Origin of the sequence: Klebsiella pneumoniae, assembly GCF_000742135.1 — a bacterium.
In the GTDB taxonomy this organism is placed as follows: Bacteria; Pseudomonadota; Gammaproteobacteria; order Enterobacterales; family Enterobacteriaceae; genus Klebsiella; species Klebsiella pneumoniae.
Window position 1 is genome coordinate 1,174,008 of record NZ_KN046818.1, and the last position, 854,492, is coordinate 2,028,499.

Genomic DNA, 854,492 nt, shown 5'->3' on the forward strand with positions numbered 1-854,492 from the left:
GGCCCAGGAGCTGCGGCTGCGCGGCGCCGCGGTGGAACTGAAGAGCCTGCCGCCGGAAGAGGGTGAGAACCTTGGCCACCTCGATCTGCTGGTGCACATGGGCGACGAGCAGAACTTTATCTACAAGATCTGGCCGCAGCAGTACTCGGTGCCGGGCTTTACCTATCGGGCGCGCAGCGGGAAATCCACCTATTACCGGCTGGAGACCTTCCTGCTGGAGGGCAGTCAGGGTAACGACCTGATGGACTACAGCAAAGAGCAGGTGATCACCGATATTCTCGACCAGTACGAGCGGCACCTGAACTTTATCCATCTGCATCGGGAAGCGCCGGGGAACAGCGTGATGTTCCCGGATGGCTAATCAGGGAAGCCCCCGTCGGGGAAAGGCTGACGGGGGCGATGGTCGTTACTGGTAGTTAAAGGCGTCCGGATGGTTGTCGAGGCTGCCGCTGAGGGCGGCAAACAGCACGGTTTTGCCATCGATGGACAGGGCATCGCTGACGTTAAGCCAGGTCAGCTTCTCCTGGTCGGTTTTTTCATCGACCACCGAGTAAACGCCGGACATCTGTTTGCTTTTTTCCGACCAGATCACCGCGATACGTTCATGGCCGCAGTCGTGGGGTTTGCAGGCGCTTAACACCTGCCAGGATTCGCTACCCAGTTTCACCGTCTGCGCGGGCGAACCGGTGCCGCCGGTGGTCACCCAGGCGGGCAGCTGATGGCCTTTGACCATCTGGTTAAACGACGCCCGGGTGGTGGCATCGTGAGCCAGACTGTTCAGCGTGACATCGCTTTGCGCCATAACGCTGGCGGAGGCGGCTAAGGCGACGATAGCGGTAAGAGCTTTAAACATGTTTCCTCCTGGACTTATTCCGTCCTCATAACAAGCCTCTTTATAGTGAGCGTAGAGAATGATTAATGCAAACTCTGACATATTTTCTGTGAATGATTAGAGGCGGTGCGCGCATGGACGTTACGCTAAGCGATATGCCATGATGCGGATTGATTTATTTTCCAAATATATGCCCTTGGGATAAAGCAGTTAGCGAAGTGGCATAGTTATTCAGGCGATAAAGCATGGCGTATGTGAATCATCTACTGACGTTTATTGAGAGTAATCCGGCGCTGGCGGTGGGGTTTAATCTTATTCTGCTGCTGCTCTCCGGCATATTTGCCCATCTTTTATGCAAGTTCTTGCTGATTAAAGTGGTGCGTAAGGTCTTCTTTAGTAGCCACAAACAGGATGTGCCGCTGGAGAAGGATCGACGCATCGCCGAAAAGCTGTCCAATTTCATTCCGGTTATTATCGTCTATTACGTTCTGCAGTTTATGCCGGCGATGCCGGCATCGCTGGTGACGGCGATTAATACTATCTGCGGGATCTTGTTTTTTATTTTTATGTCGGTGTTTTTCAACGAGATGCTGGATATTGTCAACAGCTCCTATCTGCGAAAGACCAAACGTAAAAATCATTCCATTAAGGGCTATATCCAGATAGGCAAAATCTTAGTCCACATCCTGGCGGCGATCATGATCCTAGCCGTGATGTCGAACAAATCGCCGATCATTATCATCTCCAGTCTGGGGGCCGTGGCGGCGGTACTGATGATCGTGTTCCAGCATACTCTGCTGTCGCTGGTGGCGAACGTTCAGCTGTCGTCCAACGACGTGCTCCAGCTGGGGGACTGGATTGAAATGCCTGACAAGAACCTCAGCGGTGAGGTGACGGATATCGCGCTGCACACCATTACCATCCGCAACTGGGACAATACCATCTCCCGTATCCCGACCAAGAATTTCCTCACCGAGACCTATACCAACTGGCAGGCGATGTTCTCCTCCGGGGCGCGGCGGATCATGCGCAGTATCGCCATCGATCAGCACTCGGTGCGTTTTCTCGACCAGGAGATGCTCTCCTCGATGCTGACCATCCGCGGGGTGAGTGAGCCTCTGGCGACGCTGCTTGACGGCCGGGATCCCGGCGGCGTGGCCGACCGCTGGTTTGTCGATAACGGGCTAACCAACCTGACCCTGTTTCGCCACTATCTGATGCACTATCTCGCCGAGCGGCCGGATATTATTAAGGAGATGTACATTGTGGCGAGAACGCTGAAACCGTCGCCCTCGGGCATCCCGCTGGAGATTTACTGCTTCACCACCTCAACGCTGTGGAAAGACTACGAAAATACCCAGTCGGCGATATTTGAGTACATTACCGCGGTGGCCGGACAGTTTTCCCTGCGCCTCTATCAGTATCCCGCCGGGCACGATTTTTGGCGTCTCTCCCAGGAGCACGCCGCCCGGACGGGCCTGCCGCCGTCGGCCGAAGGCTAAGCGCTGATCTGCTGGCGCCAGAGGGCGATCTCCTCCTCCAGCCAGGTGATGAACCGGGCGACTTCCGGCCGGTTCTCCGCCTGCGGGGAGACGGTTAGCCAGTAGTGCCAGGGGTAGGGGACGGTGACGGCGGTGAGCTGCACCAGCTCGCCGCGGGCTATCGCCCCCGCCACCAGGGAGCGCCGCTCCAGCGCCACGCCGGCCCCCAGACGAACCGCCTCCAGCACCAGATTGGAGTCGTTCAGGCGCAGGCCTGAGGGGACGATCGGCTTTTCCAGCCCCGCCTGGCTGCACCAGGCGTTCCAGGACTCCATGGAAAAAATAATATCGCTGGCGGCGATCGCCTGCGGGGTGGTCGGCAGGTTACCGCCGCGATAGCCGGGGGCGGCGACCACCAGCTGTTCATCGGCAAACAGATGCCGGCTTTCCATCCCCTCCCAGTCGCCTTGCCCCATGCGTATGGCCAGATCGATACCCTCCTGTTGCAGGTTAACCACCGCCAGGCTGGTCAGCAGGCGCACCGCGATCTGCGGATGCCGCGCCTGAAAGCGCGCCAGCCGCGGCAGCAGCCAGTGGCAGCCAAAGGAGGGGAGCGTCGCCAGGGTCACTTCCAGGGTGCGGGGTTTGATCTGCACCATGCGCGTGGCGTCGGCGATGTGCTGTAACGCCTCGCGGATTTGCAGGGCATAGAGCCGTCCTTCTTCCGTGATGCGCACTCCGCGGCCGTGGCGGATAAAGAGCGTGACGCCGACCAGGGCTTCCAGCTGTTTGATGTGCTGGCTGACCGCCGAATGGGTCACGCTCATCTCGTGGGCGGCCTGCGTTACGCTGCCGAGGCGCGCCACCGCCTCAAAGCTGCGCAGGCTGGCGACAGGGGGAAAATCTGCCATGGTGATCTCTCAGTCAGTGAGTCGATACGTTAACGTTACTACCGGGTTAGCGGGTTTTATAGCCGCCGCGAACAGGCTGAAAAAGGGGCTAAATGCCGCCTCAGTCGGTATAGCACAAGGGGGACTGGAGGGCTACAGCGAGTCGCCAATCTGTTAGTTTTACTAACCGTTGCGGTAAGTATCTGGTGATATTCGCGGCATCGGTTTTCCAGTAAGGTAAAGCCGCAACCTCTTTATCGCAGGCAGGAGTGACGATGAAACTCATTGGTATGATGGATTCACCTTATGTAAGACGCGTGGCGGTTTCTCTGGCGCTCTATGGCGTGGAATTCGAGAGCCTGCCGCTATCGGTCTTTAGCGGCTTTGACGAATTTTCCCGCATTAATCCGGTGGTCAAGGCGCCGACGGTGGTGCTCGATAGCGGGACGCAGCTGATGGACTCCACGCTGATCCTCCACTATTTCGAAACGACCAATCCGGCCGGGCGCCGGCAGCTTCCCGCGCATCCCGAGGCGCTGGCCCGCGATCTGCACCTGCTGGGGGTGATCCTCGCCGCCTGTGAAAAAGCGGTCCAGCATGTTTATGAGTACCGTCTGCGGCCGGAAGAGAAGCAGCATCAGCCGTGGGTAGCCCGGGTGACCGGCCAGCTGCTGGCCGCCTGTCGGGAGTGGGACGCCCGGCTGGCAGACCGCGCCGCCGCCGCGCAGCCGGATCAGGTGCTGGTCACCAGCACGGTGGTCTGGTCCTTTATCCAGTTGATGATCCCGGCGGTGGTGTCGGCCGCGGCGTTTCCGCATATTCGCGCGCTGGCGGAGAAGGGAGAGGCGCTGCCGGCGTTTCAACAGTATCCGCTGGGTTAACGGCAGGGGTGGAGAGGGGCGCCGCAGCGTGGCGCCCTGAAGCAGGAGAGGATCACCAGCAGACAAACCCGCCGTCGACCACCAGGTCTACGCCGGTGCAGAACGAGGCGGCGTCGCTGGCGAGGAACAGCGCCGGGCCGGCTATCTCTTCCACCTTCGCCATTCGCTGCATCGGCGTCTGGCTTTCAAACTCGCGGGTCTGGTGCACCATCTCCGGACGGGTATTCATCGGCGTGGCGGTATATCCCGGGCTAATGGAATTGACGCGGATCCCTTTGCCCACCCACTCCATCGCCAGGCTTTTCGACAGATGGATCACGCCGGCTTTGGAGCAGTTGTAATGCGCCTGGTCGAGGCCGCGGTTAACAATAATCCCCGACATCGAGGCGATATTGATAATCGACCCGCCGCCGGACTCCAGCATCAGTTCCGCTTCCGCTTTGCAGGAGTTCCATATGCCGGTGAGATTGATGTCGATAACCCGTTGCCACTGCTCGCTCTCCATCTCCAGGGCCGGATTGGCGTTGGCGATCCCGGCGGCGTTAACGGCGATATCGAGGCGGCCATAGCGGCTTTTGGCCAGCGCAACGGCGGCGCGCAGGTCGGCAATCTGGCGGACATCGCCGGTAAAAGAACAAGCCTGACCGCCGATGGATTCAATATGGCTGACCGTTTCCGCCAGCCCGCCGTCGTCGCGAAGATCAAAACAGACTACCCGTGCACCCGCGCTGGCGAGGCTGCAGGCGATGGTCTGGCCGATGCCGCTGCCGGCGCCGGTGACGAAAGCGACGCGATCCCGCAGGTTAAACAGCTGCTGTGCAAAGTCTTTACCGATCATAATGTTTACTCTCTTCAATATAGTGTCGAACGTCGGGAGCCCTGTTTCCCGAATGGCGGCGCGCCGCGCCTTATCCGGGCAACCTTTCGGCGGTGTTACGTAGCCCCGGTAAGCGAAGCGCCACCGGGGGGACGTCCCGGCGTGGTGGCGCCAATGCGGGACGCCTTATTCGGGCTATGGGGCCCGCTAACCCGCGGGGATTACGACATAATCAAACCGCCATCGATATTGATGGTCTGCCCGGTGAGATAGCGCGCGTCGTCGGAGGCGAGGAAGGCCACCAGCCCGGCCACGTCTTCCGGCTTACCGGCGCGTTTCATTGGGATCCCTTCGACCCATTCCGCCATCAGTTCGCCCTTGCCGTAGCGCTTCTGCTCGGTGCTGAGAATTTCGCCCCACACGCGGTCGTTGTAATCCCACATCTCGCTTTCAATAATGCCGGGGCAGAAGGCGTTGACGGTGATGTTCCACGGCGCCAGCTCGTGCGCCAGGCTTTGGGTAATGCCGATCACGCCCATTTTGCTGGCGGCGTAGTGCGGCGTGTAGATAAAACCCTGTCGCCCCTGGCCGGAAGAGGTGTTGATCAGGCTGCCGTGATTCTGTTTCACCATATATTTGGCCGCCTCGCGGCAGCACAGCCACACGCCGGTGGTGTTGACCGCCAGCACTTTTTCGAAATCGGCTTTTGGCATCCGGTCGTAGTAATCGATGGTGATCACCCCGGCGTTCTGAATGGAGACGTCGATGGTGCCGAAGCGGGCGGCGGCCTGCTCATACAGCGACTGCACCTGCGCTTCGTCGGTCACATCGACCTGCAGCGATAAAATATCCGCCTGATAGCGCTGACGCAGGGTTTCGGCGGTCTCGTGAACGCGCTCGGCGTTGGAGACCATCACCAGGTTTGCGCCGTCGCGGGCAAAGCGCTCGGCAATGCCTGCGCCGATGCCGCGGCAGGCGCCGGTGATCACCACCGTTTTGTTCTGGAAATCTCGTTGCATATTTTTTCCCTTTCGCTGAGCCGGGCACCAGGCCCGGCGGAAGATGTGAATCGTTGCCGGTTAGCTGGAGGTGGCGCCGTTGGGGGGGATGGCGTCCAGTTTTTCCTCGTGGCGGCGCATCAGGATGACCTTGCTCTGCAGCTTCTGCTGGAACTGGTCGACGACCACAGCGGTGACAATCACCACGCCTTTAATCACCATCTGCCAGAAGTCGCTGACGCCCATCATCACCATGCCGTCGGCAAGGAAGACGATGACGAAGGCGCCGATAATTGACCCGGTCACCCGGCCGCGGCCGCCGGCCAGCGCGGTACCGCCGAGCACGGTGGCGCCGATGGCGTCCATCTCAAACATGTTGCCGGTCATCGGGTGCGCGGTTTGCAGCTGTGATGCGACGATCAGGCCGACAAACGCCGCGCACAGGCCGGAGAAGGCATAGACGAATATTTTCGCTTTCACGATCGGCACGCCGGCGAGGCGGGCGGCAGACTCATTGCCGCCGATGGCGTAGATGTAGCGGCCAAGCGGCGTTTTAGTGGTCAGCCAGTAGCCCAGCACGAGGAAGCCGATCATCAGCCAGATCGGCAGATAGACGCCGAGCAGGGTGCCGGAGCCGAGGGTGGCGAAACCGGTGTTGCCCAGCGCTTCCATGCCGTTGAGATTCGGGTAGGTGCTCCCGTCGTTAAACAGCAGCGCGGAGCCGCGGGCGACGTACATCATGCCTAAGGTGCAGATAAACGGCGCCACGCCGAAGCGGGTGATCACCGCGCCGTTGACCAGACCGACCAGCACACCGAAGATCGCCACGCAGAGGATCACCTCCGGGACATTAAAGAAGAGGATATCGCCGTTCCACAGCGGCAGGCCGTTGGTCAGCAGCGCACCCGCCACCATGCCGCAGATCCCCGCTACCGCGCCGACGGACAAATCAATGCCGCCGGTGAGAATGACCAGCGTCATGCCGATGGCCAGCAGGCCAGTGATCGCCACGTGCTGGGTCATGATCAGCAGGTTAGAGGCGGTCAGGAAGTTGGGTACCATCACGCTGAAGAACGCGATCACCAGCAGGAGGGCGATAAAGGTGCGGGCCTTCAGCAGGTACATATAAATCATATATTTCTGGTTCATGATGGATTCCAGCCTGATTAATCTTGAGGTGTTGAAGCCGCGATTAACTGTTCGCGGGTCACCGCATGGCGCGGTAAATCGGCGGTAATGCGGCCATCGGCCATCACCAGGATGCGGTCGGCCAGGGCCATCACCTCATCCAGTTCCGAAGATGAGAACATCACCGCCAGCCCCTGCTGAGCCATTTTGCCGATCAGGTGATAGACGTCGGTTTTCGCGCCGACGTCGATGCCGCGCGTCGGTTCGTCGAGGAACACCACCTGCGGCTGGGTCATCAGCGCTTTACCCAGCACCACTTTTTGTTGATTGCCGCCGCTCAGCGAGGTGATGGGCAATGTGGCGTCGCTGACCTTGATCGCCAGCTGCTGGATCATCTCTTTCACGCAGGTCTCTTCTTTTTGCGGGTTCAACCAGCGCCAGGCGCGGCGGAACCCCTGCAGGCTGAAATCAGAGAGCGTCATGTTGGCCTGAATCGACATCATCTGCACCACGCCTTCGCCCTGACGGTCCTCCGGCACCAGCGCCAGCCCCTTTTTCAGGCGCTGTTGAAAGCGAGATTTGCCGATGCTTTCGCCGTTAAGATGCACCTCGCCGCGCTGGCAGGGCATCAAGCCGACCAGGCCTTTAAACAGCTCGGTGCGCCCGGCGCCCAGCAGGCCGTAAATACCGATCACTTCGCCTTTGCTGAGGGTGAAGGTGACGTCATTGAGCTTGTAACCGCCGCTGGGATGCAGCGCGGTCAGCCCTTTGACGTCAAGCACTGCGTCGCCTTTTGGCGCCGGTTGATAATCAAAGTGTTTTTTCTTATCACCGACCATCTGCTCGATGATCCACGGTACGCTGGCGTCGCTGACGTGACGCTCGCTGATAAAGCGACCGTCGCGGAAAATGGTGATGTTGTCGCCAATCTCCATCAGCTCTTCGAGGCGATGCGAGATATAGATGATGGTCACGCCGCGCCGCTTAAGCTGCGCGATCACCTTGAACAGCACTTTGACCTCAGACTGGCTCAGCGCCGAGGTGGGCTCGTCCATGATCAGCACGCGGGTGTCTTTCGACAGGGCGCGGGCAATCTCGACTAACTGCTGGTGGCCGATACCGAGTTCACCCAGCGGAGCGTAAGGATCGACATCCAGCTCCAGCCGTTCCAGCAGCGATTTGGCCAGCGCGTACTGGTATTTTTCGTTAATGCGTCCTTTCTGAAAGAATTCATTCGCCATGAAGATGTTGTCCATCACATTCATATTGGGAAATAAATTCAGTTCCTGAAAAATAATACTGATGCCCAGTTTTTCTGCCTGATGCGTCGACTGTAATGAAACTGCTTCACCATCGAGGATAATTTGCCCGGAGGAGGGCGTTTCCACACCGGCAAGCATTTTCATCATGGTGGATTTACCCGCACCATTTTCTCCGATCAGCACGTTGACCTTATTTCGATAGACCCGGTAATTGACATTATCCAGGGCGGTTACGCCGGGATAGACGCGCGACAGGCCGCGGGTTTCGATAATCACTTCGGACTCAACGGGCTGGGGAGCGACGAGATCGTGCGGCGCCATATTATTGTCCCCCTGCATGAATGATTTTCGCCGGGGTAATTTCCGGGAGAGTTTGCGGAATATCCCAGGCCGAGAAGACGCCGTACACCTCCACGCTGTCGCCGGTTTTGACGTTGGCTGTCTGAATCATTTTGACCGCCTGACTGTTGATATTCTTGCTGTACTCGCCGAACAGCACCTGGTCATTAAAGTCCTGATAGCTGGCGCCGCTGTAGCCGTCGCGCAGCTGGGTGCCGCGCAGGGTAGGGCCAATCTGCACCGTCACCTTCCCGACGCTGGCGTCGGTCAAGGTCATTTTGCCGCTGCGCGAGGCGGTATCGAGTTTGCTGACGGTACCTGAAACCTTGACGTAGAAGATGCAGGGGTTTTCATCCTGCGCACGGTAGCCGAGGGTTTTACAGGCGCTATCAATGTCTTTTGCCGCCTTGAGCGCGCTCATCAGTTCCGCCGCCGGACGCGCTTTCGTCACCACCTGCGGTACGATGCTCTGCTGCCAGGTTTTATCCATATTCGCCATATGCGGGTTGGGCGGGGATTTCAGGTCTGCCAGCTCCTGCTGCGAGACGATGCGACAGCCCCCTAGCGCCAGTACGGCCAGCGTCAGACAGGTTTTCTTAAACATAATGCTCTCCTCTGCGCCCCCGCAGGGGCGCAACCACCCGAACTCAGGACTTAATGTTGAAATCCTGGACTTTATCGGCGTTATCCTGGGTAATCAGAATGCCGCGGAACATCACGCGCTGCTTCGCCGGCTTCTCGCCTTTTTGCAGGTAGTTATCCAGATCGGTGACGCCCTGAGCGGCGATGGCCTGCGCCTGCAGCATTACGGTTGCCTGCAGGGTGCCGGCTTTCACGGCGTCGCGCTCATCGTTGCTGCCGTCGATGCCGACGACAATCACATCGCTACGGTTGGCCGCTTTCAGCGCCGCAATCGCGCCAAGGGCTACCGGCCCGTTGCCACAGATGACGCCTTTCACGTCGGGGTGCGCCTGCAGGATGCTGTCCATGATGCGTTTGCCGTCGAGCAGGGTGCCTTTGGCATCCTGTTTCGCCACGCTGACCATATCCGGATACTGGTCAATGACCTGATGGAAAGATTTAGAACGGGTGACGCAGTTATTATCGGCGAGGTTGCAGGTCAGCTCGGCGTATTTGCCTTTCTCCGCCATTTTCTCGACGAAGACGTTGGCGACCTCAGAGCCGGCCTGGAAGTTATTGTGGGTAATTTGTTCCAGTGCCACATCATCAACCGGAATTTCGCGGTTAATTAAGACCACCGGAATGCCCGCTTTTTTGGCTTTTTCAACGGCGGCGACGCTGGCGGTGGAGTCAGCGTTATCGAGAATAATGCCCTGCACTTTTTTACCAATCGCGGTGTCGATAAGCTCATTCTGCTTTTTGACATCTTCGCCATGGGACAGCACGGTGGTTTTGTAGCCGAGAGCTTGCGCTTTTTCGCTGGCGCCTTTGGCTTCCGAGGCGTAATACGGGTTATCCAGCGAGTTGACCATGATCATAATGGTGCCTTTCTCCGCGGCGTGCGCGGCAAAGGAGAAGGCGGTCAGGGTCGCAGCGGTTAAAAGGGTTATACGTAATTTCATGACTCTGTTCCTGTATTTTTATATTCGAACAAATGAGCCCCTGAGCGGGCAGGCTTTTACGGTCTGAAATTTCCCCTAATGTATTCGGGGATAGCGATATCGTTATGGGCCGGGTTTCTCCTGTGATAAGTGAATGCGTGTCGTCGCGCAGTCTGGCGGTCAGGCTGGCGAGTCCGGTTTCCATAATGTTCGGTCGACCGCATGGCGCCACTCCTGCCAGCGCGTTTGTAAGCGCTGGTGGCGGGCCATGTCGGGCTGAAAGGTGCTATGTTCGGTTAAGAAGGCCTGCAGATCGGCGGTCGATCCCGGATGGAGCGCTTTGCGTGCCAGCAACGCCGCGCCGATGGCGGACAGCTCCGGCACGTCGCTGCGCATCACCGGGCAGCCGAGCAGATCGGCCTGGTATTGCATCAGCCAGTCATTGTTGGTCGGCCCGCCGTCCACCATCAACGCCGTCAGGGTGAACTCCTCATGCTGACGCATCGCCACCACCACGTCGGCTATCTGATAGGTGATGGACTCCAGCGCCGCACGGATCAGATGCGCGCGTTTCACCCCGCGACTCAGGCCGCAAATCACGCCGCGGGCGCTGTCATCCCACCAGGGCGCGCCAAGACCGGTCAGCGCCGGCACGAAGTAGACCCCGAGGGTTGAGTCGACGGAGGCGGGGAGGGTATTCAGCTCATGGGCCAGCTCGGCGGCAGAGAGTTCGCTCAGTCCGGTGCTGTCCGCCATCCAGGCGACAGCATCGCCGGTGTGGGGAATATTCCCTTCCAGGCCCCACACCAGCTGGTCGCCATCGTGCCAGGCGACGGTGGTCGCCAGCGCGTCGATATCGCACTGCGCCGATTTGACCGGGGCCATGACCGAAGAGCCGGTGCCGTAGGTGGCTTTGACGCAGCCTGCCTCGCCGAGCGCGTGGCCGAACAGCGCGGCGTGGGAGTCGCCGATCATCGACATGATCGGAATACCGTCCGGAATGGCGGCCAGTCCTTTGGTATGGCCGAAGAGGCCGCTCGACGGTTTAATTTCCGGCAACGCCGCGCGCGGAATGCCGAACAGCGCCAGCATCTCGTCGTCCCACTCGCCGCGGTGCAGGTTCAGCAGCTGGGTGCGGGAGGCATTGGAGTAGTCGCAGCAGAAGGCTTCTCCAGCAGTCAGATTCCACAGCAGCCAGCTGTCGATGGTGCCGAGGCAAATCTCACCGCGTTCGGCGCGCAGGTGGCCATCGACAGTCGCATCCAGCAGCCAGCGCATTTTGGAGGCCGAGAACAGCGGGGCGATTGGCAGGCCGGTGGCACGCTTAATGTGCTGTTCCTGACGATCGTGACGCAGCGTGTCGCAGAACGCGGCGCTGCGGGTGCATTGCCAGGTAATGGCCGCGTTAATCGGTTCGCCGCTGTCGCGATACCAGCCAATGGCGGTTTCCCGCTGGTTGCTGATAGCCAGCGCGGCGACGTTTTCCGCGCCAACGTGGGCCACCGCGCTGGCGATCACCGTCAGTGAGGCGGTAACCAGCGCTTCGCCCGATTGCTCCACCCAGCCGTCGCGCGGCGTTTGGATCGCCAGCGGCTGCGAGAATTTGACGATAACTTTGCCCCGGCTATCCAGCACCACCGCTTTGGCGTTGGTGGTGCCTTCATCCAGGGCAATGATGAACTCTTTTGCTGTCGCCTGCATCGTGCTCTCCTCGGTCACTCGGTGTCCTGGAACCGCGAAGACGAGGAATATCTCCCACCGTCTCCTGCGTCTGTGCAGGCCATGTTGTGACATTTCATTATCATCTTTTTAATCACTGAATATATATTCGATAGTGATTATTTATTTGATACCTTAAGCCACAAACCCGGTGACGGGCTACCGGAAAAATCATCAATTGTGCTGGCAATCACATTTCGCCGATCGGCGAAAGCGGCGATAGGCGGCTGGAGTGGTTGATTAACTGATTGAATTTAAATGTATTAACAGAGCCAGCCCTGAAGCTAAAAAAGCACGTCAGGGCGGCAGAGAGGAAAAGCAGCGCGGCAGGTTAGTCGCTAACCAGCATGCGAGCGGTAGGGTAATCGGTGATTAAAACATCAATGTAGCCGCCGGTGAGGGCGCCTTTGATGGCCGCGACTTTGTCGGTACCGCCGGCCAGCGCGACCACGTTCGGGCATTTTTTGACCTTCTCCAGCGCCATACCGATCACCGGATCTTCATCATCGCGTAACACCGGATGGCCGTTTTTGTCGTAGTAGTGCAGGCAGATATCACCCACCGCGCCGCGCGCCGCCAGCACCTGCAGCATATCTTCGTGATAGTAGTTACCGGAGGTTTTCAGCAGTTGAGAGGGTTCGAGAATGCCGATGCCGACGATGGCGATATCCACTTCATCAAAGCGCGACACCACGTCAGCGACGTCTTTGCTGGCCAGCAGCCGGTTGCGCTCCTCCATGGATCCTTCGATGCTCTGTGACGGCAGCAGCCAGGCGTCGCAATTCAGGCGCTGGGCGAGGGTCTGGGTAAGAATCGTCGCCTGCACGTTACCGTTTGGCCCGACGCCGCCGAGCAGTTGGATCACGCCGCTGGCTTTCAGGTTTTGCGCATGAACTTCATCGACCATCGCGCGAATGGTTGAGCTCCACGAGGAGACGCCAATCAGATCTTTTGGCCGCAGCCGGGTTTCCAGATAGTGGGCGGCGGCGGAGCCAATCGCCCGCTTGATGGTATGATCGCTGGCCTCTTCCTCGGTATCCACCACCACCGCCTGCTTAAGGCCGTAGCGATCCTCAAGCCCTTTTTCGAGCTTCAGAAAGATGTTGGACGGCTGAACGACGCTGATCTTGACGACGCCTTCTTTCTGGCAGCGGGTAATGGCGCGGGAGACAAATGACTGAGACAGCGAGAGAAGTTGGGCGATATCAGACTGCTTTCGTCCTTCCAGATAGTAAAGCGTGGCAATCTTAACCAATAGCCGTTGTTCATCCTGCTTAGCCATATTAATCCTCGAAAATCATTTATCGCCTTTCTTCAGGCGGTTAGCTGCAGCCATTATCGTAGTGACTTTTATCATACGCGAAAAAAAATCAGACTTAAGTGTGACAGGCGTCTAACTTTTGCCAATCCTCAAAATCGACTATGGACAAAAACAAAACAGCCAGGCCATAATCGAATAAAGAATCATTATTGAATATATATTCAAGGCGATTTCGAGTCAATGTGTTTATCCGGGCTTCGCCTGGAGCGGGAGGCAGAATGTTCCTGAGTAGGGCGCTGTGGCAGAAGGCTTACCACCCGGCATAGGGATATCTGGTTTTTTTAGTCCTTGCTGGAATAAATATTCCATGCTGAAAATAAATTCAGAGGTGTGAAATGAATCCCTACAGATATGATATTCAGACGCTGGAGCGTAAAGCCCGCGCGGTGCGGCGCCATATTGTGCGCTTAAACGCCAATAGTCCGGCCGGCGGCCACACCGGGGCTGGCCTTTCGCAGGTCGAACTGTTAACCGCGCTCTATTTCCGCGTCCTTAACGTCGCGCCGGACCGGCTCGACGACCCGCAGCGCGATATCTACATCCAGTCGAAAGGCCACGCCGTGGGCTGCTACTACTGCGTCCTGGCGGAAGCCGGCTTCTTCCCGGTCGAGTGGCTGGAGACCTACCAGCATGCCAATTCCCATCTCCCCGGCCACCCGGTGCGGCAAAAAACGCCGGGCATCGAGCTCAACACCGGCGCGCTGGGCCACGGTTTGCCTGTTGCGGTGGGGCTGGCGCTGGCCGCGAAGAAAAGCAACAGCACCCGCCGCATTTTTTTGATCACCGGCGACGGCGAACTGGCGGAAGGCAGTAACTGGGAAGCCGCCCTGGCGGCTGCACATTACGGCCTGGATAATCTGGTCATTATTAATGATAAGAACAACCTCCAGCTGGCCGGGCCGACGCGCGAAATCATGAATACCGATCCGCTGGCCGATAAATGGCGCGCCTTCGGTATGGAAGTCAGCGAATGCCAGGGTAACGACATGGCCTCGGTGGTCTCGGTCATCGAGGGGTTGAAGCAGGAAGGTAAACCCAACGTTATTATTGCCAACACCACGAAAGGTGCCGGTATTTCCTTTATCCAGGGGCGCCCGGAGTGGCACCACCGGGTGCCGAAAGGCGAAGAAATTGCACTGGCACTGGAGGAACTGAAAGATGAGTAATGCAGAACACCTGGCTAACGTCATGGTCGAAGCCTTTATCGCCGCCGTGGAGCGCGGCGTCGATCTGGTGCCGGTGGTAGCCGACTCCACGTCAACGGCCAAAATCGCGCCGTTTATTAAACAGTTCCCCGGCCGGCTGGTGAACGTCGGCATCGCCGAGCAGAGCATGGTCGGCACCGCCGCCGGTCTGGCGCTGGGCGGAAAAGTGGCTGTGACCTGTAACGCCGCGCCGTTTCTTATCTCGCGGGCCAATGAGCAAATCAAAGTGGATGTCTGTTACAACAACACCAACGTCAAGCTGTTTGGCCTTAACGCCGGAGCCAGCTACGGCCCGCTGGCCAGCACCCACCATGCCATTGACGATCTGGCGGTGATGCGCGGCTTCGGCAATATCCAGATTTTCGCCCCGTCCTCGCCGCGCGAATGTCGGCAGATTATTGATTACGCCATCGGTTATCAGGGGCCGGTCTATATTCGCCTCGATGGCAAGGCGCTGCCGGAACTGCACGATGAAAGCTATCGCTTTGTACCGGGCGCGATCGTCACGCTGAGGGAAGGCGATGATATCGCGCTGGTGGCCACCGGCTCGACGGTGCATGAGATCGTCGATGCGGCGCAGATGCTGGCCGACGCGGGGATTCAGGCCAAAGTGGTGAGCGTGCCATCTCTTCGCCCCTGCGATACCGCCGCGCTGCTGGCGGCGCTGAAGCCGTGCAAAGCGGTGATTACGGTGGAGGAGCATAACGTCAACGGCGGGGTGGGAAGCCTGGTGGCGGAAGTATTAGCTGAGGCTGGGGTGGGTATCCCGCTCAAACGTCTGGGGATCCCGGATGGTGAGTATGCGGCGGCGGCAGATCGCGGCTGGCTGCGTAAACACCACGGTTTCGATGCCGCTTCCGTCGCGGAGCTGGCGCAGAAAATGCGCTGATTTTTCGCCGTCTAAAACCGATAACCCGTGCGGAATGCCGCGCGGGTTTTTTTACGGCGCGCAGAGCGTGATGATGTATTCCCCTGCCTGAATCCATTGCAGCCGATACTCCACGGTAGAGAGCCGAAGACGCAGATTTCCTTCCTTTATTGCAGCCAGCGTAAAATCGTTAAAACCGACGCCCGCCTGTACGTCGGGATGGCAGGCCTTAAACCCACTCTCTTTTGCCGAAAACGCCAGCGTCAGCGCCAGCGGGTAGGGCAGGCCGCTGCGCAGCAGCGCCGTTTTTTCCGCCGGGCTGATAATGCTGCTCTCCAGCTCCGCGGCCAGCTGTGGGGTAAACCGGCGCTCGATATCGACGCCCACCGGCCGATCGGCGATCACCGCCAGCGCGCGCTGGCCGCAATGACTTATGCTGCCGAACCAGGGCGTGGGCCACAGCGGCTGGCGCCGATCGCCGATGGCGGGAAGCCGTTTCTCCCCCACCTCGCGCAGGGCGTATGCCGCGGCGATGCGTCCGGCCAGGTGCTCCGCCTGCCGCTTGCGGCCCCACCCGGTCAGGCTGGCGTGATAGGGCAGCCAGAACAGATCTTCAGGCTGGAAAGTCGCCGGGTCGAAGTCGATCTGCTGGATGGTATAGCCGGCCAGAGGCAAAGCGGTGCGATGGTGGCGCATAGGGTAAGGTTACCGCGGTTGCCCCCGCCCTTTGTCCAGCAAGGGCGGGGGAGGGAGAACCCGCTATCAGAAGTGGGTGTTGACGCTCAGGTACCAGGTGCGGCCCGATTCATTGTAGGTCTCGGCGCCGGCGCCGTACATCGTGCCGGTGGCGCCCCCGGTGGTCTGGGCGTTGCCCGCGCGCCAGTGGCGCTTATCGAAGACGTTATCCACGCCGCCGGTCAGACTGACGTATTTGGTGACGTCCCAGGTCGCGCTCAGGCCGAGGATGCTGTAGGGGCTAACCTCGTTCTTCTCGCTGCCGGTGACCGGTTGACCCTTGTAGTTGTACTTCTTCGGCTCCTGCTTGCCGTACCAGGTGAAGGTCGACTGCAGCGAAACGTCATCGCGAACCTGCCAGCTCAGGGTGGAGTTCAGCGTGTATTCCGGGATAATCGACAGACGATCGCCGGTCTTTTTGTTCTTACTCTGCAGCATATAGGTGATGTTGTTGGTCCAGTTGACGGTCTCGCTCACCGGAACGTTCAACGTCCCCTCCAGACCTTCCACCACCGCTTTCGGCACGTTTTCCCACTGGTAGAGATCGGTACCTTTATTGTTTTGATAGACTGGGGCATAGCCCGCTTCAATCTTGTTGCGGTAGTCGTTGCGGAACCAGGTGACGCCCGCCAGCCAGCCGTCGCGTTTAAACTCGAGGCCAATCTCTTTGTTGATACTGGTCTCGGCTTTTAAGTCGTCATTACCCTGCAGATAGCAGCCGTCTTTACTGGCGTAGCAGCCCTGGCCTTTACTGTAGAGAATGTAGTTCGGGTTGGTCTGATACAGGCTCGGCGCTTTATAGGCGCGGGCGATGCCCATCTTCAGCGTGAAGTCATCCCACAGGCCCTGCGACAGGTTGAGGGACGGGCTCCAGTTATTGCCGACAATGCTGTGATGATCGAAACGCAGCGCCGGAGTCAGCATGGTGGTGTCGGTCAGCTCCATGTTGTTCTCGGCGAACAGCGAGAAGATTTCCGCCTGCGAGTACGGGCTGCGGCCGGTGCTGTCGTAGCCCGGAATTTCGCCTCCCGACAGCGCCTGGGTGTTGGACGCGTTATCCTTCATCCGCTGTTGATTCCACTCGCTGCCCAGCGTCAGGTTCTGATTAACCAGATAGTCGAAGGGAATGCTGACTTCGCTGTGCAGCATCACATCCGCCAGATCGATATCCGTGAACTGGTTGCTGTTAAAGATCCCCTCGGTGCCGCCGGCTAGGCCTTCGCCTTTGCGCGAGTTGCGGGTGCGCTCGTACTGCGCCCAGTTGCTGGTGGTCACCCCGTTGTCCCAGGCGCCGTTCCAGGTAACCGAGTAGGTGTTGCGATACAGACGGTTGGTCTCTTTGCCGTAGTTCTCTTTTACCAGGTCGTTGGAGTTGGTGTTCTGGGTATCGCCGGCGTAGAGGTTGCCCTGGCGGCTGTAGCCGGCCTCAAACTCCAGCGACTGCATCGGAGCGAATTCCCAGCGCACCAGACCATCGATGTTTTTGTTTTTCACCCCTTCGCGCCCGGCCGGCAGAATATCGGCATAGATCCCGGTACGCTCGGACTGATGGCCCTGGTTGATATCCCAGGCGTCGGCCTTCGTTTTGTCGAGGTTACCGAACAGGCGGAAGCTAAAATCGCCGCCCAGCGGGCCGCTGAGGCTGAAGTTAGTGCGTTTGGTGGAGCCTTCATCCTTGTGCTCCGGGGCGTTCATATAGGTGTTCCATGAGCCGTGCCACTCATCGCCGGTTTTTTTGGTGATGATATTCACCACGCCGCCGGCGGCGCCGTTGCCGTAGCGGGCGGCGGCCGGGCCGCGAATCACTTCGATACGTTCGATTATCTCCGGCGGCACCCAGCTGGTATCGCCGCGGGTGTCGCGCTCGCCGCGCCAGCCAAGGCGCACGGAGTTGCGGCTGGTGACCGGCTTGCCGTCGATCAGGATCAGGGTATTTTCCGGGCCCATGCCGCGGATATCAATCTGGCGGTTGTTGCCGCGCTGGCCGCTGGTGGAGTTGCCGGTCAGGTTGACTCCCGGCATGGTGCGAATGATCTCCGAGACGTCGCGCGCCGGGGGGCGTTTGCGGATCTCATCGGCGGTGATGGTGGAGACGCCCGGCGCCTGCAGGTTCTGCTCGGCGGCGGTGACCACCATGGTCTCTTCAGCGGCGCTGTTTTTATCGTCGGTGGCGGTTTCCGCTGCGCTTAACGGAAAAGCAACCCCGTAAATTCCCAGATTGACCAGCAAGGCCAGGGATTTGATCCTGTTATTCATTGTTATTCCTGCTTTTTGTCGCCACGTTCCCCAAACGCCCCTTCCCACCGGGAGGGGAGGCGGCATAAATGTTGCCAAAAGCGGGCAAAGGCACTCCGTCGCTGGCTGAATAAGCCCGATTTGACATGTTCTGATGAAAGACGCGCTTCCCACGGCGCGCTAATACGCTATTGCAAATGCAAATAGTTATCAATAATATTATCAATAAATAATGACAATTAATTAAAAAAGTCACGCTATACATAGGGTTAATGACAGAATGTTAAGGACAGGAAGCGAGGAGTGGTGGCAAACCCTGCGGGGGCCGCAGTGCCGCGCAGTGGATGACGCCATCGAGGTAACGTTCTGGTGGCGGGACCCGGCGGGGGATGAAACCCGCTCTCCCCATCGTCGGGTATGGCTCTATATCACCGGCGTGACCGACCACCATCAGAATGCGCGTCCGCAATCGCTGCAACGTCTCCCCGGGACCGACGCCTGGTTCTGGCGCACTACGCTGTCGCCGACCTGGCGCGGCAGCTACTGTTTTATTCCCTCCGACCGTGACGATGATTTTTCCCCTGAGGTGTTCAGCGCTGATGCGCCCGACCGCGCGCTGCTACGCGAAGGCTGGCGCAAACTGCTGCCGCGGGCGATAGCCGATCCGCTGAACCCGCACAGCTGGCGGGGCGGACGCGGCCATGGCGTGTCCGCCCTGGAGATGCCGCAGGCCCCCGCGCAGCCTGGCTGGGACCCGCTTAATGAGGCACATCCTGCCGCCCGTTGCCTTGAGTGGCGCAGCGCGCGTCTGGGCAACCATCGCCGGGTCTGGATCTACACCACCGGCGAGGCTGTCGACCCGCAAACGCGGCCGCTGGCGATCCTGCTCGACGGCCAGTTCTGGGCCGAGAGCATGCCGGTGTGGTCGCCGCTGGCCGCCCTGACCCGCGAGGGGAGACTGCCGCCGGCGGTCTACCTGCTGATCGACGCGATCGACAACCAGCGCCGCGGGGTTGAGCTGCCCTGTCACCGCGATTTCTGGCTGGCGGTGCAGGAGGAGCTCCTGCCGCTGGTCCACGGCTATGCCCCGTTCAGCGACCGCCCGGATCGGACGGTGGTGGCCGGGCAAAGCTTCGGCGGTCTGGCGGCGATGTTCGCCGCTCTCAACTGGCCGCAGCGCTTTGGCTGCGTGCTCAGCCAGTCAGGCTCCTACTGGTGGCCGCACCGTGATGGCCGCGGGACGGGCTTTATCGGCGAACAGCTTCGCCAGGGTGAGGTGTCCGCGGCCGGGCTGCGCGTCTGGCTGGAAGCGGGCCAACGCGAACCGATCATTTTTCGCGCGAACCAGGCGCTACTGGCGCAACTCACCACAACACAGCAGACGATTTTCTGGCGTCAGGTTGACGGCGGGCATGATGCGCTTTGCTGGCGCGGCGGGCTGACGGCAGGGCTTATCCAGCTCTGGCAGCCTCTGCTGTCGCACCCTTAGCATCGCGTTTTACGACAGGAGTTTGATATGCAATTCAGTAACCCCTTCGACAATCCGCAAGGGCAGTTTTACATTCTGCGCAATGATCAACAGCAGTACAGCCTGTGGCCGGCGCACTGCGACCTGCCTGCCGGCTGGACGGTGGTGTGCCCCCCGCAGTCGGCCGAGGCCTGCAACGCCTGGCTGGCGGCCAACTGGTCAACCCTGACCCCCGCCCATCATGCGTCATAAGGAGCTGACAATGACCACTCGTTTACCGCTGGTTGCCGCGCAGCCGGGGATCTGGATGGCCGAGCGCCTCTCCACTCTGCCAGGCGCCTGGAGCGTGGCCCACTATGTTGAACTGCGCGGCGCACTCGACCCGACGCTGCTGGGAAAAGCGATTGTCGCTGGTCTGCAGCAGGCGGACACCCTCAGCCTGCGCTTTGAGGAAGAGGAGGGGGAAGTCTGGCAGTGGCTGGCGGCCGACCGCACCTTTGCCGAACCGTCGATCATTGACCTGCGTACGGCGCCGGATCCGCATCGCGCCGCCACGGAGCGGATGCAGGCGGACCTGGCGCAGGATCTGCGCGTCGACGGCGGCAACCCGCTGGTGTGCCATCAGCTGCTGTGCGTCGGCGACGACCGCTGGTACTGGTATCAGCGATATCACCACTTGCTGGTGGATGGCTTCAGCTTCCCGGCGATAACCCGGCAGATCGCCGCCATTTACCGCGCCTGGCAGCGTGGGGAAGCCACTCCTGAGTCGCCTTTCACCCCCTTCGCCGAGGTGGTGGACGAGTACCAGCGCTACGCCGGCAGCGAGGCCTGGCAGCGGGATAAAGCCTTCTGGCAGGCCCAGCGCCAGGCGTTACCGGCGCCAGCCTCACTCTCTGCCGCGCCACTGGGCGGGCGCGCCGCCGGGAGCGATATCTGGCGGATGAAGCTGGAGATGAACGCCGACGCCTTCCGCCGTCTGGCCAGCCATGCGCCGCAGTGTCAGCCCGCTGACCTGGCGCTGGCGCTCACCACGCTGTGGCTGGGCCGCCTGTGCAACCGGATGGACTACGCGGCGGGCTTTATCTTTATGCGCCGGATGGGTTCAGCCGCGCTGACCTCGACGGGGCCGGTGCTCAATGTCCTGCCTCTGGCGGTGCATATTGACGCCCAGGAGACGCTGGCGGACCTGGCGATGCGCCTCGCCGGTCAGTTGAAAAAGATGCGCCGCCATCAGCGCTATGACGCCGAACAGATCGTCCGCGACAGCGGCAAAGCGGCAGGGGACGAACCGCTGTTCGGCCCGGTGCTGAACGTCAAAGTCTTTGATTACCAGCTGGATATCGATGGTGTGCTGGCAGTGACCCACACCCTCGCCACCGGCCCGGTCAACGATCTCGAGCTGGCGCTGTTCCCGGATGAGACCGTCGGGCTGTCGCTGGAGATCCTCGCCAACAAGGCCCGGTACGACGAAGCCGAGCTCCGTCGCCACATGGCGCGACTGACCGCGCTGCTGGCGCAGTTCGCCGCCGATCCGGCGCTGCGCTGCGGCGAAGCAGAGATGCTCTCCGCCGACGAGCTGGCCCGGCTGGCGGCGGTCAACGATACCGCTGTGCCGCTGCCTGCCACCACCCTCAGCGCGCTGGTGGCCGACCAGGCGCGGAAGACCCCGGATGCGCCGGCGCTGGCGGACGCCCGCTGGCAGTTCAGCTATCGCGAGATGCGTCAGCAGGTGGTGGCGCTCGCGCAGCTGCTGCGTCAGCGCGGCGTGAAGCCGGGCGACAGCGTGGCGGTGGCCCTGCCGCGCTCGGTGTTCCTGACCCTGGCGCTGCACGGCATTGTCGAAGCGGGGGCCGCCTGGCTGCCGCTGGACACCGGCTACCCGGACGACCGCCTGCGGATGATGCTGGAAGACGCCCGGCCGTCGCTGCTGATCGCCACGGAGGACCAGCTGGCCCGCTTCAGCGATATTCCGGGGCTGGAAAGCCTCTGCTACCAGCAGCCGCTGGCCGCCGGGGATGACGCGCCGCTGGCGGTGTCAAAACCAGACCATACCGCCTACATCATCTTTACCTCCGGCTCCACCGGGCGGCCGAAAGGGGTGATGGTCGGCCAGACCGCCATCGTCAACCGCCTGCTGTGGATGCAGGATCGCTATCCGTTATCTGCCGACGACGTGGTGGCGCAGAAAACGCCGTGCAGTTTCGACGTGTCGGTGTGGGAATTCTGGTGGCCGTTTATCGCCGGCGCGCAGCTGGTGATGGCCGAGCCGGAGGCGCACCGCGACCCGCAGGCGATGCAGCAGTTCTTCGCCCGCTACGGCGTGACCACCACCCACTTTGTGCCGTCGATGCTGGCGGCGTTTGTCGCCTCGCTGGATGCCGACAGCGTCGCTGCCTGCCGCACGCTGCGGCGGGTATTCTGCAGCGGCGAAGCGCTGCCGACGGAATTGTGCCGCGAGTGGGAGCGCTTAACCGGCGCGCCGCTGCATAACCTGTACGGCCCGACGGAGGCGGCGGTGGACGTCAGCTGGTACCCGGCCTGCGGATCTGAGCTGGCGGCGGTGACCGGCAGCAGCGTGCCGATTGGCTGGCCGGTGTGGAACACCGGGCTGCGCATTCTCGATGCCGCGATGCGCTCGGTGCCGCCGGGGGTGGCGGGGGATCTTTATCTCACCGGCATCCAGCTGGCGCAGGGCTATCTGGGGCGCCCGGATCTCACCGCCAGCCGCTTTATCGCCGACCCGTTTGCCCCCGGCGAGCGGATGTATCGCACCGGCGACGTGGCGCGCTGGCTGACGAACGGCGCGGTGGAGTACCTTGGCCGCAGCGACGATCAGCTGAAGATCCGCGGGCAGCGCATCGAGCTTGGCGAGATTGATCGGGTGATGTTGGCCCTGCCGGACGTGGGGCAGGCGGTGAGTCACGCCTGCGTCTTCAACCAGGCGGCGGCGACCGGCGGTGATGCCCGACAGCTGGTGGGCTATCTGGTCTCTGACTCCGGCCTGCCGCTGGATACCGCGGCGCTGAAAGCGCGGCTGGCGGAACAGCTGCCGCCGCATATGGTGCCGGTGGTGCTGATGCAGCTCGCTGAGCTGCCGCTGAGCGCCAACGGCAAACTGGACCGCAAAGCGCTGCCGCTGCCGACCCTCGGCGGCGAGCGCAGCGGCCGGCCGCCGGAGCCCGGCATGGAAACTCTTGTCGCCGCCGCCTTCAGCCAGCTGCTGGGCTGCGAGGTGAACGATATCGACGCCGATTTCTTCGCCCTTGGCGGCCATTCGCTGCTGGCGATGCGCCTGGCGGCACAGCTCAGCCGCCAGCTGGCGCGGCAGGTGACCCCGGGGCAGGTGATGGTGGCCTCGACGGTGGGCAAACTGAGCGCGCTGCTGGCCGCCGATCTCAGCGATGAGCAGGCTCAGCGCCTGGGGTTGGATACGCTTCTGCCGCTGCGCGAGAGCGACGGTCCGACGCTGTTCTGCTTCCATCCGGCCTCCGGCTTCGCCTGGCAGTTCAGCGTGCTGGCGCGCTATCTCAGCCCGCGCTGGTCAATTACCGGTATTCAGTCGCCGCGCCCGCAGGGGCCGATGGCCAGCGCCGCCAGCCTCGACGAGGTCTGCGAGCATCATCTGCAAACGCTGTTGGCGCAGCAGCCGCACGGCCCTTATTACCTGTTCGGGTATTCGTTGGGCGGCACCTTAGCCCAGGGGATTGCCGCCCGCTTGCGCCAGCGCGGCGAAGCGGTGGCCTTCCTCGGCCTGCTGGATACCTGGCCGCCGGAGACGCAAAACTGGGCGGAGAAAGAGGCCAACGGGCTGGATCCCGAGGTACTGGCGGAGATCGACCGCGAGCGCGAAGCGTTCCTCGCCGCCCAGCAGGGGCAAGCCTCCGGCGAGCTGTTCAGCGCCATCGAAGGCAACTATGCCGATGCGGTGCGGCTGTTAACTACTGCCCACAGCGCGAAGTTTGACGGCAAGGCGACGCTGTTCGTGGCGGAGAAGACGCGGCAGGAGGGGATGGATCCGCAGGTCGTATGGGGCCCGTGGGTGGGGGAACTGGAGGTGTTCAGCCAGAACTGCGCCCACGTCGATATCATCTCCCCGCAGGCCTTTGAGGCCATCGGTCCGGTGGTCAGGGAGATTCTGGGGTAACGGTTGAGTTCGGGCTACAGCAGGTAGCCCGGCTCAGCGTAGCGCAAGCCGGGGAAAGAGGAGATTACCGGCGGCCCAGCGGGACCACCAGCGGCGTATGCGCCACCGGATCTTCAATGATCGTGCAGCGCAGACCGTAAATCCGTTCAATCAGATCGGCGGTGACGATCTCCTTCGGCGCCCCCTCGGCGACGATCCTGCCGTCGCGCAGGGCGATCAGGTGGGTGGCGTAGCGGCAGGCCTGGTTAAGATCGTGCAGCACCGCCGCCAGGGTATAGCCCTTCTCGCGATTCAGCTCACTCAACAGTTCCAGCAGGTCGATCTGATGGCTGATGTCCAGCCAGGTGGTCGGCTCATCCAGCAGCATAATCGCCGTTTCCTGGGCCAGCACCATCGCAATCCACGCCCGCTGCCGCTGGCCGCCGGAAAGCGTGTCGACGCTCTGCAGCGCCAGATCGCTGATCCCGGTCGCCCGCATCGCCTTGTTCACCGCCTCTTCATCTTCTTTGCGCCAGCGGGTAAACAGCGGCTGGTGCGGATAGCGCCCGCGGGCCACCAGCTCCTGCACCGTGATATCGCCAGGGGTGGTGGCATTCTGCGCCAGCAGCCCGATGCGGCGGGCAACCTCTTTACTGGCGTACTGCTGGATCTGCGCGCCGTCGAGCCAGACGTGGCCGCTGGCCGGCGTCATCAGGCGACTGAGGGTGCGCAATAGCGTCGACTTGCCGCAGCCGTTGGGGCCGATAATGGCGGTGAAGTGACCGTCAGGGATGGTCACGTTCAGCGACTCGGCGATGGTCTTGTTCCCGTAGGCCAGGGTTAACTGCTCGCCGCGCAAACGGGAGGGGACAGCACTCATTTTTTGCGGGACTCCTGAATCAACAATGCAATAAGGTAAATACCGCCGAGGCTGACGGTTAACACGCCAACCGGCAGCTGCCACGGCATAAACAGCCGTTGGGCGCCGTAATCGGCCAGCGCCAGCAGCAGCGCGCCGCACAGGGCCGACTGGGTCAGTCCCCAGCGGGCCGTGCCGCTCAGGCGGCGGGCGATATGCGGCGCCACCAGCGCGATAAATGAGATCGGCCCGGCCAGCGCCGTCGAGGCGGCGGTGAGCACCACCGCCACCAGCATCAGCAGCAGGCGCGAACGCTCGACCTGCACCCCCAGCGCGCAGGCGGTATCGTCGCCCATCTCCAGCAGCCGCATCCGGCGAACCAGCAGGGCGCTGCCCACCAGCATCAACAGGATCAGCGGCGCCGACGGCCAGGTTTTACCCCACGTCAGGCCATTAAGCGATCCGGCGTTCCACAGGCCCGCAGAAAGGGCGGTCTCCAGCGAGGCGCGCAGCAGCAGCCAGGTGTTGAATGCCACCAGCATGGCGCGCACGCCGATGCCGATAATGATCAGGCGGAAGGTCTCGATCCCGTTGCGCCAGGCCAGCAGCCAGACCACCAGCGAGGTCAGCACCCCGCCGGCCATCGCCGCCAGGGCGATCGCCGTCAGGTTCTGGCCGAAGAGGACCATCGCCACCAGCACGCCGCTCCAGGCGCCGGTGTTAAAGCCCATCACGTCCGGGCTGCCGAGCGGGTTACGGGTCAGCGACTGGAAAATGGCGCCGCTGACGCCGAGCGCGGCGCCAATGAGCAGCGCCATTAACACCCGCGGCAGCCGCCATTCGTTCACCACCATCGCGACGTTGCGCGGCGCATCGCCGAACAGCGCCGAGAACACCTGGTCAATCGTCAGGGGCACCGGGCCTTGCGCCAGCCCGAGCAGGGAAATCAGCAGGCTGGCGGCCATTAGCAGCAGACAGCTGGCTATCAGGCGGCGGGACGGGGCAATCACAGGCCACCTCCCCGCGGCTGGCGGCGCACCAGCCAGATCAGCACCGGCGCGCCGAGAAAGGCGCTCACCACCGATACCCGCAGTTCGCCGGGCACCAGCAGGCGGCCAATCACGTCGGCAAACAGCAGCAGGGCCGGGGTGGCGAGCAGGGTGACCGGCAGCGACCAGCGATGATCGGCCCCCACCAGCCAGCGCGCCATATGCGGCATCATCAGGCCGATAAAGGCGATGGGGCCGACGACGGCGGTGGCGCTGCCGCACAGGACGGTGATGACGATCAGGCCGATCAGCTGGGTGCGGGCGACGCGGCTGCCGAGGGCGGTGGCGGTATCGTTGCCCAGGCTCAGGCTGTTCAGCGCCCGGCTCAGCAGCAGAGCGGCGATCCCCGCCACGACTACCGGCAGCAGGACAATTTTCAGCGTTTGCAGGGTGCGGATATCCAGCGAACCGGCCTGCCAGAAGCGTAGCTGATCGTAGACGTCCGGGTTGAGCAGGGCGATGCCGTTGGACAGCCCCTCGAGTACCGCCGCAAGGGCGACCCCGGCGAGAGTGAGGCGCACCGGGCTCAGCTGACCGCCGCCCTGGCTGCCGGTAAAGGCTACCAGCAGCGAGGCGCAGAGCGCGCCGCAGAACGCCAGCAGCAGCTGCTCCTGCGGGGAAGTGATCCCGAACAGCGCCGCGCCGAGGACGATGGCGAAGCTGGCGCCGGAGTTGACCCCCAGCAGGCCGGGGTCGGCCAACGGGTTGCGGGTGAGCGTTTGCATCAGCGCGCCGGCGAGGCCGAGGGCGACGCCGGCCAGCAGACCGGCCAGAGTGCGCGGCAGGCGCGCGTCCAGCACAATAGTGCAATCAGCGCTTTGACAGGTTCCGCTGAAGGCGGTGAATACCGTGCCGATCGGCAACGATTTGGCGCCGATGGTCAGGCTAAGCGCGGCGGCTAAGGCGAGTAATAGCAACAATCCGGGCACGGCGACAGAGCGTACCGCGGTCGTAGAAAACGACATAACTGACATCCCTGATATGATAATGATAGTAATTATCGTTATCGATTTTATTCAGCTATGGTAGCATGACCCACAGTAAAAAGGGTATTAAAAATAACGACAAGGCGCTGTAATGAACCGACAATCCTGGCTGCTCAATCTCAGCCTGCTGAAAACTCACCCGGCGTTTCGCGCCGTTTTTATCGCTCGCTTTATCTCTATTCTGTCGCTTGGCCTGCTGGGCGTGGCCATCCCGGTGCAGATCCAGATGATGACCCATTCGACCTGGCAGGTCGGGCTGTCGGTGACGCTGACCGGGGCGTCGATGTTTGTTGGTCTGATGGTGGGGGGCGTGCTGGCTGACCGCTATGAACGTAAACGCCTGATCCTGCTGGCGCGCGGCACCTGCGGCGTGGGTTTTGTCGGCCTGTGTCTGAACGCCCTGCTGCCGGAGCCGTCGCTGGCGGCGATTTATCTGCTGGGGATCTGGGATGGGTTCTTCGCCTCGCTGGGGGTGACCGCGCTGCTGGCGGCGACCCCGGCGCTGGTGGGGCGGGAAAACCTGATGCAGGCCGGGGCCATCACCATGTTGACGGTGCGCCTTGGCTCGGTGATTTCGCCGATGATCGGCGGCCTGCTGCTGGCCACCGGCGGCGTGGCGTGGAACTTCGGCCTGGCGGCGGCGGGGACCTTTATCACCACCTTAACCCTGCTGCGTCTGCCGCAGCTGCCGCCGCCTCCGCAGCCGCGCGAGCATCCGCTGCGCTCCCTGCTGGCGGGGCTGACCTTCCTCTGCCGGAGCCCGCTTATCGGCGGGATTGCGCTGCTTGGCGGTCTGCTGACCATGGCCAGCGCGGTGCGGGTGCTCTATCCGGCGCTGGCCGGTAGCTGGCAGATGTCGGCCGGACAGATTGGCCTGTTGTACGCCGCTATTCCGCTCGGTGCGGCGCTGGGGGCGTTGACCAGCGGCCAGCTGGCCCAGACGGTGCGGCCGGGCGCGCTGATGCTGGCGACCACGGTGGGATCGTTTGTCGCCATTGCGCTGTTCAGCCTGATGCCGCACTGGGCGTTGGGCGCGCTGTGCCTGGCGCTGTTTGGCTGGCTGAGCGCTATTAGCTCGCTGCTGCAGTACACCCTGATCCAGACCCAGACGCCGGAACATATGCTCGGGCGGATTAACGGTCTGTGGACCGCGCAAAACGTCACCGGCGACGCCATCGGCGCGGCGCTGCTCGGCGGCTTAGGGGCGGTGATGACGCCGGCGGCATCCGCCAGCGCCAGCGGCTGGGCGCTGGCGCTTGTCGGTGTGCTGCTGGTTGGGCTGCTACGCGAGCTGCGCCGTTTCCAGCGCCCGGAAATTGTCAACGAAAGTTAAGTAGGGTGCGCTTGCCCGGTGGCGGCTGCGCCTTACCGGGCCTGGGGTACGGCAGGCCGGTGCAAGCTCAGTAGGCCGGGCAAGCGGAGCGCCGCCCGACAAAGAGTTCAGGCCGCGTACCCGGCCTGATGCCCGGTGGCGGCTACGCCTTACCGGGCCTACGGTACTGGGGGACGCTGGCATTGTAGGCCGGGCAAGCGCCGCGCCGCCCGGCAAAGAGTTCAGGTTGCGTGCCCGGCCTGATGCCCGGTGGCGGCTGCGCCTTACCGGGCCTACGGTCTGGACTGGGGGACGCTGGCATTGTAGGCCGGGCAAGCGCAGCGCCGCCCGGCAAGGTGTGCAGGCCGAGTGCCCGTCCTGATGGCGCAGCCCGCGTTAGCCGAACAGGCTGGAGAGACGCTGGAGCACCAGAAGAGCGCTGTAGTAGTCAAGGCGGAAGGTCTCGGTGCCCAGCGGGTAGACGCGTTTGCCTGCGACCGCCGGGAGATGCGCCAGCAGCGGGTTGGCGTAGATGGCATCCGCATCTTTCTGATCGCCGGCGAACAGGAACAGGCTCTGGCCGTTCAGACCGGCCGCGAGGTTCTCCCCGCCCAGCTGCACGATATCGTGGCGTTTACCCTGGCTATGGCTGGCGGGCAGGCCGCCCGGCAGCGTCGCCAGGCTAAAGCCCAGCTGTTCGAGCATCTGCCCCTGAGCCGATTCCGGCGTCCAGATATTGGCGCTGTGCGCGGCGGCGGTATAGACCAGGGCGGTCACCGGCTGCGGCGGCAGTTTCATTTTTTCTTTTAACGAAACGAGCTGTTTATTGAAGTCGGCAATGCGCGCGCTGGCCTGTTGTTCATGACCGGTGATCTGCCCCAGCTGGGTGAGCAGGGTTTGCCAGCTTTTATCGTCATAGTTGATGACCAGCGTCGGGGCGATGGTTTTAAGCTGATCGTACAGCGGCAGGGCGGAGTCGCCGCCGGTCGCGCTCACCAGGATCAGATCCGGCATCTGGGCGGCCACCGCTTCGGCGCTTGGTTCGCCGATGTACAGCCGCGCCAGCTTGCGGGCTTTGGCAACCTCGCTCCACTGGCGCAGAAAGCCCTGGCTATCGGCGACGCGGTTGTTCGGCGTGGTCGCGCCGCTGGCGACCACCGGAGCGTCAATCGCCAGCAGCGAACCGGTAAGCGTCACGCTGGTGGAGACAATGCGCAGCGGCTGACTCGGCAGGGTATGCGTCCCGTAGCTGTCGGTGACCTGGCGCGGCCAGTCCGCCGCCTGGGCTGAGGTAATTCCTAAAAGCAACAGCATGCCGGTCAGCGCACCGCGGCGGCAGAAAGAAAAGAAGTTCACGTCATCGCATCCTGATTTGAAAGGTGATAAATGCGTCTCATTTTCAACTTTGTGTCAGCAGGATGCAAGCCAAAGTGGCGGCGCCATGACGTAACGCGGTTGACATGGCGGGCAATACCTTTTAGGTTAGCCAACCAAAATATAAATGATAATTATTCTTAATATCTTTATCGTTTTTGGAGGATGATATGGAAACGTCACTGGCTGAGGATGTAAAGAAACCGACCCGGACCCTGTCGCCGGACAGCTTCTTCTTTATGTCGCCGTACCGCAGTTTTACCACTTCAGGCTGCTTCCGTCGCTTCTCACAGCCCGCCGTTGGCGGCGATGCGCTGAACGGCGAGTTCCAGCAGCAGATGGCGGCCGCCTTTGCCGAGGCCCGGGCGGCGGGGATCCGCAAGCCGGTGATGGTCGGGGCTATCCCGTTCGACACCTGTCAGCCTTCCGAGCTCTATATCCCCGAGCGCTGGGAAGCGTTCTCTCGCCCGGAAAAGCAGCGTTCCGCCCGCTATGCCGCGCCGCTGGAGGCGATGGAGGTGGTGGAGCGTCGGGAGATCCCGGAGCAGGACGCGTTTTTAGCCATGGTGGAACGCGCCGCCGCGCTGACCGCCACCCCGGAAGTCGACAAAGTGGTGCTATCAAGGCTTATCGATATTACCACCCGCCACCGCGTCGACAGCGGCGCGCTGATGGAGCGACTGATCGCCCAGAACCCCGCCAGCTTTAACTTCCACGTGCCGCTCTCCGACGGCGGCGTGCTGCTGGGCGCCAGCCCGGAGCTGCTGCTGCGTAAAGAAGGACAGCACTTCAGCTCTCTGCCGCTGGCCGGCTCCGCCCGTCGCCAGCCGGACGATGTGCTGGACCGGGAAGCAGGCAACAGGCTGTTGGCCTCCGGCAAAGATCGCCACGAGCACGAGCTGGTGACCCAGGCGATGAAGAGCGTGCTGGGCCCGCGCAGCAGTCAGCTGTCGCTACCGGAGTCGCCGCAGCTGATTACCACCCCGACGCTCTGGCATCTGGCGACGCCGATCGCAGGCACCGCGCTGGCGGAAGAAAACGCCATGTCGCTGGCCTGTCTGCTGCACCCGACGCCGGCGCTGAGCGGTTTCCCGCATCAGGCGGCGAAGCGCCTGATTGCTGAACTGGAACCCTTCGATCGCCAGCTGTTCGGCGGCATCGTCGGCTGGTGCGATGACGAAGGCAACGGCGAGTGGGTGGTGACTATCCGCTGCGCGCGTCTGCAGCAGCGTACGCTGCGCCTGTTTGCCGGCGCGGGCATTGTTCCGGCCTCCTCGCCGCTGGGCGAATGGCGCGAAACCGGCGTCAAACTGACCACCATGCTTAACGTATTTGGCTTGAACTAAGAGGCAAGGATGATTGCATTTACCCGTTGGCCGGAAGAGTTTGCGGCCCGCTATCGTCAAAAAGGCTACTGGCAGGATCTGCCGTTAACCAATCTGATCACCCGTCACGCGGAAAACGACGCCGTGGCGATTATCGATGGCGAGCGGCAGATTAGCTACCGCCAGTTTAACCAGCTGGTGGACAACCTCGCCTGCTCGCTGCAGCGCCAGGGACTGAAGCGCGGGGAGACCGCGCTGGTGCAGTTGGGCAATGTCGCCGAGTTTTACATGACCTTCTTTGCGCTGCTGCGCATCGGCGTCGCGCCAGTGAACGCTTTGTTCAGCCACCAGCGCAGCGAACTTAATGCCTACGCCGCGCAGATTAAACCGGCGCTGCTGATTGCCGATCGCGAGCACGCGCTGTTTGCTGACGATAGCTTTCTCCACGCGTTTATCGCGGAACATCCTTCCCTGCGCGTCGCACTGTTGCGTAACGACGGCGGCGAGCGCGATCTGGCGACGGAGATTAACCGCCCGGCGGATAACTTTATCGCCAATCCAACCCCTGCCGACGAAGTGGCCTTTTTCCAGCTCTCCGGCGGCAGCACCGGGACGCCGAAGCTTATCCCACGCACCCATAACGATTACGACTACAGTATCCGCCGCAGCAACGAGATCTGTGGGATTAACGCTGAAACGCGCTACCTCAACGCGCTGCCGGCGGCGCATAACTATGCGATGAGTTCCCCGGGTTCGCTCGGCGTCTTCCTCGCCGGCGGGCGGGTGATCCTCGCCGCCGACCCGAGCGCCACGCTCTGTTTCCCGCTGATTGAACAACATCAGATCAACGTTGCCTCGCTGGTGCCGCCGGCGGTCAGCCTGTGGCTGCAGGCGATTCACGAATGGGGCAGCAACGCCCAGTTGCAATCGCTGCAGCTGTTGCAGGTCGGCGGCGCGCGCCTGTCAGCGACCCTCGCCGCGCGCATTCCGGCGGAAATCGGCTGCCAGCTGCAGCAGGTGTTCGGCATGGCGGAGGGGCTGGTGAATTACACCCGCCTTAACGATAGCCCGGAGCGGATCATCAATACCCAGGGCTGTCCGATGTGCCCGGACGATGAAGTGTGGGTAGCGGATGCCGACGGCAACCCGCTGCCGCGCGGCGAAGTGGGCCGCCTGATGACCCGCGGGCCGTACACTTTCCGCGGCTACTACAACAGCCCGCAGCATAACGCGGAAGCCTTTGACGCCGAGGGGTTTTATTGCTCCGGCGATCTGATTTCGATCGACGAAGATGGGTATATCACCGTCCAGGGCCGGGAAAAAGATCAGATCAACCGCGGCGGCGAGAAGATCGCCGCTGAAGAGATCGAAAACCTGCTGCTGCGCCATGAGGCGGTGATCCACGCCGCGCTGGTCAGCATCGAAGACAATCTGCTGGGCGAGAAAAGCTGCGCTTATCTGGTGGTGACCTCGCCGCTGCGCGCCGTCGCCGTGCGCCGCTTCCTGCGCGAGCAGGGGGTGGCGGAATTTAAACTGCCGGACCGCGTGGAGTGCGTTGCCGCGCTGCCGCTGACGCCGGTGGGCAAAGTCGATAAAAAACAATTACGTCAGTGGCTAGCCGAAGGCAAGCTGGGCTGAAGGAGAACAGAGAATGGCAATCCCTAAATTACAGGCATATGCGCTGCCGGAAGCCAGCGATATCCCGGCGAACAAGGTCAACTGGGCCTTTGAGCCGTCGCGCGCCGCGCTGCTGATCCACGATATGCAGGAGTATTTCCTCAACTTCTGGGGCGAAAACAGCGCGATGATGGAGAAAGTGGTGGCTAATATCGCCGCCCTGCGCGACTTCTGCAAACAGAACGGCATTCCGGTGTACTACACCGCCCAGCCGAAAGAGCAGAGCGATGAAGACCGCGCCCTGCTGAATGATATGTGGGGGCCGGGTCTGACCCGCTCGCCGGAGCAGCAGCAGGTGATTGCCGCGCTGGCGCCGGATGAAGACGATACCGTGCTGGTGAAATGGCGCTACAGCGCGTTTCATCGCTCGCCGCTGGAGGAGATGCTGAAAGAGACCGGCCGCGATCAGCTGATCATCACCGGCGTTTACGCCCATATCGGCTGCATGACCACCGCCACCGATGCTTTTATGCGCGATATCAAACCGTTCTTTGTCGCCGACGCGCTGGCAGATTTCAGCCGTGAAGAGCACCTGATGGCGCTGAAATATGTCGCCGGCCGCTCCGGACGGGTGGTGATGACCGAAGAGCTGCTGCCGCTCCCAGCCTCCAAAGCGGCGCTGCGCGCGCTGATCCTGCCGTTGCTCGACGAATCCGACGAACCGCTGGATGATGAAAACCTGATCGACTACGGTCTGGATTCGGTGCGGATGATGGCCCTGGCCGCCCGCTGGCGCAAAGTGCACGGTGATATCGACTTCGTGATGCTGGCGAAAAACCCGACCATCGACGCCTGGTGGGCGCTGCTCTCCCGCGAGGTGCACTAATGGCGGCGCTGGATTTTCGCGGTCAGACCGTGTGGGTGACCGGCGCAGGTAAAGGGATTGGCTATGCCACCGCGCTGGCTTTCGTCGAGGCCGGGGCTAACGTCACCGGGTTCGACCTCGCCTTTGACGGCGAAAGCTACCCGTTTGCCACCGAAACGCTGGACGTCGCCGATGCCGACCAGGTACGCGACCTGTGCGCGCGGCTGCTCAACAACATCGAACGACTGGACGTGCTGGTGAACGCCGCCGGGATCCTGCGCATGGGCGCTACCGACCAGCTGAGCGCGGAAGACTGGCAGCAGACCTTCGCGGTCAACGTCGGCGGGGCGTTCAACCTGTTTCAGCAGACGATGGCCCAGTTCCGTCGCCAGCGGGGCGGGGCGATCGTCACCGTCGCTTCCGATGCTGCGCACACGCCGCGCATCGGCATGAGCGCCTATGGCGCCTCGAAGGCGGCGCTGAAAAGCCTGGCGCTGACCGTAGGCCTTGAGCTGGCGGGCAGCGGGGTGCGCTGTAATCTGGTGTCGCCGGGCTCCACCGATACCGATATGCAGCGCACCCTGTGGGTCAGCGACGATGCAGAGCAGCAGCGGATCCGCGGCTTCGGCGAGCAGTTTAAGCTCGGCATCCCGCTGGGTAAAATCGCCCGCCCGCAGGAGATCGCCAATACCATTCTGTTCCTCGCCTCTTCTCACGCCAGCCATATCACCCTGCAGGATATCGTGGTTGATGGCGGCTCGACGCTGGGGGCGTAAATGGCCTGGAAGCGAGAGCTTACGCTGGCGGCGCTGAACGCCAGCAGCGAAAATACCATGGTGGCGCATCTTGGCATCATCTACACCCGACTGGAAGAGGGGCTGCTGGTGGCGGAGATGCCGGTGGATGCGCGCACGCATCAGCCGTTTGGCCTGCTGCACGGCGGCGCTTCCGCGGCGCTGGCGGAGACGCTGGGCTCGATGGCCGGTTGGCTGATGACCGAAGAAGGGCAGTGCGTCGTCGGGACTGAGCTTAACGCCAGCCATCACCGGGCCGTCTCCAGCGGGAAAGTGCGCGGCGAGTGCCGTCCGCTGCATCTTGGTCGCCAGAGCCAGAGCTGGGAGATTGTGGTGTATGACGAGAAGGGGCGGCGCTGTTGCACCTGTCGTCTGGGCACCGCGGTGCTGGGCTAAGAAGCCGCTGTTTCCCCGGCTTGCGCTGCGCTAAGCCGGGCTACCAAATCGCAAAGCGCTGTAGCCCCGGTAAGCGGCAGCGCCACCGGGGATTTTGAAATCTCCAACACCGACAGTTTCAGCCAGCATGGTGAATAAATTAAAGGCAGGCCGCACGGACCGTAGGTCGGGTAAGGCGTTAGCCGCCACCCGACAAAAAAAACGGCACCGTTCACGGTAACCCTTTCATTCATTTTTCTGCCTTAAGTGATCTCGCTAGCAATGTGAGACAAATCTCTGTGGGTGTACGGCATCTGCGATGTTTCGGTGTTGTTAAATTCTGCGTTGTGATCTAGAAACAAAATGTAACATCCTGATTACCCTACCGGTGGACCACAACAATGAATAATTCAGGGAAATACCTTATCTGGGCGCTGCTCTCCGTCATCGGAGCCTTCGCCCTAGGCTATATCGCTTTAAACCGGGGTGAGCAGATAAACGCGCTGTGGATTGTCGTCGCCGCGGTCTGCGTTTATTTGATCGCGTATCGTTTCTACGGCCTGTATATCGCTAAAACCGTGCTCGGCGTTGACCCGACGCGGATGACGCCCGCGGTGCGGCATAACGATGGCCTCGACTACGTTCCAACCGACAAAAAAGTGCTGTTCGGTCACCATTTTGCCGCCATTGCCGGCGCGGGGCCGCTGGTGGGCCCGGTGCTCGCCGCGCAGATGGGCTACCTGCCGGGGATGATCTGGATCCTCGCCGGCGTGGTGCTGGCTGGGGCGGTACAGGACTTTATGGTGCTGTTTGTTTCGACCCGCCGCGATGGCCGTTCGCTTGGCGAACTGGTTAAAGAGGAGATGGGACCGACCGCTGGCGTCCTGGCGCTGGTGGCCTGCTTTATGATCATGGTGATCATCCTCGCGGTCCTGGCGATGATTGTGGTGAAAGCGCTGACCCACAGTCCGTGGGGGACATACACCGTCGCCTTTACCATTCCGCTGGCGATCTTTATGGGCATCTACATCCGCTATCTGCGTCCGGGACGCATCGGCGAGGTGTCGGTGATAGGCCTAGTGATGCTGGTGTTCGCCATCATCTCCGGCGGCTGGGTGGCGGAAAGCCCGACCTGGGCGCCGTGGTTTGATTACACCGGCGTACAGCTGACCTGGATCCTGGTGGGCTACGGATTTGTGGCTGCGGTACTGCCGGTCTGGCTGCTGCTGGCCCCGCGCGATTATCTCTCCACCTTCCTGAAAATCGGCACCATCGTGGGGCTGGCGATTGGCATCCTGATTATGCGCCCGACCCTGACGATGCCGGCGCTGACCAAGTTTGTCGATGGTACCGGCCCGGTATGGACCGGCAACCTGTTCCCGTTCCTGTTTATCACCATCGCCTGCGGCGCGGTCTCCGGCTTCCACGCGCTGATCTCCTCCGGCACCACGCCGAAAATGTTGGCCAACGAAGGGCAGGCCTGCTTTATCGGCTACGGCGGCATGTTGATGGAATCCTTCGTCGCTATTATGGCGCTGGTGGCGGCCTGTATTATCGATCCGGGCGTCTACTTCGCGATGAACAGCCCGATGGCGGTGCTGGCGCCGGCGGGTACCACCGATGTGGTCGCCTCGGCAGCGCAGGTGGTGAGCGGCTGGGGCTTTAGCATTACGCCTGATACGCTGCATCAAATCGCCAGCGAGGTCGGCGAACAGTCGATTATCTCCCGCGCCGGCGGCGCGCCAACGCTGGCGGTGGGGATGGCCTACATCCTGCACGGCTCGCTGGGCGGGCTGATGGATGTCTCGTTCTGGTACCACTTCGCCATTCTGTTTGAGGCGCTGTTTATCCTGACGGCGGTTGACGCCGGCACCCGCGCGGCGCGCTTTATGCTGCAGGATCTGCTGGGCGTGATTAGCCCGGGGCTGAAAAAAACCAGCTCGCTACCGGCCAACCTGCTGGCGACCGCGCTGTGCGTCCTGGCTTGGGGCTACTTCCTGCATCAGGGGGTGGTCGATCCGCTGGGCGGGATTAACACCCTATGGCCGCTGTTCGGTATTGCCAACCAGATGCTGGCGGGGATGGCGCTGATGCTCTGCGCGGTGGTCCTGTTCAAGATGAAACGCCAGCGCTACGCGTGGGTGGCGCTGCTGCCGACCAGCTGGCTGCTGATCTGTACGTTGACCGCCGGCTGGCAGAAGTCGTTTAGCCCGGACACCAAAGTCGGTTTCCTGGCGATCGCCAATAAATTCCAGGCGATGATCGACAGCGGCAACATTCCGCCGCAATATACCGAATCACAGCTGGCGCAGCTGGTGTTTAACAACCGTCTCGATGCCGGGCTGACCATCTTCTTTATGATCGTGGTGGTGGTGCTGGCGCTGTTCTCGATTAAAACCGCGCTGGCGGCGCTGAAAGAGGATAAACCGACGGCGAAAGAGACGCCGTATGAGCCAATGCCTGAAAACCTGGACGCGATTGAGACCCAGGCGAAAGGGGCGCATTAACCGGTGTGCCGGGTGGCGGCTTCGCCTTACCCGGCCTACATTTCCGATCCTCCCTCTCCCTTTGGGAGAGGCTCGGGGTGAGGGATACAAAAGAGAAATGACTTATGTTTGACACCCTCTCCAAAGCAGGAAAATATTTAGGCCAGGCCGCCAAAATGATGATCGGCGTGCCGGATTACGATAACTACGTCGAGCACATGCGAATAACCCACCCGGATCAGACGCCGATGACTTATGAAGAGTTCTTTCGCGAACGCCAGGACGCGCGCTACGGCGGCAAGGGCGGGGCGAAGTGCTGTTAACCCTCTTTCGGCAGATAGAGGCTGATCTGCTCCTGAGTACAGCCGTAAATCGCCGCCAGCTTCTCGCGGGTGCGCTTTTGCGGACGGGAGTCCAGCGCTTCCAGCTGTGACACCGCGGACTGGCTGATGCCAAGCTTTTCGGCTACCTCCTGCTGGGACATCCCGCGCAGGATGCGCCACGCGGCCTGCAGGCTGACGTTTTCTTTATGCATCACGTCGCATACTTCGCCCGGCAGCATGACGTCATCATAGATATCTGATTCATAAGGAATATCTTCCCAGTCGCTTTCATCCTCTTCGTCGTACTCCAGCAGAGCCAGGCGCATACGAAAGTAATCGCTGTAAGGAATGACGACATACTGGTCTTTTCCTTCTTCATCCTTGATGTACTGAATAGTCATATTCGGTATGTTCCTCATGAAGGTAGGTGGTGGTGGTTCGGCGTTTAACCGCCACGACGTAGCAGGTATCGCCCGGCGGATCCCCAAAGGTGTAGATGACTCTGTAATCACCTAATCGCAGCCGGTAGTGGTTTTCGGGAGAGGACAATTTTTTGATATCCGAGATAGGTGAAGCTTTATCATCCATCTTCTCCAGCCTGGATTTAATGCGGCTCTTATACCGAGTATCGATTTTAGAAAATTGCTTATCTGCCGTTTTTGACCAGACAATTTTCATCCGTCCCTCCACTGTACGCCCACACAAAATATAAGGAAATAATAAGACTATTAGATAAATTCCGAATTCCTTATGGGGTACTGTAGAGCGGAGAAAAACGCAGGTAAGAGGCAAAACGCAACCCGTCGAGGCGGCGCGGAAAGGCCTCTGCCGGGCGACAGAGGCTTGCAGAAAATGTGCGATCAGGCGTTCAATCCGCCATCCACGTCCAGCCCCGTACCGGAGATCTGCCCGGCGGCCGGGCTGGCGAGGAAGGTGACCGCCGAGGCGATGTCTTCCGGCTGGCCGTAGTGGCCGACCGCAATCATCTGGCGCTGGGCTTCCGCCTGTTCTCCGTCTTCCGGGTTCATATCGCTGTTGGTCGGCCCTGGATGGACAAGGTTAACGGTGATCCCGCGAGGGCCTAAATCACGCGCCAGGCCACGGGTCAGGGCGTTGAGGGCGGACTTGGTCATGGCGTAAACCGCGATGCCCGGCATGGCCACGCGGTTAGCCAGACAGCTGCCGATGTTGATGATACGTCCGCCATCGGCCATATGCACCAGCGCTTCCTGGGTGGCGATGACCACCCCACGGATATTGACGTTGATAAGCGCGTCAATGTCCGCCAGCGTCATGGATTCCAGTGGACCGCCGCGGGCTATTCCGGCGTTGTTGACCAGAATGTCCAGCCCGCCGAGGGACCGGGCCGCATGGGTGACGGCATCCTGAATCGCCTGCGCGCTGGCGCTGTCGGCCTGTACCGCTTCGCCGTACCGACCCAGGGCCTTTATTTCATCGGCGACCGCCTGGGCTTTATCGACCGATTTTTCATACGTAATAACCACATCGGCGCCGGCGCGCGCCAGCGACAGCGCGATGGCGCGACCCAACCCACGGCTGGCGCCGGTAACCAGCGCCTTCTTACCTGTTAAATCGATCTGCATGATGACCTCGTTGCGAGAGTGGTGAGCATCATCATTAGGTATAGACGGTCGGGGTGATTAACGGCTGAAGTATTCCACCTTCTCAAACGCCGCGCGCAGAACCTCAGGGGTTAACGTCACCGGTAAATAGTGAATCGACTCGCCCGGGCGCAGGGTATGGGCAATGACCCGGTCCAGCTCTGCGCGGTTATTGATATCGACTTCCAGCGCCGCCAGGGTGGTCGGCAGGTTAAAGCACTGATACGCCTGCACTAACTGCGCCAGCACATCGTCCTGACCAAGCAGGGCGCTCTGTACCAGAATGCCGTAGGCCACTTTGGTACCGTGGAGAAATTTATCCGTCTGCGGCAGCACCGTCAGTCCGTTGTGCACCGCATGGGCGGCGGCGACCCGGGTGTAACGTTCCCCCAGCCCGCCAACCATCCCGCCACCGGCGATAATCGCCTCCACCACATCGCGAAACGCCTGGGTCAGATCGCCGCGGCGCTGGTCCGCCAGCGCCGTTTCGCTGCTGGCCAGCAGCACGTCGCGGATCGCCAGCGCGCCGTTAATCCCCAGCCGCACGGTGAGCGGCAGCGCCTCCGGCTGCGGCGCCAGCACCACGGCCTCATACCATTTGGCTAAGGTGTCGCCAATGCCCGCCAGCAGGTACTCCGCCGGGGCATTGAGAATGATGCGCGGCTCGACCAGCACCAGGAAGTTGGCGTCATCGAAGAGCTCAAAATTCAGGGCCTGTCCGGCGTCGCTGTACCACACCGACAGCGGCGTCCACGCTGCGCAGGTGGCGGCGATAGTCGGGATGGCCACCAGCGGTACCCCCAGGCGGCGGGCGAGCACTTTCGCGCTGTCGAGCAGCGCGCCCCCGCCGACGCCAATCACTACCGCCCGATCGTCACCTGAGGCCTGCACCAGCCCCGCCACGTCGCGTTCGCTGCAGTGGCCGGTAAAGCGGATCTTTTTCGCCTCCGGCAGGTGGAAGGCCGCCGGCAGAAAAGGTTCGGCGCCGGCCAGAGCGCGCTCGCCATAGACCCACACCGCTCGCGAGAGCTGGTCGGCGTTAAAAAAATCGCTCAGCCGCTCAAGGCTGCCAGGATGGGAGAAATAGTTGGCCGGGCCGGGCACGACGCGGATATCGCTGTTGCTCATGGAAGCTGTCCTTATGGGTGTTGGGCTAACCTGATGTTATGTCTGGACATCCAGATGGCTAATATTATTTCGTTGTATCTTATGCTTTTTACGCAGTTGTCAGCCAGCGGCGGCTATGAAAAATTCGTTAAATCAGAAGATTAATTGCCGCACGGGAGCAGTGATGAGCGCGAATCGCCTTGAGATGCATAACATTAGCCTGGCCTTCTCCGGCTTTCAGGCGCTGAACAAGGTGGACTTTACCCTCCATGGCGGGTCGGTGCATGCCCTGACCGGGGCCAACGGCGCGGGTAAGTCGACGCTGATGGCCGTGCTGTGCGGCACCCACGCCCACTATGAGGGCGAAGTGACGATCAACAACCTGCCGGTCACCATTCGTTCGCCGCGGGATGCTAAACAGCTGGGGATCCACCTGGTGCAGCAGGAGGTGGACGTGGCGCTGGTGCCGGGCCTGAGCATTGCCGAAAACATTATGCTGGACAGGCTGGCGGAGCCGGGCATGACCTTCCGCTGGTCGCGGGTTCGGCAGCTGGCGCACGAGGCGCTGGCGCAGCTGGATGTGGCGCTGGACGTCCGGCGCTCCATTGACAGCTGCACGCTCGCCGAAAAACAGCAAATCCTGTTGGCCCGCGCCCTGTCGCACCATTGCCGCTTTTTGATCCTCGATGAACCCACTGCGCCGTTGGATCAGCATGAAAGTGAGCGTCTGTTTGCGGTAGTACGCCGTCTGCAGCATCAGGGGATCGGGGTGGTGTTTATTTCGCATCGTATCCATGAGCTGAAGGCGATCTGCGACACCCTGACGGTGCTGCGCGACGGGCGGCTGATTGAGAGCGGCCCGATGGGGCCGCTGAGCGGCGAACAGATCGTCGAAAAGATGCTGGGCCACGAGCTGAGCGATGTCTTCCCGCCGCCGCGCCCGCCGCACGGCGAAGAGGTGCTGCTGCAGGTTGACGGTCTGCATGATGAGGCGCTGCTGCAGGATATTTCGCTGCGCCTGCGGAAGGGGGAAATTCTTGGTATCGCCGGGCTGGCCGGCGCGGGCAAAACCGAACTGTGCAAAGCGCTGTTCGGCGCCAGCAAAAGCCGGGTGCAGCGTGGCGAGCTGAACGGCCAGCCGTGGCGACCGCGCGATCCAGCCGACTCGGTGGGGCGCGGCCTGGCGCTGGTCCCGGAGGAGCGACGCAAAGAGGGCATTTTCATTGAAGAGCCGATCGCGATGAACCTGGCGGTCAGCGCCGATAACAGCTTTTCGCGCTGGAGCCTGTTTGGCCATCGGCAGGCCTGGCGCTGGGCGGAGGAGGTGATTGCCCGCCTCGGCGTGCGCGCTACCGGTCCCGGTCAGACGCTGCGCCGTCTTTCTGGCGGCAACCAGCAGAAGGTGGCCATTGGCAAATGGCTGCGCGGTGATGCCAACGTTTTGATTTTTGACGAACCGACCAAAGGGGTCGATGTGAAAGCGAAAACCGATCTGTTCATGCTGATCGATGGTCTGGCACGGGAAGGCAAAGGGGTGATTTATGCCTCGGGTGAATTCGCCGAGCTGGTCGGTTTATGCGACCGCATCTGCGTACTGTGGGACGGACGGATCGTAGCGGAGATCCCCGGCGCGGAAGCCCGGGAAGAGACACTGCTTTATTATTCAACCGGAGGAGCGGCAGCGTGAGCAAGGCCCTGGCAGTAAACGCGACGGTATCGGGCCGTCAGCGATTTTTTGATTTTCTCTATAAGTGGGGCATGTTGCTGACCGTGGTGCTGCTGGTGGCGGTCTTTGGCCTCGCCTCGGACAACTTCCTTGACCCGTTCAACATCATCAACATTCTGCGCTCGATCGCGATTGTCACGGTGATTGCCATCGGGGTGTCGATTTCCCTCACCATCGGCGGCTTCGATCTGTCCGTCGGATCGACGGCATCGCTGGCTAACGCGCTGGTGATTTCCCTGTTTGTCTGGCATGGCCTGGGGACCACCGAAGCGATTCTGATAACCCTCGCGCTCTGCACCCTGGTGGGGCTGTTTAACGCCTTTCTGATCGTGGTGCTGCGCATTCCTGACATGCTCGCCACCCTGGCCAGCCTGTTTGTGATTCAGGGCGTGGCAATGACCTACAGCTACGGTGGGTCGATTACCGAAAACATGGTTCTGCCGAGCGGCGAGATGGCGGAGGGGACTATCCCGGCGGCCTTTGGCGCGCTGGGGCAGGTGCCGACCATCGTCATTATCATGCTGGTGGTGACGCTGATCGCCCAGCTGGCGCTGTCGTTCACTACCCACGGACGGCGGATGTACGCCATCGGCGGCAACCCGGAGGCGGCGCGGCTCTCCGGCCTGCGGATCACGCGTTACAAAGTCGCAGCATACGTGATTGCCTCGCTGCTGGCCGGGCTGGGCGGCATTCTGCTGGCCTCGCGCATCGGCTCTTCGCAGGTCAACGCCGGCGGCGGCTATCTGATGGACGCGGTGGCGGCGGCCTGGATCGGCTTTTCGCTGGCGGGCTCCGGTAAACCGAACGCCCTGGGGACGCTGGTGGGGGCGGTGATCCTCGGCGTGCTCTCCAACGGGCTGGTGATGCTCTCGGTGCCGTATTACGCGATGGACATTATTAAAGGGTTGGTGCTGGCTGGCGCGCTGGCACTGACCTATTTTCAGCGCCGTACTTAACATTTTACAGGGTAAACCGCATGAAAAAGATCGCACTCTCTCTGATGACGCTGGGTCTGCTGCAGTCGACGGCGGCGCTGGCCACCGCCCCGACGCCGGTGCCGGCGGCGATTGCCGAACACAACGGCCCGATCCGCATTGCCGTGATCCGCAACCTCGGGTCTGACGATAACACCACCCAGTTTGTCGCCGGGGCGCTGCAGGAAGGCAAAAAGCTCGGTTTCAAAATCAGCACCTTCCTGAGCAACGGCGATGACGCCAAATTCCAGGACTTCGTCAACCAGGCCATCAGCCAGAAATACGATGGCATTATTCTCTCTCAGGGGCGTGACCCGTATTCCACCGCCCTGGTGAAGAAGGCGGTGGACGCCGGGATCAAAGTGGCGGTGTTCGATACCGCGGTAAGCGGTGAGATCCCCGGGGTGACGGTCAGCCAGCAGGATGACGCCTCACTGACCGAGCTCTCTTTTGGCCAGCTGGTGAAAGATTTCAACGGCAAGGCCAACATCGTCAAGCTGTGGGTGGCGGGCTTCCCGCCGATGGAGCGCCGTCAGGCGGCTTACCAGACGCTGCTGAAGCAAAATCCGGGGATTAAAGAGCTGGAGTCGATCGGCGCCGTGTCATCCGATGTGCAGGGCGACACTGCCAACAAGGTGGGGGCGATCCTCGCCAAGTATCCGAAAGGGAAAATTGACGCGATCTGGGGCACCTGGGATGCCTTTAGCCAGGGAGCCTATAAAGCGCTGAAAGAGAACGGCCGCGCCGAGATCAAACTCTACAGCATTGATATTTCCAACCAGGATTTGCAGCTGATGCGCGAAGCCGGCAGCCCGTGGAAGGTGAGCGTGGCGGTGGATCCGAAGCTTATCGGCGCGACCAACGTGCGGCTGATCGCCAACAAGATCGCCGGCGAGCCGACGCCAGCCACCTACGACTTCAAGGCGGCAGCGATTCCCCAGGCGCTGCTGGCGGCCCAGCCGGGAGCGGTAAACGTGGCGTCGCTGGGGAAAATTATCCCTGGCTGGGGCCAGACCGAAGACTTTATCGCGCCGTGGTTCGCGACGCTGGAAGCGAAGAACAAATAAAATCAAGCCGGGTGGCGATGGGCGGCGGCCTGGTGCCCTCGCCCCGGCCCTCTCCGTAGGGAGAGGGGGAAAACCATGCCACCGGGCGAAAGGGATCCCCTATGTCAGCATTACCTTCCCCCGAATACAGCCGCAATATGCGGCTGATTGGCCATAGCGATCAGGGCGGTCGTCCGGACGGCGTGCAGCTGATGGTGCACCGCGGATTCGCCTATATCGGCCATATGGTGTCGCAGGGCTTTTCCGTGGTCGATGTTCGCGATCCGACCCGGCCCACCACCGTCAACTATATTGCCGCGCCGCCGGGCACCTGGAACGTGCATCTGCAGGCGCATGACGATCTGCTGCTGGTGATCAACGCCCGGGATCTGTTTGCCGACGCCCGTTTTGCTGATGAGAAGGTCTACTACACCCGCTCGGTGGGCGACACGGTCAGCGATGTGCAGGACAAGGGCTGGAGCGCCGGGCTGCGCATATTTGATATTTCCACTCCCGCGCAGCCGCGGGAAATCAGTTTCCTGTCGCTTAACGGCATCGGTATTCACCGCATCTGGTACGTCGGCGGGCGCTGGGCGTATGTGTCCGCGCTGATCGACGGTTTTACCGACTACATCTTCCTGACCATTGATCTGGCCGATCCGCGTAAGCCCGAAGTAGCCGGGCGCTGGTGGCTGCCGGGGATGCACCAGGCGGGCGGTGAAACACCGGACTGGCCGCAGGGCAAACGCTATGCGCTGCATCACGCCATTATTGCCGGGGATACCGCCTACGGCAGCTGGCGCGACGGCGGCCTGACGCTGCTGGATGTCAAAGACCGTACCCAGCCGAGGCTGATTAGCCATCGCAACTGGAGCCCGCCGTTCGGCGGCGGAACGCATACCGCGCTGCCGCTGCCGGATCGCGATCTGCTGGTGGTGCTGGATGAAGCGGTGCTCGATAACCAGGAGGACGGCGAGAAGCTGATCTGGCTGTTTGATATCCGCGAGCCAACCAACCCGGTGAGCATCGCCACCTTCCCGCCGCCGGACGAAGCGGATTACGTGGCGAAAGGGGCGCATTTCGGCCCGCACAACCTGCATGAGAACCGGCCGGGGAGCTTTGTCAGCTCAACGCTGATTTTTGCCACGTATCAGAATGCCGGCGTGCGGGCTTACGATATCTCCAACCCGTATCGTCCGCTGGAGACCGGGGCGCTGGTCCCGGCTGCGCCTGAGAGAATGATGGATACCCGTCCCGGCCGCCCGCGGGTGATCCAGTCCTGTGACGTGTTTGTCGATGCGCAAGGCATTATCTACAGCACCGATTACAACGGCGGGCTATCGGTGATTGAGTATCTGGGGTGAGGGTAAGGTAAACGCAAAATTGTACTCGCATGTCTGCCGGGTGGCGGCTTTCGCCTTACCCGGCCTACGAAAGAGTGCAAGATCAAACCGTTATGCGGCTATTTGTAGGCCCGCGCAAGCGCAACGCCGCCGGGCAATCCCAGAAAATGGCACTTTGTTAGGGGGTGCTCCCTCTCCCTGTGGGAGAGGGTTGGGGTGAGGGAAACAGGCGCACTCAGCTGTACTGGCGTACCCGCGCCAGCAGCTCGTCGACGCTGTCGATACGCTCGGCCAGCACGATCAGCGCTCTGCCCAGGGTAATGGCGTGGCGCAGGCACTCATGACGCATGGCGTCGTCCTGGATAGTGTCGATATCCGCGACGTGCGACAGTCCGACGCTGCGGCGGATCAGTTCGCTGCCGCAGAAGCCGACCGCGTCGGCCCACACCTTTTTCAGAAAGGCGGAGGCGTAGCCGGGGTAAGCCAGCGCCGCGTCGCGGGTTTTCTCCGCCGCCAGCGCCTGGAAGCGCTCGGCAAAGGTGGTCCACAGCTGGTGGATGTCGTTCAGCCTCTGCTCGCGCGCGGCGGCGGCATCGCGAATGCCGAGCTGGCCCGGCAGGCCGCAGTAGTTAAGCAGCAGGTTGCCGATGGCGGTGCCGATATCGAAGCCGATGGGGCCGAAGTAGCCGAACTCGGCGTCGATGGCCTTCAGGCTACCTTCGGCAACGAAGATCGACCCGCTGTGGATATCGCCGTGCAGCAGCGCTTCCGCATGGGCAAAGAAACGGTGCTTCAGCGCCGCCACCGCCAGCTTAAGCTGGGCGTCGTCGCGCAGGGCGGCGACATCGGCCTCCAGCTCCGCCGGGTAGTTATTGCGCTCGTGGATCTGATACGGGTCGTTAAAGAACAGATCCTCGGTGATCTCGCACATCGCCGGGTTAATAAACTGCGCCACCTGCGCCTTTTTCTCGTGGGGATGGAGGTAGAAATCGCTGGTGTGGAACAACACCTGCGCCAGATAGTCGCCAAGCTGGCGGGCCGCCTGGGGATAGTAGACGTTAGCGATAAGCTCTCCGCGCCAGATGCGGTGGTCGGAAAGATCTTCCATCACCATCACCGCCAGCTCGGGATCAAAGTGATGGATTTTTACCGTGTGCTGTGGGCTGTGCTGATAGTGGGCGACCAGGGTCTGCGCTTCGAGACGGGCGCGGTCGAGGGTCAGCGGCCAGGATTCGCCGACGCAGCGCACGTAGGGCAGGGCCTGTTTGACGATCGCCCGGCTGACGCCCTGACGATCGAACACTTTAAACACCAGATTGAGGTTGCCATCGCCCACTTCCTGCGCGCTGACCAGCTCAGATGGGTTGTCGATGCCGGCGAACTGTTGCGCGTAAGCCACGGCATCGTGGGCGGTGAAGGTATGGTATTGCGACATTGCCTCGATCCTCGAATTCTGATTAAGCCGTTCAGACGTCTATACTTCTGGATTCCATCCTGACACAATGTGATACAACAACGCAACAGGGATTTAACGACATGCAGACATTACAGACCACCAGCCTGCGGGTGAGTGAAAATCAGCTTTTTATTCTCGACCAGCAGGCCTTGCCGCAGGAAAAACGCTGGCTGGCGGCGGATAACGTTGCGCTGCTGGTGGACCATATTCATACCCTGCGGGTGCGCGGCGCGCCGCTGATTGGCCTGTCCGCCAGCCTGCTGCTGGCCCTGCTGGCCCAGCGCGGCCTGAACCGGGATGCACTCCAGCAGGCGCTGGAGACGCTGCGCGCGGCGCGGCCGACGGCGGTCAACCTGATGAATAATCTGGATCGCATGAAGCAGGCGCTGGCCCTGGAGGATTACCCGCAGGCGCTGGAAGCGGAAGCCTTGCGTCTGGTCGAAGAAGATAAACAGCTGTGCGACCGCATCGCTGAGGCGGGCAGTGCGCTGGTGAAGCCCGGCAGTCGACTGCTGACCCACTGCAACACCGGTGGCCTGGCGACCGCCGGGGTAGGGACCGCCCTGGGCGTTATCGCGCTGGCGCACCGGCAGGGAAAAGTGACCAACGTATGGGTCGATGAAACCCGGCCGCTGCTGCAGGGCGGTCGTTTAACCGCCTGGGAGCTGGGCGAGCTGGGCGTGCCCTATCAGCTGATCGCCGATTCAATGGCCGCCAGCCTGATGGCGCAGGGGCAGGTGGATGCGGTGTGGGTCGGCGCCGACCGTATCGCCGCCAACGGCGACGTGGCGAATAAAATCGGCACCTATTCTCTGGCGGTTTTGGCCCATTATCACCAGATCCCGTTTTACGTCGCTGCCCCGCAGACCACCCTCGACCGCCATTGCCCGAACGGGGCGGCGATCCCCATTGAGCAGCGCGCGGCGGCGGAAGTGACCGGAGTGGCGGGCAGCTTCGGCGCGGTACAGTGGGCGCCGACGGGGGCCGCCGTTTACAATCCGGCGTTCGACGTCACGCCTGCTGGGCTGATAAGCGGCTGGGTGCTGGACAGCGGGGTGGTCACCCCGGCGCAGGTCGCCGCCGGGGCGTTTGCGCCGGACAACGGATAACGGACGTCGTGCCGGGCCTGGAAAAAAGGTTTTCCCGGGCCCGGACAAACACCGCGCCGCTACGGCAGGACCATGGCTACCGCCGGGGCGGATGACCGGTCGATACGCTGACCCAGCGCGGTGATGGCCGCCTGGAAGGGACACAGCGTACCAACGTCGGTCTGACGGCAGCCCGGCTGACGCCACTCCTGACGCAGCATCGGGTGCTGCGCGTCCGGCGTCTGCAGACGACGCAGGTCGTCGAGGCCTTGCGCCTGGAAATAGACCCGCAGATAGCGTTCTCCGCTCTTCGCGTTGCGCCAGCGCTCCAGCACCAGACTGCTGCCCGGCGGGATATTTCCCCGGCTGTAGCCCGGCAGCTGCCAGCTAAAGTTCATCAGCGTGCGTACCATGGCGATGTTGGTGTCATGGGCCACCAGCAGCAGCCAGCGTACGTTCGGATTCGCCTCCGGTTTGACGCCATCGAGCATAGCGTTGAGCAGCACCGACCCGCGTTTTTGCGCGGTATACAACACATCGTTACTCAGATCGTAGTTTTCCGTTAACAGCGGCAGCAGGGCGGTGATCTGCCTGGCCTGGGTGATCTTGCCCCACGCCAGCTGGCTGAGAGGCAGGTTTTCACTCCAGCCGAGACGCAGCGTCTCCACCATATTGGCCATCACGCTCAGTCCGCTAATGGTGGTCTTCCCACTTTTGCTCTGCTCGACCTGCCACGGGGTATCGAAGATCGGGCAGGGCTTATCGGCCTGACAAACCGCCTGTTTCAATAGCTGGATGGTCGGCGCCAGCGCCTGCCGACGCTGCGCCAGATCCCCGGCCTTCTCTTTCACCGCCGCCAGCTGGCGGGCGGGGTCGGTTTGCGTGGCGGCGAACTTGTCGGTCTGAAACAGGGGATCGGCATCCCCGCTGACATAATGGATAGCGACGCCGCAGCCGGGGAAGGCGCCATCCACCAGCGCCTGGGCGGTCGCTCGCGTCCGCTGCAGCGGGCTGGCGCGCACGTATATCGACTCCGCCGTCGGGCATCCGGCCTGCAGCAGGCCGAGCTGGCGGTAATGCTGGCCTTCCGCACGCCCTTTGTTGACCACGGCGGCATAGCCATGGCCGGTGAGCTCCCCGTCATGGGTGGTCCACTCGGTCCACGGTCGGCCGGTGGCGGCCTCGATGGCTTCCCGGTTGCCGGCCGTCGGCGGACGAATACCGTGGCGGCTGAGCTCGACCACTTTCTCCAGCTGCCAGTCCGCGGCGGCGGCAGATTGCAGCGCCAGCAGCGGCAGCGCGCAGGCGATAAACAGGCGTAACAGCCCCTGATGTCTTGCAGGCATCATATCTTCTTCCTTATTCGTTAATCGGTTATGAGGAGAACGAGGTCTGCCGTTCGACGGCATGGCGCCGGGCGACGATGGCGGCAGTGGTAAAACAGAGTAGCGCGGAACCCAGACCGGTACCCACCCAGAACAGCGCCAACGTGCTGAAATCATACAGCGTTTTGCCGTTTTCAAGGATAGCCGTTTTATCAATAATGATCCCGGTGAGAAACTCGCCCAGGCCGGCGCCGGCGTAGCTGGCGATGCCGATGGTGCCAAGCGCGGCCCCCGCCGCTTTGCGTGAGGAGATATCGACGGCGATCAACCCGCCAAGGAAGCAGGTCAGAGCGCCAATAGTGGCCCCGAAGATAATCATCGCCAGAATATCAGTGTAGTAATTGTGCGGCGACCAGAGCATCAGGGCGAAGCCGGCGGTGTTCAGCAGGCTGATGAATCCGGCCATCACGCTGCGGTTGCGCGGGAAAAAGCGGTCGGAGAGCATGCCGGCGATGATGGTCCCGGCGATGCCGGCGATAGCGTTGACGCCGATAATCCCGGACGCCTCCAGGGTGGAATAAGCTTTATCCTGCTCGAGAAAGAAGATCCCCCAGGAGTTGACGGCGTAGCGGTCGATGTACATAAAGGCGGAGGCGAGGGCGAGGGTCCACAGCGCCGGGTTGCGCAGCGCCAGCAGCTGGTTTTTAAACACCGAGCCGCGGGCTTCGACCTCCTCCTGCGGTTCATCGCGGATGACGTTGATGGACGGGAAGCCGCTGCTCTGCGGCGAATCGTGCATGAACAGCACCAGCAGCACCACGCCGGCGGCGCCGAGCGCGGCGGTGGACAGGTAGCCCATCTGCCAGCCAAACCCGGCGATCACCGCGGCGATCACCATATAGGTCACCGCCTCGCCGATATTATGCGCCGTCGACCAGATGCCATAGAAGGTGCCGCGCTCCTTAACGCCGTACCAGCGCGCCAGCGAGACCGCGCAGGGGCCGACGCCCATCGACTGCGCCCAGCCGTTGATCCCCCAGAAGATGGCCAGCAGCAGGGCGTTGGTGGTCATCCCCATCATCAGGTTCATCCCGGCGCTGAGCAATAAACCGAGGCTCATATAGCGCACCACGTTGGCGTGATCGGCGATAAAACCATTGACCAGTTTGCCGATGGCGTAGCTGAAGAACAGGGTAGAGCCGATCATGCCGAGCTCCGTCGGGGTGATCCCCAGCTCCACCAGCGCGCTTTTGGCGACGGTGAAGGATAACCGGCAGACGTAAAAGGTGACGTAGGCCAGGGTCATGGCGATAAAGGTTTGCCAGCGCACCCGGCGAAAACGGTGTTCATCAAACGCGGCGCCCGCTTTCGGCGGCGACGCCCGGAAAAAAGCGATAATTCCAGACATAGGTGGTTCTCCGCAGGTCGGAGGCCTGACTGATTGATGTGGTTCGTCCGTGAATGAAGTTATCGTTACTGTGTAGAGTACATAATCAGAGATAGCCTGACCCGTAAGGGTTAATGTAATGGTTGTGGGATCATCTTTTTCAGCTGCGGGTAGAGCGTCTGGCTGGCCAGCAGCAGCGGATTGCCGCGCTGGATCCCCTCCTGCGCCAGAAAATCGTTGCTGACGCCGCCCGCTTCGCGCATCAACACCAGCCCCGGCAGGGCGTCCCACGGGTTCATGTGCGGCTCGTAGTAGCCAATCAACCGGCCCGCCGCCGCCCAGGCGCTCATCAACGCCCCGGAGCCGTTGCGGATAAACATGCCGCCGTCGCTGAGCAGCGCCTGCAGAAACGGCAGAAAGTCCGCCGGGGTGACGCGATGCGAGGTGCCGACGCCCATCACGCCCTCTTTGACCGTCGTCGCGGGGTGCGGACGGATCGGAGCGTCGTTGAGCCAGGCGCCATGGCTCCGCAGGGCGTGAAACAGCTCGCGATGGTTGGGGTCGTAGACCACGCCGATGACCGGTTCGCCGTCGGCGACGATCGCCAGCGACAGGCACCAGGTGTGCAGGCCGTTGAGGAAACAGCTGGTGCCATCGATGGGGTCGACCACCCACAGCACTCGCGCGTCGGGCAGGCGGGCGCCGCTCTCTTCGCCGAGAAAACCATCCTCCGGAAACGCGCTCTGAATGCGCTGTTTGACAAAGGCCTCCACCCGCTTATCGGCCACGCTGACCACATCCTGCAGGTCGTCGCCCTTATGGTCGACGGTCAACGCCTCGCGCTGTTGATAGTATTCAAACGCCAGCTCAGCCCCCGCTTTCGCCAGCTCGCAGGCCAGACGGTAGCGGGCCTGTAGCGCTTCTGATTCCTGAGATTGCATAGTGACTCCCTATTTTGCACACGTGTGCATTTTGCCTGAAAAAAACAGCCCCGAAGGGCCGAATGAGTGTGGCCGGGTTTCGCAGAAGATTCTGTGATCGCTCCAGCATAAAATGGTTTTTTCATTTCGCACTATGACGAATAATTAGTTTCACCGGCACTTCGCGATGGCGCGAGGGCAGGCTGAAGCGGGCGATCCGCGTCATTAACAAATCCACCGCGTGGTGGGCCAGCAGGGCGGTATTCTGCTGAACGGTGGTGAGCTGATAGGGCTGCCAGTCCGCCTGCGGGATATCGTCAAAGCCGACGATGGCCGGCAGCGGGGCGGCGGCGTCCCGCAGGCCGTCCTGGGCGCCCAGCGCCAGCATATCGGTGGCGCAAAACAGCGCCTGCATCCCGGGGTTTTCAGCAACCAATTCTCTGGCAGCCTGGTAGCCGGCCTGATAGCCGCCGCCGTCGCAGAAGCGGCTGCTCACCGCCATATCCGACGTCCGGGCGATAAAAGCCTCATAGCGCTGGCGGGTGCTGAAGTTCTCGCGATTTTCGCCAATAAAGCCAACCTGCCGCCAGCCTCGGCGACTGAACAGATTCGCCACCAGCTTCGCTCCCTGGGCGTTATCGCTGCACACCCGGTCGCAGCCGGCGAGGTCCGCATGGCGGTTGATCAGGGTGACGGGGATCTTGCGCGCCAGATACTCCTCCGCCAGCGACAGCGGCGGCGCGCCGGAGGTGATGATCACCCCGGCGACGTGATAGCTCAGCAGTTGTTTAAGCGAGGGGGCGAGCTGCTGCGGATCGTCAGCGTTCATCAGCAGCGGCATAAAGCCATTGAGCGCCAGCTGATGGACCAGCGGCGCCAGCAGTTTGCTGCGAAACGGGTTGTCGAAACCGGCGGTGACGATGCCGATAAAATTACTGCTGCCGGTGATCATCGTCCGGGCGATGATATTCACCTGATAGCCCAGGGCTTCCGCGGCACTCAGCACCTTCTGCCGGGTCTTCTCCGACACCGAGGCGCCGGGGGTGAAGGTGCGGGAGACCGCCGAGCGCGAGACGCCGGCCAGTCTGGCCACGTCCTCGGCCTTAATCCATTTTTTATCGCTCATCGTCGTTTCGCGCCGTCTGTTTTCCAGGAGGCCGACGCCCGGGCGGGCGTCGGTCACGCACACTGCCTGAAAAGGTATCACAGAAAGGCGTCGTCGCGCAGCGCCTTGCGCCCTATACCGGGTAGCGGATGTGCTCCACCTCACGCTGCAAAATCACCCTGCCGTGGCGAATGGAGGTCAGCACCCGTGCCTGACGACGGACGGCCTCGTAGTCGTTTTCCGCATCGAGGATCAGCAGGTTCGCCGGGCGGCCTTCGGCGAGGCCGTAGTTATCGCCCAGACAGAGCGCCCGGGCGCTGTTGTCGGTGACAAAGTCGAGACAGCGCTGCAGATCGTCATAGCCGAGCATATGGCAGATGTGCAGTCCGGCATCCAGAATGCGCAGGATATTGCCGTTTCCCAACGGATACCACGGATCCTGAATCGAGTCCTGAGCAAAGCAGACGTTGATGCCGGCGCGATCCAGCTCCGCCACCCGGGTGACGCCGCGCCGTTTCGGCCAGCTGTCAAACCGGCCCTGCAGATGAATGCTTTCGGTCGGGCAGGAGATGAAGTTGATGCCCGAGGCTTTCAGCAGGCGAAACAGCTTCGAGCAGTAGGCGTTATCGTAAGAGCCCATCGCGCAGGTGTGGCTGGCGGTGACCTGCGCCCCCATGCCGCGCACCCGCGCCTCTTCCGCCAGCACTTCGAGGAAACGCGACTGCGGATCGTCGATTTCATCGCAGTGGACATCCACCAGGCGGCCGTAGCGCTGGGCGAGGTCCACCAAAAACATCACCGAGCTGACCCCTTTGTCGCGGGTGTTCTCATAGTGCGGAATGCCGCCCACCACGTCGGCGCCCATCTCGATGGCGCGCGTCATCAGCTCCCGGCCGTTGGGATACGATTCGATTCCCTCCTGCGGAAAGGCGACAATCTGCAGATCGATGAGATCGGCGGCCTCTTGTTTCACCGCCAGCAGCGCCTGCAGGGCCGCCAGCGACGGGTCGGTGACATCCACATGGGTACGGACGTGCTGGACGCCGAAATCGCGCAGCATGCCGATGGTTTTCAGCGCTCGCTGACGGGTGTCCTCCGGGGTAATACTCGCTTTGCGCTGGCTCCAGCGGGTGATGCCTTCAAACAGGGTGCCGCTGCGGTTCCACTCCGGCTCGCCCGCGGTGAGGGTGGCGTCAAGATGGATATGCGGCTCGACGAAGGGCGGGATCGCCAGCCGGCCCTGGGCGTCGATATCCCCGGCGTCGGCAGTCTGCATCGCGGCCTGGGCGGTGATGCGGTGAATCATCCCGTCCTGCAGGTCAAGAGTAAACAGCGCCTCCTGGCGGCGCAGGCGAGCGTTAATAATTTTCATGGTGGGTCCTGTAAATGGTTTTGCGATAAACGCCAGATCACCAGCGCGACCGAGGCGTTGAGATGAAACTGAGGGTGGCTGACCGGGTAGCCGGTCAGTTTTTCAATGCGCTGGATGCGCTGATGCAACGTGTTGCGGTGGAGACCCAGCCGGTCGGCGGCCCGCACCACGTTGCCGTTCTCCTGCAGCAGCGTCTCGAGGGTCTCCAGCAGCAGCCATGGCGCTTTACGGCCCGGCTCGATCAGGCAGCCAAGGGTGTCGTGCATAAAATCGTTGAGCAGCGCCGGGTCGCTGACCGCGGACAGCAGTTTGATAAACCCCAGCTGCTGATAGTCGCTGATGCGCTGGGTTGGCCGCAGGGTATCGCACAGATCCAGCGCCTGGCGCGCCTGCGACAGCGCCCGCGGGTAACCCTGCAGCTGCCTGACCGGCGCGGAGAGGCCGCAGAGCAGCGACAAACTCTCCTCTCCGTCCGCCAGCGCCTGCAGCCACTGCTGTAGCCATTTTTTCTGCTGAAAGCCTTCCCCCTCCTCATCCGGCAGCAGGAAAAGGAACATGTTGCTGCGCTCCAGCAGCGGAAAGGAATTGCCCTGCTGGTTGAGCTGCTGCTGCAGCTGCTGACGCACGCTGCGGTGGGCCTGCAGCAGCCAGGCTTCGGCCTGCTCGGGCGGGAACTGGCGAAACAGGCGGGACAACCCCTCCAGACGCAGCGCCGCCAGCCGCAGCGGACGGGTAAAATCGAGCTGCTGGTGCAGGGCGCGCTGATGGAGCATCTGCAGGTCCGGATAGTCGCCGGTGACCAGCTGCATCAGAATGTCGCGCTGCGACTGCAGGACGTTTTCGCTGCGGACCAGCGCGGTGCCGATGCGCTCGGTGACAATCACCATCTTCAGCAGGTAGGGCTGCTCGATCAGCGGCATGCCCAGCTCGTCGGCAAGGGCGATCAGCGTGGCGGGAATGGCGTGGATATAGGCCTCGCCGGTGAGGATCACCATCCCGGCGATGCCGCGCTGTTTGCCCTCCATCAGCAACTGGATCAGGTTGGCTTCATCCCGGGGATGGTTGATGCCGGTGATAAACACCAGCTCGCCGCCCATGATCCACTCGGCGATATGTTCATTTTCCGCCACGTAGTACCAGCGTACGGCCCGCTGCAGCCCTTGCTTTCCCGCCCGCAGACGCAGGGCGGAGAGTCCCTCAAGGGCCAGCAGTTCGCTGACCGTCAGGCTCATGGCTCCTGCTCCGCGACGGCGGCAGGCTGGCGTTTGCTTAGCAGAGTCAGGGCGATATAGACCAGCGCGGAAACGGAGATCCCCACCAGCGGCGCGATCCACGGCGAAAGATAGGCCACCACCGCGCCGGCGGCGTAGGCGCCGAGTCCCAGCCAGTTAAAACGCGGCAGGCGGGCGTTCTGCAGCAGGGGATAGCGCCCGCCGCGGGCGAACCAGTAGTCGGCGAGGATCACCCCGCCGATGGGCGGAATAATACTGCCCAGCAGCACGAGGAAGGGGATCAGCATTTCGTACATCCCGCCAATGGCCAGCACAATGCCCACCCCGGCGGCGGCGAGGGTCAGCGTCCGGCGACGTTCGCTGCGCAGCAGATGGCAGGCGGCGGCGGAGACGTTATAGATGGTGGGGCCCTGGATGGTCAGCAGGTTGAGACAGAGCATGATCACCGCGGCCACCGATAGCCCCTGCAGGATCAGCACTTCAACGATATCGGCCTGTTGATAGACGATAGCGCACCAGGCGCCGGCGACGATCATCAGCCCGTTGCCGATGAGGAAGCTGCCCATGCTGGCGAGAATGGCGGTCCGGCTGGAGTTGGCCAGCCGGGTCCAGTTTGTCGCCTGGGTGGCGCCGCTGGCGAAAGTGCCGAAGACCATGGTGATGGCCGCCGACCAGGTCATGGTGTCGCTCGGCGCAATACGGGTCATCGCCTGCCAGCCGCCGGCGTGGTGCAGCGCCAGATACATGGAGACCATCAGCAGCACAAACATCAATGGCACCGACAGGCGCGACAGCGCGTCCAGCCCCTTGTAGCCCACCAGCGCGGTGACGCAGAACAGAATACCAAACAGCACCATCAACGGCTGGGTCAGCGCCTCGGGCAGAGCGAGGATCTTCACCAACGAGATAGCGACCGTGGCGGTGCCCCAGGCGTACCAGCCCAGCTCGGCAAAGCCAAGAATAAAATCGGCCAGCTTGCTGCCAATCTCCCCGAAGCAGAACCGGCCCATCAGCACCGTATTCAGGCCGCTGCGCGCGGCGATCCAGCCCAGCGACGCGGCATAGAGGGCCAGCAAGGCGTTGCCGATGACGGCTATCCACAGCAGATTGACGATGGAAAAGGAGACGCCGAGTTTACCGCCGGCGAACATCGTGCCGGTGAAAAAGGTAAAGCTGAACAACACCATGGCGATGGAAAATACGCCTTTGCGTCCGGCGGCGGGCGCTTCGACGAGGGGAAAATCATTGCTGTTTGACATCCTGGAACCTCTGGCTGGTAGATGGGCGGTGATTGCCGGAAGTAGCAAGAGATGTGCCAGGAAAAACCGGGCACGGGGAATAGCGCGCGGTGTGCAACATGCACATTTATTGAAGGATCCCGGACGGGTAATGCCATTCTACTGTGCATCCTGCCAGGTTTTGCACCAGTCCAGGGCAGAGGAGGGCGGTGAGCGCATCCCTGGCGCCGGAGGAGAATTTTAGCCAGGACGATCCGCCTGTTTTTGGCCAGAGAGTAGTGGAGAATAGTGGTGTACTTAAAACGGTTGGTTAAATCACTGTGAATAAAGGTTATTTAATATGCTTTTATGATATAACCATTTGTCTTGTGTGTGTTTCCTGAAATATTGTCCCCTCCGGTTAGCGGTGTTAGTATCGGATAAATAGCCATTTAGACGGCTAAATAAATCATCGCTAACCTAAGGAACTGCTATGTGGCAAGAAAGACTCGCGCAACTGGTCACCACCTGTCATTGGATCGGCGCGAAAGGCTGGGCGCCGGCGACCGGCGGCAATATGTCGGTGCGTCAGGATGATACCTGGTGCTGGCTAAGCGAGTCGGGCCGCGACAAAGGCAGCCTGACAACCGAGGATTTTCTGCAGGTTGAGATCGCCACCAACCAGGCGCCTTCCGGACGGAAGCCGTCGGCCGAGACCGGTCTGCACACCCTGGTGTATCGCCTGTTCCCGGAAGCCAACGTGGTGCTGCATGTGCATACCGTCAACGCCACCGTGCTGTCGCGCATCGAAAAAAGCGACACGCTGGCGCTGCAGGGGTATGAAATGCAGAAAACCCTTAGCGGGCAGCATAGCCATCTCGATACCGTTCCGATCGCCATCTTCGATAATGACCAGGATATTGACGCCCTGGCGGCGCGGATTGCCGATTATGCGCAAACCCGCCCGCTGCGCTACGGCTTTCTGCTGCGCGGCCACGGCCTGACCTGCTGGGGGAAAGATATTCAGGAGGCCCGCCGTCAACTGGAGGGGCTGGAGTTCCTGTTCGAGTGCGAGCTGATGCGCCGCCGCTACGAGCCCTGAGCCGGAGCAGGTATGGATTTTTATCTTGGTATCGATATTGGCACCTCGCGGGTGAAAGCGGTGCTGTTTGATCAGCATTTCACCGCCTGCGCCAGCGCCGCGGAAAATACCTCACCCCGCCTGTCGGCCAATGGCTACGCGGAACAGGATATGACCCAGCTGTGGCATTCGGTGCTGGCTATTCTGCGCCAGATTGCCCGCCATCCGGCGCTACAGGCGGGGCGGCTGCGGGCTATCGGCCTCGCCGGGCAAGGGGAGGGGGTCTGGCTCAGCGATGAGCAGGGCGAACCGGTGGGCCCGGGGATCCTGTGGAGCGATACCCGCAGCCACGAGCTAATGAGCGACCTGCTGCGCCGACCCGGCTTCGACCGCCGCTATTTCGCCGATACCGGCACCCACCTGCAGCCCTGCAATACCAGCCTGCAGCTGTACTGGCTGAAACAGTATCAGCCGGCGCGGCTGGCGGCCGCGCGCTATCTATTTTTCGCCAAGGACTGGATCCGCTTTCGCCTGACCGGCGTGGCGGCGCTGGAGCTGACGGACGCCAGCAGCTCGTTACTCAATCAGCAGACCGGCAGCTGGTCCTCGGTGGTGATGAACGAGATGGGGCTGAACGAACTGCTGCCGCTGTTTCCCCCGCTGCTGGCCCCGGATGCCCCGGCCGGCACGCTGAGCGACGCGGTGGCGGCGCTGACCGGGCTGCCCGCCGCGACGCCGGTGGCCGCCGGGGCGCTGGATGTCTGTAGCGCCGCGCTGGGCTGCGGCGCGGTCAACGAAGGGGATATCTACACGATCCTCGGCACCACCTGCTGCACCGGGATCGTCTGCCGCGGCCCGCAGACGGTGAACGAGGCGACGCGCTTTGTCACCCATACCGAAGCCGGACAGGTGATCTCCCTGTTTCCGATGCAGGCCGGTACGCCAAACATTGACTGGCTGCAGCAGCATATTTCGCTGGACGCCGATCTGGGGCGCCTGGAGCAGGCGATCGCGGCGGTGGAGCCAGGCAGCGGCGGCGTCTTCTGGCAGCCGTACCTCAATGGCGAACGTGCGCCGTTTTACAGCCCGGACGCGCGGGCCGGCTTTTTCGGCATTAGCCCGCACACCACCCGCGCCGAACTGCAGCGCGCGGTGTTTGAAGGACTGGCCTTCGCCATTGTCGATGCGCTGCAGGGTTATCCGCAGGGCGGCGAGCTGTATCTGACCGGCGGCGGCGCAGCCTCGGCGACCTGGCTGCAGATTATCGCCGACTGTACCGGACGCACGGTGGTCTCCAGCGCCTTTAACGAACTGAGCGCGCGCGGCGCGGCGATCCTGGCGGCCCGTAGCGTCGCGGCGCTGGCCGAGACGCCTCCGCTGGCGCAGACCCGCTATCAGCCGCGCCCTCAGGCGCATGCCCGCTACGCGGCGCTGTATCCCGTTTACCGCCTGCTGCGCGAGCAGATGCTGCCGGTATGGCAGGCCAGACAGGCCGCCCTTCAACCTCTTTCTCAGGACCTACAACCATGAAAATCGTTTTTACCGCCGAGCATGCTGGCGACCTTAGCGCCTTCCACCAGCTGGGCGAGCTGCTGGTGGAGGGGTGGGCGCTGGGCAAACCGAAACTCAGCGCCGGTCAGCTGATTGAGCTGGCCCACGACGCCGAGGTGCTGGTGACCAGCTATGATGAGGTGACGGACGCGGTGATGGCCGCCTGTCCGCGCCTGCAGGTGATCGCCTGCACCCGCGCGAATCCGGTGAATATTGATACCCAGGCCGCCCAGGCGCGCGGCATCCGGGTGCTCTACACCCCGGGGCGCAATGCCGATGCCGCCGCGGAGCTGACGCTTGGCCTGATGCTCAGCCTGGCGCGCCATATTCCGCAATCCCATGCGGCGCTGAAGCGGGGGGAATTCACGCAGGCTGACAATGCCGCCGCCGCCACCCAGCAGGGTCTGCGGCGGGATGTGGTCTGGGACGTGAGCCCGGAAAGTCCCTATGAAGTGTTTAAAGGCACTGAACTGCGCAATAAAACGCTGGGGCTGGTGGGGTATGGCAACATTGGCCGCCGGGTGGCGCGTATCGCCCGGGCGTTCGGCATGGCGGTGTTGGTGGTGGATCCGTTCGTCGCCGCAGAGGATATCAATGAGCCAGGGCTACAGAAAACGACCCTGGAGGCGCTGTTCCGCGAGGCGGATATCGTCAGCCTGCACCTGAGCAGCGGGCCGCACAGCGACGGGCTGGTGAATGCCGCGCTGTTAAACAGCATGAAGCCCGGCGCGCTGCTGATCAATACCTCTCGCGCGGCGGTGGTCGACGAGGCAGCGCTGATTGATGCCCTGCGCCAAGGCCCGCTGGGCGGCGCGGCGCTGGATGTCTATCACCGCGAACCGCTGTGGCGCGATCATCCTTTTGTCATCGAGTTCGATAACGTGATTATCACGCCGCATATCGCCGGAGCCACCCGGGAGAGTATCGCCAAACACACGGCGATGATTGCCGCCGATCTTCAGCGCTATGTCGCCGGGGAGCCGCTGCTGTACCAGTGGCGTTAAGCCGCTTGCGCCGCCGCGTTCTGCAGCGGCGCGGGCCCATCGTCAGGGGCGATGGGCCGCCATAAAAGCCTGGGTCTGTTCCCAGTCCACTACCCCGGCATCCGATCCCATCCCGGTCGCCACCAGCGCGGCCACCGCCGAGGCGACGTCACACGCTGCTTTCACGCTGAGTCCGCGCGCCAGTGCGGCAATAAACCCGCCGCAGTAGCTGTCGCCGCAGCCGGTGGTATCCACCGCCTCGACCGGCCACGGCGCAATATGCTGCGGCCCGCCATCGCGGCCGATAAGCCAGGAGCCGTTCTCGCCGTCTTTCAGAATGCAGGTGCCCACGCCGAGCGCCAGGAAGAAGCGGCCGATGGCCTCCGGCTGCGTCTCTCCGGAGAGAAAGGCGGCTTCCTCCAGCGAAGGCATGAAATAATCCACCGACGGCAACAGGGGCCGCAGTAGTTCGAGGGTCTCTTCATTCGGGGCGATAAGGTCAAAGCTGGTGGTGACTCCGCGCGCTTTGGCCGCCTGCAACAGCCGCGCGCTCTGTCCCTGGTCCATTGCCGCCAGCAGCCCGGTCCCGCCGTGATGCAGGAAACGACAGTCAAGGACGGCGTCAAATTCCGCTTCACTGACAAACAGGGCGTCAGACGCGCCCCGGCAGTGCAGGGCCGGACGTTCGCCGTTGGGGCGAATCGGCAGGATCGTCGCCGAGGTCTCCTTCAGCGCGGTGCGCTGGATAAGCGAGCAGTCGATGCCCAGCCGGGCATAGCTGGCGAGGATAAAGTCGGCCTTTTCATCTTCGCCCAGGCAGGCCACCGCTGCGGTGCGGATCCCGAGCTTCGCGGCGTTGATATTAGCCCCGGCGGCGGTGCCGGCGGGGTTGAGACGAATTTGCTCAATAAAGGCGACGCCGCCGCGCGGCGGGATCGCCACCACCGGGCGCCCGGCGATATCCAGAATCGTCAGGCCGACAAATACGGCGTCAAAGGTTGCCATCGTTCTCCCGTTTAGCGATGCGTTTGGCGCAGGCGCGCCTGCCAGAAGGATAGGGCGAGGGCCACCACCAGAATCACGCCGACCAGCGCGTCCTTCACCAGATAATTGAGCCCCATCAGGTTCAGACCGTTATCAATAATGGCAAGGAACAGCACGCCGCCGAGGGTGCCGAGGATGCTGACCCGGCCCAGACGGGTAAAGGCAGTGCCGATAAATACTGCCGCAATGGCGTCCATCAGGTAAGACTGCCCGGCCAGCGGGGTAAACTGCCGCAGGTTGGCGGAGAGGATCACCCCGCCGACGGCGCAGAGCGCCGAGGCGGTCACCAGCACGCCGAGCATGGTCAGGCGATCGCGGATCCCGGCGATACGCGCCGCTTCGCTGTTCTGGCCGATGGCGCGGACATATTTGCCCCACAGGGTGCGCTCGGTAACCAGCCAGGCCGCCAGCCACAGCGCCAGCACGATCGCTACCGGCGTGGGGATCCCGCCAAGGTTGCCCACCGCCAGGTCGTGATACTCCGGGGCCATCCGCCGATAGGCTATCGCGCCGCCGCCGTCGGTATAGATGCGCTCGGCGCTGCTGGCGATAAACCAGGTGCCGAGCGTGGCGAGGAAGGGACGGATCCGGCAGATGAGGATCAGAAAGGCATTGAGCAGGCCAATCAGCACGCCGCCAAGCAGGGCGCAGCCCACCGCAGCCTGCCACGGCAGATGCCAGGTTTTCAGGGCGACGAGGGCGAAGGCGGCGCCGAAATCGAGCGCGACGCCCACCGACAGATCAATCGCCCCGGCGCTGACGATCAGGGTCATCGCCATCGCCACAATCAGCAGGATCGCGCTGCCCTGCAGCAGGTTGGCCCAGTTATCCACGGTTAAAAATACCGGATTCGCCCAGCCAAACAGGGCGATGGCCAGCAGGGTGATGACGCCAAATCCGGCCCGCGACAGCCAGGCCAGCGGGCTGCTGGCCGTCTGTTCCGCCGACGCAGAGGTTTTCAGGGTGATTTGACTCATGCCTCGCCTCCTTTGTGTCTGACCGCCGAGGCCGCCAGCACCACCAGGATCAGGCCGCCTTTAATGGCGCCCATCCAGAAGATATTGACCCCCAGCAGGCCGAGCCCGTTAGAGAGGGCGTTGACCAGGATTGCCCCCAGCAGCGCCCCCCAGATGGTGACCACCCGACGGCGCGAGAAGGCGGCGCCGATAAAGGTCGCCAGCACGGTCTCCAGCAGCAGCGGCGTGGCCGTCCCGCTGGAGCTGCCGGAGCCCTGGCTGAGCAGCGGCAGAATAGCCAGCCCGGCGGCAATGCCCGCTAACAGCCAGACCAGCAGGGTCAAGCGGCGCACGTTCAGGCCGCTCATCTGCGCCATATCGCGGTTGCCGCCCACCGCCTGCACATGCTGGCCGAAGCGGGAGTGGTGGAGCAGGAACTGGAACAGGATAAACACCCCCAGCAGGTAGACCAGCGGCCAGGGCAGGCCCAGCACGCTGTTGTCGCGAAAGGCGACCATCAGCGGATCGCTGACCGCGATGCGCCGCTGGCCGGTCAACAGATCTGTCAGGCCGGTAAACGCCACCGAGGTCGAGAGGGTGGCCAGCAGCGGCGGCAGGCCGGCCGCTAGCACCAGCAAGCCGTTGATCGCCCCGCACAGCAGGCAAACCGCCGCCAGCAGCGCCAGCAGCAGGAGATATGGCGTGTGCCATTCGGCCAGCCCGAGGCTGAGCAGCGCGACGCCGAGCACCGCCGTCGCCGGCAGGGAGAGGTCGATGCCGCCGGAGACCACGTCATCCCCGCCCACGGCGATAACGCAGACCAGGCCGAAACAAAGTATTGCCAGCGGAACGCTCTGGACCAGCATCAGGCTGATATTTTGCCAGCTGAGAAAGTAGGGCGACTGTACGCTCAGCCATACCAGCAGCGCCAGAAACAGGATCAGGGGAAATTTTTCAATCAGCGTCGCCAGGCCCGGACGGCCGCGACGCTGGATAGCAGTACTCATGGTGAAGGCTCCTGTCCGCCGTTGATCGCCACCAGCAGGGCGTCCAGCGTTAGCCCGCGGGTGGGCAGATTGGCCGCCAGCGCGCCGCGCCAGAGGACCAGGATCCGGTCGCATAGTCCGAGCAGTTCGGGGGCGTCGCTGGAGGAGACCAGCACCGCCCGTCCTTTATCGGCCAGCTGGCGCGTCCGTTGATAAATATCGCGACGGGCGCCGATATCGACCCCCAGGGTGGGTTCATCGAGAATAAACAGCCGGGCATCGGTCCCCAGCCAGCGGGCGAGGATCGCTTTTTGCTGGTTGCCGCCGCTCATGTAGCGTACCGGCAGCCCCGGGCGTCCCGGGCGGATCGCCAGCTGTTCTATCCAGTCGCGCGCTTTCTGCTCGGCGATACCCCGCCGCTCCCAGCCAAAGGTGGCGGTCTCCGGCAGTGAGGCGAGATTAATATTGTCGGCGGTGGTGAAGGGCAGGATCAGCCCCTGATGGCGGCGGTCGCGTGGCACCAGCGCCATGCCGGCGCGGATCGCCTGCTTCGGCGTACGAATGCGCCGCGGCCGGCCCTCGAGGTGGATGGTGCCGTGTTCCGCCGGGCGTAAGCCGTAGAGTAAGTCGACCAGCACATCGCGTCCGGCGCCCAGCAGGCCGGCGACGCCGACGATTTCGCCCGGCTGAATATCAAAAGAAAGCTCCTGCAGCTGCCGCCCGTCGCTCAGCTGGCGCACCGAGAGCAGCGGGGTCGCCCCATTGTCTGCCGCCGGGCGCTGGCGCGGAGTATACAGCTGGTCGATTTCCCGGCCGACCATCATGGCGATCAGCGCTTCGGTATTCTGCAGCAGGTCGCGGTCCGGGTAGCCGACCACTTCCCCGTTGCGCAGCACGGTGCCGCGGTCGCAGAGGGTGGCTATCTCATTGAGGTAGTGGGAAATATACAGAATGGCAATGCCCTGGTCGCGCAGGCGCAGGATGGCGGAGGAGACCAGACTGGCCTCCTGCGCCTCCAGGGGGGCGGTGGGTTCGTCGAACACCACCAGCCGCGCTGCGCCGTCGATCAGCGCGCGGGCAATTTGTACCAGCTTGCGCTCGGCCAGGCTCAGGTCGCGCACCAGCCGTTCGGGGTCGATCGCCAGCTGCCAGTTTTGCTGGAAAAATTGCGCCGTGGCGGCCTTCATCCGTCGGCGATCCAGCGCCCCCCAGCGGGTGCGATACTCCTGGCCCAGAAACACCGATTCCGCGACGGTAAAGTGCGGGATCAGGTTCAGCTCCTGGTGGATAATGCGGATGCCGGCGGCTTCGATGGCTGCCGGATTGCCGAGGGGCAGCGGGTGACCGTCGAGGGTGGCGCTGCCGCTGTCGGCCTGATAGACACCGGCGAGGATCTTGATCAGCGTCGATTTACCGGCGCCGTTCTCGCCAATCAGGCCATGAATCTCCCCCGGATTGAGGCGCAGGGTAACCGCATTAAGCGCGGTGACGCTGGCAAAACGTTTACCGATCTGCTCCATGACCAGACCAGCGGCGGGGCGTTCCCCGCCTGGATGTTGATTAATCACTGCAGCTCGCCGTATCCCAACTGTTTATACACCGCTTTCGCTTCCTGCGGACCTTTCACCGGAACCACCGGAATAAAGGTTTGCACCGGTAGTTTCTGGCCGGCAAAGTAGCGGGCCACGTTGTCAGCCGAGGTCTGGCCGATCAGATGCGGCTGCTGCGCGACGTTAGCCACGAACGGGCTGCCGGGCTCCGCCATGATCTCCAGGGTCTCCGGACCGGCGTCGATGGCCGTCACTTTCACGTCTTTATCGCGACCGGTCTCTTCCAGCGCCTGGACGATGCCGATGGCCGGTTGATCCCAGCAGGCGACATGGATGGCGTCCAGTTTGCCTTTCGGATACTGGCTGAGTAATTCGAGGGTTTTCTTGCGCGCGTCTTCCGGCGAGTTGGCGAACTGTTCCGCGAGCTCGGGCTGGATAATATGAATATCCGGATAATCCTTAAGGACATATTTCCACTGATCGTAGCGAATTCCGCAAATACGCAGCGCGCTGGAGAAGGCGTTAAATACGGCGACGTTGCCTTTGCCGCCTAATTCATCCGCCATGTAGCGGCCGATGGTTGAGCCTAAGGTGTAGTTATCGGAAGTAGTATTGTTGACCGAATATTGAGAAACATGATCTACGGTAAATACCGGGATACCGGCATCACGCAATGCTTTAAATTTTGGTTCGACGGCGCTATCGCCGAGAATACTAATTACCGCGTCCACCTTGCGTGACAGTAAAATATCGTGGTTATTGGCATGCACCTGATTATCGCGGCCGCCATCGACGCCAATGACTTTGCCCCCCAGCTTCTCCACCTCCTCTGTCGCGCCTTTAAAGGCCTCGCGATCCCAGAAATGCTGAGTGCCGACCACGGCAACGCCAATGGTTTTTCCCTGTAAGGAGAGGGCGTCTGCGGCAGCGACGCTCAGCGAGGCAAGGGAAAGCAGTCCCAGCGCGGCAGGCAATAATTTTCTTTTCTGCGACATTGTTATTATGATCCTGTGATGAAGGTGGTTGCGGACCGGTAGCATGACAAGAAGCACCTCGCCACCTCAAATACAAAATAAGTCTAAGTTATGCCAGGAATGTTATATCGCAGAAACGTCAGAGAAAAAGTTTATTTTGTCATGAGGAACCTGAAAATATTTCATGATGGTGGATAGACCTTTTTATTTTGTGGTTTTATTTTTGACTTATTCCGTGTTTATTTAGCGGATAAAGACAATTTTCTTAATATTGTGAGTGCATGGGAAATACGGCGTCTACAGAGAAAAAAAGAAGATTGCGCGGGCTAAAGCTTTTTTTAGCAGAGCAATGTCTGGCCGGGTAAGGATTATTACCCTATTTCCCCGCTTTATTGTAATGAACCTTAAGCTGAGAAGAACGCGGGCGCTATGAAGAAACAGCATAATTATACGGTGATGCACTGGGGAACCTGGCAGGTGGAGAGCCGTGAGGGCGAGATCGTGGCGGTTAAGCCGGTGCCCTGGGATAAAAATCCCTCACGCATCGGCCAGTCGCTCCCCGACGCGGTGACCAGCCAAACGCGCATTCGCCGTCCGGCGGTGCGCGCCGGCTATCTCCAGCACGGGCCGGCGTCACGAGAAGGGCGAGGTAAAGAGCCCTTTGTCGAAGTCAGCTGGGAGGTGGCCCTGGACCTGCTGGCGCGCGAGCTGCGCTCGGTCAAGGCGCGCTGCGGCAATGAGGCGATCTTCGGCGGCTCCTACGGCTGGGCCAGCGCTGGACGCTTTCACCATGCGCAGAGCCAGCTGCACCGGTTTCTCAAGGGCTTTGGCGGGTACACCGCCAGCACCAATACCTATAGCAGCGCCGCGGGCGAGCGTATTCTGCCGCATATTCTCGGGCCGCTGAGCCCGCTGCACCGGCAGCATACCCATTTTTCCGAGCTGGCCCGGGAGTGTCAGCTGTTTGTCGCCATCGGCGGACTGCCGCTGCGCAATGCCCAGGTCAACGGCGGCGGCGCCAATGACCATATGCTCCAGTACTGGCTGGATAAGATGCAGGCCAACGGCACCCGGTTTATCAATATCAGTCCGGTGCGCAATGACCTCAGCGCGGTGCCCGAAGCCGAGTGGCTGGCCATTCGGCCGGGCACCGATACCGCACTGCTGCTGGCCCTGAGCTATGTGCTGATCGCTGAGTCTCTCTACGACCAGGCGTTTGTTGCCAGCCATACCGTCGGGTTTGCCCCTTACTGCGCTTATCTGTTGGGCGAGCACGATGGCGTGGCGAAAACCCCGGCGTGGGCGGCGGCGATTACCGGCCTGGACGCCCAGCGCATCGCCGACCTGGCGCGGGAGATGGCCCGCCACCGGACGATGGTGAATATCTCATGGTCGATCCAGCGCGCCCGTCAAGGGGAGCAGGCCTACTGGGCGACGGTGGCCCTGACTGCGCTGCTGGGACAGATCGGCACGCCGGGCGGCGGCCTCGGGTTTGGCTACGCCTGCACTAACCTGGCGGGCGCGGTACGAAAAGCGTTTTCCGGCCCGCGCTTACCCGCCGGGGAGAATGCGGTGGACAGCGTTATCCCGGTGGCGCGGCTGTCCGATATGCTGCTGCACCCGGGAGAAACCTATGAGTTCGACGGTCAGCAGCGGCGCTATCCCGATATCCGTTTAGTCTACTGGGCGGGAGGCAATGCGTTTCATCATCATCAGGATCTCAACCGACTGTGCGAGGCCTGGCGCCGCCCGGAGACGGTGGTGGTGCATGAGCAGTACTGGACCGCGCAGGCCAAATTCTCCGATATCGTTCTGCCGGCCACCACCTCGCTGGAGCGAGAGGATATCGGCAGCGGCGGTCACGACGGGTTTATGATCGCCATGAGCGCGCAGATCCCGCCGGTGGGCGAAGCGCGTGACGATTACGCCATTTTCTGCGATCTGGCCGGGCGGCTGGGCTTCGGGGAAGCGTTCAGCGAAGGGCGTGACGCCGGGCAGTGGCTACGTCATCTCTATGAGGAGTCAAGACCGCGGGCGCAGGAGGAAGGTATTGCGCTGCCCTCGTTCGATGACTTCTGGCAGCAAGGGGTGCTGGAATACAGCGCGCCGGAGCGGCCGCAAATTTTTCTCGCCGATTTTCGCGCCGATCCGCAGCGCTATCCGCTTTCCACGCCCTCCGGCAAAATTGAACTCTTTTCCGCCACCGTCGCCGGGTTTGGCTATCGCGAATGTCCTGGCCATCCGTGGTGGGATGAACAGGAGGCCGCCCGCCAGCGGCAGGAGGCGGCGCGTTGGCCGCTTCATCTGCTCTCCAGCCAGCCGCGCGCCCGCCTGCACAGTCAGTACGACCACGGCAGCGTCAGCCGGGCGACGAAAATTCAGGGACGCGAGCCGCTGTGGATGCATCCGAGCGATGCGCAGGCAAGGGATATCCGCGAAGGCAGCGTGGTGAAAGTCTATAACGACCGTGGGGCGATTCTGGCGGGGGTGCACCTGAGCGAGCAGATTTTGCCCGGCGTGGTACAGATGTCCACCGGCGCCTGGTATGACCCGCTGGATCCGAAGGAAGAACGGTCGCTCGATAAGCACGGTAATCCCAACGTATTAACCGAGGATCGCGGCAGTTCGCGCCTGGGGCAGGGCTGTAGCGCCCAGAGTTGTTGGGTGGAGATCGCCCCGTGGCGTGAGGAACTGCCGCCGATCACTGCCTTTGATCCGCCGAAGTTTATTGAAGTTTAGGCGTTGGCGCTCGCCGGCGGCGGGGCGGGTAGCCCGGAGAAGGCGCGGTATGCGCCGCCTCCGGCAAAGCCCGCGCCTGGCGGTTTAAGACTGACGATAGTTTGACGTTACGCCAGCCGCGGGTAGGCGCTGGCGATATCGTCGCCGGTAAACTGAGCGATCCAGCCTTCCGGGTTATCAAAAATGCGAATGGCGGTGAAGTTCGGTTCTGAACCCATATCAAACCAGTGCGGGGTGTGGGCGGGAACCGAAATCAGATCGTTCTTTTCGCACAGCACCTGGAACACCTCGTCGCCAATGTGCAGGCAAAACAGGCCAGCGCCCTCGACAAAAAACCGGACCTCGTCTTCGCCATGGGTGTGCTCGTTCAGGAACTTTTCCCGCAGCGCCTCTTTTTGCGGATTATCGGCGCGCAGGCTGATGACGTCCCAGCTCTGGTAGCCCTTTTCGGCGACCAGTTTATCAATCGCATGCTGATAGGCGGCAATCACCGTTTCCGGGCTGGGATTTGCCCCGAGGTCGCGGTCGGCCTGCCAGCGCTCGAAACGGACGCCTTTGGCGTTAAGTTGATCCTGAATCGCTTTGGCGTCGGTGCTGTGCCAGACCGGCGTTTGCGGATCGGTCACGGAAAAAAGAGTTAATGCGCTCATGCTGGGATCTGCTCCGGATGAATGTCGTCAAAACGCTGAACCTGAGGATGGTGGCTCGCCGGGTCGCGGTCGCCGCGAACCAGCTGCACAGTGCGCAAACCCGCGGCCTCGGCGGCATCAAGTTCCTGATGGATATCCGACAGGAACAGGATGGTGCCAGGGGCATGGCCCAGGTGTTCAGCAATGTTACGGTAGGACTGCACCTCACGTTTGGCGCCTACCAGGGTATCGAAATAGCCCGTGAACAGATGAGTAATATCACCTTCATCGCTGTAGCCAAATAACAATTTCTGCGCAGCCACCGAGCCTGAGGAATATACATACAGATCAATACCCTGCGCTTTCCATTGCTCCAGCGCCGGCAGTACGTCCGGGTAGAGATGGCCGGTAAAGTCGCCGTTGAGATAGCCGTCGCGCCAGATGATCCCCTGCAGCGCCTTCAGCGCCGTGGATTTACGGTCTTCATCCATAAAGGTGAAGAGGGTAGTGATAAGGTCGGCGGTGCTGGCGGCGGGGGCGTCTGTTTCGCGGCGCAGGTTGTCGAGAATGGTTTTGACCGGTTCAGCGTGCTGCTGAGCGGTCACAAAGCCGGCCAGTCGTTCGCGGGCGTAGGGGAACAGCACGTTATGCACGAAGCGGATATCGCTGGTGGTGCCTTCTATGTCGGTCACGATGGCGCGGATCATGGTTTCTCCAGAGTGGGCGTAGCGTGGAATAACATTAGCATTTAGACGTCTAAGCGTCTTGATTGCCAAATATTAACATCGTGTTATAGTGGCTTCAACAACAGCATTACAATCGGTATAAAAAGAATGAACAATAACCCCTTGATTCCAGAGAGTAAACTTCCTGCGCTCGGCACCACGATTTTTACCCAGATGAGCGCCCTGGCCCAGCAGCATCAGGCCATAAACCTGTCCCAAGGCTTTCCCGATTTTGACGGCCCGCGCTATCTGCAGGAGCGTCTGGCGTACCACGTGGCGCAGGGGGCGAATCAGTACGCCCCGATGACCGGCGTGCCGGCGCTGCGCGAGGCGATCGCCGGGAAGACGGCGGAGCTGTATGGTTACCAGCCCGACGTTAACAGCGAGATCACGGTCACCGCCGGCGCGACGGAGGCCCTGTATGCGGCGATCACCGCCCTGGTGCGCCGCGGCGACGAGGTGATCTGTTTCGATCCCAGCTATGACAGCTACGCCCCCGCGGTGGCGCTGGCCGGCGGCGAGTTACGTCGTATTGCGCTGCAGCCGCCGCATTTTCGCGTCGACTGGCGGCAATTTGCCGCCGCCCTGAGCGAGAAAACCCGGCTGGTGATCCTCAACACCCCGCACAACCCTTCGGCCACCGTCTGGCAGCGCGAGGATTTTGCCGCCCTGTGGCAGGCGATCGCCGAACGCGAGATCTATGTCCTGAGCGATGAAGTCTATGAGCATATCTGCTTTGCTGAGGGCGGCCACGCCAGCGTGCTGGCGCATCCCCAGCTGCGCGAGCGGGCGGTGACGGTCTCCTCGTTTGGCAAAACGTTTCATATGACCGGCTGGAAGGTCGGCTACTGCGTGGCCCCGGCGGCCATCAGCGCCGAACTGCGCAAGGTGCACCAGTATCTGACCTTCTCGGTGAATACCCCGGCGCAGCTGGCGATCGCCGACATGCTGCGCGAAGCGCCGGAGCATTATCGTGAGCTGCCGGCGTTTTATCGGGAACGTCGCGATCTGTTTATTGAAGCGCTGCGTCCCAGCCGGCTGGAAATCCTGCCCTGTGAAGGGACCTATTTCCTGCTGGCGGACTACAGCGCCATCTCCGATCTTGACGATGTCAGCTTCTGCCGCTGGTTGACCACTGAGATCGGCGTGGCGGCGATCCCGCTCTCCGTCTTCTGCGCCGATCCGTTCCCGCACAAGCTGATCCGCTTGTGCTTCGCCAAACAGCCGGCGACTCTGCTGGCTGCGGCGGCGCGTTTGTGCCAGCTGTAGTTACTTAATCGTCCACGCCTGGGAGAACTGGCGGCCGGCGAACATCTCTGTCAGGCCGCTAATTTGCTTCAGACGCAGCACTTCATCGGCATCCATCCCCAGCTCTTTGCCGATTTTCTGCGGCGTCCAGCCGAGCCGGGTCAGCTCGCGGACGATCTCTGACATGGCGTGGATTTGGTGGCGACCGCGCGCCCGGTTATGGCGTATGGTCGCTGCCATCAGCCCGTCACGCGAGGCAGCATCACTCGTCAGGCAGGTCACCGGCAAATAGCCTTTTAGCGTTTTTTTCAGCACGGCTTTGCTGCAGGCCAGCTCATGGCGGTGAAAACCATCGACAATCGTATACGCCTGTGGGCCTTGCTGGATGACGACGACCGGCTGGGTAAAGCCGTCGGCCTCCAGCGACGTTTGCAGCAGACGCTTCTCCGGCGGCGCCACGTTATTCGGGTTGTAGTCGTTGGGGGCGATCAGCTCCTGTTTGACCCACAGCACGCAGTCGACGGGCTGCGAGCGGAAGGGGCTGTAGTGGTGGAGCACCTGGCGAAACGCGTTGATAGCCTCAATGCGCGCCTCGTCATCCAGCTTTTGCAGGTAAGCTTCCAGCGCCTGCGTCAGTTGTTGTTGCATAAAATCCCCCATTGTTGGCGATGTTTTTCCATGCGTTTACGGTAGCGCTGATAGTGGCTGCTTTTGGTTGGGCTAAACGAAAGCTGACGGCACCAGTAATCGTTATTGAGCAGTACTTTACAGACTCGCCGCCAGGATGGGATATCTTTGGTGCCAATGTCCGCAGGTTGGGTATCCGGAATATCCTCCATACCTTTTTTCTGGTACCAGCGCAGGTAGACGGCGATTTTATTGCGGTAGTGCTCGGCGGTAGTTTCCGGCATGCTGTCGAGCAGGAACAGGGCGTAGCTTTTCCACGTCAGGTGGTCGGGCTTGTCGATTTTCCGATGACCGTAGAACTGATTATCATGCCCGGCATAGACCCCGCCGCTGTGCGCGCCGCTCACTCGCTGGCACATCGCGGCCCAGCGCTCAGGTTCCAGCACGTGATACAGCCACAGCCCCTGGCGCTGCTCGGGACCAAACGGTTCGCAAATGCGCATATAGCGCAGCGGCACCCCGGCCTGATACATCAGATCGTACAACGGGTTATAGGGCTCGCCGCTTTTGGCAAACCAGGTCCAGATATCGGCGGTTTTCCAGTCATAGAGCGGGTAGATGTACCAGGCATGGCCGCCCGGCGCTGAAGTGGTCCATGGTTTATCGTCGGCGAAGCGCTGTTTACGCTGTGAAGAAATCGTCATAAAGCGATTTAGCGATTCGTCGGCGCGAATGCCCACCAGCACGGCGGCGGGACGACGCTGCGAAAACCACTCGGCGAAGTGGCTGACGAAGGCTTCAAAGCTCATTCCGGGTTGATAAAATGAAAAATAGCCCGGGTGGGTAATGGCCCAGGGCGGCGGCTGGCGTACCCACTCGGTTCCGGGCTCCCAGCATTGCCATTGCGGCTTATACTGCGTCAGGGCATTTTGGGTGGCGAGCGGCAGGGCGACCCAGTAAAAGGTTTCGATGACATCCGCATACAGCGCACGCAGTTTTTCACAGTGGGCGATGGTGCAGGAGAACTGCGCTTCCCAGTCAATAAACAACACGCAGATTTTTTTCCCCTGTAACCGCGCCGCCTGGGCGGTTAAATGCAGCATAACGGTGGAGTCTTTTCCCCCGGAAAAAGAGACACAGATGCGCGAAAAATTATCCATGACCCACTGGATCCGCTGCTCAGTTGCTTGCAGCACCGATTCCGGTAAGGGATATTTAATAAACGACATGACCATTAATCCTTTAATAGTAGAAAATTCCCGTTAGCTCAGTATAAACGATGAGGGGTAGGAAATTAATGGTCGATTATTGTTTCTGGCAGCGGGGGAACAGAAGGGCGTTATTCGCTGTGATTAAATTGGGGCTGTGATGCCTCTCGATCATTCATTAATATGGTGATTAATTCAGTTAAAAAATGATTTTGCGAAGATGCATGGTGGTAATTAATGTAGATCGTGATATCCGGAAAAAGATTATCTATGTTGATGGCGTGAAGTTGCATAGTGGGTGAGATAAAGTCATATAAATAGGAAGGCAAAAAGCCAATTAAGTCGGTTTTATTAATCATGTTAAGAATGGTCATAAAAGAGTCGCTGCGAAAGGCAATATTGCGCGGATTCAGCCAGGCGATGCTGCTTTGCTGCACGCGCTGAATAACGGGATCGTTGGTAATATAGTGAGTGAAAAACTCCTGTGCCAGTGACTCTACCGAGGTAAGCGTTTCGCGTCGCGGATGGCCCGCCCGGCAAACCGCCAGCGTCTGCACCGTCTGATAGGGCTGACAGATCGTGGCGCGGTTGGTAATGGGCATGCGGGTGAACACCAGGTCCGCCTGGCGATACGCCAGCAGCTCCTCAGCCGATTCGGTGGTGGTCAGGTTATGGTGCTCAATTTGCAAGTTCGCCTGATGACAGAGCTGGTTAATCATAACGTGGCTATTGACTGAACAGAACAGCGGGGGGCCATATATCACAATACGTTTACGCAGTTCTGAGCGATTATTAAGATTGATGGTTTTTTCCAGCTGCTCCAGATTTTGCTGTAGATGATAATGAAGATTGACGCAGGCGGTGGTGGGCGTCATTCCTTTGCCAACACGAACAAATAGCGGATCGTTTAACTGCTGGCGCAGACGCTGCAACGACTGACTCACCGCTGAGGGGGTGATAAATAACATCGCCGCCGCTTTGCTGATGCTCAAATGTTGATAGATACATTCGAAAATAACCAATAAATTCAAATCGAACTTTTTCAGATCGTAAAGATTTGCCATTAATGCAGTCCTGTTTATTACCGGTGCGGATTATAATATTCCTAATGATAATGTTTTGTGGCTTAATATTTGCGGTGTGAATTTAATTATTGGCAAATACAGTTAAGTTCTGCTTAATATATCTTATCGTCGACGGTGGCGCCAGCGGTCGCTTCCGCCAGGCGCCATTGCGGGATGGAATTACTCTTTTTCACCCATCATAATATGCAGTTTCTCTTTATCCGGTAGGCCGACCACCTGCTGCAGCATATTATCTTTATTCATATAATAAATCGCCGGCGTCACGTTGGCTCCCAGATCGTCCATCAGCTGCTGGTTGACGTTGAGCATTTTCATTTTCTCCGGCGGAATTGCTTTCGGGATCGTCAGAGCCATTTTCCCATTCGATTGCTCGTAATCATGCCAGGTTTTCGCCGGATCGCTGCTGGCGAGAATCGCCGCGGCGGTGGCCGGGCTCTCCGGCTTAATCACCCCCACCAGCAGAGTGCGGATCTGCACTTTACCGGCCTCTACCCAGGGGCGGGATTGCTGCCAGAACTGCTTGCAGTAGGGACAGAAGGGATCGGCAAAGATATACAGCACGATAGGGGCGTCCTTGCGACCATCCTGCAGCCAGTGGGCGCTGGCCATCTTCTTCCACATCTCTTGTCCCGCCGGGGTATAGAGTTCTTTCTGAAACAGCTGCTCGCTGAGGTTGCTGCCGTTCTCATCATACATATAGCCGGAGATCGCGTGTTTACCATCCGGCGTTAGGTAGATGGCGACCCCCATGTCCTGGTATTTGCCCAGCCAGCCTTTCATTCCCCCCGGCGCCTCAAAGGGTTTTATAATGGTAATGCCCTGTTTTTCAATCGCTTTTACCGGAGCGGGGAGTTCCTCCGCATGGCTGCATAACGGCAAAAGGCTGAGTAACAGAAGACGCTTTAACATAAGTATTCCTTGTAAAATCAGCAGGAAAGGGCAAAACGATTGTCGAACCTATCACAGTCATAGGCAAGATCAGCAGAATGACGGATTGCCCTTTGCTGGCGTGGGTGATGTAATCTTGGATGCTGTTACATTAAGGTAATGTAGAGCGCAACACATAGCCAGTCTGACTGGCGCTGAACCTACCCTCGGGTATTTCAGGTAACGGGGCCGCCTGAAAGGTGGCCTTTTTACTTTTGTCGCGGCAAATGATGCGAAAAACAGCGATTAGCGCTGAACGCGTCGACAGGTTCACAGAGTTGTCTTGTTCCGGTTGTTAGATAACGCTTATCGATTCGATAATGTAAACGCATTGGTCGGGTCAGGAAAAATTCGTTAACTTAGACCTCAACGAAAACACGGAGGAAGTATAGATGTCCTTAATTAACACCAAAATCAAACCGTTCAAAAACCAGGCATTCAAAAATGGTGAATTCATCGAAGTCACCGAGAAAGACACCGAAGGCCGCTGGAGCGTCTTCTTCTTCTATCCGGCTGACTTCACCTTCGTCTGCCCGACCGAACTGGGCGACGTGGCTGACCATTACGAAGAACTGCAGAAGCTGGGCGTAGACGTTTACTCTGTGTCTACCGATACCCACTTCACCCACAAAGCGTGGCACAGCAGCTCTGAAACCATCGCCAAAATCAAATATGCGATGATCGGCGACCCGACTGGCGCCCTGACCCGTAACTTCGACAACATGCGTGAAGATGAAGGTCTGGCTGACCGCGCTACCTTCGTCGTTGACCCGCAGGGTATCATCCAGGCGATCGAAGTTACCGCTGAAGGTATCGGCCGTGATGCGTCTGACCTGCTGCGCAAAATCAAAGCGGCGCAGTACGTTGCTTCTCACCCAGGCGAAGTCTGCCCGGCGAAATGGAAAGAAGGCGAAGCGACGCTGGCTCCTTCTTTAGATCTGGTTGGTAAGATCTAAGTCTGTTTGTGCCCGGCGGCGCTACGCTTGCACGGGCCTACAAGATCGTAGGCCGGGTAAACGGCGTGCCACCCGGCAATCAATGGGCGCTTTCGCGCCCATTTTATTCCAACACCATGATGCAAGCGCATTCAGGCAGCCTGACGAGGCCGCTTGCATGATGATGTTTTAAGCCCAGGAGATAACAATGCTCGACACCAACATGAAAACCCAGCTCAAGGCCTACCTTGAGAAGCTGACCAAGCCTGTTGAGCTGATTGCCACGCTGGATGACAGCGCTAAATCGGCAGAAATCAAGGAACTGTTGGCTGAAATCGCTGAACTGTCAGACAAAGTCACCTTTAAAGAAGACAACACGCTCGCGGTACGTAAGCCCTCGTTCCTGATTACTAACCCAGGTTCCGACCAGGGCCCGCGTTTTGCAGGCTCCCCGCTGGGCCACGAGTTTACCTCGCTGGTGCTGGCGCTGCTGTGGACCGGCGGTCATCCGTCGAAAGAGGCCCAGTCGCTGCTGGAGCAGATCCGCGATATTGATGGCGATTTCGAATTCGAAACCTACTATTCGCTCTCCTGTCATAACTGCCCGGACGTGGTCCAGGCCCTGAACCTGATGGCGGTGCTCAACCCGCGCATCAAACACACGGCGATTGACGGCGGGACCTTCCAGAATGAGATCACCGAGCGTAACGTCATGGGCGTGCCAGCGGTGTTCATGAACGGTCAGGAGTTTGGTCAGGGACGGATGACGCTGACTGAAATCGTCGCCAAAGTGGATACTGGTGCGGAAAAACGCGCAGCGGAAGAGCTGAATCAGCGTGACGCTTACGATGTACTGATCGTTGGCTCCGGCCCGTCCGGCGCGGCGGCGGCGGTCTACTCTGCACGTAAAGGGATTCGTACCGGCCTGATGGGCGAACGCTTCGGCGGTCAGGTGCTGGATACCGTGGATATCGAAAACTATATTTCGGTGCCGAAAACTGAAGGCCAGAAGCTGGCAGGCGCGCTGAAAGCGCACGTCAATGACTATAACGTCGACGTGATCGACTCCCAGAGTGCGACCAAACTGACGCCGGCGGCGACAGAGGGCGGCCTGCATCAGATCGAAACCGCCTCCGGCGCGGTGCTCAAGGCGCGTAGCGTCATCATCGCCACCGGGGCGAAATGGCGCAATATGAACGTGCCGGGCGAAGAACAGTATCGCACCAAGGGCGTGACCTACTGCCCTCACTGCGATGGTCCGCTGTTTAAGGGCAAACGCGTAGCGGTAATCGGCGGCGGGAACTCCGGCGTGGAAGCCGCCATTGACCTGGCGGGCGTCGTAGAGCATGTGACCCTGCTGGAGTTTGCCCCAGAGATGAAAGCCGACCAGGTGTTGCAGGATAAAGTCCGCAGCCTGAAGAATGTCGACATCATTCTTAATGCGCAGACCACGGAAGTGAAAGGCGATGGCAGCAAAGTCACCGGTCTGCAGTATCGTGACCGGGTGAGCGGCGATGAGCATCATGTCGCGCTGGCGGGGATCTTCGTCCAGATTGGCCTGCTGCCTAACACCACCTGGCTGGAAGGCGCCGTTGAGCGCAACCGCATGGGCGAGATCATCATCGATGCGAAGTGCGAAACCAACGTCAAAGGCGTGTTCGCCGCGGGCGATTGCACCACCGTGCCGTACAAACAGATTATTATCGCGGCAGGGGAAGGGGCAAAAGCATCGCTGAGCGCTTTCGACTACCTGATCCGCACGAAAACCGCATAACAAGTCAGACAATAGACCTGCATAACAAAGAGGCTACCCAGGGGTAGCCTCTTTTTTTATACTCTTTTCGTCATTCTTACCTGACGACCATTACCGGGATATGGGCATGGCGGATCACGCTTGAGGCATTGGAGCCGAGCAGGTGGGTACTGATGGAGGGATTGCGTGAGCCAATAACTACCACGTCGGCGTTAATTTCGCTGGCCAGTTCGTTGACCATATCGCGCACGCTGCCAAAACGGACATGTAGCTTGATACGAGACGGGTCAATGCTGAAGTGGCTGACCATCGTCTGCAGGCGAGTCTCCGCCTCATGCTGCAGATGTTCCTCAAACCGCCGCAGGTCGGCGGTAAAACGGCTCATGGTAAAGCTCGCGGAACCCGGTAAGACGTGGAGCAGATGGATCACCCCGTCCTGCTGGGCCAGAAACTCCGCGTGCCGGACGGCTTTATCGCTCAGCGCCATCTCAAAGACATCAACCGGCATAATGATAGTCTTATACATATGCAATCCTCCTTGTTCGTTTGCGTCTATATCAACATATTATATGCGGATATTGTGTCATTCAGGTCGCAAAACTGTCAGCCAGACAGGCGCAAAGCGTAAAAAAGGGTAAGCGGCGGGAAAACAGCAGAAAGAGGATGTGCGGACATCCTCTGAATAAAGCGCGAAACGCCTCAGGCAGCGGGATTAGCGGTGGAATTCGCCAGCGGCTTCCGGCTGGTACAATAGCTCCAGCACTTCCAGGTGCGTCGATGCGCCGCCCGGCAGCTCCCAGTGAATGGTGCTGCCGACTTTCAGGCCCAGCAGCGCGGCGCCCACCGGCGCGAGGACGGAGAGCTGGCTGGCGCTGTCGGTCACCTGTGACGGAAACACCAGCGTCCGCACGCGCTCTTCGCCGCTGGTTAAATCGCGGAATTTTACCCTGCTATTCATGGTGACGACATCATGCGGCATCGCTTCCGGGGCCAGCATTTGCGCGCGGTCGAGTTCCTCATTCAGGGCATCGGCAACCGGTGAGTTGGCGAAAGCCGGCTGCTCCAGCAGCCTGTCGATACGTTCGGCATCCAGTTCATTAATGATGATTGCGGGTCTGGTCATTGCATACTCCATGTTATCCAGGAACCTGTCCGTAAAAGAAAACCCTCGCCGAAAGGGGCAAGGGTTAAGGTCCTACCATCATACTGAGAGTTGCCGGCAGTTTGAAGTGATGAAACGCACATTCAGCGTGCAACACCATCCGGCGGACGGTGTTTTCCAATCAGCATCCCGCTTTACGCTAGTGGCCAACCTTATCGAGGATAAACTGTGCGCCGCAGTTACCCGGGTGAGGCTGGGGCAGAAAAGCGGAAGTGGCCAGCGGGGCGTTGATGGTCGCGGCGTTGAGCGAGATTTGCATCTCCGTCAGATAGGCCGGATTACCGTTGCAGGTTAGCTTAAACGCCTTCACGCTCTGCGGACCCCAGGCGCGGGCCACGGCGGCGTCGAAGTCGGCGCGGCTGACCGTTTGGCCATAGTGCTTCGCGAGAAAATCCCCCACCGGGCTGCGCTTAATTTCACCGTTTAGTCGCACCATGGCGCCAAAGTAGCTGTCGGGATCGAAGCCGAAGCAGACGCCATGTTTGGCATATTCGTAGCGTTCCAGGCAGGAGGTGCCGCCCGATCCCGGCATCACATTATTAAGTTTATTGGCCATCTCCAGCGACAGTCCGGTCTCCGCCGCCTGGCATTTGCGGTTCGCTTTTACCTCCGGCATGTTGGGCACCGGACGCGTGGCGCAGCCGTAGCGCATCCAGCGACGTTCATCCACTCCGCGCGCGGCAATGGACTTTGGCAGCCCGGGCCACAGGCCATGCACGGTCAGAAAGTCGGCTTTATTCGCGGTGTCCTGCTGCAGGCGACACTCTTCCGGTTCGTTGCGATTGCGGTCATACATGCTCTGACAGAATCCGGTTTGCCAGGAGAGGGCAAGGACGTAGCGGTCAAAATCAGCGTATCGCGTCGCGGTGAGCGGTTCAGCACCGGCCTGAGTGGCGGTAAGCACAAGGGCAATCGCGGCGAAATCCTTCCTGAACATTTTTATTCCTGATTATGGATGGCAAAAGATAACGGGGAGTTATTAAAGCATAAAAAAGGCGCCCGCTGGCGCCTTTTCGCGTGGTTAGACCATTAGTGGAGCGCGCTGCCGGGCACCAGGATTTCAGTAGCAACGATCACCACCAGCAGGCCAACGAGCACCGGCACTGAGGTGCGCTTGACCACTTCGAATGGGGAAATCTTCGCCATCCCGGCAACGGCGACCACCACCCCGGAGACGGGCGATATCGTGCGGCCGAGGTTAGAAGCCTGCAGCATCGGAATCGACAGGTAGGCCGGATTGATGCCGGAGGAGTGCGCCAGCTTGGGGATCATCTCAACGAAGGCGTAGAACGGGGCATTACCGGAACCGGTGGTCATTGCCGCCAGCATGGTCAGGATCACCAGCACCAGCATCAGAATAATGCTGGCCGAGCCGAAGGAGGTGGCGATTGAGATCAGACCGTTGATAAAGCCGATAGTGCTTAACCCCTGGGCAAAGACGCCGGCGGCAACCAACAGCATCACTACGCCGGCGAAGGCGTCGGCCATTCCACGGTAGGCGACTTCCAGCCCGCTAAAGACGTTTTTGGTGTTGAAACCGCGCAGGAACTCGAGGATCGCCGCCAGCAGCATGCAGCCAACGAGGATGGTGATAATGTGCAGCTCCGGCCCCCATTTACCGTCAAAGATCAGCACGCCGATGATCGGGGTAAACGGCAGAATGGCATACAGCGCCGGGGCGGTGGTGGTGATGTCGTTGACATCGAGCATCTCGTGAGAAATGTGCTCTTTTTTATCCAGATAGCGCTGCCAGAAAAAGTGGGCGATCGCCATGCAGATAATGGCCGCGATGGAGATCGGCAGCGTGGTTTTAAAAGCAAAGTCGATCAGCGGCATTTCAGCGGCTTTGGCCGCCAGGACGACGTCACCCGAGGTTGGCGAGAGGATAATCGCCGCCGGTGAGGCGCAGATGGCGGCGGCGGCCCCGCGGCTGATACCGACATTCACCATTACCGGGAACAGCGTCGCCATCAGCAGTACGCCAAGGCCGGTCGCGGAGGAGACGGCCAGCGACATCAGGCAGGCGACAAAATAGGCGGCAATCATCAGCAGATAGGGCGAATTAATATAGCGCAACGGCTTCGACGCTAATTTGACCACCATATCATTGGCGCCAATATGGGTCATATAGGTGGCGAAGCCGCACAGCATCATGATCATCATGCCCAGATCGCCGCCGCGGCTCATGAGTAGAATCTTAATGTATTCAATAATATCGGTAGCGGAATAGCCGGTGCTCGCGGTATTACCCGGTAACACTTTATGTCCCAGCAGGGCGCTGACGATCAGTAAGATTAAGCCTCCGACGAACAGCACCCCGGTGGCCGAGAAGCCTTTAATGATATAGCGGGCTACGCCCACAATGACCACAATCCCTATCAGGATCTCAATAAACGTCAGCATTTATTACCCCTAAACCCAAAGAATATGTAGATAAAAAGCACCACACCAAATTTTAATGTGCGAATGTGCCGAAAAAACGGACAAAACTCGCTGATGCAAATCAATAAAGCGATAAGAACTACACGTCCCCCATCACGCCTGGATATAATCACCAGATGGATAGTTAAGCCGTTCTGATGGACAGCGGGCGAAAATCAGGAGTTTGCCTTATTTCGTTCAACCTGCATTGAGATTATCTTTGCTATTTTAGGTGGTTTTTAAATCAAAGTGGTAATAGAAAAGTGTTGATGTTACGTCGTTTTTCATTGTTTTCTCTTGGTTTTTTAGGATGGTTATTGGTGTCCGGAAACGCCAGCGCGTCGTTTTCATCGACCCTTAGCGAAGGTTACCATACCTTAAGTAATAACGTAGCGCAGACCTGGAATGAGCCGGAGCACTATGATTTGTACGTTCCAGCCATCACCTGGCATGCGCGCTTTGCCTATGACAAGGAAAAAACCGATAAGTATAACGAACGTCCGTGGGGGGCAGGTTTCGGCGTCTCGCGCTGGGATGAGAAAGGGAACTGGCATGGCCTGTACCTGATGGCGTTTAAAGACTCTTTTAATAAGTGGGAGCCCATCGGCGGCTACGGCTGGGAGAAAACCTGGCGCCCGCTGACGGACCAGAATTTCCACCTCGGCCTTGGCTATACCCTCGGCGTCACGGCGCGCGATAACTGGAACTACATCCCGATCCCGGTGATCTTGCCATTGGCGTCAATAGGTTACGGTCCGGCAACTTTCCAGATGACCTATATTCCCGGCACCTACAATAACGGTAACGTTTACTTCGCCTGGGCGCGCTTCCAGTTTTAATTCGCTAAGTCTTAGCAATAAATGAGATAAGCGGAAGGTCTTGTGCAAAAACAAGGACTAAAGCGTTACCCACTAAAAAAGATAGCGACTTTTATCACTTTTTAGCAAAGTTGCACTGGACAAAAGGTACCACAATTGGTGTACTGATACCCGACACAGCATTAGTGTCGATTTTTCATATAAAGGTAATTTTGATGTCTAAGATTAAAGGTAACGTTAAGTGGTTTAATGAGTCCAAAGGATTCGGTTTCATTACTCCGGAAGATGGCAGCAAAGATGTATTCGTACACTTCTCTGCAATCCAGTCCAACGGTTTCAAAACTCTGGCTGAAGGTCAGCGCGTAGAGTTCGAAATCACTAACGGTGCCAAAGGCCCTTCTGCTGCAAACGTCATCGCTCTGTAAGCAACGCGTCAGTAGAATATAAAAACCCGCTAATAAGCGGGTTTTTTTTTGCCTGTCTCCTTCGCTTTTAGCGGCTGGCCGCCTGCGAGAAAAGCCAGAAGGCGAGCGCCGTCATCGCAAACGAACCCAGCAAATTCACCGCGACGTTGAGCAGCGCCCAGCTTACCCGGCCCTGCTGCAGGAGAAACACCACTTCCGCAGAAAAGGTGGAGAACGTGGTCAGGCCGCCGCAGAAACCGGTGGTAATCAGCAGTTTCCACATCGGGTCAATACCGGTCAGACGATTAAACCACGCCAGCCCGGCGCCAATCACAAAGGCGCCTAACAGGTTGGCCGTTAGAGTCCCAATCGGGATAGCATGGTGCACAGGATTGAGCTTCATGCCGAGCCACCAGCGCAATACGCTGCCGGTGCCGCCGCCAATAAAAACGGCGCAAAGAAGTTGAAACACGGTCGTTTCCTGCTATTTGATGTAAGAGAGTGTCAAGTGTAGCGCGCATCGGGCGCGATTGGCTATCCATAACCTGACGGGAGAAGAACATGCGGGTAGCGGCAGGACAATTTGCCGTCACGCCAGTATGGCGGACGAATGCGCAAACCTGTGTGGCGATGATGCAGCAGGCGGAGCAAGAAGGGGCGGCGCTGCTGGTGCTGCCGGAGGCGTTGCTGGCGCGGGATGACAACGACCCGGATCTGTCAGTTAAATCGGCCCAGCCGCTGGATGGCGCATTTTTGCAGCCGCTGTTGGCCGAGAGCAGGCGTAACAGCCTGACCACGGTCCTGACGCTCCATGTGCCGTCAGGGGAGGGGAGAGCGACCAACACGTTGGTGGTATTGCGGGAAGGCGCAGTGATTGCCCATTATCATAAACTTCATCTATATGACGCCTTCGCGATGCAGGAGTCCCGGCGGGTGGATCCCGGTCAGCAGATCCCGCCGGTGATTGAGGTGGCGGGATTACGCGTTGGCCTGATGACCTGCTACGATCTTCGCTTTCCGGAACTGGCGCTTTCGTTGGCCCTGAATGGGGCACAGCTGCTGGTGCTGCCCGCTGCATGGGTGAAAGGGCCGCAGAAAGAGCATCACTGGGCGACGCTGCTGGCGGCACGCGCTCTCGATACTACCTGCTATATCGTGGCGGCAGGCGAATGCGGAACGCGCAATATCGGGCTGAGCCGCATCGTCGATCCGCTGGGGACCACTCTGGCGGGGGCCGGGAGCGAGCCGCAGCTGATCTTTGCCGATCTCTTAGCGGATGACCTTGCGCGCGTTCGCGAGCGTTTGCCAGTGCTGCGGAACCGACGATTTGCGCCACCGCAATTATTATGACGTTTTTTTAAACAAGGCTTGATTCACCTTGTTACAGATTGCTATTGTGTCCGCGCGTCAAATACCCGTATTGTTTATCCCAATAATTCGCTGTGCACGTCAGGATGGACATCTCAGCGCTCACTCCCGGAGGGGAGGCTATGGGCCGAAACACGCAGCCCACGCACAGGTGGATTACAATAGGACGGATAAATGCGTGTATGATGGCGTATTCGCAGCTTGTATAGAGAAGAAGGTTAGCTATGGGTGAGATTAGTATTACCAAACTGCTGGTAGTCGCAGCACTGATTATCTTAGTGTTTGGTACCAAGAAATTACGTACGCTGGGCGGCGACCTGGGGTCGGCTATCAAGGGCTTTAAAAAAGCCATGAACGAAGATGACGATAGCGCGAAGAAAACCACCGCAGAAGAAGAAGCGCCGGCGCAGAAGCTCTCTCATAAAGAGTAATTCTCCGGCTGCGTCCCCTGACGGGATGCTGGCGGTACGGCGAAGAGGCCGCGACGTTTATCGTTGCGGCCTTTGTCGTTTTTGTCGACGCCGCGGAGAAAAGATGCAACTAACTGTTACGGACAGGCGAAACGGATGAAGCGGAGAGAGCCGCTGCGCCGAACAGGCGCGCAGCGGCGGAAGCGGTGGGTTATTTAACTTCCATCCCTTTAGCCTGCAGGTCGGCATGATAGGAAGAGCGGACGAAGGGACCGCAGGCGGCGTGGGTGAAGCCCATCGCCATCGCTTCCGCTTTCATCTCTTCAAACTCTTCCGGGCTGACGTAGCGCTGCACCGGCAGGTGGTGACGGCTCGGCTGCAGATACTGGCCTAACGTCAGCATGGTGACGCCATGGCGACGCAGGTCGCGCATCACTTCGATGATCTCGTCGTTGGTTTCGCCCAGACCTACCATCAGGCCGGATTTCGTCGGGATCTCCGGGTGCGCTTCTTTAAAACGCTCCAGCAGCTTCAGCGACCAGTTGTAATCCGCGCCCGGACGTACCTGACGATAAAGACGGGGCACGTTTTCGAGGTTATGGTTGAAGACATCCGGCGGGGTCACCGTCAGAATATCAAGTGCGCGATCCATGCGGCCGCGGAAATCCGGAACCAGCGTTTCGATCTTAATCGACGGGTTTTTCTCGCGAATGGCGCTGATGCAGTCGGCAAAATGCTGTGCGCCGCCATCACGCAGGTCGTCACGGTCTACCGAGGTGACTACGACATAGCGCAGACCCATATCGGCGATAGTTTGCGCCAGCTTTTGTGGCTCGTTTGCATCTGGCGCGACCGGGCGTCCATGCGCGACGTCGCAGAACGGGCAACGGCGGGTACAGATCGCGCCGAGGATCATAAAGGTCGCGGTACCGTGGTTGAAGCATTCTGCAAGGTTCGGGCAGGAGGCCTCTTCGCACACAGAGTGCAGGCCGTTCTTACGCATCGCTGCTTTGATTCCCTGGATACGGGACGAGTCTGCCGGAAGTTTGATTTTCATCCATTCCGGTTTTCTGAGCAGAGCTTCACGCTCAGTTGCCACGTTTTTCACCGGGATAAGGGCCATTTTATCGGCGTCGCGGTACTTAACACCGCGTTCCATCACAATGGGTTTACTCATAGCGTGCGTGTTCCAGTTGCGAGTCACGAAGGAAAGCGAATTAATTCAATGAAATGTTGCAATTATCAACTATTTTTGAATCAAGAGCAGGCAGTATACCATTGAAAAGGGGCAGAAAGCAGCCTGCCTGCCCGGCAAATTGTAAAATAGTTGTTGTTTTATCCTTTTCCCTTCCGTGCGCTACGCCTTAAACGAGCGGATCACCGTCTCGATGATCTCTTTCAGCAATGGCTCTTTCCCGCTCAGCTTATTAAAGTGCAGCGCAACGTCAATCTGCTCTTCACCGAGGGAAGGGAAATCCAGGGTCTGCAGCGGCCAGAGACGGGACACCATGGCGAACAGGCGTTCGGTGGTCAGACCCAGCATATCGCTCCCGGCGATCATCGCCGCCTGGGTCATCAGGTTAAAGGTGCTAAAGCCGCAGCGGCGCTCGCCCATCTCTTCCTGTAGTCGGCGATGGAGGGTGGGGTAGCGCTGGCCTTCCGGCAGCAGCAGCGCAAATTCGTACTCCGCGAGGGTCGTTTCATCCTGCGGACCGTCCAGCGCGGGATGTCCTGCGCGGCAGTACATCTGTACCCGATCCTGAAACAGCACATGATGGCTTATCGCCTGGCCGCTGTGCAGGTGGGTATCAATGAGCAGATCCACCTGGCGCTGGTCAAGCTGCCTCGCGGCGTCGACGATGGCGATATTGTGCAACAGGATCTGCGGAAAGGTCGGCTTCAGCGCGCTGGCCAGGCCAGGCATCAGCAGCGCTCCCATCGCTGGCGTAGTGGCGATAGTGATCACCCGCTGCTGGTGCGGGCTACCGGTGATATCCAGCGCGCTGAGGAAAGCTTCCATGCCGCGGCTGATGTATTGATGAAGATGGGTGGCATAGGCGGTGGGGGTGACGCCCTGTCCTTTGCGGATAAATAGCGGATCGGGGAACAGCGCCCGCAGTTTGTTAATTGACTGGCTAATCGCCGAGGGTGTGATATTGAGTATCTTCGCGGCGTTGACGATACCTTTATGTACGTATACCGCTTCAAAGATCGTCAACAGATTGAGGTCAATATTACGCAGGATGCGAAACATTTGACGATCGTAACGTTCATCCTGTCTGTCAGGAGATTCTGACGGAGGCGTATTCTCTGGCACGCGATGAGTCCGGTTGGGAATGATAGGCCAAGTATAGCGGCCCACCGCGTTGCCGTGCGTGACAATTGATTGCAAAAATAACGTGTTACTCGTTTAGCGCCCCGCTGACAGCGGGACGTTGGCCTGCCGCTTAATCCCGGGGAAGATATTCGTGCGGTGGATGATTTAGCAGCGCCAGCAGATTGGCGACCAGCCGCGGAGCGACCGTCTCCGGGGAGGCTGCCGGCTGCCACTGGCGCATTTGCGTCATCTCCATACCGGCATAGCCGCAGGGGTTGATACGCAGAAACGGTGTGAGATCCATGGCGATATTAAGCGCCAGACCGTGGAAAGAACAACCTTTACGGATCCGCAATCCCAGAGAGCAGATTTTGCGTTCGCCGACATAGACGCCAGGGGCGTCGGCGCGGGGGTGCGACTCGATACTATATTCAGCCAGGGTATTGACGACCGTTTGCTCCAGTAGCGTCACCAGCTCCCGCACGCCCAGCTTACGGCGCTTGAGGTCCAACAGGACGTACATCACCTGCTGTCCCGGACCGTGATAGGTGACCTGGCCGCCGCGATCGCTCTGGATCACCGGAATATCGCCGGGCACCAGCACGTGTTCCGCTTTGCCGGCCTGACCCTGGGTGAATACGGGGTGATGTTCCACCAGCCAGATCTCGTCGAGGGTATCTTCATCACGGGCGTCGGTAAATTCATGCATCGCCTGCGAGACGGGTTCGTAAGGTTGCAGGCCAAGCTGCCGGATAAGAATTTTATTGTGCTGCAAAACAACATCTCCGCCGGGAAGAGAGAATTCAGGTTGGGGAGTATATCACAGCCGTGCAGAAGGGAATGAGAAGACCCGGCACGGCGGCCGGGTCAGGGAAAAGGTTACAGCACCATCCGAACGATATCGATATTGCCTAACTCTTCGTACAGCGTTTCCACTTGTTCAATGTGGGTGGCGTTGATGGTGATGGAGACCGAGTGGTAGTTACCTTTGCTGCTCGGTTTTACTGACGGCGAGTAATCACCAGGCGCATGGCGCTGTACCACTTCCACCACCTGATCAACCAGCTCCGGCAACGCCTGCCCCATTACTTTGTAAGTAAATGGCGTAGGGAATTCAAGCAGTTCGTTAAGTTTGGTTTTCATGTCAGCTCCGGTGTTACGACAAAATAATAACTCCCACCAAGGGCGGGAGTTATCAGGTTACTTGGATGAATAGTATATGGGGATGGAAATCACACTTTCAAGTGTTCGATTTTTAACCAAACCAGTGGTGGAACATTAATTTAATGTAATCAATAATTTTGCCGAAGAAATTACCTTCCGGAATTTCCTGCAGGACCACCAGCGGACGCTGGTCGATGGTTTTACCATCCAACTGGAAGTTAATGGTGCCGACAACCTGGTTTTTCTGCAGCGGGGCGTGCAGCTCAGTGTTATTCAGCACGTAGCTGGCTTTCAGATCTTTCATTCGGCCGCGCGGAATGGTCAGGTAGACGTCTTTATCCACCCCCAGCGAAGCGCGATCGCTGTCGCCGAACCAGGCCGGTTCGGAGGCAAACTCTTTGCCAGCTTTAATCGGGTTGACGGTTTCGAAGAAGCGGAAGCCCCAGGTAAGCAGTTTTTTGCTTTCCGACTCACGGCCTTTGAACGTCCGGCCACCCATTACCGCGGAGATCAGGCGCATCTGGCCTTCGGTGGCGGAGGCGACGAGGTTGTAACCCGCTTTGTCGGTATGGCCGGTTTTGATGCCGTCGACGTTCAGGCTGTTATCCCACAGCAGGCCGTTACGGTTCAGCTGGCGGATGCCGTTGAAAGTGAACTCTTTCTCACGATAGATGGAGTACTCGTTCGGTACGTCGCGGATCAGCGCCTGGCCAATCAGCGCCATGTCGCGCGCGGAGCTGTACTGTCCGTCAGCATCAAGACCGTGAACGGTCTGGAAATGGGTGTTTTTCAGGCCCAGAGCATTGACGTAGTTGTTCATCAGGCTGACGAAGGCGTCCTGGCTGCCGGCGACGTAGTCGGCCATCGCCACGCAGGCATCGTTACCGGACTGCAGGTTAATACCACGGATCAGCTGAGAAACCGGCACCTGCATGCCCGGCTTGAGGAACATCAGAGAAGAGCCTTTGAAAACCGGGTTGCCGGTGGCCCAGGCATCGTTGCCGACGGTGACCAGATCGGACTCTTTGAATTTGCCCGCTTTCATCGCCTGACCGATAACATAGCTGGTCATCATTTTGGTCAGACTGGCCGGGTCGCGGCGGGAGTCGGCATTGTTTTCAGCCAGTACCTTGCCAGAGTTGTAATCGATAAGGATCCAGGATTCGGCGTCAATCTGCGGGGCGCCTGGGATCATCGTTTTGATATTCAGGTCATCGGCGCGGGCAGCGGAGGAGAGCGCTGCAACGGAGAGCGCCGTAATGAGTAAACGAGCTGTGAAAGAGGTCTTCATGGTCAGAACAACGGCATCCGTGATGGAGTTAAAAAAGTGCCTTACTATAGCAAATGCTCTGCGGGCCAGCATCCGACATTGCGCATGAGTTTGTTAATGACTTTTACATGCGCGAGGTGAACGGGCGGCCCGCGGCGTTTAGTTGGCGCGAGTAATAAAGGACTGCAGCTGCGCTTCGCTTTGCAGGCGCTGCTGCACGGCGCTGGCCTGTGCTTTATCAGCAAAGGGACCCAGCTGAATACGCCAGACCGCGCCGTTTTGCATGACCCGGCCTGGCACAGAAAACTGCTGGCTCAGGCGCTGCTGATACTGCTGCGCCCGCGTCTGGTCGCTTACTGCGCCCACCTGGACAACAAAATTACCGCTGGCGCTGGAGGTCGCCGAGGACGAGGCCGCCACGGCGCCAGCGGCTGCGGCGGTGGCCGCAGCGGGCGCCACATTACCCTGAATGGAGCCAGGCGCGGTCACTGGCGCTGTTGGCGTGGCGCCGGCGGCAGGAGCCGTCGCGGCGGCTGCCGCTGGTTCGCTACTCTCCAGCACGCCGTTGTTCAGGGGCGTCGGCGCGCCGAGGAAACCGCCGCTGTTCACCGGCGCGCCCACGCTGTCTGCCGGCGTCAGCGTGCTGTTGCTGATCGGGCGAACGTCAGTGGGCGCGGGCTGGCTCATGCCAGCGGCGTCCCCTCCGTCCAGATTCGGACGGGCGGGCAGGGCGTAAGTTTGTTTGGCGACGGTGGTACAGGCCATCCCCGGGCCGGAAAGCGAACCGTCAGGCGCGACGATGATGGGGTCGATGCGCACTTTGGTGTTGTTGGAGGTGTTCAGGCGGTCAGCGGATGCGCGGGAAAGCGAGATGACCCGATCGTTGCCATAGGGACCGCGATCGTTAATCCGCACGACGATCATCCGTCCGTTGGCAAGGTTAGTGATCCGCGCGTAGCTCGGGATCGGCAGCGTCGGGTGCGCTGCGGTCAGCTGAGTCGGATCGAAGGCTTCGCCGCTGGCGGTCAGGTTGCTGTTGGGTTCCGCGTCATAGATCGCCGCGAAACCGGCCTGAGTAAAGTTGGCCGGATCCTGAACGATTTTGTAGCTTTTACCGTCGCGCTCATAATCCTGATTCGCCGTGGCGTTCGGCGTTTCATACTGCGGATCGGCGCCGCTGATCTCAACCGTCGGGCCATTACAGACGGCCGGCTGTGGAGTACTGACCGTTTTTTGTTGCACGTCATCACTCGAACATGCCGCCAGCAGCCCCGCTGCTATGCAGATCCCCAGCCATTGCTTACGCATTGCTAACCCCTTTAAACGCTTTTCGACAACATTTTTCTGTGGGTATGGATCGACATTACGATACCAAACCCGGCCATCAGTACGATCAGGGCGGAGCCCCCGTAGCTCACCAGCGGCAACGGTACGCCCACCACCGGTAAAATACCACTCACCATACCAATATTTACGAAGACATAAACGAATAAAATCAACATTAAACCACCGGCCATGACCCGGCCAAAGGTGGTTTGCGCCTGGGCGGCGATCCACAGTCCGCGCATAATCAGCAGAATATAAAGCGCTAGCAGGATCAGTACGCCAATCAGGCCCAGCTCTTCGGCGAGGACGGCGAAGATAAAGTCGGTGTGGCGTTCCGGCAGAAACTCCAGCTGCGACTGGGTGCCGTGCAGCCAGCCTTTGCCGCGCAGACCGCCGGAGCCAATGGCAATTTTAGACTGAATAATGTGATAGCCGGCGCCCAGCGGGTCGGTTTCCGGATCGAGGAGCATCATCACGCGCTGACGCTGATAGTCGTGCATCAGGAAGAACCACAGGATCGGAATAAAGGCGGCGACCAGCACCACGGCGATACCAATCAGGCGCCAGCTGAGGCCGGAGAGGAACAGCACAAACAGCCCGGATAGGGCGATCAGGATCGAGGTCCCGAGGTCAGGCTGCGCCGCCACCAGCAGCGTTGGCAGGAAGATTAGCACCAGGGCAATGCCGGTGTTCTTCAGCGACGGTGGACAGACATCGCGGTTAATAAACCGCGCCACCATCAGCGGCACGGCTATTTTGGCGATCTCCGACGGCTGAAAGCGCACAATACCGAGATCCAGCCAGCGCTGCGCCCCTTTGGAGATGGCGCCGAAGGCGTCAACGGCTACCAGCAGGATGATACAGAAAATATAGAGGTAGGGCGCCCAGCCTTCATAGACCCGCGGCGGGATCTGCGCCATGACGATCATGATCACCACGCCCATGGCGATCTGGCCGATTTTACGCTCCATCATGCCGACGTCCTGACCGCTGGCGCTCCAGATAACCAGCGCGCTGTAGGTCAGCAGCGCCAGCAGGATAAGCAGCATGGTGGGGTCAAGATGGATTTTATCCCATAGCGATTTTTTGTTCGGATTATCCGTCATTATTGATCCTCCCCTGCGGTTACCGCCGGGTTTTCGCTTGGCAGCGTAGTGTTGTTATCGCCCAGCATGATGTGATCGAGGATCTGGCGCATAATGGTACCGACCGCCGGGCCGGCGCCGCCGTTTTCCAGAATCATCGCCACGGCAACCTGCGGGTTGTTATAAGGCGCAAACGCCGTCATCAGTTTATGGTCGCGCAAGCGCTCGGAGATCCGGTGCGCGTTATAGGTTTCGTTGGCCTTCAGGCCGAACACCTGAGCGGTACCTGACTTGGCCGCGATTTTATACGGCGCGCTGGCGAAGTATTTGTGCGCGGTGCCGTTGCCGCGGTTGGCCACGCCGTACATGCCGTCTTTGGCGATTTCCCAATAGCCGGAATGGATATCGCCTACCGGCGGCTCATGGGGCTGGACCCAGGGTACGGGCTTGCCGTCTTCCACGGTGCTCTGCAGCAGATGAGGCACCTTCACCACGCCGTCGTTAATCAGGATCATCAGCGCTTTGTTCATCTGGATCGGCGTGGCGGTCCAGTAACCCTGGCCGATGCCCACCGGAATGGTGTCCCCCTGGTACCAGGGTTTCTTAAAGCGCTTGAGCTTCCATTCGCGGGTCGGCATGTTGCCAGAGCGCTCCTCGGAGAGGTCGATACCGGTGTAGTGGCCGTAGCCAAACTTGCTCATCCACTCTGAGAGACGGTCGATGCCCATGTCATAGGCGACCTGGTAGAAATAGGTATCTGCAGACTCCTCGAGCGCTTTGGTGACGTTCAGATGGCCGTGGCCCCACTTTTTCCAGTCACGATAGCGTTTCTCTGAGCCGGGCAACTGCCACCAGCCGGGGTCGAAGAGGCTGGTGTTGCGAGTGATCACCCCGGCGCTCAGCGCCGAGACGGCGACGTACGGTTTGACCGTCGACGCCGGCGGATAGACCCCCTGCGTCGCTCGGTTGACCAGCGGTGTGTTCGGGTCGTTGAGCAGCGCGGAGTAATCTTTGCTGGAGATGCCGTCGACGAACAGGTTCGGGTCATAGCTCGGGGTTGAAACCAGCGCCAGAATAGCGCCGGTACGCGGGTCGGTCACCACCACGGCGGCGCGGCTGCCGGCCAGCAGCGTTTCAATATACTGCTGCAGCTTGAGGTCGAGGGTGAGGTAGATGTCGCGTCCGGCCTGCGGAGGCACCTCTTTCAGCTGACGAATGACGCGGCCGCGGTTGTTCACTTCAACCTCTTCGTAGCCGGTCTGACCGTGCAGAACGTCCTCGTAATAACGCTCTATACCCAGCTTCCCAATGTCGTGCGTCGAGGCGTAGTTGGCCAGCTTGCCCTCTTTATCCAGGCGGTCGACGTCTTTATCGTTAATTTTTGAGACATAGCCAATGACGTGAGTCAGCGCCGAATTATAGGGGTAATAACGACGCTTGTAGCCTTTGACTTCCACGCCGGGAAAGCGGTACTGGTTGACGGCAAAGCGGGCCACCTGCACTTCGCTGAGGTTGACCTTTACCGGAATCGAGGTAAAACGATGGGAGCGGGCGCGCTCCTTTTTGAAACCGGCGATGTCATCGTCGGTTAAATCGACGACGTCGCGTAGCGCATCCAGCGTCTGCTGTACGTTATCGACTTTCTCCGGCATCATCTCCAGCTGGTAAATGGTGCGGTTAAGCGCCAGCGGGGTGCCGTTGCGATCGTAAATAATGCCGCGGCTCGGCGGGATCGGCACCAGCTTGATGCGGTTTTCGTTCGAGCGCGTCTGATAGTCGTCGAAGCGAACGATTTGCACATTGTACAGGTTGGCGATCAGAACGCCGGTAAGCAGCAAAATCCCCAAAAAAGCGACCAGCGCCCGGCGCACGAACAGCGAGGATTCAGCCGTATAGTCGCGGAAAGAATTCTGTAATTTCATTCGCTGCTTAGTCTACCCTGATCATCATTACTCACGGTGGTACGGGTGGTTGGTGGTGATGCTCCACGCCCGGTACAGACTCTCGGCCACCAGTACGCGCACCAGCGGGTGAGGTAAGGTGAGGGTGGAGAGCGACCAACTCTGTTCCGCCGCTGCTTTACAGGCGGGAGAGAGACCTTCCGGGCCGCCTACCAGTAAACTGACGTCGCGCCCGTCCTGTTTCCAGCGTTCCAGTTCGCGCGCCAGCTGCGATGTATCCCATGGTTTACCCGGAATATCCAGGGTCACGATGCGGTTCTTACCGGCAGCGGCTAACATCATCTCGCCCTCTTTTTCGAGGATGCGTTTGATATCAGCGTTCTTACCGCGCTTACCGGCAGGGATCTCCACCAGCTCGAACGGTATATCTTTGGGAAAACGGCGCAGATACTCGCTAAAGCCGGTCTGTACCCAGTCCGGCATTTTGGTGCCAACGGCCACCAGCTGCAACTTCACGCATTAACTCCAGAGTTTTTCCAGCTCGTACAGACGACGGCTCTCTTCCTGCATGACGTGGACCATCACGTCGCCGAGGTCGACGACGATCCAGTCGGCGGCGGCTTCCCCTTCAACGCCCAGCGGCAGCATGCCGGCGGCGCGGGACTCCTGAACCACGTGGTCGGCGATAGACATCACATGACGCGTGGAGGTGCCGGTGCAGATAATCATGCAATCGGTGATGCTGGATTTGCCATGTACATCAATGGCAACGATGTCCTGACCTTTCAGGTCATCAATTTTGTCGATAACAAAATCCTGGAGTGCTTTACCCTGCAAGTGTTCCCCCTGGGTGCATGAAGATTGATAATCATAAAGAGCCTGACAGTATACCTGAACTGATGAAAAAGTCGGGTGAAATGTCTGTCGGCAGGCGTTCGTGGCGGGCTATCATCCCATCCCTCGCCGCGGATTGCATCGCCATTTTTGTAAAACAATTTCTGCAAACCGGCTTTGGCGGATGCTGCCTGGCAGCGGAGAATAACAGCCTGCTCTGGCCTGTCAATGGTCTGGCGGGAATTCTTCTTGCGGCTGCCAGACGGCCTGGCTATTTAATACCCGCAGGGTGGTGAAATCGTCGCGGATTTCGAGGAGGCTCCAGGCGCCATGGGCAATGGGAAAGTGCCACATCGCCGCCGCAGGCATCTGCAGCAGCAGGGCGGTCAGCAGGCTCAGGACGCCCTGATGGCCGACGATCAGCAGGTGGTCAAGATGGCGGCAGTCGGTCAGCGTTGGGATAAACTCGCTGACGCGGTGGGCAAAATTCTGAAAGCTTTCGCCGTTGGTGGGGGCCGCATGCTGCCAGTCGGCACACCAGGCGGCATAGTTTTCCGCATCTTCTCGCTGGAGGTCGCGATGATGACGCATCTCCCAGTCGCCGAAAAACATCTCATTGAGCGCGGGATGGCGCTTACGCGGAATAGCGCGGTCGCCAAGCAGCAGATCGGCCGTTGTCCCGGTCCGCGCCAGCTCGCTACAGAATACTTTATCGAAAGGCGCCAGGCGCAGCCGTTCGCCGAGCGCGCGCGCCTGAGCGACGCCGCGCGGCGTCAGGGGCGTTGGGGCATGGCCGCTGTATAACCCGGCAACGTTGGCTTCGGTTTCGCCATGGCGAACTAACCACAATTTCATGAACAGGCTCTGACAGGCGATGAAGAGATGGCGTTACGATAGCGCTTTTTTCGCGCCAGGCCCAGCCTGGGGTCAGCAATAGAGTCCCTGCTCGCGGATGTAATCCAGCACGGCGGCAGGCAGCATCTCGGCGCAGGACTCGCCGCGCTCAAGGCGCTGGCGGATGATCGTCGCGGAAATATCGAACCACGGCGTCTCAGCCAGGTAGATCACGCCGGAAGGGCGGTTATGCAGAGACTCCACGTCGTGGGTTAAATGGCGATCCAGCCAGCGCTGATCCGCTTCCTGCGCCATGGTCAGCGGGTAACCCGGGCGGCGGCAAACAATCAGGTGGACATTGTCGAGAATGGTTTCATAGTTGTGCCAGGTGGGAAAGGTCAGTAGCGAATCCTGGCCAATGATAAACGCCAGCGGTTTGCGCGGCCCCTGCTCCTGGCGCCACTCCTGCAGCGTTTGCGCCGTCCAGGAGGGGGTATCGCGCCGCAGTTCGCGTTCATCGAGCGTGAACAGCGGTTTATCGGCAATCGCCAGCTTCAGCATGTGCACGCGCTGGGCGCTGGTGGCTTCCGGCTGCGGCCGGTGCGGCGGGACGTTGTTAGGCATGATGATGACCTTGCTCAGGCCAATCTGATTCGCCAGGATCTCAACCGGCTTGAGGTGACCGTAATGCACCGGATCGAAGGTGCCGCCATAGATTGCCTGTAACTGAGTCATATCAACCATCAATAAAAACGTCCGCCAGGGCTTTGTGGCAGAGCAACAACGAAAGACTTTCCAGTTCGGGCCAGACGTCGTGCCCGTAATCCTGTTTAAAGGTGAGCTCCGCGCGGGTCAGAAGGGTCACCGCCTGGCGCAGCTGTTCCCCGCTCAGGCGCGTGAGGGCGTCGCTGAGCAGCTGACGGCGGTTTTGCCAGACCCGATGTTTATCAAACAGCGAGCGCAGCGGCGTGTGCGTCGCCTGGCGCTTGAGGGTAACCAGCAGCAGCAGCTCCCGCTGCAGAGTACGCAGCAGGATCGCCGGCTCGCAGCCTTCAAGGCGTAACTGCTGCAGGACGTGCAGCACGCGCTTACTTTTGCCTGCCAGTAGGGCATCGACCCAATGGTAAGGCGTAAAGTGCGCGGCATCGTTTACCGCTTGCTCAACGCGGGGCAGGGTTAGCTTACCGTCCGGCCAGAGCAGCGCCAGACGCTCCAGCGCCTGCGCCAGCGCCAGCAGATTGCCTTCGTAACAGTAGCACAGCAGCTGACTGGCCGCGTCGTCGAGCTGCAGCTGATGCTGTTTGGCACGGGCGGCCAGCCAGCGCGGCAGCTGCGCGTATTCCGGCGTCTGGCAACTGACCTGGACTGCGCGCTGAGCCAGGGCGGTGAGCCATGCGGCATTCTCCTGGGCTTTGGTCAGCTTATTTCCGCGAACTATCAGCAGCAGGTCGTCGTGCAGCAGGCCAACCAGCGTGGCGAGCTGTTCATTGATCGCCGCGTTGGGGCCGTTTTCCGGTAGGATCAACAGCAGGGTTTGCCGGCTGGCAAACAGGCTCATCGCCTGGCTTAAGGCGAAAATCGCCTGCCAGTCGGTGCTGTTGTCGATTGAAAAAGTATGGTGCTCGGTAAAGCCCTGCGCGGCAGCAGCTTCGCGAATGGCGTCCTGGCTTTCCTGCAACAGCAGGGGATCGTTGCCAAGCAGCAGATAGGCCGCGCGCAGCCCTTCAGTGAGCTGCGCGCGGAGCTGTTCCGGGTACAACCGAATCATCATTGACCCAGCGTGGTGGAGACGCGGTTACCCGAGGAAGCCGGCGCCGCGCTGCTGGCGACCGGTTTCTCTTCCTGCTGGGTTGCTTCAACATCCGCTACCTGAACGCTTGGCAGCTTACGAATCAGCTGTTCCGCCGCTTTGTCGTACATTTCCTGGATAATCATATCCTGCTCGGCGTCTTTCGCTAATGCCGCCTGCGGGTTATCAAAGAACGACCGATAGACCTTGGTGGTAATCGGATAGATATCGTGACCCGGGATCAGGACGCTGGCATGAACGGTCATGACCATCTGATACTCCGCCGTACGACCATCCTGGAACACCGATGCGGTATCTTTCTGAATCGACGAGCCATCGAGGCGCAGAGAAGGGACATCTTTACGCAGCGTGCTGGCGTCGATCAGTTCCACGCCGTTAAGACGCAGCTGATTACGTACCGCGCGGCTTAACGGGCCGTTCGGATCGCTCGACTGGAAAATCATGGTTTTCATGGTGGCGGGCACCTTGGTAGTGCTACGCAAATGCCAGCCACAGCCGGCGGTGACGAGCACCGCCAGAGATAACAACATTGTTACCAGATATCGCACGCTTCCTCCCGCGCTTAGCCAACGACCAGATTGAGCAGTTTACCCGGAACGTAAATCACTTTACGCACGGTTTTACCGTCGAGATATTTCGCCACCAGATGTTCCTGGCCGGCGCGCTCGCGAACCTGCTCTTCAGTTGCATCTACCGCAACGGTAATTTTACCACGAACTTTGCCATTGACCTGGACGACGACGAGGGTGCTGTCTTCCACCATCGCGCTCTCATCCGCTACCGGCCACGGCGCGTTGTCGATATCGCCTTCGCCGTTCAGCTCACGCCACAGGGTGAAGCTGGCGTGCGGAGTGAACGGGTTGAGCATACGCACCACCGCCAGCAGAGCTTCCTGCATCAGCGCACGATCCTGCTCATCTTCCTGCGGCGCTTTCGCCAGCTTGTTCATCAGCTCCATGATTGCCGCGATGGCGGTGTTGAAGGTCTGACGACGGCCGATGTCATCGGTCACTTTGGCGATGGTTTTGTGGATATCGCGACGCAGCGCTTTCTGATCTTCGCTCAGAGCCGCCACGTTCAGTGCCGCAACCTCTCCTTTAGTGGTGTGCTCGTAGACCAGTTTCCAGACGCGTTTCAGGAAGCGGTTCGCCCCTTCAACGCCAGATTCCTGCCACTCGAGGGTCATATCCGCCGGGGACGCAAACATCATGAACAGACGCACGGTATCCGCGCCGTAGCGCTCAACCATCACCTGCGGGTCGATGCCGTTGTTTTTCGACTTGGACATCTTACTCATGCCGGTGTACACCAGCTCGTGGCCCGCCGCGTCTTTGGCCTTCACGATGCGGCCTTTTTCGTCGCGCTCAACGATGGCGTCAACCGGGGAAACCCAGTTACGTTCGCCGTTTTCGCCCACATAGTAGAACGCGTCAGCCAGCACCATGCCCTGGCACAGCAGCTGTTTCGCCGGCTCATCGGAGTTCACCATGCCCGCGTCGCGCATCAGCTTATGGAAGAAGCGGAAGTAGAGCAGGTGCATGATGGCGTGTTCGATACCGCCGATGTAGATATCTACCGGCAGCCAGTAGTTGGCCGCTTTCGAATCCAGCATTCCTTCCTGATACTGCGGGCAGGTGTAGCGCGCATAGTACCAGGAGGATTCCATAAAGGTATCAAAGGTGTCGGTTTCGCGCAGCGCCGGCTGGCCGTTGACGGTGGTCTTGGCCCATTCAGGATCGGCTTTGATCGGGCTGGTGATGCCGTCCATGACCACGTCTTCCGGCAGGATCACCGGCAGCTGATCTTCCGGGGTCGGCAGCACGGTGCCATCTTCCAGGGTCACCATCGGGATCGGCGCGCCCCAGTAGCGCTGACGGGATACGCCCCAGTCGCGCAGACGGTAGTTAACTTTACGCTCGCCCACGCCCATGGCAGCCAGTTTGTCGGCAATGGCGTTGAAGCCCGCTTCATAATCAAGACCGCTGAACTCGCCGGAGTTAAACAGGACGCCTTTCTCGGTCAGCGCCTGCTCGGAGAGATCCGGCTCGGAGCCGTCGGCAGCGAGGATAACCGGCTTAATGTTCAGACCGTACTTGCTGGCGAACTCGTAGTCGCGCTGGTCGTGACCCGGAACGGCCATTACCGCGCCGGTGCCGTATTCCATCAGCACAAAGTTTGCCGCCCAGACCGGAATTTCTTCACCGGTCAGCGGATGAATGGCTTTAAAGCCGGTATCGACGCCTTTTTTCTCCATCGTCGCCATGTCGGCTTCGGCCACTTTGGTATTGCGGCACTCGTCGATAAAGGTGGCCAGCGCCGGATTGTTCGCCGCAGCCTGCTGCGCCAGCGGGTGACCCGCCGCGACGGCCAGGTAGGTACAACCCATAAAGGTGTCCGGACGGGTGGTGTAGACAGTCAGTTTGTCAGCGTAGTCGTTGACGTCAAAGGAGATTTCTACCCCTTCCGAACGGCCGATCCAGTTGCGCTGCATGGTCTTCACGGTGTCCGGCCAGTGGTCCAGCTTATCCAGATCGTTCAGCAGTTCATCGGCGTAGGCGGTGATTTTAATAAACCACTGCGGGATCTCTTTACGCTCGACCTTGGTATCGCAGCGCCAGCAGCAGCCGTCGATAACCTGTTCGTTGGCCAGCACGGTCTGGTCATTCGGGCACCAGTTCACTGCGGAGGTTTTTTTGTACACCAGGCCTTTTTTGTACAGCTCGGTGAAGAACTTCTGCTCCCAGCGGTAGTATTCCGGGGTGCAGGTCGCCAGCTCGCGGCTCCAGTCATAGCCGAAGCCCAGCATTTTTAGCTGGTTTTTCATGTAGGCGATGTTGTCGTAGGTCCACGGCGCTGGCGCGGTGTTGTTTTTCACCGCCGCCCCTTCTGCCGGCAGACCGAACGCATCCCAGCCGATCGGCTGCAGGACGTTTTTGCCCAGCATGCGCTGGTAGCGGGCAATCACGTCGCCGATGGTGTAGTTACGCACGTGACCCATGTGTAGTCGACCAGAAGGATAAGGAAGCATCGACAGGCAGTAATACTTCTCTTTGCTCTCGTCTTCAGTTACTTCAAATGTACGATTTTCGTCCCAGTGAAGCTGGACTTTCGATTCTATCTCTTCCGGGCGGTATTGCTCTTGCATGGCAGCCAGTGGTCCTGTTTTCAATACAGCTACAAAGTGTAGCCAATGGATGTGTTATTTCAGATCGGCATAGCATAGCCCAAACGCCCACGTCAAAACAGCTTTTCGCACATCAACATCGGCAAAAGCTGCGCAGATTATTTCGCGACTCTGTGGCTTGTCAGACACAGCGGGAGAGGAATAAGGTCTATTATCAGAAGACGTTAACCCCACCGGAGGCGAAATGATGAACAAGGTTGCTCAATATTACCGTGAACTGGTCTCCTCGCTCAGCGAACGGCTCCGCCATGGAGAGCGCGATATCGACGCGCTGGTGACGCAGGCGCGGGAAAAAATCGTCCGCGCCGGCGATCTGACGCAGAGCGAGATCGAGTCGGTGATTGCGGCGGTCAAGCGCGACCTAGAGGAGTTTGCCCGCAGCTACGAAGAGAGTCACGAAGACGAGAGCGACAGCGTGTTTATGCGGGTGATCAAAGAGAGCCTGTGGCAGGAGCTGGCTGATATCACCGACAAAACCCAGCTCGAGTGGCGGAAAGTCTTTCAGGATCTGAATCACCACGGCGTGTACCACAGCGGCGAAGTGGTCGGTCTGGGCAACCTGGTCTGCGAGAAGTGCCACTATCACCTGGCGGTATACACCCCGGACGTGCTGCCGCGCTGTCCAAAATGTGGCCACGATCAGTTCCAGCGTCGGCCCTTCGAGCCCTAAGCGTGCGAAAAACGATGCGCGAGGCTTCGCGCATCGTGGTTTGTCTTATTTCACCGTGTTGACTTCGGTGCTCTTGAAATACTGTTTTCCACCCATGTCGCTAACATATTTCTGCGATGAGTTCAGTACCAGCTTGTCAGCAGTTAACGTCCCGACTCCGCATTTCGCCAGGCCCAGTATGCCGCAACTTTTACCACCATTGACCACTTTGGTGGCGGTTAACGTCATGTTGCCGCCCGCGCTGAGGGTTGAATAATTGTAGATCGCGCCTTTATTTTTGGTATTTAAGATCAGGTCGCCGGTGCTGCTGATCTGCCCTTCGTTGGTGATATCTGAGTAGGTCGTGATTGAAATATTTTTGGCAGTAATATTGCCATAATTATTCACTACGCCGTGATCGGTGGTGATATCGGCGGCATTCATATAACCATTTTGGTTCAGCCAGTAGCTGTGGGCGGTAATGGCATTGGTTGCCTCAATACGACCACTGCTGCTTTGCGCCAGCGTGCCATTGGTCTGCAGATTGATATTTTCGCCGGTGATATTGCCGAGGTTATAGATCTCGCCCGTATTGGCGCTGCCGTCCTGTGTAAGCGACTGAATGGTGGTTTGGCCAGTAGAGTTAATATTGCCGGTGTTTTTAAAGCTGTCGCCGACAAACGTCAGGCTGGTGTGTTTGGCGCTGATTTTGCCTTCATTGAGGAAATCACCGATTGCCGTGGCGGCAATCTGGTTATTTGACAGCAGGGAGGCTTTTTCTTCGTTGCGGATTTTCCCGCCGCTGGTCAGGCTTAATCCACTGGTGCCGGTCATCGTGCCTGAGTCGCCGTTGGTGATGTTGCCGTTAGCGGTGGCAATCAGCTGGCCGCCGGAGAGAGAACCGATGTTAACGATATAATCGCCACTGGAGAGCATTAAATAATAGGCGCCGGCGATGCTACCGTCATTGGTGATGCCCGTGACGGTGGAAACCTGGCTCAGCAAACCTTTGCCCGTTATTGACCCTTTGTTCAGCAAATTACCGTTGCTGGTGAGCATCAGCGTGCCGTTGGAGATAATAGAACCCTTATTACGTACGCCAAAGCCGATATTATTGCCAACCATGCTGATGCTGTTGGCCTCAATGCCGCCAAGGCTGCTGACGTCGATGCTGTACTGCGGGTTAACCGTCATCTGGATCAGGGTGGCCTTTTTACCGGCGGAGGTCACCGAGCCAGAGCTGTTATCCATGGTGAAGTTGCCCGCGCTGACCAGGGCGTTGTTGGCCTGCACTTTACCGTTAATCTTAATCGCGTCGGCGAGCAGAACCGCGTAGCCGTTGGCGGCGTTCATGCCATTTTCGCCGATGGTGAGGGTGCCTCCCGTTACGGTATAGCTGCCGATGGCGCCATCGTCGGTCATATTAACCTTGCCGGTGGTCAGGATAGCCTTGTTGGTATTAACAAAGCTACAGCCGGAACAGGTGATGCCGTTCGGGTTGGCGATTACCACATCCGCTTTCTGACCGTTGACTTCGATAAAGCCCTTCAGGCTACTGGCGTTTTTGGAGGTCACCTCGTTCAAAATCACCGAAGCGCTGCCGGCGGTCAGATTATTGTTGCGGGCGATATTGCCAAATGTGCTGTGGCTGACATCATCGCCGCTGTTATTAAGGATGGTGCCATTGGTGCCGACGTTGAAGTCGCGGTACAGGTTATGGGAGACACCGGCGGCGTTCGGCTTTTCAATATCGATAACCGTGGCGCCGGAAGAGTGCGTATAGCTTGTGGGGTCGGCATAAACTACCGACGAGGTTAATACTGCCGCCAGTGCGACATAAGAAGCCTTAAACTTAAACATTTTCTTTATTCCTTTAAATAATGATTAATAAATAATGTAAATATGACGAGTCAATAATGTGCGAATTAATACCTCCACTGTAATGAAAAGCCCATATTCAGGGCGTCGCTATGAAACTTATCCGGTTTACTCAGCGGGGTACTAATAAACAGATCGTACTGCGTTGACCATAGCTGACCGCGCAGCCCGCTGACGGCGCCGGAGAGCACTTTGCCTTTTTGATATAGATCGGCGCCGATAAGACGGCCTATATCCGCGCCCAAATAGAATTGCCGCTCGTGGGTGGCCAGATCCCAGATAAAATCGTTGCGCCAGTACCATCCCTGATTGCCGGACAGGCTGTTTTCACCGTCAAAACCGCGCACGCTCCAGCGGCTGCCAATATTGAATTTATTATCGGAAGCGAGTTTGTCCGGGCTGAACTGGGCGCTGAGGCGGGGAGCCCAGGTAAATTTGTCGCCGGTGGCGTCAAATTTCATCATTGCCTGCAGATTACCATGCACAATCCGCGACAGCGGGCTATACAGCCCGGCCTGCTCTTCCGGCGTTGCTGTCGAGCTGAGCCACGGCAGGCTGCGCTGGATGCCGATGCTGGCATCAACAATCTTTTTGTTAAAGTAGTGCTGGTGGTTGAGGGTGAATTCCCATGAGGGGTTCTGCTTGCGCATCACCAGTAGCTCACTGCCGCCGAAGTAATAATGCGAGGTGCTCTTGGCGATCCGCAGGTCAGCGGTGGTTTTTTGCTGCCGGGTGTGGGAGAGCAGACGACTCAGCGTGGCGCTGTAGTAGCGATTTTTACTCTTATAATCCATCGTCGACCAGTTGCCGTTAAACTGCTGACGATACTGGCTGTATGCCCCGTAGGCGCTTAGTGTCCAGTAGCCAAAGGGAATGGAGTAATACAGGCTGCCGTTGTGGTTGCCGTCGTTATGCTGATTGAATTCAATATCGCCCCCGCCGGAAAGGTACAGGATATCGTTGAGGGTGGTCAGGTCATAGAGATAGAGGGCCCCCCCGGCCTGGTAGCGTCCGCTGGCTTTGCTGCCGGCGTCGTCAAGCCAGGCGCCAAGCTGCCATTTTTTCGCCAGGCTGCGGGCGATCTGGATATCGCTTTCTCCCTCGTGTTGGCCCGGCAGCAGTTTCATGTGCGCGGTGGCGCCGGGCAGACGCTGCAGGTTGGCCATCCCTTGCTCAAGGTCGCTTAAGCGCAGGATAGTACCGGAAGAGGTGGGTAGGGAATTCCACAGGCGGGTGGTGTCCGAGCCGTCGGCATAGTCGATAGCGCCCACTTTGCCATAGTGCAGCGTGAACCTGAGTATGCCGTGCTCCAGCGACTGGGAGGGCACATCAATCAGCGAGGTGATGTAGCCTTGCGCGATCAGCTCATTTTGCAAGGTATAGGCCAGCAGGCGAATGCCTTCGCTACCCAGACAGCGTCCCTGCGCCTGCCGTGCGGTTTTCGCCAGTAATTTCCGGGTGAGCGCCTGGTTATCGGAGTCGATATCGACCCGGTTGATCAATTTGCAATGCGTCTCCTCAGGAAAAGGGATTCCCTGCGGCGTCACGCGCTGTTGTGAAGACTGAAAATCCTGTTGCTGCGGCGCCAGCGCCTCCTGGCGGGCTTTATCCTGCTCCGTCTGGTGAGTAGAAGAGGCCAATGGCGCGGCCCCGGCGGCTGAGGTGCCCGCCAGCGTGATAAACAGCAGCCCGGTGAGCGTGCGAGATCGAATTAACATGAAGCAATATCCATTTGTTTCATTGGTTTGGTGGCGCATCCATTATTCTGCGAGCGGCAGAGAATATTGATGGCCTTTATTTCGGCGCAGGCGAGGTCAGGCAAGAATATTACATTCAATTAATAAAATAATCGTGCGACGAACCTGTTACGAGGCGTTATATGCTAGCGGCGGTGGCAAGGCCGGTCCACGAATTCATTATTGAATTCTTTATGAATTGATCGATTTAATAAATAAGTTCAGCTTTTATCGCCCAGGTTTATTGGGTACGTAAATGATAGTAGCGATAATCCGCCGCATAAATAACATTGGCGAATAATATGGCGGAAAAGATTAACTGCGCATACCGGGCGGTATGCGCAGAGAAAAACCATTAATGGAGTATTTTGGCGAGGAAATCTTTGGCACGCTCGGATTGCGGATTGGCAAAGAAGGCCTCTTTATCGGCATCCTCGACAATCTTCCCTTCATCCATAAAGATCACCCGGTTCGCCACCTTGCGGGCAAAGCCCATCTCATGGGTCACGACCATCATGGTCATCCCCTCGTTGGCCAGTTCGACCATAACGTCCAGCACCTCGTTAATCATCTCCGGGTCAAGCGCTGAGGTGGGCTCATCAAACAGCATGGCGATCGGGTCCATACACAGGGCTCGGGCAATGGCCACGCGCTGCTGCTGGCCGCCGGAGAGTTGCGCCGGGTATTTTTCCGCATGCGCCGCCAGGCCAACGCGCTCCAGCAACTTGAGGCCTTTCTTGCGCGCTGAGGCTTTATCGCGGTTAAGCACTTTGACCTGCGCCAGCGTCAGGTTGTCGATAATCGACAGATGCGGGAACAGTTCAAAATGCTGAAACACCATGCCGACGTGCGAGCGCAGTTTAGCCAGGTTGGTCTTTTTATCGTTAACCACGGTGCCATCGACAATAATCTGCCCCTGCTGTACCGGCTCAAGGCCGTTCACAGTCTTAATCAGCGTGGATTTACCGGAGCCTGACGGCCCGCAGACCACCACGACTTCGCCTTTTTTCACTTCCGTGGAGCAATCGGTCAGCACCTGAAAGTGACCATACCATTTTGAAACGTTTTTCAGGGTAATCATTACACAGTCCTTTTCTTCAACCAGCTGACCAACAGCGAGGCGCTGAGGCTAATCACAAAATAGACGCCGCCCGCGAACAGGATCATTTCGACCTGGGTTCCGTCACGCTCGCCAATGGTGGAGGCGGTACGGAAGAAGTCGGCGAGACTCAATACATACACCAGCGAGGTATCCTGGAACAGGACGATCCCCTGGGTTAGCAGCAGCGGCACCATGGCGCGGAAGGCCTGCGGCAGGATCACCAGCCGCATTGACTGCCAGTGGGTCATCCCCAACGCCAGCGCGGCGCTGGACTGGCCGCGGGAGATGCTCTGAATGCCGGCGCGGATAATCTCTGAATAGTAGGCGGCTTCGAACATCGAAAACGCCACCATCGCCGAGATCAGGCGAATATCCGTTTTCGGCGACAGTCCCAGCACGTTCTGCAGGAAGCCCGGGACAATCAGGTAGAACCACAGCAGGACCATCACCAGTGGGATTGAGCGGAATACGTTGACGTAGGATTTAGCAAACCAGGCCAGCGGCAGAAAGCTGGACAGGCGCATAACCGCCAGCAGGGTGCCCCAGACGATGCCGACCACGATGGCGATCACCGTAATCTTAAGGGTGATCACCAGCCCTGCCAGCAGATAGGGCATGGAGGGAACGATCGAACTCCAGTCAAAATCGTACATTATTTGCCTCCCATATTGCCAGGCAGGCGAACCTTACGCTCGACCACATACATAATCAGCATAATCACCGCGTTGATGAAAACATAGGCCAGGGTGATGGCGGTAAAAGACTCCCAGGCATGAGCGGAGTAGTCCAGCAGTTTGCCCGCCTGCGCGGCCATATCGGCCAGACCGATGGTGGAGGCGATGGCCGAGTTTTTCACCAGGTTCATCATCTCCGAGGTCATCGGCGGCACGATAACGCGGTAGGCGTTCGGCAGCAGCACGTAGCGGTAGGTTTGCGGCAGGGTCAGGCCCATCGCCAGGCCGGCGTTCTTCTGCCCGCGCGGCAGCGACTGGATGGCGGCGCGTACCTGCTCGCAGACGCGAGCGGCGGTAAACAGCCCCAGGCACAGCATGGAGGAGACAAAGAATTGAATGTTTGGGTCCAGCTCCGATTTAAACCACATGCCGATATTTTCCGGCAGGAACTCCGGCACCACCAGGTACCAGGTAAAGAACTGCACGATCAGCGGCACGTTGCGAAACAGTTCGACATAGCAGGTGCCAATGCCCGAGAGGAAGCGATTGGGTACCGTGCGTAAAATGCCGAACAGTGAGCCGACGAGAAAAGCGATGATCCAGGCCGAGATGGAGAGGGCGACGGTGATTTGAAAACCGCTCCACAGCCAGCCCAGGTAGGTAGTGTTGCCGAAGGGGGCCTGTTGCAGGAATATCCCCCAGTTCCAGTCTATTGACATACATGACTCCTGGAAAAAAAAGGGTAGCCATTGCTACCCTCGAAGACGGTTGTCCAGCTTGTTTCGGTATTCGCGGCGGCTGGGGAACGACCAGCCGCCGTATAGTCTGTCCGTGCTGTGACAATCATCGGGAGGGCAGGATATCCCGCCCCTGGTTGTTATAATTAGTTCAGTGCTTTGTCGTTAGGTGATTTGAACAGCGCTTTCATGTCGTCCGACAGCTCGAAGTTGAGGTTAAGATTTTTTGGCGGAATCGGGTTTTTGAACCATTTGTCAAACCACTTCTCCGCTTCGCCAGAGGTCTGAGCCTGGGCGACGGTTTCATCAACCAGCGCCTTGAACGTCGGATCGTCCTTCCGCAGCATGCAGCCATAGGCTTCCTTCGACTGCGGGGTGCCGACGATTTCCCAGTTATCCGGTTTCTTCGCCTTGGCGCGTTCGCCAGCCAGCAGGGCATCATCCATCATAAAGGCCACGGCGCGTCCGCTCTCCAGGGTGCGGAAAGAGTCGCCATGATCTTTGGCGCTGATAATGCGCATATTCATTTTTTTCTCATCGTTCAGCTTATGCAGCAGGATCTCTGAGGTGGTTCCGGAGGTGACGACGACCGCTTTATCCTTCAGGTCCGGAAAATCTTTGATCGGACCGCCTTTCTTCACCAGCAGACGGGTACCGACCACGAAGATGGTATCGGAGAAGGCCGCCTGTTTCTGGCGCTCAAGGTTGTTGGTGGTTGAGCCGCACTCGAAATCAAAGGTGCCATTCTGCAGCAACGGGATACGGTTCTGCGAGGTGACCGGGATCAGTTTGACCTGCAGATCGGGTTTGTTCAGTTTTTTCTTGATGGCATCGACGATGGCGTTGGAATAATCCTGAGAGTAGCCCACAACCTTCTGCTGGTTATCGTAGTAAGAGAACGGGACCGAAGATTCACGATGGCCGACAACGATAACCCCGTTTTTGGCGATCTTATCCAGGGTGTTCTGGCCAGCCGCCGGGGCAGCATCTTCCGCCTGCGCCAGACCAGCGGTCATTCCCATTACCAGCATTGCCGTGGCCAGTTTACGTAATTGCATATCCAACTCCTTATCCGCAGCGTCAGCGACGCTATTGATACCCATTGTGATTGTGTGTGTTGTTATTGGGGGCACGCGTCCACGTGCCGCATTTGTATGTGTTTGTTAGCATTTAGTTTGGCTTAATGTAAAGATTTTGCTGCTTTATTGTTTATTTTTGCGAAGCGCTCCGCACCAATCGGAGGCAAATATCTTCCATTGCACCAAAATAGCGCGACCACCGAACGTTTCTGGTGCAACCTGGTTGCACTGGGTCGGACGATGCCGCTACCAGGTTAAATAAAGCAATGACTGTGCCAGAGTGGCAGATGATGGGAAGAAAAAGCCGGCGACGGGCGTCGCCGGCGGAGAAACTTATCGGCGACGCTGGCGCAGGCTCATCAGCAGCGCGGCGAAACCAAACAGCGCCGTCAGCGCCCATAGCGGCCAGTTGCCGGTGCGGGCGTAAGGGGTTAAGCCGCTGGTGGGGGTCACGGTGGTGGTCAACACCTCGCGGGTAAACTGCGGGATCATCTTCTGGATCTCGCCGCGCGGGCCGATCACCGCAGTAATGCCGTTGTTGGTGCTGCGCAGCAGCGGGCGGGCCAGCTCCAGGGCGCGCATTCGCGCCATCTGGAAGTGTTGCCACGGGCCGATGGACTTGCCGAACCAGGCGTCGTTGGAGATGGTCAGCAGGAAGTCGGTGTCCGGCCGGAAGTTATCCCGCACCTGTTCCCCGAGGATTATCTCGTAGCAGATGGCCGCGGTCAGCTTCAGGTTATGCGCCATCAGCTGCGGCTGCACGTAGGGGCCGCGGCTGAAGGAGGACATCGGCAGGTCAAAGAACGGCGCCAGCGGACGCAGAATCGACTCCAGCGGTACAAACTCGCCGAACGGCACCAGATGGTTCTTGTTGTAGCGGTTGGTCGAGTCGTAGCGGTACGGGTTATCTTTGCCGAGAGTAATGATGGTGTTGTAGGTATCGTAACGGTTCTGCTTGTTGAGACGCGCATCGACAATGCCGGTGATCAGCGAGCTGTCTTTTGCGCGCAGCAGATCGTCCATCATGCTGAGGAACTGCTGCTGGTTGATCTCCAGATCCGGGATCGCCGATTCAGGCCAGATAATCAGCTGCGAGTGGCCGATATGCGGCTGGGTCAGCGCCAGGTAGGTTTTCAGGGTATTGACCAGCTGCTTTTCGTCCCATTTCATGGCCTGTGGGATATCGCCTTGCACCAGCGAGACCTGGGTCGCGCGCGCCGGCAGCAGCTGATACCACTGGATATAGCGCAGCGGGAAGGGCAGGGCGAACAGCAGCGCGGCAATCGCCAGCGGCTTCCAGTTGCGCTGGACGAGGGCCAGGGCCAGCAGGCCGCTGACTACCATCAGCAGGAAGTTAATCGCCTCGACGCCCATCACCGGCGCGAGACCTTTCAGCGGGCCGTCAATCTGGCTGTAGCCGAACTGTAGCCACGGAAAGCCGGTCAGCACCCAGCCGCGCAGGAACTCGGTGATTTGCCAGACGACAGGGGCAGCGATAGCCATCCGTATCCAGTTAGTTTTAGGCCACAGACGGGCGAGCAGGCCGGCAAACAGGCCGGTGTAGAGCGAGAGATAGGCCGCCAGCAGAACGACGAGGAAGACGTTAACCGGGCCGGGCATTCCGCCAAACTGCGCGATGCTGACATAGACCCAGTTGATACCCGTGCCGAACAGCCCGAGTCCCCAGAAATAGCCGATCCCGGCGCTTTGCAGCGGGCGTCGGTTGAGGGTTAACGCCTGCAGACCGATCAGCGAAACGATAGCCGCTGGCCAGAAGTCATAAGGTGAAAAAGCCAGCGTTCCGCTGGCTCCAAACAACAGCGCCAGCAACAGACGTATGCGCTGGCGTTCAAGAAGAGAGGCAAATACCATTTAGGTTAATCGTCCCGTTAATTAACGCCTGCTGCTACAGGCTATTCTTTTTGCCAGCCGGACGCGGGGCACCTACAACCGTGTATGACTCGCGGTCTCCCGGCTGGCCATTTCAGCGCTACCGCTTACTCTTCCAGCTTCGGCTGGGGAGCGTCATCGGGCAGCTTTACATGCACCTGAATGATACGACGACTATCTGCCATTGCTACCTTGAATTGGTAACCATCAATGTCGATAGATTCGCCGCGGGCCGGCAGATGGCCGAAGGCCTGCATCACCAGCCCGCCAATGGTATCCACTTCTTCATCGCTAAAGTGCGTGTCGAAGGCCTCGTTGAAGTCTTCGATGGAGGCCAGGGCGCGCACCGTCCAGGTGTGGCGACTCAGCTGGCGGAAATCGATATCTTCTTCTTCGTCGTACTCGTCTTCAATTTCCCCGACGATGAGCTCAAGGATATCCTCGATGGTCACCAGGCCAGAGACGCCGCCGAATTCGTCAATAACGATCGCCATATGATAGCGCTGTGAGCGAAACTCTTTCAGCATGCGGTCGACCCGCTTGCTTTCCGGGACGACAACCGCCGGCCGTAACACTTTTTCCATGCTGAAGGCTTCGGCGTCGCTGCGCATAAACGGCAGCAGATCCTTGGCCATCAGAATCCCTTCGATGTGATCTTTATCTTCACTGATGACCGGGAAACGCGAGTGGGCGGATTCGATGATGACATCCAGGCACTCGTCCAGCGTCTGGTTGCGTTTCAGGGTTATCATTTGTGAACGGGGGATCATAATGTCGCGGACCCGCTGGTCGGCGATATCCATTACCCCTTCGAGCATGTCACGCGTATCTTCATCGATAAGGTCGTTTTGCCCGGAATCACGGATCAGCGCCAGCAGTTCATCGCGGTTTTTCGGTTCCCCGTGAAAAAGCTGGCTGAGTAACAGGGAGAAAAATCCCTTTTTGCTGTTTACTGTGTCACTACTGTGTGAATTGTCGTCGCTCATGGCGTCGTTTGGGTTCTCATGTTGATTTAACTGTCGCTCGTCGCGCGTAAACTCAGCGCCGGACGGCATGGGTTGCCTGACTTTCTGGCAGGTAAAACGCAGAAACAGCGGCCGGATGAGGCGCAAGCACCGCCATCCGGCTGGGCGCTATTCCGCAATCTTCTCGGAAATGTACGGGTCCTCATAGCCCAGAGCAAGCATTATCTCTGTTTCAAGGCCTTCCATCTCTTCCGCTTCGTCGTCTTCGATATGATCGTAGCCCAGCAGATGCAGGCTACCGTGCACCACCATATGCGCCCAGTGCGCCTCCAGCGGCTTACCTTGCTCGCTGGCTTCTTGTTCTACCACCTGACGGCAGATGATCAGATCGCCGAGCAGCGGCATTTCAATTCCCGGCGGCGCTTCAAACGGGAAGGAGAGGACGTTGGTCGGCTTATCCTTGCCGCGATAGGTCAGGTTCAGCTCATGGCTTTCTGCAACGTCGACCAGACGAATCGTTAACTCTGACTCCTCCTGAAACGGCGGAATGACGGCGTCGACCCAGCGTTGGAAAAGGGCTTCGTCCGGCAGGCCGCTGGTCTCTTCGCAGGCCAGCTGTAAATCGAGGATCACCTGACTCATTTTTGCACCTGTTCCTGGGCTTCGCGTTTGCGCTCGGCGGCCAGCTCTGCTTTACGTTTCTGATCTGCGGCTTCCCATGCCTCATAGGCGTTCACGATGCGGGCGACCACCGGATGGCGCACCACGTCTTCGCTATGGAAGAAGTTAAAGCTGATCTCATCGACTTCCGCCAGCACTTCGATGGCATGGCGCAGACCGGATTTGGTGCTGCGTGGCAGGTCAATCTGCGTGATGTCGCCGGTGATCACCGCCTTGGAGTTAAAGCCGATGCGGGTCAGGAACATCTTCATCTGTTCGATGGTGGTGTTCTGGCTTTCATCAAGAATGATAAAGGCGTCATTCAGCGTCCGTCCGCGCATATAGGCCAGCGGGGCCACTTCGATGACGTTACGCTCAATCAGCTTCTCCACTTTCTCAAAGCCGAGCATCTCAAACAGCGCGTCATACAGCGGGCGCAGATACGGGTCGACCTTCTGGCTCAGATCGCCGGGCAGGAAGCCGAGCTTTTCGCCTGCCTCGACGGCCGGACGGGTCAGCAGAATACGGCGGATCTCCTGGCGCTCCAGCGCATCGACCGCCGCCGCCACCGCCAGATAGGTTTTACCCGTACCCGCCGGACCCACGCCGAAAGTGATGTCGTGATCGAGGATATTGGCGATGTACTGCGCCTGGTTCGGCGTACGCGGTTTGATTACCCCGCGCTTGGTCTTGATATTGACGGCTTTACCGTACTCAGGCACGCTTTCGGCGCTCTGCTCCAGTACGCGCGCTTCCTTGATCGCCAGGTGGATCTGCTCTGGTTCAATATCCTGAATCTGACCGCGCATTGGCGCTGTGTCGACATACAGGCTGCGCAGAATATCGGCGGCAGCGTGCACGCACAGGGCGCGACCGGTCAGCTTAAAGTGATTGTCACGGCGGTTGATCTCAATGCCTAACCGACGCTCCAGCTGTTTAATGTTGTCGTCAAACGGGCCGCACAGGGCTAACAGGCGTGCGTTATCCGCTGGCTCCAGGGTAATCTCACGAGTGTCTATGTTCAAACTATTCCTCTTTACGCAGGTGGCCGGACGCGGCGCGTGGCCGGCTAATCAGGAAATTATTTACGTCACAGGAAAATGGCGCAAGCATTGCTGTAGATATAGGGACGGAGAGAGGAATTACAAGGCCTGCCGGAACCGACAGGCCTGAAGGGATCATGGCTGGTAAATTCCCACGCCAAGATCGTTCTCTTTACGGGTGCGGGCAATCACTGATTCGGGTGATTCAGCGATACGCAGACCCATCTCCGCTTCGGTGCGCACGATTTTACCGCGCAGCGAGTTGGTATATACATCGACGATTTCGACATCGACAAACTTACCGACGAGGTCCGGGGTACCTTCGAAGTTGACCACCCGGTTATTCTCCGTACGTCCGGAAAGCTCCATGATGTTCTTACGCGAGGTGCCTTCCACCAGGATGCGCTGTACCGTGCCGAGCATGCGACGGCTCCAGGCCATCGCCTGCTGGTTAATGCGTTCCTGCAGGATATACAGACGCTGTTTTTTGTCCGCCTCCGGCACGTCGTCGACCATATCGGCCGCCGGGGTGCCCGGGCGAGCGGAGAAGATAAAGCTGTAGCTCATATCGAAATTGACGTCGGCGATGAGCTTCATGGTCTTTTCGAAATCTTCCGTGGTTTCGCCGGGGAAGCCGACGATAAAGTCGGAGCTTATCTGAATATCCGGGCGCGCTTCACGCAGCTTGCGAATAATCGCTTTATACTCCAGCGCGGTATGGGTGCGTCCCATCAGGTTCAGCACACGGTCGGAGCCACTCTGCACCGGCAGGTGCAGGAAGCTCACCAGCTCCGGCGTATCGCGATAAACGTCGATGATATCGTCGGTAAATTCGATCGGGTGGCTGGTGGTGAAGCGAATGCGGTCGATGCCGTCGATGGCGGCGACCAGGCGCAGCAGGTCGGCAAAGCTGCCGGTGGTGCCGTCGTAATTCTCACCGCGCCAGGCGTTAACGTTCTGCCCCAGCAGATTGACCTCACGCACGCCCTGCGCCGCCAGCTGGGCGATTTCAAACAGGATATCGTCGCACGGACGGCTAACTTCTTCTCCGCGGGTATACGGCACGACGCAGTAGGTGCAGTATTTATTGCAACCTTCCATAATCGAGACAAAGGCGGTCGGCCCTTCGGCGCGCGGCTCTGGCAGGCGATCGAATTTTTCAATTTCCGGGAAGCTGATATCAACTACCGGACTGCGGTTGCCGCGCACGGAGTTAATCATCTCCGGCAGGCGGTGCAGGGTTTGCGGCCCGAAAATAATATCGACATAGTGCGCGCGCTGGCGAATATGGTCGCCTTCCTGGGAAGCCACGCAGCCGCCGACGCCAATAATCAGGTCCGGGTTCTTCTCTTTCAGCAGCTTCCAGCGGCCAAGCTGATGGAAAACTTTTTCCTGGGCCTTCTCACGAATTGAGCAGGTATTGAGCAACAGCACATCTGCTTCTTCCGCCACTTCGGTCAGTTGATACCCATGTGTCGCATCCAGCAGATCGGCCATCTTTGATGAATCATACTCGTTCATCTGACAGCCCCAGGTTTTAATATGGAGTTTTTTTGTCATTGACTTGCTCATGCTCAGTAATAGATATCCAAAACGCGGGGATATATACAGGGTGAATTTCGCATTCCAGGGCGCGTATTGTAATGCTTTGGTCGCCCCCTGACCAGTGCGAGCGTTATCGCCGCAAGAGGGCGAAAAATCCGGTAAACTTAACGGATTCTGCTTTAAGGATAATAGCCATGACAATTCACGTAACAGATGTCGCCATCGTGGGCGGCGGCATGGTCGGCGGCGCCCTGGCGTTAGGGCTGGCGCAACAGGGATTTACCGTGACGGTGCTTGAGAAAGCGGCGCCACCGGCGTTCGATCCGGCATCCGCCCCGGATGTGCGGATCTCGGCGATCAGCGCGGCTTCGGTCGGCCTGCTGAAGAGTCTCGGCGTCTGGGATGCCATACGGGCGATGCGCGTCCACGCTTATCGCCGTCTGGAGACCTGGGAGTGGGAGAGCGCGCACGTCGCCTTCGACGCCGCGGAGCTCAAGCTGCCGGAGCTGGGCTATATGGTCGAGAACAAGGTTCTGCAATGGGGCCTGTGGCAAGCGCTGGCGGCGCATGAGGCGGTTACCCTGCGCGTCGGTAGCGAACTGAAAACGATGCAGCGCGGCGAGACGCAGACGGCGTTGCATTTGCGCGAGGGGGAGACGATCCACGCCCGGCTGGTTATCGGCGCCGACGGCGCTAACTCCCAGGTGCGGGAGATGGCCGGCATCGGCGTGCACGCCTGGCAATATCAGCAGTCCTGTATGCTGATCAGCGTCGAATGCGCCGACGATCCCGGCGACAGCACCTGGCAGCAGTTTACTCCCAGCGGCCCACGCGCCTTCCTGCCGCTGTTCGACCACTGGGCCTCGCTGGTCTGGTACGACGCCCCGGCGCGGATCCGTCAGCTGCAGAGCATGACCATGGCGCAGCTCCAGCAGGAGATCGCCAGTCACTTTCCGGCGCGGCTGGGACGGGTGACGCCGCAGGCGGCCGGCGCCTTCCCGCTCACCCGGCGTCATGCGCTGCAGTATGTTCAGCCCGGCCTGGCGCTGGTGGGCGATGCGGCGCACACCATTCATCCACTGGCGGGGCAGGGGGTTAACCTTGGCTATCGTGATGTCGATGCCCTGCTGGAGATCCTGGCGGAAGCGCGCGGCCGCGGCGAAGACTGGGCCAGCCTGCCGGTGCTGAAGCGCTACCAGGCGCGGCGGCGAGCGGATAATTTTATCATGCAGTCGGGGATGGATCTGTTTTATGCCGGTTTCAGCAATGACCTGGCGCCGGTGCGGATGCTGCGTAATATTGGCCTGATGGCGGCTGAACGCGCCGGGGGGCTGAAGCGTCAGGCGCTGAAGTATGCCTTAGGCTTGTAAAACCGGCTTCCCGGGCAGAGGCGTAGCGGAGAGCGCCTGCCCGGCAGTCAGTACGGAGTAAGCATGTCAGGACGCCAATAGCAAAAAAGCCCACCGAAGTGAGCTTTTTTGCATTGAAATGGCTGGGGTACGAGGATTCGAACCTCGGAATGCCGGAATCAGAATCCGGTGCCTTACCGCTTGGCGATACCCCAATTGTCTGTTGCGCTTGACCGTAACTACGCCGGTTGAGGGCAACAGTGCGTTCACTGCTGAACGATTTTTAAATTTGGCTGGGGTACGAGGATTCGAACCTCGGAATGCCGGAATCAGAATCCGGTGCCTTACCGCTTGGCGATACCCCAACAAATTGTTTGCGGATTTATCGATGCGTATCGATACGTCCAGAATTTGGTGGCTACGACGGGATTCGAACCTGTGACCCCATCATTATGAGTGATGTGCTCTAACCAGCTGAGCTACGTAGCCTAATTGTCTTACTGCTTCTTCGATGGCTGGGGTACCTGGATTCGAACCAGGGAATGCCGGTATCAAAAACCGGTGCCTTACCGCTTGGCGATACCCCAATACCGTCGCGGTGAACCGCAAATATCGAAGAAATATGGCTGGGGTACCTGGATTCGAACCAGGGAATGCCGGTATCAAAAACCGGTGCCTTACCGCTTGGCGATACCCCATCCGTACAACGCTAACTGGTGAATGGTGCGGGAGGCGAGACTTGAACTCGCACACCTTGCGGCGCCAGAACCTAAATCTGGTGCGTCTACCAATTTCGCCACTCCCGCAAAAAAGATGGTGGCTACGACGGGATTCGAACCTGTGACCCCATCATTATGAGTGATGTGCTCTAACCAGCTGAGCTACGTAGCCATCTTTTTTTCGCGTAACCTTATCGGCGTTGCGGGGCGCATTATGCGTATTGGGCCTGCGAGCGTCAACCTCTTTTTCAAGGAAAATCGTTGTAATGTGACTGTTTGGTTAGGTTGCGAACAGCTCGCTGGAATATTCGGCAATTATTGGTTATTTATCGTTTTTCAGCGGTATAAATCCGGCAAAAAGAAAACGGACCCCGGAGGGTCCGTTTTGCGTTTCACCGCCCGTCTGGGCTTATTTGTAGGCCGACTGGTGGACACCGACCGCGCGGCCTGATGGATCGTTCATGGTTTTGAACGCTTCATCCCACTCAATGGCTTTCGCTGAAGAGCAGGCCACCGACGGACCGCCAGGGACGCACTCCGCCGCGCTCGGCAGCGGGAACAGCTCTTCGAAGATCTCGCGGTACAGATAGCCTTCTTTGGAGGTCGGCGTGTTGTACGGGAAGCGGAAGCTTGCGGTTTCCAGTTGCTGGTCGCTGATCTGTTTGGCGGCCACTTCTTTCAGGGTATCGATCCAGCTGTAGCCGACGCCGTCAGAGAACTGCTCCTTCTGGCGCCAGGCGACGCTGGCCGGCAGGTAGGATTCAAAGCATTCGCGCAGAATGTGTTTTTCCATTTTGCCGTTGCCGCACATCTTATCCTGCGGGTTAATGCGCATCGCGACGTCGAGGAACTTCTTGTCGAGGAACGGCACGCGGGCCTCCACGCCCCAGGCGGACATCGCTTTGTTGGCGCGGGCGCAGTCAAACATATGCAGCGCCTGCAGCTTACGCACCGTCTCTTCGTGCAGTTCTTTGGCGTTCGGCGCCTTATGGAAGTAGAGGTAGCCGCCGAACACTTCGTCCGAACCTTCGCCGGAAAGCACCATTTTGATGCCCATGGCTTTAATTTTCCGCGACATCAGGTACATCGGCGTCGAGGCGCGAATAGTGGTCACATCGTAGGTTTCGATGTGATAGATAACGTCGCGGATGGCATCCAGCCCTTCCTGGACGGTAAAGTGAATTTCGTGGTGCACGGTGCCGAGGTGGTTGGCCACCTCCTGCGCCGCTTTCAGGTCAGGAGAGCCTTCCAGACCGACCGCGAAAGAGTGCAGCTGCGGCCACCAGGCTTCGCTACGCTCCTGATCTTCGACGCGACGGGCGGCGAATTTCTTGGTGATAGCCGAGATGACCGATGAATCAAGACCGCCGGAGAGCAGCACGCCGTAAGGCACGTCGGACATCAGGTGGCTTTTCACCGACTCTTCCAGCGCCTGGCGCAGCTCGTTCTTATCAGTAACATTGTCTTTCACCGCGTCGTAATCAAACCAGTCGCGCTGATAGTACTGGCGAATTTCGCCGTCTTTGCTCCACAGGTAGCTGCCCGCCGGGAACTCTTTAATGGTGCGGCATACCGGCACCAGCGCTTTCATTTCGGAGGCGACATAGAAGTTGCCGTGTTCGTCATGGCCCATATACAGCGGGATAATGCCGATATGGTCGCGGCCAATTAAGTACGCGTCTTTTTCGCTGTCATACAGGGCGAAGGCGAACATTCCCTGCAGATCGTCGAGGAACTCCGGGCCTTTTTCCTGATACAGCGCGAGGATCACTTCGCAGTCGGAACCGGTCTGGAACTGGTAGCGATCGCCATACTCCGCGCGCAGCGCCTGGTGGTTGTAGATCTCGCCGTTAACGGCCAGCGCATGGGTTTTTTCGGCGTTGTACAGCGGCTGGGCCCCGGCGTTGACGTCGACAATCGACAGGCGCTCGTGCGCCAGAATCGCTTTGTCGCTGGCATATACGCCAGACCAGTCCGGACCGCGGTGGCGCATCAGGCGGGAAAGCTCCAGCGCCTTTTTACGCAGCTCGCCTGCGTCAGTTTTAATATCCAGTACGCCAAAAATAGAACACATAGCCTTCTCCATTACCCTGTCGTGTTTGATGTTGTGCTGGCTTCGTCTCGTGGCGAAGCCTGAGTGCGTGCTTAAGAAAATGCCGTAAAGGGGGAGCAGGCGCAAGGGGTTTGCGGCCGGAAAAAGAAAAAACGTAACCGTGATTGTTGAACAGTGAAAAAAGCGTATCTTTTGAACGGCTTTATTGAGGAATTCGTATTTATAGGTTGTTTTTATTAGATGGAGTAATTCTGATGGGCGCTAGAAATGAAAAACCACGTCCTGCGACGTGGTTGGCATCAGAAAATATCGATTTCCGCGACGGAAGGGTAAATCCACGACGGGCGGAACGGCATGCTGTCGATATCGTCGAGGGTGGAGACGCCGGAGAGCACCAGAATAGTCTCCAGCCCTGCCTGGAAACCGGCCAGTATATCGGTGCGCAGGTTATCGCCGACAATCACCGTCTGCTCGGAGTGAGCCTGCATTTTATTCAGTGCTGAACGGATGATCCACGGGCTGGGTTTGCCGACGTAAAACGGCTTACGGCCGGAGATCTTCTCGATCCCGGCGCAAAGCGCGCCGCAGGCAGGGTAGAAGCCGCGACCGTGCGTATCCGGGTTAGTGGCAATGAAGCGGGCGCCGTTGGCGACGAAGAAGGCGGCCTTATGCATCATTTCCCAGTTAAAGGAACGAGTTTCCCCGACGATGACAAAATCCGGGTTCACATCGGTAATGGTAAAGCCGGCTTTGTACAGCTCGTGGATCAGCGCCCCTTCTCCCACCACGTAGGCTTTTTTGCCTTCCTGGCGACGCAGAAAATCGGCGGTGGCCATCGCTGAGGTGTAAAAGGCGCTATCCGGAACATCAATTCCAGCGGTGGCGAAACGGTTCGCCAGATCCTGGCCGGTTTGCGACGGGTAGTTGGTCAGCATTACCAGCGGCATGCCTTTATCGAGGATGCGCTTGATAAACTCGGCTGCGCCGGGAACGGCGACGTTATCGTGCATCAGTACGCCGTCAATATCACAAATTATGTTTTGAATGGTCATGGTGGGTCCAGAATCATTAACAAAGACGAAACTATACGCGTCATCGATGAGGTTTCACACCTCTGACGGGCGAGGCCCGTCCGTATCAAGGTGACGCGCTATCAGAAAAGGGGCGATTAGCTCTCAAGCAAACGCTGCAGCAGCGTGCCATTAAGCATGGCGCGTTTGACCAGCGCGAAGGCGCCGATTGCAGAGCGGTGATCGAGGGTGGAGCGCACCACCGGCAGGTTCTTACGAAACGCCTTAAGTGCCTGGGCGTTAATGCAGCCTTCGATGGCCGGAAGAAGGACCTTTTCAGCTTCCACTATTTCGCCGGCGACGACGATTTTTTGTGGGTTGAACAGGTTAATGGCGATGGCGATCGTTTTCCCGAGGTGGCGCCCCACGTACTCAATCACCTCGCAGGCCAGGGCATCGCCCTTGTTGGCCGCTTTGCAGATAGTTTTGATCGTGCAGTCATCCGGCGTCAGACGGCTCTGGTAGCCCTGCTCCAGCAGGTGGCGAACCCGCTGTTCAATGGCGGCATTGGCCGCGACGGTCTCCAGACAGCCGAAGTTGCCGCAGTGGCAGCGTTCGCCCAGCGGGTCGACCTGAATATGGCCAATTTCGCCGACGTTGCCGTTGCGGCCGATAAAAATGCGCCCGTTGGAGATAATCCCCGCCCCGGTACCGCGGTGCACGCGCACCAGAATGGAGTCTTCGCAATCCTGGCTTGCGCCAAAATAGTGCTCGGCCAGCGCCAGGCTGCGGATATCGTGGCCAACAAAGCAGGTAACATTGAAGCGTTTCTCCAGCGCCCCGACCAGGCCCCAGTTTTCCACCGCAATGTGCGGCATATAGCGGATCACGCCGCTTTCCGGGTCGACGAGGCCCGGCAGGATCACTGAGATAGCGATCAGCTCGCGAATTTTGCGCTGACAGTTTTCGATAAAGGTGGCGATGATATTCAGCAGGGCGTGTTCCAGCGTTTCCTGGGTGCGCTCGGGCAGCGGGAAGTGCTCCTCTTCCAGGGGCTTGCTGCTTAAATCATACAGGGTCAGAGTGGCGTCATAGCGGCCAAGCCGCACGCCGATGGCGTTGAAGCTGCGGGTTTCTGCGATGATAGAGATAGCGCGGCGGCCACCGGTGGAGGCCTGCTGATCGACTTCTTTGATCAGGCCGCGCTCAATAAGCTGACGCGTGATTTTGGTCACGCTGGCAGGGGCAAGCTGGCTTTGTTCGGCTATCTGAATACGCGAGATGGGCCCATGCTGGTCAATCAGGCGGTACACGGCCGCGCTGTTCAGTTGTTTTACGAGGTCAACGTTACCAATTTGAGCTTGTCCGCCTGCTGTCATACTTTTACTTACTCAGTGACGACCTCGTTACCATTAACGATGGTCTTGGTGATTATATAATCGCGTGTAAAGGCGGTCAGGTTAGCGACCATGCCCGGCGCAATGCTGCCGAGCTGCTTGTCCACGCCGATAGCGCGCGCAGGATAGAGCGTCGCCATGCGCAATACTTCGTCCAGTGCCACGCCGCAATGCTCAACCAGATTACGCACCCCTTCAATCATGGTCAGGGAAGATCCGCTGAGGGTGCCGTTTTCATCTACGCACAGCCCATTGCGGTAGTATATTGTTTTCCCGGCAAAAATGAACTGGTCAATATTCGCCCCCGCCGGCGCGGTGGCGTCGGTGACCAGGCACAGCTTGTCGCCTTTCAGGCGCTTGGCGTTGCGCACGTTGGCGTAATCGACGTGCATCCCGTCGACGATGATACCGCAGTAGACATCCGGCTCGTCAAAAATCGCCCCGGCAAGACCCGGTTCGCGGCCGGTAATGTACGGCATCGCATTATACAGGTGGGTGGCAAAGGTAATGCCCGCGCGGAAGCCGACTTTCGCCTCTTTCAGCGTAGCGTTGGAGTGGCCCGCGGAGACAACGATCCCGGCGGCGACCAGTTTGCGGATCACTTCTGGCTCAACGCGCTCAGGGGCGAGGGTCACTTTGGTGATCACATCGGCGTTGTCGCACAGGAAATCGACCAGCGCCGCGTCCGGTTTACGCACGTAGTCCGGATTGTGGGTGCCTTTCTTAACGATATTCAGCCACGGCCCTTCGAGATGCAGGCCCAGCGCCTGGTTCGGATGTTTTTGCAGATATTCGCGCATCACGCGCACGCCTTGCTTCATCAGATCGTCGCTGGAGGTAATCAGCGTCGGCAGGAAGCTGGTGCAGCCTGAGCGTTCGTTGGCCTTCTGCATGATCTCCAGCGTTTCGACAGTGACCGCCTCTGGGCTGTCGTTAAACTGCACGCCGCCGCAGCCGTTGAGCTGGACGTCGATAAAACCGGGGGCGATTATTGCGCCGTTGACTGAGCGCTGCTCGATGTCAGACGGCAAATCTGCCAGCGGACAAAGACGTTCGATAAAGCCATTAGCGATAACAACCGCATGGTCATCGAGAATTTCATGACCGGTATAAACCCGGCCCTGGGTTAATGCATACATTACGACCCCCGGTATATACGCCTCATCAGGTCAGCGTTCGTTCGTTTGCCGCCGGCATGATGGTGCGTACAAAGAAAAAGATGATCCCGCGCCAGGGCGCGGGAAGGACTACATTACAGACCTTTAATATTTTCAGCTTCTAATTCGTTGAAATATTTCAGCGTCTTCACTTTCAGCTCCATGGTGGACGGTTCGTCGCAGACGATCACCGCCTTCGGATGCAGCTGCAGACAGGTAATAGTCCACATGTGGTTGACGTTACCTTCTACCGCCGCCTGCAGCGCCAGCGCTTTCTGATGACCCAGCACCAGAATCATCACTTCTTCTGCGTCCAGCAGGGTGCCCACGCCGACGGTCAGCGCATATTTCGGTACCAGATCCACATCGCCGTCGAAGAAGCGGGAGTTCGCTACGCGGGTTTCATGGGTCAGGGTCTTAATACGGGTGCGGGACGCCAGAGAAGAGGCCGGTTCGTTAAACGCGATATGACCATCGTTGCCCACGCCGCCCATGAACAGGTGGATTTTACCGTAGGAACGAATTTTTTCTTCATAGCGACGGCATTCCGCATCGATGTCCGGCGCGTTACCATTCAGCAGGTTGATATTTTCTGCCGGAATATCAACGTGGTCAAAGAAATTACGGTGCATAAAGCTATGATAGCTTTCCGGATGCTCTTTCGGCAGGCCAACGTATTCATCCATGTTAAAGGTGACGACGTGTTTGAAGCTAACCTGGCCTGCTTTATGCATTTCAACCAGCGCCTTGTAGGCGGTCAGCGGGGTACCACCGGTTGGCAGACCCAGGACGAACGGACGGTCCGCGGTTGGTTTAAATGCATTAATGCGGTTAACGATATGGCGGGCAGCCCATTTACCGACCTGCTCAGCGGTTACCAGGGGAATCAGTCTCATTCTTCACCTCTATAGTCAAAGTAGATTCTGGCGGATTGGCGCCAGCACTCTAAGGAGAGTATTGCAGCAACTGCGCCGACCGGGGTCAATCCGTGTTGATTTTTTGAATGATAAAATAAGTTTTCGTTGTTAGCCAGTGCAAGGGAGGAGGGAATACGATATTTGGTGATAATTATCACAAAAAATACCCGTTTAATTTGCGATACGAATTAATTTTTCACACACTTTGCCGGTAAGTGATAAAACCGACCTTGTTACACAATAAAAAAGTGGCTTTGAAATGAGCCTCATCGGGGTCTCATAGGGGGAATAAGATGAATATTTTAGGTTTCTTTCAGCGACTGGGTAGGGCGTTGCAGCTCCCTATCGCAGTGCTGCCGGTCGCGGCATTGCTGCTGCGTTTCGGGCAACCAGACCTGTTGAATGTACCCTTCATCGCGCAAGCGGGTGGGGCGATCTTCGATAATCTGGCGCTGATCTTCGCAATTGGTGTGGCATCAAGCTGGTCTAAGGATAACGCCGGTTCTGCGGCGCTGGCCGGTGCGGTAGGGTATTTCGTGATGACCAAAGCGATGGTCACCATCAACCCGGAAATCAATATGGGCGTGCTGGCCGGTATCATTACCGGTCTGGTGGCAGGGGCGGTATACAACCGCTGGGCCGGCATCAAGCTGCCGGACTTCCTGAGCTTCTTCGGCGGCAAACGCTTCGTGCCGATCGCCACCGGCTTCTTCTGTCTGATCCTCGCGGCGATCTTCGGCTACGTCTGGCCGCCGGTGCAGCACGCTATCCACTCTGGCGGCGAATGGATCGTCTCCGCAGGGGCGCTGGGTTCCGGTATCTTTGGTTTCATCAACCGTCTGCTGATCCCAACCGGTCTGCATCAGGTGCTGAACACCATCGCCTGGTTCCAGATTGGTGAGTTCACTAACGCCGCTGGCGCTGTGTTCCACGGCGACATCAACCGCTTCTACGCCGGCGACGGCACCGCGGGGATGTTCATGTCCGGCTTCTTCCCAATCATGATGTTTGGTCTGCCGGGTGCGGCGCTGGCGATGTATCTGGCGGCGCCGAAAGCGCGTCGTCCGATGGTAGGCGGTATGCTGCTGTCCGTGGCCATCACCGCGTTCCTGACCGGGGTAACCGAGCCGCTGGAATTCCTGTTCATGTTCCTGGCTCCGCTGCTGTACCTCCTGCATGCGGTGCTGACCGGTATCAGCCTGTTCATCGCAACGGCGCTCGGGATCCATGCGGGCTTCTCCTTCTCCGCAGGTGCAATTGACTACGTGCTGATGTACAGCCTGCCGGCCGCCAGCAAAAACGTCTGGATGCTGCTGGTGATGGGCGTGGTGTTCTTCTTCGTCTACTTCCTGCTGTTCAGCGCGGTGATCCGCATGTTCAACCTGAAAACGCCGGGTCGTGAAGACAAAGCCGCTGACGTGGTAACGGAAGAAGCCAACAGCAACACTGAAGAGGGGCTGACCCAGCTGGCGACCAGCTATATCGCCGCGGTGGGCGGAACGGACAACCTGAAAGCCATTGACGCCTGTATCACCCGTCTGCGTCTGACCGTGGGCGATTCGGCGAAGGTGAACGACGCCGCCTGTAAACGTCTCGGCGCGTCCGGGGTGGTGAAACTGAATAAGCAAACCATCCAGGTTATCGTCGGTGCGAAAGCAGAGTCTATCGGCGATGAGATGAAAAAAGTGGTTACCCGCGGCCCGGTAGCGGCAGCGGCAGCCGCACCGGCTGGCAACGTCGCCACCGCAGCGCCCGCGGCTAAACCGCAGGCGGTAGCGAACGCGAAGACCGTTGAGTCGCTGGTTTCGCCGATTACCGGTGACGTGGTGGCCCTCGAGCAGGTGCCGGACGAAGCCTTCGCCAGCAAAGCCGTCGGCGACGGGATCGCGGTGAAACCGACCAGCAACATCGTGGTGGCCCCGGCCGCCGGTACCGTGGTGAAAATTTTCAACACTAACCACGCGTTCTGCCTCGAAACCAACAACGGTGCGGAAATCGTCGTTCACATGGGTATCGACACCGTGGCGCTGGAAGGCAAGGGCTTCAAACGTCTGGTTGAAGAGGGCACGGACGTGAAGGCGGGTGAGCCGATTCTGGAAATGGATCTGGACTTCCTCAACGCCAACGCGCGCTCAATGATCAGTCCGGTCGTCTGCAGCAACAGCGATGACTACAGCGCGCTGGTGATACTGGCGAGCGGTAAGGTCGTTGCTGGCCAGACGCCGCTGTATGAGATTAAAGGCAAGTAAGGCTCCTGAGTCGAGTTTTTGCCTCAGCGGCGAAGGGAAACCTTCGCCGCTTTTTTTTCCAGCAATCGGCCCCATAATCCTCTTCTGATACCTATTTTACGTAACTAATAGTTGTCACTACGCCCTGCTTGTAAGATCATGTGCCGTTATACGTTGTTTACGCTTTGAGGAACCCGTGATGAGTGAGGCAGAAGCCCGCCCGACTAACTTTATCCGTCAGATTATTGATGAAGATCTGGCTACCGGTAAACATACCACCGTTCACACTCGCTTCCCGCCGGAGCCGAACGGTTATCTGCACATTGGCCATGCAAAATCCATCTGCCTGAACTTCGGCATCGCCCAGGATTATCAGGGCCAATGCAACCTGCGTTTCGATGACACCAACCCGGTGAAAGAAGATATCGAATACGTTGAGTCGATTAAAAACGACGTGCAGTGGTTAGGTTTCCACTGGTCCGGGGACGTATGCTACTCGTCTGATTATTTCGATCAGCTGCATCAGTATGCGGTTGAGCTGATCAACAAAGGTCTGGCCTATGTTGATGAACTCTCTCCTGATGAAATTCGCGAATACCGCGGCACCCTGAAAGCGCCGGGTAAAAACAGCCCGTATCGCGACCGCAGCGTGGAAGAGAACCTGGCGCTGTTTGAAAAAATGCGCAGCGGCGGCTTCGAAGAAGGCAAAGCCTGCCTGCGCGCGAAGATCGATATGGCGTCGCCGTTTATCGTGATGCGCGATCCGGTGCTGTACCGCATTAAGTTCGCTGAGCATCATCAGACTGGCAACAAGTGGTGCATCTACCCGATGTACGACTTCACCCACTGCATCAGCGATGCGCTGGAAGGCATTACCCACTCGCTGTGTACCCTGGAGTTCCAGGACAACCGCCGCCTGTACGATTGGGTGCTGGACAACATCAGCATCCCGGTGCATCCGCGTCAGTACGAATTCTCGCGCCTGAATCTCGAATACACCGTGATGTCCAAGCGTAAGCTGAACCAGCTGGTGACTGAGAAGCACGTGGAAGGCTGGGACGACCCGCGTATGCCGACCATCTCCGGTCTGCGTCGTCGCGGCTACACCGCCGAATCCATCCGTGAGTTCTGCAAGCGCATCGGCGTGACCAAGCAGGACAATACCATCGAGATGGCGTCGCTGGAGTCCTGCATTCGTGAAGATCTGAACGAAAACGCCCCGCGCGCGATGGCGGTGATCGATCCGGTGAAACTGGTTATCGAGAACTATCCGCAGGGCGAAAGCGAAATGGTGGTGATGCCAAACCATCCGAACAAGCCGGAAATGGGCAGTCGTGAAGTGCCGTTCAGCGCCGAAATCTGGATCGATCGCGCGGACTTCCGCGAAGAAGCCAACAAACAGTACAAGCGTCTGGTGCTGGGTAAAGAAGTGCGTCTGCGCAACGCCTACGTCATCAAAGCGGAACGCGTGGAGAAAGATGCCGAAGGCAATATTACCACCATCTTCTGCACCTACGATGCCGACACCCTGAGCAAAGACCCGGCCGACGGCCGCAAGGTCAAAGGCGTGATCCATTGGGTAAGCGCGGCGCATGCGCTGCCGGTAGAGATCCGTCTCTACGATCGTCTGTTCAGCGTGCCAAACCCGGGCGCGGCGGACGATTTCCTCGCGGTAATCAACCCGGAATCGCTGGTGATCAAACAGGGGTACGCGGAGCCGAGCCTGGCGCAGGCCGAAGCCGGTAAAGCTTACCAGTTTGAGCGTGAAGGCTATTTCTGCCTCGACAGCCGCTATGCAACCGCAACCAATCTGGTGTTCAACCGCACCGTCGGGCTGCGTGATACCTGGGCGAAAGCGGGCGAATAACATTTCTTTTCTGTCAAAGCGTCGCTCCCAGCGGCGCTTTTTTTGTTTCAGAATCAGCTAATTAAACTTTTCATTTTCGCGATGCGAATTAATTCTGTTTCTGCGCGGTAATAAATAGCGCTTCTGATGTTTCCTGTCACATACAAAAAACCAATGTAATCGCTTTCAATGATTGCGTTTTTCCCTGATTTTGCAATGACTTCCATAACAAAATCATCAGAGATAAGACTGTAACAAAACGACATAAAATATGTGCGCTTTGTCATAATCTTAAGCTTTGCCTCACGAAAAACATTGATAATTCGCGTCACGAAAAATAGTCTATCTATAGTGGTTTCGCGGTCTTTTTTACCGCCCCACATTTTGCAGTTTTATTTATTTTTTAGCGATTGACCGCTGGTCTTCGCCTTTTAAAACGTCAAAGAGGATATGCACATGCGTACGTTTAGTGGCAAACGTAGTACGCTGGCGCTGGCTATTGCCGCCGTCACCGCGATGTCGGGCTGGGTTGTGGCTCCACAGGCCAGCGCAGCAGGCTTTATCGATGATTCAACCTTAACCGGCGGTATCTATTACTGGCAGCGTGAGCGTGACCGTAAAGATGTGACCGACGGCGACAAATACAAAACCAACCTTTCCCACTCCACCTGGAACGCCAACCTGGACTTCCAGTCCGGCTATGCCGCCGATATGTTTGGCCTTGATATTGCCGCGTTTACCGCGATTGAAATGGCGGAGAACGGCGATAGCGGTCACCCGAACGAAATTGCTTTCTCGTCACGTAACAAAGCCTATGACGAAGACTATTCCGGCGATAAGAGCGGCATCAGCCTGTATAAAGCCGCAGCGAAATTCAAATATGGTCCGGCGTGGGCACGTGCGGGCTATATCCAGCCAACCGGCCAGACTCTGCTGGCCCCGCACTGGAGTTTTATGCCAGGTACCTATCAGGGGGCGGAGGCCGGGGCTAACTTCGACTATGGCACGGCGGGCGCGTTAAGTTTCTCCTATATGTGGACGAACGAGTATAAAGCGCCATGGCATATCGAGATGGACGATTTCTATCAGAACGATAAGAAGACCAAAGTCGATTATCTCCACTCCGTCGGCGCTAAATATGATTTCAAAAATGACCTGGTGCTGGAGGCGGCATTTGGTCAGGCTCAGGGCTATATCGATCAGTACTTTGCTAAAGCCTGCTACAAGTTTGATGTCGCCGGCGCGCCGCTGAGCACCAGCTACCAGTTCTACGGCACCCGCGATAAGGTCAGCAACGGCGGGGTCAACGACATCTATGATGGCACCGCATGGCTGCAGGCGTTAACCTTTGGTTATAAGGTGGCGGATGTCCTGGATCTGCGTCTCGAGGGAACCTGGGTGAAGGCTGATGGCCAGCAGGGCTACTTCCTGCAGCGTATGACCCCGACCTACGCCTCTTCCAATGGTCGTCTCGATATCTGGTGGGATAACCGCTCCGACTTTAACGCCAACGGCGAAAAAGCGGTCTTCTTTGGCGCGATGTATGACATGAAAAACTGGGATATGCCGGGCTGGGCGTTCGGCGCGTCTTATGTCTACGCCTGGGATGCGAAGCCGGGCCGAATGTCCTCTCCGGATGCGTACTATGACCCTGACTATCGCCTGAAAGAGTCGGCCTATAGCCTGGATGCAATGTATACCGTACAGGAAGGGCGGGCGAAGGGCACCCTGTTCAAACTGCACTTTACCCAATACGACAACCATTCCGATATTCCGAGCTGGAGCGGCGGCTACGGCAACATCTTCCAGGATGAGCGCGACGTGAAGTTCATGGTTATCGCCCCGTTCACTATTTTCTGATGCCTGCGCGGCGGGCGTGAGCCTGCCGCACCTCTGGGAGAACGACAATGAAAAAAATGCTGCTTATTGCCATGATGGCAGCGGGCCTGGTGGCCTGCACCACGTCGCCGGCGCCGAAAGAAGACACCAAACTGAAAGATGCCTATAGCGCCTGTATTAATACGGCGGAAGGGAATCCGGACAAGATTGAAGCCTGCCAGAGCGTACTGAATGTGCTGAAAAAGGATAAACAGCACCAGCAGTTCGCCAACCAGGAGAGCGTTCGCGTCCTGGATTACCAACAGTGTATTCAGGCCACCCGCACCGGCAACGATCAGGCGGTGAAAGCGCGCTGCGATCAGATCTGGAAGGAGATCCGCAGCAATAATACGACCCATTAAATCAGACGACAGCGGCAAACGGGCGGGGCATATCTCCGCCCGTTTGTTTTTTTTGCGCTGACTCTCCGCCGGCTGATAGCCGCGGCTCAGCCGCACGAACAGTAGCGCGGTGGCAATGAATCCGCACAGCGCGGCGCACATTAGCCACCAGCCCGGCGGGCTTTTATCGCCGGTGAGCTCGACCAGTGCGGTGGAAATAGCTGGCGTCAGGTCGCCGAAAATGGCAGTAGCGAGACTAAAGGCCAGCGAAAAGCCCACGGTGCGGACGTGTACCAGCATCACTTCGGTAAGCGCCGCGACCATCGCGCCGTTATACATGCCAAAGAAGAACGAGAACCATAGCAGGACCAGCGTCATACGGGTGAAATCGGGCGCGACGGTGAGCCAGTGCATCACCGGCCAGGTGGTGAGCAGGGCCAGCACGGTAATGCCCATCAGCACCGGACGACGACCGATCCGATCAGAGATCGCCCCGCTGGCGAAGTTCCATATCAACTCTCCGGACAAAGCGGGGATGAGGAAAGTCACCCCAGGGGCGTGTGCGGGAAGGGTGCCAGAGGCGCCCATAAAAAAGCCAACCGGCAGGTTGGCTTTTCAGTCTCAGCGAAACGGGGAATTATTTTTCCACCGCGTCGTGGGCGTGTTCGTCCTCGCGGCAATCCCCTTCCGCACAGTGACCGTACAGATATAAACTGTGGTTGGTCAGGCGGATGCCGTGGCGGGAGGCAATTTCACGCTGGCGTAATTCGATCGAGTCGTCGCTGAATTCGATCACTTTGCCGCAGTCGAGGCAGATCAGGTGATCGTGGTGATGCTGCTGGGTCAGTTCGAAAACGGATTTTCCGCCTTCGAAATTATGACGAGTCACGATGCCGGCGTCATCAAACTGGTTGAGGACGCGGTAAACGGTCGCCAGACCGATCTCTTCGCCCATGTCGATCAGGCGTTTATATAAGTCTTCCGCACTGACATGATGGTTATCCGGTTCCTGCAGCACTTCAAGGATTTTTAGTCGAGGAAGTGTGACTTTCAGGCCAGCCTTCTTTAATGCGGTATTGTTGTCAGTCATGCGGAATCTGTCCTGTTGCTAAACGATCTACTTCCTTCAACGGAAGTCATACAGAAATTAACCCGACGTAATGCGTCTCATTATAGAACTGCCACTGGTAAATGAAAACTGCAAGCATCAGGCCTGGTTTGCTGTCAAAAACGAGGCACCAGCTACAAACTGCGTCACGTGCCTCGTAGAATCAGAGGACATTGTACAGATATGTGATTAAAAGTTAAAAACTTGTAGCTATTAGTTTGATTGCTTTTGTCTATTAATGCGGCGCAACTCAATGATTGCGCCGCTTAATCATCAGGCGTTTTTGATTTCTTCGAGGTGCAGCTCTTCGGCAACCTGCTTCACCCATTTCTCAACGCGCTCGTTGGTCAGCTCCGGCTGGCGGTCTTCATCGATGGCGAGGCCGACGAAGTGGTCGTCATCCGCCAGGCCTTTGGAAGCCTCAAAATGATACCCCGCCGTTGGCCAGTGACCGACGATGGTCGCGCCGCGCGGCTCAATGATGTCGCGGATGGTGCCCAGCGCGTCGCAGAAGTATTCTGCGTAATCTTCCTGGTCGCCGCAGCCGAACAGCGCCACCAGTTTGCCATTGAAGTCGATCTCTTCCAGCGTCGGGAAGAAGTCATCCCAGTCACACTGCGCTTCACCGTAGTACCAGGTCGGGATACCGAGCAGCAGGATGTCGTGGGCTTCCAGGTCTTCTTTGCTGCTTTTGGCAATGTCGTGAACATCAGCAACATCTTTACCAAGCTGCTTTTGAATCATTTTTGCAATATTTTCGGTGTTGCCGGTGTCGCTGCCAAAAAAGATGCCGATGATTGCCATGAGTAAAATAACCTCTTGAAACTTAAATGATGTGGTAGGGACGCAATGCCCATAGATAACGGCAATCATAGCAGAACAGGCAAGGGCGCGGAAACAGCAATCACGCCCGACTGCACACTCTGCTACATGAATGCGGGTTTTTCGCGGAAAGTTAGACTTTTCCCTGGCTGCGCAGGGCGGTTAACTGGGTCATCAGCATCTCTTCAATGAGATCGCTGCGGCTCATATTACGCGCTTCCGCCAGCTCGTTGAGCGCATCGACCGCATCGGCGTTGAGTTTTAACTCCACGCGCTTCAGCCCGCGAACCTTATCGCGTTTCAGCTGGTTACGTTTGTTGATGCGCAGTTGTTCATCGCGCGACAGCGGATTGGTTTTCGGTCTTCCCGGGCGACGCTCGTTTGCGAACAAATCTAATGTCGTACGGTCCGTTTGTTCTTTTGCCATGATTCTGAGTGACTTCGGGGAAACAAGCTGCCGGGCTCTAGCCGGCGCAGATAGCGCGCCATCATACATCAGGCGAACGGCTGCGCCAACGACCGTGGGCATTCTGCGGCGCGGTCGGGCATATTTTAGCCAATCAGGCGGCGATGCTCGTCAGATAGCGGCGGATGGCGCGTAACACCGCATCGGGTTTCTCAGCATGGACCCAGTGTCCGGCGCCGGCGATGACGTGGGCCCGGGCCTGCGGGAACTGGGCCAGCAGCGCGTCGCGGTAGGCGTCGGTCACATAGGGCGAGTTGCCGCCGGGAATAAACTGCGTCGGGTGCGGCCAGGCCGGGATGGTTTCCCAGCCGACGATATGCGGATACTGGTCCCACAGCACCGGCACGTTGAAGCGCCAGTCGCCGTCGACGAATGATTTCAGCAGGAACTGAATCACGCCTTCTTCCTGCAGGTGCTCGCGCATCACCTGCGCCGCCTGCTGGCGGGTGCTGGCGGCGGATTCGCTGACGGCGCGGATAGCGGCGAAGATCTCATCATGGCGGCGAACGTGATAATCCACCGGCGCGATATCGATCGCCACCAGACCGCTGATGCGTTCAGGCGCCAGGGCGGTAAGCGCCATTACCGCTTTCCCGCCCATCGAATGGCCGATAAAGGTGGCGCGCTCGATCTGGTGCGCGTCGAGCGTATCAAGCAGATCCTGCGCCATGGCGGGGTAGGTCATCTCTGGCGACCGCGGCGACAAACCGTGGTTGCGCATATCGACCTGCACAATATCATGGTCGGCGATCAGGTCGCGGGCGAGGATGCCCAGGTTGTCCAGGCTGCCAAACAGACCGTGGACCAGCACGATCGGGGAGTGGTTGTGCGGATTCTGTGCAGATTGCGCTCGGCTATTTAATTTCATGGCAAAGTTCTTTTTTTCGCTCCGTCGGGTTAGGGTATTATGTTGGACATTCTGCCATCCGGCTGCAAGACCCAGAAGTTTTCTGAGTTTTACCGCCATCCTGGTTTGACGCTATCCGCGGTTGGGATTTGTACTTATAATCCCAACGATTTGTATTCAGAAAAGATATCGCACTGGATTAAGATGAAAACAATTGAAGTTGATGATGAACTCTATCGCTATATTGCCAGCCACACTCTGCATATCGGCGAGAGCGCATCCGACATTTTACGGCGTATGCTAAAATTTTCCGCCGTTTCCCAACCGGCTACACCGGTCAGCAAAGCCGCGCCGACGCTGGCGCCAGCGCCTGTCGCTGAGGTGAAACCCGCTAACCCGGTGAAAGATAAAGTCCGCGCCATGCGCGAGATGCTGTTATCTGATGAATACGCCGAGCAGAAGCGCGCGGTGAACCGTTTTATGCTGGTGTTGACGACCCTCTACTCCCTGGACAGTAAAGCATTTGCCGAGGCCACCGAGTCTCTGCACGGCCGCACGCGCGTTTACTTCGCGGAAGATGCGCGTACGCTGCTGAAAAGCGGTAATCAGACCAAACCGAAACAGGTTCCTGGTACACCGTGGTGGGTGATCACCAATACCAATACCGGCCGTAAATGCAGCATGATTGAGCACATCATGCAGTCGATGCAGTTCCCTGCGGAGCTGATTGAAAAGGTTTGCGGCACGATCTAGCTTTTTAACATTTGCACCAGAAGGATCAGGCAATGGCAATCGATAAACGTGCGGGGCAGCCTGCGCAACAGAGTGATTTGATTAACGTCGCCCAACTGACTGCTCAGTACTACGTGCTGAAGCCTGAAGTCGGTAATGCGGAGCATGCGGTAAAATTCGGCACCTCTGGCCATCGCGGCAGCGCGGCGCGCCACAACTTCAACGAACCGCATATTCTGGCCATCGCCTAGGCCATTGCGGAAGATCGTGCGAAAAACGGGATCACCGGTCCGTGCTATGTCGGCAAAGATACCCACGCCCTCTCCGAGCCGGCGTTTATTTCGGTGCTGGAAGTGTTAACCGCCAACGGCATCGACGTGATCGTGCAGGAAAACAACGGCTTCACCCCGACGCCGGCGGTCTCCAACGCGATTCTGGTGCATAACAAAAAAGGCGGTCCGCTGGCGGACGGCATTGTGATCACCCCGTCACACAACCCGCCGGAAGATGGTGGTATCAAGTACAATCCGCCAAACGGCGGCCCGGCTGATACCAACGTCACCAAAGTGGTGGAAAACCGCGCCAACGAACTGCTGGCCGCGGGCCTGCAGGGCGTGAAACGCATTTCTCTGGACGCGGCGCTGGCTTCTGGCCACGTTAAAGAACAGGATCTGGTGCAGCCGTTCATCGAAGGGCTGGCGGATATCGTCGATATGGCCGCAATCCAGAAAGCCGGCCTGACGCTGGGCGTCGATCCGCTGGGCGGGTCCGGTATCGAATACTGGAAACGCATTGGCGAGCACTACAAGCTCAATCTGACCATTGTTAACGATCAGGTGGATCAGACCTTCCGCTTTATGCACCTCGATAAAGACGGCGCCATCCGCATGGATTGCTCCTCAGAGTGTGCGATGGCCGGCCTGCTGGCGCTGCGCGATAAGTTCGATCTGGCGTTTGCTAACGACCCGGATTACGACCGCCACGGGATTGTGACCCCGGCGGGGTTGATGAACCCGAACCACTACCTGGCGGTAGCGATCAACTACCTGTTCCAGCATCGTCCGCAGTGGGGCAAAGAGGTGGCGGTGGGTAAAACGCTGGTCTCCTCCGCGATGATTGACCGCGTGGTGAACGATCTGGGCCGCAAGCTGGTGGAAGTGCCGGTGGGCTTTAAGTGGTTTGTCGACGGCCTGTTCGATGGCAGCTTCGGCTTCGGCGGCGAAGAGAGCGCCGGGGCCTCCTTCCTGCGCTTCGACGGCACGCCGTGGTCCACCGATAAAGACGGCATCATCATGTGCCTGCTGGCGGCGGAAATCACCGCGGTGACCGGGAAAAACCCGCAGGAGCATTACAACGAACTGGCGGAACGCTTCGGTGCGCCGAGCTACAACCGTCTGCAGGCTTCCGCGACCTCCGCGCAGAAAGCGGCGCTGTCCAAGCTCTCTCCGGAAATGGTCAGCGCTGACACCCTGGCGGGGGATCCGATCACTGCCCGTCTGACCGCGGCGCCGGGCAACGGGGCGGCGATTGGCGGCCTCAAGGTGATGACCGACAACGGCTGGTTCGCGGCGCGTCCGTCAGGCACCGAAGACGCCTACAAGATCTACTGCGAAAGCTTCCTCGGCGAAGAGCATCGCAAGCTGATTGAAAAAGAAGCGGTAGAGATTGTCAGCGAAGTGCTGAAGAACGCTTAACAACGCACTACCATCAGGCCCCTTGCGGGCCTGATTTTTTTCGCAAGGATAGCGATGAAAATACAACGGAAGTCCCTGTTTTTGTTCTGGGCGTGGATGGATCTCTTTTTCGTCCTGCAATTCTTATGGTGGAATATTGCCCACCGCCGCCTCCCTTTTTACGACGATCTGCTGGCTTATCTCCAGCTGCTGCACACCTGGGGCTCCGCGGCGGTCTGGCTGTACCCGCTGAATGTTCTGCTGATTATCAGCATCCCGCTATCGATGATCTTTTTTTTCCGCCAGAGCCGCTATGCGCTGTGGCTGGCCTGGGGGCAGGCGCCGCTCAGGCTGCTGTTTATGCAGCCTTCGCTATCGCTGGGCCTGTGGCTGATTCAGGCTGCCGGCATCAGGCATGTAGCGATCCTGGCAGGCTTTCTGCTGCTCTCTGAAGGGCTGAAAATCGCCAGCCTCTGGTACTGCAGAGGCGGGATTCAGGGCATAAAGCGATAGCCAATCCCGGTTTCGGTCAGCAAATGCTGCGGCCGTGCCGGATCGGCCTCCAGCTTTTGTCGCAGATGACCCATATAGATCCGCAGATAGTGGCTGTGCTCCACGGCGTTAGGCCCCCACACCTGATTCAGCAGCTGACGCTGGGTAAGCACTTTGCCGGGATTATTCAACAGCGCCGCCAGCAGGCGAAACTCGATAGGCGTCAGGTGGATCTCTTCGCTGCCGCGCAGGATGCGGCGGGCGGGGATATTAACCTCCAGGTCAGCGAAGCGCACCACCGGCTCATCGGCCTGCGCCGCGCCATGGCGACGCAGCGCGACGCGCAGGCGGGCCTGCAGCTCGCCGATGCCAAAGGGTTTACTTAAGTAGTCATCGGCGCCGGCATCCAGGGCGGCAATTTTGTCATGCTCTTCGCTACGCGCTGACAGGACGATAATCGGCATCTGGCTCCACTGACGCAGGTCGCGAATAAAATCAATGCCGTCACCATCCGGCAGGCCGAGATCGAGGATCGCGAGGTCGGGCTTACGGGTGGCGGCTTCAATCAGCCCACGCTGCAGGGTTTCCGCTTCAAATACGCGCATGCCCTCGGCTTCCAGCGCGGTGCGCAGAAAGCGTCGGATAGCGTGTTCGTCTTCGATAATCAGAACGTTAATCACAATTCCTCAGGTAGCTCTTCCAGTTCAGGGGGCGTTTCTCCAGGCAGTGTAACACGGAATGAGGCGCCGCCCTCGGGCCGGTTGCTGGCGGAGATGGTCCCGCCGTGGACGTCGACGATGGCCTGACAGATGGCAAGGCCCAGCCCGACGCCAGGGATCGCCGACTCTTTGTTGCCGCGGGCGAATTTATCAAAGATAGTCTGTTCCTGGCCTGCCGGGATCCCTGGACCGTTATCCCATACCTCCAGCGACAGCTGCCGGGCGTCCGCCTCGGCGCGAATGCCGATGCTCGCCCGGGCGCCGGCATACTTATGGGCATTTTCCAGCAGGTTGATCAGCACCCGCTCGAACAGCGGCCCGTCGACATGCACCAGCTGGAGGGGATCGGGTAAATCCAGCTGAATATGCTGGCCGCCGAGGCTTGGCTCGAGCATGCGCAGCGCGCTGCCGACCACTTCCTCCAGCGTCAGCCACTCCTTATGCAGATTGAAGCCGCCGGACTGGATCCGCGCCATATCCAGCAGGTTGTTCACCAGCCGGGTGGTGTTGAGCACATGCTGGCGGATTTCGTTGGCCTGCGGGGCATGTTTTGAACCTTCGCTGGCCAGATCGAGGGTCAGAATTTCCGCCTGGCCAAACAGAACGGTCAGCGGAGTACGCAGATCGTGCGACAGGGCGGCGAGCAGCGAGTTACGCAGGCTTTCCCGCTCGCTGGTCAGACGGGCCTGCTCTTCGCTGGCGGTCAGGGTGAGGCGCTCCAGAGCGCTGGCCACCAGCAAGGTAAAGGTCTCCAGCAGCCGCTGCTGCTCCGGGATCATCAATTGGCGCAGATTCTCCGGTTCCACCACCAGTAGTCCCCAGGTGCGGGCGGCGCTCTTCAGGGGCAAGATCTGATACGGCACGCCGGGCAGGGTATCGGTGCCGGCGCCGGCAGGTTGGCCCTTATCAAAGCTCCAGCGGGCGATGGCATCATCCCACGGGGTCAGCCCTGGCTGGTGGGTTAAGGGCAGCAGTTTTCCCTGGGCGTCCGGGAGCAGCAGCTGGCTGCGGGCCTGAAAGGTGGAGGCGATAAATCGCTCGCTGGTGGTGGCGATATCCTGCTGGCTGCGACCCACCGCCAGCGCTTTAGACATCTCATACAGATGGCGGGTACGGCGTTCACGGTAGCGCGCCACCCGCGCCTGGTAGCGCACGCCGGCGGTGAGGTTGCCGATAAGCAGGCCCACGGTGAGCATCACGCCGAAGGTGAGCAGATACTGGACATCCGACACCGCCAGCGTCCCGCGCGGGGCGACAAAAAAGAGATCGAAGCTGATGACGTTGATCACCGTCGCCAGCACCGACGGCCAGCGGCCATAGACCAGGGCGATGAGCACCACCCCCAGCAGATAGAGCATCACCAGGTTGGCGGCTTCGAAGGCCATCAACCACTGCATGGCCACCAGGGTAATGATGGCGCATAGCGCCACCGCCACCGCGCAGCCCTGCAGCTGCAGGCGCCATTTCTCCAGCGCCGTACGGCTGTCGTTGCCCCGCGCAGGGAGAGGGGACGGTTTTTCATCGAGGGCGATCACCACCAGATCGAGGTCCGGCGCATGGCGAGCCAGACGATCGGCGAAGCCGCTGCGATCCCACCCGCGGCGCTTGCTTTGCCGGCCAATGACGATTTTGCCGAGGTTATGTTCGCGGGCGTAATGGAGGACCGCTTTCTCTTCCGACGGGTCGGAGAGGGTGGCGGTTTCGGCCCCCAGCTCCTGGGCCAGACGCAGCGCGGCGAGAATAGCCCGCCGCCGGGCTTCCGGCAGCCGGTGCAGGGAAGGGGTCTCGACATACACCGCATGCCAGACGCTGCCCAGGCGGGCGGCGAGCCGGGCGGCGGCGCGCACCAGCTTTTCGCTGCCGGTGTTGTGCCCGATACAGAGCAGGATCGCATCGCGGGTGTGCCAGACTTTCTCCTGGCCCTGGCGGTCGCGCCAGGCGCGCATCTGCTCATCGACGCGGTCGGCGGTGCGGCGCAGGGCCAGCTCGCGCAGCGCAATCAGATTGCCCTTGCGGAAAAAGTTTTCGATAGCGCGCTCGGCCTGGCCGCCGATGTAGACTTTGCCCTCATTGAGCCGCTGGCGCAGATCGTCAGGGGGGAGGTCCACCAGCACCACGTCGTCCGCGGCGTCAAAGAAGGGATCGGGAACCGTCTCCCGCACCTGCACGCCGGTGATCCCGCTGACGACGTCATTCAGGCTTTCCAGATGCTGGACGTTAACGGTAGTGAAAACATCTATCCCGGCCTCCAGCAGTTCATCCACATCCTGCCAGCGCTTTGGATGGCGGGAGCCTGGCGCATTGCTGTGCGCCAGCTCATCCACCAGAATCAGCGCCGGACGGCGGGCGAGGGCGGCGTCGAGATCGAACTCATAGACGTACCGCCCACGATGGGCAAGCCGCCGCGGCGGCAGGGTACTCAGGCCCTGCAGCATCGCGGCGGTCTCTTTACGGCCGTGGGTCTCCGCCACGCCAATCAGAATATCCAGCCCTTGGGCGCGCAGCCGCTGCGCTTCCGCCAGCATCGCCCAGGTTTTCCCCACCCCGGCGCAGGCGCCAAAGAACACTTTCAGTTTGCCGCGATGCGGGGCGGCGGTGTGCTGCAGCAGGCGGTCAGGGTCCGGGCGCAGCGGCTCGTCACTCATTTACTTATCCTTCAGGGCATCCAGCGCCATATTGAGTTGCAGTATATTGACCACCGGCTGGCCAAGGAAGCTCAGCAGCGGGGTTTGTGTGGCCTGATTCACCAACTGGGTTACCTGCTCAACGCTCAGCTGGCGCGCTTGAGCCACCCGGGGCACCTGCCACAGCGCGGCGGCCGGAGTCAGGTTGTTATCGAGACCGCTCGCCGAGGTGGTGACCAGTTCGACCGGCACCCGCGGGTCGGCGTCCGGGTTGGCAGCGCGCAGGGCCTGCACGCGCTCGCTCACCGCTTTATCCAGCGCCGGGTTGCTGGCGGCGAGGTTGCTGCCGCCAGAGGCCATGGGATTATCCGTCGTCTCCGCGGTGGCCGACGGGCGGCCCTGGAAATAGCCTGCGGCGGTGAAGTTCTGGCCAATCAGCGCCGAGCCGCGCACTTCACCGTTCAGGCGGATCAGCGAGCCGTTGGCCTGTGAGTTAAACCACCATTGTCCCAGGCTGGTGGTTAGCAGAGGATAGACGCCGCCGGTGAGCAGCGTTAACAGAATAAATAGCACAAGTGCCGGACGAATCAATGACATAGTTTGTTCCTCACACCAGACCGCTCAGGGTCAGCAGCAGGTCGATGGCTTTAATACCGATAAAGGGCACCAGCAGACCGCCGAGGCCGTAGATCCACAGGTTGCGGCGCAGCATCGCCGAGGCGGAGAGCGGGCGATAGCTGACGCCTTTCAGGGCCAGCGGGATCAGAAAGACGATGATCAGCGCGTTGAAGATAACGGCGCTGAGGATCGCCGATGAGGGCGAATGCAGGCCCATCACGTTCAGCATGGCCAGCTGAGGATAGACCGCGGCAAACGCCGCCGGAATAATGGCGAAATATTTCGCCACGTCGTTGGCAATACTGAAGGTGGTCAGCGAGCCGCGCGTCATTAACATCTGTTTGCCGATATGGACCACCTCAATCAGCTTGGTGGGGTTGGAATCCAGGTCGACCATGTTGCCCGCTTCCTTCGCCGCCTGGGTGCCGGAGTTCATGGCCACCGCCACGTCGGCCTGAGCCAGCGCGGGCGCGTCGTTGGTGCCGTCGCCGGTCATCGCCACCAGCCGACCTTCCGATTGATACTGGCGGATCAGCGCCAGCTTGGCTTCCGGCGTCGCTTCGGCGAGGAAATCATCGACGCCGGCCTCGGCGGCGATCGCCGCGGCGGTCAGGCGGTTATCGCCGGTGATCATCACCGTTTTAATGCCCATTTTGCGCAGCTGGGCGAAACGTTCTTTGATGCCGCCTTTGACGATATCTTTGAGCGCAATAATCCCCAGCACCTTTTCCCCTTCGGCGACCACCAGCGGCGTGGCCCCCTGGCGGGCGACCTCTTCCACCTGTTTATCGACATCGGCAGGGAAGTGGCCGCCGTTGGCCTCCACGTGGCGGCGAATGGCGTCCACCGACCCTTTGCGGATCATGCGCTGATCGATATTGATGCCGCTCATCCGCGTTTGCGCGGTAAAGGGGACAAAGGTGGCGTGCAGCGACTGCAGATCGCGTTCGCGCAGGTTAAAGCGCTGTTTCGCCAGCACCACGATGCTGCGCCCCTCAGGGGTTTCATCCGCCAGCGAGGAGAGCTGGGCGGCGTCGGCGAGGGTTCGCTCTTCCACGCCGCGCGCCGGCAGGAAGGCTGAGGCCTGGCGGTTGCCGAGAGTAATGGTCCCGGTTTTATCCAGCAGCAGAACATCGACGTCGCCAGCGGCTTCCACCGCACGGCCGCTGGTGGCGATCACGTTGGCGCCGAGCATACGGCTCATCCCGGCGACGCCGATGGCCGACAGCAGCCCGCCGATGGTGGTCGGGATCAGGCACACCAGCAGGGCGACCAGTACGGTAACGCTGACCGCATTGCCGCTCCACGCCGAGAAGGGCCAGATGGTGGCGGTGGCCAGCAGGAACACCAGCGTCAGGGCGATCAGCAGGATCGTCAGGGCGATCTCGTTCGGCGTTTTACGGCGCTGGGCGCCTTCCACCATGGCGATCATCCGGTCGAGGAAGGTTTCTCCCGGGTTCACGCTGCAGCGGATCACCAGCCAGTCGGAGAGAATGCGTGTCCCGCCGGTCACCGAGGCAAAATCGCCACCGGATTCACGGATCACCGGGGCAGACTCGCCGGTAATGGCGCTTTCGTCCACCGAGGCGCCGCCTTCGATGACTTCGCCATCGCAGGGGATAATATCCCCGGCTTCCACCAGCACCACGTCGCCTTTGCGCAGGTCTTCCGCCGGCACGTGGTCGACCGGTGCGTCATGCTGCGGGGCGCGCAGTTTGCGGGCGAAGGCCGTTTTTTTCACCCCTTTCAGGCTGTTGGCCTGGGCTTTGCTGCGGCCTTCCGCCATCGCTTCGGCAAAGTTGGCGAACAGCACGGTAAACCACAGCCAGATACTGACGGCGGCGGTAAAGGTGGCGCTACCGGTCAGGGCGCCGCCAGCCATGGCGATCGCCAGCAGGGTAGTTAACAGACTGCCCACCCAGACGATAAACATCACCGGATTGCGCCATTGCACCATCGGGCTGAGTTTTTTCACGGCATCCAGCAGCGCCTGGCGCACCAGCGTCGGCTCCAGCAGGGCTAATTGTTTGCGACTCATAACAGGGTGCTCCGCATCGCTCAAAGTAAGGAAAAGTGTTCAGCCAGCGGGCCAAGCGCCAGCGCAGGAATAAAGGTCAGGGCGCCCACCAGCAGCACGGTGCCGATCAGTAAACCGATAAACAGGGCGTCGTGAGTGGCCAGGGTGCCGGGGCTGGCCGGTTGAATTTTCTTCGCCACCAGCGAGCCGGCGATGGCCATCACCGGAATGATGACGGCGAAGCGGCCGACCAGCATGCAGAACGCCAGCAGCAGGTTCCAGAACGGCGTCGCCGCGCCCAGGCCAGCGAAGGCGCTGCCGTTGTTATTGGCCGCCGAGGTGACGGCGTACAGCACTTCGCTAAAGCCGTGCGGTCCAGGGTTGAACATCCCGGCGCGGCCGGCGTCGGTCATCATCGCCAGCGCCGTGCCGAGCAACACCAGCGTCGGGGTGACCAGAATGGCGAGGGCGATCATTTTCATTTCCCGGACATCGATTTTCTTCCCGAGGTACTCCGGGGTGCGGCCGACCATCAGCCCGGCGATAAATACCGCCAGCATAACGAACAGCAGCATGCCGTACAGGCCCGAGCCGACGCCGCCGAATACCACTTCGCCAATCTGCATCAGCCACATCGGCACCATGCCGCCCAGCGCGGTGAAGGAGTCATGCATGGCATTGACCGCGCCGCAGGAGGCGGCGGTGGTGATCACCGCGAACAGACTGCTGGCGAGAATACCGAAGCGACTCTCTTTACCTTCCATATTCAGGCTGCTGTCGGCGCCCAGCGTCAGCAGGTGGGGGTTGCCGCGGGTCTCCGCCCACATCACCACGGCGACGCAGAGGATAAAGATCAGCGTCATTGCCCACAGGATGGCGCGTCCCTGACGCCGATCGCTTACCACCTCGCCGAAGGTGAAGCACAGCGCCGTCGGGATCAGGAAGATCGCCAGCATCTGCACGAGATTGGTCAGCGCGGTCGGGTTTTCAAACGGATGGGCGGAGTTGGCATTGAAGAAACCGCCGCCGTTAGTGCCCAGCAGCTTAATCGCTTCCTGTGAGGCGACAGGCCCCATCGGCAGCAGCTGGTGCACCCCTTCGAGGGTGGTAAAGGGCTGGTAGGCCTGCAGATTCTGCGGCACGCCCTGCTGAATAAAGAACAGGGCCACCAGCAGAGAGAGCGGCAGCAGCAGCCACAGGGTAATGCGCGTCAGGTCGACCCAGGCATTGCCGAGGGTGGACATTTTCTGCCGGGCGAAGGCGCGGGTCAGGGCGAAGACCACGGCGATGCCGGTGGCGGCGGAGAGGAAATTCTGCACCGTCAGGCCGACCATCTGGCTGAGATAACTCATGGTGCTTTCGCCGGCGTAAGCCTGCCAGTTGGTATTACTGACAAAGCTGATCGCGGTATTGAGCGCCAGATCCCATGACAGCCCCGGCAGGTGCTGCGGGTTAAACGGCAGCACGCCCTGGAGCATCAGCAGGGCAAACAGCGCCAGGCCGCCGAGGGCGTTAAACAGCAGGAGCGCCAGCAAATACTGCAGCCAGCCCATCTCTTCGGCGCGGATCCCGGCCACGCGCCACAGGACGCGCTCGACCCCGGCCAGGCCGGGAAGCGGGATGTCATTCACCATTCTTGCCAGACACATCCCCAGCGGGCGCGCCAGCACCAGCAATACCAGCAGATAGCTGGCTAATAATAAAAATCCCTGGGCAGCCATCAGAATGCCTCCGCATGTATCAAGGCATAAACCAGATAAGCCAGTAACAGGAACACCAGCCCAACGCCAGTGAGTACGCCTGCAGTCACAATCCACCTCCGGGTGTGTTTTCGATTTACCTGGAGGATAGAAATTACGGCGCAAAGATTTCGCAAAAATCCGCGGGTGCGGTGTAAAAAAAGTATAAAAATGACAAAGGCACAAATTAACTGATGGTTAGTATTAATTTAACTTTTTCGTAACTAATTTACGTGGCGAATGTAAATTAAGTATAAATACGTGCTTTTTAGTGGTCGGATGAGTAGTAAAATTACAAGCAGAGCGGTATTATTTTGCTCAGACAAACATGATTAATTTTACCGGCGCTGCTTGCCGGCCTGACAAAGGGGAGAGAAATGATGGCGTTGTACAAAGCTTATCCTGCTCATATTATTTTGCTGCGTCGTGCTTTCGCCGTCGTGGCTGGCGTCGCGGCGCTGCCGGTGATGCTGTTCTGGAAAGATCGCGCCCGCTATTACAGCTGGCTGCACCGAGTGTGGTCGAAAACCAGCGAGCAGCCGGTGTGGATGGCGCAGGCGGAGAAAGCCGCTCACGATTTCTATTAATCCTCCTGCAGCGAAGAAAATAACAAGACCGCCGGGTTGCCCCGGCGGTTTTTTTTCGCCGCTTGTCTACACTCGTTTTTATGCGCCGCCTTGGAATTGGCAGGTGCGTATTTTGCCGGAGCGCGCTATTTTTGCCGGCTTAGATCATAAGATGAGTATTGCTGACGGATAATAAGGAGTGATATGGCCACCCATCTGGTCTGGTTACGCACGGATTTACGCATTCACGATAACCTGGCGCTGGCTGCCGCCTGCCGCGATCCGCAGGCGCAGGTGCTGGCGCTGTATATCGCCACCCCGGGGCAGTGGCGTGAACATCACCTGGCGCCACGGCAGGCCGCTTTTATCGCCAGCCATTTACAGAGTCTGCATGCCGCGCTGGCGGAACGGGGTATACCGCTGTGGGTAGAAGAGGCGGACGATTTTACCGCCAGCGTCGAACGGCTGGCCGATTTTTGCCAGCAGCATCAGGTCAGTCACCTGTTCTACAACTATCAGTACGAATTCAATGAACGCCAGCGCGATGCCGCCGTTGAGAACACCTTGCGCGACGTGATTTGCCAGGGCTTTGACGACAGCGTCCTGTTGCCGCCCGGCAGCGTACTGACCGGTGGCGGCGAAATGTATAAAGTCTTCACCCCGTTTAAAAATGCGTTTATTCGCCGTCTGCGGGACGGACTGCCGGCGTGCGTGGCGGCCCCGAAGCCGCGCCAGGCGCCTGCCTGCCAGGCGCCGCCGCTGCCTGAGCTTAACTACCCGCAAACGCCGTTCGACGGGCTGCTGTTTGCCGCGGATGAAAAAACGGCGCTGGCGCGTCTGCGCGCGTTTTGTCAGCAAGCGGCGGCGGATTACGAGGGGCAGCGCGACTTCCCGGCCGTGGAAGGGACCAGTCGCCTGTCGCCCTGCCTGGCCATCGGCGTGCTGTCCCCCCGCCAGTGCCTGCATCGTCTGCTGACGGAACATCCCGCCGCGCTGGACGGCGGAGCCGGCGCCACCTGGCTTAACGAGCTGATCTGGCGCGAGTTTTACCGCCATCTGATGGTCTACTATCCGAAGCTCTGTAAAGGGCGGCCATTTACTGCCTGGACAGATAAGGTCGCCTGGCGCGCAGAGGAGGCCGCCCTGCAGGCCTGGCAGCGCGGGGAGACCGGTTTTCCGATAGTCGATGCCGCCATGCGCCAGCTTAACGCCACCGGCTGGATGCATAACCGGTTGCGCATGATTGTCGCCAGCTTCCTGACCAAAGATTTGCGCCTCGACTGGCGGGCGGGCGAGCGCTATTTCATGAGCCAGCTGATTGATGGCGACCTGGCGGCGAATAACGGCGGCTGGCAGTGGGCGGCTTCAACGGGCACCGACGCCGCGCCCTATTTCCGCATATTTAACCCCACCACCCAGGGCGAAAAGTTTGATAAACAGGGGGTGTTTATACGTCGCTGGCTGCCGGAGCTGGCAAAGGTGCCGGAGAAGGCCCTGCATCAGCCGTGGGCGTGGGCGGATAAACAAGGGATCACGCTGGACTATTCGCGCCCGATAGTTGATCACAAGCAGGCGCGGCAGGAGACGCTGGCGGCCTGGGAGGCCGCCAGAAAAGGAATTACTCCACCGCCAGACGGCGGGTCCTGACTTTCAGCGAATGATACAGCCAGATGACCAGCACCACGCCGACGCAGGCCAGCGCGCCCCAGGTGATCTGGCTGAAGACGGTAATGTAGGCGTCAATGGAGTAGTTCACCGCTCCGGCGGCGTCGAATGACGCCTGCGAGGTCTGGTCGGCGATAACGCCGGCCAGATAGTTGGCGATGGCCCCTGAGAGCAGCATATAGATACCGGTCAGCACCCCAGTGACACCCGGGATCTCAATGCGGGTGATCTGCGACATCGCGACCGGGTCGATAAACAGTTCGGCAAAGCCCATCACCGCCAGACCCAGCACCATCAGCGGCATGGACGACTGACCATAGGCCGCCGACCAGCGGGCGCTGAGGGTCAAAATGCAGAACCCGGCGCTCATCAGGCCCAGACCGAGGGCAAATTTCCCCCAGATGCGCACGGTGCGATTGCCGTTCACGCTCTCTTTCACCAGCCACGCCAGCACCATCCCGCAGAGCATCACCGCGAAGGTGTTGATTGACTGGAACATAGCGGTAGGGACTTCGTAGCTCATGATATGGCGGTTAACGAAGCGGTCAATATACAGGCTGATGGAGCTCCCGCCCTGTTGGGCGAAGGCCCAGAACAGCAGGCTGAAGGCGGTCAGGACGACGATCAGGCGCAGATCCTTGCGCTGTTTATCGGTTTCGGCGCGCAGGTAGATCCGCGCCAGTACCGCGAGGCCAATGGCCGTGGCCACCATCAGGGCATACACCGACCACTCCTGCCAGAACAGTACCGCAATCAGCAGCGGGGCGTTAACCAGCAATACCAGCAGCCAGCCCCAGTTCGGCCACAGGAAGCGGCGCGCGCACAGCGCCTGGCGGTTGACGCCGGCGGTATGCTGGAAATGACGGTTGCCGCAGAGGAAAATCACCAGCCCCGCGACCATGCCGATGGCCGCCAGGGCAAAGCCCATCGCCCAGCTATACTCCTCCTGTACGTAGCCGCAGGCGATCGGCGCGATAATCGAGCCGATATTGCCGGCGGCATACATCAGCGAAAAGCCGCCATCGCGACGCGGATCGGCGGGTTCGTACAGCTCGCCCAGCAGACAGCTGACGTTGGATTTAAACAACCCGTAGCCGCAGACGATGATCGCCAGCGACAGGTACAGGAAAAGCGGAGCGGTTTCGCTGGCCCCGAGCACCAGATGGCCAATGGCCATCAGCAGCGCGCCGAGCATGACCGCCATCCGGTTGCCTAACAGCTTATCGGCCAGATAGCCGCCGAGGATCGGCGTCACATAGACCAGCGAACAGTAGGCGCTGAACAGGGCGTAGGCATGGTTATCGTCATATTTGAGCTGATTGGTGAGATAGAGGATCAGCAGGGCGCGCATGCCGTAAAAGCTAAAATACTCCCAGATTTGCAGCGCCACGACGTAGTAGATCGCCCGCGGTTGCGATGATGTTGTCTGCATATGAAGTGTGTTTCCTGGCGTAAAGCGAAAGTCGATCGTTCTGCATGAATAGCGATTTATCAGTCATATTCATGGCTTGAGGGGCTTTCTGATTATTTAATATGCTTTATTAGTGCATAAATATACACTAATGCGCGGCGGGATGAATAGACAAATTGCGGGATTCGTTAAAAAGTCATGGTCAGTGACGGTAGCGGACTATCGACGACCCGAATGGATATGGTTATGTTATGCCTTTGTATAACCTGATTATCTGCTGGAGTGGCGATGAAAAATAGCGAACTGGAACAACTGATTAACGACAAGCTCAATAGTGCGGCCATCAGTGACTTCGCCCCTAACGGTCTGCAGGTGGAAGGACGCGAAACGGTGCACAAGATCGTCACCGGAGTGACGGCCTGCCAGGCGCTGCTGGATGAGGCCGTCCGTCTGCAGGCGGATGCGGTGATTGTTCATCACGGCTATTTCTGGAAAAACGAATCGCCAGTGATCCGCGGCATGAAGCGCCGTCGCCTGAAAACCCTGCTGGCCAACGATATCAATCTCTACGGTTGGCACCTGCCGCTGGATGCCCATCCGGAGCTGGGCAATAACGCGCAGCTGGCGCATCTGCTGGGGATTAACGTGCTCGGCGAAATCGAACCGCTGGTGCCGTGGGGCGAGCTGTCGATGCCGGTTTCCGGCCTCGAACTGGCCTCGTGGATCGAAGCGCGACTGGGGCGCAAGCCGCTGTGGTGCGGCGATACCGGGCCGGACACCGTCAGCCGCGTCGCCTGGTGTACCGGCGGCGGCCAGAGCTTTATCGACGCCGCGGCGCGCTTTGGCGTGGACGCCTTTATCACCGGCGAAGTGTCGGAACAAACTATTCACTCTGCCCGCGAGCAGGGCCTGCATTTTTATGCCGCCGGCCACCACGCCACCGAGCGGGGCGGCATTCGCGCCCTCAGCGAATGGCTGACGGAAACGACCGATCTGGATGTTACCTTTATTGATATTCCTAACCCTGCCTGACGGGAGAGAAGAAAGTGCAGCGAGCGCGTTGTTATCTGTTAGGTGAAACGGCGGTGGTCCTGGAGCTTGAGCCTCCGGTGACCCTGGAGAGCCAAAAACGTATCTGGGGCCTGACGCAGCGGTTGACCGATCGCGAAGAGGTGGTTGAAGTGATCCCGGGGATGAACAACATCACCGTTGTGCTGCGTCGTCCGCAGGAGATGGCGTGGGAGGCGATTGACAAGCTGCAGCGCTGGTGGGAAGAGAGCGATGCGCTGGAGCCGGAATCCCGTGAGATAAGTATCCCGGTTATCTACGGCGGCGAGGCGGGACCAGATCTTGGCGACGTCGCGCGCCATAGCGGGTTGAGCGAAAAGCAGGTGGTCGAACTGCACTCTTCGGTGGAGTATATGGTGTGGTTTCTGGGTTTCCAGCCGGGGTTTCCGTATTTTGGCGGCCTGCCGGAGCAGCTGGCGATGCCGCGTCGCGCCGAGCCGCGCGTACTGGTACCGGCGGGATCCGTCGGTATCGGCGGATCGCAAACCGGTATTTATCCGCTGGCGACGCCGGGCGGCTGGCAGCTGCTGGGGCGCACGCCGCTGGCATTATTCGATCCAAAACGTGAAGAGCCGGTGCTGCTGCGTTCCGGCGATCGCGTGCGCTTTGTGCCGCAGAAGGAGGGGGTATGTTGAAATTTATCCGCGCCGGCATGTATACCTCGGTACAGGATGGCGGCCGGGAAGGCCAGCGCCAGTGGGGGATTAGCCGCTGCGGCGCGCTGGATAAACCGGCGATGACCATTGCCAATCTGCTGGTGGGCAATGCGCCGGAGGCGGCGGCGCTGGAAATTACGCTGGGTCAGATCGATGTGCAGTTTACCCGCCACTGCTGGTTCGCGTTGACCGGCGCCGCCTGTGAAGCGACGCTCGACGGCGCGCCGGTCTGGTTGGGCTGGCGAATGGAGGCGAAGGCCGGGCAGCGGCTGGTGCTGAAAAATCCTCAGCATGGGATCCGCAGCTATCTGGCGGTCGCGGGCGGTATTGATGTCCCTGAAGTTTTAGGTTCCCGCTCTACCGATCTGAAAGTCGGTATCGGCGGAATCGAAGGGCGCCGGTTGCAGGATGGCGATCAAGTGAAGATTGGGAAATCGTCCCGCCGCTTTAGCGCCTCGCGCGGCGTTAAACAGCTGCCGATAGGCAATATTATTCGCGCGCTGCCGGGGCCGGAGTATCACGAATTCGACAGCGTGTCGCAGGAGTCTTTCTGGCGCTCGCCGTGGAAGCTGAGTCCGCAAAGCAACCGTATGGGCTACCGCCTGCAGGGGCAGCCGCTCAGGCGCACAACCGACCGGGAAATGCTCTCTCATGGCCTGCTGCCCGGCGTGGTACAGGTACCGCATAACGGCCAGCCGATTGTGTTGATGAACGATGCGCAAACCACCGGCGGCTATCCGCGTATAGCCTGCATTATTGAAGCCGATATGTACCAACTGGCGCAAATTCCGCTAGGTCAGCCGATCCATTTCGTCCCCTGTTCGCTGGAGGAAGCGCTAAAAGCGCGCGCCGACCAGCAGCGCTACCTTGAACAACTGGCCTGGAGATTAAGCGATGAAAATTGATTTAAATGCCGACCTCGGCGAAGGCTGCGCCAGCGATAGCGCGCTGCTGCAGCTGGTCTCTTCCGCCAATATCGCCTGCGGCTTTCACGCCGGCGATGCGGTTCTCATGCAGCAATGCGTGCGCGAGGCGCTGAAAAACGGCGTCGCTATTGGCGCACACCCGAGCTTCCCGGACCGGGAAAATTTCGGTCGAACCGCGATGCAGTTACCGCCAGAGACGGTCTACGCCCAGGTGCTGTACCAAATTGGCGCGCTGGCGGCAATCGTACACGCCCAGGGGGGCGAGCTGCGGCACGTCAAACCGCATGGCATGTTGTACAACCAGGCGGCGAAAGAGCCGCCTTTGGCCGACGCTATCGCCCGTGCGGTGCGCGATGCCGACGCCGACCTGGTGCTGGTTGGGCTGGCGGGCAGCGAGCTTATCCGCGCCGGACAGCATTATCAGTTGACGACGCGCCAGGAAGTCTTCGCCGATCGCGGCTATCAGGCCGACGGCAGCCTGGTGCCGCGCAGCCAACCGGGCGCGCTGATTGAGAGCGAAGAGCAGGCGCTGGCGCAAACGCTGGAAATGGTGCAGCACAATCGGGTGCGCAGCCTGAGCGGCGAATGGGCGCATGTTAAGGCGGAAACGGTCTGCCTGCATGGCGATGGCGCTCACGCGCTCGATTTCGCCCGGCGCTTGCGCGCCGCGTTTGCCGGGCGGAATATCGACGTCAGCGCGGACCTCGAGTAATAGTCCGCCTAAGTTATTAATAATAATTAAATCAAATAATTAACAACACTCACAATACTCACAACTGAACAGGACGTTATTATGCAAGAGGCGATATCCCTCTGGCCGCTAATCGGCATTGCCGTGATTGTGGTCGGTTTTGTATTACGCTTTAACCCGGTGCTGGTGGTGATTATCTCCGGGATCGTCACCGGCGTGGCGGCGCATATGCCAATAGCCACTATTCTGGAGAAACTGGGCGAGGGCTTCCTGAATACCCGTAATCTGCCGTTTATTCTGCTGCTGCCGCTGGCGGTGATCGGGCTGCTGGAGCGCCATGGTCTGAAAGAGCGGGCGCAGGCGTGGATCGCGAAGATCCATAGCGCGACCGCCGGACGTCTGCTGATCGTCTATCTGTTTGTGCGCGAAGCCACCGCCGCTCTGGGGTTGACCAGCCTCGGCGGACATCCGCAAATGGTGGGCCCGCTGCTGGCGCCGATGGCGGAGGGGGCGGCGGAAAAGCGCTTTGGCCCGCTGCCGGGCAATGTACGCTACCGCCTGCGCGCGATGTCGGCGGCGACCGATAACGTCGGGCTGTTCTTCGGCGAAGATATTTTTGTCGCCTTCGGCGCGATCATCTTCATGCACAACTTTATGCTGGAGTCGGGTGGGATCCAGACAGAACCGTTGCATATTGCCCTGTGGGGGATCCCGACGGCGATCTGCGCCTTTCTGATCCACGCCGCGCGCCTGTGGCGACTCGATCGCCATCTCCAGCGCGAGCTGGACCGGATAAACGCCGGACAGGCGAAAGGCGGTGCGGCATGAATTTCCAACAAACCTATTTATACTGGCTGGCCGGCGCGGTACTGCTGGTCGTGGCTATCATGTCCTGGCGCGACAAAAGCAATCCGCGGCGTCTGACAACCGGTCTGTTCTGGGGCCTGTACGGGCTGGTGTTCTTGCTCGGCGACTGGACATATCAGCTGGTGGGCGATAAGCGTACGGTGAATATCGCTGTCGGCGGGGTGGTGGTCATCCTGGCGCTGATCGCCGGTTTTGGCGGCGTGCGCCTCGGCAGCTACCATCAGCGTACCCAGGAAGAGAAAACCGCCAGCGCGAAACGCCTCGGCAACAAACTTTTCTTTCCGGCGCTGGCGATTCCGGTCGTCACCGTCATTGGCGTACTGCTGTTTAACAATCTGCCCTCATGGCAGGTGGCGCTCTTCGGGCCGGGCAACCACGCGACGCTGATTACTCTGTTCTCGATGACTGTCGGTACGCTGATTGGCCTGGCGATGGCGATTCGTATGACGCATGAAACGGTGGCGCAGCCAATGCAGGAAGCGCGCCGTTTGCTTGATTCCGTCGGCTGGGCCTTTATCCTGCCGCAAATCCTCGCGGTGCTGGGGCTGCTGTTTACCGCAGCGGGCGTCGGAACCAGCATTTCATGGCTGACCGAGCACTATCTGGCGGTCGATAACCGCTTTATCGCCGTGGCTGTGTATGCCATCGGCATGGCGGTGCTGACAATGGTGATGGGCAACGCCTTTGCCGCTTTCCCGATTGTGACCGCCGGAGTTGGCATTCCGATTTTAGTCCTGCAGCACGGCGGCAATCCGGCGGTAATGGCGGCGATTGGTATGTTTTCCGGCTACTGCGGCACGCTGATGACGCCGATGGCGGCGAACTTCAATATTGTGCCGGCGGCGCTGCTGGAACTGCCGGATAAAAACGCGGTGATTAAAGCTCAGATACCGACCGGTATCCTGCTGCTTATCGTCAATGTATTCTTACTCTATTTCCTGATGTTCCTGTAAGGAGGGATGATGGCTGGCGTATTGATTACCGGTTTTGAGCCGTTCGGCGGCGAAACGGTTAATCCTTCATGGGAAGTGGTTAAGCAGCTGGATGGCATGATTATTCGCGGACAGCAGGTGGTGGCTAAACAGTTACCCTGCGTATTCGGCGAAGCGCTGACGGTGCTGAAGGCGGCGCTGGAAACCTATCAACCGCGGCTGACGATTGCCGTCGGACAGGCCGGCGGCCGTGTCGATATTACCGTCGAACGTGTAGCGATCAATGTCGATGATGCGCGGATCCCCGACAATAAAGGCCAGCAACCGATCGATGAGCCGATCGTCGCTAATGGCCCTGCGGCCTGCTTCAGTACGCTGCCGATCAAAGCGATCGTTAGCGCGTTGCGCCAGCAGGGGATCCCGGCCTCGGTGTCGCAAACCGCGGGCACCTTCGTCTGCAATCACGTGATGTATGGTTTGCTGCATCAGCTGCAGGGAAAAAGCGGGCAGAAGGGCGGTTTTATCCATATTCCTTATCTGCCTGAACAGGCGGCGGCCCACCCGGGGCAGGCGAGTATGTCGGTCGCGACGGTACGCGCGGCGCTGGAAACGGCGATTGCCGTCGCTCTTGAACAGGATGACGATGTCAAAATTGGCGGCGGCGCCACCCATTAACAGAAGGATGACAGTATGCCGGAAGGTCCGGAGATCCGCCGTGCGGCGGATAAACTGGAGGCGGCAATCAAAGGCGAACCCTTAACCAACGTCTGGTTCGCCTTTCCTCAGTTGCAACCCTATCACACTCAGCTAACTGGTCAGCGGGTGACCCATATCGCCACCCGCGGCAAGGCCCTGTTAACCCACTTCTCCGGCGGATTGACCCTGTATAGCCATAACCAGCTGTACGGCGTCTGGCGTGTGGTGGATGCCGGCGTTGAGCCGCAATCGAACCGCGTACTGCGCGTCAGGCTGCAGACCGCCAGCAAGGCGATTTTGCTCTACAGCGCGTCGGACATTGATATCCTCACGGCGGAGCAGGTTGCCAACCATCCGTTCTTGCTGCGCGTCGGACCGGACGTGCTGGACATGACGTTAACCGCGGAGCAGGTGAAAGCGCGGCTGCTGTCGGCCAAATTCCGCAATCGTCAGTTTTCCGGCCTGCTGCTGGATCAGGCTTTTCTTGCCGGGCTCGGAAACTATCTGCGGGTGGAAATTCTCTGGCAGGTGGGATTAAGCGGTAAGCGTAAAGCCGCTGAACTGAGCGACAGTCAGCTGGATGCGCTGGCGCACGCGCTGCTCGATATCCCGCGGCTGTCCTATCGTACTCGCGGTCTGGTGGATGACAACAAGCATCATGGCGCGCTGTTTCGCTTTAAGGTCTTCCATCGCGATGGGGAAAGGTGCGAACGCTGTGGGGGAATCATTGAGAAGACGACGCTCTCCTCGCGGCCATTTTACTGGTGTCCAGGATGCCAGCATTAAGCCGGCTGGCGGGCGATTTCAGCATGAAGCGCGTTATCAGGCATAAAAAAACGCGCCAGCAGGCGCGTTTTTATGATCCGGACAGTGAGATTAACGCTTAATGTCGGACTGGAAATCGCGTTTGGCGTAGCCGGTATACAGCTGACGCGGACGGGCGATCTTCATACCATCGCTGTGCATTTCGTTCCAGTGCGCAATCCAGCCCACGGTACGCGCCATGGCGAAGATAACGGTAAACATGGAGGACGGAATACCCATCGCTTTCAGGATAATACCGGAGTAGAAGTCGACGTTCGGATACAGTTTCTTCTCGATGAAGTACGGGTCGTTCAGCGCGATATGCTCCAGCTCCATGGCCACCTGCAGCAGGTCGTCTTTGGTGCCCAGCTCTTTCAGCACTTCATGGCAGGTTTCACGCATCACGGTGGCGCGCGGATCGTAGTTTTTGTAAACACGATGGCCGAAGCCCATCAGGCGGAAAGAGTCATTCTTGTCTTTCGCACGACGAACAAATTCCGGAATGTGCTCAACGGAGCTGATCTCTTCCAGCATTTTCAGCGCCGCTTCGTTGGCGCCACCGTGTGCCGGTCCCCACAGGGAGGCGATGCCCGCAGCGATACAGGCGAACGGGTTAGCGCCGGAGGAGCCTGCGGTACGTACCGTGGAGGTCGACGCGTTCTGCTCGTGATCGGCGTGCAGGATCAGAATACGATCCATCGCGCGCTCCAGCACCGGATTGACTTCATACTCTTCGCACGGTGTCGCAAACATCATGCGCAGGAAGTTGCCGGCGTAGGAGAGGTCGTTGCGCGGATAAACAAACGGCTGGCCGATAGAATACTTGTAACACATGGCTGCCATGGTTGGCATTTTGGACAGCAGACGGTAGGCGGCAATCTCGCGGTGACGCGGGTTATTCACGTCGAGGGAATCATGATAGAACGCCGCCAGCGCGCCAGTGATCCCGCACATCACCGCCATCGGGTGGGAATCGCGACGGAACGCGTGGAACAGACGGGTGATCTGCTCATGAATCATGGTGTGGCGGGTGACGGTAGTTTTGAATTCGTCATATTCGGCCTGGGTCGGCTTTTCGCCGTACAGCAGGATATAACAGACTTCAAGATAATTAGATTCGGTCGCTAACTGGTCGATCGGGAAGCCGCGGTGCAGCAGGATCCCCTCGTCACCATCGATAAACGTAATTTTAGATTCACAAGAAGCCGTTGATGTGAAACCTGGGTCAAAGGTAAATACGCCTTTTGAACCAAGACTACGAATATCAATAACATCCTGACCGAGCGTGCCTTTTAGCACATCCAGTTCAATAGCAGTGTCACCACCCAGGGTGATTTTTGCTTTAGCATCAGACATTTATGGTCTCCTTAGCGCCTTTATTGCTTAAGACTGCCGGGTGGTGGATTTGCTTTCGGCCCGCGCCTGCATACGTGACCAGTTTGTTATGTTGCACACAGCTCTGCGTCAGCGAAAAGGGCAGGGTACAGAGCAACGGCGCTTGATGGCACGTCCTTCAGGGCTGCGGTGAAACAACAGCAAATCAGCGTTTTAGCAGTCCGAATATTAAAACCTATATACCACTAATAACTGTCCTGATTACATCGGTCAATACTGACACACTGTTACATAACTTATTCTCAGGTGAAAGAGTGACCCCATAACTTTTGAGCATTATTGCATTTAACTGGTAATGGTTGTAACAAGAATGTTTAATATTTGTCAAATCATGTGATTAAAAATTAAAAAAATGTTGGTATCGTGACCTTGATCACTGTTCCGGAGAAAACCCAACAAACTATATGTAGGTTAATTGTAATGATTTTGTGAACGGCCTATACTGCGGCCAGGTCTCCGGAACACCCTGCAATCCCGAGCCACCCAGCGTTGTTTAGTGATGTTTTTATGCCTGAAAAGACGTTTTAACATGACTTCTGGTTATAGAAAGGACGCTGTCTGACCCGCAAGCAGACCGGAGGAAGGAAACAATAAGAACAGCATGTGGGCGTTATTCATGGTAAGAAATGTGAAAAAACAAAGACCTGTCAATCTGGATCTACAAACGATACGGTTCCCAATCACGGCGATAGCGTCCATTCTCCATCGCGTTTCCGGTGTCATCACCTTCGTGGCGGTCGGAATTCTGCTTTGGCTGCTGGGCACCAGCCTTTCCTCCCCAGAAGGTTTTCTGACGGCGGCCTCCATCATGGATAGCTTCTTTGTGAAGTTCATCATGTGGGGCATTCTCACCGCGCTGGCCTATCACGTCGTTGTCGGTATTCGCCATCTGATGATGGACTTTGGCTACCTGGACGAAACCCTCGAAGCAGGGAAACGTTCCGCCAAAATTTCTTTTGTTATTACTGTCGTGCTTTCACTTCTCGCAGGAGTCCTCGTATGGTAAGCAACGCCTCAGCACTGGGACGCAACGGCGTACATGACTTTATCCTGGTCCGTGCTACCGCCATCGTTCTGACCCTCTACATCATCTACATGGTTGGCTTCTTCGCCACCACCGGTGAAATCTCATGGGAAGTGTGGACCGGATTCTTTGCCTCCGGCTTCACTAAAGTCTTCACTCTGCTGGCTCTCGTTTCCATTCTCATCCATGCCTGGATCGGGATGTGGCAGGTGTTAACGGACTACGTTAAACCACTGGCTCTGCGCCTGGTTCTGCAACTGGCTATCGTTGTGGCGCTGGTGGCTTACGTTCTTTATGGATTTGTTGTGGTGTGGGGTGTGTAATGAAATTGCCAGTCAGAGAGTTTGATGCTGTTGTCATCGGTGCCGGCGGCGCAGGTATGCGCGCGGCGCTGCAAATTTCCCAGAGCGGACAGACCTGTGCACTGCTCTCCAAAGTGTTCCCTACCCGTTCCCATACCGTATCCGCGCAGGGTGGCATCACCGTCGCGCTCGGTAACTCCCATGAAGATAACTGGGAATGGCATATGTACGACACCGTAAAAGGGTCGGACTATATCGGCGACCAGGACGCCATCGAATACATGTGTAAGACCGGCCCGGAAGCGATTCTTGAGCTGGAGCACATGGGACTGCCGTTCTCTCGTCTTGACGATGGCCGTATTTATCAGCGCCCGTTTGGCGGCCAGTCGAAGAACTTCGGCGGCGAACAGGCGGCGCGTACCGCGGCGGCGGCTGACCGTACCGGTCACGCCCTGCTGCACACTCTGTATCAGCAGAACCTGAAAAACCACACCACTATCTTCTCCGAATGGTACGCCCTCGATCTGGTGAAAAACCAGGACGGCGCGGTAGTCGGTTGTACCGCCCTGTGCATCGAGACCGGCGAAGTGGTCTACTTTAAAGCCCGCGCCACCGTGCTGGCGACCGGCGGCGCAGGCCGTATCTATCAGTCCACCACCAACGCCCACATCAATACGGGTGACGGCGTCGGGATGGCCATCCGCGCCGGCGTGCCGGTGCAGGATATGGAAATGTGGCAGTTCCACCCGACCGGTATCGCCGGGGCTGGGGTTCTGGTTACCGAAGGTTGCCGCGGCGAAGGCGGTTACCTGCTGAACAAACACGGCGAACGCTTTATGGAGCGTTATGCCCCGAACGCTAAAGACCTTGCGGGCCGTGACGTGGTGGCGCGTTCCATCATGATCGAAATCCGCGAAGGCCGCGGCTGCGACGGTCCGTGGGGCCCGCACGCGAAACTGAAACTGGATCACCTCGGTAAAGAGGTTCTGGAATCTCGTCTGCCGGGTATCCTTGAACTTTCCCGTACCTTTGCCCACGTCGATCCGGTGAAAGAGCCGATCCCGGTTATCCCAACCTGTCACTACATGATGGGCGGTATCCCGACCAAAGTCACCGGTCAGGCGTTGACCGTGAATGAGAAGGGCGAAGACGTGGTGATCCCGGGCCTGTTCGCGGTAGGCGAAATCGCCTGCGTATCGGTCCACGGCGCCAACCGTCTGGGCGGCAACTCGTTGCTCGACCTGGTGGTCTTCGGCCGCGCGGCGGGCCTGCATCTGCAGGAATCCATTGCCGAGCAGGGCACGCTGCGCGACGCCAGCGAATCCGATATCGAAGGCTCGCTGGATCGCCTCAACCGCTGGAACAACACCCGCTCTGGTGAAGATCCGGTGGCGATTCGTAAAGCGCTGCAGGAATGTATGCAGCATAACTTCTCGGTGTTCCGCGAAGGCGATGCGATGCACAAAGGTCTGGAGCAACTGAAAGTGATCCGCGAGCGCCTGAAAAACGCCCGTCTCGACGATACCTCCAGCGAGTTCAACACCCAGCGCGTTGAGTGCCTGGAGCTGGATAACCTGATGGAAACCGCCTACGCGACCGCCGTATCCGCTAACTTCCGTACCGAGAGCCGTGGCGCCCACAGCCGCTTCGACTTCCCGGATCGTGATGATGAAAACTGGCTGTGCCATTCCCTGTACCTGCCAGAGTCGGAATCCATGACGCGTCGTAGCGTCAATATGGAACCGAAACTGCGTCCGGCATTCCCGCCGAAGATTCGTACTTACTAATGCGGAGACAGGAAAATGAAACTCGAGTTTTCAATTTATCGCTATAACCCGGATGTTGACGACGCTCCGCACATGCAGGATTACACCCTTGAAGCGGAAGAAGGTCGCGACATGATGCTGCTGGATGCGCTGATCCAGCTGAAAGAAAAAGATCCGTCGCTGTCGTTCCGCCGCTCCTGCCGTGAAGGGGTCTGCGGGTCCGATGGTCTAAACATGAACGGGAAAAACGGTTTGGCGTGCATCACGCCAATCTCCGCGCTGAATCAGCCGGGCAAGAAGATTGTTATCCGTCCGCTGCCAGGATTACCGGTTATCCGTGATTTGGTGGTGGACATGGGGCAATTCTATGCACAATATGAGAAGATTAAGCCTTACTTGTTGAATAATGGGCAAAATCCTCCGGCTCGCGAGCATCTGCAGATGCCTGAGCAGCGTGAGAAACTCGACGGGCTGTACGAGTGTATTCTGTGCGCCTGCTGTTCGACCTCGTGCCCGTCGTTCTGGTGGAACCCGGACAAGTTCATCGGCCCGGCTGGCCTGCTGGCCGCGTATCGCTTCCTGATCGACAGTCGCGATACCGAAACCAGCGAGCGCCTGGACGGCCTGAGCGATGCTTTCAGCGTATTCCGCTGTCACAGCATTATGAACTGCGTCAGTGTGTGTCCGAAGGGGCTGAACCCGACGCGCGCCATCGGCCATATTAAGTCGATGCTGCTACAGCGCAGCGCGTAAGCAACACGGTCTGTCCCGGATGGCGCTAGCGCTTATCCGGGCTACCAAAGCAGTAGCCCCGGCAAGCGTTAGCGCCGCCGGGGGATATAGCAGGAAATCTTTAAAAACCGCCACAAGATGTACCAGTAATCGAGGCGTTCAGTGCGAGGTAAGGCGGCAACTGAGCGCATCCCCGGGAGCATAGTGAACTATGTGACCGGGGTAAGCGAAGGCAGCCAACGCAACCGCAGCCTGAACGCTGAAGATTAATGGCAGTTTTTAAAGGTTCCTTAGCGGATAGAAACCACAACTCGTCCGCAACAAGTGAACCCCGGCACGTGCACTCGGTGTGCGTGGTAGTTTCTACGGCGAAATAAGCATATGAATGCTTAAGGGATCACGATGCAGAACGGCGCAATGAAAGCCTGGCTGGACTCTTCTTACCTCTCTGGTTCGAACCAGAGCTGGATAGAACAGCTCTATGAAGACTTCTTAACCGATCCTGACTCTGTTGACGCCAACTGGCGTTCAATGTTCCAGCAGTTACCTGGCACCGGAGTTAAACCGGATCAATTTCATTCCAAAACGCGTGATTATTTCCGTCGACTGGCGAAGGATGCCTCACGTTACACTTCTTCGATTTCCGACCCAGACACCAATGTGAAGCAGGTTAAAGTCCTGCAGCTCATCAACGCATACCGTTTCCGTGGCCACCAGCATGCGAATCTCGATCCGCTGGGGCTGTGGAAGCAAGAGAGAGTGGCGGATCTCGATCCGGCCTACCACGATCTGACCGAGGCCGATTTCCAGGAAAGCTATAACGTAGGTTCATTTGCCATCGGTAAAGACACGATGAAGCTGGGCGAGCTGATTGCCGCCCTCAAGCAAACCTACTGCGGCTCCATCGGCGCGGAATACATGCATATCACCTCTACCGAAGAAAAACGCTGGATCCAGCAGCGCATTGAATCGGTAGCTGGCAAAGCGAGCTTTACCGCGGAAGAGAAAAAACGCTTCCTCAGCGAACTGACCGCCGCGGAAGGTCTGGAGCGCTACCTCGGCGCCAAATTCCCGGGGGCGAAGCGCTTCTCGCTGGAGGGTGGCGACGCCCTGATCCCGATGCTCAAAGAGATGATCCGCCATGCAGGCAAAAGCGGCACCCGCGAAGTGGTGCTGGGCATGGCGCACCGCGGCCGTCTGAACGTGCTGGTCAACGTGCTGGGTAAAAAACCGCAGGACCTGTTCGACGAGTTCGCGGGCAAACATAAAGAACACCTCGGCACCGGCGACGTGAAGTACCACATGGGCTTCTCTTCCGATATGGAAACCGAAGGCGGTCTGGTGCACCTGGCGCTGGCGTTTAACCCGTCGCACCTCGAGATCGTCAGCCCGGTGGTTATCGGTTCCGTACGCGCCCGTCTGGATCGTCTGGACGAGCCAAGCAGCAACAAAGTTCTGCCTATTACCATCCACGGCGACGCCGCCGTCACCGGCCAGGGCGTGGTTCAGGAAACTCTGAACATGTCCAAAGCCCGCGGTTACGAAGTGGGCGGTACCGTGCGCATCGTTATCAACAACCAGGTGGGCTTCACGACCTCTAACCCGCTGGATGCGCGCTCAACGCCGTACTGCACCGACATCGGTAAAATGGTGCAGGCGCCGATTTTCCACGTCAATGCGGACGATCCGGAAGCGGTCGCCTTCGTCACCCGTCTGGCGCTTGATTTCCGCAATACCTTTAAACGCGATGTCTTCATTGACCTGGTGTGCTACCGCCGTCACGGCCACAACGAAGCCGATGAGCCGAGCGCAACCCAGCCGCTGATGTATCAGAAGATCAAAAAGCATCCGACTCCGCGCAAAATCTATGCTGACAAGCTGGAGCAGGAGAAGGTGGCGACTCTGGAAGATGCGACCGAGCAGGTTAACCTCTACCGCGATGCGCTGGATGCCGGCGAATGCGTGGTGCAGGAATGGCGTCCGATGAATATGCATTCCTTTACCTGGTCGCCGTACCTCAACCACGAGTGGGACGAGAGCTATCCGGATAAAGTTGAGCCGAAACGTCTGCAGGAGTTGGCCAAACGCATCAGCACGGTACCGGAAGGTATCGAAATGCAGTCCCGCGTGGCGAAAATTTACGCCGACCGCCAGGCGATGGCGGCAGGCGAGAAGCTGTTTGACTGGGGCGGCGCTGAAAATCTGGCCTACGCCACGCTGGTTGACGAAGGTATTCCGGTTCGTCTGTCCGGCGAAGACTCCGGCCGCGGCACCTTCTTCCACCGTCATGCGGTGATCCATAACCAGACCAATGGTTCAACCTACACGCCGCTGCAGCATGTCCATAACGGCCAGGGCCAGTTCCGCGTTTGGGACTCGGTACTGTCTGAAGAAGCGGTGCTGGCGTTCGAATATGGTTACGCCACCGCCGAGCCGCGCACTCTGACTATCTGGGAAGCGCAGTTTGGCGACTTCGCCAACGGTGCGCAGGTGGTGATCGACCAGTTCATCTCCTCCGGTGAGCAGAAGTGGGGAAGGATGTGCGGCCTGGTGATGCTCCTGCCGCACGGTTACGAAGGCCAGGGCCCGGAGCACTCCTCCGCGCGTCTGGAGCGTTATCTGCAGCTGTGCGCTGAACAAAACATGCAGGTCTGCGTGCCGTCCACGCCGGCACAGGTTTATCACATGCTGCGTCGCCAGGCGCTGCGCGGTATGCGTCGTCCGCTGGTGGTGATGTCGCCGAAGTCGCTGCTGCGTCATCCGCTGGCGGTTTCCAGCATGGATGAGCTGGCGAACGGCACTTTCCTGCCGGCTATTGGTGAAATCGATCAACTTGATCCGCAGGCTGTGAAGCGCGTTGTGCTGTGCTCTGGTAAGGTTTACTACGACCTGCTGGAACAGCGCCGCAAAAACGAGCAAAAAGATGTCGCTATCGTTCGTATCGAGCAGCTCTATCCGTTCCCGCATCAGGCGGTGCAGGAAGCGCTGAAAGCGTATGCGCACGTGCATGATTTTGTCTGGTGCCAGGAAGAGCCGCTCAACCAGGGCGCATGGTACTGCAGCCAGCATCACTTCCGTGAAGTGATTCCGTTTGGGGCCTCTCTGCGTTATGCAGGCCGCCCGGCCTCCGCCTCTCCGGCGGTAGGGTATATGTCCGTTCACCAGAAACAGCAACAAGATCTGGTCAATGACGCGCTGAACGTCGATTAATTAAAGGATACACAATGAGTAGCGTAGATATTCTGGTTCCCGACCTGCCTGAGTCCGTAGCTGACGCAACCGTCGCCACCTGGCACAAAAAACCGGGCGACGCGGTCGTCCGTGACGAAGTTCTGGTCGAAATCGAAACTGACAAAGTGGTACTGGAAGTACCGGCATCAGCGGACGGCATTCTGGATGCAGTGCTGGAAGACGAGGGCGCCACCGTCCTGTCTCGCCAGATCCTTGGCCGCCTGCGCGAAGGCAACAGCGCAGGTAAAGAAAGCAGCGAGAAAGCCGATGCGAAAGCGTCCACTCCGGCGCAGCGTCAGCAGGCCTCTCTGGAAGAGCAGAACAACGACGCGCTGAGCCCGGCGATCCGTCGTCTGCTGGCTGAACACAACCTTGACCCAGCGGCCATCAAAGGCACTGGCGTCGGCGGCCGTCTGACCCGCGAAGACGTTGAGAAACATCTGGCGAAAGCCCCGGCGCCGGCAGAAGCCAAAGCGCCAGCCGCCGCCCCGGCAGCCGCGCCGGCGCCGCAGCTGGGCCACCGTTCGGAAAAACGCGTCCCGATGACCCGTCTGCGTAAACGCGTAGCCGAACGTCTGCTGGAAGCGAAAAACTCTACCGCCATGCTGACGACCTTTAACGAAGTCAACATGAAGCCCATCATGGATCTGCGTAAGCAGTACGGTGAGGCGTTCGAAAAACGTCATGGCATCCGCCTGGGCTTTATGTCCTTCTACGTGAAAGCGGTAGTGGAAGCGCTGAAACGCTATCCGGAAGTGAACGCTTCCATCGATGGCGACGACGTGGTGTACCACAACTACTTCGACGTCAGCATGGCCGTATCCACTCCGCGCGGTCTGGTCACCCCGGTTCTGCGTGACGTCGACCTGCTGGGCATGGCGGATATCGAAAAGAATATCAAAGAGCTGGCAGTGAAAGGCCGCGACGGCAAGCTGACCGTAGACGACCTGACCGGCGGTAACTTCACTATTACCAACGGCGGCGTCTTCGGCTCCCTGATGTCCACGCCGATCATCAACCCACCGCAGAGCGCTATTCTGGGTATGCATGCCATTAAAGACCGTCCGATGGCGGTCAATGGCAAGGTAGAGATCCTGCCGATGATGTACCTGGCGCTCTCCTATGACCACCGTCTGATCGACGGACGTGAATCGGTAGGCTTCCTGGTGGCGATTAAAGAGCTGCTGGAAGATCCGACCCGTCTGCTGCTGGACGTGTAGTCAGCAAGCGTATTACCTACCGTAGGCCGGATAACACGCGTTAGCGCCGTTATCAGGCCTACAGGTTTAAAGATAATTACACCCTGAAGGATGGACTGAACACATGAACTTACATGAATATCAGGCAAAACAACTTTTTGCCCGCTATGGCTTACCGGCGCCGGTGGGTTATGCCTGTACTACTCCGCGTGAAGCAGAAGAAGCCGCTTCAAAAATCGGCGCGGGTCCGTGGGTAGTGAAATGTCAGGTTCACGCTGGTGGCCGCGGCAAAGCGGGCGGTGTGAAAGTAGTTAAGAGCAAAGAAGAGATCCGCGCATTTGCCGAGCACTGGCTGGGCAAACGTCTGGTGACCTATCAAACAGATGCGAACGGCCAGCCGGTTAACCAGATCCTGGTTGAAGCGGCGACCGATATTGACAAAGAGCTGTACCTGGGCGCGGTTGTTGACCGTAGCTCCCGTCGCGTGGTGTTCATGGCGTCTACCGAAGGCGGCGTGGAAATCGAGAAAGTGGCGGAAGAGACCCCGCACCTGATCCACAAGATCGCCATCGATCCGCTGGCGGGCCCGATGCCTTACCAGGGTCGTGAACTGGCGTTCAAACTGGGTCTGGAAGGTAAACAAGTTCAGCAGTTCACCAAGATTTTCATGGGTCTGGCGACCATTTTCCTTGAGCGCGACCTGGCGCTGATCGAGATCAACCCGCTGGTGATCACCAAGCAGGGCGACCTGATCTGCCTCGACGGCAAACTGGGCGCTGACGGCAACGCGCTGTTCCGCCAGCCGGATCTGCGCGAAATGCGCGATCAGTCTCAGGAAGACCCACGTGAAGCGCAGGCGGCGCAGTGGGAACTGAACTACGTCGCGCTGGACGGCAACATCGGCTGCATGGTTAACGGCGCAGGCCTGGCGATGGGTACCATGGACATCGTTAAGCTGCACGGCGGCGAACCGGCTAACTTCCTCGACGTAGGCGGCGGCGCGACCAAAGAGCGCGTGACCGAAGCGTTCAAAATCATCCTCTCTGACGACAACGTTAAAGCGGTGCTGGTTAACATCTTCGGCGGCATCGTGCGTTGCGACCTGATCGCTGACGGCATCATCGGCGCGGTAGCGGAAGTAGGGGTTAACGTTCCGGTTGTTGTACGTCTGGAAGGTAACAACGCCGAACTGGGCGCGAAAAAACTGGCTGACAGCGGCCTGAATATTATTGCAGCGAAAAGTCTGACGGACGCAGCACAGCAGGTTGTTGCCGCAGTGGAGGGGAAATAATGTCAGTTTTAATCAATAAAGATACCAAGGTTATCTGCCAGGGCTTCACCGGTAGCCAGGGGACCTTCCACTCTGAACAAGCGATCGCTTACGGTACGCAAATGGTTGGTGGCGTGACGCCAGGCAAAGGCGGCACCACTCACCTGGGCCTGCCGGTGTTCAACACCGTGCGCGAAGCCGTTGAAGCGACCGGCGCGACCGCGACCGTGATCTACGTTCCGGCGCCGTTCTGCAAAGATTCCATCCTGGAAGCGATCGACGCGGGCATTAAGCTTATCATCACCATCACCGAAGGTATCCCAACGCTGGATATGCTGACCGTGAAGGTGAAGCTGGACGAAGCGGGCGTGCGTATGATCGGCCCGAACTGCCCGGGCGTTATCACTCCGGGCGAGTGCAAAATCGGCATCATGCCAGGTCACATTCACAAGCCGGGTAAAGTGGGCATCGTTTCCCGTTCCGGCACCCTGACCTATGAAGCGGTTAAGCAGACCACCGACTACGGCTTCGGCCAGTCTACCTGCGTCGGTATCGGCGGCGACCCGATCCCGGGCTCCAACTTCATCGATATCCTGAAGATGTTCGAGGAAGATCCGCAGACCGAAGCGATCGTCATGATCGGTGAGATCGGCGGCAGCGCGGAAGAAGAAGCGGCTGCTTATATTAAAGATCATGTCACTAAGCCGGTTGTCGGCTACATCGCGGGCGTTACCGCGCCGAAAGGCAAGCGTATGGGCCACGCGGGCGCTATCATCGCCGGCGGTAAAGGTACAGCGGATGAGAAATTCGCAGCGCTGGAAGCGGCGGGTGTGAAAACTGTTCGCAGCCTGGCCGACATCGGCGAAGCGCTGAAAGCTATTATCAAGTAAACCCTCTCTGCTTGTCCGCAAGCAGAAATCTGTCCGATTTCGACATGGTTGGCCACCGTCAGGTGGCCTTTTTTGTGACCGTTATCCCGTCTCGTCAGAACCGCAGCGCCAACAACGAATTGATTTTCTGCGAAAAGCCCTATCTATCATATTGATTTAATTTATTATTTAATAAGTATTTTCGATGCGCTGTACTGGCTAAAAAATATATCCCGGCTGTACCGTAGGGAAACAAAAGCGGCAGCGAAAAAGCGTGGGGCAGGGGATAAGGAAGAAGATAAAATACTGTGAGCGGTCTAACATTATTCGGATCGGTTCCTTTTTTTTGTTTTTTTTCCACGACGTTAAATAATATTACCTATGATTCTCATATCTCTCTTTTTAGTAACTGGAAAAGCCATAGTTTAAACACTTAATTAACATTAAGTTCACCAATATTCTTTATTGGGCTACATAATTAACACATAGAGTAAAAATTGATTTATATCAATACTTAATCCTTGGAAAAATCCCTCAAAAAACGTTAAATTGTCTCAAGTCAAATTGGCTGAATTCAGCCATCTTCACTATATATTGATCACCGTCGAAAAATGTAAAACTGGAACAATAAAAACATATTTATTGTAAGGTTATTGCGGCGTAATATATTGGGGAATCAATTGGGTTTTTCGTTAACGTATTTGTAACCTTACCCTGGCATGGTTTTACCTTCGATTGAAACCTGCTGTGGACGGGCGACAAATAAATTTGTATTGGGGCATGCGTATGAGCCAGAGCTTCTCGGTTCATTTTCGGAGTCTTCATGCGATGAGCAAGGAGTCATGATGTTAGATATAGTCGAACTGTCGCGCTTACAGTTTGCCTTGACCGCGATGTACCACTTCCTGTTTGTGCCGCTAACGCTCGGTATGGCGTTCCTGCTGGCCATCATGGAAACGGTCTACGTCCTTTCCGGCAAACAGATTTATAAAGATATGACCAAATTCTGGGGCAAGTTGTTTGGTATCAACTTCGCGCTGGGTGTGGCGACCGGTCTGACCATGGAGTTCCAGTTCGGGACTAACTGGTCGTATTACTCACACTACGTGGGCGATATCTTTGGTGCGCCGCTGGCCATTGAAGGTCTGATGGCCTTCTTCCTCGAATCCACCTTTGTAGGTCTGTTCTTCTTCGGTTGGGATCGTCTGGGCAAAGTTCAGCACATGGCCGTCACCTGGCTGGTTGCGCTGGGTTCCAACCTCTCCGCGCTGTGGATCCTTGTCGCCAACGGCTGGATGCAGAACCCTATCGCATCGGACTTCAACTTCGAAACCATGCGTATGGAGATGGTCAGCTTCTCTGAACTGGTGCTCAACCCGGTCGCCCAGGTGAAATTCGTTCACACTGTGGCGTCGGGCTATGTCACCGGCGCGATGTTCATCCTGGCGATTAGCTCCTGGTACATGCTGAAAGGTCGCGACTTCGCCTTTGCCAAGCGCTCCTTTGCCATCGCAGCCAGCTTCGGTATGGCGGCGATCCTCTCCGTTATTGTGCTGGGTGACGAATCCGGTTACGAAATGGGTGACGTGCAGAAAACCAAACTGGCGGCTATCGAAGCAGAGTGGGAAACCCAGCCTGCGCCGGCGGCCTTCACCCTGTTTGGTATTCCCGATCAGAATGCGCAGACCAACCACTTTGCGATCCAGATCCCCTACGCGCTGGGCATCATTGCTACCCGCTCGGTGGATAAACCGGTTATCGGCCTCAAGGATCTGATGGTTCAGCACGAAGAGCGTATCCGTAACGGCATGAAAGCCTACGCGCTGCTGGAACAGCTGCGCGCCGGTTCAACCGATCAGGCCGTGCGTGACCAGTTCAATAACGTGAAGAAGGACCTCGGTTATGGCCTGCTGTTGAAGCGCTATACCCCGAACGTCGCTGACGCCACGGAAGAGCAGATCGCCAAAGCGACCAAAGACTCCATTCCAAGCGTCGCACCGCTGTACTTCGCCTTCCGTATCATGGTGGCGTGCGGCATCCTGATGCTGCTGATTATAGGCGCCTCCTTCTGGAGCGTGATCCGTAACCGCATCGGCGAGAAAAAATGGCTGCTGCGCGCCGCATTCTACGGCCTGCCGCTGCCGTGGATTGCCGTGGAGTCGGGCTGGTTTGTTGCCGAATACGGCCGTCAGCCGTGGGCGATTGGTGAGGTCCTGCCGACGGCGGTGGCTAACTCATCATTAACCGCGGGCGATCTGATCTTCTCAATGTTGCTGATCTGCGGTCTGTACACGCTGTTCCTGGTGGCTGAACTGTTCCTGATGTTCAAGTTTGCCCGCAAAGGACCTAGCAGCCTGAAAACCGGCCGCTATCACTTTGAACAGTCCTCTGCGGCTATTCAGTCGGCACGCTAAGACAGGAGTCGTCAAATGATCGATTATGAAGTATTGCGTTTTATCTGGTGGCTGCTGATTGGCATTCTGCTGATTGGTTTTGCCGTCGCCGACGGGTTCGACATGGGGGTGGGCATGCTCACCCGCTTCCTCGGCCGCAACGACACCGAGCGTCGGATTATGATCAACGCCATCGCCCCGCACTGGGACGGTAACCAGGTGTGGCTGATCACCGCCGGCGGCGCGCTGTTCGCTGCCTGGCCGATGGTTTACGCCGCGGCGTTCTCTGGCTTCTATGTGGCGATGATTCTGGTGCTGGCCTCGCTGTTCTTCCGTCCGGTCGGTTTTGACTACCGTTCCAAGATCGAGGACACCCGCTGGCGCAACATGTGGGACTGGGGCATCTTCATCGGTAGCTTCGTGCCGCCGCTGGTGATTGGCGTGGCCTTTGGCAACCTGCTGCAGGGCGTGCCGTTCCACGTCGATGAATACCTGCGTCTGTTCTATACCGGTAACTTCTTCCAGTTGCTGAACCCGTTTGGTCTGCTGGCCGGTATCGTCAGCGTGGCGATGATCCTGACTCAGGGCGCCACCTACCTGCAGATGCGTACCGTAGGCGAACTGCACCTGCGTACTCGCACCGTTTCCATGGTGGCGGCGCTGGTGACGCTGGTCTGCTTCGCGCTGGCGGGCGTGTGGGTCTACTACGGCATCGACGGCTATGTGGTGAAATCGGTGATTGACCATACCGGCCCGTCTAACCCGCTGACCAAGGAAGTGGTACGTGAAGCTGGCGCGTGGATGGTGAACTTTAACAATATGCCAGCGCTGTGGGCGGTGCCTGCCCTGGGCGTGGTGTTGCCGCTGCTGACCGTCGTTTCGACTAAAGCGGATAAAGGTGCCTGGGCATTCCTGTTCTCCTCGCTGACCCTGGCCTGCATCATTCTTACTGCCGGTATCGCGATGTTCCCGTTCATCATGCCGTCCAGCACCATGCTGAACGCCAGCCTGACAATGTGGGACGCGACCTCCAGTCAGCGGACGCTGAACCTGATGACCTACGTGGCGATTGTTTTCGTGCCGATCATTCTGGCCTACACCAGCTGGTGTTACTGGAAGATGTTTGGCCGCATCACGCGCGAAGACATCGAAAAGAATACCCACTCGCTGTACTAAGGTAAGGAGCTATATATGTGGTACTTCGCATGGATTTTGGGAACGCTTCTTGCCTGTGCTTTTGGGGTCATTACCGCGCTGGCGCTTGAGCACGTGGAAGCCACCAAAGCCGGGAAGAAAGAAGAAATCTGATGAAATTTATCGCTACTCTGTACGCGATAATGGACAAGCGCCCGCTCCGGGCGCTTTCCTTATTGATGGCGCTGCTGCTGGCTGGCTGCATTTTCTGGGATCCGTCGCGCTTTGCGGCGAAGACCAGCGAGCTGGAAATCTGGCATGGTTTCTTGCTGATGTGGGCGGTTTGCAGCGGCGTTATTCACGGCGTGGGCTTTCGCCCGCGTGCCGTTCACTGGCAGGGGATTTTTTGTCCGCTTATCGCTGATATCGTGCTCGCTTTAGGTCTCTTCTTTTTCTTCTTTTGAATAAGAGATCTCTGTTAATGCTATGGGCTTGCATAAGCCCATAAAAATTTACGCCCCGTTTACTTTCCCCCATTCCAAACCACCTTTCCCGCGCGTATAGTAGCGAAGTTTGAAAGCTCTAACCTTTTTTTGCATTACCGGGATGTAAAGTGAATACAACGCTGTTTCGATGGCCGGTTCGGGTCTACTACGAAGATACCGATGCCGGTGGTGTGGTTTACCACGCCAGTTACGTCGCTTTTTATGAAAGAGCACGCACAGAGATGCTGCGCCACCATCACTTTAGTCAACAGGTGCTGTTGGCTGAACGCGTTGCCTTCGTGGTTCGCAAAATGACGCTGGAGTATTTTGCCCCCGCCAGACTCGACGACATGCTCGAAGTCCAGACGGAAATTACCTCGATGCGCGGCACCTCTTTGGTTTTCACGCAGCGAATCGTCAACGCCGAGAATACAGTGTTAAACGAAGCTGAGGTTCTCATTGTGTGCGTTGATCCACTCTTAATGAAGCCACGTGCGCTTCCCAAGTCTATTGTCGCGGAGTTTAAGCAGTGACTGACATGAATATCCTTGATTTGTTCCTGAAGGCGAGCCTTCTGGTAAAACTTATCATGTTGATTTTGATTGGTTTTTCTATCGCTTCCTGGGCTATCATTATTCAGAGAACGCGTATCCTTAACTCGGCCGCGCGTGAAGCTGAAGCGTTCGAGGACAAATTCTGGTCCGGGATCGAGCTCTCTCGTCTGTACCAGGAGAGCCAGGGGCGTCGCGATAACCTGACCGGTTCGGAACAAATCTTCTACAGCGGTTTCAAAGAGTTTGCACGCCTGCATCGGGCTAACAGCCATGCGCCGGAAGCGATTGTCGAAGGGGCATCGCGCGCGATGCGTATTTCGATGAACCGCGAACTGGAAACGCTGGAAACCCATATTCCGTTCCTCGGCACCGTAGGCTCGATCAGCCCGTATATCGGTCTGTTCGGTACCGTCTGGGGGATTATGCACGCCTTTATCGCCCTTGGCGCGGTGAAGCAGGCCACCCTGCAGATGGTGGCGCCAGGTATCGCCGAAGCGCTGATCGCCACCGCGATTGGTCTGTTCGCCGCGATCCCGGCGGTCATGGCGTATAACCGCCTGAACCAGCGCGTGAACAAGCTTGAACTGAATTACGACAACTTTATGGAAGAGTTCACCGCTATTCTGCACCGTCAGGCCTTTACCACCAGCGAAAGCAATAAGGGGTAAGCCATGGCCAGAGCACGTGGACGCGGACGTCGCGAACTGAAGTCCGAGATCAACATCGTTCCGCTGCTGGATGTCCTGCTGGTGCTGCTGCTGATCTTTATGGCAACGGCGCCGATCATTACGCAGAGCGTGGAAGTCGATCTGCCGGACGCCACGGAATCGCAAGCGGTGAAAAGCAATGACGATCCGCCGGTGATTGTGGAAGTCTCCGGGGTAGGGCAGTACAGCGTGAAGGTGGGGCAGGAGACGCTATCCCAGCTGCCGCCGGAGCAGGTAATTGCCGAAGCGAAGCGTCGTCTTGAAGCCAATGAAAAAACGGTATTCCTGATCGGCGGTGCGAAAGACGTCCCTTACGATGAAATTATTAAAGCGCTGAACCTGTTGCATAGTGCAGGGGTTAAATCGGTCGGCTTGATGACCAAACCTATTTAATCGCTTCAGGTAGGTGCGTCCGCGCGGCGTCCGGTGGCGGGTATCGCTCGCCGTCGGTGCGCATCGCGGATACAGGCGAACAGTTTTTGGGAACCGATAGTGTCAAAGGCAACCGAACAAAACGACAAGCTTAAACGAGCGATCATCATTTCAGTCGCGCTGCACATCATTCTGATCGCGCTGCTGATCTGGAGTTCGTTTGACGAGCATCTGGATGCCTCTGCCGGCGGCGGCGGCGGATCGTCGATTGATGCCGTCATGGTCGATCCGGGGGCGGTGGTAAATAACTATAACCGTCAGCAACAGCAGCAGGCCAGCGCACGTCGCGCCGCTGAACAGCGTGAAAAACAGGCGCAGCAGCAGGCGGAAGAGTTACGTGAGAAACAGGCGGCGGAACAGGAACGGCTGAAACAGCTCGAACAGGAGCGGCTGCAGGCGCAGGAAGCGGCGAAAGAAGCGAAGGAGCAGCAGAAGCAGGCTGAAGAAGCGGCTGCCAAGGCCGCCGCGGCGGCAAAAGCCAAAGCGGACGCACAGGCAAAAGCCAAAGCGGACGCACAGGCAAAAGAAGCGCAGGAAGCCGCTGCCAAAGCGGCCGCCGAGGCGAAAGCGAAGGCGGATGCCCAGGCGAAAGCGGCAGAACAGGCGGCGGCCAAGGCGGCTGCTGACGCGAAGAAGCAGGCCGAAGCCGCTGCAGCGAAAGCCGCTGCCGAGGCGAAGAAACAGGCGGAAGCTGAAGCGGCGAAAGCTGCGGCCGAGGCGCAGAAGAAAGCGGAAGCGGCGGCTGCGAAGAAAGCGCAACAGGAAGCGGAGAAAAAAGCCCAGCAGGAAGCGGCTAAGCAGGCGGCAGCTGAAAAAGCGGCTGCTGAGAAAGCTGCCGCGCAAAAAGCGGCCGCCGAGAAAGCCGCAGCCGCTGAAAAAGCGGCGGCAGCGAAAGCGGCTGCAGCAGAGAAGGCTGCAGCTGATAAAGCGGCCAAGGCGGCAGCAGCAAAAGCCGCGGCGGCGAAGAAAGCGGCGGCTGCGAAAGAAGCGGACGGCGTAGACAACCTGCTCGGCGATCTGAGTTCTGGTAAGAATGCGCCTAAAACAGGCGGTGGGGCCAAAGGAAACAATGCCTCCGCTGCCGGGAGTGGTAATACTAAAAACAGTGCCTCAGGGGCTGATATCAACAACTATGCCGGACAGATAAAATCGGCGATTGAAAGTAAGTTTTATGACGCATCGTCCTATGCGGGCAAAACATGTACCTTGCGTATCAAACTTGCTCCTGACGGCCTGTTGTTAAATATACAGTCCGAAGGTGGTGATCCTGCTCTGTGCCAGGCCGCTCTTGCCGCAGCCCGACAGGCTAAGTTTCCGAAACCACCTAGCCAGGCAGTATATGAAGTCTTCAAAAATGCGCCACTGGACTTCAAACCTCAGTGACATTTTTCCCCGTGCAAACGGGGAAAAACAATCTATGGTAGTCACAGGGTTTTGGTAGTTTTGTATATTTGAGTTTGTTAACATTCTGCTAAATTATCGTGGGCTTTCCGCCCGGATAAGGGAGATATGATGAAGCAGGCATTACGAGTAGCATTTGGTTTTTTAATGCTGTGGGCGGCGGTGCTGCACGCAGAAGTACGTATCGAGATCACCCAGGGGGTGGACTCGGCGCGCCCTATCGGCGTGGTACCGTTCCAGTGGGCCGGCCAGGGCGCTGCGCCGGAAGATGTCGGTGGTATCGTGGCAGCTGACCTGCGCAACAGCGGTAAATTCAATCCGCTGGATCGCTCTCGTCTGCCGCAGCAGCCGACCAGTGCCCAGGAAGTGCAGCCTGCTGCCTGGTCTGCGCTGGGTATTGACGCCGTAGTCGTCGGCCAGGTCACGCAAAATCCGGATGGTTCTTATCAGGTTGCGTATCAACTGGTGGACACCGGCGGAGCGCCGGGCACAACGCTGGCGCAAGGTTCTTTTAAAGTCACTAAGCAGTACCTGCGCTATGCGGCGCACGCGGCCAGCGACGCGGTATTTGAGAAGCTGACCGGCATCAAGGGCGCCTTCCGTACCCGTATCGCCTACGTGGTGCAGAAAAACGGCGGCCAGTACCCTTACGAACTGCGCGTGTCCGACTACGATGGTTACAACCAGTTCCTGGTTCACCGTTCCTCCCAGCCGCTGATGTCCCCGGCCTGGTCTCCGGACGGTTCTAAACTGGCCTACGTTACCTTTGAAAGCGGTCGTTCTGCGCTGGTGGTTCAGACCCTGGCGAACGCCTCTGTGCGTCAGATCGCCTCCTTCCCGCAGCACAACGGCGCCCCGGCGTTCTCACCGGATGGTTCTAAACTGGCGTTCGCGCTGTCGAAAACCGGTAGCCTGAACCTGTACGTAATGGATCTGGGATCCGGTCAGATTCGTCAGGTGACCAACGGTCGCAGCAACAACACCGAACCAAGCTGGTTCCCGGACAGCCAGAATCTGGCCTTCACCTCTGACCAGGCAGGTCGTCCGCAGGTATATAAAGTCAACATTAATGGCGGCACGCCGCAGCGTATCACCTGGGAAGGTTCTCAGAACCAGGACGCCGACGTGAGCGCGGATGGTAAAACCATGGTAATGGTCAGCTCGGCCGGCGGTCAGCAGCACATTGCCAAACAAGATCTGGAAACGGGTGGTGTACAGGTTCTGTCATCAACGTTTTTAGACGAAACGCCAAGTCTGGCACCTAACGGCACTATGGTAATCTACAGCTCTTCTCAGGGGATGGGATCCGTGCTGAATCTGGTTTCTACAGATGGGCGTTTCAAAGCGCGTCTTCCGGCAACTGATGGACAGGTAAAATCGCCTGCCTGGTCGCCGTATCTGTGATAATAAATAATTGATTATTAAAGGAATCAAAGAAATGCAACTGAACAAAGTGCTGAAAGGGCTGATGATCGCTCTGCCGGTTATGGCAATCGCGGCATGTTCTTCTAACAAGAACGCCAGCAACGACCAGAGCGGTGAAGGCATGCTGGGTGCCGGCACTGGTATGGACGCTAACGGTAACGGCGGCAACATGTCTTCTGAAGAGCAAGCTCGTCTGCAGATGCAGCAGCTGCAGCAGAACAACATCGTTTACTTCGATCTCGACAAGTACGATATCCGTTCTGACTTCGCTGCTATGCTGGACGCGCACGCTAACTTCCTGCGCAGCAACCCGTCCTACAAAGTGACTGTAGAAGGTCACGCGGATGAGCGCGGTACGCCGGAATACAACATCGCTCTGGGTGAGCGTCGTGCTAACGCCGTTAAGATGTATCTGCAGGGCAAAGGTGTTTCTGCCGATCAGATCTCCATCGTTTCTTACGGTAAAGAAAAACCAGCAGTACTGGGTCATGACGAAGCGGCATATGCCAAAAACCGTCGCGCCGTACTGGTTTACTAAGAGAATTGCATGAGCAGTAACTTCAGACATCATTTATTGAGTCTGTCGTTACTGGTTGGCATAGCGGCCCCCTGGGCCGCTTTTGCTCAGGCGCCAATCAGTAGTGTCGGCTCAGGCTCGGTCGAAGACCGCGTCACTCAACTCGAGCGTATTTCCAATGCTCACAGCCAGCTTTTAACCCAACTCCAGCAACAACTCTCTGATAACCAGACTGACATTGATTCTCTCCGCGGGCAGATCCAGGAGAACCAATACCAGCTGAATCAGATCGTTGAGCGCCAGAAACAGATTCTGCTGCAGATAGATAGTTTGAGCAGCGGTGGCGGCGCAGCATCAGGTGCGCAGGCTCCGTCGTCTTCTGGCGATCAGAGCGCGGCTGCCACCAGCGCAGCGCCAGCGGCCACCTCAGGCGCCCCGGCGATGACCGGCGATGCGAACACCGATTATAATGCCGCTATTGCCCTGGTGAAGGATGCCTCACGCCAGGATGACGCGATGGTGGCGTTTCAAAACTTCGTCAAAAAGTACCCGGATTCAACCTACCAGCCAAACGCTAACTACTGGCTCGGGCAGTTGAACTACAATAAGGGGAGAAAAGACGACGCGGCGTTTTACTTCGCTTCGGTGGTGAAGAACTACCCGAAATCGCCAAAAGCGCCTGACGCGATGTTTAAAGTCGGCGTGATCATGCAGGACAAAGGTGATACCGCGAAAGCGAAAGCGGTTTACCAGCAGGTGATCAATAAATTCCCCGGCACCGACGGTGCGAAACAAGCGCAAAAACGACTTAATGCTCTTGGTTGATTACGGCATGACCAGAAATCGCGTTATTTCTGGTCTTGTCGCCTGAATCGCCAGCAGTTAAGTGATCTTTATCGAAATTTTAGTTGCGCTGAATTCTGAAATCAGTAATATATGCCGCCGTTGCCAAGGGATATCAAACAAGCCCAAAGCAATGCCAGAGTGGGTCGTTAGCTCAGTTGGTAGAGCAGTTGACTTTTAATCAATTGGTCGCAGGTTCGAATCCTGCACGACCCACCAATCGTTCTGGTGGAACGCGATAGTAAAACGTGAAGGATAACGTTGCGTCAGCAACGGCCCGTAGGGCGAGGCGAAGCCGAGTCATCCTGCACGACCCACCGCTTAGTAGTATCCAGCGTAGTATCGGGTGATTAGCTCAGCTGGGAGAGCACCTCCCTTACAAGGAGGGGGTCGGCGGTTCGATCCCGTCATCACCCACCACCGGGTCGTTAGCTCAGTTGGTAGAGCAGTTGACTTTTAATCAATTGGTCGCAGGTTCGAATCCTGCACGACCCACCATCTTTAACATCGAACGTCGGTGTTAAACGTGAAGGATAACGTTGCTTCAGCTACGGCCCGGAGGGCGAGCGAAGCGAGTCATCCTGCACTCCAATCATTTTTATGATGGGGTAGGTGGACGCAGTATCGGTAGTATCCAGCGCAGTTTCGGGTGATTAGCTCAGCTGGGAGAGCACCTCCCTTACAAGGAGGGGGTCGGCGGTTCGATCCCGTCATCACCCACCACTCGGGTCGTTAGCTCAGTTGGTAGAGCAGTTGACTTTTAATCAATTGGTCGCAGGTTCGAATCCTGCACGACCCACCAATTTCAGCATTTAACTCAGATGCTGAACGTGAAGGATAACGTTGCGTCAGCAACGGCCCGAAGGGCGAGGCAAAGCCGAGTCATCCTGCACGACCTACCAATTTCTGAATTGGTGTCGAGTGAAATTATTCAGGTAGTACCAGAGCGGGTCGTTAGCTCAGTTGGTAGAGCAGTTGACTTTTAATCAATTGGTCGCAGGTTCGAATCCTGCACGACCCACCAATTTCAGCATTTAACTCAGATGCTGAACGTGAAGGATAACGTTGCGACAGCAACGGCCCGAAGGGCGAGGCGAAGTCGAGTCATCCTGCACGACCCACCATCCTGAATGATGGCAGCAGTAAAATCCCGCAAGGGGTCGTTAGCTCAGTTGGTAGAGCAGTTGACTTTTAATCAATTGGTCGCAGGTTCGAATCCTGCACGACCCACCAATGTAAAAAGGCGCCCTAAAGGCGCCTTTTTGCTATCTGCATTTTCCCTGCCACTCATCAATGTTAATAATTTCTTAATTCATCATTTTCCCACGGTCACGCTGCGCTTACCGTGCCTGCACAGGATACGAACCGGTCGTTCGGGCAGATGCGCAGCACCGTCCCCGGGAAAAGGGTCTGATGTACAAAATTCATCACGACTTTTAGCTCGTAATCGGCTATCTTGTTTAGCATATAAAACACCATGACCGTGTTAAGCCGCCGAAAGGCCATACAGACGGTTGTAGAGTTAAGCCAGTAAAACGAGATTGCATGATGAGCGTAATGTTTGATCCTGAAACGGCGATTTATCCTTTCCCTGCTAAACCGCAGCCGCTGACCGTCGACGAAAAGCAGTTTTACCGCGAAAAAATCAAGCGCCTGCTGAGCGAGCGCGATGCCGTGATGGTGGCGCATTACTACACCGATCCTGAAATTCAACAGCTGGCGGAAGAGACCGGCGGCTGTATCGCCGACTCGCTGGAGATGGCGCGCTTTGGCGCCCGCCATTCGGCCTCCACGCTGCTGGTCGCCGGGGTGCGTTTTATGGGGGAAACCGCCAAAATTCTCAGCCCGGAAAAGACCATTTTGATGCCGACCCTGAACGCCGAGTGTTCATTGGATCTGGGCTGTCCGATTGAGGAATTCAACGCCTTTTGCGACGCCCATCCTGACCGCACCGTCGTGGTCTATGCCAATACGTCCGCCGCGGTGAAGGCCCGCGCCGACTGGGTGGTGACCTCCAGCATCGCCGTGGAACTCATTGACCATCTGGATAGTCTTGGTCAAAAGATCCTCTGGGCGCCGGACCGCCACCTTGGGCGTTACGTTCAGCGTCAGACCGGCGCAGACGTGCTGTGCTGGCAGGGGGCGTGCATCGTGCACGACGAGTTTAAAACCCAGGCGTTGATGCGGATGAAGGCTCTGCATCCCGAAGCCGCCGTGCTGGTCCATCCCGAGTCGCCGCAGGCGATCGTTGAGATGGCCGATGCCGTAGGCTCCACCAGCCAGCTGATTGCGGCGGCGAAAAGCCTGCCCCAGCGCCAGCTGATCGTGGCCACCGATCGCGGTATTTTCTATAAAATGCAGCAGGCGGTGCCGGAGAAAACGCTGCTGGAAGCGCCCACAGCCGGCGAAGGGGCGACCTGCCGCAGCTGCGCGCATTGTCCGTGGATGGCGATGAATTGCCTGAAAGCCATTGCCGAGGGTCTCGAGCAGGGCGGCGCTGAACATGAAATCCATGTCGACGAAGCGCTGCGAACCGGCGCATTAATTCCCCTTAACCGGATGCTGGATTTTGCGGCTACACTACGGGGATAACCTATTGTCGCGTCGCCAGACGCTGAGGGGAGGAAATGGATTTTTTTAGCACGCAGAATATTTTAGTACATATACCCATCGGCGCTGGGGGGTACGATCTCTCCTGGATAGAGGCCGTGGGGACGATTGCCGGGCTGTTGTGTATCTGGCTGGCGAGCCTGGAGAAGATCAGTAACTATGCTTTCGGGCTGGTCAACGTCACGCTGTTCGCCATCATCTTCTTTCAGATCCAGCTGTACGCCAGCCTGCTGCTGCAGCTGTTCTTTTTTGCCGCTAACGTTTACGGCTGGTATGCATGGTCGCGACAAAGCAGCAACCATGAGGCTGAGCTGCAGATCCGCTGGCTGCCGCGCAGCAAAGCGCTGGGCTGGCTGGCGGCCTGCGTGGTAGCGATCGGCTTGCTGACCCTGTTTATCAACCCGTTCTTTGCTTTCCTGACGCGGATCGCGGTCAGCCTGATGCAAGCGCTCGGTTTGCAGGTCACTATGCCGGAACTGCAGCCGGATGCTTTCCCGTTCTGGGACTCCTGTATGACGGTGCTGTCGGTGGTGGCGATGATCTTAATGACCCGCAAGTATGTTGAAAACTGGCTGCTGTGGGTGATCGTCAACGTGATAAGCGTGGTGATTTTTGCCCGTCAGGGCGTCTATGCCATGTCGCTGGAATACCTCTTGCTGACGTTCATTGCGTTGAACGGCAGCCGGATGTGGATAAACAGCGCGCGTGAGCGAGGTTCTCACGCGTTTTCTGGCTAATGGTGGTGGTGATGATCGTGCCCGGCGTGCATCGTGTTGAGATGGCACTCCGGGCCGCTGCAGGGCTGGTACTCCATCTGCACCGTGGCATGCGCAATTTCATATTTATGTTCCAGGAAATGCAGGATGCGGTTGAGTAACGCGTCATGATCGTGCGGTGGAACGACCTGTACATGGAGCGTCATCACCGGTTTTTCCCCCACCAGCCAGACGTGGACGTGGTGAACATCGCGTACCTCCGGGATAGAGCGACGGATATCCCGCTGCAGGGCCGCCACATCCAGCGAACGCGGCGCGCCTTCCAGCAATTCATTCAGACTCTCTTTCAGTAATCGCCAGGCACTACGTAATACCAGGCAGGAAACCAGCACGGAAAGAATCGGGTCGACAGGCGTCCAGCCGGTGGTGAGGATCACCACGGCCGCCACGATCGCGCCGACCGAGCCCAGCAGGTCGCCAAGCACGTGTAGCGCTGCGGCGCGTACGTTAAGATTCCGCTCCTCGCTACCCCGATGTAGGATCCAAAACGCCAGCACGTTGGCCAGCAGACCGGCGACTGCAATGACCATCATCGTCACGCCGGCTACCGGCTGCGGATGCTGGAAGCGCTGAATCGCCTCCCAGACAATCAGCATGGTGATCACCACCAGAGCAATAGCATTGAGAAACGCCGCCAGGGTGGTTAAACGCAACCAGCCAAAGGTATGGCGGGCATTTGGTGGGCGGCTGGCGAAGCGAACCGCCAGCAGCGCAAACAGCAGAGCGGCGGAGTCGGTGAGCATATGGCCGGCATCCGCCAGCAGGGCCAGCGAGCCGGAGATCGCGCCGCCGACGGCTTCAATCAGCATAAAGCCGGCGGTGACGATAAACGCCCATAGCAGCCGGCGGGCGTTGCTGTTATCCGGAGCCTGGACAGAGGAGTGCGAATGCGAGTGCGCCATAGTGTCGTCCCTTAATAGTTATCATTATTACGCTATGACATCATAAACAGAGAGCGATAAAAAACGAAGAAAAGGCGAGACCGGCTCGCCTTTTCTTCGATCTGCCCACCTCATATGTTACTGGGTGGTGCCATCGGTTTTGCTGTTGTCTTGGGTCGTATTGCCGCCGTTGTCCAGTTTTTTACCGGTGTCCGGACAGCGGCCGTCTTTACACATCGAGTTTTTATGTACCTCATCGCTCGACATATTATCCTGGGTCATCGTCGAGCCCGTGCTGCCCCCAGAGCCAGAGTTGATCTGACTATTGTCCACGTTGTTCGGCGCCACGTTCTCACGGGCATCCGGCGCCACCTGACCGGCATCCGCGGAAGAGTTGGCCTGGCCATTATTGGACTGGGCGCCGGTGTCTGCCGCCAGGGCCGCGCCGCTGGCAAGACCTAAGGTGGCGGTGAGCAAAAGGGTCGTCAGTTTTTTCATATTCATCGGATACTCCTGTTAAGCCGGGAAGGGGAAATGCGCTTCCCGCGGTGAGTGTGCCAGGGATCTGACTCGCTATGGTTTAAGACTCCGCAGACGATCGCAGTGTCACTATATAATCCTGAAACGTAAGACTTAATTAGCTTTAACAGTTAAATATTGTAGTTCATGAGCCTGGCTTCGCTACTTTATGGCGTATTTTTGCCTATTTCCAGGATTATTCCATCACTACTGTAAAATCACGTTTACACTATTTCAGCGAAGAGATAGATTGGAGGGATTGCATTTCATTGAATAAGTATGGCAACGCTGGAAAGAAGATGAATTATCAGAACGACGATTTACGCATTAAAGAGATCAACGAATTATTACCTCCCGTTGCGCTCCTGGAAAAATTCCCTGCTACCGAAAATGCTGCAAACACCGTTGCACATGCTCGCAAAGCGATCCATCAGATCCTCAAAGGCGACGATGACCGTCTGCTGGTGGTGATTGGGCCTTGTTCTATTCACGATCCGGCAGCGGCGAAAGAGTATGCCGCCCGCCTGCTGACCCTGCGCGAGGCGCTGAAGGGCGAGCTCGAGATCGTCATGCGGGTCTATTTTGAAAAACCGCGCACCACCGTCGGCTGGAAAGGGCTCATCAACGATCCCCATATGGATAACAGCTTCCGCATCAACGACGGGTTGCGCATCGCGCGCAAACTGCTGCTGGACATTAACGACAGCGGCCTGCCGGCGGCGGGGGAATTCCTCGATATGATCACCCCGCAGTATGTCGCCGATCTGATGAGCTGGGGCGCCATTGGCGCGCGAACCACCGAATCCCAGGTGCACCGTGAGCTCGCCTCCGGACTCTCCTGCCCGGTGGGCTTTAAAAACGGTACCGATGGCACCATCAAGGTGGCTATCGATGCGATTAACGCCGCCGGCGCGCCGCACTGTTTCCTGTCGGTCACCAAGTGGGGCCACTCCGCCATCGTGAATACCAGCGGTAACGGCGACTGCCATATTATTTTGCGCGGCGGCAAAGAGCCTAACTACAGCGCGAAGCACGTGGCGGAGGTGAAAATCGGTCTGGCGAAAGCGGGTCTTCCGGCCCAGGTGATGATCGACTTCAGCCATGCCAACTCCAGCAAGCAGTTCAAGAAGCAGATGGAAGTGGGCGCCGACGTATGCCAGCAGATCGCCGGCGGCGAGCGCGCCATTATGGGCGTGATGATTGAAAGCCATCTGGTGGAAGGCAACCAGAGCCTCGAGAGCGGTGAACCGCTGACCTACGGCAAGAGCGTCACCGACGCCTGCATCGGCTGGGAGGATACCGAAACGATCCTGCGTCAGCTGGCGGAAGCGGTGAAAACCCGCCGCGGCTAAGCTACTCCGCGCTAGCGCAGGTCATAAAAAAAGCGTGGAGATTTCCACGCTTTTTTGTTCTCACCAGGAGAAATTACTTCGCTTTACCCTGGTTGGCGACGGCAGCAGCTTTCGCCGCGATCTCTTCCGCATTGCCCAGATAGTAATGTTTGATCGGCTTGAAGTTTTCATCGAACTCATATACCAGCGGTACGCCGGTCGGGATGTTCAGTTCGAGGATCTCGTCTTCGCCCATGTTGTCGAGGTATTTCACCAGCGCGCGCAGGGAGTTACCGTGAGCGGCGATGATCACGCGCTCACCGCTTTTCAGGCGCGGCAGAATGGTTTCGTTCCAGTAAGGCACGACGCGGTCGATAGTCAGCGCCAGGCTTTCAGTGGTCGGCAGTTCGGCGTCGGTCAGTTTTGCATAGCGCGGATCGTGGCCCGGGTAGCGCTCGTCGTCTTTGGTCAGCTCCGGCGGAGTGACAGCGAAGCCGCGACGCCACTGTTTAACCTGCTCGTCACCATATTTCTCAGCGGTTTCCGCTTTGTTCAGGCCCTGCAGCGCGCCGTAATGACGCTCGTTCAGCTTCCAGGATTTCTCAACCGGCAGCCAGGCCTGATCCAGTTCGTCCAGCACGTTCCACAGGGTGTGGATGGCACGTTTCAGCACGGAGGTATAAGCAAAATCAAAGCTGAAGCCTTCAGCCTTCAGCAGTTTACCCGCTGCTTTCGCTTCGCTAACGCCTTTCTCGGACAGATCCACGTCGTACCAACCGGTGAAGCGGTTTTCGTTGTTCCACTGGCTTTCGCCATGACGAACCAGTACCAGCTTAGTTACAGCCATTCTCTCACTCCTCTCTACACGCCATCCCTCGCGCCGCGAACGGTGCGCTGAATGTGATGGTGTATGTGTTATTGATTGATAACTATTCTCATTATATTGCCGTGATTTGGCGCACGGCAATGCTTATCCCTAACCATAGCGAAAATAGTGGCGCAGTGTAAGGTGCTTGTAATACACAGGTTATTTTTTTGTCCTTTGGTGACGGAAAATAGAGCAGGTTGCTGAAAAAAGAGGCGGCAGAGAGGAGGGCGGGGACGAAAAGCAGCGCCCCCTGATGGAGGGCGCTGGCGATTATCGGGCGATAAACTGATATTCCGTCAGGCTGACATACTCCTGGCCCGGACGTAATACACAGTCCGGCTGCGGCCATTGCGGATGGTTCGGCGAATCCGGCAGGAATTCGCTCTCCAGCGCCAGTCCCTGCCAGTCGGCGTAGGGCTCCGTCGTCTGCGACGGGGTGCCGCCGAGATAGTTGCCGGAGTAAAACTGCAGCGCCGGAGCGGAGGTATAGACCGTCATCTGCAGCTTGCCATCCTGCGACCAGACCTGTGCCGCAGGCTGGCTGGCGTCGCCTTTGGCATCCAGCAGGAAGGCATGATCGTATCCCTTCACCTTTTGCTGATCGGCATCCGCGAGGAAGTCGGCGGCGATGGTTTTCGGCTGGCGGAAATCAAAGCTGGTGTTAGCAACATCTTTCAGTTCGCCATCCGGGATACCGTCGCTTTCCACCGGCAGATACCTCTGGGCGAGGATCTGGAGCTGATGCTGGCGCACATCGCTCTGCTCACCGTCGAGGTTGAAATAGACGTGATTGGTCATATTCACCGGGCAGGGTTGGTCCACGGTGGCGCGATAGGTAATCGCGATGCGGTTATCGTCGGTCAGACGATAGTGCGCGGTGGCCTGCAGGGTGCCCGGAAAGCCTTGATCGCCATCGGGCGAGGTCAGGGCGAACAGCACTTCCTGCTCGTCGGCGCGGACAATGCGCCAGCGGCGCTTATCAAATCCTTCCGGGCCGCCGTGGAGCTGGTGGCCCGCGTCGTTTGACGGCGTGACGTTGACGACCTGGCCGTCAAGCGGGAAGCGGCTGTGGCCGATACGGTTGGCGTAGCGGCCTACCGAGGCGCCAAGAAATGCGGCCTGGCGAGCATAGTCTTCCAGCTTTGCGCAGCCCAGCAGCGGTCGGCGCAGGCTGCCATCGGCCAACGGCACCTCGGCGCTGAGCAGCGTCGCGCCCCAGTCCGCCACGGTGACGGTCATCCCCGACTTATTGCGCAGGGTCACCTGCTGCCATGGCTGACCGTCCGGGGCCAGCGCGGTGGTTTGCGTTAGCATTGCCCGGCCCCCTGTGACGGTTTGCAGACATAGAATGTCTCTTTAATACCGGTTTTCGCTTCATACTCGTTGGCAACGGCCTGCTGAACGGTATCGACCAGATCTTCCGGGATTAACGCTACCACGCAGCCGCCAAAGCCGCCGCCGGTCATGCGCACGCCGCCCTTATCGCCGATCGCGGCCTTAACGATCTCCACCAGGGTGTCGATCTGCGGGACGGTGATCTCGAAATCATCACGCATCGAGGCGTGGGACTCTGCCATCAGCTCACCCATCCGCTTCAGGTCGCCTTTTTCGAGGGCGCTGGCGGCTTCCACAGTGCGGGCATTCTCCGTCAGCACGTGGCGTACGCGCTTCGCGACGACCGGATCCAGCTCATGGGCGACGGCGTTAAATTGCTCAAGGGTGACATCGCGCAGGGCGGGCTGCTGGAAGAAGCGCGCGCCGGTTTCGCACTGTTCACGACGGGTGTTGTACTCGCTGCCGACGAGGGTACGCTTAAAGTTGCTGTTGATGATCACCACCGCCACGCCTTTCGGCATCGAGACGGCTTTGGTGCCCAGCGAACGGCAGTCGATCAGCAGCGCGTGGTCTTTTTTGCCCAGCGCTGAAATCAGCTGATCCATGATGCCGCAGTTGCAGCCGACGAACTGGTTTTCCGCCTCCTGGCCGTTGAGGGCGATTTGCGCGCCATCCAGCGGCAGATGATACAGCTGTTGGAACACGGTGCCGACGGCGACTTCCAGCGAGGCTGAGGAGCTTAACCCCGCACCCTGCGGTACATTGCCGCTGATCACCAGATCCGCGCCGCCAAAGTGGCTGTTCCGCTGCTGCAGATGCTTTACCACGCCGCGGACATAGTTCGACCACTGCTGGGTGTCGTGGCTGATAATCGGCGCGTCGAGAGAGAACTCATCGGTCTGATTGTCGTAATCGGCGGCAATCACCCGCACGGTACGATCGTCGCGCGGCGCACAGCTGATCACCGTCTGGTAGTCGATAGCGCAGGGCAGCACAAAACCGTCGTTGTAATCGGTATGCTCGCCGATCAGGTTGACGCGGCCTGGCGCTTGAATGACATTGCTGGCCGGGTAGCCGAAGGCGTCAGCGAACAGGGTTTGGGTTTTCTCTTTCAGACTCATCATTACACTCCGGATTCACGAAAATGGACGTCGCTGACGGCGCGCAGTCGTTCGGCAGCTTGCTCGGCGGTCAGATCGCGCTGAGTTTCGGCCAGCATCTCATAACCAACCATAAACTTGCGGACCGTCGCGGAGCGCAGCAGCGGCGGATAAAAGTGGGCATGAAGCTGCCAGTGGTTATGGTCTTCGTCGTTAAACGGCGCGCCGTGCCAGCCCATGGAGTAGGGGAATGAGCACTGGAACAGGTTGTCGTAACGGCTGGTCAGCTTTTTCAACGCCAGTGCCAGATCGCTGCGCTGGGCGTCGGTGAGATCGGTAATGCGCTGCACGTGCGCTTTCGGCAACAGCAGCGTTTCGAACGGCCAGGCGGCCCAGTAGGGCACCACCGCCAGCCAGTGCTCGGTGTCCACCACCGTGCGGCTGCCGTCGGCCAGTTCGCGCTGCACATAGTCCAGCAGCATCGGCTGGCCCTGTGCGGCGTAATACTCTTTCTGCAGACGGTCTTCCCGTTCCGCTTCATTGGGCAGGAAACTGTTGGCCCACACCTGACCATGCGGGTGAGGGTTGGAGCAGCCCATCGCTGCCCCTTTGTTTTCAAAAACCTGCACCCACGGGTAGCTTTTCCCGAGGTCCGCGGTCTGTTCCTGCCACGTTTTAACCACGTCTTCCAGCGCTTCAAGGCTCAGTTCCGGCAGCGTTTTGCTGTGGTCTGGCGAGAAGCAGATCACCCGACTGGTGCCGCGGGCGCTCTGGCAGCGCATCAGCGGATCGTCACTCTCCGGTGCGTCCGGGGTGTCGGTCATCAGGGCCGCAAAGTCGTTGGTAAATACGTAGGTACCGGTGTAATTCGGGTTGGTGTCGCCGGTCACCCGGGTGTTGCCCGGGCACAGGAAACAGTCCGGATCGTGGGCCGGCAAGGTCTGTTTTGCCGGCGTTTCCTGCGCCCCCTGCCAGGGGCGCTTGGCGCGATGCGGAGAAACCAGAATCCACTGTCCGGTTAACGGGTTATAACGACGATGTGGATGGTCAACGGGGTTAAATACGCTCATGAAGGTTCCTTAGTCTGGATAACCCTGCGGATGACGGGACTGCCAGTGCCAGGTGTCCTGCGCCATTTCGTCCAGGTTGCGCGTTACGCGCCAGTTCAGCTCGCGGTCGGCCTTGGCAGCATCCGCCCAGTAGGCCGGGAGGTCGCCATCGCGGCGCGGCGCGAAATGGTAGTTAATGGGTTTGCCGCAGGCCTTGCTGAAAGCATTGACTACGTCGAGCACGCTGCTGCCGACGCCGGCGCCAAGGTTGTAGATATGCACCCCGGCTTTGTCAGCCAGTTTTTCCATGGCCGCGACGTGGCCATCGGCGAGGTCCATCACATGGATGTAATCGCGCACGCCGGTACCATCTTCGGTCGGATAGTCGTTACCAAAAATGGCCAGCGATTCGCGACGGCCAACGGCGACCTGGGCGATGTAGGGCATCAGGTTGTTCGGGATCCCCTGCGGGTCTTCCCCCATGTCGCCCGACGGGTGGGCGCCGACCGGGTTGAAGTAGCGCAGCAGGGCAATGCTCCACTCCGGCTGGGCTTTCTGCAGGTCGGTCAGGATCTGCTCTACCATCAGCTTGCTTTTGCCGTAAGGGCTTTGCGGGGTGCCGGTCGGGAAGCTTTCGACATACGGGATTTTCGGCTGATCGCCGTAGACGGTAGCGGAGGAGCTAAAGATAAAGTTCTTCACGCCAGCGGCGCGCATGGCAGAGACTAATTTCAGTGTGCCGGTGACGTTATTGTCGTAATATTCCAGCGGCTTGGCGACGGACTCCCCGACGGCTTTCAGCCCGGCGAAGTGGATCACTGCCTCAATGGCGTGATCGTGGAGGATCTCCGTCATCAGCGCTTCGTTACGAATATCGCCTTCAATAAAGGTGGCTTCTTTGCCGCCGAGACGTTCAATCACCGGCAGTACGCTGCGCTTGCTGTTGCAGAGATTGTCGAGGATCACCACCTCGTGTCCCTGCTGCAGCAGTTGAACGCAGGTATGACTTCCAATGTAACCGCTACCACCTGTAACCAGAACTTTCATGATTCGCTCCATTCGGCTTATCGTTTGTGAGGAAGATAGCATATCAAAGAAGTGAAAAGTGTGACATAGGGCAAGTTAGTGGAATCGTTTACACTTGGGGTGTAAATAACGTAAATTTTATATTTTTAATTTTAATTCAATGTATTAGGTTTGTTTGGCGCTATTTTTCTGAAAAATACCAGGGATCTTTCGATCCCCGGCAGGGGGCGTCAGGCCACAGGGCCGAGCTGATAAGTGTAACCGTCTCCACTGGGAACGAACGCCAGGCGATGGGTAATACAGTCCGGGGCATCTTCTGCATGGTGCGAGACAAACAGCAGCTGTGTGGCCCCTTCGCCAATCAACACGTCGACAAAGCGGCGCACCAGCTGGCGGTTGAGGGGGTCCAGCCCCTGCAGCGGTTCATCGAGGATCAGCAGGGTTGGATGCTTCACCAGCGCGCGGACGATAAGCGCCAGCCGCTGCTGGCCCCACGACAGACTGTGAAACGGCGCGTCGGCGGTGCGCTTATCGATGCCGAGAATATCCAGCCATTGCTGCACCAGCTTATGCTGCTTGTCGGAGACCGCCTGATAAATGCCGATCGAGTCAAAATAGCCCGACAGGATGACGTTGCGGACGTTGGTGCTGACCCGGTAGTCCAGATGCAGGCTGCTGCTGACGTAGCCGATATGCTTTTTAATATCCTAGATGGTCTCACCGCTGCCGCGCCGGCGGCCAAAGAGCGTGAGATCGTTGCTGTAGCCCTGCGGATGATCCCCGGTGACCAGGCTCAGCAGCGTAGATTTACCGGCGCCGTTGGGACCGACGATCTGCCAGTGTTCGCCTGGATTCACGGTCCATGAGAGGTGATTGATGACCGGGCGATCGTTATAGGAGACCACGCCGTCGTTGAGCACGATACGCGGCGCCGAGTCTGCCAGCGCATGACGGGCCGGTGGGACATCCGGCTCCGGCAGGGTGATGCCGTCCAGTTTTTCACTGTGCGCCAGCTGGGCGACCAGCGCCTGCTGCAGCAGGGAAGACTTCTCGCCGGTCTCGCTGAGGGTGCAGTCAGCCAGCACGCCGGCGAATTGCACAAACTCCGGGATCTCATCGAAACGGTTGAGCACCAGCACCAGGGTGATGCCGGCGCTGTGCAGGTCGGCCAGCAGGGCAGCAAGCTGCTGGCGGGAGTTGACGTCGAGACCGTCGAAAGGTTCATCGAGGATCAGCAGTTGCGGATCGGTCATCAGGGCCTGACACAGCAGGGTCTTACGCGTTTCCCCGGTCGACAGGTATTTAAACCGGCGGTCCAGCAGGGCGCTGATGCCAAACTGTTCGGCCAGGCGCGCGCAGCGGGCAGGATCTTTCACCTCATCCTGGATAATCTCCGCGGTGGTGCGGCCGGTGTCTTCTTCGCCTGGGCTGAGCAGGTCGGTGTTATTGCGCTGCCACTCGTTGCTGACCAGCTTCTGCAACTGTTCGAAGGAGAGGCGGGTCACGCGGGAGAAGTGGCTTTCGCGCTGGCCGCTGAGCAGGGTCAGGTCGCCTGCCAGGGCCCGCGCGAGGGCGGATTTGCCGCTGCCGTTGCTGCCGACGAACGCCCAGCTTTCACCCGCCGCCACGCTCAGGTGGTCTATTTTTAAGGTCTTTGTATCGCTCAGGCGAAACGTGCCTTGCGAAATTTGCAATGATGACATGATGTATCCCATTTTTTGCAGCGATGTGCATCAGGGATACGACTTCAGGCGCGTAATGTCAATGGGGTCAGCATAACGTCGCGAGAATGATGCGATCGGCATTGAAGTAAGCGATCGCCTCCGTTCCTTCCGCCAGGCCAGCGGCCTGCGCCTGTGGCAGGGTGGCGCACAGGGTTTGACCGTCCGCCAGGGTCATCAGTACTTCGCACTGTCCGGACCCGCATTCGATATGACTGATACGTCCCGACAGCTGGTTATCGGCCTGGCGGGCTGCTGCGGGATCGAGGGTGATGCCGACCCATGGCGCTTTGAGCAGGACCAGCACCTCCTGGCCCTCATCGAGTCCCAGCTTCTCAGCGCTTTGCGCGGTGATGGCGACGTTCAGGCGGGTTTTTCCGTCAGCCAACAGTACTTCCACGTGCTGCTGCACCTGCTGGCGATCGCGGCCGGTAATGGTGCCGAACCACTGGTTGCGGGCGCTGGTCTGCAGGGAAAAGCGCGAGATGGCCGCCAGCAGGCTATCCAGCGGCAGGGCATCGTCATCGCTGAGTACATCAAACGCTTTCTGCTGGATCTGCGCCAGCAGATCGTACAGCTGGATCAGACGCTGCCCGTAGCGGGTCAGCACCGCGCCGCCGCCGCCCTTTCCGCCGGTGGCGCGATCCACCAGCGGTTGTTCGCTGAGCTGGTTCATCTCATTGATGGCATCCCAAGCGCTCTTATAGCTGATACCCGCATGCTTCGCCCCCTGGCTTATCGAACCGGTCTGGTCAATCTGTTTGAGCAGGGCGATCCGCCGCGGATCGGCAAACAGGCGCTGCTGTAGCTTAAGGGTGAGAAGAATTTCGGCCTGCATAATCGTTTCCTGACAAAAAAGGGTATTGTGACCGATAGTCGCCCACTTGCAAAACCTCTCTGCGCGGTTGGTCATTACCCACCGCACAAATGGGACGTGTTTTTTCGGCTGAAATCGTTACAATCAGGAAATCATACTATCTGGAGTGAACCATGTTAGAGCTTTTGAAAAGTCTGGTTTTTGCGGTCATCATGGTACCGGTGGTGATGGCGGTCATCCTGGGACTGATTTACGGTCTTGGCGAAGTGTTCAACCTCTTCTCCGGCGTAGGCCACAAAGATCGCAGCCAGCAAAATCACTGATTTCCCGGCGCCCGGTTTAACCGGGCGCTGTGCTATTTCCCTCCTGTATCATTTCCCTTCGTTTTATTGTCCTGTATCACTATAAAAACGCTTCGCATATCGTTATATTATCGACTACATAACGCATTGACAGGAGAGTAAGATGGCAGGTTCTTGGTTACGCGGGGTTGTCGGGGTATCACTCACGCTGTGCGTCGCGGGTCAGGCGCTGGCGGCAGAGGGTAAAGTGACCGTTTTCGCCGCCGCATCGTTAACCAACGCGATGCAGGATATTGCCCAGGCGTACAAGAAAGAAAAAAACGTCGAGGTCGTGTCGTCGTTTGCCTCGTCTTCAACGCTGGCGCGGCAGATAGAAGCGGGTGCGCCAGCGGACCTGTTTATCTCCGCCGATCAGAAATGGATGGATTACGCGGCAGATAAAAAGGCCATCGATCCGGCAACCCGCGCCACTCTGCTTGGCAACAGCCTGGTGGTGGTCGCGCCGAAAGCCAGTGCGCAGGGGGCGATAACCATTGATGAGAAAACCGACTGGACCAGCCTGCTGAAAGGAGGCCGTCTGGCGGTGGGCGATCCACAGCATGTCCCGGCCGGTATCTATGCCAAAGAGGCACTGCAGAAACTCGGTGCCTGGGAGACGTTGTCGCCGAAGCTCGCCCCGGCTGAAGACGTGCGCGGTGCGCTGGCGCTGGTGGAGCGCAACGAAGCGCCGCTGGGGATTGTCTATGGCTCCGATGCCGTGGCCAGCAAGGGGGTGAAAGTGGTCGGCACCTTCCCGGAAGCCTCGCATCAGAAAGTCGAGTACCCGCTGGCGATTGTCGATGGGCACCGCAATGCGGCTGTGAGCGCCTTCTATGACTACCTGAAAGGGCCGGAAGCGTCCGCTATCTTTAAACGTTACGGATTTACCACCCGCTGATGTTTCTGAGCGAACCCGAATGGCAGGCGGTGCTGCTGAGCCTGAAAGTCTCCTCCCTGGCGGTGGCCTTGAGCCTGCCCTTTGGCATCTTTTTTTCCTGGCTGCTGGTCCGGCGCACCTTTCCCGGCAAGGCACTGCTCGACAGTATTCTCCATCTGCCGCTGGTGCTGCCTCCGGTGGTGGTGGGGTATCTGCTGCTGGTGGCCATGGGGCGGCGCGGGTTTATTGGCAGCTGGCTGTATGACTGGTTCGGCATCAGCTTTGCTTTTAGCTGGCGCGGGGCGGTGCTGGCGGCGGCGGTGATGTCTTTCCCGCTGATGGTGCGCGCCATTCGCCTGGCGCTGGAAGGGGTGGACGTCAAACTGGAGCAAGCGGCGAGAACCCTCGGGGCCAGCCGCTGGCGGGTATTTTTGACCATTACGTTGCCGTTGACTCTGCCGGGGATTATTGTCGGCACGGTGCTGGCCTTCGCCCGCTCGTTAGGGGAGTTTGGCGCGACCATCACGTTCGTTTCCAATATTCCCGGTGAAACGCGCACCCTCCCTTCGGCGATGTACACCTTGATTCAAACCCCGGGCGGGGAGGGGGCGGCGGCCCGCCTCTGCCTCATCGCCATCGGTCTGGCGCTGGTTTCGCTGCTGATCTCGGAATGGCTGGCCCGCGTGAGCCGCCAGCGCATGGGAGGATAATGATGCTGGAGCTGGACTTTACCCAGACCCTCGGTAGCCACTGCCTGCAGATCCGTGAAACTCTGCCCGCCAGCGGGATCACCGCCGTCTTTGGCGTCTCCGGCGCGGGCAAAACCTCGTTGATTAACGCCATCAGCGGCCTGACCCGACCCCAGGCGGGGCGGATCGTGCTCAATGGCCGGGTGCTGAACGACACCGCGCAGCGTATCTGCCTGGCGCCGGAGCAGCGCCGTATCGGCTATGTCTTTCAGGATGCGCGCCTGTTTCCCCATTATAAAGTGCGCGGCAATCTGCAGTATGGGATGGCGAAATCCATGGTCAGCCAGTTCGATAAGCTGGTGGATCTGCTGGGGATTGCGCCCTTGCTGGATCGTCTGCCGGGCCGGTTATCCGGCGGCGAAAAGCAGCGAGTGGCCATCGGCCGCGCCCTGCTGACCGCGCCGGAGCTATTGCTGCTGGATGAGCCGCTGGCCTCGCTGGACATTCCGCGCAAACGCGAACTGTTGCCCTACCTGCAGCGGCTGGCGCAGGAGATCCATATTCCGATGCTCTACGTCAGCCACTCGCTGGATGAGATCCAGCATCTGGCCGATCGCGTGCTGGTGCTGGAGGCCGGTAAGGTGAAAGCTTTCGGTCCGCTGGAGGAGGTCTGGAGCAGCAGCGTGATGCACCCCTGGCTGCCCGCGGAACAGCAGAGTACGATCCTCAGCGCCACCGTCGCCGCGCAGCATCCGCAGTATGCGATGACGGCCCTGGCGCTGGGGGACCAGTTGCTGTGGGTCAACCGGCTCGAACGTCCCGCAGGCGACACCGCACGGATCCGCATTCAGGCGTCGGACGTTTCGCTGACACTGGCCCAGCCGTCCGGGACCAGCATCCGCAATATCTTGCGCGCCGAGGTGGCTCAGTGTCTGGAGGTCAACGGACAGATTGAAGTGCAGCTCAGAGTGAGTGACCGTCTGCTATGGGCCAGGATTAGCCCATGGGCGCGGGACGACCTGGCGATAGCGCCAGGTCAGCAGGTGTTTGCCCAGATCAAAAGCGTGTCGATCGCCGCCTGATTACAGCAGTTGGCGGTAGATAAACTCGGCGATGCTCGTGGACTCATTGTCGCCGATGACTATGTTGGCGCGGGCTTTCACCTCGTCCACCGCGTTGCCCATCGCCACCCCGGTGCCCGCCGCTTCCAGCATGCTAAGATCGTTGTAGTTATCGCCGAAGGCCACCACATCCTGCATCGACAGCCCCTGGTCGGCCACCCATTGCGCCAGGCGTTTGCCTTTGCTGTTGCCGGCGCGCGCGATATCCACCTGATCGTGCCACGACCATTCGCACTCGAGGCCCAGCGTCTCGCCAACCTGCTGCGCAAACCGCTGCAGGCGGGGAATGTCGTCATCGGTGAGAGCGAATTTCCATACCGCGTTAACTTCGCGAACCGCCTGCGCCAGCGAATCGACCTGAGCGAAAACCGGACGCTGATCTTCCGGTAACGCCTGCGCCCAGTTGCGGGTGCGGATCACATGCCCGGTGGGGTGTTCATAAAGCATCGCGTCGTCCACATATGCCAGGCCGTGGATCTGCTGTTTGGCGAGCATGGCAGTGAGGCTTACCGCTTGCTCTACCGGCATAGGATCGGCGGCCAAAACCTTTTTTGCGTGATAATCATACAAATAGGTGCCATTACAACAAATTGCAGGTGTATCGAGAGCCAGTGCCTGATAAAAAGGATGGATAGCGACGTGATGACGTCCGGTGACGACGATGACCTGATAGCCTGCCTCTCTGGCGCGGGCCAGTGCCTCCAGCGAAGCGGGCAGAATGGTTTTTTTGCTGGTAAGCAGGGTGCCGTCTAAATCCAGGGCAATCACGCGTGTTGTCATGTGTTATTTCCGGTTGATGTTGAAAAGTGACCTGGCCATGATGGTACACCGCCGTGGCGTCAGGACCAATTTTTCCACATCTGCCGTGAATGTCTGTATGCCCTTTGTGCCGCCGTCCGGCGGAAATTCGGCGGACGATGCGAGTATCATGGGCGGATGTCTTATAATTTTCAGGGTGCTGTTATCCTGAAAATGAAAATTCCACGTGCAGTGAGGGAAGGAGTAGTCATGAAACAAACCGTTTATACCGCCAGCCCGGAAAGCCAACAAATCCATGTCTGGAGTCTTGAAGCGGACGGCAAACTGACGCTGGTGCAGGTGGTTGATGCCCCAGGGCAGGTCCAGCCGATGGTGGTCAGCCCCAACAAGGAATTTCTGTACGTTGGCGTTCGTCCGGAGTTTCGCGTGCTGGCCTATCGCATCACGCCGGATAACGGGGCGTTAACCTTTGCGGGCGAAGCTGCGCTGCCGGGCAGCCCGACCCATATCTCTACCGATCGTCATGGCCGCTTTGTCTTCAGCGCCTCCTACAATCAGGGCTGTGTCAGCGTGACCCCGCTGCACGACGGCCTGCCGGGCGAAACCATCACCGTGGTGGAAGGGCTGGAAGGCTGCCACTCGGCCAATATCTCCCCGGATAATCGCACCCTGTGGGTGCCGGCGCTGAAGCAGGATCGCATTTGCCTGTTTACCCTCAGCGACGATGGTTTCCTCTCGGCACAGGAGCCCGCGGAAGTGACGACCGTCGAGGGCGCCGGTCCGCGTCACATGGTATTCCATCCCAACCAGCAGTATGGTTACTGCGTCAATGAGCTAAACAGCTCGATTGACGTCTGGGAGCTGAAAGATCCTAAGGGCAACATCGAATGTGTACAGACCCTGGATATGATGCCGCCTGATTTTAGCGGCGTGCGCTGGGCGGCGGATATTCATATCACCCCGGATGGCCGTCATCTTTACGCCTGCGATCGTACCGCCAGCATCATCACGGTGTTCAGCGTTTCGGAAGATGGTAGCGTGCTGGCGGTAGAAGGCTATCAGCCTACCGAGACCCAGCCGCGCGGCTTTAACCTCGATCACAGCGGTAAATATCTCATTGCCGCCGGGCAGAAGTCGCACCATATCGCGGTGTACGACATCGTCGGTGAGCAGGGACTGCTGCAGGAGAAAGGCCGCTATGCGGTTGGGCAGGGGCCGATGTGGGTGGTGGTCAACGCCCACTGAACCGCCATCAGGTAAAAGAAAAAACCTCGCCTTAGCGAGGTTTTTTTTGCTCAGAGCGGACAGGCTCTGCGGAGAAGGCGTTGTCCTGGCGGGCCAGAAGCGTGGCGACGTTAGATATCGTCCATGGTGTAGCCAACGACAATCTCCAGTGTTTTTCGGATCACGTCCGCGGTCACCACGTCATCGGTGGTTTCCAGCGCCTGAATCAGCCATAAAATAATGGCCTTATTGTTCAGGTGACCCTCGGACTGGAGAATACTGTTGATGGCGAGCGACATGACGGCGGACTCATCAACCAGTTTATCACCGGCGTTACGGAAATAGTCGGAGAGCGCGGTGTCCTGCAGTCTTGCGTAAATATCTGGTTGCTGATGCATAGTCTGTCTCATCACATTCTCACTCTGTTTAATTCACCATGGTTGGGATAATCAGTGGATCTTTTTAGCTTCCGACGGCATGCTGTCTGGCGCCAGCGAACCTCTGGTTTCCCAACGGCCATTGATTTTCTTTACCTGTAAAGGCGCGTACTTCCGCTGACGGATAAGCTTCGCGCAAATTTCTTCGATCACGGCAGCGATGATCTTTCTACGCTGGCGATCTGGTTCTGTCGCCTGCATTAACCGAAGTCGAACCAGCAGGGTCGGGGTGGTAATCGGGCGATTCGTTTTCAGAAGCGCTAGAACCGCCTCGCCGATGATTTCATCGGTTATTTCCTCAGTTTCACTGTTATTCATAACCGTCTCTATGCATGCCACCCTTTTCCTGAATAGGCGAACGGGCATTCAGGTCAGCAGCAGGTTTGTGGAAGCGATCGCCCCTCATCTGCTACTGCGGCGCTGCAACAGGCGACGATCGATGACGTTATTCCTGGCCAGCAAACAGCAGACCAATTAAGGTCTGATAGTGGCTCTCTTCCTCCGGCGCGCGAGCGCGGTCCAGGCGGCTCAACAGTTTGGTGCATAGCGCTTTGCGGTTGAGATGACGCCCTTCGTTAAGAATATCCATCACGATCTGACCCAGGGTTTCCTGCTGGGAAGGCAAAGATGCTTTGTTGAAATACTGGGCAATTGCGTTCGCTGTATCTGGAATGTAACCATTCTGCTGCATATGTGCTCCTTTCATTTCATTCATCTGTTAACTGCCATTAAACTTATACAATAATTATTAACCTGTACACACAAAGTTGCACAATAATGATTCATGTTAGTTTAACTATATGATTTTTAATTGTTTAATTTTTTTTGCCTGGCGCGGTTCTGGCTTGTAAAGGTGGGGTTTAGCGTTGCATGTTGTACAAGGAAAGAAAAAAAGGGAAAACCTTGCACAAAAAAGGGATTTTTAGTGTATCTTTTTTGTTAAGACAAAACGTAGTTTTACGAGACCCTTAGCCTGATAACTGCTACTGTGAATGCTTATCCCTCCCATCTGGAATCACTATGCTAACCACCATCATTTATCGCAGCCATATCTGCGACAATGTCTCATTCAAATCGATCGAGGCCATGGTCGCCAGGGCAAACGAAAGAAATGGGCAGGCGGACGTCACCGGTATTTTACTTTTTAACGGGACGCATTTTTTTCAACTCATTGAGGGGCCTGAAGAAAAGGTTCAGGATATTTATCAGCATATCTGCCGGGATCCTCGCCACTATAATCTGGTGGAGTTGCTTTGCGATTATGCGCCGTCCCGTCGTTTTGGTAAGGTCGGGATGGAACTGTTTGATTTACGCGAACACGATCGCGAGGAAGTTCTGCAGGCGGTGATGGACCGGGGGACGTCAAAATATCAGCTCACCTATGATGACCGGGCGCTGCAATTTTTCCGTACTTTTGTCGAAGCCACAGAAAAAGCGAACTATTTTGAGATTCCTTCCGCAGATAGTTGGGTTTTTATTCCTGATAAGGAGACGTTCTATCCTGATACCCCGATTATCGATAATACGGAAGGTTGTTCCTTTGCCTTCCAGCCGATTGTCGACCCTTTCGCCTGCGAAATTATTTCGTGGGAAGCGCTGTTGCGTACACCGGACGGGCAATCCCCCGGCGCCTATTTTGCCGGGCTGACCGGGGACGATATTTATCTCGCCGACCTGCACAGTAAACGGGTGGCGTTGTCGCTGGCGGGAAAATTAGGTTTACGTAATAAGGCGTTAAGCATTAATTTACTGCCGATGACCATGGTCAAAGCGCCGAATGCGGTGGCTTTCCTGCTCGACGAAATTAGTCGCAATGACCTTATTCCGGAGCAGATTATTGTCGAGTTCACTGAGCGGGAAGTGATTTCGCGGATGGACGATTTTACCGATGCGGTGCGCAAACTGAAGGGCGCGGGAATTAATCTTGCCATCGATCACTTCGGCGCCGGGTTTGCCGGGCTATCGCTGCTGGCGCAATACCAACCCGACAGAATTAAAATCGACCATGAGCTGATCCGCAATATCCACCAGGACGGACCGCGCCAGTCGATTGTACAGGCGATTATCAAATGCTGTACTTCTCTGGAGATTGCGGTCTCAGCCGTCGGCGTTGAGCGTGCTGAAGAGTGGATGTGGCTGGAATCAGCCGGTATTTCACAGTTTCAGGGCAATTTGTTCGCCAGCGCGCGCCTGGGGGGCCTACCCGCCGTCGCATGGCCGGAGAAAAAATGAACCACCGCGAAATCAGCTAAACATTTTTTCATCTTTTTTCCCGGGCGCTGTGAGCCGCAACCTGATATCTTTATCTGTACAAGAAAATAGAGTTGTACAGGATGCCTGAATTCGTTAGTTTAGGTATTAAGGTATCAGGTTGATGTGAGGCTGCTATGGCGTTTTACAGTATCGGTGAAGTCGCCGAACGTTGCGGAATCAATCCGGTCACACTGCGCGCCTGGCAGCGTCGTTACGGTCTACTGAAACCGCAGCGTAGCGAAGGCGGGCATCGACAATTTGATGAAGAAGATATCCTGCGTATCGAAGAGATCAAGCGCTGGATAGAGCGCGGTGTATCAGTAGGGAAAGTCAAAGCGCTGCTGGAGGATAACCTGCCGGCGGCGCGCGATGAATCCGCGCATCTTCAGGAAGAGATGATGTCCATTCTGCGTTATATGCAGCCCGCCAGAATCCGCGCCAAATTAATGGCGCTCAGTCATCAACACCCCGTTGATACCCTCATCGATAGCCTGTTAGTGCCGGTACGACAGCGTCTCAAGCTGGATCAGAATACCTCGCTGGTGATTAGCAGCATGCTGGACGGCCTGTTAATTGACTGCGTAGCGTTGTTTCTCGCCGAAGCGCGTAAAAAAAATGGCAAAGAGACGCTGCTGGTGGGCTGGAGCAATGAGGACAGGACGCGTCTGTGGCTGGAGGCATGGCGTCTTTCCCAACGCGGCTGGCATGTCAACGTTCTCGCCGAACCGCTGGAGTCGCCGCGGCCTGAGCTATTTCCCGGGCAGCATATTTTCGTCTGGACCGGACGTGCCGCCACGCCTCTGCAGGAGGAGCTGCTCAGCCACTGGCAGGAGCAGGGCTTCAGCATCCATTTTCACGGCCAAAATTAAGCGCCCCGATCCGTGGTGCGGATCAGGGCTTGAGTGCTGGGTTACAGGTGAATCTGGCTCCAGGATTTGAACGTTTCGCTGCGGCTGATATTAAAAAAATCGGTTCTACCGCTGCAGCCGAGCTTTTTAATCAGATTCAGCCGGATCTGATAAATGGTTTTTATATGCAGGTTTAGCGACCGGCCAATGCTGGCGACCGCTTCGCCATTGCTGATAAGTTGAATAACTTTCTTTTCCCGCTCGGTAAACTGCACCGAGGCGCCTGGCGCCGGATGGGTTTTGTAATAGCGGGTGGGTTGATGCAGAAATATCTTTAACTCTTCCGGCGTCGAGTTGGCCGGTAAGCGCAGCATAGGCAGTTCACTAAGAAAATTAAGATCGTTGCCTTCGGTTAACAGAATAAATAATGTATCCCGCCGATTATAGTTGTGCTGCAGTACCGCGAAATAATTGTCGCTGGTGAAGAAAACATGTTTTTTGCGGAAGTAAGATGCCGGCAGGCTATTCAGGATCAGCGACATCCCATAGAGAAGAAAACCATTATCAAACCACAGATCGTAATGCTCAGAACGATAGCAAGTATTATGGTGTGACATTTTTTTGCCTCAGTTAGCCGATAGAGACCCAGGCGCGCCGGTACAGCAGGTCGAAGCCTGCTGCCAGCACAGTGGGTTTATTTAATGATGAGGTTTGCTGTACAGCATATCCAGCGCCTGCAGATAGAGATCGGAAAGTATTTCGTTACTTTCCGTTTGCAGACGATGCTGGATTTCCGTAATCATCCGCTCATTATTTACCGTTCTGTGCTGCTTAATGAGCGTATTCTCAATATTCTTCATCAGGGCCGAATTGAAGACAAACTCTGCTGGAATGGTATTTTTAATATGCATAGCTCGAACTCTCCCACGTATAAAGCAAACAGACAATAAAAGTCGCAGCGTACCGTTGGTACGCGCCAAGTCACGAACAGGAAATGTATAACCAGGAACCACCGTCCGACTCGCTGCGCAATCGTCAAGCTTCCCCGCTTTGTTGCGCAACAAGCAGTTAACACTCCAAAACTATAGACGCTGATTTCACTATGTACAACTTTTTTCATTACTATATGTACAACGTAACGGCTTATTTTTTGTGTGTGTTTTAATTTGTTGATTTATAACAATTTTATTAAGTGATAACTTGTACAGAAAAGTCGGGTTGTGCAGGATTTAGCTGTAAAACCAGCGGGAAGAAGCTGATGATGGTAGAAGAAAGCCAATTGTGAAAATTCTGTCATGGCTGGCGAAATGCATGAAATTGCGCCGACGCGCGAAGGGGTAAACAGCAACGCTGTCGTCGACAGGTGGCTTTCTTCCGCGTCGGACTCTGAGCATAGCGGAAAATATGATGAGGCTTTGTCTGCTTTTTGCACAGTAAGGTAAAGGGGTAACGTCTGCCATGTCGTAAACGGCCCATTCGATTTGTTGGCGAATAAGGGCTGTGCTACGCTTTTTGGTAACGACGCGGCGGTTTGGCATCGTTATTTTTCCCCCATTTCCCTGTCGAGTCTTATACTCCTGTCACGACCGGTAAATACGGCAAAAGCTTTCTGTCCCTGGACAGGCCTTGAGGACTGAGGAGGGAAAATGCGCGGCAAAAGCGTGATGCTCCTGGCCGGGTTAGCCTCTCTCGCGCAGGCGAACGAACTTAACCTCTATTCTGTGAATACCGGTTCCTATGTTTACCATCTGACCAATAATCACGGACAATATACAGAGAATTTCGAAAATCATTTTTTCTCAGTGGAGCGGAAATTCTCTGCAGACTCCAAATACAGCCTTCTGCTTGGCACTATGAATAACAGCTTCAACGATCGCTGCCTGGCGCTGGGGGTGAGAAGAGACTGGTACCACAGCGGCAGCGGGTGGACCTTCAAAGGCGTTTACGGCTATACCGGCGAATTCTTCTTCGACGCCTTCGAGCATTGCGGCGATCATGGCTCCTATAAAGACTTTAAGGACGCCACGGGGATCGGCTTTTCACCCTATATCTACCACGCTATCCAGTATAACTTCACCGATTATTTCGCCGTTGAAAGCGGCATTATTATTCCCAGCGTGTTTGTGATTAGTATCCAGTGGAGCTTCCGCTAAATCGTCCCGTTGTCGGTTACAAGGTAATCACCTTCCTGAGCAGCGTACTGGAGAGCGCGGCAAGGGAAATGAGCACCGACAGGACAAAGGTCAGCGCTATTACCCCCAACTTGGTGGCTAGCGAATGCACAGGGATGAGCATCACTAGCAGGTGAAACACGGAATAGTGGAGGATATAAACTCCGGTCATCGCTTTACTGACCGTCGCCAGCACGGCCTCTTTCCACTCGCGGTTCTTTTTAAACTGCACGGCGTTAGCGGCGATCACCAGCAGGACGATCAGGATATAAATTTGCGATCCCGTGAGAATGAACGCATTACGATCTGCTTTAAACAGGGCGAAGAAGAAATGGCGTTCATAAAACCAGGTAAATAAATAGACAAAGGGCAGGGCGATAATCGACCCTTTAATCACCTGTGGGTTGCGTATCCACTCCGCGACCTTTGGATCGTTAAACAACTGCCCGGTTAAATAAAACAGTAGCCATGTCCACAGGCGATACTGCGGCGGCAAACTGAAAAGATGTCTGTCCGGGTAGATCACCGAGAGCAGGTCGTAACCGTAGGAGCAGCACAGCAGCGTCAGGAGCACGGCGAAAAAGAGCCCGCGCCGCTGGCTGAGCCAGGCGATCAAAGGATGAAAGGTATAGATGACAATCAGGGCGAAAATAAACCAGGGCTGGATCAGGTAGCCGCGCTGGTAAGGCTCCCAGACATAATAGACCGTCACCCAAAACAGAAAGACGATGACCACGCTTTTAATTTTACCAATTTGCCAGTTGGCATCGTGGCGCGTCTGCGCATCAAGATAGCCGGCCACGACAAAAAACAGCGGCGTCGCGATGGTCGAGATAAAGGTCAGCAGCCCGAGGATCCAGTGATAGTCATAATCAAAGCGATCCCAGGTGTTATAGATGGTGAAAAAGGTCACCGCTGTCATACAGCCTAATGTCTTGATAATGCTCAGACCGGTACTGTTCATCGTTGAGGCGTCATATCCTTATGGTGAAAGCAGGCGTAAATCACCGGCAGAACCAGCAGCGTCAGCACGGTGGCAAAGGCGAGGCCGAACATGATCACCACCGCCATACTCTGGAAAAAGACATCGCGCAGCAGCGGGGCCAGGCCAAGTACGGTGGTGAAGGCGGTCAGCAGGATCGGCCGCAGACGAGAGGTTGCCGCATCAATAATAGCTTGTCGTTGATCTTTCTCCTGTTTTTGTTGCTCTATCTCTTCTACCAGCACAATGCCGTTACGGATCAGCATACCGCTCAGGCTGAGCAAGCCGATTAAGGCCATAAAGCCGAAGGGGATGCCGGTAAGCAGAAAGCCGGGTGTGACCCCGATCAGCGCCAGCGGAACGGTCAGCCAGATGGCGACGGCGTTTTTCAGCGAACTGAACATCAGCACCGTTATGATAAACATCACCAGATAGCCAAGCGGCAGGGTTGTAAACAGTCCCTGCTGCGCCTCACTGGAGTTCTCGGCATCGCCGCCCCATTCGATACGGTAGCCGTGGGGCAGCGGCAGTGCGTCAATGCGCGGTTTCACCCGCGCGAGAATATCACCCGAGGTTTGGCCGCTTAGCGGGCTGGGGTCGGTCTGGACCGTCAGCACCCGGGTACGATCCCGGCGGAGGATCAACGGATCTTCCCACTCCAGGGCGAAACCATTGATGACGTTACTCAGCGGGATATATTGCTGGCGACTCTGGCTCCAGACCAGCACATTATTCAGATGGTTGGCATCCTGACGTTCTGCTTCCGGCGGCCGGACGATCACTGGCAGCAGATCGGCCCCTTCACGATATAACCCGGCGCGACTCCCGGAGAAATTCATCTCCAGCGCGTTATCAATATCCTGTTTATCCACCCCCAGCTCGCGTCCCAGCGCCGGGGAATACTGCGGGCGGATCACTTTGCTGCGGTTCTGCCAGTCATTACGCACGCTGTCGGTCGCCGGGTCCGCGGCGAGGATATCGCCTATCTGACTCGCCAGCGCGCGCAGCGTATCCGGGTCTGGGCCCTTAATGCGCACCTCAATCGCGCTATCCCCGGAGGGCCCGAACATAATGCGTTTGGTGCTGGCGTTAACCTGCGGGTAGTTTCTGGCAATCCAGTCCTCCACGTGGCGGGTGACAGGGGCGATGCCGCGTTGATCATCCATCCGCACCATAATCTGCGCGTAGTTGCTGTACTGGCGCTGCCCGCTGTAGGTGAGAATGAAACGCATACTGCCCTGGCCGATGGTGGAGACGGTGGTGACCACCCCCGGCTGACCGGCTATCGACCGCTCGATATCCCGGGTCATCTTCTCCGTGGCGTTTATATCGGTACCGTAGGGTAGCCACAGGTCGACAAAGAATATAGGCGTATTCGATGACGGAAAAAAATTCTGCCGAACAAAGGTAAAGCCCCAGATCGCTCCGGCTAACAGCGCGCCCATCAGCACCAGGGTCAGGGTCTTTTGCTGCAGCAGTATTCGCAGCGTCTGCTGATAGCCACGGTAAAAGCTGCCGCGGTAAGGATCGGCCTTTTCCTCCGCGGCGGCGGCCGACGGGGCGTTTTTAAACAACCACCACTTAATAAGCACCGGGGTGATGGTCAGAGCGGAAAACCAGCTCAGCATCAGGGAGATCAGCAGCACCTGGAACAGCGATTTGCAATACTCCCCGGTAGAGTCCTGGGAAAGGCCAATCGGCGCGAAGGCGAGGATGGCGATGATCGTCGCGCCAAGCAGCGGCAGGGCAGAGCGACGGATCACATAGTTAATCGCGCCCAGCAGCGGAGAGCCTTGCTGACGGGCGATGAGCACCCCTTCGACAATCACAATGGCATTGTCCACCAACATACTCAGGGCGATGATAAGCGCTCCGAGGGAGATCCGTTGTAGTTCGATCCCCCAGATATACATGATAAGCAGGGTGCCGAGAACGTTGAGCGCCAGCGACAGAGCAATAATAATCCCGCTGCGCACCCCCATAAATACCAGCAGCACGCCGACGACAATCGCCAGGGCCATCAGAAAATTGGTAATAAAGCCATTGACCGAGTGGGCGACCTCAGCTGCCTGATCGTAAAAAATATCGATGTCGATGCCCGCCGGTTTGTCGGCGGCCATCTGCTGGAGGCGGGCCTCGAGAGCGTGGCCGACGTCAATAACGTTGACGCCAGGGATAAAAGAAACTCCCATGGTCACCGCCTGGCGCCCGTTGGCATGATAGATACTGGCCGGCGAGTCGGTTAGCCCGCGCGACAGCGTAGCAATATCCCGCAGTCGGGTGGTGGCGCTGGCGCCGTGAGGGCTGACCAGCAGATCTCCCAGCTCATCGATGCTCTGAAACTCACCGGTGGGGTGGAGGCGGATCGATTCGCTGCCAACGCGGATCTCCCCGGCGCTGGACACCACGTTGAGTCGGGCCAGGATTGCGGCGAGCTGGTTGAGGGTGATCCCGCGCGCCGCCATCTTCGCCAGCGAGATATCCACATTGATCTGCTGCGGAATGACGCCGCCGATAGCGACTTTACCGACCCCCGGCACCAGCACCAGCTCCCGGCGCAACTGTTCGGCATAGCGCACCAGCTCCGGGTTGGTAAAACTGTCGCCCGAGATAGCGAAGAAAAAGCCAAACACATCGCCAAAGTCATCGTTGACGAAAGGGGGGACTACGCCAGGGGGGAAAAGGCGGCTGGCGTCACCGACCCGGCGACGTAGCTCATCCCAAATTTGCGGCAGCTCGCTGGAATGGTACTGCGAAGCAATATTCACCGTAATTTGCGATAAGCCATTCGAGGAGATGGAGCTGACGTTATCCAGCGAGGGAAGCTGCTGAATCGCGTTTTCAAGCGGCAGGGTAACCTCCTCTTCCACCTGCTGAGCGGACGCGCCAGGGTAGTGGGTGACGATCACCGCCGTTTTGATGGTGAAGGCGGGATCTTCCAGGCGGCCGATATTGAGCAGGGCGAACAGGCCACCCACCCCTAACAGCAAAATGGCTAACCAGACGCGGGTCGGGTTGTTAATAAACTGACGGGAAATATCCATTTATAATCCTCGTTCACGCGTCCAGACCCGCACCGGCTGCCCGGCATGCAGCTCGCTCACGCCCGCCGCAACCACCTGTTCACCCGCGCGGAGACCGTCGGTGATCGCCACTCCCTGCGAAGTCACCTCGCCGACGGTGACCTTACGCTCCTCAAGATATCGATGCGCGTTATCGCCTTTCACCACCCAGACTACCGGCTCGTTCTTTGGCCGGTTATCGGGGTTAAACACCGCCTCCGCTGGCACAATGAGGGTTTCCCGCCCGGCGCTGGCCGGTAAATTACCGAGATTGACCGTCACGGTGCCGCTGACCCCGCCGACGGCGGGAAAATCATCTGGCCGCGGCATGGTTAACACGATCTGCCAGGTGAGGGTGCTATTGTCGCTGCTGCCGGTATGCTCTTTGTATTCCGCGGTAAACTCGCGGCCCGGCAGGGTATTGATCCTGACGACGGGACGGTAGGCGGTATTGCGGATATCCAGGGAGGTGAACAGATTTTCGGGAATGCTGAAGACCACATCCAGCAGGTCGGTCCGCGTCAGGGTGATCACCGGTTGGCCGGCGGCGACCACCTGATGGTTGCGGATATGCACGCCGGCGGCAATCCCGCTAAAGGGCGCGATGAGGCTCATTTGCGCCAGCTCTTCGCGAGCGATTTTTAAGGCCGCATTGGCGGCATCGCGATTGGCGCGCTGCACGTCCATCTCCGCCTGGGAAATCGCCTGGCGCCCGGCCAGAGTCTGGAAGCGGTCGAACTGACGCTGGGCGAGAGTGGCCGCCGTTTGCCGCTCATTGACCCGTTGCTGGGCCTCGCGGGCATTCAGGCGCGCCAGCGTTTGCCCCTGGGCGACGCTTGCCCCCTGACGAATATCTAGCGACTCCACCTGGCCACCCCGCTTAAACGACAGTTCGGTGGAATCGCCAGACTCAATGCGTGCCGGAAACGTTCGCTGCTGGGTATTGCCCACGGCGGTCACCTGCGCCACTTTAACCATGCGCGGGGCGGACTCGACGGTGGGGGCTTTCTGATCGCAAGCGGTTGTAAATATAATAACAACCGGGATGAGAGAAAAATAACGGTTCACAATATTCCCCTCAGATTCAGGATTTATTTTACATTTTTATTACATGGCGCCTGCTTATTCTGCGAGAGCGGCTACGACCAGATAAGTGAAGAGCCCCACCGCTGTGCAGGCGACAATGGCCAGCGCGACAAACAAACCCAGGCGTAACAGGCTATAACCCAACATAATTTCCTCCCTTTACTCCCACCCGAACCGTGAATGTCATTTAATTCGGCCCCCACTGTGACCACCGGACATTCGGAGCGGCATGCCTGCTTGTAATCAGCATAGTCGGAGAAAATATGAAGTGTTAAAAAAGAGAATGCCGCGAGCGTTGGCGGCATTGAGGGGAAAGCGCAGGAGATCCGCAGGGAATATGCGGTTTTTATAATATTTTTCAGTCTATTAATCCGCCATTTTCTAATGTTAATTTTCCTGTGCTACGTTTAATAACATCTATTCCGCTCGCCGCTTCTGTTGTTGAGATTTCGTTCCTCCCCAAGTAAGGGGCTATTCATCACTACGCATTGTATTGGTAATAAAAGGATTATCTCATGTATAAAAATATCGTTGTTCCCGTTGACGTGTTTGATGCGGGCCTGGCCGACAAAGCGCTCTCTCATGCGAAATTCCTCGCCCAACATTCTGCCGGGCAAATTCATCTTATCCATGTTATTCCGGCCTTTTCTCCTGTATTAACCCGCGGATTTATCTCTGATGCCCGAAAGATGGAAGACCATTTGCTTAATACCGCTAAGGAAAAGCTGAGCGAGCTGGTGAAGAAAAATGGGCTTGCGGAAGACGCCAGCCATCTTTATGTGCGCAGTGGCAATGTTCGCGATCAAGTGATTGCCCTGGCCGATGAGCTGAAAGCGGATGTGGTGATTGTCGGTTCGCGCAATCCGGGTATCCAGACTCATCTGCTGGGCTCGGAAGCGGCCAATATCGTGCGCTATGCCCATGTACCAGTGTTCGTTGTGCGCTGATGATGGCGGGATGTCGCCCTGACTTCCGCTTCAGAAATCGAGGGAAAGAGTATGAATACAGATAAACCGGGGGCGCCCTATTATCAGCGCTCCGTCGAGGAGACTCTCGCCAGCGTGCAGAGTTCGCCGGAAGGGATTAGCGGAACAGAGGCGGCTACGCGCCTGCAGCAGTATGGCGAAAACGCCCTGCCGCAGAAGCCGGGTAAACCCGCCTGGCTGCGTTTTATTGCGCATTTTAACGATGTGCTGATCTACGTCCTGCTGGCGGCAGCGCTGCTCAAGGCGGTGATGGGCCATTGGATCGACATGGCGGTGATCCTCGCCGTGGCGGTGGTCAATGCGCTGATTGGCTTCATTCAGGAGAGTAATGCGGAAAAATCGCTGCAGAGTATCCGCAATATGCTGTCCAGCGAGGCGGTGGCGATCCGTCAGGGCAACCATGAAACCATCCCCACCACCTCGCTGGTACCTGGCGATATCGTGGTGATCCGCGCCGGCGACCGTATTCCCGCCGATCTACGGGTGATTGAGGCGCACAACCTGCGGGTGGAAGAGGCGATCCTCACCGGCGAGTCGACGGTGGTGGAAAAAACCACCGAGCCGCTAAGCGGCGATTTACCGCTCGGCGATCGCAGCAACCTGTTGTTTTCCGGGACCACCGTTAGCTCAGGGGCGGGAAAAGGGATCGTGGTGGCCACCGGCGGCGATACCGAGCTGGGCCATATCAACCAAATGATGGCGGGCATTGAGAAACACCGCACGCCGCTGCTGGTGCAAATGGACAAGCTAGGCAAAGCCATCTTTATCCTTATTCTGGTGATGATGGCGGCGCTGTTCGTCTTTAGCCTGCTGTTCCGCGATATGCCGGTCTCCGAACTGATGCTGTCGTTGATTAGCCTCGCGGTGGCATCGGTCCCGGAAGGGTTGCCGGCGATTATCTCGATTATTCTGTCGCTCGGCGTACAGGCGATGGCCCGTCAGAAAGCGATTATCCGCAAGCTGCCGACGGTGGAAACCCTCGGCGCGATGACGGTTATCTGCTCGGATAAAACCGGGACCCTGACCATGAACGAAATGACGGTGAAGGCGGTGATCACTGCCGACAGCGTCTATCGGGTGGAAGGGGATAGCTATGAGCCGGTCGGTAAGATCCACGCCATTGACGATCCGACGCCGGTCACGATCGCGCCCGGCTCGCTGTTCGAGCGCTATCTGCGCACCATCGATCTGTGTAACGACAGCCAGCTTATCAAAGAGGAGAGCGGGCTGTGGAAAATCACCGGCGGCCCGACCGAGGGGGCGCTGAAGGTGCTGGCGGCGAAGGTCACTCTGCCGCCGCTGACCAGCGAACTGCGCAGTAAAATTCCTTTTGATTCGCAATATAAATACATGTCGACCCTCTACCGGCTGGGTGAAGAGGAGGTAGTGCTGGTCACTGGCGCGCCGGATGTCCTGTTCCGCCTGTGCCAGTATCAGCAGAGCGACCGCGGATTGCAGCCGCTGGATCTCCCGTACTGGGAAGGCAAAATTGAAGAGTACGCCCGGGAAGGGCTACGGATGGTGGCCGCAGCCTGGAAGCCGGCTGCCGCAGGCCAGACCGAACTGACCCATCAGGATCTGCAGCAAGGGGTGATTTTGCTAGGGGTCGCCGGGATGATGGATCCGCCGCGTCCGGAGGCCATCACGGCGATTGCCGACTGCCTGCACGCCGGGATCCGCGTGAAGATGATCACCGGCGACCACCCGCAAACGGCGATGAGCATCGGCAAGATGCTGGGGATTGGCAATGCGGGAAATGCCATTACCGGACGCGAGCTGGAGGTGATGGACGACGCGCAGCTGAGCGTAGCCGCGCAGCAGTTTGATATCTTCGCCCGCACCAGCCCGGAAGATAAGTTCCGCCTGGTGCAGGCTCTGCAGAGTAAGAAAGAAATTGTCGGAATGACCGGCGATGGGGTGAACGATGCCCCGGCGTTGAAGCAGGCTGACGTCGGCGTGGCGATGGGGATCAAGGGGACCGAGGTGACCAAGGAGGCCGCCGATATGGTGCTGACCGATGATAACTTCGCCACCATCGCCAGCGCAGTCCGCGAGGGGCGCCGGGTGTATGACAACCTGAAGAAAACCATTCTCTTCGTCATGCCGACCAACCTTGCCCAGGGGTTACTGATCGTGATCGCGCTGCTGGCGGGCAACGTACTGCCGCTCACGCCGGTGTTGATCCTGTGGATGAACATGGCCACCTCCGCCACGCTGTCGTTTGGCCTGGCGTTTGAAGCCGGTGAGAAAAATATTATGCGGCGGCCGCCGCGCGATCCGAAAATTCACGTGATGGACGGCTTTGCCATCTGGCGCGTAGCGTTTGTGGGGTCAATGATTGCGGTCAGCGCCTTTATTCTCGAAGCCTGGCTGCAGCCGCGCGGCTATTCGCCGGAGTTTATTCGTACCGTGCTGTTGCAGACTCTGGTCACCGCCCAGTGGTTCTATATGCTGAACTGCCGCGTATCGGATGGATTCTCGTTAACCAAAGGTCTGCTGGCCAACAAAGGGATCTGGATCGTCAGCGGCGTACTGCTGCTGCTGCAGCTGCTGATTATCTACGCGCCTTTTATGCAGATGCTGTTCGGCACCACCGGGCTGCCGTTCCGCTACTGGGTGATCACCTTTATCATCGGCTTCGCCATGTTCCTGATCGTGGAACTGGAAAAACCGCTGACCCGCAAATGGCGTTCCGCCTGACGGCGTGAAGCGCTGAACGAAAAAGAAAAGAGGGGGCATGCCCCCTCTCTGGCTGACGACCAACCTGTTTCGTCATTGTGCTCGCATTTCTGCCGGGTGGCGGCTTTCGCCTTACCCGGCCTACGAAAGACTTCAATATCAAACCGTTATGCAGTTATCTGTAGGCCCGCGCAAGCGCAGCGCCGCCGGGCAATTCCTGAAGATTGCACGTTGTCAGCAGTTTGAGAGAGGGCATCGCCCTCTCTTTTATTATGGTTCACGCTTGTTGCGCTTTACTGTTTCGGCTCGGCGACCACGGTGCTTCCCACGCCGCGGTTATTGTACTCCCACATGCGGTTGAAGCCGTTGTCGTTGAGGTTGCGCTGCAGATTGCCTTTGTCATCGGCGCTGCCGGTGTTGCCGCTGAACGGGCGGCCGGAGCCTACCGCCGCCGCCCACGGCTGGGCAATATTAAAGCCTTCATTGATAGCGCTGTCGCGGATCACCACCTGGCCGTTGCTGTTGCCATCGACGTCCAGCGCGCGGCCGAGCTGCGCGACGTTATCCCCGGAGGCGGTGAAGCGGCTGTTGGTCGCCAGGAAGCCGTAGGTCACGCTCTTCAGAGTAGCCGGCGCGAAGACGTAGGCCTCTTTCTGGGTACGGGAATTCACCACGCGGAAATCGGTGTTATCAAACACCACCGCGCCGCGGCCGGAAACGATATCCACATCGCCTTCAATGTAGCTGTTGGTCACCAGGGTGCGGGTCTGACGGTTGTCCTGCAGACGGTTTTGCACGCCGCTGTTGGTCACGAAGAAGGTGTTCTGACGGCCAAGAATATTGACATTATTGATCTGCACCTGGTCGCCATCGCTGCGCAATGCCACCGCCTGGTGGGTACCGGCGTCAACGCTGTCGCCGAGGTTGTTGGCGATGGTCAGGTTCTGCAGCTGCAGACCATTATTCTGTGACCAGAAGACTGCGGAACACATTACGCCGACGGTCGCCGCGGATTTGCTTTGGCAACTGTCGAACATATACCACGCCGGTTTACCCGGCATATATTTACCGCCTGGATTGACCAGACGACGCCAGGTGTTGCGATCCATCTCGGAATCAATGGCTTCGCTGATTTTCACGTCGATTGGCTTATCGCCAGTACCATACAGGGTCAGGGCGCCCGGCGCCGCCGGAACGTAGACGGTTCCCGGGTACTCGCCCGGCATAATCGCGATATACAGACGACGGTTAGAGTGACGGGCAATTGCCGCATCCACCGCCGCCTGAATGGTGGTATGGGTTACGCCCTGGGTTCCCGCAGGGCCGACGATAAAGTCAGGCTGCGCCGGCAGGCTGATAGCAGACGGCGTCCAGGCGGCGGCGTTGGGAGCCAGCGACTGGAAATAGGCCGCCGGCGTGAAGTTTTTCGCTTCTTCGGCGTTGAGTATGGGACGCGCGGTAGTGCCCGGTGCAGTCTGCGTTGAGGGCTGTTGATCGGCAGGCGTCGAGCTACAGGCGGACAGCGTCACGCCGAAGGCCAGCGCCAGCGCCAGACGGGAAACGGAATATGTGTTCATGTTGCTCCGGGCAAAATTAAGCGTAGTGAAATACCCCGGCTGAGACGCCAGGGTATAAGTCCTTTAAAACCTGCTGTTTTATACTAACTTGAACGAAACGGGAAGACGTGGACGGAAAAACTTACCGTCTTTACGCAACGCGCAGCCCCGCCGGATGGTCTTTAGTCACAAAAAAATAACATTTCCCTGCGCTATTGTTGACTTTACCGGCGTTATGAAAATAAATGTCTATACAACCCATGACAAGTTAAGCGCTATGACTGAAGCCACTTCCGAACTCGTTATCTGGCGAAACGGGCGTCTCGCCACCCTGAACCCCGATCACGCTCAACCTTACGGCCTGCTGGAGCGCCATGCGCTGCTGGTGCGCGACGGCCGCATCGCGGCGATTGTCGCCGAAGATGACGTCCCCAGCGGGCGCAGTATCGATCTTGAAGGCCGGTTGGTAACGCCGGGATTAATCGACTGCCACACCCATCTCGTCTTCGGCGGCAGCCGGGCCCAGGAGTGGGAGCAGCGGCTGAACGGCGTGTCGTATCAAACCATCAGCGCCAGCGGCGGCGGCATTAACTCCACCGTGCGAGCCACGCGCGACAGCAGCGAAGCTGAACTACTGGCGCTGGCCCAGCCGCGTCTGGAACGCCTGCTGCGTGAAGGGGTGACCACCCTGGAGATCAAATCCGGCTACGGCCTCGACCTGCCAAACGAACGCAAAATGCTGCGGGTCGCCCGACAACTGGCCGATCATAATGGCGTGGAACTGTCGGCGACGCTGCTCTCCGCCCACGCCACGCCGCCGGAATATCAAGGCGATGCTGACGGCTATATTACGCTGGTCTGCGAGACCATTTTGCCGACGCTGTGGCAGGAGGGACTGTTTGAAAGCGTTGACGTCTTCTGCGAAAACGTCGGCTTCAGCCCGCAGCAAACTGAGCGCGTCTTTCAGGCGGCGCAGGCGCTGGGCATTCCGGTAAAAGGCCACGTTGAGCAGCTCTCGTCGCTGGGCGGCGCGCAGCTGGTGAGCCGCTATCATGGGCTTTCCGCCGACCATATCGAGTATCTGACGGAAGAGGGCGTGGCGGCGATGCGCGAAAGCGGCACCGTGGCAGCCCTGCTCCCCGGCGCGTTCTACTTCCTTAATGAAACCCGTAAACCGCCGGTCGAGCTGCTGCGCAAGTACCAGGTGCCGATGGCGGTGGCGACCGATTTCAACCCCGGCACCAGCCCCTTCGCCAGCCTGCATCTGGCGATGAACATGGCCTGCGTCAAGTTTGGCCTGACGCCGGAGGAGGCGTGGGCCGGGGTGACGCGCCATGCCGCGCGGGCGCTGGGGCGCCAGGCCAGCCACGGCCAGCTGGCGCCGGGCTTTGTCGCTAACTTCGCCATCTGGGATGCTGAGCATCCCGTCGAGATGGTGTATGAGCCGGGGCGCAGTCCGCTCTGGCATCGCGTTGTTCAAGGAGAATTGCAATGATGCTGTGGCAAGCTACGCCAGCCAGTCTCTGGCAGGGACGCGACGACAGCGCGGAAGCGCCCAATGCGCTGCGCCTGTTCCAGACCATCGCCCGCGCGGAACGCTTCGCGCCGCAGGAGATGCCCGGCGATATCGCGCTGCTCGGCTTCGCCTGTGACGAAGGGGTCCGGCGTAACAAGGGGCGTACCGGGGCAGCGGACGGCCCGGCGACCCTGCGCCGGGCGTTGGCCAATATGGCCAGCCATCAGGGTCATGACCGCTGCGTGGATATGGGCACCATCAGCGTCGACGGCGAGCAGTTAGAAGCCGCGCATCAGGCGCTGCGCGAGGCGGTGGCCGACTGTCAGCGGGCGGGTAAACGCACGCTGGTCCTGGGCGGCGGCCACGAGACGGCCTTCGGCCACGGCGCTGGGGTACTGGATGCCTTCCCAGGCGAAAAAGTGGGCATTATTAATCTCGATGCGCATCTGGATCTGCGCTTTGCCGACTGCGCCAGCTCCGGGACGCCGTTCCGCCAGTTGGCGCTGGAGTGTGACGCGCAGCAGCGCGGTTTTCACTATACCTGCATCGGGGTTAGCCGGGCGGCGAACACCCAGGCGCTATGGGATGAAGCGGCGCGCCGCCAGGTGGCTATCGTTGAAGATCTGGAGGTGCTGACAGCCTTCGAAACTCGCGTGTTGCCGGAGCTTGAGCGCAATATCGCGCAATTCGACCGCCTGTATCTGACTATCGATCTCGACGTGCTGCCGGCGCGAGAAATGCCGGCGGTGTCGGCCCCGGCGGCGCTGGGCGTGCCGCTGGGCACGCTGCTGCGCATCGTTGAGCCGCTGTGCCGCAGCGGTAAGCTGCAGGCGGTGGATCTGGTGGAGTTTAACCCGCTGTTTGACATTGACGGTCAGGGCGCTCGCGCGGCGGCCCGTGTGGCATGGCAAATCGCCCATTGGTGGCGCTAGCGATCCGCGCTATTATTTTCGTTTCGCCGCTCCGCTTATTACGCATAAGGAAAGCCAGGCCATGTTTGCACAACAACCTCGTTCCGCGCCCGCGCCTTTCTATGAAAAGGTGAAGCAGGCGATCAGCGAAAAGATCCACAGCGGCGTCTGGCGACCGCATGACCGTATCCCGTCGGAAGCTGAGCTGGTGGCCCAGTTCGGCTTCAGCCGGATGACCATCAATCGCGCGCTGCGCGAGCTGACGGACGAAGGCCTGCTGGTCAGGTTGCAAGGGGTGGGAACCTTTGTCGCCGAGCCGAAAGGGCAGTCGGCGCTGTTCGAGGTGCGCAGTATTGCCGCAGAAATTGTCGCCCGTCACCATCAGCACCGCTGTGAGGTACTCCTGCTTGAGGAGACCCGGGCGGATCATATTCAGGCGACGGCGCTCAGCGTCCCGGAAGGCACCCGCATCTTTCACTCGCTGATGGTGCATTACGAAAACGAGGTGCCGGTGCAAATCGAAGATCGCTGCGTCAATGCCGCAGTGGTACCGGACTATCTGCATCAGGACTACACCGCCACCACGCCCCATGATTACCTGTCGCTGATCGCACCGTTAACCGAAGGTGAACATATTGTTGAAGCGGTGCAGGCCACGGCGGAAGAGTGCGCGCTGCTGCATATTCACGCCCACGATCCGTGCCTGCTGATCCGTCGTCGCACCTGGTCGACAACCCACATCGTCTCCCACGCGCGCCTGCTGTTCCCCGGTAGCCGATATCGTCTGCAGGGGCGCTTTGGCTCCTGATCCACGCTGGCGTCAGCAAAACGTGATTGCTGACGCAATATAACAAAATTGTATCATTTCTGTTAAATCCTGGCTTGCGCATGCTTGTATAGACAAGTATATGTATCTACGTAAACAACGTTCATTGTCAGGAGAAACCCCGATGTCGCAAAGCAAATATCGCCAGCTGGACGTCCGTGCGCCAAGAGGCACGACGCTGACCGCGAAGAGCTGGCTGACCGAAGCCCCGCTGCGTATGTTAATGAATAATCTTGATCCCGATGTCGCCGAAAACCCGCACGAGCTGGTGGTCTATGGCGGTATTGGTCGCGCAGCGCGCAACTGGGAATGCTATGACGCTATCGTGAAGGCGCTGAAGAACCTGGAGAGCGATGAAACCCTGCTGGTGCAGTCCGGGAAGCCGGTGGGCGTATTCAAAACCCATGAAAACTCACCGCGCGTGCTGATCGCCAACTCCAACCTGGTCCCGCATTGGGCCACCTGGGAACACTTTAACGAGCTGGATGCCAAAGGGCTGGCGATGTACGGCCAGATGACCGCCGGCAGCTGGATCTACATCGGCAGCCAGGGCATCGTGCAGGGTACCTACGAAACCTTCGTCGAAGCCGGTCGCCAGCACTACCAGGGCAGCCTGAAAGGCCGCTGGGTATTAACCGCCGGTCTGGGCGGCATGGGCGGCGCGCAGCCGCTGGCCGCGACGCTGGCCGGCGCCTGCTCGCTGAACATCGAATGTCAGCAGAGCCGCATCGATTTCCGTCTGCGTACCCGCTACGTGGATGAGCAAGCGACCTCGCTGGATGACGCCCTGGCGCGCATCAAAAAATACACCGCCGAAGGGCGGGCCATCTCTATCGCGCTGTGCGGCAACGCCGCGGAGATCGTACCGGAGCTGGTGAAGCGCGGCGTGCGCCCGGATATGGTCACCGACCAGACCAGCGCCCACGACCCGCTGCATGGCTATCTGCCGAAAGGCTGGAGCTGGGAAGAGTATCAGCAGAAAGCCGAATCCGACCCGCAGGGCACTATTCTGGCGGCGAAACGCTCGATGGCCGATCACGTGCAGGCGATGCTGGCCTTCCATGAGATGGGGGTCCCAACCTTCGACTACGGCAACAACATCCGCCAGATGGCGCAGGAAGTGGGCGTCAGCAACGCCTTCGATTTCCCGGGCTTCGTGCCGGCCTATATCCGCCCGCTGTTCTGCCGCGGTATCGGCCCGTTCCGCTGGGTAGCGCTGTCCGGCGATCCGCAGGATATCTACAAAACCGACGCGAAAGTGAAAGAGATCATCAAAGATGATCAGCATCTGCACCACTGGCTGGATATGGCGCGCGAGCGCATCAGCTTCCAGGGACTGCCGGCGCGTATCTGCTGGGTCGGTCTGGAGTGGCGGCAAAAGCTCGGTCTGGCGTTTAACGAAATGGTGCGCAGCGGCGAAGTCTCCGCGCCGATCGTCATTGGCCGGGATCACCTTGACTCCGGCTCCGTCGCCAGCCCGAACCGCGAAACCGAAGCGATGCGCGATGGTTCTGATGCGGTCTCCGACTGGCCGCTGCTCAACGCCCTGCTCAATACCGCCAGCGGCGCGACCTGGGTGTCGCTGCACCACGGCGGCGGGGTAGGCATGGGCTTCTCGCAACACTCCGGGATGGTTATCGTCTGCGATGGTACCGATGAAGCGGCGGCGCGTATCGCCCGCGTCCTGCACAACGACCCGGCCACCGGCGTGATGCGTCATGCCGACGCGGGGTATGAGATTGCCATTGAATGCGCGGCGGAACAGGGTCTGAATCTTCCGATGGTGGCGGCAACGCAGGGGAACGCTAAATGAAATCTTTAACTTTGATCCCGGGTCAACTCAGCCTGTCGCAGCTCCGCGACGTTTACAGCCACCCGGTAAATATTACCCTCGACAGCGGCGCGTTTGCCGCCATTGACGAGAGCGTGGCCTGCGTCAACGCCATCCTTGCCGAAGGGCGTACCGCCTACGGCATCAACACCGGTTTTGGCCTGCTGGCGCAAACCCGTATCTCGACGGAAGATCTGGAGAACCTGCAGCGTTCGCTGGTGCTATCCCACGCGGCGGGCGTTGGCGAGCCGCTGGACGATGATCTGGCGCGGCTGATTATGGTGCTGAAGATTAACAGCCTGTCCCGCGGTTTCTCCGGGATCCGCCTGAGCGTGATCCAGGCGCTGATTGGCCTGGTGAATGCCGGCGTGACGCCGTGGATCCCGGCCAAAGGCTCCGTCGGCGCTTCCGGCGACCTAGCGCCACTGGCGCATATGTCGCTGACCCTGCTCGGAGAAGGTAAAGCGCGGGTACGCGGCGGCGAATGGCTGCCGGCCACCGAAGCGCTGCGTCAGGTGGGGCTGGAGCCGATTACCCTGGCGGCGAAAGAGGGGCTGGCGCTACTCAACGGCACCCAGGCCTCGACCGCTTTTGCCCTGCGCGGTCTGTTCGAAGCCGAGGATCTGTTCGCCTCCGCGGTCGTCTGCGGGGCGTTAACCACCGAAGCGGCGCTGGGCTCACGTCGTCCGTTTGATGCGCGCATCCATGAAGTGCGCGGCCAGCGCGGGCAGATTGATGCGGCGGCGCTGTATCGCCACCTGCTGACCGAAGATAGCGCGATCTCGCAGTCGCACCATAACTGCAGCAAGGTGCAGGACCCGTACTCCCTGCGCTGCCAGCCGCAGGTGATGGGCGCCTGCCTGACGCAGATCCGCCAGGCGGCTGAGGTGCTGCTGGCTGAAGCCAACGCGGTCTCCGATAACCCGCTGGTCTTTGCCGCCGAAAATGACGTCATCTCCGGCGGTAACTTCCATGCCGAACCGGTGGCGATGGCCGCGGATAATATCGCGCTGGCGATCGCCGAAATCGGCTCGCTCTCCGAGCGCCGCATCGCGCTGATGATGGACAGCCATATGTCGCAGCTGCCGCCGTTCCTCGTCAAAAATGGCGGCGTCAACTCCGGGTTTATGATTGCCCAGGTCACGGCGGCGGCCTTAGCCAGTGAAAACAAAGCGCTGTCGCACCCGCATAGCGTTGACAGCCTGCCCACCTCCGCGAACCAGGAAGACCATGTTTCCATGGCGCCGGCTGCCGGTCGCCGCCTGTGGGCGATGGCCGAGAACACCCGCGGGGTGCTGGCCGTTGAGTGGCTGGCGGCGGCGCAGGGGCTGGATATGCGCGAAGGACTGACCACCAGTCCGCTGCTGGAAGAGGCGCGTCACTTGCTGCGCGAACGCGTGCCGCACTATACGCAGGATCGCTACTTCGCCCCGGATATCGATAACGCCATTGCGCTTCTGGCGGCCCGTCACCTGACGCGTCTGCTGCCTGCCGTACTGCATTAATCACCGTTGTTCTCTGTACCCGCGTCGGGGGAAGTCATTCCCCCGACCGCCCTACACCGCATATTTGTCGTCATATAAAAAAATCAGGACACCTGTATATGCAACAACAACACAAGCCACATCTGCTGCGCGGGCTCAATGCCCGACACATTCGGTTTATTGCGCTCGGCTCCGCTATCGGCACCGGGCTGTTCTATGGCTCGGCCTCAGCCATCAAAGCGGCGGGCCCGGCGGTGCTGCTGGCCTATCTGATTGGCGGCGCGGCGGTGTTTATCGTCATGCGCGCGCTGGGCGAGATGGCGGTGCGCAACCCGGTTTCCGGCTCCTTCGGCAGCTATGCCCGCCAGTATCTCGGGCCGCTGGCCGGGTTTATTACCGGCTGGACCTACACCTTTGAAATGGTGATCGTCGCCCTGGCCGACGTCACCGCATTCGGTATCTATATGGGGTTGTGGTACCCCGATGTGCCGCGCTGGATCTGGATCCTCAGCATCATCTTCTTTATCGGCGCGATGAACCTATGCAACGTGCGGGTATTTGGCGAGATGGAGTTCTGGCTGTCTCTGGTGAAGGTGGTGGCGATTATCGCCATGATGCTGGCGGGGGCGGGGATCATCTTCTTTGGCTTTGGCCACAGCTTCCCGGCCACCGGGCTGGAAAACCTCTGGAGCCACGGCGGCTTTGCCCCTAACGGCTGGCAGGGCGTTATCGCCTCGCTTGGCATCGTGATGTTCGCCTTCGGCGGGGTGGAGATTATCGGCGTCACCGCCGCGGAAGCGAAGGATCCTAAGAAGGTGATCCCGCAGGCCATCAATACCATTCCGCTGCGCATTATCCTGTTCTACGTCTGCACCCTGGCGGTACTGATGGCGATCTTCCCGTGGAACAGCTTTGGCGAACAGGGGAGTCCGTTTGTGCTTATTTTCGACGGTCTGGGGATCCCGGCGGCGGCGACCATCCTTAACATCATCGTGATCAGCGCCAGCATCTCGGCGATTAACAGCGATATTTTTGGCGCCGGACGCATGATGTACGGCATGTCGAAAGAGGGGCTGGCGCCGAAAAGCTTCCAGCGCATCGCCAGCAACGGTGTGCCCTGGATGACGGTGGTGGTCATGGGCGGCGCGCTGCTGGCGGCGGTGGTATTGAACTATCTGATCCCCGAGCAGGTATTTGTGCTAATTGCTTCGCTGGCGGCATTCGCCACGGTATGGGTGTGGCTGATGATTCTGCTATCCCATTTTGCCATGCGCCGCGGTTTGTCTGCCGAAGAGCGCAGCCAGATCGCCTTTCCCATTCCGTTCTGGCCGGTTGCGCCGCTGTTGACGCTACTGTTTATGGGGCTGGTCATCGCCGTACTAGGGATGTTTGCCGAAACGCGGATGGCGCTGATCGCCGGCCTGGTCTGGCTCGGGCTGCTGACGGTGGTGTGGTATGCGCGGGTGCGTAAAACGGCGCTGCAGGTAGCCACTGAACAGTAAGGCCAATTTCCCCGGTGGCGCTGCGCTTACCGGGGCTACAAATGGCACGGACCGTAGGCCGGGCAAGGCGTCAGCCGCCGCCCGGCATAAAAGCGGCTCCGTGCCCGCGGCAATCGCCCGGCGGCGCTGCGCTTGCGCGGGCCTGGGGGTATTGTAGATACTGCTATCGGCTTGTAACGGTTTTAATCCGGTAAAAACAGTTGTTTTGTATTAATTCCGAGCACATTGCGCTCCCGAAATGTCTTCTACGTTATGTTACTCATGGCGCAGGGAGCGCACAGGGGGCGGCCAGTCGCCGCCGCCCCCTGTACCCCCGGGCTTCGGCCAGCAACATCGCCACTGCGTGGTGCCTTCGACTTATCCCTGCAGGCTTCGGGTCGGGCCGAGGCAGCGTCCTTGCAAAACACGGCCCTCAGCCCGCATCCATGCAGGCTGCCCCGGCCTTCCGGGAACGTCTCAGCGATGTTGAGGCCGCCAGCCCCGGCAGTTTCAGCAGGACTGGTGGGTAACTTCACGGCAGGTCGCACGCACCGTAGGCCGGGCAAGGCGTTAGCCGCCGCCCGGCATAAAAGCGGCTCCGTGCCCGCGGCAATCGCCCGACGGCGCTGCGCTTGCGCGGGCCTGGGGGTAGTGTAGGTCGGGTAAGCGCAGCGCCACCCGAAAAACAAATGGCGCCGCGGGTACCCCGGATAAGGCGTAAGCCGCTATCCGGGGGGATAATTAACTGAACAGGGCGGTGATGGAAGCGCTGGCGAGCGAATGGAAATGGACGTTAAAGCCGACCATCGCGCCGCTGGCCTCAGCATCCACCTCAATTTTCTCGACGTCCAGGGCGTGGACGGTGAAGATATAGCGGTGGGTTTCGCCCTTCGGCGGCGCCGCGCCGCCGTAGCCTGCCTTACCAAAATCGGTGCGGGTCTGAACGGCCTCTTCCGGCAGCTCCGCCTGACCGGAACCGGCCCCTTGCGGCAGGACGCGGGTATCGGCCGGCAGGTTTGCGACCACCCAGTGCCACCAGCCGGAGCCGGTCGGCGCATCCGGATCGTAGCAGGTCACCACAAAGCTTTTGGTTCCCGCGGGCACATCATCCCACATCAGATGCGGCGAAATATTGTCGCCATCGTAGCCCATGCCGTTGAAGACGTGACGATTAGGCAGCTTACCGCCGTCCTGGAGATCGTGACTGATCAGTTTCATGCTTCATCCTCATTGATAATGCGCTGATTAACAAAGAAGTGTAGCCTTCCCGACGACGCAATTCCGCTATTTATTCGCTAAAAAATGTTTCTTCCTGCACTGCCTGGTTGACCGCACGGGTCAGGCGGGTCAGCTGCTCGGGCGTGATGATGTACGGCGGCATCAGATAAATCAGCCGGCCAAACGGACGGATCCAGACTCCCTGCTCGACGAAAAAGCGCTGCAGGGTGGCCATGTTGACCGGGCGACGGGTTTCAACCACGCCAATAGCGCCCAGCACGCGGACGTCCGCGACCAGCGCAGATCCCCGCGCCGGGGCCAGCTCGGCCTGCAGCTGGGCTTCAATCGCCGCCACCTGCGGCTGCCATTCGCCGCTCTCCAGCAGGCGCAGGCTTTCGCTGGCCACCGCGCAGGCCAGCGGATTGCCCATAAAGGTGGGGCCGTGCATAAAGCAACCGGCTTCGCCATTGCTAATGGTTTCAGCAACCGTTCGGGTAGTGATGGCGGCGGAAAGGGTCATGGTGCCGCCGGTCAGCGCTTTGCCCAGACACAGAATGTCGGCGGTAATCCCGGCGTGTTCACAAGCGAACAGCTTGCCGGTGCGGCCAAAGCCGGTGGCAATCTCATCGGCGATCAGCAGTATCCCTTCCCGGTCGCACATTTTACGCACCCGCTTCAGCCACTCCGGATGGTACATCCGCATGCCGCCCGCCCCCTGGACGATAGGTTCGAGGATCACTGCGGCGATTTCGTGACGATGCGCGGCCATCAGGCGGGCAAACGGTACCATATCCATCTCGTCCCACTCGCCGTCAAAGCGGCTTTGCGGCGCGGGGGCGAACAGGTTATCCGGCAGGTAGCCCTGCCACAGGCTGTGCATCGAGTTCTGCGGATCGCAGACCGACATCGCTCCGAAGGTATCCCCGTGATAGCCGTTGCGGAAGGTCAGAAAACGACGACGTGGTTCGCCTTTAGCCTGCCAGTACTGCAGCGCCATTTTCATCGCCACCTCTACCGCCACTGAACCGGAGTCGGCGAGGAAAACGCACTCCAGCGAGGCCGGGGTCATCGCCACCAGCTGACGGCATAGCGCAACTGCCGGCGGATGGGTGATCCCGCCGAACATCACGTGCGACATTTGGTCAATTTGTCCCTTCAGCGCCGCATTGAGGCGTGGGTGATTGTAGCCGTGGATCGCCGCCCACCAGGAAGACATACCGTCAACCAACTGTTCGCCGCCGGCGAGGGACAGCTCGCAACCGTGGGCGGACACCACCGGGTAGACCGGCAGGGGGGAAGTCATAGAGGTGTAGGGGTGCCAGATGTGGCGCCGATCGAAAGCGAGATCGTCCAGTGTCATAAGCGACTTGTAAACCATTTTGAAAACATTTAGGTTTACAAGTCTACACTGAACTTACTTACAATGAAACGTACACAAAATATTTCGCGCAGCATCGAGGCGGCAAGCGAGAACATCCCCAGGAGCATAGTTCACTATGTAACTGGGAGGCGCGAGTGCCGCCAACAAAGAGGCTGTGTGAAATAGGAAGTGTACGACCTTTTGGAGAGGAAAATGGCTCACCAACCTCGCTGGACAATGTCGCAAGTAACGGAATTATTTAATAAACCGCTGATCGATCTGCTATTCGAAGCACAGCAAATCCATCGTCAACACTTTGATCCGCGCCAGGTGCAGGTCAGCACCCTGCTGTCGATCAAAACCGGCGCCTGCCCGGAAGATTGTAAATATTGCCCTCAGAGCGCACGCTACAAAACCGGCCTCGAAGCCGAGCGCCTGATGGAGGTTGAGCAGGTGCTGGAATCAGCGCGCCAGGCGAAAAACGCCGGCTCCACCCGCTTCTGCATGGGCGCGGCGTGGAAAAACCCCAATGACCGCGATATGCCTTACCTGGAGCAGATGGTGAAAGGGGTGAAGGCGCTGGGGCTGGAGTCCTGTATGACGCTCGGCACCCTGACCGACAGTCAGGCACAGCGCCTGGCCGAAGCGGGCCTCGATTACTACAACCACAACCTTGATACCTCGCCGGAATTTTACGGCAACATCATCACCACCCGCACCTACCAGGAGCGCCTGGATACGCTGGACAAAGTGCGTGATGCTGGGATCAAAGTCTGCTCCGGCGGTATCGTCGGGCTGGGAGAGAGCGTAAAAGATCGCGCCGGACTGCTGCTGCAACTGGCTAATCTGCCGACGCCGCCGGAGAGCGTACCGATCAACATGTTGGTGAAGGTCAAGGGCACGCCGCTGGCGGATAACGACGACGTCGACGCTTTCGATTTCATCCGCACTATCGCCATCGCGCGCATCATGATGCCCACCTCCTACGTGCGTCTCTCCGCCGGCCGCGAGCAGATGAACGAGCAGACCCAGGCGATGTGCTTTATGGCCGGGGCGAACTCGATTTTCTACGGCTGCAAGCTGCTGACCACGCCGAACCCGGAAGAGGACAAAGACCTGCAGCTGTTCCGCAAGCTGGGGATCAACCCGCAGCAGACGGCGGTGCTGGAAGGCGACAATGAGCAGCAGCAACGTCTGGAGCAGGCCTTACTCACCCCGGACACTGAGGAATATTACAACGCGGCGGCGCTATGAGCTGGCAGCAGCGAATCGATCGGGCGCTGGACGAGCGGCGGGCGGCGGAAGCTTTTCGCCGCCGCCTGCCGGTGACGCACGGCGCCGGGCGCTGGCTGGAGCGGGAAGGGGAGCGCTGGCTTAACTTCTCCAGCAATGACTATCTGGGCCTGAGTCAGCATCCGGCGATTATCGCCGCCTGGCAACAGGGGGCCACGCGCTATGGCGTCGGCGCCGGCGGCTCGGGCCACGTGAGCGGCTATAGCGAAGCCCACCGCGCGCTGGAAGAGGCGCTCGCCGACTGGCTGGGCTATCCGCGCGCATTGCTGTTTATCTCCGGCTTTGCCGCGAATCAGGCGCTGATCGCCGCCCTGGTGGAGAAAGACGATCGGATTGTCGCCGACCGTCTGAGCCACGCCTCTCTGCTGGAGGCCGCGAGCCTCAGCCCGGCGCAGCTGCGGCGCTTTACCCACAACGATCCGCAGCAGCTCGCGCAACTGCTGGCTAAGCCGCTGGCGGGCGAACAGTTGGCGGTCACTGAAGGCATTTTCAGCATGGACGGCGACAGTGCGCCGCTGGCGGCCATTCACGCCGCGACGCAGGCCGCAGGGGCAGTGTTGCTGGTGGATGACGCCCACGGTGTTGGCGTGGTCGGCGACGAAGGACGCGGGAGCTGCGCCGCGCAGGCGGTGCGCCCTGAGCTGCTGGTGGTTACCTTCGGCAAGGCCTTCGGCGTCAGCGGCGCGGCGGTGCTGTGCGACGAAGCAATGGCCGATTATCTGCTGCAGTTTGCCCGTCATCTGATCTACAGCACCGCGATGCCGCCCGCCCAGGCGGTGGCGCTGAGGGCTGCCCTGGGGATCATTCGCAGCGATGAAGGGCAGCAGCGTCGCGACATTCTGGCCGCCCGCATCCGTCAGTTCCGTGAGGGGATGGGCGAGGTGTCGCTGGGGTTGACCGACTCCGTCAGCGCGATCCAGCCGCTGATCGTCGGCGACAACGCCCGGGCGCTGAACCTGGCCTGCCGTCTACGCGACGCGGGCTGCTGGGCAACGGCGATCCGTCCGCCGACGGTGCCGGTCGGCAGCGCGCGTTTGCGCCTGACCCTGACAGCCGCCCATCATGCTGAAGACATTAACCGTTTACTGGAGGTGCTGCATGGCCACAGTGAATAAGCAGGCGGTGGCCGCGGCGTTTGGCCGGGCGGCCAGCGGCTATACGCAACATGATGAACTGCAGCGGCGCTGCGCCGATCTACTGCTGCGCCAGCTGGCGCGCCGCGATTTTGCGCAGGTGCTGGATGCCGGCTGCGGCCCCGGCAGTATGAGTCGCTATTGGCGTGAGGCGGGCAGCGTGGTGACCGCGCTGGATCTCTCCGCCGGGATGCTCGCCCAGGCGCAGCGTAACGACGCCGCGCAGCATTATCTGTTGGGGGATATTGAGGCGCTGCCGCTGCCGGACGCCTGCGTCGATCTGGCGTGGAGCAATCTGGCGGTGCAGTGGTGCGACGATCTACGGGCGGCAATTGGCGAGCTGTACCGGGTGGCGCGTCCCGGCGGCAGAGTGGCGTTTAGCACGCTGCTCGCCGACTCGCTGCCGGAGCTCAATCAGGCGTGGCAGGCCATCGACGACCGGCCGCATGCCAACCGTTTCCTTAGCGAAGCGGCGGTGCGCGCGGCGCTTAGCGGCCTGCGCGCGACCGGCGAGGTTCATCAGATTAGCCTGCCGTTCGCCGATGCGCTGAGCGCTATGCGCTCGCTGAAGGGCATCGGCGCCACCCATTTGCACCAGGGGCGGACCGCCGCCCCGCTTGGCCGCGGGAAACTGCGCGAGCTGCAGCTGGCCTGGCCGCAGCGGCAGGGCATCTGCCCGCTGACGTATTCTCTTTTTACAGGAGTCATTGAGCGTGACTAAACGTTTTTTTGTCACCGGGACCGATACTGAAGTCGGTAAAACCATCGCCAGCAGCGCCCTGCTGCAGGCGGCGAATCTGCTGGGTTTTCACACTGCCGGCTATAAGCCGGTGGCCTCCGGTAGCGAGCTTACCGGCGATGGGCTGCGTAATGAAGATGCGCTGGCGCTGCAGCGTCATAGTCGGGTCGCATTGCGTTACGACCAGGTGAACCCCTATACCTTCGCCGAGCCGACCTCCCCGCACATCATCAGCGCCGACGAAGGGCGGCCGATCGCCGCGGCCAGGCTCTCCAGCGGGCTGCGTGAGCTGGAAGGTCTCGCCGACTGGGTGTTGGTGGAAGGCGCCGGCGGCTGGTTTACGCCGCTCTCGGATTCCCTGACCTTCGCCGACTGGGCGCAGGCGGAACAGCTGCCGGTCATTCTGGTGGTGGGCGTTAAGCTCGGCTGTATCAACCACGCAATGCTTACCGCTCAGGCGGTACGCCAGGCGGGACTACCGCTGGCGGGGTGGATCGCCAATGACGTACAGCCGCCGGGCAAGCGCCACGCCGAATATCTGGCGACGCTGAAAAACCGACTGGCCGCGCCGTTCCTCGGCGAAATACCGTGGCTTGCCGACATCGCGCAGCGCGACGATCTCGGCCAGTATCTGGACCTCAGGGCGCTGGATCCGGCGTTATCCACTGCGCCAGCAGCGGCTCATCCAGCGCCATAATATCGCCTTCGGCGACGTTACGGCCCCGGTGCAAGACACAGAAGCGATCCGCCACCCGGCGGATAAAGGGCAGGTGCTGCTCGGCGAGCAGCACCGTCAGGCCGATATCGCGATTTAACCGCAACAGCAGATCCGCCAGCTTTTGCAGGCAGCGCGGCCCTCTGCCGCGCGAGGGTTCATCAAGGATCAGTAGCCGCGGCTGGACGATCAGCGCTCTGGCCAGCGCCAGCTGGTACTGATCGTCGTCGCTCAGCGAGGCGCCTTTGCGCTGCCGTAGGGCATAGAGCTCGGGAAAATGCTCATAAATCTCGCCGCCGCTGGCGTTAGCCCCGGGTTTCCCGGCCGCCAGGGCGATGTGCAGGTTCTCTTCCACGCTGAGTTGGGAAAAAATGCGTTTATCTTGTGGCACGTAGCCGATACCAATGGCGCTGCGCGATTGAGCGGACAGAGGGGTGAGATCCTGCGGCGGGGCGCCAATGTCATGCCAGGTCATCCGGCCGCTAGCCACCGGCAGATGGCCAGCAATGCAGTTAACCAGGGTGGTTTTTCCCATGCCCTCGCGTCCCAGTACGCCAATGCACTCTCCCGGGCGTAGTACAAGATCGACATTCCACAGCGAATGCTGGTTGCCGTAAAAGTGATTTACTGCCTGTAAATTCAACATGGACGTTTTCTCCTTATCCTGGCGTCAGGGCGACAGAAAGATGCTGCAAAACTCTTGCCAGGAAAAAGAACGCTCGGAAAAAAGCGCTAAACGCCGATACCATCGGGCCTCGTCAGCGCCGGGGCTGCACTTTTCCGGTGCCCGACGCTAAAGGGTGGTGCAAAAAGCAGCAAAAATCGAGCGGCTTTAAGCGGATAGTTATCAAAAATAGTTCGATAAAAATTTTTCGCCACGCGGTTGACCGCAAAAGGCGACAGGCGCCGGGCGGCGGTGGTCTTGGGCTGCGGACAGTTATCCACTATTCCTGTGGATAACCTTGTGTATTAGAGTTAGAAAACCTGCGGTAAGCTAGAGCGTACGCGGCTTGCGGCTGAATTGGCGCGAAAGGCGTCTTTTCTTTAAAGATCTTAAATATCAGCTTGTTAGATAAAATCAATGGGTGTAAGAAAAGCGTCATCTGCTGCCATAAAAGTTTCACCCGTCCGCTTGACAAATGTTAAAAGGTAAAATTTTCTGGGGATAACCCTGGCGGCCGGAGGATTATTCCGTCTGACGCGCGTTTTGCACCCAGCTTGCTAGCCAATAAGACCCTTTTGCGGCGTTATCATAAGTACGTACTGTTTAAATATCCAGTATAATTTATTGGCAAAAAACGGCCCGGGGGGTAGAATTAAACACCGGCCGCTAATTCTTTTTTCAGGTTCTGATTGATGAGTAAATCGTTTGTACTGCATTCCGCCTTTCGCCCCTCCGGAGACCAACCGGAAGCCATCCGCCGCCTGGAAGAGGGGCTGGAGGATGGGCTTGCGCATCAGACGCTACTGGGGGTTACCGGCTCCGGTAAAACCTTTACCATCGCCAACGTGATTGCCGACCTGCAGCGGCCGACGATGGTGCTGGCGCCAAACAAAACCCTGGCGGCTCAGCTCTACGGCGAGATGAAAGAGTTTTTCCCGGAGAATGCCGTCGAGTATTTCGTCTCCTACTACGATTACTATCAGCCGGAAGCCTACGTTCCCAGCTCAGATACCTTCATTGAGAAGGACGCCTCGGTTAACGAACATATTGAGCAGATGCGTCTGTCGGCCACCAAAGCGCTGCTCGAGCGGCGCGACGTAGTGGTGGTGGCGTCAGTCTCGGCGATCTACGGCCTCGGCGACCCGGACCTGTATCTGAAAATGATGTTGCATCTGACGGTCGGTATGCTGATTGACCAGCGAGCGATCCTGCGTCGTCTGGCCGAACTGCAGTATACCCGCAACGATCAGGCCTTCCAGCGCGGCACTTTTCGCGTGCGCGGCGAGGTGATCGACGTCTTCCCGGCGGAATCCGACGATATCGCTCTGCGCATTGAGCTGTTTGACGAAGAGGTCGAGCGTCTGTCGCTGTTCGACCCGCTCACCGGCCACGTCGAAGGGACGGTGCCGCGCTATACCATTTATCCCAAGACCCACTACGTGACGCCGCGGGAGCGCATCGTCCAGGCGATGGAAGAGATCAAGCTGGAGCTGGCGGAGCGGCGCAAGGTGCTGCTGGCCAACAACAAGCTGCTGGAAGAGCAGCGCTTAACCCAGCGTACCCAGTTTGACCTCGAAATGATGAACGAGCTGGGTTACTGCTCGGGCATTGAAAACTACTCGCGCTTTCTCTCCGGGCGCGGGCCCGGCGAGCCGCCGCCGACCCTGTTCGATTATCTGCCGGCGGATGGCCTGCTGGTGATTGACGAATCCCACGTCACGGTGCCGCAGATCGGCGGTATGTACCGGGGCGACCGGGCGCGCAAAGAGACGCTGGTGGAATACGGTTTCCGCCTGCCGTCGGCGCTGGATAACCGGCCGATGAAGTTTGAAGAATTCGAAGCGCTGGCGCCGCAAACCATCTATGTGTCGGCGACCCCGGGCGCCTATGAGCTGGATAAATCCGGCGGCGAGGTTGTGGATCAGGTGGTGCGGCCGACCGGTCTGCTTGACCCAATCATCGAAGTGCGCCCGGTGGCGACTCAGGTCGACGATCTGCTGTCAGAGATCCGCCTGCGCACGGCCATCAACGAGCGCGTGCTGGTCACCACTCTCACCAAGCGGATGGCGGAGGACTTAACCGAGTACCTTGAGGAGCACGGCGAGCGCGTGCGCTATCTGCACTCGGATATCGACACCGTCGAGCGCATGGAAATCATCCGCGACCTGCGTCTTGGCGAGTTTGACGTGCTGGTGGGGATCAACCTGCTGCGTGAGGGGCTGGATATGCCTGAGGTGTCGTTGGTGGCGATCCTGGATGCGGATAAAGAGGGCTTCCTGCGTTCTGAACGCTCGCTGATCCAGACCATCGGCCGCGCGGCGCGCAACGTCAACGGCAAGGCCATCCTCTACGGCGATAAGATCACCCCCTCCATGGCCAAAGCCATTGGCGAGACCGAGCGTCGACGGGAGAAACAGCAGCGCTACAACGAAGAGCACGGCATCGTGCCGCAGGGGCTCAATAAGAAAGTGGTGGATATCCTGCAGCTGGGCCAGGGCCTGGCGAAAACCAAAGCCAAAGGGCGCGGTAAAGCGAAGGTCGTTGAGCCTGCCGGGCTTAGCGCTGTGGATATGACGCCAAAAGCGCTGCAGCAGAAAATCCACGAGCTGGAAGGGCAGATGATGCAGCACGCGCAGAACCTCGAGTTTGAGGAGGCGGCGCAAATACGCGACCAGCTGCATCAGCTGCGCGAGCTGTTTATCGCCGCCTCCTGATTCTGGGCGCAGACTGGCGGAGTGGAGGTGCGGGGTATAGTGAAGGCGCGCTTCTCTTATCGTCCTGCTTGCCAGATAACAAACATTTGAGAAGAAAAAAGGCCGCGTTGCGGCCTTCTTAATGTTTGCTTAATCTCGCCAGGCGACACTATCTTCAACCTGATGAGGATAGCGCCCATGCAAAAAATTAACTTCCGTGAATATCTGGCGGTCGCCACCGCCCTGGTCATTATTGTTGCCTTCTTCCATCAATGGGTGCTGACGTTCTGACCCCCGCGCTGCGGGAATAGCACCCACGCGCGGACCCCTGGCCCTGGCTGTCGGTTATGCAAAAAAAACTGGGCGTCATGCAGCTGAGCGATGCGCGTGACGATGCTCAGTCCGAGGCCAATGCCGCCGTAGCGACTGTCCATGCGCACGAAGGCTTTACTGAGTTCGCCGCTTTTCGCCTCATCGATCCCCGGCCCTTCATCTTCCACCGCCATCACCGGCATCAGGCCTGCTTTCACCGACACGCGGATCGTCGACCCTTCAGGGCTGTAGCGGTGAGCATTCTCCACCAGATTGCGCAGGATTACGCGGATTAACGTCGCATCGCCAGAGACGACGGCCTCGTTTTCGATATCCGTCAGCAGCAGCCGCTGCTGACGCTGCGCCAGCATAGCCTCCAGTTCGTCCTGCAGGGGTTTTACCACGTCATCCAGCAACAGCACCTGCTGGTAGCTGCCGGCGGAGAAGGACTGGCCGACGCGCGCCAGCTGCAGCAGCTGGGAAATGCTGGTGGTCATCTGATCGAGACGCTGGATCAGCGGGTCGACGCCCATGCCATGCACTTTCGCCAGCAGCTCAAGGTGCAGCCGCAGCCCGGCCAGCGGGGTGCGTAGCTCATGCGCCACGTCGGCGGTAAACAGCCGCTCGCGGTCGAGGGTCAGATTGAGGCGGGAAACCAACTGATTCAGGGCGGTGGTCACCGCCGTGACTTCGGGCACCGATTCGCTGAGTACGATAGGAGTGAGGTTGTCCGGCGTGCGGTTCTCCAGTTCGCTTTGCAGTCGTGAAAGCGGGCGGGTGATCTTGCGCACCGCCAGCATGCTGATATACAGCGCCAGGCCAACGATCAGCAGGCTCGGCACCAGCAGGCTGGCAACCGCTTCCCGTACCTCATGCTCCACATGTTTCTGGTTGTTGTGCCCTTCGATAGCGCTGGCCACCAGCAGCTGGATCTGCTCTTTGCTCTCATGCCATAGCCAGAAGACGCTTATCAGCTGGCAGACCACCAGGATGGCGCCGATGGTCAGCAGCAGCCGGTGGCGCATGGTCCAGGTTTCAGTTGCAAACAGAGCCATGGTCTATTCCGTGTCGATGTTGTTAGCCAGCATATAGCCAAAGCCCCGGACGGTGCGGATCCGCGATTTGCCAATCTTTTCGCGTAGGTTGTGAATATGCACTTCCAGGGTATTGGTCGCCGGCTCGTTGTCCCAGCTGTAAATGTCGTTGTAGAGGATCTCGCGATGCACCGGGCTACCGGCTTTCATCATCAGCCGCGACAGCAGGGCATACTCTTTCGGCGTAAGATCCAGCGCCGTTTCACCCAGCCACACCAGGCGGCGAGTGACGTTAAGGCGCAGATTGCCGACGCTGATTTCATTATCGCCCTGGTTGTTATGCCGGCGGAGCAGGGCGCGAATGCGCGCATTGAGTTCCTCCAGGGCAAAGGGTTTTACCAGGTAGTCATCCGCCCCGGTATCGAGACCGCTAATGCGATCCTCAAGCGTATCGCGGGCGGTGAGGATCAGCACCGGCTGGGTCATTTTCTCCCGCCGCATGCGGGAGAGAAAATGCAGCCCGTCTTCATCCGGCAGGCCGAGATCCAGCACGATCAGGCTGTAATGATTGCTGGCCAGCGATAGCGCGGCTTCGTGCGCGGTGGAGACGCCGTCGCACACGTATCCTTCACTTTGCATCGCCAGAATTAACCCCTGCAACAGCAGCGCATCGTCTTCAATGACTAAGATTTTCATCAACCAGCCTCTCTACATGGCGTTAAGATATCATCTGCCGCCTGGTACTCGCGGGTGCTGACGCCGAGCAGGCCGAGCAGGGTGGAGAACAGATTATCCTGCGAGTAATTCTCTTTTTGCGCCCGCTGCTGCAGACAGTGCGCGGAAATACCGTAGCGCTGCTGGTAGTCGGCGGAGAGCCACAGCGCCATCGGCACATGTTTCTGCGTATCCGGCGCGATGGAATACGGCAGACCATGCAAATAGACGCCATCTTCTCCCAGCGATTCGCCGTGGTCGGACAAATAAACCAGGCTAGTGGTAAATTTATCCTGTTTAGATTGCAGTAGTTTTATCGCTTTATCAACGACATAGTCGACATAAAGGATGGTGTTGTCATAGGTATTGGTCAACTGCTCCCGGGTACAGCCCTGGATCTCATTGGTGTCGCAGGTCGGCGTGAATTTGCGAAACGCCGCTGGATAGCGATTGTAGTACGTCGGACCGTGGCTGCCGATGGTATGCAGCACAATAATGCCATCCTGTTGCAGGTTATCGATATAGCTGTCGAGATTATGGAACAGGACGTCATCGTAGCACTCGCCATCGATGCACTGCCCGGTGAGCTTCAGGTCGGTGACGTTCTGGTGTGGTACCCGGTCGCAGGCGCCTTTGCAGCCGCCGTCGTTATCGTTCCACAGTACCTGGATCCCTGCGCGCTGTAGAATATCCAGGACGCCTTCCTGATGGTGCGCCAGCTCTTCGTCATAATGCGCGCGCGGCATATTGGAGAACATGCACGGCACGGAAACTGCGGTTGCCGTGCCGCAGGAAGTGGTATGCGGAAAATAGATCACGCCGTCCTGCCGCATCAGCGGGTTGGTGTCGCGCGAATAGCCGCCCAGTGAGAAGTTATCCGCTCGCGAAGTCTCGCCGAGCACGACGATCGTCAGGTTCTTACGGGGAGCGTTATGCATCACCGCTTTCTGCGTGGCATCTTCGCCAATCTTCACCAGCGGCAGGTTGTCCATCCGATGATGAGCATACCAGGAGTTCACGGCCACAATGCTGTTGGAAGGGCTCAGGGATTTCACCAGCTCTTTGTTGTTACGGAACACCGAGGCGTAATCTTTGTAGAACAGCGCGGCCACCAGAATAATCAGCAGCGCCGAAACGGCGATATTGAGCAGGCGCATCGCCGCGCCGCGCCACCGCGTGGCGGGCTTACGGATTTTCACCCACCAGGCGACGAATACCGCCAAAACCCCGGAAAGGCCGAGGACGGCAATCATTTCGCCGGAGAGTAGAGCAAAGCTTTCCGCCGGAGTGGTGTCGAGGATATTGGTGATCATGCTGCGGTCGATCACCACGCCAAAGTTCCAGATGAAGTATTGCGCCGAGGCGCTGAGCAGAATGAACAGGCTAATCACCAGCCGGTCCAGCTTCAGGAACGAGGCGAGAGTGGTGAGGATATTCATCACGCTAATGGCCACGATCGGCATACTGAGAAATACCAGCCAGTTATGCAGGCTATTTACCGGCAGTAACGGGAAAACCTGGCGATAAAAAGCCAGGTTGAGAAAGATACCGATATAGCAAGCAAAGAGAATCAGATAAGTCGTGCGGCTGACCACCGGCCGACGCAGAGGCAATAACGACATAATGCACACCCACAGAAAAAGATGAGGGTATAGTGCCAGCCCTATTTTAAGACAACCTTAAGATTTTAAGGTGCGCCGAAGTGGGCCGCTTCCGGCGCGCAGGATCAGCCCGGCAGCTGGATCGCTTTCTCCAGCGCCCCGCGGAGCAGCGCCCGGTCATGACGATAGGGAACGTCGCTGGCCTCCAGCGGCGTCTGGATCACCAACCGGTCGTCGATGCCGCTGATATCGGCTTTTGGACCGGCGATCACCGCATCCACCACCCGCTTGCCTACATAGCGCTCCATAATCGCGATGCGCTCCGCCAGCGACAGCCTCGCGGCCGGGCTATGCTCTTTGCCGAGGTTATCGATAAAAACCATCGGCGCCGGGGTGCGGCGCAACGCCTGGGCCATCTCGTCGAGCAACAGGATCGGCAGCAGGCTGGTGTAAAAACTGCCCGGCCCAATGAGGATCAAATCGGCTTCGGCGATAGCCTCCACCGCCTCGCGGGTGGCCGGTACCGGCGGGGTGAGCATCAGCTCCTGCGGCACATTATCAAGCTGATCAATATTCACTTCGCCATAAACTTCATGGCCTTCATGATCGAGCGCCATCAAATCCACCGGTTGTTCTGACATCGGGATCAGGAAAGCGTCCACTTTCAGCAGGTTTCTGATCAAATTGATCGCCTCTAACGGCCGCACGCTCAGGTGATCCAGCGCCTTTAACATCAAATTTCCGAGGTTATGTCCGGAAAGCTCGCCGTTACCGCCAAAACGATACTCAAACATCGCCGACGCTACGCTCGGCTCGGCAATTAACTGGTTGATGCAATTGCGCATATCGCCCCAGGCAATGCCACCTTCCGAACGACGGATCCGCCCGGTGGAACCCCCGTTATCGGTGGTGGTGACAATGCCGGTCAGCCGTGAACCGAGCGAGGAGAGGGAGGACATCACCCGGCCCAAACCATGCCCGCCGCCGAGCGCTACCACCCGATCGAGGTCAGCGAATGTACGATTGCGCATAGAAATTCCTTATTTCACATAAACGGCCACACACTACCCGATCTACCCCTAAAAGACGATGGGAGGAGCCCGACAAACTGACCGACATCAAGGCAAAAAAATGATTTATGGCTATTCTGTAGCGAAAATGCACGAAGATAGCGATATGTATAAAATTATATAGCGAAATCGCCAATGGCGAAACTGCCTGTAACGCGCTACTATCGACATAACCTGTTAACACTCTAGCCTCTTCGCCTGTGTCAAAAGATATGGCGATTTGGCCGCGACGCCGCCGGTTGTCGCCAGGGCGTGGAAAGAAATGACCGCGTCTCCCGTATTTGGAAAGGTGTATATGGCCTCACAGCTTACCGATGCATTCGCGCGTAAGTTTTATTACCTGCGTCTGTCGATTACCGATGTGTGCAACTTCCGTTGCACCTACTGCCTGCCGAACGGTTACAAACCCGGCGCCGTCAATAACAATGGCTTTCTCAGCGTAGACGAAGTACGCCGGGTTACGCGCGCTTTCTCCGCGCTGGGCACCGAAAAAGTTCGCCTCACCGGTGGGGAACCCTCCCTGCGCCGCGACTTCACCGAGATTATTGCCGCCGTGCGTGAAAACCCGGCGATCCGTCAGATTGCGGTCACTACCAACGGTTACCGCCTGGCGCGCGATGTCGAACGCTGGCGCGATGCCGGCCTGACGGCGATTAACGTCAGCGTTGATAGCCTCGACGCCCGCCAGTTCCATGCCATCACCGGCCAGGATAAGTTCCACCAGGTGATGGACGGCATTGACGCCGCCTTCGCCGCCGGCTTTGACAAGGTAAAGGTGAATACCGTGCTGATGCGTGATGTTAACCATCACCAGCTCGATACCTTCCTCGCGTGGATCCAACCCCGCCGTATCCAGCTGCGCTTTATTGAGCTGATGGAAACCGGTGAAGGCAGCGACCTGTTCCGCCGTCACCATCTCTCCGGCATGGTGCTGCGCGATGAACTGCTGCGCCGCGGCTGGATCCATCAGATCCGCCAGCGCAGCGATGGCCCGGCGCAGGTCTTTTGTCACCCGGACTACGCCGGCGAGATCGGCCTCATCATGCCGTATGAAAAAGACTTCTGCGCCACCTGCAATCGGCTGCGCGTCTCGTCCGTTGGCAAACTGCACCTGTGCCTGTTTGGCGAAGGCGGCGTCGACCTGCGCGACCTGATGGCCGAAGACCAGCAGCAGGCTGCGCTGGAGGCGCGGATCGCCGAAGCCTTAACCCATAAAAAGCAGACCCATTTCCTGCATCAGGGCAACACCGGTATTACGCAGAACCTGTCCTATATTGGCGGTTAATCTTTTTCGAAAGGAGCATTCAGATGAGCCAGGCTAGCGCTGAGTTTATCCCGACCCGTATTGCTATTCTTACCGTTTCCAGCCGTCGCGGCGAAGAGGACGACACTTCCGGTCACTGGCTGCGCGAGGCGGCGCAGGAGGCGGGGCACCAAGTCGTCGAGAAGGCGATCGTCAAAGAGAATCGCTACGCCATCCGCGCTCAGGTATCGGCGTGGATAGCCAGCGATAACGTGCAGGTGGTGCTGATCACCGGCGGCACCGGTTTTACCGACGGCGATCAGGCGCCGGAAGCGCTGCTGCCGCTGTTTGATCGTGAGGTCGAAGGCTTTGGCGAAGTGTTCCGCATGCTGTCGTTCGAAGAGATCGGCACCTCGACGCTGCAGTCCCGGGCCGTGGCCGGCGTCGCCAACCGCACGCTGATTTTTGCCATGCCGGGCTCGACCAAAGCCTGCCGCACGGCGTGGGACAACATCATTGCCCCGCAGCTTGATGCCCGCACCCGTCCCTGTAACTTCATTCCTCACCTGAAGAAATAATCTATGTCACAACTGACCCATATTAACGCCGCGGGCGAAGCCCATATGGTCGATGTCTCCGGCAAAGCGGAAACGGTGCGCGAAGCGCGCGCCGAGGCTTATGTCGAAATGCAGGCGACGACCCTGGCGATGATTATCGACGGCAGCCACCATAAAGGCGACGTGTTTGCCACCGCGCGTATCGCCGGGATCCAGGCGGCCAAACGCACCTGGGAGCTGATCCCGCTGTGTCATCCGCTGATGCTCAGCAAAGTGGAAGTCAATCTGCAGGCGCAGCCGGAACATAACCGGGTGCGCATTGAATCGCTCTGCCGACTCACCGGTAAAACCGGCGTTGAGATGGAAGCATTGACCGCCGCCTCGGTTGCCGCGCTGACCATTTACGATATGTGCAAAGCGGTGCAGAAGGATATGGTGATTGGCCCAGTGCGCCTGCTGGCGAAAAGCGGCGGCAAGTCCGGCGATTTTAAGGTGGGTGAATGCCATGATTAAGGTTCTGTTTTTTGCCCAGGTGCGCGAGCTGGTCGGTACCGATTCGCTGACCCTTGATACCAGCGAACTGGCGACTGTCGAAGCGGTTCGTCAGCAGCTTGCCGCCCGCGGCGATCGCTGGGCGCTGGCCCTGGAGGAGGGCAAGCTGCTGGCGGCGGTTAACCAGACGCTAACCTCTTTCGAACATCCAGTGGCCAGCGGCGACGAAGTGGCCTTCTTCCCACCGGTAACGGGGGGCTGACATGACGCAAACCCGTATCGTGGTCAGCCCGGCGCGCTTTAGCGTCAGTGAGGAATATCCCTGGCTGGCGGAACGCGATGAAGACGGCGCGGTGGTCACCTTCACCGGTAAAGTGCGTAACCACAACCTCGGCGACAGCGTGAAGGCGCTGACCCTCGAGCACTATCCGGGGATGACTGAAAAATCGCTGGCGGAAATTGTCGAGCTGGCGCGCGAGCGCTGGCCGCTGGGCCGGGTGACGGTTATCCATCGCATCGGCGAAATGTGGCCGGGGGAAGAGATTGTGTTTGTCGGCGTCACCAGCGCTCACCGCGGCAGCGCCTTCGCCGCCGGCGAGTTTATTATGGATTACCTGAAAACCCGCGCGCCGTTCTGGAAGCGTGAAGCGACGCCGGATGGCGAACGCTGGGTTGACGCCCGCGACAGCGATCGCCAGGCGGCAGAGCGCTGGTAGTGTGATACGCTTACAGGGTGAAACTTTGTTTATCAGGAGAGAGTCATGGACAGATATCCGCGTTCCGATTCAATAGTGCAGGGCCGTACCGGCCTGCAGACTTACATGGCGCAGGTGTACGGCTGGATGACGGTCGGCCTGCTGCTGACGGCGTTTATCGCGTGGTTTGCAGCGAATACTCCGGCGGTGATGATGTTCGTCTTTTCGAGCAAAATCACTTTCTTCGGGCTGATTATTGCCCAGCTGGCGCTGGTGTTTGTGCTGTCGGGAATGGTGCAACGGCTGAGCGCCGGGATGGCCACCACGCTGTTTATGCTCTATTCGGCGCTGACCGGACTGACGCTATCGAGCATTTTTATCGCCTATACCTATTCATCGATCGCCAGCACCTTTGTGGTCACCGGCGGGATGTTTGGGGCGATGAGCCTGTATGGTTACACCACGAAGCGCGATCTGAGCGGCTTCGGCAGCATGCTGTTTATGGGGCTGATTGGCATCTTGCTGGCGTCGCTGGTCAACCTGTGGCTGAAGAGCGAGGCGCTGATGTGGGCCGTGACCTATATTGGGGTGGTGCTGTTTGTCGGTCTGACGGCGTATGACACCCAGAAGCTGAAAAACATCGGCGAGCAGATTGATACCCGCGACAGCGCCACGCTGCGTAAATACTCGATCCTCGGCGCCTTAACGCTGTATCTGGACTTCATCAACCTGTTCCTGATGCTGCTGCGTATTATGGGCAACCGCCGCTAACCTCTTTATATCACGGGGTTGCATCTCCGAACGCCCGGCAAGCGCAGCGCCGCCGGGCGAGATATCAGGCACGATACCCGTGATGTTGCCGGGTGGCGGCTGCGCCTTACCCGGCCTACAGGATCCTCTCACAGGCTCACACTCCGTAGGCCCGCGCAAGCGTAGCGCCGCCGGGCGATGGCATCAGGCACGGTACCCGTGGTGCTGCCGGGTGGCGGCTGCGCCTTACCCGGCCTACAGGCTCCTCTCACAGGCTCACACTCCGTAGGCCCGCGCAAGCGTAGCGCCGCCGGGCGAGATATCAGGCACGGTACCCGTGGTATTGCCGGGTGGCGGCTGCGCCTTACCCGGCCTACAGGATCCTCTCACAGACTCACACTCCGTAGGCCCGCGCAAGCGCAGCGCCGCCGGGCGAGATATCAGGCACGGTACCCTTGATTTTGCCGGGTGGCGGCTGCGCCTTACCCGGCCTACAGGATCCTCTCACAGGCTTACACTCCGTAGGCCCGTGCAAGCGCAGCGCGGCCTGGCCGTTTCATTCGCGGGCCAGCTTGCGCTGGTTCTTTTGCCGTAGCTTTTTCGCCCGGCTCTCCAGCAGCAGATAGGCCACCGTCGCCAGCAGCAATGGCAGGAAATAATAGAGCGCGCGCCAGGCGAGCAGGGCGGCAATGATCGCGCCCTTCGAAATATCTTCCCCGGAGAGCATGGCGATAAACACCGCCTCCAGCACGCCGATCCCAGCCGGAATATGGATAATCACCCCGGCGATACTGCTCACCAGCAGCACCCCTAATACCAGAAAATAGTTAATCTCGCTGCCCAACAGCAGCCAGATTATCGCCCCCATCGCCATCCAGTTCGCCGCCGAGAGCCCCATCTGCAGCAGCGCGAAGCGCCAGGAGGGCAGCACCAGCCGCTGGCCTTTAATCGTCAGGTGACGGCGTTTGGCGAACGCGCAGCCGAACAGATAGCAAAGCGTAAGGATCAGCATCACCCCGCCGATAATACGCAGAGTGGTCTGGCTGATGTACCAGTGCGGCGGCAGCTTCACCAGATCTGCCGTGAATATCACCCCGCCCAGCAGAATATAGCCCAACCAGTTGGTGGTAATGCTTAAGGAAAAAATACGGGTGATGGTGCTGCCGTTCAGCCCCAGCCGCGAGTACAGCCGGTAGCGCATACCAATCCCGCCGACCCAGGTGCTGAGTGTCAGGTTGAAGGCGTAGCAGATAAACGACACCAGCATGACCTGGCGTTTCGCCAGCTTGTGCCCGCAATAGGCCCGACCGAGCAGATCGTAGCAGCCGTAAATGAGGTAGCTGACGATAACCAGCGCAATGGCGCTAAACAAGGCCAGCCGATCGTAGCCGCGGATCACCTTCCACACGTCCTGCCAGTCGACTTTTTGCGCGTAGATCACCAACAGGACGATGACGGCGATAAAAAAGAGCACGGTCAGCACTCTTTTCGCCATCCGCCAGCGGGGATGTGATTTGCTCATAGTGGATTATCCCTGGCTGGAGACTCGACGCGGTCCTGAGTTTCAATTTCCGGCTGGACCGGCGGGCTGACTCTGGCCAGCCGCGGGGTATGAGCCGGTAACCAGCCGACCCATGCCGGGAAGTGGCGCAGAAAGTGGAAAGCCATCACGCTGACGCCCAGCCGCCACCAGTTGCGTTTCGGCAGCATCGTTTTATCGATCCGCTGGCAATCCCGGGCGATAAGCCCGTTGAGATTATCGCGCAGCGTCTGGTTAAACACCCGATCGTGGATGATCAGATTGGCTTCCAGATTCAGCGACAGGCTGAGCGGATCCAGGTTGCTTGACCCAACGGTGGCCCAGTGGTCGTCTGCCAGAGCGACCTTGCCATGCAGCGGGCGACGGCGATATTCGTAAATCTGCACCCCGCCCTTAACGAGATAGTGATAGAGCAGGTGGGCGCCAAACTTCACAATGGGAATATCCGGTTCGCCCTGCACGATCAGCTTAACCCGTACTCCGCGCCGCGCGGCATTGCGCATCGCATGCAGCAGGCGGTAGCCGGGGAAAAAATAGGCGTTAGCGATAATCACTTCCCGGCGGGCGCTGGTCAGCATCTTCAGATAGTGGCGTTCAATATCGTCGCGGTGATCCTGGTTGTCGCGCCAGACGAACAGCGCCTGCGCTTCGCCGGGGGTCTGGTTAATCTCCGGCTGGTGGCGACGACGTCGCCACCAGCGGCGGGCGGTTTCGCTGTTGGGCAGGTTTTCCAGCTCGAACTGCAGGATGTCGAGCACCACCGGCCCTTCGACCTGCACCGCATAATCCTGCTTCGCCTCCGGACCGTAGTCGCTCATATGTTCGGCGGAGTAGTTAATACCGCCGACAAAGGCGGTGGTGTCGTCGATTACCACGATTTTACGGTGCATGCGACGGAACAGATTGGTGCGCATCCCCATCAGCTTAGGACGCGGATCGTAGTAGCGGAAAATCACGCCAGCGGCGGTGAGCTCGCCGACAAATTCATCGCTGAGATCCGGGGAACCATAGCCGTCGAGGAGCACCTCCACCTGGATGCCGCGGCGGGCAGCCTCGAGCAGGACCGCGTGCAGCCGCCGGCCTACCTCATCTTCAAACCAGATAAAGGATTCGAGGATCACCCGCCGGCTGGCGCGACCGATGGCCGCAAACAGCGCCGGATAGTACTGGTCGCCATTCTCCAGTAGCGTAATGCGGTTGCCTTCCTGCCAACGACATTTCACAAATGTATCTCCACGCTAAGGGGTGCATGATCGGACAGATGCCGCCATTGTTTAAGGGCCAGCGCCTTCGGGCGACTGGCGTGGGCGTTCTTGACGTAAATGCGGTCGAGGCGCAGCAGCGGAAAACTGACCGGAAAGGTGCGCGCCGGCCGTCCGCGGGCGCGGGTAAAGATCTCTTCCAGACCGGCCTGGGCTTTTAACGGCTGGTTAGCCTGCTGACGCCAGTCGTTAAAATCGCCAGCCACCACCACCGGCTCGCCCGCGGGCAGGGTATTGACCCACTCCGCCAGCATGGTCAACTGCGCCTGCCGTTGGTCGGCGCGTAGACCGAGATGGACGCAAATCACGTGAATAGTTATCCCGCTCCGCGGCGGCACGATGCGGCAGTACAGCAGGCCGCGCTTCTCCCCGTTGCCGACCGAGATATCGCGATTTTCGTAGTATTCAATGGGAAAGCGCGACAGCACGGCGTTGCCGTGGTGGCCTTCCGGATAAACCGCATTGCGCCCGTAGGCGTAGTCGCTCCACATGGTGTCGGCGAGAAATTCATAATGGGTCGTATCCGGCCAGTTTTCGATGTGCAGCGGATGTACCTCATGAGCGCCCATCACCTCCTGCAGGCAAACAATATCCGCGCTAACGCTGCGCACGGCGTCGCGCAGTTCGGGCAAAATAAAACGCCGATTAAACGCCGTAAAGCCTTTATGGGTGTTAATTGTCAGCACGTTCAACGAAAATCCCGCCGTTGGCTCAGCCATAATTCTCCAGTAAATGTCACTTTCCTGAATAAAATAGTGTAGTAGACGTCACAAAAAGATGCGGTGTTACGGAATTTTCCGTAAAGTGCGGTACTCTGAGTAGCAGAGAAAAATCCTTCAGGAGAGAAGCCATGAAGTGGCAACAACGTGTACGCGTCGCAACGGGTCTTAGTTGCTGGCAGATTATGTTGCATCTACTGGTCGTGGCAGTACTGGTGATGGGTTGGATGAGCGGCGCGCTGGTGCGCGTCGGATTGGGACTGTGCGTCCTCTACAGCGTCACGCTGCTGGCGATGCTGTTTTTACAGCGTCACCATGAGGCGCGCTGGCGCGATGTGGGAGACTTCCTTGAGGAGCTCACCACGACCTGGTACTTCGGCGCGGCCATGATAGCGCTGTGGCTGCTGTCGCGCGTGCTGCACAACAACCTGCTGCTGGCCCTCGCCGGGCTGGTGATACTGGCAGGCCCGGCGGTGGTCTCGCTGCTGGCGAAAGATAAGAGCCGTTACCCTAAAGCGTTCGGGCTACAACAAGGCGGCAACGCAGCGAATCCCCAGAAGCATAGATAACTATGCGACTGGGGTGAGTAAGGAAAGCCAACGCCGTTGTAGTTTGAACGATGACGGGTATTACGCAATCTTCCTTCGGAACATCGCATACGCCGCTGAGCCGGTGGTGGCCGCTATGACCAGTAGCGGCCACAAACTTCCCCACACAATCTCCAGACTCGCATCCTTCAGATAAATTTGCTTGGTGATATCGGTAAAGTGGCGGATGGGATTTATCCAGGTCAGATCCTGCAGCCACTGCGGCATGTTTTCCACTGGTGAGACGTACCCCGACAGGAGAATAGCCGGCATCATAAAGACGAACACGCCGATAAACGCCTGCTGCTGGGTGGCGCACAGCGACGAAATCAATAAGCCAAAGCCCACCAGCGATAGACCGTAAATCACCATGGTGAAATAGAACAGCAGCAGCGAGCCGGCAAACGGGATCTGATAGGCCCAGATACCAATCGCCAGCACGATAGTTGCCTGCAGGGTGGCGACGATCAGCGCCGGCACCGCCTTGCCGACGAAAATTTGCCAGGTGGCGAGGGGGGAGACCAGCAGCTGGTCAAGGGTGCCCTGCTCGCGCTCGCGAGCCACCGACAGCGAGGTGACGATCATCACCCCGATGGTAGTGATCATGGCGATAAGCGACGGCACCACGAACCATTTATAGTCGAGATTCGGGTTGTACCAGTTGCGCACCACCAGCTCGCTGTTGTTCGGCTTCGCTTTACCCTCCAGCAGCTCCTGCTGATAGTTTTTCACAATCTGTTGCAGATAGTTGGCGGCGATTTGCGCGCTGTTGGAGTTGCGTCCGTCGAGCAGAAGCTGCAGCGGGGCGGTTTGATAGTTATCCAGATTGCGCGAGAAATCGGCCGGGAAGCGCACCACCAGCAGAGCTTTTTGTTCATCGATGGTCGGCTGGATCGCCTGCGGGCTTTGCAGCAGCAGGACGTGGGTAAAGGCTTTGGCGCGGGCAAAGCGCTGAGTGAGTTCCACCGCGTGGCGACCGCTGTCCTCGTTGTAGATAGCGATGGTGGCGTTGGTCACCTCCAGCGTCGCGGCAAAGGGAAAAAGCAGCACCTGAATCAGCACCGGCATGATTAAAATCGCCCGCGTCTGCGGCTCGCGCAGCAGCGACTGCAGCTCTTTGCGGATTAATGTCCATAAACGGTGAAACATAATAGCTCCTTTGGCCCATTCAACCACGCCGGGCGGCACTGCGTTTGCCCGGCCTACGGGATCGGCGAACCGTATAATCGATGTTGGTTAAACCGTAGGCCCGGTCGGCGCAGCGCCACCGGACAAAACCTAATCCAGACGCCGTTTGGTTTTCAGCCACGTCAGACCGATAAACATCACCGCCGACGCAATCAAAAACAGCACGTTGACCAGCAGCACCACCGGAATATTGCCCGCCAGAAACAGGCTTTGCAGAGTACTAACGAAATAGCGCGCCGGGATCACATAGGTCACCGCGCGGATCACCGCCGGCATACTGTCTATCTGGAAAATAAACCCGGACAGCATAATCGACGGTAAAAAGGCGGCGTTCAGCGCCACCTGCGCGGCGTTAAACTGGTTGCGGGTAATGGTTGAGATCAGCAGCCCCATCCCCAGGGTGCTGAGCAAAAACAGACTGGTAATGACAAACAGGATCGGCAGCGAGCCGCGATAGGGCACGCCGAGAATAAATACCGACACCAGCATACACAACAGCATCGCCAGCATGCCGAGGAAATAGTAGGGAATGAGCTTGCACAGCAGCAGTTCGGCGCGGGTGATCTCCGTCGACAGCAGCGCCTCCATGGTGCCGCGCTCCCATTCGCGGGCCACCACCAGCGAGGTCAGTATGGCGCCGACCACGGTCATGATGATGGTGATCGCCCCGGGGATAATAAAGTGCTGGCTAATAGCCGCCGGGTTAAACCAGTAGCGCATCTGCACGTCGATCAGCGGTTCAAAGGTTTCGCCGCGGTCTTCCGCCCGCTGCTGCTGCCAGATTTGCCAAATACCTTCCACATAGCCCTGAGCGAAGTTGGCGGTATTGGGCTCGCTGCCGTCGGTGATGAGCTGCAGCGGTGCGTCGGCGCCGGGGCGGGCCATCTGGCGGTCGAAATCCACCGGAATGACCACCATGGCGCGGATGCGCCCGGCCTGCATCATCTCAATCAGCTGCCTGCGGCTGTCGCTGACGGTGGCGTCGATATAGGGCGAGCCGGTCATGGTATGGACGAAATCCAGCGCCTCTTCGCTCTGCTGCTCAAGCAATACCCCGACCCGCAGCCTGCTGGAGTCGAGGTTAATGCCGTAGCCGAAGATAAACAGCAGCAGCAGGGGGATCACCACCGCGATCAGCCAACTGCTGGGATCGCGCACAATCTGCCGGGTCTCTTTGACGCACAGGGCGCGGACCCGCCGCCAGGAGAGAATGCTATTGCCCATGGCTATTCTCCTTGTCCCAGCGGTTAATCAGGGTAATAAACGCCTGCTCCATGGTTGGGTCCGTCTGGCTGTCGTCCGCCGCCTGGGCCTTCAGCGCGTCCGGGGTCCCGCTGGCGATAAGTTTGCCGTGATAGACCAGCCCGATGCGGTCGCAGTATTCCGCCTCATCCATGAAGTGGGTGGTGACCATTACCGTCACGCCTTTATCAACCATGCTATTAATATGTAGCCAGAACTCGCGGCGGGTAAGGGGATCGACGCCGGAGGTGGGTTCATCGAGAAACAGAATATCGGGTTCATGCATCAGGGAGCAGGCCAGCGCCAGCCGCTGCTTGTAGCCGAGCGGCAGCTCGTCGGCGGCGTGGCGGGCGATACTTTTCAGGCCAAAGGCATCGCTCATCCGGGCGATTTTTTCATTTTGCGCCCGGCCGCGCAGGCCATAGACGCCGGAGAAAAAGCGCAGGTTTTGCTCGACGCTGAGGTTGCCGTACAGCGAAAATTTTTGCGCCATATAGCCCAGATGCTGGCGCGCCTTGCCAGAGCTGACCTTGAGATCCATTCCCAGCACCAGCGCTTTGCCGGAGGTGGGCACCAGCAGGCCGCACATCATTTTGAAGGTGGTGGATTTCCCGGCGCCGTTGGGGCCGAGCAGGCCGAAAATTTCACCGCGCTTAACCTGGAAATCGACATGGTCGGTAGCGGCGAAATCACCAAACTTTTTCGTTAACGACTGGGCTTCAATGACCGTTTCCTCTTTGCTGCCGTCAACGCGATGGATAATCGCCCCCAACGGCGATTCAGCGGTCCCGGCGCCGCCGAGCAGGTCGATAAACGCATCTTCAAAGCGCGGTGCGGTGTCGGCCACCTGCAGCGGCGGCATGTCGCCATGCTGCTGGACTTCCTCAATGCGCGCGTCCTTTTTCAGGATCAGACGCACCGATTTGCCCTGGATCACCCCGTCGCTAACCTGCGGCAGCTTCAGCGCCCGCTGCAGCAGGCGGCGGTTGTTTTCCTGCGGGCTGGAAACCAGAAAGCTGCGCCCGGCCATGGTTTGCGTCAGCGCCGTCGGCTCGCCCTGGTAGAGCAGTTTGCCTTCGTTCATCAGCAGCACATCGCGACACTGCTCGGCTTCATCGAGATAGGAGGTGCTCCACAGGATCAGCATGCCGTCGCCGGCCAGCTCGTGCACCATCTGCCATAGCTCGCGGCGCGAGATAGGGTCGACGCCGACGCCGGGCTCATCGAGCAGCAGTACTTTCGGATCGCCCACCAGGGTACAGGCGAGGCCCAGCTTTTGCTTCATCCCGCCGGAAAGCTTGCCTGCCAGCCGTTCGGTGAATGGACCAAGGGAGGTGAACTCCAGCAGGCGGTCGAAAATTTTCTTCCGCGCCTCGCCGGTGACGCTGCGCAGGTCGGCGTACAGGGTCAGGTTTTCTATCACCGTCAGATCTTCATACAGGCCGAACTTCTGTGGCATATAGCCGAGCACCGCGTGCAGGGCGCTGTCGTCTTTTAGCGGGTCGAAGCCTATCACGCTGGCGCGACCCTCATCAGGCTTGAGCAATCCGGCGAGCATTCGCATCAGGGTGGTTTTCCCCGCGCCGTCGGGCCCCACCAGCCCGGTGACGTAGCCGGCGCGGATCGTACAGGTGAGCGGCGCTACCGCTGGCCTGTCCATACCGGGAAAACGGCGGCTCAGGCCGTTTAAGGCGATGATGGTCTCACTCATGTCCGTTCCCGTGGCTAAAGGAGATGGTCACCGGCATTCCCTGGCGCAGCGCGCCGTCGGCATCAGTCACCACAATGCGCAGACGGTAGACCAGATCGGTGCGCAGATCCGGGGTCTCGACGGTCTTCGGCGTGAATTCAGCGCTCGGCGAGACAAAACCGATTTTGCCGTGATAGGGCTTATCCGGCCGGCTGTCGGTATAGAGCAGCACTTCTTGTCCCGGCTGCGCCTGGCCGAGGTTTTTCTCGTCAACATAGGCGCAGACCCACACCGGATGCGTTAACGACAGGGTCAGTACGGTACCGCCGGCGTTGAGCATAGTGCCGGGCTCGACGGCGCGGGTCATCAGCGTACCGTCAGAAGGGGCGGTGAGCACGGTATCGTGCAGGTCCAGTTTGGCCTGGGCCAGCGCCGCCTGCGCCTGTTCCAGACTGGCTTTGGCCTGGGCAATCTCCTGCGGGCGGTTACCGGCGCGATACTGACGCAGCTTATCCTGCGCCGATTTGAGCGTTGCCTGCGCCTGATCGCGCGAGGAGCGGGCATTCTCCAGATCGTTGGCGGAAATGGCGCTGCTGGCGCGCAGCCCGAGCTGGCGCTGATAAAAGTTTTGCGCATAGTCGTAAGCGGCCTGCGCCTGTTTCACCGCCGCCGCGGCCTGGGCAATCTCTTCCGCGCGGTAGCCGGCCATCATCAGGTCATACTGCGCCTGGGCGGTGGAGACATTGGCCTGGGCCTGCAGCAGGGCATTTTCATACGGCGCGCGGTCAAGCTCGCCGAGAGTTTGCCCGGCGCGGATGCTGTCGCCTTCGTCGACGGTCAGCGAGGCCAGCCTACCGCCAACGCGGAAGCTCATGTTGACGGTGCGGATATCGACATTGCCATACAGGGTCAGCGGCTGCTGCCGGCTGCTCTGGTACCACCACCAGCCGCCGCCCAGCGCGGCGAGAAGAATTACGATCAGCAGAATGACGACGACGGGTTTTTTCATCAGCCCAAACTCCTTTGCGATAACCCATGCAGGATGAAATCGATATGACAGGTAATGACTTCGAAAATCTGTTCCGTTTTTTGCGCGTCAAACTGCGTCCAGCCGGTGCGCAGCAGGATAGTTTCACGCCCGAGACGGAAAGCGAGCACCTCGCCCAGCAGGGCGTGGGTATGGAGGATCATTTGCGTATCACTGGCTTCGCAGCCGGTCCAGGCGGCAATCAGCCGGGTGAGATAATGGTGCAGGGGGGCAATCACCTGCTGGTGGATCAGATGGTAGGCGGCGGTCGGCGCCAGCTGCTCACGGGAAATGAATTTGCTTAGGTTAACCGTATCGTCCTGGGTGAGCAGCAGGATCATGTTGTGGCAGGCGCTAAGGATGAGGTCGCGGATCGCCTGGCGATCCGGCGCTTCCCCGGCAAGCAGGTGCTCCGCCGCTTCGGCCTGCGGGCGAAAATTGTCGCCGATAAAATCGGCGATCCACTGGGCGCAGGCAAGATACAGATCGTCTTTCGAGCCAAAATAATAGGTGATAGCGGCGATATTCTGCCCGGCCTGGGCGGCGATATCGCGGGTGGTGGCGTGCTGGCCGTACTCGCCAAACTGGGCGATAGCGGCCGCGATAAGCTGATTTTTTGCCTGTTCGCCTTTACTGGTCATCGCGCTCGGTAAAAATTAATCAATCGATTGATTAACTTTAGGCGCCGACTGGCGGTTTGTCCACCAGCCGGGATCAAATATGGAACCCTTCCTCTTTCAGCTCTCCGGCGACCCAGGCGAAGAAGCGCTGGACCTTCTCCTTCTGTTCATTAGCGTGGGGGAGGACGAAGTGGTGCGCGCCGACCGGCATGCTCCGCTCGTCGGCAAATACCGGCGTCAGCTGTCCCTGGCGCACGTGTCCGCCGGCCAGCAGATTGCTCTCGAGGATCACGCCCATCCCCATTCTGGCCGCCTCGATGCTCATATATGACCGGTCGAAATTAAAAATGAAGTTTTTATGCCAGCCGCGGACCTTGTGCCACGACAGCCAGTTGCTCCAGTTAATCAAGGTGCTGTCGGAGTGGATCAGATCGCAGGCCAGCAGATCTTCCACAGCCTGCACAGGATGGCAGGCTAAATAAGACGCTGCGCTGTAGGGCAGGACGCGCTCATTTTTAATGGTTCTGACCAGCAGCGTCGGCCACTGTGACAGCCCGTGACGAATATCGATATCAATATTATCCCGGGAGAACTGGATGCTTTCGTATGAACAGGTCAGGCTGATTTTTAACGCCGGCCACGCCTGGCGGAATTTATCCAGACGGGGCATCAGCCATAGCAGGCCGAAGCTCGGCGCCGAATGAATGCGTAAATAATCCTGATGGATATCGTTGATCACCTGGCTGGTGGCCTGGCCAATCATATTCAGCGCCCCGGAGACCTCTTTGAGATATTTTTCTCCCACCGCCGTTAACGTGACGCCTTTGCTGCTGCGGGAGAACAGTTTTTTCCCCAGAAAGTGCTCCAGGCTGGCTATCTGATGGCTGACCGCCGAGGCGGTAATATTGAGATTCTCTGCGGCCAGATTAAGGCTGCCGGTAGCGGCGACTTCAATAAAAGCCTGGATATTGCGTAAAGAGGGCATCGGCAGATTTTTATTGGGTAGCGGTTGGCTCATGGCGGCATCCTGCGCGGGGCGCGAATAAAAGAAAATAGCGAACAGCGTGGCGCAGCCGGGATGTACAGCATAGGGAAAAGCGAAAAAACAACGTTAATTTGTGATGGGCTTAACAATTTATCTTGTTAAAAGCGCGCAGGTCAGAAAACGCTAAAAATTTGCGGGAAGTCACTAACTCAATTTTTCTCAATCATAATTGAGGTTTTTTGAATACCGTTTCATTTTGGGGTTGTTATATTCCTCTCACAGGCCTGATAACAAACTGCGATGTGCTTGCATCGCAATTATAAAACACCTAACCACCTGTTTCGCTGGCGAAAAGCATTTATCTCTTGCTCCTGTATGGATAGTAAAACGCGGTGATCCGAAGCGGCAGCTTACAGCGAAGTGGATGAGGTATAAAACGAGGAAATCCTATGTCACGTATAGATACGCTGGTCTGTACTGACGCCAGGAAAACGAAATATCGTTTCGTGGTTTTGACGATGATTTTTCTGGTGTATGCCATCAATTACGCCGACCGAACGAATATTGGCGCGGTACTGCCTTTCATCATTGATGAGTTTCATATCAATAATTTTGAAGCCGGGGCCATCGCCAGTATGTTTTTCCTCGGCTATGCGGTAAGCCAGATCCCGGCCGGCTTTTTCATCGCCAAACGCGGTACCCGGGGGCTGGTATCGCTCTCCATTTTCGGCTTCTCCGCCTTTACCTGGCTGATGGGCACGGTGAGCTCCGTGTTTGGCCTGAAGCTGGTGCGGCTGGGACTGGGGCTGAGCGAAGGGCCTTGCCCGGTGGGGCTGGCTTCCACCATAAATAACTGGTTTCCACCAAAAGAGAAAGCCACGGCAACCGGCGTTTACATCGCGGCGACCATGTTTGCGCCGATTATTGTGCCGCCGCTGGCGGTGTGGATTGCGGTGACCTGGGGGTGGCGGTGGGTCTTTTTCTCTTTTGCTATACCCGGAATTGTGGCGGCCATCGCGTGGTATCTGCTGGTCAAATCCAAGCCTGCTGAGAGCGGATTTGTTTCCCAAAGCGAACTGGCAGAGATTAATGCCGGGCGTGAAAGTCATAATAATAGCGTACGCGAAAATATCTTAATTGCCGAAAGATTCACCTGGCTGGATAAAATCATTCGGGTAAAGAAAATGGCGCCAATTGATACGGCGAAAGGCTTATTCACCTCAAAAAATATTCTCGGTGACTGCCTGGCGTATTTTATGATGGTTAGCGTGCTGTACGGATTATTAACCTGGATCCCCCTGTATTTAGTCAAAGAGCGCGGTTTCGATGTAATGAGTATGGGCTTCGTGGCCAGTATGCCGTGCATCGGCGGCTTTATTGGCGCGATCGGCGGCGGATGGGTTTCGGATAAGCTATTAGGCCGCCGGCGTAAACCCACCATGATGTTCACTGCGGTGTCAACGGTGGTCATGATGCTAATTATGCTGAATATCCCGGCCAGCACCCTGGCAGTTTGTATTGGATTATTCTTTGTCGGCTTTTGTTTAAATATCGGCTGGCCAGCCTTTACCGCGTACGGTATGGCCGTTTCGGATAGCAAAACCTATCCAATCGCCTCTTCCATAATTAATAGCGGCGGCAACCTCGGTGGATTTGTCGCGCCGATGGCGGCTGGTTTCTTGCTTGATAAAACCGGGAGTTTTAATTCTGTATTTACCTATTTTGGTATCTGCGCCGCCATTGGTTTGGTGGTGATTCTTTTCCTCGATGAACCACAATAACGGAAATATATCCTGTTAATTAATATGACGTAATGTCATGGAGTGAAACTATGTTATTAAAAGATAAAGTCGCCATTATTACTGGCGCGGCCTCCGCACGCGGTTTGGGCTTCGCGACTGCGAAATTATTCGCCGAAAACGGCGCGAAAGTGGTCATTATCGACCTCAATGGCGAAGCCAGTAAAACCGCCGCGGCGGCATTAGGCGAAGGCCATCTCGGCCTGGCGGCCAACGTCGCTGATGAAGTGCAGGTGCAGGCGGCCATCGAACAAATTCTGGCGAAATACGGTCGGGTTGATGTACTGGTCAATAACGCCGGGATTACCCAGCCGCTGAAGCTGATGGATATCAAGCGCGCCAACTATGACGCGGTGCTTGATGTTAGCCTGCGCGGCACGCTGCTGATGTCGCAGGCGGTTATCCCCACCATGCGGGCGCAAAAATCCGGCAGCATCGTCTGCATCTCGTCCGTCTCCGCCCAGCGCGGCGGCGGTATTTTCGGCGGACCGCACTACAGCGCGGCAAAAGCCGGGGTGCTGGGTCTGGCGCGGGCGATGGCGCGCGAGCTTGGCCCGGATAACGTCCGCGTTAACTGCATCACCCCGGGGCTGATTCAGACCGATATTACCGCCGGCAAGCTGACTGATGACATGACGGCCAACATTCTTGCCGGCATTCCGATGAACCGCCTTGGCGACGCGATAGACATCGCGCGCGCCGCACTGTTCCTCGGCAGCGATCTTTCCTCCTACTCCACCGGCATCACCCTGGACGTTAACGGCGGCATGTTAATTCACTAAGCGAGGCAAACAGATGAAGATGACCGAATCACAAAAAGTCGCCGCGGCGGCGTGGCGTATTCGCCGTTACGCCCTGCAAATGGGGGAAGTGCAGGGGCAGGGCTATATCGGCCAGGCGCTGGGCTATGCCGATGTGCTCGCCACCGCCTTCAGCCATGCCATGACCTATCGCCCGGAAGATCCCGAGTGGGAGGGGCGCGATCGCTTCCTGCTCTCTCATGGCCATTACGCTATCGCTTATTATGCCGCGCTGCTGGAGGCGGGCATTATCCCGGAAGCCGAACTGGAAACCTACGGCTCCGACGACAGCCGCCTGCCGATGTCCGGCATGGCGACCTACACCCCGGGGATGGAGATGTCCGGCGGCTCGCTGGGGCAGGGGCTGTCCATTGCCGTCGGCATGGCGCTTGGGCTGCGGCAGAAACAGAGCAAGGCCTGGGTCTACAACTCCATGTCCGATGGGGAGCTGGACGAAGGGTCGACCTGGGAGGCGGCGATGTCGGCGGCTCACTATGGCCTGAGCAACCTGATTAACCTTGTCGATGTCAACAAACAGCAGGCTGACGGCGATTCACGCAAAATCCTCGGCTTTGAGCCGCTGCAGGATAAATGGGCCGCCTTCGGCTGGTACGTACAGCGCGTGGACGGTAACGATCTGCCGGCGGTGATGGCCGCCTTTGACAACGCGAAAAGTTATTCCGGCAATCAGCCGCGGGTCATTTTATGCGACACGCTGATGGGCAAAGGGGTGCCGTTCCTCGAAACCCGCGATAAAAACCATTTTATTCGCGTCGATGCCGACGAATGGCAAAAAGCGATCGCGGTGCTGGACGCTAACAAACCGGAAGGAGTGCTGTAATGAGCCAGAGTCAACCCCGTTTAAAAACGTCGGCGATGATCGCCTCGATTGCTGATGAAGGCCAGGCGACCGTCCCTGCGCCCTTCGGCGTCGCGCTGTCAAAACTGGCGGCGCAGCGCCCGGAAATCGTCGGCATGACCGCGGACCTGTCAAAATATACCGACCTGCATATTTTCGCCCAGGCCTTCCCGGATCGCTTTTTCCAGATGGGCATGGCCGAACAGCTGCTGATGGCGGCGGCAGGGGGGATGGCGAAGGAGGGATTTATTCCTTTCGCCACCACCTATGCCGCCTTTGCAACCCGTCGCGCCTATGATTTTATTCACCAGGTCATCGCCGAAGAGCATCTGAACGTGAAGATCTGCGCGGCGCTGCCGGGCCTGACGACCGGCTATGGCCCCAGCCATCAGGCCACCGAAGATCTGGCGATCATGCGCGGTATCCCCGGGATGGTTATCGTCGATCCTTGCGATGCGCTGGAGATAGAGCAGGCGGTACCGGCCATTGCCGATCACCAGGGGCCGGTGTATATGCGTCTGCTGCGCGGTAAGGTGCCGCTGGTGCTGGATAAATATGACTATCAGTTCGAACTGGGTAAGGCGAAGCTGCTGGAGGACGGCAACGATGTGCTGATTATCTCCTCCGGGCTGATGACTATGCGCGCGCTGGAGGCGGCTGAAAAGCTGCGGGCCGATAATATCGGCGTGGCGGTCCTGCACGTGCCGACCATCAAACCGCTGGATGAGAAAGCGATTATTGAACAGGCGTCGAAGCCGGGCCGCCTGGTGGTAACTGCGGAGAACCACACCGCGGTCGGCGGCCTGGGGGAAGCGGTGGCCGCGCTGCTGATGCGTAAGGGCGTACGCTGTGAGCTGGATAGCGTGGGGCTGCCCGACGCGTTCCTGTTAGCCGGCGCCCTGCCGACCCTCCACGATCGCTACGGCATCTCCACCGCGAAGATTGTCGAAAAAATTAAGTATCGTCTGCGTTAACCCCATTGCTATGACCCACTGGCCGCTGAGCGCGCTCAGCGACCTTCTCATGCCCGCCAGCCAGGCGCGGCATTCTTTTGCAGATTTTATGCGGCCTGTCACAAAATCTGCTAGACTGCGCCCCTTCATGGCATTGTGGTTTTTGCCATCTCTTATCGCAATAATCTCCCTGAAAACTACGCCCTTCACCGGGCCGGGGCGGTTCGGAGTTGTTATGTCTTTTGATTCCCTTGGCCTGAATCCCGATATCCTGCGCGCTGTCGCTGAGCAGGGCTACGTTGAGCCGACCCCTATCCAGCAGCAGGCGATCCCGGCGGTACTGCAGGGCCGTGACCTGATGGCTAGCGCCCAGACCGGCACCGGTAAAACGGCGGGCTTTACCCTGCCGCTGCTGCAGCGCCTGATCCAGAATGAGCCGCACGCAAAGGGCCGTCGTCCGGTGCGCGCGCTGATCCTGACCCCGACCCGTGAGCTGGCGGCGCAGGTGGGCGAGAACGTCCGCGATTACAGTAAATACCTGAATATTCGCTCGCTGGTGGTCTTCGGCGGCGTGAGCATCAACCCGCAGATGATGAAGCTGCGCGGCGGCGTCGACATCCTCGTCGCCACCCCGGGCCGTCTGCTGGACCTCGAACATCAGAACGCCGTCAGTCTTGATAAAGTTGAAATCCTCGTGCTGGACGAAGCGGACCGTATGCTGGATATGGGCTTTATCCATGACATCCGTCGCGTACTGGCCAAACTGCCGGCGCGTCGACAGAACCTGCTGTTCTCGGCGACCTTCTCCGACGAGATCAAGGGCCTGGCCGAGAAACTGCTGCACAACCCGCTGGAAGTGGAAGTGGCGCGTCGTAACACCGCGTCCGAGCAGATCACCCAGCACGTCCATTTTGTTGACAAGAACCGCAAGCGTGAACTGCTGTCGCAGCTTATCGGCGAAGGCAACTGGCAGCAGGTGCTGGTGTTTACCCGTACCAAGCATGGCGCCAACCACCTCGCGGAACAGCTCAACAAAGACGGCATCCGCAGCGCGGCGATCCATGGCAACAAGAGCCAGGGAGCGCGTACCCGCGCGCTGGCCGACTTTAAATCCGGCGGCATTCGCGTGCTGGTGGCGACCGATATCGCCGCCCGCGGTCTGGATATCGAAGAGCTGCCGCACGTGGTGAACTACGAGCTGCCGAACGTACCGGAAGATTACGTCCACCGTATCGGCCGTACCGGTCGCGCGGCGGCCACCGGCGAAGCCTTATCATTGGTGTGCGTGGATGAGCATAAGCTGCTGCGCGATATCGAGCGCCTGCTGAAAAAAGAGATCCCGCGCATCGCGATTGCCGGCTATGAGCCGGATCCGTCCATTAAAGCCGAACCTATCCAGAACGGTCGCCAGCAGCGCGGCGGCGGTCGCGGGCAAGGTCAGGGACGCGGCGGCCAGGGTCAGGGACGCAGCGGACAGCCGCGCAGCCAGAATAATGCCCCACGCCGTCAGGACGGCGAGGCGCCGAAAGCGCGCACTCAGGACGGCAAACCGCCGCGCCGCCGTCGCCCGCGTAAACCGGCTGGCGAATAACACGCTGATGTCCGGGCCGCGATAACGCGCCCCGGCTCAGGCCCGTCTGTCCGCTACGCGGCGGCGGGCCTTTTTCTTTCCATTACACTATTTGTCGAGCAGGCTTCCACACTCCGCAGAAAGCAATACCTCCGGGCGGGCAAAAATGGCACAATAGTGGCTGTTTATACAGTATTCAGGTTTTCTCATGGCTTTGACCGCTGCGCTGAAAGCGCAAATCGCCGCCTGGTATAAGGCGCTTCAGGAACAGATCCCGGACTTTATTCCGCGTCCCCCGCAGCGGCAGATGATCGCCGATGTGGCGAAAACCCTCGCCGGGGAAGAGGGCAGGCATCTGGCTATCGAAGCGCCGACCGGCGTCGGCAAAACGCTGTCATATCTGATCCCGGGCATCGCCATCGCCCGCGAGGAACAAAAAACGCTGGTGGTCAGCACCGCCAACGTCGCCCTGCAGGATCAAATCTACAGTAAGGACCTGCCGCTGCTGCGTAAAATCATTCCCGACCTGCGCTTTACCGCCGCCTTCGGTCGTGGGCGCTACGTCTGTCCGCGCAACCTGACGGCGCTGGCCAGCACCGAGCCGTCGCAGCAGGATCTGCTGGCCTTTCTCGATGACGATCTCACCCCGAATAATCAGGCGGAGCAGAAGCTGTGCGCGACCCTGAAGCAGGATCTCGACAGCTACCGCTGGGACGGCCTGCGCGACCATACCGACAAAGCCATCGACGATGGGCTATGGAGCCGGCTGAGCACCGATAAGGCCAGCTGCCTGAACCGCAACTGCCACTACTATCGCGAGTGCCCGTTCTTTGTGGCGCGGCGGGAAATTCAGGAGGCGGAAGTGGTGGTGGCCAACCATGCGCTGGTGATGGCGGCGATGGAGAGCGAAGCGGTGCTGCCGGAGCCGAAAAACCTGCTGCTGGTCCTCGATGAAGGCCATCATCTGCCGGACGTCGCCCGCGACGCGCTGGAGATGAGCGCCGAGATCACCGCCCCCTGGTTTCGCCTGCAGCTGGATCTGTTCTGCAAGCTGGTGGCCACCTGCATGGAGCAGTTTCGTCCGAAAACCACGCCGCCGCTGGCCAATCCGGAGCGGCTCACCGCTCATTGCGAAGAGCTTTTCGAGCTGATTGCCTCGTTGAATAATATTCTCAATCTCTATATGCCCGCCGGTCAGGAAGCGGAGCATCGCTTCCCGATGGGCGAACTGCCGCAGGAGGTGATGGAGATCTGCCAGCGGCTGGCGAAGCTCACCGAGTTGCTGCGCGGCCTGGCGGAGCTGTTCCTGAACGATCTCAGCGAAAAGACCGGCAGCCATGACGTGGTGCGCCTGCATCGGGTGCTGCTGCAGATGAACCGCGCCCTTGGCATGTTTGAAAGCCAAAGCAAGCTGTGGCGCCTGGCGTCGCTGGCGCAGTCCTCAGGCGCGCCGGTAACCAAATGGGCGACGCGGGTGGTGCGCGATGGCCAGATCCACGTCTGGTTCCACTGCGTCGGGATCCGCGTCAGCGATCAGCTTGAACGGCTGCTGTGGCGCAGCGTGCCGCATATCGTGGTGACGTCAGCGACGCTGCGCTCGCTAAACAGCTTCTCGCGCCTGCAGGAGATGAGCGGTCTGAAGGAGAAAGCGGGGGACCGCTTCGTGGCGCTGGATTCGCCGTTCAACCACGTGGAGCAGGGGAAAATTATTATTCCTCAAATGCGTTATGAACCGCTGATGGATAACGAAGAGCAGCACATTGCCGAGATGGCGGCCTATTTTCGCCAGCAGGTGGAGAGCAAAAAACATCTCGGGATGCTGGTGCTGTTTGCCAGCGGGCGGGCGATGAACCGCTTCCTCGAGCATGTGACCGATCTGCGCCTGATGCTGTTGGTGCAGGGCGACCAGCCGCGCTACCGGCTGGTGGAGCTGCATCGCAAACGGGTGGAAAGCGGCGAGCGCAGCGTGCTGGTGGGTCTGCAGTCCTTTGCCGAAGGTCTCGATTTAAAAGGCGATCTGCTAAGCCAGGTGCATATCCATAAAATCGCTTTTCCGCCCATCGACAGCCCGGTAGTGATCACCGAAGGCGAATGGCTGAAAAGCCTCAATCGTTATCCCTTCGAGGTACAGAGTTTGCCCAGCGCCTCCTTTAATCTTATTCAGCAGGTGGGGCGTTTGATCCGTAGCCATAACTGCTGGGGAGAGGTGGTGATTTACGATAAGCGTCTGTTGACCAAAAACTACGGCGCGCGTCTACTGAACGCGTTACCTGTTTTTCCCATAGAGCAGCCGGGCGTTCCGGAGGTTATAGTAAAACGGAAAGCAAAACAGACAGCAAAACAGACGGGCCGCAAACGTCGCTGACGCCGGCGCGTGATGCACCAGGGGGAGCCATGGAGTACAGCAAAATTATAAAAGAGGTGGGTCGCGGTAAGAATCATGCCCGCGATCTCGATGAAGAGACCGCCCGTGCGCTCTACGCGCGGATGCTGAACAGCGAGGTGCCGGAGCTGGAGCTGGGGGGAATATTAATCGCCCTGCGCATTAAAGGCGAAGGCGAAGCGGAGATGAAAGGTTTTTACGCCGCGATGCAGCAGCATACGCTGCGCCTGACCCCGCCGGCCGGCAAGCCGATGCCGATCGTTATCCCCAGCTACAACGGCGCGCGCAAGCAGGCGAACCTCACGCCGCTGCTGGCGATGCTCCTGCACAAGCTGGGATTTCCGGTGGTGGTTCACGGCGTCAGTCACGATCCCACCCGGGTGCTGACCGAAACCATTTTTACCCTGCTGGACATTCCGGCCACCCTGCACGCCGGACAGGCTCAGGCGCAGCTGGAGGGCCATGAACCGGTGTATATCCCGGTGGGGGCCTTCTGTCCGCCGCTGGAGAAACAGCTGGCGATGCGCTGGCGGATGGGCGTACGCAACAGCGCCCATACCCTGGCCAAGCTGGCCACGCCGTTTGGCGAAGGGGAGGCATTGCGTCTCTCCAGCGTGTCGCATCCGGAATATGTTCCCCGGGTGGCGAACTTCTTTCGCGAGACCGGTGGCCGCGCGCTGCTGATGCATGGTACCGAGGGCGAAGTGTACGCCAACCCGCAGCGCTGTCCGCAGATCAGCCTGATTGATGAGCAGGGCGTGCGGGTGCTGTACGAACGCCAGACTGAGATGGCAGCGGAGGCGGTGGTCCTGCCGACCTCGAAAGACCCTGAGGTCACCGCGCGCTGGATTGAACGCTGCGTCGCTGGCGTCGAACCGGTGCCCAACTCGTTGAAGATCCAGCTTGCCTGCTGTCTGCTGGCCTGCGGGGAAGTCACCTCGCTGGAGCAGGGCCTCAGCCGCGTCAACGACTGTTGGTGATCGGATCTGCAGGATAAAAAAAAGCCCGTCCGGTGGCTCGGACGGGCAAGGCAAGGGTATTAAAGGTCTTTTCAGGGTTAATTCAGTGGCTTACAGATGGGTGCAGCGATTATTTATAGATAACCGCAGTACCGCTCAGTTTGTTGTTGGTGTTAGCGGAAGTAATGCTGTAGCCGGTCGCGCCAGCGGCTTCGGCTTTAGCAGCCAGTTTTGCTTCCAGACCATCTAAAGTGGTTGCGCCTTGCGCAGACACCACGCCGATCTTATTCATGCTTTCAGCCTGAGCGGGGGTAACCGGTTCGGCGGCAAAGGCGCCGAAGGAAAGAGCGGTCAGAGCGATGGCAGCGGCAGCATATTTGATGTTTTTCATAGTTAATCTCTCGCAGGTTGTTCTGTTCAGGGGACGATGTTCCGTCGATGTGATAAGTATCACGCTTTTCTGCGGGAGATAAAATCGAAGGAAATTCACAGTCTTCATCGAATTTTTTGAATGATTAATAATTTACTGATTATTAATAAATTATTTCTCATTCTTTTCGTCACGAAGCGTAGCGAGGAAGACCGACGCGTTTAAGGGCACATATTGCGACTTTTTCCGCCAAAAAATGTGCGCGAAAAGATAATGCGAAAGGCTGTCATAATCGGTAAAGGAAAGTCAGCGTAGCTGGCTATCCTTGGATCCGCGACGATTATATCCTGAAAATGTATTGTTATGTAAATCTTTCTCCTGCTGGCACTTCACGCAGTATCTGACCCCTGGGATGGCCTGTCGACGGGCCTCCGGAATCGGCTCTCCGCATTCATCACAAAATTTGTTGCTTTCGCCGCGCGGAAGCTCGCGGCGGGCGCGAGCCACCGCATCGTCAATAGTGCTGTCGATCTGATCCTGTACGGCGCCGTCGCCTGCCCAACCTGATGCCATCGTCTGCCTCCTGTAAAAGGTTATTGATAAATTATAGCTGAACCGTACAGCCGGTTACCGCTGCTGGCGGCATTGATCCGCCAGACTATCGCCCCATGACGGTGGGCCTTATCCGCGAGGGCGGCCGCCAGGTCGTCCAGGGTGCTGGCGCCGAAGGCGGAGACGGTGCCGACAGGGCGGAGCGGCCCGGCATAGGGCAGTACGGGTGGCGGTGGCAGGGGAGAGGCCGCGGTGGCATGAGCGGTGAGCGCCGCGGCGAACAGCAGCGAGACGAATTTCATCAGCATATCCTCATAAACCGCATGGGACATAGCTTAAGTGTAGGTCTTTCCAGACCGCGCGACAGGGAATGTTTAATGCAAAACAGTGCGTTTTGCATGCTACCGGCGCAGGGGAGCGCTACTCTGGCCGGTAGATTATTTAGCGGGCGTCAGGGCGGATCATGTCAAAGCGCAGGCTGTCATCAATACCGTAATAGGCGCTCGGGCCACCGGCGCGCAGGATCGGCTGGGCGCGGGCGGTTTGATAGATACCGTTGTCCAGTAGTGATTCATCGATATGCACGGCGACCACTTCACCGAGCACCAGCCACGTATCGACAGGGTTGCCGTCGGCGGTGGTGAGTTGAATACACTGCGACAGACGGCACTCAAAGTTCACCGGACTCTCCGCGACCCGTGGAGCGCTGACCAGGCGGCTGGCGGCGGCGGTGAGGCCGGCGCGCACGAATTCGTCCTCATGGTGCGGAATCGAGGCTGACGTTTCATTCATCGCCATGGCCAGCGGTCGCGTCGCCAGGTTCCAGACGAACTCCTTTGTTTCGACGATATTTCGCACGCTGTCTTTCCAGCCGCTACTGGCGAAACCAATGATTGGCGGCCGATAGTTAAAGCAGTTAAAAAAGCTGTATGGCGCCAGATTACGCTGGCCCTCGGCGTCCTGGGAGGCGATCCAGCCTATCGGGCGAGGCCCGATTATCGCGTTCAGCGGGTCATGCGGCAGGCCGTGGCCCTGCGAAGGTTGATAAAAGTACATGCTGCACCTGTCACGGATAATGGAGATATCCAGACTCCCTTATTTACCGCGCCGCCGTCAACGGGTATCTTACGCGGCTGTTCAAAGGAGATTGTCATGAAAGCCCAGAAACCGGGGTTACACCCGCGTAACCGCCACCATCAACGCTACGACCTGCCCGCGCTCTGCCAGGCCCATCCTGACCTGCAGGGCTACATTACGCTCAATCCGCTGGGTGAGCAGACCATTGATTTTGCCAATCCGCAGGCGGTGAAGGCGTTGAATAAAGCGCTGCTGGCGCATTTCTACGCGGTCAAACACTGGGACATTCCTGACGGCTTTCTCTGTCCGCCGGTGCCTGGGCGGGCCGACTATATTCATCATCTGGCGGATCTGCTGGCCGGGGATAGCGGCGAGGTGCCGAAGGATGCCACGATCCTTGATATTGGCACCGGCGCCAACCTCATCTATCCCCTGATCGGCGCTCACGAGTATGGCTGGCGCTTTACCGGCAGTGAAATCAACCCGCAGGCGTTCGCCAGCGCGCAGGCGATTATCAATGGCAACCCGGGCTTGACCCGGCAGATCCGCCTGCGCCGGCAAAAAGAGAGCCAGGCTATCTTTCACGGCGTGATCCATAAAAACGAGACCTACGACGCCACGCTGTGTAATCCGCCGTTCCATGACTCCGCAGAGAGCGCCCGGGCGGGGGGCGAGCGCAAGCGCCGCAACCTCGGACTCGGCGCCGAAAGTGGCCTCAATTTTGGCGGTCAGCAGCAGGAGCTGTGGTGCGAAGGGGGCGAAGTAGCCTTTATCTCGCAGATGATCCGCGAAAGCCAGGCCTTCGCCCGCCAGGTGAAATGGTTTACCTCGCTGGTGTCGCGTGGCGATAATCTGCCGCCGCTCTACCGCCTGCTGACCGAGGTCGGCGCAGTGAAAGTGGTGAAAAAGGAGATGGCCCAGGGGCAAAAGCAAAGTCGCTTTATCGCCTGGAGCTTTATGGACGACGCCAAACGCCGTCGTCCATTCTAACGCTACTCGGCGGCCGGGCTGTCGGCGCCCGGCATCGGCAGCTGCTGCCAGGTCTGTACCGGCGCGCGAACCCCGGCGCGGTCGAAGTGCTTTTTCACCTGGGTGTCGAGGGCAAAACGCACCGTCCACTGCTTCAGCGGCAGGGTGGTGAAGCTGACGCGTAGCGTAAAGGCGGTATTGCTCAGCCCCACCAGCCCGGCGAACGACGGTTCGCCAATGATCAGACCGCGGATCTCCTCCTGGGCCAGCAGATCGTCCACCGCCGCCTTCAGCGCCTGGCTGGCTTTATCCAGATCCTCATGGCGGTCAACGTCATAGTTAGCCACAACCGAGCCAATGCCGCGCACGAAGTTGGCAAAGGTGGTGATCGAGGACCAAGGAATAATGTGATAGGCGCCGGTATCCTGACGTACCCCCACTGAGCGAATCGACATTCGTTCCACGGTGCCGGTCAAAGGACCGATGGTGACCAGGTCGCCGGTGTTCATCCCGTTCTCAAACTGGATAAATATGCCAGTGATAATGTCTTTGACCAGGGTTTGCGCACCAAACGAAATGGCCAGCCCTAACGCCCCGGCGCCCGCCAGCAGCGGCGCAATGTTTACCCCAATTTCCGAGAGCAGGATCATCACCGTGATGGTGCTGATCACCACCGCCAGCGCGTTGCGAAACAGCGTCAGCAGCGTCCGGGCCCGCGCGCTGGGCAGCGGACGGCCATGAATATCCGATGCCAGCCGGTTTTCAATCAGGCTGGCCAGAACCGTCCAGCCAATGGCAGAGAAGAAGAGGATCAGGGCGATGCGGATCAGCACATCCACCGTTTTTTGCCCGGCATCGTTGTGCAGCCATTCCCGGAAGTCAAACAGGCCCCAGGCGCTCAACAGCAGCATGATGGCGACACAGACGGTGAGAATGCGCGCCGCCTTCAGCGAGGCGGAGATCCAGCCATTTAGACGCTTTTGCAGTTCAGGGTAGTTGCGCTGAGTGGCGGGCGACAGGGTGATGGTTTTGGCTATCCAGCGCGACAGGATGCCAGACACCAGCGCCGCGCCGCCGATAATCGCCAGGCTTTGCAGGGTGGCGCCCATCATGAATTTCAGGCTGTTGCCCGGGTCGAACAGCGAAAAGAAAAAAAGCACCACAAAGTAGGCGCAGGCCAGCCAGTGCCAGACCAGCGCGAAGGCGCGGATAAACAGGCTAAAGAAAGCGAGTGAGTGGTCGGCCAGGTGGATCAACCCTTGAGTAATCACCGCTTTGTTATGAAAAATCAGGTACAGCGCCCACAGCGTAATGCACAGCATGATGACGACGTTAGCCAGCGCGCCAACCTGAACATTCACCTGATTGGAAATAATCGGCACCGCGACGATCAGACCGTAACCAATCAGGCTGCTGAGCGCGCTCAGGCGCAGGCTCCAGTATGACGCGGCCTCGTCGCTGAGGTTAAAGGGCCGCAGGGCAGGAATGCGCGGGCAGAAAATGAGCCGCAGAATAGCTTTAAAAAACTCGATCAGCGCGAAGGCGTTGAGGAAAAGGCTCTGCTGGAAGGCGATGGTAGGGTTATTCCCATTCAGGCGATCGCTTAGCAGCTGACCGACAAACAGGGTTAGCGCCAGCAGCAGCAGGTCGATGATAAACGCCCCGGCGATGGTCAGGGGCAGCTGAAGCCAGTTACCGCGATCGCGGTTTTTATGCCGTCCCCATTCGCCCATTTTGCGATACAGCGGCAGCGCCGCGAGGCGTACCAGCCACCAGAAGGCAAACACCAGCCCGGCCAGCAGTAAAAAATGCCAGGCCGCGCTGGTAAAGGTTTGCGGATTAAAGGGCTTATGCGGTGAGCCGGTGATATTGCGCCACAGCTGGGAAAAGCGTGATGAGAGCTGTTCGCCATATTCCCGGCTTATCTGGGTGACGTTCTCCAGTACCGTGGTCTCTTCTTTCACCGCCGGTGGCGTCAGCGTCGGGGTGCTGTCGGGCGGCGGCGTGGCGGCTGCTTTACGCAGCTGGTCAATGAGCTCCTGACGGGCGGAGTCGTTGGCCAGCACATCGGCCAGTGCGGCATAAGCCGCTCTTTTCTGTTCCACATCGGGTTCGCTGGCGCTGTTTTTATCAGTGTTAGCCGTCGGCACGCCGGGGAGGGTGGCGGCGGAAAGCGGGGCAGTAAACAGTGCAGCGAGCAAAAGCAGGATCCACGGCATGGGCACCTCCGTTGCAACGTAAACGGGTAAGTATAGAAGCCGCTGGCGGAAGGGGAGGGAAGAGGATTCTGGAAAAGCGGCTCTCATCGTGGGAGAGAGAGCCGTTGCGGGTCAGGCGACGTGTTGCAGGAATTCACGCAGGCGCGGGCTGGGCGGGTTCTTCACCAGCTCCTGGGGATTGCCGTCTTCAGCAATTCGTCCTTTGTCGATGAAGATTAGTCGCGAGGCCACTTTTTCGGCAAAGCCGATTTCGTGGGTCACAATCACCATCGTCATGCCCTCTTCCGCCAGGTCCTGCATCACCTTGAGCACTTCATGGCGCAGCTCCGGGTCGAGCGCGGAGGTCGGTTCATCAAACAGCATCATCTTCGGCTTCACCGCCAGCGCGCGGGCGATGGCCACACGCTGTTGCTGGCCGCCGGAGAGTTCGGACGGATAGTGATGCGCGCGCTCAGCCAGACCGACTTTCGCCAGCAGCTCTTTCGCCTGCTTCTCTGCCGCCTGCCTGCTGGCGCCGCGTACCCGCAGCGGGCCAAACATCACGTTTTCCAGCGCCGTGAGGTGCGGGAACAGATAAAACTGCTGGAAAACCATCCCGGCTTCCTGACGAATCAGACGTTCGTCCACCTTCGGGTCGTTGACCTTCAGACCATCGACAATCAGATCGCCGCTGGTGATCTCTTCCAGCTTATTGATGCAGCGCAGCATCGTTGATTTACCGGAACCGGAAGGGCCGATAATGACCACCACTTCACCCTGATTAATTTTCAGAGAGATATCGTGTAGCACCTGGGTCGGACCAAAGTGCTTGGAGACGTTTTTAAATTCAATCACAGGATTTTCATCCTTCTTTCAAGACGACGCAGAATAAAGCTCAGGACCAGGGTGATAATCAGGTAGATCACAGCTACGGCGCTCCAGATTTCCAGCGCGCGGAAGTTGCCCGCGATGATCTCCTGTCCCTGACGGGTCAGTTCGGCGACGCCGATGACGATGAACAGCGAGGTATCCTTGATGCTGATGATCCACTGGTTGCCCAGCGGCGGCAGCATGCGGCGCAGCGCCAGCGGCAGGATCACGTGGCGAATGGTTTCGCGACGCGACAGGCCAAGCGCCAGGCCCGCTTCGCGGAAGCCTTTATGTATGGAGAGCACCGCGCCGCGGGTGATTTCCGCGATATAGGCGCCCGAGTTTATCATGATGGTCACTACCGCCGCGGAGAAGGGGTCGATGCGCAGATCGCTAAAGGCCATCGGCAGCGCAAAGTAGATGAACATAACCTGCACCACAATCGGGGTGCCGCGAATGATTTCAATAAAGACCAGCGCGATGTGGTTGGCGATCCAGCCGCCGAAGCAGCGGGCGAAACCGGCCACCAGACCAATTATCAGACCGCCGGCCAGGCCGAGGACGGAAATCCACAGCGTCATTTTGGCGCCTTCCAGCAAAATCGGAATGGCAGGCCAGATGGCACTCCAGTCAAACTGCATAATACGTTCCTGTTACCGTGTCGAGAGCAGAGGAAAGCCTCCGCCAAAATACCGTCTCCCGCTGAGCCTGTGCCGGAAGACCGTTGTGGGGTCGCCGGACCTCGGTCCGGCGAAGTACGTTTTTATTATTTGGGTTCAGTGCCGAACCATTTTTTATAAATTTCGTTATAGGTACCATTGTCGCGCAGCGTTTTCAGCGCACCGTTCACTTTCTCACGCAGCTCGTCGCTGCCTTTCGGGAAGGCGATACCGTAGTTTTGCGCTTCCAGTGATTCGCCTACCGCTTTGAACTTACCGTTGCCCGCGGTTTTGATGAAGTACAGAATATTCGGCGTATCGTGCAGCACGGCATCCGCGCGACCGGTTCCCAGCTCCATATAGGCGTTATCGATGTTCGGGAACTGACGCAGATCTTTGGTTTTGATATTGGCTTTCGCGTAGTCAACGGAGCCGGTGCCGCTCTTCACCGCGACCACTTTACCGTTCAGATCTTTGACATCTTTGATGTCGTTATTATTAGCGTTGACCATCACCAGCAGGCCGCTTTTATAGTAGCCGTCGGAGAAGTCGATCGCTTTTTTACGCTCGTCGGTAATGGTGATCCCCGCCAGCGCCAGATCGATATTTTTGGTTTGCAGCGCCGGGATAATGCCGCTGAAGTCCATTGGCTTCAGGGTGTAGTCGAGCTTCAGCTCTTTGGCGATAGCCGCCCACAGGTCAACGTCAAAACCCACATACTTATCGCCTTGCTTAAATTCGAACGGGACGAACGCCGTATCGGTGGCGACAACCAGGGTCTTATTAGCGGCATGGGAAGAAACCGCAAAAGCCAGGGTCAGTGCAGCCAGTGAAACTTTAAATACAGACTTCATAGCATTTCCTTTTATATCCACGGGACGATCCCCTGCGAGAACGACTAGCCTAATGAAAAAATCGTGCCACTTTTACAAGCTGTTGTTTTTCAACAAACGAAGCGTAAGTCGTTGCACAAGAACGATCATTTCAGGCAGTGACTGCACCATGATGGGGCGTCATTTTGGTGCGTCATAAGGGTGCTGAATTACCAGCCCATTTTTAGCGCAAACCCTGATGGGAAAACAATCTCGACGTAACGATTGTGTGAGGTGATTATTACAATCTTTTTACTTTTGCGCGCATTTTCATCAATCTGGTGCCCTGAAACGGTGCAAGGCCAGTGGGGGATGAAAAGCAAAGGATGGAATATAGGGCAGGGAGAAACGCTGAGGCGCCGCCGACCGCGCTGGGCCGGCGGCAAAGCCTTACTCGATGTTGGCTTCAATGAACCACAGGAATTTATCCAGATCGCGGGAAGCCGCGGTGAAGATATCTGCAGTGTCTTCGTCTTTTGCTTCGTCGATCGCCTTACGCACATCGTTCGCCACTACCGCGTAGCGGTCAGCCAGGGCTTTCAGGTGATCCTGAACGTGATGGATGTCCAGTGGGTAGCTCTGCAGCGGGGTTTTGCTGTTAATGACCTGAGTGGTACCCAGGGCGACGCCGCCCAGCTGCACCGCGCGCTCGGCCATGGTGTCCAGATGTTCGGTCAGCGCGGTACGGAAGCCATCCAGCATTTCGTGCACGGCGATAAAGTTCGCACCGCGCATATTCCAGTGTGCCTGCTTGGTGATAAGTGACAGGTCAATGAACTGGATCACCTGGCGATTCAACAGCTCAATGGTCGCTTTCTTTTCGCTGTCAGCGACATCGTTGCGGGTATAGACCAGATTAGACGCTTTTGATTTAACCAGTTTTGCGGTACTCATCGTTTCATATCCTCTTGATATTGATGCTCATCACACTTCAGATCTGAATGATGTGGAGCGTTGTCCCAAATGACTTCGGAAATAAGTATAGCAAGGGTTTTCAAGAGTGAGGCATCGGCAGGCTATATCACTCCGATAGCGCAAAGTGGTTGGTTATTTTAAAAATATTTAAATATCAGGTATTTATATTTGGCTGAACGGCCCGGATTTCTCTCGGGCCGGCGCCGTAACAGAATGTTAATTGATATCGACCTGCTCGACTTTACTCTGCCGTTGCATAGTCAGCGTGGCGCCCATCGAGGCGATAATGATCGCGCCGAGCGCCAGGGTCTGGGAGAGCTTCAGCGTTTCACCGAGGAAGATCATACCGGAGAGGGCAGCTAACGCTGGCTCAAGGCTCATCAGCGTGCCGAAGGTGCGCGTCGGCAAGCGCGTCAGGGCCATCATCTCGAGGGAGTAGGGCAGCGCGGTGGAGAGAATCGCGATCCCCAAACCCAGCGGCAGCAGCGACCACTGCCACAGCGTATCGGTGGCCTGCGCCATGCCTAACGGCACAAACACCAGCGAGGCGATGAGCGACCCCATCGCTACCGTGGCTGGACCATGCTCTTCACCGGCACGCTGTCCGGTCAGAATATAGACCGCCCAGCACGCCCCGGCGCCGAGGGCGAACAGCGCGCCGGTTAAATCGACCTGCGCCACGTTCTGCCCCAGCGGCAGAAGATACCATAGTCCGAGGATCGCCAGCGCCACCCAGACAAAATCCAGCGGGCGGCGCGAACCAAACAGCGCCACCGCCAGCGGGCCGGTAAACTCCAGGGCCACCGCCACGCCGAGCGGAATACGCTGCAGGGATAAATAAAAGAGATAGTTCATCGCCCCGAGCGCCAGGCCGTACAGTAGCAGCGGCACGCGCTGCGCCGGGGAGAAACGTAGCCGCCATGGCTTGAATACCACCACCAGAATCAGCGTTCCCAGCGCCAGACGCAGGGCGGTGACGCCCGGGGCGCCGACCACCGGGAACAGCGATTTAGCAAGCGATGCGCCGCTTTGAATCGAGGTCATGGCGACTAAAATCACCAGTATCGGCAACCATGCCGCCGCTTTTCTGGATGGACCGGGCATCCTTTCTCCTGTCAGGTTTTGTCAAAAGGGGTAAAAGTTCCAGTGTACTGGAATTACCTGCCGGCGGTTGAGCTAATGTTGAAAAAAACAGGGGCAAAAACAGTACAATGGCGAAAACTGCTGAGAAATTCACCAGGCGGTTAGGATTAATCTGGATGCTTGCGAATTTCTTAATGAGCGTTAAGATGTAAGTTAACGCCAAAAATTGTTGTTTTCCATATTGTTACAGAAATATGGAAACTTTTGGTTACATGAAAAAGTATGTTAGACAATGTAAACTCCAAAGAGTTTCCCAAAAGTTTTTGATATATTTAAGGCTTAGGACTTATTAGAAACACATTTGAGGTGGTTATGAATAAAATTGCACGTCTTTCAGCACTGGCCGTTGTTCTGGCTGCATCCGTAGGTACCACTGCATTTGCTGCAACTTCTACCGTAACCGGCGGTTACGCGCAGAGCGACATGCAGGGTAAAGCGAACAAAGCTGGCGGTTTCAACCTGAAATACCGTTACGAGCAAGATAACAACCCGCTGGGCGTTATCGGTTCCTTCACCTACACCGAGAAGGATAACAACAGCAACGGTACTTACAACAAAGGTCAGTACTACGGCATCACCGCTGGTCCGGCTTACCGTCTGAACGACTGGGCAAGCATCTACGGCGTAGTGGGTGTTGGTTACGGTAAATTCCAGAACAACAACTACCCTCATAAATCCGATATGAGCGACTACGGTTTCTCCTACGGTGCTGGTCTGCAGTTCAACCCGATCGAAAACGTTGCTCTGGACTTCTCCTACGAGCAGTCTCGTATTCGTAACGTTGACGTCGGCACCTGGATTGCTGGCGTGGGTTACCGCTTCTAATCACTCCGGTGATATGAAAAATCCGCCTCTCGGGGCGGATTTTTTTTGCCTGCTGACGGCCGGCCCGGGCGACTGGCCGGGCCGGCGCGATTAATTGACTGTGAACTCATCGGTACCGAGGTGAGCGTAGTCCACCTTCTGCAGCTGGAAGTTGGTGATGTACACCGGACCGGCCTTTTGCTCAGAGATAAACCGATAGCGTGGGGTGATTTCCGCCGCCTGGATCCCGGTCCACTGGGAGAAGAAACTGAGGAAATCATTCGCCGAACGCTGCGCCTTAATCACTTTATGCGCTTTGTCATCGCTGGATAGCACCATAAACGGCACCTGGAAGTTCTGCTGGAACTTATCATCATGCGCCAGATACTGCACCTCTTTGCCCCGTTCCTTGAACGCCAGACCATGATCGGAAAAATAGGTCAGGGAAAAAGTGTCACCGGAATTTTGCAACTGATGATAAAGCTTAGCCAGCAGCGAATCGGTCTGCGTCATGCTGTAGAGGTAGCATGAGGTCTCTTTCGACTGAACGAAAACCGTGTATTTGCCCTTGGTCCGATCGCAGGCCTGTGGGTGAGAGCCCATCAGGTGCAGGACAATCAGCTGCGGCTGGGTACGCTGGGTTGAGAGCACCTGCTCGGTCAGCTTCAGCAACTGCTCGTCCTGGGTGTTTTTATTGGCTTCGAAATCGCCGTTTTTCAGGAACTGTACTTCATCCGCCCGTTTGGCGATGCTGGCGATAGCGGTGTCGTACTCGCCAATTTGCCCCTGATTGGAGAACCACCAGGTCTGGAAACCGGCGCGGTTGGCGAGGGTGACAAAGTTATCCTGATACTGTGGTTTGCCATCGACCACCCGGTTAAGCGTCAGGCCGAGCGATTTCTGCGTTGAGCCGCTGGCGGCGATGTAATTGTTAAACAGATAACCGTTTACCGAGCTGGCAAACGGCGTGTTGTCCCAATGGCCACCGAAAGCGCCGAGGGCATCGCGGCGCGCGCTTTCACCGATCACCACCACATAGAGATGGTATTTTGGCTTTACCGCCAGCACGTGCCAGCTGTCTTTCATGCCAGCCAGCTGCGCCATCCGCGCCTGTTCGTCCAGCACCTCGTTGTTATTCACCACCACGTCTTTGACAAAACGAAAGGCCGGATAACCGGTGTCAATCACCTTGAATACACCGCCCCAGGCAAGGTTTTGCACCGGCTGGAGAAAGAAGATCCCGATGCTGAACAACAGGCCCAGCGTATCCATTTTTCCCCAGCGTGATGGCTCAACGATCCTACGACGAACCGCAATGACCCCGAGAGCGAAGATGAAGACCGCCAGCAGATAGTTGTACCACGGGAAGATGGTCAGGATTTCCGTAGACTCTTCCACGTTGGTGGCGTGCAGCGCCAGCAGAGTGTTGAAGTTGGGGGCACCGTAGGCCTGGCCAAAGGGATAGTACAGAGCCGCCAGCAGGGAATAGGCGCCGACCACCGCTTTCTGGACGCGCGGAAAGGCGCGCCACAGCAGATGTAACACGCAGGTAAATGCCACGGTATAAAGCAGGCTAAATTCATAGCCCAGCGCCAGGTTAATTAACAGCGACTGTAAAAAGTAGAATCCCGTCCATGGGTTCAGTGCCAGTCGGCGGGCGACCAGCGTATCTTTCAGGGTGGTGACATTCATAGTAAACAATCAAAAAGAGGCCATGCGCATCCCCTGGCGTCAAGGGGTAAAACCTGCTGGACAGTGCGTGAAGAGGGTCTCTGCGAGCCGCGAATGTGGCAGGGCTGTGCAAAGATAGGGCTTGTAAATGGTAAGGTCAACCAGACATAACAGATTGTTTTGCGAGGGCGCTTACAAAACTTGAAAAAAGGTCAGGGAAACGGGGGGAACCGGTCATTTTACCGGCAGAAAATGACAGAAAAATGAAGCGGCGTACCGCGACGCCGCCTTAGGAATTGGGTTTGCCCTGCTGCGGTTTACCGTTGATCATCTCGCACAGCATACCGATCAGCATCAATCGTACTTTAAAGGGGGAATGGCTAAACACGTTTATGCACCTCTTGAATTCATTCATCTGCTCTCCTCCTGCCAGTTCGCTCCGTCATTCCCTGATGGATGTTTGCATTATATACAGATATAGCACAGGCTATATTTTATAGCTATGGCTAAAACGTTAATTTTTTGTGCTCTTGGCGCAATCCATTACAATGTGGATCTTTTTATATGATGCTTGACGCGTCACACGAATGAGGAAGCACAATGAACCGTCGCGCAGGTAAGCCAATAACAAAAAAAGTGACGCAGTTAGTGAATGTTGAAGAGCACGTGGAAGGGTTTCGCCAGGTGCGGGAAGCGCATCGCCGCGAGCTGATCGATGACTATGTGGAGCTGATCTCCGATCTGATCAACGAAGTGGGCGAGGCGCGCCAGGTGGATATGGCCGCGCGTCTTGGCGTTTCGCAACCGACGGTCGCTAAAATGCTCAAACGCCTGGCCAGCGTCGGTCTTATTGAACAGATCCCCTGGCGCGGGATCTTCTTAACCCCGGAAGGTGAGAAGCTAGCCCAGGAGAGCCGCGAGCGCCATCAAATCGTGGAGAACTTCCTGCTGGCGATCGGCGTCAGCCCGGAGATTGCCCGACGTGATGCGGAAGGGATGGAGCATCACGTGAGCGAAGAGACGCTGGCGATGTTCCTGAAATTTACCCAAACACAGGGATCTCAGGAAGCATGACTCTTCCCTTCGTCCAGTCGCTGCTGCGCGATCGTTTTCTCCATTTGCTGCTGATTATCGCCTGCGTGCTCAGCGCCATCGTGCCGTTTGTCCCGGCAAGCTGGCCGGCGGCCATTGACTGGCATACCATCGTCACGCTTAGCGGCCTGATGTTGTTGACTAAGGGGATCGAACTGAGCGGCTATTTTGACGTGCTGGGCCGAAAAATGGCCCGCCGCTTTGTGACTGAGCGCCAGCTGGCCATCTTTATGGTGCTGGCGGCGGCGCTGTTGTCTACCTTTCTTACCAACGACGTTGCGCTGTTTATTGTAGTGCCGTTGACGCTGACGCTAAAAAAATGGTGCGCCATCCCGGTGAACCGGCTGATTATTTTCGAAGCGTTGGCGGTGAACGCCGGTTCGCTGCTGACGCCGATCGGCAACCCGCAGAATATTTTGCTGTGGGGACGATCCGGCCTCTCTTTCTTCGGGTTTATCGGTCAGATGCTGCCTCTGGCAGCGGCGATGATGCTGACCCTGCTGGCGCTGTGCTGGTTCTGTTTTCCGGCGAAGCGGCTCAGTTACCAGAGCAGCGACAGGGCGCTGTCATGGCAACCCAAGCTCGTCTGGAGCTGTCTGGGACTGTATGTGGTGTTTCTGACGGCGCTGGAGATGAATCAGGCCCTGTGGGGGCTGGCGCTGGTGCTGCTGGGCTTCCTGGTGCTGGCCCGGGCGGTGATCGTCCATGTCGACTGGTCGCTGTTGCTGGTGTTTATGGTGATGTTTATTGACGTCCATCTGCTGACCCAGCTTCCGGCGCTGCACCAGGTGCTGAGCGGGGTGGGGACCCTCTCCGGCGGTGGACTGTGGCTGACCGCTATTGGCCTGTCGCAGGTGATCAGTAATGTGCCCTCGACTATTCTGTTGCTCAACTATGTCCCGCCGTCAATACTGCTCGCCTGGGCGGTTAACGTGGGCGGCTTTGGCCTGCTGCCGGGCTCGCTGGCCAATATTATCGCCCTGCGTATGGCCAGCGATCGGCGCATCTGGTGGCGCTTCCATCTCTACTCCATTCCAATGCTGCTATGGGCGGCACTCAGCGGCTACTGGCTCTTCAAACTCAGCGCCTGATCTCAACAGAATCGCGCCATCATTCACTTCGATCGCCAGGATCGCCTTTCGGGGCGATCTTTTTTTGTCCGGCTCACAGAAACCGATCCCGGCCTTTGCTTACCTTTTCACTTTCCGGTATATGACTAGTCATTACGTTTAAATGACTAGTCATATACCGAGGCGCAGCATGAAGAACAGACTACCGGCAGATTTTTTATGGGGAAATTCCGTCTCCAGCATGCAGACGGAGGGGGCGTGGAACGAGGGTGGCAAGGGGATGTCGGTGTATGATATCCGTCAACCGGCGGAGTTCGCCTCCGACTGGAAGGTGGCGACCGACTCTTATCATCGTTATCGGGAAGATTTCGATTTGATGCAGGATCTGGGCATGAACTGCTACCGTTTTCAGATCGCCTGGAGCCGGGTGTGCCCTGACGGAGATGGCGAATTCAATGAACAGGGGATTGCCTTCTACCATCAATTTATAGATGAACTGATCGCCCGCGGCATTGAGCCGATGATCTGCCTGTACCACTTCGATATGCCGCTGTCGCTGGCGGAGCGCTACAACGGTTTTACCGACCGCCGGGTGATGGACGCTTTTATCCGCTACGGCCAGAAGATGATCGCCTGCTATGGCCACAAGGTGAAATACTGGCTCACCTTTAATGAGCAGAATCTGTACCATTCGCCGGAAGCGTTTCTGATTTCCGGCTATCTGCAGGGGGAGAAGACCCTGCGCGAACTGTATCTGATCCAGCATCATGTCATGATGGCGCACGTCCATCTGACTCACTATCTGCACCAGACGAAGCCGCAGTGTCAGATGGGCGGAATGCTGGCTCACGCTCTGGTCTATCCGGCTACCTGCAAACCACGCGATATCCTCTGCGCCCAGCAGCTGGATGAGTTCTTAAACCAGAACCTGCTGCGCGCCTACGCGGGTGAGGGTTATAGCCCGGAGGTGATGCATTTTGTCGCCGCGGAAGGGTTCGATGATATCTATCGTCCGGAGGATCTCGCCCTGATGGCGACGGTGAAGGTCGATTATCTGGCGTTCAGCTATTACGCCAGCCGCACATTGAACAGCGACGCGATCCCGCCGGGAACGGCGGTCAACAACTATATGCTGTTTGGCAACCAGGATAACCCGTTCCTGAAAGCGACGGAATGGAACTGGCAGATTGATCCGCTGGGCTTCCGGACGATCATCACTCGTTACTATAACGATTGGCGCCTGCCGGTGTTCCCGATTGAAAACGGCATCGGGGTGATTGAGTCCTGGGACGGCGAACATCCCATTGCCGACGATTACCGCATCGCTTACCATCGCGACCATATCAACGCCATGAAAGCGGCCATCTTTGAGGATGGGGCGCAGGTGATCGGCTATCTCGGCTGGGGATTAATCGATATCCTGAGCTCACAGGGCGATATGCGTAAGCGCTACGGCGTGGTGTACGTCAATCGCGAAAACCATGACCTCAAGGACCTGCGGCGGGTGCCGAAGAAGAGCTATGCATGGTTGAAGCAGGTGTTCCGCAGCAACGGCGAAGCGATGTAACGCTGCCCTGGCGGTCAGATGGTGCATCCAGCCCGCCAGCCACTCACTGAATGGATAAGGACCGGGAAATGACGGCGAAGTATCTGCAAATCGCGCGGGAAATAAAAAAACGCATCATCAGCCAGCAGTATCCTGCCAGCGCGCCGCTACCCGACCAGTTTGCGCTGGCGGCGGAGTTCAGCACCAGCCGGATGACCATCCAGCAGGCGATGCGCCAGTTAATCGTCGAAGGGCTGATCTATACCCGAAAAGGGCAGGGCACCTTTGTGCGGAAAAATTTCCTTCAGCTGTCGCAGTGGGAGCTGCCCGGCAGCGACTATTTCGGCGCCACCAAAACCTGGGAGCATCTTGGCGAGGTGCAAAGCGAAGTGGTGCGCTTTGCGGTGCGCTTTCCCAGCGACAAGGAGCAAAGTTCGCTGCTTATCGACGCCGATGCCCCGGTGTATGACTTTGTTCGCCTGCGGCTGCTCAACGGCGAGCCGGTATCGCTGGATCTGACGGTCATGCCGGTGGGGCTGGTGCCGGGGTTAACCAAAAGCCATCTGGAAGGTTCCGTGTTTCGCTATGTGCAGGAGACGCTGGGGCTGAAGCTGATGGGATCTTACCGCGTGGTGCGGGCGATGAAGCCCGGGGAACTGGATAAACAGCATCTTCACTGCGAACCGACCGATCCGGTGCTGGAGGTGGAGCAGGTTATCTATCTGGAGGATGGCACGCCGCTGGAGTACGCCCACTGCCATTATCGCTACGATCACGGCGGGATTATTCTGGTGAATAACGGCTAGGCCGGGGCTCCTGCTGGCGCTGCGCATAGCGGGGTTACGGCGTGGTAGGGTTTGGTAGCCCGGGCGAGCGTTAGCCGCCTCGAGGGAAAATGCCGATAAAAAAACGGCGGGCATCAGGCCCGCCGTTTTTCTTGTCATGCACAACTTAGTTCAGACGCACCGGCATACCGGAGCGGTTCTGGATAGCCTGCTCAACCACGTTCTGATCGACATCAGACTGGCTGGTAACTGCCTGTACCGGCTGAGTCAGGGTGATCGGCACGATCTCGCCGCCCTGGAACTGCGCTTCGGTGGTCGACAGCGGGTTGTGCACCTCGATGTAACGGCTGCCGTCCGGCTCGGTGGTCGCTTTTACCGGCTCATCGATAAACTGTACGCGGGTGCCGACCGGCACGTTCTCAAACAGGAATTTGATGTCATCGTTACGCAGACGCACGCAGCCGTGGCTCACGCGCAGGCCGATACCGAAGTTAGCGTTGGTGCCGTGGATGGCGTACAGACGGCCGATATACAGCGCGTACAGCCCCATCGGGTTATCCGGACCGGCCGGTACGACGGCTGGCAGCGGGTTGCCGGCGGCGGCGTATTCAGCATGCATTTTGGCGGTCGGTGTCCAGGTCGGGCCGGCCTTCTTGCGTTCGACTTTGGTGGTCCAGTTGATCGGCGTATCTTTACCTAACTGGCCGATACCGATCGGCAGAACGATCACGGTATTGGTGCCTTTCGGGTAGTAGTACAGACGCATTTCCGCGCTGTTGATAATGATCCCTTCATGCACGGTATCCGGCAGAATCAGCTGCTGAGGGATGTTCAGGACGCTACCGCCCTTCGGCAGGTAAGTATCCACCCCCGGGTTGGCTTCCAGCATGTTGGAAAGCCCCATCTGATATTTCGCCGCGAAGTATTCCAGCGGCTGTTTGTTATCATCCGGAATGGTAATGACCTGATTCTGACCAACCAAACGGCTGCCATCGGTTGGCAAAGGATAGGTGACAGCAGACGCTGTATTGCAAAAGCCTACGATGGCGAAGGCTGCCGCTAAGAGTGTAGATAATTTCATAGTCTTTAATGTCGTGTGCGAAATCAACGCCACACAGGCCTTTGTTAATGATTGAGACAGTAGATGGGAGCGCATTATATGTGCATTCCGCTGAACAGGTAAATCAGATGTGTACGAAATCACATTTTTTTCCCTGTCGCCTCGGCTGCCGCGGTCCGGCAGGCGGCCGAAGCATCGCTCGCCGCGCGGGTAAAGGGCGGTTACTCTTCCAGCAGCCGGGCCTGCAGCGCGGCGCGAACCGGCGCGGTAAGCTGGTACTCTGCCGCCAGCCAGGCGTCGACGGTGCCATAGCGCTGGTGAATAGCCGACAGCGCGGCGGCGAGATAGGACTCTTTTACCGTCAGAATATCCGCCAGGCTTTGGCGCCCCTGGGCAGTGAGGTCGTTGCCGAGCAGCTCCAACATCCAGGCCTCCACCTGCGTCAGCATGCCGTGGGTAAGGAGATACTCCTCCATCACCGTTTCGCTGTCGCAGCCGACGGCGAACAGCGTTAACGCGCAGCCGACGCCGGTGCGATCTTTGCCGACCGCGCAGTGTTGCAGTAAAGCGCCTTCAAAAGGCGTGGTCAGCCAGGCGGCGAGCTGGCGATAGGCCGGGTTGTTAAACGGCAGCTGGCGGTAGAGTTGCAGCATAAACTGCTCGCCGTTCAGCGCGTTAAGGGTGGCGGCATTCAGCTCGGTGACCTTCGCATTTACCTCGCTCACCGGCGGATTGGCCGGCGCGTTAAGATAATGGGTAAGCGGGCTAAGCTTGTCCGGAGTACGGGCTACCTCTCCGGGGTCGCGATAGTCGAGCACCCGGCTGAGCGGCAAAGTATCGAGGTGGTTGAGATCCTCCGCCGTTAACCGGTTTAGCGCGCCGGATCGCAATAGCTTGCCGCTGCGGACGCGGCGTCCGTCGGCGGCAAGCTGGCCGCCCAGGTCGCGAAAATTGATGCCGCCCTGCAGGGATAAAAAAGCCGGGTGTCGCGATAGGCTGCTGGTCATGGGACTCCTTATAAATACGTACAGAATAACCGTTTGAGCGCGGGTTTCCGGCTCATCTGACAAAGACCTTAGCACAAGCGCCGCGGTGGAATTTACCGCAGGCCGTGAAAAGTGTGTCATTTGCTGGCATAATGTCTGCTGTATCACACCCCTCATACTCTTTTTTCAGGATATCCCCGTGCTAGTATCCAGCAACGTTACCATGCAGTTTGGCAGTAAGCCGCTGTTCGAAAATATCTCCGTTAAATTTGGCGGCGGCAACCGTTATGGTCTGATCGGCGCCAACGGCAGCGGTAAATCGACCTTTATGAAGATCCTCGGCGGCGATCTCGAACCGACGCTGGGCAACGTTTCTCTCGACCCGAACGAGCGCATCGGTAAGCTGCGTCAGGATCAGTTCGCCTTTGAAGCGTTCACCGTGCTGGATACGGTCATCATGGGCCACGGCGAGCTGTGGGAAGTGAAGCAGGAGCGCGATCGCATCTACGCCCTCGCTGAGATGAGCGAAGAAGATGGCTACAAAGTGGCCGACCTGGAAGTCAAATATGGCGAAATGGACGGCTACTCGGCGGAAGCGCGCGCCGGCGAACTGCTGCTCGGCGTCGGCATTCCGGTTGAACAGCATTATGGCCCGATGAGCGAAGTCGCGCCGGGCTGGAAGCTGCGCGTCCTGCTGGCGCAGGCGCTGTTTTCCAATCCGGATATCCTGCTGCTCGATGAACCGACCAACAACCTGGACATCGACACCATTCGCTGGCTGGAGCAGACGCTGAACGATCGCGACAGCACCATGATTATCATTTCGCACGACCGTCACTTCCTTAACATGGTCTGCACCCACATGGCGGATCTCGACTACGGCGAGCTGCGCGTGTATCCGGGCAACTACGACGAATACATGACCGCGGCCACCCAGGCGCGTGAGCGTCTGCTGGCGGACAACGCCAAGAAAAAAGCGCAGATTGCGGACCTGCAGTCCTTCGTTAGCCGCTTCAGCGCCAACGCCTCTAAATCGCGTCAGGCCACCTCGCGCGCGCGCCAGATTGACAAAATCAAGCTGGAAGAGGTTAAAGCCTCCAGCCGTCAGAACCCATTTATCCGCTTCGAGCAGGATAAGAAACTGTTCCGTAACGCGCTAGAAGTGGAAGCCCTTACCAAAGGCTTTGATGAAGGTCCGCTGTTCAAAAACGTCAACCTGCTGCTGGAAGTGGGCGAAAAGATCGCCATTCTGGGCGCCAACGGCGTGGGTAAATCCACCATGCTGAAAACCCTGGTAGGCGAACTGCAGCCGGACAACGGCAGCGTGAAATGGTCTGAAAACGCGCAAATCGGCTACTACGCGCAGGACCATGAGTACGAGTTCGAAAACGACCTGACGGTCTTCGAATGGATGAGCCAGTGGAAGCAGGAAGGCGACGACGAGCAGGCAGTACGCAGCATCCTCGGCCGTCTGCTGTTTAGCCAGGACGATATCAAAAAGCCGGCGAAGGTGCTTTCCGGTGGCGAGAAAGGGCGCATGCTGTTCGGTAAGCTGATGATGCAGAAGCCAAACATCCTGGTGATGGACGAACCGACCAACCACCTGGATATGGAGTCGATTGAATCGCTGAACATGGCGCTGGAGATGTATCAGGGCACCCTGATCTTTGTCTCCCACGACCGTGAGTTTGTCAGCTCGCTGGCGACCCGCGTCCTGGAGATCACTCCGGACCGCGTGATCGACTTCAGCGGCAACTACGAAGACTACCTGCGCAGCAAAGGTATCGAGTAATCCCTGTCCGTTACCCGGGTAGCGGCTACGCCTTACCCGGGCGACACGCGGTGCCGTTTTTTTGTCGGGTGGCGGCTAACGCCTTACCCGACCTACGGTTCTTGCGACCTGCCTTTAATGTCTTCACCGCGCTGGCTGAAACTACCGGCCTATGGTCAGAACCTCCACTCCGTTCCTTCAACGCCATTCACCAGCAGCTTACGCTTTTCTCCTACCGGTAATGACAGCTTCAGCGCTTTCCACGCCGGGCGATAGTTGCCGCGGGCGTTGATATCCAGGTTTATGCTGCTGGCGCTGCAGGTCATTTCCCACTCCAGCCATAGCGCATCCCCCTGTTTATAGCCCCAGCTTTCGCCGTCGTCTTCAAACAGCAGACCGCGGGTTGAGCCGGTACCTTTCAGCGGGAACAGCTGCAGTTCGCGACGATCGTCTTTTTGCGCATCGACATGGCTGATACGTTCACTAAGCGGCAGACCGGCGCCGGCGCGGACCAACAGCGGCAGTTTTTCCAGCGGCGCGTCCAGCGTCACCCACTGGCCGCCGGCGAACCACTGATGGCTGTAGAAATCGTACCAACCGGCCTGATTATCTGGCAGCCATACTTCACGCTGGCGGGCGCCCGGATCGACCACGCTGGCCACCAGCAGGTCGCGGCCCAGCAGGAAGTCATCGCATTCGGCGAAGGTCTGCGCATCGTGCTGGTGATCGAGGAAGGTCGGGCGGAGCATCGGCTCATCATCAGCATGCGCCTGCCATAGCAGAGTGTACAGATAGGGCAGCAGGCGGTAGCGCAGCTCAATGGCTGAGCGGATCGCCGGAGTGATGGCCGGATACATCCATGTTTCGTTTACCGTCTGGTCGTCATTCCACGAGTGAATGGTAAAGCGCGGATGCATGACGCCATTTTGTACCCAGCGCACAAACAGTTCCGGCTCGGGTTTATCGCCGGAGAAACCGCCGACGTCGTGGCCGACGTTAAACAGCCCGGAAAGGCTCATCCCTAGGCCCATGCGGATGTTATAGCGCAGCGTATCCCAGTTGGTGCGGTTGTCGCCGCTCCAGGTCTGGACGTAGCGCTGCATCCCGGCGCAGCCGGAGCGGGAGATCAGATATGGGCGCTTTTGCGGCGCAAAGCGCTGCTGGGCTTCCAGCGAGGCGCGCATCATCAACAGCGGCATCACCGGGCGAATATGTTTGATGGCGATTTCGCGGCCAAAGCCGTAGCAGCGGGCTTCGCCGTCCCATACTTCGTATTCGTTATTATCGTTCCAGGTCGAATCGATGCCCATCTCCAGTAGCTGGGTGGTCACGCCTTCCTGCCACCAGGCCACGGTTTGCGGATTGGTGAAATCGAGATGCGACCCTTCATCATCCCAGAAGCTGGAACGCTCCGGAGCGTCAGTTTGCGAATCGCGAATGAAGAGACCGCGCTCCGCCACCTCGCCGTAGCGCGGGTGATCCTGCAGCAGGCACGGTTTGATATTGGCGGCCAGCTTCAGCCCGGCATCGTGAAACGACTGGCTCATCACTTTGGGCTGCGGCACCTTGTCGTAGTTCCAGTTAAAGACGTAGCGCTTGCCGTTGATTGAGGTATAGCCGGAAGAGAGCTGGAACGAATCGCAGGGGATCGCGTGCTGCTCGCACAGGCGGATAAAGTTCATCAGCTGATTTTGCGCATCCGGCGCGTCGGTATAGTGCATGGTGGAGCCGCTGTAGCCGAGGCTCCATTTGGGTCCAAACAGCGTTTTACCGGTCAGGCGAACGAAGGCTTTGGTCACATCCAGCACCTGCTTACCGGTAAACAGGTAATAATCGATGTCGCCGGCTTCCGCCTGCCAGCGGCGATAGGCGGTGTGGTAGTTGTCGATCTCGTTCCCCAGATCCAGCCAGCAGCTGCTCAGGTTGTCATAGAACAGGCCGTAGCTGATATCGCTGCGCTGGGTGATGGTGAACGGAATATGTTTATACAGCGGGTCAGTGCTGACGGCGTTGTAGCCCATGGCATCGAGGTTACGCATCTCATAGCGTTTACCGGTGCGCTGCAGGTCGCCGGCCTTTTCGCCCAGGCCGTAAAAACGCTCATCTTTGCGGCGGCTCAGATAATGGGCGACGCCGTCGCCGTGGGCATTCGCCAGGTAGGCGCTGGTCGGACGGTCATTGGCAAGCGGCTGCCATTCGCCGGCCTCGTCGCGATAGCTCCACTCCAGCCACAGCGGCTGGTGAACGGTGACGCGCAGCTGGCGGGTGGCGATAGTCAGCGTATCGCCCTCCTGGGCCAGCTGCCAGGCCGGGAGACTAAAACCGCTGAGGTCATCCCGGGCGCGGCCTTCCCACGGCACATCCTGCTGCGGAGCGATGCTCCAGGTGCGATCCAGCGCCAGCTGGCCCTGGCGTTTTAGCAGGACGCGGAACAAATTCTCTTCCAGTACATACAGGCACAGGGTGTGCTGGCCATCGACCGTCAGTTCAACGTGATGCTCCAGCTGTTGATGCAAACTCCAGTGTTTCAGCGTCTTCATATCTTACATCCACTCTCAGGCGCGCTTGGCGCGACGTTCAGCAATAAATGCCACCAGGAAAACGGCGCCAATCAGGTCAAAGAAACCCATGGCGATAAATAGCGGGTTGAAGCCGATTTTGTCGGCGGTCACCCCGATTAATAACGAGAACAAGAAGCTGGCGATCCACGCTGCGGAGCCGCGCATACCGTTGACCGTCGCCATTTGTCCCTTGTCGAAAGACTCCACCACCAGCGCGCTGAGCATGCAGGAGATGATCTGATGGCCGAAGCCGCCAATGGAGATCAGGATGATGGTGATATAGGGATCGCGGGTGATGGCGACGAGGGCCAGGGAGAGCATCAGGAACGCGCCGGTTACCGAGCTGGCGATCACCGAGTTCACTCGCGTACAGCCGAACCAGCGAACATACAGGCGGGTGAGGTAGCCGCTGACCACGCTGCCGAGATCGGCGGCGAGAAACGGCAGCCAGGCGAACATGGCGATCTGCTTCAAATCCATGCCGTGCTCTTTCGCCAGGTACAGCGGCACCCAGAAACTCAGCACCGCCCAGGCGGGCTCGGCCATAAAGGCGGGAATGGCGATCCCGTAGAAACGTTTATTTTTCGAGACGGTTTTGAGCGCGGTAAAGAAGGGCTGTTTTACCGGCGGGGCTTCGTTATCCTGTTTGATGTACTCCAGCTCGCTTTTGCTGAGATTGGGGTGCTTTTCCGGGGTCTGATAGAAGGCCCACCATAGTACTACCCACAGTAGCGCCAGCGCGCCGGTAAACATAAATGCCCCTTGCCAGCCGAAGGAGGCGTGGGCGAAGTAGATGATCGGCGGGGCCAGCATCGCGCCGATGGAGAACCCAACGCCAGCCCAGCCGGCGGCAATCGGGCGTTCAGATTTCGGAAACCATTCGCCGATGGTTTTGGCGTTGGCCGGAGTAGCGGCCGCCTCGGCCCCACCCATAAAGAAGCGCAACATAGCCAGGTGCAGCCAGCTACCGGCCCCGGCGTGGGCGATACAGGCCAGCGCCCACAGGGTGGCGCAGATCATAAAGCCAAGCTTCAGGCCGATGACGTCGATAAGCCAGCCGCACAGCGGCTGGAAAATCGTGTAAGCCAGCTGAAACGCGCCGACGATCCACGAGTATTGTTCGGTAGTAATGCCGAGGGTCGCTTTCAGTTCCGGCGCGATAATTCCCAGCGAGTTGCGTGTGATGTAGTTGACGGTAACGCCAAGTAAAAACAGGACCAGCACCCACCAGCGCAGGTTTTTCACTACCCGGCGCGTTTTGCTGACGGCGATATCATTGTTGAGGCCTTGACTCATAGCACACTCCACAAGACGTTTGTAGGGGGAAAGTGACGGTCTCACTCCCTGAGCGGTCACGTAGATTTATTAACTATTTGAATAGTCTATTTTTTATCTCAGCATCATTGGTATAACTAGTATGGGAGATGTTGGACCAATTCAGGCTAGGGCAGAAAAATCGTCTGGCAAAGCGCTATTTATGCAAGTTTTTTCATGAAATGAGCGAGATCGCATATTTGACAGCGGAATTTGCTTGTAACGTGTGCTTTGGCGATTATGAAAATTCTTTCATTTTTCAATCGGAGCTGGATCACAAAATGGATAAAAAGCTGCGCGTCGCCGAAATTGCCGCCCGCACCGGGCTATCGCCCAGCACCGTTTCACGCGTCCTGGCCGGGAAAGCGAATACCAGCGACAAGGCGCGCCGGGCGGTGCTGGACTGCGCCCGCGAGCTGGGTGTCATGCAGGGGTTGGCCGCCGGGCGTCTGCTGCTCAATCATCTGCTGGTGTTTGCCCCGCAACGCGCATTCGATGAGCGATCGGATATCTTCTACTACCGGGTGATCCAGAGCATCAATAACGCGCTGGCGGCGCATGAAGTGCGCCTGCGCTACTGCGCGCTGGACGAGAACGACAGCGACGCCAATCTGTTTCTTGCCCGCATGAATGAACCTGAGACCCAGGCCGCGGTGCTGCTGGGGATCGACGATCCGCATATTCATGGCCTGGCGGCGGATCTGGGCAAACCCTGCGTATTGATCAACTGTCGGGATGAAGGGATGCGGCTGCCGTCCATCGCTCCCGATCATCGGCTGATCGGCCAGTGCGCGGCCCGCTATCTGTTTGATATGGGGCATCGGGCGGTGATGAACGTGATGTGCCTGCGCCGCTATACCATGGAGCTGCGGCTGGGGGGGATTCAGGAGGCGTGGCGCGCGCGTAATCTGCGCTTTACCGCCAGCCGGGATCTTATCAGCGTCGCCAACTTTAGCGCCAGAGAGACGGAAGAGCAGGTGGGCGCCTGGCTTGACGGCTTACAGGGCAGGCCGTTGCCCACCGCCTTCCTGGTGGGCGGCGATTTTATGGCCGCCGGCACCGTCAGCGCATTGCAAAAGCGTGGCCTGCGGGTGCCGCAGGATGTCTCGGTGATGAGCATTGACGGATTTAATCTGGCGGCGATTCAGGAGGTGCCGCTGACCGCGGTGCATGTGCCGCGGGATGAGCTGGGCAGCGAGGCGGTGCATCTCCTGCAGCAGCGCCTGCTGCGCCCGGAGGCGCCGCACGGCTCGCTACTGCTGCATGGCACGCTGGTGGTACGCGATTCGGTACGGCGGATCCGGCCGGGCAAAGGCCATACCGCCGTCGAGCCGCAGGGGCTGTATGACGATTAGACCGGCATACCCAGCGCCCGTTTGCCGTGGATATTCAGATCCTCCAGGGTGAAGCGCCCCTGCCAGCTGGCTTCATAGTCCTCGCGCGGGAAATCCCCCGGCGAGGCGCCTTTTTCCAGGGCGATTTTCACTTTCTGCGCGTAGGCGAGGTTCTTCTCGCACATCGGCGCGGCCGGAATGTACATCACATTTCCCCAGCCCTGCTGATTTTCCACCGGCGCCACCGAGTGAATGATGTCGCAGTGCCACCAGACGGAGTCCCCGGCATTCAGCGCTGGAATCGAGCTTAACGCTTTAATTAAGAGCGGGTGCCACTGCTCAGAGATCGGCAGCACTCTGCCCGGCGCAACGCCGCACAGCTCATCTTCCGGCACATCGTCGAGCAGGGGGCGCAGCAGCACATAAGCCATCGCCTCCGGGATCGGCACCACGTGCAGCAGCCCCTGACCCGGGATCATGTCCGACAGCGCGGTCCAGCCCTGGAAGGTGCGGAACACCGAGCATTTGGTGGTGTTGTCGACGGTATACTCTTCCACTTCGGTACGGTGCGCGGCGTCCCACGGGTCGTAGGCGTCGATATTGCCATTAAAAACGTTGGCGAAAACCTGCTGATAGGCGGGAAGCAGCCAGCGCTCCAGCGCGCCGGAATCGGTATGCGCCCCCAGCCCCTTCGAAGTGGTTCCCGGCGGGCGGCGGCGGATGCGGTCGGGATAGATCACGCTGACGTCCGGATCGAACCAGCGTTTGCCATTCTGTTCAAAACGCCACAGGCGGTTGAGGAAAGATTGCACCGCCGCCATTTCATCGCTCTGCCGCGCCTGCATTTGCGAGGGCGACCAGTAGATCGGGTAGATCTCCGGGCGCGAAGCCTCCAGCGAACCGAAGAAGCTGTCGCCAGGCCCTTTGTAAACATCGTCGAAATGGTTGCGATCCAGATATTCCAGCATCGCGGTATCCCACGCCAGCGCCTGTTCGCGTGGGAAGTGGCCTTTAATCACCGCGCAGCCACGGCGCTTAATGGCCGCGCGCTGCTCATCGCTCACTGTTCCTTCGGCGATATCGCGGAACGGAATGGTTGGCCAGACCTCCTGGCCTGCGGCTTTCAGTGTCTCAATCTCCTGCAGCCGCTCGCTGATGCGCGCTGAGAGCTTATCGAACACCGCCTGGACGTCGCCAATTTGCGCCCGCAGGGCCTGTTTCATCTGGCGAATCGCCGCTTTGTGATCGGCGGGAAGTGTTTCGTGGGTCGGGAGAGCAGCCATAATAACCTCGCTGTACCTTTCATTCGAAAGTATAAAATCTTACAAACGTTAATTTAAGTTAAAATGGAGTTAATGCAAGTTTAAAATCTTGCTGCGGCGCACAAAATGGAAAACCGGGGCGCGATGCCCCGGCGAAGGGTCAGGCGTTGAAGGGCGGGGTGTTATCGAGGACGGCCTGGATAACGTTCAGCGCGCCGTCATGGTTATTATCGTCGGTAGCGTAGCCGGCGATGGCCTTGATGCTGTCGGCAGCGTTACCCATGGCGAAAGCGTATTTCACCAGCTTCAGCATTTCGGCGTCGTTGCCGCTGTCGCCGATGGCGACGCATTGCTGCGGCGAAAGATCCCAGCGCTTGAGCAAACGGCTGATGCCGTTGGCTTTATGCAGGCCAGGGATAATCAAATCGACAAAGCCAAAGCCGCTGGTGACCGGCTTCATGATGCCGTCGAGCGACACGTGCAGTTTATCAATCAGCTGTGGGATCTCGCTGTCCGGCAGGTTGAGAGAGAATTTAAACAGCGTATCGTCGATGGCGTGATAGTCGCTCACCCGCTGTAGGCGATGGTAGTGCTTCGACATCAGCTCAACAAAGGCGTCCGGAGCTTTATCGCTGACGTAGGCGCTCTGCAGGCCGCAGGCGACAAAGTTGAGCTGCGGATCTTTGAGCAATTCGCCAATCACCACTTGTGATTCGTGGCGGGTCAGTTCGCCGTGGAACAGCTGCGTGCCATGTTCATAAACCAGAGCGCCGTTTTCTGCGACGAACGAAATCTGCTCGCGGATCTCCGGGAAGAAGGAGATCAGCTGATAGTACTGGTTGCCGCTGGCGACAACAAATTCAATGCCGCGCTGCTGCAACTGGGCGAATTGCGCCAGAAACCGTGAGCGATCGTAGGTTTTGGCGTCATTGAGAAAAGTTCCGTCCATATCGGTGACGATAACTTTAACGGTCATAAGAGAGTGCTCCTGGCTTAACTTCGACCAGTAACATTCTAATTACAATGTGATGAGGAGCACAAATTTATTTCGAATGAAAGTTCACGCATTCAGAAAATGCCGGAAGGGCATGTCTTTTCCGGCCTGCAGAACAGGGTTGGCCCGCTAAGCATAGCGCCAGCGGGCACGAAGGATTACAGCGTATGTTCGGTACGGGCGATGATATCGTCCTGGGTATCCGGCGACAGGGCGGTGAAGAACGCCGAGTATCCAGCGACGCGGACCACTAAATCGCGGTACTGGTCAGGATGTTTCTTGGCTTCCAGCAGCGTGTCGCGCGACACGATGTTGTACTGGATATGCCAGCCTTTGTGCACCTCGAAGAAAGTGCGCAGCAGCACCATCAGCTTCTGCTTATCGGACTCGTTCTCCAGCGTTGACGGATTCAGCTTCTGATTAAGCAGCACGCCGCCGAGGATCGCCCCGGTCGGCAGCTTGCCCACCGAACTGATAACCGCCGTCGGCCCCAGATGGTCGGTACCGGAGGCCGGGCTGGCCCCCTCCGCCAGCGGGGTATGCGCTTTACGGCCATCCGGCGTCGCCATGGTCTGCGCGCCGAACGGGACGTTAGCGGAAATAGAGGAGGTACCAGCGTAATAATTGCCGCCAATCGGGCCGCGGCCATAGCGCGGATTGTGATACTGCTTCAGCTCGTCGATATAGGTCTGGTAGGCCCGCGCCAGCAGTTGGTCGACGCTGTCATCATCGTTACCATACTTCGGCGCGCCGTTGATCAACCGCTGGCGCAGCTGCTCGTGGGTCAGACCGTCGAAATCTTCCGCCAGCGCCTTCGCCAGCTCCTGCTGGCCGATGGCGCCCTGATCGAAGACCAGTTTTTTCACCGCCGCGAGGCTGTTGCCGAGGTTGGCGATACCCACCTGCAGGCCGGAAACCCAGTCATACTTCGCGCCGCCTTGCTTAATGCTTTTCGCCCGTTCGATGCAGTCATCGACCAGCGCCGAGCAGAGAATATCGTGGACGTTCTCTTCCAGCATGGTATCGACCACGTACTCAATCTCGATGGATTTACGGGTGTAGTAACGAATCTGGCGGTCCCAGTCGGCCAGCACCTGATCGAAGTTAGCGAAGTTGCCTTTCGACAGGGCGTGCTCCTGCGGCAGGAACACCTGACCGCTGGTGGCATCGCGGCCGCCTTCCAGCGTCGCCAGCATCACCCGCGCGAAGTTAATAAAGCTCATGCCGGTGCAGCGGTAGCCCCACTTACCGCCGACCGCGGTTTCGATACAGCCGATAGCCGCGTAATCGTAGGCGTCCTGCGGCTCAATGCCCAGCTTAATGAATTCCGGGATGACGATTTCATCGTTGTTAAACGCCGGCATGCCGAAACCGCAGCGGATCACCTGGACGCAGGCGTCTAGGAAGTCGTTGCTCATCCCGGCGTGGTAGCGCACGCTGAGGTTCGGCTGGGTAGAACGCAGGCGACCGCAGGATTCCAGGATCGCATACGACAGCGGGTTGACCGCGTCCTGCGGCTTACCATCCACCAGATTCTGGCCGCCGATGGTGACGTTCTGGTATAGCGGGCTGCCGGCAGAGGCTTTGGAGTGCGAGCCGGAACGGATCTTATTGACCTCCAGCAGCTTCAGCCAGCAGCTGTGCAGCAGCTCAATGGCCTGTTCGCGATCCTGCGACTGTTGCAACTCAACGTCGCGGCGGTAGTACGGGTAGAGGTACTGGTCCATACGGCCAAAGGATACCGAATGGCCATTGGATTCAATCTGCAGGATAAGCTGAATGAAGTAGCACAGCTGCAGCGCCTGCCAGAAGGTTTTCGGCGGCTCATGGGCGATGACGTCGCAGTTTTCGGCAATCGTCAGCAGTTCGTGGCGGCGTGATTCGCGGGATTCTGCTGTCGCCATCTCGCGCGCCAGCGCGGCGAAGCGTTTGCTGTGATCGCTGACCGCTTCCAGCACGATATCAATCGCTTTCAGGAACTGCTCGCCGTGCAGGTCTTCCAGTACCGTCAAATTGATACGCGAGCGGCGTTCGGCGACTTTCGCACGCATCCCGTCGAGCCCTTTCTCCAGCAGCAAGGGGTAATTGACCGCGAGGTGAGCATCCCCGGAGGTCATATTGCCTTCCGCCTTAATAATGCCGGTGGCGAGCAGCGCCTTTTGCTCATCGGTGAACATACCGTAGCAGCGGTCTTGTACGGTCTGGCCGCGCCACCATGGGCACACTTCATGCAATACGCGTTTATTCTCCTCGCTGACCGAGAAGCCGGCGCCGGGGCGGTCGGCGAGATCGTCGATCTCTTTCTCAATCCAGCTGACGGTGTATTCCGGGAAAATAGGCGCGGCGCGCACTTCGCTGGCCTGGTTACCGACGATCAGCTCATCGTGCTTGATCCAGATGGTGCGCTCCGCCAGGTGGTGAGCCAGCGCCAGCGCGCGGCGCACCGGGATCGGTTTATCGAGATGCCGCTGATACATCTCCGTATAGTGGCGGGCGCGCTCGGTACAGACCGGCGGCTTGACGATATGCACCAGCGCCATTTTATGGGCCTGGATACGGGCGCTGAGGGTGTTGAGCTTCAGGGTAGTCATAGGGTTATCCTCGTAATATCGCCGTTAGCCCCTTGCTTTGCGCATAATCCTGCGCGAAGGCGAGCAGCTCAGGAGCGTCCAGCGGTTTGTCCGGTGCGGTGTAGGGCTGACTGAGTAACTGGTATTTGTTCATTCCCAGCGTGTGGTACGGCAGGTAATGGATCTCGCTGACCTGCAGGCGATCGGCGGCAAAATCGGTGATCGCGGCAATGTCGGCTTCGCTGGCGTTGAATCCCTGGATCAACGGCACGCGAATAATCATTTTTTTCCCCGCCTGCGCCAGACGCTGCAGGTTATCCAGCACCCGGCGGGCGCTGCCGTCGGTCCACTGCTGAAAAACGGCCTCGTCAACGTGCTTCAGATCGGCGAGAAACAGGTCGACAAAGGGTAAAGACGGTTCAATGTATTTCCACGGCACGTGCAGGCAGGTTTCCACGGCGGTGTGAATGCCTGCCTGATGACTGGCTTCGAACAGCGCTTGCGCCAGCGTTGGGTTCATAAAGGGTTCGCCGCCGGAAAGAGTGATGCCGCCGCCGCTGCGATCGTAGAATGGTTTATCACGCAGCACCGTCGCCATGATCTCCTCGACGCTCTTCTCCTCGCCGCACACCGTGAGCGCGGTGGTGGGGCAGCAGTCGCGCAGCGCGGCGATATGGCTGTCGTTAACGTTTTGCCGGTGAATGATCAGGCCATCGAGGGTGCGGGTGATAACCGCCGGCGCCGCCTGCTGGCACAGCTCGCAGCCGGGCAGGCACAGCCGCGAGTCATACAGCAGATCTTCGCTACGGGCGCGGCTCTCCGGGTTCTGGCACCAGCGGCAGCCCAGCGAGCAGCCTTTCAGGAAGACGACGGTGCGGATCCCTGGGCCGTCATGGGTGGAATAGCGCTGGATGTTGAAGATCATGGCTTATCCTCTTGTTTGCGTATGAACATAAAAACACTTTCGAATGAAAGTTATGTTGACGCAAATCAACAAGCGGGATGGGGATAAGTCAGAGAGGAGAAAATAACGAGAGCGGTCACAAAACCACCGGCGACTCTCGTCGCCGGTGTGGGGGTCAGTGCGAGCCGCATACCTCGCACTGCGGGTGACGCATCAGCCTCATTTCGCGAAACTGGCAGGTCATGGCATCGTAGATGACGATTTTTCCGCTGGCAGGGGTGCCGTAGCCGCTCAGCAGCTTAATCGCCTCCATCGCCTGCAGCGAACCGATGGTGCCCACCAGCGGGGCCATTACCCCGGCTTCGACGCAGGTGAGGGCATTTTCGCCGAACAGACGGCTCAGGCAGCGGTAGCAGGGTTCGCCATCCTGATAGGTAAAGACGCTGATTTGCCCCTCCATACGGATCGCCGCTCCGGAGACCAGTGGGGTTTTGTGCTGAAAGCAGCCGACGTTAAGCTGGTTGCGAATGGCGACGTTGTCGGTGCAGTCGAGCACCAGATCGTGATCGGCAATCTGCGCCGCCAGCGCGGTCTCATCCAGCAAGGCATTGAGCGGGACCAGACGGACGTGCGGGTTAATGCGCGCCAGCGCCTCGCGGGCGGAATCCACCTTCGGCTGGCCGAGGGTGGCGTCGCTGTGCAGCGTCTGGCGCTGCAGGTTGGAGAGCGAGACAGTGTCGAAATCGAGCAGGGTGAGCTGCCCGACCCCGGCGGCGGCCAGATACTGCGCGGCGGCGCAGCCGAGCCCGCCGAGGCCGACCACCAGCACGCGAGCGGCTTTTAACCGCTCCTGACCGTCAAAATCAAAATCGCGCAAGACGATCTGCCGGTTATAGCGCAGCATCTCTTCATCGCTCAGCTCAACGGTCATTACAGCCCCCCAAACAGGTGACTGAAGGGTTCGACCTCGACCCATTCACCTGCTTCAACATGGCCGCGCTCACGCTCCAGCACGATAAAGCAGTTGCCGAGGCTGAAGGAGCTGAAAATGTGCGAGCCCTGATGGCCGGTGGTGTTCACCACCAGTTCGCCGTCCGGGTTGCGCTGCAGAATACCGCGCTGAAAATCGAGGCGGCCAGGCGACTTTTTCAGGCGCGTGGCGGCGCGGACCCGCAGGCGGGGCGCCTGAAGCGGGCCGTGCTTGCCCGAGAGTTTCGCCAGCAGGGGTTGCACCAGCTGACAGAAGGTGACGGTGGCGGACACCGGGTTACCCGGCAGGCCGCAGAACCAGCTGCTGCTGAGCTTGCCGAAGGCGAAGGGTTTCCCCGGCTTAATCGCCAGCTTCCAGAAGCCGATCTCCCCCAGCTCTTCGAGGATAGTTTTGGTGTAATCGGCTTCGCCCACCGAGACGCCGCCGGAGCTAATGACCACATCGGCCTGCTGGTCGGCGTCGATAAAAGCGTCACGCAGCTTCGCCGGGTCGTCAGGAATAATGCCGAGGTTAATGACCTCGTAGCCCAACTGCTGCAGCATCAGGTGCACTGCCAGGCGGTTGGTATCGTAAATCTGGCCGTCGCCGAGCGGTTGACCCGGCAGCTGCAGCTCATCGCCGGTTGAGAAGACCGCGACGCGTACCTTGCGCACCACCTCGACCTCGGCAATGCCGAGCGAGGCCAGCACCGGCAGCTCGGCCACCGTCAGGGGTGTCCCCGCCGGGAAGACCACCGCGCCGTGGGCAATATCTTCTCCGCGGCGGCGAATATGCTGCCCGGCTTTTACCGGCGCGATAAAGCGCACGCCGGCGTCGGTCTGTTCGGTCTCTTCCTGCATCACCACCGCATCGCAGCCTTCCGGCACCGGCGCGCCGGTCATGATGCGGATACAGGTGCCCGACGGCCAGGCGTCGTTGAACGGCTGGCCGGCGAAGGCCTTACCGGCGACCGGCAGCGCCGCGCCGTCGCGAAGGTCGTTCAGCCGGACGGCATAGCCATCCATCGCCGCGTTATCAAAGCCGGGCACATCCAGCGGGGAGACGATGTCATGGGCGGTCACACGCGAGAAGGCCTGCAACAGCGGTACAGTTTCCGTCGCGTTCAGCGGCGTAATACGATCGAGCATCTGGGCGAGGGCTGTGTCGAGCGGCATCAGTCCGGCGGTAAAATCCATGGGTCACTCCTGCGGGCAAAACAGCGAAAACGCCTATTATGGCAGAAAAGCGGCGCGGGCTGTATGCCACCTGGGTACGAGGCTTTACATCGCCCGCCGCTCTTTCTATATTCAAAAATTGTATAAGACATTCAGCAATATAATGATATCAATACCCTTATTCATGACGTGACCGGCGCCGCGCCGCGGTACGACAGGGCAGGGGCGATCCACTTCATCGTTAAGGACTGGCGAAATGGGCAAGGCGGTTATAGCAATTCACGGCGGCGCAGGGGCGATTTCTCGCGCGCAAATGACGCCGGAGCGGGAGCGAGAGTATGTGGCGGCGCTGTCGACTATCGTCGAAAGCGGGCAGAAAATGTTGGCCGCGGGCGCCAGCGCGCTGGATGCCGTGACCGAGGCCGTTCGGCTGCTGGAGGAGTGTCCGTTGTTCAACGCCGGAATGGGCGCGGTATTTACCCGCGATCAAACCCACGAGCTGGACGCCTGCGTAATGGACGGCTACAGCCTGCAGGCGGGCGCGGTAGCCGGGGTCAAACATTTGCGTAATCCGGTGCTGGCGGCGCGTCTGGTGCTGGAGAAGAGTCCGCACGTATTACTGATCGGCGAGGGGGCGGAAAATTTTGCCATCTCCCACGGGATGGCGCGCGTGGATAACGATCTCTTTTCCACTCCTGAAAGGCTGCTGCAGCTGCAGGAGGCGAAAGCGGGCGGGGAGATTATCCTCGACCACCACGCCGCTCCCCTCGACGAACGCCAGAAAATGGGCACCGTCGGCGCGGTGGCGCTCGATCTGGCCGGCAATCTGGCGGCGGCGACCTCCACCGGCGGCATGACCAACAAACTGCCCGGACGCGTCGGCGACAGCCCGCTGCCGGGCGCGGGGTGTTATGCCAATAATGCCAGCGTGGCGGTCTCCTGTACCGGCACCGGCGAAGTCTTTATGCGTACCCTGGCGGCCTACGATATCGCCGCCCTGATGGAGTATGGGCAGCTCAGTCTCTATTCCGCCTGCGAGCGGGTGGTGATGGAGAAACTGCCGGCTCTCGGCGGCAGCGGCGGGCTGATAGCCGTCGATCGCGAAGGCAACGTCGTTTTACCGTTTAACAGTGAAGGCATGTACCGCGCCTGGTGCTATGCCGGCGATACGCCGACCATTGGCATTTATCGCGAATAGAACAAGGGAGAGGGCGAGTGTCGCAAACTCACGAAACCGATACCTGCGAAGTGCTGGTGGTGCGCAACCTGAACGTGGCGTTCCGCCAGCAGGATGCGCCGGAGGTGCAGGCCGTGCGTCAGCTTTCCTTCAGCCTGCGCCGCGGCGAGACGCTGGCGATAGTGGGTGAGTCCGGTTCGGGAAAATCGGTGACCGCGCTGGCGCTGATGCGTCTGCTAGACGCGGCCAGCAGCGAGGTGAACAGCGAGGGGCTGTGGTTGCGGCGGCGTAACCGGCAGGTGATCGCGCTCAATGAGCAAACGGACGCTGAGATGCGCCGGGTGCGCGGCGCGGATCTGGCCATGATTTTTCAGGAGCCGATGACCTCGCTGAATCCGGTTTTTACCATCGGCGAGCAGATTGCCGAATCCCTGCGCCTGCACCAGGGGTTGGGGCGCGAAGAGGCGCTGCGCGCGGCGAAAAAGATGCTCGATCAGGTGCGTATTCCCCAGGCGGAAGAGATGCTCTCGCGCTATCCGCACCAGCTCTCCGGCGGCATGCGCCAGAGGGTGATGATCGCCATGGCGCTCTCCTGTCGGCCGGCGGTGTTGATAGCCGATGAGCCAACCACGGCGCTGGATGTCACCATCCAGGCGCAAATTCTGCAACTCATTGCCGTTCTGCAAAAGGAGATGGCGATGGGGGTGATCTTTATCACCCACGATATGGGCGTCGTGGCCGATATCGCCGATCGGGTGTTGGTGATGTATCGCGGTGAGGCGGTAGAGACCGGCAGCGTTGAGGAGATCTTTCGTTCGCCGCAGCACCCGTATACGCAGTCGCTGCTGGCGGCGGTCCCGCGGCTGGGGGAGATGCGTGGCCAGGATCTGCCGCGCCGTTTTCCGCTGCCGGGCCAGCCGCTGGCGGAGAGCGAAACGCCCGATACGGTAGTCGCCGGCGAGCCGATCCTGCAGGTGCGTGACCTGGTGGCCCGTTTTCCGGTGCGCGGCGGGCTGCTCAATCGCGTGACGCGCGAAGTGCATGCGGTGGAGAAGGTCAGTTTTGATCTCTGGCCGGGAGAGACCCTGTCGCTGGTGGGCGAGTCCGGCTGCGGCAAGTCGACCACCGGCCGGGCGCTGCTGAGGCTGGTAGAGACCCAGGGAGGCACCATTACCTTCGACGGTCAGCGGATCGATACCCTCGCCGGCGGCAAGCTGCAGGCTCTGCGGCGCAATATTCAGTTTATTTTTCAGGATCCTTACGCCTCGCTTGATCCGCGTCAGACGGTCGGCGATTCGATTATGGAGCCGCTGCGGGTGCATGGCCTGCTGCGTGGGGAAGCAGCGCGTGAGCGGGTCGCCTGGCTGCTGAAGCGCGTGGGGTTGCAGCCGGAGCATGCCTGGCGCTATCCCCATGCCTTTTCCGGCGGCCAGCGGCAGCGGATCTGCATTGCCCGCGCGCTGGCGCTGAATCCGAAGGTGGTGATAGCCGACGAGTCGGTGTCGGCCCTGGATGTCTCCATTCGGGCGCAGATTATCAATCTGATGCTCGACCTGCAGCGCGAGATGGGCATCGCGTTTCTGTTTATTTCCCATGATATGGCGGTGGTGGAGCGCATCAGCCACCGCGTGGCGGTGATGTATCGCGGTCGCATTGTCGAAATAGGCCCGCGCCGCGCGGTGTTTGAAAACCCGCAGCACCCCTATACCCGTAAGCTCATGGCCGCCGTACCGGTGGCCGATCCGGGCCACCGTCATCCGCAGCGGGTTCTGCTGTCTGATGACGTCCCGGGCAATATTTATAAGCGGGGCGAGGAGATCGCCAGCGTGCCGTTGCAGCAGGTCGGGCCGGGCCACTTCGTCGCCCGCGAATCCGCCGATGTGCTGGGCAGAACATAACAACACATAACGCATCTTTTCAGGAGAACACGATGACACAACCTGTTTCACGCAAATGGTGGCTGGCGCTGAGTATCGCGGCAGCCCTGGCGAGCGCTCCCGCCTTTGCCGCCAAAGATGTGGTGGTGGCGGTCGGGTCTAACTTCACGACCCTCGACCCCTATGATGCCAACGATACTCTGTCGCAGGCGGTGGCGAAGTCCTTTTATCAAGGCCTGTTCGGCCTTGATAAAGAGATGAAGCTGCAAAACGTTCTTGCTGAGAGCTATACCGTGTCACCGGACGGCCTGGTGTACACCATTAAGCTGCACAGCGGGGTGAAATTCCAGGATGGCACTGACTTTAACGCCGAGGCGGTAAAGGCTAACCTCGATCGCGCGAGTAACCCGGATAACCATCTCAAGCGCTATAACCTGTATAAAAATATCGCCAGTACCGAGGCGGTCGATCCGACTACGGTCAAAATTACCCTGAAGCAGCCCTTCTCGGCGTTTATTAACATTCTCGCCCATCCGGCGACAGCGATGATTTCGCCGGCGGCGCTGAAAAAATATGGTAAGGATATCGGCTTCCACCCGGTGGGCACCGGGCCGTATAAGCTCGACACCTGGAACCAGACGGATTTTGTGAAGGTCAGCAAGTTCGATGGGTACTGGCAGCCGGGGCTGCCAAAGCTGGATTCTATCACCTGGCGTCCGGTGGTGGATAACAATACCCGGGCGGCGATGCTGCAGACCGGCGAGGCGCAGTTCGCCTTCCCGATCCCTTACGAACAGGCGCCGCTGCTGGCGAAAAACAGCAAACTGGAGCTGGTGGCCAGCCCGTCGATCATGCAGCGCTACATCAGCATGAACGTGACGCAGAAGCCGTTCGATAATCCGAAGGTACGGGAAGCCATCAACTATGCGATTAACCGTCAGGCGCTGGTGAAGGTAGCGTTCGCCGGATACGCCACCCCGGCGACCGGAGTGGTGCCGCCGTCGATCGCCTATGCCCAGACCTACCCCGCCTGGCCATACGATCCGGCGAAAGCGCGCCAGCTGCTGAAAGAGGCGGGCTACCCTAACGGTTTCAGCACCACGCTGTGGTCATCACATAATCACAGCACCGCGCAGAAAGTACTGCAGTTCACCCAGCAGCAGCTGGCGCAGGTGGGGATTAAGGCGCAGGTGACGGCGATGGACGCTGGTCAGCGGGCGGCGGAAGTGGAAGGTAAAGGGCAGAAAGAGAGCGGGGTACGGATGTTCTATACCGGCTGGTCCGCCTCCACCGGTGAAGCCGACTGGGCGCTGTCGCCGCTGTTCGCCTCGCAAAACTGGCCGCCGACGCTATTTAATACCGCGTTTTACAGCAACCCGCAGGTGGATAACGCGCTGAGCGAGGCGCTGAAAACCACCGATCCGCAACAGAAAACCAAACTCTATAAAGAGGCGCAGGATATTATCTGGAAAGAGTCGCCGTGGGTGCCGCTGGTGGTCGAGAAACTGGTCTCCGCCCACAGCAAGAACCTCACCGGTTTCTATATCCAGCCGGATACCGGCTTTAGCTTCGAACAGGCGGACCTGACGCCGTGATCATGTTCATCTTCATGCGTCCTCTCTCCCGGAATGGGAGGGAGCGATGCTGAATTATGTGATTAAGCGCCTGCTGGGCCTGATCCCCACTCTGCTTATCGTCGCGGTGCTGGTGTTTCTGTTCGTCCATATGCTGCCCGGTGACCCGGCGCGGCTGATTGCCGGACCTGAGGCCGATGCCCAGGTGGTGGCAATGGTGCGCCAGCAGCTGGGGCTTGACCAGCCGCTGCATGTCCAGTTCTGGCACTACATCACCAACGTGCTGCGCGGCGATTTTGGCATTTCCATGGCCTCGCGGCGTCCCGTTGCCAGTGAGATTGCCAGTCGCTTTATGCCCACGCTGTGGCTGACGCTGGCCAGCATGAGCTGGGCGGTACTGTTCGGGATGGCGGCGGGGATTGCGGCCGCGGTGTGGCGCAATCGCTGGCCCGACCGTCTGGGAATGGCGCTGGCGGTGAGCGGCATTTCGTTTCCGGCTTTTGCCCTTGGTATGCTGCTGATGCAGGTGTTTTCGGTTGAGCTGGGCTGGCTGCCGACGGTGGGGGCCGACAGCTGGCGGCACTATATTTTGCCGTCGTTGACCCTTGGCGCGGCGGTGGCGGCGGTCATGGCGCGCTTTACCCGCGCGTCATTCGTCGATGTGCTGCATGAAGACTATATGCGCACCGCCCGGGCGAAGGGGGTGAGCGAAACGCGGGTGGTGCTCAAGCATGGTCTGCGCAATGCGATGATCCCGGTGGTGACCATGATGGGGCTGCAGTTCGGCTTTCTGCTCGGCGGGTCGATCGTTGTGGAGAAGGTGTTTAACTGGCCGGGGCTTGGGCGCTTGCTGGTCGATTCGGTGGAGATGCGCGATTATCCGGTGATTCAGGCGGAAGTGCTGCTCTTTTCGCTGGAGTTTATTCTTATCAATTTAGTGGTGGATGTGCTGTACGCGGCCATAAACCCGGCTATCAGGTATAAGTAAGGTGCGATTGCTTAACTGGAGAAGGCAGGCGGCGCTGAACGCCATGCCGGGCATCAGACCCGGCGAGATCCATACCCCCTGGCATGAGTTCTGGCGGCGCTTTCGTCGCCAGCCGGTGGCGATGGGCGCTGGTATTTTCGTGCTGTTGCTGATTGCGGTAGCCATCGTTGCCCCATGGATAGCGCCGTACGATGCGGAAAATTATTTCGACTACGACCGACTGAACGAGGGACCTTCGCTGGTGCACTGGTTCGGAGTCGACTCCCTGGGACGGGATATTTTCAGCCGGGTGCTGGTCGGGGCGCAGATCTCGCTGGCCGCCGGGGTGCTGGCGGTGCTGATTGGCGCGGCCATCGGCACGGTGCTTGGGCTGCTGGCTGGCTACTATGAGGGCTGGTGGGACCGGCTCATTATGCGACTTTGCGACGTGTTGTTCGCCTTTCCGGGGATCCTGCTGGCGATCGCGGTGGTCGCCGTCATGGGCAGCGGGATGGCCAACGTGATCATCGCCGTGGCGATCTTCTCGATTCCGGCGTTTGCTCGTCTGGTGCGCGGCAATACGCTGGTTCTGAAGCAGCAGACCTTTATTGAATCGGCGCGCAGCATCGGCGCCAGTGATGCCACCATTCTGTTCAACCATATTCTGCCGGGGACGGTGTCATCGATCGTGGTTTATTTCACCATGCGCATTGGGGTATCGATTATTTCGGCGGCCAGTCTGTCGTTTCTCGGCCTCGGCGCGCAGCCGCCCACCCCGGAGTGGGGCGCGATGCTCAACGAAGCGCGGGCGGATATGGTGATGTCTCCGCACGTGGCGCTCTTTCCGGCGGTGGCGATTTTCGTGACCGTACTGGCGTTTAATCTGCTGGGAGATGGCCTGCGCGATGCGCTGGATCCGAAGTTAAAGGGGTAGGGTGAGGGAAAGCTCCGCCGGGAGTCCTTTATGTTATCTGCGGCTTCAGCGCACATTGCGCTTCCGGTTAATTTTCTGCGTTAGGTCTCTCATGGCGCAGGGAGCGGTGTGAGGCGGAAACGACCGCTGGACGGTTCCCTCTCCTCCCGGGAGAGGGCCAGGGTGAGGCGAAGCATCGCTGGAAAGTCCTTTATGTTATCTGTGGCTTCTGCGTAGTTTGCGCTCCCGGTTAATCGTCTGCGTTATGTCTCTTATGGCGCAGCAAAATAACGGCGCAACAGGGCTGCCTGGAAGGTAATCAATGCTTGCCCGTGGCGCTGCGCTTGCGCGGACCTGGGGGGTGAGCCTACGGGAGGACCCCGTAGGCTGGGGAATGCGCTAAGCCGCTATCCGGGAAGCTGGACTAGACCCGGGTACCCCAGAGGTCGTATTCGTCGGCGTGCTCGACTTTCACCCGCACCACGTCGCCCGGCTTAACGCGGGTTTCGCCGTTCAGGTACACCGCGCCGTCGATTTCCGGAGCGTCGGCCATGCTGCGGCCAATGGCGCCTTCTTCATCAACTTCATCTACCAGCACCAGGATTTCGCGCCCCACTTTTTCCTGCAGACGCTCGGCAGAGATCTGCTGCTGCAGCTGCATAAAGCGGTTCCAGCGCTCTTCTTTCACCTCTTCCGGCACCTGGTCCGCCAGCTCGTTGGCGGTAGCGCCTTCAACCGGGCTGTACTTGAAGCAGCCGACGCGGTCGAGACGCGCCTCTTTCAGGAAGTCGAGCAGCATCTGGAAATCTTCTTCCGTTTCGCCCGGGAAGCCCACAATAAAAGTGGAGCGCAGGGTCAGATCCGGGCAAATTTCACGCCACTGCTTAATGCGCGCCAGCTGACGGTCCGCAGAACCAGGACGCTTCATCAGCTTCAGAATACGCGGGCTGGCGTGCTGCAGCGGGATATCGAGGTACGGCAGAATCTTGCCTTCCGCCATCAGCGGGATCACATCGTCAACGTGCGGGTACGGATAGACATAGTGCAGGCGCACCCAGATGCCGAGCTTCGCCAGCTCTTCGCACAGACTGACCATGCTGGTCTTCACCGGCATACCGTTGTGGAAACCGGTGCGGTGCTTGACGTCGACGCCGTAGGCAGAGGTGTCCTGCGAAATCACCAGCAGCTCTTTCACGCCGGCGTCAGCGAGGCGTTTGGCTTCGGCCAGCACTTCGCCAATCGGACGGCTCACCAGATCGCCACGCATGGACGGGATGATGCAGAAGGTGCAGCGATGGTTGCAGCCTTCAGAAATTTTTAAGTAGGCGTAGTGGCGCGGCGTCAGCTTAACCCCCTGTTCCGGCACCAGGCTCAGGAACGGGTTGTGCTTCGGCTTCGGCGTATAATGGTGGACATGCTCCAGCACCTGCTCATAGCTGTGCGGACCGGTGATCTCCAGCACCTTCGGATGCACTTCGCGGATCTGATCCTCTTTCGCCCCGAGACAGCCGGTGACGATTACCTTGCCGTTCTCTTTCAACGCTTCGCCGATCGCTTCCAGCGATTCCTGCACAGCGCTATCAATAAAGCCGCAGGTGTTAACGATCACCATATCGGCGTTGTCGTAGGTCGGTACGACGTCATAACCTTCGGTGCGCAGTTCGGTCAGGATACGCTCTGAGTCCACGAGGTTTTTCGGGCAGCCCAGGGAGACGAAGCCGATTTTCGGCTGATGCGTGACATTGCTCATAGCTTAAAAAGTGTTCAATTATTGGAATGGTCAGGGCAGGAATTCTACAGATCTTTGCGAAAAAGAGTATAGCTCCGTCGCGGTTAATGGTGAAAAAGCGCCCCCGACCTGTCTTTTACGCCCCCCACCGCCAGAGCGGATCCCACACGCCCCGGAGCAGAGGGGCGGGACACGCTTCTGACAAGCCGTGCGCACAGGCGGCTCAAGCCCGGCGTGGCTGCCGGGCAGAGACTTATTGCGCCGGGTTAATGGCTGCGGAGGGCGTGGCGCCGGTTTTTTTCGGCTCGCGCTTATCCTGCAGCGTGAAAATAGAGATCAGGGTAAAGAGCCCGGCGACGCTGCCGAGAATCAGATAGGTGTTGGCGAAGCCAATGGTATCGTACAGATAGCCTGCCAGCGGAGAGTAAATGGCGGTGGCGATCGAGGCGACGAACAGCACCAGCAAATAGACCGTCGAAGAGAGCTTGTGGTCGAAGTTGGCGGCGATGAATTTAAAGACCGATACCAGAATCAACGGCTTCTCCAGAGCATGCATCATTTTCACCGCACCAATCCACACCGGGCCGAGGGGCACGGCTGAGCCGACAATACGTACCGACATGATCAGCCCGGCGATGATCAGCGCCCATTTGGCGCCGGTCCGGTTAACAAACCATGGCATCAGGCAGAGGAACAGGGTTTCACCGCAGACCTGAATAGACGCGAGGATCCCGTACCAGCGGTTGCCTTCCTCCGGCGTCGGGAACTGTAGCGAGAAGTACTGGGCAAACTGCTGATCGTAGGTGTCGTAAATCTGCGTGACGAACAGGGTAAAGAGCAGCAGCATCCAGAACTGACCATTCTTCGCCAGCTCAAGGGCATGAGAGACCTTCAGCGATTCGCTTCGCGCCACATCGGCGTCGGTTAATTCAATTTTGGTTAGCATAAAGCAGATGGCGGCGATGACAATGGCGAGGCTGGCGAGCCAGAAGGCCAGATTAGGATTGCTGTCGATATATTTACCCACAATCCAGGCCGCCGCTGCCCAGCCTAACGAGCCCCACATCCGCACACGACCATATTCGAACTGATAGCGCCGGGAAATCTTATCGATATAAGAGTCGATTACTCCGCAGCCGGAGTTAAAGATGATCCCCAGATAGATCCCTCCCAGCAAGGCGCCAAACCAAAAGTTGTGCACCAGCAGCGGCGCGTAAACGTAGATAAAGAAGGGGCCCACCGGCAGGAGCAGGGCGACCAGCAGCCAGATAAGCCGTTTTTTCAGGCCGAACTTGTCAGAGATAAAGCCGAAGAAAGGCTGCATCAGCAGGGCGATAAAGGCGTTGACCGAGTAAAGCAGCCCGGTCTTCGTGGCGCTGATGCCAAGATGCTGGGTGGTCCAGATAACGAAGAAAGCCATGGTCGACGACCAGGCGAACAGGTAGAGGAAATCGAAAAGACTCAACAGAAGGTAGTTTCTTTTACCGGACGTCATGTTTCAGTTCCTTGCAAATGGGCAGAGAGAATGTCAGCGATCCGCGGGCCGCGTTCGCTGTTTTCTTGACATGTTATACGTATTACATTAATTATTTGTTATGACATCCTAATTGACGATGGTGCAACAGGTCATATGAGGTATTGTGATCATTTCTGCACTAATTTTGTCTCTTATTGCCATTTTCTGTTTATTAATTTCAGATTGAAATTAATTGTGATCGTATAACATTGTTTTTGTCATACACCCTACAATGCGTTAAAGTTGCCACATTGTAAATGATGTTAAAGAACTGGGGATTATTGACCTGGCGCATCATTTTGCACAAAAAATAACCGTATTATGGAAAGGGTAAAGGACGACAGAGGAGGAACCGTGATGACCGTTGACAGACTATACCGCCACCTTCTGCAGAAGCTTATTAACGCCAATATCGATATTGACGCCTATCTGCAACTGCGAAAGGCCAAAGGCTACATGTCAGTCAGCGAAAATGACCATCTGCGTGATAACTTGTTTGAGCTTTGCCGTGAAATGCGTGCGCAGGCGCCGCGCCTGCAGAATGCCATTTCACCGGAGGAGAGGGATGTCCTTCGCCTGGCCGGCGAATCGGTCGCCGCCGCTGCACTATGCCTGATGAGCGGGCATCATGATTGTCCGCTATACATCGCTGTTAACGTAGAGAAGCTAGAACGCTGTCTGACAGGATTGACCTCAAATATTCATAAATTGAATAAATTGGCGCCAATCACTCATGCCTGATCGGCTGAAACCCAGGGGAAGTGAACGCTTCCCCTGTTAAAGGTTATGTAAAAATCCCCGCGCAAATTTCCCCGCTGGCTACCCTTTAGCCCAGAGCTGACGAAAGGAGAATGCCATGCGTCCGATCCCACTGCTGTTGATATTGAGCGCCTTAGCGCTACCAGCCCTGAGCCAGGCCGCGGTGCGGGTGGAGGTATTGCAAAACCGGCTGGCCCAGCCGTGGGGCATGGCCTTTCTGCCTGACGATCAGGGCATACTGATCACCCTGCGCGGCGGCGAGCTCAAGCGCTGGCAGCCGGGCAAAGGTCTGTCGGCGCCGATAGCCGGCGTGCCGCAGGTATGGGCCAACGGCCAGGGTGGCCTACTGGACGTGGCGCTGGCCCCGGATTTCGCCCAGTCGCGGCGGGTGTGGCTGAGCTATGCGGAAAGCGACGCCAGCGGTAAGGCGGGCACCGCGGTGGGCTATGGGCGGTTGAGCGAGGATGCCACGCAGCTGACGAACTTTACCGTGGTCTTTCGCCAGCAGCCGAAGCTCTCCGTCGGCAATCATTTTGGCGGCAGGCTGGTGTTCGACGGCAAAGGATATTTGTTTATCGGGCTGGGCGAAAATAATCAGCGCGCCACCGCCCAGGATCTCAGCAAGCTGCAGGGGAAAGTGGTCCGCCTGACGGAGACCGGAGGTGTACCGCCGGATAACCCTTTTGTCGGCCGGGCTGACGCCAGGCCGGAGATCTGGGCTTACGGCATCCGTAATCCGCAGGGCATGGCGATGAATCCCTGGAGCGAGGCGCTGTGGCTGAACGAGCATGGCCCGCGCGGCGGAGATGAAATTAATATTCCGCAGGCGGGGAAAAATTACGGCTGGCCGCTGGCGACGCACGGTATTAACTACAGCGGCCTGCCCATTCCGGAAGCAAAAGGCAAAACGGTTCCGGGGACCGAACCTCCCCTGTATGTCTGGCCGGTCTCTCCCGGGGTGAGCGGGATGGCCTTTTATTCGGCGCCGACCTTTCCCCAGTGGCAGCATAAGCTGTTTATCGGCGCGCTGAAGGAGACATCGCTGATTGTCCTGGCGGTGGACGGTAATCAGGTCCGCGAGGAGGGGAGATTACTGGAGGCGCGCGGAAAACGCATCCGCGATGTTCGCGTGGGACCCGACGGCTATCTGTACGTTTTAACCGACGAGTCTAACGGCGAGCTATTACGGTTGAGTCCCGAGGCTTAGCCTCAGGTCACCGGGATCTGCACTACTTCGCGCCAGGCAGGACGTTGGCTAATCTGCTGATACCAGCGCTGCAGATGGGGCCGCGGTTGCCAGCTGTCGAGGATCGACAACAGATTGTAGACGAAGGGAGCGACGGCAATATCGCCAAGGCCGAACTGCTCGCCGGAGAGCCACGGCGTTTTGGCCAGTTCGTCATCCAGCATGGCGAACAGCGCTTCGCAGGCGCTGATCCCCGCGGCGATGGCCGCCGGGTCGCGCTGCTCCGGCGGCGTTCTCACCAGGCCCATTAATACCGGGCGATGGGCGGGAGAGAGGGTGCCGTTGGACCAATCCATCCACTTTTCCCCTTGCGCGCGCTGCGCCGGCGCGGCCAGCCACAGACGGTCAACGCCATACTGGGCCGCCAGGTAGCGAATAATCGTATTTGATTCCCACAATACCACCCCGGTGGCATCGTCCTTTAACAACGGCACCAGCCCGTTCGGGTTCATCGCCAGATATTCCGGGTCATGATTGAGACCAAACTCCAGCCCGGCGAGGATCTGCTGATAAGGCAGATCCAGCTCCTCCAGCACCCAGCGTACTTTCTTCACGTTGGTCGAGTTATTACGTCCCCACAGTGTAATCATTTTCGCTCCTGAGTTTGTTTCACTGCCGTTGCAGCGCGATCGGCGATCATGTTGGGATAAAGTTAAAAATCCGGCAAGCTTTTTTATTTGGCTGTTATTAAAGGTTTTTATGCTTACTCCCTTCAGCCAGGGGCACTCCTGGGTCACAGGGCCCGGAAAGTGTTTTTACTATTTTACAGGAGTAATATCTATAGGGTGTTACGCTACGAAGGAAAGGGCGTGATCATGGTGTATCTTATTGATAATTAAAGCTTTAAATCATGCACGCATCTATAAAAACGCTCCCTCTCCGTCTCGGTTAAAATCTCAATGTCGCCTGAGGGTATAATTTGATGCTGATTATTGCATCGCAATCATCTGAGGAACACAGGTTAATATTAATAAATAGAAAGTCGGTGAAAGAATTATTTTTTTACAGGGATGAACTGTTGTTTTTATCGATCGGATATACATCTTTTTCATCCCACCCAGAAAAAATAGACCATGAGAGGCGCCGACTGGCTGGAAGATATTCTGAAAAATAGCAAAAAAAACCCAGTGTCTGGCACTGGGGAGTAAATTTACTCAGGGTTGCATGCTGTTCTCAAGATAATATTCGAGTCTCGAAGTATGGGTTAACCAAAGGTAACCATCAACTTCCATACAGACTACATGGGAAATATACTGTATTAAATAACCAGGAATCCACCCTTACTTTTGTGCTATTTATCTTACCTGGGTAATCACTGCGGGGGTAAGTGGTATATAATGCAATAATCAGTATTTGAATCTGTAGCGTTAAACGAGCAGAGCCTGGTAGAGGACTTTACTTTCCCGGAAGGATTTGAAAAAGGCGGTTAAAATGAATGACTGATAAGGATGGCCAGCATACTATCGCGGTGCTATCAAAACATCCCTGCAAAACGAAATAGGGATAAAAGAAGCACTGGCGAACTGCAGTCTGGAAGAGCGAGTCGTAGAGCTCGATATGGCATCGGACGAGAAGGGTAGGAGATTACCCGGGAAGAGATGTTAATCTTTTCATCAAACCGGCGTGATTAATAACGGGCAACAGAATCAGAGCGGCTCGGGGTTTTGAGAGCAATACTTCTGTAAAGGCCACGGCTGTGGATGCGCTGTTATGAATGTATTTGTAAAATTTATCACCATCCAGAGTCGCCTTGAAAAAAAAAGCCCAGCGACAGGCTGGGGTGTAATTACACGCATAAAGGGATATGCCATTTTCAACACAATATGCGAATCTTAATTTATGGAATAACTGCGGGTGAGCTACCCGCTTCCATAAAGATTGCAGGGGAAACTATACTGTATTTAATGACCAGGAATCCATCCTTATCGATGTGCTATTTTTCTTACTTGTGTAATACGGAAAGTGAAAATAGCCCGATAAACTATCTTTTACCGATATGCCGACTAAAACAGGAAAGCCGTCTGCCTGCTTATCCAGTGGGCGAATAATTCATATCATTAGCGGGAGGCTCTCCCTTCCTGACCTCAATTCCTGATGGTGGCGTATAGGGGGATAGCTGATTGATATGCTTTATCAAGGATATTGCGCCTCCATCGGCGGAATGCTGTGGCAATCGAAGCCCTGCTGAACATGGCGATCGGGCAGGCCCGATGGAGAGAAAAGTGCGGGCGTTGTTGCTAATTTCCTGAGACGGGCGTAATGACCGTCTCAAGCATACCCCGGGAATTCTCAACTGCATTTCAGGCGTAAATAGGGCCTACAGAACCTTCAGGTTTATATATAAGCGTCTGAGACTTCTACAGCAGCAAGCCAGATGTGGTTATTGTGAGTTCGGAAGTTGAACTGGGCCTCATGGAATGCAACCGGGCCGACATTTTGAGTTTTGTGAAGGGTATCAGCAGTAACAACCATCCCCGGTTCTCAGGTGAAGGGGGTAGGGGCGAGGCGACTGGATATCACTGGCCAGGCTTTCGCTTACCCCACACGCCCCGCCATAATGTGAATCTATGACCAGGCAAACCACAATGAAAGACACGCTTGCGACGTCTCTTTAGTAGCATTTTTCCCGAAGAGAAGTGAGCTATGTCATTGAAATTTCGGTGACTAATTGGTTTTGAAAGGCGATTTTTTTCTTGCCATAATAAAGTTAACATTAAGGCGATTACGATCAAAAAAATTGTTCTGATTAAAGCACAGCGGCATGTTATTGCGTAAACTTTAAAAACTTTACCAACTCGCTGTTTCTTTAAGGTCATTTGTACGCTTTACTCACCGGTTGCTGCGGCGCGGTCAGAGTGGCGCGGCATATTTTGTTTGGAAAGGATACTTGGGTGGCTCTTATGATGCATGACGCTTTTTCCCTTCGCGGCCTCGCGGCAGGTTGCGCGCTGTTATTTCTTGTCGCACCTGCGGTGCAGGCTGCGGAACAACTCCCCGACGCCCCTTCAATTGACGCTCGCGCCTGGATCCTGATGGACTATGCCAGCGGGAAGGTGCTCAGCGAAGGCAATGCCGATGAAAAACTCGACCCGGCCAGTCTGACGAAGATCATGACCAGCTACGTGGTAGGGCAGGCAATAAAAGCAGGAAAAATCAAACTGACCGATATGGTGACCGTTGGGCGCGATGCCTGGGCGACCGGCAACCCGGCGCTGCGCGGCTCATCGGTGATGTTCCTCAAGCCTGGCATGCAGGTTTCCGTAGAAGATCTGAACAAAGGGGTCATCATTCAGTCCGGTAACGACGCCAGCATTGCGATTGCTGACTACGTAGCGGGCAGCCAGGACGCTTTCGTTAGCCTGATGAACGGCTACGCCAAAAAAATGGGGCTGACCAACACCACCTTTATGACCGTCCACGGCCTTGACGCGCCGGGGCAGTTCAGCACCGCCCGCGATATGGCGCTGCTGACCAAAGCGATGATCCACGACGTACCGGAAGAGTATGCGGTACATAAAGAGAAAGAGTTCACTTTCAATAAAATTCGCCAGCCGAACCGCAACCGCCTGCTGTGGAGCAGCAACCTCAACGCCGATGGCGTGAAAACCGGGACCACCGCCGGGGCCGGCTATAACCTCGTCTCCTCGGCCACTCAGGGTGATATGCGTTTGATCGCCGTGGTGCTGGGGACCAAAACCGACCGCATTCGCTTTAACGAGTCAGAAAAACTGCTGACCTGGGGCTTCCGCTTCTTTGAAACCGTGACGCCGATTAAACCAGATGCCACCTTCGTTACCCAGCGCGTGTGGTTTGGCGATAGCAATGAAGCGAAACTGGGGGCTGGCGAGGCGGGCTCTATCACTTTGCCGAAGGGCCAACTGAAAAACCTGAAAGCCAGCTATACCTTAAATCAGCCGCAGCTTACCGCGCCGCTGGAGAAGGGGCAGGTGGTCGGGACTATCGACTTTAAGCTAAATGATAAAACCATTGAACAGCGTCCGCTGATTGTCATGGAGCCGGTAAAAGAGGGCGGCTTCTTCAGCCGGATGATCGACTTCGTGCTGATGAAACTGCACGGCTGGTTCGGCAGCTGGTTCTCCTGATGCCTGCCCGCGCCCTGCGGGGCGCGGGCAGCGACGCTTCAATACAGTAGGGAAATCTGCTGCGCCTTCGCCAGCGCGACCAGCTCATCATCCGGGCAGATATCGCTGGCGATCACGTCAAATTTCGCTAACGCCCCCATGCGCGCCGGACGCACTTTGCCAAACTTGCTGTGGTCGACCACCAGCACGTGATAGCGCGCGTGACGCATCGCCCAGTGCTTAACCGGCAGCTCTTCCAGGTTATAGCAGGTCGCCCCCTGCTCGCAGTCGATCCCCGCCGCCGAGTAAAAGGCGATATCAGGGCTCAGATGGCTGAGGGTATCCTCAAGGCTCAGCGGCATAAAAATCGCGTTGCTGGCATGAAACTCCCCACCGCACAGGACCGCGCGGCACTGGGGTTTTTCCTGCAGGGCCAGAAAGGTGTTCAGGGAGTAGCAGACGCCGGTGAAGGGCAGGGCATCGTCAATGGCGTCAATAATCCACGGCGTGGTGGTCCCGCAGTCGAAGAAGGCCATCTGATGGGCCTCCAGCAGCGCGGCCGCATGGCGAGCGGCACGGCGTTTTTCCTCGACCAGCCGGGTTTTTTGATCGCTGAGCAGGTAATGGGTGGCGCTGCGCGGCTCCAGCACAATGTATCCGCCGAGCAGCACAACCGGGCCGCTGTGGCCATTGAGGTCGCGACGAATGGTCATTTCCGACACCCCAAGCAGGGAAGCGGCTTCTTTCAGATGCAGCTTATCGCTGCGTTTAAGTGCCTGAATGAGCTGACTGATACGTTCGTCACGGCGAGTTTCCATATTCCCTCTGCGCTAAAATCGCCCTGCGGGGGCAGGGCGTTAGCGGGATTTTACCTGTCGCTTGCGGGTTAGTCACGCGGTGGCCGCAGCGACGGCGGCGTTTAGCCGCGCACCCAACCTTTGCGGATTGGCAAGGAGAAGCAGAGACGATACAGCCGCTGCAGCTGATGGTATAGCGCCGGGCCGAACGTATGCCAGATCAGCGCCGCGCCAAGGCAGCCGCACATCCCGGCCAGCAGCCCGCCGACCATATCCAGCGGCCAGTGCACGCCGAGATAGACACGGGACCAGGCGATGGCGGCGGCAATGGCCATCAGCAGGGCGCCGGACCACAGGCGATGCCAGAACAGGAAGGCCAGGGCAAAGGTAAAGCTGACGGTGCCATGGTCGCTGGGGAAGGAGTCGTCCGCCGCGTGGTGCAGGAAGTTATAGCCTACGCCGGCGACAAACGGCCGATCGTGCGGATAGAGGTGGCCGATCGCCCACGACACGGTCAGGCTGATCGTCAGCGCCAGCATCAGCTTAAACACCATCTGCCGCTGGGCAGGCCCCCACAGCCACAATGTCACCACCAGCAGAGGTACGATCAGAATCAGATCTTTAGCGATGAAGATCGCCATCTCAATGGCCCACTGCGGCGAGGCAGGCGTCGCGTTGAGCAGGGCGAACAGCGCATAGTTAATTTTTTCCAGCATAGACTTCCAGGCTCGTTGGTCCGATAGCAATTAAGCCGCCTACCCTAAATAAAAGCGGTGCGGAGTTAAAGGCGGCATTGTCTTAAAGATCAGGTTGTTATGAAATCCACTACCATAAAGTCTACGGCTAACAGCCTGAAAAACGTCAGTATATCGTTTGTCACATTGCTGAAACATAAACGGAATATATACACAGGCTGAATAACAGGGGAGAGGCAGGACGATGGCGCACGGCTCGTAATATTGTGCGGTGTCACCCACAATTCACTATCTCCGCGCCGGGAGTTTCATTACACTTTGCGCGATTTTTGATAGATAAGAGATTTCATGCAAAATTATTCGCTTTCAGGCCGCCGCCTCGGAAGGCAGGCGCTGTTGTTCCCGTTATGTCTGGTGCTGTACGAGTTTTCCACTTATATCGGCAACGATATGATTCAGCCGGGCATGTTAGCCGTGGTGCAGGAATTTCAGGTGGGCAACGAATGGGTACCTACCTCAATGACTGCCTATCTGGCAGGCGGCATGTTTTTACAGTGGCTGCTGGGGCCGCTGTCGGATCGTATTGGCCGCCGTCCGGTGATGTTGACCGGCGTAGTATGGTTCATCGTCACCTGCCTGGCGACGCTGCTGGCGCAGACCATTGAGCAGTTTACCCTGCTGCGCTTCCTGCAGGGGATCAGCCTGTGCTTTATCGGCGCGGTGGGCTATGCGGCGATACAGGAGTCCTTTGAGGAGGCGGTGTGTATCAAAATCACCGCCCTGATGGCTAACGTGGCGCTGATAGCCCCGCTGCTGGGGCCGCTGGTGGGCGCCGCCTGGGTGCATATCCTGCCGTGGGAGATGATGTTTGTCCTGTTCGCCGTGCTGGCGGCCATCTCGTTCTTCGGCCTGCAGCGGGCGATGCCGGAGACCGCGACGCGGCTGGGCGAAAAGCTGTCGGTGAAAGAGCTGGGCCGCGACTATCGGCTGGTGCTGAAGAACCTGCGCTTCGTCGCCGGCGCGCTGGCCACCGGCTTTGTCAGCCTGCCGCTGCTGGCGTGGATTGCCCAGTCGCCGGTGATTATTATCAGCGGCGAACAGGCCACCAGCTATGAGTACGGCATGCTGCAGGTGCCGATTTTCGGGGCGCTGATTGCCGGCAACCTGGTGCTGGCGCGCCTGACTGCGCGCCGGACCGTGCGCTCGCTGATTATCATGGGCGGTTGGCCGATCATGTTTGGCCTGATCCTCTCTGCGGCGGCGACCGTGGTCTCTTCCCACGCTTATCTGTGGATGACGGCCGGTCTGAGCTTCTACGCCTTCGGGATTGGCCTCGCGAACGCCGGCCTGGTGCGTTTAACCCTGTTCGCCAGCGAGATGAGTAAAGGCACGGTCTCGGCGGCGATGGGAATGCTGCAGATGCTGATCTTCACCGTCGGCATCGAGCTCAGCAAACATGCTTACGAGCTGGGCGGCAACGGGCTGTTCAGCCTGTTTAACCTGCTGGGTGGGGTACTATGGCTGGGGCTGATGATTTACTTTCTGAAAGATAAAAGCGTCGGCAATTCGCAGCAGGGGTAGTTGTTTTCAACCCGGATGCGCTCGCATCCGGGTCTTATCAGGCGAACGGCACTTCGCGATCCAACACCTTATCAATAATCTGCAGGACACCTTCTTCGTTGTTATGCGGCGCCTGATAGCGGGCGACGGCTTTGACGTCTTCCCGGGCGTTGGCCATGGCAAAGCCAAACCCGGCGTGCTGCAGCATTTCGATATCGTTGCCGCTGTCGCCGAACGCCACTACCTCGTGATCCTCAATGCCCCAGCGCTGCTGCAAAATGCGCAGCCCGTTGGCTTTGTGCACACCCGGGATAATTAAGTCGATGCTGCCGTAGCCGGTGGCCACCGCGGTGACCATGTCCCCCAGCGCCGCGTGCAGCTTCGGCTGAATTTCCGGGATCAGGCTGTCTGGCACGTTGAGACCAAATTTGAGGATGGTGTCATCGAGATGGTTAAAATCATCCACCAGTTCAAGGCGGTGATAATACTTCGCCGCCACCGTCTTCAGCGCGTCGTTGTAGCGATTGAGGGTGTAGGCGCTGCGCTTCCCGCAGGCGATGATTTCGATATTCGGCAACGTCTGCAGATGGTCGACCACGGCGTTGAAGTGGTGAACCGGCAGTTGGCAGTTGAAGACGTCTTCATTGCCGCTCACCACCCAGCCGCCGTTTTCCGCCACGAAGGCGATCTGATGGGCGATCTCCGGGAAAAAGGAGATCAGCTGATAATATTGGTTGCCGCTGGCGACCACGAAGCGAATATTCTGTTCGCGCATTCGCTGGTACTGGGCGAGGAAGCGCGGCCGGTTGTAAGTTTTGGCATCGCTTAAAAAGGTGCCGTCCATATCCACCGCAATCAGTTTGATGCTCATTAGCTGTTCTCCATAACGGGTTCAGATTGTGGCTTAGCCACCGCGCGGGCGACCAGCGCCGCCACCATCACCAGACCCAGCACCACCATCATGGCGCTGCGCAGGCCGAAGTGTTCGCCGAGGAAACCCAGCAGCGGCGGCCCGACGAGGAAAGCGAGATAGCCGGTGATCGCCACCACGCTGACGCGCTTGGGCGCGTCCGGCCCGGTATCGCTGGCGGCGGAGATGGTCAGCGGGAAGCCGAGCGAGGCGCCAATGCCCCACAGCAGCACCGAGATGCCCGCCACCCAGGGGTTATCGACGAAGATGATCAGGCCTATGCCGAGGGCGCCCATCACTGCGCTGCCGCGGACCACCGCCACCCGGCTGTAGCGATCGATAAACCAGCCGCCGGTAAAGCGGCCCAGCGTCATGCCGAGGGTGAAACCGGCATATATCAGGGAGCCGGAGGTGGGGCTAAAGCCGTGGCCATCCACCATCAGCAGCGGCAGCCAGTCGTTGGCCGAGCCTTCGGCAAAGGCCATCGCCAGGACAATGACGCCGATCAGCAGCAGCTGCGCGTCGCGCCACACCGGCAGACCTTTCGCCTCACCGTGGGCGACTTCGGCGGCATTTTTACCGGTGCCGTCGGGAATGGCGCGGATAGCAATGGCGATGGGCAGGATAGCCACCAGCGCAGCCGCCAGGATGTGCGGGGCGGCCGGCAGACCGAATCCGGTCACTGCCATGCCCACCCCGGCGCCGAACAGGGTGCCAAAGCTGTAGAAGCCATGCATCATCGGCAGCACCGTTTTATTCATCTCCCGCTCGATCGCCGCGCCTTCGACGTTAATAGCGACCTCTGCAGAGCCGAAGCTGGCGCCGAAGATAGCCAGACCGAAGGCGAACAGCGGGGCGGAAGTGACCCACAGCGCCAGGCTGAGCACCAGCATGCCAAGCACGGCGAAGGACATGGTGGTGCGGATGACCTTGCGGGTACCAAAGCGCTTCACCAGCCACGCCGAGCAGAGAATACCGCTCATCGACCCCACCGACAGACCAAACAGCACCACGCCCATCTCTGCGGTGGATAGCGCCAACAGATCGCGGATCGCCGGCGTGCGGGTGGCCCAGGAGGCCATTAACAAGCCGGGGATGAAAAAGAACATAAACAGCGCCCATAGCCGAAGCTGTAGCGCTCTGCGCGAGGATTGCGTCGTCATCCGTAAACGCCTTAAAGGAGAAGAGTGAAGACAACAGTAGCAAGTATGTGTACATTTGTACATAAACCGGAAGAGGAAAATCATGGCCCGTAGACCAAACGATCCGCAGCGCCGCGAGCGCATCCTGCAGGCGACGCTGGATACCATCGCGGCGCACGGCATCCATGCGGTGACGCACCGTAAAATCGCCACCTGCGCGAATGTGCCGCTGGGATCGCTGACCTACTATTTCAGCGGCATTGAGGCGTTAATTGAGGAGGCGTTCAGCCTGTTTACCGCCGAGATGTCGGCGCAGTATCAGCAAGGCTTCGTCGGGGTAACGAACCGGGAACAAGCCTGCGATGCCATCGCGGATCTGATCTTCAGCGCCCAGGTGACCACGGCGCGCAATATGGAGCTGATGTACCAGCTGTACGCGTTCTGCAGCAGTCAGCCGGCGCTGAAGGCGGTGATGCAGAACTGGATGCGGCGCAGCCAGCAGACGCTGGAGCAGTGGTTCGCCCCCGATACCGCCCGCGGCCTCGACGCCTTTATTGAAGGGATGACCTTGCACTTTGTCACCGACCGCGCGCCGCTGTCGAAGGCGGCAATCCGCATGATGGTCGGGCAGCTGGCGGGGGAGAGGGCGCAGGAAGAGGGGCGCTGAAGCGGCGTTTCACCCGGAATGGCTAAACGCAGGCAACAAAAAACCCATCAACCTTGAACCGAAGTGGCGGGGTTGATGGGCTCCACAAAATGGGGACATCAAAGAAAAGCAGTGGCATTACTTATGACTGATGCCCTGAGAAAAAGTTCTGCCTGTGACGGCTTTTTTCTCAAAAAATTATTGTAGCCCTGGCCAGATGATCACGATGAGCGTCCCGGCAAGGGTAAGCAGCACGTTGGCGATGGCGTAGGTGCCTGCGTAGCCGAGCGCTGGAATATTGCTGCGCGCGGTATCGCTGATGATCTCCATCGCCGGGGCGCAGGTGCGGGCCCCCATCATGGCGCCGAACAGCATCGCCCGGTTCATGCGCAGCACGTAGGCGCCGAACAGGAAGCAGATCACCACCGGCACCAGGCTGACGATAAGCCCTGCCGCCAGCATCTGGCCGCCGACGGCGCCCAGCCCGTTATTGATCCCGGCCCCGGCGCTGAGACCGACCCCGGCCATAAACACCATCAGACCAAACTCTTTCACCATGTTCAGCGCCCCCTGCGGGATATAGCCGAAGGTTGGGTGGTTGGCGCGGAGGAAGCCAAGCATGATGCCGGCGAACAGCAGGCCGGCGGCGTTGCCGATGCCGAAGCTGAAGGAGCTGAACTGGAAGGTGATCATGCCGATCATCAGGCCAACGATAAAGAAGGCGCAGAAGGCCAGCAGATCGGTCACCTGGCTGTGAATGGAGATAAAGCCGATGCGGTCGGCCACGGTTTTTACGCGGCGGGCGTCGCCGCTGACCTGCAGCACGTCGCCTTTGTTCAGTACGACGTTATCGTCGATAGGCATCTCGATCTGGCTGCGAATAACCCGGTTTAAGAAGCAGCCGTGGTCGGTAAGCTTGAGCTGCGCCAGGCGGCGGCCGACGGCGTTGTGGTTTTTGACCACAATCTCTTCAGTGACGATGCGCATGTCGAGCAGATCGCGGTCGAACACCTCTTTACCGTTGCGGAAGCTCGGGTCGAGGCGGGCGTGGGCGTCCGGGTAACCCACCAGCGCAATATCGTCACCCATCTGCAGCACCGCGTCGCCGTCCGGGTTGGCCAGAATGCCGTTGCGACGAATGCGTTCAATATAGCAGCCGGTCTGGCGGTAAATACCCAGTTCGCGCAGATTTTTGCCATCCGCCCAGGCCACCAGCTCCGGGCCGACGCGGTAGGCGCGGATCACCGGCAGGTAGACTTTACGTTTGGAATCGGTATCGAGGCCGCGCTCGCGGGCGATTTGCTGGGCGCTGGTCTGCAGATCCTGATGCTGCAGCTTGGGCATATAGCGGGCGCCGACGATCAGGCTCACCAGACCAACCAGATAGGTCAGGGCATAGCCGAGGCTCAGATGGTCAAGCGACTGCGCCAGCTGATCGCTGGGCAGGCCGAAATGGCGCAGGGTGTCGCCCGCGCCCACCAGCACCGGGGTGGAGGTCATGGCGCCTGCCAGCATACCGGCGGTGAGCCCGATATCCCAGCCGAACACTTTACCCAGCATCATGGCGATCAGCATCGCGCTGCCGACCATCACCAGCGCCAGCATCAGGTAGTTTTTCCCGTCGCGGAAAAAAATAGAAAAAAAGTTGGGCCCGGCTTCTACGCCAACGCAAAATATAAACAGCATAAAGCCGAGATTAAGGGCATCGGTGTTAATCGCGAAATGCTGCTGGCCTAATAATAGAGAAACGACTAAAACGCCAATGGAATTACCAAGCTGTACTGAGCCGAGACGCAGTTTTCCCAGGCATAGTCCTAATGCAAGTACAACGAATAATAACAGGATGTAATTCCCGTTTAACAAATCTGCGACGTTTATATTCACGAAAGCCAACTTCTCATTTACTAGTAAGTTGTTGAAGGAAATGGTTATTTGGTCTAAGGTTGCTCAGGCGTTCGCGTTGTCGCGAACCTATTCTGGCACCCTGTTATAACCAGCAAAAATATACCGCTAGTTTAATCCTTCCTGGATGCGGCGGCTAGTGACAATCGTTTTTAGGCTGGTAGGGGAGTTATTGGCATGGATTGCCGAAATGCTTTATCTGACTGGGCGACGTGGACGTGAGTTAGAGGCAACATCAGGAGGATACGGTGAAATCTGAGCGTAGTTGGGCCGGCATTATCTGTGGCTTCGTTCTGTTCATTGTGGTGTGCTTATCGTTGTTGTTACATATGAAAGGGGCATTTCGCGCCAGCGGCAACCCGGAGCTGGGCCTGCTCTTCTTTTTGCTGCCAGGGGCGGCGGCGAGCTGTCTCTCTCCCGGACGGCGGGTGCTGCGTCCTTTGCTCGGCGCGATACTGGCGGCGCCGGTCTGCATGGTGACGATGCGGCTGTTCTTCGTGACCCACCGGACGTTCTGGCAGGAGATGGCGTGGGTGTTGAGCGCCGTGTTCTGGTGCGCGCTTGGGGCATTGTGCTTTTTGTTTATCTGCGCCTGGCTTGATACCTGGCGCAGTCATTCATCGAGCAAATAAATTGACTCAGGCAAACAGGCCGAGATTCTCTTTTGCCCAGGCTTCAAAATCGGTGCAGCCGCCGATGTGTTTCTGGTCGACGAAAATCTGCGGCACGGTTTCAACCGGTTTGCCAACGGTTTTTTCCAGGTCAGCTTTGCTGATGCCTTCGGCATGAATATCCACGTAGCGGTAGTTGAAATCATCACGCTCGTTGGTCAGTTTTTCTGCCAGTTCTTTAGCGCGAACGCAGTAAGGGCAGCCTGGACGACCAAAAATAACGGTAAACATTGCTTCTCTCCTTAAACCTCAGCCGGATGGCGAATGGCGCTTATGATGCCTGGAACGGGCGGGGAGGGAAAGAAGGTTCTGCCTTTTACTTCGATGGTTTACGGCTATGTTTGATAAATGTCGGACTGTCAAAACCCGTATACTGGCCCGACGGCGCGGTGGAATTGGCTGGCGCGCCGCGTTTATCAACCGGAGAGGCGTGATGCGAAAATTTGCCCCATTGCCGAAAAGCATACTGCTGGTTGAGCTCCTCGGGATGGGGCTGTTAACCCTCGCCTGGCTCTCCCTTAACCAGTATGTCCAGCTGCCTGCGCCCATTGCCAGCCCGACCGCGGCGCTGGTGATGCTCTTTGCCGGGATCGTGCTGATGATCCCCGCCGCCCTCGTCGTGATGTGGCGGATGGCGCAGATCGTGGCCCCGCAGTTAACGCACTCTCCAAAGCCTGAATCCTTGTCTGACAGAGAAAAACGTAATGACGCCGACCATTGAGCTGCTGCGCAGCCACCGTTCCATCCGCCACTTCACCGATGCCCCCGTGAGCGACGAACAGCGCGCAGAGATTATCGCCAGCGCGCAAGCGGCATCTACCTCTAGTTTTTTACAGTGCACCTCCATCATCCGTATTACTGACCCGGCCCTGCGTGAACGTTTGGTCCCGCTGACCGGCGGCCAGCAGCACGTCGCCCAGGCGGCGGAGTTTTGGGTCTTCTGCGCCGACTTTAATCGCCACCTGCAGATCTGCCCGCAGGCGCAGCTGGGGCTGGCGGAACAGCTGCTGATCGGCGTTGTCGATACGGCGCTGCTGGCGCAAAACGCGTTGACCGCCGCCGAGTCCCTCGGACTAGGGGGCGTCTATATCGGCGGGTTGCGCAACAGCATTGAGGCCGTCACAGAGCTGCTGGAGCTGCCGCAGCACGTCCTGCCGCTGTTCGGTCTTTGCCTTGGCTGGCCGGCGGATAACCCGGATATCAAGCCGCGGATGCCGGCGGCCATGCTGGTGCATGAGAACCGCTATCAGCCGCTGGATAACGCGCTGCTGGCGGAGTATGACGAACAGCTGGCGCACTATTATCTGTCGCGCGGCAGCAACGCCCGCCGCGATACCTGGAGCGACCATATCCGGCGCACTATCGTGAAAGAGAGTCGTCCGTTTATTCTTGACTATCTGCATAAGCAGGGGTGGGCAACGCGCTGATTACGTGTACACTGCTGCTCCGGCCAGGTGATATCCGCCGCCGGCCGCAGGAAAGGTGAAAATGTGTTCGATAGCTGAGGCCCGCCAGAGCGGGTCTTTTCGCAGAGGTGCAGGATGAAAATTGCCATATTATCCCGGGATGGAACGCTTTATTCATGTCGGCGCCTGCGCGAAGCAGCGCAACAGCGCGGTCATCAGATCGAGATCCTCGATCCGCTTTCCTGTTATATGAACGTCAGCCCGGTGGCCTCGTCGATCCACTACAAAGGGCGTCAGCTGCCGCACTTTGATGCGGTGATCCCGCGCATTGGCTCGGCGATCACCTACTATGGCACCGCGGCCCTGCGCCAGTTTGAGCTCCTGGGAAGCTATCCGCTGAACGAATCGGTCGCTATTACCCGCGCTCGCGATAAGCTGCGCTCGCTGCAGCTGCTGGCGCGCCAGGGCATCGATCTGCCATTGACCGGCATCGCTCACTCTCCGGATGACACCAGCGATCTGATCGCCATGGTGGGCGGCGCGCCGCTGGTGGTGAAGCTGGTGGAAGGCACCCAGGGGATCGGCGTGGTGCTGGCGGAGACCCGCCAGGCGGCGGAGAGCGTGATCGACGCCTTTCGCGGACTGAACGCTCATATTCTGGTGCAGGAATACATTGCCGAAGCGAAAGGGTGCGATATCCGCTGCCTGGTGGTCGGCAATGAGGTGGTGGCGGCGATCGAGCGGCGGGCGAAAGAGGGGGATTTCCGCTCTAACCTGCACCGCGGCGGCATGGCCACGGTGGCGCAGATTAGCGACGAGGAGCGGGCCATTGCCATCAAGGCAACGCAAACTCTCGGGCTGGACGCCGCCGGTGTCGATATTTTACGCGCCGCCCGCGGGCCGCTGGTGATGGAGGTGAATGCCTCGCCGGGGCTGGAAGGGGTGGAAACCACCACCGGCGTGGATGTCGCCGGCAAGATGATCGCCTGGATCGAGCGCCAGGCGACGCCGGAATTCTGTTTGAAAATAGGCGGCTAACCGCCGGATGCAAGACGGCCATGGTATGCGGCGCTTTTTTTGCGTAAGCTATGGCGTCGTTTTTCCACTGTAAGAGGTCACAGGCACTATGGATTCACTGGTCGTTCCAGGTCTGGATACGCTACGTCGCTGGCTGGACGAGATCGGCATCAGCTTTTTTGAGTGCGATTCCTGTCAGGCATTGCACCTGCCGCATATGCAGAATTTCGACGGTATTTTTGATGCCAAAATTGACCTGGTGGACAACGTGGTGCTCTTTTCCGCCCTGGCGGAGGTGAAGCCGTCTGCCCTGCTGGCGCTGTCGGCGGATCTCTCGGCCATCAACGCCAGCTCGTTAACCGTGAAGGCGTTTATCGACATTCAGGACGATAATTTGCCCAAGCTAGTGGTTTGCCAGTCGCTGTCTATCGGCCCAGGGGTGACCATGGAGCAGTTCGCCTGGTTCTTCCGCCAAAGCGAAGAGCAGATCTCGATGGTAATCCTCGAAGCCGGCGCAAATCAGCTGCTGTACAAAGGCGAAGAAGAAGAGCCTGCGGCGGAAAACGTGCAATACCATTTTCTTCACTAAACCTGCCTAAAATTAGCGCAGCCACTACCGCAGCGGCTGCGTATTACCCGCTTTTATTCTGCATTTAACCTTTCTTTAAAGCATTATTCACCGCCATTCAGGCCGTTTTGGCTTATCACGTAGACCGTTATTGCATAAAAATTTGATAAAAGGCGTTTTTTTACCTGGGCTATAGCCTCTTATTCTGGCTACAGTTATTCTGGCGATGCTTCCAGTTGCGAGCAACCACTCCGGGAGAGATCCGCTCTCCTTTTCTCAGGCAATGAAAAAATATGCATGATTTTTGCATGCGTAGAAATGCGTATATTTGAGCCCGTAAGTTAACGGGCGTTGAGAAGGAAAAGAGATATGACCGCCTTTGGTAAAAAATGGTTAACAGGTCTGGTTACGGGTGCGCTGATGGCCGTCTCTGCCGGTTCGCTCGCCGCCGAACAAAAAACCCTGCATGTTTATAACTGGTCTGATTATATCGCGCCGGACACGGTAGCGAATTTCGAAAAAGAGACCGGGATTAAAGTGGTGTATGACGTTTTTGATTCCAACGAAGTGCTGGAAGGCAAATTAATGGCGGGTAGCACCGGTTTCGACCTGGTGGTGCCGTCGGCAAGCTTCCTCGAACGCCAGCTGGCGGCGGGCGTGTTCCAGCCGCTGGATAAAAGTAAGCTGCCCAACTGGAAGAACCTTGACCCCGAAGTGCTGAAGCTGGTCGCCAAGCATGACCCGGAGAATAAATACGCCATGCCTTACCTGTGGGCGACGACGGGCATTGGCTACAACGTGGATAAGGTGAAAGCCGTTCTCGGCAAAGATGCGCCGGTGGACAGCTGGGATCTGGTGCTGAAGCCGGAGAACCTCGAAAAACTGAAAAGCTGCGGCGTCTCCTTCCTCGACGCGCCGGAAGAGATTTTCGCCACCGTGCTGAACTACCTCGGCAAAGATCCGAACAGCAGCAAAGCGGATGATTACACCGGCCCGGCGACCGATCTGCTGCTGAAGCTGCGGCCGAACATTCGCTACTTCCACTCTTCGCAATATATTAACGACCTTGCCAATGGCGACATCTGCGTGGCGATCGGCTGGGCAGGGGACGTCTGGCAGGCGGCCAACCGCGCGAAAGAGGCGAAGAACGGCGTCAATGTCTCCTACTTTATTCCGAAGGAAGGCGCGCTGGCGTTCTTTGACGTCTTTGCCATGCCGGCCGACGCGAAGAATAAAGATGAAGCCTATCAGTTCCTTAACTATCTGATGCGTCCGGACGTCATCGCCAAAATCAGCGACCAGGTGTTCTACGCCAACGGCAACAAGGCTTCCACGCCGCTGGTCAGCGAGACTATCCGTAACAACCCGGCGATTTATCCGCCAGCGGATGTGTTCGCCAAACTGTTCACGCTGAAGGTGCAGGATCCGAAGATTGACCGCGTGCGCACCCGCGCGTGGACCAAAGTGAAGAGCGGCAAATAATTCCTGACGGCCCGTCGAATACGGGCCAAATCAGATCTGCACTCGCCGGGAAATAGCAGCGCGCCCGGCGAGCAGAAGCACCAGGATGGTGCAAATGCACTGTTAAGCACGAAGTATGGCACCGGACCATATGGTGATCGTTTTTTTGCCGGAGAGCACCCGATTGAACGACGTAATGCCCCGCCCACAGGCGAAAGCCCCAAAAGCGCTGACCCCGCTACTGGAAATCCGTAACTTAACCAAGTCGTTTGATGGCCAGCATGCGGTCGACGACGTCAGTCTCACTATCTACAAAGGCGAAATTTTTGCTCTGCTGGGCGCGTCAGGCTGCGGGAAATCGACGCTGCTACGCATGCTGGCGGGCTTTGAACAACCGACCGCCGGGCAGATTATGCTCGACGGCGTGGATCTGGCGCGCGTGCCGCCCTATCAGCGGCCTATTAATATGATGTTCCAGTCCTATGCCCTGTTTCCCCATATGACCGTTGAGCAGAATATTGCCTTCGGCCTGAAGCAGGACCGCCTGCCTAAGGCGGAAATCACCGCCCGGGTGCAGGAGATGCTGGCCCTGGTACATATGCAGGAGTTTGCCAAACGTAAGCCGCACCAACTCTCAGGCGGCCAGCGGCAGCGCGTCGCGTTGGCGCGCAGCCTGGCGAAACGGCCCAAGCTGCTGCTGCTTGATGAACCGATGGGGGCGCTGGATAAAAAGCTGCGCGATCGCATGCAGCTCGAGGTGGTGGATATTCTTGAGCGCGTTGGCGTGACCTGCGTGATGGTGACCCACGATCAGGAAGAGGCGATGACCATGGCGGGCCGTATCGCCATCATGAATCGCGGCAAGTTTGTGCAGATTGGCGAACCGGAAGAGATTTACGAGCACCCGACCACCCGCTACAGCGCCGAGTTTATCGGCTCGGTGAACGTCTTTGAAGGGCTGGTGAAGGAGCGTCTGGAAGACGGTCTGGTGCTAAGCTCTCCGGGACTGATGCATCCGCTGAAGGTCGACCCCGACGCCTCGGTGGTGGACAACGTGCCGGTCTGGGTGGCGCTGCGTCCGGAGAAGATCATGCTGTGCGATGAACCGCCGGCGGACGGCTACAATTTTGCCGTCGGCGAGGTGATTCATATCGCCTATCTGGGGGATCTCTCTATCTATCATGTGCGCCTGCAAAGCGGGCAGATGATCAGCGCCCAGCTGCAGAATGAACACCGCCATCGGAAAGGGACGCCCACCTGGGGCGATGAGGTGCGTTTATGCTGGGATGCTGACAGCTGCGTTGTGCTGACGGTGTGAGGAGAGGGCGATGAATACCGTTGAATCCCCGTCAGGGGCGAAAAAACCGGGCGGCTTCGCGCTGTGGGCGGCGCGCCTGCAGATGGCGCATGGCCGCAAGCTGGTGATTGCGCTGCCCTATCTGTGGCTGATCCTGTTGTTTATGCTACCGTTCCTGATCGTGTTCAAGATAAGTCTTGCCGAGATGGCGCGGGCGATCCCTCCCTACACCGAGCTAATGGAGTGGGCGGACGGCCAGTTGACGCTGACGCTTAACTTTGCCAACTTCCTGCAGTTGACTGACGATCCGCTCTATTTTGAAGCTTATCTCCAGTCGCTGCAGGTGGCGGGTATCTCGACGATCTGCTGCCTGCTGCTGGGCTATCCGCTGGCCTGGGCGGTGGCGCACAGCAAGCCGTCGACGCGTAATATTCTGCTGCTGTTGGTGATCCTCCCGTCGTGGACCTCGTTTTTGATCCGCGTCTATGCCTGGATGGGGCTGCTGAAGAGCAACGGGGTGTTGAATAACTTCCTGCTGTGGTTAGGGGTTATCGATCAGCCGCTGGAGATCCTGCACACCAACCTGGCGGTGTACATCGGTATCGTGTATGCCTATCTGCCGTTTATGGTGCTGCCTATCTACACCGCGCTGACCCGCATCGACTATTCGCTGGTGGAGGCCTCGCTGGATCTCGGCGCCCGGCCGCTGAAGACCTTCTTCCAGGTGATCGTCCCGCTCACCAAAGGCGGCATTATCGCCGGCTCCATGCTGGTGTTTATCCCGGCGGTCGGCGAGTTCGTGATCCCGGAACTGCTGGGCGGGCCGGACAGCATCATGATTGGCCGCGTGCTGTGGCAGGAGTTCTTTAACAACCGCGACTGGCCGGTCGCCTCGGCGGTGGCGATTGTCATGCTGCTGTTGCTGATCGTGCCGATCATGTGGTTCCACAAGCACCAGCAAAAACAGATAGGAGAGCAGGGATGAACGACTTGCCGGTAGTACGCTCGCCGTGGCGCATTCTGATCCTCGTGCTCGGATTCACCTTCCTCTACGCCCCGATGCTGATGCTGGTGATCTACTCGTTCAACAGCTCGAAGCTGGTAACGGTCTGGGCCGGATGGTCGACGCGCTGGTATAGCGAACTGTTCCACGATGATGCGATGATGAGCGCGGTAGGATTGAGCCTGACCATCGCCGCCTGCGCGGCGACGGCGGCGGCGATCCTCGGTACCATCGCCGCGGTGGTGATGGTGCGCTTTGGGCGTTTTCGCGGCTCCAACGGCTTCGCGTTTATGATCACCGCGCCGCTGGTCATGCCGGACGTGATCACCGGTCTCTCGCTGCTGCTGCTGTTCGTGGCGCTGGGACATGCTATCGGCTGGCCGTCGGACCGCGGCATGTTGACCATCTGGCTGGCGCATGTCACCTTCTGTACCGCCTACGTGGCGGTGGTGATCTCCTCGCGCCTGCGCGAGCTGGACCACTCCATTGAAGAGGCGGCGATGGATCTTGGCGCTGCGCCGCTGAAGGTCTTCTTCGTCATCACGCTGCCGATGATTATGCCAGCGGTGATCTCCGGCTGGCTGCTGGCCTTCACGCTGTCGCTGGATGACCTGGTGATCGCCAGCTTTGTCTCCGGTCCCGGGGCCACGACCTTGCCGATGCTGGTCTTCTCCAGCGTGCGCATGGGGGTCAACCCGGAGATCAACGCCCTGGCGACGCTCATCCTCGGCGTGGTCGGTATTGTTGGTTTTATCGCCTGGTATTTGATGGCCCGCGCAGAAAAGCAGCGAGTGCGCGATATCCAGCGTGCAAGACAAGGCTGAACCACCTAAAATCGGTACAGCAGCCTCCGGTCGGCGCCACCCTGTGGCGCCGTTTTCATGGAAGACATTACGTTGGGATTGTTTACGAAAACTCGCTCATCGCATGCCCGCCTTAACGTCCCTGCGCTGGTGCAGGTGGCGGCCTTTGCTATTATTTTGATTCGTGGCCTGGATCTGCTGATGATCCTTAATCTGTTGGGCCTGCAGGGGCTGAACGAATTCATACACCGCAGCGTTCAGACCTGGAACTTGACGCTGGTCTTCCTCGGCAGCCTGGCGCTGGTGTTTATCGAAATCTGGTGCGCCTTCTCGCTGGTGAAAGGGCGCAACTGGGCGCGCTGGATCTATCTGCTGACGCAGATTATCGCTGCCGGCTACCTGTGGGCGGCGTCGCTGGGCTACGGGTATCCGGAGCTGTTCAGCATTCCCGGGGAATCAAAACGAGAAATTTTCCACTCGCTGGTGATGCAAAAACTGCCGGATCTGCTGGTTCTGACGCTGCTGTTCGTGCCGGCGAACTGCCGTCGCTTTTTCCGCCTGCAATAACGGTGATACAATCCCCGCCCCTGGATTTTTGAAGGTCAATTATGCATTGCGCACTCTACGACGCCGGCCGTTGCCGCTCCTGTCAATGGCTGGAGCGGCCGGTCCCGCAACAGCTCGCCGATAAAATGGCCGATCTGCGCACGCTGCTGGCGGCGATCCCGGTCGCAGCCTGGGGCGAGCCGGTCAGCGGGCCGGAGGCGGCTTTCCGTAACAAGGCTAAAATGGTGGTCAGCGGCAGCGTTGAGCGTCCGCTGCTGGGGATGCTGCACCGCGATGGCACTCCGGTGGACCTCACCGACTGCCCGCTCTATCCCGCCGAGTTTGCCCCGGTTTTTGCTGCCCTGAAGCCCTTTATCGCCCGCGCCGGGTTAACACCTTACAACGTCGCGCGCAAACGCGGGGAGCTGAAATACCTGCTGCTGACCGCCAGCCAGCAGGGGGAGATGATGCTGCGCTTCGTGCTGCGCTCAGAGGCCAAGGTGGCTCAGCTGCGCGCCGCGCTGCCGTGGCTACAGGCACAGCTGCCGCAGCTCAGCGTGATTACGGCGAATATCCAGCCGGTGCATATGGCAATCATGGAAGGCGAGCAGGAGATCTTCTTCACCGAACAGCAGGCGCTGGGGGAGGTCTTTAATGAGGTGCCGCTGTGGATCCGCCCGCAAAGCTTCTTTCAGACCAATCCGGCGGTAGCCAGCCGGCTGTACGCCACGGCCCGCGACTGGGTGCGCGCGCTGCCGGTCCAGCATATGTGGGATCTGTTTTGCGGCGTTGGGGGATTTGGCCTGCACTGCGCGACGCCGACGATGCGCCTGACCGGTATCGAGATCGCCCCGGAAGCCATCGCCTGCGCCAGACAGTCAGCCGCGCAGCTGGGGCTCAGCAATCTGCATTTTCAGGCGCTGGACTCCACGCAGTTCGCCACTCACGAAGCGGATGCCCCGCAGCTGGTGCTGGTTAACCCGCCGCGCCGCGGTATTGGCGCTGAACTATGCGACTATTTAAGCCGCATGGCGCCGCCCTATATTATCTATTCCAGCTGTAACGCCCGCACCATGGCGACCGATATCGCTCGTCTTAGCGGCTATCGCGTTGAGCGGGTCCAGCTGTTTGATATGTTCCCCCACACCGCCCACTACGAAGTGCTGACCCTGCTGGTCCGCGAAGTTTAAACAAAATGTGAAGGCTTTGCGCCGCTGAAATCGGGTAAGCTTGAGGCAGCATGTTTTGTTATTGGTGGGGGGAATCTAATGGCCAAAACCATTCTGCTGGTGGAAGATGACGAGGATATAGCCACGCTGCTGCGGCTCAATCTTCAGGATGAGGGCTATCAGATCGTCCATGAAGCCGACGGCGGCCAGGCCCTCGCCCGGCTGGAGACGCAGGTCTGGGATGCGGTGATCCTCGATTTGATGCTGCCCGGCGTCGATGGTCTGGAGATCTGCCGGCGTATCCGCCAGATGACCCGCTACCTGCCGGTGATTATCATCAGCGCTCGCACCAGCGAAATGCACCGCGTGCTGGGCCTGGAGATGGGCGCCGACGACTATCTGGCGAAGCCCTTTTCACTGCTGGAGCTTATCGCCCGCGTCAAAGCGCTGTTTCGTCGCCAGGAGGCGATGGGGCAGAATCTGCTGATGGACGCCGGGCGCCTGTCCTGCCATGGCCTGAGCATCGACCCGCTGTCGCGCGAAGTGAAGCTGCGCGGCGAGACGGTGGACCTCACGCCGCGTGAATTCGACCTGCTGTATTACTTCGCCCGCCACCCCGGGGAAGTGTTTTCCCGCCTGGCGCTGCTGGAGCAGGTCTGGGGATATCAGCACGAGGGCTATGAGCATACCGTCAATACCCATATCAACCGCCTGCGCAGTAAAATCGAACGTGACCCGGCCGAGCCGGACATCATTCTTACCGTCTGGGGAAAAGGCTATAAGTTCGCCCCGGTGACGCAAGAGGCCGCCCCGTGATCCGCCGCCTGAGCCTCAGCCAGCGTCTGGCGCTGGTGGTGGTTTCCCTGCTGATGCTATGCGCGGTGGCGGTATGCGCCGTCCAGTTACACAGCAGCGCGCAGTATGGCAACGCCATGGTGCAGCGTCTGTCGTCCGGGCTGGCTCAACAGATTGTCGCCCGCGAGCCGTTGCTGGACGCCCACGGCGAGGTCAACCGGCAAACCCTGAAGTCGCTGTTTGACCGACTGATGACCTTTAATCCCAGCGTGGAGCTCTATCTGCTGTCGCCGGATGGCGACCTGCTGGCCGATGCGGCGCCGCCGGGCCATATCCAGCGCCAGCGTATCGACATGGCGCCGGTGCAGGCTTTTCTCACCGGCAGTGCGTCGCCGGTGTATGGCGACGATCCGCGCAGTCCCGACGGACGAAAAGTCTTCAGCGCCGCCCCGCTGCGCGTCGACGGCCAACTGCGCGGCTACCTGTATATCATTTTGCAGGGGGAGACGTTTAATCAGCTGGCGGCCGACGCCTGGCAAAAAACGCTGTGGAGCATTGTTCTGTGGACGCTGCTGCTGGTGGCCCTGTTTGGCCTGCTGGCAGGGGGGCTGGCATGGTTCTGGGTCACCCGGCCGGTCCGCCTGCTCACCGCCCAGGTGGCGGCGAGCGGCCAGGACAGCATCAGCGCCATCAAAACCCTGGCGGCCCGCAGGCCGGAGCCCCGGCCTGGTAACGAGGTGGCGGTGCTCGAGAACCGCTTTATTGACCTTGCCCGGCAGATTGCCGATCAGTGGGATCGGCTGGCCGACAGCGATCGCCAGCGCCGTGAATTTGTGGCCAATATCTCTCACGATTTGCGCACGCCGCTGACTTCGCTGCTGGGGTATCTGGAAACGCTGACCCTGAAGGATGAATGGCTGACCGCCGAGGAGCGCAGGCAGTATCTCACCATCGCCCTGCGCCAGGGGAACAAAGTGCGCCATCTCTCGCAGCAGCTGTTTGAGCTGGCGCGACTGGAGCATGGCGGCATTAAGCCGCAGCGCGAGCGTTTCGCGATGGGGGAGCTGATTTCCGACGTGGCGCAGAAGTTTGAATTAACTGCCCGCACGCGCGAGGTGAACCTGCATATTGATGTACCGGGACCGCTGCCGCTGATTAACGCCGATGTGTCGATGATTGAGAGGGTGGTGACCAACCTGCTCGATAACGCGATGCGGCATACTCCCGTCGGCGGGGAGATCCGTCTGGCGGTCTGGCAGGAGAATCAACAGCTTCAGGTCGAAGTGGCAGACAACGGAGCGGGTGTCGATGCCGCGCTGCGCAACGATCTGTTCCAGCGGCCGTCGGCGTTGTCTACCCAGGCATCGCGGGAGGATCGCGGTGGGTTAGGGTTGCTGATTGTGAAACGAATGCTGGAGCTGCACGGGGGCGATATCAGACTGGTGGAGTCGGTAAGCGGGGCGCGGTTCAGGTTCTTCGTGCCACTTTGAGAAATCGCCGGGTGGCGGCTACGCCTTACCCGGCCAACGGGGAAGAGCGGTGGCCGGGTAAGCGCAGCGCCACCCGGCGAAAAAAGTTACTCCGGGAACCACTGGTTGCTGATTTTCTGGTAGGTACCGTCGGCCTTAATCGCTTTCAGCGCGGCGTTCAGTTTCTCCAGCAGCGCCTTGTTATCCGGGCGCACGGCAATGCCGAGTCCGGTGCCGAAGTATTGCGGGTCGGTCACTTTCGGCGTGGCTGCCCCCAGCTGCGGGTTAGTTTTCAGCCATTCGTTGACCACCGCGGTGTCGCCGAACACGCCGTCGATACGGCCATTTTTCAAATCGATAATCGCATTCTGGTAGCTGTCATAGGCGACGGTCTTCACCTCAGGATGCTTATCCTGCAGATATTTCTGGTGGGTGGTGCCGTTTTCCATGCCGATCCGTTTGCCTTTCAGGTCATCGAAAGAATGGAACGCATCTTTTTTGGCGATCACCAGCGCCGAGTTGGCGTAGTACGGGTCGGTGAAGGCCACCTGCTTGCTCCGCTCCGGCGTAATATCCATTCCGGAAATCACCGCATCATATTTCTTGAACTTCAGCGCCGGGATCAGGCTGTCAAACGCGTGGTTGGTAAAGGTACATTCTGCCTGCATTTGTTTGCACAGCGCGTGGGCCAGATCGATATCAAAGCCGACAATCTGATTATTAGCGTCCATCGATTCAAACGGCGGATAGGTTGCGGAGACGCCAAAGCTGATTTTTTCCGCGGCAGCGGCGCCGAACGCGAAAGAGGTGAGCAATGCAGCCAGAACTAACTTTTTCATCGTGGAACTCCCGTCTGTCAATCTTATGATTATTCACCGTGTCTGCGGCATAGAGTGACAATGCCATTAAATGAATTTATATGCAATAAAAATGATTAAGTTTTTTTATCTTCATAAAAAAAGGCGGACAGGTGTTAGACTTGTCCGCCTTGCTGTTTGCTTTTTATGCAATATGCTCAGGTGCTAGCTACGTCGCTCGAAGGCCAGCGCTTTGCGTTCCACCAGGCGCATCAGCAGCGTCAGCAGTCCATTAACGATGAGATAGATAATCCCGGCGGCGCCGAACACCATCACGTCGTAGGTGCGTCCATACAGCAGCTGGCCGTGGCCCATCACTTCCATCAGCGTGATGGTGTAGGCCAGAGAGGTACTCTTGAAAACCAGCACCACTTCGTTGGAATAGGACGATAGCGCACGCTTAAAGGCGTACGGCAGCAGGATCGCCAGAGTATCCTTTTTACTCATCCCCAGCGCGCTGCAGGACTGCCATTGCCCGTCGGGGATCGCCCGGATGGCGCCATAAAATAGCTGAGTGGTGTAGGCGGCGCTGTTGAGCGACAGAGCGATCAGGGCGCACAGCCACGGCTCGGAGATAAGATGCCACAGCCACGGATAATCCTGCAGCGAAGGAAACTGTCCCGGGCCGTAGTAGATCAGGAAGATCTGCACCAGCAGCGGCGTACCGGTAAACAAGGTGATATAGCCGCGCACTATCCATACCAGCCCCGGCGTCTTCAGGGTCAGGATAATGGTGAAGATCAGCGACAGGATCAGCGCCACGATAATCGACGCCACGGTCAGCGTCAGGCTGGTATGCAGTCCTTTCAGCAGTTCGGGTAAATAGTCGAGCATCAGCCTGGTCTCCGTTCGAAGCGCGTCGCACGCTGGTCAATCCGCTTAAGGATGTATTGACTCAACAGGGTGATGACGAGATAGATTGCCGCCGCAATGATATACCAGTTAAAGGGTTCCTGAGTGCGGGTGGCGATGCTTTTGGTCTGCAGCATCAGATCGTTGACGCTGATCAGGCTCACCAGCGCGGTGTCCTTCAGCAGCACCAGCCACTGGTTACCGAGGCCGGGCAGGGCATGGCGCCACATCTGCGGCATCACCAGACGGAAGAATATGGCCGCTTTCGACAGCCCCAGCGCCTGGCCGGACTCCCACTGGCCCTGCGGAACCGCTTTCAGCGCGCCGCGCAGCGTTTGCGAGGCGTAAGCGGCATACAGCAGCGACAGGGCGATCGCCCCGCAGAGGAACGGGCTGACGTCAAAGTTCTCAATCTGCATCTGCACCGGGATCTGCGTGAACCCGAGCGGGATGGTGAAACCGTCAGAGAGCGTCAGCAGCAGCTGGGAAGAGCCGAAATAGATAAACAGCACCACCAGAATTTCCGGTAGCCCGCGCAGGATGGTCACTATGCCGGTTGCAAGCCAGGCTACCGGGCGCCATTTCACTGACTCCAGTACCGCAAAGAGCATCGCCAGGACCAGGCCGATGACGAGCGCGCAAACGGCAAGGCCGACGGTCATCCCGGCGGCGCTTGCTAATGGAAAAATTTCGTTCATTCAGTCTTACTTCTGGAACCATTTGTTATAGATGGTCTGGTAAGTGCCGTCTTTCTTCACTTTTTCCAGCGCAGCGTTAAATTTCTGCTGCAGGTCGGTGTTGCCCTGACGTACGGCAATGCCCAGCCCGGTGCCGAAATAGGCTTTGTCGGTCACTTTATCGCCCACGGCCGCCAGCTTCGGATTGCTCTTCAGCCATTCGGTCACCACGGCGGTGTCGCCAAAGACCGCGTCGATACGACCGTTCTGCAGGTCCAGCTTCGCATTCTGGTAGCTGTCGTAAGGCACGGTAGTGATTTCCGGATGTTTATCGGTGATGAATTTCTGGTGGGTGGTGCCGTTCTGCACGCCCACTTTTTTGCCCTTCAGCTGGTCAATGCTGGTGAACTTACCCTGCTGGCCGACGAACAGCGCCGAGTTGTCATAATACGGGGTAGAGAACAGCACCTGCTTTTCACGCTCCGGCGTGATGTCCATCCCGGCCATGACCGCGTCGAAACGGCGGAATTTCAGTCCCGGGATCAGGCTGTCAAAGGCCTGATTGGTGAAGGTACAGGTGGCGTCGATCTCTTTACACAACGCGTTCGCCAGATCGACATCGAAACCGACGATCTGGTTGTTGGCGTCCACCAGCTCAAACGGAGGATAAGAGGCCTCGGTGGCGAAACGAATGGTCTGCGCGGCGGAAGCGGAGAGGCTCATGCCTGCGAGCAGGGCGGCAATCAGTACTTTTTTCATCGTCATTTCCCCGAAAAACATCAATGTGAAAGATAGTTTTTAAACGCGTCAGTTTGCGGATGCGTGAAGCAGGAGGCATCCCCTTGCTCGACGATATGGCCATTTTCCATATACACCACCCGGCTGGCCGTCTTGCGCGCCACTTCAACTTCGTGGGTGACGATAACCTGGGTAATGCCGGTTTCAGCCAGCTCGCGGATGATGCTGACGATCTGGGCAGTGATTTCCGGGTCGAGCGCCGCGGTAGGCTCATCGAACAGCAGAACCTGCGGCTCCATCATCAGCGCGCGGGCGATGGCCACCCGCTGTTGTTGGCCGCCGGATAAATGCAGCGGGTAACGATCGCTGTACGGCTTCAGACGCAGGCGCTCCAGCAGCTTCTCTGCGCGAGCCAGCGCCTGATCCTTGCTTAACCCCAGTACGCGACAGGGGGCCTCGATCAGGTTCTGCTGTACCGTCAGGTGCGGCCACAGGTTGTATTGCTGGAAGACCATGCCGACGTTCTGACGCAGTTCGCGAATTGCTTTATCGGACGGCGCTCTGGTGAAGTCGAATTGGTTGCCGGCGATGGATAACGAACCGGACCGCGGCATCTCCAGCAGGTTGAGTACGCGCAGCAGCGAGCTCTTCCCGGCACCGCTGGGGCCGAGCAGCACCAGCGTTTCCCCCTGCGGGCAATCCAGCGTGATGTCGAACAGCGCCTGGTGTGCGCCGTAGAAGCAATTAATGCCGTTTAGTTTAATACTCATCTGGGCAGTCTGATACGAATAGCTATTGAGGCCGCAAATACTACCTTTGGCAGAATAGTTATGCAATATTTATGCGTTAAAAGTTAAATCTAAACCACGTTTAGCTTTAAAGTTAGCACAAAATATGGCCTGGTGGGTGAGGGGGGCGCAAATGTCGGCATTCCTGGGGCGAATACCGACATTTTACCGGGGTTATCGTTTCAGCGGCGTCGCTTCAACTCCGGAATCAGCGTTTCTCCAGACTCTGTCGCAGCGTCCCGGCTGGCGCATGGCTGTTGTTGCCGAGATAGCGAACGTCATCGACGGCCCAGCACTGGCCTTCCTGGATCATCAGCACTTCATCTTTCCAGCTCTGGGTGCCCTGTTTCAGATCGACGCGCAGCGGAATATTGCGCGCATCGCGGTTCGGGATGGTGGAGGCGCTGGCGACCACGGCGCTGTCTGCCGGGGTGCTGCTGCTGGAGAACGGATTAGCCTGCAGTAATTTGCTGTTGGCGGGATCCTGGCGGGCGTCATTGAGTAACTGCGCCAGGCCGTCGCTCAGATAGGGGCGCAGCGCCGCCGGATCCTGAGTACGATTCTGGATCTGGGTGTCGTAGAATTTTTGCGCTACGTCGTCAGGGCCGCCTTCGACGCAGGGGCCGCTGCGGGTGCCATTATCTTTATAGGCCGGGGTGACGGTCGTACAGGCGCTGAGCGCCAGCGCGCAAGGGAGAAGTACAGCAAAAAGTTTGTAGCGCATGATGATTTCCTTATAAGCGAACTACGTTTTCAGTTTCCGTTAAAGCATAGCGTATAGCGTGCGGATTGTACTTGACGCAAAGAGCTAAGACCTTGATGTGGCTACAGCCTTAGGGCGGGAAATCGGCACGGGGATGACAGAATTCCGTCAGGCGCTAAAAGGCAGGGCAGTATAAAAATAAACTTAATTTTCCCGTGAACAAGAAATATTACCCCGTAAAATAGGGAAATGGCTCTTGAAAGATAAGGGTAATTATTTCTTATTATAGATGCGAGTGGCGACGTGCATTTTTTTATCCGTATTACCGGAGGAGGGGACAATGACGCCCCCCTTGTTCATTTGTTTTTTTAATCAGCTCTTCACGGGCATCGTTGGATGCGGTTTGACCAGTAGAGGAAATGGCGCCGATTTTGGTATATTGCGTATGGACTTTATCAAAAGCTGTTTTGTTAAAATTTCTGCGAAGACGGCATTGGCCGCTTAAAACAATGCTGTACCTGCCACTAAAGCTGCATATTTAATATTCTTAGCCCCTATTGTTTATCTCGCTATCATCATGCTCTTGTTTGCATTCACCAATGAATGATTCAGATTGAACTCACACTGCTTTTTGTAAGCAAAATGCTGCAATTTAATGACGGTTAGTTAACGCTTTTTAGCGAAAAGATGACGTATTTCGCAGTGCTGATGCTTGTTTTTTGAGCCGGTTACCCATCGGGAGCGGACCAGGCTATTTTCTTCGGTCGTTAGCTGAAAATCACCCTGAGAGGCCGGAGCTGAGGGGATAGGGCGCTGACAGACATTCCCGGTAACATGGTTTATCATATAGAAAAGCAGGGGCTGCGCCCATGGTCATGCAGGTCACCAGGGAGTTAAGATGTTAACAAATAAGCGAGAGCGCGCCCGGCAGCAGCGAGCCGCGTTGTGGGCCACCAGAGATAATGTCCAGCGCCATGCGCTGTCCATGAGTATGCCCTGGCTGGCCTTTGTCAATATCGCTTTTGCGTTAATGATTTTCTTCCGCAATTTGATCTTTACCTATTTTGATAAGAGGCTACTGACGCACCGGGCGGTTATTCCTTATATCGAATCGGCGTTGATTGCGGTTATTATCATTTCGGCCATTTTAGTGATTATTGCCCTCACGCCGCGACTGGCGCAGGGACGATATACGTTGAATATCATCACCGGGCTGCTGCTGGCGCTCAGTCTGTGCTGGTCCCTGAGTAATTATTGTTTTATTTTTTTCTGGACCTTGCCCTTTGCCTGGCCGCTGCTGGTGATATTAATGACTACCGGCCTCACCGCGCTGTATCACCATTGGCCCGGCATAACCGCTTTTATGCTGCCGCTGTGGGTGACCGCCTTGCTGGCGGGAATACAGCTCCACTATCACACCGAGATCCGCTTTTTGATCCTCTGGGCCATTTTTACCGCGATTTTGCTGTATGGCCGACGTATTTTGCAGCGCTGGTATGACGAAGCCTGGGATACCCACCAGGAGAATATGCAGCTTATTCAGCGGCTGGAAAGTATCGCCAACCAGGATGCCTTAACCGGAACCGCTAACCGTCGGGCGCTCAATGCTTACCTGGCGGCGATCTGGCAGCAAAAAACGCCGCTGGCGCTGATGATGATCGATGTCGATTATTTTAAGCGCTATAACGATCGCTATGGCCATCAGGCTGGTGATGAGTGCTTATCTTCTGTCGCGCAGGTGCTTAAAATGGCGGTCCGGGCGGAGGGCGATCTGGTGGCTCGCTACGGCGGCGAAGAGTTTGTCGTCGTGTTGCCCGGGGTGTCCTTAGCGCATGCCACCGCTATTGCCGAGCGCATTCAGCAGAAGATCCGCGAGGCAGGCCTACCGCACGCCGCTTCGGCGGTGGCGTCGGAGGTCACCGTGAGTATCGGGATCGTCGCCTCCGATGGCACGGTCCCGATAGAGACGCTGATCGCCCGGGCGGACAGTGCGCTGTATCAGGCGAAAAATAAAGGACGTAATCAATGGTCTTATTAACCCGGAGACGCTGCCGGGCAAGGGAGAAGGGATGAAACGGATGATGCGGATCGTGCTGCTGGCGCTGCTGCTGACCGGCTGCGCTGGGGAAAAGGGCATTATCGATCGCGACGGATACCAGCTGGACACCCGTCATCCGGCGCAGGCTGCCTATCCGCGAATAAAGGTGTTAGTGATCCACTATACGGCTGACAATTTTGATGTCTCGCTGGCCACGTTGACCGATAAAGAGGTCAGCTCCCACTATTTAATTCCTGAACAGCCCCCGCGTTATCAGCATAAACCGCGGATCTGGCAGCTGGTGCCGGAAGAGGATTTAGCCTGGCACGCCGGGGTAAGCTACTGGCGCGGCAGTACGCGCATTAACGATACCTCCATTGGCATTGAGCTGGAGAACCGCGGCTGGCAGAAGACGGCGGGCGTCAAAAGTTTTACCCCCTTTCATCCGGAACAGATTGCGGCTCTGATCCCGCTGGCGCGCGATATCATCGCCCGCTACCACATCGCGCCGCAGAATGTGGTCGCCCATGCGGATATCGCCCCGCAGCGCAAAGACGATCCGGGGCCGTTATTCCCCTGGCAACAGCTGGCGCAGCAGGGGATCGGCGCCTGGCCTGACGAGCAGCGGGTGGCCTTTTATCTGAACGGGCGGCCGGCCAGCGAGCCAGTGGACCCCGAAATCGTACTGGATTTGCTCTCGCGCTATGGCTATCAGGTGACGCCGGAGATGACCCCCGCGCAGAAGAAGCGGGTGATTATCGCCTTCCAGATGCACTTCCGTCCGCAGCGCTGGGATGGGGTAGCGGATGCGCAAACCGAAGCGATAGCCGAGGCGCTGTTAGAAAAATATGGCCAGGGTTAGCGGTGTAGTTTACCGTGGTCGCGAAGCCAGGCGGCGGTGCGCACGATGCCGTCGTCAAGCGTCACCACCGGCTGATAGCCCAGCTCGTCCTGCGCGCGGGTGATATCGAGCGTAAAATCAAAGTTAAGCTTGGAGACGCCGTAGTGGGTAAACGCGGGTTCTTTGGCGGTTTTATCGCCAAAGCGCTCCATGCTGCGGGCGATAATATCCAGCATCGGATAGGGAACTGAGCGGATCCGGCATTTGATACCGAGCTCGTCGATCAATTTCTGCACGATGCTCCGCAAGGTGCGCGGTTCGCCGTTGCTGATATTCCACGCGCGGGCGGAGGGAAGATGATCGCAGGCCGGCTGGCTCGCCAGCCACATCGCATGTACGGCGTTTTCATAATAGGTCATGTCGACCAGCGCGCTGCCGCCGCGCGGGAGCAGGACGCTGCCATAATGCTGCATCATTTGCGCCAGCCGGGGGATAAAGACTTTGTCGTGCGGCCCAAACAGGCTCTGCGGCCGCAGAATGGTAAAACGGGTATGCGGGTTGGCCTGCGCCAGCAGGTTGATCACCTCCTCGCTGGCCGCCTTGCTGCGGGCAAACTCGTTGGCGAAGCGGTGTGGACGGAAATCTTCTTGGATATCACGATGATGGTGATAATCAAAATAGAGCGATGGCGAAGAGATATGGACGAAATTGCGCACTCCCCATGCCACTGACCATTCGCCCAGACGACGGGTGGCGCGGACGTTAGCGAGATCGAAAGCCTGCTGAGTGCCCCATGGCGAGGTAAAGCTGGAGCAGTGCCATAGGGTATCGATACCGGCGAGCATCACTTTAGCCTGCGAAGAGACCAGCTCGGTTAAATCTGCCGGGATGAATTCCGCCCCCATTTTGCTCAGAAGCTTGCCCATCGCTTCGTTGCGCCCGGTCGCTCGCACGCTGATGCCCTTGTTGCGCAGATATTCCACTGCGTTGCGGCCTAATCCGCTGGTCGCACCGGTAACCAGTACCTTCATATCACTCTACTGTCCCAGAAAAGAATTTCGTGCGCATTTTTCCGTGATTCTCCCGACTATGCAATGAGAATCATGAAAGAATAACGCTTATCCTTCGACTCTGCCTGAGATTTGTTCGGCCAGCCGGGCGATGCGTTGCGCCATACCGCGGAAAATAAACAGGTGCGCCGGGATCATCAGCAGCCAGTAGATCAGGCCTGGCATACCGTGCGGGTGCCACCAGGCGCGCACGTCCAGTTCACGACGATCGCCTTTATCGTTAATGGTAAAGCTTAATCGGCCCAGCCCGGGCGCTTTCATACCGAATAGCAGGGTGAGCTGTTTTTCTTCCTCCACGATAATTACCTTCCAGCTGTCGACCGTATCGCCGGTTTGCAGATAAGCGCGCTGCGGCCGCCCTTTGGCCAGCCGGTGGCCGACCAGCAGATCCATCGCGCCGCGGGTTTTCCACAGCAGATTGCCGAAAAAATACCCCTCTTCACCGCCGATTTGGTTAACGACCTGCCACAGGGCCTGGCGGCTTGCCTGAGTGACGACGGTGCAACCTGCCTGCTTCGGATAGTAGCCGTACTCCGGTCGCCAGCGGGCGAAAGCCTGATCGTCGTAGCCCCAGTCGCTGGAGTTTACTAACTGCTCTTCTTCTTTCAGCGTGCGGCGAACCGCCTGATCGAAGGGGATCAGCGTTTGCGGGATCAACGCCCGCAGCGCCCGATCGTCAGCGATTAGATCGTGCTTCAGCCCCTGAATCAGCGCCTTGGCGATGGTCGGCGGCACCGAGGTGATGACATTGAGGAACCACACCGAGATCCAGCGCGTCGGCAGGGGAATGGGAATGAGCGGGCGATGTTTACCGCTGACGGCCATAAAGCGAATGAACTGCTGCTGATAGCTTAACACCTCCGGACCGGCGGCTTCGAAGACGCGGTGCATGTCGGAGGGATGATTCAGCAGCTCAACCAGGTCAACGAGCAGGTTTTCCAGCGCGACAGGGGTGGTACGCGAACGTACCCAGCGCGGAGGGGTTAGCACCGGCAGGTTATAAACCATGTCGCGCATCACCTCGAAGGCGGCGGAGCCGGCGCCGACGATAATCCCGGCCCGCAGCTCGGTCACCGGCACGCCCGACTCACGCAGGAGATCGCCGGTAATCTGACGAGCGCGCAGATGGTCGGACTGCTCCTGCGCCGGGGCCTGCAGCGAACTGAGAAATATCACCTGGCGCACTGATGACTGACGCAGGGCATCGCGCACATACGTCGCCACCCGCCGCTCATGGGCGATAAAATCACCGCCTTCGCCCATGCCGTGGACCAGATAATAAAGGGTATCGATACCGGTGAGTAGCGCAGGCAGGTCCTGCGGTTGATTGAGATCGACTGACCGGCAGGTAACGCCGGGCAAAGCGAGTTTTTGCAATCGGTCGATATGGCGTGCCGCCGCCAGCACTGGATAGCCCCGCGCGCTTAATGCGCGCACTAAATGCTGGCCAATATAGCCGCTGGCGCCGAGCACCAGAACTGATTGCGACACGCCTGACTCCTTAGCGTTGTAAAAAAGCCTGCCAGTGGGCGACCACCTCGCTCAGCTGCTGACGGTTGACATCCAGGTGAGTGACCAGACGGACAACAGGCGAGGCGTTAATCAATACCCCCTGCGCCTGCATAAACTTGCCGAGCGCCGGGGCCTGCTCTTCGCCGACGCGAACGAACAGCATGTTGGTATCGTTACGGGTGACGTCGGCGCCGATAGCGCGCAGCTGCTCCGCCATCCACGCGGCGTTGTCATGATCCTCCTGCAGGCGCTGCACGTTATTTTTCAGCGCGTACAGCCCGGCGGCGGCCAGGATGCCCGCCTGGCGCATCCCGCCACCGACCATTTTCCGCCAGCGGACGGCGCGGCGAATGTACGCCTCGCTGCCGAGCAGCAGCGAGCCTACCGGAGCGCCAAGCCCCTTTGACAGGCAGATGGTGAAGGAGTCGCAGTATTGGGCGATATCGCGTAACTCGCAGCCGTAGGCCACCACGGCGTTAAAGATGCGCGCGCCGTCGACGTGCAGCGCCAGATTGCGCTGGCGGGTAAACGCCCAGGCTTCCTGCAGATAGTCGCGCGGCAGCACCTTACCGTTATGGGTGTTTTCCAGGCTCAGCAGGCGGGTGGGGGCAAAATGGATATCGTCGGGTTTGATTTTCGCCGCCACTTTATCCAGCGGCAGCGAACCATCCGCCGCGGCGTCGATCGGCTGCGGCTGAATACTGCCGAGGACCGCCGCGCCGCCGGCTTCGTACAGATAGTTATGCGCCCCCTGGCCGACGATATACTCTTCGCCGCGCTGGCAATGGCTGAGCAGGCCAACGAGATTGGCCTGGGTGCCGGTGGGTAGAAATAGCGCCGCTTCTTTGCCGGCCAGGTCGGCGGCATAGCGCTGCAGTTCATTGACGGTAGGGTCGTCGCCATACACATCGTCCCCGACCGGGGCGGCCATCATGGCCTCCAGCATGGCGCGCCCGGGACGGGTAACGGTATCACTGCGTAAATCGATCACGGCTTTTCCTTGGTCTGGTTCAACGTATTGCTTCTGTTTTACCTGAGCCAGTTGGTTTTCGCCAGTTCGATGACCTCATCGCCGCGCCCGCTGATGATCGCCCGCAGCATATACAGGCTAAAGCCTTTGGCCTGCTCCAGCTTGATCTGCGGCGGGATCGCCAGTTCCTCTTTGGCGACGACGACGTCGACCAGCACCGGACCGTCGGTGCGGAAGGCGGTCTGCAGCGCTTCATCCACCTCGGAGGCTTTTTCAACGCGTATACCTTTGATACCACAGGCCTCGGCGATGCGGGCGAAGTTGGTATCGTGGAGCTCCGTACCGTCGGTGAGATAGCCCCCGGCCTTCATTTCCATCGCCACGAAGCCCAGCACGCTGTTGTTAAAGATGACAATCTTCACCGGCAGCTTCATCTGCGCCAGCGACAGAAAATCGCCCATCAGCATGCTGAACCCGCCGTCGCCGCACATGGCCACTACCTGCCGCTCCGGCGCAGTGGCCTTGGCGCCGATGGCCTGCGGCATGGCGTTGGCCATTGAGCCGTGGTTGAACGAGCCCAGCAGGCGGCGTTTACCATTCATTTTGAGATAGCGTGCCGCCCAGACGGTCGGGGTGCCGACATCACAGGTGAAAATGGCATCTTCATCGGCAAAATGACTGATCTGCTGCGCCAGATATTGCGGGTGAATGGCTTTATCGCTGGGTTTAGCCAGATCGTCGAGCCCTTTTCGCGCGTCGCGATAGTGCTCCAGCGCCTTATCGAGGAAGTGGCGATCGGTTTTCTCTTCCAGCAGCGGCAGCAGCGCCTTCAGCGTCGATTTAATATCGCCCACCAGCGCCATGTCGACCTTACTGTGTGCGCCGATGCTGCCGGGGTTGATGTCGATCTGGATAATTTTCGCGTCAGTTGGGTAGAAGGCGCGATAGGGGAACTGGGTGCCCAGCAGGATCAGGGTATCGGCGTTCATCATGGTGTGGAAGCCAGAAGAGAAGCCAATCAGCCCGGTCATGCCCACATCGTACGGGTTGTCGTACTCCACGTGCTCTTTGCCGCGCAGGGCGTGGACGATGGGGGCTTTAATTTTGGCTGCGAACTCCACCAGTTCCTGGTGGGCGCCGGCGCAACCGCTGCCGCACATGAGCGCGATATTGCTGGAGTAGCGAATAAGCTGCGCCAGCTTGCGCAGCTCTTCTTCCGCCGGGGTGACCGTCGGCAGCGGCGCATGATACCAGTGGCTGCTGGCGCTTTCCGGGGCGGCCTTCAGCGCCACATCGCCGGGTAGCACCACCACCGAGACGCCGCGGTTAATCACTGCCTTACGCATCGCCACTGCCAGCACCTGCGGGATCTGCTCCGGCGTGGAGACCAGTTCGCAGTAATGGCTGCACTCGCGGAACAGCTCCTGAGGATGGGTTTCCTGAAAATAGCCGCTGCCGATTTCGCTGGATGGGATGTGGGCGGCGATGGCCAGCACCGGGACATGGTTGCGATGACAGTCAAACAAACCGTTAATCAGATGCAGGTTGCCCGGTCCGCAGGAGCCGGCGCAGACCGCCAGCTCGCCGGTCAGCTGCGCTTCCGCGCCAGCGGCGAAAGCGGCGACCTCTTCGTGCCGGGTGGGCATCCAGTCGATGGTGCCCATGCGGTTAAGGCTATCGCTCAATCCATTGAGGGAATCTCCGGTGACGCCCCAGATACGTTTCACGCCGGCCTGTTCCAGCGTTTTGGCAATGTATGCCGCCACGGTCTGTTTCATGATCTCCATCTCCTTTTTTTGATAACGCCTTCAAGCTTAGATGAAACTAACCGCAATGTAACCGATTACCCCTGATTTTTTGCTGGTTTTATTCCTCTCCGGCTGCGCATACTCTGGAAGTACACAGGATGCAAAACAGGATGCACATCAAATGGTTAAAGGATTGTTAAACACAGTAAATCGCAGGCTGTCGCATGATGACGCCGGTAAACTCTTGTTACGACTTGCCGTCGGCGGCTTAATGCTTTTCCATGGAATCCATAAGCTGATAGATGGTGTGGATGGCATTAGCGGGATGCTGGCGGCGCAGGGATTGCCCGGGTTTATCGCCTACGGTGTGCTGGTGGGGGAAGGGGTCGCTCCCTGCTTGTTAATTCTCGGCGTCCTGACCCGCCCGGCGGCGTTGGTGCTGGCGTTCACCATGGTGGTGGCGTGGCTGATGGTCGGCTTAGATAAGACGTTTGCGCTTGATGCGGTGGGAGCGTGGGCCATTGAGAATCTGGTCTATTTCTTTGTTGGCGCACTGGCGATTGCGCTACTCGGCGCGGGGCGTTATTCGCTGGCCGGTCAGTCGGCCTGGCGGTAAAAATGCCTCATTCGTCCTGGGGCGTAAAGTCGATACTGTTGGCGATTTGCAATTTTTTCAGTCCGGGAAAGCGTTTATCTCATGTCGCCTGAGCGTTTATTGTCGCCAGGGATTTTCCCGGAGGCGGCGCATTGCGCCTTCTCCGGGCTACCAAATCGCACAGCGCTGTAGCCCCGGTAAGCGGTAGCGCCACCGGGGATTTTGACCTCAGGCGAGAACCAGATCGCTCTGCGGATGACAGGAGCAGGCCAGCACATAGCCGTCGGCGATTTCGGCGTCGGTCAGCGTCATGGTGCTGGTGACGCTGTACTTCCCGGAAACCACTTTGGTTTTGCAGCAGCCGCAGACGCCGGCGCGGCAGGCGACGGTCACCGGCACTTTATTGCTCTCCAGCGCGTCGAGCAGCGTAGTGCCCACCGGCGCGTAAAACTCGCGCGCCGGCTGCAGTTTAGTAAATTTCAGCCCGCTGGTGGCGGCCTCAGCCACCGGGGTGAAGAATTTTTCCTTAAAGAAGCGGGTGACGCCCAGGGCGGCAACATCCTGCTCGACCTTCTCCATATAAGGCGCCGGGCCGCAGGTCATCACGGTGCGGCTGGCTAAATCCGGCACGCTCTGCAGCAGCTCCCGGGTCAGACGGCCGGCGACAAAACCGTGCGTCGCGTTGTGCTCCGCTACCAGGGTGACCGGGTAGTTGCGCCACTCTTCGGCAAAGATTACATCTTCCGGCGAACGCACGTTATAAATCACCTGTACGTCGGCCTGCGGTCGATGCTTAGCCAGCCAGCGGCGCATCGCCATGATCGGTGTCACGCCGCAACCGGCGGCCAGCAGCAGGAATTTATCTTCCGCTTTATCGTCGCAGGTAAACTCGCCCATCGCATCGGACAGCCAAAGGTAATCGCCGCGTTTGACCTCGCGGGTCAACCACTGCGAACCCGTACCCTCGTCAATACGGCGAACGGTCAGCGTAATGTATTCGCTGACCCCCGGCGTCGAGGAGAGGGTATAGGCGCGCAGCGTTTCCGCCGAGTTACGCACGCTAACCAGAGCGTACTGGCCAGCGCGGTACGGATAGTAATCGTGGCACAGCAGCGAAAGGGTCCACACGTCCGGGGTTTCCTGGTGAATGTGGTGAACCTGCATCCGCCACGGGCACTGGGAGGTTGGCATAGTCATCAGGGACTCCTTAAGCGCTCAGCAGCTGCTGCATATCTTGTTCCACGGTGGTCACGGAACGCAGACCAAACTTCTCATTGAGGACCGCCAGCAGATCCGGGGTGAAGAAACCAGGCGCCGTCGGACCGGTGACGATGTTTTTCACACCCAGCGACAGCAGCGTCAGCAGGATGACGATCGCTTTCTGTTCGAACCAGGAGAGCACCAGCGACAGTGGCAGATCGTTGACGCCACAGCCCAGTTTCTCCGCCAGCGTGACCGCCAGAATAATCGCCGAGTAAGCGTCATTACACTGCCCGGCGTCGACCAGGCGCGGCAGCCCTTCGATATCGCCAAAGTCCAGTTTGTTGAAGCGGTATTTACCACAGGCCAGGGTCAGGATCAGGCAGTCATCCGGCACGCTGGTGGCGAAATCGGTGAAGTAGTTACGCTCCCCGCGGGCGCCGTCGCAGCCGCCGACGAGGAAGATATGGCGCAGTTTTTCACGACTGACCAGATCGATCAGCGTATCCGCCGCGCCAAGCAGGGTCTGACGGCCAAAGCCGACGGTGATCAGATGCGGGATTTCGCTGTACGGGAAGCCCGCCATCTGCTGCGCCTGGGCAATGACCGGGGAGAAGTCTTCACCTTCCAGATGGTTCACACCCGGCCAGCCGACGATGCTGCGAGTCCAGATGCGATCGTCGTAGGCGCCGACGGTCGGGTCGATGATGCAGTTAGAGGTCATCACGATGGGGCCCGGGAAGCGGGCGAACTCCACCTGCTGGTTTTGCCAGCCGCTGCCGTAGTTGCCAATCAGATGTTTGAATTTACGCAGCTCCGGATAGCCGTGAGCCGGCAGCATTTCGCCATGAGTATAGACGTTGACGCCGGTGCCTTCCGTCTGCTCCAGCAGGTTATACAGATCCTTCAGATCGTGGCCGGAGATCAGGATGCACTTCCCTTTGGTGGCTTTAACGTTGACCTGAGTCGGCGTCGGATGGCCGTATTTGGTCGTTTCACCGGCGTCGAGGATACTCATCACTTTGAAGTTCATCTGGCCGATTTCCATCGAACATTCGAGCAGCGCATTCATATCTGCAGGCCAGGTGCCCAGCCATGCCATGATTTTATGGTACTGGGCATAGATAGCGTTGTCGTACTGGCCGAGCACGTGGGCGTGCTCCATATAGGCCGCCGCACCCTTCAGACCGTACAGGCACAGCAGGCGCAGACCTAGAATATTCTCGCCGATGGCGGCTTTATCTTTATTCGGGGTATAGTCCGCCGCCTGACGCTGCAGGTCGCCCAGATCGTCGCTGACCAGCTGCAGGTCGGCGACCGGGCTGTCGACCGCGGCGCTGGCATCGATCGCCAGGCATTGCGCTTTCAGCGCCTCACGCAGGGCAATTGCCTGGCGGGCGTAGCCGACGATGCGCGGGGAATCGAAGTTAACGTTAGTCAGGGTGGAGAAGAAGGCGCGGGGGGCAAAGCTGTCGACCTGATGATCGATAATGCCATATTCGCGCGCTTTAAGCGCCCAGGCGGACAGGCCTTGCAGTGACGCAATCAGCAGATCCTGCAGGTCCGAGGTTTCCGCTGTTTTACCGCACATCCCCTGCGCGTAAGAGCAGCCGTTGCCGGCTGGGGTACGAATGGTTTGTTCACATTGCACACAAAACATGGTCACACCTTTAAAGTTATATTTGATATACATGTTTAAGGTTATGCCGCGCGGCAACGGGTGAAAAGGTATTTCTAAGACAACTTAAAGGGAGATTGATTTAGCGCAAATTTGGCGGCAGGAGGGCTGCCGCCAACGGGTGCTCAGGCGGTAAAAAAGGCGATCAGGATCGGGACCAGCAAACTAAGCAGAAAACCGTGCACGATGGCGGCAGGGACGATTTCGACGCCGCCGGAACGCTGCAGTACCGGTAAGGTGAAGTCCATCGAGGTGGCGCCGCACAGCCCCAGCGCCGTGGAGCGGCTGCGGCGAATAAGGCCCGGAATTAACATGATGGCCAGCAGCTCGCGACAGAGATCGTTAAAGAACGCCGCGCTACCGATGACCGGGCCAAAGGATTCGGTGAGTAAAATACCGGAGAGCGAATACCAGCCGAAACCGCTGGCCATTGCCAGACCGGTCTTTAACGGCAGACCGAGAATAAAGGCGTTAAGTATCCCGCCGAGTAATGAACTGGCCGTAACCACCACGGCGACGATCATTCCCCGGCGGTTAAGGACTATTTGTCGCAGACTCATTCCATTATTGCGTAATTGGATACCAACGAGGAACAGGAGAAAAATCAACGTATATTCGCTGGCTTCTGTCGCGTGCTGTAAAAAAGGCAGTCTGGTCAGACCGAGCAGAAAACCGAGCACGACCACACCGCACAGCTGCAGCGATTCCAGGGCCATGGCCAGGCGCGAGGGTAATTTCTCCTGACGATGCTGACTGCGCCATGGCATTTTACTTTCCAGCCACAGCAGTGCGGCGATATTACACAGTAAAATGATAACCACGCTCACCGCGGCGTAATGCAATATTGCCAGCAGGTTGCTGGCCAGATTGTCGAGGAACGCCAGGCTGATACCCATAAAAAAAAGGATTACATAGACAATCCAGCTGAGCATGCGGTTTATCAGCTTTAGCGCGGAGGAGTGACGAAGAGGCAGTAAATAGCCGACGACCAGCGGCAACAGAATAATAAAGAGTCCCGAAAACATGAACGATGCAGCCCTTGCATGATGAGAATAGCGCCCATGACACTACCCAAATCACCGGGCCGAGTAAAGCTGTCGCCAGAAAGAAAAAGCCCGGAGACCCGGGCTTTGAAAAGCGTTAATCGCGTTTTTCCAGCAGGGTGCGATACAGCACGCCGCCGAGGATCCCGCCGACGATTGGCATGACCCAGAACAGCCACAGCTGCTGCAGCGCCCAGCCGCCCTGGAAAATTGCCACCGCGGTGCTGCGCGCCGGGTTGACCGAGGTGTTGGTGACTGGAATGCTGATCAAATGGATGAGGGTCAGCGCCAGGCCGATGGCGATGGGGGCAAAGCCCGCCGGCGCATGTTTATCGGTCGCGCCATGAATAACCAGCAGGAAGCCGCAGGTCAGGACAATTTCAATGACGATAGCCGACAGCATAGAGAAGCCGCCCGGGGAGTGTTCGCCATAGCCGTTGGAGGCGAAGCCGCTGGCGGCGGCATCAAAGCCGGCTTTACCGCTGGCAACCACGTACAGCACCGCCGCGGCAATAATTCCGCCGACCACCTGAGCGATAATATAGCCAATGACCTCTTTTGCCGGAAAACGGCCGCCGGCCCACAGGCCTAAGGTGACCGCCGGGTTGAAATGCCCCCCGGAAATATGGCCGACCGCAAACGCCATGGTTAATACCGTTAAGCCAAATGCCAGCGCGACGCCGGCAAAACCAATACCCAGCTCGGGGAAAGCCGCGGCGAGCACGGCGCTACCGCAGCCGCCAAATACAAGCCAGAAGGTGCCGAAGCATTCGGCTGCTAATTTTCTGAACATAACCACCTCAATTAAATTGTTTACGCGCACGAGCGGACCGTGCCGGTCTTTATTTATCGTGATAAGGGATGACGATAAAAATAAAGCGGCGTTATTCTAGAGATAATCGCCATCCCGGAGCCAGTTAAATATATTGATATTATTTGATTTAGGGCAAGGTGAGTGGATTCCTTTTGCCAGTTTAGCCTTTCCTTTATCCATGGAAGATTATCAATAGTGTAGATCATAACGCCTGAAATAAAACTATTTTGTTTGATGAATAATCAACAGCCGGTAATAGGCGATAAGTGAGTAATTTTATGAATATATTTAATCCGCTGAATATGAGCCACGGATGCGATTAAGCAGAGTGTCATCTTGCCTCCGCCCTCGCTATACTGTTGATTACTGAAGGAGAGTGGTGGTGTAGCGGAGGGGATATGCTTCTTGAGCGCGTAGAAATCGTCGGTTTTCGCGGTATCAATCGTTTGTCGTTGATGCTGGAGCAAAATAACGTCCTGATCGGGGAGAACGCGTGGGGGAAGTCCAGTCTGCTTGATGCGCTGACCCTGCTTTTGTCGCCGGAGTTCGATCTTTATCACTTTGTTCGCGATGATTTCTGGTTTCCCCCGGGCGACATCCAGGGGCGCGAACACCATTTGCATATTATCCTGACCTTCCGCGAAACGGAGCCAGGCCGCCATCGGGTCCGGCGTTTCCGTCCGCTTCAGCGCTGCTGGGTGCCTTGCGATGACGGGTATCACCGGGTGTTCTATCGCCTGGAGGGCGAGCTCGCCGAAGATGACAGCGTGATGACCCTGCGGAGCTTTATCGATGGTGAAGGCGAAGCGTTGGTGCTGGAGGAGATTGATGAGCTGGCCCGACACCTGGTGCGTTTGATGCCGGTGCTGCGCCTGCGCGATGCGCGCTTTATGCGCCGCATCCATAACGGGACGGTACCGCACTCGCCGCAGATAGAGATCACCGCCCGTCAGCTGGATTTTCTCTCCCGCGAACTGGTCAGCCATCCGCAAAATTTATCGGACGGTCAGATCCGTCAGGGGCTATCGGCCATGGTGCAACTGCTTGAGCATTACTTTGCCGAGCAAAGCAGCGCTCAGACGCGGCATCGCCTGATGCGGCGGCGCTCCCATGATGAACAGCGCAGTTGGCGTTATCTGGATATTATCAACCGGATGATTGACAAGCCCGGCGGGCGCAGCCATCGGGTGATCCTGCTGGGGCTGTTTGCCACCCTTCTGCAGGCGAAAGGGACGGTGCGCCTCGATCGCGACGCGCGACCGCTGCTGTTGATTGAAGATCCCGAGACCCGTCTGCATCCGATCATGCTTTCCGTTGCCTGGCACCTGCTGAATTTGTTGCCGCTGCAGCGTGTGACCACCACCAACTCCGGAGAGCTGCTGTCCCTGACGCCGGTAGAGCAGGTCTGCCGGCTGGTGCGTGAGTCGACGCGGGTATCGGCGTGGCGGTTGGGGCCGGGCGGAATGAATGCCGAAGAGAGCCGGCGCATTGCTTTTCACATCCGCTTCAATCGCGCCTCATCGCTCTTCGCCCGCTGCTGGTTGCTGGTGGAGGGAGAGACGGAAACCTGGGTTATCAACGAACTGGCCCGGCAGTGCGGTCATCATTTTGATGCTGAAGGGGTTAAGGTGATCGAATTCGCCCAGTCCGGCCTGAAGCCATTGATCAAGTTTGCCCGCCGGATGGGGATCCAGTGGCACGTGCTGGTGGACGGCGATGAGGCGGGGAAAAAATATGCCGCGACGGTACGAGGTCTGCTTAATAACGATCGCGAGCTGGAGCGCGACCATCTGACCAGTCTGCCGGCGCTGGATATGGAACACTTTATGTATCGTCAGGGATTTGATGACGTTTATCATCGGGTGGCGCAGATCCCGGATAATGTCCCGATGAATATGCGGCGGGTGATCACCAAAGCCATCCATCGCTCATCCAAGCCGGACCTGGCGATTGAGGTGGCGATGGAGGCCGGCCGCCGTGGCGTGGACGCTGTGCCGACGCTGCTGAAGAAAATGTTCTCACGGGTGCTGTGGCTAGCCCGCGGTCGTGCCGATTAATCTCACCGCCGTCGTCATTTACGGCGGCACAAAGCTCTCCGGCAGCTAAACAAAACCTCATTGACGCGAAAAATGGGTGTCCTGTTGCCAACGGGTTTCGATAGAATCACCGCCTGGAGCGGCAGGGAAACAGCAGGAATCGGAATATGAAAGTGAAGGGAAAACGCAGGACCGTCTGGTGGCTGTTGGCGATCGTTGTGCTGGGGCTGGCTATCTGGGGATGGCGGATCCTCAATGCGCCGCTGCCGAACTACCAGACGCTGGTAGTTCGCAAAGGGGATCTTCAGCAGAGCGTGCTGGCCACTGGCAAACTGGATGCCCTGCGAAAAGTTGACGTCGGCGCCCAGGTCAGCGGACAGCTGAAAACGCTGCACGTCAATATTGGCGATAAGGTTAAAAAGGATCAGTTGCTGGGGGTTATCGATCCGGAGCAGGCGCAAAACCAGATTAAAGAGGTGGAAGCGACGCTCATGGAGCTGCGCGCCCAGCTCAATCAGGCGCGCGCGGAGAGCAAACTGGCGCAAGTGACTCTGGCCCGTCAGCAGCAGCTGGCGCAGCGCCAGCTGGTCTCGCGGCAGGACCTTGATACCGCGGCCACCGATTTGGCGGTGAAACAGGCGCAGATCGGCACTATTGAAGCGCAAATAAAGCGTAACCAGGCGACGCTCGATACGGCGAAGACCAACCTCGATTACACGCGGATCCTGGCGCCGATGGCCGGCGAAGTGACGCAAATTACCACCCTGCAGGGACAGACAGTGATCGCCGCCCAGCAGGCGCCTAACATTCTGACGCTGGCGGATCTCAGCACCATGCTGGTTAAAGCGCAGGTCTCTGAGGCGGATGTCATCCACCTCAGACCGGGGCAAAAAGCGTGGTTTACCGTGCTGGGCGACCCGCTTACCCGTTATGAAGGTAAACTGAAAGACATTCTGCCGACGCCGGAAAAAGTGAATGACGCCATCTTCTATTATGCCCGCTTCGAGGTACCGAACCCGCAGGGGATCCTGCGCCTCGACATGACCGCGCAGGTGCACATTCAGCTGGCTGAGGTGAAGAACGTGATTACTATCCCGCTGAGCGCCCTGGGCGACGCGGTAGGCGATAACCGCTACCACGTTCGACTGTTGCGCACCGGTGAGGTCAAAGAGCGTGAGGTTATCATTGGCGCCCGCAATGATACCGACGTCGCAGTGGTGCAAGGTCTGGAAGAGGGCGACGAAGTGATCGTCGGCGAGAGCGCGAGCGGGGCGGCAAAATGACGGCGCTGCTTGAGCTGCGAAATATACGTCGCAGCTATCCTTCCGGCGACGGCAGCGTTGAGGTCCTGAAGGGGATCACCCTCAGCATCCATGCGGGTGAGATGGTGGCGATCGTCGGGGCCTCCGGCTCGGGAAAATCGACGCTGATGAATATCCTTGGCTGCCTCGACAAACCCACCAGCGGCACCTATCGGGTGGCGGGAACCGATATCGCGCAGCTGGATGGCGATGCGCTGGCCCGTCTGCGGCGGGAACACTTTGGCTTTATCTTTCAACGCTACCATTTGCTGTCCCATCTGACCGCCGCGCAGAATGTCGAAGTGCCGGCGGTGTATGCCGGCAGTGAACGGCGCGCGCGCCTGGCGCGCGCTCATGAGCTGCTGGTGCGGCTGGGGCTGGGCGAGCGCGCCGACTATCAACCGTCACAGTTGTCCGGCGGTCAGCAGCAGCGGGTCAGTATCGCCCGCGCCCTGATGAATGGCGGGGAGGTGATCCTCGCTGATGAACCGACCGGCGCGCTGGACAGCCATTCCGGCGAAGAGGTAATGGCGATCCTGCACCAGCTAAAAGCGCAGGGGCACACGGTCATCATTGTGACCCACGATCCGCAGGTCGCCGCTCAGGCGGAGCGGATCGTCGAGATCCGCGATGGCGAGATCGTCCGCAACCCGCCCGCCAGCCGCCAGGGCGGCGGACTGCGCGCCCGTCCGCAGGCGGAGCCTTCGGCGTGGCGTCAGTTTACCAGCGGCTTTCGCGAAGCGCTGGTGATGGCCTGGCGAGCGATGGCGGCGAATAAAATGCGTACCCTGCTGACCATGCTCGGCATTATTATCGGTATTGCCTCGGTGGTGTCGATCGTGGTGGTGGGGGATGCCGCCAAGCAGATGGTGCTGGCGGATATTCGCGCCATCGGCACCAATACCATTGATGTGTATCCTGGTAAGGATTTTGGCGACGACGACCCGCGCTATCAGCAGGCGCTGAAGTATGACGATTTGCTGGCGATCCAGAAGCAGCCGTGGGTGCGCTCCGCCACGCCGGCGGTTTCAAAAAGCCTGCGCCTGCGCGCCAACAATATTGACGTTGCCGCCAGCGCGGAGGGGGTCGGTCCACAGTATTTTAATGTCTACGGCATGACCTTTAGCGAAGGCAATACCTTCAATGAACTGCAGCTCAACAGTCGGGCACAGGTGGTAGTGCTCGACAGCAATACCCGTCGGCAGCTGTTTCCCAATAAAGCGAAAGTGGTGGGAGAGGTGATTCTGGTGGGCAATATGCCGGCCACGGTGATTGGCGTTGCGGATGAAAAACAGTCGATGTTCGGCAGCAGCAAAATTCTCCGCGTCTGGTTGCCCTACACCACCATGGCGGGAAGAGTAATGGGCCAGTCGTGGCTGAACTCCATCACTGTGCGCGTTCATGAAGGCTACGACAGTGAAACCGCAGAGAAACAGCTGCTGCGTCTGCTGGAGCTGCGGCATGGTAAAAAAGATGTATTCACCTGGAATATGGACAGCGTCTTGAAAACCGCCGAAAGGACCACACATACCTTACAGCTGTTCCTGACATTGGTGGCGGTGATTGCCCTGGTGGTCGGCGGGATTGGCGTAATGAATATTATGCTGGTGTCGGTGACCGAACGAACCCGGGAGATCGGCATCCGCATGGCGGTTGGCGCCCGGGCCAGCGATGTGCTGCAGCAGTTTCTCATTGAAGCGGTGCTGGTTTGCCTGGTCGGTGGCGCGCTGGGCGTAGCATTGTCGCTGATGATCGCCTTTATTTTACAGCTGTTTCTCCCCGGCTGGGAGATTGGTTTTTCTCCGCTGGCGCTGCTGACGGCGTTTCTCTGTTCGACGCTGACCGGGGTGCTGTTTGGTTGGCTGCCTGCGCGCAACGCGGCGCGGCTCGATCCGGTGGATGCCCTGGCGCGAGAATAGGCGGGGCGAGAAATAAAAATGCCAGTCAGAAGGACTGGCATTTTATTAGCAGGATGTACACAATGAAGCAAAAGAGTTATGCAGCCGTTTCCGCTTCCACAGGGACGATCACGCTGGCGTGATTGCCTTTTGGCCCCTGGTGAACATCAAACCGAACGGCTTGTCCGGCTTTTAGCGTTCTGTAACCATCCATCTGGATGGTGGAGTAATGGGCGAAAATGTCTTCGCCGCCGCCCTCAGGGCAGATAAAACCGAACCCTTTGGCATTGTTGAACCACTTAACAGTACCCATTTCCATACTTCGACATCCTTCGTAAATCTTTATTAGTAAGATGGAATGAACCGGTGGTGGAGTGACGAGTTGTTCAATTGCTCGCCAACTCTCGCCACTACAATTTAGAGAAATACGAAAACGCGTCAAGCGATTGAGGAGGGGGAACGGCGAAAAATGCGTCAAAATTTGAAGCAGTTAACGCTATTGCCGGGGAATGTGACAGCCGTCGCGGATAGAAGCGATAGATGATAGTTATCTATGATCTATTGTAGATTTGTGATGAGCATAACCTCTGGTCATCGACAGGCCTCCGCCTGTTGGCAACAGCAACCGATGATGAACACTGACGATGAGTAAGAGAGATTGGCTGGACTTCGAGCACCTGGTTGACGACGAAGTTCGTGATGCGATTAAACCGCCATCTATGTATAAAGTGATATTGGTCAATGATGACTACACTCCGATGGAGTTTGTTATTGACGTGTTACAAAAATTCTTTTCTTATGATGTTGAACGTGCAACGCAACTGATGCTCACGGTTCACTATGAAGGTAAGGCGATTTGTGGCGTGTTTACCGCGGAAGTGGCGGAGACCAAAGTCGCTATGGTGAATCAGTACGCGAGGGAGAACGAGCATCCATTGCTGTGTACGCTGGAAAAAGCCTGAATACAGGCATGAAAATTGGGGGAGGTGCCTATGCTCAATCAAGAACTGGAACTCAGTTTAAATATGGCTTTCGCCAGAGCGCGCGAGCACCGTCATGAGTTTATGACCGTCGAGCACTTGCTGCTGGCTCTGCTAAGCAACCCCTCGGCCCGTGAGGCCCTGGAAGCGTGTTCAGTGGACCTGGTGGCATTGCGTCAGGAACTTGAAGCCTTCATCGAACAAACCACACCCGTTCTGCCAGCCACGGAAGAAGAGCGCGACACCCAGCCGACGCTAAGCTTCCAGCGTGTGCTGCAGCGCGCCGTCTTCCACGTACAATCTTCTGGCCGCAGCGAAGTGACCGGCGCCAACGTGCTGGTGGCGATTTTCAGCGAGCAGGAGTCGCAGGCCGCCTACCTGCTGCGTAAACATGAAGTGAGCCGTCTTGATGTGGTGAACTTCATTTCTCATGGTACACGCAAAGACGAGCCGAGCCAGTCTTCCGATAACAGCGGAAGCCAGCCTGGCAATGAAGAGCAAGCCGGCGGGGAGGAACGTATGGAAAACTTCACCACCAACCTCAATCAGCTTGCTCGCGTCGGCGGTATTGATCCCCTGATCGGCCGTGAAAAAGAGCTGGAGCGCGCGATTCAGGTCCTGTGCCGTCGGCGGAAAAATAACCCGCTGCTGGTGGGGGAATCCGGCGTCGGTAAAACCGCGATCGCCGAAGGCCTTGCCTGGCGTATTGTGCAGGGCGATGTGCCGGAAGTGATGGCCGACTGCACTATCTACTCGCTCGACATTGGCTCTTTGCTGGCAGGGACCAAATATCGTGGCGATTTTGAAAAACGCTTCAAAGCGTTGCTCAAACAGCTGGAGCAGGATACCAACAGCATCCTGTTTATTGATGAAATCCACACCATTATCGGTGCGGGGGCGGCGTCTGGCGGCCAGGTCGATGCGGCTAACCTGATCAAACCGCTGCTTTCCAGCGGCAAGATCCGGGTGATCGGCTCCACCACTTACCAGGAGTTCAGCAACATCTTTGAAAAAGATCGTGCGCTGGCCCGCCGTTTCCAGAAGATCGATATTACCGAACCGTCGGTGGAAGAGACGGTCCAGATTATCAACGGCCTGAAGCCGAAGTACGAAGCGCACCATGATGTGCGTTATACCGCCAAAGCGGTGCGTGCGGCGGTAGAACTGGCGGTGAAATACATTAACGATCGTCATCTGCCGGATAAGGCGATTGACGTCATTGACGAAGCGGGCGCGCGGGCGCGCTTAATGCCGGTCAGCAAGCGTAAGAAAACGGTTAACGTGGCGGATATCGAATCAGTGGTGGCGCGCATTGCGCGGATCCCTGAGAAGAGCGTCTCCCGCAGCGATCGCGACACGCTGAAAAACCTGGGCGACCGTCTGAAAATGCTGGTCTTTGGACAGGATAAAGCCATCGAGGCGCTGACCGAGGCTATTAAAATGGCGCGCGCCGGGCTGGGCCATGAGCACAAGCCGGTGGGATCGTTCCTGTTCGCCGGGCCGACCGGGGTCGGGAAAACCGAAGTGACCGTCCAGCTGGCGAAGGCGTTAGGGATTGAGCTGCTGCGCTTTGACATGTCCGAATATATGGAACGTCATACCGTCAGCCGTTTGATCGGGGCGCCTCCGGGCTACGTCGGCTTCGATCAGGGCGGGCTGCTGACCGATGCGGTGATTAAACATCCGCACGCGGTATTGCTGCTTGATGAGATCGAAAAAGCGCATCCGGACGTGTTCAACCTGCTGCTGCAGGTGATGGATAACGGGACGCTGACCGATAATAACGGCCGTAAAGCGGACTTCCGCAACGTGGTGCTGGTGATGACCACCAACGCCGGGGTGCGGGAAACCGAGCGTAAATCGATTGGCCTTATTCAGCAGGACAACAGTCCGGATGCGATGGATGAGATCAAAAAGATCTTTACGCCGGAGTTCCGTAACCGCCTCGACAACATCATCTGGTTCGATCATTTGTCTACCACGGTGATCCATCAGGTTGTCGACAAGTTTATCGTCGAGCTGCAGGTCCAGCTGGACCAGAAAGGCGTCTCCCTGGAAGTGAGTCAGGAAGCGCGCGACTGGCTGGCGACGAAAGGCTACGATCGGGCGATGGGGGCACGTCCAATGGGACGCGTCATTCAGGACAACCTGAAAAAACCGCTGGCGAACGAGCTGCTGTTTGGCTCGCTGGTCGACGGTGGTCAGGTCACTGTCTCTCTGGACAGCGACAAAAATACGCTGACTTACGACTTCCAGAGCGCGCCGAAGCACAAACCGGAAGCGGCCCACTAAGGCGATATCTTCAATGTAAAAAACCGGCCAGGGGCCGGTTTTTTTTTGCTGACGGCAGAAATGAAAAGACCGGGAATTATCCCGGCCTTCAGCATCTGACGCCTTAGGGGCGAAAACAATCAGCGACTACGGAAGACAATGCGGCCTTTGCTCAGGTCGTACGGGGTCAGCTCAACAGTCACTTTGTCGCCCGTCAGAATGCGGATGTAGTTTTTACGCATTTTACCGGAGATATGCGCGGTTACCACGTGACCGTTTTCCAGTTCTACGCGGAACATAGTGTTAGGCAACGTTTCAAGTACGGTGCCCTGCATTTCAATATTGTCTTCTTTGGCCATCTAGTCCTCTGGGGTATCACTACCGTAGTTTTGAACCGGCAAGATAATGCCGAAGTTCATCATGTAAGTAAAGTTTTACGTATCTACCCTGAATCATTCACCTTGCCGCAAGGCGCATAGTCAGCGCAGCGGCTACGGAAATATGACGGGTATGAATCGCCGAAGTAGTTTTGGCGCATTGCCCGGGACACACACGGCCATGCCGCGTGACAGGCGCAAACGTAAAGGGGAGTGACAGAACGATGGGCGTTATCTGACTCTTATTATTCCCAAACGGCGGCGGGGCAACAGGCAGAAGCTACTCTACCGCGCAATTATACCATCCTGACGCAAAATGTGCTGAAAACATTTTATTATCCGCCAGGAAATAGCACCCGCGGCACCCAAAATCGCTCGGGCAGTCGGTAGCCGCGTAATACCGACAGATAGTCCAGATAATCGCGGCGGGGAATATCCACTGCGCCTAATGACGCGGTATGGTTGTTCAGTACCTGACAGTCAATTAATTTACCGCCGCTGTGCGCAAAGTCCTGGCAAAATACCAGCAGCGCGGTTTTGGAGGCATTTTCCGCCCGGCTAAACATCGATTCGCCGCAAAACAGCGCTCCCTGCGCTACGCCGTACATTCCTCCCACCAGGGTATTCTCCTGCCAGACTTCAATGGAGTGGGCATGACCCAACTCATGCAGCTGGTGATAGGCGCGAACGATACTGCTGGTTATCCAGGTGCCTTCGTCACGATCGCTGGCGCAGCCCTCAATCACTTCGCCAAAGGCGTGGTTGAGCGTGACCCGGTAGGGCGAACGCTGATGAAAGCGCTTCATGCTGCGGCTGAGATGGAATTGCTCTGGCCAAAGTACCGCCCGGGGGTCGGGCGACCACCAGAGGATCGGGTCGCCGGGGGAAAACCAGGGGAAAATACCACGCTGATAGGCCATCAGCAGCCGCGCGGGGCTCAGATCGCCGCCGAGCGCCAGCAGGCCATTAGGTTCTCGCAAGGCGCCTTCCGGAGAGGGGAAGGCGATAGAGTGCCGGGAGAGCTGAACCAGACGCATTTTAACCTCAATACGCATCAGCAAAAATTAGATAATAGAATAGCCTACAGACGCTGTTTAAACTGGAAGTACCGGCCCTGTTTAGCGAGCAGATCCGCGTGACTACCTTGCTCAATTATCTGGCCGTTGTCCATGACTATTATCTGATTAAAACCCGCCAGGCCCCGCAGGCGATGGGTCACCATCAGCACGGTTTTGTCGCGCATGACATCTGCCAGCAGATGCAGGATCTGGCTTTCGGTGGCCGCATCCAGACCTTCTGTCGGTTCATCGAGCAGCATCAGCGGCGCATCGTGGAGCAGCGCGCGGGCAATGGCCAGTCGGCGCAGTTCGCCGCCGGAGAGCTGACGCCCGCCTTCGCCCAGCCAGCCGTTAAGACCACCATCTTGCAGCAGTTTTTCGAGGCCCACCTTCTCAAGGGTAGCGCTGAGATGAGCGTCATCCGCTTCAGGCGCCGCCAGCAGCAGGTTGTCGCGCAGGGTGGCGCTGAACAGGTGCACGCGCTGCGGCACTACGCTCATTGCCTGCCGCAGAGTGGCTTCGCTGAGGCCGGAGAGCGGCTGATTGTTGAGCAGAATCTCTCCCTGTGACGGGTCCCAGGCGCGGGTAAGCAACTGCAACAGCGTCGATTTTCCGCAGCCGGTCCGGCCAAGAATGGCGATGTGCTCTCCGGCGGCAATCTGCAGGGAAATATTCTCCAGGGCAGGGGAGGGCTGCTGAGGATAGCGGAAGGTGACCTCCTGAAGCGTTAGGGCCACCTGCGCTGGCGGACTGGCTTCATCTTCGACAAAGGTGACCTCCGGCTGCTGGTCGGTAATCTGCGAGATCCGCCGCGCGGAGGCCATCACCTGGCCTAAATGCTGGAAAGCGCCAGTGACTGGCGCCAGGGCTTCAAAAGCCGCCAGCGCGCAGAATACGAATAGCGCGATCAGCGCCCCGGGCTGACTATTGCCGCCGACGCCGTCTGAGGCCAGCCAGAGCATGGCCACCACGGCGATGCCACCGATTAACAGCATTACCGCCTGCGAAACCGCGGTCAGCTCGGCCTGGCGCCGCTGTGCATCCTGCCAGCTCAGCTCGGTCTTTTCCATTTGTGCGCGGTAGCGGTCGCTGGCGTTAAATACCATCAGCTCCGCCTGACCCTGCAGCCAGGCGGTGAGCTGTTGGCGATACTGGCCGCGCAGCTGCGTCATACTTTCGCCGGCTGGCTTACCTGCGCGATAGAACAGCGGCGGCATAACCAGCAGGGTCGCCAGCATGATACCGCCGAGCGTCAGCGCGAGGGTGACGTCGAGCAGACTTAATCCGCAGGTGACGACCACAATCACCACCAGCGCGCCGACCAGCGGCGAAATGACCCGCAGGTAGAGATGATCCAGGGTGTCAACGTCGGCTACCACCCGGTTGAGCAGCTCACCCTGGCGAAAGCGCGCCAGCCCCGCCGGAGAGAGGGGAAGCAGTTTGCTGAAGGTGAAAACGCGCAGGTGCTGCAGCACGCGAAAGGTAGCGTCGTGGCTGACCAGGCGCTCAAAGTAGCGCCCGGCGGTACGGATAATTGCCGCGCCGCGAACGCCCGCGGCAGGCAGCATATAGTTAAAACTGTAGATCCCGGCGACGCCCACCACCGCTGAAGCGGAGAGGAACCAGCCGGAGAGCGTCAGCAGGCCGATGCTGGCCAGCAGGGTCACAATGGCCAGCACGACGCCAAGCAGCAGCATCCATTTATGGCGCTTATAGAGCGCCAGATAGGGTAAAAGTGCGCGCATTTAAATCTCCTCCTGACGATGGGCCAGCAGCGCCGAGAAGACCCCACCAGCACGGGCCAGCGTGGCGTAGTCGCCTTGTTCGATAATCTGTCCGTCCTGCATCACCCAGACGTCGTCCCAGTCGGCCAGCCCCTCGAGCTGATGGGTGACCAGCAGCGTGGTTTGCTCACTGGAAGCGTGGATCAGGGCCTGCATGACTCGCTGTTCGCTATGGGCGTCAAGGCTGGCGGCAGGTTCATCCAGCAGCAGCAGGCGGCACGGCACCAACAGCGCGCGGGCGACCGCGATACGCTGCGCCTGGCCTACCGACAGACGCCCCGCCTGATCGCCTACGGCGGTATGGATCCCCTGCGGCAGCAGGGCGATAAACTCGCTGACCCAGGCCTTGTCCAGCGCCAGCCTAAGCTGTGCTTCGCTAGCTTCGGGCCACGCCAGCAGCACGTTTTCCCGCAGCGTGGCGGCAGGTAACTGCGGATTCTGTCCTACCCAGCTCAGCAGGCGGCGCCAGCGCTCAGCGTCCAGCTCGCGCAGCTCTACGCCGTTGACCATCAGCGACCCCTCATAGGGCAGAAAGCCGAGCAGTGTATTCAGCAAAGAGCTTTTCCCGGATCCGCTCTGGCCGACCAGCACCACGCGAGCGCCGGCGGGCAGCGCAAAATTAAGCGGCCCCGCCAGAACTTTACCTTCCGGAGATTTGATCACCAGGTCGCGCGCTTCCACGCTAATCAGATCGTTGTCATTTAACGTTTTCTCGCCACGCTCTACCTGGGTCAGCGGCGTTTCCATAAACGTTTTCAGGCTGTCTGCGGCGCCCACGGCCTGAGCTTTGGCATGGTAGAAGGTACCCAGGTCACGTAACGGCTGGAAAAATTCCGGGGCGAGGATCAGCGTCAGGAATCCCGCCATCAGCGTGACGCCCGCGCCATAGTGGCCGAAGTTCAGCTCGCCAAGGTAAGAAAAGCCAAAATACACCGCTACCAGCGCAATGGAGAGGGAGGTGAAAAACTCCAGAACCCCGGAGGAGAGGAAGGCCAGACGCAGGACTTCCATGGTGCGTTGGCGAAAATCCTGCGAAGCGTCGCGAATATTATCGGTTTCTGCCTGACCGCGATGAAAAATACGCAGGGTTTCCATGCCGCGCAGGCGGTCGAGGAAGTGGCCGCTGAGGCGGGCCAGCGCCTGGAAGTTACGCCGGTTGGCGTCGGCGGCGCCCATCCCGACCAGCGCCATGAAAAGCGGGATCAGCGGGGCGGTGCCGAGAAGGATCAGCGCGGCGGCCCAGTTAATCGGAAAAATAGTAATAACGATCAGCAGCGGTACGCAGGCCGCCAGCGTCATCTGGGGCAGGTAGCGGGCATAATAGTCGTGCATGTCGTCGATTTGCTCAAGAATAAGCGTTGCCCAGCTGCCGGCCGGTTTGCCCTGGATCCACGCCGGGCCTGCCTGCTGGAGGCGGTCAAGAACCTGGCGGCGAATTTCATAGCGAATATGCTGCCCGGCCTGAAAGCCGACCCGCTCACGCAGCCAGGCCACCCAGGCGCGTAGTATAAAGATCAGCACCAGCAGCGTGAGCGGCAGCAGCAGGGCGGTCGCTGGAATATTCTCCATTACCATCCGGTGCAGGATCCGCGCCAGGAACCAGGCCTGCGCCACGATCAGCAGACCGCTCGCCACGCCAAGCAGGCGGGAAATCATCAACCAGCGACGGGAGATAATGCTTTGCTGTTTTAACCAGCGGGTTAACTCTTGTTGACGGGTTTTATTCATTGCGCGCTTTGCAGGTGTCGTTATCGGAGTATTGGGCACGGCAATGTTACATCGCAGCAAAAATAAAGGCGACTTTTCGTCGCCTTCTTTACCTTTGTTACTGACTTGTAAAGATTATTTGCAAGCGTCAGCCAAACCGTCGAGGTAACGCTCCGCATCCAGCGCCGCCATGCAGCCGGTGCCCGCAGAAGTGATGGCCTGACGATAGATATGGTCCATGACATCGCCGGCGGCGAACACGCCCGGGATGCTGGTCTGGGTCGCATTGCCGTGGATACCGGACTGCACTTTGATGTAGCCGTTCTCCAGCTCCAGCTGGCCCTCAAAGATGGCGGTGTTCGGGCTGTGGCCGATGGCGACAAATAAACCAGCCACTTCCAGGGACTCGACATTGTCGCTGTTTTTGGTATCGCGCAGGCGCAGGCCGCTGACGCCCATCTGGTCGCCGGTCACCTCTTCGAGGGTACGATCGGTATGCAGCACGATGTTGCCGCTTGCCACTTTATCCATCAGGCGTTTAATGAGGATTTTTTCCGCACGGAAGGAATCGCGACGGTGGATCAGGTGTACCTCAGAGGCGATATTCGACAGATACAGAGCCTCTTCCACTGCGGTGTTGCCGCCGCCGATCACCGCCACTTTCTGGTTGCGATAGAAGAATCCGTCGCAGGTAGCGCACGCGGAAACGCCGCGGCCTTTGAAGGCTTCTTCGGAAGGCAGGCCCAGGTAACGGGCGGAAGCGCCGGTGGCGATGATCAGCGCGTCACAGGTGTACTCGCCGCTGTCGCCTGTCAGACGGAACGGGCGGTTTTGCAAATCGACGCGGCTGATATGGTCGAAAATGATCTCGGTTTCAAATTTTGCGGCATGCTCGTGCATGCGCTCCATCAGCAGCGGACCGGTGAGATCGTTCGGATCGCCTGGCCAGTTTTCCACTTCCGTCGTGGTGGTCAGCTGACCGCCTTTTTCCATCCCGGTGATCAGCACCGGCTGCAGGTTGGCGCGTGCGGCATAGACCGCCGCGGTGTATCCCGCAGGTCCAGAACCAAGGATAAGCAGTTTACTGTGTTTGGCTGTGCCCATGAGATCCCCATAATAATTGGCATACATTGGGCTGGGATTGTAGGGAATTTGTTGTCGTAAAAAAAGAGCACAGCGATTTTGTTAACGATGTGTGCAATAGAAGCTGCCAATGAATTGGTGATTTTCCCGGCAAGGAATATAACTATTTCTACTGTCGGCGGGACAATTATAAGACGAAAAAATGAGAATCAACCAGGGCGGATGATGAATATCTGGCATCTTGTACTAAAAATCGATGTTTTGCTTTGACAATCACCTGTGCTTTTGCGAAAACATTCAAGGAAGAAGAAAAGCAGTATTTAGCGTGCGGCGAATTTTCATGCACGCAAATGCCATTTTTATCCGGGTTAACGAAATCTACGCATGGTGTGGACAGACGCCATGCGTGATGTCGGTGACTGCCGTCAGGCAACGGGCTTCTCACGTACCCCTGGGTTACCCAATGTCGTACGGGTGATAACAGGATGGGCTCTGGCAGTGAAGGCTCAGAGCCGGAACAGGAGTAGGGAAGGAATACAGAGAGACAATAATAATGGTAGATAGCAAGAAGCGCCCTGGCAAAGATCTCGACCGCATTGATCGTAACATCCTGAATGAATTGCAAAAAGATGGGCGAATTTCTAACGTCGAGCTTTCTAAACGGGTGGGACTTTCTCCGACGCCTTGCCTTGAGCGTGTGCGTCGTCTTGAAAGACAGGGTTTTATTCAGGGCTATACGGCGCTGCTCAACCCGCATTATCTGGATGCATCACTTCTGGTATTTGTTGAGATTACTCTGAATCGTGGCGCACCGGATGTGTTTGAGCAATTTAACGCCGCAGTACAAAAACTTGAAGAAATTCAAGAGTGTCATCTGGTTTCCGGTGATTTCGACTATCTGTTGAAAACCCGTGTACCGGATATGTCAGCGTATCGTAAATTACTGGGCGAGACCTTGCTGCGCCTGCCGGGCGTTAACGACACCCGTACCTACGTGGTAATGGAAGAAGTCAAGCAAAGTAATCGTCTGGTTATTAAGACGCGCTAACACGGAACAGGTGCAAACTCGACGTAGTTTGATTACACTCCTGTTAATCCATACAGCAACAGTGCCGGGGAGACCCGGCGCTGTTGTCCGTTTTAGCAGCAGGCAGGAAACAGCCTGATACCTGGAGAGCCTTTCTTGAGCCAGGAATACACCGAAGACAAAGAAGTCAAACTAACCAAACTCAGCAGCGGGCGCCGACTCCTTGAGGCGATGCTCATCCTTTGCTCCCTCTTCGCCATCTGGCTGATGGCGGCACTACTGAGCTTTAACCCCTCGGACCCCAGCTGGTCGCAAACGGCATGGCATGAGCCTATTCATAATTTAGGCGGCGCCCCCGGCGCGTGGCTTGCCGATACCCTCTTTTTCATTTTTGGCGTCATGGCCTACACCATCCCGGTGATCATCATCGGCGGATGCTGGTTTGCCTGGCGGCATCAGGAAAACGACGAATACATTGATTATTTTGCCGTTTCCCTTCGCCTCATCGGTGCGTTAGCCCTGATCCTGACCTCCTGTGGTCTGGCGGCGATTAACGCCGATGATATCTGGTACTTCGCTTCCGGCGGGGTGATCGGCAGCCTGCTGAGCACCACGCTGCAACCCCTGCTGCACAGCAGCGGCGGCACCATCGCCCTGTTGTGTATCTGGGCGGCCGGGCTGACGCTGTTCACCGGCTGGTCGTGGGTCAGCATTGCGGAAAAGCTGGGCGGCGGCATCCTGTCCGTTCTCACCTTTGCCAGCAACCGTACCCGTCGGGATGATACCTGGGTCGATGAAGGCGAATACGAAGACGACGAGGAAGAGTACGACGACGAAGAGGCGGCCAGGCCGCAGGAATCGCGTCGCGCCCGTATCTTACGCAGCGCGCTGGCGCGGCGTAAGCGTCTGGCCGAGAAGTTTACCAACCCTATGGGGCGTAAAACCGACGCTGCGCTTTTCTCCGGCAAACGGATGGATGACGGCGAAGAGGTGGTGCAATACAGCGCCAGCGGGGCGCCTGTTGCCGCCGACGATGTACTGTTTTCCGGCGCCAGCGCCGCGCGTCCCGCAGAGGATGATGTGCTGTTCTCCGGCGCCAGCGCCGTGCGCCCGGGCGATTTCGACCCTTACGATCCGTTGTTGAATGGCCACAGTATCGCTGAGCCGGTAAGCGCAGCGGCGGCGGCTACTGCCGCGCCGCAGGCGTGGGCAGAATCACCGGTGGGCCATCACGGCGCTGCGCCAGCTTATCAGCCGGAAGCCAGCTATCCGCCGCAGCAGGCCTATCAGCCTGAACCCGCTCCGTTCCAGCAGGCTGCTTATCAGCCGCCAGCGGGGCAAACCGCACCGCAGGCGTATCAGCCTGAGCCAGCGCCGTATCAACAGCCGGTTTACGATCCGCGTGCCGGTCAACCTGCGCCGCAGGCGTATCAGCCTGAGTCAGCGCCGTATCAGCAGCCGGTTTACGATCCGCGTGCCGGTCAACCTGCGCCGCAGGCGTATCAGCCTGAGCCAGCGCCGTATCAGCAGCCGGTTTACGATCCGCGTGCCGGTCAACCTGCGCCGCAGGCCTATCAGCCTGAGCCAGCGCCGTATCAGCAGCCGGCTTACGATCCGCATGCCGGTCAACCTGCGCCGCAGGCCTATCAGCCAGAGCCAGCGCCGTATCAGCAGCCGGCTTACGATCCCTATGCCGGTCAGCCTGCGCCGCAGACCTATCAGCAGCCGGCTTACGACCCGCATGCCGGCCAGCCCGCGCCGCAGCCGTATCAGCCGCAAAGCGCGCCAGTTCCCCCACCGGAGCCAGAGCCCGAGGTTGTGCAGGAGGAAGTGAAACGTCCGCCGCTCTATTATTTCGAGGAAGTGGAAGAGAAGCGGGCGCGCGAACGCGAGCTGTTGGCCTCCTGGTATCAGCCAATTCCTGAGCCGGAAAGTCCGATTGCCACTAAACCGCTGACGCCGCCGACCACTGCGTCCAAACCGCCAGTGGAGACAACCGTAGTCTCTGCGGTAGCGGCTGGGGTGCATCAGGCTACCGCCGCCAGCGGCGGCGCGGCGGCAGCAACCTCGTCCACTGCCGCATCCGCTGCGGCTACGCCATTGTTCAGCCCGGCGTCCAGCGGCCCACGGGTTCAGGTGAAAGAGGGCATCGGTCCAAAACTACCGCGGCCCAATCGCGTGCGTGTTCCTACGCGTCGGGAACTGGCCTCCTACGGCATCAAGCTACCGTCACAGCGGGAGGCGGAACAGCGCGCGCGGCAGGCGGAGCGCGATCCGCATTATGATGATGAGCTGCTCTCGGATGAGGAAGCGGATGCTATGGAGCAGGATGAACTGGCTCGCCAGTTCGCCGCCACCCAGCAGCAGCGCTACGGTCATCGCTGGGAAGACGATAACGCGACTGATGACGATGAGGCCGACGCCGCGGCGGAAGCGGAGCTGGCGCGTCAGTTTGCCGCTACCCAGCAGCAGCGGTACGCTACCGAGCAGCCGCCGGGCGCCAACCCGTTCTCGCCGGCAGATTATGAATTCTCGCCGATGAAAACGTTGGTCAATGACGGCCCGAGCGAACCGCTGTTTACGCCGACGCCGGAAGTCCAGCCGCAGCAGCCGGCCCAGCGCTATCAACAACCGGCGGCCGCTCCGCAGCAGGGTTATCAACCTGCGCAGCATCAGCCGATACACCATCAGCCTGTGCCGCCGCAGCCGCAGTCCTATCCGACTGCGTCGCAGCCCGTACAGCCGCAACAACCGGTTGCCCCGCAGGGGCATCAGCCTGCCGCCCCTGCGCCGCAGGAGAGCCTGATCCACCCGCTGCTGATGCGTAATGGCGATAGTCGACCGCTGCAAAAGCCGACCACGCCACTGCCGTCGCTGGATCTGCTTACCCCGCCGCCGAGTGAAGTCGAGCCGGTGGATACCTTTGCTCTCGAGCAGATGGCACGCCTGGTGGAAGCGCGACTCGCCGATTTCCGCATTAAAGCGGATGTGGTGAACTACTCACCGGGGCCGGTGATCACCCGCTTCGAACTGAATCTGGCGCCTGGCGTTAAGGCCGCACGGATCTCTAACCTGTCACGGGACCTGGCGCGATCGCTGTCAACGGTCGCCGTGCGCGTGGTGGAGGTGATCCCGGGCAAACCGTATGTCGGGCTTGAGCTGCCGAATAAAAAACGTCAGACCGTCTACCTGCGTGAAGTGCTCGACAACGCCAAGTTCCGTGATAACCCATCTCCGCTCACCGTGGTGCTGGGTAAAGACATCGCTGGCGATCCGGTAGTAGCCGATCTGGCGAAAATGCCGCATCTGCTGGTGGCCGGTACCACCGGTTCCGGTAAGTCTGTTGGCGTCAACGCCATGATCCTCAGCATGCTCTACAAGGCGCAGCCGGAAGATGTGCGTTTCATTATGATCGACCCGAAAATGCTCGAGCTGTCGGTCTACGAAGGAATTCCGCACCTGCTGACGGAAGTGGTCACCGACATGAAAGACGCCGCCAATGCGCTGCGCTGGAGCGTCAATGAGATGGAGCGCCGCTACAAGCTGATGTCGGCGCTGGGCGTGCGTAACCTGGCGGGCTACAACGAGAAGATCGCCGAAGCCGCGCGCATGGGACGTCCGATCCCGGATCCGTACTGGAAGCCTGGCGACAGCATGGACGCCGTACATCCGGTGCTGGAAAAACTGCCGTACATCGTGGTGCTGGTGGATGAATTCGCCGATCTGATGATGACCGTCGGCAAAAAGGTGGAAGAGCTGATCGCTCGCCTGGCGCAGAAAGCGCGCGCGGCGGGGATCCACCTGGTGCTGGCGACACAGCGTCCGTCGGTAGATGTTATTACCGGCCTGATTAAGGCCAACATCCCGACGCGCATCGCCTTTACCGTGTCGAGTAAAATTGACTCACGTACCATTCTCGATCAGGGCGGCGCGGAATCGCTGCTGGGTATGGGGGATATGCTTTACTCCGGGCCGAACTCTACCACGCCGGTGCGTGTCCACGGGGCGTTTGTGCGCGACCAGGAAGTCCACGCCGTGGTTCAGGACTGGAAAGCCCGCGGTCGCCCGCAATATGTGGATGGCATTACCTCCGACAGCGAAAGCGAAGGCGGCGGTGGCGGCTTCGACGGCGGGGAAGAGCTGGATCCGTTGTTCGATCAGGCAGTCAACTTTGTGACCGAGAAGCGCAAAGCGTCGATTTCCGGGGTTCAGCGTCAGTTCCGCATCGGCTATAACCGTGCCGCGCGTATTATCGAACAGATGGAAGCGCAGGGTATCGTCAGCGAGCAGGGCCATAACGGTAACCGCGAACTGCTGGCGCCGCCGCCCTTTGAATGAGTGCAAAGTTGGGTAAATAAGCGCAAAATCAGCCAATTCTTCTGTCCCACCGCCGCCGGCGGTCCTACAGTAGGGGCAGAAGAGGCTCCCGCGTCGGGAGTGACGCACATTAAGGAAGAACAATGAAAAAACTCGCAATCACCTGTGCATTACTGTCTGGTATGGTCGTCAGCCAGGTCTGGGCAGATGCGGCCAGCGACTTAAAAAGCCGTCTTGATAAAGTGAGCAGCTTCCATGCCAGCTTCACGCAAAAAGTCACCGACGGTAGCGGTAACGCCGTGCAGGACGGGCAGGGAGACCTGTGGGTGAAACGCCCGAACCTGTTTAACTGGCATATGACCCAGCCGGATGAGAGCGTCCTCGTTTCGGATGGTAAAACGCTGTGGTTCTATAACCCGTTCGTCGAGCAGGCCACGGCGACCTGGCTGAAAGACGCCACCAGCAACACGCCGTTTATGCTGATTGCCCGCAACCAATCCAGCGACTGGCAGCAATATAATATCAAGCAAAATGGCGATGATTTTGTGCTGACGCCAAAAAGCGGCAGCGGCAACCTCAAGCAGTTCACGATCAACGTCGGTCGGGACGGCACTATCCATCAGTTCAGCGCCGTCGAGCAGGATGATCAGCGCAGCAGCTATCAGCTGAAATCGCAGCAGAACGGCGCCGTCGACGCAGCTAAGTTCACCTTTACGCCGCCGAAAGGGGTGACGGTGGACGATCAACGTAAGTAGAGGCGAAAGTGAGCAATCTGTCGCTCGATTTTTCCGACAACGCGTTTCAACCTCTGGCCGCTCGCATGCGGCCAGAAAATTTAGCGCAGTATATTGGCCAGCAGCACCTGCTGGCGCCGGGTAAACCCCTGCCGCGGGCCATTGAGGCCGGGCACCTGCATTCGATGATCCTCTGGGGGCCGCCGGGTACCGGCAAGACCACTCTGGCGGAAGTGATTGCCCGCTACGCCAGCGCCGATGTCGAACGGATCTCAGCGGTAACCTCCGGGGTGAAAGAGATTCGCGAGGCTATTGAGCGCGCGCGGCAAAATCGCAACGCCGGCCGGCGGACCATCCTGTTTGTTGACGAAGTGCATCGCTTTAATAAAAGCCAGCAGGATGCCTTTCTGCCGCATATTGAAGACGGCACCATTACTTTTATTGGCGCGACCACCGAAAACCCCTCCTTTGAGCTTAACTCGGCGCTGCTCTCCCGCGCTCGCGTCTACTTACTGAAATCGCTCACCACCGACGATATCGAGCGGGTGCTTGACCAGGCGATGAACGATAAAACCCGCGGCTACGGCGGCCAGGATATCATTTTGCCGGATGAGACCCGCAGGGCCATTGCCGAGCTAGTGAACGGCGACGCGCGGCGAGCGCTGAATACCCTGGAAATGATGGCCGATATGGCCGAAAGCGATGACTCGGGCAAGCGGGTGCTGAAGGCGGAACTGCTGACCGAGATCGCCGGCGAGCGCAGCGCGCGCTTTGATAACAAAGGCGACCGGTTCTACGATTTGATTTCCGCCCTGCATAAGTCGGTGCGCGGTAGCGCGCCGGATGCGGCACTTTACTGGTACGCGCGGATCATCACCGCCGGCGGCGATCCGCTGTACGTTGCTCGCCGCTGTCTGGCGATTGCCTCGGAAGATGTCGGCAACGCCGACCCGCGGGCGATGCAGGTCGCCATTTCGGCGTGGGACTGCTTTACCCGCGTCGGGCCGGCGGAAGGCGAACGGGCGATTGCCCAGGCCATTGTCTATCTGGCCTGCGCGCCGAAAAGCAACGCGGTGTACACCGCCTTCAAAGCGGCGCTGGCCGACGCGCGGGATCGTCCTGACTACGACGTTCCGGTGCATCTGCGCAATGCGCCGACGAAGCTGATGAAAGAGATGGGCTACGGCCAGGAGTATCGTTACGCTCATGACGAACCCAACGCCTACGCCGCCGGCGAGCAGTACTTCCCGCAGGAAATGGCGCAAACGCGCTATTATCACCCGACAAACCGGGGGCTTGAGGGCAAAATTGGCGAAAAGCTCGCCTGGCTCGCTGAACAGGATCAAAATAGCCCGATAAAACGCTACCGCTAATTGAGGCGTTGCGGTAAGGTTATTACACTATTTCCGTGGTCGTAGTCTGCGGCCACTTTTCTTTTTTAATTCGATAAGCACAGGATAAGCATGCTCGATCCCAATCTGCTGCGTACCGAGCCAGACGCAGTCGCAGAAAAACTGGCACGCCGGGGCTTTAAGCTGGATGTAGATAAACTTCGCGCGCTTGAAGAGCGTCGTAAAGTTCTGCAGGTGCAAACGGAAAACCTGCAGGCGGAGCGTAACTCCCGATCGAAATCCATTGGCCAGGCGAAAGCGCGCGGGGAAGACATCGAGCCATTACGCCTGGAAGTTAACAAGCTTGGCGAACAACTGGATGCTGCAAAATCCGAGCTGGAAACGCTGCTGGCGGAAATTCGCGATATCGCGCTGGCGATCCCGAATATTCCTCATGATGATGTGCCGGTTGGTCGCGACGAAAACGACAACGTTGAAGTTAGCCGCTGGGGTACGCCGCGTCAGTTCGATTTTGAGGTGCGCGATCATGTGACGCTGGGTGAAATGCACGGGGGGCTGGATTTTGCCGCCGCCGTTAAGCTCACCGGCTCGCGCTTCGTGGTGATGAAAGGGCAGCTGGCCCGTCTGCACCGCGCCCTGGCGCAGTTCATGCTGGATCTGCACACCGAACAGCATGGCTACAGCGAAAACTATGTCCCGTACCTGGTAAACCAGGACACCCTGTATGGCACTGGCCAGCTGCCGAAATTCGCCGGCGACCTGTTCCATACCCGTCCGCTGGAAGAAGAGGCTGACAGCAGCAACTACGCGCTGATCCCGACGGCGGAAGTGCCGCTGACCAACCTGGTGCGCGATGAAATCATCGACGAAGACGATCTGCCGATCAAAATGACCGCCCATACGCCGTGCTTCCGCTCTGAAGCCGGTTCCTATGGCCGCGACACCCGCGGTCTGATCCGTATGCACCAGTTCGATAAAGTTGAAATGGTGCAGATCGTCCGCCCGGAAGACTCTATGGCCGCGCTGGAAGAGATGACCGGTCACGCCGAGAAAGTGCTGCAGCTGCTGGGCCTGCCGTACCGTAAGGTCGCGCTGTGCACCGGCGATATGGGCTTCAGCGCCTGCAAAACCTATGACCTCGAAGTATGGGTTCCGGCGCAAAACACTTATCGTGAGATCTCCTCCTGCTCCAACGTCTGGGATTTCCAGGCGCGTCGTATGCAGGCTCGCTGCCGCAGCAAGTCCGATAAGAAGACCCGTCTCGTTCATACCCTGAATGGTTCTGGCCTGGCAGTAGGTCGTACGCTGGTGGCGCTGATGGAAAACTATCAGCAGGCTGATGGCCGTATCGAGATCCCGGAAGTGCTGCGCCCGTATATGCGCGGCCTCGAATATATCGGCTAAACTTCTCACTCCTTCTTTTAAAAGCGCCTGCGGGCGCTTTTTTTACGCCCTTATTGATACCGGGCAATAATCCTTGCCGCGAATGCAGTGATACTCCCTTTGGGTTAAACCAGCATAAAAAACCAATAATATCGCAAAGCATTATATATATGTCTATATAACGCTTGTCAGTTTATTGTGAGCAACCAAAGCGAGTATCCATGAAAATTAAAGCCCCTGATGCTTTACTGGCTGCTGAGGTAAGCCGCCGTGGTCTGATGAAAACCACGGCAATAGGCGGCCTGGCGCTGGCCAGCAACGCACTAACGTTACCCTTTACCCGACTGTCGCATGCTGCCGATACGCCGGCGCCCGCCAGTGAGAAGGTGGTCTGGAGCGCCTGCACCGTCAACTGCGGTAGCCGTTGCCCGCTGCGCATGCACGTGGTGGATGGCGCGATTAAATACGTCGAAACCGATAATACCGGTGATGATAACTATGACGGTTTGCACCAGGTCCGCGCCTGCCTGCGTGGGCGTTCAATGCGCCGCCGAGTCTATAATCCGGACCGTCTGAAGTACCCGATGAAGCGCGTTGGTAAACGCGGTGAGGGCAAGTTCGAGCAAATCAGCTGGGAAGAGGCGTTGGATACCATCGCCAGCAATATGCAGCGGCTGATTAAAGAGTACGGCAACGAATCCATCTATCTGAACTACGGCACCGGCACGCTCGGCGGGACGCTGACCCGCTCCTGGCCGCCGGGGAAAACGCTGATTGCCCGTCTGATGAACTGCTGCGGTGGCTATCTCAACCATTATGGCGACTATTCATCAGCGCAGATTGCTGCCGGTCTGAATTACACCTACGGCGGCTGGGCGGACGGCAACAGCCCATCGGATATTGAAAACAGTCAGCTGGTGGTGCTGTTCGGCAATAACCCCGGCGAAACGCGGATGAGCGGCGGCGGGGTGACGTACTACCTTGAACAGGCGCGGCAGAAATCCAATGCCCGGATGATAATCATCGATCCGCGCTATACCGACACCGGCGCCGGGCGTGAAGATGAATGGATCCCGATTCGTCCTGGGACCGATGCGGCACTGGTTTCGGGCCTCGCGTGGGTGATGATCACCGAGAATCTAGTCGATCAGCCGTTCCTCGATAAATACTGCGTAGGATACGACGAGAAAACGCTGCCCGCCGGTGCGCCAGCCAATGGTCATTACAAAGCTTACATTCTTGGCCAGGGCACTGACGGTATCGCCAAAACGCCGGAGTGGGCCTCGACGATTACCGGTATTCCGCGCGAACGCATTGTTAAACTGGCGCGCGAAATTGCCACCGCCAAACCGGCCTATATTAGCCAGGGCTGGGGTCCGCAGCGTCACGCCAACGGTGAGATCGCCACCCGCGCCATCTCAATGCTCGCCATTCTGACGGGTAACGTCGGGATCAACGGCGGCAATAGCGGGGCGCGCGAGGGCTCGTATAGTCTGCCTTTTGAGCGTATGCCGACGCTGGAGAATCCGGTTGAGACCAGTATCTCGATGTTTATGTGGACCGATGCGATTGAGCGCGGCCCGGAAATGACCGCTCTACGCGACGGCGTACGCGGTAAAGATAAGCTCGACGTGCCGATCAAAATGATCTGGAACTATGCGGGCAACTGTCTGATTAACCAGCATTCTGAGATCAACCGGACCCACGAAATCCTGCAGGACGACAAGAAATGCGAGATGATTGTGGTCATTGACTGCCATATGACCTCCTCGGCGAAATACGCCGATATTCTGCTGCCGGACTGTACCGCCTCCGAGCAGATGGATTTCGCGCTGGATGCCTCCTGCGGCAACATGTCCTACGTTATCTTTGCCGATCAGGCCATCAAGCCGCGTTTCGAATGCAAAACCATCTATGAGATGACCAGCGAACTGGCAAAGCGTCTGGGCGTCGAAGAGCAGTTTACCGAAGGCCGTACCCAGGAAGGCTGGATGCGCTATCTGTATGAGCAGTCGCGCAAAGCGATTCCCGACCTGCCGGATTTCGACACCTTCCGTCAGCAGGGCATCTATAAGCAGCGCGATCCGCAAGGTCATCATGTGGCCTACAAAGCCTTCCGTGAGGATCCGCAGGCTAATCCGCTGACCACGCCTTCAGGCAAGATCGAAATTTACTCGCAGGATCTGGCGAAAATCGCGGCCACCTGGGAGCTGCCGGAAGGGGATGTTATCGATCCGCTGCCGATCTACACCCCGGGTTTCGAAAACTACAACGATCCGCTGACAGCGAAATACCCGCTACAGCTCACTGGCTTCCACTATAAATCTCGCGTCCACTCGACCTACGGCAACGTCGATGTGCTGAAGGCCGCCTGTCGGCAGGAGATGTGGATTAACCCGATCGACGCCCGCAAGCGCGGCATTGCCAACGGCGATCGTATTCGCATCTTCAACGATCGGGGTGAAGTGCATATCGAAGCGAAGGTGACGCCGCGCATGATGCCGGGCGTCGTCGCGCTGGGGGAAGGGGCCTGGTACAACCCGGACGCCTCGCGTGTGGATCAGGCGGGCAGCATCAACGTGCTGACCACCCAGCGTCCGTCGCCGCTGGCGAAGGGAAACCCGTCGCATACCAACCTCGTTCAGGTTGAGAAGCTGTAAGGAGTAACCGATGACAACTCAGTATGGATTTTTTATTGATTCCGCCCGTTGCACCGGTTGCAAAACCTGCGAACTGGCCTGTAAGGACTACAAGAACCTGACTCCGGAGGTCAGCTTCCGCCGCATCTATGAATATGCCGGCGGCGACTGGCAGGAGGACAACGGCGTCTGGCAGCAGAACGTGTTTGCCTATTACCTCTCCATCGCCTGTAACCACTGTGAAGATCCGGCCTGCACCAAGGTCTGTCCGAGCGGCGCGATGCATAAGCGCGAAGACGGTTTTGTGGTGGTCAACGAAGAGGTATGCATTGGCTGCCGCTACTGCCATATGGCCTGCCCGTACGGCGCCCCGCAGTACAACGCCGACAAAGGCCATATGACCAAGTGCGATGGCTGTCACGAGCGCGTCGCCGAGGGGAAAAAGCCGATCTGCGTCGAGTCCTGCCCGCTGCGGGCGTTGGATTTCGGGCCGATTGCCGAACTGCGCGCTAAGCACGGCCAGCTGGCCGCGGTAGCGCCGCTGCCGTCGGCGCACTTTACCCGGCCGAGTATCGTTATCAAACCTAACGCCAATGCCCGGCCGTGTGGCGATACCACCGGTTACCTGGCGAACCCGAAGGAGGTGTGAGATGGGAAACGGATGGCATGAATGGCCGCTGATGGTCTTTACGGTCTTCGGCCAGTGCGTCGTAGGCGGCTTTATTGTTCTGGCGCTGGCGCTGATGACAGGCAAGCTTTCCCGTGAGCAGGAGCAGCGAGTGGTGGGCAGCATGTTCGGCCTGTGGGTATTGATGGGGATCGGGTTTATTGCCTCGACGATGCACCTTGGCTCGCCGCTGCGGGCCTTTAATTCGCTGAATCGCGTGGGAGCCTCGTCGCTGAGTAATGAAATCGCCAGCGGGGCGATCTTCTTCGCCGTCGGCGGAATTGGCTGGCTGCTGGCCGTGTGCAAAAAGCTGCCTGCCGGCCTGCGGAGCCTGTGGCTGGTGGTGACCATGGTGCTGGGCGTGATTTTCGTGTGGATGATGGTGCGGGTATACAACACCATCGACACGGTGCCGACCTGGTACACCGTTTGGACGCCGCTGAGCTTCTTCCTGACGCTGTTTATCGGCGGTCCACTGCTGGGCTACCTGCTGCTGCGCCTCGCAGGCGTCGATGGTTGGGCGCTGCGCCTGCTGCCGGTGGTTAGTTTGCTGGCGCTGCTGATCAGTATTATGGTGGTCGTGATGCAGGGAAGTGAACTTGCCACCATCCGCAGCTCAGTTCAGCAGGCCTCCGCCCTGGTGCCGGATTACGGGTTGCTTATGGCCTGGCGCGTGGTGCTGCTGGCGCTGGCCCTGGCCTGCTGGTGCGTGCCGCAGATTCGCGGCCGCAAACCGGCGGTCTCGCTGCTCGGCCTGGCCTTTGTTCTGATACTGGCGGGAGAGATGATCGGCCGCGGCATATTCTATGGCCTGCATATGACCGTTGGGATGGCTGTCGCCAGTTAACCACCTCCATCATGCCGGTGCCTAACCACCGGCATGATGAAAACGTGCTGTCGATAGATGAAATTTTTCAACTGAAATTAACTTCGGCATTTATTAATAAACCAGCAAAAACAATAGCGTATTATCTGTTGTCTCACCTTTTTCCATCCTCTGGATAAAAAACTTCTATCGTAGCCGACAAAACCGCGTCACGCCTGATTTCAGGTGGATTGACAATGTTTTTAGCAGTGGCATGATGCGCTCGCGATCTGAACATTCCTCACGGTTTTTACCCATGACCATCTACACCCGGCCAGTGCAAATGCTGCTCTGTGGCCTGCTTTTATTGACCCTGGCGATAGCGGTGCTGAATACGCTCGTCCCGCTCTGGCTCGCCCATGAAAACATGCCAACCTGGCAGGTCGGCATGGTGGGGTCATCCTATTTTACCGGCAACCTGGCCGGTACGTTGCTGGCCGGCTGGGTGATCAAGCGCCTGGGGTTTAACCGTAGCTATTATCTCGCATCGTTAATTTTCGCCGTCGGCTGCGTAGGGCTGGGGATCACCGTTGGCTTCTGGACATGGCTGAGCTGGCGTTTTCTCGCCGGCGTAGGTTGCGCGATGATCTGGGTGGTGGTGGAAAGCGCGCTGGTTTGCAGCGGCACTTCCCGCAGTCGCGGTCGTCTGCTGGCGGCGTACATGATGGTCTATTACGTCGGTACCGTACTGGGCCAGCTGATGGTCAGTAAATTACCCACCGATTTAATGAGCGTCCTGCCGTGGGTGACCGGCCTGGCGCTGGCGGCGATCCTGCCGTTGCTGTTTACCCGCATTATGGGGCAGGCAGAAGAACCGCATGAAACGGTACGTATCTGGCCGATGCTGAAGCTACGCCAGGCGCGCCACGGGGTCAATGGCTGTATTATTTCGGGGATTGTCCTCGGCTCGCTGTATGGCCTGATGCCGCTGTGGCTGAACCATCAGGGCGTCAGCGACTCCGGCATCGGCTTCTGGATGGCGGTGATGGTGAGTGCGGGGATCCTCGGCCAGTGGCCGGTAGGGCGCCTGGCAGACCGCTACGGTCGCCTGCTGGTGCTGCGGGTACAGGTCTTTGTGGTCATTCTGGGATGTCTGGCGATGCTTAGTCAGGCGGCAATGGCCCCGGCGCTGTTTGTGCTTGGGGCATCTGGTTTCACGCTGTATCCGGTGGCGATGGCCTGGGCCTGTGAAAAAGTGGAGCACCATCAGCTGGTGGCGATGAATCAGGCGCTGCTGATGAGCTATACCATCGGCAGCCTGCTGGGCCCGACCCTGACGGCGATGCTGATGCAGAACTTCTCAGACAACCTGCTGTTTATCATGATCGCCAGCGTGTCGTTTATCTATCTGCTGACCCTGCTGCGCAAAGCCGGGCATCATCCGACGCCGGTGGCGCACGCCTGACCCTGCAACGCGCAGCGCATGCTGCGCGTCATCTGCTGCAATCGCATAGGCTTACTGCCGCAGAGAGGACAAGTCGTTTTTCATGAGAATGAAACGGCGGGGCGGACACAGCTTCCCACGCCGTTGCAGGCCGGCATAAGCGCATCACCGGCCCGGGCGGGATTAGTACATTACTTTGTGACCATACTGCTCAAGGATGCCTTTTACCCGCTCCATGGTCTCTTTCTTCGGCGGATGGACGCCGTCCAGCTTGTACTCTTCGCCCATCGCTACCCATTTGTGTTTACCCAGCTCATGGTAGGGCAGCAGCTCGATTTTTTCGACATTGCCCATATCGCGGGTAAATTCGCCCAGGCGGTGCGCGGAATCATCATCGTCTGACCAGCCGGGAACCACCACGTAGCGGATCCAGACATTGATATTCTTCTTCGCCAGATACTGGGCGAATTCCAGCGTACGATGGTTAGAGACGCCGACCAGGTTCTGGTGAATCTCATCGTTCATCTGCTTGAGATCCAGCATCACCAGGTCTGTTACCTCCAGCAGCTCGTCGATAACCGGATCGTAGCGACGTACGAAGCCGTTGGTATCCAGGCAGGTGTGGATGCCTTCTTTCTTACACGCGCGGAACCAGTCGCGAACAAACTCCGCCTGCAGGATCGCCTCACCGCCCGAGGCGGTGACGCCGCCGCCGGAAGCATTCATAAAGTGACGATAGGTCACCACCTCTTTCATTAATTCTTCAACGGTGATTTCTTTGCCGCCGTGGGTATCCCAGGTGTCACGGTTATGGCAGTACAGGCAGCGCATCAGGCAGCCCTGGAAAAAGGTAATAAAGCGGATGCCCGGGCCATCAACGGTACCACAGGATTCAAAGGAGTGAATGCGACCAATAACTGACATTGCGGTGTTTTCTCCAGATGTGGCCCATCCGGGGCCGTGTTGGTGCGCAGCTCAGCGGCTGCGTCGAGTCTGTTTTGACAGGTACCCAAAGTATAGATAACTGGCAAAGCAGGCTGGGGCGGGGAATGCTTGTTAAAAAGGCCCCACTGATGTGGGGCCTTTATTGTACGCCTTTTCAGTCAGACAGGGAATTACATGGTCTGAGTGAAGGTACGGGTAATAACATCCTGCTGCTGTTCTTTGGTCAGGGAGTTAAAACGTACGGCGTAGCCAGATACGCGGATGGTCAGCTGCGGATATTTTTCCGGGTTTTCCATCGCGTCGAGCAGCATTTCGCGGTTCATGACGTTCACGTTCAGGTGCTGACCACCTTCGATGGACGCTTCGTGATGGAAGTAACCATCCATCAGACCTGCCAGGTTGGTCTTACGAACTTCGTCGTCTTTACCCAGCGCGTTCGGCACGATAGAGAAGGTATAAGAGATACCATCTTTCGCGTAAGCAAACGGCAGTTTAGCGACGGAGGTCAGAGAGGCTACTGCACCTTTCTGGTCACGGCCGTGCATCGGGTTAGCACCTGGACCGAACGGCGCGCCAGCGCGACGACCGTCTGGGGTATTACCGGTTTTCTTACCGTACACCACGTTAGAGGTGATGGTCAGAACAGACTGAGTCGGGATAGCGTTGCGGTAGGTGTGCAGTTTCTGAATTTTCTTCATGAAACGTTCAACCAGGTCAACGGCCATGTCATCGACGCGAGGGTCGTTGTTACCAAACTGCGGGTATTCGCCTTCGATTTCGAAGTCAACAGCCAGACCGTCTTCGTCACGAATCGGTTTAACTTTCGCATATTTGATAGCAGACAGGGAGTCAGCAGCAACGGACAGACCAGCGATACCACACGCCATGGTGCGGATAACGTCACGGTCGTGCAGCGCCATCAGAGAGGCTTCGTAGCTGTACTTGTCGTGCATGTAGTGGATGATGTTCAGCGCGGTGACGTACTGTTTAGCCAGCCAGTCCATGAAGTGATCCATGCGATCCATTACTTCGTCGAAGTTCAGGACGTCGCCTTTGATCGGTTCAGATTTCGGACCAACCTGCATTTTCAGTTTTTCATCCACGCCGCCGTTGATAGCGTACAGCATGGTTTTCGCGAGGTTAGCGCGAGCGCCGAAGAACTGCATTTGCTTACCAACAACCATCGGGCTTACGCAGCATGCGATAGCGTAGTCGTCGTTGTTGAAGTCCGGACGCATCAGGTCATCGTTCTCATACTGCAGAGAAGAGGTATCGATGGACACTTTAGCGGCGAATTTCTTGAAGCTCAGCGGCAGTTTTTCAGACCACAGGATAGTAATGTTCGGCTCCGGAGACGGCCCCATGGTGTACAGGGTGTTCAGGAAGCGGAAGCTGTTTTTGGTCACCAGAGTACGGCCGTCAACGCCCATACCGCCGATGGATTCCGTTGCCCAAATCGGGTCGCCGGAGAACAGTTCATCATATTCCGGGGTACGCAGGAAGCGAACCATACGCAGTTTCATGACCAGGTGGTCAACCATTTCCTGCGCGTCTTGCTCGGTGATTTTACCCGCCTGCAGGTCACGCTCGATGTAGATATCCAGGAAGCTGGAGGTACGACCGAAGGACATTGCCGCGCCGTTCTGAGATTTCACGGCAGCCAGGTAACCGAAGTAGGTCCACTGAATCGCTTCCTGAGCGGTGGTCGCCGGACCAGAGATGTCATAGCCATATTTAGCGGCCATCTCTTTGATCTGGCCCAGTGCGCGGTGTTGTTCAGCGATTTCTTCACGCAGACGGATGGTCGCTTCCAGGTCTTCGCCGCTTTCCAGTTTCGCTTGCAGAGAGTTGAACTGGGCGAATTTGTCTTTCATCAGGAAGTCGATACCGTACAGCGCAACGCGACGGTAGTCACCGATGATACGACCACGACCGTAAGCATCCGGCAGACCCGTCAGCACGCCGGATTTACGGCAGCGCAGGATGTCCGGGGTATAGACGTCGAAAACGCCCTGGTTGTGAGTTTTACGGTACTCTGTGAAGATTTTTTTCAGCATCGGGTCCAGCTCGCGATTATACGCTTTGCAGGAACCTTCAACCATTTTGATACCACCGAACGGGATGATCGCACGTTTCAGCGGCGCTTCGGTCTGCAGACCAACGATTTTTTCCAGACCTTTCTCGATATAGCCCGCGTCGTGAGAGGTGATGGTGGAAGCCAGGGCAGTGTCAAAATCAACAGGCGCGTGAGTGCGGTTTTCCTGTTTTACACCTTCCATTACGGTGTCCCACAGCTTGGTGGTCGCTTCAGTCGCGCCAGCCAGGAAGGATTCGTCGCCTTCATATGGGGTGTAGTTTTTCTGAATAAAGTCACGGACGTTGACTTCATTCTGCCAGTCACCTTTCGCAAAACCTTCCCAGGCTGTGGCTAACTTTTCATTAAGCTCGGACATGTAACACCTACCTTCTTAAGTGGATTTTTTATTTACTGCCTGAAACAACCCTTAGTGATGGTCGTTGCCACGCAGGTAAATGACCCAGTATGTCAACCCGACCAGCAGACCCCCGCCGATAATGTTCCCGATAGTTACCGGAATCAGGTTATCAGTGATGAAGTTCATAACGGTCAAGTGAGAGAAACTTTCCGGAGTCGAACCGATGGCGGTCCAGAATTCCGGGCTTGCAAAGTTGCGGATTACGATACCCATCGGGATCATAAACATGTTGGCGATGCTGTGCTCAAAGCCGCTGGCAACGAACATCGCTACCGGCAGGACCATGATCATCGCTTTATCCATCAGGCTACGACCGGAATAGCTCATCCATACGGCGAGACAAACCATCAGGTTAGCGAGGATACCCAGGCTCACGGCCTCCACAAAAGTATGGTGCATTTTGTGGTCGGCGGTCTGCAGAACGTTTAGCCCCCAGCCGCCGTTGGCAGTCATATATTCGCCTGATAACCACATCAGCAGCACAAACAGCAGCGCGCCCACCAGGTTACCAAAATAGACGTTGAGCCAGTTTTTTGCCAGTTGCCCCCAGGTAATTCGACCGCTGGCTTTGGCCACCACGATCAGTACCGTAGAGGTAAAGAGGTCAGCGCCGCAGATAACGCACAGAATCAGACCCAGAGAAAAACAGATCCCACCGATAAGTTTGGCAATCCCATAAGGCATCGCGGCAGTGCCGGTGGTCGCGGTGATATAGAATACGAAAGCGATGGAGATGAAAACGCCAGCGGTGATCGCCAGATAAAACGTCTTCATCGGATGCTTCGTTGCTTTATAGACACCTGCTTCTTCGGCGACTTTCGCCATCGCGGCAGGGAGCAAAAGATCAAAAGGGTTGTCAGCTTTCACACTAACTCTCTCTTTATATAAGTTGGCGGTGAGATACTAACAAAGCATTATAGAATGGAAATTGATATAGATCATATCTCACCGGAACTATATGCCTTTTTAGTGTGTGGTTTTTATTGAAATTACCTCTAACTGCATGAAATATATATAGAAAATAATTTTTAAATTTTATAGATAATGTTGAATTATTTCTTTTTTACCCCCATTTTTGAGTTAATTAAAATGGAGTATTTTTATTAAATTTAACAATTGATAAATGATGAAATGGCGTTATTTAACATTAATTAACTTTACAACTACAAATTATAGGAGGCGCTTTCTCAGGGTTAAATAACGGAGCCGCTGAGGGCTCCGTTGTAAGCATGAACGATGGCGCAAGCTGGGCTTATTTTGCCCAAAACGCCGCTTTCGCCCGCTGCAGTTTTTCATAGGCTTTCAGCAGCGACTGATGGGCCGGGAAGGCCTGCAGATCGCTATCGACCGCCTGGAGACCATAGAACGGCGCTTCCCCGCTCAGCGCCGCGCTGGCGGCTTCGACCGCGTCTGCGCCGTACATACGGATGAAGGCGTTCAGGTACTGCAGTGGCTGACGCTCTTCTTCCTGGCTCAGCAGCAGCAGGGTTTGCAGACAGCGATAGTAGTTCGCGCGCTCCGCGCTGAAGACCGAAGCATTAAATTCCATGGTCCACTCGGTCCAGATCAGCGCCTGCTCCAGATCGCCGCCGGCCAGGGCCAGCATCGCTTTCAGCTCGCCGACGCGCAGGGTATACCAGCCGTTGTCTTTTCCGGTGGCGAGCCCCAGCAGTTCGCGAACGCGGGTGAAATCATCCAGACCCTCATCGTCCATCTGCTCGATCAGCGCCAGGTAATCTTCTTTATCCCACTCGCTGCCCGGCAGGGACAGAATGGTGTCCCGCAGATGAGCGCCCATGCTGTTGTTCGCCAGCCACAGGTCTTCCGCCGGGTATATGTCCGACATCCCCGGGACGATGATACGGCAGGCGTAAACGCCCAGGTGCTCGTAGTCGGCGATGTACACTTCTTTATCTTCGGCCTTGAAGATGGCCATCAGGGTGGCGAACTCTTCTTCGGTAGTACCAGAGAAGCTCCAGTCAACGAATGGATAGTCGGCGTCCTGCTTGAACATATCCCAGGAGATCAGGCCGCTGGAGTCGATAAAGTGGGTTTCGAGGTTCGCGTGCTCGGCGACCTCTTCGTCATCGAAGGTTGGCGGCGTGAAGACGTCGAGGTCTTTCAGGCTGCGGCCCTGCAGCAGTTCGGTGACGGTTCGCTCCAGCGCCACGCCAAAGTCCGGGTGGGCGCCGAAGGAGGCGAAGCAGGTGCCGTTAGCCGGGTTAAACAGCACGACGCAGATAACCGGATATTTGCCGCCCAGCGAGCCATCATAGGCAAAGATCGGGAAACCTTCAGCTTCCAGTTTGGCGATCGATTCCACGACGCCCGGATAGCGCGCCATGACTTCCGCCGGGATCTCCGGCAGGCTGATGCTTTCAGCGATGATGCGGTTTTTAATGTGACGTTCAAAGACCTCTGACAGACCCTGTACCCGCGCTTCGTTGCGGGTGTTACCGGCGGACATGCCGTTGGAGACGTACAGGTTACCGACAATATTCATCGGAATATAGACGGTTTCGCCGTCGGACTGGCGGGTAAAAGGCAGACCGCACACGCCGCGCTCATCGTTACCCGACTGCAGATCCACCAGCATACTGGCCGTTAACTGATCGTCAGGATCGTAGAACGCGCGCAGGCGGGCATCCAGCATACCTTCCGGGACTTCATCATCCTCAGTCAGCGGGAACCACTTTTCGTTCGGGTAGTGAACAAACGGGCCGTTAGCGATAGTGTCGCCTAACCAGAAGTCGGCGAAGAAATAGTTAGTGGACAGACGTTCGAAATATTCGCCCAGCGCGGAGGCCAGGGCTGCCTTTTTGGTGGCGCCTTTACCATTGGTAAAGCACAGCGCGCACGCTTTATCGCGAATGTGAACGGACCACACGTGCGGCACCGGGTTCAGCCACGAGGCCTCTTCGATATCAAATCCGAGGTCGAGCAATTTCTGCTGGAAGCGAGCGATGGAATCTTCCAGGGCGGCATCTTTGCCGGGAATAAACGTTTGGGTCATGGCGATCACTTTTGTCGTACGGAAAGCGCGCAATGATACGGCTTTTATCTGACAGGTGCTATCTCCATCATCTGGCTATGCTTAGAGGCATCTTTAATACACAGGGAGATGGAAAATGAAAGCCTTTGACTGGCAGCGGATGGCGCTCGATAAAGTACCGGTGGAATTCCTGGCGGAGGTGGCGTTGCGCAGCCTCTATACCTTCGTTCTGGTCTTTATTTTCCTCAAGATTACCGGACGGCGCGGCGTGCGGCAGATGTCGCTGTTCGAGGTGCTGATTATTTTGACCCTCGGCTCGGCGGCGGGTGACGTGGCGTTTTATGACGATGTGCCGCTGCTGCCGGTGCTGGTGGTCTTCGTTACGCTGGCGCTACTGTATCGCGGCATTATGTGGCTGATGGGGCATAGCGAAAAGCTGGAGGATCTACTGGAGGGGAAACCTATCGTAGTGGTGGAAGAGGGACAGTTGGCCTGGGAGAAGCTGCATGCGGAAAACATGACCGAATTCGAATTTTTTATGGAGCTGCGGGTCAACAGCGTCGAGCAGCTTGGCCAGGTCCGGCTGGCAATCCTCGAAACCAACGGGCAGATCAGCGTGTTTTATTATCCCGATGAAGAGGTGAGGGCCGGATTATCGATCCTTCCAGCGCATTGTACCACACGCTATACCACCATTCCGCAAGAGGGGATCTATGCCTGCGTGCGCTGCAGCATCGTAATGGCGATGCAGGCGGGAGAAAAACGAATATGTCCGCGCTGCGCAAATGCAGAATGGTCGAAGGCCAGCCGGGCGAAACGGCTTACCTGACAGCAAATATGTCGGTTTTATTACGTCAAGACGATAGATTCTGTTGTGTGACGGCGGCCGCGTTTTACCGTCGGCGAGTTTTAGCCATTGCGGACCGTGTCACTGAATGATAAAACCGATAGCCACAGGAATAACTTATGCCCGCGGCGGTTCGCGGGCAAAACAACATAGCAACGTGGTGAGGGGAAATGGCTCAGGTCTATAACTTCAGTTCGGGCCCGGCAATGCTGCCGGCGGAAGTACTCAAACTGGCGCAGCAGGAACTGTGCGACTGGCACGGTCTGGGGACGTCGGTCATGGAGATCAGTCACCGTGGTAAGGAGTTTATCCAGGTGGCAGAAGAGGCAGAACAGGACTTCCGCGCTCTGCTGAACATCCCTTCCAACTATAAAGTTTTATTCTGCCACGGCGGCGGCCGCGGCCAGTTCGCCGGGATCCCGCTGAACATCCTCGGCGATAAAAAGGTCGCTGACTATGTGGACGCCGGCTACTGGGCGGCCAGCGCGGTCAAAGAGGCGAAGAAATACTGCACGCCGAACGTTATCGACGCGAAAATCACCGTCGACGGCAAGCGCGCTGTGAAGCCGATGAGCGAGTGGCAGCTGACCCCGGGAGCGGCCTATCTGCACTACTGCCCGAACGAAACCATTGATGGTATCGCGATTGATGAGACGCCGAACTTCGGCGACGACGTCATCGTGACCGCCGATTTCTCCTCCACCATTCTTTCCCGCGAAATTGACGTCAACCGCTTCGGCGTAATCTACGCCGGCGCGCAGAAGAATATCGGTCCGGCTGGGCTGACGCTGGTCATCGTGCGTGAAGATCTGCTGGGCAAAGCCAGCGTGGCCTGCCCATCAATTCTTGACTACACCGTGTTAAGCGAGAATGACTCGATGTTTAACACACCGCCGACGTTCGCATGGTATCTGGCTGGACTGGTGTTTAAGTGGCTGAAACAGCAGGGCGGGGTTGCCGCGATGGATAAAATCAACCAGCAGAAAGCCGAACTGCTCTACGGCGTGATCGATAACAGCGGCTTCTATCGTAACGATGTGGCGCAGGCCAACCGTTCGCGTATGAACGTACCGTTCCAGCTGGCGGACAGCGCCCTGGACAAACTGTTCCTCGAAGAGTCGTTTGCTGCCGGGCTGCACGCGCTGAAGGGCCACCGGGTGGTGGGCGGCATGCGTGCTTCCATCTACAACGCCATGCCGCTGGACGGCGTGAAGGCGTTAACCGACTTTATGCTGGACTTCGAACGCCGCCACGGTTAATCGCCTGTTTCTTTCTTCCTCCCCGCGGCCTGTCTGCGGGGTTTTTATTCTGTTTGTTTGAGAGTGAAGTTTGATGGAATCCCTGACGTTACAACCCATCGCACGCGTAGAGGGCACCGTGAACCTGCCAGGTTCGAAAAGCGTCTCCAACCGCGCGCTGCTGCTGGCTGCCCTGGCCCGCGGCACGACGGTGCTGACCAACCTGCTGGACAGCGACGATGTGCGCCATATGCTGAATGCCCTGAGTGCGCTGGGGGTTCAATATACCCTGTCTGCCGACCGCACCCGCTGCGAAGTGACCGGCAACGGCGGCCCGTTGCGCTCTGCCGCGGCGCTGGAGCTGTTCCTTGGCAACGCCGGTACCGCGATGCGTCCGCTGGCGGCGGCTCTGTGCCTTGGCAGCAACGATATCGTGCTGACCGGCGAACCGCGGATGAAAGAGCGTCCGATCGGCCATCTGGTGGATGCCCTGCGTCAGGGCGGCGCTCAGATCGACTATCTGGAGCAGGAAAATTATCCACCGCTGCGCCTGCGCGGCGGTTTTCAGGGCGGCAACGTCGAGGTTGACGGCAGCGTCTCCAGCCAGTTCCTGACCGCGCTGCTGATGACCGCGCCGCTGGCGCCGCAGGATACCGTCATCGTCATTAAGGGCGATCTGGTGTCGAAACCCTATATCGACATTACGCTGCACCTGATGAAAACCTTCGGCGTTGAGGTGGACAATCAGTCTTATCAGCGATTTGTGGTGCGCGGCAAGCAGCAGTATCAGTCGCCGGGAGATTACCTGGTGGAAGGCGATGCTTCCTCGGCCTCGTATTTCCTCGCCGCTGGCGCCATTAAGGGCGGCACGGTAAAAGTCACCGGTATCGGCCGCAACAGCGTACAGGGCGACATTCGTTTCGCCGACGTACTGGAGAAAATGGGCGCCACCGTCACCTGGGGCGACGATTTCATCGCCTGCACCCACGGCGAGCTCAAGGCGGTCGATATGGATATGAACCATATCCCGGACGCCGCGATGACCATCGCCACCGCCGCGCTGTTCGCGCAAGGGACCACTACCCTGCGCAATATCTACAACTGGCGGGTCAAGGAGACGGACCGTCTGTTCGCCATGGCGACCGAGCTGCGTAAAGTGGGCGCCGAGGTGGAAGAGGGGGAAGATTATATCCGCATCACCCCGCCGGCAAAGTTGAAGTACGCAGAAATCGGCACCTATAACGACCACCGGATGGCGATGTGCTTCTCGCTGGTAGCGCTGTCTGATACGCCGGTGACCATCCTTGATCCCAAATGTACGGCCAAAACGTTCCCTGACTACTTTGAGCAGCTGGCGCGGATCAGTACCCTCGCCTGAGTAAAACTTTGTCATCCCGCGGGCTGATATCCTGTCAGCCCGCTATAATTGCGCAAAACTTCTGCTTTTCATTTCCTGTAGTCCGTAATTTACAAGCAATGCTCACTTTCCGGCGTATTGATGCGTATAATGCGCGGCGTTTATATTCCATGCGCCTTGCTGAAGGAGAAAAAGATGACGGCGAATATTCCGGTAATCACCATTGATGGGCCTGGCGGTGCGGGTAAAGGTACGTTGTGCAAGGCAATGGCGGAAGCGCTGGGCTGGCATCTGTTAGATTCAGGCGCGATCTACCGCGTTCTGGCGCTGGCGGCGCTGCATCATCATGTCGACGTGGAGTCCGAAGAGGCGCTGGTGCCCCTGGCTGCCCATCTTGACGTGCGTTTTATTTCTACTGACGGCAACCTGGAAGTGGTGCTGGAAGGGGAAGATGTCAGTAGCGAAATTCGCACTCAGGAGGTCGCGAACGCGGCCTCGAAAGTGGCGGCTTTTCCGCGCGTTCGCGAAGCGCTGCTACGCCGCCAGCGCGCCTTCCGCGAACTGCCGGGGCTTATCGCCGACGGTCGCGATATGGGAACGGTAGTTTTCCCGGACGCGCCGGTGAAAATTTTCCTCGATGCCTCGGCCGATGAGCGGGCGCATCGCCGCATGCGACAGTTGCAGGAAAAGGGCTTTGATGTTAACTTTGAACGTCTTTTGTCCGAGATAAAAGAGCGTGACGATCGCGACCGAAATCGCGCCGTGGCGCCGCTTGTCCCGGCTGCCGATGCATTAGTTCTCGATTCAACCGAACTAAACATTGAGCAAGTGATTGAAAAAGCGCTACAATATGCGCGCGAAAAATTGGCCGTTGCGTAGGCCTTAACCGGTAACGCGCCGAAGCCTCCGAATTATAGCAGTACCCCGCGGCAATGGATGGTCAGCGGGTATGTGAAACAACCCCATCCGGCACGGAGCCAGGTGGACGTTAATATTAACCTGAAGATTAAACATGACTGAATCTTTTGCTCAACTGTTTGAAGAATCCTTAAAAGAAATCGAAACCCGCCCGGGTTCCATCGTTCGTGGTGTTGTTGTTGCTATCGACAAAGACGTAGTACTGGTTGACGCCGGTCTGAAATCTGAGTCCGCCATCCCGGCTGAGCAGTTCAAAAACGCCCAGGGCGAGCTGGAAATCCAGGTTGGTGACGAAGTTGACGTTGCTCTGGATGCAGTAGAAGACGGCTTCGGTGAAACTCTGCTGTCCCGTGAGAAAGCTAAACGTCACGAAGCTTGGATCACGCTGGAAAAAGCTTACGAAGACGCTGAAACTGTTACCGGTGTTATCAACGGCAAAGTTAAAGGTGGCTTCACTGTTGAGCTGAACGGTATTCGTGCGTTCCTGCCGGGTTCCCTGGTAGACGTTCGTCCGGTGCGCGACACGCTGCACCTGGAAGGCAAAGAGCTTGAGTTCAAAGTCATCAAGCTGGACCAGAAGCGTAACAACGTTGTTGTTTCTCGTCGTGCCGTTATCGAATCCGAAAACAGCGCAGAGCGCGATCAGCTGCTGGAAAACCTGCAGGAAGGCATGGAAGTCAAAGGTATCGTTAAGAACCTCACTGACTACGGTGCATTCGTTGATCTGGGCGGCGTTGACGGCCTGCTGCACATCACCGATATGGCCTGGAAACGCGTTAAGCATCCGAGCGAAATCGTAAACGTTGGCGACGAAATCACTGTTAAAGTGCTGAAGTTCGACCGCGAGCGTACCCGTGTATCCCTGGGCCTGAAACAGCTGGGCGAAGATCCGTGGGTAGCTATCGCTAAACGTTATCCGGAAGGTACCAAACTGACCGGTCGCGTGACCAACCTGACCGACTACGGCTGCTTCGTTGAAATCGAAGAGGGCGTTGAAGGCCTGGTTCACGTTTCCGAAATGGATTGGACCAACAAAAACATCCACCCGTCCAAAGTTGTTAACGTTGGCGACGTTGTGGAAGTAATGGTTCTGGATATCGACGAAGAGCGTCGTCGTATCTCCCTGGGTCTGAAACAGTGCAAATCTAACCCATGGCAGCAGTTCGCGGAAACCCACAACAAGGGCGACCGTGTTGAAGGTAAAATCAAGTCTATCACTGACTTCGGTATCTTCATCGGCCTGGACGGCGGCATCGACGGCCTGGTTCACCTGTCTGACATCTCCTGGAACGTTGCAGGCGAAGAAGCAGTTCGTGAATACAAAAAAGGCGACGAAATCGCAGCAGTTGTTCTGCAGGTTGACGCAGAGCGTGAGCGTATCTCCCTGGGCGTTAAACAGCTCGCGGAAGATCCGTTCAACAACTACGTTGCTCTGAACAAGAAAGGCGCTATCGTTGTTGGTAAAGTGACTGCAGTTGACGCTAAAGGCGCAACCGTAGAACTGGCTGACGGCGTAGAAGGTTACCTGCGTGCTTCTGAAGCATCCCGTGACCGCGTTGAAGACGCAACTCTGGTTCTGAGCGTTGGCGACGAAGTTGAAGCGAAATTCACCGGCGTGGATCGTAAGAACCGCGTAGTGAGCCTGTCTGTACGTGCGAAAGACGAAGCGGAAGAAAAAGACGCTATCGCTACCGTGAACAAGCAGGAAGACGCGAACTTCTCCAACAACGCTATGGCTGAAGCGTTCAAAGCAGCGAAAGGCGAGTAATCTTTGTCATTCAGGTAATAACAACCTGAATAGCGACGAGTTTACTTGACAGATTGCAGGATTCGTCCTGTAATCAAGCACAAAGGGCGGCTACGGCCGCCCTTGTTTAAGCTGTTAGCTAATTTTTGCCTTGAAGGAAACCGGAGGAATAATGACCAAGTCAGAATTGATTGAAAGACTTGCCAGCCAGCAATCTCACATTCCGGCGAAAGCGGTGGAAGATGCTGTTAAAGAAATGCTGGAACATATGGCCTCAACGCTTGCTCAAGGTGAGCGCATTGAAATCCGCGGTTTCGGCAGCTTTTCTCTGCACTATCGAGCACCTCGCACCGGACGTAACCCGAAAACTGGTGATAAAGTCGAACTGGAAGGTAAGTACGTTCCGCACTTTAAGCCCGGGAAAGAATTACGTGACCGCGCCAATATTTATGAAGGGTGAGTTGCACGACGTGCAGCCTGCCTGACGATAAAGAAAGCACCTTCGGGTGCTTTTTTTGTGCCCGCCATTTACGGCCATCCTCACAAAAAAAGCGTGCCCGGCTGCAAGCGAGGCGATTGTCTGGAATGCGCCGCGCAAGCCTGAATTCGCCGCCAGGACGCCAGCACCGCTTTGCGTAACACTGTCCACTCACAGGGAGGTGTTTATGCGTCTACCATGGCTTGCCGGATGCGCCATCATTGCAATGCTGCCGCTTCTCTGGCTACCCGTCTTGCCGGGCCCGTACAGTCTGGCGGGCGCGAGCGCACTGGCGCTGGCGCTGATTCGTCTGCATGGAAGGGCCGTCGCCGGAGTGGCGATGACGCTTCTGCTGGTGGTCTGGGGAGTATTGAGCGCGCATCAGGCGCTGTGGCCGACCCGGCACCTTACCGGCGCCATCCGGCAAGCGGAAGTGATCCTTAGCGAGACGGATGGCCAGACCTTGCACCGTGGACAAATGGTGCGCCTGCGGGGCCGCTATCTGTTTCCCCCGGTAGGCGTAACGCTGTACGGGGAACTTGCACCTGCGCCAGCCTGTGCGGGTCAACACTGGCTGATGACGCTGCGCCTGCGCCCGGTGCACGGGCAGCTCAATGACGGGGGCTTCGACAGCCAGCGCTATGCGCTGGCGCAGCACCGACCGCTGAGCGGAGGGATCGTCGCCGCTTCCGCGCTGGATGCCCGCTGCAGTCTGCGCGCCCGCTATCTGACGTCGCTGACCCGGCGACTGCAGACTTATCCCTGGCGCGCGGTGATGTTGGGATTAGGAATGGGGGAGCGGCTGTCTTTGCCGACGGAGATAAAGGTCCTGATGCAGAACACGGGCACTTCCCATCTGATGGCTATCTCGGGTCTGCATATCGCTCTCGCGGCTTCTCTTATCATGCTGTTGCTGCGCGGCGTGCAGTATATTCTCCCGGGCCGCTGGATTGGCTGGCGGTTGCCCCTTGTCGCCGGGCTGGCGGGCGCCGTCGGCTATGCCTGGCTGACCGGTATGCAGCCGCCGGCCCTGCGCACTTGCTTAGGGCTTGCGGTCTGTTGTGCTTTACGTTTGTCGGGTCAACGCTGGACGGCGTGGCAGGTGTGGCTCTGCTGTCTGGGAGCGATACTGGTTGCCGACCCGCTGGCGGTCCTGTCGCAAAGCCTGTGGCTATCTGCCTTCGCCGTGGCGGGGCTGATCTTCTGGTTCCAGTGGCTCCCGTTGCCTGCCGGCCGCTGGCGCTGGCCGTGGAAGACCATAATTGCTCTTGTTCATTTGCAGGCTGGCGTGACGCTGCTGCTGCTGCCGCTGCAGTTGTTGCTATTCCATGGAGTCAGCCTGACGTCGATGGCGGCTAATTTGCTGGCGGTACCGTTAGTCACCCTGTTGGCGGTGCCGCTTATTCTGACCGCGATGCTGGTGCATCTCTCGGGGCCGGATATAGTGGAGTCGCTACTCTGGCTGGCGGCCGATCGCGTGCTGGCGCTACTGTTTTGGGGATTACGACGTTTACCGGACGGCTGGTTGACGCTGGATGCTCGCTGGCTGTGGATCAGTATCCTGCCGTGGCTGTTGGTGATGGGCTGGCGTTTTCAGAGCTGGCGGCATTCACCGGCGCTGTGTCTCAGCGTGCTGTTTTTACTGACGCGGCCATTCAGCCGACAACCGCCTGCGGACGAATGGCGGGTGACGATGCTGGATGTCGGACAGGGGCTGGCGATGGTGATCGAGCGTCACGGTAAGGCATTGCTTTACGATACCGGGCCGGCTTGGCCGCAGGGTGATAGCGGTCAACAGGTGATTATCCCGTGGCTGCGCTGGCACCATCTGCAGCTGCAAGGGATTATGCTGAGCCATGAACATCTGGATCATCGCGGCGGCCTTGATTCAGTGCTGCAGGCATGGCCGCAGGCGTGGGTGCGCAGCCCGTTAGGCTGGGCGCATCATCTGCCGTGTCATCGCGGTGAGCGCTGGCAATGGCAGGGACTCAACTTCCAGGCCCTGTGGCCGCTACCGGGCAGCACGGCAAAGGGTAACAATCATTCCTGTGTGGTGCGGATCGATGATGGTCGCTCCAGCATCCTGCTCACCGGCGATATAGAACGTCAGGCGGAGCAGGCGATGATCAGCCGTTACTGGCGGCATCTGACGTCTACACTTATTCAGGTTCCCCACCACGGCAGCAATACCTCCTCCAGCGCGCTGCTGATCCGCCGGGTGGATGGCGCGGCCGCGCTGGCCTCCGCTTCGCGCTACAATGCGTGGCGGATGCCCTCGTACAAGGTGGTTCAGCGCTACCGCCAGCGGGGTTATCGCTGGTTCGCCACGCCGCAGCAGGGGCAGATAACGGTGGTTTTTTCCGCAGAAGGGTGGCAAATCCATAGCTTACGGGATCAAGTTTTACCGCGTTGGTATCATCAGTGGTTTGGCGCGCCCGCCGATAACGGGTAGAATATGCGGCTATTTCAACACAAGCTGGTTTATTGAATGCAGAACGATAAAGATCTCTCCACGTGGCAGACCTTCCGCCGACTTTGGCCGATTATCGCGCCGTTTAAAGCCGGGCTAATCGTAGCGGCGGTGGCGTTGGTGCTTAACGCGGGCAGTGACACCTTCATGTTATCGCTTCTTAAACCGTTATTGGATGATGGTTTTGGTAAAACGGATCGCTCAGTGCTGCTATGGATGCCGCTGGTGGTTATCGGCCTGATGGTGCTGCGTGGGATCACCAGCTACATCTCGAGCTATTGTATTTCCTGGGTTTCCGGCAAAGTGGTGATGACCATGCGTCGTCGCCTGTTCGGCCACATGATGGGTATGCCGGTGGCCTTCTTTGACAAGCAGTCTACCGGAACGCTGCTGTCACGCATCACCTATGATTCTGAGCAGGTCGCCTCCTCCTCTTCCAGCGCGCTGATCACCGTGGTCCGCGAAGGGGCATCGATTATCGGTCTGTTCGTGATGATGTTCTATTACAGCTGGCAGCTGTCGCTGATCCTGATCGTACTGGCGCCGATTGTGTCGGTGGCGATCCGCGTGGTCTCCAAGCGTTTTCGCAATATCAGTAAGAATATGCAGAACACGATGGGGCAGGTCACCACCAGCGCCGAGCAGATGCTGAAAGGGCACAAAGAGGTGCTGATGTTTGGCGGCCAGGAAGTGGAAACCAAACGTTTTGATAAAGTCAGCAATAAAATGCGTCTGCAGGGGATGAAGATGGTTTCCGCCTCGTCTATCTCCGACCCGATCATTCAGCTTATCGCCTCCCTGGCGCTGGCCTTTGTCCTGTATGCCGCCAGCTTCCCGAGCGTGATGGACACCCTGACCGCCGGGACCATTACCGTGGTCTTCTCCTCGATGATTGCGCTGATGCGTCCGCTGAAGTCGCTGACCAACGTCAATGCCCAGTTCCAGCGCGGGATGGCGGCGTGCCAGACGCTGTTTGCGATCCTCGATTCCGAGCAGGAAAAAGACGAAGGTACGCGGGTCATTGAGCGGGCGAAAGGCAATCTCAAGTTCGAGAACGTCACCTTTACCTACCCGGGTCGCGAAGTGGCCGCGCTGCGCAATATCAATCTCGATATCCCGGAAGGGAAAACAGTGGCGCTGGTGGGGCGCTCAGGGTCGGGTAAATCGACCATTGCCAGCCTGATCACCCGCTTCTACGATGTCGACGAGGGGCAGATCCTGCTGGATGGCCACGACCTGCGCGAGTACAAGCTGAGCTCGCTGCGCGACCAGGTGGCGCTGGTTTCACAAAACGTGCATCTGTTCAACGATACCGTCGCCAACAATATCGCCTATGCCCGTACCGAAGAGTACAGCCGCGAGCAGATTGAAGAGGCCGCGCGCATGGCCTACGCCATGGATTTCATTAACAAGATGGATAATGGTCTGGATACCATCATCGGCGAGAATGGCGTGATGCTGTCCGGCGGCCAGCGCCAGCGTATTGCTATTGCCCGCGCGCTGCTGCGTAACAGCCCGATCCTGATCCTTGATGAAGCCACCTCGGCGCTGGATACCGAGTCTGAGCGTGCCATTCAGGCGGCGCTGGATGAGCTGCAGAAAAACCGTACCTCGCTGGTTATCGCTCACCGTCTGTCGACCATTGAGCAGGCTGATGAAATCGTGGTGGTTGAAGACGGGCGGATCGTGGAGCGCGGAACGCACCATGACCTGCTGGAGCATAAGGGCGTGTACGCCCAGCTGCATAAGATGCAATTCGGCGAATGATCGCGCGCATCTGGTCCGGGGAATCGCCGCTGTGGCGCCTGCTGCTGCCGCTCTCCTGGCTGTATGGCCTGGTGAGCGGGGTGATTCGCCTCAGCTATCAGCTGGGGTGGCAAAAAGCCTGGCGCGCGCCGGTGCCGGTGGTGGTGGTTGGTAACCTGACCGCCGGCGGCAATGGCAAAACGCCGGTGGTGATCTGGCTGGTGGAGCAGCTGCAGCAGCGCGGTATTCGCGTTGGCGTCGTGTCTCGCGGCTACGGCGGTAAAGCCGACCGCTATCCGCTGGTGTTGGACGACAGAACCAGTACGGCGCTGGCGGGTGATGAACCGGTGTTGATCCATCAGCGTACCGGTGCCCCGGTCGCTGTCGCTCCGCTACGCAGCGACGCGGTAAAAGCATTGCTCAGCGCGCACGATCTGCAGATGATTGTGACCGACGACGGGTTGCAGCACTATAAGCTCGCGCGGGACAGAGAAATTGTCGTTATTGACGGCGTGCGCCGCTTTGGCAACGGCTGGTGGCTGCCTGCCGGGCCGATGCGCGAGCGGGCGTCGCGCTTGCAAAGCGTTGATGCGGTTATCGTTAACGGCGGCGTGGCGCGTCCGGGTGAGATCCCGATGCGGTTGCGCCCAGGGATGGCGGTTAACCTGCTTACCGGCGAACGTCGCGATGTCTCCACCTTCACGAACGTAGTGGCGATGGCCGGCATCGGCCATCCGCCGCGCTTCTTCGCCACCCTCGAAAGCTGCGGCGTCCAGCCGGTCAAAACCGTGGCGCTGGCGGACCATCAGGCGCTGAGCCAGGATGATGTCGCCGCCCTGGTGACCGCCGATCAGACGCTGCTGATGACCGAGAAAGATGCCGTGAAATGTCGCGATTTCGCCGCTGCAAACTGGTGGTATTTACCGGTCGACGCCATAATGGCCGATGAACGCGCACAGCGGTTGCTTGCGGACTTAGCGACGTTGGCGCAACGTTAACTGACGCGCCGGCTTTGCTCGCCGCTGTGCTGGAATTCCTGACGGAGAACCTGCATGTCGGTATTGCAACTATCGCTTAACGAGGCGCGCCACCTCCATCTCGCGGCGCAGGGGTTGTTAAAGAAGCCCCGACGTCGCGCTCGCCCGAAAGACATTCTTTCCACCATCCAGCAGATGTCGCTGCTGCAAATCGATACCATCAACGTGGTGGCCCGCAGCCCCTACCTGGTGCTGTTCAGCCGTCTTGGCAGCTATCCGCAGCACTGGCTGGATGAGTCGCTGCGCAACGGCGAGCTAATGGAATACTGGGCGCATGAAGCCTGCTTTCTGCCGCGCAGCGATTTCGCCCTGGTGCGCCATCGCATGTTGAATCCCGACAATATGGGCTGGAAATACCATCGCGCGTGGATGGAGGAGCATGCCGGGAGTATTGCCGAGCTGGTGGCGCATATCGGGCAAAACGGCCCGGTTCGCTCGGCGGATTTTACCCACCCGCGCAAAGGCGCCAGCGGCTGGTGGGAGTGGAAACCGCATAAGCGCCATCTTGAAGGGCTGTTTACCGCCGGCGAAGTGATGGTGGTGGAGCGGCGCAATTTTCACCGCGTGTATGATCTAACCCGGCGGGTGATGCCGGACTGGGACGACGAGCGCGACGCGCTCTCCCGCGAAGACGCAGAGGCCATTATGTTGCGCAATAGCGCCCGTAGCCTCGGCATCTTCCGCGCCCAGTGGCTGGCCGATTACTATCGCTTGCGCCAGCCGGCGCTACCGGGTCTGCTGGCGGCCTGGCAGGAAGAGGGGCTGGTGGTGCCGGTTAACGTGGAAGCACTCGGCGAGATGTGGCTGCATCACGAGGCGCTGGCGCAGCTGGAGACCGCGCCCGGCGGTAAGCTGACCGCCAGCCATAGCGCCGTGCTCTCGCCCTTCGACCCGGTGGTCTGGGATCGGAAACGCGCTGAGCAGCTGTTCAACTTCAGCTATCGCCTGGAGTGTTATACCCCGGCGCCGAAGCGTCAGTATGGCTACTTCGTACTGCCTCTGCTGCACCAGGGAAAACTGGTCGGGCGGATGGACAGTAAAATACATCGCAAAAGCCGGGAGCTGGAGATCTTCGCTCTGTGGCTGGAGGAGGGGGTGAAGATCACCCGTGGTCTGGAGCAGGGGCTGCGCCGGGCGATTAACGACTTCGCACGCTGGCAATCGGCAGAGCGGATCCTGTGCCGACGCCTGCCGGAAGGGCTGTTTGTCGGCCAGGAGCAGGGGTGGGAAATCGACGCCGATTGATCCCGGCGCCTGCCTTCCTGTGATATGCTGCTGAGAAATCTATCCGGTCCATCAGGAGGAAACATGGATCACCGTTTACTTGAAATCATCGCCTGCCCGGTCTGTAACGGCAAGCTGTATTACAGTCAGGATAAGCAAGAACTTATTTGCAAACTTGATAGCCTGGCGTTTCCGCTGCGCGACGGTATCCCGGTGCTGCTGGAGACAGAGGCGCGTCCGCTGGCGCTAGAAGAGAGTCACTCATGAGTTTCGTGGTCATTATTCCTGCGCGTTTCGCCTCCACGCGCCTGCCGGGAAAACCACTGCAGGACATTAATGGTAAGCCGATGATTGTCCATGTGCTGGAGCGCGCTCGTGAATCCGGCGCGGATCGCATTATTGTCGCCACCGATCACGAAGATGTCGCCCGGGCGGTTGAAGCCGCCGGCGGCGAGGTCTGTATGACCCGCGCCGACCATCAGTCCGGCACCGAACGGCTGGCGGAAGTGGTGGAAAAGTGTGCGTTCAGCGATGACACCATTATCGTCAATATTCAGGGCGATGAGCCGATGATCCCCCCGGCGATTGTCCGCCAGGTGGCGGAGAATCTGGCTGCCAGCAGCAGCGGAATGGCGACCCTGGCGGTACCGATCCATGATGCGGAAGAGGCGTTTAACCCGAATGCGGTCAAAGTGGTGATGGATGCCAAGGGTTACGCGCTCTATTTCTCCCGCGCGACTATTCCCTGGGATCGCGATCGCTTTGCCCAATCCCGCGAGACCATCGGTGACTCCCTGCTGCGTCACATCGGCATCTATGGCTATCGCGCCGGCTTTATCCGCCGCTATGTCAGCTGGGCGCCGAGCCCGCTGGAGCAGATTGAAATGCTCGAGCAGCTGCGAGTGCTGTGGTATGGCGAGAAAATCCATGTCGCCGTGGCGGCCGAAGTGCCCGGCACCGGCGTGGATACCCCGGAAGATCTGGAGCGCGTCCGCGCTGAGCTGCGTTAGCCCTCTGTCCCCTCCTTGCTGGAGGGGATATCCCCGTCGGTTTTTTGCTTTTTTTACCCCTTTTTGATCTTATCCGATGACAACCCAGGTGCGGGCGCTCATTATGAAACCAGTAGTGTTCATAGGGGTAATCGACAATGGAACAGTTGCGAACCGAACTCAGTCATCTTCTTGGCGAAAAGCTAAGCCGGGTGGAGTGTGTCAGTGAACAAGCCGCTACGGCGCTGTGGTTCCTGTACGATGCGCAGGGAAACCCGATGCCGCTGCTGGCGCGAAGTTTCACCACGCCCGGCGTGGCGCGGCAGCTGGCATGGAAGATCTCGACCCTGGCGCGTAATGGTACGGTGCGTATGCCGGTGGTTTATGGCGTCATGACGCACGAAGAACATCCCGGACCAGATGTGCTGTTGCTTGAGCGCCTGCGCGGCGTACCGGTGGAGGCGCCGACGCGCACCCCGGCGCGCTGGGAGCAACTGCAGGAGCAAATCGTCGAGGCGCTGCTGGCGTGGCATCGGCAGGACAGTGGCGGCTGCGTGGGAATGGTCGACAATACCCAGGAAAACCTGTGGCCGAACTGGTACCGCCAGCGGGTAGAGATATTGTGGAGCACCCTGAACCTGTATCAGGACACCGGTCTCACCATGCAGGATAAGCGCCTTTTGTTCCGCTCCCGCGAGTGCCTTCCGGAGCTGTTCCGCGATTTCAATGATAATGCTGTGCTGGTGCATGGCAACTTCACTCTGCGCAGCATGCTAAAAGATCCGCGCAGCGATCAGCTGCTGGCGATGGTGGGGCCGGGGATGATGCTGTGGTCGCCACGCGAGTATGAACTGTTCCGCCTTGCTGAAGGCGGCCAGGCGGAACAGCTGCTGTGGCGCTACCTGCAGCAGGCGCCAGTTTCCGAGGCCTTTGTCTGGCGGCGCTGGCTTTATCTGCTGTGGGATGAGGTGGATAGTCTGGTCAACACCGGGCGCTTTGATCGCGCCCGTTTTGACCTCGCTGCAAAATCACTCCTGCCCTGGCTCGCCTGAGCTGCCTTTCAGCCATTGCCAGACGCGACCAAGGGTTTCATAGCCGACCCGGTCGCTGTGCATCAGCCACACTGGAGAAGGAATGGCCCGCTCCCACGGATTGAGCGGCGAGGTCACCGCCAGCTGATTGGCCGGCGCGGGAAGCGGATCCAGGCCGGCATGGCGAAAGAATATCATCGCCCGCGGAAGGTGTGACGCCGAGGTGACCAGCAGGAAGGGCGCGTCGCCGATGGCGCGCTTCACCGCCAGCGCTTCCTCTTCTGTATCTTTCGGCCGATCGAGCACAATGATATCGCTGCGAGGTACGCCAAGGCTCTCCGCCACTCTCGCCCCGGCTTCCGCCGTGCTGACGGGGTTCGTTTTCGCCGCCGCGCCGGTAAAGATCATTTTCGAACCGGGATTCGCTTGCCACAGGCGGATGCCCTCCGTCAGGCGCGGCAGGCTGTTATTGATAAGATTAGAGCTTGGCGCCCACTCCGGATTCCAGGTATAGCCGCCGCCCAGCACCACCACGTAGTTCACCGGCTGCTCGCCGCGCCAGGTGGGGTAGGTATCTTCAATCGGTTTTAGCAGGCTGTCGGCCACGGGCTGCAGGCTCAGCAGCGTCAGCAGCAGCCAGCCGAGGCTCACGCATAGCTTCCCGGTACGCTGAAAGCGGCTGAACCATAACAGCGCGATCCCGATACCGATCAGCAACAGTAAGGCGGGTAGCGGCAACAGCAGGCCGCCGACGATTTTTTTTAGCGTGAAAAGCATGCCAGATGGTTCCTTTTTTAACCATATAACCAAAGTTATGTTCGGATCTTATAACAGATCGCTTCATTCTCGGCGCGGGTATGACAAAATAGCGGTTTTGTGTTGGCTTGTGGAGTCACTCGTGCAGGATCGCAATTTCGATGACATTGCTGAAAAGTTTTCGCGCAATATTTACGGCACCACAAAAGGCCAGTTGCGTCAGGCGATCCTCTGGCAGGATCTGGAACCGCTGTTGGCGCAGCTGGGGCCGGGACCGCTGAGGGTGCTGGATGCCGGCGGCGGCGAAGGGCAAACGGCCATCAAAGTCGCGCAACTGGGCCATCACGTGACGCTGTGCGATCTCTCCGCTGAGATGGTGGCTCGCGCCCGCCAGGCGGCCGCCGATAAAGGTGTGATCGACAACATGCATTTTGTACAATGCGCGGCTCAGGATATTGCGCAGCATTTGGAAAGCCCGGTCGATCTGGTACTGTTTCATGCGGTGCTGGAGTGGGTGGCGGAGCCCCAGGAAATACTGCATACCCTGTGGTCGACGCTGCGTGCTGGCGGTGGACTGTCATTGATGTTCTACAATGCTAACGGCCTGTTGATGCACAATATGGTTGCCGGTAATTTTGATTACGTTCAACTGGGCATGCCAAAAAAGAAAAAACGCACGCTGTCGCCGGATTATCCGCGTGAACCACAGCAGGTTTATCACTGGCTGGAAGAGATTGGCTGGCAGATCGTCAGCAAAACCGGCGTGCGGGTGTTTCATGATTATCTGCGTGAAAAACGCCAACAGCATGACAGCTATGCGGCGCTGCTGGCGCTGGAGACGCGCTACTGTCGTCAGGAGCCGTATCTCAGCCTGGGCCGTTATATTCATGTCACCGCGCTTAAGAGCCAGGCTCATAGCCGCAGATGCAAGGATAAAGTATGAGTGAATTTTCCCAGACAGTCCCCGAACTGGTTGCCTGGGCCAGAAAAAATGATTTTTCAATCTCGCTACCGGTCGACAGACTCTCTTTCCTGCTGGCGATCGCCACTCTGAACGGTGAACGACTGGAAGGGGAAATGAGCGAGGGTGAACTGGTGGATGCGTTCCGCCACGTCAGTGATGCGTTTGAGCAGACCAGCGAAACCATCAGCCAGCGCGCCAATAACGCGATCAACGATTTGGTGCGCCAGCGTCTGCTGAACCGCTTTACCAGCGAAATTACCGAAGGCAATGCGATCTATCGCCTGACGCCGTTGGGGATTGGGATCACCGATTATTATATCCGTCAGCGCGAATTCTCGACGCTGCGTCTCTCGATGCAGCTGTCGATCGTCGCCGGCGAGCTGAAGCGCGCGGCGGACGCCGCGGAAGAGGGCGGTGATGAATTCCACTGGCATCGCAACGTTTTTGCGCCGCTGAAGTATTCCGTAGCGGAAATTTTCGACAGCATCGACCTGACGCAGCGCATTATGGATGAGCAGCAGCAGCTGGTGAAAGACGATATCGCGCAGTTGTTGAATAAAGACTGGCGCGCGGCGATTTCCAGCTGTGAACTGCTGCTGTCGGAAACCTCCGGCACCCTGCGCGAATTGCAGGATACGCTGGATGCGGCAGGGGATAAGCTGCAGGCGAACCTGCTGCGCATTCAGGACTCGACCATGGCGCGCGACGATCTCCATTTTGTCGATCGGCTGGTGTTCGATCTGCAAAGCAAGCTCGACCGCATCGTCAGCTGGGGTCAGCAGGCGATTGACCTGTGGATCGGCTACGACCGCCATGTGCACAAGTTTATCCGTACCGCTATCGATATGGATAAGAACCGCGTCTTCGCCCAGCGTCTGCGCCAGTCGGTGCAGACCTATTTTGATGAACCGTGGGCGCTAACTTACGCCAACGCCGACCGCCTGTTGGATATGCGCGATGAAGAGATGGCCCTGCGCGATGAAGAGGTCACCGGCGAGCTGCCGGCGGACCTCGAATTTGAAGAGTTTAACGAAATTCGCGAGCAGCTGGCGGCGCTGATCGAAGCGCAGCTGGCGGTCTATAAAGAGAAAGGAATACCGCTGGATCTCGGCCTGGTGGCGCGGGAGTTCCTGGCGCAGTATCCGCGCGGGCGTCACTTCGACGTGGCGCGGATCGTCGTGGATCAGGCGGTACAGCTGGGCGTCGCCCAGGCAGATTTCACCGGACTGCCGGCAAAATGGCAGCCGATTAATGATTACGGAGCCAAGGTACAGGCGCATGTCATTGACAAATATTGAACAAGTGATGCCGGTTAAGCTGGCGCAGGCGTTGGCCAATCCGTTATTTCCGGCGCTGGACAGCGCCCTGCGCGCGGGCCGTCATATCGGTCTCGACGAGCTGGATAATCACGCATTTTTGATGGATTTTCAGGATTACCTGGAAGAGTTTTACGCTCGCTATAACGTCGAGCTGATCCGCGCGCCGGAGGGATTCTTCTACCTGCGCCCGCGGTCCACCACGCTGATTTCGCGCTCGGTACTGTCCGAGCTGGATATGATGGTGGGCAAAATTCTTTGCTATCTCTATCTCAGCCCGGAGCGCCTGGCGAACGAAGGGATTTTTACCCAGCAGGAGCTCTATGACGAGCTGCTGACCCTGGCCGATGAATCCAGGCTGCTGAAGCTGGTGAACAACCGTTCCACCGGTTCGGATCTGGACCGCCAGAAGCTGCAGGAAAAAATGCGGGCCTCGCTTAACCGCTTACGCCGTCTGGGGATGGTGTGGTTTATGGGCCACGATAGCAGCAAGTTTCGCATTACCGAATCGGTATTCCGCTTTGGCGCCGATGTGCGCGCCGGCGACGACCCGCGCGAAGCGCAGCGCCGTCTGATCCGCGACGGGGAAGCGATGGCCCTGGAAAATCACCTGCAGCTCAATGATGAGAATGAAGAAAACCAGCCGGATAGCGGGGAGGAAGAGTAATGATTGAACGCGGTAAGTTTCGCTCGCTAACGCTGGTTAACTGGAACGGCTTCTTTGCCCGGACCTTTGATCTTGATGAACTGGTGACCACCCTCTCCGGGGGGAACGGCGCGGGTAAGTCCACGACCATGGCGGCCTTCGTCACGGCGCTGATCCCGGATTTAACCCTGCTGCACTTCCGTAACACCACCGAAGCGGGGGCCACCAGCGGCTCACGCGATAAAGGCCTGCACGGTAAGCTGCGCGCCGGGGTGTGTTACTCGGTACTCGATGTGATCAACTCCCGCCACCAGCGCGTGGTGGTCGGCGTGCGCCTGCAGCAGGTCGCCGGGCGCGATCGTAAAGTCGATATTAAACCTTTCGCCATTCAGGGACTGCCGACCTCTATCCTGCCGACCCAGCTGTTGACCGAAACGCTGAACGATCGCCAGGCGCGCGTCGTGAGCCTCAACGAGCTGAAAGATAAACTCGAGGCGATGGAAGGGGTCCAGTTTAAACAGTTCAACTCGATCACCGAATATCACTCGCTAATGTTCGATCTGGGCGTGGTGGCGCGTCGCCTGCGTTCCGCCTCCGATCGTAGCAAGTACTACCGCCTGATTGAGGCCTCGCTGTACGGCGGGATCTCCAGCACCATTACCCGCTCGCTGCGCGACTACCTGTTGCCGGAAAACAGCGGCGTGCGTAAAGCGTTCCAGGATATGGAAGCGGCGCTGCGGGAAAACCGCATGACGCTGGAAGCCATTCGCGTTACCCAGTCCGACCGCGATCTGTTTAAACACCTGATCAGCGAAGCCACCAACTACGTGGCGGCGGACTATATGCGTCACGCCAACGAGAGGCGCATTCACCTGGATAAGGCGCTGGAGTATCGCCGCGATCTCTTCACCTCGCGTTCGCAGCTGGCGGCTGAGCAGTATAAGCACGTCGACATGGCGCGCGAACTGCAGGAGCATAACGGCGCGGAGGGCGATCTGGAAGCCGATTACCAGGCCGCCAGCGATCACCTGAACCTGGTGCAGACTGCGCTGCGTCAGCAGGAAAAAATCGAGCGCTACGAAGCGGATCTCGACGAGCTGCAGATTCGTCTGGAAGAGCAGAATGAAGTGGTGGCGGAAGCCGTCGATCGTCAGGAAGAGAACGAAGCCCGCGCTGAGGCCGCCGAGCTGGAAGTGGATGAGCTGAAAAGCCAGCTCGCCGACTATCAGCAGGCGCTCGATGTGCAGCAGACCCGCGCCATTCAGTATAACCAGGCGCTGCAGGCGCTGGAGCGCGCGAAGGCGCTGTGCCATCTGCCGGATCTGACCCCGGAGAGCGCCGACGAGTGGCTGGAAACCTTCCAGGCGAAAGAGCAGGAAGCGACGGAGAAAATGCTGTCGCTGGAACAGAAAATGAGCGTGGCGCAAACCGCGCACAGCCAGTTTGAACAGGCTTACCAGTTGGTGGCGGCGATTAACGGCCCGCTGGCGCGCAATGAAGCCTGGGACGTGGCGCGCGAATTGCTGCGCGACGGCGTGAACCAGCGCCACCAGGCCGAGCAGGCGCAGGGGCTGCGCAGCCGCCTCAACGAGCTTGAACAGCGCCTGCGCGAGCAGCAGGACGCTGAGCGTCAGCTGGCCGAGTTCTGCAAACGCCAGGGTAAACGTTACGATATCGACGATCTGGAAATGCTGCATCAGGAGCTGGAAGCGCGCATCGCGTCGCTGGCCGACAGCGTCTCCAATGCTCAGGAGCAGCGCATGGCGCTGCGTCAGGAGCTGGAGCAACTGCAGTCGCGTACCCAGACGCTGATGCGCCGGGCGCCGGTCTGGCTGGCGGCGCAGAACAGCCTTAACCAGCTGTGCGAGCAAAGCGGCGAGCAGTTTGCGTCCGGCCAGGAGGTCACCGAATACCTGCAGCAGTTGCTGGAGCGTGAACGAGAGGCTATCGTTGAACGTGACGAGGTCGGCGCCCGCAAGCGCGCCATCGACGAAGAAATCGAGCGTCTCAGCCAGCCGGGCGGTTCGGAAGATCCGCGCCTCAACGCCCTGGCGGAACGGTTCGGCGGCGTTCTGCTGTCCGAGATCTACGATGATGTTAGCCTCGACGATGCGCCGTACTTCTCCGCGCTGTATGGTCCGTCGCGCCATGCGATCGTGGTTCCGGATCTGTCGCGGGTAGCCGAGCAGCTTGAGGGGCTGGAAGATTGCCCGGAAGACCTGTATCTGATCGAAGGCGATCCGCAATCCTTTGACGACAGCGTATTCAGCGTCGACGAGCTGGAAAAAGCGGTGGTGGTGAAGATTGCCGATCGCCAGTGGCGTTATTCGCGCTTCCCGTCGCTGCCGCTGTTTGGCCGCGCGGCACGTGAAAACCGCATTGAAACCCTGCATGCCGAGCGTGAATCGCTGTCAGAGCGTTTTGCGACCCTGTCGTTCGATGTGCAGAAAACCCAGCGCCTGCACCAGGCCTTCAGCCGCTTTATCGGCAGCCATCTGGCGGTGGCTTTCGAGGACGATCCGGAAGAAGAGATCCGCAAACTCAACAGCCGCCGCGGCGAGCTGGAGCGTGCGCTGAGCGCCCATGAAAGCGATAACCAACAGAACCGTGTGCAGTACGAGCAGGCGAAAGAGGGCGTGTCGGCGCTCAACCGCCTGCTGCCGCGCCTGAACCTGCTGGCGGATGATACGCTGGCCGACCGCGTGGACGAGATCCAGGAACGTCTGGACGAAGCGCAGGAGGCCGCGCGCTTTATTCAGCAGCACGGTAACCAGCTGGCGAAGCTGGAGCCTATTGTTTCGGTGCTGCAGAGCGATCCGGAGCAGTTTGAGCAGCTGAAAGAAGATTACGCCTATGCGCAGCAAACCCAGCGCGATGCGCGTCAGCAGGCTTTTGCCCTGGCGGAAGTTGTGCAGCGCAGGGCCCACTTCAGCTACTCCGATTCGGCGGAAATGCTCAGCGGCAACAGCGATCTCAACGAGAAGCTGCGCCAGCGTCTGGAGCAGGCGGAGTCCGAACGCAGCCGCGCGCGCGACGCGATGCGTGCCCATGCGGCGCAGCTTAGTCAGTACAATCAGGTGCTGGCCTCGCTGAAGAGCTCGTATGACACCAAGAAAGAGCTGCTCAACGATCTGTATAAAGAGTTGCAGGACATTGGCGTGCGCGCCGACGCCGGCGCGGAAGAGCGTGCTCGCGCGCGTCGCGATGAGCTGCACATGCAGCTGAGCAATAACCGCTCCCGACGCAATCAGCTGGAGAAAGCGTTGACCTTCTGCGAAGCGGAAATGGACAACCTGACCCGTAAACTGCGCAAGCTGGAGCGCGATTACTGCGAAATGCGCGAGCAGGTGGTGACCGCCAAGGCGGGCTGGTGCGCGGTGATGCGTCTGGTGAAAGACAACGGCGTCGAACGTCGTCTGCATCGCCGCGAGCTGGCCTATCTCTCCGCCGATGAGCTGCGCTCAATGTCGGATAAGGCGCTGGGGGCGCTGCGTCTGGCGGTCGCCGATAACGAACATCTGCGTGACGTGCTGCGTATCTCGGAAGATCCGAAGCGTCCGGAGCGCAAAATTCAGTTCTTCGTTGCCGTATACCAGCATCTGCGCGAGCGTATTCGTCAGGATATTATTCGCACCGATGATCCGGTGGAAGCGATCGAGCAGATGGAGATCGAGCTCAGCCGCCTGACCGAAGAGCTGACCAACCGTGAACAGAAGCTGGCGATCAGTTCCCGCAGCGTGGCCAACATTATTCGCAAAACCATTCAGCGCGAGCAGAACCGTATCCGGATGCTCAACCAGGGTCTGCAGAGCGTCTCCTTCGGCCAGGTCAACAGCGTGCGTCTGAACGTCAATGTGCGTGAGACCCACTCGATGCTGCTCGACGTGCTCTCCGAGCAGCATGAGCAGCACCAGGATCTGTTTAACAGCAATCGTCTGACCTTCTCTGAGGCGCTGGCCAAGCTCTATCAGCGTCTCAACCCACAGATCGACATGGGGCAGCGCACGCCGCAAACCATCGGTGAAGAGCTGCTCGACTACCGCAACTATCTGGAGATGGAAGTGGAAGTTAACCGCGGCTCCGACGGCTGGCTGCGCGCGGAGTCCGGCGCGCTGTCTACCGGGGAAGCTATCGGTACCGGGATGTCGATTCTGGTGATGGTGGTGCAGAGTTGGGAAGATGAATCCCGTCGCCTGCGCGGCAAGGATATCTCGCCTTGCCGTCTGCTGTTCCTCGATGAAGCGGCGCGTCTTGACGCCCGCTCCATCGCCACCCTGTTCGAGCTGTGCGAACGTCTGGAGATGCAGCTGATTATCGCAGCGCCGGAGAACATCAGTCCGGAAAAAGGCACTACCTATAAACTGGTGCGTAAGGTGTTCAATAATCACGAACATGTGCACGTCGTGGGGCTGCGCGGGTTTGCCGCGCCGCTGCCGGAAGCGCTGCCGGGAACGGCCGACGCCTCGTGACGATGCAGCTCACTACTGGCGGGTAAGCGCTGAAAAGGGCAACGTTAAGTTGCCCTTTTTGCTATCCAGCTTGCTATGCCAGGGTGGTATAATCTTTAAGCTTCTTTACATTAGGTAAGGCAAAAGCCTTTTCGTCTTTATATACTGTGTTAAAGCCCACGAATTTGTGGGCGGCAATGTGTGACAACAGGGGGCAAGGGATGTTGCTTAAGAAACGGTATGGTCGTCCATTGTCAGCGCTCAGTCTGAGCCTGGCAATGGCATTTGCTCCGCTGTTCAATGTCCAGGCCGCAGAGCCTGAAGTCGTACCAGGTGATAGCTCCGCTACGCCTGGAGAGCTTTCCGTCGCGCTGTCGCAAAGCGACGGGCAATCGCCGGCGGTCGCGAAGCTGGCCGGTGAGCAGCCGCTGTCGATGGAAGCCGCGGCGAACAGTCGCGCCCAGATCGAAGCGCTATTGCCGGCTGGCTACAAACCCGTCTTTATGAATCCGCTGGTCTCGCTATACGCCGCCAGGGATATGAAACCGATGTGGGAAAACCGCGAGGCGGTGCAGGCGTTCCAGCAGCAGCTGGCGGAGATCGCCATCGCCGGTTTTCAGCCGCAGTTTACCACCTGGGTCAGTCTGCTGACCGATCCTGCCGTCACCGGTATGGCGCGCGATGTGGTGTTGTCTGATGCCATGATGGGCTATCTGCACTTTATCAGCGGCATCCCCACCCAGGGGACCCGCTGGTTATATAGCTCGACACCGTACAAGATGGCGACCCCGCCGCTGTCGGTGATTAACCAGTGGCAGCTGGCGCTGGATAATGGCTCCCTGCCGGCGTTTATCGCCGGCCTGGCTCCGCGTCATCCGCAGTATGAGGCCATGCACCAGTCGCTGCTGGCGCTGGTGGCTGATTCACGTCCATGGCCGCAGATGACCGGCAGCGGCTCGCTGCGCCCGGGAGAATGGAGCAATGATATCGGCGCGCTGCGCGAGATCCTCCAGCGTACCGGGATGTTGGAAAATTCCGCCAATATCGTTCTGCCCGGCGACGTGGTGAGTCCTTCGGCGAAGAAAAAGAGCAAGCCCGCGGCGCGCGGTGTGTACGATCGCCAGCTGGTGGAGGGCGTTAAGCGCTTTCAGGCCATGCAGGGGCTGGGGGCGGATGGGGTCATCGGCCAATCCACCCGTGACTGGCTCAATGTCTCATCGGCGCAGCGCGCTGGCGTGCTGGCGGTCTGCTGCCAGGCAAACTATCGACCGGTATCATGGTGAATATTCCCGCGTTTTCGCTGGTCTATTACCAGGACGGCAGTCAGGTGCTGGCCTCGCGGGTGATCGTCGGACGTCCGGACCGCAAGACGCCGATGATGAGCAGCGCGCTGAACAACGTAGTGGTCAATCCGCCGTGGAACGTACCGCCCACCCTGGCGCGCAAAGATATTCTGCCGAAGGTGCGTAATAATCCTGGCTATCTGGAGCAGCATGGCTACACCGTGATGCGCGGCTGGAACAGTAAAGAGACCATCGATCCTTACCGGGTTGACTGGTCAACCATCACCGAGAACAATTTACCGTTCCGTTTTCAGCAGGCGCCTGGGGCACGTAATTCACTGGGGCGTTACAAGTTTAATATGCCGAGTTCGGATGCTATCTATCTGCACGATACGCCGAACCATAATCTGTTTCAGAAGGATGTCCGTGCGCTCAGTTCCGGCTGCGTCAGGGTCAATAAAGCCTCGGAGCTGGCCAATATGCTGCTGCAGGACGCGGGCTGGAATGACACGCGCATATCCGACGCCCTGAAGCAGGGGGATACGCGCTATGTCAATATTCGGCAAAATATACCGGTGAATTTATATTACTTAACGGCGTTTGTGGACGCTGATGGACGTACACAATATCGAACAGATATTTACAATTACGATATCACCGCGCGATCCAGCGCACAAATTCTGACGAAAGCGGAACAATTAATCAGGTAAATGAAGTAGTTCAATGGATTTTGTTGTCCTAGCACTGGGTAAAAAAGGGCGCTGCACCTCTGCAGCGCCCGATTTTCCTGGGGTGAGGCTGCCTTGACGTTGGCAATAATGCCCGGTAAGGTGCCTTTCGTGCGCCAGAAGTGCATATACATATCATTCCGCTCAATGCGTAGCGCGGTTAGCGCGAACGTTCTCCTTTGCCGGGCAACATCTCGGTCGTGGCGAGCGATAGCGAGCTGATCCTGGCATCGCGCAAAGCGGAAAAAGTATATAACGATTCATTGACTGTAGACCTGATTATCATGGACAAATTTGACGCTAATCGCCGCAGATTGCTGGCGTTGGGTGGCGCTGCGCTGGGTGCTGCCGCCATTCTCCCTGCGCCGGCATTTGCCACCCTCTCGACCCCCCGTCCGCGTATTTTGACGCTGAATAACCTGCATACCGGTGAATCGCTCAGGGCGGAGTTTTTCGATGGCAGAGGCTATATTCAGGATGAATTAGCAAGACTTAACCATTTTTTCCGTGACTATCGCGCGAATAAAATTAAGTCCATCGATCCAAATCTGTTCGATCATCTTTATCGGTTGCAGGGACTACTTGGCACCAACAAACCTGTCCAGCTTATCTCTGGCTATCGTTCCCTTGATACCAACGATGAGCTTCGCGCACGAAGCCGTGGTGTAGCGAAACACAGCTATCACACCAAGGGGCAGGCGATGGATTTCCATATTGAAGGTATTTCGTTAAGCAATATTCGCAAAGCGGCGTTATCTATGCGCGCAGGTGGTGTAGGATATTACCCACGTAGTAACTTTGTGCATATTGATACCGGTCCCGTAAGGCACTGGTAACGAAAGGAGCGTCATGAACTATCGTATTATTCCGGTTACCGCGTTCGCGCAGAACTGTTCTCTTATCTGGTGCGGGCAAACCCGGCTGGCGGCGCTGGTCGATCCTGGCGGCGATGCTGAACGTATCAAAGCGGTGGTGGCGGAGGCTGACGTCACGCTGATGCAGATCCTGCTGACGCATGGCCACCTCGATCACGTTGGCGCCGCGGCTGAACTGGCGCAGCATTATGGCGTACCGGTTATTGGTCCGGAAAAAGAGGATGAGTTCTGGCTGGAAGGATTACCGGCGCAAAGCCGGATGTTCGGCCTGGAGGATTGCCAACCGCTGCGTCCGGATCGCTGGCTTAATGAAGGCGATGTGGTCAATGTGGGGAATGTGGCGCTGCAGGTGCTGCACTGCCCGGGCCATACGCCGGGCCATGTGGTCTTTTTTGATGACGCCTCCCGACTGCTGATCTCCGGAGACGTGATTTTCAAAGGCGGGGTGGGACGCAGCGATTTTCCGCGCGGCGACCATGGGCAGCTGATTGCGGCTATCAAGGAAAAGCTGTTGCCGCTGGGCGATGATGTGACCTTTATTCCCGGCCATGGTCCGCTGTCGACGCTGGGTGAGGAACGCCGTAATAACCCGTTTCTGCAGGATGAGATGCCGGTCTGGTAACAGACATGACGCGAACACATAAAAAAGGCCGCATTCGCGGCCTTTTTCTTTATACCGAATACTATCGCTTACAGTACGGCGACGATGGCTTCGCACAGCGGCGCCATATTGTCAGGCGTCATCCCGGCCACGTTGATACGTCCGGAAGCTACCGCATAGATGGCGAACTCTTCACGCAGGCGCAGCACCTGCTCTTTAGTCAGGCCGCTGAATGAGAACATGCCGTTCTGCTGGCTGATAAAGCTGAAGTCGCGGCTCGCGCCTTTCTCCTGCAGGGTATTGACGAACAGCAGACGCATACGCTGGATGCGCTGGCGCATATCGGTCAGTTCCTGCTCCCAGATTGCCCGTAGCGCATCGTTGCTCAGAATGGTGGCGACCACGGAGGCGCCATGCGCAGGCGGGTTCGAGTAGTTGGCGCGGATCACCGACTTCATCTGACTGAAGGCGCGGTCTACAGTCTCTTGATCCGCGGCGACCAGAGTGCAGGCGCCGACGCGCTCGTTGTACAGGCCAAAGTTTTTCGAGTAGGAGCTGGCGACCAGCAGCTCTTTATGTAGAGCAGCAAAAGCGCGTAGCCCTTCAGCATCTTCTTCCAGACCGCGGGCGAAGCCCTGGTAGGCGAAATCGAACAGCGGTAGCCAGCCTTTTTCCACCGACAGCTGCGCCAGCTGCTGCCACTGATCGAGCGTCGGATCGATACCGGTCGGGTTGTGGCAGCAGCCGTGGAACAGTACCACGTCGCCCGCCTGGGCTTCGTTCAGGCTGGCCAGCAGACCATCAAAGTCCAGCGCGTGGTTAGCCGCGTCATAGTAAGCGTATTCGCGCACTTCCAGCCCGGCAGAGGTGAATACGCTTTTATGGTTCGGCCAGCTCGGATTACTTACCCACACACGTTTCACGTCTGTGTTTTTGGCGAGGAAGTCTGCGGCGACACGCAGCGCACCGGTACCGCCCGGTGTCTGCGCGGTGCGGGCGCGTTTATCAGCGATAATCGCATTGCCTTTACCGAACAGCAGCTCCTGGGTGCAGCGACCAAATTCAGGAATACCATCGATGCCCAGATAGTTTTTAGTCGTTTCATTTTCCAGCAGATACTGCTCTGCTTTTTTGACGCTGGTCAGAACGGGCGTTTTACCGGTTTCATCCTTGTAAACACCAATTCCGAGGTTAATTTTTTCAGGGCGGTCATCGGCACGAAACAGATCGGCCAGACCTAAAATCGGGTCGGCTGGGGCGGCGGTAATGTTCTCAAACATGACGAGGTTCCATTGTGATTACTGAAGGGAAATCCGCTATCAGGTTAACGGGAGAATAACGAATTGCCAACCGTTTGCGACAAAAAGCGCGAAGGTTTTCGAAAGAGACGATCTTTGTCTCACGAATACAGAAAAGCAGGACCGAAGTCCTGCTTTGAAGGCATATCACGAAGGGGTGTACTGCAGATTAGAACTGGTAAACGATACCCACGGCCGCCTGGTCGTCAGTGGCGACACCAGCCGCTTTGGTGTAATCGTTGTCGTCCAGCTGGTTGAATTTATACGCAGCGTAGACGTTCATGTTCTTGTTAAAGTAGTACCAGGTACCCACTTCGATGTATTTAACCAGATCCGCATCGCCGCCGGAGAAGCCAGCACGCGACTGCAGGTCCTTGCCTTTGGTCTGTACGTAGCCGATGGACGGACGCAGGCCGAAGTCAAACTGATACTGTACAACTGCTTCAAAGTTCTGAGTTTTACCGGCGAAGTGGTTATCTTCTTCCGGAGTCATGTTGTAAGTCTGGGAGTACATGACGGCCGCATAGATGTTGTTAGCGTCATATTTTGCAGAGGTCGCCCAGGCTTCGGCTTTGTCGCCATTGCCGTCAGCTTTCTGATCGACGCTACGGTTAGAGCTGGAGTAGCCTGCAGACAGTGCGATACCGTTGTCGAACGCGTAGGTGGCTGCGGTGCTGAAGCCGTCGCCATTCTGCTTGCGAATCGCACGGTCATGGTCGTTTTTACCCTGGTACTGCAGCGCGAAGCTCAGACCGTCAACCAGACCGAAGAAGTCGGAGTTACGGTAGGTTGCGACGCCGTTGGTACGACCGGTCATGTAGTTGTCGGTATAGTTCCAGCCGTCACCGCCCCATTCAACCAGCATATCGGTTGCCGCTTCGACGTCGTAGATCGCGCCGTAGTTACGGCCATAGTCGAATGAACCGTATTCGCCCGCTTTCAGGCCCGCGAACGCCAGACGGGTTTTTGTGGTCTGGGAACCTTCAACATTGGACGCGTCCATGTTGTATTCCCACTGGCCGTAGCCGATCAGCTGATCGTTGATCTGAGTTTCGCCTTTCAGGCCGATACGGGCATAGGTGGTATCGTCGCTGCTGGTGTCGCCATTGGTGGTCCAGACGTGCTCGCCGACCATTTTTCCATAGAAGTCCAGTTTGTTGCCGTTTTTGTTATAGATTTCTGCAGCGTTGGCTGCACCGGCTACCAGCAGGGCAGGGATCACCACTGCCAGAATATTGCGCTTCATCATTATTTATTACCCTCATTAATATTTTTTATATGAACACGTGCCACTGCCGTCAATAAGTTCTGTCAATAAAAACTTACAGAACCATTGATGAGAGTTTGGTGTCTGAAGGCATCTTTCCATCCGCGACAACGTTTCGCTAGCCGGAAAATGCTACGAATATCTCATATGAGTAACAAAACGAAAAATCATGTAACTAAATGTGTATTTAACGGAACTTTGTGAACTTAATCAAAATTCCGTTCCACCGGATAAGGGAAAACGCGATTGCTTATCTATCTATATGAATTATTTATGATTAATTTGGCTAAGCGGCAATTCGTTCATTTTGTGTATTGAATTCGTATTCTTTTTATTCAGTCTCTGTCTTTGCAAGATGTGCGGGTAAAGGTCAAAAAATGAGCAAATTTATCAGCGGTTTTGCTCAGTTATGAACATAAAGTGCGATCTGCATCACCAGGATGCACCGAAACAGTGCGTAACATAATTGTGATTTCCGGGTCTTGATGTTTAAGGTTGTTGAATTTTACTAACAGTAATTGACATAAAAAAAGGCCAGCTTGCGCTGGCCTTTCAGATTGATGTCAGAAAAATTTAGAATGTCGCGTTGCGCGGCGTCCGCGGGAACGGAATAACATCGCGGACGTTCTGCACGCCGGTGACGTAAGCGATGAGGCGTTCGAAGCCCAGACCGAAGCCGGAATGCGGCACGGTGCCGTAGCGACGCAGGTCGCGATACCACCAGTAGTCTTCTTTGTTAAGCCCCATCTCTGCCATACGCGCGTCAAGCACGTCGAGACGCTCTTCACGCTGGGAACCGCCGATAATCTCGCCGATGCCCGGCGCCAGAACGTCCATTGCCGCGACGGTTTTACCGTCTTCGTTAAGGCGCATATAGAACGCTTTAATGTCTTTCGGGTAGTTTTTCACCACCACCGGCGCTTTGAAGTGCTCTTCGGCCAGGTAACGTTCGTGCTCAGAGGAGAGATCCACGCCCCAGTACACCGGGTTCTCGAACTGTTTGCCGCAGTTTTCCAGAATGGTGACGGCGTCGGTGTAATCCACCTGGGCAAAATCAGCGGTGATAAAGCGCTGCAGACGGTCGATAGCGTCTTTATCCACGCGCTCGGCGAAGAACTGCATGTCGTCCGCACGCTCTTCCAGTACCGCTTTGAAGACGTACTTGAGCATCGCTTCCGCCAGGCCGGCAACGTCGTTCAGGTTGGCGAAGGCCACTTCCGGCTCCAGCATCCAGAATTCCGCCAGGTGGCGGCTGGTGTTGGAGTTCTCGGCGCGGAAGGTCGGGCCGAAGGTATAAATCTTCGACAGCGCACAGGCGTAGGTCTCGCCGTTCAGCTGGCCGGAAACGGTCAGGAACGACTCTTTACCGAAGAAGTCTTTGTCGAAATCGACTTTGCCCTGATCGTTACGCGGCAGGTTTTCCAGATCCAGCGTCGACACGCGGAACATTTCGCCGGCGCCTTCGGTATCGGAGGCGGTGATCAGCGGGGTGGAAACCCAGAAGAAGCCCTGTTCGTTGAAGAAGCGGTGCAGCGCCTGCGCCAGGGTGTGACGCACGCGGGCTACCGCGCCAATCAGGTTGGTGCGCGGACGCAGGTGCGCTACTTCACGCAGATACTCGATGCTGTGGCGCTTGGCCGCCATCGGGTAGGTGTCCGGGTCTTCCACCCAGCCGGTCACTTCCACGCTGGTCGCCTGGATCTCAAAGCTTTGACCCTGACCCTGAGAAGCCACGACTTTACCGGTGACAATCACCGAGCAGCCGGTGGTCAGACGCAGCACTTCCTGATTGTAATTGGGCAGAGAATTATTAATAACGGCCTGTACAGGATCAAAGCAGGAACCGTCATAGACGGCGAGGAAAGAAAAGCCAGCTTTAGAATCTCGGCGGGTACGCACCCATCCGCGGACCGTGACTTCGCTGTCAACGGCAACGCGGCCCTGGAGTACGTCGGCTACAGGCACAACGCTCATAATAATCTCTCTATGTAGTCCAATAAAAAAGTCTCTTCCCCCAACAGCGGGGGGATATCTATGTTACCTGTCATCTTCCATCAGACAAGTAGATTTCGCACAGGGAAGGGTGGATTTCGGAAATAAATACACCTCCGGGGCGTTCTTTGGCTCCCCATGTCGACTTTTACACGACTTACTCGATAATGACCGTCATTTCCTGCTTCGCATTTTGCATCGACACGATGGTCCGGAAAGACTTGATATTTCCCGAGGCAAAAAAGAGTTCACGGGTTAGCGCTTCGTATTCCGCCATATCACGGACGTTGATCACGAGCAGAAAATCGAAGTCGCCAGTGACATAGTAGACCTGCTGCACTTGCGGACAGGTTACGAAACGCTGTTTATCCTCCTCAAGCAGATCGAGACGTTCATTCTCAATGGTTACCTGCACCATAATGGTGATTGGTCTTCCCACTTTACTGGCGTCCACTAAGCTAACACTGCCTTTAATCACCCCTGCATCCTCCAGTGCAGCGATACGCCGATTGACTGCCGAAGGAGACAGGCTGATCCGATCGGCGATCTCCCGTTGCGACAAGCGATTATTACGCTGCAAGAGCGTAAGAATTTTTTTATCCCATGCGTCAAGTTTCATCATATATCTCGTCCTGCAAGCCTGTGATCAACCTCACTAATGCAACGTTGTTGCGTGTGAATGATAAAACAGAGTGAAAATTGCGGCGCGATGGGCAACTTTGCGCCAATTAACCGCCGGGCGCAGTGTACCATCACAGGCAGTGGGAAAGCGGTATATCGCGACAAAAAGCCTCTCACATTCTGACTTAACCAATTTAAAGCGACCGTCCTGTCCCAGGCCGCACGGATCCGTGCACCCGTCGTTTAGGCGGAATGGTCGCAAATAACGTTATCGTCGCAGGACGATATGAAAATAGAGGTGCCTGAATAGTGGACACAATTAAATATCAACTTAACGCCCGGCGGCAGCCCTATGGCCAGGGAGCAGACTTGAGTCTGCTGAATGAAAGCGTGGGGAACGAAGTGCTGGCATTCCATCAAAAATTTCCTGATTACCGGGTCACGCCGCTGCGTAAGCTGGAATTTTTAAGCCAGCGGCTGGGGCTGGGATCGATCCATATAAAAGATGAAGCGCAGCGATTCGGTTTGAATGCGTTTAAAGGATTAGGCGGATCTTATGCGATGGGGAAATATCTCGCCGCTCTGCTTGAGCGAGATATTAATACGTTGAGCTTTGCCGAGCTTAATTCACCAGTGATTAAGGCGCGTATCAAGGACATCGTATTTGTGACTGCTACCGACGGTAACCACGGACGTGGCGTGGCGTGGGCGGCTGAGCAGCTTGGGCTGCGTGCGGTGGTGTATATGCCAAAGGGCTCGTCGCCGGTACGCGCGCAGAATATTCGCCGGCATGGCGCCGAATGCACGATTACTGAACTGAACTACGACGACACAGTTCGGCTGGCGGCCAAAACCGCGCGCGAGCAGGGATGGGTTCTACTCCAGGATACCGCCTGGCAGGGCTACGAGCAGATCCCCACATGGATCATGCAAGGCTATATGACCCTCGCTGTTGAAATCTGGCAGCAGCTGGCAGAAAGCGGAGCGCCGATGCCGACGCATCTGTTTTTACAAGCCGGGGTCGGGTCGTTTGCCGGTAGCATCATGGGATATTTCATCGAAAAGATGCAGCAGCAGGCTCCCACCATCATCATCGTTGAGCCGCACAAGGCGAACTGCCTGTATCGCTCGGCAACCATTAATGACGGACTGCCGCACAGCGTCGGCGGGGATATGTCAACTCTGATGGCCGGGCTTGCCTGTGGTGAACCTAACATCACCAGCTGGCCAATGCTCCGCGACCATGCCACCTGTTTTATTTCCGCCGACGATTGTTTGGCGGCCAACGGCATGCGCCTGTTGGCCGCTCCGCGTCCAGGTACTGACGAACCTTTTGTCTCCGGGGAATCCGGCGCTATTGGCACAGGAGTGCTTTATGCGCTGATGACTCAACCGGCGTATCGCGAGCTTGCCGAATCGCTGCGCCTGAATGCCGATGCACAGGTTCTGTTAATCAGCACGGAAGGAGATACATCACCCGATGTCTATGAAGACATCGTCTGGTTTGGCCGTAATGGTTGAGCGCTATCGACAATAACAAGGGGGCCATCTTACCTACCCTACAAGCCCTCGGTATGACAAGCGTTCTGACTCATAACGAAAACATACGCGCTTTCGCGTCATGCATAGAGAGAACCTGACCGATGAATACTGAAAATATAATTATCAATAAAGGATGTTCCGATCCCGCAAAGTGGCATAGCGAAGATACCGTTTGGGTCCTTGGCCTGTTCGGTACCGCCATTGGCGCCGGGGTGCTGTTTCTGCCGATTAATGCCGGAATTGGCGGCTTCTGGCCGCTGCTGATTGTTTTTGTCCTCGCTTTTCCTATTACTTATCTGGCTCACCGCGGTCTGGCGAGATTCATTTACTCTTCCAATACGCCGGAAAGCAGTATTACCGATGTTATTGGCGAGCATTTTGGCGCGCTGGCGGGAAAAGTATTTACCGTCATCTATTTCTTCGCTGTCTATACCATTCTGATTATGTATGCGGTGGCTATCACCAACACCGCGCAGAGCTTTATCACCCACCAGTTGGCAATGGCCGAGCCTCCCCGGTCGCTGGTGGCCATCGTTCTGATCCTCGGGCTGATGTTTATCGTCCGTTTCGGACAGCGTTTGATAATGCGGGTGATGAGCACCCTGGTTTATCCCTTCATCATCTCGCTTATTTTTATGGCACTTTTTCTGATTCCGCACTGGAACGGCGCAATTTTGCAAACCGTAAGCTTCAGCGCCACGGGCGATGGGCAGGGGATCATATTATCCCTGTGGATGACCTTCCCGGTACTGGTGATGTCGTTTAACCACTATCCCATCATTTCGCCGATGGTGGTGCGCCAGAAGAAGCGTTACGGTCTGGCGCTCGCTGAGGGTAAATGTGCGCAGATCCAGCGCTACGGTATCCTGCTCATGACGGTGGTGGTGCTGTTTTTTGTTCTCAGCTGCGTGTTAAGCCTGTCGTCGCAGCAACTGGCGGAAGCCAAAGCCCAGAATCTGTCGATTTTGTCCTATCTGGCCAATCAGTACGATACACCGATTATTGCCTGGCTATCGCCGATTATCGCCTTTGTCGCTATTACTAAATCATTTCTTGGCCACTACATCGGCGCCTATGAATCGCTGCGCGACCTGATTCTGGAGGCCGCCGCCGCACGCGGTAAAAAACCCGGTATTCGCCTCGTCGACGCGGTCATCCTGGTGTTTATGGTGCTTACCTGCTGGTTCGCCGCGTACAAGAACCCCAGTATCCTCGGTATTATCGAATGCATCAGCGGCCCCACCGGGGCGGCAATTCTGCTGCTGTTGCCTATGTACGCCATTCATAAATTACCGGTGCTTGCCCCCTGGCGCGGTAAAGCGAGCAACGTTTTCGTCACCCTGATCGGTCTTATCACCGTATCTGCCATTTTTTACGGCATGTTCCAATAGCCACCATTATTAGCGAGATGTTATATGAGTCATTATCTGCAGATTAACGGCCAACGGCTTATCGATTCCCTGTATGCACTTGGCGAACATGGTGCGCTGCCAGGCGGCGGTGTATGCCGCCTGGCAGCGACTGCCGAAGATAAAGCCGGCAGGGACTTTGTTGTAGCCCGCATGAAGGCGCTGGGCCTGAGCGTGTCAATTGATGCTATCGGTAATGTCACCGGCGTTTATCACGGCGAGGAGACGTTGCCGATGGTGATGATGGGGTCACATATCGATACCGTCGCCACCGGTGGGTTATACGATGGCAACTACGGCGTTATGGCCGGCCTTGAGGTGATTGCCACCCTCCAGGATGCCGGGATCCGCACCCGACGACCGTTGGCGGTAACCTTCTTTACTAACGAGGAGGGGGTGCGATTTCAGCCCGATATGATGGGCAGCGTGGTGTTTGCCGGCGAGTATCCGTTGGCGCTGGCGCTCGCGGCAAAAGATCTCGACGGTATCACGCTCGATGAAGCGCTGCGTAACATTGGTTATAAAGGCGAACGTCAGCCGGGAGATATGGCGGTAGATAGCTACGTTGAGCTGCATATCGAACAGGGACCAATTCTTGATAAAGAGCAGATTGATATTGGCGTGGTTACCGGCGTACAGGGTATTTCGTGGCAGGAATTTACCCTGAGAGGCGTATCGAATCATGCGGGTACTACCCCAATGTCCATGAGACGTGATGCCGGGCTGGCGGCTGCGAAAATCGCTGTTTTTGCCCGTGAGCTGGCGCTAAGCCTTGGTGGTAATCAGGTAGCTACCGTTGGACATTTCAGCGTGAAGCCTAATCTGATCAACGTCATTCCCAACCATGTCGTCATGTCAGTGGATCTCCGCAATACCGATAATGCGATCTTATGTCTGGCGGAGCAGCAATTGGCCGAATTTGTCGCGAAAACGTCGCAGGAAGAGGGCGTGGAGATAACCAGCCGCTCACTGGTGCGCTTTAATCCGGTCATTTTTGCCGATGAGATCGTCAATGCGGTGGAAGCCGAGGCGGAGCGTCAGGCGCTCAGTTACCGACGTTTGCCAAGCGGCGCCGGACACGATGCACAATTTATGGCGTCGGTATGTCCCGCCGGGATGATTTTTGTCCCCTGCGTCGATGGCATTAGCCATAACGTCAAAGAACATAGCGCAGCCAAAGATCTGATTGCTGGCGCCAATGTGCTGCTGCAGGTGGTTTTACAGCGCGCCCAGCGTATGGACTAATGTTTACAGGAGCAGAGAATGAATCAGCAACAGCTAAAGCAGCAGCTTATCGCCTGGCGTCACTATTTGCATGCCCATCCGGAAAGCGCCTTCGAGGAGCAGAATACTTCACGGTTTATTGCCGAAAAGCTCGAAGCTATGGGCATTGAGGTGCACCGCGATATTGGCAAAACCGGGGTGGTGGGGAGATTGAAATGCGGCGACGGGAAGGGCGTTATCGCTATTCGTGCCGATATCGATGCCATTCAATTGACCGAACAGGGAGACTGGTCTTACCGCTCCATGACCGCCGAGCGGATGCACGGCTGCGGACATGATGGTCATACCTGCATTGCGCTGGGCGCGGCGCAGTTGCTATTGCAGCGGCAGAATTTTAACGGCACGGTCTGCTTTGTTTTTCAGCCTGCTGAGGAACCTGGCTATGGCGCCAGAGCGATGATGGACGATGGCGTTATTGAACGCTTTGGCATAGAGGAAATCTACGGTCTGCATAATATGCCGGGTATGAAAGCCGGGACTATCGCCACGCGAGTCGGTGGCATTATGGCCAGTGAAGATAACTTTATTATTCGTATTAAAGGGCAGGGAGCGCATGCGGCGCGGCCGCATATGGCGAAAGATCCGCTGGTCATTGCGGCTGAAATCATCCTGGCTTTGCAGACAATTGTTTCGCGAAATGTTGATCCGAACGTGCCAGCGGTCATTTCCTGTACTGAACTGCACACCGATGGCATCCGCAATGCGATTCCGACGCACGTCGAAATCAAAGGGGATACGCGCAGCTTTGCACCGGAAGTGCAGATGCTGCTCGAAGAACGAATGCGTACCATTAGCGAAGCGATTTGCGCGATGCACGGTGCGACGTGCCAGTTCAGCTATACCCATGAATTTGCGCCAACGGTGAACTGGCAGCAATGCGTTGATGTGGCGGTCACCGCTGCGATTAACGTGGTAGGGGCTGAGAAGGTGGACGGCAACGTCGCACAGATGATGATTTCGGAGGATTTTGGCGCTTTTCTGCAAAAAATCCCCGGCTGTTTCATCTTTTTAGGCAACGGCGATAGTTCAGATGCTCAGGGCAATACACCGTTGCATAATGCCTGCTACGACTTTAATGATGAGATATTGCTAACTGGCGCGGAGTATTTTGCCGAGGTCGTCAGAGCCCGTTTGCCGCAGGAGTGATATTGATTGGCCCGATAGCAGAATGCCGTCGGGCCATGTTTTTTAGCTTGCCTTTTTAATCGGCGGCAGGTCGAAAGCCTCGCGCAGGGCGCGGACGAAGGCCTTATCGTGGCAGATGGTTTTCCCCGGGCTGTCGGAGAGTTTCGCCACCGGCTTGCCGTTACATTCCACCAGCTTAATCACGATATTGAGCGGTTTAACCTGCGGCAGATCGCAGGTTAAACGGGTGCCGATCCCAAAGCTGAGCTTCACCCGCGAGGCGAAGTGGCGATACAGATCGACGGCTTTGGCCAGGTCGAGATTATCGGAGAAGACCAGCACTTTGCTCAGCGGATCGATACCCAGCTTCTGATAATGGGCGATAGCTTTTTCTCCCCATTCCACCGGGTCGCCGGAATCGTGGCGCAACCCTTGATAGCGGGTGGCGAATTCCGGACCGAAATCGCGCAGGAACGCATCCATAGTGATGCAGTCGGTCAGCGCGATCCCCAGCTGGTCGGGATACTCTTCCAGCCAGGCGGCAAGGGCCGCCCGCTGGCTGCTGGCAAGGCTGGGGCTGATCTGCTGGTGGGCCTGGAACCACTCATGGGCCTGGGTACCCATCGGGGTTAAATTCAGACGGCGCGCCAGATCGTAATTGCTGGTGCCGACAAACCATGGTTCCTGCTGCAGACGCCGCACAATACCTTCCTGCACCTCGCGTGAGAAACGACGGCGGGTGCCGAAGTCCATCAGACGGAAGGCGCTCATATCGAGGTCAGCGGTCATGGTGGCGAAGTCGCCTAGCTTATGTTCCAGCGTGTTGAGCGCCTGATCGACGCCCATCTCTGGTGAACGATAGCGATGGACCAACTCGCTTATCACCGCCAGCAGCGGGACTTCCCACATGATGGCTTCCCGCCATGGGCCGGTAAGGCGAATGTTCAGCTTACCATTGTCATTGCTGACCGTGACCTGGCTCGGGTCATAGCGAAAATCGCGCAGCCAGTTGAGGTAATCCTGGCGAAAAAAGGGAAGGGTGGACAGCCAGCGATATTCATCATCCCGCAGCCTCAGGTCGCGCATGGACTCCACCTGCTCGCGGATCGCGTCGGCATAGATGCCGAGCAGGTCGTCTCCGCGGCAGCGAAACTCCGCCGCCACATGCACATCGCCGTAGCGGTGGAAGACAGCCTGCTGCATGTGCAGCTTATAGGCATCCGTATCAAGCAGCGAGTGCAGTACAGGAGAAGTGAATTGTGTCATGGTGCGCAGTAGCATCCTCTCACTGGAGCGTTCCATCGAAACCAACGCGGAAAATGGAGGCGGAGTATACCTTTATTACCCGACTCTGTCCCGCGATGGCGAGCAATGGTGACGCTGACGGTCATTTGCGAGGCCTAGTTTAATATATTGAACATGGATCACACCACAAGCTTTGCGTCGGGTCGAGGGCATTTCGTGCCGCGAGTGTTAACAAAATGTAGCGATTTCCGTGTTTCACGTTGAAAAGATGAAGATTCTGCATAGCGCGATTGACACAACAGGAATAGACTGGGACGACACTTTACCGAAGATGCTAAAGGTTTTTTATGACACAACAGCCCCAAGCCAAATACCGCCACGACTATCGTGCGCCGGAGTATCTGATTAGCGATATCGATTTGACCTTTGACCTGGATGCCGCAAAAACCGTTGTTACGGCCGAGAGCAAGGTCTCCCGCCACGCGGCTGCGTCTGATGTGCCATTGCGCCTGGACGGCGAAGATCTGACCCTGATCGCTCTGCAGGTGAACGGCCAGCCGTGGAGTGACTATAAAGAAGAAAACAATCAGCTGGTGATCGGCGGCCTGCCGGAGCATTTCACCCTGACCATCGTCAATGAGATCAGCCCGGCGGCGAACACCGCGCTGGAAGGCCTGTATCAGTCAGGCGAAGCGCTGTGCACCCAGTGCGAAGCGGAAGGTTTCCGCCATATCACCTGGTATCTGGACCGTCCGGATGTGCTGGCGCGCTTTACCACCAAAATTATCGCCGATAAAGCGAAATACCCGTTCCTGCTTTCCAACGGCAACCGTATGGCGGAAGGGGAGCTGGAGAACGGTCGTCACTGGGTACAGTGGCAGGATCCGTTCCCGAAGCCGTGCTATCTGTTTGCGCTGGTGGCCGGTGATTTTGACGTCCTGCGCGATTCATTCCGCACCCGCTCTGGCCGCGAAGTGGCGCTGGAGCTGTACGTCGATCGCGGCAACCTCGATCGCGCGCCCTGGGCGATGACCTCGCTGAAAAACTCTATGAAGTGGGATGAGGAGCGCTTTGGCCTCGAGTACGACCTCGATATCTATATGATTGTCGCCGTCGACTTCTTTAATATGGGTGCCATGGAGAACAAAGGACTCAACGTCTTTAACTCCAAATATGTTCTTGCCCGTACCGATACCGCCACCGATAAAGACTACCTCGATATTGAGCGCGTGATTGGTCATGAATATTTCCATAACTGGACCGGCAACCGCGTCACCTGTCGTGACTGGTTCCAGCTCAGCCTGAAAGAGGGGCTGACCGTGTTCCGCGATCAGGAGTTCAGTTCCGACCTCGGCTCACGGGCGGTGAACCGCATCAACAACGTGCGCACCATGCGCGGGCTGCAGTTTGCCGAAGACGCCAGCCCGATGGCGCACCCGATCCGTCCGGATATGGTTATCGAGATGAACAACTTCTACACCCTGACGGTCTATGAAAAGGGTGCCGAAGTGATCCGCATGTTGCACACCCTGCTGGGTGAAGAAAACTTCCAGAAAGGGATGCAGCTGTACTTTGAACGCCATGACGGCAGCGCCGCCACCTGCGACGATTTCGTGCAGGCGATGGAAGATGCCTCTAACGTCGACCTGTCGCACTTCCGCCTCTGGTACAGCCAGTCCGGTACGCCAATCGTCACCGTGCATGACGACTATAATCCGGAGACCGAGCAGTATACGTTGACCATCAGCCAGCGTACGCCGCCGACCGCCGAGCAGGCCGAGAAGCAGCCGCTGCATATCCCGTTTGCCATTGAGCTGTACGATAACGAGGGCAAGGTGATCCCCCTGCAGAAGGGCGGCCACCCGGTACACCCGGTGCTTAATGTGACCCAGGCCGAGCAGACTTTCGTCTTCGATAACGTTTATTTCCAGCCGGTGCCGGCGCTGCTGTGCGAATTTTCAGCGCCTGTGAAACTGGAATACAAGTGGAGCGATCAGCAGCTGACCTTCCTGATGCGTCACGCGCGGAATGATTTCTCGCGCTGGGATGCGGCGCAGAGCCTGCTGGCGACTTACATCAAGCTGAACGTCAACCGCCATCAGCAGGGGCAGCCGCTGTCGCTGCCGGTGCACGTAGCGGATGCCTTCCGCGCCATCCTGCTGGATGAGAAGATTGATCCGGCGCTGGCCGCTGAGATCTTAACCCTGCCGTCAGCCAACGAAATCGCCGAGATGTTCGCGATTATCGATCCGATCGCCATCGCCGCCGTGCGCGAAGCGCTCACCCGCACCCTGGCGAACGAACTGGCGGACGAATTCCTCGCGGTTTATAACGCCAATAAGCTCGACAGCTATCGGGTGGAGCACGCCGATATTGGTAAACGCGCTCTGCGCAATACCTGCCTGCGCTACCTGGCGTTTGCGGAACCGACGCTGGGCGATAAGCTGGTGGCGACGCAGTATCACCAGGCAGATAACATGACCGACGCGCTGGCCGCCCTGTCGGCGGCGGTTGCCGCTGAGTTGCCGTGCCGCGATGCGCTGATGCAGGAGTACGATGACAAATGGCATCAGGACGGTCTGGTGATGGATAAGTGGTTTATCCTGCAGTCCACCAGCCCGGCAGCCAACGTGGTGGAAACCGTGCGCGGTCTGCTGAACCACCGTTCGTTCAGCATGAGCAACCCGAACCGTGTGCGCTCGTTAATCGGCGCTTTCGCCAGCAGCAACCCGGCGGCGTTCCATGCTGAAGATGGCAGCGGCTATCAGTTCCTGGTGGAGATGCTGACCGAGCTTAACCAGCGTAACCCGCAGGTGGCGTCGCGCCTGATTGAGCCGTTGATTCGTCTGAAGCGTTATGATGAGAAGCGACAGGCGCTGATGCGCGCCGCGCTGGAGCAGCTGAAGGGGCTGGAGAATCTCTCTGGCGACCTGTTCGAGAAAATCAGTAAGGCGCTGGCGTAACGGTGCCATAACCCCGGATTGCGGCGCGCCTTGCGCCCTGTCCGGGTTACCCGTTATCGTGGTGATGTTGTCGGGCGGCGCGATGCTTACCCGACCTGGAATACACGGCTGATTTGGCGTTGGTAGCCCGGCTGTGCAACGCGCGAGCCGGGGACATGTCGGATGACGATATGCCCCCGTTCAGATAGCGGACAGTTACTCCGGTCAGCCATGACTAAACAAACGCGGCGCACGCTCGCTGTCGCCGCGTTTCATCACCCGATCCAGTACTTCAGCCTCCAGCTCGGCCAGCTTCGCCGAACCGGTGCGCCGCGGTCGCGGGATATCCACGCTTAAATCGAGGCCAATCTTCTTCTCTTCAATTAACAGCACCCGATCGGCCATGGCCACCGCTTCACTGACGTCGTGCGTGACCAGCAGGACCGTAAAGCCATGCTCCTGCCACAGGGAGACGATCAGCTCCTGCATCTCCAGACGGGTGAGGGCATCCAGCGCCCCCAGCGGTTCGTCCAGCAGCAGCAGGCGCGGGCGATGGATCAGCGCGCGGGCCAGCGCAACGCGCTGCTTCTGCCCACCCGACAGCGCGGCCGGCCACTCCTGTGCGCGGCTTTCAAGTCCGACGCTGGCCAACGCCTGCAGGGCGGCGTCGCGCCAGGCGCCTTTTAACCCCAGCCCCACGTTATCAATCACTGTTTTCCACGGCAGCAGGCGCGCATCCTGAAACATCATCCGGGTGTCGTCCTGGATCGCCGCCAGGGGCGTCGCGCCAGCCAGCAGTTCGCCGGCGTTTGGTTTTTCCAGACCTGCCAGCAGGCGCAGCAGGGTACTTTTGCCGCCGCCGCTGCGGCCTACCACCGCCACAAACTGGCCGCTGGGAATATGCAGATCCAGCTCGTTAAGAATGGTGTTGTCGCCATAGCGTTTCGTCACCCCGTTCAGCAGCAGCGGGATACCTGGGTTGAGACGGGCAGTGTTCATGCGTTAGCCTCCTGAAGATGATACGCCGGATTCCAGCGCAGCCAGAGCCGTTCCAGCAGCAGGGCGCAGACGTCGGCCAGTTTGCCAAGGATGGCGTAAAGAATGATCGCCACTACCACCACGTCGGTTTGCAGAAATTCACGCGCGTTCATCGCCAGATAACCGATGCCGGCATTCGCCGAGATAGTTTCGGCGACAATAAGCGTCAGCCACATCAGACCAAGGGCAAAACGCACGCCGACCATAACTGAGGGCAGGGCGCCGGGTAATATCACGTGACGGAACAGGGCGAAGCCGGATAAGCCATAGCTGCGCGCCATCTCAACCAGCCCACGGTCAATATTGCGGATCCCGTGCCAGGTGTTGATATAGATCGGGAACAGGGTGCCCAGCGAGACAAGGAAGATCTTGGCGGTCTCATCGATGCCGAACCACAAGATCACCAGCGGGATCAGCGCCAGATGCGGGACATTGCGCAGCATCTGGATCGAGGTATCCAGCAGACGCTCGCCCCAGCGAGACAGGCCGCTGATCAGGCCGAGTATTAGCCCGATCGAGCCGCCGATGGCGAAGCCGACCAGCGCCCGCCATGAGCTGATGGCCAGATGCTGCCACAGCTCACCGCTGGCCGAGAGGGTCCAGAACGCTTTCAATACCCCCTCCGGCGAGGGCAGCACCCGCGTCGACAGCCAGCCGACGGACGAGGCCAGCTGCCAGACAATGACCGTCCCTACCGGCAGCAGCCAGGGGGCGAGGCGTAACAACAGGGGATGGGTTGATTTTGCCATCACGGTCTCCTCAGCTTTGCGCTACTTTACGCGGAATAAACTCGTTGGCGACCGCTTCCCCCTGCAGACGCAGGTTTTGCGGCTGCGGGATGGACGGCACCGCGACGTCAAGCAGGGGGAACAGCAGCTCTCCGACCCGGTACGCCTCTTCCAGATGCGGATAGCCGGAAAAGATAAAGCTATCGATACCCAGCGCGGCGTATTCATTGATCCTTTCGGCAACGGTGGCGGCATCGCCCACCAGCGCGGTCCCGGCGCCGCCGCGCGCTAAACCCACGCCAGCCCACAGGTTGGGGCTGATTTCCAGCTTATCGCGTCGCCCGTTGTGCAGGGCCGCCATCCTTTGCTGGCCAACGGAGTCGGTTCTGGCGAAAGCCGCCTGGGCGCGGGCGATCGTCTCGTCGTCAAGATGGGAGATAAGGCTGTCCGCCGCCTGCCACGCTTCCTCGTTGGTTTCCCTGACGATCACGTGCAGACGGATGCCAAAACGCACCTGTCGACCATGCCGGGCGGCTTTCTCTCGCACCTGAGCTATTTTCTCTGCCACCTGGGCCGGCGGTTCTCCCCAGGTAAGATAAAGATCGACCTGCTCAGCGGCCAGCTCCTGCGCCACCTCAGACGAGCCGCCGAAATAGAGCGGTGGACGCGGCTGCTGCAGTGGCGGAAACAGCAGTTTGGCGTCGCGAACGCGCTGATGCTTGCCGTTAAAGGTGACGGTTTCTCCCTCCATCAGCTTGCGCCAGATGTGGGTAAATTCAGCCGAGGCCTCGTAGCGCTCGGTGTGGTCGAGGAAGACGCCGTCGCCTGCCAGTTCGGCAGGATCGCTGCCGGTGACCAGATTGAACAGCGCCCGGCCGTTTGACAGCCGGTCCAGGGTCGCCGCCTGACGCGCGGCCACCGTCGGCGATACCACGCTTGGCCTGAGGGCGACAAGGAATTTCAGCCGCTGCGTCACCGGGATCATTGAGGCCGCGACCAGCCACGCATCCTCACAAGAGCGTCCGGTCGGGATCAGCACGCCGGTGAAGCCCAGCCGATCCGCCGTCTGCGCGATTTGCTGCAGATAGCCATAATCGACCGGACGGGCACCCTCTTCGGTACCCAGATAACGACCATCACCATGGGTCGGTAAAAACCAGAACATATTCAGACTCATGATTTCGCTCCTTGTGTGGCGGTGGGCTGCCAGATGCGGGCCCGGATATCAACTTTTTTTGGCACCAGCTTGTTCTCGTAGAACAGGTCTGCCGTCTGCTGCTGGCGAGCGGCGGTTTCGGCGCTCACCGGGGTAACCGCGGTGGGGGGACGATGGTCCAGATAGCTGGCGATCACCGCCTCCGGTAAGCCCATCGTTTTCGCCAGCAGCGTAATGCTTTGCGCGCGTTGGCTGTGGGTCAGGGCATCGGCCTGAGTAAAGGTGTCGAGTACGCCTTCAATGAAAGCGCCATTGCGTTCAGCGTAGGGCCGGGAAGCAAGATAGAAGGATCCCGTCTGTTTCAGATCGGTTCCGTCAGTGAGTACCCGGGCGCCGCCCTGCAGCAGCGCGGCGGAGTAGTACGGATCCCAGATGGCCCATGCGTCGACATTGCCCTGCTGAAAGGCGGCGCGCGCATCGGCGGGGGCAAGGTAAACCGGCTGAATATCGCTAAATTTCAGACCTGCGAGCTGTAGGGCGCGCAGCAGCAGATTGTGGGAGCTGGAGCCTTTCTGGAAAGCGACCTTTTTCCCTTTTAACTCAGCAACGTTATGAATCGGGCTGCCCTGCGCCACCAGGATCACCTCTGCCTTGGGCTTGGGCGGCTCCGCGCCGATATAGACCAAATCGGCGCCTGCCGCCTGGGCAAAGATAGGCGGAATATCGCCGGTACTGCCGATATCAATGCTGCCGACGTTCAGCGCCTCCAGCATCTGCGGACCGGCCGGGAACTCAATCCACGAGATATGGGTTTGCGGATAGCGCTGCTCCAGCAGCTGATGGCTCTTCGCCAGCACCATGCTGACGCTGCCTTTCTGGTAGCCGATGCGCAGAGCGTCAGGCGCCGCCGGGGCGGCGTGACCCAGCGTAGAGAATAGCAGCAGTCCGCCCAGAGTCAGGGCGCGGAGAGGATTAAGCATGCTCCACCCCACGCAGAGATGTTAACGACGGCGCACGGCTGCTGGGGCGATGCAGCGCCTGCCAGAAGGTCTCCAGGGCGTCATCAAGGCGCCGCTGCAGATTCGCGGTAAACTGCGGCTTATGCTGGTAATCGGTCACCTGGCTGTCATCAGCGAAGACGCCATGGAGGATCTCCTGGGCCTTGAGGGCATTCAGCACTGGCTTCAGCGCGTAGTCCACCGCCAGCATGTGAGCGATGGTCCCGCCGGTGGCCAGCGGCAGCACAATTTTGCCCTCCAGCGCTCGCTCAGGCAGCAGGTCGAGCAGTGTTTTCAGCGCGCCGGAGAACGAGGCTTTATACACCGGCGTGGCGATGATCAGGCCATCAGCCCCGGCCAGCTGTTCGTTGAGCGTCTGCAGCGCCGGGTTGTCAAAACGAGCGTACAGGAGGTCTTCCGGGGCAAAGTTCTGCAGATGCCAGTGACAGACTTCGATATCGGCGGCGGTGAGCGTCTCTCTGGCGTATTCCAGCAAGGCGCTGGAACGGGAAGGGTAACGCGGGCTGCCCGCAAGGGTAATGACGCGCATCTCTCTCTCCTTATAACTAAATGTTTGCATTTATCTATAATTGATAACATTTATAGTGAGTGTGACAGAGGGCCATTATTTCCCTAAATGATTTATCCGCGGTTAGATAGCCGAAAAGCGCATAATGGCGCGCGGGGTAGGTAATCGTTTGCGCTGATGGGGGATTTTTTGTCGCAGGTCAATTCCCTTTCCGCAACAGATCGCACATAATACGCCCCCGGTTTGCACACCGGGAATCCAGGAGAGTTCATGTACTACCCCTTCGTTCGTAAAGCCCTTTTTCAGCTCGATCCTGAGCGCGCTCATGAAGTTACCTTTCAACAATTACGCCGTGTCACCGGGACGCCGCTGGAAATGCTGGTTCGCCAGAAGGTACCGGCCAGGCCTGTCACCTGCATGGGGCTAACCTTTAAAAACCCGCTGGGTCTGGCGGCCGGGCTGGATAAAAATGGGGAATGCATTGACGCGCTGGGCGCGATGGGGTTTGGTTCGATTGAGATCGGCACCGTGACGCCGCGTCCGCAGCCGGGCAACGATAAGCCAAGGATCTTCCGTCTGGTTGATGCCGAGGGATTGATCAACCGCATGGGCTTTAATAACCATGGCGTCGATAACCTGGTTGAGAACGTGAAAAAGGCGCATTTTGACGGCGTGCTGGGTATCAATATCGGCAAAAATAAAGATACGCCGGTTGAGCACGGGAAAGATGATTACCTGATTTGTATGGAAAAAGTCTATCCGTACGCCGGGTATATCGCCATTAATATCTCCTCGCCGAATACCCCAGGGCTGCGCACGCTGCAATACGGCGAAGCGCTGGATGATTTACTCTCCGGTATTAAAAATAAGCAGCTCGAGCTGCAGCAGAAGCATCAAAAATATGTCCCGGTCGCCGTAAAGATCGCGCCGGATCATTTGCCTGAGGAATTGATCCAGGTTGCCGATAGCCTCGTGCGTCATAATATTGATGGCGTGATTGCAACCAATACCACCCTCGATCGTTCCCTGGTTCAGGGAATGAAACATTGCGATGAGACCGGCGGGCTTAGCGGTCGTCCATTACAATTAAAAAGCACTGAAATTATCCGTATGCTCTCCGCTGAGCTGAATGGCCGTTTGCCTATCATCGGCGTGGGCGGCATTGATTCGGTGATTGCCGCGCGGGAAAAGATTGCCGCCGGGGCATCGCTGGTGCAGATCTATTCTGGATTTATTTTTAAAGGTCCGCCGCTGATTAAAGAAATTGTTACCCACATCTAATCTTTTCCTCCTCTGAATCCCACCCAGGGCTTTATTTCCGGCCCTGGTTGTTTTATATTCCCTCACTGTTGCTTATTTAAACATTTTAGACTTTTCTTAATTTTAGAAAATATTCTGCGGTAAGTCGCAACAACTTTGCAGAGGCGTATGAAAGGGGACAGGGGGAAAAATGCGGATTAAACCTGACGATAACTGGCGTTGGTATTACGATGAAGAGCACGACCGCATGATGCTCGATCTGGCCAATGGCATGTTATTTCGCTCGTGCTTCGCCCGGCGCATGCTGACTCCGGATGCCTTTGCCCCTTCGGGATTTTGCGTTGATGACGCCGCGCTCTATTTCTCTTTTGAAGAAAAATGTCGCGATCTCGAGCTATCGAAAGAGCAGCGGGCGGAATTAGTCCTTAACGCGCTCACCGCCATCCGTTTTCTCAAACCGCAGATGCCGAAAAGCTGGCACTTTATCGCCCATACCCATCACTGGCAGCCGAGCGGCGGCGACGCCGCCTGCGTTTGGCTGAGCGATACCGGCGAGCAGGTGAATTTACTGGTGGTGGAGCCGGGCGATAACGCCGCACTCTGTCTGTTGGCTCAGCCGGGTCTCACCCTTGCCGGCCGCGTCATGCAGCTGGGCGATGTCATTAAAATCATGAATGACAGACTGCAGCCGGCGCAGAGCGCGGTCAGCTACAGTCTGGGGCAGGCGGTTTAAGGCGCCAGGCGTAGCGCTGTTTTCGGTACACAGCTGCAGGCGAGAATAGTGCCATCCCCGGCAACCGCGTTTTTCTTTAACGGACTCACTTCTCCCTCTTCCAGCCGGATGCGGCAGCTGCCGCAGATCCCCGCCCGACACGAATAGGGTACGCGAATGCCCTGTTGTTCCAGTTGCTCCAGCAGCACCTGCTGGTTATTGCCGGTAAACTGTTGACCCTGCCATTCGATGGCAACCGTAGCCTGCAGCTGCGCCTCGGGAGCCGGGGTATCGTCGCTTTCACCTGCCCCGTAGGCTTTCGCCGGGCCGCGGGTAAGGATTTCCACTTCATCACCCACCCGGATCACCCCGCTGTTGCGGGCAATCAGGTTCTGGCCAAAATCGACATCGCCATTGTCCAGCGCGGTACGAAAACGCTTTAAGGTTTCCAGCGGCTCCCCGGCGGGATGCTTCTGACCGCGCTCCGGGCTGACGGTGGTAAAAATGCAGCGGCTGCACGGCTTAGCGACATCAAACACCACCTCGCCGATGCGGATCACTTTCCAGCTATCTTCATCCCAGGCCGCCGCGCCGGTGACCACAAGGTTAGGGCGAAACTGTTCTATGCTTACGCTGGCCGGGCAGCGCTGTTGCAGATCGCGCAGGGAGGCCTCGTTAGCCAGCAGGTAAGGGTAGCCGTCGGCGAAGGAGAGCGGCACCGCATCATGGCGCTTTACCCGGCGGGTTAGCTGCGGCCCCAGCCAGCGCAGCTGGACATCGCGCTTGAAAAAGCCGCTGAGCCACTGGTTAACGGCGGCGGGCGCGATGAGGGCGGTAAAATGGTTGCCCCAGACTTCGGTCGGCTCGGCCTGCGTGGCGAAATCGCTAAAACGCACCACGGCGCTGCTGCCGTCCGGTGCGGTCAGGTGAAGGCCATCATGCAGCGGCGCCGGAATAAATTTCACCATTTGCGGAAACTGGCGAGCGGTAATAAAGGTCCCGTCGGTTTCGGTGACCATAAACAGACGATCGAAGGCCAGGCCGCTGATATCAGCAAAGGCGTGGGTCAGGCCTATGCCGCGCATGGATTTAACAGGATGAATAAAAAGTCGCGATAGCGTTACCATACGCTGCCTCCGGGTTCCAAAAATAAGCCTATAACTTTATGACATAGGGCACATATTGGCTATAATGCGCACCAATTTTCTTTAAGTAAAAGTGACGATATGAATTCTCTGTTTGCCAGTACGGCTCGTGGGCTGGAAGAGCTGTTAAAAACTGAACTGGAAGGGCTTGGCGCGACGGACTGCCAGGTAGTCCAGGGCGGGGTCCATTTTCAGGGGGATACGCGCCTGCTGTATCAAAGCCTGATGTGGAGCCGGCTGGCTTCGCGCATCATGCTGCCGCTGGGCGAATGTCGCGTATACAGCGATCTGGATCTGTACCTCGGCGTACAGGCCATTCCGTGGACGGAGATGTTCAACCCTGGCGCCACCTTCGCGGTGCATTTTAGCGGCCTCAATGACGAGATCCGTAACAGCCAGTACGGCGCGCTGAAGGTTAAAGACGCCATTGTCGACAGCTTCACCCGTAAGAATCTACCGCGCCCGAACGTCGATCGTGAGTCGCCCGATCTGCGGATCAACGTCTGGCTGAACAAAGAGACGGCGCACATCTCGCTGGATCTGAGCGGCGAAGGCCTGCACCTGCGCGGCTATCGCGATGGTACCGGAATGGCGCCGATCAAAGAAAACCTCGCGGCGGCGATCGTCATGCGCTCTGGCTGGGTACCAGGTACGCCGCTGCTCGATCCGATGTGCGGCTCCGGTACCCTGCTGATTGAAGCGGCGATGCTGGCGACCGACCGCGCGCCGGGCCTGCACCGCGGCCACTGGGGCTTTGGCGGCTGGGCGCAGCACGATGACGCCATCTGGAAAGAGGTGAAGGCGGAAGCGCAAACCCGCGCTCGTCAGGGATTGGCAGCGTATGAGTCACGCTTCTACGGCTCAGACGTCGACGCGCGCGTAATCGAGCGCGCGCGCCGCAACGCCCGCCGCGCCGGCATTGGCGAGCTGATCGATTTTGACGTGAAAGACGTCGCCCAACTGAACAACCCGCTGCCGAAAGGCCCGTACGGGACGGTGATCAGTAACCCGCCGTACGGCGAACGTCTGGAAAGCGAGCCAGCGCTGATCGCTCTGCACAGCCTGCTTGGCCGGATAATGAAAAGTCAGTTCGGCGGCTGGAACCTGTCGGTATTCAGCGCTTCGCCGGAGCTGCTGAGTTGCCTGCAGCTGCGTGCCGACAAGCAGTTTAAAGCCAAGAACGGCCCGCTGGACTGCGTGCAGAAGAATTATCACCTGGCGGAGAGCGAAGGCGGCAAGCCGGCGATGCTGGCGGAGGATTTTGCTAACCGTCTGCGTAAAAACCTGAAGAAGTTTGAAAAATGGGCCCGCCAGGAAGGAATCGAATGCTATCGCCTGTACGATGCTGATCTACCGGAATACAACGTGGCCATTGACCGCTATGCCGACTGGGTGGTGGTCCAGGAGTATGCCCCGCCGAAAACCGTCGACGCGCATAAGGCGCGCCAGCGTCTGTTCGACATCATCGCTGCGACTATCGCCGTACTGGACATGGCGCCTAACAAGCTGGTGCTGAAAACCCGTGAACGGCAGAAGGGGAAAAACCAGTATCAGAAGATGGCGGAGAAGGGCGACTTTATTGAGGTACAGGAGTATAACGCGCGCCTGTGGGTCAACCTCACCGACTACCTGGATACCGGTCTGTTCCTCGACCACCGTATCGCCCGTCGCATGCTTGGCCAGATGAGTAAAGGTAAGGACTTCCTGAACCTGTTCTCCTATACCGGCAGCGCCAGCGTCCACGCAGGCCTCGGCGGTGCGCGATCCACCACCACGGTGGATATGTCACGCACCTACCTGGAGTGGGCGGAACGCAACCTGCGTCTCAATGGCCTGACCGGCCGCGCGCATCGCCTGATGCAAGCGGACGTGCTGGGTTGGCTGCGGGAGAGCACCGAACAGTTCGATCTGATCTTTATCGATCCACCGACCTTTTCCAACTCCAAACGAATGGAAGATGCGTTTGACGTCCAGCGCGATCACATTCGCCTGATGACCGATCTAAAACGTCTGCTGCGTAAAGGCGGCACCATTATGTTCTCGAATAACAAACGCGGTTTCCGTATGGATCATGACGGGCTGGCGGCGCTTGGCCTGAAGGCGCAAGAGATTTCGCAAAAAACGCTGTCGCAGGATTTTGCCCGCAACCGTCAGATCCACAACTGCTGGCTGATTACCGCAGCCTGAAAGGAATAAATAATGTCACTGATTAGTATGCACGGCGCCTGGCTTTCCTTCAGCGATGCGCCGCTGCTGGATAATGCCGAGCTGCATATTGAAGATAACGAACGCGTCTGCCTCGTCGGACGCAACGGCGCCGGTAAATCTACCCTGATGAAGATCCTCAACCGCGAACAGGGGCTGGATGACGGACGCATCATTTATGAACAGGACCTGATCGTGGCGCGTCTGCAGCAGGATCCGCCGCGGAACGTTGCTGGTACGGTATACGATTTTGTCGCCGAAGGGATCGCCGAGCAGGCGGCTTATCTGAAAGCCTACCATGACGTGTCGCATCAGGTGATGACCGATCCGAGCGACAAAAATTTAAATGAACTGGCGCGCCTGCAGGAGCAGCTCGATAACCTGGGACTATGGCAGCTGGACAGCCGCATTAACGAAGTGATTGAGCAGCTGGGCCTTGACGCCAATGCGCAGCTGGCGTCGCTGTCCGGCGGCTGGCTACGTAAAGCGGCGCTGGGCCGCGCCCTGGTCAGTGGGCCGCGCGTGCTGCTGCTGGATGAGCCCACTAACCACCTCGATATCGAAACCATCGACTGGCTGGAAGGGTTCCTGAAAACCTTTAAAGGCACGATTATCTTTATTTCGCATGACCGTTCCTTTATCCGCAATATGGCGACGCGCATTGTCGACCTCGATCGTGGCAAGCTGGTGACCTATCCGGGAAATTACGATCAGTATCTCCTCGATAAAGAAGAAGCCCTGCGGGTCGAAGAACTGCAGAATGCGGAATTTGACCGCAAGCTGGCCCAGGAAGAGGTGTGGATCCGTCAGGGTATCAAAGCGCGCCGGACCCGTAACGAAGGCCGAGTCCGCGCGCTGAAGGCGATGCGCCGCGAGCGCGGTGAGCGTCGGGAAGTGATGGGCAGCGCGAAGATGCAGGTTGAGGAGGCTTCCCGTTCCGGCAAAATCGTCTTTGAGATGGAAAACGTCAACTATCAGGTTGACGGCAAAGTGCTGGTGAAGGATTTCTCCGCACAGATCCAGCGCGGCGACAAGATCGCCCTGATCGGCCCCAACGGCTGCGGGAAAACCACGTTGCTGAAGCTGATGCTCGGCCAGCTGCAGGCCGACAGCGGGCGGATCCATGTTGGCACCAAGCTGGAGGTCGCCTACTTCGACCAGCACCGCGCGGAGTTGGATCCGGATAAAACGGTGATGGACAACCTGGCGGAAGGCAAACAGGAGGTAATGGTTAACGGTAAACCACGCCATGTGCTGGGTTATCTACAGGACTTCCTGTTCCATCCAAAACGAGCGATGACCCCGGTACGTGCGCTTTCCGGAGGGGAACGTAACCGCCTGCTGCTGGCCCGGCTGTTCCTGAAACCCAGCAATCTGCTGATCCTTGATGAACCGACTAACGACCTCGATGTTGAAACGCTGGAGCTGCTGGAAGAGCTGATCGATGGCTATCAGGGGACCGTGATGCTGGTGAGCCACGATCGTCAGTTTGTCGACAATACCGTGACCGAGTGCTGGATCTTCGAAGGCGGCGGTCGTATTGGCCAGTACGTCGGCGGCTATCACGACGCCCGCGGTCAGCAGGCCCAGTCTTTGGCGCAAAAGCAGACGGTCGTTAAAAAAACGACGGAAGTCGCTCAGCCAAAAGCAGAAACTGTCAAACGCGGCGGGAACAAACTAAGCTATAACCTGCAGCGCGAGCTGGAACAACTACCGCAGAAGCTGGAGGCTCTCGAGGCCGAACTGCAGACGCTGCAGGATCAGGTTGCCGATCCCGATTTCTTCGGGCAACCGCACGATCGCACGCAGCAGGTGCTGGCGCAGCTGGCCGAAGCGGAGCAGGCGCTGGAAGCGGCCTTTGAACGCTGGGAATATCTCGAAGGATTAAAGAACGGCGCCTGAGCCGAGGAGTTGTCATGTGCGATCATCATCATGCTGCGCGACATATTCTATGTCCCCAATGTGATTTGCTGGTGGCTTTGCCGCAGCTTGAGCATCGCCAGAAAGCCGCCTGCCCGCGCTGCGGTACAACGTTAACCACCACGTGGGACGCGCCTCGCCAGCGTCCCACGGCGTATGCGCTGGTCGCGCTGTTTATGCTGCTGCTGGCCAACCTGTTCCCTTTTATCTATATGAAAGTGGGCGGCATCAGTAGCGAAATAGAGCTGCTGGAAATTCCCAACGTACTGTTTACCGAGGATTACGCCAGTCTCGGGACTTTCTTTTTACTCTTTGTTCAATTAGTGCCGGCGTTTTGCCTGGTCACCATTTTGCTGCTGGTTAATCGGGTCAGAATGCCTGCCGGCCTGAAGACGTTCCTTGCGCGAATTCTCTTTCAACTGAAAACCTGGGGCATGGCGGAGATCTTTCTTGCCGGCGTACTGGTGAGCTTCGTCAAGCTGATGGCCTACGGTGATATCGGCATCGGTCTGAGCTTTGTTCCCTGGTGTATGTTTTGCCTGCTGCAGTTACGTACTTTTCAGTGCGTCGACCGCCGCTGGCTATGGGATGATATTGCCCCCATGCCGGCCATTACCCAGCCGCTGAAGGTCGGGGTGACCGGTATCCGTCAGGGGCTGCGCTCCTGTGCCTGCTGTACGGCGGTGTTGCCGGTCGATCAGACCGTCTGCCCGCGCTGTAACAGTAAAGGAACGGCGCGGCGCAAAAATAGCCTGCAGTGGACGCTGGCGCTGCTGGTGACGTCATTTATCCTTTATCTCCCTGCCAACATTATGCCGATCATGATCACCGATCTGCTGGGCGATAAAATGCCATCGACCATTATGGCCGGGGTGATTTTACTGTGGAGCGAAGGTTCTTATCCGGTGGCGCTGGTGATCTTTATCGCCAGTATTATGGTGCCGACGCTGAAGATGATCGCTATCGCCTGGTTGTGCTGGAACGCCAACGGCAACGGCGCGCGAGATTCGGAGCGCATGCATCTGATCTATGAGGTGGTGGAATTTGTTGGCCGCTGGTCAATGATTGACGTTTTTGTCATCGCCGTGCTCTCTGCGCTGGTCCGCATGGGAGGGTTAATGAATATCTATCCAGCCATCGGCGCGGTCATGTTTGCGCTGGTGGTGGTGATGACCATGTTTTCAGCCATGACGTTTGATCCCCGTTTACTGTGGGATCGTGAGCCAGATTCAAGCCATGAGGAAATACAACAACATGGAAAATAAGAGCGGAGAAGCGAAAGTGCAGAAGGTGAAGAACTGGTCACCGGTGTGGATCTTCCCTATCGTCACTGCGCTGATCGGGGCATGGATCCTGTTTTATCATTACAGCCATCAGGGGCCTGAGGTCACGCTGATCACCACCAATGCGGAAGGGATTGAAGGGGGAAAAACCCGGATCAAGAGCCGCAGCGTAGACGTTGGGGTGGTGGAGAGCGCGACGCTGACCGACGATCTCACCCACGTGGAAATCAAAGCCCGCCTCAATTCCGGGATGCAGAAGCTGCTGCACAACGATTCCGTCTTCTGGGTGGTAAAGCCGCAGGTTGGGCGCGAGGGGATCAGCGGTCTTGGGACATTGTTGTCCGGGGCCTATATTGAACTGCAGCCGGGAACGAAAGGTTCGGTGCCAGCGCAGTATCCGCTACTGGATTCTCCGCCGCTGGCCTCGCCGGATGCCAAGGGGATCCGTATTCTGCTGGAAAGCAGCAAGGCGGGCCAGCTGTCGCCGGGCGATCCGGTGTTGTTCCGCGGCTATCGCGTGGGGTCAGTGGAAACCAGCACCTTCGACACGCAGAAACGTCGTATAACTTACCAGCTGTTCATCAATGCGCCGAACGATCGCCTGGTGACCACCAACGTTCGTTTCTGGAAGGACAGCGGGATCGCTGTAGATTTGACCTCGGCGGGGATGCGCGTCGAGATGGGCTCGCTGTCGACGCTGTTTGGCGGCGGGGTGAGCTTCGATATTCCTGAAGGACTGGACCTCGGCGAGCCGGTGGCGAATAAAACGGAATACCATCTGTTTGACGATCAGAAGAGCATCCAGGATTCAGTCTTTACCGAGCATATCGATTACGTCATGTTCTTCAAAGACTCGGTTCGCGGCCTGCAGCCGGGCGCGCCGGTGGAGTTCCGCGGTATCCGTCTGGGCACCGTCGGCAAAGTGCCGTTCTTTATTCCGGGGCTGAAGCAGCGTTTGAACGATGACTATCGTATTCCAGTGGAAGTGCGGGTTGAACCGCAACGGCTGATTAATCAGCTTGGCGGCGATCCGAATATTCGCGCCCACATTGACGATCTGATCAACCGCGGACTGCGCGGCTCGCTGAAAACCGGTAACCTTGTGACCGGCGCGCTGTATATCGATCTCGACTTCTATCCGAAGGCGCCCCCGCGCGGGAAAATACAGGAGTTTAACGGCTATCCGATTATCCCGACCATCAGCGGTGGACTGGCACAGATCCAGCAGCGTCTGATGGATGCGCTGGATAAGATTAATAACCTGCCGATTAATCCGCTGCTGGAGCAGGCGACCAGCACCCTGGCGCAGAGCGAGAAGACGATGCAGCACGTGCAGACCACGCTGGATAATCTGAATAAGATCACCTCCAGCCAGTCAATGCAGCAGCTGCCCGCCGATATGCAGACGACGCTGCGTGAACTGAACCGTAGCATGCAGGGCTTCCAGCCGGGCTCTGCGGCCTACAATAAGATGGTGGCCGATATGCAGCGTCTGGATCAGGTGCTGCGTGAGCTGCAGCCGGTTCTGAAAACGCTAAATGATAAGAGCAATGCGCTGGTATTTGAGGCGAAGGATAAAAAAGATCCACAGCCGAAGGGAGCGAAATAATGAAAAAATGGTTACTGGCGGCAGCCGTATGCGTACTGACGGCGTGCAGTAGCGGCGGGGAAAGCAAGACATACTATCAGCTACCGGTTGTGCAGGGCGGCGCGCAGAGCGCCGCCAGTCAGGGGGCACGTCTGCTGTGGGTAGAGCAGGTCAGCATCCCGGATTATCTGGCGGGTAACGGGGTGGTCTATCAGACCACCGACGTGCAGTATGTGATCGCCAATAATAATCTGTGGGCCAGTCCGCTGGATCAGCAGCTGCGCACTACGCTGGTGGCAAATCTCAGCCAGCAGTTGCCCGGCTGGGTAGTGTCGTCCCAGCCGCTGGGGAGCGAGCAGGATACCCTCAACGTTGCGGTCAATGGCTTTCATGGTCGCTATGACGGGCGGGTTATCGTTAGCGGTGAGTGGCTGCTGAAGCATCAGGGACAGCTGATTAAGCGCCCGTTTAACATCGTCCTCAGGCAGGAACAGGATGGTTATGACGCGATGGTCAAGACCCTGGCGCAGGCGTGGAGCCAAGAGGCGGCTGCTATTGCCAGCGAGCTTAATCGTCTGCCATAAGTAAAATTCATCATAATGATCTGCCGCGCGGTTCACCTGGGCCGCGCGGCATTTTTTTTGCCAGGTCAGTTTGTTACCGGCGGCTGCGCCGAGCGAACAAAAAATGAACTCTTATATAGGTCACAAATATGACACTGGCGTGAATTTTGCGCATTGACGTTGCCTTCTTTTCGCGGTATTCGTAACCCGTGGCTGCACAATTTGCGACCACTGTTTTCTTTTCCACCAGATCAAAGAATGAGGGAAACGAGGCATGAAGAGACAAAAACGAGATCGCCTGGAACGGGCACACCAACGCGGATATCAGGCGGGTATCGCGGGAAGATCGAAAGAAATGTGTCCATACCAGAGCCTGAATCAACGCTCATGGTGGCTGGGAGGCTGGCGAGAAGCCATGGAGGACAGGGTACTAACGGCCTGACACTGTCTCTTTAAAAAAGAAGCCTCCGCATAGCGGGGGCTTCGCCTTTTAATCGCTGCTGAATGTTATCAGAAAGCGGAAGTATCCTGGAACAGACCCACTTTCAGATCGTTCGCGGTGTAGATCAGACGATCGTCAACCAGCACTTCACCATCTGCAAGTCCCATAATCAGACGACGGTTAACAATGCGCTTGAAGTGGATGCGGTAGGTGACTTTTTTCGCGGTCGGCAGAACCTGACCGGTGAATTTCACTTCGCCAACGCCCAGCGCGCGGCCTTTGCCTTCGCCGCCCAGCCAGCCAAGATAGAACCCGACCAGCTGCCACATAGCATCCAGGCCCAGGCAGCCCGGCATCACCGGATCGCCGATAAAGTGGCAACCGAAGAACCACAGGTCAGGATTGATGTCGAGTTCTGCCTCAACATAACCTTTATCGTAGTTACCACCGGTTTCGGTCATTTTGATGACGCGGTCCATCATCAGCATGTTTGGTGCCGGTAACTGCGGGCCTTTCGCGCCGAACAGTTCACCACGACCAGAGGCAAGAAGATCTTCTTTTGTATAGGATTCGCGTTTATCTACCATGTTTTCAGTAAGCCTTATTTTAAGTTCGGGACGCAGGATAGCTAACACGTGTAAGCTGAACAAGTCCGATCAGTTAGAACTTGTCCCACCTAACCAGCGTAGCGGCCACGGAAAACGATGGCGAGTCTCTTGCTGGGTCGCCTGCGCTATCCGCTCCTGAATGGTTTGTCGCAGCGTCTGTCCTTCACCGTCCCACATCAGCTGGGTCAACATCGGCAGCGCTTCGGTAATATCGTCAATGGCCCAGATAGCAAACTGGTTGTCGGCAACGGCCTGACGTAGCTCGTGGCTCAGGCTGAGATGACGAACGTTGGCGGCAGGGATAATCACTCCCTGTTTGCCGGTTAAACCGCGCTGCTGACAGATAGTGAAGAAGCCTTCAATTTTCTCGTTCAGGCCGCCGACCGGCTGCACGCGACCAAACTGGTCGACGGAGCCGGTGATCGCGATGCTCTGATTTATCGGTACGTTGGCCAGGGCGCTGATTAAGGCGCAGAGTTCCGCCATGGAGGCGCTGTCGCCATCCACTTCACTGTAGGACTGCTCAAAGGTCAGCGAAGCAGTGAAGGGAAGCTGCTGCTCCAGCTCCAGCTCGGACATCAGAAAAGCCTGCATGATCATCATGCCTTTCGCATGAATGTTACCGCCCAGCTCGGCTTTACGTTCGACGTCGATAAATTCGCCATCGCCAATGTGCACGACGCAGCTGATGCGCGAAGGTTCACCGAACGCGCGTGGATGACCGGGGAATTCGATCACCGAGAGGGCGTTGATCTGCCCGACGCATTCGCCTTCGGTTTCAATCAGGATCTGTTCCTGCAGGATTTCATCCTGCATACGCTCCGCCAGGTAGCCTTCACGCCATACCCGGCGCGCCAGCATGGTCTGCATCGCTTCGCCGGTAATCTCCTCTCCTTCGCAGAAGGCGGCAGCCTCCCGCAGCTGGCGGGTTATCCATAGCGGACTGAGCGGCAGGGTCTCCTGGTCGCCGGTATAGCGCGTTCCCTCATCGATCAGCAGAGGCCAGGCATCGGCTGCCGGGCCCGGCAGCTCCAGCTGCTGCGCATTCTGCCATACCCACTGGCACCAGGCCTTTAGCGTGTCGGCGTCCGCAAACTGCAGAGTGTCTTCATACTCGCTATAGATCGCCTGCGCAGCCAGCTCCGGCTCCATTTCCTGGAAATCGGCCAGCGATTCGCGTTCGCCCACGAGGATGATTTTCAGACTCAGCGGCATGGAGGGAATGCTGACCGGCAGCGGACGCGATTCATCCATAGAAAGCCAGTCAAAGCGCTGACGAGTCACCATATTTTTCAGACGCACCCACAGCAGCGGTTGCGCCAGCAGTGTACGTAGCGAAAGCACAAGCACGCCGCCGTTGGCCTGATGGACCAGCCCAGGCTGGAGGGTGATTGCACCGTTAAACTGGCGTACGCAGCCAAACAGCTGTTCCGCTTCTACCCAATCGGCCATCACGACCGGGGCAGTGCTGGCGAAATTATCCTCAGCGCCCTGCGCCGGTGCGAGCGTCACCTGAGCGTCGGTTACCTCATAGCGGACGCCGTAAAGCGGTGCGGCAGGCTCGTGCAGAGTCCGGGTTTCAGCCGCCAGCCATTGCAGATATTCCGGCTCTTCAGGGGCTTTCACCAGCATGAAGGAGGAGACTGCCGGCGTGTACAGCAGCTGCTCAAGCCCATAGAACAAACGCGGCTGCAGATCGCCCGAGAGGGAGGGGGCCGGATGGGAAAGTTCAGCTTGAGCAAACAGCGCCTGGTAAGCTTCCAGATCAGGCGCAAGGTCGGTTCGGGTCAGTTTCGTAATGGTCAAAGTCGCTGTTTTTTAGTTAGATGTAAAGCGCGCAATTATACCTGATGCCGCGACCGAGCACACGGAGGATTATGGTTACCCTGATGATTACCCGGTCGCAGACTTCACGAATAATGATTTATATTCAGCACATCAGAAAAAAACTGATATCCTGAAATGAGTTACACGGTCACATTGAGATCGCAATGAAATATCAACAACTGGAAAATCTTGAAAGCGGCTGGAAATGGAAATATCTGGTAAAGAAGCACCGGGAAGGTGAGCTGATTACCCGCTACATTGAGGCCAGCGCTGCGCAAGCTGCGGTAGATGACTTGCTGACGCTCGAGAATGAACCTGTGCTGGTGCATGCCTGGATTGAGCAGCATATGAATCCGGCGCTGATGAACCGCATGAAGCAGACTATCCGCGCGCGACGGAAACGCCATTTTAACGCTGAGCATCAGCATACGCGTAAGAAGTCTATCGACCTTGAGTTTGTCGTTTGGCAGCGTCTTGCTGGCCTGGCGCAGCGGCGGGGCAAAACCTTGTCTGAAACCATCGTCCAGCTGATTGAAGATGCCGAGCACAAAGAGAAATATGCCAGCAAAATGTCGAGCCTGAAGCACGATCTGCAGGTACTGTTAGGGAAAGAATAGCCAGGTAGGATCGTCGACCCGCCTGCCGGTGGTTGCCCTGGCCGGGGGCTGCTTCACAGCTCTCAGCCGCTAAAGTGGGCGAGAGGGCATAAAAAAAACCCGCCGAAGCGGGTTTTTTTATCGGTTATAACTTAAGCCGCCGGCTGAGTTACAACTTCTTTGTAGCCTTTAACTTCGATCTCTACACGACGATCCGGAGCCAGGCAATCGATCAGGGCAGCGCGAGCTTTCACGTTGTCACAGGTGTTGCCAGTAACCGGGTTGGATTCACCCATGCCGCGAGCGGAGATTTTGCCAGCCGGGATGCCTTTAGCAACCAGGTAGTCAACAACGGACTGAGCACGTTTCTCAGACAGCTGCTGGTTGTAAGCTTCGGAACCGATGCGGTCGGTGTAGCCCAGAACAACAGCGGAACCGTCTTTCGGATCCATGTTGCTCAGCTGAGTGTACAGCTGATCCAGAGCCTGCTGACCTTCCGGTTTCAGGGTAGCTTTGTTGAAGTTGAACAGAACGTCAGACTTCAGGGTGAAGTGCTTGGTAGCCACTTCCGGAGCCGGAGCCGGAGCCGGAGCAACAACCGGTGCAGCATCTTCCTGACCGAAGCGGTAGGAAACGCCCAGGCTCAGCATGCCGTTATCAGGACGGGTACCCACAGTGCCCGCGTCGCCGATGTTGTTAACCCACTGGTATTCCAGACGGGTAGCGATGTCACGAGTAACAGCCCACTCTACGCCGCCAGCAAATACTGGGGAAACGCCAGTGTCGTGTTCGCTACGGGAAACGCCGGTAGAAGCGTAGTTGCCTTTGGAGTCAGCGCGCCAAACCATGCCGCCCAGACGGGTGTAGATGTCCAGATCGTCAGTGATCGGGTAACCCAGTTTAGCGGTCAGCTGAACGCCCTGAGCTTTGAAAGCACCGTTGTCAACGCTGCCTTTATATGCCATACGGCCCAGCCAGTCATAACCCATTTCGAAACCGAGGTACGGGTTAACCTGGTAACCACCGAACGCACCAGCACCAAGCTGATCGTTACGGGTCGGACCGTTGTTGTTCTGGAAACCGTTACCGTAGAAACCGGTGTCGTGATACTGGGACCAACCCAGTTTACCACCTGCATACCAGGTGTTATCTTTCGGAGCGGCCTGCGCTACGGTAGCGAAGCCAGCCAGTGCCACTGCAATCGCGATAGCTGTCTTTTTCATTTTTTGCGCCTCATTATCATCCAAAATTCGCCATGAAGTTACAAAAGACCTCACGGTTAAATCCTTCACCGGGGGCGTGACTTGTTGTTAACTATGCTGATACATGCAGCGTAAGCCGATCACCCCTGGCGATGTAAAGTCTACAACTTAGTTCGAAACTTACAAGTGTGAACTCTGTCAGGCATATGAAAAAAAAGGGTTGTGTACACAATATTTAACAAATATGGTTGATTTTCGTACACGAAAAAAAGACAGAAATCCCCGTGTGGCAGGCATTCCGCGAAAAAGACCATAAAAAACGCTGTACCTTTCCCAGCGGTAAAAAAAATTCCAGGAATAATCCTAATTTCACTCAATGATACAAATTTGAGTGAATTTTTAGCCCGCTGAGTTGTCTGCCGAGCGTGCCCTGATTTCGCACCGGGCGCATGATGAATCCCATCGCGGACCCTACCTGGGCAGCGTTAACGAGACGTTCGTGTTCGTCAGCGGTTAACTCCTCCGCCAGCCAGCAGATAACCACACTATAATTACCCGTGCGCAGGGCACGGATCATTGAGTCTATGGTATGGCTGGGAGAGAGCTGGCTAATTTGCATGACCTTGGACAGCGGCAGACCGGCGGACTGAACCCATTCGCGGCTGAGCTTTTGTTGCGGCGTGAGCCACAGCTGCCAGCGCGACTGTTGACCCAGCTGCTGTAATAAAGGTAGCAGCAATAACTGCGTCATCATGGGTTGATCTTCACGATAGACAATTTCACTGATCAGCCCATTGGTGTTCTGTTCGCCAGAACGATGAGCGTAGTGGCCTGCCGGAGCAGAAGCCTGTGCTGAACGGTTTGCGTGAGCTGAAGTAAACATAGTCTATCCCGCCTTTAGTTACTGTATGCATATACAGTATCTTCGCCAGGGGAAAAGATCAACCGCAATTTGCCATTTTGCTGCCGGGAATTTAATCGCTTCTCGTGGTTCCTTATCTGTCAAAAGAAGCCCCTGCATTATCCAATCCTTAACGCGCGCTAATGGTTTCATTTCTCCCTGTCGATTGCTGCAACGCTTGCGATTTTCTGAAAGCGTCTCGCAAAACCGCATTCTGGTGAAAAAGTCGGCGAAAATCATCTTGCTGCTGCCCGGGAAGTCCCTTATGTTTTCTCTTAGCGGATCCGTTAACAACTTAAGTTTAATTACATGATTAACAAAGGAATGATCATGAGAAAACTAGTTTGTCCGCGGCTCCCGCAATTTCAGGCCTGCGTCTCACCGCTGGGTCAACTGCATACTCGTCCGCTCTTTGGCGGCTACAGCCTGGCTATTGATGATACGGTGTTTGCGATGGTGGCCGAGGGAAACATTTATCTGAAGGCCTGCGAGCAGAGCGCTGCTTATCGGGTGGAACATCGTAATCCTCTGTTAACGCTGCGCCGACACGGCCGCATAGTGCCGCTGAAGTATTATCAAATTGACGACACTTTATGGCGCGATGAGCAGCAGCTTTTTCGGCTATCGCTACTGTCGTGGCAGAGTGCGCAGCGCGAAAAGAACTGCCGACGGGCGTCGGGCCGCCTGAAGGATTTACCCAATATCAGCTTTCATATGGAATTGCAGCTGATTCACGCGGGCATACCGGACGTTAGGACGTTGCGGGAAGTTGGTGCGCAGGAGGCATGGCTGAGGCTACGCGTAAATAATGCTTCTTTATCGCTGAGCGTATTGCTGGCGCTGGAGGGGGCGATTGCCGGGGTACATGCCGCCGCGCTCCCGACGCCACGGCGTCAGGAGCTTCTCGAATGGGCGGCTACCCGGTAGCGGAAAAGCCTTGTTATTCGGTTTGGGCGTGGACCCGTTGCTGCAGGCGGCAGATTTCAGGCAGCAGCGCCAGCAGCAGGCCAATCTGCTGTAAGACCAAGGGTTCCTTACTGTCCGCGCGCGGTTCCAGATGATGGATCCGGCTTTGCAGGCTGTTCAAAGCCTGTTGCACCCGCTGTTCATCCGCGGGGGTATGGTGCAAGGCGTCATCCACATAACAGACTGCATCATCCAGCAGGGCGAGGATTTCCGGCGTGGACAGTTTTTCCCGATGCGCGCCAAGAGCGGAGATGTAGCTGGTGAACGTGTGGTTGAGGCATAGCAGACGAAAGGCAGTTTCTCGCTGGGTGGCATCCGCGCGTGGTTCAGTCGATAAGTTAGAGACGACGGAGGCCAGCTCAGCATCACGGTTGTAGGCGTCACGACGCGCGACACGGTAGGCCAGCCGGTTGTCGCGGCCCTGATGATACTGCTCCAGAATCGCGTCCAGATAGCGGCAGTTCGCGTTCATTGCCCGGTCCAGCACCCGCGGCAGGTTGCGGAATTTCCAGTCCGGCCAGATGAAGCTGACCGCTGCCCAGGCGATGGCGCAGCCGATCAGCGTATCAATGATACGCGGCAGCGCGACTTCAAAGCCCTCGCCCAGCAGGTTAAAGCACAGCAGCACCAGCAGCGTAATAAACATCGTGGCATGGGCGTACTGCACGTTACGGAAGGCAAAAAACAGCACGCCGGTCAGGACGATCAACAGCAGTTGCCCTTCAACAGAGGGAACCAGCAGCAGGACCGGCAGGCCGATCGCCACCCCAACCAGCGTGCCGATAATCCTTAGCGCCAGGCGATGGCGGGTGGCGCTATAGTTCGGCTGACAGACGAACAGGCTGGTTAGCAGGATCCAGTAGCCATGCTGGAGCCCGGTAAACTGGATAAAGGCATAGCCGGCGCAGAGCACCAACGACATACGTACTGCGTGGCGGAAAAGGGCCGACTCTGGCGACATATTGCGCTGCAGGCGCAGCCAGATATCGCTCAGACCGCCAAGTCTGTCGTCGGCCAGCAGCGTCTCGGTATTACTCCCGGCAGGCGCGGTGGTTTGCACTGATTCAATGGTGGCCAGCTGAGCATCGATAGCGCGCAGGTTATTCAGTAAATACCCGAGGGCGTTGAGCTGCTCGTCGGATGCGCCGCCGGCGCGCACGCGCTCAAGTGCCGCATCGAGATGCATGAACGCCCGTTCAAAATGGGCATCATGCTGATAGGGTTCGCGTAACAGAATCGCCCGCGACAGTTTCTGGCAGGCCTGCGCCTGCATCGAAAGCATTCGCTGGAAACGGAACATCACATCGCTATAGCGAAATTGATCGCGTAGGGTTTGATACTGAATATGCGATGAGCTGGCGCGTTCATGAATATCCTGGGCCACAAAGTAGTACTGCAGGGTGCGGCGGGTTCCGCGCTGGCCCCGATCGCCTCGCAGTCGGGTTAGCAGCGAGACCTTGGTTTGGTTAAGCGTAGCTACCAGCTGGCCATTAGCGAGCGCCAGATCGTACAGCGGCGCCTGGCTCTCATCCTCAAGGTCAGGATCAAACAGCCGGGATTTGAGCTCAAGATAGCGGGCCAGCTGCTCATAGCTACGCGCCAGGTTGTCCTGCAATGGACGAATCGGAAAGATCAGGTGCCCGGACAGCGTCAGCAGGTTGTACCACACGGCCCCCGCCAGCAGGAACAACGGCTGCAGATACCAATGATCGTACAGCGTGACGCCGAGCATGGTGTAGATGGCGATAAGCAGGGCGCCGAAGGCAATGGTCGCATAGCGCTGACCGAGGCCGCCAAGCAAAATAAAGCCGATGGTAGACACGGTCAAACCAAGGGCAAACAGCGGCGGCCACGGAAACAGCAGCTCCACGGAGGCGGAGGCGATAAAAAAGCAAACCAGAGTAATGGCAAGATTACGCAGACGGCCGGCCAGACGGTCGTCAAGGTCGGTCAGAGCCGCAGCCACGACGCCGAGGGTGAGGGGGATGGTCAGTTTGACTTCGCCGATCCACCAGGGAAACAGCGTTGTGCCGCAGAGCGCGATAAAAATTCGTACGTTATAAAGCCAGGCGCTGTTCCAGGTGTAGCGGCGTAGCAGGGGGCTAATCATGTCCGTGTTCCGTTCGGTTACTGAAAGCGACGACGCGCATTGGCTTCACGCGCAGCACGCGCGGTTTCCACAGAAACGACCCGGCGACCCACCGGCCAGAGGGCGATGGCGGCGATTTTGAAATTCGCGATCCCCACCGGGATGCCTATGATAGTCAGGCACTGAGCTATACCGCTGAAAATGTGCATCAGGCAGAGCCACCAGCCGAAAAAAATGAACCACAGAATGTTCAGAACGGTACCGCCGGCGTTCAGTAGACCGTTTTTGCGCCCCGGCTCGAGCTCGTCAACATGAATCGCCTCGTTACCGTAGGGAAATAACGAAAGGCGAGTGATTTCCCAGCAGGAACGAGTCAGCGGCAGCGTGACAATCAGAATGATGCTGACCAGGGTGGCGAGTAGCCAGCCTAGAGTGGTGGCGAAACCGCCAAGGATAAAGTTCAAAATATTCAGAATGGTACGCATAAAGCCTCGGTTTTGCCCGGTGGATAATAAGACCTGATGATTGTAACGTTTTTTTGCGCTGGAGCACCTGGTCCGGGGCGGTTAAACTGAAAAACAATCCACCCTGATTGAAAATCGACATTATATGGAACTTAAAGCGACAACATTGGGCAAACGCATGGCTCAGCACCCTTATGATCGGGTGCAGCTACTGAACGCCGGGGTAAAAGTTTCCGGCGATCGTCATGAGTATCTTATCCCTTTCAATCAGTTATTGTCAGTGCATTGTAAGCGCGGTCTGGTCTGGGGCGAACTGGAGTTTGTGCTACCGGACGGGAAAGTCGTGCGTTTGCACGGTACCGAGTGGAGTGAAACGCAGCGCTTTTATCATCATTTACACACACTCTGGCAGCAGTGGAGCACGGAGATGAGCAATATCGCCGCCGGCGTGCTGAAGCAGCAGCTGGCGACGATCGAGCACACTCGCGCAGAAGGCAAGTGGCTAACCCGTCAGCAGGTGGCGGATGTTCAGGATAATATACGCCATGCGTTGACTGGTTTGCCGATGCCCACCAGTCGGCTTGATGCCTTTGATAACTGCCGGGAGCTGTGGCGGGAGTGTCAGCGCTGGTTAGGCGATATTGAAGCGACGCGTCTGGCCCATAACCAGGCCTTTACCGAGGCGATGCTGGAGCAATATCGCGAATTTTTTGATAGCGTTGAGTCGTCCCCGCTCAATGCGTCACAAGCGCGTGCGGTAGTGAACGGCGAGCGCTCCCTGCTGGTGCTGGCGGGAGCGGGCAGCGGTAAAACCTCGGTACTGGTGGCGCGAGCGGGCTGGCTGCTGGCGCGGGGAGAAGCCGCGGCAGATCAAATTTTGCTGCTGGCATTCGGCCGCCAGGCGGCGCAGGAAATGGATGAGCGGATCCGCGAGCGTCTGGCATCAGATGATATTACCGCGCGTACTTTCCATTCGCTGGCGTTGCATATTATTCAGCAGGGCAGCAAAAAAGTGCCCACTATCAGTAAGCTGGAAAGCGATACTGCGGCCCGCCGCGCATTGCTGCTGAAAAGCTGGCAAAAGCAGTGCCAGGAGAAAAAAGCGCAGGCGAAAGGTTGGCGCCTGTGGCTGGAAGAAGAGATGGGCTGGCAACTGCCGGAGGGGGACTTCTGGCAGGACAAAAAGGTGCAGCGGCGGATGGCCAGCCGGCTTGACCGCTGGGTGAGCCTGATGCGCATGCACGGCGGCTCCCAGGCGGAGATGATTGCCGGGGCGCCGGAAGCGGTACGCGACCTGTTCAGTAAACGGGTGAAGCTGATGTCGCCTCTGATGAAAGACTGGAAAGCGGCGCTCAAGGCCGAGAATGCGGTCGATTTTTCCGGCCTGATCCATCAGGCGGTCAATATTCTCGATAAAGGCCGCTTCGTCAGCCCATGGAAACACATTCTGGTGGATGAATTTCAAGATATTTCGCCGCAGCGAGCCTCGCTGTTGGCCGCGTTACGCCGGCAGAATAGCCAAACCACGCTCTTTGCCGTCGGGGATGACTGGCAGGCGATCTATCGGTTCAGCGGGGCGCAGCTTTCTCTGACCACCGCATTCAACCACTACTTTGGCGAAGGGGATTGCTGTGCGCTGGATACCACCTATCGCTTTAACGGGCGTATCGGCGAAATAGCCAATGGCTTTATCCAGCAAAATCCGCATCAGTTAAGCAAACCGCTGAACAGCCTTATGGCAGGTGATAAAAAGGCCGTCACGCTGTTAGCCGACGACAAGCTGGACGATCTTCTGGATAAGCTGAGCGGTTACGTTAAGCCCGAGCAGCGCATCCTGCTGCTTGCCCGTTATCACCATCTGAAGCCTGAGGCGCTCAACAAAGCGGCGACGCGCTGGCCGCATCTGCAGCTTGATTTTATGACTATTCATGCCAGCAAGGGCCAGCAGGCGGACTATGTGATTGTGCTGGGACTGCAGGAGGGAGAGGATGCGTTTCCGGCGCCGGCGCGCGAGTCGATCATGGAGCAGGCGCTCCTGCCGCAGCCGGAAGATTTTCCTGATGCGGAGGAGCGTAGACTGTTGTACGTGGCGCTCACCCGCGCTCGTCACCGGGTATGGCTGTTATTTAACAAGGCGCAACCTTCGCCGTTTGTCGAGATCCTGCAGGCGCTGGATGCGCCCGTGGCCAGGAAGCCGTAATCGCGGCTCGATTATTTCAGGCGCTCGGCAAGATAGCGTGGATAATCCGGGATCAGAATATCGAGCGGCTGATTAAAGTGCGGTGACTGGATGATAAAGTCAGCGGTGGAGACGTTAGTGGCGACCGGAATGTTCCAGACGGTGGCCAGGCGCAGCAACGCTTTGACATCCGGGTCGTGGGGAACGGCGTTCAGCGGATCCCAGAAGAAGATCAGCACGTCGATTTTGCCTTCTGAAATGAGGGCACCCACCTGCTGGTCGCCGCCCATCGGACCGCTCAGCATGGCATTAACCTCCAGGCCGGTAGCCCGGGAGACGAGATTACCGGTAGTGCCGGTAGCATACAAAATATGTTGCGCCAGCAGCGCCTGATGGCGAGCAACCCATTTCATCAGCATATCTTTGCAGTGATCGTGAGCCACCAGCGCGATATGTTTTTGCGCAGGCAGGGTACGTGTTGTCAGTTCCATATTTTCATTCCACATTTTGACCTGCAAACAGATTACTGAATGTGGCTGTCGCTGCAAGCATCGGGGATGAAAATTTTGCTGAATCTGTGGGTTAGGCTGGATGGCCCCCTGCTGCGGATTAGCATACACTTAAGTGAAATAGCAGGAGGAAACCATGAAAGAGAATGATATTGCTGGCATCCTGACCTCGACACGGACGATTGCGCTGGTCGGAGCCAGCGACAAGCCTGACCGTCCGAGCTACCGGGTCATGAAGTATCTGCTGGATCAGGGGTATCACGTTATCCCGGTTTCGCCGAAGGTGGCGGGCAAGACGCTGCTGGGACAACAGGGGTATGCGACGCTCGCCGACGTTCCGGAAAAGGTCGACATGGTTGATGTCTTCCGTAATTCAGAAGCGGCGTGGGGCGTAGCGCAGGAGGCGATAGCCATCGGCGCGAAAACGCTATGGCTGCAGCTGGGGGTGATCAATGAGCAGGCTGCGGTGCTGGCCAGGGAAGCCGGATTGAGCGTAGTGATGGATCGCTGCCCGGCCATTGAACTACCGCGACTAGGGTTGGCGAAATAAAATAAAACCCCGCGTTAGCGGGGTTTTTTATTCCCTTATTTTAAGGAGTAATTGCGGGTGATTTATTTCTGTTAGCGAAACGTTTCGTTATTCGCTTTATAATTCTGTGGTTAAAAATAACCTTATCGAAGATGGGTAATGACTCCAACTTACTGATAGTGTTTTATGTTCAGATAATGCCCGATGACCTTGTCATGCAGCTCCACCGATTTTGAGAACGACAGTGACTTCCGTCCCAGCCTTGCCAGATGTTGTCTCAGATTCAGGTTATGTCGCTCAATGCGCTGAGTGTAACGCTTGCTGATAACGTGCAGCTTTCCCTTCAGGCGTGATTCATAAAGCGGCCAGCCATCCGTCATCCATACCACCACATCAAATACCGACAGCAGCTCCAGAAGACGCTCCAGTGTGGCCAGAGTACGCTCACCAAAGACGTGTGCCACCACCGTCCTGCGCATCCTGTCATAGGCGTAAAATAACCAGCGCTGACGTGATTTAGCCCCGACGTAGCCCCACTGTTCGTCCATTTCCGCGCAGACAATGACGTCACTGCCCGGTTGTATGCGCGATGTTACCGGCTCCGGCCTGAGTTTTTTAAGTGCCGTAAAATCGTGTTGAGGCCAACGCCCATAATGCGGGCACTGGCACGGCACCCAACCCCATTCATAGCCATATCAATGATTTTCTGATGTGTACCGGGTTGAGAGGCGGTGTAAGTGAAGCTGATTTGCCATGTTTTACGGCAGTGAGAGCAGAGATAGCGCTGATGTCCGGCAGTGCTTTTACCGTTACGCACGACGCCTTCGGTAGCTGAACAAGTGGGACATCTGATGGAAATGGAAGCCACGCAAGCACCTTAAAATCACCATCATACACTAAATCAGTAAGTTGGTAGCATTACCTTTTTGTGAATGATGCTAATGGGCATCATAGCGATTTAGTTTTACAAGATGACGATAGTGGGGCTCTGTGGTGGCTTGAAGGGGCAGGAACCAGCGATGCCCATTATTCTCTCATCAGTGATATCTCAGGATTATTAGCTGCAGGCAGTTCTGGTGGCAGCATTGCTCCATGGGTAATGGCCGGGGCGGCTTTGCTTGGTATAGGGGCGATGATTGCAGGATCTTCCGATAAAGATCATTCGTCGCATTCTCCGAACGATGATACTGATTCTGATGCGGACAGTGATTCGGATAGTGATTCGGATACAGATCCAGGGGGCGACCCTCTCTCCGCCGCTAAAAACATTACAGTAACAGACGATGTTGAGCTACATACCGGTAGTATACCTAATGGCGGCCTGACCAATGATGCTACTCCGACAATAAGCGGAACCGCGCAGGCTGGCACGACAGTGACCATATACGATGGCACGACTGTATTGGGTAAGGTAGTCGTTGGTGCTGACGGAAAATGGAGTTTTACGCTCCCAAAACTAAGTGATGGTGAACATTCACTTAGCACCACCGTATCTGATACGAAAGGTCATACCAGCGGCCACTCGCCGGACTTTGTGCTCACGGTGGACACCACCGTGGCGCCGGTCAGCGATCTGCAGGTGACGGATGATGTGGCGCAGCACACCGGGCCGCTGACCAGCGGCGGGCTGACCAATGATGCGACGCCGGCCCTGAGCGGGACGGCGGAAGCCGGGGCGACGGTCACTATTTACGACGGCAGCACGGTGCTGGGCACCGCGGTGGCGGATGAGGACGGGCACTGGCGCTTCACTCCGGATCCGCTGGGCGAGGGGGAGCACCGCCTCAGCACCACGGTGACCGATGTGGCGGGGAACACCAGCGGCCACTCGCCGGACTTTGTGCTCACGGTGGACACCACCGTGGCGCCGGTCAGCGACCTGCAGGTGACGGATAACGTCGGTGAGGAGCAAGGGGTAGTTAGTAATGGCGGAATAACAGACGATACAACTCCTACCCTGAGTGGTACTGCGGAACCAGGATCTACGGTAACTATTTTTGATAAAGGGATTCAAATAGGTACAGCGTTAGTTGCTGAAAATGGGAATTGGAGTTTTACAACCTCAGCGTTGCCTAAAGGCGAGCATTCCTTCACAACAGTTGTCACTGATGAAGCTGGTAATACAAGTGATTCATCTCCTCCCTTTGTTGTCACTATTGAACTGATCGACGACTCCGATGCGGATGCAGACTCCGACAGCGACTCTGACTCTGACAGCGACTCAGACTCTGACAGTGACTCGGATTCTGACAGCGACTCCGATTCGGACAGTGATTCCGACTCTGACAGCGATTCGGACTCCGACAGTGATTCGGACTCCGACTCCGACTCTGACAGCGACTCGGATTCTGACAGCGATTCGGATTCTGACAGCGACTCTGACTCGGACAGCGACTCCGACTCCGACAGTGACTCCGATTCGGACAGCGATTCCGACAGCGACAGTGACTCGGATTCCGACAGCGACTCTGACTCGGACAGTGATTCCGACTCCGACAGCGATTCGGATTCCGACAGCGATTCGGACTCTGACAGTGACTCGGATTCTGACAGCGATTCCGACTCCGACAGTGATTCGGACTCTGACAGCGACTCCGATTCGGACAGCGACTCTGACTCGGACAGTGATTCCGACTCTGACAGCGATTCGGACTCTGGATTCAGGGGGCCAGTCTAGATTCCGACAGCGACTCCGATTCTGACAGCGATTCGGATTCTGACAGCGACTCCGATTCCGACAGCGACTCTGACTCCGACAGCGACTCTGATTCCGACAGCGACTCGGATTCTGACAGCGATTCTGACTCTGACAGTGACTCCGATTCGGATAGCGACTCGGACAGCGATTCCGATTCGGACAGTGACTCGGACTCTGACAGCGATTCGGACTCTGACAGTGACTCCGATTCGGACAGCGACTCTGACTCCGACAGCGACTCGGATTCCGACAGCGACTCGGACTCTGACAGTGATTCGGATTCCGACAGCGATTCGGACTCTGACAGCGACTCGGATTCTGACAGCGACTCTGACTCGGACAGCGACTCTGACTCTGACAGCGACTCGGATTCTGACAGTGATTCCGATTCCGACTCGGACAGCGATTCTGACTCGGACAGCGACTCGGATTCGGACAGTGATTCGGATTCCGTTGAGGCAATACCTGATACCAATAGTTCTGAGGTTGTGCAGCAGTACGGCAATCTTAATGGTACTGAAGGCAATCTCTCGCAACTGGTTGGCGTCTCGCTGCTGAGCACGATTAATGTGTCGCTGTTGTCTGGCAGTAGCTTCCGCTTCAACGTGGACAACAACACAACAGAGGATATGACGGTTGATGTCAGCGGCGTGTCTCTGCTTTCAACGGCTGGGCTGTTAACGTCGATAGTCAATCTGCTGGGGGCTGGAAATACGCTGACAGCCGATCTGTCGGTGATTGATATCGCGACTGGACGCGTAGTTGCTATCGACGCGGGAAGCGTGAGTATTAGCGCAACGTTGCTTGGTGGGTTGGTCTATAGCGGAACAGCTTCCTTTGAGAATCTGCCTGCTGGTAGCTATGCGCTGGCGATATCCTCACCAAATTCCGATGGAGTTCTGGTGAGCCTGATCAACACGCTCGCAGGTGCAGGAGTAGCCACCTTTGTACAAGCAACGGTAACCGATTCGCTCGGTTATAGCGGAAGTACCGTTACAGGCAATGTGCTGGAGGGATCGGATAACGGCGATATGGCCGATAGCGGTACCGACCTTACGGTAACGTCGGTAACGGCCACCACTGCTGCAGGTGAGACTTTCTCAGTGAATGGCGGCACCATATCGGTAACGGGTGCTTACGGCGTACTGACTATTAACGCTGACGGCAGCTATAGCTACCAGGCATCAGGTAAGGCCGGGTCGGCAGGTAATGCGGATGTATTTACCTATACCATTACGGATGGTAATGGGCTGCAATCAACCACCACCCTGACTATCAATATCGGTCAGGAGGTCGAGACCGCCCAGGCTAATCCGGATACGCAGGCTTATTACGTCGGCAACGTCGAAGATAATCTTGATATCCAGGGGGGCAATGTCGTTCAGGTGGCGGGCCTGTCGCTACTGAATACCGTGAATGTCGCGCTTCCGACCAATGGCTTTAAGTTTGTCGTGGCTGAAGGGACTGAACAGGATGTGACGTTAGGCGTTTCGGGGTCCACTGCCCTTAGCATCGCGCTAGGCGCCGTTACCCTGGATCTCATTCTGATCAATACCGACACTAACCAGATAGTCGGTAGACTGGCCCCCTGAATCTCCAGACAACCAATATCACTTAAATAAGTGATAGTCTTAATACTAGTTTTTAGACTAGTCATTGGAGAACAGATGATTGATGTCTTAGGGCCGGAGAAACGCAGACGGCGTACTACACAGGAAAAGATCGCTATCGTTCAGCAGAGCTTTGAACCGGGAATGACGGTCTCCCTTGTTGCCCGGCAACATGGTGTGGCAGCCAGCCAGCTATTTCTCTGGCGTAAGCAATACCAGGAGGGAAGTCTTACTGCTGTGGCTGCCGGAGAACAGGTCGTTCCTGCCTCTGAACTTGCTGCCGCCATGAAGCAGATTAAAGAACTCCAGCGCCTGCTCGGCAAAAAAACGATGGAAAATGAACTCCTTAAAGAAGCCGTTGAATATGGGCGAGCAAAAAAGTGGATAGCGCACGCGCCCTTATTGCCCGGGGATGGGGAGTAAGCTTCGTCAGCCGTTGTCTCCGGGTGTCGCGTGCGCAGTTGCACGTCATTCTCAGACGAACCGATGACTGGAAGGACGGCCGCCGCAGCCGTCACACGGATGATACGGATGTGCTTCGCCGTATACACCATGTTATCGGAGAGCTGCCCACATATGGTTATCGTCGGGTATGGGCGCTGCTTCGCAGACAAACAGAACCTGATGGTATGCCTGCGATCAATGCCAAACGTGTTTACCGGATCATGCGCCAGAATGCGCTGTTGCTTGAGCGAAAACCCGCTGTACCGCCATCGAAACGGGCACATACCGGCAGAGTGGCTGTGAAAGAAAGTAATCAGCGATGGTGCTCTGACGGGTTTGAGTTCCGCTGTGATAACGGAGAAAAACTGCGGGTCACGTTCGCGCTGGACTGCTGTGACCGTGAGGCACTGCACTGGGCGGTCACAACGGGTGGCTTCGACAGTGAAACAGTACAGGACGTCATGCTGGGAGCAGTGGAACGCCGCTTTGGCAGCGAGCTTCCGGCGTCTCCAGTGGAGTGGCTGACGGATAATGGTTCATGCTACCGGGCGAATGAAACACGTCAGTTCGCCAGGATGTTGGGACTTGAACCGAAGAACACGGCAGTGCGGAGTCCGGAGAGTAACGGAATAGCAGAGAGCTTCGTGAAAACGATAAAGCGTGACTACATAAGTATCATGCCCAAACCAGACGGGTTAACGGCAGCAAAGAACCTTGCAGAGGCGTTCGAGCATTATAACGAATGGCATCCGCATAGTGCGCTGGGTTATCGCTCGCCACGGGAATATCTGCGGCAGCGGGCCAGTAATGGGTTAAGTGATAACAGGTGTCTGGAAATATAGGGGCAAATCCAGTCGGCGTTATTAAGGATGGAATTACAGCAACGCCGACAGGTTTCCTTGGATTAAGCCTTGAATACGCGGGAGGAGGGGAATTTGAAAGAATTGGCGCCGGTAACTACATGGTTGTTATTTCGTCGCCGACTACTGAAGGATTGATTGGTTCGATACTGAATCTGAATTTGGGCACCAGCATTAGTATGGAGGTGACAGATTCGACTAAATACGTGACGGGGAATGTTCTGCACACCGATAGCGATGGCGATGTTGGCGATACAGGTAATGAAATTACCGTAAGCAGCATTCAGTTTGGATCGCAGATCGAAACAGTCACTGCCGGCGGCGTCACGATTAACGGTACATACGGTACTCTGATAATTAAGTCTGACGGTAGTTATAGTTACCATGCTAATGGAACAACAGGGGTGGGTCAGAGTGATGTCTTCACCTACACGATAACGGATGGGCTGGGTCATACATCGTCGACTACGCTGACGATGAACATTGAGTCAACGCCACCGGTAGCGGTTGATGATATCGCCTCCCTGTCGGCGGCAACGGCAATGCAGTCGGTTACCTGGACGCAAAGCGTCAGCAATCTTGCAGTGCCAAATACGGCAGTAGCGGCTAATGCGACATCGGCGGCGAAAGTCACCAGTCAGAACTTTACCATTGCTGAAGGCCGGGAGGTGGATGGAGCATCTATCACTCTCAACTTGAGTGGTAACCGAACCAGTGGTCTCTCACTACTGAATGGCGATCTTTCTGGGACGGTCACTCTTATTCATCATGTCACTGTTGGCGGTGTCACAACAGATGTAACGGTGTGGACGAGTTCTCTGACGATGGCTCTGGATGGTTCTCTCCTTAGCCCGTCATCCGATACGGATACTGTGACGCTGAACATGGTTAACGGCGGCATCCCGCTACAACTGGCGGCAGGTGATTATACTCTGAGTATTAGTCATACGATGCATGCCGGCACGGCGTTGTCCTACAACCTGTCAGCGAGCGTAGCAGGAACAGAGATCCTTACCGATGCGCATCTGACGGTCGGGCAATCTGTGGCAGGGAATATTCTCGACGGTTCCGATGCGAATGGAACACCAGACACGCTTGGTTCGCTGCATAGCGGCTTTACGATAAGTGGCGAAAACAATCTGGGTATCGCGACCAACTGGACCTTCCATTCTGATGGCACAGTAACTAACGATACGGGAACCAGCGCATCTAATGGAAATGCGGTGCTGTATGGTGAATACGGGATCCTGACCATTAATGGGCAAGGTGGTTACACCTATCAGTTGAACGGGGGTGTGAATACCGATGCAATAACGTCTAAGGAGACATTTACTTATACCCTTATCAGTAGTGATGGCGGCAGTTCGACGGCGAATCTGACGATCGATCTGCACCCGCAGATCGCCGGCAGCGTCAATGACGATAGCGTTCATAGTACCGCTTACGATGACACCTTCAGCATGGGTGTGGGAGCCGATACGCTGGTTTACAACCTGCTGGCGGATGACAACACCGGAGGCAACGGTAGCGATATCTGGAGCGATTTCTCGGTCGCCCAGGGAGATCATATCGATGTTTCGGCGCTGTTGGTCGGCTGGAATGGTTCCAGCGATACGTTGGGTAACTATATTACTCTGAGTTATGTCGGCGGAAACACCGTGGTGTCTATTGATCGCGATGGAACGGGTGGAAACACCCATCAACCTGCGACGTTGATTACGCTACAGGGGGTCCATATCAATTCGCTCGATGAGCTAATTGATACCAATAACTCGAACTAAATAAGTCGATGAGAATGGCGGCACAGGGAGGTGCTGCCGTTACGATTTTTTGTCGCGAAAGGGGATAAGGAAAAACCAATCGGGGAACGACGGGCTATCGTTAAATAAAAAGAATGATGCGGAAAGAGTATATCCATATTTTCAGTGTGCTTTCTGAAGGGTAATTTTATGCGTCTATTTCAAAAAAAAGGGATGGTCAGCGTTTACAGCTGCAGCACTATTTTCCTGTCAATCTGCGTGGTATTAACGGTTGACGCAGAGGAGCTTTCTTTTCCGCCCACCAGCATCAGCACCCAGAGGTTAAACGATACTCAGCAGGTCGCCGGATATAGCGAAGAGCTTATCAACCCTGAAAGTCATCTTGCCGGTCCACTGGATATTGCTACCGCAGTAAAATCAGCAGTCAATTGGCATCCTGCTATCAATCAACAGGTGAGTAAACTTCAGGAGCAGGTGCAAAAAGTGGATGTAGCGAAAGCCAAATATTATCCGCAGGTTAATGCGGGTATGAATAATGGGTACAGTAACACCTACTCTGATTCTGGATATTCCCCCTCATTAGTTGTCTCTGTTTCGCAAATGCTGTACGACTTTGGCAAAGTCTCCAGTTCGGTGAGAGCGGCGGACGCTGCCGTTGCCCAACAGCAGGCGATGGTCATGCTTAATATCGATCAGGTGGCTCATGATACCGCGGGTGCAGTGGTACAGCTGCAGGGTTATCAAAAGCTCGTGAAAATAGCCCAGGCCCAGGTCGATTCGTTAAAGCATATTGGCGATCTTATTCGCCAGCGCAACGACGCCGGGGCGACATCGCTTTCTGATGTTGTGCAGACGGATACCCGCGTTGAGGGCGCGCAGGCGACGCTTATCCAGTATCAGGCAGCGCTTGAGCGCTGGAAGGCAACGCTGGCGACGTATCTTGGTCTCGGAAGTATTACCTCCGTAACCGAAAGCGTACCGCAGGCTATGGATGCCGCCTGCGCCGTTAGTAAAATCGATTATCGAACCGTACCAGCGGTGCTCGCCGCTTTGGCCCAGGCTACACAGGCACAAGCCCAGGTAGATAATGCCACCGCGCAAATGTTGCCTACAATCTCGCTGGAACCTCAGGTAACGCATTACCTCAATGATAATTACGCCAACAGCGCGGTATTAAATAAAACGCAGTATTCGGCATGGGTCAAAGTAGAAATGCCGATCTACCAGGGCGGCGCGCTAACGGCTTCCCGCGAAGCGGCGCAGCAAACGCTATCTGCGGCGAATGCCGGGATCAGAAACGCGCAACTCGATGCCAGCCAGAAGTTGAGCGCCTCCCGCGACGAGGCGGTAAACCTGAAACAATCTATCGCCATCCAGCGCCGCCAGCAATTGCTTGGCGAACAAACCCGCGCCCTGTATCAGGATCAATATTTACAGCTCGGCACGCGTCCGTTACTCGACCTGCTTAACGTCGATCAGGAAATTTATCAGGCGCAATTTAATCAGGTATTAACTGAAGCGCAACTGCGAAATCTGGAACTGGACTGTCTGTTCAGTACAGGGAAAATGCGCGCCGTTTTTGCTCTGGATAACCAAAGAATTCAGGGCGTGGAGATTCAACCATGAGCGAACAACCCCAGCGCAGCGATATTCCGCATTTACAGGATTGGGCTAACGCTATGGCTTTTGTCGCCAGCCATTATCGGCAAAGTTACTCACCGGGGACGCTTCATGCCGCGGCGGAGTGGGCGACGCAAAAAACGCTGCCTGATGCGCTTAAACATTTATGCCGTCATGCCGGATTGCATTGCCAATTTCTTAATGGCAATGACCGGAAAATGTCGGCCTGGCGGCTGCCGCTTGTGGTACAGCTCAAAGATGGCCAGATTGGCATTATTGAAAGCTTCGATCTACATAACTCAGTCGGGATCCGTTTTGTCAAAGAGCTTACATTACTAAGCCACTGTCCGCTTGACTCCTTGTTAGATGAAATTGAATTCACTGTGGCTTTTCGTCCGGCCTCGCCGGAGAAAGATATTAGAACTGAAAGCTACCTCACACGCTTCCAGCCGGACTGGTTACGTAAGATCGTTTTAAAAGATTGGCGTCCCTATACACATGTCATGCTGGCGTCGCTGGCGATCAATATTTTGGCATTAGCCGGTATCCTGTTTTCCATGCAGGTATATGATCGGGTAATTCCGGCCCAATCCTATCCCACGTTATATGTCTTGTTTAGCGGCGTATTAATTGCCGCAGTGTTCAATTTTGTTCTGAAAATTACCCGCGGTCACGTGACCGACCTGCTGGGAAAACGTGGGGATATTCGTATCTCCGATCGCGTATTTGGTCACGCATTACGGCTGAAAAATACCGCGGTGCCGCGCTCGACGGGCAGCTTTATTTCCCAGATTCGCGAGCTAGAGCAGGTACGGGAAATGATGACCTCGACCATGATGACGGTCATTGCCGATTTACCTTTTTTCCTGCTTTTTCAGCTTGTGCTATTTATCGTCTCGCCATGGCTGAGTTGGATCGCGCCTGTTGCGACTATCCTGATGCTGTTACCGGGATTGTTACTGCAGAAAAAACTGGCTGAGCTGGCAAATAAAAATCAGCATGAAAGCACGCTACGCTACGCCATTTTGGTGGAAAGCATTCAGGGCCTGCCGGATATAAAAATGATGCAGGCAGAAAGTCGCTTTCTGCAACAATGGAACAGCTATGTGGCGATTACTGCGGAATCGGGAGTTCAAACCCGAAAAGTCACTCATGGGCTGGTGAGCTGGGGCATGTCGATCCAGAACCTGTTGTATGCCACCGTAGTGGCCGTTGGGGCGCCGCTGGTGATTAATGGCGACATCACGACCGGCGCCATGGTGGCGGCATCGATGCTGTCCAGTCGAATGGTTGCTCCGATGACGGCGCTCTGCGGGGTACTGGCTCGCTGGCAGCAGGTGAAAGTAGCTAAAGCAAGCCTGGATAATTTAATGGCGCTGCCGGTAGAAGGGGGGCTGGATGAGCCGCGGATCCATCGAGCGGTTCTGCACGGTAATTATGAATTTCGCAACGCCGAGTTTCGTTACGGCAAAGACAATGGCCCCGCACCGCTGCGAATTAAACAGCTTTCTATCAAAGCCGGGGAAAAAATAGCTGTTCTGGGGCGCATTGGCGCCGGGAAATCAACGCTTTTGCAGGCAATGATGGGTAATGTTGAGTTGACGTCAGGCGAACTAAGGCTTGACGATCTTTCGCTGCCGCAAATCGATCTGGCGGATATTCGCCGTAATGCCACGCTACTGACGCAGGAGGCTCGGTTATTTCATGGGACATTAAGGGAAAATGTGACCCTGGGACGGCCTATGGCGAGCGATGATGAACTGGTGAAAGTGCTGGAGCTGTGCGGTGCGCTGGAGTTTGTCAACAAACTGCCTATGGGGCTTGAACATCTGGTGATGGAGGGAGGGCTTGGGCTTTCCGGCGGGCAGCGGCAGTCACTGCTGCTGGCTCGAGCGCTCATCCGCGATCCCAATATTATTCTGCTGGATGAACCCACCTCATTCTTTGATGAACGAACAGAAAAAGCGTTTGTCGAGCAGCTGGCCCGTTGGGCAGGAGAGCGTACGTTAATCATCGCCACTCACAAAGCGGCGGTGCTCAATATCGTCGATCGTATACTGGTTATTCAGGACGGGCAGCTGGCGCTGGATAAGCCTAAAGCGACGGTATTTGAGCAAGAAAAAGCGCGTGCTCAGGTGGTGAACATATGAATAAGCCCACTGCTGCGATTTTCCCGTTGGTAAAGGAACTCGATCCGGTTGCTGCGATGGCTGATAACGAGCGTGATGAGGCCGAGCTGGTTAAATCGCGCCGCCTGATCGCTTTACTGGCGCTACTGCTGGTGGTCACAGGCGTTTGGGCGTGGTTTGCCACGCTTGATGAAGTATCCACCGGGACCGGAAAAGTGATCCCCAGCTCGCGCGAACAGGTGTTGCAAACGCTCGATGGCGGGATCTTAACTGAGCTGAACGTTCGCGAAGGCAGCCGTGTCGCCGCGGGCCAGGTGGTCGCACGATTGGATCCGACCCGCAGTGAATCCAATGTTGGCGAAAGTCAGGCAAAATATCGCGCGTCATTAGCCGCAAGCATTCGCCTGACCGCCGAGGTGAACAACCAACCGCTGATTTTTCCACCATCGCTGAAGGCCTGGCCGGGGCTACTGGCGGAAGAAACTCGCCTCTATCACAGTCGCAGGGAGCAGCTAACGAAGTCTATGCGGCAACTGGAGCAGTCGTTATCGCTGGTCAATAGTGAGCTGGCGATAAATGAAAAGCTGGCTAAGACCGGTGCGGCCAGTAATGTTGAAGTGCTTCGTTTACGCCAGCAGGCTGCCGATATTGAGCTAAAGAAAATTGACCTCAACACTCGCTACTATGTTGATGCCCGCGAGCAGTTGTCAAAAGCCAATGCGGATGTCGCCAGCCTTGCCGAAGTGATTAAGGGCCGGGCAGATTCAGTGGCTCGATTGACCGTGCGCTCACCGGTGCAGGGGATCGTCAAAAATATCAAAGTGAATACCATCGGCGGGGTTATCGCGCCTAACGGTGAACTGATGGATATCGTCCCCATTGATGGTCGATTGTTGATCGAAGCGCGGATTTCTCCGCGCGATATTGCATTTATTCATCCCGATCAGAAGGCGCTGGTGAAAATTACCGCCTATGATTATGCCATCTATGGCGCCCTCAATGGTGTTGTCGAAACGATATCTCCCGACACGATTCAGGACGAGGCAAAACCTGATGTTTACTATTATCGGGTGTTTATCCGTACCGATCATAACTATCTGGAAAATAAACGCGGTAAGCGTTTTTTAATAGGTCCAGGGATGATCGCTACGGTTGATATTAAAACCGGAGAGAAGACAGTTATGGATTATTTGGTGAAACCATTTAATAGGGCAAAAGAAGCGCTGAGAGAAAGGTAACACCTGCTAGTTAGCTTTATGTTTGGTGAATTTTCAACGAATGGAGATTTGAGATGGCATTGAGCGATTTATTACAACAGGCTTGCTTTCAGTGCAAACCATTAAAAACGACCGCATTGCCTGCTGATTATCCTGGGTGGGTCATCTTTTTTAGCGTCAGTGACGGTAAGCAGCGTGCGCATGTCCATGTTTCGACAGCAGCCAGCTTTGTCAAGCCTGGCTAGCCGGGGCCAGAGCGCTGCAGGAGTGGCGTAAAAAGCAAGATAATGAAACCCAATGGTTACGAATTGATATTGTCGATAGCGTAGAAAAGCTAACGTGGGAAAATCTATTAAAGAAACTCAATATCACCAAACGCAATTATTTTCGCTTCGGCATCTCTTTTGATACACAATTTACGCAAGCGATCCTTGAACAGGAAATTGCGGCGAATGCTTTACTTTATGATGGGGACAATGGCGTAGCGGCGCCAAATGACATCAATCTGGAAAATTATGGTCAACGCCGATTTAAGCGCAGTTTGAACTGGCCGAGCGAACCTCAGCAGATACTATGGCGGTTTAAAACGCGTTCAGTATTCTGCGATCGTAACGGCGCTAAACTCATCGAACATACTGGTCGCAGTTCCGGCTACCGCGTTATCGGTGATGAATGGCAAAAAAATTATCTGCCCGAGGTTATTAAAAAGGGGAGCGATTATCTGGCTCGTCAGGTCAAAAAAGACGGACTCTATTATTACGGATGGTTTCCCTGCTTTGACCGTCCTGTGCGATCCTATAATGCTTTACGCCATGCCAGCTCAACCTATTCGCTGATTGAGGGGTGGGAGGCGACTAAGCAACCGCACCTTCGTCAGGCGATCGATCGGGCGATTGCTTACCTGGTCAATAATCTTATTTCTGTTCGTACGCTTGCTGATGGACGACAGGCTGCGTTTCTTTGTGATGTCGAAAATGAAATTAAACTTGGCGGTAATGCCGTCAGTATTCTGGCGCTGGTGAAATACACCGAAACGACGGGCGATCGACAATATCTGGACTTGTTGTCGCAACTGGCCACTGGAATTGCATTTATGCAGGACGCGCAAAGCGGTGAGTTTGTTCATGTCCTTAACAGCCACGACCTCTCATTGAAAGCCAAACATCGCATCATCTATTACGACGGTGAGGCGGCTTTCGCCTTAATGGGCTTGTATAGCTTGACGTTGGCGCCGCAGTGGCTGGTTATGGTGGAGAAAGCATTTGAATACTTCATTCGACAAAAACACTGGCAGCATCACGATCACTGGTTGAGCTATTGCGTTAACGAATTAACGCGTTTTCGCCCGGAGGAGCGTTATTTCCGCTTCGGGCTGGACAACGTGCGCGATCATCTGGATTTCGTGCTGCAACGGGTAACAACCTATCCAACGCTACTGGAGTTAATGATGGCGGCGGCGGAAATGATTGCGCGCCTGGAGGCCTCTACCACACAGCGCCATTTGCTCGACGACTTTGATAAAGACAAATTTTACCAGGCCCTGGAGGCGCGGGCGCGTTATTTACTGGATGGTTTCTTCTGGCCAGAGCTGGCGATGTTTTTTAAAAATCCTGCGCGTATCGTTAATAGTTTCTTTATTCGTCACCATAGCTATCGTGTTCGAATTGATGATGTAGAGCACTATCTGTCAGGTTATATCGCTTATCAGAAGTATTTTCAGGCAGCCAGCAAACGTCAGCAATCGCCAATCGCGGCGCCGCCCGCGCCTCGGGGAACGACCCTTTTTTTGTTAGAGAATCTGCGCGACGTGGGGAATGGTATTGAGGTTGCGGCTACCCGGCGAGCAAGGCTGTTTGTTGAACATTTACACACCGTCCCGTGGCTTATCACCGCCGTCTGGAACCCAGACCTTAACGATGCGGTAAAAGCGTTGAAGGCGCGGGGAGCGTTGCCGGAAGCGGTGCCGGTTTATAACCTCTACAATGCATTAGCGTCGTGCCTGAGTGCGGGGAAGATCGTCCCGCTTCCCGGGCTGAAAGGGGAGGTTGAGCTTCGTCAGACCGTTGTGCCGAAAGCAGAGGCGCCAATCGGTAAAAATAATTATCAATTACGCCCGCAGGGGCAATTGGTGGAAGATTACGTCGATAGCGCAGGAAACGTGTTGCTGCGTAAATATTTTGATATCAAGAAAGCGAATCTGCAGATTATCCGCATGGATGTCGCTTTGCCGGGCGGGGAGGTCAAATCCTTTAACCAACAGGAAGCGTTTTTCTCCTGGATGCTGGAAATGATGCTGCCCGCAGCGGGCAACTGGCATTTTATCGTCGATAAAAACAAAGCGTGGAAAGATTTTGTCTGTTCGCAACCGGCACAGCGGATGAACTGCACGGTTAGCGCGGTCATCCACTCTCATCATCAATTGCTAAACGGCGGGATAAAAGCTTCTTACCGTCATTTACTGGAACAACCGCAACTGGTGGATCGGTTAATCGTACTCACCGACGAACAATGGCAAGATTTACAGCAAGAGGGGATCCCCGGCGCTCGCCTTGTGGTCATTCCCAACCATATGGATGACAGCAAAATTCCGGTTAACCCGCAAAAGGAGCCCTCAGAAACGGTCATTTACCTGGCGCGTTATTCAGAAGAAAAGCAGCATCTGACGCTGTTCAACGCATTCCGTAAAGTGTCCGCACAACGTCCCGATGCGCGGCTCCATACTTATGGCGTCGGCCCGCTTCGCCGTAAACTTAGCGACCAGGTTAAGGCGTGGGGATTAGAAGACGTGATAAAAATCAACGGATTTACCTCGGATATTGCTGCCGTTCATCGACACGCTTGCTGTACGGTCCTCTGTTCAAATCAGGAGGGGCAATCTCTGTCGGCGGTCGAGGCCATGGTCTACGGCACGCCGTTAATTAGTTTTGCTATTAAATATGGGCCGCGCGATATTCTGCAGGACCGCCAGGCCGGGATTCTGGTGCCTTACGGCGACGAAGAGGCGTTGGCCGCGGCCTTAGTTCGGGTTATTTCCGATAAGGCGCTACAAAAAGAGATGCAGGCCGCCGCTATCCGCAATGCGCGCCGTTATTACGCTACCGCGATAGCCGGGCGCTGGGAAAGCTGGTTACAGCACAATGAGCAGCGAATGAAGGAGCAGGAGGAGAAGCCACTCAATGTGGCTTCGCTCAAACAACGTGTCGTGTAAGAACGTTTCTGCCCCGGTAAAACTCTTTTACCGGGGCGGGTTACATCCAAAGAGGCGGTACCTTGCGATATAGCAGAGCAGGAGCGGTATGGTGCGCAATTTATCTGTCAGCGGTGTTTTGTTTGCCGTCCGCGGCGGCCGATGAAATGGTGCAGGAATCCCGCTGCGTCAAAGGTTCGATATTACTTAATCATCGTCTCGAAAAAGAATATGTTGAAGATGATTTCCATATTTTTTATAGCCTGCAAGGGCGAGACGCCCTCAAATATCAGTACGACAGCTCAGGCAGTGGCGTCCCTGACAGTATCAAAGATATTGCCGGGCAACTACAGGCCGCTAAATACCTCTATTCCAGTGTGCTTGGCCTTCGCTTTCCGTTACAGCAAAAGATCTATGCTCAGGCCAGGCAAATCAATGTCTATGTGCTGCAACTGCCGAAAGGAAATGGTTTGGCCTTCGATCGCGTGGCGGCAGAAACGATGAGTGACGGCAGGCAGCTGCCTTGCGGTTTAAAGTTTGTATTGAATGCCGCGCTGGAACCGGCGCGTAACATTACGCCAGCTCATGAATTTTTCCATCTTTATCAGTATGGCTATGCCGTTTTTAAACAAAAGTGGTATCTGGAGGGAATGGCGCGATGGATGGAGAACAGCTTTAAAGCGCCTGAGAAAAATACCCGGCGGCTCTCTCCGCTTCCTCATTGCGACAGTAATTTTACCCGCGGTTATAACGCCGCGAATTACTGGGCGAGCTTTGCGCAAGCACATTTTGCTGATGTCGCTATCCCCGCCGCAGCACAGCGTTTTCGTTACAGCGACGGTTCGCCAGTTTTAATAGCGCAGGAAGTAAAGGGGGGAGCAATGCTAGCGCCGTTTTTTAATCAGTTGGCGCAGGGCAGCGCGGCACAGTCGCGGCAGTTAAATCAGGCGAACATCCGCTGGTCTGAAGCTCAGCAGCGCAGTCCGCAATTTAATGAGGCAATCTGTCAGGCGTTGGCCGCCGCGGTGGCAGAGAAAAAATAGAATATAAAACGAAACGCCGCCCATCAGGGCGGCGTGGGTAGGCTAGTTACGCAACCTTGGCGCCTGCAGCTGCTGACGAATCGTTTTGGCCAGTTCGTCAAGGGACGGCTGTTCCGGGTGTTCGTCGCGGGTTTCGCTGCTCAGCTGCGCTTCTGCCAGATAGGTGTGAATCGGCTGGCCATCATCATCTTCCATCACCACATGGTACCAAGGCGCCGCGCGCAATTCGTCATTGGCGGCAATTTCATCCTCTTCCGGCTCCGCGAGCGAATACTCGGGATCGACATCGACGATGACGCCCAGGTAGCCCAAGAGCGTATGGCGGACCTGTTGGCCGATACCGAATTTGCTGGCTATCATAGGCACCTCCTGGGAAACATGAATACTCCCTATATGAGGCTCATGTTTCGTTTTTCAAGTTACATGACGCGACAGGCAAACCCCTTCAGATACAGCCCTTCCGGGTAGGTTGCGATCACCGGGTGGTCGGCAGCCTGACGGAACTGTTCTATAAATTGTACATCACGCCCGGCATCAATTGCGGCATCGGCGATGATTTTCTGAAATAAATCGGTGGTCATCAGCCCGGAGCAGGAGAATGTCAGCAGCACGCCGCCGGGGTTCAGCAGCTGGATCGCCAGCATATTGATATCTTTATAGCCGCGGCAGGCGCCCATCAGCTGGCTTTTATTTTCCACGAACTTCGGCGGATCCATCACGATCACGTCGAATTTCTCTCCCTGATCGCGGTATTTACGCAGCAGTTTGAACACGTCGTCGCGCACAAACACCGCTTTGGACAGATCCAGTCCGTTGATCTCCACGTTCTGGCGGGCAACGTCGAGCGCCTCCTGCGAGGTATCCACGCTGGTGACCTGGCGGCAGCCGCCCATCAGCGCCGACACCGCAAAGCCGCCGGTGTAGGAGAAGCAGTTCAGCACCCGTTTATCCGCGACATAGCGGCGGGTGGCCAGGCGGCTGTCGCGCTGGTCGAGGTAGTAGCCGGTCTTGTGCCCGCCCTGGATATCGACTAACAGCTTCATGCCGTGCTCGGTGATCGGCAGCAGCGCCGGGGGCAGTTCGCCCACCACCGGCCCCTGGGCCAGCTCCAGTCCCTCTTTTTTACGCACGGCGACATCGCTGCGATCGTAAATGGCGCAGTCCGGGAACAGGTTCTGCAGGGCGCTGATGATGGCGGCGCGCTGGTATTCGGCGCCTGCGCTGAGCAGCTGCAGCACGAAAAAGTTGCCAAAGCGGTCGATAGTGACGCCCGGCAGGCCATCGGACTCGCCGGCGATCAGGCGGTAGCTGTCGAGGCCATCGCGCTCGGCCAGCCAGGCACGCCAGGTTTGCGCCTGCTGCAGACGGCGTTCAAAGAAGGCGCTATCGATGGCTTCATTGCGGTCGAAGGTCCACACGCGGGCGCGGATCTGCGACGACGGCGAGTAAGCGCCGCGGGCCAGCCATTTTCCCTGATGGTCAACGATATCGATGGTTTCACCGCTGCGGGCTTTACCTTCCATGCGGGCGACGCCGCCGGAGAATATCCACGGATGGCGACGCAGCAGGGATTTCTCGCGTCCTTTGGCTAACACTAAGCGGGGGAATAGGGAATCTGTCATGGGGCTACCTTTAAGCAACGGGAATGTCGGCACCGAAAAATGGCGCGTAGATTAGCACACCTGGCGCACGCAAGCATCTTTCGCCCGGCTGGCACAGGTGAGCGTTTCGGCACAAAATGCAGGCGCTTCGGCACATTCAGCTGGTGCGGACTCTCATACCCTGTTTTCTCACCCCAACGAGGAGCAGACGATGAAAACAGGTATCCGCATGGCTGTGGCGATGGTAGCGGCTGTGAGCAGCGGCGCGATGGCCGCGCCGTTTAGCGTAAGCAGCAATGATATGCGTGACGGGCAGCCGCTGGCCCAGCAGCACTGGTTTGCCGGTTTCGGCTGTACCGGAGGCAATGTCTCTCCGCAGCTGACATGGAAAAACGCCCCGGCGGGCACGCGCAGCCTCGCGGTCACCGTCCGGGATCCCGATGCGCCTACCGGCAGCGGCTGGTGGCACTGGACGGTGGTCAATATCGCCAGCAGCGTCTTTTCGCTGCCCGCTGGCGCGGGAGATAAAAACAGCGCTACACTGCCGGGCGGAGCGGTCCAGGGCCGCAACGATTTTGGCTATGCCGGCTTCGGCGGCGCCTGTCCGCCGGCGGGAGATAAACCGCACCGCTATCGCTTTACGGTATGGGCGCTGGATGTCCCCACGCTGCCGGTGGATGCCGGGGCCAGCGGGGCGCTGGTCGGCTATCTGTTACATAGCCATGCTCTCGCCAGCGCACAGTTGACGGCGATGGCCGGGCGTTAAAATAAAAGGTCGGTCTGATGGAGAGTATCCACTTTCAGCATAACGCCTTAACCGCGGCGGAGATCACCACCCGACGGCTATGCAGACTGCATCGCGTGCGGCTGTTCTCCCCGGCGCTCTGTCGGGTGAAACGCGGCAGCAAAGTGATTGTGCAAGGGGAGAGCCGGGTGCTGGCGACTCCGCAACAGCTGATTGTTTTGCCAGCTGACGTGGAACTGGAGGTGATTAACCAGCCGGAGAATGGCCTCTTTTGCTCCGATCTGCTATCGCTGACGCCCGAGCTGCTGACGAGGTTTAAGACTCGTTATCTCAGCGAACCACCGCCAGGGCGCCTGACCTCGCTCTGCGCACCGGTGACGACAGAGCTGGCGTTTATGTGGCAAAGCGTTCTGCAGGCGGTGCGGGAGGGATTGTCCGTCGCGCTGCAGCAGCACCAGACCATGGGGCTGCTGCTGGCCCTGCATGAGGCTGGCTATGCGGGCCCGCTGCTCGTCGAGCGGCAGCAGGATCTGTCGGCGCAGGTGCGGCAGCTGATTATGCTGTCGCCGGCGCAGGCATGGAGCGTGTCGCGGGTGGCGAAAATGCTCTTTCTCGGCGAGTCCACGCTGCGCCGTCGGCTGCAGCAGGAATCGCAGAGTTTTCGCCAGATCGTCGAGGAGGTGCGGATGGCCCACGCCCTGGGGCAGCTGCAGACCACCTCGCGGCCAATAGGCGAAATTGCGCAGAACAGCGGATATCAGTCGGGATCGCGCTTTACCGCGCGCTTCCGTCAGCATTATGGTTTACTGCCGAAGCATGTACGCTGAGCGAATTTGCTATCCTCAGCGTATAGCGTGAGCGAAAAGGAGATGATTATGGCCAGTATCTGCACAATGGCATGGGTTTACGGTTCGGTTCAGGGCGTGGGATTTCGCTATTCCACGCAGCGGGAAGCGCTGCAGCTGGGGGTGACCGGTTATGCCCGTAATCTGGATGACGGCGGGGTGGAAGTGCTTGCCTGCGGCGAGGCGGAGCAGGTGGAAAAACTCATCGCCTGGCTGAAAGCCGGGGGGCCGCGCAGCGCGCGGGTTGACCGAGTGTTAACCGAGCCCCATCAACCCACCCGCAGCTGGGACAAATTCGCGATCCTCTATTAGATGCACTTCACCGGCTTCGGCAAGCCGGCGATTTTAGTCGCCTGTTTGGCGGGTCCTTTCGGGAACAGGCGATAGAGATAGCGGCTGTTGCCTTTCTCTTCGCCAAACTTGTTGGCCATCGCCTTGACCAGCATACGGATCGCCGGAGAGGTGTTAAATTCAAGGTAAAACTCGCGCACAAAGCGCACTACTTCCCAGTGTTCAACGGCGAGCATTATCCCTTCCTGCGCGGCAATGACTTCCGCCATCGCCTCGCTCCACTGGGTGGTATCTTTCAGATAGCCTTCGCTATCCGTTTCAATTTCGTTGCCTTCAAAAATAAACATGATTTTTCACATACCGCCTGAAACTGGCCGTAGTGTAGCAAAAAAAAAGGCCCCGCATAAGCGAGGCCTCTGTTAAGCAGGGGAGCGGTTAGTCCCGGCTGGCGAAGCCCAGGATGCTCAGCAGGCTGACAAAGATGTTGTACAGCGAGACATACAGACTGACCGTCGCGCGGATATAGTTGGTTTCACCGCCGCGGATAATGTTGCTGGTCTCGAACAGGATGGCACCCGAAGAGATCAGGATGAACACCGCGCTAATCGCCAGGTGCAGCGCCGGCAGCTGCAGGAACAGGTTAGCGACCATACCAATCAGGACGACCACCACGCCGGCCATCAGCATCCCACCAAGGAATGACATGTCTTTACGCGTCGTCAGCACATAGGCCGAGCAGCAGAAGAAGACCAGCGCCGTGCCGCCCAGCGCCAGGCCGATTAAATCGCCCATGCCGGCAGAAAGATACGCGTTCAGCATCGGCCCAAGGATATAGCCGAGGAACCCGGTGAAGGCGAAGGCGGAAATAATCCCGGTGGGTTTATTCGCCGTTTTGTAGGTCAGGAACATCAGACCGTACATCCCTACGAGGGTCAAAATGAGACCCGGCGAAGGGAGCATCAGCACTGTGCTGGCGGTGGCGGTCATAGCGGAAAACGCCAGCGTCAGGCTGAGCAGGAAGTAGGTGTTACGCAGAACCTTGTGCGTGCTGAGCAGCGAGGAACGGTCACGCGATGATGTAATTATGCGATCCATGAGTCACTCTCTTATGACAGATGTAATTAGGGATAAAGAATAAGAAAAACAAGCGTGAAGCCCTAATGCTTTTACCCATCTTTACTTAGTTTTTACCGCTTTTGCCTGGCATAAAATTCTATATAGATAGGAAAAAGCGATATATTTTCGCTTTTCGCGTCGCTGAGTCGATCGAAATCTTATAGGTCACTGAAAAATATTGCCTTATGGCAGTTCTGCGACTAAGTGTGGAAGAGGGGGATTACCCCGTACGTCAAAGGCAAAGGGAAATGACATTACACAAAAAAAATCACATCACCCGAACACTCCTGGCTGTCAGTATGCTGGCTATGAGCGGCGGGGCGCTGGCGGCGCAGGTGCCGCCGGGCACCCAGCTGGCGGAAAAGCAGGAGCTGGTCAGAAATAACGGCAGTGAACCGGCGTCACTCGATCCGCATAAAGTCGAGAGCGATGTTGAATTCAATATCATTAGCGATCTCTTTGAAGGGCTGGTCAGCGTGTCGCCAGCGGGGGTGATCCAGCCGCGACTGGCGGAACGCTGGGAAAACAAAGACAACCTGTTATGGACCTTCCATTTACGCCCCGGTCTGACCTGGTCCGACGGCACGGCCATTACAGCGCAGGATATCGTCTGGAGCTGGCAACGGCTGGTCTCGCCGGCAACAGCCTCCCCCTACGCGAGCTACCCTGGCAATATGCATATCGCCAACGCCCGCGAGATTGCCCTCGGGCAAAAGGGACCCGAGACGTTGGGGGTGAAAGCGCTGAACGACACCACGCTGCAGGTCACTCTGACCCAGCCGAATGCCGCCTTCCTGGCGATGCTGGCGCACCCTTCGCTGGTACCGATCGACAAAGTGCTGGTGGAGCGGTATGCCGATAAATGGACCCGACCAGAGCATATCGTCACCAGCGGCCCGTATAAGCTGTCCCAATGGGTGGTGAATGAGCGGCTGGTGGCTGAACGTAATGCAAAGTACTGGGATAATGCGCACACCGTTATTAATAAAGTGACTTACCTGCCAATCTCTTCGGAGGCCGCCGATGTCAACCGCTACAAAACAGGGGAGATTGATATTGTCTATACGGTGCCGATCAATCAGTTTGCGCAGTTGCAGAAAACCATGGGCGACCAGCTGGACGTTTCGCCGCAGCTGGCGACCTATTACTACGAATTCAATACTACCCGGCCGCCGTTTAACGACGCCCGTGTGCGTCGCGCGCTGAATATGGCGCTTGATAAAGATATCATTGCCGGAAAAGTGCTTGGCCAGGGCCAGCGCCCGGCCTGGCTGATCGGTCAGCCGGATATCGGCGGCGTGACGCTGCATAACCCGGACTACGCCAGCTGGCCGCGTGAGAAACGGATTGCCGAGGCGAAAAAACTGCTGGCGCAGGCGGGGTATGATGAAAGCCATCCGCTGGTCTTTACCCTGCTCTATAACACCTCTGAGTCGCACCAGCGTATCGCCATTGCCGCCAGCTCTATGTGGAAGAAAAACCTCGGCGTCGAGGCGAAGCTACAGAACCAGGAGTGGAAGACGATGCTGGATACCATGCATACGCATAACTTCGACGCCGTCCGCTACGCGTGGATTGCCGACTACGACGATGCCGCCACCTTCCTCAATACTTTCCGTACCGGTGATAGCGAGAACACCAGTCAGTACAGCAACCCTGCTTACGATGAGGCCCTGCGCAATGCGGCGAAAGCCTCCGACGTGGCGACCCGGGGCAAATACTATCAGCAGGCGGAAGATCTGCTGGCGCAGGATGTTCCCGCCATTCCGGTCTATCACTATGTACGTACCCATCTGGTGAAACCTTGGGTAGGGGGCTTCACGCCGGATAAGCTGGGGTATTACTACACCAAAGACATGTACATTAAAAAACACCCATCCGCCAGCGGCGATGGGCGTTGATTTTCTGTGCAAACTGCCTGAAATTCAGACGAATAACACAAAATTGTTTGTTTTTAAGGCAGTTGATCAAAATGATGCTTTACAGCATCCGCCGAGGTGTTTATAGTGCGCCTCACACCGGAAGTGTGGCCGAGCGGTTGAAGGCACCGGTCTTGAAAACCGGCGACCCGAAAGGGTTCCAGAGTTCGAATCTCTGCGCTTCCGCCATATAAAAGAAGGGGTTACCGAAAGGTAACCCCTTCTTGCTTTGTCCGGTCGGTCGTGCATGACCCGGACAGCGACCGACGACGTTTTCATTCCCACAGCGCTGACGGATACATAGCCCGTCGCATGGCAGGACTTTTCACAACGCCCGCTTATTCTTCGACAATCCGCGCCTTCGGTTTGCTCAGCAGGAGCATGACCAGCGCGACGTAGGGCATCGGCTTCCAGAAATAGTAGCCCTGCAGCAGATGAATATTCTGGCGATTAAGATAATCCCGTTGGGCCTCGGTTTCGACGCCCTCGGCAATGATGCGCAGTGACAGCGTCCGCGCCATCTCTATCACGCAGTCCAGCAGCTTGCTTGCCGGCGCCTCCCCAGTTACCCGGCCGACAAAACTCTGATCGATTTTGATATAGTCGAAAATCAGCTCGTGGAGACAGGAAAGCCCGGAATAGCCGGTGCCAAAGTCGTCCAGCGCGATGGAAAACCCGAGGGAGTGTAACGTATTGAGCTTGTCCACAACCGCCCCGTTGAGCAACAGCGGCTCCTGCTCCGTGATCTCCAGCATCAGCTTCACCGCTTTACCCTCAAAGCCGCGCTGATAGTGCAGGCAGTCATCGATAAACGTCGGCGCGTTAATATGTGACACGCTGATATTCAGGTCAATATGAAACCCATCCGGTAGTTTACTAAAGAGTGGTCTCATCTGCGCGTTGACCTGCGCCATCAGGCTGCGGGTTAGGGGAATAATTAAGCCGGTACGTTCGGCCAGCGGAATAAATTCCGCGGGCGAGCTCGCTGGCGTCGTGCTGTTTTGCCAGCGGGCGAGAATTTCCACGCCGTATATCTCCCCGGTTTTCCCGTTCACCAGCGGCTGATAGTAGGGAACGATATAACCCTGGATGATGGCGTAGCGCAACTTTTCCTCTTCAGAGGTGTAAACATTAAGATATTTACGCATCAGGAAATAAAACAGCAGCGAAACCGAGAAAATAAAGATCAGCAGGCCGGAGCCATTATTCACCAGGCGGGCGAGACTAAAAAAAAGCGACTCGGGATAGGCAATACGAAACGAATAGGCGGGCGAGGTAAATACCTCCTGGTGTGGGTCCGCAGCCAGCGGCTTAACATCGCCATATCTGGCAATCATTTGGTTCTGCACCCAGAGTGCCAGCCCGTTGTTATCGGTATCGCTATATAGCGCATCGCGCAGATGGATGTCGCTGATCGTGACAATCACCCTGATCGGCGCTAAGCGCGTCTGATAGATCAGCACCGGCCGCTTATTGACCATCATTCTGGCCGGGAGCAGTAACAGAGGGTCATCAGGCAAAGACTCAGGGCTAAGTGTCAGGACCCGGTTGCCAGTTAATGACGAACACGCCCGCAAGAAATACCATCAGCGCCAGGGAAAAGGCAATCACTCGCAGCCGGTGGATGAAGAGACGGCGTTGTTTCTTGGCGATCGCACCGTCAGCCAGGCCGCGTGGCAGCCCGGCGCGATGGTGCGACTGACGGTCAGCGGCAAGGCGCGGGTATTTAGCGGCTAATCCCTGAGCAGGCGGCGCCGGCTATCGCCGATGCCGCACAGAAAGCTAATCAGGCGGAGGATGAAGCCGATAGTATCCGCGCCACTGACCTCGTCGCCATGGAGTGGTAGTACGTTGGAACAATTCCGCGGGGTCAGTCCATCTCACCGCCGTTTTGCCGGTGTGCGCTTTACAAATCCAGCACTAACCGGCCGCCTTTAGCGCGCGAGCAGCAGATCAGCATACTCTGCTGGCTGGCTTTCTCTTCCTCGCTGTAATACTGATCGCGGTGGTCGGCTTCCCCCTCCAGAATCATCGTTTCGCAGGTGCCGCACACCCCTTCGCGGCACAGACATTCCACTTTCGCCGCTTTGTTATTCTCGATCACCTGCAAAATGGTCATATCCTGCGGCACGGTAAATTCGCGTCCGGAACGCGCCAGCACCAGGGTAAATGCCTCTCCGCTTTTATCCTCAAGGATAAACTGCTCAAAGTGCAGCTGGCTGGCGGGCACCTGATGGCGTTCGGCGGCGGCTTTCACCGCCTCGTTAAGCGCCGCTGGGCCGCAGGTATACACGTGGGTTCCTGGCTCGAGGTCGGCGAACAGGCGCGGTAGGTCGAGACGGCTGCCGAGCGCTGATACATGAACATTGACCCGATCGCGCCATGGCGCAGCGCTGAGCGCATCGACGAAAGCATTACTGTCGGCGTCGTGAAAACAGTAATGCAGCTGCCAGTCGGCCTGCCGCTGTTCCAGTTCCGGAATATGCGATAAGAATGGCGTAATGCCGATGCCGCCGGCGATCAGCAGATGTTTTCGCGCCTGTGGTTCGATGGCGAACAGATTGTTGGGCGTGGACACCGTCAGGGTATCGCCCGGGCGCACCCGCTGGTGCATAAAACGCGAGCCGCCTTTGGAAGGCGACTCAAGACGCACCGCAATCTGCCAGCTGGAGGTATCCAGCGGCGAGCTCATCAGCGAATAGGCGTTACTGTAGCGCTGCTCGCCATCCTGCATCTGGACGATAATATGGCTGCCGCCGCTGAATGCCGGCAGCGGGGCGCCGGTCGGCGACACCAGCGTAAAACGCTTCACAAGAGGGGTGATCTGTTCAACATCGCGAACGACCGCCTCAAACATTTGATAATCAGACATCGCTGAACTCCATTAAAAAATCCCGGCGTGGCTAGCGCCATCGCCGGGAGAGCAGATTTACAACCCCTGGCAGAGATACTTCATCTCCAGGTAATCTTCGATTCCGTGTTCCGAGCCTTCGCGGCCAAGACCCGACTGTTTCACTCCGCCAAACGGTGCGACTTCGTTGGAAATTAGCCCGGTATTGATGCCGACCATGCCGTATTCCAGTTGCTCGGAGACGCGCCAGATACGGGCGGCATCGTTGCTGTAAAAATAGGAGGCGAGACCGTAGATGGTGTTATTCGCCTGCTCGATGACCTGCTGCTCATCCTCAAATTTCACCAGCGCGGCCACCGGGCCGAAGATCTCTTCCTGCAGCAGCAGTGACCCCGGCTGTACGTCGCCGATCACCGTAGGGGTGAAGAAATTACCGCCCAGCGGATGCGCTTTTCCGCCGGTTAACAGCGTGGCGCCGCGGCTCATGGCGTCGTCGAGCAGGGACTGCACTTTGCGCCCGGCGTCGGCGTTGATCAGCGGGCCAATCTGCACACCGGACTCGTTGCCATCGCCGACTTTCAGAGCGGCGACGCGGGCAACGAACTTATCGCAGAATTGGTCGTAGACGGCGCGATGAATATAGAAGCGGTTGACGCAGACGCAGGTTTGCCCGGCGTTGCGGAACTTGGCGATCAGCGCGCCCTCGATCGCTTTATCGATATCGGCGTCGTCAAAGACGATAAACGGCGCGTTACCGCCGAGCTCTAAAGAGAGCTTTTTGATGGATTCCGCGCACTGGCGCATCAGCACGCGGCCGACTTCGGTCGAACCGGTAAAGGAGAGCTTACGCACCCGCTCATCACCGGTGAACTCCGCGCCAATCTCACGCGACTGGCCGGTGACGACGTTAATGACGCCCTGCGGGATCCCGGCCTGATTCGCCAGTTCCGCCATCGCCAGCGCGGTAAACGGCGTTTCATTGGCAGGCTTAATTACCATCGTACAACCCGCGGCCAGCGCCGGGCCGGCCTTCCGGGTGATCATCGCCGCCGGGAAGTTCCACGGGGTGATCGCCGCGCAGACGCCTACCCCCTGGCGGATCACCATCAGGCGTTTATCGGCGCCGGGGGAGGGGATTATCTCGCCGTTGGCGCGTTTCCCTTGTTCGGCAAACCACTCGATAAACGAGGCGGCATAGGCGATTTCGCCTTCCGCTTCCGCCAGCGGCTTGCCCTGCTCGGCGGTCATTATCTGCGCCAGCGCGGTTTTGTTTTCGAGGATCAGGCGATGCCAGTTTTTCAATAGCGCGGCGCGCTGAGCGGCGGTGAACGCGCGCCAGCCCGGCAGCGCGGCCGCGGCGGCATCCACTGCCTGTTGCGCTTCCGCACGCCCCATATTGGGGATCTGGCCGAGCGTCGCGCCGGTGGAAGGATTGCTGACGGCAAGCGTCGTGCCGTCGGCGGCGTCGCGCCAGCTTCCGGCAATCAGCGCCTGCTGGCGAAACAGATCTGAGTGAAACACAGACATAGCAAGCTCCTTCAACGATTACGGCTGGAACACCTGGGCGACCAGATTGTGGAAATGCGCGATCCCGTGCTCGGAGATACCGCTGCCGCTGTTATCCGCCATAATGCGCCCCTGGCCGCAATAGCCGCGGGACTTCAGCCCCTTCTGCACGCTTTCCACCAGGCGTAAATCTTCCGGGCGGAACACGTCGCGATACCACTCAATCAGCGCTTTCTGATCGTCAGTCAGCTCTTCGTTGGTGAAATAGATGTCGTAATTCTGCAGAGTGGTCTCTTCATCCACCGGGAATTCATAGATAACGGTCATCATGCCCTTGATCGGCGTGACGTTGAACATGGTGCACGGCCACAGCCAGAAACCGTGAAACGCGGCGTCGGTACCCTCTTCGAATTTAAACGACTGCTCGGACGGTTTGGCGAAGCCATACTGCAGCGTCCATTTGCCGTGCATGGTGTGCCAGTAGCGGTCAACCTGGACGGAATCCGAGAAGCCCGGGTGCGCCGGACCGCAGTGGTAACATTCCAGATAGTTATCGACGATATTTTTCCAGTTCGCCGGGGTGAGGGTGGTAAAGCGCGCCGCCAGTTTCAGATCATGCACGTCCGGACAGGCTTCCAGCACTTTGTCCTGCAGCCCCGGTAGCTGCGTTTCCACACTCTCCGCTTCCGGATTCATATTGATAAACACAAAGCCGGCATACTCTTCCAGGCGAACCGGCACCAGCGTTGCCTTTTCGCTATCGAAATTCGCCACGTTTTCGCAGTTGCGGGCGTGGGCGAGATTGCCGTCCAGCTTGAAGGCCCAGGCGTGATAGGGGCAGGTAATCACGTTTTTGGCTTTGCCCTCGCCGCTCAGTAGCTGGTGGCCGCGGTGTGGGCAGACGTTATAGAAGGCGCGCAGAATGTTGTCGCGGCCGCGGACGATAACGATATTTTCGCCGATGATCTCCCGGGTAATGTAATCGTTCGGCCGAGCGACCTCGCTGCCGTGGGCGACGCAAATCCAGCTATTGGCGAAGATGCGCTCTTTCTCGTGCTCAAACGCCTGGCTGTCGGTATAAAAACGGGCCGGAATGATCCAGGCATCCTGCGGATTAGCGCAAAAGTTAATCGGCAGGGTGAAGTCAGGGCTCAAATTGCTCATGTAGGGTCTCCTTGTGATTATTGTCAGTAAGAGGTTTTACAGCGACTGGCCGTCGCCTTTGAGTACCGCGCCAACCGGCAGCGTCTCGGCTTTAATAATGGGCTCGGGGGTATGGGTTTCTATCTGATGGACCGGAACGTGGGCGTAGTCCTGTTTTAACCAGCGCACGAAGCCGCCGGTTTTAATCAGTAAAATGGCCAGGAACGGTAGGGCGGTCAGCACCACGGTGGTTTTCATGGTCTCAAGCGAAGCGCCGGTAAACAGAATCGACAGCGGGATGAGGGTGATCACCACGCACCAGAACAGGCGCATGCCGCGATCCGGATCCTCGCCTTCGCGCAGGTTACGGGTACTGGTCGCCGCCATGGTGTAAGCCACCGCATCCATGTGCGAAGCGAGGAAAACAATCATCACGAACAGATAGGCGGCGAGGAACAGCTTACCTGCCGGCAGCGACATCAGGACCTGCTGGACGGCGGTTTCGCCGCCGAGAGTCTGCATCACCTGTGGTACGTTAATCACGCCGTTGACGAACTGGTGCATGGCGTAGCTTTCCATCACCCCGAAGAAAAACCAGCAGCCGGCGGTGCTACCGAGGAGCAGTCCCCAGATCACCTCTTTGATTTTGCGCCCGCGGGAGACGCGGGTGACGAACATCGCCACGCCTGGGGTGTAGGAGATCCACCACAGCCAGTAGAAGACGGTCCAGTTGCGGGTAAAGGCGCCGTCGCCGAGCGGGTCGGTAAACAGGCTCATCTGCAGGAAGTTTTGGGTCGTCAGGCCGACGGCGTTAATGACGTTATTGGTGATGAATTCGGTCGGGCCAACCAGTAATACCACCAACGGCAGCAGAAACGCCCCCCAGCCGACCATTTTGCTCAGGCGCTGCAGGCCGTTGTTGATGCCAATCCACGAACTCATGCAGAAAATACCGCCGGAGAGCAGGATCACAAATGCCTGCACGGTGAAGTTATCCGGCAGTCCGGTCAGCGCTGACAGGCCGCGGGTGAAGGTGGCGGCGGTGACTACCAGCGAAATGGTTAACGCGCCGACGGTAGCGATCAGGAACATCAGATCGACCAGACGGCCCCAGAAACCTTGCGGATTAACGCCGGTGATCGCCGAAACGATCCCGGAGAGGCTGAGGCCTTTATTTTTCCGCACGTGGAAGTGATAGGCCATGATCAGCGAGGCGAGGGTATAGGTTGCCCAGGCGCTTACGCCCCAGTGGAAGAAAGAGTAAGGGATGCTGTATTCCAGCGCTTTCGGCGATTGCGGGGCAATGTTAAGGCCCGGGGTCTGGTAGTAATAAGCCCATTCGGCAACGCCCCAGTACAGCGTGGAGGAGCCGAGACCGGCGCAGATAAACATAAACAGCCATGAGAGGGTACTGTATTCGACTTTACCTTCGCCGAGACGGATATTGCCGTATTTGCTGGTGGCCAGATACAACACCAGTCCCAGCGCCAGTAGCACCAGTACCTGTACCGTGGAACCCAGCAGGCGGGTCACGCCGTTAAAAATCGAATCAGCCGCCTGCGCGGTTTGCTGGGGGAAGAGACTTAATGTAGCGGCGATGAAAACAATGGCCGCCAGGCTGATGGCAATCAGCGGCACATCTTTTTTCTTTACGTTGCTCAACATGAGTGATCTCCTGGGCATGATTGCCCGTCGGTGGCTTTAGCCTGTCGTTGTTATCACGCTGTAGGGTCAGGGTTCGTAGCAAGATGCTATTAACAATTGGATTATTTCTTCGTTACATGAATTAAACAATTGGCCGTTTCGTGAAGCAATAAAACACGAAACGGAAATAATAAAAGGTAAATTGGCGCAGGTTCTGTCCTTTCAGGAATTAATAAAGTTCACCGCTGTGATGCGGTTCACTTGTCAATCGTGGGGGATTCTGCATAGCGAAAAGAGAGGGGCGTTGGCGGACCAGGCGCGCGGGTTTTCCCGGGTAGCGGCTGCGCCTTACCCGGGCTACTTGCTGTGCCGTTTTTTGCCGGGTAGCGGCTGCGCCTTACCCGGGCTACTTGCTGTGCCGTTTTTTTTGGCGGGTGGCGGCTGTGCCTTACCCGGCCTACACACTACATTATCGTGCGATTGTAGCCCCGGTAAGCGCAGCGCCACCGGGGAGCGGCGGGGTAATTACGCCAAAATGGCTTTGCAGATAGCGTCGCTGACCTGTTGCGTTGATGCGCTGCCTTTCATATCCGGGGTTTTCGGCCCGCTGGCAATCACCTGCTCAATCGCCGCCAGGATGCCGTTGTGCGCGGCGTGATAGCGCGCATCGCCGTTGCCGAGGAAATCGAGCATCATCGCCCCGGCCCATATGGTGGCGATCGGGTTGGCGATATTTTTACCGTAGATATCCGGCGCGGAGCCGTGAACCGGCTCGAACAGCGACGGGAAGGTGCGCTCCGGATTGAGATTGGCCGACGGCGCAATACCGATAGTGCCGGTACAGGCCGGGCCGAGATCGGAGAGAATATCGCCGAACAGGTTAGAACCCACTACCACGTCGAAACGCTCCGGCTGCAGCACGAAGCGGGCACACAGGATATCGATATGCTGCTTGTCCCAGCGAATATCCGGATAGTTTTTGGCCATCTCTTCCACCCGCTCATCCCAGTAGGGCATGCTGATCGCCAGGCCATTGGATTTGGTTGCGGAGGTCAGCGTTTTGCGTGGGCGGCTTTGCGCCAGTTCGAAGGCGTAGCGCAGGATCCGGTCCACGCCGCGGCGGGTAAAGACCGACTCCTGAATCACCACTTCATGCTCGGTGCCTTCATTGGCGCGGCCGCCAAGGGCGGAATATTCGCCTTCGGTATTTTCGCGCACCACGTAAAAATCAATATCGCCGGCCTTTTTACCCGCCAGCGGGCAGGGGACGCCGGGGAACAGGCGCACCGGGCGCAGGTTGACGTATTGATCGAACTCGCGGCGGAACTTCAGCAGCGACCCCCACAGCGAAATGTGGTCGGGAACGGTATCCGGCCAGCCGACGGCGCCGAAGTAGATGGCATCGAAGCCCTGCAACTGCTCGCGCCAGTCGTCCGGCATCATCTTGCCGTGATGGGCATAATATTCGCAGCTTGCCCACTCCATCTGCTCGAAGCTCAATGACAGATCCCAACGCTGTGCGGCGGCTTGCAGCACGCGAATCCCTTCAGGCAGCACTTCTTTGCCAATTCCGTCACCCGGGATGGCGGCAATACGACAGGTTTTTTTCATTCCGGTTCTCACTTTTTAGCGATGATGTTTGACCACCTGCCTATCCTATAATTGACTGGTTCATAATTAATCACGCTAACTGGTGAAACATAAAACACAGATCATGAATAATCTGCCGCTGCTAAATGATTTACGCGTCTTTATGCTGGTCGCTCGCCGGGCCGGGTTCGCCGCCGCCGCCGAGGAGCTTGGCGTATCGCCGGCGTTCGTCAGCAAGCGGGTTTCGCTGCTGGAGCAAACCCTGAATGTGATGTTGCTGCACCGGACCACCCGCCGGGTCACCATTACCGAAGAGGGGGAGCGGATCTATGAATGGGCGCAGCGCATTTTGCAGGATGTCGATGAGATGATGGATGAGCTTTCCGACGTGCGCCAGGTGCCGCAGGGAACGCTGCGTATTATCAGTAGCTTCGGCTTTGGCCGTCGGGTTGTCGCCCCGGCGCTGTCGGCGCTGGCTCTCCAGTACCCGCAGCTGGAGCTGCGTTTCGATGTCCAGGACCGGCTGGTGGATTTAGTCAATGAAGGGGTGGATCTCGATATTCGCGTCGGCGACGATATCGCACCGAATCTGATTGCCCGCCAGCTGGCGGCCAATCACCGCGTACTCTGCGCCTCGCCGCAGTTCCTTGCCCGCCATGCGCCGCCGAAACAGCTGAGCGATCTGGCCGCGTTACCCTGCCTGGTGATTAAAGAGCGCGATCATCCGTTCGGCGTCTGGCAATTGCATAGCAAAGAGGGCCAGCACGCCATCAAGGTAACCGGGCCGCTCTCCTCCAACCATGGTGAAATTGTGCATCAGTGGTGTCTGGACGGGCAGGGGATTGCGCTCCGTTCGTGGTGGGACGTCCGGGAGAATATCGCCAGCGGACATCTGGTGCAGGTGCTGCCGGACTACTGGCAGCCGGCCAACGTCTGGGCGGTTTACGTCTCCCGGCTGGCGACGTCGGCCAAAATCCGCACCACCGTGGAGTTTCTGCGCCACTACTTTCAGCTGCACTATCCGCAGCATGAGCCGACGGCCAGCGCCGTCGGCAGAGGCGATTAAACCCCAAGGCGGTCGCGCAGGCTGTAGTAGGCGGCGCCCATGGCGGTAAAAGGAATGCGCAGGCTGCGGCCGCCCGGGAACGGGTAGTGCGGCAGTTTGGCGAAGGCGTCGAAACGCTCGGCGTCGCCGCGCAGCAGCTCTGAAATCAAGCGTCCGGCAAGGTGGGTACAGGTCACGCCGTGGCCGCTGTAGCCCTGCATGTAGTAAATATTGTTATCGAGACGCCCGAACTGCGGCATCCGCGACAGGGTTAGCAGGAAGTTGCCCGTCCAGCGGTAGTCAATCTTCACCCCCTGCAGCTGCGGGAAGGTTTTCAGCAGTTTCGGCATAATCAGCCGCTCCACGTCGTCCGGATCGCGCGCGCCGTAGACCACGCCGCCGCCGTACAGCAGACGGTTGTCGCCGGTCAGACGGTAGTAGTCCAGCAGGTAGTTACAGTCTTCCACACAGTAGTTTTTCGGGATCAGCGAGCGGGCGACCTCTTCCGACAGCGGAGCGGTAGTGACCACCTGGGTGCCGCACGGCATGCTGCGTTTCGCCAGCTCCGGCTCCAGTTTATCGCCGAGATAGGCGTTGCCGGCGACGATCACGTAGCGCGCGGTGACCTGGCCGCGCGCGGTGCTGACCACCGCCGGGCTGGTGTGCTGGATGCGGGTGACCGGCGACTGCTCATACACCCGGCCGCCGTTCAGGCGAATGGCATCCGCTTCGCCGATGGCAAGGTTCAGCGGGTGAATATGGCCGCCGCTGTGGTCGAGCAGGGCGCCGACGTAGCGGTCGCTGTCCACTTCGCGACGAATGGCCTCTCTGTCCAGCAGCTCCAGCTGGGTGTTGCCGTAGCGCTCCCAGTTGGCTTTCTGCTCTTCCAGGATTTCCAGCTGTTTATGGTTCATCGCCACGAACAGGCCGCCCGGGCGGTAATCGCACTGGATCTGATACCGCTGGATGCGTTCGCGGATGATATCGCCGCCTTCGAACATCATGCTGCCGAGCATTTTTGCCGCATCCGGGCCGTAGTTCTTTTCAATGACGTCGATATCGCGGCTATAGGAGTTGACCAGCTGACCGCCGTTGCGGCCGCTGGCGCCGAAGCCGATGCGCGCCCCTTCCAGCACCACCACGTCGTAGCCCATTTCGGCCAGATGCAGGGCAGACGAGAGGCCGGTGTAGCCGCCGCCGACGACGCAGACGTCACAGTTGATGGATCCCTCCAGCGTCGGGAACGGTTCATACTTGTTGGCGCTGGCGGCATAGTAGCTAGTGGTATGTTCAGTCATGATCAAGACTCCAGGGCAATCCAGATGGTTTTCAGTTCGGTGAATTTTTCCAGCGCGTGCAGCGATTTATCGCGCCCGTTGCCGCTCTGCTTGTAGCCGCCGAACGGAACGGTCATATCACCATCGTTATAGTTGTTGACGAAGACCGAGCCGGCCTTCAGGCGGCGGCTCATGCGGTGGGCGCGGGAGAGATCGCGGGTCCACACCGCGGCGCCCAAGCCGTAGTCGCTGTCATTGGCGAGCTTTAGCGCCTCTTCTTCGCTTTTGAAGCGGGTCACCACCAGCACCGGGCCGAAGATCTCTTCCCGGCTGAGGGTTGATGCCGGGTCGACGTCAACGAAAATGGTCGGGCCAACGGCGGCAGGCCACGGGTTTTTCCGTCCGTCGAGGAACAGGGTGCTTTGGCTTTCGCCGCCGCGAATAAAGCTATGCACGTTGTCGGCATGAGTATTGTCAATCAGCATGCCCATGGTGGTGTCCGGATCGAGCGGGTTGCCCGGCTGCCAGTGTTGCGCCTCAGCTTTCAGCCGCGCCAGGAACTCGTCAGCGATGCTCTCCTCGAGCAGCAGACGGGTCCCGGCGATGCACACCTGTCCCTGGTTGTAGAAGATGCCGCCGGCGGTGGCGCGAACCGCTTGTTGCAGATCCGGGCAATCGGCGAAGACAATGTTGGCGCTCTTGCCGCCCGCTTCCAGCCACACGCGCTTCATATTGCTGTCGCCGGCGTCTTTCAGCAGCTGCTTGCCGGTGCGGGTGGAGCCGGTGAAGGTGATGACTTCAACATCAGGATGCAGGGCCAGCGCCTGCCCGGCCTCGTGGCCAAAGCCGCTGACCACGTTCAACACGCCGTCCGGCAGGCCGGCCTCTTTCGCCAGCCCGGCCAGACGCAGGGCGGTGAGCGGCGATTTTTCCGAGGGTTTGAGGATGACGCTATTGCCCGCCGCCAGCGCCGGGCCGAGTTTCCAGCAGGCCAGCAGCAGCGGGAAGTTCCACGGCACCACCGCGGCGATCACGCCAATTGGTTCGCGAACGATCATCGCCAGCTCGTTGCTGCCGGTGGGGGCCACTTCGCCATAGACTTTATCCAGCGCTTCGGCATACCAGCGAATGGCGCGGGCGGCGCCGGGAATATCGTCGCGCAGGCTGTGGCGAATCGGTTTGCCGGTATCCAGCGTTTCCAGCAGCGCCAGCTCTTCACGATGGGCCTCCATCAGATCAGCAAAGCGAGTGAGGATCGCTTTACGCTGTGCGGGGGAGGCCTGCGACCAGTCGCCGTTATCAAAAGCCTGGCGCGCGGCTTTCACCGCCCGTTCGACGTCGGCTTTTTTACCGCGGGCGACCTGGGCTAATGTCTGCTGCGCGGCGGGGTCGATAGTCTCAAAGGTGGTATTATCGGCCGCGGCGCAATATTCGCCGTTAATAAATAAGCGCGTTTCAATGGCCAGGTTTTTCGCTTTTTCCTGCCAGTAAGCCAGGTGCTGAAAATTCATCATGACTCCTTAAAAACATTATCGGCAAATTAATCAGTGCGGCGTTTTCAGGCTGCACGGGGGCACTGCGCCGGGCGCAGGGCATAGCGTATCCCCGGAGTTGAATACCGTTTTATTCTCCTGAGTTTTGACGGGTTGTTTGCAACCCGAATTATTCAGGAGCGAGACGCCATTCACTGGCGTTAATTATTTCAGGGCCAACAGGAAATAATATTCCGTACGGCGCAGACGTTATTACTACGAGTTCTTCGCCGCGACGAAAATAGATTTTCCGTCGCGACAGGCCTGAAGTAAGCCTGAACTTTGTTCAGGCGAAATAATCAGAATGTGGTGGGGGTGTGGGCACTGATGATGCGGCAGATGCCTGCCGAGGTGTTGCTGAAGCTGTGCGGAATGCCGGTATTAATGGCATAGCTCTGTCCAGCCACCAGGTGGTACGACTGACCGTTAATGGTCAGCACGATCTCACCTTCCAGTATGGTGCCTATCTCCTCACCCTGATGCTTAATCCTCTCCCCGGTCGTGGTTCCAGGCTGGTAAGTTTCAAAAATCATCGCCAGCGTACGGTTCGGATTTCCGTTATGAACCAGCTTCATGGAAACGCCCTGACTTCCCATCTCAATCAGGTCATCCTGATTAATGACCACCTGGGGTTCGTCCGGCTTTTCGGGTTCAGAAAAGAATTCCGAGAGCGACAGCCCATAGACTTTCAGCAGCTTTTGCAGCGTACTGATGGCAGGACTGACTTTATCCTGCTCTATGGTGCTGATGGCACTATGTGTTAACCCAGACAGTTCGGCGGCACGACGCTGTGAGAGACCCAGCTGTTGGCGGATCTCTGACAGACGTTTCCCTGGCGCCAGTCCGTCATCGCTCATATTTGCATTTCCTTAACGGTAGTGGTCAGCGCCGCCGCTTTTCAGCATGATGGCCCTGACAGGCGGTGATAAAACCATCAAACAACATACGCGACAGGGCGTATTCGCTACTGTTCCATTCTGGATGCCACTGTACGCCCAGCGCGAAAGGATGATCGTTCACGCTGACCGCTTCCACCAGTCCATCCGGCGCTCGCGCCTCCACGCGCAGCTGCGGACTGAGGGTTTTTGCCCCTTGCCCATGTAGCGAGTTTACCCAAAACGTGTTGCAGCCCGGTATCAATTGCGACAGCAATCCTCCTTCCTGAACCTCAACCTGATGGGACGGCGCATACTGCTGCTCGACGGGCAGTTCAGGATCTTCGCGATGTTCAAGGAGCTCAGGCTGCTCGAACAGACGACGATACAGAGTCCCGCCGGTGGCGACAACCAGTTCCTGCAGTCCACGACAGATGGCGAAAATGGGGATGCGCCTTTCGAGCGCGGCGTTAATCAGCGCCATGCTCAGAAGATCACGCCCGGGGTCGGCGTCAGGCTCATCGCCGTTTTCACCATAAAGGTGCGGCTGCACATTGCTGGGGCTGCCTGGCAGGTAGATCCCGTCCAGTTTATCAACGACCGCGTTCAGTAGCTCCGGCTCCGCCAGCGCATGCGGCAGGGCAATCGGCAGTCCGCCGGCGTTAACAATTGCATTCAGGTACTTTTCTTGCAAGGTCTGGGTCTGGTGACCCTTAAGCCTGTTTCTACACATCACGACGCCAATAACTGGCTTGTACATTATATTTTCCATGATCGCCCTCACAAAGTGGACTAAATTATGACCGCTATAGCGGGTTTAACGGCCATATCGTTCAATATTTTCTCAATCTAGCAGTGGAAATAGCCCTTTGCAAACTTAATTTAACATTTGACAAACAATTTATTTGCATACACAGTCGATGGGGTGGACATTATATTTAACGGTCTGAGTGCAGGACCGAAACCCAACCAACGGCGGTGAATCATGGAAACCAATATCGTAGAAGTTGAGAATTTTGTTCAGCAAACGGAAGAGAGACGGGTTAGCGCGTTCGCGAAAGAAGTGAAGCGCTACCTCGAAACCTACCCTGATACCCAGTATGTCGATGTCCTCCTCACTGACCTGAACGGCTGCTTCCGCGGCAAGCGCATCCCGGTTGCCGGCCTGAGCAAACTGGAGAAAGGCTGTTATTTCCCGGCCTCGGTGTTTGCGATGGATATTCTCGGCAATGTGGTGGAAGAGGCCGGTCTGGGCCAGGAGATGGGCGAGCCGGATCGCAGCTGCATCCTGGTACCCGGCACCTTAACCCCTTCGGCGGCTGACCCACAATCGATAGCCCAGGTACAGCTAACCATGGTTGATGAAGATGGCGCTCCCTTTGACGTTGAGCCGCGGAACGTACTCAACCGCCTCTGGCAGCAGTTGCGCCAGCGCGGGCTGTTCCCCGTGGTAGCGGTAGAGCTGGAGTTCTATTTACTGGACCGCAAACGCGATGCCGAAGGCTACCTGCAGCCGCCGTGTGCGCCGGGCACCGACGATCGCAACACCCAAAGCCAGGTCTATTCGGTCGATAACCTTAACCACTTCGCTGACGTGCTCAACGACATCGACGAGCTGGCCAAACTGCAGCTGATCCCCGCCGATGGCGCGGTGGCGGAAGCCTCGCCGGGCCAGTTTGAAATCAACCTTCACCATACCGATAACGTGCTGGACGCCTGCGATGATGCGCTGGCGTTAAAACGTCTCGTGCGTTTGATGGCGGAGAAGCATAAGATGCACGCCACTTTTATGGCGAAGCCTTATGAAGAGCATGCCGGCAGTGGGATGCATATCCACATCAGCATGCTGAACAATAAAGGGGAAAACGTGCTGGTGGACGGCGATGGGGAAGACTCTGCGCTGCTCAAACGCGCGCTGGCCGGGATGATCGATCTGATGCCGGCCTCGATGGCGCTGCTGGCGCTTGGCGTGGGGGAGATGATCACTCTGGCAAGCGCGGTGGCGATCGCGGCGGAGATTATCCTTATCAGCGCCTGGGCCGGAAAAGTCGATGTCCGCCGGGTGACGGTGGTGCAGCTGGCGACCGCGTCGCTGGTGGCTTTCGCCGCCATGAAGCCGGCGGGTGAATCGGTGCCGTCGTTGACGCCGGCCCTGCTCGGCGTCGCGCTGGGGCTGGGGATTTTCAGCGCGATCATTCAGGTGACCATGAGCTGGGCGCAGCGCAGCGTCTCGCCGACGCGGGCCACCCTTATTTATACCGGTGAACCGGTATGGGCCGGTATTTTTGGCCGGCTGGCCGGTGAGCGTCTGCCGCTGCTGGCCCTGCTCGGCTGCGTTTTGATCCTCGCGGGGGTGCTGGTGAGCGAGCTGAAGTGGAAGCGCAAGTCGCCGCCGCAGGTTTCCACAAACGACGATGCGCAGCCGCTCACGGACCTGGCCGATCGCCGCGAGCCATAATATTTTCCTTCTGACCCGACAGCGGCGCTTATCCTGGCTGGTACTCGTCCGGCTCTGATTGTCTCCAGGCCCGGCAAGCGCAGCGCCGCCGGGCGATGGCTCTAGGCACGGCGTCGCTTTTATGCCGGGTGGCGGCTGCGCCTTACCCGGCCTGCGTTCGTACGACCTGCCGTTAATTTATTCACCATTGTTGCTGAAACTGCCGGTGCTGACGGCCTCAAAATCGCTGAAACATTCCCGGAAGGCCGTGGCAGTCTCCAGGCCCGGCAAGCGCAGCGCCGCCGGGCGGTCAGGTTCCGTGCCCGTGGTGGTGCCGGATGGCGGCATAAATGCCTTATCCGGCCTACAGGATCACACCACCCAGGCCCACACCGCTCCCTGCGCCAACGCCGCGCTAATGTGGCTTACACCGGCGTTACCCTGGCCTCCTTCGCCTCGCGCGTCCCGCGATGAATCAGCGCGTGCAGCAGGATCGCCCCGAAGGTGGCCGTGCCAATCCCGCCCAGCGTAAAGCCGCCCAGCGACAGCGCGAAATCGCCGGCGCCCAGCACCAGGGTCACCGACACCATGATCAAATTGCTGTTTTGACTCAGATCCACCCGGTTTTGCACCCAGATCCGCGCCCCGGCGACGGCAATTAAGCCAAATACCACGATCGAGGCGCCGCCGATCACCGGCCCGGGAATGGTGTGGATTAATGCGCCGAACTTCGGCGAGAAACCCAACAGCATGGCAATCAGCGCCGCGGCGACAAACACCAGCGTTGAGTAGACCTTGGTCACCGCCATGACGCCGATGTTCTCCGCATAGGTGGTGACCCCGCTGCCGCCCACCGAACCGGAGAGCATGGTCGCCAGCCCGTCGCCGACGAAGGCGCGCCCCATGTACGGGTCCATATTGCGCCCGGTCATCCCGGCGACGGCCTTCAGGTGCCCGAGGTTCTCGGCCACCAGGATCACCGCGACCGGCGCAATCAACATCATCGCCTGGCCGTTAAAGGATGGGGTGGTAAAGTGCGGCAGCCCGAACCACGCCGCCTGGGCGAGGGGGGAGAAGTCCAGCGGTTTGCCAAGGCCCAGGCCGTTAGCCAGCAGGGCGTACAGCGCGCAGGCGACGATCAGGCCGACCAGGATCAGCAGTCGCTGCAGCATCCCGCGGGTAAATACCGCCACTATGCCGATGCAGAGTACAGTTAACACCGCCATCCAGCTGTCGAAGGCGCTGGCGGAGACGCTGCGCACGGCAATCGGCGCCAGGTTCAGGCCTATAGCCATCACCACCGCGCCGGTCACCACCGGCGGCATCAGGCGCTCGATCCAGCGGGTGCCGATCTTCATCACCACCAGACCAATCAGGGTGTAGACCAGCCCGCAGGCGATGATCCCGCCAAGGGCGACGCTCAGATGAGGGTTCAGCCCCTGGCCGTTAAAGCCGGTAATGGCGATCACCACCCCGACAAAAGCGGCGCTGGAGCCGAGATAGCTCGGCACCCGTCCGCCGGTGACGACAAAGAACAGCAGGGTGCCGACGCCCGACATCAGAATAGACAGGTTCGGGTCGAGCCCCATCAACAACGGCATCAGCACCGTCGCGCCGAACATCGCAACGGCGTGCTGCACGCCCATCACCAGCGTTTGCCCGGCCGACAAGCGTTCATCGGGGGCGACAACGCCGGATTCGGCGGCAGGAGAGGTCAGCTTCCAGCGAGGAAAATCGAAGAGTGCCATGATGATATCCCGGGTTAAAGGTTAACAAGCGGGTCGCATAAGCGTGTGATAGCCGCGGTCAAACCACATCAGTCCCCGGGGCTCCGGGTGACGGGTAATGGCCACGACGTGACAAAACAGAATGTCGTGCGTCCCGACGCTGACGCGCTGGTCGATGCGGCAGTCAAAGCTGACCAGAGCCGCCTCCAGCCGCGGACAGCCGGTGGCGCCGGTCTGCCAGTCGGCGGCGGCAAAACGCTCGTCCATTGCCGTTTTACCGCCAAACAGCGTCGACAGGGCCTCCTGTCCGGCCGCCAGGGTATTGACGCACAGCGTGTGGTGTTCGCTGAACACCGGCCACACCGAAGCCGAGCGGTTCAGGCAGACCAGCAGGGTCGGCGGCGTGTCGGTAACGCTGCAGACCGCGCTGGCGGTGAACCCCGCCCGGCCCACCGGGCCATCGGTGGTAATAATGTTAACCGCGGCGCCGACGTGGGCCATGGCGTCACGGAAACTCGCTTTGTCCGTTAACTCCATCGTAAACTCCTTATGCCAGCAGGCAGGCTTCATCAAAGGACAGGCGCGGCAGGCGGCCGTACAGCTTGCCGGGGTCGCCATAGCCGATGTTCACCAGCAAGTTGCTTTTCCAGCCGTTGTCGGCAAAAAATGCCGCGTCGACTTTTTCCCGGTCAAAACCGGACATTGGCCCGGTGTCGAGGCCCCGCGCCCGGCAGGCAAAAATCAGATACGCCGCCTGCAGGGAGCTGTTGCGAAACGCGGTCTCTTCCGCCAGCTGCGGGCTGGAGGTAAACCAGCTGCGGGCGTCACCGTGGGGAAACAGGGTCGGCAGCCGGTCGTAGAAGGCGCTATCCCACGCCACGATGGCGGTCACCGGCGCCTGCATGGTTTTCTGCAGATTGCCGCTGGAGAGCGTCGGGCGAAGTTTCTCTTTGCCTTCCGCGCTGCGCACGAACACGATGCGCGCTGGCGAACAGTTGGCGGAAGTCGGCCCCATTTTCATCAGGTCCCAGACGGCCTGCAGCTGCGCATCGCTCACCGGCTTATCCAGCCAGCCGTTGTGGGTCCGGGCCTGGGTAAACAGCGTCTCGCAGGCCGTGTGGTTTATCGCGTCGTTCATCGGGTCTCCCTGGCGACCGGCAGCATAGCGGACAGCCCGTCGCGTAAAATGGTATTAAAGGTATCGGCGTCGGTGACGTTACAGGCATGGCCGCCCCACGGCATTTCCACGAGCTGGCTGCCGGGGATCGCCGTCTGCAGCACGCGGGAGCAGGAGGCGGGGACCAGCAGGTCGTCAGCGGCGCTGATAATCAGCGTCGGGCAGGCGATGGCCGACGCACGGCGTGAAAAATCAGCCTGCTTCAGGGCCTGCAGCCGCTTCAGCAGATTCTCTTTGCCCTGAAAATGGCTGAAGGCAAGCGCATCTTCCGCTTCGAGGCGCGGCAGGCGCGCGGCCATCCATTCCGCCGGGTAGAGAAATAGCGGCTGCGCTTCGACCCACGCCTGCGCGCCGCCGGCATGCAGCAGACGCTCGCGCACCTGGAAGCAGCGGCGGGTATGCGGCGACAGCGACAGCCAGCCGTTGACCAGCGCCAGGGCGCTCACCGCCTCGGGGCGATCGAGCGCCAGCTGCAGGCCAATCAGCGCCCCCAGGGCGTGGCCCACCAGCGCGAAGCGGGCGATCCCCGCCGCCTGCAGAGCGCTGAACAGCTCCCCGGCCATCGTCGCCAGGCTGTAGCCGGCGGGCAGCGGACCGGCGTTCTCCCCGGTCCCGTTATGGTCATAACTCACCAGCTGATACTGTTCCTCCAGCGCCGCGCGCTGCGCCAGCCAGTAGCCGCCGCCCCCGCCCAGACCGGCGCTGAGGACCACCACCGGCGCGCCGGGCCACGGAGCCGGAGCAATATTGAGCCTCATCATGTCGGGGTACCGATATGGGCGACGCTGGCGATTTCCACCAGCGCATCGGGCTTCACCAGTCCGCACTGAATGCAGAAGCGCGCCGGTTTATCGCCGGGGAAGAACTCGGCGTAGACCTCGTTAATCGCGGCGTAATTTGTCCAGTCGGTGATAAAGATGCTGTTGAAAGTCACATCCGCCATACTCCCGCCCGCCGTTTCGATAACGCTCCTGATGGTCTCCAGCACGTGGCGGGTTTGCGCCTTTGGGTCGCCGATGTGCACCACATTGTTTTGCTTATCAAACGGCAGGGTGCCCGAGACGTAGACCACCCCGTCGGCGAGCGTCCCCGGAACAAAGGGGGCAATCGGCGCGGTGGTGCCTGGCGGAATAATCACCTGTTTAGGCATAACGTTTCTCCTTGGCTAAAGCCAGCGGGGCGGCGGGGGACAGCGCGTGGCAGAAGCTCTCAACGTCGCTGACCCAGCCGAAAAAGGTTTCAATATTGAACAGCGCCGCCTGCTGGGCGAAGGCCGGGCCGGCCTGATGGGTGGCATCCTCCAGCACGATGCCGAAGTATTCGAGAAAGAAGCCATCGCGCAGCGTCGATTCGACGCAGACGTTGGTGGCGATCCCGGTGAACACCAGGTGGCGTATGCCGCGGCTGCGCAAAATGCTGTCGAGCGGGGTGTTAAAGAAGCCGCTGTAGCGCGGTTTCGGCAACACGATATCGCCTTCCTGCGGCGTCAGCTCGTCCACCAGCTGATAATCCCAGCCGCCTTTCGCCAGCAGCTTGCCCTGCAGCTCCGGACGCTGACGCATCGTTTTCAGCGCGTTGGATTTGTGATAGTTCGGCGAGCCCGGGCCGCCAGCTTCAACATACTGATCATCCCAGCCATTCTGGAACCAGATAATCAACATACCCGCGGCGCGAGCGGCGGCGACGGCGGTATTAATATTGTCGATAACCGGCCGGGTAGCGGAGACGTCAAAGCCGGCGAGATCCAGATAACCGCCCTGGCTGGCGTAGGCGTTCTGCATATCGACCACAATCAGCGCGCTCTGCTGCGGCGCGAAGGACAGGGATTCCGGGCGAGGCGGGAAGGGTAATCATCAGGCCACCTCACGGGTAACAGAAGCAATGTGGTTCCGGCAGCGCATCAGCGGCTGAATGCGTTCGCCAAAGGCGTCAATGCCGGCAAGAAAATCATCAAAGGTCAGCAGCACGCCGTCGGTGCCGGGCACGCTCGCTACTTCATCAAGCATACGGGCGACGCTGGCATACGATCCGACCAGGGTGCCCATGTTAATGTTGACCGCCGAGGTGGGGTCGGCCATCTGGCGCACGTTGGTATCGCTGCCGGAGCGGGTATCTTTCTGACTCTGCTCGGTGAGCCACGCCAGCGCTTCTTCATCGGCGCCCGCTTTGTAATGTTCCCATTTGGCGCGCGCCGCCTCGTCGGTTTCGTCGGCGATCACCATGAACAGCACATAGGACCCCACGTCGCGGCCGGTTTTTTCCGCCGCCTGCATCATGCGTGCGGCGGTCGGGGCAAAGGCCGTTGGCGTGTTGACCCCTTTGCCAAAGCAAAAGTTGTAGTCCGCATGCTGGGCGGAGAAGGCCATCCCGGCATCGCTCTGCCCGGCGCAGATCACCTTCATCGGCTGCGACGGGCGCGGGCTGACACGGCAGTCGTTCATGGTGAAGTAGTCGCCTTTGAAATCGCTGCGCCCGGTGCCCCACAGGTCACGGAGCACCTGGACGTATTCGGTGAGATAGTCATAGCGGCTGGCGAAATAGTCATCTCCCGGCCACATGCCCATCTGGTCATATTCCGGTTTTTGCCAGCCGGTTACCAGATTGACGCCAAACCGGCCGCCGGAGATGGAGTCGATAGTGGAGGCCATCCGGGCGACAATCGCCGGCGGCAGCGTCAGGGTGGCGGCGGTGGCGTAGATCTGGATCTTCGAGGTCACCGCGGCCAGGCCGGCCATCAGGGTGAAGGACTCCAGGTTGTGATCCCAGAATTCAGTTTTCCCGCCGAAGCCGCGCAGTTTGATCATGGAGAGCGCGAAGTCGAAATGGTAGTGCTCGGCCTTCTGCACGATGGCCTTATTCAGTTCAAAGGTCGGCATATACTGCGGGGCATGGGTGGAGATCAGCCAGCCGTTGTTGCCAATGGGAACGAAAACACCAATTTTCATACCTACCTCTCTGCAGTCATGGAAGATGGGTTGCGATGGTGCGGCATCCTGCCTCTCCCTGGACCACCTCGCAGAAAAGGTAAAGCAAAGGCGATGCCAGTTTTATAAATGCTAATGTTATTAATGTGTTACTTTTGAGTTGCTAAAAAGGACGATAAAAAAGTGGACTGGATGGTCAAAATCAGTGCACGAAAAAACGGCAGTCATGCGCAATCAGGGTGCATGGGGTCGTGTCGGCGCAGGGCTTTTGCTATGCTGGTGGCGTCAACTGAAGGAGAGGATGTATGGCACAGGGCGCGGTGAAGAAAAGCGGCAAACGTTCACAAGCGGTCAGCGCCAAAAAGGAGGCCATCCTGGCCGCCGCGCTGGAGGCATTTTCGCAATTTGGTATTCACGGTACGCGGCTGGAGCAGGTGGCTGAGCGCGCCGGGGTATCGAAAACCAATCTGCTCTATTACTACCCTTCGAAAGAGGCGCTGTATGTGGCTGTCCTGCAGCAGATCCTCGCCATCTGGCTGGCGCCGCTGAAGGCCTTTCGTGAGGATATCAGCCCGCTGGTGGCGATCCGCGAATATATTCGCCTGAAGCTGGAGGTGTCCCGCGATCACCCCCAGGCCTCGAAGCTCTTCTGCCTTGAGATGCTGCAGGGGGCGCCGCTGCTGATGGGCGAACTGACCGGGGATCTGAAAGCGCTGGTCGACGAAAAATCGGCGATAGTCTCCGGCTGGATCGACCGCGGCAAGCTGGCGCCGGTCGATCCACAGCATTTAATCTTTATGATCTGGGCTACCACCCAGCATTACGCCGACTTCGCCACCCAGGTGGAGGCGGTCACCGGCGCCACGCTGCAGGATGCGGCCTTTTTTGAACAAACGGTCGATAATGTCCAGCGGATGATTATCGAAGGCATTCGCGTCCGTTAATTGGCGGGCGGCAGCGGGCAGCTTTGATCGCCATCCTCGCACTGTAGCAGCGAGGCGAGGAAAGACTCCCGCTCCACGCTCTTATCGGTCATGCACTGGCTGACCAGCATTGGCTGCATGCTGCCGCCTTCGGCGCCGGACGCGAGAAAGGCGCAGTCGGCGTCGCGTAAGGCGATCCATGCCTGCTGCGCCTGCTTCAGTAATGTTTGTTGTTTACCCACCGCCCGCTGCAGGGCCTGCTGCCATGTGTCGTTCAGTTTTTTATCGGCCGCCTGATACTGCGCAGCCGCGCACTGATTCATTTCGGTTTGGGTGTTGGCGCTGCTGCACTCGTCCGCCAGCGCCGCGCCGCTGGCCAGCAGGGCCATCACGGCAAATAACGTGCGTTTCATTGTTCTGCTCCCATAAAAAAGGCTCCCGTCCGGGAGCCTTAATTAAACACAGCTGACGTCGGCTGTCATTAGCTGATCGCAGCGCAGACTGATTGCCCGGATGGCGGCGCACCGCACCTTATCCGGGCTACCCTTTGGCGGTGGTAGGTAGCCCCGGTAAGCGTAGCGCCACCGGGGAGCCCGTTTTAGCCGATGGTCATCAGGCTGGCGTTACCGCCTGCCGCCGCGGTGTTAACGCTCAGCGAACGCTCGATATACAGCCGCTCCAGCAGCAGATTGGTTTCGCCGCGGGCGAAGCCCTGCACGGAGACAATCGCCCCATCGCGCGCCGCCACCTGCTCGCACAGCTCGCGCAGCTGGTCGGAATCGCCGTGGTAGATAACCGCGTCGAAGGCCTGGCCCGGCAACTGCTCCGCTTTGGCAAAGCGAATGCGCTCGCTGATCTCCCGCGGCAGTTTCTTCGCCAGATCGCGCTGCAGGGCGCTGTCCGGCCACAGTACTTCACAACCCACCGCCAGCACAGCCGCCAGCTGGATCAGCGCATCCTGTTCGTTATCCGCTACGCACAGCACGCGCTCGCGCGGCATCAGCGTCAGGGTGTTGCGCTCGCCGGTTGGCCCCGGCAGCAGGCGTTGAGTGCCGCTTTGCGCCTGCTCGCTGTACTGCTGGCACAGCGCCTGCAGCTCAGGACGGCCCGCGGCCCACTGCTGCAGCGCCTGCAGCGGTTTTTCCAGCAGCGTTTTCAGCTGGGCGTCCAGCGGACGCTCCGCATCCTGGCGGGCGAAGGTCACGCCAACCGCGTCCTGCGGACGGCTGGAGAGTAGACGGTACAGATACAGCGGACCGCCGGCTTTCGGACCGGTACCGGACAACCCTTCGCCGCCGAACGGCTGAACGCCGACCACCGCGCCAACCATATTGCGGTTGACGTACAGGTTGCCCACCTTGGCGCTGCCGGTGACCTGGGCGATGGTTTCGTCGATACGGGTATGCACGCCGAGGGTCAGGCCGTAGCCAGAGGCGTTAATCTGCTCGACCAGTTTGTCCAGCTCGTTACGGTTATAGCGCACCACGTGCAGTACCGGGCCGAAGACCTCTTTTTTCAGCTCGTCGAAGCTGTCGAGCTCGATAAGCGTCGGCGGCACGAAGGTCCCGTGACGCCATTCGCGGGCGTCTTCGCTATTCTCACGCACCGCCTGGTAGACGGTGCGGCCTTTGGCGCGCATCGCCTGAATATGGCGTTCGATATTCTCTTTCGCTTCCGCATCGATAACCGGACCGATATCGGTGGTCAGGCGCCCCGGATTGCCCATCCGGCACTCGCTCATGGCGCCGCGCAGCATGGTTAAGGTGTGATCGGCGACCTCTTCCTGCAGGCAAAGCACGCGCAGGGCGGAGCAGCGCTGGCCAGCGCTGTCGAACGCGGAAGCCAGCACGTCGATCACTACCTGCTCGGTGAGCGCCGACGAATCGACGATCATCGCGTTCATCCCGCCGGTTTCGGCGATCAGCGGCGTCGGGCGGCCCTGGGGATCGAGGCGGCTGGCGATATTGCGCTGCAGCAGGGTGGCCACTTCGGTGGAGCCGGTGAACATCACGCCGCGTACGCGCTCATCGGAGGTTAGCGCGGCGCCCACGGTCTCCCCGCGACCCGGCAGCAGTTGAATAACGCCCGGCGGCACGCCGGCTTCCAGTAGAATCGCCACGCCCTGGGCGGCGATAAGCGGCGTCTGCTCGGCAGGTTTCGCCAGCACGCTGTTGCCGGCCGCCAGCGCGGCGGCAATCTGGCCGGTGAAGATCGCCAGCGGGAAGTTCCAGGGGCTGATACAGACCACCGGACCCAGCGGGCGGTGAGTTTCATTATCGAAATCGTCGCGCACCTGGCCGGCGTAATAGTGCAGGAAGTCAACGGCTTCGCGCACTTCAGCGATGGCGTTGCTGAAGGTTTTACCCGCCTCGCGCACCAGGATCCCCATCAGGGTCGGCATCTGGCTTTCCATCAGCACCGCGGCGCGCTCAAGAATGGCGGCGCGCTCCTGCGGCGGAGTGGCGAACCAGATCGGCGCATTGTTGATAGCGCTGGTCAGCGCCTGCTGCACTTCAGCGTCGCTGGCTTCGCGGACGTAGCCGACGATATCTTTCGGCTCTGCCGGGTTAACCACCGGCTGCATCTCGCCTTCGGCCACCGGCTGCTCCAGCATCGGCAATGCCTGCCATTTATGCAGCGCGCTGTTGAGCAGGGAAGAGGAGAGGGAGGCCAGACGGTGCTCGTTCGCCAGATCGAGACCGGCGGAGTTGCTCCGGCCGCTGCCGTAGAGATCGCGCGGCAGCGGGATTTTCGGATGCGGCAGGCCGGCCTGGCCTTCCTGCTGCGCCAGTTTTTCTACCGCGCTGACCGGGTCGGCCACCAGCTCGTCCAGCGGCAGGGTATTGTCCGCGATACGGTTGACGAAAGAGGTATTGGCGCCGTTCTCCAGCAGACGACGCACCAGATACGCCAGCAGCGTCTCGTGGGTGCCCACCGGGGCGTAGATCCGGCACGGACGGTTCAGTTTGCCGTCGGCGACCTTGCCCACCACCTGCTCGTACAGCGGTTCGCCCATGCCGTGCAGGCACTGGAACTCATACTGGCCCGGGTAGTAGTTCTGGCCCGCCAGCTGGTAGATAGCCGCCAGAGTATGAACGTTATGGGTGGCGAACTGCGGGTAAATCAGGTTCGGCACCGCCAGCAGCTTCTTAGCGCAGGCGAGGTAGGAGACATCGGTGTAAACCTTGCGGGTGTATACCGGATAGCCTTCGAGACCTTCCATCTGCGCGCGTTTAATTTCGCTATCCCAGTAGGCGCCTTTCACCAGACGGATCATCAGGCGACGGCGGCTGCGGGTGGCGAGGTCAATCAGGTAATCAATGACAAACGGACAGCGCTTCTGGTAGGCCTGAATCACGAAGCCAATCCCGTTCCAGCCGGCCAGTTCCGGCTCGAAGCACAGTTTTTCCAGCAGGTCGAGGGAGATCTCCAGACGGTCGGCCTCTTCGGCGTCAATATTGATGCCGATGTCATACTGGCGCGCCAGCAGGGTCAGCGATTTCAGCCGCGGGTAAAGCTCTTCCATCACCCGGTCATACTGCGCGCGGCTGTAGCGCGGGTGCAGCGCGGAGAGCTTAATGGAGATACCCGGACCTTCATAAATGCCGCGGCCGTTGGAGGCTTTGCCGATGGCATGGATCGCCTGCTGATAAGAGACCATATAGGCCTGGGCGTCAGCGGCGGTCAGGGCGGCTTCGCCGAGCATATCGTAGGAGTAGCGGAACCCTTTTTCTTCCAGCTTGCGGGCGTTGGCCAGCGCTTCGGCGATGGTTTCCCCGGTGACGAACTGCTCGCCCATCAGGCGCATCGCCATATCCACGCCTTTGCGGATCAGCGGTTCGCCGCTCTTGCCGATGATGCGGTTCAGGGAGCGGGAGAGGCTGGTCTCGTTATGGGTCGACACCAGTTTTCCGGTGAACAGCAGCCCCCAGGTGGCGGCGTTGACGAACAGCGACGGGCTGCGGCCGATGTGCGACTGCCAGTTGCCGTTGCTGATTTTGTCGCGGATCAGCGCATCGCGGGTGGCTTTATCCGGAATACGCAGCAGGGCTTCCGCCAGGCACATCAGCGCCACCCCTTCCTGTGAAGAGAGGGAGAACTCCTGCAGCAGGCTCTGCACCATGCCGGCGCGGCCGCTGGCGGTTTTCTGGTTGCGCAGTTTTTCCGCCAGCTGATACGCCAGCTTGTGCGCCTGTTCGCCCAGCGGCTGCGGCAGACGGGCCTGCTCCAGCAGCATCGGTACCGCGTCGGTTTCCGGACGTCGCCAGGCGGCGGTGATCGCCGCGCGGCTCACCGACTGCGGCAGGATCTGCTCGGCGAATTCGAGGAACGGCTGATAGGGCTCTTCCGTTGGTTCGCTGGCGTCATCGCTTTCGTTGGCGGCCCCGGAGAGCAGGGCCGGCAGCTCAGGCAGCGTCTCGTCGTTCTCCAGTTTTTCCAGATAATTAAAGATGGCCTGCTTAATCAGCCAGTGCGGCGTGCGGTCAATACGGCTCGCGGCGGATTTAATGCGCTCGCGGGTTGCGTCGTCAAGCTTAACACCCATGGTGGTGGTGCCCATGCTCAAAACTCCTGTCATTTATCGTTAGGCTTATGCGGTTGCATGGAAATATCCACTATGTTGCAACTTTGTGCAACCTTCTTAATTGTGGCTTGTGACGGAAGCCGTGAAATGGCTAATTTGTTAAAAATAACCCCTAAAATAGCAGAAATTTAACCCCGGGCTCATAGGGTATTTGTATGCGTGAGTTAACACTTTTGTTTGGTGCAACCTTTAAAAACGTGAGAGAGTGCAACCTCTAACAAATTGACGTTTTGCGCCGTCGGTTTTTCGTGTAAATGCTGTGTTAAATCGTTTGTGAAAAACCGAAGCTTCCGTCAGGATACGGTCGCCCAATTAAACAATGCGCCATTACCCCGTTCCGGTAGTGGAAAAAAACGACGAAGTTGGACGCTGTCGATAAAAATTCTGGAGACTTTGCATGGCTATTAGCACACCGATGCTGGTGACATTTATTGTTTATATTTTTGGTATGGTATTGATAGGGTTTATTGCCTGGCGTTCGACCAAAAACTTCGATGATTATATTCTCGGGGGAAGGAGTCTGGGGCCATTTGTGACCGCGCTTTCCGCAGGGGCGTCGGATATGAGCGGCTGGCTGCTGATGGGCCTGCCAGGGGCGATTTTCCTCTCCGGGATTTCCGAAAGCTGGATCGCCATTGGCTTAACGCTGGGGGCGTGGATTAACTGGAAGCTGGTGGCCGGTCGCCTGCGCGTGCATACCGAGGTGAATAATAACGCCCTGACGCTGCCCGATTATTTTACCGGCCGTTTTGAAGATAAAAGCCGGGTGCTGAGAATTATTTCGGCGCTGGTTATTCTGCTGTTCTTTACCATCTATTGCGCTTCAGGAATTGTCGCGGGGGCGCGTCTGTTTGAAAGCACCTTCGGCATGAGTTATGAAACCGCACTGTGGGCCGGGGCGGCGGCGACGATTATCTATACCTTCGTCGGCGGCTTCCTCGCGGTTAGCTGGACCGATACCGTGCAGGCCAGCCTGATGATTTTCGCGCTGATCCTCACCCCGGTGATCGTGATTATTTCCGTCGGCGGCTTTGGCGATTCGCTGGAAGTGATTAAGCAGAAGAGCATCGAAAATATCGACATGCTGAAAGGGCTGAACTTCGTTGCGATTATCTCGCTGATGGGCTGGGGGCTGGGTTATTTCGGTCAGCCGCATATTCTGGCGCGCTTTATGGCGGCGGATTCGCACCACAGCATCGTTCACGCACGTCGCATTAGTATGACCTGGATGATCCTGTGCCTCGGCGGGGCGGTGGCCGTCGGCTTCTTTGGCATCGCCTACTTCAATAACAACCCGAGCCTGGCGGGCGCGGTTAACCAGAACGCCGAGCGCGTGTTTATCGAACTGGCGCAAATCCTGTTTAACCCGTGGATTGCCGGGATCCTGCTGTCGGCGATTCTGGCGGCGGTGATGTCCACCCTGAGCTGTCAGCTGCTGGTCTGCTCGAGCGCAATTACCGAAGACCTGTATAAAGCCTTCCTGCGTAAAAACGCCGGTCAGAAAGAGCTGGTGTGGGTGGGCCGTATGATGGTGCTGGTGGTTGCCCTGGTGGCCATTGCCCTGGCGGCCAATCCGGAAAACCGCGTGCTGGGTCTGGTGAGCTACGCCTGGGCTGGCTTCGGCGCCGCCTTTGGCCCGGTGGTCCTGTTCTCGGTAATGTGGTCGCGCATGACCCGTAACGGCGCGCTGGCCGGGATGGTGATTGGCGCCCTGACCGTGATCGTCTGGAAGCAGTTTGGCTGGCTGGGCCTGTATGAAATTATTCCGGGCTTCGTCTTCGGCAGCATCGGGATTGTGGTCTTTAGCCTGCTGGATAAAGCGCCGTCGGCCAGCATGCAGCAGCGCTTTGCCGAAGCGGATGCCCACTACCATACGCCGCCGCCGGTACGCGCCACGGCTGAGTAAGATCATCTGATGCTCACGAGCCCGCCGCTGGCGGGCTTTTTATTGCCTGGTGCCGTGCCGGAATATTATAACCCTTGCTAATTATCTGAAAATCCGCTGATATTTCCTGACTAATAACAATGAGGATAGCAAAGATGACGTTCAGACAGGGTGCAATGGCGCTGGTGCTGGCAGGGTTACTCAGCGGCTGCGTGGCGGGTGGAAGTTCATCGACCAGCGCGCCGAAGCCCGGCGTCTGCCCGGCGGATAAGTCCATGGTGCAAACCACGCTTTACTTCGGTCTGAGCCGCCCGGCGGGGAAAGACATCATCGCTGAAGAGTGGCAACAGTTTGTCGACCGTGACGTCACGCCGCGCTTTCGCGACGGGCTGACGGTGTTTGATGCCCACGGCCAGTGGCTTGGCCAGAATGGTCAGGTGGTGCGGGAGCAGAGCAAGGCGCTGATGGTGATCCATGGGCATGACGCGCAGAGCGAGGCGGGTATTGAGGCTCTGCGCCAGGGCTATAAATCACGCTTCGCGCAGGAGTCGGTGATGCGTGTCGACCAGCCGGTCTGCGTGCAGTTCTGAGTAAACGGCGGGGGCAGCCCCGCCGTTTGTTTTACAGCACCAGCCCGGCGAAGCTGGCGGAAAGCAGGCTCACCAGCGTGGCGCTATACACCAGCCGCAGGCCGAAGCGGGAGACGATATTGCCCTGCGGTTCATTCAGGCCTTTGATCGCCCCGGCGATAATGCCGATCGAGGCAAAGTTGGCAAACGAAACCAGGAATACCGAGAGAATGCCGAGCCCGCGAGGGGTCATGCTGGCGGCAATCTTTTGCAGCTCAATCATCGCCACAAATTCGTTAGCGACCAGTTTGGTGGCCATGATGCTGCCGGCGTTTAGCGCATCGCTCAGCGGGATGCCGATAAGCCACGCCAGCGGATAAAAGACGTAGCCGAGGATCTGCTGGAAGCTGAGACCAAACAGGGTGGCGAATAGCGCGTTAATGGCGCTGATCAGGGCGATAAAACCGATCAGCATCGCCAGAATAATCATCGCCACTTTAAAGCCGGCCAGAATATATTCCCCGAGCATTTCAAAGAAACTCTGCGATTCATGCAGCTTCTCGAGTTTTATTTCCTGCTCGCTGCCCGGCCGCGTCGGGTTAATTACCGACAGCACGATAAAGGTGCTGAACATATTGAGGATCAGCGCTGCGACGACATATTTGGCGTCCAGCATGGTCATATAGGCGCCGACAATCGACAGCGATACGGTCGACATGGCCGTCGCCGCCATAGTGAACAGTCGCCGTGAGGAGAGGTCGCCCAGTACGCCCTTGTAGGCAATGAAGTTCTCCGATTGACCGAGGATCAGCGAGCTGACGGCGTTGAAAGATTCCAGCTTACCCATGCCGTTTACTTTCGACAGCAGGGTGCCAATCACGCGAATAAAAATCGGCAGGATCCGCCAGTGCTGGAGAATACCAATCAGCGCGGAAATAAACACAATCGGACACAGGACGCCCAAGAAAATAAAGGCTAAGCCTTTTTCGCTCATGCCGCCAAAGACGAAATTGGTCCCTTCGGCGGCAAAGCCTAACAGCGAAGCAAAAAAGCCGGAAATATTTTTTACCAGCCACAGGCCGCTTTCGGCGTGCAGGAAAAAGAAAGCGAGCGCTATTTCGATAATAATCAACTGGAGAATATAACGAATACGATTTTTTTGTCTGTCGTAGCTGACAAGCCAGGCCAGGGCGAGGATCACCGCCAGCGCCAGCAGGAAATGAAAAAATGCAGTCATGTTGTTCTTTTCGCAAGTCAATAAGGCCGCCATTTAGCCATAGCCGCTACGGCGGGTAAATATCTGGCGTAAAAAATCCTTTGCTTATTCTTTCCCTTCATAACAGGCAAATATTTTCATAAGTCATTATTTGTCAGCGATTTATTTACAACTGATCATCATTCTCTGCACATTTCGCTTGTGTTTCTGAGCATTGTAATGATAATCACTATCATAAATATTACCTGTTTTTGCATTCGTTGACGGTGCTTTACATTTAAGGGTATTGGCATGTTTGTCCCATTTCTCATTATGTTACGCGAAGGCCTGGAGGCGGCGCTGATTGTCAGCCTGATCGCCAGCTATCTGAAACGCACCCAGCGCGGCAACTGGATTGGCGTGATGTGGATTGGCGTGATGTGGATTGGCGTGATCCTCGCGGCGGCGCTATGTCTTGGCTTAGGCATCTTTATCAACGAAACCACCGGTGAATTTCCTCAGCGTGAACAGGAGCTGTTCGAAGGGATCGTCGCGGTCATTGCGGTGGTGATCCTGACGTGGATGGTCTTCTGGATGCGCAATGTCTCACGCAACGTCAAGCAGCAGCTGGAGCAGGCCGTGGACAAGGCGCTGCAGCGCGGTAATCACCACGGCTGGGCGCTAGTGATGATGGTCTTTTTCGCGGTCGCCCGTGAGGGGCTGGAGTCGGTCTTCTTTCTGCTGGCGGCCTTCCAGCAGGATGTCGGCATCTGGCCGCCGCTGGGGGCGCTGCTGGGTCTGGCCACCGCTATCGTGCTGGGCTTCCTGATCTACTGGGGCGGTATCCGCCTTAACCTTGGCGTGTTCTTCAAATGGACCAGCCTGTTTATTCTGCTGGTGGCTGCTGGCCTGGCCGCGGGGGCGATCCGCGCCTTCCACGAGGCGGGCCTGTGGAACCTGTTCCAGGATACCGCCTTCGATCTGAGCAACGTGCTGTCGACGCATACGCTGTTCGGCACGCTGCTGGAAGGGATCTTCGGTTATCAGGAGACGCCGAGCGTCAGCGAAGTGGCTGTCTATCTGCTTTATCTGATCCCGGCGCTGGTGCTGTTTGCCCTGCCGCCGCGGAATAATACCACTGCCTCGCGGGCTGCCTGATCGGGCGCTGCGAGCTTATAAGCGACACTCTACTTACCGAAAGGGATGATCATGATGATTCATTTTCGCCGTAATGCGCTGCGGGTGACCGTGGCCGCGCTGCTCAGCTCTGCATTCGGTGCTCAGGCTGCGGATATCCCGCAGGTCAAAGTCACCGTCAACGACAAGCAGTGCGAGCCGATGCAGGTGACCGTTAACGCGGGTAAAACCCAGTTTATTATTCAGAACCACAGCCAGAAAGCGCTGGAGTGGGAGATTCTGAAAGGGGTGATGGTGGTGGAAGAGCGCGAAAACATCGCTCCGGGCTTTACTCAGAAGCTCACCGCGAACCTGCAGCCGGGCGAATATGACATGACCTGTGGCCTGCTCACCAACCCGAAAGGCAAACTGATCGTCACCGGCGCCGCCACCAAAGACGCGGCGAAAGCGGATGCGGTGCTGAGCCTCGGCGACGCGATCACCGCCTATAAAGCCTATGTGACGGCGGAAACCGCGCAGCTGGTTAGCGGCACCAAAGCCTTTACCGACGCGGTGAAAGCCGGCGATATCGAAAAAGCGAAAGCGCTGTACGCCCCGACGCGTCAGCATTACGAGCGCATCGAGCCCATTGCCGAGCTGTTCTCTGACCTTGACGGCAGCATCGACGCCCGCGAAGACGACTTCGAGAAAAAAGCGGAAGATCCGAAATTTACCGGTTTCCACCGTCTGGAAAAAGCGCTGTTTGGCGATAACAGCGTCAAGGGGATGGAAAAATATGCCGATCAGCTGAACAGCGATGTGCTGGAGCTGCAAAAGCGTATCAGCGAGCTGGCGTTCCCGCCGTCAAAAGTCGTGGGCGGCGCGGCAGGATTAATTGAGGAAGTCGCGGCCAGCAAGATCAGCGGTGAAGAAGATCGCTACAGCCATACCGATCTGTGGGACTTCCAGGCCAACATTGACGGCGCGCAGAAAATTGTCGACCTGCTGCGCCCGCAGCTGCAAAAAGAGAACAGCGCGCTGCTGGCGAAAGTGGACGCCAACTTTAAGAAAGTGGACAGCATCCTCAGCAAATATCGCACCAAAGACGGTTTCGAGACCTACGATAAGCTGACCACCGCCGACCGTAATGCGCTGAAAGGGCCGATCACCACCCTGGCGGAAGATCTGGCTCAGCTGCGCGGGATCCTGGGGCTGGACTAAGTCGATGGCACAGCAGAAACCCCACGACGTGAACGAGCCGTCACGTCGTCGCTTACTGAAAGGGATCGGCGCGCTTGGCGGCGCGCTGGCCATCACCGGCGGCTGCCCGGTAGCGCATGCGGCAAAAGCGGAGAGTTCCCCGGGGACGCTCACACCCGACGCGCGCCAGGAAAAGCAGCCATTCTATGGCCGGCATCAGGCGGGCATTCTGACGCCGCAGCAGGCTTCGATGATGCTGGTGGCCTTCGATGTGCTGGCGGCTGATAAAGCCGACCTCGAGCGGCTGTTTCGACTGCTGACCCAGCGTATCGCCTTTTTAACCCAGGGCGGCCCGGCGCCGGACACGCCGAATCCGCGGCTGCCGCCGATGGATTCCGGCATCCTGGGGCCGTGGATTGCGCCAGATAACCTGACCATCACCGTCTCGGTCGGCCATTCGCTATTTGATGAGCGCTTTGGCCTGGCGGATAAAGCACCGAAAAAGCTGCAGCCGATGACCCGCTTCCCCAACGATTCGCTGGATGCCGCGCTGTGCCATGGCGACCTGCTGCTGCAGATCTGCGCCAATACTCAGGATACGGTGATCCACGCCCTGCGTGATGTCATCAAACATACGCCGGATCTGCTGAGCGTGCGCTGGAAGCGGGAAGGGTTTATCTCCGACAGCGCGGCGCGCAGCAAAGGCAAAGAGACCCCCATCAACCTGTTGGGGTTTAAGGACGGCACCGCTAACCCGGCGAGCCACGACAGCGCGTTGATGGATAAGGTAGTGTGGGTGACAGCCGATCAGGACGAGCCGGCCTGGACCGTGGGCGGCAGCTATCAGGCGGCGCGAATTATCCAGTTTCACGTGGAGTTCTGGGATCGGACGCCGCTCAAGGAGCAGCAGACGATCTTTGGTCGCGACAAGCACACCGGTGCGCCGCTGGGGATGAAAAACGAACACGATACCCCGGATTACAGTAAAGATCCTAACGGCGAAGTCATTGCGCTGGATAGCCATATTCGTCTGGCCAATCCCCGCACGCCGGAAACCCAGTCCAGCCTGATGATGCGCCGCGGCTACAGCTATTCGCTGGGGGTTACTAACGCCGGACAACTGGATATGGGGCTGTTATTCGTTTGCTATCAGCACGATCTGGAAAAGGGTTTTCTGACGGTGCAGAAACGGCTTAACGGCGAGGCGCTGGAGGAGTATGTCAAACCGATCGGCGGGGGCTACTTCTTTGTTTTACCCGGCGTAGTTGATGAAAAACACTATCTGGGAGAGTCGCTGCTGCAGGCCTGATACCGACCCTGCCCGTAAGGGCAGGGCGTTTTCTGCTGTTTTTCTCATTTTTCTTATATTTCCTGCCATGTGTTATATTTCTGTAATACAAATGACCGATAGTCTCCTACACTTGCTTAAGAACTATTTGTTGCGTCATTGTGAAAAATAAGTTGCATTAAGAATCTTTTTTGATGTACTTATTACATACGCGGTAGTTCCCGGCAGTGTGACGTTTCACTATGGAGATCGCGAATGGTAAGGTCCCGTACCGGACAACGTAAAACCTCAGACCGTACTCTTCAGCACGGAAGCCCCGCTTCCGGCAGCGATTTTCTTACTCTTTCTCTCTCCGCTTCGCATTATTACAACCTTGGCAGGGTACGCGGTGCGCGTAGCCGCGACTCGTTGTCAGTTCTACCGGCAAGCAATGGCTTACAAGGAAGCCAAACCTCAATCGTTCGTGCGCATAGTCGCGTCGATGTTGACGCGTGTGATGTAAACCAACAACGCAAGGTGCTATCCATGGGAAGACAAAAAGCAGTGATCAAAGCTCGTCGTGAAGCAAAACGTGTGCTGAGACGGGATTCACGCAGCCATAAGCAGCGTGAAGAAGAATCGGTCACATCGCTTGTGCAAATGAGTGGCGTAGAAGCAATTGGCATGGCGCGGGACAGCCGTGATACTTCCCCAATTGAGGCGCGCAATGAGGCTCAGGCGCATTATTTGAATGCCATCGACAATAAGCAGCTGATTTTCGCTACCGGCGAAGCTGGATGCGGCAAGACCTGGATCAGTGCGGCGAAGGCAGCTGAAGCCCTGATCCATAAGGATGTGGACAGAATTATTGTTACCCGTCCCGTTCTGCAGGCCGACGAAGATCTCGGCTTCTTACCGGGAGATATCGCCGAGAAGTTCGCTCCCTATTTCCGACCGGTTTACGATGTGCTGGTGAAAAGGCTGGGGGCTTCCTTTATGCAGTACTGCCTGCGTCCGGAAATCGGCAAGGTGGAAATCGCGCCGTTCGCCTATATGCGCGGACGTACCTTTGAAAATGCGGTGGTGATTCTGGACGAGGCCCAGAACGTGACCGCAGCGCAAATGAAGATGTTTTTAACCCGCCTCGGGGAGAACGTGACGGTCATCGTCAATGGCGATATCACCCAGTGCGACTTGCCCTCTGGCGTGAGATCTGGCCTGAGCGATGCGCTGGCGCGTTTTGAGGAAGACGAGATGATCGGCATCGTGCGTTTCACCACCGATGACTGCGTGCGCTCGGCCCTCTGCCAGCGGACGCTGAAAGCCTATTATTAATCGTCATACTGTGAGTAAGGCCCGGGCTAGCCCGGGCTTTGTTGTTTTGATCCTTGCGACAGTCTGAAGTGCGGATACAATTTCTGTTTTGAGGGATCCATCGCTGTATGTGATAGAATTTCTTCTCTGTAATACAAGAATATCTGCTTTGCTATACATAAGCGCCTTTCTAATAATTTCTTTCGTCTTACGCCGTTTTACTCATTTAATTGTATGGATACTTGTAAGGGAAGCATAATGGTCGTACATGGGAAAGCTATCAAGTTATTAATTACTATTTTGATGGTGGGGTTGTCATCCGCTGCTTATAGTAAAGATTATCAGGCAGGGAAAAACTTCACTGTTATTCATTCTACTGTTAAGCAACCGCCGCCACTGGTTGAGTTTTTTTCCTTCTACTGCGGACCTTGTTATGCGTTTGCAGAGCGCATCAATGTTGATACAGCTATCAGAAAGCGCCTGCCCGACGATATGAAACTGGAAAAATACCATGTCAGCCAGATGGGGCCTTTAGGACCAGCATTAACAGAAGCATGGGCCGTAGCACAATATGCTGGGGTAGATGGCAAGGTGGAAAAGTTATTGTTTGAGGGTTTACAGGTTAAGCGTGATATTAAAACGGCAGCTGATATTGTTAAGGTGTTTAATCAACTTGGCATTACGTCAGAGAAATATGCCGAAATGCAAAGTAACTTTATGGTAAAAGCTTTAATTGCCAGACAGGATAATCTGGTCGAAAAAATGAAAGTGCATGGTACGCCTTCTTTTTATGTTTCAGGAAAAAATCATATTAACAATGCATCACTCGCGCAAGATGACTATGATACCTATGCAGAGGATATGGCTAATCTGGTTTTATTTTTGCTTAACAAGCCCCTGTAACACGAAGTGAGAAAGTATCATTAGGTTTGTCTTTTTCGTTCTGTCCGGGTGGCGTTGCCACTCGTCGAACCCTGGTCGGGGGTTCTCATCCCCCCCGGCGGGTGCCACATGCGAAAAAAAAGCCCGTACTTGCGTACGAGCTCTTCTTAAAATATGGCGGTGAGGGGGGATTGACTCGCTTCGCTCGCCGTTACTCGGCCCATCCCTGGGCCTCGCCCCTGCGGGGCCAACGCAGGCGTTGTTCAAAAACGCTCCCGGCGTTTTTGTCGGGGCAGCCCGCTCGCAGGCTCGCGGTCTGTCCAACTGGCGTTGCCAGTTGTCGAACCCCGGTCGGGGTTCTCATCCCCCCCGGTGGGTGCCACATGCGAAAAAAAAAGCCCGTACTTGCGTACGAGCTCTTCTTAAAATATGGCGGTGAGGGGGGGATTCGAACCCCCGATACGTTGCCGTATACACACTTTCCAGGCGTGCTCCTTCAGCCACTCGGACACCTCACCATATTGTCTTGCTGCTCACCTTGGGTGGGCAACGGGGCGCTACTATAGGGAGTTGCGTTAAAACGGTCAAGCATATTTTCTTCTTTCTTTGCCGTTCGCTCACGCAATGAACAATGCCCCGCTGCGGCTCAGCGGGGCGGGCGTTTTAGCGCTGGGAATCCAGCTGTTCGTTATTCTTCACGACGTCCTGCGCTTTGCTGTAGCTTTCGATCAGCAGCTGGTAGGCCGGGAAGACTTTGGTGTACACCTCCGCCCATTCTGCGGCGTCCGGGCGATTCCAGGTGCGCTGCAGCTCAGAGGCGACGGCGGCGGTATCCATTGGCACTACGCCGGCCTGTACCACGCGAGCCAGGGTGATCTCCTGCGCCATTTTGCTGTAGGTGCCGGAAGCGTCAATCACGGCAAACACTTTATAACCGTCGGCGACAGCGGCGATAGCCGGGAAGGCCATGCAGACGCTGGTGATGGTCCCGGCGATAATCAGCGTTTTACGGCCGGTCGCTTTCACCGCGGCGACGAATTCCGGGTTATCCCAGGCGTTAATCTCACCTTTACGGGCGATGTATTTCGCATGCGGCGCGTTTTCATGAATCTCCGGGATCAGCGGACCGTTCGGCCCCTGCGGCACGGAGGCGGTCGTGATCACCGGGATCCCGGCAAGCGACGCCATCTTGGCCAGCGCGGCGGCGCGAGCGCGCAGCTCTGGCATCGGCATATCGCCGACGGTCTGGAACAGACCGCTCTGATGGTCAATCAACAGCATTGCGGTATCGTTAACATCAATCACCGGACGAGCACCGTTAAAGTTAGCGGGAGTAGACATAGTATTCACCTCAATCAGTTAGATTTGGCCAAAGCGGCCGCTGTTAAAATCGCGTACAGCTTCTGCGATCTGCGTTTTGTTATTCATGACAAACGGGCCATAGCCCACAATCGGCTCCTGTAGCGGTTCTCCGGCCATCAGCAGAACTTTTGCCGGGGCGGTCGCCTCCAGATGCACTGCGTCACCTGCCTGGCTCAGGACGGCCAGCTGGCCTTCGCGAGCAGATTCGGAACCGTTAATGATCACTTCCCCTTCCAGCACCACCAGCGCGGTACTCCAGCCCTCCGGTTGGCGCAGCGTGAGGTCGTGCCCCTGATTCAGCTGCAGATCCCACACGTTAAGCGGTGAGAAGGTATGGGCCGGGCCGCTGACGTCGTCATACTGGCCGGCAATAACCCGAACCTGTCCGGCGCCGTTCGCCAGCGCCACGGTGGGGATCGTCCCGGCGGTAATACTCTGGTAGCCGGGGGCCGCCATTTTGTCTTTCGCGGGCAGGTTGACCCACAGCTGGATCATCTTCAGCTCGCCGCCGCTGCGGGTGAAGGCCTCCGAGTGGAACTCTTCGTGCAGGATCCCGGCACCCGCCGTCATCCACTGCACGTCGCCTGGACCAATCACCCCGCCGCGTCCGGTGGAGTCACGATGCTCTACTTCACCGGCGTAGACGATGGTGACGGTTTCAAATCCGCGATGCGGATGCTCACCGACGCCGCGTTTTTCGCTGCCCGCCGGGAAGGTGTACGGCCCGGCATAGTCGAGCAGTAAGAAGGGGCTCAGCTGCTGGCCGTGCGTCTGATAGGAAAACATCGAGCGAACCGGGAAGCCGTCGCCTACCCAATGCTGCGCAGGCGCGGTGTAGACTCCTGTGATCTGTTTCATGGCTTTCTCCTGTGTATCGGTATCTGATGTGAATAAGCTTATATCCGGGACGACGTATGCGGTAGTGTGCAAAAATGACCTATACTGTTCCAAAAATGGAACAATGGAGGAAGGATGCAGGATCTCAATGACTTCGCCTGGTTTGTCCTGGTGGTAGACCATGGCGGTTTCGCCGCGGCGGGGCGAGCGCTTGACCAGCCGAAATCCAAACTCAGCCGTCGCATTGCGCAACTCGAGGAGCGGTTGGGCGTGCGTTTGATTCAGCGAACCACCCGTCAGTTCGCGGTCACCGAGGTCGGGCAGACCTTTTATCAGCATTGCAAAGCGATGCTGATTGAGGCCGAGGCGGCGCAGCAGGCGGTCGAGACGCTGCGCGCCGAGCCGCGCGGTAGCGTCAGGATCACCTGTCCGGTCACCTTGCTGCATGTCCATATCGGACCGATGCTGGCGCGATTTATGGCGCGCTATCCTGGGGTAACGCTGCATCTTGAGGCGACCAACCGCCGGGTGGATGTGGTCGGGGAGGGCGTTGATGTGGCGATCCGCGTCCGTCCCCGGCCCATCGAGGATAGCGACCTGGTGATGCGCGTGCTGGCGGACCGCGGGCACCGGCTGGTGGCCAGCCCGGATCTCATTTCCCGGCTCGGACGTCCGCAGGCGCCGTCCGAGCTGAGCGCTTGGCCGGGACTCAGCCTGGGTGCGAACAAGCATCAGCATAAATGGCAGCTCACCGGGCCCGGGGGAGCGAGAGCGGAAGTGTATTTCACGCCGCGAATGGTGACCACCGATATGCTAGCGCTGCGCGAGGCGGCGATGGCCGGCGTAGGCGTGGTGCAGCTTCCTTTATTAATGGTGCGCGATCAGCTGGCGTCAGGGGAATTAGAGGTGGTTCTGGACGAGTGGCAGCCGCGGCGGGAAGTGATCCATGCGGTATTTGCCTCACGGCGCGGGCTGCTGCCCTCCGTCAGGGCGCTGGTGGACTACCTCAGCGAAGAGTATCAGCGGATGGAGGAAGATTGATGGGTAGGCAGAGGTTTTTTGCCGGAACTCATATGTGAAAAGCGTCCGTACTTTTTCACGCACTCTTCGCAATCGCGTAGGCTCGTGAAAGATTGCTCACTGTGTGAGTCGTTTGCCGCTTGAGAGCGTTGGCTGTTATAAGCAACCTCTGTTTTTTTCGATACATCGTTTTACTATGACCGTCTGGTATTATTTAAGCAATTTTGCCATAACGTCAAAAAACATTGGCAGATCATCCTTGAGTGAGAAGGTCGTGTTTATTGCCTGACGAGCGATTAAACCGTCAATAAGGGCAAAAATAATGATCGTGATTTCTTCAAGGTTAATATCACGGCGAAACTCTCCGGCAGCGATACCCTCCTGGATGAGCCGCGCGAAGCTTTTCCGCATGATGTCATCACTGGAGATATACGTTTTTCGCAGTTCTGGATTACGCGCAGACTCAGCCATGATTTCAACCCAAAGTTGATGCGTGATAGGGTAACCGATCTCGCTAATACAGGACGTGACTTGTGCACAAAGGCGATCAAAATAAGAGCCTGCATAGGTCGCATTATGGGCAGTCAGCGCGGAGTTCTGTTCTTCCAGTACAATAGCCTTAACAAGCTCATCCTTACTTTTGAAATACGTATACATTGCTCCTTGACTAATTCCTGCCCGGGTAGAGATTTCACGTACGCTTGTCGCACTAAAGCCTTTTTCCGCAAAGCAGGCAGCAGCAGCCGTAATCAACTTATGGTAGGTTTCGGTTTTATTTAACATATCGGCATCTTGGTAAATTCGGTGTCCAGACTTTAACGCGCTTTTATGCAAGGAGCCAGAGCTAAACTCTGTCGTCTGGCTCCTGGATTTCGTCTTACTTTAGAAGGGGTAATTCACTGAGCATGTTCTTGAGATTCAGCATGTCCCAGGGCAAATGTTCAGCGATTGTCAGGCCAACGGGGACTGCTTTTGTCGTCGCTGCCGCTATCAGATTGAGTACATCCTCAATCGTCAGTTTGCCTTCAGCAACGTCGCCAAAATCGTGTTTTCCGCGCCCCGGTTTTGCAAAAAGAATGGAGCGGAACAGAGATGGGTCGAGTACGTCCAGATCGATATGGATCGCCAGATACGCAATCTTTTCTTTCGCTATCCACTCCAGGACTTCATCTGCACCGCTTTTAACCTGTTCAGGTGCTAGCGTCGTAATGTTATGGCGAGTGAGGTATTCAGCTTCATAAGGAAGTGGCGCGTGGATACCCGCAATCATTATTTTTGACGGATTAAGTTTGGTTTTTACATGGGCAACTAAATCGTTATCACCCGTACCCATTAGCGCACCAAGCACATGGGCATGCGCGTTTGGATATTGTTCAGCCGTCTGCACGTCAGGATGCGAGTCAATCCAGAGCACACCGAGTTTGTCTCCGAACTTATCGAGCAGGTGGGCGAAAGGCGCCAGCGAAACCAGGCAGTCTCCGCCTAAAATGACAATGCTATTGGGATCATGTTTTTCAATCAGTGCGGCAGCATTATTGAGTTGCCTGATGAGGGATGGCTTAGCCGTGATGTCATTAATCCTTGGCAATGGCTCTGTTGTTGGTAACTCAACAGGAACGATCTCAACGGGCCCTTTTGCTTCAGGAGAGAGAAACGAGAGGAGCTGCGAGCCAAGATAGTAGGGAGGATTGTTACCGCCTTGCCATTGAGGGAATATAAGTCGCAGTGTTTTGCTAGTCATTGGTACCTTCTGTGTTGTCATGCGCTAAAGTGAATGAACGTTCATTCACTTTTACATTGAATTACGGTCGATACGCAAGTAACAAAGCACTTTTCGTTAATGCATAACGTACACCATCCGGAGCGATATGATTTTCGTTATGCCGGGTGGCTCAAAGCGGAAGAGGGGATAGTGTTGGCGAACATCTTCGCTGCGCTGTTAATCGTGTGAAGAAGAGTCTGGCTTTGACAATACTGCGTAATGTCTGTGGTCAGTTGTCGAACCCCGGTCGGGGGTTCTCATCCCCCCCTGTGGAGAATATAAAAGAAAAGAGCCCGTACTTTCGTACAGGCTCTCATCTCGAATATGGCGGTGAGGGGGGGATTCGAACCCCCGATACGTTGCCGTATACACACTTTCCAGGCGTGCTCCTTCAGCCACTCGGACACCTCACCATATTGTCTTTCCCGTTGTTGTCGGGAACGGGCGCTAATGTAGGGAAATACGTATCGCCCGTCAATCAACTTTTTGCAAAAAAAGCGCGTTTAGACAAACTTCGAGCAACTTGCTCCTTAAACGTGCGAAATCCGTTTTTTTTGTCGCCAGTAGCTTTTCCCTTTTCGCTCCGGGGAAATTTGTTATGCTGGCAAACCAATAGAAAACAATGAGTAAAATAAGACGCCAGCGTCAATCGGCCAAAGGCGTCTGCTATCAGGAGCCCCTATGGAGATTATTTTTTACCATCCGACCTTTGATACCCAATACTGGATCTGTGAGCTGGAAAAGCAGTTACCCGGCGCGCGGGTGCGCGAGTGGAAAGCGGGCGATAACCGGCCGGCGGACTATGCCCTGGTCTGGCATCCGCCGGTAGAGATGCTGCAGGGCCGGGCGCTGAAGGCCGTGTTCGCCCTCGGGGCAGGGGTGGACTCTATTCTCAGCAAGCTGCGCGACCATCCGGATATGCTGCCGCTGTCGATTCCGCTGTTTCGTCTCGAAGATACCGGTATGGGACGGCAGATGCAGGAGTATGCCGTGAGCCAGGTGCTGCACTGGTTCCGCCGCTTTGATGACTATCAGGCGCTGAAGCTGGTTTCCCGCTGGCAGCCGCTGCCAGAGTACCGCGCCGACGAATTCACCGTCGGGATTATGGGCGCCGGCGTGCTGGGGGCGAAGGTTGCGGAAAGTCTGCAACCCTGGGGGTTCCCGCTTCGCGTCTGGAGCCGTAGCCGCAAATCCTGGCCGCAGGTGCAGAGCTTCGCCGGCCAGGCCGAGCTGGGCGAATTCCTGCAGGGCACTCGCGTGCTGATCAACCTGCTGCCGAATACCGCCGAAACCGCCGGCATTATTAACCAGACGCTGCTGGCGCAGTTGCCTGATGAGAGCTATGTCCTCAACCTTGCTCGCGGCGTGCATGTCGTTGAAGAGGATCTGCTGGCGGCGCTGAACAGCGGTAAGCTCAAAGGGGCGATGCTCGATGTCTTCAGTCGCGAACCGCTGCCGCAGGAGAGCCCGCTATGGGCGCATCCGCGGGTGGCCATGACCCCCCATGTGGCGGCAGTGACCCGTCCAATGGAAGCTATCACCTACATTGCGGAGACCATTAGCCGGCTTGAGCGAGGGGAGCCGGTAAGCGGTCAGGTCGACCGCCAGCGCGGTTATTAAGACGAGAGAACCCCGCCACGGCGGGGTTTTTGCTAATCAATAGCCCGGTTTCCTGCTATTCTTGCGGCAAACAGAAGAGGAGAATGTGATGTATCCCGTTGACCTGCACATGCATACCGTCGCCAGCACCCATGCCTACAGCACCCTGCACGATTATATTGCGGAAGCAAAGCGTAAAGGGATCAAACTCTTCGCCATCACCGACCACGGCCCGGACATGGCGGATGCTCCGCACTACTGGCACTTCGTTAATATGCGCATCTGGCCCCGCCTGGTAGACGGGGTGGGGATCCTGCGTGGTATTGAGTCGAATATTAAAAATATTGAAGGCGAGATCGACTGTTCCGGACCGATGTTGACTTCCCTCGATCTGATCATCGCCGGATTTCATGAGCCGGTGTTTCCGCCGCAGGATCGTGACACCCATACACAGGCGATGATAGCCGCGATGGCCAGCGGTAAAGTGCATATGATTAGCCATCCGGGTAATCCGAAATTCCCGGTGGATATCCCGGCGATTGCCGAAGCGGCGGCTCGCTACCAAGTGGCGCTGGAGATTAATAACTCCTCATTCGTATCATCGCGCGTGGGCAGTGAAGACAACTGCCGGGCCATCGCCGCCGCAGTGCGTGATGCCGGGGGATGGGTGGCGCTGGGCTCGGACTCTCACACCGCCTTTACCCTCGGGGAGTTTACCGAATGCCGCAAGATCCTTGATGCGGTCGATTTCCCGGAGGAGAGGATCCTCAACGTTTCTCCGCGTCGCCTGCTTAACTTCCTCGAGTCGCGGGGCATGCCGGCGATCCCGGAATTTGCTGACCTTTAATTTGTATAACTGGAATAACTGAATGAACGAGTTTTCAATCCTCTGCCGCGTGCTGGGTTCGCTGTATTACCGTCAACCGCAGGACCCGCTGCTGGTGCCGCTGTTTACCCTGATCCGCGAGGGCAAACTGGCCGCCAGCTGGCCGCTTGAGCAGGACGAGCTGCTGGCGCGTCTGCAGAAAAGCTGTGAAATGCAATCCCTGGCGACGGACTATAATGCGCTGTTCGTCGGTGAAGCCTGCAGCGTCCCGCCGTACCGTAGCGCGTGGGTGGAGGGTTCCTCGGAAGCGGAAGTTCGGGCTTTTCTGAGCGAACACGGCATCCCGACAGGGGAAGGTCCGGCGGATCATCTCGGCTCGCTGCTGCTGGCCGCCTCCTGGCTGGAGGATCATGCCGCAGAAGACCAGAGCGAGACGCTGGAGCTCCTGTTCGCCGACTATATCCTGCCGTGGTGCGGGACGATGCTGGGGAAAGTCGAAGCCCATGCGCACACGCCGTTCTGGCGCACCATGGCGCCGTTGACCCGCGACGCCATCGCCGCGATGTGGGACGAGCTGCAGGAAGAAGATGAGCAATAATATGTGATGCAAATCACCATATGAATGCAACTGAAAGAAAGTTCATTCATATACTGTGTTTTAGATCGCATTCTTCCGGCGCGTATCTGCTAGGATACGCGCCATGAACATACTCTTCGCAATCGCATTAACGACAGGCATCCTCTCCGGGATTTGGGGGTGGGTGGCGGTCGCTCTCGGCCTGCTGAGCTGGGCCGGATTCCTCGGCTGTACGGCCTATTTCGCCTGCCCGCAGGGCGGCTTGAAAGGGCTGGCCATCTCGTCCTGCACGGTGATGAGCGGCGTGGCCTGGGCGTTAGTGATTATCCACGGTAGCGCGCTGGCGCCACAGGTGCAGATCCTCAGCTATATGATGACCGGTGTGGTCGCCTTCCTGATGTGCATTCAGGCGCGACGGACGCTACTGTCGTTTGTCCCGGGCACCTTTATCGGCGCCTGCGCGACCTTCGCGGCAGACGGCGACTGGCGTCTGGTGATCCCTTCCCTGGCGCTGGGTCTGGTCTTTGGCTATGCCATGAAAAATAGTGGCCTGTGGCTGGCGGCCCGTGCGGATAAGCATAAATCGTTCGCCAACGACAACGCCTGATCGGCGGGACGACTAAAAAACAGGACCTTACGGGTCCTGTTTTTTTATCTTCTCGTCACCGGACAAAGCGATAATCTTGCTCCCGCAGGCGAGAATGCCCTAGTATCGGCAGAAAGCCGTATCCACACGCTATGCCGACAGGAGGAGAAATGGCTGTTAAACCTGAGGTAATTCTCGGCGATATTACGACACTTGATGTCGATGTGATTGTTAATGCGGCAAATCCCTCGCTGCTGGGTGGTGGCGGAGTAGACGGGGCCATCCACCGGGCGGCCGGTCCCGCGCTGCTGGCGGCTTGTAAGCAGGTGCTGCAGCAGCAGGGCGAATGCCCTCCCGGGCATGCGGTAATTACTATTGCCGGCAATCTGCCGGCCAGCGCGGTGATCCACACCGTGGGCCCGGTCTGGCACGGCGGCGACCGCATGGAGGCGCAAACCCTGGCCGATGCTTACAAAAACAGTCTGCAGTTGGCCTCGGCAAACAACTATCGCTCCATTGCGTTTCCGGCGATAAGCACCGGCGTGTATGGCTATCCGAAAGAGGAAGCGGCGGCGATCGCCGTGCGCACCGTCACCGCGTTTCTCACTCGCTATAACCCTCTTGAGCGCGTCCTGTTCGTCTGTTTTGACGAGGAAACGGCGGCTATCTATCGCCGCCTGCTGGCGTCATACCCCTGATTCAACAGAATAGGCTATGATAACCGCCAGTCTTGACGGGAATGATGGGTAGCAGGAGGGAGCAGGGTGTCAGAAGGAAAAGTCCAGCAGAAACAGCAGGCGCGCCGCGCGGAGATCGTTGTCGCTGCGCAAAAATGTTTCGCTGAAAAGGGGCTGCACGGCGCTTCCGTCGCCGATATCGCCCGGGAAGCGGGCCTGAGCGTCGGTCAGCTATATCGCATTTTTGCCAGCAAGGAAGCGATCATCGAAGCGATTGTTAGCGAAATCGTCAACGCCAGAGTCGGGGAGATGATCGATGAGAACCACAATCTGGCGCGTAAAGCGGCGGTTTTGGCCGGCAGGATCCCGACGTCGGCAGCCACCAAAAGCGATAATTATCTGCTGATGGAGATCAATGCCGAGGCCTCGCGTAACCCACGCTTGCGTGAGATCCTGATGCAGGCCGATCGGCGGTTGAAAGAGGAGGGCGGTCGCCTGTCGCAGCGCTACCATCCCGGGCTCAGCGATGCGCGACGCAATGCCGCATCAGAGCTCATCGCCGTTCTGACAGAGGGGGCAGCCTACCGCTGTGAGCTGAGCGCCTCCACCCCGGTCGATAAGGCAGATTTAGAAGCCCTGTACAATATGATTTTCGACCGGCTTTTTGACGAGCAGGCATAATACGGCACGCCTGGCGTGCCGCACAGGCTAATGGTTAGCTGGCCGAGGCTGGGGTTTTGGCCGGTTTGTTCATCGGTTTACCGGAGAACAGGAAACGCAGCAGCGGAATGCGCAGGTGAATTTCATACAGGATCAGGGCAATACCCACCACAAAAACCAACCCGCCAATAAAGCCTAAGGTATTGGACTTAATGACCGGGGTGATCCACGCCCCGTACAGCAGCGTCAGCGGATGGTGCACCAGGTAAATAAACAGCGAAGCATTGACGAAATAGGTTACGCGCGCCGACTGGAAGTTCAGCAGGCGATGGCCGAGCGAAAAGACCACATTGACCATCCACAGCCCAAGCACCATGGTGATCACCGATTCCGTTTCATACATCCAGCCGTCGCCGGAGCCGTACTGCTGGTTCAGCCGGTAGGCGATAAATCCCAGCAGCGCCGCTGCGCAGCACCATGGTGACGGGGTGGTAAACATCGCCTTCAGACGCGGATTAATAAAGGTCTGCGCCCCCAGCACAAAGAAGGGAAGATAGAACAGCGTCTGCATCACCACAAAGTTAAACAGACCATTGCTAAGCAGCGGCGGGTAAATCAGGAACAGCGATCGGCGGATCAGCGCGTAAAGCACCCCCAGCGCAAGGAAAATCATCGTTAGCTGGCCCATAGTGACAGTGTCACCAAAGGCTGAGGCGCCCCCTGCCGGGCGGCGCGTCAGCCATTTAAACAGCACCACGCCCAGCGAGGTCAGCACCACCAGCACCAGTAAAAACCACAGGTGGGAAATAAGCTCCCACGCCAGGGTGTTAAATTTGTCGTACCCGGAAAGGGTGTGCCAGTTTTCCGCCTTGCCGTTGACGTACTGCAGCATAATAAACTGCGGCAGCGTCAGCAGTGGGATAGCGGTCAGCAGCGGAATACCGACCCGTTCGACGCGCACTTTCCACCACTTTTTCAACGGGTAGCGCAGGAACAGCATGTAGGAGAAATAGCCGGAGATGACGAAAAAGACCTGCATCCGGAAGGCATGGATGAAGTCATTAAACAGCGTCAACCACCACGAGGGCTCAGCGCTGTTGACATGCCAGCTGTGGCTGGAATAGATCAGCGAAATGTGGAAAGGGATCCCCAGCAGCATCAGCCAGGCGCGGATGCTGTCGAAGAAATATTCACGCTGTACCGGAGTATTATTCATACGATTCACGACAATCTCAGATAATTCGTCTTATCACTCAAGATGATAACGCTTACATTATCAGCAACCCTACATGAACTCGGGGTACCTGTCTCCAGGATAAGCACGCAAAGTGCAAACGGGATAGCGAACTGTTTATTCCCTGCGCCGCTACGCTGAACAAAGCAGGGATTATGTTGTCGGATTGCCTGAGTTTCCATTAAAATAGATCGGATCGATTTAAGCACACAAAGGGGGAAGTGCTTACTTATATGAAACATAAACCACAGATGATGAAAATGCGTTGGTTAAGCGCAGCCGTAATGTTGTCCCTGTGTACTTCATCTGCATGGGCATTTAGCATTGATGACGTTGCAAAAGAGGCCAAAACGTTAGCCGGGAAAGGCTATGAAGCGCCGAAGAGTAACCTGCCCTCCGCTTTCCGCGACATGAAATACGCGGATTACCAGCAAATTCAGTTTAATCACGATAAAGCTTACTGGAATAACCAGAAAACCCCATTCAAGCTTGAATTTTACCATCAGGGTATGTACTTCGACACGCCGGTCACCATCAATGAAGTGACGGCCACCAGCGTGCGCAAAATTAAATATAGCCCGGACTATTTTAACTTTGGTAACGTTCAGCACGATAAAGACACGGTGAAAGACCTCGGTTTCGCCGGCTTCAAAGTACTGTATCCGATCAATAGCAAAGATAAGAACGATGAGATCGTCAGCATGCTCGGTGCCAGCTACTTCCGCGTGCTGGGTCAGGGTCAGGTTTACGGCCTGTCCGCGCGCGGCCTGGCTATCGATACCGCGCTGCCGTCCGGCGAAGAGTTCCCGCGTTTTCGCGAGTTCTGGATCGAGCGTCCTAAAGCCTCCGACAAACGTCTGACTATCTATGCGCTGCTGGACTCCCCGCGGGCAACCGGCACTTATCGCTTTGTCATCATGCCGGGACGCGACACCGTGGTAGATGTCCAGTCCAAAGTTTACCTGCGTGACAAAGTGGGCAAACTGGGCGTGGCGCCGCTGACCAGCATGTTCCTGTTCGGTTCCAACCAGCCTTCTCCGGCGCTTAACTATCGTCCGGCGCTACACGACTCCAATGGTCTGTCGATCCTGGCCGGTAACGGCGAGTGGATCTGGCGTCCGCTGAACAACCCGAAACACCTTGCCGTTAGCAGCTATGCGATGGAAAACCCGCAAGGGTTCGGCCTGCTGCAGCGCGGCCGTCAGTTCTCGCGCTTCGAGGATCTCGACGATCGTTATGACCTGCGTCCGAGCGCCTGGATCACCCCGAAAGGGGAGTGGGGCAAAGGGAAAATCGAACTGGTTGAAATCCCGACCAACGATGAAACCAACGATAACATCGTGACTTACTGGACGCCGGATCAGCTGCCGGAGCCGGGCAAGGAGATGAACTTCAAGTACACCATCACCTTCAGCCGCGATGAAGACAAGCTGCATGCGCCGGATAACGCTTACGTTATGCAGACCCGCCGCTCTACCGGCGACGTGAAGCAGTCGAACCTGATCCGCCAGCCGGACGGCACCATTGCTTTCATTGTCGACTTCACCGGCGCCGATATGAAAAAACTGCCGGCGGATACCCCGGTCGCCGCCCAGGCGAGTACCGGCGATAACGCTGAAATCGTTGAAAATACCGTGCGTTACAATCCGGTGACCAAAGGCTGGCGAATGATCCTGCGTTTGAAGGTGAAAGATCCGAAGAAAACGACGGAAATGCGCGCCGCGCTGGTTAACGGTGATGACACGTTGAGCGAAACCTGGAGCTATCAGCTGCCTGCCAATGAATAAGATAACAAAGTACATTGACGCATTGCCGCTGTCGGACGCCGAGAAATCGGCGCTGCCGGACACCAGCCTGCAGGCCGTTCATCAGGCCCTGGATGACGACCATCAGACCTTCGCCCGCGAAGACGACTCCCCGCTGGGGTCGGTCAAGGCACGGCTGGCGCATAGCTGGCCGGATTCGCTGTCTGGCGATCAGCTGGTGAAGGACGATGAAGGCCGTACTCAGCTGCATGCGATGCCTAAAGCCAAGCGCTCCTCAATGATCCCGGACCCGTGGCGTACCAACCCGGTCGGCCGCTTCTGGGACCGTCTGCGCGGACGCGATGTCACGCCGCGCTATCTCTCCCGTCTGACGCAAGAAGAGCGCGAGAGTGAGCAAAAATGGCGTACCGTCGGCACCATTCGTCGCTATATCCTGCTGCTGCTGACGCTGTCGCAGACCGTGGTAGCCACCTGGTATATGAAAACCATTCTGCCTTATCAGGGCTGGGCGCTGATCAACCCGGCCGACATGGTGGGGCAGAACCTGTGGATCTCGTTCATGCAGCTGCTGCCGTACGTGTTGCAGAGCGGCATTCTGATCCTCTTCGCGGTGCTGTTCTGCTGGGTTTCCGCCGGCTTCTGGACCGCGTTAATGGGCTTCCTGCAGCTATTGATCGGCCGCGATAAGTACAGTATTTCCGCCTCGACGGTCGGTGACGAACCGTTGAACCCGGCGCACCGTACGGCGCTGATAATGCCGATCTGTAACGAAGACGTTGACCGCGTTTTCGCCGGCCTGCGGGCGACCTGGGAGTCGGTGAAAGCGACCGGTAACGCCGCTCATTTCGACGTCTATATCCTCAGCGATAGCTATAACCCCGATATCTGTGTGGCTGAGCAAAAGGCGTGGATGGAGCTGATTGCCGAAGTGCAGGGCGAAGGGCAGATCTTCTACCGCCGCCGTCGTCGTCGAGTGAAGCGTAAGAGCGGCAACATCGATGACTTCTGCCGCCGCTGGGGCAGCCAGTATAGCTATATGGTGGTGCTGGACGCTGACTCGGTGATGACCGGTGAGTGTCTGAGCAGCCTGGTGCGCCTGATGGAAGCGAACCCGAATGCCGGGATCATTCAGTCTTCCCCGCGCGCCTCGGGCATGGACACGCTGTATGCGCGTTGCCAGCAGTTTGCCACCCGGGTGTACGGTCCGCTGTTTACGGCGGGTCTGCACTTCTGGCAGTTGGGGGAGTCCCACTACTGGGGCCACAACGCCATTATCCGCGTGAAGCCGTTCATTGAGCACTGCGCGCTGGCGCCGCTGCCGGGCGAGGGCAACTTTGCCGGCTCGATCCTGTCGCACGACTTCGTCGAAGCCGCGCTGATGCGCCGTGCCGGCTGGGGGGTGTGGATTGCCTACGATCTGCCGGGCTCCTATGAGGAGCTGCCGCCGAACCTGCTGGCCGAGCTGAAACGCGACCGTCGCTGGTGTCAGGGCAACCTGATGAACTTCCGCCTGTTCCTTGTCAGAGGGATGCACCCGGTTCACCGGGCGGTGTTCCTTACCGGCGTGATGTCCTACCTGTCGGCGCCGCTGTGGTTTATGTTCCTTGCCCTGTCGACGGCGTTGCAGGTGGTGCATGCCCTGACCGAACCGCAGTACTTCCTGCAGCCGCGTCAGCTGTTCCCGGTGTGGCCGCAGTGGCGGCCTGAGCTGGCCATCGCGCTGTTCGCCTCGACCATGGTGCTGCTGTTCCTGCCGAAGCTGCTGAGTATTATTCTGGTGTGGTGTAAAGGGCCGAAAGAGTACGGCGGATTTATCCGCGTCACGCTTTCACTGCTGCTGGAGGTCCTGTTCTCGGTCCTGCTGGCGCCGGTCCGTATGCTGTTCCACACCGTCTTCGTGGTCAGCGCCTTCCTCGGCTGGGAGGTGGTATGGAATTCGCCGCAGCGTGATGATGACTCCACGCCGTGGGGGGAAGCCTTTATGCGCCACGGCTCGCAGCTGCTGCTGGGGCTGGTGTGGGCGGTCGGGATGGCATGGCTGGATCTACGCTTCCTGTTCTGGCTAGCGCCGATTGTTGTCTCGCTGATCCTCTCGCCGTTCGTATCGGCGATTTCCAGCCGGGCGACAGTGGGCCTGCGCACCAAGCGCTGGAAGCTGTTCCTGATCCCGGAAGAGTATTCGCCGCCGCAGGTGCTCAAGGATACCGATGCGTACCTGACGATGAACCGTCAGCGTTCGCTGGACGATGGCTTTATGCACGCGGTGTTTAACCCGTCGTTTAACGCCCTCGCCACCGCAATGGCCACTGCGCGCCATCGTCAGGGTCATATCCTGGAGATCGCCCGCGAGCGCCATGTCGAGCAGGCGCTGAATGAAACGCCGGATAAGCTGAACCGCGATCGCCGACTGGTGCTGTTGAGCGACCCGGTAACCATGTCGCGTCTGCACTATCGCGTATGGGCCGCGCCGGAGAAATACTCTTCATGGGTGAACGCCTATCAGCAGTTGGCGCTTAACCCGCTGGCGCTGAAAACGAAATAAGCCGTACGTTAAGGAAAATACCGGCAGCGATGCCGGTATTTTTTATCTGAAATACGAGGATGTGGATGCGAATACTACCGATCATTGCCATGGCGCTGCTGCTCAGCGGCTGCGGCAGCATTATCAGCCGTACGGTGCCCGGGCAGGGGCATGGCAATCAATATTACCCGGGCGTACAGTGGGATGTTCGCGATTCGGCATGGCGCTATCTCACCATTCTCGACCTGCCGTTCTCGCTGGTATTTGATACGCTTCTGCTGCCTCTGGACGCCAGCCACGGACCCTATAACTGATTAACGCTCGTCCCACTCGTCGGCTGCCGTCTGCCCCTCTTCGGTGTCCAGCGAGGGCTCGAGCTGAAATTCGCCTTCATCCCATTCGTGGAGCGTATTTTCCTCCAGCCACTCCTGACGCAGCTCTATCTCATCATAATCCCCGTCGAAGACGCTCTGCGCGGCTTCGCCGCTGAGCATCGGGAGGCATTCGCCTTGTTCCTCTTCGTCAGCAAAAAATTCGGCCTGCCAGGCGATATCGCCATCCTGCAGCACATACTTTTGAATGTTGAGCTGCTCAACGTTGGCGCTCTCTTCATCGCTGTCAGGGTTGTTGGCGAGAAATTCTTCACGTGCTGCATCAATAGCTTCTTCAAGCGTGGCGTAGAACATCGAATCCTTTGGCATAGCGAATCTCCTGAGAAGAATATGAATTGAACACGATTCAATCTATAGAAGGCGGTACGCACGGCGTCAAGGGACAGAGCCCCTCTCGACGTTAATTTACTGAATGCGACGTATCCGCGGCTGGCCGACGCAGGCTGAGGGTGGAGTAGATCGCATTAAACAATACCACCCCTGCGGTGACCAGAAATACAGCGCGGAAGCCATAGTTAGCGGAAACCGACGCGCCAATCAGGGGGCCGGTAACGTTGCCAATATCGCGGAACGACTGGTTATAGCTGAAGATTCGCCCGGAGATCTGGCTGGTCGAGTTGTACACCAGCAGGGTTTGCACCGCCGGCAGCAGCGCGCCGTCCGCGGCGCCGAGCAGGAATCGCAGGATACCTAACTGCAGCGGGGTCTGAACGAACGACATCGGGATCAGGAGTAGCACCGAGATAATCAGCGCGACGATGAGGATTTTTTCCGGCCCGATGCGATCCCCCAGTTTGCCCAGCCGCGGGGCGCTCATCAGCGCGGCAATGCCCGGCACCGAGGCGATCATTCCGCTGATAAAGGCGATGTTACTGACGTTGCCCGCGAGATCGCGTACATAAAGCGTCAGGATCGGCGCAATGGAACCGGTGGCCACCTGGATTATCAGCGAGGTCACAAACAGGCTGAGCACCAGTTTGGGATTCTGCAGCGAGGAGAACACCTCTCTGGCACTGAGCATCTCTTTCCTGGCGATCGGCACAAAATTTTCGCGGATTAAAAACAGGGTAAACAAGAAACAGATAAATAGTACCGCCGCGGTCATAAAGAAGACGGTGCGCAATCCCCAGTGGTCGGCCAGGAAGCCACCTGCCAGCGGGCCGAGCAGGGCGCCGCTTACCGCGCCGGTAGACAGTGTCCCCAGCGCCCAGCCGCTTTTATGGCGCGGGATCTGGGTGGCGATCAGGGCGTTGGCGTTAGGAATAAAGCCGCCCAGCAGGCCGAGCAGTGCGCGCAGCAGCAGAAACTGCCAGATATTCTGCGCCATTCCCATCAGCATCATCACGATGGCCATCCCGAGGGCGGAACGCAGCAGCATGATTTTTCTCCCCTTGCGATCAGCAAGCCCCCCCCAGAACGGCGAGGCGATGGCGGAGAAAAGAAAGGTAATACTAAAGACCAGCCCGGACCACATGTTCAGGGCGCTATGCCCGGTGACGCCGAGCTGTTCGACGTAGAGTGGCAGAAAGGGCATGACCAGGCTGAAGGCGGCGCCGGTTAAAAAGCAGCCAAGCCAGGTCACGGTCAGGTTTCGTTTCCAGTTAATGGGGGTTTCAGCAGACGACATAGGGTTCCACTGGCCTGCGCGGCAGGTCAAATTAAGAGAAAATATGAGCCTGCTAATTATGCGCCTGAGAAATAGATGCCGCAATGGAGGAGAGCTTTTAAAGCTAAAGGAGAGCCTAAAGCCTGAGCGGCGAAGCTTCCCGGCCGGGATGAGCGCGGCCGGGAAAAGGGATCAGTAGCGGGAGGGCATGCCTTCGGGGCGGGTTTTGAAGCGACGATGGAGCCACATATACTGTTCCGGGGCCATCATGATGCACTGCTCAACGATCTTGTTCATCCACGCGGCGGTGGTTTCCGCGTCGTCCAGCGGCGGGGAACACTCTGGCGGCAGGATAATCAGTTCATAACCTTTACCGTCCGGTTTGCGGCGCGGGACGAAGGGCACGACGCAGGCTTTGGACATTTTCGCCAGCATCCAGGTGCCGGAGGTGGTCGCCGCCTGGTCGACCGCAAACAGTGGGGCAAAGACGCTGGCGGTCGGGCCGTAATCGTGATCCGGTGCGTACCACACCACTTCGCCTTTTTTCAGTGCCCGGATCATGCCTTTCAGATCCTTACGGTCAATCATATCCTTGTTGGAGCGCAAGCGGCCCCAGGTCTGCAGCCAGTCGATCACCGGGTTGTCGTTGGGGCGATAGACGCCAATCCCCGGCTCGTTCATACCGAACATCCGCGCTCCCATCTCGAGAGTGAGGAAATGAATACCGATCAGCAGAATGCCGCGCTGCTGCGCCTGCACATCGCGAATATGCTCAAAGCCGATGGTGTCGGTCCAGCGGGCGATACGGCGAACCGGCCAGAACCAGGCCATACCGGTCTCCATCAGCCCCATGCCCACCGATTCAAAGTTCATCACCACCATCCGCTGGCGTTCCTGCTCGCTTTTCTCGGGGAAGCAGAGCTCAAGGTTGCGATAGGCGATTTTCGCCCGGCGCTTCATAAAGCGCATGGCCAGACGGCCGATGGCGTTCCCGAGGCGGTAGATCAGCGGGTAGGGCAGTTGGACAACCAGCCACAGCAGGCCGATACCCAGCCACAGCAGCCAATAGCGCGGATGCAACAGCGCCGGAGAAAATTTAGGCAAATGAGTCATTTCATACCCGTATCAGTGAGCAACGTCTTATATTATCGCATTTTTTTACCGGCCAGCCAAAGGCGGCGACAGTCAGCTCGTTTTGTTAAGCGGGGCGCGACCGGGTGAGAGAAATGTAGCGTTAAATGTAGGGATGTAAATTAAACAGCTTTGCTATATTATGCCCGCCGTTTATTTCCTCATTTCTATGTCGAGCAGGTACACCATGCCAGTGTTACACAACCGCATTTCAAATGAGACGTTAAAGGCGCAAATGCTGGCTGAAACCGAGCCGCGCACGACGATCTCGTTCTATAAATATTTCACTATTGTCGACCCGCAGGCGACCCGTGATGCGCTGTGGGTTGCCTTAACCCAGCTGAAGGTCTTTGGCCGCATCTATCTGGCCCGGGAAGGGATCAACGCGCAAATCAGCGTGCCGCAAAGCAACGTTGAGGCTCTGCGTGAGTTTCTCTATGGCTTCGATCCGGCGCTGGCGGGGCTGCGTTTCAATATCGCTGTGGAGGACGATGGTAAGTCTTTCTGGGTGCTGCGCCTGAAAGTTCGCGATCGTATCGTCGCCGACGGCATCGACGATCCCTCGTTTGACGCCTCCAATGTGGGGGAGTATCTCAAGGCGGCGGAAGTCAACGCGATGCTTGACGATCCGGATGCCGTGTTTATCGATATGCGTAACCACTATGAATATGAGGTGGGCCATTTCGAAAACGCGCTGGAGATCCCGGCGGATACCTTCCGCGACCAGCTGCCGAAAGCCGTGGAAATGATGCAGGACCATAAAGACAAGAAAATTGTCATGTATTGCACCGGCGGCATTCGCTGTGAAAAAGCCAGCGCCTGGATGAAGCATAACGGCTTCAATAAGGTCTGGCACATCGAGGGTGGCATCATCGAGTACGCCCGTCGCGCCCGCGAGCAGGGGCTACCGGTGCGCTTCATTGGTAAAAACTTTGTCTTTGATGAGCGGATGGGCGAGCGGATCTCCAATGACGTTATCGCGCACTGTCATCAGTGCGGCGCGCCGTGCGACACCCATACTAACTGCCTGAACGATGGCTGCCATCTGCTGTTTATCCAGTGCCCGAGCTGCGCCGAGAAGTTTGCCGGCTGCTGTAGCGAAGCCTGCATGGAAGAGCATAAGCTACCGGAAGAGGAGCAGCGTAAGCTGCGCGCCGGGCGTGAAAACGGCAACAAAATCTTTAATAAATCCCGTGGCCGGCTGAATACCAAACTCGGGATCCTCGACCCGGAGCCGTCAGAAAAACCATAACCAGACGAGATCGATGATCGCCAGCAGCAGCCAGAGCGCCAGGTAGATCATAAAATGCTCGCGCACGTTGTTGACCAGCATATTAAACAGGCGACGCATAACCGCTCTCAATCACTAACGGCCTCAGCAGAGGCCGTTTCTTTACCCAACGGCAAAAGTGCCGCATTCCATTACGCGTTAAAGCGCGCCAGAGAAAAGGGGGCCAGATTGAAGCTCGATGCTTCGCCCTGAGCAAACTGACTGGCAATTTCGCCCAGCACCGGCGCAAACTTAAAGCCGTGGCCGCTCAGCCCGGTGATCAGCAGCGTGTCTGGCCTGCCTGGCAACGTATCGATAATAAAGTCCTCATCGACGGTATTGTCGTAGGTACAGGAGGCGCCGTGCAGGCAGCCGCCGATGCCAGGCAGGACGTTACGCAAAAACGGGAAGGATTCGGAACCATCGCTGGCGACAGCGCCAAACGCTACCCGTTCCTGCGGGGTGGAGATCGGCTGGCCGCCGTTATGCTTGCCAATTTTCAGTTCATTATCTTCCGCCGGGAAACCGTAATATTGCTCGCCATTGGGCAACTCGCCGGTGAAGGCCGGAAAGTGATTCTTGCTGCTGTAACGGCCATCGGCCTGGTACCAGGCGAACACCTTGCGTACCGGCTGGATAGGGAGGTCCGGAAGCAGGCGGGTGACCCAGGTGCCGGCGCTGACCAGCAGCTTTTTACCATGATATTCACCGTCGAGGGTATCGATGGTGATCCCGTCAGCATGGTGATGAATAGCCGAGACCGGACAGTTGAATAGCTGCGCGCAGCCTGCTTCCCGCGCCAGACGGATCCAGGTTTCGACGGCCAGTTCGCTGCGCAGTACGCCGGAAGCGGGTTCGAAAATCGCCCGATAGTCATCGGGGAGGCGTATCTCCGGCCAGCGCTGCATCACGGCCTGGGCATCCAGCTCTTCCACCTCAAGCTGGAACGCACGGGCGCTGGCGGCGACGTTGGCGAGAAAAGCGGAGCTGGCGGGGCCGAGGTTAATGACGCCGGTGCGTTCAAACACGGCTTCGCCACTGATCTCTGCCAGTTCATCCCATAGCTGCTGGGCACGCAGCACCAGCGGAACATATTTCTCACCTTCGCCATAGGCGTGACGGATAAGACGGCTGCTGCCGTGATGGCTGCCTTCCTGGTGAGGAGGTTGATGGGCATCGGTCATCAGAACATTGAGTCCGGCACGGCGCGCATAATAGCCAGCGGCGGCGCCGACGGAGCCGCTGCCAATAATGATAAGATCGTATTGCATGGTGAGTTCCGGGTAATTGCCTTGTTAGCAGGGTAATTAACTCCCTGTGCTTATACAAGCCCGAAAATAATTCAGGCACCCGCAGGTGCCTGTTAAGTTTAATGTTAAGTCATTCGCAAGCCGCGTTAATGTCGGCGATACTCGTTTTCCTGGTATTCGCCAGATTCAATCTTCGCAATGCCTGCTTCCAGGATTGAAATAAACTGACGTGCGACGTCCGTCGTTAGCCATAGCGTCTGGCCGATCTCAGCATCATTACTGTTTTCTTGAGTGGGGTTCTGGTAGTGCAGGCGCAACATCAGCGCATCGTAGCTATCAACGGTGCTGATGTCCCATCCAACGAGGGGATGGGTCTGAATGACTTCATTATTTTTTTCCATCATAACCCCTTATTCATATGTTAAAAGACAACAATTCTCGAGGTTTAATGCATATTTTTTGAAGCAAGTTAATTATATCAGGGATCAAGAATAAACTCGAGAAATTAAATGAAAGGCAGCATGATTTTCTTCTTTTGCCGCTTTTTTACTCAAGATAAGCGCGTAAAATGGCCACTTTAGTCGATATTGAGCAGAATAATCAGGACTATTCTGAACAGAAGAGGGGATAAAAAAAGCCGGGGCGACCCGGCAAAAAAAGCACAATGAGGGAGCAAACCAGAGTAACTGGATCCCGCCATGCTTCAGGAGAGATCGTGGACAAACCAGTCGTCCGCGCTTTCCCATGTTTCCTGCAGGATTTCGCTTATCCGGTCTTTGTCTTCTTTCAGGGCGCCAAACACCGAGAGCTGATTACCGGTGGCGTAGCGGACGCTCACCTGGCTATCGATGGCCGGGAATTGCTCGGCGATACGGCGAGAGAGTTCGTTATTCAGCGCTTCCAGCGCGCCGTTAGGTAAGGCGGTCGTTTTGGCGATAGACACTTCAATGCGCATAATTGCCCCCTGCGTTTGATACTGGTTATTTATACAGTATCTGGTTGGCGTTGACAACAGGGGGCTGCGTTTTTATTTCTTCACGGTCCAGCGAACGGTTTCACCCGCCAGGAAGGGCACCAGGGTGTCATTAGGCAGGGCAATGCTGTCCACAACGGTCGTCTCTTCACGCACCAGTTCAACGTAGCTCTCATTGACCGGCAGACCGTAGAAGCGCGGGCCGTTCAGCGAGCAGAAAGCCTCAAAGTGCTGCAGAGCGTTCATTTCTTCAAACACCGTGGCGTAGCTGCCGAGGGCGGTCGGGGCGTTAAAGCAGCCGGCGCAGCCACAGCTGGCTTCCTTACGGTGGCGGGCGTGCGGTGCGGAGTCGGTGCCGAGGAAGGCGCGGCTGAAGCCGCTGGCGACCAGCTCCCGCAGAGCCTGCTGATGAATATTGCGTTTAAGTACCGGCAGACAGTACAGGTGAGGGCGAATGCCGCCCACCAGCATATGGTTGCGGTTGAACATCAGATGCTGCGGGGTGATGGTAGCAGCCAGCAGTTCGTTACCGTCACGCACGTACTCGGCGGCGTCTTTGGTGGTGATATGTTCAAAAACCACTTTCAGGCCGGGCAGGCGCTGGCGCAGGGGCTCCATCACCGTCTCAATAAAGCGCGCTTCACGATCGAAAATATCAATCTCGGCGTGAGTGACTTCGCCGTGAACGAGCAACGGCATCCCCAGTTTTTCCATCCGCTCCAGCACTGGCATAATGGCGTCGGTGCTGGTGACGCCGTGGCTGGAGTTAGTGGTGGCATTGGCCGGGTAGAGCTTGGCGGCGGTGAACACCCCTTCGTTAAAGCCGCGTTCCAGCTCCGCTGGGTCGAGAGAGTCTGTCAGATAGCAGGTCATCAGCGGGGTAAAATCATGCCCGGCCGGCACGGCGTCCATAATGCGCTGGCGGTAAGCGATAGCCGCCGCGACGGTGGTGACAGGCGGCACCAGATTCGGCATCACGATCGCCCGGCCATAAAACTCACTGGTATAAGGCACGACGGTTTTCAGCATATCGTCATCGCGCAGATGGATATGCCAGTCGTCTGGGCGGCGGATTTTCAATACCTGGGATTGTGCTGTCATGGAAGGCTCCGGCTAATAGGTTCAGTCATCAGGGCTGTTTTTTGCCAGGCACTAAGGATAAGCGTAAACGTTTTCCTTTGCACTCATTTCCGTAAAAAATTCAGGGCGCCGTAGCGCCCTGGAGATTAATTGGTAAAGGGGATGACAATCTCGCCTGGCTTCACCTCTATACCTTTGGCGTATTTCTTCGCCAGCGCTTCGCCGGTGCTGGCGTCCTCACGCAGGACATAAGCCGGCTGCTGGCTGAAGTAGCTGCGCAGAGACTGATTCAGGTAGGGGAGCAGGGCCTGAATAACCGACTGCAGCTTCTCCGGCGCCACTTTGGCATCGACCACTTCCATTTCCTGCAGGAAGATGGCGCCTTTCTCTCGGTCAAAGGTTGGCAGCGCTTTGAGCTTCAGATCGATCGTCGCTTTCTGCGTGCCGAACAGGGAGTTAAGATCGACGTTGGCGATCCCGCTCAGGGTGACTTTGCCCGGCTCCTCGCGCCCGATAGCGCTGGTCAGGTTCTGCAGTTCGATATGGGCGTCGGCAACGCCTTTCAGACCAATATCTTTGGCGAAATGGTTTCGCTTCTGCAGGGCCTGGTTAATCTCTTGCTCGCTTACCGTGTATTGGGTCAGCTGATTACAGCCACTCAGCAGGCCGCTGACAATTAGCGCGGCGGCGATCAATATCTTTTTCATGGGGTTCCTCAAGCTCATACCTTCCTTCATCCTGACACAAAGCATCATGACCTGTCAGCACCCATCGCGCCAGCAGAATAGGCTGAAAGCAGGAGAAACCGCCGCCGCGCGCATCAGGTGCGCGGCTCCAGCATACCGGAGGCAGAGCGTTTCGGACTGAATTGCCACCATAGCGCCAGGAAGGTGATAACCCCGATGGCGCCGAGCATCAGCCACGGCAGTTCGGGCTGGCCGACGGCTTTCCCGGCATCAAACAGCCAGCCGCCGCCCGCGTAACCCAGCGCGCCGCCGAAGGCGAGCCCCAGACGGCTGAAACCCATATAGCTGCCACGCGCCCGGGCGTCCGCCAGCGAAGCGCCCAGCGTCTCGCGGGCGGGTTCGGCAATGATAGAGCCGATGTAAAACAGGCAAATCAGGGTAAACAGCTGCTGTAAACTGCTGGTCATCCCGATGGGGAGCATGGCCAGGGTCATCACCAGCAGACCGGCCATCAGCCGGTGCTCAAGGCGGAAGCGTTTTTCGCTCCAACGGGCAATAGGATAGAGCAGGGTGAGCGAAATGGTGGCTTCGATGGCGTACATCCATTTCACGGCGGCCGGCGAGCCGGCGATGTCATTCACCATGATCGGCAGCATCAGCATCACCTGCACCGCCAGCATATAATAGCCGGTCAGCGTCAGGACATAGGTGACGAAGCGTTTGTCCCGCAGCACCCGGCCCAGACCCTCGCGAATCGGCGTTTTCACCGTCGAGAGCTTCCATGCCGGCAGATACCAGGCGTTAAACGCGGCGCAGGCGATAAACAGCGCGGCGCCGGCGCTGCACACCAGGCGAAAATCATACTGCAGCAGCCAGCTGCCCAGCAGCGCGCCAATCACCGCGCCGGCGCTATCCTGCATCATCAGGATGGAGAAAAAGCGGCCGCGCTGATGCGGACGCACCAGCTTAACCACCAGCGCCGCCCGCGGCGGATCGAACAGTGTACCGCCGAGTCCGGAGAGTATGCACGAGAACCACAGCACCCACGGCTCATGGGCGACGGCCATCGCCGCGAAACCGCCGGCACGCATCAGCATGCCGGTGACGATCATCGGTTTCGCGCCGAAGCGGTCGGCGATGGCGCCGCCAAAGATGCCTAATCCCTGCTGTACCAGCTGGCGCAGGCCGAGCGCAATGCCGACCATCAGCGCTGCCCAGCCCATCTGATCGACAAAGCGGATGGAAATCAGCGGAAAAACGACAAAAAAGCCCAGCACGACCAGCATGTTATCGACTAACAGGAAATATTTACCCAGGCTCCTTGCCTGCGAGACGCGGGACATTTCCCCTCCAGGGAAAAATAGAGATAAGCGAGGATATTCTGCGGGCAATCTGCTGCTTTTCCCAGCACCCTTGCGACAATATTTTTTTATCAAAAAGCAAGATCGATTGAGCCTATTCATCGAAAAGAGGAGATGGCGCAGAAAATGGTATGTTGCTGTTTTCACACTATCGTGCAGGAAAGGTATAGTGATGAAAGCAAGAGTGAAGTCAGGGGGACTGAAAAAGGAAATGTTTGGCTATCGCAGTAACGTGCCGAAGGTGCGTTTGACGACGGACCGGCTGGTGGTGCGCCTGGTTCACGATCGTGACGCCTGGCGTCTGGCCGATTATTACGCCGAAAATAAAGCGTTCTTAAAACCCTGGGAGCCGGTTCGTGACGACAGCCACTGCTATCCCTCCGGATGGCAGGCGCGTCTGTCGATGATCGCTGAGTTTCATAAGCAGGGGTCAGCTTTTTATTTCGCGCTGCTCGACCCTGAGGAAAAAGAGATCATCGGTGTGGCGAATTTCTCCAACGTGGTGCGCGGATCTTTCCATGCCTGTTATCTTGGCTATTCCATTGGCGAGAAGTGGCAGGGGCAGGGGCTGATGTTTGAAGCGCTGACGTCGGCGATTCGCTATATGCAGCGCACGCAGCATATTCATCGCATTATGGCCAACTACATGCCGCATAATCAGCGCAGCGGCGCGCTGCTGGCGCGGTTGGGGTTTGAAAAAGAGGGTTACGCCAAAGATTATCTGCTGATTGACGGGCAGTGGCGTGACCATGTACTGACGGCGCTAACGACGCCGGACTGGTCTGCGGGACGTTAAGGAGAGAGGATGAAATATCAGTTAACTGCGCATGAAGCGCGCGTCATTGGCTGCCTGCTGGAAAAGCAGGTCACCACCCCCGAGCAGTATCCGCTGTCGGTAAATGCTGTGGTGACCGCCTGCAATCAGAAAACCAACCGCGAGCCAGTGATGTCGCTGAGCGAAGGCGAGGTCCAGGCCCTGCTGGATACGCTGGTGAAACGGCACTATCTGCGCACGGTCAGCGGATTCGGTAATCGCGTCACCAAGTATGAACAGCGCTTTTGCAACTTCGAATTTGGCGATCTGAAGCTTAGCGCCGGCGAGGTCGCGGTGGTCACGACGCTGCTGCTGCGCGGTGCTCAGACGCCGGGCGAATTACGCAGCCGGGCGCAGCGGATGTATGAGTTCAGCGATATGGCGGAAGTGGAAAGCGTGCTGGAAGGGCTGACGACGCGCGAAGATGGCCCCTTCGTCGCCCGGTTGCCCCGGGAGCCGGGAAAACGGGAAAGCCGCTATATGCATCTGTTTTGCGACGATATGGACACGCTGATCACCACAGTGGAAGCTCTCGCGCCGCTGGACGATGACGGCGATCTGCGCGCCAGGGTTGAAGCGCTGGAGGGCGAGGTGGCGGAGCTGAAAGCGCGCCTCGATTCGCTGTTACACCATCTGGGAGACTAAAACGTGGGGACAAGATTGCGCATTGGGGTGGTCGGCTTAGGCAGCATTGCGCAGAAAGCGTGGCTGCCGGTGCTGGGGGCGGCGGAAAGCTGGACGCTGCAGGCGGCCTGGTCGCCGGGTAAAGAGAAGGCGCTACGGATCTGCGAAACCTGGCGGATGCCATACGCTGATTCCCTCGATGCCCTGGCGGCACAGTGCGATGCGGTCTTTGTCCATACCTCGACGGCTTCACATTATGAAGTAGTGAATCACTTACTGAATGCCGGGGTTCATGTTTGTGTGGATAAACCATTGGCGGACAAGCTGAGTGAGGCGGAGACGCTGGTCGAGCTGGCGGCGCGACGTCGACTGACGTTGATGGTCGGTTTCAATCGCCGCTTCGCGCCGCTCTATCGGGAGCTGAAGGGGCGGCTGGGCGAGGCGGCCTCGCTGCGGATGGATAAACACCGTAGCGATAGCGTCGGCAACGATCTGCGCTTTACGCTGCTTGATGACTATCTGCATGTGGTGGATACCGCGCTATGGCTGGCCGACGGTCAGGCGCGTCTGCGCGGCGGCGCGCTGAAGATCACCCCGCAGGGCGAAATGCTCTATGCCGAACATCAGTTCAGTTCGCCCCGGCTGCAGGTCACCACCAGCATGCATCGTCGCGCAGGCAGCCAGCGCGAGTGGGTGCAGGCGGTCACGGATGGCGGGCTATATGCCGTCAGCGAGATGCGCGAATGGCAGGAGGAGTGCGGTCATGGCGTGGTCCAGCGCCCGGTTGCCGGCTGGCAAACCACCCTTGAGCAGCGCGGCTTTGTCGGCTGCGCGCGCCATTTTATCGAATGCGTGCAAAATCAGACAGTTCCTGAAACTGCAGGCGAACAGGCGCTGCTGGCTCAGCGGATCGTTGAGAAACTGTGGCGCGACGCCATTAGCGAATAATCCATTGTAACAACTGACAGTAGTAATTCATGTTGAACCCGGTAGACTATCGCCACTTTCCAGCGCCCGCATTTGCGGGCGTTTTACTCCAGGGTTTGGAATAACAGCGTAATGAACCTTTTAAAATCACTGGCGGCAGTCAGTTCGATGACCATGTTTTCGCGCGTGCTGGGCTTTGCCCGCGATGCGATTGTGGCGCGTATTTTTGGCGCCGGGATGGCGACTGATGCCTTTTTTGTCGCCTTCAAACTGCCTAACCTGCTGCGGCGTATTTTTGCCGAAGGCGCCTTCTCACAGGCGTTTGTGCCGATCCTTGCCGAATATAAAAGCAAGCAGGGCGAAGATGCCACCCGCGTGTTTGTCTCATACGTCTCCGGGCTGCTGACCCTGGCCCTGGCTATCGTTACCGTTATCGGGATGCTGGCGGCGCCGTGGGTAATCACCATTACTGCGCCCGGCTTTGCCGATACCGCCGATAAGTTTGCGCTAACCACCCAGCTGCTGCGTATTACCTTTCCCTATATTTTGCTGATCTCCCTGGCTTCGCTGGTGGGGGCGATCCTCAATACCTGGAACCGCTTCTCGGTGCCGGCCTTTGCGCCGACGTTCCTCAACGTCAGTATGATTGGCTTTGCGCTGTTTGCCGCGCCATATTTCCATCCGCCGGTGCTGGCGCTGGCCTGGGCGGTGACGGTCGGCGGCGTGCTGCAGCTGGCTTACCAGCTGCCGCATCTGAAGAAGATTGGCATGCTGGTCCTGCCGCGAATTAATCTGAAAGATGCCGGCGCGATGCGGGTGGTGAAGCAGATGGGACCGGCGATCCTTGGCGTGTCGGTAAGCCAGATCTCCCTTATCATCAATACCATTTTCGCCTCATTCCTCGTGTCGGGCTCGGTGTCGTGGATGTATTATGCCGACCGCCTGATGGAGTTTCCCTCCGGCGTGCTGGGCGTGGCGCTCGGCACTATCCTGCTGCCATCGCTGTCAAAAAGCTTCGCCAGCGGTAACCATGACGAGTATTGCCGGCTGATGGACTGGGGACTGCGTCTCTGTTTTCTGCTGGCGCTGCCGAGCGCGGTGGCGCTGGGGATCCTCGCCAAACCGCTGACCGTGGCTCTGTTCCAGTACGGCAAATTCAGCGCCTTTGACGCGGCGATGACCCAGCGCGCGCTGGTGGCTTATTCCGTGGGGCTGATGGGCCTTATCGTGGTGAAAGTGCTGGCGCCGGGCTTCTATTCCCGTCAGGACATCAAGACCCCGGTCAAGATTGCTATTATCACCCTGATTATGACCCAGGTAATGAACCTGGCGTTTATCGGCCCGCTGAAGCATGCGGGTCTGTCGCTGTCCATCGGCCTGGCGGCCTGCCTGAACGCCGCGCTGCTCTACTGGCAGCTGCGTAAACAGAAAATTTTCACCCCGCAGCCAGGCTGGTTGGCCTTCCTGCTGCGTCTGATTATTGCAGTGCTGGTTATGGCCGCGGCGCTGCTGGGCGTCATGCATCTCATGCCTGAGTGGTCGCTGGGGACGATGCCGTTCCGTCTGATGCGTTTGCTGGCGGTGGTTATCGCCGGGGTGGTAGCCTATTTCGCCACGCTGCTGGTGCTGGGCTTCCGCGTGAAAGAGTTTGTCCGTCGCACGGCGTAAGCGGTTGTGAGGGTAGAAAAACCCCGCTTCGCCTCAGGCGAAGCGGGGTTTTTTTTATGATGCGCTGCGTTCGGCAGCGAGGATGCGGGCATTCTCCAGCAGGCGGATCGCCAGGGCTAGCGCGCCAGTGATCACTGCCAGCGTGACCACTCCGTTCCAGCCGGCCAGCACGTACAGCTTACTGCCCAGCACCGATCCCAGCGACATCCCGATAAACACCACGGTGAACAGCAGGGCGTTGAGGCGGCCGCGGGCCTGTGGCTCAAGGCCATATACCAGGTTCTGATGCGCCACCAGGCTTGACTGCAGGCCAAGGTCAAAGCCAATCGCCGACAGGGCAATCAGCGCCAACTGAGCGTGCACTGGCAGCAGCGGCAGCACAAACATCAGGGCAAAGGAGAGGGTGACCAGCGCCGCACCCATCTGTGTCACCTTACCGGCGCCAAATTTATCGGCCAGACCGCCGGCAAGCGGCGCGGCCAGCGCCCCGGCGGCCCCGGCGATACCGAAACCGCCCGCTACTGCGCTGCCCATGTGATAGTGTTCGGAGAGCATCACCGCCAGCGTCGACCAGAAGGCGCTAAAGGCGATGGAGAGCGCGCCCTGAGCTAGCGCGGCGCGGCGTAATGCCGGGTAACGCTGCCACAGATGCGCCATCGAGGCCATCAGCTGCGGATAGCTCAGCGTCGAGTGCACAGCGAAGCGCGGCAGGACGCGCCACATTACCAGGCCAATCAGCGCGACGCTGACCGCCGCCGCCTGATACATCACCCGCCAGCCGAATACGGCGCCCACCACGCCGCTGACCGTCCGGGAGAGCAGGATCCCCAGCAGCAGCCCGGTCATCACGGTGCCCACCATTTTTCCCTGCTTGCCCGCCGGGGCGAGGATCGCCGCCGCCGGGACGATATCCTGCGCCATGGTCGCCGCCATACCGATCAGCAGACTGACCACCAGCAGTGAGCTGAGCTGGCCGGTGAGGCTGCACAGGAGCAGCAGGAGCGCCAGCAGCGCGCTTTTCACCAGGATCAGCCGGCGGCGATCGTGGCGGTCGCCGAGCGGGAGCAGGAACAGAATGCCGAGCGCATAACCCGCCTGCGTCAGGGTAGGGACCAGACCCATACCTTCTACAGTCAGGTGGAGATTGGCGCCCATCAACGGCAGCAGCGGCTGCGCGTAGTAAATAGAGGCGACGCTAAAGCCGGCGCCGAGTGCGAGAATGAAGATAATCCAGCCTGCGTCGCGGGTGGAAAGGGAAGTCGGTGTCATGTTCAATGCCTCATAGATGCGATGGGGCTATTTTTCCCTGAACGCGACTGGCGCGGTAGCCGGGCTGGTGGTAAAACGGTTATACGTAGTACGTATAGGCAAAAGGAAAATGAAAAGACAAGAGCGTATAGACCGCATTGAGCTGATGCGCACCTATATCCGCATCGTAGAGGCCGGATCGCTCTCCGCCGCCGCAGGGCAGATGGACACTACCCAGGCGACCGTCAGCCGCCGCCTGCAGTCCCTTGAAGGGCTGCTGGGGGTTAAGCTGATCCTGCGCACCACCCATGCGATGAAGCTCACTGACGATGGCGAACGCTGTTATCGTCACGCCCGTCAGGTGGTGGACGCCTGGCTGGCGCTGGAGGATGACCTGCGTATTGCCGACGATCGGCCGGTGGGCGTTCTGCGAGTGCGGGCGCCCCACGCGTTTGGCCAGCAGCAGCTGCTGGCGCCGCTGGTGGCATTTCTACAGCGCCATCCGCAGCTGTCGGTGGAGTGGATGCTAAACGATAATACCGTCGACTTCCTCAGCGATAATATCGACTGCGCTATTCGCGTGGGGGCGGAGGTGGATCCAGCAACGGTATCCGTACTGCTGGCGGAAGTGCCGCGCTGCGTAGTGGCTTCTCCTGAGCTGCTGGCGAAGTATCCGCCGTTAACCTCGCTGGAGGCGTTATCGGGCCTGCCATGGATCGCCATTAATACCTTTTATCAGCATGAGGTACGGCTCAGGCATCAGGCAAGCGGGCAGATTGTCTCTACAGCGATTACTCCCTGTCTGAGCACTGACAGTCTTTACGTCGCGCGCAACACCGCGCTGGCGGGGCTGGGGGTGGCGATGGTGTCCAGCTGGACGGTCGTGGAGGATATTGCCGCCGGACGGCTGATTGAGCTGTTCCCGCAGTGGCGACCCGCCTCGCTGCCGGTTCATCTGGTTTATCCCTGGGCGCGCTATTACCCGACACGCCTGCGTAAGTTCCTCGACCTGATGCGGGAGATCATGCCGGATCTCGCCGGGATGCAGCGTCCGCAAAGCGCATAAAAAAACCGGCCAAAGGCCGGTTTTTTTATTAAGCACGCTTATTCGACGGGCTGTGGGCGAGTCGGTTCAGCGGCGGCTTTATGGGTCGCGCTATGACCACCGGCGGCGCCTTTACCTTCAAAGGCGAACGGCGGGCGCACCCAGGTGCTGTGACGCGGTGCTTCCGGGACATAGTCCGGAGCTGGCGCACGGGTCATTGGCGCGGTGGCATGGCGATGACCCGCCACTACGACCGGCTTGCTCACCGGGGGCTCGGCTTTGACCGGTTCGGCAGGGGCCGCTTCGATCACTGGCGCTTGCTCCACGGTTTCTGCGGCCGGGGCGATGGTTTCCACTGGCGCTGCAACGACAGGCGTCGTTTCCACCGCTTCAGGTTCTACCACCACCGGCTCGGCGTCGAGCGTCACTGGCGCGATAGCCTGAGGCGCTTCGACAGCCGGTGCTTCGGTGACCGGCTCCTGAGGCGCTGGCTCGACGGCTGCTGGCGCGGCAACTTCCGCAGCATCAACGACCAGCGGCTCGGCGGCCGCTACCGGCTCGACGACTACCGGCTCAGCGGTTGCTGGTTCCATGGTAGCCGGCTCGACGGTGACCGGAGCAGCGGTAACGGTTTCAACGACGGCAACCGGGGCCGCTACGGCCTCGACAGTTTTCGCGACGCTGGCTTCCTGAACCTGAACCTCTTCCGGCTGCTGATCCTGCGGACGAACCACCGGGTAGCGGATCCAGACTTTACCGGAAGCCATCTCCGGCGATGCGCAGGCTACGGTCAGCGGCATAGGCGACTGGGTCGGATAGCGTTCGTCACGATAGCGACGACGACGCTGACCGCTGACGCGCAGGTGACGCGGGGAGCGACGTGAGCGACGCGGCATACCGTTCGCTTCACGGGATTCGCCATTTTCGTCCTGGTCCGCCACGCTCTCCACCCCTGCCGGCAGCTCGGCTTTCACCGGCTCGCTGTGCGGAGCGATAACTTCAGCCACTACGGCTTCTGGCACGATCTCGGCAACTGGCTCGACGACAGCGGACTCAACGCGCACTTTCTGTGCCAGCTGGCGCGGTTTACGACGCGGCAGAGTTTGTACACGCTCTTCCTGCTTCGTCTCCTGCACAACCGGCTCTTCGCGAGTCTGCGCTTTGGCTTCCTGCTGCGCCTGACGTTTGTCGTCATTGCGGCGGCGGGTGCGTTCGCGGCGCGGCTGCTGCTCGTCACGGGATTTCGCTTTCTCCGCGTCGTCGCCTGAGGATTGGCGAACATCACGGGCTTCCACGTTCTGCGACGGCTTCTCGCGACGGTTGCGACGGTTCTCTTCACGCGATTCGCGCGGTTCACGGCCCTCGGCATTGTCCGCACGGGTGTCGCGATTGTCACGGTTATCGCGGTTGTCACGATTGTCGCGGTTATCACGGCGGTCGTTGCGGTCGCGGCGGTTGTTGGCGCGCGGTTTACGACGCTCCTGCTGACGCTCCGGTTTTTCTTCCGCTTTCTTCTCGACCTGAACTTCAGCCGGTTTGGCCTCTTCGGCGCCAGAGAAGATATTCTTCAGCGCGCTGAAGAAGCGTGAGAGCAGGCCAGGCTGCGCCGGTGCGGCGGCCGCGACCGGTGCCGCTGCGGCGACAGGCGCGGCGGCAGGCTCTTCGAGCATCGGGGCTGGCGGCGCATCTGGCATGACAAAAGCGGCCAGGGCCGGCTGTTCCGGACGTTTCCGCTCCGCCGGCTCATCGTCGCCTGGCAGCGCCATCTCTTCTTCATGCAGCTTCGGCAGCAGATAGCTCAGCGTTGAGGTTTCTTCACCTTTGCGCACGCGCAGGACGGAGTAGTGCGGCGTTTGCATTTCGTCGTTTGGCACGATAATAACGCGCACATCGCCCTGACGGGATTCGATAGCGCTCACTGCGGCACGTTTTTCGTTCAGCAGATAGGAGGCGATCGGTACCGGAACAATGGCGTGGACTTCTTTGGTATTCTCTTTCAGCGCTTCTTCTTCGATCAGACGCAGAATAGAGAGCGACAGCGATTCGTTATCACGCACGGTGCCGGTGCCGGAGCAGCGCGGGCAGACGTGGTGGCTGGACTCGCCCAGCGACGGGCTCAGGCGCTGACGGGACATCTCCAGCAGGCCGAAGCGCGAAATATGGCTGATCTGAATGCGCGCCCGGTCCTGACGGACGGCTTCGCGCAGACGATTCTCCACGGCGCGCTGGTGGCGAACCGGGGTCATATCGATGAAGTCGATAACGATCAGGCCGCCGAGGTCGCGCAGACGCAGCTGGCGGGCAATTTCGTCAGCCGCTTCGAGGTTGGTATTGAAGGCTGTCTCTTCGATATCGCCGCCGCGGGTGGCGCGGGCGGAGTTGATATCGATCGCGGTCAGCGCTTCGGTGCTATCGATAACGATAGACCCGCCGGAAGGCAGGCGCACTTCGCGCTGGAAGGCGGACTCAATTTGCGATTCGATCTGATAATGGCTGAACAGCGGGATTTCACCGGTGTACAGTTTGATTTTGCTGCTGAAATCCGGACGACCCAGCGCGGCGATATGCTGGCGCGCCAGCTCAAGCACTTTCGGGTTATCGATCAGGATTTCGCCGATGTCCTGGCGCAGGTAGTCACGGAAGGCGCGGACAATGACGTTGCTTTCCTGGTGGATCAGGAACGGCGCCGGACGGCTTTCCGCGGCTTTCTGAATCGCTTCCCAGTGCTTCAGGCGGAAGCTCAGGTCCCACTGCAGGGCTTCGGCGGATTTGCCGACGCCAGCGGTGCGAACGATCAGGCCCATGCCGTCCGGAAGCTCCAGGCTCGCCAGCGCTTCTTTCAGTTCGGTACGGTCGTCGCCCTCGATACGGCGGGAAATTCCCCCGGCGCGCGGGTTGTTCGGCATCAGTACCAGATAGCTGCCCGCCAGGCTGATAAAGGTGGTGAGCGCAGCGCCTTTGTTGCCGCGTTCTTCTTTATCAATCTGCACGATAACTTCCTGACCTTCCCGCAGTACGTCTTTGATATTAGGACGACCATGCGCATTGTAGTTGGCGGGGAAGTATTCGCGGGCGATTTCTTTGAGGGGGAGGAAACCATGACGCTCGGCGCCGTAATCAACAAACGCGGCTTCAAGGCTGGGTTCAATGCGGGTGATTTTGCCTTTGTAGATGTTCGCTTTTTTCTGTTCGTGCCCGGGGCTTTCGATATCCAGGTCGTACAGGCGCTGCCCATCAACAAGGGCGACGCGCAACTCTTCCTGCTGAGTTGCGTTGATTAACATTCTTTTCATCGTAACTTACTCATTATTCTTACATTGACGACTAAGCTGCGGGCAGAGTAATGCCTTTCCGGGGGAAAACCGATGGCCTCGTGTCTGGTTCACGTCGCCAACCTCACGGTTGTCGCGCGCTTAAGAGGCGCAGAGTGTCGGTCGCCTGTGTTTCAAACGGAAACACAGCGCAATTATTCAGGGGAACAGCCTGGGATGTATCACCAGAGAATATTCCATTTATACTCGTCGTCTTTCGCGTTGCAGGCATGGTGGCTTAACCTGCTCACCTCGATCTGGCGATCCAGATGAGCTCCCGGGAGTCCCGGAGTTGACGCCTTCCTGCGACTTGAAATCCATAGAGCCTGTACCGGTAAGGACTGCAACCCGCAGCCCGCTAACTGTCTGAAAGATCACAACGTCTTACGCCATTGCTGCGTGGGCGATCGGTCAGACAAAATTGGTCATTCCGCTAATGTCTTGTTCTAACAAGATGCAATACGGAAAACGGTCTCATTATTCCATTGCTAACCTTGTTATAGCAAGTTGACTTTCACCTTTTATCACCCGGTTACTCACAGTTTTATCACCTGCCCATACAGATTGTTCTAATAACAAACAAAATGGCGGTCAGGTAAACCGTGAAAACAGGATAATGATAAATATAAGCATATAAAAATGAGTGGCGCTAATGCGTCCGGCTATTTAGAATCGCGCACCATGAAAACTGAGACCCCAACCGTAAAAATGGTTGCCATTGCTGCTGATGAAGCGGGGCAACGTATCGACAACTTTTTGCGTACGCAATTGAAAGGCGTACCGAAGAGCATGATTTATCGCATCCTGCGTAAAGGCGAGGTGCGGGTAAACAAAAAGCGCGTGAAGCCGGAGTATAAGCTGGAAGCGGGCGATGAAGTCCGTATCCCGCCGGTACGCGTGGCGGAGCGTGAAGAAGAGGCGGTATCGCCGCACCTGCAGAAAGTGGCCGCGCTCTCTGAGGTGATCCTCTATGAAGACGATCATATTCTGGTGCTCAATAAGCCTTCTGGTACTGCGGTACACGGCGGCAGCGGCCTGAGCTTCGGCGTGATTGAAGGGCTCCGTGCCCTGCGCCCGGAGGCGCGCTTCCTTGAGCTGGTGCATCGTCTCGACCGGGATACCTCCGGCGTGCTGCTGGTGGCGAAAAAGCGCTCAGCGCTGCGTTCGCTGCACGAGCAACTGCGCGATAAAGGCATGCAGAAAGATTATCTGGCGCTGGTGCGCGGCCAGTGGCAGTCGCATACCAAAGTGGTCCAGGCCCCGCTGTTGAAGAATATTCTGCAGAGCGGGGAGCGCATCGTTCGCGTGAGTCAGGAAGGCAAGCCGTCGGAGACGCGCTTTAAAGTGGAAGAGCGTTACGAATTCGCCACGCTGGTGCGCTGCAGCCCGGTCACCGGCCGCACGCATCAGATCCGCGTTCATACCCAGTATGCCGGCCATCCTATCGCTTTTGACGACCGCTATGGCGACCGCGAGTTCGACAAGCAGCTGTCCGCTACCGGCTTAAACCGCCTGTTCCTGCACGCGGCGGCGCTGAAGTTTACCCACCCGGGGAGCGGGGAGGTGATGCGCGTTGAGGCGCCGCTGGACAACCAGCTGAAGCACTGTTTACAGGTGCTACGGAAGAGCAAATAAGCGCAACGGCGGAATCAGTTCCGCCGTTTTTTTGCCTCAGCCTAACAGCGGGTTGTAGTTTTCACGGCGCAACATCTGACAGAGCGCGATTAAGGGTAAACCGACCAGGGTGTTCGGGTCGCGGCCTTCCAGCCGTTCGAACAGCGTAATGCCCAATCCTTCGCTCTTGAAACTCCCGGCGCACTGCAGCGGGTTCTCTTTGCGCACATAGCCTTCTATCTCTTTATCACTGAGATGGCGAAAGTGAACGTCAAAGGGTTCGCATTCGGTTTGCAGATGGCCGCTGGCAGAGTTGTACAGCGCCAGTCCGGTATAAAAGGTAATGATTGACCCGCTGGCCTTTCTTAACTGCCTGCGGGCATTTTCCTCGGTGTGCGGTTTGCCGGTGATTTCACCGTCCAGTACGCAAACCTGATCGGAGCCTATAATAAGGTGATTAGGGAAGCGTGTGGCCAGACTTTGCGCTTTGGCCTGCGCCAGTCGGGTGACAAGCTGACGTGCGGATTCATCAGGCCGGGGCGTTTCGTCTACGTCAGGCGCGGCACATTCAAACGGTAAACCCAGTTTTTCCAGCAGCATGCGCCGCCAGGGAGAGGTTGACGCGAGGATAAGATCAGACATATTTTTTCATCCACATATAGCGCTTCGCAGAGCATCATCTTAAACTATGCGCCGCAATGTGTGCGAATAAATGGCAAAAGGCAACCTGAGGCTGCCTTTTTCTTTGACTCTATGACATTACAAAGTTAATATGCGCGCCCTATGCAAAAGGTAAAATTACCCCTGACTCTTGATCCGGTACGCACGGCTCAAAAACGCCTTGATTACGAAGGCATCTATGCCCGCGATCAGGTTGAACGTGTAACCGATTCTGTAGTCAGCGTGGACAGCGATGTGGAATGCAGCATGTCGTTCGCTATCGATAACCAGCGTCTCGCCGTTATTACTGGCGATGCAAAGGTAACGGTAACTCTCGAATGCCAGCGTTGCGGGAAACCGTTCTCCCATCACGTCCACACCACGTATTGTTTTAGCCCCGTCAGAAATGACGAACAGGCCGAAGCACTACCGGAAGCGTATGAGCCGATTGAGGTTAACGAATTCGGTGAAATCGACCTGCAGGCAATGGTCGAGGATGAAATTATCCTCTCCCTGCCCGTAGTTCCGGTGCATGATTCTGAACACTGTGAAGTGTCCGACGCGGACATGGTCTTTGGCGAACTGCCTGAAGAGGCACAAAAACCAAACCCATTTGCCGTATTAGCCAGCTTAAAGCGTAAGTAATTGAGGAGTAAGGTCCATGGCCGTACAACAGAATAAACCAACCCGTTCCAAACGTGGCATGCGTCGTTCCCATGACGCGCTGACCGCAGTCACCAGCCTGTCTGTAGACAAAACTTCTGGTGAGAAACACCTGCGTCACCACATCACTGCCGACGGTTTCTACCGCGGTCGCAAGGTTATCGCTAAGTAATCACGCGATACTCGCAGGATTTCCCGTTGCAGGCCATGGCGGGCGTGTGCGTCCCTGGAAACTCGGTTAACCCGGTCGCTGGGGGCATTTATGCCCGGATTGTTGCGTCTGCAGCGTGAATATTCGCGGGTGCCAGCGTGATGAAGCTTAGTGAGGACTCCCCGGGCAACTGGGGAATCACCGAACCGGGCAGCGACGATACCTTGACACGTCTAACCCTGGCGTTAGATGTCATGGGGGGCGATTTCGGCCCATCCGTGACGGTGCCTGCAGCACTGCAGGCACTGAACTCTAATTCGCAACTCACACTTCTTTTAGTCGGCGATCCCGACGCCATCACGCCATTACTCGCCAAAGCTGACTTCGAACAACGTTCGCGTCTGCAGATTATTCCTGCGCAGTCAGTTATTGCCAGTGATGCGCGACCCGCGCAGGCTATCCGCAGCAGTCGCGGAAGCTCAATGCGCGTGGCGCTGGAGCTTGTGAAAGAAGGGCGGGCGCAAGCCTGCGTCAGCGCTGGCAACACCGGCGCGCTGATGGGTCTGGCGAAACTGCTGCTCAAACCGATCGAAGGTATTGAGCGGCCGGCGCTGGTGACGGTTTTACCGCACCAGCAGAAGGGCAAAACCGTGGTGCTGGATCTCGGCGCCAACGTCGATTGCGACAGCACGATGCTGGTGCAGTTCGCGGTAATGGGCGCGGTGCTGGCGGAAGAAGTGGTCGGCATTGCCAACCCCCGCGTCGCTTTGTTGAACATCGGCGAAGAAGAGATGAAAGGCCTCGGCAGCATCCGCGATGCTGCCGCAGTGCTCAAAACGCTGCCTTCCCTCAACTACATCGGCTATCTTGAAGCCAATGAACTGTTGACCGGAAAAACCGATGTGCTGGTTTGTGATGGATTCACGGGCAACGTCACATTAAAAACCATGGAAGGTGTTGTCAGAATGTTCCTTTCACTGCTGAAATCTCAGGGAGAGGGCAAAAAACGGTCGTGGTGGCTGCTGTTACTAAAACGTTGGTTACAAAAAAGCCTGGCGAGGCGATTCAGTCACCTCAACCCCGACCAGTATAATGGCGCCTGTCTGTTAGGATTGCGCGGTTCCGTGATCAAGAGTCATGGTGCTGCCAATCAACGCGCCTTTAGCGTCGCGATAGAGCAGGCAGTGCAGGCGGTGCAGCGGCAGATCCCTCAGCGGATCGCCGCGCGCCTGGAATCTTTATACCCAGCTGGTTTCGAGCTGCCGGAAAGCGACAGTGACGTGAACGCCCGACAGCAAAGCGGGACGAATGGCCACGATTGACGCCGCGGCGGTTGAACGAGGCGGGTATATCACCCAAGAGTGACTGAGCGTACATGTATACGAAGATTATTGGTACCGGCAGCTATCTGCCCGAGCAAGTGCGTACAAACGCCGACCTGGAAAAAATGGTAGAAACCTCTGACGAGTGGATTGTCACCCGCACAGGTATCCGTGAGCGTCGTATTGCCGCAGCGCATGAAACAGTTGCTACGATGGGCTTTGAAGCCGCAAAGCAGGCGCTGGCGATGGCGGGCGTGTCCGCGGAGCAAATTGGTCTGATTATCGTTGCGACCACCTCCGGCACGCACGCGTTTCCGAGTTCTGCATGCCAGATCCAGTCAATGCTGGGCGTTAAGGGTTGCCCGGCGTTTGATGTCGCCGCCGCCTGCGCCGGTTTCACCTATGCGCTAAGCGTCGCCGATCAGTATGTGAAGAACGGCGCGGTAGATTATGCGCTGGTTGTTGGCGCCGATGTGCTGGCGCGCACCTGCGATCCGGCGGATCGCGGAACGATTATTATTTTCGGCGACGGCGCCGGCGCGGTTGTGCTGGGCGCCTCCGAAGAGCCGGGCATTATTTCGACGCATCTGCATGCCGACGGCAGCTATGGCGAACTGCTGACCCTGCCGAACGCCGATCGCGTCGATCCGGAAAACCCGATCTATCTGACGATGGCCGGCAACGAAGTCTTCAAAGTGGCGGTCACCGAGCTGGCGCACATCGTTGATGAGACGCTGGCAGCGAATAATCTTGAACGTTCAGCGCTGGACTGGCTGGTGCCGCATCAGGCTAACCTGCGTATTATCAGCGCGACGGCGAAGAAACTGGGTATGTCGATGGATAACGTCGTTGTGACCCTCGACCGCCATGGCAACACCTCCGCGGCGTCAGTCCCTTGCGCGCTGGATGAGGCCGTCCGCGATGGCCGTATTCAGCGCGGTCAGCTGATTTTGCTGGAAGCCTTTGGTGGCGGTTTCACCTGGGGTTCCGCGCTGGTTCGTTTTTAGTATAAGGATTTAAACATGACGCAATTCGCATTTGTGTTCCCGGGGCAGGGCTCTCAGGCCGTAGGCATGCTGGCCGAAATGGCTGCCGCCTGGCCGGTCATTGAAGAGACCTTCGGTGAAGCTTCCGCAGCGTTGGGTTACGATCTGTGGGCGCTGACGCAACAGGGCCCGGCAGAAGAACTGAATAAGACCTGGCAGACTCAACCGGCGCTGCTCGCCGCCTCCGTGGCGCTGTACCGCGTCTGGCAACAGCAGGGCGGCAAAGCGCCAGCGCTGCTGGCGGGTCACAGCCTCGGCGAATACTCCGCGCTGGTATGCGCGGGCGTTATCGGTTTCGCTGATGCCGTTCGCCTGGTTGAGCTGCGTGGTAAATTCATGCAGGAAGCCGTACCGGAAGGTACCGGCGCCATGTCCGCGATTATCGGTCTGGACGACGCCGCTATCGCCAAAGCCTGTGAAGAGTCTGCCGAAGGGCAGGTGGTCTCTCCGGTGAACTACAATTCTCCGGGCCAGGTGGTTATCGCCGGGCACAAAGAGGCCGTTGAACGCGCTGGCGCCGCCTGTAAAGCCGCCGGCGCCAAACGCGCGTTGCCGCTGCCGGTGAGCGTGCCGTCCCACTGCGCGCTGATGAAGCCAGCCGCAGAAAAACTGGCGGTAGAGCTGCAGAAGATCACCTTCAACGCGCCGACGATTCCGGTGGTGAATAACGTCGACGTGAAGTGCGAAACCGCGCCGGACGCCATTCGCGACGCGCTGGTGCGCCAGCTGTACAGCCCGGTGCAGTGGACCAAAACCGTTGAGTTTATGGCTGCCGAGGGCGTATCGCATCTGTATGAGGTTGGCCCGGGTAAAGTCCTCACCGGCCTGACCAAACGTATTGTTGACACCCTGACCGCTTCCGCGCTTAACGAGCCGGCGGCGATGTCTGCGGCGCTTGAGCAATAAAAGAGGAAAACCATGAGTTTTGAAGGAAAAATCGCGCTGGTTACCGGTGCAAGCCGCGGTATTGGCCGTGCCATCGCTGAAACGCTCGTCGCCCGTGGCGCGAAAGTTATCGGTACTGCGACCAGCGAAAGCGGCGCGCAGGCGATCAGCGACTATTTAGGCGCCAATGGTAAAGGTCTGATGTTGAATGTGACCGACCCGGCATCTATTGAATCTGTTCTGGAAAATGTGCGCGCAGAGTTTGGCGAAGTGGATATCCTGGTGAATAATGCCGGGATCACTCGCGACAATCTGTTAATGCGCATGAAAGATGACGAGTGGAACGATATTATCGAAACCAACCTGTCATCGGTTTTCCGTCTGTCAAAAGCGGTAATGCGCGCTATGATGAAAAAGCGTCATGGACGTATTATCACTATCGGTTCTGTGGTTGGTACCATGGGAAATGCGGGTCAGGCCAACTACGCCGCGGCGAAAGCGGGTCTGATCGGCTTCAGTAAATCACTGGCGCGTGAAGTTGCGTCCCGCGGTATTACTGTAAACGTTGTTGCTCCGGGCTTTATTGAAACGGACATGACGCGTGCGCTGACCGATGAGCAGCGTGCGGGTACGCTGGCGGCAGTTCCTGCGGGGCGCCTTGGCACCCCAAATGAAATCGCCAGCGCGGTTGCATTTTTAGCCTCTGACGAAGCAAGTTACATCACTGGTGAAACGCTGCACGTCAACGGCGGAATGTACATGGTCTGACCGAGATTTGTGCAAAACGTTCAGGAACCGCGCACTTCGCACGGTTCTCTGTGCGGTTTTGTGCGAAAAGATTTGCGTTCTTAGGGCAAACGGCCTCAAAATAGCGCAAAATCGTGGTAAGACCTGCCGGGATTTAGTTGCAAATTTTTCAACATTTTATACACTACGAAAACCATCGCGAAAGCGAGTTTTGATAGGAAATTTAAGAGTATGAGCACTATCGAAGAACGCGTTAAGAAAATTATCGGCGAGCAGCTGGGCGTTAAGCAGGAAGAAGTTACCAACAATGCTTCCTTCGTTGAAGACCTGGGCGCTGATTCTCTTGACACCGTTGAGCTGGTAATGGCTCTGGAAGAAGAGTTTGATACTGAGATTCCGGACGAAGAAGCTGAGAAAATCACCACCGTTCAGGCTGCCATTGATTACATCAACGGCCACCAGGCGTAAGTGAACATCTCCAGGCGGTCATTCGACCGCCTGAGTTTTATCTTTTTTTTGTCCCACAAGAATCTATTTTCCCTCCCTGGAGGACAAACGTGTCTAAGCGTCGTGTAGTTGTGACCGGACTGGGCATGTTGTCTCCTGTCGGCAATACCGTAGAGTCTACCTGGAAAGCTCTCCTTGCCGGTCAGAGTGGCATCAGCCTGATCGACCATTTCGATACTAGCGCCTATGCAACGAAATTTGCTGGCTTAGTAAAGGATTTTAACTGTGATGACATTATCTCGCGCAAAGAACAGCGCAAGATGGATGCCTTCATTCAATATGGAATTGTCGCTGGCGTTCAGGCCATGCAGGATTCTGGCCTTGAAGTGACGGAAGAGAATGCAACCCGTATTGGCGCCGCTATCGGCTCCGGTATCGGCGGTCTCGGCTTGATCGAAGAAAACCACAGTTCGCTGGTTAACGGCGGACCGCGCAAGATCAGCCCATTCTTCGTTCCTTCCACAATTGTTAACATGGTGGCCGGACATCTGACCATCATGTTTGGTCTGCGTGGGCCAAGTATCTCTATCGCGACCGCGTGTACTTCAGGCGTGCACAACATCGGCCAGGCCGCGCGCATCATCGCCTATGGCGATGCCGATGCGATGGTGGCAGGCGGCGCGGAAAAAGCCAGTACCCCGCTTGGCGTGGGCGGCTTCGGCGCGGCGCGTGCGCTCTCCACGCGCAATGACAACCCGCAGGCGGCGAGCCGTCCGTGGGATAAAGATCGTGACGGCTTCGTGCTGGGCGACGGCGCGGGTATGGTGGTGCTGGAAGAGTACGAGCATGCCAAAAAACGCGGCGCCAAAATCTACGCCGAGATCGTTGGCTTCGGCATGAGCAGCGATGCTTACCACATGACGTCACCGCCGGAAGATGGCGCGGGCGCCGCGCTGGCAATGGTGAATGCTATTCGCGATGCGGGCATCGAACCAGGCCAGATCGGCTACGTCAACGCCCACGGCACCTCGACGCCGGCCGGCGATAAAGCGGAAGCGCAGGCGGTTAAGTCTGTCTTCGGTGATGCGGCGAGCCGCGTACTGGTGAGCTCTACCAAATCCATGACCGGCCATCTGCTGGGTGCGGCAGGGGCGGTAGAGTCGATTTACTCTATCCTGGCGTTGCGCGATCAGGCGGTTCCGCCGACGATCAACCTCGACAACCCGGATGAAGGCTGCGACCTCGACTTCGTTCCACACGAAGCGCGTCAGGTTTCCGGTATGGAGTACACCCTGTGCAACTCCTTCGGCTTTGGCGGCACTAACGGTTCGCTGATCTTCAAAAAAGTGTGACAGGGCTTGCCCCGGCACTGCTTTAACAAAAGGCCCGTTCGTCGGGCCTTTTTTATTCAGCTTTCTCCCCTTGTTCTCTGCTCTGGGTCCTGACACACTGACCGACCAGTGAAAAGGAGTCCTTTATGTTCTTGATAAACGGCGTTGTACAGGACACGTTGGCAGCGAACGATCGCGCCATCCAGTTTGGCGACGGCTGTTTTACCACCGCCCGCATCCAGCAAGGGCAGGTTGCGCTACTGGACGCCCATCTGCAGCGTTTACAGACAACCTGTGAAAAATTACATATCCCATTTAACGACTGGCTGACGCTGAGCGAAGAGATGCAGCGTCTGGCTCGGCCGCACGCGCAGGGCGTGCTCAAGGTGACTCTCACCCGCGGCGTTGGGGGAAGGGGATACAGTACGGCAGGCTGCGTGTCGCCCACTCGCATTCTCAGCTTCTCTCCATACCCGGCGCATTATGCGCGCTGGCGGGAGGAGGGCATTACTCTGACCCAGAGTCCGGTGCCCCTGGGGCGCAACTCCTGGCTTGCCGGCCTGAAGCACCTTAATCGCCTTGAGCAGGTACTGATCCGCTCTCATCTTGAGCAGACGGACGCCGATGAGGCGCTGGTCCTTGACAGTGACGGGTGGCTTACGGAATGCTGTGCCGCGAATTTATTCTGGCGTCAGGGACGTGATGTATTTACTCCGGGACTCGATTATGCCGGGGTCAACGGCATTATGCGGCAGCGCTGTATCGCGCAGCTGGCACCATCGACGTTTCGCGTTGTCGAAGTGACAGCGCGTCCCGAGACGTTGCGGGAGGCCGATGAAGTGCTGATCTGCAATGCGCTGATGCCGCTGGTGCCGGTTCGCCGCTGGGAGGAGACCACCTGGTCCTCGCGTGAGCTTTACCATTTTTTAGCCCCTTTGTGTGAGCTGTCTGGTTAGTATGAAGAAAATGTTACGTTTTATCCTGTTGCTGGTCGTGCTGTTGGGCATCGCCGCGGCGGCAGGCATGTGGAAGGTACGCCAGCTGGCGGACAGCAAGCTGCTGATTAAGGAAGAGACCATCTTTACCCTCGAAGCTGGCACCGGCCGGCTGGCGCTGGGCCAGGATCTCTATCGCGAGAAGGTGATCAATCGCCCGCGCGTTTTCCAGTGGCTGCTGCGGGTGGAACCTGAGCTGTCTCACTTCAAGGCCGGGACCTATCGCTTCACGCCGCAAATGACGGTGCGCGAGATGTTGCAGCTGCTGGCCAGCGGCAAAGAGGCGCAGTTTCCGCTGCGCTTTGTCGAAGGCATGCGCGTCAGCGACTACCTGCGCCAGCTGCGCGATGCCCCGTACGTGAAGCACACGCTTGAAGACGATAGCTACGCGACGGTGGCTAAGGCATTAGGTCTTGAGCATGCCGACTGGGTAGAGGGCTGGTTCTGGCCGGATACCTGGATGTACACCGCCAACACCAGCGATATCGCCATCCTCAAGCGCGCGCATCAGAAAATGGTCGCCGAAGTGGCGAAGGTCTGGGAAGGACGGATGGAGAATCTGCCCTATGCCGATCAGAACCAGCTGTTGACCATGGCCTCGATTATTGAAAAAGAGACCGCGGTAGCGGAAGAGCGCGACCGCGTCGCGTCGGTATTTATCAACCGCCTGCGCATCGGTATGCGCTTGCAGACCGATCCGACCGTAATCTACGGGATGGGCGCAGGATATACTGGTAAGTTAACGCGTAAGGATCTCGAGACGCCGACCGCATACAATACTTATACCATCAGCGGTTTGCCGCCGGGCCCTATCGCGGTGCCGGGCGAGGCCTCGCTGAAGGCGGCCGCCCATCCGGCGAAAACGCCATATCTTTATTTCGTCGCCGACGGGAAAGGGGGCCATACGTTTACCACAAACCTGGTCAGTCATAACCGTGCGGTGCAGGATTATCTGAAAGTACTTAAGGAAAAAAATGCGCAGTAACTATATCGTCATCGAGGGGCTGGAGGGCGCCGGGAAGACCACCGCACGTCAACTGGTGGTGGAGACGCTGCAGTCGGCGGGTATTCACGATATGGTGTTTACCCGCGAGCCGGGGGGCACAATCCTTGCCGAAAAACTGCGTAGCCTGGTGCTGGATATCCAGTCCACGGGCGATGAAGTGATTAACGATAAAGCGGAAGTGCTGATGTTTTACGCGGCGCGCGTCCAGTTGGTGGAGACCGTGATTAAGCCCGCGCTGGCCCGCGGCCAGTGGGTGATCGGCGATCGTCACGATCTGTCGACGCAGGCCTATCAGGGCGGCGGCCGGGGAATTGACCGCACGATGCTGGCGACGCTGCGCGACGCGGTACTCGGTGATTTTCGCCCCAATCTGACGCTGTATCTCGACGTCACGCCGGAAGTGGGGCTGCAGCGCGCCCGGGCCCGCGGCGAGCTGGATCGCATTGAGCAGGAGTCCATGAACTTTTTCAACCGTACCCGCGCGCGCTATCTTGAGCTGGCCGCCGCCGATCCTTCTATCCGCACGGTTGACGCAACTCAGCCGCTGGATGCCGTGGCGCGCGACATTCGCGCCACGATCGCCCAGTGGATGGCGGAGCAAGCGGCATGAAATGGTATCCGTGGCTGCGCCCCTCGTTCGAGCAACTGGTCGGTAGCTATCAGGCCGGACGAGGCCACCACGCCTTACTGTTACAGTCCCTGAACGGGATGGGCGGCGAGGCGTTGATTTACGCGCTGTGCCGCTTCCTGATGTGCCGCCAGCCCGAAGGACATAAAAGCTGCGGCCACTGCCATAGCTGTCAGCTGATGCAGGCCGGCACGCACCCCGATTACTATGCGCTCAGCCCCGAGAAGGGCAAGAGCGCGCTGGGTATTGACGCGGTGCGCGATGTCAATGAAAAGCTCTATGAACATGCACGCCTTGGTGGGGCAAAAGTGGTCTGGATTAGCGATGCTGCCTTGCTGACCGATGCCGCCGCCAACGCGTTGCTGAAAACGCTGGAGGAGCCCCCGGAGAATACCTGGTTCTTCCTCGCCTGCGAGGAGCCGGCGCGTCTGCTGACCACTCTGCGCAGCCGCTGTCGCCTGCATCATCTGGCGCCGCCGTCTGAGCCTTATGCTCTGGCCTGGCTGGAGCGTGAGGTGAGCCTGCCGCAGGAGTCATTGTTGACCGCGTTACGCCTGTGCGCCAGCGCGCCGGCTGCGGCGCTCGAACTGTTACAGGAACCGCTGTGGACGGCGCGGCAGCAGTTGTGTCAGGCGCTGGCGGCTACCCTGGCGAGCGGTGACTGGCTGGCGCTGCTGCCGATACTCAATCATGAACAGGCGGCGGTTCGCCTGCACTGGCTGGCGTCGCTGCTGGTCGATGCGCAAAAACGACAGCAGGGGATTACCCTGGTGAGTAACCCTGACGTCTGGCCGCTGCTGGAGCAGCTGGCGCACAGCCTGCCCGCCGCCCGGCTGCAGGCGATTGCCCATGACGTCTGTACCTGCCGCGAGCAATTGCTCAACGTTGTCGGTGTCAACCGCGAACTGCTGCTTACCGAGCGCCTGCTGCGCTGGGAACATTACCTGCAACCCGGGACGGTTTTACCCGTCTCCCACCTCTGAGTGAGACATTATGTTTTTAGTCGACTCCCACTGTCATCTTGATGGTCTGGATTATCAAACTCTACACAAAAACGTCGACGACGTGCTGGCAAAAGCGGCCGCACGCGATGTGAAATTTTGCCTCGCCGTCGCCACGACGCTGCCTGGCTACCGCAGTATGCGCGAACTGGTGGGGACGCGTGACAACGTCGTCTTCTCCTGTGGCGTACACCCATTAAACCAGGACGAGCCCTGGGAGGTAGAGACTCTGCGCGCGCTGGCAGCGGAAGAGGGCGTCGTGGCGATGGGGGAGACCGGTCTGGATTATTTTTATACCCCGGAAACTAAAGCCCAACAGCAAAGCTCGTTCCGCGACCACATTCGTATCGGCCGTGAGCTCAATAAGCCGGTGATCGTCCATACCCGTGACGCGCGTGCCGATACTCTGGCTATTTTGCGCGAAGAAAAGGTGACGGATTGCGGTGGCGTACTACACTGTTTCACTGAGGACAGGGAGACAGCGGGCAAGCTGCTCGATATGGGGTTCTATATCTCGTTTTCCGGTATCGTCACTTTTCGTAACGCCGAGCAGCTGCGTGATGCGGCGCGCTACGTGCCGCTGGATCGCCTGCTGGTTGAAACCGATTCGCCGTACCTGGCGCCGGTCCCCCACCGCGGCAAAGAGAACCAGCCGGCGCTGGTCCGTGACGTTGCCGAGTATATGGCGGTACTGAAGGGGGTGTCGCTTGAGCAGCTGGCTCAGCAGACCACCGACAATTTTGCCACCCTGTTCCACATCGACCCCGCCCGTTTGCAACCTGCTTGATCTGCTTATTATTTTAAGGCTCGTAATTAATAGCCAAAGCGAGTAAAGTTCACCGCCACAAAAGTGGCGGTGAAGGTTTTTTAGCAACATCTGGATACAATTTATGTAAGTTGATGTAAATTTTTACCGGAAGGCTGATTGAAACGTGATAGCCGTCAAACAATCATCCCGTTAATTATTTTACTCTGTGTAATAAATAAAGGGCGCTTAGATGTCCTGTCCACGGCACGGTTCTCCCCCCGGGCCAATGCGTGAAAGCGTAAAAAAGTACCAAATACTCAGGAGCACTCTCAATTATGTTTAAGAATGCATTTGCTAACCTGCAGAAGGTCGGTAAATCGCTGATGCTGCCGGTATCCGTACTGCCTATCGCAGGTATCCTGCTGGGCGTCGGTTCCGCTAACTTCAGCTGGCTGCCAGCCGTGGTCTCCCACGTTATGGCAGAAGCAGGCGGTTCAGTTTTCGCCAATATGCCGCTGATCTTCGCTATCGGTGTGGCCCTCGGCTTCACCAATAACGACGGTGTATCCGCACTGGCTGCAGTCGTGGCTTACGGCATCATGGTGAAAACCATGGCGGTTGTTGCGCCGCTGGTGCTGCATTTACCTGCTGACGAGATTGCGGCAAAACACCTTGCTGATACCGGCGTGCTTGGCGGTATTATCTCCGGTGCTATCGCCGCCTACATGTTCAACCGCTTCTATCGCATCAAGCTGCCAGAATATCTCGGCTTCTTTGCGGGCAAGCGTTTTGTGCCGATTATCTCTGGTCTGGCCGCTATCTTCACCGGCGTGATCCTCTCCTTCATTTGGCCGCCGATCGGCTCCGCGATCCAAACCTTCTCCCAGTGGGCTGCTTATCAGAACCCAGTGGTGGCGTTTGGTATCTACGGTTTCATCGAACGTTGCCTGGTGCCGTTTGGTCTGCATCACATCTGGAACGTTCCTTTCCAGATGCAGATCGGCGAATACACCAACGCGGCTGGTCAGGTGTTCCACGGCGATATCCCGCGCTACATGGCAGGCGACCCGACGGCGGGCAAACTGTCTGGCGGCTTCCTGTTCAAAATGTATGGTCTGCCGGCAGCGGCTATCGCTATTTGGCACTCTGCTAAACCGGAAAACCGCGCCAAAGTGGGCGGTATCATGATCTCCGCCGCGCTGACCTCGTTCCTGACCGGTATCACCGAGCCGATCGAGTTCTCGTTCATGTTCGTGGCGCCGATCCTGTACGTTATCCATGCCATTCTGGCGGGCCTGGCGTTCCCGATCTGTATCCTGCTGGGTATGCGTGACGGTACCTCGTTCTCTCACGGCCTGATCGACTTTATCGTGCTGTCCGGTAACAGCAGCAAGCTGTGGCTGTTCCCGATTGTTGGTATCTGCTATGCGATCGTGTACTACGTCATTTTCCGTGTGCTGATTAAAGCCCTGGATCTGAAAACTCCGGGTCGTGAAGACACCACCGAAGAGAGCAAAGCTGGCGCCACCAGCGAGATGGCTCCGGCTCTGGTCGCCGCTTTCGGCGGTAAAGAGAACATCACCAACCTCGACGCATGTATTACTCGTCTGCGTGTTAGCGTGGCGGATGTAGCGAAAGTTGACCAGGCTGGCCTGAAAAAACTGGGCGCCGCTGGCGTGGTAGTGGCAGGTTCTGGCGTACAGGCCATCTTCGGTACCAAGTCCGATAACCTGAAAACTGAAATGGATGAGTACATCCGTAACAGTTAAGACGTAGTATCGGGGAGACTAAGGCAGCCAACTGGCTGCCTTTTTTATGCGCTAAAGTCGGTGCCCCACAAGCGATAACCCTGAAAACAGTCCGCCATATGCTTATTCCCTCAGCAGCTAAGTCTATAGTTGAATAAGAAAAAGAGCTTTCAGGTTGAAAGAGAGGGAGAATGTCGCTCATACTCTTAGCGGAACCTGTGCGTCCGCGTTTATCTGCAGAAGCAGGCCAGCGCACGGGATAAAACTTATAAGGAATCAGTCATGGCAGAAGAAACGATTTTCAGCAAAATCATTCGCCGGGAGATCCCGTCGGATATTGTCTATCAGGATGAGCTTGTGACCGCTTTTCGCGACATCTCCCCGCAGGCGCCCACCCATATTCTGATTGTCCCGAATGTTCTGATTCCTACCGTAAATGACGTCACCGCTGAACATGAGCTGGCGCTGGGCCGGATGATGACCGTCGCGGCGAAGATCGCCCGCGATGAAGGTCTTGCCGACGATGGCTATCGGTTGATCGTCAACTGCAACCGCCACGGCGGCCAGGAAGTGTACCATATCCATATGCATCTGCTGGGCGGTCGTCCGCTTGGCCCGATGCTGGCGCACAAAGGCTAACGTCATGCTCAGGACCCTTTTGGGCGCGTGTCTGGCGGCGGGGCTACTCGCCGGGTGTAGTTCACACCCGGAGATCCCGGTTTCTGACCAGCAGGCGCTGGTGATGGAGTCGAGCGTGCTGGCGGCGGGGATCAGCGCCAGCGAGCCTGCCGTCGTGGCGACAGAGATTCAGGCTACCGCCTCCTCAACGCTATATAACGAGCGCCAGCAGCCGGTTACCGTGCACTATCGTTTTTTCTGGTATGACGCCCGAGGGCTGGAGATGCATCCGCTGGACGCGCCGCGCACCATCGTGGTACCGGCCCGCTCCTCGGTCACGTTATATAGCAGCGCCAATATCCTGGGGGCGCATAAGGCCCGCCTTTATCTTTATCTGTAAGGGGTAATTATAATGATGAAAATGTGTCGCTATGCGTTAATCACAGCACTGGCGATATTCCTCGCAGGCTGTGCGGGGTTGCGGGAGCAGCCCGCGCCGGTAGAAGAGGCCAAACCGCAGCCGCAGCAGCCTGGGCCGATTGAGCATCAGGATCAGCAGTCGGGTCAGCCGGCGCCGCGCGTGCGTCATTATGACTGGAACGGCGCGGTTCAGCCGCTGGTGGGGCAGATGCTGCAGGCGAGTGGGGTCAATGCCGGCAGTATTCTGCTGGTTGACAGCGTGAACAACCGCACCAACGGTTCGCTGAATGCTGGAGAAGCCACCACTGCGCTACGTAGTGCGCTGGCCGGTAACGGCAAATTTACCCTGGTATCGGCGCAGCAGCTGGCGGTCGCCAAGCAGCAGCTGGGCCTGTCGCCGCAGGACAGCCTCGGCAGCCGCAGCAAAGCCATGGGCATCGCCCGCAACGTGGGCGCGCAGTATGTGCTTTACTCCAATGCCACCGGCAACGTCAACGCGCCTGAGCTGAAAATGCAGCTCATGCTGGTGCAAACCGGTGAGATAATCTGGTCAGGTAAAGGTGCTGTTCAGCAACAATAAGCTAACGCGCGACGAGCTCTTGTCGCGCTTCTTTCCCCATTATCATCCTGTCGCCTCGCTGAGCCAGAGTGGCCTCAGCGGCGGCAGTGTGATTATTAGCGACGGCGACCGGCGGCACGTGCTGCGTCAGCCGCACGATCCGTCTGCCGCCACTTACCATTTTCGCCGTCAGTATCACGCACTCCGCCGACTGCCTGCCAGGCTGGCGCCAACCCCGCTGTTTTACTCACCCTGCTGGATGGTGGTGGAGTATTGCACAGGGGAGGTGAAAAGCGAGTTACCGGCCTCCCCGCAGCTGTCAGGCTTATTGTATGATTTGCATCAGCAACCGCGGTTTGGCTGGCGGGTTAGCCTCACACCACTGCTGGCCCAGTACTGGCAGAGGTGCGATCCGGCGCGGCGCAAGCCGCGTTGGCTGCGCTGGCATCAGCGGCTGCGCCGCCAGGGCGAGCCCCGTCCCCTGCGGCTGGCGCCGCTGCACATGGACGTCCATGCCGGCAATATTATTCATAATGAGTCCGGCCTGAGGCTGATCGACTGGGAATATGCCGGCGATGGCGATATCGCGCTGGAGCTGGCCGCGGTGTGGATCACGCCTGGCGAGCGCCGTCGGCTGGTAGAAGCGTATGCCCGGCGGGCGGCCATCGACGCGCAGCTGCTTTGGCGGCAGGTTGCACTCTGGCGCCCGTGGGTACTGCTGTTGATGGCGGGCTGGTATGAAATGCGCTGGCGGCAGAGCGGGGACCGGCAATTTATCACGCTGGCAGATGAAACATGGTGTCAGTTAGACAACGAACGTAAAGGATAAGAGAGGTCAGTGTGGGCCCAGTGATGTTGGATGTCGAAGGGTATGAGCTGGATGCGGAAGAGCGAGAAATTCTGGCGCATCCGCTGGTGGGAGGGTTGATCCTCTTTACCCGAAATTATCACGATCCGGCGCAGCTGCGCGAGCTGGTGCGCCAGATCCGCGACGCCTCCCGGAACCACCTGGTGGTGGCGGTCGATCAGGAAGGGGGGCGGGTTCAGCGTTTCCGCGAAGGGTTTACCCGTTTACCGGCGGCCCAGTCTTTCGCCGCGCTGCTGGGGATGGAAGAGGGGGGCAAACTGGCCGCCGAAGCCGGCTGGCTGATGGCCAGCGAAATGATCGCCATGGATATCGATATTAGTTTTGCGCCAGTGCTGGACGTCGGCCATATCAGCGCCGCAATCGGCGAACGTTCTTATCATGAAGATCCGCAGAAAGCGCTGACGATGGCGCGTCACTTCATTGACGGGATGCACGCCGCGGGCATGAAAACCACCGGCAAACACTTCCCGGGACACGGGGCGGTGACTGCCGATTCGCACAAAGAGACGCCGTTCGATCCGCGGGCGGCATCGGTTATCCGCGACCATGATATGGCGGTGTTCAAAAGCCTTATCGCCGAGCAGCGTCTGGACGCCATTATGCCGGCGCATGTGATTTACCCGGAGCTCGATCCGCGTCCGGCCAGCGGCTCGGCGTACTGGCTGAAAACGGTGCTGCGCGGCGAACTGGGCTTTGACGGGGTGATTTTCTCCGACGATCTGTCGATGGAAGGGGCGGCGATCATGGGCAGCTATGCCGAACGCGGTCAGGCATCGCTCGACGCCGGTTGCGATATGATCCTCGTCTGCAATAATCGTAAAGGCGCGGTCAGTGTGCTGGATAACCTGTCGCCGATCAAAGCAGAGCGTGTTACGAAATTGTATCATAAAGGTTCCTTTTCCCGTCAGGAGTTAAGGGATTCAGCCCGTTGGAAAACGGTGAGTGCCCAGCTGGAGCAGCTTCATGCGCGCTGGCAAGAGGCAAAGTCCGCGTAACGCTCTACGGGGCGTTGTTGTCTGGTGAGGATGCGATGATTATCTATTTACACGGTTTTGACTCGAACAGCCCCGGTAACCATGAGAAGGTGATGCAGCTGCAGTTTATCGACCCGGACGTGCGGTTGATTAGCTACAGCACGCGGCATCCCAAGCACGATATGCAGCATTTGCTGAAAGAGGTCGATAAAATGCTGCAGCTCACTGCCGATGACCGGCCGCTGATCTGCGGCGTCGGCCTTGGCGGCTACTGGGCGGAGCGGATTGGTTTTCTGTGCGATATCCGCCAGGCGGTGTTCAATCCAAACCTGTTTCCGCATGAGAACATGGAAGGCAAAATCGACCGACCGGAAGAGTATGCTGACATCGCCACCAAGTGCGTGACCAACTTCCGCGAGAAGAACCGCGATCGCTGCCTGGTGGTGCTTTCCCGCCAGGACGAGGCGTTGGACAGCCAGCGTTCCGCCGATCTCCTGCACCACTATTATGAAATTATCTGGGATGAAGAGCAGACCCATAAGTTTAAAAATATCTCGCCGCATCTGCAGCGGCTGAAAGCGTTTAAAACCCTCGGCTAACTGCTTTTCCCTTGTTCCCAAACCCGCGTCGGGTTCACCACGCGGGTTTTTTCATGTCTACACTTATTGGTTTCGCTGAAAAAATACGCGACAAAACTTGATGCACATCAATTTTGGTATGACCAATGCACCGTTCATGGTATTCTCGACAGTGTTGAATGGTTTCATTAACGTAACTTGTTGTTAAATAAAGGCTATTTCAATAACTTTTATTTAACAATTGGTTAATAATTTTAGGGATACACATGACTACGCCATTGAAAAAAATCGTAATTGTGGGTGGCGGCGCTGGCGGACTGGAACTGGCAACTCAGCTGGGGAGAAAGTTAGGGCGCCATAAGAAAGCGAAAATCACTCTGGTGGACCGTAACCACAGCCATCTGTGGAAGCCGCTGCTGCACGAAGTGGCCACCGGTTCTCTGGATGAAGGCGTTGATGCGCTGAGCTATCTGGCCCATGCCCGCAACCACGGTTTCCAGTTCCAGCTGGGCTCGGTGGTCGATATCAACCGCGAAGGGAAAACCATCACCCTCGGCGAGCTGCGCAATGAAAAAGGCGAGCTGCTGGTGGCTGAGCGTAAACTGCCGTACGACACGCTGGTCATGGCGTTGGGCAGTACCTCGAATGACTTTAATACCCCTGGCGTAAAAGAGAACTGCATTTTCCTCGACAACCCGCACCAGGCGCGTCGCTTCCATCAGGAAATGCTCAACCTGTTCCTTAAATACTCTGCTAACCTCGGCGCTAACGGTAAAGTAAATATCGCCATCGTCGGCGGCGGCGCCACCGGCGTGGAGCTCTCCGCTGAGTTGCACAATGCGGTGAAACAGCTGCACAGCTACGGCTACAAAGGGCTGACCAACGAAGCGCTGAACGTCACGCTGGTCGAGGCGGGCGAGCGCATTCTGCCTGCGCTGCCGCCGCGCATTTCCGGGGCAGCGCATAATGAGCTGACTAAGCTGGGCGTACGGGTGCTGACGCAGACCATGGTCACCAGCGCGGATGCGGGCGGCCTGCACACTAAAGATGGCGAATATATTGAGGCGGATCTAATGGTCTGGGCGGCGGGGATCAAAGCGCCAGATTTCATGAAAGAGATCGGCGGCCTCGAAACCAACCGTATCAATCAGCTGGTGGTCGAGCCGACGCTGCAGACTACCCGCGATGCGGATATTTTCGCCATCGGCGACTGCGCCTCCTGCGCCCGTCCGGAAGGCGGCTTTGTGCCTCCGCGGGCCCAGGCGGCGCACCAGATGGCTACCTGCGCGCTGAACAACATCCTGGCGCAGATGAAAGGCAAACCGCTGAAGGCGTACACCTATAAAGACCATGGCTCGCTGGTGTCGCTTTCAAATTACTCCACCGTCGGCAGCCTGATGGGTAACCTGATGCGCGGTTCGATGATGGTGGAAGGGCGCATTGCGCGCTTCGTGTACATCTCCCTGTACCGTATGCACCAGATTGCCCTGCATGGTTACTTCAAGACCGGCCTGATGATGCTGGTCGGGCGCATCAACCGCATCATTCGCCCGCGCCTGAAGCTGCACTAATCGCTGTCGCGACCCGGAGGCGCGCTCTGAGGGCGCCTCCGGGCTCTTCTGCTGAAACCGCAGAGATCCCGCTCGGAATCCTCTGAATCCCTTTGATTTGCAGCGAATTCTCGCGCTTTTCATCCGCTATCTGATTTGCGCCCTCCCGGCTCCGGTTGCAAAATTGTATCAACAGCAACAAAGGAGGAACTCCCGTGAATAAATCTATGTTGGCGGGTATAGGGATAGGCGTGGCTGCCGCGCTGGGCGTTGCAGCTGTCGCTGGTCTCAACGTGTTGGATCGCGGCCCGCAGTATGCGCAAGTGGTCTCCAGTACACCGATTAAAGAAACCGTGAAAACGCCGCGTCAGGAATGCCGCAATGTCACGGTGACTCATCGTCGTCCGGTACAGGATGAAAACCGCATCGCCGGTTCGGTGCTGGGCGCGGTAGCGGGCGGGGTGATTGGCCACCAGTTTGGCGGCGGTCACGGACGCAGCGTGGCGACGGTTGTAGGTGCGCTGGGCGGCGGCTATGCAGGCAACCAGATCCAGGGCGCGATGCAGGACAACGATACCTACACCACCACCCAGCAGCGCTGCAAAACGGTGTATGACAAATCCGATAAAATGCTCGGCTACGATGTGACCTATAAGATAGGCGATCAGCAGGGGAAAATCCGCATGGATCACGATCCCGGCAGCCAGATCCCGCTGGACAACAACGGCCAGCTGGTCCTGAACAACAAAATCTAAAAACAGATTTGTGTAGTGATTAGCCCCTCAATCGCTCAGGCTGAGGGGCTTTTTTTATCAGAAGGTTAAGGCGTAGTTCAGACCAAAGGTGCGGCCACGACCTTTGTACTCATACAGCGATGAACTGCCGTAGGTTGGGCTGTAGAGCAGCGGCGCGCGCTGGCCCCAGATAGTGACATAGTCTTCGTTAAGCAGGTTTTCGATACTGAAGGTCAGTTTCCCCACCGGCAGCGCGTAACTACCGATAAAATCGACGGTGTTATAGCCTTCCAGCTTGTTGCCGGCGGCATCGCTGAGGTCAAATACCTGCTGACTCTGCACGCGCAGGCTCCACGGATCCGGCGCCCAGCCCACCCAGGCGGTGGCTTTAGACGGCGAGGCGAGGGTGACGTCCCATTTTTGCCAGCGGCCGTCGGTCTGCACCTGGGATTTCAGCACGTTGAAGTTACCGCCGACGCTCCAGTCGCTATCCGGAATAAAGTAGTCGACCGCCCCCTCAACGCCGTAAATACGCCGTTTGTCGGACTGAACGTCGATGGTCATGTCGGTGCGGTTGACGACAATGGTCTTATCCGAGGTCGAGTAATACGCCGCCAGCTGGGTGCGCAGGTTATCGCCGGTGTAGCGCCAGCCCAGCTCATACGAGTTAACTTTGATCCCCTGCAGCGGCGAGTCATCGACGTTGACGCTGGAGATCAGCGGCAGATGACCATTCACCGCAGCGCCATATTTACCGATGCCATAGTATTTACCAGGGTCCGGTAGCTCGACGCCCTGCGAGAAGTTAAACCAGGTTTGTTGACGCTCGGTCAGGTGGGCCACGATCCCGGCGTTAAACAGGAAATTGTCATAATCGGTTTTGCCGCCTTTGATGGCGTCGGCGGAGCGCGCTTTGCCGTTGGCGATATCCTGCTGCTGGGCGTAGCCGACAAAGTCGTCGACCCGGTTTTCGGTCCACTGGTAGCGCACCCCGCCGCTGACGGTAAAGATATCGTTCAGATCGTAGCTGGACTGCAGGAATGGCGCGACATTGGAAATACTGTATCCCGGGTAGCGGCCGGTTGTGTAGATCGATTCGTTGTGCAACCCGCCGGAGGCCATCGATTGTGGCAGATCGAAGAACATCTGGTTGGCATTAAAGGTCTCATGATCGGCGTCGAGACCCCAGGTGAGATCCCACCCCGCCAGCGGTTGACTGTTGAGGGTCAGCTTGGCCCCATACTGATCGGTATCCTGCTGCGACGAGGAGAAGCTACTGACCTGACCTTTCGTGAGCGTCGGGAACGGATAGAAGGTGAGGGACTCATCGCGATAGTACACCTGGCTCACCAGATTCTGGCCGAAAAAGTCGGCATCGGAGTACTGGAGGCTGATCAGATGGCGTTCGGTGCCGGAGATACGATCGGAATTGAGCCCGTCGGTGGTATACGCTTTGCCGCCGCTGGTGACCGCGGACATGTTCTTCCCGAGCCACAGACCGTAGTCATCATCGCCCTGGCTTTTATAATACTGGGTGACCAGCTGCAGCTGGCGGTTATCATCGATCTCAATCGTCCCCGTCCCCATCACGTCGAGGCGGTCAGAGTGCTGGAGCCCCGTTTGGGTATTATCGAGGATCAGCGCATCGTTATTGCCGTCGTACCAGCCGCCGAAACGCTGATAGGCTACCGACAAGCGGCCGGATGCGTGGTCTGTTCCGCCGCTGACGGCCGCCGCGACGCGCTCATCATGATCGTTGCTGTTCGCAAAACCGCTCTTGCTGCCCACCTCAAGATCGACCTGACGATCCTGCTGCCCCTTTTTGGTAACGATGTTGATAAGCCCGCCGGTACTGCCCCCGCCGTACAGCGAGGTCGCTCCGGAGATCACTTCGATATGTTCGATGTTGAATGGATCGATGGCGTCGAGCTGGCGGCTGTCGGTGCGTGAGGAGTTGAGCCGGACTCCGTCAATCAGCACGACGATCGCGCGCCCGCGCATGTTCATCCCATAGTTGGTCCGCCCCTGGCTGCTGACGTCGATGCCGGGGATCAGCTGCGCCAGCACGTCTTTGAACTCTTTCCCGCCCTGGACCTGCTGCTCAATCTCCTGGCCCTCAATGACCCAGGTGGTTTGGGCCATTTCGGCCACGGTGCGATGGGTGCGGTTTGCGCTAACGATGATGCTGTCTTCATCAGACTGAGCCGCCAGCGCAGGCAGCGTGCTGGCCAGCAGCAGAGGGTGGAGCACCCAGAGGCGCTTTTTCATATCCATTCCTTTTATGAGCAAGTTGCTTTGTCGTTGTTATGGGCCGGCGTCGGCCGGTATTCGTTACAATGCGAAACATCTGGAAAAACTCAAAAAAGGATTTTGCACATAATGAATATCGCAATCAATATCATTTGCGTTTATCTTGCGCGAGAAAAGGTAATAAAAATCAATCTATTTTGTGAGGATAAAGCCAACAGGAGAGCGGATCCGGCGGCAGAATACCGCCGGAAGCAGGGCGCATCAGGACTCGAGGACCTGCGGCCAGAGACGGAGAGTGGTATCGGTGATTTGCATCAGCTTGTCGAAATCCGCGCCTTCCCGGGCGCTAATCGACATCCCCTGCAGAACGCAGTTAAGAAATTGCGCCAGCTGCGCGACATCGCGGCCCGCGGGCAGTTCGCCCTGCGCCTGCCGCTGCTGCAGAAACTGGGTTAGCGCCTGCTCCTGCATCGCATGGCGGGATTTGATGGTATTGGCGATATCCGTCGAGGAGGCGGCCAGCGCGGCGGAGGTATTGATGATAAAGCAGCCGGCCGGCGTCTCTTTGCTGGTAAAGCAGGTGGCGACCGCCGTGAAGTAGTCACGCAACGCGCGAACGACGGATTTTCCCTCGGCAAACAGCACGGCTTCGTGCTTCGCGGCAAAGCGCGAAATGTAACGATCCAACACTGCGCGGAATAGGCCTTCTTTATTCACAAATTCCGCATACAGGGTGGGGGCTTTTGCTCCTGTCGCCTCGACCAGATCGGCGAGCGAGGTCGCCTCATAGCCGTGCTGCCAGAAGAGTGTCATGGCTTTGTCCAGCGCCGCATCCCTGTCGAACACCTTCGGTCGGCCACGGCTTTTTTTGGCGCAACTTTGAACGTCAGTTGTCATGGTGCCGTTGTACCTATGTTGGTTTGGTGAAAGGCCATTATAAAAATAAACGATCGCCGGGGCCAGCGCTGTCGGTTTAAAAATAAATAATTCATATATGTATGAAATTTAAGCATTTTATAAATAGTTAAACGGTCGTTATAAAAATGCATTGACGTGTGACATAGATCACATTATTATTTACCTATCGATCGTTAAGTTAATGCTTGCGACCCTACTATAAAATTCATCTGCACAGGTATAATAATCATGAAAACCGTTAATACTCTGGCTATTGCCGCCGTTTTAAGTTCCCTTTCTTTCGCCAGCTTTGCCGCTGTAGAGGTGCAGTCCACCCCTGCAGGACAGCATAAAGTAGGCACCATCTCTGCTTCTGCCGGGACTAACCTGGGCTCGCTGGAAGACCAGCTGGCGCAGAAAGCGGATGAGATGGGCGCCACTTCATACCGTATTACTTCGGTAACCGGTCCGAATACCCTTCACGGTACCGCCGTTATCTACAAGTAAGCCCGATGCGTCGCTGCCCGGCCCCCTTCACCGGACGGCGATGAGTAAGACCCTGTTGTACCCCTGTTTGACCCTTGCCAACAAAAAACCCGCCATCAGGCGGGTTTTTTGTTTTATGCAGCGTAAGACTACAGCGACCGCGGTCCAGGCTCAGCATGACGGGTGACGTCAATCGGCATGCCCGAGCGGTAATTCATCGCGCGCTCCATCACCGTCCCGTCGGTCTGCGGCGCCTGTTTGAACGCAGTCATGGCCGCATTAAGCGTAATGGGCAGGGTCTGCGGGTCGTCATCGATATGCTCAGACAGCGGCTGATGGACCTCAACCAGACGGCGGCCATCCGGCTCAACCGACGCCTTGATCGGCGTGTTGATAATGTTCACCTTCGTGCCCGGCGAGATAGTGTTGTACAGCGCCTTGATATCGTTATCGCGCAGACGAATGCAGCCGGAACTGACGCGCATACCGATGCCGAAATCGGCATTGGTGCCGTGCAGGAGATATACTCCGCCATAGGCGGCGAGGCGGATGGCGTGATGGCCCATCGGATTGTCAGGACCAGCAGGCACTACCGCCGGCAGCTCAATCCCCATAGCCTTGTAGCGCGCGCGAATGTTGGCGGTAGGTGTCCAGGTCGGATTGGCCCGTTTGTCGGACACGGTTGTGACCATCGTCGGTGTGATGGTGGTCCCACCCAGCTGACCGATGCCGATTGGGTAGACGGTCACTTCATTCTTGCCCGGCGGGTAATAGTAGAGGCGCAGTTCGGCGAGGTTAATCACCAGCCCTTCGCGCGGCGCATCGGGCAGCAGCGTCTGCAGGGGGATGGTCAGCACGCTGCCGGCGCGCGGAACATAGGGGTCAACCCCGGGATTGGCCTGCAGCAGGGCCAGGAAGCCGACATTGTACTTCTTGGCAATCGCTTCCAGCGAACCGCCGTCATCCTGTACCACATGAAACTGATTCTGACCCACCAGCCGGCTGCCCGGCGGGGGAAGGGGCCAGGTGTTAGCGCGCGCGGGGAGGGCCAGCGCGGCGACTAACGCGACTAGCGTCAGCCAAAGCGTCACGGGGAAACGGTTTCTCATTACCATAACTCCAAAATATGTAAGTGGTTATTTTTATACGAAAAGCAGATGAGATTATGGCGTGAGTCTGTGTGGGGAAATCCAGGCGGATTGCAAAATGTTTGTAAAGATTGCGAGGTATGTGGGAAGGGAGATACGGCAGTGGGGCCGTATCTCCTGCCAGTCAGGCGACGGCGTTCTCTTCCAGCTGGCGCATAAACTGGCGAACCCAGTCCATCCGCGTTTTACGCTCCTCCAGGTCCTGCATGAACTTCAGGCGCGTGGGACCGTCCAGGCGGAAGTGCTGCGGCTGCTTCTGCAGCAGGCCGATCAGCCACACCGGATTGACGTTGTTTTTCTCGTTAAATTCGATCACGCCGCCTTTTTCGTTGCTTTCCAGCTTGCGGATCCCTAACTTTTGCGCCTGCTGACGCAGACGGGCGATATCCAGCAGGTTGCGGGCGGCATCGGGCAGGCGGCCAAAACGATCGATCAGCTCGACTTTGATCTCCTCCAGATCCTGTTCGTTTTTGGCGCTGGCAATGCGCTTATAGAATGACAGGCGCGTATTGACGTCAGGGATGAAATCATCAGGCAGCAGGGAAGGCATGCGCAGTTCAACCTCCGTCTGCTGACTGGTGAGATCTTCCAGCGAGGGTTCACGCCCGGCTTTTAGCGCATCGACTGCGTTCTCCAGCAGCTCCATATACAGAGAGAAACCGATGGTTTCCATCTGACCGCTCTGATCTTCCCCAAGCAGTTCCCCGGCCCCGCGAATCTCCAGATCGTGGGTTGCCAGCGCAAAGCCGGCGCCGAGATCTTCCAGCGACGCAATGGCCTCGAGGCGCTTTTGCGCATCGGTGGTCATCGCTTTCGGATGCGGCGTCAGCAGCCAGGCATAGGCCTGGTGATGCGAACGGCCAACGCGGCCGCGCAGCTGGTGCAGCTGGGCGAGGCCAAAATGGTCGGCGCGTTCGATGATGATGGTGTTGGCGGTGGGAATGTCGATCCCGGTTTCGATGATGGTGGCGCACACCAGCACATTGAAGCGTTGATGATGGAAGTCATTCATCACCCGCTCCAGTTCGCGCTCCCTCATCTGACCGTGACCGATGGCGATCCGCGCCTCCGGCACCAGCTCCGCCAGCTTGTCGGCGGCTTTCTGGATGTTCTCAACGTCATTAAACAGATAGTAGACCTGGCCGCCGCGCAGCGTTTCGCGCAGGATCGCCTCGCGCACCACCAGGGCGTCATATTCGCGAACGAAGGTCTTCACCGCCAGGCGTCGCGCCGGCGGCGTGGCGATGATCGACAGATCGCGCATCCCGCTCATCGCCATGTTCAGCGTCCGCGGGATCGGCGTGGCGGTGAGGGTCAGAATATCGACATCGGCGCGCATCGCTTTGATGCGCTCTTTATGCCGTACGCCAAACCGGTGCTCTTCGTCGACGATCAGCAGCCCGAGATCGCGCAGCTTCACCTCGCTCTGCAGCAGCTTGTGGGTGCCGATCAAGATATCGATTTTGCCTTCCGCGGCCTGCTCGAGGATCTGCGCCTGCTCTTTAGCGCTGCGGAAGCGGGAGAGCATTTCGATGCGTACCGGCCAGTTGGCGAAACGATCGCGGAAATTGTCATAGTGCTGCTGAGCCAGCAGGGTGGTCGGCACCAGCACCGCCACCTGCTTGTGGTTCTCCACGGCGAGGAAGGCGGCGCGCATGGCCACTTCGGTCTTGCCGAAGCCCACATCGCCGCACACCAGGCGGTCCATGGCCAGCGGCTGGCACATATCGCTGAGGACGGCGTTGATCGCCTGCGCCTGATCCGGCGTGGTTTCAAATGGGAAGCCGTCGCAGAACAGCTGATACTGTTCGCGGTCGTGTTTAAAGGCAAAACCCGCCTTCGCCGCGCGCTGGGCATAGATATCCAGCAGCTCGGCCGCCACGTCGCGTACTTTCTCAGCCGCTTTTTGTCGCGCCCGGGTCCAGGCATCGCCGCCCAGCTTGTGCAGGGGGGCGTTTTCTTCCGCCCCGCCGGCGTAGCGGCTGATAAGATGCAGGGACGATACCGGAACGTATAGCTTGGCATCGTTGGCGTAGGTCAGCATCAGATATTCGCCGGTGATGCCGCCGGCTTCCAGGGTAGTCATGCCCGCGTAGCGGCCCACGCCGTGTTCCAGGTGAACGACCGGCTGGCCGATATGCAGTTCGGCGAGGTTGCGAATCAGAGTGTCAGGGTTAATGGTGCGTCGCGAATCCTGACGACGGCGCGCCACCCGCTCGCCGAGCAGGTCGCTCTCGCAAATCAGCGCCAGGCCGCGCTGGCTGTCGATAAACCCGTGCTCGGCGGCGCCAATCATCAGATAGCGGCCGTTGCCGGTGGCTTCCTCCAGACGCAGCACATGTTTTGGCGCAACTTTAATCCGCGCCAGCATTTCGCTCAGCGCTTCACGGCGGCCTTCGCTTTCCACCGAGAAGATCACCGGACCGGTAAAGGACTCGAGGAAGCGGCGCAGATTATCCAGCGGCGCTTTGTTCTGCGCCTGGACGGCGAGGTCCGGCAGCGTCTGGTAGCCCAGATTAGTATTCGCCGCTTTGTCCGCCAGACGCTCGGTTTTCAGCTGCACGCGCGGCCATTTTTTCAGTTCGCTGAATAGCTCATCGCTGCGCAGCCACAGCAGCTCAGGCGGCAGGAGCGGGCGCATCGGGTCGACGCCGCGGTTTTCAAAGCGGGCGCGGGCTTCATTCTGGAATCGCTCCGCGCTGGCCTCGAGATCGCCGGTGTTGACGATCAGCGTGCTGGCCGGGAAATAGCTGAATAACGGCGGCAGCGGCTCGCTGAAGAACAGCGGTTGCCAGTATTCGATACCGGCAGGTAGCGTCCCTTTACTGACCTGCTGATAGATGTGTTCGGCATCGCGCTTCACCTCAAAGCGGTCGCGCCACTGGCTGCGGAACAGCTCAATAGCGGTCTGGTCGGTGGGGAACTCGTGCGCCGGCAGCAGGTTAATGGCCGCCACTTCCTCCAGCGTGCGCTGGCTGTCAACGTCGAACAGGCGCAGGCTGTCGATTTCATCGTCAAAGAAATCAAGGCGGTAGGGCTGATCGCTACCCATCGGGAACAAGTCGAGCAGCGCGCCGCGGGTAGCATATTCGCCGTGCTCCATCACCTGATCGACATGGCGGTAGCCGGCCCCCTCCAGCTGATCGCGCAGCGCATCGCGCGACAGGCGCTGGCCCTTTTTCATCACCAGCGCGTGGCCGTGAAGGAAGCTGTGCGGACAGACGCGCTGCATCAGGGTGCTGACCGGGACGATCAGTACGCCGCGCTGCATGGTGGGTAACTGGTAAAGGGTGGCAAGACGGGAGGAGATGATGTCCTGATGCGGCGAGAAGCTGTCGTAAGGGAGCGTTTCCCAGTCCGCCAGCCCCATCACCATGCTGTCGGTAAACTGCCTGATCTCGTCGTTCAGACGCAGCGCGTTTTGCATGTCAGGCGCCACCAGCACCACCGGGCCGCTGTGGCGTTCGGCCATCTCCGCCACCAGGGTGGCGCAGGCTGCGCCGGTCAACTCGCCAAGCTGGCGCTGATCGCCGGCTTTGACCGGCAATGAGTATCGATATTGTTCAGGCATAGACGGTTTCATGATCTCTTAGGGATTCGCTCTGCCGATATGGAGGGCAACTCGCTGATATTCAATAGTGAGATTATCCGCGATTGGTCTGGATTCGCCAACCCGAATTGCCATCGCGTATTGGGTGAAGAAAGGTCAGCGCTGTCGATAAGCGTAAAGATAAATAAGTAAGTACTTATCTATCCGTTTGTATTTACTTGGTTTTTAGGTTTGTTGCTAATAAAGTCGTCATGTATCAGTCGTTTACGCTGCCCCTAATCGCTTATATACTCGGGCATCGGCTATCAGCAACCAGATGGATGACATGTACCAACCTGCCGCACTCTTTATCGGCCTACGCTATATGCGCGGGCGCGCAGCCGACCGCTTCGGTCGTTTCGTCTCCTGGCTCTCAACTATCGGTATTACGCTTGGCGTAATGGCGCTGGTGACAGTCCTGTCGGTGATGAACGGCTTTGAACGCGAGCTGCAAAACAACATCCTGGGGCTGATGCCACAGGCCATTCTTAGCGCCAAACAGGGTTCGGTGAACCCTCAGCAACTGCCGGAGCGCGAAGCGAAACTTAATGGGGTAACCCGCGTAGCGCCGATCACCACCGGCGACGTGGTGCTGCAGAGCGCGCGCAGCGTGGCGGTCGGGGTTATGCTGGGCATTGATCCGGCGCAGAACGATCCCCTGACTCCATACCTGGTGAACGTCAAACAGAGCGATCTGCAGGCGGGCAAATATAACGTTATTCTCGGCGAGCAGCTGGCGGGCCAGCTGGGGGTTAATCGCGGCGATAAAATTCGCGTGATGGTTCCTTCCGCGAGTCAGTTTACGCCGATGGGCCGCGTGCCGAGCCAGCGTCTGTTCACGGTCATCGGCACCTTCGCCGCCAACAGCGAAGTCGATGGCTATCAGATGCTGACCAACATCGACGACGCCTCCCGTCTGATGCGCTATCCGCTGGGGAATATCACTGGCTGGCGCCTGTGGCTGGATCAACCGCTGCAGGTCGACACCCTGAGTCAACAGACGCTGCCGCCGGGAACTCAGTGGCAGGACTGGCGCGAGCGCAAGGGCGAACTGTTCCAGGCGGTGCGCATGGAGAAAAATATGATGGGCCTGCTGCTGAGCCTGATCGTCGCCGTCGCGGCCTTCAACATTATTACCTCGCTGGGGATGATGGTGATGGAGAAGCAGGGCGAAGTGGCGATCCTCCAGACCCAGGGGCTGACGCCGCGGCAGATTATGGCCGTCTTTATGGTGCAGGGGGCCAGCGCCGGGATCGTCGGCGCGCTGCTGGGAGCGGTGCTTGGCGCCCTGTTGGCCAGCCAGCTGAATAATTTAATGCCGATCATCGGCGCCTTCCTTGACGGCGCGGCGCTGCCGGTGGCGATTGAGCCGCTGCAGGTCATTGTTATCGCCCTGGTGGCGATGGTGCTGGCCCTGTTGTCTACGTTGTACCCTTCCTGGCGCGCTGCCGCCACCCAACCCGCTGAGGCTTTACGTTATGAATAAGATCCTGCTGCAATGCGACAACCTGTGCAAACGCTATCAGGAAGGCAATGTGCAAACCGATGTCCTGCACAATGTCAGCTTCAGCATTGGTGAAGGCGAGATGATGGCTATCGTCGGCACCTCCGGCTCTGGCAAAAGTACGCTGCTGCATCTGCTCGGCGGCCTGGATACGCCCACCTCTGGCGACGTGATTTTCTCCGGTCAGCCGATGAGCAAGCTATCCACCGCCGCGCGCGCCGACCTGCGTAACCGCGAGCTGGGCTTTATCTATCAGTTCCACCATCTGCTGCCGGACTTTAGCGCACTGGAAAACGTGTCGATGCCGCTGCTGATTGGCAAAAAGAAGCCGGCGGATATTGAACGCCAGGCGAAAGCGATGCTGCAGGCGGTCGGGCTTGAACACCGCAGCCATCACCGTCCGTCGGAGCTCTCCGGCGGCGAGCGCCAGCGGGTGGCGATTGCCCGCGCGCTGGTGAATAAACCGCGGCTGGTGCTGGCGGACGAGCCAACCGGTAACCTCGACGCTCGCAACGCCGACAGCATCTTCCAGCTGCTGGGCGAACTGAACGTCGCGCAGCGCACCGCGTTTCTGGTGGTGACCCACGACCTGCAGCTGGCGAAGCGCATGAGCCGCCAGCTGGAGATGCGCGATGGCCGTCTGACCGCCGACCTGACCCTGATGGGGGCCGAGTAATGGCGTCTCCGTTATCGTTACTGATTGCATTGCGTTTCAGCCGCGGCCGGCGGCGCGGCGGCATGGTGTCGCTGATCTCGGTGATCTCCACCATCGGCATTGCGCTGGGGGTGGCGGTGCTGATCGTCGGCCTCAGCGCGATGAACGGCTTTGAACGCGAGCTGAATAACCGCGTGCTGGCGGTGGTACCGCACGGCGAAATCGAACCCGTGAATCAGCCGTGGAATAACTGGCAGGAAGCGCTGGCGAAGGTGCAGAAGGTGAAGGGGATTGTCGCGGCAGCGCCCTATATTAACTTCACCGGCCTGGTGGAGAGCGGCAGCAATATGCGCGCCATCCAGGTGAAAGGCGTCGACCCGCAGCAGGAGAGCCAGCTCAGCGCGCTGCCTACCTTTGTGCAGAATAACGCGTGGGCCGGATTCAAGGCTGGCGAACAGCAGGTGATCCTGGGCAAAGGGGTCGCCGATGCCCTGCACGTGAAGCAGGGGGACTGGGTATCGATCATGATCCCTAATGCCGACGCCGACCATCAGCTGCTGCAGCCAAAACGCGTCAGGCTGCATGTGACCGGAATTTTACAGCTGAGCGGCCAGCTCGATCATAGTTTTGCCATGATCCCGATGCAGGATGCGCAGCAGTACCTGGAGATGGGCAGCAGCGTGACCGGCATCGCCATCAAGGTCACCGACGTTTTCCATGCTAACAAGCTGGTACGCGACGCCGGCGAGGTGACCAACAGCTACGTCTACATCAAGAGCTGGATCGGCACCTATGGCTATATGTATCGCGACATCCAGATGATCCGCGCCATTATGTACCTGGCGATGGTGCTGGTGATCGGCGTGGCCTGCTTTAACATCGTCTCGACGCTGGTGATGGCGGTCAAAGACAAAAGCGGCGATATTGCGGTGCTGCGCACGCTTGGCGCAAAAGACGGCTTAATTCGCGCGATTTTCGTGTGGTATGGTTTATTAGCCGGATCGGTAGGCAGCCTGTTTGGGGTGGTGATCGGCGTGATCTGCGCGTTGAACCTGACGTCGATCATCAACGGCATCGAATACCTGATTGGGCATAAATTCCTCTCCGGCGACATCTATTTTATTGACTTCCTGCCGTCAGAATTGCACTGGCTGGACGTCTTTTATGTGCTGGTGACAGCACTGTTGCTGAGTTTGCTGGCCAGCTGGTATCCCGCCCGCCGCGCCAGCCGCATCGACCCGGCGAGGGTGCTGAGTGGCCAGTAATTTATCGTCATCGTCGGCCTGGCTGACGACAAAAGAGGAATTGCTGAAATGTATTATGGATTTGACATTGGCGGCAGCAAGATAGCGCTGGGCGTATTTAATCAGGAGCGGCGACTGCAGTGGGAAAAACGCGTCGCCACGCCGAAAAGTAGTTATGAGGATTTTCTCCAGGCGGTAGAGGCGCTGGTCCGCGAGGCCGATGAGCGCTTCGACCAGCAGGGTTCGGTGGGGATCGGTATTCCGGGAATGCCGGAAACGGCGGACGGCACGCTGTATGCCGCTAACGTGCCAGCCGCCAGCGGCCGGCCGCTGCGCGCTGACCTCAGCGCGCGGTTGGGGCGCGATGTGCGTCTCGATAATGACGCCAACTGTTTCGCGCTGTCGGAAGCGTGGGACGATGAGTTTACGCAATACCCGCTGGTGATGGGATTGATCCTCGGCACCGGCGTGGGCGGCGGCCTGGTGTTGAACGGTAAATCGATTACCGGACATAGCTATATCACCGGCGAGTTCGGTCATATTCGCCTGCCGGTGGATGCCCTGGAGGTGGTTGGGCGCGATTTTCCGCTGCTGCGCTGCGGCTGCGGCCAGCTGGGCTGTATTGAAAATTATCTCTCCGGTCGCGGTTTCGCCTGGCTGTACGAACATTTTTATCAGCAACCGCTCTCCTCGCCGGAGATTGTGACGCAGTGGCAGCAGCACGATCCGCGCGCGCAGGCGCACGTTGAGCGCTATCTCGATCTGCTGGCGGTGTGTCTGGGGAATATACTGACCATTGTCGACCCGGATTTGCTGGTGCTCGGCGGTGGATTATCTAACTTTACGGCCATTAGCGAAGGGCTGGCGCAACGATTGCCGCGCCATCTTCTGCCGGTCGCCAGGGTTCCGCGCATTGAGCGCGCGCGCCACGGCGATGCCGGGGGAATGCGCGGTGCGGCCTTCCTTCACCTGACCCATTAATCACAGAGGTAGCTATGCAGTCGCGCCGTTTACATCGATTGAGCCGTTTTCGTCGCAATAAACGTCGGTTGCGTGACCGTCTGCGTCAGCGGATTTTCTTTAGGGAGGACAGGATGAAGCCTGAAGCGATGGCAAAACCGAGAGTGGTGGTGTTAACCGGCGCGGGCATCTCGGCAGAGTCGGGGATCAAAACCTTCCGCGCGGCCGATGGCCTGTGGGAAGAGCATCGGGTGGAAGATGTGGCGACGCCGGAAGGCTTCGCCCGCGATCCGGCGCTGGTGCAGGCGTTCTACAACGCCCGTCGTCGTCAGCTGCAGAGTCCGGAAATCGCGCCGAACGCGGCGCATCTGGCGCTGGCGCGTCTGGAGGATCTGCTGGGCGACCATTTTCTGCTGGTCACCCAGAATATTGATAATCTGCACGAGCGCGCCGGCAACCGCCGGGTGATCCATATGCACGGCGAGCTGCTAAAGGTGCGCTGTTCGTGGAGCGGCCAGGTGCTGGAGTGGACCGGCGACGTCACCGCCGAGGACAAGTGCCACTGCTGCCAGTTCCCGGCGGCGCTGCGTCCGCACGTGGTCTGGTTTGGCGAAATGCCGCTGGGGATGGATGAGATCTACAGCGCGCTGGCCGACGCAGATATTTTTATCGCCATCGGCACCTCCGGCCATGTCTATCCGGCGGCTGGCTTTGTGCACGAGGCGCGACTGCACGGCGCCCATACCGTTGAACTGAACCTGGAGCCCAGCCAGGTGGGCAGCGAGTTTGCCGAGAAGCACTACGGGCTGGCAAGCGAAGTGGTACCCGCCTTTATCGATAAGCTGCTGCAGGAAAACGCGCTGTAAACTGAAGCAGCCTGCCGGTAGCCAGGGCGCAGCCCACGGCCGCCGGCAGCGCTGCTGACAAGGATGTCACGTCATGACAGGAGTCAGACCATGCATAATCCGCTGGTTATCGAAGCGATCATGTTGATCGCGGCCATTATCGTTGGCGTCTGGAGCCAGCGCGCTTTACCGCTACACGCCGATAGCCGACCGATCCTCTTCCTGCTATGTCTGTTCCTCGGCACTGGCAGCGCGTTGTGCCTGCTGCTGGATATCTTAGCTCTGCTGTTGACCGGTCAGGTCGCGACGGGCGGTGTGCGAATATACGGTCCGTTGCTGCTGCTGGTGGTGCTGTGGAAACCTCTCAACTGGGTTGTCGGCATCATTGAAGATTTTGTGCAGCGGCGAGCCGAAAAAGGGAAGGGCAAAGGCCAGCACGACGGCGGTCAACGCTGATCCGCCGCCTGCGCCGTGGCTTATTTATAGCGCCTTTTGCATATTAATGACCGAACGGGCGTTCGAGGCGCTGGTAGCCAGCACATCGATAACCCCGGTGCGTAATGCCCCCAGGATCGCCGTCGCTTTCGTACTTTCGGAGGCGATAGCGATGACGCAGGGAATGGCCCGCAGCTGTTCGAGACTTAAGCCAATGACCCGGTCATTCATCACCGTATCGACGGGTTTGCCCTGAATATTGAAAAAGCTGTACCCCGCCAGATCGCCCACCACCCCCTGTTCCTGACGCGCGGTGGCAATTTCCTGCGGCGTAAACCAGCCGAGCTGCACCATAAAGCTGTTTTCATTCATATCGCCGAGGCCGATGATCGCCACGTCAGCTTTGCTGGCCTGTTCGAGCGTGGCCTTAATCAGGCGGTTTTGCATAAAGGCCGCGCGCAGCTCCGGGGTTTCCACATAGGCCGGGGCGTAAAGCGTTTCGCTGAAGCCGTTAAATTTGCGCGCCAGATTCCGGCTGATGTGGTCGGCGTCAATCAGCTGATTGTCACGCTTGGTTCCGCCGATGCCGCAGATAAATCGGCAGTGGCGCTCAGGAAACACGCCAACGTGATTCGCCACCGCGGCCACATTGCGCCCCTGACCAACGGTGACGGTCATATCGTTTTTTAACACCCCGGCAAGGTAGTTACTGACCAGGGCCGCCACCTGCTGGCGCTGTTCATCTTCATCATGGTGATCCAGGGCAATTAGCGCGCGCTTAATGCCAAAGTGCGAAATAAACTGCTGCTCAATCTGGGAGCTGAAGACCGGATGGTATTTGACGCTGATCTCAACAATCCCTTCCTGGCGCGCTTTTTTCAGCAGGCGCCCGACTTTGATACGCGAAATGCCGAATCGTTTGGCGATCTCTTCCTGCGTTTGTTCCTGATCGTAATAAGCCACCGCAATTTCAGTGAGCAGGGCGTAATCTGAGTCTTGTTCAATCATGGCCTGGAATTTCCATCTCTGGTGTCCCTTTTATATTACTGCGCCTGCAAAATAAATTCCTGTGTAACGCGTTGAACAATGTCGCAATAGCCTTGCGCGTCCCAGGCCGCGCGGCCGATAAACAAGCCATTGATCTCCTGCTGGCGCAGCAATTCCACCGCGTTTTGCAGCGTTACGCTGCCGCCATAGAGCAGCGGGATACGGGTTCCCGTCTCGTGACCAAACCGCTCGCAAAGCGCCTGACGTAGCGCCTGATGAATGACGCCCGCCTCCTGCGGTGAGGCGGGCGTACCATGTTCGCCAATGGCCCACACCGGTTCATACGCAATCAGGGTCCGCAGCGCCTGCTGGTGGCTCAGGCCATACAGGGCGATCTTCATCTGCCGCACCACGCTTTCACGCGACACCTGCCAGCGTTTCTCCTCGGCGCTATCGCCAATACAGATCAGCGGGCGCAGGCCATGACCTAAGGCGCTATGCACTTTTCGATTAATCGCGGCATCGCTTTCATTAAAGGCGGCGCGTCGTTCTGAATGTCCCAGCTCAACAAGCGTGGCGCCGGTTTCTGCCAACATGGCCGCCGAGATTTCCCCGGTCTAGGCGCCCTGATCCGCTTCATGCATATTCTGCGCGCCGGTCAGAAGCGGTAACTGATGCGTTTGCAGAAAATGGCTGACGGGTTGGATCGCGGTGAAGGGGGGAATGACGAAGGGCTGAATAGCGGGGTGACAGCCCTCCGGCATCCGCGCTGCCAGCGTTTCGCACCAGGCCATGGCCTGCGACAGCGGCTTGTTCATTTTCCAGCTGGTTCCTAACCATATCGGGGTCATCATTGCTTCTCCTCTTAATAAAATCAAATAGTTGCCAGGAACGGGGCCATACCCTGTATTGAGGTTGAACTTTTTATCACTGCATGAACATATGTTAGATCACATTTTTCGATGAAAAAAATCTATGAATTTTTTTATGTGATCTTCATCACTCATGGCGGCTCATTCATCAGGTAATGTTTTGAGCATATGATTTGATAGTGAACATATGAACAGTCAACTGAAAAAATGAGAGGCGCATGATGTCAGCAGAGAAAAAACCCGTTGTGGCGATTACCATTGGCGATCCGGCAGGGATCGGCCCGGAGATCACCGTGGCCACCATGATGGACAAAAGCGTGTATGACGAGTGCAAACCGTTCCTGATCGGCTCGGTACCGATTATCAGCCGGGCGATGAAAATCATGGGCTGCGATTTTGCTATCCATAAAATTGCCCATCCGCAGGAGGCCCGTTTTAGCTGGGGGACGTTGGATGTTCTGGAAACTGGCGACTACGATTGCGACAGTATCGAATGGGGCAAGGTGCAGAAACTGGCGGGGCAAATGTCGCTGGACTATGTGATGAAGTCGATCGAGCTGGGCAAAGCGGGGCTGATCGACGTGGTCTCTACTGCACCAATTCATAAGGAAGCCATCAAGCTGGCAGGATGTAAGCTCCCGGGCCATACCGAAATCTATCAGGTGGAAACCCAATCTGATTACGGTCTGACCATGTTCCACGTCCACAACCTGCGCGTCTTCTTCGTGAGCCGTCATATGGCGCTAAAAGCAGCCTGTGACTATGCCAACAAAGCGCGAGTGCTGGCCTGCGTTCAGCAGATCCACCATGAATTTACCGCCCTGAACATCAAAAATCCGCGCATTGCCGTGGCCGCCCTGAACCCGCATGGTTCCGACAATGGTCTGTTTGGTCACGAAGAGGCTGACAATCTGATCCCGGCGGTGAAAGCGGCCCAGGAGATGGGGAGCAACGCTATCGGGCCGGTTCCGGCCGATTCCGTGTTCCATCTCGGCAAACAGGGGCGCTACGACGCCATTCTCTCGCTGTATCACGATCAGGGGCATATTGCCTGCAAAACCCTCGACTTTGAACGTTCGATCACCATTACCTTCGGCCTGCCGTTTATGCGCAGCTCCGTCGACCATGGGACGGCGTTTGATATCGCCGGTACCGGTAAGGCGGGTACCGTCAGTATGCTGGAGTCGACGCTGGTGGCGGCCCGTTACTGGAAAATGAAGCATCAATAATCGCTGAGGTTCATGCGAATCACGAGGACAGAGAAATGGAAAAACATCTGTTGATTAGCAAGGGCTGTAAGGGCTGGGGCGGGCCGCTGACTATCACGCCAGGTCAGGGGAAAAAGATTGCGTACATCACCGGGGGGATCCGTCCCCCGGTCGTCGACCGCCTGAGCGAACTGACCGGCTGGCCTTCCATTGATGTATTCAAGAATGGCGAACCGCCGGCGGAAGAGATTGGTTTAATGGTCATCGACTGCGGCGGCACGTTGCGCTGCGGACTCTATCCGAAGCGGGGAATTCCCACCATGAACCTGCATCCCACCGGTAAAAGCGGCCCGCTGGCGGAATTTATACACGAAGGGATCTACGTCTCCGGCGTGACGCCAGCCTGCATTGAGATGGTCTGGCCGCAAGGGGAAGGCGGAAAGCTTGGGATCGTGGCTGACGATCTGACCGGGGCAACTACCGTCGGGGTGCTGCTGGCGCGCAGTGGTTTAAAAACCGCCGCGTTTTTCGATACCGAATCCTTCGCCCGCAATGAGGTAGAGTATCCGGCGATGGTGGTCAGCAGCGACAGCCGCCCATTGCCGAAAGCGGAGGCCCAGCACAAAGTGAGCGCTGCGGTGAAACAGCTGCAGGCTCGCGGCGCGCATTACTTCACCAAGCGGATTGATACCACGCTGCGCGGCGGCATCGGATTTGAAATCGACGCCATGCTGGAACAACTGCCGCAGGAGACGGTGGCGGTTGTGGTGCCGGCGATGCCGCAGTCACGGCGTATTCTCGTCGGCGGTTACTCGGTGATTGATTCGGTAGCCCTGTCGCGGACCGATGTGGCTCGCGATGTACGTACCCCGGTCACCGAGTCGTGGGTGCCGGGACTGTTGGCGGCGCAGACCCATCATCAGGTCGGGCATATCGCGCTGACATCGGTGATGAAAGGCGAAGGGCAAATCCAGCAGGATTTACAGGAACAACAACAGCGCGGCGTGCGGGTGATAGTGGTCGATGCGATAACCGTCGACGATGTCGATGCCATCGCCGGGGCGGTAGTGGCCCTGAACTGGAACGTGCTGGCCGTCGATCCGGGGCCCTTTACCGAACGGCTGGCGGTTCGTCGCGGCCTGATGCGCGAAGCGCGGAGCAGCGCGCCCGCGAGCCTGACAGCGGACGGCCAGCGCGGCTCGATTTTGATCGTTGCCGGCAGCGCAACGCCAGTAACCAAAAAACAGCTCCAGTATTTGATCGCTAATGATGCCCGGGTCTGCCATATCCCGGTGGATGCCGAGCTGTTGGTTGACCGGAAAAACGCCGCTGAGATTGAAGTCAATCGCGTGGTGCAGCATGCCCGACAGTGCGTTCCGGCGCAGCACAACGCGCTCTTTGTTTTTGAGTCCGCCTTGACCGGGCGGTTGCTAAACCTTCAGGAAGAGGAGCAGCGATTTGGTCTGGCCCACGGTGAGGCTGCGCAAAATATTAACCACGGATTGGGCAGTATTGTGCGCGAGGTGCTTAACTGTGCGTCGGGTGAAATTAAAGGATTGTATATGACCGGTGGTGACACCATGGTCAATGTACTAAAAGAGCTGGGCGCCACCGGAATAGAAATGATTGACTATGTCATCCCGCAAACCGATATGGTGCGGATCATTGGCGGCGATTATGCCGGCTTAATTTGCGTCGGGAAAGGAGGGCTAACCGGACCGGAAGATATTATTAGCATCATTGTTGACCGAATTTATCAGGAAGCACAGCAATAACCCAGTAATCTAATAACTAATAAACGACGTAATGGTCGTCAGGGTAGTATTGCGTCGTTATCTCTGTTAAATCTTAATTTAAGAGTTACCCTATGAATATTAATATACTTGAAAAAATGAATAAGGTGCCCGGTGGGTTAATTATTATTCCACTGCTGGTGGCTATATTAATTAATACTTTCGCGCCCCAGGTGCTCAGCATTGGCGGCCCGACCACCGCCTTATTTAAAGTCGGTTCCAGCGCCATGATGGGCATATTTTTGCTCATTTGCGGAACCTCGATCAATATCCGTCAGGCCGGGTTGCCGCTCTATAAAGGCGCCGTGCTGCTGTTTCTCAAATGTCTGGCCGGGGCACTGGCGGTGTGGGTTGCGGGAACGTTGTTTGGCCCGAGCGGTTTTCTCGGAATATCGACCCTGGCGCTGATTGCCTGCCTGACCAGCTCGAACAGCTCCCTCTATATCGCATTGTGCAGCAACTATGGCGATGCCAGTGATGCCGGGGCGATCTCCGTATTCTGCATCAAGGATGGTCCGTTTGTTACCATGATGGTGCTGGGCGTCAGCGGCCTGGCCAATATTCCCTTCGCCGCGCTGCTGTCGATGCTGATCCCACTGCTGATTGGCATGCTGTGGGGCAATCTGGACGAACGCTTTAAACAGTTATGCGCTGCGGCGCAGCCGCTGGTGATCATTATTATGTCGTTCGCCATCGGCGCCAACTCCAGTATCAATACGGTGTTCACCGCCGGGCTGTCCGGGATCCTGTTGGGGATTATCTCCGCGCTAACCGGGATTGTGTTCTACTTTATCTACAACCTGTTTTTGAAGAAGAAAAGCGCGCTGGGCGCCGCGCTGGGAACCACCGCCGCCAGCTCGGCGCTGACGCCGGCGATGGTTGCCCAGGCGGATCCTTCGCTGGCGATGTACGTGGATGCCGCCACCGCGCAGCTGGCGACGGCGAGCATTATCACCATGATCACCGCGCCGATACTGGTCGCCTGGTTTGATAAACGGCTGAAAAAGCGTGCGCCAGCCGCTGAACCGCTGAAAGAGGTGAAAAGTGAAGAGAGCGTGACATTATCTTCCCCTGCCGCCAAAGGACACAAATAGTATGAGCGTGCCGTTGTATTCATTACGGATTACCGCCGTCGGGGAATATGTTGAGTACTCTCTGCAGGAGCTGCGGCTTATTTTATTCTCCGATGCCGTTCCCGACGATATTGCGAGTTATTGCGCTGTACACCAGGCCAGCGAACTGACCGCCGAGTTATCGCCTGGTCAGCAAATGAAATTAAATGATAAAAATTATCGGGTGACCGCGGTAGGCCGTGTGGCAACGGCAAATTTACGACAGCTTGGCCATATCACGCTAAATTTTGATGGCGCAGATATCGCTGAATTACCCGGGACGGTACACCTTTACGGCGAACCACCACAAATTATTCAGCCTGGCGACCAAATTTCGTTTTACCCGAATTGTCATTAAGACGTACTGTTAAATTAAGGAAATAACCATGAAAACAATCGCTATTGGTGCGGATGATGCCGCCTATGCTTTTCGCGATTCCATCGTCGCTTATTTGAATGGGTTGGGAATTAACGTCGCGGATTACAGCAGCGATAAACGCCAGGGGAGTACCGTTTATCCGGATGTTGCCCATGCGGTGGCGATGTCGATTAAACAGGGCGAACACGAGCGTGGGATCCTGATCTGCGGTACCGGCATTGGGATGAGTATTGTGGCCAATAAAGTCCCCGGGGTCCGCGCCGCACAGTGTCACGATACCTTCTCCGCCGAGCGAGCGCGTAAAAGTAACAACGCGCAGATTATTACCCTTGGCGCGCGGGTGATTGGCGCTGAGCTGGGCAAAAAAATTATTCAGGCGTGGCTTGAGTCCGAATATGAAGGCGGCGGATCCGCGCCCAAAGTGGAACGTATTGATTATTACGAACACCAGCATGCCAGAGATTAATCTCCGCAGTCGTAAGATAAGGAACAGATGATGAGCCAGTTAGACGAACTGAAAAAATACACCACGGTTGTTGCTGATACCGGCGATATTGAATCGATTAAAAAGTTTGCACCCCAGGATGCGACCACCAACCCCTCGCTGGTGCTGAAGGCCGCGCAGCTGCCGCAGTATCAGCCGCTGATTGCCGATGCGATTGGCAAGGCACGCCGCCAGGGAGGCAGCGCAGAAACGCAATTGATTAACGCCTGCGATCAGGTGGCAGTGGATATCGGCAGCGAGGTGCTGCGCCATGTGCCCGGGCGTATCTCCACCGAAGTGGATGCTCGCTTTGCCTGGGATCGCGGGATGTGCGTCGCGAAGGCGCGCAAGCTCATCCAGTTATATGAAAAAAATGGCATTGGTCCCGAGCGGATTCTAATTAAACTCGCCGCCACCTGGGAGGGCATTCGCGCTGCCGAAGAGCTGGAGCAGAGCGGTATAAACTGCAACCTGACGCTGCTGTTCTCTTTCGCTCAGGCCCGGGCGTGCGCCGAAGCGGGCGTCTTTCTCATCTCGCCCTTTGTGGGCCGCATCTACGACTGGTATCAGAAGCACCAGCCGCAGTCAGCCTATCAGGTGGACAGCGATCCGGGCGTGGTCTCTGTGCGCCAGATTTATCAGTATTACAAATCCCATGGCTATGACACGGTGGTAATGGGTGCCAGCTTCCGTCGAATTGAGCAGATCCAGGCGCTGGCGGGCTGCGATCGCCTGACTATCTCTCCGGCACTGCTGGACGAGCTGGCGGCCAGCGAAGGAGTGTTGACCCGCCAGTTGACCCCCGGCTGCGTGACGGAAACCCGTCCCAGCCCGATGACGCAGGCGGAGTTCCTCTGGCAGCATCATCAGGATCCCATGGCAGTGGAAAAACTAGCGGAAGGGATCCGACTGTTTGCTGTCGATCAGGTGAAACTGGAACAACAGATTCAGCAGATGCTGTAAGCCGCAGGGATAAAGACTGATGAAGACGACAAAAACCATTCGCTGCCAATGCGCCAACGCGCTGCGCGCCCTGAGCATGGACGCGCTACAGAAAGCCAAATCCGGCCACCCGGGGGCCCCGATGGGTATGGCTGACATTGCCGAAGTGCTGTGGCGTGATTTCCTGAACCATAACCCGAACAATCCGGCCTGGACTGACCGTGACCGTTTTGTGTTGTCAAATGGCCATGGTTCGATGCTGATTTACAGCCTGCTGCACCTCACTGGCTACGATCTGCCGATATCCGAGCTGAAAAACTTCCGCCAGCTGCACTCCAAAACCCCGGGTCACCCGGAAGTCGGCTACACCGCAGGCGTGGAAACCACCACCGGTCCGCTGGGCCAGGGTATCGCTAACGCGGTCGGGATGGCTATCGCCGAGAAAACCCTGGCGGCGCAGTTCAACCGTCCGGGACACGATATCGTCGACCACTACACCTACGCCTTCATGGGCGACGGCTGCAAGATGGAAGGCATTTCTCACGAAGTGTGCTCCCTGGCCGGTACCCTGAAACTGGGTAAACTGGTGGCGTTCTATGATGACAACGGCATCTCTATCGACGGCCACGTTGAAGGCTGGTTCACCGATGACACCGCGAAACGCTTTGAAGCCTACGGCTGGCACGTGGTGCGCGGCGTGGACGGTCACGACGCTGACGCCATCAAACGCGCGGTAGAAGAAGCGCGGGCGGTCACCGACAAACCGTCCCTGCTGATGTGCAAAACCATCATCGGTTTCGGTTCGCCGAACAAAGCCGGTACCCACGACTCCCACGGCGCGCCGCTGGGCGACGCCGAAATCGCCCTGACCCGCGAAGCGCTGGGCTGGAAACACGCGCCGTTTGACATCCCGTCTGACATCTATGCCCAGTGGGATGCCAAAGAAGCCGGCCAGGCGAAAGAAGCGGCGTGGAATGAGAAGTTCGCTGCCTACGCCAAAGCCTTCCCGCAGGAAGCAGCCGAATTCACCCGCCGTATGAAAGGCGAAATGCCGTCTGACTTCGACTCGAAAGCTAACGAGTTCATCGCGAAGCTGCAGGCCAACCCGGCGAAAATCGCCAGCCGTAAAGCCTCGCAGAACGCCATCGAAGCCTTCGGCCCGCTGCTGCCGGAATTCCTCGGCGGCTCCGCAGATCTCGCGCCGTCCAACCTGACCCTGTGGTCCGGTTCTAAGCCGATCAACGAAGACGCTGCCGGGAACTACATCCACTACGGCGTGCGCGAGTTCGGTATGACCGCTATCGCCAACGGTATCGCGCTGCACGGCGGCTTCCTGCCGTACACCTCCACCTTCCTGATGTTCGTGGAATACGCGCGTAACGCGGTACGTATGGCCGCGCTGATGAAACAGCGTCAGGTGATGGTCTACACCCACGACTCGATCGGTCTGGGCGAAGACGGCCCGACTCACCAGCCGGTAGAGCAGGTGGCTTCCCTGCGCGTGACCCCGAACATGTCCACCTGGCGTCCGTGTGACCAGGTGGAATCCGCGATTGCGTGGAAATATGGCGTGGAGCGTCAGGACGGCCCGACCGCGCTGATCCTCTCCCGTCAGAACCTGGCGCAGCAGGAGCGTACCGCAGAGCAGCTGGCGAACGTGGCCCGCGGCGGTTATGTGCTGAAAGATTGCGCCGGCCAGCCGGAGCTGATCTTCATCGCCACCGGTTCAGAAGTGGAGCTGGCGGTTGCCGCATGGGACAAACTGACTGCCGAATGCGTGAAGGCGCGCGTGGTTTCCATGCCGTCCACCGACGCGTTCGACAAGCAGGATGCGGCTTATCGCGAATCCGTACTGCCGAAAGCCGTGACCGCGCGCGTTGCCGTGGAAGCGGGTATCGCTGACTACTGGTTCAAATACGTTGGCCTGAACGGCGCTATCGTTGGCATGACCACCTTCGGTGAGTCTGCGCCGGCTGAGCAGCTGTTCGAGGAGTACGGCTTCACCGTCGATAACGTGGTTGCTAAAGCGAAAGCGCTGCTGTAAATCCCCACCGCTATCGCCCGGCCCGAAGTCGGGCGATACGCTCTCTGAGTAATGATCTTCCGGTCATGAGTTTGTCTTTTCCTTTCTGAACCATTTCCCACTCTATTTTGTGCGTGACCGCTGATTTCTGTACGTTTTTTTGTGCAGACCGGCAAATGTAGACCAGATTCAATAGGCGCCCGCACGATCGCGCCGCGCCCCTCGATTCCGCCGGACGTCTGTAAAGGAGACCCCGCCATGCCGTCACCGATGATTTATCAGGATCTCACCACTGCCGCGCTGCTCGGCCATGCGGCGCAGTATCACAGCGAGACCGAGATTGTCTCGGTGAGTACTGGCGGTGAGAAGGAGCGCAGCTGCTGGGGGGAGGTGGCCAGCCGTGCTCAGCGGCTGGCATCGGCGCTGGCGTCGCTGGGGCTGCCGCCGGGCGCCCGCTGCGCCACGCTGGCATGGAACAACCGCCGCCATCTGGAGATCTATTTTGCCGTCGCCTCCGGCGGCTGGGTGACGCATACCGTCAATCCGCGGCTGTCGGTTGACCATCTGCGGTATATCCTCAACGACGCTGCCGATGAAGTGCTGTTTTTTGACCAGACCTTTTTGCCGCTGGTAGCGCAGCTGCTGCCGCAGCTGCCGACGGTGAAACACGTCGTGCTGATGGAGTCCCGCAGCGAAGCGGCGCTCAGCCAGCTGCCCTCATTGCTGTTTTATGACGATCTGTTGCAGCAGGGGATGGCAGACTATCGCTGGCCGCAGCTCAATGAACTGACTCCGGCTTCGCTCTGCTACACCTCGGGAACCACCGGCCGGCCGAAAGGGGTGTTGAATACCCATCGTTCGCTGGTCCTGCACGCCCTGAGCGGCAACCAGCCGGACGCCGCCGGCATATCGGCGAAGGACAGCCTGTTGCCGGTGGTGCCGATGTTCCATGTCAACGCGTGGGGGACGCCGTTTATCGCCGCCATGGTCGGCGCGCGGCTGGTGCTGCCGGGGCCGCACCTCGATGGCGACAGCCTGCTGCAGCTGCTGGCCGCCGAGAAGGTGACGGTGGGGTTTGGCGTGCCGGTGATCTGGGCCGGCTTGCTGGCGGCGATGCGCCGGACAGAGGTCCGGCTGCCTGAATTTAAACGTGCGCTGGTCGGCGGCTCCGCGCTGCCGCCGTCGATGGCCGAGGCCTTTCAGCGTGATTACGGCATTGCGCTGACCCACGCCTGGGGAATGACCGAAACATCGCCCATCGGCACCATCAACACACCGTTGAGCAAACATGACGCGCTCCCGGCACAGGAGCAGCAAAAGCAGCGCGCCGGTCAGGGGCGGCCCATTTTCGGCATCGAACTGCAGGTGGTGGACGTGGATGGCGAACCGTTGCCCCGGGATGGTCAAAGCCAGGGGTATCTGCAGGTCAGAGGGCACTGGGTGGTAGAGCAATACTATGGTCAGGACGCGAGCGCCCTGACCGCGGCAGGCTGGTTTGATACCGGTGATATCGGTACGCTCGACGCCAATGGTTATCTGGTGATCAGCGATCGGGCAAAGGATATTATCAAGTCCGGTGGCGAGTGGATCTCCACCGTTGAGCTGGAGAATATCGCCATCGCGCATCCGGGGGTGCGCAGCGCGGCGGCCATCGCCGCCCGCCATCCGCGCTGGGACGAGCGGCCGGTGCTGCTGTGCGTCCGTGCGGAAGGGGGCGAAGTGGAGGAGACCGATCTGCTGAGCTGGTTTGAGAAGCGGGTGCCTAAATGGCAGATCCCGGACCGGGTGATATTTGTCGATGCGCTGCCGGTCAGCGCCACGGGTAAGGTGCTCAAAAATCAGCTGCGCCAGGCCTACGGAGAGATTTTAATGAGTGAGGGAAAATGAGCCATGCGCGACCCGGTCTGACGACCTGTTCTCAGTATGATGCGGCCCTGCACGCCTTGTCGGCGGCGCGCCAGCGCTGGGCGGAAACCTCAGTGAACCGTCGTCTGGCGCTCCTGCGCCAGATCAAGGATGCCCTGGCCGGCATTGCCTCGGCGTGGGTGGCCGCGGCAGCGGCGGCCAAAGGGTTGCCGGCGGGCGATCCGCTGGCGGGGGAAGAGTGGCTGGCGGGCCCCTGCGCGCTAATGGTCGGCTGCAACGGGCTTATCGCCACCCTGGAGCAACTGGAGGAGAAGACCTTTCTGCGGCGGATCCCGCTGCGGACGCTGGCGGACGGCCGCCTGGCGCTGCGGGTGGTGCCCGGCACGCTCTGGGATCGGCTGCTTCTGTCTGGTGTTCGCGCTGAGATATGGATGCAGCCAGGCGTCACCCGGGCCCATCTCGACCGCTATGCGGCGCGGGCATACGACATCCCGCCTGCCGCGCGGCAGGGCAAGCTGGCGCTGGTGCTTGGCGCCGGCAATGTGGCCTCGATTGCGCCACTGGATGTGCTACACAAGCTGTTTATTGAGAATCAGGTCTGCCTGCTGAAGCTCAATCCGGTGAATGATTATCTGCACGATCTGCTGGCCCAGGCCCTGGCGCCGGTGATTGCCATGGATGCGCTCCGCATCGTCACCGGCGACGCCCGGGCGGGAGCGTGGCTGACTACCCATCCCGCTGTCGATGAGATCCATATCACTGGCTCCCGCGACACCCATGACGTCATCGTCTGGGGCGAGGGTGAGACGGCTCGCCAGCGTCGGGCCGCCGGGACGCCGCTGAACCCGCGTCGGGTGACCTCGGAGCTGGGCGGCGTCAGCCCCACCATTATCGTACCCGGGCCGTGGAGCGAGGCGGACATCGCTTTTCAGGCGCAGCAGCTGGCGACGCAGAAGATGAACAACGGCGGGTTTAACTGCGTGGCCAGCCAGGTGCTGATCCTGCAGCAAGGCTGGGAGCCTGCGACGGCCTTGCTGAATCAGCTGTACCGACTGATCGCCGCGAATACCCGCCCGGACTACTACCCCGGCGCTGAAAACCGGCTGACCGACTTTCGCCTGCGCGCCCGTCAGCCGCTGGAGATAGCCCGCGGTGACGCGCTACCGTTGATTGTGGCGAATACCGACGATGATCCCGGGTTCTGCCAGCAGGAGGTCTTTGGCCCGGGGCTGTCGGTCACCCGTCTTGAGGCCGATAGTGCGGAAAGCTTTCTGCGCCAGGCGATCGGCTATGCGAATCAGCGGCTGCAGGGCACGCTGGGGGCCAATATTGTGATCCACCCGCGCACCCGCAAAGCGATTGGACGTAAGCGTTTTAATGCGCTGATCGCCGAGCTGCGCTACGGCACGGTGGCGATCAACTGCTGGAGCGGGGTGGCCTTCCTGTTAGCCCCTTGCCCGTGGGGGGCGTTTCCCGGCCACACGCTCGACGATATTCAGAGCGGGCGGGGCAAGGTGCATAACAGATTTATGCTGGAGAAAACGGAGCGCACGGTGATTGAGGCGCCGTTTCGGCCGTTTCCGCGTAGTCTTTGGCATGGCGAACTGACGCTGATGCCCCTGCCGCCCTGGTTCATCACCCACCGGGGGCAGGAAGCGGTGGCGCAGCGGCTGGTGGATTTTTACCATCGGCCGCGCTGGCGCAAATTGCCGGCGCTCCTCTGGCGCGCGCTGCGGGGCTAAGGTGAGAGCAAAAAAAAGGGCGGAACCGCGGTTCCGCCCTGCGGGATTAACGGCCCGCTTTCAGCTTCTGGTAATACTCTTCATAAATGGCGCTGGCGCTGCCGACGTCATTCTGCCATTCGCCTTTCTCAATGGTTGCGGCGTCCGGATAGAGCGATTTATCGTTGGCCACTGCCGGGCTGAGCATCTTGCGCGCCGCAAGGTTCGGCGTCGGATAACCGATGGTTTCAGCGACCTGTTTGGCGACATCCGGGCGCAGCAGGAAGTTAATCAGCTTCAGCGCGCCGTCGACGTTTTTGGCGTTCGCCGGGATCGACAGGCTGTCCATCCAGAAGATGCCGCCCTCTTTCGGCCAGATCACTTCCAGCGGAGTACCTGCCTGGCGGGCGACGTAAGCCGAGCCGTTCCATACCATCCCGAGGTTCACTTCGCCTTCCATATACGGGTTCGCCGGGTTATCAGAGTTAAACGCTGCGACGTTGGGCATCAGCTTTTTCAGCTCGTTATAGGCGGCTTCAATCTCTTTCGGGTCGGTGGTGTTGCCGGAATAGCCCAGCTTACGCAGCGCCATCTGGAACACTTCGCGCGCGTCGTCGGTCAGCAGCAGGCTGCTTTTGTATTCCGGCTTCCACAGGTCGGCCCAGCTGGTGATAGTTTTCGGGTCAATCGCCTCGCTGTTGACGCCGATGGCCGTCGCCCCCCAGATATAGGGGATGGAGTAGTCGTTATTCGGATCGAACGGTTTATTCAGCATCTGCGGATCGAGGTTGCTGAAGTTAGTCAGCTTGCTCTTATCGATCTTCTGCAGCATGCCTTCTTTGCGCATCTTGTCGACAAAGTAGGTCGACGGGACGACCAGGTCGTACGCGCCGTCTTTATAGGTTTTGAGCTTGGCGTACATGGTTTCGTTCGACTCGTAGGTCGAATAGATAACCTTGATGCCGGTCTCTTTGGTGAACTGCTCCAGCAGGCCCGGCGGCACATACTCGGTCCAGTTATAGAAATAGAGCGTTTTGCTATCGTCCGCGTGCGCAGCGCCCATGCCGATTGCCAGAGCGCTCGCCGCGAGCAGGTGGCGTGACCATTTTTTCATTTTAACGTCCCCTGAGTTTTATCACGTGCAATTAACTGACTGGCGATGACCATCACCAGCGACAGAACCAACAAAATCGTGGCCAGGGCGTTCACCTCTGGCGAAACGCCAACCTTGACCATCGAATAGATCTTCAGTGGCAGGATTTCATACCCCGGACCGGTCACGAACGAGGAGACTACCACGTCATCCATCGACAGGGTGAAGCTCAGCAACCACCCAGCGGCTACCGCCGGCAGGGCCAGCGGCAGGATAATTTTGCGCAGGATGGTCATCTCGCTGGCGCCCAGATCTTTCGCCGCCTCCAGCATCCGCACGTCAAAGCCTTTCAGGCGGGAGTAAACGGTGACCACCACAAACGGCAGGCAGAAGGTGATATGCGAAAACAGCAGCGACCAGAAACCAAGCTGGACGCCGATCAGCATAAACAGCACCAGCAGAGAGATGGCCATCACAATATCTGGCGACATCATCACCACAAACAGCATGCCGCTGACAAACGGTTTGCCGCGAAAGCGGTAACGGTACAGCGCCACGGCGGTCAGCGAGCCGATAAGGGTGGCGAAGGTCGCTGACAGCACCGCCATGGTCAGCGAGTGCTGGGCGGCCTGCAGCAGGCTATCGTTGTTCATCAGCAGGCTATACCAGTCGGTGGTGAACCCCTGCCAGTTGATGCCGAAGCGCGACCGGTTAAACGAGTTAACGATCAGAATAATAATAGGGATGTAGAGATACGCGTAGATGGCGGTCATAAAGCCGCCGCGCAGCAGTCGACCGATCATTCCAGCTCCACCTTTTTATTAAGCAGGCGCGCCGCGCGCCAGTAAATCAACAGCATCAGGCCCATCACCAGGGTTAAGGTAATGCTGGTTGCCGCGCCGAACGGCCAGTCGCGGATATTGAGGAACTGGCTTTTGATCACGTTGCCGATCAGCAGGTTCTTGGCGCCGCCCATCAGGTCGGAAACGTAGAACAACCCCATCGCCGGCAGCATCACCAGCAGACAGCCGGCGATGATCCCCGGCATAGTCAGCGGGATGATAATGCGAATAAAGGTCTGCAGCTTGCTGGCGCCGAGATCTTTCGCCGCTTCCAGCTGCGGGCGATCCAGTTTCTCAATGCTGGAGTAGAGCGGCATCACCATAAACGGCAGCAGGATGTACACCAGGCCGATGATCACCGCCGAGGGGGTGAACATAATGCGTATCGGGGTGTCGATCACCCCCAGCCACAGCAGAAACTCGTTCAGGTAACCTTTAGTGCTGAGGAAAATCTTCAGCCCGTAGATGCGGATCAACGAGTTGGTCCAAAAAGGGACGATCAGCAGGAACAGCAGCAGGGGCCGTACCTTCTGCGGCAGCCGGGCGAGGAACCACGCAAACGGATAGCCCAGCGCCAGGCAGGCGAGGGTCGCCAGTAGCGCCATGTTTAGCGAATGCAGCAGAACGTCATAATAGAGCGGATCCAGTAGCCGCGAATAGTTATCCAGCGTGAAGACCCGTTTGACGAAGTTGGCATCGTCGCGGGTCAAAAAGCTGGTGGCGATGATCATCAGGTTGGGCAGGAAGACAAACAGCACCAGCCAACCGACGATAGTGGCGATCACCACATTCTGGAATTTACTGGTGTTCTTCATCGGCCAGCACCACCTCCCAGCTTTCCACCCAATTGATAGACATTTTCTGGTCAAGAGAGTGGTCGAAATCCGGGTCGTCTTCGTTAAAGAACTCGCTGACCATCACCATTTTGCCGTTCTCCAGTTCCACCACCGATTCCAGAGTCATGCCTTTATAGTTGCGCTCGCGGACATAGCCGATCAGGCCATCGGCGTCGCTGTTATGGTGGATCTCGTCGACGCGCAGATCTTCCGGGCGCAGCAGGACATGCAGACGCTGGCCGGCCTCCACGGCAAAATTGACGGTGATGTTGCATTCCCGTCCTTCAACGCGGGCGCGCACGCGCTGTTCGTCGAGACGTTCAATTACCGTGGCGTCAAAGATATTGATCTCGCCGATAAAGCTGGCGACAAACAGGTTCTTCGGCTCTTCGTAGATCTCTCGCGGGGTGCCGTCCTGTTCGATTTTGCCATCACGCATCACCACGATGCGATCGGACATGGTCAGAGCCTCTTCCTGATCGTGGGTGACGAAGACGAAGGTGATCCCGAGCTTACGCTGCAGCGCTTTCAGTTCGTTCTGCATCTGCTTGCGCAGCTTGTAATCCAGTGCCGAAAGAGACTCATCGAGCAGCAGCAGACGCGGTTTGTTGACCACCGCGCGGGCGATGGCCACGCGCTGCTGCTGGCCGCCGGAGAGCTGGTGCGGTTTGCGCTGGGCAAACGCCTCCAACTGCACCATCTTTAAGGCATCCATCACCCGTGGGGTGATTTCCGCCGCCGGTGTTTTCTGCATCCGCAGGCCAAAGGCGACGTTCTCGAACACCGTCATATGCGGAAACAGGGCGTAGCTTTGGAATACGGTATTGACGTGGCGGTTTTCCGCCGGAACATGAGTGATATCGTGATCTTCGAGATGGATCCGTCCGCTGTCGACGTTTTCCAGGCCGGCAATAAGGCGCAGAACGGTGGTTTTACCGCAGCCAGAGGGGCCAAGCAGAGTGAGAAACTCACCATTGTTGATGGTCAGGTTAAGGTTGTCGATGACCGTTTTACCATCAAAGCTCTTGCGAATTCCCGCCAGATGCACCAGCGGCGAACGCGAACGCGGTTGTATATTCAATTTTTGACTCTGTCCCATGTAGACGCAACGGCAAATTTCCGGCCGCTGCGGGGTTTGTGATTAACCACCTTTGGGGTTGCACGTTTTTAATAAGGGCCAGCATTCTACGGCAAACGAGGGTAATCGCCAATCCTTGATACGCCCGCATAGTCTACCTTTACACCATAACGTCGGTTCCGTTATTAAATTTCGCTTTACGGGCTAAAAATGACCTGACGCAATATTTGTCTTTTCTGGCTTATGAATAATGTTGTCACAAAAGAAGAGGGTGGCTACATGGATAAATTGCTTGAGCGTTTTTTGCAGTACGTTTCTTTGGACACGCAGTCAAAGCCTGGCGTTCGTCAGGTCCCCAGCACGGAAGGGCAGTGGAAGCTGTTACGCCTGTTGCAGGCGCAGCTGGAAGAAATGGGACTGGTCAAGGTAACGCTGAGTGAAAAAGGGACGGTAATGGGAACTTTGCCCGCTAACGTTGAGGGCGATATCCCGGCCATCGGTTTTATCTCCCACGTCGACACCTCCCCGGATTTCAGTGGTAAAAACGTTAATCCGCAGATTGTTGAAAACTATCGCGGCGGCGATATCGCGCTGGGTATCGGCGATGAGGTGCTCTCCCCGGTGATGTTCCCGGTTCTGCATCAGCTTTTGGGACAGACGCTGATCACCACCGACGGGAAAACGCTGCTCGGGGCGGACGACAAAGCCGGCATTGCCGAAATTATGACCGCGCTGGCGACCCTGCAGGCGAAAAATATTCCTCATGGCGATATCCGCGTGGCCTTCACCCCTGATGAAGAGGTGGGTAAAGGGGCGAAGCATTTCGACGTCGAGGCCTTTGACGCCCGCTGGGCCTATACCGTCGACGGCGGCGGGGTCGGCGAACTGGAGTTTGAAAACTTCAACGCCGCCTCGGTGACGATAAAAATTGTCGGTAATAACGTGCACCCCGGCACCGCGAAAGGGGTGATGGTCAACGCGCTGTCGCTGGCCGCGCGCATTCATGCCGAAGTACCGGCCGATGAAGCGCCGGAGACCACTGAAGGCTATGAAGGTTTTTATCACCTCACCAGCATGAAAGGCAGCGTCGATCGGGCCGAGATGCATTACATCATCCGCGATTTTGACCGTAAGCACTTCGAGGCGCGCAAGCGCAAGATCATGGAGATCGCCAAAAAGGTCGGCAAGGGACTGCACCCGGACTGTTATATTGAGCTGGTGATCGAGGACAGTTATTACAACATGCATGAGCAGGTGATCGCCCATCCGCACGTGGTCGATATTGCCCGCCAGGCGATGGTGGACTGCGATATTGAACCGCAGATGAAGCCGATCCGCGGCGGCACCGACGGCGCGCAGCTCTCATTTATGGGACTGCCGTGCCCAAACCTGTTTACCGGCGGCTACAACTATCACGGCAAACATGAGTTTGTCACCCTGGAAGGAATGGAGAAAGCGGTGCAGGTGATCGTGCGTATCGCCGAGCTGACGGCGGCACGCAAAGGGCATTAATCTTCTCAGGCGGCCCGGTAAGGCCGCGTGTCGGACAAGATGCCGGATGGCGGCTTCGCCTTATCCGGCCTACGGTCCAGCCGATGAGCGCGGAACCCGTAGGCCCGGCAAGCGCGGCGCCGCCGGGCAGGATGATGGCTCAGTCGCCAAAGAACCAATAGCCGCTGTTGACCAGCGCTGCCAGCATGGCGAGGAAAGAAGGATCTTCCAGCGCATCGCCAAAATGGTCGGCGCGCAGCGTCAGATGGGTGGCTAAGGCGTCCAGCGCCGGACGGTGCGGGGAGTTGATCTTCTCGCCGTTAACGAATACCTCGCCGTCAATGCGCAGCACCCGCAGGCCGCCCAGGCGTTCCAGGGTATCGCCCTGCTGCAGGGCATCGTAAATCTCATCTGGCTGATACGGCGGCTCCGGCGGCGCGACGTCGAGCTCATGACGCGACTGGGTGATAAACTCGCCGAACCACTGCTTAAAGTGCTCCGGTTGGTTAATCAGACCCAGCATCATCTCGCGCAGGCGGTCGAGTTCGGTCGGTAAAATATCCGCCGGATGGTCGCGGGACGGCACGTCCGGATCGGCGTAGCGCTGGCTGCCCAGTTCGCGCTGAAGGACATAGTCGGCAAAGCCGCTAAACAGCTCGCGGGCATTCGGCGCGCGATAGCCGACCGAATAGTTAAGCGAGTTTTCCAGCGAATAACCCTCATGCGGGAATCCCGGCGGAATATAGAGAATATCGCCAGGCTCCATCTCTTCATCGATGATCGCCTCGAAGGGGTCAACCTGCAGCAGGTCCGGATGCGGGCAGTGCTGTTTCATCGGCACCTTTTCCCCAACGCGCCAGCGCCGACGGCCGGTGCCCTGAATGATAAACACATCATACTGATCCAGATGCGGGCCGACGCCGCCTCCCGGCACCGAGAAGGAGATCATCAGGTCGTCGATACGCCAGTCCGGCAGGGCACGGAACGGATGCATCAGCGCTGCGGACGGTTCATGCCAGTGGTTAACCGCCTGCACCAGCAGGGACCAGTTGTTTTCGCTCAGGTGATCGTAGCTTTCGAAAGGACCGTGACTGACCTGCCATTTTCCATCCTGATGGCTGACAAGGCGGCTATCGACCTCGCTCTCCATGGCCAGTCCTGCCAGTTCGTCCGGGCTTATGGGGTCGATAAAATTGGCGAAGCCGCGCTTCAATACCACCGGCCGTTTTTGCCAGTAGCGTTCGATAAAGTCGGGCCAGTTAAGCGTTAATTGATAATCCATATTGATATTCCACTGCAGGTGTCTGACAGGGATTATAACGGATGCGGCGCCCTGGCGATGCAGGCGCCGTGAAAAATCTCAACGATTAACTCTGTTTATCTTCCATCTGCTGGCGGCCAAACACCACCTCCATGCAGGCGCCGCCGAGCAGGCTTTCCCCGGCGATGATCTCTCCATCATATTGTTCGACAATTTCACGCGCAACGGAGAGCCCTACCCCCTGGCCGGGACGCAGGGTATCAGCCCGCTGGCCGCGGTCGAAAACGGCCCGGCGCTGGCTCTGCGGGATCCCCGGCCCATCGTCTTCCACCAGGATGTGCAGATGGCTGTCGGTGGTCTGGCGCACGGAAACTTCCACGAACTCCAGACAATACTTACAGGCGTTATCAAGAACGTTACCCATCACTTCCATAAAATCGTTCTGCTCGCCGACAAAAGTGATCTCCGGCGAGATGTCGAGCGAGATATTGACCCCTTTGCGCTGATAGACCTTGTTGAGAGCGGAAGTCAGGCTGTCAAGCAGGGGGGCGATCGGGTGTAATTCCCGGCTCAAGAGGGTGCCGCCGCTGCGCATGCTGGCGCGATGCAGGTAATAACCAATCTGCTGCGAGATGCGGCTTATCTGCTCCAGCATCACCGGCTCCGCCTCGTCGACGCTGATCTTCTCGCCGCGCAGCGAGCGCAGTGTACTCTGCATCACCGCCAGCGGCGTTTTCAGACTGTGAGTGAGATCGGTGAGGGTAGTGCGGTATTTGTCATAGCGTTCGCGCTCGCTGCGAACCAGGCGGTTGAGGTTGCTGACCAGCCGGGTCAGCTCGCGAGTGGTGTTGGGATTGAGCTTTTCGCGGTGATGTTCCTCCAGTTCGCGCACCTCTTTGGCCAGCGACTCAATGGGCCGCAGGCTCCACCAGGCGGCGACCCACAGCAGGGGGATCACCAGCAGCAGGTTGGCGGCCAGCACATAGACAAACCAGCTCCACACCATATAGCTGCGCTTGAGCTCCACCGGAATGGTGTCGACCACCACAATGCTGAGCTGAGGCATTTTGCTGGTGGCCGGGTAGAGGTTGATCGCCACCGAGTGGGTCATCTCAGAGTCGTCGCCCTGTTCGCGGATAGCGTCCAGCTGTTCCTGAATCTCATGGTTATTGCGCAACAGCATACTGCTGCTGTCGACATCGGCTTCAATCTCATGGAAGCCATTGCGTTTCAGCCATTCCGGTTGAATGCGTTTCGCCAGCCAGGGAACATCACGCTGCGCCCACAGCAGTTTGCCCTGCTCATCGTAGATAAGGGTCACCGTCGGGCTTTCCATATTCAGGTTTTCCGGGATGTCGACGTCAATAGCGCCGTTTTCCCATCTCGCCAGCATATAAAAGAGATTGCTCTCGCCGCGCAGCAGGCGAAAGGTGGTTTTATCGAAGCTAACGCTATAGCCCACCAGGGCCACCATGCCGTAGGCCAGGGAGAGCACCAGCACCACCCCGGCGGTCGCCAGCAGGAAGCGAACCCGTAATGACAGCGGGAAGATATGCCGCAACAGTCCCTTCATCAGCGCAGTTCGAACAGATAGCCCTGGCCGCGCACCGTGGTGATGACGTCCTGTGGGTATTCAGCCTGAATTTTCTTGCGCAGCCGACCCATCAGCACGTCGATGGTGTGGCTTTCTCGCAGTTCGGCATCCGGGTAAAGCTGGAGCATCAGCGAATCTTTGCTGACCACTTTGCCGCGGTTACGGATCAGGGTTTCCATAATGGTGTATTCAAAGGCGGTCAGCTTGATCGGCTGGTCATTCACCGACAGCTCGCGCCGGGAGAGGTCGACCTGGAACGGCGGCAGGGAGATCACCTGCGAGGCCAGGCCGCTGTTACGGCGCAGCAGCGCCTGCATGCGGGCGGCAACCTCTTCAATATGGAAAGGCTTGGTGACGTAATCATCCGCCCCGGCGCTCAGCACTTCCACTTTATCCTGCCATCCTTCGCGGGCGGTCAGCACCAGCACCGGCAGCGACACGTCGTGGCTGCGCCAGCGGCGGATCAGTGATAAACCGTCTTCATCCGGCAGGCCGAGATCGACGATGGCGATATCCGGGAGATGTTCGCCCAGATAGTAGTCCGCTTCCCTGGCATCTTCCGCCGCATCGACCTGATGGCCCAGCTCCTGCAGCTGAACTTTGAGGTGGTGACGCAGCAGGGCATTATCCTCAACCACGAGTACGCGCATGGCTGTTCTCCCTAGCATTTTCGATAGTAGTCTGACGCTCATTATATACGCAAAATATAAACGGCTGTTAAATAAAGCTTTTTATAAAAAGGGCCCCTGGTGCCCCGGGCTGGCCAGCATTCGGCGGCGCCCTTTGCGCATACTGCATGGAACTCCTTCATTCTATGCGTAATTTCAGTAAACGCCCAGCGGCAGGATGCGAACGGCGAGCGGGTTGGTGATGTTAATTTTTTGTGTAATAGTGCTGGAATCACCCCTCAAGAACGTCGCAGGTTATCCATTATGTCTCAGCAGCAGAGCGCGGACTGGGTCAGGCTGGCGCAATCGCCCAGCCGGACGGAACGCATCGAAGCCTTCTTCGGCGGCCACGGCTATGAGCCGCACCGGCATGATACCTACGCCATCGGCCAGACGATCGCCGGCGTGCAGAGCTTTCACTATCGCGGCGGACTCCAGCACAGCCTGCCCGGCGGAACGATGGTGCTTCATCCGGACGAAATACACGATGGCGAGGCGGGCACCGAGGCGGGGTTTCACTACCGCATGGTTTATATCGAACCGGCGCTGATCCAGAAGATACTCGGCGGCAGGCCACTACCGTTTATCCCCGACGGCTTGTCGGCGGATCCACGGCTACGTCGCGCCGCGCAGCCGCTGTTGAAAGCGGTCACGGATACCTTCGAGCCGCTGGAGGAAGAGGATGCTCTGTACGACCTGGCGCAGACCCTGGCCGTTGTCGGCGGCCAACGTTCCCGTCGCCAGGCGTTTGATTATCAGGCGGCGGAGAGGGCCCGGGAGTATATTCATGCCTGTTTTATGCAGGATATGACCCTCGACACCCTGTCGCAGGTCAGCGGCCGGGACCGCTGGAGCCTGAGCCGGGATTTCAGAACGCTGTACGGCACCAGCCCGTGGCGTTACGTCATGATGCGTCGGCTCGATTTTTGCCGCCAGCGGATGCGCGCCGGGGAACGTCTGGTGGATATTGCCGCCGACGCGGGCTTTGCCGACCAGAGCCACATGACGCGCCAGTTTATCAGCCGCTTTGGTCTCTCTCCGGGCCGCTGGCTGCGGGCGATCCGCGGCTAGCGCGGTTCAGGTTGCACAATCGTTCAAGCGTGACCGCGGCGAGGCGAACTATGCTGACTGCCTTTATCACAAGGAGACAGCCCATGTATCAACTCGTTAATCTTGCTCATAAATTTTCCCTGTTCAGCGAACAATGGCAGCCCAAAGTGGTGGCTGAAATGAACGACTATCAGTTCAAGGTCGTGCGCATCGCCGGCGACTTTATCTGGCACAGCCACCCGGAAACCGATGAGACATTGATGGTGGTGGAGGGGGTATTGCGCGTGGACTTCCGCGACGGGCATGTGCTGGTGAAGGCCGGGGAGATGATCGTCGTGCCGCGCGGGGTGGAACATAAGACCTCGGCGGAGACGGAAGCGAAGCTGATGCTGATTGAGCCGCGCGGGGTGTTGAATACCGGCCACGAGGGCGGCGAGCGGACGGCGGTGAACGACGTTTGGATCTGATCGCTTTCCGGCGATAAAACGCCCCTCTTTCCGGCGGAAAGAGGGGCAGGGCGATTACTTCAGCTCGTCAACCATGGTGGTTGCCCGACCGATATAGTTGGCCGGGGTCATCGCTTTGAGACGCACTTTTTCCTCTTCCGGCAGGGCGAGGCTGTCAATAAACTGCTTCATCCCTTCCGCGTCCACGCGTTTGCCGCGGGTCAGCTCTTTCAGCTTCTCGTACGGTTTTTCGATACCGTAACGACGCATCACGGTCTGGATCGGCTCAGCCAGTACTTCCCAGTTGTGATCCAGTTCGTCCAGCAGGCGATCCTGGTTCAGCTCCAGCTTGCTGATCCCTTTGAGGGTGGACTGATAGGCGATCAGCGCATAGCCGATGCCCACGCCGAGGTTACGCAGAACGGTGGAGTCGGTCAGGTCGCGCTGCCAGCGGGAAACCGGCAGTTTGCTGGCCAGGTGCTGCATGACCGCATTGGCCAGGCCGAGATTGCCTTCGGAGTTTTCGAAGTCAATTGGGTTCACCTTGTGCGGCATGGTGGAGGAGCCGATTTCCCCGGCGATGGTCTTCTGTTTGAAGTGGTTGAGCGCGATATAGCCCCACACGTCGCGATCGAAGTCGATCAGAATGGTGTTGAAGCGCGCGATGCAGTCAAACAGCTCAGCGATATAGTCATGCGGCTCGATCTGCGTGGTGTACGGGTTCCACTGAATACCCAGCGAGGTAACGAACTCTTCGCTGAACTGATGCCAGTCGACTTCCGGGTAGGCGGCGATGTGGGCGTTGTAGTTACCCACCGCGCCGTTGATTTTACCGAGGATTTCCACCTGGTTCAGCTGACGATACTGCCGCTCCATACGGTAGGCGACGTTCGCCATCTCTTTACCCATGGTGGACGGCGTTGCCGGCTGGCCGTGGGTACGGGAGAGCAGCGGCACATCGCGGTACTGGGTCGCCAGATCTTTTACCGCGTCAATCAGTTTGCGCCAGTAAGGCAGAACCACTTCGTCGCGGGCGGTTTTCAGCATCAGCGCATGGGAGAGGTTATTGATGTCTTCAGACGTACAGGCGAAGTGAATAAACTCTGATACCGCGTGCAGCTCGGCGACGTCAGCGACTTTCTCTTTCAGGAAATACTCTACCGCTTTCACGTCGTGGTTAGTGGTGCGCTCGATGGTTTTGATGCGCTCCGCGTCTTCAACGCTGAAATCGGCGACGATTTTATCAAGGAAACCGTTTGCGTCGGCAGCAAAAGCAGGAATTTCCTTGATCGCTGCGTGGGCGGCCAGTTTTTGCAGCCAACGTACTTCCACCTGAACGCGGAATTTCAGCAAACCGAATTCGCTGAAGATACCGCGCAGCGCGCTGACTTTATCGCCGTAGCGGCCGTCTACAGGGGAAACGGCGGTCAGTGAGGATAATTCCATAGATCACAACTCCGGGGTTAAATGAGCAAGAATTTGCTTTGCCTGGTTAACCAGACGATTACGGGAAAACATAAGCTGCAGACGTCCGCCGCCCACCTGATGCCAGAGCACCGCGGCGCGAATACCCGCCAGCAGCGCTGAGCGAACTTTCGCCTGCACCTGCGGGCTTTGCAGCACGGCAGGGGAGCCGGTCACCTGAATACGCGGCCCCAGCGGGCTTATCACATCGACATAGATGCCCGCCATGGCGCTGAGCAGCGTTTCGGACTGCAGGTCAAAGTGTTCCAGCTGACGGTGCAGGCCGGCGATGCGGTTGCCGAGCGTGTCCATCGCCCCTTTACTGGCGGCGAGCTTGCGCTCCAGCACCATCAGGCTCAGGGTATAGCGCGTCAGTTCAGCATTGAGGCCCTGACGGCTGCTGGTATTGAGCACCCCGAGCAGCGTTTCAAGACCGAGGCGAAGATTGGCTTCACTGCCACCGAACACCGCCAGCGTCGACTCAGGATCGAGGTCGATGATGCTGTTCAGCGACACATGCAGGGCATCGCTGTCGCAATGTCCCTGATGCGCCAGTTGCTGAACCAGTCGCGCCGCCTGGCAAACGCCAGCCAGCGCCAGGGTGATGTCATAGTAATTCTTCGCCACACATACTCCTTGTCAGCCGCCAGGGCGGTTCGTCCCGGCGGAAATAACGCGCGTTCAGGACTGCAGAGGCAGTCGTTGTTCAATAATTCCGCCGCCGAGGCACACTTCCCCTAAATAGAACACTGCGGACTGGCCCGGGGTCACCGCCGCGACCGGCTCATCGAAGCGGACTTCGATACGGTCTTCATCCAGCGCGGTAACGGTGCAGGGGATATCGGTCTGGCGATAGCGGGTTTTCACCGTGCAGCGCAGGGTGCCCTGCAGCGGTTCACGGTTTACCCAGTGCAGCTGTTGGGCAATCAGACCGACGGACATCAGGCGCGGGTGGTCATGGCCCTGGGCGACGATAAGAATATTATTCTCAACGTCTTTATCGACCACGTACCATGGATCTTCGCTACCCTCTTTGGTGCCGCCGATACCCAGCCCTTTACGCTGGCCTAGGGTGTGGTACATCAGCCCCTGATGGGTACCGATCTCCTCGCCGTCGACGGTGAGGATTTTGCCCGGCTGCGCCGGCAGATAGCGGCCAAGGAAATCGCGGAATTTACGCTCGCCGATAAAGCAGATGCCGGTGGAATCTTTTTTCTTCGCGGTGATCAGATCCAGCTCTTCGGCGATCTTACGCACCTGCGGTTTTTCCAGTTCACCCACCGGGAACAGGCTCTGGGCAATCTGCTCGTGGCTAAGGGTGTAGAGGAAGTAGCTCTGATCTTTGTTGCCGTCGAGTCCGCGCAGCAGCTGGCTTTTACCGTCGACATCGGCGCGGCGCACATAGTGCCCGGTGGCGATGTAGTCGGCGCCGAGGTCTTCGGCAGCAAACTCGAGGAAGGCTTTAAATTTGATCTCTTTATTGCACAGAATATCCGGGTTCGGCGTGCGGCCGGCTTTGTACTCTTCCAGGAAGAGCTCAAAGACGTTATCCCAATATTCGGCGGCAAAGTTAACGGTGTGCAGTTCAATGCCCAGCTTATCGCAGACCGCTTGCGCATCGGCAAGGTCGGCGGCGGCGGTGCAGTATTCCTCGCCGTCGTCTTCCTCCCAGTTCTTCATGAACAGGCCTTCCACCTTATACCCTTGCAGCAGCAGCAGGTACGCGGAGACCGAGGAGTCGACGCCGCCGGACATGCCGACGATCACTTTTTTCTGGCTTTCTGACATGGAAATACTCGCTACATTGAACTTCGAGGCGGCGTATTCTAGCACGCGCTCACCGTTCATTCACCCCCTGTGAACGGCCAGTTAAATGCGCCAATCAGCGACAGCGGCTGCCGCGGGTCCTGCAGGTAGCAGCGAATGCTTTCGGCAACCAGCGGCGAGCGCAGGTTCGGCGCGTTAAGAATTTCCTCAGCACTGAGCCACAGGCAGCGATCGATATCGCTGTCGTGCGGTTCAGTGGCGCACAGATCGCTAAGTTCGATGGCGAACAGGAAGCGCAGAAACGGGGTGTTATCGGGAGCCAGCCACTGATGCATGCGGATGAAATGCTGCGGCGTGGCGCGAATGCCGGTCTCTTCCCACAGTTCACGTTCGGCGGCCTGCAGCAGCGTTTCATTGGCCTCGAGATGGCCCGCCGGCTGGTTCCACAGCGCTTTGCCGTTAATGGTTTCTTCGACGATGAGAAATTTATCCTGGGCGTGAACCACGCAGGCAACGGTGACATGAGGTTTAAACATCGCTTTTCCTTTTCAGTTATTCGGCTTTGCGCCAGTCGCCGTTGGCCAGTCCGTCGAGGGTATAGCCGCCCATGGCGTAGCGGATCAGCCGCAGGGTGGGGAAGCCGACGTGGGCGGTCATCCGGCGCACCTGGCGGTTGCGTCCCTCGTAGAGCGTGATTTTCAACCAGCGGGTGGGAATCGATTTGCGCTCACGAATCGGCGGGTTGCGCGGCCACAGCCAGACGGGTTCCTCGACAAGTTCTACGCCGGCAGGCAGGGTGGGGCCGTCGTTAAGGGTGATGCCGTCGCGCAAGGCGGTCAGCGCCTCGGGCGTGGGTTCGCCTTCCACCTGAACATAGTAGATCTTGCCGGTGCGCTTACCCGGCTGGGTCAGCTTCGCCTGCAGCGCGCCGTCGTTGGTCAGCACCAGCAGGCCTTCGCTGTCGCGATCGAGCCGACCTGCGGCGTAGACGCCCGCCACCGGAATAAAATCTTTTAGCGTGCTGCGCCCGGCTTCATCGGTAAATTGCGGCAACACATCATAGGGTTTATTGAACAAGATCACAGTTTTTGGCTGGCGTTCTTTACGTTGTCTGGTGACTTGTTGTGTGCTGAATCGCTCAACGCGATGTTTTCTAAATGAAGTTTTCTGCATGGTATTTTCAGGCTTTATCAATTGCCGCATTATAGCCTAATTACGAATGCCTTTCATGGACGCAAACATTCAGGTAGTATTGACATGCTCATTACAAATTATTAACAAAAAATTGCTCAAACCGATTCGCACTACAGGCAGGAAGGCGACACGGACGCGATAGCTCCGGTTAGCGGGAAGACCCGGTACGCCGAAGCTGGCCGACTCAGCCAACACCAGGCTCGCGTGAAGAGGGAAGAGCAGAACCAGAAGCGCTCGAAGGAGAGGTTAATGGAAAGCAAAGTAGTAGTTCCGGCGGAAGGTCAAAAAATCACCCTGCAAAACGGCAAACTGAACGTCCCTCACAATCCGATTATCCCGTTCATTGAAGGTGACGGTATCGGCGTTGACGTTACCCCAGCGATGCTGAAAGTGGTTGATGCCGCCGTTGAGAAAGCCTATAAGGGCGAGCGTAAAATTTCCTGGATGGAAGTTTACACCGGTGAGAAATCAACCCACGTCTATGGCCAGGACGTCTGGCTGCCAGCTGAAACCCTCGATCTGATTCGTGACTACCGCGTTGCTATCAAAGGTCCTCTGACCACCCCAGTCGGCGGCGGCATTCGTTCTCTGAACGTGGCGCTGCGCCAGGAGCTGGATCTTTACGTCTGCCTGCGTCCGGTACGTTACTACCAGGGCACCCCGAGCCCGGTTAAACACCCGGAACTGACCGACATGGTTATCTTCCGTGAAAACTCAGAAGATATCTATGCGGGTATCGAGTGGAAAGCCGACTCTGCGGAAGCAGACAAAGTGATCAAATTCCTGCGCGATGAGATGGGCGTGAAGAAAATTCGCTTCCCGGAACATTGCGGCATCGGCATCAAGCCGTGCTCTGAAGAAGGCACCAAACGCCTGGTGCGCGCCGCGATTGAATACGCGATCACCAACGATCGTGATTCCGTCACTCTGGTGCACAAAGGCAACATCATGAAGTTCACCGAAGGCGCGTTCAAAGACTGGGGCTACCAGCTGGCTCGCGAAGAGTTCGGCGGCGAGCTGATCGACGGCGGTCCGTGGGTGAAAATCAAGAACCCGAACACCGGCAAAGAGATCGTGGTGAAAGACGTGATCGCCGATGCGTTCCTGCAGCAGATCCTGCTGCGTCCGGCGGAATACGACGTTATCGCCTGTATGAACCTGAACGGCGACTATATCTCTGACGCCCTGGCGGCGCAGGTTGGCGGTATCGGTATCGCCCCGGGCGCCAACATCGGTGACGAGTGCGCGCTGTTCGAAGCGACTCACGGTACTGCGCCGAAGTATGCCGGCCAGGACAAAGTGAACCCGGGCTCCATCATCCTGTCCGCAGAGATGATGCTGCGCCACATGCAGTGGTTCGAAGCCGCAGACCTGATCGTCAAAGGCATGGAAGGCGCTATCGCCGCTAAGACCGTGACCTATGACTTTGAACGTCTGATGGAAGGCGCTAAACTGCTGAAATGTAGCGAGTTTGGCGACGCAATTATCGCGAACATGTAATCTGCCCCTCAGATTATGTCAGAACGGGAACCTGGTGGTTCCCGTTTTTATTATTAGTTTTCGAACGGTTATCAAAATTTTATCAAAACAAGTTATCAAAACCCCTCCCGAAAAACCTCATAAGGCCACCTTTGTCCACCCCTTACCTCGATCATCATGGTACCTATCCGTTTGTTGTTGAGTTTTGTGTCCAAGTAAATCTTTCGTGTTTATACCCTGGGCTTTATATAACCGCTCGGAAAGCGATCTTTGTTCATGGAAAGTTGCCGGTGTACCTTGTCCCCAGTCAATATTGGCACTGTCCCTTGCCTTGCTGAAGTTCATGGTCAGTGTTCTGGGTTTCACCTGTGCTCCTCGCTCAGCCTGTGAGGTGGTTCTAAAGAAATGAACCAAATAAGGGCTTACTGCATAATCCCGGCAACGACTGATTACATCTCGTAGGCTCCAGTTGATTGCGTTGCAACGCAGAGCTAATGGTATAGCGATTTTGCTTCCGGTTTTCTCTTGCTCAACGTGTAGATGATCGTCCCAGATGTCCGAGAATTTCATACGGGATATATCACCTAGTCGCTGTCCTGTTACTATGGCTAAAAGCATGGCGTTCCCCATGTATTTGTGATTTTCATCGGCTATATCAAAAATCTTTTGCCATTCCTCAAGAGTGAGGCGCTGGCGAGTGATCTTTCTACGAGGTTGTTTAGTTGCTAGTGCAGGGTTATAACCAGGAGGTACTTCTCCCGCATGCTGAGCTTCTTTAAAAACATCTATTAGGACAGAGCGAATGACCTGAGCCATTCTGGGTTGTCCCTCCGCTAAATATTCATCAAGAATTTGCGCAACATCTCGAACATTGACAGCGGATATTAATTTCATTCCTACCCGTTCCTTAAGCAGAGATACTGGTTTTGCTTTTTGTTTGATAGTGTTTTCTTTAATATCTCCGGACTTCAATCTTTCCTGCTGAATCTTCCAGTAACGTTCAAGCTAGGTGTTAGTTGATATTGATTTTCCTGAGCTGGTGGAAATTCTGTCAGTGATTGCCATTATCTGGCGAGTTTGTTGTTCCGCCAGTCTTTTATTTGCTTCAATAGCTATTGCCGTGGCCTCTGCTTCGTCTGTTCCTAGACTATGAAACTTACCAGTTATCGGGTGCTTATAACGCCAGTATACTTTATTAACCTTTCTGCTGAAGAGCGGGTATAAATTTGGAATAGATATATTATTTTTACGTGGTCTGGCAGCCATCGTTCAAAATCCTCTGCAAAAGAACAGGGTCGCTTTTCTTTACTACAGGAGTGGTCAATGTACCGACCAACTCAGCATCCTCCCTGACGCGCCAGAATCGACCTTCTTTTTTGGCTGGGGGAGAAAACATATTCTGTTTAGCATAATTCCTGAGAGTGGAAACACTTGGAGGATTGCTTCTGTATTTCTCGTTTGCCCACTCTTCAAGGGTTAACATCTGGAGCATATGTTTTACCTCATCATGGCCCATTGCTGGGCCAGTATCTGAAAATACAAAATCAGTTTTGCATCAATTTTTGCAGCACCTGATTGCCGGCAATTATTCGCTGCCAGATCGCTGATACATAGCGGGCCTGATGAATAGCATCAGCGAGGGCATTGTGACGAGACCCTTCAAACGGGATCGTTGTTTTGGGGTCGAAGCTAATGGCTTGGCCGAGCTCTACCATTGTTCGTACGTCCCGATCGTTCCAGTATTCCCACGGATAATCTTCAGCAATGCAATCGTAAGAAGAACGCAGAATAGAGTTGTCGAATGACGCACCGTTACCCCATACCTGCGCCTTTTTGCTCCCACCAGCGACATTATCAGAAACAAATTCTCTGAACTGGAGTAATGCATCCTGCAACGGGATAGCATCATCATTTACGATCGCAGAGCGTGCTTCGGAGGACTGCTTAAGCCACCAGATAACAGTAGATGGATCGATTACGGCGCCCCAGTTCACGGAGGATTCAAGGCATACGACTTTATAGAAACTTTCTCCAATAGAGCCGGTTGCCGGGTCAAAAACAACCGCACCAATAGCGACGATAGGGGCGTTATATTTTTTACCCATGGTTTCCAGATCAACCATAACGTGAACATAATCAATTGGCTGATCTTCCTCCTTATTATGATGACCGGATTCAATATCTACAGAATCCGTTTGATGAACAACTTCATCTGTTTTTTCTTTTTGGTTAACCTTGCCCGTAACGTCAACAAGACCTTCAATGGAAAATACTCCGTCCCCAATTTTTGAAACTTCAGGCTGCCTGGTCTTGGTAAGGTCTTCGGTTACCCACTTCGGATCCGTAGGGTCGCTAACCCCTTCAACATATTCGCCGCGCTCGGCGGCCAGAACCTGATTAGCGTCCGGACGTTGCTTTTGAGCCTCTTTTACCAGTTCGGCACCAACTGCTTTAATGTCGGAGGAGAGTGTTTCCAGTTTTGCGCTGCTATCCTCTCCGGCGATTACTTGGTTTGTTGCATCCAGAGTGACTGCAGCAGATGGAATATGTCCCGCCTTGGTAAGCGTCTCAGCGCTCGGGGTATCATGCTTATGTTCAGTCAGATTCGCGTTGATGTAGCCACGTAACCGATCTGGAAAAGGAGTTATTCCACTGGATGCTTCCCTGATCAGTGCAAAAATCGCTGCACGGGAATAATCAAGGATGCCTGGTGTGCTCCGTAATGCTGCAGACCATTCTTTAAATGGACTTTCTTTCTTCTGTACTATTTCCTTCGCGCGGCGGTGGACTGATGCCGGAAAATTATAGATGTCAAAATCCATAGGCATCGTTGCAAGAGCGATCTCTATATCCAGAGTATCCAGCGAATGCTGATAATCCGGATTGCGGTCAGTTTTGTTACCGCCGCCAGCATTGGCGCCGGCATCGGTTTTGTTTATTGAGGTGATATAGTTTCCAGCAGCCCATTCCTTTGTAAGGATCCCGCGGTCAATATGCGACGTTTCAAGCCATAATTTGGCGAACTGAATTTGCTTGCCGAGCTTATGGCGTTTCCCCACAGGAAATACGCTCTTAAATGCACTGGTAAATTTCCACAGGCCAGGCATATCATATTTTTTAAGCTCCGGAATATTTTCTGCCGTCAGCAGCAGATTCTGCACACCGTGATTATCCGTATCCATTTCCATCGCTGAAAGGCGGTTACGATGAGGAATGCTAATGTGATACACGTGACGCTCGTCGGCCATATACTGGGCAAGCAGCTGCGTGCGGAATGACATTTCCGCCAGGTTGAAGAGTGCTTCTTCATTGTTCGAATAGTCCTCTTCATCGCTATTTGCAGGAGAGATATCGTTTTCTGGTTTACTGGAGGGCTGTGGTTCAGCAGCCGCTGGCGCAACGATTTTTTGCCATGTCAGCCCGTCTTCACCACCAAGCTCGTAGCGATCGCACCAGGTGTCATCCAGTACACCTTCTTCCGGTAAGTCATCAACGATGAGCCAGTTGGTGCGGATCGGCAGCTGATGGCTGGCGCCGCGGCCAACGTTAATTTCAGCGTCTTCCAGGATGTCCAGGATTTTGCGCTCGGCGCGAGAATCGGATTTAGCAGAGAACCAGCAGAAGAGACTTTTCGCTTCGTTTGCTTTTGCCTTCGCTTTAATGAGATACGGGTAGTTGTTCATTGCGTTTGGGCTCCTTTGGATTGTAAGATACCCGGCAGCTGATGGCAGCCGCCTTGGTGGTGGTCATTGGTCAAAACTCGATTCCGGAGAGCTTTGGTCGGCTGACCGGGTACTTAACCCGCCTTGCGCGGGTTTTGTGCTTTATGGGGCTGGCGAATCGCCCCGCAGCAGCTGTGATACGCGAACGTCGTCAAGCGCTCGCAGGATAGGCTCAAAAGTTTTATGGGCTGGCAGTTTAGATACCGCAGTGATCACTTCTGTAACGGTGATGTCATCGCCGCGGGGGCTATAACCACCACCTGGGCCACGCTGTGAAATTACCAGGTTACCCGCCCGCAGCTTTTTGAAGATCTGCTCAAGGTATGAAGTAGACAGCTTTGACTCTTTACTGATGGCCGTCAGTGAAACGGGCGAGCCGTCATAGAGCTTATTCAAAGTGGCTGCGGCCTGGACAGATGCCAGAACGCGTTTCATTCCAAATTCCATAATCACTTCTCCGGCCGTAACGGCCATTGGTCAAAACTCGATTCAAAAACTCACTGCAGGCTGTTGGTCGTCAGCCATGTTTTGTGCATTTCGGTAGGGGAGGCACTGGCCCTGTACTTTTTGTTCATCGGCGTTGCTGTTGCAACTGGCCTCTGATGGATAAACACCGATCAGAACATCAGAGCATTCACCAGTGAGAGCACAAACGCTGATGACAAGGGCAAACAGGGTATTCATGCCTCAGCCTCAGGGTTTCCTTTCTGCGCCAGCAAGTAACACAGCTGGCGTAGTCTCACCTAGAACCAATTCAGGCGGGTCGCCTGGTTCCCGGTAGGTACTCGGGCAAAATCCTTCATAGTTATCTCCAGTTAACTCATTATTAAGTTGTGGTTTTGCAATGCGGCGCCGGGTGCCTCCCGGTGACGGCAGCCAGTTAACAACTACCGCCGACAACTTTTCCCCACAACGAGTGAATAACCGCCATGTTTACTTTTTTTTAACTGTGTCGCGTGCGCATAGCCGCATTCACCGCATTGCAAAGCCTGATAGTCGTCATGCCTGTCTTTTCACCACTTCAGGCTCGGTGGTATTCTTGGCGCTCTCACACAGCCAAATAAAAGAGAGAAAAATGTCTCGTAGCCCTATACCTGTCTTCTGGTACGAAAATCCCGCTCACTACGAAGAATTCCAAAAAATCCTTTCAGATGCTTACGTCCTTCCCTTTGACTACCACGACTGGCGTATCCGCACCGATAGCATGGTGGAGCGCTACGAAAACAGCGGTATCCAGGCTGTGAAGGTGGTAGCCAGCACTTACGATTTCATCACCTGGTGCCAGGCCCATGGACGTGATATCAGTACCAAAAGCTGCAATGATTACGCGGTCTCCGAATCGGGCCTCCAAATCCTGCGCGACAGAGAGTTTGATTGGGGAGACGAGTAAAAAGTAAATTTTCCCTATCTTGGATATATCTATTCTCATAGTGATGCCCTATCTCATGCCTGTAACGCCGGCCGGCGGAACGTTATAACCTGCTGCGAATTCTTCTTGTCGTCATCTCATCCGGTGTTTCGTATGCCGCCGGCAGCTACTTCGTGGGCTTCCTGCCTCGATGACGTCATAGGACGGAGATAGTATTATCGATATAAACTACAGATGTCAATTAAAACTGATGATTTAAATTTCAGAATTGGATGTGAGGTGGGGAGCAGGCACAAAAAAACCGCCCGAAGGCGGCGCTTATGAAGGGGCGGGTAAGGCTGTTCTAGTCTTTCTTTCGTTTCATTAAATATTCGTTCATGAAAGCATCGAGTTCTTCCAGCCTTAACTGCATTAACCCGACGAATCGTTCTTGCTCCACTTGAGGAAGCTGATCGTAAATTTCTATGAGCTTTTTGGTCTCCGGGGTAAGGACATAGATATCTTCCGATCTTGGCGGCTGCAGCGTCTCTTCGTCTTCATCTGTCATGAAAAACCAATACAAAGGTTTTCCTGTTATATCAGGAAGTTGCTCAAGCATTTCTTTCCTGGGAAGGATTCCAGCCTGACACCAGCCATTCACTGATTGGGATGTCGCACCGATCCTCCGCCCCAGTTCTGATTGAGACATTCCTATCTCATCTAAGACTCGTTGCAGTCGAACACCAAAGTTCATCTTCATCCACCCAAACAAACACATGAGAAAGATTATACAGATTTTTTCTTCAGGCCCCATATCGAATGATTTGACACCATCGAAATAAACTGATTAAACTGTAATTCAAATTTACAGTTATTAGTGGAGCAGCGCATGAAGCCATCACTTCAAAAAAAATTACTTGCCGTGTGTAGCCAATCGGAAATCGGACGGCGGCTTAATCGGCGAGCACAAACAGTAAATGGTTGGTTCAAACATAAAGTTCCCGGCGAGTTGGTTCTGAAAGTCAGTAAGGCATTGGAGTGGAAAGTTACTCCGCATGAACTCAGACCAGATCTCTACCCAAACCCAACGGATGGATTACCGAAGGAGTAAGTATGCAAACCATCTCTTTTAAAAATCATAACCCGGTAATGGGCCTGCAACTGAACTCAGAAAATCAGTTTTCCGGTCTACGCCGGGCTCGGATGAAGAGTAGAGCAATTTTTGCTGCCGTTCAGGAATGGGAGTCGACTTTACCTGGACGTGCACAGGACCACATCGCGCAGCTGGTGGATGAGCAATGGAGAAAACAAAAGGGTCGCGGAATAAACGTCAATAAACAGAATCTGTACCGCTACCTGAAAAACGAATCTGGATCAGAGAAGTACACCAGCTACGTCATGCAGCTTTCAGGAGCGATCGCTGATGCGATGCCTATTGAGATTGCGCGCAAACACGGATTGAAACGTGGATTGACTGAAAGCGAGCTGGTGGCTCAAGCAATCAAAGAGTGTAGCGAAGCGCACCAGGCAAAATTGCTTGGTGCTCCGTTGCAGAAGTTAGAGCGTGAAATTCGGGAGGCAGCAATTGCACTTTTTAACATGCTTCCTGCAGATGCGGCGGGACCACTTCTGGCTAGCATCAGCACCGTAGCGCCGCAGTTTTTCTAATCGAGTTTTGACAATGACCACCAGCACCAGCTGGCTAATAAGAGGTTTCAGATGGCCCGCATCAGAACAGTTAAACCTGAATTCTGGACAGATGAGAAGGTGGTGGAATGTTCAATTCCAGCGCGTCTCCTGTTTATCGGGTTGTTCAACTTCGCCAACGACATGGGATGCCTTGAGCGTTCGCCAAAACGGTTGAAGATGCAGATCTTCCCTGCGGACGCGCTCGATTGCGAACCACTAATACAGGAACTGATTACTCATGGATTACTCATTGAGTATTCAGTGAATGATGTCTGCTATTTACAGATTAAAGGTTTCCTTAAGCATCAAAAAATAAACAGGCCTTCAGCTTCAAAAATACCCCTTCCGCCAGAACTCTCTGAGGATAAGGCAGGAGAGGAAGAAAAGAGAGTGACTAATCAAGGAGGGCTCAATGAGGACTCAGTGAATCATCAAGGAGGGCTCACTGACGGAAAAGGAAGGGAAGGGAAGGGAAAAGGATCAAACCCCACTCTCTATGCGCAGGAGAGAAATTTTCCCCAGCAACCTCAGTATCTGCCTGGAGTGGATATTCCGATCGGGAAATTCACCATGCACGACCTTTGGCTGCCGTCACAGGACTGGCCGCGGCTGGCTGCTACCTGGGGTATAGCGCTTCCCGAACCGGCATACCTGCCGACAGAGCTGGCAGAGTTCATCGCGTACTGGAAATCCGAGGGGAAAGTGTTCACTCAGATTCAATGGGAGCAGAAATTTGCCCGCAGCGTGATAAGTGCCAGAGCCAAATCTAAACCACAACCAGCAACCGGAGGTAAAGACCATGCAGGAATTCAACCAGTTAACACCGCATCCCGGGCAGTTCAGGAAATTCAGGCAGCCAGAGAACGCTGGGAAAAGCAAAACGGACTTGTTGGCGGCGGATACAGCATGGCGGCTATGGACAGTCATGGGGGAAATATTTTCGAACCGGTGGACCCAGAAGAACGGGGCGGCGCCCTCGGATATGTGGATTGCCCAGATTGGATCGATGAGTGAAGCCCAGATTACTCTGGTCTGCAGTCAGTGCATGGAGCGCTGCGCCGCGGGTAACACATGGCCACCGGATCTGGCTGAATTCGTTGCTCTGGTATCTGCCAGCGGTGCTAACCCGTTCAATCTGACATCCGAATCTGTAATGGCGGAATACAAGCGCTGGAGGAATGAGTCTTACCGATACTCGGGCAGCGACAAATACCCATGGAAACAGGATGTTATGTATCACATTTGCATTGAGATGCGCAGAACCGGAGTTGAGAGGAACCTGACTGAGGGAGAGCTGAAAAAACTGGCAGAAAACTTACTCACGAAATGGACCAAACACCTGGCTAACGGGTTTTCGATTCCCCCGATTCGTCGGCAGTTGGCAGCACCGAGGCATCCAGCAGGGCCGACGCCAGCGCAGGTTCTGATGGAAGAGTACAAACGCCGCAAGGCGGCAGGTTTAACCAAGTAAACGAGTTTTGACCATGACCAAACAATCAAAAACCAAAGTAACCAAAGCACAGATGGTGCTTGCCATCGTTAGCCGGACGCCAGAATGCGTCCTGCAGGATGTCTGCGATGCGCTGGACTTGCAAGCCAGTACAGCAGGTAACTTGCTGCGGCAGCTACATGCCGCGGGAAAACTCCATCGTACCCATAACGGCTGCCAGTACGTCTATCGAGTGGGGGCAGGCGTTGAGGTTCCCGATGTTGCCCTGCCGCAGGCTGCAACACAATTATCTGAAGAAGATGTGAAAAAAGTCCAGGACGCACTGTCACTGGCGAAGATGCTGGAAGACAAAAAGCTGTGGCGCCGGGCTGCGACTGTTTACACCTCGATGCTTGGGATGGCTACAACAGCAAACGAACTCTGGTTGCTTGCCAGAATGCGTAACCGCTGCCTGCGCAATGTGGCGAGGTGGTGAATATGCCTTAAATAGAATCAACAGCAGCTGGTACGGGATGTCAAAGCTAAGTTTAATTATTCCGGGGTGAGGAAAAGCTGAGATGTCCGCTGAGTGCCAGAAGCAGAACTTGCTTACATCGTGCCATGTTAGTTTACCGGGAGCATGTCATCCATTCCTCGCTCAGAGCGAACCATCCTTGATCCTTAGTGTTTAATTTTTTACATCAGACCCCAGTCGACAGTTCCGAAATGCTGCTTCTAGTGAGTCGGCGAAGCTTACCGGCCTGCCGGTTACTGCTGTCGGGCTGACAACCCGGCAAAGCTTGCGAGTCGAAGGAGGCACTAGTTATGATGACTGTGATGACTCTTGTGCCTTGAATACACAGTCAATAATCACACCTTTGATCAATGTCATTTTGTTCAATAGTTGATCATCCTACAGAAGTCTGCAGTTGAATGCTCTTTTTCAGGGATCGTCTGGGAATTAAAAAAATTTTGTTCTTCAGTTCAACAGAAGTCTGATTGATATTTTTTTTTAACCTTTTATTTAATGTTAATATCAATAACTTAAATAAAAATGAGTTGTTAATGAATTCCAGGGTCTGCAATAAACACTGTTTTCTTGAACAGTATCCTCTGACGTGATAGTTTCAAAATATTACTGTTATCTGGGAGGAATCTCATGGCGACTTCTGTATTGGCTAATTGGCACGGTCATGATTACCAGGCTCGGTATTTCTGGATTGAGGCATCCCGGCTTAAAAATCCCCAACAAGATTTCGTCGTAGAAGTTTCCTATGAAGCCGATGGCCCTAAAGCCTTTGATGACGTGATTACGCGTTATAACCCCCCCCGCCGCAGCACCGGGCCCGATCGGATTCAGGCCGATTACTATCAAATCAAGTTTCACGTTACACAAGCCGCTAGCTTCGGATTCGAGGACCTGATTGACCCCGCATTCATCGGTGCTGAAACCTTCTCGATCCTTGAAAGGCTAAAACAGGCAAAAGGAACTGAGCCTGTCAACTCTGCTTTTCATCTTGTCACGACAGATCGAATTATCGATGAGGACCCGCTTGGTGAAATAATCAGCAATGTGGATGGCTCAATACGACTCGATAAGTTGTTTGATGGCACGAGCGACAGGAGCCGTAAGGGAAAGGTTCGCAAGCTCTGGCGCCAACATCTTAAGCTTTCCACAGACCAGGAGCTGGAGCAGGTGCTTTCTGGTTTTCACATTCAGCAGTCACAGCCCACGCTTGAAGCGATGCGTGAAAAAGTTAATACCTGCTTCCAGATCATTGGTTTGATAACCTGCGAAACAAGTTCGGACTTCCGTTTCGATGGCGCTGCGCGTGCCTTACGCAGTCAGGAACGTTATCGCTTTACCCGAGAGCAATTCACAGCCCTTTGCGAGGAAGAGAACTGGATCAGATCGGAAGCACCTGAAAGCTTCAGAAATGTTGCGCTACGCTCTTTCAGCGATGGGCCACTGGACATCATGGATGCGCTTCCGGAACACACACTCTCCCTGCTTTCTCTCTTCGAAGGTCGATTTCCCTCCCCGGGCATTGAATGGAATAATGTTATTAAGCCCCAAGTAGAAACCTTCCTCACAGGTATAAGGCAGACGGAGCGTAAAGTTCGGCTGTATCTAAATACCCACAGCTCCATTGCAATGCTTGCCGGCAAATGTCTTGGTCACAAGTCAGGCGTAGAAATCGAACTGGTCCAGAAAGGGAGAATGGGCGACTCCATCTGGTCTGAGAACGAATCGCAGGATGAACCTGATGCGATTATCGAAACCGAGACTGTCGGAACCGGAAGCGATGTCGCTGTAGTGCTCAGCATCGCGAGAAATGCGCTGCCAAAAGCGCGCGCATACATACTCGAAAATCAGCCTGACATAGGACGTATCATTCACTTAACCCCCGCAAACGGGCACGGGCAACGATCTGTGAAAAACGGTTCACATGCCGTAGCGCTTGCCGAACAGGTGTCCGATGTAGTCACGGATGCAGATTTACCGGTTGAGGCAAGCTTGCATATTTTCAGCGCTGCGCCAAATGCCGTTAATTTTTATCTTGGCCAGCACACGGATTTTCTGGGGACATGTGTCTTTTATGAGTTTGACTTTCAACGCCAACGAGATGGCTCCTACCTTCCTTCATTTAAGGTTTAATCACCATGGAACTTCAACCTCAGTTCAACGAATTTTTAGCAAATATCAGGCCGACTGATACACAGAAGGAAGACTGGAAAAGTGGTGCAAGGACACTGCGCGAGCGCCTGAAGAATTTCGAACCACTCAAGGAAATTGTCGTATCAACGTTCCTGCAGGGCAGCATTCGTCGTTCAACAGCAATCCGTCCGCTCGGCGATAAGCGCCCTGATGTTGATATTGTCGTGGTGACCAATCTTGACCATACCCGGATGTCTCCCACTGATGCAATGGACCTGTTCATCCCATTCCTCGAAAAGTATTACCCGGGTAAATGGGAAACTCAGGGGCGCTCTTTTGGTATTACCCTCTCCTATGTCGAACTGGACCTAGTGATCACCGCCATCCCAGAGTCAGGGGCAGAAAAAAGCCATCTTGAGCAGCTCTATAAATCAGAGTCAGTTCTGACTGTTAACTCTCTGGAAGAGCAAACTGACTGGCGCCTGAATAAAAGTTGGATCCCCAATACGGGATGGTTGTCTGAGAGTAACAGTGCGCAAGTAGAGGACGCCCCCGCTTCAGAATGGAAAGCGCACCCGTTAGCGCTTCCTGACAGAGAAAAGAGTGAGTGGGGCCGGACACATCCACTCGCGCAGATCAGATGGACCGCCGAGAAAAACCGTCTTTGCAACGGTCACTACATCAACCTTGTCAGGGCGGTGAAATGGTGGCGACAGCAGAACAGCGAAGACCTACCGAAATATCCTAAAGGCTATCCGCTGGAGCATCTGATTGGAAACGCGCTGGATAATGGCACCACATCAATGGCCCAAGGGCTTATTCAACTGATGGACACTTTTTTATTGCGCTGGGCAGCCATTTACAATCAGAAAAGTAAGCCGTGGTTGTCAGATCACGGGGTTGCAGAGCATGACGTGATGGCGCGCTTAACAGCCGAAGATTTCTGTTCATTTTATGAGGGTATTGCGGGTGCGGCGGAAATTGCCCGTAACGCGCTGGCGTCTGAGGATCCTCAGGAAAGCGCACAACTCTGGCGCCAACTGTTCGGATCCAAGTTTCCTTTACCCGGCCCTCAGGGCGGTGATCGCAACGGTGGATTTACAACGCCAAGTAAACCAGCAGAACCACAGAAAACCGGACGCTTCGCTTGAGTACAGTCGTTCAGCAAGTGCCAAGAGAGCTGCAGGCAGCGCTCACCCTGATCAATAATGATCCTAGGATGCAGACGAACAATGCCTGGGCGCTCTCTGCTGACAAAAGATGGTCTCTAAAATTCACCGCCGAGCTTTCCGTACCCGGTTCTAGGTTCATGCCAGACAACAGCGTCTGGCATCTGGTCCTCTGGCAGGAAGAGACCCTGATACGCATAGAGGTTTATCCCGATAAATCGGAAGGTATTTCAGCCACGTTCCAGCACCAAAACTACAACTTTTCGGATGCGTCTACCCGTGAATGGACCTCAGGAAATCCGTGCCTTGAGAATACGCCCGCCGTATTTGGTCGTAACTTATGGGGGCTGGAACCCGAAGCACTACTCGACAGAATCAGCTGGCGACTCAGTAGGCTGCTGCTCTGGATTGACGCCGCTGCACAGGAAAAACTGACCACAACCGGGGATGCTGTTGAACTCCCCGCCTTCCCCGATCAGTCACCCTTTACCGTGATTGGTTTTAGCGAACAGATTGATGATCTCCCCTTCTGGGCATCGAAAACAGGAGAATGGGGGTATGCAAGCAGCACTGGATTGCCCGGTGCGCGCGGTGCCCGCTTTTTGCGTGAGTTTTTTGATAACAAAGGAAAGCTAATCCGGACAACCAAATGGTCCTCGTTCATGCGCAAAGGCGCGAGAACTACGAATGCAGTGTGGTCTGTTTTGCCTACCCTCCCAGTTCTGGCTCCTTGGCAGGCACCCAAGACCTGGCAGGAGCTCAGCAATTGCTTCGCACAATGCGGGTTATCACTGCCGGACCTCTTTTCAGATATTGGGCGTTCTGTCAGAGCCCTGCGCAAGCAACGCGCGCCCGGATTACTCTTGCTGGGTTTTCCGCTGGAAAACAAAATTGGAGATGAGCCAGCGCGAATTCACTGGCTGGCACTGCGTCTGGCCGGTCTCAGTAATACAATGACAAAACGCCCCGGATTCCGTCCAACGGAACGGAATCGTAGAACTTGGGATCGCGAACAGCCACTTTCACAGGAGCCCATCAAGTGGGTGAGGACGCAGAATTGGTCTGCCGACCAGCTCAGAACACGTGGCGAAGCGGCCAACGACATTCGCAGCAAAAAGGTGCTGATAATCGGTGCAGGCTCACTGGGTAGCATGATTGCAGAAAACCTGATGCGCATAGGTGTTGTCAGCCAGGGCATTCTGGACGCAGACCTTCTACAGACCGGAAATCTGAGCCGTCACGCCCTGACAATGACGTCAGTTGGCCATAACAAAGCGGCCGCGCTGGTTGAACATCTGAATCGTATTCTGCCTGACGCAAGTGCACGTTCATTCAGCTGCGCGTTTCCCCCTGAGAGTGAGGTCACAAAAAACTCACTGCGTCAGTATGACGTGATCATTGATTGTACCGGTGATGATGGTGTTCTTAAGTCATTGGCGGCATTTGACTGGCAAAGTGAAAAAATATTTATCAGCCTGGCTATGACATGGCGGGCTGAAGGTTTATTTGCGTTTGCTGCCAGTGAAACAACTTTTCCGGTGACGGATGCTTCCAGCCGCTTCGACGCCTCGGCGTCACCTGAGATCGACATGGATGAGGCGAGAATAGAAGGTATCGGGTGCTGGCATCCTGTATTTCCGGCCCGTGCCGATGACGTACAGTTATGGGCGGCCGTCGGTACAAAATTCATTTGCCGGGTTGTCAGTGCGCCAGGGAGAATCTATGAATATTTTAAGCAGATGCCTGATGGCACTGTCGAGAGAGAGCCGCATGAGTATTAAAGATGTGACTTTTTCAAGTGAGGTAGCTCTTTATACGGTCGTCATTAGCTCCTCAGCCATTGAGCAGATGGTTTCCGAATGTCTTAAAGCTGGCGTAAATGAAACAGGTGGCATTCTGATTGGCTCATACAGCGAAGACAGTTCTACGGCAATGATCGTGGAATCCACGACTCGTCCAGCGGATTCACTCGCTGGCCGGACGACATTTCAACGGGGCGTCAGAGGGCTGAGGCCATTACTTCATGCCCGATGGAAAACGGGATTGTATTATGTTGGTGAGTGGCATTTTCATCCAGGAGGCTCACCCAAGCCAAGTGGTGATGACTTCAGATCCATGACAAGCATTGCAGCGAACCCTGGCTACCAGTGCTTGGAGCCTGTAATGATTATACTTGGAGGGGATCCGGCAGGCTCATATAGTCTGAGCGCCAGTGTATTTCCAAGGGGAGACGCCCCCATCAGACTGCGAGAGGTACTGATTTAATATTCGTCCCCTTTGTTTTCTATCAGACCATGGTCTTCAGGCCTGAAACACCACTTTTTGCGGCCCGGCGGAGCCGCACTCTGCCGGTTAACGCAGTCGACAGATACTCAGGCTGGTCAGCGAGCCGAGGCGTTCATTGTGTGCGACGTCACTTAATCATCGGTCTCATGAACGATTTTCGTTGAGATGCTTGACACAAACCACACACGCTTATAAAACCGCTTTCCGGAACAAGAAGACGCGGGATTGCAGGAATGATCGCTTTCAGAGCGACCATTACCAGTCCATAAAGCCTGTGTCATTACCATCTGCCCCGCCATTGATTCAAAAAGAATGCTGTCATCACTGTCCGCTTTTCGCTCGAAGCAGACCTTCATCTCATTCAGATTGTCCGCTCTGTGCCAAGAGCGGAATCTGGAGCGCCAGAGGTAGCAACGTTTCTTATCAAAGGTGTTGATCACCACAAAAATGACTGTATCCCTGTGATAGCGGATTTCGTCCTTTGAGAAGAAAAGATCAATCTAAACATGAGCATGGGTTAGCGAAAAGTGGCATTAAACGCTTGAACATTTCACCTAACGAGTATACTGTTTATTTATACAGTGCTTGCGTGAGGAGCTAGTTATGAAAGTGGAAATCACAATTGATCGCCAAAAAAAATTGCCGGATGGCGCTGTGCCTGCTCTGGAGAAGGAGCTACTGCGGCGATTGGATCAAAACTTTAATAACTGCAGTCTTGTGATTCGTCGGACCAGCTCTGATGGGTTGACCGTGCTTGGAGGAATGGACGGAGATAAAAAACGTATTGAGGAAATCCTGCAGGACACCTGGGAAAGTGCTGATGACTGGTTCTGTTAAGTTGAGGTCCAGTGGCTTGCCTGGTTTATTTTGAGGATTTTGCTGTGAGTAAAAAACAAGAAATGCCGAACACCGGCTATGCAATTATCAGATGCGATGATGGGGTGATCGTTGCTCGTCTGACATCCTTTCCTTTGTGTGAGCGCGCTCTGATGTACCGGCGCGGCGACACTGTTTCGTTTATGCCTTTGCAGCCAGATGAGATCGTTGGGACTCTCTCTCTTTTTTCACAGATGATTGAAAAGGCTAAGTCTGGAGTTGGTTACCAGGTTCCCCCTGGTTCTGTTACAATCCCGTCATAGGCCTGAACAACCTATACCTGCTGCGTCACGGAGAGAAGCCATGACGCAAACAACTGAAGTATCAAAATCCCACCAGACTGGTGCTCCTTCAACGAGCGCCGGTTTACTCTCGTCTTCGAAACTCACTTTTCGACAGCAGGAAGTTTTCGATCTGCTGGTCGCCTACATCAATCAGCATGGCTACCCACCTACGCTATCTGAGCTGGCCGATATGCTCGGCGTTAGCTCGTCTAATGCTGTCCTGTTGCATCTGCGTGCGTTAGAGAGAAAAAATTTCATAAAACTCTCTCGCCGTGTCTCCAGAGGAATTTCCATCGTCGGGCGAAAGGAGCCTATGCTCGCCGTGCAGCTGCTGCAGGAAATGATAGCTGAAGAACCCGGCGCGCGTGAAAGAGCGATTGAGTTTTTGCGACTGTTCGGTGATCAGCCATGAAGAAAAGTTGGTTTTTACACGAGCAGCTTTCAGAGGCTGAGGTTACAGAGCTGGTGGAGCGATACCGTAAAAATAACTGTGTGGTTGAGAAGAGCTTATCCAGAGACTTTGCATCGTGGGAGATCCGCGTGTTGTTGCCGGAATCGAAGAAGCCGCCACGGATTGACAGGACCTACATACAGAAGATGTGGAGGGACTGATGCGAGCTTTGCTTAACGTGGATATTGCACGCCATCTTGGAATTGTGCTGCTTAAGCCGGGTAGTGAATTAATGCCGTTATTCGGTGCCGGCCGGGTTCTTGTGGAAATACCGCCGGCAAGCATGAAAAAGATACCCAGTGGACGTCTTCCTGATGCCCGGCAGCCGTTGCGGGATGATATGGGGATCAGACCTTTTTTCATGAAGAAGGCAGTTATCACTGCAGCTGGTGGGGTTAGTGCCCTCGAGTCATGGTTGCGTAGGCAGGTTAAAAACTGTCAGTGGACACATTCCGATTACCATCACCATGAGCTCGTCCCGTTTCGCCATTCGACGGGTGTAATAATCGCATGCTGGCACTGTGATAATGAGCTGAAAAACCAAACGGGACAAACCCTCGATCAACTGGTAGGTGTTAACAACGCTGACTGGGTAATCGACACTGCCCGCATCGCGCTTGGGCTGGACGCCCAGCGATCACTGTCACTGGCGGAGCTATGCTGGTGGGCGGTAGGCGCCGGGATTGGCGATGAAATTACAGAAGAAATGGCGCGCCGATCCCTGCGTATTAAAGACGATGGCATTAAATCGGTTTACAGGGAGAGTGAGATCGTTCCGTCGGTACCGGCCACCAGCATTCTTTCTCCCCGTATCGAAAAAGCAATCAGGTCAACGGCAAAAACAACGCCGGGCAAACCTCTGGTTCCTGTGAACGTCGATCCTGTTGCACCGGCGACACTATTCGCGAGACCTAAGCGGAGCCGATGGTTATCAGCTGAGTTTATCTCATGGGTTAAAAAACAGCCGTGTATGTGCTGCGGGCAGCCTGCAGATGATGCACATCATCTTATTGGCTGGGGGCAGGGCGGCGTAGGCACCAAGGCCCACGATATTTTTACGATCCCATTATGCCGCAAGCACCACCGTGCTTTGCACCATGACCCTGCCGCTTTTGAGCGTGAATACGGCACCCAGCCGGTATTGATTATTAAATTGCTGGACCGGGCATACGCGCTCGGCGTTCTGGCGTAGTAAGGAGAAGAACAGAATGACACCACGTCAACGCCGTCTACACCGTGCAGGATTAGAAACTGTGGCCGCCGCCCCGCGCAAAAGCTGGCTGGGCCGATTCACTCCCCTTAATGGCATTCAGTCCGCCTGGATAAAATCTCTGCTTACTGTTTGGGGGGAAGGGATGAGAGGAGGTGCTGCCCCGCGTAAACCATCAGGACATTCATGCTGGCGAGGCATGAAGGGTGATCACTGGTCAGATAAAGCATTAGAACGCTTTACGGCAGCAATTGAGCAGGCAAGAAGTGAAGGGTATCGCGGGCGGCAGGCATTAAGCAGGGCGCATGCCATTTTGTGGCCGAAGCCTGCAACGGTCGCCATTGACGCTGCGATCACTGAGGATGATGTTGAATTTGTTGAACGATGTGTACTGGCGATATTTGAAACGGGTGATCCTGTTTATCTCGTTGGCGTTAACTATTACACCACCCGCAAAAAAATCTCAGACATAACACGGGAAATACAGCTGGTGGCTCCATGGTTAACAGACAGTGAGGCCCGGAAAAGAGTGCGCTGGTGCCTTGAAATATTCAGAGCAAAAGCTTTCCTTTCTGTCCATAAGGCGATTCATGCGGATTAGCAAAAAGTGCTATGTTGCCTTTTTGGTATTGAAAATGGGCCAGAAAGCTAGATAATTCCTTCATGCTTGGCAGAGCTGCGGCACTCGGCAGCGACAAAAAGCGACAATCTGAATATAACGAAAACCCCGCCCGTGCGGGGTTTTTGCTTTCCGGCGATACGACAGGGGTATTCGCGAGATGCGCTGCATCAATACCCCTGTCATATCGTCGTATTGCATACGCAATCTCACATGCTTCAGCATTCACTGAGGATTTTTAGTGATTTTTTTGAAGATCTCTAGGGCTTCGGTTGTTAACTGATCATGTTCGCTAAAGTAACTGTCACATGCTGCCTGCTTTTGAGCAGGGGATAGATTAGGGTTGCTTGTTAATTCAGCAGTTTTAGCTGCTATTTCTGCCAAACGTTCAAAAATCTCTGAAATTCTTTGGTTATCAGTAGATAGCATTTCACTTACCTCGTATTTACCTGATATCAGTGAGTGCTACATTGAGTCAGGGCTTCGCAATAGCTTTAAGTATTAGAATGCATACAATTTAAGTGGGCGTTGTTGGCTTATATTATGGCAGAGGCGCTGGCGGTATGGTCAGATATTGACACTTTGAATGTTTGCATCATAAATTATCGAGGTGGTGAATCCCCCTATGCGGAGGGGCGACCAGTCAGTTACAGAAACCTGTAAATGCAGCGCGGGCCATGCCGACTGGGGCATGCTCACCGGGAGGCACCCGGCACCACACTAATGCCTTAACATAGTGACTGTAATGACAAAAGCCTTGCTCTTTTTGTCTGTCAGGCTATGGTTAACGAACGTAACGGTAAAAAAAGAAGGCTTTCCTGGTAAATCGGTAGCTCGGACTATTAGGTGCACCTTCCTTTCGTTACAGCCTTGGTTGCCAACTTTCTTCCCGCTTCTCTAAGCGGGTTTTTTTTGTTCATAATCTAGCCTAAGCACTACTTGGGCTTTTCACATCAGTAATCAGGTCATGGTAATTGGATTACAGCGTGCTGTACTTCACGTTTAATCTCATACGCACAAGATTCGCACCAGACTGCGGTTTTAGCTCAACAGCTTGAGCGCTTTAACGGTAAATTGAACATCACAAGCGAGAGCACTTATAGATTAAGGCAGTTCTTTGTTCCCAAAGGTGGTAGCAAAAAAACAGGGGGAATGTTTACGTATCGCTACCCCTGCTTCTTGAAAAGTGGATAACCGTTAATATCTTTTTTTGAAAGTTTTTTATATCCGCGTCTTTCTTTGATGTAAGACATCAGTGAACCCACTGCAACTAAAAGAAGAACAACAGCTAACGCTAGCATCATTATGGTTGTCATGTGAGCTTATCCTCTGAAAGACTATGGATATTGTGGTTCGCGTGAGGCGTAGTGTGCGAGTTAAGTGAGAAAATTCCTAACAGTATTAATTTCTTAATTTGATAACAGATATGAAAATTTATTGTTGTTTTTGTAATGATTAAATATGCAGTGATTAATTATTGCCCGCTAGGTTATACAGTTTCCGAAAGATGTATTTTACTGGTTACATTGAATTGACTAGGCGCATATCGTGTAGCTAATGTGGGTGTGTGGTGAATCCCCCTGTGCGGTGGGGCGACCAGTCAATTTTTTCTTTGAGCACACACGCGGGTCTGTTGACTGGGGCAGACTTACCGGGAGGCACCCGGCACCACACATACTGCATAACCCCCTAAAGGCCTTCCATTGCGGCAGGCCTTTTATCTTGCCGATGCCAGAACGTTAATTTTCTGCCAGTAAGCCGAGACCCGTCTAACAGGTATTCATCGGCCGCATTGCCTAATGGGCTTACTTCTCTAATCTATACGAGCGCAGCAGTGGATGCATTACCAGAGATTATGATGATGTAAAGCCTAAGCGGTGGGAAGTTTGTCTTGAGTGAAAATCTTACTACAGTGAGGGCACATCAGCGCAGAGCCTTTCTGGACTCGGGTGTAACTATGTTCTGATTGGTTGGTGCAGCTAGGGCAGGTACATTTGATGAGGTAGTTGCGATTGTTTTTTGAGTTTTTGCGTTGTTGCATATGATATTTCCTAATGAATGGTCCGCAACAATACACTATCCCCGGGCACATAGCTCGCGTTGAATTATCTAGCCACCTATTCAGGGTGGTTTTTTCATTTTCAGGTACCTGGAATCATCATTGATAAGATTTCCTCCTGCCGGTCCTGAACCTTATCAAACACAAAGCACCCCGTTAACCCGGAGGTGAACCTATGGCAAAGCATATGCAAGACAAAGAAAGCATGGCCGGAATCACCTGGCTGGCTCTGCTGATCATTGCTGGTTGGGGCGGCCTTGTCCGATTCCTGATGGATGTGAAGCAGGGCAAAGCAAAATGGAGCTGGATAAATGCTTTTGCGCAAATTGTGGTTTCGGCTTTTACCGGGGTCATTGGTGGGCTCATCAGCATTGAAAGTGGCCTGAGTATTTACATGATACTGGCCACTGCCGGTGTCAGTGGTGCTATGGGTTCCGTAGCGCTTACATATTTCTGGGAACGAATCACCGGAATGAAAGCACAATGAAAGTAGACCAAATTATTGAAGGCATCCTCGGAAAAGAAGGTGGGTATGTCGATCACCCTTCTGATAAAGGCGGGCCAACCCGCTGGGGCATCACACAGACCACAGCTCGCGCGCATGGCTACACCGGTGATATGCGAGAGCTGCCTAGGGAAACAGCAAAGCAAATCCTGCTGAGTGATTACTGGATCGGACCCCGGTTTGACCAGGTGGCAAGTTTATCTACGTTACTGGCAGATGAGCTTTGCGACACTGGGGTGAACATGGGGCCATCGGTTGCAAGTAAGTTTTTCCAGCGCTGGCTCACTGCCCTGAATATGCGCGGGAAGCTGTATCCCGATCTGAGCCCGGATGGAGCCATTGGCCCCCGAACCATCACCGCGCTTAAGGGATATCTTTCTGCCCGCGGAAAAGAAGGCGAGCAGGTGCTGCTTAGAGCACTGAACTGCAGCCAGGGGGCCAGATACCTCGAACTGGCGGAGGGCCGCGAAGCCAACGAGGATTTTCTTTACGGTTGGGTTAAGGAGCGTGTGTTGTGAAGATGATAATTTTCGCTTTGCTCGTGCTGGTGGCTGTGCTCGTTCTGTTACTTCTACGCAAATATACTCGGCTGGAGTTCGTTGGCCATGCCAGCCTGCTGCAGAAAACGTGGTCTGTAAAACTGGGGGCTATCGGTGCGCTGGTTGGCGTGTGGGCGCAGTCGTTCCCAGATGCTGCCCTGCGCGCTTGGACCATTCTACCGCCGGACCTCAAAAACATCCTCCCCCCAAACATCGTTGCACTAATTAGCCCAGCGCTGGTAGTACTGGCGGTGCTATCGCAATACGTAAGCCAGCCAGCATTGAAAGATAAGGCTGACGAACTGAAGGAGCCGCAGCAATGAGCTTCGAAATTATTGCAGGTCTTGTGGTTGTTATTCTGGGCGCTATCGCTGGCGCGTTCTGCATCGGCCATGCTCGCGGAACCAGTAAGGCAGAAGCCAAAGCTGATCAGCAGCGTACCGAAGAAAACGCAGCCGCAAGCGTCGCAGCGGCAGAACGTAAGGCGGAAGCTACGAAAGAGGCCAGTAATGTTGAAGAGAGCGTTAAGCGTATGGCTAATGACGATGTTGATCGGGAGCTGCGTAAGTACTTCACCCGCCCCGGTAGTCGTTGATACAGCCTGCTACTGGGTTCGCATTATCTACCTGACCGATCATGATATCGATGTGCTGGATAAGCAGACAAAGCGCGACATTCTGACGCACAACAAATCAGCGCAGGCTAACTGTCCGCATTTAACAGAAAAGGGTTCGAAATTAGCGAAGCTAAACCGCAGGTCGGCAACACCATAAAGGGATATCGCACTTTAACTCCCGGCGACATTGACCGGATGAATCGCCTTAAGGACGTCAGCCGTCATTTTTGCAGTCTGCTGGATAACAGAACTGATGCTTACCCCTGATTCATTAGTGTCTTCATGCTAATCATATGCTTTTTGTGATAGAAGTGGCCAAATTCGTTAAATGCAGTAAAATGCTGTGCGCTATAATTCAGTGACGGAGTATGAGGGGGGAAGTTATGAGAGATCAAGATGTTAGGGCTGCGGTTCATCAGAAGCTTCTTAAAGAGTCGCATTTAGATCCTGATTGTCTTGTGATCGATGAGTTTTCCATATCCCTTGGTGCCAGCAGAGCAGATATAGCGGTAGTTAACGGCGTTCTTCACGGTTATGAACTGAAAAGTGAATATGATTCTTTGGAACGGTTGCCGCTACAAATCAAGCATTATTCTGCCGTTATGGACAAGGTTACTCTCGTTGTAGCAGATAAGCATCTGGACGGAGCGCTTGAGTTAATACCTAGCTGGTGGGGGGTGAAGACCGTATCAGTAGGGCCAAAGGGGGCGATTCGTATCAAGCATATGCGTGCCGAAAAGCTCAATCGGAATTACGATTCCTTGATGCTCGCTCAGTTGTTATGGAGAGATGAGTGTATTGACGTTCTAGAGCGTTGGGGCCGTTCTAAAGGTTTTAAAAGCAAGCCCCGATTTGAGTTATGGAATGTCGTCGCCGATTTTATACCCGTTGCAGATCTTCGACTTGAAGTCAGAACTGCATTAAAGAATCGGATCGACTGGAAGGTTAGGGTCTAGCCGGAATAGACTGTGACAATAGATTTAACTGTCTAACAACCAGCGTAAGATGGTGTATATGGGCTACTTTACGCCAATCTTTAGAACCCCCTGATTTATTAATACCAGCAGCCCTATCGTATATGTACTGGTCTCCCAAACTGAAGCCTGGGCCAAATGCTTGGTATTCAGCCGAATTGACTAGGATAGAACAAAGATTTTTAGTTTGGCTCCACCCATTTCCCTTAACTGCTGTACCTTTTACAAAAATCCATGAAGTATCATTCGAATATCTTACTGCAACATATTGAGACATGAATCGTGGATCTACGCTCGTTATGGTAGCACTTGCTGTTGGATAATCACTGAAACAGGGTGTCCTGCCATTGATAGAATTTTTCACTACATATAACCAGAGATCGTATTCGTGTCGTGGAATATGATGGACTACATGCTGAGGAATTCCCGTCTGCGAGCTGGGGTAAGAGGTTGAAGATAAGATTAATGTTCTCCAAGGTGCTTGTCCTGAAAGAGAACTAATAACGGCTAAGGCTTGTTGTTTTAAGCTATCATTAGCACTTTGGATATCGCCATAATCTACAATGATGTCAATCAAGTTAGGAGGAAGGTTTAACTGATTTAGCAAGTGTGCAAACAAGTGCCATGTTTGGGGGCTAAGTGAAATAGCAACACCATTAGATATGTTTCGCTGAACAGCATGTATGTAGTTTGCAGTGGATGCAGGAGAAACAACTGGCACAATTTCCTTTCCGTACGCCCTGGCGTCGTTAATGCACATATCTAAAGGATGATTGCGACTTGAACCATGTTTATCCAGATACTTCAGGTCTAACAAAACTGGACGTATAGGAGTCCAGGATGCTGCGAGATTAGCACCGAAGTCAGATAAATAGCTGCTTAACGATTTTTTATAACAGTCATTTTCGTAGTCCCAGTCAATATCAAGAATGGTGAGGATAGGGGTGAAACCAGAGATTATTGTCTGATCTAACTGCATCAGAGATTCATACTCAGCAGGTTTCCATCTTAGCTGTGGGTAGTAATGATGAAGACTCATTAAAGCTCCTTTTTTTGGAAATTTTAACGTAAAGCAGGGATTGCAAGAATTTTATACCTCTGAAAATGCCAGTAAAAATTGAGCTAAATCTAATTTTATAAAGTTGCTTGTTAAGTGAAAGAGATGATGTATCAGAAATTTATATGACCCGCTCCCCGTTGATTAATACACCACGATAAGCGGGGCTTTTTTATTCGCAAAAGGTACCGCGATGAAGAACTTAAAAATTGCATACGTAGACGAGAAGCTGGTGGCGATTGAGTGTGACGGTTTGTCATGCACATCGCTGCCAGTTTCAGATCCTCCCCTCGACAGTACCGCTTTAACTCTCCCTCAATTCATGCTCAAGGATGTCTATGCCACCACGAGCTAAACGACCTTGCCGGCACAGAGGATGCGCGGCTGTGACGAATGATGTCAGTGGGTATTGTGAGATCCACCGGCAGCAACATGCTGGCGACGGCTGGCGCAACTACCAGGGTGGGAAAAGCCGGCATGAAAGGGGCTACGGTCACTTCTGGGTAATCCTTCGAGCCAGAATCCTCCAGCGCGATAAATATCTATGCCAAAACTGCCGGAGTCATGGCATCGCCACGAAAGCCACAAGTGTCGACCACATTATTCCCAAAGCTCATGGCGGTACCGACGACGATTCCAATCTGGAGTCGTTGTGCTGGTCCTGCCATAGAGCGAAAACAGCAACAGAGAGAACCCGATGAAGAGTTTTAAAATTGAATACATTGGTGGCGTTTTGACCGTTCTGGAGACGGATGGTCAGTCACGAATGAATGAAGCCGTGCATGGCATCCATTTTGAGCATGTCCAGGGAGGCCGCCCACTGCTGAAACTGACTATTGCGCATGATATTGCACCGACACCGGCTGCTGAGTCGGCTCCGGAACCTTTAGAGGGTGAGTTGGTACATGAGCAACAATCTCCGCCTCCCGGCGGTCGCCGTTCCCGCCGTCGTCGTGGAGGTAAGCAATGATGTATCAACGCACGGATCTGACGCTTTCTATGTTCTATGCATCCAGCGCTGATGCAGACGGGAACAAAGTGGCTACGTTGACGATGCAGGTAATTGCGGCAGAGGCTGGAGCCGTCCAGACCAGCCAGCTGCGATGTATCACCGATAGCGCAAAGAAAAAAACGTATAGCGTAGGTGAACAATCAGTCAGTAATGGTTCCGATCCGTTGCTGGTCGCGATTGAGAATTACTGGCGTCAGAGTACGGATGTCGTCGTTAAAGGATTGATCGCCGAGGTGACCGACTTCATCGCAGGGAACATCAACTCAGTCAGCACCTGGATCGGTCAGTTTGGGATGAAGGTGTTCGAGAACCAGCCATTAGATGAACGGCTACCAGAAAGCGTACTGCAGGCCGATGGAGGATCTGCTACCGCGACAGGATCCTGACCGCCGGTATAACAACTGGTGTTCATTGAACGTCTGAGATATGCCGGCCCACGCAATGCGAACCGTATTCGCCACCGGAGTAGCAGGAATGACGACCTCCATCTCGACTGAGGCAGCTGCAGCCAGGGGGTAGGGGGGAGCAAATCCCTGACCCCTTTCGCGCTTCGGGACTGCCCGTTGAAGTCTATTTTTACACGCCAGAAATAAGAAACTTTTTTCCGGAAGGTTTCATCTATCAAAGGAACGTTTATGGCCGGAGGAATTCGATCGTCCGGTGGTGGCCGAAAACCCACTTTACCCACCGGGCAAAAAAGCAAATTAACACGTATTGCGCCTCCCGCTGAGTTAATGGGGGAGGCGGCAATAAGAATGTGGAAGACGCAAAGCAAAATACTCATCGACCGAGGGGTGTTTGAGCTGGAGGACGCACCTTTGTTACTGGCTTACTGCAATGCTTTTCATCTGATGCTCGAAGCCGAAAAAATGCTGGCCAGCGGACTGACCTCAGAAAGTGAAATGGGGGGGCTGAAAAAACACCCTGCAGTTAATGTCCGGAATGACTCGGTTTCCCAGCTTGCCCGCCTGGGCTCTCTGTTGGGGTTAGATCCGCTCAGTCGTCTTCGCATGACCAGCGGACAAAAGGATCCGGACGATGACGGGAATGAATTCGATGAGTTTGACTGATGGCAACCTATCCGAACGTCAATGCAGCGAACCAGTATGCGCGGGATATCGTTGGCGGGAAGATTCTGGCGTGTCAGTTAACGATACTTGCCTGTCAGCGACATCTGGACGACCTCGAACGAGCAAAGGATCCCCACTGGCCCTACCGCTTCGATAAAAACAAAGCAGAACGATTTCTTCGTTTTGCCCAGAAAATGCCTCATACCTCAGGGGAATGGGCCCGGCGTAAACTCCGGATTGAATTTGAAGCCTGGCAGAAGTTCGCTCTTGGCGTACCGTTTGGATGGGTACACAAGAAGACAGGCCTGCGTCGTTTCTCTGAAATCTATATCGAGGTGCCCAGGAAGAACGGGAAATCCGCTATTGCCGCTGCTGTAGGAAATTATATGTTTTGTGCAGATGGCGAGCATGGTGCAGAAGTCTATTGCGGCGCCACGACTGAAAAACAGGCATGGAAGGTATTTTCTCCGGCGCTGCAAATGGTGAAAAAGCTGCCGGCATTGCGGCAAAAATTCTCGATAAAACCCTGGGCAAAAAAAATGACGCGCCCTGACGGTTCGGTTTTTGCGCCTGTGATCGGTGACCCGGGGGATGGTGATTCGCCATCATGCGCCATCATTGATGAATATCACGAACATACTACTGATGCGCTTTACACCACCATGACCACCGGTATGGGGGCTCGTGAACAACCGATGACACTGATCATCACCACTGCCGGCTATGACATTACATCCCCTTGCTATGAAAAGCGTACTCAGGTTGTCGAGATCCTGCGGAGAACCCGTAATGGCGAGGAAAATGAAACCATATTTGGGCTGATTTATGGCCTTGATGACGATGATGACTGGACGACGCCTGAGGCATTAATCAAGGCAAACCCCAACTATGGCATTTCGGTAAAAGCAGATTTTCTCCGGGCTAAACAATTATTGGGTATGTCGACGCCAGGGCAGACAAACAAGATTCTGACCAAGCATTTCAATCGCTGGGTAAGCGCAAAATCAGCTTATTACGACCTGAGAAAATGGATGGATGCAGCCGATAAAAAACTTAAGTTGTCAGATTTTGAAGGGGAAGAATGCTGGCTGGGTATCGATCTGGCCTCGAAAGTTGACCTCAATGCCGTGGTTCCAGTTTTTCGTCGTGAAATAGACGGAATAACACATTTTTACTGTGTTTCTCCTCTGTTCTGGGCACCCGAAGAAACCATTTACTCGCAGGAGACCGCGCTGAAAAGTACCGCAGAACGTTATCAGTCCTTTGTCCGGCAGGGTAAGTTGATCCCGACCGATGGTGGCGAAGTTGATTACAGACTGATATTTGAAACGATCCTGAAGCTGCGGAATACCGTAAAAATTGCCCAATGCCCCATTGATCCTTATGGCGCGACTTCATTACGTCACATGCTTGAGGAAGAGGGGCTTGAGCCTGTCGAGATAAGACAAAATTTTACCCATATGAGTGATCCTATGAGAGAGATTGAGGCTGCGCTCATCTCGGGGAGATTCCATCATGACGGACACCCCGTCATGAACTGGTGTATTTCCAATATCGTCGGCCAGTACCTTCCCGGAAGTGACGATATTGTGCGTCCCGGGAAAGAAGGGCGGCAGAACAAGATAGATGGTGCGGTTGGTTTAATGATGGGGCTGGGGCGCGCCATGCTTAACAGTTCAGTGATGACATCCGTATACGATGAGGAAGATATAGCATGCTAATTTCAGTTCTGAGTTTTATTGTCGGCCTCACTGGTGCTGGATTGTTATCCGCGGGTGCTTGGCTTATTTCTCCATCAGTGGGATTGATAACAGGAGGGATTATTTGTCTGGGCTGGTCATATATGACAAGCCGGGCCTTTTCCTCCGGCGTCAGCAATGGCGGAGGTGAATAATGTTCCTTCCCCAGATGTTCAGGGGCCGACAATATTCGGGTAATAGCTTCTGGGAAGCCATGCTGGGCGGGGTTCGTTCAAGCCAGAGCAAAACTGGCATCATAATCACGCCGGAAACCGCTCTTGGGCTTTCAGCGGTCCGGGCCTGTGTCACCCTCCTGGCGGAGTCCGTCGCGCAGCTGCCGTGCGAACTTTACCGGCGGGATAAAAATGGCGGGCGCCAGCGTGCGACGGATCACCCGGTTTATGACCTGATTCACTCCCAGCCTAACAGAAAAGACACCTCATTCGAGTATTTCGAGCAGCAGCAGGGGTTGCTGGGGCTGGAGGGAAATTGCTACTCGATCATCGAACGGGACGGAAAAGGCTACCCGAAAGAGCTGATCCCCATTAACCCGAAAAAGGTCATTGTGCTGAAAGGGCCGGACGGTATGCCGTATTACCAACTCCCGGAAGTCGGTGAAATTCTGCCGATGCGCATGATGCACCATGTGAAGGTCTTTTCTCTGGATGGCTATATCGGCAGTTCCCCCATTCAGACGAACGCAGATGTTCTGGGGCTGAATCTGGCGGTTGAGGAGCATGCGGCCGCGACATTCCGGCGCGGGACAACGATGAGCGGGGTGATAGAGCGTCCGAAAGAGGCTGCGACCATTAAAAGCCAGGATGCTATTGATCGCCTGCTGGCGAAATGGACCGAGCGCCATTCCGGTATTCACAATATGTTCTCTGTGGCATTGCTGCAGGAGGGCATGAGCTACAAACAACTATCGCAGGATAACGAAAAGGCGCAGCTGCTACAGTCGCGGCAGTGGGGCGTGGAAGAGGTCTGCCGGCTCTATAAAATCCCGCCACATATGGTGCAGATGCTGGCGAAAGCGACCAACAACAACATCGAGCACCAGGGCCTGCAGTTCGTGATGTATACGCTGCTGGCCTGGCTGAAACGCCATGAGGGTGCGCTGCAGCGCGATCTGCTTCTGCCCAGCGAACGCCGCGATTTGTACATCGAGTTCAACGTTTCCGGGCTGCTGCGAGGCGACCAGAAGTCACGCTATGAATCGTATGCGCTGGGCCGCCAGTGGGGATGGCTATCCACTAACGATATCCGGCGTATGGAGAATCTGCCGCCAATTGCTGGCGGGGACAAATACCTGACGCCGCTCAATATGGTCGACAGCGCGAAGATCCTTCCTGGCGATAAGTCGCCGACAGCAAAACAGCTGGCCGAAATCGAAACCCTTCTGGCCAGAGCCTGATTATTTCCCGCCGCGCGGGATGACCTGGAAGACAACATGACAACGAAATTAATTAACCTGCCGCACCTGGCAGATATGGTCTTTGGCGTGCCGCATTACGTGACGCGGCAAACAATGGACTCCGTGAAAGCGGTGCTCATCCCCCGTATTCAGGGGATCACCGAAGATGCCGTCATTCAGATGTCGCTGAATCCGGGTAAATCACCTGCTGCTGAGCAGGTCCAGCCCACCGGCGGGGTGGCGGTGATCCCCGTTCACGGCATTCTTGTTCCACGCCGGGGGCAGATTACGGCGATGTGCTCCGAGCTGACCAGCTACGAGCGGATCCGCGGGCAGCTGCAGGCGGCGTTAAACGACCCCTCAATCAGCGAAATCGTTCTGGATATTAACTCCGGCGGCGGCGCAGCGGTGGGGTGCAAGGAGCTGGCCGATTACATTTATCAGTCTCGCGACACGAAACCCATCACGGCGATTGTGAACTACAGCGCGTATTCCGCCGCGTATTTCATCGCATCGGCCTGCAGCAAAATCATCGTCAGCCAGACCAGTGGCGTGGGGTCGATTGGTGTGATCATGGAGCACCTCGATACGTCGAAGATGGAAGAAAAAATGGGGCTGACGTTCACCACCATTTACCGGGGAGATAACAAAAATAACGGCACCCAACATGAACCACTGAGTGAAGAGTCGCTGGGTATGTTCCAGGGCATGATCGACGAAATGTACGAGACGTTTACGGGGTCGGTGGCCGAATATCGCGGCCTGAAGCAGCAGGCCGTCATTGATACGCAGGCGGGGCTGTATTTTGGCCCTGGCGCTGTGTCTGCCGGCCTGGCGGATGAAGTCTCTGACCCCCAGGCGGCGATCAATGCTATCGCGGCAAAGTATCAGCAACCCCGTCAAAAAACCTCCATTCAGATGCAGGCAGCCGCGATGGACCTGCAAACCAAAATGTAACCCGGCGCAAACACAAACCGCGTCACCTTAAGCAGCCAGCAGGCTGCTTTTTTTATGTCTAAAAAGAGAGAAATAAAATGCCACATATTGAAGAATTGCGTCGTCAGCGTGCGGGTATCAACGAACAGGTTCAGGCCCTGGCAACCATTGACGCCAGCGGCGGCACGCTGACTGCGGAGCAGATGACGGAGTTTGCGAACCTGCAGCAGCAGTTCACTGATATCAGCGCCAAAATTGAACGCCTGGAAGCCGCTGAACGTGCTGCGGCGCTGGTCGCAAAACCCGTGAAAGCGACTCAGCAGGCCCCCGGCATTATTGTTAAGCAGGAGCCGAAACAGTACACCGGTGCTGGCATGACCCGACTGGTTATGTCTGTCGCCGCAGGCGCAGGGAATCTGCAGGACGCGGCAAAATTCGCTTCAGAAGAGCTGAATGACCAGTCCGTATCGATGGCCATTTCCACCGCAGCGGCGTCAGGGGGTGTGCTTATTCCGCAGAACCTCCACAGTGAGGTGATCGAGCTACTGAGCGACCGAACCATCGTCCGCAAGCTGGGTGCCCGTCCCGTTCCGCTGCCTAACGGTAATATGACGCTACCACGCGTGGCCGGTGGAGCAACGGCAAGCTACACAGGGGAAAACAAAGACGCCAAGACATCAGAAACACGCTTTGATGATGTAAAACTGACGGCGAAAACTCTGATTGCGATGGTGCCTATTTCCAATGCACTGATTGGCCGCGCCGGATTCAACGTCGAGCAGTTGGTCCTGCAGGATATTCTGACCGCCATCTCAGTGCGTGAGGATAAAGCCTTTATGCGCGATGACGGTACCGGCGATACACCGATTGGTATGAAGGCGCGCGCGACGCAGTGGAACCGCCTGCTGCCGTGGGAAGCTGATGCAGCGATCAACCTGAATACGGTTGACGAGTACCTGGACAAGATCATTTTGATGGCGATGGACGGCAACAGCAACATGATCAGCAGCGGCTGGGGCATGTCGAACCGTACCTATATGAAGTTGTTTGGGCTGCGTGACGGCAACGGCAACAAAGTCTATCCGGAAATGGCTCAGGGATTACTTAAAGGATATCCGGTTCAGCGTACCAGCGCGATCCCTGCGAATCTGGGGACCGGGGGTAAGGAGACTGAGATTTACTTTGCTGACTTCAATGATGTGGTTATCGCTGAAGACGGCAATATGAAAGTCGACTTCTCGAAGGAAGCCTCTTATATCGATGCCGATGGCACCCTGGTATCTGCGTTTTCCCGTAACCAGTCGCTAATCCGCGTTGTTACTGAGCATGATATTGGCTTCCGTCATCCGGAAGGCCTGGTGCTGGGTACCGGCGTCCTGTTCTAACCCATCCCTCAATAAATACGGCCCGCATATGCGGGCTTTTACCTTTCAGGAGAATGTTATGGCTGCGAAAAATAAAGCAGTGGAGCCGGAAGAAACAGGCACACAGGACAATCATGCGACCGTGGTCGCACAGGCAGAGCGTAAATCCGTTGTGTTCCTTGGGCCGCACCACCGTTATTCCCGTGGAGATATCGCGTGCTTTGAAGGATCGCGCGCCGAAGAACTGGTTAAGCGGCGTATCGCGGTATGGCCGGAGGATGCCGAACGTGCGCTGAAACCGAAGCCGGGAGACAGCGATTTTGATACTGACATTGGATGATGTGAAAACACAGCTACGCCTGGAACTGGATTTCACGGAGCATGACGCCATGCTCACGCAAATGGTGAACGCCGCGCAGCGGAGCATCGAGCGTGATTATTACTGCAAGCTGGTCACCAGTGATGAAGAGCTGCAGGCGCTCCCGGAGACCGTCCGCGGATTTATTGCGGATGAAGATATCAGGCTGGCCATTCAGTTTCTGGTCAGCGATGCGTATCTGAATGGCCATACCGGACAGTGGCTGGAAACCGCTGCGGTGAGGCATCTTCTTTTCCCCCTGCAGGAGCATACGCTATGAGCCTGAAACCGGGTGATATGAACTGTCGCATTGCGATTAGCTACGTTCAGTCCGGTCGGGGGCCGCTGGGCGAACCGCTACCGGAAAAGCAGGTTGAATCGGGAAAAGCGTGGGCAAAACGGGAGCTGGTATCGGGGCGGAAAGTCCGCACGCTGGATCAGCAGCAGGTGGTGGAAACCTGCCTGTTTACGGTCTATCCGGGTGTGCTGGTTGATATTGACTGGAAAATCACGACGAAAAATCTGGTTTATACCGTCCGGAATATCGACCGCAAAACGGACCGGATCATTATCACGGGGGAGGCTGACGGGCGGCATGATAGAGCTGGCGATTAAGGGTGCGCTGGAGCGCATCACCGGCATGAATGCGTATCCGCTTTTACTGCCGGACACGGTCCAGGAAGGAGCGACCTTTCAGCGTATCTCTGACCCGGAAATGGTCTCTGGAATGTTGCGAACGGGGATCGTATCTGCCCGTATCCAGGTGAATCTGTACCGTCTCGATGATTACACCTCACTGCTGCAGCTGGATAAAAAAATCTGGACGGAACTGAAGTCCGTCGTTCATGGCCAGCTGGAGGGTATTCCGGTTCAGTATGTGGAACGAGGCGGCATCCATCAGGATAAAAACCAGCTGACGAATCGTCGCATTCAGTATCGCCTGACCCGCGATTTCATCATTCACTACGTGGAGGACTCCTCGTGATCCGAATGGAAGTTAAAGGGCTGGATGAGCTGGAGCGGCAGTTAATGGCCCTGGGCGAAAAAGTGGCGACGAAGGTATTGCGGGATGCCGGGCGCGAAGCGCTAAAGGTCGTCGAGGAAGATATGAAGCAGCATGCCGGCTTTGACGAAACGTCTGCCGGGCCGCACATGCGGGACTCAATCAAAATCCGCTCTTCCACCCGCAAGGGTAAAGGGAACGCGGTTGTAACGCTCCGTGTTGGCCCCAGCAAGCAGCACCATATGAAGGCGCTGGCGCAGGAGTTTGGCACGGTTAAACAGGTTGCAGACCCCTTTATCCGACCCGCCCTGGATTACAACCTCCAGACCGTTTTGCGCGTGTTAACCGTGGAAATCCGAAACGGCATTGAAAACAGGTAGCATCCGCTGCCGTATAAAAAGAGAGAGAAACATGGCTGATAAAACTTCGCCTGAATATGCGATGTTGCCGGCGGGCACCATTGTGAAATACGGAGAGCCTGGCGCTGCCACGTCAGCGCTGAAACCGCTGATTAACTGTAAAGCGCTGGGTGCAATGGGGCAGACGGGGGGCTTTGTCGACTGCACCACGTTACTGGATAAGCAGAAACAGTCCATCAGCGATCTGCCTGACGGGCCTGAAAAGTCGCTGGGCTTCATTGATGATCCGGGCAATACCGATTTTGCCGCGCTGCTGAACGCAGCAGAGGCCCGCAAGACCATCCAGTTATACGTCGAATTACCCAACAAGCGAACAGCGACGATGCTCCTGGCGCTGTCCGGGTGGCAGATGAATGAAATCGCCGCTCCGGCGAATGAGGTCATCCAGATCACTGTTCAGGGTAAACAGAACAAGATCGCCTGGGGAACCGTCGCTGTCTCCGGCGGTGCCTGATTAACTTAACCTTTAAACAGCCACCTTCGGGTGGCTTTTTATTTTTAAGGACTACCTGTGAAAGATAAAGATTACCTGTCCACGCTGAAATCCGCGTTGCTTAAATCGGAGCCAACCGTCATTAAAACCGAGTTATTTGGCGCCACCGTATTCATCCGCCGCCTGACCGGGGATTACCTCATCAGCTACGAAGAGAAAATGGCTGAAACCGCAAAAGCTGGCGCAGCGCGCGAGGCATCGGAGCAAGTCATCCAGATCGTCATCGATGCACTGGTTCAGCCGGATGGAACGGCCATTCCGGATGAGTTTAAACCCACGGCAGCCGAACTGCTGAAGGCCCATGAAAACCTCGAACTGCTGGCCGCAGTGGAAAAAGTGAAGCAACACGCAATCGGCAAGCTGGAGGAAGCGGAAAAAAACTGAGTGACTCGCCCTGGCTGGAGCTTATCTTCTGGCTGGCCGACCGCTGGGGCGAGCCTGACCCATCCAAAATTGCCGCATTGCCGGCAAACACGCTGTACCACTGGCGAGCCTACTTCCTGAAACAGGGCATTTTCCGCCGTCCTGGCGATGAAAACGCGCCACCTACCGAAACCACACCTGCGCCATTCCGGGTCGATGATGAATGCGCGGCAGTCATGAGGGCGTTAATGTAATGGCAGACGTCGCATCTTTAGCGGTCGGGCTGCACCTGAACGCAGCCAGTTTTAAATCCCAGCTGCTGGGAGCGTATGGCGATGCGGAGAACCAGTCACGACGGTTTAACCGTAATGCCCAGGCGGACGCGAAAAAGACGGAGGACGCCTATAAGAAGGTCGGTCTGTCGATATCCGGGATGGCCAGCCGGCTGGCGGGGCTGGCAGGAGCCGGCCTTTCCATCGGCACGATCGTCACCACGTCCAGACAATATGGACAGGCATTATCAGACCTGCAGGCCATCACCGGTGCGACTGCAGCTGAAATGAAAGCGCTGGATCTGGCTGCGCAGGAAATGGGGCGCACGACAGAGTACAGCGCCAGCCAGGCCGCCGAAGCGTTAAAGCTGATGGCGTCGGCTAAACCGGAGCTTTTAAAAACGTCCGATGGACTGCAGAAGGCTACGAACAGCGCGCTTATCCTGGCGCAGGCCGCCGGCACAACGCTGCCCGATGCGACCAGAACGCTGGCGCTCTCCTTAAACCAGTACGGGGCGAGCGCGCAGGAAGCGGATCGTTATATCAACGTGCTGGCCGCCGGCGCGAAGTACGGGTCGTCGGAGATTGTTGATACGGCGGCTGCCATTAAAAATGGTGGCGTCGCAGCCGCACAGGCCGGCGTTGGTTTTGAGCAGCTGAATGCCGCGATTCAGGTGCTGGCAGAGCGTGAAATTAAAGGCGGTGAAGCCGGCACGGCGCTGCGTAACGTCATCCTGAACCTGGAAAAGGGCACAGACAAGAGCCTCAAGCCGTCCGTGGTTGGTCTCAGCCAGGCGCTGACCACTCTTTCCGGGAAAAATCTCTCCACGGCCCAGGCCGTAAAACTGTTTGGCGTGGAGAACCTGAATGCGGCGTCTATCCTGGTCCAGAACCGTTCAAAGCTTGATGAGCTGACCGCTTCCCTGACCGGTACCAAAACGGCGCATGAGCAGGCATCCATCAGGGTTAACAACCTGAACGGCGATTTGCTGGGGCTGAGCAGTGCGTTTGAGGGGATGGTCATTAAGATCGGCCAGAGCAGTAACGGGCCACTCCGCAGCGGGATTCAGGTTGCCACGGAGGCACTGAACAGCCTGGCAGACAATTTCAACACCGTCTCCAGCGTGGCGCTTTACAGCCTGATACCCCGTGTTATCCACGAAACTGACTGCAGGGCTGCGGGAGAATATCGCGGCCTGGCGGGAAAGCCAGGCGGCGGTAAAAGCGCGGGCGCAGGCTGATGCGGAGATCGCCCGCAAAACGCTGGATTCGACAACTGCCATCCTGAAACAGAACGACGCTGAGTTTGGCCACTACCGGCAGATGGAGCGGACGGCTAAACAGTACGGGATGAATATCAGTTACCAGGATGAGTTTACCCGGCTTATCCGGCAGGAAACTGAGCAAACGAACCTGGCCAGCCAGGCGAAACTGAAACTGGCGGCGGCAAACCGGCAATTGTCGATATCAGCCCGTGCGGCCTCCGTTGCGGTGGGCCTGGCAAGAGGCGCCCTGGCTTTTGTTGGTGGTCCGGTTGGCGCGGCGACGCTGGCTGGATCTGCATTACTATATTTCCATCAACAGGCAAAAGAAGCCCGGCAATCGGCCATTGATTTAAAAGATGCCGTAGTGGAAACCAGTGAAGCGCTGATGCGCCTCTCGCTTAACCAGTTAAATGTGAAGCAGTTCGACCTGGAGGATAAGTACGAAAACCAGGTCGTGCAGCGTAACCAGCTGATAAAAGAGATTCAGGATGCCGACAGTCGTATCGACAGCCTGAAAGGGTTTGACCCCTTCGGCCAGCTGGAAGGGGTGACAAAAGACCAGACGCGGGCGCGGGCGGATCTCGATAGCGTTAACGAGGGACTCCGCAAAACCGAGGAAAACATTAAGCGTGTCAGTGATGCAAAAACACTGGCTCAGCTGGGTTTGTCGGGAAAAATAACCTCCCTTACGGACGATCTGAAAGGAGCGTTAAGCACGCCCCCAAAGAGACCGGAGATGGAAATCCCTGGGGCGGCGATGGCGGTACCGGCACGGGGAAAGGCAGTAAGTCCCAGGTCGACCAGTTCAAAACGCTGCGGCAGCAAATTGAAGAAGCCCATGCGTCCAGCCTGGCCAGAATTAACCTGCAGGAAAAGGACAGTAACAGGGAGCTGCAGGAAGCGGCGAAGAAAAATGGCGCCAGTGATGCTGACCTGCAGCGCGCGCTGTTAATGAACGCAGAGAATTACCAGAAACAGCGACTGGATCTGGCCGCGCAGTATTCCCCCGCCCAGGAAACTCTGCGAAAAGAGCAGGAAGCCAGCCGGGACCTGGCTGAGCTTTTCAAAGCCCGCCTTCTTGATGAAAAAGAGTACCAGGCCGCACGAATAACGCTGGCCAGAGATACTGCGAAAGAGCTGCTGCAGGCGCATGCCGATGAAATCGCTGCGCCGGCACTGGATATCGCCGGCGAAGTTGATCCACTGGTCTCGCTGCGCAATCAGCTTGCGCAGCGGCAGGCATTGCTGCAGGCGTACTACCAGGGCAGCGCGATCAGCAAAGAACAGTACGAAATGCTGATGCAGAAGGCGACGAAAGAATCCGCCGATGCGCAGTATCAGACGTCACTGGAGTTATACCGATCACAGGGAGAATTCCAGAGCCTGGCCGTCGGGTTATTTGAAACGGCCCATGAGCGCTCAAGCAACTTCCTGACGAGCATGCTGACGCGGACGAGAAGCTTTAAGGAGAACATGGCTGACCTGTTTTCCTCGCTCACGCAGTCGATCATAAAAAACCTCGTTGATATGGCCGCTCAGGCGCTGGTCACCAGTTCCGTCATGCAAACCATTATGGGCGTGGTGGGCGTCGGGACCAGCGTTGTCACGGGCGCTGCGGGCGCAGGCTCGGGGACGGCGATCCAGAATGCCGCCAGTAACTTCCAGTTCAACGCCAAAGGCGGCGTTTACGACTCGCCGTCGCTGAGCGCATACAGCAACCAGGTCTACGACTCTCCGCAGTTCTTCGCTTTCGCAAAAGGGGCCGGCGTATTTGGCGAGGCCGGGCCGGAGGCCATCATGCCACTGACGCGTGCCGGCGATGGTTCGCTGGGTGTACGCGCTGTCGGTGGTGGTCAGAACGCCGGCGCGTCCGAAGGGCCAAAAGTCTATATCACGATTGAAGGCGGAAACACCTCAACGCAGGCGCCGTCTGGTTTTGAGCAGTTTGGCCAGCAGATCGGCTCGTTTGTGGAGAAAAAATACAGGGAGCTGATGGCGCAGGATATGCGCCCTGGCGGGATGGTCTGGAATGCAGTTAAAGGGCAACGCTAATGGCTATTGAGATATTCACCTGGAGTCCGCGGGTTAATCCCCAGCAGACCGTTAACTTTCGTGTCCGGAAGGCGCAGTTCGGTGACGGGTATACGCAGGTATCCGGCGATGGTATTAACACCCGATCACAGGACTGGGAGCTGAGTTTTGTCGGTACGGAGGACTATATCCGCCCGATTAAGCAGTTCTTCGACCGTCATGCAGGCACCCGCGCGTTTCAGTGGACCCCGCCTCTGGAAGAGGTGGAGCTTTTCCGCTGCGAACAATATAAACCGGTGCCGCTGGGCGGCGGAAATTACTCACTTTCAGCCACTTTTATTCAGGCATTTAAACCATGAGCCTTAACGCGAATTATCAGAAGTTAGAGCCAGGCGATGAGGTTCGTCTCCTGGAGATCGATGGCCAGGCGTTTGGCCTGGACGAGGTTTTGTATTTCCATGGCTATAACGTTCCCCATACTGCAGCCGAAATCCTCGCCGCTGGCGGCGACCTGGATAAGCTGCCGGCGAAAAGCATCTGGTGGCAGGGGCGGGAGTATAAAGCCTGGCCATGTGAAATCGAAGGGATCGAGTCCTCCACCACGGGCAGTGACGCGCAGCCAACGCTGCGGGTAGGGAACATCGACGGGAAGATATCCGCGCTCTGTCTTCATTACGACGATCTGGCTCTGGCGCGGGTTGTCATCCACGACACACAAAAACAGTATCTCGATGCGAAGAACTTCCCGGACGGGAATGCCTCAGCCGATCCGACGCAGGAGAAACGGCGCCTTTTCTTCATTGACGTAAAGCATTATGAAGACGATGAGAAGGTGGAGTTTACTCTCTCCAGCCCGTTTGCCCTGCAGGGGATGATGATCCCCACTCGCCAGCTGCATGCGATTTGCACCTGGTGTATCCGCAATCAGTACCGCAGCGGTAACGGGTGCGACTATGCCGGCACCCGGTATTTTGACAGAAACAATCAGCCAGTTGATGACCCGTCGCAGGATGTCTGCAACGGAACGCTCACGGCCTGCAAATTACGTCATGGTGAGAATAGTGAACTGCCGTTTGGCGGGTTCCCCGGCACCTCATTAATCAGGAGCTGATATGCGTCAGAAAACGATTAAGGCCATCCAGGAACATGCGGCCGCAGAATATCCGCGCGAGGCCTGCGGCCTCGTCGCCCAGAGGGGGCGAGCGGAGCGTTATTTCCCCTGCCGGAACCTAGCCACAGAGTCGAAAGATAATTTTGTGCTGGCGCCGGAGGATTATGCGGAGGTTGAGGAATGGGGAACGATCACTGGTATTGTTCACAGCCATCCTGATGCCACCACCCAGCCGAGCGAACTGGATAAAGCGCAATGCGACGCAACCCTTCTCCCCTGGCATATTATCAGCTGGCCAGAAGGCGATCTCCGTACCATTCACCCGCGTGGTGAGTTGCCGCTCCTCGAGCGACCATTCGTGCTGGGCCACTACGATTGCTGGGGCCTGGTGATGAGCTATTTTCGGCAAACCCACGGCATCGAGCTGCACGATTACCGCGTTGATTATCCGTGGTGGGAAAAGGAGTATCCGGACAATTTTTATCAGGACTGCTGGTATGAATGCGGGTTCCGTGAGTTTGATGGTCCACCGCAACCGGGTGACATGGTGATCATGCAGGTGCAGGCGGATAAGTGGAACCACGCCGGGATTCTGCTGGAAGGGAATATGCTGCTGCATCACCTGTATGGCCATCTCAGCAAGCGCGTGCCGTATGGTGGATACTGGTTAGACAGGACGATGAAAATCATCCGATACCATTCTCTGTGTTAATCTCTTGTGGAATTTTAACTATAAATCCAAGGGACACTGAAATGAAAAAAATAGCTCTAGCATTGGCAATTGTCACAGTAACAGGTTGTTCGACAAGAGTTGTACCTCCCAGCCAAGCTATTTCCGCCTCAAAAGAGCATGTTTTTAAATATCAAGAAAACGATGGTAATAACGGTAGCCTGACAATCGTTCGTGATTCAGGATTCGTGGGGGGCAGGATGCTATGCAACAGTTTCTTTGAATGGTGAGCGAGTAGCGAAACTGGATCCGAAAGAAAAAGCGACATTTTATTTATCAGAAGGAGAGTGGGCTGTCGGTGCTAATCTTGAAGGGAAAGGACTTTGCAGTTTAAACCGAGAGAGGCAAGAACGATTATTCAATATTAAAGCTGGAGAGAAAAAACAGCAAGAGTTTTTACGGATGCTAATGGCGATTTGGATATAAGGCCAACCACTATTAATTAACTAGTTTCCCACCAACTGGAGCTATTATGCAGGAAATAATGACAAGAATTGAGCTTTCTGGAATTCTTGGCAAAACTTTCGGGAAGATTCATCATCGGTTGATTTCAACAGTCCAAGAAGCAGGCATAGCGCTGGCTACCACCATCCCTGGATTTGAACATTTCATGAATAACAGCAAAGAAAAAGGATTGACCTTTGCTGTTTTCAAAGGAAAGAAAAATATCGGTAAGGATGATTTAGGATTTCCTGTTGGTGGTGAAGTCATCCGAATTGTTCCTGTTTTAATTGGTAGTAAAAAGGCGGGACTGCTTCAAACAATTCTTGGAGCAGTTATTATTGTTGCCTCTGCTGTCGGCTCTTACTTTGTTCCTGGCAACCCCGTGTCAGCATTTGGTTATAAAATGGGGGCTGCTATGATGCTCGGCGGCGTTGTTCAGATGCTCTCCCCACAGCCAGCAGGCCTGGCCCGAAAAGAATCCGCTGACAATAAAGCGTCCTACGCCTTTGGGGGCGTGACGAATACTGCCTCTCAGGGATACCCGGTCCCTTTACTTTATGGCAAACGCCGAATTGGCGGAGCCATTATATCTGCCGGTATTTACGTAGAAGACCAGCAATAAGTTTTATTCAGTAAACCATCCAATTCAGGCCACCTTGCGGTGGCTTTTTTTATGGGCGTAATATGGAAAATAACATAATTAAAGGGCGCAAGGGTGGCGGCTCAAAGCAGCGTACACCGACGGAACAGCCGGATGATTTACAGTCCGTTGCGAAAGCCAAAATTCTTCTCGCATTAGGTGAGGGTGAATTTGCAGGTGGTTTAACCGGGAAAGATATTTATCTTGATGGCACCCCGCTTGAAAATGCTGATGGTTCGCAAAACTTCAGTGGCGTGTCCTGGGAATTTCGCCCCGGCACGCAGGCTCAGACTTATATTCAGGGTATTCCCGGTACTGAAAATGAAATCAGTGTAGGAGCGGAAGTTTCCAGCAAGACAGCCTGGACCCATACCTTTACTAATACCCAGCTTTCTGCCGTTCGTGTCCGCCTGAAATGGCCGTCCCTGATGAAACAGGAAGATGACGGCGACGTGGTGGGCAATACCGTCAAGTATGCGATTGACCTGCAGACCGATGGTGGCGCCTGGCAGACGGTACTGGAAACCACTGTCACGGGTAAAACCACCTCCGGTTATGAGCGGAGCCATCGTATTGATCTGCCCCATGCCGGCAGTACCTGGACGCTACGCCTGCGTAAAATCTCTCCGGATGCAAACAGTGTCAAAGTTGGCGACGTGATGACGCTGCAGAGCTATACCGAAGTGATTGACGCGAAGCTGCGTTATCCCAACACCGCGCTGCTTTATATCGAGTTCGACTCCAGCCAGTTTAATGGCTCCATTCCGCAAATTTCCTGTGAGCCGCGTGGGCGCGTGATTCGTGTGCCGGATAACTACAATCCGGAAACCCGCGAATATACCGGCGTCTGGACCGGCGGGTTTAAATGGGCCTGGACGGATAACCCGGCCTGGATCTATTACGACATTGTTACAGCTGACCGTTTTGGTCTCGGTAATCGTCTGAGCAGCGCCAATATTTCGAAATGGACGCTGTACCAGATTGCACAGTACTGCGATCAGCTGGTTCCTGACGGGCGCGGTGGTGACGGCATGGAGCCGCGCTATACCTGTAACGTCTACGTACAGGAACGCAACGATGCTTACACCGTGCTGCGAGACTTTGCCGCCATTTTCCGGGGCATGACTTGCTGGAACGGTGAGCAGATTGTTGTGCAGGCTGATATGCCGCGTGATGTCGATTTTACCTATACGCGCGCCAATATTGTCGGCAAACCCCGTTATTCGAGCAGCAGCAGCCAGGTTCGGTACACCAACGCCCTGGTTTCCTGGTCTGATCCGGATAATGCTTATGCTGATGCAATGGAGCCGGCGTTTATCCCGGAACTGGTTTCCCGCTACAGTTTTAACCAGCTCGAAATGACCGCGATTGGCTGTACGCGCCAGAGCGAAGCCCACCGTAAGGGGCTGTGGGGCATACTGACCAACAACAAAGACCGGGTCGTTGAGTTTGATGTGGGGCTGGACGGTCGCATTCCTCAACCCGGTTATATCATTGCCCTGGCGGATGAGTTGCTGGCCGGACGGGTCAACGGCGGGCGGATCAGCGCGGTGAATGGCCGGGTGATTACGCTGGATCGTGATGTGGATGCCAAACCTGGCGACCGCCTCCAGCTAAACCTGCCATCCGGGATCTCACAGAGCCGGACCATCCAGGCCGTTAACGGACGCCGGCAGATTACGGTCACAACGGCGTACAGTGAGACGCCAGAACGGGAATGCGTCTGGGCCGTAGAATCTAATGATCTCTTTCTGCAGCAGTACCGGGTCACAGGGGTAAAAGAGAACGGCGATGCCACCCTCACGATCACCGGCGTGTCACATGACCCGGATAAATTCGCCCGCATCGATACCGGCGCGATTATCGATCAGCGCCCGGTTAGCGTATTGCCGGCGGGCAACCAGTCACCTCCTGACGATATTGTCATCACATCCCGCTCGGTCGTGAATCAGGGGATCAGCGTCGAAACGATGCAGGTTAACTGGTCAGCGGTCAGCGGCGCTATTGCCTACGAGGCGCAGTGGCGCCGTAACGACGGGAACTGGATTAATGTGCCGCGCAGCTCGACCACCTCGTTTGAGGTCAGCGGCATTTATGCCGGTCGTTACCTGGTTCGCGTCCGTGCGATCAATGCGGCGGAGATCTCGAGCGGCTGGGCGTATTCCGAAGAGAAAACCCTGACCGGCAAGGTCGGCGAGCCGCTGGCACCGCTGGCGCTGGCAACCCGTTCGCTGGTTCATGGGGTCCAGGTTAGCTGGGAGTTCCCGACCGGCTCCGGGGATACGCTGCGCACGGAACTGCAGTACAGCAAAAACCAGGACGGCAGTGCGCCAATGCCGTTATCAGACGTGGCCTATCCGGGGAAAAGCTATCAGCAGATGGGCCTCAGTATGGGCGCCGAATTCTGGTACCGGGCGCGCCTTGTGGATCGTCTTGGCAATGAAAGCCCGTGGACCGGCTGGGTCCAGGGGATGGCCAGCGATAACTTTGATGACTACTACGAAAACCTGACCGACGCGATCAAGGATACGGCTGCCTGGGAGGAAACGCAGCGCACCATTAGCGAAACGCAGGAAGGTATCCGCAATACGCAGCAGGAACTGGAGCAGACCGCTGAAGCTCTGCGTAAGGAAGCCGAAGACCAGGCGAAGCAGGTCAGCCAGGATATTGACGCATCGGCGAAAAGCATCACTGCTGATGTTGACGGGAAGATCTCCGCCGTGAATAAAACCATCACGGATGAGATAACCTCGGTCAATGAGGCTCTCGATTCTGGTCTGGCTCAGGCAAACAAAGGCGTTCAGGAGGCAAAATCCGCCGTCGCAGATGCGAACAAGCAGATCTCAACTGTGAACAAGTCGCTGACCGACAGCATCACCCAGGTAAGACAGTCAGTCACCGATACGGCTGCGGAAATCAACGCCACCATCGACCTGGAGATTGCCAGGGTCAGCAAAACGCTGGCCGACGGCGATGCCGCATTGAATGCGCAGATAAAGACTGCTGAAAATGGCCTGAAGCAGTCGCTGTCTCAGGTCAACACCACGCTGACCAATGCGGTGAAGCAGGAGACCGCGGATCGTATTGCCGATGTTAACGCGAAGGCGTCACAGGCCGCTGATGAACTGCTGGCGGCAACGCAGGGGATTGAGGCGAGTATCGAGAGCCTGACTCAGGTGATGAAGACCGCCGATGAAAATCTGGCGCGGGAAATGTCCAGCCTCGCTGCCGGCGCTAATATCCAGTTCGATTCGCAGGTTATCTGGCATTTCAACAATCAGACGACCGAGGGCTGGACCGGCAGCGCCGGCGTACCGGGTGTGTCACAGGATGGCTGGTTACGCCCGGCGGACAGCGCCACCGATCCGTACATTACCTCTCCTGGCGGGCTGGCTGTCGATGGTGCGGCGTACCGTTTCATCATGCTGCGCTTTCGTAAAACCGGCAAACCAGTCTGGGCGGGTGAGATCCGCTGGGTGTCTGCCGGCGAAAACTTCACTAACACGAAGCGATACATTGTTGCTGAGCCGGAGTATGCCGATGGGGTGGCAACCCTGACGGTGCGTGATATTCCGTGGACAGGGAACATTGATCGTATTCGCCTGGACCTGACGAACCAGCAGGATGCCAGCAACTTTATCGAATTCGACTGGATCGCCGTTGGCCGGCCAGCACCCGGCGCCAGTACGGCGGCTTTGCAGGATGTGCGCAGTACGCTGAGTAACGCGCTGACCGCCGAAGCGCAGGCACGCAGCACGCTGGCGGCGCAGATGCGTGGCTCCTATGATGGGAGCGATCTGGAGAAAGTCACCTCCGGGCTGCTGTACCAGGAAAAAACCGCGCGCGTTACCGCCATCTCGGCGGAAGTTAAGGCCAGAGAGTCCCTGCAGACGCAGTTTAACGACAACAAAGCTGCTGTTTCTGGTGAACTGAGTTCTCTGACGACAGAGCAGAGCGCGCAGGCGAGCCGTATCGGTGGCCTGGAAACCAGCCTCGGGAAAAAAGCCGATGCGGCCGCGCTGACGTCCCTGACGCAGAAAGTTGAGCAACAGGGCACCACGCTGACATCGCAGGGAGCCGCGTTAACATCGCTCACTAACCGGGTTGGCCAGACGGAAACGGGCCTAGCTGGTACGAATGAGGCACTGAGCGGGCTGCAGTCTGTTGTTACCCAGCAGGGCGACAGGATAACCAGCCAGGGTCAGTCCATCACGAAACTGACGAGCGATTTGGGCACGACAAATACCGCGCTGGCGAAGAAAGCCGAAGCGGCTGCGGTCACTGCCTTAACGCAGCAGGTAGAGCAAAACGGGCGGGATATTCGCAGCAATACTGACAGCATCACCAGCCTGTCGAATCAACTGGTCAATGGCCAGCCGAATCGCTGGTCCCGTCGACTCTATCCTGTGCAGCTGGCTAACGCCGGGACAGTCCCGTCATTCAGCGATGTTCGCGCCGTGGCGCCAACGGTCGTGGATGAGGTGGCCGACGCGGCCAAACTGGACTTTACGTCCGCCGGCAGCTATCTGATCGCGCTGTATTCCTGCCAGGTGAAAGTGGTCGCAGATACCACCATCACACTGGCGCCCGGCGCCAGGGTTTTTGATGATACCGGCGCCATATTTGTGAATGGGGTACAGGTCGCCTGGGGTAACGCCAGCTGGAATACCGTCAGTTTTGAACTGAAAGCCGGCTGGAACACCGTTGAGTTTCTGGTGAATCAGTGGACGGGCCAGGCGTATATCAACCTGGGTCTGAAGCTGTCAGACAAGGTTGCTGAGATGTACTCCGGTCTCGGGGTTTCCGCGCTGGCAAACGCAGCCGGCGTGCTCAGCTCGAATGTCAGCCAGATTGGCAACGATGTGGTCAGCAATTCGCAGAGTATCACCCAGCTCCGGAATGCGCTGACGCAGACAGACGCGAACGTGGCCAGCAAAGCGGATCAGACGGCGATGAACTCGCTAACCGGACGAGTGGAGAAGACGGAATCCGGGCTGACGGCTGCTAACGCCAACATTACCTCGCTGAAATCCGCTGTACGGGCCGGAAACGCATCAGGCGGGGATTTAATTCCCAACCCGACGTTTGACCCGGCGTATGACCAGATGGGGTTCAGCGTGGTAGCCACGACGGCTGAGGAGGTCCCGCCGGGCTGCCCGTATGGTTATGCGGCCCGAATTGCCAGCCGGGATCACCATCCTAACTTTGCCGCGTTCCCGGCCACGCTTAACGATGTGATTGAGATCAGAGCACTGGTTGCCTGCGGCGCCGGCACGGCGAATTTTAATCTGTATGTTGGCACCGCCGTTCGGCCAGATACGAGCACCGGTGCGCCACTCATGGCGGGGGGCGGGAAATCACCCTCCGCGACCTGGCAGAGAACCACCTGGCGCTTCAAGGTCACGCAGGCGATGGTGGACAGGGGTTATATCCGCCCGTTCCTGCAGATCTCGCAGAACAGCCCGTATGGCACCGTATGGTTCGTTACGGACTGGCATATGCGAAATGTGACAGCGGCGCAAAAGGTTCAGGATACTGCGGATGCCACGGCGGCGGCGGTTGACTCTCTGACCACCACCGTGACGCAACAGGGTAATCTGCTGACCTCGACCGGCAACCGGACAACCCAGCTGGAAAACGGGCTGGCAACCACCAATGCCGCAGTGGCCAAAAAGGCTGATGCGACAGCAGTGCAGGATTTGACCAATACCGTCACACAACTGGGCAACGATCTGACTGCTGCGAACAGCGCCATCACGAAACTGACCGGAAATCTGGCGAATACCGATAAAGCGCTGGCGCAGAAAGCCGATGCGACTGCGCTGGCCACGCTCGACACGAAAGTGACGCAGCAGGGTAAAACGCTGGAGAGCCAGAGCAATTCGCTGACGAACCTGTCGAACAGTCTCTCGCAGGTTGCGGCAGATATCGATGCCAGCGGTCAGATACCGGGTAACCTGGTCGTGAATCCCTCGTTTGAACGTGGGCTGGATGGCTACACCGGGCGGTCAACCGCGACCAGTGTGGTGGAGGTTTCCGTTCCTCACAGCGGGACGCGGGCGCTGAAGGTTGATCCGGGGAATGTGACTCCGGGGCAATACATCCCGTTTGTTCAGGGGCGAACCTATGAAATCGGGGTGTGGGTCAAGGAACCCGGAGCGACGACGGATAATGGCGCGGGGAACAACAAGCTGCGGATCGGCAACTCTGCCGGCCAGCCGGTTTTTGAGCGTCCATACAACAGCGGTACGGTGGGGACGAACTGGACCCTGATTTCCGGTCGCTGGAAAGCGACGGAGACAGCCAGCCTGCCGGTGACGCTGAGTAACTATCTGATTAGCGGCAGCCGCTACTTCGATGATTTTTACGTCACTGACGTTACCGACCGGGTGGACATCGATGCCACCGCCGGCGCCGTTACCGGACTGACGAGCCGGGTCAGCACAGCGGAAGGGGCCATCACCTCACAAAGCCAGCAGCTGACGAACCTGCAGAACAGCCTGAACACGACCAACAGCAATGTGTCGAAGAAGGCCGATGCAACGGCACTGACTTCGGTCGATAACCGGGTGACAGAGGCGGAAGGGAAACTGACCACACAGAGCCAGCAGCTGACAAATCTGGCGAATGTGCTGACGGCCACCCGCAACGCCGGCGACAACCTGATCCCGAACTTTGATTTTCTGCAGGGCAGCACTGCCTGGGATATTCAGTATCCAGCCGGTGTGACCTTTGGCGATTTCGGGGACGGGAAAGCGGGGGTCCGGCTGAACCGGACGACCACGACCAGCCCAGGCATTTTCTCCAACAACAACAAGCCGGTGCCGCTGAATGGCCAGCGCAAGTATCGGGTGGTGGTGAAGGCCAAAGGTGTTTCCGGCGCGATGAGTCTGCTGATCCGTCGACAGAACAAAATCGGCCAGACGGACAGTACGTATGAGGATAAAACGGTCACGCTGACCACTGACTGGCAAACCATCACCTGGGAAACCGGATTGACGGCTGCCGGCGCGGACGGGCAGAGCTTCAAACTTTATTCTCATCCGACAAACGGTGAAATCTGGCTCGATTCCGTCCGGGTGTTTGATATCACCGATGAAACCAACATCAAGGCGACCAGCGATGCTGTTTCGTCTCTGACCGGGACGGTGACGAACCAGGGGAACACCCTGACATCACAGGGGCAATCCATCACGGCGCTGAATAACGCGCTGGAAGGGGTCAAGGGTGATGTGGCGAAGAAGGCTGATGCGTCGGCGGTCAGTTCACTGACCAACCGGGTTACCCAGACTGAAAAGGATATCCGTAGCCAGGCCGACAGCCTGACCAGCCTGAAAACATCGCTGAAGCAGCAGGCGACAAGGGGAGCCAACGTACTGCCGGACGGCAGTTTTGAATCCTATGCCGTCGGCGATGTTCTCAGTAATGCCCGCGCCGTTATCACCAGTGAAGCTGCTCACAGCGGGACCAAAAGCCTGCGTGTTACGCGCAGTACGGAGTACAACCCGAACGCGACGGATAATAACGATACCCATATCTTTTCAGGCATGCAGGTTCGCGATAACGCGGTCTATTACGTGGAGGCGTGGGTTAAGTTGCCGGCTGGCTCGACTGCCGATCCGACCGTTTATATGGTGCTCGGATTTTCCTTCCAGGATTCTGCCAATGGCTGGTCGTGGCCTGGCCTGAACGTGAAAGTCTCCGAGTTGTCGGTGGACAACTGGACAAAAGTCAGTGGCTATCTGACCAACAACCGAACCGCGCTGAAACAGGCAATGGTGAGGATCTCCATCCCGAATACACCAAAAGTTCGCCTAGGTGACGCCTTCCTGATTGATGATCTGATCATCACTGACGTGACCGATGCGAAAGCGGCGCTCGATGCCGCCGATGCGAATGCGCAGGCGCTTTCCAGTCTGTCCGCGTCAGTCACGCAGAACGGGAAGAATATTACGTCTCAGGGCAGCGCGATCACGAAACTGCAGTCGGATGTGACGCAACTTGGTAAGGATATCAGCGGCAAGGCCGATGCCAGCGCGCTGACGAATCTGACGACCCGCGTGACGGCTACCGAAGGCGGTCTGAAATCGCAGGGAGACAGCCTGACCAGCCTGCAGAACAGCCTGAACACGACTAACAGCAATGTGGCGAAGAAGGCTGATGCAACGGCGCTGCAGAGCCTGCAGAACACCGTTGAACAGCATGGCAGGGATCTGACCACGCAAAGCAGCGCGCTGACGAACCTGGAAAACAACTTTTCCTCCCTGGCCGTGGGCGGGACCAACCTTATCCGCAATGCGGACACACTGGAAGGATGGAGCAGCCGCCACGCCACAGAGACCTATCTGGGCGACCGCGTGGCCTACACCCGGCTGGCGAAAGGTGCATCCGGTTATACCCAGCTGGATGAACAGACGCTGGACGTTACCGGGCGTACGGAATTTGTATTCAGCTTCTATGCGAAAGGGGCTTATGACGGGCAGGAGATGGCGAGTTATTTCTATAACCCGTCGAACACCACCACCACGGAAACCAGCCAGGGCGTTAAAGGCGGGGCCGGTGACGGCAAGGCGGTCACGAAACTGACCACCGCATGGGCGCGTTACTGGGTGAAATGGGTTATTCCTGCCACCAGTGGCACCAAACGGCTGATTGCCGCGCGTCTGGAAAGCGCGACGTCTGCCGACAAAGAAGTCTGGCTCTGCCGCCCTCAGCTGGAAACCGGGACCGTGATGACCGACTGGTCACCGAGTCCGGATGATGCAGCCAGCGGTATTACCGCGAACACCTCGGCCATTAACAGCCTCACCAGTCGGGTGACGAATGCCGAGGGGCAGCTGACCGCGCAGTCTCAGAGCATCACGAATCTGCAGAACAGCCTGAACACCACCAACAACAACGTGGCACAAAAGGCCAGCGCGCAGTCGGTGAGTGATCTCACCAGCCGGGTCACCAGTGCGGAAGGCAAAATCACCTCCCAGGGGCAGGCTATCACGAAGCTGCAGGGCGATTTGAGCAGCACCACCGATAAGGTCAACACCAAAGCGGATCAGACGGCGCTTAACGCGCTGACTGGCCGGGTTGAGAAAACCGAGGCAGGCCTCACGGCAGCCAACAGCAACATCGTCAGCCTGACGGCGGCGGTGAATGCCGGGAATGCTGCCGGGGATGATTACATTCCAAACCCGTCATTTGATCCGGCGTATGACCGCATGGGTTATGACGTGGTGGAGACCACCGCCGATGGTGTGCCGGCTGACTGCCCGTTCAGGTATGCCGTCCGGCTGGCCGGGCGAGACCATGTGCCAAAAATCAACAATATCGCCGTGACGCCGGGCGACGTTTACGAAATGTCTGCTCTGGTAGCGTGTGGTACCGGCAGCGCTGACTTTAATTTCTACATCGGTCGGGCCACCACTGCTACTGGTGGCATCGGGGCGAGAGCGTCCGGGGGAAACACCAAGACCACCACCGCGTGGAAACGAGCCACCTGGCGCTTTACTGTGCCGGCAGACACGAACTTCCTGCGACCGTTCCTGCAGGTTAATCAGAGCAGCCCGTTCGGCACTGTCTGGTACGCTGCCGACTGGCATATGCGTAACGTGACGGCGGCGAACAGCGCGCAGAAAACCGCAGATGCGACCGCAAAAGCGGTGGATTCACTGACCACCACGGTTAGCCAGCAGGGCGATACGCTCAGCAGCATCGGCACGCGTACCACCTCGCTGGAGAACAGCCTCCGATCGACAAACGATACGGTGAGTAAAAAGGCTGACACGACAGCGGTGACGCAGCTGCAGGGCACGGTGACGCAGCAGGGGAATGACATCGCGGCAGCCAACAGCGCGCTGACAAAACTCAGCAGCGATCTGGCCACGACGAATGCGAACGTGAACAAAAAAGCGGACGCAAGCGCGATGAACACCCTGCAAAACCAGGTCACGGAGCAGGGCAAAACACTCAGTGCGCAAGGGGATTCTTTGACGCAACTGAGTAACAGCCTGAGCCAGACGGCAGCAGATATTGACGCCAGCGGGAAAATGCCGGGCAACCTCATTGTCAACGGCAGTTTTGAGCGCGGCGCGGCGGGCTTTACCGGCTGGAGCAGTACCGCAACGGTGGCCGATTTACAGGTTCCGCACTCGGGTAACAAGGCACTGAAAATGTCTGCCGGCCAGTCTAACCTGGTCGGACAGGAAATTAGTATTACCCAAGGCCGTACCTACCGCATGGGGGTATGGGCGAAGCAGGATCCGGGGACCACGATTAAAGATGCGGGTAACACGAAGTTTCGTGTGGCCGACAGCACTGGCCTGCTGGTCGGCTCAAACTACGGACCGTTTAGTTCTGGCTGGCAACTGGTAACGTTTGACTGGAAAGCCACGAAGACCACAATGGCCAGTTTCCAGCTGACGACCTTCCTCAGCGCGGGGGCAATGTATTTTGATGATTTCCATGTTCTCGATGTTACGGATGAAAAGGATATCGCGGCTAACGCCGGGGCCATCTCTCAGATGAATACCCGCGTCACCGCTGCGGAAGGGGCTATCACCACCCAGGCGCAGCAGCTGACGAAACTCAGCGGCGATCTGGCCGTAACGAATGCGGCGGTCAGTAAGAAGGCTGAGCAAAGCGCTGTCACCGGGTTGACCACCCGGATGACGTCTGCTGAGGGTAAACTGGATTCGCAGTCGCAGCAGCTCACCAGTCTGCAGAACAGCCTGACCACGATGAATACGGAGCTGGGGAAAAAGGCTGACACGTCCGCGGTGAGTTCACTGACCGGTCGCGTAAGCCAGGTGGAAAACACCATCACCAGCCAGTCGCAGAGCATCACGTCGCTGACCAGCACCATCAATACCATCCGCACTCAGGGAGCTAATCCGTGGGTTGACGGTACGTTTGAAAGCTACAGCGATGGCCAGGTGCTGGGCGGGAACGGCACAGCCGTTGTGGTGGCGTCTCAGAAATTCACCGGCAATAAGAGCCTGCAGGTGAGTCGAGGAGCGAACAATAACGGCAACAGCGATAAACAGCTTGGGAGCTGGCAGTCAGTCCGTGAGGATGCGAAGTTCCGGTTTGAGTTCTGGGCTATGATGCCGGCGGATCAGGCGCCATCCTCCGGGTGGACAACGCTGGTCGGCATTAACTCACTGAATGCTGCCGGTCAAAACTCCTGGCAGTCGGCGGTCACTGTCAGCGAAGCCGCTCTTGGTGCGCGTGATAAGTGGGTGAAATTTACGGGTATTGCCAGTAACAACGGGGGTGGGAGAACACGCGCAGTGGTCTGGATCTCTACCCGTGGCGCCTCCGGCAGCGGCACCCCCGGTTATTCGCTGTATATCGACGATCTGGTTATCACGGATGTTACCGATGCGAAAGCTGCACAGGATGCCTCTGACGCGACGGCGAGTGCCGTGAGCGGTCTGACGGCTCGCGTAACGGATGCTGAAGGGAAAATCACCGCCCAGGCGCAGCAGCAGACGGCACTGGCCACGAAAGTGGATAATGCCAACTCCCGCGTCGATAACATGGCGAAGACGCTAAGCGACAGCCAGAGCACACAGGCCAGCCTGAATACCTCGCTTCAGTCGCAGATTGACGCGCAGGCGGCCGCCAACATCAAAAACCAGACGACGCTGGACAACACGATTAAATCGGTGGCCAGTATCACCAGTACCCAGCAGACGCATGCAACGGCACTGGAGGCGCTGGCAACGCAGCAGACGACCCTGACATCCAGTGTCGGGGATCTCAGCGCTTCCGTTCAGAACACCGCCAAAACCGTGGCGGATGTGAATGGTACGGTGAGTTCGCTGTGGTCGATGAAGGTTGAGACGGTTAACGGGAAGAATGTTGGTGCGGGGATTACGCTGGGCAGCAATGGTGAAACGAGCGACATGATCCTCTACGCTGACCGCTTCTCGCTGTTTAACCGTAATAATGCGACGGCTGTTCCGGTGATGGTTGCCGAAGGCAATGAGCTGTATATCGATACGGCACGTATCAAAAACAGTTCCCTGACCTCAACCAAAATCGCGGACGGTTCCATCACGAACGCGAAGATCGGCAACGAGATCCGCTCGAATGACTTTGTTGACGGGTCACGCGGCTGGCGTATCGCCAAGGATGGCTCTTCGCAGTTCAACAACGTGATCGTTCGCGGTGCGGTTTATGCGACTGACGGCTGGTTCCAGGGTACGGTATATGCGAACCACATCGAGGGCGACATCGGGTCATTTGCGATCAACATCGCTCAGCACCGCACGCGCAAGGTGCCGAAGGCTACATGGCAGTGGTTTGAGCTGGCCCGGTTCCGGCGGCAGAATTTCGACCAGGTGATCAATATTCGCGGTGGACTCCTCCAGACGGATAGCATCACTATCGACGGCGGCGCGAAACTCAGAGCGGGGATGTCCTACGCGCCAGGGGCTGACGGCGGACTGAATCCTGGCTATCTGTCGTATGCAATGCTTCTTCGTGGCACAGGCGCTACGTCTGGTGGCGGCAGTATGGAGCTAGGCATTGAGCTTATGTATGAAACAGGTGGAGCAACACGCCTGTTAACGGCGCAAGAGTCAATGAACGTAGACAACATGTCATTTGTCGTCCCTGCCGGTACTGGCGACGCTGTTCTGCGATATGGCTGTTACCTGGACCGTAACGGACAGATGGTATTAACCATCCTCTCAAGATTCGACGCCTTCGCCGCGCGCAATAACAACGTAATTCGCGGTTCATCAACCTGATAACAATATATGGCCCCGCAAGGGGCCTTTTCTTTTTCCAGGGAAAACCATCCAGGAGGAACTTTATTATGGCGATGTATGAAGTCGGTACCGTCACGGGTGCCGCGTCGCAGGCACGGGTGACAGGTGCGACAACAAAATGGTCACAGGAGGCGCTGGGGATACTGCCCGGGTCGATTCTAGTGGTCTACCGCAGCGGTAGTGCTGACCTGTATGCGATCAAATCCGTGGACAGCGACACGCAACTGACGCTGACCCGGAATATCACCACCGCATTTTCCGGTGCCAGTTACGGCATTATTACCGCTGAAACCGCCAGCACCTCGTCGTTTGCTAACCAGCTGGCCAGCGCGTTTGCATTCTGGCGTAGTGTAGTGGAGGGCTGGTCGATGGCCCTGACCGGCAGCGGCAATATCACCCTGACTGACCCGATCACAGGAAAGCAGGTGACCGTGCCGGCGATAGCCGGGATGGCGAAGGCCTCGGATCTTAACGCGCTGGCAAAACTCACCGGAGGAAACAAACTCGACGGCTCGCAGGTTATAACCAGCGATAATGCCGGTTTTATACTCGGTAAGGACTCAGATCTGGCTCTGCTCAAAAAACAGGGGCAAGGCGGGACAATTGCCGTTGGCTCGGGAACACCGTTTAGGGTTCAGCGTTCAAGAGCGACCACTGTATCACCGGCAGACACCTTTGATGACATCCTCGTTATTGATGCCAACAACCGAACGACACTACCTGGCGCGCTGATTGCCGGCGGCGACATCGACAACACGACGAAGGGGTTGCTGTATACCCAGGCGATTGAGCTGTCGATGAACACGCCATACATTGACTTTCACCATAACAAAAGTGCTAACGACTACACCGCACGCCTCATCACTACAGCCGCAGATCAACTTAGTGTTCAGGGAAGCCATCTACGGGTAGACAGAGACCTGCGGGTGGGGCAAGCGGCCGACATCGGCAGCTGGATGCAGTGTCGCTATGACTGTGTGCCCCAGCAGACCGACTTCGGTTCCCCTGCCATTGGCGCGTTGATTTCCGGTGGCAAAGTCCGGTCCCGCATGTCAGGGCGTGGAGGAAACGGCGACACGGCTGGAGCGTGGGGTGGTTTCTACCTTGAAGAATACGTTGGGTACAACCACCGAGTGGTACTGTATATGGACGGTTTTGACAGAAAAGATGCCTGGCTCTTTTACACCGGTGGGACAATCTCCACCACTAAAGGCGATGTTATGACCACTGGCTCAGACGTGCGGCTGAAAAAGGATTTTACGGAATCCCAGGAAGGGGCCTCCAGGCGTATTAACGCGCTGGGGGTATGTGAGTTCAACATGAAAGGCGAAACACGCCGTAGGCGTGGATTTATTGCTCAACAAGCTGAAAAAGTTGACCCGATTTACACCTTTCAAAGCGGCGATGTAGAAATTGATGGCGAGAAGATCAATATCCTTAACGTAGACCATACGGCCATCATCGCGGATCTTGTTCTTACGGTGCAGGAGTTAACAAAACAAGTGCGTGATTTGAACAAGCAGGTTCAAACAAAAGAGTACTGATTGAGAGAAAATAGGTTATCAAAACTCGGATAATTTATCATGTAATCAGCATGTTAGAATTAACATAAAAATGGTTCTAGATAAGTGTTCAGAAACATATTTTTTTAAAAATCAAAGTATTAAGAGCAATGCAGAGAACTACTGCTGCGCCACATGCAGTGGTTCGAAGCCGCAGACCTGATCGTCAAAGGCATGGAAGGCGCTATCGCCGCCAAGACCGTGACCTATGACTTCGAACGTCTGATGGAAGGCGCTAAACTGCTGAAATGTAGCGAGTTTGGCGACGCGATTATCGCGAATATGTAATCCCGTTAGTGGATTAAGTAAAAGCGGGAGCCGATGGGCTCTCGTTTTTTTCGCCTTCAGGCAATTATTCTGCCGGACGCTTGAAGCATTAGGCGATGGCGAATGTCCCGCAGCGCAACGTTCAACAAAGCTATATACCTCATGACAGGGAGAGATCCATTTGCCGTAAGAGCTCGCATGAAAACGGATTGCACGCCAGGCGTCATACTGATGGCCCGACCGGCTTAAACCGGGGCCGTTCGGCGAAAATGTGCTGTAGCCTAAACTCAGGCTATCCGCGCACTTTCAGATTAAACAGCCGGGACAGCGCCGCTCTGCCGCTATCCGTCACTTGTACTTCCCGATATCCCGGCGCGCGCGTTATCCATCCTTTTTGCAGGAACAGCGTCATTAGCGCCGAGCCGGCGTCGCCGCCCAGATGAAAACGTCTTTCGCTCCAGTCGAGACAGGGGCAGCAAGGCTTACGCCGTGGGCGGGCGTTAAACACTGCGCCAAGGCGTTCAAGCTGGGTTTTACCGGCTGACGTCAGGGCCAGGCCATCTGCCGCCAGCCATTTTTCCCTCAGCATAAATTCATAAATATTGACCGCCAGCTCGCCCGCCAGATGATCGTAGCAGGTCCGAGCGTAGCGAAGATTAACCGGCGTGCTGGGGAGAAGCGTCTTATGCGCTTGCATAGAGACGCCCATCAGGTTTTCCAGCAGCCCGGCAATATGCGAGCCCGCCAGGCGGTAATAGCGGTGGCGCCCCTGCGCGAGACACACCACCAGTCCGTTGCTGAGCAGCCGGGCAAGATGGCCGCTGGTGGTGGAGGCGGACACCTCGGCGACCGTACTGAGTTCGGTTGCCGTCCATGCGCGCCCGTCCATCAGCGCGCAGAGAATACTGACCCTTGACGAGTCAGAGAGGGCGGAGGCCACCATCGCCATAGCGGTTTCCAGCGCCTCCTCTGGCTCACTGTCTTGCTGCGGTTTCAGGAGATTCATTCAGAAAGTATGGCCCATTTTTTGGTCACTTCCGCTGCCCGGGCGTCATCATTGGTAAGGAGAATGAGCCGGTTACGGTGGTCGCTGTACTGTACCAGAATATTAATACCATTATGGGCCAGGGTGTCTGCGATGTCTCCCAGTTCCCCTGGTCGTTCCTGAGGTAACTTTCGTATCAGAGGACGGCATACATTGCTGACCGTAAAGCCGGCCTCGGTCAGCACCCTGCGGGCTGTCTCACCGTCTTCCACCAGAAAATGCGCATGTCCGGCATCAGGCGTGGTGAATACGCCACCGCCTTCGAGCCCCACGCCGTTGTTACCCAGCGCCATACCCATTGCGCCAAGCGAGCCCGGCGAGTTGCTGAGAATCACGTGAATGTCATACATCTGACTGTGCTCCCCGATCCGATGCGTAATCCCGGAACACGCGGGCGACGCGTATTCTGTAATATGAAAAAATCGATGCTTTGCCTTCGCGCTGGGCAGTCAGATGCCGCTCATTTTGCTGCCAGTTGGCCACCGATGCTTCATCTTCCCACCAGGATAGCGAGAGGATTTTGCCGGGCGTACTCAGGCTCTGAAAGCGCTCGATGGCAATAAACCCCGGCGTGTCTGATAGCAAAGGCGTCAGCCCGGCCGCCAGCTGAAGATATCTTTCCTGTGCTTGTGGTAAGGCGTCGGCCTCAAAAAGTACCGCAATCATAAGTCTGCTCCGTGGTGAATTTCCCTGCAGTCTACTGACGGTCAGAGCAGGAAGCTTCGATGTGCAGCGAAATATGCCTGGCAGGAGATCAACGATTGCAACGGAAATGCTCCCAGGCGTTATTGCGATGGTGAATAAAAAAGAACGCCAGCCATGCGATACGGCAACCTGAGCGCACAGGGCTGGCTGAGTTTTAGTGAAATCGCGATGTGGGGGGATAAACCCTTACGGCTGCGGCTATCGATGAAAGCGATCGCCGACGGGCCGTACGGGCGGGAAAGCCGTTTTACTGACATGCAGAATATGAACCCGGAAACGCTCGCCCGGACTAGCGAAGCGCCGCCGGGCGATAATCGAAAGAGCACGTTGTCTGCCACCGGTCACGCCTTCAGGCTCCGCGCTCTCCTCGGGCGTGGATTTTTACCTTAGCCGGGAGACCTGCGTCTCGCCTACTGCGCATGGCGGCGCAGGGTGGAGGCGGGGTGGCGCCGCAGCGCCTCTTCGGGACGCACAGGGCGCCGCACCAGTTCGCCGCCGCAGTTCGGGCAATGTCCGTTCAGTCGTGTCGTCATGCAGTCCCGGCAAAAGGTGCACTCGAACGAACAGATAAACGCCTCGGGTGAGTCTGGCGGCAGATCTTTATCACAACATTCGCAATTCGGACGTAACTCGAGCATCAACTTCTCCTCTGGTGAACGGCTATATCAGCGACGGCGGGCCAAAGCACGCTATGTTTATATCATGCCGCGATCGGTCCGCCGAGAATTTCCTTGCGCGGTAATCGCCTTCTCAGAGGGTCGCTTTCCCGGGCTGCATTCCCGGTACGAGGATCACTTTGCGGCACGCCTCTTCACGTTTCTCAAAGATCTGATAGCCGCGCGCGGCCTCCTCCAGCGGCATATGGTGAGTGACAATCTCCTCCGGGGTAAGCAGCCCTTGCTCAATAAGCGCCAGCAGATCCGGCAACCAGGCGTGGACGTGGGTTTGTCCCATCCTGAAGGTCAGTCCTTTATCAAAGGCATCGCCAAACATAAAGCCGTGGATGAAACCGGCGTAAACCCCGGGTACGCTGACGATGCCGCCGCGGCGCACGGCGGCGATGCACTGGCGCAGGGCTTTTCCGCTGCTCCCCTCGATTTTCAGGGTGCTGAGGACGGTTTCCGTAAGGCTACCTTTCGCCTCGAAGCCCACGGCGTCGATCACCGCGTCGACGCCGCGATGGCCCGGCGTGTTATCGATAATCCACTGCGCAGGATCGTCATGGTGGTGAAAGTTTATCGGGATCGCGCCATAGCGTTGTTGCGCGAAATCGAGTCGGTAATCGTTATGATCGATGATAAATATCTGTTCTGCGCCATTGAGCCTGGCGCAGGAGGCGCAGAGCAGGCCTACCGGGCCGGCGCCAAAAATAGCCACGCTACTGCCGGGTTTGACCTCGGCGTTTTTAACCGCCTGCCAGGCGGTGGGCAGAATATCTGACAGAAACAGCACCTTTTCATCGGGTAAGGTGTCTGGCACTTTAAACGGTCCGGTATTGGCTTTGGGGACCCGTACATATTCCGCCTGGCCGCCCGGGATCCCGCCGTACAAATCGCTATAGCCAAACAGCGCCGCCGGTGGCGAAATGCCTTTTCGATTGAGCGTCGCTCCCTGGCCGCTATTGGTGCTTTCGCAGGCGGCATACTGCTGCAAGCGACAAAAGAAGCAGTCTCCGCAGGCGATGACAAACGGGATAACCACCCGGTCGCCTTTGCGGACCGCGGTGACCTCGGAACCGGCTTCCACCACTTCCCCCATAAATTCATGGCCGAAAATATCACCATGGTGCGTGCCGGGGATCTTTCCGCGGTACAGATGCAGATCGGAACCGCAAATCGCTGTCGCGGTGACGCGCAGAATAATATCGTCCGCTGCCTCAAGAGCCGGGTCAGGCATGGTGTCGACGCTGACATGATGCGGGCCGTGATAAGTGAGTGCTTTCATAGAATATTCTCCTCGAGAGAAAGGTTGACAGCATGCGGTTCTTCGGCCTGGTGAACGGCTGCTATCGTCACCGATAAATCATCGTAAAAAATAAAGCGTAGAGTACTAATAATGGAACTGCGTGATATTCCAGGAGCTGAATATATTCCACGCTTCGCTTATTTCCCGGCTGGTCTGTTCGAGTTATTTGCCTATTGCCCTTATGTGTGCCAGTATTAATCGGGCATGATATTCGCTCCATTTTGTTTGCTAGCCGCTTCCCCAGCGGCTTTTTTTTATCCGTAAAATCAGGGAAAATTCTTAATTTCCGTCTGGCAAAGGGCAATGCTGCCGCTTCGTTATATAACCCAACGGTAGTAATCCTCCGGTATAGATAATTCTTTGCCGCAGAGGTGATCTGCATACATTATTTCCCTGAACACAGTGAGTTAGCGGCAAGGTGCCGTCTGGTTATTTTTCAGGTGTCTTGTAGAATTATTCCGAATTACTGCTAAAAGGTGTCGAAAAAACGGAATAATAATTTGACTAACCAGCATTGCCCGCTAGATTTAAATATCGAACGACGAGTGATACGGAATATTTTCGTATCGTACTGACATAACCGATATACATGAGGTGAAATATGGCAGAGCATCGTGGTGGTTCCGGTAATTTTGCTGAAGACCGTGAAAAAGCTTCTGAAGCAGGTCGTAAAGGTGGTCAGCACAGCGGCGGGAACTTTAAAAATGATCCGCAGCGTGCGTCCGAAGCGGGTAAAAAAGGCGGACAGAATAGCCACGGCGGTGGCCGCAAGTCCGATAATTCCTGATTATCCTTTTCCTTGCACCCTGAAGTGAAAGTATCTCCTGCGAGTCTGTCACAGACTCGCAGTTATTTTCTGACTCCAGAAGGTATTTCTATGAATATGAAAAGCATTGAAGATGTATTTATTCACCTGCTCTCAGATACCTACAGCGCAGAGAAACAATTAACCCGCGGGCTGGCTAAACTAGCCAGAGCGGCGTCCAGTGAAAAACTCAGCGCGGCGTTCAATGCTCATCTTGAAGAAACCCAGGGCCAGATCGAACGTATCGACCAGATTATTGAACAGGAATCCAACCTGAAAATCAAACGCATGAAATGCGTGGCCATGGAAGGATTAATCGAAGAAGCTAATGAAGTCGTTGAGAGCACGGAAAAAAATGAGGTACGTGATGCTGCATTAATTGCCGCTGCGCAAAAGGTCGAGCATTACGAAATTGCCAGTTACGGTACTCTGGTCACCCTGGCAGAGCAGTTGGGCTATAAAAAAGCAGCCAAACTGCTTGCCGAAACCCTGGAAGAAGAAAAACAAACCGATGTGAAATTAACCGATCTGGCGGTAGGTAATATTAATAAGAAAGCGGAAAAATAAACTCTCCCTGACACGAGGAAATCACGATGAATCACGTTGAACATTACCATGACTGGCTACGAGATGCGCATGCCATGGAAAAACAGGCAGAGTCCATGCTGGAATCAATGGCTGGCCGTATCGATAATTATCCGGATCTCCGTGCCAGAATCGAACAGCATGTTAACGAGACCAAACGGCAAATTACCGTGCTGGAAGAGATCCTCGACCGCAATGAGATTTCGCGCTCGGTGATTAAAGATTCGATGAGTAAAATGGCGGCTCTCGGCCAGTCCATCGGCGGGATGTTTCCTTCCGATGAAATCGTCAAAGGCTCGATCAGCGGGTACGTTTTCGAGCAGTTTGAAATCGCCTGCTATACCTCTCTGCTGGCGGCCGCTGAAAAAGCAGGCGATACCGCCTCCATCCCAGCCATTGAAGCCATCCTGGCGGAAGAGCGGGAAATGGCCGACTGGCTGATTAAACATATTCCTCAGACCACGGAGCAGTTTCTCCTGCGTTCAGATGCTGACGGCGTAGAAGCGAAAAAATAACCCAGGAGGCAGGCCTATGTTTCGTCATGTGAAACAACTGCAGTATACCGTACGCGTTGCTGAACCGAATCCGGGGCTCGCGAATTTACTGCTCGAACAGTTTGGCGGCCCTCAGGGCGAGCTGGCCGCCGCGTGTCGTTATTTCACCCAGGGATTAAGCGATGACGATCCCGGCCGCAAAGATATGCTGATGGATATCGCGACAGAGGAGTTGAGCCATCTGGAGATCATTGGCACTTTGGTCGGCATGCTGAATAAAGGCGCCAAAGGAGCCCTGGCGGAGGGCACCGAGAGCGAGGCGGAACTCTATCGTTCGCTCACCGCCAACGGCAATGACAGCCATATTACATCCCTGCTGTACGGCGGCGGTACCCCGCTGACCAACTCGGCGGGCGTGCCGTGGACGGCGGCCTACATTGATACTATCGGCGAACCCACCGCCGACCTGCGGTCGAATGTCGCGGCGGAGGCGAGGGCGAAGATCGTCTATGAACGCCTGATCAACGTGACCGACGATCCTGGCGTGAAAGACGCGCTGGCCTTCCTGATGACCCGCGAAGCGGCGCATCAGCTCTCTTTTGAGAAGGCCCTGCAGTCGATTCGCAACAACTATCCACCGGGCAAACTGCCGCCCATTAGCGAGTACGCTAACACCTACTACAATATGTCTGAAGGTGGAGAAGTACGCGGCAGCTGGAACAGTGACAAACACTTCGATTATGTCAAGGATCCACAGCCGGCCGTAGATGGCGGAGATGGCAGTGCTTCTGTCGGCCTGACGCCAGAGCAGGAAGCGCTGTGCAAAGCGATGCTGAAGCGAACGCAGTCTGACCCGCAGGGCGATCCTTTGACCGGCGCCGAACTCGGCGCCGGGAAGCAAAACACTTCATCATCGGCTAAGTGATGTTCGCATGAGCCCCGGCTGCGGCCGGGGCGATTCACAATGATGGGTGTGGAATATGTTTGAATTCGACGCGTTTCATCTGGCCCGATTGCAATTCGCCTTTACCGTATCCTTCCATATCCTCTTTCCGGCCATCACCATCGGCCTTGCCAGCTACCTTGTGGTGCTTGAGGGGATGTGGCTGCGAACCCGGGATAATGTCTGGCGTTCACTCTACAATTTCTGGCTGAAAATTTTTGCCGTCAATTTTGGCATGGGCGTAGTCTCCGGATTAGTCATGTCCTATCAGTTCGGCACCAACTGGAGCGGATTTTCCCAGTTCGCTGGCAGTATTACCGGCCCGCTGCTGCTGTACGAAGTGCTGACCGCCTTCTTCCTTGAAGCGGGATTCCTCGGGGTGATGCTGTTTGGCTGGAATAAAGTGCCGCCAGCGCTGCATTTTTTTACCACCTGCATGGTGGCGCTTGGCACGTTGGTTTCTACCTTCTGGATCCTTGCCTCCAATAGCTGGATGCAGACGCCGCAGGGTTTTATCATCGAAAATGGCCATCTCATCCCGCAGGACTGGCTGGCGATTATCTTTAACCCCTCTTTTCCGTATCGCTTGTTCCATATGGCGATAGCCGCGTTTCTCAGTAGCGCCATGTTCGTCGGGGCGTCTGCCGCGTGGCATCTTCTGCGCGGCAACGACTCGCCGGCCATCCGCAAAATGCTGTCGATGGCGATGTGGATGGCGCTGCTGGTTGCGCCGATCCAGGCGGTGGTGGGAGATATGCATGGTCTTAACACCCTTGAGCATCAGCCGGCGAAGATCGCGGCCATCGAAGGGCACTGGGAAAATCGCCCCGGCGAGGCCACGCTGCTGCTGCTGTTTGGCCTGCCGGACATGGAGCAGGAGCGGACCCGCTATGGTCTTGAGATCCCCGCTCTCGGTAGCCTGATCCTTACCCACAGCCTGCATAAGCAGGTGCCGGCCCTGAAAGACTTCCCGAAAGAGGACCGACCCTATTCGCCCGCCGTCTTCTGGTCGTTTCGCATCATGGTCGGGATGGGCGTGTTGATGATCGCCTTAGGGATCTGCAGCGCCTGGCTGCGCTATCGGCGGCGGCTGTACCACTCGCGTCCCTTCCAGTGGTTTGCGCTCTGTATGGGGCCCGCCGGTCTTATTGCCCTGGTCGCCGGGTGGGTGACCACCGAGATGGGCCGCCAGCCGTGGGTGATATACGGGTTGTTGCGCACGCGGGATGCGGTGTCGTTGCACAGCACCCTGCAGATGGCCATCAGCCTGCTGGTATTTATCGTGGTTTACTGCGCCGTGTTTGGCGTGGGGTATTACTACATTTTCCGGCTTATCAAAAAAGGGCCGCAGCCGGTGACGGAGCTGACCTCGCAAACCGCAGGCACCCCGGCGCGTCCGCTCTCAGCGGCTGAGCCGGTGCGTGATGAGGAGAACGCATCATGAGCATCGATATCTCGGTGATTTGGTTTGTCATCATTGTCTTCGCCACGCTGATGTATATCGTGATGGATGGTTTCGATTTAGGTATTGGGATGCTGTTCAGCGTGGTGCATGATGGCGAAGAGCGCGATGTGATGGTCAACAGCGTCGCCCCCGTCTGGGATGGTAACGAAACCTGGCTGGTGCTCGGCGGGGCAGGGCTGTTCGGCGCCTTTCCGCTGGCCTATGCGGTGATCACCGATGCGCTGGTTATCCCGCTGACGGCGATGCTCATCGGCCTGATTTTTCGCGGCGTGGCCTTTGAATTTCGTTTTAAAGCGGTTCCCTCGCATCGCATCTTCTGGGACTATGCCTTTGCCGGCGGCTCGCTGTTGGCGACCTTCAGCCAGGGGATTGTCGTCGGCGCGTTTATCAACGGCTTTGCGGTGGCTGACCGCCGCTTCGCCGGTTCGACGCTGGACTGGCTTACCCCTTTCAATCTGTTCTGCGGTCTGGGGCTGGTGGTGGCCTATCTGCTGCTGGGCACCACGTGGTTGATTATGAAAAGCGAAGGCGCGCTGCAGCAGCGGATGCGCGAGCTGACCCGCAAGGTACTGCTGGCGCTGATGGCGGTGATCGCGGTGGTCAGCGTCTGGACGCCGTTGGGCTGGCGCTACGTGGCGGAACGCTGGTTTACGCTGCCCAATTTCTTCTGGTTCGTGCCGGTGCCGATTCTGTTGTTGGCTCTGAGCCTGTGGATCTGGCGCCTGAGCGCGCGCCCCGCCAGCCATGCCCGCCCATTTATCCTGACGCTGGGCCTGATTTTCCTCGGCTTCAGCGGGCTGGGGATCAGCGTCTGGCCGAACATTATCCCACCGCATATCTCTCTGTGGGATGCCGCTGCGCCGCCGTCCAGCCAGGTATTTATGCTGCCGGGCGCGCTGCTCATTATCCCGGTGATCCTGATGTATACCGCCTGGAGCTACTACGTCTTTCGCGGCAAAGTCTCCGGCAGCGAGGGCTATCACTGAGCCTGATTCGCGCCGGCAGGTGAGGATTTGCCGGCGCGTCGCGCCGTCCGGTCAGGGATGACCGAGAGGGATGCGCACAAACCGGTGATCTGCTGCAACGACTCGGGCCGGGTGTTTATGCCTTCGGTGGCTTGATCTTAATAATAAATCGTTCGTTAACCCGGGTGATCCTCGCGCCAATATCGCCAAACTCGGTGGCGATTTTAAAAAAATCGTCCGCGGCGACATCAAAATCGAGCTCAATCTTCGGGTGTTGTCCTGTCGCCAGTAATTCATAGAAATGGTCAAGGCTGCGGGCTTTTTCGCTAGGCATCTTATTTCTCCATGGTAAACCAATCTGCAGGGGTTTTATTGCTTACGGCGCTTTTACGGATTATTCAGCAGGATGACAAACGTGCCTGATATAAAATTATGCAATGACAGTAAGAATGAGGTAGGGCGAGGTTATTCCGTGTTGTTAAACCGCGTGGCGACGCGTTGTCCGCCATACCATGACGGCAGAGATGACCCTGCGGCGCCGGTTGATGATAGACATTTTTTGATGACAAATTAATGACAATAAAATGAATCTGTCCGGGCTCGGGATGGCATCGTGCTAAATAATTTTATTCTGTGGCTGTTAAGGTGGTTGTTAACTACTTTATGGTGATGGAGCGTCTTTTTTAGGGCCAACGGCGAGGGAACAACGATGCAATTACTTGATTTATTCGCAGGCTTATTATGGTTAAGCAGCGTTATCTTCCTGCTGTTTGTTCTTGATGTGATCATCACCCGTTATCTTTATCGTAAATAATCGACAACGACAGCGGCGTTGGGCATAGGGGACGGCGTCGGAGGATGATAATATAACCCGCGGACTGATTCAGAAAGGAATGCGCGGTGGCCGGGAGAATTGATTACGATATTGAAAAATACCAGTTTACCGAAGCCGGTGAGACGCCACGGCTCCGGGAGCAGTGGCGCGAAGTATACCTGGAGTGTCGTCAGCTGCGGGCCGGGGCAGAGGAGCGCCTGCGCATTGCGTTACTGAACGTCGACTATGTCACCAGCTTCGAGCTGCCTTTTCGCCTGCTGCTGGTGCGCGCGCCGCAGCTAATCGCCGATGTTCGCGAGACGTTGCAGCTTAGCCGTAAAGCCGCCGTTTTCAACGGCAAACGTTACGGCTGCGTCTATAGTTTGAAACAGGATTTACAGGCTGTACCGGAAGCCTTTCATTACCGCCTGGCAAACCGCATTCGTCGCGTCGATGCAACGGGGCTGACGGCGGCCCCGTACCAGCAGATTGCCCGGGAGATAAAGCCGGCCCGGGAGCGGCTCCGCCAGGCGCTGAACGCCGGCCTGCCGGTCACCGCTCTCGACGCCCTGTTCTGGTTCGGCAGTCAGCGAGTGGCGGCGGACATCGCGCAGTTGCGCCGGTCCGGTATGGCGATTGTCACGACGGAGGTGGAGGTCAGCGACAATTTGTTCAATACCACCCGACGAGTGCCCGTTTACCGCCTGGCCAGCGAGTGAGTCGGCAACCTTTCGCCCAGCCGTTGCCTCTGCAGACAGTTGACCATTGCCCCGTCGAACCAGACGCACAGCCCTCTGGCGACAGGCCGCGGGGCCGGTTCCAGCCATGCGCTGGCGATGAGCATGAGGAGCATTAGCGCCAGTGGAACCATGTATTTTCTTTTCACTGCCCTTTATCCGCTGCGCCTGTTCTGCCAGCAAGGTAGCGGTAAAGTATGACGTTTCGTTGACCGGGGCAGCGTTTTTATTATTGGCAAGCGGTTGCGTTGGGCCAGAGATTATTCATCTTTTGGCATACGAGAGGACGAAAACTGGCGGCTTGTATTTTTGATTTTTATTACACCACGCTTTTTTTTGCCGCCGGGGAAAAGCGTAATGTGGCTACGACTGGATGGGGCTTGTCATGTAACTGGCTGGTTTGAAACAATATTTTAATTGTTGTCTAAACGCATGCGACAGCGGTGGCTAATTTATATTAATTCACTTTACCGATCAATAAATTATATGTTGATAGTTTTTAGCTATCGAATGTTTCTTATCGATCATTTTAAACTATTTTTGTTGGCGGGAAATATATGACATGCTTTAACCCTTTCTTATTTTTGGTATTTTTTAAATGGTTGAAGAAAACGCGAAAAATACCTCCTATCGCTTCGTACTGGAGCCCGCTATTAGCGATGATGGCAGCTGCCACTCGTGGGAATTGCTCACTAAAGATATTATAGCACCCGCACGAAATAACGCCTCAGCGCCCGCGTTTTCTTTCTCCACGCTTACCGAAAGCGATAAGCTTGCACTATTTACCCGACAAATCGAGTTGCTTTCCGTATTTGATTTTTCCCTGGTCGATAATAAGCCGATCTCGCTCAATATCGATGATTTATTAAGCCATTTTATTCTGACGGACCGCTATCTCTGCGATTTTCTGCGCTCGTGTAAGCATATTGCTTTGGAGATAAATGAGAATTTTCATGAGTTTATCGCCGGCCGCGAGCTGACGGCGCTAAGCACGCTGGCGGCGCTTTGTCCGGTCTGGCTGGATGATTTTGGTCGCGGGCGAACCTCCTTCCCGCTGCTGGAGAGATTCCGCTTCGATTGCGTCAAAGTGGATAAGGATTACTTCTGGGATAAAGAAAACGACCCCGCTTTGCCCGGTCTGTTGCAGTCTATTCATACCCTGACCGGCCATGTGATCGTTGAGGGTATCGAAACCGAAAAGCAAAAACGGTTAATCACTTCTGCCGGGGACATCATAGGTCAGGGCCGCTACTGGAAGGAAGAATATATTTTTCTTTGCGGTTGAGGGTCGACCGGGGGCTGGTTTCGGTTACCTGCTATTCTTTTATTATCCAGTTTTAAATACCCCCTTTGCTACAGATAGTCTTTATTAGCGCAGTGATAAGCGCCTCTCTTTTTTATGAAGGATCATTCCCTGTAAATACCCCCATGCGTAACGCCCCGATCGCCATTTCGACGTAAGCCAGGTGCTGATTTCTGAGCTGCGCGAGCTGGTGAAAAAAGATCTCGCCGCTGCGATCAATTAATCCTGCCTGCGCCATCCGCTCAGGATCGCGCGGCATGGAAAAATGCCGCCGTTTACCGGCGGCTATTGCTTATTTTGCGCTACCCTGGTTTTTTTCCAGCCGGGCGAAATACTCCGGTGCAAACGGGCGCGGATCGACGTCGGCAAACGGCGCGCGCTCAAAGTGCGATTTCAGCGCCCAGGGGACCGTGCAGTCAAAAATGGTCTTGCAGCTGATGCCATTTCCACGGATCGACGGGCTGTATTCCGGCGTCTGGGACGGATCCAGCTGGTGACCGCGAATGCCGGGGATTGTCGTAATGCTGACGTCCCCCTGCATGCGGGTGGTCATCGCCCACAGGATATCGTCGCTGTCAAAGATGTCGACATCTTCATCAACCAGAATAATATTTTTTAGCTCGGAATAGGTCGCCAGCGCCAGCAGCGCGGCCTGTCCCTGCCGGCCTTCATCGGCGGGTTGACGTTTTTTCACCTGCAGGATCCCGAGGAACTTACCGCCACCCGCGGTGTGGGCGTAGACATTTTGTAAAAAGCCCGGAATGGCGGCCTCGACGGCATTCCAGATACTGGCTTCCGTTGGCAGGCCGGCGAGGGTGGTATGCTCTTCCCCCGGTCCCACCAGGGTCTGCAGAATCGCATTGTTTCGCATGGTCACTGCTTTGACTTTGATTACCGGCAGCGACGGATTAGCGCCGCCGCAGTAGCCAGGAAATTCCGGCATCGCGTGGCCGCTATTGGTGTGCTGATCCTCTCTGACGCGCACGCCGGGCAACAGCTCACCTTCGATAACGATCTCGGCGCGGGCGATGGCTTTCTCCGGGACGCTGACGCCCTGAACCAGCTCCACCGGACGTTGACGCAGCGCGCCGGCGACGCCCAGCTCGTTATAGCCGAACGGCGTGGTAGGGGCTTCGAAGCAGGCGCCAATATAGATGGCCGGATCGAGACCCATATTGATGGTTATCGGCAGCGGTTTGCCGGCGGCCTCGGCCTTCTGGCGAAACACTTCGATATGGCGGCCGGCGGCAAGAAACATCGACAGCTCATCCCGGCCCTGAACGCACAAGCGGTGGATGGTGACGTCGGTCAGCGAGGCGTCGTCGGGATCGCTGGCCAGCGCCAGGCCCAGGCAGAAGAAGGGGCCGGCGTCGATAGGGGTGTTGGTGGGGCCGGAAGCAGGGTGCGCAAATCAAAATCCGGATCGTCGGCCAGAAAGATCTGTTCCTGGCAGGGGGCGCTGCTGGCCGGGACGACCACCGGCGCGACCGGTTTTTTCACCGCCTTACCCACTTCAAGGGCCAGCTGCGAGGCTTCGCAGCCCAGCAGCAGCGCGGCCCGCTGGCGGCTGGCGTGCATACCCACCAGAATGCGCGAGTGTGGATAACCCTTAATATTGTTAAACATCATCGCCGGCCCGATGCGAGTGGGGCGCTTCACGGTGCCGCCCGCGCCGATATGGCGATAAACACCGGCCAGCTCGGCGTTAGGGTCAACCGGATGATCGGTTTCGAGATACTGATTGTCATGCTGTTGCAGCAGCGCGATGGCGTCGCGCAGATCCTGAATCGGTGCGGTCATGATGTTCTCCTTAGCGTATCGATGCGCACAGTATGCTTCGCAGGCTAATGGTTATCAATTGCATCATTTATGCTTTATTGATAAGCTTTTTCTTATCAATTTGTAGGGAGGAGTCCGACCATGTCCTTGCGAGCGTTACGCCATTTTGTGGTCGTTGCCGAAGAGTTGCATATGCACCGGGCGGCGGAGCGGTTACATATCGCCCAGCCCGCCCTCAGTCAGCAGATTAAGCAGCTTGAGCAGCGCCTGGGCGTGGTGCTCTTTTCCCGCGCTAACCGCCGTCTGACTCTGACCGCCGCGGGCGAGGCCTTTTTACACAAGACGCGGCTGGCGCTGGAAATGGCCGATCAGGCGGTGCTGGACGCCCAGCGCACCGCGCGGGGCGAGCAGGGGAGGCTGCATTTGGGGTATGTCTCCAGCGCGATGTACGACAGTAAACTGCCGGGGCTCCTGCGCCGGCTGCGCGCCGACTGGCCGGGGATTGAGCTGTCGCTGGTGCAGGGGGATGTGCAAATGCTCTACGAAGCGCTGTTGGATCTGCGTCTGGATATCGCCATCATCCGCGCGCCGCTGGCCTCGCCGCCGGACGCGCTGGTGGTCAGGCCGTTTGTACGTGAAAAGCTCTGCCTGGCGCTCTATCAACAGCATCCGCTGGCCGGCGTGGGCGCGCTTAATCTGGCCTCATTGCGCACTGACAACTGGATCTCGCTTGACGATCCGCAGGGCACCGGACTGGAGCAGGTTTTTATGGATGCCTGTCGCGTCGCGGGCTTTACGCCGCAGGTGGCGCAGCGGATTAACGACGTTACCTCGATGATTAGCCTGGTCTCCGCCGGGGTGGGAGTGGCGTTGGTTCCGCTCTCGGCGCGGGCCTTACGCCTTGATAACGTGGTGTATATCGATCTCCAGGATCGGCTGGCGGAGAGTGAGCTGAGCATGGTTTACCACCGCCATATTCGTTCGGCAGTGGTAAGGAAAGTTATCTCGCTGCTTAATACCGCTGAGCGATAGTCCCGGTTAGCTGGTCTTCAGGCGGACAAAGCTGACAATCCTTGAACGGCCCAGCTCTTTCGCCCGGTACAGCGCGGCATCCGCCGCGCGCAGCAGACTATCGCTTTGGGTGTGCTGCGGGTAGCTGGCGATGCCAATCGACACATCCACCTGGCCTATCTCGGTCAGACCATCACGCAGCGTCATATTGCGCACCTGGGTGTAGATCTCGCTGGCGCACTGGTGCGCCCCGGCTTCGTCAATCCCGGGGAGCAGCACTAAAAACTCCTCGCCCCCGTAGCGGAAAGCCATGCCGATATCGCGCACCGCGCGCTGCACAATGGTCGCAACGCTCTTAATCACCAGATCCCCAGCCTCATGGCCATAGCGATCATTGATGGTTTTAAAATGATCGATGTCGATCATCAGACAGCTCAGCGGAGTATGGGTATGGACCGCCAGCGCCATCTGCGAATGCAGCGCTTCGTCAAGATGATGGCGGTTACGCAGGCCGGTCAGGGAATCGAACAGCGCTTTTTCCAGCAGGGCGCTGCGCAAACGCTGATTGGCCAGCGCCAGGCCCAACGCTTCCGCCATCAGCTCGAGATAGGCCCGGGAAGGAGCGTCACCGGCGGTGACGTTCTGGAAGGTCAGCAGGCCAATGGCTTCGCCCTGGGCGATGAGCGGTACGCAGAGCGACTGGCCGGCGTGCGTCTCCGGCAGATGATAGCAGGTGATATCGGGCTCGCCCTGCACCGGCGGATGGCTGAGTCCCCGCCGTATCGCCCAGCAGTCGTCGGGAGAAAAGGGCGTCGTCTCACCGGCGGGCGACAGCCACTGCGCTACGCAGCGCATCTGCCAGGGGTCGGTATCCAGAACATACAGTTTACCGGGGATCGTCGGGGCGATATTCGGCGCAAACCGCTCCGCCACCTTAATCACATCCTCAATGGTTTCACAGCCCTGCAGCCGCTGAGTCATACGCGCCAGCAGCTCGCGGATCGCCCAGTCGGCGTCGCGCTGCTGCTCCAGCCGCTGACGGGCCAGGCCGTTCTCGCGAAAAATGCGGATCGCCTGAGCCATGTCACCAATCTCATCCACCTGGGTAAAGTGCGGCGTCTCTACCGCATAATCCTGGGAGGCGAGACGCTGGACCACGTCGCTCAGGCGAACCACCGGGTAGAGCACCCGGCGTTTGAGAATGAAGCCGAGGACGAACAAAAACATCAGGGCGGTCAGGCCGACCATGATTTCCGACAGCGTACGCCAGATCCGCGAGCGCTCGGTGGCCTGGTCGATAGCGACGGCGGCGCGATGCTCAAGCATCTGGCGGAAGCGATCGATCTGCGTCTGCATGCGCTCCAGTTCGGTCTCGTACGCGGTGCCGTACAGCACCGCGATGGCCGCTGGCGCATCGCCGCGAGCGACATGCGCCAGGGCCGCCTGCTGTTCATCCTGTAGCTCATCGGCGATCCGCAGGCCATCCTGGAGCAGCGCCAGCTCCTCGCGGCTGGCGCCGTTATCTTTCAGGCCGCCCAGCCGCTGCTCTATGCTCTTGTCGGTCTGCTGCAGCTGCTGATATTGCGTAAGCGTCTCCGGTGAAGGCTTTATCACGTACAGCCGGGCGAGGTCAGACAGCGCCCAGGCGTCGTTTTCCACCTCGTCGGAGAGCGTATCAAAGACCTGGCGCTGCTGTACCGCCTGGCGTTCGACGCGGTCGGCGCTGGAGGCCATGAGCATAGCGCTCCCGGAAGCCAGCGTCAGGCCAACGGTGATCCCGTAAGCCCAGTTAGTGATGGTGGCGATTCTCACCGTGAATTTCCTTGCATGCAGATGAAGCTGTTTTGATTATAGAACTCCGCCCCCGCCACGACGGCGGCCCGCTTCAGAGGCGGCGCTCGCTATGCAGAGGGGCAAGGGTCTGAAGAATGATGGCGTGTAGCGTTTCCGCATGGTGGCGCAAAACGAGGAAGACATCGCTATCCAGAGCGCCATTTATAACATCCGCTTCCATAATCTGTAAGGCTTCCTGCCAGGCCATCCCTTTACGATAAGGGCGATCTTCGGTCAGCGCGGTGAAAATATCGGCGATGGAGATAATCCGGTCGGCGAGGGTCAGGTGCTCCTTTTCGAGATGCAGAGGGTAGCCGCTGCCGTCCATTTTTTCATGATGATTCGAGGCCCAGTTAATGATGTCGCCGAGCTCGCTATAGTCGCTGAGAAGTTCGCCGGTCATGTAGCTGTGCTCCCGCACCTGACTCAGCTCCTCATCATCCAGCTCGCCCTCTTTTTCGAGAATGGAGAGTGGGATATAGACCTTGCCAATATCGTGTAGATAGCCGGCTATCTGTATTTGCTGACAGGTGGGCTCCGGCAGCTGCATCCAGCGGGCAAGCTGGCGGGCGATTTCCCCCACCATGATGCTATGGGTGGCGGTAAAGCTGCTGTAGGTGTCGACGATTTTGGCAATCAGCAGGCAGACATCCTTCAGACCGTGAATATCCAGATAGCGCGTGTTGATGGGGCCAATAATCTCCAGCAGCCGCTGAATATGGCCGGGGTGAAGGTGCTGCCAGAAGTTCGCATTTTCAGCGACCTCGCACAGGATATCGCAGAGCGGCGGATCGATCTCCCGATGCAAAGCGACGAACTGTTCCACCACCGCCCGCGTGGGCCAGGCGGCAACGTGGCTATCGGCCGGCAGCAGCCGTTCAAAGGCATCAGCGAAATAGACAATGTGCTGTTCGCGGGAGCCCCGGTGGTTCGGGCTAAAATGGTGATCGCGAATAAAGGGAACGATGGGCTGGAAGGTCGCTAATCCCTCCAGCATCGCCACACCCTGGCGCTGATGCGGGTCGTGGATATTATCGATAGCATCCAGCGAATGAATGGTGCGTTTATCCCCCAGCACGCCGATATCGTGCAGCAGCGCGGCGCAAAAAATGGTCTGCTGCCGTTCGTCAGGCAGTTCCAGCCTTTGCGCCAGCGTCAGGGCGATTAAGGCCGTTCGTTGCATATGCCGGTGCAGTTCAGGGTTAATGATCTGGATGACTCTGGTGGTCAGCATCAGGGCCGACTTCAGGGCAATACGCATCTCTGTTCTCCGTTCGCGTGACCTGGCGGGCAAAAATGCTCTCGCCGGTGACGGAAGTGTCGATAATCTGATCGCAATGCGTGTTGTGTGTTGCTGAACAGGTAAATCCTCAGAATGTTTTGGTTCATAGCTCTGCCCGTTTCAGATCCAGTGGTGCACCAGAGTTGGGCGATATCGTCCTAAGAACCTTATTATTGTCTGATAGTTAACCATTTCCCCCCCAGAAAAGAAATGAATTCTGGCAAGCCCTTTGCATTAAGCAAGCGTAAGTTTGATTAATGTCTATGAAGGGAGTGACCTGTATGAATTTTAGAGCATTACTTGCCATTGCGTTATTGACGATGAGCAGCCTGGCGTTTAGCGAGACGCGTCTTCCGCATATTGTTATTTTAGCCACCGGCGGAACGATTGCTGGTTCGGCGGCCAGCAATACCCAAACAACCGGCTATAAAGCCGGGGCGCTTGGGGTGCAGACGCTGATTAACGCCGTGCCGGAAATGAGTAAAATCGCTCACGTCGAGGGCGAGCAGGTGGCGAATATTGGCAGTGAGAATATGACCAGCGATATTATTCTCCAGCTCTCGAAGCGGGTAAATGCGCTATTGGCCCGGGACGATGTCGATGGCGTGGTGATCACCCATGGCACGGACACGCTGGATGAAACCCCGTATTTCCTCAATCTGACGGTGAAAAGCAACAAGCCGGTGGTCTTTACCGCGGCGATGCGCCCGGCGACGGCGATCAGCGCCGACGGGCCGATGAACCTGCTGGAAGCGGTCACGGTCGCCGCCGATCCTGATGCCCGGGGACGCGGGGTAATGGTGGTGCTTAACGACCGCATCGGCGCGGCGCGCTTTGTCACCAAAACTAATGCCACTTCGCTGGATACCTTCCGGGCGCCCGAGGAGGGCTATCTTGGTGTTGTGGTGGGCGGAAAACCCCAGTTCGAGACGCGGGTGGATAAAATTCACACGCTGCGCTCGGTGTTCGATGTGCGTCAGCTGAAGGTTCTGCCGAAGGTGGTGATTATTTATGGTTACCAGGACGATCCGGAGTATATGTACGATGCGGCGATCGCTCATCATGCCGAGGGTATTATCTACGCCGGAACCGGGGCGGGGTCGGTGTCGGTACGTAGCGCCGCCGGTATCAAAAAAGCGCAGCAGGCGGGCATCGTGGTGGTGCGAGCCTCCCGTACCGGCAGCGGCGTCGTACCGCCGGATGACAGCCAGCCCGGGCTGGTGGCCGACTCCCTCAACCCGGCAAAAGCGCGTATACTGCTGATGACCGCGCTGACGCAGACTAAAGATCCGCAGCTGATTCAGCAATATTTCCATACCTACTGATCCTCTGCGGCGAGGGCGGTGTTCACACCCTCGCCGTGCTTTCTTCTCAATGACCTGGCTTCCATGCAAATCGATGGCGAATGATTGCCCATCATTCACTCCACCTGTGTTTCCCACGAGGCGTAAAGAAATATTTTTTATTGTCCGGCGGGCACAGTATTTCAATGCACCGCGCTTATTTTAAAAGCAGGTTTAAATAAGTCTATTCTTAATTGTTGTCTTAAAGTCGTTTTAATCTTTCTTATGCTGACGGATTAAAAAAGATGCATTTCGCAGTGGGACGCGTTTAATACTCGCTTTGACAGACTACGATGCATCCCAACGCGGTCAGGCCGCCGATCGCGCGGCTCAGCGGACGCCTGCCACCGGCGGCCAGGGCCACACTGCGGCAGCTTTCGGTTGTTTTCGTTAGTAACGCTGATGATTAGCGTGAAAATGATATGCATGATGAATATATTAAGCGTGGTTCAAGATTTAAGTTTACATTTAGTAACATATGTGCCGCAATTATGTTTTTTTGTCAGCTTGCTGTTTTTTACTTGCCGGAGGGAATTTCAGCGGATTAGTATTGTCGAACTTGCTGTACGTACCGCCTAATGATGATAAATGGATTCTGTTTTCCTTAAGCGTTACCACATAATTAATGTTTACAGGAAAAATCATGGCCTGCGTATTTAATAAACAACTTTTACACCCGCGTAACTGGCTGACCTGGTTCGGGCTCGGCATCCTCTGGTTAATCGTGCAACTGCCTTATCCGCTGCTGCATTTTATCGGCACCAGCGCTGGTCGCCTTTCCCGTCGCTTTCTTAAACGCCGCGAACATATCGCCCGGCGTAATATCGAACTCTGCTTCCCGGACATGTCGCCAGCGGCGCGCGAGACGCTGATCGATCAAAACTTTATGTCGCTGGGAATGGGGCTTATCGAAACCGGCATGGCCTGGTTCTGGAGCGACGAGCGGGTCAAAAAATGGTTTGATGTCGAGGGGTTCGCCAACCTTAATCACGCGCTTAGCGGTGGGAAAGGGGTAATGGTCGTCGGCGTGCACTTTATGTCGCTGGAGCTGGGCGGCCGCGCGATGGGGCTGTGTCGGCCAATGATGGCCACCTACCGGCCGCACAACAGCCCGCTGATGGAGTGGGTGCAAACCCGCGGTCGCCTGCGTTCGAACAAAGCGATGATCGATCGCAACAACCTGACCGGTCTGGTGCATGCCTTAAAATCCGGTGAAGCGGTGTGGTTCGCGCCCGATCAGGATTACGGTCCCAAGGGCAGCGTCTTTGCACCTTTTTTCTCCGTCCCGCAGGCGGCGACCACCAACGGCACCTATGTCCTGTCCCGCTTATCGGGCGCGAAAATGTTGAGCATCAGCATGGTACGTAAGCTGGATCGCCGGGGCTATAGCCTGCATATCAGCGAGGTGATGAATGACTATCCGGGTGAGGATAAGCAGATCGCCGCCGGCTATATCAACAAGGTTATTGAGCGCGAGATCCTGCGCGCTCCCGAGCAGTATCTGTGGGTACACCGTCGTTTTAAAACCCGCCCGCTGGGCGAACCTTCCGTCTATTAACCTTCCCGCACAGGCTGCGCTTTCAAAATCCCGACAGTTGGGGTAACGTGAGCCGGATCATGTTTTAGTCGTGCGCGAAGGAGTGCAGAGTGTTCGCTGAGTTTGGTGTTCTGAATTATTTAACCTATCTGGTCGGGGCGGTGTTTATCATCCTCGTTCCTGGCCCTAATACGTTTTTCGTGCTGAAAACGGGCATTGCCCACGGGGTGAAGAAAGGCTATCTGGCGGCGGCGGGCGTCTTTATTGGCGACGCAGTGCTGATGTTTCTGGCCTTCGCCGGGGTGGCGACGCTGATTAAAACCACGCCGGTGTTGTTTAACGTCGTGCGCTACCTCGGGGCAATTTACCTGCTGTGGCTCGGGGGCAAAATGCTCTATGCGGTGCTGACCCAGCGCGACGGCCAGTCCGACGCCAGCGCGGAGCCGGCGAGCGCGATCCTTAAGCGCTCCCTGACCCTGAGCCTGACCAATCCGAAAGCGATTCTGTTCTATGTGTCGTTTTTCGTGCAGTTTATCGATGTCAACGCCAAAACCCCCGGCGTGGCGTTCTTTATCCTGGCGCTGACCCTCGAGGTGATTAGCTTCTGCTATATGAGCTTTTTGATCCTCTCCGGCTCGTTTGTCACCCGCTACGTCAAAACCCGCAAGAAGCTGGCTAAACTTGGCAACAGCCTGATTGGTCTGGTTTTCGTCGGGTTCGCCGCGCGCCTGGCTACCCTGCAGTCCTGATCCCCACGGGCCGGTTACCCGCTGACCGGCCCGCCGTCTCTTATTCTGCCCTGTAACAAAAACCCTTCATTTTTTATTGCATTGGTGTTACATATACAGCCGTTTATCGCTCAGCAAAAAGGAAGCCCCGATGATTCTGCAAAAACTCCTCAGCAATAAAAACTGCAAAAAATACTGTCTGTCGCTCGCGGTGGTGTTTGCTATCGCGCTGGCGGTAGTGGGGCGGGCGACCTTCGGGGGCGTGGTGAGCGAGTACAATATGCCGTACTCAGAGTGGACGACGTCCATGTTCTTCCTGCAGGGGGCGATGGTGACGGTTTACAGCATTGTCTTTACCGCGCTCTTCGCTATCCCCCTCGGCTTTATTTTCCTCGGCGCCGATCGTCAGGATTAAGCGTCAACGGGCGAACCGCGGTTCGCCCTGCCTTATCGGCTTATCAACAGCGTGAAGCATTAGTCGTCGTCATGATAGTGATGATGGTGGTGGTGGTGGCGATGGGGGTGATATCCATCGTCAATAATGCATCCCGATAACAGCGTGCACAGCGCAATAATCAACGGTAACACGATCGGTTTTTTCATCCTTACTTCTCCCGCTATTCTTATTCCCCGGGGCCGAGAATGCCGCGGCGGATAACGTGAGTGTAAAGGGTTAACTTATTGATGGGATAGGATAACTCCGCAATATCGCCGCGGCGATCACCACCAGCCAAACTGGGTGCCGGCCACCGCCACGATGGCGACGACCAGCATGATAATGGTGCTTTTTTTCATTATGCCCCACCCGGCGCCGCATAGCCGCCGACAAAAAACCAGCCGAGAAAGACGACGGCGATGATAAAGATCGCCACCGGGAAAAGAATACCCAATTTCATGATTGTGTCCCTGTACCCACGAATGATGCCCTGCATGATACTGGATATCGCGGTACTTTAGTCAATATGAATGAAATTCTCCTGGCGGCGGGACTTCTTATCCTGGTACATCGCCTCATCGGCAGCGCGTAAGGCCGCTTCAACATCGATACTCTGCGGATCGCAGGTGACCACCCCGAAGCTGGCGCCCTCATAGTCGATACGCTGTTCGCCGAGGAAGTAGACGCCGCACAGAGCCTGACGCAGGGACGTGACATACGCCTGCTGTGCGGCAGGCTGCTGGGCGCTACCGACGATCAAAAACTCATCGCCGCCAAGGCGGCCAACGATATCTTCCCGGCGCGCGACAGCGGTGAGTCGTTTGCCGACCTGCACCAGAAAGCTGTCGCCGCACGGATGGCCGAACCGATCGTTAATGGCTTTGAAACCATCGAGATCGATAAAAATAAGCGAGACCTGCTGCTGCTGGGCACGGGCGGAGGCAAAGCGTAACGCCAGCTGCTTAAACAGCGCGCGGCGATTAGGAAGCTGGGTGAGCTCATCGGTCGACGAGTGCAGCTCCAGCGCGACGTTTGCCGCCTGCAGCTGTTGCACCAGGGTGTCTTTTTCCACGTAGTGGGAAATGAGCTTCGCGAACAGGCCCATGACCTGTTCGCCTTCGAGGTTATAAGGCTGTTGTTGCCGGCTGGTGGCGCAGAGGGTGCCGAACAGAGATCCGTCGGCCAGGCGGACGGGAATGCTTAAAAAGGTGGCGATGCCCAGCTCCTGGGCGGCGATGCAGGAGTGCCAGCGGTTGGCAACGTCATTGCTAAACGTACACTGATCCTCAAGGGCGCGTTTGCACAGGGATTCATCCCAGGGGACGGAAAATCCTTCCGGGATCTGCATTTCGCTGCTGTTGTGGGCGAACATGATCTGCTGCCGCTGGGCGTTGGTATCAATGCGGGTGAGGTAGGTGGACTCCATTCGCGTCACCGCCTCCAGCATCTCCAGCAGCTGGCGCACCAGGGTTTCCAGGGACTGTTCCGCAGCGAGGGTTTGCGACACCCGGGCAAGAATAAAATCTGACATGAATAATACAGCTCCAGCACGCCAAACGTCACCCCAGCATATTGGGCTGCAAACGGACATCAGCGTCAAATAAACAGTGATATTTTTAAATTTATCACATCTGTCTGGGGAATACTTGTCCACGCGGTGGGAAAAAAAGCCCCGTCGGGGGCGACGGGGAAAAACTCATTGATTATGGAATGATCTGTTCTCTGGTCAGTTCGAGAACAGGGCTACTCTACGGGGGAAAAGTGCAGGCAAGATGGAGAAAACGTGGAGATTCAGGCTAAAATCCCCGGGCATTCAGGAAAGGGAGGAACAATGAAAAAGCTACTGGCTATTCTGCCACTGGTATTAGCCGGCTGTGCCCAGCCGCAGCCCACTGCGCCGACGAAAACCATCGGCATGCCCAACCCCGCGGCGGTATACTGTCAGCAATCCGGCGGCACCCGGGTGCCGGTGCAAACGCCGCAGGGCGTCAGCACCCAGTGCAAACTACCCAGCGGCGAAACCCTCGACGAGTGGGCGCTGTGGCGCCGGGATCATCCGGCTAAATCGTAACCGGCAGGGCCGCCAGCCAGGCGGCCAGCACCCGGGCATGATTCTGCTCGGTGTTCTTCGCAGTGTACAGCAGCGTCAGCGGCTGGCGTTGCGCCAGCGCCGCCAGCCGCAGGCCCGTTTCGCGATGGGCGTCGAGCTCCTGACGATAGCGCTGGCTGAAGTGGGCGAAATCGATCGCCTCGCCGTGAAAGGCTTTGCGCAGCTCAGCGGAAGGCGTTAACTCCTTACACCACTCATCACAGGCCAGCGCCTCTTTTTTAATCCCCCGCGGCCAGAGACGGTCGACCAGCACCCGATAGCCGTCGCTGCTTTCCTGCGGGTCATACACCCGTTTACACTGAATCATCATCCTGCTCCTTCTGTGCCATCCAGGCGAGCAACTGCGGGATTTGCCCGTCGGAAAATACCGTGATGCCGTGGGCGCGGAGTAGGTCGGCGGCCACGCCGGCGCCCGCTTTGCGCCGTCCGCGAAAGGAACCGTCATAGACATACTGGCTGCCGCAGGTAGGGCTGCCGTCGGTGAGTAACGCTGCCTGACAGCCCGCTTCCCGGGCGGCGCTGAGCGCCAGCCAGGCGGCCAGCTGATAATGTCCGGTGACGTCGCGGCCGTCGCTTTCCACGATCCGCGCCCGTCCGGCAAGCACATCGCCGCCGGTGCCGCCGAGGATCTCCGCCGGCAGTCGGGGCGTAGGCAGACCGGCCGCCAGCTCCGGGCAGTGGATCACCAGCCGCCCCGCCTGCTGCCAGCGGGACAGCGTCGCCGCCAGCTGTGCCTTCTCGCTACCGTTATACCGCACCTGGAATCCCATCAGGCAGGCGCTGACCAAAAGCTTATTTTTCATTCTCTCTCCCTTACGCGCTTTTTCCAGTATACCTCACCCGTCGGCCACGGCGGTGGGGTGAAAATAAGGATTGTGTTCCACAGGCGGGATCGCTATTCTGACGTGCCTTGTGCTGTCCGTCTCGTCCAGACATAAGGAACCTGCTATGAAAACTCCTTTACGCCTCGCCCTTGTCGGCGATTATCACCCCGATATTGTTGCCCATCAGGCCATTCCCCTGGCGATAGACGATGCCGCCGCCGTGCTGGAGCAGCCGGTGAAATATGACTGGCTCGCCACCCCGTCGATCGCCTCCGGCGAGGCGCTGGCGGAGTACGATGCCATCTGGGTCGTTCCCGGCAGCCCGTATCGTCACCCGGAAGGCGCGTTTACCGCGATCCGCTATGCCCGGGAAAACAGCATTCCTTTCCTCGGCACCTGCGGCGGCTTTCAGCACGCGGTGATTGAATACGCCCGCAACGTGCTCGGCTGGCAGGACGCCGGACATGCGGAAACCGACAGCGAAGGGTGGATGGTGATCGCTCCCCTCAGCTGCTCGCTGGTGGAGACCTCTGCCGTCGTCGAGCTGCGGGCGAATACGCTGATTGCCCGCGCCTATGGCCGGGAGAGCATTGAAGAGGGCTACCACTGCCGGTACGGCGTGAGCAGCGCGTTTGCGGCGGAGCTGGAGCAGGGCGATCTGCGCGTCACCGGCTGGGATGAAGAGGGTGAGATCCGCGCCGTCGAGCTGGTGACGCACCCGTTTTTTGTCGCCACCTTGTTCCAGCATGAGCGTCACGCGCTGGACGGGCGTCCCGCGCCGCTGGTGCAGGCGTTTCTCCGCGCCGCGGCACAATAATTCCACCGGCAGCGGGCGCTGCCGGTCATCTTCAGGGGTGAATTTCCCGGTCACGTCCGGCGAGCGCGCCGCAGACCGCCATCACCAGCGAAATCAGCGCCACCGCCAGCAGCGGAATATGCCAGTCGCCATTGGCATCATGGATCCTGCCCATCAGCGGCGGCCCGCAGGCGGCCAGCAGATAGCCGACGCTCTGCGCCATCCCTGACAGCGCCGCGGCCTGATGCGCCGAGCTGGCGCGCAGGCCGATAAACGTCAGGCCGAGGATCATGGTGGCTCCGGAGCCAAAGCCGAACAGCAGCGTCCAGCCGATCGCCAGCTCAGGCAACAGCCACAGCCCGGCGGCGCTGATGGCGCACATCAGGGCGACCAGCACCGCGATCCCGCGCTGGTCGCGCAGCCGATGCAGGATCAGCGGTATCGCCAGGCCGGGCGCGGCGGTCGCCAGCTGCAGCAGACCATGCAGCGAGCCGGCCTGCGCTTCGCTATAGCCCATACTCTGCAGAATCGACGGCAGCCAGCCGATAATCACGTAATAGACCAGCGAGTTGATGCCGAGGAACAGCGTCACCTGCCAGGCCAGCGCCGACCGCCAGATCCCCCGGTTATGCATAGCGCCTGAGCCGGTCAATGGCGTCTCCGCCCGGCGCCGGGACTGCGGCAGCCAGCTGAGGAGCGCCAGTAGCGGGAAGACCATCAGCAGCAGCAGCGCCCCGCGCCAGCCGAATCCGGCCATCGCCACGGGGACCACCAGCGCCGAACCAAGCGCCGCCGCGCCGCCCATCGTCAGAGAATAGGCGCCGGTCATCCGCGCGACATGTTGCGAGAAATCCCGTTTAATCAGCCCGGGCAGCAGCACGTTACCCAGCGCAATGCCGCAGCCGATTACCGCCGTGCCGATAAACAGCAGCGCAGCGGAGGGCAGGGAGCGCAGGGCAATGCCGGCGCAGATCAGCAGCATCGCCAGCAGCAGGCTGCGTTCCATACCGAACCGGCGGGCAACCCCTGCCGCCAGCGGCGAGACAAGGCCAAAGGCCAGCAGCGGCAGGGTAGTGAGCAGCCCGGTCTGCGCGGTGGTCAGGCCATAGTCGCTACGAATCGCGTCCAGCAGCGGCGCCGCGCCGGTAAAGACCACGCGCAGGGTGGTGGCGATGAGCAGGATACCGGCAATCAGCAGCGCGGGGCGGCGGCCGGTAGAGGAGATCACAGAAGACATATCATTCTCAAGGTAACTAACGAGGGGGGTTACGATAGCGGCTTTGTCCCTCGTTTAAATCAAGCTAAAATGATAGATTATCGCTAATATCGGACAATATGATGATTGGACTGGGGCTGGATGGCTATGAACCGGACAGTGGCCACGAATCGGCCATTGCCTTTCGTATCCGGGTGGTGGAGGCGGAGCAGTTTATTCCGGCGCATTCCCACCGTAAGGGGCAGCTGATCCTTGCCCTGCACGGCGCCTTGACCTGCGAGGTGGAGAACGCAATGTGGATGGTGCCGCCGCAGTATGCGGTGTGGGTTCCGGGGCAGCTGTCCCACAGTAACCGCGCTACCCCCGGCGCCCAGGTATGCTTCCTGTTCATCGAGCCGGGCGCCGCGCCGATGCCGGATCGCTGCTGTACGTTAAAGATTTCCCCGCTGGTGCGAGAGCTGATCCTTACTCTGGCGGAGCGCGGCGGAGAGTCGCTGGCCGCCCCCGCCACGGCCCGGCTGGTGCAGGTTCTGTTTGATGAGCTGCCCCGCCAGCCGCAGGAGCACCTGCAGCTGCCGGTATCAAACCACCCGAAAATTCGTCAAATGGTGACGATGATGGCTGAGGATCCGGCGCGCTGGCAGACCCTGAGCCAGTGGGCGGCGGTGTTTGCGATGAGCGAGCGGAATCTGGCCCGCCTGGTAGTGCGCGAAACGGGGCTGAGCTTTCGCCGCTGGCGCCATCAGCTGCAGCTGATCCTCGCGCTGCAGCTGCTGATCCGCGGGCAGACGGTGCAGCAGACGGCTCAGGCGCTGGGCTACGATTCCACCACCGCCTTCATCACCATGTTTAAAAAAGGGCTCGGGCAGACACCGGGCCGCTATCACGGTAGCCTGGCTACGACTTCCCAATAAACAATGAGATGATCCCGGCGGCAATCAGCGGCCCGACCGGGACGCCGCGAAACAGGGCGACGCCGAGTACTGTACCGACCAGCAGCCCGGCCACCAGATGCGGCTGGGAGCCCATCAGGGAGACGCCGCGCCCGCCGAGCCACGAAACAAACACCCCGACCGCAATCGCCAGCAGCGATTTCCAGTTCATAAAGGAGTGGATCAGCGTCGAGGGCGGCAGCGTGCCGCTGGCGATAGGCGCCATCACGCCGATGGTCAGAATAATGATCCCGACTGTCAGTCCCTGTTTCTCAACCCAGGGAAAGAAGGCGTTCAGCGGCGTGACGCGCACGATAATCAGCACGAGGATGGAGATCGCCACGGTGGTGTTATGACTGATAAAGCCGAGCGCCGCCAGACCCAGCAGGATCAACAGGGTGGTATCAAACATGTACAGAGGTCCTTGCCAAAATAAGAATGCCAAAAATATCCCGCTTACTCTACGCATCGTGGCGTGAATAAACAGGATTTTTACGCCATGCGGCGGAAATCTGGGCGGATGCCCGGTTAGCTAAGACGGCGAAAGGTCGCGATCTCTGGTCGGGCGATATGTAAATAGTCTTCGGTGTCGAGAATGATCGACCGGTCCAGGCGCCCGGCGTTAAAGGCGATTTGTGGAAAGCGTTCAAACAGCAGCGGGTCCGCCACCAGCCGCAGCGCCGGATGGAAACTGAAGGGGGGAATGGCGCCGAACACGCAGGCGGTGAGGGCATCCACCTCCGCCGGGCTGGCCAGCGAGGCTTTGCTGCCGCCGATATGCCGGGCCAGGCTGGCGAGGTCGGCCTGCCGATCGGCGGCGAGGATCGCCAGCACATGCTGGTTGACGCCGTTTCCTTTCACTTTACAGACTAACGCTTTCGCGCCCTGGCCAAGCGCGGTGCCGCGGATTGCCGAGACGGCTTCGCACTGACCGACCGCCTCGTGCGCCATCACCCGGTAGCGGGCCCGGTGCTCGTCGAGCAGCGCGCACAGCCGCTGGTGGATATTACCTTCTACTGCTTCAAGCATAGCGTCCTCCTGACATCATAAAGCAGCCAGCTTAGCGCTGTTGCGCCGGCCTGCCAACGGTGGGCAGGGAAATTCACCATTCGCTCATTATTACTTCACAGTGCTGTGGTGCAATCCCGCAGGCGCAGATGAGTTTTGTAAATAAAAAAAAGAATGATTTTCATTTTCAATCGAACTTTTTTTATTTCGCTCAGTCTCTATCGGACGACACAGAATATTAATAATTGCCGTAATGAGGTTAGGATGATGCACGATGCAACCATGCAGGGTTCCCCACGCAAGAAATTTAATAAAATAAGGGAGCTCAACAGACGGCGGAATTACTTTACTAAGAAAGTACGTAATGCCCTGCGGGTGGGGGTGGCGAAAGCGCTCTGGGATCGCCGACGCCGTCAGCCGGTAGATTTGTCGTCTGCGAAAACCGTCCTGTTGATGCGCAATGAGGGGGCGGTCGGCGATGTAGTGGTGGATTCCGCGCTGGTGAAATGCCTGCATCAGTCAGGCTATATCGTTGATTTTTTGCTGACGACCTCTAACAGCCAGGTGATGCGTTATAACCCGCGGATCCGCCATATTTATGAAGCTGATCCGGTCACGTCCGCCGATTTTTTGCGTAAATTTAATCATAACGTTCCTCGCGACGTTATTAATGAACTGGCTAATAATAAGTACGATATTATTATTGACCCTTCGCTGTTCGATATTCCCGTGCATCGCCTGCGGCTTTTCCGACAAATAAAAGCCAAATCAGTGCTCGGGTTTAATAAATGGCCATCGATTAAGCACTACTCCCACTCTTTTGATTTTGACTGCCAGCGCTGGCACGTGACGAAAACGTTCGAGCTGATCGCCGATTATCTCCAACTGGACACCCGCGGGCTGGACGCTTACGACCTGGCGGTGCCCGGGCCGATTATGCAGGAGGTGGCGCAGTATCTGGCGTCGCTAAGCGGAAAAGCGGTGGTGATTAATATTTTTGCCGGCCATGCCGACCGCAGTCTCTCGCAGACGCAGCTGGCGGAACTGCTCGACAAACTGCTGGCCCGCCATCCGGGGAGCGCGGTTATTCTGCTCGATCACCGGCGCGAGATCCGCATCCCGCTGCCGCCGGAGGTGGTGATTAACCCATTTAACACGTTACACCATGCGATGGCGCTGATCGCCCAGGCGGAGCTGATTATCTCCCCGGACACCTCGGTGGTGCACATGGCGGCGGCGTGGAACAAACCGCTGATCGCGGTCTATAAGGACGTTCTGCTTAATAACCGGCTGTGGGCCCCGGGCTATGACAACGCCAGGCAGATCATTGTTAAATGCGGGAAGGTCCATCAGCATCGCGGGCTAGTGGATAGAATTATAGCGGCGCTACCGGAGACGCTGTGAGGCGATGAGGGAAGACAGGTAGGGCTCACCTGCTGGCCGTATGCAAGAGCCAGCAGGTGAGCGAAGGTTGCATTGCCAGTCTGCAACCGCCGCTATTGTACTGTTGCCCGCGGCTCTGCCACATCCGGGAAAGCTCTTAAAGAGGTGGTCGCCGCGACTGACGGGCGGGATCACTCTTCAGTGAGCCACATATCCGCCTCTTCAAACATCTCCTGCACCGTGCGGCTGATCAGCTCTTTTTCATGCTTGCTGGCGTCGGTGTTGATCGCCGGCAGCGTCATCATCGGCTTCACCCGCACTTCCGCCTCCGGGAAAATGCGCTGCATGCGTTTGGTCAGCTCGTTAAGAATGGCCTCTCTGGCGCCCGGCAGCCCGGCAAAATTGCGCTTGTCATAAATCAGTTCCACAAACATCTTCTGTCCTCTGTATGCTGATCGCGGGCGATAGTTTTACTGTATTAATGTACAGTGTCAAGCGAATGCCGCGGCGCTGCGCATCTACCACCTCGCGCGGCGGGCGGGCTGCGCGCAAAAGCAGCAAACGGTTCGCTGGCGCTGAAGAAGACCCCTATTGACATCAAGGAGTTATTTCAGTGCTGGCGATTGATAGCTGGAGCCGATATTGACCGGTAAAATTGGCAAAACTACTGTATATATATTCAGTATTGTGTGGTGGGTTGAAAAATGAACGTTTACACGCCGGTTGAGCTACGTCAGATTGTCTCCTTTCCCTTTTTTGCCGACCTGGTGCAGTGCGGCTTTCCCAGCCCGGCTCAGGACTATGTTGAGAAGCGAATCGACCTCAACGAGCTGCTGGTGCAGCATCCCAGCGCGACCTATTTTGTCAAAGCCGCTGGCGACAGCATGATCGATGCCGGCATTGACGAAGGCGATTTGCTGGTGGTGGACAGCGCGCGTAAAGCGGAGCATGGCGATATCGTGATTGCCGCCGTCGGCGGCGAGTTTACGGTAAAGAAGCTGCAGCTTCTGCCGCGGGTGCAGCTTAACCCGATGAACCCGGCCTATTCGCCCATCGTGGTCGGCCGCGAGGAGACGCTCGATATTTTCGGCGTCGTAACCTACATCATCAAGGCGGCGGGCTGATCATGTTCGCGCATTGTGATGTGAACGCCTTCTATGCCAGCTGTCAGACCGCCTTCCGGCCAGACCTGAAGGGGCGGCCGGTGGTGGTGCTGTCGAACAACGACGGCTGCGTGATCGCCCGCTCGGCGGAGGCGAAGCCGTTTGTGAAAATGGGCGAACCCTACTTTAAGCAGAAGGCTGCGTTTCTTCGCCACGGCGTCGTGGCGTTTAGCAGTAATTATGAGCTGTATGCCGACATGTCCAGCCGGGTCATGGCCACCCTGGAAGAGCTCACCCCGCGCTGCGAAATTTACAGTATCGATGAGGCCTTTTGCGATGTCAGCGGTGTGCGTCATTGCAGAGATCTGACCGATTTTGGCCGCGAAATCCGCGCCACGGTGCTGCAGCGTACCCATCTGACGCTGGGCGTTGGCATCGCCCAGACCAAAACCCTGGCGAAGCTGGCCAACCACGCGGCGAAGCAGTGGCCGCGGCAGACGGGCGGGGTAGTGGACTTGTCCTGCCCGCAGCGGCAGCGAAAGCTGATGGCGCTGCTGCCGGTGAGCGAGGTCTGAGGCATCGGGCGGCGGATCGGCAAAAAGCTTGAAGCGATGGGGATCGGCACGGTACTCCAGCTGGCGGAGAGCGATATCCGCTTTATCCGCAAGCACTTCACGGTGGTGCTCGAACGAACGGTACGGGAGCTGCGCGGCGAGCCTTGCCTGGCGCTGGAGGAATTTGCCCCCGCTAAGCAGGAAATTATCTGCAGCCGCTCGTTCGGGGATCGGATTACGGCCTATGAGGATATGCGCCAGGCGATCTGCAGCTATGCCGCGCGGGCAGCAGAAAAGCTGCGCGGTGAGCATCAGTACTGCCGGTTCGTCTCCGCCTTTGTCAAAACCAGCCCCTTCGCGCTGAATGAACCCTATTACGGCAACAGCGCCTCGCTAAAGCTGCTGACGCCGACCCAGGACTCCCGGGATATTATCGCCGCGGCGACGAGCTGTCTGGATGCCATCTGGAAAGCGGGGCATCGCTATCAGAAGGCCGGCGTGATGCTCGGCGATTTCTACAGCCAGGGCGTCGCCCAGCTGAATCTGTTCGACGAGCTTGCTCCGCGGCACAACAGCGCCAGACTGATGCAGGTTCTCGATCAGCTGAATGCGAAAAACGGCAGGGGGGCGCTCTATTTTGCCGGCCAGGGGATCCAGCAGCAGTGGCAGATGAAGCGAGAGATGCTCTCGCCGCGCTACACCACGCGATACAGCGACCTGCTCCGCGTCAGATAACGCGCGCTATCCCTGCACCGCGGCCGGAAAAACCGCCGCCAGCCAGTCAATAAAGACGCGGAGCCGGGGCGGGACGTGCCGGTGCCGGGCATAGACAACGTGAAAAGGATAGGGGGCCGGGCGCCAGGCGCTGAGGATCTCCACCAGTTCGCCGCTCGCCAGCGCCGGTTTCAGCGAATAGGTAAAGGTCTGCACAATGCCTAAGCCCGCCTCGCCGGCGGCAATATGCGCGTTGCTCTCATTGATGCCGAGATGGGGCTCTGTCTTCAGCTCGGTGCTGACGCCGTGACGCGTAAAGCGAAACGGAAACGCTCTGCCGCTGGCCGGCGACAGATAGCTGATGAGCCGGTGGCCATGATGTAGTTCATCCGGCGAGGCGGGGGTGCCGTAGCGCTGAAGATAGCCCGGGGTGGCGCAGGTGACCAGCGTCGCCTCGCCGATTTTACGGGCGATCAGCGTCGAGTCTTCCATCGGACCGCCGCGGATGGCGCAGTCAATATTGCCGCTGATGAGGTCCGCGGGCTTATCGGCCACCTGCAAATCGATACGGATATCCGGCCAGGAGGTCATAAAGTCCGCCAGCAGCGGGATCAGCACATCGCACGCGGTCGACCCGCCGATGGCGATCCGTAGATGGCCCTTCGGCTTATTGCGGGCGGTATTGAAAGACGCGTCGATCTCTTCCAGGTCTTCCAGCAGACAGCGGGCTTTTTCATAGTACTCCCGTCCTTCCGGCGTCACGGTAATACGCCGCGTGGTGCGCTGCAGGAGGGAAACCCCAAGATGCGCTTCCAGTTGCTGAATGGTTTTGCTGAGGGTGGCGTTGGGCATATTCAGCGAGTCCGCGGCGCGGGTAAAGCTGCCGGCTTCGACAACGCGAGTGAAGGCTTTGAGAGCTGAAAACCGGTCCATTATTCGCTTTATCCTGGTTACTGGAGGTCATTATCCACCGAGGGGAAGAGTGTTTTTCAGATTAGGCCATTTTTCCGCCTCGCCGGGACGATTACAGTGCTTTCCATACCCGGCGGGGCGCGTTCGCGAGCCTGGCCTGTTTATACTCTAACCAAGGAAATGCACCATGAGCAAAAAACTTGCGGATAAAGTGGCGTTAGTCACCGGCGGCAGCGCCGGGATTGGCCTGGCGTCGGCGAAAGCACTGGCGGAGCAGGGCGCGAAGGTGTACATCACCGGCCGCCGTCAGGAGGAGCTGGATGCGGCGGTAAGATTCATCGGGCCCGCCGCCCGCGGGATCCGCGCCGACGCCGCCGTGTTAAGCGACCTTGACGCGGTATTTGCGACCATTGCCGAAGAGTCCGGCCGGATGGATGTGCTGTTCGCCAATGCCGGCGGCGGAGACATGCTGCCGCTGAGCGCCATCACCGAAGCGCACGTCGACCGGATTTTCGCCACCAACGTGCGCGGGGTGGTGTTCACCGTGCAAAAAGCGCTGCCGCTGCTCGCCGATGGCGCCTCGGTGATTTTGACCGGCTCTACGGCGGCGGTAAAAGGGACGGCTAACTTCAGCATCTATAGCGCCAGTAAGGCCGCGGTACGCAGCCTGGCGCGCTCCTGGGCGCTGGAGGTTAGCGACCGCGGGATCCGCATCAATGTGGTCAGCCCGGGGCCGGTACGTACCCCGGGTCTGGGAGGGCTGGTGGCGGAGGCGGACCGCCAGGGCTTGTTCGATGCTCTGGCGGCCGGCGTACCGCTCGGGCGGCTGGGCGAGCCGGAGGAGATTGGCCGGACGGTGGTATTTTTAGCGTCGGATGAGTCGAGCTTTATTAACGCCGCGGAGATCTATGTCGACGGCGGGCTGGCGCAAATCTAAGCGCCTGCCGTCGCCGCACCGATCTGACCGGGCAGAGGCGCTTTCAGCAGGGCGATCAGCAGCGTACTGCCCACCATGATCCCCGCCGCCAGCCACACCATTTCAGACAGGCCAGCTGAGGCGATCAGCTGGCCGCCGACAAACGCCCCGGTGCCGATGGCGGCATTAAAAATGGCCACGTAAATGGCTGACGCCGGCTGGGCGACCGCGCCCGCGCTGCGCAGCAGCCAGGTCTGTAAGCCGACGAACACAATCGCGATGCCGGTGCCCCACAGGGCTAACAGTAGCCCGCTAAAACAGAACGGCAGTGGCGCAAGACGGGCGGCGCCAAGGAGCGCCAGCGCGCCCCCGCTCAGCAGCAGCGCAGCGAAAATCAGCCCCTTCAGATGACGATCGATAAGCTTACCCGCGATAACGTTACCCAGCAGCCCGGAAACCCCTGACAGCAGCAGCAGGCCGGAGAGGGCGGTCGCCGGGACTCCCTGCAGATTTATCAGCAGCGGTTCAATGTAGGTGAAGGCGGCAAAGTGAGCGGTAATGATGCAGGCCGTGGCGCCATACAGGCCACCGAGCAGCGGATTGCGGAAGATATCGCGATAAACACGCAGCCTGACGGGGGCAGGGGCGGCCAGCGGGGGCAGCGTCGAGCACAGCACAGCAGCGGCGGCTAGTGACAGCAAGGCCATCGACATAAACGCGAGTCGCCAGCCCGCCAGGGTGGCGATAAAGCTCGCCAGCGGCACCCCCACTACGCTTGCCGCTGACACGCCGCCAAAAATGATCGCCGTGGCCAGCCCCAGCCGGTGCGGCGGCACCAGCTGCGCGGCGACAATGCCAATTAAGGCCCAGAAGGCGCCATGCGCCAGGGCGCCAATCATGCGGGCGCTCATCAGGGCGAACATCGAATAAGACCGGGTTGCGGCGAGGCAGGAAAGCGCGAGGATCAGCATCAGCCCGACCAGCAGCGCCTTGCGGGAAATACGCGTCGGCATTGCGCCGGAAAGCAGAGCCGCCAGGGCGCCTACCCATCCATAGGCGGTGACGGCGAGGCCCACGCCGGATTCCGTCTGGTGAAAATCCGCCGCCAGGGCGCTGAGCATGCCCACCGGCGCCAGTTCGCTGGTGACGATCGAAAAGGCGCAGATCCCGAGCGCAACGACGGCAATCCAGACGCGCGCCGGCGCCGGGTGGAGGGGTAAAGCAATCTCTTTCATATCAGGCGTATCCTTAGGAAAGGAGCGTTCCGCGCGGTGCACGGACGTTCAGGTGAGGAGAGAGCAGGCGATCGGATGGCCTGGTTGTCTCCGCGAATGGCGTGCAGTATCATCCCTGCGAAACTGATAAAAAAGAGCGGAAAACGGAGAGCCGTTTTCCATACATGGAAAATAGATGACCGCAGAATTCCACTGGGATGATGCTCGCATATTCCTCGCCATCGCCCGGGCGGGAACGCTGAGCGGCGCCGCCGACAAGATGAACATGGGGATTGCCACGGTCTCCCGCCGGCTGGATCGGCTGGAGCAGGCGTTGAACGTTCCGCTCTTCAGCCGCCATCAGAGCGGCTACCGCCTGACCGACGATGGCGAAGCCCTGCTCGCGCGGGCGGAGGCGCTGGAATACGCTGGCCTGGCGTTCGGCGAAGCGGCGCAACTGCAGGGGCATGTCGCCGGGGTTGTTCGCCTGGCCACCTCGGATAACCTGGCCACGCATTTTATTCTGCCCTCCCTGAAAGGGCTCCTGGACCATTATCCCGAGCTGCGGGTGGAGGTGCTGAGCGGCGTGCAGCCGGTGAACCTGCACCGTCGGGATGCCGATCTGGCGATCCGCATGGTCAAGCCTGAGGCCGGGCATCTGACGTTAAAGCGGCTGGGGACGGTGGGGTTTGGCGTCTATGGCGCCGCCGACTGTCTGGCCGGCGCGGACGGCCTGTCGCTGAGCGAGGCGGACTTTGTGGGGTGGACGGAAACTCACCAGCACCTGCCGGCCGCCCAATGGATCACGCGCACCCTGCGCGGCCGGCCGTGTAAAGTCGAAGCCAATACGCTCGTGGCCCAGGTTTCCGCAGTATCCGCGGGCCTCGGATTGGGCGTCCTGCCGCACTTTATGGCGCGGGCCAGCGGCCTGCAGTGCCTGCAGCCGGAGATCGGCGCGGATCAGACCCTCTGGCTGGTGATGCATTCTGACCTGGCCGGATCCAGACGCGTGCGGGTTCTCGCCGACCATCTCATCGCTCTCTTTGCGGACCATCAAGATCGGCTGGCGATGCCCTGAAGGGGCGCGGCTTGGGCGTGTATCGATAAGACTGCCCGAGGCTGACGAGCCACGATTTTCTCCGCGCCAGCTAACAGTGATACTCGCCGCGCAATATTCGGCCCAATGCTGCCCCGCAGTCGGAAATACTGCAGAGTGAGAGGATATCCCCGTCCGGCAAAATAATTTTGTGTTGTTGCCAGCGCGACATTGTTGCGCTCCCCCAGAAATGCCTGTCGATGTTAGGGTGAGACGTTTATCACCACAGGAGAACGCAAATGATTGTCAGGACCTGGCACGGCTGTGTGCCATTGCAACATGCTGAGGGGTTTGCCCGCCACCTCGAGCGGACCGGCGTGGAACACGCTCAGAGCATCGCCGGCAACCGGGGGGCGCTGGTGCGCCAGGAAAACCAGGGCGAATGGGCGCATTTCTTTCTTGCCACCTACTGGCAGGATCTCGCGGCGGTCAAAGCCTTCGCTGGCGAAGACTATCACGTCGCGGTCACCTATCCGGACGACGAAGCATTCGAACTCCTCTCCGACCCCTATGTGTTTCAGCATGAAGTCGAGGTCGTGTCGCCGCTGTAGGCTGATGACCGGGCAGGTGGAAGATTGGCCAGCAGCAGGCGGTTGCTGGCCGCGTGAGAGCGACGTCTACCTTGTATGGGCAGCCAGCCGCCGCTGGGTGAACGTGGCATGATGGGAACACTCAGCGCGTGAGGGCCGCGACAATGGAGGCTTCCATTTTCTCCGGCGTCGTGAACGGCGCAAAACGCGTGAGGGGTGTGCCGTCGCGACCGATGAGGAACTTGGTGAAATTCCACTTGATCCGTCCGCCGAGCACGCCGGGCAACGCTTGTTTCAGATAACGAAACAGCGGGTGTGCGGCGGGGCCGTTGACGTCCACTTTCTCAAACATCGGGAAGCTCACGCCGTAGTTAACGTGACAAGTCTGCTCGATTTCATCCGCACCGCCGGGTTCCTGCTTACCAAACTGGTTGCACGGGAAACCAAGCATTACCAGCCCCTGAGCCGCGTACTTTTTGTAGAGCGCTTCCAGGCCAGCGTATTGCGGTGTGAAGCCACAATGGCTGGCCGTATTCACCACCAGAACCACCTTGCCAGCATAGTCAGCCATGGAGAGGGGCTGGCCGCGCAGGCGGGTAGCCGTCAATTGATAAAAAGGGGTCATAGCAGGCTCCTGAGAGTAGAAACAGTTCAACGCTGACGATCGCGCGAATGTTTGAAGCAGATTAGGCAGTTATGATACACAGGGTTAGGGATTTGTACCTGGAGTGTTAAAAAAACGCCAGATGTCATAGAGAAAATCGCGAACAGGAACGGCTGAAAATGATGAAATATGTCTTATCGCTGGTGGTGGTGGCGATACTCGCAGGATGTACCAGCACGCCAAACTTGCCGCCTCGGGATACCATTGTGGCGATGAAACCCACAGAGTCCGGTATTGTCGCCAGCTCAGCGAAATACAGTTACCGCTTTGTCCGTGACGGTGTGCCTCAGGAATATCAGCGTTATAAGACCTTTTATGAACGCTTTCACCAACAGGCTTCCGGCGTGCGGGTTAACTTTGTCGTGGTACAACATGAGGTGACGGCGGAATATCTGGTGGTGATGGATCAGCGCAAACTGGATGCCGGGCAGCATAGCGAGCTGGTGAATCAGTATCATGCGGTGCAAATTGATAACGATCGCCTCGGGGTGTTGTTTAAAGCGACAGGATTTCGGACTGCATCGGACGCGTCAGATCTGGCCGCCGCCTACCAGTTAGCGCACCCCGTTGTGGTATCAATCAATGATAAGACCAAAACGATTAGCTCGCTTGGCGCCGTTGCCCTGGCCCCGTTGTTTCCGTTTTACATGATGTATGGATGTGCCACCGGGCCTTGTGTCTGAGGAAAACAGCCAGCAAGTCACTCGACTCACTGGCTGAGTATTTAATTAAGCTTCACTTTTAGATGACTGCTTGTGAAACAGTTCGCGGAATACCGGGTAGATATCCTCCTGGTCGCGAATATGCTGCATGGCGAAATTATCAAAGGTCGCCTGCAGGTGTTCATACTCGCGCCACAGGGTCTGATGCGCCCGGCGGGTAATTTCGATATAGCTGTAATAACGCACCACCGGCAGAATTTTCTTCGCCAGCAGTTCGTGGCACAGCGGGGAGTCATCGGCCCAGTTGTCGCCATCCGACGCCTGGGCGGCGTAGATGTTCCACTGCGCCGGGTCATAGCGGGCCTGCACTACTTCATCCATCAGCTTCAGGGCGCTGGAGACAATGGTGCCGCCGGTTTCCTGAGAATAGAAGAATTCGTGCTCATCCACCTCTTTTGCCTGGGTATGGTGGCGGATATAGACCACGTCGACGTTTTTATAAGTCCGGCTGAGGAACAGATACAGCAGGATATAAAAGCGCTTGGCCATGTCTTTGGTGGCCTGGTCCATCGAGCCTGAGACGTCCATCAGACAGAACATCACCGCCTGGCTGGAAGGCTCCGGCCGTTTTTCGTAATTTTTGTAGCGTAAGTCAAAGGTGTCGATAAACGGCACCCGCTCTATTTTAGCCCGCAGTTCGGCAATCTCTTTGCGCAGGCGCTCCTCCTCCAGCAGCTGCACCGGTTCGCTGCGGCTGATGGCTTCCAGATCCTCCTCCAGGGCGCGCAGTTCACGACGCTTGCCGGCGGTCATCGCCATACGGCGGGCCAGCGAGTTCTGCAGTGAACGTACCACGCTGATGTTGGCTGGCACCCCATTGGAGGTAAAACCCGCGCGATGGGTTTTAAACTCATTCAGCTGCCGGTGCTGGTTTTTCTTCAGGTTCGGCAGGGCCAGATCTTCAAATAACAGATCCAGGTATTCATCTTTCGAGATCTGGAAGACAAACTCATCCTTTCCTTCACCATCGGCGCTGGCTTGCCCCTGACCGCTACCGCCGCCGCCGCCACCGCCCTGCGGGCGCTCAATGCGGTCGTTTTGCACAAAATGGTCGTTGCCCGGGTGGACGCGGTTGCGCAGGCCGCCGCGACCCTGATGAAACATCGGCTCGTTGATATCGTCCGTCGGGATCGAGACGGATTCTCCGCTCTCAATATCGGTCACCGAGCGCTTGTTGATGGCCTCGGAGATCGACTGTTTAATCTGCGCCTTATAACGGCGCAAAAAGCGCTGGCGGTTGACGGCGCTTTTGTTTTTCCCGTTCAGGCGTCGGTCTATGAACCAGGTCATATGCCCTCCTGTACTGCATTAGCCAACTTTACTTATCATCATTCAGCTGCAGTTGACCCGGCGGCGTGCCGCCGGGTTGGACGCATCAGGACGATTTACGAACCCGCAGGTACCACTCGCACAGCAGGCGAACCTGTTTGCGGGTGTAGCCTTTCTCCATCATGCGGTCGACAAAGTCGTCATGTTTTTTCTGCTCATCGGTTGAGGTTTTGGCATTAAACGAAATGACCGGCAACAGCTCTTCGGTATTGGAGAACATTTTCTTCTCAATAACCGTGCGCAGTTTCTCATAGCTGGTCCAGTTCGGATTACGTCCGCTGTTGTTGGCTCTCGCACGCAGCACAAAGTTGACGATTTCGTTACGGAAGTCTTTCGGGTTGCTAATCCCGGCTGGCTTCTCAATTTTCTCCAGCTCGGCATTCAACGATTCACGGTCAAACAGCTGCCCGGTGTCCGGATCGCGGTATTCCTGATCCTGGATCCAGAAGTCAGCGTAGGTGACATAGCGATCGAAAATGTTCTGCCCATACTCGGAGTAGGATTCCAGATAAGCGGTCTGGATCTCTTTGCCGATAAACTCGGCGTATTTCGGGATCAGATAGCCTTTGAGGAATTCCAGATAGCGCTCGGCCTGCTCCTGTGGGAACTGTTCGCGCTCAATCTGCTGCTCCAGCACATAGAACAGATGCACCGGGTTAGCGGCCACCTCGACGTGGTCGAAGTTAAATACCCGAGACAGGATCTTAAAGGCAAAGCGGGTGGAGAGCCCGTTCATCCCTTCATCAACCCCGGCGTAATCGCGATACTCCTGATAGGACTTCGCTTTCGGGTCGGTATCTTTCAGACTTTCGCCGTCATAGACCCGCATCTTCGAGTAGATGCTCGAGTTTTCCGGCTCTTTAAGGCGCGACAGAATCGAAAAGCGCGCCAGCGTTTCCAGGGTGCCCGGGGCGCAGGGCGCATGGGTCAGCTCACTGTTGTTGAGCAGTTTTTCATAGATGCGGATCTCTTCGGAGATACGCAGGCAATAAGGCACCTTGACGATATAGACGCGGTCGAGGAAGGCCTCATTGTTCTTGTTATTACGGAAGGTCACCCATTCCGATTCGTTGGAGTGAGCAAGGATGATCCCGTTAAACGGCAGGGCGGAGATCCCTTCGGTGCCGTTATAGTTACCTTCCTGGGTGGCGGTCAGCAGCGGATGCAGCACCTTAATCGGCGCTTTAAACATCTCGACGAACTCCATAATCCCCTGGTTGGCGCGGCACAGCGCACCGGAGTAGCCGTAGGCGTCCGGGTCGTTCTGCGCATAGTGTTCCAGCTTACGGATATCCACCTTACCGACCAGCGCTGAAATATCCTGGTTGTTTTCATCACCCGGTTCGGTTTTGGCGATGGCAACCTGCTCGAGAATCGATGGCCAGACTTTAACCACGCGGAATTTAGTGATATCGCCGCCAAACTCGTGCAGGCGCTTGGCCGCCCACGGCGACATAATGGTGCCGAGATAGCGGGTCGGGATGCCGTACTCTTTCTGGAGGATCTGCGCATCTTCCTGCGGATTGAACAGGCACAGCGGGTGATCGTTGACCGGACTGCGTTCGCCGTTGGCGCTCAGCACATAGATGGGCACGCGCTGCATCAGCGCTTTCAGCCGTTCAGCCAGCGACGATTTACCACCGCCCACCGGCCCCAGCAGATAGAGGATCTGTTTCTTCTCTTCCAGCCCCTGGGCGGCATGCTTGAGGTAGGAAACGATCTGCTCAATGGCGTCTTCCATACCGTAAAACTCTTCAAATGCCGGATAGCGTGCGATAACCCGGTTTGAAAAGAGACGGGATAGCCGCGGCTCGAGAGCCGTATCAACCATGACGGGTTCACCAATGGCCATCAACAGACGTTCTGCCGCATTGGCATAGGCACTGCGATCTTGCCGGCAGATGGTAAGAAACTCCAGCAGTGTGAACTCTTCGTCCTTGGCAGCTTCGTAGCGCTGGCGATAGTGATCGAATATATTCATGGCATGCCGTCCTTTCGTTTTTTAGCACAGGTTGAGAGCCGTTCATATGAATAGTGGGGGCCCCCGGAAGACATAAGCTGAACATCGCTCTCCTGGTATCCAGCAACCCTTATGCCAGGTTGCGGGTGGGGTAGCGTGAATGTGCCCGGCAATTACACCTTCTAAATTTAAGCGTAGATGCATTTAGAAATCTTGCATGGCGCAGAAAATCAATTTCAATGACATATCAATAACTCATCCTGAACATGACGCTTTTTGATTCGTTGGGACGCAAAGTTGTCATCGGGCTGTCACCGGATGGTAAGAGAAGGGTGGCAAAGTGAACGATTTGTGTCATATCGGGTAAAGAATTTGAGGCATGAGACCTACGACGGTACACTGCACGGGCTGATTATTTGACAACGGGAATATGGATTGTGACTAAAATCAAACTTCTGGCACTCGGCGTGCTGATAGCGACGTCCGCCAGCGCGGCGCATGCCGACGGGAAGTTCACTCTTGGGGCTGGCGTAGGGGTCGTTGAGCATCCGTATAAGCAATATGATGCGGATGTCTATCCGGTGCCGGTCATTAGTTATGAGAGCGAAAACTTCTGGTTCCACGGTCTGGGCGGGGGTTACTACCTGTGGAATGACACCAACGATAAACTGTCGATTACGGCCTACTGGTCGCCAATGTACTTCAAGCCGGGCGACAGCGACAGCGAGCAGATGCGTCGACTGGATAAACGTAAATCGACCGTGATGGCCGGTCTTTCTTATGTCCACAACACGCCCTATGGCTTCCTGCGCACGACGATTGCCGGCGATACGCTGGATAACAGCAACGGTATTAACTGGGATCTCGCCTGGCTGTACCGTTACACCAACGGTAACCTGACGCTGACGCCGGGTATTGGCGTGGAGTGGAACAGCGACAATCAGAACGAATACTACTATGGCGTCTCCCGGCACGAGTCGCGCCGCAGCGGCATGCGCAGCTATGACCCGGACAGTAGCTGGAACCCGTATCTGGAACTGTCGGCTAACTATCGCTTCCTTGGTGACTGGAGCGTTTACGGCGTGGCGCGCTACACGCGTCTGTCGGATGAAATTACCGACAGTCCGATGGTGGATAAATCCTGGAGCGGTCTGATCTCCACCGGGATCACCTACACCTTCTGATTGTGCATTCTTACAGTGCGCTTCATGCATCAAAACAGGGCCTTGCGCCCTGTTTTGCTTTATGGTGGTGCATACGGTTAAGGAGGAGAAGATGGTGAAAAAAACAGTACGCTTCGGCGAGCAGGCGGCAGTGCCGGCCATCGGGCTGGGCACCTGGTATATGGGCGAACATGCGGCGCAGCGTCAGCAGGAAGTGGCTGCACTGCGGGCGGGCATCGACCATGGACTGACGGTGATCGATACGGCGGAAATGTACGCCGACGGCGGGGCGGAGGAAGTGGTGGGCCAGGCGATCCGCGGTCTGCGCGACCGGGTAGTGCTGGTCTCCAAAGTCTATCCCTGGCATGCCGGCAAAGCGGCGATGCACCGCGCCTGTGAAAACAGCCTGCGCCGGCTGCAGACCGACTATCTCGATATGTATCTCCTGCACTGGCGCGGGGATATCCCGCTGCAGGAGACGGTTGAGGCGATGGAGAAGCTGGTGGCCGAGGGCAAGATCCGCCGCTGGGGCGTCTCTAATCTGGACACCGAGGATATGCAGGCGCTGTGGCGGACGGCGGATGGCGAGCACTGTGCAACCAACCAGGTGCTCTACCATCTCGCATCGCGGGGCATTGAATACGATCTCCTGCCCTGGTGCCAGCAGCACAGTCTGCCGGTGATGGCCTACTGCCCGCTGGCGCAGGCGGGGCGCTTACGCGATGGACTTTTTCAGCATAGCGATATCATTAATATGGCTAACGCGCGGGGGATTACGGTAGCGCAACTGCTGCTCGCTTGGGTGATTCGTCATCAGGGAGTGCTGGCGATCCCGAAAGCGGCCAGTATTGAGCATGTGGTGCAGAATGCCGCAGCGCTCGACATCGTCCTTAGTGGGGAAGAGCTCGCGCAGCTGGACCGTCTCTATCCGCCGCCGCAGCGAAAAACCCGGCTGGATATGGTTTAACCCATCGTTCACGGCAAAGAAAAACAAAAGCCCCGTTACCAACGGGGCTTTTGCTATTAGCGTTTTTTCACGCTGATGGTTTGCGCCAGGCGAGAGGGCGTCTCTTCGCTGGCTTTCTGCGGCTGGGTTACGCAGCAGGTTTCGACGCAAACGAAGGTTTTGTAGCCATCGTCCGGCATATCGCCCATGCTGACGGACAGCGCCGGGCCCGGGTTCCAGGCCACCACATTGTGCTGATGATGGTGCACCACGTCGATAGTGCGGTTTAGCGCGTCGTCATGGATCACGCTGCAGCTGTCGGCGTTGAGATAGACGCGATCGGTGCGGTCAGGGAAGGTCTGCACGCCGTTGCTCAGAACGCCTTCTTCGGCATTGTTCACTTTATCGATATAGCGCTCGCCAAGACCGCTCACCTTCACCGCCGCGATATCGCCGACGTTGAAATAGCTGTGCAGGGCAGAGGTGGTCTCGAATTCACCGTGGGCTTCCAGCTCGATTTCACAGGTCTTGCCCAGCTTAAAGCGGGCATAGAGGGTGAACTCGTGCGGCCAGAGCTTCATGGTTTCAGCGCTGTGCTGGAGCGCAAAGGTCAACATTACGCCGCTGTCGTCTTCGTCATGACCTTCCAGGGTCCATGGCAGATTGCGGGCAAAGCCGTGCGACGGCAGACCTTGCTGCGCAGAAGGACCAAACCAGGGCCAGCAAATCGGCACGCCGCCGCGCAGGGCGACGCCCTGTTTAAACGGGGTGTTGTTGCTCAGCCACAGAACTTCTTCTTCACCGGCGGGTTTCCAGGAGAGCAGGTGCGCCCCCTGCAGCGCCACAGAGGCTTTCACCTGCGGATGGTCGATGACAATCAGCTCCAGGTCGTCCAGCTGGCGACGGGAGATCACGGGAGAAATGGTTTCATTCACCGGGAGAGCAAAAATTTTATTTATCATTGTGCAATCCTATCTCTGCAGACAAAAAAAAGAGCGACCGAAGTCGCTCTTACAGATTACTTTTTCATCTCAACTTATTTGGAGATGTGGGCAATCAGATCCAGAACTTTGTTGGAGTAGCCGGTTTCGTTGTCGTACCAGGAAACCAGTTTCACGAAGTTGTCGTTCAGTGCGATACCCGCTTTAGCATCGAACACGGAAGTGCAAACTTCGCCGTTGAAGTCGGTAGAAACAACGTCGTCTTCGGTGTAACCCAGAACGCCTTTCATAGCGCCTTCAGAAGCGGCTTTGATGGCTTTCTTGATTTCTTCGTAGGACGCTGCTTTTTCCAGACGAACGGTCAGGTCAACAACAGATACGTTCGGAGTCGGAACGCGGAACGCCATACCGGTCAGTTTGCCGTTTAGTTCTGGCAGTACTTTACCTACTGCTTTAGCAGCGCCGGTAGAGGACGGGATGATGTTTTGAGCTGCGCCGCGGCCGCCGCGCCAGTCTTTGTGAGACGGGCCATCAACGGTTTTCTGAGTAGCGGTGGTAGCGTGGACGGTGGTCATCAGGCCTTCAACGATACCGAAGTTGTCGTTGATAACTTTAGCCAGCGGCGCCAGGCAGTTGGTGGTGCAGGAAGCGTTGGAAACGATGTCCTGGCCAGCGTAAGCGTCGAAGTTAGCGCCGCGAACGAACATCGGAGTGTTGTCTTTGGACGGGCCAGTCAGAACGACTTTTTTCGCGCCAGCGGTGATGTGTTTACGAGCGGTTTCGTCGGTCAGGAAGATACCGGTTGCTTCAGCAACAACGTCAACACCAACTTCGTCCCACTTCAGGTTAGCCGGGTCACGTTCAGCGGTAACACGGATTTTTTTACCGTTAACGACCAGATGACCGTCTTTCACTTCAACGGTACCGTCGAAACGACCGTGAGTGGAGTCATACTTCAGCATGTAAGCCATGTACTCTGCGTCTAACAGGTCGTTGATTGCAACGATCTCGATGTCAGAACGTTTCTGAGCAGCACGGAAAACAATGCGACCGATACGGCCAAAACCGTTGATACCTACTTTGATAGTCATATATTCCACCAGCTATTTGTTAGTGAATAAAAGGTTGCCTGTAAAATTACAAAAACCTTACGCAGCGTCAAGCGGAATCGTGTCAATCATTGCGACAAATCAATCCTGAGCAGACCTTTGCGCGATTGATTTGCCTCACTTTCCCTTTGAGCCCAATTCCATATGGGGGCTGCGCGCGGAATTTTAAAGGGCATTTAAGATAAAAACGTGATTTAAGTCACAATTATCTGGCTGCCTGTGGGCACCGGATAAGTTTAGAACAAAAGTGTACGCTTCATTGTTAATGTTTTGTTAGAATTGGAGCGAAAGTAGTCCATTGCAAAGCGAGATGTAAGCCCATGGCGAATAAACCCACCCCGGAAGAGCTGAAAAATGGCTTGAGCGAAATGCAGTTTTACGTGACGCAGCATCATGGCACCGAACCGCCTTTCACCGGACGGCTGTTGCACAACAAGAAAAATGGCGTGTACCACTGCCTGGTGTGCGATGCGCCGCTGTTTAACTCCCAGACTAAATACGACTCCGGCTGCGGCTGGCCGAGCTTCTACGAGCCGGTAAGCGCGGAGGCCATTCGCTATCTGACCGACAATTCGCACGGCATGCAGCGCATTGAGATCCGTTGCGGAAACTGTGATGCCCATCTCGGCCACGTGTTTCCGGATGGTCCGCAGCCGACCGGCGAGCGCTATTGTGTCAACTCGGCATCGCTGAGCTTCACCGATGAGCAAAATGGCGAGCAAATCAAGGGTTGAAGAAACGATTCAGCAAATTATTCCAGGCGGAGGTGAGCGGAAGATGGATATTGAGCAAATTATCGACAGTATGACGCCGGAAGTGTATCAGCGTCTGGCGACGGCGGTAGAGCTGGGAAAATGGCCGGATGGCGTCGCGCTGACGCCGGAGCAGAAGGAAAATAGCCTGCAGCTGGTGATGCTCTGGCAGGCCCGGTATAACACCGACGCCCAGCACATGACCATCGACACCAGCGGGCAGATGGTAATGAAGAGCAAACAGCAGCTGAAAGAGGATTTTGGCATCGTGCCGAAGCCGATCGCCACCGTTAAACTGCAATAAACCGCCGGCCGGCGGTGAGACGTTCCGGCGTCGGGTAACCGCGCGCCGGATGGCGTCATGTTGAATGACCGCGTCCGGCGGTCAGCCGCTTCGCTTACTTTTTGTTCATCATCGCTTTCAGATCGGCAAACGGGTTGTAGGTGGCCTCGCCGACGCTCTTTTGCGCATCTTCCCCTGCCACCACCGTGGAGCCATACTGATCGGCTTCGGTGTACTTGGAATGTTCGTGATCGTGACAGTACAGGCACAACATCTCCCAGTTGCTGCCATCTTCCGGGTTATTGGAGTGGTCGTGATCGATGTGGTGCACCGTCAGCTCGCGCAGATTGGAGTAGACAAACTCCCGTGAGCAGCGTCCGCACACCCAGGGAAAAAGCTTGAGCGCCTTTTCGCGGTAACCCACTTCCAGACGTGCGTAATTTTTGGGGATATAGGCCATGGCCCCCTGCCTCCTGTCAAACGGTTAAGCTGCGCCAACCCCTGGCGCAGCGGATAACAGGCATCATAACCTATCCCGGGCGGCGCGATATACCTGCATTGCAGGCGATGCTGCCTGCGTCACGCCTCCCGGTGCCGACGATGCGGCGGAACAGCCATGATTAGTGTTTGATCCCCAGCGATTCCGCCAGCTGACGGGCCAGCTGATTCTGGTCATCGGCGCCATATTCCCAGAACATGGCCCCGGCGAGGCCCTTCGCCTTGATATAGTCCGCCTTAATGGCTACCGAGCGCGGGTTCTCATAGGAGAGGGCGAACAGCGGCTTGCCCTCCGCGGACTGCACCGACAGCCACGGAACCTTCGCCTCATCGTCCCAGTGCTCGGTAAAACGCTTTTGCGGATCGTTGAGCAGTTTGCCCACGATATCATTGTATTTCACGTAGGTGTCTTTGCTCAGGTCATAGCCCAGCGAGGCAAACAGCGCGATCTGTTGTGGCCCAAAATAGGGCTGGGTGACCGGATTGTTTTGCGCATCCGCTTTCGTCCAGTCAATCCCCGGCTCGACCGCCCGTTTCGGTACCCGGCCATAAAAACCAATCCCGAGGTTCATCTGGCTGGGTTTAAGCCCGGCGGCCAGGTAATTGTTGACCACAAAATCGGCGCTGTATTTATCCGCTGCGGCGACCGTCGGCCAGTGGCTGGAGTCATACAGATTCGAGTTGAAGTACTGCGTGCCGTAGGCCATGTCGTAGGTCATCAGGTTGATGTAGTTCAGCACCGGGGCCACCGCTTTGACGTCCACCCAGCTTTTCGGGCTCTCGGCATTGGCGCCCACGGCGATAGTCACCAGCTTTTGCTCACCGACTGCCTCACGCAGCGATTTCAGCAGGGCAGTGAAGTTGTCGCGGTCAGCCGGCTGGCTGGCCACCAGTCCCCAGGCGCCGTTGACCGGAAACTCCCAGTCGAGGTCAATGCCGTCCAGACCATATTGCTGGATGATTTTCTGCGCGGAACGAATAAAGACGGCGCGACTTTCTGCGGTCGCCGCCGCGCCGGAGAAACCACGCGCGCCCCAGCCGCCGACCGACAGCAGGACTTTGAGGTCCGGATTCTGTTTACGCAGGGCGCACCTTCGGCGACAGCCAGATCTCGTGCAGATGAGCAGGATCCTTCAGGGCCGCATTGGTCTCGTCTTTTTCATCGTTATAGATAAGGCCAAACGAGTAGTTGAGATGGGTGATCTGCCGGACGTCCAGCTTATCGATATCACCGCCCGGCCCGGCGGTGACGTCGCCGCCGCCGTTAAAATAGCCGACGGACATCAGCGGTTGGGCAGAGAGCGCGGAAGCGCAAAGCAAGGGCAAAGCTGCCAGCAAGGGCAAACGTTTCATAGTGGTTCCTCTTTGACATAAAAATAACCACGCCACGGAAATGGCGTGGCGAAAAAACAGCCTTGCCAGACTAGCAGCAATAACCTGTTGAAACTGCGAGAGAGTTCAATTTATGGACAATAGCGAGGCGGCAGAAGAAGACCCGGCGCGAGGGCGCCGGGGGGGAGGGATCAGGCCTGAGTTTCCCGCCAGTCGTCGAGGGTATAGAGCGTGGCGCCCGCGGCGGCCATCTCCATAAACGCCTGGCTGCTGTCCTGCGGCTGCAGATTTACGCCGCGACAGCCGTCGGTGATGACGTTGACCGCGTAGCCCAGCGCCAGGGCATCCAGCACGGTGAACTTAACGCAGTAATCGGTGGCGAGGCCGAGAACGGTCAGCTCCACGATCCCCTGACCACGCAGCCAGCCGTCCAGTTCGGTTTTCTGCCGGTGACCGTTGTCAAAGAAAGCGCTATAGCTGTCGATGATCCGGTTTTGCCCTTTGTGGAACACAGCGGCGATCGCCTGCTGCTTGAGCAGCGGATGCAGCGCCGCGCCTTCGCTGTGCTGCACGCAGTGATCCGGCCAGAAAGTTTGCGCCAGGCCGTCCAGCTCGCCCTCGGTGTAGGGTTCCACCTGGTGCTGGCTGGCGAAACTGCCGTGATCCGCCGGATGCCAGTCCTGGCTGGCGACGATGGGCTCGCCGCGCGCCAGGCTCCAGTCGATAAGCGCATTGGCTACCTCGACGGTACTGTCGCCTTCTGGAACCGCCAGCGCGCCGCCGGTGCAAAAGTCGTTCTGCAAATCAACCAGTAACAGCGCTCGATGTGCCATACGTCCTCCTTAAGCCTCGTCGGGGGTGAGTTCGCCACGCAGATTTTGCTGCATCGCCGCGCGAATGGCGTCAACGTCCAGCTGCTGGCTAAGCAGATAGTGTAGCTTGGTCAGCGTCGCTTCCACCGTCATATCGAAACCACTGATGACCCCCGCCTGGGCGAGGGCGTTGCCGGTGGCATAGTCGCCCATGTTCACCTTTCCGGACATGCACTGCGTCAGATTGACCACCACAATACCGCGCTGGCTGGCTTCCGCCAGCACCTGAATAAACTCGCCATTCTGTGGGGCATTGCCGACGCCATAGGAGCGGAGGATCAGCGCTTTCACCGGTTGGCGCAGAAAAATACGCACCACGTCGGCGGAGATGCCGGGGTAAATCGTCACCACGCCAATCGGCTGCGGAGTGATGGGGTGCACGATAAGCTCTCCGCTACCCTGCGGCGCCGGCGGAGTACCGAGACGGCGAATATGGATCCCGGCCTCCAGCAGCGGGGCAAGATTTGGCGAGGCGAAAGCGTCGAAGCCGTCGGCATGGGCTTTGGTGGTGCGGTTGCCGCGGAACAGTCGATTGTTGAAGAACAGCGCCACTTCGTTAATCGGATAGTTGGCGGCGACGTACAGGGCGTTGAGCAGGTTAATCTGACCATCGGAACGCAGCTCGGCCAGCGGAATTTGTGACCCTGTCACAATGACCGGCTTGCCAAGGTTTTCCAGCATGAACGACAGCGCCGAGGCGGTAAACGCCATGGTGTCGGTTCCGTGGAGGATCACAAAGCCATCATACTCCTCATAATGGCTGCGGATATCGTCGGCGATGTGCTGCCAGTCCTCGGGGGTCATATCGGATGAATCCATCAGCGGATGGTATTCATGGATCGTGAAGTCCGGCATCTCCGGACGATGGAACTCCGGCATCAGCGCCAGCTGACGCTGCAGATGGCCGGAAACGGGTACATAGCCGTGTTCAGAGCGCTGCATACCGATGGTCCCACCGGTGTAGGCAACGTAAATCGATTTTTTTTGCATAGCATCGCTTAGGTTGGTCGTAGACAGGCGCAGTATAAAGAGACGCAGGAAAAAATACAGCGTCGGTCGCGGGCTTTGTGGCAGTGTTGGCAGGAGAGGGAAAAAGGCTGCCCCGGGAGACGGGGCAGCCGCTGCGTATTAACGGATGTTAGCGCAGGTCAGGCAGAAGGCATAGCGATTCTGCGGGTCGTTAAACGCCGCCAGCTTGTCGCTCTCCGCTTTCACCGTCTCGGCCGCCGCGGCGACCGGCGCAGGCAGCCAGGCCTGAATGGCCGCCGGCAGCGAGGCGCGTACCGAGCCGGTCAGGCTATCCAGCATCATCGAGAAGAAGGTCGGCTCTTCCTGATAGTAATTGAGGTGCCAGGTTTTCAGCTTCGCCAGCTCGGCGGCTTTGGCCACCGCGTCGTCGAAGTCGCCGAGGCTGTCGACCAGGCCGTTGGCTTTAGCATCTTCCCCGGTCCAGACGTGGCCCTGGGCGATCTGGTCGATTTTCTCCGGCGTGCTCTTGCGGGCGTTAGCCACCAGGGTGATAAAGCGCTGATAGCCATTCTCAATGCTCAACTGCATCAGCTGCTGCACTTCCGGCGGCAGCGCTTTGGTGCTGGAGACATCCGCCAGCGGCGACGTGGCGACGCCGTCGGTGTGGACGCCAATCGACCCGAGGGTATTTTCCACGGTGTTGATCACCCCAAAGATGCCAATGGAGCCGGTGAGGGTGCTTGGGTTCGCCACGATGTAATCCGCTGGGGTGGAGATCCAGTAGCCGCCGGACGCCGCCATGCCGCCCATCGAGACCACTACCGGTTTACCGGCGGCTTTGGCTGCCGCCAGCTCTTCACGAATGATTTCCGAAGCGGTTACGCTGCCGCCCGGGCTGTTTACGCGCAGAACGATGGCCTTAATTTTCGGATCGAGGCGCGCATCGCGAATTTGCGCTGCGGTGGTGTCGCCGCCGACGTTGCCCGGGGTCTCTTCACCGTCCATGATGGCGCCGTTGGCGAAGATTACCGCGATGGCGGAACCCTGGTCAGACGGCGTCTTCACGTTGTAGTCGTAATAGCTGATCGCCCGGTAATTGTTATCCGCTTTGCTCCAGCCAAACTGTTTGGTCAGCGCCTTTTCCACTTCCGTGGAGGTCGCCAGCTCATCCACCAGCTTATTGTCCAGCGCATATTTCGCCGTATCGCCGCCCACCTTACGCAGGCCATCGATAATGCCCTGGGCGCCCGGGAAGAGCTGCTGGGCGGTGATCTGGCGGTTGGCGGCAATGGTGTTGAGGTAGTTCTGCCACAGTTCGCCAATCCAGCGGCTATCCGCTTCACGGGCGGCAGGGGACATATCATCGCGGATGAATGGCTCGACGGCGGATTTATAGGTGCCGACGCGGAAGACATGGGTGGAGACCTTCAGCTTATCCAGCAGCGATTTGTAATATAGCCCGTTGGTAGCGAAGCCGTGCAGGTCTACCTCGCCCTGCGGCGAGAGCCAGATTTTGTTGGCGAAGCTCGCCAGGTAGTACTGGCCCTGGCTGTAGCTGCTGCCAACGGCATACACCGGTTTGCCGCTATCGCGGAATTCGCGCAGCGCTTTGCCGATGTACTGCATGGATGGCTGGTCGCCGCCGACGAAGTTTTTCAGATCCAGCACAATACCGGTGATATTGCGGTCATCCTTCGCCTGGCGAATGGTCTGCACGATATCGAACAGGGAGTTCTCCTGCAGACGGTCCGAGCTGGCGCCAAACAGCTGGCGGCCAATCACGCCGAGCTTGCTGCTGGCGGATGGTTTATCCACCACCACGCCGGTAATATCCAGCAACAGCGCGCCGCGCGCGGCATGTTCGCTGGTGGTGCTGCTGAACTGGCTCCAGATGCCGATACACACCAGCACCAGCACCAGGAAGATCGCATTGAGGGCCAGTTTGCGAATAAAGTTGAGTATCCGCCACGTCCATTTAAAAAAGCTGGCAATCAGTCGCCAAAGGGTTCGCATGTCTTCTCCCTAACGTTATCTAAAAAGGGCAGGCCGCAGGGGCCGCCGCGTCTGGCTATCCTAAAGAGTGAGCCGTCGGTTGTCAGCAGGAATCACCGACCGCGCTGTAACAAAATCCTTGTGCATGTTAATTTTATGAAAAATGACATCACAGGAGTTATACAGATGGATGCTCTCGATCTACTGCTTAATCGCCGCAGCGCTTCCCGCCTGGCGGAACCTGCCCCGGCGGGCGAACAGCTGGAAAACATTCTGCGCGCCGGGCTGCGCGCCCCGGATCATGGCACCCTGCAGCCGTGGCGCTTCTTTATTATCGCCGATGACGGCCGCGAGCGCTTCAGCCAGTTGCTGGAAAAAGGGGCCAGAGAGGCCGGCCAGGATGAGAAGGGAATAGAGAAAGCCCGTAATGCGCCGTTCCGCGCGCCGCTGATTATTACCGTGGTCGCGCGCTGTGAAGACCACCCTAAGGTGCCGCGCTGGGAGCAGGAGATGTCCGCTGGCTGCGCGGTGATGGCGATGCAGATGGCGGCCCTGGCTCAGGGATTCAACGGTATCTGGCGCAGCGGAGCATTGACCGAGAGTCCGGTGGTGCGGGCCGGCTTCGAGTGCCGCGAACAGGATAAAATTGTCGGCTTCCTCTATCTGGGGACGCCGCAGCTAAAAGCCTCAACCACCATTGCCCTGCCGGATACCGCGCCGTTTGTGACGCGATTCTGAGTCAGCGTGTGTTATGCCGGGTGGCGGCTGCGCCTTACCCGGCCAACGCATCCGGCTCTGATTGTCTGTAGGCCCGCGCAAGCGCATGGACTGCACCCCAAAAGTTGGACACCCAACTGAGTAAGGTGCAATTTTATGGCTAAACCAAAGTATTCCCCTGAAACAAAACTGGCTGTGGTTAATCATTATTTGTCCGGTAAAGACGGAGAACAGAGTACAGCCGACCTTTTTGGTATTGAAAGAACATCTGTCCGTCGCTGGGTCAGGGCATGGCAGTTCCACGGTGCAGAAGGCCTGACTGCAAAAAATAATCATTATTCCGATGAATTTAAACTCGTGGTCGTCCGGGCGGTTATCAGTGACCGCCTGACGATGCGTGAAGCGGCTGCCCGGTTTAATCTCTCCGCAGAAATACTTGTCCGGCGCTGGCTCGACGTGTACAACGATGCCGGAGCGGAAGGTCTTTTAAACATGCAATGCGGACGGCCCGGACAAATGACAAAGCCAAAAATATCCCACCACTGACAGATAAAGAGCTGGAAAAACTCTCCCCCGAAGAGCTCAGGGCCGAACTGCGTTATCTGCGGGCAGAGAATGCCTATCTAAAAAAGTTGAAAGCCTTGGTTCAGAGCGAAAAAATGGCAAAAAGCCCTGATAATCAGTGAACTAAGGCATGAACACGCTCTGCGGGACCTTCTGCGGGCGGCCGGTATGTCCCGTAGCACGTGGTATTACAATATGAATGCACTGAAGCAAGGGGACAGATATGCGGGTCTTAAAGAGAACATCAGGAAGATATACCACTATCACAAAGGTCGTTATGGCTACCGCAGGATCACGCTCGCACTGAGAAAACAGGGGCTGCGGATAAACCATAAAACAGTGCAGCGGCTGATGGCAGAACTGTCACTCCGGTCTGTGATAAGGGCGAAAAAATATCGTGCCTGGAAAGGGAGAACGGGCGAGGCCGCGCCCAATATCCTGAGCCGGAATTTCGGTGCGTCAAAAGCCAACGAAAAATGGGTAACAGATGTGACAGAGTTCCCGGTACAGGGAAAAAAGCTTTACCTGTCGTCAGTTCTCGATCTGTTTAACCGGGAGGTTATCGCCTACAGCCTGTCGGAAAGGCCGGTGATGGAGATGGTGAATACGATGCTGGACGGTGCGTTCCCGAAGCTCAGACCGGGAGATGCTCCGCTGCTGCACTCGGATCAGGGCTGGCATTACAGGATGAGGAGCTATCAGGAACGTTTAAAGGCGCATGGGATGACGCAGAGTATGTCGCGTAAAGGAAACTGCCTGGATAATGCAGTGATGGAAAACTTCTTCGGGACCCTGAAATCGGAGTGTTTTTATCTGAGGGAGTTCAGGAGTGTCAGTGCGCTAAGAAAAGCCGTAGAGGACTATATCCATTACTACAACAACGAGCGGATAAGCCTGAAATTAAAAGGCCTGAGTCCGGTAGAGTACCGAACCCAGGCTCTGAGAGCCGCTTAATATGAACCATCCAACTTTATGGGGTCAGTCCAGCAGCGCCGCCGGGCAAGGACAGCGGGCACGGAGCCGATTTTTGTGCCGGGTGGCGGCTGCGCCTTACCCGGCCTACGTTCGTACGACCTGTCGTTAATTTATTCACTTTTCTTGCTGAAACTGCCGGTGCTGACGGCCTCAAAATCGCTGAGACGTTCCCGGAAGGCCGGGGCAGCCCGCATGGATGCGGGCTGAGGGCCGTGTTTTGCAGGGACGCTGCCTCGGCCCGACCCGAAGCCTGCAGGGATAAGTCGAAGGGACCGCGCAGCGGCGATTTTGCTGGCCGGAGCCCGGGGGTACAGGGGGCGGCGGCGACTGGCCGCCCCCTGTGCGCTCCCGGCGCCATGAGTGACATAACGCAGACGATTAACCGGGAGCGCAAACTACGCTGAAGCCACAGATAACATAAACAACCACACTGCAGTGCTTCCCCTCACCCTGGTCCTCTCCCGGAGGGAGAGGGAACCGTCCGGCTGGCCGCGCAAGCGCAGCGCCGCCGGGCGATGGCAGCAGGCTCGGAGCCGCATCTATGCCGGGTGGCGGCTCGCGCCTGACTCGGCCTACAACCCCTACCATTCGAATCAATCGCGGTTTTTGTAGCCCGGACAAGGCGCGCCAGGCGCCGCATCCGGGAATGCAACGGCGATGACGTTACTTCTGCCTTTTCGCGAATTCGTCTTTGGCTTTCTGCAACTGCTGCTGGAAGGCCGGGTTGGTGTGCAGCGTAGCGACCACCGCGGAGCCGACGATGCGCGCCGCATCGACATCGCTCTGCCAGTGATAGCCGCAGATCACCCGGCTCTCGCCGAGCTCATAGCCGCGCTTCAAAATTTCGTTTTGCCGCTGCGGGTTGATCTCCGCCAGCACCAGGGCGGTGGCCCAGCCGATAGAAGTATGCCCGGACGGGTAAGAGCCGTTTTTCGCCAGCTTGTCCTGTTCGGTGGTGTTGCAGGTGGAGACGCCATAGAACGCAAACGGGCGAATGCGCATGTATTTCTCTTTCGCGCTGCGGGTCGCCAGGTCGCCGGCGTCTTCAATCATATTGGTCAGCAGTTTGTGAAGCTGCGGCGCGTCTTTCTCGGTAATCGGCGAACCAAAGGCGCTGGAGAAGGCGTTGGCCACGCCGCCCGCGCTGAGGTTGGCATCCTCTGCCGCCAGCTTCCCGCGCTCGGTATTGCGCAGCAGACGTCCTTGCTCATACATCGCCTGATCGTTTAAAAATGCGATACTGCCCACCGCCGGCGGTGGTGGCAACAGCGCCAGGCTGTCGATGGCCTGGGCATTGGTCAGATAGTAGAGATCGGGCTTGGTGGTGACATCGTTCCCGGGGGGAACCAGAGCAAAGGCGTTAACGGAGAAGAAACTGGCCAGGCAAAGGGCAAGAACACGCTTTTTCATTAGAATTTCCTTACGTCATAATCATTCCAGAGAAGACAGTCCTGTGCTGTCACATTTCTGTCATCTTTAAGTAAAAGTGAAAATGGTCGGGAAAAAATTGTCGCGTCTCGCAAAAACGGCTTTTTGTCTGCTTAATGAGCAACCATACGCGATTTCAGACTGTCGTACTTACCACCCTGGCGTTTGGGCGCTAACATAGCGGGATTGCAATGACAGGAGATGTCCATGAGCGAGCAAGCCATTCGTTTAACGCAATACAGCCACGGAGCCGGTTGTGGTTGTAAAATTTCCCCGAAAGTGCTGGAAACTATCCTGCATAGCGAGCAGGCGAAGTTTGTCGACCCAAACCTGCTTGTCGGCAACGAAACCAGCGATGATGCCGCCGTTTACGATCTCGGTAATGGCACCTCGATCGTCAGCACCACCGATTTCTTTATGCCGATTGTCGATAACCCGTTCGACTTTGGCCGCATCGCCGCTACCAACGCCATCAGCGATATTTTCGCTATGGGCGGGAAACCGATTATGGCGATTGCCATCCTCGGCTGGCCGATCAACACCCTGGCGCCGGAAATCGCTCGCGAAGTGGTGGAGGGCGGGCGCTTTGCCTGCCAGCAGGCGGGGATCGCGCTGGCGGGCGGCCACTCCATTGACGCCCCGGAGCCGATCTTCGGTCTGGCGGTCACCGGCGTGGTGCCCACCGAGCGCATCAAGAAAAACAGCACCGCCCAGGCGGGTTGCAAACTGTATCTTACTAAACCGCTGGGGATCGGCGTACTGACCACTGCAGAGAAAAAATCGCTGCTCAAGCCAGAGCATCAAGGGTTAGCGACGGAGACCATGTGCCAGATGAACCTCGCCGGCGCCGCGTTTGCCGCCATCGACGGGGTGAAGGCGATGACCGACGTCACCGGCTTTGGCCTGCTCGGCCATCTCAGCGAGGTGTGCCGCGGGGCCGGCGTGCAGGCGCAGCTGCGCTATGCCGATATCCCAAAACTGCCGGGGGTGGAGGACTATATCGCCGCCGGCGCGGTGCCGGGCGGCACCGGGCGCAACTTTGCCAGCTACGGCCATCTCATGGGCGAGATGCCGACGGAGTGGCGGGATCTGCTGTGCGATCCGCAGACCTCCGGCGGTCTGCTGCTGGCGGTGACCCCGGAGGCGGAGGCGGAAGTTCAGGCCGCCGCGGCGGAGTTCGGCATTAAGCTGGCCGCCATCGGCGAGCTGGTGACCGCCCGCGGCGGGCGACCCATGATCGAGATCCGTTGATTCGATGCGGTTGTTTATTGCAGAAAAACCGAGTCTCGGTCGGGCTATCGCCGATGTGTTGCCTAAACCGCACCGCAAAGGCGATGGCTATATTGAGTGCGGCAACGGGCAGGTGGTCACCTGGTGTATCGGCCACCTGCTGGAGCAGGCGCAGCCGGACATCTACGACAGCCGCTATGCCCGGTGGAATCTCAACGATCTGCCGATTGTGCCGGAGAAATGGCAGCTGCAGCCAAAGCCCTCGGTCACCAAACAGCTGAATGTCATCAAGCGCCTGCTCGGCGACGCCGAGGAGGTTATCCACGCCGGCGACCCGGACAGAGAAGGGCAGCTGCTGGTGGACGAAGTACTCGACTACCTGCAGCTGGCGCCGGAGAAGCGTCAGCAGGTGCAGCGTTGTCTGATTAACGATCTCAACCCGCAGGCGGTGGAGCGGGCGATCAACCGTCTGCGCGCCAACAGCGAGTTCGTGCCGCTCTGCGTGTCGGCGCTGGCGCGGGCCCGCGCCGACTGGCTGTACGGCATCAATATGACCCGCGCCTACACCCTGCTGGGGCGCAACGCCGGCTATCAGGGGGTGCTCTCGGTGGGGCGGGTGCAGACCCCGGTACTTGGCCTGGTGGTCCGTCGCGATGAAGAGATTGAAAATTTCGTCGCCAAAGATTTCTTCGACGTGAAGGCGCATATCGTCACGCCGCAGGAGGAGCGTTTTGTCGCCACCTGGGTGCCGAGCGAAGCCTGCGAACCTTACCAGGATGAAGAAGGGCGCCTGCTGCATCGTCCGCTGGCCGAGCATGTGGTTAAGCGCATCGAAGGCCAGCCGGCAATCGTGACCGGCTATAACGATAAGCGCGATTCCGAACCCGCGCCGCTGCCGTTCTCGCTGTCGGCGCTGCAGATTGAGGCGGCCAAACGTTTCGGTTTCAGCGCGCAGAACGTGCTGGATATCTGCCAGAAGCTGTACGAAACCCACAAACTCATCACCTATCCGCGTTCGGACAGCCGCTATCTGCCGGAAGAGCACTTCGCTGGCCGCCATGCGGTGTTGAATGCGATTGCCGTCCATGCGGCGGACCTGCTACCGCAGCCGGTAGTGGATCCGGAGATCCGCAACCGCTGCTGGGATGATAAAAAGGTCGACGCGCACCATGCGATTATCCCAACCGCCCGCAGCAGCCAGGTGAAGCTCACCGATAACGAAGCGAAGGTGTACACCCTGATCGCCCGCCAGTATCTGATGCAGTTCTGCCCTGACGCAGTGTTCCGCAAATGCCAGATTGATCTTGAGATCGCCAACGGCAAGTTTGTCGCCAAGGCGCGTTTTCTGGCCGAGGCGGGCTGGCGGACGCTGCTTGGCAGCAAAGAGCGCGATGAAGAGAACGACGGCACGCCGCTGCCGGTGGTGGCCAAAGGCGATGAACTGCTGTGCGAGAGGGGCGAGGTGGTGGAGCGTCAGACCCAGCCGCCGCGCCACTTTACCGACGCCACGCTGCTGTCGGCGATGACCGGGATTGCCCGCTTCGTGCAGGATAAAGATCTGAAGAAGATCCTCCGCGCCACCGACGGCCTCGGCACGGAAGCGACCCGCGCAGGGATTATCGAGCTGCTGTTCAAGCGTGGTTTCCTGAGCAAAAAGGGGCGCTATATCCACTCTTCGGAGGCCGGCAGGGCGCTCATTCATTCCCTGCCGGAGATGGCCGGGCGACCGGACATGACCGCCCACTGGGAGTCGGTGTTGACGCAGATCAGCGAGAAACAGTGCCGCTATCAGGACTTTATGCAGCCGCTGGTGGGGACGCTGTATCAACTGATCGATCAGGCGCGCAGCACGCCGGTGCGTCAGTTCCGCGGCCTGGTGGCGCCGGGCGGGGCGAAGAAGTCGTTCAGCAAAGGTAAAGGGAAGCCGAAAGGCAAAAAAGCGGCAGACGATACCGCGCCGCCGCCGCAGTAACCCGCCGGTGGTCGCGAGGATGCGTTATCCCGCGGCCACCGCTTCTCCGCCAGTCAGGCCAATGGTCTACACTAAACAGCCGGGAAGAGCCTGGACGCGGGGCCCCTGAGCAGGGGATGCCCGCTGCGCTTTTCCTGATGCCGATGCCCCATTTCTCTCACAGGCGATAAGGAGGACCCGTGAAATATATTGCTATCAGCCAACCGGGCGGCCCGGAGGTATTGCAGATCCGCGAAGGGGAGATTCCCACCATCGGGGAGCATGAGGTGCTCATTGAGGTGAAGGCGGCGGGCGTCAACCGGCCGGATATTCTGCAGCGCCAGGGTCTGTATCCCATGCCTGAGGGCGTCACCCCCGTGCCCGGCCTCGAGGTGGCGGGCGTGGTTGTTAAGGTCGGCGCGCAGGTCACAGCGTTTACGCCCGGCGATCGCGTTTGCGCGCTGACCAACGGCGGCGGCTATGCCGAATACTGCGCCGTGCCGGCAGGCCAGACGTTGCCGATCCCGGCGGGCCTCAGCTTTAGCGAAGCGGCCGCCATTCCGGAAACCTTCTTCACCGTCTGGGCGAACGTTTTCCAGCTGGGTAAGCTGCAGCCTGGCGAAAGCATTCTGGTCCACGGCGGCGCCAGCGGGATTGGCACCACCGCGGTCCTGCTGTGCCACGCGCTGGGGATGACCGTCTATGCCACCGTCGGCCAGGACGAAAAAATTGCTGCGCTACGTCCCTATGCTACGGCGATTAACTACAAAACAGATGATTTTGCCGAGAAAATCGGCCAGCTGACCAACGATGAAGGGGTGGACGTCATTCTGGATATTGTTGGCGGCCCTTACTTTAACCGCAACCTTGGGCTACTGAAAAAGGATGGACGACTGGTCATCATCGGCTTTATGGGCGGGCGAATCGCTCATGAGGTTGATATTCAGACTCTGATGCTCAAGCGAGCCACCGTCACCGGCTCGACCATGCGCGGCCGGACGCCAGCGGAGAAACAGCAGATTGCCGAGGCGCTGCGCCGCCACGTCTGGCCGCTGCTTGAGGCAGGGAAATGCAAGCCGCTGATCTACGCCAGCTACCCGATGGCGGAGATTGCCGAGGCCCATGCCTGTCTGGACAGTGGTCAGCATCTGGGGAAAGTGGTGATCACGATGACGTCGTGAGACGCATCCCGGCGGGCTGCCGCCGGGATGGAGTTAGGGGAGGTTAAATCACGCCCTGGGCCAGCATAGCATCTGCAACCTTCACGAAACCGGCGATATTCGCGCCGCGCACGTAGTTGGTCTGCTTCGCTTCGCCGCCGTACTGCACGCAAGCGTGGTGGATATCCAGCATGATGTGATGCAGGCGGGCATCCACTTTTTCCGCTTTCCAGCCCATGCGCGCGGCGTTCTGCGCCATCTCCAGACCGGAAGTCGCCACGCCGCCGGCGTTGGCCGCTTTGCCCGGGGCAAACAGCACGCCAGCTTCCAGGAACAGGTCGGTTGCGGCGATGGTGGTCGGCATGTTGGCGCCTTCCGCCACGGCCTTGACGCCATTGGCAATCAGCTGGCGGGCGGCATCGACGTCCAGTTCGTTCTGGGTCGCGCAAGGCAGGGCAATATCCACCGGCACTGACCAGGGCTGCTGGCCTTCAAGATAGGTGAGGCCAAATTCGCGGGCGTAATCGGCCACACGGCCGTGGGCACGCTCTTTAATGTCGATCAGGCGGGCCAGTTTTTCTTTGGTGAAGCCCGCTTCGTCAACGACGGTGCCGTTGGAGTCGGAGGCCGTCACCACCCGCGCGCCAAGCTCCATCGCTTTCTCAATGGCGTATTGCGCAACGTTGCCGGAGCCGGAGACCGCCACGCGAGCGCCTTCGAAGCCGAGGCCGTGACGTTTGAGCATCGCTTCGGTGAAGTAGATCAGGCCGTAACCAGTGGCTTCCGGACGGATCAAGCTGCCGCCAAAGGAGAGTCCTTTACCAGTGAAGACGCAGGCGCTGTTGTTGGAGAGCTTGCGCATCATTCCGGCCATAAAGCCGACTTCGCGACCGCCGACGCCGATATCGCCCGCCGGTACGTCGGTATCCGGGCCAAGGTGGCGATAGAGTTCGGTCATCAGCGCCTGGCAGAAACGCATCACTTCGCCATCGCTCTTGCCTTTAGGATCGAAATCGCTGCCGCCTTTCCCGCCGCCCATCGGCAGAGTGGTCAGGGCGTTTTTGAAGGTCTGCTCGAAGCCAAGGAATTTGAGAATCGACAGGTTAACCGACGGGTGAAAACGCATCCCGCCTTTATACGGGCCGATGGCCGAGTTGAACTGCACGCGCCACGCGCGGTTGACCTGGACCTGATTGCGGTCGTCCACCCACACCACGCGGAACTGGATCACGCGCTCCGGTTCCACCAGACGTTCCAGCAAAGCAAGCTGACGATAGCGCGGATTTTCCTCAAGGAAAGGCCACAGGGTGGTCATCACCTCCCGGACGGCTTGAGCAAATTCGGTTTGATGAGGATCGCGCTGTTGAACGCGGGTGAGAAAGCCTTCCAGAGTGCACGTCTGATCCATAGATATCAGTTCCCCTTATGGTTGTGGTTGCATGTATTTATTATGATTCGGTCCTTGAAAAAACCGATTTTCCGACTATAACACCGCTAATCCTTAGGCAAGCAAGGAAAAATTGAGCCGACAACAAAATTTATAATTGCCCGCTCGTCATAACTAAAAGCGATGACGAGGCGGCGGGCGGATCAGCGGACGGAAAGGGTGGGGCGCTGGGCGATAAAGGCGTGCAGCAGAGGAATATCGGCCGGGGCGAGATCGAGGGCCAGCGCTTCTGTGGGAAGGCACCAGCGCAGCTGAGTGTGATAGTGGGCCAGCGGCGTGCCCTGAAAGTACGGCACCCACCAGGCGTGCAGATGGATCCGGCGGCCGGAGACCTCCCGCTGATGACTGGCGATATAGCAAGCCGGGCGGGCGATGATGCCCATCTCCTCCTGCAGTTCGCGGGTCAGCGCCTGCGGCTGGCTTTCACCCGGCTCCACTTTGCCGCCGGCGAACTCCCACATCCCCGGCTGGTCGGCGTGGGGCGGACGCTGCGCCAGCAGAATCTGGCCATCCTGTTCAATAATGGCGGCGACAACATCAATCATTTTTAGCATAAGCATCAAGGTTAATAAGACGAATATGGCCTATTATCACCGCCATAGACCGTAACTGACAACCGCCAACCCTGCTGGAGACCTTCGTGCTTGATAGCCACCTGCATCCGCGCCTTAAACCCCTGCTAAACGCTGTCGCCGGCGCCCTTGACCGCCCCGGCATCTCACCGGACGGGCTGACGCTGGTCGGTTTTGCCATCGGCGTGCTGGCTCTGCCCTTTCTGGCGCTGGGGTGGTATGGCGCGGCGCTGGCGGCCATTCTCCTTAACCGCCTGCTGGATGGCCTGGACGGCGCTCTGGCGCGGCGGCGCGGGCTCACGGACGCGGGCGGCTTTCTCGATATTGCGCTGGATTTTCTCTTTTACGCCCTGGTGCCGTTCGGCTTTATTCTGGCGGATCCGCTGAACAATGCCCTGGCAGGCGGCTGGCTGCTGTTTGCCTTTATCGGCACCGGCAGCAGCTTTCTCGCTTTTGCCGCCCTGGCGGCCAGGCACCAGATCGCCAATCCCGGCTACGCCCATAAATCGCTGTACTATCTCGGGGGACTGACGGAGGGGACGGAGACCATCCTGTTGTTTGTCCTCGGCTGCCTGTTTCCGGCGCATTTCGCCTGGCTGGCGTGGCTGTTTGGCGCGCTGTGCTGGCTGACGACGGCGACGCGCATCTGCAGTGGCTACCAGACCTTAAAGCGGGTAACGACCACAGCGTAAACGGGGTATCGCGCGTCGCCGACAAAGGGCGACGCGCTGAGGCGGGGCGAGTTACTGACTGCTTTCCGGGCCGCGCTCTCCGCGGGCCACCGGATTGTGCGGGTTGCTGCTCCATTCGTACCAGCCGCCGTCGTACACCGCGACGTGCGGCCAGCCCATGGCGCGGGCATACATAAAGGTTTCCGAGGCCCGCCAGCCGGTCCCGCAATAGAACGCCACTTGCTGGCTCGGCAGAATGTTCCACTGGCGCCACAGGGCAGCGATATCGTCGGCGCTGCGCATGGTGCCGTCCGGGTTATGGAAATCCTCCATGTGCGTGGAGTCGCTCCCGGCGTGGCCCCAGCGGGCGCCAGCGATGTCGCCCTTCGGCTTGATATAGCTGTAGCCGCTGGTGGTGCCGATAAACTCCGGCCATGAGCGGACGCTGACCAGCGAGGCGTCCTGACGATGCAGCAGCCCGCGGGCTTGTTCGGTATCCAGCATCAGCTGCGGCTGGCCGGGGATCGGCGCGCCGAAATCAGGCGCCGGCTGCTGCGCCGGCGGCATACCGCGCTCTACCGGCAGCCCGGCGTCGGACCAGGTCTGCCAGCCGCCGTCAAGCAGGCGCACGTCTTTGACCCCGGCGTACAGCATGATCTGCGCCACCCGCGCTGCGGCGTAGACGTCGCGACCATAGAGGATCACCGTGGTGTCATGCCGGATGCCGTGCTTCGACAGCATCGCCTTCAGCTGCGCGTCGGACACTTTATTCCACAGCGGTTCGCTCTCCACCTCATTGGTATCGATATAGCCCGCGCCAGGGATATGGCTCAGCAGATAGAGCTTCGGCGCTCCCCAGGCGGCTTCAAACACTTTCCAGTCGCCTGCCGGGGCGGCGGCGACCGCTTTCCCTTGCTGTAGGTCGTGCAGCCACTGGGGGTAGACCAACTGTTCAAAGTGCGGCAGTTTTTGCAGACGGTCGGTCTGGCTCAGCGCATCGCTCAGGGTGCTGAGCCGGGTGAAACCCGTTTGTTTCAGCCGCGCCGCGACGCTGGCGTTATCCTCCGGGCTGCCGTACAGCGCGATGGGGGTATCGGACTGGAGCTGGTGCTGCTTAGCCCAGGCGCGGAGCTGATCGTCGCTCATGGCGCCGAGCCAGCGGGCGGAAAGATTGAGGGCCTGCGGCTCATGGCCTTCCGGGCCGTTGGCGCGCTGCGGCCAGCCGTTGTAATAAGCGCTCAGCCGGGTGTCGATGGCCACGCCGTGCTGCTGTTGCAGGTGGGAGAGAGTGAGCGCTGGCATGGTTTCAGCGGCGCAGGTAGTGGAAGCAGCAAGCCCTATGAGCAGGGCGAGTGCGGTCAATTGAGAAACACGTTTCATCGAAATGCCCGACGGTAAAAAGTGGAGGGCGTATTCTCCACTCGCCAGGCGCCGATTTCTTTGCGGTAACGCAGGTTTGCACGCTATTGTCCTTCATTGCCAGCGCTCCATCGCCAGGCAGCGCCCCGTCGGCGGGCAGTCCTCGCGATCGTGGGTCACCAGGATCGCCGGAATGGCCTGGCGGGCCAGTTCTTCAAAGACCCAGCGGCGGAACCCGGCGCGCAGGCTGGCATCCAGGCGGCTGAAGGGCTCATCAAGCAGCAATGCCTCGGGGCGCGCCAGCAGGGCGCGCAGCAGGCTCACCCGCGCCCGCTGCCCGCCGGAGAGCGTGGCCGGATCGCGCGGGGCGAAGCCCGCCAGCCCGGCGCGGCTAAGCGCTTCCTCCACCGCGGTTTTTCGCGCCTCGCCGCGCACGTTCTCCGGCAGCGCCAGCTGTAAATTTTGCCCGACGCTGAAATGGTCGAACAGTAACGGGTCCTGAAACAGAATGCCGATGCGCCGCTGCTCTGTCGGCAGCGTATCGCAACGCCGTTCGTTGAGCCAAAGCTCGCCTCGGGCGCGAAAATCGCCGGACAGGGCGCCAATCATCCAGGCAAACAGCGTTGATTTCCCGCTACCGGAGGGGCCCATCAGCGTCAGCACTTCCCCCGGGGCTACCGAAAAGGCGACCTCCCGCAGCAGCGGCTGGCGTCTCACGCTCAGGGTCAGATGGTTTACGGTTAGCACTAGCGAAGTCCTCGTCGATAGCGGCCTGCCAGCCAGGCCAGCAGAGCAGTCAGGGTAAAGCATACCGCCGGCAGCAGTAATTGCCACAGCGCCTGAGCGGCGAGCGTCTGCGCCTCGCCGCCGCTGCTGAGCGCCACCGCCTGGCTGGTGAGCGTCGGAATTCGGCCAGCCCCCAGCCATAGCGTTGGCAGATACTGCGCGATGCTCACTGAGAAGCCCACCGCCAGGGCGGTCAGCAGTGGGCGAGTTAGCGAAGGCAGGGTCAGCAACCAGAAAATACGCGTGGATCCCCAGCCGAGCGTGCGGGCGACAACCGTCAGACGCGGATCGCGCTGGCGCCAGGCCGGGCGCAAAATAAACAGCATCCATGGCACCACCCACAGCAGATGGCCCCACAGGACGGTCCGCCAGTCACCGTCAAGCCAGGCGTACAGCGCCAACCGGTACTGGCCGTCGGCCAGCGGCAGGGCCGGCAGGACCAGCGGTAGCCAGACCCAGCCATCGCCTCGCGCCGGGCCGCAGGCCAGCCACAGCAGGCAGACAGCCGCGCCGAGGGCGCAGGCCGCCAGCGCCAGCCCAAGGCTGTTGCCGAGGGCATCCATCTGCGGCGGCGCCGAGCGCGCCAGCCCCGCCAGCAATAGCGCGCCCAGCAGACCGCTCAGCGGCAGCAGCGCCGCCAGCAGGCGGCCGGGCAGGGCATGAGGATGCGGGTGACGAACACCGCGCAGATCGGGCTGGTACTGGCGCTGTAGCCGCCATCCGCCCCAGGCGACCAGCGCCAGCCCGCCGAGGATCGCCATCAGCAGCAGGCTGGCCAGCGCCCCTTTGGCCTGCTGCAGCTCATCGCCCTGGCTTAACCATTGCCACGCCAGCACGGCGAGGGTGGGCGGATTGCCGGGCCCCAGCACCAGGGCGACGTCTACCGCCGACAGGCTCCAGGCGGTGGTGGCCAGCAGCACCATGCCGAGGGCGGGCAGCAGGGCGGGCAGCACCAGCCAACGCAGGCACTGCCAGCGGCCGTAGCCGAGGCTCTTCAGGGCGGTCGCCTGGTCGGCGAGGCGTTTCTCTCCCAGCAGGCCATAGATCACCCACAGCACAAAGGCGCTCTCTTTCAGGGCCATCGTCAGGCCAAGCCCGATGCCGTACCGGTCAACCGGCGGCGTCAGAAACGGCAGCCGCTGCCAGAGCCAGCCCCCTTCGGCGAACAGCAGCAGCGCCGCCGTCGCCAGGGCGAGATGGGGCACCGCCAGCAGCAGCGGCAGACGGGAAGCCAGCCGCCGCCAGCGGGCCGAAGGCCAGAGGGCGGCGACGATGGTCAGGGCGATCAGCAGCGCGCCGCCGACGGACAACAGCGTGGAGACGAGGGTGGCGGCCAGCGCCTGGCCCAGCTGCGGGTCGGCGAACAGCGCACGCCAGTGGGCCGGGGAGCGCGCAGCGCCCACCAGTTCCCCGGCGGCGGGGAACAGCGGCAGATAGATCGCCGCCATCGCCCCCCAGGCCAGCAGGATCAGTGTGTACCGTAGCGGCGCAGCCATTCCTGCTCCAGCGCGTCAACCCATGCCGCGTGAGGCTCAGCAAGCACCGGCGGCAGATCCTGCGGCAGGGCTGCCGCCAGCGCCTGGCGCTGGCCGTCAGGCAGACGCTGCGGATCCAGTACGCTCGGATCGCCCCAGACGGCGGCATCGGCCTTGCGCAATTGCGCCTCAGGGGAGAGCAGGAAATTGGCCACTACTTTGGCGCCAGCGACAGCGCGGGCGTTAGCCGGGATGGTAACGAAATGGACGTTGCCGAGGGTCCCCGCGGTAAAGCCGAAGCTGTAGCTGTCCGTCGGTAATTCGCCGCTGGCGGCTTTCTGCCGGGCGTGCAGCGGGTTAAACGTCAGCGACAGGCGGAGGGTGCCCTGGTTGAGCATGGCGTCCATCCGCGCCGGCGACGCCGGGAAATCCTTGCCCGCCCGCCACAGAGCCGGGTGCAGCGCATCGAGATAGCGCCACAGCGGGGCGGTGACCGCCGCGAAGGTCGCCGGCTGCGGCGGCTGGCGCAGGGCGGCTGGCTGGTCGGTGAGCGCGATCAGCAGTTGCTCCAGCAGGGCGGTACCGGTGAAGTCCGGCGGCCGCGGGTAGGTTACGCTGCCCGGATGGGCTCTGGCGAAGGCCAGCAGGGCCTGCGGGCTGGTGGGCGGCTGCGGCGTTTGCCCGCGGCGGGCGATAAACGTCAGCTGGGCGCTGCCCCACGGCGACTCCGCGCCCTCGGTGGCGACAGAAAAATCTTCCCGTACCGGCTTTTGCTGATCGACATAGCACCAGTTGGGCAGCGATTCGGCCCAGCCGGTGAGCAGCAGATCGGCCTGCTTAAGCGTGCGAAAGTTTTCGCCGTTGATCCACAGCAGATCCACTGACCCGCCCTGGCGACGACCGGCCTGCGCCTCGGTCTGGATGCGTTTCACTGCGTCGGCGGCGTCGGCGACAGGCACAATACGCAGGTCGATTGCGTAATAGCGTTTGACCTCTTCGCTGACCCACGCCAGATAGCGATTGACGGCCGGGTCGCCGCCCCAGGCGTTAAACCAGACGGTCTGTCCGCGGGCTTCCGTCTGAATCTGCCGCCAGCTGTCGTCGGCATTAACCGCCAGCGCCCAGAGCAGCAGCAGGCACAGACAGAGGCTGTAATCACGCAAACGGCGCATCGTTACTCCTTATTCTGCGAGGAAGAGGTGGGTATCTGGCACAACCCCTGAGCCGGGATCGCCATCGCGGCATTGAACCGCGCTGATAAATTTTGCAGGCCGATCAGGGCGGTCAGCTCGGTGAGCGCCCGGGCGTCAAAATGCGCGGCCATCGCGCTACGCAGGGCATCATCCACCGCCGGCGGCGTCTGGGTGGCGGCTTCGGCATAGGCCAGCGCCAGGCGCTCTTTTTCGCTGAACAGCGTACTGCTGCGCCAGTCGGCGACCGCCAGCAGCTTGTCCTGGCTACCGCTCCGCGCCGCGAGGATCATGCTGGTGATATCGATACAGAATTCGCAGTGGCACAGCTGGGCGATGCGGGCGCTGACCAGCGAGCGCAGCACCGGATCCAGCGGCGAGCGGCGGCGTTCAATATAGCCCACGAACAGCGAAACCAGGTAAAACAGCCACGGGATCCGACCCCACCAGCGAATGGGGCTCAGCACCTGGCCGTAATGCCGGCGGTGCAGCCACGCCTGCGGACGAAGGATCAGGGGGACAGAATCCAGCGGGGGTAAGCTCATGGCGACGATCTCTTATGACGTTCACGGTAAATATTTTTGGCGATAGAGATGACCACCGCCAGGGCAAAAAGCAGCGAAAGCCCGGTGACCAGCCAGAAGGTGCCCCCGGTGAGCAGACTCCCGGCCCAGGAATAAACGATAGTCGCCGGGAGCTGGCCCACGCCGGTGGCCAGCATAAAGGGCCAGAAGCGCAGCGAGGTTAGTCCGGCGGCATAGCTGACCGGGTCAAACGGGACAAACGGCAGCAGGCGGCAGACCAGGATCGTCTGCGGGCCAAAGCGGGTGAAATAGCCGTCGGCACTGCGCAGCACCGCGCGGCCGGTGAGTTTCTCCACCACTTCGCGCCCCAGCGCTCTGGCGATGCAGAAGCAGAGCCCGGCCCCGACCATAGCGCTGAACCACGACAGCGCCCCGCCCCAGAAGGCGCCGAACAGGGCGGCGTTCGCCAGGGTAATCAGGAAAGCCGGCAGCGGAGCGACGATCGCCTGGAGGATCATCAGCGCAAATGAGACCAGCGCGGCCTGCGGCCCCCAAGCGGCGATAAACCCTCTGACCTGCTGCGGATCCAGGGAGGCTAACGCCGTCAGACTCTGCTGCAGAAAGGTACGCCCGCCAGGGAACCACAGCCAGGCGGCCAGAGCGGCGGCGACCACGACGGCAAGGGCCAGCCGGGCGCGGCGCAGGTGACGGCGATCAGGTTGGGTCATGGCGCACCTCCTCACTGCACGCCGCCACGCGACGGGCGCGGGCAAACCGTTTGCCTATCTGCACCAGGGCAAACAGCAGCCCGCCGGCGAGGCTCAGTTTTAGCGCGAAGGCGAGGGTCACCCCCTCGCGGGCCAGTTCGCTGGCCATCACCGAATAGATGACCAGACCCGGCAGGGTGGTCACGGCCGAGATCAGGGTAAAGGGCCAGAAGCGGATCGCCGTCAGGCCGTAGGCGTAATTCTGAATATTGTAGGGAAAGAGCGGCACCAGGCGGGTGAGGATCAGGAAATCGCAGCCACTGCGGGCGATACCGCGCTCAATCGCCTGAAAGACGGTGGTATGGCCCACATAGCGCTGCAGCAGATCGCGCCCAAGCCAGCGGGCGATTAAAAACGACAGCGAAGAGGCGAGGGTGGCGGCGGCAAACGAGAGCAGGGAGCCTGTTAGCGGGCCGAAGAGCATCCCGCCGGCGATCACCAGCAGGCTGCCGGGGATCAGACACAGGGTGGCAATGATAAACAGCGCAGCATAGACCAGATATCCCCAGGCGCCCTGATGGCGGAGGGTGTCCTGAAGCAGATGCAGATGAGTCAGCAGATCGTGGAGACCGACGCGGTGGCTGATAACGGCCAGCGTGGCCACCAGCGCGAGAAGTCCCAGCCCTTTACCAATGGCCGGATGACGGCTTCTTTTGCATGAGAGGTGCTCCTGTACAGTCTGGACGCAGTGGACATCAAAAAGTGCGCGCGACAGTATCCTGTTCCGACGACCGTCACAATGGTTTACCGTCGCTTTGTTGATTTTGCTCAGGAAATTCTGCCCCCCGCACAGCGGGAGGCGAGAGAAGGGCGTGAATTATGGCCGGAAGGTGGCCCACACCGGCGCGTGGTCGGACGGTTTTTCCATCCCGCGGATCTCGTAATCGATCCCGGTTTCCACGCAGCGCTGCGCCAGAGGCTGGCTGGCCAGCAGCAGATCGATGCGCAGCCCACGGTTATCGTCGAAGCCTTTGGAGCGGTAATCAAACCACGAGAAATGCTCATGATTGTCGGGGTTAGCCTGACGCCAGGTATCCACCAGGCCCCAGCCCAGCAGGCGGTCCATCCATTCCCGTTCTTCCGGCAGGAAGGAACATTTGCCGGTGCGCAGCCAGCGTTTGCGGTTCTCTTCACCGATACCGATGTCCAGATCGGTAGGACTGATGTTCATATCGCCCATGATCAGCACCGGATTCTCTTTGTTGAGCTCGGTCTCCAGATAGTTCTGCAGATTCTGATAGAACGCCGCTTTGGCCGGGAATTTGGTTTCATGATCGCGGCTTTCACCCTGCGGGAAATAGCCGTTAATCACTGTGACGTTGCCGAAGGGCGACGGGATCTCCGCCATAATGATGCGGCGCTGAGCCTCTTCGCCATCGTCCGGGAAACCGCGGCGGACGGCAATCGGCGTCTCTTTGGTCAGCAGCGCGACGCCATAATGGCCTTTCTGCCCGTGATAAAAGACGTTATAGCCGAGCCTGGCAACCTCTTCGAGAGGGAACATGTCGTCGTGAACTTTGGTTTCCTGCAGGCCAATCACGTCCGGCTGGTGTTTTTCGACGATGGCGGCCAGTTGGTGTGGGCGGGCACGCAGGCCGTTGATATTAAAAGAGACGAATTTCATAGTCGCTGCCACTGTGCAAGGTGAATAGTGCAGGGATGGTAGCAGAAATTCGCCAGGCTGGCTGCCACCGGATGCGTCATTCTGCCAATCGCTGCGCATGAGCGTGCCGTGGGTGCCCCTTTTGCGGGCATGCCGCGCCAAAAAAGGGCAAATAGATACGATAAATTTCGCAGAGGATCACAATTACAGAATTATATCTTACCGTTGCATAATGTATCTTCTTTAATCACTGTTTATCCCCCTTTGTCGGATACTTATTCACTAAATATGCATTTTATGTGAATAGCGTTCGGCTGTAACTCATTGATTCCGCGTTATCTCATCCGATTTATGCATTTTTATCGCTGGCTGGCACGAACCGTGCAATCTACATTTACAGCGTAATAACTCATATTTATTAACATTATTGCTACTTTTAATTTACCGGAAGAGGTCGATATGTCTCAGTCAATTACGCGTAACCACTTTGATGAATGGATGATGCCGGTCTACGCGCCAGCGGCGTTTATTCCGGTGCGGGGCGCCGGGTCACGGCTGTGGGATCAGCAGGGCAAAGAGTATATCGATTTTGCCGGCGGCATCGCCGTGAACGCGCTGGGGCATGCCCATCCGCGTCTGGTGCAAGCCCTGACCGACCAGGCCGGCAAGTTCTGGCATACCGGCAACGGCTACACCAATGAGCCGATCCTGCGTCTGGCCAAAATGCTTATCGATGCTACCTTCGCCGACCGGGTCTTCTTCTGTAATTCCGGCGCCGAGGCCAATGAGGCAGCGCTCAAGCTGGCGCGTAAATATGCCCACGATCGCTTTGGCAGCGAGAAAAGTGGCATCGTCGCCTTTCAGAACGCTTTCCACGGGCGGACGCTGTTCACCGTCTCGGCGGGCGGTCAGCCGGCCTATTCCCGGGATTTCGCCCCGCTGCCGCCGCAGATCCAGCATGCCGTATTTAACGATCTCGAGTCGGCAAAGGCCTTAATCAATGACCAGACCTGCGCGGTGATCGTCGAGCCGGTGCAGGGCGAAGGGGGCGTGGTGCCGGCCAGCGTCGAGTTTTTACGCGGCCTGCGTCAGCTTTGCGACCAGCACAACGCCCTGCTGATTTTCGATGAAGTGCAGACCGGGGTCGGGCGCACCGGCGAGCTGTATGCCTATATGCACTACGGCGTGACGCCCGATGTGCTGACCACCGCCAAAGCGCTGGGCGGTGGTTTCCCTATTGGCGCGCTGCTGGCGACAGAGGCCTGCGCCAGCGTGATGACCGTCGGCACCCACGGCACCACCTACGGCGGTAACCCGCTGGCCGGGGCGGTGGCCGGCGAACTGCTGTCGATCGTCAACACCCCGGAAGTGCTCTCCGGCGTCAGACAGCGCCATCAGTGGTTTTGTGAACGCCTGCAGGCAATTAACGCCCGCTATGGCCTGTTCAAGGAGATCCGCGGCCTGGGACTGCTGCTCGGCTGCGTGCTAAACGACGCCTGGGCCGGGAAGGCGAAAACCCTCAGTAACCTGGCGGCGGAAGAGGGGGTGATGATTCTGATCGCCGGCGCCAACGTGGTGCGTTTCGCGCCGGCGCTGAACGTTAGTGAAGAAGAGGTGAACAGCGGGCTGGATCGCGTCGAGCGGGCCTGCGCGCGTTTCGTGGCAGGAGTCTCATCATGATGGTTATTCGACCGGTGGAGCCGGGCGATTTGCCCGGGCTGCTGAAGCTGGCAGCGGAGACCGGCGGCGGGTTGACCTCGCTGCCGGTGGATGAAGCGACCCTCGCGGCGCGGATCGCCCGCTCGCAGCAGACCTGGCGCGGCGAGCTACCGAAAAGCGAGCAGGGCTATGTCTTTGTGCTGGAGGAGAGCGAAAGCGGCGCGGTGGTGGGCATCTGCGCGATCGAGGTGGCGGTGGGGCTCAACGATCCCTGGTATAACTACCGGGTCGGCACCCAGGTCCATGCCTCGAAGGAGCTCAACGTCTATCAGGCGCTGCCGACGCTGTTTCTCAGCAACGATCATACCGGCAGCAGCGAGCTGTGCACCCTGTTCCTCGACCCGCAGTGGCGCAAAGAGGGCAATGGCTATCTGCTGTCGAAATCACGCTTCTTATTTATGGCCGCCTTTCGCGAGCGCTTCAATGAGAAGGTGGTCGCCGAGATGCGCGGGGTGATTGACGAGCAGGGCTACTCGCCGTTCTGGGAGAGCCTGGGCAAACGCTTTTTCGCCATGGAGTTTTCCCGTGCCGACTACCTGTGCGGCACCGGACAGAAGGCTTTCATTGCCGCCCTGATGCCCAAGCATCCGCTGTATATCGATTTCCTTTCCCCTGAGGCACAGGCGGTGATCGGCAAGGTTCATCCGCAGACCGCCCCGGCCCGGACGGTGCTGGAGAAAGAGGGGTTCCGCTACCTGAACTACATCGATATTTTCGACGGCGGCCCGACTCTGGAGTGCGACATCGACCGGGTGCGGGCGATCCGCAAAAGCCGTCTGGTGACCACTGAGGCCGGCGAAACCCCGCCCGGTGACTGGCCGCTGTGCCTGGTGGCGAATGAACAGTATCACCAGTTCCGCGCTCTGCTGGTGCATGCCGATCCGGATGGCGACACCCTGACCCTCAGCGCCCGCGAACTGGATATGCTGAAGTGTCATGCCGGCGACCAGGTGCGCATGGTGCGCCTGATCCCTGAGGAGAAAACTGCATGAGTCTGTGGATTAACGGCGAGTGGCGGCCCGGCCGTGGGCCAGGTTTCAGTAAACAGGATCCGGTTAACCTGAAGGTTGTCTGGCAGGGCGAGGCGGCGGATGCCGGGCAGGTTGCCGAGGCGGTGGCGGCTGCCCGCCAGGCGTTCCCGTCCTGGGCGCGGCTGCCGTTTGCCGCCCGTCAGGCGATCGTTGAAAAGTTTGCCGCTCTGCTGGAAGCCAGTAAGGCGGAGCTGACGGCGGTTATCGGCGCCGAGACCGGAAAGCCGCGCTGGGAGGCGGCCGGGGAAGTGACGGCGATGATCAACAAGGTGGCGATCTCGGTGAAGGCCTACCACGTCCGCACCGGCGAACAGCACAGCGACCTGCCCGACGGCGCCGCCACGCTGCGTCACCGGCCGCACGGCGTACTGGCGGTGTTTGGCCCCTATAACTTTCCCGGCCATCTGCCGAACGGGCACATCGTGCCGGCGCTGCTGGCGGGCAATACCGTGGTCTTTAAACCCAGCGAACTCACCCCGCGCAGCGGCGAAGCGGTGGTGAAACTATGGCAGCAGGCCGGCCTGCCCGTTGGGGTGCTCAACCTGGTGCAGGGCGGTCGGGATACCGGCGAGGCGCTCAGCGGCCAGGCGGATATCGACGGACTGCTGTTTACCGGCAGCTCAACCACCGGTTTTTATCTGCATCGCCAGCTGGCCGGGCAACCGCAGAAGATCCTCGCGCTGGAGATGGGCGGTAATAACCCGCTGATCGTCGACGATCCGCGGGACGTGGATGCCGCGGTGCATCTGACCATCCAGTCCGCCTTTATTACCGCTGGCCAGCGCTGCACCTGCGCCCGGCGTCTGCTGGTCCGACGCGGAGAGGCGGGCGATGCCTTCCTCTCCCGGCTGGTGACGGTGAGCCAACGGCTGATCCCGGCGGCGTGGGACGCCGAGCCGCAGCCGTTTCTCGGCGGGCTTATCTCTGAACAAGCCGCGCAGAAAGTGCATCAGGCCTGGCTGCAGCGGGTCGCCGCTGGCGCGGTCACCCTGCTGGAGCCGCGGTTATTGCAGGCCGGGACGTCGCTGCTAACGCCGGGGATTGTCGACATGAGCGACGTGGCCAATGTCGAGGATGAAGAGGTGTTTGGCCCGCTGCTTGGGGTCTGGCGCTACGACACGTTCGAGGAGGCGATTGCCTTAGCCAACGCTACCCGCTTCGGCCTCTCCTGTGGGTTAATCTCCCCGGAACGGGAGAAGTTCGATCGACTGCTGCTTGAGGCGCGGGCAGGGATAGTTAACTGGAACAAACCGCTGACCGGGGCGGCGAGTACCGCGCCGTTCGGCGGCACCGGGGCGTCCGGTAACCATCGTCCGGGGGCCTGGTATGCCGCCGATTATTGCGCCTGGCCGATGGCCAGCCTTGAATCGCCGACCCTGACGCTGCCCGCCAGCCTGAGCCCGGGGCTCGACTTTCTGGCCGGGGAGGCGTCATGACCGCCCGCGAAGTCAACTTTGACGGTCTGCCCGGGCTGACCCATCACTACGCCGGGCTCTCCTTTGGCAATGAGGCTTCCACCCGGCATCGCTATCGGGTGTCTAACCCGCAGCTGGCGGCAAAGCAGGGGCTGAAAAAAATGAAAGCCCTCGCCGACGCTGGCTACCCGCAGGCGGTGATCCCGCCGCAGGAGCGTCCCAACGTGCCGCTTCTGCGCCAGCTGGGCTTTAGCGGCAGCGATGAGCAGGTGGTGGCCCGGGTGGCGCAGCAGGAGCCGGATCTGCTGTCGGCGGTGAGTTCGGCCTCGGCGATGTGGGTGGCGAACGCGGCGACGGTGTGTCCCTCCGCCGATTCGCTGGATGGCCTGGTGCACCTGACGGTGGCGAATCTGCAGGATAAATTCCACCGCGCCAGCGAAGCACCGACCACAGAGGCGCTGCTGCAGGCGATTTTCCCCGACCGCACACGATTTTCTATCCACCCGGCGCTGCCCGCCTCGGCCTGGTTTGGCGACGAAGGGGCGGCGAACCATAATCGTCTCGGCGGCGAGTATGGCGCTCCCGGCGTCCAGCTCTTTGTCTATGGCCGCCGCCGGGGGAGCAAGGAGGCGCCGCGTCGCTATCCGGCGCGGCAAACCCTTGAGGCCAGCCAGGCGGTAGCGCGCCTCAATCAGGTCAATCCCCGCCAGCTGATCTTCGCCCGCCAGCATCCGGCGGCGATCGACACGGGGGTTTTTCATAACGACGTCATCGCGGTGAGCAACCGTCAGGTCCTGTTCTGCCATGAGCAGGCCTTTGCCGACCAGACCGCGCTTCTCCAGCAGCTGGCGCAGCGGGTGCCGGGTTTTACGCCGCTGGTGGTTCCCGCCAGCCGGGTCTCGGTGGCAGAGGCGGTTGCCACCTATCTGTTCAACAGCCAGCTGTTGAGCCGGGCGGATGGCAGCATGGCGCTTATCCTGCCTCAGGAAGCGCAGGAGCATGCCGGCGTCTGGGAATACCTCAATGAGCTGCTGGCCGGGGATAACCCCATCGCCGACCTGCGGGTGTTCGATCTGCGCGAGAGCATGGCCAACGGCGGCGGTCCGGCGTGCCTGCGCCTGCGGGTGGTGTTGACGGCCGAGGAGTATCAGGCGGTCAATCCGCACGTCCTGATGAACGATACGCTGTTTGCCACCCTCAATGACTGGGTGGATCGCTACTATCGTGATCGTCTCACCCAGGCCGACCTCGCCGACCCGCAGCTGCTGCGGGAAGGGCGCGACGCGCTGGATCGGTTGACCCAGATCCTGCAGCTCGGTTCGGTTTATCCATTTCAGCAATAAGGGGGCGCGGTGGAACATTTTCTGGCATTAACCCTGGCGGGGCGATTGCCCCATCACTTTCACGGCGAGACGGCTCATTTCCGCTGGCACTGGCAGGGGGAGGGGATCCTTAAGCTGACGCCGCATGCGCGCTGCGAACGCGGGCTGGTACTTTCCTGCGCCATTCATGGCAACGAAACGGCGCCGGTGGAGATAGTCGACCAGCTGGTGCAGCGACTGGTCCGGGAGGCACTCCCGCTGCGCTGGCGGCTGCTGGTGATCGTCGGCAACCCACCAGCGCTGCGGGCGAATAAGCGCTATCTGCACAGCGATATGAACCGCATGTTTGGCGAGCGCTGGCGGCAGTTTCCGCTCAGTGAGGAGACGCAGCGGGCGCAGCGGCTGGAGCAGGCGGTAGCCCGCTTTTATCGCGACCACGATGGCCCGCGCTGGCACCTCGATCTGCATACCGCGATCCGCGGGTCGCTACATCCGCGCTTCGGCGTGCTCCCGGCCCGCGATAAGCCGTGGGAGGAGGATTTTCTTCACTGGCTGGGCGGCGCCGGGCTGGAGGCGCTGGTGTTTCATCGCCAGCCCGGCGGGACCTTCACCCACTTCAGCTGCGAACGGTTCGCGGCGCTGGCCTGCACCCTTGAGCTGGGCAAAGCGCTGCCGTTGGGGGAAAACGATCTGACGCAGTTTGCCGCCGTCCAGCGGGCGCTCTCCCGGCTGCTGGTGGGGGATCTGGCCATTGCCGACGCCCCGGCGCCGCTGCGCTACCGGGTGGTACAGCAGCTAACCCGCCATAGCGATGATTTCCGCTTGCATATGGCGGATCAGACGCTGAACTTCACCCCCTTCGAACCCGGCACGCTGCTGGCGGAAGAGGGCGAGACGCGGTATGTGGTGGGGCCTGAGACGGAGTATGTTCTGTTTCCTAACCCGACGGTGGCGAAAGGACTGCGCGCCGGCCTGATGCTGGAGAAATTATCCTGAGGGCAAGCCGTCCGCCGGGCGGCCTGCTTTATTGCGCGCGTCTTTTTTCGCCATCTTATTTTTTCGTGCTCCAGTGTAAATTTGCAGATTATTCCTGGTAAAATGCTTTGTTTTTAATCTCCCCTCCTTTATACTCTCCATAATTTCTCTGCAAAACAGTAAGTTATTTATTTTTTATTGCAATTCTTCGGCTAAATTCCTTATTTTCTCCATAATTGACGAGAAACTGTTTTTTACACTTTCATTGTTTTACTCTTGCTCTGACTAATTGACGATTAACGTCGTAAAGTTAATCTCGTCAACACGGCAACGCGCCGTAAGAATAACGTAAAGTAAGGATTGAATGATGAAGAAACTCACTGCACTGTTTGTTGCCTCTACTCTGGCTCTGGGCGCGGCTAACCTGGCACACGCCGCCGATACCACCACCGCGCCGAGCGACAGCAAGCCGATGATGATGCATCATAAAGGCGGCCCGGGTCAGCATGACATGATGTTTAAAGGCCTGAACCTGACCGATGCGCAGAAGCAGCAGATCCGCGACATCATGAAGAGCCAGCGCGAAAATATGAAACGTCCGTCCCTTGAAGAACGCCGCGCGATGCACGATCTGATCGCCAGCGACACCTTCGATAAGGCGAAGGCGGAAGCGCAGATCGATAAGATGGAAGCGCAGCATAAAGCGATGGCGCTGTCCCGCCTGGAAACGCAGAACAAGATCTACAACATTCTGACCCCAGAGCAGAAAAAACAGTTCAATGCTAATTTTGAGAAGCATCTGACAGAACGCAACGCGCCGGCAGGTAAAATGCCTGCACCTGCTGAATAATGTAGCGCACTGAATCAAGACCGCCGGTCTTGCCCAATAATGCCATCAGGCGTTGGGCAGGGCCGGCGGTTTTTTATTGGTGGCTTCTCAGCCAAGCGGATGCAGCGGATAGTCTCCGCTGAGCAAAGGCTTACAGAGGATCTTGTAACCATCCTGGTCAAATCCGGCGGGCAGACGGGTCAACTCCGCCGCCTGGTCGAGCGATTCAACGGCGCCCAGCCACAGCCAGTTATGAATGACGTGATACTGCGTCATGTCCGAGCCGCGCTCCTCCAGCGCCACGGGCCCCGCCCACGGCCAGCACACCAGCTGCAGTCTGCTCATCTGCGCCAGCAGGCGCTCTCTGTGCGCCTCCACGCTCTCCTTTCCACAGCAGGCCCCGGCGCAGCGGCCCAGCGCGGAGCGAAAGCAGGCGCGGCCGCGGCTGAGCGGTTCCAGACCAAGCAGGCCATAACAGAGGCGCTGTTCGTCAGCGAGGCTCTGCAGCATCTGCAGCGCCGCCCGCCGGTTGGCGAACAGGCCATAGAGATGCTGCTGGTGCGAGAAATCAACCTCACGGGCATAGACAATCTGCGGCCGGTCGTCCGCAAGTAGCCAGGCGCAGAGCTGCTTGTTACGCCGTAGCCGCTTGTTAAACAGCGGCTGCTGCTCTTTAATCAACCGCGCCTCCAGCAGCAGCGCTCCCAGCTCGCCAGCGGTGCGCTGCCAGGTGATACGCCGCGACTGACGCAGCATCGCGGCCTCTTCAGGGGTGCGCAGGTGGGATAACACCCGGCTGCGGAGGTTGACGCTCTTACCGATATAGAGCGGCATCGTGTCGCTGTCGCCGTGAAACTGATAGACGCCCGGCAGCTTCGGCAGCGCCTCCAGCCACGGGCGAAGATGTTCGGGATATTCATAGATCGCCGCCGCCTCAAACTCGAGACGCGGGGCTGATTGCTTTCTGGCCACAATAACTCCTGGTACTGTCTATCTATCCAGTATAGCAGGCCATTTTTGCGGCGAAAAGGGCAAAAAATAACCCCGGCGCAGGCCGGGGCGGGGGGAGAGACTATTTTTTCCAGAAATCGTCAAAGACGGTGATCGGCGGCCGACGCTTGTGTTCGGTTTTCAGATACCAGCCCTCGATCGTTTTGGCGATGCTCGGGTCCAGCGTTTTGCCTTCCAGATAATCGTCGATGATCTCGTAGGTGACACCCAGGGCCACTTCATCCGGCAGGGAGGGGCGATCGTCTTCCAGGTCGGCGGTGGGCAGCTTCTTATACAGATGTTCCGGGCAGCCGAGATGGGCCAGCAGCTGTTTGCCCTGACGTTTGTTCAGGCGGAAAATTGGGTTGATGTCGGTGCCGCCGTCGCCATATTTGGTGAAAAAGCCGGTAATCGCTTCCGCCGCATGGTCGGTACCGACCACAACTCCTTTGGTCATTCCGGCGATGCTGTACTGGGCCTTCATTCGCTCACGGGCTTTTTCATTTCCGCGAACGAAGTCGCTCAGTTCGATGCCTGCTTCGCGCAGCGCCTGTTCGCTGGCCAGCACCGCAGCTTTAATATTGACTGTCAACACCCGGTCAGGCTGGATAAATGCGATGGCGTCCTGGCAGTCCTGCTCATCAGCCTGCACGCCATAGGGTAAACGGACGGCGATAAACTGCAGGCTACTGTCGCCGGTTTCGGCACGCAGTTCGTTAATCGCTATCTGGCACAGTTTTCCCGTCAGGGTGGAGTCCTGACCGCCGCTGATACCCAGCACCAGCGATTTAATAAACGGGTAGGTCTGCAGGTATGACTTCAGGAAATCGACGCTGCGGCGGATCTCGCCTGCGACATCAATCTGCGGCTTTGCGCCCAGCGCCTGAATAATCTCTTGTTGTAGCGTCATCGCGCCCTCCGAAAGTGAATCTGTTTGGCAAGCTGTTGGCTTAAAGCTACCTCTTTGCCGCTGAAACGACAAGGACCGGGGTTTTGACTGCCGGAAAAGAAGGCAATCAATGACATAGGTTTTCATTATAGATGCTGTACCGCGCATTGCGCCGCCGTCCGACGTCGGCAGAACAATCCTGTTTACGCAATAACATAACCTGACATGATTTCACTGTTCGGCTTGAAAAATAACACTATTTATTCCAGGCTTATCGTTACACAGTAGAAAAGAGGAACCAAAATGAACAAAAGCTTAGCAGGAATACTGGGCGTCACCGTCGCGTTAACCTTACTGGCGGGCTGTACCGCTTACGATCGTACCAAAGACCAGTTTACCCAGCCGGTGGTGAAAGATGTGAAGAAAGGGATGTCGCGTCAGCAGGTGATGCAGATCGCCGGCAAACCTTCAACGGAAGTCACCATGGTCCATGCCCGCGGCACCTGCCAGACCTATATCCTCGGTCAACGAGATGGTAAAGTTGAAACCTACTTTGTGGCCCTCGACGAAACGGGTCACGTCATGAACTCCGGCTACCAGACCTGCGCCGAGTATGATACCGACCCGCGCAACGCCAGGTAAGCTTCCTACTGTTTACTGACTTCTACGTAAGCCCGACCACTGGTCGGGCTTTTTTGTGAGTCATGATGCTTATTTAATTGCGCGAATTATTTGGATGAAAATGTGAGGGTAGTCAAAACCGGAGGTCAATGAGAGACAATTCTGTTCAACAGCGAATTATCCTGGCGGCTCAGCTTGCCGTATACTCAACTCATAAACAGAATTAACCGGATGTTACCAGTCTTACCGGCTCTCAGCGGTTACTGAAGGCCCTGGTCTCACACATTGAGGAAGCGTTCATGGAAAAGAAACACATTTATCTCTTCTGCTCGGCAGGCATGTCCACGTCACTGCTGGTCTCCAAAATGCGGGCGCAGGCGGAAAAACATGAAGTCCCGGTCATTATTGAAGCCTATCACGAAACCCTCGCGGGCGAAAAAGGGCCGGAAGCCGACGTAGTATTATTAGGGCCACAAATTGCGTATATTTTACCGGAAATTCAGCGCCTGCTGCCGAATAAACCGGTTGAAGTTATCGACTCCCTTCTCTATGGCAAAGTTGATGGTTTAGGGGTATTGAAAGCCGCCGTCGCGGCTATTAAGAAAGCTGCAGCACAATAATTTTAACTTTTAAAACTCGATGTATTTTGACGCCTGGCGGCTGCCTGTTGTCGGACGTCAAAAAATAATGAGTTTATTTTCCCGTCAAAGAGTAATTTCATACATCATCGCCGTAATAGTTTATTGCGGCTTTTAAGGGTATTGACTATGAGTAAAGTGATCGATTCGCTTGAAAAGGTACTCCTTCCTTTTGCAGTGAAAATAGGAAAGCAGCCGCATATTAATGCAATAAAAAATGGATTTATTAAATTAATGCCGTTGACCCTCGCCGGGGCCATGTTTGTGTTAATTAACAACGTTTTTCTGAGCTTCGGCGAAGGCTCTTTCTTTTATTCCATGGGCATTCGCCTGGATGCCTCCACCATTGAAACCTTAAACGGCTTTAAGGCTATCGGCGGAAACGTCTATAACGGCACCCTCGGGATTATGTCGCTAATGGCGCCGTTCTTTATCGGCTCCGCGCTGGCGGAAGAGCGCAAAGTTGACCCGATGGCAGCTGGCCTGCTGGCGGTGGCGGCCTTCATGACCGTGACCCCGTATAGCGTGGGCGAAGCCTATGCGGTGGGCGCCAACTGGTTGGGCGGGCAGAACATCATCTCCGGGATGATTATCGGTCTGGTCGTTGCGGAACTGTTCACCTTCGTGATCCGTCGCAACTGGGTGATTAGACTGCCGGACAGCGTGCCGGGGTCGGTATCACGCTCTTTCTCAGCGCTGATCCCGGGCTTCTTGATCCTCTCCATCTTCGGCATTATTTCGTGGGCCCTGGCGAGCTATGGCAGCAACTTCCACCAGATCATCATGGACTCTATCTCGACGCCGCTGGCGGCGATGGGCAGCGTGGTTGGCTGGGCATACGTTATCTTTAACTCTCTGCTGTGGTTCTTCGGTGTGCACGGTTCTCTGGCGCTTACCGCCCTGGATAACGGCATCATGACGCCGTGGGCGCTGGAAAACATCGCGCTGTACAACCAGTACGGCTCTGTTGATGCGGCCATCGAAGCGGGCAAACAGTTCCACTTCTGGGCTAAACCGATGCTCGACTCCTACATCCTGCTGGGTGGCTCCGGGGCGACGCTGGGTCTGATTATCGCCATCTTTATCGCTTCTCGCCGCGCTGACCATCGTCAGGTTGCTAAGCTGGCGCTGCCGTCAGGCATCTTCCAGATTAACGAACCGATTCTGTTTGGTCTGCCGATCATCATGAACCCGGTGATGTTCATCCCGTTCGTGCTGGTTCAGCCGATTCTGGCGGCCATTACGCTGGCGGCCTACAGCCTGGGGATTATCCCACCGGTGACCAACCTGGCGCCGTGGACTATGCCGACCGGTTTGGGAGCGTTCTTTAACAGTAACGGCAGCGTTGCCGCCCTGCTGGTGGCCCTGTTCAACCTTGGCGTCGCTACCCTGGTCTACCTGCCGTTTGTGGTGCTGTCGAATAAAGCGCAGACCGTTATCGAGCAGGAAGAGAGCGAAGAAGACATCGCTAACGCACTGAAATTCTGATACCGCGCGGTACGGGCAGCGTCCCGTACCGCCTGATAAATGAGGGAAATATTATGTTTGATCTGGACAACATCGACGCGGTAGAGACCCCGGAAAATGACCTCGAAGAGGTAGTGATGGGGCTGATTATCAACTCCGGACAAGCCCGTAGCCTGGCCTATGGCGCGCTGAAGCAGGCGAAGCAGGGCGACTTTGCCGCAGCGAAAGCGATGATGGAGCAGTCGCGCCAGGCGCTGAGCGAGGCGCATCGCGTGCAGACCCAGCTTATCGAAAGCGACGAGGGCGAAGGGAAAATGAAGGTCAGCCTGGTGCTGGTGCATGCCCAGGACCATCTGATGACCTCCATGCTGGCTCGTGAGCTGGTGGCCGAATTGATTGAGCTGCACGAGAAGGTACAATAGGCCATCGCGACGATGAGGCAGCCCAGAATGATGACCACCGAGATCAGTACCGCCAGAGAACAACAGCTGTTCAACGGGAAGAACTTTCATGTGGTCATCTATAACAAAACGGAAAGCGTGAGCGGGCTTCACCAGCATGATTACTACGAATTAACCGTGGTGTTAACCGGGCGCTATTACCAGGAGATCAATGGCAAACGGGTGCTGCTGGAGCGCGGGGATTTCGTCTTTATCCCGATGGGCTCGCACCACCAGAGCTTTTACGAGTTCGGGGCGACGCGCATCCTTAACGTCGGCATCAGCAGACGCTTCTTTGAGAAACACTACCTGCCGCTGCTGCCGTTTGGTCTGGTGGCTTAGCAAGTCTACGCCGTGCAGAGCGCTTTTCTCGGCTACGTTGAGTCGGTCATCGCCTCACTCAATTTTCGCGAAACGGAATTTGACGAATTTATCGAGCTGGTCTCCTTTTATGTCATTAACCGTTTACGCCACTATCGTGAAGAGCCGGTTGCCGACGTGACGCCGCAATGGTTAAAAAATACCGTGGAAGCCATGCATGATAAGCTGAAATTCGGTGAAGGCGCTCTCGAAAACATGGTTCGCTTATCCGGAAAAACGCAGGAATATTTAACCCGGGCGACCCAGCGCTATTATGGTAAAACGCCGATGCAGATAATTAATGATATCCGTATCAACTTTGCCAAAAAACAGCTGGAAATTACCAATTATTCGGTGACGGATATTGCGTATGAATCAGGTTACAGCAGCCCGAGCCTGTTTATTAAAACCTTTAAAAAACTGACATCGTTTACGCCGAGCAGTTATCGCAAACATTTGACCAGTATTAATTAAACCCGCGCGGCGTTCGCCGCCAGGTTTATACCGAAAATCATTCAAGTTAACTGTCCGCATTGTTGCGGAGAGCGGCCTGCGTCCAGGCGCAGCGCCTAAGGGAGAAAAAGATGAGCCAGAAATTAAAAGTAGTCACTATTGGCGGCGGCAGCAGCTATACCCCGGAATTACTGGAAGGATTTCTGAAACGTTATCATGAACTGCCGGTAAGCGAACTGTGGTTGGTAGACGTCGAAGAGGGCCAGGAGAAGCTCGATATTATCCACGCGCTGTGCCAGCGGATGGTGGAAAAAGCCGGCGTGCCGATGAAAGTCTATAAAACGCTGGATCGCCGCGCAGCGCTGCAGGGCGCAGATTTCGTCACCACCCAGCTGCGCGTGGGCCAGCTGAAGGCGCGTGAAAAAGATGAGCGCATCCCGCTGAGTCACGGCTACCTGGGTCAGGAGACCAACGGGGCGGGCGGGTTGTTTAAAGGACTGCGCACCATCCCGGTGATTTTCGATATCGTGAAAGATGTGCAGGAAATTTGCCCCGACGCATGGATCATCAACTTCACCAACCCGGCGGGCATGGTCACCGAGGCGGTCTATCGCCACACCAATTTCAAACGCTTTATCGGCGTGTGCAACATTCCTATCGGCATGAAGATGTTCATCACCGACGTGCTGCAGCTGAGCCCGAGCGATGAGCTGAATATCGACCTGTTTGGTCTGAACCACCTGGTGTTCGTCCGCGACGTGCTGGTTAACGGTGTCTCGCGCTTCGATGAGCTGCTGGACGGCGTGGCCTCCGGCCGTCTGACCGCGAACTCGGTGAAAAACATCTTCGACCTGCCGTTTAGCGAAGGGCTGATCCGCTCCCTGCGCCTGATCCCATGCTCTTACCTGCTCTACTACTTTAAGCCAAAAGAGATGCTGGCGATTGAGATGGGCGAGTACTACAAAGGCGGTGCGCGCGCCCAGGTGGTGCAGAAGGTGGAGAAACAGCTGTTCGAGCTGTATAAAAACCCGGATCTTAACGTTAAGCCGAAGGAGCTGGAGCAGCGCGGCGGGGCCTATTACTCTGATGCCGCTTGCGAAGTAATCAATGCCATCTATAACGACAAGCAGACTGAGCACTATGTGAATATCCCGCATCATGGTCATGTCGATAATATCCCGGCGGACTGGGCGGTAGAGATGAGCTGCACCTTAGGCCGCGACGGCGCGAAGCCGACGCCGCGCATTACTCATTTCGATGAGAAGGTGTTAGGGCTTATCTACACCATCAAGGGGTTCGAAGTGGCGGCCAGCCAGGCGGCGATCAGCGGTGAGCTGAACGATGTCCTGTTGGCGCTGAACTTAAGCCCGCTGATCCATTCCGATCGTGACGCCGAACAGCTGGCGCGGGAGATGATTCTGGCGCATGAAAAATGGCTGCCGAACTTTGCGGCGACGATCGAAAAACTAAAATCGTAACGGGAGTAGCAAATGGAACGCGTATTGATCGTCAATGCCGACGACTTCGGCCTCAGTAAAGGGCAGAACTACGGCATTATCGAGGCCTGTCGCAACGGCGTGGTGACATCGACCACCGCGCTGGTCAACGGCGCGGCCATTGACCACGCCGCCCAGCTGAGCCGCAGTACTCCGGAGCTGGCGGTCGGTATGCACTTTGTGCTGACGCTGGGCGAGCCGCTGTCGGCCATGCCGGGATTAACCCGCGATGGCCGGCTGGGCAAATGGATCTGGCAGCAGGCGGAAGAAGATAGCCTGCCGCTGGAAGAGATCGCCCACGAGCTGGCGTGTCAGTACCGTCGTTTTGTCGAACTCTTCGGCCATGAGCCGACGCATATCGACAGCCATCACCATGTGCATATGTTCGCCCAGATTTATCCCATCGTCGCGGCCTTTGCCCGCGAGAAGGGCATTGCGTTACGCATTGACCGCCAGGTGGCGGCGCAGAGTGGGCTCGACCAGCAGGCGGCGCGCAGCAGCGCCGGCTTCAGCAGCGAGTTTTACGGCGAAGCGGTCTCTGAGGAACTGTTTCTGCAGACGCTGGATGCCTCCATCGCCCGCGGGGAGCGCTCCCTGGAGGTGATGTGTCATCCGGCTTATGTTGATCGGATCATTATGGGCAGCGCCTACTGCTATCCGCGACTGGATGAGCTTGATGTGCTGACATCTGCCTCGCTGAAAGCGGCGGTGGCCGACCGGGGTTATCGTCTGGGAACCTACCGCGACGTGTAAGCCCGACGGGGGAAAGGGAAAGTGAATCAAGCCCGGCACAGCGTGCCGGGCTTTTTACTACGCCGGAATAGCGGCGATTTTCGGGCTTCTCGACCACACGCGGTGGGCCGTCATCAGGGCGAGCAGTTTGTCCGCCGCTGGCGTGTCGAGCGCATCGGTGACGATGACCCCCTCTTCACCCTGGGTCGGAACATGCAGAACGGACGTCAGCTGCCGCGCATCCCCTGCCAGCAGGATCGGCTTCAGATGTTTATAGGCTTCCAGCAGGTAATAGCGCGCGTCACCGCTCTGACTCAGGGCGCTGAGGTCGCCGCCGGGCACCACCACCGCATCCACCGTCAGCGACGGGGAGCCGGCGAAGGTGCCGGCGATCGGCAGCGGAGAACCATCGTCGGCAATGACTTCGCCCATTCGCGAGTAGAGCAGCTTGCTGTGCACGCCCTGGGCCTGCAGCGCCTGCAGGAGCTGAACCAGATCCTGCGCTGAGGTGCGTTCGTTGAGCAGGACTGCCACCACGCGACCTTTCACATCGCCTTCGGCGTCGGCGTAGAGGCTGAGGCTGGGGTCTTTCTCCACGCCATTGACCGGGGCGGGCAGGGTAATGTTGCGCTGATCGTCGCTCAGTTCGATGCCTAAGTTCGCCCCAACCGCTTCCGCAAGCTTAGTATCAATGTGGGCCAGATGATCGACCACCCGCTCGCGGATCCAGGTGCGGACCACTTTGCTGAGTTCGAAGCTGAAACCATCGATAATATGCTGCTGTTCAATCGGCGTCTGGCTCAGCCAGAACAGACGCGGCTGGGCGTAATATTCGCCGAACGAAGGGCTGCGCTGGCGGATTTTTTCGCCGTCGACGCGCTCGGCGAGGGACTCAAAGCCACCGCGTTTGGCGGCAGGCGGCGTCTCGCGCGGCCAGTTGTCGTTAATCGAGTTGGGCTCGTAGTTGGCCGGATTGGTGTCAATGTCCATCCGGTGCATCCCGTCACGCTGGAAATTATGATACGGGCAGGTCGGACGGTTGATGGGGATTTCATGGAAGTTCGGCCCACCCAGGCGGCTAATTTGCGTATCGGTGTAAGAGAAGAGACGCCCCTGCAGCAGCGGATCGTTGCTGAAATCAATGCCCGGGACGATATGTCCGGGATGGAAGGCCGCCTGTTCATTTTCGGCAAAGAAGTTATCCGGGTTGCGGTTGAGGACCATTCTGCCAACCCGCTGCACCGGCACCAGCGCCTCGGGGATCAGCTTGGTGGGATCGAGCAGGTCGAAGTCAAAAGCAAATTCATTCTCTTCGGGGATCAATTGCAGGCCAAGCTCAAATTCCGGGTAGTCCCCGGCTTCGATGGCCTCCCATAGATCGCGGCGATGAAAATCGGGGTCGCGGCCGGTCAGCTTCTGCGCTTCATCCCACACCAGCGACGCCTTGCCGGCGACCGGTTTCCAGTGAAAGCGAACGAAGGTGGCTTTGCCCTCGGCATTAATCAGACGGAAGGTATGGATCCCGAAGCCTTCCATGGTGCGATAGCTGCGCGGGATGCCGCGATCCGACATCGCCCACATCACGTTGTGCAGCGTTTCCGGCTGCAGGGAAACATAGTCCCAGAAAGTATCGTGGGCGCTCTGCCCCTGTGGGATGGCCCAGTGGGGTTCAGGCTTCACGGCGTGGACAAAGTCGGGGAACTTCATCGCGTCCTGGATGAAGAAGACCGGTGTGTTGTTGCCCACCAGGTCAAAAATCCCTTCGTCAGTGTAAAACTTGGTAGCGAAGCCGCGAATATCGCGGACGGTGTCCGCCGACCCCGCGCCGCCCTGCACGGTGGAGAAGCGTACAAACACCGGGGTGATTTTATCGGCTGACGAAAGAAAATCGGCTTTAGTCAACGCAGCCAGGCTTTTGTAGGGCTGGAAGTAGCCGTGGGCGGCAGAGCCGCGGGCATGAACGATACGCTCCGGAATACGCTCGTGGTCAAAGTGGGTGATCTTCTCCCGCAGGATAAAATCTTCCAGCAGCGTTGGGCCGCGGCTACCGGCGCGCAGCGAATTCTGATCGTCAGCAATGCGCACGCCCTGGTTGGTGGTCAGCGGAAAATCTTCCCCCCCTTTGCGTTGCGCCTCCAGGGAATCCAGTTTGCTGTTATGAGTATCGGGCGCTTTCAGGCTGCCTGGGGCGGTGGGTTCGACGCCCGGAGCGGTAGGTTTCGGCGTGGGGCGCCACTCCCGATCGTCCGGCGCCAGCGAATCGAGACCCGGCTGCGCTTCCTCGCTGTCGTGGACCGGTGCCTGCTGTTGGTGAGGGTTCGGGTGCTTATCAGACATTACTCGTCTCCTGCTTTCATTGCTAAAAGTGGTCGTTGATAGACCAAAACCCTTCTAACTATAGAACATTACGCTGTCTGCGCCCGGCGAGGGGGCAGGGAGTTATCCTAAAATGCGCATCGGCGGCGAAGGGGCGACGAACGGGGCCACAATCGGCTATGATAGAGGTTTCTGTTTCCCGCTATGTTTAGTGAATCCATTTGTTATGAAACCATTGCGCCAACAAAATCGCCCTGTCATTAGCTACGTGCCGCGCGTGGAGCCTGCGCCCCCGGAACATGCCGTGAAAATGGACCATTTTCGCGATGTCTGGATTTTGCGCGGGAAGTATGTCGCTTTTCTGCTGATGGGGGAGCATTTCCGTCGCTCACCGGCATTCAGCGTGCCGGAGTCGGCGCAGCGCTGGGCTAACCAGGTGCGTCAGGAAGGTGAGATTGAAGCCTGAGTCGGCTGCAGAAATAAAAAAACCGCTGAATGATCAGCGGTTTTTTTTGTGCTTGCCGTTTAGCGATGCGCCAGTTCGGCTTCTTCCTCGCTATCGAAGATCGACTTGTCGGTCTGGCGCAGCCACTGGCTGGTCAGCGTCCCGGCGGTCATTGAGCCGTTAACGTTCAGCGCGGTACGCCCCATATCGATCAGCGGTTCGACGGAGATGAGCAGGGCTACCAGGGTCACCGGCAGGCCCATCGCCGGCAGGACGATCAGCGCGGCGAAGGTCGCGCCGCCGCCCACCCCGGCGACGCCCGCCGAGCTGACGGTGACGATGCCCACGAGGGTGGCAATCCACATCGGATCCAGCGGGTTGATGCCCACGGTCGGCGCGACCATCACCGCCAACATTGCCGGATAGATACCAGCGCAGCCGTTCTGGCCGATGGTGGCGCCAAAGGAGGCGGAGAAGCTGGCAATCGACTCCGGTACGCCGAGACGACGGGTTTGCGCCTCAACGTTCAGCGGAATGGAGGCGGCGCTGGAGCGGCTGGTAAAGGCGAAGGTGATCACCGGCCAGACTTTACGGAAGTACTTCAGCGGGCTGACGCCGTTAATCGCCAGCAGCAGGCCGTGGACGACAAACATAATACCCAGCGCAATGTACGAGGCTACCACGAAGCCGCCAAGCTTGATGATGTCCTGCAAATTCGACCCGGCAACCACTTTGGTCATCAGGGCCAGCACACCGTAAGGGGTCAGCTGCATGACCAGACGAACCAGCTTCATTACCCAGCCCTGCAGGGTATCGATCGCGGTCAGCACGCGCTGGCCTTTTTCCACATCCTCTTTCAGCAACTTAAGCGCTGCGACGCCGAGGAACGCCGAGAAAATGACGATGCTGATGATGGAGGTTGGGTTAGCCCCGGTCAGGTCAGCAAACGGGTTCTTCGGCACGAAGGAAAGGATCAGCTGCGGGACGCTGAGATCCGCTACTTTCCCCACATAGTTGCTCTGGATGGCGTTCAGACGGGCGGTCTCCGCGCTGCCCTGGACCAGACCCTCGGCGGTGAGGCCGAACATATTGGTCACCAGCACACCAACCAGGGCGGCGATCAGGGTGGTGAACAACAGAATACCGATGCTCAGGAAGCTAATTTTCCCCAGCTGCGAGGCATTGTGCAGGCGGGCCACCGCGCTAAGGATGGAGGCGAAGACCAGCGGCATAACAATCATTTGCAGCAGCTGGACGTAACCGTTGCCGACGATATTGAACCACTGGATGGAATCCTTCAGCACCTGGCTGTCAGACCCGTATATCAGCTGCAGCGCCAGACCAAAGACCACGCCAGTCGCCAGACCGACCAGCACTTTTCTGGCCAGGCTCCACTGTTTATGGCGTGTTTGCCCCAGCGCAAACAGTAATACGGCGAACACGACTACGTTCGCTATTAATGGAAAGTTCATCCCCGTTCTCCTGATATTTTTATAACCTGGGCTGGTGGATAACCAGCTCTTATGACGGCAAGGTTAGCAGAAGGCGTTATCAAGGACTTATATTCAAATGGAATGGGTTATAACCAAATGGCGTTTTCCGCCGCTTTATCGCCCACTCTGGTGACTTATAAAGCGATTGAAGGTGATCTGCAGGGAATTGATCACCCCGGATGACCAGCGTATCGCGCTGTTGTCCGCCAGCGTCTGCGGCATCCAGACGGCATAGACGAACAGCGCCATACACAAGGCGCGTTCGAGCTGATTGCCCTTGCGCGGCGCAAGGATCGGCAGCCGGAAGCGCCAGCGACAGGGCCACAGCAGCGGCACACCGGCGGGGGTGAGCATATCGGCGAGAATGTGGCTGAGATAGCCCAGCACCAGGCCCTGGAGAGCGTCTGCCGGGACAATCCAGCTGTCAGGCACTTTCAGATAGAACAGCGTCAGCGCGCCAAAGACGGCCAGCAGGCTGTGGGTGAAGCCGCGGTGGCCAAAGGCCCGCGCCACGGGCTTTGAGATCCAGCTCAGCCGTTGGCCAAGAAACGACTTTGGGTGATCGATGTCCGGCAGCAGGCAGGTCAAAACCGCCGAGGGCACAATATGCCACCAGTCGCCCTGCGCCAGCACCGGCGTTAACTCTGCGTTTTTGGCAAATACTGCGCAGGCGATTGAAAAGAAGAGATGGCCTTCCGCCGTCATGATAACACACCCTAAACTGTCGATTCATACAGTATAGGGTTTTTATACAGTGTACGGAAGAGGTGACGGTGTAACTCTTTGTCACAAACTCTCAGCGCGCCAGCCATCCGCCATCGACGGCCAGCGTATAGCCGTTAATATAGTCGGCCGCTGATGAGGCGAGAAACACCACCGGCCCCTGCAGGTCTTTCGGCGCTCCCCAGCGACCAGCGGGAATGCGCTCGAGGATCGCCTGGTTACGCTCTTCATCTTCGCGCAGCGCCTGGGTGTGGTTGGTGGCCATATACCCGGGCGCTATGGCGTTGACGTTGATACCCTGGCCAGCCCATTCGTTAGCCAGCAGACGGGTCAAACCCAGCACGCCGCTTTTCGAGGCGGTGTAGGAGGGGACGCGGATCCCGCCCTGAAACGAGAGCATCGAGGCGATGTTAATGATTTTCCCGCCTTCCCCCTGGCGAATGAACTGCCTGGCGACCGCCTGGCTGAGAAAGAAAACCGCTTTGAGATTCAGGTCGATCACCGCGTCCCAGTCGCTTTCCGTGAAGGTCAGGGCATCATGGCGGCGGATAATTCCGGCGTTGTTGACCAGAATATCGACCCGGCCCATCGCCGCCACCGCCTGGTCGACCAGACCGCTCATATCATTCTCTTGGCTGAGATCCGCCTGAATGGCGTGAAAGCGGCGGCCCAGCGCCAGCACCTGGGCGGCAGTATCATGGGGAATTTTACGGTTGATGCCGACGATATCGCACCCGGCCTGCGCCAGGCCCAGCGTCATTCCCTGTCCCAGGCCGGTATCGCAACCGGTCACGATGGCGACCTTACCCGTCAGGTCGAAGGCGTTCAGTACCATATTCACCTCTGTCAGCTGATCTACTGGCGTACGATGACGCCACCTGTGACCAGCATAGAGGGAGGAAAACAAAATTACAATTAAAATGAAACAATGTTTTGATTTTGTTGCCGGCGGCGTGACAGCGATTGTTGCACCCGCCAGCGGTCTTAACCGAGCAAGTTCTCAGCAGTGAGTGCCAGCAGTGACGGAAGCTTGACGTCCGCCAGCGCAAAGCGCGGGTCGCGGCTGTTCTCCGCTTCCGGCACCACGATAGACCGCATGCGCGCGGCTTTGCTGGCGATCATGCCATTGACCGAATCCTCCAGCGCGACGCAGCGCTGCGGGTCGACTCCCAGGGCAGCGGCGCAGTTGAGGTAGACCTGCGGGTGCGGTTTGCTCCAGGGTAAATGCTCCGCAGAGGCGAGAGCATCAAACTGGTCGCGCAGTTCAAACATATTGAGCACTTTCTCCAGCATCATCAGCGGCGAGGCCGAGGCCAGGCCCACCTTTAAGCCCTGAGCTTTACACAGGGCCACTGCCTCGCGTACGCCCGGCAGCAGCGGGCGTGAGGCTTCCACCAGCTCAATGGCGCGACGAATAATGCGCGCGGTAGCTTCCGCCCGGTCTACGCCGTGCCACGGCTGCTGCGCGTACCACAGATCCACCACCAGGTCGATTCGCAGACCGAGCAGGTCGGGCAGTTCATCGCGGCGACGGGTATCCACTCCCAGGCTTTCCATGACCTCGACCTCCGCCTGATCCCAGAGCGGCTCCGAGTCAATCAGCAACCCGTCCATATCAAATATCGCGGCCTCAATGCGGCGCTTCGCTGACATATGTCCTTCTCCTGTTGCGTAATCAGATAAACGAATCGGCAATCATGGTATATCATACCGCGCATTATTGGGCGAAATTCGCCGTGGCAGATAGACTTATAACCGACATACTCGGGGGAGCGAGGGAAGCCAGCGCCACGCAACAGGCAGCAGGCGAACCACCAACGCGTCTTTAACAAGGGGAACTCATGACGTACCAACAAGCTGGACGCATAGCGGTTATCAAACGCATTTTAGGATGGGTTATCTTTATTCCCGCCGTGCTGTCGACGCTGATTTCTGTGCTCAAATTTATGTATGAGCACAGTGAAAAGAAACCCGGCATTGATGCGGTAATGATGGATTTTGCGCACGTGATGATTGAGATGATGCGCTTTAACACGCCGTTCCTGAACTTTTTCTGGTACAACTCGCCGCTGCCGGATTTTCACCATAGCCTGAACATCGGCTTCTGGATCATCTTCATTCTGGTGTTCGTCGGCATGGCCCTGCAGGCTTCCGGCGCGCGAATGGCGCGGCAGGCGAAATTTCTCCGCGAGGGGATTGAGGATCAGCTGATCCTCGAACAGGCCAAAGGCGCAGATGGGTTAACCCGCGAGCAGCTTGCTGAACGCATTGTGGTACCGCGCCATACTATCCTGGTGCAGTATTTCCCACTGTACGTGCTGCCGGTGATCGTGATTGTCATCGGTTACTTTTTCTTTTCGCTGCTGGGCTTTCTGTAAGTCAGGTGCCCGGCAAGCCGGGCACCTTCTTATTCCGCTGGCAGAGGACGTGGTTTTCCCTGATTATCAACGGCAACGTAGATAAACAGCGCTTCCGTCGCCTTGTAGCGCTGGCCAATCGGTTCTGAAGAAACTTTTTTCACCCACACTTCGATATTGATTGTCACCGAGGTGTTGCCGCGCTTCACGCAGCGGGCGTAGCAGCACACCACGTCGCCAACGGCGACCGGACGTAAAAATGTCATCCCATCCACCCGCACGGTCACCACGCGACCCTGGGCGATCTCTTTGGCCATAATGGCGCCGCCAATATCCATCTGCGACATCAGCCAGCCGCCAAAAATATCCCCGTTGGCATTGGTATCCGCCGGCATTGCCAGGGTGCGTAAAACCATTTCGCCCTTTGGGGCGAGATCTGTTGTTGTCATGCTCTACTCTGTTGTGGTCAAAGACGATCAGCGGGATGCTACTATGAAAATAGCGCAGTGAGAATAGGGGAATACGCCCGCTGGCGCGGGCGCGGTGGTTCAGAAGGAGAGGGTAACGCCGGCGTAATACGCGCGGCCAGGCTCATTGTAGGTCGAGGCGCCGGCATTTTCGCGATACAGTTGTTTATCAAATAGATTACTTATTCCGGCATTCAGGCGAATATCCCGGTTTAGCTGATACTGAGTACCAATACCCACGATGGAATAGGCGCCAACCTCGGTAGTCGCAAGGGTCCCGGTTTCGTTGCGGATCTCCGCATACTGACGCGGCTTCTGACGGCCATAAAGCGTCCAGTTCACATTCGCAGACAGGGCGTCGTTTACCTGCCAGTCGAGCATCGTGTTAACGGTATATTTCGGGATAACCGACAGCGGGTTGCCAGTCTCTTTACTTTCAGATTTGAGCATCCAGGTGGCATTGGTCCGCCAGCTGAGGACATCTCTCAGCACCGGGATCAGCAGATTTCCTTCCAGCCCCTCGACCACGGCTTTGCCGCCGTTCTGCCATTGCAAAATATTATTGCCGCTGGAGGTATAGCCCAGTACCTCTGTTCCGGAGACGATTTTGTTTTTGTAATCGTTGCGAAACCAGGTGACTCCGGCAGCGTAACCATTAAGGTTAAATTCGATACCGATCTCTTTGTTGATACTGATCTCCGGGTCGAGGTCAGGGTTACCCAGCAGGTAGCAGCTGCCTTCAGCGATCGTGTTTGGACAACCGTTGCCGCGGGTGGAGAGCAAATAGCCTTTACTGGATTGATAGAGGTTTGGCGCTTTAAACACGCGCGCGATACCGGCCTTCAGTGTGAACATATCGCCGAGCTCCTGGGACAGATTGAGGCTGGGGCTCCAGTTACTGCCAAACTGATTATGATAATCGAAGCGAATGCCGGGGATCAGGTTGGTGCCGGGCACGGCTTCGATATTATCTTCCAGATAGATACCGGTGAGGGTGGCGCTGTTTTTGGTACTGCGTTGCGTAGGGTCGCCCGAGGTCCCAGGGATAGTCTCGCCGTTGCTGTTAGTGGCCTGCATCGATGCCGGGTCGTCGAGCTGATCATGGTTCCATTCCATTCCCAGCGTCAGCGTCTGGTCCGCCAGCCAGAAGAAAGGCACATTGAATTCCGAGGTAGTACGCCAGGATTCCAGACGGCTGGTGGCATAATCTTCACTGTTGATCATGCCTTCGACGCGGCCGGTAGAGCCTTCCTGCAGGCGGGTATTGTTGGTTTTCTCGTAGTAAACACCGGCTTTGGACTGGCCCCAATCCCATAGACCGTTGTAGGTCAGTCCCCAGGACTGGCGATAGAGGCGATTAGTTTCGTGGCCGTACAGGGAGTCCACCAGCCCGTTCGGGCTAAGATTGCCGTTGCTGTACTGGGTATCGCCAGCATAGATATTCCCCTGACGGCTATAGGCGTAGCTGAAATCGAGAATTTGTTGCGGGGTCATTTTCCATGACAGTAGCGCGTTAATGTCTTTATTGCGGACCCCTTCGCGCCCCGCAGCGTAAGAGCCGTTTTGCGCATGGTTAATATCCCAGGCGTCGGGTTCCGTTTTATTGATATTGCCATACAGGCGCATCGTCAGCGCCTCGCCGGCCAGTGGGCCGCTGAGATTGAAGTTAGCGCGATTGGTTGTGCCTTCTTTGTTGTTTTCCGGCTGGTTGGTGAAGAAAGACAGCGAACCGTGCCAGGTGTTGGTCGGACGTTTGGTAATGATATTGACCACTCCGCCCGCCGCGCCGGAACCATAGCGCGCGGCTGCCGGACCGCGGAGAACTTCAATCCGTTCGACCATTTCGGCAGGTACCCAGTTGCTGTCGCCCCGGGTATCGCGTTCGCCGCGCCAGCTATAGCGAACCGCGTTACGTGACGTGACCGGTACCCCATCTATCAGGATCAGGGTGTTCTCCGGCCCCATGCCGCGGATATCAATCTGGCGGTTGTTGCCCCGACTGCCGCTGGCGCTGTTGCCGGTCAAGTTCACCCCGGGCATTTTACGGATGATGTCTGAGAGATCGTTGACCGGCGGCTGCTTAGCAATATCCTCAGCCGTGATAATCGACACCCCGGGCTGTTGCTTAAGCGCTTCTTCCGCCGTACTGCGCACAATCATCGTTTCGGTATCTTGTTCTGATTCTTCAGCAAAGGCGTTAGGGGCGAGGAGACTGGATATGACCAGCGCCAGGGTCGTGGGCACAGAATATTGCGGCGATCTCATGTAAATATCCTTTTCAAAACAATGCAAAATGAGATCGAGAATATTAATGATAACAATTATCATTACAATGTAACGAGATGAATCTCCATATAATCCTCACAATTACCGCAACTTTTTATGCAGTTGAGAGAAATCGTGAAGAGAGCCTACACAGTGTGGCCGGGAAGCTGTCAGCGTATGCGCTGAGGTTGTGTGGTTGCAGGGAATGTTTGCCAGTGCAGTAAGCTTATAGGGGGCGAGCGCGGCGCGCGATGGCGCGCCGGCGGAGGGGTTAGTGGTGGTCGTCCTGCGGCATATGACGGTAGATGTAGATCCCGCTCAGCAAGGTAAAGACCAGCGTGAGGGCGGTTAAACCAAAGACCTTAAAGTTAACCCAGATATTCTGCGGCAGCCAGAAGGCGATATAGATATTGGCCAGCCCGCAGAGAATAAAGAACACCGCCCAGGCCAGGTTAAGTCGCGACCAGACCTGCTGCGGCAGGCTCAGCTCTTTACCCAGCATGCGCTGGATCAGCGGCTTTTTCATCACCCACTGGCTGAACAGCAGCGCGCCGGCGAACAGGGCATAGATCACCGTCACCTTCCATTTAATAAACTCATCATTATGGAAGAAGATGGTTAACCCGCCGAAGACGGCCACCAGCACGAAGGTGATCAGCGCCATTTTTTCCACTTTCCGGTAGCGCACCCAGCTGTAGATCAGCACGACGGCGGTCGCCACAATCAGCGCCGTGGTGGCGGCGTAGATATCGTAAAGCTTATAAAAGGCAAAGAAGACCACCAGCGGTAAAAAATCCAGAAACTGCTTCATACATCGATCCCGTCTTTCAGGACGGACCGGGGAAGGCCCCGGTCCTGGTTAAAATTAGCTGCGGATAAGCATATACACGCGGAATAAATAGATCAGCAACAGGGCGGAAATCAGGTTGCTGATGGTATTAATCACCACCGCGCCGACGTTTGGCGTCAGGGCGGCAAAGCTGGAAGCAAACAGTAACAGCAGGGTTTTCGCCACCAGCCAACCGATAATAGCCGGCGCCACCAGCCGCAGATTGGCCCACGCCAGGCGCATGCTGCTGCGCATGGCGCCGAGGATGCCCATTTTGTCCTGTACCAGCATGATCGGCGCAAAGGCCAGCACGATGGCCAGCAGCACGCCGGGCACCAGCACCAGCATCATCCCCATCTGCACCAGGAAGGTGGTGAACAGGATCAGCAGCAGCAGCTTGGGCAGCACCGGCGCCGAGGCGCCGATGGCGCGCAGGGCGCTAACGCGATGACCGGCGGAGACCAGCTGGATCAGCAGCAGGACGCCGCCGACGAGGATCGCATTACCTACCAGACCCGAGAAGGTTGATGCCGCCGAGGCGCGCAGCAGAACCTGCTGCTGCTCCGGCGTCATGTTCTGCACCAGCTCGAAAAGCCCGGCGCTACCGGCGAGGTTATCGCCTTCGCTGAGTATCGACAGCTGCTCGTCGCTGGGTGAAAAGGCATGGCCAAGTACTACCGTAATAAACGCGCACAACAGCGCAATCAGTAAAATAGTAATGAACTGATTACGAAAAAAATTCCCAGTGTCACGGTAGACGGACTTCGCCGTGATAGACATGCATTCTCCTTGAGTGTCGCAGGTGTTAACTAGCCGGCGATTGTACCGCAAATCGTTCCGTCGTAGCACTCTCTGCGCCGGTCAGGGCAGGTATATCTTTGTAAAGAGGCCGCAATGGTGGCAGGCCGTAGCGCGCCCGCGCCCGGTTGCAGGCATCGTTTTCCTCGCTATTTTCCCCGGACATGGCGAATTCGCGACACGGCGAAGGCCGGTTTTCATAAATAGTGCAGTGAACGGCGTCGCCGATATCGCCAGACAGGGCCGCGCAGCGGCTCTGGCGCTGATTGGTGCCGCTCATGCAGCGCAGGAAAGGGGTCAGCGGTTCGGTCAGCGCGGAGGGCACCAGGCCGCCCGCGTCGTCGGCTTCCGCCCAGTAGAAAGAGACTCGAAAATACGCACAACAGGCACCGCACGTCATGCACGGGTTGATTTCACTCATAATTACACCTGAAAAAAACGCATCAACACAGATTGTCGGCAGTTAACTTATCCAGCCGCCTCAGCGTCGGCAAGAGGGGCAGAAATAAATTTTTGCGCGAAAAGTGAAAATTGATGTGCGAACAATTCAAGGCATTGCGATCGGTAGCGAAAATTAATCTGGATCAATAAATGTTAAATCTGAGGACTTAGTGTGATCTAAAACAGATCAAACGTAACTCGTTATAGGTATATTTGGCCGCGCTGAAAAACCATAATGAGGAAGTGGATATGAAGAAGTTAGCAGCGGCGGCATTGATTCTTGGCACGCTTTCTACCGGCAGCGTCTGGGCGCATGAGGCGGGTGAGTTTTTCATTCGTGCCGGGACCGCCACCGTCCGACCGACGGAGGGCTCTGACAATGTGTTAGGCAGCCTTGGCAGTTTCAACGTCAGTAACAATACCCAGCTGGGTTTAACCTTTACCTATATGGCGACCGATAACATTGGCGTGGAGTTGCTTGCCGCGACGCCGTTCCGCCATAAGGTCGGCACCGGGCCAACCGGGACTATCGCCACCGTCCATCAGCTGCCGCCCACCCTGATGGCGCAGTGGTACTTTGGCGATGCGCAAAGCAAGGTGCGCCCGTACGTGGGGGCCGGTATCAACTACACCACCTTCTTTAATGAAGACTTTAACGACACCGGCAAGGCGGCCGGGCTTTCCGATCTGAGCCTGAAGGACTCCTGGGGCGCGGCGGGGCAGGTCGGCCTAGATTATCTGATTAACCGCGACTGGCTGCTGAATATGTCGGTGTGGTACATGGATATCGATACCGATGTGAAATTCAAAGCCGGCGGCGTGGACCAGAAAGTCAGCACCCGTCTGGATCCGTGGGTGTTTATGTTCTCCGCAGGCTATCGGTTCTAAATTCTTCTGTAAACTGGCCAACGGATGGCCAGTTCATTGTCTCGTCACACCTGTCTGCCGCAAGCCTCTGCCATCAACAGCGGATCACACTTCCGTCCACTGGCGCAGCAGGTTGTGATACATGTTGAGCAGGGAGAGGACCTCTTCTCCGTCGCCAAAGCGGGCCTTCAGAGACTGGATGGTGCGGTCCAGGTCGTAAAGCATCGCACGCTGCTTATCGTCGCGGACCATCGACTGGATCCACAGGAAAGAGGCCTGGCGTACGCCGCGGGTGACCGGGGTGACGCAGTGCAGGCTGCTGGCGGGATAGAGCACCAGATGCCCGGCCGGGAGCTTCACCCGATGTTGGCCATAGGTGTCTTCAATCACCAGTTCGCCACCCTCATAGCTCTCCGGATCGCAAAGGAACAGCGTCGCTGACAGATCAGTGCGCATCCAGCCCGCCTCGCCGTTCTGGCGAACGGCGCCATCGACGTGAAAACCATAGGTCTCCCCTGGCCCATAGCGGTTAAACAACGGCGCGGAAATCGTCCGCGGCAGCGCGGCGGAAAAAAACTGCGGATGGCCGCGCAGCATATCGAGCACAGCGGCCTGCAGGCGGGCATACAGCGGCGTTCGGGTATCGATCTGCTGGTTCTGTTTGACGGCCGCCCCCTGGCTACCCACCGTAACCCGCCCGTCGACCCACTCGGCCTGCGCCAGCTGCCGGGTAAATTCCGCCACCTGGTCTGTCGATAGCACGTCAGGAATGTGATACATCATCGCGGTGTTCTCTCTAAAAGGTGGGGCGCAACGGCCCCACGCGCAGACTCAGAAATGGACGTTCGCCGTCAGCATAAAGGTCCGGGGTTCGCCCGGATGATAGCGATAGCCGCTCTTGTTGATGGAGGCCACGTAATCGGTATCAAACAGGTTATACATATTGAGCTGCAGATCGAGGTTGCTGTTGACCCGATAGCCCAGTTTGGCGTCGGCAACCCAGTAGCCCTCGGTGTGATCCGGGGTACCGACCGCACCATCGCTGCCCCGGCGCAGGCTTCCGACATAGCGCACACCGCCGCCGACGGACAGATCGCTGGTGGCCTGATACTGCGTCCACAGCGTAAAGGCATGTTTCGGGGTGTAGGCCAGGGCGGAAGATCCATCCTGCGCTACGTTCTGTCCCTCCGTCACTGTCGCATGCTGCTGAGTGTAGCCGGCGATAATCGTCCAGTCCGGGGTCAGGTTTCCGGTCGCGGAGAGTTCATACCCCTCCACGCGCTTTTTGCCGTACTGCGACCAGGTTCCGTCATCGTTGGCGGCCACTTCGTTTTCAATATCGGTGCGGAATAACGCCGCGCTGAGCAACAGACGGTTGTCGAAGATTTGCCACTTGGTGCCCAGCTCGCTGGATTTCGCCTTCTGCGGCTTAAAGTCGGTCCGGTTAGCGCTGTTGCCGCTGCCGCTGGCGGCCAGGGCGAAGCTGCTGCCTCCCGGCGGCTGCTGTGAGATGGCGTAGTTGACGTAGACATTGCCCTGCTCGGTTAAGCGGTACAGCGCCCCGGCTTTCCAGTTAACAAGATTGCCGGATTTAGCGGTATCGACAGTGGTGACCGGGCTGCCGGTCGACTGTCCGGGCGGGCAGGCGATAGCCCCGCGTCCGCTGCCGCCGCAGGCGGTGGCGCTGTCATATTTGGTATGGTAATTGTCGAGACGCAGCCCGCCGTTGATCTCAATCCGCTCGGTCAGCGTCAGCGTATCGAAGGCATAAATCCCGAAGGTATCGGTCTGGCCGTTGGCGTTCGCCCCGTTTCTGTCCAGCCCGCCAATCGACAGGTTGCTCACCGGATGGTAGAGATTCACCGCCGGCGCGGTCCTGGCGTTAACGCCATAGTTGGTCTGGTTTTCCCGGGTAAACTCCACGCCGGCGCTGACGTCATGGCCTATCGAGCCAGTATCGAAGGTCGAGGTGATATTGGTCTGGTTGGTCAGAATGCGGTTGCTGACATCTTTGGTATTAACCAGACGCGACCAGCTCCAGGTGTTGACGTCATTGATATCGGGGGCGGTGATATTGTTCGCGCCGCCCATCACCGCGGTCAAAAGATACTCCTGTTTCACTCGCGACCAGCGGGTGGTATTGCGCACGGTGGTATTCTCCGTCAGATCGTGTTCGAAGCGCAGGGTACCGCTGTCGGTAGTAGATTTATCGTAATCGGAGTCGGTGCCATAGAAATTGCTGGTATCGACCTTCCCGGCGGAGTTGAGTGCGGCATACTTCGGCGAAGGCGCCGAATAGCCCGGCAGGCCGACGGTAGGGATCCCGCCATCCGGGGTGTTGTTCTGCCGGACGTGCAGATAGTTCAGATACAGACGAGTTGGGGTATCAAGGCCGAAGGCCAGCGACGGTGCGATGCCATAGCGTTCGTTTTCAATGCGGTCCCGACCAGCGTCATGGGTTTTTTCCCCCATCAGGTTCAGACGGAACGCAGCGTTGTCGCTAAACGCCTGGTTCAGGTCGAGAGTGCCCCGGCGCGACCAGGCGCTGCCGATGCTGGCCGAGCCGTCGATCCCGGAGTCAAGGCGCGGCTGCTTGCTGATCATATTGATCGAGCCGGAGGGCGCGCTGCGGCCATAGTCCGTGCCGGCGGGCCCTTTGATGACTTCCACCTGCTGGGTATTGAAGGTATCGCGCGTCACGCTGCCGATGTCGCGAATGCCGTCCACATAGATGCTGTTAGAGGTATCCACGCCGCGCATAAAGATGGCATCCCCGGTGGTTGAGCTGCCATTCTCCCCGGCATAAAACGCCCCCACGCCGGGAACGTTTTTGAGGGCGTCAGTCAGGTTGGTGACGCCCTGATCTTTAATCACCTGTTCCGGGATCACGGTGATGGTGCGGGTGGTATCGACCAGCGGTTTATTGAACTTGGGATCGGCGGAAGCGCCGGGGGAGTAGAGTGAAGGCGGAGCGGCTTCCACTACCAGCGTCTCTTCACTATTTTTGACCGAATTTTCCGCTGCGATGCCTGCTGCCGGCGAGGCTCCCAGACATAGACCTGTAAACAATGCCAATGAGTTGAAACTGCCGAAAGGCAGAGAAGCGTTTTTTTCCATGATAAATGCAGGCTTATTTTTTGTTATGAGCACATATCACACCGCGCAAAAGCGACGTTATTCGTCGTCTGGCTTGCGCTGACCCGGTGTGATTCTATAAATGATAAAAAGAATAGTTATCATTTGCCTTAATATTTACATAGAATAGTTGACCTTAAAACAACTTTCTTCACTTCGATTTACATAATTCACATTTTTTGAACGATAAAGCGGAAATATAGGGAATGTGCTGCAGAATAAGGTCGGTAGCAAGCCGCGCCGGGCGGGGTTAACTTCCGGGCGGCCATATGATGGTTGTTCCGGCACGGATCACCAGGGCACGGTACGGCCCTGGTAATCGAGATACTCCAGTCCCGGACGTTGCCGTTTGTCGAGCAGGACGTTCACCAGGCGTGGGATCGTCTCTTCGATGGTCAGCGGGGCATCTGCCCCGCCGAGCTCGGTGCGGATCCATCCCGGGGCCATCACCACCAGCGGATGGGAGGCCGAGGTGGGGCGAGCGGCAAAGCTGCGCATAAACATATTCAGCGCAGCTTTACTCCCGCGGTAGAGTTCCCGCTGGCCGGTAAGGTTATTGGTCAGACTCCCCTGGCCAGAGGACATCACGCCGAGCAGCCCCTGCGGTTTAACGGCCTGCTGCAGGCGCTCGATAACCCGCATCGGCGCCAGGGCATTGGTGAGCATCACCTGGTAAAACTCCTCGGTGGAGACGTCGCCAATGGTCTGCGATGGGTCACGATTGGTGGTACCGGCGTTGACAAACAGCATATCGAGGCTTGCCGGGGGAAGCGTCGCCTGCAGCGCGGCCAGCTGGGCTTCATCGCGAATGTCGAGCGTCGCCAGGCGTAGCCGCAGGGGATGCGTCTTGGCCAGGTCGTGGAGCGGCGTGTGGGATGATAAATCGCGCACGGTGCCGATGACCTCCCAGCCGTGCTGGAGGAACGTCGCCGCCATAGCATGGCCAAGGCCGCGCGAGGCGCCGACGATGAGGATAGTGTTGTGCTGATCGGATTTCATGATGTCTCTCGCTGCAGAAAGGAGGTCTTCACTATAATCAGGCCCGAGATCGGGCGGAAGACGCCGCCAGTGCACTCATATCTTGCAGCAAACGCCCTGTCTGGCGACTGGAGCGATAATGAACGATCCCGATTTTAATTTGCTGGCGGCTCTCGATCCGCTGCCGGTCAGTACCGAGGTGATTACGGTTTCGCAGGCGTGGCATCCGCGTCTGGAGCAGGCCCCGGCCACCGCTGGCTGCGGCAGCGGGTGCGTGAGGTGTGTCGCGAGTAAAAAAAGCCCGCACAAGTGCGGGCAAAAATACTGGAAGCAATGTGAGCAATGTCGTACTGAATACCTGAGTGATTTACTCAACTATTCAGTGGTGAGAAAGATAATATTTCTCATTTAAGATATCAACCCCATCTTTTGTGCGGAAGCGATTTTTTATCCGAGGGTGAAAACCGTGCGCTTTTGGCTGTCGTCCTGCGGCCAGGCCGCCGCGATCTCCTGCAGCGGCCGCGGGGTGGTGGCGATGGTCAATTTCCCCGGCACCGCCGCCTGCAGCATTTCACCGGTCGCCGCCAGCAGTTGCGATACCGACAGGCTACCGATCCCGCTGCCCATCAGCAGGAGCGGGGCGGAACGCAGCACTGCGCCATTTAACGCGATATCGGCGCCAGCCAGGGAACCCACCTGCACATAGCGCACCGGACTGCCGGCAGGGGTATATTTCGCCAGTGCTGGCAATAATAATTCCGCGCTGTGTCCCCACAGGTAATCGATGACCACATCGATCTGCGCGGCGCTGACCGCTGAAAATTGCCCGCTCAAGGTTTTATCATCAGCGGTTAACTGAATACACTCATCGGCGTCCAGCGCCGCGAGCGACTGCGCATTGCGCCCGGTTGCAATGATTTTTTTCGCCCCCAGATAGCGGGCAATCTGTACCGCCAACTGACCGGCGCTGCCGGTGGCGCCATTAATCAGCACCGTTTCGCCGGCCTGAAGCTGGGCGCGTGTCACCAGCGATGCCCACGCGGACATACCGGGGTTGGCCATCGCCGCCGCCTGGATATCATCGAGCGCATCCGGCAGCGGCAGACAATTCTGCAGGGCGACCGGCGCTCGCTGCGCCATACTGCCGAAGGGGGCGGTGGGGAAGGCGAAGTAGACGCGCTGGCCCTGAGGTGTGGTGCCGACGCCATCGATACCGGGCACAAAGGGCAGATTGCCGTCGAAGCTGTAATGGCGTCCGGATGCCCGGGCCTTAACCACATGGCTTATCGCGGCGGTGCGGACGTCAATGAGCGTCTGGCCGGGCGCGGGCTGCGGGTCGATAAAATCGGCCCAAACCGGGCCTTCTGCGAGATCAAAAACCACGGCTGCTTTCATAAATTATCTCCTGTCGGGAATTATGTGTACAATACACATATTGTTTTGCAGCACTATACGCGGAAAATTAATATATGCAAGATGCACATAATGACTACGACATTACCGACTTTCACGGCGCGCTGCTGGATATCATCAGCGTAATGAACCAGCCGCTGCGCGATGAGCAGATCCTGCAGGCAGCCAGCATCCAGCTGGAACAGATGCTGTTTCCGCTGCTTGTGGCGGTAGGGCGCCATGGCCCGGTGGGGGTGGTTGAGCTGGCGGATCATTTAGGGCGCGATTACACCACCGTCAGCCGCCAGGTGAAAAAACTGGAAGCCCAGGGACTCGCCTGTAAGCAACCGAACCGTCATGATCGACGGATCAGCGAAGTGACGCTTAGCGCCAGCGGACAACAGATGATCGACAGTATTGCGGTCGCGCGGCGGCAGTTAATGAATCAGGTGCTGGCGCAGTGGTCGGAAGAGGAGGTGCAGGCGCTGTTTCGCTTAACGCGCAAATACGCCGACAGTTTGCAGAAATCATCGCCGCCTGGCGCGATGCCAGGCGGCTGATGGTCAGGCGGTTTTGGTCGCTGCCTTCAGGCTCTGGACGAAGGCTTTCAGCTCGTCGAGCATGGTCTGCGGCTCATCGAGGTGGCGTTCGATGATTTTGACGATGGCGGAACCGGAGATAGCCCCGGCGGCTCCGGCGTCAATGGCGGCGCTCACCTGCTCCGGCGCGGAGATACCAAAGCCCTGCAGCGGCGGCGCGGCGTGATATTCCGCCAGCTTCTCCACCAGGTGGTGCAGCGGCAGCGCGGCGCGATTTTCCGCACCCGTCACTCCGGCGCGCGACAGCAGATAGGTGTAGCCGCGGCCATAAGAGGCAATCTGGCGCAGTAAATCGTCATCCGCATTGGGCGGGCAGATGAAAATCGGTGCGATGTTATGGCGCATCGCCGCCTGGCGGAACGGGGCGGACTCTTCCACCGGCACGTCGGCCACCAGCACCGAGTCGACGCCGACGCGGGCGCACTGGGCATAGAACGCATCGATGCCCGGGCTGAAGACGAGGTTGGCATACATCAGCAGGCCGATTGGGATGGTCGGATGCTTCTGGCGGATCGCCGCCAGCATCTCAAAGCACTGCGCCGGGGTCACTCCCGCGGCGAAGGCGCGCAGGGCCGCGCCCTGGATGGTCGGGCCGTCCGCCAGCGGGTCGGAGAAAGGGATCCCCAGTTCAAGGGCATCAGCGCCGCCTTCGATCAGCGCATCGATAATTTTCAGCGACTGCTCCGGTCCCGGATCGCCAAGGGTGACAAAGGGGACGAAGGCGCCTTCCTGGCGATTTTTCAGTTGGGCAAACAGCGTCTCATAGCGTTCCATCAGATTTCCCCTCGCGCTTTCAGGATGTCATGTACGGTGAAAATGTCTTTGTCGCCGCGGCCGGAGAGATTAACCACCAGCAGCTGCTCTTTTTCCGGGTTCTCGCGCATCATCTTCAGCGCGTGGGCCAGAGCGTGAGAGGACTCCAGCGCCGGGATAATCCCTTCGTGGCGGGAAAGCGCTTTAAACGCGTCCAGCGCTTCGTCGTCGGTGATCGACACATAGTCAGCGCGACCGGTGCTGTTCAGAAACGCGTGCTGCGGCCCAACGGACGGGAAGTCCAGCCCGGCGGAAATGGAGTAAGACTCTTCGATCTGGCCGTCGGCGGTCTGCATCATCGGCGACTTCATACCGAAGTAGATCCCAACGCGGCCATGCTTCAGCGGCGCGCCGTGCTCGCCGCTCTCGATACCGTGTCCGGCGGGCTCCACGCCGATCAGGCCGACGTTGGTTTCCTCGATAAAATCAGCGAACATGCCGATGGCGTTTGATCCGCCGCCGACGCAGGCGATCACCGCGTCCGGCAGGCGGCCCTCTTTTTCAAGGATCTGCGCTTTGGTCTCTTCGCCAATCATGCGCTGGAATTCACGCACAATCGTCGGGAACGGGTGCGGACCGGCGGCGGTGCCCAGCATATAGTGCGCCTTTTCGTAGCTGCCGGACCAGTCGCGCAGCGCCTCGTTACAGGCATCTTTCAGCGTGGCGGAGCCGCTGTGCACCGGGATCACCTCGGCGCCCATCAGGCGCATACGGAAGACGTTCGGCGACTGGCGCTCGACGTCCTTGGCCCCCATGTAGATACGGCATTTCAGGCCGAGCAGGGCGCTGGCCAGCGCTGAGGCGACGCCGTGCTGGCCGGCGCCGGTCTCGGCGATAATTTCGGTTTTGCCCATCCGTTTGGCCAGCAGAGCCTGGCCCAGCACCTGGTTGGTTTTGTGCGCGCCGCCGTGCAGCAGATCTTCGCGTTTCAGGTACAGGGTGGTGCGGGTGCCATCGGTCAGATTCCGGCATTTGGTCAGGGCCGTCGGACGACCGGCGTAGTTTTTCAGCAGGTCGGTGAATTCCGCCTGAAAGGCCGGGTCCTTCTGCGCGCTGACAAAGGCTTCTTCCAGCTGGCGCAGGGCGGGCATCAGGATCTGCGGCACATACATGCCGCCGAATTCGCCGAAGTAGGGGTTCAGTAAAGTGCTCATTATTGCTCCTTAATATGCGCGCAGCATCTGGAATACGGAGGCCAGCTTGCTGGCGTCTTTAATCCCGGGTTGCGACTCTACGCCTGAATTGAAATCGAGTCCGGCACAGCCGCTTTTGGCCGCTTCCACACAGTTATCGGCGCCGAGGCCGCCCGCCAGCATGACGTTGCGCAGATCCTGGCCCTGCAGCAGGCTCCAGTCAAAGCGCTGGCCGCTGCCGCCCTGGCCGTTGTCGAGCAGGTACTTGTCGACATGGTGGAGCGTACGGGCCGGGAAGGTTTCGCCGACGCTCAGCGCTTTCCAGATGCGGACGTTGTCCGCGAGGGCGTCGCGCAGCGCGTCGATATAGGCCTGGTCTTCATCACCGTGCAGCTGCACGGCGGCCAGCCCCAGAGCCTGCGCGCGGGCGGCCACCTCCTCCAGCGGCGCATTGCGGAAGACGCCGACGTACTGCAGCGGCGCAGCGGCGATCACCGCTTTGGCCTGGGCGTCATTCACCGCTCGCGGCGAGGTCGGGACGAAGATCAGCCCACCGTAAATGGCGCCGGACTCCCAGGCCACCTGGGCATCCTGCGGGCGCGTCAGGCCGCACACTTTGTTCTCGCCGAGCAGCACGCGTTTAACCGCCGCTTCCAGATCCGCCTGCTCCATCAGGGCGGAGCCGATCAGGAAGCCGTTGGCGAAGTGGCTCAGCTCGCGCACTTCGGCATAGGTATGGATGCCGGATTCGCTGATCACCGTGACATCCGGGCCGAGACGCGCCGCCAGCTGACGGGTGCGGTTAAGGTCAATCGACATATCGCGCAGGTCGCGGTTGTTAATGCCCACCACCTTCGCCTTCAGGGCGATGGCGCGCTCCAGTTCCTCTTCATTGCTGACTTCGGTCAGCACGCCCATATTCAGGCTGTGAGCCACCGCCGAGAGCTGACGATACTGTTCATCGTCGAGCACCGAGAGCATCAGCAGGCAGGCGTCGGCCTGATAGTAGCGCGCCAGGTAGATCTGGTAAGGGTCGATGGTGAAGTCCTTACACAGGATCGGCTGCGGCGCGACCTGGCTGACGATCGGCAGGAAATCGAAGCTGCCCTGGAAATATTTCTCATCACACAGCACCGAGATCGCCGAGGCGTAGTGCTTGTAGATGCTGGCGATCGCTGCCGGATCGAAATCCTCGCGAATCAACCCCTTCGACGGTGAGGCCTTCTTGCACTCGAGAATAAACGCGGTGCGGGTGCCGGCCAGTGCGTCATAGAAATTGCGCTGCGTCGGAACGATCTCATTTTGAAAACTGGCTAACGGTTGTTGTTGTTTGCGGGCTTCCACCCAAATCGCTTTGTCGGCAACGATTTTTGCTAAAACGGTTTGCATTATTTACCCTCTTGCCGCTAAGGCGGTCACTCTGTCATAGGCCGCGCCGCTGTGCAGCACATCCAGTACCTGCTGAGCGTTAGCTTTCAGATCTTCATGCCCGTGTAAACGCATCAACATGGCGACGTTGGCGGCGACGGCGGCTTCGTGAGCGGCTTCACCTTTACCTTGTAGCAAGCGCGTCAGAATGTCACGGTTTTCTTCCGGGGTGCCGCCCGCCAGCTGCGCCTGATGGTAAGGCGTCAGGCCGAAGTCGTCGGCGGTCAGCTGATAGCTTTTAATTTCCCCGTTATGCAGTTCGGCCACCACCGTAGGCGCATGCAGTGAAACTTCATCCATCCCACCGCTGTGCACCACCGCCGCGCGCTGATAACCCAGCACGCGCAGGGTCTCGGCGATCGGCAGCACCAGTTCCGGGCTGTAGACGCCAATCAGCGCCAGCGGCGGATGCGCCGGGTTGATCAGCGGCCCCAGCACGTTGAACAGGGTGCGGGTCTTCAGCTGCTGACGGACCGGCATCGCGTGGCGGAAACCGGTGTGGTACTTCGGCGCGAACAGGAAGCAGACGCCCAGCTCATCAAGCGCGGCGCGGGATTTATCGGCGTTCATATCGAGATTAATGCCGAAGGCCGCCAGCAGGTCAGAAGAGCCTGATTTACTGGAGACGCTGCGGTTGCCGTGTTTCGCCACTTTTAACCCGCAGGCCGCAGCGACAAAGGCGCTGGCGGTGGAGATATTGATGCTGTTGCTGCCGTCGCCACCGGTGCCAACGATGTCGGCAAACAGGTAGTCCGGGCGCGGGAACGGCGCGGCGTTTTCCAGCAGCGCGGTAGCGGCGCCGGCAATTTCCTGCGGCTGCTCGCCGCGCACTTTCATGCTGACCAGCGCGGCGGCCAGTTGCTCAGGCTTCACTTCGCCGCGCACGACGGCGGAGAACAGCTGGTGGCTCTCCTGCTGGCTCAGGGTTTCCGCCTGGTACAGCTTCTCGAGGATCGGCTGGAGGGTGTTGGTATGCTCCAGCTTCTGCAGCGCCCAGGCCAAGGTCTGCTCCAGCAGCCGTGCGCCCTGGGTAGTGAGGATCGATTCCGGATGGAACTGGAAGCCGCACACCCGGTCCGCATCGTGACGCACCGCCATCACCATACCGTTGAAATTGGCGTTAATCGTCAGCCCGGCGGGAATATTGCTGCCGACCAGCGAGTGGTAGCGCGCCACCGGCAGCGGGTTAGCCAGACCGGCAAACATCGCCTGGCCGTCGTGCTCAATGCTGGAGGCTTTGCCATGGAGGATCTCGCCCGCCTGGCCGACATAGCCGCCGTAGGCTTCGACAATGGCCTGGTGGCCGAGGCAGATGCCGATGATCGGCAGCTTGCCGCGCATACGGGTCAGTAGCTCCGGCATGCAGCCGGCTTCGCTTGGCGTACCCGGGCCCGGGGAGAGCATCAGCACCGGGTTGTCCATGGTGCCCAGACGCTCAATCAGCGCCTGCGCCGGAACGGAGTTGCGATAAATCACTACGTTATGGCCGTTGGCGCGCAGCTGGTCTGCCAGGTTATAGGTAAAGGAATCGATATTATCGAGCAGCAGAATGTCAGCCATCAGAAAATCTCCTTCGCGTGATGGGCCTGGGCAATGGCGCGCAGCACCGCGCGGGCTTTATTTCGGGTCTCATCCGCTTCCGACTGGGGAACCGAGTCGAGCACAATGCCGGCTCCGGCCTGGACGGTAGCGATACCTTCCTGCACGTAGGCGGAACGGATGACGATGCAGGTGTCGAGGTCGCCGTGGGCGGTGAAATAGCCCACCGCGCCGCCGTAGCTGCCGCGGCGTTTACCTTCGGCGGCGGCAATCAGCTGCATGGCGCGGACCTTCGGCGCGCCGCTGAGGGTGCCCATATTCATGCAGGCGCGATAGGCGTGGAGGACGTCGAGATCCTGACGCAATTCGCCTACTACACGGGAGACCAGATGCATCACGAAGGAGTAGCGGTCAACCTTGGTTAAATCAGCGACATAGCGGCTGCCCGGGGTGCAGATGCGCGCCAGGTCATTACGCGCCAGGTCCACCAGCATCAGGTGTTCGGAAAGCTCTTTATGATCGGTGCGCATTTCCAGCTCGATGCGGCTGTCGAGGTCGCGATCCAGCGAGCCGTCGGCGCGGCGGCCGCGTGGCCGGGTGCCGGCAATGGGGTAGATCTCAATCTGACGGCTGACGGCATCATACTTCAGCGAGCTTTCCGGCGAGGCGCCGAACAGGGTGAAATCATTGTCCTGCATAAAGAACATGTACGGGCTGGGGTTGCTCTTCTTCAGCACATCATAAGCGGCCAGCGGCGATGGGCAGGGCAGCGAGAAGCGGCGGGAAGGAACCACCTGGAAGATTTCCCCGGCGCGGATCGCGCGCTGCATTTTGCGCACCACCGCGCCGTACTCTTCATCGCTCTGGTCAACGTCGCAGCGCATTTCGGCCACGGTGTTAACCGGTAGCGGCGCCGGCGGCTCGTTCAGCTGCTGACGCAGCTGGCTCAGGCGCTGTTCCAGGCGCTGTTTTTCACTCTCCAGCGGGGTGAACAGGCTGGCCTGAATGCGGGTATGCTTGGTCTGATGGTCGATGACCAGCAGGGTTTCCGCCAGATAGAAGCAGTAGTCCGGGCAGGCGGTGTCGCTTTGCAACTGGGGAAGATCTTCAAAACCGGCCACCAGGTCATAGGCGAACAGGCCGCCGAAGAACATCGCTTCGCGCTCGTTGTCCGGAACGCTCACCAGCTCCTGCAGGAGACGGAAGGCGTCAAACACCGACAGTGAGCAGAGACGGGCGTCTTCATCGAGCAGGGCGCTGACGGCCGGGAAGGTCAGGATGCGGCCGTTGGGCTGGCGCTGATTGTTGATCCCGGAGGGCAGCGCGCCGTCCAGTAGTTCCAGCAGCGCCGCGCCGTTGGCGGAGAGGGCCTGAATAGTGACAGTGTCACCAAGGGCCGTAATGCGCAGCGCGCTATCGACCAGCAGCAGGCTTTTTAAGTCATCTTTGCTGTCGATGTCAGCGGATTCCAGCAGCAGCGTCGCCGGACGGGCGCCGCACAGTTGGTGGAATAACGCCGTCGGGTTCTCCCGGTAGATGGCGTCGCTGGTGAGAAGCTCGAGTGCCGGTTTGGATGTTTGCATTATTGTTCTCGCCTGTTCGTATTATTTTTGTCCAATAAAAAGCCCGCTCATTGGCGGGCCGGGTATCTGTATGCTGAATGCAAAACGCGATCACGCCGCCCGTCGTCAGGAGGTGCGCCACCAGCTGTGCAGAGTGATAAAGTGCATTTTCATCGTGATACCCCTTCATGTGAACTTGCGTACTAGTTAACTAGTTCGATGGAATAAAGTCAACCCTTGTTTGCAGATTTTCTCTGCCTGTCGGTATGATAATGCGCTTATTTACGTTGATGTCCAGCAGGAGTCCTTTTGAGCGACAGCCAATACGCAGTGATTTACGATCTGCACAGCCATACCACCGCCTCTGACGGGCGGCTGACTCCGCAGGAACTGGTCCATCGCGCCCATGAGATGCGCGTCGGCACCCTGGCGATCACCGACCATGACAGCGTGGCGGCGATCCCGGCGGCCCGGGAGGAGATCGCCCGCGCCGGATTACCCTTGACCCTGGTGAACGGCGTCGAGATTTCCACCCTTTGGGAGAATCACGAGATTCATATTGTGGGTCTGAATATTGATATTGCGCACCCAACGATGACCGCCCTGCTGGAGGAGCAGAAAGCGCGGCGCCAGCAGCGCGGTCAGATGATTGCCGAGCGCCTGGAGAAGGCGCGGATCCCCGGCGCCTGGGAATGGGCGCTGCGACTGGCGGACGGTGGCGCCGTCACCCGCGGCCATTTTGCCCGTTTTCTGGTGGAGGCCGGCCATGCGAAAAACATGGCGGAAGTCTTCAAAAAATACCTTGCCCGCGGGAAAACCGGTTACGTGCCGCCGCAGTGGTGTACAATAAAACAAGCGATTGATGTGATTCATCATTCTGGCGGCAAGGCGGTGATTGCCCATCCCGGGCGCTACGATCTCTCCGCCAAGTGGTTGAAGCAGCTGTTGGCCCACTTTAGCGAGCAGGGCGGTGATGCCATGGAAGTGGCCCAGTGTCAGCAGGCGCCCCATGAACGCGCCCAGCTGGCCACCCTGGCCGTGCAGTTTGGTCTTCTGGCGTCGCAGGGATCCGATTTTCATCAGCCCTGCGCGTGGATCGAACTTGGCCGTAAGCTCTGGCTTCCTGCCGGCGTGGAAGGCGTCTGGCACAGTTGGGAAGCGGCCGCCGAATAAAAATCGAGAGGGAAGTATGAGCCAGTTTTTTTATATCCATCCGGATAACCCGCAGGCGCGGTTGATTAACCAGGCGGTGGAGATTGTGCGTAAGGGCGGGGTGATCGTTTATCCTACCGACTCCGGCTACGCGCTGGGCTGCAAAATTGAAGACAAGGGGGCGATGGAGCGGATCTGCCGCATCCGTCAGCTGCCGGACGGCCACAACTTTACCCTGATGTGCCGCGATCTGTCCGAGCTGTCAACCTACGCTTTTGTGGATAATGTGGCATTTCGCCTGATGAAAAACAACACGCCGGGCAACTATACCTTTATCCTTAAGGGGACCAAAGAGGTGCCGCGTCGGCTGCTGCAGGAGAAGCGTAAAACCATCGGCATGCGCGTCCCGTCTAACCCCATCGCTCAGGCGTTGCTCGAGACCTTAGGCGAGCCGATGCTCTCCACGTCGCTGATGCTGCCCGGCAGCGACTTTACCGAATCCGACCCGGAAGAGATCAAAGATCGTCTGGAGAAAGTGGTGGACCTCATCATTCACGGCGGTTTCCTTGGGCAGCAGCCGACCACGGTTATCGATCTCACTGAAGACACCCCGGTGGTGCTGCGCGAAGGCGTCGGCGACGTGAGGCCGTTTCTCTAAGGCTATCTGCCGGGCGGTGCATCATGCGCCGTCCGGTACCCCGCGTTTTCGCCCCGACGGCACGATAATCATCCATAGCGCTACACAAACCAGCAGCGCGCCGAGAATCAATCCTTCCTCCACTGTCTCTCCGAGGCAGAGATAGCCCCACAGCGCCGCAAAAGGTGGGATCAAAAAGGTCACCGACAGCGAACGCAGCGGCCCTATATCTGCAATCAAGCGGAAGTAGAGAATATACCCTGCCGCCGTGCAGACCACGCCCAGCATGACTATCGCTATCCACGGCAGACTCTGCCGCCAGTCTACGGCTGGCCCATGCCAGCAGGACCAGAGAAAGAAAGGAAACAGAAACAGCGTGGCGCCGACCTGGCTACCCAGCGCGACGCGTTCAGCCTCGAGGCCGCCTCGCTGCTGGATCCAGCGGCGGGTCAGAAAGCCGGCCAGACCGTAACAGGCGGTCGCGGTCAGGCAGGCGCCAATCCCCGGCAGCAGCAGGGCGGCGCTAAGGCCAGATGTCGGGCGCGCGATCACCGCCACGCCAATGGCGCCTAGTATCGCGCCGCCGCCTTTGCGCAGGGTTAACGGTTCTGCAAAGCATAACGCGCCGATCAGCACCCCCATCATCGGCGCCGTGGCGTTAAGCGTGGCGGAGTACCCTGCCGGCAGCCATTGCGCGGCAAGGCAGTACATGAGAAAAGGAAGGCCTGAATTAATGACCCCCAGCTGCAGAGTGGATGTGAATTTTCCCTGATACCCGCTCCATTTACCCTGCACGCCGAGTAACAGACCGAGCGCGATAGCGGCGAACAGTACGCGAAGAAAAGCGCTGTTCAACGCCCCGAAGGCCGGGGTGGTGATGCGCATAAACAAAAAGCTGGCACCCCAGAGGGCGGCGAGCAGCAGCAGGCGGCCATAGTCGACAACATGCATGATTGACTCCTTGTAGTCACGAAGGAAGTCAACTGTAGAACCCACGTGCAGCGTGCGACAAACGCGTTATGCTTACATGATTAAGTTTTTCTTAACTAAGGTTCCATACCCATGAAACTCCCGCCGCTGAATGCGTTGCGCTGCTTTGAGGCGGCGGCGCGGCTGCTTAGCCTGAAGCTGGCCGCCAGTGAGCTTTGCGTCACGCCCAGCGCCGTCAGCCAGCAGATTGCCCGCCTTGAGGAGACGCTGAATGTCCCGCTATTTATCCGTACTCCGCGACGGTTACAGTTAACGGCGGTGGGAGAGATCTACCTGCGGGCCGTTCAGCCGGCGTTTCATCAGATAGCCGCCGCCACCCAGCGTCTGCAGGTGCCCCCGGGACCAGAAAAGGTAGCTATCAGCTGTACCAGCGGCTTCGCCATTCAGTGGCTGCTGCCGCGGCTGGCTGAATTTGAACGACGCTATCCGCAGATAGAGATCCAGATCGGCACCACCAACCGGCGAGTAGATTTGCTGAGTGAAGGGATCGATTTTGCCGTGCGTCATGGTGTCGGCGGCTGGCCGGAACTGCAGGCTTACCGCCTGCTGGATGACGATCTGATGCCGGTCTGTAGCCCGCAACTGATTGCTCCGCGCCGGACGCTCACCGATGCGAGCGATCTACTGCAGTATCCGCTGCTGCACGATGAACATCGTGAAGACTGGGCGCTGTGGTGTGAGGCCGTGGGGCTGGCGCCGCACTTCGCGCGGCGTGGGCCGGTGTTCACTGATTCCAACGGCGTGACGGAGGCGGCGTTCGCCGGTATGGGGATGGCGTTGCTGCGACGCTCATTCATAGCGCCTGCGCTGACGCAGGGGCGGCTGGTTAATCCTCTGGCGCAGCCCATCGCCTGTCCGCTGGCCTATCATCTGGTTTACCACGAGACCGCGCTGCTGGCGCCTGCCAACCGCTGTTTTCGCGACTGGCTGCTTGGCCAGCGCCCGGCCGTTGCTGAGGAGCGCGCGTAGTGAGGGGGGCGCTGTCCGATAAAGATCCGTATGCGTGAATGGGCACAGGAGAATGAGGAAAATCTGTTCCATACTAAAGACGGGGCGCGGCGAACAGAAGCTTTCCCGACGAAGTTAGTGTAGTATGTTCGGCCACGAATACGGCCTCGCGGTGGATATCCTGAACGCGCCGACGAGACTTTACGTTAAAAGTATATACGTAACAATGAGTTGTGCTTTTGGCCTCATTGTTTCATAAAGCATACCAGACGCCTGGGAAGGCGACACCTTAAGGAAGCTCAATGAGCGAGAAACTGCAAAAAGTGCTGGCCCGCGCCGGCCACGGCTCCCGCCGTGAAATTGAAGCGAAAATCGAAGCTGGCCGCGTCAGCGTCGACGGCAAAATCGCCACCCTCGGCGATCGTGTGGAAATTGTCCCTGGTTTAAAAATTCGTATCGATGGTCATCTGATCTCGGTGAAAGAGTCTGCCGAGCAGATCTGCCGCGTGCTGGCTTACTATAAGCCGGAAGGCGAGCTGTGCACCCGTAACGATCCGGAAGGACGCCCGACGGTGTTTGATCGTCTGCCTAAACTGCGCGGCGCGCGCTGGATTGCCGTTGGTCGTCTGGACGTGAATACCTGCGGCCTGCTGCTGTTCACCACCGATGGCGAACTGGCCAACCGCCTGATGCACCCGAGCCGTGAAGTCGAGCGTGAGTACGCCGTTCGCGTTTTCGGCCAGGTGGATGATGATAAGCTGCGCCAGCTGTCGCGCGGCGTACAGTTAGAAGATGGTCCGGCAGCGTTTAAAACCATCAAATTCACCGGCGGCGAAGGGATTAACCAGTGGTATAACGTTACCCTGACCGAAGGGCGTAACCGCGAAGTGCGTCGCCTGTGGGAAGCGGTCGGCGTGCAGGTCAGCCGTCTGATCCGCGTGCGCTACGGCGATATTCTGCTGCCGAAAGGCCTGCCGCGCGGCGGCTATACCGAGCTGGACCTGGCGCAGACCAACTACCTGCGCGAGCTGGTGGAGCTCACGCCGGAAACCAGCTCTAAGGTTGCCGTCGAGAAAGACCGTCGGCGGTTGAAAGCCAATCAGATCCGTCGGGCGGTGAAGCGTCACAGCCAGACCAGCGCTAATCCGCGCCAGGGTAACAACAGCAACCGTCGTTCCAGTACTCGCAATAAGACTAACGGTTAATGTTATGCGTTCCGGTGACTTGCCGCCGGAACGCGTACTTCCTCCGTGCTATCAGGCCCTTAGTAGTCAATCCCCATCTGCGCTTTAATCCCGGCATCAAATGCATGCTTGACCGGACGCAGTTCGCTGACGGTATCGGCCAGTTCAATAATATCGCGATGACAGCCGCGGCCGGTGATGATCACCGACTGATGGGCAGGGCGCTCACGCAGGGCGCTCAGCACCGACTCCAGCGGCAGGTAATCATACGCCACCATGTAGGTCAGCTCGTCCAGCAGCACCAGATCGAGCTGGTCGTCAGCGAGCATACGGCGGGCATGCTCCCAGACCGCCAGGCAGGCGGCGGTGTCGCTGTCGCGATCCTGGGTGTTCCAGGTGAAACCTGTGGCCATCACCTGAAATTCGACGCCGTGAGGCTCCAGCAGATTACGCTCGCCGTTAGGCCAGGTCCCCTTGATAAACTGGATCACGCCGACTTTTTTGCCATGGCCGACGGCGCGGGTCGCGGTGCCAAAGGCGGCGGTGGTTTTGCCTTTGCCGTTGCCGGTAAAGACCATCACAATGCCGCGCTCGTCCTGGGCCGCCGCCACCCGGGCGTCAACTTTATCTTTCAGCCGCTGCTGGCGTTCGCGGTAGCGTTCATCACTCATTGGGCAATTCCTGGTTTACGTCCCGGTTGGGCGTCGAAGGTCATTCCCGTCTTGCGACGACTGTCGTCACCCATCAGCCACAGATAGACGGGCATAATGTCAGCGGGGGTTTTCAGTTTCAGCGGATCTTCCGTCGGGAACGCGCTGGCGCGCATTCCGGTGCGAGTGCCGCCGGGGTTGATACAGTTTACCCGCAGGTGGCGGCTTTGATACTCGTCGGTCAGCACCTGCATCATCCCTTCGGTGGCGAATTTGGAAACGGCATAGGCGCCCCAGTTGGCGCGGCCCTGACGACCGACGCTGGATGAGGTGAAGACCAGCGAGCCCGATTCCGAACGGAGTAATAAAGGAAGAAGCGCCTGGGTCAGCATAAAGGTGCCATTAACGTTCACCTGCATCACCTGCTGCCAGACCTCCGGCTTCTGCTCTTCCATTGGGCAGATGTCGCCGAGCAGGCCAGCGTTATGCAGCACGCCGTCAAGGCGGGGATAGTGCATGCTGATCTGCTGCGCCAGCTGCTGGCACGCCTGGGGCGTACAGGTGAGCAGGTCGAGGGTAAACCAGCGAGGGGGAATACCACCCTCACGCTCAATCTCCTGGGCGACGGTGCGCAGTTTGTCGTCGTTGCGACCCAGCAGGATAACGCTGGCGCTATAGCGCGCGTAGGTCAGGGCCGCTTCACGACCAATCCCGTCGCTGGCCCCGGTGACCAGGATGATGCGATCTTTCAGCAAGTGACGTTGTGGTTGATAATGCACGGCAACTCCTTGGGCGATCGGTTCCCGATCGCGCTTCATCTTTGGTATCTCACTTTTGCGCTGTTATGCCTGAAAGCGCCCGCCATTGCAATCGGCGAAGCGGAAAGTATTCACAAAATTAATATCTTGCAACGATTTCAGCCGCGCGAAAAAAAACGGAATCCGCTGCGCAGAGAACACAAAGCACAAAGACTTCTCGCCAGCGGCTGAGGTACACTGTGCAGCAACGTCAGTGCTTTACACAAGGTGAAAACGTGGAATTACTTGCTCAGTACGGCTTATTTTTAGCCAAGATCGCGACGGTTGTCGTCGCCATCGCGGTGATTGCCGCTATTATCGTCAACCTCGCTCAGCGCAAGAAGCAGCGCGGCGAGCTGCGGGTGACCAATCTTAGCGAGCATTATAAAGAGATGAAGGAATCGCTGGCGGTGGCGCTGCTGGACGGCCCGCAGCAGAAGCAGTGGCATAAGGCGCAGAAGAAAAAGCAAAAACAAGAGGCGAAGGCGGCCAAAGCGCGGGCGAAGCTGGGTAATGCCGAGCCGGAAGGCAAGCCGCGCGCCTGGGTGCTGGATTTCAAAGGCAGTATGGATGCCCATGAGGTCAATAGCCTGCGGGAAGAGATCACCGCGGTACTGGCGGCGGCGAAAGCGCGCGATCAGGTGGTGATTCGCCTGGAAAGCCCCGGCGGGGTGGTGCACGGCTACGGTCTGGCCGCCTCTCAGCTGCAGCGCTTGCGCGACAAGCAGATCCCGCTGACGGTGGCGGTCGACAAAGTGGCGGCCAGCGGCGGCTATATGATGGCCTGCGTGGCGAACAAAATTGTCTCGGCGCCGTTTGCGATCCTCGGCTCTATTGGCGTGGTGGCGCAGATCCCGAACCTGCACCGCTTCCTGAAGAATAAAGATATCGATATCGAACTGCACACCGCCGGGCAGTACAAACGAACGCTCACCATGCTGGGCGAAAATACCGAGGAAGGGCGGCGCAAGTTCCGCGAGGATCTCAATGAAACACATCATTTGTTCAAGGATTTCGTCCACCGGATGCGTCCGGGACTTGATATTGAGCAGGTGGCCACCGGCGAACACTGGTACGGGGTGCAGGCGCTGGAAAAAGGTCTGGTGGATGCGGTTGAAACCAGCGATGAGCTGCTGCTGGGGCTGATGGAGAGCCACGAGGTGATCGGGGTGCGTTATCAACAGCGTAAGAAGATGCTCGACCGCTTTACCGGTAGCGCGGCGGAGAGCGCCGATCGGCTTCTGCTGCGCTGGTGGCAGCGCGGTCAGAAACCGCTGATGTAAATAACATAACGCGAGGCCTGGGCCTCGCGTTATTGTTTTCACTGGTCTTAATCGACCAGGTGGTACTTGTCCGACAGCTCGTGAGCAAGATACTTAAACATGTTAAATACCGCTGTACTCTTCGGCGTCGGTAGTCCCTGCTCATCAAGGTAAAACTCACCGCTAAACACCAGGACATTGTTGCGCTGAACGACGTCGGTGGCTTCGATACCGGCTAACGTATCCTCATGTTCGCGAATAAGTTTGTTGGCTTTTTCGAGCAGCGTCTGGCGATCGATTGGTTGGGTTGTACCTTGCATAACGGACTCCTCTTTTTCTCCGCGCGTAGTTTACGCCGCGCGGCGGCGTGGGGCAAATTTTCCATGCATAAATCAGGGGTAATGGTAACCAGTGGAGAAACAGCCGTTTACTGGCGGGATTTGCTTTTGCATGCTAATAAAGTTGCGTAACGAATTTTATCAGGTACAGTGTGACGCTTTCGGCGATCTGGCAACAGATTTGCTTGACATTCGGCCAAAAATTCTTCGTGCTATGTCACCTGACGAGAAAAAGTCAGCAAACTCAAGCGCCTGGTTTTACGGAGATGAAACGGGTGTTCAGGGTTGATATTCACCGACGGTGCCGCAACATATGAGGCAGTCGCCAGTGGAGGGTGTATGAATGTGCGATGTATTCCTGGATGAATCAAATTAGGTAAAGGTGAATATGGGTAAAGCTCTCGTTATCGTTGAGTCCCCGGCAAAAGCCAAAACGATCAATAAGTATCTGGGTAATGACTACGTGGTGAAATCCAGCGTCGGTCATATCCGCGATTTGCCGACCAGTGGATCAGCTTCCAAAAAGAGCGCCGACTCTACCGCCACCAAAGGGGCTAAAAAGCCTAAAAAGGACGAACGTAGTGCTCTGGTTAACCGTATGGGCGTGGACCCATGGCATGACTGGAATGCGCACTATGAAGTACTTCCGGGTAAAGAAAAGGTAGTTTCAGAACTCAAACAGTTGGCGGAAAAAGCTGACCACATCTATCTCGCAACCGACCTTGACCGCGAAGGGGAAGCCATTGCCTGGCACCTGCGGGAAGTCATCGGCGGCGATGAACAGCGTTACAGCCGCGTGGTGTTCAATGAGATCACCAAAAACGCTATTCGTCAGGCCTTTGAAAAGCCGGGCGAACTGAATATCGATCGGGTTAACGCCCAGCAGGCGCGTCGTTTTATGGACCGCGTGGTGGGCTATATGGTTTCGCCGCTGCTGTGGAAAAAAATCGCCCGTGGTCTTTCTGCCGGGCGCGTGCAGTCCGTCGCGGTCCGCCTGGTGGTGGAGCGTGAACGTGAAATTAAAGCGTTCGTCCCGGAAGAGTACTGGGAAGTCGACGCCAGCACCACCACGCCGGGCGGTGACGCCCTGCCGCTGCAGGTGACCCATAAGGACGATAAGCCGTTCCGTCCGGTCAGCCGCGATGAGACCATGGCGGCGGTATCGCTGCTGGAAAAAGCCAGCTACAGCGTACTGGAGCGTGAAGATAAGCCGACCAGCAGCAAGCCGGGCGCGCCGTTCATCACCTCCACCCTGCAGCAGGCGGCCAGCACCCGTCTGGGCTTCGGCGTGAAAAAGACCATGATGATGGCTCAGCGACTCTATGAGGCAGGGCACATCACCTATATGCGTACCGACTCCACCAACCTGAGTCAGGACGCGCTGAACATGGTTCGCGGCTACATCAGCGACAAATTTGGCAAAAAATATCTGCCGGATAGCGCGAACCAGTACGCCAGCAAAGAAAACTCGCAGGAAGCGCACGAAGCGATTCGTCCGTCTGATGTGAACGTGCTGGCGGAAACGCTGAAAGATATGGAAGCGGATGCGCAGAAGCTTTATCAGCTGATCTGGCGCCAGTTTGTCGCCTGTCAGATGACGCCGGCGCAGTACGACTCCACCACGCTGACCGTGGCTGCGGGTGATTTCAAACTGAAAGCGCGCGGTCGCACTTTACGTTTCGACGGCTGGACAAAAGTCATGCCGGCGCTGCGCAAGGGCGATGAAGACCGAACGCTGCCGCTGGTCAAACAGGGCGACCGCCTGAGCCTGGTGGAGCTGACGCCTGCGCAGCACTTTACCAAGCCGCCGGCGCGCTTCAGCGAGGCCTCGCTGGTGAAAGAGCTGGAAAAACGCGGGATTGGCCGTCCGTCGACCTACGCGTCGATCATTTCGACCATTCAGGATCGCGGCTACGTGCGGGTGGAAAATCGTCGTTTTTACGCCGAAAAAATGGGCGAGATCGTTACCGACCGGCTGGAAGAAAACTTCCGCGATCTGATGAACTACGATTTTACCGCGCAGATGGAGGATCGCCTCGACCAGGTTGCGAACCACCAGGCCGAGTGGAAAGAGGTGCTGAACCACTTCTTCGGCGATTTTACCACCCAGCTGGCGACGGCAGAGAAAGATCCGGAAGAGGGCGGCATGCAGCCGAACCCGATGGTGCTCACCAGCATCGACTGCCCGACCTGCGGCCGTAAAATGGGGATCCGTACCGCCAGCACCGGCGTTTTCCTCGGCTGTTCGGGCTATGCCTTGCCGCCGAAAGAGCGGTGCAAAACCACCATCAACCTGGTGCCGGAGAACGAAGTCCTCAACGTGCTGGAAGGCGATGACGCGGAAACCAACGCGCTGCGCGCCAAACGTCGCTGCCAGAAGTGTGGGACGGCGATGGACAGCTACCTTATCGATCCTAAGCGTAAGCTGCACGTCTGTGGTAATAACCCGACCTGCGACGGCTACGAGATTGAAGAGGGCGAATTCCGCATCAAGGGCTATGACGGCCCGGTGGTGGAGTGCGAGAAGTGCGGGTCTGAAATGCACCTGAAAATGGGGCGTTTCGGTAAATACATGGCCTGTACCAACGACGAGTGTAAGAACACGCGTAAGATCCTGCGCAATGGCGAAGTGGCTCCGCCGAAGGAAGATCCGGTGCCGCTGCCGGAGCTGCCGTGTGAGAAGTCTGACGCCTACTTTGTGCTGCGCGACGGGGCGGCGGGCGTCTTCCTGGCGGCCAACACCTTCCCGAAATCACGGGAAACGCGTGCGCCGCTGGTGGAGGAGCTGTACCGCTTCCGCGATCGTCTGCCGGAAAAACTGCGTTATCTCGCCGATGCGCCGCAGCAGGATCCGGAAGGCAATAAAACGCTGGTACGCTTTAGCCGTAAAACCAAGCAGCAGTACGTGGCGTCTGAAAAAGAGGGCAAAGCGACCGGCTGGTCAGCTTTCTTTATCGACGGTAAGTGGACGGAAGCCAAAAAGTAATGGCGTTCGTTCGGGCAGGAAAAGCGCGCTTTTCCTGCTCAGGCGACCGGCAGAGAGAGTGCATTTCTCTGCCGTGTCGTCTTCCCCTCTTTGCGTTAATTTCCTCCCCTTATAACCACCTATATTATTTTTCGTTAGCGTCTATACAGTGTTGATATAAATGATATAGTGGTTATAGTTAATGCCTTTTTTATTATTAAAACGTCTTATACATCATCGCTTTCAGGATGCATTGCGGCGCCACTATGGCCAACTGCCGGGAGCCCAGGGCCTTCATCGGCGACAAGTTGCCTGAACGTAAAGTGTATTAAGCGGCTTCATTTTACGCGCAAACGGATATCAGCCATGAAACTACAACAGCTTCGCTACATCGTTGAGGTGGTTAACCATAACCTGAATGTTTCATCCACCGCCGAAGGGCTCTATACCTCCCAGCCGGGTATCAGTAAGCAGGTCCGCATGCTGGAGGATGAGCTGGGCATTCAGATCTTTGCCCGCAGCGGTAAACACTTAACCCAGGTGACGCCGGCCGGGCAGGAGATCATCCGCATCGCCCGCGAAGTGCTGTCGAAAGTCGATGCCATCAAATCTGTCGCCGGAGAGCATACCTGGCCTGACAAAGGGTCTCTTTACGTCGCCACCACCCATACCCAGGCGCGCTATGCGTTACCGGGAGTGATCAAGGGGTTTATTGAAGGCTACCCGCGGGTGTCGCTGCATATGCATCAGGGCTCGCCGACTCAGATTGCGGAGGCTGTGTCGAAAGGCAATGCCGATTTCGCCATCGCCACCGAGGCGCTGCATCTGTATGACGATCTGGTGATGCTGCCATGCTATCACTGGAACCGGTCGATTGTAGTGACCCCCGAGCATCCTCTGGCCACCAAGGGCTCGGTGTCCATAGAGGAACTGGCCCAGTATCCATTGGTAACCTATACCTTTGGTTTTACCGGCCGCTCAGAACTGGATACCGCGTTTAACCGTGCGGGCCTGACGCCGCGCATTGTTTTTACCGCCACCGATGCCGACGTCATCAAAACCTATGTTCGCCTGGGGCTGGGGGTAGGGGTAATCGCCAGCATGGCGGTGGATCCGGTCTCTGACCCGGATCTGGTGAAGCTGGATGCGAACGGTATTTTCAGCCACAGCACCACTAAGATAGGTTTCCGCCGTAGCACCTTCTTACGAAGCTACATGTATGATTTTATTCAACGTTTTGCTCCCCATTTGACCAGGGACGTGGTAGATACCGCGGTGGCTTTACGCTCGAATGAAGATATTGAAGCGATGTTCAAAGATATAAAACTTCCGGAAAAATAACCCTGAAAATAATAATGGCACTCCCTGCGAGGAGTGCCATTAACTATGATGGACTGTATTTAACAACTTAAACCTCGAACCAATCACAAAATTAATAATTTTTGGCAACACGTTTTTCATTATGCCCGCCGCGATCAAATAACCGGTTAAATATATTCCATCAGGCCTAAATTCACTGGATTAATCTTTTATCCATAATTAAGATTTATCTGTACCTGATGATTTGAGCAATTGGTGGTGACAATATGATAAGTAATATCGATTACATGAAACTGGCGATGTCATACGAGAATGACAAAACCGAAATCGATCCCGTTCTGCGTAGTCGCGTATGGGGCGTAGTGTTGGTAGGGTTGGCGATGTTCTGGAGCATCATCGCGCTCACCATCTGCAACATCTGGATTGTCAGCTAAAGCTGTAGGTCATCGTTGTAGATACATGTCATTTTTATGACAGTGAAAGGAAACTGTAATATAAAATCAGTGACCGGCAATACAGGGAGAGTATATTTTGCCGCTGGATTCATCCAACCTGAAATCACTCACCAGAGCTAATCACTGCCCGCTGGCCGATTAGCTCTTTTTTGTCCTCGTGTACTAATACAATATCGGCATACGCCCTCTTTGCACTATTTTGGTGCTATTTCGCCTGCTCTCGGATAATTCCCGTTTCCTCTCTCTCTGTCTCGCCGTATTTAGCAATTTGGGTTGTTATCAAAGTGTTATGCTCAGTATGTGTTATCTTTAATGGAGACCCTGAGGAGAATCAGGGTATGCCATCCCTGAGATAAAGGAGGAGCTATGTCGTCAACCCTACGAGAAGCCAGTAAGGACACGCTGCAGGTCAACGATAAAACCTGGCATTACTACAGTCTGCCGTTGGCGGAGAAGCAGCTGGGCGAGATCAGTCGACTGCCCAAGTCGCTGAAGGTGCTGATGGAGAACCTGCTGCGCTGGCAGGACGGTGACTCGGTAACTGAAGAAGACATTCGCGCCCTGGCCGGCTGGCTGCAACAGGCCCATGCCGACCGGGAAATCGCCTACCGTCCGGCACGCGTCCTGATGCAGGACTTTACCGGCGTGCCGGCGGTAGTGGATCTGGCCGCCATGCGCGAGGCGGTGAAACGCCTTGGCGGCGATACGGCGAAGGTTAATCCGCTATCGCCGGTTGACCTGGTGATCGACCACTCGGTGACCGTTGACCGCTTCGGCGACGATGAGGCCTTCGAAGACAACGTCCGCCTGGAAATGGAGCGGAACCACGAACGCTACGCTTTTCTGCGCTGGGGGCAGCAGGCCTTCAGCCGCTTCAGCGTGGTGCCGCCGGGCACCGGTATTTGCCACCAGGTGAACCTGGAATACCTTGGCCGGGCGGTCTGGAGCGAGGAGGTGAACGGCCAGTGGATGGCGTGGCCGGATACGCTGGTGGGCACCGACTCCCATACCACCATGATTAATGGTCTTGGCGTGCTGGGCTGGGGCGTGGGCGGGATTGAAGCGGAAGCCGCTATGCTGGGCCAGCCGGTGTCAATGCTGATCCCCGATGTTGTGGGCTTTAAGCTCAGCGGCAAACTGCGCGAAGGCATCACCGCCACTGACCTGGTACTGACGGTTACCCAAATGCTGCGTCAGCATGGCGTCGTCGGCAAGTTTGTTGAATTCTACGGTGACGGCCTGGATACCTTACCCCTTGCCGACAGGGCGACCATCGCCAATATGGCGCCGGAGTATGGCGCCACCTGTGGCTTTTTCCCTATCGATGACGTAACGCTCAGCTATATGCGTCTCAGCGGCCGTAGCGAAGAACAGGTCGCGCTGGTGGAAGCCTACGCTAAAGCCCAGGGCATGTGGCGCCAGCCTGGCGATGAGCCGGTCTTTACCAGTACCCTGGCGCTGGATATGAGCAGCGTCGAAGCGAGCCTCGCCGGGCCGAAGCGACCGCAGGATCGCGTGGCGCTGGGCGATGTTCCGAAAGCCTTCGCCGCCAGCGGCGAGCTGGAGGTTAACCACCTTCAGCGTCAGCGTCAGCCGGTTGACTATACGCTGAACGGGCATCACTATTCGCTACCGGATGGCGCGGTGGCTATTGCAGCGATTACCTCCTGCACCAATACCTCTAACCCCAGCGTGTTGATGGCCGCCGGCCTGCTGGCGAAAAAAGCCGTCGAACGCGGCCTGCAGCCGCAGCCGTGGGTGAAAGCTTCCCTGGCCCCAGGCTCGAAAGTGGTGTCGGATTATCTGGCCCATGCCGGCCTGACGCCTTACCTCGACCAGCTCGGCTTCAATCTGGTGGGATATGGTTGCACCACCTGTATCGGTAACTCCGGTCCATTGCCTGAACCTATCGAAGAAGCGATCAAAAAAGGCGATCTGACCGTCGGGGCAGTGCTCTCCGGTAACCGTAACTTCGAAGGGCGTATTCATCCGCTGGTGAAAACCAACTGGCTGGCCTCGCCGCCGTTGGTGGTCGCCTATGCGCTGGCGGGGAACATGAATATCGACCTCACCCGCGAGCCGTTGGGACAGGGCAAGAATGGCGAGCCGGTCTATCTGAAAGATATCTGGCCGAGCGGGGAGGAGATTGCCCGCGCGGTGGAACAGGTCTCCACCGAGATGTTCCGCAAAGAGTACGCGGAAGTGTTTTCCGGCACTGAGGAGTGGAAGGCGATCAAGGTGGAGGCGTCAGATACCTACGACTGGCAGGAGGACTCGACCTATATTCGCTTGTCGCCGTTCTTTGACGAGATGGGCGCCGAGCCGCTGCCGGTAGAGGATATTCGCGGCGCGCGGATCCTCGCCATGCTGGGCGACTCAGTCACCACGGACCACATTTCGCCGGCGGGGAGCATCAAAGCCGATAGTCCGGCAGGCCGCTATCTGCAGGAGCATGGGGTTGCCCGGCGCGACTTTAACTCCTATGGTTCCCGTCGCGGTAACCATGAGGTGATGATGCGTGGCACCTTCGCCAATATCCGCATCCGTAACGAAATGGTCCCAGGGGTGGAAGGGGGCATGACCCGCCATCTGCCGGATCCTGAACCGATGGCGATCTACGATGCGGCGATGCTGTACAAGGCTGAGGGCACACCGCTGGCGGTGATTGCCGGTAAGGAGTATGGATCAGGTTCCAGCCGTGACTGGGCGGCGAAGGGGCCGCGCCTGCTGGGGATTCGGGTAGTGATCGCCGAGTCCTTCGAGCGTATCCACCGTTCCAACCTGATCGGAATGGGCATTTTGCCGCTGGAGTACCCGCAGGGCGTCACCCGCAAAACGCTGCGGTTGACCGGGGAAGAGCGGATTGATATTAGCAATCTGCAGTCGCTTCAGCCTGGCGCTACGGTGCCGGTGACCCTGACTCGCGCTGACGGCTCGCAGGAAGCGATCCCTTGTCGGTGCCGTATCGACACGGCGACCGAACTCACCTACTACCGCAACGACGGCATCCTGCACTACGTTATTCGTAATATGCTGTGAAACAAAGGGCCAGCATCGCTGGCCCTTTTTCGGTTATTCCACCGGTTTATTCTGTCGGCTTGCTGTTCAGCAGATGGCCCATCTTGGCGGCTTTGGTGTCCAGATAGTGAGCGTTTTTCGGGTTACGCCCGACGATCAGCGGCACCCGCTCCACAATGTTGATCCCGGCTTCGGTAAGAATTTCCACTTTTTTCGGGTTATTGGTTAATAACCGCACCTGCTCAACGTTGAGCAATTTGAACATGTCGGCGCACAAGGTGAAATCGCGCTCATCGGCGGCGAAGCCAAGCTGATGGTTCGCTTCGACAGTGTCGTAGCCCTGATCCTGCAGCGCGTAGGCGCGGATCTTATTCAATAAACCAATGTTGCGTCCTTCCTGGCGGTGATAGAGCAGGATCCCCCGACCTTCTTCAGCGATATGCGACAGAGCCGCTTCCAGTTGAAAGCCGCAATCACAGCGCAGGCTAAACAGGGCATCGCCCGTCAAACACTCTGAATGTACGCGGGCGAGGACCGGCGACTGCCCTGATATATCGCCATATACCAGCGCGACATGATCCTGTCCGGTTGCCAGTTCTTCAAAACCCACCATCAGGAAATCGCCCCAGGGGGTTGGCAGTTTGGCTTCTGCCACACGTTTAAGCTGCATGTGATTCTCCAGATTCTGTCAGCACCTGACTGTGCTTTCTGTTTCCCGCTATTTTGCCACAACGCCTGGACGTTCTCCTAATCGCGAACGGTTAGCCGTGTGGAAAGCGCACAAACGATCTACTTTCCGCTATGATGTTCATCTACAAGGAGAAGGAGAGAAAATGCTGTTGATAGCCCGACGAACTGCTCTCGCGGCGGCGCTGCTGCTGGTTATGCCCCTCACGGTCTGGCTTTCCGGGTGGCTGTGGCAGCCTGGACTGCCGGTTGCCATGTTGAAAAGCCTGTGGTGGGTGACGGAAACGGTGACCCAGCCGTGGGGAATTATCACTCATGTCGTGCTTTGCGGCTGGTTCCTCTGGTGTCTGCGCTTTCGGCTGCGCGCGGCGTTGATCCTGTTCCTTATCCTTGCCGCCGCTATCCTGGCGGGACAGGGGGCGAAATCCTGGGTCAAGGCGCGGGTCCAGGAGCCGAGACCGTTCGTCATCTGGCTGGAAAACACAAGGCAGGTGCCGGTGACGCAATTCTACGCGTTAAAGCGTAAAGAACGCGCTAAACTGGTGCATGAACAGCTGGCGCAGGCGCAGGACATTCCGTCATTTTTACGCAAACACTGGCAGAAGGAGACAGGGTTTGCTTTCCCGTCAGGTCACACCATGTTTGCCGCCAGCTGGGCGTTACTCGCTGCGGGGCTGCTGTGGCCGCGTCGCCGCTGGGGCACAATCGCGGTGCTGCTGGTGTGGGCGACGGCGGTGATGGGCAGTCGCCTGGCGCTGGGCATGCACTGGCCGCTGGATCTCATCGTCGCCACGCTGATCTCCTGGCTGCTGGTCACGGTGGCCTGCTGGCTGACGCAGCGCCTTTGTGGGCCGCTCTCGCCGCCCGGAGAAGAGGCGCAGGATATTAAAAAACGGATGCCTGAAGCGGAATAATGTTGATTTTAGCGGCATCCGACCGCATATCCTGAAGAGTTGCCATGCTTTTTCATTCCACCGCTGCGGCGAAAATGATACTTTATAGGGCTGAAAGCGGGCTTTTTTCGCGCAACCCACATAACGGGAAGTCATGTGAAATATTTACTCATTTTCTTACTGGTGTTAGCAATCTTCGTCATTTCAGTGACGCTGGGGGCGCAGAATGACCAACAGGTCACTTTCAACTATTTACTCGCTCAGGGTGAATTCCGCATATCGACGCTGCTGGCGGTGCTGTTTGCCGCGGGCTTTGCCATTGGCTGGCTGATCTGCGGCCTGTTCTGGCTGCGGGTGCGTGTCTCACTGGCGCGCGCGGAGCGGAAAATTAAGCGTCTTGAGCATCAGATTGCCCCCGTCAGCCCGGCGGCTGTCGACGCAGGCGTGCCTGCGGTGAAGGAATAACCTCTTATGCTGGAGTTGTTGTTTCTGCTTTTACCCGTTGCCGCCGCTTACGGCTGGTACATGGGGCGCAGAAGTGCACAACAGTCCAAACAGGACGATGCGAGCCGCCTGTCGCGAGATTACGTGGCGGGGGTTAACTTCCTGCTCAGCAACCAGCAGGATAAAGCCGTCGACCTGTTCCTTGATATGCTGAAAGAGGATACCGGTACCGTTGAGGCGCACCTGACGCTCGGTAATTTGTTCCGTTCGCGCGGCGAAGTCGACCGCGCGATCCGAATTCACCAGAGCCTGATGGAAAGCGCGTCGTTAACCTACGATCAGCGCCTGTTAGCGGTGCAGCAGCTGGGACGGGATTATATGGCCGCCGGACTGTATGACCGCGCGGAAGACATGTTCAAACAGCTGGTGGATGAGACCGATTTCCGCCTCGGCGCGCTGCAGCAACTGCTGCAGATTTACCAGGCGACCAGCGACTGGCAGTCGGCTATTGAAGTGGCTGAACGGCTGGTGAAGCTAGGGAAAGAGAAACATCGTGGCGAAATCGCCAACTTCTGGTGCGAACTGGCCCTGCAGCAGATGGCAGCCAACGATCTGGATAAAGCGATGGCGTTGTTGAGAAAAGGCGCCGCTGCGGACCGCACCAGCGCCCGGGTATCGATCATGATGGGCCGGGTGTGGATGGAAAAGGGCGACTACGCCAAAGCGGTGGAGAGCCTCGAGCGGGTTATCGATCAGGATAAAGAGCTGGTGGGTGAAACGCTGGAGATGCTGCAGACCTGCTACCAGCAGCTCGGCAAAACCGATGAATGGGAAGTTTTTCTGCGCCGCTGCGTGGAGGAGAACGCCGGGGCGACCGCCGAACTGATGCTGGCGCAGATCCTCGAGCAACGGGAAGGCGTCGAAGCGGCGCAAAACTACGTCACCCGGCAGCTGGAACGCCACCCGACCATGCGCGTCTTCCATAAGCTGATGGACTACCATCTCAACGAAGCGGAAGAAGGGCGGGCGAAAGAAACCCTTGGAGTGCTGCGAAACATGGTTGGTGAGCAGGTGCGCAGCAAACCACGCTATCGCTGCCAGAAATGCGGGTTTACCGCTCATACACTTTACTGGCATTGTCCGTCCTGCCGCTCGTGGGCGACCATTAAACCTATTCGCGGTCTCGACGGCCAGTAAAGCCAAAAAAAAGCCCTCCGTTAGTTACAACATACTTATCGCTTCACTCCTCTCCAGGCGCGGCCCCGGCAGCGCCATCGTCCGGTCAGGGCAGGTACGGCAGTCTGTTATTTTGTTCGCTTCACAGGTAGAATGCTGCCCGTTTACCTTTTTTGCGCCACCCCGGCGCCCATCAACACTAAGGTCTGGTCATGACGTCTACAGCTATCCCATCTTCCCGCGCTGTCACATCCTCTCCCGTTGTGGTTGCGCTCGACTATGATAATCGCGATAAAGCGCTGGCATTTGTCGACCGCATCGACCCGCGCGACTGCCGCCTGAAGGTGGGCAAAGAGATGTTCACCCTGCTGGGCCCGCAGTTTGTCCGCGATCTGCATCAGCGTGGGTTTGAGGTGTTCCTGGACCTTAAGTTTCACGATATTCCCAACACCACCGCCCGCGCGGTGGCCGCAGCGGCTGAGCTGGGCGTATGGATGGTGAATGTCCATGCTTCCGGCGGCGCGCGAATGATGACCGCCGCGCGCGAAGCGCTGCTGCCGTTTGGCAAAGATGCGCCGCTGCTGATCGCTGTCACGGTGCTCACCAGCATGGAGTCCAGCGATCTACAGGATCTGGGCATTACCTTATCTCCGGCTGACTACGCGGCGAAGCTGGCGGCGCTGACCCAACGCTGCGGCCTTGATGGGGTGGTGTGTTCAGCCCAGGAGGCTGTGCGCTTTAAGCATGAGCTGGGGCAGGCGTTTAAGCTGGTGACCCCGGGGATTCGTCCGCAGGGCAGCGACGCTGGCGATCAGCGGCGAATTATGACTCCTGAGCAGGCTCAGGAAGCTGGGGTAGACTATATGGTGATTGGTCGCCCGGTTACTCAGTCGGCGGATCCAGCCGCGACGCTGCGGGCGATCAACGATTCTCTGCGCAAGGGGGCATAATGAGCGATTCCAACAGCCGTCTGGTCTACTCCACCGAAACCGGGCGTATCGACGAGGCGAAACCGGCGCCGGTGCGCCCGAAAGGCGACGGCATTGTGCGGATCCAGCGCCAGACCAGCGGCCGCAAGGGCAAAGGCGTCTGTCTGATTAGCGGGATTGATGCCGACGATGCTGCGCTAACCGCTCTGGCGGCAGAGTTGAAAAAGAAGTGCGGCTGCGGCGGCGCGGTGAAAGATGGCGTGATCGAGATCCAGGGCGATAAGCGGGATCTACTCAAGTCGCTGCTTGAGGCGAAAGGGATGAAGGTCAAGTTAGCCGGTGGCTGATCGCTATTTTCCCTCTGCTCCAATGGTCTGGTTGAAATAACAAGGCCGCGGTAAATGCCGCGGCCTTGAATGATTTAACGTGCGTAAGTCAATTCGTGTGAATTATTCTTTTATTTCGTCAGATAATTAAATTATTTGCCGACCTGGTGACCAATAATACCACCGACTGCTGCGCCACCCAGGGTACCGAGCGCGCTACCGTCAGTTAACACCGCACCACCGATAGCGCCGGCGCCAGCGCCGATAGCCGTGTTACGATCGCGTTTAGACATGTTAGAGCAAGCGCTCAGAGACATTGCTACAGTGACAGCCAGAACGACAGCAGCCATTTTTTTGCTCGTTGAAGTCATCATTTTTTTTCTCCTGAATAATCTATTCATGGATTACAGCGCTCCTTTAAGCATAGCCTGATAAAGCAGCTTTAGGGCAATTCCATGAAGTTAAGGTGCGCAGGTGTCACGAAAATCACGCAGGTGATAGTCACTTCCTGTTATATCGCTAATAATAATTTCTTTTTTTAAAATTTATCGTCAGGTAAAAAGTCTTAATTAGCGGCTCGGAATACTCTCAGAGCGATAAAGCGCCCCTTCCAGCGCTTTGGCAGGAGATGGGGCGGCGGAGGATCAGATGTAGGGCACGATATCGACGGTCAGGCCGCTGCGGAGCAATTGTCCGCGACAGGCGTCCGGTAAGCGATCGTCGGTAATAACGCGATTAAAGCGGCCGGCGGGACCGAGCGGATAGGGATGTACCGCGCTGAATTTTGAACTGTCGCTAAGAATAATTGCCTCACAATGCTTCTCCAGCACGGCGTTCACCACGTCCGCACGCATCATATCGCGGCCGGTAAAGCCGGTTTCCGCCTGCCAACCGTCGATCCCGATGAAGGCTTTGCTGAAATGCACCTGCTGGATGAACTGACGGGTTAGCGGACCGACCATACTCTCACTGCGTTTCTGATAAATTCCGCCCAGCAGGATCACCTCTCCTGGGGTCTCTTTCAGCAGATGGGCGATATAGCTGCTGACGGTAATGATGGTGATATCGCCGCGCTCGGCCAGCGTACGCGCCAGCAGGGCATTGCTGCTGCCGTTTTCGATAAATACCGTTTCACCGGTATTCACTAGCGCCGCAGCCCGGCTGGCCAGCTCACGCTTAATGGCGAAATGGGTCATCATGCGGGTTTCGACATCTTCGCTGTCCAGCGGTACGGCATAGCCATGAGTACGGCGCAAATAGCTCTGCTTTTCCAGCAAATTCAAATCCTGACGAATAGTAACCTCAGAGACACCGGTCATCTTCGCCAGATCGGCGACGCTCATGCGGCCTTTATCGATGACCACTTGCAAAATACTTTGTTGTCGGGCGTTCATAGCAACATCACTGTTAGGGGGCTATATGGCGAGCAACCGGTCCATATGGCCGGCTGCGGCATGGCTGATATTCAGATTTCCCAGGGCGCCTTGGGTTGGTTTTGTTGTTCAGCATCGTCCGCCGCCAGCGCCAGCAGCTCCGCTTTGAGGATCTCCAGATTATGGATCGCAGAATGGTAATCACCGGCAACCAGAATATCCAGCACGGTATCGATACGTTGAGCGAGCAGGTGGGCATTCACATCTGACATGGCATTATCCTGGTAACAAAAACGAATGAAATCAATGATGCTAAAAATGAATGAAAAAGAGAAGCGAAAAAAACGCACAACCTTAATCGGTGCGACGGAAATGGCTGGATAGAGAGGAAAGAAGCAGCGGTTCCCGCAGGAACCGCTGTGAAGGGGCGTCAGACCGCCGGACGCGCAATAATGCTGCGGGTTTCCATGCGAACTTCAGCGATAGTGACATCGATAACGTCAGTCACTTTATAGACTACTTCACCTTTGATCTGCACGGTACCGTTCTCCTGGCTGCACACCAGTTCGTCGCGCACGGCGTGGAGGAACGGGGCCGGAATAAAGGCGACCGCGCCATTGTCCACCAGACGCACGCGCATCCCGCCGCGGCTGACGTCGATGATCTCCGCCGCGAAGCGGGTATCGGTCCCGGCTTTATCGTTGAGGAAACGGGCGTACAGCCAGTCGGCGACGTCGCGCTCGGCCATCCGGTTGAGACGACGGCGCTCCGCCATCTGCACGGTGGCTTCATCCTGGGGACGCGCAATGGTCTCGCCTTTAATGATGGCTTTCAGCAGACGGTGGTTGATCATGTCGCCATACTTACGGATCGGCGAGGTCCAGGTGGCATAGGCTTCAAGCCCAAGACCAAAGTGCGGGCCCGGCTCGGTGCTGATTTCCGCAAACGACTGGAAGCGGCGAATGCGGCTGTCGAGGAAACCGGTCGGCTGAGCGTCCAGTTCCCGGCGCAGCTTGCAGAACCCTTCCAGGGTGAGCACTTCCGTCGGGTCGACGTGCACATCATGGGTTTTCAGCAGGGCGGCCAACTGCTCGGTGTTCGCCGGGTCGAAACCGGTATGAACGTTATAAACGCCGAAGCCGAGCTTGTCGCGCAGAACGCGGGCGGCACAGATGTTGGCGGCGATCATCGACTCTTCGACAATGCGGTTGGCAATGCGACGCGGTTCCGCGACGATATCCAGCACTTCGCCTTTTTCGCCGAGAAAAAAACGGTAGTCCGGACGGTCTTTGAACACCAGCGCATGGGTCTGACGCCATTCGCTACGACGCTGGCACACGTCCTTCAGCAGCGTAATTTGCTGCGCGATCGCCTCGCTGTCCGGCTGCCAGCTGCCGCGGCCTTCCAGCCAGTCAGAGACGTCGTCATAGGCCAGCTTGGCTTTCGATTCGATGGTGGCGGCAAAGAACTCGATATTGTCTTCGATGGTGCCATCGGCCGCCAGGGTCATCCGGCAGGCCAGCACCGGGCGCACTTCGTTAGCGCGCAGGGAGCAGAGATCGTCTGACAGCTCGCGCGGCAGCATTGGAATGTTGAAGCCCGGCAGATAGTTGGTAAAGGCGCGCACTTTTGCGGCGTTATCCAGCTTGCTGCCTTCGGCAATCCAGGCGGTCGGGTCGGCAATGGCGACCGTCAGCAGCAGTTTGCCATCAGCAGTGGACTCGGCATACAACGCATCGTCCATATCTTCGGTGCTGGCGCTGTCAATGGTGACGAAGTCGAGGGTGGTTAGGTCGCGGCGCGTCAGCCCCTCGTCGAGCATCTCGGTGGCGACGCCGTCCGGTGCCTCTTTCTCAAGATTATGGCGCGCCAGGGTTACCCACCATGGGACGAAGTGGTCGTCGCTAAAAGTGATGAACTGGGTCAACTCCGCGTAAAACCCGCGGTCGCCTTTTAATGGATGACGGCGCATCTCGGCGACGGCCCAGTCACCCTGTTTAAAATCGTGCTCAACGCCGCGGGCGGCGCGGCAGGGAATGGCGTCTTTCAGCAGCGGATGGTCAGGAACGATAGCGAGGCGATCGTCTTTCTTCTGGACTTTACCGACAAAACGAGTCAGGAAAGGCTCAACCAGCGATTCCGGCTCGGCGCTTTCGCGTTCTTTTTCAGAATGGATCACCGCGACGATACGGTCGCCATGCATCACTTTTTTCATCTGCGGCGGCGGAATGAAGTAGCTCTTCTGAGCGTCCACTTCGAGGAAGCCAAAGCCCTTTTCCGTGCCCTTAACGACCCCTTCCGCGCGCGGCGTCTGGGAATGCAGTTGCTGTTTAAGCTGCGCTAGCAGCGGGTTATCCTGAAACATAATTAGGTATTTTCGTGGCTAAAAGAGCGGCTGACATTTTTACGCGAATATGCCTGCCGCAGCAAGCGCTGTTTCAGCAATTTACGTCTGCTGACGCACATTGCCGAGGGCGATTTTCAGACGATTCATCCATCCGCACAGCCCGCTCCAGATCAACAGATAGATTGCTTGTTGCTCAGAGAGTCGATATTCCGCGAGGGGCGTTAACTGGGCGGCGCTAAACCGGTCAGGCGAGCGGGTTAACAGCTGCACCGCGGTCACGAGAGACCGGGCCTGAGGATGCTGCTGGAGCCAGTGATGGAGGGCCTGGTCGCCCTCCCGCAGATGGCTGGCGAACTCCTCTTCACCCTGCCAGTGGGGGAGCCAGGCGTCAAAGCAGGTGGGGCTGCCATTGGTGCGCGCCGTGAGTAAGGCGACCTGCGGGCCAAAGGTATCATCCGTGCTGAGCTGGCGGATCAAGGTCTCCAGAGGCGCGAATAACTGTGGGTCGCAGGCCAGCAGCGGCGCCAGCTCGCCCAGACCGGGCAGCGACTGCCAGCCGGCGATGCGCCGCTGACGCTCATCATCGGCATACTGCAGGTCGGGATCCGCAATGTCTGCCTGCCATGCTCCCGGCGGCGGGGCGAACAGCTCCGCGGGTGCCTCCTCTTGCTGGGGCATACCGGGGATCCAGCGCACCGGATAGCCCTGGGCCGCCTGCAGGACGGCAATCGCCCGCGCCTGGAAGCCGACGAATCCGATAATCTGGTTGAACAGAATAATGTCCCGACTGGTTAAGCCCACTTCGTCCAGCTGGCTACGGGAGAGAGCGTTAATAACCGAGGGCGAACCGGCAAGCTGACGAGCATATTGCGTGATTTGCGCCAGACGACGGTTGCTCTCGCGCGAGGAGTCGGGGCCTGGCAGGGGAGCAAGGCGGGCGGCGTAGTGGTTACACAGCCGCTGGACGCCGTAGACCTGGGCGACGGTGAGCGCGGTGCTGAGTCGATCGTAAGCGGTAAAGGTCTGCAGGCGACTCACCGCCACCTGGTCGGGAAACAGCAGTTCGGCCAGCTGGCGTGCGGGGTGTAGCCAGTCAGCGTGGGCACGTAGCCAGGCGGCCGGCAGCGTCAGGTCCAGCAAAAAGCGGTCTTCAACATGGGCGGCTTCAGGGACGAGCGGCAGGACATCCACCGGGCAGATTGTTGACTGGGTTTCGTGATACCAGTGATTTTTGCCATTCACGCGGCGTGGCTCCATGGGCTTTCCTTGTTCGGTATGTGGCGAACCGCCGTTCCGCGGATCGTTTATGCAGAACTATCCTGGCGTAACCCGGAAGCAGGAGAAAATATTGATACGTGCTAACAAATAGCCGATTGGAATAACAGGTGGGGTGTAAGGCGTGGGGGAGGGAAGAACCCTCCTCACCGGGGCGAGGAGGGGAAGGAACTTATTTCAGTTCCAGCTCGTTCATGGCGGCGATATTGAACCCGCCGTCAACGTGAACGACTTCACCGGAGATCCCCGCAGACAGGTTGGAGCACAGGAAGGCTGCGCTGTTACCCACATCTTCAATGGTGACGGTGCGACGGATCGGGGTGACCGCTTCGCAGTGCGCCAGCATTTTACGGAAATCTTTAATACCGGACGCGGCCAGCGTACGGATAGGACCGGCAGAGATGGCATTGACGCGAACGCCTTCCGGACCCATGGCGTTAGCCATATAGCGGACGTTTGCTTCCAGAGAGGCTTTGGCCAGACCCATCACGTTATAGTTCGGGATCGCGCGCTCTGCGCCCAGGTAGGAGAGCGTCAGCAGAGCCGAACCCGGGTTCAGCATGCCGCGGCAGGCTTTGGCCATTGCCACGAAGCTGTAAGCGCTGATGTCGTGCGCGATTTTAAAGCCGTCGCGAGTGACAACGTCAACGTAGTCGCCGTCTAACTGGTCAGCCGGGGCAAAACCGATTGAGTGGACGAAACCATCGAATTTTGGCCAGACTTTTTCCAGCTCGGTGAACAGCGCGGTGATGCTCTCATCTTCAGCAACGTCGCACGGCAGCACAATGTCAGAACCCAGCGCGGCAGCAAACTCTTCTACGCGACCTTTCAGTTTCTCATTCTGATAGGTGAATGCCAGTTCCGCGCCTTCGCGGTGCATTGCCTGCGCGATGCCGTAGGCGATGGACAGTTTGCTGGCGACGCCAGTGATCAAAATGCGCTTACCGGAAAGAAAACCCATAGCTTTAATCCTTATCGTTATTGCTTATTTTTACTTTAACAATCATAACGTTAACATTGTTATTTCAAAATAACTCAAATTTAGCCGGGAATTATATCCCACTGACGACCCCTTGTGTCACGATATTTTTCAGCCGGTCCGCGCCGCGCGGGGCAAAAGTACATCGCGATAGCTGCAGTATATCATCTCTCCTGACGATTATTTGAGCGCGATCTCCGCCAGCAGCAGGCGTCCATTGCTGCCCACGGGACGCAGATTCCGCGGGGATCCACCGCGCCAGCAGAGGCCGCTGCCGGCCGCGCAGCGTCGCCCGGCCAGATCCCACTCGCCTTGTAGAACATAAGCGACCCCCTCGCTGGCAGGGCATTGCAGGTCGCTAACGACCTGAACTGTCGCCGACGCGCGCCCGCGCTGAGTCATGATATTGAAGTCCAGCCCTGGCGCAACGATCCCGACGCTGGACAGCGCCCATTCGCCGGGGAAAGCCCACGGCTGCCAGACGCCAGCGGTTGGTCGATATTCTCGCCACACAGCCGTAGCGGCTGCCCCGCCAGCAGAGTAATGACTCGGTCGACGCCAGGAAAGGGGGAGAAAGGGCCATCCGCCTGCAGGGTGGCAATACTCGCTCGCCAGAGAAAAGGGGCATCTGGAGCGGGTACGCAGATGATTTCGCGCGTCTCTCCGCCGCCGTTTTTCCACGGCGTGACGGGGAGCGTCGAAAGTTGAAAAGGGACCATCATGGGCAGCATACCTTAGTTAATCGCTTCCGGCGTCAACAATAAGTACCGCCTTGAGCTAGTTTAGTAACTTTCTGCAATACAAATATTTTACATATTCGTCACAAAATGAGAGTGCATGCAAGGCGGTGAGTTGTCAATGCTTGTATATACAAGAACGATTGAATGAGGTGATATTAATAACTTGAGTGAGGAACCTATGTCTTCGTTTTCGTCTACAGACGGGCAGTCAAAGAGCAATTATGCTGGAATGAGTGAAAGGCGGTCGATTGATTACATCCCGGAAAGCGAACGGCATGGACACCCTTTTAGCCAGTTCACCCTTTGGTTTGGCGGCAATCTGCAAATTACGGCGATTGTCACTGGCGCTTTAGCCGTTGTGCTGGGCGGCGATGTAGTGTGGTCTCTGGTCGGGCTTCTGGTCGGTCAGATGCTGGGGGCGGCGGTGATGTCTCTGCATGCGCTGCAGGGACCGCGACTGGGACTTCCGCAAATGATCCTTAGCCGCGCCCAGTTTGGGGTTTTTGGCGCGGTGGTGCCGCTGGTGCTGGTTTGCGTCATGTATATCGGTTTTTCTGCCAGCGGCACCGTATTGGCCGGGCAGGCAATGGCCAAACTACTGAATATCAGCCACGTAGCCGGGATGCTGATATTCAGTGCGATTATTATCGTTATCGCCGTCCTCGGTTATAAGGTGATCCACAAGCTGGGCAAACTGGCGAGTATCGTCGGAATTCTCGCCTTCGTTTATATGTTCATCACGCTGCTACTTTCGGCCGATCTCAGTGCGCTCGCGCACAATAACCATTTTTCGCTGCCGACGTTTTTATTAGCCGTATCGCTCTCCTCATCGTGGCAGATCGCTTTTTGCCCCTATGTATCCGACTATTCGCGCTACCTGCCACGCGATGTTTCCGCCACGAAAACGTGGTGCTCAGTGTTTTTCGGCACCGTATTGGGTACCCAAACGTCGATGACGCTCGGGGTTCTGACAGTGGCCATTGCCGGCAGCGCGTTCCCTGGTCACGAGGTGAGCTATCTGGTGGGATTAGGTAAGAGTCAGGCGATGGCCATGGTTATCTATTTCGCCATCTGTTTTGGTAAAATTACCTTCACTACCCTCAATGCGTACGGCAGCTTTATGTCGCTGACCACCATTGTTTCCGCCTTCCGCCGGCAAACCGTGCTGTCGCAAAAGTGTCGCATTGCATTCGTGGTGCTGATGGTGACGGCTTCCTGCATTATCGCGTTGCTTAGCGAACCCGCTTTCTTAAAGCATTTCACGCATTTTCTTCTGTTTCTGCTGGCGTTCTTCGTGCCGTGGAGCGCCATCTGTCTGACGGATTATTATCTTATCTCGAAGGGCGCCATCGATATTCCGGCGCTAAGCGACCCGCAGCAACGCTACGGGTTCTGGAACCTGTACGCGATCACCCTGTATATCGTCGGTGTGCTTATCCAGTTGCCGTTCATTGAGAACCCGTTGTTCCATGGTTCGCTCACGTGGATCTTCGCCGGTAACGATGTCTCATGGATAATAGGCTGGTTTGGCACCGGGGTTCTTTACTACGCGCTGCGCCGCTTTGACCGCCGGTCGCTGCCGGCGCAGAGTCTTTTCCCTTCCACCTGAATGACAAGGGCGGCGTGAGGGCCGCCCCTGCCGTTGCCTGCCAGCTATTTCCCGTCTTTGCGCCAGGCGTCGGCGGTGAGGGCTTCCCCGAAGTGGCCGGCGATCAGGCGCCGGGTCAGGTCGTGCAGCGGCGAGGCCAGCACATCGGCAGTGCTGCCGCGCTCGACCACTTCGCCGTTATGCATCACCAGCACCTGATCGCTGATGTGTTTCATCATTCCCAGGTGCTGAGTGACATAGATATAGGAGATGCCCTGTTTCTCCTGCAGCTCCAGCATCAGGTTGATAAGCTGGGAGCGCATCGACATATCCAGCGAGGCCAGCGCCTCATCGCAGACGATAACCTTCGGGCGCAGGATCAGCGCCCTGGCGAGGCCGAGACGCTGCTTCTGACCGGGCGCCAGCATATGAGGGTAGTAGCTGACGTGGTCCGGCAGCAGACCGACCATGCGCAGGGTGTCGATTATCTGCTTCTGCCGCGCCTCGGCGTCGAGATCGGTATTCAGTCGCAGCGGAAAATCGAGGATCTGCGAGATGCGCTGACGCGGGTTCAGCGAGGTCGACGGATCCTGAAAGATCATGCGAATCTTCTGACTGCGGTAGGAGTAATCCCCAAAAGTCAGCGGATGATCGTCAATCAGCAGTTCGCCGCTGGTGGGTTCCACCATGCCCGCCAGCATCTTCGCGAGGGTCGATTTCCCGGAGCCGTTCTCGCCGATAATCGCCAGCGTCTGCCGTTCGCGCAGGGTAAAACTCAGCGGTTTAACCGCCTCAACCGTCTGACGGTGAAACCAGCCGGTGCGGTAGCGAAAGGTCTTACTGAGTTGGCGAACTTCCAGCAATGTTTCGACCATTTCACTCTTTCTCCATGTTCAACGGGAAATGACAGGCGTACAGATGGTTGCGCGCCCCGGTAAGACGCGGCGTTTCGATACACTCGCGCTGGGCGTACGGGCAGCGCGGCCCCAGCCGACAGCCGATAGGCAACTGCTCCAGTAGCGGGATCGCTCCAGGCAGGGTGTTGAGGCGACTTTTATGCGGCATGGCGCTACCGAAATCCGGGATCGCGCGGATTAACGCCTGGGTGTAGGGGTGATGTGGGAGGGTGATCAGCTCTTCGCTGGGCCCACTCTCCACCGTCTGCCCGCAGTACATGACGTTGATTTTATCCGCCCATTTGCTGAGCATTTGCAGGTCATGGCTGATCAGCAAGATGGTGGTGTTGTTGTTCTGGTTGAGCCGCGTCAGCAGGCGAATAATCTGCGCCTGGGTGGTCGGCTCCATGGCGTTGGTCGGCTCGTCGGCAATCAGCAGACGCGGCTGGTTGGCCAGGGCGATGGCGATCATCACCTTCTGGCACTCGCCCTCGGTCAGCTGATAGGGGAAGCTGCGCATGGCATCTTTGTGATCTTTAATGCCGACGCGGTGCAACAGCTCGATGGCCCGGCGCTTGCGCCAGCCCAGCCGTTGCCACCAGCGGCCCTTGTAGGTCCAGCCGGGGATACTCTGAATCAGCTGCTGGCCGATGCGCTCAGAGGGATCGAGGCACGACTGGGGCTCCTGAAAAATCATCGACACGTTATGGCCGATCAGCTTCCGGCGCTCGCGGTTCGACAGTCGCAGCAGGTCGATGTCATCGAAGCGCATGCGGTCGGCCGTGACCCGCCAGTTGTCTTTGGTCACGCCGCAGATAGCTTTGGCAATAAGGCTTTTCCCGGAGCCGGATTCCCCCACCAGGCCGCGGATTTCGCCTTCGGTCAGCGTCAGGCTGACGCGATCGACGGCTTTTACCCAGCCTTCGCTGGTTTTAAATTCAATGGTTAAGTGACGAATATCGAGTAACGGCATTATTCTACCCCGGCAATGATCGCCCGGCGAATACCGTCGCCCAGCAGGTTGACCAGCAGTACGCTGAGCATAATCGCCGCCCCGGGGAGCATCACGGTCCACGGCGCCACATAGATAAGCTCCAGCGCATCGCCCAGCATGGCTCCCCATTCCGGCGAAGGCAGCTGGGCGCCGAGATCAAGAAAGCCCAGTGCGGCAATATCCAGAATGGCCATCGACAGGGCGCGAGTGATCTCGGTCACCAGGCCGGAGGCGATATTGGGCAGGATGGCGAACAGCAGAATATTCAGCGTCGAGGCGCCGTCGAGGCGGGCGGCGATGATGTACTCTTTCTCCAGCTCATCGTGGACCATGCTGTAGACGGAGCGCACCATGCGCGGCAGCAGCGCCAGCCAGACGGCGAACATCGCATGGCTCAGATGCGGCCCGGCAAAGGCGACGACGATAATCGCCAGCAGCAGCGAGGGGATCGAGAGCAGGGTGTCGAGGATATGGTTCATCACCGCCGAGCGCAGGCCGTGGGTCGATCCGGCAATCACGCCCAGCACCAGACCAAACAGCGTGGCGCCGAGGGTGACGACAAAAGCGCCGCCGACGGTGGGCGCCGCGCCGCTCAGCAGTCGGCTCAGCACATCGCGGCCGAGGTCATCGGTTCCCAGAAAGAAGGAGACTTCGCCATAGCGCGACCACGACGGCGGCAACAGCTGGTAGCCGAGGAACTGCTGGTCGATGCCGTAGGGGGCGAACCAGCCGCCGAAGACGCAGAGCAGCAGCAGGCCCGCGCAGCCGTACAGACCGATCATCGCTGTGGTGTCGCCATAGAACTTACGCCATACGGTGCGCAGCGCGCCGGGCGGACGCTTTTCCAGATAAACGCTATCGTAGGGCATACCATTCCTTATGTTTCAGTGGGTTAGCCATGGCACCGAGAATATCGGAAATTACGTTGACAATAATCACCAGCGCGCCAATCACCATCACTCCGGCGGAGATCGCCGCGTAGTCCTGCTGGCGAATAGCGTTGATCAGCCAGCGGCCTAGTCCAGGCCAGCTGAACACCATCTCAGTGATCATCGCCAGGGTGAGCATGGTGGAAAACTGCAGGCCGAGACGCGGGATCACCGGCGGCAGGGCGTTGTGCAGCACATGGCGCAGTAGAATTTTGCGTCGCGACACGCCGCGGGTGGCGGCCGCTTTTACATAGTTAGTGTCATACACCTCGCTGGTGCTAATGCGCATCAGGCGGATCACTTCAGTGGTGGGGGCGACCGCCAGGGTCAATACCGGCAGCACCATATGCCGGGCGGCGCTGACGATCATCTCATGGCGCCACGGCGAGTCCGAAAGCCAGGCGTCAATCAGCGCGAAACCGGTGACGTTTTTCACCTCATACAGCAGATCGAAGCGACCGGAGACCGGAAGCCAGCCGAGGGTCAGGGAAAAGAAGAGGGTCAGGAGCAGGGCCAGCCAGAAGACCGGGATCGAGAAACCGACCAGCGCGACGGCGCTGATCAGGGTATCGGGCCATTTATTGCGCATTACGCCGGCGATCATCCCCACCGGAATGCCTATCAGCAGGGCAAAGCCGAAGGCGAGGATGCACAGCTCCATGGTCGCCGGGAAAACCTCGCGCAACTGCTCAGAAATCAGCTGGCCGTTAATGCTGGAGACGCCGAAATCCCAGTGCAGCACCCCTTCAAACCAGAACAGCCACGCATTCCACAGGGAAGCGCCCTGCAGTGGGGCATGAGGGGTGAAATAGCTCAGGCTGAAACCGACAAAGGTCAGAAAAAAGAGAGTGATCAGCAGCAGCAGCAGACGGCGCAGGGTAAAAATAATCATGGCTTCTTCACCTCTTCGGTATTTTCCCGCGATACGCCAGCGAACGAAGCGTTACCGAAAGGGCTGAGCACCAGGCCTTTCATATCATAGCGGTAGGCCTGCAGCCGCAGCGACGAGGCCAGCGGCAGGACCGGCAGTTCGCGGGCGAGGATCCGCTGCGCCTCTTTGTAAGCGTCCATCCGCGAGGAGAGCTGCTGCGAGAGCAGCGCTTTTTGCAGCACGTCGTCAAACTCCCGGTTACACCAGTGGGCAAAGTTGGTTTGCGAGGCGATGGCCGCGCAGCTCAGCAGCGGTCGGAAGAAACTGTCCGGATCGTTACTGTCCGTCGCCCAGCCGGAGAGCGTCAGGTCGTGGCTCATGTCCATCAGGCGCGCCTCCTGGAAACGTCCCTCTACCGGCACAATAATCACCTTAACGCCAATCTGCGCCATATCCGCCTGGATAAGCTCCGCCGTTTTCAGCGGGCTGGGATTCCACGCCTGCGAGCTGGTGGGCACCCACAGCTTGAGGGTCAGGTTTTCCAGCCCCAGGGCTTTCAGGCGGGCGCGGGCCTCCTGCGGATTATATTCGGTAATTTTAGCGTCATTATCGTAGGCCCACGAGGCCCGCGGCAGCATGGACGCCGCCGTCTCCGCGGTGCCATAGTAGATGGACTGCATCAGGCGCTGGTTGTTAATCGCCAGCGCCAGCGCATGGCGCACCTCAGGGTTATCCAGCGGCGGCTTGGCGGTGTTGAAGGCCAGCCAGGCGATGTTCATTCCCGGGCGCAGCGTCAGGCGCAGGCGCGGGTCGTCACGCAGGATCGTCAACTGGCTGGCGGCCGGCCAGGCCAGCACGTCGCATTCTCCGGTCAGCAGTTTCGACAGGCGGCCGGTGCCGCCGGAGCCAAGGTCGACCACCACCTGGGGCATCAACGGTTTGCCGCGCCAGTAGCCGGGGTGGCGCTGCAGGCGAACATATTGTCCGGAGCGGTAATCGGATAGCTGGAACGGGCCGGTGCCAACCGGCTGGCGATCCAGTTGCTCCTGGCGGTCGTCCTGCGTTAAGCGGGCGGCATATTCGGCAGAGGTAATTGACGCATAGTGGGTGGCCAGATGCCAGAGGAACGAGGCGTCCGGCCGCTTGAGGCGAAACTCCACGGTCTGATTATCCAGCTTGCGGACGCTCTCCACGCTGTCAGCAAACTGCAGACTGTCGAAGTAGGGGAAGCTGCTGCCGTTGACGTTGTGCCACGGATGGTCGCGGTTAAAAATACGGCCAAAGGTAAAAATGACGTCATCGGCATTAAAGTCCCGCGTCGGGGTAAACCACGCCGTGCGTTGAAACGGGACGTGGCGGCGCAGGTGAAAGCGGTAGGTGGCGCCGTTATCGAGAACTTCCCAGCTCTCCGCCAGCTCGGGGACCAGCCGGTAGGTATAGGGATCGACGTCAAGCAGACGATCGTAGATCTGAGCGGCCAGCGTATCGACAATCAGGCCGCTGCTGACTTTCTGCGGATTAAAGGTATTAACCTGGCCGCTGACGCAATAGACGAAACCGCTATCGCGGATATCGGCGCGGTCGGGGAGCGCAGGGGCGGCAAAAGCTGGCCCACACAGCAGGGAAACGGCTGCCAGGAGAGATGACAATTTCAGGCGCATATTTTCTGTTTGATTATAGAGCTGAACTCTATCTTATTAAGATTAATAGACATTCACCACCGCCTTCAACAAGCCTGAGGGATAATGCGGTTACCGGGTGCGTATAGTATTCAGTCAATTGATTAAAATAGTCGCGGAACCGAGTCTGTATAGTGAAACATGGTAACTTTTTATCGCCGATATCGCCAGTCAGCTCTGTTTGGCCGCGGTTGACCAAACGGCGACGACGTGCGGACGCTAGAGAATAGATTCAGTATAGCGGGGAGAAAGCCGATGACCCGACGGGCGACTAGCCGTACCCGTCGGGTGTGATACAGGGGGAGCGTGTTTCGATTATTGTGACAGTGTCACTTTATGATAGTCCATGTTCTGCAGGTCCTCCAGCAGCCCGGGGCCAACCGGCTGCCACTGCAAGCGCTCGCGGGTCCATGCCGAGCTGGCGCGCAGGTCAAGGGCGGTAAACGGCGCAAACCAGCCGAACCAGGCGTCGACCTGCGAGTCATCCAGGTGGGTCAGCGGCAGGTTTAATCCGTGGGCAATTACCGCTGCAATATCGCGTAACGCGATCCCCTCTTCGGCCACCGCATGATAGCGCTCGCCGGCCGCGCCCTGAAGCAGCGCGCTGACATACAGACGTGCGACGTCATCGACATGGGCGGCTGACCAGCGGTTGCTTCCCTCGCCGCGCAGGGCTACCGCCCCGTTGGCGACCGCGCGTTCGATATAGCAGGTCAGCAGTCCCTGACGCACGGTGTCATGCACCTGCGGTAAGCGGACCACCCTGACATCCACTCCCGCCTCCAGCAACTGCTGGCCGGCGAGCTCTGAGGCGGTGCGCGGGCTGGGGTGCCCTGAGTTGAAGAACGACTCCCGGGCCGGGGCGCCGCTCCCGTCGTCGCCCATCAGCGTGCCGGAGGTGATCACCAGCGGCCGCGTGCTGCCTCGCAGCGCCTGGCCCAGGGCCAGGATCGCCTGGCGGTCTTTCTCGCAGTTAGCGGCAAAGCGGCTGAAGTCGTGGTCGAAGGCGGTATGGATCACCGCGTCGGCATTCCCGACGCCAGCCAGCAGCGACTCCGGGGCATCCAGCGTGCCGCGATGCACCTCGGCGCCGGCCGCCTTCAGGGCCTGTGCGGTGCTTTCGCTGCGCGCGAGGCCGATAACCTGATGGCCCGACGCCTGCAGCGCCGGAAGAATACGTGAGCCGATAAATCCGCTCGCGCCGGTAAGAAATATACGCATCATGGATCTCCTGAATGGGTTTCAGGCGTATCCTACCTGCGATGTCATACTATAAAAGTAGAGACATTATCGGGGTATAAATTCTAACAGGCAGAACCCACAGGCAGATGATGAACACTTCTGACAACCATGCTTTAGGCGATTTTCTCCGCGCCCGCCGCCAGCGTCTCGATCCGGCAACGTTTGGCTTCCCGGCGGGACGCCGGCGCACCCCGGGGCTGCGCCGCGAAGAGGTCGCGCAGCTCGCCAGCATCAGCCCGACCTGGTATACCTGGCTTGAACAGGGGCGCGGCGGGGCGCCTTCCCGCGAGGTGCTGGAGCGGATCGCCCGCGGTCTGCGGCTGACCACCCCGGAGCGCGAGCATCTGTTTATTCTCGCCTTTGGCCATCCGCCGCAGACGCGTCTGACGGTGACGGATGATATGACGCCGCGGCTGCAGCGGGTGCTTGACGCTTTCACCATTCCGGCGATTATCCGCACCGCCAGCTGGGACGTCATCGCCTGGAACGCGCCGGCGGCCAGGGTGCTGACCGACTACAGCCAACTGCCGCTGGCGGAGCGCAACGTGCTGCGCCGCCTGTTTACCCGGCCGGAGGCCCGCTGCACTCTGGAGGACTGGCAGAGGGTGGGGCAGCTTATCGTCAACGCCTTCCGGGCCGACGTCACGCGGATGGGCGCCACGAAAGAAACTGACCAGTTGATCGCGGAGCTCAGCCAGCAGAGCGTCGAGTTCGCCCGTTTTTGGCAAAGCCATGACGTCGCCGGTCATGGAGAAGGCTATAAGCGCATTAACCACCCGCAGATGGGTCCGCTCGACCTGGAATTTACCTCCTTTGCCGTGGAGGGCCGTCCCGATCTTTCCCTGCTGGTCTTTAATCCGGCAACGACGGAGAGCCAGCGGAAAATTCACGGTTTACTTCAGGGGCCTGTGGGCGACTGAGGCGTAAACTCGTACAGCACCAGCGCATTGCTCTGCAGCGAGTCGATCCGCAGCCAATAGCCATCGAGCCTGGCTTCATCCACGCTGAGCGCCGGACGGGCCTGATGCATCAGCCACTGATAATCCTCGGCGTCAGGGCCGCTGCGGCTGCGAAAGGCGTCCACCAGCGGGAACAACGCGCCGTGGTGCTGATCGAACAGGTGCTGTTTGATGCGCCAGCTGCCATCCAGGCCCTGCAGCCGCACGCTGTAGGGCTGGCTGAAGCGCTGGATAAAGGCCGCTTCGCTGGAGAGCCAGGGATTGTAGACCACCGTATTGCGCAGCAGCAGCTGGTAGTGACCCTGGTGGTGGAGCAGCAGCAGGTTTTTATCGTGAACCAGGATCTCGCCGCGCAGCCGCCGCCAGAGCCAGAGTACCCAGTAAACCGGGCGCGGCAGGCCGTGCAGATAGTGCAGCGCCAGGCTGGAGGTATCGAGCTTGCCGTTGGCGCGAGCTTCGCCCTGGAGGCCTGAATTTAACCAGAAGCCCGCCAGCCAGACCTGGTCCGCTACCCCCAGCAGATTATCCATCAGCAGCGCGCCGCGAAAAAAGCGGCCGTTGGTATCCCGCGTATCGCCGGTCAGCGTATTCCAGGAGAGCAGCCACAGCGGCAGGTTGAGCTGACGCTGGCGCAGGGCGCTGTGGATCTGCCGCAACTTGTGCAGCGGATAATGTTCACTGGAGGCCAGGCGGCTGCTGTCAACCTGGGCCAGATCCAGCTGTTCGTTGGCATCTGCCTGGCAGGCGAGAAAATCCGCCTCTGCCAGCAGCGGCGAGTGGAACAGCGGATCGTTCCCGGGATCGCTGGGAGCAAAGCGGTGCCAGATCCCCAGCTGCGGCTGCGGCAGCAGGCGATGAAGGACCCCGCGCTGCTGCCGCCAGGCGGCCTGGCGCGCAGCTTCGCTGGCCTGCGGCGACCAGTGCCAGACAAAGCGCCAGCTGTTGAGCGTGGCTGGCGGAAAATGGTTGGCGGCGAGCTGCAGGAAGCGCTGCAGCAGGTCACTGCGGGTGGTGACGCCGGTGTGCAGGATCACCTGCCAGCCCATCGCCGCCAGCCAGCTAAAAATCTGCTGCAGGTTGTACCAGCAGGCGTAGCCGGCCATCTGCGGATCGTCCCAGCCGGTGCCGAACAGCCGACTGCTGAGAAAGGGATCGTTGATATCGATGGCATACACCGGCAGGGCGTGGTGCAGCTGTTCGAGTTCCCGGCGCACATCTTCGCGCAGCAGATCGTCCAGTTCGCGCACGGTCACCACCATCCGGGTATGGCGCAGCGCTGCGGGGCGCGCTGGACGATCGCGCAGATTGATCTCCCGGGTCTGCGGTGGGTTGATCGGCAGGGGGGGACTTTCCCGGTCGCGTGGTTCCGGCTCATTGAGTCGCGCATACAGCCGGTCGACCGCCACCGGCTGCCAGCGATCGGCCTGCGGCGGGCGCGGTCTGGCAAGCTCCAGAGGATGCTGTTCACGATACTGGCGCGGCGTCACGCCGTGCTGGCGCTTAAACAAATCGCTCATCATTCGCGTACTGGCGAATCCCTGTTCGCGGGCGATTTGCTGGACGGTTTTGCGGGTGGTTAATAGCTGGTCGGCGGCGTGGCGCAGGCGCAGCGCGGTGAGGTACTGGACAAAACTTACCCCGACCTCTTTGCGAAATAAGCGTGACAGCCAGGCCTCGGAGACAAATTCCGCGGCCGCCACCTCCTGCAACGAGAGGCGACGCTGATAGTTAGCGTCGATCCGCGCCACCACGCTGGCTATTCTCCGGCTCCATTTTTCGGTATCGCGCCGGGGCGTGGAGGCGATGGGCTGGCTAAAGCGCGTGGCCAGCAGCAGCGCTATCTCACTCAGCCAGCGGTTGGCCTCCAGTCGGTAATGGCTAGGATGATTGACCAGGCCGCTCACCAGCAGCTGGCGCATCAGGCGGCGCAGGCCGTCATCGGCATCCCGGGTGCGCGGCGTTATCTGGTAATCGACGGCAAAAAAGGCATTATCGAGGCGGGCCAGCCAGCTGGCGGAGAGGGTGAGGATCATCACGGCGTTGGCCCCGGCGCTGCGCAGGCTCCAGCGACGGTTGCGGTTAACGATCGCCAGCCCGTCGGCGGCGAGCAGCTGCGACGCACCTTCCGCCACCGCCAGATTTACGCTTCCCTCCAGTACCCACAGCAGCGTCAGCAGATCGCTTTCCGGCTGGGTCAGCTGACGCACATCGCGTACGGTGACGCTAAAGTCGCCTGCATGCTGCTCCACATGGCTCTCCTCTGTAGACAAAAAACAACCGGTTGTTTTTTGTCATAACCGATATGTATGAAAAACACTCATTGATTTTTCGTCAATATAAAACAAAAAAGCGCGCCTGCAAGCTGAGGTACCCGCATAAACTCGAAGGTGTCGTGCAAACACAACACAGGAATAACAAAAATGACACATCCGTTGCTAGAAGCATTGCAGGTTAACGAGGCGCAATTTATCGCTCTGCGTCGTCGGTTCCACCAGCAGCCGGAGATCGGCTTTGAAGAGCACCAGACCAGCAGCGAGGTCGCCCGACTGCTTGGCGAGTGGGGATACGAGGTTCACCGCGGCCTGGCGGGCACCGGAGTGGTGGGCACGCTGCGCGTCGGCGAGGGGAAAAAACGCCTTGGCCTGCGGGCGGATATGGATGCCCTGCCGATGCAGGAGCGGAGCGGTAAGCCGTGGGCAAGCCAGGTTGAAGGGCGCTTTCACGGCTGCGGCCATGACGGGCACACCACCACGCTGCTCTACGCAGCTGAATATCTGGCGCGCACCCGGCAGTTTACCGGCACGCTGCAGCTGATTTTCCAGCCCGCGGAAGAGTTGCTGTACGGCGGGCGGGTAATGGTCGAGGACGGTCTATTTGACCAGTTTCCCTGCGACGCCATCTTCGGCCTGCACAATATGCCGGGTCAGCCGTTGGGCAAGATCGGCCTGCGCGACGGGGCGATGATGGCCTCCTCCGATACGCTGCATATTGAAGTGAAGGGCGTTGGCGGCCACGGCGCGGTGCCGGAGCATACGGTGGATGCCACGCTGGTGGCCTGCCATATTACCCTCGCGCTACAGTCCATTGTCTCGCGCAATATCACCCCGTTTGAGCCGGCGGTGGTGACCGTCGGCAGCATCCAGGCCGGTCATGCGCCCAATATCATTAACGATCACGTGCTGATGAAGCTCACGGTGCGCACCCTCAATGAGCAGGTGCGCGAGACCGTGCTGCAGCGGATCCATGATATCGCCGTGGCCCAGGCGGAGAGCTTCAATGCCACCGCCACGCTGACCCACGTCAACGGCAGCCCGGTGTTGCGTAACGATCCGGCGACGAACGCCATGGTGCGGGAGGTGGCGACAGCGCTGTTTGGCGCAGAGCAGGTGGGCGAGGTGAAGCCGTTTATGGGCAGTGAAGATTTTGCCTTCATGCTGGAGCAGCACCCGCATGGCAGCTATTTCACCATCGGCGCTGGCGATGAGCCGGATCGCTGCATGGTGCATAACCCGGGGTATGACTTCAACGACGCGCTGTTGCTGACCGGCGCGGCGCTGTGGTGTGGCCTGACGGAACGCTATCTGCGCTAATCACGAGAAACGGGAGGGCCATGCGATGAGCACTGTCACAATAAGCGACACCCCGTTTGTCGGCAACGATCGCCTGCTGGTGGGGATTGTGTTAAGCGTTTTAACCTTCTGGCTGTTCGCCCAGTCGGTGATTAACGTGGTGCCGGCGATGAAAAGCAGCCTTGATATCTCTCTTGAAACCTTAACTCTGGCCGTCAGTCTCAGCGCGCTGTTCAGCGGCTGCTTCGTGGTCGCCAGCGGCGGCCTGGCGGACAAGTTTGGCAGGATGCGGATGACCACCCTCGGGCTGGGGCTGAGTATCGTCGGCAGCGCCATGCTGGTGGTCGCTCAGGGACCGGGGCTGTTCCTGGCCGGCCGGGTGCTGCAGGGGCTGTCGGCGGCGTGCATTATGCCAGCGACGCTGGCGCTGATTAAGACCTGGTATGAGGGGCGTGCGCGGCAGCGGGCGGTCAGCTTCTGGGTCATCGGCTCGTGGGGCGGCAGCGGTCTCTGTTCCTTCGTTGGCGGGGCTATCGCCACCGGACTGGGCTGGCGCTGGATCTTCGTCTTCTCGATCGCCGTTGCCCTGCTGGCGCTGTTTTTGCTGCGCGGCACGCCGGAGAGCCGCAGCGCCAGCGCCAGCCAGCATAAGCTGGACGTCGGCGGTCTGCTGAGCCTGATTGTTGCGCTGGTGCTGGTGAATCTGTTTATCAGCAAGGGCCACGGCTGGGGCTGGAGCAGCCCGCTGTCGTTGACCATGCTGGCCGGGGCGCTGGCGGCGGGGACGATATTTATCCGCAACGGCATGCGCAAAGGCGAGGCGGCGCTGATTGATTTTGCGCTGTTCCGCAATCGGGCCTACGGTGCGGCAGTGCTGTCGAACTTTCTGCTCAATGGGGCGATTGGCACCATGATGATCGCCAGCATCTGGCTGCAGCAAGGGCACCACCTGACGCCGCTGGAGAGCGGGATGATGACCCTCGGCTATCTGGTGACCGTCCTGGCGATGATCCGGGTCGGCGAGAAGCTGCTGCAGCGCTATGGCGCCCGGCTGCCGATGATGGCCGGTCCGGTGTTGACCGCTATCGCCATCGCGCTGATATCCTGCACCTTTCTCGAAAAGGCGCTGTATATCGGGGTGGTGTTCGCCAGCAACGTGCTGTTTGGCCTCGGGCTGGGCTGCTACGCCACGCCATCGACGGATACCGCGGTGGCCAATGCCCCGGAGAACAAAATCGGCGTCGCCTCGGGGATCTATAAGATGGGCAGCTCGCTGGGCGGGGCGATGGGTATCGCCGTGACAGCGTCACTTTTCGCGCTGTTTTTACCGCTGGGCATGGCCCATGCCGCCCAGTATGCCCTGTGGTTTAACGCCGTCTTATGTCTGGGGGCGATGGCGGTGAGCGCGCTGCTGCTGCCGCGCGCCTCTCACAGCTGATGCTTTTTCAGCAGCGCGCGGAGCTGGTGATAGGTTAATCCCAGCAGCTCCGCCGCCTGCTTCTGATGATACTTCGCCTGCTCCAGACTCCGCTGCAGCAGGCGTTTTTCCTGCTGGAGCTGGAAATCGCGCAGATCCAGCGGTAGCGCGGGCAGCTCATCGCCGGGCGCGGCTTCCGGCGGAGAGCCGGGGGACTGACGAAAAGGGTTAATAATAATCGCGTCCAGCTCATGTTCGCTGTCGCCGTGGCGATACACCGAGCGCTCAACCACGTTCTTCAGTTCGCGAATATTCCCCGGCCAGCGGTAGCCGAGCAGCGTCGCGGTCGCTCGTTCGCTAAAGCCGGGAAACAGCGGCAGACCGAGTTCGCGGCACATCTGGATGGCAAACTGGTTGGCGAGCAACATGATGTCGCTCTGCCGGTCGCGCAGCGGGGGGAGCTGTACCACGTCGAAGGCCAGGCGGTCGAGCAGGTCGGCGCGAAAATGACCTTCCTCGACCATCTGCGGCAGGTCAGCGTTGGTGGCGCACACCAGCCGGACGTTAACCTGCAGCGGCTGGCTGCCGCCCACGCGCTCCAGCTCGCCATATTCAATCACTCTTAACAGCTTCTCCTGCACCAGCATTGGGGCTGTCGCCAGCTCATCGAGAAACAGCGTCCCGCCGTCGGCGCGCTCGAAGCGCCCGGGATGGCGCTTGCTGGCCCCGGTGAAAGCCCCGGCTTCGTGGCCGAACAGCTCCGAGTCGAGCAGATTATCGTTCAGCGCCGCGCAGTTCAACGAGATAAACGGCCCCTGCCAGCGGCTGGAGAGGTAGTGGAGACGGTTAGCGATAAGCTCTTTCCCGGTGCCGCGCTCGCCGATGACCAGCACCGGTTTATCCAGCGGGGCCAGCCGGGAAACCTGTTCCAGCACCTCGAGAAAGCTATTGGCCTCGCCCAGCAGATTATCCTTGTACTGCGCCATGATGAATTTCGCCATTAAGTAGTGTAATTAACCAGGTGACTGTAGCAATGCCCAGCACGTTTCGCAACCACCCTGTTTAAAATCAATAAGATAAAAAGTTGGCACGCCATTTGTATTAGCTAAGCCACAGGTGAATGCCTGAAACCAGAACTATGAGGATTGAAATTATGGGTATTTTTTCTCGTTTTGCCGACATCGTGAACGCCAACATCAACTCCCTGCTGGAGAAAGCGGAGGACCCGCAAAAGCTGGTGCGTCTGATGATCCAGGAGATGGAAGACACGCTGGTTGAGGTGCGTTCGACATCGGCCCGCGCGCTGGCGGAAAAGAAACAGCTGTCCCGTCGTATTGAGCAGGCGGTCGCCCAGCAGGCGGAATGGCAGGAAAAAGCCGAGCTGGCCCTGCGCAAAGAGAAAGAAGATCTGGCCCGGGCGGCGCTGATCGAAAAACAAAAGCTGACCGACCTTATCGCTCAGCTGGATCATGAAGTGCAGCTGGTCGATGAAACGCTGTCGCGCATGAAGAAAGAGATTGGCGAGCTGGAGAACAAACTCAGCGAAACCCGCGCCCGTCAGCAGGCGCTGGCGCTGCGCCATCAGGCGGCGAGTTCATCCCGCGATGTGCGTCGCCAGCTGGACAGCGGTAAACTGGATGAGGCGATGGCGCGCTTTGAATCCTTTGAGCGTCGCATCGATCAGATGGAAGCGGAAGCGGAGAGCCACCGCTTTGGCAAGCAGCAGACGCTGGATCAGCAGTTTGCCGAACTGAAAGCGGACGATGAAATCAGCGAGCAGCTGGCGGCGTTGAAAGCCAAAATGAATCAGTCCAACCAGTAAGTATGATTGCGCGGCGCGGCGTTGCGCCGCGGCTCACCCCCTGTAAGGAGTACACATGAGCATGCTTTTTCTCGCCATTCCGCTGACGCTGTTTGTGCTGTTTGTTCTGCCGGTCTGGCTGTGGCTGCACTACAACAATCGCGGCGCCAACGGCAGTCTGACGCAAAATGAGCAGCAACGGCTGCTGCAGTTGACCGATGACGCGAAGCGGATGCGCGAACGCATTCAGGCGCTGGAAGCGATCCTGGATGCCGAACATCCGAACTGGAGGGACAAATAATGGCCGGACTGGATCTGAATAAAAAACTGTGGCGTATCCCGCAGCGCGGGATGGTGAAGGGCGTCTGCGCGGGTATTGCTCAGCATCTTGATGTCCCGGTGAAGCTGGTGCGTCTGATTACCGTGCTGGCGATGATTTTCGGCCTCTTTTTCTTTGTCCTGGTGGCCTACATCATTTTGACTTTTGCTCTGGATCCGATACCGGACAGCGAGCTGTACGGTCATAAAGCGCCGAGCAATGGCGATCTGCTGGCCGCCGTGGATGCCGAACTGGCCTCCGGTGAACAGCGTCTGCGTGAAATGGAGCGGTATGTGACCTCCGACACCTTTACGCTGCGCAGCCGCTTTCGCCAGCTGTAAACCCTGTTTCTAACGAATGAGGCAACGCATGAATAGCAAATGGCAACGCGCCGGGCAGCAGGTGAAGCCCGGTCTGAAAATCGTCGGTAAGCTGGCGCTGCTGACCGCGCTGCGTTATGGCCCGGCGGGCGTTGCCGGCTGGGCGGTTAAATCGGTCGCGCGTCGGCCGCTGAAAATGCTGCTGGCGGTGGCGCTGGAGCCGCTGCTCAGCCGGCTGGCCAACCGCGTCACGCGCGGGATGAAATAATGCCGCCGTGGGGAAGGCGCAAAAGGATTAACGTTGTCCTGCTTATCCCCGGCAGATCGCTTATGATGACGAGACATACCTTCAGGGCATAACGGACTGGCGATGAAGCGACTGAAAACTGAATTGAATGCGCTGGTCAACCGCGGGGTTGACCGGCATTTACGTCTGGCGGTGACCGGCCTGAGCCGGAGCGGTAAAACGGCGTTTATCACCGCGCTGGTCAACCAGCTGTTGAATATCCACACCGGCGCCCGCCTGCCGCTGCTGAGCGCCGCACGCGAAGAGCGGCTGCTCGGCGTCAAGCGCGTGCCGCAGCGGGACTTTGGCATTCCCCGATTCACCTACGACGAAGGGCTGGCCCAGCTGTACGGCCAGCCCCCCATGTGGCCAACCCCGACGCGCGGGGTGAGCGAGATCCGTCTCGCGCTGCGCTACCGTTCGAATGACTCCCTGCTGCGCCATTTTAAAGATACCTCCACGCTGTATCTGGAGATTGTCGACTATCCGGGCGAGTGGCTGCTCGACCTGCCGATGCTGGCGCAGGATTATCTGAGCTGGTCGCGACAGATGACCGGGCTCCTGCAGGGACAGCGTGCGGAGTGGTCGGCCCGCTGGCGGCAGCTGTGCGCCGGGCTGGATCCGCTGGCCCCTGCCGACGAGGCTCGGCTGGCGGATATCGCTGCCGCCTGGACGGACTATCTCCACGCCTGTAAGCGCGAAGGGCTGCACTTTATCCAACCCGGGCGCTTTGTCCTGCCCGGAGAAATGGCGGGCGCGCCGGCGCTGCAGTTTTTCCCGTGGCCCGACGTCGACGCCGTCGGCGAAGCCAAGCTGGCGCAGGCCGATAAACACAGCAACGCCGGCATGCTGCGCGAACGCTACAAATACTATTGCGAAAGGGTGGTGAAGGGGTTCTACAAAGAGCACTTCCTGCGCTTCGACCGGCAGATTGTGCTGGTGGACTGTCTGGAGCCGCTCAACAGCGGGCCGCAGGCGTTTAACGATATGCGTCTGGCATTGACCCAGCTGATGCAAAGTTTCCATTACGGGCAGCGCACCTTGTTCCGCCGGTTGTTCTCGCCCGTCATCGACAAGCTGCTGTTTGCCGCCACCAAAGCCGATCACGTCACGATCGATCAGCACAGCAATATGGTGTCGCTCCTGCAGCAACTGATTCAGGACGCGTGGCAGAACGCCGCCTTTGAAGGGATCAGTATGGATTGCCTGGGGCTGGCGTCCATTCAGGCGACCCAGAGCGGGCTGATTGAGGTGAATGGCGAGAAAATTCCCGCCCTGCGCGGCAATCGCCTGAGCGACGGCCAGCCGTTGACCATCTATCCCGGTGAGGTGCCGGCGCGCCTGCCGGGCCAGGCCTTCTGGCAGCAGCAGGGATTTCAGTTTGAAAACTTTCGTCCGCAGGTCATGGATGTCGATCGGCCTTTGCCGCACATTCGTCTCGACGCGGCGCTGGAATTTTTGATTGGAGATAAACTGCGATGAGCGAACCGTTAAAACCGCGGATTGATTTTGATGGGCCGCTGCAAGCGGAGAAAATTCCGTCACTGAAAGGCGCTCGCGCCTTCGACACCCTGGAGGCCGACAACTTCGCGCCAGCGCGGCTGGTGACCGGGGAAGAGGAAGAGGGGGCGGCGGAAGCGGTGGTGGAGTCGGTCCTGCGACCCAAACGCAGCCTGTGGCGGCGGATGGTCAGCGTCGGACTGGCGATCTTCGGCGTCAGCGTCGTGGCGCAAGGCGTGCAGTGGACGGCTAACGCCTGGCAGACCCAGGACTGGATTGCGCTGGGCGGCTGCGTCGCCGGGGCGCTGATCGTCGGAGCCGGCGTCGGTTCGCTGGCCACCGAGTGGGGCCGTCTGTGGCGACTGCGCCAGCGCGCCCACGAACGCGATGAAGCGCGCGATATGCTGCACAGTCACGCGGTCGGTAAAGCGAAAGCCTTTTGTGAGAAGCTGGCGCAGCAGGCCGGGCTGGATCAGTCGCATCCGGCGCTGCAGCGCTGGTATGCCGCGATCCACGAAACGCAAAGCGATCGCGAAGTGGTGAGCCTTTATGCGCAGCTGGTGCAGCCGGTGCTCGATGCCCAGGCGCGGCGGGAAATCAGCCGTTCGGCGGCGGAGTCGACGCTGATGATTGCCGTCAGTCCGCTGGCGCTGGTGGATATGGCGTTTATCGCCTGGCGGAACCTGCGGCTGATCAACCGAATCGCCACGTTGTACGGCATTGAGCTCGGGTATTACAGCCGTCTGCGACTGTTTCGCCTGGTGTTGCTTAATATCGCTTTCGCTGGCGCCAGCGAACTGGTGCGCGAGGTGGGGATGGACTGGATGTCGCAGGATCTGGCGGCCCGGCTGTCGGCGCGCGCCGCGCAGGGCATTGGCGCCGGCCTGCTGACCGCTCGTCTCGGGATCAAGGCGATGGAGCTGTGCCGCCCGCTGCCGTGGATCGCCGATGATAAACCGCGACTCGGCGATTTTCGGCGCGAGCTGATTGGGCAGTTGAAAGAGACCCTGCAGAAAAGCAAAACCCACCCGGAGAAGTAACCTCCGCTCAGAGACATCGCCGGGCGGCGGCTTCGCCTTGCCCGGCCTTCGACGTCAAGCTCTGGCACGCGCACCCTGGCAATATTCGATTAGGCGCATTCCGCCGCCAGCCACTCGCTGAAGGCGCGAAAGCGCGGGCGGGAACGGTTCTCCTGCGGACAAATCAGGTCATAGCCAAAGGGCGAGGGCGCTTCATTTTCAGACAAGGCCACCAGCCTGCCGGCGTCGAGCAGCGGCTGGATCAGCGTTTTACGCCCCATCACCACGCCGAGTCCATTGAGCGCCATCTCGATGGCCAGCGAGTGGTTATTCACCGCGTAATACCGGCCTTCAAAAGGTAACGCCTGTCCGCTGTGCTGGCACCACAGGCGCCATTCCGCAAATTGATCCTGTACGTCGGTGGATTCGCACGCATGGATCCAGACGAGCGCCGCCGGGTCGCCGCCGCTTAGCGGACGATACTGCTGGCGATAACGCGGGGAGCAGACCGGGAGCAAACTTTCCGCCATCAGCCGCTGTTGATAAAGATCGGGGTAGCGCGTGGCGCCGTAGTAAATTGCCAGATCCACCCGCTCCTCGTTAAAATCCATCACCCCCGCGCGCACGCGAAACTGCAGATTCAGTCCCGGCCATTGCGCCTGAAAGCGCGGCAGACGCGGCATCAGCCACAGATGGGCCAGCGTCGGCGCAATACCAATATGCAGCGTGCCGCGCAGATCCTGATCGCGAATATCCTCAATTTCATCGTTAATCGCCCGCAGCGAATGGCTTAACGTCGCCAGCAGCCGCTTACCTTCCTCTGTCAGCGCCAGTTTACGCGTCATGCGGATAAACAGGCGAAACCCGATGTGCATCTCCAGCCTGCGGATCCGATGGCTGACCGCTCCCTGGGTAAGGTTCATTTCATGCGCGGCAAGGGTAAAGCTCAGGTGGCGGGCGGTCACCTCAAAGGTCTGCAGCAGCGCAAGGATGCTTTGTTGCTCAAGCACAGATTGTCTCCCTTATGCATTAATTGAGTTCATGCATAGGCCGATTTAATTCGTTTGTTAGGCCAGTTTTGCCGGTTTTAAATAGTTATATCGTAACTAAACCGAGGTATACCATGTCAGGACTCAAAATTGTGGTGATTGGCGGTGGCTCCAGCTACACCCCGGAACTGATTGAAGGTTTGCTCAACCGCTATCACGAAATGCCGGTCGCTTCGCTATGGCTGGTGGACATTGAAGAGGGCAAAGAGAAAGTCGAGATTATCGCCGGACTGGCGCGGCGAATGATCGCCAAAGCCGGGCTGACTATTGAAGTGGTGGCCACCCTTGACCGGGAAAGCGCGCTGCGCGATGCCGATTTCGTCTGCTCGCAGTTTCGCGCCGGCTGCCTTGACGCCCGGATCAGCGATGAACGTATCTCCCTCAAGTATGGCTTGATCGGCCAGGAGACCAATGGCCTTGGCGGCTTCGCCAACGCCTGCCGCACCATTCCCATCGCCCTGGAGATCGCTGCCGATATGGAGCGACTGTGTCCCGACGCCTGGCTGCTGAACTTTACCAACCCGTCGGGGATGGTGACCGAAGCGATCCTGCGCCACAGCCGCATCAAAGCCGTCGGCCTGTGTAACGTGCCGGTGATTATGCAAAAAGGGATAACCACTCTGCTGCAATGCGCTGACGAAAAAGAGGTGGTGATGCAGGTCGCCGGCCTGAACCACTTTATCTTCGTGCGCCAGATCCTGCACAAAGGTAAAGAATGGCTGCCGGAGGTGATAGCCGAGATCAACGCCGGTCGGGATCCGCTGGTGCCGCGCAACATTTCGCCGTTCCGTTGGCCGTCGCATCTGCTGCAGGGCTTAGGCATGATCCCCTGCGCCTATCTGCATTATTACTACATGAAAGACGATCTGCTGCGCCAGGAGCTGGCGGAGGCGGGCGGCGAAGGAACCCGCGGGGAAGTGGTTAAGCAGCTGGAAAAAATCTTGTTTGACCAGTACCGCGACCCGCACCTGGCAGTCAAACCGAAGGCGCTGGAAGGGCGCGGCGGCCAGTACTATTCCGAGGCGGCCTGCGAGCTGATGAATGCCATCTACAACGACAAGCGGATTATCATGCACGTCAATACGCGTAATAACGGCGCCATCAATGGCCTGCCGGATGACTGCGCGGTAGAGGTCAGCTCGCTGATTACCGCTTCTGGTCCGCTACCTCTCAATGTGGCGCCGTTCCCGGAAGATACCCTGCGTTTGCTGCAGCTGATGAAATCATTTGAACGGCTGACTATCGAGGCCGCGCTCACCGGCAACCGCCACACCGCATGGCGTGCTCTGATGCTGAATCCGCTGATCGTCAGCGGCGAGAAGCTCGAACTGGCGTTGGATGAGGTGATCGCTGAGAACCGTCAGTGGCTGCCTGCTTTCCACGCCTGACCCAAGACTCACCGGCCGCCTGGCCGGTGATTTAACCACTGACCGTCTGACTTTACGCCACAGCGCCCATTTTTCCGCCACACTGTCAATAATTGTTGACAGTTAGCTTCCCGAAAACCCATTCCTGGCCTATTATTCTCCCGTCATTGGCACTTTTAGGGTGAACACTCCCATGCGTCTTGAAGTCTTTTGTGAAGACCGTCTCGGTCTGACTCGTGAATTGCTCGATTTGCTGGTGCTGCGTGGTATTGACCTGCGCGGTATCGATATTGACCCTATTGGCCGAATTTACCTCAATTTCGCCGAACTGGAATTCGCCACGTTCAGCAGCCTGATGGCTGAGATCCGCCGTATCGCCGGCGTGACGGACGTGCGCACCGTGCCCTGGATGCCGTCTGAACGTGAACACCTGGCGCTCAGCGCGCTGCTGGTAGCGATGCCGGAGCCGGTGCTGTCGCTGGATACCAAAGGTCGGGTGGAACTGGCGAACCCCGCCAGCTGCCTGCTGTTTGGCCAAAGCCAGGCGAAGCTGCGTAACCACCCGGTGGCCCAGCTGATCGCCGATTTTAACGTTCAGCGCTGGCTGGAGAGCAGCCCGCAGGAGACGCATGCGGAGCATGTGGTGGTGAATGGGCAGAACTACCTGCTGGAAGTGACTCCGGTCTATCTGGAAGGAGAGCATAACGAGCGAGTGCTGACCGGCGCCGTGGCGATGTTGCGCTCAACCGTGCGCATGGGACGCCAGCTGCAGACCATGACCAGCCAGGATACCAGCGCTTTCAGTCAGATCCTCGCGGTGGGGCCGAAAATGCGCCACGTGGTGGAGCAAGCGCGCAAGCTGGCGATGCTCAGCGCGCCGCTGCTGATTGTCGGCGACACCGGCACCGGTAAAGATCTGCTGGCCCATGCCTGCCATCTGGCCAGTCCGCGGGCGGGCAAACCCTATCTGGCGCTCAACTGTGGCTCCATTCCCGAGGACGCGGTCGAGAGCGAGCTGTTTGGCGACGCGCTGCAGGGCAAGAAGGGCTTCTTCGAGCAAGCCAACGGCGGCTCGGTGCTGCTGGATGAAATTGGCGAGATGTCGCCGCGCATGCAGACCAAGCTGCTGCGCTTTCTCAACGACGGCACCTTCCGCCGCGTTGGCGAGGATCATGAAGTGCACGTCGATGTGCGGGTGATCTGCGCGACGCAGAAAAACCTGATCGAGCTGGTGCAGAAAGGGCTTTTCCGCGAAGATCTCTACTATCGCCTCAACGTCCTGACGCTGTATCTGCCGCCGCTGCGCGATTGCCCGCAGGACATCATGCCGCTGACGGAGCTGTTCGTGGCCCGCTTTGCCGACGAGCAGGGGATCCCGCGGCCGAAGCTCTCTGCCGATCTCAGTACGGTGCTTACCCGCTACAGCTGGCCCGGCAACGTCCGCCAGCTGAAGAATGCCGTCTATCGCGCACTGACCCAGCTGGAAGGATTTGAGCTGCGTCCACAGGACATTCTGCTGCCGGACCATGACGTCGCCTCGCTGCCGGTGGGCGAGGAGGCCATGGAAGGGTCGCTGGACGACATCACCCGCCGCTTTGAGCGCTCGGTGCTGACCCAGCTCTATCGCAGCTACCCCAGCACACGTAAGCTGGCGAAGCGGCTGGGGGTGTCGCATACCGCCATCGCCAATAAGCTGCGTGAATATGGTCTGAGTCAGAAAAAGGGCGACGAATAATCCCGCCAGGCCGGCGACCCACGTCGCCGGCATCCCGGCCTGCAAAGCGGGCCAAACCTGTATATACTGGTTTTTTAATCCTTTTTCCGGGGTGGTGCATCTTGGCGTCGCGTCGCGCCATCGGGCACTGGCTGATATTGCTGCTGCTCTCTGTTCTCTTTTCCTCGCTGCTGTTACGAATACACCTGCCGGCAGCGCTGCTGCTGGGGCCGCTGATCGCCGGTCTCATTTTGAGCCTGCGCGGGGTGAAGTTGAGCATCCCTCGCCCCTGTTATCTGGCGGCGCAGGCCATCGTCGGCTGCATGATCGCCCGGGCGATTAATCCCTCTGTTTTTGGCGTGCTGTTCAACAACTGGGCGCTGGTGCTGGCGATCCTGTTGACCACCCTGGCGATAAGCGGCCTTACCGGCTGGCTGCTGGTCCGCTACAGCGCGCTGCCGGGCGCCACTGGCGCCTGGGGAAGCTCTCCCGGCGGCGCGTCGGCAATGGTGGTGATGGCCCAGGAGTACGGGGCCGATGTGCGGCTGGTGGCGCTGATGCAGTATCTGCGGGTGCTGTTTGTCGTCGGCGCGGCGGCGCTGGTGGTGCGCTATGCCCTGGGCAATGAAGCACAGGAAATGACTCAGGATATTGTCTGGTTTCCATCGTTGACCCTGAATTTCCCTTTCACGCTGCTGCTGACGGCGGTGGCCTGTTGGCTGGGCATGCGGCTGCGCATCCCCTCCGGGGCCATGCTGCTGCCGATGCTGCTTGGCGCGCTGGCCCAGGGCGGCGGCTGGCTGATGCTGGAGCTGCCGGAGTGGCTGCTGGCGATGGCCTATGCGGTGCTGGGCTGGACGGTGGGGCTCCAGTTTAATAAAGCCATTTTTCTGCTGGCCCTCAAGACGCTGCCGCAGATTATCGCCTCCATCATCGGACTGATCCTTATGTGCGCCCTGATGGCCCTTGCCCTGACCCACATTCTGCAGATGGACTTTATGACCGCCTATCTGGCCACCAGCCCCGGCGGGCTGGACACGGTGGCGATTATCGCCGCCGGCACCCGGGCGGACATGTCGTTTATTATGGCGCTACAGACGCTGCGGCTGTTTACCATTTTGCTGACCGGCCCGGCGATGGCGCGGGCTATCTCCCGCTATGCGACGCGGCAATAAAAAGCCCTCGCAGAGCAAGGGCTGGGCAGATCGAATGTCCGCGAGCGCGATGCGCCCGGGCAATCTGTTATCAGGCTTTCAGGGCGGCCAGCGCGGCGTCGTAGTCCGGCTCTTCGGTGATTTCGTTCACCAGCTGGCTGTAGACGACCTGATCGTTTTCATCGATAACGACCACCGCACGGGCAGCCAGGCCAGCCAGCGGACCGGTGGCGATGGCGACGCCGTAGTCAGCGAGGAAGGACGCGCCGCGCAGCGTGGACAGGGTGACCACGTTGCTCAGGCCTTCCGCGCCGCAGAAGCGGGACTGGGCGAACGGCAGGTCAGCGGAAATGCACAGCACTACGGTGTTGTCCAGTTCAGCGGCCAGCTGGTTGAATTTACGCACTGATGCGGCACACACGCCGGTATCAATGCTCGGGAAAATATTCAGTACTTTACGTTTGCCGGCGTACTGGCTCAGCGCGACGTCAGAGAGATCTTTGGCGACCAGCGTAAACGGCTGCGCTTTAGCGCCTACCTGCGGAATGGTGCCCTGAACAGAAACGGGGTTGCCCTGGAAATGCACGGTTTGTGACATGGTTATCTTCCTGTTTACATATAGTTAACGTCGCGAGTAGTGTATGACATCCGCCAGCTACACGGCAAACCCTATTTAACATTTACCAGAGAGGACAAGGGAATGCGTAACGTGCGAGTGTATGAGGAAGCCTGGCCGCTCCATACCCCTTTTGTGATCGCCCGCGGTAGCCGCAGCGAGGCGAAAGTGTTGGTAGTGGAACTGGAAGAGGACGGCGTGAAAGGGGTAGGCGAATGCACACCCTATCCCCGCTATGGCGAGAGCATCGCCTCGGTCATGGCCCAGGTGATGGCGATCGGCGAGCAACTGGAGGCGGGGCTTACCCGCGAACAGCTGCAGCGGCTGCTGCCGGCAGGCGCCGCGCGCAATGCCATTGACTGCGCGCTATGGGATCTGCAGGCCCGGCGCGAAGGCAAAACCTTGGCCCAGCTGTTGGGCGTGGCGTTGCCTAACCGGGTGATTACCGCCCAGACGGTGGTCATTGGCACGCCGGATCAGATGGCGGCCAGCGCCGCGGCGCTGTGGCAGGCAGGGGCCCAGCTGTTGAAGGTGAAGCTCGACGATCGACTGATCAGTGAGCGGCTAATCGCTATCCGCCAGGCGGCGCCGGAGGCTACGCTGATTGTTGACGCCAATGAGTCCTGGCACAGCGAGGGGCTGGCGGCGCGCTGTCAGCTGCTGGCGGACCTCGGTGTGGCGATGCTTGAGCAGCCGCTCCCCGCCGACGACGACTCGGCGCTGGAAAACTTCGTTCATCCGCTGCCGATTTGCGCCGACGAGAGCTGCCACACCCGGGAGAGCCTGCCGCGGCTGCGCGGGCGCTATGAGATGGTCAATATCAAACTGGATAAAACGGGCGGCCTGACCGAAGCGCTGGCTCTGGCCGGGGAGGCGGAACGGCAGGGATTTGAACGGATGCTGGGCTGTATGCTTTGCACCTCGCGCGGGATCGCCGCCGCGCTCCCTCTGGCGCCGCTGGCGCGCTTCGCTGACCTCGACGGCCCGACATGGCTGGCGGTGGACGTTGAGCCGGCGCTGCGGTTCAGCACCGGCGTGCTTCATCTTTAAGCCTGCCAGCGCAGCAGATCGGTCATCGCCGGCAGGTAACGCTCCGTTGCCTCGTCGGCGGAGACCGGCGGGAACTCGGCGGTGATGCAGGGGAGTCCGATATCGGCGCACCAGCTGCCAAAGGAGCCCGGCGTGTCGTAGCCCACGCTGCCCACCAGCGGCAGGGAGAAGGCGTCGGCCAGCCAGCGACCCAGCGGGCTGTGGCCCGGATCTTCGATGCAGGCCAGCGGATCGTGAAAGGAGACCACCCACGCCGGATGAATCTGATGGATCAACTGACACAGGGCCTCGGTCTCCCGTTCCGAACCCGGCTGCTCGCCGGTCAACAGCACCACGTCGCGCTCCGCCGCCGCGCTATTCCAGCGGTAAACCGTTTCCCCTTGCTTCCAGTTGGCTGCCGGAAAGTTACGGTTGAGGTCAACGCCGCGGGCATTGGCGCGCAGCCCGAGCTGACAGCCGTCAGGATTGACCGTCAGCACCACGTGGTGGCGGCGCAGCTCGGGTTTCAGGGTGCGCAGGGCGCAGGAGAGGGTCACAATCGACGAATTCTCATCACCGTGGGTACCGGCAATAATCAGCCCGCTACGGCTGTCGGCCTGCGGCGCAGGAAACCACAGCAGCGGCGCGCCCAGTTCCGAGCTGCCATACTGCCGGGTTCCCGGCGGAAAGTCGCCGCGCTGCGGGCGAGGACGTGAAATAGACATAGGGCTTCCTGTGTGTCGTTATTATTTAGTGTTGGCGAAAAGCGTATCGGGATCAAACCCATTCCCTGAGGCGTGAAATCCGACGGCACATCAATTTTCTATCATATGTCGTTTGCAATTTCAGGTGATGAAACAAATAATTATCGCTCTGTTGGCGGTATTTTTTTCATTTTAAAGGGGATCTTATGAAGTATCCTGTCGCTTTGACATGCGGCGCGCTGTGGTTAGCCAGCGTATCTTCTCTGGCCTGGGCGGCTGACGTACCGCCGGGCACGGTACTGGCGGAAAAACAGCTGTTAGTGCGCCATATCAAAGATGAACCCGCCTCGTTAGATCCCGCCAAAGCGGTGGGCCTGCCGGAAATCCAGTTGATCCGCGATCTGTTTGAAGGTTTAGTCAATCAGGATGCGAAAGGCAACCTGGTTCCAGGCGTAGCGACCCGCTGGCAGAGCAACGATAACCGCGTCTGGACCTTTACCCTGCGTGATAATGCCCGCTGGTCCGACGGCACGCCGGTTACCGCCGAAGATTTCGTCTATAGCTGGCAGCGTCTGGTGGATCCGAAAACCACTTCGCCGTTCGCCTGGTTCGCGGCGCTGGCGGGGATCGCTAACGCGCAGAACATTATTGACGGCAAAGCCGCGCCGGAGACCCTGGGAGTCACCGCCGTCGACGCCCACACCCTGCGGGTGCAGCTGGATAAACCACTGCCGTGGTTCAGCAACCTGACCGCCAGCTTTGCCTTCTATCCGGTGCAAAAGGCGAATGTCGACAGCGGGGCGAACTGGACGCGGCCCGGCAGCCTGGTGGGCAACGGCGCCTATGTTCTGAAAGACCGTGTGGTCAATGAGAAGCTGGTGGTGGTGCCGAACACGCACTACTGGGATAACGCCAAAACGGTGATCCAGCAGGTCACCTTTGTGCCGATTAACCAGGAGTCCGCCGCCACCAAGCGCTATCTTGCAGGGGATATCGATATCACCGAGTCTTTCCCGAAAAATATGTACCAGAAACTGCTGAAGGATATTCCGGGGCAGGTGTATACCCCGCCGCAGCTGGGTACCTACTATTACGCTTTCAATACCCAAAAGGGGCCGACGGCGGATGAGCGGGTACGGCTGGCGCTGAGCATGACCATCGATCGCCGGGTGATGGCGGAGAAAGTACTGGGGACCGGGGAAAAACCGGCCTGGCGCTTCACGCCGGACGTGACGGCAGGCTTCACCCCCCAGCCGTCACAGTTTGAGAGCATGAGTCAGGCTGAGCTTAATGCCCAGGCGAAAGCCCTGCTGGCTGCCGCGGGCTATGGCCCGAATCGTCCGCTGAAGCTGACGCTGCTGTATAACACCTCTGAGAACCACCAGAAAATTGCCATCGCGGTGGCGTCGATGTGGAAGAAAAACCTCGGCGTGGAAGTGAAGCTGCAGAACCAGGAGTGGAAAACCTATATCGACAGCCGTAACACCGGCAATTTCGACGTGATCCGCGCTTCGTGGGTAGGGGACTACAACGAGCCGTCCACCTTCCTGTCGCTGCTGACCTCCACCCACAGCGGAAATATCTCACGCTTTAACGATCCGGCGTATGACAAAATCCTCGCCCAGGCGGCGGTAGAGAATTCGGCCAAAGCGCGTAACGACGATTATAACGCGGCGGAAAAGATCATTATGGTCAAAGCGCCGATCGCGCCGATCTACCAGTACACTAACGGCCGATTGATTAAGCCGTGGCTGAAAGGCTACCCGATCACCAACCCGGAAGATGTGGCCTACAGCCGTACCATGTATATCGTGAAGCACTAACCGGTACTGGTTGCCTGATGATGTCAGGCAACCATCGCTGATCCCCGAGCTGGCGCGTCTTGCCGCGCCAGTTATTTATTAATAAGTAAATTAGCCAATTGAGAATTTGGTGCTTTAATCTATGCCAGATCTTAAAAATTAATATCGTCTTTCCTATAATGATGAACCAGAAATAAATAATATTTCATGTTCGAGATATATAAAAAAGCTGTTCTTTGCATATTATATGTTCAGTAACTGGTCGCACCGAAGATCGACTTAAGTGAAAATACCAGTTTTCTGTAATCCTGAATTACTAACAACGTACATTGATTTCATATGTCCGGTATGTTAGGTAACACCATAGAATAGACGAGAGGAAACTATTTCTGTTATAACTGTCTGCAATATTATTTGTTAAAGAAGGAAATTAATGATGGCAAATATACTTCGCTCAATACCTATGCTATTAGTGATTGGTTTTAATCTATTGCTGGCCATCCTGTTTAGTTTGATCTATGCCAGGAAGCATCCGGAAACTGATCTATTCATCATCATAACATTTACTGGTATGTTATCAATTTCCACATATATTATAAGTTTCTACTCTGTTTCGACCTTTGCAACTAAGGAGAAAAAGAAAATAAAAGGTGTCTTTCCCAGACGAAGAGGTAAACTAAAAAGAATTATTACAGACTCGATGGTACTAATCTTGGTTTTTTTTGTTTCAGGCTCGATAGTATTTTCAGGGAGTGATTTGAATTATGGTCTTGCTCTCTTAGCCATTTCAACAGGCTATTTTACTTTCTTGCTTGTTAATTATTATTTTTTGTGTATGTCAAGAGTAAAAGAAAAGATAGTCAAAATAATAAATAAAATCCTTTTTATTGTGTTCTCGATTATATTGTTTTTTTCTAAGATGATTGCAAATGGTTTTGTTAAAGAGTTTTTTGATGTTGATATCGCTAAAGTTCCTTATATTAGTTGGTCATTCTCGATTTTGTTTGCCATTCCATTTTTTTTGATTACTTCCCACGTGGGGTGTATGATTTTAGAAGGTACAACAGATTTATTCCGGATAAGAAAAATTAAAGTGCCTCCGATGATCCATTATTCGATATTTTGTTTATCTTGCGTTTTTTTTAGCATTAGTTATATTTCTTATTTGGGTAGCGCAGGTTGGTTATTTAATGCTGTGACCAAAAAGGTTTATTCTTATGATACCAGAAGCTCTTTTCGATGCAATAATAAGTACTGGACGATTCCAGAGTTAGGGAAAGATGCGAGGTATCTCGCTGAAACATCTGATAGTTACCGTGTTATCTATATTAGAGAAAAAAAATATTAATGTGGAAGTTGTAAAATGTAAAAAAAACGAAGGATATATCCTTTTTCCCATTGAAAATGCTAACGATATATTAAAAAAGCAGGTTCCAAAGGGAGGCTGACTCACGTAAGGTTGCGAATATTGAGTCTTGATTTAGTGCGGATAGAGGTACCTCTTGCCACAGTTCAAAACACGATCCAGGCGACCTTTGCTACATTCGCAATGTATCAATGACCGCTCTCAGCGCGGGCGACACATTGCGGTGCGGGTAATAGAGAAATGAACCTTCCAGACGCTGGCTATAACGCTGGAGCACCCGGATAAGTGTGCCCTGGGCTAGATCGTCGGTAATCAGCTCTTCCGGGACATAGGCCAGCCCCAGACCGAGCCTCGCCGCTTTGGCCTCCATATAGCTATCGGCGAAAGCCCACTGTCCCTGAGGTGGGTGGGTGATTTTTTTGCCATCCACATTAAGTTCCCAGGCGTAAAGGCTGCCGTCGCCGAACTGATAAGCGATGCAGGGGTGGGCGACTAAATCGGCGGGCGTTTGTGGAAAGCCGTAGCGGCGAAAATGTTCCGGTGTACCCACCACCGCCATCTCCATATCGGGCGAAATGCGTACCGCAATCATGCCACTCCCGACTTCCGGGCCCAGACGCACGCCCGCATCGAATCGCTGCGCAATAATATCGACAAACCGGCTTTCGCTGATCAGTTCCAGTCTGATATCGGGATAGCGTTGTTTAAATACTGCCAGCTTCGGCAGCAGGACTTTATCAATGGCATGCTGGCTGGCATTGATGCGTACCGTACCGGAGGGCGTCTGACGATAGTGGGCCAGCGTGGCGAGCCCCATATCTAAGGCGTCGAAACCGGATTCGACGTTGTGATAGAGCTGCTCACCTGCCTGAGTGAGCGACAACCGGCGGGTGGTACGCACCAGAAGCTGAACGCCCAGGCGTTCTTCAAGTTCACGAACCGCACGGCTTACCCCGGACTGCGCCAGGCCAAGTCGTTGCGCTGCGGCGGTAAAACTGCCTTCCCGTACCACCTGCATAAACAGATAAAGGTCATTATAGTTTTCCCGTTTCGCCATTATCCTGCCTCGTCACCCAGATGCCATTTAGAACAATATGGTATTAATTTTAGCATTTTTCAGCCTCTAATCAGAACCATTACTGCTGGCTACACTAAGCGCACGACAACAAAGCACAGCAGCGTTGTCTACTGAAGACTTGCATTGATCACGTTTATTTAGGGGAATTTTGATGACGGTTTTCACCAAAAAACTGACAGCCGCGATACCCGCCATGCTGCTTTGCGCCTCATTAACTGGAGTCACAACGATGAGCTCTGCTGAGACAACTAACCCGAATGCGCCTGTTTCACTGATTGAACAATGGGATAAAACGTTTGCTGAGAGCTTGAAAGTGGATCACCGTAAGGTGACCTTCCAGAACCGCTACGGGATAACCTTAGTTGGCGATCTCTACCTGCCGAAGGATCGCGGTGAACGCAAACTGGCAGCTATTGCCGTGAGCGGTCCCTTCGGCGCGGTAAAAGAGCAGTCCAGCGGCCTGTATGCCCAGACGCTGGCCGAACAAGGTTTTGTCACCCTGGCATTTGACCCATCGTATACGGGCGAAAGCGGTGGCTACCCACGCAACGTGGCCTCACCGGATATCAATACCGAGGATTTTAGTGCCGCGGTGGACTTTCTGGGTCTGCAAAAAGAGGTGGATCGCAACCGTATCGGTTTGCTCGGCATTTGTGGCTGGGGCGGTATGGCCCTGAACGATGCGGCGATGGATACACGCGTCAAAGCGGTGGCGACCAGCGTAATGTATGACATGAGCCGCGCGATGGGGCATGGAGTGGGCGATGGCAAAGACCGCTACACGACAGCCGACCGCCGAGCGGTACTGCAGTACTTGAACGCGCAGCGCTGGAAGGATGCGGCAAACGGCACTTCCGCACCCGGTGGGCATGACATATATGTTGATGATAAAGGCAACATCAGCGCTGCCGATCGTATTTTGCCGGAAACCTTGCCCGCCAACCCCAACCCGGTCCTGAAAGAGTTCTTCGATTATTACCGTATGCCGCGTGGTTTCCATCCGCGTTCGGTTAATTCAACCGGGGCCTGGAATGCGACGATGCCGCTGTCGTTTATGAATATGCCGCTGCTGAGTTACGCCAGCGAAGTGACTATTCCGACGCTTATCGTGACCGGCGAAAAAGCCCATTCACGCTATTTTGCCGAAGATGCCTTTAAGGCCATCGGCAGTAAAGAGAAAGCGCTGGTGATTGTCCCAGGCGCAAACCACGTCGATCTCTATGACAACGTCGCGGGCAAAATTCCCTTTGCGACGTTCGCGCAATTTTTTAAAACCAACCTGAAATAGATCTCCTGTGCCGGAGACATCCCCAAAGCCGCCACGCGCCTGCGGGCGGCTTTGTCTTGTCGGAGAGAAATAATGTCTGCATTAGGTCACACCCGGGCACACTGGAGCGGCGTCCTGGCGATGACGCTCTGCGTATTTGTGCTCATTGCCTCAGAATTTATGCCGGTCAGTCTGTTGACACCCATCGCGGGTGATTTACACATTACCGAGGGATTAGCCGGTCAGGGCATTGCGCTTTCTGGCGCGCTGGCGGTACTGACCAGCCTGACGATATCCCGTCTTACCGGATCGCTGGACCGTAAATGGCTGCTGCTGGGGCTCACGGCGTTGATGGCAGCCTCTGGGGTGATTATTGCCCTGGCGTCCAGTTTCCCGGTTTATATGCTGGGCAGAGCGCTCATTGGGATCGTCATCGGCGGCTTCTGGTCGATGTCGGCGGCAACGGCCATTCGGCTGGTGCCGCAACGCCAGGTCCCCCGCGCACTGGCCATCTTTAACGGCGGCAACGCGCTGGCCACCGTTGTGGCAGCGCCGCTGGGCAGCTACCTGGGGGCCACCGTCGGCTGGCGCGGCGCCTTTTTATGTCTTGTCCCGCTGGCGGTGCTGGCCTTCGTCTGGCAATGCATTAGCCTGCCGTCGATGAAAAGTCCGCGCGCACCACAGCGGCAGGGATCGGTGCTGCGTCTGTTCCGTCTTTCTACGCTATCCCTGGGATTGCTGGCCTGCGGACTGTTCTTTATGGGTCAGTTTACCTTATTTACCTATGTGCGACCGTTTCTGGAGACGGTGACCCAGGTCAGTCCTTCTGGTCTGTCCCTGATATTGCTGACAATGGGTATCGCCGGCTTTATCGGCACGCTGCTTATTACGACCGTTCTGAATGCCCGATTTTCTTCGACGCTGGTGGCTATCCCGTTGTTAATGGCCGCAATTGCCGGAACGCTTCTGCTGGCCGGACACCACACGGGATCGGTCGCCGTACTGTTAAGCCTGTGGGGCCTGCTGGCGACGGCGGCGCCCACCGGCTGGTGGACATGGATTGCGCGGACGCTGCCCGAGGATGCGGAGACGGGCGGCGGGCTGATGGTCGCCGTGATCCAGCTATCGATAGCCCTCGGGTCAACGGTAGGCGGCCTGGTGTTTGATAGTCTGGGATGGCACAGCACTTTTGCACTGAGCGGTCTGTTACTGCTGGGCGCGGCAGGGGTGACTTTTCTGCTCTCTGTGAAAAATCAGATCATCTCAGCGCACTGCGATTAATGAATTGAATGCATAAGTCAAATCAGGAATGACAGGCTAATCGTGACCGCGTTCCTGTCTTACCATGGTGTTTTAACAAGAGGGGAGCTTCACCGTGGAATATTCAGTATTAAGTAACGCTCGCAAAATGCCGATGCTGGGTTTCGGCGTTTTCAAGGTGACCGATAAAGCGGAGTGTAAGCAGGCGGTGTTGAACGCCATTCGCACCGGTTATCGCCTCATCGATACCGCTGCCGTCTACGATAATGAAGATGCGGTGGGTGAGGCCGTGCGCGAAGCCATCGCCGAAGGTCTGTGTACCCGCGAGGCGCTGTTTATTACCTCCAAACTCTGGGTCCAGGACATGGCCAACACCGGGATGGCGAAAGCCGGGATTGCCGCGTCATTAAAAAAATCGGGCCTGGAATACTTTGATCTTTATTTGCTACATCAGGCGATGGGCGATTATTTCAGCGCCTGGCGTGCGCTGGAAGAGGCCTATGAGGCCGGTACCCTGAAAGCGATCGGCGTCTCCAATTTTTACCCCCATGTGTTAGCTAACTTCTGCGAAACTGTCAGAATTAAACCAATGGTGAACCAGGTTGAACTGCATCCTTATTTCGCGCAGCCCGCGGCGCTGGAAGCCATGAAGCATTATCACGTTCAGCCTGAAGCGTGGGCGCCGTTAGGCGGTGGCAGACATAATCCGTATCAAGATGCATTGCTTCGGGGGATCGCCGATGCGCACCAGAAAACCATTGCGCAGGTTGTTCTGCGCTGGAACGTGCAGCGTGGCGTCACGGTGATCCCTAAATCCACCCGCCAGGAGCGTATTGAAGAAAATTTTGCTATCTGGGATTTCGTATTAACAGATAACGAAATGGCGCAAATCAGCGCCCTGGATTTAGGCTATGTTGGCGAAGCGGTAAAACACTTCAACCCTGAGTTCGTTCGCGGATGTCTGGGGGTGAAAATCCACGACTGATTGCGGCATCGGCTGATTCGATATCCATCTCCTCGCCTGCGCTGCGGCGACGGGTTCAGTATGCTGGTTAGCGCCCACGCGTTTGCCGCGATGGTTGTCAATGCGGTAGTCGATCGTCACGGGCAGCTGACTGGTGACAGTTGATCCTCTGGCCGGTGACATGTCGGTTGGATGCTTCCGTCGCAGTGGCCTTTAAAGCGGCAGTCTCCCGGGAAATTTTCGCTGCCAATGACCGCGTGACGCTGCGCTTTATCGATGCGGGAGAGATCTTTCCTGCCGAACGCCTGGCGCTGGCGCGTAACGATGAGCACTTTGATGTCGATCCGTTAGCGGAAGGCGGCAGGGGCTTGCGGCTTATTCTGCGTGCGGTGGACTATTTTAATGTGGAAACTGGCGCCGGGGAGAACGTGACTACCCTGATAGAAGCGTTGCCTGGTACCCGCCTAAGCCATGCCACCGACGATCGCTGCGGGTGAGGGAACAGATGTTGCCCCGGGCGAATCACCGGGGAAATTTCCCCACCCGCGTTCACCGGCTTCATCATCTTATTGCTGTGCCTGGGCAGCGGAGTGCACGCCCAGGTGATGAGGACGGATGGTATCTAATGTCATCATGGCTGATTTGCAGAAAATGCATTTCGCACCAAAAGGGTTTTTTTCAGTGACGTCAAACTGGGACGTTCTGTACTGGGAGCCATGGCAGCATGGGCATCTAAAATGGATATGTTCGATCATAATGTAAACCTTGTATGGGTGATGTTCTGTTGAAAAGACAATGGTCGTTTTCAGGAAAATTAACGCGGCTGATTTTAGTTGGTGGTAAGCCGGGTTTTGTGTCAGATGGCGGACTTTTTAAGGAGTCGACAAGGATCTGACAGGGCCTGTTTACAGAAAAAGCAAACTACTAACGGGACTGCTCAAAGGAAGGTGGTATCAGGGATAACGCCTGGAGATGAGAACACGTACTCAGATAATAACTTTTTGTCTGGTAAATCGACTCAACGATTAACGCACGTGCCGTGAATAATAGCAAACGTTATTTTAGCCTTCCGGATGCCTGCTGCGCCAGGGGAGGCTTCATCAGCGCCGTCACCCAGTCGATAAATACCTGTACCCGGGCAGAGAGCTGCCGATTACTTGGATAGAGCAGGGAGAGCGGCAGCGGCGCAGGACGAAAATCGGCCAGCACTTCCGTTAACGCGCCCGACGCCAGATCGGCCTTAAGACGGGGCAAGGGGGCCTGATAGAGGCCAAAGCCAAGCCTTGCCGCTTCGGCGCCGACGTCGGCATCGGAAGTCAGCAACCGACAGGGCAAACTGACCTCGCTCTGACGGCCATCCTGGGTAAAGCTCAGCGGCAAGGTACGTTGCGTGCGCGATGAAACAAACCCGATCATCACGTGGCCCGTCAGTCCTTCAATCGTATGCGGGGTGCCGTACCGGGCGAGATAGGTCGGGCTGGCGCAGGTGATCTCCTGCAACCCGGCGAGCGGCCGGCAGATCATCTCGCTGTCGGGGAGATGGCCGCCGCGAATGACGCAGTCGACTCCCTCGCGAACCAGATCGACGTCACGCTCGCTTTCGCCGATCTGCAGCGTAATGTCCGGGTAGCGGGCGAGAAACTGCGGCAGTGCGGGCAGCAGCAGGGTCCGCGCCAGGTTGCCCGCCACGTCTACCCGAATGGTGCCGGAGATGCTCCCCCCGGCGCTGCGGTTGGCCTCCTCAAGGGCCGCCAGAATGGACACGCAGCGCTGATAATACAGCGAGCCTTCTGCCGTCGGCCGTACGTGCCGGGTGGTGCGCTGCAGCAGCCGCGCCCCGAGACTGACCTCCAACGCTTTAATAGCCGCGGTCGCTACCGGCCGGGAAAACCCCAGATCCGCGGCGGCGGTACTGAATGAGCCCCGTTCGACGATGCGCACAAACAAGGTCAGAGTATCCAGTTTATCCATGACATTGTTCCAGCTGGCAAAACTATCCTGTCGCCCAACGCGGTCTTATCGTCGGCATTCAGGGGCTTATAATCGCTCATGTTTTCAGCAAAGAGAAAAGGAGAAAACATGAACAATAGCGCAAAAATCGCCCTGGTGACAGGCGGCAGCCGCGGCCTGGGACGCGCGACCGTCGAAGCGCTGGCACAGCGCGGCGTAAATGTAGTACTGACCTACAAAACGTGTCTTGCCGAGGCGAACGAGGTGGTTACACGGGTTGAAGCACTGGGCGCCCGGGCGATCGCGTTGCCTTTCAGCGCCGGCGAAATCGACACCTTTGACGCATTTGTTAGCGCTTTTCAGGGCGCGCTGACGGAGCTGGGCGCCGATAAATTTGATTATCTGGTCAATAATGCCGGCAACGCCAGCGGCATGGGATTTCTTAACGCCACGGAAGCGGAATTCGATGCGCTGTATCGCATCCATGTGAAGGGCGTTTTCTTCCTCAGCCAAAAACTATTGCCGCTGCTGGCCGATGGCGGGCGAATAGTGAATGTCTCGTCCGGCCTCACCCGCATCGTGATGGCGAACCGGGCGCCCTATGCGATCATGAAATCCGCGGTGGAAACCCTGACTCGCTATATGGCGTTTGAGCTGGGCAGTCGCGGGATCACGGTGAACTGCGTGGCGCCCGGCGCCATCGCCACCGATTTCAGCGGCGGGGTGGTGCGGGATAACCCGCAGGTCGCTCAGGCGGTAGCGAACATGACGGCGCTGGGCCGACCTGGCCTGCCAGAGGATATCGGGCCGATGATCGCCTCGCTGTTATCCGATGATCATCGCTGGGTGAATGCCCAGCGAATTGAAGTGTCCGGTGGAATGCGCATCTGAGCGAAGAAAACCGGGGCTGTTTTCATCCGTAGTCAATCGATATGTCAGTGGATGCCGATATAGCGCGACGCTGTGGAGAGATAAGGAAATAATGATCTGCCGCGTTGCTCGTTAAATATTAGTGATTGACCTTATTGCCTGAATGCGCAAGATTATTGTTGAATAAACAGTCAATATGCTAAATATATTTAATGCACGTATGAAAGGATTTAAGATATGGATTTTGAAAATGAATTGACCAGTAAGATCCTTGATCCCATTCACGGCACTATTCGTTTGACGACACTCGAGATTGCCTTTATCAATCACCCCCTGTTCCAGCGCTTACGCAACATTAAACAGAACTCTTTTTTATATAAGGTGTTTCCCTCTGCGGTGCACAGCCGCTTCGAACACTCTCTCGGGGTGCTGCATTTATCAAGTGAAATACTCAATAATTTACGCCTGAATGCGATACGGTATCAAAAGAAATATGATGATGGCCATGTGTTTGGTCATATCGATCAGATACCAAAACACAACATTCAGGAGTTGAGACTCGCTGCCCTGATGCATGACATCGGGCACGGGCCGGTATCCCACCAGTTTGAGAGTTTTATGCCTTGTAAGCACGAATTCTCCGATGTTCTCCCCACAGCCTACCATTCAATCATTGATGTATTAAGCAAGCCAGAACAGAAAGTTGAACATGAACAGCTTTCGCTGTTGTTCAGCCTGATGATTTATCATGATCTGAGAAAACAAGGTAAGATTGATGACGAAATAAATATCGAAAATGTGTTAAAAATCATCGAAAAAAGATACGGTGACCAACAGATCATTGAGGAAATTAATGGAAAGGCAACAGATATCCTGCCGTTAATGACCTCGATCATCTCTTCCTGTCCGATCGATGCCGACCGGATGGATTACTTGCTCAGAGATGGCTATTTCTCCGGCGTCAAGTGTGGCATCTACGATTACAATCGCTTGTTTATGTCAATTGTCCCGGTCGAGGAACAGGGAAAATTGTACCTTGCTTACAAAGAGAGTGGGATTGATTCGATCGCTGAGTTTATTGGGGCGCGCTCCAGCCTTTTTTCGCAGGTATATTACCATAAAACAAACCGCGCCTTTGCGACGATGTTGAGCACATTATGTGAGATTATGCAAAGCAAGGATCCACAAAATGTCATTATCGCTGACGTTACCGACCGTATCGTTGACCATAGCGATGAAAGCTTCATCGACGCGCTGAAGGATTTTTATTTGGCGTGCAGTGATGATTATTTTTTGAATGACAAGGTTGGTGAATGGATAGATATCAGCGATACCGAGGCGGTTAATAAAAAAATACTTGATGATATTATTAACCGACACCCATGGTCGAAGGTCTATGAGGCCAAACACTCTGTGTATAAAGCTAACATCGCTGACAAGGAAAATAAGGCGTGGAAGAGTCAACTCACCGGGTTATTGACTTCTGTATTACAGCCTCATTTCAAACCACATGAATTTGCCGTTGATATTGTCTCTGACTGCGCCTTTAAAGACCTGGATAAAACCGAAGTTAAGCTTTTGGTGAAAGATCTTAAGAACCGCTACGAAATAAAACCGTTAATTGAATGTGGTGATAAGTTAAATCAGTATCAAATCATCAAATATTGCATTCGGGTATTTGTTGACCGCGATATCAAAGAACGCGTAACTCCTGAAATAATCTATAAAATCAATGAAATAGTGGTCAAGCAGATCGCATTGCTGAATTGATGATGCCCGTCAGGGCAGCGATAAATCTTTCAGGGGCTGGTTTTTTAACCGGCCCCTGAAGATAAGCGGTAAATCGTGGCGCATCCCCGCCATCGGCATAACATACAACAGCGCGTTTACCCGAGACTAAACACCGCGCTGAGGCATAGATTCCCGCAGGGGAGCGGGTGGCTCAACAAAAACACCGGCTCAGTATGGTTATTCCGCCAGCAGGGCGGCGAATTTCGCCAGCCACTGTGGATGAGCAGGCCAGGCGGGGGCGGTAACCAGGTTACCGTCCACATGCGCCTGGTCGATACCAATATCCGCATAGTGCCCACCGCTCAGGCGCACTTCCGGAGCGCAGGCGGGATAGGCGCTGCAGGTCCGTCCCTGCAGAATACCGGCGGCGGCCAGCAGCTGCGGGCCGTGGCAGACGGCGGCGATAGGTTTACGCGCGGCGTCGAATGCCTGTACCAGTTTAATAACCTCCTCGTTCAGGCGCAGATACTCCGGCGCCCGGCCGCCGGGGATCACTAGCGCATCGTAGTTCTCGGCCTTTACTGCGGCGAAGTCAGCGTTCAGCGTGAAGCGATGGCCCGGCTTTTCGCTATAAGTCTGGGCGCCGTCAAAGTCATGGATTGCGGTCATGACATAGTCGCCAGCGGCTTTATCCGGGCAGACGGCATCGACCTGGTGGCCAATCATCTGCAGCGCCTGAAAAGGAACCATCGTTTCGTAATCTTCGGCATAATCGCCGACCAGCATTAGGATTTTCTTGCTCATCTTTGTGTCTCGTTGTGGGCGAAAGGTGTCTTAGATATAGCCTGGCGACTTGCAGAATGCGAACCGTTCAGGATGCCGACGACGGTGTCGTGTGCGTCTTGTAACCGGGCTCATGTTTTTTTGCTAACGACAACTTTGTTCGACATCGCGCTGTGGCTCGTTATCCGCAAAAAATCGGTTTGTGGGGAGTAAGGGGAGCAGAAGATATTGTTACCGTTTAGATTTCGCGCCAGCACTATTAAGCGTCCGCCGCGAAGGGGCAATCGGATGGAAGCCAGATATTTTCCCTCTGAGTAATTGATTGCGTTGTTACGCTAAATTTGCATAATGAGCGAATTATATTGCCCCGGTCGTCTCTATGGTTTCCTTTATTCATCCGCTTAATGTTTTAGCCCGCCTTATAGTATCCATTGCAAACATTCCTTTGGTGCATTATTTATTGAATTTATCATTGACTGTTGTTACACATTTTAAATGTTGATATTCATGGTGCTTTTATTTTCATGGTGAAAGGGGGTGTTTATGAATAAATATAATTATTAGGTGGTTAAGTTGATCGGTAATCCATTTTTGCTTTATCATCGTCACGTTTCACATCAATATATCTTCAATAATTATTCCTTAAGGAAAGGAACTGCTATGGCTGATACGTTCCAGAATGAAATCCCCAGGGCGCGCATTAATCTCAAATTATCTCTTCATACCGGCGGCGCGCAAAAGAAGGTCGAACTGCCGCTCAAACTGCTTACCATTGGCGATTTTAGTCATGGTAAGGAAAACCGGCCTTTATCGGAAAGAGAAAAAATCAACGTCAATAAAAATAATTTTAACAGCGTACTTTCGGAATTTAGCCCGGAAGTTAACCTCTCGGTGCCGAATACGCTGGCCGGCAATGGCGAAGAGGAGAACGTCAGACTGCGTTTTACCGACATCAAAGATTTTGAACCGGAGCAGGTTGCCCGGCAAATTCCGCAACTCCGCGCCATGCTGGCGATGCGTAATTTATTACGCGATCTCAAATCCAATCTGCTCGATAACGCCACTTTCAGAAAGGAGCTTGAGGCAATCCTGAAAGATCCGGCGCTGTCCCAGGAATTACGCGACGAAATGAGTGCGCTTGCCGCGAAATAAGTGCGGGGCAAGTCTGTTAATGGATTAACCGGGAAAATGCTAATGTCTGTTACCACAGAAAACGCCCCTGTTCAGGGGCAAACCACGCTGCAGGAAAACAGGGCGGGCGAGGGCGTTTACGCCTCGCTGTTTGAAAAAATTAATCTCACCCCGGCGTCTCGCCTCGGGGATATCAACGACTTTCTGGACGATGCCGCGCTCTCCGAGGCGCCGGCGGCGGAACGTCTCACCGCGGCGATGCAGGTGTTTATGGAACGCATCCGTCAGTCCGGCCAGCGGGTGGAAAAGCTCGACAAAACGCTGATCGACCACCATATCGCCGAGCTGGATTTCCAGATAAGCCGTCAGCTGGACGCGGTGATGCACCATCAGGAGTTTCAGCAGGTCGAATCCCTGTGGCGCGGCCTCAAACAGCTGGTGGACAACACCGACTATCGGCAGAACGTCAAAACGGAGATCCTCGACGTCGCCAAAGACGATCTGCGCCAGGACTTTGAGGACGCGCCGGAGCTTATCCAGAGCGGCCTGTACTGGCACACCTATACCGCGGAGTATGACACTCCCGGCGGCGAGCCAATCGGCTCGGTGATCTCGGCCTATGAGTTCGACGCCAGCCCGCAGGATGTGGCGCTGCTGCGCAATATCTCCCGGGTTTCTGCGGCCGCCCATATGCCGTTTATCGGCGCCGTCGGCCCGGCCTTCTTCCTGAAAGAGACCATGGAAGAGGTGGCTGCTATTAAGGATATCGGCAACTACTTCGATCGCGCGGAATATATTCGCTGGAAATCATTTCGTGAAACCGACGATGCCCGCTACATCGGCCTGGTGATGCCGCGCGTGCTGGGTCGTCTGCCGTACGGCCCGGACACCGTGCCGGTGCGCAGCTTCAACTATGTCGAGCAGGTGAAGGGCCCGGATCACGAAAAATATCTCTGGACCAGCGCGGCGTTCTCCTTCGCATCCAATATGGTGAAGAGCTTTGTTAACAACGGCTGGTGCGTGCAAATTCGCGGTCCGCAGGCCGGCGGCGCGGTGAAAGATCTGCCCATCCACCTGTACGATCTGGGCACCGGCAACCAGGTGAAGATCCCTTCCGAGGTGATGATCCCGGAGACGCGGGAGTTTGAGTTCGCCAGCCTGGGCTTTATCCCGCTGTCGTACTACAAAAATCGCGATTACGCCTGCTTCTTCTCGGCCAACTCCGCGCAGAAACCGGCGCTGTACGATACCGCCGACGCCACCGCCAACAGCCGTATCAACGCGCGTCTGCCTTACATCTTCCTGCTGTCGCGCATCGCGCACTACCTGAAGATGATCCAGCGCGAGAATATCGGCACCACCAAGGACCGGCGTCTGCTGGAGCTGGAGCTGAACACCTGGGTGCGGAGCCTGGTGACCGAAATGACCGACCCCGGCGACGAGCTGCAGGCCTCCCATCCGCTGCGCGATGCCAGCGTGGTGGTGGAAGATATCGAGGATAACCCGGGCTTCTTCCGCGTGAAGCTGTACGCGGTGCCGCACTTCCAGGTCGAGGGGATGGACGTCAATCTGTCGCTGGTTAGCCAGATGCCAAAGGCGAAGGCGTAGGTTCGGACGATGATGAAAACGGAACGTCCGTTGTGGGGCCGGGGCATTATGGTGTCGCCTCAGCATTTTCAACAGCAGGCTGCGTATGCAGCCTGGACTGCGGAAGTGATTGCCCGGATGGGTCTTAACCACCCCTGGGGAGTGGTTGAGGCGACCTTCGAACCAGAGATGCTCAAACTGGGCCGCCTGCAGGCTCACAGGCTGCAGGTCCGGTTCCAGGATGGCACGATGATTGATACGGACAATGCCGATGCGCTGCCGTCCGCGCTGTCGCTGGACGGCGCGTCCGGCGAGGCGGTGATCGTGCTGGCGCTGCCCCTGATGCAGGCGAATGGCGGCAACTGTCTGAAGCCGGAGGAGGTGGCCGAAAGGCCGGCGCGCTTCCGCCAGCGCTGGCGCGATGTCCGTAACCAGTTTGGGGATGATACCCGGCAGATTGCCGTCATACAGCCGGAGCTGATCCTCCGCTTCGCCCACCAGGACAACAGCGATTACCTGACCTGTCCGCTCGTTCGCCTGCAGCGGGACTCGCAGGGGGCCTGGCTTATCGACGAGACGTTTCTCCCGCCGCTGCTGCAGATCCAGGGCAGCCGCTGGCTGGCGACGCAGCTTGAACAGCTGCTCATCCAGCTCCGGGCTCGTCTGACGCGCCTGATGGCCATGCGTCGCGAAAGCAATGAACGGATGGCTGATTTTGCCGTAGCCGATGTCTCTCTGTTCTGGTTGCTGAATGCGCTGAACAGCGCCGAGCCGGTGCTGGGGTACTTTCTGCGTTACCGGCAAAGCCCGCCGGAACGCCTCTACCCGGAGCTGGCGCGCCTGGCTGGTAGCCTGCTGACCTTTTCGCTCACCCATCAGGCGAATGCCGTCCCGATCTATCAGCATGACCAGCTGAACGCGGTTTTTCCGCCGCTGTTTGATTTACTGAGCGACCTGCTGGAGGCGAGCCTGCCATCGCGGGTGGTGGCGATTGCGCTGGAGCATGATGTCCGGCTGCACTTCTGGCAGGCGCGTCTGCACGATGCCCGGCTGCGGGAAGGGGCTGATTACTACCTGTCGGTTCGTTCGTCGGTACCGGTCGCCCAACTGCAGGAGCAGTTTCCGCGCCAGTGCAAAGTGGGCAGTCCGGATCATGTCAAAGCCATCGTCAACTCCTCGCGGACAGGGGTGCCCCTCACGCCATTGCGTCATGTGCCGGCGGCGATCCCGCTGCGTCTGGAAAATCAGTATTTCTGCCTCGATGTGTCCCACCCTCTGGCAACGGAAATGCTGCAGAGCGGCACCTGTATGTTTTACGTCCCGGGGATGCTCGGTGAGCCTGAACTTGAACTTTTTGCGGTACTACGAACGTGAATGAGCCTAAACGCGGCAACGCCGCGTCCATTGATATTGATGCGCTGCTGCAGAACACCTGGCTGCAGGTTATCAGCCTGCGCCACGGCCCGCAATTCCGCGATGAGGAAGGTTACACGCTATGGCAGCGCTGTATTGCTGATGTCGAGCGCGTGCAACATGAGCTGAAGGCGAGCGGGCTTGATGACGCCAGCTGTCAGCATATTCTCACCGCCCAGTGCGCGCTGCTCGATGAAGCCGTGAAAGGGCGCGGCGTGGAGGATGAGGCCTGCCTGCAGTGGTATGACATTCCGCTGCAGGGGCACTTCCTCGGCACCATGGACGCCGGCGACACCCTGTGCGAGCGGATGCGTGATGTGTTGCGTGAACCGGCGCCCAACCTGGCCGTGGTCACCTGTTTTCAGCGGGTGATGCTGCTGGGTTTTATTGGCAGCTTTCGCTCCCTCCACGACCCCGAGCGCCTGAAGCTGGTCAACGCGCTCGGTGAGCGTGTTCCTCCTTTTCAGTGCCCGGCTACCGCTCCCGTACTGGTAGAGAGTCGCGCCGGTCTGGGGATAAGCGGCTGGCTGGCCCCATGGCCGGTACGTATTGGCCTGAGCGTGGTGGTGGTACTCGCCCTGTGGTGGGGACTCAACCACTGGCTCGATCACCTGCTGCTGACCTTGTTACCGGGGGAGGTGAAATGAGCCCCGCGCAGCAGCGTGGGCTGGCGCTGTGGGCCAGTCTGCTGAGTGCGCTGGTGTGCCTGCTATTTTTGCCGGTTCCCCGCTGGGGGGCGTGGCTCATTCTGCTGGTCACGCTGGCCCTGATCATCGGGATCTGGCGCATCGCCAGTCGTCGTACCGGACGTAACGTCGCATCAACCCTGGACCCTCTCCCGGAGGGCGCTTATCGCCAGCCGGTGGTCCTCGTTTGCGGCGACCTGCCGTGTGTCTGGCCGCCAGCGTCACCGGTGCGAGTCGTCAAACAGGGCTGCTGGATCCGCGTGGAAAAGACGGAGGAGCTGCAGCAGGTCGCGCGCCAGGTATTGAGCCAGCGGCCGGAATGGGGGCCTCAGCTGTCGGTGCTGCTCTGCGTCTGCCCGCAGCGGCATGCGCAAAGCGATGCGCTGACCAGCGCTCTGCTGGCCCTGCGCTGGCAACTCAGCCAGCTGCGTCAGCAGACGGGGTATGCCGTACCGCTGGCGCTGCAGGGGCAGGTGGGCAGCGCGATGAGTCGCGACCTGTTGTGGCAGGCGGCGATACCGGGTGAAGCGGTGAAAGTCTGGCAGCCCTCCTGCGCCCCCTGTTCCGTACCGGCCTGGGTACGCGCCGGCGGGGCGGCCGCGCTGGAGCAGCAGGTGCTGATGAACAGCCTGATGGGCTGGTCTGAACAGCACGTCCATGCCGTGTTGACGGAAGAGAATACCGACCTGCCGCCTCTGCCCCCTGCGGCCGTGCTGTGGGGCCTCGGGCCCTCGCTGCCCGGAAGTCTGGCATCGTCGGCCTGGACGACGTGGTTATCCCGACATAGCGGCCTGTCGCGGGTAGCTGGCTGACAGCCAGATGAGAGCGACACCGGGGACGCTTCAGCTTTGCCGGAATTCATCCTGCCGCAGTTACCGGCGGGACGGGGACTCACGCCACGAGGCAGGGCCTGGCGCGCGGCGCTCGCGATTTTCACCCTCGCGGCTGTCGCCGCGCTGCTCAGCAGTGGCTGGAACAATCGACAACTGCTGCAGCGCGTGGGCGTCGATATTGCCCGTTATGAGCGGATTGCGATGGATGATTATCGACCAAAAGCCAGCGCTGTCAGGGTGCTGCGTGAAGATGCCGCGCTGCTCGATAGCTGGGCGCGTAACGGCGTCCCGCTGCGCCTGAGTCTGGGCTTGTATCACGGGGAGCAGATTCGCCTGCCGTTGCTGGAGGCGATTCGCGGTTACGTGCCGCCTCCGCCTCCGCCCGGGCCGGTGCAGCGCGTCGCGCCGAACGTCATCCGCCTTGACAGCATGTCGCTATTCGATACCGGGAAATGGGTACTGAAGCCTGGTTCGACAAAGCGGCTGGTCAGCTCGCTGATGGACATTAAGGCCAGGCCCGGGTGGCTGATCGTGGTGGCGGGTCACACCGACAGCGTGGGTGAGGAAAAAGCCAACCAGCTATTGTCGCTGAAACGTGCGGAATCGGTCCGCGATTGGATGCGCGATACCGGCGACGTGCCGGACAGCTGCTTTGCCGTTCAGGGCTATGGCGAAAGCCGACCAATTGCAACAAACGATACGCCGGAAGGCCGTGCGCTGAACCGTCGTGTCGAAATCAGTCTGGTGCCGCAGGTAGACGCCTGCCGGTTACCGGACCAACCCTCTGCGTCATCCCAGGATGATGGCGCTTCACTACACAATGGAGAGTAATTCCATGGCAATTCCTGTTTATCTTTGGCTGAAAGACGACGGCGGCGCGGACATTAAAGGGTCTGTCGACGTTCAGGATCGTGAAGGCAGTATCGAAGTGGTGGCTCAGGAGCATAACCTGTACATCCCGACCGATAACAACACCGGCAAACTGACCGGCACGCGTATTCATACGCCGTTCCTGTTCACCAAGGAGATCGACTCCTCCAGCCCCTACCTGTACAAGGCAGTGACCACCGGCCAGACCCTGAAATCCGCTGAGTTCAAGTGGTACCGAATCAACGATGCCGGCCAGGAAGTGGAGTATTTCAATACCAAACTTGAGAACGTCAAGGTGGTGAAAGTGAATCCCCTGATGCACGACATCAAAAACCCCGCCTACGAGAAGCACAACCATCTGGAACAGATTGAGCTGCGCTACGAGAAGATCACCTGGACCTATAAAGACGGCAACATCATTCACTCCGATAGCTGGAACGAACGCGCCACCGCGTAATTGCCCGTCATATTTCGCGCCGCTGGCGCGCAGGCGACGTTCGCTCATCCCGGCCGCATCGTTATCTCTGCGGCCGGGGATTATTGCGGGCGATCGCCTGATGCGGGCAGCGTTTCTCTGCCCGCCGTTTTTTGCTGAGCGCCTGAGATACGGGTTCTCAGCAAAGAAAAACACAATCTGTCTGCCTGACCTTGTGCGCTTGGGGTTCCTGTTCAGGAACAGCGACGGGCGGTAGCGTGTCCGGAAACAATAAGAGAGGATCTCATGGAAAATCCAGCCAGCCTGTTACGCCGTCTTAATCCCTGCTGTGCCCGCGCAATGGAGGGGGCGGCCTCCCTGTGCCAGACCCGGGCGCATGCCGAGATCCTGCCCGAGCACTGGCTGCTTAAGCTGCTGGAACAGGGGGAAGGCGATCTGACGGTGCTGGCGCGGCGCTATGAATGGGATATGGATGCGCTGTGGCAGGATCTGCTGAACTGGCTGGATAAACAGCCGCGCTCGGTACGTCATCGTCCCCAGCTCTCTGACCATACCCTGAGGCTGATGCAGGAGGCCTGGCTGATTGCCTCGCTCAGCGGCGAAGCGCAGATCCGCAGTGTTCACCTGCTGATGGCGCTGGTTGAAAAACAGAATCTGATCCAGTGCGATGGCCTGTGGCCGCTGTTAACGCTGGGCCAGCGTCAGCTGGAACGCCTGCGCCCCTTGCTGGATGCCCAGTCCGACGAACGTCCGCCAGCGCAGCAGGAAGCGGCGCTGGCGCAGCCCCATGGCGGGGACGTGGAATTTGTGGGGCGTCCTGCGGGCAGCGAACTGAATGCGGATGGGCTCAATCCGGCGCTGCAGAACGCGCTGGACAAATTCACTCTCGACGTCACCGCCAAAGCCAGAGACGGCCAGATTGACCCGGTGTTCGGACGCGACACGGAAATCCGCCAGATGGTGGATATTCTCTCCCGTCGACGTAAAAACAACCCGATCCTCGTCGGTGAGCCGGGCGTGGGCAAGACCGCTCTGGTGGAAGGCCTGGCGCTGCGCATTGCCGAAGGCAACGTCCCCGACGCGCTGAAGCCAGTGTCGGTGCGCACCCTTGACCTCGGTCTGCTGCAGGCCGGCGCCGGGGTCAAAGGCGAGTTCGAGCAGCGGCTGAAAAATATCATTGAGGCGGTACAGCAGTCGCCTTCGCCGGTGCTGCTGTTTATCGACGAGGCGCACACGATCATCGGCGCGGGTAATCAGGCGGGCGGCGCGGATGCCGCCAACCTGCTGAAGCCGGCGCTGGCCCGGGGCGAACTGCGGACCATCGCCGCCACCACCTGGTCTGAATACAAGCAGTACTTCGAGCGCGACGCCGCGCTGGAGCGCCGCTTTCAGATGGTCAAGGTGGATGAGCCGGACGACGACACCGCCTGCCTGATGCTGCGCGGCCTGAAGTCCCGCTATGCCGACCACCACGGCGTGCATATCACGGATGATGCGGTGCGCGCCGCCGTGACGCTGTCACGACGCTATCTCACCGGTCGCCAGCTGCCGGACAAGGCAGTGGATTTACTCGACACCGCTTCCGCCCGCCTGCGTATGAGTTTGGATACCGTGCCTGAGCCGCTGACCCGCATGAAGGCGCAGCTCACCGCGCTGGCAATGGAGAAGCAGGCGCTGCTGGAAGATATTGCGCTGGGCAACAGCGCCCGCGGCGATCGGCTGGCGGCCATTGAGCAGGAGGAGATCCGCCTTATTCTGGCGCTGGATACCCTTGAAACTCAGTATGGTCAGGAGCTGCAGCTGACGGAAGCGCTGCTCGCCTGTCGCCGCGATATCTCCCGCCAGGCGGAAATTAGCGATCTTCAAACCGCGCTTATCGCCGTCCAGCAGGGCAATCCGCTGCTCGGGCTGGACGTCGACGTCCGCACCGTGGCGACGGTGATTGCCGACTGGACCGGCGTGCCGCTCTCCTCGCTAATGAAAGATGAGCAGACGGAGCTGCTGAGCCTGGAAGAGAGTCTCGGCAAACGGGTGGTTGGCCAGGAGGCGGCCCTGAGCGCTATTGCCCGGCGCCTGCGCGCCGCGAAAACCGGCCTGACGCCGGAGAACGGTCCGCAGGGGGTGTTCCTGCTGGTCGGGCCGAGCGGCACCGGCAAAACGGAAACGGCGCTCGCCCTGGCCGATGCGCTGTTCGGCGGCGAGAAAGCGCTGATCACCATCAATCTCTCCGAGTACCAGGAGCCGCACACTGTCAGCCAGCTGAAGGGTTCTCCGCCGGGCTACGTCGGCTACGGCCAGGGCGGGATCCTGACCGAGGCGGTGCGCAAACGCCCCTACAGCGTGGTGCTGCTCGATGAGGTGGAAAAGGCCCATCGCGATGTGATGAACCTGTTCTACCAGGTCTTCGACCGGGGGGTAATGCGCGACGGCGAGGGGCGTGAAATCGACTTTCGCAACACCGTGATCCTGATGACCGCCAACCTCGGAAGCGACCTCCTGATGCAGTTGCTGGATGAACAGCCGGAGGCCAGCGAATCAGACCTGCACGAGCTGCTGCGCCCGGTGCTGCGCGGCCACTTCCAGCCGGCGCTGCTGGCCCGCTTCCAGACGGTGATTTACCGTCCGCTGCCGGCGGGAGCGCTGCGCGCCATTGTCGGCATGAAGCTCGGGCAGGTAAGTCAGCGTCTGGCTTGCCATTACGGAATCACCACCACCCTCAGCGAGAGCCTGTTCGACGCGCTGACCGAGGCCTGCCTGCTGCCGGATACCGGCGCCCGTAACGTCGACAGTCTGCTCAATCAGCAGATCCTGCCGGCACTGAGTCAGCAGCTATTGAGCCATATGGCGGCGGGGCAGAAACCGCGCCAGGTGACGCTGGGGTATCACGAAGAGGAAGGCGTCGTGATGGCGTTTGACGAGGGGACAATATCCGATGAGTAGCGTGAAATCGTTGTTGTTCAGCCATAACCACCACCTGCTTTCGGTGAAGGGATGTGAAGCCGGGCTTGATGTGCTGGCCTTCGAGGGCGATGAAGCCCTGAGCCAGCCGTTCCGCTACCGTATTGAATTCACCAGCGCAGACCATGCCATCAGCAAAGAGATGATGCTGATGAAGGCAGCCTCCCTGACGCTGCAGGCGCCGGTGGCTCAGGGCTTCGGCATCAATGTTCAGCAATCCGTGCGGGTTATCCAGGGCGTGGTGACGGGGTTTGAACGGCTCAGTACCTCCAGGGATGAAACGCACTACGCGCTGACGCTTCAGCCGCGCCTGGCGCTGCTTAACCGCTCGCACCAGAACGCCATTTACCAGGACCAGTCCGTTCCGCAGATTGTGGAAAAAATCCTCCGCGAGCGCCACGGCCTGCGCGGTCAGGATTTTCTGTTCTCGCTGACAAAAACGTATCCGCGCCGCGAGCAGGTGATGCAGTACGGCGAGGATGACCTGCGCTTTATCACCCGGCTGCTGGGTGAGGTGGGGATCTGGTTTCGCTTTACCGCCGACACGCGGCTGCACATCGACGTCGCTGAGTTCTGCGACAGTCAGCAGGGCTATGAGAAGGGGCTGACGTTGCCTTCGGTTCCGCCGTCAGGGCAGCAGTCGGCCGGGGTGGACGCGGTGTGGGAGATGGCATGCCGCCACCGCGTCGTGGAGCAGCAGGTCAGTACCCGCGACTACAACTACCGCGAGGCGACGGCGGACATGAACGCGCAGGTGGATGTCACCCGCGGGGAGACCCCCACCTTTGGTGAGGCTTACCACTGGGGAGATAACTACCTGACCGCGGGGAATGCCCATGACCGCCATCCGGCGCCGGAGCCCGGGGCATTTTACGCCCGGCTTCGGCATGAGCGTTATCTTAACGGCCAGACCCGGATGCAGGCCACCACCAGCTGCCCGACGCTCTGCCCGGGACAGGTGCTGAAGGTCACCGGCGGAGAGGAGGTGGCCGGGGAGTTTGCTGATGGCGTGCTCATCACGGCGATGCACAGCCACGCCCGGCGCGATGCCGACTTTGCGGTGGAGTTTGCCGGCATACCGGACAGCCCGGACGTCGGCTACCGGCCTGAGCCCGGCGCGCGTCCGGTGATGGCCGGGACGCTGCCGGCCCGCGTGACCAGCACCCGGGAAAACGACACCTACGGGCATATCGACAAACACGGACGCTACCGGGTGAATATGTTGTTTGATCGGGCGCGCTGGGAAACCGGGTTCGAGAGCCTGTGGGTCCGTCAGTCGCGGCCGTATGCCGGAGACACTTACGGCCTGCACCTGCCGCTGCTGGCGGGGACGGAGGTGGCGATTGGCTTTGAGGATGGTAACCCCGACCGGCCGTATATCGCGGGCGTGCTGCACGACTCGGCGCACGGCGACCACGTCACCATTCGCAATGACAAACGTAACGTCCTGCGCACCCCGGCCAACAACAAAATCCGCCTCGACGATGAGCGCGGGAAAGAACATATCAAGGTCAGCACGGAGTACGGCGGTAAAAGCCAGCTCAATCTCGGGCATCTGGTGGATGCTGAAAAGCAGCCGCGCGGCGAAGGCTTTGAGCTGAGAACCGACAGTTGGGGAGCTATCCGGGCACAGAAGGGTATTTTTATCAGCGCGGACGGACAGGTGCAGGCTCAGGGGCAGGTGCTGGCGATGGAGCCGGCGGTCAGTTTGCTGAAAGGTGCGGTGAATCAGGTCACGGAATGGGGAAGCATTACGCAAACCCATCATAATGTTATCCCAGACACCGGCCCATTAAGCGCACTGACCACAGGCGCCAGCGATCTTAAACAGCCGACATTGCTGATGTCGGCCCCGCAGGGGATTGCCGCAGTCACGCCGGAAACAACCCTCCTGCACAGCGGTAACGGGCTGTATCTGCAGAGCCTGGGAGAGGTCAACATCACCACGGCACAGCGCTGTTCTCTGAATGCCAGCCAGGCTATTTCACTGCTGGCGCAACAGGAGGGGATGAGGCTGGTCTCCGCCAAAGGTCCGCTGCAAGTAGAGTCGCACGGCGATATTCTATCGCTGACCGCGCTAAAAGATATCACCGTCCAGTCAACCCAGGGGCATCTGCAGTTGACGGCTAAAAATGGCATCACCCTGGGTTGCGGCGGCGCATATATCCGTCTTACCCCGCAGGGAGAGGTACAGATCCACGGACCGGGGGTGATTAGCCTTAAGGGGCAGCATGATTTGCAGGGGCCGGTCAGCGAGGAGTTTCCCTTGCCTGAGCTACCGGCATCGGTGTGTAAAGAGTGCCTTAAAAAAGCCCAGGCGCTGGCGCAGGGCTTCGTGCCGCGGGAGGCATAGATGACCAGACAATGGATTGAGGAGGTCGCCGGAACCTGTCGGGCTTTCGGAACGGATTATCTGCATGTCATTATCGATCAGGCGGGGGTGGATTTTTCCGTTATTCCGGCGCTGAATTCGCTGTCAGTTGAGTGGCAGTCGCTTTTTCATGGACTTCCGGAAGCATTTATTGTCGATGATGCTCCGCTGGTGGCGCGCTTTACGCTTGATGATCTTGAGCAAATGCGCTGGTTACAGGATATCAGCCAGCAACTTGCCATCCAGGCGCCGCTGCTCCTGTTCTGCACATATTGGCCCTTTTCGGCGCTAGCGAACTGGCTCACGCAGTGTATGGATATTCTGCAGGAAGGGCGCAGCGGAATTTTACGCTTTTACGATACCCGGGTATTTCCGCTGTTGTTTACGCACATTCTCAGTGACGAGCAGCAAGAGCCATTGATGCGTCCGGCCCTGTTTTGGGCGTGGCAGGATCTTGACGGCCAGGCGAAAGGCATCAAGGGCAGTGGTCTCCCGCCGGAACGCGATGAAAAGGCGCCAAAAATAGAACTCAGCGATCTCCAGCTTGAGCATCTGATGTGTATCAGCGATGTCATCGTCATGTTGTCGCACTGTGCTCCGCCTGCGGGCATGTTTGACTCAAGACAGTCACTGTTTTCGGCCTGTTACCAGGGCATGGTGGAGGCGACACGCCAGGGTCTTCTTCTGGATGACGCTCGTGAAGACTGGGTAATGAAGAAGTGGCTTGCCGACGTAAAAACCAGTGAGAGACCTTCAGAATGAAAAGCCTGGTCTGGCTGAGTACACCCCTCTCTTCATTACCCTCAAACCGACAGGGAGAGTCCAATGAAATCTGCATTAATCAGCCCGCTGCTGGCGGGGCTGCTGCTGTTAACCGGCTGCGCACAGCCAGCCGCACAGGCCGGAGGCGGCGGTGGCGGCACCATTGACGCCATCAACCACACAAAATGGGCGATCAACCACTTCAGTGTCAATGGCCAGTCGGGCATCGACATTATAGGTCCGTTCCAGGGGGGCGGTGGCGGCTGCTGCTTCAGCGTACCCGCCCGCTGGACGCCGGGTATGACGGTGCGCGTTGACTGGGAAAGTGGAGTCGCATTTGCCAGAGACATTCCTGAAATTCCTGAACCTGCTTATCCGAATTATAAAGGGCAGGATAATAAAGTCTGGACCGAAGAAATAGCAGAATATAACCAACAAAAAAGAGTTTGGTATAAAAAAATCAAAGCACTAAAACGTCAGCACAGCAAAACCGTCCCGCTGCCCGACTATAACGGCCAGGATGTGTGCGGCATTACGGTGCACTTTTTACCCTGCGATGACGTGAAGGTGACCACCAGCTGTTACACCTACGGCAGTCCGTCCTACCCGATAAAAGAGCCTGTCAGGATGAAGGAGCCCGCCGTATGTCCGAAGTAGCACGCCTTCGTTTCCCCGGGGTGACATCACCATCCCTTCATTACCCTCACCCGACAGGGAGAGTCCGATGAAATCTGCATTAATCAGCCCGCTGCTGGCGGGGCTGCTGCTGTTAACCGGCTGTGCACAGCCAGCCGCACAGGCCGGAGGCGGCGGTGGCGGCACAATAAAAGCCATCAACCACACAAAATGGGCGATCAACCACTTCAGTGTCAACGGCCAGTCGGGCATCGATTCAATAGGCCCGTTTCAGGGGGTGGACTGCACCCCAAAAGTTGGACACCCAACTGAGTAAGGTGCAATTTTATGGCTAAACCAAAGTATTCC

General features: G+C 57.8%; 774 protein-coding genes, 17 tRNA genes, 24 pseudogenes, 1 riboswitch and 1 other annotated feature (1 of these 817 only partly in view). Of the genes and pseudogenes, 439 read left to right on the forward strand and 376 right to left on the reverse strand.

Features of this window, described 5'->3' with window-relative positions:
• On the forward strand, nt 1-361 hold the final stretch of the coding sequence (gene betT, locus DR88_RS19535) for a choline BCCT transporter BetT (protein WP_004142478.1). The gene continues 1,673 nt to the left of window position 1, outside the view; 361 of the gene's 2,034 nt are visible here — the last part of the coding sequence; its start codon lies off the left edge, out of view; it ends in the stop codon at nt 359-361.
• Between the two features lie 45 nt (nt 362-406).
• Here the strand turns inward: betT and ivy are convergent, their stop codons facing one another.
• Nucleotides 407-853: an Ivy family C-type lysozyme inhibitor gene (gene ivy / locus DR88_RS19530; protein WP_023342938.1), complete on the reverse strand. Its 447-nt coding sequence runs from the start codon at nt 851-853 to the stop codon at nt 407-409.
• 224 nt (nt 854-1,077) lie between these two features.
• On the opposite strand from ivy, the gene DR88_RS31715 reads away from it, so the two are divergent.
• Nucleotides 1,078-2,334, forward strand: a complete 1,257-nt coding sequence (locus DR88_RS31715) for a mechanosensitive ion channel family protein (RefSeq protein WP_004147504.1) — start codon at nt 1,078-1,080, stop codon at nt 2,332-2,334.
• Here the strand turns inward: DR88_RS31715 and DR88_RS19520 are convergent.
• Complete coding sequence (locus DR88_RS19520) at nt 2,331-3,224, reverse strand: LysR substrate-binding domain-containing protein (RefSeq protein WP_025862092.1); 894 nt, start codon at nt 3,222-3,224, stop codon at nt 2,331-2,333. The two genes, DR88_RS31715 and DR88_RS19520, sit on opposite strands and share 4 nt — an antisense overlap.
• A gap of 254 nt (nt 3,225-3,478) precedes the next feature.
• Here DR88_RS19520 and DR88_RS19515 point away from each other — a divergent pair, with 254 nt between their 5' ends.
• Nucleotides 3,479-4,084 (forward strand): glutathione S-transferase, encoded by a 606-nt coding sequence (locus DR88_RS19515; protein WP_025862091.1) that lies wholly within the window; start codon nt 3,479-3,481, stop codon nt 4,082-4,084.
• A 52-nt stretch (nt 4,085-4,136) separates the two neighbouring features.
• Here the strand turns inward: DR88_RS19515 and DR88_RS19510 are convergent, their stop codons facing one another.
• The 8 genes from DR88_RS19510 to DR88_RS19475 all read right to left on the reverse strand — a co-directional run bounded on the left by DR88_RS19510 (nt 4,137) and on the right by DR88_RS19475 (nt 13,191).
• Complete coding sequence (locus DR88_RS19510; protein WP_009483798.1) at nt 4,137-4,922, reverse strand: SDR family oxidoreductase; 786 nt, start codon at nt 4,920-4,922, stop codon at nt 4,137-4,139.
• 200 nt (nt 4,923-5,122) lie between these two features.
• Nucleotides 5,123-5,920, reverse strand: a complete 798-nt coding sequence (locus tag DR88_RS19505; RefSeq protein WP_004191416.1) for an SDR family oxidoreductase — start codon at nt 5,918-5,920, stop codon at nt 5,123-5,125.
• A 60-nt stretch (nt 5,921-5,980) separates the two neighbouring features.
• Entirely contained in the window at nt 5,981-7,048 is a 1,068-nt protein-coding gene (locus DR88_RS19500; protein ID WP_004147507.1) for an ABC transporter permease, read from the reverse strand.
• Nucleotides 7,049-7,065: 17 nt separating this feature from the next.
• A complete protein-coding gene (locus tag DR88_RS19495; protein ID WP_004176928.1) occupies nt 7,066-8,610 on the reverse strand; it encodes a sugar ABC transporter ATP-binding protein in 1,545 nt (514 codons plus the stop codon).
• Between the two features lies 1 nt (nt 8,611).
• A complete protein-coding gene (locus DR88_RS19490) occupies nt 8,612-9,232 on the reverse strand; it encodes a DUF2291 family protein (protein ID WP_002893596.1) in 621 nt (206 codons plus the stop codon).
• Between the two features lie 43 nt (nt 9,233-9,275).
• On the reverse strand, nt 9,276-10,211 hold the full coding sequence (locus tag DR88_RS19485; RefSeq protein ID WP_004147509.1) for a D-ribose ABC transporter substrate-binding protein: 936 nt from the start codon (nt 10,209-10,211) through the stop codon (nt 9,276-9,278).
• Between the two features lie 159 nt (nt 10,212-10,370).
• A complete protein-coding gene (locus DR88_RS19480; RefSeq protein ID WP_002893599.1) occupies nt 10,371-11,891 on the reverse strand; it encodes an FGGY family carbohydrate kinase in 1,521 nt (506 codons plus the stop codon).
• A gap of 349 nt (nt 11,892-12,240) precedes the next feature.
• Entirely contained in the window at nt 12,241-13,191 is a 951-nt protein-coding gene (locus DR88_RS19475; protein ID WP_002893602.1) for a sugar-binding transcriptional regulator, read from the reverse strand.
• 374 nt (nt 13,192-13,565) lie between these two features.
• Here DR88_RS19475 and DR88_RS19470 point away from each other — a divergent pair, with 374 nt between their 5' ends.
• Both DR88_RS19470 and DR88_RS19465 read left to right on the forward strand, forming a co-directional pair.
• On the forward strand, nt 13,566-14,396 hold the full coding sequence (locus DR88_RS19470; RefSeq protein WP_032443807.1) for a transketolase: 831 nt from the start codon (nt 13,566-13,568) through the stop codon (nt 14,394-14,396).
• A complete protein-coding gene (locus DR88_RS19465) occupies nt 14,389-15,324 on the forward strand; it encodes a transketolase family protein (protein WP_023282274.1) in 936 nt (311 codons plus the stop codon). The genes DR88_RS19470 and DR88_RS19465 overlap by 8 nt, the downstream gene beginning before the upstream one ends.
• 51 nt (nt 15,325-15,375) lie before the next feature.
• On the opposite strand, the gene entD is transcribed toward DR88_RS19465, so the two are convergent.
• Complete coding sequence (entD, locus tag DR88_RS19460) at nt 15,376-15,999, reverse strand: enterobactin synthase subunit EntD (RefSeq protein ID WP_025862089.1); 624 nt, start codon at nt 15,997-15,999, stop codon at nt 15,376-15,378.
• A gap of 66 nt (nt 16,000-16,065) precedes the next feature.
• On the reverse strand, nt 16,066-18,294 hold the full coding sequence (fepA, locus tag DR88_RS19455; RefSeq protein ID WP_032443809.1) for a siderophore enterobactin receptor FepA: 2,229 nt from the start codon (nt 18,292-18,294) through the stop codon (nt 16,066-16,068).
• Between the two features lie 259 nt (nt 18,295-18,553).
• Here fepA and fes point away from each other — a divergent pair, with 259 nt between their 5' ends.
• The 3 genes from fes to entF are packed head-to-tail and all read left to right on the forward strand — an operon-like array spanning nt 18,554 to nt 23,885.
• The gene (fes, locus tag DR88_RS19450) at nt 18,554-19,762 is read left to right on the forward strand and encodes an enterochelin esterase (protein ID WP_004147519.1); all 1,209 of its coding nucleotides are present in this window, start codon (nt 18,554-18,556) and stop codon (nt 19,760-19,762) included.
• A gap of 27 nt (nt 19,763-19,789) precedes the next feature.
• On the forward strand, nt 19,790-19,993 hold the full coding sequence (locus DR88_RS19445; RefSeq protein ID WP_004176919.1) for an MbtH family protein: 204 nt from the start codon (nt 19,790-19,792) through the stop codon (nt 19,991-19,993).
• A 10-nt stretch (nt 19,994-20,003) separates the two neighbouring features.
• Nucleotides 20,004-23,885, forward strand: coding sequence for an enterobactin non-ribosomal peptide synthetase EntF (gene entF, locus DR88_RS19440; protein WP_032443810.1), 3,882 nt, complete (start codon nt 20,004-20,006; stop codon nt 23,883-23,885).
• 64 nt (nt 23,886-23,949) lie between these two features.
• Here the strand turns inward: entF and fepC are convergent, their stop codons facing one another.
• The 3 genes from fepC to fepD are packed head-to-tail and all read right to left on the reverse strand — an operon-like array spanning nt 23,950 to nt 26,737.
• Nucleotides 23,950-24,744 carry an iron-enterobactin ABC transporter ATP-binding protein gene (gene fepC, locus DR88_RS19435; protein WP_002893737.1) on the reverse strand — a complete coding sequence of 265 codons (795 nt, stop codon included), beginning with the start codon at nt 24,742-24,744 and terminating at the stop codon, nt 23,950-23,952.
• Nucleotides 24,741-25,733: an iron-enterobactin ABC transporter permease gene (fepG, locus tag DR88_RS19430; RefSeq protein WP_004147521.1), complete on the reverse strand. Its 993-nt coding sequence runs from the start codon at nt 25,731-25,733 to the stop codon at nt 24,741-24,743. Before fepG ends, fepC begins: the two co-directional genes overlap by 4 nt.
• Nucleotides 25,730-26,737, reverse strand: coding sequence for a Fe(3+)-siderophore ABC transporter permease (gene fepD / locus DR88_RS19425; protein WP_004176917.1), 1,008 nt, complete (start codon nt 26,735-26,737; stop codon nt 25,730-25,732). The genes fepG and fepD overlap by 4 nt, the downstream gene beginning before the upstream one ends.
• A gap of 112 nt (nt 26,738-26,849) precedes the next feature.
• Between fepD and entS the strand changes: the two genes are divergently transcribed.
• A complete protein-coding gene (gene entS / locus DR88_RS19420) occupies nt 26,850-28,091 on the forward strand; it encodes an enterobactin transporter EntS (RefSeq protein ID WP_004147525.1) in 1,242 nt (413 codons plus the stop codon).
• 375 nt (nt 28,092-28,466) lie between these two features.
• Here the strand turns inward: entS and fepB are convergent, their stop codons facing one another.
• Nucleotides 28,467-29,426: a Fe2+-enterobactin ABC transporter substrate-binding protein gene (fepB, locus tag DR88_RS19415; RefSeq protein WP_004147526.1), complete on the reverse strand. Its 960-nt coding sequence runs from the start codon at nt 29,424-29,426 to the stop codon at nt 28,467-28,469.
• 188 nt (nt 29,427-29,614) lie between these two features.
• On the opposite strand from fepB, the gene entC reads away from it, so the two are divergent.
• From entC to DR88_RS19380, 7 genes are all read left to right on the forward strand, one after another.
• Entirely contained in the window at nt 29,615-30,790 is a 1,176-nt protein-coding gene (gene entC, locus DR88_RS19410; RefSeq protein ID WP_004147528.1) for an isochorismate synthase EntC, read from the forward strand.
• 9 nt (nt 30,791-30,799) lie between these two features.
• On the forward strand, nt 30,800-32,407 hold the full coding sequence (gene entE / locus DR88_RS19405) for a (2,3-dihydroxybenzoyl)adenylate synthase EntE (RefSeq protein ID WP_004147529.1): 1,608 nt from the start codon (nt 30,800-30,802) through the stop codon (nt 32,405-32,407).
• A 13-nt stretch (nt 32,408-32,420) separates the two neighbouring features.
• Nucleotides 32,421-33,272: an enterobactin biosynthesis bifunctional isochorismatase/aryl carrier protein EntB gene (entB, locus tag DR88_RS19400; protein ID WP_021313366.1), complete on the forward strand. Its 852-nt coding sequence runs from the start codon at nt 32,421-32,423 to the stop codon at nt 33,270-33,272.
• Nucleotides 33,272-34,027 carry a 2,3-dihydro-2,3-dihydroxybenzoate dehydrogenase EntA gene (entA, locus tag DR88_RS19395; RefSeq protein ID WP_019705367.1) on the forward strand — a complete coding sequence of 252 codons (756 nt, stop codon included), beginning with the start codon at nt 33,272-33,274 and terminating at the stop codon, nt 34,025-34,027. Before entB ends, entA begins: the two co-directional genes overlap by 1 nt.
• Nucleotides 34,028-34,441, forward strand: a complete 414-nt coding sequence (gene entH / locus DR88_RS19390) for a proofreading thioesterase EntH (RefSeq protein ID WP_023302190.1) — start codon at nt 34,028-34,030, stop codon at nt 34,439-34,441.
• Nucleotides 34,442-34,821: 380 nt separating this feature from the next.
• A complete protein-coding gene (cstA, locus tag DR88_RS19385; protein ID WP_004147532.1) occupies nt 34,822-36,927 on the forward strand; it encodes a pyruvate/proton symporter CstA in 2,106 nt (701 codons plus the stop codon).
• A gap of 104 nt (nt 36,928-37,031) precedes the next feature.
• On the forward strand, nt 37,032-37,229 hold the full coding sequence (locus DR88_RS19380; protein ID WP_002893903.1) for a YbdD/YjiX family protein: 198 nt from the start codon (nt 37,032-37,034) through the stop codon (nt 37,227-37,229).
• Here the strand turns inward: DR88_RS19380 and DR88_RS19375 are convergent.
• The 4 genes from DR88_RS19375 to DR88_RS19360 form a co-directional block, all read right to left on the reverse strand.
• The gene (locus DR88_RS19375; protein WP_025862177.1) at nt 37,226-37,630 is read right to left on the reverse strand and encodes a helix-turn-helix domain-containing protein; all 405 of its coding nucleotides are present in this window, start codon (nt 37,628-37,630) and stop codon (nt 37,226-37,228) included. The genes DR88_RS19380 and DR88_RS19375 overlap by 4 nt on opposite strands.
• Nucleotides 37,605-37,907, reverse strand: coding sequence for a type II toxin-antitoxin system RelE family toxin (locus DR88_RS19370; RefSeq protein WP_004147534.1), 303 nt, complete (start codon nt 37,905-37,907; stop codon nt 37,605-37,607). The genes DR88_RS19375 and DR88_RS19370 overlap by 26 nt, the downstream gene beginning before the upstream one ends.
• A 182-nt stretch (nt 37,908-38,089) precedes the next feature.
• Nucleotides 38,090-38,833, reverse strand: coding sequence for an SDR family NAD(P)-dependent oxidoreductase (locus DR88_RS19365; RefSeq protein WP_023316566.1), 744 nt, complete (start codon nt 38,831-38,833; stop codon nt 38,090-38,092).
• Nucleotides 38,834-38,890: 57 nt separating this feature from the next.
• Entirely contained in the window at nt 38,891-39,979 is a 1,089-nt protein-coding gene (locus DR88_RS19360; RefSeq protein ID WP_004147535.1) for an oxidoreductase, read from the reverse strand.
• A 163-nt stretch (nt 39,980-40,142) separates the two neighbouring features.
• Between DR88_RS19360 and DR88_RS19355 the strand changes: the two genes are divergently transcribed.
• The 4 genes from DR88_RS19355 to DR88_RS19340 all read left to right on the forward strand — a co-directional run bounded on the left by DR88_RS19355 (nt 40,143) and on the right by DR88_RS19340 (nt 45,068).
• The gene (locus DR88_RS19355; protein ID WP_032443811.1) at nt 40,143-41,645 is read left to right on the forward strand and encodes a sugar ABC transporter ATP-binding protein; all 1,503 of its coding nucleotides are present in this window, start codon (nt 40,143-40,145) and stop codon (nt 41,643-41,645) included.
• Nucleotides 41,642-42,640: an ABC transporter permease gene (locus DR88_RS19350; RefSeq protein ID WP_004176906.1), complete on the forward strand. Its 999-nt coding sequence runs from the start codon at nt 41,642-41,644 to the stop codon at nt 42,638-42,640. Before DR88_RS19355 ends, DR88_RS19350 begins: the two co-directional genes overlap by 4 nt.
• Nucleotides 42,641-42,660: 20 nt before the next feature.
• Nucleotides 42,661-43,725: a sugar ABC transporter substrate-binding protein gene (locus DR88_RS19345; RefSeq protein ID WP_004147539.1), complete on the forward strand. Its 1,065-nt coding sequence runs from the start codon at nt 42,661-42,663 to the stop codon at nt 43,723-43,725.
• A gap of 101 nt (nt 43,726-43,826) precedes the next feature.
• The gene (locus tag DR88_RS19340; RefSeq protein WP_004210861.1) at nt 43,827-45,068 is read left to right on the forward strand and encodes an LVIVD repeat-containing protein; all 1,242 of its coding nucleotides are present in this window, start codon (nt 43,827-43,829) and stop codon (nt 45,066-45,068) included.
• 214 nt (nt 45,069-45,282) lie between these two features.
• Here the strand turns inward: DR88_RS19340 and mtnK are convergent, their stop codons facing one another.
• Complete coding sequence (gene mtnK / locus DR88_RS19335) at nt 45,283-46,482, reverse strand: S-methyl-5-thioribose kinase (protein ID WP_004151657.1); 1,200 nt, start codon at nt 46,480-46,482, stop codon at nt 45,283-45,285.
• A 101-nt stretch (nt 46,483-46,583) separates the two neighbouring features.
• Here mtnK and mtnA point away from each other — a divergent pair, with 101 nt between their 5' ends.
• Nucleotides 46,584-47,612 (forward strand): S-methyl-5-thioribose-1-phosphate isomerase, encoded by a 1,029-nt coding sequence (gene mtnA, locus DR88_RS19330; RefSeq protein ID WP_004147545.1) that lies wholly within the window; start codon nt 46,584-46,586, stop codon nt 47,610-47,612.
• A gap of 59 nt (nt 47,613-47,671) precedes the next feature.
• Here the strand turns inward: mtnA and DR88_RS19325 are convergent, their stop codons facing one another.
• The 7 genes from DR88_RS19325 to codB form a co-directional block, all read right to left on the reverse strand.
• A complete protein-coding gene (locus tag DR88_RS19325; protein WP_004176900.1) occupies nt 47,672-48,940 on the reverse strand; it encodes a histidine phosphatase family protein in 1,269 nt (422 codons plus the stop codon).
• Between the two features lie 25 nt (nt 48,941-48,965).
• On the reverse strand, nt 48,966-50,324 hold the full coding sequence (locus tag DR88_RS19320) for an MFS transporter (protein WP_002894151.1): 1,359 nt from the start codon (nt 50,322-50,324) through the stop codon (nt 48,966-48,968).
• A 110-nt stretch (nt 50,325-50,434) separates the two neighbouring features.
• Nucleotides 50,435-51,244, reverse strand: coding sequence for an inositol monophosphatase family protein (locus DR88_RS19315; RefSeq protein ID WP_025862163.1), 810 nt, complete (start codon nt 51,242-51,244; stop codon nt 50,435-50,437).
• Nucleotides 51,245-51,365: 121 nt separating this feature from the next.
• Nucleotides 51,366-52,316 (reverse strand): LacI family DNA-binding transcriptional regulator, encoded by a 951-nt coding sequence (locus DR88_RS19310; RefSeq protein WP_073980561.1) that lies wholly within the window; start codon nt 52,314-52,316, stop codon nt 51,366-51,368.
• Nucleotides 52,317-52,461: 145 nt separating this feature from the next.
• The gene (codA, locus tag DR88_RS19305) at nt 52,462-53,700 is read right to left on the reverse strand and encodes a cytosine deaminase (protein WP_004147550.1); all 1,239 of its coding nucleotides are present in this window, start codon (nt 53,698-53,700) and stop codon (nt 52,462-52,464) included.
• Nucleotides 53,697-54,932, reverse strand: coding sequence for a PucR family transcriptional regulator (locus DR88_RS19300; protein ID WP_002894159.1), 1,236 nt, complete (start codon nt 54,930-54,932; stop codon nt 53,697-53,699). Before DR88_RS19300 ends, codA begins: the two co-directional genes overlap by 4 nt.
• Nucleotides 54,929-56,191, reverse strand: coding sequence for a cytosine permease (gene codB, locus DR88_RS19295; protein ID WP_002894162.1), 1,263 nt, complete (start codon nt 56,189-56,191; stop codon nt 54,929-54,931). The genes DR88_RS19300 and codB overlap by 4 nt, the downstream gene beginning before the upstream one ends.
• 451 nt (nt 56,192-56,642) lie before the next feature.
• Between codB and DR88_RS19290 the strand changes: the two genes are divergently transcribed.
• The 3 genes from DR88_RS19290 to DR88_RS19280 are packed head-to-tail and all read left to right on the forward strand — an operon-like array spanning nt 56,643 to nt 59,785.
• Nucleotides 56,643-57,251 (forward strand): methylthioribulose 1-phosphate dehydratase, encoded by a 609-nt coding sequence (locus DR88_RS19290; protein ID WP_002894164.1) that lies wholly within the window; start codon nt 56,643-56,645, stop codon nt 57,249-57,251.
• A gap of 12 nt (nt 57,252-57,263) precedes the next feature.
• The gene (locus tag DR88_RS19285; protein ID WP_004147551.1) at nt 57,264-58,760 is read left to right on the forward strand and encodes an FGGY-family carbohydrate kinase; all 1,497 of its coding nucleotides are present in this window, start codon (nt 57,264-57,266) and stop codon (nt 58,758-58,760) included.
• The gene (locus DR88_RS19280) at nt 58,757-59,785 is read left to right on the forward strand and encodes a 2-hydroxyacid dehydrogenase (protein WP_004147552.1); all 1,029 of its coding nucleotides are present in this window, start codon (nt 58,757-58,759) and stop codon (nt 59,783-59,785) included. The genes DR88_RS19285 and DR88_RS19280 overlap by 4 nt, the downstream gene beginning before the upstream one ends.
• A gap of 42 nt (nt 59,786-59,827) precedes the next feature.
• On the opposite strand, the gene DR88_RS19275 is transcribed toward DR88_RS19280, so the two are convergent.
• From DR88_RS19275 to DR88_RS19255, 5 genes are read right to left on the reverse strand one after another with little or no spacing between them, the layout of a single operon-like run.
• Nucleotides 59,828-60,769, reverse strand: a complete 942-nt coding sequence (locus DR88_RS19275; protein ID WP_004147553.1) for a carbohydrate kinase family protein — start codon at nt 60,767-60,769, stop codon at nt 59,828-59,830.
• A gap of 11 nt (nt 60,770-60,780) precedes the next feature.
• Complete coding sequence (locus tag DR88_RS19270) at nt 60,781-61,785, reverse strand: ABC transporter permease (protein ID WP_004147554.1); 1,005 nt, start codon at nt 61,783-61,785, stop codon at nt 60,781-60,783.
• Complete coding sequence (locus DR88_RS19265) at nt 61,782-62,771, reverse strand: ABC transporter permease (protein ID WP_004147555.1); 990 nt, start codon at nt 62,769-62,771, stop codon at nt 61,782-61,784. The genes DR88_RS19270 and DR88_RS19265 overlap by 4 nt, the downstream gene beginning before the upstream one ends.
• Nucleotides 62,768-64,270 carry a sugar ABC transporter ATP-binding protein gene (locus DR88_RS19260; protein WP_025862040.1) on the reverse strand — a complete coding sequence of 501 codons (1,503 nt, stop codon included), beginning with the start codon at nt 64,268-64,270 and terminating at the stop codon, nt 62,768-62,770. The genes DR88_RS19265 and DR88_RS19260 overlap by 4 nt, the downstream gene beginning before the upstream one ends.
• 44 nt (nt 64,271-64,314) lie before the next feature.
• On the reverse strand, nt 64,315-65,295 hold the full coding sequence (locus DR88_RS19255; RefSeq protein WP_002894353.1) for a sugar ABC transporter substrate-binding protein: 981 nt from the start codon (nt 65,293-65,295) through the stop codon (nt 64,315-64,317).
• Nucleotides 65,296-65,703: 408 nt separating this feature from the next.
• Between DR88_RS19255 and DR88_RS19250 the strand changes: the two genes are divergently transcribed.
• Nucleotides 65,704-68,013 carry a molybdopterin-dependent oxidoreductase gene (locus DR88_RS19250; RefSeq protein ID WP_032443813.1) on the forward strand — a complete coding sequence of 770 codons (2,310 nt, stop codon included), beginning with the start codon at nt 65,704-65,706 and terminating at the stop codon, nt 68,011-68,013.
• A gap of 107 nt (nt 68,014-68,120) precedes the next feature.
• Here the strand turns inward: DR88_RS19250 and DR88_RS19245 are convergent, their stop codons facing one another.
• Entirely contained in the window at nt 68,121-68,663 is a 543-nt protein-coding gene (locus DR88_RS19245) for a 1,2-dihydroxy-3-keto-5-methylthiopentene dioxygenase (protein WP_002894357.1), read from the reverse strand.
• Entirely contained in the window at nt 68,660-69,349 is a 690-nt protein-coding gene (gene mtnC / locus DR88_RS19240; RefSeq protein WP_002894359.1) for an acireductone synthase, read from the reverse strand. The genes DR88_RS19245 and mtnC overlap by 4 nt, the downstream gene beginning before the upstream one ends.
• A 141-nt stretch (nt 69,350-69,490) precedes the next feature.
• On the opposite strand from mtnC, the gene DR88_RS19235 reads away from it, so the two are divergent.
• Nucleotides 69,491-70,636, forward strand: a complete 1,146-nt coding sequence (locus DR88_RS19235; protein WP_072201178.1) for a pyridoxal phosphate-dependent aminotransferase — start codon at nt 69,491-69,493, stop codon at nt 70,634-70,636.
• Here DR88_RS19235 and DR88_RS19230 read toward each other — a convergent pair whose 3' ends face one another.
• The 4 genes from DR88_RS19230 to dsbG all read right to left on the reverse strand — a co-directional run bounded on the left by DR88_RS19230 (nt 70,637) and on the right by dsbG (nt 74,444).
• Nucleotides 70,637-71,263, reverse strand: coding sequence for an IbrB-like domain-containing protein (locus DR88_RS19230; RefSeq protein WP_032443814.1), 627 nt, complete (start codon nt 71,261-71,263; stop codon nt 70,637-70,639).
• Nucleotides 71,248-72,471, reverse strand: a complete 1,224-nt coding sequence (locus tag DR88_RS19225) for a phosphoadenosine phosphosulfate reductase (protein ID WP_025862041.1) — start codon at nt 72,469-72,471, stop codon at nt 71,248-71,250. The genes DR88_RS19230 and DR88_RS19225 overlap by 16 nt, the downstream gene beginning before the upstream one ends.
• A 110-nt stretch (nt 72,472-72,581) precedes the next feature.
• Nucleotides 72,582-73,514, reverse strand: coding sequence for a DNA-binding transcriptional repressor CitR (citR, locus tag DR88_RS19220; RefSeq protein ID WP_004147565.1), 933 nt, complete (start codon nt 73,512-73,514; stop codon nt 72,582-72,584).
• Nucleotides 73,515-73,694: 180 nt separating this feature from the next.
• The gene (gene dsbG, locus DR88_RS19215) at nt 73,695-74,444 is read right to left on the reverse strand and encodes a thiol:disulfide interchange protein DsbG (RefSeq protein ID WP_025862042.1); all 750 of its coding nucleotides are present in this window, start codon (nt 74,442-74,444) and stop codon (nt 73,695-73,697) included.
• Nucleotides 74,445-74,854: 410 nt separating this feature from the next.
• Here dsbG and ahpC point away from each other — a divergent pair, with 410 nt between their 5' ends.
• Entirely contained in the window at nt 74,855-75,418 is a 564-nt protein-coding gene (gene ahpC, locus DR88_RS19210; RefSeq protein WP_002894394.1) for an alkyl hydroperoxide reductase subunit C, read from the forward strand.
• Nucleotides 75,419-75,605: 187 nt separating this feature from the next.
• Entirely contained in the window at nt 75,606-77,171 is a 1,566-nt protein-coding gene (gene ahpF, locus DR88_RS19205; RefSeq protein ID WP_004142378.1) for an alkyl hydroperoxide reductase subunit F, read from the forward strand.
• A gap of 76 nt (nt 77,172-77,247) precedes the next feature.
• Here the strand turns inward: ahpF and uspG are convergent, their stop codons facing one another.
• The 4 genes from uspG to dcuC form a co-directional block, all read right to left on the reverse strand.
• Entirely contained in the window at nt 77,248-77,676 is a 429-nt protein-coding gene (gene uspG, locus DR88_RS19200) for a universal stress protein UspG (protein WP_002894401.1), read from the reverse strand.
• A gap of 186 nt (nt 77,677-77,862) precedes the next feature.
• Nucleotides 77,863-78,273 carry a nucleoside diphosphate kinase regulator gene (gene rnk / locus DR88_RS19195; protein WP_002894404.1) on the reverse strand — a complete coding sequence of 137 codons (411 nt, stop codon included), beginning with the start codon at nt 78,271-78,273 and terminating at the stop codon, nt 77,863-77,865.
• Between the two features lie 178 nt (nt 78,274-78,451).
• On the reverse strand, nt 78,452-79,249 hold the full coding sequence (gene rna, locus DR88_RS19190; protein ID WP_004176884.1) for a ribonuclease I: 798 nt from the start codon (nt 79,247-79,249) through the stop codon (nt 78,452-78,454).
• Nucleotides 79,250-79,341: 92 nt separating this feature from the next.
• On the reverse strand, nt 79,342-80,715 hold the full coding sequence (dcuC, locus tag DR88_RS19185; protein WP_004147571.1) for an anaerobic C4-dicarboxylate transporter DcuC: 1,374 nt from the start codon (nt 80,713-80,715) through the stop codon (nt 79,342-79,344).
• A gap of 338 nt (nt 80,716-81,053) precedes the next feature.
• Between dcuC and pagP the strand changes: the two genes are divergently transcribed.
• Both pagP and cspE read left to right on the forward strand, forming a co-directional pair.
• A complete protein-coding gene (gene pagP / locus DR88_RS19180; protein ID WP_004183399.1) occupies nt 81,054-81,572 on the forward strand; it encodes a lipid IV(A) palmitoyltransferase PagP in 519 nt (172 codons plus the stop codon).
• Between the two features lie 194 nt (nt 81,573-81,766).
• Nucleotides 81,767-81,976 (forward strand): transcription antiterminator/RNA stability regulator CspE, encoded by a 210-nt coding sequence (cspE, locus tag DR88_RS19175; RefSeq protein ID WP_002439184.1) that lies wholly within the window; start codon nt 81,767-81,769, stop codon nt 81,974-81,976.
• A 67-nt stretch (nt 81,977-82,043) separates the two neighbouring features.
• Here the strand turns inward: cspE and crcB are convergent, their stop codons facing one another.
• Nucleotides 82,044-82,427 (reverse strand): fluoride efflux transporter CrcB, encoded by a 384-nt coding sequence (gene crcB, locus DR88_RS19170; RefSeq protein ID WP_004223642.1) that lies wholly within the window; start codon nt 82,425-82,427, stop codon nt 82,044-82,046.
• Between the two features lie 89 nt (nt 82,428-82,516).
• On the opposite strand from crcB, the gene DR88_RS19165 reads away from it, so the two are divergent.
• Together DR88_RS19165 and tatE are read left to right on the forward strand one after the other, a co-directional pair.
• Nucleotides 82,517-83,305: a deaminated glutathione amidase gene (locus tag DR88_RS19165; RefSeq protein ID WP_004191334.1), complete on the forward strand. Its 789-nt coding sequence runs from the start codon at nt 82,517-82,519 to the stop codon at nt 83,303-83,305.
• A 242-nt stretch (nt 83,306-83,547) separates the two neighbouring features.
• Nucleotides 83,548-83,754 carry a twin-arginine translocase subunit TatE gene (tatE, locus tag DR88_RS19160; protein WP_002894464.1) on the forward strand — a complete coding sequence of 69 codons (207 nt, stop codon included), beginning with the start codon at nt 83,548-83,550 and terminating at the stop codon, nt 83,752-83,754.
• 190 nt (nt 83,755-83,944) lie between these two features.
• Here tatE and lipA read toward each other — a convergent pair whose 3' ends face one another.
• The 15 genes from lipA to leuS all read right to left on the reverse strand — a co-directional run bounded on the left by lipA (nt 83,945) and on the right by leuS (nt 99,419).
• Nucleotides 83,945-84,910, reverse strand: a complete 966-nt coding sequence (gene lipA / locus DR88_RS19155) for a lipoyl synthase (protein ID WP_002894467.1) — start codon at nt 84,908-84,910, stop codon at nt 83,945-83,947.
• Nucleotides 84,911-85,090: 180 nt separating this feature from the next.
• Complete coding sequence (locus tag DR88_RS19150) at nt 85,091-86,050, reverse strand: YbeF family transcriptional regulator (RefSeq protein ID WP_071531358.1); 960 nt, start codon at nt 86,048-86,050, stop codon at nt 85,091-85,093.
• A gap of 130 nt (nt 86,051-86,180) precedes the next feature.
• Nucleotides 86,181-86,825 (reverse strand): lipoyl(octanoyl) transferase LipB, encoded by a 645-nt coding sequence (lipB, locus tag DR88_RS19145; RefSeq protein ID WP_002894472.1) that lies wholly within the window; start codon nt 86,823-86,825, stop codon nt 86,181-86,183.
• Nucleotides 86,826-86,929: 104 nt separating this feature from the next.
• A complete protein-coding gene (gene ybeD / locus DR88_RS19140) occupies nt 86,930-87,193 on the reverse strand; it encodes a DUF493 family protein YbeD (RefSeq protein WP_002894474.1) in 264 nt (87 codons plus the stop codon).
• A 112-nt stretch (nt 87,194-87,305) separates the two neighbouring features.
• Nucleotides 87,306-88,505 carry a D-alanyl-D-alanine carboxypeptidase DacA gene (gene dacA, locus DR88_RS19135; protein ID WP_002894539.1) on the reverse strand — a complete coding sequence of 400 codons (1,200 nt, stop codon included), beginning with the start codon at nt 88,503-88,505 and terminating at the stop codon, nt 87,306-87,308.
• 138 nt (nt 88,506-88,643) lie between these two features.
• Nucleotides 88,644-89,792 (reverse strand): endolytic peptidoglycan transglycosylase RlpA, encoded by a 1,149-nt coding sequence (gene rlpA, locus DR88_RS19130; protein WP_004147579.1) that lies wholly within the window; start codon nt 89,790-89,792, stop codon nt 88,644-88,646.
• Between the two features lie 11 nt (nt 89,793-89,803).
• Entirely contained in the window at nt 89,804-90,916 is a 1,113-nt protein-coding gene (gene mrdB / locus DR88_RS19125) for a peptidoglycan glycosyltransferase MrdB (protein WP_002894613.1), read from the reverse strand.
• Nucleotides 90,916-92,817 (reverse strand): peptidoglycan DD-transpeptidase MrdA, encoded by a 1,902-nt coding sequence (gene mrdA, locus DR88_RS19120; RefSeq protein ID WP_002894617.1) that lies wholly within the window; start codon nt 92,815-92,817, stop codon nt 90,916-90,918. The genes mrdB and mrdA overlap by 1 nt, the downstream gene beginning before the upstream one ends.
• A 27-nt stretch (nt 92,818-92,844) precedes the next feature.
• Nucleotides 92,845-93,312 (reverse strand): 23S rRNA (pseudouridine(1915)-N(3))-methyltransferase RlmH, encoded by a 468-nt coding sequence (gene rlmH / locus DR88_RS19115; protein WP_025861873.1) that lies wholly within the window; start codon nt 93,310-93,312, stop codon nt 92,845-92,847.
• A 3-nt stretch (nt 93,313-93,315) separates the two neighbouring features.
• Complete coding sequence (gene rsfS / locus DR88_RS19110; RefSeq protein WP_002894623.1) at nt 93,316-93,633, reverse strand: ribosome silencing factor; 318 nt, start codon at nt 93,631-93,633, stop codon at nt 93,316-93,318.
• A gap of 222 nt (nt 93,634-93,855) precedes the next feature.
• Nucleotides 93,856-94,485: an adenosylcobalamin/alpha-ribazole phosphatase gene (locus tag DR88_RS19105; protein WP_025861874.1), complete on the reverse strand. Its 630-nt coding sequence runs from the start codon at nt 94,483-94,485 to the stop codon at nt 93,856-93,858.
• 72 nt (nt 94,486-94,557) lie between these two features.
• Nucleotides 94,558-95,208: a nicotinate-nucleotide adenylyltransferase gene (gene nadD / locus DR88_RS19100; RefSeq protein ID WP_004176879.1), complete on the reverse strand. Its 651-nt coding sequence runs from the start codon at nt 95,206-95,208 to the stop codon at nt 94,558-94,560.
• The gene (gene holA / locus DR88_RS19095; protein ID WP_002894692.1) at nt 95,201-96,232 is read right to left on the reverse strand and encodes a DNA polymerase III subunit delta; all 1,032 of its coding nucleotides are present in this window, start codon (nt 96,230-96,232) and stop codon (nt 95,201-95,203) included. Before holA ends, nadD begins: the two co-directional genes overlap by 8 nt.
• Nucleotides 96,232-96,822 carry an LPS assembly lipoprotein LptE gene (gene lptE, locus DR88_RS19090; RefSeq protein ID WP_002894693.1) on the reverse strand — a complete coding sequence of 197 codons (591 nt, stop codon included), beginning with the start codon at nt 96,820-96,822 and terminating at the stop codon, nt 96,232-96,234. Before lptE ends, holA begins: the two co-directional genes overlap by 1 nt.
• 14 nt (nt 96,823-96,836) lie before the next feature.
• Nucleotides 96,837-99,419: a leucine--tRNA ligase gene (gene leuS, locus DR88_RS19085; RefSeq protein ID WP_004147581.1), complete on the reverse strand. Its 2,583-nt coding sequence runs from the start codon at nt 99,417-99,419 to the stop codon at nt 96,837-96,839.
• A gap of 226 nt (nt 99,420-99,645) precedes the next feature.
• Here leuS and DR88_RS19080 point away from each other — a divergent pair, with 226 nt between their 5' ends.
• Nucleotides 99,646-100,128 carry a zinc ribbon-containing protein gene (locus tag DR88_RS19080; protein ID WP_032444012.1) on the forward strand — a complete coding sequence of 161 codons (483 nt, stop codon included), beginning with the start codon at nt 99,646-99,648 and terminating at the stop codon, nt 100,126-100,128.
• 45 nt (nt 100,129-100,173) lie between these two features.
• Here DR88_RS19080 and DR88_RS19075 read toward each other — a convergent pair whose 3' ends face one another.
• The 11 genes from DR88_RS19075 to miaB all read right to left on the reverse strand — a co-directional run bounded on the left by DR88_RS19075 (nt 100,174) and on the right by miaB (nt 113,431).
• The gene (locus DR88_RS19075) at nt 100,174-101,967 is read right to left on the reverse strand and encodes a filamentous hemagglutinin N-terminal domain-containing protein (protein WP_004147584.1); all 1,794 of its coding nucleotides are present in this window, start codon (nt 101,965-101,967) and stop codon (nt 100,174-100,176) included.
• Between the two features lie 65 nt (nt 101,968-102,032).
• A complete protein-coding gene (locus tag DR88_RS19070; protein WP_025861875.1) occupies nt 102,033-103,703 on the reverse strand; it encodes a ShlB/FhaC/HecB family hemolysin secretion/activation protein in 1,671 nt (556 codons plus the stop codon).
• Between the two features lie 373 nt (nt 103,704-104,076).
• Nucleotides 104,077-104,802, reverse strand: a complete 726-nt coding sequence (locus DR88_RS19065) for an amino acid ABC transporter ATP-binding protein (RefSeq protein WP_002894706.1) — start codon at nt 104,800-104,802, stop codon at nt 104,077-104,079.
• On the reverse strand, nt 104,802-105,476 hold the full coding sequence (gene gltK / locus DR88_RS19060; protein WP_002894707.1) for a glutamate/aspartate ABC transporter permease GltK: 675 nt from the start codon (nt 105,474-105,476) through the stop codon (nt 104,802-104,804). The genes DR88_RS19065 and gltK overlap by 1 nt, the downstream gene beginning before the upstream one ends.
• Nucleotides 105,476-106,216 carry an amino acid ABC transporter permease gene (locus tag DR88_RS19055; RefSeq protein ID WP_002894709.1) on the reverse strand — a complete coding sequence of 247 codons (741 nt, stop codon included), beginning with the start codon at nt 106,214-106,216 and terminating at the stop codon, nt 105,476-105,478. Before DR88_RS19055 ends, gltK begins: the two co-directional genes overlap by 1 nt.
• Nucleotides 106,217-106,380: 164 nt before the next feature.
• Nucleotides 106,381-107,292 carry an amino acid ABC transporter substrate-binding protein gene (locus DR88_RS19050; RefSeq protein WP_002894712.1) on the reverse strand — a complete coding sequence of 304 codons (912 nt, stop codon included), beginning with the start codon at nt 107,290-107,292 and terminating at the stop codon, nt 106,381-106,383.
• 354 nt (nt 107,293-107,646) lie between these two features.
• Complete coding sequence (gene lnt, locus DR88_RS19045; RefSeq protein WP_004147589.1) at nt 107,647-109,185, reverse strand: apolipoprotein N-acyltransferase; 1,539 nt, start codon at nt 109,183-109,185, stop codon at nt 107,647-107,649.
• A 125-nt stretch (nt 109,186-109,310) separates the two neighbouring features.
• On the reverse strand, nt 109,311-110,189 hold the full coding sequence (corC, locus tag DR88_RS19040) for a CNNM family magnesium/cobalt transport protein CorC (RefSeq protein ID WP_002894719.1): 879 nt from the start codon (nt 110,187-110,189) through the stop codon (nt 109,311-109,313).
• Nucleotides 110,190-110,336: 147 nt separating this feature from the next.
• Nucleotides 110,337-110,810, reverse strand: a complete 474-nt coding sequence (ybeY, locus tag DR88_RS19035; RefSeq protein ID WP_002894722.1) for an rRNA maturation RNase YbeY — start codon at nt 110,808-110,810, stop codon at nt 110,337-110,339.
• The gene (locus tag DR88_RS19030) at nt 110,807-111,853 is read right to left on the reverse strand and encodes a PhoH family protein (RefSeq protein ID WP_004147591.1); all 1,047 of its coding nucleotides are present in this window, start codon (nt 111,851-111,853) and stop codon (nt 110,807-110,809) included. The genes ybeY and DR88_RS19030 overlap by 4 nt, the downstream gene beginning before the upstream one ends.
• Nucleotides 111,854-112,006: 153 nt before the next feature.
• Nucleotides 112,007-113,431, reverse strand: a complete 1,425-nt coding sequence (miaB, locus tag DR88_RS19025) for a tRNA (N6-isopentenyl adenosine(37)-C2)-methylthiotransferase MiaB (protein ID WP_002894730.1) — start codon at nt 113,429-113,431, stop codon at nt 112,007-112,009.
• 179 nt (nt 113,432-113,610) lie between these two features.
• Here miaB and ubiF point away from each other — a divergent pair, with 179 nt between their 5' ends.
• Complete coding sequence (gene ubiF, locus DR88_RS19020) at nt 113,611-114,786, forward strand: 3-demethoxyubiquinol 3-hydroxylase (RefSeq protein WP_009308186.1); 1,176 nt, start codon at nt 113,611-113,613, stop codon at nt 114,784-114,786.
• 119 nt (nt 114,787-114,905) lie between these two features.
• Here ubiF and DR88_RS19015 read toward each other — a convergent pair.
• The 12 genes from DR88_RS19015 to nagB all read right to left on the reverse strand — a co-directional run bounded on the left by DR88_RS19015 (nt 114,906) and on the right by nagB (nt 121,997).
• Nucleotides 114,906-114,980 (reverse strand) — tRNA-Gln (locus DR88_RS19015).
• A 75-nt stretch (nt 114,981-115,055) separates the two neighbouring features.
• Nucleotides 115,056-115,130: transfer RNA gene (locus DR88_RS19010), tRNA-Gln, on the reverse strand.
• Between the two features lie 47 nt (nt 115,131-115,177).
• Nucleotides 115,178-115,254: transfer RNA gene (locus tag DR88_RS19005), tRNA-Met, on the reverse strand.
• A gap of 23 nt (nt 115,255-115,277) precedes the next feature.
• Nucleotides 115,278-115,352: transfer RNA gene (locus tag DR88_RS19000), tRNA-Gln, on the reverse strand.
• A 36-nt stretch (nt 115,353-115,388) separates the two neighbouring features.
• A tRNA-Gln gene (locus DR88_RS18995) sits at nt 115,389-115,463 on the reverse strand.
• Between the two features lie 23 nt (nt 115,464-115,486).
• Nucleotides 115,487-115,571 (reverse strand) — tRNA-Leu (locus tag DR88_RS18990).
• Between the two features lie 8 nt (nt 115,572-115,579).
• Nucleotides 115,580-115,656 (reverse strand) — tRNA-Met (locus DR88_RS18985).
• A gap of 237 nt (nt 115,657-115,893) precedes the next feature.
• Nucleotides 115,894-117,558, reverse strand: coding sequence for an asparagine synthase B (gene asnB, locus DR88_RS18980; protein ID WP_002894734.1), 1,665 nt, complete (start codon nt 117,556-117,558; stop codon nt 115,894-115,896).
• 278 nt (nt 117,559-117,836) lie between these two features.
• Nucleotides 117,837-118,589 carry an HAD-IIA family hydrolase gene (locus tag DR88_RS18975; RefSeq protein ID WP_002894738.1) on the reverse strand — a complete coding sequence of 251 codons (753 nt, stop codon included), beginning with the start codon at nt 118,587-118,589 and terminating at the stop codon, nt 117,837-117,839.
• A 116-nt stretch (nt 118,590-118,705) separates the two neighbouring features.
• Entirely contained in the window at nt 118,706-119,926 is a 1,221-nt protein-coding gene (gene nagC / locus DR88_RS18970) for a DNA-binding transcriptional regulator NagC (protein WP_004147595.1), read from the reverse strand.
• An 8-nt stretch (nt 119,927-119,934) separates the two neighbouring features.
• The gene (gene nagA, locus DR88_RS18965) at nt 119,935-121,083 is read right to left on the reverse strand and encodes an N-acetylglucosamine-6-phosphate deacetylase (RefSeq protein WP_004147596.1); all 1,149 of its coding nucleotides are present in this window, start codon (nt 121,081-121,083) and stop codon (nt 119,935-119,937) included.
• Nucleotides 121,084-121,196: 113 nt separating this feature from the next.
• Nucleotides 121,197-121,997: a glucosamine-6-phosphate deaminase gene (gene nagB / locus DR88_RS18960; RefSeq protein WP_002894749.1), complete on the reverse strand. Its 801-nt coding sequence runs from the start codon at nt 121,995-121,997 to the stop codon at nt 121,197-121,199.
• 314 nt (nt 121,998-122,311) lie between these two features.
• Here nagB and nagE point away from each other — a divergent pair, with 314 nt between their 5' ends.
• Together nagE and glnS are read left to right on the forward strand one after the other, a co-directional pair.
• The gene (gene nagE / locus DR88_RS18955) at nt 122,312-124,267 is read left to right on the forward strand and encodes a PTS N-acetyl glucosamine transporter subunit IIABC (RefSeq protein WP_004147599.1); all 1,956 of its coding nucleotides are present in this window, start codon (nt 122,312-122,314) and stop codon (nt 124,265-124,267) included.
• 178 nt (nt 124,268-124,445) lie between these two features.
• On the forward strand, nt 124,446-126,113 hold the full coding sequence (gene glnS / locus DR88_RS18950) for a glutamine--tRNA ligase (protein ID WP_002894753.1): 1,668 nt from the start codon (nt 124,446-124,448) through the stop codon (nt 126,111-126,113).
• 53 nt (nt 126,114-126,166) lie between these two features.
• Here the strand turns inward: glnS and DR88_RS31830 are convergent, their stop codons facing one another.
• Nucleotides 126,167-126,319 (reverse strand): hypothetical protein, encoded by a 153-nt coding sequence (locus DR88_RS31830; RefSeq protein ID WP_410404544.1) that lies wholly within the window; start codon nt 126,317-126,319, stop codon nt 126,167-126,169.
• Nucleotides 126,320-126,548: 229 nt separating this feature from the next.
• Between DR88_RS31830 and chiP the strand changes: the two genes are divergently transcribed.
• Both chiP and DR88_RS18935 read left to right on the forward strand, forming a co-directional pair.
• Nucleotides 126,549-127,952 carry a chitoporin ChiP gene (chiP, locus tag DR88_RS18940; RefSeq protein WP_025861876.1) on the forward strand — a complete coding sequence of 468 codons (1,404 nt, stop codon included), beginning with the start codon at nt 126,549-126,551 and terminating at the stop codon, nt 127,950-127,952.
• A gap of 47 nt (nt 127,953-127,999) precedes the next feature.
• Complete coding sequence (locus DR88_RS18935; RefSeq protein WP_002894759.1) at nt 128,000-128,332, forward strand: ChiQ/YbfN family lipoprotein; 333 nt, start codon at nt 128,000-128,002, stop codon at nt 128,330-128,332.
• 57 nt (nt 128,333-128,389) lie between these two features.
• Here DR88_RS18935 and DR88_RS27795 read toward each other — a convergent pair.
• The 5 genes and pseudogenes from DR88_RS27795 to ybfF form a co-directional block, all read right to left on the reverse strand.
• A pseudogene (locus DR88_RS27795) lies at nt 128,390-128,815 on the reverse strand (MFS transporter); the annotation flags it as partial.
• Nucleotides 128,816-128,948: 133 nt separating this feature from the next.
• The gene (gene fur, locus DR88_RS18930; RefSeq protein WP_002894761.1) at nt 128,949-129,401 is read right to left on the reverse strand and encodes a ferric iron uptake transcriptional regulator; all 453 of its coding nucleotides are present in this window, start codon (nt 129,399-129,401) and stop codon (nt 128,949-128,951) included.
• Nucleotides 129,402-129,692: 291 nt separating this feature from the next.
• A complete protein-coding gene (gene fldA / locus DR88_RS18925; RefSeq protein ID WP_002894765.1) occupies nt 129,693-130,223 on the reverse strand; it encodes a flavodoxin FldA in 531 nt (176 codons plus the stop codon).
• A gap of 151 nt (nt 130,224-130,374) precedes the next feature.
• The gene (ybfE, locus tag DR88_RS18920) at nt 130,375-130,668 is read right to left on the reverse strand and encodes a LexA regulated protein (protein WP_002894767.1); all 294 of its coding nucleotides are present in this window, start codon (nt 130,666-130,668) and stop codon (nt 130,375-130,377) included.
• 133 nt (nt 130,669-130,801) lie between these two features.
• A complete protein-coding gene (gene ybfF, locus DR88_RS18915; RefSeq protein WP_032443816.1) occupies nt 130,802-131,575 on the reverse strand; it encodes an esterase in 774 nt (257 codons plus the stop codon).
• 183 nt (nt 131,576-131,758) lie between these two features.
• Between ybfF and seqA the strand changes: the two genes are divergently transcribed.
• The 3 genes and pseudogenes from seqA (at nt 131,759) to DR88_RS18900 (ending at nt 134,472) form a co-directional block, all read left to right on the forward strand.
• Nucleotides 131,759-132,307 carry a replication initiation negative regulator SeqA gene (gene seqA, locus DR88_RS18910; RefSeq protein ID WP_002894771.1) on the forward strand — a complete coding sequence of 183 codons (549 nt, stop codon included), beginning with the start codon at nt 131,759-131,761 and terminating at the stop codon, nt 132,305-132,307.
• Between the two features lie 32 nt (nt 132,308-132,339).
• Nucleotides 132,340-133,980, forward strand: a pseudogene (pgm, locus tag DR88_RS18905) (phosphoglucomutase (alpha-D-glucose-1,6-bisphosphate-dependent)).
• 54 nt (nt 133,981-134,034) lie between these two features.
• The gene (locus DR88_RS18900; RefSeq protein ID WP_004223677.1) at nt 134,035-134,472 is read left to right on the forward strand and encodes a hypothetical protein; all 438 of its coding nucleotides are present in this window, start codon (nt 134,035-134,037) and stop codon (nt 134,470-134,472) included.
• Here DR88_RS18900 and kdpE read toward each other — a convergent pair.
• The 6 genes from kdpE to kdpF are packed head-to-tail and all read right to left on the reverse strand — an operon-like array spanning nt 134,454 to nt 142,239.
• Complete coding sequence (gene kdpE / locus DR88_RS18895; RefSeq protein ID WP_012068459.1) at nt 134,454-135,131, reverse strand: two-component system response regulator KdpE; 678 nt, start codon at nt 135,129-135,131, stop codon at nt 134,454-134,456. The two genes, DR88_RS18900 and kdpE, sit on opposite strands and share 19 nt — an antisense overlap.
• Nucleotides 135,128-137,815: a two-component system sensor histidine kinase KdpD gene (gene kdpD, locus DR88_RS18890; protein ID WP_012068460.1), complete on the reverse strand. Its 2,688-nt coding sequence runs from the start codon at nt 137,813-137,815 to the stop codon at nt 135,128-135,130. The genes kdpE and kdpD overlap by 4 nt, the downstream gene beginning before the upstream one ends.
• On the reverse strand, nt 137,816-138,391 hold the full coding sequence (gene kdpC / locus DR88_RS18885; protein ID WP_004176862.1) for a potassium-transporting ATPase subunit KdpC: 576 nt from the start codon (nt 138,389-138,391) through the stop codon (nt 137,816-137,818).
• A gap of 10 nt (nt 138,392-138,401) precedes the next feature.
• Nucleotides 138,402-140,450 carry a potassium-transporting ATPase subunit KdpB gene (gene kdpB / locus DR88_RS18880; protein ID WP_004147607.1) on the reverse strand — a complete coding sequence of 683 codons (2,049 nt, stop codon included), beginning with the start codon at nt 140,448-140,450 and terminating at the stop codon, nt 138,402-138,404.
• 20 nt (nt 140,451-140,470) lie between these two features.
• Complete coding sequence (gene kdpA, locus DR88_RS18875; protein ID WP_004183426.1) at nt 140,471-142,150, reverse strand: potassium-transporting ATPase subunit KdpA; 1,680 nt, start codon at nt 142,148-142,150, stop codon at nt 140,471-140,473.
• The gene (gene kdpF, locus DR88_RS29560; RefSeq protein ID WP_020323459.1) at nt 142,150-142,239 is read right to left on the reverse strand and encodes a K(+)-transporting ATPase subunit F; all 90 of its coding nucleotides are present in this window, start codon (nt 142,237-142,239) and stop codon (nt 142,150-142,152) included. Before kdpF ends, kdpA begins: the two co-directional genes overlap by 1 nt.
• Before the next feature lie 306 nt (nt 142,240-142,545).
• On the opposite strand from kdpF, the gene DR88_RS18870 reads away from it, so the two are divergent.
• Both DR88_RS18870 and phrB read left to right on the forward strand, forming a co-directional pair.
• On the forward strand, nt 142,546-142,755 hold the full coding sequence (locus tag DR88_RS18870) for a DUF2517 family protein (RefSeq protein ID WP_004142243.1): 210 nt from the start codon (nt 142,546-142,548) through the stop codon (nt 142,753-142,755).
• 183 nt (nt 142,756-142,938) lie between these two features.
• Nucleotides 142,939-144,381, forward strand: coding sequence for a deoxyribodipyrimidine photo-lyase (phrB, locus tag DR88_RS18865; protein WP_004147610.1), 1,443 nt, complete (start codon nt 142,939-142,941; stop codon nt 144,379-144,381).
• On the opposite strand, the gene dtpD is transcribed toward phrB, so the two are convergent.
• Nucleotides 144,353-145,831 carry a dipeptide permease DtpD gene (dtpD, locus tag DR88_RS18860; RefSeq protein ID WP_032443817.1) on the reverse strand — a complete coding sequence of 493 codons (1,479 nt, stop codon included), beginning with the start codon at nt 145,829-145,831 and terminating at the stop codon, nt 144,353-144,355. The two genes, phrB and dtpD, sit on opposite strands and share 29 nt — an antisense overlap.
• A 267-nt stretch (nt 145,832-146,098) precedes the next feature.
• Between dtpD and DR88_RS18855 the strand changes: the two genes are divergently transcribed.
• The 8 genes from DR88_RS18855 (at nt 146,099) to nei (ending at nt 152,432) form a co-directional block, all read left to right on the forward strand.
• Complete coding sequence (locus tag DR88_RS18855) at nt 146,099-146,842, forward strand: type 2 GTP cyclohydrolase I (RefSeq protein WP_004176858.1); 744 nt, start codon at nt 146,099-146,101, stop codon at nt 146,840-146,842.
• A 14-nt stretch (nt 146,843-146,856) separates the two neighbouring features.
• Nucleotides 146,857-147,513, forward strand: a complete 657-nt coding sequence (gene pxpB, locus DR88_RS18850) for a 5-oxoprolinase subunit PxpB (RefSeq protein ID WP_004176857.1) — start codon at nt 146,857-146,859, stop codon at nt 147,511-147,513.
• Nucleotides 147,507-148,439: a 5-oxoprolinase subunit PxpC gene (gene pxpC / locus DR88_RS18845; protein WP_004147614.1), complete on the forward strand. Its 933-nt coding sequence runs from the start codon at nt 147,507-147,509 to the stop codon at nt 148,437-148,439. Before pxpB ends, pxpC begins: the two co-directional genes overlap by 7 nt.
• Nucleotides 148,429-149,172: a 5-oxoprolinase subunit PxpA gene (pxpA, locus tag DR88_RS18840; protein ID WP_004176856.1), complete on the forward strand. Its 744-nt coding sequence runs from the start codon at nt 148,429-148,431 to the stop codon at nt 149,170-149,172. The genes pxpC and pxpA overlap by 11 nt, the downstream gene beginning before the upstream one ends.
• Nucleotides 149,173-149,253: 81 nt before the next feature.
• Complete coding sequence (locus DR88_RS18835) at nt 149,254-149,979, forward strand: DUF969 domain-containing protein (protein WP_025862169.1); 726 nt, start codon at nt 149,254-149,256, stop codon at nt 149,977-149,979.
• Entirely contained in the window at nt 149,976-150,971 is a 996-nt protein-coding gene (locus tag DR88_RS18830) for a DUF979 domain-containing protein (RefSeq protein WP_004223689.1), read from the forward strand. Before DR88_RS18835 ends, DR88_RS18830 begins: the two co-directional genes overlap by 4 nt.
• A 9-nt stretch (nt 150,972-150,980) precedes the next feature.
• Nucleotides 150,981-151,625 (forward strand): pyroglutamyl-peptidase I, encoded by a 645-nt coding sequence (gene pcp / locus DR88_RS18825; RefSeq protein ID WP_004183438.1) that lies wholly within the window; start codon nt 150,981-150,983, stop codon nt 151,623-151,625.
• 15 nt (nt 151,626-151,640) lie between these two features.
• A complete protein-coding gene (gene nei / locus DR88_RS18820) occupies nt 151,641-152,432 on the forward strand; it encodes an endonuclease VIII (protein WP_023279698.1) in 792 nt (263 codons plus the stop codon).
• A 90-nt stretch (nt 152,433-152,522) separates the two neighbouring features.
• Here nei and gltA read toward each other — a convergent pair whose 3' ends face one another.
• A complete protein-coding gene (gene gltA / locus DR88_RS18815) occupies nt 152,523-153,806 on the reverse strand; it encodes a citrate synthase (protein WP_002894943.1) in 1,284 nt (427 codons plus the stop codon).
• 214 nt (nt 153,807-154,020) lie between these two features.
• Nucleotides 154,021-154,122, reverse strand: a complete 102-nt coding sequence (locus tag DR88_RS31835) for a hypothetical protein (RefSeq protein WP_418133188.1) — start codon at nt 154,120-154,122, stop codon at nt 154,021-154,023.
• Between the two features lie 324 nt (nt 154,123-154,446).
• Here DR88_RS31835 and sdhC point away from each other — a divergent pair, with 324 nt between their 5' ends.
• The 26 genes from sdhC to DR88_RS18685 all read left to right on the forward strand — a co-directional run bounded on the left by sdhC (nt 154,447) and on the right by DR88_RS18685 (nt 175,362).
• The gene (sdhC, locus tag DR88_RS18810) at nt 154,447-154,851 is read left to right on the forward strand and encodes a succinate dehydrogenase cytochrome b556 subunit (protein ID WP_004142216.1); all 405 of its coding nucleotides are present in this window, start codon (nt 154,447-154,449) and stop codon (nt 154,849-154,851) included.
• Entirely contained in the window at nt 154,845-155,192 is a 348-nt protein-coding gene (gene sdhD / locus DR88_RS18805) for a succinate dehydrogenase membrane anchor subunit (RefSeq protein ID WP_002894949.1), read from the forward strand. The genes sdhC and sdhD overlap by 7 nt, the downstream gene beginning before the upstream one ends.
• On the forward strand, nt 155,192-156,958 hold the full coding sequence (gene sdhA, locus DR88_RS18800) for a succinate dehydrogenase flavoprotein subunit (RefSeq protein ID WP_004179067.1): 1,767 nt from the start codon (nt 155,192-155,194) through the stop codon (nt 156,956-156,958). Before sdhD ends, sdhA begins: the two co-directional genes overlap by 1 nt.
• 15 nt (nt 156,959-156,973) lie before the next feature.
• The gene (gene sdhB, locus DR88_RS18795) at nt 156,974-157,690 is read left to right on the forward strand and encodes a succinate dehydrogenase iron-sulfur subunit SdhB (RefSeq protein WP_002894954.1); all 717 of its coding nucleotides are present in this window, start codon (nt 156,974-156,976) and stop codon (nt 157,688-157,690) included.
• A gap of 381 nt (nt 157,691-158,071) precedes the next feature.
• Nucleotides 158,072-160,879, forward strand: coding sequence for a 2-oxoglutarate dehydrogenase E1 component (sucA, locus tag DR88_RS18790; protein WP_004147623.1), 2,808 nt, complete (start codon nt 158,072-158,074; stop codon nt 160,877-160,879).
• A 14-nt stretch (nt 160,880-160,893) separates the two neighbouring features.
• Nucleotides 160,894-162,120 (forward strand): 2-oxoglutarate dehydrogenase complex dihydrolipoyllysine-residue succinyltransferase, encoded by a 1,227-nt coding sequence (gene odhB / locus DR88_RS18785; protein ID WP_004142209.1) that lies wholly within the window; start codon nt 160,894-160,896, stop codon nt 162,118-162,120.
• Between the two features lie 103 nt (nt 162,121-162,223).
• Entirely contained in the window at nt 162,224-163,390 is a 1,167-nt protein-coding gene (gene sucC, locus DR88_RS18780; RefSeq protein ID WP_002895039.1) for an ADP-forming succinate--CoA ligase subunit beta, read from the forward strand.
• Entirely contained in the window at nt 163,390-164,259 is an 870-nt protein-coding gene (gene sucD / locus DR88_RS18775) for a succinate--CoA ligase subunit alpha (RefSeq protein ID WP_002895043.1), read from the forward strand. The genes sucC and sucD overlap by 1 nt, the downstream gene beginning before the upstream one ends.
• A gap of 824 nt (nt 164,260-165,083) precedes the next feature.
• Nucleotides 165,084-166,652: a cytochrome ubiquinol oxidase subunit I gene (gene cydA, locus DR88_RS18770; RefSeq protein ID WP_002895047.1), complete on the forward strand. Its 1,569-nt coding sequence runs from the start codon at nt 165,084-165,086 to the stop codon at nt 166,650-166,652.
• 15 nt (nt 166,653-166,667) lie between these two features.
• The gene (gene cydB / locus DR88_RS18765; RefSeq protein WP_002895049.1) at nt 166,668-167,807 is read left to right on the forward strand and encodes a cytochrome d ubiquinol oxidase subunit II; all 1,140 of its coding nucleotides are present in this window, start codon (nt 166,668-166,670) and stop codon (nt 167,805-167,807) included.
• 15 nt (nt 167,808-167,822) lie between these two features.
• Entirely contained in the window at nt 167,823-167,939 is a 117-nt protein-coding gene (gene cydX, locus DR88_RS18760) for a cytochrome bd-I oxidase subunit CydX (RefSeq protein WP_002895051.1), read from the forward strand.
• Nucleotides 167,939-168,229 (forward strand): cyd operon protein YbgE, encoded by a 291-nt coding sequence (gene ybgE / locus DR88_RS18755; RefSeq protein ID WP_002895053.1) that lies wholly within the window; start codon nt 167,939-167,941, stop codon nt 168,227-168,229. Before cydX ends, ybgE begins: the two co-directional genes overlap by 1 nt.
• A 149-nt stretch (nt 168,230-168,378) precedes the next feature.
• Entirely contained in the window at nt 168,379-168,783 is a 405-nt protein-coding gene (gene ybgC / locus DR88_RS18750) for a tol-pal system-associated acyl-CoA thioesterase (protein WP_002895056.1), read from the forward strand.
• Nucleotides 168,780-169,472, forward strand: coding sequence for a Tol-Pal system protein TolQ (gene tolQ, locus DR88_RS18745; protein WP_004152221.1), 693 nt, complete (start codon nt 168,780-168,782; stop codon nt 169,470-169,472). The genes ybgC and tolQ overlap by 4 nt, the downstream gene beginning before the upstream one ends.
• Before the next feature lie 3 nt (nt 169,473-169,475).
• Entirely contained in the window at nt 169,476-169,904 is a 429-nt protein-coding gene (gene tolR, locus DR88_RS18740) for a colicin uptake protein TolR (RefSeq protein ID WP_002895061.1), read from the forward strand.
• 99 nt (nt 169,905-170,003) lie between these two features.
• A complete protein-coding gene (gene tolA, locus DR88_RS18735; protein WP_025861925.1) occupies nt 170,004-171,326 on the forward strand; it encodes a cell envelope integrity protein TolA in 1,323 nt (440 codons plus the stop codon).
• 129 nt (nt 171,327-171,455) lie between these two features.
• Nucleotides 171,456-172,748 carry a Tol-Pal system beta propeller repeat protein TolB gene (gene tolB, locus DR88_RS18730; protein WP_002895066.1) on the forward strand — a complete coding sequence of 431 codons (1,293 nt, stop codon included), beginning with the start codon at nt 171,456-171,458 and terminating at the stop codon, nt 172,746-172,748.
• A gap of 34 nt (nt 172,749-172,782) precedes the next feature.
• On the forward strand, nt 172,783-173,307 hold the full coding sequence (gene pal, locus DR88_RS18725; RefSeq protein ID WP_002895068.1) for a peptidoglycan-associated lipoprotein Pal: 525 nt from the start codon (nt 172,783-172,785) through the stop codon (nt 173,305-173,307).
• A 9-nt stretch (nt 173,308-173,316) separates the two neighbouring features.
• A complete protein-coding gene (gene cpoB, locus DR88_RS18720; protein WP_002895071.1) occupies nt 173,317-174,111 on the forward strand; it encodes a cell division protein CpoB in 795 nt (264 codons plus the stop codon).
• 161 nt (nt 174,112-174,272) lie between these two features.
• Nucleotides 174,273-174,348, forward strand: a tRNA-Lys gene (locus DR88_RS18715).
• A 125-nt stretch (nt 174,349-174,473) separates the two neighbouring features.
• Nucleotides 174,474-174,549 (forward strand) — tRNA-Val (locus tag DR88_RS18710).
• Nucleotides 174,550-174,551: 2 nt separating this feature from the next.
• Nucleotides 174,552-174,627 (forward strand) — tRNA-Lys (locus DR88_RS18705).
• 149 nt (nt 174,628-174,776) lie between these two features.
• Nucleotides 174,777-174,852: transfer RNA gene (locus DR88_RS18700), tRNA-Val, on the forward strand.
• 3 nt (nt 174,853-174,855) lie between these two features.
• Nucleotides 174,856-174,931: transfer RNA gene (locus DR88_RS18695), tRNA-Lys, on the forward strand.
• 146 nt (nt 174,932-175,077) lie between these two features.
• Nucleotides 175,078-175,153, forward strand: a tRNA-Lys gene (locus DR88_RS18690).
• A 133-nt stretch (nt 175,154-175,286) separates the two neighbouring features.
• Nucleotides 175,287-175,362 (forward strand) — tRNA-Lys (locus tag DR88_RS18685).
• Nucleotides 175,363-175,458: 96 nt separating this feature from the next.
• On the opposite strand, the gene DR88_RS29710 is transcribed toward DR88_RS18685, so the two are convergent.
• Nucleotides 175,459-175,608, reverse strand: a complete 150-nt coding sequence (locus DR88_RS29710; RefSeq protein WP_004218635.1) for a hypothetical protein — start codon at nt 175,606-175,608, stop codon at nt 175,459-175,461.
• 69 nt (nt 175,609-175,677) lie between these two features.
• On the opposite strand from DR88_RS29710, the gene nadA reads away from it, so the two are divergent.
• Together nadA and pnuC are read left to right on the forward strand one after the other, a co-directional pair.
• Nucleotides 175,678-176,721 (forward strand): quinolinate synthase NadA, encoded by a 1,044-nt coding sequence (nadA, locus tag DR88_RS18680; RefSeq protein ID WP_025861924.1) that lies wholly within the window; start codon nt 175,678-175,680, stop codon nt 176,719-176,721.
• 35 nt (nt 176,722-176,756) lie between these two features.
• Nucleotides 176,757-177,476 (forward strand): nicotinamide riboside transporter PnuC, encoded by a 720-nt coding sequence (gene pnuC / locus DR88_RS18675; protein WP_004151689.1) that lies wholly within the window; start codon nt 176,757-176,759, stop codon nt 177,474-177,476.
• Here pnuC and zitB read toward each other — a convergent pair.
• Both zitB and DR88_RS18665 read right to left on the reverse strand, forming a co-directional pair.
• Entirely contained in the window at nt 177,473-178,417 is a 945-nt protein-coding gene (gene zitB, locus DR88_RS18670; protein WP_004147641.1) for a CDF family zinc transporter ZitB, read from the reverse strand. The genes pnuC and zitB overlap by 4 nt on opposite strands.
• Nucleotides 178,418-178,534: 117 nt before the next feature.
• Nucleotides 178,535-178,900, reverse strand: coding sequence for a YbgS-like family protein (locus tag DR88_RS18665; protein ID WP_020804020.1), 366 nt, complete (start codon nt 178,898-178,900; stop codon nt 178,535-178,537).
• A 314-nt stretch (nt 178,901-179,214) separates the two neighbouring features.
• On the opposite strand from DR88_RS18665, the gene aroG reads away from it, so the two are divergent.
• Nucleotides 179,215-180,267, forward strand: a complete 1,053-nt coding sequence (gene aroG / locus DR88_RS18660; RefSeq protein ID WP_002895086.1) for a 3-deoxy-7-phosphoheptulonate synthase AroG — start codon at nt 179,215-179,217, stop codon at nt 180,265-180,267.
• Nucleotides 180,268-180,340: 73 nt separating this feature from the next.
• Here the strand turns inward: aroG and gpmA are convergent, their stop codons facing one another.
• The 7 genes and pseudogenes from gpmA to modE all read right to left on the reverse strand — a co-directional run bounded on the left by gpmA (nt 180,341) and on the right by modE (nt 188,183).
• Nucleotides 180,341-181,093 (reverse strand): 2,3-diphosphoglycerate-dependent phosphoglycerate mutase, encoded by a 753-nt coding sequence (gpmA, locus tag DR88_RS18655; protein ID WP_002895089.1) that lies wholly within the window; start codon nt 181,091-181,093, stop codon nt 180,341-180,343.
• A 291-nt stretch (nt 181,094-181,384) separates the two neighbouring features.
• Complete coding sequence (gene galM / locus DR88_RS18650; RefSeq protein ID WP_004147646.1) at nt 181,385-182,428, reverse strand: galactose-1-epimerase; 1,044 nt, start codon at nt 182,426-182,428, stop codon at nt 181,385-181,387.
• A complete protein-coding gene (galK, locus tag DR88_RS18645) occupies nt 182,422-183,570 on the reverse strand; it encodes a galactokinase (RefSeq protein WP_002895144.1) in 1,149 nt (382 codons plus the stop codon). The genes galM and galK overlap by 7 nt, the downstream gene beginning before the upstream one ends.
• 2 nt (nt 183,571-183,572) lie before the next feature.
• Nucleotides 183,573-184,619 carry a galactose-1-phosphate uridylyltransferase gene (gene galT, locus DR88_RS18640; protein WP_002895147.1) on the reverse strand — a complete coding sequence of 349 codons (1,047 nt, stop codon included), beginning with the start codon at nt 184,617-184,619 and terminating at the stop codon, nt 183,573-183,575.
• 9 nt (nt 184,620-184,628) lie between these two features.
• On the reverse strand, nt 184,629-185,645 hold the full coding sequence (gene galE / locus DR88_RS18635) for a UDP-glucose 4-epimerase GalE (RefSeq protein ID WP_002895150.1): 1,017 nt from the start codon (nt 185,643-185,645) through the stop codon (nt 184,629-184,631).
• 209 nt (nt 185,646-185,854) lie between these two features.
• A pseudogene (gene modF, locus DR88_RS31265) lies at nt 185,855-187,327 on the reverse strand (molybdate ABC transporter ATP-binding protein ModF).
• 67 nt (nt 187,328-187,394) lie between these two features.
• The gene (modE, locus tag DR88_RS18630) at nt 187,395-188,183 is read right to left on the reverse strand and encodes a molybdenum-dependent transcriptional regulator (RefSeq protein WP_002895154.1); all 789 of its coding nucleotides are present in this window, start codon (nt 188,181-188,183) and stop codon (nt 187,395-187,397) included.
• A gap of 152 nt (nt 188,184-188,335) precedes the next feature.
• Here modE and DR88_RS18625 point away from each other — a divergent pair, with 152 nt between their 5' ends.
• The 4 genes from DR88_RS18625 to modC all read left to right on the forward strand — a co-directional run bounded on the left by DR88_RS18625 (nt 188,336) and on the right by modC (nt 191,151).
• A complete protein-coding gene (locus tag DR88_RS18625) occupies nt 188,336-188,485 on the forward strand; it encodes an AcrZ family multidrug efflux pump-associated protein (protein WP_002895156.1) in 150 nt (49 codons plus the stop codon).
• A gap of 142 nt (nt 188,486-188,627) precedes the next feature.
• Entirely contained in the window at nt 188,628-189,401 is a 774-nt protein-coding gene (gene modA, locus DR88_RS18620) for a molybdate ABC transporter substrate-binding protein (RefSeq protein ID WP_004176834.1), read from the forward strand.
• The gene (modB, locus tag DR88_RS18615; protein WP_002895159.1) at nt 189,401-190,090 is read left to right on the forward strand and encodes a molybdate ABC transporter permease subunit; all 690 of its coding nucleotides are present in this window, start codon (nt 189,401-189,403) and stop codon (nt 190,088-190,090) included. The genes modA and modB overlap by 1 nt, the downstream gene beginning before the upstream one ends.
• A 2-nt stretch (nt 190,091-190,092) precedes the next feature.
• Nucleotides 190,093-191,151 carry a molybdenum ABC transporter ATP-binding protein ModC gene (gene modC / locus DR88_RS18610; RefSeq protein WP_004179075.1) on the forward strand — a complete coding sequence of 353 codons (1,059 nt, stop codon included), beginning with the start codon at nt 190,093-190,095 and terminating at the stop codon, nt 191,149-191,151.
• On the opposite strand, the gene DR88_RS18605 is transcribed toward modC, so the two are convergent.
• Entirely contained in the window at nt 191,152-191,970 is an 819-nt protein-coding gene (locus tag DR88_RS18605; RefSeq protein WP_002895164.1) for a pyridoxal phosphatase, read from the reverse strand.
• 228 nt (nt 191,971-192,198) lie between these two features.
• On the opposite strand from DR88_RS18605, the gene pgl reads away from it, so the two are divergent.
• On the forward strand, nt 192,199-193,194 hold the full coding sequence (pgl, locus tag DR88_RS18600; RefSeq protein WP_002895166.1) for a 6-phosphogluconolactonase: 996 nt from the start codon (nt 192,199-192,201) through the stop codon (nt 193,192-193,194).
• A gap of 110 nt (nt 193,195-193,304) precedes the next feature.
• Here the strand turns inward: pgl and DR88_RS18595 are convergent, their stop codons facing one another.
• The 3 genes from DR88_RS18595 to ycgZ all read right to left on the reverse strand — a co-directional run bounded on the left by DR88_RS18595 (nt 193,305) and on the right by ycgZ (nt 194,301).
• A complete protein-coding gene (locus DR88_RS18595) occupies nt 193,305-193,571 on the reverse strand; it encodes a biofilm development regulator YmgB/AriR family protein (protein WP_002895168.1) in 267 nt (88 codons plus the stop codon).
• A gap of 51 nt (nt 193,572-193,622) precedes the next feature.
• The gene (locus DR88_RS31270) at nt 193,623-193,928 is read right to left on the reverse strand and encodes a hypothetical protein (protein WP_004147654.1); all 306 of its coding nucleotides are present in this window, start codon (nt 193,926-193,928) and stop codon (nt 193,623-193,625) included.
• Nucleotides 193,929-194,055: 127 nt separating this feature from the next.
• Complete coding sequence (gene ycgZ / locus DR88_RS18585) at nt 194,056-194,301, reverse strand: regulatory protein YcgZ (RefSeq protein WP_004151693.1); 246 nt, start codon at nt 194,299-194,301, stop codon at nt 194,056-194,058.
• Between the two features lie 329 nt (nt 194,302-194,630).
• On the opposite strand from ycgZ, the gene DR88_RS18580 reads away from it, so the two are divergent.
• Both DR88_RS18580 and DR88_RS18575 read left to right on the forward strand, forming a co-directional pair.
• Entirely contained in the window at nt 194,631-195,842 is a 1,212-nt protein-coding gene (locus tag DR88_RS18580) for a diguanylate phosphodiesterase (protein WP_004147656.1), read from the forward strand.
• A gap of 155 nt (nt 195,843-195,997) precedes the next feature.
• The gene (locus DR88_RS18575) at nt 195,998-196,732 is read left to right on the forward strand and encodes a MerR family transcriptional regulator (protein ID WP_004176830.1); all 735 of its coding nucleotides are present in this window, start codon (nt 195,998-196,000) and stop codon (nt 196,730-196,732) included.
• A 41-nt stretch (nt 196,733-196,773) separates the two neighbouring features.
• Here the strand turns inward: DR88_RS18575 and DR88_RS18570 are convergent, their stop codons facing one another.
• A complete protein-coding gene (locus tag DR88_RS18570; RefSeq protein WP_004151695.1) occupies nt 196,774-197,328 on the reverse strand; it encodes a helix-turn-helix transcriptional regulator in 555 nt (184 codons plus the stop codon).
• 81 nt (nt 197,329-197,409) lie between these two features.
• Nucleotides 197,410-197,622 (reverse strand): biofilm development regulator YmgB/AriR family protein, encoded by a 213-nt coding sequence (locus DR88_RS18565; RefSeq protein ID WP_002895280.1) that lies wholly within the window; start codon nt 197,620-197,622, stop codon nt 197,410-197,412.
• 384 nt (nt 197,623-198,006) lie between these two features.
• Here DR88_RS18565 and DR88_RS30455 point away from each other — a divergent pair, with 384 nt between their 5' ends.
• Entirely contained in the window at nt 198,007-198,153 is a 147-nt protein-coding gene (locus DR88_RS30455) for a hypothetical protein (RefSeq protein WP_004229842.1), read from the forward strand.
• A 204-nt stretch (nt 198,154-198,357) separates the two neighbouring features.
• The gene (locus tag DR88_RS18560) at nt 198,358-198,864 is read left to right on the forward strand and encodes a hypothetical protein (protein ID WP_002895283.1); all 507 of its coding nucleotides are present in this window, start codon (nt 198,358-198,360) and stop codon (nt 198,862-198,864) included.
• Between the two features lie 16 nt (nt 198,865-198,880).
• On the opposite strand, the gene DR88_RS18555 is transcribed toward DR88_RS18560, so the two are convergent.
• The 3 genes from DR88_RS18555 to DR88_RS18545 are packed head-to-tail and all read right to left on the reverse strand — an operon-like array spanning nt 198,881 to nt 203,994.
• Complete coding sequence (locus tag DR88_RS18555) at nt 198,881-199,804, reverse strand: acyltransferase (RefSeq protein WP_002895284.1); 924 nt, start codon at nt 199,802-199,804, stop codon at nt 198,881-198,883.
• Nucleotides 199,805-199,842: 38 nt separating this feature from the next.
• Nucleotides 199,843-202,908: an efflux RND transporter permease subunit gene (locus DR88_RS18550; protein ID WP_004147661.1), complete on the reverse strand. Its 3,066-nt coding sequence runs from the start codon at nt 202,906-202,908 to the stop codon at nt 199,843-199,845.
• A complete protein-coding gene (locus DR88_RS18545; RefSeq protein ID WP_004147662.1) occupies nt 202,909-203,994 on the reverse strand; it encodes an efflux RND transporter periplasmic adaptor subunit in 1,086 nt (361 codons plus the stop codon).
• A 533-nt stretch (nt 203,995-204,527) separates the two neighbouring features.
• Between DR88_RS18545 and DR88_RS18540 the strand changes: the two genes are divergently transcribed.
• Both DR88_RS18540 and DR88_RS18535 read left to right on the forward strand, forming a co-directional pair.
• Nucleotides 204,528-204,959 (forward strand): universal stress protein, encoded by a 432-nt coding sequence (locus DR88_RS18540; protein ID WP_004183465.1) that lies wholly within the window; start codon nt 204,528-204,530, stop codon nt 204,957-204,959.
• Between the two features lie 51 nt (nt 204,960-205,010).
• Entirely contained in the window at nt 205,011-207,698 is a 2,688-nt protein-coding gene (locus tag DR88_RS18535) for a cation-transporting P-type ATPase (protein WP_004147665.1), read from the forward strand.
• A 272-nt stretch (nt 207,699-207,970) separates the two neighbouring features.
• On the opposite strand, the gene DR88_RS18530 is transcribed toward DR88_RS18535, so the two are convergent.
• On the reverse strand, nt 207,971-209,254 hold the full coding sequence (locus DR88_RS18530) for a putative acyl-CoA thioester hydrolase (protein WP_004147666.1): 1,284 nt from the start codon (nt 209,252-209,254) through the stop codon (nt 207,971-207,973).
• 154 nt (nt 209,255-209,408) lie between these two features.
• Here DR88_RS18530 and hutI point away from each other — a divergent pair, with 154 nt between their 5' ends.
• The 6 genes from hutI to DR88_RS18500 all read left to right on the forward strand — a co-directional run bounded on the left by hutI (nt 209,409) and on the right by DR88_RS18500 (nt 217,303).
• Complete coding sequence (hutI, locus tag DR88_RS18525) at nt 209,409-210,728, forward strand: imidazolonepropionase (RefSeq protein WP_004153329.1); 1,320 nt, start codon at nt 209,409-209,411, stop codon at nt 210,726-210,728.
• Complete coding sequence (gene hutG / locus DR88_RS18520; protein WP_020804490.1) at nt 210,725-211,681, forward strand: formimidoylglutamase; 957 nt, start codon at nt 210,725-210,727, stop codon at nt 211,679-211,681. The genes hutI and hutG overlap by 4 nt, the downstream gene beginning before the upstream one ends.
• Before the next feature lie 61 nt (nt 211,682-211,742).
• On the forward strand, nt 211,743-212,468 hold the full coding sequence (locus DR88_RS18515; protein ID WP_002895358.1) for a histidine utilization repressor: 726 nt from the start codon (nt 211,743-211,745) through the stop codon (nt 212,466-212,468).
• Between the two features lie 142 nt (nt 212,469-212,610).
• Entirely contained in the window at nt 212,611-214,299 is a 1,689-nt protein-coding gene (gene hutU / locus DR88_RS31410) for a urocanate hydratase (RefSeq protein WP_004151699.1), read from the forward strand.
• Nucleotides 214,296-215,822: a histidine ammonia-lyase gene (hutH, locus tag DR88_RS18505; RefSeq protein WP_004147671.1), complete on the forward strand. Its 1,527-nt coding sequence runs from the start codon at nt 214,296-214,298 to the stop codon at nt 215,820-215,822. Before hutU ends, hutH begins: the two co-directional genes overlap by 4 nt.
• A gap of 98 nt (nt 215,823-215,920) precedes the next feature.
• Nucleotides 215,921-217,303 (forward strand): amino acid permease, encoded by a 1,383-nt coding sequence (locus tag DR88_RS18500; protein WP_004147672.1) that lies wholly within the window; start codon nt 215,921-215,923, stop codon nt 217,301-217,303.
• Between the two features lie 720 nt (nt 217,304-218,023).
• Here the strand turns inward: DR88_RS18500 and DR88_RS18495 are convergent.
• Nucleotides 218,024-218,500: a kinase inhibitor gene (locus DR88_RS18495; RefSeq protein WP_002895575.1), complete on the reverse strand. Its 477-nt coding sequence runs from the start codon at nt 218,498-218,500 to the stop codon at nt 218,024-218,026.
• A gap of 70 nt (nt 218,501-218,570) precedes the next feature.
• Nucleotides 218,571-219,860 carry an adenosylmethionine--8-amino-7-oxononanoate transaminase gene (gene bioA / locus DR88_RS18490; RefSeq protein ID WP_032444013.1) on the reverse strand — a complete coding sequence of 430 codons (1,290 nt, stop codon included), beginning with the start codon at nt 219,858-219,860 and terminating at the stop codon, nt 218,571-218,573.
• Between the two features lie 213 nt (nt 219,861-220,073).
• Here bioA and bioB point away from each other — a divergent pair, with 213 nt between their 5' ends.
• From bioB to bioD, 4 genes are read left to right on the forward strand one after another with little or no spacing between them, the layout of a single operon-like run.
• The gene (gene bioB, locus DR88_RS18485; protein ID WP_002895580.1) at nt 220,074-221,114 is read left to right on the forward strand and encodes a biotin synthase BioB; all 1,041 of its coding nucleotides are present in this window, start codon (nt 220,074-220,076) and stop codon (nt 221,112-221,114) included.
• Nucleotides 221,111-222,268, forward strand: a complete 1,158-nt coding sequence (gene bioF / locus DR88_RS18480) for an 8-amino-7-oxononanoate synthase (RefSeq protein ID WP_014907917.1) — start codon at nt 221,111-221,113, stop codon at nt 222,266-222,268. The genes bioB and bioF overlap by 4 nt, the downstream gene beginning before the upstream one ends.
• Complete coding sequence (bioC, locus tag DR88_RS18475) at nt 222,252-223,007, forward strand: malonyl-ACP O-methyltransferase BioC (RefSeq protein WP_004142100.1); 756 nt, start codon at nt 222,252-222,254, stop codon at nt 223,005-223,007. Before bioF ends, bioC begins: the two co-directional genes overlap by 17 nt.
• A complete protein-coding gene (gene bioD / locus DR88_RS18470; protein WP_002895648.1) occupies nt 223,000-223,722 on the forward strand; it encodes a dethiobiotin synthase in 723 nt (240 codons plus the stop codon). The genes bioC and bioD overlap by 8 nt, the downstream gene beginning before the upstream one ends.
• Here the strand turns inward: bioD and DR88_RS18465 are convergent.
• Together DR88_RS18465 and DR88_RS0125335 are read right to left on the reverse strand one after the other, a co-directional pair.
• A complete protein-coding gene (locus DR88_RS18465) occupies nt 223,664-224,386 on the reverse strand; it encodes an ABC transporter ATP-binding protein (RefSeq protein WP_004152853.1) in 723 nt (240 codons plus the stop codon). The two genes, bioD and DR88_RS18465, sit on opposite strands and share 59 nt — an antisense overlap.
• Before the next feature lie 86 nt (nt 224,387-224,472).
• Complete coding sequence (locus tag DR88_RS0125335; RefSeq protein WP_002895652.1) at nt 224,473-224,685, reverse strand: hypothetical protein; 213 nt, start codon at nt 224,683-224,685, stop codon at nt 224,473-224,475.
• 411 nt (nt 224,686-225,096) lie between these two features.
• Here DR88_RS0125335 and uvrB point away from each other — a divergent pair, with 411 nt between their 5' ends.
• Nucleotides 225,097-227,118 carry an excinuclease ABC subunit UvrB gene (gene uvrB, locus DR88_RS18460; RefSeq protein WP_004147678.1) on the forward strand — a complete coding sequence of 674 codons (2,022 nt, stop codon included), beginning with the start codon at nt 225,097-225,099 and terminating at the stop codon, nt 227,116-227,118.
• Between the two features lie 248 nt (nt 227,119-227,366).
• On the opposite strand, the gene pmrB is transcribed toward uvrB, so the two are convergent.
• From pmrB to yvcK, 4 genes are all read right to left on the reverse strand, one after another.
• On the reverse strand, nt 227,367-228,464 hold the full coding sequence (pmrB, locus tag DR88_RS18455) for a two-component system sensor histidine kinase PmrB (protein WP_004147680.1): 1,098 nt from the start codon (nt 228,462-228,464) through the stop codon (nt 227,367-227,369).
• Nucleotides 228,465-228,467: 3 nt separating this feature from the next.
• Entirely contained in the window at nt 228,468-229,139 is a 672-nt protein-coding gene (gene pmrA, locus DR88_RS18450) for a two-component system response regulator PmrA (protein WP_002895659.1), read from the reverse strand.
• Complete coding sequence (gene eptA, locus DR88_RS18445) at nt 229,139-230,779, reverse strand: phosphoethanolamine transferase EptA (RefSeq protein WP_004147681.1); 1,641 nt, start codon at nt 230,777-230,779, stop codon at nt 229,139-229,141. The genes pmrA and eptA overlap by 1 nt, the downstream gene beginning before the upstream one ends.
• A 104-nt stretch (nt 230,780-230,883) precedes the next feature.
• On the reverse strand, nt 230,884-231,789 hold the full coding sequence (gene yvcK, locus DR88_RS18440; RefSeq protein WP_004142092.1) for a uridine diphosphate-N-acetylglucosamine-binding protein YvcK: 906 nt from the start codon (nt 231,787-231,789) through the stop codon (nt 230,884-230,886).
• Nucleotides 231,790-231,997: 208 nt separating this feature from the next.
• Nucleotides 231,998-232,136, forward strand: a riboswitch (molybdenum cofactor riboswitch).
• On the opposite strand from yvcK, the gene moaA reads away from it, so the two are divergent.
• The 6 genes from moaA (at nt 232,124) to DR88_RS18410 (ending at nt 235,586) form a co-directional block, all read left to right on the forward strand.
• A complete protein-coding gene (gene moaA, locus DR88_RS18435; protein WP_002895665.1) occupies nt 232,124-233,113 on the forward strand; it encodes a GTP 3',8-cyclase MoaA in 990 nt (329 codons plus the stop codon). Its footprint overlaps the riboswitch before it by 13 nt.
• A gap of 23 nt (nt 233,114-233,136) precedes the next feature.
• Entirely contained in the window at nt 233,137-233,649 is a 513-nt protein-coding gene (moaB, locus tag DR88_RS18430) for a molybdenum cofactor biosynthesis protein B (protein WP_002895668.1), read from the forward strand.
• 3 nt (nt 233,650-233,652) lie between these two features.
• Nucleotides 233,653-234,141 (forward strand): cyclic pyranopterin monophosphate synthase MoaC, encoded by a 489-nt coding sequence (gene moaC, locus DR88_RS18425; RefSeq protein WP_002895670.1) that lies wholly within the window; start codon nt 233,653-233,655, stop codon nt 234,139-234,141.
• Nucleotides 234,134-234,382 (forward strand): molybdopterin synthase sulfur carrier subunit, encoded by a 249-nt coding sequence (gene moaD / locus DR88_RS18420; RefSeq protein WP_025862164.1) that lies wholly within the window; start codon nt 234,134-234,136, stop codon nt 234,380-234,382. The genes moaC and moaD overlap by 8 nt, the downstream gene beginning before the upstream one ends.
• 1 nt (nt 234,383) lies before the next feature.
• Nucleotides 234,384-234,836, forward strand: a complete 453-nt coding sequence (gene moaE / locus DR88_RS18415) for a molybdopterin synthase catalytic subunit MoaE (RefSeq protein ID WP_002895674.1) — start codon at nt 234,384-234,386, stop codon at nt 234,834-234,836.
• Between the two features lie 45 nt (nt 234,837-234,881).
• Complete coding sequence (locus DR88_RS18410) at nt 234,882-235,586, forward strand: Bax inhibitor-1/YccA family protein (protein ID WP_025862165.1); 705 nt, start codon at nt 234,882-234,884, stop codon at nt 235,584-235,586.
• Nucleotides 235,587-236,121: 535 nt separating this feature from the next.
• Here DR88_RS18410 and DR88_RS18405 read toward each other — a convergent pair.
• From DR88_RS18405 to DR88_RS18395, 3 genes are read right to left on the reverse strand one after another with little or no spacing between them, the layout of a single operon-like run.
• Nucleotides 236,122-237,087, reverse strand: a complete 966-nt coding sequence (locus tag DR88_RS18405; protein ID WP_002895728.1) for a lysylphosphatidylglycerol synthase domain-containing protein — start codon at nt 237,085-237,087, stop codon at nt 236,122-236,124.
• Entirely contained in the window at nt 237,084-238,328 is a 1,245-nt protein-coding gene (gene clsB / locus DR88_RS18400) for a cardiolipin synthase ClsB (protein ID WP_002895730.1), read from the reverse strand. The genes DR88_RS18405 and clsB overlap by 4 nt, the downstream gene beginning before the upstream one ends.
• Nucleotides 238,325-239,086, reverse strand: coding sequence for an endonuclease/exonuclease/phosphatase family protein (locus DR88_RS18395; protein WP_004179098.1), 762 nt, complete (start codon nt 239,084-239,086; stop codon nt 238,325-238,327). The genes clsB and DR88_RS18395 overlap by 4 nt, the downstream gene beginning before the upstream one ends.
• 131 nt (nt 239,087-239,217) lie before the next feature.
• On the opposite strand from DR88_RS18395, the gene DR88_RS18390 reads away from it, so the two are divergent.
• Nucleotides 239,218-239,655 (forward strand): YbhQ family protein, encoded by a 438-nt coding sequence (locus tag DR88_RS18390; RefSeq protein WP_004176793.1) that lies wholly within the window; start codon nt 239,218-239,220, stop codon nt 239,653-239,655.
• 60 nt (nt 239,656-239,715) lie between these two features.
• On the opposite strand, the gene DR88_RS18385 is transcribed toward DR88_RS18390, so the two are convergent.
• The 6 genes from DR88_RS18385 to DR88_RS18360 form a co-directional block, all read right to left on the reverse strand.
• A complete protein-coding gene (locus DR88_RS18385) occupies nt 239,716-240,822 on the reverse strand; it encodes an ABC transporter permease (protein WP_004142068.1) in 1,107 nt (368 codons plus the stop codon).
• Between the two features lie 129 nt (nt 240,823-240,951).
• Nucleotides 240,952-242,085, reverse strand: coding sequence for an ABC transporter permease (locus tag DR88_RS18380; RefSeq protein WP_002895739.1), 1,134 nt, complete (start codon nt 242,083-242,085; stop codon nt 240,952-240,954).
• Nucleotides 242,075-243,814: an ATP-binding cassette domain-containing protein gene (locus DR88_RS18375; RefSeq protein WP_004147687.1), complete on the reverse strand. Its 1,740-nt coding sequence runs from the start codon at nt 243,812-243,814 to the stop codon at nt 242,075-242,077. The genes DR88_RS18380 and DR88_RS18375 overlap by 11 nt, the downstream gene beginning before the upstream one ends.
• On the reverse strand, nt 243,807-244,802 hold the full coding sequence (gene hlyD / locus DR88_RS18370) for a secretion protein HlyD (protein ID WP_004147688.1): 996 nt from the start codon (nt 244,800-244,802) through the stop codon (nt 243,807-243,809). Before hlyD ends, DR88_RS18375 begins: the two co-directional genes overlap by 8 nt.
• Entirely contained in the window at nt 244,802-245,461 is a 660-nt protein-coding gene (gene cecR / locus DR88_RS18365) for a transcriptional regulator CecR (RefSeq protein WP_002895746.1), read from the reverse strand. Before cecR ends, hlyD begins: the two co-directional genes overlap by 1 nt.
• Before the next feature lie 73 nt (nt 245,462-245,534).
• Nucleotides 245,535-246,458: a LysR substrate-binding domain-containing protein gene (locus DR88_RS18360; RefSeq protein WP_004147689.1), complete on the reverse strand. Its 924-nt coding sequence runs from the start codon at nt 246,456-246,458 to the stop codon at nt 245,535-245,537.
• On the opposite strand from DR88_RS18360, the gene DR88_RS30470 reads away from it, so the two are divergent.
• The 8 genes from DR88_RS30470 (at nt 246,450) to ybiB (ending at nt 255,769) form a co-directional block, all read left to right on the forward strand.
• Nucleotides 246,450-246,587, forward strand: coding sequence for a hypothetical protein (locus DR88_RS30470; RefSeq protein WP_004142057.1), 138 nt, complete (start codon nt 246,450-246,452; stop codon nt 246,585-246,587). The genes DR88_RS18360 and DR88_RS30470 overlap by 9 nt on opposite strands.
• A gap of 287 nt (nt 246,588-246,874) precedes the next feature.
• Complete coding sequence (locus DR88_RS18355; RefSeq protein ID WP_002895749.1) at nt 246,875-248,206, forward strand: MFS transporter; 1,332 nt, start codon at nt 246,875-246,877, stop codon at nt 248,204-248,206.
• Nucleotides 248,207-248,256: 50 nt separating this feature from the next.
• On the forward strand, nt 248,257-249,006 hold the full coding sequence (locus DR88_RS18350) for an SDR family NAD(P)-dependent oxidoreductase (RefSeq protein ID WP_002895750.1): 750 nt from the start codon (nt 248,257-248,259) through the stop codon (nt 249,004-249,006).
• 13 nt (nt 249,007-249,019) lie between these two features.
• Entirely contained in the window at nt 249,020-249,865 is an 846-nt protein-coding gene (locus DR88_RS18345; RefSeq protein WP_002895753.1) for a transketolase, read from the forward strand.
• Nucleotides 249,865-250,857: a transketolase family protein gene (locus DR88_RS18340; protein ID WP_002895757.1), complete on the forward strand. Its 993-nt coding sequence runs from the start codon at nt 249,865-249,867 to the stop codon at nt 250,855-250,857. Before DR88_RS18345 ends, DR88_RS18340 begins: the two co-directional genes overlap by 1 nt.
• A 214-nt stretch (nt 250,858-251,071) precedes the next feature.
• Entirely contained in the window at nt 251,072-252,427 is a 1,356-nt protein-coding gene (rhlE, locus tag DR88_RS18335; RefSeq protein ID WP_004151702.1) for an ATP-dependent RNA helicase RhlE, read from the forward strand.
• Nucleotides 252,428-252,614: 187 nt separating this feature from the next.
• Nucleotides 252,615-254,771, forward strand: a complete 2,157-nt coding sequence (gene dinG, locus DR88_RS18330; protein WP_004147693.1) for an ATP-dependent DNA helicase DinG — start codon at nt 252,615-252,617, stop codon at nt 254,769-254,771.
• Nucleotides 254,772-254,800: 29 nt separating this feature from the next.
• Nucleotides 254,801-255,769: a DNA-binding protein YbiB gene (ybiB, locus tag DR88_RS18325; RefSeq protein ID WP_004147694.1), complete on the forward strand. Its 969-nt coding sequence runs from the start codon at nt 254,801-254,803 to the stop codon at nt 255,767-255,769.
• Nucleotides 255,770-255,878: 109 nt separating this feature from the next.
• Here the strand turns inward: ybiB and ybiJ are convergent, their stop codons facing one another.
• The 4 genes from ybiJ to DR88_RS18305 all read right to left on the reverse strand — a co-directional run bounded on the left by ybiJ (nt 255,879) and on the right by DR88_RS18305 (nt 257,726).
• The gene (gene ybiJ, locus DR88_RS18320) at nt 255,879-256,139 is read right to left on the reverse strand and encodes a DUF1471 family protein YbiJ (protein WP_004176772.1); all 261 of its coding nucleotides are present in this window, start codon (nt 256,137-256,139) and stop codon (nt 255,879-255,881) included.
• A 285-nt stretch (nt 256,140-256,424) separates the two neighbouring features.
• A complete protein-coding gene (locus DR88_RS18315) occupies nt 256,425-256,691 on the reverse strand; it encodes a DksA/TraR family C4-type zinc finger protein (RefSeq protein ID WP_002895824.1) in 267 nt (88 codons plus the stop codon).
• 20 nt (nt 256,692-256,711) lie between these two features.
• Nucleotides 256,712-256,972 (reverse strand): YdgH/BhsA/McbA-like domain containing protein, encoded by a 261-nt coding sequence (locus tag DR88_RS18310; protein ID WP_025860887.1) that lies wholly within the window; start codon nt 256,970-256,972, stop codon nt 256,712-256,714.
• 139 nt (nt 256,973-257,111) lie between these two features.
• Nucleotides 257,112-257,726, reverse strand: a complete 615-nt coding sequence (locus DR88_RS18305) for a flavin reductase family protein (protein ID WP_002895828.1) — start codon at nt 257,724-257,726, stop codon at nt 257,112-257,114.
• A 96-nt stretch (nt 257,727-257,822) separates the two neighbouring features.
• On the opposite strand from DR88_RS18305, the gene rlmF reads away from it, so the two are divergent.
• Nucleotides 257,823-258,737, forward strand: a complete 915-nt coding sequence (gene rlmF / locus DR88_RS18300; protein WP_002895831.1) for a 23S rRNA (adenine(1618)-N(6))-methyltransferase RlmF — start codon at nt 257,823-257,825, stop codon at nt 258,735-258,737.
• 2 nt (nt 258,738-258,739) lie between these two features.
• Here the strand turns inward: rlmF and ybiO are convergent, their stop codons facing one another.
• The 6 genes from ybiO to rhtA all read right to left on the reverse strand — a co-directional run bounded on the left by ybiO (nt 258,740) and on the right by rhtA (nt 265,334).
• A complete protein-coding gene (gene ybiO, locus DR88_RS18295) occupies nt 258,740-260,935 on the reverse strand; it encodes a mechanosensitive channel protein (RefSeq protein ID WP_004142041.1) in 2,196 nt (731 codons plus the stop codon).
• Between the two features lie 111 nt (nt 260,936-261,046).
• Nucleotides 261,047-261,769, reverse strand: coding sequence for a glutamine ABC transporter ATP-binding protein GlnQ (glnQ, locus tag DR88_RS18290; RefSeq protein ID WP_025860890.1), 723 nt, complete (start codon nt 261,767-261,769; stop codon nt 261,047-261,049).
• Nucleotides 261,766-262,425 carry a glutamine ABC transporter permease GlnP gene (gene glnP, locus DR88_RS18285; RefSeq protein WP_002895837.1) on the reverse strand — a complete coding sequence of 220 codons (660 nt, stop codon included), beginning with the start codon at nt 262,423-262,425 and terminating at the stop codon, nt 261,766-261,768. The genes glnQ and glnP overlap by 4 nt, the downstream gene beginning before the upstream one ends.
• A gap of 125 nt (nt 262,426-262,550) precedes the next feature.
• Entirely contained in the window at nt 262,551-263,297 is a 747-nt protein-coding gene (gene glnH / locus DR88_RS18280) for a glutamine ABC transporter substrate-binding protein GlnH (protein ID WP_002895839.1), read from the reverse strand.
• 408 nt (nt 263,298-263,705) lie between these two features.
• The gene (dps, locus tag DR88_RS18275; RefSeq protein WP_002895841.1) at nt 263,706-264,209 is read right to left on the reverse strand and encodes a DNA starvation/stationary phase protection protein Dps; all 504 of its coding nucleotides are present in this window, start codon (nt 264,207-264,209) and stop codon (nt 263,706-263,708) included.
• Between the two features lie 237 nt (nt 264,210-264,446).
• A complete protein-coding gene (gene rhtA, locus DR88_RS18270) occupies nt 264,447-265,334 on the reverse strand; it encodes a threonine/homoserine exporter RhtA (RefSeq protein ID WP_002895842.1) in 888 nt (295 codons plus the stop codon).
• 351 nt (nt 265,335-265,685) lie between these two features.
• On the opposite strand from rhtA, the gene ompX reads away from it, so the two are divergent.
• On the forward strand, nt 265,686-266,198 hold the full coding sequence (gene ompX, locus DR88_RS18265; RefSeq protein ID WP_002895845.1) for an outer membrane protein OmpX: 513 nt from the start codon (nt 265,686-265,688) through the stop codon (nt 266,196-266,198).
• Nucleotides 266,199-266,288: 90 nt separating this feature from the next.
• Here the strand turns inward: ompX and DR88_RS18260 are convergent, their stop codons facing one another.
• Both DR88_RS18260 and mntS read right to left on the reverse strand, forming a co-directional pair.
• A complete protein-coding gene (locus DR88_RS18260; protein WP_002895847.1) occupies nt 266,289-267,869 on the reverse strand; it encodes a phosphoethanolamine transferase in 1,581 nt (526 codons plus the stop codon).
• A 268-nt stretch (nt 267,870-268,137) separates the two neighbouring features.
• Entirely contained in the window at nt 268,138-268,263 is a 126-nt protein-coding gene (gene mntS, locus DR88_RS18255) for a manganase accumulation protein MntS (protein ID WP_002895851.1), read from the reverse strand.
• Between the two features lie 185 nt (nt 268,264-268,448).
• On the opposite strand from mntS, the gene mntR reads away from it, so the two are divergent.
• The 4 genes from mntR to DR88_RS18235 all read left to right on the forward strand — a co-directional run bounded on the left by mntR (nt 268,449) and on the right by DR88_RS18235 (nt 272,362).
• A complete protein-coding gene (gene mntR / locus DR88_RS18250) occupies nt 268,449-268,922 on the forward strand; it encodes a manganese-binding transcriptional regulator MntR (protein WP_004176765.1) in 474 nt (157 codons plus the stop codon).
• Nucleotides 268,919-270,031, forward strand: coding sequence for an anion transporter (locus tag DR88_RS18245; protein WP_004147703.1), 1,113 nt, complete (start codon nt 268,919-268,921; stop codon nt 270,029-270,031). The genes mntR and DR88_RS18245 overlap by 4 nt, the downstream gene beginning before the upstream one ends.
• Nucleotides 270,032-270,200: 169 nt before the next feature.
• The gene (locus DR88_RS18240; protein WP_032443818.1) at nt 270,201-271,577 is read left to right on the forward strand and encodes a glycoside hydrolase family 1 protein; all 1,377 of its coding nucleotides are present in this window, start codon (nt 270,201-270,203) and stop codon (nt 271,575-271,577) included.
• A gap of 68 nt (nt 271,578-271,645) precedes the next feature.
• Entirely contained in the window at nt 271,646-272,362 is a 717-nt protein-coding gene (locus tag DR88_RS18235) for a GntR family transcriptional regulator (protein ID WP_004151705.1), read from the forward strand.
• 145 nt (nt 272,363-272,507) lie between these two features.
• On the opposite strand, the gene ldtB is transcribed toward DR88_RS18235, so the two are convergent.
• Complete coding sequence (ldtB, locus tag DR88_RS18230) at nt 272,508-273,422, reverse strand: L,D-transpeptidase (RefSeq protein ID WP_002895871.1); 915 nt, start codon at nt 273,420-273,422, stop codon at nt 272,508-272,510.
• A 200-nt stretch (nt 273,423-273,622) separates the two neighbouring features.
• Nucleotides 273,623-274,538, reverse strand: a pseudogene (locus DR88_RS18225) (tyrosine-protein phosphatase).
• Nucleotides 274,539-274,586: 48 nt separating this feature from the next.
• On the opposite strand from DR88_RS18225, the gene DR88_RS18220 reads away from it, so the two are divergent.
• A complete protein-coding gene (locus DR88_RS18220) occupies nt 274,587-276,179 on the forward strand; it encodes an ABC-F family ATPase (protein WP_002895876.1) in 1,593 nt (530 codons plus the stop codon).
• Between the two features lie 155 nt (nt 276,180-276,334).
• Here the strand turns inward: DR88_RS18220 and DR88_RS18215 are convergent, their stop codons facing one another.
• Complete coding sequence (locus DR88_RS18215; RefSeq protein WP_004147709.1) at nt 276,335-278,698, reverse strand: glycoside hydrolase family 31 protein; 2,364 nt, start codon at nt 278,696-278,698, stop codon at nt 276,335-276,337.
• Between the two features lie 15 nt (nt 278,699-278,713).
• Complete coding sequence (locus DR88_RS18210; protein ID WP_002895884.1) at nt 278,714-280,015, reverse strand: MFS transporter; 1,302 nt, start codon at nt 280,013-280,015, stop codon at nt 278,714-278,716.
• A 242-nt stretch (nt 280,016-280,257) separates the two neighbouring features.
• On the opposite strand from DR88_RS18210, the gene DR88_RS18205 reads away from it, so the two are divergent.
• Nucleotides 280,258-281,388, forward strand: a complete 1,131-nt coding sequence (locus DR88_RS18205) for a LacI family DNA-binding transcriptional regulator (RefSeq protein ID WP_004219745.1) — start codon at nt 280,258-280,260, stop codon at nt 281,386-281,388.
• Here the strand turns inward: DR88_RS18205 and DR88_RS18200 are convergent.
• The 6 genes from DR88_RS18200 to moeA form a co-directional block, all read right to left on the reverse strand.
• Nucleotides 281,385-282,650 carry a DUF1479 domain-containing protein gene (locus DR88_RS18200; protein ID WP_002895887.1) on the reverse strand — a complete coding sequence of 422 codons (1,266 nt, stop codon included), beginning with the start codon at nt 282,648-282,650 and terminating at the stop codon, nt 281,385-281,387. The genes DR88_RS18205 and DR88_RS18200 overlap by 4 nt on opposite strands.
• Before the next feature lie 139 nt (nt 282,651-282,789).
• Nucleotides 282,790-283,605 carry a Cof-type HAD-IIB family hydrolase gene (locus DR88_RS18195; RefSeq protein ID WP_004191195.1) on the reverse strand — a complete coding sequence of 272 codons (816 nt, stop codon included), beginning with the start codon at nt 283,603-283,605 and terminating at the stop codon, nt 282,790-282,792.
• A gap of 176 nt (nt 283,606-283,781) precedes the next feature.
• Entirely contained in the window at nt 283,782-286,214 is a 2,433-nt protein-coding gene (locus DR88_RS18190; protein WP_004147714.1) for a formate C-acetyltransferase/glycerol dehydratase family glycyl radical enzyme, read from the reverse strand.
• A 4-nt stretch (nt 286,215-286,218) separates the two neighbouring features.
• Nucleotides 286,219-287,118 (reverse strand): glycyl-radical enzyme activating protein, encoded by a 900-nt coding sequence (locus DR88_RS18185; protein WP_004176738.1) that lies wholly within the window; start codon nt 287,116-287,118, stop codon nt 286,219-286,221.
• Between the two features lie 154 nt (nt 287,119-287,272).
• Nucleotides 287,273-288,028, reverse strand: coding sequence for a molybdopterin-synthase adenylyltransferase MoeB (gene moeB, locus DR88_RS18180; protein WP_023312887.1), 756 nt, complete (start codon nt 288,026-288,028; stop codon nt 287,273-287,275).
• Nucleotides 288,028-289,263, reverse strand: a complete 1,236-nt coding sequence (moeA, locus tag DR88_RS18175) for a molybdopterin molybdotransferase MoeA (protein ID WP_004147723.1) — start codon at nt 289,261-289,263, stop codon at nt 288,028-288,030. Before moeA ends, moeB begins: the two co-directional genes overlap by 1 nt.
• A 235-nt stretch (nt 289,264-289,498) precedes the next feature.
• Between moeA and iaaA the strand changes: the two genes are divergently transcribed.
• Genes iaaA through gsiD form a run of 5 tightly spaced genes read left to right on the forward strand, consistent with a single transcriptional unit; the run spans nt 289,499 to nt 295,771 of the window.
• Nucleotides 289,499-290,440 carry a beta-aspartyl-peptidase gene (gene iaaA, locus DR88_RS18170; protein WP_004147725.1) on the forward strand — a complete coding sequence of 314 codons (942 nt, stop codon included), beginning with the start codon at nt 289,499-289,501 and terminating at the stop codon, nt 290,438-290,440.
• Between the two features lie 17 nt (nt 290,441-290,457).
• Entirely contained in the window at nt 290,458-292,317 is a 1,860-nt protein-coding gene (gene gsiA / locus DR88_RS18165) for a glutathione ABC transporter ATP-binding protein GsiA (RefSeq protein ID WP_004151710.1), read from the forward strand.
• A 32-nt stretch (nt 292,318-292,349) separates the two neighbouring features.
• Nucleotides 292,350-293,891 carry a glutathione ABC transporter substrate-binding protein GsiB gene (gsiB, locus tag DR88_RS18160; RefSeq protein WP_004147728.1) on the forward strand — a complete coding sequence of 514 codons (1,542 nt, stop codon included), beginning with the start codon at nt 292,350-292,352 and terminating at the stop codon, nt 293,889-293,891.
• Nucleotides 293,892-293,937: 46 nt separating this feature from the next.
• Entirely contained in the window at nt 293,938-294,858 is a 921-nt protein-coding gene (gsiC, locus tag DR88_RS18155; protein ID WP_002892997.1) for a glutathione ABC transporter permease GsiC, read from the forward strand.
• Between the two features lies 1 nt (nt 294,859).
• Nucleotides 294,860-295,771, forward strand: a complete 912-nt coding sequence (gsiD, locus tag DR88_RS18150; RefSeq protein WP_004147729.1) for a glutathione ABC transporter permease GsiD — start codon at nt 294,860-294,862, stop codon at nt 295,769-295,771.
• Nucleotides 295,772-296,174: 403 nt separating this feature from the next.
• On the opposite strand, the gene rimO is transcribed toward gsiD, so the two are convergent.
• Both rimO and DR88_RS18140 read right to left on the reverse strand, forming a co-directional pair.
• Nucleotides 296,175-297,500 carry a 30S ribosomal protein S12 methylthiotransferase RimO gene (gene rimO, locus DR88_RS18145; RefSeq protein WP_004141985.1) on the reverse strand — a complete coding sequence of 442 codons (1,326 nt, stop codon included), beginning with the start codon at nt 297,498-297,500 and terminating at the stop codon, nt 296,175-296,177.
• 232 nt (nt 297,501-297,732) lie between these two features.
• Nucleotides 297,733-298,974: an oligosaccharide MFS transporter gene (locus tag DR88_RS18140; protein ID WP_004147732.1), complete on the reverse strand. Its 1,242-nt coding sequence runs from the start codon at nt 298,972-298,974 to the stop codon at nt 297,733-297,735.
• Between the two features lie 378 nt (nt 298,975-299,352).
• On the opposite strand from DR88_RS18140, the gene bssR reads away from it, so the two are divergent.
• Complete coding sequence (gene bssR / locus DR88_RS18135) at nt 299,353-299,736, forward strand: biofilm formation regulator BssR (protein WP_004151712.1); 384 nt, start codon at nt 299,353-299,355, stop codon at nt 299,734-299,736.
• A gap of 115 nt (nt 299,737-299,851) precedes the next feature.
• Complete coding sequence (locus DR88_RS18130) at nt 299,852-300,961, forward strand: PQQ-dependent sugar dehydrogenase (protein ID WP_004141981.1); 1,110 nt, start codon at nt 299,852-299,854, stop codon at nt 300,959-300,961.
• A gap of 2 nt (nt 300,962-300,963) precedes the next feature.
• Here the strand turns inward: DR88_RS18130 and DR88_RS18125 are convergent, their stop codons facing one another.
• Complete coding sequence (locus DR88_RS18125; RefSeq protein ID WP_004176727.1) at nt 300,964-301,590, reverse strand: glutathione S-transferase family protein; 627 nt, start codon at nt 301,588-301,590, stop codon at nt 300,964-300,966.
• A 1,530-nt stretch (nt 301,591-303,120) separates the two neighbouring features.
• Between DR88_RS18125 and DR88_RS30480 the strand changes: the two genes are divergently transcribed.
• A complete protein-coding gene (locus DR88_RS30480) occupies nt 303,121-303,249 on the forward strand; it encodes a hypothetical protein (protein WP_032443819.1) in 129 nt (42 codons plus the stop codon).
• Nucleotides 303,250-303,900: 651 nt separating this feature from the next.
• On the forward strand, nt 303,901-305,103 hold the full coding sequence (gene dacC / locus DR88_RS18120) for a serine-type D-Ala-D-Ala carboxypeptidase (protein WP_004893232.1): 1,203 nt from the start codon (nt 303,901-303,903) through the stop codon (nt 305,101-305,103).
• Between the two features lie 38 nt (nt 305,104-305,141).
• On the opposite strand, the gene deoR is transcribed toward dacC, so the two are convergent.
• Nucleotides 305,142-305,900 carry a DNA-binding transcriptional repressor DeoR gene (deoR, locus tag DR88_RS18115; RefSeq protein ID WP_004151717.1) on the reverse strand — a complete coding sequence of 253 codons (759 nt, stop codon included), beginning with the start codon at nt 305,898-305,900 and terminating at the stop codon, nt 305,142-305,144.
• A 101-nt stretch (nt 305,901-306,001) separates the two neighbouring features.
• Complete coding sequence (gene ybjG, locus DR88_RS18110; RefSeq protein ID WP_004183502.1) at nt 306,002-306,595, reverse strand: undecaprenyl-diphosphate phosphatase; 594 nt, start codon at nt 306,593-306,595, stop codon at nt 306,002-306,004.
• Nucleotides 306,596-306,922: 327 nt separating this feature from the next.
• Between ybjG and kdeA the strand changes: the two genes are divergently transcribed.
• The gene (gene kdeA, locus DR88_RS18105) at nt 306,923-308,155 is read left to right on the forward strand and encodes a multidrug efflux MFS transporter KdeA (RefSeq protein ID WP_004141972.1); all 1,233 of its coding nucleotides are present in this window, start codon (nt 306,923-306,925) and stop codon (nt 308,153-308,155) included.
• A 37-nt stretch (nt 308,156-308,192) separates the two neighbouring features.
• Here the strand turns inward: kdeA and DR88_RS18100 are convergent, their stop codons facing one another.
• Both DR88_RS18100 and DR88_RS18095 read right to left on the reverse strand, forming a co-directional pair.
• Complete coding sequence (locus DR88_RS18100) at nt 308,193-309,005, reverse strand: Cof-type HAD-IIB family hydrolase (RefSeq protein WP_009308237.1); 813 nt, start codon at nt 309,003-309,005, stop codon at nt 308,193-308,195.
• The gene (locus DR88_RS18095) at nt 309,005-310,207 is read right to left on the reverse strand and encodes an MFS transporter (protein ID WP_004151719.1); all 1,203 of its coding nucleotides are present in this window, start codon (nt 310,205-310,207) and stop codon (nt 309,005-309,007) included. Before DR88_RS18095 ends, DR88_RS18100 begins: the two co-directional genes overlap by 1 nt.
• Before the next feature lie 82 nt (nt 310,208-310,289).
• On the opposite strand from DR88_RS18095, the gene DR88_RS18090 reads away from it, so the two are divergent.
• Nucleotides 310,290-310,853, forward strand: a complete 564-nt coding sequence (locus DR88_RS18090; protein WP_004141969.1) for a TetR/AcrR family transcriptional regulator — start codon at nt 310,290-310,292, stop codon at nt 310,851-310,853.
• Between the two features lie 177 nt (nt 310,854-311,030).
• On the opposite strand, the gene DR88_RS18085 is transcribed toward DR88_RS18090, so the two are convergent.
• Nucleotides 311,031-312,716, reverse strand: coding sequence for an aspartate:alanine antiporter (locus DR88_RS18085; RefSeq protein WP_004147745.1), 1,686 nt, complete (start codon nt 312,714-312,716; stop codon nt 311,031-311,033).
• Nucleotides 312,717-312,982: 266 nt separating this feature from the next.
• Between DR88_RS18085 and ybjM the strand changes: the two genes are divergently transcribed.
• Nucleotides 312,983-313,366, forward strand: a complete 384-nt coding sequence (ybjM, locus tag DR88_RS18080) for an inner membrane protein YbjM (RefSeq protein WP_002896351.1) — start codon at nt 312,983-312,985, stop codon at nt 313,364-313,366.
• 6 nt (nt 313,367-313,372) lie between these two features.
• On the opposite strand, the gene DR88_RS18075 is transcribed toward ybjM, so the two are convergent.
• Nucleotides 313,373-313,636, reverse strand: coding sequence for a GrxA family glutaredoxin (locus DR88_RS18075; protein WP_002896352.1), 264 nt, complete (start codon nt 313,634-313,636; stop codon nt 313,373-313,375).
• A gap of 202 nt (nt 313,637-313,838) precedes the next feature.
• On the opposite strand from DR88_RS18075, the gene DR88_RS18070 reads away from it, so the two are divergent.
• From DR88_RS18070 to DR88_RS18015, 12 genes are all read left to right on the forward strand, one after another.
• Nucleotides 313,839-314,126: a YbjC family protein gene (locus DR88_RS18070; protein WP_025860907.1), complete on the forward strand. Its 288-nt coding sequence runs from the start codon at nt 313,839-313,841 to the stop codon at nt 314,124-314,126.
• A complete protein-coding gene (nfsA, locus tag DR88_RS18065; RefSeq protein WP_004179133.1) occupies nt 314,110-314,832 on the forward strand; it encodes a nitroreductase NfsA in 723 nt (240 codons plus the stop codon). The genes DR88_RS18070 and nfsA overlap by 17 nt, the downstream gene beginning before the upstream one ends.
• A 114-nt stretch (nt 314,833-314,946) precedes the next feature.
• Entirely contained in the window at nt 314,947-315,849 is a 903-nt protein-coding gene (gene rimK / locus DR88_RS18060) for a 30S ribosomal protein S6--L-glutamate ligase (RefSeq protein WP_002896363.1), read from the forward strand.
• 88 nt (nt 315,850-315,937) lie between these two features.
• A complete protein-coding gene (locus DR88_RS18055) occupies nt 315,938-316,417 on the forward strand; it encodes a type III secretion system chaperone family protein (RefSeq protein WP_002896365.1) in 480 nt (159 codons plus the stop codon).
• Nucleotides 316,418-316,765: 348 nt separating this feature from the next.
• Nucleotides 316,766-317,878 carry a spermidine/putrescine ABC transporter substrate-binding protein PotF gene (potF, locus tag DR88_RS18050; protein WP_002896368.1) on the forward strand — a complete coding sequence of 371 codons (1,113 nt, stop codon included), beginning with the start codon at nt 316,766-316,768 and terminating at the stop codon, nt 317,876-317,878.
• 163 nt (nt 317,879-318,041) lie between these two features.
• Nucleotides 318,042-319,175: a putrescine ABC transporter ATP-binding subunit PotG gene (potG, locus tag DR88_RS18045; protein ID WP_002896370.1), complete on the forward strand. Its 1,134-nt coding sequence runs from the start codon at nt 318,042-318,044 to the stop codon at nt 319,173-319,175.
• 10 nt (nt 319,176-319,185) lie between these two features.
• Nucleotides 319,186-320,139: a putrescine ABC transporter permease PotH gene (potH, locus tag DR88_RS18040; protein ID WP_004147755.1), complete on the forward strand. Its 954-nt coding sequence runs from the start codon at nt 319,186-319,188 to the stop codon at nt 320,137-320,139.
• A complete protein-coding gene (potI, locus tag DR88_RS18035) occupies nt 320,136-320,981 on the forward strand; it encodes a putrescine ABC transporter permease PotI (protein WP_002896372.1) in 846 nt (281 codons plus the stop codon). The genes potH and potI overlap by 4 nt, the downstream gene beginning before the upstream one ends.
• 57 nt (nt 320,982-321,038) lie before the next feature.
• Nucleotides 321,039-321,527, forward strand: a complete 489-nt coding sequence (locus DR88_RS18030) for a YbjO family protein (protein ID WP_002896376.1) — start codon at nt 321,039-321,041, stop codon at nt 321,525-321,527.
• Nucleotides 321,528-321,568: 41 nt separating this feature from the next.
• Nucleotides 321,569-322,696, forward strand: coding sequence for a 23S rRNA (uracil(747)-C(5))-methyltransferase RlmC (rlmC, locus tag DR88_RS18025; RefSeq protein WP_004147758.1), 1,128 nt, complete (start codon nt 321,569-321,571; stop codon nt 322,694-322,696).
• Nucleotides 322,697-322,774: 78 nt separating this feature from the next.
• On the forward strand, nt 322,775-323,491 hold the full coding sequence (locus tag DR88_RS18020) for a response regulator transcription factor (RefSeq protein WP_002896380.1): 717 nt from the start codon (nt 322,775-322,777) through the stop codon (nt 323,489-323,491).
• Nucleotides 323,488-324,960 (forward strand): sensor histidine kinase, encoded by a 1,473-nt coding sequence (locus DR88_RS18015; RefSeq protein WP_004147759.1) that lies wholly within the window; start codon nt 323,488-323,490, stop codon nt 324,958-324,960. The genes DR88_RS18020 and DR88_RS18015 overlap by 4 nt, the downstream gene beginning before the upstream one ends.
• Nucleotides 324,961-325,046: 86 nt before the next feature.
• Here DR88_RS18015 and artJ read toward each other — a convergent pair whose 3' ends face one another.
• The 6 genes from artJ to DR88_RS17985 form a co-directional block, all read right to left on the reverse strand.
• Entirely contained in the window at nt 325,047-325,778 is a 732-nt protein-coding gene (gene artJ, locus DR88_RS18010; protein WP_002896384.1) for an arginine ABC transporter substrate-binding protein ArtJ, read from the reverse strand.
• 183 nt (nt 325,779-325,961) lie between these two features.
• On the reverse strand, nt 325,962-326,630 hold the full coding sequence (gene artM / locus DR88_RS18005) for an arginine ABC transporter permease ArtM (RefSeq protein WP_020323879.1): 669 nt from the start codon (nt 326,628-326,630) through the stop codon (nt 325,962-325,964).
• Nucleotides 326,630-327,346 carry an arginine ABC transporter permease ArtQ gene (gene artQ / locus DR88_RS18000; protein WP_002896386.1) on the reverse strand — a complete coding sequence of 239 codons (717 nt, stop codon included), beginning with the start codon at nt 327,344-327,346 and terminating at the stop codon, nt 326,630-326,632. Before artQ ends, artM begins: the two co-directional genes overlap by 1 nt.
• Before the next feature lie 6 nt (nt 327,347-327,352).
• Entirely contained in the window at nt 327,353-328,084 is a 732-nt protein-coding gene (gene artI / locus DR88_RS17995) for an arginine ABC transporter substrate-binding protein ArtI (protein WP_002896390.1), read from the reverse strand.
• Between the two features lie 20 nt (nt 328,085-328,104).
• The gene (gene artP / locus DR88_RS17990; protein ID WP_002896392.1) at nt 328,105-328,833 is read right to left on the reverse strand and encodes an arginine ABC transporter ATP-binding protein ArtP; all 729 of its coding nucleotides are present in this window, start codon (nt 328,831-328,833) and stop codon (nt 328,105-328,107) included.
• Nucleotides 328,834-329,059: 226 nt separating this feature from the next.
• A complete protein-coding gene (locus tag DR88_RS17985) occupies nt 329,060-329,575 on the reverse strand; it encodes a lipoprotein (RefSeq protein WP_002896394.1) in 516 nt (171 codons plus the stop codon).
• Between the two features lie 877 nt (nt 329,576-330,452).
• Here DR88_RS17985 and DR88_RS17980 point away from each other — a divergent pair.
• Both DR88_RS17980 and DR88_RS17975 read left to right on the forward strand, forming a co-directional pair.
• Entirely contained in the window at nt 330,453-331,592 is a 1,140-nt protein-coding gene (locus tag DR88_RS17980) for a GGDEF domain-containing protein (RefSeq protein ID WP_004147768.1), read from the forward strand.
• Between the two features lie 31 nt (nt 331,593-331,623).
• Nucleotides 331,624-332,454: an N-acetylmuramoyl-L-alanine amidase gene (locus DR88_RS17975; RefSeq protein ID WP_004209681.1), complete on the forward strand. Its 831-nt coding sequence runs from the start codon at nt 331,624-331,626 to the stop codon at nt 332,452-332,454.
• On the opposite strand, the gene DR88_RS17970 is transcribed toward DR88_RS17975, so the two are convergent.
• The 4 genes from DR88_RS17970 to poxB all read right to left on the reverse strand — a co-directional run bounded on the left by DR88_RS17970 (nt 332,451) and on the right by poxB (nt 337,763).
• On the reverse strand, nt 332,451-333,464 hold the full coding sequence (locus DR88_RS17970; RefSeq protein WP_002896399.1) for a 3-beta-hydroxysteroid dehydrogenase: 1,014 nt from the start codon (nt 333,462-333,464) through the stop codon (nt 332,451-332,453). The two genes, DR88_RS17975 and DR88_RS17970, sit on opposite strands and share 4 nt — an antisense overlap.
• A gap of 87 nt (nt 333,465-333,551) precedes the next feature.
• The gene (locus tag DR88_RS17965; RefSeq protein WP_004147769.1) at nt 333,552-334,994 is read right to left on the reverse strand and encodes an SDR family oxidoreductase; all 1,443 of its coding nucleotides are present in this window, start codon (nt 334,992-334,994) and stop codon (nt 333,552-333,554) included.
• A gap of 10 nt (nt 334,995-335,004) precedes the next feature.
• Nucleotides 335,005-336,006: a low-specificity L-threonine aldolase gene (gene ltaE / locus DR88_RS17960; protein WP_002896404.1), complete on the reverse strand. Its 1,002-nt coding sequence runs from the start codon at nt 336,004-336,006 to the stop codon at nt 335,005-335,007.
• Between the two features lie 38 nt (nt 336,007-336,044).
• Entirely contained in the window at nt 336,045-337,763 is a 1,719-nt protein-coding gene (poxB, locus tag DR88_RS17955; protein WP_004176700.1) for a ubiquinone-dependent pyruvate dehydrogenase, read from the reverse strand.
• Between the two features lie 151 nt (nt 337,764-337,914).
• On the opposite strand from poxB, the gene DR88_RS17950 reads away from it, so the two are divergent.
• Nucleotides 337,915-338,349, forward strand: coding sequence for a DoxX family protein (locus tag DR88_RS17950; RefSeq protein WP_025860920.1), 435 nt, complete (start codon nt 337,915-337,917; stop codon nt 338,347-338,349).
• Between the two features lie 207 nt (nt 338,350-338,556).
• On the opposite strand, the gene hcr is transcribed toward DR88_RS17950, so the two are convergent.
• The 4 genes from hcr to aqpZ all read right to left on the reverse strand — a co-directional run bounded on the left by hcr (nt 338,557) and on the right by aqpZ (nt 343,042).
• Nucleotides 338,557-339,525 carry an NADH oxidoreductase gene (gene hcr, locus DR88_RS17945; RefSeq protein ID WP_004147771.1) on the reverse strand — a complete coding sequence of 323 codons (969 nt, stop codon included), beginning with the start codon at nt 339,523-339,525 and terminating at the stop codon, nt 338,557-338,559.
• A gap of 10 nt (nt 339,526-339,535) precedes the next feature.
• Entirely contained in the window at nt 339,536-341,188 is a 1,653-nt protein-coding gene (hcp, locus tag DR88_RS17940) for a hydroxylamine reductase (RefSeq protein WP_025860922.1), read from the reverse strand.
• A gap of 143 nt (nt 341,189-341,331) precedes the next feature.
• A complete protein-coding gene (locus tag DR88_RS17935; RefSeq protein WP_004147773.1) occupies nt 341,332-342,231 on the reverse strand; it encodes a LysO family transporter in 900 nt (299 codons plus the stop codon).
• Between the two features lie 115 nt (nt 342,232-342,346).
• Nucleotides 342,347-343,042 (reverse strand): aquaporin Z, encoded by a 696-nt coding sequence (gene aqpZ, locus DR88_RS17930; RefSeq protein WP_002896434.1) that lies wholly within the window; start codon nt 343,040-343,042, stop codon nt 342,347-342,349.
• A gap of 419 nt (nt 343,043-343,461) precedes the next feature.
• Between aqpZ and DR88_RS17925 the strand changes: the two genes are divergently transcribed.
• The 3 genes from DR88_RS17925 to macB all read left to right on the forward strand — a co-directional run bounded on the left by DR88_RS17925 (nt 343,462) and on the right by macB (nt 348,319).
• Nucleotides 343,462-345,120, forward strand: coding sequence for an ATP-dependent endonuclease (locus DR88_RS17925; protein WP_004176693.1), 1,659 nt, complete (start codon nt 343,462-343,464; stop codon nt 345,118-345,120).
• Between the two features lie 146 nt (nt 345,121-345,266).
• The gene (gene macA, locus DR88_RS17920; RefSeq protein WP_002896440.1) at nt 345,267-346,382 is read left to right on the forward strand and encodes a macrolide transporter subunit MacA; all 1,116 of its coding nucleotides are present in this window, start codon (nt 345,267-345,269) and stop codon (nt 346,380-346,382) included.
• Entirely contained in the window at nt 346,379-348,319 is a 1,941-nt protein-coding gene (macB, locus tag DR88_RS17915; protein WP_004147781.1) for a macrolide ABC transporter ATP-binding protein/permease MacB, read from the forward strand. The genes macA and macB overlap by 4 nt, the downstream gene beginning before the upstream one ends.
• A gap of 76 nt (nt 348,320-348,395) precedes the next feature.
• Here macB and cspD read toward each other — a convergent pair whose 3' ends face one another.
• On the reverse strand, nt 348,396-348,617 hold the full coding sequence (gene cspD / locus DR88_RS17910; protein WP_002896516.1) for a cold shock-like protein CspD: 222 nt from the start codon (nt 348,615-348,617) through the stop codon (nt 348,396-348,398).
• Nucleotides 348,618-348,942: 325 nt separating this feature from the next.
• Here cspD and clpS point away from each other — a divergent pair, with 325 nt between their 5' ends.
• Both clpS and clpA read left to right on the forward strand, forming a co-directional pair.
• On the forward strand, nt 348,943-349,260 hold the full coding sequence (gene clpS, locus DR88_RS17905; RefSeq protein ID WP_002896520.1) for an ATP-dependent Clp protease adapter ClpS: 318 nt from the start codon (nt 348,943-348,945) through the stop codon (nt 349,258-349,260).
• A 30-nt stretch (nt 349,261-349,290) separates the two neighbouring features.
• Complete coding sequence (clpA, locus tag DR88_RS17900; protein WP_002896522.1) at nt 349,291-351,570, forward strand: ATP-dependent Clp protease ATP-binding subunit ClpA; 2,280 nt, start codon at nt 349,291-349,293, stop codon at nt 351,568-351,570.
• A 119-nt stretch (nt 351,571-351,689) separates the two neighbouring features.
• Here clpA and infA read toward each other — a convergent pair whose 3' ends face one another.
• From infA to trxB, 5 genes are all read right to left on the reverse strand, one after another.
• Complete coding sequence (gene infA, locus DR88_RS17895; protein WP_001040187.1) at nt 351,690-351,908, reverse strand: translation initiation factor IF-1; 219 nt, start codon at nt 351,906-351,908, stop codon at nt 351,690-351,692.
• A gap of 353 nt (nt 351,909-352,261) precedes the next feature.
• The gene (gene aat / locus DR88_RS17890) at nt 352,262-352,963 is read right to left on the reverse strand and encodes a leucyl/phenylalanyl-tRNA--protein transferase (RefSeq protein WP_002898014.1); all 702 of its coding nucleotides are present in this window, start codon (nt 352,961-352,963) and stop codon (nt 352,262-352,264) included.
• A gap of 44 nt (nt 352,964-353,007) precedes the next feature.
• Nucleotides 353,008-354,729: a heme ABC transporter ATP-binding protein/permease CydC gene (cydC, locus tag DR88_RS17885; RefSeq protein ID WP_004147784.1), complete on the reverse strand. Its 1,722-nt coding sequence runs from the start codon at nt 354,727-354,729 to the stop codon at nt 353,008-353,010.
• Nucleotides 354,730-356,496: a heme ABC transporter permease/ATP-binding protein CydD gene (gene cydD / locus DR88_RS17880; RefSeq protein ID WP_032443820.1), complete on the reverse strand. Its 1,767-nt coding sequence runs from the start codon at nt 356,494-356,496 to the stop codon at nt 354,730-354,732. It lies immediately after the preceding gene.
• A gap of 114 nt (nt 356,497-356,610) precedes the next feature.
• The gene (trxB, locus tag DR88_RS17875) at nt 356,611-357,579 is read right to left on the reverse strand and encodes a thioredoxin-disulfide reductase (protein ID WP_002898019.1); all 969 of its coding nucleotides are present in this window, start codon (nt 357,577-357,579) and stop codon (nt 356,611-356,613) included.
• Between the two features lie 532 nt (nt 357,580-358,111).
• On the opposite strand from trxB, the gene lrp reads away from it, so the two are divergent.
• From lrp to DR88_RS17830, 9 genes are all read left to right on the forward strand, one after another.
• Nucleotides 358,112-358,606: a leucine-responsive transcriptional regulator Lrp gene (lrp, locus tag DR88_RS17870; RefSeq protein ID WP_000228469.1), complete on the forward strand. Its 495-nt coding sequence runs from the start codon at nt 358,112-358,114 to the stop codon at nt 358,604-358,606.
• A 135-nt stretch (nt 358,607-358,741) separates the two neighbouring features.
• Entirely contained in the window at nt 358,742-362,923 is a 4,182-nt protein-coding gene (gene ftsK, locus DR88_RS17865) for a DNA translocase FtsK (protein ID WP_032443821.1), read from the forward strand.
• A 122-nt stretch (nt 362,924-363,045) separates the two neighbouring features.
• The gene (gene lolA / locus DR88_RS17860) at nt 363,046-363,657 is read left to right on the forward strand and encodes an outer membrane lipoprotein periplasmic chaperone LolA (protein WP_002898132.1); all 612 of its coding nucleotides are present in this window, start codon (nt 363,046-363,048) and stop codon (nt 363,655-363,657) included.
• Between the two features lie 8 nt (nt 363,658-363,665).
• Complete coding sequence (rarA, locus tag DR88_RS17855) at nt 363,666-365,009, forward strand: replication-associated recombination protein RarA (RefSeq protein ID WP_002898137.1); 1,344 nt, start codon at nt 363,666-363,668, stop codon at nt 365,007-365,009.
• A 90-nt stretch (nt 365,010-365,099) separates the two neighbouring features.
• Entirely contained in the window at nt 365,100-366,392 is a 1,293-nt protein-coding gene (gene serS, locus DR88_RS17850; protein WP_002898139.1) for a serine--tRNA ligase, read from the forward strand.
• 200 nt (nt 366,393-366,592) lie between these two features.
• Entirely contained in the window at nt 366,593-369,031 is a 2,439-nt protein-coding gene (gene dmsA, locus DR88_RS17845; RefSeq protein ID WP_004147794.1) for a dimethylsulfoxide reductase subunit A, read from the forward strand.
• Between the two features lie 10 nt (nt 369,032-369,041).
• Nucleotides 369,042-369,659, forward strand: a complete 618-nt coding sequence (locus DR88_RS17840; protein WP_004150845.1) for a DMSO/selenate family reductase complex B subunit — start codon at nt 369,042-369,044, stop codon at nt 369,657-369,659.
• A 1-nt stretch (nt 369,660) separates the two neighbouring features.
• On the forward strand, nt 369,661-370,524 hold the full coding sequence (locus DR88_RS17835; protein WP_032443822.1) for a dimethyl sulfoxide reductase anchor subunit family protein: 864 nt from the start codon (nt 369,661-369,663) through the stop codon (nt 370,522-370,524).
• A gap of 274 nt (nt 370,525-370,798) precedes the next feature.
• Nucleotides 370,799-371,947 (forward strand): MFS transporter, encoded by a 1,149-nt coding sequence (locus tag DR88_RS17830; protein WP_025861635.1) that lies wholly within the window; start codon nt 370,799-370,801, stop codon nt 371,945-371,947.
• 162 nt (nt 371,948-372,109) lie between these two features.
• Here the strand turns inward: DR88_RS17830 and pflA are convergent, their stop codons facing one another.
• The 4 genes from pflA to ycaO form a co-directional block, all read right to left on the reverse strand.
• Nucleotides 372,110-372,850 (reverse strand): pyruvate formate lyase 1-activating protein, encoded by a 741-nt coding sequence (pflA, locus tag DR88_RS17825; protein ID WP_002898145.1) that lies wholly within the window; start codon nt 372,848-372,850, stop codon nt 372,110-372,112.
• Between the two features lie 191 nt (nt 372,851-373,041).
• Entirely contained in the window at nt 373,042-375,324 is a 2,283-nt protein-coding gene (gene pflB / locus DR88_RS17820; protein ID WP_004191136.1) for a formate C-acetyltransferase, read from the reverse strand.
• 51 nt (nt 375,325-375,375) lie between these two features.
• Entirely contained in the window at nt 375,376-376,233 is an 858-nt protein-coding gene (gene focA, locus DR88_RS17815; protein WP_002898150.1) for a formate transporter FocA, read from the reverse strand.
• A gap of 385 nt (nt 376,234-376,618) precedes the next feature.
• A complete protein-coding gene (ycaO, locus tag DR88_RS17810) occupies nt 376,619-378,379 on the reverse strand; it encodes a 30S ribosomal protein S12 methylthiotransferase accessory factor YcaO (RefSeq protein WP_004147805.1) in 1,761 nt (586 codons plus the stop codon).
• A gap of 115 nt (nt 378,380-378,494) precedes the next feature.
• Between ycaO and DR88_RS17805 the strand changes: the two genes are divergently transcribed.
• From DR88_RS17805 to DR88_RS17745, 13 genes are all read left to right on the forward strand, one after another.
• Entirely contained in the window at nt 378,495-379,187 is a 693-nt protein-coding gene (locus tag DR88_RS17805) for a DUF421 domain-containing protein (protein WP_002898152.1), read from the forward strand.
• Between the two features lie 188 nt (nt 379,188-379,375).
• On the forward strand, nt 379,376-380,464 hold the full coding sequence (gene serC / locus DR88_RS17800) for a 3-phosphoserine/phosphohydroxythreonine transaminase (protein ID WP_002898155.1): 1,089 nt from the start codon (nt 379,376-379,378) through the stop codon (nt 380,462-380,464).
• A 73-nt stretch (nt 380,465-380,537) separates the two neighbouring features.
• Nucleotides 380,538-381,821 (forward strand): 3-phosphoshikimate 1-carboxyvinyltransferase, encoded by a 1,284-nt coding sequence (aroA, locus tag DR88_RS17795; RefSeq protein WP_002898157.1) that lies wholly within the window; start codon nt 380,538-380,540, stop codon nt 381,819-381,821.
• Between the two features lie 174 nt (nt 381,822-381,995).
• The gene (gene cmk / locus DR88_RS17790; RefSeq protein ID WP_002898160.1) at nt 381,996-382,679 is read left to right on the forward strand and encodes a (d)CMP kinase; all 684 of its coding nucleotides are present in this window, start codon (nt 381,996-381,998) and stop codon (nt 382,677-382,679) included.
• Between the two features lie 133 nt (nt 382,680-382,812).
• Nucleotides 382,813-384,486 (forward strand): 30S ribosomal protein S1, encoded by a 1,674-nt coding sequence (rpsA, locus tag DR88_RS17785; protein ID WP_002898162.1) that lies wholly within the window; start codon nt 382,813-382,815, stop codon nt 384,484-384,486.
• Nucleotides 384,487-384,637: 151 nt separating this feature from the next.
• Nucleotides 384,638-384,925, forward strand: a complete 288-nt coding sequence (gene ihfB, locus DR88_RS17780) for an integration host factor subunit beta (protein WP_002898165.1) — start codon at nt 384,638-384,640, stop codon at nt 384,923-384,925.
• Nucleotides 384,926-385,130: 205 nt separating this feature from the next.
• A complete protein-coding gene (locus DR88_RS17775) occupies nt 385,131-387,395 on the forward strand; it encodes a ComEC family protein (RefSeq protein WP_023284913.1) in 2,265 nt (754 codons plus the stop codon).
• A 36-nt stretch (nt 387,396-387,431) separates the two neighbouring features.
• On the forward strand, nt 387,432-389,180 hold the full coding sequence (msbA, locus tag DR88_RS17770) for a lipid A ABC transporter ATP-binding protein/permease MsbA (RefSeq protein ID WP_002898170.1): 1,749 nt from the start codon (nt 387,432-387,434) through the stop codon (nt 389,178-389,180).
• The gene (gene lpxK, locus DR88_RS17765) at nt 389,177-390,157 is read left to right on the forward strand and encodes a tetraacyldisaccharide 4'-kinase (RefSeq protein WP_004147813.1); all 981 of its coding nucleotides are present in this window, start codon (nt 389,177-389,179) and stop codon (nt 390,155-390,157) included. Before msbA ends, lpxK begins: the two co-directional genes overlap by 4 nt.
• A gap of 54 nt (nt 390,158-390,211) precedes the next feature.
• Nucleotides 390,212-391,441, forward strand: a complete 1,230-nt coding sequence (locus DR88_RS17760; RefSeq protein WP_004147814.1) for a winged helix-turn-helix domain-containing protein — start codon at nt 390,212-390,214, stop codon at nt 391,439-391,441.
• 63 nt (nt 391,442-391,504) lie between these two features.
• Nucleotides 391,505-391,687, forward strand: a complete 183-nt coding sequence (ycaR, locus tag DR88_RS17755; RefSeq protein WP_002898177.1) for a protein YcaR — start codon at nt 391,505-391,507, stop codon at nt 391,685-391,687.
• Nucleotides 391,684-392,430, forward strand: coding sequence for a 3-deoxy-manno-octulosonate cytidylyltransferase (gene kdsB / locus DR88_RS17750; protein ID WP_002898180.1), 747 nt, complete (start codon nt 391,684-391,686; stop codon nt 392,428-392,430). The genes ycaR and kdsB overlap by 4 nt, the downstream gene beginning before the upstream one ends.
• Before the next feature lie 137 nt (nt 392,431-392,567).
• Nucleotides 392,568-393,461, forward strand: a complete 894-nt coding sequence (locus tag DR88_RS17745; RefSeq protein ID WP_032443823.1) for a YcbJ family phosphotransferase — start codon at nt 392,568-392,570, stop codon at nt 393,459-393,461.
• Here DR88_RS17745 and elyC read toward each other — a convergent pair.
• Complete coding sequence (gene elyC / locus DR88_RS17740) at nt 393,438-394,217, reverse strand: envelope biogenesis factor ElyC (RefSeq protein ID WP_004141786.1); 780 nt, start codon at nt 394,215-394,217, stop codon at nt 393,438-393,440. The two genes, DR88_RS17745 and elyC, sit on opposite strands and share 24 nt — an antisense overlap.
• Before the next feature lie 121 nt (nt 394,218-394,338).
• Between elyC and cmoM the strand changes: the two genes are divergently transcribed.
• From cmoM to DR88_RS17710, 7 genes and pseudogenes are all read left to right on the forward strand, one after another.
• Nucleotides 394,339-395,139 (forward strand): tRNA uridine 5-oxyacetic acid(34) methyltransferase CmoM, encoded by an 801-nt coding sequence (gene cmoM, locus DR88_RS17735; RefSeq protein ID WP_002898187.1) that lies wholly within the window; start codon nt 394,339-394,341, stop codon nt 395,137-395,139.
• The gene (gene mukF / locus DR88_RS17730) at nt 395,136-396,458 is read left to right on the forward strand and encodes a chromosome partition protein MukF (protein ID WP_002898189.1); all 1,323 of its coding nucleotides are present in this window, start codon (nt 395,136-395,138) and stop codon (nt 396,456-396,458) included. The genes cmoM and mukF overlap by 4 nt, the downstream gene beginning before the upstream one ends.
• Nucleotides 396,439-397,143 (forward strand): chromosome partition protein MukE, encoded by a 705-nt coding sequence (gene mukE, locus DR88_RS17725; RefSeq protein ID WP_004150840.1) that lies wholly within the window; start codon nt 396,439-396,441, stop codon nt 397,141-397,143. The genes mukF and mukE overlap by 20 nt, the downstream gene beginning before the upstream one ends.
• Nucleotides 397,143-401,591: a chromosome partition protein MukB gene (mukB, locus tag DR88_RS17720; RefSeq protein ID WP_004147816.1), complete on the forward strand. Its 4,449-nt coding sequence runs from the start codon at nt 397,143-397,145 to the stop codon at nt 401,589-401,591. The genes mukE and mukB overlap by 1 nt, the downstream gene beginning before the upstream one ends.
• Nucleotides 401,592-401,791: 200 nt before the next feature.
• Nucleotides 401,792-403,563, forward strand: a pseudogene (ldtD, locus tag DR88_RS0125370) (L,D-transpeptidase LdtD).
• 302 nt (nt 403,564-403,865) lie between these two features.
• The gene (gene mepK / locus DR88_RS17715) at nt 403,866-404,417 is read left to right on the forward strand and encodes a peptidoglycan L,D-endopeptidase MepK (RefSeq protein WP_002898198.1); all 552 of its coding nucleotides are present in this window, start codon (nt 403,866-403,868) and stop codon (nt 404,415-404,417) included.
• A 13-nt stretch (nt 404,418-404,430) separates the two neighbouring features.
• On the forward strand, nt 404,431-405,078 hold the full coding sequence (locus tag DR88_RS17710) for an MBL fold metallo-hydrolase (RefSeq protein ID WP_025861636.1): 648 nt from the start codon (nt 404,431-404,433) through the stop codon (nt 405,076-405,078).
• Nucleotides 405,079-405,146: 68 nt separating this feature from the next.
• Here the strand turns inward: DR88_RS17710 and DR88_RS17705 are convergent, their stop codons facing one another.
• The 4 genes from DR88_RS17705 to DR88_RS17690 form a co-directional block, all read right to left on the reverse strand.
• Nucleotides 405,147-406,337 carry an amino acid aminotransferase gene (locus DR88_RS17705; RefSeq protein ID WP_002898202.1) on the reverse strand — a complete coding sequence of 397 codons (1,191 nt, stop codon included), beginning with the start codon at nt 406,335-406,337 and terminating at the stop codon, nt 405,147-405,149.
• Between the two features lie 187 nt (nt 406,338-406,524).
• Entirely contained in the window at nt 406,525-407,604 is a 1,080-nt protein-coding gene (gene ompK35, locus DR88_RS17700; RefSeq protein ID WP_004141771.1) for a porin OmpK35, read from the reverse strand.
• A 591-nt stretch (nt 407,605-408,195) separates the two neighbouring features.
• A complete protein-coding gene (gene asnS / locus DR88_RS17695; RefSeq protein ID WP_002898206.1) occupies nt 408,196-409,596 on the reverse strand; it encodes an asparagine--tRNA ligase in 1,401 nt (466 codons plus the stop codon).
• Between the two features lie 175 nt (nt 409,597-409,771).
• A complete protein-coding gene (locus tag DR88_RS17690; protein ID WP_002898209.1) occupies nt 409,772-410,233 on the reverse strand; it encodes an Lrp/AsnC family transcriptional regulator in 462 nt (153 codons plus the stop codon).
• A 311-nt stretch (nt 410,234-410,544) separates the two neighbouring features.
• Here DR88_RS17690 and dpaL point away from each other — a divergent pair, with 311 nt between their 5' ends.
• The 4 genes from dpaL to DR88_RS17670 all read left to right on the forward strand — a co-directional run bounded on the left by dpaL (nt 410,545) and on the right by DR88_RS17670 (nt 415,616).
• On the forward strand, nt 410,545-411,756 hold the full coding sequence (dpaL, locus tag DR88_RS17685) for a diaminopropionate ammonia-lyase (RefSeq protein WP_004147824.1): 1,212 nt from the start codon (nt 410,545-410,547) through the stop codon (nt 411,754-411,756).
• Nucleotides 411,757-411,878: 122 nt separating this feature from the next.
• Nucleotides 411,879-413,168 carry an aromatic amino acid transport family protein gene (locus DR88_RS17680; RefSeq protein ID WP_004147826.1) on the forward strand — a complete coding sequence of 430 codons (1,290 nt, stop codon included), beginning with the start codon at nt 411,879-411,881 and terminating at the stop codon, nt 413,166-413,168.
• A gap of 24 nt (nt 413,169-413,192) precedes the next feature.
• Nucleotides 413,193-414,431 carry a Zn-dependent hydrolase gene (locus DR88_RS17675; protein WP_004147827.1) on the forward strand — a complete coding sequence of 413 codons (1,239 nt, stop codon included), beginning with the start codon at nt 413,193-413,195 and terminating at the stop codon, nt 414,429-414,431.
• A gap of 18 nt (nt 414,432-414,449) precedes the next feature.
• The gene (locus tag DR88_RS17670) at nt 414,450-415,616 is read left to right on the forward strand and encodes a M20 aminoacylase family protein (protein ID WP_004147828.1); all 1,167 of its coding nucleotides are present in this window, start codon (nt 414,450-414,452) and stop codon (nt 415,614-415,616) included.
• Between the two features lie 42 nt (nt 415,617-415,658).
• On the opposite strand, the gene pncB is transcribed toward DR88_RS17670, so the two are convergent.
• Nucleotides 415,659-416,861 carry a nicotinate phosphoribosyltransferase gene (pncB, locus tag DR88_RS17665; protein ID WP_002898217.1) on the reverse strand — a complete coding sequence of 401 codons (1,203 nt, stop codon included), beginning with the start codon at nt 416,859-416,861 and terminating at the stop codon, nt 415,659-415,661.
• A gap of 326 nt (nt 416,862-417,187) precedes the next feature.
• Between pncB and pepN the strand changes: the two genes are divergently transcribed.
• A complete protein-coding gene (gene pepN, locus DR88_RS17660; protein WP_002898220.1) occupies nt 417,188-419,803 on the forward strand; it encodes an aminopeptidase N in 2,616 nt (871 codons plus the stop codon).
• 204 nt (nt 419,804-420,007) lie between these two features.
• Here the strand turns inward: pepN and ssuB are convergent, their stop codons facing one another.
• The 5 genes from ssuB to ssuE are packed head-to-tail and all read right to left on the reverse strand — an operon-like array spanning nt 420,008 to nt 424,252.
• Complete coding sequence (gene ssuB / locus DR88_RS17655; protein WP_004150838.1) at nt 420,008-420,781, reverse strand: aliphatic sulfonates ABC transporter ATP-binding protein; 774 nt, start codon at nt 420,779-420,781, stop codon at nt 420,008-420,010.
• Nucleotides 420,778-421,569 (reverse strand): aliphatic sulfonate ABC transporter permease SsuC, encoded by a 792-nt coding sequence (gene ssuC / locus DR88_RS17650; RefSeq protein WP_025861640.1) that lies wholly within the window; start codon nt 421,567-421,569, stop codon nt 420,778-420,780. Before ssuC ends, ssuB begins: the two co-directional genes overlap by 4 nt.
• A 10-nt stretch (nt 421,570-421,579) precedes the next feature.
• Nucleotides 421,580-422,725: an FMNH2-dependent alkanesulfonate monooxygenase gene (gene ssuD / locus DR88_RS17645; RefSeq protein WP_002898293.1), complete on the reverse strand. Its 1,146-nt coding sequence runs from the start codon at nt 422,723-422,725 to the stop codon at nt 421,580-421,582.
• A complete protein-coding gene (locus tag DR88_RS17640; protein ID WP_004141753.1) occupies nt 422,722-423,684 on the reverse strand; it encodes a sulfonate ABC transporter substrate-binding protein in 963 nt (320 codons plus the stop codon). Before DR88_RS17640 ends, ssuD begins: the two co-directional genes overlap by 4 nt.
• Entirely contained in the window at nt 423,677-424,252 is a 576-nt protein-coding gene (gene ssuE / locus DR88_RS17635; protein WP_002898296.1) for an NADPH-dependent FMN reductase, read from the reverse strand. Before ssuE ends, DR88_RS17640 begins: the two co-directional genes overlap by 8 nt.
• A gap of 249 nt (nt 424,253-424,501) precedes the next feature.
• On the opposite strand from ssuE, the gene pyrD reads away from it, so the two are divergent.
• Together pyrD and zapC are read left to right on the forward strand one after the other, a co-directional pair.
• The gene (gene pyrD / locus DR88_RS17630; protein WP_004147844.1) at nt 424,502-425,512 is read left to right on the forward strand and encodes a quinone-dependent dihydroorotate dehydrogenase; all 1,011 of its coding nucleotides are present in this window, start codon (nt 424,502-424,504) and stop codon (nt 425,510-425,512) included.
• A 169-nt stretch (nt 425,513-425,681) separates the two neighbouring features.
• Nucleotides 425,682-426,224 (forward strand): cell division protein ZapC, encoded by a 543-nt coding sequence (gene zapC, locus DR88_RS17625; protein ID WP_025861643.1) that lies wholly within the window; start codon nt 425,682-425,684, stop codon nt 426,222-426,224.
• Here the strand turns inward: zapC and DR88_RS17620 are convergent.
• Complete coding sequence (locus DR88_RS17620; protein WP_004147846.1) at nt 426,221-427,330, reverse strand: YcbX family protein; 1,110 nt, start codon at nt 427,328-427,330, stop codon at nt 426,221-426,223. The two genes, zapC and DR88_RS17620, sit on opposite strands and share 4 nt — an antisense overlap.
• Nucleotides 427,331-427,429: 99 nt before the next feature.
• Between DR88_RS17620 and rlmKL the strand changes: the two genes are divergently transcribed.
• The 6 genes from rlmKL to rmf all read left to right on the forward strand — a co-directional run bounded on the left by rlmKL (nt 427,430) and on the right by rmf (nt 435,349).
• A complete protein-coding gene (rlmKL, locus tag DR88_RS17615) occupies nt 427,430-429,535 on the forward strand; it encodes a bifunctional 23S rRNA (guanine(2069)-N(7))-methyltransferase RlmK/23S rRNA (guanine(2445)-N(2))-methyltransferase RlmL (protein ID WP_004147847.1) in 2,106 nt (701 codons plus the stop codon).
• Nucleotides 429,536-429,547: 12 nt separating this feature from the next.
• Nucleotides 429,548-431,455, forward strand: a complete 1,908-nt coding sequence (locus DR88_RS17610) for an ABC transporter ATP-binding protein (RefSeq protein WP_004147848.1) — start codon at nt 429,548-429,550, stop codon at nt 431,453-431,455.
• A 14-nt stretch (nt 431,456-431,469) separates the two neighbouring features.
• A complete protein-coding gene (gene pqiA / locus DR88_RS17605) occupies nt 431,470-432,738 on the forward strand; it encodes a membrane integrity-associated transporter subunit PqiA (RefSeq protein WP_004147849.1) in 1,269 nt (422 codons plus the stop codon).
• Nucleotides 432,728-434,365 (forward strand): intermembrane transport protein PqiB, encoded by a 1,638-nt coding sequence (gene pqiB / locus DR88_RS17600; RefSeq protein ID WP_002898390.1) that lies wholly within the window; start codon nt 432,728-432,730, stop codon nt 434,363-434,365. The genes pqiA and pqiB overlap by 11 nt, the downstream gene beginning before the upstream one ends.
• Nucleotides 434,365-434,928 carry a membrane integrity-associated transporter subunit PqiC gene (pqiC, locus tag DR88_RS17595; RefSeq protein WP_002898392.1) on the forward strand — a complete coding sequence of 188 codons (564 nt, stop codon included), beginning with the start codon at nt 434,365-434,367 and terminating at the stop codon, nt 434,926-434,928. The genes pqiB and pqiC overlap by 1 nt, the downstream gene beginning before the upstream one ends.
• A gap of 253 nt (nt 434,929-435,181) precedes the next feature.
• A complete protein-coding gene (gene rmf / locus DR88_RS0125380; RefSeq protein ID WP_002898396.1) occupies nt 435,182-435,349 on the forward strand; it encodes a ribosome modulation factor in 168 nt (55 codons plus the stop codon).
• A 68-nt stretch (nt 435,350-435,417) separates the two neighbouring features.
• Here the strand turns inward: rmf and fabA are convergent, their stop codons facing one another.
• Together fabA and DR88_RS17585 are read right to left on the reverse strand one after the other, a co-directional pair.
• A complete protein-coding gene (gene fabA, locus DR88_RS17590) occupies nt 435,418-435,936 on the reverse strand; it encodes a bifunctional 3-hydroxydecanoyl-ACP dehydratase/trans-2-decenoyl-ACP isomerase (protein ID WP_002898398.1) in 519 nt (172 codons plus the stop codon).
• A gap of 69 nt (nt 435,937-436,005) precedes the next feature.
• Nucleotides 436,006-437,763 carry an AAA family ATPase gene (locus DR88_RS17585; RefSeq protein WP_004147851.1) on the reverse strand — a complete coding sequence of 586 codons (1,758 nt, stop codon included), beginning with the start codon at nt 437,761-437,763 and terminating at the stop codon, nt 436,006-436,008.
• A 185-nt stretch (nt 437,764-437,948) separates the two neighbouring features.
• Here DR88_RS17585 and matP point away from each other — a divergent pair, with 185 nt between their 5' ends.
• A complete protein-coding gene (matP, locus tag DR88_RS17580) occupies nt 437,949-438,401 on the forward strand; it encodes a macrodomain Ter protein MatP (RefSeq protein WP_002898404.1) in 453 nt (150 codons plus the stop codon).
• Nucleotides 438,402-438,532: 131 nt separating this feature from the next.
• Here the strand turns inward: matP and ompA are convergent, their stop codons facing one another.
• Together ompA and sulA are read right to left on the reverse strand one after the other, a co-directional pair.
• The gene (ompA, locus tag DR88_RS17575; RefSeq protein WP_002898408.1) at nt 438,533-439,603 is read right to left on the reverse strand and encodes a porin OmpA; all 1,071 of its coding nucleotides are present in this window, start codon (nt 439,601-439,603) and stop codon (nt 438,533-438,535) included.
• 352 nt (nt 439,604-439,955) lie between these two features.
• Complete coding sequence (gene sulA, locus DR88_RS17570) at nt 439,956-440,465, reverse strand: SOS-induced cell division inhibitor SulA (RefSeq protein ID WP_002898418.1); 510 nt, start codon at nt 440,463-440,465, stop codon at nt 439,956-439,958.
• A 348-nt stretch (nt 440,466-440,813) separates the two neighbouring features.
• Here sulA and DR88_RS17565 point away from each other — a divergent pair, with 348 nt between their 5' ends.
• Entirely contained in the window at nt 440,814-441,410 is a 597-nt protein-coding gene (locus tag DR88_RS17565) for a TfoX/Sxy family DNA transformation protein (RefSeq protein ID WP_004179217.1), read from the forward strand.
• A gap of 13 nt (nt 441,411-441,423) precedes the next feature.
• On the opposite strand, the gene yccS is transcribed toward DR88_RS17565, so the two are convergent.
• Together yccS and DR88_RS17555 are read right to left on the reverse strand one after the other, a co-directional pair.
• A complete protein-coding gene (gene yccS, locus DR88_RS17560; protein WP_004147856.1) occupies nt 441,424-443,559 on the reverse strand; it encodes a YccS family putative transporter in 2,136 nt (711 codons plus the stop codon).
• A 17-nt stretch (nt 443,560-443,576) separates the two neighbouring features.
• Nucleotides 443,577-444,023: a YccF domain-containing protein gene (locus DR88_RS17555; RefSeq protein WP_002898425.1), complete on the reverse strand. Its 447-nt coding sequence runs from the start codon at nt 444,021-444,023 to the stop codon at nt 443,577-443,579.
• Between the two features lie 124 nt (nt 444,024-444,147).
• Between DR88_RS17555 and helD the strand changes: the two genes are divergently transcribed.
• Nucleotides 444,148-446,202: a DNA helicase IV gene (gene helD, locus DR88_RS17550; protein WP_004147858.1), complete on the forward strand. Its 2,055-nt coding sequence runs from the start codon at nt 444,148-444,150 to the stop codon at nt 446,200-446,202.
• Between the two features lie 11 nt (nt 446,203-446,213).
• Here the strand turns inward: helD and mgsA are convergent, their stop codons facing one another.
• Complete coding sequence (mgsA, locus tag DR88_RS17545) at nt 446,214-446,672, reverse strand: methylglyoxal synthase (RefSeq protein ID WP_025861647.1); 459 nt, start codon at nt 446,670-446,672, stop codon at nt 446,214-446,216.
• Between the two features lie 154 nt (nt 446,673-446,826).
• Between mgsA and DR88_RS17540 the strand changes: the two genes are divergently transcribed.
• Entirely contained in the window at nt 446,827-447,240 is a 414-nt protein-coding gene (locus DR88_RS17540; protein ID WP_004144085.1) for a CoA-binding protein, read from the forward strand.
• Nucleotides 447,241-447,389: 149 nt separating this feature from the next.
• Here DR88_RS17540 and DR88_RS0125385 read toward each other — a convergent pair.
• A protein-coding gene (locus tag DR88_RS0125385) for an IS1 family transposase (protein ID WP_171893191.1) occupies nt 447,390-448,087 on the reverse strand; the annotation gives its coding sequence in 2 pieces (ribosomal slippage) (nt 447,390-447,838 and nt 447,838-448,087; 699 coding nt in all).
• A gap of 60 nt (nt 448,088-448,147) precedes the next feature.
• Here DR88_RS0125385 and DR88_RS31720 point away from each other — a divergent pair.
• From DR88_RS31720 to DR88_RS17505, 9 genes and pseudogenes are all read left to right on the forward strand, one after another.
• Nucleotides 448,148-449,896, forward strand: a complete 1,749-nt coding sequence (locus DR88_RS31720) for an Ig-like domain-containing protein (RefSeq protein ID WP_128972058.1) — start codon at nt 448,148-448,150, stop codon at nt 449,894-449,896.
• Between the two features lie 362 nt (nt 449,897-450,258).
• Nucleotides 450,259-451,494 (forward strand): annotated as a pseudogene (locus DR88_RS31725) (Ig-like domain-containing protein); the annotation flags it as partial.
• 90 nt (nt 451,495-451,584) lie between these two features.
• Nucleotides 451,585-452,813 (forward strand): IS3 family transposase gene (locus DR88_RS0125395; RefSeq protein ID WP_085956323.1). Its coding sequence is split into 2 segments (ribosomal slippage): nt 451,585-451,900 and nt 451,900-452,813, totalling 1,230 coding nucleotides; the frame shifts between segments, so codons are not numbered across the junction.
• Between the two features lie 11 nt (nt 452,814-452,824).
• Nucleotides 452,825-454,612: pseudogene (locus DR88_RS17530) on the forward strand (cadherin-like domain-containing protein); the annotation flags it as partial.
• Between the two features lie 168 nt (nt 454,613-454,780).
• Nucleotides 454,781-456,217 carry a TolC family outer membrane protein gene (locus tag DR88_RS17525; RefSeq protein ID WP_032443825.1) on the forward strand — a complete coding sequence of 479 codons (1,437 nt, stop codon included), beginning with the start codon at nt 454,781-454,783 and terminating at the stop codon, nt 456,215-456,217.
• Nucleotides 456,214-458,361, forward strand: a complete 2,148-nt coding sequence (locus tag DR88_RS17520) for a type I secretion system permease/ATPase (RefSeq protein WP_004147865.1) — start codon at nt 456,214-456,216, stop codon at nt 458,359-458,361. Before DR88_RS17525 ends, DR88_RS17520 begins: the two co-directional genes overlap by 4 nt.
• Nucleotides 458,358-459,578, forward strand: coding sequence for an HlyD family type I secretion periplasmic adaptor subunit (locus DR88_RS17515; protein WP_004141638.1), 1,221 nt, complete (start codon nt 458,358-458,360; stop codon nt 459,576-459,578). The genes DR88_RS17520 and DR88_RS17515 overlap by 4 nt, the downstream gene beginning before the upstream one ends.
• 53 nt (nt 459,579-459,631) lie before the next feature.
• Nucleotides 459,632-462,765: pseudogene (locus DR88_RS17510) on the forward strand (glycosyltransferase).
• Nucleotides 462,766-462,911: 146 nt separating this feature from the next.
• Nucleotides 462,912-463,787, forward strand: coding sequence for a hypothetical protein (locus DR88_RS17505; RefSeq protein WP_023302564.1), 876 nt, complete (start codon nt 462,912-462,914; stop codon nt 463,785-463,787).
• Between the two features lie 42 nt (nt 463,788-463,829).
• Here DR88_RS17505 and hspQ read toward each other — a convergent pair whose 3' ends face one another.
• The gene (gene hspQ, locus DR88_RS17500; RefSeq protein WP_002898441.1) at nt 463,830-464,147 is read right to left on the reverse strand and encodes a heat shock protein HspQ; all 318 of its coding nucleotides are present in this window, start codon (nt 464,145-464,147) and stop codon (nt 463,830-463,832) included.
• Nucleotides 464,148-464,206: 59 nt separating this feature from the next.
• On the reverse strand, nt 464,207-465,409 hold the full coding sequence (rlmI, locus tag DR88_RS17495; protein ID WP_025860808.1) for a 23S rRNA (cytosine(1962)-C(5))-methyltransferase RlmI: 1,203 nt from the start codon (nt 465,407-465,409) through the stop codon (nt 464,207-464,209).
• 190 nt (nt 465,410-465,599) lie between these two features.
• Here rlmI and DR88_RS17490 point away from each other — a divergent pair, with 190 nt between their 5' ends.
• From DR88_RS17490 to yccX, 3 genes are read left to right on the forward strand one after another with little or no spacing between them, the layout of a single operon-like run.
• A complete protein-coding gene (locus tag DR88_RS17490; RefSeq protein ID WP_025860810.1) occupies nt 465,600-466,154 on the forward strand; it encodes a YbhB/YbcL family Raf kinase inhibitor-like protein in 555 nt (184 codons plus the stop codon).
• A gap of 17 nt (nt 466,155-466,171) precedes the next feature.
• Nucleotides 466,172-466,960: an AraC family transcriptional regulator gene (locus DR88_RS17485; protein WP_004183586.1), complete on the forward strand. Its 789-nt coding sequence runs from the start codon at nt 466,172-466,174 to the stop codon at nt 466,958-466,960.
• 48 nt (nt 466,961-467,008) lie between these two features.
• On the forward strand, nt 467,009-467,290 hold the full coding sequence (gene yccX / locus DR88_RS17480) for an acylphosphatase (protein WP_004150835.1): 282 nt from the start codon (nt 467,009-467,011) through the stop codon (nt 467,288-467,290).
• On the opposite strand, the gene tusE is transcribed toward yccX, so the two are convergent.
• Nucleotides 467,287-467,616 carry a sulfurtransferase TusE gene (gene tusE / locus DR88_RS17475; protein ID WP_025860814.1) on the reverse strand — a complete coding sequence of 110 codons (330 nt, stop codon included), beginning with the start codon at nt 467,614-467,616 and terminating at the stop codon, nt 467,287-467,289. The genes yccX and tusE overlap by 4 nt on opposite strands.
• Nucleotides 467,617-467,704: 88 nt before the next feature.
• Nucleotides 467,705-468,364 carry an FtsH protease modulator YccA gene (gene yccA, locus DR88_RS17470; protein ID WP_032443826.1) on the reverse strand — a complete coding sequence of 220 codons (660 nt, stop codon included), beginning with the start codon at nt 468,362-468,364 and terminating at the stop codon, nt 467,705-467,707.
• Between the two features lie 269 nt (nt 468,365-468,633).
• Between yccA and DR88_RS17465 the strand changes: the two genes are divergently transcribed.
• Both DR88_RS17465 and DR88_RS17460 read left to right on the forward strand, forming a co-directional pair.
• Nucleotides 468,634-470,286, forward strand: a complete 1,653-nt coding sequence (locus DR88_RS17465; RefSeq protein WP_032443827.1) for an ABC transporter substrate-binding protein — start codon at nt 468,634-468,636, stop codon at nt 470,284-470,286.
• A gap of 119 nt (nt 470,287-470,405) precedes the next feature.
• Nucleotides 470,406-470,493: transfer RNA gene (locus DR88_RS17460), tRNA-Ser, on the forward strand.
• Nucleotides 470,494-470,642: 149 nt separating this feature from the next.
• Here DR88_RS17460 and DR88_RS17455 read toward each other — a convergent pair.
• Nucleotides 470,643-471,824, reverse strand: coding sequence for an EAL domain-containing protein (locus tag DR88_RS17455; RefSeq protein WP_508604239.1), 1,182 nt, complete (start codon nt 471,822-471,824; stop codon nt 470,643-470,645).
• A gap of 28 nt (nt 471,825-471,852) precedes the next feature.
• Between DR88_RS17455 and DR88_RS17450 the strand changes: the two genes are divergently transcribed.
• Entirely contained in the window at nt 471,853-472,041 is a 189-nt protein-coding gene (locus DR88_RS17450; protein ID WP_025860815.1) for a hypothetical protein, read from the forward strand.
• A gap of 169 nt (nt 472,042-472,210) precedes the next feature.
• On the opposite strand, the gene DR88_RS17445 is transcribed toward DR88_RS17450, so the two are convergent.
• From DR88_RS17445 to DR88_RS17425, 5 genes are all read right to left on the reverse strand, one after another.
• Nucleotides 472,211-473,176 carry a PDR/VanB family oxidoreductase gene (locus tag DR88_RS17445; protein ID WP_004147873.1) on the reverse strand — a complete coding sequence of 322 codons (966 nt, stop codon included), beginning with the start codon at nt 473,174-473,176 and terminating at the stop codon, nt 472,211-472,213.
• A gap of 57 nt (nt 473,177-473,233) precedes the next feature.
• Nucleotides 473,234-474,682: an NAD-dependent succinate-semialdehyde dehydrogenase gene (locus DR88_RS17440; protein WP_004147874.1), complete on the reverse strand. Its 1,449-nt coding sequence runs from the start codon at nt 474,680-474,682 to the stop codon at nt 473,234-473,236.
• A gap of 18 nt (nt 474,683-474,700) precedes the next feature.
• A complete protein-coding gene (gene yeaW / locus DR88_RS17435) occupies nt 474,701-475,825 on the reverse strand; it encodes a carnitine monooxygenase, oxygenase subunit YeaW (RefSeq protein WP_004147875.1) in 1,125 nt (374 codons plus the stop codon).
• Between the two features lie 36 nt (nt 475,826-475,861).
• Nucleotides 475,862-477,469 carry a BCCT family transporter gene (locus DR88_RS17430; protein WP_004183615.1) on the reverse strand — a complete coding sequence of 536 codons (1,608 nt, stop codon included), beginning with the start codon at nt 477,467-477,469 and terminating at the stop codon, nt 475,862-475,864.
• Between the two features lie 504 nt (nt 477,470-477,973).
• Nucleotides 477,974-479,059 (reverse strand): tartrate dehydrogenase, encoded by a 1,086-nt coding sequence (locus DR88_RS17425; protein ID WP_004147877.1) that lies wholly within the window; start codon nt 479,057-479,059, stop codon nt 477,974-477,976.
• An 82-nt stretch (nt 479,060-479,141) separates the two neighbouring features.
• Between DR88_RS17425 and DR88_RS17420 the strand changes: the two genes are divergently transcribed.
• Nucleotides 479,142-480,104: a LysR family transcriptional regulator gene (locus tag DR88_RS17420; protein ID WP_004221441.1), complete on the forward strand. Its 963-nt coding sequence runs from the start codon at nt 479,142-479,144 to the stop codon at nt 480,102-480,104.
• Here the strand turns inward: DR88_RS17420 and DR88_RS17415 are convergent.
• The 4 genes from DR88_RS17415 to puuD all read right to left on the reverse strand — a co-directional run bounded on the left by DR88_RS17415 (nt 480,101) and on the right by puuD (nt 484,527).
• Nucleotides 480,101-481,381 carry an NAD(P)/FAD-dependent oxidoreductase gene (locus DR88_RS17415; RefSeq protein WP_004147878.1) on the reverse strand — a complete coding sequence of 427 codons (1,281 nt, stop codon included), beginning with the start codon at nt 481,379-481,381 and terminating at the stop codon, nt 480,101-480,103. The genes DR88_RS17420 and DR88_RS17415 overlap by 4 nt on opposite strands.
• A 2-nt stretch (nt 481,382-481,383) precedes the next feature.
• Nucleotides 481,384-482,871 (reverse strand): aldehyde dehydrogenase PuuC, encoded by a 1,488-nt coding sequence (gene puuC, locus DR88_RS17410; RefSeq protein WP_004214498.1) that lies wholly within the window; start codon nt 482,869-482,871, stop codon nt 481,384-481,386.
• 320 nt (nt 482,872-483,191) lie between these two features.
• Nucleotides 483,192-483,749, reverse strand: coding sequence for an HTH-type transcriptional regulator PuuR (gene puuR / locus DR88_RS17405; protein ID WP_002898590.1), 558 nt, complete (start codon nt 483,747-483,749; stop codon nt 483,192-483,194).
• A gap of 25 nt (nt 483,750-483,774) precedes the next feature.
• Nucleotides 483,775-484,527, reverse strand: a complete 753-nt coding sequence (gene puuD, locus DR88_RS17400; RefSeq protein WP_020802183.1) for a gamma-glutamyl-gamma-aminobutyrate hydrolase — start codon at nt 484,525-484,527, stop codon at nt 483,775-483,777.
• 225 nt (nt 484,528-484,752) lie between these two features.
• Here puuD and DR88_RS0125400 point away from each other — a divergent pair.
• Nucleotides 484,753-485,739: pseudogene (locus DR88_RS0125400) on the forward strand (type I glutamate--ammonia ligase); the annotation flags it as partial.
• 6 nt (nt 485,740-485,745) lie between these two features.
• On the forward strand, nt 485,746-486,225 hold the full coding sequence (locus tag DR88_RS31275; protein WP_227499850.1) for a DMT family transporter: 480 nt from the start codon (nt 485,746-485,748) through the stop codon (nt 486,223-486,225).
• A 404-nt stretch (nt 486,226-486,629) separates the two neighbouring features.
• On the opposite strand, the gene rutG is transcribed toward DR88_RS31275, so the two are convergent.
• From rutG to rutA, 7 genes and pseudogenes are all read right to left on the reverse strand, one after another.
• Complete coding sequence (rutG, locus tag DR88_RS17395; RefSeq protein WP_004147883.1) at nt 486,630-487,952, reverse strand: pyrimidine utilization transport protein G; 1,323 nt, start codon at nt 487,950-487,952, stop codon at nt 486,630-486,632.
• A gap of 21 nt (nt 487,953-487,973) precedes the next feature.
• A complete protein-coding gene (gene rutF / locus DR88_RS17390; protein WP_025860824.1) occupies nt 487,974-488,468 on the reverse strand; it encodes an NADH-dependent FMN reductase RutF in 495 nt (164 codons plus the stop codon).
• Between the two features lie 10 nt (nt 488,469-488,478).
• Nucleotides 488,479-489,069, reverse strand: coding sequence for a malonic semialdehyde reductase (locus tag DR88_RS17385; RefSeq protein WP_004141442.1), 591 nt, complete (start codon nt 489,067-489,069; stop codon nt 488,479-488,481).
• Nucleotides 489,066-489,869, reverse strand: coding sequence for a pyrimidine utilization protein D (rutD, locus tag DR88_RS17380; RefSeq protein ID WP_025860827.1), 804 nt, complete (start codon nt 489,867-489,869; stop codon nt 489,066-489,068). The genes DR88_RS17385 and rutD overlap by 4 nt, the downstream gene beginning before the upstream one ends.
• Complete coding sequence (gene rutC, locus DR88_RS17375) at nt 489,866-490,258, reverse strand: pyrimidine utilization protein C (protein ID WP_002898877.1); 393 nt, start codon at nt 490,256-490,258, stop codon at nt 489,866-489,868. Before rutC ends, rutD begins: the two co-directional genes overlap by 4 nt.
• Nucleotides 490,251-490,962 (reverse strand): annotated as a pseudogene (rutB, locus tag DR88_RS17370) (pyrimidine utilization protein B). The gene rutC and the pseudogene rutB overlap by 8 nt, the downstream one beginning before the upstream one ends.
• Nucleotides 490,962-492,053: a pyrimidine utilization protein A gene (rutA, locus tag DR88_RS17365; RefSeq protein WP_004179293.1), complete on the reverse strand. Its 1,092-nt coding sequence runs from the start codon at nt 492,051-492,053 to the stop codon at nt 490,962-490,964. The pseudogene rutB and the gene rutA overlap by 1 nt, the downstream one beginning before the upstream one ends.
• A 284-nt stretch (nt 492,054-492,337) precedes the next feature.
• Between rutA and rutR the strand changes: the two genes are divergently transcribed.
• A complete protein-coding gene (gene rutR / locus DR88_RS17360) occupies nt 492,338-492,976 on the forward strand; it encodes an HTH-type transcriptional regulator RutR (RefSeq protein ID WP_002898883.1) in 639 nt (212 codons plus the stop codon).
• Here the strand turns inward: rutR and DR88_RS17355 are convergent.
• Entirely contained in the window at nt 492,973-493,368 is a 396-nt protein-coding gene (locus DR88_RS17355; RefSeq protein ID WP_002898886.1) for a lysozyme inhibitor LprI family protein, read from the reverse strand. The genes rutR and DR88_RS17355 overlap by 4 nt on opposite strands.
• A 185-nt stretch (nt 493,369-493,553) precedes the next feature.
• Nucleotides 493,554-497,516, reverse strand: coding sequence for a trifunctional transcriptional regulator/proline dehydrogenase/L-glutamate gamma-semialdehyde dehydrogenase (gene putA, locus DR88_RS17350; RefSeq protein ID WP_025860832.1), 3,963 nt, complete (start codon nt 497,514-497,516; stop codon nt 493,554-493,556).
• 421 nt (nt 497,517-497,937) lie between these two features.
• On the opposite strand from putA, the gene putP reads away from it, so the two are divergent.
• Both putP and DR88_RS17340 read left to right on the forward strand, forming a co-directional pair.
• Nucleotides 497,938-499,446 carry a sodium/proline symporter PutP gene (putP, locus tag DR88_RS17345; RefSeq protein WP_004147889.1) on the forward strand — a complete coding sequence of 503 codons (1,509 nt, stop codon included), beginning with the start codon at nt 497,938-497,940 and terminating at the stop codon, nt 499,444-499,446.
• 134 nt (nt 499,447-499,580) lie between these two features.
• Complete coding sequence (locus DR88_RS17340; protein WP_025860834.1) at nt 499,581-500,015, forward strand: DUF3574 domain-containing protein; 435 nt, start codon at nt 499,581-499,583, stop codon at nt 500,013-500,015.
• A 31-nt stretch (nt 500,016-500,046) separates the two neighbouring features.
• On the opposite strand, the gene DR88_RS17335 is transcribed toward DR88_RS17340, so the two are convergent.
• Entirely contained in the window at nt 500,047-501,231 is a 1,185-nt protein-coding gene (locus DR88_RS17335) for a NupC/NupG family nucleoside CNT transporter (RefSeq protein WP_032443829.1), read from the reverse strand.
• Nucleotides 501,232-501,501: 270 nt separating this feature from the next.
• On the opposite strand from DR88_RS17335, the gene efeU reads away from it, so the two are divergent.
• The 5 genes from efeU (at nt 501,502) to DR88_RS17310 (ending at nt 506,989) form a co-directional block, all read left to right on the forward strand.
• Nucleotides 501,502-502,347, forward strand: coding sequence for an iron uptake transporter permease EfeU (gene efeU / locus DR88_RS17330; protein ID WP_032443830.1), 846 nt, complete (start codon nt 501,502-501,504; stop codon nt 502,345-502,347).
• 51 nt (nt 502,348-502,398) lie between these two features.
• Nucleotides 502,399-503,526: an iron uptake system protein EfeO gene (efeO, locus tag DR88_RS17325; RefSeq protein ID WP_004157740.1), complete on the forward strand. Its 1,128-nt coding sequence runs from the start codon at nt 502,399-502,401 to the stop codon at nt 503,524-503,526.
• A gap of 4 nt (nt 503,527-503,530) precedes the next feature.
• The gene (gene efeB / locus DR88_RS17320) at nt 503,531-504,814 is read left to right on the forward strand and encodes an iron uptake transporter deferrochelatase/peroxidase subunit (protein WP_004147893.1); all 1,284 of its coding nucleotides are present in this window, start codon (nt 503,531-503,533) and stop codon (nt 504,812-504,814) included.
• 504 nt (nt 504,815-505,318) lie between these two features.
• Nucleotides 505,319-506,107 carry a phosphate starvation-inducible protein PhoH gene (gene phoH / locus DR88_RS17315; RefSeq protein ID WP_002898923.1) on the forward strand — a complete coding sequence of 263 codons (789 nt, stop codon included), beginning with the start codon at nt 505,319-505,321 and terminating at the stop codon, nt 506,105-506,107.
• Between the two features lie 237 nt (nt 506,108-506,344).
• Nucleotides 506,345-506,989, forward strand: a complete 645-nt coding sequence (locus DR88_RS17310) for a DsbA family protein (RefSeq protein ID WP_025860838.1) — start codon at nt 506,345-506,347, stop codon at nt 506,987-506,989.
• Between the two features lie 409 nt (nt 506,990-507,398).
• On the opposite strand, the gene DR88_RS17305 is transcribed toward DR88_RS17310, so the two are convergent.
• The 3 genes from DR88_RS17305 to DR88_RS17295 all read right to left on the reverse strand — a co-directional run bounded on the left by DR88_RS17305 (nt 507,399) and on the right by DR88_RS17295 (nt 509,188).
• Nucleotides 507,399-507,486 (reverse strand) — tRNA-Ser (locus DR88_RS17305).
• A gap of 145 nt (nt 507,487-507,631) precedes the next feature.
• Entirely contained in the window at nt 507,632-508,309 is a 678-nt protein-coding gene (locus tag DR88_RS17300) for an isochorismatase family protein (protein ID WP_002898927.1), read from the reverse strand.
• 18 nt (nt 508,310-508,327) lie between these two features.
• Entirely contained in the window at nt 508,328-509,188 is an 861-nt protein-coding gene (locus DR88_RS17295; RefSeq protein WP_004176599.1) for a pirin family protein, read from the reverse strand.
• Nucleotides 509,189-509,302: 114 nt separating this feature from the next.
• On the opposite strand from DR88_RS17295, the gene DR88_RS17290 reads away from it, so the two are divergent.
• Entirely contained in the window at nt 509,303-510,208 is a 906-nt protein-coding gene (locus DR88_RS17290) for a LysR family transcriptional regulator (protein ID WP_025860842.1), read from the forward strand.
• 189 nt (nt 510,209-510,397) lie between these two features.
• Here the strand turns inward: DR88_RS17290 and DR88_RS17285 are convergent, their stop codons facing one another.
• The 3 genes from DR88_RS17285 to DR88_RS17275 all read right to left on the reverse strand — a co-directional run bounded on the left by DR88_RS17285 (nt 510,398) and on the right by DR88_RS17275 (nt 512,362).
• The gene (locus DR88_RS17285; protein WP_004147899.1) at nt 510,398-510,970 is read right to left on the reverse strand and encodes a TetR/AcrR family transcriptional regulator; all 573 of its coding nucleotides are present in this window, start codon (nt 510,968-510,970) and stop codon (nt 510,398-510,400) included.
• Between the two features lie 94 nt (nt 510,971-511,064).
• Nucleotides 511,065-511,928 (reverse strand): arginase family protein, encoded by an 864-nt coding sequence (locus DR88_RS17280; protein ID WP_004176596.1) that lies wholly within the window; start codon nt 511,926-511,928, stop codon nt 511,065-511,067.
• 346 nt (nt 511,929-512,274) lie between these two features.
• A tRNA-Ser gene (locus tag DR88_RS17275) sits at nt 512,275-512,362 on the reverse strand.
• 268 nt (nt 512,363-512,630) lie between these two features.
• Here DR88_RS17275 and ghrA point away from each other — a divergent pair.
• The 6 genes from ghrA to DR88_RS17245 all read left to right on the forward strand — a co-directional run bounded on the left by ghrA (nt 512,631) and on the right by DR88_RS17245 (nt 516,895).
• A complete protein-coding gene (ghrA, locus tag DR88_RS17270) occupies nt 512,631-513,569 on the forward strand; it encodes a glyoxylate/hydroxypyruvate reductase GhrA (protein ID WP_004147901.1) in 939 nt (312 codons plus the stop codon).
• 88 nt (nt 513,570-513,657) lie between these two features.
• On the forward strand, nt 513,658-514,395 hold the full coding sequence (locus DR88_RS17265; protein WP_004140764.1) for a phosphatase: 738 nt from the start codon (nt 513,658-513,660) through the stop codon (nt 514,393-514,395).
• Nucleotides 514,396-514,417: 22 nt separating this feature from the next.
• The gene (locus DR88_RS17260; protein WP_004140758.1) at nt 514,418-514,972 is read left to right on the forward strand and encodes a TorD/DmsD family molecular chaperone; all 555 of its coding nucleotides are present in this window, start codon (nt 514,418-514,420) and stop codon (nt 514,970-514,972) included.
• Between the two features lie 103 nt (nt 514,973-515,075).
• A complete protein-coding gene (locus tag DR88_RS17255) occupies nt 515,076-515,558 on the forward strand; it encodes a DUF1097 domain-containing protein (protein WP_002898950.1) in 483 nt (160 codons plus the stop codon).
• Nucleotides 515,559-515,707: 149 nt separating this feature from the next.
• Entirely contained in the window at nt 515,708-516,235 is a 528-nt protein-coding gene (ymdB, locus tag DR88_RS17250) for an O-acetyl-ADP-ribose deacetylase (protein WP_004176593.1), read from the forward strand.
• Between the two features lie 66 nt (nt 516,236-516,301).
• Nucleotides 516,302-516,895, forward strand: a complete 594-nt coding sequence (locus DR88_RS17245; protein ID WP_004179313.1) for a TetR/AcrR family transcriptional regulator — start codon at nt 516,302-516,304, stop codon at nt 516,893-516,895.
• 34 nt (nt 516,896-516,929) lie between these two features.
• On the opposite strand, the gene mdoC is transcribed toward DR88_RS17245, so the two are convergent.
• The gene (gene mdoC, locus DR88_RS17240) at nt 516,930-518,090 is read right to left on the reverse strand and encodes a glucans biosynthesis protein MdoC (protein WP_004140754.1); all 1,161 of its coding nucleotides are present in this window, start codon (nt 518,088-518,090) and stop codon (nt 516,930-516,932) included.
• A gap of 251 nt (nt 518,091-518,341) precedes the next feature.
• On the opposite strand from mdoC, the gene mdoG reads away from it, so the two are divergent.
• From mdoG to DR88_RS17225, 3 genes are all read left to right on the forward strand, one after another.
• On the forward strand, nt 518,342-519,895 hold the full coding sequence (gene mdoG / locus DR88_RS17235; RefSeq protein WP_032443831.1) for a glucans biosynthesis protein MdoG: 1,554 nt from the start codon (nt 518,342-518,344) through the stop codon (nt 519,893-519,895).
• Nucleotides 519,888-522,416: a glucans biosynthesis glucosyltransferase MdoH gene (gene mdoH / locus DR88_RS17230; protein WP_004147905.1), complete on the forward strand. Its 2,529-nt coding sequence runs from the start codon at nt 519,888-519,890 to the stop codon at nt 522,414-522,416. The genes mdoG and mdoH overlap by 8 nt, the downstream gene beginning before the upstream one ends.
• A 65-nt stretch (nt 522,417-522,481) precedes the next feature.
• Nucleotides 522,482-522,709: a YceK/YidQ family lipoprotein gene (locus tag DR88_RS17225; protein WP_002898978.1), complete on the forward strand. Its 228-nt coding sequence runs from the start codon at nt 522,482-522,484 to the stop codon at nt 522,707-522,709.
• Here the strand turns inward: DR88_RS17225 and DR88_RS17220 are convergent, their stop codons facing one another.
• From DR88_RS17220 to DR88_RS17210, 3 genes are all read right to left on the reverse strand, one after another.
• On the reverse strand, nt 522,710-523,096 hold the full coding sequence (locus DR88_RS17220; RefSeq protein ID WP_002898981.1) for a MysB family protein: 387 nt from the start codon (nt 523,094-523,096) through the stop codon (nt 522,710-522,712).
• A gap of 91 nt (nt 523,097-523,187) precedes the next feature.
• Nucleotides 523,188-524,414 carry a multidrug efflux MFS transporter MdtG gene (mdtG, locus tag DR88_RS17215; RefSeq protein WP_002898984.1) on the reverse strand — a complete coding sequence of 409 codons (1,227 nt, stop codon included), beginning with the start codon at nt 524,412-524,414 and terminating at the stop codon, nt 523,188-523,190.
• Between the two features lie 171 nt (nt 524,415-524,585).
• Nucleotides 524,586-525,506, reverse strand: a complete 921-nt coding sequence (locus DR88_RS17210; protein ID WP_025860851.1) for a Kdo(2)-lipid IV(A) acyltransferase — start codon at nt 525,504-525,506, stop codon at nt 524,586-524,588.
• 205 nt (nt 525,507-525,711) lie between these two features.
• On the opposite strand from DR88_RS17210, the gene trhO reads away from it, so the two are divergent.
• A complete protein-coding gene (gene trhO / locus DR88_RS17205) occupies nt 525,712-526,776 on the forward strand; it encodes an oxygen-dependent tRNA uridine(34) hydroxylase TrhO (protein ID WP_002898987.1) in 1,065 nt (354 codons plus the stop codon).
• On the opposite strand, the gene DR88_RS17200 is transcribed toward trhO, so the two are convergent.
• The 7 genes from DR88_RS17200 to mdtH form a co-directional block, all read right to left on the reverse strand.
• Complete coding sequence (locus DR88_RS17200; RefSeq protein WP_002898988.1) at nt 526,762-526,875, reverse strand: DUF2770 family protein; 114 nt, start codon at nt 526,873-526,875, stop codon at nt 526,762-526,764. The genes trhO and DR88_RS17200 overlap by 15 nt on opposite strands.
• A 71-nt stretch (nt 526,876-526,946) precedes the next feature.
• The gene (gene solA, locus DR88_RS17195; RefSeq protein ID WP_004147915.1) at nt 526,947-528,065 is read right to left on the reverse strand and encodes an N-methyl-L-tryptophan oxidase; all 1,119 of its coding nucleotides are present in this window, start codon (nt 528,063-528,065) and stop codon (nt 526,947-526,949) included.
• 125 nt (nt 528,066-528,190) lie between these two features.
• Nucleotides 528,191-528,445, reverse strand: a complete 255-nt coding sequence (gene bssS / locus DR88_RS17190; RefSeq protein WP_002898992.1) for a biofilm formation regulator BssS — start codon at nt 528,443-528,445, stop codon at nt 528,191-528,193.
• A gap of 302 nt (nt 528,446-528,747) precedes the next feature.
• Nucleotides 528,748-528,999, reverse strand: a complete 252-nt coding sequence (gene dinI / locus DR88_RS31280; protein ID WP_002898994.1) for a DNA damage-inducible protein I — start codon at nt 528,997-528,999, stop codon at nt 528,748-528,750.
• Nucleotides 529,000-529,071: 72 nt separating this feature from the next.
• Complete coding sequence (gene pyrC / locus DR88_RS17180) at nt 529,072-530,118, reverse strand: dihydroorotase (protein ID WP_004176586.1); 1,047 nt, start codon at nt 530,116-530,118, stop codon at nt 529,072-529,074.
• Between the two features lie 125 nt (nt 530,119-530,243).
• Nucleotides 530,244-530,804, reverse strand: a complete 561-nt coding sequence (locus tag DR88_RS17175) for a lipoprotein (RefSeq protein ID WP_004150824.1) — start codon at nt 530,802-530,804, stop codon at nt 530,244-530,246.
• Between the two features lie 113 nt (nt 530,805-530,917).
• Nucleotides 530,918-532,126 (reverse strand): multidrug efflux MFS transporter MdtH, encoded by a 1,209-nt coding sequence (gene mdtH / locus DR88_RS17170; protein WP_002899096.1) that lies wholly within the window; start codon nt 532,124-532,126, stop codon nt 530,918-530,920.
• Nucleotides 532,127-532,355: 229 nt separating this feature from the next.
• On the opposite strand from mdtH, the gene rimJ reads away from it, so the two are divergent.
• The 4 genes from rimJ (at nt 532,356) to murJ (ending at nt 536,177) form a co-directional block, all read left to right on the forward strand.
• A complete protein-coding gene (gene rimJ / locus DR88_RS17165) occupies nt 532,356-532,940 on the forward strand; it encodes a ribosomal protein S5-alanine N-acetyltransferase (protein ID WP_002899099.1) in 585 nt (194 codons plus the stop codon).
• Nucleotides 532,941-532,949: 9 nt separating this feature from the next.
• Nucleotides 532,950-533,603, forward strand: coding sequence for a YceH family protein (locus DR88_RS17160; protein ID WP_025860854.1), 654 nt, complete (start codon nt 532,950-532,952; stop codon nt 533,601-533,603).
• 15 nt (nt 533,604-533,618) lie between these two features.
• Nucleotides 533,619-534,530, forward strand: coding sequence for a Gfo/Idh/MocA family protein (locus tag DR88_RS17155; RefSeq protein ID WP_004140718.1), 912 nt, complete (start codon nt 533,619-533,621; stop codon nt 534,528-534,530).
• A gap of 111 nt (nt 534,531-534,641) precedes the next feature.
• Entirely contained in the window at nt 534,642-536,177 is a 1,536-nt protein-coding gene (gene murJ / locus DR88_RS17150) for a murein biosynthesis integral membrane protein MurJ (RefSeq protein ID WP_002899104.1), read from the forward strand.
• Between the two features lie 54 nt (nt 536,178-536,231).
• On the opposite strand, the gene DR88_RS17145 is transcribed toward murJ, so the two are convergent.
• Nucleotides 536,232-537,446 carry an MFS transporter gene (locus DR88_RS17145; protein WP_004147923.1) on the reverse strand — a complete coding sequence of 405 codons (1,215 nt, stop codon included), beginning with the start codon at nt 537,444-537,446 and terminating at the stop codon, nt 536,232-536,234.
• 16 nt (nt 537,447-537,462) lie between these two features.
• On the opposite strand from DR88_RS17145, the gene DR88_RS17140 reads away from it, so the two are divergent.
• Entirely contained in the window at nt 537,463-538,491 is a 1,029-nt protein-coding gene (locus DR88_RS17140) for a LysR family transcriptional regulator (RefSeq protein ID WP_004147924.1), read from the forward strand.
• A 38-nt stretch (nt 538,492-538,529) separates the two neighbouring features.
• Here the strand turns inward: DR88_RS17140 and rne are convergent, their stop codons facing one another.
• Nucleotides 538,530-541,763 carry a ribonuclease E gene (gene rne, locus DR88_RS17135; protein ID WP_025860856.1) on the reverse strand — a complete coding sequence of 1,078 codons (3,234 nt, stop codon included), beginning with the start codon at nt 541,761-541,763 and terminating at the stop codon, nt 538,530-538,532.
• Between the two features lie 699 nt (nt 541,764-542,462).
• Here rne and rluC point away from each other — a divergent pair.
• Nucleotides 542,463-543,416 (forward strand): 23S rRNA pseudouridine(955/2504/2580) synthase RluC, encoded by a 954-nt coding sequence (gene rluC / locus DR88_RS17130; protein WP_002899271.1) that lies wholly within the window; start codon nt 542,463-542,465, stop codon nt 543,414-543,416.
• A 36-nt stretch (nt 543,417-543,452) separates the two neighbouring features.
• On the opposite strand, the gene DR88_RS17125 is transcribed toward rluC, so the two are convergent.
• On the reverse strand, nt 543,453-544,037 hold the full coding sequence (locus tag DR88_RS17125) for a Maf family protein (RefSeq protein ID WP_002899273.1): 585 nt from the start codon (nt 544,035-544,037) through the stop codon (nt 543,453-543,455).
• A 141-nt stretch (nt 544,038-544,178) separates the two neighbouring features.
• Here DR88_RS17125 and yceD point away from each other — a divergent pair, with 141 nt between their 5' ends.
• The 22 genes from yceD (at nt 544,179) to DR88_RS17015 (ending at nt 563,095) form a co-directional block, all read left to right on the forward strand.
• The gene (gene yceD / locus DR88_RS17120) at nt 544,179-544,700 is read left to right on the forward strand and encodes a 23S rRNA accumulation protein YceD (RefSeq protein ID WP_002899276.1); all 522 of its coding nucleotides are present in this window, start codon (nt 544,179-544,181) and stop codon (nt 544,698-544,700) included.
• A gap of 16 nt (nt 544,701-544,716) precedes the next feature.
• Nucleotides 544,717-544,890, forward strand: coding sequence for a 50S ribosomal protein L32 (rpmF, locus tag DR88_RS17115; protein WP_000290724.1), 174 nt, complete (start codon nt 544,717-544,719; stop codon nt 544,888-544,890).
• Nucleotides 544,891-545,093: 203 nt separating this feature from the next.
• Nucleotides 545,094-546,191, forward strand: coding sequence for a phosphate acyltransferase PlsX (gene plsX, locus DR88_RS17110; protein WP_004224085.1), 1,098 nt, complete (start codon nt 545,094-545,096; stop codon nt 546,189-546,191).
• Nucleotides 546,192-546,244: 53 nt separating this feature from the next.
• A complete protein-coding gene (locus tag DR88_RS17105; RefSeq protein WP_002899288.1) occupies nt 546,245-547,198 on the forward strand; it encodes a beta-ketoacyl-ACP synthase III in 954 nt (317 codons plus the stop codon).
• Between the two features lie 15 nt (nt 547,199-547,213).
• Entirely contained in the window at nt 547,214-548,143 is a 930-nt protein-coding gene (gene fabD, locus DR88_RS17100) for an ACP S-malonyltransferase (RefSeq protein WP_002899289.1), read from the forward strand.
• 12 nt (nt 548,144-548,155) lie between these two features.
• Entirely contained in the window at nt 548,156-548,890 is a 735-nt protein-coding gene (fabG, locus tag DR88_RS17095; RefSeq protein WP_002899294.1) for a 3-oxoacyl-ACP reductase FabG, read from the forward strand.
• Between the two features lie 210 nt (nt 548,891-549,100).
• Complete coding sequence (gene acpP / locus DR88_RS17090; RefSeq protein ID WP_000103754.1) at nt 549,101-549,337, forward strand: acyl carrier protein; 237 nt, start codon at nt 549,101-549,103, stop codon at nt 549,335-549,337.
• A gap of 89 nt (nt 549,338-549,426) precedes the next feature.
• The gene (fabF, locus tag DR88_RS17085) at nt 549,427-550,668 is read left to right on the forward strand and encodes a beta-ketoacyl-ACP synthase II (protein WP_002900666.1); all 1,242 of its coding nucleotides are present in this window, start codon (nt 549,427-549,429) and stop codon (nt 550,666-550,668) included.
• A 125-nt stretch (nt 550,669-550,793) separates the two neighbouring features.
• Nucleotides 550,794-551,603 carry an aminodeoxychorismate lyase gene (gene pabC, locus DR88_RS17080; protein ID WP_014907849.1) on the forward strand — a complete coding sequence of 270 codons (810 nt, stop codon included), beginning with the start codon at nt 550,794-550,796 and terminating at the stop codon, nt 551,601-551,603.
• Nucleotide 551,604: 1 nt separating this feature from the next.
• Nucleotides 551,605-552,627 (forward strand): cell division protein YceG, encoded by a 1,023-nt coding sequence (gene yceG, locus DR88_RS17075; RefSeq protein ID WP_002900671.1) that lies wholly within the window; start codon nt 551,605-551,607, stop codon nt 552,625-552,627.
• The gene (tmk, locus tag DR88_RS17070) at nt 552,617-553,258 is read left to right on the forward strand and encodes a dTMP kinase (protein WP_002900674.1); all 642 of its coding nucleotides are present in this window, start codon (nt 552,617-552,619) and stop codon (nt 553,256-553,258) included. The genes yceG and tmk overlap by 11 nt, the downstream gene beginning before the upstream one ends.
• Nucleotides 553,255-554,259, forward strand: coding sequence for a DNA polymerase III subunit delta' (gene holB, locus DR88_RS17065; protein WP_004147932.1), 1,005 nt, complete (start codon nt 553,255-553,257; stop codon nt 554,257-554,259). The genes tmk and holB overlap by 4 nt, the downstream gene beginning before the upstream one ends.
• A gap of 10 nt (nt 554,260-554,269) precedes the next feature.
• On the forward strand, nt 554,270-555,064 hold the full coding sequence (locus DR88_RS17060; RefSeq protein WP_004140680.1) for a metal-dependent hydrolase: 795 nt from the start codon (nt 554,270-554,272) through the stop codon (nt 555,062-555,064).
• A 296-nt stretch (nt 555,065-555,360) separates the two neighbouring features.
• Complete coding sequence (gene ptsG / locus DR88_RS17055; RefSeq protein ID WP_002900680.1) at nt 555,361-556,794, forward strand: PTS glucose transporter subunit IIBC; 1,434 nt, start codon at nt 555,361-555,363, stop codon at nt 556,792-556,794.
• Nucleotides 556,795-557,055: 261 nt separating this feature from the next.
• Nucleotides 557,056-557,412, forward strand: a complete 357-nt coding sequence (hinT, locus tag DR88_RS17050; protein ID WP_002900681.1) for a purine nucleoside phosphoramidase — start codon at nt 557,056-557,058, stop codon at nt 557,410-557,412.
• 4 nt (nt 557,413-557,416) lie between these two features.
• Entirely contained in the window at nt 557,417-557,791 is a 375-nt protein-coding gene (locus tag DR88_RS17045) for a YcfL family putative periplasmic lipoprotein (protein WP_032443832.1), read from the forward strand.
• Nucleotides 557,792-557,812: 21 nt separating this feature from the next.
• On the forward strand, nt 557,813-558,391 hold the full coding sequence (gene lpoB / locus DR88_RS17040; protein ID WP_073980583.1) for a penicillin-binding protein activator LpoB: 579 nt from the start codon (nt 557,813-557,815) through the stop codon (nt 558,389-558,391).
• Nucleotides 558,372-559,199: a thiamine kinase gene (thiK, locus tag DR88_RS17035; protein WP_025860863.1), complete on the forward strand. Its 828-nt coding sequence runs from the start codon at nt 558,372-558,374 to the stop codon at nt 559,197-559,199. The genes lpoB and thiK overlap by 20 nt, the downstream gene beginning before the upstream one ends.
• A gap of 23 nt (nt 559,200-559,222) precedes the next feature.
• A complete protein-coding gene (nagZ, locus tag DR88_RS17030) occupies nt 559,223-560,233 on the forward strand; it encodes a beta-N-acetylhexosaminidase (RefSeq protein WP_004147935.1) in 1,011 nt (336 codons plus the stop codon).
• A 35-nt stretch (nt 560,234-560,268) separates the two neighbouring features.
• The gene (ycfP, locus tag DR88_RS17025; protein WP_002900775.1) at nt 560,269-560,811 is read left to right on the forward strand and encodes an alpha/beta hydrolase YcfP; all 543 of its coding nucleotides are present in this window, start codon (nt 560,269-560,271) and stop codon (nt 560,809-560,811) included.
• A 245-nt stretch (nt 560,812-561,056) separates the two neighbouring features.
• Complete coding sequence (locus tag DR88_RS17020) at nt 561,057-562,361, forward strand: NAD(P)/FAD-dependent oxidoreductase (protein ID WP_002900778.1); 1,305 nt, start codon at nt 561,057-561,059, stop codon at nt 562,359-562,361.
• A 194-nt stretch (nt 562,362-562,555) separates the two neighbouring features.
• On the forward strand, nt 562,556-563,095 hold the full coding sequence (locus DR88_RS17015) for a glycine zipper 2TM domain-containing protein (protein WP_002900781.1): 540 nt from the start codon (nt 562,556-562,558) through the stop codon (nt 563,093-563,095).
• A gap of 57 nt (nt 563,096-563,152) precedes the next feature.
• Here DR88_RS17015 and DR88_RS17010 read toward each other — a convergent pair whose 3' ends face one another.
• A complete protein-coding gene (locus tag DR88_RS17010; RefSeq protein WP_032443833.1) occupies nt 563,153-565,342 on the reverse strand; it encodes a TonB-dependent siderophore receptor in 2,190 nt (729 codons plus the stop codon).
• Nucleotides 565,343-565,410: 68 nt separating this feature from the next.
• On the opposite strand from DR88_RS17010, the gene DR88_RS30515 reads away from it, so the two are divergent.
• Entirely contained in the window at nt 565,411-565,527 is a 117-nt protein-coding gene (locus DR88_RS30515) for a hypothetical protein (RefSeq protein ID WP_004147940.1), read from the forward strand.
• Between the two features lie 58 nt (nt 565,528-565,585).
• Here DR88_RS30515 and DR88_RS17005 read toward each other — a convergent pair whose 3' ends face one another.
• Together DR88_RS17005 and DR88_RS30520 are read right to left on the reverse strand one after the other, a co-directional pair.
• A complete protein-coding gene (locus tag DR88_RS17005) occupies nt 565,586-566,221 on the reverse strand; it encodes a TetR/AcrR family transcriptional regulator (protein ID WP_032443834.1) in 636 nt (211 codons plus the stop codon).
• A complete protein-coding gene (locus DR88_RS30520) occupies nt 566,218-566,373 on the reverse strand; it encodes a hypothetical protein (RefSeq protein WP_004147941.1) in 156 nt (51 codons plus the stop codon). Before DR88_RS30520 ends, DR88_RS17005 begins: the two co-directional genes overlap by 4 nt.
• Before the next feature lie 97 nt (nt 566,374-566,470).
• Here DR88_RS30520 and bhsA point away from each other — a divergent pair, with 97 nt between their 5' ends.
• Nucleotides 566,471-566,728: a multiple stress resistance protein BhsA gene (gene bhsA, locus DR88_RS17000; RefSeq protein WP_002900788.1), complete on the forward strand. Its 258-nt coding sequence runs from the start codon at nt 566,471-566,473 to the stop codon at nt 566,726-566,728.
• A gap of 128 nt (nt 566,729-566,856) precedes the next feature.
• Here bhsA and ldtC read toward each other — a convergent pair whose 3' ends face one another.
• Nucleotides 566,857-567,816, reverse strand: coding sequence for a L,D-transpeptidase LdtC (gene ldtC, locus DR88_RS16995; RefSeq protein ID WP_032443835.1), 960 nt, complete (start codon nt 567,814-567,816; stop codon nt 566,857-566,859).
• Nucleotides 567,817-567,979: 163 nt separating this feature from the next.
• Nucleotides 567,980-571,426: a transcription-repair coupling factor gene (mfd, locus tag DR88_RS16990; protein WP_025860870.1), complete on the reverse strand. Its 3,447-nt coding sequence runs from the start codon at nt 571,424-571,426 to the stop codon at nt 567,980-567,982.
• A gap of 39 nt (nt 571,427-571,465) precedes the next feature.
• On the opposite strand from mfd, the gene DR88_RS30525 reads away from it, so the two are divergent.
• The 7 genes from DR88_RS30525 (at nt 571,466) to DR88_RS16960 (ending at nt 577,108) form a co-directional block, all read left to right on the forward strand.
• Nucleotides 571,466-571,597 carry a hypothetical protein gene (locus DR88_RS30525; RefSeq protein WP_004140630.1) on the forward strand — a complete coding sequence of 44 codons (132 nt, stop codon included), beginning with the start codon at nt 571,466-571,468 and terminating at the stop codon, nt 571,595-571,597.
• Nucleotides 571,598-571,730: 133 nt separating this feature from the next.
• The gene (lolC, locus tag DR88_RS16985; RefSeq protein ID WP_002900795.1) at nt 571,731-572,930 is read left to right on the forward strand and encodes a lipoprotein-releasing ABC transporter permease subunit LolC; all 1,200 of its coding nucleotides are present in this window, start codon (nt 571,731-571,733) and stop codon (nt 572,928-572,930) included.
• Nucleotides 572,923-573,624: a lipoprotein-releasing ABC transporter ATP-binding protein LolD gene (gene lolD / locus DR88_RS16980; protein WP_023159038.1), complete on the forward strand. Its 702-nt coding sequence runs from the start codon at nt 572,923-572,925 to the stop codon at nt 573,622-573,624. Before lolC ends, lolD begins: the two co-directional genes overlap by 8 nt.
• Nucleotides 573,624-574,868, forward strand: coding sequence for a lipoprotein-releasing ABC transporter permease subunit LolE (gene lolE / locus DR88_RS16975; RefSeq protein WP_002900801.1), 1,245 nt, complete (start codon nt 573,624-573,626; stop codon nt 574,866-574,868). The genes lolD and lolE overlap by 1 nt, the downstream gene beginning before the upstream one ends.
• A 48-nt stretch (nt 574,869-574,916) precedes the next feature.
• Nucleotides 574,917-575,828, forward strand: a complete 912-nt coding sequence (nagK, locus tag DR88_RS16970) for an N-acetylglucosamine kinase (protein ID WP_004147948.1) — start codon at nt 574,917-574,919, stop codon at nt 575,826-575,828.
• A gap of 14 nt (nt 575,829-575,842) precedes the next feature.
• Nucleotides 575,843-576,673 (forward strand): Sir2 family NAD+-dependent deacetylase, encoded by an 831-nt coding sequence (gene cobB, locus DR88_RS16965; RefSeq protein WP_004176563.1) that lies wholly within the window; start codon nt 575,843-575,845, stop codon nt 576,671-576,673.
• A 90-nt stretch (nt 576,674-576,763) separates the two neighbouring features.
• Nucleotides 576,764-577,108, forward strand: coding sequence for a hypothetical protein (locus tag DR88_RS16960; RefSeq protein WP_002900906.1), 345 nt, complete (start codon nt 576,764-576,766; stop codon nt 577,106-577,108).
• A gap of 24 nt (nt 577,109-577,132) precedes the next feature.
• Here the strand turns inward: DR88_RS16960 and DR88_RS16955 are convergent, their stop codons facing one another.
• A complete protein-coding gene (locus DR88_RS16955; RefSeq protein WP_004140612.1) occupies nt 577,133-578,095 on the reverse strand; it encodes a sugar-binding transcriptional regulator in 963 nt (320 codons plus the stop codon).
• A gap of 35 nt (nt 578,096-578,130) precedes the next feature.
• Nucleotides 578,131-578,925, reverse strand: a pseudogene (locus DR88_RS0125430) (triose-phosphate isomerase).
• 242 nt (nt 578,926-579,167) lie between these two features.
• Between DR88_RS0125430 and pdxA the strand changes: the two are divergent.
• The 9 genes from pdxA to DR88_RS16910 all read left to right on the forward strand — a co-directional run bounded on the left by pdxA (nt 579,168) and on the right by DR88_RS16910 (nt 590,495).
• Nucleotides 579,168-580,175 (forward strand): 4-hydroxythreonine-4-phosphate dehydrogenase PdxA, encoded by a 1,008-nt coding sequence (pdxA, locus tag DR88_RS16950; protein WP_025860875.1) that lies wholly within the window; start codon nt 579,168-579,170, stop codon nt 580,173-580,175.
• Nucleotides 580,176-580,210: 35 nt separating this feature from the next.
• Nucleotides 580,211-581,929, forward strand: coding sequence for a four-carbon acid sugar kinase family protein (locus DR88_RS16945; RefSeq protein WP_004147952.1), 1,719 nt, complete (start codon nt 580,211-580,213; stop codon nt 581,927-581,929).
• A 92-nt stretch (nt 581,930-582,021) separates the two neighbouring features.
• Nucleotides 582,022-583,041, forward strand: coding sequence for a 2-keto-3-deoxygluconate permease (locus tag DR88_RS16940; RefSeq protein ID WP_004140602.1), 1,020 nt, complete (start codon nt 582,022-582,024; stop codon nt 583,039-583,041).
• A gap of 1 nt (nt 583,042) precedes the next feature.
• Complete coding sequence (locus tag DR88_RS16935) at nt 583,043-583,417, forward strand: PTS glucitol/sorbitol transporter subunit IIA (protein ID WP_015958189.1); 375 nt, start codon at nt 583,043-583,045, stop codon at nt 583,415-583,417.
• A gap of 28 nt (nt 583,418-583,445) precedes the next feature.
• Entirely contained in the window at nt 583,446-583,904 is a 459-nt protein-coding gene (rpiB, locus tag DR88_RS16930; RefSeq protein WP_004179338.1) for a ribose 5-phosphate isomerase B, read from the forward strand.
• A 30-nt stretch (nt 583,905-583,934) separates the two neighbouring features.
• Nucleotides 583,935-584,885, forward strand: coding sequence for a transaldolase (gene tal / locus DR88_RS16925; protein ID WP_004147958.1), 951 nt, complete (start codon nt 583,935-583,937; stop codon nt 584,883-584,885).
• A 19-nt stretch (nt 584,886-584,904) separates the two neighbouring features.
• Nucleotides 584,905-586,908: a transketolase gene (gene tkt, locus DR88_RS16920; RefSeq protein ID WP_032443837.1), complete on the forward strand. Its 2,004-nt coding sequence runs from the start codon at nt 584,905-584,907 to the stop codon at nt 586,906-586,908.
• 237 nt (nt 586,909-587,145) lie between these two features.
• Nucleotides 587,146-588,774, forward strand: coding sequence for a long-chain fatty acid--CoA ligase (locus tag DR88_RS16915; protein WP_004183652.1), 1,629 nt, complete (start codon nt 587,146-587,148; stop codon nt 588,772-588,774).
• A complete protein-coding gene (locus DR88_RS16910) occupies nt 588,771-590,495 on the forward strand; it encodes an aldehyde dehydrogenase family protein (RefSeq protein ID WP_004147962.1) in 1,725 nt (574 codons plus the stop codon). The genes DR88_RS16915 and DR88_RS16910 overlap by 4 nt, the downstream gene beginning before the upstream one ends.
• 46 nt (nt 590,496-590,541) lie before the next feature.
• Here the strand turns inward: DR88_RS16910 and potD are convergent, their stop codons facing one another.
• Genes potD through potA form a run of 4 tightly spaced genes read right to left on the reverse strand, consistent with a single transcriptional unit; the run spans nt 590,542 to nt 594,344 of the window.
• Nucleotides 590,542-591,588, reverse strand: a complete 1,047-nt coding sequence (gene potD / locus DR88_RS16905; RefSeq protein ID WP_004140590.1) for a spermidine/putrescine ABC transporter substrate-binding protein PotD — start codon at nt 591,586-591,588, stop codon at nt 590,542-590,544.
• The gene (gene potC / locus DR88_RS16900; RefSeq protein ID WP_004150813.1) at nt 591,585-592,370 is read right to left on the reverse strand and encodes a spermidine/putrescine ABC transporter permease PotC; all 786 of its coding nucleotides are present in this window, start codon (nt 592,368-592,370) and stop codon (nt 591,585-591,587) included. Before potC ends, potD begins: the two co-directional genes overlap by 4 nt.
• Nucleotides 592,367-593,224, reverse strand: coding sequence for a spermidine/putrescine ABC transporter permease PotB (gene potB / locus DR88_RS16895; RefSeq protein WP_004147965.1), 858 nt, complete (start codon nt 593,222-593,224; stop codon nt 592,367-592,369). The genes potC and potB overlap by 4 nt, the downstream gene beginning before the upstream one ends.
• Nucleotides 593,208-594,344: a spermidine/putrescine ABC transporter ATP-binding protein PotA gene (gene potA, locus DR88_RS16890; protein WP_004147966.1), complete on the reverse strand. Its 1,137-nt coding sequence runs from the start codon at nt 594,342-594,344 to the stop codon at nt 593,208-593,210. Before potA ends, potB begins: the two co-directional genes overlap by 17 nt.
• 258 nt (nt 594,345-594,602) lie before the next feature.
• Here potA and pepT point away from each other — a divergent pair, with 258 nt between their 5' ends.
• A complete protein-coding gene (pepT, locus tag DR88_RS16885; RefSeq protein WP_023316671.1) occupies nt 594,603-595,835 on the forward strand; it encodes a peptidase T in 1,233 nt (410 codons plus the stop codon).
• Between the two features lie 139 nt (nt 595,836-595,974).
• Here pepT and DR88_RS16880 read toward each other — a convergent pair whose 3' ends face one another.
• From DR88_RS16880 to phoP, 3 genes are all read right to left on the reverse strand, one after another.
• Nucleotides 595,975-597,096, reverse strand: coding sequence for a ribosomal protein uL16 3-hydroxylase (locus DR88_RS16880; RefSeq protein WP_004147968.1), 1,122 nt, complete (start codon nt 597,094-597,096; stop codon nt 595,975-595,977).
• A gap of 85 nt (nt 597,097-597,181) precedes the next feature.
• On the reverse strand, nt 597,182-598,648 hold the full coding sequence (gene phoQ, locus DR88_RS16875; protein WP_004147969.1) for a two-component system sensor histidine kinase PhoQ: 1,467 nt from the start codon (nt 598,646-598,648) through the stop codon (nt 597,182-597,184).
• Nucleotides 598,648-599,319, reverse strand: coding sequence for a two-component system response regulator PhoP (phoP, locus tag DR88_RS16870; protein WP_004150807.1), 672 nt, complete (start codon nt 599,317-599,319; stop codon nt 598,648-598,650). The genes phoQ and phoP overlap by 1 nt, the downstream gene beginning before the upstream one ends.
• A 282-nt stretch (nt 599,320-599,601) precedes the next feature.
• Between phoP and DR88_RS16865 the strand changes: the two genes are divergently transcribed.
• Together DR88_RS16865 and DR88_RS16860 are read left to right on the forward strand one after the other, a co-directional pair.
• Entirely contained in the window at nt 599,602-600,408 is an 807-nt protein-coding gene (locus DR88_RS16865) for an AraC family transcriptional regulator (protein WP_004179353.1), read from the forward strand.
• 83 nt (nt 600,409-600,491) lie between these two features.
• Nucleotides 600,492-600,854: a cupin domain-containing protein gene (locus DR88_RS16860; protein WP_015958193.1), complete on the forward strand. Its 363-nt coding sequence runs from the start codon at nt 600,492-600,494 to the stop codon at nt 600,852-600,854.
• A gap of 54 nt (nt 600,855-600,908) precedes the next feature.
• Here the strand turns inward: DR88_RS16860 and purB are convergent, their stop codons facing one another.
• From purB to rluE, 5 genes are read right to left on the reverse strand one after another with little or no spacing between them, the layout of a single operon-like run.
• The gene (gene purB / locus DR88_RS16855; protein WP_004147971.1) at nt 600,909-602,279 is read right to left on the reverse strand and encodes an adenylosuccinate lyase; all 1,371 of its coding nucleotides are present in this window, start codon (nt 602,277-602,279) and stop codon (nt 600,909-600,911) included.
• 3 nt (nt 602,280-602,282) lie between these two features.
• Nucleotides 602,283-602,924: a high frequency lysogenization protein HflD gene (gene hflD, locus DR88_RS16850; protein ID WP_004140557.1), complete on the reverse strand. Its 642-nt coding sequence runs from the start codon at nt 602,922-602,924 to the stop codon at nt 602,283-602,285.
• A gap of 54 nt (nt 602,925-602,978) precedes the next feature.
• Nucleotides 602,979-604,085 (reverse strand): tRNA 2-thiouridine(34) synthase MnmA, encoded by a 1,107-nt coding sequence (mnmA, locus tag DR88_RS16845; protein ID WP_048968652.1) that lies wholly within the window; start codon nt 604,083-604,085, stop codon nt 602,979-602,981.
• Between the two features lie 56 nt (nt 604,086-604,141).
• Nucleotides 604,142-604,600: an NUDIX hydrolase gene (locus DR88_RS16840; RefSeq protein ID WP_004150802.1), complete on the reverse strand. Its 459-nt coding sequence runs from the start codon at nt 604,598-604,600 to the stop codon at nt 604,142-604,144.
• Between the two features lie 16 nt (nt 604,601-604,616).
• Nucleotides 604,617-605,267, reverse strand: coding sequence for a 23S rRNA pseudouridine(2457) synthase RluE (gene rluE / locus DR88_RS16835; protein ID WP_032443838.1), 651 nt, complete (start codon nt 605,265-605,267; stop codon nt 604,617-604,619).
• A 240-nt stretch (nt 605,268-605,507) separates the two neighbouring features.
• On the opposite strand from rluE, the gene icd reads away from it, so the two are divergent.
• Nucleotides 605,508-606,758, forward strand: coding sequence for an NADP-dependent isocitrate dehydrogenase (icd, locus tag DR88_RS16830; protein ID WP_004150800.1), 1,251 nt, complete (start codon nt 605,508-605,510; stop codon nt 606,756-606,758).
• A gap of 117 nt (nt 606,759-606,875) precedes the next feature.
• On the opposite strand, the pseudogene DR88_RS0125435 reads toward icd, so the two are convergent.
• From DR88_RS0125435 to DR88_RS27900, 5 genes and pseudogenes are all read right to left on the reverse strand, one after another.
• Nucleotides 606,876-608,003 (reverse strand): annotated as a pseudogene (locus DR88_RS0125435) (site-specific integrase).
• Nucleotides 607,984-608,229: an excisionase gene (locus DR88_RS0125440; RefSeq protein WP_012542206.1), complete on the reverse strand. Its 246-nt coding sequence runs from the start codon at nt 608,227-608,229 to the stop codon at nt 607,984-607,986. The pseudogene DR88_RS0125435 and the gene DR88_RS0125440 overlap by 20 nt, the downstream one beginning before the upstream one ends.
• Before the next feature lie 52 nt (nt 608,230-608,281).
• Nucleotides 608,282-610,420: a 3'-5' exonuclease gene (locus DR88_RS16825; RefSeq protein WP_004147979.1), complete on the reverse strand. Its 2,139-nt coding sequence runs from the start codon at nt 610,418-610,420 to the stop codon at nt 608,282-608,284.
• A 141-nt stretch (nt 610,421-610,561) separates the two neighbouring features.
• On the reverse strand, nt 610,562-610,906 hold the full coding sequence (locus DR88_RS16820; protein ID WP_014228879.1) for an Rrf2 family transcriptional regulator: 345 nt from the start codon (nt 610,904-610,906) through the stop codon (nt 610,562-610,564).
• Between the two features lie 42 nt (nt 610,907-610,948).
• Nucleotides 610,949-611,143: a DUF1482 family protein gene (locus tag DR88_RS27900; protein ID WP_016160636.1), complete on the reverse strand. Its 195-nt coding sequence runs from the start codon at nt 611,141-611,143 to the stop codon at nt 610,949-610,951.
• A 160-nt stretch (nt 611,144-611,303) separates the two neighbouring features.
• Between DR88_RS27900 and DR88_RS31425 the strand changes: the two genes are divergently transcribed.
• A complete protein-coding gene (locus DR88_RS31425; RefSeq protein WP_227499848.1) occupies nt 611,304-611,849 on the forward strand; it encodes a hypothetical protein in 546 nt (181 codons plus the stop codon).
• Between the two features lie 322 nt (nt 611,850-612,171).
• Here the strand turns inward: DR88_RS31425 and DR88_RS0125450 are convergent, their stop codons facing one another.
• The gene (locus tag DR88_RS0125450) at nt 612,172-612,516 is read right to left on the reverse strand and encodes a transcriptional regulator (protein WP_223168509.1); all 345 of its coding nucleotides are present in this window, start codon (nt 612,514-612,516) and stop codon (nt 612,172-612,174) included.
• A 180-nt stretch (nt 612,517-612,696) separates the two neighbouring features.
• Here DR88_RS0125450 and DR88_RS27910 point away from each other — a divergent pair, with 180 nt between their 5' ends.
• From DR88_RS27910 to DR88_RS16765, 14 genes are all read left to right on the forward strand, one after another.
• The gene (locus DR88_RS27910; protein ID WP_004147982.1) at nt 612,697-612,918 is read left to right on the forward strand and encodes a transcriptional regulator; all 222 of its coding nucleotides are present in this window, start codon (nt 612,697-612,699) and stop codon (nt 612,916-612,918) included.
• A gap of 2 nt (nt 612,919-612,920) precedes the next feature.
• Nucleotides 612,921-613,475, forward strand: coding sequence for a toxin YdaT family protein (locus tag DR88_RS16815; RefSeq protein ID WP_004147983.1), 555 nt, complete (start codon nt 612,921-612,923; stop codon nt 613,473-613,475).
• Between the two features lie 51 nt (nt 613,476-613,526).
• Nucleotides 613,527-614,510, forward strand: a complete 984-nt coding sequence (locus DR88_RS31430) for a DnaT-like ssDNA-binding domain-containing protein (RefSeq protein ID WP_004147984.1) — start codon at nt 613,527-613,529, stop codon at nt 614,508-614,510.
• Nucleotides 614,422-614,967 carry a replication protein P gene (locus tag DR88_RS0125460; protein ID WP_223176365.1) on the forward strand — a complete coding sequence of 182 codons (546 nt, stop codon included), beginning with the start codon at nt 614,422-614,424 and terminating at the stop codon, nt 614,965-614,967. The genes DR88_RS31430 and DR88_RS0125460 overlap by 89 nt, the downstream gene beginning before the upstream one ends.
• A gap of 13 nt (nt 614,968-614,980) precedes the next feature.
• A complete protein-coding gene (locus DR88_RS16805; protein ID WP_032443841.1) occupies nt 614,981-615,421 on the forward strand; it encodes a hypothetical protein in 441 nt (146 codons plus the stop codon).
• Nucleotides 615,422-616,084: 663 nt separating this feature from the next.
• Nucleotides 616,085-617,584 (forward strand): CBASS system CD-NTase-associated protein Cap4, encoded by a 1,500-nt coding sequence (gene cap4, locus DR88_RS16800; RefSeq protein WP_004147987.1) that lies wholly within the window; start codon nt 616,085-616,087, stop codon nt 617,582-617,584.
• A 5-nt stretch (nt 617,585-617,589) separates the two neighbouring features.
• Complete coding sequence (locus DR88_RS16795) at nt 617,590-618,735, forward strand: SMODS domain-containing nucleotidyltransferase (RefSeq protein ID WP_004147988.1); 1,146 nt, start codon at nt 617,590-617,592, stop codon at nt 618,733-618,735.
• A complete protein-coding gene (locus DR88_RS16790) occupies nt 618,732-620,534 on the forward strand; it encodes a ThiF family adenylyltransferase (RefSeq protein ID WP_050511144.1) in 1,803 nt (600 codons plus the stop codon). The genes DR88_RS16795 and DR88_RS16790 overlap by 4 nt, the downstream gene beginning before the upstream one ends.
• Complete coding sequence (locus DR88_RS31730) at nt 620,524-621,018, forward strand: Mov34/MPN/PAD-1 family protein (RefSeq protein WP_157779422.1); 495 nt, start codon at nt 620,524-620,526, stop codon at nt 621,016-621,018. Before DR88_RS16790 ends, DR88_RS31730 begins: the two co-directional genes overlap by 11 nt.
• Nucleotides 621,019-621,642: 624 nt before the next feature.
• Complete coding sequence (locus tag DR88_RS16785; protein WP_025368263.1) at nt 621,643-621,876, forward strand: DinI family protein; 234 nt, start codon at nt 621,643-621,645, stop codon at nt 621,874-621,876.
• A gap of 62 nt (nt 621,877-621,938) precedes the next feature.
• Nucleotides 621,939-622,178, forward strand: coding sequence for a hypothetical protein (locus DR88_RS27920; RefSeq protein ID WP_071531363.1), 240 nt, complete (start codon nt 621,939-621,941; stop codon nt 622,176-622,178).
• 40 nt (nt 622,179-622,218) lie between these two features.
• The gene (locus tag DR88_RS16780; protein WP_025861428.1) at nt 622,219-622,611 is read left to right on the forward strand and encodes a LexA family protein; all 393 of its coding nucleotides are present in this window, start codon (nt 622,219-622,221) and stop codon (nt 622,609-622,611) included.
• A gap of 199 nt (nt 622,612-622,810) precedes the next feature.
• Nucleotides 622,811-623,842 (forward strand): DUF968 domain-containing protein, encoded by a 1,032-nt coding sequence (locus DR88_RS16770; protein ID WP_025861430.1) that lies wholly within the window; start codon nt 622,811-622,813, stop codon nt 623,840-623,842.
• A 16-nt stretch (nt 623,843-623,858) separates the two neighbouring features.
• Nucleotides 623,859-624,461 carry a hypothetical protein gene (locus DR88_RS16765; protein ID WP_025861432.1) on the forward strand — a complete coding sequence of 201 codons (603 nt, stop codon included), beginning with the start codon at nt 623,859-623,861 and terminating at the stop codon, nt 624,459-624,461.
• Between the two features lie 243 nt (nt 624,462-624,704).
• Here DR88_RS16765 and DR88_RS29745 read toward each other — a convergent pair whose 3' ends face one another.
• The 3 genes from DR88_RS29745 to DR88_RS31435 form a co-directional block, all read right to left on the reverse strand.
• Nucleotides 624,705-624,908, reverse strand: coding sequence for a hypothetical protein (locus DR88_RS29745; RefSeq protein WP_004147997.1), 204 nt, complete (start codon nt 624,906-624,908; stop codon nt 624,705-624,707).
• A gap of 737 nt (nt 624,909-625,645) precedes the next feature.
• Nucleotides 625,646-625,795, reverse strand: a complete 150-nt coding sequence (locus tag DR88_RS30530) for a small membrane protein (RefSeq protein ID WP_004147999.1) — start codon at nt 625,793-625,795, stop codon at nt 625,646-625,648.
• Nucleotides 625,796-626,349: 554 nt separating this feature from the next.
• Nucleotides 626,350-626,571 (reverse strand): YnfU family zinc-binding protein, encoded by a 222-nt coding sequence (locus DR88_RS31435; RefSeq protein ID WP_305954963.1) that lies wholly within the window; start codon nt 626,569-626,571, stop codon nt 626,350-626,352.
• Nucleotides 626,572-626,725: 154 nt separating this feature from the next.
• Between DR88_RS31435 and DR88_RS16760 the strand changes: the two genes are divergently transcribed.
• The 7 genes and pseudogenes from DR88_RS16760 to DR88_RS16740 all read left to right on the forward strand — a co-directional run bounded on the left by DR88_RS16760 (nt 626,726) and on the right by DR88_RS16740 (nt 629,154).
• Nucleotides 626,726-627,025, forward strand: coding sequence for a phage holin family protein (locus DR88_RS16760; protein ID WP_025861434.1), 300 nt, complete (start codon nt 626,726-626,728; stop codon nt 627,023-627,025).
• Nucleotides 627,022-627,561, forward strand: a complete 540-nt coding sequence (locus tag DR88_RS16755) for a glycoside hydrolase family 108 protein (protein ID WP_032443843.1) — start codon at nt 627,022-627,024, stop codon at nt 627,559-627,561. The genes DR88_RS16760 and DR88_RS16755 overlap by 4 nt, the downstream gene beginning before the upstream one ends.
• Entirely contained in the window at nt 627,558-627,905 is a 348-nt protein-coding gene (locus tag DR88_RS16750) for a DUF7940 domain-containing protein (RefSeq protein ID WP_025861436.1), read from the forward strand. Before DR88_RS16755 ends, DR88_RS16750 begins: the two co-directional genes overlap by 4 nt.
• Complete coding sequence (locus DR88_RS16745) at nt 627,902-628,177, forward strand: hypothetical protein (RefSeq protein ID WP_032443845.1); 276 nt, start codon at nt 627,902-627,904, stop codon at nt 628,175-628,177. The genes DR88_RS16750 and DR88_RS16745 overlap by 4 nt, the downstream gene beginning before the upstream one ends.
• Nucleotides 628,128-628,355: a hypothetical protein gene (locus tag DR88_RS31440; RefSeq protein ID WP_025861438.1), complete on the forward strand. Its 228-nt coding sequence runs from the start codon at nt 628,128-628,130 to the stop codon at nt 628,353-628,355. Before DR88_RS16745 ends, DR88_RS31440 begins: the two co-directional genes overlap by 50 nt.
• A pseudogene (locus DR88_RS31840) lies at nt 628,319-628,441 on the forward strand (Acb2/Tad1 domain-containing protein); the annotation flags it as partial. The gene DR88_RS31440 and the pseudogene DR88_RS31840, both read left to right, overlap by 37 nt.
• A 140-nt stretch (nt 628,442-628,581) precedes the next feature.
• The gene (locus DR88_RS16740; protein WP_025861440.1) at nt 628,582-629,154 is read left to right on the forward strand and encodes a sce7726 family protein; all 573 of its coding nucleotides are present in this window, start codon (nt 628,582-628,584) and stop codon (nt 629,152-629,154) included.
• On the opposite strand, the gene DR88_RS27935 is transcribed toward DR88_RS16740, so the two are convergent.
• Nucleotides 629,144-630,211, reverse strand: coding sequence for a beta family protein (locus DR88_RS27935; protein ID WP_004148005.1), 1,068 nt, complete (start codon nt 630,209-630,211; stop codon nt 629,144-629,146). The genes DR88_RS16740 and DR88_RS27935 overlap by 11 nt on opposite strands.
• Before the next feature lie 356 nt (nt 630,212-630,567).
• On the opposite strand from DR88_RS27935, the gene DR88_RS27940 reads away from it, so the two are divergent.
• The 24 genes and pseudogenes from DR88_RS27940 to DR88_RS27960 form a co-directional block, all read left to right on the forward strand.
• Nucleotides 630,568-630,930 carry an HNH endonuclease gene (locus tag DR88_RS27940; protein ID WP_025861442.1) on the forward strand — a complete coding sequence of 121 codons (363 nt, stop codon included), beginning with the start codon at nt 630,568-630,570 and terminating at the stop codon, nt 630,928-630,930.
• Nucleotides 630,927-631,199 (forward strand): hypothetical protein, encoded by a 273-nt coding sequence (locus tag DR88_RS29750; RefSeq protein WP_128972059.1) that lies wholly within the window; start codon nt 630,927-630,929, stop codon nt 631,197-631,199. Before DR88_RS27940 ends, DR88_RS29750 begins: the two co-directional genes overlap by 4 nt.
• Nucleotides 631,196-631,627 (forward strand): hypothetical protein, encoded by a 432-nt coding sequence (locus DR88_RS16735; RefSeq protein WP_023289184.1) that lies wholly within the window; start codon nt 631,196-631,198, stop codon nt 631,625-631,627. The genes DR88_RS29750 and DR88_RS16735 overlap by 4 nt, the downstream gene beginning before the upstream one ends.
• 249 nt (nt 631,628-631,876) lie before the next feature.
• Complete coding sequence (locus DR88_RS16730) at nt 631,877-632,311, forward strand: phage terminase small subunit P27 family (protein WP_012542168.1); 435 nt, start codon at nt 631,877-631,879, stop codon at nt 632,309-632,311.
• On the forward strand, nt 632,311-634,032 hold the full coding sequence (locus tag DR88_RS16725) for a terminase large subunit (RefSeq protein WP_004148008.1): 1,722 nt from the start codon (nt 632,311-632,313) through the stop codon (nt 634,030-634,032). Before DR88_RS16730 ends, DR88_RS16725 begins: the two co-directional genes overlap by 1 nt.
• 172 nt (nt 634,033-634,204) lie before the next feature.
• Nucleotides 634,205-635,464, forward strand: coding sequence for a phage portal protein (locus tag DR88_RS16720; RefSeq protein ID WP_004148010.1), 1,260 nt, complete (start codon nt 634,205-634,207; stop codon nt 635,462-635,464).
• Between the two features lie 36 nt (nt 635,465-635,500).
• Entirely contained in the window at nt 635,501-636,421 is a 921-nt protein-coding gene (locus tag DR88_RS16715) for a S49 family peptidase (protein ID WP_004148012.1), read from the forward strand.
• Between the two features lie 77 nt (nt 636,422-636,498).
• Nucleotides 636,499-637,785 carry a phage major capsid protein gene (locus DR88_RS16710; RefSeq protein ID WP_004148013.1) on the forward strand — a complete coding sequence of 429 codons (1,287 nt, stop codon included), beginning with the start codon at nt 636,499-636,501 and terminating at the stop codon, nt 637,783-637,785.
• 58 nt (nt 637,786-637,843) lie between these two features.
• Nucleotides 637,844-638,104 carry a hypothetical protein gene (locus DR88_RS16705; RefSeq protein ID WP_014907814.1) on the forward strand — a complete coding sequence of 87 codons (261 nt, stop codon included), beginning with the start codon at nt 637,844-637,846 and terminating at the stop codon, nt 638,102-638,104.
• Nucleotides 638,085-638,402: a head-tail connector protein gene (locus DR88_RS0125480; RefSeq protein ID WP_020317538.1), complete on the forward strand. Its 318-nt coding sequence runs from the start codon at nt 638,085-638,087 to the stop codon at nt 638,400-638,402. The genes DR88_RS16705 and DR88_RS0125480 overlap by 20 nt, the downstream gene beginning before the upstream one ends.
• The gene (locus tag DR88_RS16700) at nt 638,399-638,737 is read left to right on the forward strand and encodes a phage head completion protein (protein WP_014228910.1); all 339 of its coding nucleotides are present in this window, start codon (nt 638,399-638,401) and stop codon (nt 638,735-638,737) included. The genes DR88_RS0125480 and DR88_RS16700 overlap by 4 nt, the downstream gene beginning before the upstream one ends.
• Complete coding sequence (locus DR88_RS16695) at nt 638,718-639,107, forward strand: hypothetical protein (protein WP_017880258.1); 390 nt, start codon at nt 638,718-638,720, stop codon at nt 639,105-639,107. Before DR88_RS16700 ends, DR88_RS16695 begins: the two co-directional genes overlap by 20 nt.
• A 5-nt stretch (nt 639,108-639,112) precedes the next feature.
• A complete protein-coding gene (locus DR88_RS16690) occupies nt 639,113-639,505 on the forward strand; it encodes an HK97-gp10 family putative phage morphogenesis protein (RefSeq protein ID WP_014907811.1) in 393 nt (130 codons plus the stop codon).
• 31 nt (nt 639,506-639,536) lie between these two features.
• Nucleotides 639,537-639,998 carry a hypothetical protein gene (locus DR88_RS16685; protein WP_023328090.1) on the forward strand — a complete coding sequence of 154 codons (462 nt, stop codon included), beginning with the start codon at nt 639,537-639,539 and terminating at the stop codon, nt 639,996-639,998.
• Between the two features lie 57 nt (nt 639,999-640,055).
• Nucleotides 640,056-640,421 (forward strand): phage tail protein, encoded by a 366-nt coding sequence (locus tag DR88_RS16680; protein WP_004148015.1) that lies wholly within the window; start codon nt 640,056-640,058, stop codon nt 640,419-640,421.
• Nucleotides 640,422-640,653: 232 nt separating this feature from the next.
• Nucleotides 640,654-643,989 (forward strand): annotated as a pseudogene (locus tag DR88_RS0125485) (phage tail tape measure protein).
• Nucleotides 643,989-644,327, forward strand: a complete 339-nt coding sequence (locus tag DR88_RS16675) for a phage tail protein (protein WP_025861453.1) — start codon at nt 643,989-643,991, stop codon at nt 644,325-644,327. The pseudogene DR88_RS0125485 and the gene DR88_RS16675 overlap by 1 nt, the downstream one beginning before the upstream one ends.
• The gene (locus DR88_RS16670) at nt 644,324-645,079 is read left to right on the forward strand and encodes a phage minor tail protein L (RefSeq protein ID WP_023289191.1); all 756 of its coding nucleotides are present in this window, start codon (nt 644,324-644,326) and stop codon (nt 645,077-645,079) included. The genes DR88_RS16675 and DR88_RS16670 overlap by 4 nt, the downstream gene beginning before the upstream one ends.
• Nucleotide 645,080: 1 nt before the next feature.
• Nucleotides 645,081-645,791, forward strand: a complete 711-nt coding sequence (locus DR88_RS16665; RefSeq protein WP_025861455.1) for a C40 family peptidase — start codon at nt 645,081-645,083, stop codon at nt 645,789-645,791.
• Nucleotides 645,792-645,983: 192 nt separating this feature from the next.
• On the forward strand, nt 645,984-646,235 hold the full coding sequence (locus DR88_RS31450; protein ID WP_227499849.1) for a hypothetical protein: 252 nt from the start codon (nt 645,984-645,986) through the stop codon (nt 646,233-646,235).
• Nucleotides 646,236-646,281: 46 nt separating this feature from the next.
• Nucleotides 646,282-646,875, forward strand: a complete 594-nt coding sequence (locus tag DR88_RS16660; protein WP_023328085.1) for a tail assembly protein — start codon at nt 646,282-646,284, stop codon at nt 646,873-646,875.
• A 62-nt stretch (nt 646,876-646,937) separates the two neighbouring features.
• Nucleotides 646,938-659,642, forward strand: coding sequence for a TipJ family phage tail tip protein (gene gpJ / locus DR88_RS16655; protein ID WP_004148022.1), 12,705 nt, complete (start codon nt 646,938-646,940; stop codon nt 659,640-659,642).
• A 68-nt stretch (nt 659,643-659,710) separates the two neighbouring features.
• Nucleotides 659,711-661,207 carry a tail fiber domain-containing protein gene (locus DR88_RS16650; protein WP_004148023.1) on the forward strand — a complete coding sequence of 499 codons (1,497 nt, stop codon included), beginning with the start codon at nt 659,711-659,713 and terminating at the stop codon, nt 661,205-661,207.
• Nucleotides 661,208-661,342: 135 nt separating this feature from the next.
• Nucleotides 661,343-661,513, forward strand: a pseudogene (locus DR88_RS27960) (isocitrate/isopropylmalate family dehydrogenase); the annotation flags it as partial.
• 271 nt (nt 661,514-661,784) lie between these two features.
• Here DR88_RS27960 and DR88_RS16645 read toward each other — a convergent pair.
• The 4 genes from DR88_RS16645 to DR88_RS30535 form a co-directional block, all read right to left on the reverse strand.
• Nucleotides 661,785-662,498, reverse strand: coding sequence for an ArsR/SmtB family transcription factor (locus DR88_RS16645; RefSeq protein ID WP_004150799.1), 714 nt, complete (start codon nt 662,496-662,498; stop codon nt 661,785-661,787).
• Complete coding sequence (locus tag DR88_RS16640) at nt 662,495-662,887, reverse strand: amino acid-binding protein (protein ID WP_025861458.1); 393 nt, start codon at nt 662,885-662,887, stop codon at nt 662,495-662,497. The genes DR88_RS16645 and DR88_RS16640 overlap by 4 nt, the downstream gene beginning before the upstream one ends.
• Entirely contained in the window at nt 662,880-663,203 is a 324-nt protein-coding gene (locus DR88_RS16635) for an antibiotic biosynthesis monooxygenase family protein (RefSeq protein WP_025861459.1), read from the reverse strand. Before DR88_RS16635 ends, DR88_RS16640 begins: the two co-directional genes overlap by 8 nt.
• A 119-nt stretch (nt 663,204-663,322) precedes the next feature.
• Complete coding sequence (locus DR88_RS30535) at nt 663,323-663,499, reverse strand: hypothetical protein (protein WP_032443847.1); 177 nt, start codon at nt 663,497-663,499, stop codon at nt 663,323-663,325.
• On the opposite strand from DR88_RS30535, the gene DR88_RS31665 reads away from it, so the two are divergent.
• Nucleotides 663,447-663,632 carry a hypothetical protein gene (locus tag DR88_RS31665; protein ID WP_032443848.1) on the forward strand — a complete coding sequence of 62 codons (186 nt, stop codon included), beginning with the start codon at nt 663,447-663,449 and terminating at the stop codon, nt 663,630-663,632. The two genes, DR88_RS30535 and DR88_RS31665, sit on opposite strands and share 53 nt — an antisense overlap.
• A gap of 20 nt (nt 663,633-663,652) precedes the next feature.
• Here the strand turns inward: DR88_RS31665 and DR88_RS16630 are convergent, their stop codons facing one another.
• From DR88_RS16630 to DR88_RS30540, 3 genes are all read right to left on the reverse strand, one after another.
• Nucleotides 663,653-663,880 (reverse strand): DUF1272 domain-containing protein, encoded by a 228-nt coding sequence (locus DR88_RS16630; RefSeq protein ID WP_004140530.1) that lies wholly within the window; start codon nt 663,878-663,880, stop codon nt 663,653-663,655.
• 112 nt (nt 663,881-663,992) lie between these two features.
• The gene (locus tag DR88_RS16625) at nt 663,993-665,186 is read right to left on the reverse strand and encodes a zinc-dependent alcohol dehydrogenase (protein ID WP_004148024.1); all 1,194 of its coding nucleotides are present in this window, start codon (nt 665,184-665,186) and stop codon (nt 663,993-663,995) included.
• Nucleotides 665,187-665,253: 67 nt separating this feature from the next.
• Nucleotides 665,254-665,589: a hypothetical protein gene (locus DR88_RS30540; RefSeq protein ID WP_004148025.1), complete on the reverse strand. Its 336-nt coding sequence runs from the start codon at nt 665,587-665,589 to the stop codon at nt 665,254-665,256.
• Nucleotides 665,590-665,808: 219 nt separating this feature from the next.
• Here DR88_RS30540 and DR88_RS16620 point away from each other — a divergent pair, with 219 nt between their 5' ends.
• The 6 genes from DR88_RS16620 (at nt 665,809) to cydB (DR88_RS16595) (ending at nt 670,485) form a co-directional block, all read left to right on the forward strand.
• Nucleotides 665,809-665,994, forward strand: coding sequence for a con-10 family general stress protein (locus DR88_RS16620; RefSeq protein WP_004150795.1), 186 nt, complete (start codon nt 665,809-665,811; stop codon nt 665,992-665,994).
• A gap of 90 nt (nt 665,995-666,084) precedes the next feature.
• Complete coding sequence (locus DR88_RS16615) at nt 666,085-666,579, forward strand: YciE/YciF ferroxidase family protein (RefSeq protein ID WP_004148027.1); 495 nt, start codon at nt 666,085-666,087, stop codon at nt 666,577-666,579.
• 26 nt (nt 666,580-666,605) lie between these two features.
• Nucleotides 666,606-667,112 carry a ferritin-like domain-containing protein gene (locus tag DR88_RS16610; protein WP_004140514.1) on the forward strand — a complete coding sequence of 169 codons (507 nt, stop codon included), beginning with the start codon at nt 666,606-666,608 and terminating at the stop codon, nt 667,110-667,112.
• Nucleotides 667,113-667,128: 16 nt separating this feature from the next.
• Complete coding sequence (locus tag DR88_RS16605; protein ID WP_004140512.1) at nt 667,129-668,016, forward strand: manganese catalase family protein; 888 nt, start codon at nt 667,129-667,131, stop codon at nt 668,014-668,016.
• Between the two features lie 55 nt (nt 668,017-668,071).
• Nucleotides 668,072-669,478 (forward strand): cytochrome ubiquinol oxidase subunit I, encoded by a 1,407-nt coding sequence (locus DR88_RS16600; protein ID WP_004148028.1) that lies wholly within the window; start codon nt 668,072-668,074, stop codon nt 669,476-669,478.
• Nucleotides 669,475-670,485: a cytochrome d ubiquinol oxidase subunit II gene (gene cydB / locus DR88_RS16595; protein ID WP_004148029.1), complete on the forward strand. Its 1,011-nt coding sequence runs from the start codon at nt 669,475-669,477 to the stop codon at nt 670,483-670,485. Before DR88_RS16600 ends, cydB (DR88_RS16595) begins: the two co-directional genes overlap by 4 nt.
• Before the next feature lie 115 nt (nt 670,486-670,600).
• Here cydB (DR88_RS16595) and DR88_RS16590 read toward each other — a convergent pair whose 3' ends face one another.
• Complete coding sequence (locus DR88_RS16590) at nt 670,601-670,798, reverse strand: hypothetical protein (protein ID WP_004140506.1); 198 nt, start codon at nt 670,796-670,798, stop codon at nt 670,601-670,603.
• A 566-nt stretch (nt 670,799-671,364) separates the two neighbouring features.
• On the opposite strand from DR88_RS16590, the gene DR88_RS16585 reads away from it, so the two are divergent.
• From DR88_RS16585 to DR88_RS16580, 3 genes are all read left to right on the forward strand, one after another.
• Nucleotides 671,365-671,997: an ECs1377 family protein gene (locus DR88_RS16585; protein ID WP_004150791.1), complete on the forward strand. Its 633-nt coding sequence runs from the start codon at nt 671,365-671,367 to the stop codon at nt 671,995-671,997.
• A gap of 39 nt (nt 671,998-672,036) precedes the next feature.
• Nucleotides 672,037-672,216 carry a hypothetical protein gene (locus DR88_RS0125505; RefSeq protein WP_004140501.1) on the forward strand — a complete coding sequence of 60 codons (180 nt, stop codon included), beginning with the start codon at nt 672,037-672,039 and terminating at the stop codon, nt 672,214-672,216.
• A gap of 397 nt (nt 672,217-672,613) precedes the next feature.
• Nucleotides 672,614-673,300 (forward strand): KPN_01159 family EAL domain c-di-GMP phosphodiesterase, encoded by a 687-nt coding sequence (locus tag DR88_RS16580; protein ID WP_004150790.1) that lies wholly within the window; start codon nt 672,614-672,616, stop codon nt 673,298-673,300.
• A 112-nt stretch (nt 673,301-673,412) separates the two neighbouring features.
• Here DR88_RS16580 and DR88_RS30545 read toward each other — a convergent pair whose 3' ends face one another.
• Both DR88_RS30545 and DR88_RS0125510 read right to left on the reverse strand, forming a co-directional pair.
• Nucleotides 673,413-673,577, reverse strand: a complete 165-nt coding sequence (locus DR88_RS30545) for a hypothetical protein (RefSeq protein ID WP_020804938.1) — start codon at nt 673,575-673,577, stop codon at nt 673,413-673,415.
• Nucleotides 673,578-673,610: 33 nt separating this feature from the next.
• Nucleotides 673,611-675,118, reverse strand: a pseudogene (locus DR88_RS0125510) (UbiD family decarboxylase).
• A gap of 120 nt (nt 675,119-675,238) precedes the next feature.
• Between DR88_RS0125510 and DR88_RS16570 the strand changes: the two are divergent.
• On the forward strand, nt 675,239-676,129 hold the full coding sequence (locus DR88_RS16570) for a LysR substrate-binding domain-containing protein (RefSeq protein ID WP_004150788.1): 891 nt from the start codon (nt 675,239-675,241) through the stop codon (nt 676,127-676,129).
• A gap of 6 nt (nt 676,130-676,135) precedes the next feature.
• Here DR88_RS16570 and DR88_RS16565 read toward each other — a convergent pair whose 3' ends face one another.
• Nucleotides 676,136-677,920, reverse strand: a complete 1,785-nt coding sequence (locus tag DR88_RS16565; RefSeq protein WP_004148034.1) for a sensor domain-containing diguanylate cyclase — start codon at nt 677,918-677,920, stop codon at nt 676,136-676,138.
• Between the two features lie 73 nt (nt 677,921-677,993).
• On the reverse strand, nt 677,994-679,202 hold the full coding sequence (locus tag DR88_RS16560) for an HD-GYP domain-containing protein (RefSeq protein WP_004140494.1): 1,209 nt from the start codon (nt 679,200-679,202) through the stop codon (nt 677,994-677,996).
• 302 nt (nt 679,203-679,504) lie between these two features.
• Here DR88_RS16560 and fraE point away from each other — a divergent pair, with 302 nt between their 5' ends.
• The 4 genes from fraE to DR88_RS16540 all read left to right on the forward strand — a co-directional run bounded on the left by fraE (nt 679,505) and on the right by DR88_RS16540 (nt 683,246).
• A complete protein-coding gene (gene fraE, locus DR88_RS16555) occupies nt 679,505-680,548 on the forward strand; it encodes a fructose-asparagine asparaginase (RefSeq protein ID WP_004892909.1) in 1,044 nt (347 codons plus the stop codon).
• A gap of 661 nt (nt 680,549-681,209) precedes the next feature.
• Entirely contained in the window at nt 681,210-682,124 is a 915-nt protein-coding gene (gene lpxP, locus DR88_RS16550) for a kdo(2)-lipid IV(A) palmitoleoyltransferase (protein WP_004148038.1), read from the forward strand.
• A gap of 89 nt (nt 682,125-682,213) precedes the next feature.
• Nucleotides 682,214-682,852, forward strand: coding sequence for a leucine efflux protein LeuE (gene leuE / locus DR88_RS16545; RefSeq protein WP_004150783.1), 639 nt, complete (start codon nt 682,214-682,216; stop codon nt 682,850-682,852).
• 130 nt (nt 682,853-682,982) lie between these two features.
• A complete protein-coding gene (locus DR88_RS16540; protein WP_004140489.1) occupies nt 682,983-683,246 on the forward strand; it encodes a DUF2534 family protein in 264 nt (87 codons plus the stop codon).
• A gap of 59 nt (nt 683,247-683,305) precedes the next feature.
• On the opposite strand, the gene DR88_RS29755 is transcribed toward DR88_RS16540, so the two are convergent.
• The 4 genes from DR88_RS29755 to DR88_RS16530 form a co-directional block, all read right to left on the reverse strand.
• Entirely contained in the window at nt 683,306-683,434 is a 129-nt protein-coding gene (locus tag DR88_RS29755) for a hypothetical protein (RefSeq protein ID WP_004148039.1), read from the reverse strand.
• Between the two features lie 117 nt (nt 683,435-683,551).
• Entirely contained in the window at nt 683,552-683,626 is a 75-nt protein-coding gene (yoaJ, locus tag DR88_RS31735) for a protein YoaJ (protein WP_004213093.1), read from the reverse strand.
• Entirely contained in the window at nt 683,626-683,727 is a 102-nt protein-coding gene (locus tag DR88_RS29765; protein ID WP_004150782.1) for a YoaK family small membrane protein, read from the reverse strand. The genes yoaJ and DR88_RS29765 overlap by 1 nt, the downstream gene beginning before the upstream one ends.
• Nucleotides 683,728-683,784: 57 nt before the next feature.
• Nucleotides 683,785-684,798, reverse strand: coding sequence for a sensor domain-containing diguanylate cyclase (locus DR88_RS16530; RefSeq protein WP_004176549.1), 1,014 nt, complete (start codon nt 684,796-684,798; stop codon nt 683,785-683,787).
• Between the two features lie 300 nt (nt 684,799-685,098).
• Here DR88_RS16530 and DR88_RS16525 point away from each other — a divergent pair, with 300 nt between their 5' ends.
• On the forward strand, nt 685,099-685,338 hold the full coding sequence (locus DR88_RS16525; protein ID WP_004176548.1) for a putative hemolysin: 240 nt from the start codon (nt 685,099-685,101) through the stop codon (nt 685,336-685,338).
• Here DR88_RS16525 and DR88_RS16520 read toward each other — a convergent pair.
• Together DR88_RS16520 and DR88_RS16515 are read right to left on the reverse strand one after the other, a co-directional pair.
• Nucleotides 685,328-685,684: a DUF488 domain-containing protein gene (locus DR88_RS16520; RefSeq protein ID WP_025861464.1), complete on the reverse strand. Its 357-nt coding sequence runs from the start codon at nt 685,682-685,684 to the stop codon at nt 685,328-685,330. The two genes, DR88_RS16525 and DR88_RS16520, sit on opposite strands and share 11 nt — an antisense overlap.
• Nucleotides 685,671-686,180, reverse strand: coding sequence for a 2-thiouracil desulfurase family protein (locus DR88_RS16515; protein ID WP_004190885.1), 510 nt, complete (start codon nt 686,178-686,180; stop codon nt 685,671-685,673). The genes DR88_RS16520 and DR88_RS16515 overlap by 14 nt, the downstream gene beginning before the upstream one ends.
• Before the next feature lie 145 nt (nt 686,181-686,325).
• On the opposite strand from DR88_RS16515, the gene DR88_RS16510 reads away from it, so the two are divergent.
• Nucleotides 686,326-687,018, forward strand: a complete 693-nt coding sequence (locus DR88_RS16510) for a CTP synthase C-terminal region-related (seleno)protein (protein WP_025861467.1) — start codon at nt 686,326-686,328, stop codon at nt 687,016-687,018.
• 31 nt (nt 687,019-687,049) lie between these two features.
• Here the strand turns inward: DR88_RS16510 and DR88_RS16505 are convergent, their stop codons facing one another.
• Nucleotides 687,050-688,225: a CynX/NimT family MFS transporter gene (locus DR88_RS16505; RefSeq protein WP_020324105.1), complete on the reverse strand. Its 1,176-nt coding sequence runs from the start codon at nt 688,223-688,225 to the stop codon at nt 687,050-687,052.
• Nucleotides 688,226-688,332: 107 nt separating this feature from the next.
• Here DR88_RS16505 and DR88_RS16500 point away from each other — a divergent pair, with 107 nt between their 5' ends.
• Nucleotides 688,333-689,127 carry an AraC family transcriptional regulator gene (locus DR88_RS16500; RefSeq protein WP_004224197.1) on the forward strand — a complete coding sequence of 265 codons (795 nt, stop codon included), beginning with the start codon at nt 688,333-688,335 and terminating at the stop codon, nt 689,125-689,127.
• Here DR88_RS16500 and DR88_RS16495 read toward each other — a convergent pair.
• Both DR88_RS16495 and DR88_RS16490 read right to left on the reverse strand, forming a co-directional pair.
• Complete coding sequence (locus DR88_RS16495; RefSeq protein ID WP_002901080.1) at nt 689,111-689,557, reverse strand: DUF441 domain-containing protein; 447 nt, start codon at nt 689,555-689,557, stop codon at nt 689,111-689,113. The two genes, DR88_RS16500 and DR88_RS16495, sit on opposite strands and share 17 nt — an antisense overlap.
• Nucleotides 689,558-689,673: 116 nt before the next feature.
• The gene (locus tag DR88_RS16490) at nt 689,674-690,174 is read right to left on the reverse strand and encodes a YbaK/prolyl-tRNA synthetase associated domain-containing protein (protein WP_004892876.1); all 501 of its coding nucleotides are present in this window, start codon (nt 690,172-690,174) and stop codon (nt 689,674-689,676) included.
• A 246-nt stretch (nt 690,175-690,420) separates the two neighbouring features.
• Between DR88_RS16490 and DR88_RS16485 the strand changes: the two genes are divergently transcribed.
• Nucleotides 690,421-691,557: a glycosyltransferase family 9 protein gene (locus tag DR88_RS16485; protein ID WP_014907796.1), complete on the forward strand. Its 1,137-nt coding sequence runs from the start codon at nt 690,421-690,423 to the stop codon at nt 691,555-691,557.
• A 170-nt stretch (nt 691,558-691,727) separates the two neighbouring features.
• On the opposite strand, the gene DR88_RS16480 is transcribed toward DR88_RS16485, so the two are convergent.
• Complete coding sequence (locus DR88_RS16480) at nt 691,728-691,970, reverse strand: DinI family protein (RefSeq protein ID WP_002901096.1); 243 nt, start codon at nt 691,968-691,970, stop codon at nt 691,728-691,730.
• Nucleotides 691,971-692,240: 270 nt separating this feature from the next.
• Here DR88_RS16480 and DR88_RS16475 point away from each other — a divergent pair, with 270 nt between their 5' ends.
• Nucleotides 692,241-692,660 (forward strand): translesion error-prone DNA polymerase V autoproteolytic subunit, encoded by a 420-nt coding sequence (locus tag DR88_RS16475; protein WP_002901192.1) that lies wholly within the window; start codon nt 692,241-692,243, stop codon nt 692,658-692,660.
• Nucleotides 692,661-692,662: 2 nt separating this feature from the next.
• Nucleotides 692,663-693,928 (forward strand): annotated as a pseudogene (locus DR88_RS0125530) (Y-family DNA polymerase).
• A gap of 6 nt (nt 693,929-693,934) precedes the next feature.
• Here DR88_RS0125530 and DR88_RS16470 read toward each other — a convergent pair.
• Nucleotides 693,935-694,840: a LysR family transcriptional regulator gene (locus DR88_RS16470; protein WP_004140447.1), complete on the reverse strand. Its 906-nt coding sequence runs from the start codon at nt 694,838-694,840 to the stop codon at nt 693,935-693,937.
• A 166-nt stretch (nt 694,841-695,006) separates the two neighbouring features.
• Here DR88_RS16470 and DR88_RS16465 point away from each other — a divergent pair, with 166 nt between their 5' ends.
• A complete protein-coding gene (locus DR88_RS16465) occupies nt 695,007-695,756 on the forward strand; it encodes an SDR family oxidoreductase (protein WP_025862075.1) in 750 nt (249 codons plus the stop codon).
• On the opposite strand, the gene DR88_RS16460 is transcribed toward DR88_RS16465, so the two are convergent.
• On the reverse strand, nt 695,753-696,970 hold the full coding sequence (locus DR88_RS16460; protein WP_032431705.1) for an MFS transporter: 1,218 nt from the start codon (nt 696,968-696,970) through the stop codon (nt 695,753-695,755). The genes DR88_RS16465 and DR88_RS16460 overlap by 4 nt on opposite strands.
• A 175-nt stretch (nt 696,971-697,145) precedes the next feature.
• Here DR88_RS16460 and DR88_RS16455 point away from each other — a divergent pair, with 175 nt between their 5' ends.
• A complete protein-coding gene (locus tag DR88_RS16455) occupies nt 697,146-698,027 on the forward strand; it encodes a LysR family transcriptional regulator (RefSeq protein ID WP_032443849.1) in 882 nt (293 codons plus the stop codon).
• 70 nt (nt 698,028-698,097) lie between these two features.
• On the opposite strand, the gene DR88_RS30555 is transcribed toward DR88_RS16455, so the two are convergent.
• Nucleotides 698,098-698,217, reverse strand: coding sequence for a hypothetical protein (locus DR88_RS30555; protein WP_032443850.1), 120 nt, complete (start codon nt 698,215-698,217; stop codon nt 698,098-698,100).
• Nucleotides 698,218-698,284: 67 nt separating this feature from the next.
• Here DR88_RS30555 and DR88_RS16450 point away from each other — a divergent pair, with 67 nt between their 5' ends.
• The gene (locus DR88_RS16450) at nt 698,285-698,596 is read left to right on the forward strand and encodes a hypothetical protein (RefSeq protein ID WP_004179388.1); all 312 of its coding nucleotides are present in this window, start codon (nt 698,285-698,287) and stop codon (nt 698,594-698,596) included.
• Between the two features lie 121 nt (nt 698,597-698,717).
• On the opposite strand, the gene DR88_RS16445 is transcribed toward DR88_RS16450, so the two are convergent.
• Nucleotides 698,718-699,200 (reverse strand): glutathione peroxidase, encoded by a 483-nt coding sequence (locus DR88_RS16445; protein WP_020804428.1) that lies wholly within the window; start codon nt 699,198-699,200, stop codon nt 698,718-698,720.
• A gap of 158 nt (nt 699,201-699,358) precedes the next feature.
• Between DR88_RS16445 and DR88_RS16440 the strand changes: the two genes are divergently transcribed.
• The gene (locus tag DR88_RS16440; protein WP_025862076.1) at nt 699,359-699,922 is read left to right on the forward strand and encodes a hypothetical protein; all 564 of its coding nucleotides are present in this window, start codon (nt 699,359-699,361) and stop codon (nt 699,920-699,922) included.
• Nucleotides 699,923-699,967: 45 nt separating this feature from the next.
• On the opposite strand, the gene DR88_RS16435 is transcribed toward DR88_RS16440, so the two are convergent.
• Both DR88_RS16435 and yeaG read right to left on the reverse strand, forming a co-directional pair.
• The gene (locus tag DR88_RS16435) at nt 699,968-701,251 is read right to left on the reverse strand and encodes a YeaH/YhbH family protein (protein ID WP_004148050.1); all 1,284 of its coding nucleotides are present in this window, start codon (nt 701,249-701,251) and stop codon (nt 699,968-699,970) included.
• 85 nt (nt 701,252-701,336) lie between these two features.
• Nucleotides 701,337-703,271, reverse strand: coding sequence for a protein kinase YeaG (yeaG, locus tag DR88_RS16430; RefSeq protein ID WP_004148051.1), 1,935 nt, complete (start codon nt 703,269-703,271; stop codon nt 701,337-701,339).
• A gap of 416 nt (nt 703,272-703,687) precedes the next feature.
• On the opposite strand from yeaG, the gene DR88_RS16425 reads away from it, so the two are divergent.
• A complete protein-coding gene (locus tag DR88_RS16425) occupies nt 703,688-704,434 on the forward strand; it encodes a MipA/OmpV family protein (RefSeq protein ID WP_002901236.1) in 747 nt (248 codons plus the stop codon).
• Nucleotides 704,435-704,525: 91 nt separating this feature from the next.
• Nucleotides 704,526-705,380 carry an aldo/keto reductase gene (locus DR88_RS16420; protein WP_004148053.1) on the forward strand — a complete coding sequence of 285 codons (855 nt, stop codon included), beginning with the start codon at nt 704,526-704,528 and terminating at the stop codon, nt 705,378-705,380.
• 56 nt (nt 705,381-705,436) lie between these two features.
• Here the strand turns inward: DR88_RS16420 and DR88_RS16415 are convergent, their stop codons facing one another.
• Both DR88_RS16415 and gapA read right to left on the reverse strand, forming a co-directional pair.
• Entirely contained in the window at nt 705,437-706,321 is an 885-nt protein-coding gene (locus DR88_RS16415; RefSeq protein ID WP_002901240.1) for a D-hexose-6-phosphate mutarotase, read from the reverse strand.
• A gap of 74 nt (nt 706,322-706,395) precedes the next feature.
• A complete protein-coding gene (gene gapA, locus DR88_RS16410) occupies nt 706,396-707,391 on the reverse strand; it encodes a glyceraldehyde-3-phosphate dehydrogenase (protein ID WP_002901243.1) in 996 nt (331 codons plus the stop codon).
• Between the two features lie 338 nt (nt 707,392-707,729).
• On the opposite strand from gapA, the gene msrB reads away from it, so the two are divergent.
• Entirely contained in the window at nt 707,730-708,143 is a 414-nt protein-coding gene (msrB, locus tag DR88_RS16405; RefSeq protein WP_002901246.1) for a peptide-methionine (R)-S-oxide reductase MsrB, read from the forward strand.
• A gap of 43 nt (nt 708,144-708,186) precedes the next feature.
• On the forward strand, nt 708,187-708,465 hold the full coding sequence (locus tag DR88_RS16400) for a YeaC family protein (RefSeq protein WP_002901249.1): 279 nt from the start codon (nt 708,187-708,189) through the stop codon (nt 708,463-708,465).
• 94 nt (nt 708,466-708,559) lie between these two features.
• Here the strand turns inward: DR88_RS16400 and yajD are convergent, their stop codons facing one another.
• The 5 genes and pseudogenes from yajD to sppA form a co-directional block, all read right to left on the reverse strand.
• On the reverse strand, nt 708,560-708,904 hold the full coding sequence (yajD, locus tag DR88_RS16395; protein WP_002901254.1) for an HNH nuclease YajD: 345 nt from the start codon (nt 708,902-708,904) through the stop codon (nt 708,560-708,562).
• A 160-nt stretch (nt 708,905-709,064) separates the two neighbouring features.
• Nucleotides 709,065-710,295, reverse strand: a pseudogene (gene chiD / locus DR88_RS0125540) (chitinase ChiD).
• Between the two features lie 170 nt (nt 710,296-710,465).
• Complete coding sequence (pncA, locus tag DR88_RS16390; RefSeq protein ID WP_025862078.1) at nt 710,466-711,107, reverse strand: bifunctional nicotinamidase/pyrazinamidase; 642 nt, start codon at nt 711,105-711,107, stop codon at nt 710,466-710,468.
• A gap of 9 nt (nt 711,108-711,116) precedes the next feature.
• Nucleotides 711,117-712,136, reverse strand: coding sequence for an asparaginase (ansA, locus tag DR88_RS16385; RefSeq protein WP_004148060.1), 1,020 nt, complete (start codon nt 712,134-712,136; stop codon nt 711,117-711,119).
• 138 nt (nt 712,137-712,274) lie between these two features.
• Complete coding sequence (sppA, locus tag DR88_RS16380; protein ID WP_004179393.1) at nt 712,275-714,128, reverse strand: signal peptide peptidase SppA; 1,854 nt, start codon at nt 714,126-714,128, stop codon at nt 712,275-712,277.
• Between the two features lie 165 nt (nt 714,129-714,293).
• Here sppA and DR88_RS16375 point away from each other — a divergent pair, with 165 nt between their 5' ends.
• Both DR88_RS16375 and DR88_RS29770 read left to right on the forward strand, forming a co-directional pair.
• A complete protein-coding gene (locus DR88_RS16375) occupies nt 714,294-714,845 on the forward strand; it encodes an NAD(P)H nitroreductase (protein ID WP_004176531.1) in 552 nt (183 codons plus the stop codon).
• 135 nt (nt 714,846-714,980) lie between these two features.
• Nucleotides 714,981-716,342: pseudogene (locus DR88_RS29770) on the forward strand (IS3-like element ISKpn1 family transposase).
• Nucleotides 716,343-717,026: 684 nt separating this feature from the next.
• Here the strand turns inward: DR88_RS29770 and phoC are convergent.
• Nucleotides 717,027-717,773 carry an acid phosphatase PhoC gene (phoC, locus tag DR88_RS16365; RefSeq protein WP_002901387.1) on the reverse strand — a complete coding sequence of 249 codons (747 nt, stop codon included), beginning with the start codon at nt 717,771-717,773 and terminating at the stop codon, nt 717,027-717,029.
• Between the two features lie 225 nt (nt 717,774-717,998).
• Here phoC and selD point away from each other — a divergent pair, with 225 nt between their 5' ends.
• From selD to DR88_RS16350, 3 genes are all read left to right on the forward strand, one after another.
• On the forward strand, nt 717,999-719,042 hold the full coding sequence (gene selD, locus DR88_RS16360) for a selenide, water dikinase SelD (RefSeq protein ID WP_004176528.1): 1,044 nt from the start codon (nt 717,999-718,001) through the stop codon (nt 719,040-719,042).
• A gap of 4 nt (nt 719,043-719,046) precedes the next feature.
• Entirely contained in the window at nt 719,047-720,993 is a 1,947-nt protein-coding gene (locus DR88_RS31285; RefSeq protein WP_004148065.1) for a DNA topoisomerase III, read from the forward strand.
• 179 nt (nt 720,994-721,172) lie between these two features.
• A complete protein-coding gene (locus tag DR88_RS16350) occupies nt 721,173-722,153 on the forward strand; it encodes an NAD(P)H-quinone oxidoreductase (RefSeq protein WP_004148066.1) in 981 nt (326 codons plus the stop codon).
• A 43-nt stretch (nt 722,154-722,196) separates the two neighbouring features.
• Here DR88_RS16350 and gdhA read toward each other — a convergent pair whose 3' ends face one another.
• On the reverse strand, nt 722,197-723,540 hold the full coding sequence (gene gdhA, locus DR88_RS16345; protein ID WP_004176526.1) for an NADP-specific glutamate dehydrogenase: 1,344 nt from the start codon (nt 723,538-723,540) through the stop codon (nt 722,197-722,199).
• Between the two features lie 182 nt (nt 723,541-723,722).
• Nucleotides 723,723-724,133, reverse strand: coding sequence for a pyrimidine (deoxy)nucleoside triphosphate diphosphatase (locus tag DR88_RS16340; RefSeq protein WP_025862271.1), 411 nt, complete (start codon nt 724,131-724,133; stop codon nt 723,723-723,725).
• Nucleotides 724,134-724,219: 86 nt separating this feature from the next.
• Here DR88_RS16340 and DR88_RS16335 point away from each other — a divergent pair, with 86 nt between their 5' ends.
• Nucleotides 724,220-724,843 (forward strand): CDP-alcohol phosphatidyltransferase family protein, encoded by a 624-nt coding sequence (locus DR88_RS16335; protein ID WP_002901398.1) that lies wholly within the window; start codon nt 724,220-724,222, stop codon nt 724,841-724,843.
• 51 nt (nt 724,844-724,894) lie between these two features.
• On the opposite strand, the gene DR88_RS16330 is transcribed toward DR88_RS16335, so the two are convergent.
• From DR88_RS16330 to xthA, 8 genes are all read right to left on the reverse strand, one after another.
• On the reverse strand, nt 724,895-726,202 hold the full coding sequence (locus tag DR88_RS16330; protein WP_004148070.1) for a sulfurtransferase: 1,308 nt from the start codon (nt 726,200-726,202) through the stop codon (nt 724,895-724,897).
• Between the two features lie 93 nt (nt 726,203-726,295).
• Nucleotides 726,296-726,928 carry an ATP-binding cassette domain-containing protein gene (locus tag DR88_RS16325; protein ID WP_004148072.1) on the reverse strand — a complete coding sequence of 211 codons (633 nt, stop codon included), beginning with the start codon at nt 726,926-726,928 and terminating at the stop codon, nt 726,296-726,298.
• Nucleotides 726,928-728,463: an ABC transporter permease subunit gene (locus DR88_RS16320; RefSeq protein ID WP_004148074.1), complete on the reverse strand. Its 1,536-nt coding sequence runs from the start codon at nt 728,461-728,463 to the stop codon at nt 726,928-726,930. Before DR88_RS16320 ends, DR88_RS16325 begins: the two co-directional genes overlap by 1 nt.
• Nucleotides 728,436-729,614: an ABC transporter substrate-binding protein gene (locus tag DR88_RS16315; RefSeq protein WP_004148077.1), complete on the reverse strand. Its 1,179-nt coding sequence runs from the start codon at nt 729,612-729,614 to the stop codon at nt 728,436-728,438. The genes DR88_RS16320 and DR88_RS16315 overlap by 28 nt, the downstream gene beginning before the upstream one ends.
• Before the next feature lie 2 nt (nt 729,615-729,616).
• Nucleotides 729,617-730,177: a carboxymuconolactone decarboxylase family protein gene (locus DR88_RS16310; protein ID WP_004209923.1), complete on the reverse strand. Its 561-nt coding sequence runs from the start codon at nt 730,175-730,177 to the stop codon at nt 729,617-729,619.
• The gene (locus tag DR88_RS16305) at nt 730,174-730,884 is read right to left on the reverse strand and encodes a TVP38/TMEM64 family protein (RefSeq protein ID WP_032443851.1); all 711 of its coding nucleotides are present in this window, start codon (nt 730,882-730,884) and stop codon (nt 730,174-730,176) included. Before DR88_RS16305 ends, DR88_RS16310 begins: the two co-directional genes overlap by 4 nt.
• Nucleotides 730,871-731,527: a TVP38/TMEM64 family protein gene (locus DR88_RS16300; RefSeq protein WP_004140389.1), complete on the reverse strand. Its 657-nt coding sequence runs from the start codon at nt 731,525-731,527 to the stop codon at nt 730,871-730,873. Before DR88_RS16300 ends, DR88_RS16305 begins: the two co-directional genes overlap by 14 nt.
• Nucleotides 731,528-731,740: 213 nt before the next feature.
• On the reverse strand, nt 731,741-732,547 hold the full coding sequence (gene xthA, locus DR88_RS16295) for an exodeoxyribonuclease III (RefSeq protein ID WP_002901486.1): 807 nt from the start codon (nt 732,545-732,547) through the stop codon (nt 731,741-731,743).
• A 438-nt stretch (nt 732,548-732,985) separates the two neighbouring features.
• Here xthA and astC point away from each other — a divergent pair, with 438 nt between their 5' ends.
• From astC to spy, 6 genes are all read left to right on the forward strand, one after another.
• Nucleotides 732,986-734,206: a succinylornithine/acetylornithine transaminase gene (astC, locus tag DR88_RS16290; protein ID WP_002901489.1), complete on the forward strand. Its 1,221-nt coding sequence runs from the start codon at nt 732,986-732,988 to the stop codon at nt 734,204-734,206.
• A complete protein-coding gene (astA, locus tag DR88_RS16285; protein ID WP_002901491.1) occupies nt 734,203-735,237 on the forward strand; it encodes an arginine N-succinyltransferase in 1,035 nt (344 codons plus the stop codon). Before astC ends, astA begins: the two co-directional genes overlap by 4 nt.
• The gene (astD, locus tag DR88_RS16280) at nt 735,234-736,712 is read left to right on the forward strand and encodes a succinylglutamate-semialdehyde dehydrogenase (protein ID WP_004148085.1); all 1,479 of its coding nucleotides are present in this window, start codon (nt 735,234-735,236) and stop codon (nt 736,710-736,712) included. The genes astA and astD overlap by 4 nt, the downstream gene beginning before the upstream one ends.
• Complete coding sequence (astB, locus tag DR88_RS16275; RefSeq protein WP_004148086.1) at nt 736,709-738,034, forward strand: N-succinylarginine dihydrolase; 1,326 nt, start codon at nt 736,709-736,711, stop codon at nt 738,032-738,034. The genes astD and astB overlap by 4 nt, the downstream gene beginning before the upstream one ends.
• 9 nt (nt 738,035-738,043) lie before the next feature.
• Nucleotides 738,044-739,009: a succinylglutamate desuccinylase gene (gene astE / locus DR88_RS16270; protein WP_004148087.1), complete on the forward strand. Its 966-nt coding sequence runs from the start codon at nt 738,044-738,046 to the stop codon at nt 739,007-739,009.
• 343 nt (nt 739,010-739,352) lie between these two features.
• Nucleotides 739,353-739,838, forward strand: a complete 486-nt coding sequence (gene spy / locus DR88_RS16265) for an ATP-independent periplasmic protein-refolding chaperone Spy (protein ID WP_004217130.1) — start codon at nt 739,353-739,355, stop codon at nt 739,836-739,838.
• 87 nt (nt 739,839-739,925) lie between these two features.
• On the opposite strand, the gene cho is transcribed toward spy, so the two are convergent.
• Both cho and nadE read right to left on the reverse strand, forming a co-directional pair.
• Nucleotides 739,926-740,789: an excinuclease Cho gene (gene cho / locus DR88_RS16260; RefSeq protein ID WP_025860946.1), complete on the reverse strand. Its 864-nt coding sequence runs from the start codon at nt 740,787-740,789 to the stop codon at nt 739,926-739,928.
• A 100-nt stretch (nt 740,790-740,889) separates the two neighbouring features.
• Complete coding sequence (nadE, locus tag DR88_RS16255; protein ID WP_032443852.1) at nt 740,890-741,717, reverse strand: NAD(+) synthase; 828 nt, start codon at nt 741,715-741,717, stop codon at nt 740,890-740,892.
• A 282-nt stretch (nt 741,718-741,999) separates the two neighbouring features.
• Between nadE and osmE the strand changes: the two genes are divergently transcribed.
• The 8 genes and pseudogenes from osmE to chbG all read left to right on the forward strand — a co-directional run bounded on the left by osmE (nt 742,000) and on the right by chbG (nt 747,924).
• Entirely contained in the window at nt 742,000-742,338 is a 339-nt protein-coding gene (osmE, locus tag DR88_RS16250) for an osmotically-inducible lipoprotein OsmE (protein ID WP_002901544.1), read from the forward strand.
• A 278-nt stretch (nt 742,339-742,616) separates the two neighbouring features.
• Complete coding sequence (gene chbB, locus DR88_RS16245; RefSeq protein ID WP_004148090.1) at nt 742,617-742,937, forward strand: PTS N,N'-diacetylchitobiose transporter subunit IIB; 321 nt, start codon at nt 742,617-742,619, stop codon at nt 742,935-742,937.
• A gap of 19 nt (nt 742,938-742,956) precedes the next feature.
• Entirely contained in the window at nt 742,957-743,073 is a 117-nt protein-coding gene (locus tag DR88_RS30570; RefSeq protein ID WP_032424497.1) for a hypothetical protein, read from the forward strand.
• Nucleotides 743,074-743,084: 11 nt separating this feature from the next.
• Entirely contained in the window at nt 743,085-744,443 is a 1,359-nt protein-coding gene (chbC, locus tag DR88_RS16240; RefSeq protein WP_004148091.1) for a PTS N,N'-diacetylchitobiose transporter subunit IIC, read from the forward strand.
• 53 nt (nt 744,444-744,496) lie between these two features.
• Nucleotides 744,497-744,844, forward strand: coding sequence for a PTS N,N'-diacetylchitobiose transporter subunit IIA (gene chbA, locus DR88_RS16235; protein ID WP_004140356.1), 348 nt, complete (start codon nt 744,497-744,499; stop codon nt 744,842-744,844).
• A gap of 27 nt (nt 744,845-744,871) precedes the next feature.
• Nucleotides 744,872-745,696: pseudogene (chbR, locus tag DR88_RS0125565) on the forward strand (transcriptional regulator ChbR).
• Nucleotides 745,697-745,806: 110 nt separating this feature from the next.
• Nucleotides 745,807-747,153: a 6-phospho-beta-glucosidase gene (locus DR88_RS16230; protein ID WP_004148093.1), complete on the forward strand. Its 1,347-nt coding sequence runs from the start codon at nt 745,807-745,809 to the stop codon at nt 747,151-747,153.
• A 12-nt stretch (nt 747,154-747,165) separates the two neighbouring features.
• Nucleotides 747,166-747,924, forward strand: a complete 759-nt coding sequence (gene chbG, locus DR88_RS16225) for a chitin disaccharide deacetylase (protein WP_004176512.1) — start codon at nt 747,166-747,168, stop codon at nt 747,922-747,924.
• Nucleotides 747,925-747,981: 57 nt separating this feature from the next.
• Here chbG and katE read toward each other — a convergent pair whose 3' ends face one another.
• On the reverse strand, nt 747,982-750,240 hold the full coding sequence (gene katE, locus DR88_RS16220; protein WP_002901554.1) for a catalase HPII: 2,259 nt from the start codon (nt 750,238-750,240) through the stop codon (nt 747,982-747,984).
• A gap of 190 nt (nt 750,241-750,430) precedes the next feature.
• On the opposite strand from katE, the gene cedA reads away from it, so the two are divergent.
• Nucleotides 750,431-750,685, forward strand: a complete 255-nt coding sequence (gene cedA / locus DR88_RS16215; RefSeq protein ID WP_008807754.1) for a cell division activator CedA — start codon at nt 750,431-750,433, stop codon at nt 750,683-750,685.
• A 59-nt stretch (nt 750,686-750,744) separates the two neighbouring features.
• Here cedA and DR88_RS16210 read toward each other — a convergent pair whose 3' ends face one another.
• From DR88_RS16210 to hxpB, 4 genes are all read right to left on the reverse strand, one after another.
• Complete coding sequence (locus DR88_RS16210) at nt 750,745-752,136, reverse strand: L-cystine transporter (RefSeq protein ID WP_025860949.1); 1,392 nt, start codon at nt 752,134-752,136, stop codon at nt 750,745-750,747.
• 135 nt (nt 752,137-752,271) lie between these two features.
• Nucleotides 752,272-752,862 (reverse strand): metal-dependent hydrolase, encoded by a 591-nt coding sequence (locus DR88_RS16205; protein ID WP_002901611.1) that lies wholly within the window; start codon nt 752,860-752,862, stop codon nt 752,272-752,274.
• Between the two features lie 91 nt (nt 752,863-752,953).
• Entirely contained in the window at nt 752,954-753,715 is a 762-nt protein-coding gene (gene kduD / locus DR88_RS16200; RefSeq protein WP_032443853.1) for a 2-dehydro-3-deoxy-D-gluconate 5-dehydrogenase KduD, read from the reverse strand.
• Between the two features lie 149 nt (nt 753,716-753,864).
• Complete coding sequence (gene hxpB, locus DR88_RS16195; protein ID WP_004209895.1) at nt 753,865-754,533, reverse strand: hexitol phosphatase HxpB; 669 nt, start codon at nt 754,531-754,533, stop codon at nt 753,865-753,867.
• A gap of 188 nt (nt 754,534-754,721) precedes the next feature.
• On the opposite strand from hxpB, the gene DR88_RS16190 reads away from it, so the two are divergent.
• Complete coding sequence (locus DR88_RS16190) at nt 754,722-755,258, forward strand: YniB family protein (protein WP_002901627.1); 537 nt, start codon at nt 754,722-754,724, stop codon at nt 755,256-755,258.
• Between the two features lie 29 nt (nt 755,259-755,287).
• Here DR88_RS16190 and yciA read toward each other — a convergent pair whose 3' ends face one another.
• The 5 genes from yciA to DR88_RS16165 all read right to left on the reverse strand — a co-directional run bounded on the left by yciA (nt 755,288) and on the right by DR88_RS16165 (nt 760,017).
• Entirely contained in the window at nt 755,288-755,686 is a 399-nt protein-coding gene (gene yciA, locus DR88_RS16185) for an acyl-CoA thioester hydrolase YciA (RefSeq protein ID WP_002901629.1), read from the reverse strand.
• Between the two features lie 99 nt (nt 755,687-755,785).
• Nucleotides 755,786-757,969, reverse strand: coding sequence for a TonB-dependent siderophore receptor (locus tag DR88_RS16180; protein ID WP_004179434.1), 2,184 nt, complete (start codon nt 757,967-757,969; stop codon nt 755,786-755,788).
• A gap of 271 nt (nt 757,970-758,240) precedes the next feature.
• The gene (locus DR88_RS16175; RefSeq protein ID WP_002901631.1) at nt 758,241-758,780 is read right to left on the reverse strand and encodes a septation protein A; all 540 of its coding nucleotides are present in this window, start codon (nt 758,778-758,780) and stop codon (nt 758,241-758,243) included.
• Nucleotides 758,781-758,834: 54 nt separating this feature from the next.
• Complete coding sequence (locus tag DR88_RS16170; protein WP_002901632.1) at nt 758,835-759,578, reverse strand: YciC family protein; 744 nt, start codon at nt 759,576-759,578, stop codon at nt 758,835-758,837.
• A 25-nt stretch (nt 759,579-759,603) separates the two neighbouring features.
• Nucleotides 759,604-760,017 (reverse strand): YkgJ family cysteine cluster protein, encoded by a 414-nt coding sequence (locus tag DR88_RS16165; RefSeq protein ID WP_025860955.1) that lies wholly within the window; start codon nt 760,015-760,017, stop codon nt 759,604-759,606.
• 269 nt (nt 760,018-760,286) lie between these two features.
• Here DR88_RS16165 and ompW point away from each other — a divergent pair, with 269 nt between their 5' ends.
• Entirely contained in the window at nt 760,287-760,925 is a 639-nt protein-coding gene (ompW, locus tag DR88_RS16160; RefSeq protein WP_002901634.1) for an outer membrane protein OmpW, read from the forward strand.
• Nucleotides 760,926-761,009: 84 nt separating this feature from the next.
• Here the strand turns inward: ompW and ybiX are convergent, their stop codons facing one another.
• The 3 genes from ybiX to DR88_RS16145 all read right to left on the reverse strand — a co-directional run bounded on the left by ybiX (nt 761,010) and on the right by DR88_RS16145 (nt 765,038).
• A complete protein-coding gene (ybiX, locus tag DR88_RS16155; RefSeq protein WP_004140326.1) occupies nt 761,010-761,687 on the reverse strand; it encodes a PKHD-type hydroxylase YbiX in 678 nt (225 codons plus the stop codon).
• A gap of 48 nt (nt 761,688-761,735) precedes the next feature.
• Nucleotides 761,736-764,021, reverse strand: coding sequence for a catecholate siderophore receptor Fiu (locus DR88_RS16150; protein ID WP_023316750.1), 2,286 nt, complete (start codon nt 764,019-764,021; stop codon nt 761,736-761,738).
• A gap of 309 nt (nt 764,022-764,330) precedes the next feature.
• The gene (locus DR88_RS16145) at nt 764,331-765,038 is read right to left on the reverse strand and encodes an SDR family NAD(P)-dependent oxidoreductase (RefSeq protein ID WP_004179441.1); all 708 of its coding nucleotides are present in this window, start codon (nt 765,036-765,038) and stop codon (nt 764,331-764,333) included.
• Nucleotides 765,039-765,156: 118 nt separating this feature from the next.
• Here DR88_RS16145 and DR88_RS16140 point away from each other — a divergent pair, with 118 nt between their 5' ends.
• Nucleotides 765,157-765,429, forward strand: coding sequence for a hypothetical protein (locus DR88_RS16140; RefSeq protein WP_025860957.1), 273 nt, complete (start codon nt 765,157-765,159; stop codon nt 765,427-765,429).
• A 35-nt stretch (nt 765,430-765,464) separates the two neighbouring features.
• Here DR88_RS16140 and DR88_RS16135 read toward each other — a convergent pair whose 3' ends face one another.
• Nucleotides 765,465-766,412 carry a quinone oxidoreductase family protein gene (locus DR88_RS16135; protein WP_004148105.1) on the reverse strand — a complete coding sequence of 316 codons (948 nt, stop codon included), beginning with the start codon at nt 766,410-766,412 and terminating at the stop codon, nt 765,465-765,467.
• 74 nt (nt 766,413-766,486) lie between these two features.
• Between DR88_RS16135 and DR88_RS16130 the strand changes: the two genes are divergently transcribed.
• Nucleotides 766,487-766,969, forward strand: coding sequence for a MarR family winged helix-turn-helix transcriptional regulator (locus DR88_RS16130; RefSeq protein WP_025860959.1), 483 nt, complete (start codon nt 766,487-766,489; stop codon nt 766,967-766,969).
• A 3-nt stretch (nt 766,970-766,972) separates the two neighbouring features.
• On the opposite strand, the gene trpA is transcribed toward DR88_RS16130, so the two are convergent.
• From trpA to DR88_RS16105, 5 genes are read right to left on the reverse strand one after another with little or no spacing between them, the layout of a single operon-like run.
• Entirely contained in the window at nt 766,973-767,782 is an 810-nt protein-coding gene (gene trpA / locus DR88_RS16125) for a tryptophan synthase subunit alpha (RefSeq protein WP_002901728.1), read from the reverse strand.
• The gene (gene trpB / locus DR88_RS16120; protein ID WP_004148107.1) at nt 767,782-768,975 is read right to left on the reverse strand and encodes a tryptophan synthase subunit beta; all 1,194 of its coding nucleotides are present in this window, start codon (nt 768,973-768,975) and stop codon (nt 767,782-767,784) included. The genes trpA and trpB overlap by 1 nt, the downstream gene beginning before the upstream one ends.
• 9 nt (nt 768,976-768,984) lie before the next feature.
• Nucleotides 768,985-770,343, reverse strand: coding sequence for a bifunctional indole-3-glycerol-phosphate synthase TrpC/phosphoribosylanthranilate isomerase TrpF (gene trpCF, locus DR88_RS16115; protein ID WP_004148108.1), 1,359 nt, complete (start codon nt 770,341-770,343; stop codon nt 768,985-768,987).
• A 3-nt stretch (nt 770,344-770,346) separates the two neighbouring features.
• A complete protein-coding gene (gene trpD, locus DR88_RS16110; protein ID WP_004148109.1) occupies nt 770,347-771,942 on the reverse strand; it encodes a bifunctional anthranilate synthase glutamate amidotransferase component TrpG/anthranilate phosphoribosyltransferase TrpD in 1,596 nt (531 codons plus the stop codon).
• Nucleotides 771,942-773,504, reverse strand: coding sequence for an anthranilate synthase component 1 (locus tag DR88_RS16105; protein ID WP_004148110.1), 1,563 nt, complete (start codon nt 773,502-773,504; stop codon nt 771,942-771,944). Before DR88_RS16105 ends, trpD begins: the two co-directional genes overlap by 1 nt.
• 33 nt (nt 773,505-773,537) lie before the next feature.
• Nucleotides 773,538-773,633 (reverse strand) — a sequence feature (Trp leader region).
• Nucleotides 773,634-773,792: 159 nt separating this feature from the next.
• Here DR88_RS16105 and rnm point away from each other — a divergent pair.
• Together rnm and DR88_RS16095 are read left to right on the forward strand one after the other, a co-directional pair.
• Entirely contained in the window at nt 773,793-774,656 is an 864-nt protein-coding gene (gene rnm, locus DR88_RS16100; RefSeq protein ID WP_025860962.1) for an RNase RNM, read from the forward strand.
• A 16-nt stretch (nt 774,657-774,672) separates the two neighbouring features.
• Nucleotides 774,673-775,293, forward strand: a complete 621-nt coding sequence (locus DR88_RS16095) for an L-threonylcarbamoyladenylate synthase (protein WP_002901738.1) — start codon at nt 774,673-774,675, stop codon at nt 775,291-775,293.
• A gap of 21 nt (nt 775,294-775,314) precedes the next feature.
• Here the strand turns inward: DR88_RS16095 and DR88_RS16090 are convergent, their stop codons facing one another.
• Complete coding sequence (locus DR88_RS16090) at nt 775,315-776,223, reverse strand: DMT family transporter (protein ID WP_032443854.1); 909 nt, start codon at nt 776,221-776,223, stop codon at nt 775,315-775,317.
• A gap of 111 nt (nt 776,224-776,334) precedes the next feature.
• On the opposite strand from DR88_RS16090, the gene gcvA reads away from it, so the two are divergent.
• The gene (gene gcvA / locus DR88_RS16085) at nt 776,335-777,231 is read left to right on the forward strand and encodes a transcriptional regulator GcvA (RefSeq protein ID WP_032443855.1); all 897 of its coding nucleotides are present in this window, start codon (nt 776,335-776,337) and stop codon (nt 777,229-777,231) included.
• 281 nt (nt 777,232-777,512) lie between these two features.
• Nucleotides 777,513-778,415 (forward strand): 23S rRNA pseudouridine(2605) synthase RluB, encoded by a 903-nt coding sequence (gene rluB / locus DR88_RS16080; protein ID WP_002901746.1) that lies wholly within the window; start codon nt 777,513-777,515, stop codon nt 778,413-778,415.
• 59 nt (nt 778,416-778,474) lie between these two features.
• Here the strand turns inward: rluB and cobO are convergent, their stop codons facing one another.
• A complete protein-coding gene (gene cobO, locus DR88_RS16075; RefSeq protein ID WP_002901749.1) occupies nt 778,475-779,065 on the reverse strand; it encodes a cob(I)yrinic acid a,c-diamide adenosyltransferase in 591 nt (196 codons plus the stop codon).
• A complete protein-coding gene (locus DR88_RS16070) occupies nt 779,062-779,823 on the reverse strand; it encodes a YciK family oxidoreductase (RefSeq protein WP_032443856.1) in 762 nt (253 codons plus the stop codon). Before DR88_RS16070 ends, cobO begins: the two co-directional genes overlap by 4 nt.
• Between DR88_RS16070 and DR88_RS0125570 the strand changes: the two genes are divergently transcribed.
• Together DR88_RS0125570 and sohB are read left to right on the forward strand one after the other, a co-directional pair.
• Complete coding sequence (locus tag DR88_RS0125570; RefSeq protein WP_004148112.1) at nt 779,818-780,033, forward strand: hypothetical protein; 216 nt, start codon at nt 779,818-779,820, stop codon at nt 780,031-780,033. The two genes, DR88_RS16070 and DR88_RS0125570, sit on opposite strands and share 6 nt — an antisense overlap.
• A gap of 44 nt (nt 780,034-780,077) precedes the next feature.
• The gene (gene sohB / locus DR88_RS16065) at nt 780,078-781,124 is read left to right on the forward strand and encodes a protease SohB (RefSeq protein ID WP_002901758.1); all 1,047 of its coding nucleotides are present in this window, start codon (nt 780,078-780,080) and stop codon (nt 781,122-781,124) included.
• A gap of 47 nt (nt 781,125-781,171) precedes the next feature.
• Here the strand turns inward: sohB and DR88_RS16060 are convergent, their stop codons facing one another.
• Nucleotides 781,172-781,423, reverse strand: a complete 252-nt coding sequence (locus DR88_RS16060) for a YciN family protein (protein WP_002901761.1) — start codon at nt 781,421-781,423, stop codon at nt 781,172-781,174.
• 406 nt (nt 781,424-781,829) lie between these two features.
• Between DR88_RS16060 and topA the strand changes: the two genes are divergently transcribed.
• The 4 genes from topA (at nt 781,830) to acnA (ending at nt 789,220) form a co-directional block, all read left to right on the forward strand.
• Nucleotides 781,830-784,427 (forward strand): type I DNA topoisomerase, encoded by a 2,598-nt coding sequence (topA, locus tag DR88_RS16055; protein WP_002901763.1) that lies wholly within the window; start codon nt 781,830-781,832, stop codon nt 784,425-784,427.
• 345 nt (nt 784,428-784,772) lie between these two features.
• Nucleotides 784,773-785,747 (forward strand): HTH-type transcriptional regulator CysB, encoded by a 975-nt coding sequence (gene cysB / locus DR88_RS16050; protein WP_032443857.1) that lies wholly within the window; start codon nt 784,773-784,775, stop codon nt 785,745-785,747.
• A gap of 245 nt (nt 785,748-785,992) precedes the next feature.
• Complete coding sequence (locus DR88_RS16045) at nt 785,993-786,160, forward strand: YmiA family putative membrane protein (protein ID WP_002901776.1); 168 nt, start codon at nt 785,993-785,995, stop codon at nt 786,158-786,160.
• Nucleotides 786,161-786,547: 387 nt separating this feature from the next.
• The gene (acnA, locus tag DR88_RS16040; protein WP_004148117.1) at nt 786,548-789,220 is read left to right on the forward strand and encodes an aconitate hydratase AcnA; all 2,673 of its coding nucleotides are present in this window, start codon (nt 786,548-786,550) and stop codon (nt 789,218-789,220) included.
• 46 nt (nt 789,221-789,266) lie between these two features.
• Here the strand turns inward: acnA and ribA are convergent, their stop codons facing one another.
• Complete coding sequence (gene ribA / locus DR88_RS16035) at nt 789,267-789,869, reverse strand: GTP cyclohydrolase II (protein ID WP_002901778.1); 603 nt, start codon at nt 789,867-789,869, stop codon at nt 789,267-789,269.
• A 163-nt stretch (nt 789,870-790,032) separates the two neighbouring features.
• On the opposite strand from ribA, the gene pgpB reads away from it, so the two are divergent.
• The 5 genes from pgpB (at nt 790,033) to yciH (ending at nt 793,675) form a co-directional block, all read left to right on the forward strand.
• The gene (gene pgpB, locus DR88_RS16030) at nt 790,033-790,800 is read left to right on the forward strand and encodes a phosphatidylglycerophosphatase B (RefSeq protein ID WP_002901779.1); all 768 of its coding nucleotides are present in this window, start codon (nt 790,033-790,035) and stop codon (nt 790,798-790,800) included.
• Nucleotides 790,801-790,935: 135 nt separating this feature from the next.
• The gene (locus DR88_RS16025) at nt 790,936-791,244 is read left to right on the forward strand and encodes a LapA family protein (RefSeq protein ID WP_002901780.1); all 309 of its coding nucleotides are present in this window, start codon (nt 790,936-790,938) and stop codon (nt 791,242-791,244) included.
• 6 nt (nt 791,245-791,250) lie between these two features.
• On the forward strand, nt 791,251-792,420 hold the full coding sequence (lapB, locus tag DR88_RS16020; protein ID WP_004148120.1) for a lipopolysaccharide assembly protein LapB: 1,170 nt from the start codon (nt 791,251-791,253) through the stop codon (nt 792,418-792,420).
• Nucleotides 792,421-792,611: 191 nt separating this feature from the next.
• The gene (gene pyrF, locus DR88_RS16015; RefSeq protein WP_004151907.1) at nt 792,612-793,349 is read left to right on the forward strand and encodes an orotidine-5'-phosphate decarboxylase; all 738 of its coding nucleotides are present in this window, start codon (nt 792,612-792,614) and stop codon (nt 793,347-793,349) included.
• Nucleotides 793,349-793,675, forward strand: coding sequence for a stress response translation initiation inhibitor YciH (gene yciH / locus DR88_RS16010; RefSeq protein WP_002901782.1), 327 nt, complete (start codon nt 793,349-793,351; stop codon nt 793,673-793,675). Before pyrF ends, yciH begins: the two co-directional genes overlap by 1 nt.
• A gap of 131 nt (nt 793,676-793,806) precedes the next feature.
• Here the strand turns inward: yciH and osmB are convergent, their stop codons facing one another.
• From osmB to DR88_RS0125595, 7 genes and pseudogenes are all read right to left on the reverse strand, one after another.
• Complete coding sequence (osmB, locus tag DR88_RS16005; protein ID WP_002901783.1) at nt 793,807-794,025, reverse strand: osmotically-inducible lipoprotein OsmB; 219 nt, start codon at nt 794,023-794,025, stop codon at nt 793,807-793,809.
• Nucleotides 794,026-794,298: 273 nt separating this feature from the next.
• Nucleotides 794,299-795,048: a DNA-binding transcriptional regulator YciT gene (yciT, locus tag DR88_RS16000; protein ID WP_009309096.1), complete on the reverse strand. Its 750-nt coding sequence runs from the start codon at nt 795,046-795,048 to the stop codon at nt 794,299-794,301.
• A 71-nt stretch (nt 795,049-795,119) separates the two neighbouring features.
• A complete protein-coding gene (locus DR88_RS15995; protein ID WP_002901786.1) occupies nt 795,120-795,299 on the reverse strand; it encodes a YciZ family protein in 180 nt (59 codons plus the stop codon).
• A gap of 158 nt (nt 795,300-795,457) precedes the next feature.
• A complete protein-coding gene (locus tag DR88_RS15990) occupies nt 795,458-797,392 on the reverse strand; it encodes an exoribonuclease II (protein ID WP_004148122.1) in 1,935 nt (644 codons plus the stop codon).
• A gap of 81 nt (nt 797,393-797,473) precedes the next feature.
• Nucleotides 797,474-798,631, reverse strand: coding sequence for a carboxymuconolactone decarboxylase family protein (locus DR88_RS15985; RefSeq protein ID WP_004148123.1), 1,158 nt, complete (start codon nt 798,629-798,631; stop codon nt 797,474-797,476).
• Between the two features lie 190 nt (nt 798,632-798,821).
• A complete protein-coding gene (fabI, locus tag DR88_RS15980) occupies nt 798,822-799,610 on the reverse strand; it encodes an enoyl-ACP reductase FabI (RefSeq protein ID WP_004140277.1) in 789 nt (262 codons plus the stop codon).
• A gap of 198 nt (nt 799,611-799,808) precedes the next feature.
• Nucleotides 799,809-800,350 (reverse strand): annotated as a pseudogene (locus tag DR88_RS0125595) (HutD/Ves family protein).
• A 247-nt stretch (nt 800,351-800,597) separates the two neighbouring features.
• On the opposite strand from DR88_RS0125595, the gene DR88_RS15975 reads away from it, so the two are divergent.
• Nucleotides 800,598-801,977 (forward strand): purine-cytosine permease family protein, encoded by a 1,380-nt coding sequence (locus tag DR88_RS15975; protein ID WP_020324868.1) that lies wholly within the window; start codon nt 800,598-800,600, stop codon nt 801,975-801,977.
• A 44-nt stretch (nt 801,978-802,021) separates the two neighbouring features.
• On the opposite strand, the gene sapF is transcribed toward DR88_RS15975, so the two are convergent.
• The 6 genes from sapF to DR88_RS15945 all read right to left on the reverse strand — a co-directional run bounded on the left by sapF (nt 802,022) and on the right by DR88_RS15945 (nt 808,549).
• A complete protein-coding gene (gene sapF, locus DR88_RS15970) occupies nt 802,022-802,831 on the reverse strand; it encodes a putrescine export ABC transporter ATP-binding protein SapF (RefSeq protein WP_004140269.1) in 810 nt (269 codons plus the stop codon).
• 1 nt (nt 802,832) lies between these two features.
• Nucleotides 802,833-803,825, reverse strand: coding sequence for a putrescine export ABC transporter ATP-binding protein SapD (gene sapD, locus DR88_RS15965; protein ID WP_004140266.1), 993 nt, complete (start codon nt 803,823-803,825; stop codon nt 802,833-802,835).
• Complete coding sequence (gene sapC / locus DR88_RS15960; protein WP_004151901.1) at nt 803,825-804,715, reverse strand: putrescine export ABC transporter permease SapC; 891 nt, start codon at nt 804,713-804,715, stop codon at nt 803,825-803,827. The genes sapD and sapC overlap by 1 nt, the downstream gene beginning before the upstream one ends.
• Complete coding sequence (gene sapB / locus DR88_RS15955) at nt 804,702-805,667, reverse strand: putrescine export ABC transporter permease SapB (protein WP_002901816.1); 966 nt, start codon at nt 805,665-805,667, stop codon at nt 804,702-804,704. The genes sapC and sapB overlap by 14 nt, the downstream gene beginning before the upstream one ends.
• Nucleotides 805,664-807,307 carry an ABC transporter substrate-binding protein SapA gene (gene sapA / locus DR88_RS15950; protein ID WP_002901817.1) on the reverse strand — a complete coding sequence of 548 codons (1,644 nt, stop codon included), beginning with the start codon at nt 807,305-807,307 and terminating at the stop codon, nt 805,664-805,666. Before sapA ends, sapB begins: the two co-directional genes overlap by 4 nt.
• A gap of 333 nt (nt 807,308-807,640) precedes the next feature.
• Nucleotides 807,641-808,549 (reverse strand): SDR family oxidoreductase, encoded by a 909-nt coding sequence (locus tag DR88_RS15945; RefSeq protein ID WP_004190601.1) that lies wholly within the window; start codon nt 808,547-808,549, stop codon nt 807,641-807,643.
• Nucleotides 808,550-808,656: 107 nt separating this feature from the next.
• Here DR88_RS15945 and DR88_RS15940 point away from each other — a divergent pair, with 107 nt between their 5' ends.
• Nucleotides 808,657-809,487, forward strand: a complete 831-nt coding sequence (locus tag DR88_RS15940; RefSeq protein WP_004183729.1) for a helix-turn-helix transcriptional regulator — start codon at nt 808,657-808,659, stop codon at nt 809,485-809,487.
• Here the strand turns inward: DR88_RS15940 and DR88_RS15935 are convergent.
• Entirely contained in the window at nt 809,466-811,775 is a 2,310-nt protein-coding gene (locus tag DR88_RS15935; RefSeq protein WP_004148129.1) for a helix-turn-helix domain-containing protein, read from the reverse strand. The genes DR88_RS15940 and DR88_RS15935 overlap by 22 nt on opposite strands.
• 171 nt (nt 811,776-811,946) lie before the next feature.
• On the opposite strand from DR88_RS15935, the gene DR88_RS15930 reads away from it, so the two are divergent.
• A complete protein-coding gene (locus tag DR88_RS15930; protein ID WP_002901900.1) occupies nt 811,947-813,116 on the forward strand; it encodes a M20 aminoacylase family protein in 1,170 nt (389 codons plus the stop codon).
• Between the two features lie 25 nt (nt 813,117-813,141).
• A complete protein-coding gene (locus DR88_RS15925; protein ID WP_004148135.1) occupies nt 813,142-814,533 on the forward strand; it encodes an MFS transporter in 1,392 nt (463 codons plus the stop codon).
• Here DR88_RS15925 and pspF read toward each other — a convergent pair.
• Complete coding sequence (gene pspF / locus DR88_RS15920; RefSeq protein ID WP_004148137.1) at nt 814,524-815,513, reverse strand: phage shock protein operon transcriptional activator; 990 nt, start codon at nt 815,511-815,513, stop codon at nt 814,524-814,526. The two genes, DR88_RS15925 and pspF, sit on opposite strands and share 10 nt — an antisense overlap.
• Nucleotides 815,514-815,665: 152 nt before the next feature.
• On the opposite strand from pspF, the gene pspA reads away from it, so the two are divergent.
• The 6 genes from pspA to DR88_RS15890 all read left to right on the forward strand — a co-directional run bounded on the left by pspA (nt 815,666) and on the right by DR88_RS15890 (nt 819,778).
• On the forward strand, nt 815,666-816,334 hold the full coding sequence (gene pspA, locus DR88_RS15915) for a phage shock protein PspA (RefSeq protein WP_025860974.1): 669 nt from the start codon (nt 815,666-815,668) through the stop codon (nt 816,332-816,334).
• A 55-nt stretch (nt 816,335-816,389) separates the two neighbouring features.
• Complete coding sequence (pspB, locus tag DR88_RS15910) at nt 816,390-816,614, forward strand: envelope stress response membrane protein PspB (RefSeq protein ID WP_002901911.1); 225 nt, start codon at nt 816,390-816,392, stop codon at nt 816,612-816,614.
• Nucleotides 816,614-816,973, forward strand: a complete 360-nt coding sequence (gene pspC / locus DR88_RS15905; protein WP_002901913.1) for an envelope stress response membrane protein PspC — start codon at nt 816,614-816,616, stop codon at nt 816,971-816,973. Before pspB ends, pspC begins: the two co-directional genes overlap by 1 nt.
• A gap of 28 nt (nt 816,974-817,001) precedes the next feature.
• On the forward strand, nt 817,002-817,220 hold the full coding sequence (pspD, locus tag DR88_RS15900) for a phage shock protein PspD (RefSeq protein ID WP_002901915.1): 219 nt from the start codon (nt 817,002-817,004) through the stop codon (nt 817,218-817,220).
• Nucleotides 817,221-817,322: 102 nt separating this feature from the next.
• Nucleotides 817,323-818,720 (forward strand): YcjX family GTP-binding protein, encoded by a 1,398-nt coding sequence (locus DR88_RS15895; protein WP_004148141.1) that lies wholly within the window; start codon nt 817,323-817,325, stop codon nt 818,718-818,720.
• A complete protein-coding gene (locus DR88_RS15890; protein ID WP_004148142.1) occupies nt 818,717-819,778 on the forward strand; it encodes a YcjF family protein in 1,062 nt (353 codons plus the stop codon). Before DR88_RS15895 ends, DR88_RS15890 begins: the two co-directional genes overlap by 4 nt.
• Nucleotides 819,779-819,867: 89 nt before the next feature.
• Here DR88_RS15890 and DR88_RS15885 read toward each other — a convergent pair whose 3' ends face one another.
• Nucleotides 819,868-820,737: a LysR substrate-binding domain-containing protein gene (locus tag DR88_RS15885; RefSeq protein ID WP_223175067.1), complete on the reverse strand. Its 870-nt coding sequence runs from the start codon at nt 820,735-820,737 to the stop codon at nt 819,868-819,870.
• A gap of 143 nt (nt 820,738-820,880) precedes the next feature.
• On the opposite strand from DR88_RS15885, the gene DR88_RS15880 reads away from it, so the two are divergent.
• The 3 genes from DR88_RS15880 (at nt 820,881) to DR88_RS15870 (ending at nt 825,062) form a co-directional block, all read left to right on the forward strand.
• On the forward strand, nt 820,881-822,194 hold the full coding sequence (locus DR88_RS15880) for a 6-phospho-beta-glucosidase (RefSeq protein ID WP_025860979.1): 1,314 nt from the start codon (nt 820,881-820,883) through the stop codon (nt 822,192-822,194).
• A gap of 172 nt (nt 822,195-822,366) precedes the next feature.
• Nucleotides 822,367-823,908 carry a transcriptional regulator TyrR gene (gene tyrR / locus DR88_RS15875; RefSeq protein ID WP_002901979.1) on the forward strand — a complete coding sequence of 514 codons (1,542 nt, stop codon included), beginning with the start codon at nt 822,367-822,369 and terminating at the stop codon, nt 823,906-823,908.
• A gap of 101 nt (nt 823,909-824,009) precedes the next feature.
• Entirely contained in the window at nt 824,010-825,062 is a 1,053-nt protein-coding gene (locus DR88_RS15870; protein ID WP_004148144.1) for an AbrB family transcriptional regulator, read from the forward strand.
• A gap of 70 nt (nt 825,063-825,132) precedes the next feature.
• Here the strand turns inward: DR88_RS15870 and tpx are convergent, their stop codons facing one another.
• Entirely contained in the window at nt 825,133-825,639 is a 507-nt protein-coding gene (gene tpx, locus DR88_RS15865; RefSeq protein WP_025860980.1) for a thiol peroxidase, read from the reverse strand.
• 102 nt (nt 825,640-825,741) lie between these two features.
• Between tpx and ycjG the strand changes: the two genes are divergently transcribed.
• Nucleotides 825,742-826,707 carry an L-Ala-D/L-Glu epimerase gene (gene ycjG, locus DR88_RS15860; RefSeq protein ID WP_025860983.1) on the forward strand — a complete coding sequence of 322 codons (966 nt, stop codon included), beginning with the start codon at nt 825,742-825,744 and terminating at the stop codon, nt 826,705-826,707.
• On the opposite strand, the gene mpaA is transcribed toward ycjG, so the two are convergent.
• Nucleotides 826,704-827,411, reverse strand: a complete 708-nt coding sequence (gene mpaA / locus DR88_RS15855) for a murein tripeptide amidase MpaA (RefSeq protein ID WP_004152134.1) — start codon at nt 827,409-827,411, stop codon at nt 826,704-826,706. The genes ycjG and mpaA overlap by 4 nt on opposite strands.
• Nucleotides 827,412-827,483: 72 nt before the next feature.
• Here mpaA and DR88_RS30580 point away from each other — a divergent pair, with 72 nt between their 5' ends.
• From DR88_RS30580 to DR88_RS15845, 3 genes are all read left to right on the forward strand, one after another.
• Nucleotides 827,484-827,600 carry a hypothetical protein gene (locus DR88_RS30580; protein WP_004148146.1) on the forward strand — a complete coding sequence of 39 codons (117 nt, stop codon included), beginning with the start codon at nt 827,484-827,486 and terminating at the stop codon, nt 827,598-827,600.
• The gene (locus DR88_RS15850; protein ID WP_004148147.1) at nt 827,597-829,213 is read left to right on the forward strand and encodes a peptide ABC transporter substrate-binding protein; all 1,617 of its coding nucleotides are present in this window, start codon (nt 827,597-827,599) and stop codon (nt 829,211-829,213) included. Before DR88_RS30580 ends, DR88_RS15850 begins: the two co-directional genes overlap by 4 nt.
• A gap of 412 nt (nt 829,214-829,625) precedes the next feature.
• Nucleotides 829,626-830,540 carry a hypothetical protein gene (locus DR88_RS15845; protein ID WP_004148148.1) on the forward strand — a complete coding sequence of 305 codons (915 nt, stop codon included), beginning with the start codon at nt 829,626-829,628 and terminating at the stop codon, nt 830,538-830,540.
• A 190-nt stretch (nt 830,541-830,730) separates the two neighbouring features.
• Here the strand turns inward: DR88_RS15845 and DR88_RS15840 are convergent, their stop codons facing one another.
• On the reverse strand, nt 830,731-831,615 hold the full coding sequence (locus tag DR88_RS15840) for a LysR family transcriptional regulator (protein WP_004152138.1): 885 nt from the start codon (nt 831,613-831,615) through the stop codon (nt 830,731-830,733).
• 172 nt (nt 831,616-831,787) lie between these two features.
• On the opposite strand from DR88_RS15840, the gene DR88_RS15835 reads away from it, so the two are divergent.
• The 4 genes and pseudogenes from DR88_RS15835 to DR88_RS15820 all read left to right on the forward strand — a co-directional run.
• Nucleotides 831,788-832,924, forward strand: coding sequence for an alpha/beta hydrolase (locus tag DR88_RS15835; RefSeq protein WP_004148151.1), 1,137 nt, complete (start codon nt 831,788-831,790; stop codon nt 832,922-832,924).
• 72 nt (nt 832,925-832,996) lie between these two features.
• Nucleotides 832,997-834,200: pseudogene (locus DR88_RS15830) on the forward strand (MFS transporter).
• A 78-nt stretch (nt 834,201-834,278) separates the two neighbouring features.
• On the forward strand, nt 834,279-835,148 hold the full coding sequence (locus DR88_RS15825; RefSeq protein ID WP_004152141.1) for an aldo/keto reductase: 870 nt from the start codon (nt 834,279-834,281) through the stop codon (nt 835,146-835,148).
• 212 nt (nt 835,149-835,360) lie between these two features.
• Nucleotides 835,361-835,624: pseudogene (locus DR88_RS15820) on the forward strand (ATP-binding protein); the annotation flags it as partial.
• Between the two features lie 69 nt (nt 835,625-835,693).
• Here DR88_RS15820 and ymcF read toward each other — a convergent pair.
• Nucleotides 835,694-835,882: a cold shock small protein YmcF gene (gene ymcF, locus DR88_RS27995; RefSeq protein WP_004176439.1), complete on the reverse strand. Its 189-nt coding sequence runs from the start codon at nt 835,880-835,882 to the stop codon at nt 835,694-835,696.
• A 301-nt stretch (nt 835,883-836,183) separates the two neighbouring features.
• Nucleotides 836,184-837,098 carry a LysR family transcriptional regulator gene (locus DR88_RS15815; protein WP_004148157.1) on the reverse strand — a complete coding sequence of 305 codons (915 nt, stop codon included), beginning with the start codon at nt 837,096-837,098 and terminating at the stop codon, nt 836,184-836,186.
• Between the two features lie 108 nt (nt 837,099-837,206).
• Between DR88_RS15815 and DR88_RS15810 the strand changes: the two genes are divergently transcribed.
• Both DR88_RS15810 and DR88_RS15805 read left to right on the forward strand, forming a co-directional pair.
• Nucleotides 837,207-837,968, forward strand: a complete 762-nt coding sequence (locus tag DR88_RS15810) for an SDR family NAD(P)-dependent oxidoreductase (protein WP_025860990.1) — start codon at nt 837,207-837,209, stop codon at nt 837,966-837,968.
• 216 nt (nt 837,969-838,184) lie between these two features.
• Nucleotides 838,185-839,717, forward strand: coding sequence for an HD domain-containing protein (locus DR88_RS15805; RefSeq protein WP_004148158.1), 1,533 nt, complete (start codon nt 838,185-838,187; stop codon nt 839,715-839,717).
• Between the two features lie 198 nt (nt 839,718-839,915).
• Here the strand turns inward: DR88_RS15805 and DR88_RS15800 are convergent, their stop codons facing one another.
• Nucleotides 839,916-840,482 (reverse strand): DJ-1/PfpI family protein, encoded by a 567-nt coding sequence (locus DR88_RS15800; RefSeq protein ID WP_004190556.1) that lies wholly within the window; start codon nt 840,480-840,482, stop codon nt 839,916-839,918.
• Between the two features lie 639 nt (nt 840,483-841,121).
• Between DR88_RS15800 and tssB the strand changes: the two genes are divergently transcribed.
• From tssB to DR88_RS15750, 11 genes and pseudogenes are all read left to right on the forward strand, one after another.
• Nucleotides 841,122-841,613, forward strand: a complete 492-nt coding sequence (gene tssB / locus DR88_RS15795) for a type VI secretion system contractile sheath small subunit (protein ID WP_025860995.1) — start codon at nt 841,122-841,124, stop codon at nt 841,611-841,613.
• Between the two features lie 42 nt (nt 841,614-841,655).
• Nucleotides 841,656-843,200: a type VI secretion system contractile sheath large subunit gene (gene tssC / locus DR88_RS15790; RefSeq protein WP_032443859.1), complete on the forward strand. Its 1,545-nt coding sequence runs from the start codon at nt 841,656-841,658 to the stop codon at nt 843,198-843,200.
• A 9-nt stretch (nt 843,201-843,209) separates the two neighbouring features.
• Complete coding sequence (gene tssK / locus DR88_RS15785; protein ID WP_004148164.1) at nt 843,210-844,553, forward strand: type VI secretion system baseplate subunit TssK; 1,344 nt, start codon at nt 843,210-843,212, stop codon at nt 844,551-844,553.
• Nucleotides 844,550-845,239, forward strand: coding sequence for a type VI secretion system protein TssL, short form (gene tssL / locus DR88_RS15780; protein WP_004176431.1), 690 nt, complete (start codon nt 844,550-844,552; stop codon nt 845,237-845,239). Before tssK ends, tssL begins: the two co-directional genes overlap by 4 nt.
• A pseudogene (locus DR88_RS0125615) lies at nt 845,236-846,942 on the forward strand (OmpA family protein). The gene tssL and the pseudogene DR88_RS0125615 overlap by 4 nt, the downstream one beginning before the upstream one ends.
• 4 nt (nt 846,943-846,946) lie before the next feature.
• The gene (hcp, locus tag DR88_RS15775) at nt 846,947-847,438 is read left to right on the forward strand and encodes a type VI secretion system effector Hcp (RefSeq protein ID WP_002902160.1); all 492 of its coding nucleotides are present in this window, start codon (nt 846,947-846,949) and stop codon (nt 847,436-847,438) included.
• Nucleotides 847,439-847,702: 264 nt separating this feature from the next.
• Nucleotides 847,703-850,357, forward strand: coding sequence for a type VI secretion system ATPase TssH (gene tssH, locus DR88_RS15770; RefSeq protein ID WP_004148167.1), 2,655 nt, complete (start codon nt 847,703-847,705; stop codon nt 850,355-850,357).
• Nucleotide 850,358: 1 nt separating this feature from the next.
• Complete coding sequence (locus tag DR88_RS15765) at nt 850,359-852,728, forward strand: type VI secretion system Vgr family protein (RefSeq protein WP_073980559.1); 2,370 nt, start codon at nt 850,359-850,361, stop codon at nt 852,726-852,728.
• Nucleotides 852,729-853,508 (forward strand): toxin Tle1 chaperone Tla1, encoded by a 780-nt coding sequence (gene tla1 / locus DR88_RS15760; RefSeq protein ID WP_004176427.1) that lies wholly within the window; start codon nt 852,729-852,731, stop codon nt 853,506-853,508.
• Nucleotides 853,509-853,571: 63 nt separating this feature from the next.
• The gene (gene tli1a, locus DR88_RS15755; RefSeq protein ID WP_025862342.1) at nt 853,572-854,165 is read left to right on the forward strand and encodes a Tli1a family immunity protein; all 594 of its coding nucleotides are present in this window, start codon (nt 853,572-853,574) and stop codon (nt 854,163-854,165) included.
• Between the two features lie 67 nt (nt 854,166-854,232).
• The gene (locus DR88_RS15750) at nt 854,233-854,460 is read left to right on the forward strand and encodes a DUF3304 domain-containing protein (protein ID WP_410254544.1); all 228 of its coding nucleotides are present in this window, start codon (nt 854,233-854,235) and stop codon (nt 854,458-854,460) included.
• Nucleotides 854,461-854,492: the final 32 nt, after the last annotated feature.

Bases quoted from the DNA above. Each gene is read 5' to 3' on its own strand.
- ivy (WP_023342938.1), bottom strand. From the start codon at position 853: ATGTTTAAAGCTCTTACCGCTATCGTCGCCTTAGCCGCCTCCGCCAGC.
- DR88_RS31715 (WP_004147504.1), top strand. From the start codon at position 1,078: ATGGCGTATGTGAATCATCTACTGACGTTTATTGAGAGTAATCCGGCG.
- DR88_RS19520 (WP_025862092.1), bottom strand. From the start codon at position 3,224: ATGGCAGATTTTCCCCCTGTCGCCAGCCTGCGCAGCTTTGAGGCGGTG.
- DR88_RS19515 (WP_025862091.1), top strand. From the start codon at position 3,479: ATGAAACTCATTGGTATGATGGATTCACCTTATGTAAGACGCGTGGCG.
- DR88_RS19510 (WP_009483798.1), bottom strand. From the start codon at position 4,922: ATGATCGGTAAAGACTTTGCACAGCAGCTGTTTAACCTGCGGGATCGC.
- DR88_RS19505 (WP_004191416.1), bottom strand. From the start codon at position 5,920: ATGCAACGAGATTTCCAGAACAAAACGGTGGTGATCACCGGCGCCTGC.
- DR88_RS19500 (WP_004147507.1), bottom strand. From the start codon at position 7,048: ATGAACCAGAAATATATGATTTATATGTACCTGCTGAAGGCCCGCACC.
- DR88_RS19495 (WP_004176928.1), bottom strand. From the start codon at position 8,610: ATGGCGCCGCACGATCTCGTCGCTCCCCAGCCCGTTGAGTCCGAAGTG.
- DR88_RS19490 (WP_002893596.1), bottom strand. From the start codon at position 9,232: ATGTTTAAGAAAACCTGTCTGACGCTGGCCGTACTGGCGCTAGGGGGC.
- DR88_RS19485 (WP_004147509.1), bottom strand. From the start codon at position 10,211: ATGAAATTACGTATAACCCTTTTAACCGCTGCGACCCTGACCGCCTTC.
- DR88_RS19480 (WP_002893599.1), bottom strand. From the start codon at position 11,891: ATGCAGGCGACAGCAAAAGAGTTCATCATTGCCCTGGATGAAGGCACC.
- DR88_RS19475 (WP_002893602.1), bottom strand. From the start codon at position 13,191: ATGGCTAAGCAGGATGAACAACGGCTATTGGTTAAGATTGCCACGCTT.
- DR88_RS19470 (WP_032443807.1), top strand. From the start codon at position 13,566: ATGAATCCCTACAGATATGATATTCAGACGCTGGAGCGTAAAGCCCGC.
- DR88_RS19465 (WP_023282274.1), top strand. From the start codon at position 14,389: ATGAGTAATGCAGAACACCTGGCTAACGTCATGGTCGAAGCCTTTATC.
- entD (WP_025862089.1), bottom strand. From the start codon at position 15,999: ATGCGCCACCATCGCACCGCTTTGCCTCTGGCCGGCTATACCATCCAG.
- fepA (WP_032443809.1), bottom strand. From the start codon at position 18,294: ATGAATAACAGGATCAAATCCCTGGCCTTGCTGGTCAATCTGGGAATT.
- fes (WP_004147519.1), top strand. From the start codon at position 18,554: ATGTTAAGGACAGGAAGCGAGGAGTGGTGGCAAACCCTGCGGGGGCCG.
- DR88_RS19445 (WP_004176919.1), top strand. From the start codon at position 19,790: ATGCAATTCAGTAACCCCTTCGACAATCCGCAAGGGCAGTTTTACATT.
- entF (WP_032443810.1), top strand. From the start codon at position 20,004: ATGACCACTCGTTTACCGCTGGTTGCCGCGCAGCCGGGGATCTGGATG.
- fepC (WP_002893737.1), bottom strand. From the start codon at position 24,744: ATGAGTGCTGTCCCCTCCCGTTTGCGCGGCGAGCAGTTAACCCTGGCC.
- fepD (WP_004176917.1), bottom strand. From the start codon at position 26,737: ATGTCGTTTTCTACGACCGCGGTACGCTCTGTCGCCGTGCCCGGATTG.
- entS (WP_004147525.1), top strand. From the start codon at position 26,850: ATGAACCGACAATCCTGGCTGCTCAATCTCAGCCTGCTGAAAACTCAC.
- entC (WP_004147528.1), top strand. From the start codon at position 29,615: ATGGAAACGTCACTGGCTGAGGATGTAAAGAAACCGACCCGGACCCTG.
- entE (WP_004147529.1), top strand. From the start codon at position 30,800: ATGATTGCATTTACCCGTTGGCCGGAAGAGTTTGCGGCCCGCTATCGT.
- entB (WP_021313366.1), top strand. From the start codon at position 32,421: ATGGCAATCCCTAAATTACAGGCATATGCGCTGCCGGAAGCCAGCGAT.
- entA (WP_019705367.1), top strand. From the start codon at position 33,272: ATGGCGGCGCTGGATTTTCGCGGTCAGACCGTGTGGGTGACCGGCGCA.
- entH (WP_023302190.1), top strand. From the start codon at position 34,028: ATGGCCTGGAAGCGAGAGCTTACGCTGGCGGCGCTGAACGCCAGCAGC.
- cstA (WP_004147532.1), top strand. From the start codon at position 34,822: ATGAATAATTCAGGGAAATACCTTATCTGGGCGCTGCTCTCCGTCATC.
- DR88_RS19380 (WP_002893903.1), top strand. From the start codon at position 37,032: ATGTTTGACACCCTCTCCAAAGCAGGAAAATATTTAGGCCAGGCCGCC.
- DR88_RS19375 (WP_025862177.1), bottom strand. From the start codon at position 37,630: ATGACTATTCAGTACATCAAGGATGAAGAAGGAAAAGACCAGTATGTC.
- DR88_RS19370 (WP_004147534.1), bottom strand. From the start codon at position 37,907: ATGAAAATTGTCTGGTCAAAAACGGCAGATAAGCAATTTTCTAAAATC.
- DR88_RS19365 (WP_023316566.1), bottom strand. From the start codon at position 38,833: ATGCAGATCGATTTAACAGGTAAGAAGGCGCTGGTTACCGGCGCCAGC.
- DR88_RS19360 (WP_004147535.1), bottom strand. From the start codon at position 39,979: ATGAGCAACAGCGATATCCGCGTCGTGCCCGGCCCGGCCAACTATTTC.
- DR88_RS19355 (WP_032443811.1), top strand. From the start codon at position 40,143: ATGAGCGCGAATCGCCTTGAGATGCATAACATTAGCCTGGCCTTCTCC.
- DR88_RS19345 (WP_004147539.1), top strand. From the start codon at position 42,661: ATGAAAAAGATCGCACTCTCTCTGATGACGCTGGGTCTGCTGCAGTCG.
- DR88_RS19340 (WP_004210861.1), top strand. From the start codon at position 43,827: ATGTCAGCATTACCTTCCCCCGAATACAGCCGCAATATGCGGCTGATT.
- mtnK (WP_004151657.1), bottom strand. From the start codon at position 46,482: ATGTCGCAATACCATACCTTCACCGCCCACGATGCCGTGGCTTACGCG.
- mtnA (WP_004147545.1), top strand. From the start codon at position 46,584: ATGCAGACATTACAGACCACCAGCCTGCGGGTGAGTGAAAATCAGCTT.
- DR88_RS19325 (WP_004176900.1), bottom strand. From the start codon at position 48,940: ATGATGCCTGCAAGACATCAGGGGCTGTTACGCCTGTTTATCGCCTGC.
- DR88_RS19320 (WP_002894151.1), bottom strand. From the start codon at position 50,324: ATGTCTGGAATTATCGCTTTTTTCCGGGCGTCGCCGCCGAAAGCGGGC.
- DR88_RS19315 (WP_025862163.1), bottom strand. From the start codon at position 51,244: ATGCAATCTCAGGAATCAGAAGCGCTACAGGCCCGCTACCGTCTGGCC.
- codA (WP_004147550.1), bottom strand. From the start codon at position 53,700: ATGAAAATTATTAACGCTCGCCTGCGCCGCCAGGAGGCGCTGTTTACT.
- DR88_RS19300 (WP_002894159.1), bottom strand. From the start codon at position 54,932: ATGAGCCTGACGGTCAGCGAACTGCTGGCCCTTGAGGGACTCTCCGCC.
- codB (WP_002894162.1), bottom strand. From the start codon at position 56,191: ATGTCAAACAGCAATGATTTTCCCCTCGTCGAAGCGCCCGCCGCCGGA.
- DR88_RS19290 (WP_002894164.1), top strand. From the start codon at position 56,643: ATGTGGCAAGAAAGACTCGCGCAACTGGTCACCACCTGTCATTGGATC.
- DR88_RS19285 (WP_004147551.1), top strand. From the start codon at position 57,264: ATGGATTTTTATCTTGGTATCGATATTGGCACCTCGCGGGTGAAAGCG.
- DR88_RS19280 (WP_004147552.1), top strand. From the start codon at position 58,757: ATGAAAATCGTTTTTACCGCCGAGCATGCTGGCGACCTTAGCGCCTTC.
- DR88_RS19275 (WP_004147553.1), bottom strand. From the start codon at position 60,769: ATGGCAACCTTTGACGCCGTATTTGTCGGCCTGACGATTCTGGATATC.
- DR88_RS19270 (WP_004147554.1), bottom strand. From the start codon at position 61,785: ATGAGTCAAATCACCCTGAAAACCTCTGCGTCGGCGGAACAGACGGCC.
- DR88_RS19265 (WP_004147555.1), bottom strand. From the start codon at position 62,771: ATGAGTACTGCTATCCAGCGTCGCGGCCGTCCGGGCCTGGCGACGCTG.
- DR88_RS19260 (WP_025862040.1), bottom strand. From the start codon at position 64,270: ATGGAGCAGATCGGTAAACGTTTTGCCAGCGTCACCGCGCTTAATGCG.
- DR88_RS19255 (WP_002894353.1), bottom strand. From the start codon at position 65,295: ATGTCGCAGAAAAGAAAATTATTGCCTGCCGCGCTGGGACTGCTTTCC.
- DR88_RS19250 (WP_032443813.1), top strand. From the start codon at position 65,704: ATGAAGAAACAGCATAATTATACGGTGATGCACTGGGGAACCTGGCAG.
- DR88_RS19245 (WP_002894357.1), bottom strand. From the start codon at position 68,663: ATGAGCGCATTAACTCTTTTTTCCGTGACCGATCCGCAAACGCCGGTC.
- mtnC (WP_002894359.1), bottom strand. From the start codon at position 69,349: ATGATCCGCGCCATCGTGACCGACATAGAAGGCACCACCAGCGATATC.
- DR88_RS19230 (WP_032443814.1), bottom strand. From the start codon at position 71,263: ATGCAACAACAACTGACGCAGGCGCTGGAAGCTTACCTGCAAAAGCTG.
- DR88_RS19225 (WP_025862041.1), bottom strand. From the start codon at position 72,471: ATGTCGTTTATTAAATATCCCTTACCGGAATCGGTGCTGCAAGCAACT.
- citR (WP_004147565.1), bottom strand. From the start codon at position 73,514: ATGGCAAATCTTTACGATCTGAAAAAGTTCGATTTGAATTTATTGGTT.
- dsbG (WP_025862042.1), bottom strand. From the start codon at position 74,444: ATGTTAAAGCGTCTTCTGTTACTCAGCCTTTTGCCGTTATGCAGCCAT.
- ahpC (WP_002894394.1), top strand. From the start codon at position 74,855: ATGTCCTTAATTAACACCAAAATCAAACCGTTCAAAAACCAGGCATTC.
- ahpF (WP_004142378.1), top strand. From the start codon at position 75,606: ATGCTCGACACCAACATGAAAACCCAGCTCAAGGCCTACCTTGAGAAG.
- uspG (WP_002894401.1), bottom strand. From the start codon at position 77,676: ATGTATAAGACTATCATTATGCCGGTTGATGTCTTTGAGATGGCGCTG.
- rnk (WP_002894404.1), bottom strand. From the start codon at position 78,273: ATGACCAGACCCGCAATCATCATTAATGAACTGGATGCCGAACGTATC.
- rna (WP_004176884.1), bottom strand. From the start codon at position 79,249: ATGTTCAGGAAGGATTTCGCCGCGATTGCCCTTGTGCTTACCGCCACT.
- dcuC (WP_004147571.1), bottom strand. From the start codon at position 80,715: ATGCTGACGTTTATTGAGATCCTGATAGGGATTGTGGTCATTGTGGGC.
- cspE (WP_002439184.1), top strand. From the start codon at position 81,767: ATGTCTAAGATTAAAGGTAACGTTAAGTGGTTTAATGAGTCCAAAGGA.
- DR88_RS19165 (WP_004191334.1), top strand. From the start codon at position 82,517: ATGCGGGTAGCGGCAGGACAATTTGCCGTCACGCCAGTATGGCGGACG.
- tatE (WP_002894464.1), top strand. From the start codon at position 83,548: ATGGGTGAGATTAGTATTACCAAACTGCTGGTAGTCGCAGCACTGATT.
- lipA (WP_002894467.1), bottom strand. From the start codon at position 84,910: ATGAGTAAACCCATTGTGATGGAACGCGGTGTTAAGTACCGCGACGCC.
- ybeD (WP_002894474.1), bottom strand. From the start codon at position 87,193: ATGAAAACCAAACTTAACGAACTGCTTGAATTCCCTACGCCATTTACT.
- dacA (WP_002894539.1), bottom strand. From the start codon at position 88,505: ATGAAGACCTCTTTCACAGCTCGTTTACTCATTACGGCGCTCTCCGTT.
- rlpA (WP_004147579.1), bottom strand. From the start codon at position 89,792: ATGCGTAAGCAATGGCTGGGGATCTGCATAGCAGCGGGGCTGCTGGCG.
- mrdB (WP_002894613.1), bottom strand. From the start codon at position 90,916: ATGACGGATAATCCGAACAAAAAATCGCTATGGGATAAAATCCATCTT.
- mrdA (WP_002894617.1), bottom strand. From the start codon at position 92,817: ATGAAATTACAGAATTCTTTCCGCGACTATACGGCTGAATCCTCGCTG.
- DR88_RS19105 (WP_025861874.1), bottom strand. From the start codon at position 94,485: ATGAAATTGTGGTTAGTTCGCCATGGCGAAACCGAAGCCAACGTTGCC.
- nadD (WP_004176879.1), bottom strand. From the start codon at position 95,208: ATGGTTGATATGACTCAGTTACAGGCAATCTATGGCGGCACCTTCGAT.
- holA (WP_002894692.1), bottom strand. From the start codon at position 96,232: ATGATTCGGTTGTACCCGGAACAGCTCCGCGCGCAGCTCACTGAAGGG.
- leuS (WP_004147581.1), bottom strand. From the start codon at position 99,419: ATGCAAGAGCAATACCGCCCGGAAGAGATAGAATCGAAAGTCCAGCTT.
- DR88_RS19080 (WP_032444012.1), top strand. From the start codon at position 99,646: ATGAACAAGGTTGCTCAATATTACCGTGAACTGGTCTCCTCGCTCAGC.
- DR88_RS19075 (WP_004147584.1), bottom strand. From the start codon at position 101,967: ATGTTTAAGTTTAAGGCTTCTTATGTCGCACTGGCGGCAGTATTAACC.
- DR88_RS19070 (WP_025861875.1), bottom strand. From the start codon at position 103,703: ATGTTAATTCGATCTCGCACGCTCACCGGGCTGCTGTTTATCACGCTG.
- DR88_RS19065 (WP_002894706.1), bottom strand. From the start codon at position 104,802: ATGATTACCCTGAAAAACGTTTCAAAATGGTATGGTCACTTTCAGGTG.
- gltK (WP_002894707.1), bottom strand. From the start codon at position 105,476: ATGTACGATTTTGACTGGAGTTCGATCGTTCCCTCCATGCCCTATCTG.
- DR88_RS19055 (WP_002894709.1), bottom strand. From the start codon at position 106,216: ATGTCAATAGACTGGAACTGGGGGATATTCCTGCAACAGGCCCCCTTC.
- DR88_RS19050 (WP_002894712.1), bottom strand. From the start codon at position 107,292: ATGCAATTACGTAAACTGGCCACGGCAATGCTGGTAATGGGAATGACC.
- lnt (WP_004147589.1), bottom strand. From the start codon at position 109,185: ATGGTATTTGCCTCTCTTCTTGAACGCCAGCGCATACGTCTGTTGCTG.
- corC (WP_002894719.1), bottom strand. From the start codon at position 110,189: ATGAGCGACGACAATTCACACAGTAGTGACACAGTAAACAGCAAAAAG.
- ybeY (WP_002894722.1), bottom strand. From the start codon at position 110,810: ATGAGTCAGGTGATCCTCGATTTACAGCTGGCCTGCGAAGAGACCAGC.
- miaB (WP_002894730.1), bottom strand. From the start codon at position 113,431: ATGACAAAAAAACTCCATATTAAAACCTGGGGCTGTCAGATGAACGAG.
- ubiF (WP_009308186.1), top strand. From the start codon at position 113,611: ATGACAATTCACGTAACAGATGTCGCCATCGTGGGCGGCGGCATGGTC.
- asnB (WP_002894734.1), bottom strand. From the start codon at position 117,558: ATGTGTTCTATTTTTGGCGTACTGGATATTAAAACTGACGCAGGCGAG.
- DR88_RS18975 (WP_002894738.1), bottom strand. From the start codon at position 118,589: ATGACCATTCAAAACATAATTTGTGATATTGACGGCGTACTGATGCAC.
- nagC (WP_004147595.1), bottom strand. From the start codon at position 119,926: ATGACAGCAGGCGGACAAGCTCAAATTGGTAACGTTGACCTCGTAAAA.
- nagA (WP_004147596.1), bottom strand. From the start codon at position 121,083: ATGTATGCATTAACCCAGGGCCGGGTTTATACCGGTCATGAAATTCTC.
- nagB (WP_002894749.1), bottom strand. From the start codon at position 121,997: ATGAGACTGATTCCCCTGGTAACCGCTGAGCAGGTCGGTAAATGGGCT.
- nagE (WP_004147599.1), top strand. From the start codon at position 122,312: ATGAATATTTTAGGTTTCTTTCAGCGACTGGGTAGGGCGTTGCAGCTC.
- glnS (WP_002894753.1), top strand. From the start codon at position 124,446: ATGAGTGAGGCAGAAGCCCGCCCGACTAACTTTATCCGTCAGATTATT.
- DR88_RS31830 (WP_410404544.1), bottom strand. From the start codon at position 126,319: ATGGAAGTCATTGCAAAATCAGGGAAAAACGCAATCATTGAAAGCGAT.
- chiP (WP_025861876.1), top strand. From the start codon at position 126,549: ATGCGTACGTTTAGTGGCAAACGTAGTACGCTGGCGCTGGCTATTGCC.
- DR88_RS18935 (WP_002894759.1), top strand. From the start codon at position 128,000: ATGAAAAAAATGCTGCTTATTGCCATGATGGCAGCGGGCCTGGTGGCC.
- fur (WP_002894761.1), bottom strand. From the start codon at position 129,401: ATGACTGACAACAATACCGCATTAAAGAAGGCTGGCCTGAAAGTCACA.
- fldA (WP_002894765.1), bottom strand. From the start codon at position 130,223: ATGGCAATCATCGGCATCTTTTTTGGCAGCGACACCGGCAACACCGAA.
- ybfE (WP_002894767.1), bottom strand. From the start codon at position 130,668: ATGGCAAAAGAACAAACGGACCGTACGACATTAGATTTGTTCGCAAAC.
- ybfF (WP_032443816.1), bottom strand. From the start codon at position 131,575: ATGAAATTAAATAGCCGAGCGCAATCTGCACAGAATCCGCACAACCAC.
- seqA (WP_002894771.1), top strand. From the start codon at position 131,759: ATGAAAACAATTGAAGTTGATGATGAACTCTATCGCTATATTGCCAGC.
- DR88_RS18900 (WP_004223677.1), top strand. From the start codon at position 134,035: ATGAAAATACAACGGAAGTCCCTGTTTTTGTTCTGGGCGTGGATGGAT.
- kdpD (WP_012068460.1), bottom strand. From the start codon at position 137,815: ATGAGTGACGAGCCGCTGCGCCCGGACCCTGACCGCCTGCTGCAGCAC.
- kdpC (WP_004176862.1), bottom strand. From the start codon at position 138,391: ATGTCATTGATTCGTCCGGCACTTGTGCTATTTATTCTGTTAACGCTG.
- kdpB (WP_004147607.1), bottom strand. From the start codon at position 140,450: ATGAGTCGCAAACAATTAGCCCTGCTGGAGCCGACGCTGGTGCGCCAG.
- kdpA (WP_004183426.1), bottom strand. From the start codon at position 142,150: ATGGCTGCCCAGGGATTTTTATTATTAGCCAGCTATCTGCTGGTATTG.
- DR88_RS18870 (WP_004142243.1), top strand. From the start codon at position 142,546: ATGATGGCGTTGTACAAAGCTTATCCTGCTCATATTATTTTGCTGCGT.
- phrB (WP_004147610.1), top strand. From the start codon at position 142,939: ATGGCCACCCATCTGGTCTGGTTACGCACGGATTTACGCATTCACGAT.
- dtpD (WP_032443817.1), bottom strand. From the start codon at position 145,831: ATGCAGACAACATCATCGCAACCGCGGGCGATCTACTACGTCGTGGCG.
- DR88_RS18855 (WP_004176858.1), top strand. From the start codon at position 146,099: ATGAAAAATAGCGAACTGGAACAACTGATTAACGACAAGCTCAATAGT.
- pxpC (WP_004147614.1), top strand. From the start codon at position 147,507: ATGTTGAAATTTATCCGCGCCGGCATGTATACCTCGGTACAGGATGGC.
- pxpA (WP_004176856.1), top strand. From the start codon at position 148,429: ATGAAAATTGATTTAAATGCCGACCTCGGCGAAGGCTGCGCCAGCGAT.
- DR88_RS18835 (WP_025862169.1), top strand. From the start codon at position 149,254: ATGCAAGAGGCGATATCCCTCTGGCCGCTAATCGGCATTGCCGTGATT.
- DR88_RS18830 (WP_004223689.1), top strand. From the start codon at position 149,976: ATGAATTTCCAACAAACCTATTTATACTGGCTGGCCGGCGCGGTACTG.
- pcp (WP_004183438.1), top strand. From the start codon at position 150,981: ATGGCTGGCGTATTGATTACCGGTTTTGAGCCGTTCGGCGGCGAAACG.
- nei (WP_023279698.1), top strand. From the start codon at position 151,641: ATGCCGGAAGGTCCGGAGATCCGCCGTGCGGCGGATAAACTGGAGGCG.
- gltA (WP_002894943.1), bottom strand. From the start codon at position 153,806: ATGTCTGATGCTAAAGCAAAAATCACCCTGGGTGGTGACACTGCTATT.
- DR88_RS31835 (WP_418133188.1), bottom strand. From the start codon at position 154,122: ATGCTCAAAAGTTATGGGGTCACTCTTTCACCTGAGAATAAGTTATGT.
- sdhC (WP_004142216.1), top strand. From the start codon at position 154,447: ATGTGGGCGTTATTCATGGTAAGAAATGTGAAAAAACAAAGACCTGTC.
- sdhD (WP_002894949.1), top strand. From the start codon at position 154,845: ATGGTAAGCAACGCCTCAGCACTGGGACGCAACGGCGTACATGACTTT.
- sdhA (WP_004179067.1), top strand. From the start codon at position 155,192: ATGAAATTGCCAGTCAGAGAGTTTGATGCTGTTGTCATCGGTGCCGGC.
- sdhB (WP_002894954.1), top strand. From the start codon at position 156,974: ATGAAACTCGAGTTTTCAATTTATCGCTATAACCCGGATGTTGACGAC.
- sucA (WP_004147623.1), top strand. From the start codon at position 158,072: ATGCAGAACGGCGCAATGAAAGCCTGGCTGGACTCTTCTTACCTCTCT.
- odhB (WP_004142209.1), top strand. From the start codon at position 160,894: ATGAGTAGCGTAGATATTCTGGTTCCCGACCTGCCTGAGTCCGTAGCT.
- sucC (WP_002895039.1), top strand. From the start codon at position 162,224: ATGAACTTACATGAATATCAGGCAAAACAACTTTTTGCCCGCTATGGC.
- sucD (WP_002895043.1), top strand. From the start codon at position 163,390: ATGTCAGTTTTAATCAATAAAGATACCAAGGTTATCTGCCAGGGCTTC.
- cydA (WP_002895047.1), top strand. From the start codon at position 165,084: ATGTTAGATATAGTCGAACTGTCGCGCTTACAGTTTGCCTTGACCGCG.
- cydB (WP_002895049.1), top strand. From the start codon at position 166,668: ATGATCGATTATGAAGTATTGCGTTTTATCTGGTGGCTGCTGATTGGC.
- cydX (WP_002895051.1), top strand. From the start codon at position 167,823: ATGTGGTACTTCGCATGGATTTTGGGAACGCTTCTTGCCTGTGCTTTT.
- ybgE (WP_002895053.1), top strand. From the start codon at position 167,939: ATGAAATTTATCGCTACTCTGTACGCGATAATGGACAAGCGCCCGCTC.
- tolR (WP_002895061.1), top strand. From the start codon at position 169,476: ATGGCCAGAGCACGTGGACGCGGACGTCGCGAACTGAAGTCCGAGATC.
- tolB (WP_002895066.1), top strand. From the start codon at position 171,456: ATGAAGCAGGCATTACGAGTAGCATTTGGTTTTTTAATGCTGTGGGCG.
- pal (WP_002895068.1), top strand. From the start codon at position 172,783: ATGCAACTGAACAAAGTGCTGAAAGGGCTGATGATCGCTCTGCCGGTT.
- cpoB (WP_002895071.1), top strand. From the start codon at position 173,317: ATGAGCAGTAACTTCAGACATCATTTATTGAGTCTGTCGTTACTGGTT.
- DR88_RS29710 (WP_004218635.1), bottom strand. From the start codon at position 175,608: ATGGTGTTTTATATGCTAAACAAGATAGCCGATTACGAGCTAAAAGTC.
- nadA (WP_025861924.1), top strand. From the start codon at position 175,678: ATGAGCGTAATGTTTGATCCTGAAACGGCGATTTATCCTTTCCCTGCT.
- pnuC (WP_004151689.1), top strand. From the start codon at position 176,757: ATGGATTTTTTTAGCACGCAGAATATTTTAGTACATATACCCATCGGC.
- zitB (WP_004147641.1), bottom strand. From the start codon at position 178,417: ATGGCGCACTCGCATTCGCACTCCTCTGTCCAGGCTCCGGATAACAGC.
- DR88_RS18665 (WP_020804020.1), bottom strand. From the start codon at position 178,900: ATGAATATGAAAAAACTGACGACCCTTTTGCTCACCGCCACCTTAGGT.
- aroG (WP_002895086.1), top strand. From the start codon at position 179,215: ATGAATTATCAGAACGACGATTTACGCATTAAAGAGATCAACGAATTA.
- gpmA (WP_002895089.1), bottom strand. From the start codon at position 181,093: ATGGCTGTAACTAAGCTGGTACTGGTTCGTCATGGCGAAAGCCAGTGG.
- galM (WP_004147646.1), bottom strand. From the start codon at position 182,428: ATGCTAACGCAAACCACCGCGCTGGCCCCGGACGGTCAGCCATGGCAG.
- galK (WP_002895144.1), bottom strand. From the start codon at position 183,570: ATGAGTCTGAAAGAGAAAACCCAAACCCTGTTCGCTGACGCCTTCGGC.
- galT (WP_002895147.1), bottom strand. From the start codon at position 184,619: ATGAGCGTATTTAACCCCGTTGACCATCCACATCGTCGTTATAACCCG.
- galE (WP_002895150.1), bottom strand. From the start codon at position 185,645: ATGAAAGTTCTGGTTACAGGTGGTAGCGGTTACATTGGAAGTCATACC.
- modE (WP_002895154.1), bottom strand. From the start codon at position 188,183: ATGCAGGCCGAAATTCTTCTCACCCTTAAGCTACAGCAGCGCCTGTTT.
- DR88_RS18625 (WP_002895156.1), top strand. From the start codon at position 188,336: ATGTTAGAGCTTTTGAAAAGTCTGGTTTTTGCGGTCATCATGGTACCG.
- modA (WP_004176834.1), top strand. From the start codon at position 188,628: ATGGCAGGTTCTTGGTTACGCGGGGTTGTCGGGGTATCACTCACGCTG.
- modB (WP_002895159.1), top strand. From the start codon at position 189,401: ATGTTTCTGAGCGAACCCGAATGGCAGGCGGTGCTGCTGAGCCTGAAA.
- modC (WP_004179075.1), top strand. From the start codon at position 190,093: ATGCTGGAGCTGGACTTTACCCAGACCCTCGGTAGCCACTGCCTGCAG.
- DR88_RS18605 (WP_002895164.1), bottom strand. From the start codon at position 191,970: ATGACAACACGCGTGATTGCCCTGGATTTAGACGGCACCCTGCTTACC.
- pgl (WP_002895166.1), top strand. From the start codon at position 192,199: ATGAAACAAACCGTTTATACCGCCAGCCCGGAAAGCCAACAAATCCAT.
- DR88_RS18595 (WP_002895168.1), bottom strand. From the start codon at position 193,571: ATGCATCAGCAACCAGATATTTACGCAAGACTGCAGGACACCGCGCTC.
- DR88_RS31270 (WP_004147654.1), bottom strand. From the start codon at position 193,928: ATGAATAACAGTGAAACTGAGGAAATAACCGATGAAATCATCGGCGAG.
- ycgZ (WP_004151693.1), bottom strand. From the start codon at position 194,301: ATGCAGCAGAATGGTTACATTCCAGATACAGCGAACGCAATTGCCCAG.
- DR88_RS18580 (WP_004147656.1), top strand. From the start codon at position 194,631: ATGCTAACCACCATCATTTATCGCAGCCATATCTGCGACAATGTCTCA.
- DR88_RS18575 (WP_004176830.1), top strand. From the start codon at position 195,998: ATGGCGTTTTACAGTATCGGTGAAGTCGCCGAACGTTGCGGAATCAAT.
- DR88_RS18570 (WP_004151695.1), bottom strand. From the start codon at position 197,328: ATGTCACACCATAATACTTGCTATCGTTCTGAGCATTACGATCTGTGG.
- DR88_RS18565 (WP_002895280.1), bottom strand. From the start codon at position 197,622: ATGCATATTAAAAATACCATTCCAGCAGAGTTTGTCTTCAATTCGGCC.
- DR88_RS30455 (WP_004229842.1), top strand. From the start codon at position 198,007: ATGGCTGGCGAAATGCATGAAATTGCGCCGACGCGCGAAGGGGTAAAC.
- DR88_RS18560 (WP_002895283.1), top strand. From the start codon at position 198,358: ATGCGCGGCAAAAGCGTGATGCTCCTGGCCGGGTTAGCCTCTCTCGCG.
- DR88_RS18555 (WP_002895284.1), bottom strand. From the start codon at position 199,804: ATGACAGCGGTGACCTTTTTCACCATCTATAACACCTGGGATCGCTTT.
- DR88_RS18550 (WP_004147661.1), bottom strand. From the start codon at position 202,908: ATGGATATTTCCCGTCAGTTTATTAACAACCCGACCCGCGTCTGGTTA.
- DR88_RS18540 (WP_004183465.1), top strand. From the start codon at position 204,528: ATGTATAAAAATATCGTTGTTCCCGTTGACGTGTTTGATGCGGGCCTG.
- DR88_RS18535 (WP_004147665.1), top strand. From the start codon at position 205,011: ATGAATACAGATAAACCGGGGGCGCCCTATTATCAGCGCTCCGTCGAG.
- DR88_RS18530 (WP_004147666.1), bottom strand. From the start codon at position 209,254: ATGAACACATATTCCGTTTCCCGTCTGGCGCTGGCGCTGGCCTTCGGC.
- hutI (WP_004153329.1), top strand. From the start codon at position 209,409: ATGGTCTTTAGTCACAAAAAAATAACATTTCCCTGCGCTATTGTTGAC.
- hutG (WP_020804490.1), top strand. From the start codon at position 210,725: ATGATGCTGTGGCAAGCTACGCCAGCCAGTCTCTGGCAGGGACGCGAC.
- DR88_RS18515 (WP_002895358.1), top strand. From the start codon at position 211,743: ATGTTTGCACAACAACCTCGTTCCGCGCCCGCGCCTTTCTATGAAAAG.
- hutU (WP_004151699.1), top strand. From the start codon at position 212,611: ATGTCGCAAAGCAAATATCGCCAGCTGGACGTCCGTGCGCCAAGAGGC.
- hutH (WP_004147671.1), top strand. From the start codon at position 214,296: ATGAAATCTTTAACTTTGATCCCGGGTCAACTCAGCCTGTCGCAGCTC.
- DR88_RS18500 (WP_004147672.1), top strand. From the start codon at position 215,921: ATGCAACAACAACACAAGCCACATCTGCTGCGCGGGCTCAATGCCCGA.
- DR88_RS18495 (WP_002895575.1), bottom strand. From the start codon at position 218,500: ATGAAACTGATCAGTCACGATCTCCAGGACGGCGGTAAGCTGCCTAAT.
- bioA (WP_032444013.1), bottom strand. From the start codon at position 219,860: ATGACACTGGACGATCTCGCTTTCGATCGGCGCCACATCTGGCACCCC.
- bioB (WP_002895580.1), top strand. From the start codon at position 220,074: ATGGCTCACCAACCTCGCTGGACAATGTCGCAAGTAACGGAATTATTT.
- bioF (WP_014907917.1), top strand. From the start codon at position 221,111: ATGAGCTGGCAGCAGCGAATCGATCGGGCGCTGGACGAGCGGCGGGCG.
- bioC (WP_004142100.1), top strand. From the start codon at position 222,252: ATGGCCACAGTGAATAAGCAGGCGGTGGCCGCGGCGTTTGGCCGGGCG.
- DR88_RS18465 (WP_004152853.1), bottom strand. From the start codon at position 224,386: ATGTTGAATTTACAGGCAGTAAATCACTTTTACGGCAACCAGCATTCG.
- uvrB (WP_004147678.1), top strand. From the start codon at position 225,097: ATGAGTAAATCGTTTGTACTGCATTCCGCCTTTCGCCCCTCCGGAGAC.
- pmrB (WP_004147680.1), bottom strand. From the start codon at position 228,464: ATGGCTCTGTTTGCAACTGAAACCTGGACCATGCGCCACCGGCTGCTG.
- pmrA (WP_002895659.1), bottom strand. From the start codon at position 229,139: ATGAAAATCTTAGTCATTGAAGACGATGCGCTGCTGTTGCAGGGGTTA.
- eptA (WP_004147681.1), bottom strand. From the start codon at position 230,779: ATGTCGTTATTGCCTCTGCGTCGGCCGGTGGTCAGCCGCACGACTTAT.
- yvcK (WP_004142092.1), bottom strand. From the start codon at position 231,789: ATGCGCAATCGTACATTCGCTGACCTCGATCGGGTGGTAGCGCTCGGC.
- moaA (WP_002895665.1), top strand. From the start codon at position 232,124: ATGGCCTCACAGCTTACCGATGCATTCGCGCGTAAGTTTTATTACCTG.
- moaB (WP_002895668.1), top strand. From the start codon at position 233,137: ATGAGCCAGGCTAGCGCTGAGTTTATCCCGACCCGTATTGCTATTCTT.
- moaC (WP_002895670.1), top strand. From the start codon at position 233,653: ATGTCACAACTGACCCATATTAACGCCGCGGGCGAAGCCCATATGGTC.
- moaD (WP_025862164.1), top strand. From the start codon at position 234,134: ATGATTAAGGTTCTGTTTTTTGCCCAGGTGCGCGAGCTGGTCGGTACC.
- moaE (WP_002895674.1), top strand. From the start codon at position 234,384: ATGACGCAAACCCGTATCGTGGTCAGCCCGGCGCGCTTTAGCGTCAGT.
- DR88_RS18410 (WP_025862165.1), top strand. From the start codon at position 234,882: ATGGACAGATATCCGCGTTCCGATTCAATAGTGCAGGGCCGTACCGGC.
- DR88_RS18405 (WP_002895728.1), bottom strand. From the start codon at position 237,087: ATGAGCAAATCACATCCCCGCTGGCGGATGGCGAAAAGAGTGCTGACC.
- DR88_RS18395 (WP_004179098.1), bottom strand. From the start codon at position 239,086: ATGGCTGAGCCAACGGCGGGATTTTCGTTGAACGTGCTGACAATTAAC.
- DR88_RS18390 (WP_004176793.1), top strand. From the start codon at position 239,218: ATGAAGTGGCAACAACGTGTACGCGTCGCAACGGGTCTTAGTTGCTGG.
- DR88_RS18385 (WP_004142068.1), bottom strand. From the start codon at position 240,822: ATGTTTCACCGTTTATGGACATTAATCCGCAAAGAGCTGCAGTCGCTG.
- DR88_RS18380 (WP_002895739.1), bottom strand. From the start codon at position 242,085: ATGGGCAATAGCATTCTCTCCTGGCGGCGGGTCCGCGCCCTGTGCGTC.
- DR88_RS18375 (WP_004147687.1), bottom strand. From the start codon at position 243,814: ATGAGTGAGACCATCATCGCCTTAAACGGCCTGAGCCGCCGTTTTCCC.
- hlyD (WP_004147688.1), bottom strand. From the start codon at position 244,802: ATGAAAAAACCCGTCGTCGTCATTCTGCTGATCGTAATTCTTCTCGCC.
- cecR (WP_002895746.1), bottom strand. From the start codon at position 245,461: ATGACCAGTAAAGGCGAACAGGCAAAAAATCAGCTTATCGCGGCCGCT.
- DR88_RS18360 (WP_004147689.1), bottom strand. From the start codon at position 246,458: ATGAGCCAACCGCTACCCAATAAAAATCTGCCGATGCCCTCTTTACGC.
- DR88_RS18355 (WP_002895749.1), top strand. From the start codon at position 246,875: ATGTCACGTATAGATACGCTGGTCTGTACTGACGCCAGGAAAACGAAA.
- DR88_RS18350 (WP_002895750.1), top strand. From the start codon at position 248,257: ATGTTATTAAAAGATAAAGTCGCCATTATTACTGGCGCGGCCTCCGCA.
- DR88_RS18345 (WP_002895753.1), top strand. From the start codon at position 249,020: ATGAAGATGACCGAATCACAAAAAGTCGCCGCGGCGGCGTGGCGTATT.
- DR88_RS18340 (WP_002895757.1), top strand. From the start codon at position 249,865: ATGAGCCAGAGTCAACCCCGTTTAAAAACGTCGGCGATGATCGCCTCG.
- rhlE (WP_004151702.1), top strand. From the start codon at position 251,072: ATGTCTTTTGATTCCCTTGGCCTGAATCCCGATATCCTGCGCGCTGTC.
- dinG (WP_004147693.1), top strand. From the start codon at position 252,615: ATGGCTTTGACCGCTGCGCTGAAAGCGCAAATCGCCGCCTGGTATAAG.
- ybiB (WP_004147694.1), top strand. From the start codon at position 254,801: ATGGAGTACAGCAAAATTATAAAAGAGGTGGGTCGCGGTAAGAATCAT.
- ybiJ (WP_004176772.1), bottom strand. From the start codon at position 256,139: ATGAAAAACATCAAATATGCTGCCGCTGCCATCGCTCTGACCGCTCTT.
- DR88_RS18315 (WP_002895824.1), bottom strand. From the start codon at position 256,691: ATGGCATCAGGTTGGGCAGGCGACGGCGCCGTACAGGATCAGATCGAC.
- DR88_RS18310 (WP_025860887.1), bottom strand. From the start codon at position 256,972: ATGAAATTCGTCTCGCTGCTGTTCGCCGCGGCGCTCACCGCTCATGCC.
- DR88_RS18305 (WP_002895828.1), bottom strand. From the start codon at position 257,726: ATGTACTTTTATCAACCTTCGCAGGGCCACGGCCTGCCGCATGACCCG.
- rlmF (WP_002895831.1), top strand. From the start codon at position 257,823: ATGAAAGCCCAGAAACCGGGGTTACACCCGCGTAACCGCCACCATCAA.
- ybiO (WP_004142041.1), bottom strand. From the start codon at position 260,935: ATGCCGTGGATCCTGCTTTTGCTCGCTGCACTGTTTACTGCCCCGCTT.
- glnP (WP_002895837.1), bottom strand. From the start codon at position 262,425: ATGCAGTTTGACTGGAGTGCCATCTGGCCTGCCATTCCGATTTTGCTG.
- glnH (WP_002895839.1), bottom strand. From the start codon at position 263,297: ATGAAGTCTGTATTTAAAGTTTCACTGGCTGCACTGACCCTGGCTTTT.
- dps (WP_002895841.1), bottom strand. From the start codon at position 264,209: ATGAGTACCGCAAAACTGGTTAAATCAAAAGCGTCTAATCTGGTCTAT.
- rhtA (WP_002895842.1), bottom strand. From the start codon at position 265,334: ATGCCCGGTCCATCCAGAAAAGCGGCGGCATGGTTGCCGATACTGGTG.
- ompX (WP_002895845.1), top strand. From the start codon at position 265,686: ATGAATAAAATTGCACGTCTTTCAGCACTGGCCGTTGTTCTGGCTGCA.
- DR88_RS18260 (WP_002895847.1), bottom strand. From the start codon at position 267,869: ATGAATGTCACCACCCTGAAAGATACGCTGGTCGCCCGCCGACTGGCA.
- mntS (WP_002895851.1), bottom strand. From the start codon at position 268,263: ATGAATGAATTCAAGAGGTGCATAAACGTGTTTAGCCATTCCCCCTTT.
- mntR (WP_004176765.1), top strand. From the start codon at position 268,449: ATGAACCGTCGCGCAGGTAAGCCAATAACAAAAAAAGTGACGCAGTTA.
- DR88_RS18245 (WP_004147703.1), top strand. From the start codon at position 268,919: ATGACTCTTCCCTTCGTCCAGTCGCTGCTGCGCGATCGTTTTCTCCAT.
- DR88_RS18240 (WP_032443818.1), top strand. From the start codon at position 270,201: ATGAAGAACAGACTACCGGCAGATTTTTTATGGGGAAATTCCGTCTCC.
- DR88_RS18235 (WP_004151705.1), top strand. From the start codon at position 271,646: ATGACGGCGAAGTATCTGCAAATCGCGCGGGAAATAAAAAAACGCATC.
- ldtB (WP_002895871.1), bottom strand. From the start codon at position 273,422: ATGAAATTATCTACACTCTTAGCGGCAGCCTTCGCCATCGTAGGCTTT.
- DR88_RS18215 (WP_004147709.1), bottom strand. From the start codon at position 278,698: ATGAAGACGCTGAAACACTGGAGTTTGCATCAACAGCTGGAGCATCAC.
- DR88_RS18210 (WP_002895884.1), bottom strand. From the start codon at position 280,015: ATGAGTCAAGGCCTCAACAATGATATCGCCGTCAGCAAAACGCGCCGG.
- DR88_RS18200 (WP_002895887.1), bottom strand. From the start codon at position 282,650: ATGGCTGCTCTCCCGACCCACGAAACACTTCCCGCCGATCACAAAGCG.
- DR88_RS18195 (WP_004191195.1), bottom strand. From the start codon at position 283,605: ATGACCGTTAAAGTTATCGTCACCGATATGGACGGAACTTTTCTCAAT.
- DR88_RS18190 (WP_004147714.1), bottom strand. From the start codon at position 286,214: ATGACTACCCTGAAGCTCAACACCCTCAGCGCCCGTATCCAGGCCCAT.
- DR88_RS18185 (WP_004176738.1), bottom strand. From the start codon at position 287,118: ATGATCTTCAACATCCAGCGCTATTCCACCCATGACGGCCCAGGGATC.
- moeB (WP_023312887.1), bottom strand. From the start codon at position 288,028: ATGACCGTTGAGCTGAGCGATGAAGAGATGCTGCGCTATAACCGGCAG.
- moeA (WP_004147723.1), bottom strand. From the start codon at position 289,263: ATGGATTTTACCGCCGGACTGATGCCGCTCGACACAGCCCTCGCCCAG.
- iaaA (WP_004147725.1), top strand. From the start codon at position 289,499: ATGGGCAAGGCGGTTATAGCAATTCACGGCGGCGCAGGGGCGATTTCT.
- gsiB (WP_004147728.1), top strand. From the start codon at position 292,350: ATGACACAACCTGTTTCACGCAAATGGTGGCTGGCGCTGAGTATCGCG.
- gsiC (WP_002892997.1), top strand. From the start codon at position 293,938: ATGCTGAATTATGTGATTAAGCGCCTGCTGGGCCTGATCCCCACTCTG.
- rimO (WP_004141985.1), bottom strand. From the start codon at position 297,500: ATGAGCAATGTCACGCATCAGCCGAAAATCGGCTTCGTCTCCCTGGGC.
- DR88_RS18140 (WP_004147732.1), bottom strand. From the start codon at position 298,974: ATGACGTCCGGTAAAAGAAACTACCTTCTGTTGAGTCTTTTCGATTTC.
- bssR (WP_004151712.1), top strand. From the start codon at position 299,353: ATGACCGTTGACAGACTATACCGCCACCTTCTGCAGAAGCTTATTAAC.
- DR88_RS18130 (WP_004141981.1), top strand. From the start codon at position 299,852: ATGCGTCCGATCCCACTGCTGTTGATATTGAGCGCCTTAGCGCTACCA.
- DR88_RS18125 (WP_004176727.1), bottom strand. From the start codon at position 301,590: ATGATTACACTGTGGGGACGTAATAACTCGACCAACGTGAAGAAAGTA.
- dacC (WP_004893232.1), top strand. From the start codon at position 303,901: ATGATGCATGACGCTTTTTCCCTTCGCGGCCTCGCGGCAGGTTGCGCG.
- deoR (WP_004151717.1), bottom strand. From the start codon at position 305,900: ATGGAAACTCGCCGTGACGAACGTATCAGTCAGCTCATTCAGGCACTT.
- ybjG (WP_004183502.1), bottom strand. From the start codon at position 306,595: ATGCTGGAAAAAATTAACTATGCGCTGTTCGCCCTGCTCAACGCGACG.
- kdeA (WP_004141972.1), top strand. From the start codon at position 306,923: ATGCAAAATTATTCGCTTTCAGGCCGCCGCCTCGGAAGGCAGGCGCTG.
- DR88_RS18100 (WP_009308237.1), bottom strand. From the start codon at position 309,005: ATGAGCATCAAACTGATTGCGGTGGATATGGACGGCACCTTTTTAAGC.
- DR88_RS18095 (WP_004151719.1), bottom strand. From the start codon at position 310,207: ATGACGACGCAATCCTCGCGCAGAGCGCTACAGCTTCGGCTATGGGCG.
- DR88_RS18090 (WP_004141969.1), top strand. From the start codon at position 310,290: ATGGCCCGTAGACCAAACGATCCGCAGCGCCGCGAGCGCATCCTGCAG.
- DR88_RS18075 (WP_002896352.1), bottom strand. From the start codon at position 313,636: ATGTTTACCGTTATTTTTGGTCGTCCAGGCTGCCCTTACTGCGTTCGC.
- DR88_RS18070 (WP_025860907.1), top strand. From the start codon at position 313,839: ATGCGAAAATTTGCCCCATTGCCGAAAAGCATACTGCTGGTTGAGCTC.
- nfsA (WP_004179133.1), top strand. From the start codon at position 314,110: ATGACGCCGACCATTGAGCTGCTGCGCAGCCACCGTTCCATCCGCCAC.
- rimK (WP_002896363.1), top strand. From the start codon at position 314,947: ATGAAAATTGCCATATTATCCCGGGATGGAACGCTTTATTCATGTCGG.
- DR88_RS18055 (WP_002896365.1), top strand. From the start codon at position 315,938: ATGGATTCACTGGTCGTTCCAGGTCTGGATACGCTACGTCGCTGGCTG.
- potF (WP_002896368.1), top strand. From the start codon at position 316,766: ATGACCGCCTTTGGTAAAAAATGGTTAACAGGTCTGGTTACGGGTGCG.
- potH (WP_004147755.1), top strand. From the start codon at position 319,186: ATGAATACCGTTGAATCCCCGTCAGGGGCGAAAAAACCGGGCGGCTTC.
- potI (WP_002896372.1), top strand. From the start codon at position 320,136: ATGAACGACTTGCCGGTAGTACGCTCGCCGTGGCGCATTCTGATCCTC.
- DR88_RS18030 (WP_002896376.1), top strand. From the start codon at position 321,039: ATGGAAGACATTACGTTGGGATTGTTTACGAAAACTCGCTCATCGCAT.
- rlmC (WP_004147758.1), top strand. From the start codon at position 321,569: ATGCATTGCGCACTCTACGACGCCGGCCGTTGCCGCTCCTGTCAATGG.
- DR88_RS18020 (WP_002896380.1), top strand. From the start codon at position 322,775: ATGGCCAAAACCATTCTGCTGGTGGAAGATGACGAGGATATAGCCACG.
- artJ (WP_002896384.1), bottom strand. From the start codon at position 325,778: ATGAAAAAGTTAGTTCTGGCTGCATTGCTCACCTCTTTCGCGTTCGGC.
- artM (WP_020323879.1), bottom strand. From the start codon at position 326,630: ATGCTCGACTATTTACCCGAACTGCTGAAAGGACTGCATACCAGCCTG.
- artQ (WP_002896386.1), bottom strand. From the start codon at position 327,346: ATGAACGAAATTTTTCCATTAGCAAGCGCCGCCGGGATGACCGTCGGC.
- artI (WP_002896390.1), bottom strand. From the start codon at position 328,084: ATGAAAAAAGTACTGATTGCCGCCCTGCTCGCAGGCATGAGCCTCTCC.
- artP (WP_002896392.1), bottom strand. From the start codon at position 328,833: ATGAGTATTAAACTAAACGGCATTAATTGCTTCTACGGCGCACACCAG.
- DR88_RS17985 (WP_002896394.1), bottom strand. From the start codon at position 329,575: ATGCGCTACAAACTTTTTGCTGTACTTCTCCCTTGCGCGCTGGCGCTC.
- DR88_RS17980 (WP_004147768.1), top strand. From the start codon at position 330,453: ATGTTAACAAATAAGCGAGAGCGCGCCCGGCAGCAGCGAGCCGCGTTG.
- DR88_RS17975 (WP_004209681.1), top strand. From the start codon at position 331,624: ATGAAACGGATGATGCGGATCGTGCTGCTGGCGCTGCTGCTGACCGGC.
- DR88_RS17970 (WP_002896399.1), bottom strand. From the start codon at position 333,464: ATGAAGGTACTGGTTACCGGTGCGACCAGCGGATTAGGCCGCAACGCA.
- poxB (WP_004176700.1), bottom strand. From the start codon at position 337,763: ATGAAACAGACCGTGGCGGCATACATTGCCAAAACGCTGGAACAGGCC.
- DR88_RS17950 (WP_025860920.1), top strand. From the start codon at position 337,915: ATGGTTAAAGGATTGTTAAACACAGTAAATCGCAGGCTGTCGCATGAT.
- hcr (WP_004147771.1), bottom strand. From the start codon at position 339,525: ATGACTATGCCAACCTCCCAGTGCCCGTGGCGGATGCAGGTTCACCAC.
- hcp (WP_025860922.1), bottom strand. From the start codon at position 341,188: ATGTTTTGTGTGCAATGTGAACAAACCATTCGTACCCCAGCCGGCAAC.
- DR88_RS17935 (WP_004147773.1), bottom strand. From the start codon at position 342,231: ATGTTTTCGGGACTCTTTATTATTCTGTTGCCGCTGGTCGTCGGCTAT.
- aqpZ (WP_002896434.1), bottom strand. From the start codon at position 343,042: ATGTTCAGAAAATTAGCAGCCGAATGCTTCGGCACCTTCTGGCTTGTA.
- DR88_RS17925 (WP_004176693.1), top strand. From the start codon at position 343,462: ATGCTTCTTGAGCGCGTAGAAATCGTCGGTTTTCGCGGTATCAATCGT.
- macA (WP_002896440.1), top strand. From the start codon at position 345,267: ATGAAAGTGAAGGGAAAACGCAGGACCGTCTGGTGGCTGTTGGCGATC.
- macB (WP_004147781.1), top strand. From the start codon at position 346,379: ATGACGGCGCTGCTTGAGCTGCGAAATATACGTCGCAGCTATCCTTCC.
- cspD (WP_002896516.1), bottom strand. From the start codon at position 348,617: ATGGAAATGGGTACTGTTAAGTGGTTCAACAATGCCAAAGGGTTCGGT.
- clpS (WP_002896520.1), top strand. From the start codon at position 348,943: ATGAGTAAGAGAGATTGGCTGGACTTCGAGCACCTGGTTGACGACGAA.
- clpA (WP_002896522.1), top strand. From the start codon at position 349,291: ATGCTCAATCAAGAACTGGAACTCAGTTTAAATATGGCTTTCGCCAGA.
- infA (WP_001040187.1), bottom strand. From the start codon at position 351,908: ATGGCCAAAGAAGACAATATTGAAATGCAGGGCACCGTACTTGAAACG.
- aat (WP_002898014.1), bottom strand. From the start codon at position 352,963: ATGCGTCTGGTTCAGCTCTCCCGGCACTCTATCGCCTTCCCCTCTCCG.
- cydC (WP_004147784.1), bottom strand. From the start codon at position 354,729: ATGCGCGCACTTTTACCCTATCTGGCGCTCTATAAGCGCCATAAATGG.
- cydD (WP_032443820.1), bottom strand. From the start codon at position 356,496: ATGAATAAAACCCGTCAACAAGAGTTAACCCGCTGGTTAAAACAGCAA.
- trxB (WP_002898019.1), bottom strand. From the start codon at position 357,579: ATGGGCACAGCCAAACACAGTAAACTGCTTATCCTTGGTTCTGGACCT.
- lrp (WP_000228469.1), top strand. From the start codon at position 358,112: ATGGTAGATAGCAAGAAGCGCCCTGGCAAAGATCTCGACCGCATTGAT.
- lolA (WP_002898132.1), top strand. From the start codon at position 363,046: ATGAAAAAACTCGCAATCACCTGTGCATTACTGTCTGGTATGGTCGTC.
- serS (WP_002898139.1), top strand. From the start codon at position 365,100: ATGCTCGATCCCAATCTGCTGCGTACCGAGCCAGACGCAGTCGCAGAA.
- dmsA (WP_004147794.1), top strand. From the start codon at position 366,593: ATGAAAATTAAAGCCCCTGATGCTTTACTGGCTGCTGAGGTAAGCCGC.
- DR88_RS17840 (WP_004150845.1), top strand. From the start codon at position 369,042: ATGACAACTCAGTATGGATTTTTTATTGATTCCGCCCGTTGCACCGGT.
- DR88_RS17835 (WP_032443822.1), top strand. From the start codon at position 369,661: ATGGGAAACGGATGGCATGAATGGCCGCTGATGGTCTTTACGGTCTTC.
- DR88_RS17830 (WP_025861635.1), top strand. From the start codon at position 370,799: ATGACCATCTACACCCGGCCAGTGCAAATGCTGCTCTGTGGCCTGCTT.
- pflA (WP_002898145.1), bottom strand. From the start codon at position 372,850: ATGTCAGTTATTGGTCGCATTCACTCCTTTGAATCCTGTGGTACCGTT.
- pflB (WP_004191136.1), bottom strand. From the start codon at position 375,324: ATGTCCGAGCTTAATGAAAAGTTAGCCACAGCCTGGGAAGGTTTTGCG.
- ycaO (WP_004147805.1), bottom strand. From the start codon at position 378,379: ATGACCCAAACGTTTATTCCCGGCAAAGATGCCGCCCTGGAAGATTCC.
- DR88_RS17805 (WP_002898152.1), top strand. From the start codon at position 378,495: ATGAAAGCCTTTGACTGGCAGCGGATGGCGCTCGATAAAGTACCGGTG.
- serC (WP_002898155.1), top strand. From the start codon at position 379,376: ATGGCTCAGGTCTATAACTTCAGTTCGGGCCCGGCAATGCTGCCGGCG.
- aroA (WP_002898157.1), top strand. From the start codon at position 380,538: ATGGAATCCCTGACGTTACAACCCATCGCACGCGTAGAGGGCACCGTG.
- cmk (WP_002898160.1), top strand. From the start codon at position 381,996: ATGACGGCGAATATTCCGGTAATCACCATTGATGGGCCTGGCGGTGCG.
- rpsA (WP_002898162.1), top strand. From the start codon at position 382,813: ATGACTGAATCTTTTGCTCAACTGTTTGAAGAATCCTTAAAAGAAATC.
- ihfB (WP_002898165.1), top strand. From the start codon at position 384,638: ATGACCAAGTCAGAATTGATTGAAAGACTTGCCAGCCAGCAATCTCAC.
- DR88_RS17775 (WP_023284913.1), top strand. From the start codon at position 385,131: ATGCGTCTACCATGGCTTGCCGGATGCGCCATCATTGCAATGCTGCCG.
- msbA (WP_002898170.1), top strand. From the start codon at position 387,432: ATGCAGAACGATAAAGATCTCTCCACGTGGCAGACCTTCCGCCGACTT.
- lpxK (WP_004147813.1), top strand. From the start codon at position 389,177: ATGATCGCGCGCATCTGGTCCGGGGAATCGCCGCTGTGGCGCCTGCTG.
- DR88_RS17760 (WP_004147814.1), top strand. From the start codon at position 390,212: ATGTCGGTATTGCAACTATCGCTTAACGAGGCGCGCCACCTCCATCTC.
- ycaR (WP_002898177.1), top strand. From the start codon at position 391,505: ATGGATCACCGTTTACTTGAAATCATCGCCTGCCCGGTCTGTAACGGC.
- kdsB (WP_002898180.1), top strand. From the start codon at position 391,684: ATGAGTTTCGTGGTCATTATTCCTGCGCGTTTCGCCTCCACGCGCCTG.
- DR88_RS17745 (WP_032443823.1), top strand. From the start codon at position 392,568: ATGGAACAGTTGCGAACCGAACTCAGTCATCTTCTTGGCGAAAAGCTA.
- elyC (WP_004141786.1), bottom strand. From the start codon at position 394,217: ATGCTTTTCACGCTAAAAAAAATCGTCGGCGGCCTGCTGTTGCCGCTA.
- mukF (WP_002898189.1), top strand. From the start codon at position 395,136: ATGAGTGAATTTTCCCAGACAGTCCCCGAACTGGTTGCCTGGGCCAGA.
- mukE (WP_004150840.1), top strand. From the start codon at position 396,439: ATGTCATTGACAAATATTGAACAAGTGATGCCGGTTAAGCTGGCGCAG.
- mukB (WP_004147816.1), top strand. From the start codon at position 397,143: ATGATTGAACGCGGTAAGTTTCGCTCGCTAACGCTGGTTAACTGGAAC.
- mepK (WP_002898198.1), top strand. From the start codon at position 403,866: ATGGACAAATTTGACGCTAATCGCCGCAGATTGCTGGCGTTGGGTGGC.
- DR88_RS17710 (WP_025861636.1), top strand. From the start codon at position 404,431: ATGAACTATCGTATTATTCCGGTTACCGCGTTCGCGCAGAACTGTTCT.
- DR88_RS17705 (WP_002898202.1), bottom strand. From the start codon at position 406,337: ATGTTTGAGAACATTACCGCCGCCCCAGCCGACCCGATTTTAGGTCTG.
- ompK35 (WP_004141771.1), bottom strand. From the start codon at position 407,604: ATGATGAAGCGCAATATTCTGGCAGTGGTGATCCCTGCCCTGCTGGTA.
- asnS (WP_002898206.1), bottom strand. From the start codon at position 409,596: ATGAGCGTTGTGCCTGTAGCCGACGTACTCCAGGGCCGCGTTGCCGTT.
- DR88_RS17690 (WP_002898209.1), bottom strand. From the start codon at position 410,233: ATGAAACTTGACGCATGGGATAAAAAAATTCTTACGCTCTTGCAGCGT.
- DR88_RS17680 (WP_004147826.1), top strand. From the start codon at position 411,879: ATGAATACTGAAAATATAATTATCAATAAAGGATGTTCCGATCCCGCA.
- DR88_RS17675 (WP_004147827.1), top strand. From the start codon at position 413,193: ATGAGTCATTATCTGCAGATTAACGGCCAACGGCTTATCGATTCCCTG.
- DR88_RS17670 (WP_004147828.1), top strand. From the start codon at position 414,450: ATGAATCAGCAACAGCTAAAGCAGCAGCTTATCGCCTGGCGTCACTAT.
- pncB (WP_002898217.1), bottom strand. From the start codon at position 416,861: ATGACACAATTCACTTCTCCTGTACTGCACTCGCTGCTTGATACGGAT.
- pepN (WP_002898220.1), top strand. From the start codon at position 417,188: ATGACACAACAGCCCCAAGCCAAATACCGCCACGACTATCGTGCGCCG.
- ssuB (WP_004150838.1), bottom strand. From the start codon at position 420,781: ATGAACACTGCCCGTCTCAACCCAGGTATCCCGCTGCTGCTGAACGGG.
- ssuC (WP_025861640.1), bottom strand. From the start codon at position 421,569: ATGGCAAAATCAACCCATCCCCTGTTGTTACGCCTCGCCCCCTGGCTG.
- ssuD (WP_002898293.1), bottom strand. From the start codon at position 422,725: ATGAGTCTGAATATGTTCTGGTTTTTACCGACCCATGGTGATGGTCGT.
- DR88_RS17640 (WP_004141753.1), bottom strand. From the start codon at position 423,684: ATGCTTAATCCTCTCCGCGCCCTGACTCTGGGCGGACTGCTGCTATTC.
- ssuE (WP_002898296.1), bottom strand. From the start codon at position 424,252: ATGCGCGTCATTACCCTTGCGGGCAGCCCGCGTTACCCTTCCCGTTCC.
- pyrD (WP_004147844.1), top strand. From the start codon at position 424,502: ATGTACTACCCCTTCGTTCGTAAAGCCCTTTTTCAGCTCGATCCTGAG.
- zapC (WP_025861643.1), top strand. From the start codon at position 425,682: ATGCGGATTAAACCTGACGATAACTGGCGTTGGTATTACGATGAAGAG.
- DR88_RS17620 (WP_004147846.1), bottom strand. From the start codon at position 427,330: ATGGTAACGCTATCGCGACTTTTTATTCATCCTGTTAAATCCATGCGC.
- rlmKL (WP_004147847.1), top strand. From the start codon at position 427,430: ATGAATTCTCTGTTTGCCAGTACGGCTCGTGGGCTGGAAGAGCTGTTA.
- DR88_RS17610 (WP_004147848.1), top strand. From the start codon at position 429,548: ATGTCACTGATTAGTATGCACGGCGCCTGGCTTTCCTTCAGCGATGCG.
- pqiA (WP_004147849.1), top strand. From the start codon at position 431,470: ATGTGCGATCATCATCATGCTGCGCGACATATTCTATGTCCCCAATGT.
- pqiB (WP_002898390.1), top strand. From the start codon at position 432,728: ATGGAAAATAAGAGCGGAGAAGCGAAAGTGCAGAAGGTGAAGAACTGG.
- pqiC (WP_002898392.1), top strand. From the start codon at position 434,365: ATGAAAAAATGGTTACTGGCGGCAGCCGTATGCGTACTGACGGCGTGC.
- rmf (WP_002898396.1), top strand. From the start codon at position 435,182: ATGAAGAGACAAAAACGAGATCGCCTGGAACGGGCACACCAACGCGGA.
- fabA (WP_002898398.1), bottom strand. From the start codon at position 435,936: ATGGTAGATAAACGCGAATCCTATACAAAAGAAGATCTTCTTGCCTCT.
- matP (WP_002898404.1), top strand. From the start codon at position 437,949: ATGAAATATCAACAACTGGAAAATCTTGAAAGCGGCTGGAAATGGAAA.
- ompA (WP_002898408.1), bottom strand. From the start codon at position 439,603: ATGAAAAAGACAGCTATCGCGATTGCAGTGGCACTGGCTGGCTTCGCT.
- sulA (WP_002898418.1), bottom strand. From the start codon at position 440,465: ATGTTTACTTCAGCTCACGCAAACCGTTCAGCACAGGCTTCTGCTCCG.
- DR88_RS17565 (WP_004179217.1), top strand. From the start codon at position 440,814: ATGAGAAAACTAGTTTGTCCGCGGCTCCCGCAATTTCAGGCCTGCGTC.
- yccS (WP_004147856.1), bottom strand. From the start codon at position 443,559: ATGATTAGCCCCCTGCTACGCCGCTACACCTGGAACAGCGCCTGGCTT.
- DR88_RS17555 (WP_002898425.1), bottom strand. From the start codon at position 444,023: ATGCGTACCATTCTGAATATTTTGAACTTTATCCTTGGCGGTTTCGCC.
- helD (WP_004147858.1), top strand. From the start codon at position 444,148: ATGGAACTTAAAGCGACAACATTGGGCAAACGCATGGCTCAGCACCCT.
- mgsA (WP_025861647.1), bottom strand. From the start codon at position 446,672: ATGGAACTGACAACACGTACCCTGCCTGCGCAAAAACATATCGCGCTG.
- DR88_RS17540 (WP_004144085.1), top strand. From the start codon at position 446,827: ATGAAAGAGAATGATATTGCTGGCATCCTGACCTCGACACGGACGATT.
- DR88_RS17525 (WP_032443825.1), top strand. From the start codon at position 454,781: ATGCGTCTATTTCAAAAAAAAGGGATGGTCAGCGTTTACAGCTGCAGC.
- DR88_RS17520 (WP_004147865.1), top strand. From the start codon at position 456,214: ATGAGCGAACAACCCCAGCGCAGCGATATTCCGCATTTACAGGATTGG.
- DR88_RS17515 (WP_004141638.1), top strand. From the start codon at position 458,358: ATGAATAAGCCCACTGCTGCGATTTTCCCGTTGGTAAAGGAACTCGAT.
- DR88_RS17505 (WP_023302564.1), top strand. From the start codon at position 462,912: ATGGTGCAGGAATCCCGCTGCGTCAAAGGTTCGATATTACTTAATCAT.
- hspQ (WP_002898441.1), bottom strand. From the start codon at position 464,147: ATGATAGCCAGCAAATTCGGTATCGGCCAACAGGTCCGCCATACGCTC.
- rlmI (WP_025860808.1), bottom strand. From the start codon at position 465,409: ATGACAGATTCCCTATTCCCCCGCTTAGTGTTAGCCAAAGGACGCGAG.
- DR88_RS17490 (WP_025860810.1), top strand. From the start codon at position 465,600: ATGAAAACAGGTATCCGCATGGCTGTGGCGATGGTAGCGGCTGTGAGC.
- DR88_RS17485 (WP_004183586.1), top strand. From the start codon at position 466,172: ATGGAGAGTATCCACTTTCAGCATAACGCCTTAACCGCGGCGGAGATC.
- yccX (WP_004150835.1), top strand. From the start codon at position 467,009: ATGGCCAGTATCTGCACAATGGCATGGGTTTACGGTTCGGTTCAGGGC.
- tusE (WP_025860814.1), bottom strand. From the start codon at position 467,616: ATGTTTATTTTTGAAGGCAACGAAATTGAAACGGATAGCGAAGGCTAT.
- yccA (WP_032443826.1), bottom strand. From the start codon at position 468,364: ATGGATCGCATAATTACATCATCGCGTGACCGTTCCTCGCTGCTCAGC.
- DR88_RS17465 (WP_032443827.1), top strand. From the start codon at position 468,634: ATGACATTACACAAAAAAAATCACATCACCCGAACACTCCTGGCTGTC.
- DR88_RS17445 (WP_004147873.1), bottom strand. From the start codon at position 473,176: ATGTCTGATTATCAAATGTTTGAGGCGGTCGTTCGCGATGTTGAACAG.
- DR88_RS17440 (WP_004147874.1), bottom strand. From the start codon at position 474,682: ATGTCTGTGTTTCACTCAGATCTGTTTCGCCAGCAGGCGCTGATTGCC.
- yeaW (WP_004147875.1), bottom strand. From the start codon at position 475,825: ATGAGCAATTTGAGCCCTGACTTCACCCTGCCGATTAACTTTTGCGCT.
- DR88_RS17430 (WP_004183615.1), bottom strand. From the start codon at position 477,469: ATGTTGAGCAACGTAAAGAAAAAAGATGTGCCGCTGATTGCCATCAGC.
- DR88_RS17425 (WP_004147877.1), bottom strand. From the start codon at position 479,059: ATGAAAAAAACCTGTCGTATTGCCGCCATCCCGGGTGACGGAATTGGC.
- DR88_RS17415 (WP_004147878.1), bottom strand. From the start codon at position 481,381: ATGACTGAACATACCACTAGCTACTATGCCGCCAGCGCCAACAAGTAT.
- puuC (WP_004214498.1), bottom strand. From the start codon at position 482,871: ATGAATTTTCAGCACCTGGCTTACTGGCAGGAAAAAGCGAAAAACCTG.
- puuR (WP_002898590.1), bottom strand. From the start codon at position 483,749: ATGAGCGATGACGGACTGGCGCCAGGGAAACGTCTGTCAGAGATCCGC.
- puuD (WP_020802183.1), bottom strand. From the start codon at position 484,527: ATGTACAAGCCAGTTATTGGCGTCGTGATGTGTAGAAACAGGCTTAAG.
- DR88_RS31275 (WP_227499850.1), top strand. From the start codon at position 485,746: ATGATCACTCTGGCAAGCGCGGTGGCGATCGCGGCGGAGATTATCCTT.
- rutG (WP_004147883.1), bottom strand. From the start codon at position 487,952: ATGGCACTCTTCGATTTTCCTCGCTGGAAGCTGACCTCTCCTGCCGCC.
- rutF (WP_025860824.1), bottom strand. From the start codon at position 488,468: ATGGAGTTAACGGACAAAGCGAGTTTCCGTGACGCCATGGCCCACGTC.
- DR88_RS17385 (WP_004141442.1), bottom strand. From the start codon at position 489,069: ATGAACGACGCGATAAACCACACGGCCTGCGAGACGCTGTTTACCCAG.
- rutD (WP_025860827.1), bottom strand. From the start codon at position 489,869: ATGATGAGGCTCAATATTGCTCCGGCTCCGTGGCCCGGCGCGCCGGTG.
- rutC (WP_002898877.1), bottom strand. From the start codon at position 490,258: ATGCCTAAACAGGTGATTATTCCGCCAGGCACCACCGCGCCGATTGCC.
- rutA (WP_004179293.1), bottom strand. From the start codon at position 492,053: ATGAAAATTGGTGTTTTCGTTCCCATTGGCAACAACGGCTGGCTGATC.
- rutR (WP_002898883.1), top strand. From the start codon at position 492,338: ATGGCACAGGGCGCGGTGAAGAAAAGCGGCAAACGTTCACAAGCGGTC.
- DR88_RS17355 (WP_002898886.1), bottom strand. From the start codon at position 493,368: ATGAAACGCACGTTATTTGCCGTGATGGCCCTGCTGGCCAGCGGCGCG.
- putA (WP_025860832.1), bottom strand. From the start codon at position 497,516: ATGGGCACCACCACCATGGGTGTTAAGCTTGACGACGCAACCCGCGAG.
- putP (WP_004147889.1), top strand. From the start codon at position 497,938: ATGGCTATTAGCACACCGATGCTGGTGACATTTATTGTTTATATTTTT.
- DR88_RS17340 (WP_025860834.1), top strand. From the start codon at position 499,581: ATGACGTTCAGACAGGGTGCAATGGCGCTGGTGCTGGCAGGGTTACTC.
- DR88_RS17335 (WP_032443829.1), bottom strand. From the start codon at position 501,231: ATGACTGCATTTTTTCATTTCCTGCTGGCGCTGGCGGTGATCCTCGCC.
- efeU (WP_032443830.1), top strand. From the start codon at position 501,502: ATGTTTGTCCCATTTCTCATTATGTTACGCGAAGGCCTGGAGGCGGCG.
- efeO (WP_004157740.1), top strand. From the start codon at position 502,399: ATGATGATTCATTTTCGCCGTAATGCGCTGCGGGTGACCGTGGCCGCG.
- efeB (WP_004147893.1), top strand. From the start codon at position 503,531: ATGGCACAGCAGAAACCCCACGACGTGAACGAGCCGTCACGTCGTCGC.
- phoH (WP_002898923.1), top strand. From the start codon at position 505,319: ATGGGAAGACAAAAAGCAGTGATCAAAGCTCGTCGTGAAGCAAAACGT.
- DR88_RS17310 (WP_025860838.1), top strand. From the start codon at position 506,345: ATGGTCGTACATGGGAAAGCTATCAAGTTATTAATTACTATTTTGATG.
- DR88_RS17300 (WP_002898927.1), bottom strand. From the start codon at position 508,309: ATGTCTACTCCCGCTAACTTTAACGGTGCTCGTCCGGTGATTGATGTT.
- DR88_RS17295 (WP_004176599.1), bottom strand. From the start codon at position 509,188: ATGAAACAGATCACAGGAGTCTACACCGCGCCTGCGCAGCATTGGGTA.
- DR88_RS17290 (WP_025860842.1), top strand. From the start codon at position 509,303: ATGCAGGATCTCAATGACTTCGCCTGGTTTGTCCTGGTGGTAGACCAT.
- DR88_RS17285 (WP_004147899.1), bottom strand. From the start codon at position 510,970: ATGTTAAATAAAACCGAAACCTACCATAAGTTGATTACGGCTGCTGCT.
- DR88_RS17280 (WP_004176596.1), bottom strand. From the start codon at position 511,928: ATGACTAGCAAAACACTGCGACTTATATTCCCTCAATGGCAAGGCGGT.
- ghrA (WP_004147901.1), top strand. From the start codon at position 512,631: ATGGAGATTATTTTTTACCATCCGACCTTTGATACCCAATACTGGATC.
- DR88_RS17265 (WP_004140764.1), top strand. From the start codon at position 513,658: ATGTATCCCGTTGACCTGCACATGCATACCGTCGCCAGCACCCATGCC.
- DR88_RS17260 (WP_004140758.1), top strand. From the start codon at position 514,418: ATGAACGAGTTTTCAATCCTCTGCCGCGTGCTGGGTTCGCTGTATTAC.
- DR88_RS17255 (WP_002898950.1), top strand. From the start codon at position 515,076: ATGAACATACTCTTCGCAATCGCATTAACGACAGGCATCCTCTCCGGG.
- ymdB (WP_004176593.1), top strand. From the start codon at position 515,708: ATGGCTGTTAAACCTGAGGTAATTCTCGGCGATATTACGACACTTGAT.
- mdoC (WP_004140754.1), bottom strand. From the start codon at position 518,090: ATGAATAATACTCCGGTACAGCGTGAATATTTCTTCGACAGCATCCGC.
- mdoG (WP_032443831.1), top strand. From the start codon at position 518,342: ATGAAACATAAACCACAGATGATGAAAATGCGTTGGTTAAGCGCAGCC.
- mdoH (WP_004147905.1), top strand. From the start codon at position 519,888: ATGAATAAGATAACAAAGTACATTGACGCATTGCCGCTGTCGGACGCC.
- DR88_RS17225 (WP_002898978.1), top strand. From the start codon at position 522,482: ATGCGAATACTACCGATCATTGCCATGGCGCTGCTGCTCAGCGGCTGC.
- DR88_RS17220 (WP_002898981.1), bottom strand. From the start codon at position 523,096: ATGCCAAAGGATTCGATGTTCTACGCCACGCTTGAAGAAGCTATTGAT.
- mdtG (WP_002898984.1), bottom strand. From the start codon at position 524,414: ATGTCGTCTGCTGAAACCCCCATTAACTGGAAACGAAACCTGACCGTG.
- DR88_RS17210 (WP_025860851.1), bottom strand. From the start codon at position 525,506: ATGACTCATTTGCCTAAATTTTCTCCGGCGCTGTTGCATCCGCGCTAT.
- trhO (WP_002898987.1), top strand. From the start codon at position 525,712: ATGCCAGTGTTACACAACCGCATTTCAAATGAGACGTTAAAGGCGCAA.
- DR88_RS17200 (WP_002898988.1), bottom strand. From the start codon at position 526,875: ATGCGTCGCCTGTTTAATATGCTGGTCAACAACGTGCGCGAGCATTTT.
- solA (WP_004147915.1), bottom strand. From the start codon at position 528,065: ATGCAATACGATCTTATCATTATTGGCAGCGGCTCCGTCGGCGCCGCC.
- bssS (WP_002898992.1), bottom strand. From the start codon at position 528,445: ATGGAAAAAAATAATGAAGTCATTCAGACCCATCCCCTCGTTGGATGG.
- dinI (WP_002898994.1), bottom strand. From the start codon at position 528,999: ATGCGCATTGAAGTGTCTATCGCCAAAACGACCGCCTTACCTAACGGC.
- pyrC (WP_004176586.1), bottom strand. From the start codon at position 530,118: ATGACAGCACAATCCCAGGTATTGAAAATCCGCCGCCCAGACGACTGG.
- DR88_RS17175 (WP_004150824.1), bottom strand. From the start codon at position 530,804: ATGAAAAAGATATTGATCGCCGCCGCGCTAATTGTCAGCGGCCTGCTG.
- mdtH (WP_002899096.1), bottom strand. From the start codon at position 532,126: ATGTCCCGCGTCTCGCAGGCAAGGAGCCTGGGTAAATATTTCCTGTTA.
- rimJ (WP_002899099.1), top strand. From the start codon at position 532,356: ATGTTTGGCTATCGCAGTAACGTGCCGAAGGTGCGTTTGACGACGGAC.
- DR88_RS17160 (WP_025860854.1), top strand. From the start codon at position 532,950: ATGAAATATCAGTTAACTGCGCATGAAGCGCGCGTCATTGGCTGCCTG.
- murJ (WP_002899104.1), top strand. From the start codon at position 534,642: ATGAACCTTTTAAAATCACTGGCGGCAGTCAGTTCGATGACCATGTTT.
- DR88_RS17145 (WP_004147923.1), bottom strand. From the start codon at position 537,446: ATGACACCGACTTCCCTTTCCACCCGCGACGCAGGCTGGATTATCTTC.
- DR88_RS17140 (WP_004147924.1), top strand. From the start codon at position 537,463: ATGCGATGGGGCTATTTTTCCCTGAACGCGACTGGCGCGGTAGCCGGG.
- rne (WP_025860856.1), bottom strand. From the start codon at position 541,763: ATGAAAAGAATGTTAATCAACGCAACTCAGCAGGAAGAGTTGCGCGTC.
- rluC (WP_002899271.1), top strand. From the start codon at position 542,463: ATGAAAACTGAGACCCCAACCGTAAAAATGGTTGCCATTGCTGCTGAT.
- DR88_RS17125 (WP_002899273.1), bottom strand. From the start codon at position 544,037: ATGTCTGATCTTATCCTCGCGTCAACCTCTCCCTGGCGGCGCATGCTG.
- yceD (WP_002899276.1), top strand. From the start codon at position 544,179: ATGCAAAAGGTAAAATTACCCCTGACTCTTGATCCGGTACGCACGGCT.
- rpmF (WP_000290724.1), top strand. From the start codon at position 544,717: ATGGCCGTACAACAGAATAAACCAACCCGTTCCAAACGTGGCATGCGT.
- DR88_RS17105 (WP_002899288.1), top strand. From the start codon at position 546,245: ATGTATACGAAGATTATTGGTACCGGCAGCTATCTGCCCGAGCAAGTG.
- fabD (WP_002899289.1), top strand. From the start codon at position 547,214: ATGACGCAATTCGCATTTGTGTTCCCGGGGCAGGGCTCTCAGGCCGTA.
- fabG (WP_002899294.1), top strand. From the start codon at position 548,156: ATGAGTTTTGAAGGAAAAATCGCGCTGGTTACCGGTGCAAGCCGCGGT.
- acpP (WP_000103754.1), top strand. From the start codon at position 549,101: ATGAGCACTATCGAAGAACGCGTTAAGAAAATTATCGGCGAGCAGCTG.
- pabC (WP_014907849.1), top strand. From the start codon at position 550,794: ATGTTCTTGATAAACGGCGTTGTACAGGACACGTTGGCAGCGAACGAT.
- yceG (WP_002900671.1), top strand. From the start codon at position 551,605: ATGAAGAAAATGTTACGTTTTATCCTGTTGCTGGTCGTGCTGTTGGGC.
- tmk (WP_002900674.1), top strand. From the start codon at position 552,617: ATGCGCAGTAACTATATCGTCATCGAGGGGCTGGAGGGCGCCGGGAAG.
- holB (WP_004147932.1), top strand. From the start codon at position 553,255: ATGAAATGGTATCCGTGGCTGCGCCCCTCGTTCGAGCAACTGGTCGGT.
- DR88_RS17060 (WP_004140680.1), top strand. From the start codon at position 554,270: ATGTTTTTAGTCGACTCCCACTGTCATCTTGATGGTCTGGATTATCAA.
- ptsG (WP_002900680.1), top strand. From the start codon at position 555,361: ATGTTTAAGAATGCATTTGCTAACCTGCAGAAGGTCGGTAAATCGCTG.
- hinT (WP_002900681.1), top strand. From the start codon at position 557,056: ATGGCAGAAGAAACGATTTTCAGCAAAATCATTCGCCGGGAGATCCCG.
- DR88_RS17045 (WP_032443832.1), top strand. From the start codon at position 557,417: ATGCTCAGGACCCTTTTGGGCGCGTGTCTGGCGGCGGGGCTACTCGCC.
- lpoB (WP_073980583.1), top strand. From the start codon at position 557,813: ATGTGTCGCTATGCGTTAATCACAGCACTGGCGATATTCCTCGCAGGC.
- nagZ (WP_004147935.1), top strand. From the start codon at position 559,223: ATGTTGGATGTCGAAGGGTATGAGCTGGATGCGGAAGAGCGAGAAATT.
- ycfP (WP_002900775.1), top strand. From the start codon at position 560,269: ATGATTATCTATTTACACGGTTTTGACTCGAACAGCCCCGGTAACCAT.
- DR88_RS17020 (WP_002900778.1), top strand. From the start codon at position 561,057: ATGACTACGCCATTGAAAAAAATCGTAATTGTGGGTGGCGGCGCTGGC.
- DR88_RS17010 (WP_032443833.1), bottom strand. From the start codon at position 565,342: ATGAAAAAGCGCCTCTGGGTGCTCCACCCTCTGCTGCTGGCCAGCACG.
- DR88_RS30515 (WP_004147940.1), top strand. From the start codon at position 565,411: ATGCGAAACATCTGGAAAAACTCAAAAAAGGATTTTGCACATAATGAA.
- DR88_RS17005 (WP_032443834.1), bottom strand. From the start codon at position 566,221: ATGACAACTGACGTTCAAAGTTGCGCCAAAAAAAGCCGTGGCCGACCG.
- DR88_RS30520 (WP_004147941.1), bottom strand. From the start codon at position 566,373: ATGCATTTTTATAACGACCGTTTAACTATTTATAAAATGCTTAAATTT.
- bhsA (WP_002900788.1), top strand. From the start codon at position 566,471: ATGAAAACCGTTAATACTCTGGCTATTGCCGCCGTTTTAAGTTCCCTT.
- ldtC (WP_032443835.1), bottom strand. From the start codon at position 567,816: ATGAGAAACCGTTTCCCCGTGACGCTTTGGCTGACGCTAGTCGCGTTA.
- mfd (WP_025860870.1), bottom strand. From the start codon at position 571,426: ATGCCTGAACAATATCGATACTCATTGCCGGTCAAAGCCGGCGATCAG.
- DR88_RS30525 (WP_004140630.1), top strand. From the start codon at position 571,466: ATGGAGGGCAACTCGCTGATATTCAATAGTGAGATTATCCGCGATTGG.
- lolC (WP_002900795.1), top strand. From the start codon at position 571,731: ATGTACCAACCTGCCGCACTCTTTATCGGCCTACGCTATATGCGCGGG.
- lolD (WP_023159038.1), top strand. From the start codon at position 572,923: ATGAATAAGATCCTGCTGCAATGCGACAACCTGTGCAAACGCTATCAG.
- lolE (WP_002900801.1), top strand. From the start codon at position 573,624: ATGGCGTCTCCGTTATCGTTACTGATTGCATTGCGTTTCAGCCGCGGC.
- nagK (WP_004147948.1), top strand. From the start codon at position 574,917: ATGTATTATGGATTTGACATTGGCGGCAGCAAGATAGCGCTGGGCGTA.
- cobB (WP_004176563.1), top strand. From the start codon at position 575,843: ATGCAGTCGCGCCGTTTACATCGATTGAGCCGTTTTCGTCGCAATAAA.
- DR88_RS16960 (WP_002900906.1), top strand. From the start codon at position 576,764: ATGCATAATCCGCTGGTTATCGAAGCGATCATGTTGATCGCGGCCATT.
- DR88_RS16955 (WP_004140612.1), bottom strand. From the start codon at position 578,095: ATGATTGAACAAGACTCAGATTACGCCCTGCTCACTGAAATTGCGGTG.
- pdxA (WP_025860875.1), top strand. From the start codon at position 579,168: ATGTCAGCAGAGAAAAAACCCGTTGTGGCGATTACCATTGGCGATCCG.
- DR88_RS16945 (WP_004147952.1), top strand. From the start codon at position 580,211: ATGGAAAAACATCTGTTGATTAGCAAGGGCTGTAAGGGCTGGGGCGGG.
- DR88_RS16940 (WP_004140602.1), top strand. From the start codon at position 582,022: ATGAATATTAATATACTTGAAAAAATGAATAAGGTGCCCGGTGGGTTA.
- DR88_RS16935 (WP_015958189.1), top strand. From the start codon at position 583,043: ATGAGCGTGCCGTTGTATTCATTACGGATTACCGCCGTCGGGGAATAT.
- rpiB (WP_004179338.1), top strand. From the start codon at position 583,446: ATGAAAACAATCGCTATTGGTGCGGATGATGCCGCCTATGCTTTTCGC.
- tal (WP_004147958.1), top strand. From the start codon at position 583,935: ATGAGCCAGTTAGACGAACTGAAAAAATACACCACGGTTGTTGCTGAT.
- tkt (WP_032443837.1), top strand. From the start codon at position 584,905: ATGAAGACGACAAAAACCATTCGCTGCCAATGCGCCAACGCGCTGCGC.
- DR88_RS16915 (WP_004183652.1), top strand. From the start codon at position 587,146: ATGCCGTCACCGATGATTTATCAGGATCTCACCACTGCCGCGCTGCTC.
- DR88_RS16910 (WP_004147962.1), top strand. From the start codon at position 588,771: ATGAGCCATGCGCGACCCGGTCTGACGACCTGTTCTCAGTATGATGCG.
- potD (WP_004140590.1), bottom strand. From the start codon at position 591,588: ATGAAAAAATGGTCACGCCACCTGCTCGCGGCGAGCGCTCTGGCAATC.
- potC (WP_004150813.1), bottom strand. From the start codon at position 592,370: ATGATCGGTCGACTGCTGCGCGGCGGCTTTATGACCGCCATCTACGCG.
- potB (WP_004147965.1), bottom strand. From the start codon at position 593,224: ATGAAGAACACCAGTAAATTCCAGAATGTGGTGATCGCCACTATCGTC.
- potA (WP_004147966.1), bottom strand. From the start codon at position 594,344: ATGGGACAGAGTCAAAAATTGAATATACAACCGCGTTCGCGTTCGCCG.
- pepT (WP_023316671.1), top strand. From the start codon at position 594,603: ATGGATAAATTGCTTGAGCGTTTTTTGCAGTACGTTTCTTTGGACACG.
- DR88_RS16880 (WP_004147968.1), bottom strand. From the start codon at position 597,096: ATGGATTATCAATTAACGCTTAACTGGCCCGACTTTATCGAACGCTAC.
- phoQ (WP_004147969.1), bottom strand. From the start codon at position 598,648: ATGAAGGGACTGTTGCGGCATATCTTCCCGCTGTCATTACGGGTTCGC.
- phoP (WP_004150807.1), bottom strand. From the start codon at position 599,319: ATGCGCGTACTCGTGGTTGAGGATAATGCCCTGCTGCGTCACCACCTC.
- DR88_RS16865 (WP_004179353.1), top strand. From the start codon at position 599,602: ATGTCTCAGCAGCAGAGCGCGGACTGGGTCAGGCTGGCGCAATCGCCC.
- DR88_RS16860 (WP_015958193.1), top strand. From the start codon at position 600,492: ATGTATCAACTCGTTAATCTTGCTCATAAATTTTCCCTGTTCAGCGAA.
- purB (WP_004147971.1), bottom strand. From the start codon at position 602,279: ATGGAATTATCCTCACTGACCGCCGTTTCCCCTGTAGACGGCCGCTAC.
- mnmA (WP_048968652.1), bottom strand. From the start codon at position 604,085: ATGTCAGAAAGCCAGAAAAAAGTGATCGTCGGCATGTCCGGCGGCGTC.
- DR88_RS16840 (WP_004150802.1), bottom strand. From the start codon at position 604,600: ATGTTTAAACCTCATGTCACCGTTGCCTGCGTGGTTCACGCCCAGGAT.
- rluE (WP_032443838.1), bottom strand. From the start codon at position 605,267: ATGCGGCAATTGATAAAGCCTGAAAATACCATGCAGAAAACTTCATTT.
- icd (WP_004150800.1), top strand. From the start codon at position 605,508: ATGGAAAGCAAAGTAGTAGTTCCGGCGGAAGGTCAAAAAATCACCCTG.
- DR88_RS0125440 (WP_012542206.1), bottom strand. From the start codon at position 608,229: ATGCTCCAGATGTTAACCCTTGAAGAGTGGGCAAACGAGAAATACAGA.
- DR88_RS16825 (WP_004147979.1), bottom strand. From the start codon at position 610,420: ATGAACAACTACCCGTATCTCATTAAAGCGAAGGCAAAAGCAAACGAA.
- DR88_RS16820 (WP_014228879.1), bottom strand. From the start codon at position 610,906: ATGGAATTTGGAATGAAACGCGTTCTGGCATCTGTCCAGGCCGCAGCC.
- DR88_RS27900 (WP_016160636.1), bottom strand. From the start codon at position 611,143: ATGAATACCCTGTTTGCCCTTGTCATCAGCGTTTGTGCTCTCACTGGT.
- DR88_RS31425 (WP_227499848.1), top strand. From the start codon at position 611,304: ATGCGGCGCCGGGTGCCTCCCGGTGACGGCAGCCAGTTAACAACTACC.
- DR88_RS0125450 (WP_223168509.1), bottom strand. From the start codon at position 612,516: ATGTCTCAATCAGAACTGGGGCGGAGGATCGGTGCGACATCCCAATCA.
- DR88_RS27910 (WP_004147982.1), top strand. From the start codon at position 612,697: ATGAAGCCATCACTTCAAAAAAAATTACTTGCCGTGTGTAGCCAATCG.
- DR88_RS16815 (WP_004147983.1), top strand. From the start codon at position 612,921: ATGCAAACCATCTCTTTTAAAAATCATAACCCGGTAATGGGCCTGCAA.
- DR88_RS31430 (WP_004147984.1), top strand. From the start codon at position 613,527: ATGGCCCGCATCAGAACAGTTAAACCTGAATTCTGGACAGATGAGAAG.
- DR88_RS0125460 (WP_223176365.1), top strand. From the start codon at position 614,422: ATGGGGGAAATATTTTCGAACCGGTGGACCCAGAAGAACGGGGCGGCG.
- DR88_RS16805 (WP_032443841.1), top strand. From the start codon at position 614,981: ATGACCAAACAATCAAAAACCAAAGTAACCAAAGCACAGATGGTGCTT.
- cap4 (WP_004147987.1), top strand. From the start codon at position 616,085: ATGGCGACTTCTGTATTGGCTAATTGGCACGGTCATGATTACCAGGCT.
- DR88_RS16795 (WP_004147988.1), top strand. From the start codon at position 617,590: ATGGAACTTCAACCTCAGTTCAACGAATTTTTAGCAAATATCAGGCCG.
- DR88_RS31730 (WP_157779422.1), top strand. From the start codon at position 620,524: ATGAGTATTAAAGATGTGACTTTTTCAAGTGAGGTAGCTCTTTATACG.
- DR88_RS16785 (WP_025368263.1), top strand. From the start codon at position 621,643: ATGAAAGTGGAAATCACAATTGATCGCCAAAAAAAATTGCCGGATGGC.
- DR88_RS27920 (WP_071531363.1), top strand. From the start codon at position 621,939: ATGCCGAACACCGGCTATGCAATTATCAGATGCGATGATGGGGTGATC.
- DR88_RS16780 (WP_025861428.1), top strand. From the start codon at position 622,219: ATGACGCAAACAACTGAAGTATCAAAATCCCACCAGACTGGTGCTCCT.
- DR88_RS16770 (WP_025861430.1), top strand. From the start codon at position 622,811: ATGCGAGCTTTGCTTAACGTGGATATTGCACGCCATCTTGGAATTGTG.
- DR88_RS16765 (WP_025861432.1), top strand. From the start codon at position 623,859: ATGACACCACGTCAACGCCGTCTACACCGTGCAGGATTAGAAACTGTG.
- DR88_RS29745 (WP_004147997.1), bottom strand. From the start codon at position 624,908: ATGCTATCTACTGATAACCAAAGAATTTCAGAGATTTTTGAACGTTTG.
- DR88_RS30530 (WP_004147999.1), bottom strand. From the start codon at position 625,795: ATGACAACCATAATGATGCTAGCGTTAGCTGTTGTTCTTCTTTTAGTT.
- DR88_RS31435 (WP_305954963.1), bottom strand. From the start codon at position 626,571: ATGTGCCCGGGGATAGTGTATTGTTGCGGACCATTCATTAGGAAATAT.
- DR88_RS16760 (WP_025861434.1), top strand. From the start codon at position 626,726: ATGCAAGACAAAGAAAGCATGGCCGGAATCACCTGGCTGGCTCTGCTG.
- DR88_RS16755 (WP_032443843.1), top strand. From the start codon at position 627,022: ATGAAAGTAGACCAAATTATTGAAGGCATCCTCGGAAAAGAAGGTGGG.
- DR88_RS16745 (WP_032443845.1), top strand. From the start codon at position 627,902: ATGAGCTTCGAAATTATTGCAGGTCTTGTGGTTGTTATTCTGGGCGCT.
- DR88_RS31440 (WP_025861438.1), top strand. From the start codon at position 628,128: ATGTTGATCGGGAGCTGCGTAAGTACTTCACCCGCCCCGGTAGTCGTT.
- DR88_RS16740 (WP_025861440.1), top strand. From the start codon at position 628,582: ATGAGAGATCAAGATGTTAGGGCTGCGGTTCATCAGAAGCTTCTTAAA.
- DR88_RS27935 (WP_004148005.1), bottom strand. From the start codon at position 630,211: ATGAGTCTTCATCATTACTACCCACAGCTAAGATGGAAACCTGCTGAG.
- DR88_RS27940 (WP_025861442.1), top strand. From the start codon at position 630,568: ATGCCACCACGAGCTAAACGACCTTGCCGGCACAGAGGATGCGCGGCT.
- DR88_RS29750 (WP_128972059.1), top strand. From the start codon at position 630,927: ATGAAGAGTTTTAAAATTGAATACATTGGTGGCGTTTTGACCGTTCTG.
- DR88_RS16735 (WP_023289184.1), top strand. From the start codon at position 631,196: ATGATGTATCAACGCACGGATCTGACGCTTTCTATGTTCTATGCATCC.
- DR88_RS16730 (WP_012542168.1), top strand. From the start codon at position 631,877: ATGGCCGGAGGAATTCGATCGTCCGGTGGTGGCCGAAAACCCACTTTA.
- DR88_RS16725 (WP_004148008.1), top strand. From the start codon at position 632,311: ATGGCAACCTATCCGAACGTCAATGCAGCGAACCAGTATGCGCGGGAT.
- DR88_RS16720 (WP_004148010.1), top strand. From the start codon at position 634,205: ATGTTCCTTCCCCAGATGTTCAGGGGCCGACAATATTCGGGTAATAGC.
- DR88_RS16715 (WP_004148012.1), top strand. From the start codon at position 635,501: ATGACAACGAAATTAATTAACCTGCCGCACCTGGCAGATATGGTCTTT.
- DR88_RS16710 (WP_004148013.1), top strand. From the start codon at position 636,499: ATGCCACATATTGAAGAATTGCGTCGTCAGCGTGCGGGTATCAACGAA.
- DR88_RS16705 (WP_014907814.1), top strand. From the start codon at position 637,844: ATGGCTGCGAAAAATAAAGCAGTGGAGCCGGAAGAAACAGGCACACAG.
- DR88_RS16700 (WP_014228910.1), top strand. From the start codon at position 638,399: ATGAGCCTGAAACCGGGTGATATGAACTGTCGCATTGCGATTAGCTAC.
- DR88_RS16695 (WP_017880258.1), top strand. From the start codon at position 638,718: ATGATAGAGCTGGCGATTAAGGGTGCGCTGGAGCGCATCACCGGCATG.
- DR88_RS16690 (WP_014907811.1), top strand. From the start codon at position 639,113: ATGGAAGTTAAAGGGCTGGATGAGCTGGAGCGGCAGTTAATGGCCCTG.
- DR88_RS16685 (WP_023328090.1), top strand. From the start codon at position 639,537: ATGGCTGATAAAACTTCGCCTGAATATGCGATGTTGCCGGCGGGCACC.
- DR88_RS16675 (WP_025861453.1), top strand. From the start codon at position 643,989: ATGGCTATTGAGATATTCACCTGGAGTCCGCGGGTTAATCCCCAGCAG.
- DR88_RS16670 (WP_023289191.1), top strand. From the start codon at position 644,324: ATGAGCCTTAACGCGAATTATCAGAAGTTAGAGCCAGGCGATGAGGTT.
- DR88_RS16665 (WP_025861455.1), top strand. From the start codon at position 645,081: ATGCGTCAGAAAACGATTAAGGCCATCCAGGAACATGCGGCCGCAGAA.
- DR88_RS16660 (WP_023328085.1), top strand. From the start codon at position 646,282: ATGCAGGAAATAATGACAAGAATTGAGCTTTCTGGAATTCTTGGCAAA.
- gpJ (WP_004148022.1), top strand. From the start codon at position 646,938: ATGGAAAATAACATAATTAAAGGGCGCAAGGGTGGCGGCTCAAAGCAG.
- DR88_RS16650 (WP_004148023.1), top strand. From the start codon at position 659,711: ATGGCGATGTATGAAGTCGGTACCGTCACGGGTGCCGCGTCGCAGGCA.
- DR88_RS16645 (WP_004150799.1), bottom strand. From the start codon at position 662,498: ATGAATCTCCTGAAACCGCAGCAAGACAGTGAGCCAGAGGAGGCGCTG.
- DR88_RS16640 (WP_025861458.1), bottom strand. From the start codon at position 662,887: ATGTATGACATTCACGTGATTCTCAGCAACTCGCCGGGCTCGCTTGGC.
- DR88_RS16635 (WP_025861459.1), bottom strand. From the start codon at position 663,203: ATGATTGCGGTACTTTTTGAGGCCGACGCCTTACCACAAGCACAGGAA.
- DR88_RS31665 (WP_032443848.1), top strand. From the start codon at position 663,447: ATGAAAGCGATCGCCGACGGGCCGTACGGGCGGGAAAGCCGTTTTACT.
- DR88_RS30535 (WP_032443847.1), bottom strand. From the start codon at position 663,499: ATGTCAGTAAAACGGCTTTCCCGCCCGTACGGCCCGTCGGCGATCGCT.
- DR88_RS16630 (WP_004140530.1), bottom strand. From the start codon at position 663,880: ATGCTCGAGTTACGTCCGAATTGCGAATGTTGTGATAAAGATCTGCCG.
- DR88_RS16625 (WP_004148024.1), bottom strand. From the start codon at position 665,186: ATGAAAGCACTCACTTATCACGGCCCGCATCATGTCAGCGTCGACACC.
- DR88_RS30540 (WP_004148025.1), bottom strand. From the start codon at position 665,589: ATGCAGATCACCTCTGCGGCAAAGAATTATCTATACCGGAGGATTACT.
- DR88_RS16620 (WP_004150795.1), top strand. From the start codon at position 665,809: ATGGCAGAGCATCGTGGTGGTTCCGGTAATTTTGCTGAAGACCGTGAA.
- DR88_RS16615 (WP_004148027.1), top strand. From the start codon at position 666,085: ATGAATATGAAAAGCATTGAAGATGTATTTATTCACCTGCTCTCAGAT.
- DR88_RS16610 (WP_004140514.1), top strand. From the start codon at position 666,606: ATGAATCACGTTGAACATTACCATGACTGGCTACGAGATGCGCATGCC.
- DR88_RS16605 (WP_004140512.1), top strand. From the start codon at position 667,129: ATGTTTCGTCATGTGAAACAACTGCAGTATACCGTACGCGTTGCTGAA.
- DR88_RS16600 (WP_004148028.1), top strand. From the start codon at position 668,072: ATGTTTGAATTCGACGCGTTTCATCTGGCCCGATTGCAATTCGCCTTT.
- cydB (WP_004148029.1), top strand. From the start codon at position 669,475: ATGAGCATCGATATCTCGGTGATTTGGTTTGTCATCATTGTCTTCGCC.
- DR88_RS16590 (WP_004140506.1), bottom strand. From the start codon at position 670,798: ATGCCTAGCGAAAAAGCCCGCAGCCTTGACCATTTCTATGAATTACTG.
- DR88_RS16580 (WP_004150790.1), top strand. From the start codon at position 672,614: ATGGTTGAAGAAAACGCGAAAAATACCTCCTATCGCTTCGTACTGGAG.
- DR88_RS30545 (WP_020804938.1), bottom strand. From the start codon at position 673,577: ATGCCGCGCGATCCTGAGCGGATGGCGCAGGCAGGATTAATTGATCGC.
- DR88_RS16570 (WP_004150788.1), top strand. From the start codon at position 675,239: ATGTCCTTGCGAGCGTTACGCCATTTTGTGGTCGTTGCCGAAGAGTTG.
- DR88_RS16560 (WP_004140494.1), bottom strand. From the start codon at position 679,202: ATGCGTATTGCCCTGAAGTCGGCCCTGATGCTGACCACCAGAGTCATC.
- fraE (WP_004892909.1), top strand. From the start codon at position 679,505: ATGAATTTTAGAGCATTACTTGCCATTGCGTTATTGACGATGAGCAGC.
- lpxP (WP_004148038.1), top strand. From the start codon at position 681,210: ATGGCCTGCGTATTTAATAAACAACTTTTACACCCGCGTAACTGGCTG.
- DR88_RS16540 (WP_004140489.1), top strand. From the start codon at position 682,983: ATGATTCTGCAAAAACTCCTCAGCAATAAAAACTGCAAAAAATACTGT.
- DR88_RS29755 (WP_004148039.1), bottom strand. From the start codon at position 683,434: ATGAAAAAACCGATCGTGTTACCGTTGATTATTGCGCTGTGCACGCTG.
- DR88_RS29765 (WP_004150782.1), bottom strand. From the start codon at position 683,727: ATGAAATTGGGTATTCTTTTCCCGGTGGCGATCTTTATCATCGCCGTC.
- DR88_RS16530 (WP_004176549.1), bottom strand. From the start codon at position 684,798: ATGTCAGATTTTATTCTTGCCCGGGTGTCGCAAACCCTCGCTGCGGAA.
- DR88_RS16525 (WP_004176548.1), top strand. From the start codon at position 685,099: ATGAAAAAGCTACTGGCTATTCTGCCACTGGTATTAGCCGGCTGTGCC.
- DR88_RS16520 (WP_025861464.1), bottom strand. From the start codon at position 685,684: ATGATTCAGTGTAAACGGGTGTATGACCCGCAGGAAAGCAGCGACGGC.
- DR88_RS16515 (WP_004190885.1), bottom strand. From the start codon at position 686,180: ATGAAAAATAAGCTTTTGGTCAGCGCCTGCCTGATGGGATTCCAGGTG.
- DR88_RS16510 (WP_025861467.1), top strand. From the start codon at position 686,326: ATGAAAACTCCTTTACGCCTCGCCCTTGTCGGCGATTATCACCCCGAT.
- DR88_RS16500 (WP_004224197.1), top strand. From the start codon at position 688,333: ATGATGATTGGACTGGGGCTGGATGGCTATGAACCGGACAGTGGCCAC.
- DR88_RS16495 (WP_002901080.1), bottom strand. From the start codon at position 689,557: ATGTTTGATACCACCCTGTTGATCCTGCTGGGTCTGGCGGCGCTCGGC.
- DR88_RS16490 (WP_004892876.1), bottom strand. From the start codon at position 690,174: ATGCTTGAAGCAGTAGAAGGTAATATCCACCAGCGGCTGTGCGCGCTG.
- DR88_RS16485 (WP_014907796.1), top strand. From the start codon at position 690,421: ATGCACGATGCAACCATGCAGGGTTCCCCACGCAAGAAATTTAATAAA.
- DR88_RS16480 (WP_002901096.1), bottom strand. From the start codon at position 691,970: ATGTTTGTGGAACTGATTTATGACAAGCGCAATTTTGCCGGGCTGCCG.
- DR88_RS16475 (WP_002901192.1), top strand. From the start codon at position 692,241: ATGAACGTTTACACGCCGGTTGAGCTACGTCAGATTGTCTCCTTTCCC.
- DR88_RS16470 (WP_004140447.1), bottom strand. From the start codon at position 694,840: ATGGACCGGTTTTCAGCTCTCAAAGCCTTCACTCGCGTTGTCGAAGCC.
- DR88_RS16465 (WP_025862075.1), top strand. From the start codon at position 695,007: ATGAGCAAAAAACTTGCGGATAAAGTGGCGTTAGTCACCGGCGGCAGC.
- DR88_RS16460 (WP_032431705.1), bottom strand. From the start codon at position 696,970: ATGAAAGAGATTGCTTTACCCCTCCACCCGGCGCCGGCGCGCGTCTGG.
- DR88_RS16455 (WP_032443849.1), top strand. From the start codon at position 697,146: ATGACCGCAGAATTCCACTGGGATGATGCTCGCATATTCCTCGCCATC.
- DR88_RS30555 (WP_032443850.1), bottom strand. From the start codon at position 698,217: ATGTCGCGCTGGCAACAACACAAAATTATTTTGCCGGACGGGGATATC.
- DR88_RS16450 (WP_004179388.1), top strand. From the start codon at position 698,285: ATGATTGTCAGGACCTGGCACGGCTGTGTGCCATTGCAACATGCTGAG.
- DR88_RS16445 (WP_020804428.1), bottom strand. From the start codon at position 699,200: ATGACCCCTTTTTATCAATTGACGGCTACCCGCCTGCGCGGCCAGCCC.
- DR88_RS16440 (WP_025862076.1), top strand. From the start codon at position 699,359: ATGATGAAATATGTCTTATCGCTGGTGGTGGTGGCGATACTCGCAGGA.
- DR88_RS16435 (WP_004148050.1), bottom strand. From the start codon at position 701,251: ATGACCTGGTTCATAGACCGACGCCTGAACGGGAAAAACAAAAGCGCC.
- yeaG (WP_004148051.1), bottom strand. From the start codon at position 703,271: ATGAATATATTCGATCACTATCGCCAGCGCTACGAAGCTGCCAAGGAC.
- DR88_RS16420 (WP_004148053.1), top strand. From the start codon at position 704,526: ATGGTGAAAAAAACAGTACGCTTCGGCGAGCAGGCGGCAGTGCCGGCC.
- DR88_RS16415 (WP_002901240.1), bottom strand. From the start codon at position 706,321: ATGATAAATAAAATTTTTGCTCTCCCGGTGAATGAAACCATTTCTCCC.
- gapA (WP_002901243.1), bottom strand. From the start codon at position 707,391: ATGACTATCAAAGTAGGTATCAACGGTTTTGGCCGTATCGGTCGCATT.
- msrB (WP_002901246.1), top strand. From the start codon at position 707,730: ATGGCGAATAAACCCACCCCGGAAGAGCTGAAAAATGGCTTGAGCGAA.
- DR88_RS16400 (WP_002901249.1), top strand. From the start codon at position 708,187: ATGGATATTGAGCAAATTATCGACAGTATGACGCCGGAAGTGTATCAG.
- yajD (WP_002901254.1), bottom strand. From the start codon at position 708,904: ATGGCCTATATCCCCAAAAATTACGCACGTCTGGAAGTGGGTTACCGC.
- pncA (WP_025862078.1), bottom strand. From the start codon at position 711,107: ATGGCACATCGAGCGCTGTTACTGGTTGATTTGCAGAACGACTTTTGC.
- ansA (WP_004148060.1), bottom strand. From the start codon at position 712,136: ATGCAAAAAAAATCGATTTACGTTGCCTACACCGGTGGGACCATCGGT.
- sppA (WP_004179393.1), bottom strand. From the start codon at position 714,128: ATGCGAACCCTTTGGCGACTGATTGCCAGCTTTTTTAAATGGACGTGG.
- DR88_RS16375 (WP_004176531.1), top strand. From the start codon at position 714,294: ATGGATGCTCTCGATCTACTGCTTAATCGCCGCAGCGCTTCCCGCCTG.
- phoC (WP_002901387.1), bottom strand. From the start codon at position 717,773: ATGAAAAAGCGTGTTCTTGCCCTTTGCCTGGCCAGTTTCTTCTCCGTT.
- selD (WP_004176528.1), top strand. From the start codon at position 717,999: ATGAGCGAGCAAGCCATTCGTTTAACGCAATACAGCCACGGAGCCGGT.
- DR88_RS31285 (WP_004148065.1), top strand. From the start codon at position 719,047: ATGCGGTTGTTTATTGCAGAAAAACCGAGTCTCGGTCGGGCTATCGCC.
- gdhA (WP_004176526.1), bottom strand. From the start codon at position 723,540: ATGGATCAGACGTGCACTCTGGAAGGCTTTCTCACCCGCGTTCAACAG.
- DR88_RS16340 (WP_025862271.1), bottom strand. From the start codon at position 724,133: ATGCTAAAAATGATTGATGTTGTCGCCGCCATTATTGAACAGGATGGC.
- DR88_RS16330 (WP_004148070.1), bottom strand. From the start codon at position 726,202: ATGAAACGTGTTTCTCAATTGACCGCACTCGCCCTGCTCATAGGGCTT.
- DR88_RS16320 (WP_004148074.1), bottom strand. From the start codon at position 728,463: ATGGCTGCGCCGCTACGGTACACACTGATCCTGCTGGCCTGGGGGGCG.
- DR88_RS16315 (WP_004148077.1), bottom strand. From the start codon at position 729,614: ATGCGCCGTTTGCGTGATTACAGCCTCTGTCTGTGCCTGCTGCTGCTC.
- DR88_RS16310 (WP_004209923.1), bottom strand. From the start codon at position 730,177: ATGAGCTTACCCCCGCTGGATTCTGTCCCCCTGATCCTTCGTCCGCAG.
- DR88_RS16305 (WP_032443851.1), bottom strand. From the start codon at position 730,884: ATGACCCAACCTGATCGCCGTCACCTGCGCCGCGCCCGGCTGGCCCTT.
- xthA (WP_002901486.1), bottom strand. From the start codon at position 732,547: ATGAAATTCGTCTCTTTTAATATCAACGGCCTGCGTGCCCGCCCACAC.
- astC (WP_002901489.1), top strand. From the start codon at position 732,986: ATGTCTCAGTCAATTACGCGTAACCACTTTGATGAATGGATGATGCCG.
- astA (WP_002901491.1), top strand. From the start codon at position 734,203: ATGATGGTTATTCGACCGGTGGAGCCGGGCGATTTGCCCGGGCTGCTG.
- astD (WP_004148085.1), top strand. From the start codon at position 735,234: ATGAGTCTGTGGATTAACGGCGAGTGGCGGCCCGGCCGTGGGCCAGGT.
- astB (WP_004148086.1), top strand. From the start codon at position 736,709: ATGACCGCCCGCGAAGTCAACTTTGACGGTCTGCCCGGGCTGACCCAT.
- spy (WP_004217130.1), top strand. From the start codon at position 739,353: ATGATGAAGAAACTCACTGCACTGTTTGTTGCCTCTACTCTGGCTCTG.
- nadE (WP_032443852.1), bottom strand. From the start codon at position 741,717: ATGACGCTACAACAAGAGATTATTCAGGCGCTGGGCGCAAAGCCGCAG.
- osmE (WP_002901544.1), top strand. From the start codon at position 742,000: ATGAACAAAAGCTTAGCAGGAATACTGGGCGTCACCGTCGCGTTAACC.
- chbB (WP_004148090.1), top strand. From the start codon at position 742,617: ATGGAAAAGAAACACATTTATCTCTTCTGCTCGGCAGGCATGTCCACG.
- DR88_RS30570 (WP_032424497.1), top strand. From the start codon at position 742,957: ATGTATTTTGACGCCTGGCGGCTGCCTGTTGTCGGACGTCAAAAAATA.
- chbC (WP_004148091.1), top strand. From the start codon at position 743,085: ATGAGTAAAGTGATCGATTCGCTTGAAAAGGTACTCCTTCCTTTTGCA.
- chbA (WP_004140356.1), top strand. From the start codon at position 744,497: ATGTTTGATCTGGACAACATCGACGCGGTAGAGACCCCGGAAAATGAC.
- DR88_RS16230 (WP_004148093.1), top strand. From the start codon at position 745,807: ATGAGCCAGAAATTAAAAGTAGTCACTATTGGCGGCGGCAGCAGCTAT.
- chbG (WP_004176512.1), top strand. From the start codon at position 747,166: ATGGAACGCGTATTGATCGTCAATGCCGACGACTTCGGCCTCAGTAAA.
- katE (WP_002901554.1), bottom strand. From the start codon at position 750,240: ATGTCTGATAAGCACCCGAACCCTCACCAACAGCAGGCACCGGTCCAC.
- DR88_RS16210 (WP_025860949.1), bottom strand. From the start codon at position 752,136: ATGAACTTTCCATTAATAGCGAACGTAGTCGTGTTCGCCGTATTACTG.
- DR88_RS16205 (WP_002901611.1), bottom strand. From the start codon at position 752,862: ATGACGGCGGAAGGCCATCTCTTCTTTTCAATCGCCTGCGCAGTATTT.
- kduD (WP_032443853.1), bottom strand. From the start codon at position 753,715: ATGGTACTGAACGCCTTCGACCTGACGGGTAAGGTCGCCATCGTGACC.
- hxpB (WP_004209895.1), bottom strand. From the start codon at position 754,533: ATGTCAGCGAAGCGCCGCATTGAGGCCGCGATATTTGATATGGACGGG.
- DR88_RS16190 (WP_002901627.1), top strand. From the start codon at position 754,722: ATGACGTACCAACAAGCTGGACGCATAGCGGTTATCAAACGCATTTTA.
- yciA (WP_002901629.1), bottom strand. From the start codon at position 755,686: ATGACAACAACAGATCTCGCCCCAAAGGGCGAAATGGTTTTACGCACC.
- DR88_RS16180 (WP_004179434.1), bottom strand. From the start codon at position 757,969: ATGAGATCGCCGCAATATTCTGTGCCCACGACCCTGGCGCTGGTCATA.
- DR88_RS16175 (WP_002901631.1), bottom strand. From the start codon at position 758,780: ATGAAGCAGTTTCTGGATTTTTTACCGCTGGTGGTCTTCTTTGCCTTT.
- DR88_RS16170 (WP_002901632.1), bottom strand. From the start codon at position 759,578: ATGTCTATCACGGCGAAGTCCGTCTACCGTGACACTGGGAATTTTTTT.
- DR88_RS16165 (WP_025860955.1), bottom strand. From the start codon at position 760,017: ATGAGTGAAATCAACCCGTGCATGACGTGCGGTGCCTGTTGTGCGTAT.
- ompW (WP_002901634.1), top strand. From the start codon at position 760,287: ATGAAGAAGTTAGCAGCGGCGGCATTGATTCTTGGCACGCTTTCTACC.
- ybiX (WP_004140326.1), bottom strand. From the start codon at position 761,687: ATGATGTATCACATTCCTGACGTGCTATCGACAGACCAGGTGGCGGAA.
- DR88_RS16150 (WP_023316750.1), bottom strand. From the start codon at position 764,021: ATGGAAAAAAACGCTTCTCTGCCTTTCGGCAGTTTCAACTCATTGGCA.
- DR88_RS16145 (WP_004179441.1), bottom strand. From the start codon at position 765,038: ATGAAATCCGATCAGCACAACACTATCCTCATCGTCGGCGCCTCGCGC.
- DR88_RS16140 (WP_025860957.1), top strand. From the start codon at position 765,157: ATGAACGATCCCGATTTTAATTTGCTGGCGGCTCTCGATCCGCTGCCG.
- DR88_RS16135 (WP_004148105.1), bottom strand. From the start codon at position 766,412: ATGAAAGCAGCCGTGGTTTTTGATCTCGCAGAAGGCCCGGTTTGGGCC.
- DR88_RS16130 (WP_025860959.1), top strand. From the start codon at position 766,487: ATGCAAGATGCACATAATGACTACGACATTACCGACTTTCACGGCGCG.
- trpA (WP_002901728.1), bottom strand. From the start codon at position 767,782: ATGGAACGCTATGAGACGCTGTTTGCCCAACTGAAAAATCGCCAGGAA.
- trpB (WP_004148107.1), bottom strand. From the start codon at position 768,975: ATGAGCACTTTACTGAACCCCTACTTCGGCGAATTCGGCGGCATGTAT.
- trpCF (WP_004148108.1), bottom strand. From the start codon at position 770,343: ATGCAAACCGTTTTAGCAAAAATCGTTGCCGACAAAGCGATTTGGGTG.
- trpD (WP_004148109.1), bottom strand. From the start codon at position 771,942: ATGGCTGACATTCTGCTGCTCGATAATATCGATTCCTTTACCTATAAC.
- DR88_RS16105 (WP_004148110.1), bottom strand. From the start codon at position 773,504: ATGCAAACATCCAAACCGGCACTCGAGCTTCTCACCAGCGACGCCATC.
- DR88_RS16095 (WP_002901738.1), top strand. From the start codon at position 774,673: ATGAGCCAGTTTTTTTATATCCATCCGGATAACCCGCAGGCGCGGTTG.
- DR88_RS16090 (WP_032443854.1), bottom strand. From the start codon at position 776,223: ATGCATGTTGTCGACTATGGCCGCCTGCTGCTGCTCGCCGCCCTCTGG.
- gcvA (WP_032443855.1), top strand. From the start codon at position 776,335: ATGAAACTCCCGCCGCTGAATGCGTTGCGCTGCTTTGAGGCGGCGGCG.
- rluB (WP_002901746.1), top strand. From the start codon at position 777,513: ATGAGCGAGAAACTGCAAAAAGTGCTGGCCCGCGCCGGCCACGGCTCC.
- cobO (WP_002901749.1), bottom strand. From the start codon at position 779,065: ATGAGTGATGAACGCTACCGCGAACGCCAGCAGCGGCTGAAAGATAAA.
- DR88_RS0125570 (WP_004148112.1), top strand. From the start codon at position 779,818: ATGCACGGCAACTCCTTGGGCGATCGGTTCCCGATCGCGCTTCATCTT.
- DR88_RS16060 (WP_002901761.1), bottom strand. From the start codon at position 781,423: ATGCAAGGTACAACCCAACCAATCGATCGCCAGACGCTGCTCGAAAAA.
- topA (WP_002901763.1), top strand. From the start codon at position 781,830: ATGGGTAAAGCTCTCGTTATCGTTGAGTCCCCGGCAAAAGCCAAAACG.
- cysB (WP_032443857.1), top strand. From the start codon at position 784,773: ATGAAACTACAACAGCTTCGCTACATCGTTGAGGTGGTTAACCATAAC.
- DR88_RS16045 (WP_002901776.1), top strand. From the start codon at position 785,993: ATGATAAGTAATATCGATTACATGAAACTGGCGATGTCATACGAGAAT.
- acnA (WP_004148117.1), top strand. From the start codon at position 786,548: ATGTCGTCAACCCTACGAGAAGCCAGTAAGGACACGCTGCAGGTCAAC.
- ribA (WP_002901778.1), bottom strand. From the start codon at position 789,869: ATGCAGCTTAAACGTGTGGCAGAAGCCAAACTGCCAACCCCCTGGGGC.
- pgpB (WP_002901779.1), top strand. From the start codon at position 790,033: ATGCTGTTGATAGCCCGACGAACTGCTCTCGCGGCGGCGCTGCTGCTG.
- lapB (WP_004148120.1), top strand. From the start codon at position 791,251: ATGCTGGAGTTGTTGTTTCTGCTTTTACCCGTTGCCGCCGCTTACGGC.
- pyrF (WP_004151907.1), top strand. From the start codon at position 792,612: ATGACGTCTACAGCTATCCCATCTTCCCGCGCTGTCACATCCTCTCCC.
- yciH (WP_002901782.1), top strand. From the start codon at position 793,349: ATGAGCGATTCCAACAGCCGTCTGGTCTACTCCACCGAAACCGGGCGT.
- osmB (WP_002901783.1), bottom strand. From the start codon at position 794,025: ATGACTTCAACGAGCAAAAAAATGGCTGCTGTCGTTCTGGCTGTCACT.
- yciT (WP_009309096.1), bottom strand. From the start codon at position 795,048: ATGAACGCCCGACAACAAAGTATTTTGCAAGTGGTCATCGATAAAGGC.
- DR88_RS15995 (WP_002901786.1), bottom strand. From the start codon at position 795,299: ATGTCAGATGTGAATGCCCACCTGCTCGCTCAACGTATCGATACCGTG.
- DR88_RS15990 (WP_004148122.1), bottom strand. From the start codon at position 797,392: ATGTTTCAGGATAACCCGCTGCTAGCGCAGCTTAAACAGCAACTGCAT.
- DR88_RS15985 (WP_004148123.1), bottom strand. From the start codon at position 798,631: ATGGAGCCACGCCGCGTGAATGGCAAAAATCACTGGTATCACGAAACC.
- fabI (WP_004140277.1), bottom strand. From the start codon at position 799,610: ATGGGTTTTCTTTCCGGTAAGCGCATTTTGATCACTGGCGTCGCCAGC.
- DR88_RS15975 (WP_020324868.1), top strand. From the start codon at position 800,598: ATGAGTGAAAGGCGGTCGATTGATTACATCCCGGAAAGCGAACGGCAT.
- sapF (WP_004140269.1), bottom strand. From the start codon at position 802,831: ATGGTCGAAACATTGCTGGAAGTTCGCCAACTCAGTAAGACCTTTCGC.
- sapD (WP_004140266.1), bottom strand. From the start codon at position 803,825: ATGCCGTTACTCGATATTCGTCACTTAACCATTGAATTTAAAACCAGC.
- sapC (WP_004151901.1), bottom strand. From the start codon at position 804,715: ATGCCCTACGATAGCGTTTATCTGGAAAAGCGTCCGCCCGGCGCGCTG.
- sapB (WP_002901816.1), bottom strand. From the start codon at position 805,667: ATGATTATTTTTACCCTGCGCCGTCTGCTGCTGCTGCTGATCACTCTC.
- sapA (WP_002901817.1), bottom strand. From the start codon at position 807,307: ATGCGCCTGAAATTGTCATCTCTCCTGGCAGCCGTTTCCCTGCTGTGT.
- DR88_RS15945 (WP_004190601.1), bottom strand. From the start codon at position 808,549: ATGATGCGTATATTTCTTACCGGCGCGAGCGGATTTATCGGCTCACGT.
- DR88_RS15940 (WP_004183729.1), top strand. From the start codon at position 808,657: ATGAACACTTCTGACAACCATGCTTTAGGCGATTTTCTCCGCGCCCGC.
- DR88_RS15930 (WP_002901900.1), top strand. From the start codon at position 811,947: ATGACACATCCGTTGCTAGAAGCATTGCAGGTTAACGAGGCGCAATTT.
- DR88_RS15925 (WP_004148135.1), top strand. From the start codon at position 813,142: ATGAGCACTGTCACAATAAGCGACACCCCGTTTGTCGGCAACGATCGC.
- pspF (WP_004148137.1), bottom strand. From the start codon at position 815,513: ATGGCGAAATTCATCATGGCGCAGTACAAGGATAATCTGCTGGGCGAG.
- pspA (WP_025860974.1), top strand. From the start codon at position 815,666: ATGGGTATTTTTTCTCGTTTTGCCGACATCGTGAACGCCAACATCAAC.
- pspB (WP_002901911.1), top strand. From the start codon at position 816,390: ATGAGCATGCTTTTTCTCGCCATTCCGCTGACGCTGTTTGTGCTGTTT.
- pspC (WP_002901913.1), top strand. From the start codon at position 816,614: ATGGCCGGACTGGATCTGAATAAAAAACTGTGGCGTATCCCGCAGCGC.
- pspD (WP_002901915.1), top strand. From the start codon at position 817,002: ATGAATAGCAAATGGCAACGCGCCGGGCAGCAGGTGAAGCCCGGTCTG.
- DR88_RS15895 (WP_004148141.1), top strand. From the start codon at position 817,323: ATGAAGCGACTGAAAACTGAATTGAATGCGCTGGTCAACCGCGGGGTT.
- DR88_RS15890 (WP_004148142.1), top strand. From the start codon at position 818,717: ATGAGCGAACCGTTAAAACCGCGGATTGATTTTGATGGGCCGCTGCAA.
- DR88_RS15880 (WP_025860979.1), top strand. From the start codon at position 820,881: ATGTCAGGACTCAAAATTGTGGTGATTGGCGGTGGCTCCAGCTACACC.
- tyrR (WP_002901979.1), top strand. From the start codon at position 822,367: ATGCGTCTTGAAGTCTTTTGTGAAGACCGTCTCGGTCTGACTCGTGAA.
- tpx (WP_025860980.1), bottom strand. From the start codon at position 825,639: ATGTCACAAACCGTGCATTTCCAGGGCAACCCCGTTTCTGTTCAGGGC.
- ycjG (WP_025860983.1), top strand. From the start codon at position 825,742: ATGCGTAACGTGCGAGTGTATGAGGAAGCCTGGCCGCTCCATACCCCT.
- mpaA (WP_004152134.1), bottom strand. From the start codon at position 827,411: ATGTCTATTTCACGTCCTCGCCCGCAGCGCGGCGACTTTCCGCCGGGA.
- DR88_RS15850 (WP_004148147.1), top strand. From the start codon at position 827,597: ATGAAGTATCCTGTCGCTTTGACATGCGGCGCGCTGTGGTTAGCCAGC.
- DR88_RS15845 (WP_004148148.1), top strand. From the start codon at position 829,626: ATGATGGCAAATATACTTCGCTCAATACCTATGCTATTAGTGATTGGT.
- DR88_RS15840 (WP_004152138.1), bottom strand. From the start codon at position 831,615: ATGGCGAAACGGGAAAACTATAATGACCTTTATCTGTTTATGCAGGTG.
- DR88_RS15835 (WP_004148151.1), top strand. From the start codon at position 831,788: ATGACGGTTTTCACCAAAAAACTGACAGCCGCGATACCCGCCATGCTG.
- ymcF (WP_004176439.1), bottom strand. From the start codon at position 835,882: ATGATCGAACATATCCATTTTAGATGCCCATGCTGCCATGGCTCCCAG.
- DR88_RS15815 (WP_004148157.1), bottom strand. From the start codon at position 837,098: ATGGATAAACTGGATACTCTGACCTTGTTTGTGCGCATCGTCGAACGG.
- DR88_RS15810 (WP_025860990.1), top strand. From the start codon at position 837,207: ATGAACAATAGCGCAAAAATCGCCCTGGTGACAGGCGGCAGCCGCGGC.
- DR88_RS15805 (WP_004148158.1), top strand. From the start codon at position 838,185: ATGGATTTTGAAAATGAATTGACCAGTAAGATCCTTGATCCCATTCAC.
- DR88_RS15800 (WP_004190556.1), bottom strand. From the start codon at position 840,482: ATGAGCAAGAAAATCCTAATGCTGGTCGGCGATTATGCCGAAGATTAC.
- tssB (WP_025860995.1), top strand. From the start codon at position 841,122: ATGGCTGATACGTTCCAGAATGAAATCCCCAGGGCGCGCATTAATCTC.
- tssC (WP_032443859.1), top strand. From the start codon at position 841,656: ATGTCTGTTACCACAGAAAACGCCCCTGTTCAGGGGCAAACCACGCTG.
- tssK (WP_004148164.1), top strand. From the start codon at position 843,210: ATGATGAAAACGGAACGTCCGTTGTGGGGCCGGGGCATTATGGTGTCG.
- hcp (WP_002902160.1), top strand. From the start codon at position 846,947: ATGGCAATTCCTGTTTATCTTTGGCTGAAAGACGACGGCGGCGCGGAC.
- tssH (WP_004148167.1), top strand. From the start codon at position 847,703: ATGGAAAATCCAGCCAGCCTGTTACGCCGTCTTAATCCCTGCTGTGCC.
- tla1 (WP_004176427.1), top strand. From the start codon at position 852,729: ATGACCAGACAATGGATTGAGGAGGTCGCCGGAACCTGTCGGGCTTTC.
- tli1a (WP_025862342.1), top strand. From the start codon at position 853,572: ATGAAATCTGCATTAATCAGCCCGCTGCTGGCGGGGCTGCTGCTGTTA.
- DR88_RS15750 (WP_410254544.1), top strand. From the start codon at position 854,233: ATGAAATCTGCATTAATCAGCCCGCTGCTGGCGGGGCTGCTGCTGTTA.